The sequence below is a fragment of the Streptomyces sp. NBC_00376 genome (assembly GCF_036077095.1).
In the GTDB taxonomy this organism is placed as follows: Bacteria; Actinomycetota; Actinomycetes; order Streptomycetales; family Streptomycetaceae; genus Streptomyces.
The window spans coordinates 5,279,497-6,202,242 of sequence record NZ_CP107960.1 but is presented as its reverse complement, the minus strand read 5'-3'; the positions used below and the strand labels follow the sequence as shown (position 1 = coordinate 6,202,242).

The following is a 922,746-nucleotide window of genomic DNA, read 5'->3' as shown; positions in this document are numbered from 1 at the left end:
TGCCGAAGCTGCTCACCTACGACTCCGAGACGGACGAGGACGCGCTGCGCAGGCGGGCGGCCAGGGCGGCCAGGGAAACCGCAGCCGGCGAATCCAGCCCCTCCGCGCCCTCGGCCGCCTGAGGAACGCCGGGAACGGGCCCCGGGGACGGGGCCCCGGCGCCCCCGGTCATGCCTGCTGGTCGGGCGGGGTGGTGCCCCCGTCGTGCCACTTGGGATCGTTCTCCCACTCCAGGTTCCGCTCCCGCGCGGTGTCCATCGCGTGCTGCGCCTCCTCACGGGAGGTGTACGGCCCGAACCGGTCCTTGGCCGGGCACTCGGGGCCCTCCTCGACCTTGTGGTGTTCCAGGCAGTAGTACCACTCGCCCGGCTTGCCGACCGTGCGCTTCTTGAACAGGGCCATCATCGGCTCCTTCCCTCGGGGCCATGCTGCCCCAAGCGCGCTGGTTAGACTCGCTGACATGTCTGGCCAGTCGCTGCTCGTACCCGGGGAGATCACTCCCATCCGCTCCGTACCCGGAAACATCCGGCGCCCCGAATACGTGGGCAAGCCGGCCCCCACCCCGTACACCGGTCCGGAGATCCAGGACTCCGACACCATCGAGCGCATGCGCATCGCCGGCCGGATCGCCGCGCAGGCGATGGCGGAAGCCGCGAAGCACATCGCCCCGGGTGTCACGACGGACGAACTCGACCGGGTCGCCCATGAGTTCATGTGCGACCACGGCGCCTACCCGTCGACGCTCGGCTACCGCGGCTTCCCCAAGTCGCTCTGCGCCTCGCTCAACGAGGTGATCTGCCACGGCATCCCGGACTCCACGGTGCTGCGCGACGGCGACATCGTGAACCTCGACGTCACGGCGTACATCAACGGTGTGCACGGCGACAACAACGCCACGTACCTCTGCGGCGACGTGGACGAGGAGTCCCGGCTGCTCGTGGAGCGCACCGAGGAGTCGCTGAACCGGGCCATCAAGGCGGTCCGGCCGGGCCGGCAGGTCAATGTGATCGGGCGGGTCATCGAGTCCTACGCCAAGCGCTTCGGCTACGGCGTGGTGCGGGACTTCACCGGGCACGGGATCAGCTCCTCGTTCCACTCCGGCCTGATCATTCCGCACTACGACAGCCCGCACGCGACCACCGTGATGCAGCCCGGGATGACGTTCACCATCGAGCCGATGCTGACGCTGGGCAGCCACGACTACGACATGTGGGACGACGGCTGGACCGTGGTGACGAAGGACCGCAGGCGCACCGCGCAGTTCGAGCACACGCTGGTGGTGACGGAGACGGGCGCCGAGATCCTGACGCTCCCGTAACCGCCCGGACCGTTCCTCCGCGAAAGCGGCCGCCCTCCCGGGCGGCCGCTTTCGCGTATTCCGCACACGGAACGCGGCGTATCGTTTTTACCGACAGATTGTCGGGAAGCCGTTGACTTAGGTAAGCCTAAGTAGGAAGATCGGAGTTGTCGACAGCGCCACCGCACCACGCGGTCGCTGCCGATATTTCCGTTTCTTTCCGGACTTCCCGTCCCCTCTCGGTCCCAGGAGGCCCGCCTTGGACGCCACCGCCACCACGCCCTTCTCGACGCTCATCCGTACCGCGTCGCACGAGCAGCACACCGAGGCGGAGACCTCGACCTTCATGAGCGACCTGCTCGGCGGGCGCCTCGGAGTGGAGGCGTACACGCGGTACACGGAGCAGCTGTGGTTCGTGTACCGGGCCCTGGAGGAAGGCGCGCAGGCGCTGCACGGCGACCCGGTCGCCGGTCCCTTCATCCGGCCCGAACTCATGCGCACCGCCGAGCTGGAGCGCGATCTGGCCCATCTGCGGGGTGCGGACTGGCGCGAGGGCCTGGAGCCGCTGCCGGCCACGGCCGTGTACGCCGCCCGGGTCGCCGAGTGCGCCCGCGACTGGCCGGCCGGATACGTCGCGCACCACTACACCCGCTACCTCGGCGACCTCTCCGGCGGCCAGATCATCCGGGACAAGGCGGAGCGGACCTGGGGCTTCGCGCGCAAGGGCGACGGGGTCCGGTTCTACGTCTTCGAGGAGATATCCAACCCCGCCTCGTTCAAGCGGGACTACCGCGAGCTGCTGGACGCGGTGGACGCGGACGACCTGGAGAAGCAGCGCGTCGTCGACGAGTGCAAGCGCGCTTTCGCGCTGAACACGGCGGTCTTCCGGGAGCTTGGCAAGGTGTTCCCGCTCAGCGCGTAGTGGCGCCTCGGGCCCGGTTCAGCGCCGGGCCCGTACGGGGGCCAGTGCCACCCGGCCGCCGACCTCCACCGTGCCGTCGGGCGCGGGGGCGGTGAGGATCTGGGAGCCGCGGCCCTGCCTGATGTTGAGGGCGCGCCCCAGCTCCGCACTGAGCAGCAGCGCCGCCGCTCCGGTCGCCTCGTCCTCCACGATGTTGTCGTCGCGCCGGGGGAACGCCCGCGCCCTGACCTGGCCGGCCGCCTCGTCCTCCCAGGCCCATACGTACAGCCAGCCCTCCCCCGGCGGCGGCCCGTCCAGCGCCTCGACCTCGGCGACGGACCCGTACCGCTCCAGCGTGCGCGGGGGTGCCCACTCGGGGCGGGCGGTGATCCAGGTGAACTCGCCGTCCTGGCGGGCGAAGATCTCCCCGACCGGAAGCTCCAGGATCTCCAGGTCGAGCAGCCAGGCCGTGCCGACGAGCGGATGCCCGGCGAACGGGAGGCGGAGACCCGGGGTGTAGATGTCGACCTGTCCGCGCTCGGGGTCGTCGACGAACACCGTCTCGCTGAAGCCGAGCCGGCCGGCCAGCGCCTGCCGGGACGCCTCGTCCGGGTAGGTCCGGCCGTCGCGCACCACGCCGAGGGCGTTGCCGTGCCGCCCGTCGGGGCCGCAGAACACGCGCAGTACGTCGATGCCCTCGGGTACGTCGAAGTCGATGTCGCTCATGTGGGCATTCAAGCACCGCCCGGGTGGCGGCCGTTCGGCCGGTCCACCCGGGCGGTGCCGTCATGGGACCCGGACGGGTCAGACGGTACGGCGACGGCGGGCCGCGATCACGACTCCGGCGCCGGCCGCCACGACCACGCCCGAGGCGGCGAACAGGGCGCCCGCCGGGATGCCGGAGCCGGTGGCGGCGAGGGAGCCCGAACCGCCGACCGAGCCGCCGCCGACGCTGCCGCCGCCGCCCAAGGTCGCGGAGCCGCCCGTCGATCCGGAGCCGCCGGCCGATCCGGTGCCGCCCGCGGAGCCGGAACCGCCCGTGGTGCCCGGGAGTTCGGCGTCCTTGTCGAGGGCGACCGCGACGGTCAGCGCGTCGAGCTGCTCGCCGGCCTCGTACATGCCGCCGAATGCCTTGGTGCCGTCGGCGGTGAGGGTCGCCGGGACGGCGGAGAGGTTCACCACACCGTTCCTGACGGCGAGTTGCCCCTTCGGCAGCTTCAGGTCCGCGACGGCCAGACCGGTGTAGGTGGAGACCTCCTTGGTCTTGCGGTCCTTGCTGGAGACGTCCGCGATCAGGGTGCCCTTCGTGCCGTTGACCTGGATCTCCATGCCGGTCAGTGAGAGGTCGAGGGTGTACGCGCCGTCCTCCTCATGGCCCAGGAAGCGGACCTTGCCGTGGAATTCGGCGTTCAGGCTCTGCTTCGCGGCGTCGAAGTGTCCGCTCGCGTCGGAGAACCGGTAGCCGTCGCCGGACGCGGTGGCGCCTGCCGTCGTCTCGACCCTGCCGCCCGCGATCGGGCCCGTGACGTACGAGCGGAAGGACTTCTTGACGCCCCAGTCCAGGGTGCCGTCGACGATCTCGCCCGGGGTGGCGGCCGGCTTGTCGGTGGCCGTGACCGAGGGGGACGGGGACGCGGGCCCGGTGGGCTTCGTGCCCGGTCCGGTGGACGGGCTGCCGGTGGGCTCGGTGGAGGGCGTGCCGGTCGGTTCGGTGCCGGGCTCCTCGGTGGGGTCGGTGGACGGGGGCGTGACCGCCTTCACCGAGAGGGTGGCCGGGTCGAGCGCGTCGCCCTCCTTGTACTGGCCGTCGAACGCCTCGGAACCCGCCTTCGTCAGCGTCGCCGGGATGTCCTTGAAGACCATCGCGCCGCCCTCGCCCTTGCCCGGCTTCACCGCCGAGAGGTCGAGGGCCGCGAACTCCACGTCGTCGCTGGTCCCCTTCGGGGTCGTGACGTCGACGGTGATCGCCCCGCCGGTACCGGTCGTGGCGAGCTTCACGTCGGAGAGCGTGATGTCGAGGACTCCCCCGTGGGCGTAGAAGTTGACGCCGCCCCCGAAGGCGGTGTCGGTGCCGTGCGTGGCCGTGTCGTACGTGCCCTTGCCGCCGGAGAAGGTGAACACCCCGTTGTCGGGCGCCTGGACGACACCGTCCCGGACGGTGATCTTCCCGCCGGAGAACGACGAGGCGAGGTACTTGCGGAAGGACTCCTTGACGCCCCATTCCAGCGTGCCGTCCGTCAGCTCCAGCTTCGGTGCGGCGGCCGTGGCGCCGGTCGCGGCGCCGTCGGCGGCGAGCGCCGGAAGGGCGAACACCGTGGCGCCGAGGGCGGCCGCCGTGGCGACTGCGGCGGTGAGAGCTATGGGGCGGCGGTTGGTTGCTGCCATGGTCGTTGGTCTCCTCAGGAACACAGGAACAGGGGGTGGTGGGACGGGAAAGGTCAGTTGTCGGTCTGCCGGGCGGTACGACGGCGGGCCAGGTACAGCGCGCCCGCCGCGATGGCGAGGACGCCCGCGCCGCCGAGGACCGGGTACAGGACGGTGCCGTCGCCGGTGCCGGACGCCGCTGCCTCGGCGGGCTTCGCCTCGGCCCCGGCGGACGGCTCGGACGAGGGGGCGGGGTCGCTGCCGAGGTCGGGCAGGGCGGGCAGTTCGGCCCCTGAGTCGACGGCGACGGCCAGGGAGACCGGATCCATGGCGGTGCCCGCCCGGTAGAGCGAGCCGAACGCCTCGGCGCCGTCGGTGGTGAGGGTGGCGGGGGCTTCGGTGAGGACGGCGAGACCGTCCTTCACCGCGAAGTCCTTCGCGGTGAAGGTGACGAGCGGGACGGCCTCGTCCCGGCCGCCGTCGCGGTGGACGTCGGCCAGGAGCGTGCCCCTGCCCGCCTTCACCCGGACCTTGACGGCCGAGAGTTCCAGGTCGAGCCCGTCGGCCCCGGTGAAGTGGACGCTGCCCGCGAAGCCGGCGTCCAGGGTCTGCTTGTCCGTGTCGTACGTGCCCTTGCCGCGCGGGAAGCGGAAGAGCGCCCCGCCGTCCTGGGCACCCTCGGCGAGGGTCCACTTCCCCTTGCCGATGGAGCCGGTGACGTACTCGCGGAAGGTCCGGCGGACGCCCCAGTCGACGGCGGCGTCCTCGAAGCGCCCGGCGGCCGGGGCGGCCTTCTTCGCTTCCTTCTTCTCGGAGGACTTGTTCGCTTCGGGGGACTTGGTGGCAGCCGGCTTCCCGGCCGGGGCGGCAGTGTCCACGGAGAGGCTGACCGGGTCGAGCGGGGTGCCGGCGGTGTAGTAGCCGGCGAACGCCTTCGCCCCCCGGGCGGTCAGGGTCGCCGGGACGTTGCTCAGGGCGACGGGGGTGGAACCGCCCCTCATGTCGATCCCGGACAGGCCGAGCGTCGCGAGCGGCACCTGGGCGGCCGAGGTCACGCGCCCGCTCCCCCGGTCCTTGCTGACCACGTCGGCGTACAGGGTGCCGCTGCCGCCCGTGATGCGGACGGTGGGACGGCTGATGGTGAGGTCGAGTTCATGGCTGCCGTCGGCCTTCCGGTGGCCGAGGAAGTGGACCCCGCCCGCGAAGGCCGAGCCGAAGGCGCCGGTCGCCGGGTCGTAGGAACCGGTGGCGGAGTGGAAGCGGAACTGGCTGCCGCCGACCGTGGCGGCGCCGCCGGTCAGGCTCCAACTGCCGTTCGCGATCGGGCCGGTGACATAGCTCTGGAAGGAGGACTTGATGCCCCAGTCCAGCCTGCCGCCCTGCACCGTGCGGCCCGCCGCCTGCGCGGCGGTGGCCGGGAGCAGCGCTCCCAGCACGGCCGCGAGAAGCGCGACGGCGAGTGCGCGGGCAGGTCTGGACGGCAGCATGGGACCCCTCCGAGGTCTGGAAAGTCAGGTAAGGCTAACCTAAGCCATACGGGCTTCACGGCGGCCCCCGGCCCCCGCATCCCTCAGATACCAGGACCAACTGCCCCTCGCGGGCGACAGGAACGACAGGACGGTGCCCCAGTGCGCTTCTCGCAGGACTTCGCCCCACCGGGTCGGGCCGGCCGACGGCCGGGGCGCGGGCGGGCCGGGACCCGTGGACCGCTCGGCATCCTGGCCGCCACCCTCGCGCTGGCCCTCGCCCTGACGGGCTGCGGCGGCGGTACGGACGCGAAGGCTCCCGCCACCGCCACCAAGGCCACCGCCGACCGGATCGAACCCCTCACCACCGCGCCGGATCCGCAACTGCCCGTCATGGTCAAATCGGCGGACGGCGCCGAGGTCACCATCACCTCGACGGACCGGATCGTTCCGCTGACCGGCGGGCTGAGCGAGATCGTCTTCACGCTCGGCCTCGGCAAGCAGGTCGTGGCCCGCGACATCACCGCCACCTTCGAACAGGCCGCGGAACTCCCGGTGGTGACCCGGGCCCATGACGTCTCGGCGGAGAGCGTGCTGTCGCTGAAGCCGACCGTCGTGCTCGCCGAGACCACGACCGGCCCGGCGGAGGCCATCGCCCAGATCCGGGACGCCGGCATTCCGCTCGTCGTGGTCGCACCCGCCAAGCAGCTCTCCGACGTCGGCCGCCGGATCGACACCGTGGCCGCGGCCCTGGGTGTGCCGGATTCGGGCACCGAACTGAAGTCGCGCACCCAGTCGCGCATCGACGCCGTACAGAAGTCCGTGCCCGCCCCGGCGGACGGGAAGACGAAACCCCGGGTCGCCTTCCTCTATCTGCGCGGCTCGGCCTCCGTGTATCTGCTGGGCGGCCGGGATTCCGGGGCGAGTTCGCTGCTGGAAGCGGCGGGCGCCGTCGACGCGGGCAAGGCGTCCGGGCTGGAGAAGGACTTCACCGCCATCACCAGCGAGGCCCTGGCCAAGGCCGCCCCGGACGCCATCCTGGTGATGTCCAAGGGGCTCGAATCGGTGGGCGGCGTCGACGGGCTCGTGAAGATCCCGGGCGTCGCCGAGACCCCGGCCGGGATGGACCGGCGGATCGTCTCCATCGACGACGGCGTGCTGCTGAACTACGGCCCGCGCACGGACCGGGTGCTGAGCGAACTGATCGCGCAGCTCTACCCGCAGGACGGGGCGGACACGTGACCACCTCGTCCCCGGAACGACCCCGGGCCGACACCACCGCCACCGCCACCACCGCCACCGGGAAGCCCCGGCGCTCCCCGTCCTTCGCGCTGACCGCCGGGCTGCTCACCGCCCTCCTGCTGTGCTGTCTGCTCTCCGCCGGGCTCGGCGCGTACAGCATCCCGCTCGGCGACGTACTCGGCTCCGTCCAGCACCGGCTCGGCCTCGGCGGGGCGGCGCTGGACCGGGTCGGCGAGAGCGTGCTGTGGAACGTACGGCTGCCCAGGGTCGTCCTCGCCCTGCTGGTCGGGGCGTCGCTGGGCTGCGCGGGCGCCCTGATGCAAGGGGTGTTCGGCAATCCGCTCGCCGAGCCCGGGGTGATCGGGATCTCCTCCGGCGCCGCGGTCGGCGCGGTCGCCTCGATCGCGCTCGGGCTGAACTTCTTCGGCAACTGGACCGTCACCGTCTGCGCGTTCGCCGCCGGGCTCGCGACCGTGCTGCTGGTATACGCGCTGTCCCGGTCGGGCGGCCGGACCGAGGTGGTGACGCTGATCCTCACCGGGATCGCGGTGAACGCCTTCGCGGGCGCGCTGATCGGGCTGTTCATCTTCTTCGCCGACAACGCGCAGGTCTCCCAGATCACCTTCTGGCAGCTGGGCTCGCTGGCCCAGGCGACCTGGCCCAAGGTGCTCGCCGTGCTGCCGTGCGCGGTGCTCGGGCTGCTCGTCGCACCGTTCCACGCCCGGAAGCTGGACCTGCTCGCGCTCGGTGAGCGGCCCGCCCGCCATCTGGGCGTCGATGTGGAACGGCTCCGGATCGTGCTCGTGCTCGTCGTGGCGCTGCTGACCGCCGCCGCGGTGGCGGTCGCCGGGATCATCTCGTTCGTGGGGCTGCTGGTGCCGCATCTGCTGCGGATGGCGAACGGCCCCGGCCACCGCTTCCTGATCCCCGGCAGCGCGCTCGGCGGCGCCCTGGTCCTGGTGATGGGCGATCTCGCGGCCCGTACCGTCGCCGACCCCGCAGAGCTGCCGCTCGGCGTGCTGACCGCGCTCTTCGGCAGCCCGTTCTTCTTCTGGCTGCTGCGCAGGACCCGTCGCAAGCAAGGTGGTTGGGCATGAAGCCTCTGAAGAATCCCTTCCGGGTACGCGTACGGCGCCTGCTGCCCGCTCCCCTCTCCCCCGGCTCCCCCGTCGCCGTGGCGCGCGGGCTGCGGGTGCGGCTGGGGCAGCGGCCGGTGCTCGACTCCATCGACCTGACCGCCCGCGCGGGCGAGGTGCTGGCGCTCGTGGGGCCCAACGGGGCGGGCAAGTCGACCCTGTTGGCGGCGCTGGCCGCCGATCTGCCCGCCGAGCAGGGCGAGGTACGGATCGACGGGCGTCCGGTCACCGACTGGTCGCCCGCCGAACTGGCGCTGCGCCGCGCCGTGCTGCCCCAGTCCGCCGCGCTGTCGTTCCCGTTCCCGGTGGCGGAGGTCGTACGGATGGGGCGGGCGCCATGGGCCGGTACGGAGCGGGCCGACGAGGACGATCCCGCCGTCGCCTCGGCGATGGCGGCGACCGAGGTCACCGAGTTCGCCGAGCGCCCCTTCTCCGCCCTGTCCGGCGGCGAGCGGGCCCGGGTCGCGCTGGCCCGGGTGCTGGCGCAGCGCGCCCCGCTGCTGCTGCTCGACGAGCCGACGGCCGCGCTCGACCTGCGCCACCAGGAACTGGTGCTGCGGATCTGCCGGGAGCGGGCCGCCGCCGGGGACGCGGTCGTCGTGGTGCTGCACGATCTGGGGCTCGCGGCGGCGTACGCGGACCGGGCGGCCGTGCTGCACGACGGACGGATCGCGGTGGCGGGGCCGCCCGCCGGGGTGTTCACGGGCGAGCTGCTCGGCGAGGTCTACCGGCAGCCCGTCGAGGTGTTCCCGCATCCGCGGACCGGGGCGCCCCTCGTCGTACCGACAAGAGGTGCTTGACCATTACTTGACCTTTCCGTGGGACACCCATGGCCAGTCCGTGATCAACCCGTTCCCGGGCCTGCCGGATGAGAGCTGAATCACGGCACGGGTGGGTATCGCTCAGGTAAGCCTCGGTTAAGTTAGGTCCGCCTCACCTGACTTTGTCCCGTTCTTCTCCCGCTTCTCCTTCGTCCTCATGTGGAGCCCGTATGCGAGCCGTTCGTTTCTCCGTCGTCACCGCTGCCGCCACCGTGGCCGCTCTGACCGCCGTCACGGGCTGCGCACAGAAGAGCGACGGCAAGGGTGACGGCGCCGTCCAGGTCGTCGCGAAGGACGACTCCTGCGAGGTGTCGAAGAAGAAGCTCCCGGCCGGTCACATCGAACTGGCTGTGGAGAACAAGGGATCCAAGGTCACCGAGGTCTACGTCCTGTTCCCGGACGACCGCATCGTCGCCGAGCGCGAGAACATCGGCCCCGGCACCAAGGCCAACATCACGGCCGAGATCAAGGCCGGTTCGTACGAGATCGCCTGCAAGCCCGGCATGAAGGGCCACGGCATCCGGCAGAAGCTGGAGATCACCGGCGCCTCCGCGGCCAAGCGCAGCCCCGAGATGGACAAGGCCGTCGCGGAGTACCGCACCTACGTCCAGGCCCAGGCCGACGAGACGCTGCCGAAGGCCAAGAAGTTCACGGACGCCGTCGCCGCCGGTGACATCGAGGCCGCCAAGAAGGCCTACGCCGACTCCCGGCTCGGCTGGGAGCGCACCGAGCCGGTCGCCGAGTCCTTCGGCGACATCGACCCGAAGGTCGACATCCGCGAGGACGGCCTGGAGGACGGCCAGAAGTGGACCGGCTGGCACCGCCTGGAGAAGGCGCTGTGGCAGGACAAGAAGCTGGGCGCCGAGGAGAAGGCCCTCGCCCCCGTCCTCTACAAGGACCTGCTCGACTGGCAGAAGCGGGTCGGCACCGCGGACATCACCCCGACCTCGATGGCCAACGGCGCCAAGGAGCTCCTGGACGAGGTCGCCACCGGCAAGGTCACCGGTGAGGAGGAGCGCTACAGCCACACCGACCTGGTCGACTTCAAGGGCAATGTCGAGGGCGCCGAGAAGTCCTACGAGCTGCTGAAGCCGATCGCCTCGAAGAACGACGCCGCTCTGACCGCCACCCTGGACAAGCGGTTCGCGGAGCTCAACACGCTGCTGGACAAGTACCGCGAGGACAAGGGCTCCTACGAGTTCACCTCGTACGAGAAGGTCTCCAAGGCGGATCGCAAGGAACTGTCGGACGCGGTCAACGCGCTGGCCGAGCCGCTGTCCCGGCTCGCCGCCGCGGTGACGAAGTAACGAGCGGAGGGCTCCGGGTCATGTCCGATCAGACACAGGCCGCCGAAACCACGGCAGGGACCGCCGGCCCCGCCCCGTCCCGCCGGGCACTGCTCGGCTGGGGCGGCGCGGGTCTCGCGCTCGGCGCCGTCGCGGCCGGTGGCGCGGTCGCCGCGGTGCGTCCGGGCAGCGACGCGGTGCCCGCCGCGGACAGCGGTGCGGCGGTGCCGTTCCACGGTGCGCACCAGGCCGGTATCGCCACCGCCGTACAGGACCGGCTGCACTTCGCCGCGTTCGACGTGACGACGAAGGACCGCGCCGAACTGGTCGCGCTGCTCAAGGAGTGGACGCGGGCGGCGGAGCGGATGACGGCCGGTCACGCGGTCGGCGACGGGGCGTACGGCGGTCTCGCCGAGGCCCCGCCGGACGACACGGGCGAGGCGCTGGGGCTCAAGCCGTCCCGGCTCACCCTCACCATCGGCTTCGGGCCCTCGCTCTTCGCCAAGGGCCGGTTCGGCCTGGAGGACAAGCGGCCCGAGGCGCTCGTCGACCTGCCGAAGTTCCCCGGCGACAACCTCGACGCGGCGCGCAGCGGCGGCGACCTCTGCGTCCAGGCATGTGCGGACGACCCGCAGGTCGCCGTGCACGCCATCCGCAACCTCGCCAGGATCGGCATGGGCCGCACCGCGATCCGCTGGTCCCAGCTGGGCTTCGGCAAGACGTCGTCGACGACGCCGGACGCCCAGACCCCGCGGAACATGTTCGGCTTCAAGGACGGCACCCGGAACATCTCCGGCACCGACACCGCCGCCCTGGACAAGCACGTGTGGGTGGGCGGGAAAGACGACGCGGGCTGGATGACCGGGGGGTCGTACCTGGTGGCCCGGCGCATCCGGATGCACATCGAGACCTGGGACCGTACCTCGCTCCAGGAGCAGGAGGACGTCTTCGGCCGCGACAAGGGCGAAGGAGCTGCGGTCGGCAAGTCCAAGGAGCACGACGAGCCGTTCCTGAAGGCGATGCTGCCGACCGCGCACGTTCGCCTCGCCCACCCGGACAGCAACGACGGCGCGACGATCCTGCGCCGCGGCTATTCGTTCACCGACGGTACGGACGGCCTCGGCCGGCTCGACGCCGGGCTGTTCTTCATCGCCTACCAGCGCGATGTCCGCAAGGCATTCATTCCGTTGCAGCGGCGCCTCGCGGCGCACGACGCACTCAACGAGTACATCCAGCACGTGGGTTCGGCGCACTTCGCCGTCCCGCCGGGCGTCCGTGACAAGGACGACTGGTGGGGCCGGGCGCTGTTCTCGTAACGGGACTCGAAGCAGAAAAGGAGAACCGAGACGTGTTCAGCAACTTCCTGATCGGCCTGCGTGAGGGCCTTGAGGCCAGCCTGGTCGTCTGCATCCTCATCGCCTATCTGGTGAAGACCGGCAACAAGGACAAGCTGGTGCCGATCTGGACCGGCGTCGGGATCGCGATCGTCGTCAGCCTGGCGTTCGGCGCCGGGCTCGAATTCGGTTCGCAGGAGATGACGTTCAAGGCCCAGGAGGCGCTGGGCGGTTCGCTGTCGATCGTCTCCGTCGGCCTGGTCACCTGGATGGTCTTCTGGATGCGGCGCACCGCGCGGCACCTGAAGACGGAGTTGCACGGCAAGCTCGACGCGGCGCTGGCGATGGGCACCGGCGCACTGGTCGCCACGGCGCTCCTCGCGGTGGGCCGGGAGGGTCTGGAGACCTCGCTGTTCGTGTGGCGTGCGGTGCACGCGGCGGACGACGGCTGGCACCCGATGATCGGCGCGCTCCTCGGGATCGCGTCCGCCGTCGTGCTGGGCTGGCTGTTCTACCGCGGTGCGCTGAAGATCAACCTGTCGAAGTTCTTCACCTGGACCGGCGGCATGCTGGTGGTCGTCGCCGCGGGCGTGCTCGCGTACGGCGTCCACGACCTCCAGGAAGCGGAGTTCATCGGCGGGCTCCACAACCGGGCGTTCGACATCAGCACCACGATCCCGCCGGACAGCTGGTACGGCACGCTGCTGAAGGGCACGTTCAACTTCCAGCCCGACCCGACCGTTCTCCAGGTCACGGTGTGGGCGCTGTATTTGATCCCCACCCTCGCGCTGTTCCTCGCCCCGGTAGGGTTCGGACGGTCAGGAGGGGCCCTCTCGGGAGGGGCGACGGATCAGAAGGCGCGGAAAGCAACGGATGAGAAGCCTGAGGCCGATTCGGCTGGCGACGGGGCTCGCGACGGCGACGGTGCTGTCCATGACGGCGAGCGGTTGCGTGACGGTGCACGGCGAGCTGGCAGTGGTACCGGCGGCAACCAGGTCTGAGGCCGCTCAGGCCCTGAATGCCTTCACCTCCGCGTACAACGCGGCGGACAAGGCCTACGACCCGGCCCTGGACGCGGACCGGGTCACCGGTCCGCTCGGTGCGATCAACCAGGCCGGGCTGAAGGCGCGGCAGAAGAACCATCCGGACGGCAACCCGAACCATTCGCCGCTGGAGCTGACCGACGCCGACTACCTCATCCCGAAGAAGGCCGGCTGGCCTCGGTGGTTCCTCGCGGACACCGACTCCAACCGCGACCAGGACGGCGGGAAGCTGGACACCCGCTGGCTGGTCGTCTTCGTCAAGTCCGGGCCCGGCGCCGGGTGGAAGGCGTCCTACCTGTCGGTCGTCGCCCCTTCCCGGCTGCCCGCCCTCGCGAAGGACGACGACGGCCGGGCCAGGCCGGTGGCCGCGGACAGCAGCGGTCTGGCCGTGGCGCCGAAGGACCTGAGCACCCAGTACACCCAGTACCTGCAGAAGGGCGCCCCGGACGTCTTCGCCCCCGGCTCCGCCACCTCGGGCTGGCGGGAGGCGCGCCGGACCACCCGGCGGGCGGGCTTCTCGTACCAGTACATCGACCAGCCGCTGGACAGCGGTACGTACGGTCCGCTCGCCCTGGAGACGGACGACGGCGGGGCGCTGGTCTTCTTCAGCAGCAAGCACTTCGAGCGGCAGACCGCGGCGAAGGGGCTGCGCCCGCCGCTCAACGCCGACGTGGAGGCGCTGCTGACCGGTGAGGTGAAGTCCACCCTCACCAAGGAGCGGGTCTCCAGCCAGCTGGTGTACGTCCCGAAGAAGGGCTCGACGAAGGACGGCGGCAAGGTCGTCCTGCTGAACAGGCTGCCGGGCCTGACGGCGGCGAAGGGCTCGTGACGGAACCGGGGCCGCCCGCGGGCGGCCCCGGTTCTTCCGCGGGACGGTGTCCTGCGGACAATGCCTAACGGCTCATCGGCCAGGCCACCGAGTCATGGTCGAGATCGCTCTGGTCCGCCGCGTCCGCGTACTGCGCGCACGCGTCGGTGAGCGTCTCCAGCAGGGTCAGCGGATCGGGCAACGGGTTCTCCGGCCCGCGCACCCACCGCACGTCCAGTTCGCCGGGGAGCAGGGCCGGCGGCAGGAGCACGTAGCTGCCCCGGCAGTGCCACCGCAGCCCCGGATGTTCGTCCATGGTCTCGGGATGGCAGTCGAGCTCGCACGGCCACCATTCGTCCTCGTCCTCGGGCGTACCCCGGGTGGCGGTGAAGAAGAGCATCCGGTCGTCGCCGGAGCGGGCGACGGGGCCGACGTCGATGCCGGCGGCGAGAAGGCGTTCCAGTGCCTGGGTGCCCGCGGACAGCGGCACGTCGAGCACGTCGTGGATCATGCCGGTCGCGGTGATGAAGTTGGCCTGCGGCTGACTGCGGGCCCAGCGCTCGATCTGGGCCCGGTCGGTGGTGGACTGCGTCTGCCAGGCGAAGGAGATCGGGTGCCGGGCGGGGGTGGGACAGCCGATGCGTTCGCACGAACATCGGTATCCGACCGGATGGGCGGCGGGCGCGATCGGCATTCCGGCCTCGGCGACGGCCAGGAGCAGCGCCTCCCGGGCGGTGTCGTCGACCGCGCTCTGCTGCGGTTTGGGTCGGCGTCGCAGCCATTGGGAAAATTTGCTCTCTGAGCCGCGATAACGGCCGAAATCGGCGCCCATCTATCCCCTTACCTCTGCGTTGCCCCTGCCCATGGTCCCACCATCCTGCGCCCCGGGTGGCCGGACTCCCGAAGCGGGGTACGCGCGACAACGCCGTGAGCTGGGCACTATGCCACTTCTTGTCAGGAAATGACGGGTGCGTCTCGGGGCACCGGCCCGCACATCGGGCGTCGGTGCACCGGCCCGCGCACCGCATGGCCGGCGGCGGCACCGAACCACCCGATCGGATCACTGTGCGCGGGGCCCGGGAGAGCGGACCATGGGCTCACGCACACACCCGTGCGATGCCCCCCCGGCAGGCAACCCCTGCCTTTTCGTGAGGAGCCTCCGTTGCCTCGTGAAGCCACACCCCGCCGCTACCTGATGTGCGCGCCCACGCATTTCAGGGTGACGTACTCCATCAACCCCTGGATGGACCCCAGCAAGCCCGTGGATCTCCCCCTGGCCCAGACCCAGTGGGAGGACCTGCGCGACCGGTACCGCGCCCTCGGGCACACCGTGGAGCTGATCGCCCCCCGCCCCGAGCTGCCCGACATGGTGTTCGCCGCCAACGGCGCCGCCGTCATCGACGGCCGGGTGCTGGGCGCCCGCTTCGCGTACCGGGAGCGGTACGAGGAGGCCGGGGCCCACCGCGAGTGGTTCCGGGCCAACGGCTTCACCGAGATCCATGAGCCGGACCACGTCAACGAGGGCGAGGGCGACTTCGCGGTCACCGCGTCGTACGTGCTGGCCGGGCGGGGCTTCCGGTCCAGTCCGCTCTCGCACGGCGAGGCGCAGGAGTTCTTCGGGCGCCCGGTGATCGGGCTCGATCTGGTCGACCCGCGCTACTACCACCTGGACACGGCGCTGTCCGTGCTCGACGACGCGGGCGACGAGATCATGTACTACCCGGGGGCGTTCTCGCCGGGCAGCCGGTCGGTGCTGGCCCGGCTCTTCCCGGACGCGCTGATCGCCGAGGAGGCGGACGCGGCGGCGCTCGGGCTGAACGCGGTGAGCGACGGGTTCCATGTGCTGCTGCCGCAGGCCGCGACGGGGCTCTTCGATCCGCTGCGGGCGCGGGGCTTCGAACCGGTGCCGATGGACCTGGGCGAGCTGCTCAAGGGCGGCGGCAGCGTGAAGTGCTGCACGCAGGAGCTGCGGGGGTAGCCGCGCGGGCGGCCGTCAGCCGTCCTCCCCGGGGGGCGGCCACTCGTCGCCCCACGCGACGTCCCGGGCGGCCCGGTACAGCTCGCCGTGCCGCTTGGTGACCGTGGCACGCCGCAGGGCCTCGTCACGGGTGCACAGGTCCAGCAGCACCTGCCCCTTGCGGATCTGCGGCTTGCGGGTGACCCGCGCCGCCACGGGCTGTGTCCCGAAGCGGGTCGCCACCACGTAGCTGAACTTCTCGTCCTCGTAGGGCAGCGAGCCGCCCTTGACCTGGCGGTGCAGCGAGGAGCGGCTGACCCGGGCCGAGAAGTGGCACCAGTCCGTGCCCGGCTCGATCGGGCAGGCCGCGCTGTGCGGGCAGGGCGCGGCGACCGTCAGCCCGGCGGCGATCAGCCGGTCGCGGGCCTCGATGATCCGGGCGTAGCCGTCGGGGGTGCCCGGTTCGACGACCACGACCGCCTGCGCCGCCGCGGCGGCGGTGTCGACGAGGGCGGCGCGGACGTCCGCGGTCAGCTCGTTGAGTACGTAGGAGACGGTGATCAGGTCCGTGGGGGCGAGTTCGAGGCCCGCGCCGATCCGGGCCCGGCGCCACTCGGCGGCGCGCAGGGCGGGGATCCCGGAGAGCTCCGCCAGTTCACGGCCGAGGGCGAGTGCGGGCTCGGCCCAGTCCAGCACGGTGGTGCGCGGCTCCTCCCCCTCCCAGGCCCCGGCCACGGCCCAGCTCGCCGCTCCGGTGCCGCCGCCGACGTCGGTGTGCGTGACGGGCGCCCAGTCCGGGGCGGCCTCCCGGAGCGCGTCGAGGGCGGACCGTACCGCTTCGAAGGTGGCGGGCATCCGGTACGCGGCGTACGCGGCGACGTCGGAGCGGTCACGGAGCACCGGCGCGTCGGTCGGGGTGGTCCCGCGGTAGTTGGCGATGAGCCGTTCGACGGCCTGGGCGGCCTGCTTGGGCGGCAGTCCGTCGAGCAGTCCGGCGAGCGTCGCGCGCAGGACTTCCGCGGAGGGGAGGGTGGCGTTCACCGACGAATTGTAGGCAAAGCCGACGGACCAGTCTCCGCCCCGGTATACGCGCCGGTATCCGCGCCGAACTGCACGGAATCCGAACTGCCGCGATGCCCACGCAAGTTGCTACGCTGACCGCCGCGAGGTCGGGATTGCCCATCGAGGGGAACCATGAGACAGAAGATCGTGCGCCTGGTTCTGGTCGGCGGAGTGCTCGTGCTGGCCATGCTTCTTCTGCTCGCCACCTGCGGCAGCGGTGAGAAGGACACGGACGAGCCGGAGAAGCAGGCCAAGAAGAAGAGTCCGGCCGAGGTGACACAGCTCACCGTCCCCTCCGCGTACGCGCCCGAGCGCGGCTGGGAGCTCATCGGGACCTCGCCCGACTACGCGATCTCCCGGACCACGGGCCGCCTCGCCTACCTGGTACGGGAGTCGGAGACCAAGTACCAGCTGAGGACCATCGACTCCAAGACGGGGGAGACCGGCTGGCACGGCGAGAGCTGGCGGCCCCCGTCGCCGCACCAGTTCCCGAAGCTCCTGGCGGTGACCGTCGACGACCACGAGTACTTCGTGACCTGGGCGTACGGGAAGGTCGGCGAGAACGCGCTGACCCCGGCCGACACGATCGTCTCGCTGGATGTCTACGACGTGGAGGACGGCTCCCGGCGGCGCGTCGAGGTGCCGTGGAACTCGGTCCCGACGGTCTCCACCACCGGCCCCGGCATCCTCATCAGCGACGGCCGGACGAACAGCGCGGTGGTCGACCCGGTGACCGGCCGGGTGTCCAAGGTCGCGGCACCCGCGCTCAAGTACCCGAAGGACTGCAAGACCTGCAAGCAGCTCACCGAGGTGCGCGGGCTGACGCAGAAGGGCCTGCTGGTCAGCGGGTCGAAGGAATTCTGGGTGCAGGGCGGCTGGTTCAGCCGCAACGTCGCCCCCAAGGGCACGGACAAGTACAGCGGGATCCCGACGTCGGTGGTCCCGGGCCTGATCCTGGCGAAGTGGCAGCTGGACAAGAAGGCGAAGCGCGCCGCCACCCACGACATGTGGGTGGTGCACGACGTGGAGACGGGCAAGCCGCTGGCCTCGGTGGAGTGCAGCAAGCCCGCGATAAAGCCGGGCCAGTACCCGCAGCTGGTCGCCGCGCCCTCGGGTTCCTACCTGGTGGCCGGGCCGCTCGCGTTCGACCTGGCCACGAAGCGGGGGTTCTGCTTCGAGGGCGCGGACGGCACGAAGCCGCTGACCCTGGCCTCGGTGAACGACGAGGGCACCGCGTACGGCGCGGCGAGCGCGCGCAACGCGGCCGACGTCCTGGCCGGCGGCGGCGCCCCGGTCGCGGTCGCCGTCCGCAGCGGTTCGACGGGCGCCCTGCCCTCGAACGTGCGCGTCCCGGGCATGGAGACCGCGGACGGCGTCGGGCTGTTCCGCTGGACGGACGAGAAGGACCGCCCGCACCTGATCGGATACCCGAGGTCTTCGTAACGGCGTGGGGTGCCGGGGCGGAAACTCGTTCGCCCCGGCTCGAACCCCGCTGTTACAAGTGGGACATGGGAATCTGGACCGACGCCTTCATCGCGCCCCCGAAACCCGTTCTCCTGCGGCCGGAGGCGTTCGGCGGTCTCGCGGTCGAGCTGGCGCGTGAGCGTGTGGTCCGGACGCCGTGGGCGCTCCTCGCGGGGAAGCTCTGCGTCAACGCCGGTCTCAACTGGGGCAGCGTCAGCGGGCAGGCCCGCTGGGACCGGCCGCCCGTCGGCACATTGCTGCGGACCGAGGAGTACCCGGCGGCGGTGCCGGACGACGACCCGCCGCCCTGGGGCCCTTCGCACGAGGAGGCCAGGCTGCTCGCGTCCGGGGACGCGATCCTCGATGTGATGCCGGCGCTGCGGGCCGCCCCGTACGGCGCCGAGGACATCGCCGTCGTCTTCGACCGCATGGACTTCGGCAACCGGGCGGTCAGGGACCACCTCTGGTTCGAGGACCACCGCACGATGCTGGTCTGCTTCGCCCTGGCACGTCCGCAGCACCGGCCGCTGTCCGCCGATCACTGCGGGAATCCCGGTGGGCCCACGCATCCGGTGCGGACCTGTGTGGTCCACACCTTCAAGCACTCGATGGAGGAGGGCCCGGTACCGGCACTCGCCTCCGTCGCCTCGCGCTGCTTCGGGCCGGACATGATCAGCGGCGAGACCTGGGGCTGAACCACGCCACGGCCCCGCCGCCCGCGTCACGGCGTACGCATCACAGCGTCCGCGTCACGGCGTCCGCGTCACGGCGTCCGCGTCACGGCGTCCGCGTCACGCCGCCCGCGTCACGCCGCCCGCGTCACGCCGCCCGCGTCACGCCGCCCGCCGCCAGGGCCGGCACAGACCCAGGAAGCAGGCCATCGCGCCCACCGCGCACACCAACTGCACGACGGCCATCGGTACGGCCGTGTCCTCGCCCGCGATCCCGACGAGCGGCGAGGCGATGGCGCCGATCAGGAAGGACGAGGTGCCGAGCAGCGCGGAGGCGGAGCCGGCCGCGTGCTTCGTACGCATCAGCGCCTGCGCGTTCGTGTTCGGCATCGCCATCCCCATCGCCGACATCAGCACGAACAGCCCGGCGGCGACCGGGAACAGGCCCACCTCTCCGAAGACCCCGGTCGTCATCAGCAGCAGTGCGGCCGCGGCGAGCGTGATGACCGAGAGCCCGAAGGTGAGCGCCTTGTCCAGGCTGACCCGGCCGACCAGGATCTTGCCGTTGATCTGGCCCACGATGATCAGGCCGACCGAGTTGATGCCGAAGAGCAGGCTGAACGTCTACGGCGAGGCGCCGTAGATCTCCTGCATGACGAACGGCGATGCGCTCACGTACGAGAAGAGGGCGGCGAAGGCGAGGCTGCCCGCGATCATGTAGCCGGTGAAGACCCGGTCGGCGAGCAGTCCGCGCATGGTGCGCAGTGCGTCGCCGAGGCCGCCGGTGTGCCGGTCCTGCGGCGGCAGGGTCTCGCCCAGCCACTTCCAGACGACGAGGGTGAGCACCAGGCCGACGACGGTGAGGACGGCGAAGATTCCGCGCCAGTCGGTGAACCGCAGCACCTGGCCGCCGATCAGCGGGGCGACGATCGGCGCGACGCCGGAGATGAGCATCAGCGTGGAGAAGAACCTGGCCATCTCCACGCCGTCGTACATGTCGCGCACCACGGCACGGGCGATGACGATGCCCGCCGCACCGGCCAGGCCCTGGAGCAGGCGGAAGCCGATGAGGAGCCCGGTGGTGGGCGCGAAGACGCAGAGCGCGGTGGCGACGACGTAGATCATCATGCCGATGAGCAGCGGCCTGCGCCTCCCCCACCGGTCGCTCAGCGGGCCGACGACGACCTGTCCGAGCGCCAGGCCGGTCAGGCAGGCGGTGAGGGTGAGCTGGACGGTGGCGGCGGGCGCGTGCAGGGAGTCGGTGACCGCGGGCAGGGCGGGGAGGTACATGTCCATGGAGAGCGGCGGAACCGCGGTGAGGCCGCCGAGGACGAGGGTGACGAGAAGTCCGGTGCGCCTGGCCGCTTCGGCAGCGGCCGGCTTTCCGGGGGTCGTGCCGGTGGCTCCGGGCTCTGTGGCCCCGGTTCCGGCGGTCGATATGTGTGTGCGTTCCTGCTGGGCCCGGCTTGCGCCGCTCTCCGGCATTTCCATCTCCATGTCGTTGAATCCGCATCTATGCTCTCAGCTCAGCCGGACTGGTCGAGACCTCTTGGGGAGCAGGCATGACAGGCATGAGCGGCACTGTGCGGTGGGGTGTGCTGGCGACCGGCGGTATCGCCACGACGTTCGCCGAGGATCTCCGGTCGATGCCGGACACGGAAGTGGTGGCCGTCGCATCTCGGACGGACGCCTCGGCGCAGGCGTTCGCCGAGCGGTTCGGGATACCCCGGGCGTACGGCAGCTGGGCCGCGCTCGCCGCCGACGACGAGGTCGATGTGGTGTACGTCGCCACGCCGCACTCGGCACACCGGGAGGCGGCGGCGCTCTGTCTGGAGGCCGGGAAGCACGTGCTGTGCGAGAAGGCGTTCACGCTCAACGCCCGGGAGGCGGACGAGCTGGTGAAGCTCGCCCGGGACCGGGGGCTCTTCCTGATGGAGGCCATGTGGACGTACTGCAACCCGGTCATCCGGCGCATGACGGAGCTGGTGCGGGACGGCGCCATCGGTGAGATCCGCACCGTGCAGGCCGACTTCGGGCTCGCGGGCCCGTTCGGGCCCGAGCACCGGCTGCGCGACCGGGCGCTGGGCGGCGGCGCGCTGCTGGACCTCGGGGTCTATCCGGTGTCGTTCGCGCAGCTGCTGCTGGGCGAGCCGGACCGGGTGCAGGCCGACGCGGTGCTCTCCCCCGAGGGCGTCGATCTGCACACCGCGATGCTGCTGGGCTGGTCGGAGGCGGGCGCCTCGGCGCTGCTGAACTGCTCGCTCGTCGCGGACACCCCGCAGACCGCGGCGGTCACGGGCACGAAGGGCCGGATCGAGTTCCCGCGCGGCTTCTTCTACCCGGAGCGGTTCGTACTGCACCGGCCGGGACACGAGCCCGAGGAGTTCACCGCCGGAACCGGAGCCGGTGCCGGTGCCGCAGAGCTGCGCGGGATGCAGTTCGAGCAGGCCGAGGTGGTGCGGGCGCTGCGGGCGGGCGAGACGGAGTCGCCGCTGGTGCCGCTGGACGGGTCACTGGCCGTGATGCGGACGCTCGACGCGGTACGTGACCGCATCGGCGTCCGCTACGCGGCGGACGGCATCACGCAGGGGTGAGGCCCTGGTTGCCAACCTCGGTGACGAACGAGGCGGCCGTCGCGAGGGGCGCGCCGGGGGTGGTGACGGCGGACACCGTGCGGTAGTCGGCGCGTGCCTGCTCCCGGCCCAGTGTGACGACGGCGTACCCGCGGCGGCCGTTGAAGAACTTCATGTGCGGGTTGGCCTGCATCTGGTTGTTCCAGCTGCCGGGCTTGTCCGAGCCGTCCTTGCCGCTGGTGATGGAGGTGGCGACGATCTCCGTGCCGAGGGTGCGGGAGGCGGGGTCGTCGAAGTCCTTCTTCAGGTCGAAGCCGTAGCCGACGTGCACATCGCCGGTCAGCACCATCAGGTTGTCGACCCCGGCGGCCTCGGCGCCCTTCAGGATGCGGGCCCTGGAGGCGGGGTAGCCGTCCCACGCGTCCATGGACAACTTGAACGCGCCGGTGGGGACGTCGCGCCGCTGGGCGAAGGTGACCTGCTGCGGTACGACGTTCCAGGTGGCCCGCGAGGCGTGCCAGCCGTCGATCAGCCAGCGTTCCTGGGTGGCGCCGGTCATGGTGCGCGACGGGTCCTCGGACTCCGGTCCGGGCGTCTGCCAGCCGTCGCCGTACGCCTGGTCGCTGCGGTACTGGCGGGTGTCGAGGATGTCGAACTGGGCGAGCCGGCCGAACTGCAGGCGCCGGTAGAGCCTCATGTCGGGGCCGGTGGGGCGCTGCGGGGCGCGCAGCGGCTGGTTCTCCCAGTAGGCGCGGTACGCGGCGGCCCGGCGCAGCAGGAACTCCTCCGGCGGGACGTCGTTCTCGGGGGTCTCGCCCGCGTAGTTGTTCTCGGTCTCGTGGTCGTCCCAGGTGACGACGAAGGGGTGTGCGGCGTGGGCGGCGCGCAGATCGGGGTCGGACTTGTAGAGGCCGTACCGCAGCCGGTAGTCCTCCAGCGTGACCGTCTCCCGGTTGTAGTGGGCGGGGAGCCTGCGGTCGGTGTGGTTGCGGGCGCCGCCGGTCGCGTTGACGGCGTACTCGTAGAGGTAGTCGCCGAGGTGGAAGACGACGTCGACGTCCTCCTGGGCGAGGTGCTTGTACGCGGTGAAGTAGCCGTCGTGGTACGCCTGGCAGGAGACGGCGGCCAGGCTCAGCGAGCTGTTGCGGGCGCCGCGGGCGGGCGCGGTGCGGGTCCGGCCGACGGGGCTGGTCCACGTTCCGGTGCGGAAGCGGTAGTAGAAGACGCGGTCGGCTTCGAGGCCCTTGACCTCGACGTGGACGCTGTGGTCGAACTCCGGGTGGGCGGTGGCCGATCCGCGCCGCACGACGCGGGAGAACCGCTCGTCGCGGGCGAGTTCCCAGCGCACCTGCACCCGGGCCCGGGGCAGTCCGCTGCCGGGCTCGTAGGGGCGCGGCGCGAGTCTCGTCCACAGCAGGACCGAGTCGGGAAGCGGGTCGCCGGAGGCGACGCCGAGGGTGAACGGGTCGTCGCCGATCTTCTTCGCGTCCAGCTCGGCGGCGCTCGCGGTGCCCGCGGCGGGCAGGTTGACCGAGAAGGCGAGCGCGGCGGCCGCGCCGGTGACGGTGAGGAAACGGCGGCGCCCGACCTGCCTGGCCGCGTCGCGCATCTCCTGCTGGTGCGATGAGTGTGTCATCTGTCCCTCCCCTGGCTGGTGATGTACTGCGGCAGTTCACCGGCCCAGCGCATCGGGCGGCTGTCGTGTTCGCGTCGTCCGGGCGTCGGGGGGATGAGGAGTGCGGCAGCAATGGGTCCCCGGGGACAAAGCGCGCATCCCGTGCGCCTCCTCGGCCCCGTGCGGCCCCATGCGGCCTCGCGCACCCCCGGGGCGGCAGGGCGTACGCTGCGGCGTCATGAGCAACAAACTGTTGAATTTCGATCCGCAGTCCGGCCCGGAGTCCGGTCCGAAGACGGCGGTCGTGACGGGCGCGGGCTCCGGCATCGGCCGCGCGGTGGCGCTCGCCCTGACCGGCGCCGGCTGGTCGGTGGCGCTCGCGGGCCGGCGGCCCGGACCGCTCGCCGAGACGGCCGCGCTGGCCGGGGAGCACGCCCGGGTGATCACCGTCCCCGCCGACGTGTCCCGCCCCGAGGACGTGACCGCGCTCTTCTCCTCGGTACGGGAGTGCTTCGGCCGCCTCGACCTGCTCTTCAACAACGCGGGTACGTTCGGCCCGCGTTCCGTCCCCGTGGAGGACCTCTCGGTGGCGGACTGGCGAGCGGTGGTGGACGTGAACGTCACGGGCGCGTTCCTGTGCGCGCAGGCGGCGTACCGGCTGATGAAGGAACAGGACCCGCAGGGCGGCCGGATCATCAACAACGGCTCGATCTCCGCCCACGCGCCGCGCCCGCACTCGGTCGCCTACACCACGACCAAGCACGCCATGACGGGGCTGACGAAGTCGCTGTCGCTGGACGGGCGTCCGTACCGGATCGCCTGCGGGCAGATCGACATCGGCAACGCGGCCACGGACATGACCGAGCAGATGCGGACCGGCATCCTCCAGGCCAACGGCGAACTCGCGGTCGAGCCGGTGATGGCGGCGGCGGACGTGGCCCGGACGGTGCTCCACATGGCGGAGCTGCCTCTGGAGGCGAACATGCAGTTCGCGACGGTACTGGCGACGGCGATGCCGTACGTGGGGCGCGGCTGACGGGACGGCCCCGACGAGCGGCCCACCAAGGGCAGTTGCTGCCCGAATGACCGGAATCCGGGCGTAGTGAGCGCCCGCGCTCCGGGGTGCCGCGCGCCGCCCTTATGCTGACACTCCTTCACCGGAACTCCACGCAAGGAACACAGCATGCGCATACGCACCGCGGCACCCCTCGCCCTGGCGGCCGCCACCGCCCTGGCCGGCTCGCTGCTCGTCTCCGCCCCCGCCTCGGCCGCCTCGCACCAGGGCGGGCTGCACCTCGGCAAGATCCAGTACGACAGCCCCGGCAAGGACACCCGCAGCAACTCGTCCCTCAACGCCGAGTGGGTGGACATCCACAACAACGGCAAGTCGAAGCTCCAGCTCAAGGGCTACAAGCTCAAGGACAACACCGGCTACACGTACACCTTCGGCAGCTACACCATCGGCGCGGGCAAGACCGTCAAGGTCCACACCGGCCGGGGCAAGAACGCGTCGGGCAACGTGTACTGGAACCGCGGTTCGTACGTGTGGAACAACACCGGTGACAAGGCCCGGCTGATCAAGCCGAACGGCAGGCTCCAGGACTCCTGCTCCTGGACGAAGTCCGACAAGGGCACCAAGAACTGCCACTGAGCCGGGCGACCGCGGCCCGGGGCGCTCCCGCCCCCGCTCCGGCCGACCGGTGGGAATGCCCCGGGCCGCGACACGGTTGACCTGCGGCATGAGCCGTCATCCGGATACCCAGGTCCTGCGCTACACCGCGTTCTCCGCCGACCCCGAGGGCGGCAATCCCGCCGGGGTGGTCCTCGACGCGTCCGGACTCGACGACGCCGCCATGCTGGCCGTCGCTGCGGAGCTGGGGTACAGCGAGTCGGCGTTCCTGACCGGGCGGGGAGAGCCGGCCGACAACGAACCGAGCGAGGGCGAACCCGTCGGCACTGGGGCGCCGGGCGCCCGGGAGTACGCCATCCGCTACTTCAGCCCGAAGGCCGAGGTCCCGTTCTGCGGCCACGCCACCGTCGCGACGGCCCTCGCCCTGGCCGAGCGCGACGGCCCCGGCGACCTGGTGTTCGACACGCGCGCGGGCACGGTCCCGGTCACCGTCACCCGGGAGGGCGCCGAGCTCCGTGCCACGCTCACCAGCGTCGAACCGGACGTCATGGACATCGCCCCCGACGACCTGGCCGAGGCGCTCGCCGCGCTGGACTGGCCGGCCGCCGATCTCGACCCGTCCCTGCCGCCCCGGATCGCCTTCGCGGGCGCCCGTCACCTGGTGCTGGCCGCCGCGACCCGTGAACGTCTCGCCGACCTCTCGTACGACTTCGCGCGCCTCGAAGCGCTGATGCACCGGCTGGACCTGACGACCCTGCAACTGGTGTGGCGGGCCGCGCCGGACGTCTTCCACGTCCGCGACCCGTTCCCGGTCGGCGGCGTCGTCGAGGACCCCGCCACGGGCGCTGCGGCGGCCGCCTTCGGCGCCTATCTCCGTGACCGGGGCCTCGTTCCCGAAGCGGCGGTCCTCACTCTCCACCAGGGCGAGGACATGGGCCGCCCCGGCACACTCACGGTCGAACTGCGGGCGGACGACGCCCGGGTGCGGGTGAGCGGAACCGGAACCCGCATCGGGGGCTGACCGGTCCTGGCAGGCTGGGCACCATGGACCAGCAGAGCACCCATGCCCACGAGGACCACGACCGCGAGGACCGGGACCACGACACCTGGCGGACGATCGACGAGCTGCACGGCTGGCTCGACGCGGAGACCGGCATCCCGCCCGAGCAGGATCTGCTGCTGAGGATGCTGAAGCTGTCGGAGGAGGTGGGCGAGGTCGCCCAGGCCGTCATCGGGGCGGCCGGCCAGAACCCGCGCAAGGGCGCCAGCCATTCATGGCAGGACGTGGAGGCCGAGCTCTGCGACGTCATCGTGACGGCGATGGTGGCCCTGCGCACCCTCACCCCCGACGCGGCAGCCGTCTTCGACCGGCATGTGCGACGCGTCGCGGCACGCCCGCGCTCCCCGCTCGCCCCGTCCCCGCAGAGCCCCGGCACCGCATCCTGACCAAGGGTCACGGGGCATGGCGGGGCGGCAACAGGTGGCTGAACAACGGGCGACCAGCTCTTGGGGCTACGATCGCGGGCACCGGAGCGAGACCAGGAGTGCCGACCGTGCCCGAACCACGCATCGCCGTATCCGTCATCACCATGGGCGATCGCCCGCAGGAGGTCGAGGCCCTGCTGGCCTCGGTGGCCGGGCAGGACGTCCGTCCGCACCGGCTCGTCGTGGTGGGCAACGGATCGCCCCTCCCCGACTTCAGCGCCTTTCCCGGCCTGTCCGATCTGTCCGGCGGGGTGACGACGATCGAGCTGCCCGAGAACCTGGGCTGCCCCGGGGGCCGCAACGTCGCCCTGCAGAGGCTGGCGGAGTTCGGCGACGTGGATGTCGTCATCGAACTCGACGACGACGGGCTCCTGGTCGACAACGGGGTGTTCCGCAAGGTCCGGGAGCTGTTCGCCGCCGACCCGCGGCTCGGCATCGTCGGCTTCCGGATCGCCGACGAGCACGGCGAGACCCAGCGCCGCCACGTGCCCCGGCTGCGCGCCACCGACCCGATGCGGGGCGGACCGGTCACCGCGTTCCTGGGCGGCGGCCACGCCTTCTCCATGAAGATGCTCGCCCAGACCGGTCCCTGGCCCGCGGAGTTCTTCTTCACCCACGAGGAGACGGACCTGTCCTGGCGGGCGCTCGACGCGGGCTGGAAGATCCTCTACGAGCCCGACCTGCTGCTCCAGCACCCCAAGACCTCCCCGGCCAGGCACTCCGTCTACTACCGGATGACGGCCCGCAACCGGGTCTGGCTGGCCCGCCGGAACCTGCCCCTCCCCCTGGTCCCTGCCTACCTGGGCACCTGGACCCTCCTCACCGTGGCCCGCACCCGCTCGGCGACGGGTCTGCGCGCCTGGGCCGGCGGCTTCGCCGAGGGCGTCCGTACCCCGTGCGGGCGAAGGCAGCCGATGCGCTGGCGCACGGTGTGGCGGATGACGAAACTGGGCCGGCCGCCGGTCATCTGATCCGCCGCCCCGCGGCGGCTGGATCACGACGCCCGGATCCGCGTCCCGGCCCATGGTCCGGCTCAGCAGCTCGGCATCATGGGCCGCCGCTCCGGTCGTCGTCGTACGGGAGGATCTGCCGCAGCAGGCCCCTGGGGTGGCCGCGTCTGCGCCATTCCCTCGGGTATCCGACGGAGACCTCTTCGAAGCGCACCCCGTCGTACCAGGTCGTACGGGGTATGTGCAGATGGCCGTAGACCACCGCCGCCACGCCGAACCGCCGGTGCCAGTCGGCGGTGAGCCGGGTGCCGCACCACTGGGCGAACTCGGGGTACCGCAGGACGTCCATCGGTTCGCGCACCAGCGGCCAGTGGCCGGCGAGGACCAGCGGGATCTCGGGATCGTGTGCCGCCAGCCGCTTCTCCGTCTCCGCCACCCGCTCCCGGCACCAGGCGTCACGGCTCGGATACGGGTCCGGGTGCAGCAGGAACTCGTCGGTGCACACCACCCCCGTCCGGTACGCGTAGGCCAGGGACTCCTCCTTGGTCGCCGTGCCCGGCGCCCGGAAGCTGTAGTCGTACAGCACGAACACCGGCGCGACGGCCACCGGCCCGTCGGGCCCGGACCACAGCGGGTACGGATCCTCCGGGGTGACCACCCCGAGGCTCCGGCAGAACCCGACCAGGTGCTCGTACCGCTCCTGGCCCCGCAGCCGGACCGGATCGCTCTCGGGCGTCCACAACTCGTGGTTCCCCGGGGTCCAGATCACCCGCTCGAACCGGCCCGCGAGCAGCCGTAACGCCCACTCCACGTCCGCCATGCGCTCCGCCACGTCACCGGCGACGATGAGCCAGTCGTCGTCCGAACCGGGCCGCAGGGACTCGGCGAGGGGGCGATTGTCCGCCATACCCACGTGCAGGTCGCTCACCGCCAGCAGAGAACCGCGGCTTCCATCGGTGCGATCGGACATGCAGAACCCTCCCACGCAGTGACTGAACGAATAGTGCCCCACCGCGGACCGACCCGGCCGGTGGCGGCCGGAACCGGGCTGCCGGAACTGGCGACCGGAACGAGCCGAGGGATGATGGAGACGTCCGTGGACGCGGCGCGGGACCGTCGGCAGGGCAGGGCCGGGAGAGGGAGCTGAGTACGAGGTGGACGGCATGACCCTCCCTGGCGCCCCCGGGCACAACGGGCTCCCGTTCGCGGACGGCGCGGCCGGGGCCCTGCTCGACGGGGACGGACTGATCATCGGCTGGACACCCGCGGCGGAGGAGCTGTTCTCGCTCCCCGCCGACCAGGCCTGCGGCCGTTCCGCCATGGAGCTGCTCGCGGATCCGGACGGCTGGCCCGAACCGCCCGGTGAGTACCGGACGAGCTCCTGGTACGGCGAGACCACGGTGCGTACCGGCCGGGGCGAGGAGCTGGGCATCGCCTACCAGGTGCTCCCGCTGACGGGCGACGGCGCCGGGACGTCCGCGGGCGCGGCCCGGTTCTTCGTGCTGTGGGCGCCCGCCGGGACGGTCGCCCAGTGGCAGCAGGACCAGGCGTTCACCCGGGAGCTCTTCCTGCAGGACCGGCTGGGTCTCGCCGTGTTCGACGCGGAACTGCGGCTGGTCAGGACCAACACCCATCTGCTGCCGTACACCGGCCTCCTGCCGGATCTGCGCAACCATCGGCTGGGGGACTTCCTGGAGGCGCCGGGCGCGGCGGCGATCGAGCGGCGGCTGCGCGAGGTGCTGCGGACCGGCCGGCCGCTGATCCTGGCGGAGGAGACCGTACGGACCATCGAGGATCCCGGCGGCGGGGTGGTGATGGCCGTCTCGGCGTTCCGGCTCCAGGCGCCGGACGGGCAGGTCTTCGGCGTCACCGCGCTGTTCACGGACATCACCGAGCAGCGCCGCTCCGACGAGCGCCTGGCGATCCTGCACCGCGCCACCGCCGCCGTCGGCGGATCGCTGTCCGTCGCCGGCACCGGCGAGGAGCTGGCCGCCGTGCTGGTGCCCGGCCTGGCCGACCTCGCCGTGGTGGAGATCGCCCGAGCGGTGTTCACGGGCGAGGAGCCGGCTCCCGGCAAGGACGGGACGGTGCCGCTCCGGCTGACCGCGGCGGCCGGGGAAGGGGCCGAGGAGGTGGCGACCGGCACCGTGGCCCCGGCCGATGCCCGCTGTGCCCCGGCCGTCGGTGACTCCCCCGTGTCGATGACCGCCCCGCTGCGGGCCCGGGGCGGCTTCCTCGGCCGGGTGACCGTGCGGCGCGGCCCCGGCCGGCCCGTCTACGCGCCGGCCGACCTGGACCTCCTGTGCGAGATCGCCGCCCGCGCGGCCCTCGCCCTGGACAACGCCCGCCGCTACACCCGGGAACACCGGGCCGCCATCGGCCTGCAGCGCAGCCTGCTGCCGCCCGCGCACGCCGAGACCGTCGCCGTGACCACCTCCGGCTTCTACCTGCCGGCCGACACCGCCAGAGGCGTCGGCGGCGACTGGTTCGACGTGATCCCGCTGTCCTCCGCCCGGGTCGCCCTGGTCGCCGGGGATGTGATCGGCCACGGTCTTGGGGCCACCGCCACCATGGGGCGGCTCCGTACCGCCGTCCGCACCCTCGCCGATCTCGATCTGGAGCCGGACGAGCTGATGGTGCACCTCGACGACCTGGTGTCCCAGCTCCGCGACGAGCCCAGACAGCCGGACGGGCTGGACGAGCTGGACGAGCTGGACGGACCGGACGAGCCGGATGAATGGGAAGGGCTGGACGGGCTGGACGAAGCCGTCGGATCAGGCGGATCGGGTGGATCTGGATCAGGTGGATCGGGTGCGTCCGGCCGGTACGACGGACCCGATCGGCCCAGCCCGGTCACCCCACCGGACGAAAGCGGGTCGCACAGCGGTCTTCTCCGGGCCGACCCGGTCGGCGCCACCTGCCTGTACGCCGTCTACGACCCCGTGTCACGGCGCTGCGCGATGGTCTCCGCCGGACACCCCCCGCCCGCCGTCGTGGACCCGGACGGGACCGTCTCGTACGTGCCCCTCAGCCCCGGGCCGCCGCTGGGCGTCAACGGTCTGCCCTTCGAGGTGACCGAGGTGGAACTGGCGCCCGGCAGCCTGCTCGCGCTCTACACCGACGGGCTGATCGAGGGCCGCGACAGCGACCTCGACGAGGGCATGGCCGAGCTGAGCCGCCGGCTGGCCCGCCCCGGCGCCGCCACCGCACCGTTGCGCGAACTCGGCCAGGAGATCATCTCCGCCCGGCCCGCACACCAACTCGCCGACGACGTGACCCTGTTGCTCGCCCGCACCCATGCGGTGCCGCCCGGCAACACATCCGTCTGGCCCGTGGCCACCGACCCGGCCGCCGTCGCCCAGGTCCGGCAGGACGCGGCGCAGCAGCTGCGCGAGTGGGGGCTGGAGGAGCTCGTCTTCACCACCGAGCTGGTGCTGAGCGAGCTGGTCACCAACGCCATCCGGCACGCCGGTGGCCCGGTCGAGGTGCGGCTGATCCGTGCGGGGCAGCTGACCTGCGAGGTCTCCGACCCCAGCGCCACGCAGCCCCGCATGCGCCGGGCCCTGCTCACGGACGAGGGCGGCCGCGGCCTGTATCTGGTCGCGCAGCTCACCACGCGCTGGGGCAGCCGCTACACCCGGCGCGGCAAGACGATCTGGGCCGAGCAGCCGATCCCGGACGCCGTGGACGCCGTGGACACCCCGGACGCCGAAACCATCTGATCCGCCCGTCACCTCCGTACCGGCCGCACGCCCATACCGGCCGATCCGGCCGCACGCCCGAACCGGCCGCACGCCCGAACCGGCCGCACATCCGAACCGGCCGATCCGCTTCCCGCCGCGTCGGCCCGCTTCCGCCGTCTCCGTACCGGCTCTCTGAACTCCCGCACCCCTGCGCCCGGTTACCGGCATCCGACGCCCGGCCCACCCGTCAAACGGCTTCCGCCGGCGCGTACGACCCCGGCGCACACCGCCCCCGCCGGGCCGTCGGCGACCCGGACGACCCCTTGAGTACCCCAACGCCCCCATGCTAGAAAACGCTTACCACGCTGACATTCCCGCACTGGCTCACTCTCCCCCGGAGCTTCGATGACAACTGCCTGGTCCCGTCGCGCCCTGCTGGCCACGGGCGGCGGTGCGGCGCTCGCCCTCGGCCTGCCGACCGCCGCGTCCGCCACCGGCTCCGCAGCCCTCCCCGCTTCCGCCGCCTCCACCACCGCCGCCGACGAGTTCGCCGCCCTGCGTGCGAAGTGGCGCGATCTGTACCTGGGAACCGGCTTCAGCCCGACCGCCGAGCCCTTCAAGTCCAAGCTCGCCGACCTCGGCGCCCAGGCAAGCGGTTTCCATTCCACGATGGCCCCCGCGCGCGGCTCCCTCTGGCCGGACCTGGTCCATCTCGACCCCGAACCGGACACCGACACCGAGTCGTTCAACTTCTCCGCCAACATGAACACCGGCTACAACCGGCTGCGCACCATGGCGGAGGCGTACTCCCAGCCCGGCACCGGGGTCACCGGCGACACCGGTCTCAGGGATGCGGTCATCACCGGCCTCGACCACCTGTACGCCGACGTCTTCAACGAGTCGACCGCCCGTTACGGGAACTGGTGGAACTGGCAGATCGGCGCGCCCCAGGCCCTCATGGACACCTGCGTGCTGCTGTACGACGCCCTGTCGGACGTCCAGCGTGCCAACTACTGCAATGCCGTGGACAAGTTCCTGCCCGACTCCGCCGTCGGCTCGTACACCGGCACCAGCACCGGCGCCAACCGCGTCGACCTGTGCCGCGGCATGATCCTGCGCGGCATCGTCGGTGCCGACGCCGCCAAGGTCGCGCTCGCGGTCGACGCGCTCTCGCCGGTCTTCCCGTACGTCACGACCGGCGACGGCTTCTACCCGGACGGCTCGTTCGTCCAGCACACCTCCATCCCGTACATCGGTGGCTACGGCGCGGTCCTCAACGACGGTCTTGGCCGGCTGTTCGCCCTGCTGCGCGGTTCGACCTGGGAGATCACCGATCCGGGCAGCCGGCAGTTCCTCGACACCATCGACGCGGCCATCGCCCCGTTCATCTACGACGGCCTGATGATGGACAACGTCTCGGGCCGCGGCATCACCCGCGTCGGCGCCAGCGACCACACCCGTGCCCACGGCGTGATGGCCTCCATCGTGCTGCTCGGCATGGGCGCCGGCCCCGAGGAGAACGCCCGCTGGCGCGCCATGGTCAAGGGCTGGCTGCAGCGCGACTACTACGCCCCGGCGCTCAAGGCCGGCTCCCTGAGCCTGGTCAACACCGCCCGGCTGCAGACCCTGTTGGACGACACGACCGTCACCGCGTCGCCGGAGCCGGCCGCGCACCGGGTCTTCCACAACATGGACCGGGCCACCCACCGCCGCCGCGGCTGGGGCGCCGGTCTCTCGATGGCCTCCGATCGGATCGCCCACTACGAGTTCGGCAACGGGGAGAACAAGCGCGGCTGGCACACCGGCGCGGGCTGGCTGCAGTGGTGGGGCGACGGCGCGGGTCTCGAACAGTACTCGGACGCGTACTGGCCGACCGTCGACCCGTACCGGCTGCCCGGCATCACCGTCTCCCGGAAGAAGCTCGCCGACGGGCAGGGCGGCGCCTGGGCCAACCCGAAGCCGGGCACGAAGTGGGTCGGCGGCACCGGTGACGGCGAGTTCGGCACCTCCGGCCAGCACTTCCAGGGCCTGGCGAGCACGATGCACGCCCGCAAGTCGTGGTTCTGGCTCGACGACTGCGTGGTCTGCCTCGGCTCCGGCATCACCTCCGCCGACGGCGCGGCCGTCGAGACGGTCATCGACAACCGCTGCCTCGGCGCGAGCGGCACACAGCGGCTGCTGCTCGACGGCGTGGCCCAGCCCGCCACCCAGGGCTGGACCACCACCCGCACCACCACCTGGGCCCACCTCGACCGGCATGCCGGATACGTCTTCCCCGGCGGCACCGAACTGCACGCGCTGCGCGAGGAGCGCACCGGCTCCTGGAAGGACATCAACGACAGCGGCACGGCCACGCCCAACACCCGCCGGTACGTGACCCTTTGGAAGGATCACGGCACCGACCCGGCGGACAGCTCCTACGCGTACATCCTGATGCCGGGCGCGAGCAGCAAGCGCACCGCCGACCGCGCCGCGGACACCGGCTGGCTGCAGATCCTCGCCAATGACGCCGGACGCACCGGCATCCGCGTTCCCTCCCTCGGCTTCACCGGCGTCAACTTCTGGGCGGCGGGCACGGCGGGCAAGGTCACGGCGAGTGCGCCGGTCTGCGTGCAGATCCACGAGAAGCGCGACGGCACCGCCACGATCAGTGTCTCCGACCCGTCCCGCACCGTCACCGGCCTCACCCTCACCTGGAAGCGACCCGTCAAGTCCGTCCTGTCCAAGGCGGAGACGGTCACCGGCGTCCAGACCGGTTCGTCGGTGACCATGACCTTCGGCGACCTGAGCCGGAGCCGCGGCGCCACGCACACGGTGCGCGTCCGGGTGCGGTGACCACGGGCCGGATGCGGTGACCACGGGATGGCCCGGCGTGCCCTTCGGGTGCCGCCGGGCCATCCTGGGCTCCGGGGTTGCGGTTGCCGCAGCGGCAGCTTCTACCGTCCTGAACAGGGCCGGAGAGACCGGCCCGGTGAGGTGATCGTGAGGGGAGGCGGCGATGGTCTGGCCGATCGCGGAGGTCGCCCGGATGTCCGGTGTGACGGCTCGGACGCTGCGCCACTACGACGAGATCGGCCTGCTGCCGCCCGCGGGGACCGGTTCCAACGGCCACCGCTGCTACGGGGAGGGCGAGCTGCTCCGGCTGCAGCAGATCCTCGTGCTGCGGGCGCTGGGGCTGGGTCTGCCCGAGATCGGGCGGATCCTGGCCTCGCAGGTCGATGAGGTGGAGGCGCTGCGCGGTCACCACCGCCGGCTCCTCGCCGAGCGCGACCGGATCGACGCGCTGGCCGGCACCGTCTCCCGCACGATCGCCGAACTGGAGGAATCCAGAAAGGACGGTGGCCCCATGACGGCGATCAACCGACCGGAGAATCTCTTCGAGGGCGTTCGGCCCGCCCAGATCCAGGAGAGCCTGCGCGACTTCCCGGAGTTGGCCGGGGACATCGACCGGCACACCTCGGCGATGAGCGAGGAGCAGATCGAGGCCGGACACCGCGAGCGCACGGCACAGATGATCCGCCTGGCGGAGCTGCTGGCCGCCGGGGTGCCCGCCGACGCGGGTCAGGTGCAGGCCGAGATCGAGGCCCAGCACCGGGCCCTGACCGGACTACGAGCGGTCTCCGCCGAGGAGTACCGGGCGATCGGCCGCTCCTGTGTGGAGAACGAGCAGTGGCGCGCGGCGTACGAGGCGATCGCGCCGGGCCTGGCCGCGTACCAGCGGGACGCCATCGAGGCGTACGTGACGACCCGGTTGACGTAACGACCGTGCCGGCGTGACAACCCTGCCGGTCCGAGCCGGGGCAAGCGGCGAAGGTGCCGCCTGCCCCGGCTCACTCGGTTTCCGCCCGCCCCGCCTCACTCGGCGGCGTCGCCCGGCCCGAGCCGGAGGGCGGCGTCGAGCAGGGTCACCAGTTGCCCGACCCGTTCCTGTGCCTGCTGCCGGTCGTGCGCGCCGGTCATGAGCAGGTGGTGGACGGTCCCGACCAGGGCGAGGGCCGCGGCGGCGGTGTCGGCCCGTTCCGCGATCCGGCCGCCCCGCCGTTCCGCGTCCAGGTAGCCGGTGATCGCGTCCTGGACCGTGTCGAAGCCCGGCGCACCGCCCGCCAGGGCCTCGCGGATGTGCGATGAAGCCTCGGGGCGGGTGAGCGCCAGCCCGGCGACGGTGGGGCCGGCCGAGGACAGCAGCGCGAGAGCGGCGCCGTGAAGGTTCTCCGCGACGGTGCCCTGCCCCACCCGCCCCCGGAGCTCCTCGGCGTGCCGGGCCACCCGCGCGAACCGGTCCAGGACCAACTCCGCGACGAACTGGTCCAGTCCGCGGAAGTGGGCGTGCAGAAGGCCCTTGGCGCAGCCGGCCTCACCGGTGATCGCCCGGCTCGTCAGGGCGCCCGGCCCGTCCCGCTCCAGCACCCGCTCCGCAGCGGCGAACAGCCGCTCGCGGACGTCCGGAGTCGTCACACCACGCGGTGACACGGCGTCCCTCCCTCTCAGCCCGTTTACAGTATGGGCGATTGCCCATACCTTGTATGGGCGCTCGCCCATACTAGTTGCTCCGACGTCCGCGGGCGCCTGAATCCAGGGGGAGAGATCCGCATGCGCCACATCGCCAACAAGGACCAGGACCAGGCATGGAACGGTTACGAAGGGAGCTACTGGGCCGCCAACCAGGACCGTTGGGACGGGGTGAACGGAGGGTTCGACGAGCCCCTGCTCGCCGCCGCGGCCCTCACCGGACGGGACCGTGTCCTCGACATCGGCTGCGGTGCGGGGCGCACCACCCGGCTCGCCGCGCGACGGGCGAGCGGCGGGCAGGCGCTGGGCCTGGATCTGTCGGCCCCGATGCTGGCCCGTGCGCGGGAGTCCGCGCGGCGCGAGGGGATCGGCAATGTCGCGTTCGAGCAGGCGGACGTCCAGGTCCATCCGTTCGGGCCCGCGCTCTTCGACGTCGCGATCAGCCGCTTCGGGGTGATGTTCTTCGCCGATCCCGTCGCCGCCTTCGCCAACATCGGGCGGGCGCTGCGCCCCGGCGGCCGTATCGCCTTCGTCTGCACCGCGCGGGCCGACCGGAACGAGTGGCTCCAGGCCATCCGGGCGCTGGGCGACCTCCTGCCCGTCGGCGGGCTGGGCACCCCGGGCCCCGGCATGTTCTCGCTGGCGGACCCGGAGGCCGTGCATGACGCACTGTCCCGCGCCGGGTACGAGGCCATCGTCACGACGCCGGTCGAGGCGTACGGGACCTGGGGCCTGGACGCCGCCGACGCCGCGGCCTTCCTGCTGGGCTCCGGCCCCGGCCGGCACCTGATGGGCCGGGCCGGGGAGGACGACCGGGATCGGGCCCGGCAGCGGCTCGTCGACCTCCTGCGGCCCCACGAGCGGGAAGGCGCAATCCAGCTGCGCAGTGCCGCCCGGTTGGTCACCGCACGACGGCCCGGGTGACACGAGGGGCGGCGTCCGCCGCCGGGGCGGACACCCACCCCTGGCAGCGGGCGCCGCCCGGCCGCAGTCGTCGAGGAACACCCGCCCCCTTTCAGGCCGCGGCCTTTTCCGGCCGGTCGCCACTGCCCGCACCCTCGCCCGCGTCCCCGGCAGCAGGTGCGGTGCGCAGGGTCAGCAGGGCGGCGAGACCACCGACCACCGCGAGGGACGCGGCGCCGAGGAAGGCGGCGGAGAAGCCGTTGGTGAGCGCCACCGGGTTCCCCTGCTCACCGGCGCCGTGCGCGGCGGCCAGTGCCGTCATGGCGGCGAGACCCAGTGCGGAGCCGACCTGGTAGCTGGTGTTGACGATCCCCGAGGCCAGACCGCCCTCCTCCGGACGGGCACTGGAGAGCGCGGTGCCGAGCGACGGGATGAACGCCAGCGACATACCCACCGCCGAGAGCAGGGAGGCGGGCAGCACGTCGACGAGGAAGCTTCCGTCCGGGCGGGCGAGCGAGAGCCAGAACATGCCCGCCCCGAGCGCGAACAGCCCCAGGACGATGAGGGGCTTGGGCCCGAACCGGGAGATCAGCCGCGGCGCCAGGACGATCATCATGATCATGATGGCGACGGTCATCGGCAGCAGCGCGGAGCCGGAGGCGAAGGCGCCCAGCCCCAGGACCTGCTGGAGGTAGAGGTTGAGGAAGAACCACATGGGGATCCACGCGGCGGCCATGAGCAGCTGGGCGATGTTGGCACCGGCCAGGTTGGGCGCCCGCCAGATGCCCAGCCGCATCAGCGGTTCGCGCCGCTTGGCCTGGATCGCGACGAACGCGGCGATCAGCGCCGCACCGGCCAGGAGGACCAGCCAGGTCTCGGCCGAACCCCAACCGGTCTCGGGAGCACGGACGATGGCGTAGACGGCGGCGGCGAGACCCGCCGTGACGGTGACCGCGCCGGCCAGGTCGATCGAGCCGCGCCGTCCCGCTCCCGAAGGCATGACGGCGGGCGTGGCGATCAGGACGACGAGGGCGACGGGGATGTTGATGTAGAACACCCAGGGCCAGCTGGCGTACTGGGTGATGACCCCGCCGAGGAAGACTCCGGCGGTACCGCCGGCCGGGGCGGCGGCGCCGTACAGCGCGAAGGCCTTCCCCAGCTCCTGGGGCCGCGAGCCGAACAGGGTCATCAGCAGGGTGAGGGCGGACGGCGCGATCAGCGCGGCACCCACGCCCTGCAGGGCCCGCCCGGTCAGCTCGACCCAGACCTCACCCGCGAGGCCCGCGGTCAGGGACCCCGCGGCGAGGACGACCCATCCGGCGCTGAACAGGCGCCTGGCGCCGAGCAGGTCCGACAGCCGCCCGCCGAGCAGCAGCAGCCCGCCGAAGGCGACGACATAGGCGTTGAACACCCACGACAGGTTCTCCTGGGAAAAGCCCAGGTCGGCCTGCATCTCGGGCAGGGCCACGCCGATGATCGACGTATCCATGATGACGATGAACTGAGCCAGGGCGATCAGCGCGAGCGCGGACCATCTCCGCGAATCGGTTGACGCGTTTGGTGATGCCGACACGGCCATTGCAAGCACTCCTATACGGGAGGGGGGTATCTACGCATCGCGAATATACCCCCTAGGGGTATCCATGACCAGCGCCCGGCGGCACGAGACGGCCGACAGGCTCCACCCGGAGCCGGATGCCCCGCCGAACCTCCGTCCGATAGCTTGAGCAAGAGGGTTGACGGATCGTCAGATATCCCGTCAACCAGATGCACCGCATACCGAAAAGGGCAAAAATGACAAAGATGTATCGCGCTGTGGAGTTCGCGGAGTACGGGGATCCCGAGGTCTTACGCGTGGTGGACCGCGAGGTGCCTCGTCCTGGTCCCGGGCAGGTGCTGGTGGAGGTCCGCGCCGCCGGGGTGAATCCGCTGGACTGGCAGCTGCGCAGCGGGGCCGTCGCGGAGATGATGCCGGTGGAGTTCCCCTCGGTGCCCGGCGGCGATGTCGCCGGTGTCGTCGCGGAGGCCGGTGCGGACGTGACCGGCCTCGCCGTGGGCGACGAGGTCTTCGGCTCGATCGGCTCCGGCGGCTACGCCGAGTTCGCACTCGCGCCCGCGGCGCAGCTCGCACGGAAGCCCGAAGGCGTGCCCTGGGAGGTCGCGGCCGGGCTGCCGGTGGCCGTCAACACGGCGTACCAGGTGCTCACGGACCTCGGGCTGAGGTCCGGGGAGACCGTGGTCGTGGACGGGGCCGCCGGTGGCGTCGGGTCCGTGGCCGTGCAGCTCGCCAGGCATCTCGGCGCGACCGTGATCGGCACGGCGAGCGAGCGCAACCACGCGTACCTGCGCTCGCTCGGCGCCGAACCCGTGGCGTACGGCGAGGGGTTCGCCGAGCGGGTCCGCGCCGTCGCCGCGAAGGGCGTGGACGCGGCGTTCGACGCCGCCGGGAAGGGCTCGCTGCCGGCCCTCGTCGAACTCGCCGGCGGCCCGGACCGCGTGGTCACCATCGCCGATCACCGGGCGGCGGAGCACGGCGTGCGTTTCGCGTTCGCCGGCCCCGACGCGATCCGTGAGCGCCTTGAGCGGGCGGCCGCACTGGTCGTGAGCGGCGGACTCACCCTGTCCGTGGCGAGGACGTACCCCCTGTCCCGGGCCGCCGACGCCCACCGGGAGAGCGCGGGCGGCCATGTACGCGGCAAGCTGATCATCACGCCGAACTGACGGTAGGCGCCGCCCCACCGGCAGGCTGCGGCCATCACGCCTATCGTTGAAGGATGATTAAAACCGAGCATGAGACCGGTCCCCAAGGGGCGCTTGTCTGCCCGGTCTGCAAGCAGCCCGTGACCGCGGTTGTGAAGAGACGGCACAAGAGTCTCGGAATCTTCGTACCCGTGTGGCACCCCGGCCCCTGCCACAACCCCGAATGCCCCGAATACCTGGAGGCCCCGGCCCCGGAGCAAGCCGACCACCAGGACACCTGACACGGCCGAGTCCGGTGAGTCGCCCGCCTCCCGGCGTGCGGCTCATCGGGCACGCCGCGAATCCGGCAGTACGCGCTCACGGCGAGTGTCCCCAGTCCGACGGAAAAGGGCCCTTGGCCAGGAAATTCACTGACCAGGGACCCCTGTGGCAGACGAGTCGGGCTGTACGCCGGGTTCTGTCGCCCGGTCGCCTCGCGGCGGCCGGGGAGACGGCCATCCATCTAGGACCGGCATTGCTGCCGGCCTCGTGCGGTCTACCCGCGAACTCGGGCGGGCCGCCCTCGATCATTCGCGCAGGGCTGTCTTGCGACGGCCCCTCTTGACCTTGCTCCGGGTGGGGTTTACCTAGCCGCCTGAGTCACCTCAGGCGCTGGTGGTCTCTTACACCACCGTTTCACCCTTACCGAGGACCGAAGTCCCCGGCGGTCTGTTTTCTGTGGCACTGTCCCGCGGGTCACCCCGGGTGGCCGTTAGCCATCACCCTGCCCTGTGGAGCCCGGACGTTCCTCGGGGAGATCCGAGGATCCCCACGCGGCCGTCCGCCCGGCTCGTCTGCCGTGCCGACCATGCTACCCGTCATCGATGGACCCGCCGTCCGTGAGGTGGGAGCAGGTCCCTCGATCGTGGCGCAGGCGGGTCCGGAGTTGTCGGACACGGAGAGGTGCTCGGTGAGCGCTTGACCCTGCCGCAGCGTCACGGTTTCTACTGGAGCCATGCGCATCGGAGAGATAGCCGCGCTCGTCGGGGTCACCTCGCGGGCGGTCCGGCACTACCACCACATCGGGCTGCTTCCCGAGCCCGTACGCCGGGCCAACGGCTACCGCGTCTACAGCGTGCGGGACGCCGTGGTGCTGGCCCGGATCCGGCGGCTCACCGAGCTCGGGCTCGGGCTGGACGAGGTGCGGGACGTGCTCGCCGACGCGGAGGGGCACGAGCTCATGGAGGTACTGGCCGGGCTGGACGCGGATCTGGCCCGGCAGGAGGGCGAGATCCGGGAGCGGCGGCGTCGGCTGGCCCGGCTGCTGGACGGGCCGGTCTCCGCCGAGGAGCCCGTTTCACCGGCCCTCGCCGAGCTGCTGGGTACGGTCTCGACGACCGGCTCCCCCATGGCCGCCAAGGACCGCGAGCATCTCGTGCTGCTGGACACCACGGGCGTCGGCGGCGAGATCTACGCCGAGCTGGCGCCGCTGGCCGAGGACCCGGCCGTGCACGCGCTGTACGAGCGGCTGGACGCGCTGGCCGGGGCGGCCGTGGACGATACCCGGATTCCCCCGCTCGCCGCCGAGCTGGCGGCTGCCGTGCCGGACGGGGTGCTGGCGGCGATCCCCTCGGAGGGGCCGGTCGTGGCGGGGCTCGGCGAGGCGCTGCTCGACGACTTCGCGCCCGCGCAGGCCGAGGTGGTGCGCCGGGTGATGGCGGCCCTGGCGGCTCGCGTGACGGGGAGCACTGCGGGGAGGGATGCGGGATGAGCGTGCGCACACTCGTCGGGCACGAGATCCGTTCCCTGCGCAGTCTCGGGCTGTGGGTGCTGCGGCGGCGGCACGCCGTGCCCGAGGGGGCCGTCGCCGTCGCGTACACCGGGCCGCAGACGGCGATGATGTACGGCCTGCTCTTCGTCGCCGTGGTCGAGACGGTGATGCTGGCGCTGCTGGTCCCGTGGCCGGTCGTGCACGGTGTGCTGCTCGTACTCGATGTGTACGGGGTGGTGTTCGTCCTGGCGCTGCATGCGTCCTGCGTGACCCGGCCGCATGTGGTGGACGCCGACGGCGCACTGCGGATTCGCTACGGCGGACGGTTCGACCTGCGGATTCCCGCCGACGCGGTCGCCGGGGCGCGGGTCGAGCGGCGGTTTCCCGAGGGCGGGCCGGTGCTGCTGGGTGCGGACGGGGTGCTCGACCTGGTCGTGGGCGGTCAGACGACGGTGACCGTGGAGCTGGCCGGTCCGGTGGAGTTCGTGCGGCCGATGGGGAAGCGGGGGTTCGCGCGGGCGGTCCGGTTCCACGCGGATGATCCGGGGGCCGCCGTGGCCGCGCTCACGCAGGGGCGAAGAGCACCTTCGACGAACCAGGATCCGCCTGGGCCAGCCTGACCCGCAGCCGCTCCCCCAGCGGGAGCTTCGCGTCGCCGCTCTCGATCCGGGCGACGACGGCCGGTTCCTCGATGTGGACGGTGCCGGTGGTGGGTTCCTGTTCCGACACGTCGACCACGTACGCGTCGAAGACCTCGCCGATCCGGTCCTTGAGCAGCGCGGCCTCGACCAGGTCGACGCACTCGCGCTCGACGGTGTTGGCGCGCCTGGTTCCGTCCGCCATTTCCTTCGGCAGGCCCGGCAGCGCGGCACGGACCCACTCGGGCGGGTCCTGTTCCGCGACGGCGGCGAGGCACAGCTCGGCGGCGTAACGGTCGACGAGGCGGCGCAGCGGGGCGGTGCAGTGCGTGTAGAGGTCGGCGACGGCGGCGTGGACGGCGGGGGTGGGGAGTTCGCCGTGCTCGAAGACGGTGTAGCCGGCGCCGCGCAGGAGGGTGGTGCACTCCTGGAGGAACGCGGCGTGGCCGGCCTTCCGCGGGTCCAGGGAGCGGACGACCTGCGCGTACGGGACGTGGTGCGGCCAGTCGATGTGCAGCGCCTCGGCGGAGCGGCGGAGCCGGGCCACGGCGCCGTCCGGGGCGACCGGCAGGGTGCGCAGGATGCCGGTTCCGGTCTCGGCCATGAGGTGGGCGGCGGCCATGCCGGTCAGCAGGGAGATCTGGGCGTTCCAGCCGTCCGCGGGCAGCGGGGCGCGGTATTCGAGGCCGTAGCCGCCGTCGCGCTCGACGATCTCCTGCTCGGGCACGTTGAGGGAGATGCCGCCGCGGACGACCTCCTGCTCCTCGCGGAGCCGTCCGATGTCGCGGAGCAGGGCCACGGACTCCTCGGCGGTGCCGGTGTCGATCTGCCGCTGGACGCCCGTGTAGTCGAGCTTGGCGCGGCTGCGGACGAGGGCCCGGCGCACCGAGGTGGCGACGACCGCGCCCTCGGTGTCGAGGTCGATCCGCCAGAGCGCGGCGGGGCGGGTCCGTCCCGGCAGAAGGCTGGCGGCGCCCTCGGAGAGCAGTGCGGGGTGGAGCGGCACCCTGCCGTCGGGGAAGTAGAGGGTCGTCACCCGGCGGTGCGCCTCGGTGTCGAGTGCTCCGCCGGGGCGTACGAAGGCCGCGACGTCGGCGATGGCGTAGTGCACCCGGTAGCCGTGTCGGCGGCGTTCGAGGTGCACGGCCTGGTCGAGGTCGGTCGAGGTGGGCGGGTCGATGGTGAGGAACGGCAGGTCCGTCGCGTCCTCGTGGGCCGATACCGCTGGGTCCTTCGCCGCCTGTACCGCTTCGGCGAGGACCTCGGCCGGGAAGTCGTCGGGAAGGTCGAGCTCGGTGCGCAGTTTGCGCAGGGACGCCCCCAGCGGGGTGTCGGCCGGCCCGGTCATACGGAGATGGCGGCGGGGCATGGACCGAGCGTATGGCGGGGCGGGGCGAGCGGCATCCCGGGTGACGGACCGGCCGGTCCCGGGCTGCGGCCGGGACGGCTCCGCCGTCCCCGTACGCTGGCGCGGGGGGCTGGTCCCGTCGCCCCGACCGTGCGTACGAAGGAGAACCGCCGTGCTCGTGCTGTTGCCGCCCTCCGAAGGAAAGGCCGCCTCGGGGCGCGGTGCTCCGCTGAAGCCGGAGTCGCTGTCGCTGCCGGGTCTGGCCCAGGCGCGGGCGGCGGTGCTCGACGAGTTGGTCGAGCTGTGTACGGCGGACGAGGAGAAGGCCCGTGAGGTGCTCGGGCTGAGCGAAGGGCTGCGCGGCGAGATCGCGAAGAACGTGGAGCTCCGGACGGCCGGGACGCGTCCGGCCGGGGAGGTCTACACGGGCGTGCTGTACGACGCGCTGGACCTGGCCTCCCTGGACGCGGCGGCCAAGCGGCGGGCCGGGAAGTCGCTGCTGGTCTTCTCCGGACTGTGGGGCGCCGTGCGGGTGGGCGACCGGATTCCGACGTACCGCTGCTCGATGGGTGTGAAGCTGCCGGGCCTGGGCGCGCTCGGGGCGTACTGGCGCGACCCGATGGCGCAGGTGATGCCGGAGGCCGCCGGGGACGGGCTCGTCCTGGACCTGCGGTCCTCGGCCTACACCGCGGCCTGGAAGCCGAAGGGCGAGGTGGCGGAGCGCACGGCGAGCGTGCGGGTGCTGCACTCCCAGCTGGTGGACGGGGTCGAGAAGCGGTCGGTGGTCAGCCACTTCAACAAGGCGACGAAGGGACGGATGGTCCGCGATCTGCTGGTCTCCGGTGCGCGGCCGGAGGGGCCCGCGGAGCTGGTGGAGACGTTGCGCGGGCTCGGGTACGTGGTGGAGGCCGAGGCTCCGGCGCGGGCCGGGCGGGCATGGTCGCTCGATGTCGTGGTGACGGAGATTCACTGAGCCACCGACCGCCTGCGGGTGGGCCACCCGATCCCACGCATTGCACTATGCGCAACGCTCGTTGCGTACGATGCTGCTGTCGCGCAAGATGAGCGTATGACCTCCTCTGTGCTGGACCTTGCCCCCGTCGTGCCCGTAGTCGTCCTGGAGGACGCCGCCGACGCGGTGCCGCTCGCACGGGCCCTGGTCGCGGGCGGGCTCCCGGCCATCGAGGTGACGCTGCGCACCGCCGCGGCGCTGGACGCGATCAGGGCGATCGCGGCCGAGGTGCCGGACGCGGTGGTCGGGGCCGGCACGGTGATCTCCGTACGGAATGTCGCCGACACCGTCGCCGCGGGGGCCCGGTTCCTGGTCAGCCCCGGCTGGACGGACCGGCTGCTGGACGCGATGAAGGCCTCGGGGGTGCCGTTCCTGCCGGGTGTCTCCACGACGTCCGAGGTGGTCGCGCTGCTGGAGCGCGGGGTCACCGAGATGAAGTTCTTCCCGGCCGAGGCGGCCGGCGGCACGGCGTATCTGAAGGCGCTCTCCGCGCCGCTGCCGCAGGCCCGGTTCTGCCCGACCGGCGGCATCTCGCTCGCCTCCGCGCCGTCGTATCTGGCGCTGCCCAACGTCGGCTGCGTGGGCGGCAGTTGGATGGTTCCGGCGGATGCTGTCGCGGCGAAGGACTGGGCGCGGGTGGAGCGGCTGGCGGGCGAGGCGGCGGCGCTGCGCGGCTGATCTCCCCTCCCCGCCCCTTCCCGGAACCGGGGCTCCGCCCCGGACCCCGGTGGGTGTGGGCGAGGATGCGGGGCGCCACCGCGTGCCGAGCAGAAGCGGCAGCTTCGCGCCGTCGGGGAAGCCGTTCCGTTGCCCCGCCGAAGCGGAAGAAGTTCCGCCGTGCCGACGGAATGAGCGGCACTCAGTTGTCCCGGCAGGGTGGCGCCCCTCTGCCGCCCTGGCGGAATGGGCGACCCTCTGCTCTCCTGCCCGAGCGAGCGACGCACTGTCGCCCCGGCGGGGTGGGCGGCGCTCAGTTGTCCCGGCAGGGTGGCGGCCCTCTGCTGTCCTGCCCGAGTGAGCGACGCACGGCTGTCCGCCGGGGTGGGCGGCACTCAGCCGTCCGACGGAGTGGGCGACGCGCTGCTGTCCTGCCCGAGTGAGCGGCACTCAGCCGTCCCGGCAGACTGGGCGGCGCTCAGCCGTCCCGGCAGGGTGGCGACCCTCGGCTGCCCTGGCAGTGTGAGCGACACTCGGCTGCCCCGGCGGAGTGGGCGTCCCTCAGCCGTCCTGCCCGAGTGAGTGACGCGCTGCTGTCCCACCGGGAGGTCACCGCATCCGCGTGGGAACCGCCGCTCACCACCTCACCCCAAGTACAACGTGTCGTTCAGCACCCGAAATGTCACGTTCCCATCCACCCACTACCCCACCCACCGCCGAGCCCGGGACCGAGGCCGGGCGACGTTGACCCGCCCCCGCCCCGCCTCACCGCAAGTGCGATGTGTCGTTCAGCAGTCGGACCGACGCGTTGCCGTCCGCGTAGTACGCCACCGCCGAGACCGAGGCCGCCGAGAGTTCCATCCGGAACATGGCCTCCGGCGGGGCGCCCAGTGCCAGTCGGATCAGGGTCTTGATCGGGGTCACATGCGTGACCAGGAGGACCGTGCGGCCCGCGTAGCGGGTGGTGAGGCGGTCGCGGGTGGCTGACACACGGCGGGTGACCTCGGCGAAGCTCTCGCCGCCGCCGGTGGGGGCCACCTTCGCGGAACCCAGCCAGGCGTCCAGGTCGGGGCCGTAGCGCTCACGTACCTCGGCGAAGGTCAGGCCCTCCCACGCGCCGAAGTCCGTCTCGCGCAGGCCCTCCTCGATCCGGACCTCCAGACCGAGCCGGGCGGCCACCACGGCCGCCGTTTCGCGGCAGCGGCGCAGCGGGGAACTGACGATCTCCTCGACCGTGCCGCGGGCGGCCAGGGACCGGGCGATGCACTCGGCCTGGTGGCGGCCGGCCGCCGAGAGTTCGGGATCGCTGCCGCCGCTGCCCGAGAACCGCTTCTCAGGGGTGAGGGCGGTCTCACCGTGCCGGAGCAGTACGAAGGTGGCGGGCGTCCCCAGATCGGGTGCCGCGGCCCAGCCGACCTGAGGGGCCGACGTGGAGGCCGCGGCCGGCCGGGAGGCCAGGGCCGCGCGGGCCTTCGCCGCGCCCGCCGCCGCGTCACCGGGCGGGCCGGAGACCGGCGGCAGCGCGGAGGCCACCGAGGACCGGGGGGTGTCGAGGGCGGCCGTCGACGCCGACGGCTCCCACTGCTTGCCGCGCTTGCCCGCGTCCATCGCCTCGTTGGCGAGCCGGTCGGCGTGCTTGTTCTTCTCGCGCGGGATCCACTCGTACGTGACGGCGGAGGCCGGCAGGATCCTGGCGGCCTCCGCCGCGAGCGGCTTCATGTCGGGGTGCTTGATCTTCCAGCGGCCCGACATCTGTTCCACGACCAGTTTGGAGTCCATCCGGACCCGCACCTGGACCGCGCCGTCCGCCGAGGCGTCCGGCACCAGCGCCTTCGCCGCCTTCAGGCCCGCGATGAGGCCCTTGTACTCGGCGACGTTGTTCGTCGCGACACCGATGTACTCGGCGGCCTCGGCGAGGGTCTCCCCCGTCACCGGATCGATGACGGCCGCTCCGTAACCGGCGGGCCCGGGGTTGCCCCGGGATCCGCCGTCGGCCTCGATGACGAACTGGCGCGGCTGGGTCATTACAGGCCCGACTCCGCCGTACGGACCAGGATGCGGTGGCAGTTCTCGCAGCGCAGGACGGTGTCCGGGGAGGCCGCCTTCACGTCGTTGACCTCGGTGATGTTCAGTTCGAGGCGGCAGCCCTCGCAGCGGCGCTGGTAGAGGCGGGCGGCGCCGACCCCGCCCTGCTGGGCGCGGAGCTTGTCGTACAGCTTCATCAGGTCCGCGGGGACGGAACCGGCGACGACCTCGCGCTCCTTGGTGACGGTCGCGGCCTCCTCGTCGAGCTCCTTGGTCGCGGCGTCGCGGCGGGCGGTCGCGTCGTCGGCCTTGGCCTGGACGGCGGAGACCCGGTCGGACAGCTCGGTGACGCGCTCCTGGGCGGACTCGCGGCGCTCCATCACTTCGAGGACGACGTCCTCCAGGTCGCCCTGGCGCTTGGCCAGCGAGGTGATCTCGCGCTGGAGGCTCTCCAGGTCCTTCGGCGAAGTGACCGCGCCGGAGTCGAGACGCTGCTGGTCGCGGGCGGCGCGCTGGCGCACCTGGTCGACGTCCTGCTCGGCCTTGGTCTGCTCGCGGGCGGTGTCGCTCTCCTCGGTCTGCGAGGCGACCAGCAGGTCACGCAGTTGCGCGAGGTCGTTGGTGAGCGAATCGATCTCGGCGTGCTCGGGCAGCGACTTGCGCCGGTGCGCGAGCTGCGACAGGCGTACGTCGAGGGCCTGGACGTCGAGGAGTCGGATCTGGTCGGCGGGCGCGGCGTTCAGTTGGGGGCTCCAGAAGAGTGGTGGGTGGTGGTGGTCCAGGGGTCGGTGACCTGCTTCGAGACGTGGACCCGCAGGTCCCATCCGTGGCGGTCGGAAATCGCGTCGAGCTGTGCCGCGGCCTGTTCGCACCAGGGCCATTCGGTGGCCCAGTGGGCGGCGTCGATCAGACCGAGCGGGGAGCGCTGGACGGCTTCGGAGGCCGGGTGGTGGCGCAGGTCGGCGGTGAGGAAGGCGTCGACCCCCGCGGCGCGCACCGCTTCGAAGAGGCTGTCGCCGGAGCCGCCGCTCACCGCGATGGTGCGCACCATTGCCGCCGGGTCGCCGGCGAGCCGGATGCCCTGCGCGGTGGCGGGCAGCCGGGCGGCCGCGCGGGCGGCGAAGTCGGCCAGGGTCTCGGGGTGGTCGAGCACGCAGATCCGGCCGAGGCCGCGCCGCCCCTTGGGGTCGGACGGGTCCGGTACGAGGGGGCCTTCGACGCGCAGGTCGAGCGCACCGGCCAGGGCGTCGGAGACGCCCGGGTCGGCGGTGTCGGCGTTGGTGTGGGCGACGTGCAGCGCGATGTCGTGCTTGATGAGGGTGTGCACGACCCGGCCCTTGAAGGTGTCGGCGGCGACCGTCGTCGTACCCCGCAGATAGAGCGGGTGGTGGGTGACGATCAGCTGGGCGCCGAGCCGGATCGCCTCGTCGGCGATCGTGTGGACGGGGTCGACGGCGAAGAGCACGCGGTCGACGGGGGCGTCGGGGTCTCCGCAGACGGTGCCGACCGCGTCCCAGCTTTCGGCCCGCTCGGGCGGCCAGAGAGCGTCGAGCTCGGCGAGGACATCAGACAGACGGGGCACAGGCAAAGGCTACCTGCCCTCCGTGCCCCGTCGCCCATGGCTGTGGCGGTCCGTGCGGACCGCCACATACTGCTCGGTAACGGTTACTTCACGAGGTCGGCGCGGAGGTCGTCGAGGACCAGGTTCGCGGCCGTGACACCGAGGCCGAGGTACCAGGTCTCGTCGGAGACGTTCTTGGCCCGGCCCTCCTTGACGGCCTTGAGGTTCTTCCACAGCGGGTTGGCCTGGGTGGTGTCGCGCTTGGTGGCCTTCACGTCGCCGTAGACACCGGTGAAGATCCAGTCGGCGTCGGCCTCGTCGATCTTCTCCGGGCTGATCTCCGCGGCGAGGTCGTCGATCTGCTGGTTCTTGGGCCGCGGCAGACCGACGTCCTCGAGGATGGTGCCGATGAAGGACGCCTTGGCGTAGAGGCGGATGCGGTCCGGCAGGTAGCGGACCATGGAGATGGTCGGCTTGTCGGGGCCGATGTCCTCGCCGAGCTTCTCGGCCTTCGCCTCGTAGGCGCCGAGCTCGCTCTTGGCCTTGGCCGTCTTGTCCAGCGCGGCAGCGTTGAGGAGGTAGTTCTCCTTCCAGGTGAAGCCCGGGCGGATGGAGAACACGGTCGGCGCGATCTTGGAGAGCGCGTCGTACTTGTCGGCGGCGCGCAGCTGGCTGCCGAGGATCAGGTCGGGCTTCAGGCCGGCGATCGCCTCAAGGTTGAGGTTGTTGATCGTGCCGACGTTCTTCGGGTTGCCCGCGTCCTTCTTCAGGTACGAGGGGATGGCCGCGTCGCCCTCGGAGGGGGCGTAGCCGACCGGCTTCACACCCAGCGACACGACGTTGTCGAACTCTCCGACGTCCAGCACGACGACGCGCTTGGGGGCGGACTTGATCTCCGTCTTGCCCATGGCGTGGGTGAGGGTCCGGGGGAACTCGCCGGCCTTGGCGTCCGTCCCGTACTCCGCCGTCTTCTTCGCGGCGTCACCGAAGTCCTTGCCGCCCGTGGCGACAGCCGCCTTCTTGTCGCCGCCGTCCGACTTGGCCGAGCCGCCCGACTCCCCGTCGCCGCTCCCGCAGGCCGAGAGGGAAAGGGCGGCGGCCACCACCAGGCCGACTGCGGCGGTGCCGCGGCGACGAAGGGACATCACTTGCTCCAGTTGTGAGGGACAAACGGGTATTTCTTAGGGCTGCCTAACCTTACCCACCAGCCTCATGGGCAGCACAGCCACCCCCTCCCCCTCAGGTGAATCCGGGCATCACCACCCTTATGTGTGAAGAGGTGGGTCTCGTGTTGTTCGGCAGGAAGTGCGAAAACTAGCTTCGGTTGCCGGAGGTGATCAGCCCATGACTGCCTGTGCAATCGAGAACGGGACCGCGGAGGCGACCGGGGCCACCGGAGACGCCGAGGTCCCCGGGGAAACGGTCCTGGAGGACAGCGCGCCGGACGACCCGCCGGACGGGGCCGGCGGACCGGGCGGCGCGCCCCTCGAAGCGGCCCCCGCCGCGCTGCCCGTCGCGCCCGCGTTCACGATCTCCGCGGACGGTTCGTACGCGGCCCGGCTCGCGCTCGCGAAAGTGGCGGCGGATCCGCCCGACGCGGCCGACGGGGCGGGCGAGGCGTGGTTCGTGGAGCGCTGGACGCTCGACGGACCCGAGCCGTACGCCGTACCGCTCCCCCTCGACCAGCCGGAGGAGCCGGACTCCGAGGTACTGCCACTGGCCGACGGGCGGGTGCTGATCCGGCGCCGGGTCGCGGACCGGCACACGGTGTCGCTGCTCTATCCCACCGGCCCGGGGACCGGTGAACTCCCGCTCGGCACCGTCGAATCCGCGGAGCTGACCCTGCTGCCGCCCTCACCGGACGGCGTGAGCGCGTACGCGCTGTCGGCCGGTGCGCGCGCCACCTCCGTCTGGCTGGTGGCGGGCGGCGCCTTCGGCCCCGAGCTGGTCGCGGAGGTCCCGGGGCGCTGCTCCGGCGGCGTCTGGCTGGACCGGGCGGGCCGGATGCTGGCCCTGGACCGGGAGATGCCGGGCGGCGGCCCGGTCAAGGCGGTCGCCGTGGACCTGGAGCGGGGCGGCGAGGTGACGCCGCTGCTGCAGATCGCCCCGGAAAGCAATGACCGGCTGCTGCTCGCCGACCCGGACAGCGGGCTGCTGCTGATCCGCTCGGACGCGCCGGGGCACGACCGGCTGGGGTGGGGGGTGCTCGGCAGCTGTCTGCCGGTGCGCTTCCCGGAGTGCCTGCGCCCGGCCGATGTGGCGGTGACGCCGTTCGCCGTGCAGCCGGGCCAGATGCTGATGCCGGAGAGCTGCGCGGTGGCGCTGCGGATCGACGGCGCGGCGGGCAGCTGGGTCGGGGTGTGGCGCCCGGCCGGGCGCCGGCTGCACCAACTCGCCGCCCCCGAGGGATGGCAGGCCGGCCACGGGGTTTGGTCCCGGGACGGTGTGCTCGGACTTCCGTACGCCGACGGGGACGTGGCGTGCGGGGTGGCCCTGCTGGAGGCTCCGGCGGACGACGAACGCGGGGTGTGGCCGTCGTCGGCGGCCGGCGCGGAAAGCGGTATGCAACCGTCCGCCGACGTCGCGCCTCTACCCGTGTGCAAGCCGGTTCCACTGGGGCAGGCGGCTCTCACGGGGCGCCTGGTGCCTGGTTAAGATCTGGGGCCCGGGCTACGCAGCCGTGCCCGACGGTCGCCGACGGTGACCGTGCCGGGTGCGACCGGCGTGATCGGCCCTGGTGACACACATATCTGAGCGATCGCAACGGGGTGACTTCCCACATGTCTGAAGCCCTAACCGACCCGACCCAGACGCGTCCGGGCGACGCCGACCGGGCCGAAGCCGGCGGCTCCGGAAAACACCGAGGGGGTGAGTCGATGGACGACGCGTCCGCACAGCCGCACGGTCGCCATCGCCGCCCCGACGAGGGGGACAGCCGGGCGGCCTGACCGCGCGGAACATCGACGAGGAGAACGAGGGACGGGTGGGCCCCGCCAGCCAAACGGCTGCCGGGGCCCACCCGTTCCCCCGTTCGACGTCGTCAGCCCCGCTTCAGGCCGAGCACCTCCGCCGCGGCGAAGGTCTCGTTCGGCGGGCGGTCCTCGTAGTACGGCGAGATCAGCTCGTCCAGTTCGTCGAAGGAGAACGTCTCCTTCGAGGAGTCGAACTTCGCCGCCACCCTGGGGCGTTCGACGATCGCGACCATCCCGCCGTGCACCACTAGCAGCTGCCCGTTGACCTTGGCGGCGGCCGGGGAGGCCAGATAGCCGACCAGCGGCGCGACGTGCTCGGGGGCGAGCGCGTCGAGCCGGCCGTCCGTCGGCTCCTGGAAGCCCGCGAAGACGTCCTCGGTCATCCGGGTGCGGGCCCGCGGGCAGATGGCGTTGGCGGTGACTCCGTACCTGGCCAGGGCCAGGGCCGTGGAGGTGGTGAGACCGACGATGCCGCCCTTGGCCGCCGCGTAGTTCGGCTGGCCCGCCGAACCGGCCAGGAACGCCTCGGACGAGGTGTTGATGATCCGTCCGTGGACCGGGCCGCCGGACTCCTTGGAGCGGGTGCGCCAGTGCGCGGCGGCGAAGTGCGTGGTGTTGAAGTGGCCCTTGAGGTGGACCCTGATGACCGAGTCCCACTCGTCCTCGGTCATCGAGAAGATCATCCGGTCGCGCAGGATGCCCGCGTTGTTGACCAGGATGTCGAGCTTTCCGTAGGTGTCGACGGCCAGCTCCACCAGGGCGCGGGCCTGTTCGTGGTCGGAGACGTCGCCGAGGTGCGCGACGGCCCGGCCGCCCGCGGCCCGGATCTCCTCGGCGACCTCCTCGGCGGGCGTCGCGGACGCCTCGCCGGAGCCGTCGCGGCCCGGCTGCCCGTAGTCGTTGACGACCACGGACGCGCCCAGCCCCGCCAGTTCCAGCGCTTCGGCGCGTCCGAGGCCGCGGCCCGCGCCGGTGACGATCGCGGACATGCCGTCCAGGGGAAGTGACATCGGAATCTCTCCAGTCCTCTCGGGAGGGGGCGGGGCGGTGGTCAGAGCTCGACGCAGGTGCGCAGCGACTCGCCGGTCCGCATCTGGTCGAGTGCGTCGTTGATCCCGTCGAGCCGCACCCGGTGGGTGATCATCGATTCGAGGTCGATCCGGCCGGCCCGCCAGAGTGCGATGGCCCGTTCGTACGAGCGGAGCACGTCGCCGCCCCCGTACATGGAGGGCAGGATCCGCTTCTCGTCGAAGAACAGCTCGAACATGTTGACCTGGAAGTTGTCGTCCATCGCGCCCGCGCCGACGACGCACAGGGTGCCGCCGCGCCGGGTGTTCTCGTACGCCGTGCGTGCGGTGGCCGACTTGCCGACGACCTCGAAGACGTAGTCGAAGCCCTCGCCCGCGGTGATCCGCTGCTTGGCGTCGGCGAACTCGTCGGGCGACACCGCCTCGGTCGCGCCGAACCGCAGCGCCGCCTCGCGCCGCGAGGCGACCGGGTCCACGGCCACGATCTGGGCGGCGCCCTGCACCCTGGCGCCCTGGATGGTGGAGATCCCGACGCCGCCGCAGCCGATCACGGCGACCGACGAACCGGCCTCCACCTTCGCGGTGTTGATGGCGGCGCCGAGCCCGGTGGTCACCCCGCAGCCGATCAGCGCGGCGATCTCGAACGGCACGTCGTCCGGGATCGGCACCGCGCAGCCCGCGCCGACGACGACCTCCTCGGTGAAGGTGCCGGTGCCCGCGAAGCCGAACACGTCGCCGCCGGGGCGCTTGAAGTTGGGGGTGCCCGCGTTCATGAAGCCGGCCAGGCAGAGCTGGGTCTGGCCGCGCTTGCAGGACGGACAAGCCCCACAGGCGGGCAGCCAGCAGACCAGCACCCGGTCCCCGGCGCTGAGACCGGTGACACCGTCGCCGACGTCCATGACCTCGCCGGCGCCCTCGTGGCCCGGGATGAACGGGGCGGGCTGCGGCAGCACGCCGCTCATCGCGGAGACGTCGGAGTGGCACAGCCCGGTGGCCCGGATGCGGAGCCTGACCTTGCCGGGGCCGAAGCCCACCGCCTCGACGTCGTCGAGTACTTCGAGTTTCTCCTGGCCTATCTCGTGCAGTACGGCTGCGCGCATTGGTGCGGCTCCCCTCATGGGCGTGTGGAACTGGGCCTGCGGAACTGGGCCTGTGGAACTGGGCCTGCGGTCCTCGTGGAGTCGGTCCGGGACGGGTCAGGAGTGTTCGACGAAGGTGTCGCCGAGAACCATGGCGTTGTCCCGCTCCACGGCCCTCACCTCGACCCGCACCTGGTTCTCGGACGTCCACATCTCGATGCGGAGGGTCTCGCCGGGGAAGACGATCCCGGTGAAACGGGTGCGGTAGGAGCGGATACGGGTCACATCGCCGCCGAGGACCGTGTCGGTGACGGCCTTGAGCGTGATGCCGTAGGTGCACAGTCCGTGCAGGATCGGCCGGTCGAAGCCGGCGAGCGCGGCGAATTCGGGGTCGGCGTGCAGCGGGTTCCAGTCTCCGGAGAGGCGGTACAGCAGCGCCTGGTCCGGCCTGATGGGACGCTGCACGATGTGGTTCGGGGCGATCGCGGGGTAGGCGGCCCGTTCGGACGGGCCGCGTTCACCGCCGAAGCCGCCCTCGCCCCGTACGTAGATCTGGGCGTCGTTGGTCCACAGCGGGCCCTCCTCGTCGGCGGCCTCGGTGCGCAGCACCAGCACGGCCGCCTTGCCCTTGTCGTACACCGCGGCGACCTTCGAGGTCACTTCGGCGCTGCCCTTCACCGGGATCGGCCGGTGCACCCGCACGCTCTGCCCGCCGTGCAGGACGGCGGCTAGGTCGATGTCGATGCCGGGCGAGGAGAGTCCGCCGACGACGCCCATGCCGGCGCCCGCGACGGTGGCGAAGGAGGGCAGCACCTGGAGCCGGGACTCCAGCGTGTAGCGCAGCTCGGCGGGGTCGGTCGCGGCATCGGGGCGGTCGGGGCCGAAGCCCGCGCCGATCCCGAGGTGGTAGAGCTGGACGTCCTTGTGGCCCCAGCTGATCCGGGTGGAGCGGGGTTCGGCGGCGAGAGCCTTTTCGGCATCAATGGGCATGGGAGAGCTGCTCCTTGATGGTGGGAAGACCTCGGCGCGGCCGTCCGCACCGTCGGCCGCACCGAGGTCGCTCGGGACCGGCCGCCACGCCCGTTCTAGAACGCGTTCTAGCCGATGAACCCATGTATAACGCAGTGCCCAGCGGTTGGGAAGACCACTGCTGACGTAGCGTCAGATTCCTTGGCGGGGCTGCCTCTCGATCCATGTCCGGATCATGCCGGGCCCTGTCCCCCGGTCATGACATATGTCATGGCGAAGTCCGTACGGACACATCTGCCGGGGTCCGTGGCGGTCTCCGTAACGTCGTGTCCATGACGCAGACAACGGGGAACGGAGCCGCGGTGGACCTCACCGGGGTGGTCAAGACCTTCGGCCGGGCGGAGCGCCGCGTACGGGCCGTGGACGGGATCGATCTGTCCATCGGCCGCGGCGAGACCGTCGCCCTGCTCGGCCGCAACGGCGCGGGCAAGTCCAGCACCATCCGGCTGCTGCTCGGCCTCGACCAGCCGGACTCCGGCACCGTGCGGGTGCTGGGCCGGAGTGCCGAACACGCGGTGCGGGACGGTCTGGTCGGTGCCATGCTCCAGGACGGGCGGCCCATCCAGCGGGTCACCGTCCGCGAGCTGGTCGACTTCGTCGCCTCGACCTACCCGGAGCCGATGCCGGTCTCCGAGGCGCTCGCGCTGGCGGGGCTGAGCGAATACGCGAACCGGCGCATCGACAAGCTCTCCGGCGGCCAGACCCAGCGCGTCCGCTTCGCCGTCGCGCTGGCCGGCAATCCGGAACTGATCGTCCTGGACGAGCCGACCGCCGCCCTGGACGTGGAGGCGCGCCGCACGTTCTGGGACTCGATGCGGGCCTACGCCCGGCGCGGCAACACCGTCCTGTTCTCCACCCACTACCTGGAGGAGGCCGACGAGAACGCCGACCGGATCGTCGTGATCGACCGGGGCCGGATCGTCGCGGACGGCACCGGCGACACGCTCCGGGGCTCGGCCGGCCGCGGCCTCGTCTCCTTCGACCTGGCGGGCCGCCCGACCGGGGGCCTGGAGCTGCTGCCCGGCGTGGTCACCGTCGAGGTGTCCGGGGACCGGGCGCTGCTGCACACCGACGACTCGGACGACACCGTCCGGGAGCTGGCCCGCCTGGACGCGATCCGCGGCCTCCAGGTCTCCCGGGCCACGCTGGAGGACGCGTTCCTCTCCCTCACCGCACCAGCCGCCACGACCGCTTCCGAGAGGGAGAACGTCTGATGTACCGCTACATCGTGCTCGAAATCCGCCGGACCCTGCGTGACAGTTCCTTCCTGATCTTCGGGACCGGCATGCCGGTGATGATGTACCTGCTCTTCACCAACATCGGCGGCGGCACCGACGTCGACGGCTGGAGGACCGCCTCGATGGTCGGCATGGCCGCGTACGGGGCGCTGGGCTCCGCCATGTCGATCGGTACAGGGGTCGCCTCCGACAAGACCCTGGGCTGGCTGGAGCAGTTGCGGGTCACTCCGCTCTCGCCCTCGCAGGCGGTCGTGGGCCGCGCGATCAGCGGTTCGGTGACGGTCCTGCCGACGATCTTCACGGTGCTGCTGGCCGGCGGGCTGGTCAACGGGGTACGGCTGGACGCCTGGCAGTGGATCGCGCTGGCGGTGCTGCTGTGGATCGGCGCGCTGCCGTTCACCATGCTCGGCCTCGGCAACGGCTACCGGCTCACCCCGCAGGGCACCGGGGTGGTCAACGTGGCCTGCCTGATGGGCTTCGGGGTCGTCGGCGGGCTGTGGTTCCCGCTGGAGCTGCTGCCCGGATGGCTGCGTTCCATCGGCAGGTTCACCCCGGCCAACCGCTTCGCCGACCTGGGCTGGGCGACCACCGAGGGCCACGCGCCCGGCGTCGGCACGGTCGCGGTGCTCAGCGCCTGGCTCCTGCTGTTCGGCACGTACGCCGTGGTCTCGTACCGTCGGTCCGCAAGGACCGTGTGAGTGGACCGTGTGACAGGAGGGGACATGGCCAGGAACCGGGCGGATGCGTGTGCGGAGGGGCGGCCGGGCCCGTGGTGGCGCCGGCGCAGGAGGGGCGAGGAGCGGCGCCCCGGCCCGCCCGGCCCGTACGCCCTGCTGCCCTGGCTGCTGATGGGGATGGGCTCCTTCTCCAATCTCTTCCAGGGCGAGGCGGCCAACCCCTGGCTCGGCGGTCTCGGGCTGCTCGCCTTCAACTCCCTCTACATCTCGGTGGTGTTCCGCTCCTTCGACAGGAGGAAGCGCGAGAGCCCGGTGTCGTACTGGCTGCTCGCCGCGATGGCCGCCATCACCCTCGCGCTGGCGATCGGCTACGGCGGGAGCTGGCTGCTGTTCTTCCCGCTGCTCTCGCTGGCCTGCGGCTCCGTCCTGCGCAACCGGCAACTGGCGGTCTGCATGCTCACGCTCGCCGCGGTCGCCACCTTCGTGGCGGTGTGGCGCGGCAACGGCGGCTCGGACCCGTGGACGATCGGTTACGGCACCTTCATCTCGGGTGCGGTGACGGCCGCGCTCCTCACCCTCGCGGAGACGGTGATGGAACTGCGCGCCACCCGGCAGGAACTGGCCCGTACCGCCGTCGAGAAGGAGCGGCTGCGCTTCTCCCGCGATCTGCACGATCTGCTGGGTCACACGCTCTCCGTGATCGTGGTCAAGTCGGAGGCCGCCCGCCGGCTCGCGCCGCGCGACATGGACGCGGCGCTCACCCAGGTCGCCGACATCGAGTCCGTCGGCCGGCAGGCCCTCACCGAGATCCGGGAGGCCGTCACCGGCTACCGGGAGGGCAGCCTGGCCACCGAACTGGACCGGGCCCGCTCCGCGCTGACCGCCGCCGGGATCGAACCGGTGCTCCGCCGCTCGGGACCGCCGCTCGCCCCGCAGACGGAGGCGCTGCTGGGGTGGGTGGTACGGGAGGCCGTCACCAACGTCGTACGCCACTCCCGCGCGACCACCTGCTCGTTCGTGGTCGAGGGCACGGCCGAACGGGTCCGGCTGACGGTCACCGACGACGGCCGCGGCCCCGACCCGGACGCCCCGGCCACGCCCGGCATCGGCGGCACCGGACTGACCGGGCTCACCGAACGCCTCGCCGCGGCGGGCGGCAGCCTGCGCGCGAGCCCGGGGCCGGAGCGCGGCTTCGTGGTCACGGCACAGCTCCCGGTGGACGAGGCGGGCCCGGCGGACGCGGCCGGCACTCCCGATACCGCCACGAGCCATACGCTGGGACGGTGAACGAGATGCCGCAGGACCACCGTCCGGCCAAGTCCGTACGTGTGCTGCTCGCCGAGGACCAGGGAATGATGCGGGGCGCGCTCGCGCTGCTGCTCGGTCTGGAGCCCGACATCGAGGTCGTGGCGCAGGTGGCCGCCGGGGACGAGATCGTGGACGCCGCGCTGCTGTCCCGCCCCGATGTGGCGCTGCTCGACATCGAACTGCCGGGCCGCAGCGGGCTGGACGCCGCCGCCGATCTGCGCGAGGAGGTACCGGACTGCCGGGTGCTGATCCTCACCACGTTCGGCCGCCCCGGCTATCTGCGCCGGGCGATGGAGGCCGGGGCGGCGGGGTTCCTGGTCAAGGACGGTCCGGTCGAGGAGCTCGCCGCCGCGATCCGCCGGGTGCTGGGCGGGGAGACGGTGATCGACCCGGCGCTGGCCGCCGCCGCACTCAGTGCCGGCCCGAGCCCGCTGACCGCGCGGGAACGGGACGCGCTGAACGCCTCGGTGGACGGGGCGACGGTCGCCGACATCGCGGCAAGGCTGCATCTGTCCGAGTCGACGGTGCGGAACTACCTGTCCGCGGCGATCGGCAAGACGGGGACCCGCAACCGGATGGAGGCGGTGCGGGCGGCGCGACAGCAGGGGTGGCTGTAGGGCCTGCGGCCCCGCGTCTCAGCGCCGGGCCGACCGGGCGCGGGCGGGCCTCTCGCCTCAGCGCCTGGCAGACCGGGCGCGCGGCAGCCAGAGCACCATCAGCAGCAGCCCGCCCAGCAGCACCGTGCCGGCCGTCCGGAAGGCGAGCGCGTACCCGGCCGTGAGCTCCTCCGGTCCGGTGCCGCCCGCGGTGCGGGCCGCCGCGACGGTGGAGAGCACGGCGAGACCGAGCGCACCGCCCATCGTGCGGGAGGTGTTGACGAGCCCGGAGACCAGACCGGCCTCGCCGGGGGCCGCGCCGGTGATGGCCAGCGAGGCGAGCGGCGTGGACGCCAGGCCCGCACCGGCCATCATCAGGATCCCTGGCAGGCAGACCGAGGTGAGGTACGAACCGTCGGCGCCCATCGTGGACTGCCAGCCGAAACCGGCCGCGGCGACCGCCGTACCGATGAGCGCCAGGTTCTTCGTGCCGGTCACGGCCATCACCCTGGGCGCGCACTTCGAGCCGAGAACGATCGCCAATGACGTGGGCATCAGGGCGAGTCCGGCCTCCAGCGGGCTGTAGTCCAGCACGGCCTGGGCGTACACGGTCATGAAGTACCACATCGAGAAGGTCGCCGAACCGATCACGAACATCGCCGCGTTGGCCGATGTCACCGCCCGCGCCCCGAGCACCCGCAGCGGCATCAGCGGCTCCGCCGTCCGGGCCTCCACCGCCACGAAGACGCCCAGCAGGGCCACCCCGCCGAGCAGCGGTGCCAGGGTCGCCGTCGCGGCCCACCCCGACTCCTCGGTCTGCACGATGCCGTACGCGACGCAGGCGAGGCCCACCGTGACCAGTACCGCGCCCAGGAGGTCGATCCGCCGCCGGTCCCCGGCCCGGCCCTCCACGAGCCGGACGGCGGCGCCGGCCAGAACCAGCACCCCGATGGGTACGTTGACCAGCAGCACCCAGCGCCAGGAGAGCAGATCGGTCAGCACCCCGCCGATCAGCCCGCCGGCCGCGCCGCCGCCCGCACCGACGGCCATCCAGGTGCCGATCGCCTTCGTCCTGGCCGGGCCCTCGGGGACGGCGGTGGTGAGCAGGGTCAGGGTGGCGGGGGCGAGCACGGCGGCGCCGAGCCCCTGCGCGGCGCGGGCGGCGAGCAGCTGCCAGCCCTCCTGGGCGAGCCCGCCGGCCAGGGAGGCGGCGGTGAACAGGCCGAGCCCTATGAGGAACATCCGCTTGCGGCCGTATATGTCCGCGGCGCGTCCGCCGAGGAGCATGAATCCGGCGAACGCGATCGAGTAGGCGTTGAGCACCCACTGGAGTCCGGCGGAGCTCATCTGGAGGTCGGAACGCATGGACGGCAGGGCGACGTTGACGACGGACACGTCGAGCACGACGAGGAACTGGCCGATGCAGGCGGCGAGCACCGCCGCCCAGGTGCGGGTGCTGGTCCGCTCTCGCGGCGGCGCGGGCGTGGTGACGTCAACCATGTCCGTCATACTCGCACCCGCGCATCGCCCCGTACATCGGTATTCGGGCCTACCGCCGCAGCAGCGTCACCACCGCCGCTCCGCCGAGCCCGATGTTGTGGGCGAGGCCGACCCGGGCATCCTTCACCTGCCTGTTTCCCGCCTCGCCCCTGAGCTGCCAGGTCAGTTCGGCGGTCTGGGCGATGCCGGTGGCGCCGAGCGGGTGTCCCTTGGAGATCAGCCCGCCGGACGGGTTGACCACCCAGCGCCCGCCGTATGTGGTGGCGCCCGACTCGACGAGCTTCCCGGACTCGCCCTCGCCGCACAGCCCGAGCGCCTCGTAGGTGAGGAGTTCGTTGATGGAGAAGCAGTCGTGCAGTTCGATGACGTCCAGGTCGGCGGCCGAGAGCCCGGACGCCTCGTAGACCTGCCGGGCGGCGGCCTGCGACATCGGCCGGCCCACGGCGTCGATGCAGGTCCCCGAGGCGAAGGAGTCGGTGGTGTCGGTGGTCATGGCCTGGGCGACGATCTCGACCGCCCTGTCGCCCAGGCCGTGGGTCTCGACGAAGCGTTCCGACACGACCACGGCGGCGGCCGCGCCGTCCGAGGTGGGTGAGCACTGGAGCTTGGTCAGCGGGCGGTGGACGGTCTTCGCGGCGAGTATCTCCTCGACCGTGTACGGGTCCTGGAACTGGGCGTACGGGTTGTTCACCGAGTGCCGGTGGTTCTTGGCGCCGACCGCGGCGAGCTGCGCCTCGGTCGTCCCGTACCGCTCCATGTGCTCGCGGGCCGCGTTGCCGAATATCTGGGCGGTGGGCGGGCTCATCTCGAAGCCGTGGGCGGCGGCCATGATCCCGTAGTGCCGGGCGACGGGTGACGTCTTGAAGTCGGCGGCACCGCCGTCCGCGCCACCACCGCCGAGCGCGCCGCGCGTCATCTTCTCGAAGCCGAGCGCGAGGACGCAGTCGCTGCCGCCGCCCTCGACGAACTGCCGGGCCATCATCAGGGCGGTGGAGCCGGTGGCGCAGTTGTTGTTGACGTTGTAGACGGGGATCCCGGTCAGGCCGAGTCCGTACACCGCGCGCTGACCGGCGGTGGAGGGCTGGAAGCAGTAGCCGACGACGGCCTGCTGGATCTGCTCGTACGTGACCCCGGCGTCGTCGAGCGCCGCCGTCCCGGCCTCCTTCGCCATGTCCCAGTACTGCCAGTCGCGGGTCTCGGGCTTCTCGAACTTCGTCATTCCGACGCCGACGACGTACGCCTTCATGAGCTTCATGGGCTTCATGGGCTTCATGGAAAGTCCCTTCAATCGCGCGGGAGGCCGAGAATGCGCTCGGCGACGACATTGAGCTGAACCTGGGTGGTGCCGCCCGCGATGGTCAGGCAGCGGGACATCAGGAAGCCGTGCAGGGCCCGCTCCCCCGGCCCCTCGCCGGCCGCGCCCGCCGGGCCGAGCAGTTCGAGGGCGAGTTCGGCGACCTTCTGCTGGTGGGTGGTCTGGACGAGCTTGCGGACGGAGGCACCCGCGCCGGGTTCGAGCCCGGAGACCTGCCGCATCGTGGTGCGCAGCCCGATGCAGCCCAGTGCGTGTGCCTCGGCGGCGAGTGCTCCGATGCGGGCCCGGCAGGCGCCGTCGAGTTCGCCGGAGCGGGCGATCAGCGCCTCCAGGCCGGTGTCGAAGGTCATCTGGTCGGCCATGTGGACGCGTTCGTTGCCCAGGGTGTTGCGGGCGACCTTCCAGCCGCCGGTGGGCTCGCCCACGACGGCGTCGGCGGGCAGCAGGACGTCGTCGAAGTACACCTCGTTGAAGAGGGCGTCGCCGGTGATCTCCTTCAGCGGCCGGATCCCGATGCCCGGGGTGTTCTTCATGTCGACGAGGAAGTAGCCGATCCCCTGGTGCTTGGGGGCGTCCGGGTCGGTCCTGGCGAGCAGGATCCCGTGGTCGGCCCACTGGGCAGCGCTCGTCCACACCTTCTGGCCGTTGATCCGCCAGCCCTCGTCGGTCCGTTCCGCCTTCGTGCGCAGCGAGGCGAGGTCGGATCCCGCGTCGGGCTCCGAGAACAGCTGGCACCAAAGGAGTTCGCCGCGCAGGGTGGGCAGCAGGTAGCGCTCCTGCTGCTCGGCCGTCCCGTGGGCGAGGAGCGAGGGCACCACCCAGGTGGCGATCCCGAGGTCGCTCAGCTTCACCCCTTGTTCCTTCAACTCCTGCTGGATGGCGAGTTGTTGTACGGGGCCTGCGCCCAGGCCGTAGGGGGCGGGGAGGTACGGGGCGGCGTAGCCGGTCGGTGCGAGGGTGCGGCGGACCGCCTTCGGGTCGAGGCCGCGGGCGGCGGCGACGGCCTCGCGCGCGGCGGCCCGGTGGGCGGCGGCGTCGGCGGGCAGTTCGAGGGCGAGCGAGCGGCGCGCGCCGCCCTCGGCCAGCCGGACGGCCCGCAGCCGGTGGCTGTCGCCGGTCCCCAGCAACTGGCGGGCCACCAGGGCCCGGCGCAGATACAGATGGGCGTCGTGCTCCCAGGTGAAGCCGATGCCACCGAGGATCTGGATGCAGTCCTTGGCGCAGCCGTACGCGGCGTCGAGGGCGTCCGAGGCGGCGAGGGCGGCGACCATGGACCGTACGTCCGGGTCCGTCTCCTCGTCGGCGGCGCGGGCCGCGTCCCACGCCAGCGCACGGGCCCGCTCGACGCGTACGAGCATGTCGGCGCAGAGGTGCTTGACGCCCTGGAACTGTCCGATGGGGCGGCCGAACTGTTCGCGCACCTTGGCGTGTTCGGCGGCGGTGTGCAGTGCCCTGGCCGCGGTTCCGCAGGCTTCGGCGGCGAGGAGGACGGCGGCCAGGTCGCGGACGCGGGTGGTGCTGGTCCGTACGAGGCGGCCGGCCGGGACGAGTACGCCTTCGGCGTGGACCTCGGCGGTGGGCCGGGTCGGGTCGGCGCCCCGGTGCGGGCGCGCGGTCAGCCCGGCGGTGGCGGAGTCGACGGCGAACCAGAGGGTGCCGGTGGCCGATTCGGCGGGCAGGAGCAGCAGGTCGGCCTCGGCTCCGGAGAGGATGGGCGGCGCCGTGCCGTCGAGCAGATGGCCGTCCTCGCGCTCGACGGCGGTGAGGGTGCCGGGTCCGAGGGCGACGGCGCCGATGCGCGTACCGGACGCGAGGTCGCGCACGAGGCCGGGCGGGCCCGCCGTGTGCAGTACGGCGGAGGCCAGGGCGCTCGACAGGTACGGGCCGGGGAGCGCGGCCCGGCCGGCCTCTTCGAGGACCACGGCCAGATCGAGGAGCCGGCCGCCCCCGCCCCCGTGCTCCTCGGGCAGATGGATGGCGAGCAGGCCCTGTCCGGCGAGCCCGTCCCAGTACCCGGGGCGCACGCCGGAGGTACCGGGCGGGTCCGCGTCGAGGAGTGCGCGGATCTCCTTCGGAGGTACGGCGCGCGCCAGCCAGCCCCGTACGGACTGCGCCAACTCCCTGTGTTCTTCGGTGATTCCGATGCCCATGCGGATCCTCGCCGGTCGCAGCCACTGGAACGGCGCAAGAGTAGAACACGTTCCATTCTGACGGAAGGTCAGATGACGGAGGGATCTCCGCGCGCTCCGGCCGAGTGCGCCGTAGTGCCCCCGTTCGCACCGCGTTCACCGGAATACCGCCGACACCGGGAAGGTTTCACGCTGCACACACTTGGCGGTCGGGCGCTGCCCGCCCGCGCCGCCCGCATGCCTGCCCAGAACCTCGATCACGCCGCCCGGAGGCGCACGTATGCCACAGACGACGAACGGACAGCACACCGGGGAACTCCCCGATCCGAGGCCGCGCAGGGCGGGTGGCGGGGTCGTCCCCGTGCTCGCCTTCGCGGGCATCACCGTCGCGGTGATGCAGACCCTGCTCGTCCCCGTCATCAAGGACCTGCCCGCCCTTCTCCACACCGACCCGTCGAACGCCACCTGGGTGATGACCGCGACGCTGCTCGCGGGGGCCGTCTCCACCCCGATCATGGGGCGGCTCGGTGACCTCTACGGCAAGCGGAGGATGCTGCTCGCCAGCCTCGCCGTGATGGTGGCCGGCTCATTGATATGCGCCTCCACCGACGACCTCGTGATCATGATCGTGGGACGCGCGCTCCAGGGCTTCGCCATGGGCGCCATCCCGCTGGGCATCGGCATCATGCGCGACGAGCTGCCGCCCGAGCGGCTCGGCTCGGCGATGGCGCTGATGAGCTCCTCGATCGGGGTCGGCGGCGGCCTGGCGCTGCCCGCCGCCGCGCTGGTCGCCCAGCACTCCGACTGGCACACCCTGTTCCTCGGCGCGGCCGGTCTCGGTGTGCTGTCGATGGCGCTCACCGTCCTGGTCGTGCCGGAGCCCACGCTGCGCGCGCCCGGCCGGTTCGACCTCGTCGGCGCGCTGGGGCTGTCGCTCGGCCTGGTCTGCCTGTTGCTGCCCATCACCAAGGGCAGCGACTGGGGCTGGACCTCGGGCAGCACCCTCGGGCTGATCGGCGCCTCGCTGGCGATCCTCGTCCTGTGGGGCCTGTTCGAGCTGCGCAGCCCGGCCCCGCTGGTCGATCTGCGGACCACGGCCCGGCGCGAGGTGCTGCTCACCAACCTCGCCTCGATCATGGTCGGGGTCGCCTTCTACGCCGTCTCACTGGTCCTGCCGCAGCTGCTCCAGCTGCCGGCGTCGACGGGGTACGGCCTCGGGCAGTCGATGGTGGTCGCGGGGCTGTGCGTGGCGCCGCTCGGCCTGACGATGATGCTCGTCGCCCCGCTGTACGCCCGGCTGTCCGCCCGCCGGGGCCCCAAGGTCTCGCTGATGCTCGGCATGCTGGTCATCGCGATCGGTTACGGGGCCGGGCTCGGGCTGATGAGCGCCGCCTGGCAGACGGTGGTGATCGCGGTGATGCTCGGCGCCGGCATCGGGCTCGCCTACTCCTCGCTGCCCGCGCTGATCATCGGGGCCGTCGATCCGTCGGAGACGGGTGCCGCCAACGGCCTGAACACCCTGATGCGGTCGATCGGTACGTCGGTGTCGAGCGCCGTGATCGGCATGGTGCTGGCCAACACCTCGGTGCGCAGCGGCGGGGCGGTGCTGCCCTCGATGGAGGGGTTCCGCATCTCGTTCCTGATCGCGACGGGTGCGGTGGTGATCGGGCTGGTGCTGGCCTCGTTCCTGCCGTCGCGGCGCGAGGCGATGCGCCCGGCGCTGCTGGCGAGCAGCGCCGGGGACGCCCAGGACCCGGCCCCGGTACCGGGCACCTCCCGCCCTGTCGCCGGTTCGGGCGGCTTCCGCGGCCGGGTGCTGGACGGGGGCGGCGCCCCGGTGGTCCGCGCCAACGTCACGCTGATCGACCACCGGGGCCGGCAGGCCGGTCTCACCGTGACGGACGAGGACGGCCACTACGCGCTGGCCGCGCCGCACGGCGGCGACTTCGTGCTGGCCGGGTCCGCGACCGGGTACACGCCGAGCGCCCGCCCGGCCGCGTACCCGGGCGACGGCCTGCCCGTCGACGCCGATCTGGTGCTGGGTGTCAGCGCACCGGAGCGTCGAACCGCGGTGTCGTCGTGAGCAGATGAGAGACGTCCGACCCCGCCGGGAGCTCCTGCGGCTGCGCGCCGCGGGTGAACAGCCGGGCGGGGCGGGCGCCCTGCACCCGCGCCTGGCGCCCGTCGACCCGCAGCCACGATCCCTCGCGCAGGCCGAGCACCGGTACGTCGTTCTCCTCCAGGAATTCGGTGAGCCGCTCCTCGCGGGTCTCGCCCTTGTGGGTGCTGGCCGGGTCCGGGTCCAGGTAGTGCGGGTTGATCTGGAACGGGACGAGGCCGAGCGTCTCGAAGGACGGCGGCTGCACGATGGGCATGTCGTTGGTGGTGCGCAGGGTGGGCGCTGCCATGTTCGTCCCGGCGCTGGCCCCCATGTACGGCAGTCCGTTGCGTACCGCCTCGGTCACGGCGTCCCGCAGACCGGTCCGGTACAGGGCGCTCAGCAGCCGGAAGGAGTTGCCGCCGCCGATGAACACGGCGTCGGACGCGGCGAGTTCGGCGACCGGGTCGGCGTTCTCGTGGACCCCGCGGACGGTGATGCCGTGGGGTTCGAGGGCCTCGCGGACGCGTGCGGTGTAGGCGGTGTAGTCGGCGAGCGCGTAGGGGACGAAGGCCAGCCGGGCGCCTGCGGGCAGGAAGCCGGTGACGGTGTCGATGGCGTGTTCCAGATAACCGCGGCCGTGCTGGGTGGAGTTGGAGAGCAGCAGCAGATTCATGGGGTTCCTCTTGGTTCTCTTCCGGATCATCAGGCGGTACGGGGGCGACGGGTGCGGGGCTTCGGGCGCTGCGGAGGGTGGGTGAGCCGCCGCTCCAGCAGCTGGGCCGCGTGGCGCAGTGCGTCGAGCCGGTCGTCCGGCGCGTCCCGGAAGAGCTCCGAGGCGCCGCCGAGGCTGAGGCTGCCGTACGGTTCGCGCCCCAGGAAGACCGGTACGGCGACGGTCGCGATGCCGGTGTCGTACTCGCCGACCGTCCACGCGTACCCCTGGGCGCGGATCTTGAGGAACTCCTCCTCCAGCCGGTCCGGGTCGGTGACCGTCCGGTCGGTGAAGCGGGCCATCGGGCGGCCCCGGAAGAGCCGGTGGCGCTGCTCGTCGGGGAGGTACGCGTAGTACGACTTGCTGGTCGCCCCGGCGTGCGCCGGGTAGAGCTCGCCGACCAGCGGGTAGTACCGCAGCGGCCCGGCCTCCCCCTCCTCGGCGGCGACGCACCGCATGTGGAAGCTGTCCGGCAGGCAGAAGAGCACGGTGTCGCCGGTGACCCGGCGCAGCTCCTCCAGGACCGGCCCGGCCAGCAGCTCCAGCGATCCGGAGCGCTCCCAGAGCCTGCCCAGGCGCAGCACGGCGGGGCCGATGCGGTAGCGGCGGGTGACCGGGTCGGAGACCAGGAAGCCGCGCCCGGCGAGGGTGGCGAGCAGCCGCTGGGCCACCGAGGTGTCCCAGCCGAACTCCTCGGCGACCTCGGTGACCCCCCAGTCGGGCCGGGTCCGCTCGAAGGCGAGCAGCACCAGAAGCGCCCGGTCGACGGTTTGCAGGGCTCCGGCGGGGGTGCGCCGGTCCAGATCGAAGTCCGCCATCGTCATCTCACCATTCAGACCTGAATTGCAAATAACGGGAAACAGTTGCGTTCAACGCTATCCGATCCCGAATGTGGCCTCAGCACCCCGCCCCGCGCTTCCCCCGCCGGACAGGCCCCAGCGCCGGCCCGGGTGCCCGGATGAGCGAGAAAGGCCCCCCATGTTGAAGTACGTGCTGGACATCGTCGATCTTCTGGACGATCCCCAGGTCAATGGCAAGACGGTCGTCGAGTACCTCGACTCCGTGAGCGGGACCGAGGGCTCGTCCGCACAGGTCACCACGGTCGCCGGCGAGCAGGGCTCTACGGACTTCGTGATGGTCCGCATCCCGGGCTCGCACGGACGTACGTCCGGTGGCAGCGCCCGCACGCTGGGCGTGGTGGGCCGGCTCGGCGGCATCGGCGCCCGGCCCGAGGTGACCGGTCTGGTCTCCGACGCCGACGGCGCCGCCTCGGCGATCGCCACCGCCGCCAAGCTGCTCGACATGCGCCGCCGCGGCGATGTGCTGCCCGGCGACGTGATCGTCGCCACCCACATCTGCCCGGACGCGCCGACCGAGCCGCACGACCCGGTGCCGTTCATGGGCTCGCCCGTGGACATCGCCACCATGAACCGCCACGAGGTGACCGGCGAGATGGAGGCCGTGCTCTCCATCGACACCACCAAGGGCAACCGGATCATCAACCACAAGGGCCTCGCCCTGTCGCCCACCGTCAAGGAGGGCTGGGTGCTCCGGGTCAGCGAGCAGCTCGGCGAGCTGCTGGCCGTGGTGACCGGTGAGCCGTTGGTCACGTACCCCGTGACCACGCAGGACATCACCCCGTACGGTAATGGGGCACACCACATCAATTCGATCCTGCAGCCCTCCACCGCGACGGCCGCCCCGGTCGTCGGCCTGGCCATCACCTCGGCCGCCGCGGTGCCCGGCTGCGGTACGGGCGCGAGCCACGAGACGGACATCGCATCCGCCGCCCGCTACGCCGTGGAGGTCGCCAAGGCCTTCGGCGGCGGTCAACTGGACTTCCACGACGCGGTGGAGTTCGACAACCTCGTCAGCCGCTACGGGTCACTGACGCACCTGCAGACCTTCGGCCGTACACCCCAGGAGTCCTGATGGCAGCCACCCCGCAGGCCGAGGCCGTGGCCCCCGAGGCCAAGAACATCGGCAGCGACGACTACGCGCTCTCCCGTGTGCCGCGCGACAAGCGGTTCGGCTTCTGGTCGATGCTGCTCCAGTGGCTCGCCCAGTCCGGCTCGATCTCGCAGTTCACCCTCGGCGCCACCATCGGTGTCGGCATGACTTTCGGGGACGCCTTCCTCGCCTTCACGCTCGGCGCGGTGATCCTGGAGATCGTGATCTTCGCGATCGGCCTGGCCGGTATGCGCGAGGGCCTGGCGACCCCGATGCTGACCCGCTGGGTCGGCTTCGGCCGCAACGGCTCGGCGCTGGTCAGCTTCGTCATCGCGGTCAGCCTGGTCGGCTGGTTCGGCGTCCAGAACACGATCTTCGGCAACAGCGTCTCGGCGCTGGTCGGCGGCCCGTCCTGGATGTGGTGCGTGCTGGCGGGCATCGCCATCACCGCGCTGGTGATCTTCGGCTTCAAGTACATGGCCGTCTTCGCCAAGATCGTGACGCCGCTGTTCTTCGCGATGGTCGCCTGGTCGATCATCTCGACGCTGAAGGACCACTCGCTCAGCGAGCTGATCCACTCGCCGCCGCCCGGCCAGACGATCCCGCTCGCCGTCGCCGCCACCGCCATCGCGGGCGGCTACATGACCGGCGCGATCGTGTCCCCGGAGATGACCCGGTACAACCGCAAGGGCTCGCACGTCTTCCTGCAGAGCGCCTCGTCGATGATCCTCTCCGAGTACATCGTCGGCCTGACCGGCGTGCTCCTGGGGCACCTGGTCAAGAGCAACGAGGTCTCGCACATCGTGCTCTCCACCTCCGGCGCCTTCGGCGTCATCGTGGTCCTGATGTCCACCGCCAAGATCAACGACTGGAACCTGTACGGCTCCTCGCTCGGCGTCGTCAACTTCTTCCAGGTCGTCTTCGGCAAGCGGATCCACCGCGGCGCGGTCACGATCGTCCTCGGCATCGCGGGCACGGTCCTGTCCGCGGTCGGGATCATGACCCACTTCACCGAGTTCCTCTCCATCCTCGGCGTCGCGATCCCGCCGATCGGCGGCATCATCGTGGCCGAGTACTGGGTCGTGAAGAAGATGCGCAAGCCGCTGGACGAGACCCGCGAGTCCGAGACCCTGCCGAAGACCTCGCCGACCTGGGTCCCGATGTCCATCGTCATCTGGATCGCGGCGTTCTGCGTCGGCAAGTTCTACGACGGCGGCATCCCGGCCCTGAACTCCCTGGCCACCGCCTTCATCCTGTACAGCGCCCTCGGCCTGCTGGGCTGGGTGAAGCCGTACGGCACCTCCACCCTGGACGACGAGGACGACACCGCCGCCCCCGCCGCCCGCGCGACAACCCCCGTGGGAGCAGCATGACCACCGCCGGTTTTTCCGTCCCCTTCGTCCCGGCCTCCGACCAGGCCCAGGACGAGGCCGTCGAACTCTGCGCCGAACTGATCAGGTTCGACACCTCCAACCCCACCAGCAACGAGCGCGCGAGCGCCGACTGGGTGGTGGGCCGCCTCGCCGAGGTGGGCATCGAGTCCGAGCTGGTCGAGTCCGCCCCGGGCCGCGCCAGTGTCATCGCCCGGATCGCGGGCGCCGACCCCGAGCGTGGTGCCCTCCTGGTCCACGGCCACCTGGACGTCGTCCCGGCCGACGCCTCCGAGTGGCAGGTCCCGCCGTTCTCCGGCGAGATCCGCGACGGCTACCTGTGGGGCCGCGGCGCGATCGACATGAAGGACACGGTGGCCGTCATGCTGGCCACCGCCCGCCACTTCGCCCGCACCGGCACCAGGCCGTCGCGCGATCTGGTCCTCGCCTTCCTCGCCGACGAGGAGGCGGGCGGCAAGTTCGGCGCCCACTGGCTGGTCGAGCACCGCCCGGAGCTGTTCGCCGGGGTCACCGAGGCGATCGGCGAGGGCGGCGGCTTCTCCTTCGCCATCGACGACACCCGCCGCCTCTACCCGATCGAGAACGCCCAGCGCGGCATGGCCTGGATGGAGCTCACCGCCACCGGCCGGGCCGGCCACGGCTCCTCCCCCAACGACGAGAACGCGGTCACCGACCTCGCCGAGTCGCTCACCCGGATCGGCCGCGAGACCTTCCCGATCCGGCTGATCGAGCCGGTCCGCGCCCTGCTGGAGGAGGCGGCCCGCCTCTACGGCGTCGAGTTCGACGAGGACGACATCGAGGGCAGCCTCGCGAAGCTGGGCCCGGTCTCCGACTTCATGCAGGTGGTGCTCCGCAACTCCGCGAACCCCACCATGTTCAACGCCGGTTACCAGACCAACGTCATCCCCGGAAAGGCGACCGCCCGGGTGGACGGCCGCTTCCTCCCCGGCCACGAGCAGGAGCTGATCGACACCATCGACAAGCTGCTGCTCCCCTCGGTCACCCGGGAGTGGGTCAACCACGACATCGCGCTGGAGACGACGTTCGACGGCCCGCTGGTCGATGCCATGTGCGAGGCCGTGCGTGCCGAGGACCCGGACGGCCACCCCGTCCCGTACTGCAACCCGGGCGGCACCGACGCCAAGGCCTTCACCCACCTCGGCATCCGCTGCTTCGGCTTCAAGGGCCTCAAGCTCCCGCACGACCTGGACTACGGCCGCCTCTTCCACGGCGTGGACGAGCGCGTCCCGCTGGAGGGCCTGCGCTTCGGCGTCCGCGTCATGACCCGCCTCTGGCAGAGCTGCTGACCTCACGACCCGACCGAACCGCCCTGACCCGGGCTCACCCCTCGTACGCCCCCGCCGACACCATCGGCGGGGGCGTACGGCACGATGGGGCGCCGTCGAAACACGTACCCCTCGCCACCGTCCCCACCAGGAGGAACCCGTGCCCGCCGAGTCCGTCGTCGAGCCGTCGCCCGAGATTCTCGCCGCCTTCCAGGCCGCCAAGGGCTTCATGCCGGTGGGCGAGGGGCTCGCGCTGTACGCGGCCGCCACCGAGGCCGCCGCGCTGGGGCTGCCCGTCCTGGAGGTCGGTACGTACTGCGGGCGCTCCACGATCCTGCTCGCCGACGCGGCGCGGGCGGCCGGTGTGACGGCCCTCACCGTCGACCACCACCGGGGCAGCGAGGAGCAGCAGCCGGGCTGGGAGTACCACGACCCGACCGTGGTGGACCCGGAGGTCGGGCGGATGGACACGCTGCCGACCTTCCGCCGGACCCTGCACGCGGCAGGTCTGGAGGACCACGTCGTGGCGCTGGTCGGACGGTCCCCGCAGGTCGCGGCGGTCTGGGGCGGGAAGCTCGGGTTCGTCTTCATCGACGGCGGCCACACCGACGAGCACGCGAACGGCGACTACGAGGGCTGGGCGCCGCATGTCGCCGAGGGCGGGCTGCTGGTGATCCACGATGTGTTCCCGGATCCCGCGCACGGCGGCCAGGCCCCGTACCGCGTCTACCTGCGGGCGCTGGAGTCCGGCGCGTTCACCGAGGTGTCCGTGACGGATTCGCTGCGGGTGCTGCGGCGTACCGGAACCGGCATCTGAGGGCAGCCGCCGGGGTGCCCGGATAGCATCGCGTGGTGCCGTACGACGAGAGTGTTCCCCCCACCCGGCGCCGCCGGTCCCTGCTCGCCGCCACCGCGCTCGTCGCCGTGTGCCTGACCGCCGCGGGCTGCGGTGCGGGCGACGTCGGCGGGACACGGGCCGAGCCCCGGCAGGGCGGTGGCGGTACCTCGGCCCCGCCGCCGTCGAAGAGCGCTCCGGCGCCGGAGAAGGAGAAGACGTCCGCGTCCCCCACACCCTCCGCGAAGGCATCGAAGCCCACGGGCGGCGGGGCCACCGGGCCGCTGTCCGGGAAGACCGTCGTCATCGACCCCGGGCACAACCCCAACAACCATCTGCACACCGGCGAGATCAACCGCCAGGTGGACATCGGCACCACGCACAAGGAGTGCGACACCACCGGCACGTCCACCAACTCCGGTTACGCGGAGGCCCGGTTCACCCTCGACGTGTCGCACCGGCTGCGCACCCTCCTCCAGGAACAGGGCGCGAAGGTCGTGCTGACGTACGACAACGACCGCGCGTACGGGCCGTGTGTCGATGAGCGGGCCCGGATCGGCAACGAGGCGCGGGCCGATGCCGTGGTCTCGGTGCACGCGGACGGTTCCGCGGTCGGCAACCGAGGCTTCCATGTGATCCTTCCCGCGTCGGTGCGGGGCGGGAAGGCCGACACCTCGAAGATCGTCGAGCTCTCACGCGATCTCGGAACCAGGATCGCCGGTTTCTTCGTCCGCGATACCGGAAGTGCACCTTCCAATTACGTCGGCGGCAATAGCGGGTTGGACACCCGAAAGGATCTGGGCGGACTTAATTTGTCGACCGTGCCCAAAGTGTTCATCGAATGCGGCAATATGCGTGATCCGAAGGACGCTGCACTGCTGACCAGTTCAGGCTGGCGCCAGAAGGCGGCGCAGGGCATCGCCGATGGCATCAGCAGCTACCTCAACGGGTAGCAAGAGATAGTTCTGAGGCGATATTGGGGGGAAGTGCGTCCGAGGGCCGGGCAGGGGCACAACCCGGCCGGGCAGACGATAGATTCATCCGTACGATGGGGAGCCGCCCCCGAGCTTCACGTTGTGCCCGCCGTACCCGTACAGGCGGCAGCGACGACCGCCCCGACGAGACGACCGACTAAGGACCTTCACGTGAATATCCGCTCCCTCACTCGAGGCGACGGCGTGGTGATCGGAGCAGCGGTGGTGCTGTTCATCGCCTCTTTCCTCGACCTCTCCGGCTTCGACTGCCCCGCGGGCATCAACTGCTCCAACTACAACTCCCCGAACGCCTGGGACTCGCTCAGTGTGCTGATGAGCATCTTCCTGGCCGGGATCATCGGTGCGGCACTGGTCGTTGTCGGCCGTTCCATGCCGGCCCGCAAGGTCGTCGGTCTCGACCTCGGTCAATTCGGTGCCGCCTTCTGTGTCTTCGCGCTGTGGTCGGGCTTCTGGACGACCATCGACGCCCCCGACGCGGGCGCCGGAATGATCCTCGGCCTGCTGGCCACGATCGCGCTCGCGGGCGGCGCGATCGCCACCCCGCTGGTCCCCGCGCTCAAGGCCCCGCTGGTGAGCGCCCCCCGCCCGCAGGCCGTGCAGCCGCCGTACGGCGGCCAGCCGCAGCCCGGCCAGGGATACGGCTACCCGGGTGCCCAGCAGCCCTCGTACGGCGGCCAGCCGGGTCAGCAGCAGCCCTACGGTGCGCAGCCGCAGCCCGGCCGGCCGGAGCCGCAGCCCCAGGGGAACGCCCAGCAGGCTCCCGCGGCGGGTGCGCCGGCCGGTGACTTCACCCCGTTCTGGTTCGCGGTGCCGGTGGCCCGCCCGCTGTACGGGGAGGACGGTTCGCCGTCACCGATCGCCGAACTGGCGCCCGGTACCTGGTACCTCGCGGTGGAGCAGCGCGGTCCGGGCCTGATCGCCCAGACCCAGGACGGCCGTCGCGGCGTGCTCCAGGACACCACGGGCATCCAGCGAGGCTGAGCCCACCACACGCGGTACGACAGCGGCCCTCCGCCCCTTCCGGGCGGGGGGCCGCTGCCGTACCCTCCGTCCGTACCTCATTCTCTGACGCATCGTCAGAACTACTGGGAGGCGGCGGACATGCGGCTCGGACTGGCGCTCGGATACTGGGGCCGCGGCCCGAACCCCGCCCATCTGGAGCTGGCCGGGGAGGCCGAGGCGCTGGGGTACGCGTCGGTGTGGACGGCGGAGGCCTGGGGCTCGGACGCCTTCACCCCGCTGACCTGGATCGCCGCCCACACCTCCCGGATCCGGCTGGGCACCGGCATCGCGCAGATGGCGGCGCGCACCCCGACCGCGACCGCCATGCACGCCCTCACCCTCGACCATCTCTCCGGCGGCCGGATGATACTCGGCCTCGGGCTGTCCGGGCCGCAGGTGGTGGAGGGCTGGTACGGGCGGCCGTTCCCGAAGAGCCCGCTGACCGCGACCCGGGAGTACGTCGACGTCATCCGCCAGGTCCTGGCCCGCGAGGCCCCCGTCGAGCTGGACGGCCGGTTCCACTCCCACCCGTACAACGGTCCGGACGCCACCGGTCTGGGCAAGCCGCTGAAGCCGATCACCCATCCGCTGCGGCCGGGGCTGCCCGTGCTGCTCGGGGCGGAGGGGCCGAGGAACATCGCGCAGACGACAAGGATCGCCGACGGCTGGCTGCCGCTGTACTGGTCGCCGATGCGCACCGATGTGTACGAGGCCTCGCTCACGGACCTGCCCGAGGGGTTCATGATCGCGCCGATGGCGCGGGCCCGGGTCTGTGACGATGTCGCCGAGGGGCTGCTGCCGGTGAAGGCGATGCTCGGCTTCTACATCGGGGGGATGGGCCACGCGGCCCGTAACTTCCATGCCGATCTGATGGCGCGGATGGGGTTCGAGGAGGAGGCGCGGCGGATCCAGCAACTGTTCCTCGAAGGGCGCAAGCAGGAGGCGGTACTGGCGGTACCGGACGCCTTCGCGGACGAGATCTCGCTCGTCGGGCCACGTGAACGGATCGCGGAGCGGCTGGAGTTGTGGCGCAAGGGACCGGTCACCGATCTCCTGGTGACGGCACCGGACCCGCACACACTGCGGGTGCTCGCGGAGCTCAACTAGGGCCTGGGCGGGCCGGATCGGTCGGCCAGGTGGCGGCCGGGCGTCCGCTCCGTCGTGTCGCGGTGCGCTCCCAGGGCTGGGGGTCGGGGTAGGTCAGGAGTTGCAGAGTGCTGCCCCACGGGGTGCGCAGATACGCGAACCGGTTGTGCTCCCCCGCCTCGGGGCCCGGCAGCGGCTGCGGTCCGGCGAGCAGCGAGGCGCCCGCGGCCACGCAGTCCCGGACGGCCGCGTCCAGGTCGTCGGCGTACAGCGCCACGTGCTGCCAGCCGAAGTCGCAGGGCCGCGCCGGGGGTTCGCGACGGGGGCCCTCGAACTCGCAGAGCTCGATGCCCGGACCGCCGCCGGGGAGGGCCAGCATCCTGACCGCCAGTTGCTGGGTGCCCGCCGGTACGCCGAGCCGACGCTCGACGTCCGGGCCGCCGTTCGGGCCGTCCTGGCGGCGCAGGGTGTCGTAGAGCACCTCGGCGCCGAAGGCCCTGGTGAGGAAGAGGGTTGCGGTCTCCAGGTCGGGGACCGTCACCCCGATGTGGTCGATGCCTCGCACGCTTGTGGCCGTCATGGCTTCACCGCTCCTGTCCCGGGGCTGCGCCGATGGCCCCGTCCGCCCCGGAGCGGGCCCGCTCCGGGATCGTGCCCCCGCGTGACCAGGCCAGGAGTTCACCGGCCGGCCAGGTGGTGACGACGCGTTCCGCCGGGACCAGGCACTCCTCGGCCCGGGCGCAGCCGTGGATCTGCCAGTCCAGCTGTCCGGGCGCGTGGGCGTCGGTGTCGATGGCGAAGAGGGTGCCCGCAGCGACTGCGCGGCTCAGCAGCCTGCGGGGCGGGTCGAGCCGTTCCGGCCGGCTGTTGATCTCCACCGCGGTGCCGGCCTCCGCGCATGCGGCGAAGACCGCGTCCGCGTCGAACCGGGACTCCGGGCGTTTCCGGTCCGCGACCAGCCGCCCCGTGCAGTGCCCGAGGATGTCCGCCCGCGGGTGGCGGACGGCCGCGATCAGGCGCCTGGTCATCGCTGCCGGGTCCATCCGGAGCTTGGAGTGGGCGGAGACCACCACGACGTCCAGCCGCTCCAGCAGCTCGTCCTCCTGGTCGAGTGAGCCGTCGGGGAGGATGTCGCACTCGATGCCGGTGAGCAGCCGGAACGGCGCCCACCGCGCGTTGAGCTCGGCGACCGCGTCCAGCTGGCGGCGCAGCCGGTCCGGGGAGAGTCCGTTCGCCACGGTCAGCCGGGGCGAGTGGTCGGTGAGGGCCGCCCACTCGTGGCCCAGCTCCGCCGCGGTGCGGCCCATCTCCTCGATCGGGCTGCCGCCGTCCGACCAGTCGGAGTGCAGATGGCAGTCGCCGCGCTGGAGGGCGAGGAGCTCCTCGCCGCCCTCGGCGGGCCGGGCCGTGGCCTCCGCCTCCGCCTCCGCCTCCAGCCGTTCCAGATAGCCGGGTACGTCCCCGGCCACCGCCTCCCGGATCACCTGCGCGGTCTTCGGGCCGATGCCCTTGACCGCCTCCAGCGAACCGGCCGCCGCACACCGGCCCGCCTCGCCGTCCGGCATCGCGGCCACCGCGTCGGCGGCAGCGCGGAACGCCCGCACACGGTAGGTGTCGGCCCTGCCGCGTTCGAGCAGGAAGGCGATCCGTTTCAGGGCGCGGACGGGCTCCATCGGCACCTCCACGGGGCCGCCGGACACTTACGGGCTCTCCCATCCAGCTTCGCTCAGCCCGGCCCGGCCCGCACAGCGGCACCGGGTGACCGCTCAGCCGAACGCGGCGCGCTCCAGCCAGAAGTCCAGCAGCTCCGCGTCACCGAGCACCTCGACCCGGTCGCTGTCCGGCGCCAGGCGCCGGTTGAAGACCAGCATGACGTCGGTGAGCGGGCCGCGCAGCGCGACGGTGGCCTTCTCGTGGGCGCGGCGCCAGGCGAAGCCGTCCTCGCCGAACTCGATCAGCCATTCGGCGCCGGGCACGTCCGTGGCGTGCAGATGGATGGAGCGCCCGGCCCCGGTCAGCTCGGCGGCCTCCCTGTCGCCCGCGGCCCGCACGAAGGCGACGATCTCCAGCCACTCCTCGATCGTGTCGGCGGCCAGCTCCGGCGCCACCTCGTACCCGGTCCGCGCGGTGAGCGCCGCGTCGGCGTGGTGGACGATCGTCTCGTGCGCCATCCGGCGTGCCCAGAAGCCGGTGCTCCCCTCCCAGCCCCAGGACCACACCTTCTGTTCCGGGCCCGCGGCCCGCAGCTCCTCGACGGTTCCGGCCGCGCCCTCCGCCAGCCAGGCGTCGAGCGCGGCGGGGTCGTCGCTCCCGGGGGCGGAGTCCGGTACCCGCTCCGGCGGGACCACCTCGGTGGCCCGGGTGCGTACGATCTCGCCGACCCAGCGATGGGCCCGGCCGACGTGGAGAACGAGCTCGCGCAGGGTCCAGTCCGGGCAGGTCGGGACGGTGGCACCGAGGTCCGCGCCACGGATCGTGGCTCTCAACGCGTCGGTGCGGGCGATGATTTCGTCACAGTACTGGTCGTGCGTGAGTCGGCTCATGCCACGCACCCTAGTTCGGTCACGGGCCGAACCCCACCGATTACCCGCCGAGCTGCGAGGCGCTTGGCACCTTGTCCTTCACCTCGGCGCCCGCGCTGCTGCCGGCCGATTTGATGCTGTTGATCACGCCCTCGAAGGCGCCGATGTCACCCGCGCCCGCCTCGCCCTTGCGGAGCTTCTCGCCGAGCCCCTTGAGCGATTCGATGCCCGCCGTCAGCGGCGCGACCGCCTTGGACAGCAGCGGATCGCCCTTGGCGTTGGCCACCGCCGCCTTCAGCCGGTTGTAGGTGAAGCTGCCCGCGAGCCCGGCCTTGACCAGGGCGAGCGTCCGCCCGTCCGCGCCCTTCTTGAACTTGCCCGCCCGGTACGGCTTCACGATCCACTGGTACGTCGCACCGGCCGCGAGCCCTGCGTTGGCGACGAACCGCGCCTTGGCGAACTTCTGCGCCTGGGCCGACGACGTGCCGCTCGGGGACGCGGAACTGCTCGCGCTGTTGCTGTCGCCGCCACCGCACCCTGCTGCGCCCACGACCAGGGCGCAGCACAGCAGCGGCGGGACGACGAGACGGCGCAACGGTGCGGAACCGGTCACGGCGGAACTGGGCACAGCGGGCCTCCCTGGCCGGGCACATCAGGGCGATCTCTACGGTGAGTGACGAAATTAGCCACTCTCGGTAAGGTTCGCCCGGCCCTGGACGGCGTGCCACTCGGGCAACGCCGTCCGGGTCCCGATCCGTCCCCGGACAGGACCTAACGGCAGCAGTCCGGCTCCAGTCCGCGCGGCAGGTGTGCGCCGCCGAAGACCTCCGCGGTCGCCTCGTCCCCGCCGAGCGCGGCGACGGCGAGCAGCAGCGATCCGGCCGTCCAGGTGGTGAGCTCCTGGGGCCAGAAGTCCCGGTCGCCCTCGAAGACGTAACCGGTCCAGTACATGCCGCCCTCGGCGCGCAGGTGCTGGATGGACTGGAGGATCTCCAGCGCCCGGTCGGACTCGCCCATCACCCAGAGCGCCAGGGCGAGTTCACAGCTCTCGCCGCCGGTCACCCAGGGGTTGGGCAGCACGCAGCGCACCCCGAGGCCGGGGACGACGAAGCGGTCCCAGCTCTCCTCGATGCGCTCCTTGGCGGCCGCCCCGGTGAGCGCGCCGCCGAGGACCGGGTAGTACCAGTCCATCGAGTAGTGGCTCTTGTCCAGGAAGCGTTCCGGGTGGTTGCGGATCGCATGGCTCAGCGCTCCGGTCGCCAACTCCCAGTCGGGCTGCGGCTCCTCGCGCCGTTCGGCGATGGCGAGCGCGCAGCGCAGCGCCTGGTGGATGGAGGAGCAGCCGGTCAGCAGCGCGTCGTCGACGGGGGTTCCGTCGGCCTCGCGCTTCCAGCCGATCTGGCCGCCGGGCTGCTGGAGCCGCAGGACGAACTCGACGGCGGCGTAGACGGTCGGCCACATCCGGTCGACGAACGCGTCGTCACCGGTGGCGAGGTAGTGGTGCCAGACGCCGACGGCCACGTACGCGCAGAAGTTGGTCTCCAGCGAGCGGTCGGTCGGTCGGTCCGGGTCGCCGTCGTGGTACGCGGCGTACCAGGAGCCGTCCTCGTTCTGGTGCCGGGCCAGCCAGTCGTACGCGCGCTCCGCGGCGGCGTGTTCGCCCGCCACGTCGAGGGCCATGGCGGCCTCGGTGTGGTCCCACGGGTCGAGGTGGTGGCCGCGGAACCAGGGCAGGGCGCCGTCCTCGCGCTGCACGGCGAGGAGGGCCGCGACGGTCTCGGCGGCCTGCTCGGCGGTGAGGACCCCGGGCAGTACGAGGTGCTCGGTCTGCTCGGGAACGGTCACGCCTCGGCCTTGGTGAGGTCCTCGGCTGCGGCGGCCACGGGCAGGTGCGGCTTGGTCGCGTACGCCACGAAGCTCTTGCCGACGACCGGGTTGAGCAGCTGCTCGGCGACCCGGGTGGCCATGGGCTTCTTCATGATGTCCCAGACCAGCAGCTTGTGGTACGCGCGGACCGGCAGCGCTTTGTCGTTGTCCACGCCGAAGGCGCACTTGAGCCACCAGTACGGCGAGTGCAGGGCGTGGGCGTGGTGGGTGCCGTACGGCTTGAGGCCGGCTCCGCGGATCTTGCCGAGCAGTTCGTCGGCCTTGTAGATGCGGATGTGGCCGCCCTCGACCTCGTGGTAGGCGTCGGAGAGCGTCCAGCAGACCTTCTCGGGGCCGTAGCGCGGCACGGTGATCGCGATCCGGCCGCCGGGCCTGAGGACCCGGACCATCTCGGCGAGTACGCCCTTGTCGTCGGGGATGTGCTCCATGACCTCGGAGATGATCACGACGTCGAAGGACTCGTCGGGGAACGGCAGGTTGAGCGCGTCGCCCTCCATCGCGGTGGCGGTGGCGCCCTCGGGGGCCTCGCCGGCCTCCTTCATCGCGGCGAACCACTTCGCGACCTCGCGGATCTCCTCGCCGTTCTGGTCGAGGGCCACGACCTGGGCGCCGCGCCGGTAGCACTCGAAGGCGTGACGTCCGGCGCCGCAGCCCAGGTCGAGCACTCGGTCACCTGCGGCGAGCGGGAAGCGGGTGAAGTCCACGGTCAGCACGAATGCCTGCTTTCGCGGTCGGGGGGAGGGCGGGGGCGGGTACGACGGGAACGGTCGGCGGTGTCAACGACGGCGGCCGGGGCGCGTGGCTCCGTACCGGGCGGCGATCGCCTCGCGGTAGAGGGCGGCGGTTCCGATGGCGGCCTGCTTCCAGGTGAAGCGGGAGAGCACCCGCTCGCGGCCCGCGGCGCCGAGCCGGGTGCGCAGCTCCGGGTCGCCGAGCAGCCGGGCGAGCGCGTCGGCCAGCGCCCCGGCGTCGGCGGGCGGGACGGCCAGGCAGGTCTCGCCGTCCGGGCCCGCGACCTCGGGGATCGCGCCGCCGGTGGTGGCGACGAGCGGGGTGCCGGTGGCCATGGCCTCGGCGGCGGGCAGCGAGAAGCCTTCGTACAGCGAGGGGACGCAGGCGATCTGGGCGCCGCGCACCAGGTCGACGAGCTCGGCGTCGCTGATGCCCTTGACGAACTCGACGGCGTCCTGGAGTCCGTGCCGCTCGATGGCCTGGGCGACCGGTCCGTCCTCGGCCCGCTTGCCGACGACCACGAGGTGCGCCTTCGGGTTCCCGGTACGGAGCTTGGCGAGCGCCTCGACGAGGTGGACGAGGCCCTTGAGCGGGACGTCGGCGCTGGAGGTGGTGACGATCCGGCCGGGCACCTCGGCGACCGAGGGGTCCGGCGACCAGAGGTCGGTGTCCGCGCCGATGTGCACGACGTGGATGCGGCCTGGGCGCACCCCGAGGTGGTCGACGATCTCCTGCTGGGAGGAGCCGGAGACGGTGAGCACCGAGGGCAGCCGGCGGGCGACCCGCTTCTGCATGCGGGTGAAGCCGTACCAGCGGCGTACGGAGGCGCGTCGGCGGCGGGTGTCGGCGGCGTCCAGGTCGAGCTGCCGGTCGACGGTGATGGGGTGGTGGATCGTGGTGACGAGCGGGGCGCCGAGGTCCGCGAGCAGCCCGTAGCCGAGCGTCTGGTTGTCGTGGATGACGTCGAACTCGCCGCGGCGGGCGGCGAGATGGCGCCGGGCTCGCAGGCTGAAGGTGAGCGGTTCCGGGAAGCCGCCGGTCCACATGGTGGCGACCTCGGCGGCGTCGATCCAGTCGCGGTACTCGCCGCGCTTCGGGGTGCGGAACGGGTCGGGCTGGCGGTAGAGGTCCAGGCTCGGCAGTTCGGTGAGCGGGACGCCCTCGTCGAGCACCGGGTAGGGCTGGGCGCCTATCACCTCGACGCTGTGGCCGAGGCGGGCGAGCTCGCGGGCGAGGTGGCGTACGTAGACGCCCTGGCCGCCGCAGAAGGGGTTGCCCTTGTAGGTGAGGAGTGCGATGCGCAACGGGCGGTCGTCGGCGGTGCCGGACGTGTCGCTGCCCGTTCGGGGGCCCGACTCTATGGCCTCAGCGGTCACACTCGGCCCCCTTCTCCCTGCGTGTTCGCCGGAGCGTAACCGCTCACGCTAATCTAGAACAAGTTTCAGACTGGATCGTTCAATGAGCTACGAATCTACCGGCAGGTAGCGTCGGTGCAACGGCCGGATCAGGTGATTCGCGCCACCACCGGGCACGCTGGCATGCTGTGCGCCCCCGGGAGACCGAGCGCCTCCCTCCGGTCGCGGACAGAAGCCATGGATGGGGACACATGACAGCTGAGGCCAAGTCGGCATCGCCGCCCCTGACCGAACGCCAGGAGGCCCGCCGCCGCCGCATCCTGCACGCCAGCGCCCAGCTCGCCGGCCGGGGCGGTTTCGAGGCGGTGCAGATGCGCGAGGTCGCGGAGGAGGCCGGGGTCGCCCTGGGCACGCTGTACCGCTACTTCCCGTCCAAGATCCATCTGCTGGTCGCCACCATGCAGGACCAGCTCCAGCACATGCACACGACGCTGCACAAACGTCCCCCGGCCGGCACGGACCCGGCGCAGCGGGTCGCCGACACCCTGATGCGGGCCTTCCGCGCGCTCCAGCGCGAGCCGCATCTGGCGGACGCGATGGTGCGGGCGCTGACCTTCGCGGACCGCAGCGTCAGCCCGGAGGTGGACACCGTCTCGCGGATCACCACGGCGATCATCCTGGACGCGATGGGCCTGGAGCATCCGACGCCGGAGCAGCTGTCCGCGGTCCGCGTCATCGAGCACACCTGGCACTCGGCGCTGATCACCTGGCTCTCGGGGCGGGCGTCGATCGCCCAGGTGAAGATCGACATCGAGATGGTCTGCCGGCTGATCGACGTGACGAGGCCCACGGAAGCCCACTAGCACATCCAGACCCCGTTTCGCGGCGTTTTCATCACACTCCTCTCACCGTTCTGACCGAAAGGGCCACAAGCGGCTACTTACCATGGTCATGACCAGTACCGATGGAGAGGAAGACATGGCTGACCAGTCAGTAACCGCAGGCGGCGCAGCGGGCATGCAGGCCCCGGGCGGACCGGGATTCGGCGCCCAGCCGCCGGCCGGTTACGGGTACCCCGGCGGTGCTGCGCTGCCCAGCGGCAAGGCGACCGCCTCGATGGTTCTCGGCATCCTCGGCCTGGTACTCATCCCGATCATCCCGCCGATCATCGCGCTGTGCCTGGGCATCTCGGCCAAGCGGATGGCCGACCGGGGCGAGGGCGGCGGCCGCGGCCAGGCGGTCGCCGGCATCGTGATGGGCAGCGTCGGCATCGCGTTCGCAGTGCTCGGCATCATCGTCGCCACGGTCCAGGGCATCGGCGCGATGTAACGGGCCACCGCCCAGAAATCGCGCACCGCGTACCGGCCGCGCCGGGGAACCGTACGATCCGGTTCCCCGGCGCGGCTTCGGCGTTTCCGGGCCCATGTGCGGCCCCCACATGCGCATCGTGTCAGGTGGGGCGGTCTGCACCATGTCGACGGCTCCACGGTGTTCATACGGTTCGGCGACATCACATGAACACGCCGAGGAGCCGGTCACCATGCGTCGCAGAGCCAGAGGCACCGCCCGTCACCGCAGATCCCTCCACGCCGCCGTCGCGCTGACCTCCGCCGGTCTCGTGCTCGCCGGGTGCACCGCCGCCGGGAAGGCCGGTGAGAGCGACTCCGGCGGGGGCTCGAAGGACGGCACCGTCAAGGTGGGTCTTGTGTACTCCCGGACCGGGCTCCTCGCGGACTACGGGAAGCAGTACCGGGACGGGTTCATGGCGGGCCTGGACCATGCCACGAAGGGCACCGGCAAGGTGGCCGGGCACCGGGTCGAGGTCACCGAGCAGGACGACGCGGGCGACCCCGGCAAGGCGGTCTCCGCCGCCAAGAACCTGATAGGCAAGGGCTACAAGGTGCTGGCCGGCACCACCGATTCCGGCGTGGCGCTCCAGATGGCGCCGCTCGCCGCCCAGAACAAGGTGCTGTACATCAGCGGCCCGGCCGCCACCGACGCCGTGACCGGCATCAACGAGTACACCTTCCGCTCGGGCCGGCAGTCCTACCAGGACATCCTCACCGCCGGGACGATGCTCGGCGAGGCCAAGGGCAAGAAGGTCACGGTGCTGGCCCAGGACTCCACGTTCGGCCAGGCCAATGTCGCCGCCGTGAAGGCGGTCCTCGGCGCCAGGGGCGCGAAGGTCGGCTCCGTACTGGCTCCGCCCAGCGCCACCGACCTGACCCCGTTCGCCCGGCAGGTCAAAGCGGGCGGGCCCGATCTGGTCTTCGTCGCCTGGGCCGGCTCGACCGCGCCCGCGCTGTGGACCGCGCTGGACCAGCAGGGCGTGCTGGAGGCGGGCAAGGTCGTCACGGGCCTGGCCGGAACGGCCTCGTACCCGGTCTTCGGCGACGCCGGCTCCAAGGTGTCGTTCCTGGCGCACTACTTCCCCGGCGCGGGCGGCGGCAACGCCGTGGAGAAGTCCATGATCGACGCGGTCGGGAAGGCCGGCGGCACTCCGGACCTGTTCACCCCCGACGGCTTCACCGCCGCGCAGATGGTGGTGCGCGCGATCGAGGAGGGCGGCGCCACCGACACCGCCGCCATGGTGAAGGCCCTGGAGGGCTGGAGCTTCGACGGGGTGAAGGGCAAGGAGCAGGTCCGGGCCGAGGACCACGCCCTGGTGCAGCCGATGTTCGTCGCGAAGCTCAAGGGGAAGGGCGCCGCTGCCCGGCCGGAGCTGGTGAGCACCGCGCCGATGGACGAGGTGGCGCCGCCCGCCAAGCCCTCGGCGGGCTGACCGGTGGCCGTACCGGACACCACCGCACGGCACACGGCCGGGGCGCGGAGCACCGCCCCGGTGCTCCAGCTGACGGGGCTCGGCTGGGGCGTCGGCGGGGCGACGATCGTCGAGGACGTCACGCTCGGCGTCCACGAGGGCGAGTTCCTGGCCTTCATCGGCCCCAACGGGGCGGGCAAGACCTCCCTGTTCAACCTGATCAGTGGGCTGACCACGGCCACCTCCGGCACCATCGCGCTGGACGGCACGGACATGACGGCCGACCCCGCGCACGCACGGGCGCGGCGCGGCATCGGCCGCACCTTCCAGACGTCCAGCCTCTGGCCGGCGATGAGCGTGGCCGACCACGTCCGGCTGGCCGCCCAGGCGGCCCGGGGCGGCTCCTACCGGCTGTGGCGGCGGGCCTCCCGGTACGCCGCCGAGGTGGACGGCGTGCTGGAGCGCACCGGCCTGGGACACCGGGCACGGGCGACGGCGGCCGAGCTGTCGCACGGCGAGAAGCGGAAACTGGAGCTCGCGGTGCTGCTGGTGGGCGAGCCGCGCCTCATGCTGCTCGACGAGCCGATGGCCGGGGTCAGCGCGGAGGAGGTCCCCGCACTCACCGAACTCATCCGCACCCTGCACCGCGACGAGGGCCGCACCGTCCTGATGGTCGAGCACCACATGGACGTACTGCTGGGGCTGGCCGACCGGCTCGCCGTGATGCACCACGGAAAGCTGCTGGCGCTGGACACCCCCGAGGCAGTGACCGCCGACCCGACCGTCCAGCAGGCCTATCTCGGGGAGGGGCTGTGACCACCGGACCCCTGCTCGCCGTACGGGACCTGCGGGTCCTGATCGGCGGCCGGCACATCCTGCACGGCGTCGACCTGGACGTGGCCCGGCACGGCGTGACCGCGCTGCTCGGCCGCAACGGCGCCGGGAAGACCACGACCGTGCGCGGCGTCCTCGGTCTCGTCCCGCGCACCGGCAGCGTACGGCTGGACGGCGAGGAGACCGTGGCGATGCCCACCCACACCGTGGTGCGCCTCGGCATCGGTTACGCCCCCGAGGACCGGGGTGTCTTCGCCGGGCTGACCGTCGCGGAGAACCTGCGGCTGGCCGAGCGGCGCGGCGCCGAGGGGCCCGCGTACGGACTCGTCCATGAGCTGTTCCCCGAACTGAAGCGCCGGGAGCGGCAGTTGGCGGGGACGCTGTCCGGCGGGCAGCAGCAGATGGTGGCGATCGGCCGCACCCTGCTCAACGGCAACCGGCTGATCATCGCCGACGAACCCACCAAGGGCCTGGCGCCCAAGGTGGTCACCGAGGTCGCCCAGGTGCTGGAGCGGGCGGCCGAGGCGGTGCCGGTGCTGCTCGTGGAGCAGAACCTCGCCGTCGTGCGGCGCCTGGCCGAGCACTGCGCGGTGCTCGCCGACGGCCGGACGGCCCACCAGGGACCGGCCGCCGAGCTGCTGGGAGACGCGGAGACGGCACGGCGGCTGCTGGGTGTCGGACACGGCCCGGCCACCGAAGCACCTTCCGTGGAGGCGGATTCCTGATGTCCACCGTCGTTCTGCTCACCATGACCGGACTCGGTCTGGGAGCCCTCTACTTCCTGATCGCGTCGGGACTCTCGCTGATCTTCGGCCTGATGGACGTGCTCAACTTCGCGCACGGGGCGCTGCTGTCCATCGGCGCGTACGGCACCTGGTGGGCGGCCTCCGGCCATCTGCCCGGCGCCGGTCCCGGCGGGGCGGGCTTCGTCCTCGCGGTCCTGTTCGGTACGGCGGTGGGCACCGCGGCCGCCGTGCTGCTGGAACTCGCCGTCGTCCGCCCGCTCTACACCCGGCCGCGCGAGCAGGTGCTCGCCACGGTCGGGGTGGGGCTCGCCGTCCCGGCGTTGCTGTCGGGCATCTGGGGTTCGGACGCCCGTACCTTCCCGGGCCCGAAGGCGCTGTCCGGCACCTTCGGGCTGTTCGGTGCCCAGGTGCCGGTCAACCGGCTGGTCCTGGTCGCGGCGGCCCTCGTCGTGCTCGTGGCGCTGCGGCTCTTCCTGGGCCGCACCCGGCACGGTCTGGTCGTACGGGCCGGGGTCGAGGACCGGGCGATGGTCACCGCGCTCGGCATCGACGTGCGGAAGGCGTTCACGCTCGTCTTCGCGATCGGCGGCTGCGTGGCCGCGCTCGGCGGGGCGCTCGGCGGCCTGTACTTCGGCTCGGTCGACCCGCGCCAGGGCACCTCGCTGCTGATCTTCGCGTTCGTCGTGGTGGTCACCGGGGGCATGGGGTCGGTGAGCGGCGCCGCCGTGGCGTCCGTCGTCATCGGCCTGGTCCAGCAGTTCGCCAACTACTACACCGCAGCGGGCCTCGGCGACCTGGCCGTCGTCGTCCTGCTCGCCGCGCTGCTGCTCGTACGGCCGCGCGGACTGACCGGGAGGCTCGCGTGAGCACCGCCACCGAGACACACCACCGCACCGGCGAGGAACACCCGGCCGCGCGGGCGCCGGGGAACACCGCCCGGCTGCTGCGCCGCTGGTGGCCCGCCGCCGCACTGCTGGTCCTGGCCCTCGCCCCGTTCAGCGCACTGCCGCTGCCGGGACTCCTGGACGGACCGCTGGGCAGCCCGGGGAGTCTCCAACTCATCGCCACCTGCCTGCTGTTCGGCGCACTGGCGACCGGTTACGACCTGCTGCTCGGCCGCACCGGGCTGCTCTCCTTCGGGCACGCCCTGTACTTCGCGGCGGGCAGCTACGCCACGAACACGTTCCTGCTGGAGGCGGGCCTCCCGTTCGCCGTGTCTGCACTGCTCGGCGTCTGCTGCGGGATCGCGCTCGCGCTGGTCCTGGGGTCGGTGAGCCTGCGGGTCACCGGCATCGGCTTCTCCATGGTGACGCTGGCGTTCGCCCAGGCCGGGTCGATCCTGGTCTCCCGCAACCCGGGCGGTCTGACCGGCGGCGAGGAGGGCCGGGCCGCCCCCGCCGAGCTGCTGCCGTCCGGGCTGGTGGGCATCGAGAACACCGCGAACCTCTACTGGCTGGCCCTCGCCTACCTCGTCCTGACGCTCGCCGTCGTCCACCGGGCGGTCAACTCCCCCACCGGGCGCGTCTGGGAGGGCATCAAGGAGAACGAGCGCCGGGTGGAGGTGCTGGGGCTGAAGCCGTACGGGTTCAAGCTCACCGCCTTCGTCCTGGCGGGCGCGCTGGCGGCGCTCGGCGGTCTGGTGCACCTGCTGCTCACCGGCGGCTCGACCCCGCAGACCACCACCTCCGACTTCACCCTGTCGCTGCTGGTGATGGTGGTGCTGGGCGGGTCCGGCACCCGGTGGGGGCCGATGGCCGGCGGCATCCTCTACACCTGGGCCGATCACCGGCTCGGTGATCTGGCCGGCTCGGGCGCGGTCGCCGAACTGCCCGCGGTGCTGCGGGTGCCGCTCTCCCAGCCGCTGTTCCTGCTCGGTGTGCTGTTCGTGGCCGTGGTACACCTGCTGCCCGGCGGACTGGCCCGGCTGCCGTCCCGGCTGCGCGCGGCACGCCGTACGCCCGCCGGCGCCGAAACGTCCATGGACAGGAAGTCCCGGAAGGAGAACGGACGCCCGTGATCGCATACGAAGAGGTACGAGTCCCCGTGACCGGGGGCGAGTTGGCGGTGCTGCGGTGGCCGGCCCGGGAGCCCGGCGCCCCGGTCGTCGTCGCCCTGCACGGCATCACGGCCAACGCGCTGTCCTGGGGGCCGGTGGCGAGGCTGCTGGACGGCCGGGTCACGCTGGTCGCGCCGGATCTGCGCGGCCGGGCCGGGAGTTCGGCGCTGCCCGGTCCGTACGGGATCGCCGCGCACGCCGACGACGCGGCCGCCGTGGCCGCGGCGCTGGGCACGGGCCGGGTGGTGCTGGCGGGCCATTCGATGGGCGCGTTCGTGGCGGCGCTGGCCGCCGTACGGCACCCGGAGCGGTTCGGGCCGCTGCTGCTGGTCGACGGCGGCATCGGCTTCCCCGCCCCCACCCACCTGTCCCCGGACGAGCTGATGACCGCCGTGATCGGCCCGGCCATGGACCGGCTGTCGATGACCTTTCCGGACCGGGCCGCGTACCGCTCGTTCTGGCGGGCGCACCCCGCGTTCGCGGATGCCTGGTCGGACGAGGTGGACGCGTACATCCAGCGCGATCTGACCGGGGACGAGCCCGCCCTGCGCTCCACCTGCCGGATCGAGGCGGTGCGCACGGACGGCATCAACCTCTTCGACGAGGAGGTGCTGTCGGCGGTGCGGAAGCTGCCCGCCCCGGCGACGCTGCTGTGGGCGCAGCGCGGGCTGATGGACGAGGAGCAGGGGCTGTACGACGAGAACCGGCTGGCGGCGGCGGAGCTCGGGGGTACGCGGGTGACCCCGGTGGCGGTCCGGGACGTCAACCACTACACGGTGCTGACCGGGGACGCGGGCGGCAAGGAGGTCGCACGCCGGCTCCTGGACCTGTCGGGGGCCTGAGGGGCGGGGGCCGGGGCGCCACCGGTCGCGGCCGGAGCCTGAGGGGCGGGGTCGGGGCGCTACCGGTCCCGGCCGCCGCCCGCCAGCAGGTGGAGCCGCAGGGCGAGTTGCAGTTCCAGGGCGCGCCCCGGCTCGTTCCAGTCGCGTCCCAGCAGCACCTGCACCCGGTCCAGCCGCTGCACCACCGTGTTGACGTGCACGTGGAGTTCGTCCTTGGCCCGGACGAGGCTGCCCCCGGAGCCGAAGTAGGCGCCGAGGGTGCGCACCAGGTGGGTGCCGCGCTGTGCGTCGTACTCCAGCAGCGGGCCGAGCGTCGCGGAGACGAAGCCGTCGACGTCCTGCGCGTTGCCCAGCACCACGCCCAGGAAGCCGAGTTCCTCGACGCAGGCCCCTTCGCCCGTGCGCCCGAGGACCCGCATCGCGCGCAGACAGCGGGCGGCCTCCCCGTACGCGGCGGCCAGTTCCCGGGCGCCGCGTGCCGGGCCGGCGGCGGCGACGGTGACGGAGGTCTGGGCGAGCCGGCCGAGCTGGGCCGCCGCCGCGCGGGCCGCGTCGCCCGCGGCCGGTCCGGGGTCACCGGCCGCCACCAGCAGCACCACGGCCCCGGCGTGTTCCGCGCTCACCCCGTGGATGCCCCCGCCGAACAGATAGCGCATCGCGGCGGGGGCCAGCCGCTCCCGGGCCCCGCCCTCGGCCACCAGCAGCAGATGCGGGCGGTCGAGGTCGATGCCCAGGCGCCGGCCGCGTTCGGTGAGTCCGGCCGGGTCGCGGTCCGCGTCGGTCAGCAGGTCGGAGACCAGCTCGCCGCGTATCCGGTTCTCGGTCTCGGCGACGGTGCGCCGCAGCAGCAGGAGCAGTCCGGTGACCACCGAGGCCCGCTCGAACAGCCGCCGGTCGGAGTCGTCGAGCTGTCCGCGCCGGTGCAGGACCAGTCCGGCCAGGAGTTCCTGCCCGGCGAGGACGGCGCAGATCCACCGGCCGTCGCGGTGCACGGCGCGGGCGCCGGTACGGGACTCCTCGGCGGTCTCGGCCAGCCATCCGGCGTCCATGCCGTCGGCGGCGAAGTCCGCGCCGTCGGGCCGGACGGCCGCCAGGGGCCGCCCGCCGGGGTCGTGGATGGTCAGCGGGGAGTCCAGCAGCCCCGCGACCGCCGTCGCGACGTCCTTGACGTCCCGGCCGCGCAGCACCAGGTCGGTCAGCCGGTCGTGGGACTCCTCGGCCCGTCGCATGGCCGCCGAGTGCGCCCGTACCGCCGCGTTGGCCTCGGCCAGCTCGGCGTTCGCGCCCGCCAGTTCGTCCAGTGCGGACCGGGTGTCGGCGAGCGCGCGGGCGGTGTCGATGGCGATCGCGGCATGGGCGGCGAGCGAGCAGAGCAGGGCGACCTCGTCGGGGCTGAAGACGCGGGGCGACCGGTCGGCGGCGAAGAGGACGCCGATGACCTTTCCGGTCCCGCCGCGGCTGGAGCCGAGGAGGAGCGGCACGCCCAGGATGGCGACGAGCCCCTCGTCCAGTACCCCGGCGTTGATGTTGCGGGTGTGGTGGAAGCGGTCGTCGGTGCGGTAATCGGGGGTCGCGTACGGTCGCGCGGTCTGTGCCACCAGGCCGCCCAGCCCGTGGCCGAGCTCCAGCCGCAGCCGCTGGAAGACCACCGACACCGATCCGTCGGTGACCCGCATGTAGGTGTCGCCCGCCTCCTCGTCGGGGAGGGTGAGGTAGGCGGTGTCCGTGCCGAGCAGCATCCTGGCCCGGCGGACGATCGCCTTGAGCACGTCGTCTAGGTCGCGGGAGGCGGCCAGGTCGCCCGCCGTGTCGAAGAGCGCGGTGAGCTGGAGCTCGCGGCGGCGGTGCTGACGCAGGGCGCCCCTGATCCGCAGGGCGGTGGCGGTGGCCCGCTCCACCTCCGCCAGGTCGCCGGCGGGCACCCCGGCGGCCCGCGCCTGCGAGGAGACGGCGCCCAGCGCCTCGGCGGGGGCGTCGTCGGCCAGCAGGTCGAGCAGGCGTCGCAGATGGGGCGCGGCGGAGGCGGCGGAGGCGGAGGCGGACGGTTCAGACATGGGCGGCCAGGATTCGTAGGGGGCGGGGGGCGGTTGTCGGTCCGGGTGCCGACCCGGGGGTTCGGTCGGCGGTCCGGCCTCCGCCCCGGGAGGTCAGTTGGCGGTCCAGCCGCCGTCCATGGAGAGCGAGGTTCCGGTGATGTGCCCGGTGCGCGGCCCGCAGAGCCACAGCACGGCCTCGGCGACGTCAGCGGGTTCGATCAGCCGCTTGATGGCGCTGCGTTCCAGCATGACCCGGCCCACCACCTCCTCCTCGGAGATGCCGTGCGTACGGGCCTGGTCGGCGATCTGGTTCTCGACCAGCGGGGTGCGTACGTACCCGGGGCAGACGCAGTTGCTCGTCACCCCGTGCTCCGCCGCTTCGAGCGCGACCACCTTGCTGAGTCCCTCCAGTGCGTGCTTGGCCGTCACATAGGCCGACTTGTAGGGGCTGGCCCGCAGTCCGTGCACCGACGAGATGTTGACCACGCGCCCCCAGCCGCGTTCGTACATGCCCGGCAGGGTCCGGCGCAAGATGCGGAACGGGGTCTCCACCATGACGCGCTGGATCAGTGCGAAGCGGTCCGGCGGGAATTCGTGCACGGGCGCGACGTGCTGGAGCCCGGCGTTGTTGACCACGATGTCCGCGTCGGTGGGCAGGGTGTCCACCGCGTCGGGGACGGCGAGGTCGACCACCCACGCCGTCCCGCCGATCTCCGCCGCCAGGCTCTTCGCCGCCTCGGCGGCCTTGTCCACCACGTGCACATGGGCGCCGGACGCCGCCAGGGCCTGTGCGCAGGCCCGCCCGATACCGCTCGCGGCGCCGGTCACCAGCGCGGTGCGGCCGGCGAGCGGCGGGTTCGCGGAGGGCGGGGCGGTGAGCGGGGCGGGCCCGGGGGCCGGGCGCTGAGGAGTCTCCATGGCCGTCACCGTAAGGAGGCCGGGGCCCCCGTCACACGGGGCCGGTGCACACACCGTCGTACACCGGCATGGTGGCGGCGCACATGGGGCGGGTCCGGCGGCGGGCCGTCGGTGCGCCGGACGGGCCCCGGGCGCCGCGGCGGTGGCACGAGGGACGCAACGGCGGCGCCGCACACAGCCGGGAGCGGGGCGTTGTCCGCCGGGCCCATGGGCGCGGACTCCGCCGCCCCCTAGCGTCCGCACCGCGGTTCCCCACCCAGGAGCCGGACCACCCCCCACAGGGAGGCACCCGTGCGCCCATCGATCCTGCGACGCCTGCTCCGGCGCGTCGCCTCCACCGCCGCTCTCGCCCTCGTCGCGGCGACGCTGAGCACGGCCGCGGCCGTGCAGCCGGCCTCGGCCGCCGGCGGTCTGCAACAGGTCACCGGCTTCGGTTCGAATCCCGGGAACCTCCAGATGTACGAGTACGCCCCGGCCGGACTGCCCGCGAACGCGCCGCTGGTCGTCGCGCTGCACGGCTGCACCCAGACCGCGAACGACTACTACGCCTTCTCGGGCTGGCCGAAGTACGCCGACCTTTGGGGCTTCGCCGTGGTCTTCCCGCAGACCTCGGCCGCCAACAACGCGCTGTCCTGCTTCGGCTGGTTCGATCCGGCCGAGGACAGCAGGGGCCGGGGCGAGGCCGCCTCGATCGTGCAGATGGTGGAGTACGCCGCGCAGCAGTACGGCTCGGACGGCCGCCGGGTGTACGTCACCGGCCTCTCGGCGGGCGGCGGTATGACGGCCGACCTGCTGGCCGCGTACCCGGACGTGTTCGCGGGCGGCTCCGTGGCCTCGGGCCTGCCCGCCCAGTGCGCGACGAGCCAGGCGGGCGCGTCCGGCTGCCAGACCGGGCCGCAGAAGCTGACGCCCGCGCAGTGGGGCGACAAGGTGCGCGGCGCCCACCCCGGGTACACGGGGCCCTGGCCCCGGGTGGCGATCTGGCAGGGCACCGCCGACTACACCGTGTACCCCGCCAACGCCTCGGCCCTGCGCGACCAGTGGACGGACGTCTGGGGCATCGGCCAGACCCCGGCGGCCACCGACACCCTCCCCGGCAGCACCACGCGCAGCGTGTACGACGACGCCTCGGGCAATCCCGCGGTGGTGACGTACTCCGTGTCCGGCATGGGCCACGGTCTGGCCGTGAGCCCCGGCTCGGGCACCGAGCAGTGCGGGGCGACGGCCGCGTACTTCCTGAACGCCATCTGCTCGACGTATCACACCGGCGTCTTCTGGGGCCTGGACCAGGACGTCCCCGGCGGCGGTGAGCAGTTGCCCGCCCCGTCCGGCCTGCGGGTCACCGGCGTCACGGCGGACAGCGTCTCGCTGGCCTGGGACGCGGTGGCGGGCGCGGACTCGTACGCGGTGCACCGCGACGGCGCGAAGGTCGCCACCACCGCCTCCGCCTCGTACACGGACCCGGGTCTCACCGCCGGCACGGCGTACCGCTACACGGTGGCGGCGATCGACGGATCGGGCATCCCCGGCACCGCCTCGCCCCAGGTGACGGCTACCACGACCGGCGCCGCCCCGGCGCGGTGCTTCACGGCGACCAACTACGCACAGGTGGCGGCGGGCCGGGCACACACCACCGGCGGTCTCGTGTACGCCAACGGCTCGGACCAGAACATGGGCCTGTACAACGTCTTCGTCACCCACACCCTGCGGGAGTCGCCGCCCGGACACTTCGTGATCGCGGACACGGGGTGCGCCGCCTGAGAGGCACCCCGCGCGCCCGGTCCCGGACCGGCGCGGTCAGGTCTTGCGCAGGTCCGGGGCCGGGACGCCGATGAGCAGCCGCCGCAGGGCGTCCCACGCGGCGCGCATCGCACGGGTGAGGGCGGGCGGGTCGCTGCCGACGATCCGGACCCACGCCCCGCAGTCGTCGGGCAGGGTGCTCACGCCGAAGACCGGGCCGGCCGGTGCGAGCGCCTCGTGGAGGGCGTCGGCGACGCTCGCGGCGGAGGCGAGCGGGGTGACCGCGTACAGCGAGGCCATCAGGTCGTGGTCGCCGAAGACGGCGTGCCCGGTGACCCCGCCCGGCCCCTGCGGATCGAGGCGGACGGTGTCCACGGCCAGGAGCGTCCCGTCGGGGCGGCGGATCTCCAGATCGCTGAAGAGCATGCGGTAGGCGTGCCGTTCGCCCCGGGCGAGCCGCCCCGCCGCGATCGTCTCGCCCAGCAGCACGGTGGCGGTCGGGTCGACGGTCACCCGGGTGTGCTGGTAGAAGCGGGCGTCCCGGTAGGGGATGAGGGCGTCCGGCAGATACTCGACGTAACTCCCCTCCCCCGCAGTCAGGTTGACGATCTGGGTCGCGTGGTCGAACTCCATCCGGTGCACCTTGGTCGCGGCCTGGGTGGTCAGGTGGACCGAGGTGCCGGGGCCGCAGTCGATGTCGATCCGGTTGCGGTCGGCCTGGATGATGCCGCCGCCGGTCGACATCAGATAGGTCACCGGAAGGTCGGGCCGCAACGGGTCGATGTACAGCGGGCGCATGATCTGGAGCGGTGACTTCTGGTACCGGTCGACGAGTTCGGTCCGCCCGCCCACCCGCGCGTAGCCCAGTTCGAGCAGGCCGACCTTGCCGGGGCGCCCGGCGGCCAGGGTGTCCGGGGTGCCGGCGAGTCCGAGCATCGGGGCCGGTATCCGCCGGGGTTCGTAGTGCGCGGGATCCAGCCGCGCGGGCGCCTCGGTCACGCGGAGGCCGTCTCCTGCGCGGCTTCGTGGGCGGCTTCGTGCGACAGCAGGAAGTCGGCGATGGTGCCGAGTCCGTCCCCGGTGAGCGAATTGGTCAGCACCACCGGCCGGCCGTCCCGGACGCGGTGCGCGTCCGACTCCATGACGCCGAGATCGCACCGTACGTAGGGGGCGATGTCCACCTTGTTGATGACGAGCAGCTCGCACTCGGTGATGCCCGGTCCGCGCTTGCGCGGCATCTTGTCGCCCTCGGCGGTGTCCAGCACGAACAGGAACAGGTCGACCAGGGCCGGGCTGAAGGTGAGGGTCAGGTTGTCCCCGCCGCTCTCGAAGAGCAGGGTGTCCACCTCGGGGAAGCGCTCCATGAGCTCGTCGGCGGCGGCCTGGTTCATCGTCGGGTCGTCACGGACGGCGGTGTGCGGACAGGCCCCGGTCTCCACACCGACGATCCGGTCGGCGTCGAGGATCCCGGCCAGGGTGCGGCGCACATGCGCGGCGTCCTCGGTGGTGAAGATGTCGTTGGTGATGACGGCGGGGGTCCGGCCGCGCTCGATCAGCACCGGGACGAGCGCCTCGATCAGGGCCGTCTTCCCGGAACCGACCGGTCCGGCGATCCCGACGCGCAGCACGCCGTCCTTCGGCCGCCGCATGAGCTCGTCGTGGCCGTGGTCGTGGTTGTGCCTGGCCTGCATGGGGTCGTGCATGGTGTTCCTGTCCTGGTGGTGTGGGTGCGGGTGGAAGGGATGCGAAGGGTGCCTGCGGGACAGCCCTCAGCTGGCGAACAGCCGTGCTTCGGCGCGCTCGTGGCGACCGGCCATGACGTCCGCCACCGGGACGCAGCCCCCGATGTCGGCCGGTTCCCGCCCCAGAGCGGCTTCGACGGTCTTCTCGATCACCGGGGCGGCGCCGTGCAGGACGACCTGCGCCCGGCGGTGGTCGGTCAGCCGCAGCCGCAGGGCGGCCCCCACGAAACTGGCCGCGAAGGCGAACAGTTCGCAGGTGACCGCCTGGCGGACGGGCAGCCCGTTGCCCGCGTGGACGACGGCGGCGACGACCGGCTGGCAGCCGCGTACGGCACCGTCCCGGTAGAGGTCCCGATACCGCTCGACGGGCGCGGTGCCGTACACCTCGCCGGCCAGGTCCAGCAGCTGCCGTCCGGTGCGGACGGCGGCCTGCCGGGCCTCGCGGCCCAGTTTGGTGGCGTGCAGCCGCTGCTCCACGGCCACCACCTCCTCCCAGTCGTCGGCGGTGACCGCACGGTGGGCGAGCGCGAGGGCGGTGGCGTCGGCCGGGCCCACGCTGTGGCGCAGCAGGTCGTGCAGGAGCGCCGGCAGGCCGGACGGGGTGACCGCGCGGGCCTGCTGGAAGCCCTCCAGGCCGTGGGAGAGGGTGTAGTAGCCGCTGGGGAAGGCCGAGTCGGTGAGCTGGAGTCCGGTCAGCAGGGCCGGGATCGGGATCGGGTCGTTCACACCGGGATTTCCGTTCGGGCGGTCGTGAGGCGATGCGGTCGTCGGGCGATGCGGTCGTCAGACGATGTAGAAGAGGTGGTTGAGCGGCAGCCGCTCGGCCGGCTCGATGGTCGCGGGCTCGCCGTCCACGGTGACCTTGTACGTCTCCGGGTCCACCTCGATGCGCGGCAGCGCGTCGTTGCGCACCATGTGCTGCTTGCCGATGGTCCGGCAGCGCTGCACGGGCTCGATCCGCCGTTGCAGCCCCAGCTCCCCGGGGACCCCGGCGGCGATGGACGCCTGCGACATGAACGTCACCGAGGTGCGCTGCTTCGCCCGGCCGTGGGTGCCGAACATCGGCCGGTAGTAGACCGGTTGGGGCGTCGGCAGCGAGGCGTTCGGGTCGCCCATCAGGGCCCAGTTGACCATGCCGCCCTTGATGATGAGCCTGGGCTTGGCGGCGAAGGAGTGGATCGGCCAGAGCACGATGTCGGCGAGCTTGCCGGGCTCCAGGGAACCGATCACGTCCGCGGCGCCGACCGCCGTCGCGGGGTTGATCGTCAGCTTGGCCAGGTAGCGCAGGACCCGCGCGTTGTCGTTGCGGGAGCTGTCCTCGGCCAGCGGGCCGCGCATCTCCTTGCAGTGGTGCGCCGTCTGGAAGGCGCGCAGGAAGGACTCGCCGACCCGGCCCATGGCCTGGGAGTCGGAGGAGAAGATGCTGATGACGCCGAGGTCGTGCAGCACGGTCTCGGCCGCGATCGTCTCGGCCCGCACCCGGCTGTCGGCGAACGAGACGTCCTCGGGGATGTCACGGGACAGGTGGTGGCAGACCATCACCATGTCCAGCAGCTCGTCCACCGCGTTGACCGTGTAGGGCAGGGTCGGGTTGGTGGAGGCCGGCAGTACGTTGGCCTCGCCCGACACCCGGATGATGTCGGGGGCGTGACCGCCGCCCGCGCCCTCGGTGTGGAAGGTGTGGATGGTCCGGCCGTCGATCGCCGAGAGGGTGTCCTCGTAGAAACCGCCCTCGTTGAGGGTGTCGGTGTGGATGGCCATCTGTACGTCGTGCTCGTCGGCGACCCGCAGCGCGGTGTCGATCGCGGCGGGGGTGGCGCCCCAGTCCTCGTGCACCTTCAGCCCGGCCGCTCCCGCCTCGACCTGCTCCCGCAGCGCCTCGGGCAGGCTGCCGTTGCCCTTGCCGAGCAGTCCCACGTTGACCGGCAGGTCCTCCACGGCCTCCAGCATCCGGTGGATGTTCCAGGGTCCGGGGGTGCAGGTGGTGCCGTTGGTTCCGTCGGTGGGTCCGGTGCCGCCGCCGAAGAAGGTGGTGATGCCGTTGGACAGGCCCTCCTGGGCCTGCTGGGGTGCGATGAAGTGGATGTGCGTGTCGACGCCCCCGGCGGTGGCGATGAGGTGCTCGCCGGAGATCACCTCGGTGCCGGGGCCGATGACGAGCTTGGGGTCGACACCGTTCTGCAGATGCGGGTTCCCCGCCTTGCCGACGCCGACGATCAGGCCGCCGCGGACCCCGATGTCGCCCTTGACCACGCCGAGGACCGGGTCGAGGACCACGACGTTGGTGATGACGAGGTCCAGGGCGCCCTCGCGGTTCAGCGCGGAGGGGTCCTGGGCCATGCCGTCCCGGATGGCCTTGCCGCCCCCGTAGACGGCCTCTTCCCCGTAGGAACCGGCGTTGTGGTCGTACTCGACCTCGACGATCAGGTTGGTGTCGGCCAGGTGGAACCGGTCGCCCACGGTGGGACCGAACAGGTCCGTGTACTGCTTGCGCGGGATGATCGCCATCAGTTCCGCTCCTCTGCGTTGTTCTTCTCGGTTCCGGACCCGGGCTGCACGAAGCCGAGTTCCGCGGCGCGGCGGAGCGCGTCGCGCCGGGTGTCCGGGGCCGACAGGCCGCCGTTGACGAGTCCGGCGAAGCCGTTGAGCCGGCCGGTGCCGCCGAAGGCGCACAGCTCCACCTCGCGGGTGTCGCCGGGCTCGAAGCGCACGGCGGTCCCGGAGGGAATGTCCAGGCGCATGCCGTAGGCGGCCTCGCGGTCGAAGCGCAGGGCGCGGTTGATCTCGAAGAAGTGGTAGTGGGAACCGACCTGGACGGCCCGGTCACCGGTGTTGGCGACGGTGAGCCTGGTCCTGGCACGGTCGGCGTTGATCTCCACGGGTTCGTCCCCGTAGAGGTATTGGGCTCCGCCCGACATGTGTGTCTCCTCGGTCTTTCAGGCGCTGATCGGGTCGTGGCAGGTGACCAGCTTCGTCCCGTCGACGAAGGCCGTCTCGACCTGGAGGACGGTGAGCATCTCCCGTACGCCGGGCATCACGTCGTCGCCCGAGACGACCCTGCGGCCCAGCTCCATGCATTCGGCGACGGTGTGGCCGTCGCGCGCGGCCTCCAGGACGGCCTCGGTGATCAGGGCGGCGGCTTCGCTGTAGTTGAGCTTGGTCCCCCGGTCCCTGCGGCGGCGGGCCAGGTCCGCGACCACGTAGACGTGGAGTTTGTCGATTTCCCGCGGTGCGAGGTTCATGGCGTCACGTCAGCTTTCTCGAAGGAGTTTCCTCGAAGGCGTTTCTCGGAGGCGTTTCTCGGAGTTGCTTTCTTGAGTTGTTTCTCGAAGTTGTCTCCCGAAGGAGAACCCGGGCCGGTCCAGGGCCGGAGCGGCGGCCAGGAAGAGCCAGGTCGTCACGGTGAACGGCCAGGTGAAGGGGGTTGTGCCGGACGGCTGGGCGAAGGCTTCCCAGGCAGCACTGAAGGGGACCGAGGCCACGGCGGCGAGCGCGGCGTACCCGGTGGTCCACGGGGTGGGGGTCAGGAAGGTGGCGGCCAGTGCGATCGCGCAGAGCACCGCGTTGTAGCCGTACAGGCCCTCGGTGATCCTGTCCGCGGGCAGCCCGGCCGCGCAGGCGGTGAGCAGCGCGAGAACGCTGCCGCAGACCGCTGCGAGGGCCGCGGTCCGGGAGGCGACGAGGAGCCCGGCGAGCAGGATCAGGCCCGCGTACCAGTTGTCCAGGAAGAAGATCTGGCCGATGTTGTTGCAGAACGCGTGCCAGGCCTCGGCGGCCGTCAGCTCGGTGAACCCCGGAACCCGGGCGGCCACGCCCGCGGTGACCGGGGCGCCGGGCAGCGCGATCGTCAACGCTCCGGCGACCAGACAGTAAGGGGCCGTCAGGACCGGCAGCCCGAGCGGAGCGAGGAGCCGCCCCGCGGCAGCGGCCGGCACCGAGCAGACGGCCGCACCGAGCACGGCCAGCACCGCGGTCTGCCACGAGGCGCCGAGCCGTACGACGAGGGCGATGCCGGTAAGGCAACCGCAGTAGCCCTGAAGCCCTTTGCCCACTCCCTGCCGGTCGGCACCCAGCAGGACCGCCGCCCCGGCGGACGAGGCGGCGCCGAGCAGGCCGTACACCCCGATACGCCAGCCGCCGGTGAACAGCGCGAGGGTGAACAGCAGCCCGGACCAGGGGCTGGAGACGAGTGCCACCTGGGCAACGCCGCGCAGTTGCACCAGTCCGGCGCGGAGAGAAGGCCGGTCCGGTCCCGGCGCCGCCTGTTCCGCTGCGGGCATGTCATCTCCTTTGAGGACATGGCGAATTGACCCGTACCCCTCCGGCACCCCGGGGGATCGGGATCTTGATCAACAATCTGTTGAGACGGTACGCCCGGCAACAACCCGACAACGGTGCCGAGTTGGCGCATCTCAACGTGACGACACGAACACGGTCAGACATGTCCGCAGATGAGGGGCGCACCTGCGTGGCGCCCTGCGGAGTGTTTCGGCCCCGCGTCCGAGGGATCCTTGGTCAGAGGTTGAACGTTTCGTACCTGTTGCTTGACCGATCGTTTGACGGAACCGGGAAGTCGCAGCCACATGCCTTCCCGTACCGCGCACTCAGGCATTTCGACCGGGAACACTTACGCATTGCCGGCACCGGTCAATACCGGGGTCACCCGATGGACTGCGGTCCCGCGCCACTTCAACGATAAAGTCATCTCGGCAACATGACACGACCCCGCCACCGGTGTGCGCGCGCCGCATCGCCCGCACACCGACGACGGGGTCGGACCGCGGCCACCGAATCGGGACCGCAGAAATACTCACCCGGGGGGGCCGCCATGCTGTTCGTTTACATCTTTTCCGCCGCCATCGCCGTGGGCACCGTCTCCTATATCATCCACCTTTCCCTCCGCGACCGAATGATCGATGCACATGGCCGGGACATTCGGGCCCTGGTGGAGGACGTTCGCCGCGTCGCCGAATATGACGGCGGGTCCATCACCATCGAATACCGGCTCTCATGGCACGAGGACGGCGAGACCAAATACGTGGAAGGCCGGGAAACCATCCTTGCCCGCCGCTCGTCGCAGGTACAGAAAGGCTGCGAGGTCGATATCAAGTACCTGGATGACGACCACATCTCGTTCGTCTTCGACAAGTGACCCGCCGGACAGCCCTCGGTCCTCAGTTCTCACTCGTCAGCCCTCAGTCCTCCGGCGGAAAGACGACCTCCCCCGTCCCGATCAACGTGATCGTGATCGCCTCGACCGGGCATCCCTCGGCGGCCGTGAGGACCTTCTCGTCGGCGCCGGTCTCCGGGTCCGACGGGCGCGACTGCCGGGCGGAGTCCAGCGCGAACCGGCCCGGCGCGTGGTTCAGGCACATCCCGGAGCCGATGCAGATGCTCCGGTCGACCTCGACGGCCCAGCGGTCCCCCATCATGCCCCCTCGTATCCGGCCGGCAGGTGGATCATCTTGTGCTCGAAGTACTCGCCGTAGCCCTCGGGCCCGAACTCCCGCCCCAGGCCTGAGTTCTTGTACCCGCCGAACGGGCCGAGCATGTCGAGGCTGAAGGTGTTCACGCTGTACGTGCCCGTCCTGACCCGGCGGGCGATGTCGATGCCGCGTTCGGTGTCGGCGGTCCAGACGCTGCCGCTGAGGCCGTAGTCGGAGTCGTTGGCGATCCGTACGGCCTCGTCCTCGTCGCCGTACGGCAGCAGGCAGATGACGGGGCCGAAGATCTCCTCGCGGGCGATGCGCATGGAGTTTTCCACGTCTCCGAAGAGGGTCGGTTCGACGTACCAGCCCCGTTCCTGGGACGCCGGACGGCCGCCACCGGTAAGGATCTTGGCGCCTTCGTCCTGCCCGATCCTGATGTAGTCCAGCGAGCGCTGCTGCTGGCGCCGCGCGACCAGCGGGCCGAGTTCGGTGGCCGGGTCGAGCGGGTCGCCGACCTTCAGCGCACCCGCCGCGGCGGCGAACGCCTCCGCCGTCTCGTCGTAGCAGGAGCGCGGTACGAGAATGCGGGTCTGGGCCACGCACGCCTGGCCGTTGATCATCCAGGCGAAGGGGACGATGCCCGCGACGGCGGCGTCCAGATCGGCGTCGGGGAGGATCACGGCGGCGGACTTGCCGCCCAGCTCCAGGGTGACCCGGGTGAGATTGCGGGAGGCGACCTCCATCACCCGGCGCCCGGCGGCCACCGACCCGGTGAACGACACCTTGTCGATGCCGGGGTGCCCGACCAGGTACTCGCTGACCTCGCGGTCGGCCGGGAGGATGGAGAGCACGCCCTCCGGCAGTCCGGCATCGGCGGCGATCTCGGCCAGGATGTAGGCGTCCAGCGGCGATTCGGGCGAGACCTTGAGCACGGCGGAGCAGCCGGCCAGCAGCGCGGGCGCGAGCTTGGCGGCGGCGGTGAACTGCGGAACGTTCCACGGCACCACGGCCGCGACCACCCCGACCGGCTCCCGGCGCACCAGCAGCGGCCCGAGCGCCCCGGTCCGCCGCTCCTCGTACGCGAATTCGCGGGCGACGGTGATCGCCGAGTCCCACACCATCATCGCGGCGAGGGCCTGCACCATGACGCTCGACGTGTACGGCGTGCCGTTCTCCGAGCTGATGACCCGGGCGATCTCCTCGTAGCGGACGGCGAACGCGTCCTTGATCCTGGTCACCACCGCGATCCGCTCGTCCAGGCTCATCCGGGGCCAGGGCCCCTCGTCGAACGCCCGCCGCCCGGCGGCGACGGCCGCGTCCACGTCCGCCTCACACGCATGCGGCACCCGGCCGATGACCTGCTCGGTGTGGGGCGAGACGACCTCGATGGTGTCCCGGCCCAGCGGATCGACCAGCTCCCCGCCGATGAACAGTTTTCCGTGTTCGACAAGCTCGGTCATGACTGCTGCCTCCCGCGGCGCGGTGCGTTGCCCGAATCGGCGTCCGGTCCGGATCGGCATCCGACTCGGTATCCGACCGGGTGCCCGACCCAGGATCTGACTCTGTGTCAGAACTGATACCAGTTCCAGTTCCAGGTGTCCACGTCCGTGACAGCACCCCGAACGAGATGGTCGACCGGGGCTACTACTGGAACAAGTTCTCGTTACAGTGGGCCCGACGCACCCACACGCGGGCGCGACGGATCGCAGCAGCACGTCGCCGAGAGAGATGGGGACCTCCATGACGCAGGTGACCGACCACGGCGGGGGCGTGCACAGCATCAAGGTGCCCATCCCGGACAATCCGCTGGGCCACACCCTCGTGCACGTCCTGGACACCGATCGGGGACCGGTCCTGATCGACACCGGATGGGACGATCCCGAGGCCTGGGACACGCTCTGTGCCGGGCTCGCCGCCGTCGGCACAGAGATGGCCGACATCCACGGGGTGGTCATCACCCACCACCACCCCGACCACCACGGGCTCTCCGGGCAGGTGCGCGAGGCCTCCGGGGCCTGGATCGCCATGCATGCGGCGGACACCGCGATCGTGCGCCGTACCCGGGAGTCCGAACCCGGCAGGTGGCTGACTTATCTCGCGGCCAAGCTCACCGCGGTCGGAGCGCCCGAGGAGCATCTCGCGCCGTTGCGGGCCGCCGCGGCCGACGGGGGCCGGATGCGGACGCTGCCGGGGTTGCGGGCCGCGCTCCCGGACCGCGAGATCGTCCCCGGTGAGCTGCTCGATCTGGCGGGGCGCAGGCTGCGGGCGATCTGGACGCCGGGGCACACGCCGGGGCATGTGTGCCTGCACCTGGAGGAGGAGCACCCGGGCAATCTGCCGGGCCGGGGGCGGCTCTTCTCGGGGGATCACCTGCTGCCGGGGATCAGTCCGCACATCGGGCTGTACGAGGACCCGGACGATGCCACGGCCACCGACCCCCTCGGCGACTACCTCGACTCGCTGGAGCGGATCGGCCGGCTCGGGGCCGCCGAGGTGCTGCCCGCCCACCAATACGCCTTCACCGATGCGGCGGGGCGGGTACGGGAGCTCCTCGGGCATCACGAGGAGCGGCTGACCGGGCTGCTCGGGCTGCTGGCGGAGCCGCTGACACCGTGGGAGCTGGCCGAGCGGATGGAGTGGAACCGGCCCTGGGAGCAGATCCCGCACGGCTCCCGGAACATCGCCGTCTCGGAGGCGGAGGCGCATCTGCGGCGGCTGGTGAAGCTCGGGCGCGCGGAGGCGGTGCCGGGGGCCGATCCGGTGGCGTACATCGCGGTGTGAGGCGTGGCGGTCCGGTGGCGTGCGGCGCGGTGTGAGCGGTGGCGGTCCGGTGGCGTGCGGCACGGTGTGAGGCGTGGCGGTCCGGTGGGGTGCGGCGCGGTGTGACCGTCGCGTGCCTCGCGGTGCGAGCGCGACCTGCGGTGCGGAGCGGAACGGAGTGATGTACGTCTCGGTGTGATCAGGGGGCGCTCCTCCCGGCCCGGCCCCCGCCCGGACCCGCCCGGTACAGTGTGCGGGTCGTCATCATGCCCGTTCAGGGGGAAGCCGGTGCGAATCCGGCACTGACCACGCAGCCGTGAACCGTCTTCGCAGGCGGTGAGTCGGAATGCCCTGTCCGCGGTCGTGACCGGCTCGGACCACCGGATCCCCCGGTGGTCGGCACCGTCGAGGTATACGGAGCCGGAGCCTGGTGCCTGAGCGTGCCTGTGCCCGGTTCACCCCGCAGGAGAGGCCCCGCCCGCCATGACCGTACGTCGCAGCGCAGCAACGCTCGCCGCCACCGCCGCCGTGCTCTGCGCGGCCGCTGCGCCGGTCGCGGTGGCAGCGCCGTCCCCGTCGCCCTCGCCGTCCGTCGCGCTGCCTTCCGGGCTGTACGGCACGGCGGACCCCACCTACGACGGCGTGTGGCGGCAGTCGATGGCCTTCCTCGCCCAGCGGCTCGAAGGGGTCACCCCGGCCGCGAAGTCGGTGGACTGGCTGATCTCCCAGCAGTGCGCCGACGGTTCCTACGCCGCGTTCCGGCCCGATGCCGCCAAGCCGTGCGACGCGAAGACCGTGCGGGACACCAATGCCACCGCGGCCGCCACCCAGGCCCTGGTCGAGGTGGGCGGGCACCGCGAGACCGTGAACAACTCGGTGCGCTGGCTGAAGTCCGTGCAGAACGAGGACGGCGGCTGGGGCTACACCGCGGGCGCGCCCACTGACGCCAACTCCACCTCCCTGGTGATCGGCGCCCTCGCCCGCCAGGGGCAGCGGCTCGCGGACATCACGACGCCCGGCGGCAAGACCCCCTACGACCCGCTGCTCGCGCTCGCGATCCCGTGCGGCGGGAAGGACGGCGGTGCCTTCGCGTACCAGGCCGACAAGAAGGGCGGGCTCGCCGCCAACGCGGACGCCACCGCGGCCGCCGTGCTCGGCACGATGGGCAAGGCGATGGCGGTCGGGAACAACGCCGCAGGCAAGGCGCCCAGTTGCCGGCCCGGTCCCGGGCTCACGCCCGAGCAGGCCGCCCAGAACGGCGCCCACTACCTCACCGGTGCCCTCGCCGGCAGCGGCCACCTGAACCAGGCGCCGATGCCCGGTGCCACCGACACCACCCCGCAGCCCGACTTCGGCAACACCGCGGACGCGGTCGTCGCGCTCTCCGCGGCCGGCCACCAGGACAAGGCGGCCGGGGCCATCTCCTGGCTGAAGAAGAACTCCGCGGACTGGGCCGCCCGGAGCGGCCCCGCCGCCTACGCCCAGCTGATCCTTGCCGCCCACGCGACCGGCAACAACGCCCGGGACTTCGGCGGCGTCGACCTGGTCGCCCGGCTGAACGCGGCCGGCCCCGAGCCCGCCGCCGTGGTGACGCCCGACCCGTCCGCCGACACCGGGTACGAGCCCACGGAGAAGGACCAGGTCCACAGCGGCGACGACGTGATCGGGGGCGTGTGGTGGTACATCGGCATCGGCCTCGTCCTCGCCGCGATCGCGTTCTTCCTGATCAGCGGTCGCCGGAAGAACAGGCAGCCGTGAGGCGCGCGGGACGGACCACCGCGCTGCTGGTGGTCCTGGGCGCCGTCCTGGCCGTGCTCGGCGCGGGACCGGCCCAGGCGGCCGGCTACCGGTACTGGTCGTTCTGGGAGAGCTCCGGCTCCGACTGGACGTACGCCACCCAGGGCCCGTCCCTGGTGCGGCCGGACGACGGGGCGGTGCAGGGCTTCCGGTTCTCGGTCAGCGAGGACTCCCAGGACTCGGCGAAGCCTCGCCGCGCCCCCGACTTCGCGAAGATCTGCGCGGTCACCCCGGCGAAGGACGGCACCAAGCGAATAGCGCTCGTCATCGACCCGGGCACGGCCGCGGACGCCCCGGCCGGTGAGACTCCGCCCGCGCCGCGTACCGCGTGTGCGCGGGTCGCCCCGGACGCGAGCGCCGCGGAGGCGCTCGCCTCGGTGGCGAAGCCGCTGCGCTACAGCAGCGACGCGATGCTCTGCGCCATCACCGGCTACCCGGGCTCCGGCTGCGGCGAACAGGTCTCCGGCGACGGGCAGGGCACGCCTGCCGGATCGGCGTCCGCCTCGGCCACACCGGCCGGGTCCGCCGCGTCCTCCGGCTCCGGCGGCTCCTCCGGCCCGTCCGCCGGGGTGCTCGTCGGTGTCGGTGCCGTACTCCTGCTCGGCATCGCCGCGGTCGTGCAGTCCCGCCGCCGCCGCGGATGACCGCCCAGACCGGCTCCGCCGTCCTGGCGCGCCGGCGTCCGCTGCGCGCCCCCGAAGCGACCCGGAGCAACGCCCTGCCCGCCGGGGCGTGGTGGCTGTGGGCGCTCGGACTCGCCACCGCCGCGTCCCGGACCACCAATCCGCTGCTGCTCGGGCTGCTGATCGCGGTGGCCGGCTATGTGGTCGCCGCACGCCGCACGGACGCGCCGTGGGCCCGTTCGTACGGGGCGTTCATCCGGATCGGGCTGTTCGTGGTCGGTGTGCGGCTCGTCTTCTCCGTCTTCCTCGGTTCGCCGATCCCCGGTACGCACACGGTGTTCACGCTCCCCGAAGTGCCGCTGCCCGACTGGGCGAAGGGGGTCAGGATCGGCGGCCGGGTCACCACCGAGCAGCTGCTCTTCGCGCTGTACGACGGGGCGAAGCTGGCCACGCTGCTGATCTGTATCGGGGCGGCGAACTCGCTCGCCAACCCGGCCCGGCTGCTGAAATCGCTGCCCGGCGCGCTGTACGAGGCGGGGGTCGCCGTCGTCGTCGCGATGACGTTCGCGCCGAACATGGTCGCCGACGTGATGCGGCTGCGCACCGCACGGCGGCTGCGGGGCCGTCCGACCGGCGGCATCAAGGCGGTCCTCCAGATCGGACTGCCGGTCCTGGAGGGCGCGTTGGAGCGGTCGGTCGCGGTGGCCGCGTCGATGGACGCGCGCGGCTACGGGCGCACCGCCCAGGTCCCGCCCGCCGTCCGCCGCACCACGAACGTCCTCACGCTCGGCGGGCTGCTCGGGGTGTGCGCCGGTACGTACGGGCTGCTGGCCGCGCAGGGCGCGGTGTACGGGCTGCCGGTGCTGATCGCCGGGCTCGTCGCCGCCATGGCCGGGCTGCGGCTCGGCGGGGCCCGCTCGGTCCGTACCCGCTACCGGCCCGACCGGTGGGGTGCGCGGGCCTGGCTGGTCGCGGGTTCGGGAGTCGCGGTGGCGGTGGCGATGATCTGGGCGAGCGTTGTCGACGAGGCGGCGCTGCACCCCGGGGTCGTCCCGCTGGTCGCGCCGGTGCTTCCGCTGTGGCCCGCGGCGGCGGTGCTGATCGGGCTGCTGCCCGCGGTGGTGGCGCCGGTGCCGCCGACGGTGGGTGCGCCGGTGGGCGCGGCGAATTCCAAGGAGATCCAGTGATCCGGTTCGAGCAGGTCTCGGTGCGGTACGAAGGGACGGAGCGCCCCACCCTGTCCGGGGTCGACCTGACCGTGCCCGAGGGCGAGCTGGTGCTGCTCGTAGGCCCGTCCGGGGTCGGCAAGTCGACGCTGCTGGGTGCCGTTTCGGGTCTGGTGCCGCACTTCACCGGCGGCACGATGAGCGGCCGGGTCACGGTCGACGGGCGTGACACCCGTACCCACAAACCGCGTGAACTCGCCGACCTGGTCGGCACGGTGGGCCAGGACCCGCTCTCCCACTTCGTCACCGACACGGTCGAGGACGAGCTGGCGTACGGCATGGAGTCGCTGGGCCTGGCCCCCGACGTGATGCGGCGGCGGGTCGAGGAGACCCTGGACCTGCTGGGGCTCGCCGGGCTGCGCGACCGGCCGATCGCCACGCTCTCCGGCGGTCAGCAGCAGCGGGTCGCGATCGGTTCCGTCCTCACCCCGCACCCGAAGGTCCTGGTACTCGACGAGCCGACGTCCGCCCTGGACCCGGCGGCGGCCGAGGAGGTCCTCGCCGTGCTGCAACGGCTGGTGCACGACCTGGGTACGACGGTCCTGATGGCGGAGCACCGGCTGGAGCGGGTGGTGCAGTACGCGGACCGGGTCGTCCTGCTGCCGTCGCCGGGCGCCGCCCCGGTCGTGGGCGAGCCCGCGGACGTCATGGCCGTCTCCCCGGTCCGCCCGCCGGTCGTCGCGCTGGGCCGGCTGGCGGGGTGGGAGCCGCTGCCGCTCTCGGTCCGCGATGCCCGGCGCCGGGCGGCGGACCTGCGCGAACGGCTGGCGCCGGTGCGTCCGCCCGCTCCGGGGCCGGTGGCCGCTCCCGCCCCGGTGCCGCTGAGCCCCTCCCCCGTGCGGCGCGGTGTCCTGGCCCGGCTGCTGGGGCGCGGCGCGCGGACGGCCGATGTGCCCGAGCCGGTCGCCGACGTCACGGCCCGGGTCGAACGGCTCGGCGTACGGCGCGGGCGCGTCGAGGCGCTGCGCCGGGTGACGCTCACCGTCGCCCCCGGCGAGACCGTCGCCCTGATGGGCCGCAACGGCTCGGGCAAGTCCACCCTGCTGGCCGCCCTCGTCGGCATGGTCGAGCCCACCACCGGCACCGTCCTCGTCGGCGGCCGGGCCCCGCACCGCACCCAGCCGCGCGAGATGGTGCGCCGGGTCGGGCTCGTACCGCAGGAACCGCGCGATCTGCTGTACGCGGACACCGTCGCCGCCGAGTGCGCCGCGGCGGACAGCGACGCGGGCGCCGCCCCCGGCAGCTGCCGGGCCCTGGTCTCCGAGCTGCTGCCCGGCGTACCGGACGACACCCATCCCCGCGATCTCTCCGAGGGCCAGCGCCTCGCACTCGCCCTGGCCGTCGTGCTCACCGCGCGGCCCCCGCTGCTGCTCCTGGACGAGCCGACCCGTGGCCTGGACTACGCGGCGAAGGCCCGGCTGGTCGGGGTGCTCCGGGGCCTCGCGGCCGACGGCCACGCGATCGTGCTGGCCACGCACGATGTGGAGCTCGCGGCGGAGCTGGCGCACCGGGTGGTGATCCTCGCCGACGGGGAGGTCGTCGCGGACGGGGAGACCCGGCAGGTGGTGGTCTCGTCCCCGGCGTTCGCCCCGCAGACCGCGAAGATCCTCGCCCCGCAGGAGTGGCTGACCGTGGCCCAGGTGCGTGCCGCGCTGGGAGAGCCGTCATGAGCGGCCGCCAGGTGCGGCCGGTACGGCTCGGGCCGCGCGCGATCGCCGCGCTCGTCCTCATCAGCGCGATCGGGGTGGTCGCGTTCGGCTGGCCGCTGCTGGCCGACCCCGGTGCCGGTCTGGCGCACTCGCAGGACGCGCCGTGGCTGTTCGCCGCGCTGCTGCCGCTGCTGGTCGGGGTGGTCGTCGCGATGATCGCGGACTCCGGTCTGGACGCGAAGGCGGTGGCGATGCTGGGGGTGCTGGCCGCGGTCGGCGCGGCCCTGCGGCCGCTGGGGGCGGGCACGGCCGGGCTGGAGCCGATGTTCTTCCTGATGGTGCTGAGCGGCCGGGTGCTCGGGCCCGGCTTCGGCTTCGTGCTCGGCTCGGTGACGATGTTCGCCTCCGCGCTGCTCACCGGCGGGGTGGGGCCGTGGATGCCGTTCCAGATGCTGTCGATGGGCTGGTTCGCGATGGGCGCGGGCCTGCTGCCGGGCCCGGACCGGCTGCGCGGGCGGGGAGAGCTGCTGATGCTGGCGGGGTTCGGCTTCGTGGCGTCGTTCGCGTACGGCACGGTGATGAACCTGTACGGCTGGACGATCGTGCCCCCGGCCGGCTCGGGCATCTCGTTCCACGCGGGCGATCCGCTGGCGGACAACCTGGTCCGCTTCCTCGCGTACTGCGCGGCCACCTCGCTCGGCTGGGACCTGGGCCGGGCGGTGCTCACCGCGGTACTGACGCTGGCCGTCGGTCCGGCGCTGCTGAAGGCGCTGCGACGGGCCACCCGCCGCGCCAACTTCGAGGCCCAGGTCACATTTGACGCTCCCCGCGAGTGAGGGCTCCCACAGGCCCTTGGTCCTCCACTATGCGGGGTAGTGGTCGGCCGTGAATCGTGGGGCCCGCTCGGCGCCCCATCCGACCTGCCATGACGCCTTCGGGTCGGTCGGGGCGGACCGGGGCCCTTCGGTCCGGGTACGAGACGGGCTCGCATCCGGGGTCGTTGCCATGGCTGAACGCCGCCGCTAACACTGGATGAGTCGCCGAGCACCGCGGGGTCCGCCGAACCGGACCGCGGTCGACGAAGACCGGCCCACCAGCACGACCGCACGATCCGGACCGGCCCGCGACTCCCCCGTACCCGACGTCAGGACTCTCTGTGTCGTTCGCCCGCAACATCCTCGCCAAGCCCCGCACCGCCCGCCGCAAGTCCGCCGTCGCCGGCGCCGCCGTACTCCTCGGCGCCACCGGTCTGGGCCTCGGTGTCACGCCGGCCATGGCCGCTCCGGCCGCCGCGCCGACGTCCGTCGGAGCGAGCGCGCAGGCCACGGCGAGGGCGATGATCGGCGACGCCGCGCAGTTCCAGTGCTTCAGCAACATCGTCCAGCACGAGAGCGGCTGGAACCACACCGCGACCAACGCCTCCTCCGGCGCCTACGGTCTCGTGCAGGCCCTGCCCGGCTCGAAGATGGCCGCCGCCGGTGCCGACTGGAGGACCAACCCCTCCACCCAGATCAAGTGGGGCATGGACTACATGAACTCCCGCTACGGCAGCCCGTGCGGCGCCTGGTCGTTCTGGCAGGCCAACCACTGGTACTGAACCGACGGTTCGTAGGCAGGCAGACCCGAAGGCCCCGACCACCGGTCGGGGCCTTCGCCGTACCCGACCTCACCCGCCCGAGTCAACAGGGCGCTTGACATCACTTGGCCAACTTAATTACGCGTTAGTCCATTTAGGGGCTTTTGGGTCGCCCGTCCTTTCCCAGCGGCGACCGGCGCGTTGTCTCTTCCGTGGAACCACGAGAAATCTGGGAGCGGAACAGCGTCCTGGCGGAAGCTTTCTGCGCCAGCGACGAACGTATGCGCCGCGCACAGGCGGTGCTGGACGAGACACAGGCGGAGCGGAGCCGAACGCTGGCCGCTTTCGCCGTCACGGTCGGCGACGACGGTTCGATCGCTGACTTGATGGGCCTGAACGAACGCGAGGTGCGATTAGCACGACGCACCGTCGGCCGCAGTGACGCACGGTCCCTTGCCCAGGAGCTCCTGAGCCAGGCCTCGCCGACGAAGGGCGAACCGGCGGGGAAGCCGTCCGCCACACCCCGACGCGCCGTGCCGCACCCGGCCGACGAGACCCCCGCACCGCCGCCGGACGCACCGCGGCCCGCCCCGGCCCGGACACCGGCCGTGAGCGTGACCGCGGCCGCACCCCCCACTCCGGCCGCGCCTCCGACACCCGCACAGGCTCCGACGCCGATTCCGGCGCCGGCTCCGGCCCCGGCGACAACCGGGGTCCTGGCCCACATCCCGGCTCAGTCTCCGCCTGCCGAGGTGGAGCACACCGTCATCTGGTCGCCGAGCATGGACTCCGTGCTGCTGTGGAGCTGGGAATCCGGCCTCGATCTGCAGACGGTGGCCGCCGAACTCGGCCTGGAGGTACGAACACTGCTGATGCGCGTACAGGAACTCGCCAACGACGGGCTGATCACGCTCGCGCACCCGGTCGCGGACGTCAGCCGGTCCGGGCGGCACCGCCGCGAAGAGGGATACGCGGCGCTGTTCAGCCCCACCGCCACCTTCCCCACCCACGTGCCGTACTGAGGCACGCCCCGTCGCCCCGACGACGCGGACCCCGGCCGGAGCACCGGCCGGGGTCCCCCACACCCCTCGCTTCCCCCTGCTCTCCCCCGGCTCCTCCCGCCCCACGGGCCGGCTCGCTCAGCGCCGCGCGGCCACCGTGTCGAACCAGCGGACGATCTGCGGACCCGACTTCATGTACGTGGTGTTGTGGTCGGCCCCGCCCTGGTCGACCACCGGGGCGTCGACGCCCCGCGCGGCCAGATCTGCGGCGCAGTGGCGGGCGTTGGCGATCGGGACGTCGGTGTCGCCGGACGAGGAGTAGAGCCGCACCGGAACGTCCGGCTTCCAGGCGCAGTTGCCGTCCTGGGCGCGCGCCGCGGCCAGCAGTCCGCCGGTGGGGTGCTGGAGCCGGCGGTAGTAGTCGTCGGTGAGCAGTTCCTTCAGTGTCGCGGGCAGGGCCGGGATGATCTCCTCCTCGGTGTGGTTCGTGTCGAAGAGGTCGTCCACGATCGCGGCGTACGGCTTCCGGAACGCCTCGGAGGGGTCCTTGTAGAGCGGGTGCAGTCTGCTCTGCGCGGTGAGGTAGTACGACATGTAGAAGACGGCGCTGATGTCGTTGACCCGGCCGTCGAACAGGGCGGGTGTCTCCGCGTGCTCGATGTCGTAGGGGCCCGATACGGGGGCGAGCGCCCGGAGCCTGAAGTGCCGGTCGGCGCCGCCGTCGAGCGCCTTGCCCAGGGCCATCGCGACCTGGCCGCCCTGGGAGAAGCCGCTGGCGTACACATCGCCGGTGAGCGGCCGGTCCAGGCGCCGCGCGGCGGTGCGGGCGGCCCTCAGCATGTCGACGGAGGCGGTGACGGAGGACCTGGTGTCCATGTACGGGTGGCGTCCGGGCCCCTTGCCGAGGCCCAGATAGTCAGGCGCGGCGACGGCACGGCCCGCCGAGGCGTGGAGGTACGGGGCGTAGCGGCCGAAGTCCTCGCCGACGGAGGGTGCGTAGTCGCGGTGGGCCATGGTGCCGTGGGTGTCGGAGACCAGGTCGAGCCGGTGGGGGCCGCCCTTGGGCAGGGCGAGGAGGCCGGTCGCGGTGGTGGGCGCGCCCTGGGGGGTGACGGTGCGGTAGGTGAGGCGGTAGGCGCGCAGTCCGTGGCGGACGGTGCCGGTGTCCATGCCGCCCGAGGCGAGGAACCGGGCGACGTCCGCGCGGTCGAGGTCGGCCACGGGGGTGACGCTCAGCAGGGTTCCTCTGCCGTGCGCGGTGTACGGGTGCTGCGCCCCGGGCACCCCAGGTGTCCCGGTGGCCCCGGGCGTCCCTCCGGGCTGTTGCGCCACGGCCGGTGCGATGCCGAGGGCGGCCAGGACCATCACCGCGGCGGCCGCCGTCGTCCGGCGGGCGATGCGTCGCCGATTGCGTGAAGTCCGGTGCTCCGTACGGATGTTGTCGTTGTCCATGGCCGCGACGCTATGCGGCCGGGCGCCGCGCCGACATCGGCGTGGCCCCCCGGCCCGGGGTACACCTGACGACACCCCCGGGCCGGGGGTCACCCCTCCGCGTGCGCTTCCGGTCAGAGCCGCTGGATGATCGTCCCGGTCGCCAGCGCGCCACCCGCACACATCGCGATGAGCGCGAACTCCTTGTCGCGGCGCTCCAGTTCGTGCAGCGCCGTGGTGATCAGCCGGGCCCCGGTGGAACCCACCGGGTGGCCGAGCGCGATGGCTCCGCCGTTGACGTTGACCTTTTCGAGGTCCTGCTCGAAGACCTGCGCCCAGCTCAGCACCACGGACGCGAAGGCCTCGTTGATCTCGACGATGTCGATGTCCTTGAGCGACATCCCGGCCTTGCCGAGCACCGCGCGGGTCGCGTCGATCGGCCCGTCCAGGTGGAAGTGCGGGTCCGAGCCGACCAGGGCCTGGGCGACGATCCGGGCGCGCGGCTTGAGCTTGAGCGCGCGCGCCATCCGCTTGGAGGCCCACATGATCGCGCAGGCACCGTCGGATATCTGCGAGGAGTTGCCCGCGGTGTGGATGGCGGTGGGCATGACCGGCTTGAGCCGGCCGAGCCCCTCCATGGTGGTGTCGCGCAGCCCTTCGTCCCGGTCGACCAGGCGCCACATGCCCTGTCCGGCCGCCTGCTCCTCCTCGGTGGTCGGCACCTGGACGGCGTACGTCTCCCGTTTGAACCGCTCCTCGGCCCAGGCGACGGCGGCCCGTTCCTGCGAGATCAGCCCGAGCGAGTCGACGTTCTCCCGGGTCAGTCCGCGCTTGCGGGCGATGCGCTCGGCGGCCTCGAACTGGTTGGGCAGATCGACGTTCCACTCGTCGGGCCAGGGCTTGCCCGGTCCGTGCTTGGAACCGCTGCCCAGCGGCACCCGTGACATGGCCTCGACGCCGCAGCTGATGCCGACGTCGACGACTCCGGCCGCGATCATGTTGGCCACCATGTGGGAGGCCTGCTGCGAGGAACCGCACTGGCAGTCCACGGTGGTCGCGGCGGTCTCGTACGGAAGGCCCACGGCGAGCCAGGCGTTGCGGGCCGGGTTCATGGACTGTTCGCCGGCGTGGGTGACGGTGCCGCCGACGATCTGTTCGACGCAGTCGGCCTGAATGCCGGTGCGGCCGAGGAGTTCTCGGTAGGTCTCACCCAGCAGGTAGCCGGGGTGCAGATTGGCGAGCGCCCCTCCGCGCTTGCCGATGGGGGTGCGTACGGCTTCGACGATGACGGGTTCCGCGGCCATGACTCGTCCTCTCCTCGCACTTCCGCAGGGGCGTCCCGGCGCCCGCGGATGGAACTAGTACGCGTTCTAGTTCTGCAAGCAGTCTTATGAGGCTTACCCCCGGTACGCAAGAGTGCTGCACGCCCTTGCGCACCACTTCATACCGGCCTCACTCACCCTTCACGCAACAGAACGGACCGCCGCTCTTGCCAGTTGTAGAACTCGTTACTACCTTTCCGTCAACATCTGATGGGTCGTCAGGCAACGTCCGGGCGGCCCTCGGACCGACCTGGAGCTGCCGATGTCCTGCCCCCATCTGCCCGCAGGGTTCGACTTCACCGATCCCGATCTGCTCCAAGCCCGCATCCCGCACCCCGAGTTCACGCAGATGCGGCAGACCGCACCGGTCTGGTGGTGCGCCCAGCCGACCGGCATCTCGGGTTTCGACGACGAGGGCTACTGGGTCGTCACCCGGCATGCGGACGTCAAGTACGTCTCCACCCACCCCGAGCTGTTCTCCTCGAACACCAACACCGCGGTCATCCGCTTCAACGAGTCGATCAGCCGGGACCAGATCGAGGTCCAGAAGCTGATCATGCTGAACATGGACCCGCCCGAGCACACCCGGGTCCGCCAGATCGTCCAGCGAGGCTTCACCCCCCGGGCGGTGCGCTCCCTGGAGCAGGCGCTGCGCGACCGCGCCCGTTCGATCGTCGAGACCGCGCTCGCCTCCGCCGACGAGGACGGATCGTTCGACTTCGTCACCAACATCGCCGTCGAGCTGCCGCTCCAGGCGATCGCGGAACTCATCGGCGTACCGCAGGAGGACCGGTCCAAGATCTTCGACTGGTCCAACAAGATGGCCGCGTACGACGATCCCGAGTACGCGATCACCGAGGAGGTCGGCACCGAGGCGGCCATGGAGATCGTCTCGTACTCGATGAACCTGGCGGCCGCCCGCAAGGAGTGCCCGGCCAAGGACATCGTCTCCCAGCTGGTCGCCGCGGAGGGCGAGGGGAACCTCTCCTCCGACGAGTTCGGCTTCTTCGTGATCCTGCTCGCGGTGGCCGGCAACGAGACCACCCGCAACGCCATCAGCCACGGCATGCACGCCTTCCTCACCCACCCCGACCAGTGGGAGCTCTACAAGAGCGAGCGCCCGGAGACGACCGCCGAGGAGATCGTCCGCTGGGCCACGCCCGTGGTCTCCTTCCAGCGGACCGCCACCCAGGACACCGAACTGGGCGGGCAGCGGATCAAGAAGGGGGACCGGGTCGGGCTGTTCTACTCGTCGGCCAACAACGACCCCGAGGTCTTCGAGAACCCGGAGACCTTCGACATCAGCCGCGATCCCAACCCCCACCTCGGCTTCGGCGGCGGCGGGCCGCACTTCTGCCTCGGCAAGTCCCTCGCCGTGATGGAGATCAACCTGATCTTCAACGCGATCGCGGACGTACTGCCCGATCTGCGGCTGGTCGGCGATCCGCGGCGGCTGCGCTCGGCGTGGCTCAACGGGATCAAGCAGCTTCAGGTCAGCACCACCAGGAGCTGACCCGCTGCCGTCCGTGCGCCGGAGACGTACGCCGGAATCCTGCGCCGGAGACGCGCCTCCCGCCGAACCCCCGTGCGGGAGGCGCACAACGGCGCGAGGATCATGGCGGGCATGCACGCCCTGCTCTCCGCCTTCGCGCCCATCTGGATACTCACCGCGATCGGTTACGCGGTCGGCCGCAGCGGACTGCTCGGTGCGCAGGCGGAGGCGGTGCTCGGCCGGTTCGTCTTCCATGTGGCCATGCCCGCCGCGCTGTTCACCATGGTCTCCGGGGCCCGGCTGAACACCTTCGCCAACGCCTCGATGGTGGCCTTCGCGGCGGGCACCGCGCTGGTCTGCGGTCTCGGGTTCCTGGCGGCCGGGCGGCTCTTCGGACGGGGTACGGCGGACCGGGCGATCGGCAGCATGACGTCGGGCTACGTCAACTCCGCCAATCTCGGCATCCCGGTGGCGGTCCAGGTCCTCGGTGACGCGTCGTTCGTCGCCCAGATCATCCTGTTCCAGGTCCTGTTGGTCTCCCCGGTGATCCTCGCGCTGCTCGACTCGGGGACGGGGGCGGGGACAAAGCCGGGCTCCGGGAAGGCGGTCGTGTTCCGGCGGATGCTGACCATGCCGGTCCGCAACCCCATCATCATGGCCTCGTTGCTCGGGGTGGCCGTGTCCGCGCTCGGACTGCGGCTGCCGCACGCGCTCGCCCACTCCTGCGATCTGCTCGGCGCCGCCGCCGTGCCGACGGCCCTGATCACACTGGGTCTGTCCCTGAACGCCCGCCCGGCCGCCCCCGGTTCGGCGGAAGTCGCACAGAACACGGCGCGGCCGGAGCGCGCGGCGCGTGCCGAGGTCGCTGTGGCGGTGGCGCTCAAGACGCTGGTCCAGCCCCTGACGGCCCTGGCCGTCGGCGGCCCGCTGCTGCATCTGCCGGAACACCAACTGCTCGCCGTGGTGCTCTGCTCGGCGCTGCCGACCGCTCAGAACGCCTTCATCTACGCCCAGCAGTACGGTCTGGACACCCGGCCGGCCCGCAATGCCGTGGTGGCCTCGACGGTGGTCTCCATGGGCACGCTCTCCCTCGCCACCTGGGCCCTGGGAACGACCGCCCCCTGAGCCGTTCGAGTGGCGGACTCGGGCCGGCGGGCGGATGCTGGTCAGGCGGCGATCCACGCCGAAGGGGTGCCGGGACGATGTGTTCGTCCCGGCACCCCTTCGGCCCTCCGGGGCCTCGGCCCGTCGGCGCTGTCAGGGCTGCTTGCTGCCCAGCGCCTCGTCGGTCGCTCTCGGTTCCGGCACCGGCGCCGGCCGCTCCGGGCCGTCCCGCGGCTCGGCCGCCGCCGGTACGGCCACCGGCAGCAGCCTCCGCGGCCCGGCCAGCGCATGGGTGAGCGCGAAACCGAGCGTGACCACGGTCGCTCCGCCCACCGCGTCCAGCACCCAGTGATTGGCCGTGGCGACGATCGCGGAGACCGTGAACAGCGGGTGCAGCAGCCCCAGCGCCTTCATCCAAGCCCTCGGGGCCAGCGCGACGACGACCACACCGCACCAGAGCGACCAGCCGAAGTGCAGCGAGGGCATCGCCGCGTACTGATTGGTCATCGCGGTCAGGCTCCCGTAGTCCGGCTTCGCGAAGTCCTGGACGCCGTGGACCGTGTCGATGAAGCCGAGCCCCGGCATCAGGCGCGGCGGGGCCAGCGGGTAGAGCCAGAAGCCGGCCAGCGCGAGCAGTGTGGCGGAGCCGATGGTGCTGCGGGCCCAGCGGTATTCGGCGGGGCACCGTACGTAGAGCGCACCGAGGATCGCCAGCGGCGCGATGAAGTGGAACGTCGAGTAGTAGTAGTCGAAGAAGGCCCTCAGCCAGCCGACGTCCACGACCGCGCGGTTGACCCGGTGTTCGATGTCGATGTGCAGCCACTGCTCGACGGCGTGGATCTGGCGGCCGTGGTGTTCGGCGGTGGCGCGGCCGGCCGTCGCCGCGAGCCTGACCTGGGCGTACGCGGAGTACACGACTCTGATCAGGAGCAGTTCCAGCAGCAGGTTGGGCCGGTTCGGCACCCGCCGCCAGAACGGCAGCAGCGGAATCCGGCTCCGGCGGGCCGGGACCGGGGCGGCGCGGTCCGTGGGAACCGGGTGCTGCCAGCACTCCGAGGTGCGCGGCAGGAACGGCACGGCGCAGGCCGCGGCGAGCGCGGCGATCAGCAGCACGTTGTCACGCAAGGGGAAGAGCGCCTCGATGTTCGGCAGCAGCACCGTCCCCGGCAGCGTGATGACGAGGACCACGACGGCGGGCCAGACCAGCCGGTCGCGGGCCCGCCTCCCGACCCGGCCGACCACGGCGAGCAGTACCCAGAGCAGCTGGTACTGCCAGGCGGTCGGCGAGACGGCGACGGCGACGCAGCCGGTCACGGCGACGGCGAGGAGCAACTGCCCGTCGCCCGCGTACCGGGCGGCACGGCGCAGCCCGAGGAGGCAGACGGCGGCCGCCAGCGCCACGAAGAGCGCGACCTCCAACGGGCCCGTGAGCCCGAACCGGAGCAGGGCGCCGTGCAGGGACTGGTTGGCGAGGCTGTCCGCGCTGCCGCCGAGCCCGGAGCCCGCGACATGGTGCACCCAGTACGTCCACGAGTCGCCTGGCAGCGCGGCCCAGGCGAGCACCGTGCAGACGGCGAACACCACGCCGCCGGTCGACGCGGCCTGCCGGCGCCCGGTCAGCCGGAGGAGCACGGCGAAGAGCAGCACGGTCGGCTGAAGCGCGGCCGCCAGCCCGATCAGGACGCCCGGGGCACGTTCCCCGCGGACCGCGGAACAGCCCAGCAGCACCAGCAGGACGGGCAGGACGCTGGTCTGCCCCAGGTGCAGCGCGTTGCGGACCGGCAGCGAGAGCATCAGCAGGCTGATCGCGACGGGCGCGGCCAGCAGCGCGGTGCGGCGGGCCACCGGCCCCGGCAGCGCACGTGCGGCGACGATGCCCAGCGCGGCGACGAGCAGCAGCGAGCCGAAGGTCCAGACGACGCCCAGGTTCTGTTCCGCGCTGCGGATCAGCGGTTTCAGCACCAGCCCGGCGAACGGGGTGCCGGTGAACCGGTCGCTGTCGTACAGCGACCCCGGCACGCGCAGGACGCTCTTCCCGCTGAGCCAGGCCGTCAGATCGGTGAGCCGTTCAGCCGGTGGCTGCCCTATCACCACCGCCATCTGCCGTACGGCCAGCGCCGCCACGACCAGCCAGAGCAGGACACGGGCCGCCCCGGTCCTCGCTCCGGTCGCCGGATCTCCACGCACACTGTGCTCCGCATTCGCCACGCCGCGCCGGCCCTCCCGCCGTTCCGGTGCCCGCCCCTCGATTCGATCCGGGCACGCTGTGAAACCATCGCATTACGCTACGAGACAGTCACAATCGGCCTTGTCTACGCTTGACCGCCATGCCGGTTTTATCCGAATACGCTTTCGTACAGTCGAAATCGGAGCCGATATCGGAGCCGGAACCGGATCCACGGCCGGTACGTCCTCCCCCGTGTTGTCGATCAAGTTGTCGATCACGGGGGAGCCGGACGGAACATGCGGTGCGCAAGGGTTGAGCGGAGTGCGCGGGGCGTGCGGGGCGTGCGGGGTGGGGAGCGCGGGTGGCCGGCGCGGGCGCTGTCACTGCTGCTGATGCTGGTTTCGCTGCAGCTGGGGTCGCTGATCAGCCCGGCGTACGCCTGCGGCTGCGGGGCCATGGTCCCGAGCAAGGACGCCCAGGTCTCGGTCGACCGGGAGACGTCGGTGGTGGACTGGGACGGCCGGACCGAGCAGATCGTCATGCGGCTCACGGTGCGCGGGAACGCCCCCGAGGCCGCCTGGATCATGCCGGTGCCGCGCCGCGCGAGCGTGGAGCTCGGTGATCCCGGGCTATTCTCCGAGCTCTCCGTCCTCACCGCGCCGGAACTCGTGACCAGGCACTACTTCTGGCCCCGCTCCCACGACTGGCCGTTCGCCGGCTCCGGCAGCGTCGGGGACTCGGCCGCCGCTCCGTCGGCCGGGGCTCCGGCGGTCGAGGTGGTCGGCCGGGAGCGGCTCGGCCCCTTCGATGTGGCACGGCTGGCCGCGACCGACCCGGAGGCGCTGGAGAAGTGGCTGCGGGACAACGGCTTCGACCTGCCCGACCGGCTGGCGACCGCGCTGAAGCCCTACGTCGACCAGAAGTGGGAGTACGTCGCGATCCGCCTCGCGCCCCGGGACAGCGGCACTCCGCTCGTCGGCTCGCTCGACCCGCTGCGGCTGCGCTTCGCCAGCGACCGGCTGGTCTACCCGATGCGGCTGTCGAAGCTCGCCTCGACGCCCCAGCAGCTCGGCCTGTACGTCCTCGCCGAGCACCGGATGGAACCGCGCAGCTCCATCGGCGGCGATGCGCCGGAGGTGACGTACGCGGGCAGGATCGATCCCCGGTCGGTGGTGGACGACACGAGGGCGCTCCGGGAACTGACGGGCGAGAAGCCGGTGTTCCTCACCGCGATCGAGCAGTCGTTCCCGCAGCCGGAGCGGATCCACGGCGATCATCAGCTGCGCGCGGCCGCCGCCGACACCCCGTACCGGACGAAGGTGTACGAGAACCAGTTGCTGACCGTGGGCGGCATCCCCGTCTGGGTACTGTCGCTGCTCGCGGCCGTGGTGGCGATCACCGCGGTGCTGCTGGGGCTGCGGGCCCGGCGGCGACGTGCGGCGCCGGGTGCGGCGCCGGGCGTGGTGCCGCCTTCGGCGCCGGTGAGATGAGCACCGGGCGATTCGAATGCTTGCGTACGGGGTGAAGGGCGGTACCCGCCAAACCATTGGTCCACTTGATCGTGTTCAGGTCAGAATGACCGGCATGACCTGGACGCTGACCCCCGAACCGTTCGACTCCCCCGACTCCTCGCTCCTGCGCCGCGACTACTACGACGAGGTCGCCAGCCGGTACTGGGGGCGGCCCGCCACCGTCGAGGAGATCGACGAGGGGCTCACCGGCGACGGGGCCGACCTGCTCGTGCCGCCCACCGGTCAGTTCGTCGTCGGCCGGTTCGACGGAAGACCGGCCGCCTGCGCCGGACTGCTGGTGGTGGACGCGGACACCGCGGAGCTGACCCGGGTGTTCGTACGCCCCGAGCACCGCGGCACGGGCGGTGGCGGACTGCTCCTGACGGCAATCGAGAACGCGGCGCGCGCCTTCGGCGTACGCACGCTCCGGCTCGACACCCGCGACGACCTGGTCGAGGCGCGCGGGCTGTACGCCAAGCACGGCTACCGGGAGGTCCCGGCGTTCCACCGGCGGCAGTACGCGGAGCACTGGTTCGCGAAGGAGCTGAGCACGAGGCCGTAGGGCTCGTGGGGTTCAGGCCGCGTGGTCCCGCTTCGGTTCGGGGCTGTGCGGCCGTTCCCTGCTCGACCCGTTCGTCTCCGCGGTCAGCTCCTCGACGAGCCTGACCAGGTCGGTCGGCCGGTCCGGCCCCCACCAGTCGCCCAGCAGCTCGGCCATGGACTCCTCACGGGCCTCCGCGAGCTTCACCACGGCTTCCGAACCCGCCTCGGTGAGCACCAGTTGCACGCCCTCGCGGCGGGCCAGCCCGCGTTCCTCCAGCTGCCGGGCCGCGTCGCTGATCACCCGCAGCGGCACCGGGGTGATGTCGGCGAGCATGGCCGGTTCGACCGTGCCGTGCCGTTTGATCCGCAGCAACATCCAGCTCGCCGCGGGCAGCAGGTCGTAACCCGCCCGCTCGGTGATCTTCACGTAGATCTCCCGGCGCCCCGCACGCGTGGCGAGCACCGAGAGCGCGCGGGCGCATTCGTCGTACGAGGACCGCTCGACCGGGTTCGACGCCAGGGTCTCGCTGGCCTCCGGAGCGGTCACCGAGCCGCGCAGCTTGTCCTCCTTGAGGAACCAGGCGAAGACGAAGGCGATCAGCACGACGGGAGCCGCGTACAGGAACACGTCCGTGATCGACGTCGCGTACGCGTGGAGCACCGCCGGCCGCAGCGCGGGCGGCAGTTGCCCGATGGCGCGCGGGTCGGAGGCCAGCCCGCTCACACCGGCCCCGGGGGGCAGCGGTTGCCCGGCGAGCGCGACGGTCAGTTTGTCGATGAGCCGGTTGGTGAAGATCGTGCCGAACACGGCGACGCCGAACGAGGCGCCGATGGAACGGAAGAAGGTGGCGCCGGAGGTGGCGACGCCGAGGTCCTCGTACGTGACGGCGTTCTGCACGACCAGCACCAGGACCTGCATCACCAGGCCGAGCCCCGCGCCGAAGACGAAGAAGTAGCTGCTCATCACCCAGGTGCTGCTGGTCTCCGTGAGCCGGTGCAGCAGCATGAGTCCGATCGCGGTGAGGCCGGTGCCCGCGATCGGGAAGACCTTCCAGCGGCCGGTGCGGCTGACGATCTGCCCGGACGCGGTCGAGGTGATGAGCAGGCCCAGCACCATCGGGAGCATGTGCACACCGGACATCGTCGGTGAGATGCCGTGCACCACCTGGAGGAAGGTCGGCAGGTAGGTCATCGCGCCGAACATCGCGAAGCCGACGACGAAGCTGATGACGGCGACGAGGGTGAAGGTCCTGATCCGGAAGAGCTTCAGGGGGATGACGGGTTCGGCGGCCCGGCGCTCCACGTACACGAAGGCGATCAGCAGCAGGACGCTCAGGACGGCGAGGCCGATGATCTGCGCCGAGCCCCAGGCCCAGGTGGTGCCGCCGAGCGAGGCGACGAGGACCATGCAGGTGGCGACCGAGGCGATGAGGAAGGTGCCGAGGTAGTCGATGGTGTGCTTCGTGCCGCGGACCGGGATGTGCAGCGCGGCAGCGATCACCAGGAGCGCCACGACGCCGATCGGCAGGTTGATGTAGAAGACCCACCGCCAGGTCAGGTGCTCGGTGAACAGGCCGCCGAGGAGCGGCCCGAGGACACTGGTCGCACCGAAGACCGCACCGAACAGGCCCTGGTACTTGCCGCGTTCGCGCGGCGCGACGATATCGCCGACGATCGCCATCGAGAGCACCATGAGCCCGCCGCCGCCGAGGCCCTGCAGAGCCCGGAAGCCGATGAGCTGAGGCATGTTCTGGGCGATGCCGCAGAACGCCGAGCCGATGAGGAAGATGACGATGGCTGCCTGGAAGAGCTTCTTGCGGCCGTACTGGTCACCGAGCTTGCCCCAGAGCGGGGTCGCCGCGGTCGACGCCAGCAGATAGGCCGTGACCACCCAGGAGAGGTGTTCCAGACCGCCGAGGTCGCTGACGATGGTCGGCAGTGCGGTGGAGACGATGGTCTGGTCGAGTGCGGCCAGGAGCATGCCGAGGAGCAGCGCACCGATGGGCACGAGGACCGACCGCGTGGAGGGCTCCTCGCCGGGGGCCGGGGTCGGGGCCGGGGGGCTCAGGTGCTGGGCCATGGACATCTCCTCGGGTCCGCTACATCCCCATCCTGGCCTTTTCGTGCCGTTATGGCCTGCCGAGTCGGCGTTACGGGAGCGGGCGCCGCGCTTCGGTGCGCGGCGTCCGGTTCGGCGTTGGGCATTCCGGCGGCGCGCTGCATAATCGCAGGGCATTCAAGGGGAGGGACCCACAATGACCGGACATATATGCCCGGAGTGCGGTATGGACAGCAGACCCGGAGCCGGATTCGGCGACGGGTCCGGGGCCGGAGCCGGGTGCGTATGTGCGCGGCGGGCCGCCGAGCAGCAACGGGCCGCCGAGCGGTCGGCGGCCGAGAAGGCGGAGATGGCGGCCGCCGAGGACTTCGATCCGTTGCGGATACGCCCGTACGTGACGCTGGGGGTCGACAGGGCCCCGGCGGGCGGCGACGAGATCCCGCAGGAGCGCGGACCGCACCACCCCCCGCAGGACGCGGACGCGACGATGCCGCTCCTCCTCGGCCCGACCACGGCGGGCCCGCAGCCAGACGCCGCCGGTCACGACGGCCCCGGTCTTCCCGCCGGGGCGCCCGACGAGGAGCCCGGCGGCCCTCGGCGCCGCCGCCCCTTCGTGGCCGTCGCCGTGGGGACGGCCCTGGCCGCCGTGGTGAGCACGGCGGCCTTCGCGACCGGGCTGCTCGGCGGTGGCGACAACGGGGACACGGACCGGCGGCAGGCCCTGCCCGGCGCGGCGGTCGACGTGCCCGAGGCGAGCATCCCCGCGACGAAGCAGGCACCGGCCTCCGGACCGCCCTCGCCCTCCGCGTCGGCCTCCGCGTCACCGTCCGCACCGGCCTCGCCCTCACCTTCGGCCAGCACCTCGCCGTCCCCCTCCGCGTCCACCGCCTCCACACCGCCGGCCTCCGTCGCACCGTCGCGCCCCGCGAGCAGCCCGCCGCCGGCCGAACCGCCCGCACCCCTGGCCGGCCCCACGCTGCGCCGCGGCGACCAGGGGCCCGCGGTGGCCGAGCTGCAGCGCCGCCTGGAGGAGATCTGGCTGTACCACGGACGCGACGACGGCGACTACACGAACCAGGTCGAGCACGCGGTGAGCGTCTACCAGTCGTACAAGTCCATCGAGGGCGATCCGCCCGGGGTGTACGGCCCCAGCACCCGCCGCACGCTGGAGGCGGAGACAACCGGCCAGTGATCGGTCGACGACCAGCCGGTCGCGTTCCGACGCCTCCGCCCGCGTCCCGCCGCACCGACCACCCGAAACCGACGGAATTGGCTTTCTCGGACAGGTTTTTGTATCGTGATGGAACAAAGTAGCCTCCGCCCGCCACCCCCTGACCGGCGGGCGAGGCTGCTTGTTCTCTTTCCCGCGTCGTCGCTTCCCGGCGTCGTCGCTCCCCCGCGCCCTGGAGCCCGCCCATGCCGGCCACCGTCATCACCGCCCGCGCCCTCCTCCTGGACATGGACGGCACCCTGGTGAACTCCGATGCCGTCGTGGAGCGCTGCTGGCGGCGCTGGGCGCTGCGCGAGGGACTGGACCCGGAGGCCGCGCTCAAGGTCGTCCACGGACGGCAGGGGTACGCCACCATGGCGGTGCTCCTCCCGGACCGCCCGATGGAGCAGAACTACGCGGACAACCGGGCCATGCTCGCCGAGGAGACCGCCGACACCGAAGGCGTCGTACCGATCGGCGGCGCACCCGCCTTCATGGACGCGATCACCGCGCTGCCGCACGCCCTGGTCACCTCGGCGGACGAGGCGCTGGCCCGGACCCGGATGACCGCGTCGGGCCTGCGGATGCCCGCCGTCCGCGTCACCGCCGAGAGCGTGGGCGCCAGCAAGCCTGACCCCGAGGGCTTCCTCAAGGGCGCGGCCGAGCTGGGCTTCGACCCGGCGGACTGCGTCGTCTTCGAGGACTCGGAGGCGGGCATCGCGGCAGGCCGGGCGGCGGGCATGCGCATCGTGGGCGTCGGCCCGCGCGCCGGAGCGCTCTCCCCCGACGCGCACGTCGAGGACCTGACGCAGATCCGGATGGAAGCGGCCCCGGACGGCTCGATCCGACTGCACATCAGCGCACGCTGACGTCACTCCCGGTGCAGCCGCCCCCGCGCCACCAGTTCGAGCACCGTCGTGACGGCCACCGCCTGCACGGCCATCAGGGCGACCAGTACGAACAGCTGCACGGCCCCCGCCTGCACCGGTGAGGCGCCGCCCAGCAGCATGCCCACGAAGGCCCCGGGCAAGGTGACGAGCCCCACCGTCCGGGTCTGATCGAGCCCCGGCAGCAACGCGTCCGACGCCGCGGGCCGGGCGATCTCCAGCCGCGCGTCACGGTCGAGCAGCCCGAGCGCCATACCCGCCTCAACCTCCCCGCGCCGGGTCGTCAGCTCGTCCAGCGCCCGCCTTCCGCCGAGCACGGTCGCGGTCAGCGCACCGCCGATGAGGATGCCGGTCACCGGGATCAGCGCGATGCCCCGGACCGGCACGAGCCCGGTGAGCAGCAACAGGGCGACCACCGGAACGACCCCTGCCGCGATCGGCAACGCCGCCCACCACCAGGTGCGATTGCGGGTGATCCGGCGCCCCGCGGTCCGTACCGCCACGGCGTACATCAGCGCCACGAACCCGAGCAGCGGCGGCAGCGAACGGACCACCCAGCCGATGAGCAGGGAGACGGCGGCGAGTTGGACCGCGGCACGCAGCCCGGCCAGCAGGATCTCGCGCGACCGGCCGAGCGAGGCCAGAGCGGCGACCGTGGCCGCCGCCGCGAGCAGCAGGGCGAGTACGACCCCGAGCGTGATGTTGACCGGTAGCAGCACGTCGCAACCCTACGACCGGTCCGGCCCGACCAGCCGCGCGAATCAGCAGCCCACCCCACTGAATTGTCGCCGCGTCAGCCCGTACGCCCGCGCAGATGCGGACGTACGCCCCCATGCCCCAGCCCTGTTCGTCAGAACTCTTGATGTGACGTGACCATGTCGCCACTCTGTTACCTGGTGCCCACCCCACGGAAACCTGGCACGGCCACGATGGCCGGGCTTCACGGGTCACCCGTTCAAGGTCCCCCCACATCAAGGGAGTTCGCATGTCTGGTGTCTACGCGCGTCGCATCGCCGTCCTCGCCACATCCGCCGCCTTTGCCGCAACCACCGGCCTGCTCACCGCCCCCACCGCGCAGGCAGCCATGCCCACCCCGGTCTCCGCCTCCACCGCCCGCACCTACCTCGGCGAACTGACCGTCGCCGCGGAGGGCTCGTCGAGCGGCTACAGCCGCGACAAGTTCCCGCACTGGATCACCCAGTCGGGTGCCTGCAACACCCGCGAGGTCGTCCTGGAGCGCGACGGCACGAACGTGACGCAGAACTCCAGCTGCGCCGCCGTCAGCGGCACTTGGTACTCGGAGTACGACGGCGCCACCTGGACCGCCGCCTCCGATCTGGACATCGACCACATGGTTCCGCTCGCCGAGGCCTGGCGGTCGGGCGCCAGCAGCTGGACGACCGCCGAACGCCAGGCGTACGCCAATGACCTGACGCGTCCTCAGCTCATCGCGGTCACGGACAACGTCAACCAGGCCAAGGGAGACAAGGACCCGGCCGACTGGATGCCCTCACGCACCGCGTACAAGTGCACGTACGCACGCGCCTGGGTCCACGTGAAGCACTACTACGACCTGACCGTCGACTCGGCCGAGAAGAGCGCCCTGCAGTCCATCCTGAACAACTGCTGAGCGAAGGTACGGAGCCGTGCGCACCGCACGGCTCCGTACCCGCAGGCGCACCCCTTCCCCACCCCCGCCCCCGGCGCGTTTTCAGCCGAGTACGGACGGTCCCGGCCGGCGCCCGCGCAACCCGGGAGCCCGAGGAGCAGCGGTGGCCGGCGCACGGCACCGAGCCGGCCCGCCGACCGCCCGGGAACCCCTTTGCCGCCCCGGCCCGCAGAGCGCCGGGGCACGTCGCCGCCGCGGCCCCTGCCGCCACTGGTCCACAGAACGTCGCCGGAGTGTTCGGAGCCGTATCCCCTCCGAACACTCCGGCGACGTTCTGTTCGCCGTCAGGCGATACGCCCCATACCTGCGCAGCCGTGCCGCGCACCCCCGCCCAAGCGCCGGGCGGCGCCCCGAGACCCGCATCCGGCAGCTGACCTGCCCCGCCCGCGCGCACCTCGCCACCGGACGCCCCGAAGCCGGTTTCCGCTCCGGCCGGAGCCGGACAGGACGGCGGACCGGCGGGCCGCCCGCACGGCACGGCCGGGCGGAGACGTCACCGGCCCAGTGGTACACCACCGGCGGACCATGGCTCGGCAGCCGATCCACTCCTCTCACCCCGAATGGCCGGAAAGTTGCGCCGTCATTGGTTCAGGCCAAGACAGCAAGGAGAGGTTCGCAGTTGGAGGCGGTGCCGAACCGAAGCCCGACCGAGAACCATGGGGCGACTTTCAGCCAGCCGACAGAATGTTGAACTTGCAAGCATTGGTGAGGTTTCCCTAATCTGACGCACTCAATCGGTTCACGTCCCCACCAGACCGAAGGAGCCCTCCCCCCATGCACACACGCTTGAACCAGGCTCAGCCCTACGCACTCGGCCTCTTCCGGATCGTCATCGGCCTGTTCTTCACCTGCCACGGCGCCGCCTCGCTCTTCGGCGTCCTCGGCGGCGCCATGAACGGCGGCTCCATACCCGCCGGCACCTGGCCCGGCTGGTACGCGGCGGTCATCCAACTCGTCGGCGGCGCCCTCGTGACGGTCGGACTCGGCACCCGCATCGCCGCCCTGATCTGCTCCGGCTCCATGGCGTACGCATACTTCAAGGTCCACCAGCCCGAGGCGCTGTTCCCGCTGCAGAACGGCGGCGAGCCCTCGGCCGTCTTCTGCTGGGCGTTCCTGCTGCTGGTCTTCACCGGCCCCGGCGCACTGGCCCTGGACCGGCTGTTCGGCCGGGGCGGCACGGAGCACGACAGGGACCGCGCACCCGAGCAGGCACCGCCCGTAACGGTCTGATCCGCACCCTCCGGCGCCCGCCCGCGCACGCCGCCCACGGACCGCTCTCCCGCAGCCGGCGCGGCGCGGGCCGCGCCTCACGCACGTACGGCGGACCGCCCTCACCTACGTACAGCGGACCACACCTCACGTACATCCGGCAGGACACCCGGAACCGATGCTTCCCATTTCCGGATGTACGTGAGGTTCCCAACATCGCTCGTATTTTGTGGATCACCGGATGAACGCCAGGCGTACGCTCTACAGCTGACCCTGCCGCTCCTGCCGCTCCCCTGCGACGTCGCGGCGTTGTTCCGAATCGGGGAGTAGTAGGTGCTTGAGAGTGTGGGCGCGCTGACCGGCAGCCCATGGATCTACGCCGTGGTCGCCCTTTCGGTGCTCCTGGACGTCTTTCTGCCCCTGCTGCCCAGCGGGGTCCTGGTGATCACCGCCGCCACGGCCGCCGCCGCCGGTTCGACGACCGTCGCGGGCGCGGGCGCCTCGGAGCAGGTGACCGAGGTTCCCTCGCTCCTCGCCCTGATCCTCTGCGCGGCCACCGCCTCGGTGCTCGGAGACCTCGTCGCGTACCGGCTGGCCTGGCGCGGCGGGGAGCGACTGGACCGGGCCATAGCCCGCTCCCGCCGCCTCACCTCCGCGCAGGAGCGCCTCGGCGCCGCACTCGCCCGGGGCGGCGGCATCCTCGTGATCATCGCCCGCTTCGCCCCGGCCGGCCGCTCGGTGGTCTCCCTGGGCGCGGGCGCCGCACACCGCAAGGTCAAGGAATTCCTGCCCTGGTCGGCCCTGGCGGGCGTGGCATGGGCCGTCTACAGCGTGGGCCTCGGCTACTTCGGCGGCCAGTGGCTCGGTGCGACGTGGGTGGGCACGGCCGTCTCGGTCCTCGCCCTGTTCATGGCGGGCGCCCTGGCCGCGTATCTCATGCGCCGCCCGGCGGCGGAGGCGGCCGCCGCGGCATCGGCGACCGCCACGGCCACTACGGCGTCCTGACCGCGCCCCGGACCTCCAGCCCGTCCAGCAGTCTGACGGTCGCCTCGGTGATCTCGTCGACGGCCCGGTCGAACACCTCCTGGTTGTGCGCGGCCGGAGCTCGGAAGCCGGACACCTTGCGCACGAACTGCAGGGCGGCGGCCCGGATCTCCTCCTCGGTGGCCTCTTCGGGGATGGCTGGCGGGCGAAGGGTCTTGATGCTGCGGCACATGACTCAAGTGTGAACCGCACCACTGACAACCGCCCGTATCGCCCTCGCTCCCCCGCGCCCCCGGTCCCCGGCTCCCCTCACCGAACCCGTTCGACGGCGGGGAACTCGTACGTACCGTCGAGGATCCCGGCCCCCGGCGCACGGAGCCCGAGCACGGCCCGGAAGTCCCCGCCGGGCACGGACAGCCAGTTCACCGCCTCGACCGGATCGTCCGGCCGCTCCCTCTGGACCCGGACCGTCAGCGAACCGTCCTCCGCATACGCCAAGCCGCGCCCCGCCGGGTTCTCGCCGATCCGCTGACCGGCCGGGCCGTACCCGGCCATGTCGTACACGGCCAGGGACCAGCCCGCCCCGGCCGGCGGCCGGCCCTCGAAGCGCAGCACGTAGGAGCGGGCCCCGTTCAGCCGCTCGCCCCCGGCGTCACACAGGGTGTGGGCGTACACCGCCTCGTAACCGTGGACGCCCCACAGCGCGCTCCGTGCCGCCACCGCCCTGGTCCGGTAGGACGCCTCCCGGTCGGCGATCCGCCACTGGGGGGAGTCGATGGTCCCGACGCCGTAGTGGTCGAGGTTGTAGTCGAAGAGATGCGGCTCCATCACCCAGCCTCCGCGCTCCGCATCGGCCCGGCTCGCCTCCTCCACCCGTGCCCTGCCCCGCGCCAGCCCCTCGGTCAGTGCGCCCACAAGGGCGGCATCGGCATGGACGTAGGGCGAGGGCCCTTCCTCCAGCAGCCCCAGCCGCTGGAACCGGTCCTGATACGCCTGATCGGGCGCGGACGGCGGGAAGTCGGCCATCCACACCCTGAGCTGCTCGAAGAACCGCAGCGCCTCCGGTACGTCGGGGTCGGGCGCGGGCAGCCCCGTGCGATGGGTACCGGGTTCGACGTATGTGACGGTCAGCTGTTCCCGGAACGCGCGGACCCGCTCCGGGTCGTAGGGCCCGCCCGGGTCGTCCGGACCGTGGCCGCCGCCGGCATCGCAGGCGCTGCGGCCGATGACGGTGACGACGGAGGTGGGCGCGTCGATGACCCCGAGCACACCGTCGGGCACACGGCCCGCCCAGCCGGGGGGAACGACGAGCCAGTCACCGGCCCGGACGGCGGTGGCGCGGCGGCCGACGTACGCGAAGTTGTTGGTCCACGCGTCGACGAACTGCAGCACACGGTACGCGCCGTCCGGGCGCCCGCCGTCGGAGTCGGGGACGTGGAGCAGGACCGGCCCGCCGGAGAGGTCGAGATGAGCGACGGACCGGACCGTGTCGTCGCCGACGGACACGAAGGGTGTGTCGGCGGGCACCGGCCGGTCCGCGTGCGCGAAGTGGTTGAAGGGGGTGGGCGGCAGCGGACCGAAGCCCGTGTACATGGCGCCTTCGACCACCGACAGGTCCCGGACCAGCGGATACCCGTAGACGTACGACTCGGCGGCAAGAGCGACGAGTTCCACCGCTGCCTCCTCCCGGCCTCCGTACCCCTTCGGCACTCCCCTCAGATGACCGCCTTCGAACGGTCCGTGCACAGGGCCCAGATGACGAACACGTCGATGGCGATGGAGACGACCGCCCAGATCGGCTGGTACGGAAGCCAGACGAAGTTGATGATGATGCTGATGGCGGCCAGCACCACACCCGTGGCACGGGCCCATTCGGCGCCCTTGAGGATCCCCCAGCCGACGACGGCGAGCACGATGCCGAGGACGAGGTGGATCCATCCCCAGGAGGACACGTCGAACTTGAACGTGTAGTTCCTGAGGCGCGCGTAGACATCGTCGGTGGCGAGACCGGAGATGCCCTTGATCACTCCGAGGACACCGTCGACGAGCAACAGGACACCGGCGAAAATGACACCGCTGGCCGCCCAGGGATTGATGTCCGCTTGGCCTGCGGAACCGGCGGTGCCGGGCGTGGGCGCTGTGTGAGCCATCGGAACTCCTTGGGCCTGATCGGGACTGCGGGACAGAACCGACCCTGCGCGCCACCTCCCCGCACGGCCACCCGGACGCGCCCATCCGGGTGACCTTCCTTCCCGGACAGAAACACCTGCCCACGGCCGTCGACGACAAGCGAAGCCGCGTCACGACAAGCGAAACCGCTCACAACGAGGGAAGTCGCGTCACGACAAGCGAAACCGCTCACGACGAGGGAAGCCGCGTCACCTTCGAGACCTTGCACGTCATCTTGCCCGGAACCTTCCCCAGCCCCTGGGCCTTCTGCACCGACTTCTGCCCCGCCGCCAGATCGGTCGCCGTCGCCAGCCCCGAAGCCCTGCGCGTACCGTCCCCGTCCACGAACTCCACGGACACGATGTAGGACGCCTGGACGTCGCCGTGGTTCACGATCTCCACATCCGCATCCGGCCACTCGGTCAGCGAGTCCACCTGGCACCGGGTGATCCGCACATCGCCCTCACCATCCGTGCCCTCCAGGGCCGGCAGCTCCGTGGGCGCATCGGAGGCGTCATCCGGCGCGGGCGCACCGCTCGCAGCAGGAGACCCGCTCTTCGTGCCCTCCACCCCCGACGGCTTCGACCCGGCCGTCGACGACGTGCCGCCCCCGCTCGTCACGGCGACCAGCACACCGGCCGCCAGCAGAAGGACCACCCCGCCGATCACGGACAAGGTGACGACCAGTCCGGTACGGGACTTCTTGGGCGGCTGCGGATAGCCGTACGCCCCGGGCGCGGGCTGCGGCCATTGCGCGTACGGCGACGAGGGCGGCGGCTGCTGACCGGGCTGGGGCGGCGGACCGGACTGCGGCTGCTGACCGGGCTGCGGTTGCTGACCGGGCTGGGGCGGCGGATAGCCGTACGACATGTATCCCCCCTGGGACGGTGCTGACGTGACCAGGACACGTTACGGCGAGCCGGGGCTTGACTCTCCCGCAGGGGGAGGCCCGAGGGTTACGGACATGAACGGCGACGCGCTCCTCCCGATCGGGGATCTGGCCAGGCGGACCGGGCTGACGGTGAAGACCGTCCGCTTCTACTCCGACCGCGGGATCGTGTCCCCCGCCGCCCGCAGCCCCGCGGGCTACCGCCTCTACGCCCCCGGCGCCGTGGCACGCCTCCGCCTGGTCCGTACTCTGCGCGAGCTGGGGCTCGACCTTTCCACGACCCGCAAGGTCGCCGACCGCGAACTCTCCCTCTCCGAGGTCGCCGCGACGCACGCCCAGGCGCTGACGGTGCAGATCCGTACGCTGCGGATGCGGCGCGCGGTACTGACCGCGGCGGCCGGGCGCGGTTCCACACCCGAGGAGCTGGAAGCCATGCACGAACTGACCATGCTCTCCGAGGACGAACGCCGTCACCTGATCGACGACTTCCTCGCCACCGTGTTCGGCGGCCCGGACGCCGCACCGGCATTCGCCGGAATCATGCGCTCGATGACCCCGGAGCTGCCCGAGAACCCCGAAACCGAACAGGTCGAGGCCTGGATCGAGTTGGCCGAACTGGCCCGGACCCCCGACTTCGCCGCCCTCATGCGCCGCCTCGCCACCCACGTATCGGCCGACCTCACCCGCCCCGACCCCACCGCGACGATCCACACCCACGTCGCCCCGGCCCTGCGAGCGGGCATCGCCCCGGCATCACCCCGGGCCGCCCGGATCATCAAGGCGGTCAAGGACGAATACGCCGACACCGCCACGGGCCACGACCTGCTGACCTTCCTGAGAACGGCGAACGACCCCCGCCGCCGGCGCTACCTCCAACTGCTCGCCGTGATCAACTCCTGGCCACCCCCGAACGACCCGACCCCTGCCTTCACCTGGCTCATCGAGGCCCTCACCGACACAGCTGATGCGGCCGGGACGGGCTGAACCTAAACTGGCGGAGGCCAAGAAACCCCAGGTGAGGGAGGCAGGTCATGGCCAAGCGAGGAAACAAGCGTCGCGCCCGCAAGAAGAAGAACGCCAACCACGGCAAGCGCCCCAACGCCTGAACCGAACCCCCGTGGTGCCCTGAGAAGCGCTCACGCTCCCCGGGGCACCACGGACGCGCCGGTCACGGGTGAGCGGCTACCGGCAGGGCGGCCTCGGGAGGAGATGCCATCCGCCGGCTCCTGAAGCTCAGGCAAGACTCTCCAGGCCGAGTTTCGCCAGCCGTGACCGAATGGCGCTGGGCTTCCGGCCGAACTGCTTCCCGAGGGTGTCGAGATCGCGTTCACCCTGTTGGTAGAGCGCGAGAAGTCTGACGTCGTCCTGTTGCGCCCATGGCTGACCCATCTGCGGGTAGCGGGAGCGCAGTTCGTCCGGCGACGCCCGCCTCCTGCCGGGGTCCGCCTGTGGACAGATCGACTCGATCACGTCCAGCGGGAAATCCCCGACCAGCGTTCCTGTGAGCCAGAGCTCCAGTTGGTCCCCCTCGAACGTGATGCGGTCCGCCAGGACGGTGACCGCCCGCCGGAGGACGTCGCTGTCGTTCGGGTCCTGCTGGTAGTCGGTGAACGTCACACGGAACGCTGTCTGCGTGCTGGAATCCCCCATGTGGCCATCCTGGCCCGGTGGTCATGGATGCGGAAGATCATTTCTCGCCCGTCCTCGCGACTCCACGCGGTTCGGTCCCACGGAGTACGGCGGGGGCGGCACCGGCCGCGTCCAGAGCGAGATGCCAGGGAAACCCCTCCGGCCGACGCTCGCCCGGCTGGTTCGGCTCGAAATCCCCTTCCCCGTACAGCACCTTCACCCCGGCGTCCCGCAGCGCCTCCAAAGACCGCTGGAACTGCGGATGTTGCGCGTAGGCGGCGTTCACGCTCGGCATCGTCACCGTGGGAATCCGCTTCCCGATGGCTCCCGCGACCACGCCGACGACGAAGCTCGAAGTCAGTCCGCACGCCCAGTGGTTGATCGTGTTGAAGGTGGCGGGCGCGAGCAGGATCGCATCCGCCGGGGGGCATGCATCCGGTTCGCCCGGGGTGCGCCGCCCCCCTGTCGAACACAGCCGCCCACGACCTCGGCCCATGCACCGTGAACGCGTACGGGAGCGCCGCCCGCTGGTTTCCGCGCTGCTGCCCCACGTGCTGGAAGAACCACTCCTGATCACGCTGCCGAGCGAGGCCGCCCCGATCATCGGAGCACCGGGTCCCGACCGGCAAGGGCGACACACTGACAGTGGTCATCCACACACCGTGTGTTCGCGTGGTGTCAGGATGATGACGCGTCCGCGTACCCCGGGATCAGGAGGACCATGACCACCGACGAGAAGTTCCTTCCCCTGCACCGGCTGGTGTTCGCCGACCCCGGCCCGCCCCGGCACACAACACTGCCCGGCTCCAGCCCTGCCTGGCACTTCACCCGCTACGACGACGTCCGCCAGGTGCTGGCCGACGACCGGTTCATCCGGGCCCTGCTGCCCGCGACGGCCACGTCGCCCCTCACCGAATCCCCCGACGCCATGACCAAGCAGGACGGCGCCGGACACCTGCGACTGCGCCACACCGTCAAAGGGGTCCTCACCCCTCGCGGGGTCGGCCGGGTGACGCCCATGGTCGCCGAGGTCACCGACCGGCTCGTCGCCGGGCTTGCCGAACACGGCCCGCCCGCAGACCTCGTCGACCACTACACCCGCCCCCTGCCCATCGCGGTCATGAACAAGCTGCTGGGCGTCCACGACATCGACGACACCCGGCTGCTGCGCTGGACCGAGCTCGCCTTCCCCGACCCCTTCGTTCCCGAGGACGAAACCGCCGAGGCGGCAAGTGAGTTCACCGGATTCGCCACCCGTCTCATCGCCGACCGCCGAAGCACCCCGGGCCCGGACCTGATCAGCACCCTCGTACAGGCCGCCGACCGCGAAGGCGGCATCCCCGAATCCCAACTCGTCAACTTCGTCAGCACGCTTGTGGTGGCCGGCTACGACACCACCATGACCATGCTGGGCAACGCCCTCCTCTACCTCCTGGACGAACGCCCGGAGGACTGGGCCCGCCTGGGCTCCGACGAAGCGGCCGCCGGCGTACTGGCCGAGCGTCTGACCCACCTGATCCCGCTCAACGACCCCGCGAAACACTTCAACCCGCTACGGGCCACCGCGGACGTGGAGATCGGAGGGGTGACCGTCCGGGCCGGGGACCTCGTCACCCTCGACCGCGGCGCGGCCAACCGTGACCCCGCTGCCTTCCCCGGTGACCCCTTCGCCGACCTGTTCGCCCCGCTGGAACACCCCACCCTCGCCTTCGGCGGCGGACAGCACTACTGCCTGGGTGTCTCGCTGGCCCGTACGGAACTCCGCCTCGCCCTGCACCGACTGGCCGCCCGGCTCCCCGGCCTGCGGCTGACCGTGCCGGTCGACGTCGTCGAATGGCGCACGAGCTCGCTCACCCGAAGCCCCCGGCACCTGCCCGTGACCTGGTAGCCGCCCCCGGCCGGCGAACAAGTAATCGGTTGCCTGCGGGCGATGGCGGCGGATCCGATGACCGGCGTGATCACCCGGGCGCGCCCGCCGCGGCGAGACATGACGAACGCGAACCGCCGGCCCCGGCCGGCGCACGATCCGGGCGGACCGCGACCGCATCACGCCAAGGGAGACGCCGCCCGATGGACACGCCCTCGTCGCCGTCCGCAACGGAACACACGGACGGGCCGCCCGTCCGCCTGGGCGGCCTCGTCCCGCTGACACCGCCCGGCTGGGTCGGGGCGGGCCGACACCTGCTCGCAGGACTCGACCTGGCAGTCCGCGAGGTCAACGGCGCCGGCGGGATCGACGGCAGGCCGCTGGAGCTGGTGGTCCGGGACACCGCAGCCGATCCGGAGCGCGCCGCGGCGGCCGTGGACGAACTGGCCGGCCTGGACGTGGCCGCCGTGGTGGGCGAGTACCACAGCGTCGTCGCCCGCACCGCCGTCGCACGGGCCGACGCCCTCGGCGTCCCCTTCCTCTGCTCGTCCGCGGTGCTCGACGCGCTCACCGAGGGGCCGACGAAGTGGGTCGCGCGCCTGGCCCCGGCCCAGTCCCGCGGCCGGCGGATCTACGCGGACTTCCTCCTCGGCGCGGGCCGGCACCGGATCGCCGTGGCGACCCAGCCGAGCGTCTACCGAGCGTCCGGGACCCGCGTCCTGCGGGACCACCTCGCTCCCCGCGGCGGCACCGTCGTCGAGCGGTCGAACATGGCCACGACCTCGCCCCACGCATCGTGAACGCGCACGGGAGCGCCGCCCGCTGGTTTCCGCGCTGCTGCCCCACGTGCTGGAGGAAGACGGTTGCCCCTACGGCGTGATCCAGTCGGCCCAGCCGAACGTGAACTTGTGCGCGGCACGCACCGCGCTCCGTCCTCGGCTACCCGCCAGCAGCGCCACGCATAGAGCTACGACGAACAGTGCGGCGAAGGATCCCGCGATGATCAAGCCTGTTCTGGGTGCCCAGACCACTCCCGCGAAGACACTCGCGATGATCACGATCGCCAGGCCCATGTGGGCAATGGGCAACTCCACGCGGAACAGCTCTCCGAGCGAACCACGCGATGCCCGCACGTCTGCGTTGTACCGGTTCCTCGCGGCGTCGGGATCAGCATGCCGCCCCTCTGGCCATTGCTGCTCCACCGGTTCCCCCTCCCGGTCGTCCGTGCCGCTGAGCCCAGGCTCTGCCCCCGAAGCCTGACAGCCCCCGCCGAAGGCATGTTCGCCACGACTGCATGACTGCATCTACCCCGCAGAGAACCGCGGCCAGCGTTGGTGTCCGCTGTCGTTGATGTCAGCCTGCCCCTCGATGCCTGTGGTGGCTCGTATTGCTCGTTCGGGTGCGCATTTCGTGCAGGTTTAAGCCCAGCTGTCCAGGCTTGGCCTCACGATGTGTCTCCTCGTGAGGGTGGAAGAACATGCCGACGTACGTCACCTTGCTGAGCTGGACTGATCAAGGGGTCCGAAACTACAAGGACACCGCAAAACGCTCCGAGGCCTTCGGGTCAGCGGTACAGAAGCTCGGGGCGAAGCTCCTGAGCATCTACTGGACCGTCGGTCCGTACGACCTCGTGGCCATCGTCGAGGCGCCCGACGACGAAACTGCCACGGCAGCACTCCTGCAGCTCGGCGGGGTGGGCAACGTCCGTTCCACGACTCTGCGGGCCTTCGGCCCAGAGGAGATGGAGCGCATCATCGCCAAGGCGGCCGGCTGACGACCCACGTCGTCCAGGACGCGCAGCGCGAGGCCGTGAGTCGCCTGGACCGGATGCTGAAGCGGCAGCGTCCCAACCGCGAGTGACCGCACCCATTGATGTCAGAAGCAGACGTCGAAGGCCCCCAACCATGATCGGTTGGGGGCCTTCGCACTGGTGGGCGCGGACGGTTTCGAACCGCCGACATCTGCTTTGTAAGAACGGCTCTAATCTTTCCCTGACCTGCAACGATCTTCAGATTGAAGATCATTTAGGAGAGATTTAGGGGACGGGGTCTACTCCCACACCGTCGTCCACCCGAGCGAGCGCATCGCGCTCTCGCAGATCTCCTGAAGCCCGTCCAGTCTCTCACGCCGCATGTCCGGAGTCGGGTGCTGATACACCGCTTTGATGCCCGGCCGCCGGTGCCCGGCTTGCTCGAAGGCGAGCGCAGGCTTCACGCCGATCTGCTCTTGATATGTGTCGTGCGTGTGCCTGAGCGCCCGCATCGTCAGCCCTTTCATGATGGGCTCGACTGCGGGCTGCGCCGCCCGCCCGCGCACCTTCGTCACGGCCTTCCGTCCGTCCGCGCAGGGCCGCATCACCTGCCGGCCGAAGTTGCCACGCCGCCAATGGCCGCCTCCACGCGGCGTGAACAGGAACTCGCCCTTCCTGCTGGCTGCGTGAGCCGCGAGCAGCTCGGCGAGGAACGGCGGCAGGTCGATCTGCCGCTTTGACTCGCGCGTCTTCACTGGCTCCAGGTCCAGCACCATGCCCAACTTCTCCCCCGCCGGCCCGCGCTTGGCGTACTCGGCCACCTCCTCCGCGACCACGAGAGTGGGGCAGGTGTAGCCGGACTCGACACGTGCGCTCAGCGACGACGGGCGGAGAGCCAGGCTTTCACCCCAGCGGAGCCCCGTGAAGGCCACCGTGAGGATGTGCATGCCGTCGAGCGGCCCAGCACGCCGGGCCACCTGAAGCACCACCTCGGGCGGCGCCCAGAGCTTGGCATCCTCCCGTTCGGACTGCTCCACCTTCGCCGCGGCAGTCCGAGACCGGCGGCGGCCGAAGAGCGGGTTCGCCAGGATCATGCCCTTGTCGACCGCGCCCGTGAGGATCTGGGACATGAGCGTCAGGCAGTGCGTCGCCGTAATGTCGTCGCAGTCCAGGCCGTTGGCCCACTGCTCGGCGTCGAACCAGGTGACTTGCCGGATCGGCGTGGACTCCCACCGCGGCAGGATGTGCGCTTCCAGGCGGGCCCACCGCGTCGTCACTGTACGGCCGCGCGGCGACTTGGCCGCCATCCACTCCCGGGCCCACGTACCAAACAGGGTTTGCGCCAACGCCGGATCAGCCCAGCGGCCGGCACGGATGGCGGCCTCCTGCTGCCCGCCAAATTCCTCGGCCAACCGCTTGGTGGGGAACCCGGGCTCACTGCCCCATGCCCCGTCCGGCCGCCTGTATCGGACCCGCCAGGTGAACTGCTTGGTCTTGACGCCGTTCTTGACCTTGTAGACCTTCTCCGCGTACGCCATGGCCGCCTCAGCTTGCGAGCCGGAGCGGGCAGGGGCCGGCGGTAGCCAGGCGCTCGCCGCCGACCTCCGCGAGTGCGCCGTCGACAGCGGCCCAGCCCGCGGCAGTCAATTGACCGTCGCGGGCCAGCTCAGCGTCTGCGTACACCCGCGTGTGCACGGCCGTCCGATCTACCCAGGTGAGTACGCCGCCCGGAAGGCCGGCAGTGGCGAGGTGTACGTGGACGCACATTCTTTGCTCATCTCCCCGTTGGTGTGCCGTGCAGCTGGCGATCAGCCCCAGCCGAGATCCCCGGTCGGTAGATCCGTGGGTGTGGGCGTGGGTGACGGGGAGCTGCCGGGACCGATGACACCCCAGCCGAGATCGTCGGCGGTGGCGGCGGGGACCGGGGTAGAGCTGGGCTCGTTGGCGATGGCGGGGATGGTGGTTGTGGCCAGTGCTGCCGCGAGGACAGCAGATGCGGCCAGGACGCGGATTCTCATGGGGGGTGCCCTTCACTTGGCTGTGACTCGAACATATGCCCGAATAACATGCAGTGAGGGAATGGTTACACGTGATTGACAAGTGAACCAAGGGATGAGACGTGCCAGAATCGGCATATGCGTGAAGCGGCAACACGAACTCATGGGGGTTGTACGGATGTTGAGTAAATCTCTGAGTACCGCCGAGGTGTCCGCATACCAGGCGATAGCCGCCGGCGAGCGCCCTGAACCGTGTCTCGCCACCGAGCGCCTTGCCGCGCTGGGCCTGGTCGAGCACCGCCCGCACGACGGATCGTGGGTGGCGCACGACCCTCGCGCCATCACGCACAGCCTCATGGGCGCCGCACTTACAGAGCTCCGCGACCTCGTCACCCACATACACAGGATCCCCACCCTGGAATCGCTGGCGGCGGAGTACGACCCGCACCGGATGTACGGCGGCCCCGCCAGCGAATACCTGGCGACACGGGACGCGATGAACGGACGCATTGGCGACGTCTCGGCCACCGCGGCCACGTCCGTGCTCACCACCCAGCCCGGGGCGCCGGCCGACCGCGACCCGCGCATCGTCGCCCTCGGCGCGCAGCGCGTCGTGGACACGCTGGAGGCCGGGGCCGAGGTGCACAGCCTCTACACCAGCGCCGCAGTGAGCCACGGTCAGACTGCGGCCTACGTCCGTCAGATCGTCGATGCCGGGGCCCAGGTGCGGACGCTCAGCGGCACCTTTCCGCGCATGATGATCGTGGACGGGCGGCACCTCTTCGTGGAGAACCACATCATCGCCGGGGCCGACACTGACGCGGGCTGGCACGTCACTGACCGCGGGTGTGTCGCCTGGGCCGAGCACGTCTTTGCCGCGCTCTGGGATCGGGCCGCCCGCTGGAACGACGCGGGGTCGGGCGCGGGCACAGTGACGACCGGTCGGCAGCGACAGATCCTGGTCGAGCTGGAGACCGGGTACACCAAGCAGCAGGCGGCGAAGCGGCTTGGGCTCGGTGAGCGCACGGTGACTGCGGAGCTGTCCGCGCTGCGGTCGGTGCTGGGGATGCGGACGCTGTATCAGGTGATGGCGTGGTGGGCGACGTCCCGCGATCGTGATCTGCCGTAGCACCTGACCCCCTGTCTCCGATCCTGCCGGGGGCTCAGCGCGCCGTGCAAGATCAAAAAATGCAGCTGACTAGCTGCTGACATCAGCTTATGCAGGCCAAAGTGTTTGTCGAGTGCCGCACCATGATCATCCGCCCTGGCTCCTCGACGAGCGCCGACGCCTCGGCGACCGGATACGGGAGCGGCGGATGTGGTGCAATCTCACGCAAGAAGCACTGGCGGAGCGCGCTGGTATCTCCCGCGACACCGTCCAGCGCATCGAGCACGCCACCAACAACCCCCGGCTAAGCGACTTGCTGCGGGTCGCCCGCGCCCTGGAAACCAAGCTGGCAGACCTGCTTGGGGGATAACCCCGGCCGGCCGCCGAAGCGGCGCAGCCGGGGCTGGTCCGGGTTGGCTACAGCGCGGGCTGCCCGCTGCCAGGGCACATCTCGCGCGAGCCCTGCGGCTGGTGGGGAGTGGTCGGAGTGCCAGGCGGGGAGCCCACGATGGCGCCGCAGGAGGGGCATCCGCCCTCACACAGGCCAGGGTCGAATCGGTGTCCGGGGGTGTGACTGCACATATCAGTTCCTCCTCGATGGGGTGGTGCTGACAGAGGTGGTGCACTTGCCACTCCGACCCGGCCGGCCGGGCGCCCGCCCGCCCGGCCGGGTGGAGAGTCAGAAAGCGGACTGCAAGTCGAAAGGCTGCCCGCCCTTGCCCTGGCCAGCACGGGCCGTGTGCTGGAACAGGACGAAAATCCGGGACTCGCTGTGGAACACGAGACCTACCCCCGGATGGGCATTCGGCTCGGCCGCTCGCTCGCCGGATGTGTAGGTGTACACCTTCGCAATCTCGGCGTTACCCGCGTTCGTGAGCATGGCCGCCAGGTACTGTTCTGCCCGCGCAGCGGTGATCTTCCCGTCGGCGTACAGGTCTGGCACGGGCACCTCGGCCGGAGGCACGTCTATGACGGGCACCTCCGGGCGGTCGTACTTGTCGCTGGTGGACGCGGCGGTGATTGCTGCCCACAACTGCGATCCGGTGGAAAACGTGACATGGATCCCGAACGGCCTGCCTTCCTCCTGCCAGGGCTCGGCGGCCTTCACGTCCGGAGCTTTCAGCAAGGTCTCGACGGCGAATTCTTGGAAGCGCGCGGGTCGCATTTGTGATCATTCCTTCCGTGGCGGCCGAGCCAGTCTAGGCGGGATGCGGCGGTGGAAACGTGGAGCCCGCTCGGCCCCGGGCCGCCGACGGCTTCGGGGACGAGCGGGAGTGAGACCCGCCCGCGGCTGGTCGGCGCGATGAGCAGCCGCGAGCGGGAGATCAGGGGCGGGGGCTCGGATCCGGCTCGGCGGGCCACCGCGTGCCGGGGCGGTCCCACGACGGCCGGTGGTACGGGTCGTAGTGGTCGCCCTGGTGCCCAGGCTCCCGCGTGCACCGGGCACTCGTCTGCGGGTCCACGTCCCAGCAGTAGCACGGGATGATGTCCGACGACTCGTCCCTCACCGGCGCGTCTCCCGCCAGGCGCGGCCGAGCCGCACCGCCGTGACACAGGCGGCCCCAGCACGGCAGGCAGCGCAGGCCAGGGTGTGCCCGAGGAACGTGCGATATTCGGCGTCCGGTGCGGGCTGTTTCTTCGCCAGTGCGGTCATTGGTGGCCCTTCCAACAGGGGAGGCAGCAGCGGGGAAACCAGCGGGCCGACGTGCCATGGGCGTCCACCGGGCGCGGCCCGAAGTCGTGAACTGCGTCCATGGCCAGCGGCGCCGCGCAAAAGACGCAGTTCGCGCCGCGCTGCTGCGTGTCGGACAGTGTCACTGGATCGGGAAGATCAGGCATTGGTAACGCAGCAGCAGGTGGGGGCATGGTCGGCTCCATGTCAGTGGCTGGTGATGACATGGTGGGGGCACGGCAAGGCCCCGACTATCACGACATGGTGATAGCCGGGGCCAAAGGGTGACTGTAGGTCAGACTCCCAGCCAAGAGCCGTAGGACAGGAAGGAATCGGGCAGCTGACGCTTCGCTGCCTCCAGCCCTGCGTAGGTCTCCCGCACCGTCTGGTGATACCGGGCCTGCTGAGGCGCTGCCTTCCGCGCGCGCAACAGGTTCTTGAACGCGTCGTCCAAGGAACCGTCCCACATCTGTGCGCGAGCCAGCTCGGCGTAGTGATGACTCCGGCGGCTGGCCGGCCAGTCCTTCGGAAGGCTGACCTTCCGGCCGACTTGAGCGGCTTGACCGTACTCGTCCAGCTCGGCCAACACGGACACACGGTGTACGGCAACGTTCGTCGGGCCGAAGCTGAGCCAGTGCACTTCCGACGCGTCACCAGTTGCCGTAGCAATTCGGTCTGCTTCCGACAGGTGACCGGCTGCGGCGTCGCCGTTGTGTGCCCGACCGGCCATCACTGCGGCGCCGAGGTGGAGTTGCCCGGTGAGAACATCCCGCTCCCGGCCCGCGTCGGCCTGCTCCAGCGCAGCCAGCCCGACGCGGACGAGTCGGTCTCCAGTGCGGTACTGGCCAGCCCGCAGGTAGGTGAGGCCACGCATGTAGCGGCCCATCGCGCTGACCACCGCGTCGGATGCCCGCTGCGCCGCCCAGTCCATCCGGGCGAGAGCGATTGAGGCGAGGTCGCCATAGCCCAGCTTGCTGGTGACGTCGTAGGCAGTGCGGTACGTCGACGCCAGGGTTTGCCACGAGCCTCGGCCCCCGGACGCGTGCGCCGCGGTGGTGGCTTCCAGGATGAGGCCCGGCAGCTCCCCAGCCACCCGTTTGATCTCCCCAGCCCGGACCGCGACAAGGTGTTCCTCGGCATCGGCGACGATCAGGGCATGTGGGCGAGGGGCAATGTCCGGGTCGGCGCCGAGGTCGAAGACGTCCAGGGCCTCACGGATCGGGGCGATCAGCACGTCGAGTTCATCGGCGCGCAGCTCGGTGACGTACGGCTGACCGGTCACCGTGGCGACCTCGACCCGCATGGCGCGGGCCACATTTGCGATCAGGTGCGGTGACGCGGGGAGGATGCCCTGCTCGGTCTTCGTGAGCGTGGAGTACGGGACTTGGGACAGATCGGAGAGCGCCCTCTGGGTGAGGTGGCGTTCCAATCGGAGGCGCTTGATGCGTGCGCCGGTGTGGTCATGCGGAAGAGCGTGCATACTGAACTCCGTTCTGACTCGACACCAGAACGGTACCCGCCGTCGGCTCGGTGAGTACCTTCGAAGGCCCCATCGCCCCCGTGCTGATGGGGCCTTCGCGTATCCCGAACGCACGAAATGCCCCCTGCCCGGCCGTAGCCGGAACAGGGGGCGGTTCATGAGCGGCGCCGGTCGGCCGGCAGTCCAAAGACAGCCGGGCTCGGGCTGGAGCCAGGGTTGCTCGGTGCACTGTCGCGGCGGCACACCAGCGCATCCGGATCGGACGGTGGGGGTTGGAGCGAGTAGCCGGCGGGGCATGTCTGACCGTCCCGGCCGTCGCGCCCGGCCGCGCCGTCCTTCCCCGCAGCCCCGTCCGCTCCCGCAGGGCCAGGCGGGCCCGCAGGACCGGCTGGCCCGGGGATGGTGGAGTCGCTGCCATCCTGACCGGCCGCGCCAGACGGGCCCGGAGACGCTGATGGTCCGGCAGGTCCGGCTGGCCCCCGCTCGCCGCGCGCACCGACCGGCCCCGGCGGACCCGGGATCTGCACCGGCACCTCGGCACGTGACGGCAGGTCGTCGATCGCCTGCGCGGGGTCGGGGGCGGCCGGGGTATCGCCGCGGGCCTTGACCTGCGAGCGGAGCTTGCGGACATCGGTCGCGAGCGTCGACACTGCGCCGCCGCGCCGGTCCGCCTCGGCCGCCATCTGGTCGGCGCGCTCTTCGGCCTGCCCGATCTTCAGGAAGGCCACCGCGACGGCGCCGCCGAGGAAGAGCATCCCGGCCGTGATCCAGAGCAGGACCCGGCGACGGTAGAAGAGGCGCTCTGCCCGCGTCACGGCGCGCCTCCCAGCTGCGTCACGAGCAGGCGCAACCGCGCGCTCTCTGCCCGCTCCGCTGACAAATCAGCGCGCAGCGTCGCCAGTTCGGAACGCATCTCTTTCCGCTCCTCCTGCAACTGGTCCGTCAAGCTGTTGAAGCCGGTCAATGCTCCGCCCTCCCGGGCCGCTCGGTTGGCGCCCCGGTGGCCGTACATGGCCGCTGCCGCTACTACCGGTGAGGTCAGTAGTGCACCCAGCGCGGTGAGTAGAGCAGCGTCCACACAGTCCTCCCGAGGTACTCAGCGGGGCAGGTCAGCGACCCTGGGTGGGGTCGGCGACATCGCGGACGGTGTGCTTCGCCCGGTAGCCGGCCAGCCACGCGAGGGCGGCCGGGGCCAGGGCGAGGAGCGGGGCCTGCGCCCACGACGGCAGCGGACCGAGCAGCGAGCTGTCAGCCACGATCGCGTTCAGCACGGCGATCGCAATGCCAACAAGGAACGTTGCGGCGCTTGCGGCCTTCACCTTCGCTTCGACGGGTGCGGCCATGTCAGGACTCCTTCTTGAGAGCGGCAACGTCCGCGCGGAGGGTGCGGAGCTCATTGAGGATGTGGGCGAGGAAGTACCCGGCAGCGTGCTCCTCGCGGCCCGAGCTGGTGCCCTTCGCCGTGGTGCCAATCTCGCCGATACCCATCAGGTTCGCGTGCAGGGCGGTGACCTTGCTGTCCGTGTTCGACACGGGCGCCTCCTTCGGCGGGGCGGTGGGAGTGGTCTTGCCAGGCGTCCACGACGCGGGGTGCTTGAGGCGCTCGGCGACATCGGCGCGGAGCTGGGCCATGTCGAAACCGCGGGGGTCGACCTTGTCGGAACTCCACTCCAGGTGGCCGATCACGGACTTTGCCGACCACTTGTGCGCCCGGCACAGAGCGGCCTGTACACGCACGATCGCGTCGTACTGGGCCTTGGGCCAGGGGTCTTTGCCATCGCCGAGGTTCTCGCACTCCCACCCGTAGAACCGCGCGTTGCCGTCGACCCCGTTGCTGTTGCCCCGGGCCGGCGGAGTCGGGCGGGCGCCGTAGGACTCGGCGGCGACCTGCTCCAGCACCCTGGGGTCGCCGCCGCCGGCGTGGTTCGTGCGGCCCCAACCGACCATGTGCACCCGGCCGTCCTTCGCGATCATTCCGTGGCAGAGGGGGCCGGGCAGGTCGGCGTAGCCATCGCGGACTATCCGCACGGTGGCCGCGGTGCCCGACGAGACGGTGTGGTGCACGATGCTGCCGTTCAGCGGTCCCCACGCCCCGCGGGAGTTCCGGTTGTGGGTGCGCCAGTTGCCGACCTCGAGGACGCGCACACCCTCCGCGCGAAGAGCGGCGAGAACAGCGGCGGCGGACAGGGGTGTTGCCATAGGGGGCTCCAGACATGCGAAGAGCCCCGGCCAACGGCTCGGGGCTCGGAAGATCAGGGGGTCAGGTGGCGGTCTCGTAGGTGAACGAGGCACGGAGCTGATGAGTGGCCGCCCAGGTAAACGGGTTCGTTGCCCCGTTGTTGGACAGGAAACTCACGCTCGTGCTGGCAGGGAAGAAGCACGTCAACGTGGTCGCGGCCGGCGCCACAATGAGCTGCCCAGCAGCCCTGTTGGACCCGCCGAGCGCTTGGGCCATTCCAACACGCGATCCCACCGCGGACGCGGCAGTGAACGGCAGCGAGAAACTCCAGACACCGGCGCCGTAGGTGGTAGTGGAGCCCATCGTGAGCTCCAAATTCACCATGCAGGTGCGGCCCCACTTCATGTACCGGCCGGTCATGCTCCCGTTGCCGAGGGCTGGGTTCGTGGTGGCTGCCGTCCATGTCGGAGTCCAGCCTGTCCAGGTGTCGAACATCGAGTTGAACTGGTCGCGGATTTCCTGGTTCATGACGGCCCCGGTCACGACCTCACCGACGACCCAGGTACGGGGGGCGAACGTCATCGCTATACCTCCGGGGTGGGCTCGGTCGGCGGGTCGGTCGGCGGGTCGGGAACGACCGGCGGTGACGGATTGGCCGGGTCGGCGTCATGCCACCAGTTCCGCAGGTATGGCTTCGGCTGCGTCAGCAGCGCGGCCTCGACCGCGGCGACGTCGTCGGGGAAGATCAGCGCGCACCATCCCCAGCCGCACTCGGTACACCCGTAGCGGGGGTCGGTCGGGCTGACCACCTGTGCGGACCCGCACGAGCAGTCAGCGATCCACCGGTTCTGGTTGACGCGCGCGTAGTAGGTGTCCCCGGTGTCCGAGTCCGGCAGGAGCACGCGGCGCTGCATGCGGTACTCCATCCACCGGAAGACCCGTTCAGCGGCCGGTACGTCGTCCCAGAGGTCGACCGGTTCGGTCGGCGGAGGAAGGTAGAACGCCTCGGCGCGAACGACCTTGATGACGGCGGGCATGCGACTCCTAGTAGGCGAGGCGGGTCGTGGACCCGAGCACGGAATACACGGGATCGTCAAGGACCCACACCGACGTGGTGGCGGTCGACGACGTGTGAAATGAGATCTGGTGGTCGTTGTGGCGGATCGTTTCGGTGTAGCCCTCGACCGTGACCGTCATGGCCGCGGACGGGGCTTGTGAGGGCAGAGAGGTCACTGTGGCCACCGTGCCGACATCGGCCGTCATCAGCGTCCGGTACATGGCGGTGCCCATGGTGAACGCCTGCACGGCCACGTTCCGCAGCTCCGGTCTCGGCTCTGCGTACCGCTGCAGCAGCCAGTTCCCCAGATCGGTGGTGACGAGGTCGCTGGTGGCCAGCGTGTCGACGGTCCGGCCGATCGGTCCGCGGACGGCACGGGACCCGGCATGGACGACTCGTTGCGTGGCACCCCCCGGCCGCGTCACGAGCACCGTGTTCATGACCTTCTGCGTGTCGTACGCCAGGGTTACGTCGCCCGTCTCCAGGTCGGGGTATGACAGGCTGAATGCCGCGGTTGGGTTGTATTGGGTGCTGCGGGCCCGGAGAGTGATCGCGGGGTAATCCCGGTCCGCAGTCAGGACCCCGCCCTCAGTCGCCTCGACCTCCCGCAGGTGATCCAGCCCTGTGGAGCCGAGGGCCGCCTGATGCGCAATGCCCGTAGTGAAGTAGCCGCGGTCACCGTAGTTGATGCCCAGGTAGTTGGAGAGACGCAGAGCGCGCTCGTCCGCAGTCTCCCCGGCGAATCCCGTGGTCCCGCACGTGTAGTGACTGACCAGCAGACCACCATTCATGATCGGGTTGGTGTACAGGGCGACGTTGCTGACGGACCCTGCCCACAGGCTGCCGCCCAGATGGGTACCCCCCACTGTGACAAGGGACAGGTCGCCCACCTGCTGTATCGCGCTGAAGGAGCCGATGCTGACTCCGTCGATGTACACCTCTTGCACGGCGCTGTCGTAGATCACGTGGTGGAGGGTCCCGTTAGCAAGGGACACTGCCCCCACGGTCGTGACCACTGCCGAGGAGTCCGGCAGCTTAGTTTCCACCGTCAGGTACCCGGTCCCGGCTGCGAGGGACAGCAGTACGTAGGCGTCGCCTCCGGTGCTCGACAGAGCGAGGAAGGCGCGTCCCGCGGTGCTGGTGGAGATCCACGCCTCAGCCAGGAAGCTGGTCGATGATCCGCTGCGGAAGTCCGGGCCAGCTGCGCCCCGCAGGTACTTTCCGGTGGACGCCGTCGCCGGAGTGAACAGCGGAGCACCATCCAAGCCCAGCGGGGCCGCCCCACCAGCGAACGCCAGCGTCCCACCACCTGACCCGGCCTGAACAGTGTCCAGGGACAAGGGGCCGACCCGGCCGGACTCGTCGCCCGCCGAGACAGACTCGGCTGGCTCGTCCATAGGCCAGTACGCCTGAGGAGTCCAGACCAACGTCTCCTGCACGAGCATGGGCCGCATCTGCTGTTCCGCCCGGGACAGCACCGCGAACACATCTGTCGCGGTCACGGTGACCGTGGAATAGAGCCCCTCCCACTGCACGGGCCACTGGTTCACCAGCCCCCAGAACCGCGGGTGCAGCTGCGCGCCGGTCGACGAGAACGTACCGGCCGTACCACCGGCCTCGACCTGGACAGCATCGACGTACACCTTGTTCCCTGCGGCAGGGCTGGACGCCGGGACCACGCGCAGTGGCATCACCGAGGCGGTCGCCGTGAACGTCACCACCAACCGGGCATACGCCCCGGCCGTTGGCGAGGCGGCCGACAGGGTGCTGCCCATACTCAGCCGGACTGCGACATCTCCGGCCGCCACCCATACGTACACGCTGGCCGTGTACGTGGCACCAATGGTCAGCCCGTACACGGTCGTCGTGAAGTAGGCATCGGCGGCAGCGGTGTTCCAGGTCACGCGGACCGCTCGTGTCCCGGACTGGACCGGGGATCCGACCGGTGCGATCTCGGCCTGCGACCAGGTCCACGCATTCAGGCTGCCACCCTCGAAGCTCGGGTTCCGCACGTAGTTCGTGTCGGCGGTGGCGACGTTGATCCGGATGGGCACCGAGTCGATCACGTTCGGGTAGTACGGAGATCCTGAATTGCCCGGGGTGAACCGGCCATCGGTGTTGTCCAGACGCAGGGTGCAGGTGCCCGCCTGCGTCTGTGACAGCTCGCTCTCCGCCCCTCGGGTGATGGAGATGCCAGCACTCATTACATCGGTGTACTGAGTGATGTCTGTCCAGGTCCCTTCTGTGACGGATGCCTGGGCCAGCGACGTACCGAATGCGGCCTCTACGGTCACGCGCGTCATGCGATCCTCCCCAGCACTACGGGCTGCCCGGTAGTCCGGGCGTACTCGGCCATGACCTGCTGGATCTGCTTGGCGGTACCGATCGGGTCGGTAACCAGCCCGGTGAACGTGACGTTGACGGTGGTGACCCCGCCCGGGGATCCGCCGCCGACGACCGCGGGCCGGCCGATGACCGGCTGCGCGGACGCGACCCGGTCAGTGACCGCACCGAGGGCACGGTCGAGGACCGGCATCCGCTCAGTCAGCCCCACGGCCAGACCCTCGGTGGAATACCGGCCGAGCTCCGCCATCACGCGCGACGGGGACTTGATGCCGAGGGCCTTCTTGATGGCCTTCTGCATCCCCTTCGCGATCTTGACCATTTGGTCCTCGATCGCCTTCTGCTGACTGGTCAGCCCGGTGAGGAAGCCCTTCCCTGCCTGTTTGCCGCTGTCGTACATGACGTCGGCGCCGGTCTTGCCGAGCTTGTCCGTCGTGGAGTTGATCGAGTACTGGAGGCTGTTGATCTGCTTCAGGGTGGAGTTTGACGCCCCGGCCAGCGCTGAAGCATAGGCGTATCCCTGCTCCGGTCCCATGTTCAAGATCTGCTTCAGCATCGACTTCGCAAGGCCGCGCTTGCCCAGGATCTGGATGTAGTTGGTGAACTGCTTGATCTTCGCCAGCTTCTCCGCCAGCCCGGCCTGAATACTGCCAGCCGTGACTTGCCCCTCCTCGATCCCGAGGCCGGACAGGGACGCGTCCTCTCGGGCGGTGGCCGTCCACTCGGCGGCGTACTTCTTCGCCCCCGCGATCTTCTGCGCGAGCGCGTCCCGCTTCGTGGCCAGCTTCTGGAGCTTGGCCGTGTCCCGGTTGACCATCTGGACCAGCCGGGAATCCTTGCTGGTCTTGACGCCCTCCCACGCCTTCCAGATGTCCTTGACCAGATCCTTTGCCGTCGCGCTGATCTTGGCCTTGGTGCCGGTCAGGCCGATGATGATGCCCTTGCCGACATCGGCCATGAGCGCCTTCATCTTCCGAGACGGAGACGCGATCTCCAGCTCCGCGCGCACACCAGCCGTCACCGCAGCCGCCATGCGCCGAGCAGACGCCTCCACCCCGGCCGTAGACCCGACCATCCCGGCGGACAGGCCACGTCCAGCATCCTGACCAGCAGCAGCCAGAGGCGACGTCATGCCCATCGATGTGCCGTGGTCGTAGACGGTCTCCCCGCCCTTGAACTGGACCAGCTCGGGGCCCTGCTCGCCGACCCACGCCCACTCGCCCGGCGTCGGCCGGCCACCCGTCGCGTAGCCGCCGATGCTCTTCGCGAAGCTGGACGGGTTCTGGCTGGACCGGTAGTTGACCATGACGCTGACGGTCTTGTCCTGGACCGTGGCCAGCGCGGCCTTGGCCTGCCGGACCTTCTCCTGCAGGTCCGAGATCTGCGCCCGGATCGCCGCCTTGCGCGAGTCTGGCACCTTCGCCAGCTGGGACTTCGCGGACGACAGCTTGGCCTGCAGGTCCTCCAGATTCCCCTTCAGGCGTGCCGTCTTGTCTGGGGTGCGCAGGATCTGGTCGGCCAGCCGGCGGGCCTGCTCCCGGTTGAGGCCCATCGCGTCGGCCGACTCGATCAGCCGCGCACGGCCTCGGGCGTAGATTCCGTTGACCTTCTCCCACGACGCCCCGGACTGCCGGGCCTGCGCCGCCGCCTCATCGGTCTTCGCCGCGAGGTCGTTGAGCGCGGTAGCGGCGGTACGGGCCTTCTCGCTGGTGAGGTTGAGCTGCCCGCCCGACATGCTCAGGGCGCTCTCGTTGCCCTTGATCGCCTTGGTGGCGGCGTCCATCGCAGCCTCGAAGCCGATCATGCCGCCGAGACCCTGGCGGTGCGAATCATTCAGCGCGCTGATGCTCTGCCGCAGCCCGTCCGCGCTGGCCTTCTGCGCGTCCAGCTTCGCCTGAACCTGCTGTGCCTGAGCACCGAACAGGCCCATCGACGCGGCAGCCAGCTGCTGCTCGAACGCCTGGTCCGCCAGGGCCGACTTGTACCCGTCGAGCTTGTCGCGCAGCTCGGCCGCCGACATGCCGTTCTTCTTCATGCTTGCGGCCAGCTTGTCGAACGCAGCTGAAGCGAGCTGCGACTTGCCGCCCTGGACCAAACCGGCCAGGGCCTTGTCGACGGCTTCGAGGTCTTCCTTCGCTTCCTTGACCGGCGTCGAGTCCATGCCGATCAGCGACGTCAGGAACTGCTGAGTGGCATCGAGGTTCGACGGCCGAGACAGGACGCGCAGCGAGTCGGCCAGTCCACCGAGATCCTTACCGAAAGCCTTCGCCGCCTCACCGGTCACCTTGCCAGTCCGGGCGAGATTCCCTAGCGACGTCGTCAGCCGGTCGACGTCCGGCGGCGCGGACTTCCCGATCGACGACAACTTGATCAGGCCGAGGACCAGCAGCCCGATACCGGTCGACGCGACCGCGACCCGGGCCGACCGGGACATGCCCAGGAACGCAGCCCGCAGCGTACCCATCGCCCCAGACGCGCCGATCGCCGCAGTGCCAGCCGCCATGATCTGAGCACGAACCAGCACGAACGCACCAGCCGCCAACTGCACACCGCTGATCGCCAGCTTGATGGCCCGGATCGCCACAGCAGCCTGGAACATCGTGGTGATGAATCCGGGCGGCAGCGCAGCCACGACCTTGGCGAACGCGTTGGCGAGCTGGAGCACGCCGACACCCACGTCGGAAGCGGCAGTCAGGATGTTCAGGACCGCCGACGCGATGCTGCGGAACGTCTCGGCGACGAGAGGGCCCTGATCGCGGGCGTAGTCCATGAACTGGGCGAGGCCGCTGCCAACCTGCCCGTCGCCGAGGGTGCGGGTCAGGTGGATCAGCCCATCGTTGGCCCGCTTCAGCGACCCGGTGGCGAAGGCGCTGAACTTGTCCATGGCCGCGTCGAATCCGGGCATGGAGATGCCGCCGCCGAGTACGGTCATGAACCGGTCCAGCTCGACCGATGCGCCCTTCACCATCGGCGTCAGCTTCGGCAGCAGACCGCCCGCCACCGCCAGGCCCTTCGTGAACACCGGCATGGTGTCCTTCGCCAGGGCATCAGACCAGTCCGTGACCCCGTCCTTCAGCGTCGACAGTGCAGCCGACGCCTGACGTGTCGCGGCCGGCATCTTCGCGAGTTGCCGCTGATACGCAAGCTCGGCCTTGACCGCAGCATCCGACGCCTTCCCGCCCTCGGCCACGGCGTCCTCGTACTGTTTCTGCGCCTGCGACGCCTCACCCAGCGCCATCACCTGCGGGATGATCGCCGCCCCGAAAGCGGCCACCGCGACCGCAGCGGCGCCGGTCTGCGCGACCAGCGGGGCCAGCGCTGCAGCGGCAGGGATTGCCGCCGACGCCAGGCCCAACTTGGCCTCCAGCTTGGCCGCCGAGTTCCCCGCGTTGTCGAGCACGCGGGACAGCCGGTCGCGGCCCTCCAGCGTGAACGTCATCGTCGTGGACGCCATCACTCACCTCCGGCGGTGCGAGCCAGATCGGCCTGGTAGCGGGTGACCCACGCAATCGCGGAGGTGAGCTCTTCACGGGACAGCTGATCAATGTCCCGCGGGGTGAGGTGCAGGTGGTGGGCGAGCAGCCACCGGTACGTCAGGATGCTGCCGCGGATCCCTCCGACGGCAGGTCGGCCACCGGCACCAGGGCTTTTGGGCCCGTCTCGGCCACGGCCCAGTCGACGTCGGCCGGGTCATGGGCAAGGGTCCGCATGTACCCGAGCATCTCCTCGAACCCGGCCTCGTCGCCGTCCTTGTCGTCCTTGCGGAGCGTCTCGACGAGGTCGAGAACCTCCTCTCGCTCCAGCCGTGCCTTCAGCCGGCGCTTCCACGCCGGGACATCGAACGCACTGAACCTCAAGGTCGGCTGGCTCCGCTTGCGGAAGACCCACAGCACGGCCCGCATCGCGCCCGGTCGCTGGCTCTTGAGCGCGCGCTCGACGTCGTCCCACTCCAGATCGGTGACCGACTCGACGGCGGCGGACTCGACGGCGGACAGGTCGTCCGTCGAGACCTCCTCGACGGTGCCATCCTCATGGGTGTACGAAACGATCACTGCTGCTCCTAGTCGAGTCGGCGGCGCACGTCGTCCAGGACGCGCGCCATCTCGCGCTCCATGCGCGAACGGTGAGTTCTGACAGTTCGGTCCCACCACAGCGGGGGGGCGGTCTGCGTCACCCACCTGCTGCGGTTCCCGTACACGGGGTGCCGGATACGGCCCTCGTTGATGACCTGCGGCATCCGGCGCAGGTCCGGCGGCAGACGCCCCTTGTCGACCCACACCCGGGCGCCCGGGTTCCCGGACACCCGGACGCTGATCCGAATGGCGCTGGCGATCGTCGCTCGCAGAGGTCGCGTCGTCGGCGACGGGCCGCCACCCCGCCCGGACCGTCCGGGAGACGAGATCTGTAGCCCGCGGATCGCGGATTGCAGATCGTTACGCATCGGCTCAGCAGCCCGCCGGGTCCGCCGCTGCATGGATGCCCGGATGTTCTCGTGGCCGGCCGCCCGCAGCCGCCGCTGTAGTTCGAGGAGTTGGCCGGTGCCAGTGATCTGTACAGAGCCGACAGCCATCGGGCCACCCCCTGCTACAGCGTGATGTCCGTGGACATGTAGGTGATGGACAGCGGATTCGTCCCGTCGTACAGGCCCGTGAAGTTGAGCGTCGGCTTGATGACGTCGAAGCCCTCGACCACGGGCGGTGCGTCGTCGAACCGGATCGCGGGAAGGCTGAACGAGATGCTCTCGTTGTACGTGGGGGCGATCTCGGCGCCGGTGAACGCCCACACGAGGCTGGTGGCCGCATCGCTGGTGTGAAGGTCATCGAGGACCGTGTCGACGTAGTCCATCTCGATCGACCCGGTGACCTTGACCTGGTCGTTGCTGATCGGCTCGGCCTTCGTGCCGGACTGCCCGGCGTAGAAGCGCTCCACCGCCATGCCCCGCTCGAACTTGATGCTGACCTTCCGGATGCCGGACCGGTCCGCCTCGGCCCCGAACACGCCAGTCTTCAGGCCCATCTGCCCGAAGTGGAACGGGGCCATCGTCGGGTAGCTCGCGGTCGCCAGGACGGACGTCTCCTGGCAGTCCTTCGAATCGATCTCGAACGACGCGGTCAGCATCCCGCCGACCTCACACGAGAACTCCGCGCTGACGATCTTGCACCCAATGAAGTTCTTCCGCGTCACCGTGCCCGTGGTGAGCGGCACGCCCTTCTGGATCGTCAGGCTCTTGCCCGCCGTGTCCGCGAGGACATGCGCCTGAAGATACGCATCACTGGTGGCCTGCTTGACCGGGGTGACGCTCGTCCCCATCAGGGTCTGGAGCAGCACCCCCATGCCCTTGGTGGTGACCTCCATGTCCAGCGAGCCCGAGGCCTGCCGCTGCGTTACCACACGTCGGCTGGAGAGCGGCACCAGCCGCCCCGCCGCGATCCCTGCCGACTGCGCGGTGGTCTTCTTGAGCTGAAGCCCTTCCTTCGTGAACTCGATGAACTTCGTCGGCGCGGCGAACGTGCCGTAGGTCGTCTCGGCCGCGATGCCGATCTGGGCACCGAGCCCGGAACCGATCGCCATGTCAGCCCTCCTTCGAGGCGGCCTTCGCCGCGGTCGTCATCTTCTTCGGAGTAGGCAGATCGGCCTTCGGCTCCTCCACGCTCTCCCACGTCTGCGGCTGGCAGAGGTAGCCCTCGAAACGGGCATCGGGCACCTCAACCACCTCGTCGGGCTGGATCGTCTTGCTGCCGAGCTCCGGCACGGTGACCGGCTCGGCGCCGATGTAGCGCACTCGCGCCATGGCGTAACTCCTCAAGTGGGTGGGGTGATCAGATACGGGCGCGGCAGGTCACGGTGAACGACAGACCGGCCAGGGCCCCGCCGTCGCTCTGCTCCTGGACGAGACCGCCAGCAGTCAGGTGCGCCCACTGGACGGTCCCGGACAGGGTCGGCGCGGTGGGTGCGTCGCCGGTGGCACGCAGCGCAACCTCAACGGCTGCCAGGAGTTCGAAGACCGCCGTTCGGCGCAGGGCCATGTCCTTGTCGCCCGCCCGGGTCTCGGCGTAGCAGGCGATGTCGAAGCTCTCGTCGCGGGTGCGCGCCCCGGCCGACGCAAAGTCCTGAGCAATGTCGATGGCCTGATCGGCGCCGGGCGACCAGCCCACGTAGATGCGGTGCCGCTCGGTGAGGTTCACAGACGGCGGGCCGTCCACGATCCTCGCGTCAGCCAGAGCAGGCGCAGCCCGCAGGATCGCGAGCAGCGCGTCGACTGCGGCAGGTACTGCGGACGTAGCCATCACGCCACCCCCGGCGGGACCTTGTACGCCTCTAGAAGTTCAAGGACTCGGTTCGGGATTGCGTACCCGAAGCCAGGAATGGGCTCGGTTACCGCGTAGTCGTCGGCCCCGCCGCCGCCGCGGGCGGCCCCGTACTGGGTACGCCACAGGTGCTGGAGCAGCAGCCTGGCCGCGAGATTGATCGTGGGCGGCACGGTGCCGCGGCCAGCCGTGTACGTGACCGTCCACAGCGTCCCGGCGAACGTGCCCGCCCGGTGACGGACGATGCCGGTCGCCGGGTCCAGCACCACCGAGGACAGATCGAGTGCGCCGCCGGTGCCCACCGTCGGCGTGATCGAGACCAGGGCCACCGCCGGAATCCAGGTGAGGCACAGCGACGCCGCCTTGCCCTCGACGGTCTCAGTGAACTCTCGTGTCTCCACCGGGCCCACTAGGCGCTCAATTGGAGCCGTCAGCGCCTCGATGTACGCCTCCAACTCCGTGTCGTCGGTGGTGGTCTCGATGTCGAGCTGGGCTTTCGCTTCGGCCAGGGTCAGCAGAGCCACGCCCGCCCCCTACCTCGCGGACTTCGCCGCGCGGCGGCCGGACGGCTTGGCCGGGGTGGCAGTCTCCTCGTCGCCCGGGGCCGCCGCGTTCTCCTCGGCAGGCTCCCCATCGACCTCGGTCGCGATGCCGATCGTCAGCAGGCTCTCGGCCTCGGCCTCGGGCAAGTCGATGGTGCCGCCCGCCGGGGGCCAGTCCTGGCCGTTGCGGGTGCCAGACACAGCCACCCTCATACGGACACGCATGAATTCGTCCTCTCGCAGAAGCGGGTGGGGCCGGCCGATGACCGGCCCCACGGGGTCAGGCCGCGTTGCCGGCGAAGTACTTGATCGCGCCGGTGGTGTCGACCTGGTCACCGTCGCCGCGCAGGATCGCCCGGTACGTGATCAGGTCAGTGTTGAACGCGAAGTCGTCGGACCGCTCGAAGCGGATCGTCTCGACCTGCCGCACGAAGTACGTGCTGAAGTCGCCGAACAGGACCGACTTCGCACCCAGGGCGACCGCGGGCATGTTCGGGTCCGTGTACAGAGACTTCCCCAGCAGCGTGTCCGGGGCGCCGACCTGAATCGACGGCTGCCACAGGTACTGGCCCTGCTGGTCCTTCAGCTTCCGGACCTTTGCGACCGTGGCGTCTCGCATCAGCCAGCCGCACGATGTGCTGCTGCGGTACGGGGAGATCACGCTGTACGACAGGTCGATCAGCTCGTCCGCGGTGAAGGCGCCGGCCGCCGCGGTGGTCGCGCCTGTCACGCCGAGGGTGGCTGCGGTCAGGACGCCGTTCGGCTGGTTCGTGCCCGTGCCGGTCACCAGGTGAGCGCCGAAGCCGTTGCCGAGCGCGCGTCCGGCCTGCATGGACAGGTACCCGGCGAGGTCGACACCGGTGTCGTTGACCAGTTCGTGAGAGGTCTGGAGCAGGAACCCGTACTTGTACGCGTCAAGCGGGACCTGCCCGAACGTCGGCTCGTTGTTCGTGAGCGGGCCGGCCTCGGCCACGATGCCCGCCGACGCGCTGTGCGCGGTGGTCTTCGGGATCTGCATCTGCTCACCGGACGCGGTCCGCAGCACCGTCGGCCCAGTCTGGAGAACACCAGACGTCTCGATCATGTGCTGAACCAGCTGGTTGTAGAACGAGATGGGGACGGTGTTCCCGCCAGCCGCAGGGGTGAGCTTGGACAGGGCCCGCATGTCGCGCGGCGTGTCCGCGCCCGGCCGCACCTCGAACGCACGGGAGCCCGACTTGCCGGTCAGCCACGAACGCAGCTGCTCGGACGGATCGTCCGAGGTCCGGGCCTCCGGAGCCGCGGGCTTGTCGAGGAGCTTGGAGAACGCGGCGTTGGCGTCGGCGGCGCGCTGCTCGGCGTCGGCCATGTCCTTGGCCCGCGCGTCGATGGCGTCCAGGTCCCCGTTGAGGCGCTGGTAGGTCTGCTCCTCCTCGGCGGTCAGCTCACGCTTCTCGCCCTCCGCCGTATCGAGCAGGGCCTTGGCCTGCTCCCACACATTGGCGCGGCGCTCCTGGAGACGCTTGATGTACTCAGTCATGGGGTGCCCTCCCGGGGCATGACGACGACACCCTCAGCCGGTCGGCTGGGGTGCCTGAATGGGTGGGGTGGAGAGGTGGGTGTCGCCCTGCCTCAGAAGGTGCGGCGCCGATACAGCTCGGCACGCCGCTGCCGCAACGCCAGCGGCGGGTGGGTGTCGCCCTGCCCGCCAGTCGGCGCAAGATCAATCATGGTGCGCTGCGGCGCCACGAACGGCTTCAGGTCACCGGCCGCCGCCGCGGCCCGGACCTCTTCAAGTTCGGCGCCCGCGCGCTCTGCGAGGGACCGCAGCCCGGTGGACGTGTCCAGGTACGCGGGGTCGTTCACCGGCGCAACGTCGACCAGCTGCCCCGCAAGGAGCGTCCGCACGGGGAATCCGTCCTCGGTCATGGACCAGTCGTCGGCCAACGTGCGGAACGCGAACGACGACTCGGCGACGTCGCCGCGCTGCACCAGCTCGTACACGTCCGCGCGGGCGGCCGGCACATCGACGCTGTAGTCCAGGCCGGTGCCGTCCGTGATCAGCCGCAGCGTGCCCGAACGGCTGGTCCCGAGGAGCATGTTGTTGTCGTGGTTGTAGCGGGCCATCACCCGCGGCCACCCGTCGCCCTCGGACTTCGCGAAGAACCCCGGGTCGATTCGCTCGACAAACCCGCCCAGGTTCCTGGACAGGGTGTTGAACTTCGCGGCGTACCCGCCGATGGTCCTGGTCTCTCCGGCCGCCCGGACCTCGACGAGGCCACGGGTGAACCGGCGCTCTGCCTCGTTCACGGTTTCTCGCTTCCGTCGGGTGGCACGTTCACCAGCGGTGTGTAGTCAGTTCCCTGCCCGTTCGGCAGGGGCTCCAGGTCTTCGAGGTACCGCAGCTCGTCGGTGTTCCGCAGTCCGATCTGCCGGGCGATCCGGTACGTCTGGTACCGGGTCAAGGTGTCCGTGCGTAGCATCGCGTCCGCGTTGAACTGGACGTCCTCGGCTGGGGGCCGCAGCGTCGACAGTGCCTCTTCGAGACGGGCCAGCCACGGGCGTAGTGTCCACGTCAGCAGATCGATGCTGTTCTGCTCAACGGTGGCGTAGGTGAGACTGCCACCTGTCTCGCCGCCGATCTTCTCGGGCGGCACCCCGTAGATTGCGGCGATCTGGTTCGCGGTCGCCTTGATGGTCTCCAGGAACTGGCTTTCGTTCGCGGGCACCGAGATCGGCCGGTACTTCGTGCCGAGCCCCAGAGCAACGACGTCACGCCCGGCCGCAGCCTCCTTGAACCTGGCCTTCAGGATGCCCGCCGTCTCCTTCGAGATCTCCCGATCCGTCTCCAGCACAGCGGCCGGCGTGCTGCCGTTCGAGAACCAGTCGCGACCGAACTCCTCGGCGAGCAAGCCGGTGTCCGTCGTCGTCGCGAAGTACGCGACCGGCGACAATCCCAGGATCTGACCGGGGAGCGTGTACGCCGGGATGTGGAACATCTCGCCCGGTTCCAGGCGCCGCCCCTGGTAGTACCAGACAGGCACCGGCGCGAAGTTATCCGCGACGTGCACGTCGTCGGGGTGCAGCCACTCCACCTGAGTCGGCCACCCGTTCGCGTCGTGGGCCACGACGAGCCCGTACGCGTTGCCGCGCAGAGTCAACGACGTCATGCACCGGTGCAGCCAGTCGTACCGCACTCCCACCGCAGCAGGCTTCTTGAAGATCTGCGGGGTGGGGATCGGCCGCCGGGCCGCGCCCTCGCCCAGGTAGGACTTCAGCGGCATCGACGCCACCGCGTCCGACAGCAGCCTCGTCGCTGCGTACACCGGGGCCAGGCGGAGCGCACGCTCCTGACCAGCACCCGTCAGCAGATGCGCGTTGCCGCCAGACCCCCAGACGTCCTGAAACGAGATCGATCGCGCCGCCGTGCGACGGAAGGGCCACCACCAGCTCATCGGGAACCGCCCTTCACCACACGTTGTCGACAACTTCGCCGACCTCTTCGACCTCGGCACCAAGGCCCCATTTCGCGTTCGTCACAGCCACCAGCGGGCTGATGTCCACGCCTACGCCCCGCCGGGCCCATGCCCACGCATCGCCCAGGGGGCGCTTCTGTGCGCCCGCCAGAGCCGTCGTCAGGGGCGCCTGGTCCAGGTGTGACAGCGACTGATCGGCCACCGCGTCGAAGAACTGGCCGGCCGCCGCCGCGACCTCGCGCGCCTTCGGGCTCACAATCTCCACGTCGAGCTCATCGGCCAGCTCCTTGATGAGGGATCCGGCCGGGCCGCCCGCGTCGACCACCCACGCCCGCGGCTTCCACCGCGCGTGGAGCTCCTTCGCGCGGGCCACGACCCAGCCCATCCCGGGCCGGTGGTCGATAACCTCCACGTGTGTACCGCCGCGCCACGTCCCGGCCGCCGCGATCGCCGCGTGCGACCGCTCCGGCGTCGCGTCGACCGCGAAGGCAACCGCGCCCTCTGGCTGCGACTCGGCAGCCGCTAGGGCCCGCCAGGCGTCCTCTCCGATGACCTGCCACGTATCGGCCCCGTCCGTCGGGTAGTCCCCGACACCAAGCCGCTCGCGCTCGAAGATCCCGCCGCCACCCATGGACAGCCGCTCGTTCCGAACGTGCTCGCTGCTGATACGGATCCCCAGCGCCGGATTCGCGACCGCCCACGCACGGGGGTCGTCGGCGTCGGCGTGGTCCGTACACCCGATGGCGCATTCGGCCCTGTGCGGGTCGACAGACCACTCGAAGTACGCGAGCGACGGGTCAGGCTCCCCAGCCTCCACAGCGGCCACCGCACGGGCCCGCAGACGGCCGAGCTGCACCGACGGCGACCCGATCCCGGCCGAACCGAGGTACCAGATCTGCGGGTTCGGCACAGCGGACATGGTCGGCATCAGCGCGCCCATCGCGTCATCGCCGAGAATCATCGCCTCGTCCAAGACGTTGCAGTCCCCGGTAAAACCACGACCGGACCCACCGGAACGGGCGAGAAAGCGGAGCACCTGCCCAGTGACCAGTTCGACGGCTTCCTCGCCGGTCGTTCGCCGCACCCGCAGGACACGTTTCCGCAGGTCAGGGCATCCCATGATGAGTTGCTCAATCCGCTTGAACGCCACGATCGACGTCTTGAACTCGTGTGCCGAGTGCAAGATGAGCTTTTCGCCGAGGAGAAACAGCCCGGCCAACTCGCGGGCCTCGATCACGCCCCCCTTCCCGTTCTGCCGCGGCACGTTGACGGCGACCTCGAACGCCGACCACGAGCCGTCGGCCCGCTCCGACAGCCCCATGTCGAGAACGTGTTGCTGCCACGGGTCGAGCTTCAACCCGGCAAGCGCCGCCAGTTCGACGGCCTCTTGCCCGGAGGACGAGAGCCGAGTCGACGGCACGGTCGTGATGCGCGGCATCTGCGAGCCACGAAGCGGGGCATCAGGCGCCACGGCGCTGGGCCCGTCGAGCAGCGAGGTCATCGAGCGCATCCCCTTCCGCGGCAGGAGGCGCAAGGTTGCGCAGCTTCGTCAGGACTGCGGTCAGTTTGTCGGCGACGACCGCCTGTGATGTCGGAGCGTCATCGGCGCCGAGCGCATCGAGGGCCGCGGCGAGCTTGAGCGCTACTGCCGAAAGACCAGGAGACACCGAGGTCACACCCAGTTTGTCAAGCTCTTCACGAACTTCGTCGGCGATCACAAGCCACCCCCATCACCCTGCGTTACGTCACCGTGAGTAGCGATGATCTTGGGGTCAGCGTTGAGATTCGGGTCAAGATCGTCTTTGAAATCAGTCGCGCAAAAAACAGGGCGACAAGGGCGTTTGGGTCGCCCGGTCCTGACCTCAAAGAATGGCCCCGATCCGCCCGACCGATCTTGATCGGAGTCGTCGGCCGGACTCAATCGGTTGCCACCGAGCCTCGGTCACGGGCTGCTATTCACTGCCGGTGACGTCGGGTCACCACTGCCGGGATGCCTGCGGCATCGCGCTGCGTGACTGCCCTCGCCGGGCCCGGTACCACCGGGTTGCCACGGCCTTCATGCCTGGCTGCCGCATGGCCTCGATGCGCTGCATGACGATGGCCTCGCCTGGGTCCACGGTGATGATGCGGGCCTTGAGCCGCTTGTACTTGACCAGGGCTCTGGCACTGGGCTGGGTGTGGATGACGTAGACGTCGGTGGTGTCGAGGTGCTGGTACGCCTCGTTGAGTGCGGCGAACCGGGCTCGGTGCACGACCTTCATCAGCACGTCGCCGTGCGCGTGATGGTCGGCGCCGGGGCCGGCCATCGCGAGGGCCATGAGGTCGAGGTCGATGACGATGTCCCGGGCGGTGGCGTGGGCCCGGATGTACGAGGACTTCCCGGCGGCCGGCGGGCCGGTGATGACGTACAGCACGGCTCACCACCTTCGGGATGAGGGCTGCTTCGGCCGCGCCTCGGTGCGGTTGCCTCTCGCGGAGTTGCATCGCCGGTGTGCTGAGCGGGCGTTGGCTGGGTCGAGGAGGCTGCCGCCGCGGCTGAGCGGTACGAGGTGGTCCAGGGTGAAGCTGAGCGGGTGCCGGGCGTCCAGGCCGGGCGGGATGTCGTGCCCGCAGAGCCAGCAGGGTTGCCGCATGGCCTTCACAGCGGCGACGAGTCGGCGGTAGGGGCGCCCGTTGCGGGGGTTGCGGACCACGGGCGCCACCTCCTGCTACAGGTCGTCGCCGAGCACTTCGCGCCGGGCTGCAAGCGCCTTGCGGTTGAGGGCGTTGGTCATTCGGATCGCCACGAAGGTGAGCAGGAAGAAGGAGGCCGTGAAGAGGATCTGAGTGATGGTGCTGACGATGCTGACGTTACGAGTGGCCCCCGCGATAATCAGCGTGATCACGTTGCCGGAAAGCCAGGCGAACCAGATGCGGAACTTCTCGACTCGCACGGCGCTTTGAACTTCGCGGTAGCTCGGCATCGGCTGCTCCCCTGGACGCTGCGGTGAAGGGGATCGTGCCACGGGGGCGTTGACGGTGTGAAGGGAATGCGAAGACCCGCCACGGTGGGGTGGGTCTGGGTTTGTCCGGGCATGCCGGACGTGGGGCCAGCATGGATGATCTGGGGACTGATTGCAACTACACCCGTAGTTGGGGTCCGGTGGCGGGCGGGGCGTCAGCGGCTCGCAGCTCACCGACACGCACCAGGGTGCGGAGCCCGGCGCCCGCCGCCGGATTGGACACGGTACGCCCCGTGGTGGGGCGTGTGTAGTCCCTGGGTATGGCGAGGCCCCGCCCGGGGGGATGTTCGGGCGGGGCCTCGGGTCCGAGTAGCGCAGCAGCCATGAAGCGCGAATTGGGACGCTCTTCACGGTAGGTGCTGGGACCGACAACGGGGGCAGACGCCGCGCTGGCGCCGCATCTCGGCGGTGGGTAGACGGGCGGTAGATGGGCCGGTAGATGGGCGTAGATGCCGGTAGATGGGGCGGTAGATGTGCAGGTCAGGCGGCGGTAGACGGGGCGGTAGACGTCTCCGGGCTGGCCGCGTCGGGGAGGGGCGGGAGGTTGGCCTTGACGACCCCTCGCGTTGGCCCCTTTTTGCCTACCTTGAGCTTCAGCTCAATGGGGATGCCGACGGCCTCCAGGCGGGCCCGCAGATCGGAAACCTTCCATGCCTTCCCGTGGCCCTTCTCCTGGAGGTGCTGAAGCACCTCGGAGAGGTGCATGGCGGGGCGGTCGCCGAGGGCGTCGTAGAGGAGCCGCAGCACGGCATCCCGGGGCGCAGTCGGCGAGGGCTTGGCATCGCCCTCTTCCTCGTCCTCATCGGGAATGGCGCGGACGGCGGCCCAGCACCACAGCGGAACGACGGCCCAGAGGACTGCGGGCCAGCGGCGGACGAGGAGCCACGCCCCGTACGCCCCAGCACCGAGCAGGACCAGGCGCAGGATGCAGCCAAGGATCGCGGCGACGCCGTCGAGGTCGTCGCGGCGGCCGGCGCGCACCCAGGCGGCGGCGTGCTCGGCGAGGTTGCGGATGAGGAGGCGCTGTCCGGCGGTGAGGGTGCGGGCGGCACGGGTCCGCTTGGTGGTCTCAAGCTCGGGCTCCATCAGGCGTTCCCCTCCAGCGCGTTGCGGGCGGACAGCCCGAGGCCGTTGATCAGGTCGGGAAGTCCGTCGAGCATTCCGGCGACTCCGGCGGTGGCACAGAGGATCATTCCGGCGGCCACGAAGCCGAGCAGGCGGCCCTTGTCATCCTTCGAAGCCGCCTTGTAGGAGAAGAAGAGGATCACGAAGAGGAGGAAGACCACGGCCCCACCCTCCGGGGTGAGTTGCCCGAGGGACGCGGTGGCCAGCGGCGTGCCGGAGTCGGTGCCGGTCGTGCTGCTGATGACTTTGCCTCCTGCTCCCCCCGCGGCCTGTCGGGTGCATCCGGCGAGCCAGCCCGCGAGGCCGCCCGCGCAGATGGTGGTGAGGGCGCCGTTGAGGAACCCCTGGGCCATGGCGATGAAGTCCTTGATCGCCCGGCCTCCGACCCACCATTTCCGCAGGTAGACGACCATGATGGCGATGGCGATCAGGCATGCGGCAAGAGTGACGCCGGTCTGCGCGGTGTTCATCGGGTGACTCCCGTGACCCAGGTCACCGGGTCGTAGAGGTGGATGGCGCCGGTCAGCCCCACAACGGACACGGCGAAGACGAAGAGGCGGCGGATCGTGCCGCCGCAGTAGTAGAGGCGCAGTAGGGCCCAGACAAGCGGGGTGCAGGCGAGGGCGTACCCAATGCCCTGCCCCCCTGCGCCCCGGGCCTCAGATACTGCCGACGCCCACGTCGTGGCGACGCTGTACCCGACGCCGGGGATCGGAAGCAGGGCAAGTACGAGCGCACCGGCTGCCTGCCACGGTCGGCCGAACTGGCCGGCCCAGGCGGCAAATCGCTCCCACCGGGTCGGCTCGGGCTCCGGGGGCTGGAGGGTGACGTGGACCTCGAAGGGGCCCTGCGGGATGAAGATCTGCTGCACGGGCGGTGGGGGCGGTGGTGCGGCGGGCGACGGAGCCGGCGGCACAGGTGGCGCAGGCGGGGCCGGTGCGGCGCGCCATGGCGGGACCTCCCCGGGCTCCGGGCCTCGCGGCGGGAGCGGGGTGCCGGCCGGGATGATCCGGGTCGGGGTGATCGGGCGATCAGACATGGGTTCCTCAGTGGAGGAGGGCCAGCCCGAGGGCGGCGAAGGTGAGGATGAGTGCGACGGTCCCGGTGATGCGGGGGATGTCGTGCGCCACGACGGCGCAGAGGGCGAGCAGCGAGCACGCGGTGGCGAGCGGGAAGAGCCAGCCGAGGATGGTCATGGCGCGCTGCCTGGCTTGGTGGCGCATGTGGTGGCGTCGGGGTAGTAGACGGCGAATTCCTCGGCGTGCGCCATAAGGCGCGCGGCGGTGGCGCGCAGCTCCGCGTACCAGCGCCGCGCTGTCTCTTCGTCGACCGGGGTGTACGCGGGCCGCGCGTCGTCGATGGCCTGACCTGCGGCGCTGAGCTGGCTCATGGCGCTTTCGGTCTGCGCCACCCGGGCGGCGAACTTCTCGACGCGGGTCTGAGGCGGCGCTTCGGGGGTCGCAAGGTCGCGGCGCACGGTGTCTTTGGAAATGCCGAGCTGCGCCGCGATGGCTCGGTTCGATGCGCCATCCTGCGCCAGCTGGCGCACCTGAGCGCGCCGCTGCGCCACGGTGGGTGAGCCGGTCACTGGCTGACCCCCTGGGCGATGAGGCGGAGGAGCGCCGCGTACTCGCCGCGGGTCTGGTTGGGGCGGACGGGCGGAGCGGCGGCGAGGAGGTCCTGCTCGGCGTCGAACGCGGCCTCGGTGGGGGCGCTCACTGGGTACGGCCCTTGCCGGACTTGCGAACGCGGCGCAACGCTTCGTCCATGTCGGGGTCGCTGTCGCCGGGGTGGTGCAGCTGGACGCGCGCAGGGGTGCGCGTGGAATGATCGGCCATGGCCGATGCCTCCTGGTCTAGTCAGGATGGTGTTCGGTCGGGGGTCGGGCGACGCGCGCGCCTCAGGTGTTCCAGCACCTGAGAGCTGTTGCCCGACCCCGCTTCTATTCGGTTGTGGAGCCTTTCGGCCCGTTTTTCTTGATCGCCTTGTCGATGGCGTTCCAGCTCTTCCCCAGCTCCCGGGCGACGTCCGCCACGGTGCCGAGTTCGGCTACGCCGTCGAGCAGGGCAAGCGCTCTTCGTTTGGCGGATTCGGACACGAGAAGTTGGAGCTGTTCCAGCAGCTCGTCTTCCGCTCGGACCCGCTCCCGCCACGGGATCGCGTTCACGAACTCACCGTATCTAACCCGGGGTTAGATCGGCAAGGCTACGCGGCGAGTTGGCCGGAGTAGTACCGGCCGCAGGCTGAGCAGATGAGGTGCGGGAGTGCCCCGTCGCCGCCGTGGAGCCGGATTTCGCCGCCGCAGGAGCACGGGAGGTCGACTGCGGCGCTGAGCCGGGTGAGCTGGAGTGCTCGCTCAATGCGGCTCAGGGCATCTCGGCCGGTCGCCTCGATGAGCAGCCGGGCCCGGTCGGGAAGCGGCCGGAACGGGCCAGCCGCGCCGGTAACACGGCCGTAGAGCCAGAGCGCGGCGTACTGCGCCTGGGGCCGGCGGCCGGTCCACCGCCACCGCCGCGGGTCGCGGGCGCTCCGAAGCCGGGCCAACTCGTCGCCGGTCGGGGCGACCTGCACCACCTCGGCCACCACGTCGGCGCAGTCGAGCAGCTGGCCGTGGACGGCCTGCATGGTGTCGAGGATGTCGATGCGGCAGGGGGCGGGGGACTCCCCCGTGCCGGAGCCGTCGCGTGCGCCGCGCTGGGGGGTGTCGTCGAGACCGCGGTCGCGGATGTGGGTGGTCATGCGGCCGGCGGGGGGCCAGGTGTCGCCTTGCTGGGTGGTGAGGGCGTCGGCGAGTTCGGGCCAGGTGGTGATGATGGCGTGCAGGTCGTGCGCGGCGGTCACGGATGGCTCCTGTGGTGCGGCGGGTCAGGTGGTGGGCTGCTCGTCGAGGGCGGCACGGATACGGGCAACGGCGTCTCGGCGGCCCGCGAGGGCGATGGGGCCGATACCGCGGACCTCGGAGGCGAGGGCGTGCAGCTCGGCCCGCACGCGGGCGAGGGCGGCCTCGGCCTTCTCCAGCTCGGGCACGACGGCGGCGACGTGCTGCCGGTTGCCCGCGGCGACGTGTTCCAGCGTCGTGATGCGGGCTTCGGCAGCTCGGTACCGGTCGGCAAGGTGGTCGACGGCCCGCTCGGCTTTGGCGGCGCGGATCTCCAGGGCGAACACCTTGGTCTTGTGGCGGTCGTCGGAGCAGACGAGGGGCACTCCGGGGGCCAGGGCTGCAACTTCGGCGCGCAGGTTGTCGGCGAGGGTCATGCCTGCGCCTGCGGCCTGCTTCCAGTCCTCCAGCCGGTTGGCCATGGCGGCGATCCCGGCCGCGAGGGCGTCGTGTTCGGCGGGAAGTGCGACGCCGCGGCGTGCCCGGTCGGCGAGGTGCAGCAGCTGCTCGCGGTCGCTCATCGGCCCGGCTCCTCGGTGGTGGTGGCGGTCGGCTCGAAGGGGCGTCGCAGCGCCCACTGGTGGCGGCAGTGGGTGTTCGCGCAGCAAGCTCGTATGCGGCCCGTGCTGTTGCAGTTGTCAGCCATGAGGGTGGGCGGCCTCTGCTCGGGGTCGGCGGGGCGGAGAATGCCGGTGCCATCGATGACTGCGTAGCCCCATTCGAGGTAGCCGGTCACGTCTTCCACAACGGTGGCGGGGTAGCGGCACTTGGGGCAGAGGAGAATGCGTTCAGCCATGACGCCGCTCCGATGCGGGCTCGTCCACGGTCGTGGTGCCGAGGATCTGCCGGGCCACCGCGAGGGCGGCGCGGGTCTCCTCCAACTCGACGGCCAGCTGCTCGGCGCGGGCTTCGGCCTGCTGGCGGAACTGGTGGGGAGTGGGGCACTTCCGACGCTGCACAGTGACGGTGTACCCCTGGCCGGTTTCCCCGTCGGTCATTTCCATCTCGACGTAGTTCGAGGCGTCGTGGCCGTCAAGGCAGCCGCGCATTCCGGCGGCGAAGATGCGAACCATCTCGGTGGCCTCGGCGAGTTCGAGGGTGGCGACGCCGTCCTTGATGGTGAGGGATCGCATCATCGTGCCGTCGACGAGGATCTCAGCGGCGAGGTCACCGAGGGCATCGAGTGCCGCGTCGGCTGCCCAGTCGAGACGGGGCGGGGTCTGGTGCCAGACGTCGGCAGCGTCGCGCAGACCGCGCTCGATGGTGTCGCGGGCACGGGTACGGCGCTCCTCTCGCTGGGCTTCGGTGAGGTCGGTCATCACAGGCTCCAGAGGGTGGCTTGGTGGTGGACGAGCGGGAGTTCGGTCTGTCCGTCGACGTGGTGGTCGGGGTGTGGGGTGGGGATGCGGGGTGCTGGGCGCTCGCCTGCGGCCTTGGCGCAGATGGGTCCGATGCCTCGGGCTGCCCATCGCTCGGAGCGGAGGAGACGGCCGCAGACGCGGCACGACGGGGTCACGGCGCCTCGTCAAGGTCGGGGCGGATCTCGTAGCCGGAGCTGAGGAGGTACTCGCCGATCCGGTCGACGAGTCCCTCGGGCGTCTGCTGCTCGGCTGGGACGGTGGTGCGGTAGTCGTCGGTGGCGGCGGTCATCACGGCGACTGCGGCCGGCGGGATCGGAATCACGCGGCCCTCCGGCGGTCGGGGCCGGTCATGGCGACAACTGCGGTGTCCTCGGACAGTCGGGACACGATGCGGTCACCGAGTGCGGCGGTGAGGTCGCGGCCGTCGTCCGCCTTCGCGGGAAGGTTGCTGGTGTAGAGCGTCGGTTTGCACGTGTTGTAGCGCTCGTTGATGAGCCGGTAGGTGGTTTCCTCCGTCCACTCCGTTGCCTTCGCGCTGCCGAGGTCATCGAGGAGCAGCAGCGGGATCCGGCAGAGGCGGCGGAGTTCTTCCTCGACGCCTCGCGGGCTGCCGTTGACGCGGAGGAGCCCGTTCATGTCGGCGGCGGTGAGTGCACGGATTTCGTACGGATGGGTACTGCCGGCCGCAGCGATGCGTCGGAACGCCCCGTACGCCTGGTGGGTTTTGCCGGTGCCAGTCGTGCCGGTGAGAAGAAGTGAACCGGCTGTGTCGGGGGCGGCTGCGACGGCGTCGGCCCATTGCTGAACGGCGGGGTGGGTGGCGTCGGCACGCCGGTACCGCGGCGGAGTTGCAACCTCCCAGCGGCCCAGGTTCCATTCGGCGCGGCGGCGGCGATGGTATTCGGGGTGTCCTGGCTCATCCGGGGTGGGGGCGTCGTCGACTGGGCCGGGAGCCAGGTGCGGGTGGCGTTCGTGGAGGCCGGCGAGGATGCGGCCGAGGGTGGCGTTGGGGTTGCCAGTGAAGCCGGTGGTCGGTTCGCTCATGGTCAGAATCCGTTCTCGTACGCGCTCACGTCGACGGGGTTGGTGTAGGGCCGCCAGGTGTCGCCGGACACGGCGCGAAGCGGCGGGCGAGCGGTGCCCGGACGGGGCAGCGGGGGCAACTCGCTCCAGCCGCGCATGAAGTACTTCGCGGAGTCGACGTTGGTGCGGCCCGCTGCTCGGGCTGCGTAGTCGACGAGAGCGGGAATGCCGCTCTTCGTGATGAGGGCGAGCACGGGGAACCACTGGTCGCCCTTGAAGGGCCAGCGGACGTTGATCCCTGCTGCGGTGATGCCTTCGACGAGAGGCAGGGCGGCTTCGGGAATGCCGTAGCCGAGCCGGTCGTCGGCCGGCTCCTCCTGCTTGCTAGCTGAGGGGGTAGTAGAGGAGGGGTAAAGAGGGGTAGGGGTCCCGGATTCCGGGACACTGACGTCCCGGATTTCCTGACACTGAGCCGTTTCAGTGTCCGCATTTCCGGGACGCTGAGTGTCCTCGTCAGTGTCCGGAATTCCGGGATGCTGAGAGGCTTCAGTGTCAGGAGAATTGGGACGCTGAGACCGCGTGTCAGTGTCAGGGATTTTGGGACACTGAGGCACGGCGAACAACGGGATCTTGTACTTCGCGGTCCCGTTCTTCTGGCCGGCCGCCAGCTTCTCCAGTGCCCCCTTGGCGGCGAGCGACTTCAGCACGGCGTACAGCTGCGAGCGGCTGAGCTTCGCGCCGCGCAGTACCTCGGGGCGCTCGACGCTGTTCCACGTGGTCCGCGTGTCGTCGTTGGCGTCTTCGGCCAGGACGACAAGGAGGAGCTTCTCCCGGTGCGTCAGGGCCTCGGGTGCGCTGGCGAGCACCTCAACGATCAGGCGGATTCCCACGGTTGCTCTCTTCCGTACGGGTTGCTGTGGTGCGGGTGGTGGCCCGGGGCGCGGCGGCCCCGGGCCGGGGGTCACGCGGTGCGGCCGGTCATCTCGTTGAGCGACACCACGGCCATGTCGAACAGAGCCCGGATGCCGTCCGCCAGCGCTTCCGCCGCCTGCTCATCGGCCGGTTCGACCAGGGCACGGAACAGGGCATATGCGGTGTCCTGCTCGCCGTTGCCCCATGCGGTGCTGAACTGGGCGGCGAACCGGATGCCGGGCGGCAGGCTGTTGATGTCGCCGCGCTGCCCGGTGTGGGCGTCGAGGACGAGGAGCCCGAATGTGTCGCCTTTGGACAGGGCCTTGCGGGGGCCGAACGCGGACATTTCAGCGAGTGCCGCGCAGAGCCCGACCGTGGTGGTCGGCCCGCCCTTGACGAACGGCTCGAACAAGGGGGCGGCCTTTTCGGGGTGGCCGGTCATGCCGTGCGCGAGCGCCGCCATGATCGTCTCGGACGGGTCGTCCTGCGGAACCGTGGGGATCTCGTGCGTCATCAGCGCTTTCCATTCTGGGAGGCGGCGAGCTGCTGCTCGTAGGCGTCGGATGCGGCCTGGCACGCGTCATCGACGGGTTCGCCAGCCTGGAGGTGCCGGTAGTACGCCTTCGTTGTTCCGCACGCGGGCCCGGCCTCCTCGGCTGCCTTCTTCCGCATCCGGCGGGCGAGGTGCGCGCGTTCGACCGGGGTGAGTCCCCCGCGGACTCCGGCGCGGCGGTACTGGTCGGCGCTGCCTTCCTCCTCCATTGCCGTGACGAGGCATGCGCGCCGGACCGGGCAGGATTCGCAGATCTGTCGGGCCAGGCCCGGGGCCGCGTCGGTCTCGGTGCGGGGCGGCAGGAAGACATCGGCGTGCCCGCGGCAGGCGGCGTGGTCGGCCCATGCTTCCGGCCAAGGCAGGGTGTTGGGTGCGTAGTTCATGCTGCACCTCCGAAGATCCCTGCCATTTGTGCCCGCAGTTGGTCGCGCATGGCCTGGTCCTCGACGTGGTCGGGGGCGACGCAGCGGGGGCGGCCGCAACCGGGCCGGACAGGGCCGACCGGGGCCCGGTTGTGCCGCATGACGAACGCGATGCGGTAGGCGGACAGGTTGCGTCCCAGCCAGGAAACGGACGGCACCTCGGCGTTCGTGACCGTGCCGGTCCACTGGAGGTGGCCGCCGCGGACCTGCTCGGTCCGGTCCTGGAACAGTCCCTGCGGAGTGCTGGTGGTCGGCCGGCCAGGCCCGTACGCGGGTACGCCCAGGTCGCGCCGGGCTGCGGCAACGAATCGCTTCGATACGCCGAACTCACGGGTGATGGTGTTGTTGGAGCAGCCGCTCCGGAGCCGGTCGGCGATCGCGTTGGGGATCTTCATCACGCTGCCTCCTGCTGCTGCCGGTGGTCGGCGCGGACGCGGACGACGGTGCGGCCGGTGACGCCGAGCCGCGTGCCGATCTCAGCCGCGGTGAGGCCCTGCTCAGTGAGGGCGATGATCGTGCGGTCACGGGCGGCATTCAACGCGGCCTGGCGGTGGCGCTGGCGGGCGGACAGCCCGGCCCACGCCCCGTGCCGACGTCCTTCCGAGGCGTCCTCCACATCCTGTGCAAACTTGCCGCACTCGGTACGGACGGAGCAGCCGGAGCAGATACGGAGCGCTGTACGGGCGTGCTGGCCGGACCCTTCGGGGAACCACAGGTCAGGGTCGGTCTGGGCGCACGCGGCGCTGTCCATCCACTCGTACTTCACTGGTCCCCCTTGGTGGTGCCGCAGCGGGTGCACTGGTAGGCGGTGCCGTGCGGGGTGTGGCGGGTGGTGAGGTGGGCGCAGGTGGTGGTGTCGCAGACCAGCCACCGGGCGCCGTCGAGCACACCGGTCGGGCTGAACGTGGCCGGGGCCGGGGCCGACGCCGGGCGGCGGAAGAGGCGACGGAGGAACGTCACTGCGCCACCTCCTCGTCCACGAACTCGGCCTCGATCGCCTCGTCCTCGTCGTCGTCCCCGGCGGGCGTACCCGGGGCGATTGCCGTCGGGCCGTCCCCGACAGGAAGCGCGGGCCACGGCTGGTCCGAGGGCACTTCGGTCCGCCACTCCACCGCCGTCGGCACCCACGGCTCCAGGCGGCGAGCAACCGTCTTGAGAACCATCGACTCCTCCCACTTCACCCACGGGGACGAAGCACGGTCCGAGCCTCGGGACTCCTTCTTGACCTTGTCGATGTACGCCCGGTTGATCACGATGACTTTGGAGGTGGAGCCGTCGGCGAACACCCCGTAGGCGTAGGCGCCGATGATGGGGCCGCGGTCGCCGAAGTAGTCCGGCCGGTGTACGGGGCGGTCCATGTCGGGGCTGTACTCGAAGTGGTCGTTGGCGTAGACAACTTCTGCCTTCACTGCTTTCACCGCACCTGCGCGGTAGATGCGCTCGACGATGCCGCGGTAGCCCTCGATGCCCTGGACCTCGTTACCGAAAGGCACCAGGTAGAAGGACTCGGTGCCGGGTTCGTGGCCGAGGCGGGCGCATTCCAGCAGGGCGTTCATGAGAGAGCCGGGGTTGCGGGTGGCGGTCCGGCGGAGGTTCTCGTCCCGGCGGAGAGCGCCGGTGGCGAGGCGCATCCAGGTCTCGCCCTTGACGTGGGTGGGCAGGACGAGGGTGAGGTCGTCGCGGTGCTGGCGAACGAGAGCCTCGGGCCCGTTGTTGCGGACGGCGATGGCGTTGGCGATGGTCTCGGTCATGAGGTGCTCCGGTTCCAGGCGGGCTGAAGGGAGTAGGTACGGCCGGCGCGGACCGTGCGGGTTGCGACCGTGCGGCGTTCGCACACGGCCCGGCGGCCCGTCCCGATCTCGTCGAGGAGGAGGCCGGCCGCGGCCCGCTTCTCCTCCTCGGCCTGCGTGGCGGCGTCGAGGGCGGCGAAGTACCGATCGCGGCGGGCGGTCGACACCTCGATGTCGATGTCGTCCTGGCCGTCGGGCAGGGCCTTGATGGTCTGGAACGTGGCTGAGTGGCCGTCAATGTCGGGCCGCTCACCGGCCGCGAGGGTCCGCATGAACTCGGCCCCGGCGGTACGCATCGCGAGCGCGTCGGTCTCGTCGTACTCGACGACGTACTCGCGGAATTCGGACCCGGCGATCAGCACCGCAACGTGACAGGTGCGGGCGCCGAGGACGTCCATGTACCAGAGGCACTGAGCCCGGTAGTGGACGGGGATGTCGTCGGTGCCGGGCTTGCCCCACCCGTGGTCGTCGCGGGCGGTCTTCGCCTCCAGCACGGCCGGCGGGATCCACTCCTCGGGCTTGTTCATGGGGTGAAGGACCCGGTCCGGGTTGGCGATCTGCCACGGGCGCTCGACCGCGGCGTATGTGCCCGATTCGCACACGGCCCAGTCGGGGTGAAGGTCGGCGAACCGGTCGCAGATCGCGGGCTCGTGGACCTTCCCCCAGTACATTTCCTCGGACTCTTCGACAGGGGCGATGAGCCCCTGCTTCCGGTGCCAGAGGGAGAACCGGGACTCGTACGGGCTGATGCCCATGACGGCGGCGATCTCGGAGCCGCCGATGCCGGCCGCGCGGGCGGCGTGCCATTCGTCGGTGCCGGGCTCGAACCATCCGAGGACGGTGGGCCCGGCGGCCGGGGCCGAAGCCCCGGCCGGCGCGGTGGTGGTCATGCAGTGACTCCGGTGGTGTGGAGGAGGGCGGCGAGCAGCAGCCCGGCGAGGGGCAGGGCGAGGATGAGGAGGAAGGAGCACCCGGCGGCGGGGTCGTGGTCGTAGCTGGCTCGGTCCTGCACCTCGCGGCGGGACTGGCCGATGCCGTCCTGCTGAGCGCGGGACCAGGTTCCGGCGAACGTGCTCGGGCGGTCGCTCATGCCGCGCTCGCAGGGGTGGCCTTGAACTCGCGGCGGTAGCGCCACTGGAGCGCCCTCGCATTGGTGTTCTCGCGCCACTCGATCGGACCGTGGCACTTCCGGAACGGGTCGTGATACCACTCGCGGCGCATGGCCAACTTGCCGCAGCCAGGGCAAGCGATCTCCGGTCCGATCGGGGCACCGGTCAGGCTCCCGCGCTGCCACCGGTCGACTCGACGGATCTCGGACCCGCCGTCGATCGCCTGCTCACCGTCCAGGTCGGGGTACTCGCCACTGTCAGCCCAGTACTCCAGTGCGTCGTCCTCGGTCGCACCGGGCGCCTTGATGACGTAGACGCTGGTGACCTCGACGATGATCGGCCACTGCATCTCGCCCAGGTCCCACGCACCATGCTTGCGGGCGGCCCGCTCGATCAGGTCGGCGACGTCGGCGTCCGGCTCGGCCGGCACGGGGCGGGGGTACTTCTGCCCGAAGTACTCGTGGTGTCCCGCGTGACCCAGCTGGAGCTGGCAGTCACGGGAGGAGTACGTCTCGCCGTCGTTGTACAGCTGATCTTCGCACTTCATCGGGCGTCTCCGTGGGCGTGGTTGAGGCGGAACACCCGGCGGCCGGGGTCGGTGTCGTCGAGAATGAGGAGGCCCTGGCGGTGCAGGGTCGCGAGGTCGTCGCGGGCGGTCTTCCGCAGCGGGGCGTCGTACCCGCGGGCCCGGTACAGCTGCTGCACCATGCGCGTCGTCCACGGGGCGGTGCCGCGGTCGCGGATCGCGCGGCGGAGCAGGGTGAGACGGTCGGAGGCGCTCACAGGCCACCGCCCATCGGGTCGACGTGCGTCAGGTGGATCCCGCCGGCCTCGCCCTCGACGGACACGACCGCCGCACCGTGGCCAAGCGTCCACGCCGGGGTGCGGGTCACGGTGTCCAAGGGCTCGTCGTCACGGGTGCCGGGGTACGCGAGGACCGGGGTACCGACCGGGTACCGCTCGTTCCACTCGTCGGCCGTCATCGACGGCAGGTCGCGGCCGGTCTCGTACTCGTGGTGCAGCGGGGAGTCGTGCGGGTCCTCGGCCGGGGCACGGTGTACGGCTCGCGCGCTCCACTCGGCGTCGCGCAGAACGGCCGTGTCGCCGAGCAGGTTCTCGTCGCAGTCGACGGCGATCGTCTTTGTGGTGATCCGGGTGATCGTGCCGGTGCGCCAGACCTCGCCCATGCCGCCGAATCCGTTGTCGGCGGTGACGAACCGGACGCGATGGCCGACCGCCAACTCGGCGAAGGAGACGGGGCCGTGCTGATCCTCGGCCGGAGCGGCGGAAGGTGCCGGCCGGACCGCGCCGCGCGAGATCTTCGACGCCATCACGTCGATCGCGTCCGCCTGCAACGCGTGCTGTCTGCTGCCAGTGCTGCGGTACTCGCGGGACTTCTTCCCAAGCCAGGCGATGATCTGCGCGTCCCGGTCGGCGATGGCGGCGGCCTGCGCCGCTTCCAGCTCGGCGACCACGCACCACGGGCAACTCCGTGTGTCGTCTGCCGCTCGCAGCCATGTCGGGTGCTCTGGGTTGTCGCACGTCGCGGACATGCGGCCGTCGACGGAGCCCAGTTGCAGGGCCTCCAGCTCAGCGATCCGGGCCCGCAGCTGGCTCTCGACCAGGCAGGCGCCACGGACGATCCGCTGATAGTCCTCCTCAGCCAGCACGGCGGACCGCTCCAACCCAGTGACCTGGGCCCGCAGCCCGTCACGCTCGGCCGTCAGCAGCCGTACCACCGCGACCAGATCCGGCACGTCCGTACGGGCGCTGGCGACGAACGACGCGGTGGCCCGGTCCTGCTCCAGGTCGGCCGCACCAGCCACACCCCGGCACGTCTCGCCAATCCACTCGGCGCCCGCCTCGTACTCGGCGCCCTGGTAGATCTCCCACGAGTCCGTGCACCACGGACCCGGCGTCGCAGCCTCGGCACGGGCCAGGATCTCCGCCAGACGGGCGGGCGTCATCGGGGCGTTCATGCGGCCACCTCGTCGGCAACAGCCACGATCGCCTCGGCGGGCATCAGCGTCCACGCCGTCACCAGCACTCCACGGCACAGACCGCCGCGAGCCTCGGTGTACACCGACCCGTCGTCGCGGGTCTCGGCCGTGACGTCCATCCACCGCTCGTCCGCGAACTCCCGCACGGCGGCCGGGTCCTGGTGGAAGTAGAACCGAATCGCCGGCTTGGTCGGCCTGTGCTCCACCACCTCGATGACAAAGCTGGCCGGCATGACGGTCGACTCGCTGATAATCATCTCCGCCAGCGACAGCGCCGTCATGTACGAGATGCGCTGCTGCACGCCCATGTCCGGGGCGGTCGGGGCGGTAATCTGTGTGCTCACGGTGACCTCTTCTTTCTGATGTGTGTTGAGGTGTGCCGAGGGGTCGCCGGACCGGGCATGGTCTGTGCGGCCCCGCTGTACGTGATGGGTCAGGCGGCGGGGCCCTGAAACGGCTCGATCGCGCCGAGGACCGACGTGCGTCGGACGTCCTCGCGGGTGAGCGTGATTCGGCCACCGTCGCGGTGCGCGTAGATCTCGCGGGCGTACGCCAGTTCCTTGATCTTGCGAGCGGACCAGGGGAGCCAGCCCAGCTCTGCGATCTGCTCGGGGGTGTAGCGCTTGAGCTCGTCGTCGAGGTCGACGACGGGCGCCTCGATGGCCTCGGCGGTCACGGTGGGATCTCCTTCATCAGCGATGGCTTCGGTCGGCACCCCGAGGGCGCCGGCGAGCGCATCGGCCCGCTCCGCCGCGATGGCGCCGACCTCCGCTCTCTCCAGGCGCGAGAGGTAGCGGCGATCGAGTCCAGTGGCGTCCTGTAGCCCGCGAAGGCTCAAACCTTGAGCCTTGCGGAGGGCTTTGAATGCGGGTCCGTGCGGTCTCACAGCTCAAACAGTAGGCCCTTGGGCATACCCATGCAACCCTCCATGCCTACTTTTTGAGCCCGCACTAACACTGATGTAGGCACCAGGTAGCAAGTGGGGCGCACAGATGAACCAATTTGTGCGCCGGAGTGAGCGGCATATGCCTACCTATATGCAGGTCAAAGACTCAAAGCTGAGCTATCGGTGGGCCTACCGATGGGGCATGATGAGGACTCATGGACTGGGTACGCCTAGGCGAGGCATTCAAGGCCGCACGCGCCACACACGAGCCGCGACTGACGCAGGACGATGTGCAGCGCGCCCTCGACGTCTCGCGTGCCACCGTGCAGAACATCGAGCGCGGCAAGGCTTTCGGCAGGGTCACTCCGACACACCGGGCCTATGCCCGCCTCGTCGGCTGGACTGACGACAGCGTGGAGCAGGTGCTGGCCGGCGGCGAGCCGACCCGCACGGCTGACTCGGAATCAGCCACCTCCGAGCCAGGCGCCCCTGTCCCTGACGGTCTCCCCCTCCGCGTGGCCGAAGAGCTGGCGTCCGGCCCGCTGCTGGACACGATGGTGATCCGGCTGCCCGGTGGCGGGCAGGCCGTTGTCGTCGCCCGCGGCAAGGAGGGCGGGTCGCCCGAGGAGATCCAGGCCGCTCTGGAAGCGTGGCGGCGGGCGCAGCCGCAACTGCACGAGATTGAGGTGCGCGTTGACACTGACGAGCCGCCGGAGTCGGTCGCGTAGTTCGGACGCGAAGAAGCGGCCCGCCCCAATTAGGGGCGGGCCGCTTCGTTGTGCGGGGAATCCGCGGTCTGACCTGCGGGTTCCTGGTCGTTCCGTAGGAGAGATTTAGGGGACGGCACCCCGTACTGGGTGTGTTGGCATTACGTACTCAGCACGGGGTCAGAACGTAGGCATGAAGAAACCCCAGGTCAGGTGAGCCCTGACCTGGGGTTTCTTTTCTGGCTGGTGGGCGCGGACGGTTTCGAACCGCCGACATCTGCTTTGTAAGAGCAGCGCTCTACCCCTGAGCTACGCACCCGTGGATGAGGCAACAGCGTACATGGACTACGGCCCGTGGTCACAAACGATTCCCGGCAGCAGCGAACAGGAAGCCCCTCGACGTGCGAGGGCGGGGGTTATCCCCACCCCCGTACGGTGGCCGTCCGGATTCTGGTGGGGGCGGGGGCGTACGTACGGTGAGGGTCGCAGAATCGGAGCGTCCGCCGTACGACCTGGGGGAAAGATCATCGTGGCAGTCCGTACCCGCACTCTCATCGCGTCCGGTGGCGCCGTGCTCATGGCTCTTGTTCTTTCCGGTTGTGGCAGTACGGATGTCAGCGACGCGCCTGCCGAGCACAAGTCGTTCGCGTTGAGCGGGAAGACGCTGACCATCCGCTCCGGGCAGTCCTCGCTGGAGCTCGTGCCGGCCGATGTGCAGAAGGTCGAGGTGACCCGGCGGGTCGACGGTTGGGTGATGTTCGGGGACGGGCCCGAGCCCCGGTGGGAGATGCAGCACGGCACCCTCACGCTCGGGGTGAAGTGCGATGCGCTGATCAGTGACTGTGCTGTGGAGCATCAGGTGAAGGTGCCGCGCGGGGTGGCGGTGGTCGTGGAGGGGAACGACGGGAAGATCGTCGCCTCCGGGTTCCGTACGCCGCTCACGCTCACCGCCGACAACGGCAAGGTGACCGTCCGGGACTCCACCGGGCCGCTCAGGCTGGCCAGCGACAACGGTGCCATCGTCGCCGAGGGGATCTCGGCCGGGTCCGTGTCGGCGCGGTCGGACAACGGCAGCATCCGGCTGGGGTTCACCGCCGTGCCGGATCTCGTGGACACCGTGAGCGACAACGGGGCGATCACCATCGGCCTTCCGGGCGGCTCCGTGAAGTACGCGGTGGACGCCGCCGCCGACAACGGGCGCACCTCGGTGGACGTGCCGCGCGGCAAGGGCAGCGGTCATGTGGTGAAGGCCCGGAGCGACAACGGCGAAGTCACCGTCCGAAGCGTGAACTAACCGGCCCGTGTGTTCGTCCTTACCTGGTGGGAGAATGTACCGGGCAGGGCGAAACGGCACGGGAGAGGGATGTGACGGCGACACACGCGCAGCCGCGGGCGAGAGCGGGTGGGGTTTCCGCCGTCAGGGACGTCTTCGTGCTGATGCTGTTGCCGGTGCCGCTGCTCGCCGCCGCGTTGCCGGCCGCCTTCGCGGGTGGTGGTACGAGGCGCTGGTTCGGCGGGCGCGGGGAGAGTCAGCGCGCCGAGGCGCAGGCCGCGAAGGACGCCGCCGCCTCGGCCTTCTACGAGCTGGACACGGCCCAGCGCGATCTGCGGATCTCCATCGAGACGATCACCGCGGTGGACAGCTCGCCCGCCGCGCGCAAGGCCGTGGACGACTTCGCCGCTCTCGGGCGGCGGATCGACGAGGTCAGCCATACGTACATCACGGCAGTCGACGCGCACGACCTGGACCGGGACGATCTGGAGCACTCGGTCGCCTCCCGCGCGCGGGCCGAGCTGACCACGGCCAAGGACGAGCTGGTACGGGTCAAGGCCGAGCTGGACCGGTTCGCGCAGGGGCTCGGTCCGCTGCTGGGCAGTGCGGAGACGCAGCTCGCGCGGCTCGCGCCCGCCGTGGAGCGGGCCCGGCAGGCTCTGCTGGGTGCGAGCAACGCTCTCGACACGGTGCGCGCGTCCGGGCTGCGGGCGGATGATCTCGCCGCCCGGCTGGCGGCTCTCGCCCCCGAGCTGACCAAGCTCAACCAGGGCGCCGGCCGGCACGGCGTCGCGGAGACCCTGCAGCGTGCCGATCGGGTGCTGCGCGATGCGGAGGCGGTACGGGCCGAGGCGGCCAAGCTGCCCGAGCGGGCCGCCGAGATCGACCACCGGCTGGTGTCGTTGCGTACGCGCGCCCAGGCGTTGACGACCCGGGCGGGGTCGGTGGAGCCGGTGCTGAGCGAGTTGCGGCGGCGGTTCTCGGCGGCGTGCTGGCAGGACCTCCAGCCCGTTCCCGAGCAGGCGGCCGTCAATGTGCGGCAGGCCGAGGAGAAGCTGAAGGAGGCCGCCCAGGCGCGGGACGAGCAGCGGTGGGCCGATGCGACGTCCCGGCTGAGCACGGTCCGCGCCTTGCTGAACGCGACGGACGAGGCGGTGTCCGCGGCCGGTGACCGGCTGCACCAGCTGGACGGCGTGGCCAAGGATCCGCAGCAGGAGATCCAGCGGACCCGGTTCGCGGTCCGCGACGCGCAGCGCCTGGCCATGGACGGCCGGAGCACGCCCGATCCGCGCCATGCCCGACCGCTGGACGATGCCGTGGCCCGGCTGGACCGCGCCGTCGCCGGGCTCGACGGGCGTCACCCCGACTACTGGCACTTCCTGACCGAGACCGACGCGGTGCGGCGGACGGCCGCGCGGGTGGTCTCCGAGATCCGTGAGGAGCGCGGGGCGGGCGCCTGAGCGGTGCCGGCTGCGCATGCGGCCTGCGGGGTGCAGGCGGCCGAACCGTGCCGGCCGCGCGGTGCTGGTCGAGCGGTGCCGGCTGTGCGGTGCGGCCTGCGGGGTGCAGGCGGCCGAGCCGTGCCGGCCGCGCTCGCCATGGGGCTCTGGTGTGCGGTGGCAACGCCTTGGGCGGATCCTGGTAGTACGCCCGAAGGAGACGACCGACATGGCCACCCACGTGCTGCATACCACTGGGCGACGGGCCTCTCGCCGCCGCAAGGCCACCCGGCTGGACAAGCATCTGCCGGTCGATCACCGGCTCAGCCGCGTCTATCGGGTCGGAGCGGGGCTGATGGGGCTGGTGCTGCTCGCCTTCGGTGTCCTGGGGCTGATCGACAAGATCGGTTTCTTCAACACCGGCGGAGCCACCGTCGCGGGCCTCAACACCAACGGCGCGCTGAGCGTCCTGTCCATCTGCGTCGGCCTGCTCCTGTTCATCGGGATGGTGATCGGCGGCAACTTCGCCTCGACGCTCAACATGATTCTGGGCATCGCCTTCATCCTCAGCGGCTTCGTCAATCTCGCGCTGCTGGAGACCGACTACAACTTCCTCGCCTTCCACATGCAGAACGTGCTGTTCAGCTTTGTGGTCGGCCTGATGCTGATGGTCTTCGGGATGTACGGGCGGGTCAGCGGCGGTCTTCCGCACGACAACCCGTACTGGCGGGCACGCCACCCCGAGGAGGCCGCGCGGGAAATGCGGCTGAGCCGGAGGGCGACCACGCCGCCGATGCCGGTCGTCCGGCGTGACCCCTGAGTCTTGCCCCCTGAGCTGCCCCTGAGCCCGCGGTCGCGGTTAGCCTGGGGCCATGCCTCGTTACGAATTCCGCTGCCGCTCCTGCGGAGACACGTTCGAACTCAGCCGCCCGATGGCCCAGTCCTCCGACCCGGCCTCCTGCCCCGCCGGGCACGCCGACACCGTGAAGCTGCTCTCCACCGTGGCCGTCGGCGGGTCGTCCGCCAAGTCCGCTCCCGCCGCCCCGTCGGCCGGTGGCGGGGGCGGCGGTGGCGGGTGCTGCGGTGGGGGCTGCTGCGGCTGAGCGCGGCGGGATGCGCCGGGCGGGCTCCTAACGCCTGCGGGAGAGGGTCAGGCCGTCGGACACGGTCAGCAGCACGCTGTCCATCCGCTGATCGGCGGCCACGTGCTCGTTGAACTCCTTGATCGCCGCCGCCGCGCCGGTCGCGTCCGGGGCGGTCACCGCGCCGTGGAAGAGCACGTTGTCCGTGACGATCAGGCCGCCCTGCCGCATCCGGGGCACCAGCTCCTCCCAGTACGGGATGTAGTTGCCCTTGTCCGCGTCCAGGTAGGCGAGGTCGATGTGCGGCTCGGCCGGCATCGCCCGCAGGGTGTCGAGCGCGGGGGCGATACGGAGCTCGATCCGGTCCGCGACGCCCGCCTTCTCCCAGGCCTCCCGGCCGTAGGCGGTCCACTCCTCCGAGATGTCGCAGGCGATCAGCCGTCCGTCGGCGGGCAGGGCCTGCGCCATCGACAGCGCGGAGAACCCGGTGAACGTCCCGACCTCCACGATGTGCCGGGCCCCGGTCAGCCGGACGAGGAAGGCGAGCAGCGGTCCCTGTTCCTCGGCCGACTGCATGCCGGCGTGCTCGGGCAGGCGTGCGTACGTGGTCTCGACGAGCTCGCGCTGCACCGGGTCGAGCGGTGGGTTGTGCGCCAGCATGTACGCGTACAGCTCGTCCGTGATTTTGGTTTCGTTGCCCTTGGTCATCCTGCGCTCCTCGTCCGTCGATCGGCCGGCGGCCTCGCCGCCCGGCGTCAGGACGATCTTGCCTCGCCGGCGGCCCGGAGGAAGTGCCGGAGGATCTCCTCGCCCGCCGCCACCCCTCGCTCGGCCGTCACCTCGGCGTGCGGGGCGCTCCAGCCGGTGTCGGCCAGTTCGCCATGGGCCGGGCGCCAGGCGCGGTCGGCGGCGAGGAGCAGATCGGCGTCCAGGAGGCTGTCGCCGGCGGCGAGGGTGAGCGTGGCGCCGGTGCGCCGGGCCACCTCGTTCATGGCGGCGCTCTTGGTGAGCGGGCCCGGAACGGCGTAGATCTTGCGGCCCTGGAGGGAGACCGTCCAGCCGCGCGTCAGCGCCCACTCCCCCAGTTCCTTGACCCAGTCCTCGGGCAGTAGCGGGCGTTCCACCACGAGGTAGGCGAAGAGGTCCTCGGCGACCCGTTCCTTGAGCAGCCAGGCGGGGTCGGCTGCGGCCAGGAGGTGGGCGCGGACCTCGGCGAGGGGCGCGGATTCCTCGGCGAGCCTGCGGGCCACCTGCCGCTGCCAGTCGGGGTCGGACTCGCCGTCGACGAGCAGGTGTCCGCCGTTGGCGCAGATCGCGAACCGGGGTGCGGGACCGGGCAGATGGATGCGTCCGTACTGCTCGCGGGTGCGGGTGGTGGTCGGGACGAAGACCGTGGTGCGGGCCAGTTCGTCCAGCAGTGCCGCGGCCGTCTCCGTCAGGTAGGAGAGCGGCTTGTGGTCGTACACCTCCACGCAGAGCAGCTGGGGGGCCGCGGCGTCCGGCATGGCGAGCTGGAGCGCTGCCGTGGAGTAGATCAGGGTGCGGTCGAGGTCGCTGGCGACGAGCGTGACGGGGGCGCCGGCATCGGCCGTCGCCGGGGGCCGGGACGCGGGGGTGGTCACTTGGACTCCACCGCCTTGCCGTCAGCGCCGGTCGCGCCCCTGGTGTACTTCGGGTGGATCAGACCGACGCAGCTGTACGGGAGTCCGTCGACCTCCTCCACCGGTACGCCCCGCTGCTCGGCCAGCAGACGGATGTGGTCGAGGTCCGCGCCCGCCCCCCGGTCGGCGAGGATCTTCCACGGGACGCGGCGCAGCAGTACGCGGGTCGTCTCGCCGACGCCCGGCTTGACGAGGTTCACGTCGTGGATGCCGTACTCCTCGCTGATGCGCTCCACGGCGGCCCAGCCCTCCCAGGTGGGCGCGCGATCGGCCGCGAGCAGCTCCTTGGCCTCGGCGTCCACGGCGTCGACGACCTCGTCGAAGTGCGCGGCGACGGTGTCGAGGAAGTGGCCGGACACATCGGTGTCCGCGAGCTCCCGGTAGAACTTCGCACCGTGGAAGTCCTCGGGGCCGACCAGGTCGGCGCGCAGGACGGTCCGCGAGATCAGCCCGGAGACGGTGGAGTTGAGGCAGGCGGACGGGATGAGGAAGTCCTCGCGGGTGCCGTAGGTACGGACGCAGCCTCCCGGGTCGGCCAGTACCGCGATCTCCGGGTCGAACCCGTCGAACCCGTCGAGCGCCGCGGACAGTTCGCGGGTGATCGCGCCCTTGCCGGTCCAGCCGTCGACGAAGACGACGTCCGCCGGGTCGTGGTGGGCGGCCAGCCAGCGCAGGGCGTTGGCGTCGATGCCGCGGCCCCGCACGATGGAGACGGCGTAGTGCGGCAGGTCGATGCCGTGCCGGTGCCGGGCCCAGCGGCGCATCAGTACGCCGACGGGCGTGCCGGCCCTGGCGAGCGAGACCAGGACCGGGCGGGGGCCGCGCTCGGCGAGGACCGTCTCGGTGACGGTGCCGACGGCGCGGGCGACGCGGGCGGCCGACAGCTCCAGCGCCGCCTTGAACAGCTTCTGGTACTCGGCGGACGGCTGGTACTCGACGGGCAGCGACTCGGCGTAGTGGGCGCCGCCGCTCTGTATCGCCTCCTCGCGTTCCTCGGTGGGCGCCTCCAGCTCGGTGTCCGAGAGGTCCTGGAGCAGCCAGCCGACCTCGTCGGGCGCGTAGGAGGAGAAGGCGGGGCCGCGGAGGGGCTCGGGCAGCACGGGGGGTTCCTGCCGTTCGGGGGCGTGCGGGTGGGGGTGCGACGGGACGTACGAGGGGACGACCGCGAGCAGGACGTGGTCGGTGTGCGCGGCGAGCTGCGCCAGCAGGCCGTCGGGGGCGTGCAGTTCGGGGGTGTCGGCGGCGGAGTCGACGGCGAGCACCACGGCGTCGAATCCGGCGCCCGCGACGTTGTACGCGTACCGGTCGCCGGGCCCGTCGGCCGGGTTGTCGTGGGCCGGGAAGACCAGCCGGGTCCGTATCGCGTAGCCCGGGTCGTCCACGGCGAGGACGGGGGAACGCGTGGTGGTGGAGTAGCGCACCTCGGCGTCGGTGTGGTCCTCCAGGGCCGTGCCCAGCCGGAGGGGGGCGTACATCAGCTCCTCGAAGCCGAGGACCAGTACGCGGCGGGCGTCGCCCAGGGCTCCGGCTATGCGGGCGGCCATGGCGGGCAGGGCGGGTTCCAGGACGGCCCGGTGGGCGGGGGTGAAGCCGTGCCGTCCGCCGTCGGGCACACCGGCGGGCCACCGGAGATCCACCCGGGTGCAGGGCCTGGAGCCGGGGGCGGCGGGACCTGCGGAACCGGCCGCTCCGTGCGCCGTGGCACCCTCAGGCTCGGACTCGTGCGCGGCGACCAGTGCCTGGCCCTTCGCCAGCACGCCCTCCGGGAGGGTGACCGTGCCCGAGCCGCGCGCCACCAGGTCGACGCGGGCGCCGATCTCCGCGGCGAACCCGGCAAGCCGTCCCCGGTCGGCCGGCGACCTCATGTCCACCAGGGCGACGATGACGTAACGGCTCCGCGGATACCGCTCGTGCAGTGCGCGGATGGTGTTGAGCACGGTGTTGCCCGTGGAGAACTCGTCGTCCACCAGCACCAGCGGCGCGTCCGTCTCCGTGTCCACGCCCGCCGGGCCGCGGTCGCCGGCCAGTAGTGCCGGGTCCTCCGGGAGCAGCAGGTGCGAGGTGGCGTGCGAGTGGGACTCCTCGAAGCCGCCCGCCCTTGCCACGCCCTCGACGGGGCGGCGGGTCGAGTGGAGGTACGGTGCCACGCCCAGCCCGTCGGCGACCGCGTGGCCGAGGCCGGTGGCCGTCTCCGCGTAACCGAGCACGACGGCCCGGCGCGCCTCGGCGTCACCGAGGAGTTCGCGCACCCGTCGGCCGAGCTCGAATCCGGTGCCGTAGACCACGGAGGGCTTCTGCGGCACGTGCTTGCCGAGCACGTTCGACACGAGGAGGTGGGCCCGCTTGGGGTTGCGGCGCAGGGCGAGGCCCAGCAGGTCCTTCAGCTCTCCGTCGCCGTCGGGCCTCCCGTCGCCGACGAGCTCGACGCCCAGTCGCTCCGCCACCCAGCTGCCCGACCACACCACGTCCGCCGTCTCCTTCTCCTTGGTCGTCCTTGCCGTCCTTGCCGGCTCTTTCGCCGTCCTCGCCGGATGCCCGCTCACTCCGCGAGGCCCGCGGCCAGCAGTTCCACGAAGCCGACGTCCTGCCTGGCCACGCCGAAGACCTCGGCCCGCAGCAGGGTCCGCTCGGCCCAGGCCCGGTGCGGCTTCACCTCGTTCATCTTGTTCGTGTACGCGGAGCGCATCACGCCACCGCCGCCGCGCTCCGGCCGCAGGATGTCCTTCGCGTCGCTGTACTCCTCGTGGCTGACCACGGACAGCGCGTGCACGGGCGCGACGTGCGAGGGGTGGATGCAGGTCTTGCCGAGCAGACCGTTGGCCCGGTCGAGCTCGATCTCGCGCAGCAGGCCGTCCAGGTCGTGCTCGATCAGCGCCGTGCGCAGTTCCTCGGCCCGGCCCTCCAGGAAGGGGCTGCGGCGCAGCTGGGGCTTGAACATGCGCTCCTGGAGCCGGAAGTACTCCCACACCGGCCCGGTGATCGTGAAGCCGGTGCCGTCCGCCCGGCCCAGCACATTGACCACGTCGGCGATGACGGCGCCGACGATCTGGACGTCGTACGCCGTCATGTCGGGCGCCCTGCGCAGTCCGTACGCCGAGCAGAAGTCGGTGACGCCGAGCCGCAGCGCGAGCACCCGGTCGCGGTATTTGTCGACGGTGCGGGCAATTCCCTGGAGAGTTTCGCCCCGGGTCTCCAGATGCAGCAGCTCGGGCGATTCGAGAACGGGCATCGCGAACAGGCGCCGCCCGCATGCCTTTTCCGCGTTGGCAAGCGCCTCCATGAAAGGCACGCCACGCTCTTCATTGAACTTTGGAAGTACAAAACCAGACAACATGCGGACGGTGTCACCGAGGCGGTGCACCAGGTCACCTATCTGGCCCGGCTCGCGGACCCGGATGAAGAGCAGCGGCACCTCGACGCTGCTCGCATCGAGATCGGCGAACTGTCTGACCAGGTTCTCCTCGGCCCCGGCGACCTCGGAGTCGTCGATCGAATCCTCCAGGCACAGCACCATCGATACGACACCGCGCCCGGCCTGCTTGACGACGTCGTCAGCAAGCCTGGGACGGGTGGCAGGGCTGTACAGGGTCGCGCCCAGGGCGGCCGACAGCACGCGGGCCGACGAATCCGGACCGAACTCGCACGGCTCCTGGAAGAACAGACCCTTCCTCGCAGCGGGCGCAATATGCCCGAAATGACGCATGTAACTCCCCCGAACTGAACGACCGGCCGGAAAACGCGTGGCCGGTAATAGTACGTACGGACGGGTGTCAACAGTTCCCCACGTGCATGAATTCCGGGTAACTCGTCCATTTCCCGACGGTTCGGAGCGCCTCGGGCCATGTGCTTCCGGCACACCCCGGAGACATCGGGTACGGCCCCCACGTTGTCCGCGCGGGCAGCCAGCAGGCAGGATGACGGGCATGACGCACGCGATGGTGAAAGGTTCGAACGTCCCTCTGGACGCCATGGCCGTACGGGCCGTGCTGTGCTGGACCCCGGGCACCGGAGTTCCCGATGTGGACGCCTCGGCCCTGCTGCTCGGAGCCGGTGGCCGCGTGCGCTCGGACGAGGACTTCGTCTTCTACAACCAGCCCCGCCACCCCTCCGGCCTGGTACGACGGCTGCCGAAGCGCAGCCTCCCCGAGGGACTCACGGACACCATCGAGGCCGATCTGGGCGGGCTGGACGCCTCGGTCGAGCAGGTGGTCGTCGCCGCGTCCTCCGACGGCGCCGCATTCGCTCAGGTGAGCGATCTGCGCATCCTGCTGTACGACTCGGCGTCGGCCGGCGGGGAGCCGCTCGCGGTCTTCGACGTGCGGCCGGAGACCGGCGAGGAGACGGCGATCATCTGCGGCGAGCTCTACCGGCGCGGCGATGGCTGGAAATTCCGGGCCGTGGGGCAGGGCTATCCGACCGGTCTGGTCGGTCTGGCGACCGCCTTCGGCATCTCGGTCGACGAGACGGCGGCCGAACCGGCTCCGTCGCCCGGACCGTCGCACGCGGCGGCCCCCTCTCCCGCGCCGCTGACAGCGCCCGGGTTCCCGCCCGCGCCGCAGTTCCCTCCGGCGGTGCCCGACCCCGACGCACAGGCCACGGTCCAGCACCAGCAGCCCGCGTACGGCTATCCGCAGCCCGCGGCGGCCCAGCCCGCGTACGGGTACCCGCAGCCCGCCGCCGCCCGGCCGGCCCACGGCTATCCGCAGCCGGCCGCAGCCGCGGCACCCGCCCCGGACCCGAATTTCGTGCTGCCCCCGCAGGGACCGCAGTTCGTACGGTCCTGAGGCGGAAGCGAAACAGGGGAAGAGAAACAGGAGGAGAAGGAGAAAGGGGGAGGCGGAAGCCGGGGCCGGTCCGCTCAGGTCCGGGACTTGTAGCCGCGTCCCCACTGCATGCCGAAGCCGTACAGCCGGTCCAGCTCCGACTGGAATCCGTAGACGAACCTCACCTCGCGCCGCACGATCAGCTCGTCCTTTATGTTCTCCATCGTGAACACGGCGCAGGAGCGGGCTTCGGGGGCGTGCTCGTCGAGCTCGATCTCGATCCGCGGGCCGTTGCCCGGGTAGAGCGTCACCTTGGCGTGCGTACGGTCGAAGGCCGGCGTCTGGTCGTAGATGTAGACGAAGAACAGCAGCCGTTTGATCTGGTCGCGCTGGTCGAGATTGACGTAGACGGTCTCGCCCGACGGCGCCCCGAAGCGGTCGTCCCCGCTGAGCCGGATGTACGGCGGCCCGTTCAGATCGCCCATGAGGTTGCCCAGCGGCTGGACCACACCCTTGGTGCCGTCCTTCAGCTCGTACATGCAGCCCAGGTCCAGGTCGACGTTGACCATGCCCTGGGTGTGCGCCTGGACCACATCGGGCTGGAAGAGCTTCATCGGCCGCAGCAGTCGGCCGCTCTGCCGTGACCGGCCCATGATGTCCGACGTACGCATCTGCCAGGAGAGGTTGACCCGCAGATTGCCGGTCAGCGCCCCCTGTTTGGTGAGCGAGACCGTGGCGTGCCGCCGGGACAGCACGATGGAGCTGGTCGCCGCGCTCCCCGACTCGAACTGTGCCTCCCGCCGCGGCCACAGGCCGTCCCAGAACGCCATCCCCAACCCCCATGCATCTCGGTAGAAAAGTGCCCCGGTCCCACGGCCGTCCCGCGCCCAGGGCGGGACCACATCACTGCGGGGCGGCCGTGGGGCCGGGTCCGGATGTCTCCGGAGAACCGTTGCCTCACGGACCGCCCCGCTTGAGAGCGTTCCTCAATCCCTACCGGGTCACACCCCGGACGGGACTTCCGCCTTGGAACCCTCGCCGTCGCCGCCTTCGGCCTCCAGCGCCTTGTTGCGCCGGACCGAGGACCAGAAGGACCAGGCGATCAGCACGACGCCGGTCAGGCCGGTGATGAGCTCGTTGATCTGGTACTGGATGGTGACGAGCAGGAGCACGGCCAGCGCGCCGATGGCGTAGTGGGCGCCGTGCTCCAGGTAGACGTAGTCGTCGAGCGTGCCCTGACGGACCAGGTAGACCGTGAGCGAACGGACGTACATGGCGCCGATACCGAGGCCGAGGGCCATCAGCACGATCTCGTTGGTGACGGCGAAGGCGCCGATGACACCGTCGAACGAGAAGGACGCGTCGAGCACTTCCAGGTAGAGGAACATGAAGAACGCGGCCTTGCCGGCGAGCACGACGGAGGAGACCTTCTTGCCGCTCCGCTTGGCCTCTTCCTCGGCCTCGTGCTCGCGCTCTTCCTCCTCCTCCAGCTTGTTCTCGAAGAAGCCGGAGAGACCGCCGACGATGAGGTACGTGATCAGACCGGCGATACCGGCGAGCAGGACCGTCTCCGCCTTGTCCGCGTGACCGCCGCCGTGCTGGTGCGCGTTGGTCGCGACGGTCATGGAGGCGACCAGCAGCACGATCAGCGCGATGCAGACCGACAGCATGTCGACCTTGCCGAGCTTGGCGAGCGGACGCTCGATCCAGCGCAGCCACTGGATGTCACGGTCCTCGAAAATGAAGTCGAGGAAGATCATCAGCAGGAACATGCCACCGAACGCGGCGATCGCCGGGTGGGCGTCGGTGACGAGTTCCTGGTAGCGCTCGGGCTGGTTGAAGGAAAGGTCGATCGCCTCGATCGGACCCATCTTGGCGGTGATGGCCACGATCACGACGGGGAACACCAGCCGCATACCGAAGACCGCGATGAGCACACCGACCGTCAGGAAGATCTTCTGCCAGAAGGCATTCATCTTCTTCAGGATTCCGGCGTTGACCACCGCATTGTCGAAGGACAGCGAGATCTCCAGGACGGAAAGAATCGCGACGACCCCGAAGGCTTCCCACCCCCCGTAGATCCAAGCTGCGACAAGGCCGAGCGCGGTAACCGCGAACGACCAGCCGAAGGTTTTCAGAAGCACTGGCTACCCCATCGTGTTATGTAACGGGTCTCCCCTGAGATGTACGGGGCTCCCCCGCGCCGTGCGCGGCTTTACGAAACGTTGACCCCGAAGTCTAGAGCGATGCCGCGAAGTCCGGACGCGTACCCCTGTCCCACTGCGCGGAACTTCCACTCGCCGTTGTACCTGTAGAGCTCGCCGAAGATCATCGCGGTTTCCGTCGAGGCGTCCTCGCTGAGGTCGTAACGCGCGAGTTCCTGACCGTCCGCCTGATTCACCACGCGGATGAACGCATTGCTGACCTGGCCGAAGGTCTGGCCCCTGTTGTCGGCCTCATGGATCGAGACCGGAAAGACGATCTTGTCGCAGTGCGCCGGTACCTGGGTGAGATTCACGATGACCGATTCGTCGTCGCCCTCGCCCTCACCCGTGAGGTTGTCACCGGTGTGCTCCACGGAGCCGTCGGGGCTCGTGAGGTTGTTGTAGAACACGAACCATTCGTCGCCGAGCACCCGGCCCGACTGGCACAGCAGCGCGCTGGCGTCGAGGTCGAAGTCGGCGCCCGTGGTGGATCGTGCGTCCCAGCCGAGCCCGACCAGCACCTGGGTGAGGTTGGGTGCGGCCTTGGAGAGGGAGACATTGCCTCCCTTGGCGAGCGTGACGCCCATGGTGTGTGTCCTCCCCGAGTCGATGAACCGTCTGCCGGGCCCGTCGGGCCGTCCGGGCCCCCCGAGCCGTCTGTCGAGCGCGTCCGGCGCCGCACGAGGGTGCGGCGCCGGACGGGGTACTGCTTGGGCGTGACCCGGGCCGTGCCTGGGCGGCACGGCCCGGTCGCGCCTTCTCAGACGTTGACGCCGAAGTCCTGCGCGATGCCGCGCAGCCCCGAGGCGTACCCCTGACCGATGGCACGGAACTTCCACTCCGCCCCGTTGCGGTACAGCTCGCCGAAGACCATGGCGGTTTCCGTCGAGGCGTCCTCGCTCAGGTCGTAACGGGCCAGCTCGCTGTTGTCGGCCTGGTTGACCACGCGGATGTACGCGTTGCGCACCTGGCCGAAGCTCTGCTGCCGGGTCTCGGCCTCGTAGATCGAGACCGGGAAGACGATCTTGTCGACATCGGCCGGGACACCGGCCAGGTTCACCTTGATGACCTCGTCGTCGCCCTCGCCCTCACCGGTGAGGTTGTCACCGGTGTGCTCGACGGAACCGTCGGGGCTCTTGAGGTTGTTGAAGAAGACGAAATTCCCGTCGCTGCCGACCTTGCCCTCGGCGTTCGTCAGCAGGGCGCTGGCGTCGAGGTCGAAGTCACCACCGGTGGTGGTGCGAGCGTCCCAGCCGAGACCGACGACGACCGCCGTCAGGTTGGGCGCGGCCTTGGTCAGCGAGACGTTGCCGCCCTTGCTGAGGCTGACTCCCACGAGTCCTCCCATTGGTTTCCTTGGGGGCCGGCAGGCGCCGGCGCCTCCACTTGCGTTGGCATCCGATCAACGACTGGATCCTAGTGACCGGTTCCCGACGAAGCAGGGCTTTTCACCGGGTCGCATGCGGATCCGTCGATGCCGGATCAGAGCGTGCCGAGCGCCTTGACGTAGTCGTTGAGGTCGCGGGCGTCGGGCAGACCGTTGACGACGGTCCAGCGCACCACGCCCTCCTTGTCGATGATGAAGGTGCCGCGCACCGCGCAGCCCTTCTCCTCATCGAAGACGCCGTAGGCCCGCGAGGTCTCGCCGTGCGGCCAGAAGTCCGAGACCAGCGGGTATTCGAGGCCCTCCTGCTCGGCGAAGACGCGCAGGGTGTGGATGGAATCGTTGGACACGGCGAGCAGCTGCGTGTCGTCGTTCTCGAACTTCGGCAGCTCGTCGCGGAGCGCGCAGAGCTCACCCGTGCAGACGCCCGTGAAGGCGAACGGGTAGAACAGCAGCACCACGTTCTTCTCGCCGCGGAAGTCGGAGAGCTTCACGGTCCGGCCGTGGTTGTCCTTCAGCTCGAAATCCGGGGCCTTGGTGCCGACCTCGATCGCCATGAGAAGCGTCCCTTCGCTACGTACACCGGGCTGGGCTGTCCGGGTGCTCCCACCCTACGCAGAGCCCGCAGCGGGCCACGCAGCGCCCGCGCGGGGCACAAGCCGACCCCCGCCGCACGGGGCGACACCGGTCCCGGCCGCCCGGGGCCCGGGCCGCACGGCCCCGGTCGTACGAGATCCGCGCCGCACGGGCCCCGGTCGCACGAAGACCCCCGGCGGCTCGGTGCCGTCGGGGGCCTTCAGGGCGAATGCGGGGCGAGCGTGGTTCAGCGCTTGGCCTTGGCCGCCTTCGGCGTGACCAGGCGGCTGCCCGTCCAGTCCTTGCCGGCGCTGATGCTCTTGGTCTGGGAGAGACCGGCCGTCTGTGCGGCCTCGTTGATGTCGCTCGGTTCGACGTACCCATCACGGCCGGTCTTCGGCGTCATCAGCCAGACCGTACCGCCGTCCTCGATCAGACCAATGGCATCCACCAGCGCGTCCGTAAGGTCGCCGTCCTCGTCGCGGAACCACAGCAGGACGACGTCCGCGACGTCGTCGTAGTCCTCATCGACGAGATCCTGGCCGATTGTGGCTTCAATGCCCTCACGGAGCTCCAGCTCGACGTCGTCGTCGTAGCCGATCTCCTGGACCACCTGTCCGGGCTCGAACCCCAGGCGTGCTGCCGGGTTGGTCCGCTCCTCCGCGTGGTCCGCGGTCGCGCTCACGGGTTGCCTCCTGATCATGTTTCGGAAAATGCTTGAGCCACGCGCGTGCGCGGGGCGTTGGCCGTAGTCCACACGGGAGCGGCGGATCGCGCAAGTACCCGGCGTGCGAGACCGCCTAAACGGTGACGTTCCCTGCCACGTCGCCGCACTATCGGCAGATCCCCTCCGGGGGCCCGGCGCTACCGTCCACACCCTTTACGTCCTTCCACAGCTTATGCCGTTTCCATCCACCATTCGGAGTCGAACATCCTTTGGGAACGCTTGGACGGGTTGGGCGTATGGTTGCGGTTTAGCCTGACCCATCCCCGCGCTCCGGCCGCGCTGTCTCGCAACACAGCGGTTACCCCTCGGTAGAGATGACGTTTGCGCCCTCGCGGTACACGATGGTGTTGGCGTACTTGCATACATCCCGGGGGCATGTTCTCCCTCAATCAGGCCCCGTAGAGCACCACCGAACAGCGAAGGAACAGCGTGGCTTCCGGATCCGATCGCAACCCGATCATCATTGGCGGCCTGCCGAGCCAGGTCCCGGACTTCGATCCCGAAGAGACCCAGGAATGGCTCGACTCGCTCGATGCCGCGGTCGACGAGCGAGGCCGTGAGCGGGCCCGTTACCTGATGCTCCGACTCATCGAGCGTGCGCGCGAGAAGCGCGTCGCCGTGCCGGAGATGCGCAGCACGGACTATGTGAACACGATCGCCACGAAGGACGAGCCGTTCTTCCCCGGCGACGAGGAGATCGAGCGCAAGGTCCTCAACGCGACCCGCTGGAACGCGGCCGTGATGGTGTCGCGCGCCCAGCGTCCGGGGATCGGCGTCGGCGGCCACATCGCCACCTTCGCCTCCTCGGCCTCGCTGTACGACGTGGGCTTCAACCACTTCTTCCGGGGCAAGGACGACGGTCTGGGAGGCGACCAGATCTTCTTCCAGGGGCACGCGTCCCCGGGCATCTACGCCCGCGCCTACCTGCTCGACCGGCTGAGCGAGGCCCAGCTCGACGCCTTCCGCCAGGAGAAGTCGAAGGCGCCCAACGGCCTGTCCAGCTACCCGCACCCGCGGCTGATGCCGGACTTCTGGGAGTTCCCGACCGTCTCGATGGGCCTCGGCCCGCTCGGCGCGATCTACCAGGCCCGGATGAACCGCTACATGGAGGCGCGCGGCATCGCCGACACCTCCAAGTCCCATGTCTGGGCGTACCTGGGCGACGGCGAGATGGACGAGCCCGAGTCGCTCGGCCAGCTCTCCATCGCCGCCCGCGAGGGCCTGGACAACCTCACCTTCGTGGTCAACTGCAACCTGCAGCGGCTCGACGGCCCGGTGCGCGGCAACGGCAAGATCATCCAGGAGTTGGAGTCGCAGTTCCGGGGCGCCGGATGGAACGTCATCAAGCTGGTCTGGGACCGCTCCTGGGACCCGCTGCTCGCGCAGGACCGCACGGGCATCCTGGTCAACAAGCTGAACACCACGCCGGACGGCCAGTTCCAGACGTACGCCACCGAGTCGGGCGCGTACATCCGTGAGCACTTCTTCGGGGACGACCCGCGGCTGCGCGACATGGTCAAGGACATGACCGACGACCAGATCCTGCACCTGGGCCGCGGCGGTCACGACCACAAGAAGGTCTATGCGGCCTACGCGGCGGCCAAGGCCCACAAGGGCCAGCCGACGGTGATCCTGGCGCAGACGGTCAAGGGCTGGACCCTGGGGCCGAACTTCGAGGGACGCAACGCGACCCACCAGATGAAGAAGCTCACGGTCGAGGACCTCAAGCGGTTCCGTGACCGGCTGCACATCCCGATCACGGACAAGCAGCTGGAGGACGGCCTGCCGCCGTACTACCACCCGGGCCGTGACTCGGAGGAGATCCAGTACATGCACGACCGCCGCAAGGGTCTGGGCGGTTACGTCCCGACCCGGGTGGTGCGTGCGAAGCCGCTGGTCCTGCCCGAGGACAAGACGTACGCGACCGCGAAGAAGGGTTCGGGTCAGCAGTCGATCGCCACCACCATGGCGTTCGTCCGCATCCTGAAGGACCTCATGCGGGACAAGGAGATCGGCAAGCGTTTCGTGCTGATCGCGCCCGACGAGTACCGCACCTTCGGTATGGACGCCTTCTTCCCGAGCGCGAAGATCTACAACCCGCTGGGCCAGCAGTACGAGGCGGTGGACCGCGATCTGCTGCTCGCGTACAAGGAGTCGCCGACCGGTCAGATGCTGCACGACGGCATCTCGGAGGCCGGCTGCACGGCCTCACTGATCGCCGCCGGTTCGGCGTACGCCACGCACGGCGAGCCGCTGATCCCGGTGTACGTCTTCTACTCGATGTTCGGTTTCCAGCGCACCGGTGACCAGTTCTGGCAGATGGCCGACCAGCTCGCGCGCGGCTTCGTGCTGGGTGCGACCGCCGGCCGTACGACGCTGACCGGTGAGGGTCTCCAGCACGCGGACGGCCACTCGCAGCTGCTCGCCTCCACCAACCCGGGCTGTGTCGCGTACGACCCGGCGTTCGGGTACGAGATCGCGCACATCGTCAAGGACGGTCTGCGGCGGATGTACGGCGGGACCCCCGAGGAGAACGAGGACGTCTTCTACTACCTCACCGTCTACAACGAGCCGATCCAGCACCCGGCCGAGCCGGAGAACGTGGACGTCGAGGGCATCCTCAAGGGCGTCTACCGCTTCAAGGCCGCCGACCGGGGCGAGATCCCGGCCCAGATCCTGGCGTCCGGTGTGGCGGTGCCGTGGGCGGTCGAGGCGCAGCGGATCCTCGCCGACGAGTGGAACGTCCGGGCGGACGTCTGGTCGACGACCTCCTGGAACGAGCTGCGCCGCGAGGCAGTGGATGTGGAGCGGTACAACCTCCTGCACCCTGAGGAGGAGCAGCGCGTCCCGTACGTCACGCGGAAGCTCTCCGGTTCCGAGGGTCCGTTCGTGGCGGTCTCGGACTGGATGCGTTCGGTGCCGGACCAGATCGCGCGCTGGGTGCCCGGTGCGTACCAGTCGCTGGGTGCGGACGGCTTCGGCTTCGCCGACACCCGTGGCGCGGCCCGCCGGTTCTTCCACATCGACGCGCAGTCGATCGTCCTCGCGGTGCTCACCGAGCTCGCGAAGGAGAACCGGATCGACCGTTCGCTGCTGAAGCAGGCCATCGACCGGTACGAGCTGCTCGATGTGACCGCGGCCGACCCGGGCGCGGCCGGCGGCGACGCGTAGGCACGACCGGACAGATCCGAAGGGCGGCGGGGCCGGGTGGCCCCGCCGCCCTTCGGCGTTTCGCGGCCGGGTCCTCCACGCTCCGGCCCGCGGTCAGTTCTCCCAGATCTTGAAGGCCCTGACCTGGTACGGGGACCGGGGCACCCAGGTGCCGCCGCCCGGGTAGGTCTCGAACTCGCCGGTCTCGGCGCATTCCGCCGACTGGTACGTGGTGACGGGGCGGCCGGTGCGGTTGGCGAGCGCCTGGACCCTGCTGCCCTTCGGCAGCGGGACGCAGCTCTCGATGTCGGTCGTGGACAGCTCGTGGGTCCGGCGGGTGCCGGTGAACTCCGGCTCGTCCCAGAGGCAGAGCTGACCGGCGGCGCAGGACCCGAGCGCGACGGGCGCGGAGTGGGCGCCGGTCTGCGGGATCAGGGCGGTGGCGGCCAGGGAAGCGGCGGCCAGGGTGGTGGCAAGACGAACGGTCGTACGCATGGAAATCATCCCCCGTGGTGGTGCGAATCGGTCGTGCGGATCAGATGTCGGATCAGTGGTTGTGCATCAGTGGTGCGGACCTGATGCGCGGAACAGATGCACGGATCAGATCTGCGGATCGGTTGCATGCACCCTGACCTGCGCGGAAGCGCCCGGGGAAGGGGGTGCGGGGGCACACCACCCTGATAGGCGACAGCCCCGCCGGAAGGGTCCGGCGGGGCTGTCGTTCGCACTGTGTTGACGCGTGGGCGCGGACCCGCGGCGGCGTCGTGACGTCCGGTCAGATGTGACCGACGCCCGCGCCCGCCTCGGCGTTCGCACCGCGCTTGGTGAGCGTGGCGACCAGCGCGGCGACCACCGCGACGATGCCGGCGACCATGAACGCCGTGCTCATCCCTGACACGAAGGTGTCATGGGCGACGCCCGCGATCTTCCCTGCGATCTCCGGCGGAACCTTCCCGTCCACCGGCGGGATGCCGACCTCGACGGCCGAGGACGCCTTGTCCAGCTGCTCCGGGCTCAGCGGCGGGAGCTGGGCCGCCTTCCAGTTGTCGGCCAGCTTGGAGTCGACCTGGGAGGCCATGACGGCGCCGAGCACCGCCGTACCGAGGCTGCCGCCGACCTGCATGGCGGCCTGCTGGAGGCCGCCCGCGACGCCGGAGAGCTCCATCGGGGCGTTGCCGACGATGACCTCGGTGGCGCCGACCATCACCGGGGCGAGGCCGAGGCCGAGCAGACCGAACCAGATCGACATGGTCAGGGTGCCGGTGCCGATCTCCAGCTGGGACATGCCGAACATGGCGACCGCCGTGCACACCATGCCGCCGACCAGCGGGACCCGCGGGCCGAACTTGGTGATCATGGCGCCGGCGAGCGGCGAGGCGACGATCATCATGCCGGTCAGCGGCAGCAGGTGCAGGCCGCTGTCGACCGGGCTCAGACCGTGCACGTTCTGGAGGTAGAAGGTGACGAAGAACAGCCCGCCCATGAACGCGAAGGCCATCAGCACCATCAGGACCGCGCCCGCGGACAGCGGCACGGACTTGAACATGGCGAGCGGGATCAGCGGTTCCCTGACGTTCTTCTGGGAGAGCGCGAAGACCACGAACAGGGCCACGGCGGCGCCCAGGAAGCCGAGCGTCTTGTAGTCGCCCCAGCCCCACTCGGAGCCCTTGATGAGCGCCCAGATCAGGCAGAACATCGCCTGCGACAGCAGCACGATGCCGCCGATGTCGAAGGAGCGCGGCGCGTTCTGGGCGCGGTGGTCCTTGAGGATCACCAGGCCCAGCACCAGCGCGAGCACCCCGACCGGCACATTGATGAAGAAGACGGACTGCCAGTTGACGTGCTCGACGAGCACGCCGCCGAGGATCGGGCCACCGGCGGTCGAGGCGCCGATCACCATGCCCCAGATGCCGATCGCCATGTTCAGCTTCTCGGCCGGGAAGGTGGCGCGCAGCAGGCCCAGCGCGGCGGGCATCAGCAGGGCGCCGAAGAGGCCCTGGAGCACCCGGAACACGATCACCAGGGCGACGCTGTCGGAGAGGCCGATGGCCCCGGATGCCGCGGCGAAGCCCACGACACCGATGAGGAAGGTCTGGCGGTGACCGAACCGGTCACCGAGTTTGCCCGCGGTGATCAGGGAGACCGCGAGGGCGAGCATGTAGCCGTTGGTGATCCACTGGACGTCTGCGAGCGAGGCGTTCAGGTCCTGCTGGATGGCGGGGTTGGCGATCGCGACGATCGTGCCGTCGAGCGCGACCATCATCACGCCGATGGCCACGGAGAAGAGCGTCAGCCAAGGGTGGCCGCGCAGCCCCTTGGCGGGTGCGGGAGCGGCGGTTTCCTGCGGCTCCCGCGACGCCTTGTCGACGGTGGTCTGACTAGTCATGCCGGGGACATTAGTGTCAGTCTCTGACAGTTGACAAACCATTTCACAAGTCGGTAACTGTCACGTAGCTCACAGGTACGCTGAGCTGGACAAAGCAGGAGAAAGAAGGCCAGTTAAGTGACCGATGGGCAGCGGGCCACGCATCCGACCGGGCTGCGCGAACGGAAGAAGCGACGCACCCGGGACGCCCTGCTGCACGCCGCCCTCGACCTCTTCACCACGCAGGGCTACGACGAGACCACCGTCGACGAGATCGTCGAGGCCGTGGAGGTCTCCCAGCGCACCTTCTTCCGCTACTTCGCCAGCAAGGAGGAGGCCGCCTTCGCCATCCAGGAGATGGTGGAGTCGCGCTTCCTCGCGGAGCTGCGCCGGCGCCCCGCCACCGAGGCCCCGTTCGCGGCGCTGCGCAGCGCGGTCCTCTGCGCCTGGAACAGCATCGGCGAGACGATCGAGGAGATCGTCACGGTCGAACTCCACATGCGCACGTACCGGATGATCGAGTCGACACCCTCGCTGCTCGCCGCCCATCTGCGCCGGTGCACGGTGATGGAGAACCAGATCGCGCTGCTGATCGCGGAGCGCGAGGGGCTCGATGTGGACGAGGACCCGCGGCCGAGGGTCGCCGTGGCCGCGTTCTGCGGGGTGATGCGGGTGACCGGTCAGCTCTGGGGGCGTGGCCGGGACGCCGGCGTGGATTCGCTGCGCGCGCTGACCGAGGCGTACCTGGACCAGCTCGGACCGGCCCTGGCCGGCGGCTGGCGGGCGGACACCCGCCCGGCGTGACGGCGGGAACCCCCGCACGACGGTCTCGGCCCCATGTGCCGCACGCCTCACTCCCATGGCATGACCGACTTCACAACAGCCGCGCCCCGACGGCCAGATGTGATCTCCGGGAGGCGCTCCGCGCGCCTGAGCGTGCGGGTGACAACCACACAGCGTGAAAAGCGAGCCGTCGGATTCCCCGCAGCGGAGTGATGTGTGTCACCCTCTTCACGGCTGTGGTCGCGCGTCTCCTAATGTGGGCCGAAGTGACTTCCTTCGACTCCTCCCCCACGCTCACCGCATGGCGCGCGCTGCTCGCCGTCGCGGTCGTGTTCGTGATGCTGGCGACCACTGGCTGGACTGCCGTACGTCACCAACGCTCCGACGAGCCACGCACCGTCGCACTCGCCGCCTGGGCGCGGGGACAGGTGGCGGGTCATGCGCTGCCGGACGCCGACGCGCCGCCGTACCGGCTGGCCCATTTCTTCGCCGCGCTCACGGCCGCGCAGCGCACCGCGCTGGCCGACAAGTACCCCTTGGTCGTGGGAAATCTGAACGGCGCTCCGGTGACCCTGCGCTACCGCGCCAATCGGCTGGCCGTGGCGCAGGCGCGGAAGGTCGAGCGGCAGCGCATGCACGATGTGCGGCTCTCCCCCGACGGCCGCGCCGAGGCGGTGCGCCGGATGCAGCGCTTCGATTCGATGCTCGCCCGCGGCCGCCACTTCCTCGCCTTCGACCCGTCCGGCAAGGGCCGTGCCGCGGAGGTGTTCGGCAGTCTCGACCGGGCCGAACGGATCTCCGTGGTCGTCCCCGGCGTCGACACCAACCTGCTGACACTGGAGCGGACCGGGGCCAAGGTGAACGCCGCCCCGGTCGGCATGGCGAAGTCGCTGTACGCGGCGGAGCGCGCCGCCCGCCCCAGTACCCGTACCGCGGTCATCGCCTGGGCCGACTACACCACGCCCGCCGGTATCGGCATGGACGCGGCCCTGGGCAACCTCGCCGAGCGTGGGGCGGTGCGGCTGAACGCGCTGCTGGGCGCGCTGCCCGGCAACGCCCCGGTCTCGTTGTTCTGCCACAGCTACGGCTCGGTGCTGTGCGGGGTCGCCGCACATGAACTGCCCGCCAGGGTCGGCGACATCGCGGTGGCCGGCAGCCCCGGCATGCGGGTGGAGAACGCCGCGCAGCTGCGCACCGGAGCCAGGGTGTGGGCGATGCGCGACCGGGGCGACTGGATCGCGGACGTACCGAACCTGGAGCTCGGCGGCCTGGGCCACGGGGCAGACCCGGTCGAACCCGGCTTCGGCGCGCGGATCGTCTCGGCGGGCGACGCGGTCGGGCACAGCGGCTATTTCGAGCCGGGAACCGAGAGCCTCGGCAACTTCGCCGCCATCGGCGTGGGCGCCTACGACTCGGTGAGCTGCGCGGCCGCCGACAGCACCTGCCACGGAACCATCACCGGTAGCCGAGCCGTCTGACAACCGCAAGGCCTCGGTGCGCCATCGATCGCGGCCTGCGCCGAGGGGGGACGGGTGGGGCAAGTGCCGCATACGATGAGGCACATGGGTGATGTGCTGGCCGGAATTCATGCCACCTGGGAGTTCGACACCGACTCCGTGCTCATCCGCTTCGAACGGGGGATCCGCACGCCGAAGCTCTTCCAGAGCCTGCGTGAACGCCGCGTCCCGCACGCGGCGCTGTCGTCGGTGACGCTCACCCCGGGCAAGCGGGGCACGGTGGTCCTGCGTGCCGTGCCGAGACACGGTGCCGACCCGCTGGTCGAGGCCGCGGCCGGGCAGCTGAAGGACGGCTGCGATCCATACCGGCTGGTGCTGCCCGCCGAGCGCGAGACGCTGGCCGAGTACTACGCGGACGAACTGCGCGCCCGGCTCGGCCCCGACGCGGCGGAGCCCGCCGACCGGTTCCTGGTCGCGGCGCCCGAGGCGCCGATGCAGTTCAAGGCGTACGACGGCCGGGCCGGCTTCGACGGGCACCGGGTCTCCTTCCGCTGGTTCTGGACGGGTGCCTCCACGGCGAAGTGGAAGGCCGGCGACCAGACGTTCCCGGTGACGGAGCTGAGCGGTGTCGAGTGGCGCTCCCCGGAGGCGTTCGAGGGCTATCTGCGGCTGGTGCCCAGGGGGCTGGAGCACGCGGTCCCGGGACCGGGCGCGAGCCCCGACCGGAGCTGTGGTCCGGGCCTCGTCACGGATCCGGGTCCGGGCGCGGCACAAGGCCCGCAGCCGATGACGCCCCGCCCCACCAGCGCCGACCAGGATCCGGCCGCGGTGGTCTTCGGCCTCGGCTACGGCCCGGTGCACGAGTCGCTGCCGTTCGCCGCGGCCGTGCTGGAATCGGTGCGCAGGAACCATTCGGCTGCCGTCGCGCCCGCCTCCGTCCTCGCGGGCGCCGGGCGGCGCGACCCCGCGGACATCGCGGAGCGGATCCGGCACCTCGGGGAGCTGCACCGGTCCGGCCTGGTGACGGACGACGAGTTCAGCGCCAAGAAGGCCCAGCTGCTCGCCGAGCTGTGAGACCGGTGGCGGCCGCGGCGGCCGACGGGTAGTACCCCCGTACGAGGAGCCCGGCGGCGGACCGGAACCCTGGTATGACGCCACCGGGCCGGCCCGCTGCTTAGGCTGCTGCGGCCATGACGACCACCCCGCCCTACATTCCGCCCGAGGCGCCGCCGCGCCCGCCGCCCGCCGCCGACGGGCTGGTGAGCGCCGCCCGCCGCAATCTGCGCGAGATGGCCCACGGTCTCGCCCACCCGTCCCATCCCCCGGTCCCGCCGCTCGCGAACGCGTCCAAACGGTGGCGGAGGCTGCTGCCGTACATCGCCGTCCTCGTCCTCGCGGCGATCTTCGTTCCGGTCACGCTCAATGTGCTGACCAACGAATACAGCATGGCCGAAGGGCTGGCCGGCCTGCTGGCCGTCGCCCAGACGGCGCCGCTGCTGATGCTGGCGCACCGCCCGTTGCAGGCGTGGTGGATCATCTTCCCCGCCGACATCGTGGGGGCGCTGGTGCTGCTGCGGTACCCGGAACCACAGATGGCCGTCTGGCCGTGGCCGCCGCCGACACTGATCGCCTACCTCTTCGTGATGCTGGCGGTGGCCCTGCGCGAGACCCGCCGCACCGTGGTCTCCGTCTGGGCGCTGACCGCCGTGGCGAGCCTGGTCCTGCACCTGGGCGGCACGGACCGCAGCAACGGCACCGCGGGCCTGCTTCCGGCGTTCGGCGCCGTGTTCATGGTGATCGGTGCGGTGATACGGGAGCGGGGCGACGTACAGCGCCGGCTCGCCGAGCAGGAGACCATCAGCGAGGCCGAGCGGGCACAGCGCACGCTGCTGGAGGAGCGCGCCAGGATCGCCCGCGAGCTGCACGACGTGGTCGCGCACCACATGTCCGTGATCACGGTCCAGGCCGACTCCGCGCCCTACCGGATCAGCGGGCTGCCCGAGGAGGCGCACGAGGAGTTCGCCGCGATCGCGGCGAGCGCCCGGGAGTCGCTGACGGAGATGCGGCGGCTGCTGGCGGTGCTGCGCAGCGACGGCACCCAGGGCGAACGGGCACCGCAGCCGGGGCTCGACCGGGTGCAGCAGCTGGTGGAGGCGACGGTGCGGGCGGGGCTGCCGGCCGAGCTGTCGCTGTCCGCCGGGCTGCCCGACGTACCGCAGGCGGTGGACCTGTCGGCGTACCGGATCGTGCAGGAGGCCCTGGCCAATGTGATCCGCCACGCCCCCGGGGCGCGGACCCGGGTATCGATCACGTCCGACGGCGCGCATCTGACCGTCCTGGTGGTCAACGACCGTGCGGAGCAGCCCGATTCGCCGCTGGAGACGGCCGGGACCGGGCACGGCCTGGTCGGTATGCGCGAACGCGTACGGTTGACCGGCGGCACGCTGGACACCGGACCGCTGCCCGACGGCGGCTTCCGGGTGGCCGCGCGGCTGCCCCTGACTCCTGTTGCTCCCACGGTTCCGGAGGACTCTTGACCATTCGCGTGATCATCGTCGACGACCAGGCCATGGTGCGGGCGGGGTTCGCGGCACTGCTCGCGGCGCAGAGCGACATCGACGTGGTCGGTGAGGCGCCGGACGGACGCCGGGCCATCGACGTCAGCCGCAGCGTCCGCCCGGACGTGGTCCTGATGGATGTCCGGATGCCCGAGATGGACGGCCTGGCGGCGGCCCGCGAGCTGCTGGACCCGCCGGTGGGGGTGGTGCACCGGCCGAAGGTGCTGATGCTCACCACGTTCGACGTGGACGACTACGTGTACGAGGCGCTGCGCGCCGGGGCGTCCGGCTTCCTGCTGAAGGACGCGCCGCCCGCCGATCTGATCTCGGCGGTACGGGTGGTCGCGGCGGGCGAGGCGCTGCTCGCGCCGTCCGTGACGCGCCGCCTGATCGCGGACTTCGCCCGGCAGGGCCCGACCGGGGCCACCCGGAGCGGCCAGTCGCTGCGGCTGAACGGCCTGACTCCGCGCGAGACGGAGGTACTCGAACTGATCGCGCGGGGCCTGTCGAACCAGGAGATCGCGGGGAAGCTGGTGCTGGCCGAGCAGACGGTGAAGACCCACATAGGCCGGGTGCTGGCCAAGCTGGACCTGCGGGACCGGGCACAGGCGGTGATCTTCGCGTACGAGGCGGGGGTCGTGGTGCCGGGCGAGGGGTGAGAGTCCGGCCCCCTACGCCCTACCCCGGTATGACCCCGTACTTGACCCCCTGGTGTGACGCCCCCGGCCCCGTCCTCTCCCTAACTTCCTCCTCGTCGCGCCGAACGGCGCACGGAAACCGGATCGGCCGGATCAACCGGCTCGACCGGAGAGGGAGGACGACGGGATGCGCCGTTACGCGAGGACTCTGGTCGCGGTCGCGCTGGCCACGACCGTGGTGGCGGGAACGGCCGGCTGGGCGTCCGGGAACGCACAGCAGGCCCTCACCGGGCCGCCCCCGGGCACAGCGGCCTGGCGCACCGATCACGTACTGGGGCGGGAGCTGCCCGATCCCGGGCGGAACACGCCCGCCGAAGTGGCGCGCTTCTTCCGGGGGTTGACCGCCGCGCAGCAACAGGCCCTGGCCGTACGCCATCCGCTCGTCGTGGGCAACCTGGACGGCGCTCCGGTCGAGCTGCGCTACCGGGCCAACGCCCTTTCCCTGCAGGCGAGTCACGACCCCCGGTACGCACACCTCGGACAGGACCGGAGGCGGCAGATCCTCGCGTTCGACCCGCGCGGACGCGGTCAGGTCGCCGAGGTCTTCGGGGACCTGCGCACCGCACGCCATGTCGCGGTCGTGGTGCCGGGCTCGGACATCGACGCCGGGACCTTCGACCGTACGAACGATGTGTACGGCACTCCGGCGGGCATGGCGAAGGCCCTGTACGCCCGGACCGGGCCCGGCAGCGCCATCGTCGCCTGGGCCGGTTACACCACCCCCGTGGGCCTCGGCGTCGACGCGGCGACGGGGTCGCTCGCCGAGGCGGGGGCCGGCCGGCTGACCCGGTTCACGGACGGACTCGCGGCCGCCGGCGTGCCCGCGCCCGCCGTGTTCTGCCACAGCTACGGCTCCGTCGTGTGCGGGCTCGCCGCGTCCCGGCTGCGCGCCAGGGACCTGGTGGTCCTCGGCTCGCCCGGGATGCGCGCGGACGACGTCGCCGATCTGCGCACCGGGGCCCGGGTCTGGGCCGCGAAGGACGCCACGGACTGGATCGACGACGTGCCGAACGTCGAGGTGGCGGGGCTCGGCCACGGCCCCGACCCGGCCGCCCCGGAGTTCGGAGCGCGCCGGGTCCCGGCCGACGACGCCCGGGGCCACACCGGCTACTTCGCCCCGGGCACGGACTCGCTCCGCGCCTTCGCCGCGATCACCGAGGAGAAGGCGCGGTGAGCGGAGCGGGCGGCGGCTACTCGCGCGCGGTGGCCGTCGAGCTCATGTCCGGGTAGCGGTCCCCCGCCACCTGCCCGGCGATCGGCTCCAGCTGCGCCAGCTCCCCCTCGGTCAGCGTGAGCCGGGTGGCGGCCAGGTTCTCCAGCAGCCGGCTGCTCTTGCGGGTGCCCGGGATCGGCACCACGGTCAGCCCGTGCACCTGGGCCCGCTGCTGCACCCAGGCGAGCGCCACCTGCGCGGCCGAGGCCCCGTGTGCCGCCGCGATCTTGTGGACGGGTTCCAGCAGGGCGGCGTTCTTCTTCGCGTTGTCGCCGGTGAAGCGGGGCTGGTGCTTGCGGAAGTCGCCCTCCGACAGCTCCTTGGCCGCGTCCGTGAACGCCCCGGTCAGGAAGCCCCGCCCGAGCGGCGAGTACGGCACGAGGGTCACCCCGAGCTCGACGGCGGCCGGCACGGCGCTGAGCTCGACGTCCCGGCTGAAGAGCGACCACTCCGACTGGAGGGCGGCGATCGGGTGCACCGCGTGCGCCTCGCGCAGCTCGGCGCCGGTCACCTCGCTCAGCCCGAGCTGCTTGACCTTGCCCTGCTGGACCAGCTCGGCCATCGCGCCGACGGACTCGGCCAGCGGGACGGCCGGGTCGCGGCGGTGCATGTAGTAGAGGTCGATGACCTCGGTGTCCAGCCGTCGCAGGCTGTCCTCGACGGCCTTGCGGATGTACGCGGGGTCGTTGCGCACGGCCCGGTAGTGCGGGTCGTCGTCCCTGCGCTCTATGGCGAACTTCGTGGCGAGCGTGATCTCGTCCCGGTGCGCCCCGACGAACGGGGCGAGGAAGGTCTCGTTGGCGCCGCTGCCGTAGATGTCCGCGGTGTCGAAGAGGGTGACGCCCGCCGCCAGCGCCGTCTCCAGCGTCTCGCGGGCGGCGGCTTCGTCGGTGTCGCCGTAGAACTCGCTCATGCCCATGCAGCCGAGTCCCTGCACGCCGACCTGCGGGCCGCCGTTGCCGAGCTCCACGGTGGTGATCTTGTCGTCAGTCATCAGGCACTGGGCCTCTCCGGCGCCCGCCGGGCGCCCGCATAGAAGTCGATCTTGTAGTCGAGCACGGCGAGGGTGTCCTGGAGCTCCGCGATCCGCGTGATCACGTCGCGGCGGGTCGCCTCCAGCAGCTCCTGCCGTTCCTCGAAGGTGTGCTCGCCCTCGCGCAGCAGCTCCGCGTACCGCACCATGTCGGCGACCGGCATCCCGGTCAGCCGCAGCTTGCCGACGAACGCCAGCCAGTCCAGGTCGCGGTTGCTGAAGCGGCGCTGGCCGGTGTGGGACCGGTCGACGTGCGGCATCAGCCCGATCCGCTCGTACCAGCGCAGGGTGTGCGCGGTGAGTCCGGTGAAGGCGACGACCTCGCTGATGGTGTACCGGTCCTGCCCCTCGGGACGCGGGTGCGGCTGCGGGGCCGTGGCGCAGACGTCCACCTTCACTGAAGTGCTCTCCATCACCGTCATGTCCTCCACGCTAGAACCTTGGAGTGCACTCGAAGCAAGCGCAAACGGGGACGGAATCGGTGTGCGTCCCGTGTCGGGGCCACGCCAGGAGGGAGGGGTACCGGTATGAGCGAACCGTGCCGTCAGCCGCGAACGGCGGTGGTCAGTCCGCCGAACTGGAGGGTCGGGGTAGTTCTGCCGTGTTGGCCGACGCTACTGGAAGGCCGGAAGATTGCGCGCGACCCACGCACCGAAGGGTCTGGCCGGACGGCGGAGGACGTTCTCCACGTCGGGGCTGATCTCCCGCTCGGCCGGCAGTGGGACGCCGAGCACGTCCAGAGTGCCGCCGATGACCTCCTCGGGCATGAACTGCGCCATGCGGGCACGGGCCTCCGCGCGCGAGAGTTCCACAAAGGCCACCTCCTCACCCAGCGCCTCGGAGATGGCTGCGACCTGCCCACTCGGGCTGATGACCTCGGGGCCGGTCAGCTCGTACGTACGGCCCACGTGGCCGTCCTCGCGCAGCGCGACGGAGGCGACCTCGGCGATGTCCGCCGGGTCGATGACGGGCAGTGCCACATCCGCGAACGGGGCGAAGACGGTGCGCCGGGTACGAACCGACTCGGCCCAGGCGAAGGCGTTGGAGGCGAATCCACCCGGGCGCAGGATGGTGAAGTCCACGCCCGACGCGTGCACGACGGCCTCGAACTCGCGCAGGCGGGCGTGCGAAAGGGCCTCGGGGCGGGTGGAGTTGATCTGGGAGGACAGCAGAACGACCCGCTTGACCCCGGCGGCCCCAGCAGCGTCCAACAGGGCCTTCGGGCTCTCGCCGTGGCCGTTGAGCTCGCCGCCCAGCAGGATGAAGAACGCTTCGGCGCCGGCGAGGACCGGCCGCATGCTCGCGGCGTTCCCGATGTCGGCCCGGGCGGGCCGGACGCCGGCCGGGAGCCCGGCGGGCTGCGACTGCCGCGAGACGGCCACGACCTCCTCGCCCGCCTCGGCCAGCAGCGGCACCAGCGTCCGTCCGACATTGCCGGTCGCACCTGTCACAACGATCATCACGATCTCCTGAGTCAGCCGATAGCGAGTTAGTTAGTTGACTAACTAAGCAGGACCCTAGCACGGACCTCGGGCGCTGCCCATATAGTTAGTCGGGTGACTGACTCAGTGAAGCCCCGGGCGGCACGGGCCAACGACAAGCGCCGACGGCTCACCGCCGCGGCGGCCCAGGTCCTGCACGAGCAGGGTGTCGAGCGCACCACTCTCGCCGACATCGCCCGCGTGGCCGACGTCCCGGTCGGGAACGTCTACTACTACTTCAAGACCAAGGACGAGCTGGTCCACGCCGCCCTGTCCGAGCACAGTGCGCACCTGGACCAGCTCACCAGCCGGCTGGACCGGCTGCCCGACCCCCGTGACCGCCTGAAGGCCCTCATCGAAGCCTGGGTCGGCCAGCGCGACACCGCCGCCCGCTACGGCTGCCCCACCGGCACTCTGGCCGTCGAGGTCGACAAGCGCACGGACGGGACCCTGGACGCGGAAGCCGGCGCGGTCATCCGGCAGCTGCTCGACTGGGCCGGGCACCAGTTCCGCGCCCTGGGCCTGCCAGACCCGGACGACCTCGCCGTCACCCTCGTCTCCGGCTACCAGGGCATGTCGCTCCTTGCCAACGCGCTGCGCGACCCGGACATCATGACCCGCCAGGGTGCCCGCCTCCTCCATTGGCTCGACTCCCTGCAGGCTCCCGACCAGACCTCCTGACCCGGCGAGCGGCCATGGGCCGGGCTCAGGCGTCCACGCAGGCCGCACAGCCTGGATGAAAGGGAGTGGCCGAGGCAGGGACCGAGGCGTTCGACCTCGCCCGTTACGCTCGTACGCATGCAGAGCCTGGCGATGATCGACAACTGGCCCGTCCCCACCGCGGCGGCTGCCGTCGTACGAGCGGACGGCACCGTTCTCGGTACGCACGGCCCGACCTCGCACCGCTTCCCGCTCGCCTCCGTCACCAAGCCGATCGCGGCCTACGCGGCGCTCGTGGCGTACGAGGAGGGCGCGGTCGAGCTGGACGAGCCGGCCGGGCCGGAGGGGTCCACCGTGCGGCACCTGCTCGCGCACACCAGCGGGCTCGCCTTCGACGAGCACCGCACGACGGCCGCGCCCGGCACCCGCCGCCTCTACTCCAACGCGGGCTTCGAGGTGCTCGGCGACCACATCACCAAGGCCACCGACATCCCGTTCCCGGAGTACGTGCGCCAGGCCGTGCTGGAACCCCTCGGGATGACGGCGACCACGATCGACGGCTCGCCCGCCAAGGACGGTGTCTCGACCGTCGACGACCTCGTCCGGTTCGCGGCGGAGGTGCAGGCGCCCCGCCTGCTCGACCCGCGTACGGTGCTGGCCGCGCAAACCGTCGTACACCCCGGGCTGAAGGGCGTACTGCCGGGCTACGGCCACCAGAACCCCAACGACTGGGGCCTCGGATTCGAGATCCGGGATTCCAAGTCGCCGCACTGGACGGGCAGTTCGTCGTCCCCCGCGACCTTCGGCCACTTCGGGCAGTCCGGCACCTTCCTGTGGATCGACCCGGTCGCGGGCGCGGCGTGCGTCGCGCTCACCGACCGGCCCTTCGGCCCGTGGGCGGCCGAGGTGTGGCCGCCGTTCACGGACGCGGTGCTCGCGGAGCTCCGTTCCGGTCACTGAGAGCGATCACCCCGTCCGCCGCCCCGGCGACGGCCAGGCACTCGAACCACACCGTCTTGCCACGGCCGTCCCGGCGCGGCTCCACGCCCCACTTGTCGGTGACGGCGTCGACCAGCACCAACCCGCGCCCGCCCTCGTCGAGTTCGTCCCCCACGACCATCCTCGGCACGTCGGGGCAGGCATCCGCGACCTCGACGCGCACACCACCGGCCGCGAGCAGGAAGATGAACGTCTGACAGCGTCGGCCGGGCACGTGCCGCACGACGTTCGCGATCAGCTCGGTCAACGCCAACTCGGCCGCGTCGGCCACTTCGAGCAGGCCCCAACCTGCGAGGTACAGGCGCAGGATGCGGCGCAGATGCCGGGCCGAGTGCTCGCCCATCGCGAAGTCGGCATGATAGGTCGGCTCCGCCACATCCCCGGCCCGTGGATCAATTGCGTGATTCATGTCACCAGCGTGCAGCGGGCTGATTACGCTCGGCTACGTACGGAAACGAACGCCGCGAGGCGTTGAACGCCGGAGGTGCCCCGCCGTGGCCAACATCCAGACACTTGATCCCAACGCCTCCCCACTGGACTACTACGGCTGGGAGTTACGCCGCCAGCGCGAGGCCCACAGCCTCAAGCAGGGCCAGCTCGGCGACATCATCTTCTGCACCGGCTCGCTGATCGGCCAGATCGAGACGACGAAGAAGATCCCCACCCGCGACTTCTCCGAGCGGGTGGACGCGGCACTCGGCACGGACGGCGTGTTCTCGCGGCTGGTCGGCCTGGTCCTGCGCAGCCAGCTGCCGACGTGGTTCCAGCCGTACGCGGACATGGAGGCGAAGGCCGCGTATATCTCCACGTACCAGGCGCAGTTGGTGTACGGGCTGTTGCAGACGGAGGAGTACGCGCGGGCGGTGCTGGCCACCGGCATGCCGGACGACCTCGAAAACCGAGTGGCGGCCCGGATCGAGCGCCAGCGCATTCTGGAGCGGGAACGGCCCCCGCTCGCCTGGGCCGTGCTCGACGAGGCCGTACTGCACCGGCCGATCGGTGGCCACGAGGTCATGCGGAGGCAACTGCTCCGCTTGTTGGAGTTCACCGACCAGCGCTGGATGCGGATTCAGGTGCTGCCCTTCACAGCCGGTGAACACGCCAGCCTGGATGGTGCGTTCACCACGATGCGCTTCGACAACGACCCCGACATTGTCTACACGGAGGACATCGTTTCCGGTCATATGACGGCCAGCCCTGACACCGTCAGGGAAGCCGCGCTCCGTTACGCTCATTTGCAGGCCGCAGCCCTCTCCGTCGAGGACTCTGCGGCGCTGATCACCCGCGTGATGGAGGAGTGTTATGGAGACCAGCCACGACCTGAGGAACGCGCGGTGGCGTAAGTCGAGTTACAGCGGAAGCACCGGCGGCGAATGCGTCGAGTGCACCGTCACCGGTGGCGCGGCTTGGCGCAAGTCCAGTTACAGCGGCACCAACGGAGGCGATTGCGTCGAGGTGGTCGACGGCCTTCCCTGCGCCGTGCCTGTGCGCGACAGCAAGAACCCGGACGGCCCCGTCCTGATCGTCGGGGCCGACGCCTGGCGGGCGTTCGTGGGCGGGCTCGCCTGACGTCACCGCCAAGGCCCGTACGGCAAAGGGGGCCGGGACGACCTGGGGCGTCCCGGCCCCTTCGGCTTCGTCAGACGAGCGGCTCGATCACGGGGGTCCGGTGCTGGGTCCTCGCGGCCGCGTTTCCCGACCAGGCAGTCCGGTTCGGGTCGATGCCCACGCCGTTGGCGAGACCGAGACGAGCGACCACGGTGTTGTGCTCGATGCAGGCCAACTTCATCGGATCGATGAACTTGTCCTCCAACTCCTGCTGGTCGACGGGTCCCCCGGTGCTGTCCTGAAGCGCGATGAAGTCGTAGACATGCTCCAGTTGTTCGGACCGTGGCGTGATGGAACCGTCGTCGGCGTCGAAGTTGAGGTCCGGTCCGCTGCTGCCCGGGTCGTCGTTCCGGTACTGCGGGTCGGGGCCGACGGCGAAATTGGCCGGAACGTTCTTCAGTGCCTTGGCAACAGCGTTGAGCTGGGTGTTCGGCGTCGTGAACGCCGTCGGGGCGTACGGCGCCAGGGCCGTCACGACGTCGTCCAGCTGATCCTGGGTGAGGAGCGCCGCGAATCTTTCGAGCAGCGACTTGGGCACGATGTGGTGCAGGGTGTGCACGAGCGGGTTGTTCGGGGCGGCGGTCTTCGCCCCGGCCAGCGCGTTCTTCGTCGGGTTGTTCTTCCAGTCACCGGCACGCTGGACCGTCGTCGGGCCCGCGCCGGTGCCGGTGCCGGAGGCGGCGTCCTGCCGGAGCATCTGGACGACGGCGGCGTTGCCGAGGCTGCTCTGGAGGGCCAGCGGCAGGTGCTCGGGGAGTTCCTCCGTCTCCGGCCGCCTCACCGGCGTACGCGCGCGAGCGGAGCCATGCGTGCGGTCGAAGTCGCGTGCGCGCATCAGAAACCTTCCGGAGGGGTGCACGGTGTACCACTCCATGCCTACGTCGAAGGCCCCGCTGCGGGCCAGGTACACGGGGGCAGAATCGGTCGGCCCGCCGGACAGAGAGGCATGGCCGACCCGGCACCCGCTACTCTCCTCGGCCATGGCCGACATAGTCCGCGCTACCGCAGCCGACGTCACCGCCCTCGCCGCCGTGCTCGCCAGCGCCTACGCCGAGGATCCCGTCTGGAGCTGGCTCATGCCGACCGACCGTGACCGGCGGCTGCGGCTGCTGTTCACCGCGCATCTGGCGCAACAGGTCCCGGCCGGCCGGGTGTGGACCGATCCGGAACGCACCGTCGCGGCAGTGTGGGCGGAGCCCGGGAAGTGGCAGCTGCCGGTGACGTACCTGCTGCGCAACGCGGGGCCACTCGTACGCGCGACGAGGACCCAACTTCCGCGTACCGCCGGACGGTTGTTCACCATGGAGCACCGCCATCCGGCCGGTCCCGAGCACTGGTACGTCGAGTACATCGGCACCCACGCCGACGCGCGCGGCACGGGGCGCGGGGCTCGGGTGCTCGACGGGCTGCTGGAGCGGGCGGACGCGGACGGGCGGCCGGTCTTCCTGGAGTCCAGCAACCGCCGCAACCTCACCTTCTACCAGCGGCACGGCTTCACCGTGCACGAGGAGATGACGTTCCGGACCGGGCCACCGATGTGGTCGATGTGGCGCCGGGACACCGGCCTGTAGGCCAGGCCGTTCAAGCCGGCAGCTCCCACAGCAGCACCTCGGCCGCCCCGTCCGCCACCAGCTCCAGCCCTTCCTCGCCGGTGATCCGCACCGAGTCCCCCGGCTCCAGCTCCTCGTCGCCGAGCCGTACGCCCCCGGCCACCACATGGACGTACACCCGCGCCGCGTCCGGCACCGCCACCCGCTCCCCCGCGCCCGGCCGGCGCACGTGCAGCAGCGCACCGGCCGCCGGGAGGGCGTACGGGGCGGAGTCGGCGATGCCGGGGACGATCGTGTACGAAGGTTCGCCGCCCGGTTCCAGCGGGGCCAGCCACATCTGGATGAACGTCAGCGGGGCGTCGCCGTCGTTTCGTTCGACGTGGCGCACGCCGGACGCGGCGCTGAGGTGCTGGAGGTCGCCGGGCCGCACGACCGTGGCGTGGCCGGTGGAGTCGCGGTGGGTCAGCTCGCCCTCGACGACCCAGGTGACGATCTCCGTATGGCTGTGGGGGTGTTCCTCGAAACCCGCACCGCTCTCCAGCCGCTCCGAGTTGCACGCCAGGATCGCGCCGAAGCGCAGATTGTCCGGGTCGTAGAAGCCGCCGAAGGAGAAGGCGTGCCGGGACAGGATGCCGGCGTCCTGGTCCCCGCCCTGGAAGCGGTCCTCGGCGCGGTGTACGGAAATCACCCGCCCACGGTAGCCGGGCCGGCGCGGGGCCCGGTCCCCCGGCCGCTACCCGCCGGTACGACACCGCGGTCGCCCCGGCCCTCCGTGCACGTCGCCCGATAAGGCAATCTTGTCTCCGTGCCCCGACCCGATCCTGAGCAGCCCGCTGCGAACAACGCCCACCTGCATGCCGCGACCCTGAAACGGCTGGAGCAGTCCTCCGGCCGGCTCGCCGCGAACGCGATCGCCCGCATGGACGAGTCGCTGCCGTGGTACCGGGCGATGCCACCGGAGAACCGGTCCTGGATCGGGCTGGTGGCCCAGGCCGGTATCGCGGCGTTCACCGAGTGGTTCCGGCACCCGGACACCCCGCAGGCCATCTCCACCGATGTGTTCGGCACGGCTCCGCGCGAGCTGACCCGGGCGATCACCCTGCGGCAGACCGTCGAGATGGTGCGGACGACGATCGAGGTGATGGAGGCCGCGATCGAGGAGGTCGCCGCGCCCGGCGACGAGTCGGTGCTGCGCGAGGCGCTGCTCGTCTACGCCCGGGAGATCGCCTTCGCGACCGCCCAGGTGTACGCGCAGGCCGCCGAGGCGCGCGGCGCCTGGGACGCCCGGCTGGAATCGCTCGTCGTCAACGCGGTGCTGTCCGGCGAGGCCGACGAGGGCGCCGTGTCGCGCGCGGCGGCGCTCGGCTGGAACTCCCCCGAGCACGTCTGCGTGGTGCTCGGCACCGCCCCGGACGGCGACAGCGAACTGACGGTGGAGGCGATCAGGCGGGCCGCCCGGCACGCCAAGCTCCAGGTCCTGACCGGGGTGCTCGGCAACCGCCTGGTGGTCATCGCGGGCGGCAGCGACAGCCCGATCCATGTCGCGAAGGCGCTGATCGGACCGTATGCGGCCGGTCCCGTCGTCGCCGGTCCGGTGGTGCCGGACCTGCTGGCGGCCACCCGGTCCGCGCAGGCCGCGGCCGCCGGGCTCAAGGCGTGCGGCGCCTGGCAGGACGCGCCCAGGCCGGTTCTCGCCGACGATCTGCTGCCGGAACGCGCGATGGCGGGCGACCCCGCCGCACGGGACCAATTGGTGGAGGAGATCTACAGACCGCTGGAAGAAGCGGGCTCCGCACTGCTGGAGACGCTGAGTGTCTATCTGGAACAGGCGAGCAGCCTGGAAGGCGCGGCCAGAATGCTCTTCGTCCACCCGAACACCGTGCGCTACCGGCTCCGACGTGTGACAGACGTCACCGGATGGTCACCGTCCGATGTCCGCTCGGCATTCACTCTGCGGATCGCCCTGATTCTGGGGCGCTTGGCCGCGAGAGATCCTCAGTCCTAGACTTTTGTCGGACATCAACAATTCCCCATACGGTTCTTCGTCCCTGTCCCCACGGGTGTTCGGGACCGTTCACAAGAGAGAGTGTGAGGGTGCTCGTACTCGTCGCTCCCGGCCAAGGCGCTCAGACGCCCGGCTTCCTGACTCCCTGGCTCGACCTTCCCGGTGCCACCGACCGCATCGCGAAGTGGTCGGACGCCATCGGGCTCGACCTCGTCCACTACGGCACCAAGGCCGACGCGGACGACATCCGTGACACCTCGGTGGCGCAGCCGCTGCTGGTGGCCGCCGGTCTGCTCTCCGCCGCCGCGCTCAATGTGTCGCCGGACGTCGTCGCAGGTCACAGCGTTGGCGAGATCACCGCTGCGGCCTACGCCGGGGTCATCGACGACGAGTCCGCGCTGCGTCTCGTACGTACCCGCGGGCTCGCCATGGCCGAGGCCGCCGCGGTCACCGAGACCGGCATGGCGGCGCTGCTGGGCGGCGACCCCGACGTGTCGGTCGCGCACCTGGAGAAGCTCGGGCTGACCCCGGCGAACGTCAACGGCGCCGGCCAGATCGTCGCCGCGGGCACCGCCGCGCAGATCGCCGCGCTGACCGAGGACATGCCCGAGGGCGTGCGCCGCGTGGTGACCCTCAAGGTCGCCGGGGCCTTCCACACGCACCACATGGCCCCCGCCGTCGACCGGCTGCGCGAGGCCGCCGCGGAGCTGAAGCCCGCCGACCCGGCCGTGACATATGTCTCGAACGCCGACGGGAAGGCCGTCGCCACCGGCGACGAGGTCATCTCCCGGCTGGTCGGCCAGGTGGCCAACCCGGTCCGCTGGGATCTGTGCATGGAGACCTTCAAGGAGCTGGGCGTCACGGCTCTCATCGAGGCATGCCCCGGCGGAACCCTCACGGGCCTCGCCAAGCGCGCGCTGCCCGGTGTGAAGACGCTCGCGCTCAAGACCCCCGACGACCTCGACGCGGCACGCGAGCTCATCTCCGAGCACGCGGGCGTCTAAGGAGCCCGAGCATGTCGAAGATCAAGCCCAGCAAGGGCGCCCCGTACGCACGGATCATGGGGGTCGGCGGCTACCGCCCGACCCGCGTCGTGCCCAACGAGGTGATCCTCGAGACGATCGACTCGTCCGACGAGTGGATCCGTTCGCGCTCCGGCATCGCCACCCGCCACTGGGCCTCCGAGGAGGAGACCGTGGCCGCGATGTCCGTGGAGGCGTCCGGCAAGGCCATCGCCGACGCCGGGATCACGCCCGAGCAGATCGGCGCCGTGATCGTCTCCACCGTCTCGCACTTCAAGCAGACCCCGGCCATCGCGACCGAGATCGCCCACCTGGTCGGCGCGGGCAAGCCCGCCGCCTTCGACATCTCGGCCGGCTGCGCGGGCTTCGGCTACGGGCTGACCCTCGCCAAGGGCATGATCGTCGAGGGCTCCGCGGAGTACGTGCTGGTCATCGGCGTGGAGCGGCTCAGCGACCTCACCGACAAGGAGGACCGTGCGACGGCCTTCCTGTTCGGTGACGGCGCCGGTGCGGTCATTGTCGGCCCCTCCAAGGTGCCGGCCATCGGACCGACCGTCTGGGGCTCCGAGGGCGACAAGTCCGAGACCATCAAGCAGACCGTGGCGTGGGACGAGTTCCACGCCGATCGCCCGGAGAAGTTCCCGGCCATCACCCAGGAGGGCCAGGCGGTGTTCCGCTGGGCCGTCTTCGAGATGGCCAAGGTCGCCCAGCAGGCGCTGGACGCGGCCGGGATCGCCCCGGAAGACCTGGACGTCTTCATTCCGCACCAGGCCAACATGCGGATCATCGACTCGATGGTGAAGACCCTGAAGCTGCCGGAGAACGTCACCGTCGCCCGCGACGTGGAGACCACCGGCAACACCTCCGCCGCCTCGATTCCGCTCGCTATGGAGCGGCTCCTGGCGACCGGAAAGGCGAAGAGCGGCGACACCGCGCTCGTCATCGGCTTCGGGGCGGGTCTCGTCTACGCCGCGACGGTCGTTACCCTCCCCTAGGCACACCAGGCCTTTTCGGCCCGCAAGCCCCAACCTGCAGATAAACATCGAAGGAGCGCCAACATGGCCGCCACTCAGGAAGAGATCGTCAAGGGTCTCGCCGAGATCGTCAACGAGATCGCCGGTATCCCGGTCGAGGACGTCCAGCTGGACAAGTCCTTCACCGACGACCTGGACGTCGACTCGCTGTCCATGGTCGAGGTCGTCGTCGCCGCCGAGGAGCGCTTCGACGTCAAGATCCCCGACGAGGACGTCAAGAACCTCAAGACCGTCGGCGACGCTGCCGAGTACATCCTCAAGCACCAGGGCTGATCCGGCCCGGCTCTGTGTCGCCACCCGGCGGTGGCGCCGCTGATTCACGACCCTCTACACGTGGAGAAGATTTTCCAGTGAACTCGACCAATCGCACCGTGGTCGTCACCGGTATCGGCGCAACCACTCCGCTGGGTGGCGACTCGGCGTCGACCTGGGAAGGTCTGATGGCCGGTCGTTCCGGCGTCAAGCCTCTCGAGGGCGAACGTTTCGCCGAACTGCCCGTCCGGATCGCCGCCCTCGCGGCCGTCGACCCGGGCGACGTCCTGCCCCGCCCGCTCGCCCGCAAGCTGGACCGCTCGGCGCAGTTCGCGCTGATCGCGGCCCGTGAGGCCTGGGCGGACGCCGGTTTCACCGGCAAGGCCGGCGAGGACGAGAAGATCCAGCCCGAGCGGCTCGGCTCCGTCATCGCCTCCGGCATCGGTGGCGTGATCACCCTGCTCGACCAGTACGACGTGCTGAAGGAGAAGGGCGTACGCCGCGTCTCCCCGCACACCGTGCCCATGCTCATGCCCAACGGCCCGGCGGCCAACGTCGGTCTCGAGGTCAACGCCCAGGCCGGTGTCCACACCCCGGTCTCCGCCTGCGCCTCGGGCGCCGAGGCGATCGGGTACGCCGTCGAGATGATCCGCACCGGCCGTGCCGATGTGGTCCTCGCCGGTGGCACCGAGGCGGCGATCCACCCGCTGCCGATCGCCGCGTTCGCCAACATGATGGCGATGTCCAAGAACAACGACGAGCCCCAGAAGGCATCGCGTCCGTACGACACCGGCCGTGACGGCTTCGTGCTCGGCGAGGGCGCCGGGGTCGTCGTCCTGGAGTCCGCGGAGCACGCCGCAAAGCGTGGCGCCAAGGTCTACTGCGAGGTGCTGGGCCAGGGTCTGTCCGCGGACGCCCACCACATCGCGCAGCCCGAGCCGACCGGGCGCGGCATCGCCGCCGCGATGCAGAACCTGCTGGACCAGACGGACCTCAAGCCGTCCGAGGTCGTGCACCTCAACGCGCACGCCACGTCGACGCCGCAGGGCGACGTCGCGGAGCTGAAGGCGCTGCGCAAGGTCCTGGGCGACGACCTCGACCATGTCGCGATCTCCGCGACGAAGTCGATGACCGGTCACCTCCTCGGTGGCGCCGGCGGCATCGAGACCGTCGCGACGGTCCTGGCGCTGCACCACCGGATGGCTCCGCCGACGATCAACGTGGAGCACCTGGACGAGGCGGTGGAGGCGGACATCGTGCGCGACGAGCCGCGTCCGTTGCCGGAGGGTTCGATCGCCGCGATCAACAACTCGTTCGGGTTCGGCGGACACAACGTGGTCCTGGCGTTCCGCAGCGTCTGACCTGCGGTCCGCAGCCCCGGTACGACGATGCCGCCTTCCCCGTGGGGGAGGCGGCATCGTGCGTCGCGCGGGGCGCTCCCGGGGCTCCGCCCCGGACGCCGCTCCTCAATCGCCGGAGGGGCTGATTCTTGCTCCCGCTCGCGGGAAGGGCCACGGGCAGGAGGGCAAGCGCGCCGCAGGCGGCGTCACACCACCTGGTGGAGCCACCGCACCGGCGCGCCCTCGCCCGCGTGGCGGAAGGACTCCAGTTCGTCGTCCCAGGGCTTGCCGAGCAGTTTGGCGATCTCGGCCTCCAGCTCGCTCTCGCCCCGCGCGGACCGTGCCAGCGCGGCCCGCAGCCGGTCCTCGGGGACCAGGATGTCGCCGTGCATGCCGGTGACGGCGTGGAAGATGCCGAGGCCGGGCGTGGAGCTGTAGCGCTCGCCCTCAGACGTGGGGCTCGGCTCCGCCGTCACCTCGAAGCGCAGCAGGTCCCAGCCCCGCAGCGAGGAGGCGAGCTTGGACGCCGTGCCGGCGCGGGCCTGCCAGGAGAACTCGGAGCGCCAGGTGCCGGGCGCGGCAGGCTGTCTGATCCAGTCGAGCTGGACCCGCACACCGAGGACGCCGCCCACCGCCCATTCGACGTGGGGACAGAGCGCGCGCGGTGCGGAGTGAACGTACAGAACTCCACGTGTCGTCACCGGGACCTCCAGTGTGGGACGAAGTTCGCCTTCCCCAGCTGCATCGCGACCGTACCGTCTCTTCTCGGCCGGATCCCGAGGTTGTCATCAGTAAACAGCATCGGGGTGAAACTCCTGAAAAGGGACAGTATGTGACGTGATGTGATTTCCTGAAAGCCACCCGAGTGGAGCCGGGCGGGGGAAAACGCCGCTGGTTCGACGAGGAAAAGCTACCGCGCCGCGGGGGCCCAAGTGTGACGTACGGTCGGTCCCGGGCCCATCATTCGTTCAGCTTTCACTCGCTGGAGCGGCCGGGCCTTCCGACCGGTGCCACCAGGGGTTGCCGGGGGCACAACCGAGGGGACCAAGGGATGCAGGATCGTTCCGCCCGCCGCCGTTCGCGTACCTCGGCCGCCGTCCTGGCGGCGGTCTCGGTCCTCGGCACGGCCGTTCTGACGGGCTGTGACTCCGGCCGGCCGGGGACGACGAAGGGGGCGGCCGCGCAGCCTTCTCCCAGGCCGGGTCCGGTCTGGGACCGCGAGCCGCGTTCGGTGGCCGCGGTCGGCGACTCCATCACCCGCGGTTTCGACGCCTGTTCGGTGCTGGCGGACTGCCCGGAGGTCTCCTGGGCGACCGGCACCGACAGCGGGGTGCGCAGCCTCGCCGTGCGGCTGCTGGGTGCGTCGGAGGCCGCCTCGCGCAGCTGGAACCACGCCGAGACGGGGGCCCGGATCGCACAGCTGCCGGAGCAGATGGCGTCGGCCGCGAAGGAGAAGCCGGATCTGGTGACGGTGATGATCGGCGCCAACGACGCCTGCCGGGACTCGGCCCGGTACATGACCCCGGTGGCTGATTTCCGTACCTCGTTCGAGGCGTCGATGCGTCAACTGCGTGCCGGGGCGCCCAAGGCGCAGGTGTACGTGTCGAGCGTGCCGGATCTCAAGCGGCTCTGGGAGACGGGGCGCGGTAACCCGCTGGGCAAGCAGATCTGGAAGCTGGGGATCTGTCAGTCGATGCTTGGCGACGCGGACGACATGGGCGCGTCCGCGATGGCCCGGCGCGCTTCGGTGCAGGAGCGGGTCGTGGCGTACAACAAGGTGCTCCGCGAGGTCTGTGCGAAGGACCTGCGCTGCCGGTACGACGGCGGGGCGGTCTTCGACTACCCGTTCACCGGCAAGCAGCTCAGCCAGTGGGACTGGTTCCATCCTGGGCGCGACGGGCAGGCGCGGCTGGCGGAGATCGCCTACCGCAATGTCACCGCGGCCCGGCCCCCCGCGTAGGCTTCGTGATCATGGTCACTGGTCCGGGCACGGCGATGCGTACGGAAGAGTTCGGCACCCTCGCGGACGGCACCCGGGTGCACCGCTGGACGCTGGAGCGGGACGGCACGCGGGTACGGGTGCTGACGTACGGCGGCGTCGTGCAGTCGGTCGAGGTGCCGGACCGGGACGGGGCGCGGGCGGGGATCGCGCTCGGGCTGCCGGATCTCGCCGGGTACCAGGAGTTCACGGGCCCGTACTTCGGTGCGCTGGTCGGGCGGTACGCGAACCGGATCGGCGGGGCCCGCTTCGAGCTGGACGGGCACACGCACCGGCTGACGGCCAACGAGGGCCGCAACCAGGTGCACGGCGGGGCGGTGGGCTTCGACAAGCGCGTGTGGCGGGCGCGGGAGGTGGCGGGCGGTGTCGAGCTGTCGCTGGTCTCCGAGGACGGCGAGGAGGGCTTCCCGGGCCGTCTGTCGGTGTCGGCGGCCTACACCCTGGACGAGGGCGGGGCGCTGCGGATCACGTACCGGGCGACGACCGACGCCCCGACGGTGCTGAACCCGACGAACCACACGTACTGGAACCTGGCGGGCGCCGGCAGCGGCAGCGCGCTCGGGCAGACGCTGCGGATCGCGGCCGGGCGGATCACCCCGGCGGACGACGAATCGCTGCCCACGGGCGAGTTCCTGCCGGTGGACGGCTCTCGGTTCGACTTCCGTGAGCCGGTGCCGGTCGGCGCGGGCTACGACCACAACTTCGTGCTGGACGGGGCGGCGGGGACGGGTCCGGCGGCCGAGCTGTACGACGCGGCCTCGGGGCGCGTGCTGAGCGTGACCACGACGGAGCCGGGGCTCCAGCTGTACACGGCGGACCACTTCGACGGGCGGCCGTTCGGGCCGTGCGCCGGGATCGCGCTGGAGACCCAGCACTTCCCCGACTCCCCGAACCGGCCCGAGTTCCCGAGCACGGTGCTGCGGCCGGGCGAGGAGTTCGTCTCGACGACCGTGTACGGGTTCTCAGTGCGCTGACGGGGCGTGGCAGGGGGCGGGGACGCCGGCCCCCGGAATTCGCCGGCAGAGGGCGGGGCCGGCGCCCCGCTCCCCTGCCGGCCGGTCGCTATTCCTTGATGTCCAGGGTGGCCGTCCGGCGTACGTCGCCGAGCGAATGGGCCGCCTGCACCTCGTACGTGCCGGGTACGAGGACCCAGCCGTACGCCTCCTCGTCCCAGATCTCGTAGGCGCGCCGGTCCAGCGCGATCACCGCCTCGGCGCTCTCGCCGGGGGCCGCCTCGACCCGTGCGAAGCCGGCCAGCCGGCGGGCCGGGCGGTCGGCGGTGTCGTCCTGGGGCGCCAGGTAGATCTGGACCGTCTCGGCGCCGGGCCGGGTGCCGGTGTTGCGGACGCGGACGGTGGCACGGTCCGGTCCGGTCTCCAGGCTCTCGTACTCCCAGGTGGTGTAGCCGAGTCCGTGGCCGAAGGGGTAGGCGGGCGCGGTGCCGGCCTTCTCCCAGGCCCGGTAGCCGACGAAGACGCCTTCGTCGTAGTGGAGTTCGCCGTCGGTGGGGGCGGTGTTCGAGACCGGGACGTCGGCGAGCACGGCCGGCCAGGTGGTGGGGAGGCGCCCGCCCGGTTCGTCCGCGCCGAGCAGGACGTCGGCGAGCGCGTGGCCGGCCTCCTGGCCGGGGAACCAGCCGAGCAGCACCGCGGCGACCTCGTCGCGCCACGGAAGCTCCACCGGGGAGCCGGAGTTGACGATCACAACGGTGTGCGGGTTGGCGGCGGCGACGGCCCTGACCAGGTCGTCCTGGTGGCCGGGGAGCTTCAGGTCGGTGCGGTCGAAGCCCTCGGACTCGACGCGTTCGGTGGTGCCGACGACCACGATCGCGGTGTCGGCGGCGCGGGCCGCCTCGACGGCCTCCGCGATCAGCTCCTGCGGGTCGCGGCGCGGGCCGAGGTGGCAGAGCGAGAACGAGACGCCGAGGACCGGCTGGTCGTCGCCCAGGGTCTCGGGGACCTGCCGCAGCGAGACCTCGACGGGTTCGCCCGCGGTGAGGGTGATCCGGCCGCGCTCCAGCGGGTTGCCGAAGAACGCCTCGCCGGGGTCGGCGGACCCGGTGACCCGGTGGATCTCGTCGTACAGGGTCTCGCCCGCGACGGTGAGGGTGAGCGCGCCGGTGCCCCGGGTGCCGAAGACGTGCTCGCCGCTGTCGCGCGGGACGAAGGTGCCGGTGATCTCGACGGTGTGCAGCGTGGCGCGGGTGACGCCCTCGGGGAGGTCGTCGCCGATCCACTGGACGGTGCCGCCGCGCAGCGGTGCGGTGCCGATGACGGTGCCGGCCTCGTCGTAGCAGACGGCCCTGAACTCGAAGCCCTTCTCGGCGGGGGTGAGTTCGGTGTTCGGGTCGGCGCCGACGCGGTAGTCGACGACGCCCTCGGGGAGGGCGGCGATCAGGCCGTCGAGCGGGGAGACGATGTGGTGCGGGAAGACCTGGGCGGAGCCGCCGCCGAGGACCCGGGCGTCCCGGGCGAGGGCGCCGCTGACCGCGACCTTGCGGACGGCCGCCGGGTCGATCGGGAGGGCGGCGCGTTCGTTGCGTACGAGGACGAAGGAGCGGCGGGCGATCTCGCGGGCCAGCGCCTCGCCGTCGACGGCTTCGGGGCGGGCGGCCTCGGCGACGACGGGCGGGGCGCCGTCCAGGATGCCGACGCGGGCGGCCAGCCGCAGCACGTTGCGTACGGCGCCGTCGACGACGGACTCCTCGACCTCACCGGCCCGCACGGCGTCGGCGAGCGCCTTGCCGTACACCGTCTTCGGGCCGGGCATCGCGACGTCGAGGCCGCCGTCGGCGGCGGCGACGGTGGAGCGGGCGGCCAGCCAGTCGGAGACGATGTAGCCGTCGAAGCCCCATTCGCCGCGCAGCACCGCGTTCTGCAGGTAGCGGTGTTCGGTCATGGTGGAGCCGTTGACCCGGTTGTAGGCGGCCATGATGCCCCAGGGGTGGGCGTTCTTGACGATCCGCTCGAACGGGGCGAGGTAGATCTCGCGCAGGGTACGCGGGGCGAGGATGTTGTCGACGGTGAAGCGGTCCGTCTCGGCGTCGTTGGCGACGAAGTGCTTGACCGTCGTGCCGACCCCGCCGTCCTGCACCCCGAGGACATAGCCGGTGCCGATCTCGCCGGTGAGGTACGGGTCCTCGCTGTACGTCTCGAAGTGGCGCCCGCCGAGCGGGGACCGGTGGAGGTTCACGGTCGGGGCGAGGAGGACGTGCACCCCCTTGCGGTGGGCCTCCTGGGCCAGCAGCCGGCCGGCCCGGCGGGCCAGCGCCGGGTCCCAGGTCGCGGCCAGCGCGGTGGGCGAGGGCAGCGCGACGGACGGGTCGTCGGCGCTCCAGGCCACGCCCCGGACCCCGATCGGCCCGTCGGACATCACCAGGGAGCCCAGCCCGACGGCTGGGAGCGCGGGCAGCGACCACATGTCCTGGCCGGCCAGCAGCCGCGCCTTGTCGTCGAGCCCCAGCGCGGCGAGCGCCGCGTCGACCACGGCCTCGCGGGCCGCATCGGGGTTGGTGGGTGTGGACGCGTCTGCCACGGCCGTTCCTCCTCGTCGGATTCTGGACTGAATGCCTCCATACTGACCCCATCACAGGTAGAGCAGTAGGTTTCGTTATCTGTCTGTGACTTTCGGGATGACGTACGGTCCCCAGTGCGGGACCGATGAAGCGCCGAAAGGGGCCGGGGAGATGGTGCGGGCCAGAAGTACGGAGCGCCGGGCGGAGATCGTCCGGGCCACGCTCGAAGTGATCGCCGAGCGCGGCTATCGCGGCGCCTCGCTGAGCGCCGTCGCCGAGCGGGTCGGCCTCAGCCAGCAGGGGCTGCTGCACTACTTCCCGACCAAGGAGGCGCTGCTCGTCGCCGTGCTGGAGGAGCGCGACCAGTGGGACACCGGGGGCGGCACCAGGAGCGACGGCGTCTGGCGGATCGAGCTGCTGGCCTCACTGGTGGAGTACAACGCGATGCGGCCCGGCATCGTCCAGACGTTCTCGGCGCTGCTCGGCGAGAGCGTGACGGAGGGGCATCCCGCGCGGGAGTTCTTCACCCGCCGCTACACCCAGGTCCGGTCGAGCATGGCGGCGATACTGCGCGCGGAGTACGGCGACCGGCTGCCGGGCGGGCTGACCCCGGAGCGCGCGGCGCCGCTGCTCGTTGCGGTGCTGGACGGGCTCCAGTACCAGTGGCTGCTGGACCCGGATTCGGTGGACATGCCCGCGGCGTTCGGGGACTTCCTGGCACTGTTGCGGCCGGCCGGGTCCGGGGCGCCGGAGAACCCCCGGCCATGAGCCTGACCGGGGGCTCCGGGAACCCTCAACCATGAGCCGGACCAAGGGATTTGAAGAACCGACAATCATGACATGACCTGCGGCGACGCAGGGCGGAACTTGATCGATGAGCGCCCCCTGCGGGTGATTTCGGGACGGTCTACGCGCGTCCGGGCGCAGGGCACCCCCCGGTGCGCCCCAGGGTTGCCGCATGACTTCCAAGCCCGCCGGATCATCCTCCGGCCTGCCCTCCCGCCGCACCCTGATCACGAGCGCCACCGCCGGTGCCGCCGCCCTGGCCGTCACCGCCGCTTCCGGCACCGCGAGCGCCGCCGCGCCCGGCGCCGCCGAAACCGCCGCCGCGTCCGGCACCGCGCTCGCCCCCGCGGCCACCGGCTCGGACTGGGACGCCTGCCTGAACATCGCCCGCGCCATCCTCGTACGCGACGAACACGACCAGCCGCTGGTCCCCCTCTACCGCGACATCCTGCTCTCCAAGGGCCTGCCGCGCAGCCGCAAGACCCCGAAGAAGGTGCTGATCATCGGCGCCGGGCCGGCCGGGCTCACCGCCGCCCATCTGCTCCGCAGCGCCGGGCACACCGTCACCGTCATCGAGGCCAACGGCAACCGCGTCGGCGGCCGGATCAAGACCTTCCGCAAGGGCGGTCACGAGAACGCCAAGGCGCCGTTCGCGGACCCGAAGCAGTACGCCGAGGCCGGCGCGATGCGGATCCCCGACAGCCATCCGCTGGTCACCGGCCTCATGGACGGCTTCGGTCTGAAGCGCCGCCGGTTCTACCTGGTGGACGTCGACGCCGAGGGCCAGCCCGTCAACCACACCTGGATCCACGTCAACGGCGTCCGGATGCGCAAGGCCGACTACGCGGCGAAGCCCCAGGCGATCAACCGCTCGTTCGGGGTACCCGCCCAGTTCGAGAACAAGACCGCCGCGGCGATCGTGCGGGACGCCTTCAAGCCCGTGCGGGAGGAGTTCGAGGGCAAGGAGGGCCGGGAGCTCGTCGAGGGCTGGGCCCGGGTGATCCAGAAGTACGGGCACTGGTCGATGTTCCGCTTCCTGACCGAGGCGGCCAAGCTCGACGAGCGCACCATCGACCTCATCGGCACGGTCGAGAACCTCACGTCCCGGCTCCATCTCGCCTTCGTGCACAGCTTCATCGGGGCCTCCCTGATCAGCCCGGACACCGCGTTCTACGAGCTGCCGGACGGCACGGCCACCCTGGCCGACGCGATGTACAAGCGGGTCAAGGACCTGGTGCGGCTGGACCGCCGGGCCACCAGGATCAGTTACGGCCCCGACGGCGTCGAGGTGGAGACCGTCTCCGAGGGCCGCGACGGCAAGCCGCTGGTGCGCCAGAAGTTCACCGGCGACCGGGCGATCATCACCGTGCCGTTCTCCGGGCTGCGCCACATCCCCGTCGCGCCCCTGCTCTCGTACGGCAAGCGGCGTGCGATCACCGAGATCCACTACGACGCGGCGACCAAGGTGCTGCTCGAATTCAGCCGCCGCTGGTGGGAGTTCGAGGAGAAGGAGTGGAAGACCGAGCTGGAGAAGATCAAGCCCGGTCTGTACGACGCCTACCGGCTGGGGAAGGCACCGGCCGACGGTTCACTGCTGGGCGCCCACCCCTCCGTACCGCCCGGCCATCTCCCGCCCAACCAGCGGGTGCACTACGCCGCGTACCGGGCCACCGCCCGCAACCAGCCCGAGGCGGCGCACGTCATCGGCGGCGGATCGGTCACCGACAACCCCAACCGCTTCATGTTCCAGCCCTCCCACCCGGTCGAGGGCAGCGCGGGCGGGGTCGTCCTCGCCTCGTACAGCTGGGCCGACGACGCGCTGAAGTGGGACTCGCTGGACGACGACGAGCGCTATCCGCACGCCCTGGGCGGGGTCCAGGACGTGTACGGGCAGCGCGTCGAGGTGTTCTACACGGGCGTCGGCGCCACCCAGTCGTGGATGCGTGACCCGTACGCGTACGGCGAGGCGTCGGTGCTGCTGCCCGGCCAGCACACCGAACTCTTCGCCGATGTGCGGTCGGTCGAGGGGCCGCTGCACTTCGCCGGCTGCCACACCTCGATCAAGCCGGCCTGGATCGAGGGGGCGCTGGAGTCGGCGGTCAGGTCGGCGCTGGAGGTGCACACCGGCTGACCCGGGTCCGGGGGGCGTCGCTCAGCGGGCCAGGCCCAGGGTGACGCCCAGTCCGACGAGCACCGACCCGATGCCCCGGTTGAGAGCCTTCTGCCACTTCAGCATCGAGGTGCGCAGGCGCGAGTTCGAGAAGAACAGCGCGACCAGGGCGAACCAGCCGAAGTGGGCGGCGGACATGAACAGCCCGTAGCCGGCCTGCTGCCACACGCTGGTTCCGGGCCCGACGACCTGGGTGAAGGTCGACACGACGAAGAGCGTGGTCTTGGGGTTCAGCGCGTTGGTGAGGAAGCCGGTGCGCAGGGCCCCGAACCGCGTCAGCTGCGGCTTGGACTCCAGGTCGACGTCGAGATCGCCGCGGGCGAAGAAGGTGCGCAGCCCGATGTAGACGAGATAGGCGGCGCCGACCAGCTTGATCGCGGTGAACAGGGCGGTGGACGAGGCGATCAGCAGCCCGACGCCGAGCATCGTGTACGTGACGTGGACGAGTACGCCCGCGGCGACCCCGGCGGCGGCCATGAGCCCCGTCGTGCGGCCGTAGAGATAGCTGTTGCGGATGACCATCGCGAAGTCCGCGCCCGGACTGATGACGGCCAGGACGGTGATGACTGCGACGGCGATGAGCCCGGTCATGGGCGGATGATCTCCTCGGTCCTCAGTCCTTGTCGAGGCTGTACGGGGCGGGGGTGTCGTCCTCGCCCTCGTCCTCGTCCGTCGGCACCAGGTCGCGCGCCAGCAGAGTCGCTCCGGCGACGGCCCCCGGCATCAGGAACACGGCGACGAACGGGACCAGGAAGGCGAGCCCCAGCGGCACGCCGAAGCCGAGGGTCAGCAGCCGGCGGCCGCGCAGCAGGGCGAGCCGGTCCTTCAGCGCCATGCCGCGGCGCTGGAGCGCGACGGCGGTGAGTTCCTCGGCGAGGAAGTAGCCGGTGACGCAGAAGCCGATCACGGGGACGACGGTCTGGCCGATCACCGGGATGAACCCGAGGGCGAAGAGCAGCAGCGAGTAGAGCCCCACCCGCACCAGGATGCGGAGGCTGTCGCGGGCGGAGATCCACAGCTCCCGCCAGAGCGGCAGCCCGGACTCGGGGACCGCACCGCCCTCGGTGCGGTCGACCTGCTCGGAGAGCGATTCGTAGAAGGGCTGGCCGACCAGCAGGGTCACGGCGGTGAAGGTGATCACGGCGAGGAAGAGTCCGAGGCCGAAGACCAGCACGGTCAGGGTGTTGCGGAGCAGGCCGAGCCAGGGCGAGGACCAGTCGTCGGCGAACGGGGTGGCCCAGTCCACCAGATCGTCGGCGCCGTAGCCGAGGCCGACCAGGGCGCCCGCGTACAGGACGAGCGTCACGAGTCCGGGCAGCAGTCCGAAGCCGAACCAGCGTCCGTGCCGGCCGACCCAGCGCTGTCCCTTTATCAAGTAGCCGAAGCCCGCCCCTAGATCACGCATGGCGTCAGCGTACTGGTGGCGAAGGGGCGCCGTCGGACGGGTGGTTGTCGCGGACACGCCCGAGGGCCGCACTCCTCCGGGAGTGCGGCCCTCGGCTGTTGCGGGTGGGCGGGCGGTCAGGCGACCGACAGCTCGACCTTGATGTTCCCGCGAGTGGCGTTCGAGTACGGGCACACCTGGTGGGCCTTCTCGACGAGCGACTGCGCGGTGGCCTTGTCGACGTTCGGGATGGTGGCGCTGATCGCCACCTCCAGGCCGAAGCCGCCCTCGGCCGTCTTGCCGATGGAGACCTCGGCGGTCACCGTGGAGCCGGTGATGTCCGCCTTCTCCTGGCGGGCCACCACGCCCAGCGCGCCCTGGAAGCAGGCGCTGTAGCCGGCCGCGAAGAGCTGCTCGGGGTTGGTGCCCGCGCCGCTTCCGCCCATGGCCTTCGGCGGGTTGACGACGACGTCGAGGTTGCCGTCGTCCGACGAGACGCGGCCGTCACGGCCGTTCTCGGCGGTGGCGACGGCGGTGTAGGCAACGGTTATGTCCTGAATGGTCATGCTGGGTGTTCCTCCTGCTGTGCGCCGCGACTCGCGCCCACGATCGCGACGGCCTGTGGGTGAGCCTAACCGGTCCGCGGGAGCGGTTGTCAGGCGAGGGAGACGATCATCTTCCCGGTGTTCTCGCCGCGCAGCAGACCGAGGAAGGCGTCGAAGCCGTTCTCGATGCCCTCGACGAAGGTCTCGCGGTACTTCAGCTCGCCCGAGGCCAGCCAGCCGGCGACGTCCTGGACGAACTGCGGCTGGAGGTCGGCGTGGTCGGCGACGAGCATGCCCTGGATGCGCAGCCGCTTGCCGATGACGAGGGCGAGGTTGCGCGGGGCGGGGGTCGGCTCGGTCGCGTTGTACTGGGCGATCATTCCGCAGACGGTGACGCGGCCGTGCAGGTTGAGCGAGGAGATCGCCGCTTCGAGGTGCTCGCCGCCGACGTTGTCGAAGTAGACGTCGATGCCGTCGGGGGCGGCCTCGCGCAGCTGGTCGGCGACCGGGCCGTTCTTGTAGTTGAAGGCGGCGTCGAAGCCGTACTCCTCGACGAGGAGCTTGACCTTCTCGTCGGAGCCGGCCGAGCCGATGACCCGCGAGGCGCCCTTGATCCTCGCCATCTGGCCGACCTGGCTGCCGACCGCACCGGCCGCGCCGGAGACGAAGACGGCGTCGCCCTCCTTGAAGGAGGCGACGTCGAAGAGGCCCGCGTAGGCGGTGAGCCCGGTCATGCCGAGCACGCCGAGGTAGGCGGAGAGCGGGGCGAGCGAGGCGTCGACCTTCACGGCGTGCTTGGCCGGGACGTCGGCGTACTCGCGCCAGCCGAGACCGTGCAGGACGTGGTCGCCGACCGCGAAGCCGTCGGCGTTCGAGGCGATGACCTCGCCGACCGCTCCGCCGTCCATGGGGTGGTCGAGCTTGAAGGGCGGGGTGTACGACTTCACGTCGTTCATCCGGCCCCTCATGTACGGGTCGACCGAGAAGTGCAGATTGCGGACGAGGACACGGCCCTCGCCGGGAGCGGCGACCGGGACCTCACGCAGCGCGAAGTCCTCGGCCTTCGGCCAGCCGTGGGGGCGGGCGACGAGGTGCCATTCACGGCCGGACGTGGGAAGTGCTGCTGACATGGGCTCGGGTTCTCCTCAATGTCCTACGAGGTGGGGGAAACTCCGGCCGGGCGGTGGGGGCCGCACCAGGGGGAGCGAAATACTTCAGGTGGTGAAACAACCATGCTCCTGAATATTTCATGTTGTCAAGCAACCGGCTATCCTGGGTGTCATGGCCACCTCCCGCACAGACCCTCTGACTCTCGAAGTCGTCGAGCTCATCGGTACCGTCGTGGCGCGCTACTACGAGGAGTACGACGAGGCGGCGGCAGCCCACTCGCTCACCGGCGCCCAGGCCCGGGTTCTGGGGCTGCTCTCGCTGGAGCCGATGCCCATGCGCAGGATCGCCCAGAAGCTGAAGTGCGAGCCGTCGAACGTGACCGGCATCGTCGACCGGCTGGAGACCCGCGGCCTGGTGGAGCGCAGGCCCGATCCGGCCGACCGGCGGGTGAAGCTGGCCGCGCCCACGGAGCTGGGCGCCCGGACGGCGCGGCAGCTGCGCGATTCGCTCACCTTCGCCCGGGAGCCGCTGGCCGAGCTGTCGGACGAGGACCGGACGATGCTGCGGGACCTGCTGCGCCGGATGCTGGGCGAGCCGGGGCCGTCCGGCGGTCAGGGCGGCCAGGGTCCCGGTGTGGAACCGTCGAGGCCATGACCGCGCCCTTCGGCCCCCGTGAGTTCCAGCTCGTCCTGCTGCGCCGGATGGCCGACCACCAGCCCGGCCTCGTCGAGGACGCCCGGCACGAGCTGGGCGCCTCGACCGCCGAGATGCGGGAGGCCAACCGCCGCTGGCAGGCCATGGTGCGGGCGCCCGGCGGGCGGGGCGCGCTGCGCCGCTACCGTTCGGTGCTCGGCGAACCCGTGTCGTCCGTCCGCCGCACCGTCGGCGAGTGCGACGCGCTGCGCTGGCGGACGGTGCTGTGGCCGGACCTGTGGTTCGAGGTGATGGTCGCGCCGGGCGGCGCGGTGTGGAACGAGTGGCTGGTGCGGGCGCCGGGGGCGCCGGGCCCCGAGCTGCGCACGGTCGAGGACCTTCGCCCCTGGTCGGGCACGGTCGACGAGGTGGCGCGGGCCTTCGCGCCGGCCCGCCCGATGGAGGGCGGCGCACCGGCCCGGTGGGCGCTCGCGATCACCGATCCGGGCACGGGCGAGCCGTACGTCGCCGAGTTCACCTGGGGGCTCCTCCAGCGGCTGCTGCCGGGCTGATTCCCGCGTACCGCACTTCTTCCGCGCACCGCGCCCCTTCTGCCGGCCCGTCAGCCGGGGACGGTCCCCGAGGCCCCTCCTACGGCGCATCCCAACGCGCGCCACGCCTCCGAACGGCGCACGATTGCGGGACAGAACCGGCTGCCGCCGGTGCCACCTTCCGCGTTCCCGGGAGACCTGCCGTGACCGTCAGTCTTGAGCAGTTGCGCCGCTGCCACGTCGCCGTCGACCTCGGGGCCGCCCGGACCCGGGTGTACGTCAAGGGCCTCGGGCTCGTCGTCGACGAGCCGAGCGTCGCCGCGGTGAACACCCGTACCGGGTCGCTCATCGCCGTCGGCGCGCTCGCCGAACAGATGACGGGCCGCACCCCCGACTACATCCGGGTGACCCGGCCGGTCACCGGCGGGACCGTCATCGACATCGAGATGGCCCAGCGCATGCTCCGCCATCTGCTCGGCGAGAAGCTCCGCCGACAGCTGCGCCGCAAGCCCCGGCTGCGGGCCGCCGCCTGCACCCCGCACGACAGCGATCCGCTCGCCCAGCGGGCCGCCGTCGAGACGATGGTCGGGATCGGTGCCCGGCGGGTCGAGCTGGTCGACACCCTGATCGCGGCGGCCGTCGGCTGCGGACTGCCGGTCGAGCAGCCGACCGCCACCATGATCATGGTGTGCGGGGCGGCGACCACCCAGATCGCGGTGCTCTCGCTCGGTTCGATCGTGAGCGCCGTACGCATCCCGGTGGGCGGCGACGCCATCGATCACGCGGTGATCCAGCATCTGCGTCAGCACCACGAGCTGATGCTGCCGAGCCAGTCCGTGCGCCCCCTGCAGCTGGCGCTCAGCGGCAGCGGCCTGACCTCGAAGGGGCCCGCCACGACCGAGATCCACGGCCGTGACGTGGTGACCGGGCTGGCCCGCTCGGTGCACGTGGACACCGCCGCGGTACGGGAGGCCATCCACGCCCCGCTCACCGCGGTGCTGGACGGGCTGGGCACGATCCTGCGCGACTGCCCGCCCGATCTGGTGGCCGACCTCGTGGACTGCGGGATCATGATGGTCGGCGGGAGCGCGCTGCTGCCCGGTCTCGACCAGATGCTGCGGGACGCGACGGGAATGTCGGTCCACATCGCGGAGCGGCCGGACGTCTGCGCGGTGCTGGGGCTCGGTGCCATGCTGGACGGGAAGATCGAGCCGCTGGTCCTCGACCCGCTCGCCTGCTGAAAACACCCCGGGGGTGCGGCGCATGACCGACGAGACGACGGACGCGGGACCGTCCGGGGCGGCCCCGGCCGCGGCCCCCGCCCCGGAGAAACCGCCGCTGTCGATGCTTCTGGAAGCCGTGCTGAGCATCGGCTCCGATCTCGAACTGCGGGTCGTGCTCCAGCAGATCGTGGACACCGCCACGACGCTGACCGGGTCCCGGTACGGCGCGCTCGGCGTGCTCGACCCGGAGCGCGGCACCATCGGCGAGCTGTACACCACGGGGCTCGACGACACCGAGCGGCAGCGGATCGGCCGGTTCCCGGACGGGCACCTGGGGATGCTCGGCGCACCGACCGACGGGCCGGAGCCGCTGCGCCGCGACGGTCTGACCGCCGCCCCGCGGGCCGGCGGGATGCCGCCCGGCCATCCGACGACGCAGTCCTTCCTCGGGACGCCGATCCGGGTCCAGGACCAGGTCTTCGGCAACCTCTGCCTCACCGAGAAGCGCAGCGGCCGCTTCACCGACTCGGACGCGGCGGTGCTGAGGGCACTGGCCGCCCAGGCCGGCGGCGCGATCGCCAACGCCCGGCTGCACGCGGCGGCCCGGCAGCGGGAACGCTGGATCGAGGGGGCGGCCGCCGTCACCACCGCGCTGCTGACCGGCGGGAGCGCGGCCGACGCGCTGATGACCGTCGCCGAAGGGGCCAGGACGCTCGCCGACGCCTGCGCCGGGGTCATCCTCCAGCCCGACGAGGAGGGCGGGATGGAGATCGTCACCGCCTCCACGCTCGACGACCCGGCCGGGATCGTCGGTACGGCCATCGCGCCCGGCTCGGCTGTGCTGGTCCAACTGCTCGGCGGGGAACCGGTGTTCATCGAGGACTCGGCGACCGATCCGCGGATGACGACGCATGTGCGGTCGCGGTTCGGCCCCAGCATGATGCTGCCGCTGCAGAGCGGCGGGCGGCTGATCGGCACCCTCGCCCTGCCCCGGCGGCGCGGCGACCGCCCGTACACGGCCGTGGACCGGCTGCTGGCCACGCAGTTCGCCTCGCAGGCCGCGCTGGCGCTGGTCCTGGCGAACGCCCGGCACGACCGGGAGCAGCTCGCGGTGTACGAGGACCGGGACCGGATCGCCCGCGATCTGCACGACCTCGTGGTCCAGCGGCTGTTCGCGACCGAGATGATGCTGGAGTCGACCCGCCGCAGGGCCGCCGCCCCGGACACCGACGAGCTGCTCGGCAGGGCCGTCGACGAGCTGGACTCCACCATTCAGGAGGTACGGACGGCGATCTTCGCCCTCCAGCAGCCGCCCGCCGAGGCCCCCGCCACCTTCCGCGGCCGGGTGCTGCGGGAGACCGCGGGCGCCGCCGCCGTGCTCGGCTTCCCGCCGTCGGTGCACTTCACCGGGGCGGTCGACGCACTGGTCCGGGATCCCGTGGACCGGCAGCTGCTCGCCGCGCTGCGGAGCGCGCTCGCGACCGCGCACCGGCGGGCCGGGGTGTCGGCGATCGAGGTGGCGGTGGACGCGACGGCCGAGCTGGCGGACGGGCGGGCCGCGGTCCGGCTGACGGTCACCGACGACGGCCGCGACGAGGACGGCTCGGACTCGAAGGCCGTCACCTGGCAGGCGCCGCTCTGAGCGCGACCCGGGTGTTGGAGTGGGCGACCCCGGCCTCCCGCTTCAGCCTGCGCAGCAGCCCGTCCAGGGCGGCGGTGTCGGCGACGGTGGCCCGTACGAGATAGTCGTGGCCGCCGGTCACATGGACCACCTCGGTGATGCCGGGCAGGGCGAGCACCGCCCGCTCGAACACCTCGTTGGTCGTGTCCATCCGCAGCGTCACGTCGATGAATACCACCAGGCCGGTACGGGTGTCCGCGGCCGGGTCGATGATCACGGTGAAGCCGCGGATGACACCGTCGCGGCGCAGCCTGCGCACCCGGTCGGCCGCCGCGTTGGCGCTGAGCCCGACCCGTACGCCCAGATCGCGGTACGAGATCCGGGCATCCTCCTGGAGGATGCCGAGGATTTCTCTGTCCAGCCGGTCCATACTGTGATTGTCGCAGCTTTGTCCGGTTCGCGACTGTGCAAGTCGCGTCCGAAGGTACCCCGTCCCCGTACCCGGCCCCGGGCCGCGGGTGACCCGCATGGCGCATTCCGGCAGGCCCGGGGCGGGTGCCCGCCCTTGACTGAGGGCGTGGACACAGCCGTGAAGCAGTCCCCCGCAACGGTCGACGCGCCGTCCGCGGCCGCCTATCGCAATCTCGTGATGGCCACGATCGGCTTCGGGCTCACCTTCTGGGCCTGGAACCTGATCGCACCGCTGTCCGGGGACTACAAGGAACGGCTGCGGCTGACCTCGTTCGAGCAGTCGCTGCTGGTGGCGGTGCCGGTGCTGGTCGGTTCGCTGGGCCGGATCCCGGCGGGCGCGCTCACCGACAAGTACGGTGCGCGGCTGATGTTCCCGCTGGTCTCGGCGCTCACCATCGTGCCCGTGCTGCTGCTGATCCCGGCGCGGGACTCCTACGGCGCGATGCTCGTCGTGGGCTTTCTGCTGGGCCTGGGCGGCACCACGTTCGCGATCGGCATCCCGCTGGTCAACTCGTGGTTCCCGCCCGCCAAGCGGGGCCTGGCGCTCGGGATCTTCGGCATGGGGATGGGCGGTGTCGCGCTGTCCGGTTACTTCACCCCCAGGATCGCCGGGCACGGCGAGAACCTGCCGTACCTGGTGGTCGCGGCGGCACTCGTGGTGTACGTGGCGCTGGCCGCGGTGCTGGTCAGCGACAGGCCGGGCCGCCCGGTGCCGACCGACTCGCTCGGCCACCGGCTGGCCGACGCCGGACGGCTGCGGGTCACCTGGGAGCTGTCCGCGCTGTACGCGATCGGCTTCGGCGGAATCGTCGCGTTCGGCGTCTACCTCCCCACGTATCTGAAGACCTGGTACGACCTGTCACCCACCGACGCCGGCACGAAGGCCGCCGGGTTCGCCCTGGTCACGGTCGTCTTCCGGCCGATCGGCGGCTGGCTCTCGGACCGCGTCCACCCGGCCGTGGTCACGGCGGCGGTGCTCGGCCTGGCCGCCCTGATGGCGATCGTCCAGGCCTTCGACCCGCCGCTGGCCCCGGGCGGCACGATCGCGCTGCTCTGCATGGCGGCGGGCCTGGGCACCGCGAGCGGCAGCGTCTTCGCCCTGGTCTCGCAGGTGACACCGCAGGCGAAGGTGGGCAGCGTGACCGGGATCGTCGGCGCGATGGGCGGCCTGGGCGGCTTCGTCCCGCCGCTGGTGATGGGCGCGATCTACAGCGCGAAGGGCTCGTACTCGATCGGCTTCATGCTGCTGTCCGACCTGGCCCTGGCGGGGTGCGTGTACGCGTACGGCCGCATGCGGGGACTCCAGCGGGACTAGTTCCTGTCACCTGGAGCAGCCCATAAGGTGCGGTGGGTGACTCCTCTTCTCTCTGTGCCGGATGACGGTTCGACCCGGGAAGCCACCCGGTTCGGCGAACACACCATGACCTACGAGCGGTTGGCCGCTGCCTCCGCCGCGCTCGCCGCGCGCATCGCCGGTGCCGGGCGGGTCGCGGTCTGGGCCACCCCCACCCCCGAGGCAGTGGTCGCCGTCGTGGCCGCGCTGCACGCCGGGGTGCCGGCGGTTCCGCTCAACCCGAAGACGGGGACGCGCGAACTCGCCCACATCGTGGCCGACAGCGAACCGGCCATGGTGCTGGCCGGGGCGGGCGACACGCTCCCGCCGGTGCTGGAGGCGCTGGACCGCATCGACGTCGACACGGCCGCCGGGGGCGCCCTCGCTCCGCTCCCCGAGCCCTCCCCCGAGTCCCCCGCGCTGATCGTCTACACCTCCGGCACCACCGGCCCGCCCAAGGGCGCGATCCTGCCCCGGCGGGCGATCGCCGCCTCGCTCGACGCGCTGGAGGACGCCTGGCAGTGGACCGGCGACGACGTGCTCGTCCACGCCCTTCCGCTGTTCCATGTGCACGGCCTGATCCTGGGCGTGCTCGGGCCGCTGCGCCGGGGCGGATCGGTGCGCCACCTGGGCAGGTTCTCCACCGAGGGGGTGGCCCGGGAGCTGTCGTCCGGCGGCACCATGCTCTTCGGGGTGCCGACGATGTACCACCGGCTGGCCGAGGCCCTCGACGGCCCCGGCGCGGAGGGTCTGGCGAAGGCGCTGGCCGGCGCCCGGCTGCTGGTGTCCGGGTCGGCCGCGCTGCCGGTGCACGACCACGAGCGGATCGCGGCGGCCACCGGCCGCCGGGTCATCGAGCGGTACGGCATGACGGAGACCCTGATGAACACCGGCGTCCGGGCCGACGGCGAGCCGCGCCCCGGAACGGTCGGCGCACCCCTGCGCGGCGTGGAGCTCCGCCTGGTCGAGGAGGACGGCACCGTCCTGTCCGGGGACGGCGGCCCCGACACCATCGGCGAGATCCAGGTGCGCGGCCCGAACCTCTTCACCGGCTATCTGAACCGCCCCGACGCCACGGCCGCCGCACTCACCGAGGACGGCTGGTTCCGCACCGGGGACATGGCCACCCGGGACGCCGACGGCTACGTACGGATCGTCGGGCGCAAGGCCACCGACCTGATCAAGAGCGGCGGTTACAAGATCGGCGCCGGGGAGATCGAGAACGCGCTGCTGGACCACCCCGGTGTCCGCGAGGCCGCCGTCACCGGTGAACCGGACCCGGACCTGGGCGAGCGGATCGTCGCCTGGGTGGTGCCGGCCGACCCGGCCGCGCCGCCGTCCGAGCGGGAGCTCGCGGACCATGTGGCCGCCCAACTGTCCCCGCACAAGCGCCCGCGCACGGTCCGCTACCTGGACGCGCTGCCCCGCAACGACCTCGGCAAGATCATGAAGCGGTCGCTCCATGGCTGACCGGATGGGCGCGCGGGCCGCGATCGCGGCCCTCACCACGGAGTTCGAGGAGCTCACCTCCACCACCGGTGCTCCGGACAGCGCCGGGGACGGGCCGCTCTCCTGGGCCGGGTACGCGGACTCCCGGGCCCGCGCCACCGCCCGTACGGGCGAGGACGAGTCCGTCGTCCACGGCCTCGCCTCGCTCGGCGGCCGGCACTGCGTCCTGGTCTCGTTCGAGTTCGGGTTCCTGGGCGGTTCGCTGGGGCAGCGCACCGGGGACCGGCTGGTGGCCGCGTACGAGGCCGCCCGGAGGCGGGGGCTGCCGCTGGTCTCGCTGATCGCGACGGGCGGCAGCCGGATGCAGGAGGGCATGGTCGCCCTGACCCAGCTCCAGCGGGTGGCCCGTGCCTCGGCACGGCTGCGGGCGGCGGGCCCCGCCCAGCTCGCGGTCCTGCGCGACCCGACGACGGGCGGCGGCTGGGCCACGCTGGGGGCGGGCGCCGATGTGATCCTGGCGCTGCCGGGCGCCCAGGTCGGGTTCGCCGGTTCCCGGGTACGGCCGCCGGACGCGGACCCCCACGCGTACACCGCCGAGGGCCAGCTGGCCGCGGGCCAGATCGACGCGGTCGTCCCGCCGGACGAGCTCCCGCAGACGGTGGCCCGCTGGCTGCGGGCGCTGCACGCCCCGGACTCCCCCGCGCCGCCCGCCCCGGTGCCGGACGCCCTGTCCCCCACCGGCCTCCCGGTGACCGGCTGGGACGCGGTACGGCAGGCCCGCTCGGCCGCCAGGCCGCGCGCCGAGGCGTATCTGGACAGGTACTTCGACCACCGCCTCCCGCTCGTCGGCGACCGCTGCGGCGGTACTGACCCGGGGCTGCTCTGCGGCTTCGGGCGGCGCGAGGGCCGCTCGATCGCGTACGTGGCCCAGTGCGGCACCGCGACCCTCCCGGCCGGTTACCGCACGGCGGCACGGGCGATACGGCTGGCCGGCCGGATCGGCGTCCCGGTGCTCACCCTGATCGACACCCCCGGCGCCGCCAACGACGCGGCGGCGGAGCGGGCGGGCGCGGGCGCCGCCATCGCCGACGCCTTCGCGGCGATGGCGGAAGCCCCGGTCCCCGTCACCACGCTGGTGATCGGCGAGGGCGGTTCGGGCGGCGCGCTGGCGCTCGCGGCGCCGGGGAACACCCATGTCACCCGGGACAGCTACTTCTCGGTCATCGCCCCGGAACTGGCCGCGGCGATCCTGAAGCGCGCCCCGGACGAGGTGCGTGCCACGGCCGACCAGCTGCGGCTGCGCCCCCAGGACCTGGTGGAGCTGGGCTTCGCCCGCTCGGTGGTGGGGCCGCCCCGACAATGAGGCGGGGGCCGGTCAGGGCTGCGGGTTCTGCGCGTCGTACCGGAGGCGGGGGCCGGTCAGGGCTGCGGGTTCTGCGCGTCGTACCGGAGGCGGGGGCCGATCAGGGCTGCGGGTTCTGCGCGTCGTACCGGGCGAACCCGCGCCACCGCAGCCCCAGCAGGGTCACCGCGACGACGCAGGCGATCCCGCCCCCGGTCACCGCCATGCCGGGCGAGGCGAGGTCGGCGACCGATCCCGCCACGAAGTCGCCGAGCCTCGGTCCGCCCGCCACGACGACGATGAACACGCCCTGGAGCCGTCCTCGCATCTCGTCCGGCACGGCCGCCTGGAGCATGGTGTTGCGGAAGACCATCGAGGTGGTGTCCGCGCACCCGGCGAGCGCCAGGAAGATCAGCCCTAGCCAGAGCTGCCGGGTCAGGCCGAAGACCGCGATGGCGGTGCCCCAGCAGGCGACGGCGACCAGCACGGCGAGACCGTGGCGCCGGACGCGCCCCAGCCATCCGGAGAACACCCCGCCGAGCAACGCCCCGAGCGCCGGGGCGGCGACCAGCAGTCCGGTGGTCTTCGCGTCACCGCCGTACCAGAGGACGGCGACGACGGGGAAGAGCGCCCGGGGGTGGGCCAGCACCATGGCGCACAGATCGGTGAAGAAGGTCATCCGGAGATTGGGCCTGGTCCCGAGGAAGCGCAGCCCGTCCGCGACGGACGCCCGCTTGTCCCCCGCGCCCTCCTCCCGCTCCGGCAGCATGGCGGGCAGCCGCCACATCGCGTAGAGCGAGGCGGTGAAGGTGACGGCGTCGACGGTGTACGCGGCCCGGTAGCCCCACCAGCCGACGACGAGCCCGCCGAGCATCGGCCCGACCAGCATGCCGGTGGTGCTGGTCATGGAGGTGAGGGCGTTGGCGGCGGGCAGCTGCTCGGCCGGCAGCAGCCGGGCGATCATCGAGCTGCGGGCCGGTGAGTTGACCGCGAAGCAGGCCGCCTGGAGGCAGACGATCGCGTACAGCAGGCCCACCTGCTCCACGCCCGCGACGGCGATGACGACCAGGGCGACGGAGAGCACGAACGACCCGGCGGAGCTGGCCAGGCCGAGCTTTCGCCGGTCGATGGTGTCGGCGACGGCACCGCCGTACAGCCCGAAGACGACCAGCGGCAGGAACGAGCAGAACCCGATCAGCCCGACCGAGAAGGCGGACCCGGTGATGTCGTAGACCTGGAGCGACACGGCGAGCGCCGTCATCCCCTGCCCGATCCAGGAGACCGTGTTCCCGAGCCAGAGCCGCCGGTAGTCGGGGGAGGTCCGCAGCGGCGTCAGGTCGGCGAGTATGCGGGGGCGGGGAGCGGGTCCTTCGGTCGTATCGGTCACAGCGGATGGTAACCACCGGCAGTTCTCCGGCGGTCCGGTCGCCGTCGGGAACCGGCCGCCCCGGCAGTGCCGTAACGGCTCCGTGGCGCCGGCCGGCTATCTCCAGTGGATCCCTGACGGCCGGGCCGACTTGTAGACGGTTCCGTTGTGCGGCCGGGAGCGGCGCTCGAAGAGCGTGGCGTACAGGCCGCTCCGGCCGAGAAGTTGGGTGTGCGTGCCGGATTCCACCAGGCGCCCCTCGTCCAGTACGAGGATGCGGTCGGCGTCCGCGGCCAGGGCCAGGTCATGGGTGATCACGATGGTGGTGCGGCCGCGGGCCAGCCGCCGCAGGGGCTCCAGGATGCGTTCCGCGGCCAGCCGGTCGAGGCCGGTGGTGGGCTCGTCGAGGAGGAGCACGGGGGCGTCGCGCAGCATGGCGCGGGCGATGGCGATGCGCTGCAGCTGGCCGCCGGAGAGCCGGGAGGTGCCGGTGGATATGACGGTGTCATATCCCTCTGGCAGAACCTCGATGAACGCGTGGGCGTCGGCCGCCCGCGCGGCCCGCTCGACATCCTCGTGGCTCGCGTCGGGGCGTCCGCAGCCGATGTTCTCCTCGATGGTGTCGTGCAGGACAAGCGTGTCCTGCGGCAGCAGCGTGATGTTCTGGCGGAGGTAGGTCAGCGGCATCCGGTCCACGGAGACGCCGTCCAGCAGGACGCTGCCGGCGTCCGGGTCGTAGAACCTGAGCAGCAGCGCGGCCAGCGTCGACTTGCCCGCGCCGCTGGGGCCGGTGATGACCAGCAGTTCCCCCGGACTTGCGGTGAACGAGAGGTCCCTGAGCACCGTCTCGTCGCTGCCGGGGTAGTGGAAGAAGACCTGACGCGCCTCCACCTCGCCGAGCGCCCGGCTGCGCTCCGGCACCGGCACCGAGTCGCCCGGATCGGTGATGGAGGGCTCGGCGTCGAGGATCTCCAGCAGTCGTTCGGCGCCCGCGGTCGCGGCGGTGGCCGTCAGACCGAGCTGGCCCAGCGAACGGATCGGCGGGTAGAGGTAGCCGATGAAGGCGGCGAAGGCCAGCAGTTGTCCGAGGGTCATCCGGCCGGCCGAGATCTCCCACGCCCCCAGCCCGATGATGGTGAGGACGCACAGCGTTTCGAGGACTTCGATGAACTGCTCGTAGAACTCCGTGAGGCGGACGGCCTTCACCGCGGTCCTCAACCGGAGCCGCGCCTTGCTGCTGAGCCGTTCCTCCTCGGCCTGCTGCCTGTTGTACGCCTGGGTCATGACGACGTTGACCAGGGTCTCCTCGACCACGGCGGTGATGGCGCCGTCCGCCGCCCGGCCGCGCCGGGACACCGCGCGCAGGGGCTTGGCGAACCCGCGGGTGACGAGCAGCAGGATCGGAACCATGACGAAGGTGGCGAGGGCCAGGTCCCAGCGCAGCAACAGGGCGGCACCGGCGTAGAAGACGGTGCCGAACAGCGCCGACGACGCCCCGACGATGCCGGAGACCACGAGCGCCTCGATGGCCTCCACGTCGCCCGTCAGCCGCTCCACCAGGTCGCCGCGGCGATTGCGCTGGAAGAAGTGCGGCGGGAGCTTCTGGATATGGCCGAAGACGCGGGCCCGCAGCCGCAGCACGAAGCGTTCGGCGGTCCAGACCGCGAGCGAACTGCCCAGGTACCCCACCACGGCACCGGCGACCGCCACGGCGAGCCACTGGCCGGCGGGTTTCCAGAAGGCGCTGACCGTGCCGCTCTGCAGGGCTTTGTCGGTGAGTTCGGCGAACAGCAGCACGGTGATGGTCTCGGCGAGGGCGGCCAGGACCGCACACAGGAAGATGACGACGAGCCAGCGCCGATCGCCTCTGGTCAGAGGCCAGAAGCGCCGGAAGGACGCCACGATGCTGACGGGGTCGGTGCGGATCGGAACATCCGTCACCGGGTCCTCGGGCGGCTCCTCGTCGCGGGCGGAACGCTGGAGCGGGCTGTGAAAGCGCATGGACATCACATCACAGACGTGCTCGGGCCTATGGGCCGTAGCCGTGGAAACGGGTCCCCACATGACGAGGCGGACCCGCGCGCTGCGCGAGCCTGCCTCGAGTTGGTGTCAGGGATCGGGAGTGAAGAGTGTCAGTAACCCCAGCCTCCACCGCGGCCGTAGCCGCCGTAGCCGCCGAACCCACGTCCGCCGTAACCACGGCCGCCGTATCCGCCACGACCGCCGTATCCGCCACGACCGCCGTAACCGCCACGACCGCCGTAACCGCCACGGCCACCATATCCGCCACGGCCACCGTATCCGCCGCGACCGCCGTCCCTGTGGTCGAAGATGCTACGAACCTTCATCTTCGCCTCCTCTGGAGGAGTTCGCTTTGCCGCTCCTTGCTCCTGCAGCGGCACTTTCGACACTACGTCCGACCCCTGCGACCAACAAGTCGTAGAAGCCGTAATCAAGGATTAAAGGTGACGAAATCCCCTAATCCTTCGGAGCGTTGCCACAGGTGACTCTCCGGGCATGAAGCGCAGGCGGGGACGCACAGGCAGGGAACGAACGGCTCCCGGCGAGGGCCCCGAGACCTACGTACACGCAGGCCATGACACTGCTGCCGGAACATCGACAGCGGGGCGGGCAGGACTCGGCACCACCGGATCACCTCCGCATCGCAGTGGGCTTCAGAAGCCAGGGCGGCCCCCTATGCATCACACACGGTTACACTCCGTAACGAGAGGTGATATCTGTCGGTCCGGCGCCCGGTCCGGTCGAGACCCACTCGTAGATCCAGTGCGACGATTCCGAGGGACTTCGCCGACAGGGCCGAGCCGGACCCCGTGGACACGATCCCTGCCCGAACGGGGATGGACGATTCACCGGAAAGGCACCTTGTGCGGCACGCCGATGCCGGTGACAGCGATCCGGCCGAATCGCGAACGAACGGTTCAGCCGTCACCGAAGCTCCGTCGGAAAAAGCCGAGTTGCGGGGACAGTTGCGCCAACTGAGCCTCGACGGAGCTTCAGCGCGTTCCCGGGACGCCGAAGACCTCGTCGTCGGCGAATCGTTTGATCACGCGGGTATCGTGGCGCGCGATTCGGCTGTCTATCAGTACACGGGGTGTGGATCATGTCGTTCGAAGAGGAATGGGGCGCGCTGAAGGCCTCCGCCGCGATGAGGCTGAACACGGCCGGTGGAACCGGCGGTTCCGGGCCCGCGAAGGGGTCGGCCGACTACGTGGTCTCGGACGATGAGCTGGGGGACATAGGCCACGCGGCATTCGACCTGTTCAACGGCCTCGAGGCGACAGGTAAGCACGCGAAGGCGGCGAGTGAGACCGCCGGTACGAGCCTCAAGGGCGACGGGTTCGACACCGGTGCGGCGTTCACCGAAGTGATCGGGACCTGGGAGACGCAGGTGAAGACCCTCCTTCAGGCGTGCGCCCATATCTCCAACCACCTCGACTACACGAAGGCCTCGAAAAAGGCCGACGACGAGTGGGTCGAGGCGCAGTTGCGCATCGTCGGTCCCGTCGCCCCGGGAGCGGACGCGGCCGTTCCCGCCTCGCAGATCAGCAAGTACTTCCAGTAAGGAGCAGCCACCATGCCCACCTTCGAGCAGCTCCTCAATGCCAGGCTCGGCCCGCTCGACACCGCGGTGACCCAGTGGACCGAGATGATCGGCAAGCTGACCTCGCCCCTCCAGACCGACGCGTCGGCCATGAAGACCAAGGCCGACAAGTCCAGCTGGAAGGGTGAGAACGCCACCGTCACCAAGGAGTTCGTCACCAAGACCGCCAAGGAATTCGGTGACGCCATCACCGAGGCCGAGTCCGTACGTGACCTCCTCAAGGACGCCCACGCTCTTTTCAAGTCGGCCCAGGACGACCTCAAGCAGACGTACGAGAACCCCCCACCGGGTATCACCATCTACCCCGACGGCGTCCTCAGCCATCGAGTACATCCCGACCGCCGGTCCAAGGACAGCACCGAACCCATAGCCACCGAGGCACAGTTCGAGGCACTGCGCGGCAAGATCGACGGCATCCTGAAACGTGCGAACGAAGCCGATGAGCTCTGCGCCTGGGGTCTGCGGGCACTGATCCGAAACCACCCCAACGACTTCGGCAGCACCGACCTCGGTGGTGTCGCCGACGCCAAGAAGATGCGCGCCGAGGAGAAGCAGCAGGCGGAGAACGGCCGCGAGGCCGCCAAGCTCTACGCCCGTTGGGAACACCTCGACGACAAGGAGCGCGAGCGGCTCCTCACGCTCGCCGAGAACGGCAAGGACTCGCCCGCCTTCTCCGAGCAGCTGATGAAGAACCTCAGCTACCGGGGCCGCGACCAGCAGGACGCCGTGCTGCTGCTCGCCAACTCCCTGGAGACGGGCGGCATGGACGGCCAGCTCTCCAGCACCGACGCCCGCCTCTACAAGGCACTGTCCGGCTCCCTTGCCACCGCCACCGGACCCGAATCCTCGATCGGTACCCCGGGTGGTGTCACCTCGGCCTGGACCGACAAGCTCATCGCCACGGCCCGCGACGGCAACGGCCTCCCCGCACGCCACCCCGGGGCCATCGGGGGCGGCGCCGCGACCCTGAAGGACCTCACGGACCTGATGGCCGCCGACGCCGGCGACAAGGCGTACGACCCGAAGGACGAGAAGGCCTCCCCGTACGACAAGGACAAGGGCGACCCGGTCTACAGCGAGGCGTTCCTGACCGAGGTCGGCGACACCATTCGCGACTGGGAGACGAACAACGACGACGCCTACGACGGCGTCATGAAGAACTGGCAGGGCACACAGGAGGACCCGATGAAGGGCCTGCTGAACGCCATGAGCCGCAACCCGTCCGCCTCCACCCACTACTTCGACCCGAACACCACGGACAACCTCAAGTACTTCTTGGAGGACCGGGACTGGCCGGGCGGCGACGTCCAGGACAAGATGCCCGACGACCTGCAGCAGACCTCGGCCCGCACCGAGTTCGGCGCCGCTCTGGAGGCCGCGGCCACCGGCCGCGAGCCGGGCAGCCCCCTGCACGGCGCCGGCGCCCACCACGACGGCGCGGAGACCGCGATCTTCGAGCGGATCGTCAAGGAGTACAGCGGCGAGGACGCGCCGAAGAACCAGAGCTCCGTGCCCCTGCCCATGCGCACGAGCATGGGCAACATGATCGGGGACTACGCCTCGGACGTGCACCAGATCCTCGGCAAGAACATGGACGGTCCCACCGACTACAACAGCCTCGAGATCGAGCGGGGCGACCTCCTCCGCATCATGCGCGGCGTCGCCGAGGATCCCAAGGCGTTCGGTGTCATGCACCACTCGCAGAGCGTGGTGATCGCCGAGGGGATGAACGAATACCCGGCGGACTCGTTCCGCAAGGAGGACGAGGGGCTGCGCGCCTGGGTCAAGCAGTCCGCGTCGGTGCTCGGGCACCTCGACGGCGTGCGCGGCGACGTCATCTACGACCTCGGCCAGGCGGAGAAGGACACCAACGGCTGGAACAAGATGATGAACTACCACGTCATCGGCGCACCCCTGACGGCCATCCCCATCGTCGGAGACGTGGTCCAGCGCTCGGTCGACGTGGGCACGGCCGCGTACATGAACGATCTCAACGCCACGGTCGACGCGGACACCCGCAAGAACATGGTCGACCACTTCGAGAACGGCGAGAACCAGATGGACGCCATGATGCGCAAGATGGCGATGGAGAAGGGCCTCACGAAGGAGGAGTTGGACGCGACCCCGGGCGAGTACGAGGACCATCTCCAGACGACTGCCGAGAACTGGTACCAGTACGGCATCGAGGACGCCCAGAAGAAGATGGGGCAGCCGTAGTCGTGAACAAGAAGTACCTGGTCCTGCCGGCCGTGCTCGCCGTCGCGGCAGCGGTCGTCGCGACGCTCGAACTCCGGCCGACGGAGCTCAAGAAGCTGCGTGAGCAGAACTTGTGCCTGGGCATGCTGACGGAGCAGACCGCGGGCCTGCTCCAGGACGGCAAGGGAGGGGCCGTCCAGGTCGACGAGTTCATCCCGAAGAGCTCGGGATCCGAGACCGAGCCGGCGGACCCGGTCTTCTCCACCATCTGCTTCGTCAATCGGGAGAACGCTGAGGACAAGGGCAGCAAGCGGCTCCAGTACACCCTGGACGTGAGGTCCACCAATACGCTGAACGACCCCCCGAAGGACGCCAACCACATCGGTGACGGCCTCACGGGCTGGGTGGGCCAGCGGCAGAGCGAGGTGCAGCTGCCGGACGGGTGCGCAAAGAAGATGAGGCGGCCCGACGCGGGGTACATCAGCGTCACCCTCAAGGTCTCACCGGTCGCCATCGTCGGACGGGACTGGAACTACGCGTCACTGATGAAGGACCAGCGCACCGTGATCCTTGAGGCCGTGGAGAACCTGACCAAGCAGTACGACTGCGCCGCCTGACCGACGTCAACTCGCCCGCCGGGGCCCCGCTGATCGGGTTCGTGAACCCGATCAGCGGGGCCCCGGCGGGTACGAGGACCACCTCCGGGCGACCGCTGAGCAGTGGTACCGGAACGGCATGGGGCGCCGACAAGTGAACGGGACAGTAACCGATGGACAAGAAGTGGCTGCCGCTGACCGTCATGCTCGGCGCCGCCGGGGTGGCCGCCGTGACGGCGAGCTTCTGGCCTGACAACGAGGAGAAGCCGCCGCTGCCGAAGACCCTGTGCCACGGGGCGCTCAGCCGGGAGACGGCGGAACTGATCGACGACGGCAAGGGGGGCGAGGTCAGCGCGGAGGAGTGGGAAAGCCCGGGCAAGGGCGACCTCAAGGTGTTCAAGGGGTGCGGCATGATGCGCGCCAACCCCGACAGCGACTACCGCCGAGGCACCTTCAACCTGATCATCGCGGACGCCCGGTACGACTCCGGCCCCAGGAAGAACTCCGTCCCCCTCGGCCCCGGGTTCACCGGCTGGGCACTCCCCGAGGAGGCCGAGGCGGTGCTGCCCGCCGGCTGCGCCGCCCGCACGGGCTCGACCGCCCGGTACATCACGGTGACGCTCATCGCGCCCTCGCAGGCAGAGGAGAAGGGCCTCGTCGACCGAGACACGGCGCTCCGCAACAGCGCGACCGTGGTGCGGGAAGCCGCCACCAATCTCGTCAAGCGGTACGGCTGCGCCGCCTGACCGGCCGGCCCGCCCGCCACGCCTCGCGGCAGGGGGCTGGGCGCGCGAGGACTAGCGCTCGCTGCACCTCCGTGCGGCGTCCGCTGCACGCGAAGCACCCTCACAAAAGCACGTCTCCCCAGGTCAGAACGATTCTTCCCAAGGTTGTTCGGTGGGGCGGGTGGGACTCGAACCCACGGCCGACGGATTATGAGTCCGCTGCTCTAACCGGCTGAGCTACCGCCCCTTTTCGGCGTGGCGCGTACAAGTGTGCGCGCCGTCTGCCGCAGCATAGCCGGTCATACGATCTCTCGCTCCGGATGGTCGGCTTCGCATGACCATGAAGACCGCGCCGTCGGCCGTCCGGTTCCGGATGGAGCGAAGTGCACGCGAAAGAGTCGCATGCGCCCCACGCGCACCACGGTGACGACCGTCGCCGGGCACACGAAAAAGGACCCCTCGGGGTCCTCTTCCGTTCCGCTCCCCCGACTGGACTCGAACCAGTAACCCTCCGGTTAACAGCCGAATGCTCTGCCAATTGAGCTACAGGGGATCGCGCTCCCCCGACTGGACTCGAACCAGTAACCTGCCGGTTAACAGCCGGCTGCTCTGCCAATTGAGCTACAGGGGATTGCTGCGTGTGCACCGAACCCTACCTACCTGGCTGCTGCCGGGCGGCGCTCGTTCGCTGCGACACATACATTAGCGCAAGCAGGGGGGTGCTTTGCCAATCGGTATCCCCCGGGGTGATCTCAGGTGCCCGCGGGTAGGCGGGCAGCACACGTCGCACTGAAGCTTCGCAGTGAGCAAGGAAGGGTGGCAGCCATGCGGTACCGGCTCACGTTCATCGCCGGACTGGCCCTCGGATACGTGATCGGGACACGGGCCGGACGCGAGCGCTACGAGCAGATGAAGAAGTCCGCACGCCAGTTCGCCCAGAACCCGGCCGTGCGCAATACCGCCGAGTCCGCGGCGCAGAGCGGCCGTGATCTGGCCGGCAAGGCGTACCACGCGGTGAGTGAGAAGGTCGGCGAGAAGGTCCCGGCCTCGGTGACCGACCGGGTGCGCTCGCTGCGGGACCGCGGCCGCAACGGCGAGGACGACTGGGGCACCAGCAACACCTAGGGCCTGGGGGCCAGGGGTCCGCGCAACCGGTACTGAAAAGGTCCGGCGGTGCGGCAGAATCTTGGGCATGGGGATAGTCGCCGGCTTGGACAGCTCTTCCGCCTTCACACACATCGTCGTCTGCGATACGGACACGGGCGCAGTGCTGCGCCGGGGGTTCGCCGCACACCCCGTCGAGGCGAAGGCCACCGAGGTCGACCCGCAGGCATGGCTGCTCTCGCTCGGCGAGGCCGCCGGCGGCGGGCTGCTCGAAGGGGTGCAGGCCATCGGCGTCTCCGCCCAGCAGCACGGCCTGGTGCCCCTGGACCACCAGGGCAATCTCGTACGGCCGGCGCTGCTCGGCAACGACAAGCGGGCGCAGGCCGCCGCGGCCGATCTGGTCGACGGGCTCGGCGGGCGGCAGGCCTGGGCCGAGGCGGTCGGGGCGGTGCCGCAGGCCGCGCAGCCGGTGGCGAAGCTGCGCTGGATGGCGCGGACCGAGCCGGAGGCGGCCCAGCGGGTGGCCGCGGTGCTCCAGCCGCACGACTGGCTGGTCTGGCAGTTGCTGGGGCGTCCGGCCCGGCGGACCACCGACCGGGGTGCCGCGTCCGGCACCGGCTACTGGTCGGCGGACACCGGTTCCTACCGGCCCGACCTGGTGGAGCTCGCGCTCGGGCACCAGGCGGCGCTGCCCGAGGTGCTCGGTCCCGCCGACGCGGCCGGGACGACGCCCGAGGGGCTGCTGATCTCCGCGGGGACCGGCGAGACGATGGCGGCGGCGTTCGGGCTCGGGGTCGGGGTCGGCGACGCGGTGGTCTCGCTGGGTGCGTCGGGCTCGGTCATGGCGGTGCACCACGAGGCGCTGTCCGATCCGGCCGGGATGATCACTTCGTTCGCGGACGCGACCGGGAAGCACCTGCCGGTGGTGCACACCTCCAACGCGGTGCGGGCGCTGCGCGGGACCGCCGAGATGCTCGGCATGGAGGGGCTCGACGAGCTCTCCGCGCTGGCGCTGAAGTCCACGCCGGGCTCGTCCGGGCTGGTGCTGCTGCCGTACCTGGAGGGCGAGCGGACGCCTCGGCTGCCGCACGCCGCGGGGACGCTCTGCGGGCTGCGGCGCGAGTCGATGAAGCCGGAGCACCTGGCGCGGGCGGCGTTCGAGGGGATGCTGTGCTCGCTGGCCGACGCGCTCGACGTGCTGCGCGGCCGGGGCGTCGAGGTGCGGCGGGTGTTCCTGCTGGGCGCGGCGGCCGAACTGCCCGCCGTACAGGGGCTGGCGCCCGCGCTCTTCGGTACGCAGGTGGTCGTGCCGCAGCCCGCCGAGTACGCGGCGCTGGGCGCGGCCCGGCAGGCGGCCTGGGCACTGGGGGTCTCGCAGGGGACGGCCGATCCGCTCACTCCCCCGGCCTGGCAGGGCGCCGCGGCGCAGGTGCTGGAGCCGGGCGAGGAGCTGACGGTCGGGCAGGCGGTGCGCCAGCAGTACGTGGCGACGCGGGACCAGATCCACCCGGGGGCGTTCGACTCCGCGAGCTGAGTCCGTACGTCCGCGCGACGGGCCGAGTACTCCGAGCGAGGTGAACCCCTCCACTTGTGTACTCGGTCTGTTTTTTGACCTGGTCTTGAGTAAAACCGCTCGCAGTCACGGCCGTCGGTGCCGGAAAATGGGTCGACCCCTGCCTTCTGCCGACTCCGAGAGACACGCGTGCTCATAAAACTCCTGCGGGCCTATCTCGGTCCGTACAGAAAACCCATCCTGCTGCTGGTCCTCCTCCAACTGCTGCAGACCTGCGCCAGCCTCTACCTGCCCACGCTGAACGCCGACATCATCGACAACGGTGTCGTGCAGGGCGACACGGGCTACATCCTCGAATTCGGCGGCATCATGATCGCCGTCAGCATCGCCCAGGTGGTCTGCAACATGGGGGCCGTCTACTTCGGCGCCCGTACCGCGTCCGCGCTCGGCCGCGACATCCGAGCGTCGGTCTTCGACCGGGTGCAGTCGTTCTCGGCCCGTGAGGTGGGGCGCTTCGGGGCGCCCTCGCTGATCACCCGTACGACCAATGACGTCCAGCAGGTCCAGATGCTGGTGCTGATGACGTTCACACTGATGGTGTCGGCCCCGATCATGTGCGTCGGCGGCATCATCATGGCGCTCGGCCAGGACGTCCCGCTGTCCGCGGTGCTGCTCGCTGTGGTGCCGGTGCTCGGCATCGCGGTGAGCCTGATCGTGCGGCGGATGCGCCCGCTGTTCCGCACGATGCAGGAGCGGCTCGACACGGTGAACCGGGTGCTGCGCGAGCAGATCACCGGCAACCGCGTCATCCGCGCCTTCGTCCGGGACGGCTACGAGGAGGAGCGGTTCCGCGGCTCCAACACCGAGCTGACGGATGTGGCGCTGTCCACGGGCCGGCTGATGGCACTGATGTTCCCCACCGTGATGACGGTCGTGAACGTCTCGTCGATCGCGGTGATCTGGTTCGGTGCCCAGCGCATCGACAGCGGCGGCATGGAGATCGGCGCACTGACCGCGTTCCTCGCCTATCTGATGCAGATCGTCATGTCCGTGATGATGGCCACCTTCATGTTCATGATGGTGCCGCGCGCCGAGGTCTGTGCCGAGCGCATCCAGGAGGTCCTGGAGACCGAGTCCAGCGTGGTCCCGCCCGTGAAGCCGGTCCGCAAGCTCCTCGCCCGCGGTCATCTGGAGGTGCGCGGCGCGGACTTCCGCTACCCGGGCGCCGAGGAGCCGGTGCTGCGGTCGGTGGATCTGGTGGCCCGCCCCGGCGAGACCACCGCGATCATCGGGTCGACGGGCAGCGGGAAGTCGACTCTGCTCGGTCTCGTACCGCGGCTGTTCGACGTGACGGACGGCCAGGTGCTGGTCGACGGCACGGATGTGCGGACGCTGGAGCCGGCGCTGCTGGCGAGGACCGTGGGTCTCGTTCCGCAGAAGCCGTATCTGTTCTCCGGGACGGTCGCGACGAACCTGCGGTACGGAAACCCGGACGCGACCGACGAGGAGCTGTGGCACGCGCTGGAGGTCGCGCAGGCCAAGGAGTTCGTCACGGCGCTGGAGCACGGTCTGGACGCGCCGATCTCGCAGGGCGGCACCAATGTGTCGGGCGGGCAGCGGCAGCGTCTGGCCATCGCCAGGACGCTGGTGCAGCGCCCGGAGATCTATCTCTTCGACGACTCGTTCTCGGCGCTCGACTACGCCACCGACGCCGCGCTGCGCGGGGCCCTCACCCAGGAGACGGCCGAGGCGACCGTGGTGATCGTGGCGCAGCGGGTGTCCACCATCCGCGACGCTGACCGGATCCTGGTTCTGGACGAGGGCCGGGTGGTCGGCTCCGGCACCCATCACGAGCTGATGGACGGCAATGAAACGTACCGGGAGATCGTGCTCTCCCAGCTGACGGAAGCGGAGGCCGCGTAATGGCCGGGCCTGGCGGACGCATGATGGCGGGCGGGGCGCCGACCGACCGGTCCATGGACTTCAAGGGGTCCTCGAAGCGGCTTCTGAAGCGCTTCGCGACGGAGAAGACCTCGCTCTACGTGATGCTGGTGGCCTGTGCGCTGAGCGTGGGCCTGTCGGTGGTCGGGCCGAAGATCCTCGGCCGGGCGACCGACCTGGTCTTCGCCGGGGTCGTCGGCCGGAAGATGCCGGAGGGGGCGACCAAGGAGCAGGCCATCGAGGGCCTGCGCGCGAGCAACAGCGGCCTGGCCGACATGCTCTCCAGGGTGGACTTCGTCCCCGGTCACGGCATCGACTTCGGCGCGGTGGCCGACGTACTGCTGGTGGCGCTGGCGGTCTATGTCGGCGCCGGTCTGCTGATGCTGGTGGCGACCCGGCTGTCGATCAGCATCATCAACCGGATCGTGTTCCAGCTGCGCGAGGACATCCAGACGAAGCTGTCGCGGCTGCCGCTGTCGTACTTCGACCGGGCCAAGCGCGGCGAGGTGCTCAGCCGGGCGACGAACGACATCGACAACATCTCGCAGACGATGCAGCAGACGATGGGCCAGCTCATCAACTCCCTGCTCACCATCGTCGGCGTGCTGATCATGATGTTCTGGGTCTCGCCGCTGCTGGCGCTGGTCGCGCTGGTGACGGTGCCGCTCTCGGCGTTCGTGGCGACGAAGGTCGGCAAGCGCTCGCAGCCGCAGTTCGTGCAGCAGTGGAAGACGACGGGCAAGCTCAACGCCCACATCGAGGAGATGTACACCGGGCACACCCTGGTGAAGGTCTTCGGCCGGCAGGAGGAGTCCGCGCGGGACTTCGCCGAGCAGAACGAAGCGCTGTACGAGGCCGGTTTCAAGGCGCAGTTCAACAGCGGGATCATGCAGCCGCTGATGATGTTCGTCTCCAACCTGAACTATGTGCTGATCGCCGTCGTGGGCGGTCTGCGGGTCGCTTCGGGCGCGCTGTCGATCGGTGATGTGCAGGCGTTCATCCAGTACTCGCGGCAGTTCTCGATGCCGCTGACCCAGGTCGCCTCGATGGCGAACCTGGTGCAGTCGGGCGTCGCCTCGGCCGAGCGGATCTTCGAGCTGCTGGACGCCGAGGAGCAGGGCACCGACCCCGCGCCCGGCGAGCGGGAGCGCCCGAAGGAGCTGCGGGGCAGCGTCTCGCTGGAGAAGGTGTCGTTCCGTTACGACCCGGAGAAGCCGCTCATCGAGGATCTGTCGCTGAACGTCGAGCCGGGTCACACGGTCGCGATCGTCGGCCCGACCGGGGCCGGCAAGACCACGCTCGTCAATCTGCTGATGCGGTTCTACGAGGTGACGGGCGGCCGGATCACGCTGGACGGGGTCGACGTGACGAAGATGTCGCGCGACGAGCTGCGCCAGGGCATCGGCATGGTCCTCCAGGACACCTGGCTGTTCGGCGGTTCGATCGCGGACAACATCGCGTACGGCGCTTCGCGCGAGGTCACCCGGGAGGAGATCGAGGAGGCGGCGAGGGCGGCCCACGCCGACCGGTTCATCCGCACCCTGCCGGACGGTTACGACACGGTGATCGACGACGAGGGCTCCGGTGTCAGCGCGGGCGAGAAGCAGCTGATCACCATCGCGCGGGCGTTCCTGTCCGACCCGGTGATCCTGGTGCTCGACGAGGCGACGAGCTCCGTCGACACCCGTACCGAGGTGCTGATCCAGAAGGCGATGGCGCGGCTGGCCCACGGCCGCACGAGCTTCGTGATCGCGCACCGGCTCTCCACCATCCGGGACGCCGACATCATCCTGGTGATGGAGAACGGCTCGATCGTCGAACAGGGCACCCACGAGGAGCTGTTGGCCGCCGAGGGCGCCTACGCCCGGCTGTATTCGGCGCAGTTCGCGCAGGCGGTCGCCGAAGTCGACTAAGGGCGCTGCGCGTTCGTACGTAAGTGAGGGCCCGTACCGCTGTCCGGCGGTGCGGGCCCTCGCGGCGTCAGTCCAGGTAGCCGCGGAGCTGGTCGGCGAAGGCGTGGTCCCGCAGCTTGCTGAGGGTCTTGGACTCGATCTGGCGGATGCGTTCGCGGGTCACGCCGAAGATCCTGCCGATCTCCTCCAGGGTGCGGGGCCGTCCGTCGTCCAGCCCGTAGCGCAGCTGGACCACCTTGCGTTCGCGCTCGCCCAGGGTCGAGAGCACCACTTCCAGGTGCTCGCGCAGCAGCAGGAACGCGGCGGACTCGACCGGGGACGCGGCGTCGCCGTCCTCGATCAGGTCACCGAGGGCGACGTCCTCCTCCTCGCCGACCGGGGCGTGCAGCGAGACGGGTTCCTGGGCGAGCCGCAGGACTTCACCGACCCGCTCCGGGGTGAGGTCGAGCTGGTCGGCGACCTCCTCCGCGGTCGGTTCGTAGCCGCGCTCCTGGAGCATCCGGCGCTGGACGCGTACCACCCGGTTGATCAGCTCGACGACATGGACCGGGACCCGTATGGTGCGCGCCTGGTCGGCGAGGGCGCGGGACATGGCCTGGCGGATCCACCAGGTCGCGTACGTGGAGAACTTGTAGCCCCGGGCGTAGTCGAACTTCTCGACGGCCCTGATCAGCCCGAGATTGCCCTCCTGGACCAGGTCCAGCATGGTCAGCCCGCGGCCGACGTAGCGCTTGGCGACGGAGACGACGAGCCGGAGGTTGGCCTCGATGAGGCGGCGTTTGGCCATCCTCCCCATGACGACGAGGCGATCGAGGTCGACGGCCAGCCGGGTGTCCGGGTCGGGGGCGCTCGCGAGCCGTTCCTCGGCGAAGAGCCCGGCCTCGACACGGCGGGCGAGCTCCACCTCGTCGGCGGCGCTGAGCAGGGGGATCCGGCCGATCTCCCGCAGGTACTGGCGGAAGAGGTCGGAGGACGGACCGGCGGCCTCCGGGCGGCTCCTCGGCCCGGACTGCTCCGGCGCCCTGGGCGGCTCCTCCATGAGCACCTCGGGCGGGTCGGGCGGCTCGTTCGGTATCGGCGGCTCCACCGCGCCCTCCGGATGGTGCACGGCCCGGTTCTGCGCGGGGACGGCCGAGACGTGCTCGGTTTTGGTCAGGGTCCGGGTCTGCACGGGGGCGACCTCCAGGTGATCGCTGCCGGACCGCGGGGATGGAGGACCACCGTTCGATGGGCCGGCCGCGCTCCGATGTCTCAGGCACCGCACCCCAGTGTGGGGTAAGACACATCGCTGCCACGAGGGGCGTGCGGGGACTTTCTGAGTCCGGTCCGTGACCGGCCGGTTACGCGGGGGCGCTCCCGCTGCCGGGCCGGCGTGTCAGAGCGCGTCGGCTCCGTTGTTGCGCAGGGACTGGGCGTACTGCTGGAGGACCCAGACCTCGTTCTGCGCCGCCGCGAGGTGGTCCGGGGCGACATTGCTGCCGAGGCGGGCGAGGCTGCCCTGTACGTCGTTGATCCGGCGGTCGACGGCGCGCAGCCGGACCTGGACGAGCTGCATGCCCGCGTAGGTCTCGTCGATGGTCTTGCCGTGGAAGACCTCGACGGCGAGCTCGGTGACCAGATTGCGCACCGTGTCGTTGGGCGCCGCGTCCAGGACCTGGACCAGGTATTCGCGGGTCTCGGGGACGCCCAGCTCGGCGCCGCCGGCCTCAGCGATGCACTGCCGGACGGCGGCGTACGGCGGGGCGGTGAACTCGTCGGCCCCGTAGGCGTCGAAGGCCGGGGAGACCAGGGCGGGCTTCTGCAGGGCGAGCTTGAGCAGCTCGCGCTCGGTGCGGTGGGCGGGGCTGCGGAGGTTGAGCGCGGGGCCGGAGGGGGCGGCGGGGGGCGCCTGGACCTGCTGGTGCCGGGGGCCGCCGCGGGAGGGGGTCTGGCCGGGGCCCCGCTGGTCGCCCCGCTCGCGGGCCCAGCGGGCGAGCTGGCCGACGCGCTTGACGACGAACTGGGTGTCCAGGATGCCGAGCATGCCGGCCAGCTGGACGGCGACCTCGTGCTGCGAGGAGCTGTTCTTGATCCGGGCGACGACGGGTGCCGCCTCGTCGAGCGCGGCACCGCGGCCGGCCGGGGTCTCCAGGTCGTACCGGCCGACGATCTGGCGGAGCGCGAACTCGAAGAGCGGGGTGCGGGGTTCGACCAGGTCGCGGACCGCCTCGTCGCCCTTGACCAGGCGCAGGTCGCAGGGGTCCATGCCGTCCGGGGCGATCGCGATGTACGTCTCGGCGGCGAACTTCTGGTCGTCCTCGAAGGCGCGCAGGGCGGCCTTCTGCCCGGCCGCGTCACCATCGAAGGTGAAGATCACGCGGGCGCTGCCGTTGTCCATCAGGAGCCGGCGCAGGATCTTGATGTGGTCGCCGCCGAAGGCCGTGCCGCAGGTGGCGATGGCGGTGGTGATCCCGGCGAGATGGCAGGCCATGACGTCGGTGTAGCCCTCGACGACCACGGCCCGGCTGGCCTTCGCGATGTCCTTCTTCGCCAGGTCGATGCCGTAGAGCACCTGGGACTTCTTGTAGATCGCGGTCTCGGGGGTGTTGAGGTACTTCGGTCCGTTGTCGTCGTCGCGCAGCTTGCGGGCGCCGAAGCCGACGACGTCGCCGGAGGTGTCGCTGATCGGCCACATGAGCCGGCCGCGGAAGCGGTCGATGGGGCCGCGCCTGCCGTCCTGGGAGAGGCCGGAGGCGATCAGCTCCTTGTCGCTGAAGCCCTTGCCGCGCAGATAGCGGGTGAGGTGGTCCCAGCCGGCCGGGCTGTAGCCGACGCCGAAGTGGGCGGCGGCCGCCTGGTCGAAGCCGCGCTCTGCGAGGAACTTCCGGCCGATCTCGGCCTCGGGGCCGTCCAACTGCTCGACGTAGAACCGGGCGGCCACCTTGTGCGCCTCGACCAGCCTGATGCGCTCGCCGCGCTGGTGGGAGGGGTTGTAGCCGCCCTCCTCGTACCGCAGGGTGATGCCCGCCTTGGCGGCGAGCCGCTCGACGACCTCCGCGAACGTCAGATGGTCGATCTTCTGCACGAAGGCGATCGTGTCGCCGCCCTCCTGGCAGCCGAAGCAGTGGAAGAGACCCTTGCTCGGGCTGACCTGGAAGGAGGGGGACTTCTCGTCGTGGAACGGGCAGAGTCCCTTGAGGTTGCCACCGCCCGCGTTGCGCAGCTGGAGATACTCGGAAACGACGGCGTCGATCGGGACCGCGTCCCGTACCGCCTTCACATCGTCGTCATTGATCCTGCCTGCCACGGGTGAAGTCTACGGGTGGGCTACGACAGCCGTGGAGCGCGCCGATGTGATCCATGGAACCGGTGGGACCGCGCGGACCGGCCGGGTCGTCCCGCCCGGGAGCCCGGGGCGGGACGGCCGTGCCGGTCCGGGAGCGGCTCAGCCAAGGGATTCCAGCGGCACCGACGGGTCCGCCAGCGCGTCCGGGTCGACCTGCCGGCCTGACCGGATCAGCCCCTGCACGGTCTCGGTGACGTCCCACACGTTGACGTTCATCCCGGCCAGCACCCGGTGGTCCTTCAGCCAGAAGGCGATGAACTCCCGCTTCCCCGCGTCGCCCCGGATGACCACCTGGTCGTAGCTGCCCGGCGGCGCCCAGCCCGAGTACTCGAGGCCGAGGTCGTACTGGTCGGAGAAGAAGTACGGCACCCGGTCGTAGCTGACCTCCTGGCCGAGCATGGCGCGGGCCGCGGCCGGGCCGCTGTTCAGTGCGTTCGCCCAGTGCTCCACGCGCAGCCGGATGCCGAGCAGCGGGTGGTCCACGTTGGCGACGTCACCGGCCGCGAAGATGTGCGGGTCGCTGGTGCGCAGCGAGGCGTCGACGGCGATGCCGCCGCCGACCGCGCGGGGGGCCATGGCGAGCCCGGCGGTCTCGGCGAGGGCGGTGCGGGGCGCGGCGCCGATCGCGGCGAGCACGGCGTGGGCGGGGTGCTCCTCGCCGTCGTCGGTGCGGACGGCGAGCACCAGGCCGTCCTGGCCGATGATCTCGGTGAGGCGGAGGCCGAAGTGGAAGCGGACCCCGTGGTCGCTGTGCAGATCGGTGAAGATCTGGCCGAGCTCGGGGCCGACGACCTGGTGCAGCGGGGTCGGCTCCGGTTCGACGACGGTGACCTCGGCGCCGTACCCGCGGGCCGCCGCCGCGACCTCGAGGCCGATCCAGCCGGCCCCGGCGATCACCAGATGGCCGTTGTCGCGGCCGAGTGCGGTCAGCACGTTGCGCAGCCGGTCGGCGTGGGCGAGGCGGCGCAGATGGTGGACGCCGGTCAGGTCCGTGCCCGGGACGGGGAGGCGGCGCGGCTCGGCCCCGGTGGCGAGCAGCAGTTTGTCGTAGTGGACGACGGTGCCGTCGCCGAGCTGTACGGCGCGGGCCTCCCGGTCGAGCGAGGTGACGGGCTGCCCCAGGTGCAGCTCGATGTCGGCGCCCGCGTACCAGGCGGTCTCGTGGACGAAGACGCTGTCCCGCTCCTCCTTGCCGGCGAGATAGCCCTTGGAGAGCGGAGGCCGTTCGTACGGGTGGTCGCGTTCGTCGCCGAGCAGGATCACCCGGCCGCTGAAACCCTCCGCCCGGAGCGTCTCGGCCGCCTTCGCTCCCGCCAGTCCTCCGCCCACGATGACGAACGTGCGATGTGCGTCGACCACTTGGTGCCTCCTCGGTGCTTGCTTCGCGGCGCCGCCAACTGCGAGCGTCCCGCACGCAGCGTGATGGCGAAAGAGGGTGTACCCCGATCAGGTCACACCCGGTGTCTGCGCTCCGTGAGCGACACGTGCAGCGAGCGGGCCGAGGCGTCGGTCAGGGCGGCGATCTGGTCGACCAGGACCCGCTTGCGGGCCCTGTCGTCACGGGCGGCGTCGAACAGCGCCCGGAACTGCGGCTCCAGTCCCTCCGGGGCGCGGGCGGTCAGGGCGGCGGCCAGCTCGGCGATGACGATCCGCTGGTCGGCGCGGATCGCCTCCTGCTCGGCACGCTGCATGACGTAACGGTCGGCGACCGCCTTGAGCACCGCGCATTCGTTGCGGGCCTCGCGGGGGACGACCAGCTCGGCGGCGTACCGGCCGAGGCGGCCCGTGCCGTGAGCCTGCCGGGTGCTGCTCTCGGCGGCGAGGCAGAACCGGCCGATCAGCTGGCTCGTCGCGTCCTTCAGCCGGGCCTGGGCGACGGCGGATCCGTCGTAGCCGTGCGGCCACCAGTCCTGGGCGACGAGCCGGTCCAGTGCGTCGGCCAGCTCCTGGGGGTCGGTGTCCGCCGGGACGTAGCGGCCGATGGCGACCGCCCAGATCGCGTCCCGTTCCGGTTCGGAGTAGAGGCAGTCGGGGTCGATGTGCCCGGCGTGCAGCCCGTCCTCGAAGTCGTGCACGGAGTAGGCGACGTCGTCGGACCAGTCCATGACCTGGGCCTCGAAGCACTTGCGGTCCCTCGGCGCCCCCTTGCGGGCCCAGGCGAAGACCGGCAGGTCGTCCTCGTACACCCCGAATTTCGGCGAGCCGGGGTCGGTGGGGTGCTCGCCGCGCGGCCACGGGTACTTGGTGGCGGCGTCCAGGGCGGCCCGGGTGAGGTTGAGCCCGACGCTGACCAGCTCGCCGGTGCGGGTGTCGGGCACGAACCGCTTCGGTTCGAGTCTGGTCAGCAGCCGCAGCGACTGGGCGTTGCCCTCGAAGCCCCCGCAGTCCGACGCGAAGTCGTTGAGCGCCTGCTCGCCGTTGTGTCCGAACGGCGGGTGGCCCAGGTCGTGGGCGAGGCAGGCCGTCTCGACGAGGTCGGGGTCGCAGCCGAGCGCGGCCCCGAGCTCGCGGCCGACCTGGGCGCATTCGAGGGAGTGGGTGAGCCTGGTCCGGGGGCTGGCGTCCCAGGCGTGCCCGCGGGTGCCCGGGGTGACGACCTGGGTCTTTCCGGCGAGCCGCCGCAGCGCCGCGGAGTGCAGCACCCGGGCACGGTCGCGCTGGAACGCGGTGCGGCCCGGCCGTTTGTCCGGCTCGGTGTCCCAGCGCTCGGCGTCGGCCGCGCCGTAGGGGCCGGTGCCGTGGTCGTGCGTGCCGTGGTCCTGCGTGCCGTGCGTGCCGTCCATGGTCCGACAGTAAACGGCCGGACCGACAAGAAGGCTCAGGCAGGCGCCCGGAAATGTCCGTTCATCAGGTTTTCACTGCAGGCGCTGCGGATGCCGCGGATGCCGCGGACATGCTCTGGGGGCTGTCCGGTGGCCGGGACCGGGCCGGCTGGGCCGATGCGGTCCTTCGGGTTCCGTTCCGCGTGACCAGTCCGAGCTGGGTGCCGAGCTGCGCGGTGATGCGGGTCAGCAGTTGCGCCGTGCTGTCGAGGGGCAGGGACTCCTGGGCCGGTGCCGGCTGCGTCATGGCTCGATGGTGCGGGAGGCAGGTTGCCGCGCCGTTGCGAGCGGGTGACGGGTGACGTGCCGCCGGGTCAGCGGGCGGGTCCGAAGAGCCGCTCGATGACGTCCGCGACCCCGTCCTCCTCGTTGCTGAGCGTGTGCGTCTGTATCGCGGCCAGCACGCTCGGGTGGGCGTTGCCCATCGCGTAGCCGGTGCCGGCCCATTCGAGGACGGTCAGGTCGTTGGGCATGTCGCCGAAGGCGATGACCTCAGCGGCTTCGATGCCGCGCCCGGCGCACAGCACCGACAGTGTGCCGGCCTTGGTGACGCCGGACGCGCTGATCTCCAGCAGTCCGCGCCCACCGGAATGGGTGAGCTGCACCCCGTCGACCGCCCCCGCCTCGGCTGCGGCCAGCAGCGCGTCCGCGTCGAGCCGGTCGGACCAGGCGAGGAGCTTGGTGACGGGGACATCGGCCAGCCAGAGGTCCGCGAGCGCCGGTACGGGCAGCTCGGCGCCGACGTCCTCGGAGAGCCGCAGGCGGTAGGCCGGTTCGTACAGGATGTGGTTGCCGGTCTCCAGGGCGAAGCCGATCCCGGGCACGGCGGCGGCGAGCGCGGTGGCCACGCGGCGGGCGGTGGTGAGCGGCAGGGCGCGGGAGGAGACGACGGTGCGCGTCCCGATGTCGTAGACCATCGCCCCGTTGCTGCACACCGCCGTGCCCGCGAAGCCGGCGGCGTCGGCGAGCCGGTCGACGAACCTGGGCGGCCGGGCGGTGACGAGGACGATCTCCGCGCCGGCGCTCTCGGCGGTGCGCAGGGCGCGCAGGGTGCGGGGCGAGAGGGTGCCGTCGTTGCGCAGGAGGGTGCCGTCGAGATCGGAGGCGATCAGTCGTGGACGCAGCATTGGGCGATGGTATTGGCCGGACCGCCCGGCGGCCCGCGCGGTCCCGGACCGGTGAGGCCGGACCTGAGCGGCCGTGCGGCATTCGTCCCGCCCGTCGGAGAACTCTTTCGGCCTCCGGTTCGTCCGATCAAGTGGGACGACGGAGCACGGCACGGAAAGAGGGGGCTCCCATGCGGGTGAAGTGGCCGGGACGGCAGGTGCTCGGGCGGTTGCGGCCGCGATGGCCGCGCACGCGGCGCGGGCAGCGGCGGGCCGTGCAGGGGGTGATGCTCGCGTGTGTGGCCGGGCTGGCGCCCATGACCTGGATGTACTCCGTCGCCGACGCCCGGGTCAGGACGACCGCGGACGCGCCCGCGCAGCAGGTGGCCGTGGTGTTCGGGGCGGGGCTCTGGCAGGGCAGGCCGTCGCCGTATCTCGCCAACCGGCTGAAGGCCGCCGCCGAGCTGTACCGGGACGGGAAGGTGAAGGTCGTGCTCGTGACCGGTGACAACAGCCGGAAGGAGTATGACGAGCCGGATGCCATGCGTACCTATCTCACGGAGCACGGGGTGCCGGACGAGCGGATCGTGAGCGACTTCGCGGGGTTCGACACCTGGGACTCGTGCGTGCGGGCCAAGAAGATCTTCGGGGTCGACCGCGCGGTGCTGGTGAGCCAGGGGTTCCACATCCGCCGGGCGATCGCCCTGTGCCGGACCGCGGGGATCGACGCGTACGGGGTCGGCGTGGACGCCAAGCACGACGCGACCTGGTACTACGGCGGGACGCGGGAGGTGTTCGCGGCGGGGAAGGCGGCGCTGGACGCCGTCTTCAAGCCCGATCCGCACTTCCTGGGGCCCCAGGAGACGGGGATCGGGGAGGCGCTGGCGGCCGGGGAGCGGTAGGCCCCGCGGCCCGGGAGGGCCCGGGGCTGGGGTCGGTCCGGCCCCGGTCCGCCGGACCGGCCCTACAGCGAGGTGACCGGAGCGGTCTCGCCCGAGACCCAGGCGAGGTAGCGGGCGCTGCCCCGTACCACCGGGACCGCGATGATCTCCGGGGTCTCGTAGTCGTGCGCCGCCTCCAGATGGGCCTCCAGTTCCTCGTACCGCTCCGCTGTCGTCTTGAACAGCAGCTGCCACTCCTCGTTGGTCTCGATGGCGTTCTGCCAGCGGTAGACCGAGGTGACGGGCGCGGAGATCTGTACGCAGGCGGCGAGCCGCGCCTCCACCGCGCCCTGCGCCAGGGCATGGGCCTTCTCCTCGCTGTCCGTCGTGGTCAGTACGGTCAGCCATGCCGGCGTCGTCACTTTCGGCTCCTGCGGGGTCGGGTGGCGGGGTGTCCCGGTACCCGTCGATTGTCGGGGACGTCGCGGCACGGCGCAGCGCTCCCGGGTCAGGCGCCGTACGGGCGGACCGCCTTGGCGTCGCGCAGGGCGTGCCCCCACCAGACCAGCTGGTCGAGCAGCACCTTGGCCGCCGCGTCGCAGCCCGCCGGGTCCCGGTGTCTGCCCTCGTCGTCGAACAGGGCGCCCGCGTTGTGGAAGGACACGGTTTCGCGGATGCCGACGGTGTGCAGCTCCGCGAAGACCTGCCGCAGCTGCTCGACGGCGCGCAGCCCGCCGGAGACCCCGCCGTACGAGACGAAGGCGACGGGTTTGGCCTGCCACTCGTCGCGGTGCCAGTCGATGAGGTTCTTCAACGGGGCCGGGAACGAGTGGTTGTACTCGGGGGTGACGACGACGAAACCGTCGGCCGCCGCCAGCCTGGACGCGACGGCCGCGAGCCGGGCCTGCGCGTCGGCGTCGGGCCGGAAGGAGAGCGCGACCGGGAGGTCGAGTTCCGCGACGTCGATCAGATCGGTCTCGATGTCGGGGCGGAGGCCGGTGTGCGAGAGGAACCAGTCGGAGATGACGGGGGCGAACCGCCCCTCGCGGTTGCTGGCGAGGATGACCGCGACCTTCAGGGGCGCGGTGGACGAGGGCGAAGAGGATGCTGTGGTGAGGTCCATGCCGAAAGACTCGTATGTCAACCGAGGTTGAGGTCAAGCGCCTCGTGCCGGTCAGCCCCGCCGGGCGTCGCGGCTACGGTGGAGGCATGGTGACTCCCCCGCCCTCGCCCTTCCCGTACGCCGAGTTCGACGGCCGTCCGGCCACCGAGGCGGACCTGCGGATTCCGGCCTTCCTCGGCTACGGCCATTTCACGGCCATGCAGGTCAGGGACGGAAAGGTGCGCGGCCTCGATCTGCATCTGGCTCGGCTGGACGCCGCGAACCGGGAGTTGTTCGAGCGCCCGCTGGACGGGGAACGGGTCCGCGGGCTGGTCCGGCACGCGCTGGACGGTGCCGGGGTGCGGGACGCCTCGGTCCGGGTCCATGGCTATCCGCCGCCGGGGGCCGCGGAGACGACCGTCATGGTCACGGTGCGCGGGCCGGCCCGGAAGTCCGCCGAACCGCACGCCCTGATGTCCGTCCCGTACGTCCGTACCGTGCCGCACATCAAGCGGCCCGGCGAGTTCGGCCAGACGTACTACGCGCGGCTGGCCGCCCGCGCCGGGTTCGACGAGGCTCTGCTGACCGCGCCGGACGGCACGGTGACGGAGGGTGCGATCACCAACGTCGGCTTCTGGGACGGCACTTCGGTGGTCTGGCCCGACGCGCCGTGCCTGATCGGCATCACCATGGCGCTGCTGGAGCGTGAACTGCCGGGCGCGGGGATGGAGTCCGTACGGCGTCCGGTGACCCTGGACGGGCTGGGCGCGTTCCGGTCCGCGTTCCTCGCCAATTCGCAGGGCATCGCGCCGGTCGGGCGGATCGACGACATGGAATTCGTGGTGGACGAGGAGCTGATGCGGCGGATCGGGCAGGCGTACGACGGCGCGCGGTGGGACACCGTCTGACGCGCCCGGCCCCGGTGCGGTCGGCGACCGTACCGGGGCCTGGGCCCGGCTGTCTGCGGGCTACTTCTCCCAGCCGACCGTCTCCGGGAGCGGGCTGTAGAAGATGGTGGCGCCGACGTTGGCGAGGCCCTTCTTCACGCTGTACGTCGAGGGGCCGCTGAACAGCGGCAGGAAGGCGTACTGCCGGAGCGCCTTCTGCTCGACCTTGTTGGCCGCCGCGATCTGCTCGTCGAGGTCCGCTATGCCGGCGGTGGCGCGGATCTCCTTGTCCAGAGCAGGCGTACCGGAGCCGGTGATGTTGGAGTCACGGTCCGAGCAGTAGAAGTCGCACAGGTAGCGGGCGCCGAACGGGTCCATGGAGCGGTTCCCGGACAGGAAGAGGTCGAACCGGCGCTCGCTGAGGATCTTCGAGAAGTCCGCCTCGTCGGCCTTCCTGGTGACGACCTCGACGCCGATCGGCTTCAGCATCGCGGTGAAGGCACCGGCGATGGCCTTGTCCAGCGGGTCGTCGCCGAGGATCGTGTAGCCGACCTCCAGCTTCTTGCCGTCCTTGACCCGGATGCCGTCGCCGCCGGGCTTCCAGCCCGCCGCGTCGAGCGTCTTCTTCGCCTCGTCCGGCGAGTACTTCAGAACGGTCGAGACATTGTCCTGGTAACCCTTCTGGAAGCTGTACAGCACCGCCGAACCGGGCAGCGGCTCCTTGTAGTCGAGCCCCTGGAACTGGATCTTCGCGATCTGGGAGCGGTCGATGCCCTCCTGGATGGCCTTGCGGACGGCCGTGTCCGAGAGGTTGGCCGACTTCGTGTTGAAGTACAGCGAGTACTCGAAGGGGCTGCCGCCGCTGCGGATCTCCGTCCCCTTCAGCCCCTTGACCTGCTTGAGGCTCTCCGCGTCGACGGCCGAGGTGTAGTCGAGCTGGCCGTTCTTGAAGGCGTTGACCGCGGCGGTCGACTCCAGGTTGACGTAGACGCGCTTGTCGAGCTTGCCCTTCTTGCCCCACCACTTCGGGTTGCGGACGAAGGTGATCCCGCCGGAGTGGGTGTCCCACTCGCCGACGGTGTACGGGCCGGCGCCCCACTCCGGGTGGGCCTTCTTGACGTACGCCTTGTTGAAGTTGGCGACGGTGGCGGCCTTGGGGTGCAGGAAGGTGCTGAACAGGGTCGTCCAGGCGGCGTTGACGCCCTTGAACTCGATGACGGCCTGCTTGGCGTTCTCGCCCTTGTGGACCGAGGTGATCTGGTCGTAGCCGTCGGTGGAGGAGGTGTCGAAGGCCTTGTCGGAACCGTTGTTGGCCTTCCAGGTGGCCTCGATCGCGGTCCAGTCGATCGGGGTGCCGTCGTTGAAGGCGGCCTTGTCGTTGATGGTCAGCGTGACCGTCTGCTTGCCGCCCTCGACGGAGACCTTCACGTCGCTGTAGTAGTCCGGGTTGTACTGCACCTCGCCGGTGGGCGAGTACGTGATCGCGTCGGCGTTGTACCAGGCCCAGACCCGGGACGCGGTCAGGGTCGCGTTGACGTTGAAGGGGTTGCCCTGGTCGTCGAAGGTCCCGGCGGTGGTGTACGTGCCACCGTCCTTGATCCGGTCGTACGGCACGGGGTTGTAGTCGGCCGCGGCCGACGCGGCCTTGGGGGTGTCCTTGCCCGCCGTGTCGGCCCCGTCCTTCCCGGAGGAGGCGTCGCAGGCGGTGGCGGCGACCGAGACGGCGGCGACGAGGGCGATGGGCAGGGCCAGTCTTGCGCGCATGGCGGAAGGGCTCCTTCTGGTTCGGGGAGGGAGGGACGGACTGTGTTCAGGGGATGGGGCGGTGCCCCGGGGTGCCGTGACCCGGCTCAGACGGCGTGGCAGGCGTACTGGTGGCCGGGGCGTCCGGCCACCGCCGTCGGCTCGGGACGCTCGGTGCGACAGCGTCGGCGCACGTCCTCGTCGGCGAGGCGGTACAGGGGACAGCGGTCGACGAAGACGCAGCCCGCGGGCGGGCGGGTGGCGCTCGGCTGCTCGCCCTGGAGCACGACGCGTTCGCGGGCGCGTTCGCGCCGCGGGTCGGGCACCGGGATCGCCGAGAGCAGCGCCCGGGTGTAGGGGTGCTTGGGGTCGGAGAAGATCGTCTCGGTGTCCCCGGTCTCGACGATGTGCCCGAGGTACATCACCGCGATGCGGTCGGAGACGTACCGGACCACGGCCAGGTCGTGGGCGACCACCAGGTAGGCGAGGCCGAGTTCGCGCTTGAGCCGGGCCAGCAGGTTGATCACCCCGGCCTGCACCGATACGTCCAGGGCCGAGAGCGGCTCGTCGAGGGCCAGCAGTTTCGGCTCGGTCGCCAGGGCCCTGGCGATGCCGACGCGCTGACGCTGACCGCCGGAGAGCGCGGCCGGGAAACGGCCGCTCACCGAGGCGTCCAGGCCGACCAGCGTCAGCAGTTCGTGGATCCGGGAGCGGATCGACTCCCGGTCCCGTCCGATGGCCTGGAGGGGTTCGGCGAGCAGCTGGAAGACGGGCAGCCGGGGGTTCAGGGCCCCCAGCGGGTCCTGCATGACGATCTGTACGTCCCGCCGCAACTCCCGTACGCGGGCAGAGGAATCGACCGTTCCGACGTCGGTGCCGGCGATCTCGATCCGTCCGCCCTCGGGCTGCTTCAGCCGGAGGACCTCCAGCAGCGTCGTGGTCTTGCCGCTGCCCGATTCGCCCACCAGGCCCAGGGTCTCCCCGGCACGCAGCTCGAAGCTCACCCGGTTCACGGCGTGCAGGGTGCCGACCCGGCGCTTGAGGAGGGCGCCCTTGGTGACCGGGAAGGTCTTGACCAGGTCCTCGACCCGGAGCACCACCTCGCCGGTCGCGGTGGGCCCGGAGCCGCCCGGGAGGTCGTCCGGTGCGGTGTCCCCGGCGGGGTCCAGGGTGCCGTCGGCCATCTCGTCCGCGCGCAGGCAGGCCACGTGCCCGTGCCCGGTGATCTCGCGCAGCTCCGGCTCGTCGGCCCGGCAGGCGTCCTGGGCGACGGCACAGCGGCTCGCGAAGGGGCAGCCGCCGGTGAGGTCCACGAGGGCGGGCGGCTCCCCGCCGATCGGGACCAGGGGGCGGTGGACCCCGCTGTCCACGGTGGGCACGGCGGCGAGCAGCCGCGCGGTGTACGGCATGGTCGGGCGGCGGAACAGTTCGTCGACGCCCGCGCGCTCCACGAACCGGCCCGCGTACATGACGGCGATGTCGTCGGCATGGCCGGCCACGACCCCGAGGTCGTGGGTGATGAGGACGAGTCCGGCCCCGGTCTCCTTCTGCGCCAGCCGAAGGACGTCCAGGATCTGGGCCTGCACGGTGACGTCGAGGGCGGTGGTGGGCTCGTCCGCGACGAGGACGGACGGCTTGTTGGCGATGGCCATGGCGATGACGACGCGCTGGCGCATGCCGCCGGAGAACTCGTGCGGGAACGACTTGGCCCGGCCCCTCGGGTCGGGTATGCCGACGAGGTCGAGCAGTTCGACGGCCTGTTCCCAGGCCGCCCGCTTGGTGAGCTCCTGGTGGACGCGCAGGGCGTCGGAGAGCAGCCGGCCCACGGAGAAGATGGGCGTGAGCGCGGACAGCGGGTCCTGGAAGACCATGCCGATGGAGTTGCCCCGTACCGCGGAGAGTTCCTTGTCCCCGAGGCCGATCAGGTCCCGGCCGCCGAGCAGTACCTGCCCCCGCAGTTCGGCGGAGGGCGGCAGCAGGCCCATCACGGCCATCGCGGTGGCCGATTTGCCCGAGCCGGACTCGCCGACGATGCCGAGAGTCCGGCCCGGCAGGAGGTCGAAGCCGACGCCGCGCACCGCCTCGACGGGGCCGGCCTCGGAGGGGAAGGTGATCCGCAGGTCCCGTACCGAGAGCACGGGGGTGACGCCGGTGGGTGCCGGGGATCCGGCCAGGGTCGTGAGGGTCATCGTCGGCCTCCTGCCGCACCGGTCACGGACGTGGGGTCGAGGGCGTCGCGCAGCCCGTCGCCGACGAAGGTCATCGACATGGTGAGCAGGACGACCAGACCCGCGGGGAAGGCGAAGAGCCACGGGGCGCTCGTGACGGTGCTCGCACCGTCCGCGAGCATCGTGCCGAGGGAGACGTCCGGGGTCAGGACGCCGAACCCGAGGAAGGACAGGGCGGTTTCGCTGAGCACGGTCGCGACGACGCCGAGCGTCAGATTGACGATCAGCAGCGAGCCGAGGTTGGGGATGATGTGGCGCAGGATGATGCGCGGCGCGCTGATGCCCATGAACTCGGCCGCCGTCACGTAGTCCCGTTCCCGCAGCGAGGTCGAGACGGACCAGATGACCCGTGCGGTGGACATCCAGCCGAACACCGTGAGCACGACGATGAGGACCCGCCAGTCGCCGGCGAGGCGGTGGGAGACCAGGGCGAGGATGAGGAACGAGGGGACCACCAGCAGGAAGTGGATGACGGCGAGGGTCGCCTTCTCCACCCGGCCCCCGAAGTACGCGGCGCTGGAGCCGATGACCGCGGCGACGACGATGGTCAGCGCGGAGACGCTCACGGCGATCGCCAGGGAGCGCTGGAGTCCGTGCACGGCGGAGGCGTAGACGTCGTTGCCGCCCTGGTTGGTGCCGAACCAGTGGGTGGCGCTCGGTGGCTGGGTGAGGGCGGCGAAGTCGGCGTCGGAGTACGCGTAGGAGGTGAACAGCCCGCCGGACAGGCTGAACAGCACCAGCAGTACGAAGATCACCACCCCGACGACGGCGAGGCGGTTGCGCAGGAAGCGCCGCAGGTAGAGGCGGCCGAGGCCGAGGTGGGGCACGTCCACCTTCCGCGCGGGGGAATCCGCCGGCGTCGCACCGGACGCGGCGTCGGTCGTCATGTCCGTGGCCACGTCAGTTCACCCTCACTCGGGGATCGAGGAAGACGGTGGCGACATCCGCGAGGATCGCGCCGATCGCGGTCAGTGCGGCGGCGAAGGCCGCGGTCGCGACCGTGCCGTGCACGTCGTTCTTGGCGATGGTCTGGATGAAGTAGCGGCCCATGCCGTTCCAGCCGAAGATCGTCTCGGTGATGACGGCGCCGGTGAACATGGCCGGGATGCTGAACGCCACGGATGTCGCCGTCGGAATGAGCGCGGCGCGCAGGGCGTGCCTGCGGATCGCCCTGGACCGGGTGAGCCCGGTGGCCCGGGCGGTGCGTACGAAGTCCGCGTTGATCGTGTCCAGCAGCAGCGAACGCTGCGTCAGGTGATAGCCGACGTAGCCCATCAGCGTCAGGCTCAGGGTCGGCAGGATCAGATGGAGCAGGCGGTCACCGATCGTCGGGAACAGCCCCTCGACGCCCGGCGAGTTCTCCCCGGCGACGTAGAGGAAGTGCAGCCCGGCGTTCTGGTTCAGCCAGATGGCGACGAAGACCACGGCGAGCGCGGCCACGGACGTCGGGATGTTGAACACCGCGATGGACACGGCCTGCGAGATCCGGTCGGCCCAGCCGTACTGCCGGGAGGCGGTGTACACGGCCAGGGCGACGCCGAAGACCACGGACAGGACGGTCGCGATGATGACCAGCTCGCCGCTGATGAGCGCCCGGTAGCCGATCTCACCGTTGACGGGGACGCCGGTCGGTGACCGGCCCCAGTCGAAGTGGAGCACCACCGAGGTGAACCAGTCCCACCACCGGTGGACCAGCGGCTCCCGCGGGCTCAGGTTGTACGGCGCGAGCGCCCGGTCGATCTGCTCCTCGGTACGGACCGGGCGCAGCTCCTTGAAGTTCGACCGGGGGTCCAGGAACCAACTGGCCAGGAAGTACGTGGCGTTGGTCGCGACCACGATCATCAGCAGCCAGCCGGTCGCCTTGCGGATCACATGGCGCACCATGGCCGGCACCTCCTCACCGCACGGGGGAGACGCACCTCGAAGGTGCCGGGTCTGGGGGACGTGTGCATGTGCGGCGAGGGCTTTCTGAGTACGGAGCGTGAGCACGAATGTGCGAGTTCCAGCCTGGTCCGCACCTGTGGGCCACCGCCAGCCCTTGATCGTTCTCGCCACGAGGTCGAAATACTGCCGCAGTATTCGGCCATCGAATGTGACGGAGTGTGCGCGACCCGGCGCCGTCCGCTTCCGGCCTGCTTTCCCGCTGCGCGAATCCGCCCTCACCGGGCCCGGGGGGATGGGTCCGGCGAGGGCGGTGGCCGGGGGCGGCCTGGTGCACCGTCCCGTGGGGGGTGACAGACGTGTGCCCGACACCCGCGAGGTCATGCGTGTGACGTGCACCACTTCCCTCCGGGCTCCGGTCACCCGATCGGCACCGGGCGGCAGAGGGGCGGCCCCACCTGCGCCGATCACCGCTGTGACCTGCACGATCACCTCTTGGCAAGAGGGCCACGCCGGTCCGTTCGAGTGAAAGCTGACTCGGTGTCAGCAGGCATGGGTGGCTGGCGGCCCGTTAGCTCAGGGGCAGGACACACCTACTCGTGCCATCGCCGGAGGAACCCCCATGCGTCCTGTCCGCCTAGTGACCGGTACCGCCGCATCGGCGGTCACCATAGCCACGCTCGGCTTCCTCACCGTCGGCCCCTCCGCGTACGCGGAGGAGGCCGGCGCGCAGCGGATCAGCTCGGCCGATGCCGTGTCGCGGGCCACCGGGGACGAAGCCTCGGACGACGGGGCCTCGGGCGACGAGTCCGGGTCCGGGTCCGGGTCCGGGTCCGGTGCGGACACTCCGTTCAGCCTGGACAACCTCTCCAACCTCATCGCGCCCTCGCTGCTCGACTCCGCCGGCGGGTTCACCGCCCCGGGCAGGGACGAGGGCACGGGCCGGGACGAGGACACGGGCCGCGACAAGGGCACGGGCCAGGGCGAAGGCACGGACGGCGGCGGCGAAGGCACGAACCGGGGCGAAGGCACGGACGGCGGCGGCGAAGGCACCGACCGGGGCGACAGCTCCTCGTCCGGGCGCGAGAACTCGTCCTCGTCCGGGCGCGAGAACTCGTCCTCGTCCGGGCGCGACAGCTCCGGCGGACGCGAGAGCCCGTCCAAGGAGGGGGGCTCGGGCAAGCACGACGGCTCGTCCTCCGGGAACCGCCCCGAAGGCCCCGATGGCCCCACCGGCCACGTCAAAACCGGAGTCGGCGGCAGCGTCCGGCCCGACACCACCCAGATCGCGGCGGGCGCCGGCGTTCTCGCCGCGACCGCCGTCGGCGGAGCCTGGCTCCTGCGTCGCCGGGCGAGCGGCACGCAGGCAGCCGGCTGACGGAGACGGATTCACGTCTCCGTACCGCCTGGTTTCCGTCCCGGTGGCCGCGCGCCACCGGGACGGGACCGTCCCCGTTCCATCACCCGGAGGACAACCGTGACCCAGAAGGCCAAGGGCTGGCTGCTGGTCATCGCAGCGCTGGCCGGCGTCTGGCTGATCCGCAACGGCGCCGACGCCCAGCTGGTCCCGCCCCGGCCGACCGCCGCCCAGGCGTTCACCGGCGGCCCGGAGCCCCAGCCGGGATCGCCGGTCGCCGAACCCCTGAAGCCTTCCGCCCCCGTGCGCATCCGCATCCCGAGCATCCGGGTGGACGCCCCGGTGATGCGTCTCGGCCTGGGGGCGGACGGCAGTCTCGACGTGCCCCCGGCCGGCAACCGCAACATCGTCGGCTGGTACCGGGACGGCACTCCCCCGGGCTCCAAGGGCAGCGCGATCGTCGCCGGCCATGTGGACAACGCGCAGGGCCGGTCGGTCTTCTACGACCTGGGCGCCCTGCAAAAGGGCAGCACGGTCGAGGTGGTCCGCCAGGACGGTCGCACCGCCGTCTTCTCCCTGGACGCGATCGAGGTCTACGGGAACAAGGACTTCCCCGACAAGCGGGTGTACGGCGCCGCCTCCTTCGCCTCGCTGCGGCTGATCACCTGCGGCGGCGGTTTCTCGAAGGAGACGGGGTACGAGGGCAATGTGGTGGCGTACGCGCATCTGATCGCCGTGCGCTGAACCCGGCTGCCGGGCACGGTCCGTTCAGGCCGTCCACTGGTCGAAGCCCAACTTCACGACCAGCGAGAACACCACGACCAGCAGCACGCCGCGGACGAACTCGCTGCCCTTGCGCAGCGCCATCCGCGCCCCGATGAGCCCGCCCGCCAGGTTGAACACCGCCATCAGCGCGGCCAGTTGCCACAGCACGCTGCCCTGGTAGGCGAACATCGCCAGCGCGCCGCCGTTGGTGCAGACGTTGACGATCTTGGCGGTGGCGGACGCCGTCACCAGGTCGAGGTGGAGCACCGCGGTCAGCGCCAGCACCAGGAACGTGCCCGTGCCGGGGCCGAACAGCCCGTCGTAGAAGCCGATTCCGCCGCCGACCAGCACGATCGCGGTGACGGTGCGGGCCCGGGTGACCCGCTGCCGCGCACCGTCGTCCGTGTCCTTGCCGAACGAGGGCCGCAGCATCACGAACGCCGCGACGGCCAGCAGCACCACCATGATCACCGGCCGGAGCACCTCGCTGCTGATCCCGGCGGCGAAGAACGCGCCGGCCATCGATCCGGCCAGTGCCGCGAGCCCGATCCGCAGCGCGGTCCCGATCTTCACCGGCGCCTTGCGTACGTACGCCACGGCCGCCCCCGACGTACCGACGATCGCGACCGCCTTGTTGGTGCCGAGCACCTGGGCGGCCGGGACGTGCGGCAGGCCGAGCAGCAGCGCGGGCAGCAGAAGCAGTCCGCCGCCGCCGACCACCGCGTCGATCCAGCCCGCCGCGGCCGCCGCGAGACAGAGGATGATCAGAGTGGTGAGCGCTATGTCCGGCATGATCACGACCTTATGGACACGATCTGCGCGCCGTCCAACCTCCTCGGCCGGATCACGGAAAAGTTGAGCGACTCCTGAGGTTCGCGCGCCCCCGCGCCGCCGGTGCGCACCGGCCCTGGATCCGGACCGGCCCGACCGGTCCGGGCGGCACACCGCGGTCGTACGCTGGGCCCATGAGCCACGGCTGGAGCGCGAACGACATCCCGGACCAGAGCGGCCGTACGGCCGTGGTCACCGGAGCCAACAGCGGCATCGGTCTGCACACCGCGCGGGAGCTGGCCCGGCACGGAGCGCGAGTCCTGCTCGCCTGCCGTGACGAGGCGCGCGGCAAGGAGGCCGAGTCCCGTATCCGGAAGGCCGTGAGCGGCGCGGACGTGGCGTTCGTACCGCTCGATCTGGCCGATCTGGGCTCGATCCGTGAGTTCGCCGCGACCCGTGCGCCCGAGCGGATCGATCTGCTGATCAACAACGCGGGCGTGATGGCCCTCCCGTACGGGACGACGGCCGACGGCTTCGAAAGGCAGTTCGGCATCAACCACCTGGGGCACTTCGCCCTGACCGGGCTGCTGCTCCCCCGCCTCCTCGACACCCCCGGGGCACGTGTGGTGACCGTCTCCAGCGGGATGCACGCGCTGTCCGACATCGACATGGGGGATCTCAACAGCGAGCGCGACTACCGTCGCTGGATCGCCTACGGCCGCTCGAAGACCGCCAATCTGCTCTTCGTCCACGAGCTGGCGCGACGGCTCACGAAGGCGGGCTCCCGGCTGGTGGCCGCCGCCGCGCACCCGGGATACGCGTCGACCAACCTTCAGTCCGCCGCGGCCCGGATGGAGAACCGGCGGGCGATGGAGCGGTTCTTCGAGCTGGGCAACCGGATCGTCGCCCAGCCCGCTTCGGCCGGTGCGCTGCCCACGCTGTACGCGGCCACCGCGCCCGGCGTGCGCCCCGATTCGTTCACCGGGCCGGGGCTGCTGGGCTGGCGCGGTGCCCCGGCCCCGTCCTGGCGTGCGGGCTGGACCCGGGACGACGTCACGAGCGAGCGGCTCTGGATGGCGTCCGAGCAGCTCACCGGCGTGACGTATCCGGGCCTCGCCCCCTGAGACCGGGTCAGCTCTACTGGGCCTCCACCGCGGCCGGGTCCATCCACATGACCTCCCAGATGTGGTTGTTCGGGTCCTGGAAGGAACGGCCGTACATGTGGCCGAAGTCCACCGGCTCGTTGGCGGGCGAGCCGCCGGAGGCGAGGGCGGTGTCGACCAGCTCGTCCACCTTCTCCCGGCTCTCGGCGCTCAGGGCGAGGATCACCTCGGTGGACTTCGAGGCGTCGGCGATCTCCTTCTTGGTGAACTCCTTGAAGCGCGGCTCGGTGAGGAGCATCGCGAAGATGGTGTCGCTGATGACGAGACATGCGGTGTTCTCGTCGGTGAACTGCGGGTTGCACGAGAAGCCCAGCTTTCCGAAGAAGGCCTTGGTCGCTTCGAGGTCCTTGACCGGCAGGTTGACGAAGATCATCTGAGGCATGGCCGCTTCGCTCTCTCTGTTGTTCGAACGTGTACGACAGGTAGACGGCGGGGCGTCGCGGAACTCATCGCCGCCCGGACAAAAAAATTTTCGCCGCTCCGCCGCCCGTCCGCCTGCCGTCGCGTCCGCCCGGCTCAGGACAGCGCGAGCGGGGCGCCGCCCCTGAGCAGCGATCCGCCCAGCGGCGTCAGCGTGTGCAGGACCGAGCCGCCGTGCCGCAGGGTGTGTATGAGGCCCGCCTCGCGCAGCACACAGGCGTGCTGGCTCGCCGAGGCGAGGGACACCCCGGCCCGCAGCGCGAGCTCGCTCGTCGTACAGCCGTTCCCTATGGCGCTCAGGACCGTCGACCGGGTGCTGCCGAGGAGCCGGCCGAGCCAGGGGCCCGGTTCGGCGAAGACCGGGGCGCGGGAGTGGGTGACCGGGTAGACGAGGACCGGCGGGAGCCCCGGGTCGCGGTAGACGACCGGGGTGACGCGGCAGAAGAAGGACGGCTGGAGCAGCAGCCCCCGCCCGTCCAGATGGACGTCCCGGTCGACGGGGTAGTCCGCCTCCAGCACGGGGGCCCGCCAGCGGATCATCGGCGGGAGGGAGGCGAGCAGTTCGTCCGCGCCGCCGTCCAGGAGGGCGCGGCCTCGCACGGCACGGTCGGCCTCGACGCTGGCCCGGATGTGCGGCCAGTACGGCTCGATGGCGGCACGGTGGTAGCTGCGCAGCGCGTCGACGAGGCGGCCGAGCGGTTCGGCGCGGCCGTCCGGGGAGAGGCACGCGTCGCGGCGTTCGGCGCCGAGCAGAGCGAGTTCGGCCCGGACCCGGCCGGGCGGCGTCTCGCGCAACGCCTGCATTCCCGCGTCGATGCCGTACGGTTCGCCGTATTCCTGAGAAGGCGTCAGGAAATCCGGGAAATAGCCGCGCGGTGGAATCACGGCGGACAGCAGACGTACTTCACCATTCAACCGAGGCCGGGTTTCCGTACGCCATTTCCCGAACACCGCGGAACCTCGCCGGTCCCGCAGCCGGTGGAAACTCAGAGCGGTTTCCCACAGCGCGTCGGGCCGGGTGGCCATCCGCACCCTGGAAAGGTCCACTCCGGACATGTGGATACGCAGCACCGGTCCCCCACCTGTTGCACCTGCAATTACCCCCACCCCAGGGTAGGTGATCCGTAACAGCACGTCACCACGGGGTTTCGGCCAGAGGTGAAACGCCTCGCACCCGCACACCGTCAACCGAAAAGCTGTACGGCGTCGGGTGCGAATCCGGCGCCACCGGAAGGGTGAGTGAAGGCCGTGGGGGGTTTCGCTCACCCGGCGGCGGTGGACGACGGTGCGGCTCCGTGCCCGATGGGGTAACCCGGGTGCGGCCCATGGATGGGGATCCATGGGCCGCATCCCGGTCCGTACCCGGCCCGTTCCAGGTCCGTTCCGGGTCCGCTCTTTGCGTATTGAACGAACTTTGCGTAATGCGCGAAGGAACTCGAAGAAAAAGGCACAACGCCGCACAACGATTTTCCCCAGAACAAAACGGGACGGCGGCACCCCCGCACAGGGTGCCGCCGTCCTCGGGTGTTTCGGAGTTGCCGTCGAGCCGGTGAGGGTGGTGCCCGGACGACGGCGGCTCCGGGTCAAAGGGTCATGCGGTCAGGGGCTTCCGGTGTCGGCTCAGCGGCTGTCGCTGCCGGTCGAACCCGCCGCCGCACGGCCGGCTTCGAGCCGGGCCACGGGGATGCGGAACGGGGAGCAGGACACGTAGTCCAGACCCACCTCGTGGAAGAAGTGCACCGACTCCGGGTCTCCGCCGTGCTCGCCGCAGACGCCGAGCTTCAGGTCCGGGCGGGTGGCCCGGCCGGCCTCGACGGCGCTGCGGACCAGCGAGCCGACGCCGTCCTTGTCGATCGTCTCGAACGGCGACACCCCGAAGATGCCCTTCTCCAGGTACGCGGTGAAGAAGGAGGCCTCCACGTCGTCGCGGGAGAAGCCCCACACCGTCTGGGTCAGATCGTTCGTACCGAAGGAGAAGAACTGCGCGGCCTCGGCGATCTGGCCCGCGGTCAGCGCGGCGCGCGGCAGCTCGATCATCGTGCCGATGGTGAGCTTCAGCCGGGTGCCGGTGGCGGCCTCGACGTCGGCGATGACCTGGTCGGCCTCCTCGCGGACGATCTCCAGCTCCTGGACCGTGCCGACGAGCGGGATCATGATCTCGGCGCGCGGGTCGCCCTTCGCGTTCTTGCGCTCGGCCGCAGCCTCCGCGATCGCCCTTACCTGCATGGCGAACAGGCCGGGGATGACGAGCCCGAGGCGCACACCGCGCAGACCGAGCATCGGGTTCTGCTCGTGCAGCTTGTGCACGGCCTGGAGCAGGCGCAGATCGTTCTCGTTGGCGTCCTTGCGGGACTCGGCGAGCGCGACCCGTACCGAGAGCTCGGTGATGTCGGGCAGGAACTCGTGCAGCGGCGGGTCGAGCAGCCGCACGGTGACGGGCAGTCCGTCCATCGCCTCGAACAGCTCGATGAAGTCGGCCTTCTGGAGCGGGAGCAGCTCCTCCAGCGCGGTCTCGCGCTCGGCGTCGGTGTCCGCGAGGATCAGCTTCTCGACCATCTCGCGGCGCTCACCGAGGAACATGTGCTCGGTGCGGCACAGGCCGATGCCCTGGGCGCCGAAGCGGCGGGCCCGCAGCGCGTCCTCGGCGTTGTCGGCGTTGGCCCGCACCCGCAGCCGGCGCACCCGGTCCGCGTACGCCATGATCCGGTGCACGGCGGCGACCAGCTCGTCGGCGTCGTCGGCGCCGGCGTGCATCCGGCCCTCGAAGTACTCGACGACCGGGGACGGCACGACGGGGACCTCACCGAGGTACACCTTGCCGGTCGAGCCGTCGATGGAGACGACGTCGCCCTCCTCGATGACCCGGCCGCCCACCGTCATCCGGCGGCGCTTGGTGTCGACCTCCAGGTCCTCGGCGCCGCAGACACAGGTCTTGCCCATGCCGCGGGCGACGACGGCCGCGTGCGAGGTCTTGCCGCCGCGCGAGGTCAGGATGCCCTCGGCCGCGATCATGCCGTCGAGGTCGTCGGGGTTGGTCTCGCGGCGGATCAGGATGACCTTCTCGCCGGACCGGGACCACTTGACCGCGGTGTACGAGTCGAAGACGGCCTTGCCGACCGCAGCGCCCGGGGACGCCGCGATGCCACGGCCCAGCAGCTCGGTCTTCGCGTCGTCGTCGAATCGCGGGAACATCAGCTGCGCCAGCTGCGCGCCGTTGACCCGCTGGAGCGCCTCGGCCTCGTCGATGAGCCCCTGGTCGACGAGCTGGGTGGCGATGCGGAAGGCGGCACCGGCGGTGCGCTTGCCGACCCGGGTCTGGAGCATCCACAGCTGGCCGCGCTCGATGGTGAACTCGATGTCGCAGAGATCCTTGTAGTGGGTCTCCAGCGTCTTCATGATCTGCATCAGCTGGTCGTACGACTTCTTGTCGATCGACTCCAGCTCGGCGAGCGGCACCGTGTTGCGGATACCGGCGACGACGTCCTCGCCCTGCGCGTTCTGCAGGTAGTCGCCGTACACGCCCTGGTGGCCGCTGGCCGGGTCACGGGTGAACGCGACGCCCGTACCGGAGTCGGGGCCGAGGTTGCCGAAGACCATCGAACAGACGTTGACGGCCGTGCCCAGGTCGCCGGGGATGCGCTCCTGGCGGCGGTAGAGCTTGGCCCGGTCGGTGTTCCACGAGTCGAAGACGGCCTTTATGGCCAGGTCCATCTGCTCGCGCGGGTCCTGCGGGAAGTCGCGTCCGGCGTCCCGGGCGACGATCTTCTTGAACTGCTTGACCAGCTTCTTCAGGTCGGACGCGTCGAGGTCGACGTCGACGGTGACGCCCTTGGCCTCCTTCGCCGCCTCCAGCGCCTCCTCGAAGAGGTCGCCGTCGACACCGAGGACGGTCTTGCCGAACATCTGGATGAGGCGGCGGTAGGAGTCCCACGCGAACCGCTCGTCGCCGGCCTGGGCGGTGAGACCGGCCACGGACTCGTCGGAGAGGCCGATGTTGAGGACCGTGTCCATCATGCCGGGCATCGAGAACTTCGCGCCGGAGCGGACGGAGACCAGCAGCGGGTCGTCGGCCTGGCCGAGCTTCTTGCCCATCCGCGCTTCGAGGGCGTCGAGGTGCGCGCTGACCTCGGCACGGAGCGCGGTCGGCTCCTCGCCGCTTTCGAGGTAGACCTTGCACGCCTCGGTGGTGATGGTGAATCCCGGAGGGACGGGAAGCCCGAGGTTGGTCATCTCGGCGAGGTTCGCGCCCTTGCCGCCGAGGAGATCCTTCAGATCCTTGTTGCCCTCGGTGAAGTCATAAACGAACTTCTCGCCCTTGAGCTCCGGGGATTCCGGGGTGGCTACCTGGGGATCTTTGTTTTCCGACACGGGTCTCGACTCCTCGAGGACGCGGTGGCTGCCCTGACGGCGAGGAACATACCCAGATCGAAGGTGTCTGGGTACGTCCACTTGCGCGTCATGAGGCCTCAACCACCCGTCCGCCAGCAGATCGAAAGTGACACGACCTGTAGTCCGATCAGCAGCATTCGTTCACTTCTTGAATTCATAAACACTGAGAGCCACCAATATCCGCCATTCTGATGACACTGTGCAGCGGAAGCGTCGATCGATCAAAGTGGAGATCCTTGGCACCCAGTGCCATCATTTGAGAAATGCAGCCCCTGGAATTGCGCTCATCTGAGCGCGTCGACCCTCAGGGTGGCGAGAATCACTCCGCGATCGGCGCTCAGATGTCACCATCCGGACGCCCGATCGGCGACTGCGCGTTACGCCATGATCACCGAGGTGCACCCAGAGCGGGACGGAGTCACCACGCGACGCCCGTTTCCGACTCGTTCGAGCCACCTGCCGACCCAACCGTCGCCGAATCCGACCGAATGCAACGCTCAATTGCGCTCAGATGAGCGAGACAAAAGAAGAGGCACGCGGTGCCTATGGCGCCGCGTGCCCACAGAAGGCCGGAAGACCTCAGCCGCCCGAGGTGTCCAGCTCCGCGTCCGGGCTCACGCCCGCGCAGTCGTACGGGTCCTTCAGCCAGCCGTCCGGCAGCACCACGCGGTTGTTGCCCGACGTGCGCCCACGCGGCCCGTCCGCGCCGTCCGGCCACGGCTGGTCCAGGTCCAGCTCCTGCAACTGCCCGCCGAGCTCCACCAGCGACGAGGTGACCGCGAGCTTCTTGCGCATCTCCGAGCCGACCGCGAAGCCCTTGAGGTACCAGGCGACGTGCTTGCGGAAATCGATCACACCGCGCGTCTCGTCGCCGATCCACTCCCCCAGCAGCGTCGCGTGCCGCAGCATCACGTCGGCGACCTGCCGCAGCCCCGGCGCCTGCCGCGCCCCCGAGCCCTCGAACTCGCTCACCAGGTCGCCGAAGAGCCAGGGGCGGCCCAGACAGCCGCGCCCCACGACCACACCGTCGCAGCCGGTCTCGCGCATCATCCGGCGGGCGTCGTCCGCGCACCAGATGTCGCCGTTGCCGAGGACGGGAATCTCCGGGACGTGCTCCTTGAGGCGCGCGATGGCGTCCCAGTCGGCGGTGCCGCCATAGTGCTGGGCGGCCGTCCTGCCGTGCAGGGCGACGGCCGTGACGCCCTCCTCGACCGCTATCCGGCCCGCGTCCAGATAGGTCATGTGGTCGTCGTCGATGCCCTTGCGCATCTTGATCGTGACCGGCAGCTCACCCGCGTTGGAGACCGCCTGGTTGAGGATCGCGCGCAGCAGCGGCCGCTTGTACGGGAGCGCCGAGCCGCCGCCCTTGCGGGTCACCTTGGGGACCGGGCAGCCGAAGTTCAGGTCGATGTGGTCGGCGAGGTTCTCGTCGACGATCATCCGGACGGCCTTGCCGACGGTGACCGGGTCCACTCCGTACAGCTGGATCGAACGCGGGGTCTCGCTCGCGTCGAAGTGGATCAGCTGCATGGTCTTCTCGTTGCGCTCGACCAGCGCCCGCGTGGTGATCATCTCGCTGACGAACAGCCCCTTGCCGCCGGAGAACTCCCGGCACAGGGTGCGGAACGGGGCGTTGGTGATGCCGGCCATGGGGGCGAGCACCACCGGCGGCTGCACCGTGTGCGGGCCGATCCGGAGCAGGGGAAGAGAGGGGGCGAGCGTGGTCATTGCTCCATTGTCGCGTACCGGGCGGGTCTCCCCGGCAGCGGAGTTCGTTAGTTAACCGTACTATCCATGTATGCCCGAGCTCAGTCACCGCCGACGGCAGTTGGTACTGGCGATCTGCTGCATGAGTCTGCTGATCGTCAGTCTCGACAACACCGTGCTCAATGTCGCCCTGCCGTCCATGCAGAAGGAACTGCACGCCACCGTCGCAGGCATGCAGTGGACGATCGACGCCTACACCCTGGTCCTGGCCTCGCTGCTGATGCTCGCGGGCTCCACCGCCGACCGGATCGGGCGCCGGAAGGTCTTCAAGGCCGGGCTCGTCCTGTTCACCCTCGGTTCGCTGCTCTGCTCCGTGGCGCCGAACCTGGAGTCGCTGGTGGCGTTCCGGATGGTGCAGGCGGTGGGCGGCTCGATGCTCAACCCGGTCGCGATGTCGATCATCACCAACACCTTCACCGACCCGCGCGAGCGGGCCCGCGCCATCGGGGTGTGGGGCGGTGTCGTCGGCATCTCCATGGCCGCGGGACCGGTGGTCGGCGGCCTGCTGGTGGACTCGGTGGGCTGGCGGTCGATCTTCTGGATCAACCTGCCGGTGGGCCTGGCCGCGCTCCTGCTCACCTGGCGCTACGTCCCCGAGTCCCGCGCCCCGAAGCCGCGCCGCCCCGACCCGGTGGGGCAGCTGCTGGTGATCGGGCTGCTCGGTTCGCTGACGTACGCGATCATCGAGGCGCCCTCGCAGGGCTGGGACTCACCGCTGATCCTGCTGTTCGCCGCGCTCGCCGGATGTTCCCTGATCGGCCTGCTGCTCTACGAGCCCCGGCGTACCGATCCCCTCATCGAGCTGCGGTTCTTCCGCAGCGCCCCGTTCAGCGGCGCCACGGTCATAGCGGTCAGCGCCTTCGCCGCGCTGAGCGGGTTCCTCTTCCTCAACACCCTGTACCTGCAGAACGTGCGCGGGCTGAGCGCGCTGCACGCCGGTCTGTACATGCTGCCGATGGCGGCCCTCACCTTCGTCTGCGCGCCGCTGTCCGGGCGGCTCGTCGGCAGCCGCGGGCCCCGGCTCCCGCTGCTCGTGGCGGGCGTGGCCATGACGGCGTGCGGGCTGCTCTTCGCCGCGTTCGACGCGGAGACGGACAACGTCCTGCTGTTCACCGGCTATGTGCTCTTCGGCCTCGGCTTCGGCATGGTGAACGCGCCGATCACCAACACGGCCGTCTCCGGGATGCCGCGCTCGCAGGCCGGGGTGGCGGCCGCGGTGGCTTCGACCAGCCGGCAGATCGGCGGGACGCTCGGGGTCGCCGTGATCGGTGCGGTGCTGGCGGCAGGGGTGGCCGGCACCGGGTCGCCGCGCGGCGCCGCCTACGCCGAGGCATTCGTGGACGCGAGCAAGCCCGCCTGGTGGATCCTCGCCGGGTGCGGGCTGTCCGTCCTGCTGGTGGGGGCGCTGACGAGCGGGCACTGGGCGCGGGAGACGGCGCGCCGGACCGCCGAACGGCTGGAGCGGCCGGCGGACGCCCCGGCCGGAGGTCAGACGTCGGCGAGCTCCAGGGCCTGAAGCCGCTCCAGGCGCTCCCGGGTCTCCTCGTCGGCGGGGGCGTACGTCACCATGCGCGGCCCGCTCGACGGGCCGAGCCACAGGTCGGTGTGTTCGAGGCGGAGCAGTCCTACGTGGGCGTTGCGGAAGATCTTGGTCCGGCCGCCCGCGCCCACCACCTCGTGCCGGGCCCAGATCTCCCGGAACTCCGCGGACGACTCCTCCAGCCGCCCCAGGAGCGCCTTCCAGGCGGGCTCGGCCAGGTGCTCGGCCATCGCCCTGCGGAACTTGGCGGCCATCAGCCGGTTCACCTCGGGGAGGTCGACGACCGAGGAGCGCCACTGCGCGTTGGTGTAGGCGAGGATCATGCAGTTGCGGTCCTCGGGGGCGACCGCGTCCAGGTCGCAGAGCAGCCTGCCGTAGGTCCGGTTGTACGCGAGGATGTCGTAGCGGCTGTTCTGGACGCAGGCCGGGATGGGGTCCAGCTGCCGCAGCATCTGGCGCAGCGCCGGGGTCACGCTCGGGCAGTCCGCGCCCGGTGACGGGTCGACGGCGCCGGCGAGCGAGAAGAGGTGGCCGCGTTCGCTGCGGTCGAGCAGCAGGGCGCGGGCCAGCGCGTCGAGCACCTGGGGCGAGACCTGGATGTCGCGGGCCTGTTCCAGCCAGGTGTACCAGGTGACGCCCACGGCGGAGAGCTGGGCGACCTCCTCGCGGCGCAGGCCGGGGGTGCGCCTGCGGCGGCCCCGGGGCAGGCCGACCTGTTCGGGGGTGATCCGCTCGCGGCGGCTGCGCAGGAAGTTCGCGAGCTCGTGCCGCCGGACGTCAGGCTCGGAGGGCTCCCGCCGCCCCGGGGCCGACGGGACCCCGGGCGCCACGCGTACCTCGGGCAGTCCGCTCACCATCGTCGCCATGCCTCCAGCCTGCCGGGCCTCCCGGCGCTCTGCCAGGTGCTCCTTGTACCAGGATAAAGACACTCTGGTACCAGGCTGGGACTGCGGCGATCCTCGATGGCGTGAGTGAATCAACTGTCGCGAATGGATCAACCGTGCGGACTGCCGTGAGTCGATCGACTGCACGGACCGCCGTGAGCGAATCGTCCGTGCGGACGCAGGCGGCCGTCGGCGCCGACGCCGTGGTGCGGCACGACCACCCGGCTCCGGTGCTCGGCACGCTCGGGCTGTTCACCGTGCTGCTCGGGGCGGCGCTGCCGCTCATCGACTTCTTCATCGTCAACGTCGCGCTGCCCGCGATCGACCACGATCTGGACGCGGGCCCCGCCCTGCTCGAACTGGTCGTCGCAGGCTACGGCCTCGCCTACGCCGTGCTGCTCGTCCTCGGCGGCCGGCTCGGCGACATGGCCGGGCGGCGCCGGCTCTTCCTGCTGGGCATCGCCGCCTTCGGCGTCACCTCGCTCGGCTGCGGGCTCGCCCCGGACGCCTGGACGCTCGTGGGGGCGCGGGTGGCGCAGGGCGCGGCAGCCGCGCTGATGCTGCCGCAGGTGCTCGCCACGATCCAGGCGGCCACCTCGGGAGATCGACGGGCCCGCGCGATGGGCCTGTACGGGGCGACGGGCGGGCTCTCCATGGTCGCGGGCCAGATCCTCGGCGGTGTCCTCGTCGCCGCCGCGCCGCTGTCGTCGGTGTTCGGCGAGAGCGCGGGCTGGCGTTCGGTGTTCCTGGTGAACGTTCCGGTGGCGGCGGTGGGGCTGGTGCTGGCCGCCCGCGCCGTGCCGGAGACCCGCTCCCAGCGGCCCGCGCCGATCGACGTACCGGGCACGCTGCTGCTCGCCGCGTCGCTGGTGACGCTCCTCGCCCCGCTGACGGAGGGGCGCGCCGCGGGCTGGCCGGTGTGGACCTGGGTCTCGCTGGCCCTGTTCCCGTTCGCCGCGTACGCCTTCTACCGGGTCGAACGGCGGGCCGACCGTCGCGGGCTGACCCCGCTGGTGCCGCCGAGCCTGCTGCGGCTGGAGTCGCTGCGCCGCGGGCTGGCACTGGTGGTGCCGTTCTCGATCGGCTTCGGCGGCTTCATGTTCGTCATCGCGGTGGCCCTCCAGCAGGGGCTGGAACTGGGTCCGGCCGCGGCCGGACTGTCGATGGCGCCGATGGCGGTGGCGTTCTTCGTGGCGTCGCTGGCCGGTCCGCGGCTGATCCTGCGGTACGGCAGCCGGGTCGTGACGGCCGGCGGGCTGATCCAGGCGGTGGGGGTGCTGGTATTGGCGCTCACCGTGTGGCGCGAGTGGTCCGGTCTCGGGGCGCCGGGGCTGCTGCCGGGGGTCGCGATCGCGGGGTTCGGGCAGGGACTCCAGCTGCCCGTCCTGTTCCGGATCGTGCTCTCCGACGTACCGGCCGCGCGGGCCGGGGTGGGCGGCGGGGTGATGACGACGACTCAGCAGGCCGCGCTGGCCCTGGGGGTGGCCACGCTCGGCACGCTGTTCCTCGCCCTGGTCCCGGGCGCGGGCATGCGGGACGCGCTGGCCGTGACGCTGCTGGTGCAGCTGGCCGCGGTGGTCCTGACGACGCTGCTCAGTCTGCGGCTGCCGCGCAGGGTGGCGTGAGCGCGGGCGGCGCCGGGGCGCTGACAAGGGCGTGGGCCCGGATCACGGGGTGATCCGGGCCCACGGTCGTACCGGTGGTGAGGCGGCTTCAGCTCCCCGAGAGGGCATCAACTCCCCGAGGAAACATCAGCCCCCGAGGAGGCGTCAGCTCTGCGCCGGGGCGTCCTGCTCGGGCGCGTCCGCGGCGCCGTCCGCCGGGGCCGCCCCGGGGGCGGCGCCGGACTGCGCGCGCTCACGCATCTTGCGCAGCAGCTCCTGCTTCTGGTCGGCCGCCGCCTTGCGGTCGGTGGTGCGGGCAGCGCCCACGCCCTGCTGATCGGCGCGGGACAGCTTCTTGCGCTGTCCGCCCACACCGAGAAGGTTGTTACGGCTCTTGGCCATGGCGTTCTCCCGTTCGTATGGCGAAGTGAGGTCTGAAGCGACCTTGATCGGTCCGGTGGGCGGCGGGTGGTCGCACCCGCCGCGCGCTCACTCGTAGATCTGGAAGAACGAATACATACCGGAACCGTACCCCGGCCCGGTCGGCCGTCGCACCCGGTTTCCGCCCGGTCGGGCGCGCGCACGGCGAAGCCCCCGGTTCCGTACGGGCAACCGGGGGCTTCGTCAGTACGAGCGATACGTCAGCAGCCGAGCAGGCGGGCGCCGAGGTAGGCCTGGATCTGGTCCAGGGAGACGCGCTCCTGCTTCATGGTGTCGCGCTCGCGCACGGTCACCGCGTTGTCGTCAAGGGTGTCGAAGTCGACGGTGACGCAGAACGGCGTACCGATCTCGTCCTGGCGGCGGTAGCGGCGGCCGATGGCGCCCGCGTCGTCGAACTCGATGTTCCAGTTCTTCCGCAGGTCGGTCGCGAGGCCCTTGGCCTTCGGCGACAGCTGCGGGTTGCGGGACAGCGGCAGGACGGCGACCTTGACCGGCGCGAGGCGCGGGTCGAGACGCATCACGGTGCGCTTCTCCATGACGCCCTTGGCGTTGGGCGCCTCGTCCTCGATGTAGGCGTCGAGGAGGAAGGCGAGCATCGCCCGGCCGACACCGGCTGCCGGCTCGATGACGTACGGCGTCCAGCGCTCGCCGGCCTCCTGGTCGAAGAAGGACAGGTCGGTGCCCGAGGCCTTGGAGTGCGCCTTGAGGTCGTAGTCCGTGCGGTTGGCGACGCCCTCCAGCTCACCCCACTCGCTGCCGCCGAAGCGGAAGCGGTACTCGATGTCGGCGGTGCGCTTGGAGTAGTGGGAGAGCTTCTCCTTCGGGTGCTCGAACCAGCGCATGTTCTCCTCGCGCATGCCGAGCTCCGTGTACCAGTTCCAGCGCTGGTCCATCCAGTACTGCTGCCACTCCTCGTCCTCGCCCGGCTTGACGAAGAACTCCATCTCCATCTGCTCGAACTCGCGGGTGCGGAAGATGAAGTTGCCCGGAGTGATCTCGTTCCGGAAGGACTTGCCCATCTGGGCGATGCCGAACGGCGGCTTCTTGCGCGAGGTCTGCAGCACCTGGCCGAAGTTGGTGAAGATGCCCTGGGCGGTCTCGGGGCGCAGATAGGCGACCGAGCCGGAGTCCTGGGTCGGGCCGAGGTGGGTGGAGAGCAGACCCGAGAACTGCTTGGGCTCGGTGAAGGTGCCCTTGTTGCCGCAGTTGGGGCAGTTGAGCTCGGTCAGGCCGTTCGCGGGCGCGTGACCGTGCTTCTCCTCGTACGCCTCTTCCAGGTGGTCGGCGCGGAAGCGCTTGTGGCAGGAGGTGCACTCGGTCAGCGGGTCCGTGAACGTGGCGACGTGACCGGAGGCGGACCAGACCTCGGGGGCGAGGATGACCGACGAGTCGAGACCGACCACGTCCTCGCGCGAGGTGACCATGTAGCGCCACCACTGGCGCTTGAGGTTCTCCTTCATCTCGACGCCCAGCGGCCCGTAGTCCCAGGCGGCGCGCTGGCCGCCGTAGATCTCACTGCACGGGTAGACGAAGCCACGGCGCTTGCTCAGGCTGACGATGGAGTCGATCTTGTCGGCGGCCACGGTGCTCTCTTCATTACGACGAAATTGGACAGGGGCGGCGCGAAGCGCCTCAGTGGGGGGTGGTGGTCGGGAGACGGGCGGGCGAATGCTTCAGATTACCGGCGGGCACGGGCCCTGGATCAAATCGGTATCGGCGCGGTCGGCGGCAAAGTCATCTCATAGGTCTTGTTGACAATCGTTTCCAGTTTTGTTGAAAATGACTGTCATGAACGTCAGCCGCCGCCTCATACCCACCGCCGCCGTCGCCGGAGCAGTCGTCCTCGGCCTCACCGCCCTCACCGCCTGTTCCTCCTCGGACGCCGCGGACCACAAGAACGGCGACAAGCTGGATGTGGTGGCCTCGTTCTATCCGATGCAGTTCCTGGCCGAGCGGATAGGCGGGGAGCACGTCTCCGTCACCACGCTGACCAAGCCGGGCGTCGAGCCGCACGACCTGGAGCTCAGCCCGCGGCAGATCGGCGGGCTCACCGACGCCGACTGCATCCTGTACCTCAAGGGCATCCAGCCCGCCGTGGACGACGCCATCGAGCAGTCCGGCACGAAGGACGCCGTCGACGCCGCGAAGCTCACCACGCTGGAGGACCACGGCACCGAGGCGGGCGGCGAGGAGCACGGCCACGAGCACCACGGCGACGAAGCCGGCGCCGACCCCCACATCTGGCTGGACCCGGTGAAGTACGCCGAGGTCGCCAAGGGTGTCGGGAAGTCCCTGGAGAAGTCCGACCCCGATCACGCCGCGGACTACCGGAAGAACACGGCCGCGCTGGTCACCGAGCTCGACGGGCTGGACAAGGCGTACACGGACGGCCTGAAGACCACCGCCACCAAAACGTTCATCACCACCCACTCCGCCTTCGGGTACCTCGCCGAGCGCTACGGCCTCACCCAGGAGGGCATCGCCGGCGTCGACCCCGAGGCCGAGCCCAGCCCCGCCCGGATCAGCGAGATCCACACCATCGCGGAGAAGGACGGGGCCACCACCGTATTCTTCGAGACGCTCGCCAGCGACAGGACCGCGAAGACCCTCGCCAAGGACACCGGCCTGAAGACCGACGTCCTGGACCCGCTCGAAGGAATCACGGACAAGTCCAAGGGCGCCGACTACATCGAGGTCATGCGATCCAATCTCGCCGCCCTGCAGAAGGCGCTCGGCGCGAAGTGACCCCCGCGAACCCCGCAACACCCGTGACACCGGCGACACCCGCCACAGCAACACCGGAGGCGCACATGCCCGAGACCGGGAGCACCACGACCGACCCCGTGATAGCCCTGCGGGGCGCCACGGCCACGCTCGGCGCGCGCCCGGTGCTGCGCGGCATCGACCTGACCGTCCACCGCGGCGAGGTCGCCGCCCTGCTCGGCGCCAACGGCTCGGGCAAGTCGACCGCCGTCCGCTCCGTCATCGGGCAGGTCCCGCTCACCGGCGGCTCCGTCGAACTGTTCGGCACCCCGCTGCGCCGCTTCCGCTCCTGGGCGCGGATCGGCTACGTGCCCCAGCGCACCACGGCGGCCGGCGGCGTCCCCGCCACGATCCGCGAGGTCGTCACCTCCGGGCGGCTGTCCCGCACGAAGCTGGGCCTGCTCCGCAGGGCCGACCGGGCCGCCGTCGACCGGGCCATCGAGCTCGTCGGCCTCGCCGACCGCGCCGGGGACTCGGTGGACGCGCTCTCCGGCGGACAGCACCAGCGGGTGCTGATCGCCCGCGCGCTGGCCGCCGAACCCGAGCTGCTGATCATGGACGAGCCGATGGCCGGCGTCGACCTGGCCAGCCAGGAGATCCTCGCCACGACCCTGCGCGAGCAGGTCGCGGCCGGCACCACGGTGCTGCTCGTCCTGCACGAGCTGGGCCCGCTGGAGCCGCTGATCGACCGCGCGATCGTGCTGCGCGACGGCTGTGTGATGCACGACGGGCCGCCGCCGAAGGCGCTGGGCCAGCACGCCCTGCCCGGACACGACCACGTACACCCCCACGCGGCCTCCGAGCCCGTCCGGACGGGACTGCTGAGCTGACCATGGAATTCCTCACCCCTCCCTTCATGCAGCGGGCCCTGCTCGCCGCCGTGCTCGTCGGCGTCATCGCGCCCGCCGTCGGCATCTACCTCGTCCAGCGCCGCCAGGCCCTGATGGGCGACGGCATCGGCCACATCGCGATGACCGGTGTCGGCCTCGGCTTCCTGCTCTCCACCAGCCCGGTCTGGATGGCCACCGCGGTCGCCGTCGCCGGTGCCGTCGTGATGGAGCTCATCCGCTGGTACGGGCGCACCCGCGGCGACATCGCGCTGGCCATGCTGTTCTACGGCGGCATGGCGGGCGGTGTGCTGCTGATCAACCTCTCCGACACCGGCTCCAACGCCAACCTCACCTCGTACCTCTTCGGCTCCCTGTCCACGGTCTCCGCCGAGGACATCACCTCGATCTGCGTGCTGGCCGCCTTCGTGCTGCTGGTGACGCTGGGGCTGCGCCGCCAGTTGTTCGCGGTCAGCCAGGACGAGGAGTTCGCCCGGGTCACCGGGCTGCCGGTGCGGGCGCTGAACCTGCTGGTCGCCGTGACGGCGGCGGTGACCGTCACCGTCGCGATGCGGGTCGTCGGGCTGCTGCTGGTCAGCGCGCTGATGGTGGTGCCGGTCGCGGCCGCGCAGCAGATCTCCCGGTCCTTCAAGGTGACGTTCGTGCTGTCGGTCGTCATCGGTACGGCGGTGACCCTGGCCGGCACCGTCACCTCGTACTACCAGGACGTCCCGCCCGGCGCGACGATCGTGCTGCTGGCCATCGCGGTCTTCGTCGCCCTGACGCTGCTGGCGACCCCGCTGGCCAGAAGCCGCGCCCGCCGCAGCGAAGCGGCGTCCGGGGGATGCACCCTGGAGGTACCGGCCTCCCGTCCGGCCCCGGACGAACTCCGGGTTTGACCGCGGCGTCCGGACGGGCTGGCACAATGGCCCGACACAGGTACGGGCGACACGAGGAGGCTGCTGTGGCGACGGCGCCGATCAGTGGAACGAACGCGGCCCCGGTACGCGGCCGGTCGACCCGGCAGCGGGCGGCGGTGGCGGCGGCGCTCGACGAGGTGGACGAGTTCCGCAGCGCCCAGGAGCTGCACGACGTGCTCAAGCACCGCGGCGACTCGGTCGGGCTCACCACCGTCTACCGCACCCTCCAGTCCCTGGCCGACGCCGGCGAGGTCGACGTGCTGCGCACCACGGACGGCGAGTCCGTGTACCGGCGCTGTTCGACCGGGGACCACCATCACCACCTGGTGTGCCGGATGTGCGGCAAGGCCGTGGAGGTCGAGGGGCCCGCGGTGGAGCAGTGGGCGGAGACCATCGCCGCCCAGCACGGGTATGTGAACGTGGCCCACACGGTGGAGATCTTCGGCACCTGCGCGGAGTGCGCGGCCGCGAAGAAGTGAGGAAGCAGTGAGGGCCCGGGGGCGCCGCCCCCGGGCCCTCACCCGTCTCAGAACCGTCGTCTCAGAGCCTTCGTACGTTGCGGTCCAGCACGCTCCGCAGCCGGTCGAGGTCGTCCGGCCCGCGCACACCGCGCTTGGGGAGCATGGTGATCCCGGTGGCCTGCTTGTCGCCGCTGAACAGCACGAAGAGCTGTGGCGTCTCCCGGTAGCGGGGCACCATCTCCCAGTTGACGGTCGTGGTGCTGTGGTCCGTGACCATCTGAATGCCGGTCTCGCGCACCACCGTGCGGCAGGTGCCCTGGCGCGCGGCGAACCGGTACAGCTGCCGGGCCTGGAGCCAGGGCGTCAGGATCACGGTCAGTATCACGAAGACGAGCCCCACCCAGACGGGCGCCCCCGGGCCGTGCCGGCCGCTCGCGATCGTGATGCCCATCAGCACTGCCAGCGCCGGCATCAGGATCAGCAGCTTGCGCTGCATACGGCCGCTCCTACTGATCTTCGCGCGGGCGTTCAGCGCCTCCGCGAAATCGGCCGTGGTCGGCTGGTACTCCAGCTCGACCACGACCCCTTCCAGTTCCCACCCCTGAGTTGTCATGGGGCGGAATCGTAACGGCAAGGTCAGACGGCCGGCCCCGCGGTACCCGCCTCCACCGCGCCACCGAAGCGCCGGTCGCGCTGGGCGAACTCCAGGCAGGCCCGCCACAGGTCGCGGCGGTCGAAGTCCGGCCAGAGCACGTCCTGGAAGACCATCTCGGCGTAGGCGCTCTGCCAGATCAGATAGTTGGACGTGCGCTGCTCGCCGCTGGGGCGGACGAAGAGGTCGACGTCCGGCATGTCCGGGTAGTAGATGTACTTCGCGAAGGTCTTCTCGTTGACCTTGGACGGGTCCAGCTTCCCGGCCGCGACATCCTGCGCGATGCGCTGCGCGGCGTCGGCGATCTCGGCCCGGCCTCCGTAGTTGACGCAGAAGTACAGCGTCATCTTGTCGTTGTCCTTGGTCTGCTCCTGGGCGACCTGGAGCTCCTGGACCACGGACTTCCACAGCTTGGGCATGCGGCCGACCCAGCGGATGCGGATGCCCAGTTCGTCCATCTCGTCGCGGCGGCGGCGGATCACGTCCCGGTTGAAGTTCATCAGGAACTTCACCTCCTCCGGGGACCGCTTCCAGTTCTCGGTGGAGAACGCGTACAGCGAGAGGTTCTTGACGCCCATCTCGATGCAGCCCTTGAGGACGTCCATGACGACGCCCTCGCCGACCTTGTGGCCCTCGGTGCGCGGGAGGCCGCGCTCCTTGGCCCAGCGGCCGTTGCCGTCCATCACGACGGCCACGTGCTTGGGCACCAGCTCGCCGGGGATCTTCGGGGGCGTGGCACCGGAGGGGTGCGGCTCCGGGGTCTTGTAGTCGCGCCGGTTACGGCCGCCGAGCATCCCGCGTACTGCCATGAACTGTCTCGCTCCCTGTGCCTGATCTGCCTGTGTCACTTCTCTACGTACCGCAGTGAGCGCAGCCCGCGCTCCAGATGCCAGTGCAGATAGGCGGACACCAGCCCGCTCCCCTCCCTGACATGACGCGGCTCGCACGCGTCCGCCGTCTCCCAGTCGCCGCTGAGCAGTGCGCTCAGCAGCGTGACGGCCTCAGCCGAGGGTACGACGCTGCCGGGCACCCGGCAGTCGCCGCATATGACGCCCCCCGCCGCGACCGAGAAGAACCGGTTCGGTCCGGACATTCCGCACTTGGCGCAGTCCTCGAAGCTGGGCGCGTAGCCGTTGACGGCGAGCGAGCGCAGCAGGAAGGCGTCGAGGATGAGATGCGGCTCGTGCTCGCCGCGGGCGAGGGTGCGCAGCCCGCCGACGAGCAGCAGGTACTGCTGGACGGCCGGCTCGCCCTCGTGGTCGGTGAACCGCTCGGCGGTCTCCAGCATCGCGGTGCCCGCGGTGTAGCGGGCGTAGTCGGTGACGATGCCGCCGCCGTACGGAGCGATCGTCTCGCTCTGGGTGCAGAGCGGCAGCCCGCGGCCGACCAGTTCGCTGCCCCGGGCGAAGAACTGCACGTCGACGTGGGAGAAGGGTTCCAGCCGCGCCCCGAACTTGGACTTCGTGCGGCGCACCCCGCGCGCGACGGCGCGTACCCGGCCGTGGCCGCGGGTCAGGATCGTGATGATCCGGTCGGCCTCGCCCAGCTTCTGCGTGCGCAGCACCACGCCGTCGTCCCGGAACAAGCTCATGCGTCCATTGTCCGGTACGGGGACGGCCCGCGGGGCCCCCGGCCCGTCCGGGGCCGTCAGGAGGGCGTGCGCGCCGCCTCGGCGAGCAGTCGGGCGGTGTCCTGGGCGCAGAGCTGGAGCGCGCCGCCGACCGTGGTCAGCACCTCGCGCTCGGCCGGTCCGTACGGGCCGTCGGCGAGGGCGATCCGGGCGCCCTGGAGCAGAATCGATTCACGTCCGGCGGGGGCCAGGTGCGGGGCGAGGGGTTCCAGCGCCTCGTGCAGTTCGATGGCGAGGGCCGCTCCGCACGCCTCGGCCGCGGGGTCGAAGGCGGAGCCGTGGCCGGTGTCGGGGGCGAGGACCTCGACGACGGTGCGGAGCTGTTCCTCGGTGCAGTCCTCGAACCCGGCGCCGCGCACGATGGCGGCCGCGGTCTCCAGCACCGTGCGGGAGGTGGTGCCGCCGGCCGCGAGGACGCCGAGCGCGACGGTGTGGACGGCGTCCCGGAGCATGGCGGAGAGCCGGGTGGTGGTGGGGTGGTCGAGCGCGTCGGTGCCGAAGTGCTCGCGGCAGGCGGCGCATTCGACGACGGGGCCCACGGTGCCGCGCCGCAGCATCGGCACACCGAGCACCGCGAAGCGCCGACGGCCCGTGAGACGGCGGTAGTTGCGGTCGCCGCCGCAGCCGGGGCAGAAGAACTCCCCGTCGCCGACGGGGTCCCAGATGGTGCGGATGCCACAGATACGCAGCTTCATGGCGCGTTGTCCCAGGCCTGGCCGCACGTCGCACACCTCCGTAACTCCCCCGTAGCCCTAAAAGCACGGGAGGTGCCCCCTCCGGCAACATTGCCGTGTGGACGTGATGTTAACCACAGTCGTGATGTGACGTCAGTACCTCGCTCGTCACAACCGCCCGGAGATGGCCGAACCCCGCCCCCCGGAAGCGGGTGGACGGGGTTTTCGGCCGTGCGGACGCGCCCTCGCGGGCGCCAGATCAGCGGGTGGCGCGGTTGACCGCGGAGACGACCGCCTTCAGCGAGGCCCGGGTGGTGTTGGCGTCGATGCCGATGCCCCACAGGACCTTTCCGTCGATCGCGCACTCGATGTACGAGGCGGCCTGGGAACTGGCGCCCTCGCTCATGGTGTGCTCGGTGTAGTCCAGCAGTCGGGCGTCGATGCCGATGGCCTGCAGCGCTTCGAAGAACGCGGAGATCGGTCCGTTGCCGGTGCCTGTCAGCACGGTGTCCGTGCCGTCCACGGTCGCCTCGACGGTGATCGTGTCCTTGCCGTCGGAGCCGGTCGTGGACTGGCCGGTGCGGATCTGTACGCGGCCCCAGGCGTTCTCCGGGTTCGGCAGGTACTCGTCGCGGAACGTGGACCAGATCTGCGTCGGCGTGACCTCGCCGCCCTCGGCATCCGTCTTGGCCTGAATGATCCGGGAGAATTCGATCTGCATCCGGCGCGGCAGGTCCAGCTTGTGGTCGTTCTTCAGGACATAGGCGATTCCGCCCTTGCCGGACTGCGAGTTGACCCGGATGACGGCCTCGTAGCTGCGGCCGACGTCCTTCGGGTCGATCGGCAGGTACGGCACCGCCCACTCGATGTCGTCGACCGTCTTGCCCTGGGCGGCCGCGTCGGCCTCCATGGCGTCGAAGCCCTTCTTGATGGCGTCCTGGTGGGAGCCGGAGAAGGCGGTGTAGACCAGGTCGCCCGCGTAGGGGTGGCGCGGGTGGACCTCCATCTGGTTGCAGTACTCGCTGGTGCGGCGGATCTCGTCGATCTGCGAGAAGTCGATCTGCGGGTCGACGCCCTGCGAGAACAGGTTCATGCCCAGGGTCACCAGGTCGACGTTGCCGGTGCGCTCGCCCTGGCCGAACAGGCAGCCCTCGATCCGGTCCGCACCGGCCATGATGGCCAGTTCGGCGGCGGCGACGGCGGTGCCGCGGTCGTTGTGCGGGTGGACCGACAGGCAGACGAACTCGCGGCGCGACAGATTGCGCGACATCCACTCGAACCGGTCCGCGTGCGTGGACGGCGTCGAACGCTCCACGGTGGCGGGCAGGTTGAGGATGATCTCGCGGCCCTCCTCGGGCTGCCAGACGTCACAGACCGCCTCGCAGACCTCCAGGGCGAAGTCCAGCTCGGTGTCGGTGAAGATCTCGGGGCTGTACTGGTAGCCGAAGGTCGTCTCCGGGCCCAGCAGCTTCTCCGCGTACTCCATGACCAGCCGGGTGCCGTCCACGGCGATCTGCTTGATGTCGTCCTTGGAGCCGCGGAAGACGACCCGGCGGAAGGTGGGTGCCGTCGCGTTGTACAGGTGCACGGTGGCGCGGCGGGCGCCGACGATGGACTCGACGGTCCGCTCGATCAGGTCCTCGCGGGCCTGCGTCAGGACGGAGATCGTCACGTCCTCGGGGATCGCGCCCTCTTCGATGATGGAGCGGACGAACGCGAAGTCGGTCTCGCCGGAGGACGGGAAGCCGACCTCGATCTCCTTGTAGCCCATGCGTACGAGCAGATCGAACATCTCGCGCTTGCGGGCCGGCGACATCGGGTCGATCAGGGCCTGGTTGCCGTCGCGCAGGTCGGTGGAGAGCCAGCGGGGAGCGACCGTGATCCGGTTGTCCGGCCAGGTGCGGTCCGGGATGTCGACGGCCTCGTAGCTGCCGTACTTGTGGATCGGCATCCCGGACGGCTTCTGCAGCTGAGTCGCGTTGGTGATCGGCGTCGGACGGCCGACAGCGGTTTCAGCGGGGGACTGAGCGGGATTTGCGGCGGTCATGGCGTACGGCTCCTCGGGGTCCAACCAATGGGTCGGCCGACTGTGTCGCTGCAACACAAGACTCCGCGGGGAGGGGGTCGGCCTACGACTACAGGCCCTCGCCGCGGCAGCTAAGAAGAAGCAGCCCGAAACGCATGATGCGACGAGACTAACCGAGTGGCGCCTGATGCGTCGGTCCCGTATCAGTATGCGGGACCGGGCGCAGGAAACGCCCAACCGTGATCGATCACTCCATTTCGTCAATCCTGATCGCAACCAGTGACAACGTGATTACCTGCTGCCACAGTCGGCGGTATGCACCCTCAGTCACAGCACGGATTCCGCCCCGTCTTCTGCACGATCGTGCCGCCCCAGGTCCTGGACAGGCTGTCGCAGTCCGACAACCCCGATCTCGCCGGTCCCGCCCGCCGCACCCTGGAGGGCGACGCGGCCCGCCGCACCCGCCGCCAGATGGCCACGGTCGTCACCGTGCCCGTCGCCCCCGCGCCCGACGGGGAAGCGTCCGACAAGCCCGAGCGCGTCCTGTACGACTGCCGCCACCGCACCCAACTACCCGGCACCAAGGTCCGCTCCGAGGGCCAGGACCCGACGAAGGACGCGAGCGTCAACCGCGCGTACGCGGGACTCGGCGCCACCTTCGAGCTGCTGCTCAAGGCGTACGGCCGCAGTTCGATCGACGGCAACGGACTGCCGCTGATCGGTTCCGTGCACTACGACGAGAAGTACAACAACGCCTTCTTCGACGGCGAGCAGATGGTCTTCGGCGACGGGGACGGCGAGATCTTCCTGGACTTCACCGTCGCCATCGACGTGATCGGCCACGAGCTGACCCACGGCCTGACCCAGTACACCGCCAATCTGAGCTACTACGGCCAGTCCGGAGCGCTCAACGAATCCATGTCCGACGTCTTCGGCTCCCTGGTCAAGCAGTACTCGCTGGGCCAGAGCGCCGACCAGGCCGACTGGCTGATCGGCGCCGGGCTGCTGGCGCCCCGCGTCCAGGGCGTCGCGCTGCGCTCGATGAAGGCGCCGGGCACGGCGTACGACGACGACGTACTGGGCAAGGACCCGCAGCCCGCGAAGATGGAGGACTACATCCACACCAGCGAGGACAACGGCGGGGTGCACCTCAACTCGGGCATCCCGAACCGCGCGTTCTATCTGCTGGCGACGGCGCTCGGCGGCAATGCGTGGGAGCGGGCCGGGCAGCTCTGGTTCGATGTGCTCACAGGTGGTCAACTGGCCGTGGACGCGGACTTCGCGTCCTTCGCCCGTCTTACCGTCGCAGCGGCCCGCAGCCGCTTCGGCGAGGGCGACGAGGCCGAGGCCGTCCTGAAGGCATGGTCGGAAGTGGGCGTACCGACCGCGTAGGGCACGGACGTCCGGCGTTGGAGGGCATCGCATGCGGATTCAGGTCAGCAGGACCGGCGGCTTCGCCGGCATCGCACGCCACAGCGAGGTCGACACCGCCGGGCGGGACGACGCCCCGGAGTGGGAGGCGCTGGCCGAGTCGGCGCTGGCCGCGGGCCACGACACCCCGCCCAAGGGGGTGCCGGACGGCTTCCGGTACCGGATCACGGTCGGCGACCGTACGGTCCACTGCGCGGACCCGAGGCTGACCGACGCCCAGCGGGCACTGGTCTCACGCGTCCTGAAGGAGGGCGCGTGAGACCGGCTTCCACGTGAGGCCGGTCTCCCCGTGGGACCGGTCTCCGCGTGACCCGGGTCGCCGGTCTCCGCGTGACCCGGGTCGCCGGTTTCCCTGTCGTCCGGCTCAGAACCCCAGCTTGCGCAGCTGCTTGGGATCGCGCTGCCAGTCCTTCGCGACCTTCACATGGAGGTCCAGGAAGACCGGTGTGCCGAGCAGGGCCTCGATGTGTTTGCGGGACTTGGTGCCGACGTCCTTCAGCCGCTTGCCCTTCGGGCCGATGATGATGCCCTTCTGGCTCGGGCGCTCGATGTAGACGTTGGCATGGATGTCGAGCAGCGGCTTGTCCGCCGGGCGGCCCTCGCGCGGCAGCATCTCCTCGACCACGACCGCGATGGAGTGCGGCAGCTCGTCCCGTACGCCTTCGAGCGCGGCCTCGCGGATCAGCTCCGCGACCATGACCATCTCGGGCTCGTCGGTGAGGTCGCCCTCCGGGTAGAGCGGCGGGCTCTCGGGGAGCAGCGGGGCGATCAGGTCGCCCAGCAGATCGACCTGCGTGTCCTTGACCGCGGAGACCGGAATGATCTCCGCCCACTCGAAGCCGAGCTCCTCGCCGAGGCGGGAGACGGCCAGCAGCTGTTCGGCGAGCTGCTTGGAGTCGACCAGGTCGGTCTTGGTGATGATGGCGATCTTCGGGGTCTTCTTGATGCCCGCGAGTTCCTTGACGATGTACTTGTCGCCGGGGCCGAGCTTCTGGTCGGCGGGCAGGCAGAAGCCGATGACGTCGACCTCGGCCCAGGTGGTGCGCACGACGTCGTTGAGCCGCTCGCCCAGCAGCGTGCGCGGCTTGTGGAGGCCGGGGGTGTCGACCAGGATCAGCTGCGCGTCGTCGCGGTGCACGATGCCGCGCACGGTGTGCCGGGTGGTCTGCGGCCGATTGGAGGTGATCGCCACCTTCTGGCCGACCAGAGCGTTCGTGAGGGTGGACTTGCCCGCGTTGGGGCGGCCCACGAAGCAGGCGAAACCGGCCCGGTGGGGGGCTTTGCCCGCGGCCTGCTGCGCGGCGGCATCTGTGTCAGGTCGAACGCTCATGGCGCCCATTGTCCCCGATCCCGGCGGCCCCGCCGCACCAAGGGCCGCGGCGGGGCCTGTCGGATGTCGTCTCAGGCGGTGCGGGTACGGCCTCGGCGGGCCCGTATCCACATCCCCGTACCGCCGCCGACGATCACCAGCAGGATCCCGGCCACCAGCCAGGGCAGGGCGAAGTACGAGGCGGTGGCGGACTCCCGGGTCTCGCGGGCGCTCGCGGTCAGCCGGATCTCGCCCCATTCCAGCTGCGGCGCGCCGGCCCACTGCTCGGTCAGCCGGACCTCCTGGCGGGGCAGCAGCTCGGAGGGAATCTTCTTCAGGTCGCGGGCGAGCAGGGTGCGGCCGAAGAGTCCCTCCGCCTTGAGGGCGACCTTGGGGCTGAGGGTGACATTGCCCCGGTTGTGGAGCGTGTACGAGATGACGGCCCGGCTCCTCCCGGTGCCGGGGACCAGCGGCTGGGTGTGCTCGACCCGGATGTCGTCCACGGAGAGCGCGGGCATGGTCGGGCCGTTCACCCGCAGATAGATCCGGGCGCCGACCGCCTTCTGGATGCCGACGGCGACGGCACCGGCGTCGGCGGGGTCGACGCGCTCGTCGAGTGCGACGAGCGCGCCGGGGTGGTCGCCCGGTTCGGCGTTCTCGGGGACGGCGATGGTGACCGGGACGGTGACCGAGCCGTGCGGCTTCACGGTGACCCGGTCGCGGCCGGTCCTCGCCCAGGCGCCGATCGAGCGCTGCTTCTCGTCGCGGGTCCGTACGGCGAAGCCGCCGTCGCGGGCGGTGTTGTAGGCGTCGGCTGCGTACAGCCGGAAGGTCTGCGGCCGGTCCGTCTTGTTGGTGACGGTGACCTTGTCGTGGAGCGTGGCGCCCGGGTCGGCCGAGAGGTAGAAGTACGGGCGCTGACCGGCCCGTCCGGTGGCCGGGTAGACCGACCAGCTGCCGTTGTCCGCGGCGCCGGCGGCGGGCGCGCCGGTCAGCAGGAGGACGCCGGCCAGGAGCAGTACGTAGATGTTGCGCACGGTGCGGAACCCCCGGGTGGTGGTCGGGACGGCGGTCCGGGCGGGTGCGCGCCCGGTCCGCCGGTTGCTCAGGAGCACTCGGGCCTCTCGGTCACGTGAGGGTGAGGGTGAGTACGCCGGAGTACGCGCCGGGGGCGGTGTACGCCGGTACGTTCAGCGCGAGCCGGGCGTCGACGGTGAACTCGCCGCCGGTGACGGTCCCGTTCGGCGTGGACGCCAGCGTGGCGCCCGCGCTGCCGACCGACCCCTCGGAACCCGCCGCACAGGTGCTCGGGCTGCCGGGCTTCGTCGCGCAGACCGGAGTCCAGGAGAGTGCGGACGCGCCGATCGTCGCGCCACCGGGGCCCTGGAAGTCGGTGACCTTTCCGGTCAGGGACCAGCCCGCGGGGCCACCGCGGAAGTCCTCGACCGTCACCGTCTGCAGGGAGCCGCGGGAGGCGCCGCCCCGGCCGAAGTCGACCGCCGACATCTCGACGCTGTCCCCGGCCTGGACCATGGAGAGCGTGCCCGCCTCGATGGAGGTGTTGAGCTGCTGGCTGCCGTCCGGGGTCTCGCCGCCGCCGGTGACGGTGTAGGCCTGCGGGCCGGCACCCTTGGCCGGGTCCCAGGCGCCGCCCTCGTAGGCGACGATGCCGGTGGTCGCCGGGTCGCTGACGGTGAGCCGGCCGCTGAAGCCGCCGGAGCCGTCCGCCTTCACGGTGGCCGTGTCGGCGGTCTGGGCGTCACCGGCCCGGCCGGCGAGGGTGATGTCCGCACCCGGGGTGAACTTCGACCCGGTGACGGCGACCTCGTCGCCCGCCTTGCCGGACGCGGCCCCGAGCTGGATGGCACGCTCGTTGACCTGGCCGCCGTCGTCCGTCGCGATGATCGTCTCGGAGACGGGGGCTGGCGGGTCGATCACGGTGCAGGGCGTGTCCAGCTCCATGATGTAGCTGGTGTGGATGTTGTAGTCGCCGGGCGACAGGGTGATCGAGCCGGGCGCCGTGACCGTGAAGGTGCCGGTCATCGAGAACGACGGGAAGGTGCCCTTGCCGGGTACCGGGTCGTTCTTCTTCGGGCCCGCGACGGTGACGCTCGCGCTCTGCGCACCGCCGACGGTGACCTTGCCGGTCGGCGTCATGATATCGGCGGGCAGCGCCAGATCGACCGGGTTGCTCGCGGCGGCTTCGACCACGGTGTACGTGATCGTGACCGTGTCGCCCACCTTCGGGGCGGCGTTGTCGACGGTGATCGAGGCCTTCGTCGTACCGTCGATCGGCGGGATGCCCGCGATGGCCGGCGGGATGCAATGGGTGGGGAAGTCCACCGGCACCGAGGCAGTGACCATGGCCTGCGCGGGGGCCGCGATTCCCCCTCCCCCGGCCACGACGAGCGCGCCGACGCCGAGCGCGGCGGCCCAGCGGTGGCGGTGTCCGGGCCGTCTTCTGACGCCGGATCTTCGCATGCTGATTCTTCGGACGGTAGGACGCATGGAGCCCCCTCCTGCGGATGCGGCGCAGCGGCTCTCCGCGCCGACGGGGGCCCATTGACGGTTCCGGCCCCGAAGAAGTCAATGGGAGCGAAACACGTCGGCTGATGACCCATCAGATGCTGTCAAGATCCGCACCCGGCGGGCGAATGCCGGGTGCGGATCCCTCCACGGGGGGGCAGGGTGGCCGGGTCAGCCCGCCGTCACGCTGACCCGCAGGGTGCCGTCGGGCCCGGCGAGCAGGACGGGGGTGTCCGGGCCACCCAGGTCCCGCACCGCGGCGCGGTCCTCGTCCGAGGGGGTCTCGGCCTCGGAGACGACCGCGGCCGCCTCCAGGGAGGTGGCCCCGCTGGCCACGGCCATCGCCACGGCGGTCTGCAGCGCGCTGAGCTTCAGCGACTCCAGCCGTACGGTGCCCGCGACATACGTACGTCCGGTCTCGTCCCGTACGGCTGCGCCCTCCGGCACACCGTTGCGGGCGCGGGCACTGCGCGCCAGCGTGACGATCTTGCGGTCCTCGGCGCCGAGGTCGGTGCTCTCAGTCATGTGCCGAGCATACGAACCGGGCGCGCGGGCACTCGCACGGGACGGCCCCTACGGCCGGTCGAGCCGCAGCCGGTCCGCCTTCGGCAGCCCCGCCACCACCAGGTCGTAGGAGTCCTCGATGAGCTCGCGGAGCACCCGGTCCGGCACCCCGGACACCGTCACCGTGTTCCAGTGCCGCTTGTTCATGTGCCAGCCCGGCACCACCGCGTCGTACTTCTCCCGCAGCCGCACCGCCTCGTCCGGGTCGCACTTCAGGTTCACCGTCAGCGGCCGGGCGTCCAGCGCGCTGAGCGCGAACATCTTGCCGAGCACCTTGAAGACGGAGGTCCCGGGGCCGAACGGAAACTCCTCGGCACTTGCGTTGAACTCCAGGCAGAACGCCCTCAGCTGCTGCGGAGTCATCCCCCGTCCTCCCCCCGGGAAGCCACGGGCTCCACCAGCACCGTGATGATCTTGTTGCGGCGGCCCGCCGGGGACTCCGCGGTCAGCCGCAGCCGGCGGCCGTCGGGCAGGTCGACGACGGCCGAGGCCCCGGCGATCGGGACCCGCCCGAGCGCCTTGGCCAGCAGTCCGCCGACGGTCTCCACGTCCTCGTCGTCGTACTCGTCGAGGCCGAACAGCTCCCCGAGGTCGCCGATGTCGAGGCGCGCGGTCACCCGGAAGTTGTCGTTCCCCAGCTCCTGGACGGGCGGGAGTTCGCGGTCGTACTCGTCGGTGATCTCGCCGACGATCTCTTCGAGGATGTCCTCGATGGTGACGATGCCGGCCGTGCCGCCGTACTCGTCGATCACGACGGCGACGTGGTTGCGTTCCTGCTGCATCTCGCGCAGCAGGTCGCCGGCGTTCTTGGTGTCGGGCACGAAGGACGCCGGCCGCATCGCGGTGGAGACCACATCGGCCTCCGACTCGCGGTTGATGTGGGTCTTGCGGACCAGGTCCTTGAGATACACGATGCCGACGATGTCGTCCTCGTTCTCCCCGGTGACCGGGATCCGCGAGAAGCCGGAGCGCAGGGCCAGCGTCAGCGCCTGCCGGATCGTCTTGTAGCGCTCGATGCAGACCAGGTCCGTCCGCGGCACCATGACCTCGCGCACGAGCGTGTCACCGAGCTCGAAGACGGAGTGCACCATACGGCGCTCCTCGTCCTCGATCAGCGACTCCGCCTCGGCGAGGTCGACCATCGCGCGCAGTTCCGCCTCGCTGGCGAACGGGCCCTTGCGGAACCCCTTGCCCGGGGTCAGCGCGTTGCCGATGAGGATCAGCAACTGCGGGACCGGGCCCATGACCCTGGCCAGCGGCAGCAGGACGTACGCCGCGGCCGTGGCCGTGTTCAGCGGGTGCTGGCGGCCGATGGTGCGCGGCGACACCCCGATGGCGACATAGGAGACGAGGACCATCACGCCCATGGCGACGGCCAGCGCCTGCCAGGTCTCCGGAAGCTCCTTCAGGCAGGCGTACGTGACGAGCACCGCGGCCGACATCTCGCAGGCGACCCGCACCAGCAGGGCGACGTTGAGATAGCGGGTCGGGTCCGCCGCGACCTGCTCCAGCTTCCTGCTGCCGCGCCGCCCGGAGCGGACCGCCTCGGCGGCCCGGAAGCTGGAGACCCGGGCGATGCCCGCCTCCGCGCAGGCCGCCAGCCAGCCGACGACGACCAGCAGAACGGCCCCGAGAACGAGAGGAACGCTCACGAGACGGTGGGGGCGGGCGACGGGCCGGTCAGGCCGTGCTCGGCGCGCCAGCCGTCGACGATCGCGGCCTGGAGCCCGAACATCTCGGCCTTCTCGTCCGGCTCCTCGTGGTCGTACCCGAGGAGGTGCAGCACCCCGTGGACGGTGAGGAGCTGGAGCTCCTCGTCCATGGAGTGCCGGGTCTCCGCGTCCTCGCCCTGCTTCTTGGCGACCTCCGGGCAGAGCACGATGTCACCGAGGAGCCCCTGCGGGGGCTCCTCGTCGTCCTTGGCCGGCGGACGCAGCTCGTCCATCGGGAAGGACATGACATCGGTCGGACCAGGGAGGTCCATCCACTGGATGTGGAGCTGTTCCATGGCGTCGGTGTCCACCACGATCACCGAGAGCTCGGAGAGCGGGTGGATCCGCATCCGCGCGAGCGCGTAGCGGGCGATGTCGAGGATCGCCTGCTCGTCGACCTCGGTTCCGGACTCGTTGTTGACGTCGATCGACATGGTGCGCTGCGACTACTTCCGTTTGTGGCTGTCTCGGTTGTCGTACTTCTCGTACGCGTCGACGATACGGCCGACGAGCTTGTGCCGGACGACATCCTGGGAGGTGAGCCGGGAGAAGTGCACGTCCTCGACGCCGTCCAGGATCTCCTGGACCTGGCGCAGACCGCTCTTGGTCCCGTTCGGCAGGTCGACCTGGGTGACGTCACCGGTGATGACGATCTTCGAGTCGAAGCCGAGCCGCGTCAGGAACATCTTCATCTGCTCGGCGCTGGTGTTCTGCGCCTCGTCGAGGATGATGAAGGCGTCGTTGAGCGTGCGGCCGCGCATGTACGCCAGCGGCGCCACCTCGATCGTGCCCGCCGCCATCAGCCGCGGGATCGAGTCGGGGTCGAGCATGTCGTGCAGCGCGTCGTAGAGCGGGCGCAGGTACGGGTCGATCTTCTCGTAGAGCGTGCCGGGCAGGAAGCCGAGCCGCTCGCCCGCCTCGACGGCGGGACGGGTCAGGATGATCCGGTTGACCTGCTTGGACTGCAGGGCCTGGACGGCCTTCGCCATGGCGAGATAGGTCTTGCCGGTACCGGCGGGGCCGATGCCGAAGACGATCGTGTGCTTGTCGATCGCGTCGACGTAGCGCTTCTGGTTGAGCGTCTTGGGGCGGATCGTGCGACCGCGACTGGAGAGGATGTTCTGCGTGAGCACCTCGGCCGGGGTCTCCTCGCCGTCCCCCTCGCCGTTCTCAGTCGCCCTGAGCATGGCGATCGAGCGTTCCACTGCGTCCTCCGTCATCGGCTGACCGGTGCGGAGCACCAGCATCATCTCGTCGAACAGGCGCTGGATCAGAGCGACTTCCGTCGCGTCTCCGGCGGCGCTGACCTCGTTTCCCCGGACGTGGATGTCGGCCGCCGGGAAGGCCGTCTCGATCACGCGCAGCAAGGCGTCGCCTGAGCCCAGGACGGTCACCATCGGATGGCTGGCAGGGACGGTGAAGTGGGCTCGCGCCTGCCTCGGCGCAGTGGTCTGGGCTGTGGGTGTCTGAGTCATGGGCCGGCTCTGTGGCCTGCACATACCTCCCGTTGCAAGGTCCTCGCCGATCGACAACCTCTCGGATTACCAAGCCTACGACTCCGCACCGACAACACCGAGGACTTTTTCGCACAGGCTCGCGAACGGGTGCGCCCCTCGGTCAGGCGGGGTGGCGGAAGCCGATCGTCGGTACCGCCCGGCGCAGCGGCCAGGGCCGGGCGGCGGCGGGCAGCAGCTCGTCCAGGAAGGCGTACCGCTGGAGCGCGGCCGGGTCCTGGCCGGCGACGGTACGGATCTGCTGCCACCAGGCGGCGACCTCCGCCCAGCCCGGCGCCGACAGCGATCCGCCGAACTCCTGGACCGAGAGCGCTGCGGTCAGTCCGGCGAAGGCCAGCCGGTCGGCCAGCGGCCAGTCCGCCAGGGTTCCGGTGACGAAACCGGCGACGAAGACGTCGCCCGCGCCGGTCGGGTCGAGCGCCTCGACCTCGATCGCGGGCACCTCGGCGCTCGCTCCGGTCGCCGAGTCCACCGCGTAGGCGCCCTCCGCGCCCAGGGTGACCACGGCGAGCGGCACACGCTCGGCCAGGGCGTGGGCGGCGGCGCGCGGGCAGTCGGTGCGGGTGTAGCGCATCGCCTCCTCCGCGTTGGGCAGGAAGGCCTGGCAGTGCTCCAGGTCGGTGAGGGCGCCCAGGTCCCAGCGGCCGCTCTCGTCCCAGCCGACGTCGGCGAAGATCCGGGCGCCGTTGCGGGCCGCGGTGGCCACCCAGGGCTCGCTGCGGCCGGGGGCGAGCGAGGCGACGGCGGCCCGCGCGCGCGGCGGGCAGCACGGGAACGCCGGTTCCCCGGCGGGGACCGCGGGGCCGGGGGCCTCGTGGCCGTGCGAGACCATCGTCCGCTCGCCCTCGTACGCCATCGAGACGGTCACCGGCGAGTGCCAGCCGGGGACGGTGTGCGACATGGACAGATCGATGCCCTCGCCCTGTTCCAGGGCGTCCCAGCAGTACTCCCCGTAGTGGTCGTCGCCGAACGCGGCGGCCAGCGAGGTGTGCAGCCCCAGTCTCGCCAGGGCGGTCGCCATGTTGGCGACCCCGCCGGGGCTGGATCCCATGCCGCGCGCCCAGGACTCGGTGCCGCGCACCGGGGCGCTGTCGAGGCCGGTGAAGATGATGTCGAGGAAGACCGTGCCGGTGAGAAAGACGTCGCAGGCCGGGTCCTGCGGGGCGCGCAGCCCGTCCAGTGGGTCGATACCTGGGATGTCCGCTGGGATGTCTGTACTCACCTTGCACTCCCCGGTCGTGGCAGATCCGGCCAGTGTGCCCGATTCACCGCCGTAACCGGAGGGCGCGCGCCGCCGGTCGCGAAGGGCCCGCTCCGGCACCTCATATGTGGGCTCCGACCTGCATAAACATGCGCTGCTACCCGGACCTCCGGAAGGTAAACGCACAAGTGACCCAGATCACACTGGGGCAGCTTTCGGTCGACTGGCCGCAGTTGATACAAATTGGCCCGCGAGCCCCGTCGGTGACAGTTACCGAAGAGTGGCCCGAATTCCCCGCATTTCCTGCATCACCCTCCCCTGCCTTTCCGCATTGCCCTCCCCTGCCTTCTCTGCCGCCTCAGGCATGTCTTCAGGAACGCCCATGTCCTCGCGCCCTCGCGCCGCGTGGCCCCTGGTCGCCGTGTTCACCGCCGGTTACCTCGCCGCCTATCTGCTCCCCACCATCGTCGGGCGGCTCTCCGTCTATCTCGGCCTCAGTACGGCGCAGGCCGGGCTGGTCGGCAGTGCCCTGCTGCTGAGTTCGGCGACCGCCGGGTTCACGCTGGCGGGCCGGGTCGAGACGTACGGGCCGCGGCGGCCGGCCCGGATCGGGCTGGTGCTGGCCATGGTGGGGTACGGCTGCGCCGCCCTGGCCGGGTCGGTGCCGCTGGTGGTCATGGGCGCGATGATCGGCGGTCTCGGCTCCGGTACGGCGACCGCGGTGGCCGCCGCGGGCATCGCCGCCCAGCGCGATCCGCACCGGACCTCGTCGCTCGGACTGCTCAGCGTCTCCGCGACGGCGGGCGCCCTCTATCTGACGATCCCGCACCTCGGCGGCGGCCACCGGCTGCCGTTCGCCTCGATCGCCCTGGTCGCCCTGCTCGTCTGGCCCGCCACCGCACGGCTCGGCGGCGTCACGCCCACCGGTCCGGCCGCCCCGGTCGCGGGCCGGCTGCCGCACCGCCGTTCCGGTCTGGTGCTCGCGGGCGGCATGCTCGTCTGGTCGATGGCGCAGAACGCGCTGTGGGGTGTCAGCAGCCGGATCGGGGTGTCCCAGGTCGGGCTCTCCGAGGTCACCATCGGCGCGGTGTTCGCCGCCGCGCTCGGTGCGGGTCTGCTCGGGGTGATGGGCGCCGGGATGCTGGGCGCCCGGCTCGGCCGGGCGGTGCCGATCGGCATGGGCACCGTGATCATCGCGGCGAGCATCGTGCTCAGTTCCTCGGCCGGGAACCTCGGCCAGTTCGCGACCGGCGAGATCCTCTGGAACACGGTCTACCCGGTGGTCCTGTCGTACCTGATCGGCCTGGCCGCCTCCCTGGACGTACGCGGCCGCTGGGCGGTCCTCGCGGGCTCCGCCTCGTCCGTCGGGGTGGCCTGCGGGCCGGTCCTGGGCAGTGTCCTGTCCGAGCAGGCCGGGTACCCGGTCATGGGCCTGATCCTGGGCTCCGTCACGCTGCTGGTCGCGGCCCCGGTCACGGCCGTCGCCCTGCACACCGGCGGCCGTCCGCTGGTGCCGGGATCGGTGCGCCGCAGGGGCGGCGCCCCTGCCGCGCTGCTCGCCGTCACCACCGGAGCGGTGCCCGGCGCCGTGCCCAAGCTGGGCGCGCCCGAGCAGGCCGTCACGGAGATCAGCCTGCCGGTGCGCCGCAGGCGCCCGGTCCGGGCCGCGTTCCGTACGGCCGGCCCGGCGGGCGTGGCCGGTCAGTCGAACGCGTACGCCTCGACCTCGGACAGATAGCGCGCCCTGCGCTCCTCGTCGTGGTCGAGGAAGGCCGCCTCGAAGGAGTTGCGGGCCAGGGTGCGCAGCCGCTCCTGGTCCAGGTCGAGCGCCTCGTGGACGGCGTGGAAGGTGTCCCCGACGTATCCGCCGAAGTAGGCGGGGTCGTCGGAGTTCACCGTGCAGAGCAGTCCGGCGTCCATCATGGCCCGCAGCGGGTGCTCCTCCAGGGTGTCGATGGCGCGCAGCCGTACGTTGGACAGCGGGCAGAGGGTGAGCGGCACCCGGTCCGCGACCAGCCGCTCCACCAGCTCCGGGTCCTCCATGCAGCGCAGCCCGTGGTCGATGCGCTCGACCCCGAGGACGTCCAGCGCCTCCCGGATGTACTCGGGCGGGCCCTCCTCGCCGGCGTGGGCGACCTTGCGCAGTCCGAGTGCCGCGGCCGCCTCGTACACCTCGCGGAACTTGACGGGCGGGTGGCCGACCTCCGCCGAGTCCAGGCCGACCGCGCTGATCCGGTGCAGATACGGCTTCGCCGCCTCCAGGGTCTCCATCGCCGACTCGGCGGACTCGTCGCGCAGGAAGCACATGATCAGCCGGGTGGAGATGCCGTGCCTCTCCTCGCTGCGGTCCAGCGCCCGGCCGAGCCCCTCGACGACGGTGCCGATCGGGACGCCGCGGGCGGTGTGCGCCTGCGGGTCGAAGAAGATCTCCGCGTGCCGGACGCCCTGGGAGGCGGCGCGGGCGAGGTACGCGTCGGCGAGTTCCTCGAAGTCCCGCTCGGTCCGGAGCACCGCCATCAGCGCGTAGTACAGGTCGAGGAAGCTCTGCAGGTCGTCGAAGAGGTAGGCGGTGCGCAGCTCTTCGGTGTCCGCGTACGGCAGCTCCACGCCGTTGCGCGCGGCGAGCGCGAAGGCCAGCTCGGGTTCGAGGGTGCCTTCGATGTGGAGGTGGAGTTCGGCTTTGGGGAGGGGCACGGGTTTTCACGCTCACAGACGGTGGTGCTGGTGTGGTGCTGAATTGCTGCTGCTGTGTTCAGAGGTGCCGGCTGGGCACGGGAACGCGGTCGAGGTCCTGGGCGACGGTCAGTTCGCCCTCGAACCCCGCGGCGCGGGCCTGGGCCACAAAAGCTGCAGGGTCGTCGTACCGCTGCGAGAAGTGCGTCAGCACGAGGTGCCGCACGCCCGCGTCCCGGGCCACCCGGGCCGCCTGGCCGGCGGTCAGGTGACCGTGGTCGGTGGCGAGCCGTTCGTCCTCGTCGAGGAAGGTCGACTCGATGACCAGCAGGTCGCAGCCCTCGGCGAGCACCTGCACGCCGTCGCAGAGCCTCGTGTCCATGATGAACGCGAACCGCTGGCCGCGCCTGCGCTCGGAGACGTCGTCGAGCGTGACGCCGCCGATGGCGCCCTCGCGCTGGAGCCGGCCGACGTCCGGTCCCTTGATGCCGTGCTCGGCCAGTTTCGCGGGCAGCATGCGCCGCCCGTCGGGCTCGACGAGCCGGTAGCCGTACGACTCGACGGGGTGCGAGAGCAGGTGGGTGCTGAGCGTGTACGTGTCGGTGGTGGCGAGCACACCGTCGGCGGCGACCGGGGCCTCGGTCAGCTCGACGGACTCACGGTAGGCGGTGGCGTACCGCAGCCGCTCGAAGAAGTGCTGCCCGCTCGCCGGGTAGTGCGCGGTGACCGGGTGCGGGACCTGGTCGAGGTTGATCCGCTGGATCACCCCGGCCAGGCCCAGCGAGTGGTCGCCGTGGAAATGCGTGACACAGATCCGGTTGATGTCGTGCGCGGCGACACCGGCCCGCAGCATCTGGCGCTGGGTGCCCTCACCGGGGTCGAAGAGGATGCCCTCGCCGTCCCAGCGCAGCAGGTAGCCGTTGTGGTTGCGGCGTCTGGTCGGGACCTGGCTGGCGGTGCCGAGGACCACGAGTTCGCGTACGGACACGGTGTGCGACCGGCCTCTCTAGCCGGGGGGCCACTGCAGTCCGCGGCCGCCCAGGACGTGGGCGTGCGCGTGGAAGACGGTCTGGCCGGCGCCGGAGCCGGTGTTGAAGACGACCCGGTAACCGGTGTCCACGATCTTCTCGTCGGCGGCGACCTGCCCGGCCTCGCGCAGTATGTCGGCGGCGATGGCCGGCTCGGCGGCGGCGAGCGCGGCGGCGTCCGGGTGGTGGACGCGGGGGATGACGAGTACGTGGGTGGGGGCCTGCGGGTTGATGTCCCGGAAGGCGACGGTGGTCTCGGTCTCGCGGACGATGGTTGCCGGGATCTCACCCGAGACGATCTTGCAGAACAGGCAGTCGGGCTGCGGTTCTCCCGCCATGGGGTGGCTCCTCGCTAGGTGATGATCGTTCTACGGCATGGTATCGGCCCAGCAATCCAGCCCCTCCGGAACCTGGAACCCAGCCCCTCCGGCGATCGAGGAGCGGGGTTCCGGGGGCAGCGCCCCCGGTTGCGGGAAGGGGCGGGCAGGGGCGACGAGCCCCCGCAGGCGCACCCCGCCCCCGCCCCGCTCCCCCTACGCCTCCGGCAGCCCCGGCAGCCCCGGCGCCCGCTTCGCCGGCGTCTCGGCCAGCGACTCCAGCGCGATCCGGATCGCCTCGTCCAACTGCGGATCCCGCCCCGCCGCATAGTCCTGCGGTGTCACCACGACCTCGACATCGGGATCGACCCCGTGGTTCTCCACGCCCCAGCCGTAACCCTCGAACCAGAACGCGAACTTGGGCTGGGTGACCAGAGTCCCGTCCACCAGCCGGTACTTGCTGTCGATGCCGACCACGCCGCCCCAGGTCCGGGTGCCGACGACCGGGCCGATGCGCAGCGCCTTGATCGCGGCGTTCACGATGTCGCCGTCGGAGCCGGAGAATTCGTTGGCCACGGCGACCACGGGACCGCGCGGCGCGTCCAGCGGGTAGCTGAACGGCCGCCTGCCGCGCGGCAGGTCCCAGCCGATGACGCGGCGGGCGAGCTTCTCCACGATCAGCTGCGAGGTGTGGCCGCCGCGGTTCTCCCGTACGTCCACGACCAGCCCCTCGCGGGCCACCTCGACCCGCAGGTCCCGGTGGAGCTGCGCCCAGCCCGCGCCGACCATGTCGGGGACGTGGAGGTAGCCGAGGCGGCCGCCGGAGCGCTCGTGCACGTAGGCCCGCCGGTCGGCGACCCAGTCGTGGTAGCGCAGCGCCTCCTCGTCGGCGACCGGTACGACGACGACATGGCGGGCGTTGCCGCCGTCCACCGGCGAGACGGTCAGCTCGACCGGCTTGTCCGCCGAGCCGATGAGCAGCGGTCCGGGCCCGGTCACCGGGTCGACCGGGCGGCCGTCGACGGCGATGATCGCGTCCCCGGCGCGTACCGCCACGCCGGGCGCGGCGAGCGGGGAGCGGGCCTCCGGGTCGGAGGTCTCGGACGGCAGGACCCGGTCGATCCGCCAACTGCCTTCATCCGTACGGGAGATGTCCGCGCCGAGCAGCCCCTGCCGGGTCGATTCGTCACCCCATCCGCCGGACGGCCGCACATAGGCGTGCGAGGTGCCGAGCTCCCCCTGCACCTCCCAGAGCAGGTCCATCAGGTCGTCGTGGGTGGCGACCAGCTCCAGCACCGGGCGGTAGCGGTCCAGGACCCCGTCCCAGTCGAGACCGCCCATGTCGGGGCGCCAGTAGTTGTCCCGCATGATGCGCCCGGCCTCGTTGTACATCTGGCGCCATTCGGCGGCCGGTTCGAGGGTCCGCCGGATCCGGGAGAGGTCGACGGTGACGCCGCCGTCGCTGCCGCCGTCGTCGTCATCGGCGGCGACACGGCTGTCGGACGGCACGACGCGCAGCTTGCCCCGGGTCTGCATGGCCACCCGCTTGCCGTCCCCGCTGACCGCGAAGTCCCTGACTCCGGAGGCCAGTTCCTCGCAGCGCAGCTTCTCCAGGTCGTACCGCTCCAGGACCGTCTCGGGCCGCCGGGCGTCGGGGGTGGGTCCGCTGGTGCCGAGCACCCCGGTCACCGGGTGGCTCAGCCACAGCAGCCCGTCCTTCGCGGCGTGCAGCGTGGAGTAGCTGGCGGCCTCGACGGGCAGCGGCACGATCCGGTCGGCGAGCCCTTCGAGGTCGATCCGGGTGACGGGGAGCGCGGTCGGGTTGTCCTGGTCGCCCTCGCCGCCGCTCTTCTCGGTCGGGCGGCCGTGGCGCTGCGGCCCGAACGGGGAGGGCGTGGTGGCGGCGAGCGTCAGCAGGTGCGGGCGGCAGGCGCCGATGAACGCCAGGTCGAAGACATGGGCGTCGTAGACCGGGTCGAAGGAGCGCTCGGAGAGGAAGGCCAGGTGCTTGCCGTCGCCGGTGAACGCGGGGGAGAAGTCCCGGAAGCGCAGCGGGGTGGCCTCGGTGACCGAGAGATCGGCGAGGTGGGCGAGCTTGAGCTGGCTGAGCGGCTCGGGCCCGGGGTGGGACCAGGCGAGCCAGGAGGAGTCGGGCGAGAAGACGAGGCCGGAGGCGTCGCCGTGCTCGCTGCGGTCCACCTCGTGGACCTCGCCGCTCTCCCGCTCGACGATCAGGATCCGCCCGTCGTGCGCGGCGACGGCGAACCGGCTGCCGTCGGGGGCCGGGGCCAGTTCGAGGACCCGGCCGATACGGCCTGCGGCGAGGCGGCGCGGTACGGCGCCGGGGGCGGTTCCGGTGGCGGGTGCGCACTCCAGGGCGTCGTCGCCCTCGGCGTCGGTGACCCAGACGACGTGCTGGTCGCCGTCGGCCTGGAAGGCGCGGGGCAGTCTGGCGCGTACGCCCGGTTCGACGGCGAGCGCGCGGGCCGGGCCCTCGCTGTGGGTGACCCAGTGGACGGCGCCGCGCGTCCCGACGGCGCTGCCGCGGCCGGTGCGGTCCGGGGACGCGGAGTCGAGATGGCTGCCGGCGTGCACGGGGTGCGGCTGGAGGTCGGCGCGCTGACCGCCGAGCCGGATGTCGATGCGGCGGGGCCCGTCGCCCTCCAGGCCGTCCAGCAGCCAGAGTTCACCGGCCGAGGCGTAGACGACGCGGGTGCCGTCGGTGGACGCGTGGCGGGCGTAGAAGCCCTCGATGCCGGTGTGGCGGCGCAGATCGGAGCCGTCGGGGAGCGAGGAGTAGAGCGCGCCGACGCCTTCGTGGTCGGAGAGGAAGGCGACGCGCTCGCCCACCCACATCGGGCATTCGATGTTCCCGTCGAGGTCGGCGTGGAGCCGTACGAACTCCGCAGGGCCGTCCGCCGGGGACTCCTGCTCGATCCACAGCTTGCCCGCCGTGCCGCCCCGGTAGCGCTTCCAGGCGGCGGCCTCGCGCCCCATGGTGACCGAGAGCAGCAGTACCCGGCCGCCGGGCCCGTACGCGAGCGAGCCGACCGGCCCGTACGGCAGGGTCCGGGCGGGTCCGCCGTCGACCGGCACGGCCCTGGCCCAGGTGCGCCGGAACGAGGCCTGCCCCTGGGCGCTGACGACCAGCACCTCGCCCTCGGGCGTCCAGCCGTGCACGGCGGTCCGGGCGTCGCCCCAGTGGGTGAGCCGCTGGGAGGGGCCGCCGTCGGCCGGTGCGATGTGCACCTCGGGGGCCCCGTCCCTGGTGGACGTCCAGGCGATCCGGGTTCCGTCGGGCGATATCCGGGGGCCGGCGACCGGCCGGTTGTCGGCACAGACGCGCCAGGCTCGGCCGCCGTCCAGCGGCGCCAGCCAGACATCGTCCTCGGCGGTGAAGGCGATCGAATCGCCCTGGACATGGGGGTATCGGAGGTAGGCAGACTGCGTCACACCGGTCACCCTAGGTCGCGGTTCCGCTCCGCGTAAGCGGGTTGGCCGGAGTTCGACGGGCCGCCGCGGGGCGGGCCGGTTCACTTGCCCATGGGTGTCTCGGTCACCGTCACCGTGACGGTGACCACCGGCCGGAGGCCCTGGCCGCCGCCGGCCGGCGGCGGATTCACCGCGGCGGTCGACGGGACGGCGTCGCAGTTGCCGAGCACATCCGCCCGGAAAACGGCCTTCCCGCCGGTCTTCGCGGTCAGGTCCCCGCGCACGCAGCGCCCACCGAGCTCCTGGGTCACCTTGCCGGTGAGGGTGATGGGCTCGCCCTGCCCGGTCTTGCCGGTGCAGTCGACGTTCGCGATCCGGCGCGCGGACGCGGAGGGTTGTACGCCCCCGGCCAGGTACCCGTCGACACCGGCGGTGCAGTTCAGCCACTGCACGTCGACCCCGTTGCTTTCCAGTGCGCCGGTGCCGACCCGGTCGGTGGTCACGGCGATGGAAGCGGAGTTCAATCCGCCCTGGGGGTCACAGGCGGCAGCTCCCGCGACCGCCGCGACCACGAGTGCGGACGCGGCCAGAAAGCGCCGTTCTCTTACCTGACCCCATGCCCTTGATGTCCCCATACGGGCAGCTTCCCACCGTTCGCTCACGAAGCGGTAGACGGCTTGCCGCCAAAACCGTGAGCGGCTCCGGCGCACGCGACGGGGCGCGCGGCAGGCTCACGACGGGGCGTGCTGCGGCCTCACGACGGAGCTCGCGCCGGCCTCACGACCAGCGGCCGGTGCGCCCCAGCAGCAGAGCGGTCGCCGCCGTGCCCGCCGTGGAGGTGCGCAGCACGCTCGCGCCGAGCCGGCAGGTCCTGGCACCCGCCGCGGCGAACGCCGCCAGTTCCTGCGGCGACACCCCGCCCTCGGGACCCACGACGAGCACGATCTCGCCCTGTTCGGGGAGCGGGACGGTGGCCAGCGGTTCGCTGTCGTGCTCCCGGTCCTCGTGCAGGACGGCGGCGAAGTCCGCCGCGGCCAGCAGCGCGGCGACCTGCTTGGTCGTCATCGCGTCGGCCACCTCGGGGAAGCGCACCCGGCGGGACTGCTTGCCCGCCTCCCGGGCGGTGTTGCGCCATTTCGCGAGGGACTTGAGGCCGCGGTCGCCCTTCCACTGCGTGATGCAGCGCGACGCCTGCCAGGGCACGATCGCGTCGGCCCCGGTCTCCGTCATCGTCTCCACGGCGACCTCGCCCCGGTCACCCTTGGGCAGGGCCTGGACGACGGTGATGCGGGAAACGGGCGGGGGCTCCTCCCGGACCCCGGTCAGACCGGTGAGGACGAGCCGGTCCTTGCCCTCGGCGGCCAGGACGACGCCTTCCGCCCAGTGGCCGCGCCCGTCGGTGAGTACGACGTCCTCACCGGCGTGCAGCCGCTTGACCGACACGGCGTGCCGGCCCTCGGGCCCCTCCAGGACGAACTCGGGTCCGCCGGGGACCTGTTCGACGACGAAGACCGGTGCGGTCACTGCGTACTCCTTGTGCTCACTGCCGTCCGTGCGGCGTCCAGTTCTTCGGCGAGCAGCCTGACCAGCCGGCCGGCCGGCAGCTCGCGTGCCATCCGGTGTCCCTGCCCCGCCCACAGGGCCATGCCCTGCGCGTCCCCGGCCTTCGCCGCCGCCTTGCGCAGCCCGGCGGTCAGATAGTGGACCTGCGGGTAGGCGGCGGGGGCGTACGGGCCGTGCTCGCGCATGAACCGGTTGACCAGGCCGCGGGCCGGGCGGCCGGAGAACGCCCGGGTCAGGGCGGTCCGTACGAACAGCGGGTTGGTCAGGGCCTGCTTGTGCAGCAGGCCCGCCCCGGACTCGGGGCAGATGAGGAACGCCGTGCCGAGCTGCGCCGCCTCCGCGCCCGCGGCGAGCACCGCGGCGATCTGGGAGCCGCGCATCAGCCCGCCGGTGGCGACGATCGGTATCTGCACGGTCTCGCGGACCTGGGAGACCAGTGAGAGCAGCCCGATTCCGGCGCCGTCGGTCTGCGGGTCGTCGCGGTGGGTGGACTGGTGGCCGCCCGCCTCGACGCCCTGGACGCAGACCGCGTCGGCGCCCGCCCACTGGGCGGCCTGGGCCTCCTCGGGCGTGGTGACCGTCACGACGGTGTACGTGCCGACGCCGGCGAACGCGTCGAGGGTGTCGCGGGTCGGGCAGCCGAAGGTGAACGAGACGGCCGGGACCGGGTCCTCCAGGAGGATGGCGATCTTGGCGTCGTAGTTGTCGTCGCCGCCGGAGTCCGGATCACCGAGCGGGGTCTCGTACCAGGCGGCCTCGCCCGCGAGCTGGTGCCGGTACACCTCGACGGCGCTCGGGTCGGCGAGCGCCGGCTGCGGCATGAAGAGATTGACGCCGAAGGGCTGACCGGTCAGCCCGCGCAGCTGCTTGATCTCGTTGTACATGCCGTCCGCCGTCTTGTACCCGGCGGCGAGGAAACCGAGCCCGCCCGCCTCACAGACGGCGGCGGCGAGCTGCGGACAGGATGCGCCCCCCGCCATCGGGGCCTGCACGATCGGATACCGGCAGAGATCGGTCAACGCGGATGACATGACCGCATCGTGTCACGTCCCGCGCGGCGCGGGGCGCGCGGGACGGGGCCCGCTTTGTACTGAACGCCGGACAAGGTCCGTAAGCGAACACCGCACGGGTTCATACGCGAACGCCGGACAGGTTCGTACGCGGACACCGGCAGGCCCGCACGCGAACGCCGGACAGGCCCGCCGAGCGGGTCCGTCCGGCGTCCGGAAACGGTGTGCGGGACCGGTCAGCGGCCGTTGAAGGCGTCCTTCAGCCGGGAGAACAGCCCCTGCTGGCCGGGCTGGAACTGGCCGGTGGGCCGCTCCTCGCCGCGCATCTTCGCCAGGTCGCGCAGCAGCCGCTCCTGCTCCGGGTCCAGCTTCGTCGGGGTCATCACCTCGACGTGCACGATCAGGTCGCCGCGCCCGCCGCCCCGCAGATGCGTGATGCCGCGGCCGTGCAGCGGCACCGACTGGCCGGACTGGGTGCCCGGCCGGATGTCGACCTCCTCCAGGCCGTCGAGCGTCTCCAGCGGCACCTTGGTGCCGAGCGCGCCCGCCGTCATGGGGATGGTGACCGTGCAGTGCAGGTCGTCGCCGCGGCGCTGGAACACCGAGTGCGAGAGCTCGTGGATCTCCACGTACAGATCGCCGGCCGGGCCGCCGCCGGGGCCGACCTCGCCCTCGCCCGCGAGCTGGATGCGGGTGCCGTTGTCGACACCGGCGGGGATCTTCACGGTGAGCGTGCGCCGCGAGCGGATGCGGCCGTCACCGGCGCACTCCGGGCACGGGGTCGGCACGACCGTGCCGAAGCCCTGGCACTGCGGGCAGGGCCGCGAGGTCATGACCTGGCCGAGGAAGGACCGGGTGACCTGGGAGACCTCGCCGCGGCCGCGGCACATGTCACAGGTCTGGGCGGAGGTGCCTGGGGCGGCGCCCTCACCGCTGCACGTCGTACAGACGACGGCCGTGTCGACCTGGATGTCCTTGGTGGTGCCGAACGCCGCCTCGGCGAGATCGATCTCCAGACGGATCATCGCGTCCTGGCCGCGCCGGGTGCGCGAACGGGGCCCGCGCTGCGACGACGTACCGAAGAACGCGTCCATGATGTCGGAGAAGTTGCCGAAGCCGCCCTGTCCGAATCCGCCCGCGCCACCGCCGCCGGAGGCGGACAGCGGGTCGCCGCCGAGGTCGTAGACCTGCTTCTTCTGCGGGTCCGACAGCACCTCGTAGGCGGCGTTGATCTCCTTGAACCGCTCCTGGGTCTTCGGATCGGGGTTCACATCCGGGTGCAGCTCGCGGGCGAGCCTCCGGAATGCCTTCTTGATCTCGTCCTGAGATGCGTCGCGGCGCACGCCGAGTACGGCGTAGTAGTCCGTGGCCACTTACGACTCCGCCAGGATCTGTCCGACGTAACGTGCCACTGCGCGTACCGCTCCCATCGTTCCGGGGTAGTCCATGCGGGTCGGTCCGACCACGCCGAGTTTGGCGACTGCCTCGTCGCCCGAACCGTAGCCGACCGCGACGACGGACGTGGAGTTGAGCCCTTCGTGGGCGTTCTCGTGCCCGATACGTACGGTCATGCCCGAGTCCTTGGCCTCGCCGAGCAGCTTCAGCAGCACGACCTGCTCCTCCAGTGCCTCCAGCACCGGCCGGATCATCACCGGGAAGTCGTGCCCGAAGCGGGTGAGGTTGGAGGTGCCGCCGATCATCAGCCGCTCCTCCGTCTCCTCGACGAGGGTTTCGAGCAGGGTGGAGAGCACGGTGGACACGGTTCCCCGGTCCTCGCTCTCGAAGGATTCCGGCAGGTCCTGCACCAGCTGCGGGACGTCCGCGAAGCGGCGTCCGACGACCCGGCTGTTGAGCCGGGCCCGCAGATCGGCGAGAGAGGTCTCGCCGAACGGGGCGGGGCAGTCGATCATGCGCTGTTCGACCCGGCCGGTGTCCGTGATGAGCACGAGCATCAGCCGGGCGGGTGCCAGGGAGAGCAGTTCCACGTGCCGCACCGTCGAGCGGGTCAGCGAGGGGTACTGCACGATGGCGACCTGCCGGGTCAGCTGCGCGAGCAGCCGTACGGTGCGGCCCACGACGTCGTCGAGGTCGACCGCGCCGTCGAGGAAATTGTGAATGGCGCGACGTTCCGGCGTCGAGAGGGGCTTGACCCCCGCGAGCTTGTCGACGAAGAGCCGGTAGCCCTTGTCCGTCGGAATGCGTCCCGCGCTGGTGTGGGGCTGGGCGATGAAGCCCTCGTCCTCCAGCACCGCCATGTCGTTGCGGACGGTTGCCGGGGAGACTCCCAGCTTGTGCCGCTCGGTGAGCGCCTTGGAGCCGACGGGCTCCTCCGTGCCGACATAGTCCTGGACGATGGCGCGAAGCACTTCGAGTCTGCGTTCGCTGAGCATCGCGCACACCTCCAGCTGTGTTTCCTCGTTGGTTCTCGGGTCGTTCCTGTTTCTCTGCCCAGGAATCCGCCTGGCACTCTGTCAACGCGAGTGCCAGCAACCCCCCGGCCAGTGTACGGCGGCCGAGTGGGGACCTAGCAAGGGCGACCGACCACGCTACCTCGCGACCTCACAGGTGGTTTGCGGATAGCGTCACGGTATGGATGCCTCTTGGGAAGAGTTCGGCTGGGAGCGACTCGGTCGCGGAGTGGGGCGGAGGCGCCTTCCCGGGTGGGACGCGACGGTCGCACTGGTGTCGGGAACGGACGGAGTGCTCCTCTACGACACCGGATCGACGCTCCGCGAGGGCGCCGAGGTGCGGGCCCAGACGCAGGCCCTGCTCGGCCGGAGGGTGACGCATATCGCACTCAGCCATCCCCATTTCGACCATGTGCTGGGCACGGCCGCGTTCTCCGGCGCCCAGGTGTACGGGGCGGTCGGCATGGCCGAGCTGCTGAAGCACGGGAAGGACGAGCTGCACAGCTCGGCCGTGCGCCACGGGGTCGAGGAGCACGACGCGGTGGAGGCCGTCGACGCGCTGGTCGCGCCGCAGCACGAGGTGTGCGGCGAGTGGACGCTCGATCTGGGCGGCGGACGCAAGGTGCTGCTGGCCGACGTGGGCCCCGCGCACAGCAGCCACGACCTGGTGGCGGTCGTCCCCGGCTCCCCCGCGATCGTGCTCTGCGGCGACCTGGTCGAGGAGTCCGGCGAACCGCAGGCGGGCCGGGACGCCTTCCCCGCCCGGTGGCCGGCCTCCCTGGACCGGCTGCTGGCGCTGGGCGGCGAGGACGCGGTGTACGTGCCGGGGCACGGGGCGGTGGTGGACGCGGCGTTCGTACGCGACCAGCGCGAACAACTGGCCGTGCGCTTCGGCGTGTCGTGACCCCCGGGGCCAAGTCGTCCTATCGTCGTCCGATGCGCAGCTACCAGCCGGACCTGACCCCGCCGTGGAAGAGGTCCGCCCCCGTTCCCGAGGTGCCCGCCGAAGCCGATCTGGTCGTGGAGGAGGTCGCCACCGGATTCTGCGGCGCGGTGATCCGCTGCGAGAAGACGGCCCAGGGTCCGACGGTGACCCTGGAGGACCGCTTCGGCAAGCACCGGGTGTTCCCGATGGAGCCGCGCGGCTTCCTGCTGGAGGGCCGGGTCGTCACCCTCGTACGCCCCTCGGCCGCCGCTCCGGTGCGCCCCGCGCGGACGGCCTCGGGTTCGGTCGCGGTGCCCGGGGCGCGCGCCCGGGTCGCGCGGGCGGGCCGGATCTATGTGGAGGGCCGGCACGACGCGGAGCTGGTCGAGCGGGTCTGGGGCGACGACCTGCGGATCGAGGGCGTGGTCGTCGAGTACCTGGAGGGCATCGACGACCTTCCCGCCGTCGTGCGCGAGTTCTCCCCCGGCCCGGACGCCAGGCTGGGCGTCCTGGTCGACCACCTGGTCCCCGGCTCCAAGGAGTCCCGGATCGCCGACCAGGTCACGGACGGGAACGTACTGGTGGTCGGCCACCCCTACATCGACGTGTGGGAGGCGGTGAAGCCGTCCTCCGTGGGCATCACGGCCTGGCCCGTGGTCCCTCGCGGCCAGGACTGGAAGACGGGCGTGTGCCGCGCGCTCGGCTGGCCGGAGAACACCGGCGCGGCCTGGCAGCACATCCTGTCCAGGGTCCACTCGTACCGCGACCTGGAGCCGTCCCTGCTGGGCTCGGTGGAGCACCTGATCGACTTCGTGACGGCACCCGAGTAGCCGGGGAGGCGGGGGCCCAGGGGCGGAGCCCCCGCCCTCAGTCCACCAGGTCCCGCACCACCGCGTCCGCCAGCAGCCGGCCCCGCAGGGTCAGCACCGCCCGCCCCCGCTCGTACGGCCCCGGCTCCAGGAGCCCGTCCGCCAGCGCACGGCGGGAAGCGGCCAGACCGGCCGGGGCCAGGATGTCGAGCGGGCACCCGTCCTGGAGCCGGAGCTCCAGCAGGATCCGCTCGACCCGCCGGTCCTCCTCGGAGAGGATCTCGCGCCCGGCCCCCGGCGACCGCCCCTCGGCCAGCGCCTGCGCGTACGCGCCCGGGTGCTTCACGTTCCACCAGCGCACCCCGCCGACGTGGCTGTGCGCCCCGGGTCCGGCGCCCCACCAGTCGGCCCCGCGCCAGTACAGCTCGTTGTGCAGGCAGCGCCCCTCGGGCGTGCGGGCCCAGTTCGACACCTCGTACCAGGAGAAGCCCGCCGCGGCCATCGCCTCGTCCGCGATCAGGTACCGGTCGGCGTGGGCGTCGTCGTCGGTCATCGGGATCTCGCCGCGCCGGATCCGGCGGGCCAGCCGGGTGCCCTCCTCGACGATCAGCGCGTACGCCGACACATGGTCCGGCCCCGCCCCGATCGCCGCGTCCAGCGAGGCCCGCCAGTCGTCGTCGGACTCCCCCGGCGTGCCGTAGATCAGGTCGAGGTTGACGTGCTCGAAGCCCGCCTCCCGGGCCTCGGCGACACATGCCTCGGGCCGCCCCGGCGTATGCGTACGGTCCAGGATCTTCAGCACGTGCTGCCGGGCGCTCTGCATCCCGAAGGAGATCCGGTTGAAGCCGCCCTCACGCAGTTCGACGAGGTACGCCGGGGAGACGGACTCCGGATTGGCCTCGGTGGTGATCTCGGCGTCGTCCGCGAGCCCGAACTCCTCGCGGATCGCCCCCAGCATCCGGACCAGGTCCGCGGCGGCCAGCAGGGTCGGCGTACCGCCGCCGACGAAGACCGTGCGAACCGGGCGCGGATCGTCGCCGAGGACCTTGCGGGCCTGGCGGACCTCGCCGATCAGATGCTCGGCGTAGTTGTCCCTGGAGGCCAGCGCACCGCCGGAGCCGCGCAGCTCGGTGGCGGTGTAGGTGTTGAAGTCGCAGTAGCCGCAGCGGGTCGCGCAGTACGGCACGTGCAGGTAGAAGCCGAGCGGCCGGCCGGCCGCGCCTTCCAGGGCATGGCGGGGCAGCGCCCCGTCGTCGGGTACGGGTTCACCATCGGGCAGTACGGAAGGCATACCGCCCATTGTCGCTCGCCGCCGGGGAACCCCCGGCCACGCCCGTGATCACGGAGGCCGCCCGTCCCCGGCCACGCGTCCTCACCCCGCCTGGAGCACCAGCAGCGCCAGGTCGTCGTCGGGCGGCCGCTCGGCGAATTCATGCACCGCCCGCTTGATCCGGTCCGCTATCCCGTCCGCCGACAGCCCGGTGCAGCCGGCCAGCGCCTGGGACAGTCCGTCCCCGTCGTCGAACATCAGCGGCCCGCAGCGCCGCTCCGTCACCCCGTCCGTGACGCACAGCAGGCTGTCGCCGGGCGCCAGCTCGAAGCTCTGGCTCTCGTACGCGACGTCGTCGAAGATCCCGAGCAGCATCTGCGGCTCGGCGGCCGGGCGCACCTCGCCGTCGGGCCGCAGCAGCAGCGGCAGCGGGTGGCCGGCGCTGGCCAGGGTGCAGCGCACGCCGCCGCCGGGCAGCGGTACGAGCTCTCCGTACAGCAGGGACAGGAAGCGGGACTGCCCGGTGTCCGGGGTCTGCTGGCCGCCGGCGGCGGCCACCATGAGCGCGGCGGCCTCGGCGGCCTCCATCGCGTCGTCGAGGAGCAGCCGGTTGAGCCGGTCCAGGACCTCGCCGACGCCGAAGCCCTCGCGGGCCAGCAGCCGCAGCCAGGGGCGGGCGAGGCCGGTGACGACGGCGGCCTCGGGGCCGCTGCCCTGCACATCGCCCAGCACGAAGCACCAGCGGTCGCCGGGGCAGGGGAAGATGTCGTAGAAGTCACCGCCGACGACGCCGTCGTCGCTGGGTTCGTACACCAGTGAGCTGGTGACCCCCGGTATGTCGGCGACCTTGCCGGGCAGCAGGGCGCGCTGCAGGATGCGGCTGATGGTGGCCTGCCGGGTGTACTCGCGGGCGGCGCCGACGGCGAGGCCGACCCGGCGCACGAAGTCCTCGATGAGCGCGGTCACCTCGTCGGGGACGCGGGCGAGGCCCTCCCGGCCGAGGAGTACGGCGCCGAGTGTCCGGCCGCCCGAGGTGATCCGGTAGGCGAGGGCGGACGCGGCGGGCTCGTCGGCCTTCGCGCCCTCCTCCTCGCCGCCGGGCCACGGCATGGAGACGGGCCCGGTGCCGACCCGCTCGGGGAGCCGGATCGGGTCCTGTTCCAGCAGGGTGCGCAGCTCCCCGGTCTCGGCCTCGTCCCGGTGCCAGATGCTGGCGAGCCGGGGTACGGCGGAGGGGCCGCCGTTCTCGGGTTCCAGCCAGATCGCGCACCAGTCGGCGAGTCTGGGCACCAGTAACTGTCCGGAGAGCGCCGCCACGATGTCCTCGTCGAGCTGGCCGGCGAGCAGGTCGGAGGCTTCGGCGAGGAAGGAGAGCGCGCCGCGGCCGGCCCAGTCCGCGTCGTCGCGCAGCGCACGCCGGGCGGTGGGGGCGAGCAGCTCGGCGGCGCGCAGCCCCTGCTGGAACCCGGGCTCGGCCGCCGGTTCCGGGAAGGGGTTCCAGTCGTCCACGGGGAGCCTGGCCCAGACGGTCTTGAGGCCGGTGCGGTAGGTGATGCCCCAGCGCTCGGCGAGGGTGCCGACGAGCTGGAGCCCGCGACCGTACTCGGCGGGCTCGTCGGGGCCGACGAGGCTGGTGCCCTCCGCGGCGTCGGCGGCGCTCCCGGACTCCGGGCGGTCGCTGCGCACGGCGCGGGCCGGGTGGTGGTCCGAGACCTCCAGCACCAGGGCCGCGACCTCGTCCTCGGCGGCCTCCTCCAGCCGGGCGAGCACCTCCACATTGGTCCCGGCGTGCACGACCGCGTTGGTGACCAGTTCACTGACGACGACTTCCGCGTCCTCGGCCACGCGCTCGCTGAAACCCACGGCCGCGGGCAGCCCGAGCCCGGTCCACTCGCCGAGCGCGGCCCGGACGAACCTGCGGGCGGCGGAGGGTGCGAGGAGGTTCCCGGGCAGGGACGTATGGGCGACCGGCCGTGCGTCCGCACGGCCTGCGGGATCACCGGGACGCTGAACGATGTCCCGCTGCAAGGGAATGGGCCCCACGGTGCAGCTCCTGACCTGTTCTCGCTCTGTCTGTTCTCGTTGCTGTCTGTCTGTTCTCGTTGGGCGGCGCTGACGACACCGACAGAGTGACAGATGGACCATGCCCATAAGCAACGAGTTGCCGAAGTGAGCGGAGAAAAAGAGCGGGAGGAACACCGTGGGGCAGGCCCTATGCCTCGCGGGTCCCCGCGTACATGTCGTCGATGAGGCCCTTGTACTCGCGCTCGACGACCGGCCGCTTCAGCTTGAGGCTGGGCGTCAGCTCGCCGTGCTCGATGTCCAGGTCGCGGGGCAGCAGCCGGAACTTCTTGATGGTCTGCCAGCGCTGCAGGCCCTCGTTGAGCCGCTTCACGTAGCCCTCGATGAGCGCGACGGCCTGCGGGGAGGCGACCACTTCGGCGTACGGCTTGCCGCCCAGGCCGTTCTCGGCGGCCCAGCCGAGGATGGTCGGCTCGTCGAGTGCGATCAGGGCGGTGCAGAAGTTCCGGTCCGCGCCGTGCACCAGGATGTTGGAGACGAACGGGCAGACCGCCTTGAACTGTCCCTCGACCTCCGCCGGGGCGATGTACTTGCCGCCGGACGTCTTGATCAGGTCCTTCTTGCGGTCGGTGATCCGGAGGTAGCCGTCCACGGACAGCTCGCCGATGTCGCCGGTGTGGAACCAGCCGTCCGGCTCCAGTACCTCGGCGGTCTTCTCCGGCTGCCCGTGGTAGCCCTCCATCAGGCCGGGGCCGCGCAGCAGGATCTCGCCGTCGTCCGCGATCCGCACCTCGGTGCCGGGGAGCGGCTTGCCGACGGTGCCGGTGCGGTAGGCCTCGCCCGGGTTGACGAAGGAGGCGGCGCTGGACTCGGTGAGGCCGTAGCCCTCCAGGATGTGGATCCCGGCGCCGGAGAAGAAGAGGCCGATGTCGGTGGCGAGGGCGGCGGAGCCGGAGACACAGGCGCGCAGCCGGCCGCCGAACGCCTCACGGATCTTGGCGAAGACGAGGGTGTCGGCGACCTTGTGCTTGGCGCCGAGCCCGAACGGGACGGAGGCCGTGCCGGTGCGCCGGAAGTTGTCCTGCGAGACCGTCGCGTACTCGCGGGCGACCCCGGCCGCCCACTGGAAGATCTTGTACTTGGCCCCGCCGCCGGCCCGCGCCTTGGCGGCGACGCCGTTGTACACCTTCTCGAAGATGCGGGGCACCGCGGCCATGTACGTCGGCTGGACCACCGGCAGGTTCTCGATGATCTTGTCGACCCGGCCGTCGACGGCGGTCACGTGGCCTACCTCGATCTGGCCGGAGGTGAGGACCTTGCCGAAGACGTGCGCGAGCGGCAGCCAGAGGTACTGGACGTCGTCGGCGGTGATGAGGCCGGTGGCCACGGTGGCCTTGGCCATGTACGACCAGTTGTCGTGCGGCAGGCGCACGCCCTTGGGGCGGCCGGTGGTGCCCGAGGTGTAGATCAGGGTGGCCAGCTGGTCGGCCGTGATGGCGGCGACCCGCTCCTTGATCGCCTCGGGGTGCTGCGCCAGGTACTCGGCGCCGCGGGCCTCCAGCTCGGCGAGGGTGAGCACCCAGCCCTCGGGGTCGTCCTCGGCGGGGTCGGCGCCCTCGGGGTCGATGACGACGACATGGGCGAGGTCCGGCAGCTCGGCGCGGCGCTCGCGGGCCTTGGCCAGCTGGGCGGCGTCCTCGGCGATGAGCACCCGGCTGTCGGAGTCGGAGAGGATGAACGCCGACTCCTCGGCGTTGGTCGACGGGTAGATCGTGGTGGTGGCGGCACCCGCGCACATCACACCGAGGTCGACGAGGATCCATTCCACCCGCGTGCTGGCGGCGAGCGCGATCCGCTCCTCCGGCCGCACGCCCAGACCGATGAGCCCGGCCGCGATGGCGTAGACCCGCTCGGCGGCCTGCGCCCAGCTCAGCGACTTCCACTCATCGGGTCCGGCGCCGGTGGCCGCGGGGACGGGGTAGCGGTAGGCCTCCCCGTCCGGGGTGGCCGCCACGCGGTCGATGAAGAGGTTCGCCACGGAGGGCGGTCGGTTCTCGATCAAGGTCAGTGTGTCGCTCACGACGTCCTCCGGGCCTGCGGCAGTGCTTCACGACCGGCTGCTGGTTGCTGCTTGTTCCTGTTGTTCCTGCGGGTGTCTGTCTGCTTGGTCCTGCGGCGCTCGTCCTGCGGGGCCTGTTTCGCGCGGGGCTTGTTTAACTGGCGAGTAACTACGAAGTCGTGATCAGGGTAGAGCGCCCGCGTCCACCGCGTAAGAGGCAACGGGCCGCCGCTTCATAACAAACGGGCCCCCGCGTCGCGAGATGCTGCGACGCGGGGGCCCGTTCGGGCTACCACCGGGGGTGGGGGCGGGGTGCGGCTCGGGCGGGCTACTTCTTGCCCTTGCTCTCGCCGCCCGACTCGTCCGTGGACAGCACGGCGATGAAGGCCTCCTGCGGCACCTCCACGTTGCCGACCATCTTCATCCGCTTCTTGCCCTCCTTCTGCTTCTCCAGCAGCTTCCGCTTACGGGAGATGTCACCGCCGTAGCACTTGGCGAGGACGTCCTTGCGGATGGCGCGGACGGTCTCACGGGCGATGACCCGGGAGCCGATGGCGGCCTGGATCGGCACCTCGAAGTTCTGCCGCGGGATCAGCTCGCGCAGCTTGGCGACGAGCCGGACGCCGTACGCGTACGCCTTGTCCTTGTGCGTGACCGCGGAGAACGCGTCGACCTTGTCGCCGTGCAGCAGGATGTCGACCTTGACGAGCTGGGCGGTCTGCTCGCCCGTGGGCTCGTAGTCGAGCGAGGCGTAACCCCGGGTCTTCGACTTCAGCTGGTCGAAGAAGTCGAAGACGATCTCGGCGAGCGGCAGGGTGTAGCGGATCTCGACCCGGTCCTCGGAGAGGTAGTCCATGCCGAGCAGGGTGCCGCGCCGGTTCTGGCAGAGCTCCATGATCGCGCCGATGAACTCGCTGGGGGCCAGGACCGTGGCGCGCACGACGGGCTCGTGCACCTTGTCGATCTTGCCCTCGGGGAATTCACTCGGGTTGGTGACGGTGTGCTCGGTGCCGTCCTCCATGTCGACGCGGTAGACCACGTTGGGGGCGGTGGCGATGAGTTCGAGGCCGAACTCGCGCTCCAGCCGCTCCCGGATCACGTCGAGGTGGAGCAGCCCGAGGAAGCCGACGCGGAAGCCGAAGCCGAGGGCCGCGGAGGTCTCCGGCTCGTACACCAGGGCGGCGTCGTTGAGCTGGAGCTTGTCCAGCGCCTCGCGCAGGTCCGGGTAGTCCGATCCGTCCAGCGGGTACAGACCCGAGAACACCATCGGCTTGGGGTCCTTGTAGCCGCCCAGCGCCTCGGTCGCGCCCTTGTTCAGGGAGGTGATGGTGTCACCGACCTTGGACTGCCGGACGTCCTTCACACCGGTGATGATGTAGCCGACCTCGCCCACGCCGAGGCCGTCGGCCGGGGTCATCTCCGGGGAGGAGACCCCGATCTCCAGCAGCTCGTGGGTGGCGCCGGTGGACATCATCTTGATGCGCTCGCGCTTGTTGAGCTGGCCGTCGACCACACGGACGTACGTGACGACGCCGCGGTACGAGTCGTAGACCGAGTCGAAGATCATCGCGCGGGCCGGGGCGTCCGCCTGGCCGATCGGGGCCGGGACGTCCCTGACCACCCGGTCGAGCAGCGCGTCCACGCCGATGCCGGTCTTCGCGGAGACCTTGAGCACGTCCTCCGGCTGGCAGCCGATGAGGTTGGCCAGCTCCTCGGAGAACTTCTCGGGCTGCGCGGCCGGCAGGTCGATCTTGTTGAGTACCGGGACGATGGTGAGGTCGTTCTCCATCGCCAGGTAGAGGTTGGCCAGGGTCTGGGCCTCGATGCCCTGCGCGGCGTCGACCAGCAGGACCGTGCCCTCGCAGGCGGCGAGCGAGCGGGAGACCTCGTAGGTGAAGTCCACGTGGCCCGGGGTGTCGATCATGTTGAGGACATGGGTGCGGCCCTGGCCCTCGCCCGTGGTGGGCGCCCAGGGCAGCCGCACCGCCTGGGACTTGATGGTGATGCCGCGCTCGCGCTCGATGTCCATCCGGTCGAGGTACTGAGCACGCATCTGCCGCTGGTCGACCACACCGGTCAGCTGGAGCATCCGGTCGGCAAGGGTCGACTTGCCGTGGTCGATGTGCGCGATGATGCAGAAATTGCGGATCAGCGCCGGGTCGGTACGGCTCGGCTCGGGCACGTTGGTAGGAGTCGCGGGCACGCAGGGTCCTGATTCTTGAGACGCCGAACGCCGTGTCTCGGGTCGATGTCGGGTCGGTCGGATCGATACGTAGCCTCCATCGTCCCATGGTTGCGGGGCGGAGACCGGTTTAGGCCGGTCGGAGTGGGGCTGGTACCGTTGACAGCTGTGCCTCGCGACTCTCTCAGGCCGTGGGGCGCACATCGAATGATCCAACGAACCTGAAAAGGCTCTTTCGTGGCGAACATCAAGTCCCAGATCAAGCGGAACAAGACGAACGAGAAGGCGCGCCTGCGCAACAAGGCCGTCAAGTCCTCGCTCAAGACCGCTATCCGCAAGGCCCGTGAGGCTGCCGCCGCCGGTGACGTCGAGAAGGCCACCTCGGCCGCTCGCGACGCCTCCCGCGCGCTCGACAAGGCCGTCTCGAAGGGTGTCATCCACAAGAACGCCGCCGCCAACAAGAAGTCGGCGCTGGCCTCCAAGGTTGCCTCCCTCCAGGGCTGAGCATTCTGATGTGATCGCCGGGACGGATCCAGCGGGCCCTCTCTCCCGTTCCTGACCGGCACCCCGCGCCGCACACCGAACCTGCGTTCGCCACGCGGGTGCGGCGCACCAAGCGTGAACCGAAGGCCCCGGCCTCAGCTCTCCCCAGAGCGAGACCGGGGCCTTCGGCGTACGCGCTCAGTGCGGGGCGGGGGCCTTCGGGGCTGGGCCTTCGGCGTACGTGCTTGTGGTCGGACGGGGCCTTCGGCGTACGTACGTGCCCGTGGCCGGGCGGGGCCTTCGGCGTACGTGCCCGTGGCCGGGCGGGGCCGGTGTGGTCACCCGGCCCCGGGCTCACCGCCCCGACCGTGCCGCCCGCGCGATCGCGACCACGGCCTTCTCCAGGGCGTACTCCGGGTCGTCGCCGCCGCCCTTGACCCCCGCGTCGGCCTCCGCGACCGCCCGCAGGGCGAGGGCCACCCCGTCGGGTGTCCAGCCACGCATCTGCTGCCGCACCCGGTCGATCTTCCACGGCGGCATCCCCAGCTCACGGGCGAGGTCGGCGGGCCGCCCGCCGCGGGCCGAGGACAGCTTGCCGATCGCCCGTACGCCCTGCGCCAGCGCACTCGTGATCAGCACCGGCGCCACCCCGGTCGACAGCGACCAGCGCAGCGCCTCCAGCGCCTCCGCCGCCCGGCCCTCCACCGCACGGTCGGCGACCGTGAAGCTCGACGCCTCGGCACGGCCCGTGTAGTAACGGGCGACGACCGCCTCGTCGATGGTGCCCTCGACATCGGCGACGAGCTGCGAGACCGCACTCGCCAGCTCCCGCAGATCGCTGCCGATGGAGTCGACCAGCGCCTGGCACGCCTCGGGCGTCGCCGAGCGCCCCAGTGCCCGGAACTCCGACCGTACGAACGAGAGCCGCTCGGCCGGCTTGGTCGTCTTCGGGCAGGCGACCTCCCGCGCACCCGCCTTGCGCGCCGCGTCCAGCAGGCCCTTGCCCTTGGCGCCGCCCGCGTGCAGGAGCACAAGGGTGATCTCCTCGACCGGGTCGCCGAGATACGCCTTGACGTCCTTGACCGTGTCGGCGGAGAGATCCTGCGCATTGCGCACGATCACCACCTTGCGCTCGGCGAAGAGCGACGGGCTCGTCAGCTCGGCCAGGGTGCCGGGCTGGAGCTGGTCGGAGGTGAGGTCTCGGACATCCGTGTCGGGGTCGGAGGCCCGGGCCGCCGCCACCACCTGTTGCACGGCGCGGTCGAGGAGCAGGTCCTCCTGGCCCACGGCGAGCGTGAGGGGGGCGAGCGGGTCGTCGGTGGAATTCCTTCTGGTGGCCATCGTCGTCCAGCATCCCATGCACCACTGACAGCTCCCGGTCTCCCTCCCCCGCCCGCCTGGCCCGCACGCCCCTCCGCTCGCCCTGGCAGGAGAATTCTGCACATTGCCAGGATTCCTGCCGCGACAACGGATCAAGTGAATTCCGGAGGAGAACCCGAATTGAGTTCGTCAATGATTCCACGCCGCCGGCTCTGCAATACCGGACTGGAAGTTTCCGCCCTCGGGCTGGGATTCATGGGAATGAGCCAGACATATGGAATTCCGGACGACACGGAGTCCATGAGGACCATCCATCGGGCCCTCGACCTCGGCTGCGATTTCTTCGACACCGCGGAGTCCTACGGCCCGTTCGTCAACGAAGAACTCTTAGGCAGGGCGCTGCGCGGCCGCCGGGACGACGCGGTCGTCGCGACGAAGTTCGGCTGGGAGTACGAGGGCACCGCGCGGGGCGCGCTCAACAGCCGGCCCGAGCACATACGCGAGGCGGTCGACGGGAGCCTGAGCCGACTGGGTACGGACCGGATCGACCTGCTGTACCAGCACCGGGTGGACCTGGAGGTGCCGATCGAGGACGTGGCCGGGGCGGTCGGCGAACTCATCGCGGCCGGAAAGGTTCTCCACTTCGGCCTCTCGGAGGCGGGAGCGAGCACCGTCCGCCGGGCTCACGAGGTCTGTCCCGTATCGGTTCTCCAGACGGAGTACTCGCTCTGGGAACGCGATCTGGAGCAGGAGATCCTGCCGGTGATCCGAGATCTGGGTATCGGACTCGTTCCCTATTCACCGCTGGGTCGAGGATTCCTGACCGGCACGGCGGTCCGCGCGGAGGAATACCCGGAGAACGACTACCGAAGGCACGATCCGCGATTCCAGGGCGATAATTTCAGAATCAATTCCGCGGCCGCCGACGTGGTCCGGGACGTCGCCCGCGGGTGCGGTGCGACCCCGGCGCAGGTGTCGCTCGCCTGGCTGCTGCACCGGGGCGACGACATCGTGCCGATCCCCGGCACGAAGCGCAGGTCGACGCTGGAGGAGAACCTCGCGGCGGCGGAACTCACGCTCGGCCCGGACGAGCTGCGGCGCCTGGACACGGCGCTGCCGCCGTCGGTGGTCGCCGGCAGCCGGTACCCCGAGAGCGTCATGCACATGAACGGCCGCTGAGGCTGTCCGGCCAGAGGCTCCTCGCCGGGCCGTGCGGCACACCCGGTACGGGAGAATGGTCAGGTGAGCGATGTGAGACATGTACTGGTGCTGCCCGACCGCGATGCCGCGGAGGAGGTGGCCGGAGAGCTCGCCGACCGGTTCGGGGTCGCCGAGGAGCCCCAGCTCGTACGCGATGCGCTGGCCGGTGAGGACGACGCCGAGGACGCCCAGTGGCTGGTGGTCGTGGAGGACCCGTCGGGGCGGCTGGACTCCTCGGCGCTGGATGCCTTCGCCGCGGAGTACGAGGGGTGGCTAGAAGCGCCTCAGAACTCCTGACTGAATGATCTTCGAGACGTGGGCGTCGGTCCGTGAGTCCTGCACGATGACGGTGATCGTCTTGGGTTTCGGGAGGGCTCGTGGTTGAGGACGACGGGGTGGACTTGATCCACATGGTCGGCGCGGACAGTAGCGTCCGGCTGCGAGTACTGGGTCGACACATGCCGGGGGCGACTCCGTACAACGACTACCTCGACGCCGAGATCATCGTCACGAGTGGCTTCGCCAACGGGCGCCTTGAGGTGCGTCTGTCACCCGAGGATCTGGACGACTGGCACTCGGCCCTGGACGAGCTCGCAGCAGGCAGTGGCATCCGCTGGCTGCGCAATACTGAGATCCGAATTGAGATCGACCGCCAGTTTTCGGTGCCCGTGCCCATCGTCACGGTAAAGGACGAAGCCGAGTCGATCTCCTCGGTCCGAATCTGGTTGGACGTGGGCCACGGCTGGGTCGATGACCTGCGCAGGCAGTACGAGCGGGTGCGGAGGACCTGGCCGAACGAGGTGGTCACATCACCACGTGCACTGAACTACTGGCAGTGAAGCGAGCCGACCGACGCGGGCCGAAACCGAACTCCTGTGGCAGGTGCCCCCGGGCGATCCCGGTATGCAGAGATCATTCTTTGGGAGTTCTCAGCGGGGCGCCGGCGGCTCAGGTCTTGGGGACGATCTGGATGTCCATGTCTATGGAGATGCTGGAGCCGACGGCCGCGATGCCTCGGGCCAGCATGGTCTGCCAGGTGAGAGTGAAGTCCTCGCGGTGCAGTTCCGTGGTGGCCCGGCAGGCGGCGCGGGTCTCGCCCTCCAGGCCGTTGCCCAGGCCGAGGTACTGGGTGTCCAGGGTGACCGTGCGGCTGACACCGTGCAGCGTGAGCGCACCGGTGACGCCCCAGCGGGTGCCGCCGCGGTGGACGAAGCGGTCGCTGTAGAACTCCATCGTCGGGTAGCGCCCGACGTCGAGGAAGTCGCTGGAGCGCAGATGGTCGTCCCGCATCTGGACATTCGTGTCGATCGACGCGGCGTCGATGATCACGTGCATGGCCGAGTCCTCCATGCGGTCGGCTATCCGCACGGCACCCGCAAAGTTGTTGAACCGGCCGTGGATGCGCGCCAGACCGATGTGCCGGGCCGTGAAGCCGATCTGTGAATGCATCGGCTCGACCTCCCACTCCCCCGGTGCGGGAAGCTGCGGAGGCGCGGACAGTTGCAGGGTCACATCACCCAGACTCGCGTGACCGCCCTCGGCCACAGTGGCCGACGCATGGAAGGGGGTGAAGCCCTCGGCCGTGACGGCCAGCCGGTACTCACCGGCCGGGACGGTGGCGAGGACATTGCCGAACGGGTCGGTCTCACCGCCGAAGACCTTTCGGCCCGCGCCGTCCGTGACCACGAACTCTGCCTGCGGCACGACCGCGTTGACCGGGTCGAGCACCCGGCAACTGAGCAATCCGGCAGTGAGCGGCACTTCCAGCCCGGCCAGGGCATTGCCCTGCGCCACGCCCGTCGCTCGCCTGCTGTTCAGCCAACGACCGAACATGTTCCACCTTCCCCCGGGGACGATTCACCTTGGGGCCCGGCGGCTGGACGTCTCTGTCGGAGCAGCGGCCCACCGACGAGCATGCATTCGATCACCATTGTGCCGTTCGAGGCAAACAGAGCGGCTAGGCGGGTCTTGGAATGGCTTGGGCGTAGGTGTTACCGAAGGTCCGAATTCGCCTCGTGCCCGGCACTCCCGGCTCGTTCCGGTCATGACCGGCCCACCGCCCGCAGCCCCGGGCCGGCACCCGTCAGGGCGATCGCGCCATCGGTGTCCGTACGCAGCACCGCGGCGCCGCCCGCTCGGAGTGCCTCGACGGTTCGCGCGGCCGGGTGACCGTACGGGTTGTCCTTGCCCACGCTCACCAGGGCGAACCGCGGACGCGCACTGCGCAGCAGCGCGGGGTCCTGATGCGCTGAGCCGTGATGCGCGACCTTGAGCACGTCCACCCTCGGCAGTGCGGGATATCGGTGCAACACCCCTTGCTGGGCCTGTGGTTCGAGGTCTCCCAGAAGCAGCAGGGTCAACCCGCCGGTTCGGACGTACAGGGTGACACTGGCATCGTTCGGCTCCAGCGGTACGGGGCCGGCGCCCTGGCCCAACGCTGTTCCCCCGGCTCCCGTCGCATTCGCCGGCCAGAGGACCCGCCAGTCGAGCGCCCCGATCCGGCGGCGTTCCCCCGGCGCGGCCCGCACCAGGGGCACATGCGATTCGGCCGCCGTTCTCCGTACGAACGCGACCTGGTCCGGCGGTTCGTCCAGGCTCGTCGTCTCGATCGCACCCACCGCCCTTCCCCGCAACACCCCTGGCAGGCCCCGCACATGGTCGGCGTGAAAGTGTGTGAGGACCAGGAACGGCACCTCGGTGATGCCGAGGTCGCGAAGGCACCGGTCGACGAGCGAAGGGTCGGGGCCCGCGTCGACGACCACCCCCGCACCGTCCCCCGCCGCCAGCACCAGGGCGTCCCCCTGCCCCACGTCGCACATCGCGAACGTCCAGCCCGGCGGCGGCCATCCGGTCAGTACCCGGGTGAACGGCACCGGGCGCAACACCGCGAGGATCAACAGCAGCGCGGCGGCCGAACAGACCCAGGGGTGCCGCACGATTCGCCGGGCGAAGAGCACCACCAGAGCGGTCAACGCGGTGAGCAGCACCGCCCCCTTCCCGCCGTCGGGCCAGTCGATCTCCGCCCCGGGCAGGGCCGCCCCGGTGCGGGCCACCGTGGCGATCCAACCGGTCGGCCACCCCGCGATCCGGGCGAGCAACTCCGCCACCGGCATGGCCACCGGCGCCAGGGCCAGTGCGGCGAACCCCAGGACCGTGGCCGGTGCCACCGCCGGCTCGGCCAGCAGATTGCACGGAATCGCCACCAGGCTGACCCGGGAGGCGAGCAGCACGACCACCGGCGCGCACACCGCCTGCGCAGCGGCTGCCGCGGCCAGCGCCTCGGCGGGCCGGGCCGGAACTCCGCGCCGTTGCAGCGCATCGCTCCATCTCGGGGCGATCGTCAGCAGGGCGCCGGTGGCCAGCACGGAGAGGACGAAACCGTAACTGCGCGCCAGCCACGGGTCGTGGAGCACCAGCAGGAGAACAGCGGCTGCCAGCGCGGGAATCAGCGATCTGCGCCGCCCCGTTCCGATGGCGAGCAGGGTGATCAGCCCGCAGGCTGCCGCCCGCAGAACGCTCGGCTCGGGGCGGCAGACGATGACGAAGGCAAGCGTGAGCCCGCCGCCGAGCAGTGCCGTGAACCGCAGTGGGATCCCCAACCGGGGTGCCAGCCCGCGGCGTTCGGCCCGGAGCGCCGTGCCCGGTGGTCCGATGAGGAGGATGAGGAGGATCGCGAGGTTGGAGCCGGAGACCGCCATCAGGTGGGTGAGATCGGCGGCCTTGAACGCCTCGTGCAGTTCGGGGGTGATCCGTGACGTGTCGCCGACCACCAGGCCCGGGAGAAGGGCCTTCGCATCGGGATCGAGCCGTTCGGTGGCCTGCCGCAGTCCGCCGCGCAGCGCGCCTGCCGTGCGCTGGAGGGCGGAAGGGGGGCCGATGACGCGAGGCGGCCCCTTGCCCTCGGGCCGCAGCACGGCGGCACTGCGCTCCCCGTCGTGCAGCGGCGGCGAAAGCCGGCCGCCGACGCGCAGGTGGGTGGAGGGGAGCAGCTGCTGCCACCGCCCCGTCGATCCGCCGGGCGAGACGATCAGCAGCACCGGTGTACTCAGCCTGGTGACCGCGCCGTCGGGCCCGGTCAGCCGGGTGATCTCGGCGTCCACGAGGAGGGCGGCGGGCGTGCTGTGGTCGCCCCGCACCCGCGGCGTGGTCCGCCGGGCATCGGACGTCACCGTCACCTCCGCCTCGACCCTCGCGAACCGCTGGGCCAGCGTGTGGACCGGCCCCTGTCGTACGTCCGCGCTGTGCAACCCGGCCGATACGGCCCCGGCCGCCGCGCAGAGCAAGGCCGCGGCGGTGGCTGTGGCGGTCGCCGTGGCCGTGGCCCGCGGCCACCGCCGACCGCGTGACGCGGCCTCGCCCCTCGCCCCTTCCTCACCCGCCTCCGCGTCCTGGGAATCCCCTTCGCCCTCGCCCTCGCCTCCCTCTTCGTCCTCGGCCGTCCTGCGCAGCGCCCGGGTTGCCGAGGCTCCCGCCATGGCCAGGAGCACCATGGCCGTGCCCACGCAGAGCATCACGCCTGCCGTGGTCCACCGCCCCGGCGCACTCAGCGCCAGCGCCGCTCCGGCCCAGGCCGCCAAGGCAGGCGGGACCAGACGGAGATCGGCCGGGCCCTCCTGCCGCGGTTCGGAGAGGCCGAGCCGACGGCCCGAAGCCGCATGGACGTCCAGGTGGCTCATGGCCCCACCAGTGGTTGGAGGTCGGCGAACCGGCGGTCACCGATCCCGTTGACCTCACGCAGTTCATCGATGGACCGGAAACCGCCGTGCTGTGCGCGGTAGTCGACGATGTGCTGGGCGAGAACCGGGCCGACGCCGGGCAACGTGTCCAGTTGTTCGACGGTCGCGGTGTTGAGGCTGACCGGGCCGGCCGCAGCACTCCCGCCGCCGCCGCTGCTGCCCAGCGCGACTCCTCCCGCCCCACCCTCAGTTGAAGTACCGGACGGGGCGCCCACCACGATCTGCTCGCCGTCCATGAGCACCCGCGCGCGGTTGAGCCCGGTGAGGTCTGCTCCGGCCCGGACTCCGCCGGCCGCACGTAGCGCATCGGCCACCCTTGAGCCGGAGGGCAGTTGCCGGATCCCGGGCCTTCGTACCTTTCCGCTCACGTCGACGACGATGTGCCCGCCCGGACCTGTCGCAGGCGGCGGACCCGGTGAGGGCTCCGGCACTCCGACGCCCTCCGACGCCGGAGGCGATGTCCGGGCATGCGCGGCCTCGTCGACCAGATCGGGGGCACGCACGGATTGGGGGCGCGCGGACCAGAAATGCACTGCGGCAAAGACTCCGGCCGCAACCAGGACAACAGCCAACGCGGCAAGGGTCTTTGGCTCCAAGCCGCATCTGAGCTGAAGCCACACCGGAATCCGTTCCCGCAGCGCGGGAACCATTCTCTCCCGCCACCGCCCTGCCACCCCGGAGACCGGAACCGAGGGCGGGGTCGGGGCCGAGGCCGGAACCAAGGCCACGGTCGGGCCCGATACCGGCTCCGCGACCGGGGCCGGAGCCGATACCGAAGCCGGGGCGGTCCCCAGCACGGGCCGCGCGGCCCGCCCGTCGACCCCGCCCGTCATGAGCGCGTCCGCCCGACGGCGCGAAGCCGCCGCTACGGCGTTCGCACCCCCGCGCGACGCCCGTCGCCGACCGGGCCCGAAGCCCGGCCCCGAGCCTGGTCCGGTGCCGGCGCCACCGCCCGGTCCGGTGCCGGGACCACTGCGAACACGGACGTCCGAGGCCGGGGCCCGTCCGGGGCCGCTGCCGCTGGTTGCACGAGGTGATCGGGGAGTCATGCCTCACGACGGTAGGCACATCTGCCCGAACCCGCTGAGCAGCATCAATTCCGGTGGACAACCGACCAGTTGTGGATAACTCGGCCACCCCTCGGGGTGACGTACGAGTGACCGGCAGGGCCTCCCGCCCCGGGTCAGCGCGGCGAGACCACTGCCCCGAGCAGACCGGGCCCGGTGTGCGCACCGATCACCGCACCCACCTCGCTCACATGCAGATCGACCAGCCCCGGCACCCGCCCACGCAACCGCTCGGCGAGCCGCTCCGCCCGCTCGGGGGCCGCGAGGTGGTGCACGGCGATGTCCACTCGGCCGCTGCCCGCCCGTTCCGCGACGATCTCCTCCAGGCGTGCGATCGCCTTCGAGGCCGTCCGTACCTTCTCCAGCAGTTCGATACGGCCGCCGTCGAGCTGGAGCAACGGCTTCACGGCGAGTGCCGACCCCAGCAGGGCCTGTGCGGCACCGATGCGGCCACCACGGCGCAGATAGTCCAGCGTGTCGACGTAGAAGTACGCGGAGGTGCCCGCTGCCCGCTTCTCCGCGGCCGCGACCGCCTCGTCCAGGCTTCCGCCCGCCTCCGCCGTCTCCGCCGAGGCCAGGGCGCAGAATCCGAGGGCCATGGCCACCATCCCGGTGTCCACCACCCGTACCGGAACCGACGCCTCCTTCGCCGCGAGCAGGGCGGCGTCGTACGTTCCCGAGATCTCGGCCGAGAGGTGCAGCGAGACGATGCCGGTGGCCCCCGCCTCGGCCGCATCCCGGTACGCGGCGGCGAACACCTCGGGACTCGGCCGGGACGTGGTCACGGGACGACGCTTCTGGAGCGCCACGGCGAGGGAACGGGCCGAGATCTCGGTGCCGTCCTCCAGAGCCTGATCACCGAGGACGACGGTCAGCGGCACCGCGGTGATGCCGTGCCGCTCCATCGTCTCGGGCGGCAGGTAGGCCGTGGAATCGGTGACGATCGCGACATGGCGGGACATGAGCGGGAGGTTACCTGGCGAGTCCGTGTCCCGGCAGTCCGACCCCGGCCGAATGATCTCTCCTGACCGCTTCGGACCGCATCCGGTCACCGGCGGTCATCGAACGTGTCAGTTCGGCGTTTCGGGCCGGGCCGTCTTCTGCCATGGGTATGCGGTCTGCCGTCGCGGGTCGGGAGCCGTGATCGCCCGCGCCGCATCATCGGCCGGCCCGCTCCCCTGCTCCGGCCGCCGGTCCTGCTCCGGCCGCCGGTCCTGCTCCGGCCGCGGTTCGTGCCCCGGCCGCTGGTCCTGCCCAGGTCCCCGGCTCTGCCCGCTCGTGTCGCCCTGCGGCCGGCCGCCCTGCCCCTGGACCGGTTCGTCCGTCTCCGCGGTCCAGTGGCGAAGCGCCCCCGCCTCCACGTCGATCTGTGCGTTCAGCGCGTCCAGCGAGTCGTCCGAGAACTGCCGCGCCCGGTCACGCGCGGCCCATCGCAGCGAATCCGCGGAGTGCGTGATCCGCTCCGTACGCTGCTTCAGGCTCGGCAACAACGAGGCGACGGTCGCCCGGTCGGGCTCGCGTTCCAGTTTCTTCAGCTCGTCGTCCAGCTCACGGCCGTGCACGCTCAGCCGCTGGAACAGGCCCAGCGACTCCGAGAGCGAGGCGTCCTCGGCGACTCCGGCCCGCAATGCCTCCTGCGTGGCCCGCATGGATGTGCGCAGCGCCAGCCGGAGCTGCGCCAGCTCGCCGCCCACACCCGTCTGCCCGTAGCTCTTCGCCCGCAGCGTGGTCTCCTCGACGGTGCGGCGCGCCTGGCTGATCGTCCGGTCCACACCGCGCTTCGCCGCGCCCACGGCTTTGATGCCCGCGTACACGCCCAGGGCCACAAACGCGAAGAAGAGCAACCCCAGAATCAGGATCACAAATTCCATGAGCGCCCCTCGGATGTCGTTTCGGCTGCCGGTGCCGGCCCCTCCACCGTAAACGGAAAGGGCAGGCCGAGGGTTCCTTCGGAACCCCCAACCTGCCCGTAGGGGAATGCCCCCACACCGTCGCGCGGGGCGCGGTCAGCGCCTCACACGGAACGCCTCGTCATCACGCCGGGACGATGTTGACCAGCTTCGGCGCCCGCACGATCACCTTGCGGATGCCCGCGCCGTCCAGCGCCGCCACCACGGCCGGGTCGGCCAGGGCCAGCGCCTCCAGCTCCTCGTCCGTGATCGACGGGGAGATCTCCAGGCGCGCCTTGACCTTGCCCTTGACCTGCACGACGCAGGTCACGGTCTCGTCCACGACGTACGCCGGGTCGGCGACCGGGAAGTCCTGGTGCACGACCGAATCGGTGTGGCCCAGCCGGCGCCACAGCTCCTCGGCGATGTGCGGGGCCAGCGGCGCCACCAGCAGCACCAGCGACTCGGCGACGGACCGGGACAGCGATCCGCCCGCCTTGGTCAGGTGGTTGTTCAGCTCGGTGACCTTGGCGATCGCCGTGTTGAAGCGCATTCCGGCCATGTCCTGGCCGACCCCGTCGATCGCCTTGTGCAGCGCACGCAGCGTCTCCTCGCCCGGCTCCGTGTCCACGACGGTGACCTCACCGGTCTCCTCGTCGACGACATTGCGCCACAGCCGCTGCAGCAGCCGGTACTGGCCGACGACGGCGCGCGTGTCCCACGGCCGCGACACGTCCAGCGGGCCCATCGCCATCTCGTACAGGCGCAGCGTGTCCGCCCCGTACTCGGTGCAGATCTCGTCCGGCGTGACGGCGTTCTTCAGGGACTTGCCCATTTTGCCCAGGACGCGGCTGACCTTCTCGCCCTGGTAGTAGAACTGTCCGTCGCGCTCCTCGACCTCGGCCGCCGGGACCGCGATGCCGCGGCTGTCCCGGTAGACGAACGCCTGGATCATGCCCTGGTTGTACAGCTTGTGGAACGGCTCGACGGACGAGATGTGCCCCAGATCGTGCAGCACCTTGGACCAGAAACGGGCGTACAGCAGGTGCAGGACGGCGTGCTCGGCGCCGCCGACGTACAGGTCGACACCGCCGGTCGGCTGCCCCTCGCGCGGACCCATCCAGTACTGCTCGATCGCCGGGTCGACCAGCTTTGAGTCGTTGTTCGGGTCCAGATAGCGCAGCTCGTACCAGCAGGAGCCCGCCCAGTTGGGCATGGTGTTGGTCTCGCGGCGGTACTTCTTCGGACCGTTGCCGTCGCCCAGGTCCAGGGTGACGTTGACCCAGTCGGCGTTCCGGGACAGCGGGGTCTCGGGCTGGGTGTCGGCGTCGTCGGGGTCGAAGGTGCGCGGCGAGTAGTCGTCGACCTCCGGCAGTTCCAGGGGCAGCATCGACTCGGGCAGCGGGTGGGCGATGCCGTCCTCGTCGTAGACGATCGGGAAGGGCTCGCCCCAGTAGCGCTGGCGGCTGAACAGCCAGTCACGCAGCCGGAAATTGACGGTGCCCTCGCCGACGCCGTGTGCCGTCAGCCATTCGGTGATCTTCGCCTTGGCGTCGACGACACCCAGGCCGTCCAGCGAGATCTCGTCGTTGGCGGAGTTGACCAGCTTCGCGTCGTACGAGCCGAAGGCGTCCTCCCACGTCGAGGGGTCCGTGCCGCGGTCGTCCGACGGCTCGACGACACAGCGCATCGGCAGCTCGAAGGCGCGCGCGAAAGCGAAGTCGCGCGCGTCGTGCGCCGGTACGGCCATGATCGCGCCGGTGCCGTAGCCCATCAGGACGTAGTCGGCGATGAAGACGGGGACCTTCTCGCCGCTGACCGGGTTGGTGGCGTACGCGCCGGTGAAGACACCGGTCTTGTCCTTGGCCTCGGCCTGCCGTTCCACGTCGGACTTGGCGGCGGCCAGCTTGCGGTAGGCGGCGACCGCCTCGGCCGGGGACGCGTATCCGCCGGTCCACACCGCGTGGGTGCCCTCGGGCCAGGCCGCCGGAGTGATCTGTTCGACCAGCTCGTGCTCGGGCGCCAGCACCATGTAGGTGGCGCCGAACAGGGTGTCCTGGCGGGTGGTGAAGACGGTGATGCTGCCGTCGCCGTCGACCGGGAAGTCGACGCGGGCGCCTTCGGAGCGCCCGATCCAGTTGCGCTGCTGCAGCTTGATCGCCTCGGGCCAGTCCAGCCCGTCCAGGTCGTTCAGCAGCCGGTCGGCATAGGCGGTGATGCGCATGTTCCACTGGCGCAGCTTGGCCTTGAAGACGGGGAAGTTGCCGCGCTCGGAGCGGCCGTCGGCCGTCACCTCTTCGTTGGCCAGGACGGTGCCCAGGCCGGGCGACCAGTTGACGGGCGCGTCGGAGGCGTACGCCAGGCGGTACTCGCTCAGGATGTCCGCGCGCTCGGTGGCGCTCAGCGCGCTCCAGTCACGGCCGTCCGGGGTGGGGCGTGCGCCGCTCTCGAACTGTGCGACCAGCTCGTCGATCGGGCGGGCGCGGTCGGCCTCGGTGTCGTACCAGGAGTTGAAGATCTGCAGGAAGATCCACTGGGTCCACTTGTAGTACTCCGACTCGATCGTGGCGAACGAGCGGCGCTTGTCGTGGCCCAGGCCCAGCCGGCGCAGCTGGGCGGTCATGTTCTCGATGTTGGCCTCGGTGGAGACCCGCGGGTGCGTGCCGGTCTGCACCGCGTACTGCTCCGCGGGCAGGCCGAAGGCGTCGAAGCCCAGGGTGTGCAGCACGTTGTGCCCGGTCATCCGCTGGTGGCGGGCGAAGACATCGGTGGCGATGTAGCCCAGCGGGTGACCGACGTGCAGGCCCGCACCCGAGGGGTACGGGAACATGTCCATGATGAACTTCTTCGGCCTGGCGGCCAGCTCCGGATCGCCCGCCAGGTCACCGGTCGGGTTCGGCGCCTCGTACGTGCCCTCGGCGTCCCAGAAGTCCTGCCAGCGTGCCTCGATGTCGGCGGCCATCGCCGCCGTGTAGCGGTGCGGCGCAGCCGTCTCGGCTGCGGAAGTCGTCTCGCTCATGATCCTCAAAGCTCCATCGATCGTCATCTGCCGGCGCCCATGTCTACGGACACGCGTCTACGGAAACGAAAAATCCCCTCGCACAGGAGGGGACGCCGCGCCGATTCCGACCAGGCATTCTCACCGGTCGGGACTGATCAGCGCGGCTCGCTAAGCAGAAGGCGTACGGCACGCATGGCGTCAGGGTACCGCACGGGCCCGGAACGGGGCCGGGCGCGGCCGAAGCGTGGACAGGGCGGCGGGAGCGTACATGCGACGGAATCCCGGTTCCGGCATCGGTACACGCACACATGCGAGAAGCGGGTCGCCCTGTGTGGGTGACCCGCTTCTCGTACTTCCCTGTGGAGCTAAGGAGAATTGAACTCCTGACCTCCTGCATGCCATGCAGGCGCTCTACCAACTGAGCTATAGCCCCGTGCTGTTTTCCGCCCGGTTTCCCTGGCGACATCGAGAACATTACCGGGGACCCCGCCCGTCCACCAAATCGATTCCCGACCGCTCCGATTTGACCGGTTCTGCGCCACCTGGACCGAGGCCGGCGGCGGCGCCGAAGGGGGTCAGGCAGTGGCGAAGGAGTAGAAGCGCTTGAGCGTGCAGTGCTCCTCCAGCAGCCGACCGTAGATCGGCTCCCCCTCCAGCTCCCGATAGGTCTCGATCGGGTCGCCCTTTATGATCAGCGCCCGAGCGCACTCCTCGCACCAGTACTGGTACTCCGGATTGATCGGGTCCATGTCCCTGACGATGGGCGTACCGCTGCCGCACCAGTCGCATTTCCGCCTGTGTGCACCCATGGGTCAGCTCCGGCTTTGGCCGCGGGCGGTGCATACGAAGAAGGTCCCGCCGTTCTCCAGGGCTGCGGAGAGACCGGGAACTGCGCGGAAACCGGGACCTGCGGGAAGACCGGGAACAAGGAGCAGGTCCGGGACCTCGTGGCGGCTCGCAGGCATCGCGCTCCCTCCCGATCGGTCCGTCGCCCCCTCCGGCGCTCCGATTCTGCCATGACCCCGCAAGAGGGGCAGCCCACCGGAGTTCCGGCCGCTCACCGACGTCGCACGAGACCCGTCACCGCACCCGCCGCAGCGGCCGTCGAGAGCGCGAGGGCGCATACCCACAACGCATGCCCCGACCCCTGCGCCCCTTGCGTATCAAGGCGGTTGAGATAGAGCGTGCCGAACGCGGCGACCCCGGTCAGCTGTCCCAACTGGGTGACCGTCACCAGTACACCGCTCGCATCGGCCGCGTCCTTGGGACTTACGTCCGCCAGCGCCCTCGTGAGGGTGGGGCTGAAGCCCAGCGCCAGGCCGGCGCCCAGCGCCGCGAAGGCCGCGTACAGCGCGGGCCCGCCGTCGCCGCCACCACGCATCAGCAGCCCGACGGCCACGGAGGCGGCGGCCACGAGCACGAACCCGGCGGGCACCAGGGCCCGTTGGAGACCGGTGGGCCAACGCCGCCAGGTCAATCCGGTCACACCGAATACCAGCGCGGTCGGTGCGAACATCAGCCCCGCACGCAGCGGCGAGTAGCCCAGACCCCCCTGGACGTGCAGCGTCATGGCGAACAGGAAGCCCGCGTTGATCGCCATCACCAGGAGAATGCGCAGCGCCGCTCGGGCGATACCGGGAACACGCAGCACCCTGGGCGCGATCAGGGGCGCACCACCGCGCGCGGCCAGCCGTGACTCGTACCCGACGAAACCGGCGAAGAGCCCCACGGAGGCGGCCAGGCAGACCTGCGACCAGACCGGCCAGTCCAGCTCCTGCCCGAGCACCAGGGGGACGGCGAGCAGCGTGACGGCGGCGGCGAGCAGTACCAGCCCCGGCAGATCGAGGCCGCGAGCCCGTGCCTGGACCCTGCCGGGCGCGGTGCGCGGTTCCCGCGGCAGCACACGGATGCCGAGCACCAGCAGCACGAGCCCGATCGGCACGTTGACCAGGAAGACCGGCCGCCAGCCCGCGCCGAACAGATCGGCGCTGACCAGCACCCCGCCGACCACCTGTCCGGCGGCCGCCCCCGTGGCGAGCACCGCGCTGTAGGCACCGAGCGCCCGGATCCGGGCCTCGCCCGTGAAGTGGCGCTGGATGAGGCTGAGCACCTGCGGAATCATCACCGCGGCGGCCGCGCCCTGCACCAGCCGGAAGGCGATCAGCTGCCCGGTTCCCGCGGCGAGTCCGCAGGCGAGCGAGGCCGCGGTGAAGACGCCGAGCCCGGCCAGATGGGCCCGACCGTGTCCGATCAGGTCGCCGAGCCTGGCGCCGGTGATGAGCAGCACCGCGTACGTGATGGTGTAGCCGGCCACGATGAGCTGCAACCCGGCTCCGGAGGCGCCGAGTTCGCTGCGGATCGTCGGGGCGGCGACGTTGACGATGAAGATGTCGAGCAGTGCCATGAACTGGGCCGCGAGCACCAGGGCGAGCACTCGCCCGGAGCGGTTGTCAGTGGCGGGGTCTTTACTGGTTACGGAATGTGGAGTTGCCTCGGATGCCGTCGTCATGACATCGACCCTGGCCCCGGCCGAATACGGGTAACGAGAGCCCGCTGATGCTGGTACCGACAGCACCTGGCAACTCCCCTGCGGGTCACCGAACATGGGGGTGTGGCAGCGGTGACGACACATCAGGCGGCGGGCCTGTCGGGAGATCGGACAACGCCTCGGACAACGCCTCGGACGACACCTCGGACGACGCCTCAGTCGGCGCCTCCGGCAGGCCGGCACCGGCGGCGTCCGGAGCTCGCGGCGTTCCTGCGCAATCGCCGGGCGCGGGTGACACCCGCCGATGTGGGCATGGCACCCGGGCTGCGCCGCCGCACCCCGGGCCTGCGCCGCGAGGAGGTCGCGCAGCTCTCCGGCGTCGGCGTCACCTGGTACACCTGGCTGGAGCAGGGCCGTCCCATCAACGCGTCACCGCAGGTGCTGGACGCCGTGGCGCGCACGCTCCGGTTGGATGCATCGGAGCGCGAACACCTGTACCACCTGGCGGAGGTGGCCTGCGCACCCGGCAGGCAGTCCGACGTCATCGAGGTGGGGCCGGAGATCCAGGGCATCATCGACGCGCTCGATCCGCATCCCGCCGTGGTCTACAACGCGAGATACGACATCCTGGCCACCAACCCCGCCTATCGCGACCTGTTCGCCGTCCCCGCGATCACGGGAACGGGGCTACGCAACGTGCTGTGGACGTTGTTCACGGTGTCCGAGGATGCCTGTCCCGTCGTCCACCGGGCACAGGAGCTGCCGATCATGGTGGCCACCCTGCGGGGCGCGTACGGGCGCCATACGGGCGAGCCCGCCTGGGAGTCGTTCGTCGAACGACTCTCGGCCGCCAGCCCGTACTTCGCCGAGTTGTGGCGCAGCGGGGACGTCGCCCCGCCAGGGCCTCGGGTGAAGAGCTTCCGGCACTGGGCGGTGGCCGGGGACATACGGATGACCTCGGTGTCGCTGTCCATCAACGGCCTGCCGGAGTGCCGGATCGTGGCGTACACACCGGCGGACGAGGAGAGCAGGGAGCGGGTCGCCGCGTTGCGGCGGCGCCGGGAGAGCTGAAGGGCTGCTGGGCGGCTGGGCGGCTGGGCGGCATGCAAAGATCCCGCCCCCTGTTGGGGACGGGATCCTGATTGTGGAGCTAAGGAGAATTGAACTCCTGACCTCCTGCATGCCATGCAGGCGCTCTACCAACTGAGCTATAGCCCCGCTGTTCGCTGTGTTTCTCTGCGTTTCCGCGCTGCGAACAAGAAGAACTTTAGCCTGTGACCTGCCGGAAAGTGAAATCCGGCCGGTGCCGGGGTCGGGACGGCCTCAGGTGTCGTCGCCGAGCACCGGCTCGGGCAGCGTGCCGGCGTTGTGCTCCAGCAGGCGCCAGCCTCGCGCACCCTCGCCCAGCACCGACCAGCAGCAGTTGGAGAGCCCGCCGAGCCCTTCCCAGTGGTGCGCTTCCAGGCCCAGCAGCCGGCCGATGGTGGTGCGGATGGTGCCGCCGTGGCTGACCACGACGAGCGTCCCGTTCTCGGGCAGCTTGTCGGCATGTCCGAGCACCACCGGGGCGGCCCGGTCGGCGACCTCGGTCTCCAGTTCGCCGCCGCCGCGACGCACGGGCTCGCCCCGCTTCCAGGCGGCGTACTGCTCGCCGTACTGCCCGACGATCTCCTCGTGGGTGAGGCCCTGCCAGGCACCCGCGTAGGTCTCACGCAGTCCCGCGTCGTGTGCGACTTCGAGGCCGGTGATCGCGGCGAGCTCGGCGGCGGTGGCCGCCGCCCGCTGCAGATCGGAGGCGACGATCGCATCCGGCTTCAGCGAGGCCAGCAGCCGGGCGGCCCGCTGGGCCTGCCCGACCCCGGCGTCGGTGAGTGCGATGTCCGTGGAACCCTGGAACCTGCGCTCCAGGTTCCAGGCCGTCTGGCCGTGACGCCAGAGGACGATCCTGCGGCCCCTGCCGCTTCCGCCGCTTTTCAGCTCTGCTCACCTTCCGTGCTGCCGGTGAGCCGGGCGTGCTCCTCGGCCTTCCCGCGGGTCTTGACGGCGTCCTCGGGAAGCGCGATCTCGGGGCAGTCCTTCCAGAGGCGCTCCAGCGCGTAGAAGACCCGCTCCTCGCTGTGCTGGACGTGGATGACGATGTCGACGTAGTCGAGGAGGATCCAGCGCGCGTCGCGGTCGCCCTCGCGGCGCACCGGCTTGGCGCCGAGCTCCTTCTGGAGCCGCTCCTCGATCTCGTCGACGATCGACTTGACCTGGCGGTCGTTGGGGGCCGAGGCCAGGAGGAAGGCGTCCGTGATCGACAGCACGTCGCTGACGTCGTACGCGATGATGTCGTGCGCGAGCCGGTCGGCGGCCGCCTGAGCGGCGGCGTTGATGAGCTCGATGGAGCGGTCCGTGGCGGTCACAAGCAGGCTTTCGTCGGCGGTCAGAGAGACCTCTAGGGTCTCACGGACCGCCGACAGCCCACGCAGCGATTGTCCGAAGATCGAATCGACGTCGTCCGGGCGGCCGGACGCGGGTCATTTGATCTTGTAGTCCTGGCCGAGCAGTACGGACACGTCCGCGTTCGCGGCGGGCTTGCCCTGCTTCACCGCGCCCGTCGGCAGGCCCAGGGTCTTGGCGACCTGCGTCGCCTTCTCCTTGTCCGCCGCGGTCCTGTAGACGACCTCGGACAGTGCCACGGTCTCGGCCGTTCCGCCACCGACGAAGGTGTAGCCGCCATTGACCAGCTTGACCTGCGCGGACCCCGTGCCGTCCTGGTCCCCTGTGGCGTTCCTGAGGCCGACCCGCACCGGTGCGTCCGCGCCGGCGCCCGGGGCCTTGACCGAACCGCCCAGGATGTCCTTGACGACGCTCTCGGTGGCCGCGTCGGTCAGTGATCCGTCGGCCTGCACCGGCAGCACCGCCGTCTTGTAGTCGCCGACCTTGGCGTGCTGGGCGAGCTTCGCCAGGGAGGCTCCCAGGTCCTTCTCGGGAAGCGAGGGGTCGAGGATCTGCGCCAGCGTCTGCACGGTGACCGTGGCGGCCTTCGGGTCGTCCGACACCTTCCGCAGCACGCCGCGCATGACCTCCCCGAACCGCGTGAGCTGCTTCGTCTCGGCCTCGCCCGGCCCGCGGTAGGTGGCGTACGCGACGGCCATCCGGCCGCTCAGGGTCTGTGCCTCGCCCTTCTTCACCAGGGGGGAGGCGCCCTTCTTCTCGTCCGGCACATCGGTGTCGGTGTCGACCTCGATGTTGCCGACCAGATCGACAAGGGTCTCCAGGTACGGAGTGTCGAGCCGCCAGGTGCCGCTGATGTCGGTGCCGAGCAGGTTGCCGATGGATTCGCGGGTGCCGGTGGTGCCGTCGTCCTTGACGGACTTGCCGAGGGTGGTCGCCACGCCGTCCTCGTCGGCGACCGCGAGCGAGTTGGGGAGCAGGACCGTGGTGCCCTGCTTGGTCGTCACATTGTCGACGAGCAGCGCCGTGGAGGTGCCGCCCTTCTTGGTGTTGTGCAGATGGACCACGATGACGTCCCGCTTCTGCGGGCCCGTCGATGCCGTGCTGTCCTTGTCCGAGCCGGACAGGCCCGGGATCATTCCGGCGGACCAGAGGTAGCCGACACCGCCGACCACGACCAGGGCCACCACGACTATGAGCGCGACCATGCGGTTGCGGCCGCGACGCCGTGCCTCCTCGCGCCGCTCGCTGCGGCTCTCGGTGAACTTCAGCCAGTCGATGACGTCTTCGGAGTCCTCGTCGGGCTCCTCGATGAAGGAGAACTGCTCGGTGCGGTAGTCGCGGTCGCCACGGCGCTGCCCGGGGACGGCCGCGTCCGGCTCCGCGCCGGGCTCGGGTCCGGGTTCCGGCGGGGTCGGAGCGGCAGGCGCGGGCGGGGCGGGCTGCGGGGCCGCCTGCTGCGGGATGTTCCACTGCTGGGCCGTGTCGACCGCGGCGGGCTGCTGGCCCGCGTCGTAGCCGTAGCCGTCATAGGCGCCGTACGCCTGCTGCTGAGGCTCGTGGGGCTGTTGGGGCTGCTGCTGCGGCTGAGACGCATAGGGGTCGTACCCCTGCGGCTGCACATGCTGCTGGGGCTGCTGCGGCTGGGCGTACGGGTCGTATCCGTACCCCTGGCCGGCCTGTTGCGGCTGCTGCGGCTGCTGGTTCTGCTGCTGCGGCTGGGACGCATACGGGTCGTACGGCTGCTGCTGGACGTGCTGCGGCTGCTGGTACACCGGCTGCCCGTACTCGTCGTAGCCGATGATCTGCGGCTGCTGGTAGTACGGGTCGTACGCGTTCTGTCGGTCGTTCACCGGTGCCCCTCTGCGTCGCTCATTCGCCGCGGTACAGCTGGCGCTTGTCGATGTAGCGGACCACGCCGTCCGGCACCAAGTACCAGACCGGATCCCCCTGCGCGACCCTCTCACGGCAGTCCGTGGACGAGATAGCGAGCGCGGGAACCTCCACGAGGGAGACCCCGCCCTCCGGCAGTCCGGCGTCCGTGAGCACATGCCCCGGCCGCGTCACGCCGATGAAGTGGGAGAGCGAGAACAGTTCGTCCGCGTCCCGCCAGGTGAGGATCTGGGAGAGCGCGTCGGCACCGGTGATGAAGAAGAGGTCCGCGTCGCCGTGGATCGCGCGCAGGTCCCGCAGGGTATCGATGGTGTACGTGGGCCCGCTGCGGTCGATGTCGCTGCGGCTGACCGAGAACTGCGGGTTGGACGCTGTCGCGATGACCGTCATCAGATAACGGTCCTCGGCCGGGGAGACGTTCTTGTGGCTCTTCTGCCACGGCTGCCCGGTCGGAACGAAGATCACCTCGTCGAGGTGGAACTGGGCGGCCACTTCGCTGGCCGCCACCAGGTGTCCATGATGGATCGGGTCAAACGTCCCGCCCATTACGCCGAGTCGGCGCTTTCCGCGGCCGGTAGGCACTTCCTGCTCTCCCATGCGTGCAGAGCCTACTGGCACAGCTGTACGCCTTCGCCTCAGCGGTCGCGGTTGAAGCGAGTGGTGATCCACAGCAGGAGCAGCAGCGCGATGAACGCACCCCCGCCGGTCATGTACGGGCTGAGGCTTTCGTGGTTGCCACCGTGCTCGCCGCCCTCGGAGGCGAGAGTGACCAGCTGGTGTGCGGTGCTCGTGAGGCTCATCTTCGGCAGGACCTATCGATCGGGAGTCGGAAGGAAGACGTCGCGCACATCGTATGCGGGCGCTCCGGGCACGCTCACGCCGACTCAGTCGTTGTTGTCGTCGTTGCGGTATCCGCGGAGCAGGAACCAGCCGAGCAGCCCGGCTCCGACGAGCGAGACGAGCAGCACGATGCGAAGCGTGTTGCCGGGCCCCTGGGCCCCGGATGCGGCGGCGAGCAGAGCAACGGTGTGCGGCATGTCGGGCGTCTCCTCAGTTATCCACAGCCCCCCGCACACCGTAGCCCCAGCACCTACGCTGGGATTTGTCAGGGGGGCGAGTGACATCTCGTACGAACAGGGGGCCCATTCATGACCGAACACAGCAGCGAGAGCCACGAGAACGTGCCGAGCAGGCAGCGCAGGCGTTTCGCAGGGATCTCGTCCCGGGCCTACGAACACCCGGCGGACCGCTCGGCCCTGGTGGCCCTGCGCAAGCTGAGCGGTTTCGACACCGTGTTCAAGACGCTGAGCGGCCTGCTGCCCGAGCGCAGCCTGCGACTGCTCTTCCTCTCCGACTCCGTCCGGGTGAGCGACGCGCAGTTCGCCCATCTCAACGACATGCTTCGCGATGCCTGTTACATCCTGGACCTGGAGAAGGTCCCGCCGATGTACGTCAATCAGGACCCGCAGCCCAATGCCATGTGCATCGGTCTCGACGAGCCGATCATCGTGGTGACGACGGGGCTGGTGGAGCTGCTCGACGAGGAGGAGATGCGGGCCGTCATCGGCCACGAGGTGGGACACGCCCTCTCGGGCCACGCGGTCTACCGCACGATCCTTCTGTTCCTCACCAATATCGCGCTGAAGGTCGCCTGGATCCCGCTCGGCAACGTCGCGATCATGGCGATCGTGACGGCGCTGCGCGAGTGGTTCCGCAAGTCCGAGCTCTCGGCCGACCGGGCCGGGCTGCTCGTCGGCCAGGATCTGCAGGCGTCGATGCGCGGCCTGATGAAGATCGCGGGCGGCAACCACCTGCACGAGATGAACGTGGACGCCTTCCTCGCCCAGGCCGACGAGTACGAGAAGGGCGGCGATCTGCGGGACTCCGTACTCAAGATCCTCAACCTGCTCCCCCGCTCGCACCCGTTCACCACGGTGCGCGCCGCCGAGCTGAAGAAGTGGTCCGAGACCCGCGACTACCAGCGGATCATGGACGGTCACTACCCGCGGCGCGACGAGGACAAGGACACCTCGGTGACCGACTCCTTCCGGGAGTCCGCGGCCCACTACGCGGACACGGTGCGCACCAGCAAGGATCCGCTGATGAAGCTGGTCGGCGACATAGCGGGCGGCGCCGGGGACCTGGGCGGCAAGCTCCGCGACAAGTTCACCGGCCAGGGCGGCAGCTCGGCGGGCAAGGGCGGCGCTAAGGACGGCTCCGCGGACTCTGCGAGGCGGGATGAGCCGCAGAACCCTGATGGGCCGGGGACTGAGCCGGGGTCTGCGGGGAGCTGACCGCCAGGGTCCCGCAGAGTGCCGCCGTGGGCCGGCCCGTCGCGTACGGGTCGGTGCCCGCGGGGCCACGGAGGACGGCGCGCTGCCCGGCGAGCAGTGGGCTCAGCGCACCGGTGGTGTCCGCCGGGCACGACTGCGGTCCGGCCTGGACGTAGCTGGTGCGCAGCTCCAGCCGGTGCAGCCGCAGGTCCTCCCGGTCGAAGCGGAAGTGCAGCTCGCGCCGTACGGTGAAGAGCGAGGCGCCGCCAGCCGGTTGGGGCCCCGCGACGGCCGGGCGGAGCGTGTAGGTGAAGGTGTGGTCCGACACCACCTCCAGGGTGTCGGACCCCTCCTCGGTGTAGCTCAGAGTGCCCCGGACCCGGATGTCCGGACCGGCCAGGGCCACCTTCGCCGGGTCGAACCGCACCAGCCAGCCGGTCGCGGCATGCTGACCGTCGTCCCGCGGATGGTTCATGCTGCGCTCGAACTGGGCCGTCTGATCCGGGTCGAGCAGCATTCCCACCGGGCGCGCAGCGGCGCCGGTGAGCACGTCGGGGTCGAGCGAGGAGGCCACCAGGTAGTCCTTGACCGTGGTCAGGGCCGTCGCCACCTGGCTGTCCGTGAAATTGTCGGTCCGCCTGATCGCCGGCAGATTGATGCCGTCGGCACCTGATCCGAAGTGGGCGGCGGGGCTCCGGGCCAGGAGGGCTGCAGCGGTTCCGCCCGGTACGACGCCCTGCGGTGCCAGGGGTACGACGGTCGACCTCAGCGGCTCGGCCCGTCTGCCCACGGGCACCTCGTAGGGGTGGCGGAGGCCCATGTACACGGCCATTCCGAAGGCCAGGGCGATCAGGAGGATCAGGGCGATGGCGGCTCTGGGCCCGTTGCGCAGGCGCCTGGCCGGCAGACTGCGTACGGCGGGGGCGTGGTCCTCCATGCGCTCCTGGGCGGAGAATTCCCGCAGCCGGGCAGCGCGCACGAACGACTCGTCGAAGACGAGTGACCGGTACTCGTCCTCACCACCGCCCGTCGGACTCTCGGGCGGCCCTTCCGGTGGTTCTCCGCGACCTGCCATGACTTCTCCCGACTCCACGTCATCGACCGGGGCCGAAACGCTTCGCTCTGTCTCGGCCGAATGGCTTCGACAGGGCCTGCCCGTCATGAGTTCGTATGACGTCGCACGACTGCGCATGTACGGACGAGTGAGAAGCCCCCTCGGAGAGAGGGGTCACACCTTCAGGGTAGGTCGATTACGACCGCGATAAACGCCCAGCCGCGAGCGAACCACGGGAGAAACGGAGAAACGGCCGACACGCTTGCCGACCGCTGCCGACGCGGTGCCTGCACGTCGCCGACCGCGCCCCGGTCTGCGCGTGCCTCAGTCCGTGCGGGGGATCGCGGACACCGTGGGGCGCAGAAGGCCCGTGGGGGCCGAGGGGGTGGCGTCGGGGGCAGAGCCCGGTGCGCGGTCCACGCCGGTCGTGGCGGGCGGCGGGGCGGGGTCCTGACGGCTGCCCGAGGTGTTCCGGTAGACGGCGCTGAAGGCCAGCGCGACCATGCCGATGCCCATCAGCACGGCGAGCAGCCAGGCCACCGGCCGGTGCCAGCGCGCCGCACCCCGGTAGGGCCGCAGAGCGCCGCCGTGGCGCCCGTAGGGCCCGCCGCTGCCGTAGGCGTCGTCATCGGGGTCCAGCGGGTCGTCGTAGGCGCCTTCGCGGCTGTACGCGCCGGGGCCGTACCCCTCGTCGTAGAGCTCGTCGTCCAGGGGGCCGCCACCCGCCCGCGCGCGGGAGGCCTCGGCCTCGGCGCGCGCCTGGGCGGCCGCCAGCAGCCGCTCCACGGCGGTCGGCTCATGGATAGCGGCGGCCCGTACGAAGTCCTCGTCGAACACCACGGAGGCGAAGTCCTCGTCCGCGCCCCCGCGGTCGTCGTCGGGCTCCCAGCCGTCCGGGAACGGCCTGCCCCCCACGTCGTCCGGCACGGCTCCAGACTAGCCCCGCCGGGACGTTCTGGGCAGGGAGCCCGCAACATTCACCGGCCCCGTGACCGCCACACTGAAGGTCGCCGAAGGCCGATGAATGCCACCGCAGGGTCACCGCACGTGGCCGTCGCCCGTGACGATGTACTTCGTCGAGGTGAGTTCCGGCAGGCCCATCGGGCCCCTGGCGTGCAGCTTCTGCGTGGAGATGCCGATCTCCGCGCCGAAGCCGAACTGACCGCCGTCGGTGAAGCGGGTGGACGCGTTCACGGCCACCGTCGTGGAGTCCACCAGTTGGGTGAAGCGGCGGGCCGCGGCCTGGGAGGTGGTCACGATCGCCTCGGTGTGGCCGGAGGACCAGAGCCGGATGTGCGCGACGGCCGCGTCCAGCGAGTCCACGACGGCCGCGGCGATGTCGTAGGAGAGGTACTCGGTCTCCCAGTCCTCCGGCGTCGCCTCGACCACGGTGGCCTTGGACCCCTTGGCGTGTTCGAGCACCCGCTCGTCGCCATGGACGGTCACGCCCGCTTCGGCCAGTGCGTCCAGGGCGCGCGGCAGGAACTGCGCGGCGACGTCCTTGTGCACCAGCAGCGTCTCGGCGGCGTTGCAGACGCTCGGGCGCTGCGCCTTGGAGTTGATCAGGATGTCCACGGCCATGTCGAGATCGGTCTGCGCGTCCACGTAGACGTGGCAGTTGCCGGTGCCCGTCTCGATGACCGGCACGGTGGATTCCTCGACCACCGTGCGGATCAGCGAGGCGCCGCCGCGCGGGATGAGGACGTCGACCAGGCCGCGGGCCCGCATCAGCTCCCGTACCGAGTCACGGCTCTCGCCCGGGACCAACTGCACCGCGTCGGCCGGGAGGCCGGAGCCGCCGACCGCGTCGCGCAGCACCCGTACCAGCGCGACATTGGAGGAGTACGCGGAGGACGAGCCTCGCAGCAGGACGGCGTTGCCGGACTTCAGGCAGAGGGCCGCGGCGTCGACCGTCACGTTGGGCCGGGCCTCGTAGATGATCCCGACGACGCCGAGCGGCACCCGGACCTGTCGCAGGTCGATGCCGTTGGGCAGGGTCGAGCCGCGGACGACCTCGCCCACCGGGTCGGGCAGTGCCGCCACGTCCCGCACATCGGCGGCGATGGCGCGGATCCGCTCCGGGGTGAGGGTGAGCCGGTCGATGATCGACTCGCTGGTCCCGGCCTCCCGGGCGCGGGCGACGTCCTCGGCGTTGGCCGTGACGATCTCGCCCGTCCGCACCTCCAGCGCGTCCGCGATCGCCAGCAGTGCGTCGTCCTTGGCCGCGCGCGGCAGCGGCGCGATGTCCGCCGCGGCGGAGCGTGCCCGGTAGGCGGCCTGGGCGACCGGGGACATGTTGTCGTACGGCGAGAGCGTGGTCATGCCCGCAGGGTAGTGCGCACACTGCGGGCATCCGTCACTTATCCCGTGATGCGAGACAGCCACGGCCGGGACAACCGTTTTGGCAGCGGGCGCAGGGTCAGTACGGGTGCACTCCGACCGGAGCGGCCGGGGGCGGCCCGTACCCCTCCGCGACGCGCTGGTGGTACGTCTCGCGGTCGATGACCTCCAGGCCGACGATCTCCCAGGGAGGGAGCCTGGCCGTGGAGCGGTGTTCGCCCCACAGCCGCAGCGCGACGGCCGCCGCGTCGTGCAGATCGCGGGCCTCTTCCCAGTAGCGGATCTCCGCGTGGTCGGCGGCGTACCGGCTGGTCAGCAGGAAGGGATGGTCGTGCGCGAGCTGTTCGAGTCCGCGTCTGATCTCCGACAGAGGAGTGGCGGCTCCCGAGACGCTGAGCGTGATGTGCCACAGCCTCGGCGGGGTGCGTTCCTCCCTCACCACCGTCTGCTCGGACCCGGTGGTCCGGTCGTCCCCTCGCTCCTTGGTCCGGCTCCCGTCGAAGCCGGCACCTGCTCCGACGCTGGTCAGGGCCCGGCCACCCGTTCCTCGGGGCGGCGCCCCCGGGCGCGCTCGTCTCACCGGCGGCCTCCTGTGAATGCGTTTACTGTGCTGTACCCCGCTGTTTCCCCGTTACAAAGTTGACCAGCCCGCGGCCGGGGATGGGGCGGTTTTCGTGAAGGTCCCTGCCCCGAGGCTGGACTTTCAGTCGTTTCAGGACTGTGTCAGGAGTGCAGTACGACCAGATCGTCTCTGTGTACGACCTCGCGCTCGTAGGCCGGACCGAGCTCCCGTGCCAGCTCGCGGGTGGAGCGGCCGAGCAGCTGCGGGATCTCCTTGGCGTCGAAGTTGACGAGTCCGCGGGCCACCGGCCGGCCTGCGAGATCGCGCAGTTCCACCGGGTCACCGGCGGTGAAATCGCCCTCGACCGAGGCGATTCCGGCGGGCAGCAGCGAGCTATGGCGTTCGACGACCGCCTGCACGGCCCCGTCGTCGAGGGTCAGTGAGCCCTGCGGGGTGGAGGCGTGGGCGAGCCAGAGCAGCCGGTCCGCGGAGCGGCGTCCGGTGCGGTGGAAGTACGTGCCGGTGTCGCGGCCGGCCAGGGCGTCGGCGGCCCGGCTCGCCGAGGTGAGGACGACGGGGACGCCGGCGGCCGTGGCGATCCGGGCGGCCTCGACCTTGGTGACCATGCCGCCCGTGCCGACGCCCGCCTTCCCGGCGCTGCCGATGGTGACGCCCGCCAGGTCCTCGGGCCCGGTCACCTCGGCGACCCGTGAGGTGCCCGGGGTGCTGGGGTCGCCGTCGTACAGGCCGTCCACGTCCGAGAGCAGGACCAGCAGATCCGCGCGGACGAGATGGGCGACGAGCGCGGCCAGCCGGTCGTTGTCGCCGAACCGGATCTCGTCGGTGGCGACGGTGTCGTTCTCGTTGACGACCGGGAGCGCGCCCATGTCCAGGAGCTGGTCGAGGGTGCGGTAGGCGTTGCGGTAGTGGGCGCGGCGGCTGGTGTCGTTGCTGGTGAGCAGCACCTGGCCGACGCGTACGCCGTAGCGTGCGAAGGAGGCGGTGTAGCGGGCGACGAGCAGTCCCTGGCCGACGCTGGCGGCAGCCTGCTGCCGGGCCAGGTCCTTGGGGCGGCGCACCAGTCCGAGCGGGGCGAGCCCGGCCGCGATGGCGCCGCTGGAGACGAGCACGATCTCGCGCTCCCCGCCGCTGCGCACCTTCGCCAGCACGTCGACGAGCGCGTCCACACGGTCCGCGTCGAGGCCGCCGGCCGCGGTGGTGAGGGAAGAGGAACCGACCTTGACCACGATCCTGCGGGCCTCTGTGACGCCTTGCCTTGCCCCTGACACTTCCATCCCCAATGATTCGGCCTCGCCCAGCCCCCGCAATCTACGCGAGCGGCGGATCCGGCGCCCGCGCGTTCCGCCCTCTGGACCTCCGGGCCCTGGCCCCCTGGACCTCCGGGCCTCCGGCTGGGGCCGCCGCAGCCCGGCAGTTCCGCCGCACCGGCCGTTCATGCGCGCGACCGCGCGCGTATACCGAATGTCCCGGGACTCCTCGGACGGTATCCGCGCACTGTCGGCAGGATCACGCCGAGCCGGTATGCGCAACCATCTCGGCATCTCGACCATCTAACAGCCGATAGGGTGCACGGCGGGTGGCTTCCTATGCCCATTTTCAGCAGTGCAGGCCCCGCACCCGCCGCCGGCCAAAGGGACTTCCAACAGACATGGGACAGCAGTAATGCCAGTCAAAGTAAGTGTCGTCATTCCTGTATACAACCCGGGCAAGTACATCGACCCCTGCATCGACTCGCTGCTGCGACAGACCCTCCCCGCAGGGGATTTCGAAGTTCTCTTCGTCAACGACGGCTCGACGGACGACACTCGTGAGCGACTCGAAAAGCTGGCCGGGGAGCACCCGCATTTCCGTGTGATCACCATCCCGAACTCCGGCTGGCCCGGGAAGCCCCGCAACATCGGTGTGGACGAGGCGAAGGGTGAGTACGTCCAGTTCGTCGACCAGGACGACTACCTCGCCTCCGGCGCCCTGCAGCGGCTGTACGACATGGGCCACCGCAACGGTTCGGACATCGTCATCGGCAAGGTGGCGAGCAACTTCCGCGGCGTCCCGCACGGCGTGTTCAAGAAGAACCGCGAGAAGTGCACCCTGCACGACGCTCCCCTGTACGACAGCCTCACACCGCACAAGATGTTCCGTACGGAGTTCCTCCGCGAGAACGGCATCGCCTACCCCGAGGGCAAGCGCCGGCTCGAGGACCAGCTCTACATGATGCAGGCGTACTTCCCCGCCAAGGTCGTCTCGATTCTCGGCAGCTACACCTGCTACTACTACTCCCGCCGGGACGACGGCCAGAACGCCGGATCCGCGAAGATCATCCCGTCCGGCTACTACGGCAACCTCCGCGAGGTCCTCGACGTCGTCGTGGAGAACACGGAGCCCGGCGAGTTCCGGGACATGCTGCTGCGCCGCTTCTACCGCGTCGAGATGCTCGGCCGGCTCAGCGAGCCCGCCGTCCTCAAGTACGACCCCGCATACCTGGACGAGATGTGCGACGCCGTCCAGGACCTGACCACGGACTTCATGCACGACGGGGTGCACGACGGGCTCGGCCCGGTGCTCCGGCTGCGCTCCACGCTGCTGCGCAACAACGACCGCCAGGGCCTCGTCCGGATCTCCCGCTTCGCCGCGTCGGTCAAGGCGGCTGCTCGCCTGGAGAAGTTCGCCTGGCGGCCGGACGGCAGGATCGACCTCACCATCAGCGGCCGCCTCGTCCACGGCGAGGACCAGGCCCCGCTGACGCTGCTGCGCCGCGACGGGCGCTACTTCCTGCACCCCGACATCACCGAGGGCCTGCTGCCGGACGGCGAACTCCTGGACGTCACCGACGACATGGCCGGGTTCTCCGCCGAGCTGTCGCTGCGCAACCGTGAGACCGCCGTCGAGTGGTCCTGCCCCGCGAGCTTCACCGCCCGCGTGGAGGAGCTCGGCGACGACGTCTGCGAGGTCGTCCTGCACGGCAGCGGCCAGATCGGCTCGGAGGCGGTCAAGGGCCGCGGCCGGGTGTCGCGCGGCTTCTGGGACGTCTGGGTGCCGCTGCGCGGTCTCGGTCTGGTCCGCAAGGCCCGGCTCGGCGCCGACCGCGCCCCGGAGGTGGACGCCGACTGCCTGCCCGCCTCGCTGGGCTCGCCGGCCCGTGCCGTCATTCCGTACTTCACCGACCCGCACGGCAACATCACCCTCGACGTGGCCCGCCGCGCCAAGAGGCTGGCCGAGTACCTCGAAGGCCGTCCGGTCCGCCGCTCCCCCTCCAGCCCCACCGAACTGCGGCTGGACCTGTTCACCACGTCCGCCACCGTGGCCTCCGCGACCACGCTGGTCCTGAGTCCGGCGGACGGCGGCGACGGGCCGTCCCACCAGCTCCGCACGATGCTGCGGCCCACCGACGGCCGGGCCCACCTCACCGTGCCCGACCGCGCGCCGGACGTCGCGCCCGGCACCTGGAAGCTCGGGGTCCGGCTGGACGGCGACAAGCACCCCGCGTTCCACCTCTGCGACGTCACCGTCGGCAAGGGCGGCCGGATCACCGTCCCCCGGAGCCTGCCCGCGATCGAGGCCGAGATCATGCAGGGGATCGTCGGCAGGCGCCGGAAGGCGAAGCTGCGCCGCGCGCTGCGTACCGTCGGCGGTCCCATCGTGCGCAGGCTCCCGGCCAAGAGCCGCAAGCGGGCGCGACGTCTCGCCGCCCGGTTCACCGGCTGACCGAGCCCCGTACCTCCGTACGTTTCCCACCAGAACACACCGGCCGGGTCCATCGGCCATGAGCAACAGAACAAGGACGTGATCGCATGCGGCAGCTCTCCATCGCAGGGGCCTGGGTGCATGAGCCCAAGGTCTTCCCGGACAGCCGCGGCAGCTTCCACGAGTGGTTCAAGGCGTCGGAGCTCAGCGAGGCCGTCGGCCACACGCTGCGGCTGGCGCAGGCCAACTTCTCCGTCTCCAGCCGGGGGACGCTGCGCGGGGTGCACTTCGCCGACGTACCGCCGAGCCAGGCGAAGTACGTCAAGTGCGTGCGCGGCGCGGTGCTCGACGTCATCGTGGACATCCGGGTCGGCTCCCCCACGTACAAGCAGTGGGAGGCCGTCCGGCTCGACGACGTGGACCACCACTCCGTGTACCTCGCCGAAGGCCTCGGTCACGCCTTCATGGCGCTGACGGACGACGCCTCGGTCGCCTATCTGTGCTCCGAGGGCTACGCGCCCGGCCGCGAGCACGGCATCAACCCGCTCGACCCCGAGCTGGGCATCGAGTGGCCGCAGGGGATCACCCCGCTGCTGTCCGACAAGGACGCCGCGGCGCCCTCGCTGGCCGAGGCCGAGGAACAGGGCCTGCTGCCCTCGTACGAGGCGTGCCAGGAGTACTACGCGCAGCTGCGGGCCCGCGGCTGAGCCGTCCGGGCCGGTACGCCGAAGCCCCCGTGGTCCGTTCGGATCACGGGGGCTTCGCGTCGTCCGGATGCGGTCAGCCCGTCACCGACTCGATGCGCGAGCGCAGCGGCGCGAACGCCGAGCGCGGGCGGCGCAGGTTGCGGGCGCGGGCCAGGGCCGGCCAGAAGTCGGCGCGGAGCAGCGCCTCGGGACGGACCGCGTTCTTGCGGACGAGCACCTCTTCGGGCACGTCCTGCGGGTCGGGTACGACGAACTCCTCGATGATCTTGTCGTACTCGTTCTTCAGGACGTTGTTCTCCGGGTCGGCGCCGAACACGGCGACCACGCCGGTCGGTTCGGTGTCCACCTCGACGACCAGCAGATCGGGGCGGTAGCGGCGCAGCACCTGCACCACCTTGTACACATCGCCGGTCCAGTACTTGGTGTGCCGGTCGCGGGCCGCCTCGTCGACGTCGCGCGGCAGCATGTCGTCGAGCACGATCACGCTCGACCAGCGGGAGTGCTTCTCCACGTTCATGAAGTCGCGCAGGGCGTACTCGAAGAGGTGCATCCCGTCGATGAAGGAGAGCTCCAGCTTCGGGTCTCCCCCGAGGACGTTGAGCGCGTCGCGGCGGGCGAGGGCGCGGAACGGGTTCCGGCCGTTGCGCAGGTGCAGCAGCGGGTCCTTGCGGGCGAAGAAGTCGTCGCTCGTGGCTCTGACCAGGTGGACGTCACAGCTGATGTCCGTCACGACCCGGAAGGCGGGGTCGACGGCGACGGAAGGGACCCGCGAGAGGGCCAGGCTTCTGCCGTCGTTGACCCCGATCTCCAGATAGTTCCGAGGCCGGTAGACGCGGTGCAGATGGCGCAGGAAGTCGTGGCGGTTCACGTGGAGCTGCCCTTCGGAGGAAACCAACTGGTCCGGTTCCCGGCGAAGTTACCTCATGACCGCACTGTGATGTAAGCGTTCTCCCCGATGTAAACCTTGGTTATGGATTTCTTTGAAATTCGACGAGATTCGACCAGCTATACGATCAATTGATGATCATGGCCGTTGTGGTCATGGCCGTTCTGCCGCGACAAGTGCCGGAAATGCTTCTTCAAGTGCCGCCCGCCAGTCCCGGACCGGTTCGATCCCGGCCGCGGCCCAGCGGTCGTGGCCCAGCACGCTGAACGCGGGCCGGGGGGCCGGCCGCACGAAGGCCTCACTGGTCGTGGGGCGGACCCGCTCCGGGTCGGTGCCGAGCAGCCGGAAGATCTCCCGGGTGAAGCCGAACCAGGTCGTCTCGCCGCCGCTGGTGCCGTGGTAGACGCCTGCCGGGGCGGTGCCCGCGAGGGCGGCCTGCCCCAGCCGGACCAGCCGGTCGGCCAGATCGACGGTCCAGGTGGGCTGACCGTGCTGGTCGTCCACCACGTCGAGGGTGTCCTTGATGCCCTCCAGCTTGATCATCGTACGGACGAAGTTGCCGCCGCCCGCGCCGTAGAGCCAGGCGGTGCGGACCACGTAACCGGTCTCCGGCAGGGTGCTCAGCACGGCCTGCTCGCCGGCCAGCTTGGTACGGCCGTAGGCGCTGCGCGGTCCGGTCGGGTCGTCCTCGGCGTACGGCTTCTCGCCGTCACCGGCGAAGACGTAGTCCGTGGAGACCTGGAGGAGAACGGCGCCGTGTCCGCGGCAGGCCTCGGCGAGGACACCGGGGCCCGTGCCGTTGACCCGCAGCGCGGCGTCCTCCTGGGACTCCGCGTCGTCGACGGCGGTCCAGGCGGCGCAGTTCACCACGACGGCGGGGCGGTGCTTCCCGAAGGCCGCCCGTACCGACTCCGGGTCGGCGATGTCCAGTGCCGCCCGGTCCGCGGCGACGGCGGTGACGTCCTCACCGGCCAGCCGGGCCAGGACGTCCTGGCCCAGCATCCCGGCGGCTCCGGTGACCAGCCAGACGGCGCTCACAGGGCGGCCCGGTCCTTCAGCGGCTCCCACCAGGCGCGGTTGTCGCGGTACCACTGCACGGTCTCGGCGAGACCGGTGCGGAAGTCCTTGCGGGGCTCGTAGCCGAGCTCCTCGCGGATCTTGGTGCAGTCGACCGAGTAGCGGCGGTCGTGGCCCTTGCGGTCCTCGACGTAGGTGACGCTGGTGTCCCAGTCGGCGCCGCAGGCGTCCAGCAGCAGGCCGGTGAGCTCCTTGTTGGAGAGCTCGGTGCCGCCGCCGATGTTGTAGACCTCGCCGGCCCGGCCCTTGGTGCGGACCAGTTCGATGCCCTGGACGTGGTCGTCGATGTGCAGCCAGTCGCGGACGTTGGCGCCGTCGCCGTAGAGCGGGACCGTCTTGCCGTCCAGCAGGTTGGTGACGAAGAGCGGGATGACCTTCTCGGGGAAGTGGTGGTGCCCGTAGTTGTTGGAGCAGCGGGTCACCCGCACGTCGAGGCCGTGGGTGCGGTGGTACGAGAGCGCGATCAGGTCGCTGGACGCCTTGGCCGCGGAGTACGGCGAGTTGGGCGCGAGCGGGTGGGTCTCGGGCCAGGAGCCCTCGTCGATCGAGCCGTAGACCTCGTCGGTGGAGATGTGCACGAAGGTCTTGATGCCCGCCAGGTGCGCGGCGTGGATCAGGGTGTGGGTGCCCACCACGTTGGTACGGACGAACTCGGCGCCGCCGTCGATGGAACGGTCCACGTGGGACTCGGCGGCGAAGTGCACCACCTGGTCGTGCTCGGCCATCAGCTTGGCGACCAGCTCCGGGTCGCAGATGTCACCCTGCACGAACCGGAAACCGGGGTGGTCGCGCACCTCGTCGAGGTTGGCCGGGTTGCCCGCGTAGGTGAGCTTGTCGAGCACGGTGACGGCGATGTCGCCGGGGCCCTCGGGGCCGAGCACCGTACGGACGTAGTGCGAGCCGATGAAGCCGGCGCCGCCGGTCACCAGGATGTTGGTGGTCATGAAGAGATCTGCACCTTGCTGTGGTCGCCGAGCACGAGTCGGTGGGCGGACGGGGAACGGGGGGCGGGGGTCACTTCGACGTCACGGCCGATGAGCGACGCCTCGACGCGGCGGACACCGGCGATGGAGGCGCCCCGCAGGACGATGGAGTACTCGATCTCGCTGTCCTCGATGCGGACGTCCTCCGAGACCGAGGTGAACGGGCCCACGTACGCGCCGCTGATCACCGAACGCGCGCCGATGATCGCGGGCCCGACGATGCGGCTGCCGCTGACCTTGGCGCCCGGCTCGATCCGGACCCGGCCGATGATCTCGCTGTCCGCGTCGACGTCGGCACCCTCCTGGAACGGCTCGACGGCCTCCAGGACGGTCCGGTTGACCTCCAGCATGTCGGTGACGTTGCCGGTGTCCTTCCAGTAGCCGCGGATCGTGGTGGAGCGCACGTCGCGCTTCTGGTCGATCAGCCACTGGATGGCGTGCGTGATCTCCAGCTCGCCGCGCCAGGACGGCTCGATCGAGCGGACCGCCTCGTGGATGGCGGGGGTGAAGAGGTAGACGCCGACGAGCGCCAGATCGCTCTTGGGCTCCTTCGGCTTCTCCTCCAGCGCCGCCACCCGGCCGTCGGCGTCGAGCTCCGCGACGCCGAAGGAGGTCGGGTTGGGCACCTGCGTCAGCAGGATCTGCGCGTCGGGCCTGTCCGCGCGGAACCCTTCCACCAGACCGGTGATCCCGCCGACGATGAAGTTGTCGCCGAGGTACATGACGAAGTCGTCGTCGCCCAGGAAGTCGCGGGCGATCAGCACCGCGTGGGCGAGGCCGAGCGGTTCGTCCTGCGGGATGTAGGTGACCTCGATGCCGAGCGCGGAACCGTCACCGACCGCCTCGCGGATCTCGGGGGCGGTGTCGCCCACGATGATGCCGACCTCGGTGATTCCGGCTTCCGCGATGGCTTCCAGCCCGTAGAACAGCACGGGCTTGTTCGCCACCGGAACCAGCTGCTTGGCCGAGGTGTGTGTGATGGGACGCAGGCGGGTGCCGGCCCCTCCGGATAGTACGAGAGCCTTCACGTGACCAGTCCCCATGGTGTTCTGTCGGTCCTGTCGCGGGCGCGACGTCCGAACGATTTTACTGAGCTTTTCTGAGTGTTCTTCAGCGAAACGGTCCTGCGGGTTCGCTCGGAGTCCGCCCGGCGGACGAGCGGCTGTCACTCCACGGCCAGCCGCGCCTTCCATCGCAGCACGTCGCGGCGCATCCTGCGGACCACCCGCCGGGAAAGCGAGGCCCGGCGGGCGGCCACCTTCGGCCGGTCGATGCGCTTGCCGTCGTGCCAGTCCGGCACGGTGACCTCGTAATTCAAGTCGGCCAGCCCGGCCGAGCGGTCGCGGAAGTGCGGGTACGCGAGGTAGAGCGTCCGGCCGTCGCGCGAGCCGACCACGTCGGGGACCGTCTTCGCCCGTATGTACCGCACCATCTCGACGAGCAGGTCCATCCTGCCCCGTGCCACACAGGCGAGACGCAGCCGCTCGGACACCTTGATCAGCCGGGCCACGCCGTCGTCCCAGTACGCGTCCATGAGCGGAGCCGCGAGTTCCATCTTGTGCCGCCGGACTTCCTCGGAATCCTTCAGCACCACGGGGCCGAACTGCTGGAGCATCCCGACGGTGAAGGGCCGGACCATGAGAAAGTCCCTTTTCGGACCGGCGGGCTCGATCCGGTGAATGAGGGCCATCATGGCGCGCATCGAGTCGAAGCGCCATTCATAGGTGCCGCTCTTCGTGACGTGCTTCCCGTCGTCACGGCCCACCAGGTAATAGCAGACGTAATTGGAGATCACCGAGACCCCGGCGCCCCGCAGATATGCCTCCATCGTGAAGAGGGCGTCCTCACCGGTCTTGAGATTCTCGTCGAATCTCAAGGAGAGCCGTTCCAGGAGTTCACGCCGGAAGAGCTTCTGGGCGCTCAGGGTGTAAATGACCTTGGAGTTGTAGACGTCGACCCGTTCCTTGGTGGCCCGCCACATCGACTGCGGCGCTCCCCGGTTCACGCCGACCACCTTGCCGAGCACCACATCGGTGCCCGCCCGGTCGGCCATGGCGACCATCCGCTCCAGGGCCTCGTCACCGAAGTAGTCGTCGGCGTCCAGGAAGAACACATAGCGGCCGCGGGCCAGGCCGATACCCACATTGCGCGGCCCGCTGGGCCCGCCGGAGTTCTTCTGTCTGACCACTCTGGTCGGGACCTTCGACCGCGCGGCGAATTCCTCCAGGTACTCGCCCGTTCCATCGGTGGAACCGTCGTCGACCGCGACGATTTCGATGCGGTCGGCGCCGAGGGTCTGCGCCTCCACCGATTCGAGACAACGGATGAGGTAGGGCATCGCCTCATATGCGCCGACAACCACAGTCACGTCAGGAATTTGCGTCTCGTTCACACAAACAGAAGACAGTCGGCCCGGTCCATTGGTTGTCTCACGCCACACAACCAAAAAGTGACACTCATCACAAAAGCCCGGCACAACCCTTTGGGGGGTATGCCGGGCCTTGCTCGATCATGTAAAGCGAATGGTCGACTTCTCAGCCGCCCACGGGTTCGCCCAGGCTCTTCGCCACTCCGGTGTTCCGGGCGTCGGACTTGGCCGCGAGCTCCTTCACGGCCGTGTCGAACTGCACCATCGAGGTGGGCTCGTCCGGTCCGAGGAGGTACTGCTTCAGCTCGCGCCTGGCGTCCGCCCGCGCGTCCGTGGCCGGAGACGTCACCGCGGTGAGCAGTTCGTCCAGCTCGGCCGCCGAGTTGGACAGGATCACCGCGGCGCGCACGGCGGTGTTCTGCCGGCGGAACTCGTCCTCGCCCAGTTCGGCCGAGTCCGTGACCGCGTACGGCTTGCCGCTCGCGATGAAGTCGGACACCACGCTGGAGATGTCCGAGACCATGGCGTCCGACTCGTTGAAGCAGTCGTACAGCCGCATCTGGGCACCGGTGATGACCCGGTGCTCCCACCAGCCCTGCGCACGCCAGGACGCGGCGTTCCACTCGTCCTTGAGCTTCGCCGTCTCGGCCTCGCGCGCCGGGTCGGCCAGCGAGTCCCGGGACAGCTCGGCCTCGTCCCGGGCGGTGCGGCCACCGCCGGCCAGCTCGGCCAGCCGCGCCTCGATACGGACCAGCTCGGCCCGCGCCGCGGCCTGCTCGCCCTGGAGCGCGGCCGACTGCTCCGCCCAGCGGGGGTCGCCGACGCGCTCGGCGGCGGCCTGCTCGATCATCGCGGTGATGCGCAGGTGCACGGCCTTGGCCTTGGCGCTGCGGGTGCCGGTGAAGGGGTGCGGCTTGTACAGCAGCCGGACCGGCTCCTCGGCCTCCAGCAGCCGCCTGACGATGTTCTCGCCGGCCAGCAGCAGGGAGGTGTTGCCCGGGTTGTCGTCCCAGCCCTCCCAGGTGGGGGCGTACAGCACGGTCGGGATCGGGTTCTTCTGCGTACCGGACCAGGACTCGATGGTGGCCAGCTGCGGGCGGCCCACCTCCACGATGTCCTCGTCGCGCACCCCGACGTCGGCCAGCGCGTAACGGTCGCGGCCGGCCCGGCCCGCGGTCCACACCTCGTCGTACACCTTGCTGTACGGGTTGACGCTGGCGATCTTGTCGCTGTCGCCGTGGCCGATGAAGACGTGCTTCATCGTCGGCACCCGGAGCAGGTGGATGTTCTTGCCGACGTTGGCCGCGTAGAGCGCGACCCGCACCGACGAGAGGTCCAGGTTCATCAGGTGCACGCCACCGGGCACGCAGAGCACCGGCACCGAGGTCGTGGCGAGCTGCGGCACGATGTTGCGCTCACGGAGCAGGATCATCGGCCGGCCGCCGAGCTGCGCCATCGTCTCCAGCCACATGTTGACCTGGTAGGCGGAGTCCTTGGAACCGGAGAAGTACAGCATCACGGTCGGCTGGTACTCGGCGAGCCAGTCGCCCACCGCGTTGAGGACCTTGGTCTCCGGGGGTACGAGCCGGCTCGGCCGGACGTACGGCAGCAGCGCCGCCAGGTAGCAGACCGCGAGAACGAGCGTCAGGCCGAGGCCGATGTACGCGATGGCGTCCTTGCCGGTCTCGACCGCGACGAGCACACCCACCATCGAGAAGACGTCGAGGTGCAGCATCTTCTCCGCGGGCCGGCTCATCAGGCTCTGCGGCGGGGCATCCGCTATCCGCACCGACGCCAGGTCGATGTTGCGGGTGACCACCGGAAGCTTGCGGCGGAGCCGGATCAGGGTGACCATCGCGCTCTGCGGCGCCTGGAGTCCGTAGAACGCCAGGAGACAGGCGACCGTCACGTAGAAGAGCGTCTCCTCGCCGTATCCCATGCGGGAGAGCAGCAGGACGAGCAGCAGCTGCCGGACCAGGAAGCGGATCGAAAGCCCCGCCCGCACCGCGGCGAGCCGGTTGATCAGGTAGCTGCCGCAATGGTGCAGATACCGGTCCGCGAGATAGGTGGCCGCGGTGGCCGCGGCGAAGAACCAGAGATTGGGGATTATCGCCGCGAGCATTATGCACGGGAACCCCAGAGCCACCAGGAGCGCGGCGGCCAGCTCCGAACCGCTGCCCACCCGAGCCAAACGCATGGCTTTCGAAATCACGAAGTACCGCTCCCGAGGGTGCCGACTTGTTTACCTTACGAGGGGAATGTGAAGACAGAGCTTCACGAATTCGGACCCCTGCAGTTCGCACGCGGCGACTGCAGGGGTCCGAATAATCGATTGTCAAGCAGTATTACACATCGGCCTGTCGGTCCAGGACAGCGGCAAGGGCCTGCTCGAAACCGGACGCCTCGGAGGCACCCCGGGTCGGGTCCTGCTGGCGTACGTCGATGACGTGGCCGGTCATCTCCGAGAGCAGCACGTCGAGCGAGGTCCGGGCGACCGCCTCCGAGGAGAGCAGCGTGCCCGCGGGCTCGTCGCCGAACGCCTTGGTGCGCATCGGGGTGGCGGTGCGCTCGGGGTTCACGCAGTTCACCCGCACGCCGTCGGCCGCCCACTCGTCCGAGAGCGCCTGGGTGAGGTTCACCATGGCGGCCTTGGTCGACGAGTAGAGGCTGTACTCCGCGCGGCCCCGGGTGTAGCTGCTGGAGGTGTAGAGCAGCAGCTGGCCCCTGGTCTCGGCGAGGTACTTGTACGAGGCGCGGGCGATCTGCACGGGTGCCAGGTAGTTGACGTTCAGCGCTTCCTGGATGACCGCGCTGTCCGTCTCGGCGAGCTTGCCGATGCGGAGCACGCCTGCGGTGTTGATCACGTAGTCGACGCGGCCGGTGTCGGCGTACGCCTTGGAGAGCGCCTCGTCGATGTGCTCGGGGTTCTCCACGTGCGTACCGGTGGTGGAGCGGCCCAGGGCATAGACGGTGGCGCCGTAGGACTCGGCGAGCGTCGCGATGTCCGCGCCGATGCCGTACGAGCCGCCGAAGACGACGAGGGTCTTGCCGGTGAGCAGCTCGCGGTAGGCGGCGTCGTCGGCCGGCTGCGGAGCGGCCGTGGAGGCCAGCTGGAAGAGCTTGTCGGCGATGAAGACGTCGACCGGCTGGGTGACCTTCATGTTGTACTCGTCGCCCGCCACGACGTAGATCGGCACGTCGGGGAGGTACTTGAGCACGACCGAGCAGTCGTCGGTGGCCTGGAAGTTCGGGTCGCCGGCTGCGACCTCGTAGGCCCTGCGGATCGTGGAGAGCTTGAAGGCCTGCGGCGTCTGGCCACGGCGCAGCCGGGAGCGGTCGGGCACATCGGTGATGAACTCGCCGTCGCCGCCGTGGGTGCGGGTCACGATGATCGTGTCCGCGGACGGGATGGCGACGTCGACCGCCTGGTAGCGGTCCAGTGCGTCGACGCAGTCCTTGATGACGCGCTGCGAGAGCAGCGGGCGCACGGCGTCGTGGAAGAGGACGTTGCGGTCCTCGCCCTCGGCCAGGCCCTCGCCGAGCGCCGCGATGGCACGCTCGGTGGTCTCGTTGCGCGTGGAGCCGCCCTCGATCACCTTGGTGACCTTGGTGAGCCCCGCCTTGGCCACGATCTTCTCCACGTCGGGCACGTAGCCCGGAGCCATCAGCACGATGACGTCGTCGATGGAGTCGGCCTGCTGGAAGATCGACAGCGTGTGCTCGATGACAGCCTTGCCTGCGATCTTCAGCAGCTGCTTGGGAATGGACAGACCCACGCGCTGGCCGGTACCGCCGGCGAGCACGACTGCTGTGGTTCGGGCTTTGGCTATGTGCTGAGCAGACACAGACGACCTACCTTGCGAGGGCTGGGAGATACCGCGATGGTTGCACTCTCCGTTACCGTCTCGCAAGGTGGACGTCGGCCACCGCATGCCGTACCGAAACCTTTTGTTGCCTTGCGATCAGGGCGGATACCGGAATTAACGCTTCCTGGCCAGGTGACCGACGCCACACGAGTGAGCGGCATGATTCACCCTTGAGCGGGTCCGGTTCCCCCGGACGTATGACGCGGAGAACGTGCGCGGCCGCCGGACAGGCTTGCGGAACAGCCTGCCCGGCGGACCGGTGCGCGGTCTAGAAGGGGTTGAACTCGTCGAACTCGCGCTGGGCCTCGTCGCGATCCGACTCGCGCTCGCGGCGGCGCTGCGCCGCCGGGCGCGGTGCTTCGAGCCGGTGGTCCTCGCCACGACGGCCGAGCATCTCCGCACCGGCAGCCAGGGTCGGCTCCCAGTCGAAGACGACCGCGTTGTCCTCGGCGCCGATGGCGACGCCGTCGCCCGCACGGGCACCGGCCTTCACCAGTGCGTCCTCGACACCGAGGCGGTTGAGCCGGTCGGCCAGGTAGCCGACGGCCTCGTCGTTGTTGAAGTCGGTCTGGCGCACCCAGCGCTCCGGCTTCTCGCCGCGCACCCGGTAGATGCCGTCCTCCTCCAGGGTGACGGTGAAGCCCGCGTCGTCGACGGCCTTCGGGCGGATGACGATCCGGGTCGCCACCTCCACCGGCTTGGCCGCACGCGCCTCGGCGACGATGCCCGCGAGCGCGAAGGAGAGCTCCTTCAGACCGGTGTGGGCGATGGCGGACACCTCGAAGACGCGGTAGCCGCGCTCCTCCAGGTCCGGACGGATCATGTCGGCGAGGTCCTGGCCGTCCGGGATGTCGACCTTGTTGAGGACGACGATGCGGGGCCGGTCCTCCAGGCCGCCGTACTGCTTCAGCTCCTCCTCGATGATGTCGAGGTCGGAGACCGGGTCCCGATCGGACTCCAGCGTCGCGGTGTCCAGCACGTGCACCAGCACCGAGCAGCGCTCCACGTGCCGCAGGAACTCCAGGCCGAGGCCGCGGCCCTGGCTGGCGCCCGGGATCAGGCCGGGGACGTCGGCGACGGTGTAGACGGTGCTGCCCGCGGTGACCACGCCGAGGTTCGGGACCAGGGTCGTGAAGGGGTAGTCGGCGATCTTCGGCTTGGCCGCCGACAGCACGGAGATCAGCGAGGACTTGCCGGCGCTCGGGTAGCCGACCAGCGCGACGTCGGCGACGGTCTTGAGCTCCAGGACGATGTCCCGGGCCTCACCGGGCTCGCCGAGCAGCGCGAAGCCGGGGGCCTTGCGCCGGGCGGAGGCCAGCGCGGCGTTGCCGAGGCCGCCGCGGCCGCCCTGGCCGGCGACGAACGTGGTGCCCTGGCCGACCAGGTCGGCGAGCACATCGCCGTTGCCGTCGAGCACGACCGTGCCGTCGGGCACCGGCAGGACCAGGTCCTGGCCGTCCTTGCCGGAACGGTTGTCGCCCGCGCCGGGCTGGCCGTTGGTGGCCTTGCGGTGGGGGTGGTGGTGGTAGTCGAGGAGCGTGGTGATCGCCTGGTCGACGACCAGGGTCACATCGCCGCCGCGGCCGCCGTTGCCGCCGTCCGGACCGCCGAGCGGCTTGAACTTCTCACGGTGTACGGAGGCACAGCCGTGGCCCCCGTTACCCGCGGCGACATGCAGCTCGACGCGGTCCACGAAGGTGGTCATGGTTGAAACCTCCAGTTACATACATGCAGAAATGTCTCACTCGTGCTGTCCCCATGGCGGAGAAAGCCGTCTCTCATGGGAGAAACACGCGAAAGGCGGACCCGCTTCCCGTACGGGAAGTGAGGTCCGCCTCCGCAGAAACCGCTCGACGAGCGCCGAAAATCAGCCGGCGATCGGAACGATGTTCACGACCTTGCGGCCACGGTGCGTGCCGAACTCGACCGCACCGGCGGCGAGAGCGAACAGCGTGTCGTCGCCGCCACGGCCGACGCCCGTGCCCGGGTGGAAGTGGGTGCCGCGCTGGCGGACCAGGATCTCACCGGCGTTGACGGCCTGACCGCCGAAGCGCTTCACGCCGAGCCGCTGAGCATTGGAATCGCGCCCGTTCCGGGTGGACGATGCGCCCTTCTTGTGTGCCATGTCTCCTCAGTCCCTTACTTCGCAGCCGCGGGGATACCGGTGACCTTGATCGCCGTGTACTGCTGGCGGTGACCCTGGCGACGGCGGTAGCCGGTCTTGTTCTTGTAGCGAAGGATGTCGATCTTCGCGCCCTTGTGGTGGTCCACGACCTCGGCCTGGACCTTGATCCCGGCCAGCACCCACGGGTCGCTGGTCACGGCGTCGCCGTCGACCACGAGCAGGGTCGAGAGCTCGACCGTGTCGCCAACCTGGGCAGTGGAAATCTTGTCAACCTCAACGATGTCACCGACAGCAACCTTGTGCTGGCGGCCACCGCTGCGCACGATGGCGTACACGCGGATCTCTCTCTCGCTCGGAACGGAGCCCCTGATGCCAGCCGCCCGCGCAGGCCGGGGCCCGCGACGATCCGGAAGGATGAGCGGCCTCTCCTGACGAACGAATCCGCCGGGAGGAATGTGCTCAGGGGAAGGCGCGCATGGAAAAACACGCCGATGGACAAGGTTACGGGGCCGCCTCCTGACGGTCAAACCGGGCCTCCGGCCTGATCCGCGGCAGGCGACGGACCGGGCACGCGGTTCAGCTCCGGCACCCCCCGACACCCTCGCTCCGCTCCCCTGAGGCGATGCCCTCGGGCCCTCACCGGGGATTCATCCGGCGCCTCCGACAGAAGCAAGAAAAAACGAGCAGAAAATGCCGGAGCTGCCGCCTCTGAATTTGCGATGACCCCAATTCTGGCGGCCGCGAGATCGTCGGGTCCGGCACCAATGCGTCTTTCCGGACGGGGAAATTCGGCTCGTTCCGGCCCGGGCTTCAGCAGCAGGAGAAGGGGGGGCTACTGAGTCGGCGGCGGCCACGGGCTGTCCAGTGGAGCGAGACCGACCGGGCTGCTGATGCGTAGCGGCTGGTCCGGCCGAGTCCCGGTCCGATCCGCGATGGAGTGGCTCGCCCTCAAGAGCTTCCGCGCGGCTGTCGACGTCGATTGGCGGGCCCTTGCACGGGGCCCTTGCACGTCCGTGTGTACGCCGCGGTATCGAGCTGCCGGACAAAAGCCGCCGGACAAAAAGAAGAGGTGCTGCCCCCTCCGGGGGACAGCACCTCTCCTATCCGCTGGCTGTCGCCTACGCCTCGGCGTCGGCCGAGACGGCGGACTGCGGCGACTTCTCCGCGGCGACCGTCTTCTTGGCTGCTGCCTTCTTGGCCGTCGTCTTCTTCGCGGCGGTCTTCTTGGCAGCCGTCTTCTTGGTGGCCGCCTTCTTGGCAGTGGCCTTCTTGGCGGTCTTGCGGGCCGCCTTCTTGGCCGGGGCCACCGCTTCGGCGGTCTCGGCGTCAGGCGTCGGCTCGGCTTCGGGCTTCGGCTCGGCTTCCAGCTTCGGCTCGGCCGTGACGGTCACCACGACGACCTCCGCCCCGTCCGCACCGGCGGGCGAGCCCGCAGGGGCGGTGACCTTGCGGGTCACCCGGCGACGCGCACGCGGCGGGGCGGCCTCGGGGGCCACCTCCTCGGGTGCGGCCTCGGGCTGCGCGGCCTCGACGACCGGCTCGGCGGCCGGCGCCTCGGCGACCGGCTCGACCGGGGCGGGCGAGCCCGCCGGGGCGGTCGCCTTCCGGGTCGCCCGACGGCGCGTACGGCCCTGGGGCGCCTCGGCCGCGGGGGCCTCCTCGACCACCGGGGCCGGGGCCTCGGCGACCGGCTCCGGCTCCACGACCGGCTCGGGCTCCGCGACCACGACCGGCTCCGGCTCGACGACGGCCGGGGCAGCGGCGGCCGCGGCCTTCGGGGCGCCGGCCGTGGCCGTTGCCTTACGGGTCGCGCGGCGACGGCCACGGCCGCGCGTTGCGGCCGCCTCGGCCTCGGCCGGGCTGCTGTACAGCTCCTCGTCCGGCACGAACTCCGGCTCGGGCAGCGCCACGGGGGCGGCCACCTCGGCAGCCACCTCGGCCTCGGTCTCGACCTCTGTCACGGTTTCGGCCTCGGCCACGTGCTCGTGGTCGACGCCGCCCCGGCCGCGCTTCTTGGAACGCTTGCCGCCGCCACCGACCGTGGTCGGCTGCTCCATGTGCACGATGACACCGCGGCCGTTGCAGTGGACGCACGTCTCGGAGAAGGACTCCAGCAGCCCCTGGCCCACCCGCTTGCGGGTCATCTGGACCAGGCCCAGCGAGGTGACCTCGGCGACCTGGTGCTTCGTACGGTCGCGTCCCAGGCACTCCAGCAGGCGCCGCAGCACCAGGTCCCGGTTGGACTCCAGCACCATGTCGATGAAGTCGACGACGACGATGCCACCGAGGTCGCGCAGCCGCAGCTGGCGCACGATCTCCTCGGCCGCCTCCAGGTTGTTCTTGGTGACGGTCTCCTCGAGGTTGCCGCCCTGACCGGTGAACTTGCCGGTGTTGACGTCGACGACGACCATCGCCTCGGTCTTGTCGATCACCAGCGAGCCGCCGCTCGGCAGATAGACCTTGCGGTCCAGCGCCTTCATCAGCTGCTCGTCGATCCGGTACGTCGCGAAGATGTCGACCTCGGAGGTCCACCGCGACAGGCGGTCCGTCAGGTCGGGCGCGACCTGCGAGACGTATCCGTAAATGGTCTCCCACGCGTCGTCGCCGCTGACGATGACCTTGGAGAAGTCCTCGTTGAAGATGTCGCGGACGACCCGGACGGTCATGTCCGGCTCGCCGTAGAGCAGGGTCGGCGCGTTGGAGCTGCCGGTGCTCTTCGACTTCTTCTGGATGTCCTCCCACTGCTGCTGGAGCCGCTCGACATCGCGGCGCAGCTCGTCCTCGCTCGCGCCCTCCGCTGCGGTACGGACGATGACGCCCGCATCCTCGGGGACGATCTTCTTGAGGATGGTCTTCAGCCGGGCCCGCTCGGTGTCGGGCAGCTTGCGGCTGATGCCGGTCATCGAGCCCTCGGGCACGTAGACCAGGTAGCGGCCGGGCAGCGAGACCTGGCTGGTCAGGCGGGCGCCCTTGTGGCCGATCGGGTCCTTGGTCACCTGGACGAGGACGGACTGGCCGGACTTGAGCGCGGTCTCGATACGACGCGGCCCATGGGCCATGCCGAGCGCCTCGAAGTTGACCTCACCGGCGTACAGGACGGCGTTGCGGCCCTTGCCGATGTCGACGAAGGCGGCCTCCATGGACGGCAGTACGTTCTGCACCTTGCCCAGGTAGACGTTGCCGACGTAGCTGGTGGCCTGCTCCTTGTTGACGTAGTGCTCGACGAGCACGTTGTCCTCGAGGACGCCGATCTGGGTGCGCTCGCCGTTCTGGCGGACGACCATGACCCGCTCCACGGCCTCGCGGCGGGCCAGGAACTCGGCCTCGGTGATGATCGGGACGCGACGGCGGCCCTGCTCACGGCCTTCACGGCGGCGCTGCTTCTTGGCCTCCATACGGGTCGAGCCCTTGATGGACTGGACCTCGTCGAAGCCGGTGCCGGGCTCCCGCTCCTCCTTCTTGCGGGGCTCGCGGACCTTGACGACCGTGCGCTCCGGGTCGTCCGTACCGCTGTCGACGTCGGCGGAGACATCCCCGCTGCGGCGACGACGACGGCGCCGGCGACGGCTGCTGCTCGAACCGGCGGCGGAGGCCTCGTGGTCCTCGTCCTCCTCCTCGGGCTCCTGGGCGCGCTCCTGCTCGTCCTCGGCGTGGTCGGCGGCGGCCTCGTCGCCGTACTGCTCGGCGGCCTCGTCACCCTCGGCGGCCTCGCCGCGACGACGCCGACGGCCACCACGACGGCGACGGCGCGAGGGCCGGTCCCCGTACTCGTCCGTCTCCTCGGCCTCGTGCTCGGCCTCGACCTCGGCCTCGGTCTCCGGCTCCTCCTCGGCCGGCTCCTCCACGGGAGCCACGGCCTGCTCGGGCTCGGCGGCCTCACCGCGACGGCGGCGACGGCGGCGCGAACCGCCCTGCGGCGCGGCCTCGGCGGCCGGGGCCTCGACGGTGGCCGTCGGCTCCTCGACCGTCTCGGCCTCTTCCTCGGCCTCGACCTCTTCGTAGCGCGACGCCGCCGCAGCGGCGGCCGCGGTCTCCGGGGTCTGGAACATCGGCTCGGCAAAGACCGGCGCCTGGAACACGGCCACGGCGGGGCGCGCGGCGCGACGGCTCTTGCGTACGGGCTCCTCGGCCTTGGCCGTGAACTCCGGCCGGCCGGCGGGGGCGGTGGCCCGGCGGCGCTGACGGCCGCGCGGCGCGGCCTCCTCCGCCTCGGCGGGCTCAGCGGGCTCGGCAGCCTCGGGCACGCTCTCGCCGGTCTCCTCGGTCTTTTCGGCGGCCTTCGGCGCGCCTGCCGGGGAGGTCGCCTTGCGGACCGCACGGCGACGGCCGCGCGGGGCCTCGACGGCCTCGGCGACGGGCTCGGTGACCTCTTCCGTCTCGGCGGCCGCGGGCGCGGCGCTCTCCACGACCGGCTCGACGTGCTGCGGGGCACCGGCCGGGGCCGACGCCCTGCGCCGGGTGCGACCGCGCGGCGCGGGCTCGGGCTCGGCGATCTCGGCGGCCGGCTCGGGCTCGACGGCGGCCGGTGCCTCCTCGACGATCTCCACGGCTTCGGCGGCCTGCGGCGCACCCGCCGGAGCGGTCGCCTTACGGACCGCACGACGACGCGGACGCGCGGACGCAGCCTCCACGACCTCAGCGGCCTCTTCGACCTCGGCCTCGGCAACCGGCGCGGCGGCCTCGGCGGCCTTCGGCGCACCCGCCGGGGAAGTCGCCTTACGGACCGCACGACGACGCGGACGCGCAGGCGCAGCCTCCACGACCTCAGCGGCCTCTTCGACCTCGGCCTCGGCAACCGGCGCGGCGGCCTCGGTCACCTCGGTGGCCTGCGGCGCACCCGCCGGAGCGGTCGCCTTGCGGACCGCACGACGACGCGTGCGGGCGGGCGGCGCGGCTTCCTCCGTCGCGGCGCTCTCGGCGTCGGCGGGCTTTTCGGACACTGCGGCGTCAACGGCCGGTATGGCGGGCGCGGCCGAAGCCTGGGCTTCCGCCACCGGCGGACCGGCCGGGCGGGACGCTGCGCGGCGCCTGCGGCGCGGCGGCAGCTTGTCTCCGGGTGCGTTGTTCTCTTCGGCGTTCCCGGTCGTGCCGGGTTCGTTGGGCTGGGGCATGCGGGCGGTTCTCCCGTCAGGCTCCCGGGCGCCGCGCCTGGTTCCGGTCCGGCACGGTCCGCGTGATGTACGCGGCTCCGCCGTCCGGGGCGCGGGCGCCGCACGGGAGCTCAATGTCTGGCTCGCCGGTTCCGTACGCGTGGTGCGTACGGCCTGGCGAAAGTCTTATGGGTCATCGCGCGGCCCGAACCGGAAGACTCCCGAGTCGGAGGCTGCGCTGCAACGACCGCCTTACGCGGAACCTGCACCTTCCGGCGCCGTCGCGACGGCGGTCCCGGTGGCCGCTGATGGAGCGGCCGGGGCTGCCTCGCGGTCGGGCGCGAGCGGGTCGGTCACCGTGCCGGACTCCTCGTCGAAGAGCCCCTGCGCCAGCCTGGTCACCGCTGCGGGGACCGGCGGCGCCAGGTCGGCCACAACTCGGAGACCGGACAGGACGTCGTCAGGTCGCACGGCAGGTGTCACGTGCCGAACAACCAGCCGCAGTATCGCACAGGGCCTGTCCTCGGGCCTATCAGCCTGTGGATCAAGGGCCTGCAGGTCGACCACGGCGGCACGGGCGTCGAAGGTGCGCATGCCGTTCTTGGCACGGCGTTGGACCTCGACGGTCTCCGCCCCGTTGAACGCGGCCACGGCCTCGGCCGCGTCCGCCACGGCGACACCGTCGAGACGGAGCTCCCAGACGGAGGCGGTCAGCCGGTCGGCGAGACCCGAGGTACGGGCCTCCACGGCGTCCGTGATGTCGAGACCGTCCGGCAGCGAGTCGTTGAGCAGGTCCCGCAGGACGGCCGGATCGCGGGCCTCGGTGAGGGCGATCTCCAGGAACTCGGCCTCACTGCCCGTGCCGGTCGGGGCGGCGTTGGCGTACGACACCTTCGGGTGCGGGGTGAACCCTGCCGAGTAGGCCATGGGCACCTCGGAACGGCGCAGTGCCCGCTCGAAGGCGCGCTGGAAGTCACGGTGACTGGTGAACCGGAGGCGGCCGCGCTTGGTGTAGCGCAGTCGGATGCGCTGCACTGCCGGTGCGGGCGGCGGGCCTTCGGGCTGTCGCTTGCCCAGTGGTTCTTCTCCTCGGTGCGGGGCGGACGCGGTGGGGCGCCGCCCTCGAAATGCGGGTGGCCCGGGGTGTCCGGTCCGGCTCACCCCCGCTCGGCTTTTTTCTCTCCGGGCGAGGAGATCTCTGGTTCGGGCGCCGCGCTGGGCACAGTCGTTGTTTGTTGCGTAGCACCCAGCCTACGCGTAACACGCCTCCCCAGTTCCCGGGGCTCGGGCTCCCGGGCACCGCCGACCAGGGCCCGCCACGCATCGCGGCGTGCCTGGCGTACGGTCTCGCCCGCCGAGCGCAGCGCCGACCGGGCCACCCGTCCCGCCTCGGCGGCGGCCCGCCCGGCCGGGGCCCGGATCCGATCGCGCACGAAATGGCCCAACGGTGTGCAGACCGTGCGGTAGGCCCAGGCCACCGGCGCCCCGACCAGATGCCAGGCCAGCCAGGCGATGGCCCGGCCGAGAGCCCGCGAGATGTACCCCGCGACCTGCCAGGCGATACCGAACGCGGCCGCGATCTCCCGGCCCAGCGGGGAAAGGAGCCTCCGGTGCAGCCAGTGAAGCGGCACGACCAGCAGCGTCCTGACCAGCCACACCGCCGCCCTCCATAGCCCGGTCCCGATGGCCGCGATTCCGTGCGCCAGCTTGTCGAGCAGCCAGGCGGCGCCGTGGCCGAGCGGGGTGAGCACTTCCTCGTACAGCCACCGCAGCGGCCGTACGGCCAGGTGCTCGACCAGCCAGGCCGCACCGTGCCCGAGGGGGACCAGGACGTACCGCCACAGCCCGGTCACCGGCAGGACGACCAAGACGAGGAGCACCCGGCCGACGGCCCGGCGGATACCGCGTCCGGCGGGTGCGAGCAGCTCCCGGTACGTCCACCGCAGCCCGTGCCCGACCGAAGTGAGCACCGACTCGTACAGCCACACCACCGGCACCACCAGCCCGTACCGCACCCCCGGCACCAGCGCATACCGCCAGAGCGCGACCCACGGCCACACGAAGACCGCCGCGCCCAGCCACATCAGCGCATGTCCGAGCGGGACGAGCACCGGCTCGTACAGCCGGACCAGGGCGCGGCCCAGCGGGCGCAGCAGCGTCCGGTAGGCGGCGCGGGCCGCCACCACCAGGGCGTCCCAGGCCATCCGTACGGGCAGGACGACCACCAGCACCACGATCCGGACCGGGATCCGGATCAGCAGGGTCAGGCAGCCCTCGTCGGCTCGGTACTCCGCCGGGGCCCGGTGTCTGGCGCAGTCCATGCCGTGAACGACGCGAAGGCCCGGCCGGGGGTTTCCCGGGCCGGGCCTTCGTCACTCATCCGTCACCTGCGGGGACGCGCCCGCGGCGGCCGGCTACTTCACGACCGTGAGCGGCAGCAGCTTCTTGCCGGTCGGGCCGATCTGGATGCTGGTGTCCATCTGCGGGCAGACGCCGCAGTCGAAGCACGGGGTCCAGCGGCAGTCCTCGACCTCGGTCTCGTCGAGCGAGTCCTGCCAGTCCTCCCAGAGCCAGTCCTTGTCGAGGCCGGAGTCCAGGTGGTCCCAGGGCAGGACCTCCTCGTAGCTCCGCTCGCGGGTGGTGTACCAGTCGACGTCCACGCCGTACTCGGGCAGCGTCTTCTCGGCGGCGGTCATCCAGCGGTCGTAGCTGAAGTGCTCGCGCCAGCCGTCGAAGCGGCCGCCGGACTCGTAGACCGCGCGGATGACGGAGCCGACGCGGCGGTCGCCGCGCGAGAGCAGGCCCTCGACGATGCCGGGCTTGCCGTCGTGGTAGCGGAAGCCGATGGAGCGGCCGTACTTCTTGTCGCCGCGGATCTTGTCGCGGAGCTTGGTGAGCCGGGCGTCGGTCTCCTCGGCGCTCAGCTGCGGGGCCCACTGGAACGGGGTGTGCGGCTTGGGCACGAAGCCGCCGATGGAGACGGTGCAGCGGATGTCGTTCTGGCCGGAGACCTCGCGGCCCTTGGCGATCACGTTGACCGCCATGTCGCCGATCTGGAGGACGTCCTCGTCGGTCTCGGTGGGCAGGCCGCACATGAAGTACAGCTTCACCTGGCGCCAGCCGTTGCCGTACGCGGTGGCGACGGTACGGATGAGGTCCTCTTCGGAGACCATCTTGTTGATGACCTTGCGCATCCGCTCGGAGCCGCCCTCGGGGGCGAAGGTGAGGCCGGAGCGGCGGCCGTTGCGGGTCAGCTCGTTGGCGAGGTCCACGTTGAACGCGTCGACGCGGGTGGACGGCAGCGAGAGACCGATCTTGTCCTCGGTGTAGCGGTCGGCGAGGCCCTTGGCGATCTCACCGATCTCGGTGTGGTCGGCGGAGGAGAGCGAGAGCAGGCCGACCTCCTCGAAGCCGGTCGCCTTGAGACCCTTCTCGACCATCTCGCCGATGCCGGTGATGCTTCGCTCCCGCACGGGGCGCGTGATCATGCCGGCCTGGCAGAAACGGCAGCCGCGGGTGCAGCCGCGGAAGATCTCGACGGACATCCGCTCGTGGACGGTCTCGGCGAGCGGGACGAGGGGCTGCTTCGGGTACGGCCACTCGTCGAGGTCCATGACGGTGTGCTTGGAGACCCGCCACGGCACGCCCGACTTGTTCGGCACGACACGGCCGATCCGGCCGTCCGGGAGGTACTCGACGTCGTAGAAGCCCGGGACGTAGACGCCGCCGGTCCTCGCGAGGCGGAAGAGCACCTCCTCGCGGCCGCCGGGGCGGCCCTCGGCCTTCCAGGCGCGGATGATCTCGGTGATCTCCAGGACGGCCTGCTCGCCGTCGCCGATGACCGCGCAGTCGATGAACTCGGCGATCGGCTCGGGGTTGAACGCGGCGTGGCCGCCCGCGAGGACGATCGGGTCGTCGATGGTGCGGTTCCGGGCCTCCAGCGGGATGCCCGCGAGGTCCAGGGCGGTGAGCATGTTGGTGTAGCCGAGCTCGGTGGAGAAGCTCAGCCCGAAGACGTCGAACGCCTTGACCGGGCGGTGGCTGTCCACGGTGAACTGCGGGACCTTGTGCTCGCGCATCAGCTCTTCGAGGTCCGGCCACACGCTGTAGGTGCGCTCGGCGAGCACGCCCTGGCGCTCGTTGAGTACCTCGTAGAGGATCATGACGCCCTGATTGGGGAGCCCGACCTCGTACGCGTCCGGGTACATCAGGGCCCAGCGGACGTCGCATTCGTCCCACGGCTTGACGGTGGAGTTCAGCTCACCGCCGACGTACTGGATGGGCTTCTGCACATGCGGGAGCAGAGCTTCGAGCTGTGGGAAGACCGAATCGACAGACATCGCGAACTTTCGAGAGCCGGCAAGGGTGACCATCAAGCGTACCCCGATGCTCAGCCTTCCAGAGCCGTCCGCAACCGGGGCCGTGACGCCCGCCTCCACACCTCGGGCAGCTCCCGTTCCCGGGCGGCGGCGACCGCCTCCTCCCGCCCGTACAGCAGTCCCCAGGTGAAGGCCGGCTCCCCCGCCGCGTGCGCCTGGACGGCCAGGGTGCGCAGGGCCTCGCGGGCCACCACGCTGTCCTGGTGGTCGCCGAGGAGGCTCTGGACCGCCTTCATCCGTCCGGCGAACCGCCCGGCGGGTTTCCCGAGCGCGGGCCGGGCCGCCTCCGCCGCGTACCGGACGCGTTTGGCGGCCTTGCGGGCCTCGTGCACGGCCAGATCCCGGTCGTGGCCGGGCGGGAGCTCCAGGGCGCGGCCGGCCCGGTCCGCGAGGCGCCCGTACTCCTTCAGCACGGCGCGGGACAGCTCCCGCCCGGGGGCACGTGCGGCGGCGGGCAGCAGGGGCGGGGCGGCGAGCAGGGCGTCGAGGCTCTCCAGGAGGGCCAGGTACCGCTTCCCGTCGAGCACGGCGACGGTGCGGCGGCGGGAGCCGTTGCGGGTGGCCGCCGACCAGATCCGGAGCCGGCCGCGGACCGGGCCGAGGACCAGGGTGCGGGGCAGTTCCGCGAGACGGGCGCGCAGCCGGGCGTCGAGCACTTCCTGGTCGCGGTCGATGCCGAGCTCGGCGGCCAGCCATTTCAGCTCGGCGCCGACCGGGTCGGTGGCGTCGCGGTCGAGGATCCTCCGGTACGTCCGCAGCGCGCTGCGCAGCCTGCGGGTGGCGACCCGCATCTGATGCACGGAGTCGGGGAGGTCGCGGCGCACGGCGGGGTCCAGGGCGACGATCGCCTCGGTCTGGTGGCGTATGTACGCGAGGACGTGATCGCCCGCGGTGGGCTTCTGCCGGGTCTTGCCCGCGGGGCTCTTCCCCCGGCCCGCCGGGCTCTTCTGCTGCTTCGGCGCGGTCTCGGCAAGTGCCCTGGACAGCTTGGACGGGGACGCGGACGGGCGGATCCCGGCCTTGCGCAGCCGGCGCTCCACGGCGTCGAGGAAGGCGGGGTCGCCGTCGTCCGCGAGTTCCGCCTCGATCTCGGTCCAGGCGGTCCGGGCGGCCGCGGCTCCGCCGCCCGTCAGCCGTTCGGCCCGCACCCGGTCGACGCTGACCTCGGCGAGCAGGGCGCCCTCGGCGTCGAGCAGGTGGTGGACGTCGCGGGCGGAGACCAGCCGGACGACGGGGACGAGGCCGCGGTCGCGGACCCGGGAGCGCAGCAGCCCCGCGAAGGAGCGCGGCAGGGTGTCGGAGAGGGGTTCTCGCAGCTCGTCCCGGATGCCGGAGGCGACCGGGAACTTGAGGTGCCAGCCGGCGTCGCTCCCGCCGGTGCGGCGGCGCAGGGTGAGGGAGTCCGCCGCGAGCCGGAGGTCCTCGGTGTCGTAGTAGACGGCGTCCAGTTCGGTGACGCCCCGGTGGGCGACGGCGCAGACCCCGGCCACCCGGCTCAGGTCCGGGAGCCGGGTGTCCGCGGTGGCTTCGTACTTCCGCTCGATCTCGCGCTTCGAGTCCGCCATGACCCGAATCTAGACGCCTTGTGCGCGAATGGGCAGTGCTCCGGTAGCGGCTCAGGCGCTTATCGGCCGTTGCACCCTGATCGACTGGAGCAGCCCGACGGCCACCCAGACGGCGAACATCGAGGACCCTCCGTACGACACGAACGGCAGCGGGAGCCCGGCGACCGGCATGATGCCCAGCGTCATCCCGATGTTCTCGAAGGCCTGGAAGGCGAACCAGGCGATGATTCCGGCGGCGACGATCGTGCCGTACAGCTCGGTCGTCTCGCGGGCGATCCGGCAGGCGCGCCACAGGACGACGCCGAGCAGGACGAGGATCAGCCCGGCGCCGAGGAAGCCGAGCTCCTCGCCCGCGACGGTGAAGACGAAGTCGGTCTGCTGCTCGGGGACGAACTGGCCGGTGGTCTGGGTGCCGTGGAACAGGCCCGTCCCGGAGAGGCCGCCGGAGCCGATCGCGATGCGGGCCTGGTTGGTGTTGTAGCCGACGCCCGCCGGGTCGAGCGCGGGGTTGGCGAAGGCGGCGAAGCGGGCGATCTGGTACTCGTCGAGCAGGCCGAGCTGCCAGATCGCGATCGCGCCGGCCACACCCGCGCCGAGCAGCCCGGCGATCCAGCGGTTGGAGGCGCCGGAGGCGAGGAGCACACCGAGCACGATGACGACCATGACCATCACGGAGCCGAGGTCCGGCATTCCCATGACGACGGCCATCGGGACGGCCGCCAGGCCGAGGGCCTTGGCGACGGTCCGGTGGTCGGGATAGAGCTGGTCGCCCGCGTCGACGCGCTCGGCGAGCAGCATCGCCATGATCAGGATGATGGTGATCTTGGTGAACTCGGACGGCTGGAGCGAGAACCCGCCGCCGATGATGATCCAGGCGTGGGCGCCGTTGACGGTGGCGCCGAGCGGGGTGAGCACCGCGAGCACCAGGAGCACCGAGAGGCCGTAGAGGATCGGGACGGCGCCGCGCAGGGTGCGGTGGCCGAGCCAGATCGTGCCGACCATCAGGGCGAAGCCGATGCCGGTGTTGAGGGCGTGCCGGAAGAGGAAGTAGTACGGGTCGCCGTGGGTGAGCGAGTCACGTCCCCGGGTCGCCGAGTAGACCAGCAGCGAGCCGATGAAGGAGAGCGCGATCGCGGAGCCGAGCAGCGGCCAGTCGAGTTTGCGTACGACGGAGTCGCGGGCGGTGAGTTTGCCCCAGGCGGACCGCTCGGGGGCGTACCGCTGGACGGAGAAGCCGGCCATCAGTCACGCCTCCCCAGCGCCGCGGCGAGGGTCTGTTCCTCCGGGGTCTTCTGCGAGTCCGGGTTGTAGGGCTTGATCTCCGGGGCGTCGATCGAGCCGTCCTGCTGGATCTTCGGCAGGGACTTCTGCGGGGTGGGCAGCAGCGCCTTCTTCAGGTCCTGCTTGCCGGAGTCGTCGAGACCGTAGAGGGCGTCGTAGATGTTGCGCACGGCGGGCCCGGACGCACCGGAGCCCGTACCGCCCTGGGAGATCGTCATGACGATCGAGTAGTCCTTGGTGTACGTGGCGAACCAGGAGGTCGTCTGCTTGCCGTAGACCTCGGCGGTACCCGTCTTGGCGTGCATCGGGATCTTGTCCTGCGGCCAGCCGCCGAATCGCCAGGCGGCCGAACCACGGGTCGCGACTCCCGCGAGGGCACCGTCTATCTCGTTGCGGGTCTTGCGCGAGAACGGCAGCTTGCCGTGCGACTCGGGCTTGATCACCTCGACACTCTTGCCGTCGCCGCTGACGATCGCCTTGCCGACGGTGGGGTCGTACAGGGTGCCGCCGTTGGAGATCGCGGCGTAGATGGTGGCCATCTGGATCGGCGTGACGAGCGTGTCGCCCTGGCCGATCGAGTAGTTGACGGAGTCACCGGCGCGCATCTTGTCGCCTTCGAGGCAGTTCTCGTACGCGATCTGCTCGACGTACGTGCCGCCCTTCTTGCCCTGCTTGCACCAGGCGTCCTTGTTCGCCTTGTAGAAGTCCTGCTTCCACTTGCGGTCGGGGACCCGGCCGCTGACCTCGTTGGGGAGGTCGATGCCGGTCTCCTTGCCGAGGCCGAACTGGTGGGCGGTCTTGTAGAACCAGTCCTTGGTGTTCTTCTTGGGGGTCATCCCGCCGTCCTTCAGCCACTCCTTGTGCGCGATGCCGTAGTACACGGTGTCGCAGGAGACTTCGAGGGCCCGGCCGATGGTGATGTCGCCGTAGCCCTGGGACTCGAAGTTCTTGAAGGTCTGCCCGCCGACGTTGTACGAGCTGGGGCACGGGTAGTGGCCGTCGAAGGGGTAACCGGCGTTGACCGCGGCGGTCGAGGAGATGACCTTGAAGATCGAGCCGGGGGCGGCCTGGCCCTGGATCGCCCGGTTCAGCAGCGGGAAGTTGGACTTCTTGCCGGTGAGCTTGGCGTAGTCCTTGGCGGAGATACCGCCGACCCAGGAGTTGGGGTCGTAGTTCGGCAGCGAGGCCATCGCGACGACGCGGCCGGTCTTGGCCTCCATGACGACGACGGCGCCGGAGTCGGCCTTGTAGTTCTCGCCGGTGTTCTTGTCGAAGGACTTACGGGCCGTCTTCATGGCCTCGTTGAGCTCGTACTCGGCGACGGCCTGGACCCGGGCGTCGATGGAGGTGACGACGCTGGAGCCGGGTTCCGCCTTGTCGTCCTTCGCCTGGCCGATGACCCGGCCGAGGTTGTCGACCTCGTAGCGGGTGACCCCGGCCTTGCCTCGCAGCTCCTTGTCGTAGGTGCGCTCCAGGCCGGAGCGGCCGACCTGGTCGGAGCGGAGGTACGGCGAGTCGGTGTCCTGGGCCTTGGTGATCTCCTCGTCGGTGACCGGCGAGAGGTAGCCGAGGACCTGGGCGGTGTTGGCCTTGCCGGGCTCTCCGTAACGGCGTACGGCGGTGGGCTCGGCAGTGATGCCGGGGAAGTCCTCGGCGCGTTCGCGGATCGTGAGGGCCTGCTGGGTGGTGGCCTCGTCGGTGACCGGGATCGGCTGGTACGGCGAGCCGTTCCAGCAGGGCTGCGGCGTCTTGGAGTCGCAGAGCCGGACCTTGTCGAGGACTTCCTTGGGCTTCATGTCGAGGACGCCGGCGAGCCGGGTCAGGACGCTCTTGCCGTCGTCGTCCATCTTCATCAGCTCGGTGCGGCTCGCGGAGACGACGAGACGGGTCTCGTTGTCGGCCAGCGGCACACCGCGCGCATCGAGGATGGAGCCGCGGACGGCGGGCTGGACGACCTGCTGGACGTGGTTGTTCTTCGCCTCGTCGCTGTACTCCTGGCCGTTGCGGATCTGGAGGTACCAGAGGCGTCCGCCGAGGGTGAGCAGCAGGGAGAAGACGAGGACCTGGATGACGATGAGACGGATCTGGACCCGCTGGGTCCGGCCGGTCTCGGGGATGTTGGTCACGGGGTGCCCCCGGTGGTGGTCGGGCCGGAGGTACGCGCGGTGTCCCGCCTGCGGTGCGGTCTCACAGTCGCTTGACTCCCTTGATCCGTCCCGCGCGGGCCGCGCGGCTGCGGGCGGCCTTGACGCGCAGTCCGCCGCGCTGGCTGCCGATCCGCAGTCCGGTGCCGGAGGCGAGCCAGCCCGCGGCCACGTCGCCGCCGCCGGAGGAGTCCGAGAGCGGGGCGTTCACCGTGCGTCTGGCGATCGCCATGACCAGCGGTACGACGAAGGGGGCGAGGAGCAGGTCGTAGACGGCCGCCGTGAACATCAGGCTGCCGAGGCCGACATGACGGGCCGCCGTGTCCCCGACGAGCGCGCCGACCATCGCGTACAGCAGGGTCGAGCCGATCGCGGCGGCGACGACCCCGATCATCGGGACCATCGCCGACTTCAGCTGCCCGTTCTCCGGCTTCGCCAGCCCGGCGAGGTAGCCGATGACGCAGAGGACCAGTGCGTAGCGTCCGGCGGCATGGTCGGCGGGCGGTGCCAGGTCGGCGAGGAGTCCCGCGCCGAAGCCGATGAGGGCGCCGCTGACGTGCCCGTACACGAAGGCGAGAGCGAGGACGACCAGGAGCAGCAGGTCCGGCACGGCGCCGGGGAGCTGGAGCCGGGCGAGCACGGAGACCTGGACGACGAGAGCGACGACGACCAGGACGGTGGAGAGCAGAATCCGGTTCAGGCGCATGGGAATCAGCTCTACCTCTGCTCGTCTACCGCGTTATCAGCGTTCGGTGTGGCGCCCGGAGTGCCGTTCGGGTCCGGGCTGTTGCTGGGATCCGGGCTCTCGTGGATGTTGCCGACCACGTTCCCCTCGGTGTCGACGATGTCGCCGTTGGGCGAGATGGTGACGGTGACGGTGGGGGTGGGCTTCGGCTTGGCGGGCTTGGCCGGCTGCTTCGGCAGGACCATGTCACGGGGGTCCTCGCGCGGGGCCTGGACCACGACGCCGACGATGTCGAGCTTGGTGAAGCCGACGTACGGGCGGACGTAGACGGTACGGGTCAGGCCGCCGCCGGACGGGTCGACCCGGACGACCTCGCCGACCGGGACGCCGGGCACGAAGGGCTTGTCCCTGCTGGAGCCGAAGGTGACGAGCCGGTCGCCCTTCTTCACCTTGGCCTTGCCGTTGAGGAACTGGACGGACAGCGGCTGGGAGCCCTGGCCGGTGGCGAAGCCGAGTTCGTCGGTCTTCTCCATGCGGGTGCCGACGGTGAAGTCGGGGTCGTTGGCGAGGAGCACCGTGGCGGTGTCCGGGCCGACGGTGGTGACCCGGCCGACCAGCCCGTCGCCGTTGATGACCGTCATGTCGCGCTTGATTCCGTCGTCGGAACCCGCGTCGATGGTGACCGTCCAGGAGAAGCCCTGGGCCGCTCCTATGGCGATGACCTCGGCGCCCTTGATGCCGTACTGGCCGGCGGCCGAATTCTTCAGCAGCCGGTCCAGTTCACGGACCCGGCTGCGGTTGCGGTCGTCGCTGCCGAGCTTCGTCTTGAGCGCGGCGTTCTGCTGTTCCAGCTGGGCGATCCGGTTGTGCCGTTCGCCGGAGTCGCGTACCGCCCCTATGGCGTTGCCCACCGGGTCGACGGCGGCCGCGACGCCGTTCTCCACCGGCCCGAAGGCCGCTGCGGCGGCCCGCCGGGCGCCGTCCACCGGCGACTCCTCGCCCCCGCGGATGTCCACCGTGATCAATGCGAACGCGATGGCGATCAGCAGCACCAGGAGCAGCCGGCTCTCTCGTGTGTCCCTCACGTGCGGCGGCCGTGCCTTCCTCGTCGGAATGTTCGTGCCTGTATATCAACGATCGGCTGCACGGAACGGCAGTGTTCCGTACAGCGGACCGCTGTGTTGTCCACCCGCCGGGTGGTTCACCTGCGGGGCTGTCCACCTGCGGGTTGTTCACCCGCGGGGTGGTTCACCTACGGGGTTGTTCACCTGCGGGGCTGGGCGTCCAGGACCTGCTGGAGCGCCTCGAACTCCTCGACGCACTTGCCGGATCCGAGCGCCACCGAGTCCAGCGGGTCCTCCGCGATGTGGATCGGCATGCCGGTCTCGCGGCGCAGCCGCTCGTCCAGTCCGCGCAGCAGCGCGCCGCCGCCGGTGAGGACGATGCCGCGGTCCATGACGTCGCCGGAGAGCTCCGGCGGGCACTTGTCGAGCGTGGTCTTCACGGCGTCGACGATCGCGTTGACCGGCTCCTCGATGGCCTTGCGGACCTCGGCGGCCGAGATGACCACGGTCTTGGGCAGCCCGGAGACCAGGTCGCGGCCGCGGATCTCAGTGTGCTCGTCCTTGTCCATGTCGTACGCCGAACCGATCGTGATCTTGATCTGTTCGGCGGTGCGCTCGCCGAGGAGGAGCGAGTACTCCTTCTTGACGTGCTGGATGATCGCGTTGTCCAGTTCGTCACCGGCGACCCGGATCGACTGGGCAGTGACGATTCCGCCCAGCGAGATGACCGCGACCTCGGTGGTGCCGCCGCCGATGTCGACGACCATGTTGCCGGTGGCCTCGTGGACCGGCAGCCCGGAACCGATGGCCGCGGCCATGGGCTCCTCGATGATGTGCACCTGGCGCGCACCGGCCTGCGTCGACGCCTCGATGACGGCGCGTCGCTCGACCCCGGTGATGCCGGAGGGCACGCAGACGACGACCCGGGGGCGGGCCAGGTAGCGGCGCTTGTGGATCTTCAGGATGAAGTAGCGGAGCATCCGCTCGGTGATCTCGAAGTCGGCGATCACGCCGTCCTTCAGGGGCCGCACGGCAACGATGTTGCCCGGCGTGCGCCCGATCATCTTCTTGGCCTCGGAGCCGACCGCCAGGATGCCGCCGGTGTTGGTGTTGATGGCCACGACGGACGGCTCGTTCAGGACGATGCCGCGCCCCCTGACGTACACCAGCGTGTTGGCAGTCCCGAGGTCGATAGCCATGTCACGGCCGATGAACGACATTGATTTCCCCTTGTTCCCCATTGAGGATGCGTCGGGCCTTCCAAGAAAGCGATATATGGCTTGTTCTGGACGGCGAGCTGAGCGCTGCGGGCGTGGAAGATTCCATCGTAGTGCCGTATTGACGGACACCGCGCGAGGGTCCTTCGCCATTGTGGGCGGAACGGGTGGCCGTTCCACTCATGGTGACGTTACGTCGGAGGGATGCGTTCCCGCGATCCAGGACCCTATACCGAAGGGCGACCGAATTAATTCGGTCGCCCCAGGTCATGAGCGCTGTTCGGCTGATCGCGGATCAGACGAGTCCGGGGAAGAAGAGCTTCAGTTCCCGCTCCGCGGACTCCTCGGAGTCCGAGGCGTGGATGAGGTTCTCCCGGGTGATGGTGCCGAAGTCACCGCGGATGGATCCGGGCGCGGCGGCGATCGGGTCGGTGGGGCCGGCCAGCGTACGGACACCCTCGATGACCCGCTCGCCCTCGGCGACCAGCGCCACGATCGGGCCGGACTGCATGAACTCGACGAGCGGCTCGTAGAACGGGCGGCCGACGTGCTCGGCGTAGTGCTGCTCCAGCGTGGCGCGGTCGAGGGTGCGCAGCTCCAGTGCGGTGATCCGCCAGCCGGCCTTGCGCTCGATCCGCCCGACGATCTCGCCGACCAGTCCGCGCCGGACCGCGTCGGGCTTGAGGAGAACGAGGGTGCGCTGGGTCATGGTGTGCGGCTCCTTGCAGGCATGCGGGTGCGGTGAACCCGAGGCTACAGGGGTACGGAGACGGCCCGGCGGCCGGGTTTGGCCACCGGGCACCGCATCAGCCGCCGGCCGGGGCCTCGGCGGCATCCTGCGCCGCCGCCCAGCGGGCCTTCGCCTCGTCGATCTTGCGGCCGTAGTGCACCGAGGCCCACCACAGGCCCGCGAAGACCACGCCGAGGATGAACATCATCGGGACGACGAAGCCGCTCAGCACCAGGGCGATCTGCAGCACCCAGCCGAGCTGTATGCCACCGGGGCGGGTGATCATCCCGCAGAGCAGCACGGAGAGCAGCATGCCGATGCCGCAGACCGTCCAGACAGTGGCATTGGTCAGGTCGTCGGACTTCATCGCGACAAGTCCGGCGAAGCCGATCACGAAGAACTCGCCGATCAGCGTGGATGCACAGAGCGTACGCATGCGGTCAGCGCCTTCCCAGAAGCAGCCGGGCCTCGCCGACCGTGATCACGGAACCGGTCACCAGCACCCCGGCGCCCGCGTACTCGTCCTCTTCCTCGGCGAGGGTGATCGCCGCCTCCAGGGCATCGTCCAGGCGTGGCTCCACCTGGACGCGGTCCTCGCCGAAGACCTCGACCGCGACGGCGGCGAGTTCGTCGACGTCCATCGCGCGGCCGCTGGAGTTCTGCGTGATGACGACCTCGGCGAAGATCGGCTCGAAGGCTTCGAGGAGCCCCTTGACGTCCTTGTCGGAGCTGGTGCCGACGACACCGATCAGCCGGGAGAAGCCGAACGCCTCGGAGAGCCCGTCGGCGGTGGCGCGGGCGCCCGCCGGGTTGTGCGCAGCGTCCAGGACGACGGTGGGGCTGGAGCGGACGACTTCGAGGCGGCCCGGGGAGACCACCGAGGCGAACGCCCGGCGGACCGTTTCGTGGTCGAGCGAGCCGGGCTGCTCGGCGCCGATCCCGAAGAACGCCTCCACCGCGGCGAGCGCCACCGCCGCGTTGTGCGCCTGGTGGGCGCCGTAGAGCGGGAGGAAGATCTCCTCGTATTCGCCGCCCAGGCCGCGCAGCGTCAGCAGCTGCCCGCCGACGGCGATCTCGCGCGAGACGACGCCGAACTCCATGCCCTCGCGGGCCACCGTGGCATCGACCTCGACGGCCTTCTTCAGCATGACCTGCGCGGCGTCCACCGGCTGCTGGGCCAGGATGACCGTGGCGCCCTGCTTGATGATCCCGGACTTCTCGCCGGCGATCTCGGCGGGCGTGGTGCCCAGCCGGTCGGTGTGGTCCAGCGAGATGGGGGTGACGACGGCGACCGAGGAATCGATGACGTTGGTCGCGTCCCAGCTGCCGCCCATGCCGACCTCGACGACCGCTACGTCGACCGGCGCGTCGGCGAAGGCCGCGTACGCCATGCCCGTCAGCACCTCGAAGAAGGAGAGCCGGTACGGCTGCTGGGCGTCGACCATCTCCACGTACGGCTTGATGTCCTGGTACGCCTCGATGAACCGCTCGGGGTCGATCGGGGATCCGTCCAGGCTGATCCGCTCGGTGATCGACTGGACGTGCGGCGAGGTGTAGCGGCCGGTACGCAGGTCGAAGGCGCCGAGCAGCGCCTCGATCATGCGGGCCGTGCTCGTCTTGCCGTTGGTCCCGGTGATGTGGATCGAGGGGTACGCGCGCTGCGGCTCGCCGAGCACGTCCATCAGCGCGGCGATGCGCGTGACGGAGGGCTCCAGCTTGGTCTCGCCCCAGCGTCCGGCGAGCTCCTGCTCCACGGCGCGCAGCGCCTTGTCCACCTCGGGATCGGCGGGGCGGGCGGGGACCTCGTCGCCCTGCGGCGGTCCGGAGCGGGTGCGCAGCGTGCGGCTCCCGGCCTCGATCACCGCCAGGTCGGGGTCGCGCTGGGTCTCTTCGTCGACGATCTCCGCGAAGGTCTCGTCGGGATCGGAGTCGTCGTGCCGGTCGGAAGGGCGGGGCTCACTCACGGGGCCAGTCTACGGATGGGCACGGACATCGCGCGCAGCGCCCGGTGGCGGGGACGAATACCGGGGGCCGGATACCGGCGGAAAGAGCGAAGCCCCCGTCCCCCTGGTCGGTCAGAGGAACGGGGACTCCGTGCTCAGGGGATCAGCTCTGCGGCAGATTCGCCAGTTGACCGGAGATCCGTTCGATGTCGGTCTCGGCCTTGGCGAGCCGGCCGCGGATCTTGTCGACCACGTTGTCCGGGGCCTTGCCGAGGAACGCCTCGTTGGAGAGCTTGCCGACCGCCTGGGCCTTCTCCTTCTCGGCGGCGCCCAGGTCCTTCGTCAGACGCTTGCGCTCCGCCTCGACGTCGATGGTGCCGGAGAGGTCGAGCGCGACCGTGGCCCCCGCGACGGGCAGCGACGCGGTGGCGTGGAAGCCCTCCTCGGCGGGCTGGAGCCGCAGCAGCTGGCGGATGGCCGCCTCGTGCGGGGCGAGCGGCGTACCGGTCAGGGTGAGCTCGGCCGGGACCTTCTGGCCGGGCTGCAGACCCTGGTCGGAGCGGAACCGGCGGACCTCGGTGACGACCTGCTGGACGAGCGCGATCTCCTGCTCGGCCGCGTCGTCGCGGAAGCCGGAGTCCTTCGGCCAGTCGGCGATGACCAGGGTCTCCTTGCCGGTGAGCGTGGTCCACAGCGTCTCGGTGACGAACGGGACGATCGGGTGCAGCACGCGCAGCATCACGTCCAGGACCTCGCCGAGGACCCGGCCTGAGACCTTGGCGCCCTCGCCGCCCGCGAAGAAGGTCGTCTTCGACAGCTCGACGTACCAGTCGAAGACCTCGTCCCACGCGAAGTGGTAAAGGGCGTCGGAGAGCTTCGCGAACTGGAAGTCGTCGTAGAACGCGTCGACTTCGGCGACCGTCTTGTTCAGCCGCGACAGGATCCACCGGTCGGTCGCCGACAGCTGCTCGACGGGCGGCAGCTCGCCCTCCACGGTCGCGCCGTTCATCAGCGCGAAGCGGGTGGCGTTCCAGATCTTGTTGGCGAAGTTGCGGGAGGCCTTGACCCAGTCCTCTCCGATCGGCACGTCCGCGCCCGGGTTGGCCCCTGTGGCGAGCGTGAACCTCACGGCGTCCGAGCCGTACGCGTCCATCCAGTCGATCGGGTCCACCGCGTTCGGGTTGGACTTCGACATCTTCTTGCCGAACTCGTCCCGGACCAGACCGGTGAGCGCGACGGTCTTGAAGGGGACCTCACCGTCCATCGCGTACAGACCGAACATCATCATCCGGACGACCCAGAAGAAGATGATGTCGTGCCCGGTGAGCAGGACGTCGGTCGGGTAGAACTTCTCGAGGTCCGGGGTCTCCTCCGGCCAGCCGAGCGTCGAGAACGGCCAGAGACCGGACGAGAACCAGGTGTCGAGGACGTCCTCGTCCTGGACCCAGCCCTCGCCGGTGGGCGCCTCGTCGTCGGGGCCGACGCAGACCATTTCGCCGTTCGGCCCGTACCAGACGGGAATCCGGTGGCCCCACCACAACTGCCGTGAGATGCACCAGTCGTTGAGGTTGTCGACCCAGTCGAAGTACCGCTTCTCCATGTCCTTCGGGTGGAGCGCGACCCGGTCGTCGCGGACCGCGTCGCCCGCGGCCTTGGCGAGCGTCTCGACCTTGACCCACCACTGGAGGGAGAGGCGGGGCTCGACAGTCGTCTTGCAGCGCGAGCAGTGCCCGACGGAGTGGACGTACGGACGCTTCTCGGCGACGACGCGGCCCTGCTCGCGCATGGCGGCGACGATCGCGGAGCGCGCCTCGAAGCGGTCGAGTCCCTGGAAGGGGCCGTGAACGGTGATGACACCGCGCTCGTCCATGATCGTCATGAGCTCGAGGTCGTGGCGCTGGCCGATCGCGAAGTCGTTCGGGTCGTGAGCGGGCGTCACCTTGACGGCACCCGTGCCGAACTCGGGGTCGACGTGAGTGTCGGCGACGACCGGGATCGTCCGGTCGGTCAGCGGCAGCTTGATCCGCTTGCCGACGAGGTGTGCGTACCGCTCGTCGTCGGGGTGAACGGCGACGGCCGTGTCACCGAGCATGGTCTCGACCCGGGTGGTGGCCACGACGACGGTCTCGTCGCCCTCGCCGTACTTCAACGAGACGAGCTCGCCGTCGTCGTCCTGGTAGTCGACCTCGATGTCGGAGATCGCGGTCAGACAGCGCGGGCACCAGTTGATGATGCGCTCGGCGCGGTAGATCAGCTCGTCGTCGTAGAGCTTCTTGAAGATCGTCTGGACGGCCTTGGAGAGCCCCTCGTCCATGGTGAACCGCTCACGCGACCAGTCGAGCCCTGCACCGAGGCGCTTCAGCTGGCCCAGGATCCGGCCGCCGTACTCGTCCTTCCACTGCCAGACGCGCTCGGTGAACGCCTCGCGGCCGAGATCCTGCCGCGACTTGCCTTCCTCGGCGAGCTGCTGTTCGACCTTGTTCTGGGTGGCGATGCCCGCGTGGTCCATTCCCGGCAGCCACAGCGTCTCGAAGCCCTGCATGCGCTTGCGCCGCGTGAGGGCGTCCATGAGCGTGACCTGGAAGGCATGGCCCAGGTGGAGCGCACCGGTGACGTTCGGCGGCGGAATGACGATCGTGTACGGGGGCTTGTCGCTCTTCGCGTCGGCGGTGAAGTAACCCCGTTCTACCCAGCGCTCATACAGCTTCCCCTCTACCTCGGCCGGTGCGTACTGGGTCGGCAGTTCGGGGTTGCTGGCTGGCGTCTGCTGAGTGTTCTCGGTCACGGGGGACAGTTTAGGGCCGTCACAGTCGTGCACTGAAACCGGTTTGTTGAGTAACGGAGTGACTCCCGGTGCTCCATACGGGGAGCCCTTCCGTCAGGATGTTCGGAACGCATAAGCATGACGAACAGGGGACACCGCAGATGAGCTACAACCAGCCGGGCCCGTACGGCGGCCAGCCGCCCCAGGGCCAGCCGGGGCCGTACGGCGGTCAGCCGCCCCAGGGTCAGCCCGGCCCCTACGGCCAACAGCCGCAGGGCCAGCCCGGCCCGTACGGCCAGCAGCCGGGCCCGTACGGTGGCCAGCCCCCGCAGGGCCAGCCGGGGTACGGATACCCGCAGCAGGCCCCCCAGGGTGTCCCGCCCCAGCAGCAGCCCCAGCCGGGCTACGGCTACCCCCAGGCCCAGCAGCCCGGCCCGTACGGCCAGCAGCCCCCCACGCCCCCGTACGGCGGCCAGCAGGCGTACGGCACGATGCCGATGCCCCCGGCCCAGCCGAAGAAGAAGACCGGCCTGATCGTCGGTGGCGTCGTCGTGGCGCTGGCGGTCATCGGGGGCGGGGTGTACTTCCTGACGTCGGGGGGCGGCGCGAGCAACAGCGACGTCGCGGACTCCACCAAGGGGTACAAACTGACGCCCGCGGCGTCGGTGGACGACTACAAGAACGACTCGTCGGGGGGTGCGTCGTCGCCGATGACCGGCGAGAGCAAGACGAAGGCCGAAGGGATGGGGATCAAGAACCCCCAGCAGACGGTGGCTCAGTACAGCGCGGGCACCAAGGAGAACGAGCTCAGTATCAAGGGCCTCACGCTCCAGGGCATCTGGGGCGACGTCACCGACCCCGCGAAGGTCATCGACAATTCGTTCACGAACACCGAGAACGACATGCAGAAGAAGAACAAGGACTTGCAGTACTCCCTCGTCGGAAGCGCCCAGGCCAAGACCCCGTCCGGTTTCAAGGGGGCGCTGATGAAGTGCCAGGACATGAAGGTGACGAACAGCAAGGGTGACGGAACCGCGAAGAACGGGCCGAAGGAGTTCACCATTCCCACCTGTGTCTGGGCCGACTACAGCACGGTCGGTGTGGTGAGCGGGGTCGACGTGGCGCTCTCCATGGCCGGCAAGGGCATGTCCCAGGACGACCTGGCCGCCCTGACCGCCAAGCTCTACAACACGTCCCGCACCAAGGTCTGATCGGACCGCACATACGGAAAAGGGGCGCCCGGCCGGGCGCCCCTTTTCCGTATGCCTGCTGCTACGCGGACTTCTCGTGCCGCCCGCCGTCGCCCTTGCCGATCGTCCGCGGCTCGCGCGGGACCAGCGTCGGGTTCACGTTGTTGCGGACGACGTCGGCCGTGATGACGACGCGGGCGACGTCCTTGCGGGACGGCACCTCGTACATCACCGACTGGAGGACCTCCTCCATGATGGCCCGCAGGCCACGCGCTCCGGTGCCGCGCAGGATCGCCTGGTCGGCGATGGCCTCCAGGGCCGGGCGGTCGAAGTCCAGCTCGACGCCGTCGAGTTCGAAGAGGCGCTGGTACTGCTTCACCAGCGCGTTGCGCGGCTCGACGAGGATCTGCAGCAGCGCCTCGCGGTCCAGGTTGTGGACCGAGGTCAGGACGGGCAGCCGGCCGATGAACTCCGGGATCATTCCGAACTTCACCAGGTCCTCCGGCATGACCTCCTGGAACTGGTCGCTCGCCTCGATCTCCCGCTTCGAACGGATCGTCGCGCCGAAGCCGATGCCCTTGGCACCCGCCCGGGACTCGATGATCCGCTCCAGGCCGGAGAAGGCACCGCCCACGATGAACAGCACGTTCGTCGTGTCGATCTGGATGAACTCCTGGTGCGGGTGCTTCCGTCCGCCCTGCGGCGGTACGGAGGCGGTGGTGCCCTCCAGGATCTTCAGCAGGGCCTGCTGGACGCCCTCGCCGGAGACATCGCGGGTGATCGACGGGTTCTCGCTCTTGCGGGCGACCTTGTCGATCTCGTCGATGTAGATGATCCCGGTCTCGGCCTTCTTGACGTCGTAGTCCGCGGCCTGGATCAGCTTCAGCAGGATGTTCTCGACGTCCTCGCCGACATAGCCGGCCTCCGTCAGCGCCGTCGCGTCGGCGATGGCGAACGGGACGTTGAGCATGCGGGCCAGCGTCTGCGCGAGCAGCGTCTTGCCGGAGCCCGTGGGGCCCAGCAGCAGGATGTTGGACTTGGCCAGCTCGATGGCGTCGTCGCGGCCCTGCGCGCCGCCGTTCTCGCCCGCCTGGACCCGCTTGTAGTGGTTGTACACAGCGACCGAGAGGGCCTTCTTCGCGGGCTCCTGCCCGACGACGTACCCCTCGAGGAACTCGTAGATCTCGCGCGGCTTGGGGAGTTCCTCCCACCGCACCTCGGAGGTCTCCGCGAGCTCCTCCTCGATGATCTCGTTACAGAGATCGATGCACTCGTCGCAGATGTACACACCGGGTCCCGCGATGAGCTTCTTCACCTGCTTCTGGCTCTTTCCGCAGAACGAGCACTTGAGCAGATCGCCGCCATCACCGATGCGTGCCACGAGGTGCTTCCCCTTCGCCTGGGAGCAGCTTGGTTCAGCGGCTCCTGGTGCCTCTATCCGACGGTACCTTGCCTGGCCCCCCGTTCGGGCCCCCCTTGGCACGGTTCACACGGCGAAGACCGCGCGAACACGGTGTGCCAAGGGGTGAAGGCGGACGTCAGGCGGCCGTGGCCGCCTGCTTGCGGGTCGACACGATCTGGTCGACGAGACCGTAGGCGAGGGCGTCCTCGGCGGTCAGGATCTTGTCGCGCTCGATGTCGTCGCGGATCTTGTCGATCGGCGTGGTGGAGTGCTTGGCCAGCATCTCCTCCAGCTGGGTGCGCATCCGCAGGATCTCGTTGGCCGCGATCTCCAGGTCGGAGAGCTGCTCACGGCCGGTCTGCGAGGACGGCTGGTGGATCAGCACACGGGCGTTGGGCAGCGCCATCCGCTTGCCGGGCGTACCCGCGGCGAGCAGCACGGCCGCGGCGGAGGCCGCCTGGCCCATGCAGACCGTCTGGATGTCCGGCTTCACGAACTGCATCGTGTCGTAGATCGCGGTGAGCGCGGTGAACGAGCCGCCGGGGCTGTTGATGTAGATCGAGATGTCCCGGTCCGGGTCCATCGACTCCAGGCACAGCAGCTGCGCCATGACGTCGTTGGCGGAGGCGTCGTCGATCTGCACGCCGAGGAAGATCACGCGCTCCTCGAAGAGCTTCGCGTACGGGTCGTACTCACGCACGCCCTGCGAGGTGCGCTCCACGAAGCGCGGCACGATGTAGCGGTTGTCCACCTGCGGGCCGGTGTAGAGGCCGCTCGCGGAGGCGCCGGGGAAGTTGTTCATGTGGGTGTTCACCATCCTGGTGGCGTTCTGTGGCTGGGTGTCTCGGCGTACGAGAGGTGCGCGGGGCGGTGGGCCGGATCCGGTGACCGGATCAGGCGCCGGTGCCGCCGCCGCCCGGAACGCCCGATGCGGCTGTGATGATCTCGTCGATGAGGCCGTACTCCTTGGCCTCCTCCGCGGTGTACCAGCGGTCGCGGTCGCCGTCGCGGATGATCGTCTCGACGGTCTGGCCGGAGTGACGGGCGGTGATCTCCGCCATCCGCTGCTTGGTGCGCAGCAGGTACTGGGCCTGGATCTTGATGTCCGAGGCCGTGCCGCCGATGCCGGCCGAACCCTGGTGCATGAGGATGTCGGTGTTCGGGAGCGCGAAGCGCTTGCCCGCGGTGCCGCCGGTGAGCAGGAACTGGCCCATCGAGGCCGCCATGCCCATTCCGATGGTGACGACGTCGTTCGGGATGTACTGCATGGTGTCGTAGACCGCCATGCCGGCCGTCACCGAACCGCCGGGGCTGTTGATGTAGAGGTAGATGTCCTTCTCGGGCTCCGCGGCGAGAAGAAGCAGCTGCGCGGTGATCTTGTTGGCGATCTCATCGTCGACCTGCTGACCGAGGAAGATGATGCGCTCGCCGAGCAGCCGGCTGTAGACCTGGTCACCGAGGCCTCCACCGAGGGACGGCTCTCCGGCGGCGTAGGGCATCAGATTCGTCACGTATCCACCTGCTCGTCTCTGACGGCTCCGGCCGTCTCAGCGTCTTCGTACCGGGTGGGCGGGGACTCCCCTGCCCTTCCTATTCATGGACCCTAACGCGCAGGTAGGACAACGCCATCCCGCTTCCGCAACTGTTCGCTGGGAGCGCAAGCTCCGCAGTCCGCACAAGGGTTGTGGGGCACCGTACGCCATACGGCGACGGGCTCCGGACGCACATGCGTCCGGAGCCCGTCGTTCGGGTTCAGCGCGAGGCTCAGGCCTCGTTCTTCTCCTCGGCGGCCTCGGCGGCGGCGTCGGCCGCGGCCTCGGTGGTGCCCTCGGCGGCCTCGACGGCCTCGATGGCCTCCTCCACCACGTCCTCGTCGTCCTCCAGCTCGACGATCTCACCGTTGGTGTCGACGACCTTGGCGGCCTCGACGACCACGGCCAGCGCCTTGCCGCGGGCGACCTCGCCGACGAGCATCGGCACCTGGCCGCCCTCGACGACGGCCTGGGCGAACTGGTCGGGGCTCATGCCGGAGGAAGCAGCGCGCCGCATGAGGTGCTCGGTGAGCTCCTCCTGGTTGACGTTCAGCTTCTCCTTGTTGACGATCTCGTCCAGGATGAACTGGGTCTTGATGCCCTTGATCGCCTGCTCGGAGGTCTCGGCGTCGAACTCCTCGACCGTCTTGCCCTGGATCTCCAGGTACTTGTCGAGGGTCAGACCCATCTGACCGAGCTGGTGGTGCTCCAGGTTGTGCTTGCGGGTCTGGACCTCGTCCGCGAGCAGCTTCTCCGGGATCGGGACCTCGGCGAGCTTCAGCAGCTCGTCCAGGACACGCTCCTGGGCCTGGGTGGCCTGGTCGAACTGCTTGGTGTTCTCCAGGCGCTTGCGGCTGTCCGCCTTCAGCTCGTCGAGGGTGTCGAACTCGCTCGCCATCTGGGCGAACTCGTCGTCCAGCTCGGGGAGCTCACGGGCGGCGACGGCGGCGACCTTGACGGTGACCTCGGCCTCCTTGCCCTCGGCGGAGCCGCCCTTCAGCTCGGAGGTGAAGGTGGCCTCGCCACCCGCCTCCAGGCCGGTGACGGCGGCGTCGATGCCGTCGAGGAGCTCTCCGGAACCGATGGTGTACGAAACACCCTCGGCCACGCCGTCCTCCAGGACCTCGCCGTCGACCTTGGCCTGCAGGTCGATCGTCACGACGTCGCCCTCGGCGGCGGCGCGCTCGACCGGGTTGGTGGAGGCGAAGCGCTCGCGGAGCTGCTCCACGGCCTTCTCGACGTCCTCGTCGCTGACCTCGAGGGCGTCGACGGTGACCTCGATGCCGGAGTAGTCCGGGATCTCGATCTCGGGGCGTACGTCAACCTCGGCGGTGAAGGCCAGCAGCTCGCCGTCCTTCAGCTCGGTGATGTCGACCTCGGGCTGACCGAGGACGTTGAGCTCACCCTCGTTGACGGCCTCGGTGTAGAACTTCGGGAGGGCGTCGTTGACGGCCTCCTCCAGCACCGCACCGCGGCCGAAGCGCTGGTCGATGACCCGGGCAGGGATCTTGCCCTTGCGGAAGCCCTTCACCGTGACCTGCTGGTTGATCTTCTTGTACGCCGCGTCGAGGCTGTCCTTGAGCTCCTCGAAGGGCACCTCGACAGTGAGCCGAACCCGGGTCGGGTTCAGGGTCTCCACGGCGCTCTTCACGGTTCGGTCTCCTTGTGGCTGACTTCTTGGGGTTCTGCTCCACCGCACTGGAGGCGGCTTCGCGGACCGAGCCCGGTACATCAGACACACGGGCACGCATTTTGCATAGTAACGGCAAGGAGTCGGACTCCCACAATGCGATCTTGCCCGTGGTCTGCGATCTTGCGGGTGGTCCCTGGATCTTGCTCGTGTGGTCCTGAGGTCTTGCCGGTGGTCGGGGTGGCCGGATTCGAACCGACGACCTTCCGCTCCCAAAGCGGACGCGCTACCAAGCTGCGCCACACCCCGTCGGTGCGACACGTAGGGTACATGCAGTCAGGCAGTGCATCGGCCGCTTTTCGCGGGTGGCACCGGACGCGACACCAGGTGGCCGCAATCGGGTGTGCGGGCAGCCTCCGCGACCCGCTACGATGCTTCACGTGCCGCCGGTCCCCGGATCTGCGGTGCGGCTTTGCGGGCGTAGCTCAATGGTAGAGCCCTAGTCTTCCAAACTAGCTACGCGGGTTCGATTCCCGTCGCCCGCTCCATGCTTGGGCCCGGTCCGGCGAATTCCTCGCCGGACCGGGCCTTTTGCGTTCCGTATGAACTGCGCCGGTCCGCCGCCCGTGCCGGAGCGCGGGCGGCGGACCGGATTCAGAAGGAGATCTGGTTGATGGTCTCCGCTATCGAGTTCATGAACCTGGTGATCGACGGCGCCATGCCGGTCGATGCCAGGAAGAAGCCGAAGAGCGCCGCGACGATCGCCGGCCCGGGCTTGATCGAGCCGCCCCGGATCAGGACCACCAGGATGATCGCCAACATCAGCACCACAGACAGTGAAATGGCCACGACTGATCACACCCTTGGTCGGTCCGCCTTGCCGGCCCGGAGGTGTGCGGCCGAGCACTCCTCCGTCCCGTCCATCGTGCCACCAACTCCCCTGTGGTCGCTGCCGGGTGACGGATCGAAGTGGCGGGATCTCGCCATCCTTGCGCCCCCGCGTGCATCCGGGGCGCACGACCGCACGAGGGGTCGCACAGGGCTCCGCCCGTGCCCCGCAAGTCCGCGAGCGGCGTTCCGTAACTCTGTGCGCGAGCTGTGAATCACACATTCACAATGGATTGCGAATGTGACGGTTTCCATATCCACACACTTCATTCACATGCAATTCCCAGGCTTGAGTGCGATTAAATTCACGCCGCCCAACAGGCTGCCGATATGCACCATTTAAGGTGGATGAATCGGTGCATAGCGGGCGGTTGCCGGTGGTTTCACTTTCGATTGGACAGGAACACACGGCAGGACCGAGCGATATCCCCGAGCGGTTTTACGAATTGCAATCGGGGCGTCTAAGGTGCATGAGATGTTCCACGCTCCGAACGTATTTCAGAGGGCCCCGCTCCCATCGGCGACCCGGGAGCCGGAGCCCGGACACCGAGGGACGACCGTCACCGCTGCACCCGCCGCACCGGTGGCGAACAAGCCTCCGGCCTCCGCACCGGCGAAGCGGCGTGACGCCTACTTCGACAACGTCAAATATCTGGCCATCGTGCTCGTCGCGGTGGCGCACTCATGGGAACCGGTGATGGACGGCAGCCGGACCGCCCGGGCGCTGTACATGGTGGCGTACACCTTCCACATGCCGGCGTTCATCATCGTCTCCGGCTACTTCTCCCGCTCCTTCGACATGTCCGCCGCGAAGGTGAAGCGCCTGGTCACCGGCGTCGCCGTGCCCTACGTGGTGTTCGAGACGGCGTATTCGCTGTTCAAGCGGTACGCGGACGACGCGGCCGATCAGTCGATCAGCCTGATGGACCCCTGGTACCTGACGTGGTTCCTGATCGCGCTGTTCATCTGGCGGATCACCACGCCGCTCTGGCAGGCGCTGCGCCATCCGCTGCCGGTCGCGCTCGTCATCGCCGTGTTCGCCTCCTTCTCCCCGACGATCGGCGACGACCTCGATCTCCAGCGTGTTCTGCAGTTCCTGCCGTTCTTCGTGCTGGGGCTGCGGCTGAAGCCCGAGCACTTCGAGCTGGTGCGCCGGCGCGAGGTGCGGATGCTCGCGCTGCCGCTGTTCGCCGGGGCCCTGCTGTTCGCGTACTGGGCGGCGCCCCGGATGCAGCTGGGCTGGTTCTACCGCAGCAACAGCGCGCAGGAGATGGGCGCCCCGTGGTGGTCCGGTGCCGTGATGACGCTGGCGATGTTCGGCTGCGCGCTGCTGCTCACCATCGGGTTCCTGGCCTGGGTGCCGCGCCGCCGCATGTGGTTCACGGTGCTCGGCGCCGGAACGATCTGCGGCTATCTGCTGCACGGCTTCCTGATCAAGGGGGCCGGGTACGCCGGGGTGTTCGACGCCTACGAGTGGCTCTCGGACCCCGCCGGGCTGGTGCTCGTCTCGGTGGTCGCAGCCGCCGCCGTCACGCTGCTGTGCACGCCACCGGTGCGCCGGGTGCTGCGCCCGGTGACGGAGCCGGACATGGACTGGGCGTTCCGGCGGGCCTCGGACCGGCTCTGAGCCCGGCCGGTCTCCGGGCCGATCCGGTCTGGAGGCCGATCCGGTCTCCGGTCCGGGCCCGGCCGGGAAGTTGATCAGTCCTCCGCCGTGTTGGCTTGAACCGATTGTTCGGCGGGCGGTTCGCCCGGTGTGAGCCCCAGCAGCGCCCGTACCTGCGCATACTTCTCGGTCAGCCGGGTACGGGTCGCCGGTTCCAGCACGGCGAGGCGGGCCGGGTCCGCGTTGTGCGCCAGGTCGGACTCCTTGATCAGCAGGGCGCCCGGGGTGTCCAGGATGCGCCGGGTGTACGAACGAAGGTCCTCGCCGTCACGTTTGCTGACGGCGAGGACCATCTCCTTCACCTGCTGCGGCAGCGCGGCGTCGGCCAGCCACCGCTCCGACAGCGCGCCGTCCTCGACCGCGTCGTGCAGCCAGGCCGCGGCGATCTGTTCGTCGCTGCCGCCCCGGATCCGTACCCCCTCGGCGACGGCGGCGAGGTGTTCGGTGTACGGGCGTCCCGCCTTGTCCCGCTGTTCGGCGTGGGCCTCGCGGGCGATCGCCTCGACTTCGGCCAGGGTCAGCTGTGCGCGTGGGGTGGGCATGGCCCGACTCTACGGACGCTCGGTTGTCCCACGCAGGGCGGCCCGGGCCGGGACCGTCATGGCGGCCAGGCCGAGTCCGATGGTCGCCGCGAGGAAGGACCCGTACAACGTCGGCGGGATGTAAGGCGATTCGCCCGTGAGTCCCTTCACCATCGGGACCAGTGTGGCCAGTGCGATGCCTGTACCGATCGCGGCACCGGCGACCGTGACGAGCAGCGCCTCCCAGCGGATCATGCCCATGACCTGGCGCCGGGTGGAACCGACGAGGCGGAGCATGGTCAGTTCGCGGCGGCGGTCCAGGACGGTCATCACCAGGGTGTTGACCGCGGCGACGGCGGCGAATCCGCCGAGGACCGCGGCCATGGTGGTGTTGGCCCAGGCGTTGATCTCACGGCTCTGGTCCTGAGCGGCGGCGTAGCCGGTCCGGTCGGTGACGGTGCCGAGCGCGGCGAGCTTCTGTGCGGCGGCGGGTGTGGCCCGTACCAGCAGTTCGGAGACGTACGGCGAGGTGACATGGGTGCTGAGGTCTGCGGCGGGCAGTGTGACCAGACCGGTGCCCAGGCCGCGGCCGTAGACGGCGACGATCTTCGGAGTCGCCTTGGTGCCGTCCGGGAGACGCAGGGCCAGCAGGTCGCCCGTGCCGAGCTTCGTGGATCCGGCGAGGGTGGTGTCGATGGCGACGGTGCCAGGGCGCAGGCCGGTCAGCGATCCGGTCCGGACGTCGAGGTCCTGGACCTTGGCGAGGTCGTGGCCGGAGCCGGTGATCCCCTGGGCTGAAGTGCTCTGGAACTGCCCGTCCCCGGTGGGCACCAGAACGGAACTGCGGAGCAGCCCGACGGCGGTCTTGACGCCGGGTGTGGCGGCGGCCCGCTCGGTCGCGTCGGAGGCGAGTCCGGCCGGGGCAGAGACGATGTGGTCGGCGGTGACGGCGTCGCGCTGCTGGTGTGCGATCACCCGTTCCTCGCTGGTGTGCATGAACACGAGCGTGCAGGAGAAGGCCATGGCCAGCACAATCGGGGTGATCGCGGAGGCCAGGCGGCGCGAGTTCGTCCGGGAGTTGGCGGCGGCCAGCGAGCCCGACGCGCCGGTGGCGCGCAGCGGGAAACCGATGACGGCGGCGCAGATCCGCGCGATCAGCGGGCCGAGCAGGCCGACCGCGAGCATGAAGAACATGACAACGCCGAGTGCGGCGTTCGCCGCGTCCTCGCCGCTCGTGGACGCGGCGACCCCTGCGAAAGCCACGCCGCCGGCGAGGGCGGCGATACCGAGCGGGGTGCGGATCCAGCCGAACGGGGGACGTTCCACCGCGGACTGGGCGAGAGCCAGCCCCGGCTTGGTCTTCGACGGCCGGCGGGCGGCGAAGTATCCGGCGCCCAGCGCGGTGAGCATCGTGGCGGCCACGGTGACGGTCAGCGGCAGCCAGGACACCCGCAGCGCGACGGCTTCGGGGATGGCGCCCATGTTCTGGAGCTGCCCGAACCACCAGTGGGCCAGGGCGATGCCGGGCAGACAGCCGAGCGCTCCGGCGAGCGGGGCGACGAGCAGGGACTCGGTGGCGATGGTGCGGCGCAACTGGCGCGGGGTGGCGCCGATGGCGCGCAGCAGGGCGAACTCGCGGCTGCGCTGGCCGACGGAGAGGGCGACCGTACCGGCGGCGGTGAAAACGGCGACCATGGTGGCGACGCCGCCGAAGGAGCCGCCGAGGCCGACGAGGCCTTCCTTGGCGCCCGCGAGTTCCGCGTCCTCGGCGGCGCCCCGGCCGTCACCGGTGTGGACCTGGGCCCCGGCGGTGTGGCCGACGGCCTCGCGTACCTGGTCGGCGAGGGTGCCGGTGGGGGTGGAGCGGGCGGCGAGCACGGCGATGGCGTCGACCCTGCCGGGGTGGCCGGAGAGCTGTACGGCCTGCCGGTCGGCGAACCAGACGGTGGCCTCGGTGGCGGTGGTGCCCGCGACACGGAACTCCCGTACGCCCGCGGGGGTGTCGAGGATGATCTCCTCGCCGACCCGGGCATCGGTGCCGGTGGGGACGACGACTTCGCCGGTCCCGGGCGCCTCGCCGGTGAGCAGTCGCGCGCCGGTGAGGGCGGTGGAGCCCCAGCCGTGAGCGGTGAGGAGCGTGTCGTCCTGCCGTACGGAGTAGCTGACGTCCCCGATCGCGGCGGCCGCGCCGGGGGCCGAGGCGGCCTTGCCCACCAGGGATTCGGGGAGCCGCACGGTGTCCGGTACGGGGGTGGCGGCGTCGTACGCGCCCTCGCCGCTGCCGACCGTCATGTGGACCTGCTGGTCGGCGGCGACCACCACGGGTGCCTTCGCGTAGCGGTCCGCGGGTACCGAGGCGCGCAGGCCGGTCTCCAGCAGGATGCCGCAGGCGGAGACGATCGCCGCGGCCAGCAGGAGCGCGACGAAGGTTCCGACGAACGACGAGGGCTTGAAGCGAACGGCCGCGCGGGCGAGGCCGTTCGGGACGTGCGGGGTGAACATCAGGCTGCTGCTCCGGCGTGGGCGGGGACGGTCCGTGCGGTCAGTGCGGCCATCCGGGCGGCGATCCGGCCGGCGTCGGCGCGCGGCAGGCGGTCCACGATCTCGCCGTCGGCGAGGAAGAGCACCTGGTCGGCGTAGGAGGCGGCCGTCGGGTCGTGGGTGACCATGACGACGGTGGCGCCGAGGCCGTCCACCGCGTTGCGCAGCAGGGCGAGGATCTCGGCGGCGGTGGTGGTGTCGAGGGCTCCGGTCGGCTCGTCGGCGAAGATCACATCGGGCCGGGAGACCAGGGCGCGGGCGACGGCGACGCGCTGCTGCTGGCCGCCGGAGAGCTCGCTGGGGCGGCGGCGGCCCTTGTCACCGAGGCCGACCCGGTCGAGCATCTCGGTGGCTTCGCGGCGGCTGCGGGCGGAGCCGGTGCGCTGTCCGGCCAGGCGCATGGGCAGCACGACGTTCTGCTCGACCGTGAGGGACGGCAGCAGGTTGAAGGCCTGGAAGACGAAGCCGAGGCGGGTGCGGCGCAGTTCGGTGAGCCGGTTCTCGCTCATGCCGGTGATCTCGGTGCCGCCGAGGCGTACGGAGCCCTCGGTGGGGCGGTCGAGCCCGGCCGCGCACTGGAGGAAGGTCGACTTGCCGGAACCGGAGGGCCCCATGACCGCGGTGAAGGTGGCGCGTGGGAGGGCCAGGTCGATGCCCCGCAGCGCGTGGACGACGGAGCCGCCCCTGCCGTACTGCCTGCGGACACCGCGCAGTTCGACGGCGAGGTCCGCGGGGACGGGCCCCTGGTGGAAGTCCGCCGGGTACCGACTGTCCTGCGCGCGCTGCCGGGTGCGTCGCAGCCCCATGATGTCCGCCTTCCGTTGCTCGACGGCCGCTTCTTCGACCGTGATTCGAAGGTACGGATCAGGGGTGGGCCGGGAACATGGCGGCTGCTGGCGGATCGGGGGTGGGGAAAACCCCAGGTCCGCTCCGGGGGAAGACGGATCCGGGCAGGTCACGGCAGGGCCCCGGGGCCGGTGCCCGGAGAGGCACAGTTGCAAGGTCAATCATTCGGTAAACTAATTACTGACGATTCCTTGACGTTCTCTTGACCTGACGAAGGACTGGGCTCATCGGACACGCAGACACGCTCATCGCCATGGGCGGCGCCTTCCTGGCCGCCGCCGTTCTCGCCCGCGTAGGCAGCCGCATCGGACTGCCGACCATCCCCCTGTTCATCCTGGCCGGAATCCTGCTCGGCCCGCACACCCCCGGGATCGTGCTCGTCGCCGACCCGCACGAGCTGGAGATGCTCTCCGCGCTCGGTCTGGTGCTGCTGCTCTTCTACCTCGGTCTCGAATTCCACCTCGACGACCTCAAGACCGGCGGCCGCAAGATGCTCATCGCGGGCTCCGTCTATCTGGCGCTGAACGTCGGCGCCGGGCTCGCCTTCGGTTTCGTGCTGGGATGGGGCACCTCGGAGGCCCTCGTCCTGGCCGGGGTCATCGGGATCTCGTCGTCCGCCATCGTGACCAAGATCCTGGTCGACACGAAGCGCCTGGCCAGCCCGGAGACCAAGACGATCCTCGGCATCATCGTCGTCGACGACATCTTCCTCGCCCTCTATCTCGCCGCCCTGCAACCGATCCTGTCGCGCTCGGACAGCCTCGCCGCCGCGGTGCTCGACGGGGGCAAGGCGTTCGGCTTCCTGCTGCTGCTCGCGCTCACCGCCCGGTTCGGCACGAAGCTCATCAGCAAGCTGATCCACACCTCGGACGACGAACTGCTCGTCATCTCCTTTCTCGGCGCCGCCGTGTTCGTGGCGGGGGTCTCCGAGTGGTTCGGGGTCGCGGACGCGATCGGCGCCTTCATGGTGGGTCTGATGCTCGGCAGCACGACGTCGGGCGGGCGCATCCTCAAGCTGGTCCACCCGCTGCGCGACGCCTTCGGGGCGATCTTCTTCTTCGCCTTCGGACTCTCCATCAACCCCGGCGATCTACCGGGAGTGATGTGGCCGGTGCTTGCCGCCGTCGTGCTGACCGTGGCGATGAACATCCTCTCCGGCATGGTCTCCGCACGGGTCTACGGCTTCGGCCCGCAGGCCGCGGCGAACATCTCCACCACCCTGACGGCCCGCGGCGAATTCGCGCTGATCCTCGCCACGATGGCGGCCGGCGCCGGGTTGGACGAGCGGCTCCCGCCGTTCATCGCCGGGTACGTGCTCGTCCTCGCGGTCCTCTCCCCGCTGGCGGCCGGGCGCTCGCACTGGCTGGCCCGCATCCTGCCGGGCGGGCGGGACCGGGGTGGCAGCAGCGGTGACAGCGAGGCCGGGAAGCTCTCGGTCCCGGCCTGAGCCGGCCCCCCTCGGCGTTCCGGGTACGGGGAGACGGAGTTCGTCGCCCCCGTGCCCGGAGGCGCCGGTGCCTCGCGGTTCAGGACCTGCGCGCAAGGGGCCTGCGCGGTCAGGACCAGCCGTTCAGGACCTGCGCGACAGCAGCAGCAGCGCCCGGTCGTCGTTGACGTCCTTGGCGCACGCCTCGATCAGGTGCCAGGCCGCGCCCTCGAAGCCGGTGGCGACATAGCGGTCGGCCTCGCCGGTCAGCCGGTCGATGCCTTCCGCGATATCGCGGTCGGACGCCTCGACCAGGCCGTCCGTGAACAGCATCAGCACGTCGCCGGGGGCCAGCGAGCCCTTCACGGCGTCGAACTGCGCCCCGTCGTAGACCCCCAGCAGTGGCCCCTCGGCCGCCTTCTCCTCCCACTGGCCGCTGCCCGAGTGGAGCTGGAGGGCGGGCGGGTGCCCGGCCGACAGGAGTTCGTAGTCGCCCGATTCGAGGTCCAGGACCAGATGGATCGAGGTGGCGAACCCCTCGTCCCAGTCCTGGCGCAGCAGATAGCCGTTGGCCGCCGGCAGGAAGCCGTGCGGAGGCAGCGAGCCGAGCAGCCCGCCGAAGGCCCCGGACAGCAGGAGGGCGCGGGAGCCCGCGTCCATGCCCTTGCCGGAGACATCGGTGAGCACGGCCTCCAGGGTCCGTCCGCCGTTGGTCCGGGCGGCGACCACGAAGTCACCGGAGAAGGACTGCCCGCCCGCCGGGCGCAGCGCCATCTCCCGGTGCCAGCCCTGCGGCAGCCGGGGCAGCGCGCTCTGCACCCGGATGCGTTCGCGCAGGTCGAAGAGCATGGTGCCGCCGCGCCGCCACGGCACCCCGACCCTGGCCCGGAACTGGGCGAGGACCAGCCCGAAGAAGCCGCAGGCCGCGACCACCAGGACGATTCCGGGGGTCACCCGGGCCGGGCCGTCGCCGTACGGCCCCAGTGCGAGCGACTCCACGATCAGGGCCGTGGCGGCAGTGGCGTACAGGCCGAGCAGGCTGGCCGGGCGCAGCAGCAGGCCGCCCGCGACGATCGGCAGGACGAGTGCGGCCGGTGAGCACCACACGGCGTTGAACAGGGTGGCGCAGGTGATGGCCGGAATGGTGAGCAGCAGACCGGCCAGCGCGATCCAGTCCGAGCCGTCGCCGCGGAAGTAGTCGACCCCGGACTTGCGCAGCGCGATGCGTGCCCGGTGCGCCGATTTCCGCAATCGGGCCGGGTACGTGTCTGCTCCTGCGCGACGGGCCATTGCGGGGACCCTATCTACCCGGCCGCCCGAGGTGCAGGGGGACCCCGTGACAATGCGTTCGAAATCGGGTCGCCCCGCCGCCCTGCCCCCTGGTAGGCATGGCCCATGACTACTGAGCTTCGCGTACTGCGTCCGTCCGAATGGAACCAATGGTTCGGGTGTCTGGAGCTGGCGTTCGGCGGGGACCCGGAGACTCCCGAGGAGCGCGAGCTGTTCGAGCAACTGACCGAGCACGAGCGGTCGCTCGGCATCTGGGACGGCGACGACGTGGTCGGCACGGCGGGGGCGTTCAGCTTCCGGGTCGCGGTGCCGGGCGGGGCGCTGGTGCCCGCCGCCGCAATCACGATGGTGAGCGTCGCCGCCACGCACCGCCGTCGCGGGCTGCTGACCTCGATGATGCGCCGGCAGCTGGACGACATCCGCGCGCTGGGCGAGCCGATCGCCGTCCTGACGGCCTCGGAGCCGGTGATCTACGGCCGCTTCGGCTACGGCGCCGCCTCGCGGCAGATGTCGCTGACGATCGAGAAGGACCGGATCCGGCTGGACGTGCCGCCGGGCACGGACGAGGTGCGGTTGCGTCACGCGAAGCCGGACGAGGCGATGGCGGCGTGCGAGAGCGTGTACGAGCGGCTGGTCTCCGGCCGTCCCGGCGTCCCGGTCCACGGGCCCGGCTGGGAGCGCAAGCCCATGGTCGACCCGGTCTCCGGCCGGCAGGGCTCCTCGGCGCAGCAGTGCGTGCTGGCGGAGCGGGACGGGGAGATCGTCGGCAATGTGACGTACCACATGAAGCCGGAGTGGGAGCCGGCCGGCCCCAAGGGCACCGTCGTGGTCAACGACCTGGCCGCCCTGGACCCGGCGGCGTACGCGGCGCTGTGGCGGTTCGTCTTCGACATCGACCTGATGACGACGATCGTGGCCCGCAACCGGCCGGTCGACGACGCGGTGCTGCACCTGGTGTCGGACGTGCGGCGGTGCAACATCCGGGTCCGCGATTCGCTCCATGTGCGCATTGTGGAACTGGGGGCGGCGCTGGAGGCCCGGTCGTACCGGGGCCCGCTGGACGTGGTGTTCGAGGTGGAGGACGCGTTCTGCCCGTGGAACGCGGGGCGTTGGCGGCTCACGGCCGACGCGAAGGGCGCCGCGACGTGCCGGCGGACCGAGGACGCGGCCGATCTGGCGCTCTCGGCAAGGGAGTTGGGCTCGGCTTATCTGGGCGGCGAGTCGCTGAGCTCGCTGGGTCTGGCCGGGCGGGTACGGGAGCTGCGGGCGGGTGCGCTGGCGGAGGCGTCGTCGGCGTTCCTGTCGGACACGGCGCCGTGGCTGCCGCGGGGGTTCTAGGACAGACCCTGGGGGCCTTCTAGGCCTTCTGGCACCCCGGGCACCAGAAGAGATTGCGGGCGGCGAGATCGGCGGTGCGGATCTCGCCGCCGCAGATGTGGCAGAACTGGCGGGCCCGGCGGTAGACGTACACCTCGCCGCCGTGGTCGTCGACGCGTGGCGGGCGCCCCATCGCCTCCGGCATGTGCTCGGGGCGGACCGTGTCGATCCGGTTGTTCCGCACGCCCTCGCGCATCAGCGCCACCAGGTCCGCCCAGATCGCGTCCCACTCCGCGCGCGTGAGGTCCCTGCCGAGGCGATACGGGTCGATCCCGTGCCGGAACAGCACCTCCGCGCGGTAGACGTTGCCGACCCCCGCGATGACCTTCTGGTCCATCAGCAGGGCCGCGACGGTGATCCGGCTGCGGGAGATCCGCAGCCAGGCCCGCTCGCCGTCCTCGTCGGTGCGCAGCGGGTCGGGCCCGAGGCGGTCGTGTATCGCGCGCTTCTCCGGGTCGGTGATCAGCGCGCAGGTCGTCGGGCCGCGCAGATCCGCGTGGTGCTCGCCGTTCAGCAGCCGCAGCCGGACCGTGTCGGTGGGCGGCGGGGCCGGGACGGTACCGAATCCGAGCTTGCCGAACAGGCCCAGGTGGATGTGGACCCAGCCGGTGCCTTCGAAGCCGAGGAAGAGGTGCTTGCCGTGGGCGTCCACGTCGGTGAGGGGCCTGCCGTCGAGCAGCGCGGCACCGGCGGAGAACTTGCCCTGCGGGCTGCTCACCCGCACCGGACGCCCGGCGAACCTGTCCCGGTGGTCCGCGGCCAGGCGGTGGATCGTGTGTCCCTCGGGCACGGTGGCGGCTCTCCTCGGTGAGACTCGGTGGGACTCAGGGGACTCGGTGGGATGCGGGGCGGACATGGCTGTGCCGCCGGGCGCGCCGGCGGCACAGGGGTGGAGGCCGGTCAGCCCTGCTGCGGGTGGTGGGCCGGGATCGGGGGGAGCTCGCCGGTGCTCTCGTACGCCGTCAGCATCTCGATGCGGCGGGTGTGACGCTCCTCGTTGGAGTACGGGGTGGCGAGGAAGATCTCGACGAACTTGGTGGACTCCTCCACCGAGTGCATCCGGCCGCCGATGGCGATCACGTTGGCGTTGTTGTGCTCGCGGCCCAGGGCGGCGGTCTGCTCGCTCCAGGCCAGTGCGGCACGGACGCCCTTGACCTTGTTGGCGGCGATCTGCTCGCCGTTGCCGGAACCGCCGATCACGATGCCGAGGCTTTCCGGGTCCGCGGCCGTCCGCTCGGCGGCACGCAGGCAGAACGGCGGGTAGTCGTCCTGGGCGTCGTAGATGTGGGGGCCGCAGTCGACGGCCTCGTGGCCCTGGGACGTGAGCCACTCGACGAGGTGGTTCTTGAGTTCATAGCCGGCATGGTCCGAGCCGAGGTACACGCGCATGTTCCGAGTGTGGCACGTGCGAAGCAGGGTAGCCGCCATCGGGGTCGGAACGCTCCGGCCGTCACGTCCGGGGACCCGCGGCGCACACCCTGTGACCGTGATGCGCAAATCGCGTGTGAGCTGGGCCACCTGGGCAACGATCGGGCAAACGATCCGGAAGAAGGGGTTCCGCTTTTGCGGTTCTCCGGGCTTCAATGCATCACTCGCTGTCGCACCCCACTGCGGCGGCCGGGCACGCATCGCGTGATCCGAGAACGTAAGGATTCGATTCCATGACGTCGCAGACCACCACGGCCGGGCCGGTCGAGAGGCCCGGCGAGCCGGACTCTCCCCACAGCCCCTCCGCCTCCCCCTCCCCGGACGGTCTCCAGCCGGGACTCAAGAACCGCCATCTCTCGATGATCGCCATCGGGGGCGTGATCGGCGCGGGCCTCTTCGTGGGCTCCGGCGCCGGTATCGCCGCCGCCGGACCCGCCATCCTGCTGTCGTACGCCCTGGTCGGCCTGATGGTCGTCTTCGTGATGCGGATGCTCGGCGAGATGGCCGCGGCCCGCCCCAGCTCCGGCTCCTTCTCCGCCTACGCCGACCAGGCGCTGGGCCGCTGGGCCGGTTTCTCGATCGGCTGGCTGTACTGGTTCTTCTGGGTCGTGGTGCTCGCCGTCGAGGCCACGGCGGGTGCCAAGATCCTGGAGGGCTGGGTGCCGGGCGTCCCGCAGTGGGCGTGGGCGCTGATCGTGATGGTCGTGCTGACCGCGACCAACCTGGTCTCGGTCGGGTCGTACGGCGAGTTCGAGTTCTGGTTCGCCGGGATCAAGGTCGTGGCGATCGGCGCGTTCGTCGTCGTCGGACTGCTCGCCGTCTTCGGACTGCTGCCCGGCTCGGACAACCCCGGCGCGGGGCTGGCGCATCTCACCGACACCGGCGGGTTCTTCCCCAAGGGGCCGGGCGCCATCCTCACCGGTGTGCTGATGGTCGTCTTCTCCTTCATGGGCAGCGAGATCGTCACCCTGGCCGCCGGTGAGTCGGAGAACCCGCAGCGCGCCGTCCAGAAGGCCACCAACAGCGTGATCTGGCGGATCGCCGTCTTCTACCTGGGCTCGATCTTCATCGTGCTCACCCTGCTGCCGTGGAACGACGCGTCGATCGTGAAGGACGGCAGCTATGTCGCCGCCCTCAACTCCATCGGCATCCCGCACGCCGGACAGGTCATGAACGTCATCGTCCTGACCGCCGTGCTGTCGTGCCTGAACTCCGGCCTCTACACCGCCTCGCGGATGGCCTTCTCGCTCGGCGGCCGCGGGGACGCGCCGAAGGCGTTCGCCCGGACGAACAAGCGGGGCGTGCCGCAGGCCGCCATCCTGTCCTCGGTCGTCTTCGGCTTCGTCGCCGTGTTCTTCAACTACAAGTGGCCCGACACCGTCTTCCAGTTCCTGCTGAACTCCTCCGGTGCGGTCGCCCTCTTCGTCTGGCTGGTCATCTGCTTCACCCAACTGCGGATGCGCGGCATGATCCTGCGCGAGTCGCCCGAGAAGCTGGTCGTACGGATGTGGCTCTTCCCGTACCTGACCTGGGCGACCATCGCGATGATCTCGTTCGTCCTCGTCTACATGCTGACCGACGACAGCGGACGCGAGCAGGTGCTGCTCTCGCTGCTCGTCGCGGCCATCGTGGTGGCGATCTCGCTGGTCCGTGAGGTCCGGAACCGCAAGAACCGCACCGCTGTGGAAACCCCCAGCAATACCTGACGGCCGATGTCAGGTTTACCGGAAAGGCTCTCCCTCGCAACGCCACCGCGCGAGCGATCGGAGAGCCTTTCCATGACCACCACCGCCCCGTCCGGTTTCCAGACCGGTTTCGCGATCCGCCCCGACCTCGTCGTCGAGGCCGCCCACGCCGAGGACGTACGCGCCGCCGTGGCCGACGCCGCCGCGCGCGGCCTGCCGGTCCGCGTCCACGCCACCGGCCACGGGCTGCCCGGCGCCATCGAGGGCGGGGTCCTGATCAGCACCCGCCGGATGGACTCCGTGGGGATCGACCCGGTCCGCCGCACCGCGCGGATCGGCGCGGGCGTCACCTGGGGGCAGGTGATCGAGGCCGCCGCACCGCACGGCCTCGCCCCGCTGAACGGATCGTCCCCGTCGGTCGGCGCGGTCTCCTACACCCTCGGCGGCGGCCTCTCCGTCCTGGCCAGGGAGTTCGGATACGCGGCCGACCATGTGCACTCCCTCGACGTGGTGACGGCCGACGGGGTGCTGCGCCATGTCTCCCCGGACAGCGAGCCCGATCTCTTCTGGGCGCTGCGCGGCGGCGGCCACCGGCTCGGCGTGGTGACCGCCATGGAGATCGGCCTGGTCGGGGCCGAGCGGCTGTACGGCGGCTCGATCGCCTTCCACGCGGACGGGGCGGGCGTCGCGGCGGAAGAGGTGATCGGCGGCTATCTGGAGTGGACCCGGACCGTGCCCGACGCCCTGACGTCCTCGCTGGCGGCGGTCCGGTACCCCGACTCCCCGCAGCTGCCAAAACCGCTGCGCGGGCGGTACGTGGTCTCGGTACGGGTCGCGTACACCGGCAGCACGGCCGAGGGCGAGCGGCTGGTCGCGCCGCTGCGGGCGATCGGGCCCGCGGCGGCGGATTCGCTGCGGGAGATGCCGTACGCCGACAGCCACACCATTCACAGCGACCCGCCGTTCCCGCACGCGTACTACGGCGACAGCGTGGTGCTCGACGGGCTGGACGCCGACCGTGCCGGACGCGTGCTGGAGCTGACCGGGCCGAAGGCGCCGATGATGACCGTGGTCCAGCTCAACCACCTGGGCGGCGCGCTCGCCGCCCGGCCCGCCGTCGACAACGCGGTGCCCTACCGCGAGGCCGGGTTCCTGCTGCGGCTGCTCTCACCGCTCGACGGCACGGACGTGGCCTCGGTACGGGCCCTGTACGCGGAGGTGGCCGAGCTGCTCGCCCCCGACGCCCTGGGCCGCTCGCTCGGCTTCTCCTTCGGCGGCGGGGACCGGACCGAGGGCTTCCACGACGCCCGGACACAGCGGAGGCTCGCCGGTCTGGTGTCGCACCACGACCCGGCGAGCCTCTTCGGGGGAAGCTACGGAATCAGCCCCGGCGGCCGATGAGCTTCCAGGCCGCGGGCAGCGCGCCCATGGCCAGCGCGGCCTTCACCGCGTCACCGATCAGGAACGGCACCAGGCCGGCCGCGATCGCGGCGCTCGCCGACATTCCGGTGGCCAGCGCCAGGTACGGGACGCCGACCGCGTAGATGATCGCGGAGCCCAGCACCATCGTGCCCGCGGTGCGCAGCACGGAGCGGTCGCCGCCGCGGCGGGCGAGGCCGCCGACCACGGCGGCGGCGAGCAGCATGCCGAGGACGTAGCCGAAGGAGGGGAAGCCCATTCCGGAGGTGCCCTCGGAGAACCACGGCATGCCCGCCATGCCCACCAGCGCGTACACCGCGAGGGAGAGGAAGCCGCGGCGGGCGCCGAGGGCGGTGCCGACGAGGAGCGCGGCGAAGGTCTGGCCGGTGACCGGTACCGGGGAGCCGGGGACCGGTACGGCGATCTGGGCGGCGATGCCGGTGAGCGCGGCGCCACCGAGGACCAGGGCCGTGTCGACGGCGTAACGGTGCCTGGCGGCGGGCAGCAGGTCGGCGAGGACCGCTCCGGTGCGGGCAGGGGCGGCGGCAGCAGTGCTCATCGGGACTCCGCGGGGTGAGGGCAGGTGGGGACAGACTGAGCCCGACGTTAGCCCACGGGTTAACGCTCGATCACCATCAGTGGCCCACAAAGCGTCGACCGGGGCATTGGTGGGGTTCGCACAATGGGCGGTACGCAATCGCACGGCGGCGTGATGCTCGTCACTGAGGTGGGGGCGGAGTGCCCCCGATCCGGTCGGGCGTGGCCACCGGGAGGGACTGTAGGTTCCCGCCAATTCCATCCGGCTCCACCGGGGGTGGACCGGTGGCTTCCGTCCGGGATGGAGCGCCGACTTCCACCCGGGGCCGACCGGCGGCCGAGCGGGCGCCGACCCGGCCGCGACCCGGCCGAACTCCGCCCGTGTCCGGGTGTGCACCTTGTGTGAGCATCGTGCCCGTATAGCGGACAGTGGTTCCCCGTGGGCGGGGTGCGTGCCCAGACTGTGCGCGCACGCCCCCCACACACCGCTCGGACCCCCCTCGCCCCACCTATCTCGTCTCACCTATCGAACAGAGCTTGTCCATGTCTCGGAATTCCGTGTCTCCCCCCACCGATTCCCCGGCTGCCGTCTCCGACGCCGGGGCCGATTCGGCTCTCACCCACGGGCTCAAGCAGCGCCACCTGTCGATGATCGCCCTCGGCGGGGTCATCGGCGCCGGACTCTTCGTCGGCTCGGGCGCGGGCATCGCCGCCGCGGGACCGTCGATCATCGTCGCGTACGCCGTCTCCGGGCTGCTGGTCATGCTCGTGATGCGCATGCTCGGCGAGATGTCGGCCGCGAACCCGGCCTCCGGTTCCTTCTCCGTCCACGCGGAGCGGGCGATCGGGCCGTGGGCGGGGTTCACCGCCGGCTGGGCGTTCTGGGTACTGCTCTGTGTGGCCGTCGGCCTGGAGGGCATCGGCGCGGCGAAGATCGTCACCGGCTGGCTGCCCGGCACGCCGGAGTGGGCCTGGGTCGCGCTGTTCATGGTGGTCTTCCTGGGCACCAATCTGGCCTCGGTGACGAAGTTCGGCGAGTTCGAGTTCTGGTTCGCCGCCCTCAAGGTCGTCGCGATCTCGCTCTTCCTGGTCCTCGGCGTGCTGGCGATCCTGGGCGTGCTGCCCGGTACGGACGCCCCCGGCACCGCCAACCTCAGCGGTGAGGGCGGCTTCATGCCGAACGGCACCGAGGGCCTGGTGATCGGGCTGCTCGCCTCCGTCTTCGCGTACGGCGGTCTGGAGACCGTCACCATCGCCGCGGCCGAGTCCGAGAACCCGGTGCAGGGTGTCGCCAAGGCCGTGCGGACGGCGATGTGGCGGATCGCGCTCTTCTACGTCGGCTCGATGGCGGTCGTCGTGACGCTGGTCCCGTGGGACGACCCGAAGGTCGCGACGGTCGGCCCGTTCTACGCGGCCCTGGACCACCTCGGCATCAGCGGCGCGGCCGAGATCATGAACGTGGTCATCCTGGTCGCCCTGCTCTCCGCGATGAACGCCAACATCTACGGCGCCTCGCGCATGGCCTGCTCGCTGGTCGCCCGCGGCCAGGGTCCGAAGCGGCTCGGCAAGGTCTCCTCGGGGGTCCCGCGCGCCGCGGTCCTGGTCTCGTCCGTCTTCGGTTTCCTGTGCGTGCTGCTCAGCTACTGGCGTCCCGACGACGTCTTCCCGTGGCTGCTCAACATGATCGGCGCGGTGATCCTGGTCGTCTGGATCTTCATCGGCGTCTCCCAGCTGATCCTGCGCGTCCGGCTGGAGCGCACCGCCCCGGAGCTGCTCGTCGTACGGATGTGGTTCTTCCCCGTCCTGCCGGTGCTGGCGCTCCTGGCGATGGCCGGAATCTTCTTCCTGATGCTGCGCCAGCCGGACACCCGTGACCAGCTGCTGGCGACCGGCGTCCTGACCGTGGTGCTCATCGCCATCGGTCTCGTACGGCAGCGGCGGGCGGCGGCAGCGGCCGTCAAGGGCTGACCTCCGGTGCGCAGGGCAGGTTGAGGGAGAGCAGCGCACCGCCCGCCTCCCCGATCCGTACCTCGCTCACCGCCGCGTTCCGCAGCTGCGGGAAGACCCGGCGGTAGGAGCCCAGCGGAATCGACAGCAGTTCGCACAGCACCAGCCGCAGCAGGGTGTTGTGCGCGACGACGAGCACCCGCTGCCCCGGGTGCGCGTCCGCGATCCGGCGCAGCGCCGCCGCCCCCCGGGCCGCCGCGGCCCGGGGGTCCTCGGCCCCCGGAAAGGGGTGGGCCACCGGGTCGGCGCGGTACTCCCGGGCCCGATGCGGGTGCTCGGCCGCGAATTCCGCCAGGGTCCGCCCCTCCACCTCGCCGAAGTCGCATTCGCGCAGCTCGTGTTCGCGCCGGGGCGTGATGCCGAGCGCCTCGCACGCGGGGCGCGCGGTCTCGATCGCACGGCTGACCGTGGAGGTCCAGACCGCGTCGACCTCGCTCCGGGCCGCCCATTCGGCCAGCCTGCGGGCCTGGCGGCGGCCCTCGTCGGTGAGGGCGATGTCGCTGACCCCGGCGTAGCGGTTCTCCGCGTGCCAGACGGTCTGGCCGTGGCGGGCGAGCAGCAGGGTGGCCGGGCTCCTGGTCATGACGTCTCCGTTCTCATGGCTTCTCCGTCCGGGTGCGGGTGGTCGTGGACGGTCACGACTGCTCCGCCCGGGTGCGGGCGTGGGCGGCGACCGGGCCGGGGAGCCAGCCGCGTCGCTCCAGTTCGTCCACCAGCGTGAGGTACGGCTCGGTGTACCACGCGGTGCGCGCCGGGTCCGGGCGCAGCACGTGGCGCAGCCGCACCATCGCACCCGCTGTCCTGATCAGGCTGGTCCCGTCCCCCGCCCCGTACGCAGCGAGGATCGCCATACCGAGGGCGGGTTCGCTGTACTGCGGGATGTACACGGGCCGGCCCAGGATGTCGGCGCGCAGCCGGCTCCAGTAACCGCTGCGGGCCGCACCCCCGGTGAAGGTGAGCCGGCCGTACACCTGGGCGCCGAGCAGGTCGAGGTAGTCGAAGCAGAGCCGTTCGACCAGGCCCACGCCGGTGAGCAGGGCCAGCCAGTGCTCGGCGTCGGAGGCGGGCTCGCCGAGCAGGAAGCCGGTGGCCTCCGGCGCGACGAAGGGGAACCGCTCCCCCGTCGCCACCAGCGGATACGCCACCACCCGCGCCGGTTCGTGGTCGCGGGCCAGCGCGTCCAGCCGGGCCGGGTCCGCGTCGCGGAACGCGGCGGTCAGTGCCCCGCCGCCGACGCCCGAGGCGCCGCCGGGCAGCCAGTTCCCGTCCGGCGCGCGGTGGTTGTAGACCACCCCGGCCCGGTCCTGCACCGGCGACGAGGTGACCCCCTTCAGCACCAGCGTGGTGCCCAGCACCGAATTCCAGGAGCCGACGGTGAGCGAACCGGAGGCGATCTGCGCCGCGCACCCGTCCGTCATCCCGGCCACGATGGCGGTGCCCGCCGGAATCCCGGTCTCCTCGGCCGCCGCCCGCCCCACCTCGCCGATGCGCGTCCCCGGCCGCACCACGTCCGGGAACAGCCCGTCGGGCAGGCCCAGCTTCCCGAACCTCCGCCGCGGCCACTCGTCCCGCTCCAGGTCGTAGCCGGTCTTCAGGGCGTGGCTGGAATCGGTGGGCAGCGGCGTCCCGGCGAGCCGCGCCAGCACCAGATCTGCCTGGTGCATCACCCGTACGGCGCCGTCCGCCCCTCCCCCGTACTCCTCCAGCAGCCACATCGCCTTGGGCAGGGCCCAGCTCGGCGCGGTCCCCGCCCTGGCCGCCTCCGCCACGGCCCGCCCGTCGTCGTACATCACCCCCGGTGTCAGCGGCCGGCCCTCCCGGTCGCCGAGCAGCACGGTGCCGGAGGTGGCGCAGACGGCCAGCGCACGGGGGGCGGGGCAGTCGCGCAGCGCCTGACGGCTGGCCGCGCACAGGGCGGTCCACCAGTCGAGGGGCCGCTGCTCATGCCGTACGCCGTCGCGTCTGCCCGTGAGCGGGGCCGAGCCGCTGCCGAGGATCTCGCCGCTGTCTCCTGCCACCACCGCCCGGACGCTCTGCGTGCCGAGATCGATGCCCATCCACATATCGGTCCCCTCTGTGAAGTTCTCACTCTGCACCGAGAATTTCCGTTGCGCGAGGGATTGACGGCCAACTTGCGTTGTTCCAAGCTCTGTTAACCAGTCGATTCAACGTGTGAACGGGCCCCCCACCCATCTCCGGCCGGACCGTGGAGGTCACGGATGGACATGCACGCCCACGACCGGCGACGGTTCCTCGCCCTCGGCGCGGCCGCGGCCGCCACCCCGCTGCTGACCGCCTGCGGCGCGGGCTTCGGCGGCGACAGGGCCACGGGCGACGGCTCCGCGGCCGACGACGTCACCGGCCCCTTCGACTGGAAGCGGGCCAGGGGAAAGACGGTCAAGGCGCTGCTCAACAAGCACCCGTACACCGACGCGCTGATCGCCGATCTGAAGGCGTTCACCGAGAAGACCGGGATCAAGGTCGAGTACGACGTCTTCCCGGAGGACAACTACTTCGACAAGCTCACCGTCGACCTGTCCAGCGGACGCGCCTCCTACGACGTGTTCATGCTCGGCGCGTACATGGTGTGGCAGTACGGGCCGCCGGGCTGGCTGGAGGACCTCGGCCCCTGGATGCGCAATTCCTCGGCCACCGGGGCCGAGTGGGACCAGGAGGACTTCTTCCCCAACCTCCTCGCGGCCGACCAGTGGTCGCTGAAGGCGGGCGCGCCGCTCGGGCAGGGCGGGCAGTACGCGCTGCCGTGGGGCTGGGAGACCAATGTCGTCGCGTACAACACCGAGGTGTTCAAGAAGCTCGGCCTGAAGCCCGCCGAGACCTTCGACGAGCTGCGCGAGGTCGCCGGGGCCATCACCCGCCGGGCGCCCGGGGCGGGCTTCGACGGGATGTACGGGGTCGCGGTGCGCGGCTCGCGCAGCTGGGCGACGATCCACCCCGGTTTCATGACGATGTACGCCCGCAACGGCCTGAAGGACTTCACCGTCGACGGCGGGAAGGTGAAGCCCGCGATGAACTCCCCGGAGGCGGTCGCGTTCACCCGGGACTGGGCGGAGATGGTCAAGAAGGGCGGGCCGCCGTCCTGGACCTCGTACACCTGGTACCAGTGCTCCAGCGACCTCGGGGCGAAGAAGGCGGGGATGCTCTTCGACGCGGACACCGCCGCCTACTTCCAGGCGGTGAAGGGGGCCTCGCCCGCCTCCGGGAAGATCGCCTTCCACCCCGGCCCGAAGGGCCCCGGCGGCTCGCTCGCCACCAACATGTGGATCTGGTCGCTCGGCATGAACGCCCGCAGCCGCAACAAGTCCGCGGCCTGGCTGTTCCTCCAGTGGGCGACCGGCAAGGAGCATCTGCGCAAGGGCGCGATCGAGCACAACCACATCGACCCGGTGCGGAAGTCGGTCGGCCAGGACGCCACGTACAAGGACAAGATGCGTGCCATCCCGGGGTTCATCGAGACCTTCGAGGCGGTCGTCGACGAGACGAGGATCCAGTTCACCCCGCAGGAGCAGTTCTTCGACGCGACGACCAGCTGGGCCGCCGCGCTCCAGGAGATCTACGGCGGGAAGAACGCCTCGTCGGTGCTGAACGGCCTGGCCGGCGATCTGGCGTCGAAGGTCGGCTGACCGGTGCCGGGACGCACGGCCACCGCGCCGGAGGCCGGTCACGGGGCGGCCGCCGGCCCGGAGGGTGGCGGGAAGCCGGCGGTGCGGGCGGTGCCGGCGTGGCGCCGCTCGCTGCGGCCGTATCTGCTGATCGTGCCCGCACTGCTGCTGACCGGCGGCATCCTCTACCCGTTCGGACTCGGCCTCTACTACACGGTGTTCGACTTCGCGGCGAGCAAGCCGCAGCCCGACCTGGTGGGGATCGGGAACTACCGGCGGATCCTCACCCAGCCCGCGTTCTGGGACTCGGCACGGGTGACGGTGGCGTACGCGGTCGGCGCGGCGGCCGTCGAGACGGTGCTCGGGGTGGCCGTGGCGCTGCTGCTGCACCGGTCGAGCCTCGTCGGGCGGGTGCTGGAGAAGATCCTGATCCTGCCGCTGATGATCGCGCCGGTGATCGCCGCGATCATGTGGAAGCTGATGCTCCAGCCCTCGGTCGGCGTCATCAACCACCTGCTGGAACCGTTCGGGCTCGGCGGTGTGCAGTGGACGGACACCCCGACGGGCGCGCTGCTCTCGTCGATCGCGGTGGACGTGTGGGTCTACACCCCGTTCGTCGCGATCCTCGCGCTGGCCGGTCTGCGCTCGCTGCCCGCCTCCCCGTTCGAGGCGGCGGCGGTCGACGGGGCCGGCTGGTGGTTCACCTTCCGGCGCCTGACCCTGCCGATGCTCTGGCCGTACGTCCTGGTCGCCGTGATCTTCCGGTTCATGGACTCGCTGAAGGTCTTCGACATCATCTACGCGCTGACCGAGGGCGGTCCCGGGGACTCGACGATGGTGCTCCAGATCCGGGCCTATCTGGAGGCGATCCGCTTCCAGCGCTACTCGTTCGGGATCAGCTACATGATCGTGCTGTGGGCCGTGGTCTACCTGGTCACGATGGTGCTGGTGCGCTATCTGGGCCGGATCCAGAACCGGGCCGCGGAGGTGGAGCGGTGAGGGGCGGACTGCTCGGCCGTGTTCCGGCCGTGGGCGTGGAGGTGCAGCGATGAGGCGCAGACTGCTCTCCGTCGCCGCCGACCTGGCGCTGATCGCCTACTTCGTCTTCGCGCTGTTCCCCGTCGTCTGGATGGTGGTCCTGTCGCTGAAGCCGACGAACGAGCTGTTCAGCACGTACTTCTCGTTCACCCCGACCCTCGACTCGTACCGCACGGTGCTGGGCGCCGGGGACGACCAGGGAGTGCCGTTCCTCCGGTTCTTCGTGAACAGCCTCGTCGTGTCGCTGGGCGCGGTCGGGCTGTCGCTGGTGATCGGGCTGCCCGCCGCGTACGCCGCCGCGCGGTGGCGGTTCCGCGGCTCGGAGAACCTGATGTTCACCCTGCTCTCGTTCCGCTTCGCGCCCGAACTCACCGTGATCATCCCGCTGTTCGTGCTCTACCAGCAGCTCGGGCTCTTCGACACCTACGTCGGCATGGTGTGGGTGCTGCAACTGGTGACGCTCCCGCTGATCGTCTGGATCATGCGGTCGTACTTCTCCGATCTCTCACCCGAGCTGGAGCAGGCGGCGCTGCTGGACGGCTACACCCGCAAACAGGCGTTCTTCAAGGTGGCGCTGCCGCTGGTGAAGCCGGGGATCGCGGCCGTCTCGCTGCTGGCGTTCATCTTCGCGTGGAACAACTTCGTCTTCCCGCTGATCCTCACCTCGTCGAACGCGCAGACGGTGACGGTCGGCGCGCTGTCCTTCCTCGGCGGCGACCGGCCCAAGTACAACCTGACCGCCGCGGCGGCCCTGGTCTCGGTCGTCCCGCCGCTGCTGCTGGCGCTCACCATCCAGCGGTATCTGGTGCGCGGGCTGTCGTTCGGGGCGGTGAAGTCATGACCGGCCCGGCGGCCATCGCGCTGCGCGGGGTCAGCAAGCGCTACGGGAAGCACACCGCGCTCGACGGCCTGGACCTGGAGGTGGCCGAGGGCGAGTTCTTCTGTCTGCTCGGCCCGTCCGGCGCCGGGAAGACGACCACGCTCAAGACGATCGCGGGCCTGGAGCAGCCGCAGGCCGGGACGGTCGAGCTGGACGGGACGGACATGGCGGGCGTGGAGCCCTACGACCGGGGTGTGGCCATGTGTTTCGAGTCGTACGCGCTCTACCCGCACCGCACCGCGTACGACAACCTCGCCTCCCCGCTCCGCTCGCCGCGCCACCGCCTCCCCGCGCACGAGGCGCGCGAGCGGATCGGGGAGATCGCCGGACTCCTGGGCATCGGCGCCCTGCTGGACCGTCAGGTGGGGCGGCTCTCCAACGGCCAGCGGCAGCGGGTGGCGCTCGGCCGGGTGCTGGTGCGGCCGGCCAGGGCGTTCCTGCTGGACGAGCCCCTGTCGCACCTGGACGCGAAGCTGCGGCAGGCGATGCGCGCGGAGCTGCGGGCGATCGGTGCGGTGCGGCGCACCACCACGCTGTACGTCACGCACGACTCGGTGGAGGCGCTGGCGCTCGGCGACCGGATCGGGGTGATCAGGGACGGCCGGATGGTGCAGACCGGCACCCGCGAGGAGCTGTGGCACCGCCCGTACGACACCTTCGTCGCCCGGTCCTTCGGCCGGCCGCGGATCAATCTGCTGCCCGGGACGGTGACGCCCGAAGGGTACTTCCGGTCGCCGGACGGGGCGTACGAGCTGCCGCTGGCGGTGCCCGCGCCGCCCGGGACCGCCGTCCAACTGGGCCTACGGCCAAGGGACATCGGCCTGGCGGGTCCGTCGGGTCCGGCGGAGAGCGGCGGCGGGCCCCCGGTCCTGGAGCTGACCGGCGCCGTCCATGTCACCGAGCTGCTGGGCCGGGCCACCGAGGTCACCGTACGGATCGGCGGGCAGCGGCTGTCCCTCGTCGTCCCGCGCGCCGAGGCGGCCGGCCTGAGCCCCGACCAGCCGGTCCGGCTCTCCGTACCGCCTGAGAGTCTGCTGCTGTTCGAGGCCGACCGGCCGGCACGTCCAGGACGAAGGATCAGCACGTGAGCAACGTTCCGCAGCGGGGTCCCGCCCCGCGTCAGGCATCCATAGCCGAGTACGTCCTCGCGCAGGGCGAGGTGAGCGCCGCCGAACTGGCGGAGCGTTTCGACGTCAGCCTGATGACCATCCACCGCGATCTGGACGAGCTGGAACGGCAGGGCATCGTCCGCAAGTTCCGCGGCGGCGTCACCGCCCAGCCGTCCGGTGTCTTCGAGTCGAACGTCTCCTACCGGCTGAAGACGATGCGGGCCGAGAAGGCCGCCGTCGCCGAACGGGCCCTGAAGCTCATAGAGCCGGGCATGGCGGTGATGCTCGACGACTCGACGTCCACGCTGGAGATAGCGCGCCGGCTGCGCTCGATCACTCCGCTGACCGTCGTCACCAACTTCCTGGAGGCGATCAATCTGCTGTCGCAGGAGCGGGGCATCCATCTGATGGGCCTGGGCGGGGACTTCGACCCGCTGCACTCCTCGTTCCTCGGTGTCTCCTGCGTGGAGGCGGTGCAGTCGCTCCAGGTCGACATCTGCTTCACCTCCACCTCCGCCGTGTCCGGCGGCTTCGCCTACCACCAGGAGCAGCACATCATCTCCGTGAAGCGGGCGATGCTCGACTCGGCGAGCCGCAATGTGCTGCTGCTCGACCACTCGAAGCTGGGCCGGGTCGCCCTGCACCGGCTCGCCCCGCTCTCCCGTTTCGATCTGCTGCTGGTCGACGACGGGGCGTCCCCGCAGGCGCTGCGGGAGCTCGACGAGCACAAGGTGCCCTACGAGGTCTGCTCCACCGGCCGGGACTCCGGGGCGGGGGAAGGCGATGACGGATGAGGGCGAGGCGGCGGTGACGGATGACTGAACTGGCCCTGCGCGCACTGCGCAAGACCTACACCGGGCGGGGCCGGGTGGCCGTCGAGGCCGTCCGGTCCATCGACGTCGAGCTGCGCTCCGGCGAGCTGCTGGGGCTGCTCGGCCCGTCCGGCTGCGGCAAGTCCACGACCCTGCGGATGATCGCCGGCCTGGAGACGGTCACCGGCGGCGACATCCTGATCGGCGGCTCGTCGGTGGTCGCGCTCCCGGCCCGGCAGCGCAACATCGGGGTGGCGTTCGAGAACTACGCGCTCTACCCGCCGCTGACCGTCGCGGAGAACCTCGGTTTCGGGCTCGCCGCCCGGGGCGGGTGCGGGCGGGCCGAGATCCGCCGCCGGGTCGCCGAAATGGCCGAACGCATCGGGATCACCGAGCTTCTGGACACCCGTCCGGCCGGGCTCTCCAGCGGCCAGAAGCAGCGGGTCGCGCTGGCCCGCGCGCTGATCCGGGTCCCCGACGTCCTCCTCCTGGACGAGCCGCTCTCCCATCTCGACGCCGCTCAACGCGACACCACCCGGCGGGAGTTGAAGCGCATCCAGCGCGACAGCGGCCACACCGCGATCCTGGTCACGCACGACCAGGAGGAGGCGCTCTCGCTCGCCGACCGGATCGCGGTGATGCGGGACGGCGAGATCCAGCAGCTCGGCACCCCCGAGGAGATCTACGACGCCCCGGCGAACGCGTTCGTCGCCGACTTCGTCGGGGAACCGGCCGTCAATCTGCTGCCAGGCACGGCCGACGGATCGGGCGGGGTGCGCCTCTCGGACTCCGTACGCGTACCCGTACCGCACCGGATCGCGGCGGGACGCGCGGTGGTGCTCGGCATCCGCCCGGAGGATGTGCGCCTGGACGACACTGGTGCACGGGCCCGGGTCGCCGCCCACGAGCCCCTGCTGGAATCCGGCATCGCCACGCTCTCGCTCGACGGGGTGGCGGAGCCACTGGTCGTCGTGACCGGTCCGGGGGTACGGCTCGACCGGGACGACACCGTACGCATCACCGCCGATCCCCGGCACGTCCATGTCTTCGACGCCCAGACAGGAGACGCTCTGCGATGACCCTCCCCGAGACAGACCGCCCGGAGACAGTGCCCCCCGAGGCAGTCCGCCCCGCCACGAGGATTCTGCTCGCCGGTGACCACTTCGTCCGCAACTCGCTGCTCGCAGAGGCCCTGAACCACGCGCTCGGGGCGCTCGGCACGGAGCCGCAGCTCGTCGAGCTCACCCTGCCCTGGCCGCTGGAACCCTTCGGCAAGGTCGCCGAGGTCGACGAGGCGAGCGATGCCGAGGACGCGCTGATCGCCGCCCTGGACGGGGTGGAGGTGTGCGTCACCCAGATGGGCCCGTTCACCGAGCGGGTGCTGGCCGCCGCCCCCGATCTCCGGCTGATCGTGGTCTGCCGGGGCGGTCCGGTCAATGTGAACGCGGCCGCGGCGCGCGCCCGGGGCGTGCGGGTGTGCTTCGCGCCGGGGCGCAACGCGGCGGCGACCGCCGAGTTCACCGTCGGGCTGATCCTCTCCGCCCTGCGCCGTATCCCCGAGGCACACCGTTCCCTCGCCGCCGACGGCCGCTGGGACGCCTCCCACTACACGTACGAGAACTGCGGCCTGGAGCTTGAGGACACCCCGGTCGGCCTGATCGGCTACGGCGCGGTGGGCAGCCGGGTGGCGCGGGTGCTGTCCGCGTTCGGCGCCGAGGTCGAGGTGTACGACCCGTATGTGCGCGGCGACGTCCACGGCATGCGGGCCGGCTCGCTGGAGGCGCTGCTCGCCCGCTCGCGCGTGCTGACCCTGCACGCCCGGCTCACCCCGGAGTCCCGGCATCTCATCGGCGCCCGTGAGCTGGCGCTGCTGCCACGCGGCGCGGTGCTGGTGAACGCGGCCCGGGGCGGGCTGCTGGACACGGACGCGCTGTGCGACGCCCTGGACTCGGGGCAGTTGCGGGCGGCGGCGCTCGACACGTACGAGCAGGAGCCGCCCCCGCCCGGCTCGCGGCTCTTCCGTACCCCGCACCTTCTGATGACCCCGCATGTGGCGGGTGCCAGCCGGGCCGTCGCGCAGAAGGCGGCCCGGATCGCTGCGGCCGAGGTGGCGCGCTACGTACGGGGCGAACCGCTCGCCCACGCGCTGTGAGGGGAACGGTGACGATGACCGGAACGACGAGATATATCGGCATCGACGTCGGCACGTCCGTGGTGAAGGCCGCCGCCTTCGACCCGGGCGGCCGCACGCTGGCCGTCGAGTCCCGCCCGGTGGGGCTCGCGATCCACGACGGGTCCGTGGAGCAGGACATGGACGAGGTGTACGGCGCGGTCCGCGAGGTGCTGGCCGCGCTGGGCTCCGACAGGGTGGCGTTCGCCGGCCTCACCGGCCAGGGCGACGGTGTCTGGCTGGTCGACGCGGCGGGCCGGCCGGTCCGCAAGGCGATCTCCTGGATGGACGGCCGGGCCCATGAACTGGTCGACTCCTGGCTGGCGTCCGGGGTCTTCGAGACGGTCTACCGGCGCACCGGCAGCGCGATGTTCCCGGGCTGTCCGGGCCCGGTGCTGGCCTGGCTCGACCGGCACGAGCCGGCCGCGCTCGACGCCGCGACGACCGCCCTGTACTGCAAGGACATGGTGTTCCAGCGGTTGACGGGGGTCCGGGCCACGGACGTCTCCGACGCGTCGATGCCCTTCCTGGACCCGGTGACCCGTGCGTACGCCCCGGATGTCGTGGCCGCCCTCGGCCTCACCCACCGGGCCCCGCTCCTCGCCCCGGTCAGCGACCCGGTGGCCACCGCCGAACTCCCCTCCGGGTTACGGATCTCCAACGGCCCGTACGACCTGCCGGCCTGCGCCCTCGGCGCGGGCGTCACCCGTCCCGGCGACGGGCTGCTGATCGTCGGCACCTGTCTGGCCGCGCTGGTGGCCACGGAGCGGCTCGACCTGGACGGCGAACCGGCCGGGCTGCACATCTCCACCGACCGTCCGGGCCACTGGCTGCGCGCCATGCCCGCGATGGTCGGCACGGCGGCCCTGGACTGGGTCCTGACCACCACCGGCGTACGCCACACGGAGGTCGACGCGCTGCTCGCCGCCACCCCGCCCGGCGCGAACGGGGTCCGGGTCCTGCCCTACTTCGCCCCGTCCGGCGAACGCGCCCCGTTCGTCGAGCCCCGGCTGCGCGCCGAGTTCACCGGCGTGTCCCTGGAGACGACCCCCGCCGATCTGATCCGTGCCGTCTGCGAGGGCATCGGCTTCGCCGCCCGGCACTGTCTGGAGGCCGCGGGGCTCACCGGCACCCTCGCCCTGTGCGGCGGCGGCACCCGCTCCCCCGCGTGGATGCGGCTGTTCGCCGAGGTGCTGGGCCGGCCGGTCCGGATCGTGGAGGGCGAGGTCGGTGCGCGCGGCGCGGTGCTCGCGGCGGCGCGTCGGTTCGGCGCGGAGCTGGACACGGCCGCGTGGACGGCCCCGACGGCGGTCGTCGAGCCGGACCCGGCGCACGCGGCGTACTACGCGAAGGAGTACGAGGACCACCTGAACCGGCTCGCGGAGGCCCGTACGCGCGCCCGTGCCTGAGTAACGTCAGCGTGCCCGCGCCTGGCCGGCGTCGCCGTGCCCGTGCCTGGTCAGCGCAGGGCCCGGCCGAAGGTGGCGGTCGCGAGCACGGTGCCGTGCGCGTCGGTCAGGCGTACGCCGGTGACCGGCGCCGTGCCGGCCGGGTAGCGCCCGCCCCAGGAGCCCTAGCCGTCGGCGTCGAGCGTGAAGGATCCGGCCTTGACGGTGGTGCCGTCTGCCCGCTGGACCAGGCAGTGGACGGTCCCGGAGTGCCCGTCGGCGTCCACCGCCGTGTACTGCCAGGGCGAGGCCCCGGCGTAGAGGTATGCCTGCCCGAACGAGTGCTTCCCGTGGGCGAGTTGGGCGGTGAGCAGCTGCGGCTGCACCGGGGAGGCGATGGGCGCGACCGGGGCCGGGGGACCGGTGTACGCGCCGAGCACCCAGCCGCCGCCGAGCGCCAGGCCCGCTGGCGCCGCCGCGGCGGCGAGGGCGATCCACCGCCACCCCGGGTGCCGGACGGCCGGCCGCCGCGCCGGGGCGAGCCCGAGCCGCTCGATCACCCGGTCCTCGAACCCGGCCGGCGGTTCGCTGGCCGGGACGAGGTCCAGCAGCGCGTCCGAGGCGACGGCCAGCTCGTGGACGTGTTCGCGGCAGGCGGCGCAGTCCCCCAGGTGGCCCGTCGCCCGGGAGACACGTCCTAGGTCAAAGGGCTGATCACCTGCGCCCCTTCCTGCTGTTAGCCTGCTCCTGCATATAGGTTGCAATAACAACAGGACAGCAGCTGGAGGGTTCGACCACATGGCCACGTACACGCTCCCGGAACTCCCGTACGACTACGCGGCGCTCGAACCGGTCATCAATCCGCAGATCATCGAGCTCCACCACGACAAGCACCACGCCGCCTACGTGAAGGGCGCGAACGACACCCTGGAGCAGCTGGCGGAGGCGCGCGACAAGGAGGCCTGGGGCGCGATCAACGGGCTCCAGAAGAACCTCGCGTTCCACCTCTCCGGCCACATCCTGCACTCGATCTACTGGCACAACATGACCGGCGACGGCGGCGGCGAGCCGCTCGCGGCGGACGGTGTCGGTGACCTGGCGGACGCGATCACCGAGTCGTTCGGCTCGTTCGCCGGTTTCAAGGCCCAGCTGACGAAGGCCGCGGCCACCACGCAGGGCTCCGGCTGGGGCGTCCTGGCGTACGAGCCGGTCAGCGACAAGCTGATCGTCGAGCAGGTCTACGACCACCAGGGCAATGTCGGCCAGGGCTCCGTCCCGGTCCTGGTCTTCGACGCCTGGGAGCACGCCTTCTACCTCCAGTACAAGAACCAGAAGGTCGACTTCATCGAGGCGATGTGGGCCGTCGTCAACTGGCAGGACGTGGCGAAGCGTTACGCGGCCGCCAAGGAGCGCGCCGACGTACTGCTGCTCGCCCCCTGACCGGGAGGCACAAGTACGTCCTGCCTCGTGATCGTCTTCTCAACCTTCACCGGGCAGGCGGATGAAGGGAGGGCCCTCGCCTGGACGTGACAGGTGAGGGCCCTTCTGTCACGTCCGAGGACTCAGGGGGCACATGGGGTCTCGTCTCAACGTGACAGGTGGGGGCCCTACTGTCTCGTTCGAGGACTCAGGGGGTCGCGCCGCGCCCCAGCAGCGTGCTCAGCACCTGCCCGGCATGGGTCCAGAGCACCGCACCGCCGGCCTCCGGCACCAGGTGCCGGACCGCGCCCGGGATGCGCGAGGCCAGCCGGACCCCCTGGTCCGGCGAGTGACCGGTGTCCTTCTCCCCGTACCAGAGGTCGACGGGTACGGAAATGTCCGACAGCCCGATCCCCCAGCGCCCCATGGCGAGGACGGTGTCCCGGGCGTATCCGGCCGTCCCCTGCGCGAAGGCTTCGTCGAGTGCACGCCGGTATGCCGCGGCGAACGCGGGCTGCCGGTACACATCGAGGTCGCACTCCGGGCTGCCGGACATGACCATGTCCCACATCCCCTGCGGGGTGAACCCGGCGAAGACCTGCTCGGCGGCGGCCGGATCGGACACGGCCAGGCCGACGAGCCCCCGCAACTCCTCCGGAAGCGCGTCGGCGAAGCCCGGTTCCGCGACCTCGTCCGCACCGGAGACCACCGCGAGCGCCCGGACCGCCCCGGCGGCGGCGCACGCCAGCGCGAAGGGCGCCCCCTGCGAATTGCCGACCATCAGGGGCCGCCCCAGGCCGCGCAGACCGGCGAACGCCCGGATGTCGTCGACGAAGTCACCGAACGTACGCCCCGGTGCGGGCGAGGAGACTCCCAGACCGGGGCGGTCGACGGAGATCAGCCGTACCCCGAGCCCGTCCAGCACATCGGCACCGAAGCCGAGATGCCTGCTGGTGGCCGCCCCGGGCGAGAACAGCACCGGCACCCCGTCCCCCGGTCCCCACTCGGCCCACCCCAGCAGCCGCCCTCCCGGAAGCTGTTCGGTACCAATACGAACCGGGTCACTCACACGCAAACTCATGCGCCCGATCATGACCGGATCCGCTGCCCGTGTCGAAGAGGTTTCCCGCCGACAGCCGGACGCCGTCCAGGCCGGGCAGGCAGTCCGGAGCGCCGTGGTCGGCCGTCAGTCACTCATCGATCACGGCCAGGCCCTTCACCTCTTCGGCGCTCACGATGTCCGCACGGCGGGGCGGCTTCACCCGAGCCCCCGCTCGAACGTGACAGACGGGGGCCGTTCCGTCATGTTGCGCGGCAGGGGGCAGGTCAACCGGGCAACGGGCCGCCGAGGTCCGGCATGGGGACGACCTTGCCGGGGTCCGGGGCCTTCGCCCGCACCGGCTTCCCGTGGTCCGCCAGGTTCATCGTCGCCTTGACGCCCGCCTCCCCCATGGGCCAGTCGAGCCGGGTACGCACGAGCCGCCCCTTCCGGTCGATCCAGGCATCCGCGTACACGGTGATCCCACCGACCTGCTCCCGCACGGAGTCGATCTTGGCCCGCATATCCTTCGCCATCCGCAGCGTGACCGTCTCGTCGGCGAGCACACCCCGGTAGTGGACCGTGGGCGTGCCGTTCACCGTCTCCTCACCGACCCGCGAGATCCGGCGCATCTGCGCCACCTGGCGCAAGACGTGCTCGGGGTCGTTCATCGGCGCCCGCAGCGCATAGTGAGCCTCGGCCTTGTCCCGGCGAATCGATCCCCAGGAGCCTGCCATCTCGGCGAATCCGCCCACGTAGACGGTGCCACCGACGAAGATCTCGTCCATGCGGGGCGACGTCTTCCCAGGGACCGCCGGATTGCGGAGGGCGACCGCGAGGCGCCCTCCGGCACCCGCCCAGTCGAAGTCGCCCTTGATCGAGACGACGTATTCGGTGGCGCCGTCCCCTATCTCGATCCGCTCGTCGATCCGGGCGCTGCTCTTCTTCGTCTCGGCCACCGCGGCCCGTACCGCTGCCCCGTGGTCCGCCGCCGAGCTGGACGGTGAGTCCTTCGCGGCCCTGCCCGCCTCTCGCGCCGACCCCGATCCCGATCCCGATCCCCCGGAGCATCCAGCACACAGCAGCGACGCAGCGACAACGAGGGGGACGAGGGGGCGCTGCATGGTCTCTCCACAGGGTGATAGCCGGGTGCAGAGGCATCACCGACGCGTCGAACGCGCGATCGTATCAACGCGGTTCCGGAACCTACCCGGTGACCAGCGCCATCATCAGCCCGTCGTACCCCTTGCTCCCGACGGTCTGCAGCGCGGTCGCGGTCAACGTCGGCTCGGCCGCCACGAGTTCGGTGAACCGGCGCACGCCCTGCACCTTCGGGTCGTCGCTCTCGCCGTCCACCACCTCTCCGTCGCGTACGACGTTGTCGGCGACGATCAGGCTGCCGGGCCGGGTCAGCTTCAGGGACCAGGCCAGGTAGTCGGGGTTGCTCGGCTTGTCGGCGTCGATGAACACGACGTCGAACGGCCCGTACCCCTGCGCCGCGAGCTCCGGCAGCGTGTCGAGGGCGCGGCCGACCCGGATCTCGACGACGTCCGCGAGCCCGGCCCGCTCGATGTTGGCCCGCGCGACCTCCGCGTACGCCGGATCGGCCTCCAGCGTCACGACCTTGCCGCCCTCGGGCAGCGCGCGGGCCAGCCAGATGGTGCTGTACCCGCCCAGGGTGCCGATCTCCAGCACGGTGCGCGCCCCCTGGAGCCTGGCCAGCAGGTTCAGCAGCTTGCCCTGGTTGGCGGCGACCTGGATCGCCGGGAGCCCGGCCCCGTCACTGGCCTCCACGGCCGCGTCCAGGGCTTCGTCCGGGCCCACCAGCAGGCCGTTGAAGTAGTCGTCGACCTCGGTCCATTGCGCCAGCGTCACGGCGCACCCCTCTCCCGATTCGGTTAGTTCCCAAAAGAAACTTACATCATGGGAAGTGGATGCGATGATGAGCGCCATGAACCCAGTCCCCGCCGACCCCACCGTCCTGCACCCGATGCCCGGCCAGCCCCGCGTCGTACTGCTGAAGCCCCTGGTGAAGTCCGAGCTGATCGAGGTCGGGGACTTCTCGTACTACGACGACCCGGACGACGCGACCGGGTTCGAGACCCGCAACGTGCTGTACCACTACGGCCCGGAGAAGCTCGTCATCGGCAAGTTCTGCGCGCTCGGGACCGGTACGCGGTTCATCATGAACGGCGCCAACCACCGGATGGACGGCCCTTCCACCTTCCCGTTCCCCTCCATGGGCGGTTCCTGGACCGAACACTTCGATCTGCTGACCGGACTGCCGGGCCGGGGCGACACGGTCGTCGGCAACGACGTCTGGTTCGGCTACAACTCCATGGTGATGCCGGGCGTACGGATCGGGCACGGCGCGATCATCGGCGCCGGCTCCGTCGTGACCTCCGACGTACCCGACTACGGCATCGTCGGCGGCAACCCGGCCCGCCTCATCCGCACCCGCTACGACGAGGAGACCGTCGCCCGGCTCCTCGCCGTCGCCTGGTGGGACTGGCCCACCGACCACCTCACCCGACACATCCGCACCATCATGTCCGGCAGCGTCGACGACCTCGAAGCGGCCGCCCCGGAAGGGACACCATGACGATCACCGTCCACGAGCTGGCGTACTACCCCGTCAAGGGCTGCGCCGGGACCACGGTCGACTCCGCGCAGGTCTTCGGCACCGGCCTCGAACACGACCGCACGTTCATGGTGGTGGACGCCGCCGACGGCGCCTTCCGCAGCCAGCGCACGCACCCCGCGATGGCCGCGATCGGGGTGGAAGTCCTGGACAGCGGAGAGGCGTTGGCCCTGACCGCCGAGGGCGTCGAGCCGTTGCGCCTGGACATCGACAGGGACGGCGCGCGCCGTGACGTCAGCATGTTCGACCGGCCGCTCGGCGCGGCCGCCGACCAGGGCGACGAGGTCGCGGAGTGGTTCTCCGACGCGCTCGGCGCGAAGTCCCGCCTGGTACGGGTGGTTCCCGGCTTCGACCGGGACGGCTGGGGCGACACCCCCGGCAAGGTCAACTTCGCGGACGCGCACGCGGTGCTGGTCGCCTCGACGGCCTCCCTGGCCGACCTCAACGCCCGCATCATCGCCCGGGGCGACGCGAAGCCCGTCCCCATGAACCGTTTCCGCCCCAACATCGTCCTGACCGGCGACGACGAACCCCACTTCGAGGACCGGGTCCGCCGGATGACCATCGGCTCCGTCGAACTCGCCCACTCGGTGCGGGCGACACGGTGCGCCGTCCCGATGGTCGACCAGGCCACCGGCCACCGCGCGGGCCCGGAGCCGATCCGGACCCTGTCGACGTACCGGCGCGAGCCGGAGTACGGCAACAGGGTCAGCTTCGGCGCGAAGAACGCGGTGGTGTGCGAGGGCGTGCTGACCGTCGGGGACGTGGTCGAGGTCGTGGAGTGGCTCAACGCGTAGAGGCGATGGCTGGGGCTGTCCCGCCCTCAGGCTGCGGAGCATGGACATCGTGATCCCGCTCTTCGACCGGTTCGAACCGCTCGACGCGATCGGTCCGTACGAGATCCTCGCGTACGTGCCCGGCGCCACCGTCCGCTTCGTGGCCGCCGAACCCGGCCTGGTCCAGGACGTGTTGGGCTCGATGCCGATGCACGTCCCGACGAGCTACTCCGAGGTGGAGAGCCGCGACGTCCTGCTGGTCCCGGGCGGGGGCAGCTTCCGGACCATGGTGGGCGACCCGGCACTCCTCGACTGGGTGCGCCGGATCCACACCGGCTCGGTGGCCAAGGCCCCGGCCGAAGTCCTCGAACGGGCCCGCACCCTGGGCTGAGACACCTCTCTTGTTCCCTTGTGGGTTACAGCGGATTCAGCCTCCTCGTGGTGAGGCGGGCGGGCCACGGGCCCCAGCGGGCTGAGGGGCGAAGAAACCAAACGGCGATTTTTGGTTTGTTTCTGTGGTCAATCGGCATATCAGGCCGTTTGGGTGACCTCTTCGAGCAGCAAGATTCCCCTCGCAAGGTTCGAGGTAAGGGGACAGGAAAATGGCTGACTGGAAGAACGTCTCCGGTGGTCTCACTTCGATCTCGGTCGGGTCCAGGACTCATGTCTGGGGCGTGAACTCCCTGGGCCAGATGTACCGCTACACGGGCCACGACTCCAACCCGTGGGTGGGCATCCCCGGCAAGGCCGTCGACATCGGCGTCGCAGCCGACGGCACCGTATGGCACGTCAACTCAGCAGGCGGCATCTACCGCTACACCGGAGACCAGGGCTCCACCGACTGGGTCTCCGTCTCGGGCGGCCTGACCCGCATCTCCGTCGGATCCAGAACCCACGTCTGGGGCGTGAACTCCCTGGGCCAGATCTACCGCTACACCGGCCACGACTCCAACCCCTGGGTAGGCATCCCCGGCAACGCCGTCGACATCGGCGTCGCAGCCGACGGCACCGTATGGCACGTCAACTCAGCAGGCGGCATCTACCGCTACACCGGAGACCAGGGCTCCACCGACTGGGTCTCCGTCTCGGGCGGCCTGACCCGCATCTCCGTCGGATCCAGAACCCACGTCTGGGGCGTGAACTCCCTGGGCCAGATCTACCGCTACACCGGCCACGACTCCAATCCCTGGGTAGGCATCCCCGGCAACGCCGTCGACATCGGCGTCGCAGCCGACGGCACCGTATGGCACGTCAACTCAGCAGGCGGCATCTACCGCTACACCGGAGACCAGCCGAGCTGATCCCGGACCCCGATGAAGGTGGGCCCACGCGTGGTGCGCGTGGGCCCACTCTCCTTGGCGGCGGATGCCGTCGGGAAAACGTGTGTGCGTTCGGGATCTCCGCCGTGCAGGATGGCGTCGGAAAGCGAGGTCTCGTGGACGAGTTGAGGCGATTCCGTCAGGCGGCGGTCACCTGGGCGGCGGGTGGAGCGGGAGCGGACGCGGCAGCCGCGGAGGCGCGGGAACTGGCAGGTGGTGTGCGTACGGTCGTGCTCGTCGAGGGAAGCAGCGACCAGGTGGCGATCGAGGCCCTGGCCGCCCGCCACGGCCGCGACCTCGGCGCGGAGGGCGTCGCGGTGGTGCCGCTCGGCGGCGCGACGAGCATCGGCCGCTTCCTGAACGTGTGCGGCCCGCCGGGGCTCGGTCTCCCGCTGGCGGGGCTCTGCGACATCGGCGAGGAACGGCACTTCCGGCGCCACCTGGAACGGGTCGGGCTCGGCTCCGGCCTCACCCGTGCCGGACTGGAGACCCTCGGCTTCCAGGTGTGCGTCGCCGACCTGGAGGACGAACTGATCCGCGCCCTCGGCGCCGACGACGTACAGCAAGTGATCGAGGCCCAGGGCGAGATGCGCCCCTTCCTCACGTTCCAGGGCCAGCCGGCCCAGCGGGAACGCCCCGTGGAACACCAGCTGCGCCGGTTCATGGGCACGCACAGCGGCCGCAAGGCGCAGTACGCGCAGGCGCTGATCGCACACCTGGACCTCACGCACGTACCCCGGCCGCTGGAGCGCCTCCTCGCACACGTCTGATACCGCGACCGGAAACGATCAACGGGTTCGACACGGAGGACCGCGGGCGGATGTGTCGTCGACCGGTCCGCGCGCCTCGTGCGGGCGCTGCCCGTGGCCACGGTCACCGCGGTTCCGGGACGATGGACTTCGCGATGTGTGCCATGACGGACCAGATGATCGCCTTCCGGCAGTCGCTCAGGCCCTTGTCCTCGATGTACAGGGTGTTGTCCCCGCCGACCCGGTGGTTCTCCCGGCGGCCGTCCGCCTTGAGTTTGAGGCCCTCCACGCGGCGCCGCAGATGCGGAACGGTGATGCCGACCTGGTGGTCGTCCACGGTCAGGCGGGTGACCTCGTCCCAAGGGACCTCTTCGGCGGCGCCCTTGACGTACAGGTACGTACCGCCGAGTTCGAAGTGGCCGTACTGCACCTTGCCGCCCTCGGTGCCCAGTTCGCGCACGTCGTGCCGCACACGCGCCTCGACGACGCGGTCGATGATGCCTCCGAACATCGGCGTCAGGTTTCCCGGGGAGCGCAGGAAGGTGCGCAGGAGGCCCGCGCCGACGTCGGTCAGGAAGTAGTTGCCGGACAGTTCGCGGGCACCCTGGCCGGTCGCCGTCCACAGGCGCGCGACGATCTTGTCCGAGATCGGCCGGGAGGACCTGGTCGGCTCCTGTCCAGTGGTCACCTCGCCCCGTGGTGACCATGCCGCCGGCGCGGCCGAAGGTGCCGGGTCCTGGGCGGTGCCGCCGGTCTGCCGGCAGCCCACCCGTTGGCAGAGCCAAGAAAGTACCTGACAGAGCGCCATTAGCATGGCGGTCATGGCGATCATGTCAGCGACACGGGCGGGCGCGGCGGAGCGCATACTGCGCGGCATTCTCGACGCTGCGCGGGGTACGGACGGGGCGGGCCCGGAGGAAGAGGGCGCTGCGCTGCGGGCCGTGGAGCGGGGGCGGCCCGCTCGTACGGTGGCGGCGAAGGTCGCGGCGGCCGGTGGGGTCGACGATCAAGCGGCTTCAACGTTGCGGGAGTTGGCGGGGTGTCAGCTCGGTGCCGACATGGACCGGTGGCGCGGGCTGTACGACGCGCTTCCCGGGTACCGGGGCGAGCTGACCGCGCTGCTCGCCGAGCAGCCGGCGCCCCTGGGGTCCGGCGACACGCTCCGTGCGCCCGCGCCCCGCAGTGTCCACGCCACACTCGGGCTGCTCCTGGAGCACGCCGAGCCGTGCGACGCCGCCGCCGCGCTGGCCGCGCTGCCCGAGCGGTTGACGGCGGACCTGCTCGCCGGCGGGGCACCGCCCGCGCCTGCCCTCGTGGCCGCCGTGCTCGACCACGGCGACAGCCGTTCCCGTACCGCGCTGGCCGGGCATCCCCGGCTCGATGCCCGAGTGCTCGCCCGGCTGGCCGCGATCGGTGACGCCCGGGTCTCGGCCGCCGTCTACCGCAACCCGCGCACCACCGCGTCCCTGCGCCGCGCCATCGCGCACCGGACCGACACCGTCCCCCTCGACGACGCACTGCTCGCCGAACTGACGGCACCGCACGGCGATGTGCCGCTCTCCTGGCTGGCGCCGCTGCTCGGCTCCGGCGACCCTCAGCTCGTGGGCCTCGCACTGCGGGTCGGGTTCCGCCAGGTCGCGCAGCAGCACGCGCTGTTGCGGGTCTGGGAGCGGGGCGGCCCGGACGCCGTACGCGCACTGCTCGACGACCCTGCCGCCGCCTGGCTGAGCCGGGCCGTCGTGACCACGGTGACCGAGGCCCTGTCCGATACGGACGGCGATACAGGCGGCGACACGGGCGGCGACGCCCTGCGCCGGCTGCGCGCGGAGTGCGAACCGTACGAGGACCCGGCCCGGCTGCCCGCGCTGCTGGCCACCGCGCGGGGCACCAGCACCCTGCGCGATCTGCTGGCCGAGCCGTACGCGCACGATCTCGACGCCCTGGCCGCGGCCCATGCCGCGACCCCGTTCATGCCCAAGGCCTGCGAGGAGCTGGCCCGCCACGAGGCGGCGGACGACACCCAGCGCCTGGCGTTCCGGCTGAGCGTCCTCAACGAGCCGTGGCGGGCCGGCGGACGCCGTGCGGGCAACAGCACCCCGCCCGCGCAACGCCTGGCGGAGGAGGCGCTCGACGACAGCGCTCCCCGCTGGGCGGAGGGCATGGTGGTTGCGGGGCTCCTCTACCCCGTCGAGCTGGTCCGCACCGCGCGGCCCGCCGTCCACGCCGTGGCCGCGCTCGCCCGGCTCGCCGAACGGGACCTGCTGGGCGAGGCGTCCGCCGCCGAACTCCGCGCACTGGCCGCGGCCCACCTGGGCGAACGGCCGCACGCCTGGGCGGCGCTCGACACCCTGCTGCCCGAACACGGCGGGACCGTCGCGGAGTTGATCGCCGAGGCGGGCGCGGCCGCCGTCGAGGAGACCGAGGAGACCGTCGAACCCGGCCCGCCGGCCGCGGTGCCGCCGCCCCGGGCGCCCCTGAACCGGGTCGACCGGGTCCACGCCCTGCCCGCCCTCGACCTGCTGTACTCCCTCGCCCCCGCCGACGCACCGAAGCCCGCCTCCCCCGACGTCCTGCGCGCGCTGACCGTGTACGACTGGAGCGACGCGCCCGGCCTCGCCACCCCGGACTGGTTCGCCGACGCCTGCGCCGCCGAAGGCATCCCCGCGTCCGAGGACGGCTACGTGTACACCGCGCCCAGCCTCGCCGAGATACGAGCGAAGCTCCCGGAGTCGTACGGATCGAGCACGCACCTCACCGAACACGCCTACCGTCAGGGCGTGTTGCCTGCGGACGAACTGCTCACCATGCTGCCCGCGCACCGGCTGCTCCGGCTCCCCCACGACTGGCGGCGGCTGGCGTTCGCGGAGGCATGGCGCTCCGCGCTCGCCCGGCTGCTGCGCTCCGAGCTCGGCACCGACCCCGACGCATGGCTCCGCCTGGCCGCGACGGTGACGGCGTCCGAAGCCGCCGAGGAGGGGCTGACCTGGGCCCAGTTGCTGGGGCGCGCGCAGTCGCGGACCGGTGGAGCCGCACCGGCGGCGGGCGGCGGGCCACTCGTGCCGAAGCCCGGACCGGGCACACCCGACGAGGCGGTCGGCCTCCTGGAGCGCGGCAACCACTTGTGGGCGTGGCCGGTGGGCACCCTGCTCTGCCTGGCCGACGCCGAGGTCGTCGACGCCGTGCTGCCCCGGCTCGGCCCCGACGGGCCCTGGCTCCTGGCCGCGTACCTGCTGCGGTACGACCGCACGCCGCTCCGGGTCCTCGACCGGCTGCTGGCCGGACGCGACCGCGACGCACTGCGCGTCCTCGCCGCGCAGTCCCGCTGGATGAAGAGGAGCGGAGCGGTGGAGCGCCTCGTCGACCTCGACGACCCCGACGTGGACCTCGCCCTGCTGCGGCACTGGAACCCCCGGCCCACCGTCCACCGGATCGTGACCCGCTCACGGCCCGTCGCCGGAAGGACCTCGCTGGGCGGCCGGGTGCTGGCCGACTGGCTCGCCCGCGGCTCCGCCTATCCGGCCGGGGGCCTGGTGTGGCTCTGCTCCGCCGAACCCGACCTCGTCGAGGAACTGCTCGCCAGGGAAGGAACGAAGCTCGGCCTCGGCCATCAACTCCTGGGCTGTCTGCGGCTGTTCGAGCACGGTGGCGCCGACCGGCTGGCCCGCGTCGCGGGCGCGGACCTGCTGGGGCGGGCCGCCACCACCGTGTGCGCGAAGGCCCTGGCCGCCGCCGACCCCGCCACCGTGCTCCGCGCCCGGCTCGACCGCGAACTGGCGCCGGGGAAGCTCGTCACGAAGCTGCGGCGTGCCCCGCACGCCGCGCAGGCGCGCGAGATCCTCGGGTCGCTCCCGCCGGGCGAGGCCGTGGACTGGGCGGCTCTCGAAGCCGCCCACGCCGAGGAGCCGATCCCGTACTGGTCCGACGTGGTCCGCCTCGACGACGTACCCGAGGAGGTCCGGCTGCGGCACGCGGCGCTGTTGCACGAGCCGGGTCCCGACGGGCTGTCCGGGAGCGTGCGGCTGACCCGGGAGCGGGCCCGGCACGGGCTCGGCGGCCTGTTCCACTGCGCGCCGGCCACCCAGCTGGACGGCCTGCTCGCGGCGGGCCTGCTGACCGGCGCGGACCTGCTGCGGTCGGCGGCCCCGGCCGCGCGCATCCTCACCTACCTGAGCGGGACCGCCCGCCGCACCGACGCCCCGCCCGGGGCCGCCGCCGCCCGGACCGGCCTCGCGGAGCTCGTACGCTCCCGGCTCGGCACGGACGAGAGGGCCTGGGCCCGCGTCGCCGAGCGGCTGACCGGGCAGGACCCCGAGTGGGAGCCCATGTCGCCGGTGGCCGCGCTGCTCGGCGAGTGAAGCGAGTGATCCGCGACCGGCGAGGACCGGAGCCCTCGACGAACCGGGCGAGTACCGGGACGAGCACGGCGTCCCGCCGCACGCACGGGGCGGTGCGGGGCCGGGCGGCCGCCGGGACCCGCACCGCACGGTGCGCGGTCAGTCGAAGATCGGGCCCTGCGTACGGGTCCGCTTGATCTCGTAGAAACCGGGGATCGACGCCACCAGCAGCGTGCCGTCCCACAGCTTCGCCGCGTCCTCGCCCTTCGGGGCGGGGGTGACGACCGGGCCGAAGAAGGCGATCTGCTCGCCGTCCGCGCCCGGGACGGCGATGACCGGGGTGCCGACGTCCTGGCCGACCTTGTCGATGCCCTCCTTGTGGGAGGCGCGCAGCTCGGTGTCGTACACGTCCGAGTCCGCGAAGTCCGCCAGCTCGGCCGGCAGGCCGACGTCCTGGAGCGCGCCCTCGACCGCCTCGCGGGTGGGGCCCTCGCCCTGGTTGTGGAAGCGGGTGCCGAGCGCGGTGTACAGCGGGCCGACGATCTCGTCGCCGTGCTTCTGCTGGGCGGCGACGACTACGCGGACCGGGCCCCAGCCCTTCTCCAGCAGCTCGCGGTACTCCTCCGGCAGCTCGTCGATCCGGTCCTCGTTGAGGACGGACAGGCTCATCACGTGCCAGCGGACCTCGACGTCGCGGACCTTCTCCACCTCCAGCATCCAGCGGGAGGTCATCCAGGCCCAGGGGCAGAGCGGGTCGAACCAGAAGTCGACGGGGGTCTTTCCGGTCGTCGCCGTGCTGTTGTCAGACATGTCTCTCCTCATGAGGGCGTTCGCACCTGTGGCGCAGAACGTTCACGGACGCACCGCTCATTCCCACCTGCCGGGCCGAGTGACGGCATGGGAGGATCAAAGTATTCGAACGTGACACAAAGGAGTGCACCCGTGCCCGGTGAGAACCTGTCCCGCGACGAGGCCCGTGAGCGGGCCGAGCTGCTCAGCGTCGACGGCTACGAGGTCGATCTCGATCTGCGTTCCGCCGTCGGCGGGTCCGACGGGGACGGGGACGCCGCTTCCGGTCCGCGGACCTTCCGCTCGGTTACCACGATCCGGTTCCGCAACGCGCGGGCGGGGGCGTCGACCTTCGCGGATCTCGTGGCGCCCGCCGTGAACGCGGTGACGCTCAACGGGCGGCAGCTCGACCCCGCCACCGTCTTCGACGGCACCCGGGTGGCGCTGGACGAACTGCCTGAGGGCGAGAACGTCCTGGTGGTCGACGCGCAGTGCGCGTACAGCCGGACCGGCGAGGGCATGCACCGGTTCGTGGACCCGGAGGACGGCGAGGTCTACCTCTACACGCAGTACGAGCCGGCCGACTCGCGGCGGGTCTTCGCGAACTTCGAGCAGCCCGATCTGAAGGCCCCCTTCCGCTTCCAGGTGACGGCGCCCGAGGGATGGACTGTCTGGAGCAACGGGACACAGGAGTCGCGGGACGGCGGGGTCTGGCGGTTCGCCGAGACGAAGCCGATCTCCACGTACATCACGGCCGTCGTCGCCGGTCCGTACCACTACGTGACGGACTCCTACAGCCGCACCTTCGAGGACGGCACGACGCTGGAGATCCCGCTCGGCGCGATGTGCCGCAAGGGACTCGCCCGGCACTTCGACGCGGACGACATCTTCCTGATCACCAAGCAGGGCCTGGACTTCTTCCACGACAACTTCGACTACCCGTACCCGTTCGGGAAGTACGACCAGGCGTTCGTGCCGGAGTACAACCTCGGCGCGATGGAGAACCCGGGCTGTGTCACGTTCCGCGAGGAGTACATCTTCCGCGGCAAGGTGACACAGGCCGCGTACGAGGGCCGGGCCAACGTCATCCTGCACGAGATGGCGCACATGTGGTTCGGCGACCTCGTCACCATGCAGTGGTGGGACGACCTGTGGCTGAAGGAGTCGTTCGCCGACTTCATGGGCGCGTTCTCCATGGTGGAGTCGACCCGCTTCGAGAACGGCTGGATCACCTTCGCCAACAACCGCAAGTCCTGGGCGTACCGCGCCGACCAGCTGCCCTCCACGCACCCGATCACGGCCGACATCCGTGACCTGGAGGACGCCAAGCTGAACTTCGACGGCATCACGTACGCCAAGGGCGCCTCGGTGCTGAAGCAGCTGGTGGCGTACGTGGGGCGGGACGCGTTCCTGGAGGGCGCCCGGCGCTACTTCAAGAAGCACGCCTACGGCAACACGCAGCTGGGCGATCTGCTGTCCGTGCTGGCCGAGACGTCCGGGCGCGACATGACCACCTGGTCGCGCTCCTGGCTGCAGACCGCGGGCGTCAACTCGCTGACCCCGGTGGCCACGTACGACGCGGCGGGCCGGATCACGGAGCTGGCGGTCCTCCAGGAGGCGGCCGAGTCCCACCCGGAGCTGCGGCCGCACCGGGTCGCGGTCGGCCTGTACCGGCGCGCCGCCGACGGCGACCTGGTGCGGTACGCCCGCGCCGAGGTCGACGTGGCCGGGCCGCGCACGGTGGTCGGGGAGCTGGCGGGGGCCGAGCGGCCCGAGCTGATCCTGGTCAACGACGACGACCTCACGTACTGCAAGGTCCGCTTCGACGAGGTGTCCCTGGCCACGCTGCGGGCGCACCTCGGCGACATGACCGACCCCCTGGCACGGGCGCTGTGCTGGTCCGCGCTGTGGAGCATGACGCGGGACGGGCTGATGCCGGCCCGCGACTTCGTCTCCCTGGTGCTGGCCTTCGCCGGCCGGGAGTCCGACATCGGCGTGCTCCAGATGCTGCACGCCTGGACCCGGACCGCGCTCACGCAGTACGCGACGCACGGGTGGCGCGAGGAGGGCGGCCGGGCGCTGGCCGAGGGCGCGCTGCGGGAGCTGCGGGTCGCCGAGCCGGGCAGCGAGCACCAGTTGGCGTGGGCACGGTTCTTCGCGTCGGTCGCCGACTCGGAGGCGGACTTCCGGCTGCTGTCGGGGCTGCTGGACGGCTCGGCCCGGATCGACGGGCTCGACGTCGACCAGGAGCTGCGGTGGGCGCTGCTGTCCCCGCTCGCCTCGCACGGGGTGGCCGACGAGTCGGTCATCGATGCCGAACTGGCCCGCGACGACACGGCGTCCGGCAAGCGGCACCAGGTGCGGTGCCTGGCGTCGCGGCCCTCCGCCGCGGTCAAGGCGCAGGCGTGGGCGGGCGTGGTGGAGTCGGACGCGCTGTCCAACGCGCTGGTCGAGGCGACGATCGCGGGCTTCGCCCCGTCGTCGCAGCGGGAGCTGCTGGCGCCGTACACGGGCAAGTACTTCGACGCGATCGAGCGGGTCTGGGCCGAGCGGTCGATCCAGATCGGGGTGATCGTGGTCAAGGGCCTGTTCCCGGCGCTCCAGGACGACCCGTCGACGCTGGCCGCGACGGACGCCTGGCTGACCGCCCACGAGGACGCGGCGCCGGCGCTGCGCAGGCTGGTGCTGGAGGCACGGGACGACCTGGCGCGGGCGCTGCGGGCGCAGGCGTGCGACTAGGGCGCGGCGGAGGCCGAAGCCAGGGCCGCGATCTGACGGGCGCGGGGCGGGGCGGGGCCGGCGTGTCCGGCCCCGCCCCGCCCCTGCCCGTGCGGCCGCCGAAGGGACTCGCCGGGCCATTTCGGTCGTCGAACACGCGTACTTTAGGACGGCGTTGTCCTGAATTGTCGACGAGCGTGTAACAGGGGTTAGCGCCGCGACGGCTTGCGGGATACCCCGGAACATGACCCAGAACACTCCGCTCTCCCCCTGTCACCCCCGCACCCCCGGCGACGTCCGCCCATGCGTGCTGTCCGCAGCGCAGTTGAGGGCGCGGGGGGTGTCCGCGTCAGTGGCCGCCGCGCGTTGCGGGGACGGCGGGCCGTGGCAGCAGCCGCTGCCCGGCGTGTACGTACTGCACCCGGAGCCGCCCACCGGCGAGGAACGACTGGTCTCCGCACTGCTGTACGCCGGCCGGCCGCCGGCCTCCGGCCATCGGGACGTACCGGCGCAGCCGGGGCGGGAGACCGGTCCGGAGCCCGGGTACGGGGAGGCCATGGTCACCGGGCTCGCCGCACTCGCCCTGCACGGGTTCGCCGCCGCCCCGGCGCCCGGGTCGGCGGCCGCCATCGACGTACTGGTGCCGCGCACCCGGCGACTGCGCTCGGTCGGGTACGTGCGACTGGTGCGCTCCGCCGGAACGCCCCGCGCCGAGCAGGTGCGCGGCCTGCCCGTGGCTCCTGTGGAGCGGGCGCTCGCGGACGCGATCGCCGGGCTCCAGGACCCCTTGGCCGTACGCGGGCTGCTCATCGAGGCGGTTCGCGGCGGGCACTGCGAACCGGCCGTCGTGGTACGCGAGCTGAGCCGCGCCAAGCTGCTGGGCCGGCCCCAGGTGGTGGCGGCCGTCGACTCGTTCCTCGCCGAGGGGCGGGCGGTGGCGGAGGGCCGCCTCTACGACCTGGTGCGGACGTACGAACTGCCGGAACCGCTGTGGAACGTGGAGCTGCGCCTGCCCGGCGGCCCCCGGCTCGGCGGCGTGGACGCCTACTGGCCCGAGCAGGCGGTCGCCGTGGAGCTGGACACCAGGGCGCCGCGGCTCGGCGGGTCTGGCGACGGCCGGCACCTGGAGGAGCTCGGGGTCCAGTGGTCCGCGTACGCTGCCCGGCGCGAGCACCTGGAGAGGCTGGGCATCACCGTCGTCCACCTCACGCCGAAGAAGCTCCGCGACGCGAGCGAGCAGCAGGCGGTCGTGGTCCGTACGGCGCTGATGGCGGCGGCCGACCGCGAACCAGCCGCACAGGTGGTGGTCCTGCCCCGTTGAGAGCGGCGGGGCGGGCCACAGGAGCCACTTATCGACCGTTTCATCCCTGATGGCACATCAGTACCAGTGGCGGGATTCTGCCATGTCCACATCTCACGCCCGTCAACTCTCCACAAACCCCTGTCATTTACGAAAGGGTGAGCGGTCATCCGGTACCGAATTCCGGACTCTCTCTTTCATATCCAGGGATGCTGATGACCTCCGAATCCCCCAGTTCCATACCCGGGGCGAGACGCGCGGCCCGAGTCGCGGCCGCTGCCGGTCTGGTGGCCGCACTGGCCGCCACCGGTGTCGCCCCCGTCTTCGCCGCCGACGCGCCCGACACCGCTCCCGTCAAGTCGGCCGCCGAGGGCGTCACGGCGAACAAGCTCGGCACCAATGACGAGCAGCTTCTGGCCAAGGCGAAGGCCAAGGGCGAGAAGAACATCACGATGATGATCGCCACCGCTCCCGGCGCGACCGAGCAGGTCGCCAAGCAGCTGGACGCCGTCAAGGGCTCCGTGCTGGGACGCACGTACGACAAGCTCGGCTACGTACGGGTCACCGTGCCCACCGCGACCGCCGACGCGACCATCAGGGCGGCGTCCAAGCTGTCGTCCGTCCAGGGCATCGATCTCAAGCAGGAGATCAAGCTGGACGACCCGACGCCCGCGGCCGACCGTGCCGCCGGCGCCGGGGTGAAGGTCAAGTCCACCGGCTCGTACCCGGCGCCCGGCAAGAAGACCCCGGCGAAGAACCCGTACAACCCGTCCTTCGAGACGGGCGCGGTCGACTTCGTCCAGCAGCACCCGAAGGCCGACGGCCGCGGGGTGACCATCGGCATCCTCGACTCGGGTGTCGACCTCGGCCACCCGGCGTTGCAGAAGACCACCACCGGTGCCCGCAAGATCGTCGACTGGGTGACCGCGACCGACCCGGTCAGCGACGGCGACGGCACCTGGCTGCGGATGACGGACGCCGTGTCCGGCCCGACGTTCACGTACAAGGGCCTCACGTACAAGGCGCCCGCGGGCGACTACCGGATCAAGCTGTTCGCCGAGGCCGCCACCAAGGGCGGCGACATGGCGGGCGACCTGAACCGCGACGGCGACACCACCGATGTCTGGGCCGTGCTCTACGACCCGGTCACCGGCACCACCCGTGTCGACCTGAACAGCAACGCGGACTTCTCCGACGACGCCGTTCTCAAGCCGTACAAGGAGAAGCACCAGGTCTCCTACTTCGGCAAGGACGACCCGCGGACCGACGTCGCCGAGCGCATCCCGTTCGTCGTCGAGACCCGCAAGAACGTCGTCTACAACGCCGCCGGTGACACCTCCGACTTCGTCAACATCGGTGTCATCGAGAGCGAGCACGGCACCCACGTCGCGGGCATCACCGCCGCGAACGGCCTGTTCGGCGGCAAGATGAACGGTGCCGCGCCGGGCGCGAAGATCGTCTCCTCGCGTGCCTGCACCTGGTCGGGCGGCTGCACCAACATCGCGCTCACCGAGGGCATGACGGACCTCGTCGTGAACCGCGGTGTCGACGTCGTCAACATGTCGATCGGTGGCCTGCCGCCGCTCAACGACGGCAACAACGCCCGCGCCGCGCTCTACAAGCGGCTCATCGACATGTACGGCGTCCAGCTGGTCATCTCGGCCGGCAACGACGGTCCGGGCGTCAACACCATCGGTGACCCCGGCCTCGCCGACCACGTGATCTCCGTCGGTGCGTCGATCTCCAAGGAGACCTGGGCCGCCAACTACGGCTCCAACGTCACCAAGAAGTACGACATGCTGCCCTTCTCCTCGCGCGGTCCGCGTGAGGACGGCGGCTTCGCGCCGATCCTGACCGCCCCGGGTGCGGCCATCAACACCACCCAGACCTGGCTGCCCGGCGGCCCGGTCAAGGAGTCGGGCTACTCGCTCCCCGCGGGCTACTCCATGCTCCAGGGCACCTCGATGGCCTCGCCGCAGGCCGCGGGCGCGACCGCGCTGCTGCTGTCCGCCGCGAAGCAGAAGCACATCGAGCTGCCCCCGGCCGACCTGCGCACCGCGCTGACCAGCACCGCCACCCACATCAAGGACGTGCCCGCGCACGCCCAGGGCTCCGGTCTGATCAACATCGTCGACGCCTGGAAGCAGATCGAGAAGCAGGGCGCCCCGGCGCACGAGTACTCGGTGAAGGCGCCGGTCGACACCTCGATCGACTTCGCGCTGGAGACCCCCGGCTTCGGCACCGGCCTGTACGACCGCGAGGGCGGCCTGAAGGCCGGCCAGACCAAGTCGTACGACGTCACGATCACCCGCACCACGGGTCCGGACAAGGCCGTCAAGCACAAGCTGTCGTGGAAGAACAACGACGGCACCTTCAAGCTGACCGGTTCGAGCACCGTCTCGCTGCCGCTGGGCAAGCCGGTGACCGTCAAGGTCCAGGCGAAGCCGGGCAGCGCGGGCGTGCACAGCGCGATCCTGAAGGTCGACGACAGCAAGACCGTCGGTGTGGACCAGCAGATCCTCACCACGGTGGTCGTCTCCACGGAGCTCGTGAAGCCCGGCTACGCGTTCAAGGCGTCCGGCTCGGTGCAGCGCAACGGCACCACGTCGTACTTCCTGACCGTGCCGGAGGGCGCCAAGACCCTTGAGGTCGCGATGAGCGCGCTGCGCTCGGGCAGCCAGACCCGTTTCATCTCCATCCACCCGTACGGGGTGCAGATGGAGGACAGCTCCACGATCTTCTGCTACCCGAACTACGAGAACCCGGCCAACACCTGCCGTCCGGACGTGCGCTCGTACAAGGACCCGCAGCCGGGCGTCTGGGAGATCGAGGTCGAGGCACGGCGTACGTCGCCGCTGCTGGACAACCCGTACAAGCTGGATGTCTCGCTGCTCGGCGCCACCTTCGACCCGGCGGTGCAGACCATCGCCGAGGCGAAGATCGGCACGCCCGCCGCGGTGGACTGGAAGGTCACCAACAACGCGGGCGACCTGGAGGGCAAGCTCAAGGGCGGCTCGCTGGGCTCGGCCAAGGTCGACAAGCCGTCGATCAGGACGGGCGACCAGCAGGAGTACACGGTCACCATCGGTGAGGGCGTCGAGAAGCTGGACGTCGCCATCGGCGGCACGGCGGACGCCAACGCGGACCTGGACCTGTACGTCTACCTGGGCGACGAGGAGGTCGGCAAGTCGACCACCGCGGGCTCCGAGGAGGCCGTCAGCCTGGCGAAGCCGGCCGCCGGTACGTACACCGTCGTGATCGACGGCTACGACGTCCCGGCCGGCACCACCACGTACGACTACCGCGACGTGTACTACGCACCGTCGCTCGGCACGATCAAGGTCGACGAGTCGAAGGCCGTGAACCTGGCCAACGGCGCCTCGGCGCAGATCGGTGCCGAGGTCTCGGTCGCCGGAGCGGCCCCCGAGGGCCGGCAGTTCTTCGGCGAGGTCCACCTGGTGAACAGCCGCGGCACCGCCGCGGGCACCGGCAGCGTCGTGATCGAGAAGGTCACGCCGTAACGGCCACCGTGTGATCCGTACGACATGTACGGCAGTGGGGCGGGCACCCGAACGGGCTCCCGCCCCACTGCCATGTGCCCGGCCGGGCGGGGGCTGTCCGTACCCCGGACAATGGATTGGACAAGGAAGCCGTGGACATACGCATCATGGAGCGGCAACCGTGCCAGTTCGTACGTTCGAAGGAGTCCCTGTGAAGGTCGGAATCGTCGGCGCCACCGGTCAGGTCGGCACAGTCATGCGCGGGATCCTGGCCGAGCGGAAGTTCCCGGCCGACGAACTGCGGCTGTTCGCCTCCGCGCGCTCCGCGGGCTCGACGATCGAGTGGCAGGGCCGGGAGATCACCGTCGAGGACGCCTCGACGGCCGACTACACCGGGCTGGACATCGTGCTGTTCTCGGCCGGTGGCGCGACCTCGAAGGCGCTCGCCGAGAAGGTCGCCTTGCAGGGTGCCGTCGTGATCGACAACTCCTCCGCCTGGCGCAAGGACCCCGAGGTCCCGCTGGTCGTCTCCGAGGTCAACCCGCACGCGATCGCCGACCGGCCCAAGGGCATCATCGCCAATCCGAACTGCACCACGATGGCCGCCATGCCCGTGCTGCGCCCGCTGCACGACGAGGCCGGTCTCCGGACTCTGACCGTCGCCACCTACCAGGCGGTGTCCGGCTCCGGTCTGGCCGGTGTCGCCGAGCTGCACGGCCAGGCGTCCAAGGTCGTCGCCGAGGCCGACAAGCTCACCCATGACGGCGAGGCCGTCGAGTTCCCCGAGCCGAACGTCTACAAGCGCCCGATCGCCTTCAACGTGCTGCCGCTGGCCGGTTCGATCGTGGACGACGGCTCGTTCGAGACCGACGAGGAGCAGAAGCTCCGCAACGAGTCCCGCAAGATCCTGGAGATCCCGGAGCTGAAGGTGTCCGGCACCTGCGTCCGGGTCCCGGTCTTCTCCGGTCACTCGCTCCAGGTCAACGCCCGTTTCGCCCGCCCGATCAGCGTGGAGCGCGCGTACGAGCTGCTCAAGGACGCGCCGGGCGTCGAGATCTCCGAGATCCCCACCCCGCTCCAGGCGGCCGGCCAGGACGCCTCGTTCGTCGGCCGGATCCGGGTCGACGAGACCGTGGAGAACGGCCTCGCGCTCTTCGTCTCCAGCGACAACCTGCGCAAGGGCGCGGCGCTGAACGCGGTGCAGATCGCGGAGCTGGTCGCGGCGGAGCTGAACGGCTGACGCCGGACGGACACGTGCGGAAGGGCGGCCACCGGGTGCGGTGGCCGCCCTTTCGCATGCGTTCGTCCGGGTGTGCTCAGAGGGCGAGGTGGCGTCGCAGGGCGGCGTCGATCTCGGCCATGCGCCGGCGGGGAACGGTGCCCACCCGCCTCAGGACGCGGTCCGGGGTGACTGCCCGGACCTGCTCGCACTGGACCTTCGAATCCCTCGGCAGTCGGCACTCGCCGGCTCTGAGAAGGACCTGGAACGTGAGCACGCGGGTGGTGTTCGACGTCAGGGGCACCACGGTGACGACGCCTCTGCCATTGAGCTCGACCGACTGGTTGGCGGCGTTGTTGGACACGATCACGGCCGGCCTGACCTTGTTGGCCTCGCTGCCCCTGGCCGGCTCCAGGTCGACCAGGTGGATGTCTCCCCTACGCATCGGCGATTCCGTCCCCGACCGTACGGTCCCAGAGCTCGGCGTCCTCGCTCGCGTCCCACTCCTCGAACGCCTCCGTGTACTCCGCCTCCAGCCCGGCGGTGCGCAGCAGCTCGATCGCGGCGTGGATCACCGCGGACCGGGAGTCCGCCTCGGTCTTCGTGGCGTACTCGTCGAGGAAGGCGACATCCTCCTGCGGCAGGCTCACGCTGATCTTCATACCATTGATGCTACCGCAGTGGCATTCGCATAGCTACTCCGTTCCGGCGCACGACGTGGAAGGATGACCGGAAACGTCACACACCAAGGAGATGACCGCGTGCCTGGCACGAATCTGACCCGCGAAGAGGCACAGGAGCGGGCGCGCCTGCTGACCGTGGACGCGTACGAGATCGATCTCGACCTCTCCGGAGCGCAGGAGGGCGGCACCTACCGGTCCGTGACCACCGTGCGCTTCGACTCCGCCGAAGCCGGTGCGGAGACCTTCATCGACCTGGTCGCCCCGGCCGTGCACGAGGTCGAGCTGAACGGCAAGTCGCTGGACGTCGCGGCCGTGTTCCGCGACTCGCGCATCGCTCTGCCGCACCTGGTCGCGGGCTCCAACGAGCTGAAGGTCGTCGCCGACTGCGCGTACACCAACACGGGCGAGGGCCTGCACCGCTTCGTCGACCCGGTCGACCAGCAGGCGTACCTGTACACCCAGTTCGAGGTGCCGGACGCCCGCCGCGTCTTCGCGAGCTTCGAGCAGCCGGACCTGAAGGCGACGTTCCGGTTCACCGTGAAGGCGCCTCAGGGCTGGACGGTCATCTCGAACTCGCCGACGCCCGAGCCGAAGGACGACGTCTGGTCCTTCGAGCCGACGCCGCGCATCTCGTCGTACATCACGGCGCTGATCGCCGGCCCGTACCACTCGGTGCACAGCAGCTACGAGAGGGACGGCCAGTCCGTACCGCTCGGCATCTACTGCCGTCCGTCGCTGGCCGAGTTCCTCGACGCGGACGAGATCTTCGACGTCACGCGGCAGGGCTTCGACTGGTTCCAGGAGAAGTTCGACTACGACTACCCGTTCGCCAAGTACGACCAGCTGTTCGTCCCGGAGTTCAACGCCGGCGCGATGGAGAACGCGGGCGCGGTCACCATCCGCGACCAGTACGTGTTCCGGTCGAAGGTGACGGACGCGGCGTACGAGCGGCGTGCGGAGACCATCCTGCACGAGCTGGCGCACATGTGGTTCGGCGACCTCGTCACCATGGAGTGGTGGAACGACCTGTGGCTGAACGAGTCGTTCGCCACGTACACCTCGGTCGCCTGCCAGGCGTACGCCGAGGGCTCGAAGTGGCCGAACTCCTGGACCACGTTCGCCAACACCGAGAAGACCTGGGCCTACCGCCAGGACCAGCTGCCCTCCACGCACCCGATCATGGCGGACATCCGTGACCTGGACGACGTGCTGGTCAACTTCGACGGGATCACCTACGCCAAGGGCGCCTCGGTCCTGAAGCAGCTGGTGGCGTACGTCGGCATGGACGAGTTCTTCAAGGGCGTCCAGGCGTACTTCAAGGCGCACGCGTTCGGCAACACCCGGCTCCCCGACCTGCTGGGCGCCCTGGAGGAGACCTCCGGCCGCGACCTGAAGACCTGGTCGAAGGCATGGCTGGAGACGGCTGGCATCAACGTCCTGCGCCCCGAGCTCACCACGGACGAGAACGGCCACGTCACCTCGTTCACCGTGCTCCAGGAGGCCCCGGCCCTGCCCGCCGGTGCGAAGGGCGAGCCGACGCTGCGGCCGCACCGCATCGCCATCGGCTGCTACGACCTCGATGGCTCCGGCAAGCTGGTCCGTACGGACCGCATCGAGCTGGACGTCGACGGCGCGCGCACGACCGTGCCGTTCCCGGCCAATGCCGCCCGCCCCGCCGTGATCCTGCTCAACGACGACGACCTCTCGTACGCGAAGGTCCGGCTCGACGAGGAGTCGCTGCGCGTCGTCACCGAGCACCTCGGCGACTTCACCGAGTCGCTCCCCCGCGCCCTGTGCTGGGCCTCCGCCTGGGACATGACCCGCGACGGCGAGCTGGCGACCCGCGACTACCTGGCCCTGGTGCTCTCCGGCATCGGCAAGGAGTCGGACATCGGCGTCGTCCAGTCGCTGCACCGCCAGGTGAAGCTGGCGCTGGACCTGTACGCGGCGCCGGAGTGGCGCGAGGCCGGGCTGACGCAGTGGACCGAGGCCACCCTCGCGCACCTGCGCGCGGCGGAGCCGGGCAGCGACCACCAGCTGGCCTGGGCGCGCGCCTTCGCGGCGACGGCCCGCACCCCGCAGCAGACGGACCTGCTCCAGTCGCTGCTCGACGGCAGGGAGGTGATCGAGGGCCTGGCCGTCGACACCGAGCTGCGCTGGGCGTTCGTCGAGCGGCTCGCCGCGACCGGTCTCCTCGATGAGGACGAGATCGCCGGCGAGTACGAGCGGGACAAGACGGCGGCGGGCGAGCTCCACGCGGCGACCGCCCGCGCGGCACGGCCCACCGAGGAGGCGAAGGCGGAGGCGTGGGCCTCGGTCGTCGAGTCCGACAAGCTGCCGAACTCCCTCCAGGAGGCGGTCATCGCCGGCTTCGTCCAGACCGACCAGCGCGAACTGCTGGCCCCGTACACGGAGAAGTTCTTCGCCGCGGTCAAGGACGTCTGGGACTCACGCAGCCACGAGATGGCCCAGCAGGTCGCGGTCGGCCTCTACCCGGCCCTCCAGGTCTCGCAGGACACCCTGGACGCCACGGACGCCTGGCTCTCCTCGACTGAGCCGAGCGCGGCCCTGCGCCGGCTGATGTCGGAGTCCCGTTCGGGCGTCGAGCGCGCCCTGAAGGCCCGCGCCGCGGACGCGGCGGCGGCCACGGCGTAACGCGCCGGACGGCCGAGCAGTGAGGGGCGCCTCCCGCTACGGCGGGGGCGCCCCTTCTTCTCTTCCCGCTCTTCCCGCCGGCCGTCGGATCACAGCCGGAACGTGTTGCCGACCAGGTCGACCACGACCTCGATCTCCGCTCCCACAGTCGCTTCCGCCGCGCCGTAGGGGCGCGGGAAGCTCGCCTCGAAGGGCGGGAAGCCGGTCCCGCCGACCCGAACGCGGATCCAGATCAGCCGTGAACCGCCGTCCGCGGTCGTGTCCTCGGGCCCGACCCCGATCACTTCCGCCCGCGCCCCGACCCCGGCGGCTTCGAGCCGGAGCGTCGCCCGCCGCACGTCCCGGTGGTGGAGCACCGTGCCGAGTCCCACGTAGGCGACGAGTGCCGCGAACAGGCCTGCGGCGATCAGGAGCCCCAGGTCCACGCCCTCGGCGTCTCCCGACACCGCACGGGCTCCGGCGACCAGCGCCGCGCCCGCGCCACCGATGAGGAGGACCAGGCCCACGGCGCATCCGATCACGGCCAGGACGGGACCCGTCGGTTCTATCCGCTCGGGCCCGGTGCTGCTCTCCTTCGGCATCGCAGAACCGTAGCCCGTGGCCGGTCCGGGTGGACAGGTGCGGGCGGGAATCCGCCGGTATGGAAACCGCCCGTCGGACGGGCGCGGTCGCGCAGCCGTCCGACGGGCGGGAGCGGGGAGGTACCCGGGGCCGGGGTCGGGTCAGGGCCTGTCCGAGGCCCTGACCCGCCGGACAGGCCTTACGCGCCGGACTCCTCGTAGCGGCGGGCCAGTTCGGCCGTGCCGGACTCCGTCAGGCTGCCGTGCAGGCGCATGCGGGCGACGCCGCCGTCCGGGAAGGCGTCGAGGCGGACGTGGGTGACGATCGCCTGGGCGCGGAGCGGGAAGCGGTGCAGGGCGTCGGGCTGGAGCCGGGTGCGGGGGATGATCTCGAACCACTCGCCGGTCTCGCCGTTGCGGCCCTGGAGGGCGATCCAGCCGGCCGAGTTGCCCTTGAGGTAGGCCGTGTCGATCTCGACCGCGCGGACCGCGCCCTGGGCGGGGAGGCGGAAGCGGACCCAGTCGTTCGTGTCGCGGACCCGGCGGCGGCGGTTCTCCCAGCCGTCGTCCATCTTGCGGGAGGTGCCCGGCAGGATGATCTGGGTCGGCGAGGAGTAGAAGCGGTCGGAGGCGTCCTCGTAGCTGCCGCCGTTCAGGACCGAGATCAGGTCGAACGTGCCGAGCGTGGCGAGCCAGGACGGGTCGGGGAGGACCTCGCCGTGGACGCGGAGGCGGGCGATGCCGCCGTCGGGGTGCTGGCACAGGCGGATGTGGGTGTAGCGGCGGCCGCCGGTGATCTCGAAGCCGTTGGCTGCGTGGCCGAGCACGGGGGTGGTCGGGACGATCTCCTCCCACTTCACGTCGTCGGCGAGGAGGTCCTCGGGGCTGGGCGTGCCCTCGACCGCGGTGGCCTGGATCGATACGCGCTGTGGGTAGTTGCCGCGGAAGTGGGCCGTGTCGACGACGATGCCGCGGATGATCCCGGGGGCGCCGAGGCGGATCAGGGCCCAGTCGTGCTCGCCGGGGGCCGGGAAGGGGTTGTCGGCGTCCGCGCCGCGTCGGCGGCGGGTCTCCCAGCCGTCCATGATCTTGCCCTTGTGGCCGAAGTGCTCGGGGTCGAAGACCGCGCGCTCCCGGAGCAGCAGGTTCTCTCGCTGGGCGAAGAACTCGTCGTTGGCGGCGATCACGCCCGCGCCGAGACGGCGGTCGGCGAGGTCGACGAGTTCGGTGAAGGGGAGGTCGGTGGTCCGGTAGTCGGCGTACGGGTCACCACCGCCGTACGGGGCCGCGTCGTTGGCGTGGGGGTCCTCGTGGTGGTTCTCATTCTGATCGAAGGTCATGCGTCCACTGTCGCGGCGGACGACCCATTAGGTCCAGCGAAAGTTTTTGCACTGTTCATTCAGTTGAAGTGAACGAATCGGCTGTCGCGGTGAGCGCGACGAGGACCCTGGCCACCGCGGGGCCCCGCTCGGCGCCCTGCCGGACCGCCGCCACCACATGGCGGCGCGGCTGGTCGGCGTCGAGTGCGCGCATCACCACGCCGCCCCGGCTGCGGCGTTCCGCCGACGCCATGCGCGGGACCAGCGCCACTCCCATGCCCGCCTCGACCATGGCCAGGATCGCCGTCCAGCCGGAGGCGCTGTGCGCCTGCTCGGGCACGAATCCGGCGGCCTCGCAGGCGGCCGTCGTGATCTGCGACCAGGGCCCCGAGCCGCCGAAGATCCACGGCTCGCCGGAGAGGTCCGCCAGCCGGAGGGCGGGCGCGGCGGCGAGCGGGTGGTCCGCGGGCAACGCCACGTCCAGGGGGTCCGCGAGGAGCGGCAGCACCGCGAACCGGGGATCGCGGGCCGTCGGGGCGTGCGCGGCGAGGGACAGGGCGAGGTCTACGTCACCGGCGGCCAGGAGCTCGTACGCCTGCCCGGCCTCCGCCTCCCGCACCCGCACGTCGGGGCCCGGCCGTTCCTCGGCGCGCAGCCGTTGGACGGCCGGTACGACGAGGGCGGACACGGCGGTGGAGAACGCCGCGATCCGCACCTCGCCGGCCTCGCCGCGCAGATAGCCGGTCAGTTCGGCGTCGGCGCGCTCCAGTTGGGCGAAGACGGCTTCGGCGTGGCGCAGCACGAGGTGCGCGGCGTCGGTGAGCCGGACCCGTCGGCCCTGCGCCTCCAGGAGCGGCACGCCGAGTTGCCTGGACAGGGCGGAGAGCTGCTGCGAGACGCCGGAGGGGGTCATCAGCAGGGCCTGCGCGGTGGCGGTGACCGTGCCCCGGTCGCGCAGGGTGCGCAGGATGCGGAGCTTCTTGACGTCCCACTCGATCATGGCCGCAACCTACCGGGCGCCGCGGACCGGGTGCCCGGCTCCGGGCGGGGTGCCCGGCCGCGGGCAGGCGCGTGCGTCGCCCGGCACTCGCCGCGGACATGCGTGTGCGCCGCTCGGTACTCGTGGAGTACCTGCGGCGCACTCGGGACGGGCGTGGAGTGTCAGGCCTGCTTCTTGGACTTGTCCAGGACCATGACCAGGCCCGTGATGACCAGGAACAGAACGATGGGTGCCACGACGTAGAGGCCGATGGTCTCCATCGCGCTCAGGCCGGGCCCCGGGTCGTCACCGTCGTCGCGGGTGAGCGCGAGCGCGGGGGACGACATGAGCAGCATCATCAGCGTCGTTCCGGCCGCGACGGCGCCGGCGCGCATAGCGTTCTTCTTGTCCACGGTGCAAACGTAGCGAACGCCCGCGAGGGGCGCGCGCCCGGGGGTGCCGTACGGGGTCCGGGGCTGGGCTCCGGGCAGAGTCGGCGCGAGGTCCGGGCGGGGTCACCGGGTGGGATCCGGGCGGTCCGCGCACGGTTCGAAGACCTCCATCAGCCGGTGCAGGCGGGGCGCGGCGGCCAGTTCCTCCAGGGTGACCGGGTGGCCCTCCGCGTCGGCGACGGGCAGGCGCCAGTTGGGGTACTGGTCCCAGGTGCCGGGGAGGTTCTGCGGGCGGCGGTCACCGAGCGCGTCGGGCAGCCAGACGCCGGTCATCCGGGCGGGAGTGCGCAGCAGGAAGCGGTGCACGGCGCGTACGCAGCCCTCCTCGTCGCCCTCGCCCTCGGGGAGCAGGCCGAGTCTGGAGAGGTACCCGAGCCACTCGGCGGTGTCCGCCGCGTCCGCCGTCAGCTCCTGGTCCAGGGGGCGGGCGAGCAGGCCGAGGCGGTGGCGCAGCGTCACATGGTCGCCGGTCAGCCGGGCCGCGGTGGACGGCAGGTCGTGGGTGGTGACCGTCGCCAGGCAGTCCTCGCGCCACTGCTCGGGGGGCAGTGGGCGGCCGGTGTCAGCCCAGTCCCGTTCGAACCAGAGGACGGAGGTGCCGAGGACCCCGCGCCGGACCAGCGCCTCGCGGACCCCCGGTTCCACGGTGCCGAGGTCCTCCCCCATGACGACCGCGCCGGCCCGGTGCGCCTCCAGGACGAGGACGGCGAGCATCGCCTCGGCGTCGTGGGTGACATAGGTGCCCTCGGTGGGCGGGCGCCCCTCGGGCACCCACCAGAGCCGGAACAGGCCCATGACGTGGTCGATGCGCAGGGCGCCGGCATGGGCGAGGAGCCCGCGCAGCAGTCCGCGGTACGGGGCGTAGCCGGACGCGGCGAGGACGTCCGGGCGCCAGGGCGGCAGGCCCCAGTCCTGGCCCCGGGCGTTGAAGGCGTCGGGCGGCGCGCCGACGGACATGCCGTGCGCGAAGGCGTCCTGCTGGGCCCAGGCGTCGGCGCCGCCGGGGTGCACGCCGACGGCGAGGTCGTGGACCACGCCGACGGCCATGCCCGCGTCGAGGGCGGCGCGCTGGGCTTCGGCGAGCTGACCGTCGGTCAGCCAGGCGAGCCGGCAGTGGAAGTCGACCCGGTCCAGCAGTCCGGCGCGGGCGCGGGCGGTCTCCTCGGAGCGGGGGTCGCGCAGCCCGGCGGGCCAGGCGTGCCAGTCGGAGCCGTGCTCCTCGGCGAGCGCGCACCACAGGGCGTGGTCCTCCAGGGCCTGTCCCTGCCCGGCCAGGAAGTCGCAGTACTCGGCGCGGCGGCCGGGGGTGAGGGGCACCTTCCGTACGAGTTCGAGCGCCTGGCGCTTGAGCTCCCAGACGGCGTCACGGTCGATCAGGGCGCCCTTGTTCAGGACGGTGTCGCCGAGCGCCACGGCGTCCTGGCGCAGGTCGTCGAGGGCGGCCCGCTCCGTCACGTGCCCGTACTCGGGGACGGACTCGACGCGCAGATGCACGGGGTCGGGGAAGCGCCGCGACGAGGGGCGGTAGGGGGACGGGTCGGTGGGGCTGCCGGGCACGGCGGCGTGCAGCGGGTTGATCTGGACGAATCCGGCGCCGAGGGTCCGGCCGGACCAGGCGGCGAGGTCGGCGAGGTCCCCGAGGTCTCCCATGCCCCAGGAACGGGCGGAGAGCAGGGAGTAGAGCTGGACGAGGAAGCCGTGGGCGCGGGCGGGCGGGCGGGGCGCCCGGGGCGGGGCGACGACGAGCGTGCCGGCCGCGCTCCGGCCGCCGGGCGCCCGTACGGCCAGCCGGTGCACCCCGAGCGGCGGCTCGGTCCACCAGGCGGGGACCGCGGGCGCCCCCGTACCGGCATCCCCGCCCCTCTCATCCCCTTCGTCCCCCGGATCCGTGCGCCCGCCGGCGGCGCCCCGTTCCGAAACGGCCGGATCCGGTCGGTCGGCCTGGACGCGCATCCGCGGCGGCGGGGCCGCACCGGGGTCTTCGAGGGCGATGTCCAGCGTGGTGCCGGGCCGCAGGGCGGTCAGGGCCGCGGGCAGCGGCTCACCGGTCCACACCACCAGGGTCGGCGGGAGCAGCCGGGAGCGGGCCGCGGACTCGGCGGCGGCGAGCGACCGCCGTACCGCCTCGGGCGTTGCGGCGTCCACGCCGAGCGCGGCGAGCACGGCGACGACCGTGTCGTCGGGGACGGTCACCGTCACATCGGCGGACGGGGAGTAGGAGGTGGCGACGCCGTGCAGTGCGGCGAGCCGGGACAAGCCCATTCAGACTCCTGGGGACTCCATGCCCCACGCGCCGCCGGAGGTGGCCGGCTCGCTGGTCAGCGGGGCGTTTACGGCGAGCGGGGGTTCGCTGGTCAGAGGCGTGGCGTCGGCGAGCGGCGGCTCGCTGGTGAGGGGTATCGCATCGGTGAGCGGCGACTCGCTCGTCAGCGGGCCGGTGCGGGGCGCGGGCGCCGGGAGCGGGCCGGGCACGGGGGCCGCGTCGCCCGGCGGGGCGGTGGTGTCCGGCACCTGTCCGGAGAGGGCGGAGAGCAGAAGCTGTGCGGCGGCGGGCATGGCGGCCTCCTGGCCGTGGGGTGACAGGACACAGCAGACCTACCCGGCGGACTCGACCACAGACGTAGGCGTCATCACAACGAGTCCAACGTGCCCTGGGTCACATTCCGTTCCCCGCAGGCCGGTTCCCCGCAAGTTGTCCGCTCTTTTCGGCCATCCGGCGTCATCTTTGGCGTCCGCCGCCGCGCCCCGCCGCCGCTCACCCCGTCCGCGACATCAGGCATTTCCGGCACACCACCCACGCGCATTGACACCCTCGCGCGCGGGTGGTGGGCTCGGAGCCCACCAGCCGGAACGCCGGAGACCAGCGGCGGAACGGGAAGCGCCGGGGACCAGCGGCGGGAACGAGGGAGACGGGGATGCGGCTCAGGCGCGGAAAGCAGGCGGCGGCCATCGCGGTCGCGGTGCTCGGCGGACTGCTCTCCACGGGAACCCCGGCCGCCGTCGCGGCCCCTTCGGCACCCGGCTCCCCCGCCGTCACCACCCCCGACCGCGCGGACGACGGCGGGCTGCCCGCCGTATGGCCCCGGCCGCAGTCCATCGAGGCCGCCGGAACTTCCGTACCGCTCTCGGCCGAGGTCACCCTCGTCGCCGACGCGCACGCCGATCCGTACGCGGTCGACGCGCTCCGGCGCATCCTGCGGGACGCGGGCGTGCGGACCGTCCACGGGGCCATGCCCGGCCGCGGCCCGGTCATCAGGCTCGGCGGCGACGGCGCCCGCGACGCGCTGCGCACGCTGCACGCCTCCGAGCGCGGCGACCTGCCCTCCGGGGGCTACCGGATCGCGGTCGGCCGGGTCGCGGGCCGGGACACCGTCGCGGTGGACGGTGTCGGCGAGGACGGCCTCTTCCACGGCGTGCAGACCCTGCGTCAGCTGATCCGGGACGGAAGCGTCGCCGGGGTCACCGTCAGGGACTGGCCGGGCACCGCCGTGCGCGGGATGACCGAGGGCTTCTACGGGCAGCCGTGGACCCGCGAGGAGCGGCTGGCCCAGATCGGCTTCATGGGGCGCACGAAGCAGAACAGGTATCTGTACGCGGCGGGCGACGACCCGTACCGCCAGGCCCGTTGGCGCGACCCCTACCCGGCCGACCGGCGTGCCGACTTCCGGGCACTGGCCGAGCGGGCCCGCGCCGAGCACGTGACGCTCGGCTGGGCCGTCGCCCCCGGCCAGGCCATGTGCATGTCGTCGGCCGGCGACGTGAAGGCGCTGACGAAGAAGCTCGACGCGATGTGGGCGCTGGGCGTGCGGGTCTTCCAGCTCCAGTTCCAGGACGTCAGCTACAGCGAATGGCACTGCGACAGCGACGCCGACACCTTCGGCAGCGGCCCGCAGGCGGCGGCCAGGGCGCAGGCGCGGGTGGCCGGCGAGGTGGCGCGGCACCTCGCGGAGCGGTATCCGGGTTCGCAGCCGCTGTCGGTGATGCCGACGGAGTTCTACCAGGACGGGTCCACCGACTACCGCGAGGCGCTCGCCGCGGAGCTGGACGACCGGGTCCAGATCGCCTGGACCGGTGTCGGGGTCGTACCGAAGACCATCACCGGCGGGGAACTGGCCGGCGCCCGCGCCGCGTTCGGGCACCCGCTGGTCACGATGGACAACTACCCCGTCAACGACTACGCCCAGGACCGGATATTCCTCGGCCCGTACACCGGCCGGGACCCGGCGGTGGCCACCGGTTCCGCGGCACTGCTCGCCAACGCGATGGAGCAGCCGTCCGCGTCCCGCATTCCGCTGTTCACCGCCGCCGACTTCGCCTGGAACCCGAAGGGTTACCAACCGCAGGAGTCCTGGCAGGCGGCGATCGACGACCTTGCGGGCGGTGACGCGCGTACCAGGGAGGCACTGCGCGCGCTGGCCGGGAACAGCGCGGCATCGGTGCTGGGCGGTGACGAGTCCGCGTATCTGCGGCCGCTGCTGGCCGCGTTCTGGAAGACCCGTGCGGCGCACGACACCACGGCGCGGGACGACGCGGCGCGCGGGCTGCGGGAGGCGTTCACCGTGATGCGGGAGGCGCCGCAGCGGCTGAAGGGCCTGGCGGACGGGCGTCTGGACGGCGAAGTGCGGCCGTGGACGGAGCAGTTGTCCCGGTACGGCCGGGCGGGTGAGCTGGCGGTGGATCTGCTCCAGGCCCAGTCGCGCGGCGACGGCGCCGCCGCCTGGAAGGCCTCGCTGGCCCTGGAGCCGCTGCGCAAGGCCGCGAAGGCGGACGGCGCGACGGTCGGCAAGGGGGTGCTGGGCCCGTTCCTGGACCGGGTGCGCCGGGAGGCGGACGCCTGGACTGGCGCGGACCGCGACGCCGGTACGGTCACGAAGGCTCCGGGCAGCCACACGGTCCGGCTGGACCGGGCCCGCCCGGTGGAAGCCGTGACGGCGATGACCCTGCCCGACGGCGGCACGGTGGCCGGCGCGGCGCTGGAGGCCCATGTGCCCGGCGAGGGCTGGCGCCGCCTGGGCGCGTTGTCGGAGAGCGGCTGGACCCAGACGGCGGGCAACGGGCTGCGGGCCGACGCGATACGGATCAGCTGGCCCACGGGCGGCCCGGCGATGCCCCCGATCATCTCCCGCACGGTGGCGCCGATGGCCCCGGGAGCCGGCGCCCCGGGAAGCGCCCCGCTGCCGGCTCCCCGGGTGCACGCGCTCGTGCCCTGGTTCGGCGACGAGCCCGCGGCCCGGCTCGATCTGGCGCGCGGTGAGACGGACGCCGAGATCGGCGGCGGTCCGCAGCGGGTCGAGGCACGCCTGGCCGCCCGGCGCCCCGCCGAGGTGCGGGGCGCGCTCACCGCGCAGGCGCCCAAGGGCATCAAGGTGGCCATCCCGAAGCAGACGAGGGTGGCGCGCGGTTCCCGTACCGATGTCCCCGTCGAGATCACGGTCCCGGCGGGCACCCCGGCCGGGGAGTACGAGGTGCCCTTCAGCTTCGGCGACGAGCGCAGCACGCTCACCGTCCGGGCGTTCCCGCGCACCGCGGGCCCCGATCTGCTGCGTACCGCCACCGCGTCCTCGTCCGGCGACGAGACCCCGGACTTCCCGGCGTCGGCCGCCGCCGACGGCGATCCGGAGACCCGCTGGTCCTCCCCGGTCGAGGACAACGCCTGGTGGCAGGCGGAACTGCCCCGGACCGCCCGGATCGGCCGGGTGGTGCTGCACTGGCAGGACGCGTACGCCACCCGCTACCGGCTCCAGGTCTCCTCGGACGGCCGCAGCTGGCGCACGGCGGCGACCGTCCGGGACGGCAGGGGCGGGCGCGAGTCGGTCCGGATGGACGCGAAGGACGCCCGCTACCTCAGGGTCCAGGGCGATGCCCGGGGCAGCGAGTTCGGCTACTCGCTCTGGTCGGTGGAGGCTTACGCCGTCGCCGCAACGGAGTAGCGGCGGAGCGGCGATCCGGGCCTTCGACGTCCCAGGGACGACAAAGGCCCGGATCCCTAGGCAGAAATGCCGTCGATCCGGGCCATGGCGTCGTCCGCGCCGAACGGTTGCAAGTACGGCAACCAGCGCGGGTCACGGTGTCCCGTGCCGATGATCCGCCAGGCGAGGCCGGTCGGCGGGGCGGGTTGCTGGTGCAGCCGCCAGCCGAGCTCCGGCAGATGCCGGTCCGCCTTGACGTGGTTGCAGCGGCGGCAGGCCGCCACCACGTTGTCCCAGGCGTGCTGTCCGCCGCGGCTGCGCGGAATCACGTGGTCGACGCTGGTCGCGGCGGCGCCGCAGTACATGCAGCGCCCCCCGTCCCGGGCGAACAGCGCCCTGCGGGTCAGCGGTACGGGCCCCCGGTAGGGAACCCGTACGAACCGCTTCAGGCGGACGACGCTGGGGGCCGGGACGGCCCGGGTGGCACTGTGCATGAGGGCGCCGGTCTCCTCCAGGCAGATGGCCTTGTTTTCGAGGACGAGGACGAGCGCGCGGCGGAGCGGTACGACGCCGAGCGGCTCGTACGACGCGTTGAGAACCAGGACATGCGGCACGGTGGATGCCTCCTTGTACGCCGGCGGCGCGTGGCTCGCGCCGGGACGATCCGATCTCAGTCTCTACTCCTGCCTGGTCGGAGCGCCACCACGTGCGGGTAACGGGCCGGGAGGATTTTTCTCCCGGCCACCTGCCGCGGACGGGCCCGCCGGGTGTGCGATCGGCCACAGAAGGCCGCCGCAGGTACCGTCCCGCCGCCGCTCATCGCCCCCGGTATCCCCCGGTTGAGGCGTTTCTCGCCGCTCTGTCGGGGCAACGGAACATTCCCGATGCCCCGTTAGTGTGGTCGGACGGCCGTCGCCCATCTGGAGGTCCCACCGTGTCCCTGTCCGCCCTGTTGGCCGCAGCCCCGTCACCCGGGCCCGGCAGCTCGTTCGACGAAGCCGCCAAACAGGCCGGCGACGCCGCGGGCTGGGTGGAGGAGAATTGGTCCACCTGGCTGAACACCGGCCTGCGCATCATCCTCATCGCGGCGATCGCGATCGCGTTGCGGATCGCGATCCGGCGTGCTCTCACCAAACTCATAGAACGGATGAACCGCAGCGCCCAGGCGGTGGAGGGCACCGCGCTCGGCGGGCTGCTGGTCAACGCCGAACGCCGCCGTCAGCGCTCGGAGGCGATCGGTTCGGTACTCCGCTCGGTCGCTTCGTTCCTGATCCTCGGCACGGCCGCCCTGATGATCCTGGGCGCCTTCCAGATCAACCTGGCCCCGCTGCTGGCCTCCGCCGGTGTGGCCGGCGTGGCGCTCGGTTTCGGTGCGCGCAACCTGGTCACCGACTTCCTCTCCGGTGTCTTCATGATCCTGGAGGACCAGTACGGCGTGGGCGACACCGTCGACGCGGGCGTCGCCTCCGGCGAGGTCATAGAGGTCGGCCTGCGGGTCACGAAGCTGCGCGGCGACAACGGTGAGATCTGGTACGTCCGCAACGGCGAGGTGAAGCGGATCGGCAACCTCAGCCAGGGCTGGTCGACGGCCGGCGTCGACGTGACGGTGCGCCCCACCGAGGACCTCGACAAGGTCCGTACGGTGATCACCGAGGCCGCCACGGCCATGGCCAAGGAAGACCCCTGGAACGAGCGGCTGTGGGGCCCCGTGGAGATCCTGGGCCTGGACGCCGTGCTCCTGGACTCGATGACGGTCCGGCTGAGCGCGAAGACGATGCCGGGCAAGGCGCTGGGCGTGGAGCGCGAACTGCGCTGGCGGATCAAGCGGGCCTTCGACGAGGCGGGCATCCGCATCGTCGGCGGCGTCCCGGCCCAGGCGGACGAGCCCAGCAAGGCCGACCCGTCGGCCTCCATGGCCGCCCCGTCGGCCTACGCCTCGACCACCTCGCCCCAGTCGCTGGCCACGGCCCCGATCACCCCGCCGAACATCTCGAAGTAGCCGACCGGAAAGCAGTTGAGGGGCACCCACGCATCTTGTGGGTGCCCCTTCCGCTGCTCCGGACCCCGGGTCAGGTCGGCGCCTTGAACCCGTCGCCACGGCCGGCACCGCCCACGCCGACCGGAATCCCGGCTCCCGAAACCGATTCCGGGGCACAGACCGGGTAGGCGACGACGATGCCGTCCCCCTCCGTCCGGAAACCGGACTTCATCGGCACCGGACCGTTCGTCAACACACAGGACGAGAGCGAGCCGACTGCCGTCGACGGCAGCACCGCGGCAAGCACCAGCTTTCCGGTCAAGGCCCGCAGCGGTGGTCGCCGTCGGCGTAATCCGCCGCCTCCTCGCGCCTGTTCCGGCACGGGTCCCCCTCCCGAAGCCCGGCTGAAGCAGGTCGCCCCCTATTGCCGCTCGTACAGAATGCCCGCCACGGACCCGGAGCGCGCCCCCTCAAGTAACACTTTGGCCACCACAGCGATGCGGACCATTGACGCACCGGCAACCGCGCCATACGGTCCTCACCGAATAGGAAACTTTCCTAACAGAGGGCAGGTGCAGTGCTCATGGCCGGAACCACACCGGGTACCCCCCGCGTTCTGCGGGCCATGAACGACCGGGCCGCCCTCGATCTGCTGCTGGAGCACGGCCCCCTCTCGCGGACCAGGATCGGGAAGCTGACCGGGCTCTCCAAGCCGACCGCCTCGCAGTTGCTGGCGCGGCTGGAGGCGGCCGGGCTGGTCGTCGCGACCGGGACGGTGGCGGGGCGGCCGGGGCCCAACGCGCAGTTGTACGGGGTGAACGCGCGGGCCGCCCATGTCGCGGGGCTGGATGTGAACGCGCGCCGGATCGTCGCCGCCGTCGCCGATGTGACCGGGCAGACGGTCGGGGAGTTCGAGCTGCGTACCCCGGGGCGGCGGGCCGACAGTGTGGTGCGGCAGGTGGCGGAGGCGCTGGACGGGGCGGTGAAGGACGCCGGGCTCACCCGTTCCGATGTGCACCGGGTCGTCATCGGCACCCCGGGCGCCTTCGACCCCGGTACCGGGCGGCTGCGGTACGCCTCGCACCTGCCTGGCTGGCACTCCCCCACGCTGCTGGAGGAGCTGGCCGCCTTCCTGCCGATGCCGGTGGAGTACGAGAACGACGTGAACCTGGTCGCGGTGGCCGAGCAGCGGCTGGGCGCGGCGCGGGGGCACGACGACTTCGTCCTGCTGTGGAACGAGGAGGGGCTCGGTGCCGCCCTCGTCATCAACGGACGGCTGCACCGCGGTTTCACCGGGGGCGCCGGCGAGGTCGGTTTCCTGCCGGTGCCGGGCGCCCCGCTGGTCCGTCAGGTCACCAAGGTGAACGCGGGCGGCTTCCAGGAACTGGCCGGCGCCCAGGTGCTGTCCCAGCTGGGCCGGGAACTCGGCATCGACGACGAGCTGATCCGCGGCTCCGGCACCCACCACGAGGTCGCGGCCCGGCTGCTCACCCGCGCCGCCGAGGCCGCGGAGGCCGGCGAGGACGGCCCGTACGTCCAGCTCCTCGACCGGTTCGCCACCGGGCTCGCGACCGGACTCGCCTCCATGGTCGCCGTGCTCGACCCGGAGATCGTCGTACTGTCCGGCGAGGTCATCGCAGCCGGCGGGGAGCAGCTGCGCTGCCGGGTGGAGTCCGAGCTCACCCAGCTGGCGGCCTCCCGGCCCCGGCTGATCGCCGGGGACGTGACGCACCGCCCCGTACTGCGCGGCGCGTTGGAGAGCGCCCTCGCCACCACCCGCGACGAGGTCTTCGACACGTCCCGCTGACACCGATTCCTGTCGGCCCGTTCCCGTTCCCTTCCTCCGTATCCCCCCGCCCCATTCCTCCACCGGGAGACCGCCATGTCCGGAAACCGCCGGAAGACGGCCGCCGCGCTCGCCGCGACCGCCGCCATATCTCTGCTCGCCTCGGCCTGTACGGGGCAGAGCAACGGTGCCAGTGATGACCCGTCCAAGGAGACGACCATCAACTTCTGGCACGGCTGGAACTCCCCGAACGAGGTCGCGGGAATCCGGGCGACGGTCGACGCCTTCGAGAAGGCGCACCCCAACATCCATGTGAAGGTCATCGGCGACATGACCGACGACAAGATCAACCAGGCACTGCGGGCGGGCGGTTCGAACGCCCCGGACGTCGTCTCGTCGTTCACCACGAACAATGTCGGCAAGTTCTGCTCGTCGAAGGCGTTCGTCGATCTCGACCCCTTCCTGAAGAAGGACGGGATCGACCCGGACAAGACCTTCCCCAAGGCGATGAACGAGTACACCCAGTTCGACGGGGTGCGCTGCACCGTGCCGCTGCTCGGTGACGCGTACGGCCTCTACTACAACAAGGACGCCTTCGAGAAGGCCGGGATCACGAGGCCGCCGAGGACCTGGTCGGAGCTGGCCGAGGACGCCAAGAAGCTGACGAAGACCAAGGGCGACTCGTACGAGCGGCTCGGTTTCATGCCGAACTACCACGGCTACGAGACGACGACCGAGCACTACCTCGGCGCCTGGGACCCGAAGTACTTCGACGCGGACGGCAAGTCGAACATCGCCAAGGACCCGTCGTTCGCCGCCATGCTCACGACCCAGAAGAAGCTGGTCGACGACCTGGGCGGCTACGAGAAGCTGGAGAAGTACCGCACGTCGTTCGGTGACGAGTGGGGCGCCAAGCACCCGTTCCACACCGGCCAGGTCGCCATGCAGCTGGACGGCGAGTGGCGGCTCGGGATGGCCGAGGAGACCAAGCCGAAGTTCGAGATCGGCGTCGCCCCGATGCCCGTCGCCGACGACGAGGCCGACACCTACGGCAAGGGCTATCTGACCGGCACCATCGCCGGTATCGCCGCCACCTCGAAGAAGCAGAACGCGGCCTGGGAGCTGGTGAAGTTCATGACGACCGACACCGACGCCGTGGTGAATTTCGCCAATGCCATCCACAATGTGCCCTCCACCCTGGCGGCGCTGAAGTCGCCGAAGCTGAAGTACGACCCGCGGTTCAAGACCTTCCTCGACATCGCCGCGGACCCGAAGAGCACCACCACCCCGCCCTCGGTGAACGGCGGCGCGTACCTGACGTCCCTGCAGAACCTCGGATTCGACATCGAGAAGGGCAAGCAGAAGGACATCGAGGCGGGTCTGGAGAAGACCGCCAAGGAGATCGACGCAGCCATCGCGCAGGCGAAGTAGCGCCGCGATGACCACCTACACACTCCGTGCGAAGCGCCGCCGGTCGGCGCTTCGGACAGCGGCCTTCATGTCGCCGTGGCTGATCGGGTTCTGCGTCTTCTTCGCCTACCCGCTGATCTCCACCGTCTACTTCTCCTTCACCTCGTACGACGGTTTCACGGCCCCCGAGTTCAGCGGGCTGAAGAACTGGTCGTTCGTCTTCAACGACTACCCGCTGTTCTGGCCGGCGCTGCGCAACACGCTCTGGCTGGTCGTGGTCATGGTCACCTGCCGGGTGGTGTTCGGCCTCGGTGTCGGGCTGCTGATCACGAAGATCAAGACGGGTGCCGGGGTCTTCCGGACCCTGTTCTACCTGCCCTACCTGGCCCCGCCGGTCGCGGCGACCCTCGGCTTCGTCTTCCTGCTCAACCCGGGTACCGGGCCGGTCAATTCGATCCTCGGCGAGATCGGGCTGCCCACGCCCGGCTGGTTCACCGACGCCGCCTGGTCCAAGCCGGCCCTGACCGCGCTCGCGGTCTGGGGGGTGGGCGACCTGATGGTGATCTTCATGGCCGCGCTGCTCGACGTACCGAAGGAACAGTACGAGGCGGCGGAGCTGGACGGGGCGACCGCGTTCCAGCGGTTCCGCTTCGTCACCCTGCCGAACATCTCGCCGATCATCCTGTTCGCGGTGGTCACCGGGATCATCCAGACGATGCAGTACTACACCCAGCCGTTCGTGGCCGGGAAGGTCGCCTCGGGCGTGATGGGCGGCTCCGGGCAGCAGTTCGAACCGGGCTATCCCGACAAGTCGACACTGACGCTGCCGCAGGTCGTCTACAACCTCGGTTTCCAGCGCTTCGACTACGGCTCCGCCTGCGTGGTCGCGCTCGTTCTCTTCGTACTCGCCATGGCGTTCACCGCACTGCTGATGCGGCGCCGCAGCGGACTGATCCAGGCAGGTGAGTGACGTGGCGCAGACTCTCGACGCCGTGAAGACGGCCGGCCCCGCGACCGGCCCGGCCACCCCGGCCGAACGCGTCGCGCGGCGCAAGTCGCTGCTGAACTGGATCGCGGTGCACGCGCTCGGCGTCGCCGCCGCGCTCTTCTTCGTGCTGCCGTTCGTCTTCCTCCTGCTCACCTCGCTGATGAGCGACCAGCAGGCGCTGACCCGCGAGCTGTGGCCGCACCCCTTCGAGTGGAGCAACTACCGGCGGGTCTTCGAGACCGACGGCTTCCTGACCTGGTGGCGCAACACCCTGCTGTACGCGGGGCTCGGCACCGTCCTCACGGTCGTCTCGTCGCTGCCCGTGGCCTACGCGCTCGCCAAGTTCCGCTTCCGCGGCCGGCATCTGTCGCTGATGCTGGTCATCTCGATGATGATGCTGCCGCCGCAGGTCGTCGTCATCCCGATGTATCTGTTCTGGGCCAAGCAGCTGGACATGTCCGGCACGCTCTGGCCGCTGATCATCCCGATGGCGTTCGGCGACGCGTTCTCCATCTTCCTGCTGCGGCAGTTCCTGCTGACCATCCCGAACGAGTACCTCGACGCGGCGAAGGTCGACGGCTGCGGCGAGTTCCGCACCCTGATGCGCGTCGTGGTGCCGATGGCCAAGCCGGGCATCGCCGCCGTCGCCCTCTTCCAGTTCTTCTACGCCTGGAACGACTACTTCGGCCCGCAGATCTACGCGTCGGAGAACCCCGCTGCCTGGACGCTCAGTTACGGCCTGGACTCCTTCAAGAGCGCACACCACACCGACTGGAACCTGACCATGGCCGCGACCGTACTGGTCATGGCCCCCGTGATCCTCGTCTTCTTCTTCGCACAGAAGGCATTCGTCGAGGGCGTCACACTGACCGGAGTAAAGGGCTGACCTATGAAGCTCGCAGTAGTTGGTGGCGGGTCCACCTACACACCTGAACTGATCGACGGTTTCGCCCGGTTGCGGGACACGCTGCCCATCGAGGAGCTGGTGCTCGTCGACCCGGCGGCCGACCGCCTGGAGCTCGTCGGCGGCCTCGCCCGGCGGATCTTCGCCAAGCAGGGCCACCCGGGGAGGATCGTCACCACCTCCGACCTGGACGCGGGCGTCGCCGACGCCGACGCGGTCCTGCTCCAGCTGCGCGTCGGCGGCCAGGCCGCCCGCAACCAGGACGAGACCTGGCCGCTGGAGTGCGGCTGCGTCGGCCAGGAGACCACCGGCGCCGGCGGCCTCGCCAAGGCGATGCGCACCGTGCCGGTCGTCCTGGACATCGCCGAGCGGGTCCGCCGCACCAACCCGGACGCCTGGATCATCGACTTCACCAACCCGGTCGGCATCGTCACCCGGGCGCTGCTCCAGGCCGGCCACAAGGCCGTCGGCCTGTGCAACGTGGCGATCGGCTTCCAGCGCAAGTTCGCGCGGCTGCTCGACGTCACCCCCGGCGAGGTGCACCTCGACCATGTCGGGCTCAACCACCTGACCTGGGAGCTCGGGGTGCGCCTCGGCGGCCCGGACGGCGAGAACGTGCTGCCGAAGCTGCTCGCCGAGCACGGCGACGCGATCGCGGACGATCTGCGCATGCCCCGGGCGATCACCGACCGGCTCGGCGTCGTCCCCTCGTACTACCTGCGGTACTTCTACGCGCACGACGCGGTCGTGCGGGAGCTCGGCACCAAGCCGTCCCGGGCCGCCGAGGTCGCCGCGATGGAGAAGGAACTGCTCGCCATGTACGGCGACCCGGCGCTTGACGAGAAGCCCGCGCTGCTCGCCAAGCGGGGCGGCGCCTTCTACTCGGAGGCGGCCGTGGACCTGGCGTCCTCGCTGCTCGGCTCGGGCGGCTCGGCGGTGCAGGTGGTCAACACGTACAACCGGGGCACCCTGCCGTTCCTGCCGGACGACGCGGTGATCGAGGTGCAGGCCCGGGTCGACGGCACGGGCGCGACGCCGCTCGCCGTTCCCGAGCTGGACCCGCTGTACGCCGGTCTGATCGCCAATGTGACGGCGTACGAGGACCTCGCCCTGGAGGCCGCACTGCGCGGCGGCCGGGACCGGGTGTTCAAGGCGCTGCTCGCGCACCCGTTGATCGGGCAGTTCGAGTACGCCGAGGCGCTCACCGACAAGCTGATCGCGCACAACCGGGAGCACCTGGCGTGGGCGTGAACGCTTCGGTCCTCGCGATCGACGCGGGGAACAGCAAGACCGACGTGGCGCTGATCGGCGCGGACGGAACGGTGCTTTCGACGGTCCGGGGCGGCGGCTTCCAGCCGCCGGCGGTGGGTGTCGAGGCGGCCGTCGACGTCCTCGGCGCGGCCGTCGACCGGGCGCTGGAGCTGTCCGGCGAATCCGGCCGATCCGGCCGACCGTTCAGCCCCGTCGCGCACGTGTCCGCCTGTCTCGCCAACGCCGACCTTCCGGTGGAGGAGGAACAGCTGGCCGCGGCGCTGCGCGCGCGGGGCTGGGGCGCCACCGTCGAGGTGCGCAACGACACCTTCGCGATACTGCGCGCGGGGGTGGACGAGCCGCGCGGTGTGGCCGTGGTCTGCGGCGCGGGGATCAACTGCGTGGGCATGGTGCCGGACGGGCGGACCGCGCGGTTCCCCGCCATAGGCCGGATCTCCGGTGACTGGGGCGGCGGCGCGGGGCTGGCCGAGGAGGCCATGTGGTTCGCCGCGCGGGCCGAGGACGGGCGCGGTGAGCCGACCGAGCTGGTCCGTACGCTGCCGGGGCACTTCGGGCTCGGCTCGATGTACGCGCTGATCGAGGCGCTGCATCTGGGCCGGGTCGAGTTCGAGCGCCGGCACGAGCTGGCCCCGGTGCTCTTCGCGACCGCGGCGGCCGGGGACCCGGTGGCTGGGGCGCTGGTGGACCGGCTGGCCGAGGAGGTCGTCGCGATGGCCTCGGTCGCGCTGGGCCGGCTCGATCTGCTGGACGAGGAGGCGCCGGTGGTGCTGGGCGGCAGCGTACTGGCGGCCCGCCACCCACAGTTGGACGCGAGGATCTCCGAACTCCTCGCGGTGCGGGCCCCGAAGGCGGAGCTCCGGGTGGTGGCCCAGCCGCCGGTGCTGGGGGCCGCGCTGCTCGGCCTGGACCACACGGGCGCGGCGGCCACGGTGCACGAGAGGCTGCGCGCACAGTACGGCTGACATGTCGTTCGCGTTCCAAGGGGCGTTCCACGGTGCTTTCGCGCCGCGGGACGCCCCTTGCGCACGGGAACCGATCAGTTGTCCCGGACGTGTTCATGAGTGGGGAGATCGGCCCGCATCGGGTACTGGTCCGCCGATCGTCTTGATCGGCGGCGCAGGCCTTGATCGAATGCAGGTGACCGCAATCGGATGTGTGATCGCATCGCATCCGTGGGCCGATGCAGAATCCGGACGTTCCAGGTGTGGACGTCGGTCCCTGCGGCCATACTTCATGGCCGGGCACCAGCCCCCGATCGGCCGGGGGCGGGGCCACCGTCAGTGACCGAGGGGGAGGTCGAGTGACATACCCGCCGAGTGTGCGCACGGCGCCGGAACACGAGCAGGCGCAGCCGCCCGCGCCCGCGACCGTACCCGCTCCGCAGCAGCGCGGTGTGCTGTCCATGACCGCCGACCGGGTGCGGGCCGCGGCCACCACCGAGCCCGGCAGGCTCCAGATCATCGGGGCCGTGCTGGCCCTGCTCGTCGTCGCGTTCGGGGCCGTGACGGCGTTCGAGGTCGCCGACCGCGAGTCCGCCGCCGGTGACGTGGTGGGCCGCAGCCAGCCGCTGAGCGCCGACGCGGCGGCCGTCTACCGCTCGCTGGCCGATGCCGACACCGCGGCTGCGAGCGGCTTCCTGGCGGGGGCGCAGGAGCCGCGCGATGTCCACGACCAGTACGAGCGGGACATCAAGGAGGCGTCCCGGCTGCTGGTGAAGGCCGCCGCCAACACGGACGCGGCGACGAAGTCCGGGCAGGAGATCACCACGCTCAACGTGGAACTCCCCCGCTACACGGGCCTGATCGAGCGGGCCCGCGCCAACAACCGGCAGGGTCTGCCGCTGGGCGGCGCCTATCTCCGGTACGCCAACCAGAAGATGAGCAACGTGCTGCTGCCGGCCGCCGAGCGGCTGTACGCGGCGGAGACCGGCCGGCTCGGCGAGGACAACGACTCGGCGCGGACCCTGCCCTTCCTCTCGCTGGGGCTCGGTGTGGTGGCGCTGGCCGGGCTGGTCTGGGCGCAGCGGCGCAACTACCGCAGGACGAACCGGGTCTTCAACCACGGGCTGCTCGTGGCGACCGCCGCGTCCACCGTGATCCTGCTGTGGCTGGCCGTGGGGCACACGGTGGCCCGGTCCCAGCTGAATGCCGCGGATGTGAACGGGCAGCAGTCCCTCGATGTGCTCAACCACGCGCGGATCGACTCGCTGAAGGCCCGCGCCAATGAGAACCTCACGCTGGTCGCCCGTGGTGCGGTGCTCACCCCGGACGGCAAGAACGACAAGTACGAGACGGACTACAACACGGGCATGAAGGCACTCGGCGAGGAGCTGGGGAAGGCCGGGGGGCTCGCGGACGACGCCCGGGGAAGCGATCCGGTGAAGGCCGCCTCCGCCGCCGTCACCGAGTGGCAGGAACGTCACCGGGCCGCCCGCACCACCGACGACAACGGTGACTACGAGGGTGCCCTGAAGCAGATCGTCGGGCCCGAGAAGTCGACGGGTGAGTCGTTCCAGCAGGTGGACGACGCGCTGGCGAAGGCACTAGCCCATGAGCAGGACCAGTTCACCCGGGCCGCCGAGGACGGGCGCGGGGCGCTGTGGGGACTGTCGGCCGGGGCCGCCGTGCTGGCCGTGCTGGGCGCCGCCGCGGCGATCATCGGGATCAACCGCAGGCTCTCGGAGTACCGATGAGCGGGGGAGCGATGAAAGGAGGAGCGATGACCAGGAAGCGCATGGGCGCATGGTCGGCCCGGGTCAGGCTGCGCGGCTGGGGCGGAGTGACAGCCATGGCCGCGGCCTGCGCCGTGACGGCCTCGCTCACCCTGCTGCCGCTCTCCCACGGCGGCGCCGACGCCTTCATCGGGGACCTCGCGGGCCAGGGCACCTCACAGGCCGTCCAGGCCAAGGCCGACGACTGCACGGACCCGGAGGCGAGCCTCCCGCCCTCGTCCGCCGACGGTCCGAGCATCGAGAAGATCAAGAAGCGCGGGAAGCTGATCGCGGGGGTCGACCAGAACAGCTTCCGCTGGGGATACCGCAATCCGGAGAACCGTCAGATCGAAGGCTTCGACATCGATCTGGTGCGGGCCATCGCCGAGAACATCCTGAACGACCGCGACGCGGTGATCTTCCGGGCCATTCCCACCAACAAGCGGGCCGAGCTCCTGGCGAACGGCAAGGTCGATGTCGTCGTCCGCACGATGACGATCAACTGCAAGCAGGCCCGGAAGGTCTCGTTCTCCACCGCCTACTTCCAGGCCGGACAACAGGTCCTCGCACCGAAGGAATCGTCGATCACCGGGTACGACAAGTCCCTGGCCGGCAAGCGCGTCTGCACCGCCAACGGCTCCACCGCCTACGACGCGCTGAAGAAGCAGTCGTTCGGCGCGGTCTTCGAGGACCCGCACGACGGCACCGCCGCGGACGAGAACCAGCTCACCGTCCCCAACCAGCTGGACTGCCTGGTGCGGTTGCAGATGGGTGAGGTCGACGCGGTGGTCACGGACAACGCCCTGGCGGCCGGACAGGCGGCCCAGGACCCGGCGGTCGAGCTGAAGGGCGACAAGCCGTTCACCACCGAGTACTACGGTGTGGCGGCGAAGCTCGGGGCCGACGATCTGGTGGCCCGGGTCAACCAGGTGCTGGTCGACTACCGCAGTGGTGGTGCGAAGAGCGCCTGGATGCTGTCGTACCAGGATTGGTTGGAGGCCGGGCTGCCGGGGATAAAGGGACCGCCGGCCCCGAAGTACCGGAGCAACTGACGGTCGGTCCGTCCGGGTGTGCGCGACGGCGCGGACCCCGGCCGGTGAGGCAGTGGCACTGATCCTGCCGGGTACGTCCCGGCAGTAAGAGCGGAGAGGTGATCGATGGGCGCGGGCCCCTTCCCCGGCTATGCGGCCAGGCCCCCCGGCCCGGTCATGGACCGGGACGAGGCGGACCGCGCGCTGGCCCGGCTCGGCGCGGAGCACGAGGCGATCGAGACCTCGCTGCTCGCCCTGCAGGACCACGCGGGCCGCCGGCTCCTGGAGGGCGCCGAGCTGACCGGCGTCACCAGGGAACGCTGGGCCTCCACGGAGCAGTCGATCACGCTGCTGTGGGGGTATTTCGACGCCTACGCGGGGGCGCTCGACCGGGCCCGTTCGGTGCGGGCCCGCCGCCGCTATCCCAACCGGGACGACCTGCTGGCCCTCACCGAGCTGCTGCGCGGCCAGGGCGTCACCGTGGCGCACGCGGCGGCCCGCCCCGATCCCTCGGTCAACGGTCCGGCCAAGCTCTCCGAGCGGTTCACGCTGGAGGAGCTGGTCTCCCGGATGAACGAGCTGTACGCCCGCTCGCTGGACATGGTCGTCGCCTCCGACTCCGTGTGGTCCGCGCTGCCCGCCCGGATAGATCTGCTCGCCGCCGAGCTGCACCGCACCCGCTCGCTGGCGCACTCCGTGGGAGTACGGCCCGGTGAGCACCCGGCGGGCGACGACCTGGCGGCGATCACCCAGGAGCTGACCACGCTGCGGGCGCAGGTGATCTCCGATCCCCTCGCGTTCTGGCTGCCGGGGCCCGGCAGTTCGGCGCCCGGCGGCGGCCGCCCCGACACGACGCGCTACGACCGGGCGGCCCGCGCCCTGGACGACGTACGCCGTGAGATCGAGGCGGTGCTCGCGGTCCGGCAGGACGCCGAGCAGCGCCTGGTCCAGCTGCGCGACGTGCTCTCCCGCGCGGACCGCACCCTGACCGAGGCCCGGTCGGCGCGCGGTGAGGTGCTGGCGAAGATCGCGGCCTCCGAGGTGCCCGCGGTCAGCGGCCCGGCGACGGTGCTCCAGGAACGGCTGGCCGCCGCCTCGGAGTACCGCAGGCACGCCCAGTGGCACCGGCTGTCCCCGCTCCTGGAGACGCTGGAGCGGGAGGCGGAGGAGGAATTGCTGCGGGCCCGCGAGTCGTTGACCGCGGTCACCGCCCCGCTGGCGGTACGGGCGGAGCTGCGCGGCAGGCTCGACGCGTACAAGGCGAAGGTCGCCCGGCACGGGCTGGCCGAGGACCCGCTGCTGATCGAGCGGTACGACGCGGCGCGCCGGATGCTGTGGAGCGCGCCGTGCGATCTGCGGGTCGCCGGACAGGCGGTGCTGCGCTACCAGGAGGCGGCGGCCGAGCTGCTTTCCCAGCGCCGGGCACCGGGGCCGGAGGACCGGCGATGACCACGGATGTGTGCAAGGTGGCAGGGCCGTTGCGGCGGCGGGGCGATCAGGGGGACCGATCATGAGTACGCAGTGCCAGCGCCCCGCGTGCGAGGGCAGTTACGAGGACATGGGCGGCGGTGAGCTGTACTGCGACACCTGCGGGCTGGCTCCGGTCGTGTCGCCGAATGGCCTGGTGAGCTCGCCGCCCACCGGGATCGCGGTCGGCGGCGCGAACAGCCGTGGCAGCAGCAGTGGTTCGCGGTCCTCGTCCCGGGCGTCCTCGCGGTCGTCCCGTTCCTCGCGCTCGTCGACCTCACGGCGCTCGGTGTCGGGCCGGCTCTCGCGTTCGCTGTCCGGCAGCGTCACCTCCCCCTCGGTCTCGGTCCGTTCCTCCGGTTCGGCCTCGGGCGCGTCCACCCGGGGCAGGCTGGGCGTGGGCCTGGTCGAGGTGCCGGACGTGCCGCGTCCCGACCCGCGCTCGGCGGTGATGGAGAACCCCGAGGTACCGGAGCGGAAGCGTTTCTGTTCGCGTTCCGACTGCGGGGCCCCGGTCGGCCGGTCGCGCGGCGAACGGATCGGCCGCACGGAGGGGTTCTGCACCAAGTGCGGTCACCCCTACTCCTTCGTGCCCAAGCTCCACGCGGGCGACATCGTGCACGGCCAGTACGAGGTCGCCGGCTGTCTGGCTCACGGCGGGCTCGGCTGGGTCTACCTCGCGGTCGACCGTGCGGTCTCGGACCGCTGGGTGGTCCTCAAGGGCCTGCTCGACACCGGCGACCAGGACGCCATGGCGGCCGCGATCTCCGAGCGCCGCTTCCTCGCCGAGATCGAGCACTCCAACATCGTCCGGATCTACAACTTCGTCGAGCACCTCGACCAGCGCACCGGCTCGCTCGACGGCTACATCGTGATGGAGTACGTCGGCGGCAAGGCGCTCAAGGACATCGCCAACGAGCGCCGCACCCCCGCCGGGAAGCGCGATCCGCTGCCGGTCGAGCAGGCGTGCGCGTACGGCATCGAGGCGCTGGAGGCGCTCGGCCATCTGCACAGCCGCAACCTGCTGTACTGCGACTTCAAGGTCGACAACGCGATCCAGACCGAGGACCAGCTGAAGCTGATCGACATGGGCGCGGTGCGCAGGATGGACGACGACGAGTCGGCCATCTACGGCACGGTGGGCTACCAGGCGCCGGAGGTCGCGGAGATCGGCCCGTCGGTCGCCTCCGATCTGTACACGGTCGCGCGGACGCTCGCGGTGCTCACCTTCGACTTCCAGGGCTACACCAACGTCTTCGTGGACTCGCTCCCGGATCCGGACAACATCGAGGTGTTCCGGACCTACGAGTCGTTCTACCGGCTGCTGGTGCGGGCCACCGACCCGGATCCGGCGCGGCGGTTCGCCTCGGCCGCGGAGATGGCGGAGCAGCTGACGGGTGTGCTGCGCGAGGTGGTGTCGCTGCAGACGGGGCGGCCGCGCCCGGCGCTCTCGACGCTGTTCGGCACCGAAGTGCGGGTCACCGACACGCAGTTGTTCCCGGAGCCGATGGGCGATGTGTCGCGGCTGGGGATCCGGGCGACCACCCCGGCCCGGTCCGGCCGCCGCGGGCGGCGCGGCGGGGCGGGCAACGTGCCCCGGGTCGCGGCTCCGCCCGCGCCCGGCGCGCTGCCCGGGTACGCCCCGCCCGCGCCGGGGTACGCCGCGCCCGGGGCCGCTCCGCTGATCGCGCCGCCCACCCATGTACGGGCGGGCAACGCGCCGGGCGGGAACGGTGAGGCCGCCGCGTACGCGCAGCCGCAGGCCGCCATTCCGGCCCCCCGGGTCCCGGCCGCCGCTCCGGCGGCGCTCCTCCCCGCGCCGGACGGCCCTAGGCTCGCCGAGCTCGACGTACGGTCCACCTCGCTCGCGCTGCCGGTGCCCCGGGTCGACGCGAGCGACCCCAACGCGGGTTTCCTCGCCGGGCTGATGACCACCGCCCCGTCCGAGCTGATCTCCGCGCTGGGCGCGGTGCCGGTGGCCTCGCTGGAGACCCGGCTGCGCGAGCTGCGCGCCCGCCTGGAGCTGAACGACCTCGGTGCCGCGGGGCAGACCCTGACCGCGCTGGAGGGCCAGTACCCGGACGACTGGCGGGTGGTCTGGTACCGCGGCATCACCTCGCTGGTGACCGGCGACAACGAGAACGCGGCGCTGTCCTTCGACGCGGTGTACGACGCGTTCCCCGGCGAGCCGGCGCCCAAGCTGGCGCTGGGGATCTGCGCGGAGGTCCTGGGCCAGCTGGACAACGCCGCCGAGTACTACCGGCTGGTGTGGACGACCGACCCGAGCTTCGTCAGCGCCGCCTTCGGGCTGGCCCGGGTGCAGATCGCCGCCGGAAACCGGGCCGGGGCCGTCAGCGCCCTGGAGTCGGTGCCCGAGGCGTCGATCCACTACACGGCGGCACGGGTCGCCGCGGTGCGTGCCCGGCTGCGCGGAAGGTCCCCGGACGAGCCGCTGATCACCGATCTGATGGCCGCCTCGGCCCAGGTATCGGCACTGGCCGGTTTCGGTCTGGACGCGGTGCGCCGGGAGCAGCTTTCGACCGAGGTGCTGGGGACGGCGCTCGACTGGATACTCTCCGGTAGCCCCTCGGCGCAGCCTCCTTCGCCTGCCGGGCCGGGAAAGCTGCTCGGCAGTGAGCTGGACGAGCGGGGCCTGCGCTTCGGGCTCGAACGTTCGTACCGGATGCTCGCCAGGCTTGCGGAGCCCGGCGATGAGAGGATCGAACTGGTGGAGCGGGCCAACCGTTTCCGCCCCCGGACGTGGGTGTGAAAATGTCGCAGAAGCCCCAGGAGCAGAAGCCCCAGGAGACGGCCCTGTCGAAGTGCCCCGGCTGCGAGGAGCCGCTGGAGCCGGGGGACCTGTTCTGCGGTGCGTGCGGGTACGACCTGTCGGCCGTGCCCGCCGTCGCCCAGGACCACCCGACGGTCGCCATGACCGTGCCCGCGGAGGGTTCGGCGGGGGTCCGCTTCGACCGGCGGCGTGAACCGGACGGACCGGCCGGACCGGGCACATCCAATGTGTCGAGTGCGTCGAGCGGGCCGAGTGCGTCGAGCACGTCGAGCGGATCGGACGACTTCGAGCTGCCCGCGCCCGCACCGGCGGCCGCACCCGACCCCCGTACCCCCGCCGTGGATCCGGTGGCGGCCACGCCGCCGGCCGGTACCAAGCGCTGTGTGGCCTGCCGGGCGGGCAGTGTCGACACCGACGGCTACTGCGAGAACTGCGGTCACGCCCAGCCGCGCGAGCGTGACCACATGGAGCAGGAGCTCGGTTCGGTGGCCGCCGTCAGCGACCGGGGCCTGCGCCATCACCGCAACGAGGACTCGTTCGCGGTGTCGACCACCGCCCTGCCCGACGGTTCACCGGCCGTCGTCGCGATCGTCTGCGACGGCGTCTCGTCGGCCAGCCGCCCGGACGAGGCGTCGGCGGCCGCCGCGAGCGCGGCCAACGAGGCGCTCCTGGAGTCGCTGCCTCGCGGCACCCACCCGCAGCAGGCGATGCACGAGGCGATCCTCGCGGCCGGCGAGGCGGTCAACTCCCTGGCCCAGGAGCCCGGCCGGGCCACGGAGCACGACCAGCACCGCCACCAGAACGCCCCGGCGTGCACCCTGGTCGGCTCGATCATGGCGGGCGGTCTGCTGATCGTCGGCTGGGTCGGCGACAGCCGCGTCTACTGGGTGCCCGACGACCGCACCAACCCGCCCGCCCGGCTGACCGAGGACGACTCGTGGGCCGCGCAGATGGTGGCGGCGGGCCTGATGAACGAGGCGGAGGCGTACGCGGACGAGCGGGCCCACGCGATCACGGGGTGGCTCGGCGCCGACGCGTACGAGCTGGAACCGCACACCGCGTCCTTCAAACCGGACCGGTCCGGTCTGGTGGTCGTGTGCACGGACGGCCTGTGGAACTACGCGGAGTCGGCGGCCGAGATGGCCGCGGCGGTACCGGCCGACGCGCACCAACGGCCACTGCACGCCGCCCAGGTGCTGGTGGGTCACGCGCTCGACGGCGGGGGCCACGACAACGTAACAGTGGCTCTGCTGCCGTTCGCCGTGGAGCCGCAGGGGGCAGGATCGGCGTGCGGTACCCCGTGAGTCCCGTTCCGTAACGCTTGGTTCCAGTTCCGACAGTCCGCCCCGTCACCGCCGCCTTCGCCCGTTTTTCTTCGCTCTCAGCTGTCTTCATCCGACACCTGGAGTCCCAAGGAGCCGACCAGATGGCCAACTTCTCCAAGTCGAACGTGCCGCAGTTCTCCGTCGAGGTGTACCAGAACGAATATCTGCCGGAAGGCGGCCGCGAGGTCAACGCGATCGTCACCGTCACCTCGACCGGGGGCGGCACCACCGGCGGCGTCCCGCTGTCCGGTGCGGCCGCGTCGCCCGCGCACGTTCCCGGGCGGGGGCCGAACGCCGCCGTGGTGATCATGGTCGACTGCTCCGGCTCGATGGACTATCCGCCGACGAAGATGCGCAACGCCCGCGACGCGACCGCCGCGGCCATCGACACCCTGCGCGACGGCACCTCGTTCGCCGTCGTCGGCGGTACGCACGTCGCCAAGGAGGTCTACCCGGGCAACGGCAGGCTCGCCGTGGCCGACGCGCGGACCAAGGCCCAGGCCAAGGGGGCCCTGCGCGCGCTCAGCGCCGGTGGCGGTACGGCGATCGGCACCTGGCTGCGGCTGACCGACCGGCTGCTCGGCGCGGCCGATGTGGACATCCGGCACGGCATCCTGCTCACCGACGGCCGCAACGAGCACGAAGCCCCGGAGGACCTGCGGGCCGCGCTCGACTCCTGCGCGGGCCGTTTCACCTGTGACGCCCGCGGTGTCGGCACCGACTGGGAGGTGAAAGAGGTCACAGCGATCGCCTCCGCGCTGCTCGGCACGGCCGACATAGTCGCCGACCCCACGGGGCTGGCCGCGGACTTCACGCAGATGATGGAGAACGCGATGGGCAAGGAGGTCGCGGATGTCGCTCTGCGGCTCTGGACGCCCGTCGGGGTCGAGATCAAGTTTGTGAAACAGGTCGCACCGACGGTCGTCGATCTGACCGACCGGCGCACCGAGGCGGGTCCCCGCGCCGGGGACTACCCCACGGGCTCCTGGGGCGACGAGTCCCGCGACTACCACGTGTGCGTGACCGTGCCGCAGGCCGGAATCGGGCAGGAGATGCTGGCGTCCCGGGTCTCGCTGATCCTCCCCGACCCGTCGGGCGGGGCCCCGCAGACGCTTTCGCAGGGCCTGGTCAGGGCCGTGTGGACCGAGGACATGGTGGCCTCCACCTCGATCAATCCGCAGGTCGCGCACTACACCGGACAGGCCGAACTGGCCCAGGTCATCCAGCAGGGACTCGATGCCCGCAAGTCGGGCGACTTCGACGGCGCGACCGCGAAACTGGGCCGCGCGGTGCAGTTGGCATCGGCCTCCGGGAACGAGGACACTGCGAAACTGCTTTCGAAGGTGGTGGACGTCGTGGACGCGGCGACCGGTACTGTGCGACTGAAAGCGAAGGTCGCGGACGCCGACGAGATGACACTCGAAACACGCTCGACCAAGACCGTTCGCGTCAAGAAGTAGAAACGATCAATAAACAGCAAACAGTAGGCACAGAGCCACACAGTCGAGCCGCCCGGCCGGAATGATCCGCCGGGAGGCGAAGAGCAGAAAAATACGCCGGCCCCGGGGCCGGCCCAGGAGAGGGGGAAGCGCCGACATGCCGACCTGCCCGAACGGACACCAGTCGGGTTCCGACGACTGGTGCGAGGTCTGCGGCCATCGCATGGCCGGCGCGGGCGCGCCTGCGGGTGCGGTCCCCCCGCCGCCGCCTCCGCCGCCCGCCGCCGGTTACGGCTACCCGCCGAACCCGGGTTCCGATGCGACCCAGGCCGCCGAGCTCTGCCCGCAGTGCCGCACGCCGCGTGAGGCGATGGCGCCGTTCTGCGAGGAGTGCCGCTGGAACTTCCTCACGAACACCGCGACGTCGTACACGCCGCTGGCCCCGGCTCAGGGCGTGCCAGGCCCGCCGCCCGGCCTCAACCTGCCGCCCGGTTTCCAGGCGCAGCAGCCGCCGCCCCCGCCGCAGCAGCAGCGCGACCCGTTCGAGTACCAGGGTTCGCGGCCCTCGCAGATGAACCGCCCGGCCGAGCCGCTCTCCGCCGAGCGGGGCAACCAGCCCGGTCCCCCGGCCCCCGGCCCGGGCCCGCAGTCGCCCCCGGCCCCCGGACCCGGTCCGCAGTCGCCCCCGCCGCCGTTCCAGCAGCAGGGTCCGCCGCCTCCGCCGTCCTTCCAGCAGCAGTCGGCACCGCCCGCGCCGTTCCAGCAGCAGTCCGCGCCGCCGCCGTTCCAGCAGCAGTCGGCACCGCCGGCACCGTTCCAGCAGCAGTCCGCGCCGCCCGCGTTCCCGCAGCCCGGTCCGCCGGCTCCGCAGCCGCCCGCGCCGCAGCAGCAGGGGCCGCAGAGCAGCGGCAGCGGCGACGACGACTGGATGCTGTCGCCGCCGTCCCACGCCCAGGGCCCGCAGCAGTCGGCCCCGGCGCAGCAGCAGCCGCCGTTCCCGGGGCAGAACCAGAACCAGCCGCCCGCGAGCTGGACCGCGGTCATCGCCCCGGACCGGGAGTACTTCCTGGCGATGATGCAGCGCAGCGGCCCCGAGGCGACCGGGCTGAACCTGCCCGCGTACTCCCCGGAGCAGCAGCTTCCGCTGGCCGGCAACCAGATCACCATCGGCCGTCGCAGGCACAGCACCGGCGAGTCGCCCGACATCGATCTGTCCGTGCCGCCGGAGGACCCGGGCGTCTCGCACCAGCACGCGGTGCTGGTGCAGCAGCCCGACGGCGGCTGGGCCGTGGTCGACCAGAACTCCACCAACGGCACCACGCTCAACGGCGCCGAGGACCCGATCCAGCCCTATGTGCCCGTCCCGCTCCAGGACGGCGACAAGGTGCACGTCGGGGCGTGGACGACGATCACGATCCGCCGCGGCTGATCCCACGTCGCAGGCGTGGGGCGCGCCACACGCGTCGCAGAGATAACAGAGGTCACACGGTCGGCAGTGGCCAGGCGTACGGTCCCTCGGGGTCGTCCAGCCAGGCCCACTGCCGACCGCCCCTGACCGTGATGCCGAACCTCTCCCGCTCGGGGCGCTTCTCGCGCTGCCAGAGGGAGAGGGCCTCGCGCGGGTCGAGCGAGCCCTCGGTCAGCGCCAGCAGGAACTGGAAGAGGTCGTTGTCGCTGAAGCGCCTCGGCAGTGCGCGGGTGTGCGGGCGCCGGGCGGGCGGCACCGGGCTGCCGCGCAGCGGCACGAAGTAGGCGGCCGTGTGCAGGAACCGGCCCTCGGCGTACTTCCCGTGCGCCGCCTCCCGCACCCGCAGCATGATCAGCCCGGTGGCGAACGGAGCCAGTATCCGGGCGCCCGGCACGCACTGCTCCAGCCAGGACTGCGGTACGCACGGCAGGGTGCAGGTGGCGATGATCCGGTCGTACGGGCCCCGGCGGGGCCAGCCCCGGGTCCCGTCCCCGGTGATCACCGCCGGGTGGTACCCGGCCGCGTCCAGGTGCCGACGGGCCGACTCGGTGATCTCCGGGTCGAGGTCGACGGTGGTCACGGCGTCGTCGCCGAGCCGGTGGGCGAGCAGCGCCGCGTTGTAGCCGCTGCCCGCGCCGATCTCCAGGACCCGGTGCCCGTCCCGTACGTCCAGTTCTTCGAGCATCCGGGCCATCAGCGAGGGCTGGCTGCTCGACGAGATCAGTTCGCCGTCCTTGATGCGGGTGGCCAGTGCCCCGTCCTCGTACGCCCCGCGCAGCCATTGGGCCCGCCGGACCGGGTCGGGGTCCTCGCACCACAGGCGGTCGTAGCCGCCGGCCACGAAGTAGTACGGCACGAACAGATGCCGCGGCACCTCCTCGAAGGCGGCCCGCCAGCCGGGATCGACCAGCGCCCCGCCGGCCACGATGGAGCGGACCATCGCCCACCGCTCCTCGGCGGCGGCCGCGGCGAACCGGTCGGTGTGCGCGTCCATACCTCCACCTTCCTGCGCCGGGAGCCCGGTGGCCAGGAACCCGGGCCGGTCCCCGATGGCCGTTCGGCGAGTCGGACCAGGGCCTAGGTCCCCGGTCCTCGGCCGGTGCGTCTGCGACGATGGACGGGTGACAGAGAATCCGCACGACACGCTTCAGGAGCAGACCTTCTACGAGCAGGTCGGCGGCGAGGAGACCTTCCGGCGCCTGGTGCACCGCTTCTACCAGGGAGTCGCAGAGGACCCGCTGCTCCGGCCGATGTACCCGGAGGAGGATCTGGGCCCGGCCGAGGACCGGTTCGCGCTGTTCCTGATGCAGTACTGGGGCGGGCCCCGTACCTACGGCGAGCGGCGCGGACACCCCCGGCTGCGGATGCGGCACGTCCCGTTCCGGGTGGACCGGGCGGCGCACGACGCCTGGCTGGGCCATATGCGGGTGGCCCTGGACGAACTCGGGCTGGCGCCGGAGCACGAACGGCAGTTGTGGGACTACCTGACCTACGCGGCCGCCTCGATGGTGAACACCCAGGGCTGAGCCCCGTACCACCCCCTGCAACTTCCTTCTGCACCCCCCAAGAACGGAAGTCGGTCTTCCGACACCGATAAACGGTCACAATCGGATCAAGTACTCACGCAAGCGGTTTCCAAGCGCGCATGCCCTTGAAAGCATCCGTAGAACGCCGGGGGGCGTGTGTGGCGTTGAGGGCCCAGGGGGGCGCGAGTGACGGGGTTCGTCTTTCTCCGGGTACGGGCCCACCGGCTCCTGCTCTCCGCGGCGGTTCTCGCCGTTCTGCTGACCGCCTCGGTGCTGGCCGCGCTCACCGCCTTCTCCGGTTCCGTCGGTGACGCGGCGCTCCGCCACGCCCTCACCCACCGTTCGGCGGCCGACGCCTCCCTGGTGATGTCCGCGCAGGTGGCACCCGCACAGCGGGACGCGGCCGACGCGATCGCCAGGAAGGCCGCCCGCGAGGCCTTCGACGGCCTTCCGGTGACCGTCCGGACGCTGGAGACCTCGGGGGCGTACGCGCTGCCGCGCGAGCTGCGGGCCCCGTCGGCCCGGGGCGACGAGCCCGACCTCGCCCACTTCGCCTCGCTCGACCGCAGCCGGGTCAGGATCACCGCGGGCCGCGTCCCGGCGGCGGGCGGCGGGAAGTCCGGTGCGCCCGTCCAGGTCGCCCTGCCCCGCCCGGCCGCGAAGGCGCTGAAGCTGAAGCCCGGTTCGCGGTTCACCGTCACCGACCGGCTGACCGACAAGCCGCTGCCGGTCCTGGTCACGGGCGTGTACGAGGTGTCCGACCCGGCCGATCCGTACTGGCAGCTGGACGAGCTCGGCGGGCGCGGCATCCGCAAGGTCGCCTTCACCACCTACGGTCCGCTGCTCACCGACCCTGCCGCGGCGCGCACCGGACGGCTCAGTTCCGGGACGATGTCCTGGCTGGCGGCCGCCGATTTCCGCACCGTCACCACGGGGCGCATCGACGCACTGCACGGCACCGCCACCGCCGCTCCGAAGGCGCTGCTGGCCGCCCCCGAGTTCAAGAGCGGTGCCACCGCACGGACTTCGCTGCCCCGGGTGCTGGAGCAGATGGACCGGGCGCTGCTGGTCTCCCGCTCGACGCTGATGATCGTGGCCGTCCAGCTGGTGCTGCTCGCGGGGTACGCGCTGCTGCTGGTGGCCCGGCTGCTGAGCAGCGAGCGCGACGGCGAGACCCGGCTGCTGCGGGCCCGGGGCGGATCGCGCGGCCGCATCACGGCACTCGCCGCGATCGAGGCGCTGCTGCTCGCGCTGCCCGCCGCGCTGGTGGCCCCGCTGCTCGCCGGGCCGCTGACCCGGCTGCTCGCGGGGCGCGGCGCGCTGTCCCGGATCGGGCTGCGGATCGACGGCGGCGCCACCGCCACGGTGTGGCTGGTCGCCGTCGTCACCGCGCTCGCCTGCGCGCTGGCCGTCGTGGCGCCCGCGCTGGCGGCGGGTGCCGGGGAACGCCGGGCGGGCCGGACCGCGGCGCTGCCCGCGCCGCTGCGGGCGGGTGCCGACATCGGCCTGCTGGTGATCGCGGCGGTGGCGTACTGGCAGCTCGACCGGCGGGCCACGGGAGTCGGCGGCGGCGTGCTGAGCGGGGACCGGCAGGGGCGGCTCGGCGTCGATCCGCTGCTGGTCGCGGCTCCCGCCCTGCTGCTGCTCGCAGGCACCGTACTGACGCTGCGGCTGCTGCCGCCCGCGGCCCGGCTCGCGGAGCGCGGCGCGGCGGGCGGCCGGGGGCTGATCGCGGCCCTGTCCGGCTGGCAGTTCAGCCGGCGCCCGCTGCGCAACGCCGGGCCCGTGCTGCTGCTGGTCCTCGCGGTGGCGATGGGCATGCTGGCCGTCGGGCAGCGCGCCTCCTGGGACCGTTCGCAGAGCGACCAGGCGGACTTCAGGGCCGGTGCGTCGCTGCGCGTGATCACCGGTATCGAGGACGATCCGGTGAAGTCGGGCGCGTACACGCGGCTGCCGGGTGTCCGGGACGCGGCGCCCGCGTTCCGCACCACCACCGAACTCTCGGGCAACCGCACCGCCTCGGTCCTCGCCCTGGACACCGCGCACGCCACCGAGCGGATGCTGATCCGCGACGATCTCGGCGACCGGCCGCCGGAGCGGCTGTTCGACCCGCTCGACCCGCCGAGTACCGCACGGGCCGGCCTCATGCTGCCGAAGAACAGTGAGCGGCTCGGCTTCGACGTGCGGATCAAGGCGGCCGGGGCGCACGGGCGGCCGGGTGACGAGCCGGTCCTCGCCGTGCTGCTGGAGGACCGCTACGGCCTGCCCTACCGGGTGCCGGCCGGATCCGTACCCGTCGACGGCAGGACGCATCCGGTCGCCCTCGCGGTGTCGGCCGCGGGCGATCTGGCCGTGACCGGATTCGAGCTGACCGGCAACCGGCCGTCCGGCCGGAGCGAGACGTACCGCCTCGACGTCAGCGCCCTGCGGACCGTGACGGCCGACGGCACCGAGCGGCCGGTCCCGGTCCCCGCAGGCTTCCGCTGGGACGCCGAACTGACCGGCTCCGGCTCCGGCTCCGAGACGCAGGCCGGCGAACCGGTGGACGCGACGGCCTCCGCGAAGAGCCCGCTGGCCTTCACGTACGACACCGGCTCCGCCCCCAACGTGTGGGAATGGACGCCCGCCTTCTCGGTACGGGTCACCGTGCCCCGCCCGAAGGCGCCGGCGCCGAAGGCGATCGTCACCGACGCGTATCTGAAGGCCGCCGGGGCGAAGAAGGGACAGCGCGTCGATGTCACGCTGGCCGGCGAGACGGTCCGGGTGGAGATCGTGGACTCGGTGCGCCGGCTGCCGACCACCGGCGAGGGTTCGGACGGTGACGGGTCCGCGGACCGGAGCCGCGACGGCGGGGCCGTACTGCTCGATCTCGGGGCCGTCGGCCAGGTCTTCGCGCAGCGTCCCGGCGCCGTGCTCGACGCGAACGAGTGGTGGCTGAGCACCGCCCCCGGCCGGGCCGCGGACGCGGCCGCCACGTTGCGGGCGCAGCCGGACACCGATCCGTCCCAGGTCCTGGTGCGGGACGAGATCGCGCGGGAGCTGGTCGGCGATCCGCTGGGCGCCGGACCGCAGTCCGCGCTGCCCGCGGTGGCGGTGGTCGCCGCGGCCCTGGCGGCGGTCGGCTTCGCGGTGAGCGCCGTCGGCGCACAGCGGGAACGGGCCGGCGAGTTCGCCGTACTGCGGGCGCTGGGCACCCCGCGCCGCCGGCTGACCAGGATGATCGCCGCCGAGCAGGGCGTGCTGATCGCGATCGCGCTGCTCGTCGGGACCGTGCTCGGGGCGGTGCTGAACCGCGCCGTCGTACCGCTCGTCGTACTGACCGGGCAGGCCACCGCGCCGGTGCCCGGAGTGCTGGTGCAATTGCCGGCCGGGCAGATCGCGGCGCTGCTGGCGGGCGTCGCCGCGCTTCCGCTGGTGATCGTCGTGTCCCTCGCCCTGCGCGGTGCCGACCCCGCGGCCTCACTGCGTGTCCAGGGGGACAACTGACATGACTCCGCGTTCCGTTCGAGACGACAGTTCCATTCGAGACGGCAGCTCTGTACGAGACGGCGCCTCCACGCATGACCGCGGTTCCGTTCGAGACCGCAGCACCCCCGCCGGTGCGCCCTGGGTCCGCACCCGGCTGCGCACCGCTCCCGGCACGGCCTGGGCGCTGGGGCTGCTGGTGCTGCTGACGTCGTTCCTCGCGGCCGCCTTCCCGCGCGCCGTCGAGCGCTACGAGAACGACGGGCTGCGCCAGGACATCGCCGTCGCGGACCCCTCGCACAGCGTGCTGGAACTGAGCGCGCCGGAGCCCGAACTCCAGCTGCCGTCGGCCGAGCGCGAGGCGGCCGTCCGTGACACGGCGCTGGCCTCCGTCCACCGCAAGGCACGGTCCCTGCTGCCCGGCCAGGTGATGCCGGGCACCGCCGATTCCTCGTACGGCTTCCGCACCGGGAAGCCGATCGCCGCGCAGGACGGCTGGCTGGCGCGGCCGGACCTCGTCGACCCCCAGCTGACCTACTCCACGCTGTCCGCCCTCCCGGACCACGCCACCCTGCGCGCCGGGAAGTGGCCCGCCGTGCACGGCGAGGTCACCGAGGAGACGAGCGAGGTGGAGGCCGCGGTCACCGAGGAGACGGCCAAGGCCCTGAAGGCGAAGGCCGGTTCGGTCATCTCCGTACCGGCCCAGAGCGGGAAGCAGCTGACCGTACGGATCACCGGCATCGTCGCCCCGACCGCCCCCCGGTCCGCCTACTGGTCGGCCGTTCCGCTGCTCCGGACCCCGGCCCTGGTCCCCGAACCGAATCTGTACCCGCCGCGCAATTACTGGACCGCGGCCGTTCTGCTGCCCCCGGACGCCGCGCCCGCGCTGCTTGCCACGGCGGGCCAACCGGAGGCGTTCTGGCAGTTCGCACCGGACGCCTCCCGTCTCACCGCCCCCGACGTGGCGGGGCTGCGCTCGTCGATCGCCTCCCTGGAGGGCGGCCCCGGGCTGGTACGGCTGCGCGGGGTGGCCGGTGTCAACGCCACGTTTACGACCGACCTGGACGAGATCCTCACCGGGTACGGATCGCTGCGTGCGGCGATCGGCCCGGTCGTCACGGTCGCCGCCGTGGGCGCCGGGGCCGTCGCGGGCGTCGTGCTGCTGATGACCGTGGGGCTGATCGGCGGGCAGCGCCGCGCCGAACTGGCGCTGCTGCGGGCGCGCGGCGGATCGCTGCGCGGGATCGGCGGCCGGCTGTTCGCCGAGACGGCGGTGATCGCGGTGCCCGCGGCGGCGCTGGGTCTGCTGATCTCCGTGCCGCTCTTCGACCGGGCCCGGCTGTGGCCCTCCGTCGTCGGGCCGGCCGCCGTCGCCGCGCTGGTCTGCCTCGCCCTGCCGCTGGGCGCGGTGCTGCCGCACCGCAGGCCGCGACTGCCCGGGGCCCGCGACGACCTGATGGACGCCCGCCCGTCGCGGCGGCGCACGGTCGCCGAACTCACCGTGCTGGTGCTGGCCGTCGGCGCGGTCGCGGGCCTGCGCCGACGCGGTACGGGAGGCGACGGCGGCAGCGACCTGCTGGTCAGCGCCGCCCCCGTGCTGGTCGGGCTGATCGCCGCCCTGGTCCTGGTACGGCTCCTGCCGCTGCCGCTGCGGCTCGCCTCGCGCGCCGTGGCCCGGCGGCGCGGCTTGGTCGGCTTCCTGTCGCTGGCACGGGCCGGGCGGGGCTCGGCGGGCGGCACCCTGCCGCTGCTGGCGCTGCTGCTCGCGCTGACCACGGCGGCGTTCGGCGGCTCGGTGCTCGCGGGTGTCGCGGACGCCCGGGACCGGGCAGCGGTGCACACGGTCGGTGCCGACGCCCGGATCAGCGGCCAGCACGACTCCGTACCGCTGCCGGACCGCCTGATCCGGCAGGTGCGGAAGGCGGACGGGGTGCGGGAGGTAGCGGCGGTGCAGGTCGTGTACGGCGTGCCGCTGCCCGCCGACCCGGCCGGGAACAACCGGATGAAGAACGCCGCCGTGCTGGGCGTCGACCCGGCGGCGTACGCCCGGCTGGCCCGTACGACGGGCCTCGGCCCGTTCCCCGCCGACCGGCTGCGCGCCCCCGGGCGTACGGCTGCGAAGGGGACCGCCCCGTCGAAGGACACGGTGGTGCCCGTGATCGTGTCGCCGTCGGTCGCCACGGAGCTCGGCGACCAGCCGCGCGAACTGTCCACGGCGGCCGGGGACCTCACGGTGCGGGTGGCGGGCGTCGTCCCGCGCACCGCCGCCGTCCCCGACAGCGACTTCCTGATCGTCGACGCCGCGTCGCTCACCCGCCGGCAGACCAGCACCCTGCTGGTCACCGGCGGCTCCCCGGACGCGAAGGCGCTGCGGGCGGCGGCGCAGGAAGCGGGCAAGGGCTTCTCCGTACGGCTGCGCTCCGAGGAACGCGAGGCGTTCGTCGACACCCCCATGCAGCAGGGCGCCTGGGCCATCTACGCGGCGGCGATCGCGGCCGGTGCGGGCTACGCCCTGCTCGCCGTCCTGCTGTCGCTGCTGCGGACCGCGCCGGAGCGCACGGCCCTGCTGGCCCGGCTGCGGACCATGGGCCTCACCTCCCGGCAGGGCAGGCGGCTGCTCGGCCTCGAAGCGCTGCCTCAGGCGCTGCTCGCGGCCGTCGGCGGGGTGCTCGTCGGCTGGGCGGCGATCGCGCTGCTGGCACCGGGCGTCGACCTGGTGGGCCTCTCGCTCTCCGCCGGGCCCGGACCCACCGCACTCGACACCGCTCCGCTGCGGCCCGACCCGTGGTCGCTGACGCTCCCGGCGATCGGCGTGGTCGTCCTCACCGCCGCGGTGGCCGCCGTCCAGGCCCGGTGGGCCGGCCGTCGCGGACCGAACACCGAACTCAGGGCAGGAGATTCCCGATGACGTCGCCGTCGGCCGACACCACACTCGCCGAGCTCGAACAGCGCGCCAACGCGCGCCGCGACCGACCCTCGTACGGGCACGACGCGCTGATCGCCTGCGACCGGCTGGTCCGCATCTTCTCCGCGGACGGGGTGGAGGTGCAGGCCCTGCAGGGCCTGGATCTCCTGGTCACCGAGGGCGAGTTGATGGCCCTGGTCGGCGCGTCGGGCAGCGGTAAGTCGACCCTGATGAACATCCTGGCGGGGCTCGACGTGCCGACGGCCGGGTCGGCGAAGGTCGCGGGCTGCGATCTGCTGTCGATGGGGCCGAAGGAACGGCTCCGCTACCGGCGGGACGTCGTCGGGTTCGTCTGGCAGCAGACCGCCCGCAATCTGCTCCCGTACCTCACCGCCGTCCAGAACGTCACCCTGCCGATGCAGCTGCGCGGCCGGGGCCGGATGCGGGGTGCCGAACGGGCCGCCCGCGCCGAGTCGCTGCTCCGCATCCTGGAGGTCGAGGACTGCCGCGACCGGCGCCCGCAACAGCTCTCCGGCGGCCAGCAGCAGCGGGTGGCGATCGCGGTCGCGCTCGCCAACAACCCGTCGGTGCTGCTCGCCGACGAACCGACCGGTGAGCTCGACTCGGCCACCGGCGCGCAGGTCTTCGCGGCGTTCCGCCGCGCCAACGAGGAGCTCGGCACCACGATCGTGATCGTCACGCACGACCAGGCGGTGGCCGACGAGGTCCGCCGCACGGTCGCCATCCGGGACGGCCGTACGTCCTCCGAGGTGCTGCGCCGCACCGAGGTCGACGCCACCACGGGACTGGAGTCCCAGGTGGCCCGGGAGTACGCGATGCTCGACCGCGCGGGGCGGCTGCAACTGCCCGCCGACTACACGGAGGCGCTCGGGATGGAGCACCGGGTGATGCTGGAGCTGGAGCGCGACCACATCGGGGTCTGGCCGGACGACCAGCCGCGCCCGTGACGGGTGTTGGTGGTGCTGGCCCCAGGTCGCTTCGGCCGGGTGGCCCGATGTTCCCGCGCCGCGTACGCGCCTAGCGTCGTGCGGGAGTCATCCACCTGATCTTGAGGAGCACCATGCGCGTCGCCACGCCGGCCGCCGTCGGCCTGGGCCTGACCTGTCTGCTCGCGGGCGGTGTGCCCGCATCGGCCACCCCCGCCACCCCCACCGCACCCACCGCACCCACCCATCAGCGGCTCGTCTGGGGCCCCTGCTCACCGCAGCAGCGGGACCTGAACGAGGCGGGTGCGCAGTGCACGGAGGTGACCGTCCCGCTCGACTACTCCGACCCCGGCGGGCGGACGATCCGGATCGCCGTCTCCCGGATCAAGGCCACCGCGAAGCACGGGCAGCGGCGGGGCATCCTGCTGTCGAACCCGGGCGGTCCGGGCGGCGCCGGACTCGCCAGCACCCTGTATCTGCGCCCCGCGTTGAAGGACGCCGCCGACCGCTACGACCTGATCGGCTTCGATCCCCGCTTCCTCGGCGAGTCCACCCCCGTCGCCTGCGACCCGGCCGCCCCGGCGCCCGCGCCCGGCCCGGTCACGACCCGTCGCGAGGACTTCGAGCAGTCGGTACGGTCCTCCCGCGACACCGCACGCCGCTGCCAGGAGCACGGGGACAACGCCCGGCTCCTCCCCCACGCCACGTCCCGGAACGTCGCCCGCGACATGGACGTGATCCGCGCGGCGCTGGGTGAGCGCAGACTGTCGTACTACGGCGTCTCGTACGGCGCCGATCTGGGCGCCGTCTACACCCAGATGTTCCCGCGCCGCGCCGACCGCGTCGTCATCGACTCCTCGACCGACCCGTCGGCCACCCAGTACGAACTCTTCCAGCGGGCGGGCAGACCGCTCGAAGAGGCGCTGGACGCCTGGGCCGGCTGGACCGCCCGGCACGACGGCACCTACCGGCTCGGCGCCACGCCCGCCCGTGTGCGGTCGAGCGTCCAGCGGCTGCTCGACGGGGCCGAGCGTCGCCCGGTGACCGTCTCCGGCGTCCGGCTCGACGCGCCGCTGCTGCGGCTGGTGCTGCGGCAGCTCATCCAGCACGAGGAGTACGACCCGGTGCTCGCCGCCACGGTGCGGGACCTGGCCGACGCCGCGGCGGGCAGGCCGGTCGAGCCCGGCCCGGAGCTCGCCGCCATGCTGGAGCTGCTCGCCTCGCCCGAGCTGGCGGACAGCATGCTGGGCGGCACCTTCTTCATGTGCGGCGACAGCGGCTGGCCGGCCGGCGGCTGGCCACGGAACCCGGAGACGTACTGGCGGAACATGGAGGCCAGTCGCGCCACCCAGCCCGTCTTCGGCCCGCTCGTCAACAGCATGATCGCCCCGTGCGCGTTCTGGACGAGCACGTCCCGCGAGCCGGCCACGGTGATCGGCAACGACGTACCCGTCCTGATGCTCCAGGCCCGGCGCGACAACAACGTCCCGTACGAAGGGGCATTGGCCCTGCACCGCCGCCTGACCGGCTCCCGGCTGGTGACGGCGGACATCCGCTCGCACGGGGTGTACGGGCGCGGACTCGACGGCCTCACCTCCGTCCCCTGCGCCGACCGGGCCGTCAATGACTACCTGCGCGACGGCACGCTCCCCGCCGCCGACCTGACCTGCCCGCGCACCGGGGAGGACCGGTGATCAGCAGACGTACCGGCCTGGCGGCCACGGCGGCGGCCCTGCTCACCGCAGCGTCCGCCCCCACGGCGACGGCCGCACCCCGCAACCGTCCCGGGCTCGGCGACCACCTCCAGGAAGACGTGGACGCGATCGTGGCCACCGGCGCCACCGGCGTACTGGCCGAGGTCCAGAGCGCCCGCGGCCGCACCACGGCCCGCGCCGGCTCCGCCGCCCCGGCAGCCGGGCACCACCCCGTCCCCTGGGACGCCTACTACCGGATCGGCAGCGACACCAAGACCTTCACGGCCACGCTCGCCCTCCAACTGGTGGGCGAGGGACGGCTCGCGCTCACGGACACCGTCGAGCGGTGGCTGCCCGGCGCGGTCCGGGGCAACGGCAACGACGGCCGCAGGATCACGGTCGCCGACCTGCTGCGCCAGACCAGCGGCCTGAACGACTACCTGGCCGTCTCGCCCGACGCTGCCGACGCGTTCACCCCGGCCGGGTACCTCCGTTCCCGGTTTCGCACCACCACCCCCGAGGACCAGCTGAGGGCGGCCCTGAGCCGGCCGCCGCTGTGGGTGCCGGACGCCGGAGCGCCCGCCCCTGGGCGGCGCTGGGGCTACTCCAACACCAACTACGTGGTGGCGGGCCTGATCATCGAGCGGGTGACCGGCAACTCCTGGGCTCGGGAGATCCACGACCGGATCGTCGAACCCCTGGGCCTGCGCCACACCTTCACCCCGGGCACCTCCCCGTACCTGCCCCGGCCCACGGCCACCGCGCACACCTGGTTCCCCGGCCGCACCCGGCCGACCGACACGACGCTGGCCTCCGGCGGCGGGGCGGACGGCTCCGTCATCAGCACCACCCACGACCACGGGGTCTTCCTGCGCGCCCTGATGAGCGGCCGGCTGCTGCGCCCGGCCGAGCTGGCCGCGATGAAGGAGACGGTCGTGGCCGAGGACTGGATCGATGCGCCGGGAGTCCGTTACGGGCTGGGCATCGCCTGGCGCCCGGTGGCAGGGAGCGACGGCGGGATCTGGTTCCACGGCGGAACCCATCTGGGGATCGTCTCCGAGAGCGGGGTGACACCGGACGGCTCACGGGCCGCGACCAGCGCCACGTTCACCCTGCGGATGGGCGACCCGGCCCAGGACGCCCAGGACGCGGCCGCGCGGCGCCTGGTGGACAGGGCCCTGACCGGCTAGAACCGGTCGCTCAGCCCGTGCCCACCGACAGGTTGAGCGAGCCGAGCCCGCTACCCGGACCGCGCAGGGCGACGGAGCCGTACGGGGTACGGAGCCGGAGCCAGGACCCGGCCGTGAGCAGGGCGACGGGAAAGTCCGGCGCGGGGCGGAGGAATCCCAGCGACTGGGCGGCGTGGACGGCCCGCAGCGGAAGCCCGGTACCGGCGACCGTGCGCGACCAGATCTCGCGGCCGATCAGGTCCCGCTCCGCCCGGGTACGGCGCTCCTCGGGCAGCGCCTCGTCGCGGGAGCGGAACTCCGCCACCGCGGCGGTGACCGCCGCGCGCAGGGAGACCGGGTCGGGCAGGCCCGGCAGTTCGCGCCAGCCGCCGCGGGGCGGGAGGACCCCTGTCCACGGCGGCCCGGTGACGGGTGCCGGGACGGCGCCGGTGCCGGTGGACTCCCCGAGGGATTCGAGGAGTTCACCGGCGGACACCGTGACGTCGAAGCCGTCGTCCGGCCCGGACAGCCGCGCCGTCCGGATCGCCAGGACCTCGAACGACGGCGGCCTGCCGAACACGGCCAGCGCACCGCCGCCCGCCTGCATCCGCACCGCGGCGGCCCGGTCGTAGTGGAGCAGCCGACCGAGGAAGGCCGCGAGATCCGCGGCCTCCCTCGGGTCGGCGAACTCCAGCGACCGTACGGGCACCGTCATGCTGCGGCAGGCTCCTCGGCCAGGTACTGCTGGAGGAAGAGCTTCTCCTCGGCGGAGATCCGCCGGGGCCGCTCCTCGGCCAGGTCGTACGGCACGACGACGGTCGAGGCCCGGACGTACACCTGGTCCGGGTCCTTGATCTCGTACGAGATCGTCAGCGACGCGGCGCCGATCTTCGTGACCCACGACTCGACGGTCACCGGCTCGTGCCGGTGGACCAGCGGCCGTACGTAGTCGATCTCGTGCCGGGCCACGACGGAGCCGCCCGCGAAGGACGGCGAACCGTCCCCCGGCGCCAGCCGGAACATGAAGTCGATGCGCGCCTCCTCCAGGTAGCGGAGGAAGACCACGTTGTTCACATGGCCGAAGGCGTCCATGTCCGACCAGCGCAGCGGGCAGTTGTAGATGTGACGAGCCAAGACGATCAGCCTCGCGTGAGCTTCTTGTACGTGGCACGGTGCGGGCGGGCCGCGTCCGCACCGAGTCGCTCGACCTTGTTCTTCTCGTACGACTCGAAGTTGCCCTCGAACCAGTACCACTTGGAGTCGCCCTCGTACGCCAGGATGTGCGTGGCGACGCGGTCCAGGAACCAGCGGTCGTGGGAGATGACCACTGCGGCGCCCGGGAACTCCAGGAGCGCGTTCTCCAGCGAGGACAGGGTCTCGACGTCGAGGTCGTTGGTGGGCTCGTCGAGGAGCAGCAGGTTGCCGCCCTCCTTGAGCGTCAGCGCCAGGTTGAGGCGGTTGCGCTCACCACCGGAGAGGACCCCGGCCGGCTTCTGCTGGTCCGGGCCCTTGAAGCCGAACGCGGAGACGTACGCCCGCGAGGGCATCTCGACCTGGCCGACGTTGATGTAGTCCAGCTCGTCCGAGACGACGGCCCAGAGGGTCTTCTTCGGGTCGATGTTGGCGCGGGACTGGTCGACGTAGGAGATCTTGACCGTGTCACCGATCTTGACCGAGCCGCTGTCGGGGGTCTCCAGGCCCTGGATCATCTTGAACAGCGTGGTCTTGCCCGCGCCGTTCGGACCGATGACGCCGACGATGCCGTTGCGCGGCAGCGTGAACGACAGGTCGTCGATGAGGACCTTGTCGCCGAAGGCCTTCGAAAGGTTCTCGACCTCGACGACGATGGAACCGAGCCGCGGGCCCGGCGGGATCTGGATCTCCTCGAAGTCCAGCTTCCGCATCTTGTCCGCCTCGGCCGCCATCTCCTCGTAACGGGCGAGTCGGGCCTTGGACTTGGTCTGCCGGCCCTTGGCGTTGGAGCGGACCCACTCCAGCTCTTCCTTGAGCCGCTTGGCGCGCTTCTCGTCCTTGCGGCCCTCGACCTTGAGGCGGGCGGCCTTCTTGTCGAGGTACGTGGAGTAGTTGCCCTCGTAGGGGATGGCACGGCCGCGGTCGAGTTCGAGGATCCACTCGGCGACGTTGTTCAGGAAGTACCGGTCGTGCGTGACGGCGACGACGGCGCCGGAGTACTTCGAGAGGTGCTGCTCCAGCCAGTTGACCGACTCGGCGTCGAGGTGGTTGGTGGGCTCGTCGAGGAGCAGCAGGTCGGGGGCCTCGATCAGCAGCTTGCAGAGCGCGACGCGGCGCTTCTCGCCACCGGAGAGGTTGACGACCGGCCAGTCGCCGGGCGGGCAGCCCAGGGCGTCCATGGCCTGCTCCAGCTGGGCGTCCAGGTCCCACGCGTTGGCGTGGTCCAGGTCCTCCTGGAGCTTGCCCATCTCGTCCATGAGCGCGTCGGAGTAGTCGGTCGCCATAAGCTCGGCGACCTCGTTGAAGCGCTTGAGCTTGCCCATGACCTCGGCGGCGCCGTCCTGGACGTTCTCCAGGACGGTCTTGGTCTCGTCGAGGTGCGGCTCCTGCATGAGGATGCCGACGCTGAAACCGGGCGACAGGAACGCGTCACCGTTGGACGGCTGCTCCAGGCCCGCCATGATCTTCAGCACCGTGGACTTACCGGCGCCGTTGGGACCCACCACACCGATCTTCGCCCCGGGCAGGAAGCTCAGCGTGACGTCGTCAAGGATCACCTTGTCGCCGTGCGCCTTGCGCGTCTTGCGCATGGTGTAGATGTACTCAGCCAAGAGAAACCGTCCGGCAATCGATGTGTGGGCAGATACACCCCATCTTGCCTGACGTCCATCCCAGGATGGAAACCCGCCCGGCCCGCGAGACACCCCGTTCCGGCCCCCGGAGCGCGCGGGGAGCCGTCGCCGGACATGCGAGGGCCCCGGTACGCGTCGGCGTACCGGGGCCCTCATCAGCGAACGTGACAGTCCGCCCCGTGTTCGTCACTCCGCAACCAAGGGTGCGGAGTGACGGTGCGGAATCACTGTGCGGAGGTCTGCGTCTTCCGCTTGCGGAGGAGGAAGACCGCGCCGCCGCCGACGACGACGAGGGCGATCGCGACGCCCGCGATGACCGGGGTGGCGCTGGAGCCACCGGTCTCGGCGAGGTCACCCGAGCCGCCGGTGGTGGAGCTGCCGCCGGACGTGGCCGGAGCGGGCTTGTCGCCGCCGGTCTGGGTGTCGGTGCCACCGGCGGCGCTGCCGCTGGTCTTGCAGTCCAGGACACCCTTGAACGTCTTGGAGAAGCCGCCGGGGCCGGTGATCGTGAAGTCGTAGGCCTGGTCCTCGGCGACCGGGACGGTGACCGTCTCGGACTTGCCCGCCTCGATGGTGTGCTTCACACCGGCCAGCTCGAAGGTGAAGGCCTCGTCGCCCGTGTTGGAGGCGGTGACGTCCACGCCGCCCTTGGCGCAGTTCTTCTTCGCCGTGACGGCCGGGATGGCGCCCTTCTTGGCCCAGGTGCCGGTGGCGGTCGCGGAGACCGTGGACTCGCTGGAGCCGGCCAGGATCATGGTCTGGCTCTTGGTGACACCGGCGAACGCGCGGCCGACCGGCACCGAGGTGGTGGCCTGGACCGTCAGCGAGGCGGAGCCGTCGGCGGTGCCCTCGGGCACGTCGAAGTAGAGCTCGGCGCCGTTGGCCGCGGCGGTGACGGGCTTGCCGGCCTTGTCGGTGACCTTGACGCCGGTGGCGGCGTCGGCGGGCGGGGTCACGGAGACCTGGCCGGCGTTGGTGTGGACGGTGACCGGGCCGAGCCGCTCACCGGACTTGCCGGAGACCGCGGCCGGGTCCAGGGCGAGGGACGCCTTGGGCTCGGCCTGGTCGACGGCGTTCTTCTCCAGCCAGTCGGCCAGCTTCTCGGCCTGGCCGTCGGTCGCGTCGACCTTCACGTTGTCCGAGTAGCGCCAGATGGCGACCTGGGTGCCCGCCGCCGCGGTCTTCTCGGTGAGCGGACCGGTGCCGGCCTCCTTGGCGAGCGCCGCGAGGTCGTCGACCTGCGGGTAGGAGTGCTCCAGGATCCAGCGGATCTTGCCGGCGTTCTTGTTGCTGCCGAGCGAGGTCTGGTTCCAGGGGGTCTCCAGGTACTTCGCCTGGTCCTGGGTGGGGTTGTGGATGTCGATGCAGTACGTCTTGAGCTTGCCGCCGCCGTCGACGGTCATCTCGAAGACGCCGGCGGGCAGCTGCTGGTCCTTGCCGCCCGTGTGCAGCACGGCGCGGTCGAAGGTCTTCAACCCGTCCAGCACCGCGGCCGCGCCGCCCTGATGCTGCGGTGCCTCGTCGGCGACCGCGCCGCCCGCGCCGACGAGGGCGCCTGCCATGACCAGACCGGATGCCACCACCGATGCGGCCAGCCGGGCTATGCCGCGCCGCCTCGGAGAATTGGCCGTCGTCCCCGAGGACGACGAAGCGGTCGCTGAAGAAGCAGAAAACACAGAATTCCCCTCCGGGCGGGACCCTCCGCGCCTTATGCGCGTGTGGGGATTGCCCCGCCAGTCGACTCAAGTGCCCCGTGAGTACTGGGGAATCCTAAGGAGGAAGCGATGAACAGTCCCCCGTCATACCGTCGTACAACCATTCCGAATCGGAATCGTTATCGCCGGTATCACCCGCGTTCGCCTCCACGGCCCCTCCACGGCCCCTTCCCCGCCCGCCCCCGGCCCGTATTTCGCCCTGCTCCTGGACCGCTCCAGACCCGTCACGGCACCGACGCGAGCTCTTTCGCAGCCTTCTGACGGTCCGTCGACCGTCCGCGCCGGGAGCCGTCCGGTCCCCCGAACCCGTCGGGGCCGCCCGGCCCGGCGACGTCCTCCGGTTTCGCCGGCGTCCCCGCTCCCGACCCCGCCCCGTCCACACTCCCCACCCGTGCCGTCAGCGCGGGTTCAGCCCTCATCACCCGCCGGAACGCCGCCGTCCCCCGCGTCAGATCGTGGCCCACCGCGACCGCCTCGATGTCCACGAACGTCCTGCGCTGCCCCTCCCGTTCCTCCTCGCGCACCTTCAGCCGGCCGTGCACGACGAGTGGTTCCCCGACGGAAACGGAACCGGACAGATTCAAGGCCAGAGTCCGCCAGGCCCACACCGTGTAAAAGCTGGTGTGCCCGTCCGTCCAGAGCTGTTTCTCGCGGTCCCAGCGGCGCGGCGTCACCGCGAACCGGAATCGCGCCATTCCGCCGGTCGCGGTCTCCCGGAACTCCACGCCCGTAGCCGCGTTGCCCACCAATGTCACCAAGGTGTCGTTCATGACTCCGCCTCCCCTTCGGCCTTCGGAACAGCGATCGCGTCCACGCGGTCACTGATCCCAGGTTGAAGGGGAGGCGGAAATCCTGCTCGCGCCTGTGGACTACCCGCCGGTTGTGGAAATCTCCGTCACCGCCGCGTACCTCTCGCGCACCTCGCGGTACCGCACGAGCTCCGCGGCCACCGGGTCGAGCACCCGGGCCCGCCCGCAGGCCGCCGCCGCCTCGCGCAACTGCCGCTCGGCCTCCTGCCCGTACCGTCGCGCCGGCCCACGCGCCGCGGCCGCGCACGACCACTCCACGAGCGGCCCGCCGACGATCCCGGCCAGCATCACCAGGGCGGGCGTGAAGTAGCCCGGTTCGAGCACGCCGACGATCTGCCCGACCAGCCAGAGCCCGCCGAAGACCTGCAGCAACGTCATCGCAGCCTGTGCCAGAACCGCCGCCGGCCACCACTTCGGCCGCGGCGGCTTCCCGCCCACCCGGCCGCTGTGCGCCACTCCACAGGCCCCGGCCACGCCCGTGGCCACCACCGCCCCACCGCCCGGGGCGTGCTCCGCGCCGGACCTTTCCGCCAGCGCGTCGAGCGCCTCCGGCAACCCGTCCGCTCCGTTCACCGCCGCCTCGCGGACCGCCTGCGCCCAGGGGCCCGGCAGCCCGTCGGCGGCCTCGTCCGCCACCGTCCGTACCGCCTGCTCGACGCGCTGCCGGGAGGAGGGCCGCTCCTCCGGGGGCTCGGGCCGCACCGGGCGCTCCAGGCCTCCGGGCCGCCGGGTTGACTCGTACCAGCGCCAGAGCCGCAGCCATGGCGTGCCGCACGCCCGTCCGGCGTTCCTGCGCCACTCGCGCTCGGCCGCCTGGCCCGCCGCGGCCGCCCCGACGGCTTCCGCCAGCCGGTCGGTGAACTCCTCACGGCTCCGCTCGCCGAGGCCGGGCCGCCCCTCGGCCACGTACACCGGGCGGAGCCTGGCCGCGGCTGCGTCCACGTCCGCGGAGAGCCGGCGCGCCGCCGCGGTGCGTCCCTGGACGAACCGGCCGAGCACCTCGCGCAGTTCATCGACGCCCTCGCCGGTGAGCGCGGACAGGGACATGACGGTGGCGCCCGGTTCGCCGTGCTCGCCGAGCGCCATGCCGTCCTCGTCGAGCAGCCGGCGCAGATCGTCGAGGACCAGGTCGGCGGCGTCGCCGGGCAGCCGGTCGATCTGGTTGAGGACGACGAAGGTGATCTCGGCGTGTCCGGCGAGCGGCTGCAGGTAGCGCTCGTGCAGGGCCGCGTCCGCGTACTTCTCCGGGTCGACGACCCAGATCACCGCGTCGACCAGCGCCAGGACCCGTTCGACCTGTTCCCGGTGTTCGGTCGCCGCCGAGTCGTGGTCGGGCAGGTCGACGAGTACGAGGCCCTGGAGAGCCTCGTCGGTGTCCGCGCCGCCCGGCTGCGGCCTGCGCCTGAGCCGTCCCGGGATGGCGAGCCGGTCGAGCAGTCCGGCGGCCCCGTCGGTCCAGGAGCAGGCGATGGGGGCGGCGGTGGTCGGCCTGCGCAGCCCGGTCTCGGAGATCTGGGCGCCCGCGAGGGTGTTGAAGAGCATCGACTTGCCGCTGCCGGTGGCCCCGGCGATGGCGACGACGGTGTGCCGGGAGGAGAGCCGCTGCCGGGCCGCCGCCTCGTCGAGCACCCGTCCCGCTTCGGCGAGGGTGTCCCCGTCGAGCCGGGCCCGGGACAGTCCGACCAGTTCCCGCAGCGCGTCGAGCCGGGGCCGGAGCGGGCCGCCGGAGGGCACGTACGCCTCGACCTGGGGCGGTCGCACGTCGTCGTCCGGGGCGGGCTCGGGTTCGGGGTCCGTCGCCTTGGCCGCCGCCCGCCGGGCGATGAGCCCGTCGTTCCATTCCCGGCCCGGCTCCGGCACCCGGCCCGGCTCCGGCACGCGGCCGGCCTCCGGTACCGGGACCGGCCCGTCGGTCTCCCGGTCCTCGGGGGGAGCGGGGCTCCCGGCCGGTGCGGTCCCCTCGTCAGTGACGGCAGTCATCGCTGCCACCTCTCCTTCTGCAGTACGGACAGCGCGGCGATCAGTTCGGCCTGCGGCTCCGGGGCCACGTCGAGCGCGTCGAGCGGTGCGAGCCGCCGGTCGCGCTCGCCGTCCAGCACCCGGTCCAGGCATTCGGTGAGCAGCGCCCCGCCCTTGTCGCGCAGCCGCAGCGCGGTCTGGGCGCCGATCCGTTCGGCGAGCTGTTCCCCGGCGCCGCGGGTGCGGCGGCCGCCGAGCAGCGCGGCGGCCAGCAGCGCGGCCAAGGTCTCGGGGTCGGGGGCGGCATTGCGTTCCAGGCTGCGCACCTCTTCCTCGGCCAGCTCCTCCAGGACCCGCCACCACCGCCGTACGGCCATGGCGATCCGGCCCCGGATGTCCTCGGCGGGCCCCCATCCCCCGGCCTCCCGGCCGACGTCCTCGAAGCCGAACTCGCCGGCCGCGGGTTCGCGCTGCCAGGTCGTACGGATCTGCTCGTCGGCGGCGGCCACGGCGCACTGCAGGAGCGCGGCGAGGCTTTCGACCAGCGCTTCGAGGAGTTCCCCCGAGGTGCTGTACTGCGGGTAGCCGCGCCACCTGGTCCGGGCGTCCCCGGCGAGCACGCCGCCGCTGTGCAGCCTGCGCCGGACCCGGGCGCCCTCCGCCCGGTACGCGTCCTCGACCACGCCGGTCAGCCGCACGGCCGCCGCGTACTGCGCCGCGACGGCCCCGGCCAGCTCGGGCATCCGTACGTCCAGCGAGTCGATGACCCCGGCCGCCGTACGCCCGACCGCCTGCTGGCGGGCCGCCGGGTCCTGGGCGCGGTGGCTGAGCCAGGCGCGCAGCGGGGCGACGGCGGTCGTGGGCAGCAGCCCGCTGCCGCCACCGGCCGATTCGGGCAGCTCGGGGATGGTGAAGCGCGGCACCTCGCCGAGCCCCGCACGGGTGAGCAGCGCCCCGTACTGCTGCGACACCTCGGCGATCACCTGGTGCGGCACCCGGTCGAGGACGGTGACGAGCGAGGCGTCGTACTGCTTGGCGGTACGCAGCAGGTGCCAGGGCACCGCGTCCGCGTAGCGGGAGGCCGTCGTCACCATCACCCATACGTCCGCGGCGCAGATCAGCTCGGCGGCCAGCATCCGGTTCCGCACCACGAGCGAGTCGATGTCGGGCGCGTCCAGCAGCGCGAGCCCGCGCGGCAGCCCCGGCGAGGTCTCGACCCGCAACGAGGTCCCGTTCTCCTCCTCGCACCCGTCGAGCCCGTCGAGGTCGTCGCACCGGCCGGGCTCCCCGGACTCCTCCGGCGGCAGCCAGACGCGGGTCAGCTGCGGCAGTACGCGTGCCCCCGCGAACCAGTGGTGATCGTCCGGATGGCAGACGAGCACGGGTGTCCGGGTGGTCGGCCGCAGCACCCCGGCCTCGCTGACCGGCCGCCCCACCAGCGAATTGACCAGCGTCGACTTCCCCGCGCCGGTCGACCCGCCGATGACCGCGAGCAGCGGTGCTTCGGGATCCCTGAGCCGGGGAAGCAGATAGTCGTCGAGCTGGGCGAGCAGCTCGCTCCGGGTCTGCCGGGCGCGCGCGGCACCCGGCAGGGGGAGTGGAAGACGCACGGCGGCGACACGGTCGCGCAGGGCGGAGAGTGCGTCGATGAGCTGAGGCCGTACGTCCAAGGTCACCACATGCGAAGAATGCCCAATTTTGGAGCCATTTTGAAGCGTATAGCCATCTCTGCGCGCCGGTTCTCTCCCAGGAATGAAGTCGGGACAGAGGGGATGAGTGGGGCGCAGGCATAACGAGTGCACAACACCCGGGGCGCGAGGCGCCAAAAGCGGTGCAGGAATCCCACCCACCTGCGATTATCGGTTCGCTTCACCGAACCTCCACATCGTGCCACGCAGGTGAAGCAACCAGGACGAGGCGATCGGAGCCCTATCCTTGTCCCGGCAGGTCACCGACCGGCCCGGCCCCAGGGCTCCAGGCCGCCGAGGCCACCACCCGGCCCCCGTAGCTCAGTGGATAGAGCAGGTGCCTTCTAAGCACTTGGCCGCAGGTTCGAGTCCTGCCGGGGGCGCACGAATCAAGACCCTCCTCCGGGAGGGTCTTTTTGCCGTTCTCGGACCGGTTCGGGTCGGGGGCCGTCAGGCGCGCAGGAAGGTCAGGACCGCCAGGACTCTGCGGTGCGTCTCGTCGGCCGGCGGGAGGTCCAGCTTGGCGAGGATGTTGCCGATGTGTTTGCCCACCGCCGCCTCGGAGACGACCAGTTCGCGGGCGATCGCGCCGTTCGACCGGCCCTGGGCCACCAGGGCGAGCACCTCGCGCTCCCTGGCGGTGAGGCGTTCCAGCGGGTCGCGGCGGCGGCGCAGGAGCTGGCGTACGACTTCGGGGTCGACGACCGTGCCGCCGTCGGCGACCTCGCGCAGCGCGTCGATGAACTCCTCGATCTGGCCGACCCGGTCCTTGAGCAGATAGCCGACGCCCGAGCCGTCGCCGGAGTCCAGGAGGTCCGCGGCGTAGGCGCGTTGCACGTACTGGCTCAGGACCAGCACCGGGAGGGCGGGCTGCCGCTCGCGGAGCCGGACCGCCGCGTGCAGGCCCTCGTCCTGGAAGCCCGGCGGCATCCGGACGTCGGTGACGACGATGTCCGGGGCGTGTTCGGCCACGGCGGTGGCGAGGGCTTCCGCATCGCCGACCGCCGCGACCACCTCGTGGCCGAAGCGGCCGAGCAGGCCCGTCAGTCCCTCGCGCAGCAGCACGCTGTCCTCGGCCAGGACTACACGGAGTGATCGGTCCACTCGCAAGGAATCTCCACACGCAATCGGGTCGGTCCCCCGGCCGGGCTGGACAGCGCAAGTCTGCCATCGAGCACGGAGACCCGGTCGGCGAGGCCGGTCAGTCCGCTGCCGCCCCCGGACGTGCTCGCGCCGCCTCGTCCGTCGTCGTGGATCTCCAGGAAGAGGCGGCCCGCACGGTGGCCCCCGCTGACCTCGGCGCGGCTCGCGCCGCTGTGTCTGGCGACGTTGGCCAGGGCCTCGCAGACCACGAAGTAGGCGGCCGCCTCGACGGCTTCGGGGAGCCGGCCGGGCAGTTCGACGTTCAGTCCGACGGGGATCACGGAGCGTTCGGCGGCATCGGCGACCGCGGCCCGGAGGCCGTAGTCGGCCAACACCTGGGGGTGAATTCCGTGGATCAGTTCGCGCAGTTCCGCGAGGGCCCTGCCCGCCTCCTCGTGGGCCCGGGTGAGCTGGTCGGCGAGGGGGCCGGGCGGGGCGTCCAGGCGGGCCAGGCCCAGCATCATGGTGAGGGCGACGATGCGCTGCTGGGCGCCGTCGTGCAGATCGCGTTCGATGCGACGGCGTTCGGCCTCGAAGGCGTCGACCAGCCGGACCCGGGAGCGGGTCAGTTCCATGACCCGTGCGTCCCGCTCCGAGGGTCCGGGGGTGAGCAGGAGGCGGGTCAGCTCCGCCCTGGCCCCGGCCAGGGTGCCCAGGGCGTAGCCGCCGAGCAGCAGGAGTACGAGCCCGAGCGCCGCCGTCGCGAAGGCCCCGGGCCAGGTCGTGACCGTCCACAGCTTCACCACGCGGAGCTCCTCGCCGTCCCCGTAGACCTCCATCAGTACGGGGGTGCCCGCCATCGCGAGGGGTGCGGCCGTACAGAGGGCCACCGCGAGGGCGTCGAGCGGCCACAGGACCAGGGCGAACAGCGCCGCGTACCCGAGCTCCCACCAGGTCGCCCGTTCCCGGAACCGGCATGCCGCCCAGCTCCGCAGCCCCGGTTCGGCCGGGCGGCGGTGCGGGTCCGGGGCCGGGGCGGGGCCCATCAGGCCGAGCCTGCGCCGTTCCACGGCCGCCACCGGGATGCCGGTCAGGGTGAGGAGGGCGAGCAGCGGCAGGCCGATCAGTACGACGGAGAGCGCGCCGCCCACGACCGCGGCGGTCACGGTCACGACCAGGACGACCGCACCGGCCAGGGCGCCGCTGATCAGGTAACCCGCCGACCGCCAGGGCCAGGAGGACAGTGGGTAGCGGGGGGACGGCAGGGCCTGCCAGACGGTGCGGGGGCGTGTCCGGGGTCCGTCCGGCTCCGCATCCGCCGGGAGTACGGCGGGACTTGGCTGACGCTGCCTCGGGCTCATGGCCCCACCGTAGAAGCCGGTTCCGGGCGGGTACATCCGTGCTGCCCGACTCCCGGGGGTAGGGCAGGGCCTACCCCCCGGGGCGGGGACGCGGGGTCAGCGGTTGAAGGACGACCCCAGCGCCGCGTTCGTTCCCACGGTGCCGAGCACTCCGTGGCCGAAGGTGAACGAGCCCTTGGCCACCGGGCCGGACGCCGCGGTCGGGAAGATCCACAGGGAGCCGGCGTCCGTGTTCTCGCCGGGGGCGCCGACGGCCAGTTCGCTGCGGCCGTCGCGGTTGGCGTCGACCAGCTTGGCCGCGCCGCCGAACCGGTCGTTCGCCTCGGCCGCTCCGGGGACGTCCGCCGTGTCCTGGTTGAAGCCCACGGTGCCGGTCCCGGTCGGGCCGGACGCGGTGCCGGGGAGGACCAGGACCGAGCCCGCGTCCTTCGTCGTGCCGAGGTCCTCGTTGGGGACGCCGACGGCGATGTCGCCGTAGCCGTCGCCGTTCATGTCGCCGATCGACACCGAGGCGCCGAAGCCGTCGCCCCGCTCGGCGGCGCCCGGGACACCGGCGCTGTCCTGGTTGAAGACCTTGGCCCGGTCGCCCTGCGGGCCGTTCGCGCCGCCCGGTACGTAGGTGATCATGCCGCCCTTGGCGAGCGGGAGCTCCAGGTCGCTGTCGTAGCCGTCGACCGGGCGGCCCACGACCAGGTCGGCGTACTTGTCGCCGTCGATCCGGCCGGCCGTGATGGTCTCGCCGCCCTGGAGGCGGTAGCCGTTGGCCGCGTTCACGGTGGTGTAGTCCTCGGCGAGGCCGGTGGCTCCGCCGTCGCGGACGAGGATGCGGCGGGCGTCGTACTCGTCGCCGTCGTGGACGACGCCGGCCAGGTCGTCGTGGCCGTCGCCGTCGAAGTCGCCCGCGGTGATGTCCATGTAGCGCAGGTCGTCCATGTCGCGGATCTCCCTGGCGGGGGCCGCGGTGCTGCCGTCGCGCTTGAACGGGCCCGACAGGACATAGGTGTTGTGCATGCCGACCGTGACGATGTCCATGGCGCCGTCGCCGTCGAAGTCGCCTGCCGCGGTCCTGGCGCCGACCTCGTCGTACAGCTCGTCGCCGGTCAGGAGGGTCGCGCCGCCGGAGAGTCCCTGCGCGCCGCCCCAGATAACGGTGAGCGAACCGGCGGACCCGGCCGAGCCGATCTTCTCGTTGCCCGCGCCGACCACGAGGTCGCTGTATCCGTCCTTGTCGAGGTCGGCGGAGACCATCGAGCCACCGAACGCGTCACCGGCCTCGGCGGAGTCCGGTATGCCGGGCGAGTCCTGGGTGAAAACCTGCTTGTTGGAGGTCTGCGGCCCGTTCCCGGAGCCGTACACCACGGCCACGTAACCGGCCTTGGCCTTGCCGTCGACGGTGGCGCCGGGCGCGGTGAACGCCAGGTCCGGATAGCCGTCCCCGTTGAAGTCGTCGCGGCGCGGGACCGGTGCGGGCACCGCCCCGTTCGCGGACGCCGGCGCCGAGGTCGTGGCGCGGTCGGGCGTCGCTGCCTGGGCGGTGGGGAAGGTGATCACGGCGGTCGCCACGGTGATGGCGAGTACCACGGTGGTTCCTAGCGCGCGGGATGCCACGTGGACTCCTTCGTTCGGGTGCGGGAGGTTGGTGTGAGCCTGAGATCCGGCGTACGCGGATGGTCCGGTGCGGCGTACGGCACCGGTGCTTCGCAGAGTCAGACCTGCGGTGGCGCGCGGCGGTTGCGTTCGCGCGGCAACCGTCACAGCTCCTCCACCCGGGCCCCTGCCGGGCGGGTGCGGAACAGGGGCGCCACCGCACCATTGACGGTGCCCGCGATCCCCGTCTAGCTTCCGAGCTACCTCATTGAATCCTTTCACGGTGTGGGGGACACCGCGTCACATCGGTGCGTGCCTCCGCTGAGGAGCCCTCATGAACCAGCCCGCCAAGGGCCCGGCCCCGGCCCCCGCCGCCCCGGTCCTGGCACTGAAGGACGTGAGCAAGTCCTTCGGCGCCGTACGCGCCCTGCACGACGTGTCCCTGTCGCTGTGCCCCGGTGAGGTGCACGCGCTCGCCGGGGAGAACGGCGCGGGAAAGTCCACCCTCATCAAGACGCTCGCCGGGGCGCACCGCCCGGACGGCGGACAGGTGCTGCTCGACGGCCGGCCCGTCGCCTTCCACGGGCCCGCCGACGCCCGCGACGCCGGGATCGCCGTCATCTACCAGGAGCCGACCCTCTTCCCCGATCTGTCGATCGCCGAGAACATCTTCATGGGCCGTCAGCCCCGGCGCGGCCTCGGCCGGATCGACCGCCGCGCCATGCACGGGGCCACCGCGGCACTGATGCGCCGGCTCGGCATCGACCTGGCGCCCGGCCGGCCGGCCCGCGGCCTGTCCATCGCGGACCAGCAGATCGTCGAGATCGCCAAGGCGCTCTCCTCCGACGCCCGGGTCCTGATCATGGACGAGCCGACCGCCGCGCTCACCGGCAGCGAGACGGCCCGGCTCTTCGCCGTGGTGCGGACGCTGCGCGACGAGGGCGCGGCCGTGCTGTTCATCTCGCACCGGCTCGACGAGATCTTCGAGCTGTGCGGACGGGTCACGACGCTGCGCGACGGCCGCCTGATCTCCTGCGAGCCGCTGGCCGGGCTGACCCAGGACGACCTGGTGCGCCGGATGGTCGGCCGCGATCTGGACGAGCTCTATCCGAAGCAGGACGCGAAGGCCGGCGAGGTCGCCCTGTCGGTGAGCCGGCTGACCCGCGAAGGGGCCTTCCGCGATGTGTCGTTCGAGGTCCGACGCGGGGAGATCGTCGCGCTCGCCGGGCTCGTCGGCGCCGGCCGGACCGAGGTCGCCCAGGCGGTCTTCGGCGTCGACCGCGCGAACGCCGGGGAGGTACGGGTGAACGGCACTGTGCTGCGCCCCGGGTCGCCGACCGCCGCGATGGCCGCCGGGCTGGCACTCGTACCGGAGGACCGCCGTCAGCGCGGGCTCGTGATGGCGATGTCCGTCGAGCGCAACATCTCGCTCACCGGCCTCGGCGACGTCCGCAGGCGCGGGCTGGTCCGCCGGGCCCTGGAGCACGACCGGGCCGCCGACTGGGCGGTGCGCCTCCGGCTCAAGTACCACCGGCTCGCCGACGCCGTCGGCGAACTGTCCGGCGGCAACCAGCAGAAGGTCGTGCTCGCCAAGTGGCTCGCGACCGGGCCGTCCGTACTCATCGTCGACGAGCCGACCCGTGGCATCGATGTCGGCACCAAGGCCGAAGTCCACCGGCTGCTCTCCTCGTTGGCGTCGGACGGGCTCGCGGTGCTGATGGTCTCCTCCGATCTGCCCGAGGTGATCGGGATGGCCGACCGGGTGCTCGTCATGCGCGAGGGCCGGCTCGTCGCCGGACTCGCGCGCCGCGACGCCACCGAGGAGACGGTCATGGCCGCGGCGACCGGGCTGGGCGGGAGGGCGGTGGCATGACCACCACCGGTGGCGTGACCACCACCGCCGAAGGCCCGCCGGACACCGGCTCCGGGGCTCCGGCGCGCGGCGCCGCCCGGCTCGTGGACGCCGTGTTCCGGGCCCGGGAGATCTCCATAGCCGGGGCGCTCGTGCTGCTGGTCCTCGGCACGTATCTCGCCAACCCCCGGTTCCTGTCCGGCCAGGGCGTCAAGGACCTGCTGCTCAACGCCTCGATCCTGGTGCTGCTCGCGGTCGGCCAGTCGGCCGTCGTGATCACCCGCAACATCGATCTGTCGGTCGGTTCCGTGGTCGGGCTCTCCGCCTTCGCCTGCGGCCGGTTCGTCGCCGGGACGGACCGCGGGGTGCTCACCGTGCTGCTGCTCGGCGCCGCCGTCGGGGTGGTCTGCGGGCTCGTCTCCGGCGCCCTGGTCAGCTTCGGCGGGGTCCCGGCGCTCGTCGTGACGCTGGGCATGCTCTACATCATCCAGGGCGTCGACTACTGGTGGGCGCAGGGCGACCAGATCAACGCCGCCGAGGTGCCGGACCCGGTCCTGGGGCTCGGCAGCGGCAGCGTCAGCGTCGTCGGCCTGCCGTATCTGCCGCTGATCGCCCTGGTTCTGCTCGCCGCGACCGCGTACTTCCTGCGCAACCACCGCTCGGGCCGGGAGCTGTACGCGATCGGTTCGAGCCCGGAGGCCGCCCTGCTCGCCGGAATCCCGATCCGCCGCCGGATCCTCGGAGCGTACGTCTTCTCCGGGGCCGTCGCCGGTTTCGCCGGGGCCCTGTGGCTGGCGCGGTTCGGCACGGTCGTCGCGGACAACGCGCACGGCTGGGAACTGACCGTCGTCAGCGCCGTGGTCGTCGGGGGCGTCGCCGTCACCGGTGGTACGGGGACGGTCTGGGGCGCGGCGCTGGGTGCCCTGCTGCTCACCACCATCGGCAGCGTGCTGGTCGTGCTGAAGGTCGACTCCTTCTGGCAGGGCGCCATCACCGGTGCGCTGCTGCTGCTCGCCATCGGTGTCGACCGGGTCGTGAACCTGCGGATGACCGCCGCACCGAGGAAGAGGAGCGCCCGGCATGGGAACGTCGGCTGAGACGCGGCAGGCGGCGGACGCCGCGCGGACCGGGAGGGGCCGGGCCGCCCGCGTACGGAGTGCGGCGCTGCGCTGGGACACCGCGGTCGGGGTGCTGCTGGTGGCGGTCCTCGTCGCCGGCCTCGGCACCACGGACGGCTTCGGCTCCGGCGAGAACCTCGCCTTCGCGTTCAACGACATCGTCGAGGTCGCCGTCATCGCGCTGCCGATGACGCTGCTCGTCGTCGCGGGTCAGGTCGATCTGTCGGTCGCCTCGATGCTGGGCCTGGGCAGTGCGCTGACCGGTGCGCTGTGGAACGCCGGCTGGGCCTTCGAGACGATCGTGCCGGTGGTGCTGCTGGCGGGCGTGGCGGGCGGGCTGCTCAACGGCTGGCTGGTCACCCGGGTGGGGCTGCCGTCGCTGGCCGTCACCATCGGCACCCTGGCCCTCTACCGCGGTCTGGCCTCGGTGGTGCTGGGCAGCGACGCGGTGACCGACTTCCCGCGGACGTACGCCGACTGGACCGTCGACACCACCACGGTGCCCGGCACCTTCGTCACGTATCCGGTCCTGCTGTTCGCCGTCCTCGCGATGGTCACCGGGATCGTGCTGCACGCCACGGCGCTGGGCCGTTCGCTGTTCGCGATCGGGTCCCAGGAGGAGGCGGCGTACTTCGCTGGGATCCGGGTCAAGCGGATCAAGCTGCTGCTGTTCGTCGTGACGGGGCTGTTCGCCTCGTTCGCCGGTGTCCTGTTCACGTTGCGGTACGGCAGTGCCCGCGCCGACAACGGTCTCGGCTTCGAAATGCTCGTCATCGCCTCGGTGCTGCTCGGCGGCGTCGACTTCGACGGCGGGAAGGGCACCGTGTTCGGCGCGGTCGCCGGGGTGCTGCTGATCGGGGTGCTGAAGAACCTCCTGACGCTCAACGACATCGCCAACGAGGTGCAGGTGATCGTGACCGGCCTGCTGCTCGTGGCGTCCGTGCTCACTCCCCGGGTGATCGCCGCCGTCTTGGAACGACGGCACCGGCGTTCCACCGCCGACGGCCCGTCCTGAGCCCTCCCCCGCACCTCGCCGGAACCACTGAAACCGCCGAAACCGTCGAAAGGCAGATCGCCGCCATGATGCTCCGCAGCACCGCCGGGCGCCGCGCCGTCGCGACCGCCGCCACCGCCGTGTCCCTCGCCCTCGCCCTGGCCGCCTGTTCCGGCACCACGAAGGACAGCGTGGGCGAGGGCTCCGCGAAGTCCGGGCGCACGGCGAAGGCCGATCCGGACGCGCCGCTGAAGAAGGGCCTGAAGCTGGCCTTCCTGCCCAAGCAGATCAACAACCCGTACGAGAAGATCGTGGACGACGCGGGCATCGCGGCGGCCGGGGAGTTCGGCGGCACGGGCAAGGAGGTCGGCCCCTCCGACGCCGGCGCCTCCTCGCAGGTCAGCTACATCAACACACTGATCCAGCAACGCCAGGACGCGATCCTGGTGGCGGCCAACGACCCCAACGCGGTGTGCGGCCCGCTGAAGCAGGCCATGAAGAAGGGCATCAAGGTCGTCGCGTACGACTCCGACACCGCGAAGGACTGCCGCCAGCTCTTCATCAACCAGGCGAGCTCCGAGCAGATCGGCCGCGGCCTGGTCCAGCACCTCGGCGAGCAGATCGGCTACAAGGGAAGGATCGCGATCCTCTCGGCGACCCAGAACGCCACCAACCAGAACACCTGGATCGGCTTCATGCAGGACGAGTTGAAGCTGCCCAGGTACAAGGACATGAAGCTGGTGAAGGTGGCGTACGGGGACGACGCCGACCAGAAGTCGTTCCAGCAGACGCAGGGCCTGATGCAGGCGTACCCCGACCTGAAGGGCATCATCTCGCCCACCACCGTCGGCATCGCCGCCGCCGCCCGCTACCTGAGCGACTCCTCGTACAAGGGCAAGGTCGTGCTGAACGGGCTGGGCACGCCGAACCAGATGCGCAAGTACGTCAAGGACGGCACCGTCGAGCAGTTCTCGCTGTGGAACCCGGAGGAGCTGGGCTACCTCGGTTCGTACGCCGCCGCCGCGCTGGCGTCGGGGCGGATCACCGGCGCGCAGGGGGAGAAGTTCAAGGCGGGCCGGCTCGGCGAGTACACGGTCGGCAAGGACGGCGAGGTCATCCTCGGCAAGCCGACCGTGTTCGATCGCGGCAACATCGACAAGTTCGACTTCTGAGCGGCAGAACCGGCCCGGCTCTTCGTTCCGCGCGTTCCGCGCGGCCTAGAACTCCGCCCCGACCACGGCCAGCAGGGCGAACGCGGCGAGGGACAGCAGCGTCCTGACCCGGTGGAGCCGGTTCCAGCGGGACTCGAACGCGGCGCGGGCCGCGCTGTCGTCGCCGCCCTCGGACTCCGCGAGCGCCTTGTTGAGCGGGATGTTGCCGGCGATCGTGATCAGGTGCCCGGCGACCGCGCAGACCAGCGCCGCGACGGCGAGCACCCGGTCCGTGCCGCCGTCGCCGCCGATGGCCACGACGGCCGGGAACGCGATCACGCCGAGGAAGAGGACCAGGAAGGCCGGTCCCGGCACCTTTTCGTTGAAGCGGCGCATGGCGTCCGTGAACCGCTCGTCGGGCAGCGCGGCGATGCCCGGCATGACCGCGGTCAGGAAGGTCAGCATGAATCCGGCGTAGAGGCCCGTCGTGATCACGGCGAGCGCCAGGAACAGGGAGGACAGGGAGGAGGACATGAGGCACATCATGTCCTCGGCGGGCGGGCCGCCGCCCCCCGTTCGGTCCAGCCGGTCCAGCCGGTCCGGTCAGCCCAGTTCGCCCTCGGGTGTTTCGTCCGAACCGCCGCCTCCCGGGCCGTTCTTGAGCCGGTCGGCCTGTCCGATCATGGTCGCCAGTTTCTGTACCGAGTCGTCCTCGGTCTCGGCGGCCAGCCTCCTCCCGTGCGCGGACAGTTCACCGAGGCCGGGCGCGCCCGGCAGCTCCTCGCCGCGCAGCTCCTCGGCGAGGTAGGCGGCCAGCGCGGCCACTTGGAGGCGCAGGCTGTCACCGCTCCACAGCGGTCCGCCGATCGCGCCCGTCCCGACGGTGCCCTGCTGCTCGTGCGGTGCCCGGGTCTTCGGGTCCAGCCAGCGCACGGTCGCCGTGGCCACATGGCCCGAGGCGCCCGCCCTGAGCCGTACGGCGTAGAGCGCGGTCACCGTGTGGCCGGGGCCGACCTCGCCGCCGTCGACGCGGTCGTTGCGGAAGTCCTCGTCGGCGACCTTGCGGTCCTCGTACCCGATGAGTTTGAACTGCTTGACGGTCTTGGGGTCGAAGGCGACCTGGGCCTTGGCGTCGCGCGCCGTCAGTTCGAGGTGGGCGGGCAGCTGGTCGACGAAGACCTTGCGGGCCTGGTCCTTGTCGGCGATGTAAGTGGTGTGGCCGTCGCCCTTGTTGGTGAGCTGCTCCATGAACGCGTCGCCGTATTCGCTGCCGACGCCGACGCCGAAGAGGGTGATGCCGTGCTCGCGGCGGGCGGAGCCGATGCGTTCCAGGATGGCTTCGGCGTCCGTCTCGCCGGTGTTGGCGAGGGCGTCGGAGAGCAGCACGACCCGATTGTTGGCGCCCTCGACGCGGCCGTCGACCGCCTCGTCGTACCCGCGGCGGATGCCGGCTTCCACGTTGGTGGAGTCGGTGGGTTCCATGGAGTCGACCCGGTCGCGGATCCTGCCCCGGTGGTCCCGCAGCCGGGTCATCGGCAGCAGGGTCTCCGCCTCGTCGCTGAAGGTGACCAGGGAGACCGAGTCGTCGTCGCGGAGTTCGTCGGTGAGGATGTCCAGGGACTCCTTCACCAGGTCGAGTCGGCCCGCTTCGGCCATCGAGCCGGAGATGTCGACGACGAAGGTGAGCGCGGCGGGCGGGCGTTCGTCACGGTTGGGGGCGGCCCGGGTGGCCAGCCCGACCCGCACCAGCGACCAGTCCTCGTCCTTGTCCCCGGCGCGGGCCCCGTCGACGTTCACGGTGAAGCCGTTGCCGTCCGGGCGCCGGTAGCCCTGGCGGAAGCTGTTGACGAACTCCTCGGGCCGCACGGTGGACGGATCCGGCAGGCCGCTGTCGGCGAGGGTGCGGCGCGCGTAGCCGTACGAGGCGGTGTCGACGTCCAGGGCGAAGGTGGACAGGTAGTCGGGCGGTGCGGACTCCCGCAGCCCGTCCTGCTTCTTCGCCCCGTCGCTCTCGGCACCGGCCGAGGCGGCGGGTGCGGGGCCCGGGCGCCCGCCGCCCCGGCTGTCCGTGGCGGCCTTGTCCCCGCTCGACATCCCCGCCGAGCATCCGGTGAGCAGCACACCGCCCGCCAGCAGCACACCGAGTGCGCCGCGCCATTTCCGTACGTGCCGCCTTGTGTGTTCAGCCGTCCGGCGTTCCATCGCCTGCCCCCAACGTCGTCGTGTCAGCACTTGTGAATGTGACGTGCGAGACGGCGCCGGGGAGCAGACGAAGACGTTGCGGAAGCGTCTCGATGCGGCAACGGAGGCGGGGAAATCGGCGGAACATCAAGGTCAGGACACGATGTCCTTACGACTGAACCCCCGGAAGGCGAGAGCGAACAGGATCAGGGCATAGGTCACCGAGACCGCCGCCCCCTTGGCCATGCCGCCCCACTCCAGCTCCGGCTGGAGCGCGTCCGCCCAGGCGAACTGCCAGTGCGCGGGAAGGAATTCGCGCCAGGAGCCGAGTGCGGTGACGGCGTCCAGCACATTGCCGACGATGGTCAGCCCGACCGCTCCGCCGACCGCGCCGAGCGGGGCGTCGGTCTTGGTGGACAGCCAGAACGCCAGCCCTGCGGTGACCAGTTGGGACACGAAGACGAAGGCGACGACGAGTGCGAGCCGGGGCACGGTCTGCGAGGCGGCGAGCGCGCCCCCGGTGGGCAGTTCGAGCGGCCCCCAGCCGTACGCGACGGCTCCCGCGGCCAGTGCGACGAGCGGCAGCAGCACCATCGCGGCCAGGCTGAAGCCGAGCGCCACGACGAGCTTGCTCCACAGCAGCCTGGCCCGTGGCACCGGCGCCGCCAGCAGGTAGCGCAGCGAGGACCAGCTCGCCTCGGAGGCGACGGTGTCGCCGCAGAACAGCGCGACCGGGACGACGAGCAGGAACCCGGCCGAGACGAACAGGCAGGTCGCGGCGAAGTTCGCGGCGGACGCGGTCGCGGTGTCCATCAGGGTGATCCGGTCGCTGCCGCCGCCCCGCGAGTCCGGGGTGCCGCCGATCGCGAACGCGACGATCAGGATGAACGGCAGCGCGGCCAGCACCCCGCCCATGAGCAGGGTGCGGCGCCTGCGCAGCTGGCGCACCGCCTCGACGCGCAGCGGCAGGGTGTGCCGGGCCCGGTAGCCGGGGGCTTCGACGCCCCCGGTGAGATCGACTGCGGCACTCATGCGGAGCCTCCGGAGATCAGGGTGAGGAACGCGTCCTCCAGGCGGCGGTGCGGTCCGACACCGGTCAACGGCACGTCCAGCCTGACCAGTTCGGTGATCAGCCCGGACGCGGTGGCGCCGTCGAGCCGTACCAGCAGTCCGGGTCCGTCGTCGGTGCGGACCGCCGAGCCGATCCCGGCGAGCGCGGCGATCTTCTCGACCAGCGGTTCGGGGACCTCCTCGGCGGTGGTGACGAGCAGCATGTCGCCGGAGCCGGTGATCTCGGCGACCGGGCCCGCCTGGACGAGCCGGCCCCGGTCCATGACCACGAGGTGGGTGCAGGACTGTTCGACCTCGGAGAGCAGGTGGCTGGAGACGATGACGGTCCGGCCCCCGGCCGCGTAACGGATCATCACGTCACGCATCTCGCGGATCTGGGGCGGGTCGAGGCCGTTGGTCGGTTCGTCGAGGATCAGCAGGTCCGGCATGCCGAGCATGGCCTGGGCGATGGCGAGCCGCTGCCGCATGCCCTGCGAGTACGTGCGGACGGCGCGGGCCAGGGCGTCGCCGAGCCCGGCGATCTCCAGGGCCTCCTCCATGTGCGCGTCCTCGGCGGGGCGCCCGGTGGCCTGCCAGTACAGCTCCAGGTTGGCGCGTCCGGACAGGTGCGGCAGGAAGCCGGCGCCCTCGACGAACGAGCCGACGCGGGAGAGCACGGGTGCGCCCGGCCGGATGGCCTGGCCGAAGACCCGGATCTCGCCGTCGTCGGGGGTGATGAGCCCCATCAGCATGCGCAGCGTCGTGGTCTTGCCCGCGCCGTTGGGGCCGAGGAGGCCGAGCACCTGCCCCTTCTCGACCCGGAAGGACAGGTCCTTCACCGCATACCGATCGGCGGACTTGGCGTACTTCTTGGCCAGGCCGGTGATCTGGAGGGGTACGTCGGCCAGCGCCGGGTCGGGTGCGGGTGTCGCGGTGCGGCGGCGGGCGGTGAGCAGCAGCAGGGCGGCGATCACGACGGCGGCGGCCGGGAGTCCCCAGGTCCACCAGGGCAGGGTGGCCGGTGCGGTCTTCAGGGCGGGTGCGGTGGGGACGCTGAGCGGTCCGGCGGGGGTCACGGTGTACGTCGTCGGCTCGGCCGGTGAGGCGTAGCCGAGGTCGGTGGCGGAGAGGACGAGGCGGAGCCGGTGTCCGGCGTCGAATCGGTGGTCGATGGCGGGGAGGGTCAGCCGGACCGGCTTGCCCTGCTGGTCGGGGGTGATCCGGAAGGGGGCGACGAGCTGGGAGGGCAGCAGTTGCTGCTTGCCGTCCGGCGACACGTCGTACACCTTGCCGAACAGCACCGCGTCGCCGTGCCCGGCCTTGACGTCGACCTGAACGGCCGGCGAGCCGGTGACGCTCAGCTCCTCGTCCAGCGGGGCCGAGTCGAAGCGGGCGTACTGGCCGGGGAAGTCGATCGAGAGGCCGACGCCGAGGGAGGAGATCTGGGCGAGGCCGCCGCCGACGCCGGGAACGGCGGAGATGGCGGGCGGGCCCGCCCCGGCGGGGTTGCGGAACGTCTTGGTGCGGCCGGCGAGGGCGACGCTCTCCGTGCCATTGCTCAGCCCCGGGTACGTATCGCTGCTCGCCCCGCGCACCAGGGTGGCCCCGTCGGTGGAGTCGATGCCTCCGGTGCGGGTGACGCGGAAGGCGGGCCCGGTGTCGGCGCCCTTGTCGTCCTTCAGGTACCGGTCGAACCAGCTGCCGATGCGCCGGTGCACCCGGTCGGCCTCCAGGTCGCCGCCGTCGTGTCCGCCGGCGATCCAGTCGACGGCGACCGGTGCGCCGTTGCCGCTGATGGCCTTGGCCATGGCGTCGGCCTGGCCGAGCGGGAAGAGGGAGTCGGACTGGCCCTGCACGATGAGCGCGGGCACCTCGATGCGGTCGGCGACGGCGCTCGGTGAACGCTCGGTGAGCAGGGCGCGTGCGGCGGCGTCGGGCTTGCCGCTCACGGCGACCCGTTCGTACATCTCGCAGAGCTGCTTCTCGAACTTCTGGCAGCCGCCGCCGGTGGTGACGAAGATTCCGGCCCAGAGCTTCTTGAAGACCCCGTCGGGGAAGAGGGCGTCGGCGAGGTTCCAGTAGGTGATCTGCGGGGCGATGGCGTCGACCCGCTTGTCGTGCCCGGCGGCGAGGAGGGAGACGGCTCCGCCGTAGGAGGCGCCGGTGATGCCGACGCGGGGGTCGCCCTTCGCGTCGAGTTCCACCTCGGGCCGGTCCGCGAGCCAGTCGATCAGCCGGGACACGTCCGCGACCTCGCGGTCGGGGGCGTTGAGCCCGATGTTCCCGCCCGACTTCCCGAACCCGCGGGCGGACCAGGTCAGCACGGCGTACCCGGAGCGGGCCAACTGCTCGGCCTGCGCCCGCACATCGTCCTTGCTGCCGCCGAAGCCGTGCCCGATCAGCACGGCGGGCCGGCGCCCGGTGGAGCCGGCGGTGAAGTACGAGGTGTCGATGGACACCCCGTCGGCCTTCATCATCCGGTCCTGGCGGTGCACGGCGGGTCCGCTGTCGTCGGCCGCGGCGTTCCAGGTGCCCGCGCCGGCCAGCACGGCGAGCGCCGCCAGGCCCGCGACCCACCGCCCGCGTCTGCGGAGCGGCAGCCGCCGCCACCTGGACCTGCTCGCTTCGGAAGTCTCCATGGTGCGACCCTAAGCGGGCCGCCGCGGCGTGCGGCCAGCCACCAGGGGGAGGTATCCGGCCTCCTTGCGGCGTACGGCATTCCGCCGCCGTACTCCATGCGCGGTATACCGGGCCGTTCGTGGCGGCGCCGGACACCAGGTGGCTCACATGGTGTTGACGATGAGGCCGATGTGGGTGAAGTAGTTGAGCCCGCCGAAGAGCAGGAACGCCAGACCGGCCAGCCCCCAGACGACGCCGGTCACCGGGGCCAGCCGGCTCGACGGCCGGCGCAGCACGAACGGGAACAGCAGCGCGCCGATGCCCACCAGGACGTACAGCCCGGACATGAAGCTCGCCTCCAGGATCGGCCACCGCGCGAACTCCCCGGAGATGGGTTCCTCGGGCGGTGCGGCGAAGAGGGTGTACTTCCAGCCGGCGGCGGCGATGCCGAAGCAGGCGAGCCCGATCCCGAACACGAAGACGGAGATGGGCTTGGCGACGCGGGCCGACCGTTCGATGCGTTCCGCGCTGTTGAGTTCGGCTCCGCGTTTCCAGAGGTAGAAGGACGCGGCGAAGAGGAAGATTCCGAAGGCGAGGGCCGGTTCGCCGAAGATGATGTTGTCGAACGGGAAGCCCTGCCCGGCGAGCGGCCAGGTCAGGGTCATGTGGAGGCCCGTGGTGACCAGGGTGAAGCCGAGGGCCCCGAAGGCGAGGACCCACCCTTCGGGGGTGATGGCGCGTCCGGGAGTGAGGAGCTGGCGCCCCAGCGCCACCACGAGCAGCAGCCCCGCACCGGCGGCCACCGACATGATCGTGTTGTACGTCGGCATCCTGGCCCAGTCGATCTTCAGGCCGGACGCCGCCAGGGGGATGACGTGGTGGATCATCCCGGGAGCGTATCGATGAATATGCGACCGATGCGGCATTTGCCCCGCTCACCCGAGTCGCAGGCGCGTGACGCATCCTCACGCAGCCCCGCACCCCGCCCCCTCCCGGCGGCACGGAAACCCGGGCGGTCTTGTCATGGACACTCGGTCGCGATCTACTCGCATAGACCGATGCGCTCACCCCCCTCCACCCGCTCGCCGGATGCCGGTGGTGCTTCGGCCTTCCCGTAGTGCTCCACATTCCCGTAGTGCTCCAACTGCCGGCAGGAGAGATCCCCTTGAGTACATCGACACCGCTGCGCACGGCACTGATCGGTGCCGTCCTGGCCGCGACCGCCCTGGTCCCCCTCCAGGGCACCGCGCTGGCGGCACCGTCCGGAAAGGACGCGGCGGCCACCGCCGCCTCCTCGGTCTCCGGAATCGAGGACGCCACCGCGCTCGCGCTCGCCCGCTCCCTGGCCGACCCGGACTGGAGCAGAGAGGTCCGCAGAGCCGCCCTGGCCGCGGATTCGGTCGGCCTCGGCGCACTGGCCGACGACGCCACCGCCTCGGCCGGCCGGAAGCTCGCCGACCGGATCACCGCGGCCGACCGGGGCGTCGCCACCGCCAAGGGCCTGGGCAGCGGCGCGGGTTCACTGCTGCGGCTCGGCCTGGCGGACGCGTCGATGAAGGGCCGGCTCGCCTCGGGCGCGGCTCCTCTGGTGGCCGCCGCTCCGTCCGACGACGACGGCGCCCGGACCTTCACCGCGTACGACAGCCGGGGCACGGCCCATGAACTGCCCCTGGACAGCGCCCCCGACCGGCCGGTCTACCTCATCGACATCGATGGTGCGAAGGCCGTCGCCGAGGGGCTGAAGGTCATCGACAAGACCCTGGAGTCCAAGGGCCTCGGCCTGAGCGCACCGTCCGCCGGAACCAGCCTGTCCGCCGCGTCGGGCATCGACACCACCCGGATCGACTCGGTGCGGCTCGGCGACGTCAAGGAACCGTTCTTCAAGGGCGACGCCGAGATCTTCACCCTCGTAACGGGCTTCGGCAAGGACGGTAAACCGCGCGTCGACACCGTCGAGATGCCCTATCTGAACAAGGAGGACACGACCTACTACCCGGGCCAGGTCCTGGTCAACTGGTCCAACTACAAGTACGACATGGCCGACGCGGTCATGATGGAGGACGACGGGGACACCAACTACCAGGCCCTGGCCAAGGCCATCGCCGCGGTCCTGCTCACCATCACCGACCAGGGCGCGTACATCCCGCTGGTCGACGCGCTGCTCGACGCCATCCCCACCAACTGGTGGACCGACGACCCGGACTACGTCGAGTCCTGGTACACCCTGGCCAAGAACAGCAGCGGCCAGCGCAACGGCGCCGCGGGCAACGGCTGGATGACCGTCTCGCCGTACCACGTGCCGGAGCTCTGACCACTCGCGCCATGACGAGCCGGAGCATGCGCGAAGCGCGTGCCGCGCATGCTCCGGGGTCAGGCCGCCGCCCGCGCCGGAAGCGGGACGCCGCCCGGCGGGTACGGCGACTCGTGGGGCAGGAGCGCCGCCGCCTCGTCGAGCCTTCCGTCACGGACCAGTTGATGGATCTGCCGGGCGAGCGGGGTGACGTCGCGGATGGACACCGTCCACTCGTCGGCGTACCGCCGTGATGCCTCGCCGGACAGCCCGAGCTGGAGGGAGCGGTACGGCAGCCGGTTCAAGTGCAGGTCGCGCTCGGGGTCCCACTGGACGCGGGCCGGGGCGCGGCGCAGATTGCGCTGCCAGGTGACGCGGTCCGGGTGGACTCCCCTGACGTAGTGGGAGAGTTCTGCGTGCTCCAGGGCCCAGTCGAAGCCCTCACGGGTGATCTCGACGGCCAGCACGGTCTCCTGACCCTCCTTCAGCCCCCAGCCGCAGCGGTACATCATCCACAGGAAGCTCGGCTTGATCCATGTCATGCGGTCGCGCTTCCAGGCTTCGGGGAAGCGCCCGTCACGGACGGCGGGACCGCCGATGAGGGGCGAGTACGCCTGGTAGACGGTGACGGTGGTGTCCGTGTGCTGGGCGCGGATCTCGTACTGCGGCCTGGTCAAAGCGGTCATGGCCCCATCAGAACACCGCTCCGGCGGGCGCGGCGAACGGTTACGACCTACCGGAATCCAGGGCTCCGCAGATGGTGGACGGGTCTGCCACCGACGGGTACTGACATTCGTCATACGGAGCCCGGTACACGCGGCTCTGCCGGGCAACGGCCCCCGGCGGCCAGTCTGTACGTATCGAGAGCGGGGCCGGGAAGGCACCGCCGACACGCGGGAGAGGAACCCCTCATGACCAGCCCGTCCGCCACCGTCACCGCCCCGCTCGCAGATGCCCCGGCCGCCACCGCTCCGCACACGCCGCGCAATGCCCTGCTGGACAGCCTGATGCCGCTGCTGGTGGATGTGGCGGTGCCGCTCGCCTCGTACTACGCGCTGAAGGCGGCGGGTCTGAGCACCTTCGCCGCGCTGGCCTGGAGCAGTGTGCTGCCGGCCGTGCGTACCGGGTGGAGTGTGCTGCGCAGGCGCCGGCTCAACGGGCTGGCGGCGCTGATCGTGACGGTCAACGCGGTGAGCCTGCTGACCAGTCTGATGGTCGGGAACCCGCGCCTCATGGTCGCCAAGGACAGCGGGGTGAGCAGCATCATCGGGCTGATGATCCTGGTGACCGCGCTGAAGGGGCAGCCGATGATGACCGCGGGACTGCGGCCCGTGCTGGTGAAGGGCGACGCGGCCAAGGACGCCGCCTGGCAGCGGCTCGCGGCCGGCTCGGCGGCGTTCCGGCGGGCGGAGATCCGGTTCTCGGCGGTGTGGGGTGCGGCGCTGCTGGGCGAGTGCGTGGTGCGGGCCGTGGGTGCCTACACGCTGCCGGTGGAGACGATGGTGTGGCTCGGCACGGTGATCATGGTGGTGACGATGGTGTCCGCGTTCATGGTCTCGGGCCGGGTGGGCGCGGTCCCGATGCAGGGCATGATCGCCGAGGAGGCCGGTGCCGGGAAGCCTGCGGACACCGCCCGCTGACGGACCGGGCCAGGCGAAAAGGGCCGGTGGGGGAGCCGCGAACGGCTCCCCCACCGGCCCTTTTCGGGTCTCTTCGGGGCTCCGGCGATTACCTGGGAGGTAATTGAGCGGCCCCCCGCCCGCCCCTACCGTTCCCGTACGGGCCGGCCGGCGGCTGCTCGCCGCCCGCGCGACCGCACGACAACGGAAGGAAGACCCCATGATGTCGTCCCACGACGCGGGTACGGTCACGGCTCCGGACGCCGCCCGTTCCGACAGCCTGCTCCGGTTCGCCCTGCTGGCGGACGTGGTCCTCACCGGCGCCAACGGCATCGGCTATCTGGCGCTCGCCACGGTCCTGGACTCGTTCCTCGGCGTGGACCGCTCGGTGCTCTACCCGGTGGGGGTGTTCCTCACGGGGTACGCCCTGTGGCTGCTGACCGTCGCCCGCCGGGAGGACATCGGCCGTGGCGCGGTCGCCGCCGTCATCGCCCTGAACACTGCGTGGGCGGTGGCCGGCGTGGCGGCCGTGGCCGTGGACACGCTGACCGCCACGGGTGCGGGCAACATCTGGATCGTGTTCCAGGCCCTGACGGTGGGGGCGATGGCCGCGCTCCAGTACGCGGGGCTGCGGCGGCTGTAAGACATACGGCGACGGCCCGTACGGACGCGGGGTGCGTCCGTACGGGCCGTCGGGGCCGGTCCGTTGATCAGTGGTTGCGGGGGAAGCCCAGGTCCACACCGGCCGGGGCGTCGGCCGGGTCCGGCCAGCGGGTGGTGACGACCTTGCCGCGGGTGTAGAAGTGCACGCCGTCGTTGCCGTAGATGTGGTGGTCGCCGAAGAGGGAGTCCTTCCAGCCACCGAAGGAGTGGTAGCCCACCGGCACCGGGATCGGCACGTTGACGCCGACCATGCCGGCCTCGATCTCCAGCTGGAAGCGGCGGGCGGCGCCGCCGTCGCGGGTGAAGATCGCGGTGCCGTTGCCGAACGGCGAGGCGTTCATGAGGGCGACGCCCTCCTCGTACGTCTCGGTGCGCAGGACGCACAGGACCGGGCCGAAGATCTCGTCCTTGTACGCGTCCGAGTCGGTGGACACGTTGTCGAGGAGGGAGAGGCCGATCCAGTGGCCGTCCTCGAAGCCCTCGACGGTGAAGCCGGTGCCGTCCAGGACGACGTCGGCGCCCTGGGCGGCGGCGCCCGTGACGTAGGAGGCGACCTTGTCGCGGTGGGCGGCGGTGATCAGCGGGCCCATCTCGGACGTCGGGTCGTTGCCGGGGCCGATCTTGATCTTCTCGGCGCGCTCCTTGATCTTCGCGACGAGCTCGTCGGCGACGGAGCCGACCGCGACGACCGCGGAGATCGCCATGCAGCGCTCACCGGCGGAGCCGTACGCGGCGGAGACGGCGGCGTCGGCCGCAGCGTCGAGGTCCGCGTCCGGCAGCACCAGCATGTGGTTCTTCGCACCGCCGAGCGCCTGGACGCGCTTGCCGTTGGCGGAGGCGGTGGCGTGGATGTGGCGGGCGATCGGGGTGGAGCCCACGAAGGAGACCGCGGCGACGTCCGGGTGGTTCAGCAGCCCGTCGACGGCGACCTTGTCACCGTGCAGGACGTTCAGCACACCGTCCGGCAGACCGGCCTCGGAGGCCAGCTCGGCCAGCAGGTTGGCGGCCGAGGGGTCCTTCTCGCTGGGCTTGAGGACGAAGGTGTTGCCGCAGGCGATGGCCAGCGGGAACATCCACATCGGCACCATGGCCGGGAAGTTGAACGGGGTGATGCCCGCGACGACGCCGAGCGACTGGCGGATCGAGGAGACGTCGACCCGGTTGGAGACCTGGGTGGACAGCTCGCCCTTGAGCTGGGTGGTGATGCCGCAGGCCAGCTCGACGATCTCCAGACCGCGGGCGACCTCGCCCAGCGCGTCCGAGTGCACCTTGCCGTGCTCGGCGGTGATCAGCGCGGCGATGTCGTCGCGGTGGGCGTCGAGCAGCGCCCGGTAGCGGAACAGGACCGCGGTGCGGGCGGCCAGCGAGGACGTGCCCCAGGTGGCGTAGGCGTCCTTGGCGGCGGCGACCGCGGCGTCGACCTCTTCGAGGGAGGCGAGCGCGACCTGGGTGGTGACGGCGCCGGTGGCCGGGTCGGTGACCGGGCCGTAGTTGCCCGAAGCGCCCTCGACGGTCTTGCCACCGATCCAGTGGTTGACGGTCTTCATGACAGAACTCCTTCAGAGGTGGGGGCGTCGGTCGGCGACGTGACGTTCGTACACTTCCCGGGCTTTCACGGCCGGCGGCCGGGTGGCCGTCTCGGCTACGGGAACATCCCACCACGCCTGTGCCGGAGGGGGGCCCGACACAGTGTCTGCCGTTTCGGTCTCGACGTAGACACAAGTAGGACGGTCCGCGGCACGTGCCTCGGCGAGGGCTTCGCGCAGGTCACGCACCGTCTTGGCGCGCAGCACCCGCATGCCCAGCGAGCCGGCGTTGGCCGCTAGATCGACGGGGAGCGGAGGGCCGGTGAACGTGCCGTCCGCCGCCCGGAGCCGGTAGGCCGTGCCCAGGCGCTCGGCGCCGACCTGCTCGGACAGGCCGCCGATGGACGCGTAGCCGTGGTTCTGGAGGACGACCAGCTTCACCGGGAGTTCCTGCTGCACGGCGGTGACGATCTCGGTGGGATTCATCAGATACGTGCCGTCGCCGACCAGCGCCCAGACGGGACGGCCCGGAGCAGCGAGCTGCACCCCGATCGCGGCCGGGATCTCGTAGCCCATGCAGGAGTAGCCGTACTCCACGTGGTACTGCTGCGGGGAGCGGGCCCGCCAGAGCTTGTGCAGGTCGCCGGGGAGCGATCCGGCGGCGTTGATCAGGATGTCGTCCTCGGTGACGAGGGCGTCGAGGAGGCCGAGGACCTGGGCCTGGGTGGGCCGGGCGTGCGGGTCCGGGGCGGTGAACGCGGCGGTGACGCGCCGCTCCCACTTCTCCTTGGCGTCGGTGTACTCCGTCTCGTAGGCGGGGCCGACACGGTGGTTGCGGGCGGCGAGCGCGGTGGTGAGGGCTTCGAGGGCGGCGCGGGCGTCGGCGACGAGCGAGAGGGCGCCGAGCTTGTGGGCGTCGAAGCCGGTGATGTTGATGTTGAGGAAGCGGACCGCCGGGTCGGCGAAGAGCGTGCCGGAGGCGGTGGTGAAGTCGGAGTAGCGGGTGCCGATGCCGATGACCAGGTCGGCGGTGCGGGCCAGCTCGTCGGCGGTCGCGGTTCCGGTGTGACCGATGCCGCCGACGTCGGCGGGGTGGTCGTGGCGCAGCGAGCCCTTGCCGGCCTGGGTGGCGGCGACCGGGATGCGGGTGGCGGCGGCGAACGCGGCGAGGGTCTCCTCGGCGGCGCTGTGGTGGACCCCGCCGCCCGCCACGATCAGCGGCCTGCGGGCGGTGCGCACCGCCCGTACCGCCCGGTCGAGTTCGTACGGATCGGGGGCTGGGCGGCGTACGTACCAGACGCGCTCGGCGAAGAACTCCGCCGGCCAGTCGTACGCCTGCACCTGCACGTCCTGCGGCAGCGCGAGCGTCACGGCGCCGGTCTCCGCCGGGTCGGCGAGGGTGCGCATGGCCTGGAGGGCGGCCGGGACCAGGGCCTCGGGGCGGGTGATCCGGTCGAAGTAGCGGGAGACGGGGCGCAGGCAGTCGTTGACGGAGATGTCGCCCGCGGACGGGACTTCGAGCTGCTGGAGCACGGGGTCGGCGGGCCGGGTCGCGAAGGTGTCGCCGGGCAGCAGGAGGACGGGGAGGCGGTTGATTGTGGCGAGGGCGGCGCCGGTGACGAGGTTGGTGGCGCCGGGACCGATGGAGGTGGTGACGGCTTGCGCGGAGAGCCGGCCCGACTGGCGGGCGTAGCCGACGGCTGCGTGCACCATGGCCTGCTCGTTGCGGCCCTGGAGGTAGGGCATCGCGCGGCCCGACTCGACGAGCGCCTGGCCGATCCCGGCGACGTTGCCGTGGCCGAAGATGCCCCAGGTGGCGCTGATCAGGCGCTGTCGCCGGCCGTCGCGCTCGGTGTACTGGCGGGCCAGGAAGGCGACCAGGGCCTGGGCGGTGGTGAGGCGGCGGGTGGTACGGCTCATGGGCGCGGCTCCGTCCCGTAGAAGGGGAGTCTGGGGTCCACCTGCTGGGTGGGCCAGGTGTCGCGGATCCAGCCGTGGTCCGGGTGGTCGCTGATCAGCCACTCCCGCTGCTCCCCCGGGCCCGCCATCACGTTGAGGTAGTAGAGGGTGCGGCCGGGGGAGGCGATGGACGGGCCGTGCCAGCCGTCGGGGATCAGGACCGCGTCGCCGCTGCGGACCTCGGCGAGGACGTCCGTACCGCCGGGGCGGGAGGGCGAGACCCGGTGGTAGCCGAGGCCGCCGTGCTCCACCTCGAAGTAGTAGATCTCCTCCAGCACGGACTCGGCGCCGGGGCGGTGCTCGTCGTGCTTGTGGGGTGGGTAGGACGACCAGTTGCCGCCGGGGGTGAGCACCTCGACGGCGATCAGCCGGTCGCACTCGAAGGTGTCGGCGGCGGCGAAGTTGTTGACCTGTCGGGAGCAGTTCCCGGAGCCGCGCAGCTCGACGGGTACCTCCGGCGCGGGGCCGTAGCGAGCGGGGAGTCGTCGCTCGCACTTCGCTCCTGCCAGGGCGAAGCGGCCTCCAGCGCCGGAGGCGATCTGTGCACGGGCCTCACGCGGTACGTACGCGAAGTCGGATACCCCGCTGAACACGCTTTCCCGGCCCAGCAGTTCAAAGATCTCACCTGAGGCGTGCACCGTACAGCCACCGGTCAACGGCAGAACGATCCACTCGCTCTCCCCGGTGACGAGTGTGTGAACTCCGCCCGGTGCGAGTTCGAGGACCCGCAGGCTGGAGCGGTCCCAGCCGGCCCGCTCCGGGTCGATGTCGAGGGCGTAGGAGCCGCTCGCCGTGCTCCCGGCCTTCAGGTGGTGGCGCGATCCGTCGCCGGTCGTGGTCATGCCCTCGGCTTCCTCTCTCCCGGCCCCGTTTCTCTCGGCTCCAGCAGTGAGACGGCCGTGTCCACGGCCGCGGCCACCTCTCCGTCGGCCGGGTAGAGCAGCGAACGCCCCACCACCAGCCCCTGGACGGTGGGCAGTCGAAGCGCCGTGCGCCATTTCTCGAACGCCCCGTCCAGGTCGTCGCCCACCTCCCCGCCCAGCAGCACCGCGGGCAGCGTCGACGCCTCCATCACCCGGGCCATGTCGTCGGGGTTCTCGGTGACGGGGACCTTGAGCCAGGTGTACGCGGATGTCCCGGCGAGCCCGGAGGCGATGGCGATCGAGGTGGTGACCGCCTCCGCGCCGAGGTCGTTGCGGACGTGGCCGTCGGTGCGGCGGCAGAGGAACGGTTCGACGAAGACCGGCAGCCGGTGTGCGGCCATGGCGTCGATGGCGCGGGCGGTGGCGTGCATGGTGTCGAGCGAGCCGGGGTCGTCGTAGTCGATCCGGAGCAGCAGTTTGCCCGCGTCAAAGCGGAGCCGGGCGAGGTCCTCGGGGCGGTGGCCGGTGAACCGGTCGTCGAGTTCGAAGGCCGCGCCCGCGAGTCCGCCGCGGTTCATCGATCCGATGACGACCTTGTTCTCCAGCGCGCCGAGCAGCAGCAGGTCGTCGATGATGTCGGCGGTGGCGAGCACTCCGTCGACGCCGGGGCGGGAGAGGGCCAGGCGGAGCCGTTCCAGCAGCTCGAAGCGGTTGGCCATGGCCAGTGCGCGGTCGCCGACGGCGAGCGAGCCGCGGGCCGGATGGTCCGCGGCGATGATCATCAGCCGGCCGCCCCGGCCGACGAGGGGGCGTCTGCGGCGCCGGGCGGCGGCCTCGGCGACGGCCTCGGGGTGGCGCATGCGCAGCTGGACGAGTTCGGAGACGGAGGAGGCCGGGGGTGTCATGGGGTCGCTCCGGTGGGGCGGGAGGTGACGGCGCCTGCGGTCAGGGCCGCTTCGACTTCGTACGGGAACGGCATGGCGGACGAGCAGGCGAGCCGGGAGGCGACGATGGCCCCCGCGGCGTTGGCGTACCGCATGATGCGCCCGGTCTCCCAGCCCGCGAGGAGCCCGTGGCAGAGCGCCCCGCCGAAGGCGTCGCCGGCGCCGAGGCCGTTGACGACGTCGACGGGCAGCGGCGGCACTTCGGCCACCGCGCCGTCGCGGTGGACGGCGAGCACGCCCTCGGGTCCCTGTTTGACGACGGCGAGTTCGACGCCGGCGCGGATGAGCGCGCGGGCGGCCGCGCGCGGTTCGCGCTCGCCGGTCGCGATCTCGCACTCGTCGATGTTGCCGACGGCGACGGTGGCGAGGGCAAGCGCCTCGCGGTAGCGGGCGGCGGGGGTGGAGCCGGGCGCGGATTCCTCCGTGGTGTCCCAGAACATCGGGCGCCAGTCGAGGTCGAAGACGGTGATGCCGCGGCGGTCGCGGGCACGCAGCGCGGCGAGGGTCGCGGAGCGGCTCGGTTCGGCGCACAGCCCGGTGCCGGTCATCCAGAAGACCCGGGCGGACCGGATCGCTCCGAGGTCCAGCTCCGGGGTGCGGATCTCCAGGTCGGGGGCCTTGGGCTGCCGGTAGAAGTAGAGGGGGAAGTCGTCGGGCGGGAAGATCTCGCAGAAGGTGACCGGTGTCGGATACGCGTCGACGGCCGTCACCCACCGGTCGTCCACCCCGAACTCCCGCAACTGGTGGTGGAGATACTCCCCGAAGGCGTCCCGTCCGGTACGCGTCACCACCGCCGTCCGGCGGCCGAGCCGGGCCGCCGCGACGGCCACGTTGGACGGCGAACCGCCGAGGAACTTTCCGAAGGTTTCGACCCGGGCAAGTGGCAGACCGGTCTGGAGGGGGTAGAGATCCACACCGATGCGGCCCATGGTGATGACGTCGTACCGCTCAGGCATGACCATCCCTTCGACCGCCGTCCGGGGTGACTTCCCCAGGTCTAGCCCTCCCCCGGAACCGTGTCAATGGCTTTGTCCGGACATACGGACGAATGATTGACAGCCGCCGCCCCGGCCGGAACCCTGGACGGCATGACCTCCTCCGCAGTGGCCCCGACCCGTATCCGCATCGGCTCGGCACCCGACTCGTGGGGGGTGTGGTTCCCCGACGATCCGCTCCAGGTGCCCTGGCGGCGCTTCCTCGACGAGGTCTCCGAGGCGGGTTACGAGTGGATCGAGCTCGGCCCGTACGGCTACCTCCCGACCGACCCGGTCCGCCTCGCCGACGAGACCCGCCGCCGAGGGCTCTCGGTCTCGGCCGGGACCGTTTTCACCGGATTGCACCACGGACCGGGCGTCTGGGACCGGACCTGGGCGCATGTCGCCGACATCGCGGCACTCACCCGGGCGATGGGCGCCCGGCATCTGGTGGTCATCCCCTCGTTCTGGCGCGACGACAAGACCGGCGAGGTCCTGGAGGACCGCCGCCTCACCGCGCAGCAGTGGCGCGATCTCACCGCCCAGACGGAGCGGCTGGGCCGGGAGGTGCTGGACCGTTTCGGGCTGCGCGTCGTCGTCCATCCGCATGCCGACACCCATATCGACACCGAGGAGAACGTCGCCCGTTTTCTCGACGCCACCGCCCCGGACCTCGTCTCGCTCTGCCTCGACACCGGGCACTACGCCTACTGCGGCGGCGACAGCGTCAAGCTGATCGAGGCCTACGGCGACCGGATCGGCTATCTGCACCTCAAGCAGGTCGACCCGGAGATCCTGGCCCGGGTCGTGGCGGACGAGGTGCCGTTCGGCCCGGCCGTGGCGCGCGGCGTGATGTGCGAACCGCCGGGCGGGGTCCCGGCGCTGGAACCCGTGCTGGCCGCCGCCCGCGCGCTGGACGTCGACCTGTTCGCCATCGTCGAGCAGGACATGTACCCGTGCCCGCCCGACAAGCCGTTCCCCATCGCCCGCCGCACCCGGGAGTTCCTCCGCTCCTGCGGCGGGCCGGGCGCCGGGCGGGACACGCCGAACGGACCGGGGGCGTGACGTAGCGGCGCTGTGCGGTGTTGTCCTCGGTGAGAGGCGGGGGTGCGGCCCCGGTCGCGCCCCCGCCGCCGTACGCCACACCTCCGCACAAGGAGCAGCTCACCATGATCCGAAAGATGCTGCCGTCCCGCAGGACGGCCGCGGCCCCGGCACTGACCGCCGCCGCACTGACCACGGTCGCCCTGGTCGCCGCCCTCGCCTCGGCGCCGGGGGCCTCGGCCGACGAGGACAACCCGGCACCGCCGCCCGGCTCCAGCCCGGTCTGCGCCTTCTACGACGGCGACCGGCCGACCTCCTTCGGCGAACAGGGTGAAGAGGTCTCCCAGGTGCAGTGCCTGCTGGCCAACCGTCACTACCTGCGCTGGTCCGCGGTCGACGGGACGTTCGGAGCCGAGACGCTCATCGCCGTGCATCGCTTCCAGGCGGACCATCCGCCGCTCGTGCCGGACGGCCGGGTCACGCCGGCCACCTGGTCGGCGCTCTGGCACGCGGGGCCGAACCGTGTGACCCCGCTGCCCTTCCCGTAACCCGCCGCCCTTCCCCCGCGACCCGCGCCTCCTCCTGGCCCCGTACGGCGGCGAGCCGCCCCGTACGGGGCATCCCTCGCCCGAATGCCTCACGGCACCACACACCATAGGATTCGGACAAATTATGAGATTATGCGCGAGATGTAGAGGGAGTCCGCGTGAACCGGAACAGCGATCCCGACAGCCCGTCACCCGCCACCCCGTCCGCCCGGCAGTCACCGTCCGCCCCGCCGCACCCCCCTGGCCCGCCGGAGCCGCCGCAGCCACGGCCCGGGCTCTGGAAACGGTGCCTGTGGGGCGGCACAGCCCTCTGGCTGCTGACGGCGGTCGTCACGTACACCACCAGCAACACCAACCTGCTGCCGACCCTCATCCTGCTCGGCAGCTTCCTGGTCCCGGCCGTCTTCGTCCTGTGGGCGTACGAGCGGCACGGCCGCGACCTCGGCGTGGGTCTCATCCTCGGCTGCTTCCTGACGGGCGGAATCCTGGGCGTGCTCGGCGCCTCCGTCATGGAGTCCTATCTGCTGCACCCGTCCATCTGGATATTCCTGGGCGTCGGCCTGATCGAGGAGGCCGTGAAGCTCCTGGCGCTGATGTTCGTGCTCCGACGTCACCCCGGCGTCCACGGCATGCGGGCCGGTCTGGTGCTCGGCGCGACGGTCGGATTCGGGTTCGCCGCCTTCGAGAGCGCGGGCTACGCCTTCAACGCCGCCGTCACCATGAAGGGCATCGACCTGCACGCCCTGCTGGAGACCGAGGTGCTGCGCGGGGTGCTCGCACCCTTCGGCCACGGACTCTGGACCGCGATCGCCGGTGGCGTACTGCTCTCGTTCCGGAAGCCGAACGGGCGTTTCCGCTTCACCGCGCCCGTGATCGGCACCTATCTCGGCGTCGCCGTGCTGCACTCGCTCTGGGACTCGATGCACGGCATCGCGATCTGGCTGGTCGCCAGGGTCACCGACACGGGCCTGAGCCGTGCGCTCTTCTCGCAGGGCTACATCCCGACCCCCACCGACGAGCAGCAGCATCTGTTCACCCTCTTCTCGGTCGGCGGCATCGTCGTGATCACGCTCGTCGCGCTGGCCTGGCTGCGGTCGCTGGCCCGCAGCGCGCGGCATCCCCGAACCGGCGACCGGCGAGGCACTCGCATTCATACCCCCTAGGGGTATAGTGTGGACGTGTCGGGGCGCACCGGCCTCCCCCGGGGCCCCTGACGCCACAACCCTTTGTGCTCGTCGAAGAGGAGAACACCATGACCGCCGAGACCCAGCTCCCCCAGGCCACCGGCTCCTGCTGCTCGCCCAGCGGCTCCTGCCACGACGGCGCGGACGCCGGCGCGCAGGCGGGCGGCGTGACCACCGTCTACCAGGTGTCCGGCATGACCTGTGGACACTGCGAGGGCGCCATCTCCGAGGAGGTCTCCGGCATCGAGGGTGTCACCTCGGTGAAGGCCGTGGCCGCCACCGGTCAGGTGACCGTCGTCTCCGCGGCCCCGCTGTCGGACGACGCCGTGCGCGCCGCGGTCGACGAGGCGGGCTACGAGCTCGTCGGCCGGGCCTGAACACCGTCGGGGCACACCCGCCGCTCCGGACGCGCCCGCGTCCCCCTTTGCCGCCGGGCCGGACCTGCCAGCAGATACTGGTGGGGTACGGCCCGGTCGGCGTTTCAGGAGTTCGGACATGCACAGCGCAACAGAGGCCGCGGCCCGGATGGCGGAGGACTCGACCGCCGAGCTCACGATCGGCGGGATGACCTGCGCCTCCTGCGCGGCCCGTGTCGAGAAGAAGCTCAACCGGATGGACGGCGTCACCGCCACCGTCAATTACGCGACCGAGAAGGCCAAGGTCGCCTTCGGCCCCGGGACCGGCCTCGCGGATCTGATCGCCACGGTCGAGAAGACCGGTTACACCGCGCAGCCGGTACACCGTCCCGAACCGCCCGCGCCCCCGCCACCACCGGCGACGACGGGCACCCGCACCGGCACACCGGCCGACGTCGAAGCCGGCACCGGGGCCGGGACAGAGGCCGAGGCCGAGATCGAGACCGGTGCCGGTGCCGGTGAGCAGCAGGAAGCCGGCCCGGCTCTCGCCTCGCTGCGGCAGCGTCTGATCGTCTCGGCCGTCCTCGCCGCCCCGGTCGTCCTGCTGGCGATGGTCCCGGCCCTCCAGTTCGACAACTGGCAGTGGCTCTCGCTCACCCTCGCCGCCCCCGTCGTCGTCTGGGGCGCACTGCCCTTCCACCGCGCGACCTGGACCAACCTCCGGCACGGCGCGGCCACCATGGACACCCTGGTCTCGATCGGCACGCTCGCCGCCTTCGGCTGGTCCCTGTGGGCGCTCTTCCTCGGCGACGCGGGCATGACCGGGATGCGGCACGGCTTCGACTTCACCGTCTCGCGCGACGGTGCCTCCTCCACCATCTATCTGGAGGTCGCTGCCGGGGTCGTCACCTTCATCCTGCTGGGCCGCTATCTGGAGGCGAGGTCCAAGCGGAAGGCGGGCTCCGCCCTGCGGGCGCTGATGCACCTGGGCGCCAGGGACGTCTCCGTCCTCCGGGACGTTACGGAGGTACGCGTCCCCGTCGCCCGGCTCGCCGTCGGCGACCGCTTCGTGGTCCGCCCGGGCGAGAAGATCGCCACCGACGGCACCGTCGTCGAGGGTGCCTCGGCCGTGGACGCGTCGATGCTGACCGGCGAGTCCGTGCCCGTGGAGGTCGGCGTCGGCGACCCCGTCACCGGGGCCACCGTCAACACCTCCGGCCGGCTCGTCGTGGAGGCCACCCGGATCGGCGCCGACACCCAGCTCGCCAGGATGGCGAAGCTCGTCGAGGACGCCCAGAACGGCAAGGCCGAGGTGCAGCGCCTCGCGGACCGGATCTCCGCCGTCTTCGTACCCGTGGTGCTGCTGATCTCGCTCGTCACCCTGGCCGGGTGGCTGCTGGTCACGGACGACGTGACCGCCGCGTTCACCGCCGCCGTGGCCGTACTGATCATCGCCTGCCCCTGCGCCCTGGGCCTGGCCACCCCCACCGCCCTCATGGTCGGCACCGGACGCGGCGCCCAGCTCGGCATCCTGATCAAGGGCCCCGAGGTCCTGGAGACCACCCGCCGCGTCGACACGATCGTCCTCGACAAGACCGGCACCGTCACCACCGGCCGCATGACCCTCCTCGGCGTCCACACCGCCGACAACACCACCGAGACCGACGTACTGCGCCTCGCCGGCGCCCTGGAGCACGCCTCCGAACACCCCATCGCCCAGGCCGTCGCCGCCGGAGCCGCCGAACGCACCGGCACCGCCCTCCCCACCCCCGAGGACTTCACCAACATCGCCGGACTCGGCGTCCAGGGCATCGTCGAGGGCCACGCCGTCCTCGTCGGCCGCGAGCAGCTGCTCGCCGACGCGGGCATCGACGTGCCCGGCACCCTGTCCGGCGCCGTCGCGGACGCGGCGGCCGAGGGCCGTACGGCAGTCATGGTCGCCTGGGACGGGCGGGCGCGCGGCGTCCTCGCGGTGGCCGACAGGATCAAGGAGTCCAGCGCGCAGGCCGTCGCCGAACTCCGCGCACTCGGCCTCCACCCCGTTCTGCTGACCGGTGACAACCGTGCCGTGGCCGACGCCGTGGCCCGTGCCGTCGGGATCGACGAGGTCCACGCCGAGGTGCTGCCCGAGGAAAAGGTGCACGTCATCGAGCGGCTGCAGGCCCGGGGGCGCTCCGTCGCCATGGTCGGTGACGGGGTCAACGACGCGGCCGCCCTAGCCACCGCGGACCTCGGTCTGGCGATGGGGACCGGCACGGACGCCGCGATCGAGGCGGCCGATCTCACCCTGGTTCGTGGAGATCTCAAGGTGGCCGCCGACGCGATCCGGCTCTCCCGGCGCACCCTGACCACGATCAAGGGCAACCTCTTCTGGGCATTCGGCTATAACGCGGCCGCCCTGCCCCTTGCGGCATTTGGCCTGCTCAACCCTATGATTGCCGGAGCGGCGATGGCCTTCTCATCGGTCTTCGTCGTGACGAACAGCCTGCGGTTGCGCGCCTTCACGTAAAATCCACAAAGAGATCCAGATCACATGGATTTCAGGGTAACCATCCGGCGGGTTCGTGAGTCTAAGAGTGCGATGCCAAGGATGTCTTGGGGGACGTCCGCGGAGCGTCTTGGGGGACGCGCCGGGCAAGCGTTGGCCGGGGCACGTGCACCGGGGAGCTTTGAGCGGCCCTCCCGTGCGTACGTACCCCGGCAGACCGCACGAAGCAGGACAAGTGAAAAGCGCAGTTCGCAGCTAGTCGAGGAACGCAGGAGCTCCGGCTCCCACAGACGCCCGGCCGGATCCCGTGGGGGGAATCCGCTCCGGGACATGGGAAGCGCCTCGCTGTCGGCCCGTGGGGGGATCGATGGCGGGGCGCTTCTCTCTGCCGTCCCTCTGCCGCCGGGCGGTGGAGCAGCCCGCCGGACACGCAAATCGCCCCGGACACCGCGCTCTGTGCGAAGGCGCGGTACTCGGGGCGAAGTCGACCGGCCTCGGCGGCCGGGGTCGTGCGGGGGGTGCTAGGAGGTTCAGCGAGCCTCGACCGGGACGAAGTCGCGCAGGACCTCGCCGGTGTAGATCTGGCGCGGGCGGCCGATGCGGGAACCCGGCTCCTTGATCATCTCGTGCCACTGGGCGATCCAGCCGGGGAGGCGGCCGAGCGCGAAGAGCACGGTGAACATCTCGGTCGGGAAGCCCATGGCCCGGTAGATCAGACCCGTGTAGAAGTCCACGTTCGGGTAGAGGTTGCGCGAGACGAAGTACTCGTCGGAGAGCGCGTGCTCCTCCAGCTTCAGCGCGATGTCGAGCAGCTCGTCGGACTTGCCGAGCGCGGACAGCACGTCATGGGCGGCGGCCTTGATGATCTTGGCGCGCGGGTCGAAGGACTTGTACACCCGGTGGCCGAAGCCCATCAGGCGGACGCCGTCCTCCTTGTTCTTCACCTTGCGGATGAAGGAGTCGACATCGCCGCCGTTGGCCTGGATGCCTTCGAGCATCTCCAGCACCGACTGGTTGGCGCCACCGTGCAGCGGGCCCCACAGGGCCGAGATGCCGGCGGAGATCGAGGCGAACATGTTCGCCTGCGAGGAGCCGACCAGACGCACGGTGGAGGTCGAACAGTTCTGCTCGTGGTCCGCGTGCAGGATGAGCAGCTTGTCGAGCGCGGAGACGACGACCGGGTCCAGGTCGTACTCCTGGGCCGGGACCGAGAAGGTCATGCGCAGGAAGTTCTCGACGTACCCGAGGTCGTTGCGCGGGTAGACGAAGGGGTGGCCGATCGACTTCTTGTAGGCGTACGCCGCGATCGTCGGCAGCTTGGCGAGCAGCCGGATCGTCGAGAGGTGGCGCTGCTCCTCGTCGAACGGGTTGTGGCTGTCCTGGTAGAACGTGGACAGTGCGCTGACGACCGAGGACAGCATGGCCATCGGGTGGGCGTCGCGCGGGAAGCCGTCGAAGAAGCGCTTGACGTCTTCGTGCAGCAGCGTGTGCTGGGTGATCTCGTTCTTGAAGGTCGACAGCTCGTCGACCTTGGGAAGCTCGCCGTTGATGAGCGTGTACGCGACCTCCAGGAACGTCGAGCGCTCTGCGAGCTGCTCGATGGGGTAGCCGCGGTAGCGCAGAATGCCCTGCTCACCGTCGAGGTAGGTGATGGCGGATTTATAGGCTGCGGTGTTGCCGTATCCGCTGTCCAGTGTCACCAGACCGGTATTGGCCCGGAGCTTCCCGATGTCGAAGCCCTTGTCGCCGACGGTGCTGTTGATCACCGGGTAGGTGTACTCGCCGTCGCCGTACCGCAGTACTACAGAGTTGTCGCTCACGTCATCCCTCACCGACGTAGTGCCTCTTCTTCGAGGTTCCCTGACTGTCTCCACCCTCCCCCATTTGGCTCAGGAGAGTGCACTCGGGGTCGTCCATTGGACCTACTCGCGGCACTGAGTGCCGCGAACTTACTCATCCTGCCCCCTCGGTACCGGTTCCGGAAGGGCTGGGTGATGTTTCCCACCGATTTGATCGATCATTTTTTCCGCCGATCCTCCGCCCGAGCCGCCCGACAGCCGGTAATCCAGCGCCGTACAGCGTCTGCCTGCGGAAACCGTGCGGACCGCCTGGCCGATCGCCTGCCGCGAGCCGACCAGTACGACAAGCTTCTTGGCCCTGGTCACAGCCGTGTACAGCAGGTTCCGCTGGAGCATCATCCAGGCGCTCTTGGTCACGGGGATGACGACGGCCGGGTACTCGCTGCCCTGGGAGCGGTGGATCGTCATGGCGTACGCATGGGCCAGCTCGTCGAGCTCGTCGAAGTCGTAACCGATCTCCTCGTCCTCGTCGGTGAGCACCGTCAGCGTCTGTTCGTCCAGGTCAAGGGCGGTGACGACGCCGACCGTGCCGTTGAAGACGCCGTTCTCGCCCTTGTCGTAGTTGTTGCGGATCTGCGTGACCTTGTCGCCGACCCGGAAGACCCGGCCGCCGAACCGCTTCTCGGGGAGGTTCGGGCGGCCCGGGGTGATGGCCTGCTGGAGGAGTCCGTTGAGCGTGCCCGCCCCGGCCGGGCCCCGGTGCATCGGGGCGAGTACCTGCACGTCGCGCCTCGGGTCCAGGCCGAACTTGGCGGGAATGCGACGGGCCGCCACATCCACCGCGAGCACTCCGGCGTCCTCCGTCTCGTCCTCCACGAAGAGGAAGAAGTCCTTGAGGCCCTGAGTGAGGGGCGGAATGCCGGAGTTGATTCGGTGTGCGTTGGTGACGACGCCGGACTGCTGGGCCTGGCGGAAGATCGTGGTGAGCCGGACCGCGGGAACGGGACTGCCGTCGGCGAGCAGATCGCGCAGCACCTCCCCCGCGCCTACCGAGGGCAGCTGGTCGACGTCCCCGACGAGCAGCAGATGGGCACCGGGTGCCACCGCCTTCAGCAACTTGTTGGCCAGCAGCAGATCGAGCATCGACGCCTCGTCGACGACCACCAGATCGGCGTCCAGCGGACGGTCCCGGTCGTACGCGGCGTCGCCGCCCGGCTTCAGTTCGAGCAGCCGGTGGACGGTGGAGGCCTCGGCGCCGGTCAGCTCGGAGAGCCGCTTGGCCGCCCGCCCGGTCGGCGCGGCCAGCACCACCTTGGCCTTCTTGGCCCGTGCCAGCTCCACGATCGACCGGACGGTGAACGACTTCCCGCAGCCGGGCCCGCCGGTCAGCACCGCGACCTTCCGGCTGAGCGCGAGCCGGACCGCCGCCTCCTGCTCGGGCGCCAGCTTCGCCCCCGTACGCGTACCGAGCCAGGCCAGCGCCTTGTCCCAGTCCACGTCCGCGAAGGCCGGCATCCGCTCCTCGGGCGTCCGCAGCAGCCGCTGCACCTGGGCGGCGAGGGCGACCTCGGCACGGTGGAAGGGCACCAGGTAGATGGCGGTGACGAGTTCGCCGCCCTCGGGCGAGGGCACCTTCTCCCGTACGACGCCCTCCGGGTCCTCGGCCAGTTCGGCGAGGCACTCGATGACCAGCCCGGTGTCGACCTGGAGCAGCTTCACCCCGTCCGCGATCAGCCGCTCCTCGGGGAGGAAGCAGTGCCCCTGGTCGGTGGACTGCGACAGCGCGTACTGGAGGCCGGCCTTGACCCTCTCCGGGCTGTCGTGCGGGATGCCGACCGCCTGGGCGATCTTGTCGGCGGTGAGGAAGCCGATGCCCCAGACGTCGGCGGCCAGCCGGTAGGGCTGGTTCTTCACCACGGAGATCGAGGCGTCCTCGTACTTCTTGTAGATGCGGACGGCGATGGAGGTGGAGACGCCGACGCCCTGGAGGAAGACCATCACCTCCTTGATCGCCTTCTGCTCCTCCCACGCCGCGGCGATCATCTTCGTGCGCTTGGGTCCGAGGCCGGGGACCTCGACGAGCCGCTTCGGTTCCTTCTCGATGATGTCGAGGGTGTCGACGCCGAAGTGGGTGGTGATCCGGTCGGCCATCACCGGGCCGATGCCCTTGATCAGCCCGGAGCCGAGGTAGCGGCGGATGCCCTGGATGGTGGCGGGCAGGATCGTCGTGTAGTTCTCGACGGTGAACTGCTTGCCGTACTGCGAGTGCGAGCTCCAGCGGCCTTCCATGCGCAGCGATTCACCGGGCTGCGCACCGAGCAGCGAACCGACCACGGTGAGCAGGTCGTTGGCACCGCGACCGGTGTCGACGCGCGCGACTGTGTATCCGTTCTCCTCGTTGGCGTACGTGATGCGCTCCAGCACACCTTCGAGGACGGCCATGTTGGACATGCGTCCGACGGTATCGCCTGCCACTGACATCGTGTTCCGGGCCTCGGGGACGGCAGGCCTCGGGGACACCGGCCGACGCCCCTGCCCCGCCGGCCGGCGGCCGACGGGGCAGGGGTGTCGCGGTGGTTCAGCGCTTGGTGGTGCTGTTGAAGAGCGAGCGCGACCAGACGTAGCCGACCAGGGCGATACCTGCGCACCAGGCGAGGGAGATCCAGCCGCTGTTGCCGATCGCCGAGCCGGTGAGCAGGCCGCGCAGGGTCTCGGTCATCGGCGTGAACGGCTGGTACTCGGCGAACCAGCGCAGGCCGGGCGCCATCGAACCGGCCGGCACGAACGCCGAGCCGAGGAACGGCAGGAACTGGATGAGCAGCGGCTTGTTGCTCGCGGACTCGACCGTCTTGGAGATCAGGCCGAGCGCCGCCGACAGCCAGGCCACGGCGAACGCGATGGCCGCGATCAGCCCGGCCGCGGCCAGCCACTCCAGCGGGTTCGCGTCGGGGCGGAAGCCGAGCGCGACGGCCACGCCCACCACCAGGACCAGGCTCACCACCGTGGTGATGACGGAGCCGATGACATGGCCCGTCATGAACGACGAGCGCGTGATGTTCATGGTGCGGAAGCGGTTGATGATGCCTTCGGTCATGTCCTGGCAGACCGCGATCGAGGTCGACATGGCCCCGGCAGCCACGCCCATGATGATGACGCCGGGCGTCAGATACTCCAGATACGCGTCCCGGCCGCCGGAGCCCGGCAGTCCGGCGCCGATCGAGTCCCCGAAGGCGTACACGAAGAGCAGCAGCATCAGGATGGGCATCATGGCCGGGCCGAGCGAGACGGCCGGGTAGCGCAGCGCGTGCTTGATGTTGCGCCGCAGCATCGTCATCGAGTCGTGCACGGCGTACGTGAGGGTGCTCATCGCAGGGTCTCCTTGACGTGGAGCGGGGTGGCGTCGGTGCCGTCGCCGGTCAGGGCGAGGAACACGTCGTCGAGGTCGGGGGTGTGCACGGAGAAGTCGGCGGCCCGCACTCCGGCCGCGTCCAGCTGGTCGAACAGGGCGCGCAGTGCCTCCATGCCGGCGTCGCTCGCCACGCGCAGGGAGAGGTTCTCGTCGTCGCGTGCGGCGCCGGGGAAGGCGGCGGCCGCGCGATCGAACTCGTCGACGGCGTCGAACCGCAGCCGTACGTGGCTGCCGGGGATCTGCGCCTTGAGCTCGTCGGCGGTGCCCTCGGCGACGATCCGGCCGCCGTCGAGCACCGCGATCCGGTCCGCCAACTGGTCGGCCTCCTCCAGGTACTGCGTGGTGAGGAAGACGGTGACGCCGCTCTCGACCAGCGTGCGCACCGTGTCCCACATCGTGCGGCGGCTGCGCGGGTCGAGCCCGGTCGTCGGCTCGTCCAGGAAGATCACCTTCGGGTCGCCGACCAGCGTCATCGCGAGGTCGAGACGGCGCCGCATGCCGCCGGAGAAGGTCGCGGCACGGTTCTTGGCGACGTCCGCGATGCCGAACCGCTCCAGCAACTCCCCGGCCCGCCTGCGCCCTTCGCGCTTGCCGAGGCGCAGCAGGTCGGCCATGAGGAGCAGGTTCTCCTCGGCGGTGAGCAGGTCGTCGAGCGCGGCGAACTGTCCGGTGACGCCGATCGCGGCGCGCACCCCGTCCGGGGAGCCGACGACGTCGTGGCCCGCGACCTGGGCCTGTCCGCCGTCGGCGGCGATGAGCGTGGACAGGATCTGCACGGTCGTCGTCTTCCCGGCGCCGTTCGGGCCGAGCAGCGCAAACACGGATCCGGCCGGGATGTGCAGGTCGATGCCGTCGAGGACGGTCTTGTCGCCGTAGGACTTGCGCAGCCCGACGGTGGAGACGGCGGGGGCGTCGACGGACTGGCGTGTGGACGTGGGCATGACAGATGAAGGCATGGAGCCCTCCGGTAGGTGAGGGAAGTGAGTGAAGTGAGTGAAGTGGTACGGGAGTTGCTGACGCTCAGGCCTTGGCGCGGCGGATGTCGATGTTGCCCCAGCGGGTGCGGGCACGGACCTGCACGGTCCGCTCCGTCTCGGCCGGAGGCGCCGAGTCGGCGATCGTGTTGTGCACCTGCCCGCGCTCGGCGCTGACGTCGAGCCAGGCGGCGGTGCCCCGGCGGACGCCGATGTCGATGGCGCCGTAGGAGGTCTCCAACTGGACGGTGCCGGAGACCACTTCGGCTACGCGCAGGGCGCCGTGGGCGGTGGTGGCGGTGACCGAGGCCTCGGCGCACATGACTTCGATGTCGCCGTAGGCGCCGTTCGCCCGCAGGTCGCCGACGACGGCGCCGACGGTCGTGCTGCCGTGCGAGTTCTTCAGGACGGCGGGTCCGTCGACCGTGCCGACGCGCAGGCTGCCGGAACTGGTGGTGATCTCGGCCGCGCCCTCGACCCGGTCGACGGAGATCGAGCCGTGGGAGACGGTCAGGTGCACCGGCCCGGTCTCGTCGAGCCGGACGTCGCCGCCCGAGCTCTTCACCCGGACCTTGCCGAGCCGGCCCTCGGCGGCCACCTGGGTCCAGGCGCCGGTGATGTCGACGTCGGAGCCGACGGGCAGGTCGACCATCACGTCGACGGCGCCGGTGGGGCCGATGAAGCGGCGTTCCTTCGTCCTGACGGTCAGGACGCCGTTCGCGTACGAGACCTCGGTCTGCTCGGCGGCCCGCACGTCCTTGTCCCGCTTGGGGCTCGCGGGCCGTACCTCGACGGCGGTGTCGCCGCGCTCGCTCGCGGTGAGCCGGAGGGAGCCGGCGCCGACGTGCGCGGTGACCGTGATCGGTTCGGGAGTGTCGAAAGAAGGCATGGCTGTACCGTCCTCATGACTCGTCGGGGCGTCCCCGCAGGTGGGACGTGGTGTGGGTGGCGCAGGTCGGGTGCGGGTGCGGCTAGCGCACCCAGCCCGTGAAGCTCTGTCCTGTGGTGCTGGTCTTCTGGGGTGTACGGGGCTGCGCGCCGCCGTCGACCGCGGCCGACACGGCTCGCACCAGCCACGCGTTGACCGACAGGCCCTCGCGGCTCGCGGCCTCCTCGGCGCGCGCCTTGAGGTGGGCGGGCAGGCGCAGGTTGACGCGGGCGGTGCCACCCTCGTCGCCGTCGGCGGGTGCCGGGGCCGGGGCCGGGGCCTTGAGCGGCTCGGCGGGCCCGCCCCTGTCCCCGTACGTCTCCTCGCCCGTCGGCCGTGTCACCACGAAGTCGGGGTCGAGCCCACGCAGTCGTACGTCGACCGATCCGGGGGCGAGTTCACGGGTGATCTCGTCCATCGCGGCGGAGAGCACGTTGAGCATCGTCAGGCGGGTCGCCGACTCCAGCGGAGCGGTGAGCCGCTCGGCCAGCTCACGGGCTTCTTCGCCGCCGGCTTCGGCGGCCACCGCGAGTTCGCGGCGGAGGTTGTCGACATACGGCGTGAGGTCCATGACGCCATAGTGGCACCAGAGTGGCGCCATCCGCAACCCCGAAAGAGGGACAACTGCGGTGCACTCACGCCCTGATGGCCTTGACCTGCGAAAATATATCGACGCCACGTTGCATCAATGCGGTGCCACATGGATTCTCGGCTTCTCCGGCACCTCCGATGGCGCCATGTGGCGCCACGTGATGCCACGTGGCGCCATGTGATGCCGCATGACGTCACAGGGCCAGCCGACGGGCCGGGTCCCGGGCATGCGGCAGCCGCAGCGACGGCGATGGCGGCAGCGGTGGCAGCGGTGGCGGTGGCACCGTGCCCGACGGGCGGCCCCCGAATACGAAACGGGGCCCGGTCGTATGACCGGACCCCCCTCGCTTTCCCCCAACGCCGAGACTTCCTGATCCCCCCAGATCCCTCCCCGGAAGCACCCGACGTCAGATACGACCCGGCGAGCCACCAAACGGTTGCACGCCTTGACGATCTCTTTGCCTTGTTGGCAAAGAGCCTTGTCAGCAGGCGTGCTCGGCGTACCGGGAGGCGACCTCGGCGAGGACTTCGGCGCCGTCCCGGGCCCAGAGCGCCTCGTTGAAGATCTCCACCTCGACCGGGCCGTCGAAGCCGGCGGCCTCGACCAGCGAGCGGAACGCCCGGAAGTCCACGGCCCCGTCGCCGAGTTGGCCGCGGCCCACCAGAACTCCCGCCGGGAGCGGGGTGATCCAGTCGGCCAGCTGGAAGGAGTGGATCCGGCCGCCCGCACCGGCGCGGGCGATCTGCGCGGCCGCCTGGTCGTCCCACCAGATGTGGTACGTGTCGACGACCACGCCGACCTGGTCCGCCGGGAAGCGCTCCGCGATGTCCAGCGCCTGGGAGAGCGTGGAGACGACGCAGCGGTCCGAGGCGAACATCGGGTGCAGCGGCTCGATGGCGAGCCGTACGCCGCGTTCGGCCGCGTACGGGGCCAGTTCACCCAGGGCGTCCGCAACTCGTTCACGGGCGCCGTGCAGGTCCCTGCTGCCCTCGGGGAGGCCGCCGGAGACCAGGACCAGGGTGTCGGTGGACAGGGCCGCCGCCTCGTCGAGCGCGGCGCGGTTGTCGTCCAGGGCACGGGCCCGTTCCGCCGGGTCCAGGGCGGTGAAGAAGCCGCCGCGGCACAGGCTGGTGACGGACAGGCCGGAGTCGGCGAGGAGCCGGGCGGTGCGCTCGATGCCGTACGACTGCACGGGGGCCCGCCACAGGCCGACCTTGTCGATGCCCGCCTTGACGCAGCCCTCGGCCAGCTCGGGCAGCGACCACTGCTTGATGGTCTCCTGGTTGATGGAGAGACGGCCGTCGCTCATCGGGTTCCTCCGTTGCCGCCGTTGACCGTGAGCAGGGCCCGCATCCGGGATTCGGCCAGCTCCGGGTCGGGGAACAGGCCCAGCCGGTCCGCGAGTTCGTACGCCTTCGCCAGATGCGGCAGCGAGCGGGCGGACTGGAGACCGCCGACCATCGTGAAGTGGTCCTGGTGGCCGGCCAGCCAGGCCAGGAACACCACGCCCGTCTTGTAGAAGCGGGTGGGCGCCTGGAAGAGGTGCCGGGACAGCTCGACCGTGGGGTCGAGGAGATCGCGGAAGCCCTGGGTGTCGCCCGTGTCGAGGACCCGTACCGCGTGGGCGGCCAGCGGGCCCAGCGGGTCGAAGATGCCGAGCAGGGCGTGGCTGAAGCCCCGGTCGTCGCCCGCGATCAGCTCGGGGTAGTTGAAGTCGTCGCCGGTGTAGCAGCGCACCCCGCCGGGCAGGCGCCGGCGGACGTCGATCTCGCGCTCCGCGTCGAGCAGGGAGATCTTGATGCCGTCGACCTTGTCCGGGTGTTCCGCGATGACCTTCAGGAACGTGTCGGTGGCGGCGTCGAGGTCCGAGGAGCCCCAGTAACCGTCCAGCGCGGGGTCGAACATCGGGCCCAGCCAGTGCAGGACGACCGGCTCGGACGCCTGGCGCAGCAGGTGCGCGTACGTCTCCAGGTAGTCCTCGGGGCCGTTCGCAGCCGCGGCGAGGGCGCGGGAGGCCATCAGGATGGCCTGGGCTCCGCTCGCCTCGACGAGCGCGAGCTGCTCCTCGTACGCGGAGCGCACCTCGGCGAGGGTGGCGGGCCCGGCGGGCAGCTGGTCGGTGCCGACGCCGCAGGCAATGCGGCCGCCGACCGCCTTGGCCTCGGCGGCGGAGCGGCGGATCAGTTCGGCCGCGCCGGCCCAGTCCAGGCCCATGCCGCGCTGGGCGGTGTCCATCGCCTCGGCGACGCCCAGGCCGTGCGACCAGAGGTGGCGACGGAAGGCGAGGGTGGCGTCCCAGTCGACGGCGGCGGGCGAGTCGGGGCTGATGTCGGCGTAGGGGTCGGCGACGACATGGGCGGCGGAGAAGACCGTGCGCGAGGCGAGCTTGCCGGCGCCGGGGGCCAGGTCGAGCGGGGTGGTACGGGGTTCGTACGGGCCCTGCGGGAGGTGGATGGTCACTCAGATCAGCTCCGATGCGCCGTGCGTGGGGTGGCTCGTCACAGCGACAGCTCCGGTACGTCCAGACGGCGGCCCTCGGCGTGGGACTTCAGGCCCAGCTCGGCGAGCTGCACGCCGCGGGCGCCGGCCATCAGGTCCCAGGTGTACGGCTCGTCGAGGACGATGTGGCGCAGGAAGAGCTCCCACTGGGCCTTGAAGCCGTTGTCGAAGACCGCGTTGTCGGGGACTTCCTGCCACTGGTCGCGGAAGGACTCGGTGACCGGGAGGTCGGGGTTCCAGACCGGCTTGGGGGTGGCCGAGCGGTGCTGGACGCGGCAGTTCCGCAGGCCCGCGACGGCGGAGCCGTGCGTTCCGTCGACCTGGAACTCGACGAGCTCGTCGCGGTTGACGCGGACGGTCCAGGAGGAGTTGATCTGGGCGACCGCGCCGCTCTCCAGCTGGAAGATGCCGTACGCGGAGTCGTCGGCGGTGGCGGCGTAGGGCTTGCCCTGCTCGTCCCAGCGCTGCGGGATGTGCGTCTGGACGTGTGCCTGGACGGTGGAGACCCGGCCGAACAGCTCGTGGAGCACATACTCCCAGTGCGGGAACATGTCGACGACGATGCCGCCGCCGTCCTCCGCGCGGTAGTTCCAGGAGGGGCGCTGGGCCTCCTGCCAGTCGCCCTCGAAGACCCAGTAGCCGAACTCGCCGCGCACGGAGAGGATCTCGCCGAAGAAGCCGCCGTCGATGAGGCGTTTCAGCTTCAGCAGGCCCGGCAGGAAGATCTTGTCCTGGACGACGCCGTGCTTGATGCCGGCCTCGCGGGCCAGCCGGGCCAGCTCCAGGGCGCCCTCGACGTCCGTGGCCGTGGGCTTCTCGGTGTAGATGTGCTTGCCAGCGGCGATCGCCTTCTTGATCGCGTCCACCCGGGCCGAGGTGACCTGGGCGTCGAAGTAGATGTCGATGGTGTCGTCGGCGAGCACCGCGTCGAGGTCGGTCGACCACTCGGTCAGACCGTGCTGCGCGGCGAGCTCCTCCAGCGCGTGGGCGCGGCGGCCCACCAGCACGGGCTCGGGCCACAGCACGTCCCCGTCGCCGAGGTCGAGGCCGCCCTGCTCGCGGATCGCGAGGATCGAGCGCACCAGGTGCTGCCGGTAGCCCATGCGACCCGTGACGCCGTTCATGGCGATGCGCACTGTCCTGCGTGTCACGAAACTTCCTCCATACAGCCGTAGCAAGCGCTTTCTATCCAGGATGACGCTAGCCTGCCGACAGCGGCCCGGACAAGAGGGCCCGGCCCGAAACCCTCGGAGGAAAGCGGATGACAGTCACCCTGGCGGATGTGGCGGCCCGCGCCCGGGTGTCGCCGGCCACCGTCTCCCGCGTGCTGAACGGCAACTACCCGGTGGCCGCGTCCACCCGTGAACGGGTCCTGCGCGCGGTGGACGACCTGGACTACGTGCTCAACGGGCCGGCGAGTTCGCTCGCGGCGGCCACCTCCGACCTGGTCGGCATCCTGGTCAACGACATCGCGGACCCGTTCTTCGGGATCATGGCGGGCGCGGCGCAGACCGAGATCGGCGGGCCCGGGGACGGCTCCGGCCGGGCGGGCGGCGAGAAACTGGCCGTCGTCTGCAACACCGGCGGCTCCCCCGAGCGCGAGCTCACCTATCTCACCCTGCTCCAGCGCCAGCGCGCCGCGGCAGTCGTCCTGACCGGCGGCGCGGTGGAGGACCCGGCGCACCAGGCCGCGGTCTCCGCCAAGCTGGCCAAGCTCGCGGACGCGGGCACCCGGGTGGTGCTGTGCGGGCGCCCCCCGCTGCCGGACGGCGGGGCGGTCGTGGCCGCGCTCGCCTTCGACAACCGGGGCGGCGGCCGCCGCCTCACCGAACACCTGCTCTCGCTCGGCCACCGGCGGATCGGCTATGTCGCGGGCCCGCCGGAGCGGACGACAACCCGCCACCGGCTGGAGGGCCACCACGACGCGATGCGGGCGGCGGGGCTCGGCGGCGGCCATACGGACTCGCACGAGGAGGATCGCCTCACCGTCCACGGCCCCTACGACCGCCGCTCCGGCTACGAAGCCACCCTCGAACTCCTGCGCCGCGAACCGGAGGTGACGGCGATCGTCGCCGCCAACGACACGGTGGCGCTGGGCGCGTGCGCGGCGGTCCGGGACCAGGGACTGCGCATCCCCGAGGACATCTCGGTGGCGGGCTTCGACGACCTGCCGTTCTCGGTGGACGCGGTCCCGGCGCTGACGACCGTACGGCTGCCGCTCTTCGAGGCGGGCGCACGGGCGGGCCGCCTCGCGATGGGCAAGGAGACACCGCCGCCCGGGGGAATCGCGACGATCGCGGCGGAGCTGATGGTGCGGGGGTCGACGGCACCGCCCCGGGGGCGGTAGGGCCTCTCGTACGGTCATGGCCGCTTCGGACGCACGGGGGCAGCAGGGCCTCGCGTACGGCTGTGGCCGCTTCGGGCCCCGGCGCCGGCCTCCGAACGGAGCCGTGCCGGGGCCCGTTCCGGTTCCCGTTCGGGCCGTGGGCAGAAAGATGGGGGCGTTGCCCCCATGCCCGCCGGGGGGGATCGCCGGAAGTATGGGGCGTGGCGGACCGGTGGTGCCGGCGCCGGACCGAGGAGGTGCGATGGCGGAGATCCATGCGGGCGGCCGACGGCTGGGCGTCTCTTCCGCGTCATGTCCGGCTGCGGCAGCGGGTACTTCCGCCGATGCGGTCGGCCTGCTGGAGGCCGAACGGCCGGCGGCGGACGGGGCCTCCTGGGCCGATGGTTCGTGGTGGCGGCCGGCGCTGACCGGCGACGCGCTGCCCGAACGCGCCCCGGACTGGGCGGTGTTCGTCCGGGACGCGATTGCCGCCGCACCCGAGCGGGCGGTGATCGGCGACCGGGAGGAGCTGCCGGGGCTGCGTGGATTCGAGCGTGTTCTCGCCCCGTTCACCGCCTGCGCCGCGCGGCGGATGCGGGACGGTCTGCCGCGGCGGCTGAGCCGGTACGTCGATCTGGACGCCGTGCACGACGACTTCGAGCGCCACCTGTCCCGGCGGCTCGCGCGGCTCGCCGCCCGGACGCTGGTCCTGGAGCTGCACACGGCGCGGCGGGACGGGCGGCTGGCCGGGGACGGCCCCGAGGACCGGTTCACCGACTTCCTGCGGCTGACCGGCGCCCGGTCCGGACTGGCCGCGCTCTGCACCACGTACCCCGTACTGGCCCGGATCCTGGCGCGCACCGCGCTCGACACCGCCGCCGCGCTGGCCGAGATGCTGGTCCGGTTGGCCGCGGACCGGCCGGTGCTGCCGGGCGTCCACGAGTCCTGGGGTGAAGAGGCCGGGGGCGGGCGCCTGGTGGGCGTCGATCCCGGTGCCGGGGACGGCCACCGGGGCGGGCGGACCGTGATGCTGCTCCGGTTCGAGGACGGTGCCCGGCTGGTCTACAAGCCGCGTCCGCTCGCCGCGCACCAGCACTTCAACGAACTGGTCCAGTGGTTCAACGCGCTGCCCGGCACCCCCGGACTCCGTACGCTCGCCCTGCTGGACCGGGGGCCGTACGGCTGGGTGGAGTTCGTCGCGGAACGGCCCTGCCGCTCGGGCCGCCAGGTCGAGACCTTCTACCGGCGCCAGGGTGCCCTGCTGGCCCTGCTGCACGCGCTGGACGGCACCGACCTGCACCACGAGAACCTGATCGCGGACGGGGAGTACCCGGTACTCGTCGATGTGGAGACGCTGTTCCACCCGCCGCTGACCGCCGCGGGTTCGGACGATCCGGCGGCCCGCGCCCTGCACGACTCGGTGCACCGGGTGGGGCTGCTGCCGCAGCTGCTCGTCGGGGACGAGTCGGCGCTCGACATGTCCGGGATCGGCGGTGGGCAGGCGGCCGATTCCCCGGTGCGCAGCGTGGACTGGGCGGACGCGGGGACCGACCGGATGCGGCTGGTGCGCCGGACGGCCCGGTTCGGCGGTTCGGCGAACCGGCCCCGGCTGACCGGAACGCCCGCCGACCCGTCCGCCTTCACCCATGCGCTGTGTGCCGGATTCCGCGCCGGTTACACCGCGATCAAGGAGGCTCGCACCGAACTCCTGCGCACCGGTGGCCTGTTGGACCGGTTCGCACACGACGAGGTGCGGGTGGTGGTGCGGCCCACCTGGATCTACGCCTCGCTCCTGGACGAGTCCACACACCCGGACCTGATGAAGGACGCCGCCGAACGGCACGAGGTGCTCGCGCTGCTGGGCACCGACACTCTGGGATCCGCCGCGCTGCCCGGTCTGCTGGACGAGGAGATCGCCCAGCTGTGGTCGGGCGACGTGCCCCTGTTCACCGCCCTGCCCGAACGTACCGACCTGTGGAGCGGGACCGGCCGGCTGCTGCCCGGCACACTCGCCCGGACCGGGCTCTCCCTGGCCCGCGCGAAACTGGCGGCCATGGGCACGGTGGACCGCCAGGACCAGGAACGGATCATCCGTGCCGCGATGGTGACCACCTCGCGCGAGCCCGCCCACGAGCCCCGGCCCGGCCCGCGCCGGGTCCGTACGGCCGCGACCGCGCCGGATCCGGACCAGCTGCTCGCGGCGGCCCGGTCGGTCGGCGACGAGCTGGTGTCCCAGGCCTACTCCGGGCCCACTCGGCTGAACTGGATCGGCCTGGAGCTGCTCGACGAGCGCTACTGGCGGCTGGGCCCGATGGCCGCCGATCTGGCGGGCGGCTACACCGGTACGGCGTGCTTCCTCGCCCAGCTCGCCGCGCTCACCGGGGCGGACCGGTACGCCACGGCAGCCCGGGACGCGCTGGCGCCCCTCGCCGGGCTGCTGGATGTGCTGCACTCGCGCCCGGACGATCTGGGCCCGGTGGGCTCGGGCGCGTTCGCCGGGATCGGCGGGATCGCGTACGCGCTGGCGCAGGTCTCGGACGCGCTGGACGACCCGCGCCTCGGTGGACTGGTGCTGCCCGCACTGCGGTTGACCGGTGCGGCGGCCGTCGCCGAGAGCGATTACGGGGTGCGCGGGGGCACGGCCGGCGGGCTGGCCGGTCTGCTCGCCGGGTACCGGGTCACCGGGCGGGCCGATGTGTGGCGTGCGGCGGAGCGCTGCGCCGGGATGCTGCGCGAGGCGTCGCTGCCCGCCGCACCGGGATTCGCCGACGGGTCCGCCGGGATCGGCTGGGCGCTGCTGCGCTTCGCCGAGGCGGGTGGCGGCGAGCCGTACCGTGCCTCGGGGCTCGCCGCGCTGCGGGCCGCGACCGGTGCCGTGGACCACGACATCTCCTGGTGCCGGGGCAGGACGGGCGTGGCGCTGGCGGTGCTGGACAGCCCAGCGGCGCAGAGCGACCCACTGCTGTCCGCCTGGGCGCACGAGGCGGCGGCGGACATCGCACGGGCCGAACCGCCGCCGGACGACAGCCTGTGCCACGGCGAACTCGGCGTCCTCGAACTGCTGCGCCGCGGCGAACCCTCCGGTGCCCGCACCCGCTGGGTGGAGCGGGCCGGGGCGCTGCTCGCGGCGGCCGACCGGACGAAGCCGCGCTGCGGAACACCCGGTCAGGTGTCTCATCCGGGGCTGCTGACCGGGCTCGCGGGGATCGGGCACGGACTGCTGCGGGCCGGATTCCCCGACCGGGTGCCGTCGATGCTGCTGCTCGCCGGTCCCACCGTGTCGGCGGCGCCCGGCTGAGCGGTCACGGGACGGAACCGGATCGGATCCGGGGCCGGAGCGAGGGCCGGGTGATGGCGGGGCGAGGGCCGGACGAGAGCCGGGCGAGGGCCCGGAGCCTGCGTCCACGCGCCGCCCACACCTCAGCGACCGCCCCTGCCCCTCACGCCTCCAGTCCGCTCACACCCCACCGCCCGCCCTGCCCTCACGCCGCCGCGTCTCGCACGTAACACCCGTAACACCCGTACCCCAGCACGTACTTCCTCACCGCTCATGTACCACCGCGTCGTACACGTCTCGTCGCGCCGCTCACGCAACGACAACCTCCCACGAGAAGAGGCAGACCATGCAGACCGTGCAGACCCTCGAAGCTTCCGCCTTCCGCACCAACGAGTTCGACGACTTCGCCGACTTCGCCGACGAGCACCCCGTCGGCAGGATCGCCCTGGGTGCGGGCGGCAGACTGGGGTTGCGCAGCAGAATCCTCGGCGCCGCGGACGGCAGCACCGACTGCACCTCGGACCTGCCGTGGACCACGATGACCTGGGTTTGAGTCAATTCCTTTTGGGATCAAGCGATTTGCGGCACTGACCGGTGGGTAGTGGCTCAAGTAGTCTGCGTCCATGCGTGCCACTTCGTCAGTGATTGTCGGGCGTGTCGCTGAGACCGGCCTGCTGAGCAATGCCCTGGACGCCGCGTCGCGGCGTTCGGGACGTGCGGTCTTCTTCGTCGGTGACGCGGGCATCGGCAAATCCCGGCTGGCCGGTGAGTGCGCCTACCGGGCGTACGAGCGGGGCATGCCGGTGCTGCGCGGCAGGGCCACGTCGACCGGGCTCGTGGTGCCGTTCCGCCCGCTGATCGAGGCGCTGTCCTCGCGGTTCCGGGCGGCCGGGACACCCACCGACCCGGAGCTGGACCCGTACCGTCCGGCGCTGGCCAGGCTGGTGCCGGAGTGGCGCCGGGGCTCCTCCCCCGGCTATCCGGAGACGGTGGTCGAGCTGGCAGAGGCGCTGCTGCGGCTGCTGTCGGTGCTCGGCCAGGAACACGGCTGCGTGATCCTGCTGGAGGACCTGCACGACTCCGACACCGAGACGATCGCGGTGGTGGAGTACGTCATCGACAATGTGGCGGACCTGCCGGTGCTGCTGCTGGGGACGTTGCGTCCGGAGCCCGGTGTCGCACTCGACCTGGTGCGCTCGGCGGAACGGCGGCAGGTCGCCACGGTGCGCGAGCTGGCGCCGCTCGGGGACACGGACGTGCGGGAGATGACCGCCTCGTGCCTGGAGGCCGCCCCGGACGAGGTGCCGCAGGCCACCCACGAACGGCTGGCCGCCCGGGCAGGCGGCAATCCGTACCTGGTCGAGGTGCTGCTCGCCGATCTGCTCGACTCCGGCCAGCTGCGCCGGGCGGGCGGCCGGTGGGAGGAGCACGTCAACCCGGACGCGTCGGTGCCCACCGGGGTGGTGCGCAGTTGGTCGCGGCGGCTGGACCGGTTCGACGAGCCGGTGCGCGAGCTGCTGCTGTGCGCGGCCACGCTGGGCAGCCGGTTCTCGGTCACCGTGCTCCAGACAGTCACCGGGTTCGACGACCGTACGCTCTTCAGCCATCTGCGCTCCGCCGTGGAGGCGAACATCATCGCCCCCGACGGGGCGGACCCCGACCGCTACACCTTCCGGCACGCGCTGACCGCCGAGGCGCTGGTGGCCTCGCTGGCGCCGGCGGAGCGGGCCGCGACCGCCCGCCGAGCGGCGCTGTCCCTGGCTGCCGCCGAGCATCACCTCGGCGACGAACAGCGGCAGTTGATGGCAACGCTGCAACTGGCCGGGGGCGACCGGCACGGCGCGGCCCGTCAGTTCGCCGACGTCGGCCGCCGGATGCTGGCCGCGGGCGCGTCCGGTTCGGCCGTCATCCTGCTGGAACGGGCCCGCTCGCTCGCCCACGAGAGCGATCTGCGGAGCATCACGGAGTCGCTCGCCGTCTCCCATGCCGAGGCCGGTGAGCTGGACACGGCTCTGGCGCTGACCGCGGAGCTTCCCCCGGTGCCGCCGCGCTCCGACGCCGCCGAGCAGCGCGGCGAGACCCACATCCGGATCGCCTGGGCGGCCGTGATGGCGGAGCGCGTGGACGAGGCGGCCGGGCAGATCCGGACCGCGCGGAGCGTGCTCGGTGCGGCCGTCCGCCCCGAGCAGGAGGCGGCGCTCGACGTGGTGGACGGTCATCTGGCGCTGCTGCCCGGTCATGCGGGCCACGGGCGGCAGAGGTCCGCGCAGGACGCCGCGCGCCGGGCCGCCTCCGTCGCGGAGGAGCGGAAACTCCCCGTGGTCGCCTGCCAGGCCTGGCAGTTATTGGCGCTGCTCTCCCGGGAGCGCGGCTTCGACGAGGCCGACGCGTGCCTGGAGCGGATGCTCGCGGTCTCCGAACAGCACGCCCTGCCGGTGTGGCGGGTGGAGGCGCTGGTCCGGCTCGGCGCCAACACGTTCATGCGCACCGGTGACCCGGCCGGGCTGGAGACGGCCCGGACCGCCGCCCAGTCGCTGGGCGCGCTGGTGCCGACGCAGACCGTGGACGGGCTGCTCGCCATGAACGCGGTGATGCGGAGCGAGTGGGACGGGGCGCACGAGATCATCGAGCGGTCGGTGGCCGCCAGTGCGCGGGTCCGCAATCTGGGGGCGCACCGCTATCTGCTGCTGGCCTCGGCGACACTCGCCGCGCACCGGGGCCGAAGACGGGACCTGGACCGGGCCATGGTCCGGTTCCGCCGGGCGGGCGGCGAGGAGTCCTTGCTCGTCCCGCTGCAACTGGGGCTCTGCCGCGCCTTCGCGGCGCTGCTGGAGGAGGACCGCGAGGGTGCGCTGGCCGACCTGGACGCCTCGCTGGCCTGGGAGCTCGAACACCCCAGTTTCTTCTACCTGAGCGGACGTTACGGTCTGCGTCCGCTGCTGCGGATACTCGACGGCCGGGACGGCCGGGCGGAGCTCGACGCGATCCTGGAGAGCCCCGGCGCGGACCTGGCGTGGAACCAGCTGTTCCTGCGGCTGGCCGATGGCGTCCTGCACGGCCGCGCGGGCGACGCGGACCGGGCCGCCAGGTCGGTCGGGGCGGCCGTCACCGAGGCCGCCGCCTTTCCGCTCGCCCGCCACCTGGGGCTGCGGCTGGTCGCCGGCGCGGCGCTCGCCGAGCAGTGGGGCGAGCCGGTGAGCTGGCTGCGGGCGTCGGAGGAGTACTTCTACGGGGCGGGCATCCAGCCGGTGGCCGCCGCGTGCCGGGCGGCGCTGCGGCAGGCGGGGGCCAGCGTCGGACAGCACCGGGGCGGCTGGGACCGTATACCGGCCCAGCTGCGGACGAGCGGGGTGACGCCGCGCGAGTACGAGGTCTTCGTGCTGCTCGCGGAGCGGCCGGGCAATCAGCAGATCGCCCGGCGGCTCTCCATATCGCCACGCACGGTGGAGAAGCACATGGCGAGTCTGCTGAGCAAGACGGGGCGTGCGGACCGTGCGGCACTCTGCGAGTTCTCCGCCGAGTGCGCGGCCGAACGCGACTGACCGGGGGCCGGATACGGGGGCAGGGCCGGACACGGGGTTCGGGACCGGGTGCGGCGGTACGGGACCGGGTGCGGCGGATCTGGACCGGACACGGGGGCTCGGGGCCGGGTGCGGCGGATCGGGACCGGACACAGGAGCTCGGGACCGGACACGGCGGTCCGGGACCGCACACGGCGGATCGGGACCGGACACAGGACCTCGGGACCGGACACGGCAGTCCGGGACCGCACACGGCGGATCGGGACCGGACACAGGAGCTCGGGACCGGACACGGCGGTCCGGGACCGCACACGGGGGCTCGGGGGCGGCCCGCGGTGTCTCCCCCACGTACGGATGACGGGTACACGGGCCCAACATGGGGGCGCGGGCCGGGTTTGGTCGGGTGCCGGTACGGAACATGCGGGCCCGGCACCGATGTGGGGGCCGCAGCCGTCGGCGGACCATCCAGGGGTACGACCGGCAGCCCGCCACCGCCGTCCCCCCGGTTCTTCGGAGGCCCGTCCATGACCCGACCCCCCACCCGCGCCCCGTCCTCCGGTGCGCTGAGCCTCTCGGTCCTCGGCCCGCTCTCCGGGCACCTGGACGGGCGACCGCTGCTTCTCGGGCCGCGCAAGCAGCGGCTGGTCCTGGCCATGCTGCTCAGCAGGCCCAACACTCCGGTACCGGTGGACGTGCTCACCGACGCGGTGTGGCCGGACGCGCCGCCCCGCACGGCACGCAAGAACCTCCAGGTGTACATCAGTTCCACCCGGGCACTGCTCGGCGCTCGGTGTCCCGAGGGGCCGGACGGCGGTGGCGGGGAACGGCTGGTGCACTCCTGCGGCGGCTATCTGCTGCGGGTCGGCGAGGACGAGCTGGACGCCCTGCGGTTCCGGTCGCTGGCCGCGGCCGGCCGCCGGGCCGCCGACGACGGCGATCCGCGCGCCGCCGCCGGTCTGCTGCGCCGGGCGCTGGACCTGTGGCAGGGGCCGCCGCTGCACGATCTGCGCGACTCGCCGGAGGTGGCCTCGGCGGCGGAGCGGCTGGAGGCCCGGTGCCTGACCGTGCACGAGGACTGGGCCGAGACGGAGATCGCGCTGGGGCGGGCGCCCGCCGTGGTGGACGGGCTCCGGGACCTCGCCGAACGGCATCCGTCCCGCGAACGCATCCGGGCGGCCTGGATGGACGCCCTGCACCGGACCGGCCGCCGGGCCGAGGCGCTCGCCGTGTACGACGACTACCGCCAGTTGCTGGCACGGGAGTTGGGCCTGGAACCGGGGGCGGCCATCGCCGCCCGGCACCGTGCGATGCTGACCGGCCGGGACACCGCGGACCGGCCGGGCAGCGCGGCCCCGGCGCGCCGGGCACCCGCGCTGCGGGCGGTACTGCCCGCCGAGATACCCGATTTCACCGGCCGGGGCGAGCAACTGCGGGAACTGCTGGACGTCCTGGGCGGGGAGAACGGCCGGGTGGTGGCGGTCACCGGGGCCGCCGGGACCGGGAAGACGGCGCTCGCGGTGCGGGCGGCCCATCTGCTGGCCGACCGGTACCCGGACGGCCGGATCCACATCCGGGTCCGCGACGGCCAGGGGGCGGTGCGCCCCGCCGTGGAGGTCGTCGGCGAACTTGCCCGGCTGACCGGCGGTCCGCATCCGGCGGAGCCGATGACGGACGCGGAGCACTGGCGGCACTGGCTGGCCGCGCACCGCGCGCTGGTCGTGCTCGACGACGTGCCGGACGAGGCGTCGGTACGGGCCCTGCTGCCGGGAACCGGGGGCAGTTCGTTCGTCCTGACCGCGCGCGGTCAGCTGGCCGGGCTCGCGCCGGTGCACCGGATCGCGCTGCCCCCGCTGGCCCCGGCCGAGGCGCTGGCACTGCTGGGCCGACTGATCGGGCCGGGCCGGGTGGGTCTGGACCGGGCCGCCGCGCTGCGCATGGTCGACGCCTGCGGGCTGCTTCCGCTGGCGGTGCGGGTGAGCGGGATGCGGCTGGCGGTGCTGCGCCATCTGCCGCTGGCCGAGTACGCGGAACGGCTGGCCGATCCGGCCGGGGCGCTGGACGAGCTGGTGGCCGGGGACATCTCGGTGCGTGCCCGGCTGGCCTCCGGCTGGCAGGACCTGTCGCCCGGGAGCGGACAGGCGCTGACCCTGCTGGCCTCCGCGGTCCGCGAGGGACCGTTCACCCTGCCGGAGGCGATGACGGCACTCGGCTGCGGTGAACGGCAGGCGCTGCGAGCGGTGGAGTCACTGATCGACGCCGGGGTGGTGTCCTCCCCCAGCGGCGAGGTCACCGCACACTGCGTGCTGTACGAACTGCCGCGCCTGACGAGCCTGTACGCCCGCGAACGCAACGCCGTACCGGAGCCGGTCGCGGAACCGGCGGGGGCCCACCACACATAGGCCCGACGCCCCTCGGGCCGCCGCCCGGCCCGGTTCCGACCGGACCGGTTCCGACCGGACCGGGCGGTGGCCGCGTCTCACCCCAGCGTCAGCACGTCCAGCAGGTCGGGCCGTTCGTCCGGCGTCGCGAACACGGTGTGCAGGCCGAGCAGTACCCCCGCCGCGCCGGTCGCGAGATCGGCGGAGAACCGGCGCAGCCGGGAACCCGGCACCAGCAGCCGGTCCTGTTCGGCGACCAGGTGCCAGGAGAGGTTCCGTACCGAGTCCAGCACCTCGGGCCCCGGCCCGCCGCCGGCGAGCTGGTGGGCGGTGGCCACCAGTCCGCTGCGGCCCCTGAAGAGCCCCGGTTCGCGGATGAACTCCAGGACGCATCCCTGCCCGATGCCGGGCAGCAGGGCGGCGAGCGCCGGGTCCTCCCGGTGGGTCAGATAGCGCTGCGCGACCAGGGCCACGCCGCCGCTGCCCTGGTCCAGGTAGAGCAGATGGCGCTTCCCGTCCTTCACCTGCACGCTGCCGCCCGGCATGGTCACGCAGTGCCCGGCCTCCCGGGCGAGTGCCGCCCCGGCGGCGCGGAGCAGCCAGTCCTCGCCGGTGTGCGCGTGCAGTTCGAGGTGGAGCAGCGCGGCCCCGCAGAGCCCGCTCAGCAGACCCGCCGAATGCGGGGCGGAGGGGCCGCCGGCGGTGGGCTCGCCGCGGACCAGCGAGTCGAGTTCCCAGGCGGTCCGCAGGGCCCGGTCGAGGAGTTCCCGGTCGGGCTCGCCGGTTCCGTCCGTGGCGAACCGCAGAGCCGCCAGCGCCGTTCCCGCCGTACCGGTGCGCAGGTCGGCCGAGGTGGATGCGGGGGCCCGCAGGGCCCGGTCGAGCAGTTCGCGGCCCTCCTCGCGGCGGCCGAGCCGGGCCAGGACCAGTGCGACGCCGGGCAGCCCGTCGAAGAGCCCGCCGGGGGTGTCCGGGGCGCGGCGCGGTGCCGTGCGCGCCAGCCAGTCGACGTACTCGCCGGGGACCGGGGCGCCGACGCGGTGCAGGGCGTACAGCACCCCGGCGGCACCGTTCGCGGCGCAGATCCCGCCGGTGGTGAAGCCCGCCGGGTCGCCGGGGAAGAGCCGGTCGGTGCGGTCCGGGGTGGCCCCGGCGTGGATGCCCGCGACGATCCGTTCGCGGATGCCGGGCCAGTCCGGTTCCGGGCCGCGCAGCAGCGCGTCCACCGTGGATTCGCCGCTGTCCGCCGGCAGTCCGTGGGAGACCGCGGCGGGGCGGGGCGGGCCGCCGGCGGCGGCCGGGCCGTACCGGGCGCGGGCCCAGCGTTCGATGGTGAGGGCCTTGCCCCGGTCGTGGTCGGTCACCTCCATCAGCGGCATCAGGATGTGCAGCCAGATCGCCCAGAGCGCGTAGTCGTCCGCCTCGGCGCCCTCGGTGCCGTACGGGGCCTGGAGGCCGGGGGCGCCCGCCAGCGGGGTGTCCTGGTCGTCGAGGTCGGTGGCGTACTCGAAGTCGATCAGGACCACACGACCGTCGGGGCGCAGGATGATGTTGGCGGGGTGCACGTCCCCGAACCGCAGTCCGCGGGCGTGGATCCGGTCCAGGGCGTCGGCGAGCCGGGTCGTGACGGACCGGGCCCAGCGGGCGTAGGCGTCGAGTTCGGCGCGGGTGCGTTCGCCGCGCACCAGCGGGAAACGCTCGACGATCTCGTCGAACAGGGTGGTGCCCTCGATGTACTCCTCGATGAGGAAGTGGTGTTCCCAGACCGTGCGGACGCCGTACACCTCGGGCACGCAGTCGAGTCCGGCGAGCCGGGTCAGGGCCCGGTGCTCGCGGTGCAGCCGGGTGACGGCGTCGTCCCCGGCGGGGTCGAGTCCGCAGAGCGGCCGGGCCTCGCGCAGCACCACCCGCTGCTTGGTGGTGCGGTGCTCGGCCAGGTAGATGCCGCCCGCGTTGGAGAACTGGAGCGCCTCGGTGACCACGTACGGGAAGCTGTCGTCGTGGGCGGCGGCACGGGCGGCGAGGTGGGGGCGCAGCTCGGCGGGGACGGTCACCCACTCGGGCATCCGGAAGACCACGCCCCGGGTGTCGGGGACGAGTCGGCCGGACGGGTGGCGCATCGCGCGGACGCGTTCCCCGTCGGCGTCCCTGCACCAGAGTTCGACGAACGCTCCGTAGCGGACGTGCACGGGAGAGTTCCCGATCCGCAGGTCGCTGAGTATGTACGGTCCGCTGCGCCCGTCCAGGGCCTCGCCCAGGGCATCGAGCAGCTTCAGGAGTGCGGGTTCGTCCTCGGGGTAGAGGGTGAGGAACTTCCCCGCGCCGGACCGGTTCATGTACTTCGCCGACATCAGCCGCAGGGCCCGTTCGCTGCGCAGGAACTTGAACGCCACGCCCTGCTCCAGGCAGATCCGGGCGGTGTCGGCGAGGGTTCGCTCGGCCTCCTCCGGGACGGTGGAGACGTGGATCTTCCAGCCCTGTTCGGGGAGCCGGGCGGATTCGGGGTGCAGCGCGGTCCACAGGCCGCCGGTGCCGCGCCGCCAGCCGGCGGGCGGTTCGGCGCGGTCGAGCGGGTAGCGGGTGTTCTCGTCGGGCAGCCGGTCCGGGGTCTCGTAGTAGCGGCGGTCGGCGAGGCAGTACAGCTGGGTCTCCTGGATGCCGGGCACGGCATACCTCCTGTGGTTCGTGGTCAGGGGCGGGGGCTGCCGGCCCCGGTACGGTCCGCGGGGGTCTCGGCCGCGGCCGGTGCGGGCGGTACGTCCGGTCCGGGCCGTGCGTCCGCCACGTCCGCCGGCTCCGAGTCGGACGGGGCGTCCGGTGCGGCCGGTTCGGGTGGTGCCGAGCCCGGCCGGGCGGACGGGGCGAACGTGACGACGGCGGCGGACACCGCGAGGACCCCGGCGATCGCCCCGAACGTCGTCCGGCTGCCGAAGGCGGTGAGGAGCGCGCCCCCGGCCAGCGGCCCGAACGGCTGGACCAGCGAGGAGAGGAACCCGGCGGCGCTCTGCACCCTGCCCACCCGGTCGCCGGGGGTGACGGCCAGCAGGGTGGAGAGGAAGCCGATGCTGGCCACGGTGGACAGGCACATGCAGGCGGCGCAGAGCAGCCCGGCGAACAACGGCACCCGGACCCAGGCCATCGCGAGGGCGCTCGCCACGCAGAACCAGCAGGTGGCGGCGATCAGCGCCCAGGTATGACGTTCGGGACGCAGCCGGGGCGCGAGGAGCGCGCCGCTGAGTGCCCCGACCGAGATGAAGGTGACGACGGTGCCGCCGCCGAGCCCGGACCTTCCACCGCCCGAGAAGACGGTCAGCGCGGTGAACGTCAGGGCGCCGAAGGCGAAGTTCATGCCGAGTCCGAAGACGAGGAGCACGGTCCGCAGATAGGGCAACCGCCACAGGAACGAGAGCCCGGCGGTCAACTCGGCCTTGCTGAAAGCCGATCCGGCCCCGCTCTCGGACCTGGACCGGGTGCGTACCAGGGCCACGCAGACCGTGGACAGCAGGAGCCCGATGGCCTCGGCGAGAAACGGCAGCACCGGGTGCAGACCGAACAGGGCGCCCCCGACCATCGGCCCCACCAGCCGCGCGGTGGCGGTACGGGCCTGGAGGCGGGCGGTCGCGGTCCCCATGTCCTCGGGGGGCACGACGCTCCTCATCAGCCCGAACGCGGCGGGCCCGTAGAGGCTGCCGATGACGGCGCCCGCGCCCGCGACCAGCAGCACCAGGACCAGCGGGACGTGTCCGGTCCACACCGCCACGACGAGGGCGCCGACGACACAGAAACTGCCCAGGTCGCACAGGCGCATCAGCCTGCGGCGCTCCACCCGGTCGGCCATCACCCCGCCGGGAAGCATGGTGATCAGGACCGCGGTGACGGACACCGTGCCGATCGCACCGGCCTGCACGGCCGATCCGGTCTCGCGGAGCACGAGGAGCGGCAGGGCCAGTGCGGTCATCTGAGTGCCGAGAACGGCGAACAGACCGCTCATCCAGAGCAGTCGGAAGTCCCGGTTGTTGCGTAGCGAGGCGGCCATCGTCGGCTCCCGGTCGGTGGTTCGGGGACAGGGCTCGGCCAGTGGCCCGGCGAAGGCGACGGCCCGGCACCGGGGCCGGGGCCCGGTGAACGCGGGGGCCCGGCCCGGAAAAGCGAGGCGGGGCGGTCTCCGTGTCACGGAGCCGCCCCGTTCCGGCCGGCCGGGGCGCCACCGGGGAAGGTTCCTCCCCGGGGTGGCGCCGCGGCCCGGTCATCAGCCCTTACTGCTCCGACAGGACGAGGCTCACGGTGCTGACGCAGCTGCCGTCGATCTCACGCTCGTGGACACCCGCGGTCTCCTGCAGGTCCAGAACGGAGTGCGCCTCGACCTCGGGGGTCTCGTTGTCGTCGCCGGCGGGCTTGGTGTTCTCGGCCATGGTGGTCTCCGTCCACTCGTATGACTCAGCGGTCTCCGGTCGTTCCGGGGCGTGCCCCGGTTCTTCCGGTTGCGGCCGGCGAGTGCCTGCCGCTGACCAGAAAGTTAGGAGCCCCGGCCTGGCAAACGGCTCGACGCCGGTATGGCGGCGGTATCCCGGCAGTTCACCGGCGGTGGACGGGAGCGGGCGGGCGTCCGCCGGTGCCGGTGGCGGGCCGGCGGACACCGTCCGGCCTGCGGCCATACCGGCCCCGAACCGGATCCGGACCGGTGCCGAACCGTGCGGCGGGACGCTGTGTCCGCGCACGCGGCCGCGCGCCGCGCCCCTACGCCCGAAGGAGACGGCCGGATGGAGCTCGCCGAACTCATCGGACTGCGGCCGGTCCCGGCCGGTGGAGTGCTGGTCACCCTCACCCGCCGCTGTCCGCTGCGCTGCGCCCACTGCTCCACCGGTTCCGGGCCGGAGGTGCGGGAGGAACCGGAGGCGGACGCGCTGGAACGGTTCGTCTCCTCGTTCACCGCCGCCGACCGGCCCGAGGTGATGATGCTGACCGGCGGTGAACCCCTGCTCCGGCCCGGCCTGGTGACCTCGCTCGCCCGCTCCGCGCGGGCCGCCGGCACCCGGACCGCGCTGCTCAGCGGCATGTTCTTCGCCCGGTCCGGCGGGCTCCCGGACCCGGTGCGGCGGGCGGTGCGCACGCTCGACCACTTCTCCGCCAGCCTCGACCTGCCGCACGAGCGGGAGGTGCCCCGGGCCGCGGTGTTCCGCGCGGTGCGCGAGATCCGCGAACTGGGGGTGGCGGTCAGCTTCCATCTCACCGGCACCGGAGCGGACGACGGCTATCTCGCGGACGTCACCGCGGACATCGACCGGGCCTTCAACGGCACGGTGCCGTCCCTGGTCAACGAGGTGCGGCCGTTCGGCCGGGCCGCGTCCTGGGCCCGGCCGGCCCGGACCGTGCCGGACGGCGAGGGGGCGCTGCCGTGCGCGATGGCCGCCTGGCCGGTGGTCGCCTTCGACGGAACGGTCCTGGCCTGCTGCAACCAGGACGCGGTGGATCACCGCCCCGTACCGCCCCATCTGCGGCTCGGCCATGTCGCGCAGGACGACTGGCCGGCCGTACGGTCGCGGACGCTCGGTTCGCCGCTGCTGCGTCTGGTCCGCACGGTCGGCCCGGCCCATCTGCGGCAGCGCTGGTCGCCCGGCACACCGGCCGGTTCCTACTGCGGGGACTGCCGCCGGCTGGGCGGGCTGCCGGAGGTGGTCGCGGCTGCCGACGCGCTGGCCTCAGGCGCTGCCGGCGCGCTGCTCGATCTGACCGCCGCCCGCCGGCAGCACGAGCAGGGTCCGGTGTCGCTGGTACGACGCCACGGCTGTGCCGCGTACGCCGGTCTGGTGGCGGCCCCGGGCGGCGGGCGGAACCCGCGTCCGGCGACGGAAGGCGCCGGGTCGTGAACCCCACCGGGGCGCCGGGAGCGCGCTGCGGCGGGCGCGGGCTGCCGGCCTCCGAGCGGCTGCGGGTCAAACTCGCCTTCGCCGAACCGGCGTTGCGTGCCTCGTCGGCCGCGCTGTGGCGGTCCGATGGGCTGTTGCCCCGCTACCGGGCCTACCTGTGCGCGATGCACACGGTCATCCGGGCCTCCGTACCGCTGATGGAACGGGCCGCCGAACGGGCCGAGCAACTGGCCCGGTGCGGCGATCCGCTGGGGGCGCCACTGGCCGCCTACCTGGACGGGCACATCCGGGAGGAGGCGGAGCACGACAGCTGGCTGCTGGAGGACCTGTCGGCGGCGGGCAGCGGGCCCCGGGCCGCGCTGGACCCGGTCCCCTCCCCGCTCGTCGCCTCCCTGGCGGGGGCCCAGTACTACTGGATCGAGCACCACCACCCGGTGGCGCTGCTCGGCTACATCGCGGTGCTGGAGGGGCACGCCCCGGCGGCCGGCCTCGCACCGCGGCTGGCCCGCTCGACCGGGCTGCCCGCCCCGGCGTTCCGCACCGTGCACGAGCACGCGCGGCTCGACAACGGCCACGCCGGCGAACTGTACGCACTGCTCGACCGGTTGCCGCTGTCGCGGGGCCAGGAGACGGCCGTCGCCGTCAGCGCCCTGCACACCACGGACGCGCTCACCCAGTTGTTCGTCCGGCTCGGGCGCACCGGACCGGCACCGCCGGTGCGGGGAGCCGGGCGGTCCGTCCCGAGGGAAGGCCAGACATGACCGAACCACCGGACCGGCTCGCCGTGCTGTACGGCGCCGGCTTCGCCGTCGATCTGCTCACCGACGAACAGCGCCAGGTGCTCAACGACCTCGCGCCGGAGGAACTCACCGTGCTGCTCGACATCAAGAGCCGGCTCGACGCCGTGGGGCCCGAGGTGCAGGCGCACGGCGAGATCGCGGGCGGCGCCCTCTTCTGAGGCCGGCCGGCCCGGGGCCGTCCGGGTCCTGCCCCGTCAGGACCGTCACCGCGCGGCGGGCCGGTTCCCGTGACCCGGCCCGCCGCTCCGGCCGGACCAAGCAGAGAGGAACCCTGATGAACTGCACCTCGTGCCGGCACGAACTGCCCGCCGCCGCACGGTTCTGCCCGTCCTGCGGCACCCCGTGCCCGTCCCCGGTCGCCGCGGCGCCGGAGGACGAACGCAAGCTGGTCACCGCGGTCTTCTGCGATCTGGTGGGCTCCACGGCGCTGTCCGGGCTGCTGGACCCGGAGACCCTGCGCACCGTGACGCTGCGCTACTTCGCGGTGATGAGCGAGCGGATCGAGGCGCACGGCGGCACTCCGGAGAAGTTCATCGGCGATGCCGTGATGGCGGTGTTCGGGGTGCCGGTGATGCGTGAGGACGACGCGCGGCGAGCGCTCGCCGCGGCGCTCGGCATGCGCGAGGCGCTGGCGGAGCTGAACACCGATCTCGAAGCCACCCTGGGCATCCGGCTCGACATCCGGATCGGCGTCAACACCGGTCAGGTGGTGGCGAGTTCCGATGCCAGCACCCGGCAGGCGCTGATCTCGGGCGAGACGGTGAACGTGGCTGCCCGGCTGGAACAGAACGCGGCGGCCGGTGAGATCCTGATCGGCCCGCAGACCCTGGAGGCGGCCGGTCCGACCGTGGTCGTGCAGGAGACGGGCCCGCTGCGGCTCAAGGGCAAGACCGACAGCGTGCACGCGTACCGGCTGATCGCGCTCGGCGCCGACGACCCGGAGCTGCTGCGCCGTTTCGACGTGCCGTTCATCGGCCGCGCCGCGGAACTGGCTTCGCTGGACGAGGCGTTGGACCGTACGGTGCGCGGGGCGGGCCCGGGTCTTGTCCGCCTCGTCGGTGACGCGGGGATCGGCAAGACCCGGCTGGCGCGCGAGTGGCTGACCGGGCTCGGCGGGCCCGAGCGGCCGGTCGTCGGCACCGGGCGCTGTCGCAGCTACGGCGACCACGGCACCCTCGCGTCGCTGGCCGACGCGGTGCGGGAGGTGCTCGGCTCGCCCGTCGCCCGGGAGGCGCTGGACGGGGCGTCCGGGCGGTCCGGTGCGTCCGTGGCGGACGCCTGGGCGCTGCTGCGCGGCGGTCTGCTGCACGACGGCACGCCCAACGCCCCGTTCGAGGACATGTGCGCGGCGCTGGTCACCGTGCTGTCCCGGACGGCGGCGCGGCGGCCGGTCCTGCTGGTCCTCGACGACTGGCACTGGGCCGAACCGCTGCTGGTGCGGGCGGTGAACCGGCTGGCCGGGCCGCTCGGCCGGGCGGGCGGACTCATCGTGTGTCCGGGCCGCCCGGACGGCCCCCCGGCCGTCGCCGACCCGGCCGCGCGTCCGGCGCAGATCGTGCCGCTCACCGGGCTGCCGCGCGACGAGGCCGCCCTGCTGGCCCGCGAACTGACCGGGCCGGGCGCGGGAACCGCCCCGGACGGCACCGTCCCGGACGAAGCCGCTCCGGCCGCCCCCGGCGGGTACGACCGTGAGCTGTACGACCGGGCCGAGGGCAACCCGCTCTATCTGGAACAGCTCCTCGTCCCCGCGGGCCCGGCGCCGGAGGGTGCGCGGAACGTGCCGGGCGCGGCGCTGCCGCCGACCCTCCAGGCGCTGCTCGGTGCCCGGATCGGCGCGCTGGAGCGTGCCGAACGCACCACGCTGGACCTGGCGGCGGTCGTCGGCCGGGACTTCACCGCGCCCGAACTCGTCCGGCTGGCCCGGGCGGCACGCGGGACGGAGGGCGCGGCCCGTACCGCCCCGGCCGCCCACCCCGAGGTGTCCGCACCGGAGGACGACCGCGGCCGGGTCGCCCGCGCGCTGGCCCGGCTGTGCGGACGCCGGCTGGTGGAGGCCGCGCCCGGCGGCGAACCGGGAACGGGCCGGCACCGGTTCAGCAGCGGTCTGGTCCAGGAGGTGGCGTACGCCTCCCTGTCGAAGCGGGCCAAGGCCGAGCGGCACGCCTGGGCGTCCGAGCTGCCCAGTGTGACGGCGGCGGGCGAGGCGGCGGTCGGCGGGCACCTGGAGCGGGCGTACCGGTACCGCACCGAGCTCGGTCTGGCCGACGACCGGGCCGCCGCCCTGCGGGTCCGGGCCGCCGCGGCGCTCGCCTCGGCCGGTGCGCAGGCCCTGGCCCGTTCCGATCTGCACTGGGCCCAGGGCCTGTTGGAGCGGGCCGTGGACCTGCACCCGGCCGGTGATCCGGCCGCGGCCCCGGCGTTGCGGCGCCTGGGCGAGGTGCGTCTCGCGCTCGGCCGTTCCGAGGACGGGGAACGGCTGCTGCGGCAGGTGCTGGCCATCGGGACCGCGCCGGTGGAGGCCGCGCACGCCCGGCTCGCGCTGGCGGTGCTGGACCCGGCCTCGGCGAATGTGTCGGCCACCGCCCGGTCGGTGCTGCCGCTCTTCGAGTCGGCCGGGGACTCCGTCGGGCAGGCCCGGGCCCGGCTGCGGCTCGCGCAGCGGTTGCAGCTGGCCGGCCGCCACGAGGAGGCCGACCGCGATCTGACCCTGGCCCTGGACCACGCGGTGCGGGCGGAGGCCGAGCCGGAGCGGGCGGCCGCGCTCGGGGCCATCGGGATCTCGCTGTGGCGCGGCCCGGAGCCGGTACCGGTCGCGGTGAACCGCTGCCGTGACCTGCTCGCCGCGCACGGCTCCGGCCGCCCCGCCGTACGGACCACGCTGAACTGTCCGCTGGCCGTGCTCTACGCCCTGCACGGCCGGGCGGACCGGGCCGGGGAGTGCCTGGCCGAGGCGGAGCGGCTGGCCGACGAGCTGGGGTACGCGGAGGCGGAGGTCTTCCTGCCGGTGTTCCGGGCGACGGTCGAGGCGCTGCTCGGGCGCACCGGACCGGCCCTGGACCTGCTCGTCCGGGCGGACCGTGCGGCGGAGCGCGGCGGGGCCCGGTCCATGCGTCCGGCCATCGCGCTGGAGGCGGCGCGGCTGCTGCTCGACGACGACCGGCCGGACGATGCCGGTGCGTGGCTCGAAGGGGTCGGGGCACCGCGGTCGCTGCCGCACTCGGACCGGGTGGACCTGGCGGGACTGCGGGCCCGGCTGGCGGCCGGGGCCGGGGACGGGGCGTCGGCCCTGCGCCACGCGGACCGTGCCGTGCGGGACTCCCTGCTGACCGATTCCCCGCTGGTGCGGGCCACCGCGTCGCTGGACCGGGCGCGGACGCTGGCGCTGCTGGGCGATGCGGCGGGCGCGGCGGCGGCGGCGCGGGAGGCCCGGGAAGGGTTCACGGAGAAGGGACATCTGCCGGGCCGGCGGTGGGCCGCACGGCTCGCCGTCGGAGCGGCGGCGGCCACGACGGAGAAGAGCTGAGGGATGACGACCACGGACACGGCACCGGGGCCGGGACTGACCTGGAGTCTGCGGGGGCGCGGCCCGGACGACGTGGCGGTACTCGCGGACGCCGGCCCCGGGCACGACGCCGGGGGCGTACCGGGCACGGGGCGGGGCGTACGGGTCTGCGTGGTGGACTCGGGCGTCGAGCGCGATCATCCGGGCGTCGGCCCGGTAGAGGGGTCATGGGTGGTGGTCAAGGACCCGGAGACGGGCGGGACCGAGGTGCGGCCGACCGACACCGGGGACTCCTGCGGACACGGCACCGCCTGCGCGGGCATCATCCGGCGGACCGCTCCGGACTGCGAACTGCACAGCGTACGGGTGCTGGGCGAGCGGTTCTCCGGTACCGGGGACGTGCTGCTGGCCGGGCTGCGCTGGGCGGTGGAGCAGGGTTTCGACGTGGTGAACCTGTCCTTGTCCACCACTCGTGCCCGGTTCGCCGAGGAGTTGCACGCGCTGGCCGACCACGCCTACTTCAACCGGACGGTCGTCGTCGCCTCGGCGCACAACTCCCCGGTGGAGAGCTATCCGTGGCGGTTCGCCTCGGTGATCTCCGTGGGCAGCCACCAGGAGGAGGACCCGGGCCTGCATCTCTACAACCCCGACCCGCCGGTGGAGTTCTTCGCCCCCGGCCAGAACGTGACGGTGCCCTGGCTGGGCGGCACCTCGATCCGTACCACCGGGAACAGCTTCGCGACCCCGTACATCAGCGGACTGTGCGCGCGGCTGCTCTCGGCCCATCCGAGGATGACGGCCTTCCAGCTCAAGAACGCCCTCTATCTCTCCGCGGCCAACGTGCGGTTCGGTCCGCGGCTTTCCACCCCGGCAGGAGAGGTTTGTGATGACTCCGAGAACTGAATCAGCGTCCGCCGCGGGCAGGGTGCCGTCGGCCGATCCGCACCGGCGTGAGCTCCTCCAGTCCGTCGTCGACGTGGCCCGCGCGATCTTCGGCGCGGCGGCCAGTTCGGTCTTCCTGCTGGACGAGGAGGCGGACGAGCTGGTCTTCCAGGCGGTCTCGGGCCGGGGCGAGGAGTTCCTGGTGGGCCGTCGGTTCCCGGCCGGTCGCGGGATCGCGGGCTGGGTGGCGACGTCCGGCGAGCCGATGGTGGTGGACGACCTCAGCACGGACTCCTCGTTCGACCGTTCGCTCGCCGAGTCCACCGAGTTCGTGCCCAGCGCCCTGATGGCGGCCCCGCTGATCAGCGACGGCCGGGTGCTCGGTGTGCTGGAGGTGCTCGACCCGTCCCCCCGTGCCCGCACGGACATCCGGGAACTGGATCTGCTCGCCATGTTCGCCCGGCAGGCCGCCGCGGCGTTGCGGATGGCGGCGTACGCGCCGGCGGCGGCCGGTGCGCCGGAGCCGGGCGAGCGGCTGGGGCCCCGGCAGCGGGCGGACGCGCTGAGGCTGCTGGATAGTCTGGAACAGCTGCTCCGGGAGCCCTGCTGAGGCCGGGCCGGCAGGGCGGCCGGACGACGATGGAAGGACCACGCAAGTGAAGCTCGCTTTCTCGACCCTCGGAGTGCCGGGGATGCCGGTCGCCGATGTCGTCCGGCTCGCCGCCGGGCACGGCTATCAGGGTGTGGAGCTGCGCGCCCACCCCGAGGAGCCGGTGCACCCCGGCCTCTCGGCGGACGAACGGGCCGCCGTCGTCCAGGAGTTCAAGGAGGGCGGTGTGGAGATCCTGACCGTCGCCGGGTACGTCCGGGCCGCCGCCGAGGGCGACGACGCGCCGGTGCTGGACGAGCTGGCCGGGCTGGTGGACCTGGCGCACGACCTGGGTGCGCAGAACGTCCGGGTCTTCCCGGGCGGCGGTGGCCAGGACCCCGACACGGCCGACGCGACCGCCGCCCGGCGGCTGGCCGCCGCCGCCGAGCACGCCGCCGACCAGGGCGTACGCATCCTGCTGGAAACCCATGACTCGCACCGGGGCGGCGCCGATGTCGCCCGGGTCGTCGGGACGGTCGGGCACCGGCAGGTGGGCGCGCTGTGGGACATCATGCACACCTGGCTGGCGGGCGAGGAACCGGCCGCGAGCCATGCGGTGCTGGCCCCGCACCTGGGATACGTGCAGGTGAAGGACATCGCGTCGGCCGAGGACACCGAGCCGTTGGCGCTGGGGGCCGGGGTGCTGCCGCTGGGCGCCTGCCTGGACACGCTGGACCCGGACAGCTGGGTCTGCTGGGAGTACGAGAAGCGCTGGCACCCGGCCGCGGCGGAGCTCCCCGGGCTGCTGGACGCCGGGCGGGAGCACCTGCTGCGGCTGGGCGCGCCCAAGCAGTAGGCGGCGCGCGGGCCGGGGGGCGCGGCACGCGGCCGGGTCAGGCGGCCCGCGCCACCTCCGGCTCCGAGGACTCCGGGGCTTCCTGGGCCCCGGTGCGCGGGCGTCGCGCCCCCGCCAGCGACGTGAGGGCCACCCCGCCGACCAGCAGCGCCGCCGCGCACCACCGCAGCGGGCTCACCGACTCGCCCAGCAACAGCGCGGCCGAGGACATCCCGAAGACCGGGACGAGCAGGGTGAACGGGGCCACCGAGGAGGCAGGGTGGTGGCGCAGCAGGAAGCCCCAGGCGCCGAAACCGAAGACGGTGGTGATCCAGGCGACGTAGACGATGATCCCGGCGCCGCTCCAGTCAAGCGCGGCCAGCGCCTCCTTGTCGCGGTCCCAGCCCTCGAAGAGGAGGGAGAGGCCGAGCAGCGGGAGCACGGGCACGGTCGAGACCCAGACCATGAAGTTGAGCGAGTCGGGCGGGGCGGCCTTGCGGGTCAGTACGTTGGACACGCCCCAGCAGGCCGCCGCCGCGATCACCAGGACGAAGGCGAGCACGGGGCCGCCCGCCCCTTCGTCGACGGCGGCGACCCCGATGCCCGCGAGCGCCACCCCCATCCCCAACACCCGTACCTTTCCAGGGCGTTCACCGAGTGCGACGGCGGCGAAGAGGGCGGTGAAGACCGCCTGGACCTGGAGCACCAGAGAGGACAGACCGGCGGGCATCCCCCGGTCCATGCCGATGAAGAGCAGGCCGAACTTCGCCACCCCGAGGACGAGCCCGACGCCCACGATCCACTTCCAGGCGACCTTGGGCCGGCCGACGAAGAAGACCGCGGGCAGCGCGGCGACCAGGAAGCGCAGGGCCGAGAAGAGCAGCGGCGGGAAGTGCCCGAGACCGAGCTCGATGACGACGAAGTTGACACCCCAGACGGCTGCCACCAGGGCGGCCAGGGCGATGTGGAGGGGACGCATGCACCGAGGATCACCCGCAGCGACCATGTAGCACCAGCGCGGATTTCTTCATGGTGAAATTGAGCATCGCTAATGAATCACGTGACTGATCACGTGTCTGATCCACTCGTGGATCACCGAGGTCCGGGAGGTTGCGGTGCTCGATCTGGCCCGGCTGCGCGCCCTGCACGCCGTCTTCGTCCACGGCTCCGTCGCGGGCGCCGCCGCCGCGCTCGGCTACACCCCGTCGGCGGTCTCGCAGCAGATCACCAAGCTGGAGCGGGAGACCCGCACCACGCTGCTGGAACGGCGCGGTCGCGGTGTCGCGCTGACCGAGGAGGCGCTCCATCTGGCCGAGACGGCCCAGCAGTTGCTGGCGATCGTGGAGCGCGCCGAGACGACGCTGGAGGAGCGCAGGGGGCTGCCGACCGGGCGGCTGTCGATCGGCGCGTTCGCCTCCGCGGCGCGCGGCCTGCTGCCCGGAGTACTGGCCTGGCTGGACCGGGAGCACCCGGCGCTGGAGGTCCGGATGACCGAGGTCGATCCGCATCTCTCGGTCGACCTGGTGGCCAAGGGCGTGATCGATCTGGCGGTGGCGCACGACTGGGACATCGCCCCGCTGCCCGCCCCCGAGGGCGTGGCGCAGGCGGTGATCGGCGACGACCACTGCGATCTGCTGGTGCCCGCCGGGCATCGCCTCGCCGGGCGGGGCGCGGTGCGGCGCGAGGAGCTGGCGAAGGAGCGGTGGATCTGCCAGCCGCCGGGGACGGTCTGCCACGACTGGCTCGTACGGACGTTGCGGGCGGCGGGCTGCGAGCCGGACATCCGGCACCAGGCGGAGGAGAACCACACCCAGCTGGCCCTGCTCGCCGCCGGCCTCGGGGTCGCGATGATCCCGCGCCTGGGGCGCGGGCAGCTGCCGCCGGGGGTGGTGGCGGTGCCGCTCGATCCCGTGCCGGTGCGACGGCTGTACGCGCTGTGGCGTACGGAGGCGGCCCGGCGGCCCGCGATCACGGCGGCGGTCTCCGCGCTGCGGGCGCACGGCGCCGCGGTGGGGCTGGGACAGGGGCAGGACTGAGGCGAGGCAGGGGCCGGACCGAGGCGGGTCGGGACGGTCTCAGCCACGCCGGACGTGCTCAAAACGGTCCGGACTCTTGACCGGAAGTTATTTTCTGGATATCCGTGCTCCTTGGAAGTTTCTTTCACCACTCTCACCACCTCTCGTCCCCGAGTACGGCCGAAGGAGCTCACGTGCACCACCGCACCTCCAGACGCACCCTTCTCACCGCCACCGCCGCGACGGCCGTAGCCGCCGTCACGGGCGTGGGCATCGCCCCCGGCGCGCTCGCCGCCCAGCGGTCCGCGAGCAGCGGACAGCACTATTCAGCCGCCACCACCAAGCGCCTCAGGCGGATCATCTCCGGGATGTCCCTGGAGGAGAAGGTCGGGCAGCTCTTCGTGATGCGGGTGTACGGGCACTCCGCCACCGACCCCGACCAGGCCGACATCGACGCCAACATGGCCGAGATCGGGGTCCGCACCGCCGCCGAGATGATCGACCGGTACCACGTCGGCGGGATCATCTACTTCGCCTGGGCGCACAACACCCGCGACCCGCACCAGATCGCCGAACTCTCCAACGGCATCCAGCGCGCCGGTCTCGCCGGCCCCACCCCCCTGCCGCTCCTCGTCTCCACCGACCAGGAGCACGGCATCGTCTGCCGGGTCGGCGAGCCCGCCACCCTGATGCCGGGCGCGATGGCGCTGGGCGCGGGCGGTTCGCGCTCCGACGCCCGCCGGGCCGGGCAGATCGCGGGCGCCGAACTGGCCGCGATCGGCATCAACCAGAACTACGCCCCGGACGCCGACGTCAACGTCAACCCGGCCAACCCGGTGATCGGCGTGCGCTCCTTCGGCTCCGACCCGCAGTCCGTGGCCGCCATGGTCGCCGCGCAGGTGAAGGGGTACCAGAGCAGCGGGATCGCCTCGACGGCCAAGCACTTCCCGGGCCACGGCGACACCAGCACCGACAGCCACACCGGACTGCCCGTCATCACCCACACCCGGGAGCAGTGGGCGGAGCTGGACGAGCCGCCGTTCCGGGCCGCGATCGCCGCGGGCATCGACTCGATCATGACCGCGCACATCGTGGTCCCGGCCCTGGACCCGGCCGAGGACCCGGCGACGCTCTCCCACCCGATCCTCACCGGCATCCTGCGCGAGGAGCTGGGCTACGACGGTGTCGTGGTGACCGACTCCCTCGGCATGGAGGGGGTGCGGACGAAGTACGGCGACGACCGCGTGCCGGTCCTCGCCCTCAAGGCCGGCGTCGACCAGCTGCTCAACCCGCCGAGCCTGGACGTCTCCTGGAACGCCGTCCTGGAGGCCGTGAAGAGCGGTGAGATCAGCGAGGCCCGGATTGATGAATCGATCCTGCGCATCCTGCGGCTGAAGACGAAGCTCGGGCTGTTCGACAACCCGTTCGTCAGCCGCGCGGGGGTGGACCGCACCGTGGGCACCCGGGCGCACCTCGCCGCCGCCGACCGGATCGCCGAGCGCACCACCACGCTGCTGGCCAACGACGGCGCGGTGCTGCCGCTCTCCCGCCGCTCCCACAAGAGCCTGCTCGTGGTCGGCGCCGATCCCGCCTCCCCGTCCGGCACCACCGGACCGCCGACCACCACCCTGGCCACGGCGTTCGGCGAACTGGGTCACGCGGCGACCGCGCTGTCCACCGGCACCGCCCCCACGTCGGCGAAGATCGCCGAGGCGGTGGCCGCCGCACAGGGCAAGGACGCGGTGGTCGTGGCGACGTACAACGTCTCGGCGACCAGCTCGCAGCGCACCCTGGTGCGCGCGCTGGCGGCGACCGGCGTCCCGGTGATCACGGTGGCGATCCGCAATCCGTACGACATCGCCCAGCTGGCCGGGACCGGGTTCGCGGCGAACCTGGCCACGTACTCCTGGACCGATGTCGAACTGCGGGCCGCCGCCCGGGTGATCGCGGGCCGCGCCGAACCGCAGGGCACCCTGCCGGTCCCGGTGCAGCGCGCGGACGACCCGTCGAAGGTGCTGCACCCGGTCGGTTACGGGCTGACGTACTAGCCGGAAAGCACGGAACACGGAGGGGCTGTGCGGCACGCGCACAGCCCCTCCCCCTGCTCACGGAACCTGCTCGGAGAACCTGCTCGGAGAACCTGCTCACGGAACCGGATCGCAGGGCCCGCTCGCGGAGCCGTTACCGCCGCAGCCGGCGCTCGTTCCTCACGTCCTGCCGGTCGAGCCGCGTGTCGAACTTCGCGAGCGGCTTCGCCTTCGCCGGGTCGTCCTGCACGGCGGCCGGAGCGACGCCCGCCCAGCGCAGGATCGCCGCGGTGGCCTTCGCGTTGTCGTTAGCGGCGAGCCCGGCCACGTTGGCACCGTGGTTTCCGCCGGGCACGGTCATGACGTAGCTGTCGTGCGAGCCCGCGCCGGGCCGGAAGCGCTCCGCGCCCCACGGGTCGTTCTCCCCGTACACGTACAGCATCCGGTCGGCGTGGTTCTTCACCCACTTGTCGACGTCGCGCATCACCGACGGCTGGAACTTCATCGGGATGGAGCGCGGCACGTAGTTGCGCGGCGGCTGGTACCCGTACCGGCTCAGGTCGCCGAGCCACGGCTGCTTGATGTCGGGCGAACCGAGCTGGGTGCCCGCCTGGTAGTAGTACGGGGTGTACCGCTCCAGGCCCTGGTCCGTGTAGGCGGAGAAGCCGGAGATCGCGTCTATCGAGTCCCAGATCGCCTGGTCGGTGGCGGAGGCGGCGTCGGCCGGGATGGTGTCGCAGTCGGACAGCAGGCTGTACTGCCAGTACGCCCAGACGTAGTCCATGACGACGGCCTCGTACGCCTTGTCGAGCGAGCCGGTGGTGTCGAAGGTGTAGCTGTTCGTGGCGGCGTACTCCCGGTACTTCTTCTCCAGCGGCTCGCGGCGGACCAGGGCCTCGCGCTGGACGCCGTTCAGCCTGTCGCGGCACTCCTTGGTGCCGACGTTCTCGAAGAACCGGTCGTAGGCCGAATCCTCCTTGTTCACCACGTCGTTGGGTGCGACGTACGCGACGACGCCGTCCATGTCCCTGGGGTAGAAGCGCTCGAAGTAGGTGGCCGTCATGCCGCCCTTGGAGCCGCCGGTGGCCAGCCAGTTCTTGGTGTAGATCGCCTTCAGCGCGGTGAAGACGCGGTGCTGGTCGCTGGCGGCCTGCCAGATGTCGAGCTTGGACCAGTCGGCGGGCGCCGGGCGGGACGGGGTGAAGAAACGGTACTCCAGCGAGACCTGGTTGCCGTCGACGATCCGGGTCGGCTCGGAGCGGCTGGGATTGGTGGAGACGTTGTATCCGCCGGTGTAGAAGACCGTCGGGCGGGACGTGTCCTTGTGCAGCAGGGTGATGCGCTGCTGGAAGGTGCCCTTGGACGGGTGCCGGTGGTCGACCGGCTGGGTGTAGTTGAGGACGAAGTAGCGGTAGCCCTCGTACGGCTTCTCCTCGATGAGGCTCATCCCCGGAATGGCCAGGATGCGGTCCTTGATGTCCGTGCCGGTGCCGTTGTCGGCGGCGGTGCCGGTCCGGATCGCTGCCGGTTCCGCGGCGGTGGCCGCCCCGGCCGAGGCGCCCGTCGCGCCCACCGTGCCGATGAGCACCGCGAGCGACAGGAACCCTCTGAACGCCTTGCGCATACACCCTCCCAGGAATCACAACTTTCGCCGTGAACCTAGCGGGGCAACTCCCTTGCCGCCAGACCCGGTCGGCACACAAAACCGCGGGTCCGGGCCGGTGGGGGGAGAATTCGGCAGGGATTCAGCACAGAATCCGGCGGAGAGTTCAGCACAGGATCCAGCCCGTGGAGCCCGACTTCCCCGAGATGGTGGCCGAGGCCCTGACACACCGGTTCAGCGCATGGACCGTCACCGGACCGGCCTGCTTGGTGTACCGGCCCCGGTCGACGACGGGGCTGCCGCCGCGCGCCTGGAGCGTGACGGACATGGTGCGGCGCGGGCCCGACTTCTTGGCGACGGCTATCGCGCAGGCGTAGGAACGGTTCTTGTAGACGCGCAGCTCCCCGGTCTTGAACGCGACCGTCTTCGCGGGACGTCCGGCGCAAACCGACGCGGCGTCGGCACGGCCGACCGAGGGACCGCCGAGCACCAGGCCGAGCGCGGCCACCAACGGCAGGGCGATCGAGCACACCAGCATCCGACGGCCGGCCCGGGGACCGTTCCGGCCTCCCTCTCCACCACCGCCCTCGTCGGACAATGCGACCTTTCCGGACTTACGCGTCCCTCTGATCACCAGTAACCCCATCACCAGTCGAACATCTACGCCCCTGCGCGGCGCATACGCATACATGCGTACGACGCAGGAGGCCATCCGGAGGTTGCATACGGCTCGCTCCCGCCCCCCGGGCAACCGAATCGCCACAGCATGGCTCCAACAGGACAGAGCCATACGAAAGGCAGGTACTGCCCATGCTTCAGCTCCGCAACACCCCGGGTCTCCGCAGCCGGCGCCAGATCGGCCGGACGCTGCTCGCCTCCGCTCTCCTCACCGCTGTCGCCGCGGTCCCGGCAGCGGCGGCGGCCCCGCAGGCCCCGGCCGCCGCCGCATCGGTACGCAGTGACCTCGGATCCCCCGCCTACCAGCAGGTCGCCCATTTCTACGGTGCCTACATCGATGCCGTCGCCGCCTCCACCGAGGACGGCGGACGGCTCGCCACCGCCCTGCGAACCTTCTACCTGACCCCTCGGCTGCGCTCCGAGCTGAACACCTGGGAGCGGCGCAACCACGCGGACGGGGTGCTCCGGGCCCAGAACACCCCGCTCGCCTTCCGGGTCACCGCGGGCGACAGCGCCGCCGGCCACACCTGGTCGACGGTGCGGCTCACCTGGAGCGGCGGCAAGCACCCCACGTACTCGTACCTGACCGTCCGCTCGGACCTGCGGACCGGAAAGATCTCCGGCATCGGCGACTGACCCGGCGGACGGGCCCGGCTCTCACACCTGCGCGGGCTCGTCCTCCCCGATGAACGTGCGCCACAGCACGGCGTAGTGCCCGTCCCTGGCCAGGAGTTCGTCGTGCGTACCGTCCTCGACGACCCGGCCGTGGTCCATCACCACGACCCGGTCGGCGCGGGCGGCCGTGGTCAGCCGGTGGGCGACGACCAGGGTGGTGCGGCGGCCGGTGAGCCGGTCGGTCGCCTGGTTGACCAGGGCCTCGCTGGCCAGGTCGAGCGAGGCGGTCGCCTCGTCGAGCAGCAGGACGTCCGGGTCGACGAGTTCGGCACGGGCCAGCGCGATCAGCTGGCGCTGACCGGCCGAGAGGTTGCGGCCCCGCTCGGCGACCTCGTGCAGATAGCCGCCGTCCAGCGTCGCGATCATGTCGTGGGCGCCGACCGCCCGCGCCGCCGCCTCCACCTCGGCGTCGGTGGCCTCGGGCCGCCCGTAGGCGATGGCGTCGCGGACCGTGCCCGCGAAGAGGTACGCCTCCTGCGGTACGACGCCGAGCCGGTGCCGGTACGCGGTGAGGTCGAGGCGGCGCAGATCGGTGCCGTCAGCGGTGACCCGGCCGCCCGTGGGGTCGTAGAACCGGGCGACGAGCTTGACGAGGGTGGACTTGCCCGCGCCGGTCTCGCCGACGAACGCGACCGTCTGGCCGGCCGGTATCCGCAGGTCGACCCCGACGAGGGCCTCTTCGGCGCCGTCGCCGGAGCCGTACGCGAAGGACACGTCCTCGAAGGCGATCTCGCCGCGCAGCGACAGCACGTCCAGCGGTTCGTCCGCGGCGTCGGTTGAGGTCGGCTCGCGCAGCAGTTCCTGGATGCGGCCGAGCGAGACGGTGGCCTGCTGGTAGCCGTCGAAGACCTGGGAGAGCTGCTGGACCGGGGCGAAGAACAGATCGATGTAGAGCAGGTACGCGACCAGCGCACCGGTGGTGAGCGTGCCGTTGTCGACCCGGCCCGCGCCGACGATCAGGACGGCGGCCGCGGCCACCGAAGACAGCAGCTGCACGAACGGGAAGTAGACCGATATCAGCCACTGGCCCCGGACCCGGGCCTCGCGGTAGTGGTCGCTGCGCTCCGCGAACCGCCGGGTGCCGTCGTGCTCGCGGCGGAACGCCTGCACGATCCGCAGCCCGGAGACGGACTCCTGGAGGTCGGCGTTGACGACGCTGATGCGCTCACGGGCCAGCTCGTAAGCCTTGACGCTCTTGCGGCGGAAGAAGAACGTACCGACGACCAGCACCGGCAGCGTCGCGAAGACCACGAGGGCCAGCTGCACGTCGAGGACCAGCAGCGCGACCATGATGCCGAAGAAGGTGACGACGGAGACGAAGGCGGTGACCAGACCGGTCTGCAGGAACGTCGACAGCGCGTCCACGTCCGTCGTCATCCGGGTCATGATGCGGCCGGTCAGCTCGCGCTCGTAGTAGTCCAGGCCGAGCCGCTGCAGCTGCGCGAAGATCTTCAGCCGCAGTGAGTACAGCACCCGTTCGCCGGTGCGGCCCGTCATCCGGGTCTCGCCGATCTGGGCGGCCCACTGCACGAGGACGACCACCAGGGCCAGCGCGGACGCCGCCCAGACCGCGCCGAGCGCGAGCTGCGAGACGCCCTGGTCGATGCCGTGCCGGATCAGTACCGGCAGCAGCAGACCGGCGCCCGCGTCGACCGCGACCAGCACCAGGCTCACCAGCAGCGGCAGCCCGAAGCCGCGCAGCAGCCTGCGCAGCCCATAGGAGTCCTCGGCGCCGACGGCCCGTGCCTCGTCGATGTCGGGGGTGTCGGTGGCGGGCGGCAGCGCCTCGACCTGGGCGAGCAGTTCGGGGGTGGCGGGCATGCCGGCCGCGCCGGTGTCGCGCGGCTCCTCCTTGCGGACCCACAGGTGGGGGCTGATGCCGCGCTCGGCGTCGAACTCGGCGTCCAGCTCCTCCTGGAGCGCGCGCTCGTCCTCGGGGGTCGTGTCGGGTGCGGGGGCCAGCCGCTGGTGCCCGGGCGAGGTGCCGCCCAGCTCGTCGGGGTCGGTGAGCAGCCGCCGGTAGAGCGGGGAGCGGCGCTCCAGCTCCTCGTGCGTGCCGATGTCGGCGAGCCGGCCGTTCTCCAGGACGGCGATCCGGTCGGCGAGGCCGAGGGTGGAGCGGCGGTGGGCGATCAGCAGGGTGGTCCGCCCGGCCATGACCTGGCGCAGCGCCTCGTGGATCTCGTGCTCGACGCGGGCGTCGACGGCGGAGGTGGCGTCGTCGAGGAGGAGCAGCCGGGGGTCGGCGAGGATGGCGCGGGCGAGCGCGACGCGCTGGCGCTGGCCGCCGGAGAGGGTGAGCCCGTGCTCGCCGACCTTGGTGTCGTAGCCCTCGGGCAGCTCCGCGATGAACCGGTCGGCCTGGGCGGCGCGGGCCGCCTCCTCGATCTGCTCCTGGGTGGCGTCGGGGAATCCGTAGGCGATGTTGGCGCGGACGGTGTCGGAGAACAGGAAGCTGTCCTCCGGTACGAGGCCGATGGCGGCGCGCAGGGACCGCTGGGTCAGTTCGCGGACGTCGTGGCCGCCGACCAGGACGGCGCCGTGCGTCACGTCGTAGAAGCGGGGCAGCAGCAGCGAGACGGTGGACTTCCCGCTGCCGGACGCGCCGACGACGGCGACGGTCTCACCGGGCTCGATGGTCAGCGAGAACCCGTCGAGTACGGGGCGCTCGGCGTCGTAGCCGAACCGTACGTCGTCGAACTCGACGCTGGCGGGGGCGTCGGCCGGGAGGTCCTTGGTGCCGTCCTTCATGGTCGGCTCGGTGTCGATCAGTTCCAGTACGCGCTCGACGCCGGCCCTGGCCTGCTGTCCGACGGTGAGGACCATGGCGAGCATCCGGACCGGTCCGACGAGCTGGGCGAGATAGGTGGAGAACGCCACGAACGTACCGAGGGTGATCTCGCCCCGGGTGGCGAGCCAGCCGCCGAGGGCCAGCATCGCGACCTGGCCGAGCGCGGGGACGGCCTGGAGGGCGGGGGTGTAGCGGGAGTTCAGCCGGATCGTCCGCAGCCGCCCGGCGAAGAGCTTGCGCCCCACCTCGCGCAGCTTGCCGGTCTCCTGCTCCTCCTGCCCGAACCCCTTGACGACCCGGACCCCGGAGACGGCCCCGTCGACCACTCCGGCGACGGCGGCGGCCTGCCCCTGGGCGTACCAGGTGGCGGGGAAGAGCCGGGTGCGGGAGCGGCGGGCGATGAACCAGAGGGCGGGGGCCACGGCGATCGCGACCAGGGTGAGCAGCGGCGAGAGCCACGCCATGATCACCAGGGAGATGAGGAAGAGCAGCACGTTCCCGATGGTCATCGGGAGCATGAACAGGAGTCCCTGGATCAGCTGGAGGTCGCTGGTGGCGCGCCCGACGACCTGGCCGGTGGACAGCTCGTCCTGCCGCTTCCCGTCGAGGCGGGTGATCGTCCCGTACATCTCGGTACGCAGATCGTGCTGCACGTCGAGGGCGAGCCGGCCGCCGTAGTACCGGCGGATGTAGGTGGCTATGTACACGAGCCCGGCGGCGGCCATGAGGAGCCCGGTCCAGACGGCGAGGGACCGGGTGTGGCCGACCACGACGTCGTCGATGATCACCTTGGTGATCAGCGGGACGAGGGCCATCACCGCCATGCCCGCGAGCGACGAGCCGAGCGCCAGCAGCACATTGCGCCGGTAGCGCCATGCGTACCCGCACAACCGCCGGGCCCATCCCGGGGCCCGCGCCGCGCCCTGTACGTCCCCTGCGTCCGTCACCGGTGCCTCCCCGTTCGACCTGCTCTACCGGAAGGCACCAACGCCGTGGGCAGCGGATTTCATCCCGCTGTTACAAAGGCGGGCCGAAGACGGGGCCATCGGCGTAGGGCGGACGGCGACACGATGCGGGTGGCGTTCACCGCGCACGCGGGTTCCGGGGCGCCGGAGTCCGGCGCAGGGGCGGACGACGGGGCGGGCCCGGCGGCTGCCGATGCCCGCGCCGCCCACGGCTGAGCGGGGCCTCGGTGCGGGTCAGGGCCGCAGGGGCCGGCCCCGACCCGCCGATGCCGGTCCCTACGGCCGCGGCGTCGCGGTGAGCATCCGTACGGCCGGGGCCTCCGGCACCGCGGGCACCGCTTCCTGCGGGGCGGCGGGCGGGGCGATGGTCGAGGTCGTCTTCGCGGCGACGGCCGGGTTGAGGTCCTTGTGCACGGCGCGGGCGACGGCCTGGATGGTGTTGATGCCGTCGTTCATCGTCTTGTTGTCCTGGGTGAGCACGGTGATCGCGTAGTCGTGCCCCTTGCCGGTGAACGCGCCGATGCTGTGCACCCGCCAGCCGTGGGTGGCGCGCGGCAGCCAGCCGTTCTTGACCTGCACGGTCACCCCGGACGGCGCCCCGGCGGGCGTGCCCCAGCGCTGCGAGGAGACGACCTTGCGCATCAGGCCCAGCTCGTAGGCGCGCGCGTTGTCGCTCAGCACGGAGTTCTTGGCGGTCAGCAGGGTCAGCAGTCGCAGCTCGTCCTGGGCGGTGATCTGGGTCAGCCCCCAGTAGCCGCCGGAGCCGGGCACGGTGTGCGTCATCCCGGCGGCCTTGAGGAACGCCTTGACCTTGGTCACCCCGAGCTGCTTCCACAGGCTGGTGGTCGCGTTGTTGTCGGACTTGGTGATCATCGCGGTGGAGAGGTTGATCTCGCGCTGGGTGAGGTAGCGGTTGTGCTTCTTGTTGTCCCAGAGCAGCGTCGCCAGCACGGTCGCCTTCACGACGCTGGCGGAGTCGTACTTCGTCGTCGCGCGCAGGGTGCAGTTGGTCTTGGTCGTGCGGTCGTAGAGCGCCACGGCCGTCGTCGACTTCCGGTCCTTGAGCGCGGCGGTGATGTCCTTCGACAGCTTCGCGGCGAGCCCGGCCTTGCCGGACGTGCAGCTCACCGTCGGCGTCGCCGCCGCGGCGGGCGCCGCGCCGAGCGCCACGGGTGCGAGCACGCCCGCGGCGAGCGCGACGGAGAGCGCGGCCTTGGCACGACGGGATATGCGGGGCTGTTCTTTCATGTGGCTGGTCCCCCATGAGTGGATCGGTACGGTGCGCCCCCGGCGCACCCGTGAGTAACGACTCACGACGGGCCGGAAAGTTGCGCATTTTGGGCTGTGTGGTTCGTCGCCCGTCGCGCGGGTATCGGTCACCGGGTGCGACCCGGCACCTTGATCGAATCGAGGGAACCTTGACGAGCGCTCAGCCGGTCCGGCACGCCGAGGCATACCGCTGTGGCCGGCTCTTCGCGGCGGTAGCGGCCCTGCAGCGGCTCGCGCAGAACGAACACCATGCGCTGGGACAGCCGGGAGCCGCGGAGAAGGCCGCCGCACGCCCTGAACCCGTTCTGCGAGAGCCCCTGCGGGAGATCGTCCAGTACCTGGTGCAGGCCCGGATCCGCGGTCAGGGAGCGGCGGCGGACCCGGTGTTCCGGTCGCTGACCGATTTCCTGCCACCGGCGAAGGCCGTGCCCACCAGCCTCCATCCCGACGAGCGACCGGACTTCCACCGGGGCAGGGAGGAGCAGGCGGCACTCATCGCGAAGGAGCATCCGCCCCGCAGATGAACCCGCCCGCGCCCCGGCCGAAGCCGGGTACGCGGACGGGCAGCGAGCCGATGCCTACAGGTGCGTCGGCTCGAACATCCTCAGCAGGGCCGGGAGCACGACCACCGAGGGGCCGGGCGCCGCGAGGGACGCGGCCAGGTCGGCGGTGAGCGACTCCGGGGTGGTGCGGATCGCCGGGACGCCGAAGGACTCGGCGAGGGCGACGAAGTCGGGGCGGGTGAGCTCCGTCGCCGTGGCCTCGCCGAAGGCGCCCGTCATGTACTCGCGCAGGATGCCGTAACCGCCGTCGTCGACGATCAGCCAGGTGACCGGAAGGTCGTACTGGCGGGCCGTGGCCAGCTCCGCGATCGAGTACATCGCGCCGCCGTCCCCGGAGACCACGAGGACCGGCCGCGTACGGTCGGCCGCCGCCGCGCCGAGGGCGGCCGGGAAGCCGTAGCCGAGGCCGCCCGCGCCCTGGGCCGAGTGCATCGTGTTCGGGTGGCGGGCGTCGAAGGCGGACCAGGCCCAGTAGGCGAGGATCGTCATGTCCCAGAAGCTGGGCGACACGTCGGGCAGCGCCTCGCGGACCGAGGCGATCAGCCGCTGTTCCAGGGTGAGTTCCTGGGCGGCGATCCTCTCCCTTACCGCTTCGAGGACCGTACGGACCCGCTCCGGCGCCGTCGGGTCCTCGCGGCGGTCGACCGCTTCGAGGAGGTCGGACAGCGCCTCGCGGGCATCGGCGTGGATGCCGAGCGCGGGGTGGTTGGACTCCAGCTTCCCGGCGTCCGCCTCGATCTGGATCACCCGGCCGCGCGGGGCGAACGTGTGGTAGTTCGAGGAGAGTTCACCGAGTCCGGAGCCGACGACCAGGAGTACGTCGGCGGACTCCAGGAAGTCCGTGGTGTAGCGGTCCTCCAGCCAGGACTGGAGCGAGAGCGGGTGCTCCCACGGGAAGGCGCCCTTGCCGCCGAAGGTGGTCACGACGGGTGCGTCGAGCTTCTCCGCGAGCGCCAGCAGCTTGCCGGACGCGTCGGACCGCACGACTCCGCCGCCCGCGATGATCGCCGGACGCTCGGCCTTCGACAGCAGGTCGGCCGCCACGGCGGTCAGTTCGGGACGGGCGTACAGCTCGCGCGGGGTGGCATCCATCGCCGAGACGACCGGCACGATGGTCTCGGCCAGGAGCACGTCCTGCGGGATCTCGATCCAGACCGGACCGTGCGGCGCGGTCAGCGCGGACTCCCAGGCCGCGGCGATCGCCGACGGGATCTGGGAGGCGGTCCGGACGGTGTGGACGGACTTCACGACGTCGCGGAACGACGCCTTCTGGTCGCGCAGTTCGTGCAGGTAGCCGTGGCGTCCGCCGCCCAGCCCCGCCACCGGGATCTGGCTGGAGATGGCCAGCACGGGCGCGGAGGCCGCCGCCGCCTCCTGGAGCGCGGCGAGGGAAGTAAGAGCCCCCGGCCCGGTGGAGAGCAGCAGCGGCGCCACTTCCCCGGTGATCCGGCCGTACGCGTCGGCGGCGAAGCCCGCGTTGTTCTCGACGCGCAGCCCGATGTACGTCAGGGAGGAGCGGCGCAGCGCGTCGAACATGCCCAGCGCGTGCTGGCCGGGCAGGCCGAAGACGGTGGTCGCGCCGAGGCCCTGGAGGGTCTCGACGACGAGGTCGCCGCCGTTGCGCCCGGCCGGCGGGTTCAGGGCGGCCGCGGTCTGCTCGGGGGTGAGCCGCGGCCGCTCGTCGTGGTGGTCGTGGCTCACTTCGTACGGGCCTCTGCGATCTGGCGGGACATGATCGTGGTCAGCTCGTACGCCGTGTGGGAGGCGGCGACGGAGGTGATCTCGGCGTGGTCGTACGCGGGGGCGACCTCGACCAGGTCGGCGGAGACCAGGTTGCAGGAGGACAGCCCGCGGACGATCTCCAGGAGCTCGCGGGAGGTCAGGCCGCCGGCCTCGGGGGTGCCGGTGCCGGGGGCGTGCGCCGGGTCCAGCACGTCGATGTCGATGGAGATGTACAGCGGCCGGTCGCCGATGCGCTGGCGCAGCTGGTCGGCGACCTCGTCGACGCCGCGCCGCATGACGTCGGCGGAGGTGACGATGCCGAAGCCCATCTTCGCGTCGTCGTCCAGGTCCTGCTTGCCGTAGAGCGGGCCGCGGGTGCCGACGTGGGAGAGCGCGGAGGTGTCGAGGATGCCCTCCTCGACGGCGCGGCGGAACGGGGTGCCGTGGGTGTACTCGGCGCCGAAGTAGGTGTCCCAGGTGTCGAGGTGCGCGTCGAAGTGGAGCAGGGCGACCGGGCCGTGCTTCTTGGCGACGGAGCGCAGCAGCGGCAGCGCGATGGTGTGGTCGCCGCCGAGCGTCATCATGCGGGCGCCGGTGCCGAGGAGGTCGTCGGCGGCGGCCTCGATGGTCTCGACGGCCTCGTTGATGTTGAACGGGTTCGCGGCGATGTCACCGGCGTCGGCGACCTGCGCGAGCGCGAACGGCGAGGCGTCCTGCGCCGGGTTGTACGGGCGCAGCAGGCGCGAGGCCTCACGGATCGCGTTGCCGCCGAAGCGGGCGCCGGGCCGGTAGGAGACACCGGTGTCGAAGGGCACTCCGACGACGGCGACATCGGCGGTGCCGACCTCGTCGAGCCGGGGCAGCCGGGCGAAGGTCGCGGGTCCGGCGTACCGCGGGACGCGGGAGGAGTCGACGGGGCCGCGCGGCGTTTCGTTGCTGCTCATGTGAAGTGCCTTCCTTCGGGTTGCGTGCGTTGTTCAGTGTGCGGGGCGAGGCGGGAGGGGCGGGGGCCGCCCCTCCCGGGGGCGTGCGGGGACGGTTACGTCGCGGCCGGCTCGTGCACCGGCTCCTCCGTCGTCGCGCCCCGTCCCGCCAGCCGCTCGCGCCAGGCCGCGAGTACGGCCGCGTCGGTCGGCTTCGTCGCCAGGGAGACGATCACGTACGCCGCGAGCGAGGCCAGCAGGCCGTAGTAGACCGGTTCGTTGGCGAGGATTCCGTATCCCGCCATCAGGCCGATCACCGCGAGGCCGCCGACCGACACCGCGGCCAGCGCGCCCGCCGCGGTGCCACGGCGCCACAGCAGGCCGCCGAGGATCGGCACCAGCAGGCCGCCGACGAGCAGGTTGTACGCGACGGTCAGGGCCTCGACGACGTTGTTGAGCGCGATGGCGATCAGGATGACGGCGACGCCCATGATGAGGATGAAGACCCGGTTGCCCTTCACCTCGTCGTGTTCGCCCTCGACGGCCTCGCCGCCCCGGGACACCGCACCCCGCAGCCGGGACCAGATGTCGTTGTTGGCGACGGTGGCACAGGCGATCAGCGCGCCCGAGGACGTGGACATCACGGCGGCCAGCGCGGCGGCGAGCACCAGTCCGCGCACACCGATCGGCAGCTCGTCCTTGACGATGGTCGCGAACGCGGAGTCGGCGCTGGGCAGCGTCGGGTACATGACCTTCGCGGCGGTGCCGATGACGGCGCCGGCGATGGCGTAGATGAGGCAGTACGTACCGGCGACGGTGCCGCCGATGCGGGCGACCTTGTCGCTGCGGGCGGTGAACACCCGCTGCCAGATGTCCTGGCCGATCAGCATGCCGAAGGTGTAGATCAGCACGTACGTGAAGATCGTCTCGCCGCCGATGCCGAGCGGGTCGAAGTACTCGGTGGGCAACTTCGCCTTCATCTCGCTGAAGCCGCCCGCCTTGATCACCGCGATGGGCAGCAGGAGCAGCAGCACACCGATGGTCTTGACGACGAACTGCACCATGTCGGTGAGCGTGATCGACCACATCCCGCCGAGCGTGGAGTACGCGACGACGATGGCGCCGCCGAGGATGATCGCGACGGTCCGGTTCATGTCGAAGAGGACGTCGAAGATGGTGGCGTACGCGATGGTCGAGGTGACCGCGAGCATCAGCGTGTACGCCCACATCACGACGCCGGAGATGATCCCGGCCCGGCCGCCGTAGCGCAGGTCGAGCATCTCGGAGACGGTGTAGACCTTCAGCCGTGCGATGCGCGCGGAGAAGAAGACGGACAGGGCGAGCAGTCCGAGGCCGATGGTGAAGACCATCCAGGCGCCGGAGAGTCCGTACTGGTAACCGAGTCCGACGCCGCCGATGGTGGAGGCACCGCCGAGGACGATGGCGGCCATCGTGCCGGAGTACATCCCGGGGCCGAGCCTGCGGCCCGCCACCAGGAATTCGCTCTTGGACTTGGCGCGGCGCATGCCCCACCAGCCCATGGCGAGCATGCCGGCCAGATAAATGATGATCACCGCGTAGTCGACAGCCATGGGCTTCCTCCGTTTCAGTCATGTGCGCACGTCGTATGTGGTGAAGACGGTAGGTGGCCCACAAGCAACGCTGAAGTGTACGTTTCATCCATAATTGAAGTCACTGATGGATGGACCGTCCATGCCTGAAGCCTTGGCCGGGCTCACCCCGCCCACTCCCCCCTCTCCTTCCGCTCCTCCCACTCCCCCGATCCCTCTCACCGAGCTGCTCGCCCGCGAGGAGCTCGGGCTGCACCGGATCGCGGGTCCGGTCGAGGCGGATCTGCTGTGGGTGCACACCTCGGAGATGGCCGACCCGTACCCGTATCTGCTCGGCGGTGAGCTGCTGCTGAGCGCCGGGGTGCTGCTCAAGGACCCGGACGCCTATGTGGCCCGGCTGGTGGAGGCGGGGGCGGCGGCGCTCGGTTTCGGGGTGACGCCGGTGTTCGACACGGTGCCGCAGGCACTGATCGAGGCGTGCGACCGGCATGGCCTGCCGCTGGTGGAGGTGCCGCCCGAGACCCCGTTCACGGCGATCGCCCGGGCGGTGTGGCGGCTGATGGCCGAGGCCCGGCACCGTGAGCTGCGCCGGGTGACCCGGGCCCAGCAGGCCCTGGCCACTGCGGCGGCCCGGCCCGACCCGGTCCCCGCGGTGCTGCATCAACTGGCGGCCCAGCTGGAGGGCCGGGCGGTGCTGCTCTCCGCGGACGGCGAGGAACTGCACGCGGCAGGCCGCCGACCGGCCCCCGACATCGGGGCGGCGCTGGCCCGGCTCACCCGGGTGGTCTCCGCCGTGACGCGCCCCGCCCCGTCGTCCGCCACCGACATGTTGCGGGACGCGCATCTGTCCGCGTACGCGCTGGGCGGCGGCCAGGGCCTCGTCCTGGCCCTGGCGACGCAGCGGCGCGAGGCGGGCGACCACACGATCGCCGGGGTAGCGGTCGTCCTGCTCTCCCTGCTGGCCGCCCCGCACCAGGGCGCCGACGCGGCGGGCCGGTCGGCCGCCCTCGTACGGATGCTGCTGGGCGCGGACCCGCAGGACGTCGCCCCGCTGCTCGGTGGCGCCGAGCAGTGGACGGTGGTGCACGCGCGCCGCAGCGGCGACGGCCAGGTCGACCCGCTGACCGCCGGCGCACTGGGCGCCGCCCTCGGTTCGGCGCTGGTCGACGCGGGCCGGGGCGGCGACGCGGTACGGGTACTGATCCCCGGCGGCGACCGGATCACCCCGCAGCCCGGCTGGACGCTCGGCGCGTCCGCCCCCGCCGCCATCACCGCCCTCGACCTCGCCGACGGTCAGGCCTCCCGCGCCCTGGGCCGCGCCGTCGCCACCCGCACCCCGCTGGCCCACCACCACAACGGCGGCGGCTCCGGCCTGGCCGCCCTGATCCCGCCCGACCGCGCCGAGGCACACGCCCGCGTCCTCCTCGCCCCGCTCACCGAGCCGCTGACCGAGACCCTGCGCTGCTGGCTGAGCCTCCACGGCAGCTGGGACCGCACGGCCACGGCCCTGCGCATCCACCGCAACACGGTCCGCCAGCGCATCGCCCGCTGCGCGTCCCTGCTGGACGTGGACCTGGACGACATGGACGTACGGACGGAGCTGTGGTTCGCGCTGCGGGTGCGGTGAGCCGTCGGCACTCCTGACGTACCGACACCACGACGCCGGCCGCCGCTTCGGAGGCCGACCCTGCCACTGCCGCACCTGAGCCATACGGGAGCACAACATGCACAACAACGCCATGAACATCGAACTACTGGTCGTGCCCGACTGCCCGAACACCCGGACCGCCGCCGACCGTCTCCATCAGGAGCTCGACAGGCTGGGCCTGCACGATGTGACGTGCCGGACCCGCACCATCACCAGCCAGGCCGAGGCGGAGGCCGCGCACTTCACCGGCTCGCCCACGATCCTGATCGACGGACGCGACCCCTTCGCCGAGCCCGGCCGGGCCCCGGGACTGACCTGCCGCATGTACCGGACCCCGGAGGGCCTGGCCGGCATGCCCACGGCCGACCAGCTGCGCCAAGCCCTGGCCAACGCCCGTCCTGCCCTTCCTGACGCACCCTGGCACCCCGCCCCGACTCCGTGACCTCAGGTCTGCTCGATGGCGAAACGGTCGACTCCCCCGGTGAGACCGTCATGTGCGGCCGGGCCCGCTCGCCGATTTCGTCACCGCGGATCTTCCATGGGCTTCGCAGCCGCCTCCGGCCCAGGACGCGAGGGGCATCACCGGGCCGGACATGGTGGATTCAGGGTGGTTCAGGACTCCGAGGGGCACGGGCCGACGTCCGGGGCGCCGGGACCCTGGCCTGAGGTCCGGAGACGAAGGCCCCGGCTCTCGGCGACGCGGCACACATCGCGCAGCGCCTCGCTCATGCGGGCCACGACATAGCGGAGCTGCACCGACGTGACCTCCGAATCGCCGAGCATGTCGTCGACATGGTCGAGGAGTTCGGCGGCCATGCCGAGCTGCACGCTCTCGACGTTGTCGGCGACGCGGGAGACGTATCCGGTCCCGTCACCGATGACGTAACACGGATTGCCGTCCACGCCGGACCACGGAAGCAGACGTACCGAATCGGAGCCCGGGGTGTTCGGGGCGATCACGCGGTCACCTCGGCACCATGGATCGGGCGAGGCGTCATGCCGATGCCCGGCGTGGGGTGCACGCCTGCGGGAGGCGCGGCGCGATACGAGTCCATGGGCCGGTGGCACCCCTGGGCGGGCCACAGAAACCGCAGCAGCGACTCAAAAGCATCGGCGATACAGCGCAGCACGTCGTCAACTCCATTGAGCTAGATGGCCGTTCTCCGGACCGTGTGACGGCGGCGGCCGACGTCCGGGCGAGTCACCGCTGTGTAGCGATCCACTCACAGAGTGAGACGGTGCGGACTAGGCTCGCCAGGGGGTTCCAGGTGACAGGCCCTTTGGCGCACGGGAGTTGACCATGAGTAATACCTATGGCGATTGGTTGAAGGCGCAGCGGGAAGCGGCCGGACTGACGCAGCAGGAGCTGGCCGACGCGGCGATCATGACGCGGTCGCACATCTCACACATCGAGGCGGGGCGCCGCATCCCGTCGGAGGAGGACGCCCGGCGCCTGGACAAGGCTCTCAACACGGGAGATGTATTGAGCAGCTTCCTGCCGAACAAAAACGACGGCACCGTCGCCAACCATTTCGAACCCGTACGCCAGCTCGAACCGCAGGCCACGATGATCAGGGAGTTCGCCCTGAATTTCGTGCCCGGCATCCTTCAGACGGAGAGATACGCTCGCGCGGTGCTCGGCTCGGCGTTCCCGCCCACGAGCGCCGAAGAGCGTGACAAGAACGTCGTCACACGGCTTGAGCGAGCCAAGATCCTGAACGATCCGGTGACGCCCGTAGTCTGGGTGCTGCTGGACGAGGCGGTGCTACATCGCCCCGTAGGCGGCCCGGACGTCATGGCGGAGCAGCTCACGCACATCATCCGGCTGGCCGAGACCGAGCGGATCCGTGTGCACGTGCTGCCCTTCGCGCTGGGCTTTCACACGCTCATGGAGAGCATGCTCACCCTGATGTGGTTCGAGGACCAACCGCCCGTGGCCTACAGCGAGGGCTTATCCATGGGAAAGGTGCAGGATTCTCCGTCCGTGGTGAGGCAGTTGCAGAGCCGATACGATCTGGCCCTGAGCGACGCCCTGCCGCTGAAGGAGTCGCAAGGCCTGCTGAGGACGGCAGCGAAGGAGTACGGACACCATGACTGACCGCACCATCCTGGACGCATCCACGTTGAGCGGCTGGCACAAGTCGTCGTACAGCTCAAGCGCGAACGACAGCTGCGTCGAGGTGTTGGACGGTCACCCCTCCGGCGTCCCCGTCCGCGACTCCAAGGCCCCGCACGGCCCCGCCCTCGTCTTCCCGGCAGCCGGCTGGTCAGCCTTCGTCGCCGCGGTCAAGGACGACAACTTCCCCGCCTGAACGTCCCGTCCCCGGCCCACAACAAAGGCGTACCGGGGACGGGGCTGTTCGTGCCGTGCGAGTGTGCGGGGCTGCCGTGTTACGCCGTCGTCGGGGCGGGAGCCTCGCCGGTACGGTCGACCGCGGCTCGGGTGAGGACCGCGGAGGTGCCGACAACGGTTCCGGCCGGGCCGGCGTCGCCGGATTCGGTGAGGACCGTGCGCTCGCCGAGGAACGCGTACGTGGCCCGGTCGAAGATCCACTGCGTCTGCTGCCCGTGTGCCGTACGGGCGACGGCGACGCCCTCGCGTCCTGCGGCGTCGGTGGCCGCATCGATCACCGTGACTCCGGGGATCTTCGCGGCGGCCTGGTAGAGCGCGGCGCCGACCTGCGGGGGTGCCCAGGTCTCGGCCAACAGGTCGCCGATCGCGGTGAATGCCCGCTGGTCCGGGTCCTGGCCCTGCCCGTGGGTCTCGTCCCGGATCAGCTTCAGCAGGGCGTCCGGGTCGGTGGGCAGCGACGCGACGTACTCGTGCGTCGGGTCGCTGATCGACGCGGCCTTCTTGTGTGCGGTGCGGGGCCGGGGTGTCGCCCCTCGGCCGTCGAGGTCGTAGACCGGTGCGTCGCCGCCGAGCGAGGAGTCGGGCTCGCCCTCCTCACGCAGCAGGCCGGGGCGGCTGCCGTCGGCGGACAGCCACACCTGCCGCGTGTGCGCGGGAGGCATGGTCACCTCGCCGCCCCCGGCGCTCTGCCCGGCGAAGGCGACCTTGCTCTCGATGTACACGAACTGGTCGGCGCGGACCGTCGGTTGCTTCTGCCCGGCGGCGGCGAGTGCGATGCGGTCGAGGAGCTGTGCCGCTTCGGACGTGCCGGGGGTGCGGCCGCCCGGGACCGCGGCGGCGCCGTGCCCCGGCGCGTCCGCGAGGTTCACCACCACGACGCCGCCGACCGCCAGGGCGCAGGCGACAGCGGGCACCATGACCCGGACCAGACGTCGGCGCGGGCGCGAGGCCCGAGGGGTGAGGCCGCCACGCGGTTCCGTGACGGCGGCCTCGCGCAGCAACGCTTCCTTCAGCAGCAGTTCACGGTCGGGGTCCAGACCGGGGACCGACGGCGGGGGCAGCAGTGCGGTGAGGCCGGGACCTTCGGTCTCCTCGGACCGGTGGTGCGTACGGCGCCGCGAGGTGAAGTTCATCCGTGGTTCTCCTGGGTCAGCAACGGGGCCACGGGGGTGCGGCCCGGCAGTGGCTTGTCGGGGGTGGTGGTGGCGGTGGTCGCGGCGGGGGCTCTGTTTCCCGCCGCGGGTGGACGTTCGGTTCCGGCCCACGTGTCCCGCGGGCGTGTGGCGCGGGTTTCGGCCTCGGTGAGCTCGCGCAGTCGGGTACGGGCGCGGGACAGGCGCGACCGGACGGTGCCGACCGCCACGCCGAGCGCCTCGGCCGCTGCCGCGTAGTCCAGGCCGGCCCACACCACGAGGGTGAAGACCTCCCGGTCCCGGCGCCGCAGGCGCGCGAGTGCGGCGTGTGCGGCACGCAGCTGCTCGGTGTCCGCGAGGTGTGTGACGAGGTCGTCGGCGAAGTCCGGAATCGAGCCGCGTTCCGGGACGCGGGCGAGCGCGGTCTCGCGGCTTCGGCGTGTGCGTGCGTTGCGGCGCATGATGTTGGTGGCGATGCCCAGCAGCCACGGGCGCAGACCGTCCCCGTCGGGGTTCAGCCTCTCGCGGCTGCGCCACGCTTCCAGGAAGGTCGACGAGACGACGTCCTCGGCCTCCGCCCAGTTGCCCGTCACCCGCAAGGCATAGCGGTACACCGCTTGGGCGTGCTCGTCGTACAGCTCCCCCAGGGCGTCGCGGTCTCCGCGGCGGAAGCGATTCCTCATGAGTGATTCCACACTCTGCTCTGCCGCGCACGTTGCGCCGGTTCCGGTGACGTGCGCCACATGCATGCCCGCCCCGGGTCACGCCCCGCATCCCGTGTGACTCAGCTCACGGGAACGCCGACGCCCGGCAGCGCAGTACAAGTCATGAACAGTTCTTCCGTATCCCGCCGGAGCGCGCTCCGGACACTCGCTGTCGCCGTCGCCCTGGTCGGCAGCACGACGCCCGCGTGGAACACCGCCGCCTTTGCCGCGGAGCCGACGACGTACACCCTCACGATCAATCACCTCGACCGCACCGGCCACAAGACGGCGGACTACACCACCCACGTCACCGGAGTCTCCGGGCCGGGTGCCGACGAGGCCGTCCAGCCGTACGACGCCTCCGGTACGACCACCGTGCGTCTACCCAAGGGCCGGTACCTCCTGGACAGTGCCCTGACCACCGGCACGGCGGCAAACGGCACGGACTGGGTCGTCCAGCCGCGCCTCGACCTCGACCACGACACCACCATCACCGTCGACGCGCGGACCACCGCCCCTGTCGACGTGACCCCGCCCGACTCCTCCGCAGGTTTCCGGCACAGCGTGATGTTCGTCCAGGTCAAGCACGACGGCGCGGTCCGGACCGCCAACCTCGTCAACGGCACACCGAACCTGCGCGTCGCACACCTGGGCCCCGACAGCGAACCCGGATCGGTGGAGCAGTGGTTCGACTCCTACTGGACCACCGGGACCGCCGGCTACGCGCTCGGCCACACCTTCACCGGCAGCCGCGCCCTGACCGGGCTCGTCCGGCACCCTGCCGCGAAGGACCTGGCCACTGTGCAGATCCGCGGCGCGGCGCGGCCGGGCACCGAGGGGCGGGCGACTGTCGACCTGCAGCCCACTGCCGGACCGACCCTCGGCGTCACCCAGACCCTGCCGACCCCCGCGACCGCCACCTACTTCGTGACGCCCGAACGCGGCACCTGGGACATCACTTACTGGGCCCCCACCGCGCCCGGCGCGGCATCGAACCGCTACAGCGCCAACGGCATCGCCGTACGCGCCGGAAGTACGACCACCCACACCTTCGACAACGCCGTCTTCGGCCCCGATCTCACCGACCGCCCCGGCGTCGTGCGCGACGGCGACCGGCTCGCCGTCGATGTCCCGCTGCTCGCCGACGGCGACGGCCACGTGCCGTCGTCACCGTCGTACGACACGGCGTCGACCACCCTGCACCGCAACGGCGTGCGCGTCGGGACGAAGACCGGCACCCCGGGAAAGGCCGGGTTCACCCTGGAGCCGGGGCCCGCGGCGTACCGGCTCACCAGCACGGTGAAGCGTGGCGGCGCGCCCGGCGTCGCCACGCGGGTGACCACGTCGTGGACCTTCACCTCGGACACGACGGGAGGTCCGGTCCCGGTGCCGGTGAGCGCCGTGCGGTTCTCGCCCGAACTCAGCCCGACCGGCACCGCGCCGGCGAACGAGACGCTCCGTGTCCCGGTCACCGTGCTGGGCGCCGCCGCGAACGGACGCGTACGGTCGGTGGCGGTCTCCGTATCCGTGGACGGTGGCACTTCGTGGACCCGGGTCCCGGTCGAGCGGGGCGCCGTCGAGATCCACAGCCCGCGCGCGGGCACCGGCGTCTCTTTGCGCGCCGCGCTGACCGACACCGACGGGAACACCCTCACCCAGACCGTCATCGACGCCTACCGCACTCGGTGATCCGGTAAGGCCCGCCCCATGACCCCGTGGTCCGGGCAGGCGAACGGCGAATGTGCGCGCCGGTGTACACAGGGGTGCCCCGAGCCGTGACGCACGCTTCGGGCGCCCCTCCCTCCGCCCTGGCTTCTGCGGCAACAGCCGTGACACGGTGATGATCGCCGAGAGTACTCACTCCGTCACACATGGGAATGAAGAGGCTTCGCCATGAACCGCATCACCGCGCTCGCCGTCACCTCGATCGCCTTGACCCTGGGGCTCGGCTCCGGACCCGCCGCAGCCACAGCAGCCGAGAACGCCGCCGCCGGAACCGCCACCGTCCAGAACGCCGCCGTCGGGAGCGCCAGGGCTTCCTACAGCTGCAGCCCCGGCTACTTCTGCATCTACAGCGACTGGAACGGAGGCGGCACCCGCTGCCAGTGGTCGGACAAGAAGCGGGCGAATACCGCCGACGACTGCTCGTTCATCCAGCGGGGCCAGAACGTCCGCTCCGTGTGGAACGCGACCGGGCACCGCGTGCAGTACTACACCCAGACCAACTACAACTCCCGGGTCGGCTCCACCCCCGCCGGCAGCGGTGGCAACCTCCAGGGGAACTACCAGATCCGTTCCTTCAAGCCCCAGTAGCGGCGACGGTCACAGAAGTACGACGGCCCTCCCCGGCCACCTGCCGGGGAGGGCCTCCGCATGCCGCGTCCGGGCGACGATGTCCGCGGCCGGGCGTGCCGCGCATCACCCTGGACAGCTTCCATGACTGCCGGGTAACTTTTGAATGTATCTGAGCAAGCGCTTAGCCAGGCCGCCGGCCGGGCCGACGCCGACCGAAGCTGATCTAGGAGGCACCCCGTGCGCCGTACGGCATTCAACGAGGACCACGAGGCGTTCCGGGAGACCATACGCGCCTTCATCGAGGCCGAGGTCGTCCCCCACTACGACGAGTGGTTCCAGCAGGGCATCGTGCCGCGCGAGCTCTACACCAAGCTCGCCGACCTCGGCCTGTTCGGCATCAACGTGCCCGAGGAGTTCGGCGGCGCCGGCCTGGAGACCCACAAGTTCGAGGCCGTCCAGTACGAGGAGACCGCCCGCGCGGGCGTCAACTTCGGCGGATCCAACGTGCACGTCCTGCTCGCCCTGCCGTACATCAAGATGCTCGCCAACGACGAGCAGAAGAAGCGCTACCTGCCGAAGTTCGTCTCCGCCGAGGAGATGTGGGCCCTCGCGATGACCGAGCCGGGCACCGGTTCCGACCTCGCGGGCATGAAGACCACCGCCAAGCTCTCGGAAGACGGCACGCACTACGTGCTCAACGGTTCCAAGACCTTCATCACGGGCGGCGTCCACGCCGACCGCGTCATCGTCTGCGCCCGTACCTCGGCTCCGACCGCCGAGGACCGCCGCTTCGGCATCTCCCTGTTCGCCGTCGACACCAAGTCCGAGGGCTACTCCCTGGGCCGCAAGCTCGACAAGCTCGGCCTGCGGACGTCCGACACCGCCGAGCTGGCCTTCGCCGACGTGAAGGTGCCCGTCGAGGACCTGCTCGGCGAGGAGAACAAGGGCTTCTACTACCTCGGCCAGAACCTGCCGTCCGAGCGCTGGGGCATCGCCTACGGCGCGTACGCGCAGGCCAGGGCCGCAGTCCGGTTCGCGCAGGAGTACGTGCAGGAGCGCACCGTCTTCGGCAAGACCGTCGCGTCCTTCCAGAACACCAAGTTCGAGCTGGCCGCCTGCCAGGCCGAGGTGGACGCCGCCGAGGCCGTCGCCGACCGCGCCCTGGAGGCCCTCGACGCCGGTGAGCTGACCGCCGCCGAGGCCGCCTCCGCGAAGCTGTTCTGCACCGAGGTCGCACACCGCGTCATCGACCGCTGCCTCCAGCTGCACGGCGGCTACGGCTACATGAACGAGTACCCGATCGCCCGCCTGTACGCGGACAACCGGGTCAACCGCATCTACGGCGGCACCAACGAGGTCATGAAGTCGATCATCGCCAAGTCCATGGGCCTGTGAGAGCGGCTACGTTCCTTCCATGAGCGCAGCACTCGACTCCCTGCTCGATCTGCTCGACCTCGAGCAGATCGAGCGGGACATCTTCCGGGGTACGAGCCGTTCGGCGGTCGTCCCCCGGGTCTTCGGCGGCCAGGTCGCGGCCCAGGCCCTGGTCGCCGCGGGCCGCACCGTCCCCGCCGACCGGACCGCCCATTCCCTGCATTCCTACTTCCTCCGGATGGGCGACCCGGGCGCGCCGATCGTCTACAGCGTCGACCGCATCCGCGACGGCCGCTCCTTCACCACCCGCCGGGTCGTCGCCGTCCAGCACGGCCAGCCGATCTTCCACCTCTCGGCCTCGTTCCAGACGTACGAGGAGGGCCTGGAGCACCAGGCGGCCATGCCGTCCGCCCCGGACCCGGAGACGCTGCCCACGGCGGAGCAGATGCTGCCCCGGTACGCGGACCGCTTCAGCGGGCCGGGGGTCGTGGACCGGCTGATCGAGGCGCGGGCCGCGGTCGACCTGCGGTACGTGGACGAGCCGCCCTTCGGCACCGTCGGCGAACCGCGCGAGCCCCGCTCCCAGGTGTGGTTCCGCACCAACGGCAAGCTCGCGGACGACCCGCTGCTCCATGTCTGCATGGCCACGTACGTCTCCGACATGACGCTGCTCGACTCGGTGCTCCTCGCCCATGGGCGCGGGGGCTGGGCGGTCGGCGACGTGGTCGGCGCCAGCCTGGACCACGCGATGTGGTTCCACCGGCCGTTCCGGGCCGACGAATGGCTGCTGTACGACCAGGAGTCGCCGTCCGCGTCCGGCGGGCGCGGGCTCGGCCAGGCCCGGATCTACACCCAGGACGGCCGGCTGGCGATCACCGTCATCCAGGAGGGCGTGGTCCGCGTACCCCGCGACTGACGCACACCTGACGCCTGCAGGCCATGTCCTGTCAATTCGGACATACTCCCCACCATGAGCGACGAGACCACAAGTGGTACGAAGTCCGGCGGCGGGGAGTCCGCGTTCACGGTCGTCGTCGCGGCGGCCGCCAACCTCGGCATCGCCGTGGCGAAGGCGGTCGCCGGGGTGATCAGCGGATCGAGCGCGATGCTCTCCGAGGCGGCGCACTCGGTCGCCGACACGGTCACCGAACTGCTGCTGCTCACCGCGCTGAAACGCAGCGACAAGCCCGCGGACGAGGAACACCCGCTGGGCTACGGCCCCGAGCGCTACATCTGGGCGATGCTCGCCTCCGTGGCCACGTTCGTCGGCGGTGCGGTCTTCTCCGTCTACGACGGCGTCCACACCCTCGCGGCGGGCGAGGAGCTCGGCGATCCGCTCGTCTCGTACATCGTGCTCGCGGTGGCCTTCCTGCTGGAGGGCTACTCGCTGCGCACCGGGGTCCGGCAGGTCCGCGGCGAGGCCGCGCGGCTGGGGGCGCCCGTCGGGCACTACTTCCGCCACACCCCCGACACCGCGGTCAAGGCCGTGGTGATGGAGGACTCGGCGGCGCTGGTGGGTCTGCTGCTCGCCGCGGGCGGCCTGCTCGGCGGCCAGCTGACCGGCTCCGGGGTCTGGGACGGCATCGCGTCGATCCTGATCGGCCTGCTGCTGGTGTACGTCGCCTGGGTGCTGGGCCGGTCCAACGCCCAGTTGCTGATCGGGCGCCCGGTGTCGAAGCCGATGCGGGCCGGCATCCGCGAGGAACTGCTCTCCGTACCGCACATCATCGACGTGCTGGAACTCACCACGCTCATCCAGGGCCCGACCGAGATCCTGATCGCCGCGAAGATCGACTTCCGGGACGCCTCGACCGCCGACCAGATCGAGTGGGCGTGCGAGGAGGCCGAGGAGCAGCTGCGCGAGCGCTATCCGTCGATCCGGCGGGTGTACCTGGACCCGACCCCGGGCCTGAAACAGCGGGGGCGCGGGGCGGGCGGGGCGGGTACCGGGTCGGTCTGACCGGGCGGGGGACGGCCCCGGCCTGCGCGCCCCCTGCCCCCTCGTCAGCCCCTCGTCAGCCCCGCCGCGTCCAGCAGATACTCCGTCATCGGGTCGTAGAACCGCGGGTCCAGCACATGGTCGTCCAGCGGGACGGCCACCTGGAGCGTCCCCTCCGCCTCGCCGAGGAAGAGTGCCGGGTCGTTGCAGTCCGCGTACCCGATCGCGTCGAGACCGCGCTGCGCCGCGCACCCCGCCCAGCCGTGGTCGGCGACGACCAGGTCCGGCAGCGGGCGGCCCTCGCGCTCCAGGCCGTCCAGGATGGCGGCCATCGGGGCGGGCGAGTGGGTGTGCCAGAGGGTCGCGCCGCGCTCCTGCACGGCGACGTCCGCGAACTGGAACACCATGCCCTCGTCGGCGATCAGCCCCGAGGGAATCGTCACGATCTCGCATCCGGCGGCCCGCAGCGCCTCCGCGGTCTGCCGGTGCACATCGAGGAGCCCGCCCGGATGGCCGGTCGCGAACAGCACCCGCTCCGCCCCCGCCACCGCCTTCCGCAGCCGCGCCGCCATCCGCTCCAGGGCGTCGACCGTCAGCTCCGGGTCGATGGTGTCCTGCCCGAACCGGTGCTCCGGATCGTCGCTGACCCCGCAGCGCTCGGCCATCACCGCCAGTACGTCCTGCTCGTCGCACCACCGGTCACCGAGCTCCAGGCCGAGCCAGTAGTGGCGGTCGCCGTTGGCGAGCTTGCGGTAGTGGGAGAGGTTGTTGTCGCGCGGTGTGGCGACGTCTCCGGCGATACGCGTACGGACGAGATGTTCGACGAGAGCGGCACGGCTGGGTATCGGCATGAACCCATTGTGCCGTCAGGTGTGCGCAGTGTGCCGGGTGTCTTGCCCGACGGACGGATCGAACCCGGCCGCCGGTCAGGGCAGCCGGGTCGAGTGCGTGATCTTCTCCAGGTGGTAGTACTGGGCGACGCACTTCGCCGGCCACGCCCGTCGGCCGTGGTTGCCGAAGGGCTCCAGCATCCCGCTGACCGACACCGGCGTGTACGGGAGCACCCGGGCGCCGCGCGCCGCCCCTTCCCTCAGCGCGCGGTCCTGACGGTCCCACCGCTGGGCACGCACGTCCATCTGCCGTTCCAGCCGGAACAGCGGGACGGCGAGGCCGACGCAGCTCGCGGCGCACATGACGGCGGCGACGCCCGCCGTCGCCGTACGGATCCCCCACCGGCGGCCCCGCAGCCAGCGGCCCAGCAGGGCGCCGGCGCCGACCAGGAGCAGCACGTACAGCAGAAGGAAGTCGCCCCAGATACGCGACGCGGTCCCCACGCTCGCCCCGAAGACGGGGCGGGTGACGACGACGCAGAGGTAGCAGGAGACCAGGAAGGCGAGGAATCCGACGAGAACCAGGCGGAGGGGCCTGCGGCGCAGGGACCCGTCCGGCACATCCGTTCCTCGCTCGCTTTCGCGCACCAGCAGGCCCAGCAGCACGCCGACGGCGACCGCTCCCAGGTACTGCCAGGTCGTGAAGACCGTTCCCAGGACGTGTGCGAACGACCGCAGCGCCGCGGTCAGCGCCTCAGGGCCGAACATGGAGGTGCTGTCGGCGCCGAACCGTCCGCGCCGGAAGCGTGCGCCGGGCGACAGGTACAGGATGGCCGTCCCGACGGCGACCCCGGCGAACGCGACCACGCACCAGACACGCGTACGGGTCCGGCCGGCCCCGGGAAGCGCCCACCGGCTCATCAGCAGGGCGGCGGCGAGCACGACGACCGCGACGATCGCCGTCTCCTCCGACAGGGTGCCGATGAAGATCCCCGCCAGGTACGCGACGCCCAGCGCGAAGGCGCGTCCCCACCGCGTCCGTGCCCGGAGCAGCGGGATCACGGCGGCGCAGGCCAGCACCGGTGCGACGGTGTGCGACACGGAGGAGGCGGGCCAGTAGAACGCCTTGTACGGGTTGGGCGTCGCGAAGAAGAAGAGCGCCGCCGTCGTCGCGCCCACCAGCAGCGCCAGCCCACGTGGCGCGGTCAGCCCGGCCCTCTTGAGCACGGAGGCGACCAGCGCCCAGAGGATGCCCAGCATGAGCACTCCGCTGACCAGGGCGAACCATTGGTGGCCCGGGACGCCGAAGGCTCCGTACCCGATGACGAGCAACGCGTTGGCGATGCGTCCGTTGTCGTGGAGGAAGAACTTCCCGATCATCCCAGAGGCGCCCTCGTCCCGTACGACCGGGAGAAAGCACCAGTCGTCCCCTCCCGGGCGGACCAGCCTGCCGATCCAGAAAGCCGCGCCGAGCAGGGCGAGCGGCAGCAGGGCGAGGCCCGACGTCCCGATCGCCGTCCACCACCGCGCGGGGCCCAAGCCGGGTTCCGCCCTGGGGGATTTCCCGCCCTCCGCCTGTGTGCCGGCGGATTTCGACGTGTTCGTGGTCATGTGCACTGGTGCCCTTCGTGCGTTGCTCGCGTCCTGCGTGCCAGAAGGTTCAGGCGTGGGTTCACGGTGTGGTGTGTCCGGTACTGCTCCCGGCCGGGCGGCAGTCCTGCCGGGCGAGGGCGGCACCGGAGTCGATGGCCCAGCGGGCGAGCAGGAACGAAAAGGGGGTGGCGAGGATCCCTGCGGCCACGGCGGCGATGTTCTTGTCCATGCCCAGCCTGCTCACGCCGAGGTAGAGCAGAATTCCGGTGAGTACGAGATTGACGACGCTCGACAGGGGATACCGGACGAAGGCGTGCCAGGTCGGCTTCGTGCGGCAGGTGATGCAGGAGTTGAGCAGGAATGATCCCACGACGCTGACCGCATATCCGATGACATGTGCGGCCAGATAGGGAATCCATACATTCAGCGAGGCGTATACCGCCAGATATACCGCCGTATTGATGATTCCGATCAACCCGAATTCGATGAACTGGCGCAGGGTGCGCCTCCTCGGCGCCCCGAGCGCGGTCGCCCCGGTGCGTCGCGCCGGCGGTCTCCCGCCCTCGGGGTCGGACGGGCCCGGACGCACCTCTGCCGGAATATCGACCGGGCGGGCGTGCGGGGATTCGTTCGTCTCCCGCACCAGGTAGTGCGGGCGGCGTTTCGACTCGGAGTAGATCCGTCCCACGTATTCGCCGATGACGCCGAGCGTGGCGAGCTGGATTCCGCCGAGCGCCACGACAGCGGTCAGCAGGGTGGTGTAGCCGGGTACGACGACACCGTGGAGCACGACGCCGACGATGGTCCACACGGCGTATCCCAGTGCCGCCAGCGCGAGCGCGAGGCCGATGTGGATGGCCAGGCGCAGCGGATGACTGTTGAAGGAGATCAGCCCGTCGATCCCGTAGTTGAGCAGGCGTCTGCCGCCCCACTTCGAAGTTCCCGCCGCGCGCTGGACGTTCCGGTAGGTGAAACCGACGGTGTCGAAGCCGATCCAGGAGAAGATCCCCTTGGAGAACCGGTTGGTCTCGGGCAGCGCGAGCACGGCGTCCACGGCGGTGCGCGACAGCAGTCTGAAGTCGCCCTCGCCGTCGACGACCTCGACGTCCATGCACCGGCCGATGGCCCGGTAGTAGAGGGCGCTGAGAAAGGTGCGCAGGGCGCCTTCTCCCACTCGGTCGCGCCGCGCGACGACCTGGTCGTAGCCGCGCTGCCTCAGCTCCAGCATGCGGGGCAGCAGTTCGGGCGGGTGCTGGAGGTCGGCGTCCATGAGGACGACGGCGTCACCGCGGGACATGCGCAGTCCCGCGAGCATGGCGGCCTCCTTGCCGAAATTGCGGCTGAAGGAGGTGTAGCGGACCCGTCGGTCCGCAGTGGCGAGCGAACCGATCCGGAGCCTGGTCCGGTCGCTGCTGCCATCGTCGACATAACAGATCTCGAAGGTCCGCCGAGTCGGTTCGAGGGCGGAGATCAACGCACGGTGGAATACCTCGATGATCTCGTCCTCATTGAAACATGGGACAACGATCGAAACCTGACATGTTTTCATTCAAATTCCCCATCAGGCGCGAGTGAGACAGCTCAAACCATAAGCCTGCGGACCCCGCGGAACTGCGTCCGACGGCGCTCATCGAGGAAAATGAAAGGGAATATGAGGAGACACCTCACCCCTTTCGCATTAATTCATATGTTCAAGGCCGGGCGGAAAACGCGGACACACCCGCCGGACACCCGCCGACCCGCCCTACGCGCGGGCCGCCGCCTCGAACGCCCCGCGGGCCAGCCGGTGCAGCAGTGCCGCCGTGTCCGCGCGGTCCGGCTGGGCGCCGGGCCGGCCGAGGTGCGGGGTCGAGTTCAGCAGGCCGAAGACGGCGTGAACGGCGGCGCGGGCCTCGTGCTCGGGCAGGTCCGGATACATCTCGCGGACCACCTCCACCCACACCTCGACGTACTGCCGCTGGAGCTGGCGGACCCGCTTGCGGTCGGCGTCCCGGAGACGGTCCAGCTCGCGGTCGTGGAGGGTGATCAGGGGGCGGTCGTCGAGGGCGAAGTCGATGTGCCCCTCGATGAGCGCGTCGAGCAGGGCCCGCGGGGAGCCGTCCTCGCACGCCGCGTCCTCCGACACGCGCAGCTGCCCGCCCGCCAGCAGCCGCTCACTGATGCCGACCAGCAGCTCGGCGAGCATCGCGTCCTTGCCGGGGAAGTGGCGATAGAGCCCCGGACCGCTGATGCCGACGGCGGCACCTATCTCGTCGACACCGACGCCGTGGAAGCCGCGCTCGGCAAAGAGGCGGGCGGCCTCCTTGAGGATCTGCTCGCGGCGAGTGGGGGCGTCCGTCCTCGTGGTCATGGATTCGATTCTAGACAGTCCGGTTAGCGAACGTTAACTCCTGCCGGGCCGCGCCCACAGCGTCACCGCACGCAGCAGCCACTCCACCGGCCCGAGCCGGTACCGGCGCATCAGCCACCCGCTCAGGGCGAGCTGGCAGGCGTACAGCACCAGCGCCCCACCGACCGCCGCAGCGGCGCCCGTACGCCCGTACAGGCCGAGCCCGTACCCGGAGAAGACCAGGGCCATGACGAGCGACTGGGTCAGATAGTTGGTCAGCGCCATCCGCCCGGCGGGCGCGAGGACCCCGGCCGTCGCGGCACCGCCCCGCGTGGTGAACCAGAGCAGCAGCCCGGTGGCGTACGCGGCCGAGAGCGCCGGGGCCGCCACCATACCGACCGCCAGGCCCAGCAGCGTCCAGCGTTCCGGCAGCGGTCCCACGAGCGCCGCGGCGGAGAAGACCGCCCCGGGGACCCCGACCGCGAGACCCGTCAGGCAGATGCGGCGCAGCCGCGCCCGGTCGGCGAGCGCGGCCGCCCCGAGCCACTGCCGCCGTCCGGCCACGAACCCCACGAGGAAGGCGGCGACCACGAATCCGCCCATCAGCGGAACGGCCGCCAGGGTCTCGGGCAGTGCCCGGATGTTGGCGCCGACGACCTCGGTGAAGCCGCCCCGGTACGCGGCGGTCAGCTCGGCCTTCACGGTGGCGGACTCGCCCAGGTCGCCCGGGTCGAACAGGGCCGCGCCCAGCCCGATCAGCAGCAGGAACCCGCCCGCGACGCCGAACACCCACAGCGCCGCCCGCCGGACCTTGGCGGGTCCGGCGTTCCGGGCGGCCAGCAGGACCAGCCCGAGCAGGGCGTAGATCATGAGGATGTCGCCGGTGTACAGCAGCACCGCGTGCGCGATTCCGAGCACGAACAGTCCGGCCAGCCGCCGTGACATCCGGGGCGCGAAGCGCGCGCCGGCGCGCTCGGCCGAGTCCATCTGGAGGGTGAAGCTGTATCCGAAGAGGAACGAGAAGAGCAGGTAGAACTTCGACTGCGCGAGGAGAACGACCAGCCATTCCACCGCCCCGTCCGCCGCGTGCACGGCCGCGAGGCCGCCCCTGGCGGCGGGAGGTCCGGCGGTCGTCAGGAGATTCACGACCAGGATCCCGGCGAGCGCGAACCCGCGCAGGGCGTCCACTTCGAGGACGCGCGGCCCCCCGGTCACTCCAACGGCCGCTCCCTCCCCCGCGCCCGCGCCCCGAACCGTCTGCTTCCGTATCTGCGACTGCTGCGTCATCCGCCTTTTCCCCCACCCCGAAGGCCATCGTCGGTCCGCGACCGTCGCCGCCCCGAGTCAGGGAGCGGCGCGAGCCATTATTCCGCCCCGGCATTCCGCCCTGGACAAGGCTGTTAGCGCTCGTTAACCTGAAGTCGGACGTTAACGGTCACTAACTACTGCGGTACGGGCAAGGGGGCTCGACACGATGCAGCAGGCACCGGTGCTGGCGAGCGCGGCCGATCCCGCCTCCGAGGCCTGGAAGGCCAACGAGGCGGCGCATCACGCGCTCGCCGACGAGCTGCGTGAGCGGCTCGCCACGGCCAGGCTCGGCGGGGGTGAGAGGGCCCGCGCCCGGCATGTGGCGCGCGGCAAGCTGCTGCCCAGGGAGCGGGTGGACACCCTGCTCGACCCGGGTTCCCCGTTCCTGGAGCTGGCCCCGCTGGCGGCCGAGGGGCTGTACGGGGGCGCCGCCCCGGCGGCCGGGGTGATCGCCGGGATCGGCCGGGTCAGCGGCCGGGAGTGTGTGATCGTCGCCAATGACGCGACCGTCAAGGGCGGCACGTACTACCCGATGACGGTGAAGAAGCACCTGCGGGCCCAGGAAGTGGCGCTGGAGAACCGTCTCCCCTGCCTGTATCTCGTCGACTCGGGCGGCGCGTTCCTGCCGATGCAGGACGAGGTCTTCCCAGACCGGGAGCACTTCGGGCGGATCTTCTACAACCAGGCCCGGATGTCGGGGGCCGGCATTCCGCAGATCGCGGCGGTGCTGGGCTCGTGCACGGCGGGCGGGGCGTACGTCCCCGCGATGAGCGACGAGGCCGTGATCGTCCGCAACCAGGGCACGATCTTCCTGGGCGGCCCGCCGCTGGTGAAGGCCGCGACCGGCGAGGTCGTGACGGCCGAGGAGCTGGGCGGCGGCGAGGTGCACTCCCGCACGTCGGGGGTGACCGACCATCTCGCCGAGGACGACGCGCACGCGCTGCGGATCGTGCGGAACATCGTCGCCACCCTGCCGGACCGGGGCGCGCTGCCGTGGTCCGTGCAGCCCGTCGAGGAGCCGAAGGTCGATCCCGCGGGTCTGTACGGCGCCGTCCCGGTCGACTCCCGCACCCCGTACGACGTGCGCGAGGTGATCGCCCGGGTCGTCGACGGCTCGCGGTTCGCCGAGTTCAAGGCCGAGTACGGGACGACGCTGATCACCGGCTTCGCCCGGATCCACGGCCACCCGGTCGGGATCGTCGCCAACAACGGCATCCTGTTCTCCGAGTCCGCCCAGAAGGGCGCCCACTTCATCGAGCTGTGCGACCAGCGCGGCATCCCGCTGGTCTTCCTGCAGAACATCTCCGGGTTCATGGTCGGCCGGGACTACGAGGCCGGCGGCATCGCCAAGCACGGCGCCAAGATGGTCACGGCGGTCGCCTGCACCCGGGTCCCGAAGCTGACCGTGGTGGTCGGCGGTTCGTACGGGGCGGGCAACTACTCCATGTGCGGCCGGGCCTACTCCCCCCGCTTCCTGTGGATGTGGCCCAACGCGAAGATCTCCGTCATGGGCGGCGAGCAGGCCGCGTCCGTCCTCGCGACGGTCAAGCGCGACCAGTTGGGCGACGACTGGAGCGCGGCCGACGAGGAGGCCTTCAAGGCCCCGATCCGCGAGCAGTACGAGACCCAGGGCAACGCCTACTACGCCACGGCCAGGCTCTGGGACGACGGGGTGATCGACCCGCTGGAGACCCGGCAGGTGCTGGGGCTGGCCCTGACCGCGTGTGCCAACGCTCCGCTGGGTGAAACCGGCTTCGGCGTCTTCCGGATGTGAGGAACAGATGACGATGTTCGACACGGTTCTGGTCGCCAACCGCGGCGAGATCGCGGTACGTGTCATCCGCACGCTGCGCGAGCTGGGCGTCCGCTCGGTCGCCGTCTTCAGCGACGCGGACGCGGACGCCCGGCACGTCCGGGAGGCCGACACGGCGGTACGGATCGGGCCCGCCCCGGCCGCGATGAGCTATCTGAGCGTGCCCGCGCTGCTGGACGCGGCCCGTCGCACCGGCGCGCAGGCCGTCCACCCGGGATACGGATTCCTCGCCGAGAACGCGGGCTTCGCGCGGGCGTGCGCCGAGGCGGGGCTGGTCTTCATCGGCCCGCCCGCCTCCGCGATCACGCTGATGGGCGACAAGATCCGGGCCAAGGAGACGGTCGCGGCGGCCGGGGTCCCGGTGGTGCCCGGCTCGTCCGGGAGCGGGCTCACCGATGCCCAGCTGGTCGACGCGGCCGGCGGGATCGGGATGCCGGTGCTGCTGAAGCCCTCGGCGGGCGGCGGCGGCAAGGGCATGCGGCTGGTGCGCGACGAGGCGCTGCTCGGGGACGAGATCGCGGCCGCCCGGCGCGAGGCACGGTCCTCGTTCGGCGACGACACCCTGCTGGTGGAGCGGTGGATCGACCGCCCCCGGCACATCGAGATCCAGGTGCTGGCCGACGCCCACGGCAACGTGGTCCACCTCGGCGAGCGCGAGTGCTCGCTCCAGCGCCGCCACCAGAAGATCATCGAGGAGGCGCCCTCCGTCCTGCTCGACGAGGAGACCCGGGCGGCGATGGGTGAGGCGGCCGTCCAGGCAGCCCGCTCCTGCGGCTACGTCGGCGCGGGCACGGTGGAGTTCATCGTCCCGGGCAACGACCCCGCCTCGTACTACTTCATGGAGATGAACACCCGCCTCCAGGTCGAGCACCCGGTCACCGAGCTGATCACCGGCCTGGACCTGGTGGAGTGGCAGCTCAGGGTCGCGGCAGGCGAGCAACTCCCCTACCGGCAGCAGGACATCACACTCACCGGCCACGCCATCGAGGCCCGGATCTGCGCCGAGGACCCGGCCCGCGGCTTCCTGCCCTCCGGCGGCACGGTCCTCACGCTGCACGAGCCGCAGGGCAACGGCGTGCGGACGGACTCCGGGCTCGGCACGGGCGGCGAGGTCGGCAGCCTGTACGACCCGATGCTGTCGAAGGTCATCGCGTACGGCCCCGACCGCCCCACCGCCCTGCGCCGGCTGCGGGCGGCGCTCGCGGACACGGTGATCCTCGGCGTTCCGACCAACGCCGGATTCCTGCGCCGGCTGCTCGCCCATCCGGCGGTGGCGGCGGGCGATCTGGACACGGGTCTGGTGGAGCGCGAGGCGTCCGGCCTGGTCCCGGAGGGTGTCCCCGAAGAGGTGTACGCGGCAGCCGCACTCCTGCGCCACTCCGCCGCCTCCCCCGCCGACGCCCCCGCCGGCTGGGTGGACCCGTTCTCGGTGGCGAGCGGCTGGCGCCTCGGCGGCACCCCGGCCCGCACGGTGCTCGACTTCCGGCTGCCGGGCCACGACCCGGTGCAGGTCTCGCTGCGTTCCTGCCCGGCCGGTACGGAGCTGACGTTCGGCCACGTCGGGGAGGGCGCCGAGCCGCCGCAGCCCGTGACGGGGGCCTGCGGCCCGCTGGCCCCGCTGCCCGGCGGCAAGGAGACGGCCAGGCTGGTCGAGGTCTCCGGGCCCCGCCTCACCCTCGAACTCGCCGGTGTCACCCACGCGTTCAGCCACGCCTCCTCCCCGGACGGGGTGTGGCTCGGCCGGGACGGTGACAGCTGGCACGTACAGGATCACGACCCGGTGGAGGCGTCGCTGGCCGGCGCGGGCCGTTCCGGGGCGGACACCCTCGCCGCGCCCATGCCGGGCACCGTGACGGTCGTGAAGGTGGCGGTCGGTGACGAGGTCGTGGCCGGTCAGAGCCTGCTCGTGGTGGAGGCCATGAAGATGGAGCACGTCATCTCCGCCCCGCACGCCGGGACCGTGACCGAACTGGACGTCAGCGCCGGCACCACGGTCGCCATGGACCAGATCCTGGCCGTGGTGGCCCCCACAGAGGCCCTCGTCGCTCCCGGGGAGGAAGCATGACGACGCCACGCACCCTTCCCATGACCGTCCCGGCCCAGGACCTGCCCGCCCGGGTCCGCATCCACGAGGTCGGTGCCCGCGACGGGCTGCAGAACGAGAAGGCCGTCGTACCGACCGAGGTGAAGGCGGAGTTCATCCACCGGCTGGCCGCGTCGGGCCTGACCACCATCGAGGCGACCAGCTTCGTGCACCCCAAGTGGGTGCCCCAACTGGCCGACGCCGAGGACCTGTTCCCCCGCCTGGCCGACATCGACGGCGTCGCGCTGCCGGTCCTGGTCCCGAACGAACGCGGCCTGGACCGGGCACTGGCGCTCGGCGCCCGCCGGATCGCGGTGTTCGGCTCGGCGACCGAGACGTTCGCCGCCCGCAATCTCAACCGCACCGTCGACGAGTCGCTCGCCATGTTCGAGCCGGTCGTCGCCCGCGCCAAGGCCGACAAGGTGCACGTGCGCGGCTACCTGTCGATGTGCTTCGGCGACCCGTGGGAGGGGCCCGTCCCCGTCCACCAGGTCGTCCGGGTCGCCAAGGCGCTGATGGACCTCGGCTGCGACGAGCTCTCCCTCGGCGACACCATCGGCGTCGCCACGCCCGGCCACGTTCAGACCCTGCTCTCGGAGCTGAACGAGGAAGGGGTACGCACCGACACCGTCGGCGTGCACTTCCACGACACGTACGGCCAGGCGCTCTCCAACACCCTCGCCGCGCTCCAGCACGGGGTGACCACGGTGGACGCCTCCGCGGGCGGCCTCGGCGGCTGCCCGTACGCGAAGAGCGCGACCGGAAACCTCGCCACCGAGGACCTCGTGTGGATGCTCCAGGGCCTCGGTATCGAAACCGGGGTCGATCTCGACGCGCTCACCGCCACCAGCGTGTGGCTCGCCGACCGACTGGGCCGACCCAGCCCGTCCCGTACCGTCCGCGCGCTCTCGGTGCGATAGACACCCGTTCCCACAAGGAGTGACCCCTGCCATGTCCCTGGACCACCGGCTGACCGCCGAACACGAGGAACTGCGGCGCACCGTCGAGGAGTTCGCGCACGACGTGGTCGCGCCGAAGATCGGCGACTTCTACGAACGGCACGAGTTCCCGTACGAGATCGTGCGGGAGATGGGGCGGATGGGCCTGTTCGGGCTCCCGTTCCCCGAGGAGTACGGCGGCATGGGCGGCGACTACCTCGCCCTCGGGATCGCCCTGGAGGAGCTGGCCCGGGTCGACTCCTCCGTGGCGATCACCCTGGAGGCCGGGGTCTCGCTCGGCGCGATGCCGGTCTACCGCTTCGGCACCGAGGAGCAGAAGCAGCGGTGGCTGCCGAAGCTCTGCTCGGGCGAGGCGCTCGGCGCGTTCGGCCTGACCGAGCCGGACGGCGGCTCGGACGCGGGCGGCACCCGGACGACGGCGGTGCGCGACGAGGCCACCGGCGAGTGGGTGATCAACGGCTCCAAGTGCTTCATCACCAACTCCGGTACGGACATCACGGAGCTGGTCACGGTGACCGCGGTGACCGGCCGCAAGGAGAACGGCGCCCCGCTCATCTCCTCGATCATCGTGCCGTCCGGCACCCCCGGCTTCACGGTCGCGGCCCCGTACTCCAAGGTCGGCTGGAACGCCTCGGACACCCGTGAGCTGTCCTTCTCCGACGTCCGCGTCCCGCTGGAGAACCTGCTGGGCGAGGAGGGCCGCGGCTACGCCCAGTTCCTGCGCATCCTGGACGAGGGCCGGATCGCCATCTCCGCCCTGTCCACGGGCCTGGCCCAGGGCTGCGTCGACGAGTCGGTCAAGTACGCCGCCGAGCGCCACGCCTTCGGCCGCCCGATCGGCGCCAACCAGGCCATCCAGTTCAAGATCGCGGACATGGAGATGCGCGCCCACATGGCCCGCGTCGGCTGGCGCGACGCCGCCTCGCGCATGGTGGCGGGCGAACCCTTCAAGAAGGAGGCCGCGATCGCGAAGCTGTACTCCTCGACGGTGGCGGTGGACAACGCCCGCGAGGCGACCCAGATCCACGGCGGCTACGGCTTCATGAACGAGTACCCGGTGGCCAGGATGTGGCGCGACTCCAAGATCCTGGAGATCGGCGAGGGCACGAGCGAGGTCCAGCGCATGCTGATCGCCCGCGAACTGGGCCTGCCGTCCTGACGTACGGGTGACACGGCTCCGGGGCCGGTCGGGCGAGCAGACGGACGGTCGGCTCGCCCGGCCGGCCCCGGAGCCCCTCTCCGGGGCCGGCGGCCGAGTCCGGCCCGCCCGTCGCGCGGCGCGGTGCGTCAGTAGCTGTGACCGGGCCAGTGGGGGTCGTCCCAGCGGGCGTCGCCGGTGAGGCCCAGGAGCCTTATCCGGTGGAGGAGTTCGTCGGGTGCTCCATGGGCGACGAGCCGGGGGCGGGCGTGGTCGAGCAGCCAGGCCGTCAGTTCGGCACACTTCTCCTGACTGTTGTCCCGGGCATCCCAGGCATCCCAGGGGAGGTTGTCGCCGAGCAGCTCGTACTCCCAGTGGTCGGCGGCTGCGGTGAGGTGCTGGTCGGCCGTGGTTCCGGACTGTGACTCCCAGTGGGCGAGCCACGGACGGAGTTCGCCGGACGCCTCGGCGATCAGGGCGAGGAGGTCGTGGGCGGAGAGGACGGGGGCCGGGTCGGCGAGTGTGTCGGCCCACCAGGCGTCGAGGAACTCCCGTACCGCTGCGGCCTGTTCGGCGGGCCACTGCTGCCAGCGGCCACGGGCGAACGAGCGGCCGATGTCGTCCGAGTCGCGGTACGGGTCGGTGTGGCCCGTCACGAGGAACCGGGCGAACTGAGGGAGTATCCGGCGCAGCACGGAGGGGTGGTCGCTCCAGTCGGGTGCGCTCCAGGTGCGGCGCAGCAGGTCGGGGTCCAGCTCCCGGTCCGCCACCTTGAGCTGGGCGAGTTCCTCGGCGCTGCCCCAGTGGCACTCGCAGTTGTTCTCGTCGGGGTGGGCGGTCATTCCGCGGAAGGTGACCGCGAGGCCGTCCAGTGCGGCGTCGAGGCGGCGGCGGGTGGGGCGCGGCGCGGAGTGTGTCATGGGCGTTCGCCTTCAGGGCTCCGGAGGCTGACGCCGGCCGAAGATTGCCACCTTACCGGGAAGGGAAGGGGCGATGTGCTGACGGCCGCTCCCGACGTGACGAACCGGAGCGGCCCCGTCAACCAGTCGCAGTGCGAGGCTGGTTGACGGGGCCGGGGTGCCGACGCGTTGTCGTCGGCTCGCATCTCGTACGTTTCCGGACGCCCGGGCGTCCGGGGCAGGTCAGGCCTTGGCCGTGGCCTGTTCCACGGCGGCGTCGGCGCCGGTGCCGGACTCGGCGCGTCGCGCGGCCGGGATGGCGGCGGCGATCACCGCCGCCACCAGGGCGACGCCGCAGCCGACCATGAGACCGGTACGGAAGCCGTTCTCGGAGGTGAGGCTGTAGCCGCCCATGGTGACGGTCATCTGGGAGAGGACCACGCCGATCACCGCGGCGCCGATCGACGTACCGAGCGAGCGCATCAGCGTGTTGAAGCCGTTGGCGGCGGCGGTCTCGGACAGCGGGACCGATCCCATGATCAGCGCGGGCATCGCACCGTACGCCAGGCCGACACCGCTGCTGGTCACCATGCCCACCACCATCAGGCCCCACGCGGAGCCCATGAGCACCAGCGCCAGACCGTAGCCGACCGCGATGACCAGGATGCCGCACACCAGGGTGAACTTCGGGCCCCTGGCGTCGATGAGCTTTCCGCCGAGCGGGGAGACGATCATCATCATGATCCCGCCGGGCGCCAGCCACAGGCCCGCCGCGAGCATCGACTGGCCCAGGCCGTAGCCGGTGGCGGAGGGCAGCTGGAGCAGCTGCGGCGCGATCAGCATGCTGGCGTACATGCCGAAGCCGACGAAGACGGAGGCGAGGTTGGTCATCAGCACCCGCGGACGCGCGGTGGTGCGCAGGTCGACCAGCGGGTCGCGGGTACGCAGCTCCCACAGGCCCCAGGCGAGCAGCACGACGACGGCGGCGGCGAACAGGCCGAGCGTGGTGGCCGAGCCCCAGCCCCAGTCGGCGCCCTTGGAGACCGCGAGCAGCAGGCAGACCAGGCCCGCCCCGAGGCCGAGCGCACCGAGCACGTCGAACCGCTGGCCCTTGGCGCCGGCCGGCACATCGGGGATCAGGAACCAGATCAGCACCGCGACCATGGTGGCCAGGCCGGCCGAGCCCCAGAACAGCACCCGCCAGTTCGTGTACTGGGCGACCGCCGCGGCGATCGGCAGGCCGAGCGCGCCGCCGATGCCCATGGAGGCGCTGACCAGTGCGATGGAGGAGCTGAGCTTCTCCGCCGGGACCACGTCACGCAGCAGGGCGATGCCGAGCGGCAGTACGCCCATGCCCATGCCCTGCAGACCGCGGCCGACGATCATGGGGACGACGGACGAGGAGAGCGCGCACACCACCGAGCCGACGATCAGCGGCACTGAGCACACGAGAAGCATCCGGCGCTTGCCGACCATGTCGCCCAGACGTCCGGAGACGGGCACGCAGACGGCGGACACCAGCAGGGTGACGGTGATCACCCACGCCGCGTTCGAGGGGGTGGTGCTCAGGATCTGCGGCAGCTCCGCGATGAGCGGGGTGACCAGGGTCTGCATGATCGCCGCAGTGGTGCCGGCGATGGCCAGCGTGGCGACTACGCCGCCGCTGCGGGTTGATGGCTGGGGCGCGCCCATCCGGGACTCCTCGGGTATACATCGGAAGAAGACTATGCATCGTACACACTTAATGCATCGAGCACGTTATATGTATGTTGCATAGACCTGTGGGAGAATAACGGCCGACATCCGGAATCACGCCGGGACGCCCGGACGACAACAGGAGGCGGCAGGCGCATGACCAGGCCCACACACGAGGTCGAGTACGAGCAGATGCTCCTCAGCCGTCACGGCCTCCTGCAGAACAAGGGCGGCCGGCGCAAGGACGGCCTGATGGACCGCAGCGCCTACATCCTGCTCAGCCGCGTCCGCGTCCAGGGGCCGATGTCGATCGGTGAGCTCAGCGACGCCTTCGGGCTCGACGCCTCCACCCTCAACCGGCAGACCGCGGCGGCCATGCGCGCCGGACTCGTGGAACGCATCCCGGACCCCGAAGGCGGCATGGCCCGCAAGTTCCGGATCACCGACGAGGGCGCCCGCATGCTCGACGCGGAACGCGAGGGCCTCGTCGGCTCCCTGGAGCGGGTCATGGCCAACTGGTCGGACGAGGACATCTCCGGCTTCGCCGCCTACCTGAGGCGCTTCAACACCGACATCGAACGCCTGGCCGGCCGACCCTGGCCGCGCCCCTGACCGTTCGCGGCTCCTGGGCCGCTGCCGTGGAGTCCCGCCCGGCTCGCGACGCCCGGCCGTGGAGTCCCGCCCGTTCGCGCCCCCCGGGCCGTGGCCGACGCACGCGAGCGCGGCGTGCCGGCGGAAGGGCCCGCGGTGCGGCCGGCCGGGAAATCCGCTCGACAGTGCGCCGTCCCGCCCGGCAGAGTCCGTCCATGAAGCCGCAGCACTGGCCCCTGTACGGGCTCCGCCTCCGCACACCCCGCCTGGAACTACGCCTCCCCGACCTGGAGTTGCTGGACGACCTCGCGTCGGTCGCCGCCGGCGGGGTGCACGCGCCGGGCGAGATGCCGTTCGCGGTCCCCTGGACCGACGTACCGCCCGAGGAGCGCGGCAGGGCAGTGCTCCAGCACGTGCTGTCCACCGTCGCCGACTGGTCGGTACGGGACTGGGCGCTGAGTCTCGCCGTGCTGTACGAGGGCAGGGTGGTCGGGCGGCAGGACCTGACGGCCGAGGACTTCGCCGTGACCGGCCAGGTCAGCACCGGGTCGTGGCTGGGCCTGGCCCACCAGGGCCGGGGCATCGGCACCGAGATGCGGGCCGCCGCCCTGCATCTCGCCTTCGCCGGCCTCGGGGCCCGGACCGCGGTGTCGGCCGCGATGACCGACAACCCGCGCTCCCTGGGCGTCTCGCGCCGGCTCGGCTACCTGCCGGACGGCCTCACGGTCGCCGCCGTGCGGGGAGTGCCCGTCACCCTGCAGCGGCTGCGGATGGACCGGGCGCGCTGGGAGGAGTGCCGGAGCATCGAGGTCACCGTCGAGGGACTCGAAGGCTGCCGTGGGGAGTTCGGGGCATGACACTGCTGGTGCACACCTTCGTGTACGACGAGCCGGGGAAGCTGAGACTGCTCGACGACCCCGAGGACGGCAGCGACATGGCCGGGTTCGAGAGCAGCCGGACCAAGCTCTGGGGCTCGGAGCACGCGCGGGCGATCGGGGCCCGGTTCTTCCCCGAGCTGGCCGCCGACGACCTGTACGTACAGCCGGAGGACGTCGAGGACTTCCTCGCCGAGTGCGAGCTGATGCGCGGGCACACGGCGGAGCTCGGTGCACACAGCGGCTACGGGGAGGACTACGTGACGGCCCGGCTCGCCAACATCACCCGGGCCGCGCTGCGGGCCCGGTCGGTGGGCGGCGGGGTGCTGGTCTGGTGAGCGGCGACGACGGCCGCGGGCGAAGGGGGCGAAGGGGACGAGCGGAGCGCGAGCACCGATTCCGCCCGGCGACCGGAGGCGCGCGGTCGCCGGACGGGCCCGGTCAGCTCACTGAGCCGCCCAGGGGACCTGCGGCGCCCGGTAGTAGTTGATGCCCAGCGCCGAGAGCCTCGGCCCCTGCGCGCCCAGCCGCACCTTGTACGTGCCCCAGTCGTGCGTGGCCGCGGGCGACCAGCCGAGCTCCGCGACCCCGGGCAGCCGGGGGAACGCCATCTGCTCGATCTCGTCGCTGTTGCTCAGGGTCTCCGACCAGAGCGGCGCCTCGACACCGAGGACCGACTCCGCCGGGGCGCCGGCCAGGTACGTCGCCGGGTCCCAGTCGTACGAGCGCTGCACCGAGACGTAACCGGCCCAGGCCAGGCCCAGCTTGGTGTCCTTGTCGTACTTCATGTCGAGGTAGCTGCGGTCGGCCGGGGACAGCACCAGCTTCGTGCCGTTCGCGGCGGCGGCCGCGACCTGCTCGCGCTCGGCGGCGCCCGTCCTGTCGTAACCCCAGTACTGGGCGACCGCGCCCTTCACCGGCGTGCCCCCGGTCAGCTGGTGCCAGCCGATCACGGTCTTGCCGTACTTGCCGACGATGGCCTGCGCCTTGTCCATGAAGGCCACGTAGTCCTCATGGCTGGTGGAGTGCGCCTCGTCGCCGCCGATGTGGAGGTACTTGCCGGGGGTGAGCTCGGCGAGCTCGCGGACCACGTCGTCCACGAAGTCGTACGTGACGGCCTTCGGCACGCAGAGCGAGCTGAAGCCGACGTTGGTGCCGGTGTACAGCGGCGGCGCGACCCCGTTGCAGTTCAGCTCCGCGTACGAGGCGAGTGCCGCGTTGGTGTGGCCGGGCAGGTCGATCTCCGGGACGACCTCCAGATAGCGGGAGGCCGCGTACCGGACGATCTCCTTGTAGTCGTCCTTGGTGTAGTAGCCGCCGGGGCCGCCGCCGACCTCCGTCTGGCCGCCGTACGTGGCGAGCCGCGGCCAGGAGTCGATGGCGATCCGCCAGCCCTGGTCGTCGGAGAGATGCAGATGGAGCTTGTTCATCTTGTAGAGGGCGAGCTGGTCGATGTACCGCTTGACCTCGCCGACCGAGAAGAAGTGCCGGGAGACGTCGAGCATCGCGCTGCGGTAGGCGTAGCGCGGCGTGTCCGTGACCGTGCCGCCCGCGACGGTCCACGGCCCCTGCTGGGGGCTCTTCTTCTCCACGTCGGCCGGGAGCAGCTGCCGGAGCGTCTGGACGCCGTGGAAGAGCCCGGCGGGGCCGCGTGCGGTGATGGTGACGGAGCCCCGGCTGGACTTCAGGCGGTAGCCCTCGGCGCCCAGTTCACCGTTGCCGGGGTCGAGGCGCAGCCGGATGCCGTTGCCCGCGTCGCCGGTGACCGGCAGGGCGTATCCGGTGGACGGGCGCAGCACGCCCGCCAGGTAGTCGCCGACCTTCCGGGCCTCTCCGGAGCCGTCGACGCGGATCCTGGTGTCCGCCGTGATGGTGTACGGGGTGCCGCCGGGCTTCGCCTCGGCGGGGGCGGGCACGATCTGGTCGAGCGGACGGGGCGAGGCGGCGGCCGGGCCGCTGTCCGCCGCCGCTCCCTCCGCCGCCGCGCCGATACCGGAGATCCCGGCCGCCGTGACGAGCAGCAGCGAGCCGAGAAGGCGGGGAAGGGCGGTGCGCTGTGTCCTGTGCAGTCTCACAAGCCGGGTCCCTTTCGACGGGTTCACACCTGTGGAGCTCCTGAACATCCGAACCATCACCATGCGTATCGTGCGCCTCACGCGTGGTCAAGGTGTAGACCACTTCCCTGTCACGCGGGCTGACAGAATCTGCCGCATGGCGGAAATAATCCAGCGCGACGGAACCTGGACCTTCGACGGCGAATCGGTACGGATCACACCGGGCCGGGGCAAGGGCATCCACCCGCTCCGGGAGGGGCTGGGCGAATGCGTCGTCCCGCTGGCGGCGTTGGCGGGGATCTCCTTCGAGCCGGACCGCAAGGGCGGCCGGCTGCGACTGCGGCTGCGCGACGGCGCGTGCCCGGTCCTGCGGGCGGCGGACGGCCGGCTCAAGGACGCTGCGGACCCCTACCAGCTGGCCGTGGAGAAGGACCGGACCGGGGTGGCCGAGTACTTCGTCGACGAGGTGCGCAACGCCCTGCTGGTCGAGCAGGTGCCCAACGGGGCGGTGGACGAGTTCCTGCTGCCGGGGCCCGCGGTGCCGGTCGCCGGCGGCGGCGGGGACGGCACGGCCTCGTTCGACGGGGAGACCGTCCGCCTCACCTGGAACTGGAAGGCCAAGGAGGTCAAGACGTCGGGCGGCCCGGTCTCGTTCCCGGTGTCGGAGGTGACCGGCGTGCACTGGGTGCCCGCCATCGGCCTGGAGAACGGGCATCTGCGCTTCGTACGGGGCGAGGGGGCGGCACCGGCCCCGGCCGCCGAGTACGACCAGTACTCGCTGGACCTGTGGGGGCTGTCCAAGAAGGAGCACACGGCGGTGCTGGTCGCGGCGGCGGTGCTCGTACGGCTGCCCGGCACGGCGGCGAGGACGACGGGGCCGGCCGGGGCTCTCGAAGGCGCCACCACCGCGGCTCCGGAGATCGCGCCCCTGGCCGCACCCGCGGAACCCGCGCCGTCCGGCGACGATCACGACGCCCTGCTGCGCCGGCTGCGCGAGCTCGGCGATCTCCACCGCGCCGGGGTTCTCACCGACGACGAGTTCACCGCCGCCAAGCAGGCCGTGCTCAAGCGGCTCTGAGCGGGCACCCCCGACTCGTCCCGCTCGTCCCGCCCACTCCGAGGCCCCGCGAGACGGCAATCACACCCACCCCTGCCCGATATCGGGCAGAATTGTTGCGTAAGCGCCCCGCCCACCGCAATATCAACGAGTGCTCGAACGCCGCCCGTCGCATGACGACCTCATCGATCACCTGGTGCGCAGCACCGCGCTCCAGCGCGGTGAAGCCGCCCGGGTGATCCTCGACGTGCTGGCGTACTTCGACGAGACGACCGACGACTTCGTCCGCCGCCGCCACCGCGAACTGCAGTCCGGCGGCCTGGTCAACGCGGAGATCTTCGAACGGATCGCGGCCGAGCTGCCGCACCGCGCGGTCGCGCCGCCGGAGCTCTCGCTCCGCCAGCTGCGCCGCATCGTCTACGGCTGAGCAACGGGCACCACAAGTACGTCGATGGAGGGGCAGAGACTTTATGTGCGGAATCGTCGGATACATCGGGAAGCGTGACGTGGCTCCGCTGCTGCTGGAAGGGCTGCAGCGACTGGAATACCGGGGTTACGACTCCGCGGGCATCGTCATCACCGGCAAGGCGTCGGCCGGCAAGCCCGCCACCCTGCGGATGGTGAAGGCCAAGGGCCGGGTCCGCGAGCTGGAGGCCCGCGTCCCCAAGCGCTTCACCGGCACCACCGGTATCGCCCACACCCGCTGGGCCACCCACGGCGCCCCGAGCGACGAGAACGCGCACCCGCACCTGGACGCCGAGAACAAGGTCGCAGTCGTCCACAACGGCATCATCGACAACGCCTCCGAGCTCCGTGCGAAGCTCGTCGCCGACGGTGTCGTCTTCCTCTCCGAGACCGACACCGAGGTGCTGGTCCACCTGATCGCCCGCGCCCAGGCGCAGACCCTGGAGGAGAAGGTCCGCGAGGCGCTGCGCTCGGTCGAGGGCACGTACGGCATCGCCGTCATGCACGCCGACTTCAACGACCGCATCGTGGTCGCCCGCAACGGCTCCCCGGTCGTGCTCGGCATCGGCGAGAAGGAGATGTTCGTCGCCTCGGACGTCGCCGCTCTGGTCGCCCACACCCGCCAGGTCGTGACCCTGGACGACGGCGAGATGGCCACCCTCAAGGCCGACGACTTCCGTACGTACACCACGGAGGGCTCGTCCACGACGGCCACGCCGACCACCGTGGAGTGGGAGGCCGAGTCGTACGACATGGGCGGCCACGACACGTACATGCACAAGGAGATCTCCGAGCAGGCCGACGCCGTCGACCGGGTGCTGCGCGGCCGGATCGACGACCGCTTCGCCACCGTGCACCTGGGCGGCCTCAACCTGGACGCCCGCGAGGCGCGCGGGGTCCGCCGGATCAAGATTCTCGGCTGCGGCACCTCGTACCACGCGGGCCAGATCGGCGCGCAGCTGATCGAGGAGCTCGCCCGTATCCCCGCGGACGCCGAGCCGGCCTCCGAGTTCCGCTACCGCAACCCGGTCGTCGACCCGGACACGCTGTACGTCGCGGTCTCCCAGTCCGGTGAGACGTACGACGTGCTGGCCGCCGTCCAGGAGCTCAAGCGCAAGGGCGCCCGGGTGCTCGGCGTCGTCAACGTGGTGGGTTCCGCGATCGCCCGGGAGGCGGACGGCGGTACGTACGTCCACGCCGGCCCCGAGGTCTGCGTCGTCTCCACCAAGTGCTTCACCAACACGGTCGTCGCGTTCGCGCTGCTTGCCCTGCACCTGGGCCGGATCCGGGACCTGTCGGTCGCCGACGGCAAGCGGATCATCGAGGGGCTGCGCAGGCTGCCCGCCCAGATCAGCGAGATCCTGGCGAACGAGGACGAGATCAAGAAGATGGCGGCCGAGTACGCGGACGCCAAGTCGATGATGTTCATCGGCCGGGTGCGCGGTTACCCCGTCGCCCGGGAGGCCTCGCTGAAGCTCAAGGAGGTCTCGTACATCCACGCGGAGGCGTACCCGGCCTCCGAGCTGAAGCACGGGCCGCTGGCCCTGATCGAGCCCGCGATGCCGACGGTCGCGATCGTGCCGGACGACGACCTGCTGGAGAAGAACCGCGCCGCGATGGAGGAGATCAAGGCCCGCAGCGGCCGCATCCTCGCCGTCGCCCACCAGGTGCAGGAGAAGGCCGACCACACCATCGTCGTACCGAAGAACGAGAACGAGCTGGACCCGATCCTGATGGGCATCCCGCTCCAGCTCTTCGCGTACCACACGGCGCTGGCCATGGGCCGTGACATCGACAAGCCGCGCAACCTGGCGAAGTCCGTCACCGTCGAATAGGCCCGCGCAGGGGGCGGCCCCGGCGCGCGCAATGCTGTCCTGGTGCGCGCCGGGCGCCCTCGAATCCGCCATCGAGGGCATGAAATGCCGGTTTACGCAGGCGATTTGACGCCATGTCGAACGGGGACGTCACACCGGATCGCAGGGGTGACGGAGGGGTTGCCGGGGCGGTGACGGAGGGGTTGCGGGGGCGTCGGGCGCTCAGGGGATGACGACGACCGGGCGCTGCGCGCGCCGGGCGAGGCGGCCCGCCACCGAGCCGAAGATCCGGCCGACGATGCCGTGCGTGGAGCCGACGACGATGGCGTCGGCCGAGTACTCCCGGCCGACCTCCTCCAGCTCGTGGCAGATGTCCCCGCCGCGCTCCACGAGGACCCAGGGGACCTCGGAGAGGTAGTCCGCGCAGGCGAGCTCCAGGCCGAGCACCTCGGTGCGGTGGTCGGGCACGTCCACGAAGACGGGCGGCTCGCAGCCTGCCCAGACCGTGGTCGGCAGCCGGTTGGCGACATGGACGATGATCAGACCGGAGCCCGATCTTCGGGCCATTCCGATCGCATAGGCGAGGGCGCGCTCACTGGAGGTCGAGCCGTCGAAGCCGACCACGACCCCATGACGGAACGCGGGGTCGCATGAATGACGTGTTTCTTCGACCGTCTGCGGGTCCGACATGGGGTCGGCCACCTGCTTGCGGTCGGCGGGTTCGGGGATTTCGTGACCGGCCATCGGTGTCTCGGCGAAGAGAGTCCTCGTGAGGAGAGCGACTTGGGGAAGGTGCGTCAGCGAGCGGTGTTGCGGTGTCCGGGAATCATCTTCCCAACCCCTTACCCCCAAGGGTACGGCGCCACTCCTCCACTGCCCAGACCCGCGCAAAGCGCGCGCGACGTTTCACGGAGCATGCCCGAGGCGGACCCGGATGGCAATGCCGCTTGTGCTGTACACCGACGCCGCCGGGCCCGGACGACCGCCCCCGGTGACCGGACGGCACCGCAACCGTCACCTTTTCCGGACGCCGGAGGGCCCCGCTCCCCCGCGAGACCGTCGGACGGATCACCGTCCCGGGACCGACCCCGGGAGCCGGCAACCCGATCCCGTGCGTCACACCGTCCCCGTTCCGGACCGCCCGTCGCCCCCGTTCCAGACCGCCCGCCCCGTTCCCCGCACGCCGCCCGGCCGGCGACGGACACCGGCCCGTCCGGCGGAATCCGATCGCCGCCGTTTGCCACCGGCCCGTTCCGTACGATCGGCCGTCCGACCTGCCAAGGGGGCGCAAAGAAGCGGTTGATCACCCGGGTTGTGCGCCGGTTCAATGACTGAATCACACACGCACAACCATCTATTTTCAGCCAACTTCATACCCCCACCGACACCTTGTCGATTTGGCCGATCAACCCCCTTGTCACCAGGCAGGAAGAGACCGCGCGGTACGCTTCCACCCAACGGGGACGGGCCATGAACGCCAGGCGCACTTCCCTGAGCGTCCACCGGATGAAACGCTTCGTGATCGAATGCTTCCCGCCAAGTTGCCTTGTCGACATAACGGCGGTTGGTGAACTTGTCACGTCGGCACCATGGGACGCAGTAGATTCGATCTTGGGTATCGAAGTCTGGGGAACTCGTGCATGACCGAGGGGAACAGTGCAGGTGCGACAGGCCCGTAAGGACCAGGAAGACGCGAACACCGAGGGGGGCTTAGCGTCATGAGCCAGGACTCCGCCGCCGCAACGGAGGCTGTACGGAAGCTCAGTGGCCGTCGACGACGAGAAGTCGTCGCCGTGCTGCTGTTCAGCGGCGGCCCCATCTTCGAGAGTTCGATCCCGCTCTCCGTGTTCGGAATCGACCGCCAGGACGCGGGAGTTCCGCGCTACCGACTCCTCGTCTGCGGCGGGGAAGAAGGGCCGCTGCGGACCACCGGGGGACTCGAACTCACCGCGCCCTACGGGCTGGAGGCGATCAGCAGGGCCGGCACCGTCGTGGTGCCCGCCTGGCGTTCGATCACCTCGCCGCCGCCCGCCGAGGCGCTGGAGGCGCTGCGCCGCGCCCATGAGGAGGGCGCCCGCATCGTCGGGCTGTGCACGGGCGCGTTCGTGCTCGCCGCCGCGGGCCTGCTGGACGGCCGACCGGCGACCACACACTGGATGTACGCGCCGACGCTGGCCAAGCGCTATCCGTCGGTGCACGTCGATCCGCGCGAGCTCTTCGTCGACGACGGCGATGTGCTCACCTCCGCCGGCACGGCCGCCGGGATCGATCTCTGCCTGCACATAGTCCGCACGGACCACGGCACGGAGGCCGCCGGGGCACTGGCCCGCCGGCTCGTCGTGCCGCCGCGGCGCAGTGGCGGTCAGGAGCGCTACCTCGACAGGTCTTTACCGGAGGAGATCGGCTCCGACCCGCTCGCAGAGGTCGTGGCCTGGGCGCTGGAGCACCTCCACGAGCAGTTCGACGTGGAGACACTGGCCGCGCGCGCCTACATGAGCAGGCGGACCTTCGACCGCAGGTTCCGTTCGCTCACCGGCAGCGCACCGCTCCAGTGGCTGATCACCCAGCGGGTGCTGCAGGCGCAGCGACTGCTGGAGACGTCCGAGTACTCGGTCGACGAGGTGGCGGGCCGCTGCGGCTTCCGCTCGCCGGTCGCGTTGCGCGGACACTTCCGGCGTCAGCTGGGCTCCTCCCCCGCCGCGTACCGGGCCGCCTACCGGGCCCGCCGTCCGCAGGGCGGTGGCGCGGAGCCCGTGGCCGCGGTGACCGAGCCCGTGGTGCCCGCCCAGGGCAACGCGGCGATCCGGCGCGCCACGGCCGCGGCCGCACCGTCGGGTACGCATGCCGTCACGGCGCAACCGGCCGGCCCGGTCCAGTCGGAGCAGGGGAAACCCGGCCCCGACGCGTACACGACCGGACGACCGACCCTGCCGGGGCAACGGAGTGCCCCGTAGGGTGGGGCCATGAACGATCGCATGGTGTGGATCGACTGCGAGATGACCGGGCTCTCGTTGACGGAAGACGCACTCATCGAGGTGGCCGCACTGGTCACCGACTCGGAGCTGAACGTGCTCGGTGAAGGGGTGGACATCGTGATCCGCCCGCCGGACGCGGCCCTGGAGACCATGCCCGAGGTGGTGCGGCAGATGCACACCGCCTCGGGCCTCCTCGACGAGCTGGCCGGGGGCACCACCCTGGCCGACGCCGAGGCCCAGGTACTGAACTACGTCCGCGAGCACGTGAAGGAGCCCGGCAAGGCCCCGCTCTGCGGGAACTCGGTCTCCACCGACCGCGGATTCCTGGCGCGGGACATGTCGGCCCTGGAGGGCTACCTCCACTACCGGATCGTCGATGTCTCCTCCATCAAGGAGCTGGCGCGCCGCTGGTACCCGCGGGCGTACTTCAACAGTCCGGCCAAGAACGGCAACCACCGGGCACTCGCGGACATCCGTGACTCCATCACGGAGCTGCGCTACTACCGCGAGGCCGTCTTCGTGCCGCAGCCCGGCCCGGACTCGGAGCGTGCGAAGGCCATCGCGGCGCACGTCGCACCGCCCGCACCGTAGGACCTTGTGAAGCCGCTGGTCATAGCCCTTTCGGGGGTTGGGGCCGGCGGCTGAACAACTGGGGCGCGAGCACCCTCTCGGACCCTGTACACTTTTTCTCGGCCGGTCAGAAAAAGACCGGACATGGTGGGTATAGCTCAGATGGTAGAGCACCTGGTTGTGGTCCAGGATGTCGCGGGTTCGAGTCCCGTTACTCACCCTGAAGGGAAGGGCCCCGGTCTTCGGACCGGGGCCCTTCTCGTTTCTGAGTCCCCCTCAGCCGCCACCTCGATCACCACCCCGGCCGCCCTCGCGGGCGGCCGTGTGACGGCCGTCACGAGGAGTCGCGGACGACCAGTTCGGTGGGGAGCACGATCTGCGGGCGTTCCTGGGTCTCGCTCGCGATCTCCTTGAGCAGGACACGGGCCATCGTGCGGCCCATCTCCTCGATCGGCTGGCGCACGCTGGTGAGGGCCGGGTCCATGTGGCGGGCCACCGCCGAGTCGTCGAAGCCGACGAGGGCCACGTCGTCCGGGATGCGGCGGCCGGCCTCGCGCAGGACCTGGCGGGCGCCCGCGGCCATGACGTCGGAGGCGGCGAAGACCGCGTCGACGTCGGGTCGGCGGGCCAGCAGCTCGCGCATGGCCCGTGCGCCGCCCTCCTCGGAGAAGTCGGCGGGGGCGATCAGCCGCTCGTCCGGTTCGAGACCGGCCTCCCGGACCGCGGCGCGGTAGCCGTCGAGGCGGCGCTGCGCACCGTGGACGTCCCGGGGCCCGGTGATCGTGGCGATGGCGCGGCGCCCCCGGGTCACAAGATGGGCGACCGCTGCTCGGGCGCCCCCGAAGTTGTCGGAGTCGACCGCGGCGAGCGTTTCGGAGGCCGACCTGCGGCCGCCCATCACGGCCGGCATGCCGAGCTGCTCCAGCAGGTCCGGCAGCGGGTCGTCGGCGTGGACGGAGACCATCAGCACACCGTCGACGCGGTGCGCGGTCAGGTACTGGGCCAGCCGGCGGCGCTCGCGGTCGCTGCCGACGAGGGTGAGCAGCAGCTGCATGTCGGTGTCCGCGAGCGCCGCGCCGACACCGCGGACGATGTCGGAGAAGTACGGCTCGGCGAAGAAGCGGGTCTCCGATTCGGGCACCACCAGGGCGATGGCGTCCGTGCGGTTCGCGGCGAGCGCGCGGGCCGCGCGGTTGGGTACGTAGCCCAGCTCGGCGACGGCCGCCTCCACCGCCTCGCGGGTCTGCGCGCTGACCCGTGGTGAGCCGTTGATGACCCGCGAGGCCGTGCCGCGCCCCACCCCTGCCCGTGCCGCGACTTCTTCGAGCGTGGGCCGGCCACCGCTCCGTACTCGCGCTGCCGTCATGGCTGCCTCCCGTTCGCGGTCAATTTCTCACAGCCGGGTGGCCTGGCCAAGTCCTGGTATCGGCGCCTCCGGCAGCCCGTACGGGACGGGCCGCCGCTCCGCATCACCCTTCTGGGAGCGCTCCCATCCTACGCTGGCGGCGGATGACGTCGGCGTACCAGTGGGCGCTCGCCTTGGGGATGCGGCGCTGGGTGGCGTAGTCGACGTAGACGGCGCCGAAGCGCTTGGAGTACCCGTAGCCCCACTCGAAGTTGTCCATCAGGGACCAGAGGAAGTAGCCGCGTACGTCCGCCCCGGCGGCGATCGCCCGCCGTACGGCGTCCAGGTGTCCGCGCAGGTACTCGATCCGCTCGGGGTCCTCCACCCTGCCCTCGGGCGAGACGTAGTCGTCGAAGGCGGCGCCGTTCTCGGTGACCATCAGTGGCAGGCCGGGGTTGTCCCGGGCCACATCCAGGAGGAGCTCGTACAGCCCGTCGGGGTCGATCGCCCAGTTCATGGCGGTGCGCTCACGGCCCTCGGCCAGGTGGAAGGCGACGTGTTCGGAGCCGGGCCACGGGGAGTGGTCGCTGTTGCCGTGGCCGTCGTCGCGCGCGTCGCCGGCGCCGTCGGCGGGCGTGGAGACCAGCGTCGGCGTGTAGTAGTTGACTCCCAGGACGTCGACGGGGCGGGAGATGACCGCCGGGTCGCCGTCGTGGACCAGCTCCGACCAGTCGACCAGGCGCTCGGTGTCGGCGATCAGGTCCTCGGGGTACGCCCCGTGCAGCATCGGGCCGGTGAAGATCCGGTTGCCCACCGCGTCGATCCTGCGGGCGGCGTCCGCGTCGGCGGCGCTGCCGGTCAGCGGACGGACGTGGTGGAGGTTGAGGGTGACCGAGATCCGCGCGGTGGCGGGGAGGCGGTCGCGCAGGACCCCGGTCGCCCGGCCGTGGGCGAGGTTGAGGTGGTGGGCGGCGCGCAGCGCGGCGGCGGGCTCGGTGCGGCCGGGGGCGTGCACGCCGGAGCCGTAGCCGAGGAAGGCCGAGCACCACGGCTCGTTGAGGGTGGTCCAGGTGCTGACGCGGTCGCCGAGGGCCCCGGCCATGATGTCGGCGTAGTCGGCGAAGCGTTCGGCGGTCACGCGCTCGGGCCAGCCGCCCGCGTCCTCCAACTCCTGGGGCAGGTCCCAGTGGTAGAGGGTGGCGACGGGTGCGATGCCCGCTTCGAGGAGTTCGTCGACGAGCCTGCGGTAGAAGTCCAGGCCGCGTTCGACGGCGGGGCCGCGGCCGGTGGGCTGCACCCGGGGCCAGGAGACGGAGAAGCGGTAGGCCGTCAGGCCGAGCCGTTTCATCAGCGCCACGTCGTCGCGGTAGCGGTGGTAGTGGTCGGCGGCGATGTCTCCGGTGTCGCCGTTGCGAACCTTGCCCGGGGTGCGGCTGAAGGTGTCCCAGATGGAAGGGGTCCGGCCGTCCTCGGCCGCGGCGCCCTCGACCTGGTAGGCGGCGGTGGCCGCCCCCCAGACGAAGCCGGTCGGGAATTCCGCCGCTTCGGGTGCGGCCTTCGGGGCGGTGGCGGGTCGTACGGCAGTCATGCGGGAGCGCTCCCAAGGTGGATGGGCAGGGGGAAGGAAGGGGTGGGGAGGAAGGGGTGGTGCTGCATCGGCCCTTGGCGGCAGCGGGATCGGCCCTCGGCGGCGGTATCAGCCCTTGACGGCGCCGGACATGATCCCGCCGACGATCCGCTTGCCGAAGACCACGAAGACCACGAGCAGCGGCAGGGTGCTGATCAGCGCACCCGCCATCACGATGCTCTGGTCGGGGACGTAGGAGGCGCTCAGCTGGCCGAGGGCCACCTGGAGCGTGGGGTTCTCCTGGTTCAGGGCGAGGTACGGCCAGAAGAAGTCGTTCCACGCCTGTACGAAGGTGAGCATGCCGAGCACCATCATGGCCGGGCGGGCCACGGGGAGCACGATGCTCCACACGACACGGAGGTTGTTCGCTCCGTCGACCTTGCCCGCCTCGATGAGTTCGTAGGGCAGCGCCTCGCTGAGGTACTGCCGCATGAAGAACACTCCGAACGCGCTCACCAGCGTCGGGAAGATCACCGACTCCAGCTGACCGCCCCATCCGATGTCGGACATCATCATGAACAGTGGTACGACGCTGAGTTGGGGCGGGATCGTGAGCGTGGCGACGACCGCGGTCATCAGTGCGCCGCGGCCCCTGAAGCGCATCTTGGCGAAGGCGTAGCCGGCCAGGGTGCAGAAGAAGAGCGTCGCCGCGGTGATGCTCGCGGAGACGACGAGCGTGTTCCAGATGGCCTTGCCGAGGTGGGCCTGTTCCCAGGCCGCTTCGAGGTTGTTGAACAGGTTGCCGCCGGGGACGAACGGCGGGGTGGTGTCCAGTATCTCGTCCTGGGTACGGGACGCGGCGACGAGCGTCCAGTACAGCGGGAAGAGGGAGCCGATGCCGACGACGGCGAGGGCGAAGTAGGCGAAGGGGCCGGCGTGGTGCTGGCGGCCCGCGCCCTGCTTGAACCTGCCGCGCCGCGGAGGAGTGCCGGGGGCGGCGGCCTTGGACACGCGGCGGCTGTCCGGGGCGGTGACGGTGCTGGTCGTGGTCATGGATATCGCTCCCGGTCAGGCCGAGGTCTTGCGCACGGAGCGCCCGACGAGCCAGTTGATCGCGGCAATGAGCAGCAGCAGGGCGAGCATGGCCCAGGCGACCGCGGCGGCCGGACCGAGGTGTCCGAGCTTCCAGCCGTAGTTGTAGAGGTAGACGCTGAGCGTCTCGTACTGGTGCTCGTTGCCCCCCTGCGCTCCGATGGTGCCGCCCTCCAGGAGCAGCGGCTCGCCGAACAGCTGCATCGACCCGATGGTCGAGATGACGATCGTGAAGAGGATCGTGGGCCGCAGCGCCGGGATCGTCACGTTGCGGAACTGCTGCCAGCGCGAGGCGCCGTCGAGCGAGGCGGCCTCGTAGAGGTCGGACGGGACGGCCTGCATCGCGGCCAGGTAGATCAGGGCGTTGTAGCCGGTCCAGCGCCAGATCACGATGACCGAGATGGCGCTCTTGGACGACCAGTGGCCATTGGCCCAGTTGGTGTCGCCGAGACCGATGAAGTCCAGGGCCCAGTTCAGCAGGCCGCCGTCGGCGCGGAAGACGAGGGCGAAGACCAGGGCGGCGGAGGCCACGGAGGTGGCGTACGGGGTGAGGATCACCGTCCGCCAGAAGGTGCTGGCGCGCAGCTTGTAGTTCAGCAGGTGGGCCAGGCCCAGCGCCACCAGCAGCTGCGGGACGGTGGAGATCACACCGATGACGAAGGTGTTGCCGACGGCCGTCCAGAACTCCGGGTCCTGGAGGATCCTGCTGAAGTTCTCCCAGCCGACCCATTCCATCCGGTCGAGGCTGATCATCTCCACCCGGTGCAGGGCGATCCAGCCGGTGTAGAGGAGGGGGTAGAGCCCGAAGGCGCCGAAGACGAGGAAGAAGGGGGCGATGTAGGCGTAGGGGGACGCCTTGTCGTCGAATCGCCACAGCCGGCTGCGCCATGCCTGGCGGCCGGGGGACATGGGCTTCGGGACGCGACGGCCCGGCTTCGAGCCGGGTGCGCCCCGGGCGGGGATCGAGGTTGCCACAGGTGGGAGTCCTTCCCTGGGGTGTGCCGACACCGCAGGGGCAGGCCGGAGTTCTGGTCAGGTCCGGCGGTGGTGTCGGGGTCCGTGCGCGGGGCCGGCAAGGAAGAACGGCCCCGGTGCGGGTGGGCCGGGACGCGAAGGTGGGGTCCCGGCCGCCCGCATCGATGGGGAGCTCAGCCGATCACCTTGTCGATGGCCTCCGTGGCGGCCTTCCAGGCGTCGTCCGGCGCGGTGCCCCGCTGCTCCATGTTGTTGATCTGGGTGGAGATGCTGTCCTTGATGATGCCGTCCTTCGGGCCCAGCACGGCCGCGGGGATGACCTGGGCCTCCGCGGCGTAGATCTCACCGATGGGGGCGTTGTTGAAGTACGCGAGCTTGGCGCTCTTCACCTCGGGGAGCTCGTAGGCGCCCTTGTTGGACGGGAAGACACCGACGGCCTTGAACACGGCGGCCTGCTGCTCGGGGGCGGTCAGCCACTTGACTAGCTTCTGCGCCTCCTCGACGTTCTTTCCCTTGGCGGGCACGGCGAGGAAGGAGCCGCCCCAGTTGGCCGCGGTCTCGCCCGGGGTGCGGGCGATGTCCCACTTGCCCTTGAACTCGTCACCGGCGTACGTGGCGATCTGCGCGGCCATCCACGCGGGGCAGGCGACCGTGGCGACCGTGCCCTTGCGCAGTGCGGCCTTCCACGGGTCCTGGAACTGGGCCAGGCCGGCGGTCAGATCCTTCGCGGCGGCCTCGGCGGCGAGGTTCCAGCCCGCCTTGACGCCGGCGCTGTCCTTGTAGATCGCCTTGCCGTCCTTGGCGTAGTACTGCTCCTCGTTGGAGGAGACCACGCTGTTGTACATGGCGCTGGCGGAGTCCATGTAGAAGGTGCCCTTGGGGGCCTTCTTCCTGTACTCCTCGCCGAGCTTGAGGTAGTCGTCCCAGCCTCCGGCGACCTTGGCGGCGACCTCCTCGCGGTCGGCCGGGAGCCCGGCCTGCTCGAACAGGTCCCGGCGGTAGCAGAGCGACATCGGACCGATGTCGGTGCCCGCTCCGATGACCTTGCCGTCGTCGGTGGTGGCCTGCAGCGCCTTCCAGTTGACCCACTGGCCGGCGTCGATGACCCCGGCCAGGTCGGCGAAGGCGTCCGCCTTGGTGTCGACGAGTTCCTTCACCCGGCCGACCTCGATGCCCTGGATGTCGGCCAGCCCGCTGCCCGTGTTGAGCTGCTGAAGGAACTTCGGGTAGTAGACCTGCTCGTCGGCGGTGACGTTCTCCTTGACCGTGATGTTCGGGTGCAGTTCGTGGTACTTGGCGAAGAGTCCGGCCTCCTTGTAGCCGAACTGCCCGAAGTCGGCGACGGTCAGCGTGATGTTCCCGTTCGCGTCGGGGCCGGTGCTGCCCGACTGGTCCGAGTCGCTGCTGCAGCCGGTCAGCAACAGGGCCGAGGCCGTCAGGCCCGTGGTGGCCAGGACCGCGGCTCTGCGGCTCCGGCCGGTGACGGTGCGGGTGATGCGCATTCCACTGCTCCTTGTTCCGGGGTGGGACGTTCCGGGGTGACGTCCGGGGGAGGTGTTCCTGGGCGGGGTGTTCCTGGGCGGGGCGTACCGGATGTGTTCCGGATGTCTTCCGAGTGAGGGGGGAGGGCGCGCGGTGCCGGTCGGGCGGGAGGGCCGTCCGGCGTGGGAGCGCTCCCATGCGTCGATGTCGGAAGGTTCCTGCCTCGGAGGGGTGGGTGTCAAGAGTTGAAGACGCTTCCGTTGCCCGAGCGTGTCCGGCAAGTCACGGGACCGTGTCCTGCCGAGGGCTTGCCACAACCCGCATGCGCTGCCCGGAATTTCATGCCGCCCGGGGAATGCGCAGGTCGGCGGCGTGGAGGGCAGGACGCACCGCACTCCGGCCGCCCCGGACCCCGCATCCGCGCCCGCCGCCGGCAGCGGTTCCCGTCATCCGTGGTTCACACCGGCCCGCCCGCCGGAAGGTGAACGGGGCGCCACGCGGCGGGGCGGCCGCGGGCACGTCCGCCTTCTCCCTTTGGAGTCGGCCCTCCCTACGCCTCCCGCAGCCGGGCCAGCGTGGATTCGAGTTCCGTCTGCGCGGCCCGGCCCGCCGATTCCGCGTCCCCGGCCACCACGGCCCGCACCAGCGCGTCATGGACGGCGTCGCCGTGGTCCGGGTCCTCGCGGCGCAGGCCGAACAGCTCCACGAGGTCGATCAGCCCCTGCCGCAGCGCGGGCGCGAACTCGCCGAAGAGGTCGGTGAGTACGGGATTGTGCGCGGCGGCCACCACGGCCCGGTGCAGCGCGATGTCCGCGTCGACGAACCCCGCGTCTCCCCCGGCCCCGGCCGCCCGCCGTGCGGTGAGCGCCGCGTCGAGGGCGATCAGGTCCTCGTCCGTGCGGCGGCTCGCGGCCAGCCGGGCGGCCTGGACCTCGATCAGCATGCGCACCTCGTACACATCGGTGACCGCGGCCCGGCGCAGCCGCGCCGGCCAGTCCTCCGTCACCCGGTCGGCCACGACGAAGACTCCCGCGCCCTGCCGGGACCGGAGCAGCCCGAGCGTGGCCAGCGTGCGTACCGCCTCGCGGACCGTGGAGCGGCCCACGCCGAGTGTCCTGGCCAGGGTCGTCTCGCCGGGAATCCGCGTGCCGACCGGCCAGTGCCCCTCGGTGATCTGCTCGCGCAGATGGTTCGTGGCCTGTTCGACCAGGGGGCTGGGGCGGAGCGGACCGAGCGAGGACACGGGTTCACCTGTCAGGTTGTCTGAGGACTTGCTTTCTGGCTACTCTACCGGCCATGACGCTCAGCGGTCTCCTTCTTCTCGGCTGCCGCGGCGGGGCCTGAAGCGACCGGCACCCCGCCGCGGGATGCCGTGCTGCGCCGGTCGCGTCCGGCGATGCGAGAAGAGACCGTCCTCATGTCCGACCGTCAGTCACCGATGCACGGCTTCCCCACGATCTGCACCCCGCGCGGGCCCGTGCCCGCCGACGCCCCCCGCTGGAATCCGCAGCGGGCGAGCTCCATGCCCTCCCATCGCTACCGCTCGGCCTTCGACCGCGTCGAGGTCCCGCTGACCGGCCGCACCTGGCCGCAGGCCCGTATCGAACGCGCCCCGCTCTGGGTGCCGGTGGACCTGCGCGACGGCAACCAGGCGCTGGCCGAGCCCATGGACACGCCGCGCAAGCGCCGGATGTTCGATCTGCTCGTCGCGATGGGCTTCAAGGAGATCGAGATCGGCTATCCCTCCGCGAGCCGCACCGACTTCGACTTCGTCCGGCACCTGGCCGAGGGCGACGCGGTGCCGGACGACGTCACCGTGGTCGTCTTCACCCCGGCCAAACCGGAACTGATCGAGCGGACCTTCGAGTCCATCGTCGGGATGGCCCGCGCGGTCGTCCATCTGTACATCCCGACCGCACCCGTCTGGCGCGACGTGGTGCTCGGCCGCAGCAGGGCCGAGGTGCACTCCACGGTGCTGGAGTCCGCGCGGCGGATGGAGCGGCTGGCGCGGGCACGGCCCGGGGCGGACATCAGGTTCGAGTTCTCGCCCGAGGTGTTCATCCTCACCGAGCCGGATTTCATCCTGGAGATCTGCAACAGCCTCACCGCCCTGTGGGACGCCTCCCCGGACCGGCCGGTCATCCACAACCTGCCCGCCACGGTGGAGATCGCGACGCCGAACGTGTACGCGGACCAGATCGAGTACATGCACCGCCATCTGGACCGGCGCGACTCGGTGATCCTCTCCGTCCATCCGCACAACGACCGCGGCACCGGCACCGCCTGCGCCGAACTCGCCGTACTGGCGGGCGCGCAGCGGGTGGAGGGCTGCCTGTTCGGCAACGGGGAGCGCACCGGCAATGTCGACCTGGTCAACCTGGCCCTCAATCTGCACGCCCAGGGCGTCGACCCGATGGTCGACTTCTCAGACATCGACGAGATCCGCCGCACGGTCGAGTACTGCAACCGGCTGCCGGTGCCGCCTCGCCACCCCTACGGCGGCGATCTCGTGTACACGGCGTTCTCCGGCACCCATCAGGACGCCATCAGCAAGGGCTTCGCCCACCGCGCGAGCAGTGGCTCCGAGCTGTGGTCGGTGCCGTACCTGCCGATCGACCCGGCGGATGTGGGGCGTACGTACGAGGCGGTCATCCGGGTCAACAGCCAGTCCGGGAAGGGCGGCATCGCCCATCTGCTGCGGAGCAACTACGGGGTGGACCTGCCGGCCCGGCTGCGCGCCGACTTCTCCCGCACGGTGCAGGCCGCGACCGACGACAGCGGCCTGGAGGCCACCCCGAAGGATCTGTGGGAGCTGTTCGACGCGGCGTACCTGGCCCCCGGGCGCGACGGGAACGTCGCCCTGACCTCCTGGTCGACGGACCGGAACCCGGCCGGTGAGCACCGGTTCATCTGCTCGCTGCGGGTGGACGACCGGGAGGGCGACTACGAGGGCACGGGCAATGGCCCGGTGTCGGCGTTCACCCGTGCGCTGGCCGCCGCGGGCATCGAGGTGGACATCCTCGACTTCACGGAGCACGCGACGGGTGCGGGGCAGGGCAGCCCGGCGATGGCGTACGTGGAGTGCCGGGTGGGCGAAGAGGTGTGCTGGGGTGCGGGCCAGGACACCTCCGTCCTCACGGCCTCGATCCTGGCGGTGCTGTCGGCGGTGAACCGGGCCGCCTGACGGGCGGACAGGGGCGCGCGTCCCGGCCGGGGGTGGGGGGACGGGGGCCGGCCGGAACGCGCGGGCGGGGGTGGACGGTCTGCGTGCGTGGCGGAACGCGCGGGCGGGGTTGTGAGCTGCTGTCGGCCCGGTGAGCTGGAGCGAGTCGTGGTGAGCGGGAGTGAGTCCTGCCCGGCGGGTTCGCGGGGTGGGAACGGGGGCTCTTGGGTCGAATGGCCCATCTCATGCGGGCCGCTCCGGAGCGGGTGGCTCAAGCTTCACGCCGACGCCGCGCAGGGTGTGCAGATAGCGCGGCCGGGCGGCCGTCTCCCCCAGCTTCCGGCGCAGCCAGGAGAGATGGACGTCGATGGTCTGGTCGTCGCCGTAGGACTGCTGCCAGACCTGGGCCAGGAGTTCCTTGCGGGGCACGACGACCCCGGGCCGGCCCGCGAGGAAGGCGAGCAGGTCGAACTCACGGCGCGTCAGGTCGAGTGCGGTGCCGTCCAGTTCGGCCTGGCGGCGCAGCGGATCCATGGCGAGCCCGCCGACCCGGATGACGCTCGGCAGCGGTGCCTCGCCCCCGGCGGCGCGCGAGCGGCGCAGCACGGCGGCCATCCGTGCGGACAGGTGCTCCACCGAGAACGGCTTGGTGAGGTAGTCGTCCGCGCCGTCGTTGAGCAGCCGGACGATCTCGCTCTCGTCGTCCCGCGCGGTGGCGACGATCACCGGCACGTCGGTGATGCCCCGGAGCATCTTCAGCGCCTCGGCGCCGTCGAGGTCGGGCAGGCCGAGGTCGAGGACGACCATGTCGAAGCGGAAGTGGGCGACCTCGCGCAGGGCTTCGAGCGCGGTGCCCACGCTGCGCACCGTATGGGACGCCTCGGTCAGGTGCCGGATGAGGGCGGAACGTACGAACTGGTCGTCCTCGACCACGAGCACACTTGCCATGGGCGGCACCGTACGGCATCCGGGGCGCGGCGATACCGCCTGCGGGGGAACCGGGACAACGGGCGTCCCGATGGGGCAGGATGTGCGGGTTCAGCCGAAGGCCGAGGGCGGCGGCGCCGGGGACGGCTTGGCGTCCGCGTCGCTCACCGCGGCCGCGCCGCCGGTGAAGTCGGCCAGCGCCCGCCCGTGTTCGACGCGTCCGGGATGCGGATCGGTCGCCACCCGGCGGGTCAGCTCCGCGACCTTCAGCGGCAGGTCCGAGGCGAGCAGCACGGCGTTGCCGAAGCGGCGGCCGCGCCACACGGTCGGGTCGGCGGCCAGTGCCAGTTCCGGGAAGACCGTGGCCGCGGTGGCGATCTGGCCCCGCAGATGGGTCAGCGGCGGCCCGTCCGCGAGGTTGGCGACGTAGCTCCCGCCGGGCTTCAGGACCCGGCGGACCTCGGCGAGGAATTCGGTGCTGGTGAGGTGTGCGGGGGTGCGGGCCCCGCTGAAGACGTCGGCGATGACGAGATCCGCCCAGCCGTCCTGGATCTTCCCGAGCCCGGCGCGGGCGTCGGTGGCCCTGACCCGGATCCTGGCCTGCGGGTCCAGCGGCAGTTCCCGGCGGACCAGTTGGACGAGGGCGGCGTCCACCTCGATGACCTGCTGGGTGGACCGGGGCCGGGTCGCGGCGATGTAGCGGGCGAGCGTGAAGGCGCCGCCGCCCAGGTGCACCACGTGCAGGGGCTGTCCGGGGGGTGCGACGAGATCGGCGATGTGGCCGATCCTGCGCTGGTACTCGAAGGACAGGAACGTGGGGTCGTCGAGGTCCACATGGGACTGCGGGGCGCCGTCCAGCGTCAGCGTCCAGGCGTGCGGCCGCTCCCGGTCGGGCACCAGTTCGGCGAGGGAGCCGTCCACCGGTTCGGCGAGGGGCTCCGTCCTGCGCCCGGCTCGCCCGGTACCGCGTTCGGTCCTGCTCCCGGTCCTGCCGTCGTCCTTGCGGTCGGCCCGCTTACGGGCGCCCGCACCCCCGCCCGACGCTCCTCGACGTGCCACCGCTGCTCGTGCCTGCTCACTGCTCTTCGCTCCGGACCGGTACGGAACCGGCCGTGCCGGGGAAACCCGCCCACCTGCCCATTATGGGTGCGCGGCCGGTGGACCGGTGGTCAGCGCATGATCGCTGGACCAGGCGGACCGGGGGTCAGCTCCTGGGCACGCGGCCGGTGAGCCTGCGGTCAGCGGCAGCTGTCGGCCGCCTCGATCAGCCGGGCCGCCTGGTCGAGTGCGGCCCGCAGCACGGCCGGGTCGGTGACCGGGGCGTCGCCCTCGGGCGGCAGCAGCCAGCCGCTGCCGGTGACCGGCGGCTCGGCGGGGATGCGCAGCCCGCGGCCGGCGGTCTGCGTACAGGCGCTGCCCGGTACGTCCCACCCCTCGGCGGTCCCCGGCGGCACCAGGAAGCCGAGGGTGTCGCAGGTGCCGTCGTGCAGGACCGGGCCGATGTCCCGCTCGGCGTCCCGGCGCAGGATGTCCACGGCCTCCAGGCCCTGGCGGGCCGGGACGGTCACCAGGTCGCAGGGCTCGGCCCCGTGGCCCTCCGCGGACGCGGGTGCCGCGGCACCCGTCGCGGCCGGGGGCGTCGCAGTCGTCCGTGCGTCGGTCTCCGTGCCGGGATGCAACAAGGGACCTCTCCTCTCATCGCCGGGCGGAGTCGGTTTCCGTCTCCGCATGGACCAACGCGCCGACCGCGTCAAGGGCTACGGTGCCACGCCGCCGCAAAGGGTGGCAGTTCATGGCGGATCGTGGGCGAGATGCCCGGCTTTGCCCGTAAACGCTCTATGTGCGGCCCGTCACAGCGGGTACGTTCTTGCTCCGCCGGGGACACCGGAAGCAGGAACCCCGGCTGCGGAAGAGAGGTTCCGGTCCATGGTGTCGACAGGGGCAGTTCCCAACCTCGCCTTCCGGCGGCTGCGCGGACAGCGCTCCGCCGGGGAGTTCGCTGCCGCGGTACGCAGGTCCGCCCGTGAGATCGGCGAGCAGGTCGCGTGCGACGCCCGGTACATCGGACGCGTGGAGTCCGGGGAGATCCGCTGCCCGAACTACGCGTACGAACGGGTCTTCCTGCACATGTACCCCGGGAGGACCCTGGCGGACCTGGGCTTCTCGCCGCGCGAAACCGTGCGCGGCCGGGCGGCGCGGGCCACCGCCGAATCCCCACCGCCCCCTGCGCTCCACAGCGACACCGACGAGGAGAGCGACGTGCTGCGTCGCGTATTCATGACGAGCGGCACCACCACGATGGCGGCCGCGACCCTGGGCCTGGGCCCGGGCGGCACGTCCGCCGCTGCCGCCGTCCTGCCCGACCCGCGCCGGGTCGGCGAGAGAGAGGTCGGCGCCGTCGAGAAGGCGGTGCGGCAGATCCGGCTGCTCGACGACCGGCACGGCGGCGACGGCCTGTACCGCAGGGCGTCCCGGCCGCTGCGGGCGGCGTACGCGTTGCTCGACTCCGGGACGGCCACCAAGCGCTCCACCGCCGACCGGCTGCATGCCGGAGCGGGCGAACTGGCCATCTCGGTGGGCTGGCTGGCCCATGACTCGGGCCGGTACGAGGACGCCCGCTCGCACTACGCGGAGGCCCTCGCCACGGCGCGGGTGGCCGGTGACGCGGCGCTGGAGGCGCACGCGTTCTGCAACACGTCGTTCCTGGCCCGGGACACCGGTCGGCCCCGCGAGTCCGTGCGCGCGGCGGAGGCCGGGCAGCGGGCGGCGCAGGCGCTGGGCTCGCCCCGGCTGCTGGCGCTGCTCGCGCTGCGCGAGGCGGGGGGCCGGGCGGGGCTCGGGGACCGTACGGGCTGCGAGCGGGCGATCGGCCGGGCGCACACCGCGTTCGGGCGCGGACCCCGCGACGCCGATCCGGAGTGGATGACGTTCTTCCGGGAGGCGGAGCTGGAGATGCTCCAGGCGCAGTGCTGGTCGGCGCTGGGCGACTGGTCCCGGGCGGCCGGGCACGCGCTGCGGGCCACCCGGCTCCAGGACCCGCACTTCACCCGGAACCTGGCGCTGTACCGGGCCGAGCTGACCTGGGACCTCGCGCGGGCGGGCCGGGCCGCGGAGGCTGCGGCGGCGGGCCATCAGGTGCTGGACCTGCTGGACCGCGTCCGGTCGACCCGCATCCGGGCGATGCTGGCCCAGGCCGCGGGTGTGCTGGTGCCGCAGCGCGGCGTGGCGGAGGTACGGGAGTTCCTGGAGCGGTACGCGGAGGTGGCGGAGGCCGCCGCCCCATAGGCTTCAGCCGTCCAGGTGGCCGGTGTCGTTCCAGCGCTCGATCGCGGGTGCCCCGTACGCCCATCCCAGCACCGACAGCGACGTCGGGTCGAGCCGGATCCGCGCCGCGAACGACACGTCCTCGCCGAGCCACCGCGCTCCCAGCGCCCGCAGGATGTGGCCGTGGGCGAAGACCAGCACATCGCGGTCGGCCGAGCGGGCCCAGTCCACGATCTCGTCGGCGCGGGCGGACAGCTCGGCCAGGGTCTCCCCCTCCGGCACCCCGTCACGCCAGATGAACCAGTCCGGGCGGATCGCCTTGATCTCGGCCGGGGTCATCCCCTCGTACGCCCCGTAGTCCCACTCCATGAGCGCGTCCCACAACTCGGCCCGGTCCGCGAATCCCGCGATCTCGCAGGTCTCCCTGGCCCGTACCAGCGGGCTGGTGCGCACCTCCAGGCCCGGCAGGTCCGCCCACGGACCGCGCCGCAGCCGCTCGCCGAGGAGCTTGGCCCCCGCACGGCCGGTGTCGAGCAGCGGAATGTCCGTCCTGCCGGTGTGATTGCCCCTGACGGACCATTCCGTCTGGCCGTGGCGGGCGAGCAGGATACGCGGTGCCATGACGGCTCTCCCTGGACTGAGGTCTGAGGCCGGAGATCGGGACGCGGCGGATCATCCGGTTTTCCCATCATCTCGCACATGATCGCGAGGCAACCTCCGGGGCCCGGCCGACGTCCCACTCTGCGCGGACAAATGTTTGGACCGGCCGGCAACTGAGCCATGGCTCAATTACCGGCCGGTCCAACGCGCACGGGGCTCCGGAACGGACCCCCGGGGAACCCCGACCGACCCACGCCGTACGGTTGAACGCCCGCCGTCGGTCGCATGAACACATGATGGAGAGCTTCCGGATGCAGCATGCCAGCACCGCACCCGTGCCGCGCCCGAGGCTTCGCTGGTGGACCGAACTGCCACTGCTCGCCCTGGTGTACGGGCTCTACTCGGCGGGACGGCTGGTGGCGCGCGGTGACGTGTCCACCGCCATCGACCACGGCCTGAGCATCCTGCGCCTGGAGCAGACGCTCCACATCAACCTCGAACATCCGCTCAACCGGCTGTTCACCGCGCACCCCTCGATAGGCATACCCGCCGACTTCGCGTACGCGTCCCTGCACTACCTCGTCACCCCCGCCGTCCTGGTCTGGCTCTTCCGCCGCCGCCAGGAGGTGTACCGCCGGGCCCGCACCTGGCTGATGGCCTCCACGCTGTTCGGCCTGATCGGCTTCACGCTGCTGCCGACCTGCCCGCCCCGGCTGCTGGAGGCCCGGTACGGCTTCGTCGACACGATGGCGCAGTACAGCTCGTACGGCTGGTGGGGCGCGGAGGCCAGCGCCCCGCGCGGCATGGGCGGGATGACCAACCAGTACGCGGCGATGCCGAGCCTGCACGTCGGCTGGGCGCTCTGGTGCGGCATCCTGCTGTGGCGCCACAGCAAGAACCCGTACGTCCGGGCCGCGGGCGTCGCCTACCCCCTGATCACCACTTTCATAGTGATGGGCACGGCCAACCACTACCTCCTCGACGCGGTCGCGGGCGCCGCCGTGATGGGCGTCGGCGCCCTGCTGGCGCGGCCAGTGATGCGGCTCGCGGACCGGATCAAGGACCGGGTCCAGGCCCGCTTCCCGCGGGTCGCCCCGGTCGCGGAGTCCCCGATTGTCAGTGCCGGATGCAAGACTTCCGCGGGTGAGCGAATCCCTGGCCAGCGGACCACCTCCGCAGACTCCCCCGATGCCGCGGCATCGGCCGACGCAGACGCCTCGGCCGGTCGCGCACCCCGGACCGATCCCGGCGCCCGCGCAGGAGCGGGAGCGGCCGGCGACGACGCTCCGGCAGCGGCTCGCTGAGCTGCGGGGACCGACCGTCCCACCGCGTCCGCTGGACGCCCGCGCGCTGGCCGCCCTCGCCGCCAACCCCGGCTGCCGGCGCCGCGCCCTGCTGGACGGCGCCGGGGTGGACAAGGCCGCGCTGGCCTCGGCGCTCGGTTCGCCGGCCCCCTTCGGGCAGTCGCAGTTCGCCTTCGTCCGGGGCAACGCCTTCGAGGCCAGGGTCAAGGCCGACGGCGGTACGGAGCTGATGCGGCTGCTGCTCGAACGCCTCGGCGGCCCCGGCGCGGCGCCGGGCGAGGTCTCGGTGCCCGATCTGACGGCGGCGGGCCCCGAGGGCCGCGCCGCGCGTACGGCGCTCGCTCTGCGGGAGGCGACCGCGGCGGGCGGCTGGGCGCTGCTGGACCACCCGATGCTGGCCCTGGAGGTGGCGGGCTCCCCCGCCTATCTGGAGCCGGACGCGGTGGCGGTGCACCCCGACGGCACGTGGACGGTCGTCGAGATCAAGTCCTTCCCCATGATCGACGGCTCGGCCGACGCGGCGAAGGTCGGCGCTGCGGCCCGGCAGTCCGCCGTCTACGTGCTGGCGCTGGAGCGGATCGCGGCGCTGACCGAGGGCGCCGAGGTCGACCACCGGGTGCTGCTGGTCTGCCCGAAGGACTTCTCCAACCTGCCCACCGCCTCGGTCGTCGACGTGCGCAAGCAGCGCGCGGTCACCCGCCGCCAGCTCACCCGGCTGACCCGGATCGAGGACATCGCGGCGGCCCTGCCCGAGGGCACCACCTTCGACCCCGAGTGCCCCCGGCAGCAGCTCGACGCCGCGGTCGAAGCGGTCGGCGCGGCGTACGCCCCGGAGTGCCTGGCCGCCTGCGAGCTGGCCTTCCACTGCCGGGCGAAGGCGCGCGAGGCCGGTGCGGTGGAGGCGCTGGGGCGGAGTGTGCGCGGTGAGCTCGGCGGGCTGACCACGGTGGGCGAGGTGCTCGCGGCCGCCGCGGGCAAGGAGGGCGACCCGGCGGACCCGACGGTCGCGGCGCTGCGCCGCGCGGCGGCCCTGCGCGCCGAGGCGCTGACGGGCGGTCCGGCATGTCGCTGATCAGCACCCTGGCCCGGCTGGAGGCGGTGGAGAGCGCCCGGGCCCAGCCGATGGCGACGGTCCGGCACCGCCATCTCACCGACCGGCCGCTGGTCCTGGTCCCGCTGACCACGGCCGGCGAGGCGGGCGCCCCGCTGGGCGCGCTCGTCGGGACGGACCGTCAGGCGCCCCGGCTGCTGGCGGTCTCGCAGCCGCGCGACCGGGATCTGCGGTTCGCGTTCCTCGCCGAGCTGGCCGAGGCGGTGCTGCCGCACATCGAGGCGTACGAGGACGTCGTCGAGCCGGCCGAGCGCAACGAGACCGATCCGGAGACCGGGAAGAAGGTCAAGGTCGAGGTCGAGCTGTGCGCGGACGCGCCGCAGCTGGTCGTGCCGAGCCGGGCCGGCATCGAGTTCGTACGGCTGCTGGGCCGCTCGATGCGGTTCCGCCGCACCACCGAGGACGATCCCGACACCCCGTACCCCGCCCCGGCCCGGGTCCCGCTGCTGGGCCGCTGGCTGACGCACTACGGGGAGCGGGCCAGGGTGCCCGGCTCCTCGCTGCTGCTCGCCGCGACCGATCTGCTGAACCGGCACTGGGCGACCGGGCAGAGCAGCCTGGAGGATCAGCATCTGGGCGCGCTGCTGGCCTGGATCGACGCCCCGGCGGGCGAGTCGGGGGCCGCGGCGGCGCTCCGTGCGGAGCTGGAGCGGGACGGCGGCGGACAGCTGCTGTGCCCGCCGGCCGGTCCGGCCACGGACCCGGCGTTCGACAACCGGCTGCTGGCGCCCGCCATCGAGAAGTACGACCGGGCGCGCACCTCGCTCGCGGCCGCCGAGGACGGTCTGGCGGCCGATGCCCGGCTCGGCGAGCTGACCGCCGCCGAGCGGGAGATCAGGGCGCTGCTGGCCGGCGTGATGCGGCCGACGTGGGACGCGGTGTGGCGCGGGCTCGACCTGCTGCGGGAACTCCCCGAGGGGGCCAGGTCCGAGGACCGCTGGACCAGGGACCGCTGGTCGTTCACCGGTCACCGGGACCGGGTGCGCTCGGGCGAGCCGCCGCAGCCGCGCCGGGACGACGCGGTGACGGCGGCGCAGAAGCTGGCCTCGCGCGAGACGGCGCAGGCCCAGCTGGAGGCCCAGGAGGCGCTGGACGATCCGCTGGTGCTGGCCGGCCGGCGGCTGGCCGGTGAGGCGTTCGTCTCCGAGGTGGCGGAGGTGGAGATGGCGTACAGCGAGTCGAAGCGCCCCTCCCCGCGCCCGCTGGTGACGGTCCGTACGGACGAGTACCCGCATCTCGGCGAGCGCACCAAGGTGTACCGCTCGTTGGACGGCAAGCCGCAGACCGCCGAGTTCGTGGCGTACGCCGAGCCGGAGGACGGGGGCGCGCCCCCGCTGGTGCTGCGGATCCTCGACCGGATGGGCCGCGGCAAGGAGCCCGCCCCGGGTTCGGTGCCGGAGCCGGGTGACCGGATCGCCTGGACGCTCTTCGAGCACGATCAGCGCGGCGGCCCGAAGCTGCCGGACCCGGAGGAGACGCCCTGGACGCACGGCGGCCCGCCGGGTTCCGCTGCCGGGCATGCCGAGAGCCCCGATCCCGTGACCGCGGAGGACCTGTTGTGACGGCCGTATTCGACCCGGGCGCCCAGGCCGCGCGGGCGACCGACGCGATCCTCGCCGACACCCTGGGCGGTACGTCGCGCGGGATCGTGGTGGACTCCCCGCCGGGCGCGGGGAAGTCGACGCTCGTGGTGCGCGCCGCGCTCGAACTCGCGGCGGCCGGGCATCCGTTGATGGTGGTCGCGCAGACCAACGCCCAGGTCGACGACCTGGTGGTGCGGCTGGCCGAGAAGGACCCGGGGCTGCCGGTCGGCCGGTTGCACAGCAACGACACGGACCCGTACGACAAGGTGCTGGACGGCCTGGCCAACGTGCGGAAGTCGGCGAAGGCCTCCGATCTGGCCGGGCTCGACGTGGTCATCTCGACGGCCGCGAAGTGGGCGCATGTGAAGAACGTCGAGCCGTGGGGCCACGCGATCGTGGACGAGGCGTACCAGATGCGTTCGGACGCGCTGCTGGCCGTCGCGGGGCTCTTCGAGCGGGCGCTGTTCGTGGGCGACCCGGGCCAGTTGGACCCGTTCTCGATCGTCGGCGCGGACCAGTGGGCGGGGCTCTCGTACGACCCGTCCGCGAGCGCCGTCTCCACGCTGCTCGCGCACAATCCCCAACTGCCGCAGCACCGGCTGCCGGTGTCGTGGCGGCTGCCCGCGTCCGCCGCGCCGCTGGTCTCGAACGCGTTCTACCCGTACACCCCGTTCCGCAGCGGTACGGACCACGGCGACCGGCGGCTGTCGTTCGGCGTGGCCTCCGACGGCTCGGCCCCGGACCGGGTGCTGGACGAGGCGGCGGAGTCCGGCTGGGGCCTGCTGGAGCTCCCGGCCCGGCACGCCCCGCGCACCGACCCGGAGGCGGTACGCGCGGTGGCCCTGGTGGTCCGCCGGCTGCTGGACCGGGGCGGCGCGGCGACCAGCGAGCGCTCGCCGGACCCGGTGCCGGTGACGGCGGACCGGATCGCGGTCGGCACCGCCCACCGCGACCAGGCCGCGGCGGTACGGGCTGCGCTCGCCGAGCTGGGTGTGAGCGGCGTCGCGGTGGACACGGCCAACCGGCTCCAGGGCCGCGAGTTCGATGTGACGGTGGTCCTGCACCCGCTCTCCGGCCGCCCGGACGCCACCGCATTCCACCTGGAGACGGGTCGGCTCTGCGTGCTGGCCTCGCGCCACCGGCACGCCTGCATCGTGGTGTGCCGGGCGGGCGTCACCGAGCTGCTGGACGAGCACCCGTCCACGGAGCCGGTCCAGCTGGGCGTCACGGTGAAGTTCCCGGATGGCTGGGAGGCGAACCATTCGGTGCTGGCACACCTGAACGAACACCGGGTGGCCTGGCGCCCGTGACCGCCGGACGGAGTCCGGCACGCCGCCGGAGGCGGCCAACGGTCGCAGCCCCGGACGGCTGGGAGGCGAACCATTCGGTGCTGGCGCACCTGGCCGAACACCGGGTGGCCTGGCGCCCGTGACCGCCGCCCCGGCTCGTGACCCACGGGTTCACGAGCCGGGGCGCACGGCCGGATGCCGGGCCCTCTTGCGGGACGTTGGACAATGGAGGGTGGCCATCGGGCCGACCCGAGGAGGAAACACCACATGCCACAACCCGAGCGGAACGAGCGGCAGCGGCTGCGCCCCGCACCCCTGCTCTTCGAGCCGTCGGCGGCCGTCGCCGATCCCGAGCACTTCTTCGATCTGGAGTCGATGGACGATCCGAGGGAGCTGCTGTCCCGCGCCACCGAGCTGACCGTGGCGTTCCGGGCCGCGACCGACCGCGCGGTCGAGTTCCAGGCGATCGCCGCCGCCCAGCTCGCCGATCCGCGCCGGTTCGACCGGCTCACGACCGCGGACATCGCGCGGCGTGCGGAGTGGACCGAGGACTACGCCAAGAAGATGGTCGAGTTCGGCCGGAGCCTGCTGGGCGGTTCCACGCCCTGACGGCCCGGCCCCGAGGGCGCGGTCCTGACCCCGGGTAGAACCACTGGCATATGCCCGAGCGCAAGATACTCCTCCTCACCCCGGCCTGTCCCAATTTCCGGCAACTCTTGGAATCCACTCGATCACTCCCGGTAGACATGCCCGTATGACCGCATGGCTGCCCGACAACTCGTCCCTGCACCACGGCGACGCCTCCCACCACCGCGCCGACGCCTTCACCGTTCTGCGGAACCAGGCCGCGAACCAGACGGCACACGTCACGGCGGCCGGTGCCGCCTGGCTGGCCGGTGCCACCGCGTATCCCCGCTCCACTCTGGCCCAGTGGGAGGCCCATCCCTCCTCGCCCGGGGTGCTGCCGTGCGGGTCGGCCTTCGACGTGGTGAACGTGCCCACCCTCTTCGGGCGCCGGATGCTGGAGCACCTGTGGTCCGACGGCCCCGGCTCCGGGCCGGTGGCCACGCACCGCGGCCGGATGCTGTTGTTCGCCTCGCCCGGCACCGCCCAGCGGCTCCCCTCGCTGCTCGACTGGGAGGAGTGGGGCGGCGCGCCCCAGCCGCGGGCCGTCATGGGCCCGCGGGGGCACGACGACGAGGGCGAGGGCGGGGGCGATGGCAAGGTGCCGCCGCTGCTCTGCCACGGCACCGGGGACGCGGTGACCGTCCCGCCCCTGACCTGCACCTCCACCACGCCCGGCCCCCGCTGGCTGGTCGCCCCCGACACCCGCAGCCCCTGGTTGCCGGGCCCCGATGTGCTGCTCTGGGCCTGTGTCCGGGTGACCAGGTCGACACCCTCGCCGGTGGCCCCGCCGGCGGCCAGGAATTCGATTTTTCCTCCCGCCGATCCGGATGCTAATGTCTACGACGTCAGCAGGCGCCGCTAGCTCAGTTGGTTAGAGCAGCTGACTCTTAATCAGCGGGTCCGGGGTTCGAGTCCCTGGCGGCGCACAGACGGGAGAAGCCCCTCGCGGAAGCGGGGGGCTTCTTCGTGTTCGGGCTCGTGGGACGCCTCACGTGCCGGTGGTGATCCGGACCGTCCAGGCGCCCGACGGGGTGCGGTCGGCGACCTCGACCTTCGTGTGCGCGTCGGGGATGCTGTACGTCTCGCCGACCCGCAGCGGGGCGTCCGCGAGCGGCGCGTAGACCGAGCGGTCCCAGCAGGCGTCGCTGCGGGGGTGGGTGTCGATGACCTCGACCGGGCCGCCGCCGGACGGCGTTTCGTTGCGCACCCGGTAGAGCAGGATCCCCTCGGTGCAGGTCGTGCTGTCGTTGCCCGTGGCGCTGCGGGCCTCGATGACCACTGCGCTGCCCTCGCCGGTCCTGATCACCGCGAGCCGGGTGCCGAGGGAAGCGCCGGGTGCGGGCGCGGCGGCCATCGGTTCCAGGGTGATGTCCCGGCTGCTCTGGACGCAGATCACCTGCCGGCGGTCCAGCCAGCCCAGTTTCCACTTGTGCCAGCCGAAGAAGTCCGGCGCGAGTCCGAACTGGCTGCCCATCACGTCCCAGTCACCGACGTAGGTGTCCCAGTCGCCCTTGCCGTCGGCCGGCCGGTGGTAGAGGTCCGGCAGGTCGAAGACGTGCCCGGTCTCGTGGGCCAGCACATTGTGGTCCGGCGGGTGCTGTTCGAAGACGGTGACGACGCGGCGGATCTCCGTGCCGTCGGCGTGCAGCGGCTGGTCGAAGTTGACGACCTTGGTGGCGTCGGAGTCGACGCCCGGGGCGTCCGGGTCGGCGACCAGATAGACGATGTCGTACCGGGAGAAGTCGACCTTCGGATCGGCTGCGGCGATGGCGTCGCGCAGATAGGAGCTGCGTCGCTCGTTGTCCCAGTCCCGCCGTATGCCGTACTGGTCGGACGTCTTGGGCATCCGCGTCCACTGCCGCATCGGGTGCGGGCGCAGGGTGAACTTCCCGTACGAGGCGCGCTGGAAGAACTGGGTGGTGGCGGGGAAGTAGTCGGCGGTGAGCTCGGCGGGGGTGGCGGCGGGGCGGTGGTCCGGGAAGGAGAGGAAGATCATGACCGCGTCGAGGGAGTGGTCGGGCCGGGGGTAGGCGCCGTTCCAGTCGCTGACGCCGAGCGAGTGGTGCGCATCGGTCCGGGGCAGGGCGCAGGGCCCCGCCTCTCCGGTGGCGGCCACGGCGGGCCCGGCCACGAGAGAGGTGGCGGCGAGCGCCAGGAGGGAGGTCACAGCGGCGGCCACACCGCGCAGGCTCGGTCTCTCCACTCCCCCGGTCCTGCGCTGACGCGGCACATCCACCTCCGGGTGCGAGCTACGGTCACCCACTCACCCTGTGATGGTTCGAGGCTTTCGTCCTGTTGAGCTGGCCCGGTCGAGTCAGCGGCCGACCGGAGCCCTTACCCTCACGGAAAGTAACAATCGATCACCTAGGCATTACAGGGAAACGCAATCGCTCAGAAGTGATCCGTTACGGGCAAATCGGAACCGCGCGTGAATGGCCCATGCGGGGCGCTCTCGGGGCATGCAAGGGTCGGACGCTGGAACGGCCGACGTACCAGCCTCTATGCTTCACCAGGCTTTCCCGCGTGGTTTCCGCCTCCGACCCAGGCGCTCCGCGCGGCGGGCCAGTCCGGCCACACCTGTTCAGGACAGAACTGCACGGCGGGAGCGAACGGTGAGCGGAACCTCCGAAGGGCGCGGGCCCACGGCGGGCACACCCCGGTATTCCGCAGGACCGCCGACCACGGAACGTCACGCTCCGTGGCCTCCCGCCGGGGCCGGCGGATCCGAGCCGCACGGCTACCGGGCCGCGTTCCTGGCCGCCACGCTGCCGATGGCCGTCGTCGATCACGAGGGCCTGGTCGTCACCGCCAACGAGGCCCTCGGCGGCCTCCTCGGCCGCTCCGCCGCGACACTGGCCAACCAGTCCGCCGCCGATCTGCTCGATCTCGCGGCGGACGGCCGCACCTGGCACGCGTACCGCGAGGTGCTGCACGGGCGGCGCTCACGGTTCCGCTGCACCCGCCGGCTCAAGCATCCGGACGGGCGCGCGCTGTGGGCCGAGGTCACCGTCGTACCGATGCCCGAGCGGGAGGCCGGCGCGGGCGACGGCGCCGGGCCCGGCCGGGTGCTGCTCTCCGTCTCGGACATCAGCGACCGGCGCGAGCTGCAGAAACGACTGCGCCACCTCCAGATGCACGACCCGGTGACCCGGCTGCCCAACCGGACGCTCTTCTTCGAACGGCTCTCGGCCGTCCTGGAGACCCCGCCGTACGACGACGGCTCCCCCGGCCGCGCCCGGGTCGGGCTCTGCTACCTGGACCTGGACGGCTTCAAGGCAGTCAACGACACGATGGGCCACCGGATCGGCGACCGGCTGCTCGCCGCCGTCGCCGCGCGGCTCACCGACTGCGCCGCCCAGGACGGCCCGCACCGTGACGGCGCCCATCTCGTGGCGCGGCTGGGCGGCGACGAGTTCGCGATCCTGGTCGAGGACTCGGCCGGCACGCAGCAGCTCACCGATCTGGCCCGCTCGGTCCTCGCCGCGCTCCAGCAGCCCTTCGACCTGGCCGGGCACCGGCTCTCCGTCTCCGCCTCGATCGGGGTCGTGGAGCGGGCCGTGGCCGGCACCTCCGCCACCGGTCTGATGCAGGCCGCCGACACCACGCTGTACTGGGCGAAGGCGGACGGCAAGGCCCGCTGGACGGTCTTCGACCCTGAGCGCAACGCCCACCGGATGACCCGGCAGACGCTCTCGTCGACCCTGCGGCCCGCCGTGGAGCGGGGCGAGTTCACCATCGAGTACCAGCCGCTGGTCGGCATGGCCGACGGAGTCGTGCGCGGGGTGGAGGCCCTGGTCCGCTGGAACCATCCCCAGTTCGGCATGCTGTCGCCGAATCGGTTCGTCGCGATCGCCGAGGAGGACGGCTCGATCGTCCAACTCGGCCGGTGGGTTCTCCAGTCCGCCTGCCGCCAGGCCCGGCGCTGGCAGTTGGAGCACCCCACCGACCCGCCGCTGTTCATCAGCGTCAACGTCGCCGTACGCCAGGTCTGGGACTCCGACCTGGTCACCGATGTCGCGGAGATCCTCGCCGAGACCGGCCTCGATCCCTCGCTGCTCCAGCTGGAGCTGACCGAGTCCGCCGTGATGGGCTCGGCGGGCCAGCCGATCCAGGCGCTCCGGTCGCTCAGCGAGATGGGCGTGCGGATCGCCATCGACGACTTCGGTACCGGCTACTCCAACCTCGCCTATCTGAGCCGGCTGCCGGTCTCGGTGCTGAAGCTGGACGGCTCCTTCGTGCGCGGCTTCCGCTACGACGACGGCGCCCATCCGTCCCCGGCCGACGAGACGATCGTCGAGGCGATGGTGCAGCTGGCGCACCGGCTGGGCCTGACCGTCACCGCGGAGTGCGTGGAGACGGCCGGCCAGGCGGAACGGCTGCGCAGGATCGGCTGCGACACCGGGCAGGGCTGGCTGTACTCCCGCGCGGTGGCCCCGGAACGGATCGGTGAGCTGATCGGCACCCGGCCGATGCAGGGCTGATCAGGCGGGAACGCGGTCAGGCCGTGACCGTGGGCAGTCCGTACGCGTCCGCGATCAGCTCGTAGCTGCGCAGCCTCGCCTCGCCGCCATGGGCATTGGCGGTGATCATGAGTTCGTCGGCGCCGGTGCGCTTGGCCAGGTCGTCTAGGCCGGTACGGACCTCGTCAGGCGTGCCGTGGACGATGTTGGTGAGCCAGCTGTCGACGAACTCGCGCTCCATCGGGCTGAAGGCGTACGCCTCCGCCTCCTCGGGCGTCGGGACCAGGCCGGGGCGGCCGGTGCGCAGCCGGACCATGGACAGGGCGCCGGAGAGCACCTGACGGCGGGCCTCGCGTTCGTCGTCGGCGGCCAGGGCCGAGACGCCGATCAGGGCGTACGGGGCGTCGAGCACCGCGGACGGCCGGAACGACTCCCGGTACAGGTCGAGCGCCGGGATCGTGTTCTGGGCCGAGAAGTGGTGGGCGAAGGCGAAGGGCAGGCCGAGCACCCCGGCCAGCCGGGCGCTGAAGCCGGAGGAGCCGAGCAGCCAGACCGGCGGGCGGGCCGGCGACTGGACGCCGCCCTCGGCCGTGGCCTGGACGGGGCCGGGGACCGCGTGGATACGGGCGTAGGGGTGGCCGTCGGGGAAGTCGTCGTCCAGGAACCGGGTCAGCTCGGCGAGCTGCTGCGGGAAGTCTTCCCCAAGCTCTCGGCTGCGCTCGAGCAGGGGAGACCCCATCTCCCCCTCGTTCAGCCGGTCGGTGCGGCGCAGGGCGGCCGCCGTCGCACCGTCGGTGCCGGGGGCACGGCCGAGGCCGAGGTCGATGCGGCCGGGGGCCATGGCCTCCAGGGTGCCGAACTGTTCCGCGATGACGAGCGGTGCGTGGTTGGGCAGCATCACACCGCCGGAGCCGAGCCTGATGCGCTCGGTGTGCGCGGCGAGGTGGGCCAGGATCACGGCGGGCGAGGAGGAGGCGACGCCGGGCATGGAGTGGTGTTCGGCGACCCAGTAACGGTGGAACCCGCGGCGCTCGGCGAGCCGTGCGATGTCCACGCTCGTGCGCAGCGCCTGGGTGGCGGTGCGGCCCTGCCCCACGGTCACCAGGTCCAGAACGGAGAGCGGAACGGTGGCCGTTCCCTCCGCCTTGCCACGAATCTCGTCGCCTCGAATCTCGTCCACGCCCTGGCCTCTCCGGTGATGCGCCTACGTCCGGCTCGTACGTCTGGCTCGTACATGCGTCTCGTACATCCGGAAGCGAATAACGGGAGGTTGTCTCCGGTTATTCCCGCACGTCTCGGGGGGCTATTCCCGTACGTCTCCGGGCCCCGCCCGCCGCCCGCTGTGCGCTCGCTCCCGGCCCTCGCCCCAGGAAGCCACCGGGGCCGGGGGCGCCTCCCGGGCCGCGAAGATCCGGCCCAGCCTCGGGGACCACGCGCGGCGGCCGGCCAGGCGGAGCCCTTCGCGGACCGCGACCTGGTTCCCGGTGAGGACCGGCTTGCCGAGGAGCTCCTCCAGCTCCGCCTCGTGCCCGGCGGTGTGCAGCGCGGTGTCGGGCAGCAGTACCGCGTCGGCCTCCGGCCGGTCGGCGGCGACGGCGAGCTCCTTCACCCGGTCCAGGTCCCAGGCGGCGGCCTCGGCGGCCGATCCGAGCGGGGCGGCACGGGTGAAGGCCGCATCGATGCCCGCGGCGTGCAGGAAGTCGGCGAACAGGGCGGTGATGCCCTCGGGGTAGGTGGAGGCGACGGCGACCCGGCCGGCGCCCAGCTCGCGTACCGCGTGAGCGAAGCCGAACGAGGTGCTGGAGGCGGGCACACCGGCCGCCCGCGCCAGGGCGGCCGTCTGTTCATGGGCGCCCTCCCACCCGTACAGGAAGCTGCCGGCGCCGCTCGCCCAGACGACGGCCTCGACCCCGGCGCGTCGCAGCTCCTCCACCCCGGCGGCCAGGCGCTCGGGCGAGCCGGTCCGGATCAGCGCGTCGATCCGGTAGGCGTCGTCGTCGACGTCGGTGCGGTTCACCACCAGCCGGACGGCGTCGAGCAGGACCTCCATCCGCGGGAAGTCGTCCTCCGCGAAGTGACCCGGGTAGAGAAATCCGACGGTCGTCATGTCCGCCCTTCCTGTTCCTGTCCGACCGGCCTTCCTGCTCCCGCCCGACCTCCTGTTCCTGTCCAGCCTCACCGCTCGCGACCTTTCACCCCACTTCCTCCAAGTATTCCCCCATATGTCGTGACCTCGGCTCCGACCTGTTGACGGGGGCGGAGGCGGGTGCAAGCGTGGTCGCACCCGCCGCCCGGGCGGAACCGCACCTCCCCAGACGCAGCGGAGCGACCGTCTCTCATGCCCGAGCCCACCCTGCTCGTCCTGGACACCGACCCGTCGCCGCGTCTCGGCCGGCTGACCGGCCGGGCCCGGATCCGGTACACGGACGAGGCCGGACTCGCCGCCCGGCTCCCCGAGGCCGATGTGCTGCTGGTGTGGGACTTCACCTCCGACGCGGTACGGGCCGCCTGGCCCGGCGAGGGACCGCGTCCGGCCTGGGTGCACACCGCGAGCGCGGGCGTGGACCGGCTGCTCTGCCCGGAGCTGGCGGCCTCCGACACGGTGGTGACCAACGCCCGGGGCATCTTCGAGCGGCCCGTCGCCGAGTACGTGACCGGTCTGGTGCTGGCGTTCGCCAAGGACCTCCCCGGCACGCTGGAGCTCCAGCGGCGGCGGCACTGGCGCCACCGCGAGAGCACCCGGCTCGCGGACAGCCGCGCGGTGGTCGTCGGCGCGGGCCCGATCGGGCGGGAGATCACCAGGCTGCTGATCGCGCTGGGGGTCCAGGTGGCGCTCGTGGGGCGCACGGCGCGGCGCACCATCCACGGCACCGAGGACCTGGACCGGCTGACCGCCCTGGCCGACTGGGTGATCTGCGCGGCTCCACTGACCGAGTCGACCCGCGCCATGTTCGACGCCCGGTTCTTCGGACTGATGCAGCCGTCGGCCCGCTTCATCAACGTGGGGCGCGGACCGCTGGTCGTCGAGGACGATCTGGCCGAAGCGCTGCGCAGGCGCTGGATAGCGGGCGCGGCGCTCGACGTGTTCGAGCGGGAGCCCCTGGAGCCGGGGAGCCCGCTGTGGGACGTACCGGATCTGATCGTGTCGCCGCACATGAGCGGCGACACGGCGGGCTGGCGGGACCGGCTGGGTGAGCAGTTCGTGGCGATGTACGAACTCTGGACGGCCGGGCAGCCCCTGCCGAACGTGGTGGACAAGCAGCGCGGTTACGTCCCCGTGCGGGAGCCGGGCGAGTGAACCGGAACGGTGGGCCGCCACGGCCCGCCGGCCGGTCCGGCACCGGCCACCCGCGACACGGGAAGGTCACACTCCGGCCACTTTTCGGTTGCATGCCCTCACTTCCTGCATAGACGTCCGGGATCGGGCAGGCGCCACCCCTGTCCGGACTGTTCGATCCCTCCAGGAGATTGCGAACCATGGCTGACTTCCCGAACCTGTCCCGCCGGGGCTTTCTGAACCGATCGGCAGCCGTGGGCGGCCTGCTCGTCGTCCCCGGTCTGCTCTCCGCGTGCAGCAAGACCGACGCCGGTTCCGCGGACGGTGCGGAAGCGCTCGAAAAGCTCCGCAAGCAGGGCTTCGTCCGGGTCGCGTACGCCAACGAGGCCCCGTACGGCTATCTGGAGGGCAAGGAGCTCAAGGGCGAGGCGCCCACCCTGCACCGGGAGATCTTCAAGGCGCTCGGCGTCGACGAGCTCAAGCCCACGCTCTCCGAATGGGACGGGCTGATCCCCGGGCTCCAGGCGGGCAAGTACGACGTGGTCAGCGCCGGAATGGCGATCACGCCCGAGCGCTGCGCCAACGCCCTCTTCTCCGAGCCCGAGTTCATCTCGCCGACCGCGCTGATGGTGAAGAAGGGCAACCCGAAGAAGGTCACCGACCTGGTGTCCGCGAAGGCCGCCGGGATCACCGTCGGCGTGATGTCGGGCGCGGTGGAGGGCAAGTACGCCGAGGGCGCCGGCATCGCCGGGGACAAGGTCAAGACGCTGCAGAAGCCGCAGGACGGCGCCGACGCGGTCAAGGGCGGCCGGATCGACGCGTTCCTGCTCACCGGCATCTCGCTGCGCTGGCTGGCGAAGACCAACCCGGAGACCGAGGTCACCGAGCCCTTCGTGCCGGAGCTCGACGGCACCAAGCAGTACAGCCCCGGCGGCGCCGTCTTCCGCAAGGGCAACGAGGACCTGCGGGACGCGTTCAACCGCGAGCTGAAGAAGATCGTCTCGGACCGGTCGCGCTATGTGTCACTGCTCCGGGAGTACGGCTTCTCCGACACCGAACTCCCGCCGGCCACGCTGAAGACGGCCGACCTGTGCAAGGGCTGACGGGGACGGACCGCAGCGCATGAGTGATTTCTTCTCCGCCTTCTTCGACGAACTCCCGCAGGTGCGCTCGGGGTTGTGGGTGACCCTCGAAGCCACCGTCCTGGGCTCGCTGGCCGCGCTCCTGCTGTCGTTCGTCCTCGGTCTGATGTCGATCAGCCGGCTGCTGGTGCTGCGCGGCACCTCGCGCGTGGTCGTGGAGTTCTTCCGCGGCACCTCGCTCTACATCCAGCTGTTCTGGCTCTACTACGCGATGCCGACGCTGACGGGGTACCAGCTGGACCCGCTGCTCTGCGGCGTCGTCGCCTTCGGCCTCAACTACGGCGCGTACGGCGCCGAAGTGGTGCGCGGGGCGATCGGCTCCGTGCCGCGCGGCCAGTACGAGGCCGCCGTCGCGCTGAACATGTCGCCGCTGCACCGGATGCGGAAGGTGGTCCTTCCGCAGGCCTGGGTGCAGATGATCCCGTCCTTCACCAATCTGCTGATCCAGCTGCTGAAGTGCACCCCGCTGCTGTGGCTGATCTCCGCGGCCGACCTGATGACCGTGGTCCAGCAGCTGCGCGACCGTACCGGTGAGACGCTCACCGCGTACGTGACCCTGCTGGCCGTCTACTTCGTGCTGGCGTACGCGCTGACCCTGCTGATGAACCTGCTGGAGCGGGGCGCCAAGCGGCGGCTCGGGCTGCCCACCGGCGCGGGTTCGCTGCTGCGCAGCCGCAGTGCCGCCGAGGCCGTCGCCGCCACCCCGGGAGGTGCCCGGTGAACAACGGTTTCGACTGGAACGCGGCCGGGGACGCCCTGCCCCTGCTGCTCGAAGGCTTCCGGGTCACGCTGCTCGCGACGGTGCTCGGCACGCTCGTCGCCGCGGTCCTGGGGCTGGCCGTCGCGGTCGCCGGCCGGGCCCCGAGCAGGCTGGTGACGGTGCCGGTGCGGGCCGTGACGGAGTTCGTCCGGTCCACCCCGCTGCTCGTCCAACTGGTCGGCGCGGCGGCCCTGTTCACCTCGGTGGAGCCGTTGACGGTCGGCATCGTGGTGCTGGGCATCCACTACGCCGCGTACACCTCCGAGGTGTACCGCGCCGGGATCGACGGGGTGCCCAAGGGCCAGTGGGAGGCCTGCCGGGCGCTCTCGCTCGGCCCCCGGCGGACCTGGCAGGCCGTGATCCTGCCGCAGGCGGTGCGCAATGTGCTGCCCGCGCTCGGCAACTACGCGATCTCGATGTTCAAGGAGACCCCGTTCCTCGCCGTGATCACGGTGCAGGAAATGGTCTTCGAGGCCCGTAAGTACGGCGCCGACCACTTCGCCTACACCGAGGCGTTCACGCTCGCCGGCCTGGTCTTCCTGGTCGCGAGCTACCCCACCTCGCTGCTGATGAGAAAGCTGGAGAAGCGCCTTGGCCACTGAACACCTCCCCCTGCGCAAGACGACGGGTGCGGCCCCCGCGGCCCCCACGGCCCCTGCGGACGCCGCACCGGCCGCCGCACCGGAGACCGGCCATCCGCTGGTCCGCTTCGACGATGTCGTGAAGCGGTACGGCGACCATGTCGTCCTGGACCGGCTGAACTTCTCGGTGCGGCGCGGTGAGCACGTCACCCTGATCGGGCCCAGCGGCTCGGGCAAGACCACCATCCTGCGGCTGCTGATGACGCTGGAGAAGGTCAGCGGCGGCGTCATCTGGGTGGACGGCAGCCCGCTGTCCCACATCAGGACGCCCGGCGGACCGCTGAAGCCGGCGCCGGAGAAGCATCTGCGCGAGGCGCGGAAGAAGATCGGCATGGTCTTCCAGCAGTTCAACCTCTTCCCCAACATGAAGGTGCTGCAGAACATCACCGAGGCGCCGGTCAACGTGCTGGGCAAGGACCGCGAGGAGGCGGAGACCCGGGCCCGGGAGCTGCTCGACCTGGTCGGGCTCTCCGCGAAGATCGACGCCCACCCCTCCCAGCTCTCCGGGGGGCAGCAGCAGCGGGTCGCCATCGCCCGCGCCCTGGCCATGGAGCCGGAGATCCTGCTGCTGGACGAGGTGACGTCGGCGCTCGACCCGGAACTGGTGGCCGGGGTGCTGGAGCTGCTGGGCGACATCGCCAGGAACACCGACATCACCATGCTCTGCGTGACCCATGAGATGAATTTCGCCCGGGACGTCTCGGAGAAGGTACTGATGTTCGACTCCGGGCGGGTGATCGAATCCGGTCCGCCGGAAAAAATCTTCACCGACCCGGAGCACGAACGTACGCGCGAATTCCTCGACGCGGTGCTGTGACCTCACCCTTTGTCGCAAGCCAATGACTTTGGCATATGCCGGACGGATGCGCCCCAGCTCACCGGGGTGGGGCGCTCCGCCGAGTCGCCAACAGCCGCCCTGGAACAGGGTCTTGGCGGCTATCGTGAGATCAGAGCTTGCGGTAACAACCTGGTAGGGGGAAACCGTGGCATTGAAGCCCGAACCGACCGCACCGTTCCATTCGGTGCAGTACGCCCTTCGCGTTCTCGAAACGGTCTCCAAACACGGCAACGGTGTGACGGACACCCAGATCTCCCGCGAGACGGGACTGCCCACCGGCCACCTCACCTCCCTGCTGCTGACACTGCGCCGCGAGGGTTACGTGGAGCAGGTCACCGACGGCGCGTACGTCATCGGCGCCTCGCTCCTGCTCCTCGGTTCCGGCCCGGCCCGCAGACAGGCCCTGGAGTCCAGGCTCCAGCGGATGCTGGCGCAGCTGCGCGACTCGGTCGGCGCGGCGGTCTACATCAGCCGGTACGTCGACGGCGAGATCCGGGTCACGCAGTACGCCGACGGCCCGCTCACCCCCGCGGTCAACGAGTGGGTGGACTTCCGGTCGGCGGCGCACGCCTCGGCGGCCGGCAAATGCCTGCTGGCCCAGCTCGACCAGGACGGCCGCCGGGACCACATCTCGCGCCACAAGACGCCCCGGCTCACCTCGCGGACGATCACCAACGAGAAGGTGCTCTTCTCCAAGCTGGACAGCCAGCCGGCGACGGTCCCGGTGCTCGACCTCCAGGAGTACGCGGTCGGCACGGTGTGCGCGGCGGTGCCGCTGACGGCCGGGGCATCGGCGGGCTGCCTGGCACTGTCGCTGCCGATCGAGGACGCGCACCGCCTGCGCTCGGCGGCGGACACGCTGAACCGGCGGGCGGCTCCGGTGCTCCTGTCGATGGCGCTCTAGGCCCGTCCGACGGGGCTCCCGGCGGGGGTGGCATCAGCACCCCTCCGGAGCAGGTATTATTTTCGAGTCAGCAAGCGCCGCTAGCTCAGTTGGTTAGAGCAGCTGACTCTTAATCAGCGGGTCCGGGGTTCGAGTCCCTGGCGGCGCACAGACAACGCACTGGGCGGTTCACGTACACGTGAACCGCCCAGTGCGTTTTTTGCTGCCCATCGAGATGTACGAACGTTTTACACACTCGTACTAGACAAGCGTTTTAAACGCTCGTACATTTCCTGGCATGACGAACGCTACGAGCACCACCGCCGAGCGCGGCCACCTCGCCGGCCGCCGGGAATGGACCGCCTTCGTGGTCCTCCTGCTGCCCCTCCTCCTCGTCTCGATGGACATCTCCGTCCTCTTCTTCGCGATCCCGTCCATCGACCGGGACCTCGCCCCCAGCGCCACCCAGCAGCTCTGGATCTTCGATGTGTACGCCTTCGCCCTGGCCGGCCTGCTCATCACGATGGGCTCGCTCGGCGACCGGATCGGCCGTCGCAAGCTGCTGCTCCTGGGCGCGCTCGCGTTCAGTGCCGCGTCCGTCGCCGCCGCGTACGCCGACAGCCCCGAGATGCTGATCGCGGCCCGCGCCCTGCTCGGGGTCGGCGGGGCGACGCTGATGCCGTCGACCATGGGGCTGGTACGGAACATGTTCCGCGACGAGCGGCAGCGCGGCCGGGCCGTGGGGATCTGGTCGGGCGCCATGGCGGGCGGCATCGCGCTCGGCTCGGTGCTCAGCGGGGTCATGCTGGAGCACTTCTGGTGGGGCTCGGTCTTCCTGATCAATGTGCCGGCCATGGTGCTGCTGCTGGTTCTGGTGCCGGTGCTGGTCCCGGAGTTCAAGGACCCGAACCCCGGACGGTTCGACTTCCTGAGCGTGCCGCTGTCGATGGGGTCCGTGCTGCCGGTGGTCTACGGCGTCAAGGAGAGCGCCGCCCATGGGCTCGATGTGCGGAACGCGCTGATCACCGGCGCGGGGCTGGTCGTCGGTCTGTTCTTCGTCCGCCGCCAGCGCGGCCGCTCCGACGCGATGATCAGCCGGGAACTGTTCCGCCACCGCGGCTTCGCCGCCGGGATCGGGCTGAACGCGCTGGCCGCGTTCGCCATGATGGGCTCCTCGTTCTTCACCACGCAGTACCTCCAGTCGGTTCTCGGCATGAGCACGATGGAGGCCGCGCTGTGGAGCCTGGCACCGTCCCTGGCGGTGGGCGCCGCGGCCCCGACGGCCACGGCGATCGCCCAGCGCACCGACCGCGCCCGGGTCATCTGCGCCGGTTTCGTCATCGCCGCCGCCGGCTTCGCCGTCCTCGCCCTGACCGGTACGGACTCCCTGTGGCTGCTGCTCGGCGGCTGCGCCGTGATGAGCAGCGGCATCGTCACCGTGATGGCGCTCGTGTCGGACCTGGCGCTGTCCACGGCCCCGCCGGCGAAGGCCAGTTCGGCGGCCTCGCTGCTGGAGACCGGCCAGGAGTTCGGCGGTGCGATGGGAATGGCCCTGCTGGGCGCGGTGGCCACCGCGATCTACACCGCGGACATGCCGGACTCCGCCCCGGAGACCGCCCGCAAGACCCTCGCCGGTGCGGTGGCCACGGGTGACGGTTCGCTGATCTCGGTCGGCCGGGAGGCCTTCGTGCACAGCATGCAGTACGCCTCGGTCGCGGGAGCGGCGCTGCTGCTGGCGGGGGCGGTGCTGGCCGCGGTACTGCTGCGGCGGAGGGGGACCGCGGGGGAAGAAGCCGCGGAGGCCGCGGTGCACGAGGAGCCGGCCCTGGTGAACTAGGGCCTCTCGTGCGGGCCCACCCTCCTCGCCGCCGTGTCCTCGATCGCCGGACGGGCCCGCACCCCGGGCCCGTCCGGCGCATTCGGTCCGTCCGGCGGCCGGGAACAGACCTCGGCACGCCCGTGCGCCTCGTACTCACGCAGCAGAGCGCTCAACTGCCCGTCGCCGAACGGCTCGTACCCGGCGCCGGCCCCGTTCCACCACACGGGTCCCACGGACCAGAACCCCTCCCGGCGCAGCCGCACGCGGTGCACCTTGTTCGTCGCCGTCACCGGCATCGCCGGGACGATCCGTACGAAGCGGGGGGCCATCTTCGTACCCAGGTCCGGCTGCGCGGCGAGGAAAGCGGCGAAGGCGGACGGGTCGAAGGCCGCGCCCTCCCGCAGGGCGAGCGCCGCCATCACCTGGTCCCCGGCGACCGGGTCCGGCACCGCGTACACCGCCACGGCGGCCGCGTCCTCCCAGCGGGCCAGGATGTTCTCGATCATCGCGGCGGCCAGGTTCTCGCTGTCCACCCGCAGCCGGTCGTCGGTGCGGCCCGCGAAGTAGAGGAAGCCTTCGGCGTCCCGGAAGAAGAGGTCCCCGGTCCAGTACCAGCCGCCGCGCACCCGCTGGGCCTCCGCCTCCTCGTTGCGCCAGTAGCCCTCGAAGGGCGTGTGCCCCCGGTTGACCAGTTCACCGATCGCCTCGGCCCCGTTGGTCAGCCGGCCCGCGCCGTCGAAGACGGCGGCGGGCCGCTCCTCGCCGGTCTCCGGGTCCACGACCGCGAGATCGTCGCGGGCCGGTGCCTTCCCGATCGCCCGCTCCGGGGTGTCGGGGGTCCGCTGGACCGCCGCGCCGCCCTCGGAGGAGCCGTAGCCCTCGACCAGCCGCACCCCGAACCGCTCCCGGAACCGGGCCGCGTCCACCGCACCGGCCTCGGTGCCGAAGCCGAGCCGCAGCGGGTGCTCGCGGTCGTCCGGGCGCTCGGGGGTGGCCAGCAGGTACTGCACGGCGCGGCCGACATAGGTGAAGTACGTCGCCCCGTGCGCCCGTACGTCGTCGAGGAATCCGGAGGCCGAGAAGCGGCGGCGCAGCGCGACGGCGGCCCCGGCGGCCAGGGCGGGCGCCCAGTCGGCGATCACCGCGTTGCCGTGGAACATCGGCATGCAGATGTAGTGGACGTCCTCGCGCCGGATGCCGAAGTGGTCGACGAGCGACTGCCCGGCCGCCGCCAGCCGTCCCTGGGTGCAGATCGCCGCCTTGGGCGCGCCGGTCGATCCGGAGGTGAAGTAGAGCAGCATCCGGGTCGTGGGCCCGACGCCCGTGCGGGTCGTGTCGCCCGGTTCGGCTCCGGCGTACGGGGCCAGGAGTTCGGCGTACGCGTCGGTGTCGGTCACCAGCATCCGGACGCCCGGCAGGTCCAGGCCGTCGAGCAGCGGCAGGTGGGCGCGTTCGGTGACCAGGACCCGGCAGTCGGTGTGCAGGATGTCGCGGGCCAGTTCGGCGCCGCGCCGGGTCGGGTTGATCCCGGCCACGGCGGCCCCGGCCAGGGCCGCCGCGCTCAACCAGAGTGGGAATTCAGGGGTGTTGTCCAGCAGCACCCCGATGTGCGGTTCGCCGCCCGCCGACAGCAGATCCGCCAGGAGCGCGGCCCGCGCGGCAGCGCCGGCGGCGACCTGGTGATGGCTGAGAACGGTGTCCCGATGTCTCAGTCCGGGCCGGTGGTCGCCCCATTGGCGCTGTACGAGCTCCGCAACGGTGCCTGCGCTCCTCATGGCGCCGCACGATAATTGACTACACGTCAGAACTGAACATCGGAGCAGGCATAGAACGCGTTCGCCGTGTCAGCGATGTTCCAGACGCTCAGGATGATGTGCTTCCCGCTCTTCTGGGTGGGGATGGTGCCCTGCTGGGTCAGGGTCGCCGGGGGCTGCTTGCCGCCGTACGGCACCGTCATGAAGGGCTGCGATTCCAGGTCGGCCCTGGTGAGCGGCTTGGTGGGGTCCCAGCCGTCCTTGGTGATGTAGTAGCGGAAGTCCGTCGTGGCGTGGCGCGCGGTGAACTGCCAGCGGAAGCTGAAGCCCTGGCCGGCGGTGACCTGGGTGGCGGGCCAGCTGCCGCCGCGCGGGTCGTCCAGCTGCGCGAACTCGCCATGACCGCCGGAACAGATCTTGCCGTCGGCCGGACCCGCCGCCGGGAAGCCCTTCGGGCCCTCGACGCTCTGCGGCTCCCACTGGATGTTGCCGCAGCCTGTCACCGTGCCGTTGGCACAGAGCTTCTGGCGGCTGATGGGGTTGTCGGTGTAGCCATGGCTGCCGGCGCTGCCGGTCGCGAACATCGAGACGCCCGCGATGGCCAGGCCGACCACGGCCGCACTTGCCCTTTTACGCATTGCTGTCGCTCCTCAAGAACGTGGGGGAGGTTCCATGAGCTGTGCTGCGCGCGCGCTTTGCGGTCTAGACCAAGACTTAGATTATTGACGGGATATGAACATGTCCAGACCAATGAGAGTTGGATTCCGCTTGGCCGCGCGGCCTCCCCCGGGACCCTCAGGCGCCCTCCCCGCCGCTGCGTCCGGTGTAGAAGGCCACCGTCAAGTCCTTGACCAGGGACTTCCGTTCGTAGTCGTCCAGCTCCACGATGCCCCGCGCGGTGAGCCGGTTGACCGTGTCGTCGACCGCGTCGACCACCGAAGTCAAGACGCTGTCCCGGTGCTTGGCGTCGATGGCCGCGATCCGGCGGCGCTGCATCGCCGCGGCGACCTCCGGCGCGTACTCGATCCCGGTCGGCTGGGCCGAGTACACCTCGATGCCGACCGGCTCGCAGTCCGCCTTCAGCATCCGGGTCAGCGCGTCGCCGACCGCCTCGGCGTTGCGCAGGGTGTGCGCGTCCTCGTGGAAGGCGTCGGCGGGCAGCTGCGAGAGGACCCGGGCCATCGCCGCCTCGACCTGCTCGCGCAGATACGCCTCGTGGTCGGCGACCCCGAGCGCCGCCCGCACGGTGTCCTTGATCCGCCACACCACGAGGACGACGACGCGCAGCGCCGTGCCGTTGGCATCCACGGCGGGGAGCGGTTCGCTGCGCCAGTGCCGCAGGCGTACGTCGACCCGGCGGCGCAGCAGCAGGGGGCTGATCCACATCAGCCCGGTCCGCCGCACGCTCCCCCGGTACTCGCCGAACAGCGTCAGCACCCAGGCGTACCCCACCCGCCCGCGGCTCAGGCCGCCGAGCGCGAAGAGCACCACCGACGCCAGCGCGGCGAGCGCCGCCCAGGCGCCGAGGCCGATCCCGTCGTACGGGTGCGAGCCGATCCCGAGCCGGGCGAGCACGGCGGCGGGCAGCGCGCCGATCCACCAGAGCACTGCGCCGCCGGCGGCGGACCCGGCCAGTGCGACGAGCAGCGCGAGCCAGCCGGGGAGGGCGGGGCCCGGCCGCTCGGCGAGCCGTGGATCACCGACCGGTGCCGGCCTGGTCGGGGGCCGCACCTGGGGCCCCTCGGGCACCTGCGGGCGCCGCACCCCCGGCTGCGTCCGGTCGCCACCGGCTCCCCGTCGCAGCACACCGACGGGGAGCGCGGTCGCGTCGGCTCGCTCGGCGCCCTCGGCGTCCTCCCGGAAGAGCAGATGCACGGGGATGGACGCGGTCCGCTCGTTGGCGATGACCGCGTGGTGCCGCCCGGCCCCCCACAGCGGGTCGCCGGACTGTTCGGCCCCGTCGCCCCCGGCGACGGGGAGCGAGTCGAAGACGGCGTCGGGGGCCGTGCGGCGCCGGGGAGGCGCGTCGGCGCCCGCACCCGACCCACCCGGCACCGGCGCGGATACGGCGCCCGCCACCGGGAGCGACACCGACACCGAGGCCGATGTCGCGCCGAGCCCCGGATCCCGGTCCTCGCCCGGGACCAGATCCAGCACGAGGTCGACCACGGAGCCCGGCCCGGGATCCGGCCCCGTGTCCGGCCCCTCACCGACCCCCGGAACCGGAACCGTCGCCCCGGCGGGTTCGTCCGGGCCCGTCGCCCTCACCGCCCCCCGCTCCCTCTCCCGCCGCCCGCCGTTCTCCGGGGTTCCGGAGCTGTCCGACACCGTGGATCGCATACCCGCCTCCGTCATGTGCGTCGTGTCACCCGAAGAGTCGCCGCCAGGTCTCCGGACCGGGGTAGCCGTCGGCCGCTCCGCCCCGCCAGCCCTGAGCCCGTTGGAAGGCCTCGACGTTCCGCCGGTCCGCCTCGGTCCACCGGGGCCCCGGCCCCGAGGTGTAGTGCTTGCCGAAGCCCTTCTTCACCAACTGCTTGCCGAGCCTGTCGACATGGCTGTTGGACTGACCGGGCCGGAAATAGCCCCGCCCGGGGAACTTCGAACCCGGCTTCGAGTCGCCGTGGCCGACTCCCGTTCCGCTTCCGCTCCCGGGGATGTCATGGCCGGTTCCGTTCGCCAGGAGCCGCCAGGTGGCGGGGCCGGGGATGCCGTCCGCCTCCTTGCCCTTCCAGCCCTGGGCCTTCTGGAACGCCTGGGTCGCCCGCCGGTCGGCATCGCCCCAGCCGGGACCGGGGCCGACCTTGTAGAAGCGCTTGCCGCCCCGCTCCACGAGCATCCTGCCGAGCTCGGTGACGTACGTGTTGCTCGCACCGGGGCCGAACTTCGCGGCGCCCGGGAACGCCTTCACCGACGAACCGCTGCCGGCGCTCGGGCTGATGAGGCCCTTGTAGCGGTAGGCGACGTAGCTGCCGGAGTTGGTCCAGTACGCCATGGGCGTCGTCTTCTTGCGGGCGTGCGGCTTCGTCTGCTCGTAGGCCGTGTAATGGGTGTGCGTGTAGTCGGTCCAGCCGCCGAAGATCGTGACGTGGGAGCCCTTCGAGGGGTCGGCCGGATTGTGGAAGAGCAGGATGTCGCCGGGCTGGAGCTCCTCCCGCGCGATCTTCTTGCCGAACTCGGCGAGGCTGCCGGTCCACTCGTTGCCGGGCAGGTTCCAGGCCATCGAGACGTAGCCGGAGCAGTCCTGCCGGTAACCGTCCGCCCAGTACTTGGTCATGCTGTACGGAACCTGCGCGGACACCCACTTCTTCGCGCGGTTGATGATGTCGGCCCGGCTGCTCTTGCGCAGCTTGGGCGTGGTGGTCGTGGACGAGGGCGGGCCCGCGGCGCCACCGCCGCGCAGCGGGCCCGGTCCGCCCTGCGGGCTGTCCCCGTCCGCGTCGGCCGGGGCGGTTCCGGCCGTCTCCGCCGTCCGCTCGCCCGTCGCACCCGTCGCGCTCGTGGCGCTCGCCGCCTCGGTGACACCGCTGCTCAGCACCACTCCGGCCGCGGTGGCCAGCACCAGGGCGCGGCGGGCGCCGCGTGCGGCCGGATGACCTCCGTACCGCATGGGCAGTGCGCTGGCGGCGGTCCGCCGCTGCGCGGCGCACCCCGCACAGGTGCAGTCGATGGCGGGCACGTACTCCTCGAAAGCCGGCACAGTCATGCGATTCCCCTCCGCACTCGTCAAGATCTTTGGGCGCATCTGCACGGGCGCCAGTGTCTCAACTCTCCTGACATATCGCATTTTGACGGACAGAAGAGAAAAAACGACCATCCGACAGGCCGCGATGGACGGTAAATGGTCAGGAGCACCCCCCGGCTTCGGGTAGAGTTCTCCAGGTCAGCAGGCGCCGCTAGCTCAGTTGGTTAGAGCAGCTGACTCTTAATCAGCGGGTCCGGGGTTCGAGTCCCTGGCGGCGCACGCAGGGTCAAAGCCCCCTCACCACGCGTGAGGGGGCTTTGCTCGTTCGCGAACCCCTCACGCCGAAGCCTCCCGCACCGAAGCCTCGCGCCGGGCCTCCGCTCCGTGACGCCGCCCACAGCGCCACCGTTGACCACTACCCACACAGGCGCCGCACAGCCTTCGCGCAGATGTCACGGCGTCACCACCCGGTCACTCAGCGACGCGAAGTCCGTTTTCATACGCCCTCGCACACCCCCTCCACAAGGGGGCCACAAATCGTACGTATGACTGGCAACCCACCCGTTTCACCCTTGCGGTCGGGACCGGGGGCGGACAACCCGTCTATTGGTCATCGGCCCCAACCAGGCCGATGAGCCGTGCAGTTGGGGGCTGTAGAGGGAGAAGTTCCGGTTGTCCGCAACGCGGGGTGGGGGCCCCGCTCGGGGACTGGTGTCGAGGGGACATCAGAGACGGACCGGAAGGGCGGCGTTCCGTGTCCGAGCGGGCGGCCGCCCGCCGATCATGTCGTCCGCGGCGACCGACGGGGAATCGCCGCGGCCGAGACGACCGACCATTCACGCACCGACCATGCGTGCAGGGGGATGACCCATGACGTCGACGCCGACAGGCGCCCGGCAGAACAACGACCTCTCCCGGACCACCTGCCCCGGATACCGGCACAGCCGATACCCGGGAAACGACGCCGGCAGCCGGAGGAAACGCTGCCGCGTTACGGCTACGAGCACTGCAGCCGGCTCGCCGGGCCACTGACCGGGCCCGGCCCCGACCGGCCGTACCGGGTGCGGTACCGCTCACTGCTCTCGCAGGAACCGCACCGGATCCGCGCGGCGCTCCTGCTGGGTGCCGCGCCACTCGTCTCGATCGGCCTGTTCGTCTGGCTGATGCGGCCCGACCACTGGACGCGCCGCGACCCGAACCTCAGGAACGGCGCGCTGCTGGTCCTGGACATCGTGATGCTGGTCTTGATCGGCCTGATCGAGCTCTTCCGCACCCTGAACGTCCTGTCCGACGCGCACGCGACGCCGGGTCGCGCGCGACCCTGCTGCCGGTCGTCCCGGAGACCGGCACCAGGGTCGTCTTCCTCACCTCCTTCGTCCCGGGCAAGGAGCCCCTGGAGATGGTGACGAGGACCTTGAGGCCGCGGTCCGCATCCGGCACCGCGGGCTGCTGCACGTCTGGCTGCTCGACGGGGGCGACGACCCGGCGGTCAAGGAGGTCTGCGCCCGGCTCGGGGTGCACCACTTCTCCCGCCGGGGCGTCGCGCACTGGAACCAGGACCGGGGCCCGCACCGCGCCAGGACAAAGCACGGCAGCTACAACGCCTGGCTCGACGCGCACGGCGGCGACTACGAGTTCTTCGCCTCCGTCGACACCGACCACGTACCGCTGCCCAACTGTCTGGAGCGAATGCTCGGCCACTTCCACGACCCGGATCAGGGGCCGAGCGATCACCTCCGCGAAGCTGATCCGGCCCGGTGCGGTCACCCATGTCACGGACACCGACCAGCGGTCGGTGGCGCTGAGGCTGAAGCGGACTGCGGGCGGGATCACGGTCACGGTGCCGGGCAACCGGGCGCTGGTGCCGTCGGGTTGGCACATGCTGTTCGTGACGGACGCCAAGGGGACGCCGTCCGAGGGCAGATGGGTCGAGGTCCCGCAGGGCCGGGCGGTGCGGCTACTTCGCCGCCCGCGCCGGGCCCAGCGCGTACTCGGGCCACCATGCGCCCGCCTACCGGGCACCGCCCCCGGGACTCCGGCCGGTGGCGCCGCGAGCGGGAGACGGCCCGGGCCGGGGCCGAAGACGCGACCCGCGAGCAGCAGCACGGCCCCCGCCACTGCCACCGCACCCGTCCGCACCCGTCCGCACCCCCCGCCGGCCGTCGTGACTGCCGTACATCCACTTCCCCTCGGTGCGGGCGTCGGTGCGCTGCCGCATCCGTTCCTTCCTGACACAGGGCTTCTGTCCGCATCTCCCGAACCAGGGGTGAGCAGCTGTCGACGCTCCGTCAGGCTCTTTCCGTACCAAGAGGGTTCGGCTTCAGTCGCCGTCGCCCTTGGACTTCTCGCCGGTCAGGTAGGCCGAGACGACGACATTCGCGTCGTACGAGTGCGTCGCCCGGTCGAAGGTGCCGCCGCAGGTGATCAGGCGGAGCTCCGCCCGGCCGGCCTTGCGCGGGCCGTACGCCTTGTCGGCGTCGAAGCGCGCCCGGGTGAAGACCTGGACGTCGTCGACGGTGAATTCGGCGACGGTTCCGTCGGCGCGGGTGATCTCGACCTTGGCGCCGGGGCGGGCCGCGCTCAGCCCGTAGAAGACGGCCGGTCTCGTCTCGGTGTCGACATGGCCGACCATGAGGGCGGGGCCCTTCGCGCCGGGCTCGGCGCCGCCTTCGTACCAGGCGACGGACTGGGCCGCGGCGAACGAGGGCGGTTCGATCGCCCCGTCCTTGTCCAGGCCACGGGCGACCACGGGTGCCTCGACGCCGATCGACGGGATCTCGATCCGCTCCGGCGCCGCGCCCTCGATCGGGTCGTGCGGCGGGGGCATCGGTACGCCGAGGGGGCGCCCCACCGCGGCGATGTCGCCGGTGGTCGGGGCGGAGCCGGCGCCGGAGCCGTCGGTGATGCCGCGGCCCCAGAACCACAGGCCGAGCAGCAGGACGGCCCAGACCACTCCGGCGAGCAGCCTGCCGTGGCCCGCGGTGCTGTCCGGGGCGGACATGTCAGTCCGAGACCGGACGGCGGCGGCGCGCGCTGCGGAACGCGACGGCGACGGCCGCGACGGCGGCCAGGGCCAGACCGATCACCGCGTGGACGGTGCCGGGGCCCTGCTGCTCGTCCTCCCGGTCGGTGAACAGGGCGGTGCCGCCGCCGCCCGCGGCGACCGGGGCGAGCGGGGTGGCCCGCCCCCGGTCGATAACGGTGACCGTGCCGGCGGCCTCGGCGCCCTTACCGGCCTCGCCGCCCTTGTCGGCCTTGTCGTCCTTGCAGGTGATCCGGATGCCGTACTCGCCCGGGGAGGCGTCCGAACTGATCCGGGCCTCGGCGAAGAGGCCACCGTCCGCGGCGGGCGAGAAGTGCGCCTCGGAGACGAAGACATCGGACTCGCCAGTGGCCTCGCGGCCTTCGCAGCCCTCCAGCCGCAGATCCGTCTCACCGCCCGGCCCGACGGAGGCCGGGGTCGCCGTCAGGGAGGTGCGGCCTTTCTCCTGGGCGGACCCGGAGTCGGAGTCGGCCAGTGCGGCGGAGGCCGGCACCAGGGTCGCCGCGACCACCGCGGCGGCACAGAACGTGAGGGTTGTGGAACGCATCGTGAACCTCCTCAGTGCAGGTTCACGCCTCCGGAGGGATTCCGCATCCGCAGGAGCGCGGGGGGCGGGTCCGCGCGGACCGGCCGGAACCCTCCCCCGCCCCCTTGGTGGCCGTGCCCCGCCGGGCTCAGCCCGCGTCGACGAGATCGACCAGGTCGGCGATCGAGTCGACGACGGTGGACGGCCGGAAGGGGTACTTGTCGATGTCGGCGACCGTGGTGAGACCGGTGAGGACCAGGAAGGTCTGCATCCCCGCCTCCAGGCCGGCCAGCACATCGGTGTCCATCCGGTCGCCGATCATGGCGCTGGACTCGGAGTGGGCGCCGATCGCGTTGAGCCCGGTGCGCATCATCAGCGGGTTGGGCTTGCCCGCGAAGTACGGGGCCTTGCCGGTGGCCTTGGTGATGAGGGCGGCGACGGACCCGGTGGCGGGCAGCGGGCCCTCGGCGGACGGGCCGGTCTCGTCGGGGTTGGTGCAGATGAAGCGGGCGCCGCCGTTGATCAGCCGGATCGCCTTGGTGAGCGCCTCGAAGCTGTACGTGCGGGTCTCGCCGAGGACCACGTAGTCGGGTTCGTGGTCGGTGAGGACGTAGCCGATGTCGTGCAGGGCGGTGGTGAGGCCGGCCTCGCCGATGACGTACGCCGTGCCGCCGGGCCGCTGGTCGTCCAGGAACTGGGCGGTGGCCAGGGCGGAGGTCCAGATGTTCTCCACGGGCACGTCCAGGCCCATGCGGTTCAGCCGGGCGTGCAGGTCGCGGGCGGTGTAGATGGAGTTGTTGGTGAGGACCAGGAAGGGGAGTCCCGAGTCACGCAACCGCTTGATGAAGGCATCCGCTCCGGGGATCGGCGTCCCCTCGTGGATCAGGACTCCGTCCATGTCGGTGAGCCAGGACGAGATCGGCTTGCGCTCTGCCATGTGTGGGACTCCTGCCGTACGCCGTGTGCGGGGACGCCGGCGGCACCGCGTTGTGCAGCGCCGACGCCCCCGATTTTAGGCCGTTCGTTCGACGTGCCGGAACGGCCGGATCACGCGGGTGTGAGGGTCACTCCGTCGACCGCCCAGAACCAGTTGTTGCCGCCGGTGTACCGGAAACGGACCCGTGCGGTGGTGGCTCCGGCCGGGACCTGGAGGGTGAGCGATTCGGTCTTCGCGACGGTGTCGGAGGTGTACGTCTTCACGACGGCCGGGGTGCCCCCGTCGTAGGAGACGAGGACCTCGCCCTTCTGCGGGGCTTCCTGACGGTAGTGGGTGGTGTAGGCGAGGGTGGCGGTGCGGCCTCCGGTGACCGGCCAGGCCGGGCCGACCAGGGTGGAGTCGAAGGTGCCCGTGAAGCTCTTGTCGACCCATTCGTCGCCGTCGGCCACCGCGAAGACGTTCCGGGCCCGGACGTTGGTCTCGCGCCACTGGTCGCGCTCGGCGGAGGTCCAGAACTCGTCGGTGGTGAAGGTCCAGCCGCGCCATTCGGTGACTCCGCCGGCGCCCATCGCGCTGTTGTCGATCGACCAGCCGGGCGGCGGGGTGTGGGTGAAGCCGACGACCGCGGCGCCGATTCCCGTCTCGTCGACACGGGTTCCCAGCTGCGGGCGCAGCGCGTCGAAGGCGTCGGGGACGGGCTGCTGGAGCGGGCGGCCGTCCAGGCCCCAGGCCGGGTCGACGGCTATGCCGAGGTGGGCGAGGGCGGAGGCGGCGACGTCCGGCATCTTGATGTCGTACCGGGTGGAGCCCGGGGTGACGGAACCGCCGCTCGCGATGAGGAAGGTCTGCCGTTCGGCCGCGCTGGAGCCGCCGTGGCCGCCCGCGTCGGTGTGCCCGTGGTCGGCGGTGATCATGATGAGCCAGTCCTCGGAGGCGTGGGTGGCCCGGCCCCGTACGGCGGCGACCAGCTGCCCGACCTGGGCGTCCACGCCGTGGATGGCGTCCAGGTACTGCTTGCTCGCGGCGCCGTGGCTGTGTCCGGCGTGGTCGACGTTGTCGAGGTGGACGAAGACCGCGTCCCGGTTGCCGCCGGCCAGTTCGGCGACGGCTCTGCTGGTGGTACCGGTGTCGTACTCGGCTTCCGGGGTGGAGACCCGGGTGTCGACCTTCGCGGAGAAGATCGTGTCGGTGACCGGGTTCCAGGAGGCGACGGCGTACGTCGACAGGCCCGGCTTCGCGGTCTCGATGCGGGTGAGGAAGTCGGGGTACTGCGCGAAGGCGTGGCCGGTGAAGGCGTTGTCCTTGACGCGGTGCTTGTCGGGCCAGACGCCGGTGATGATCGTGGACCAGCCGGGGCCGGAGAGGGTGGGCGCCATCGGGTTGGCGTAGAGAGGACTGACCGAGGTGAGCCCGGAGGCCATCAGGGCGTCGAGATTCGGTGCGTCCGCGTCCTTGATCCGGTTCAGCAGGGCACCGTCCAGGCCGATGACCAGGACCTTGGGGGTACGGGCCGCGGCCCGTGCGGTGGTGGCCGCGGCGAGCGGTCCGGCGGCAGCGAGGGCGGCCGCGCTCATGAGGAGGGTGCGGCGGGACATGCCTGTGGTCACGGGGTCCTCCGTCGAGGCGTGGGGGCACACGTTCAACTCCCCGTCCTGAAAAGGGGAGTTGAACGCGGGACTAGACCCGTTATCTTTTCGCGATGATCCGTCGGAGGTCCATACCCGTGCCGTGAATCCTCCGGCAACGGTCAGCTGCCGGTGGCCGACTTCCAGGCCTCGACGTAGCTGTCCAGGTTGGTGCCGATGTCCGACCAGTCGGGCTCGAAGACCTCCACCCCGTCCATCAGCTTCGCCAGCTCGATGGCGTTGGCGTCGGTGCCCTTGACGTCCTTGCGGGCGGAGAAGCCGCCGCCGACCGCGCTGACGTCCTTCTGGGCCTGCTCGGAGAGCATGAAGTCGAGCAGCTTCTTGCCGTTGGCGCTGTGCGGGGCCTTGTTCACCAGCCCGGCGGCGTACGGCAGGGCGAAGGTGGTGGACTTGCCGCCCTGCTTCGCGGGGAACCAGATGCCGAGGTTCGGCATGTCCTTGGACTGCGCGAAGTTCATCTGGACGTCGCCGTTGGCGGCGAGCAGCTCGCCCTTGTCGACCTTGGGGGCCAGCTTGCCGGTGGAGGCGGACGGGCCGACGTTGTTGGCCTGGAGCTTCTTCAGGTACGCCATCGCCGGCTCCTTGCCGCCGAAGTCGTGCATGGCCTTGATGAGTACGGCGGTGCCGTCGCCGGCGACCCCGGGGGTGGAGTACTGGATCTTGTTCTTGAACTCTCCGTCGAGCAGCTCCTCCCAGGTGGTGGGCGCCGACTTCAGTTCCTTCTTGTTGTAGATGAAGCCGAAGTAGTTGTTGACGACCGAGGTCCACTTGGAGTCGGACGCCTTGTCTGCGCCGTCGACCTGGTCGGAGCCGGCCGGGGCGTACGCGGCGAGGAGGCCCTTGCTGTCGGCCTGCTGGATGAACGGCGGCAGGGTGACCAGGACGTCCGCCTGGGTGTTGGACTTCTCGCGGACGGCGCGCTGCACCATCTCGCCGGAGCCGCCCTCCACGTACTTGACCTTGATGCCGGTCTTCTTCTCGAAGTCCTTGAACACCTTGTCGTACCAGCCGTCGCCGTTCTCGCCCTTGAGGCCGTCGGCGCTGTAGACGGTGACGACCTTCTCGTCGGAGGCGGCCGAGGAGCCGCCGCAGGCGGAGAGGGTGGCGGCGAGGGCGAGGCAGCCGGTGACGGCGGCTATGGGCTTGAGGTGGTTCTTGCGCATGGCAGTCGTATCTCCTGGATGTCGGCCGGAAGCCGGCCGGAGGTCGGTACGGGGAGGTATTGGCGGATCAGCGGTACGAGGCCCTGGTGCGGATCCGGGAGACGCCGAGCAGCACGAGCAGCGTCGTTCCCATCAGGACCACGGCGACGGCCGCTCCGGTGAAGAGCGAGCCACGGTCGGTGGCCGCGAAGATCTGCACCGGGAGCGGTGTCCAGTCCGGCGGGTAGAGCATCATCGTGGCGCTCAACTCGCCCATGGACAGCGCGAAGCAGAGCCCCGCCGCCGCCGTGAGGGACGGCAGCAGGAGCGGCAGCTTGATGCGCCACAGGACGTAACCGGGGCGGGCGCCCAGACTGGCCGCCGCCTGCTCGTACATCGGGTCGAGACGCACTATTGCCGCCGAGACCGACGAATAGGCGAACGCCGTGACAAGAATGGTGTGCGCCAGGATCACGATCCAGCTCGTCCCGTTCAGCAGCATCGGCGGCTTGCTGAACGCGACGAGCACGGCGAGGCCGACGACCACCGACGGCACGGCGACCGGCAGCATGAACAGTGCGTCGAGGAACCTCCTGCCGCGCCTGCGGAGCGAGGCGGCGGCCAGCGCGGCCCAGGAGCCGATGGTCAGGGCGAGCAGGCTGGCGCTGACGGCCGTGATCAGGCTGGTGGTCAGCGCTTGTAGCGAGTCGCCGCCGGTCGCCGCCGCGTAGTGCTCGGTGGTCGGCCCGGAGGGGAAGGCGCCGGACCAGTTGGTGGTGAACGACGCGGCGAGGATGACCAGGAGCGGCACCGCGAACAGCGGGACGAAGAGCACGAAGAACACGGCCCAGGTGGCCCATTTCCCCGTACGGCTATGCACCAACACGGCGGCTCACCATCCGATACAGGCTGTAGAGGCCGACGGAGATCGCGATGTTGACGACGGCGACGACACAGGCCGCCGGGTAGTCGGACTCCAGGATCGCCTTGCTGTAGACGAGCATCGGCAGGGTCGTGACGCCCTTCGCGCCGGTGAACAGCACGATGCCGAACTCGTTGAGGCACATCACGAGGACGAGGCTGCCGCCGGCGGCGAGCGCGGGGAGCGCCTCGGGGAGGATCACCTGCCGCACGATCCGGGCCGGCTTCGCGCCCAGCGAGGACGCCACCTCCAGCTGCGCGCTGTCGAGCTGCGAGAACGCGGCGAGCAGCGGGCGCATCACGAAGGGCGTGAAGTAGGTGATCTCGGCGAGCAGCACGCCCCACGGCGTGGTGAGGAAGTCGAAGGGGCCACTGGACGCCCCGGTGAGGTCCGTCCAGACGCCGTTGGCCATGCCGACGTTGCCGTAGACGAACAGCAGGGCGAGCGTGATCAGGAACGACGGGAAGGAGAGGAAGACGTCGATGAACTTGGCGACCGCCCTGCCGCCGGGGAACGGCACGAACGCGATGATCATGGCCAGGACGAAGCCCAGCACCAGGCATCCGGCCGTGGAGCCGACCGCCAGCCAGACGGTGGTGGTCAGCGCCGAGCGGAACGATTCGGAGGCGAACACCTCGCCGTACGGGGCGATCGAGGTGCCGCCCTCGTCCGGGCTGACGGACTGCTGGACGACGAGGGCCAGCGGGTAGAGGAAGACGAGCGCGAGGACGGCGACGGGCGGCAACGCCCAGACGAAGCGGGGGACGCGGCGGGCCTCGCGGGCCGGGGCCTGCGGGCCGGACGGGTCCGGCTGCTTGCTCCCGCCGGTGCGCTGACGGGGGGCCGTCGTGCCGCCGATGACCGGTGCGACGGGCTGTGCGGTGCTAGCCATCGGCCCCTCCCCCGGCTCCCGGCGCCGCGCCCGCGGGCAGCAGCACCGCGTCGTCGGCCGCGAAGTGCAGCGTGACCCGGTCGCCGAGCGCCGGTGTCTCGCGCAGCTCCTTCAGGTCCGCCTTGACCCGGTGGCCGTCGACGTCGACGTACAGGCGGTGGGTGGAGCCGCGCCACTGGACCTCGGCGATGGTGCCGTCCAGCGCGTTGGGTCCGTCGCCGAGCCCGACCAGGTGGGGCCGGACGCACAGGGTGGCGGTGGCGCCCCGGGACACCTCGCCGGTCGGTACGTCGAGTGCGCGGCCGGCGAAGTCGACGGTGTCGGCGCCGTCGGCGACGATGACCGGCAGCAGGTTCGCGTTGCCGACGAACGAGGCGGTGAACTCGGTGCGCGGGCGGCGGTACAGGTCCTGCGGGGTGCCGCAGTCCTGGAGCCTCGCCTTGTCCATGACCGCGATCCGGTCGGCGAGGGTGAGCGCCTCGACCTGGTCATGGGTGACGTAGAGGATGGAGACGTCCGGCAACTCCCGGTGCAGCCTCGCCAGTTCGGCGAGCATTCCGGAGCGCAGCTGGGCGTCGAGGGCGGAGAGCGGTTCGTCGAGCAGCAGGACACCGGGCCGGATGGCGAGTGCGCGGGCGATGGCCACGCGCTGCTGCTGGCCGCCGGAGAGCTCGCGCGGGTAGCGCTTGGCGTAGGCGGCCATGCCGACCATTTCGAGGGCCTCGGCGACCCGTTCGGGAATCCCGTCCTTCGCGGCCTTGCGTGCCTTGAGCCCGAAGGCGACGTTGTCCTGGACCCGCATGTGCGGGAAGAGGGCGTACTGCTGGACGACCATGCCGATGCCCCGCTTGTGCGGCGGCAGCCCGGTGACGTCGCGGTCGCCGAGGTACACCCGGCCCGAGGCGGGCCGCACGAATCCGGCGACGGCGCGCAGGGCGGTGGTCTTGCCGGACCCGGAGGGGCCGAGCAGCGCCATGACCTCGCCGGGTTCGACGGTCAGATCGAGCCGGTCGAGGACGGTGTTCCCGCCGTACGCGACGCTGACCTGGTCGAACCTGATTCCGCTGCGGACGGACCGCTCTCCGCCGGTCATGCCTCGGCCCGCGCGATCAGGTCCGGGAGCTCGGCGACCGAGCCGAGCACATGCGTGGCGCCGTTGCGGGCCAGTTGGTCCTTGCCGTGGGCTCCGGTGAGCACCCCGGCGACGATCCCGGCCCCGGAGCGCACCCCGCTGAGCATGTCGTACGAGGTGTCGCCCACGACGACGACCTGCTGGACGCCGTCGACGGCGCCGGTGCGCAGGAAGGCGGCGAGGACCATGTCCGGGTAGGGGCGGCCACGCCCGCCCGCGTCGGCCGGGCAGAGGGTCAGGTCGACCAGGTCCTGCCAGCCGAGCGCGGCCAGGATCGCGTCCTGGGTGGTGCGGGCGAATCCGGTGGACAGGACCACGGTCCGACCCTCGTCCTTGAGCCGTTCGATGGCCTCGCGGGCGCCGGGGAGCGGGGCGATGCGGCCGCCGTCGACGAGTTCGCCGTACGCCTCCTCGAAGGCGGTGTTGGCCTGCTGGGCCCGGTCCTCGTCGCCGAAGAGGTGCCGGAAGACGGAGATCTTGGACTCGCCCATGGTGGCGCGCACGTAGTCGAGCTTCTCGGCGTGGTCGGCGGAGCCGGGCTCGACGCCGAGGCGTTCGGCGGCGGCGGAGAACGCCTGCTCGACGAGGCCGCCGTCGGCGACGGTGGTGCCGGCCATGTCGAGAACGATCAGGTTGAAAGGGGCCCCGGAGTTGGCGGGGTTCGCGGGGTTCGCGGGGTTCGCGGGGTTCTCGGGGTTCTCGGGGTTCTGCGTGGTCAACTTCTTCACCAGCCCAGTTCGTCGGCGGTCGTTTCGGCGATGGCGGGCGAGCAGGTCATGCCCCGGCCGCCCGGCCCGGTGACCAGCCAGACGCCGTCCCGCACCTGCTGGCGGTGGACGACCCGGCTGGTGTCGGTGCACTGGGCGTAGACCCCGGCCCAGCGGTGGCGGATCCTCGGCAGCGGGCGGCCGAGGAAGGACTCGACGACCCCGGTGAGGTGCTCGTACGGCTCCTCGACGGTGTCGAAGGAGAAGGGGTGCTCGTACTCGTGGGTGTCGCCGATGGTCAGTCCGCCGTCCCGGCGCTGCACCATCAGCAGCTGCATCCGGTGCGCCGCCGCGGTGGGCGCCTGCGCCTGCTCGGCGTTGAGGGTGTCCAGCGCCCCGCTCCGGTAGGCCGGGTAGTAGCGGAAGCTGTCCGCGTCGGCGACGGAGGTGGTGAGCGGCTCGCCCAGCGGGTCGGTCTGCATCATCTGGAGGCGGACGCGGCGGACCGGCAGATCGGGGCCGGCCAGCTCGCGGACGAGGCCGCCGAGCCAGGCGCCGGTGGCCAGGATCACCGCGTCGCCGGTGTGCACGTCGCCGTGGTCGTCGCGGACGGAGGCGGTGCCCACCACCTCGCGGACCTCGCGGCCGCCGAGGAAGGTGTACCGGCCGGACCTCGACAGCTCCCGCTTCAGCGCGAGTTGTGCGGTGCGCGGCTCGACCGCGGCATCCCGCTCGCACCACAGGGCGGCGGTGAAGTCCCCGCGCAGCGCGGGGTTGATCGCCCGGGCCTCGCCGGCCGTGAGCAGCTTGTAGCCGCGGGCCGCCGCGTCGGGCCGGGCGACGGCCGCCTCGGCGACGGCGGTCTCCAGCTCGGTGCGGAGCGGGGTGAGCGAGCCGCAGGCCCGGAAGCCGAGTTCCGGGACCTGTGCCCCGATGCCCTCCCAGAGCTCACGGGCGCGCAGCGCGGTCTCCAGCTCCTCGCCGCCGGCCCGGCCGCTGACCCATATCTGTCCGAAATTGCGGAGCGATGCCCCGCGCGCCTCGCTCTCGCGCTCGATCTGTACGACCTCGTGGCCGCGGTTCACTGCGTGCCAGGCGTGCATGGTTCCCACCACGCCGGCTCCTACGACGATGACTCTCACGACGGCTACGCTCCTCGGGGCGGGTGGCCCGCACGGATCCGTACGGCAACGGGACGGTGAACTGGGCCCCAAGCTTGGCCTAGACCCGTTACGTTCCCGTTATCGATGTGAGTCGATTCGCGGAGCTGTCGCGGTCGGTCGTGTGTGCGGAGGTTGTTCAGCGGCCGTCCTGCGGGCCCAGGTGCGCGGTGAAGGAGAAGCGGTCGCCGCGGTAGAGGGTCCTTACGCGCTCCAGCGGCTTCCCGGCGGTGTCGCGCGAGATCCGGTGGATCAGCAGCATGGGCAGTGCGGGCGGCGTACCGATGAGCAGCGCCTCGCGCGGTGTCGCGAGCACCGTCTCGATCCGCTCGTCGGCATCGCCGAAGGGGATGCCTAGCCGGTCGCGGAGGTAGGCGTAGAAGGACGAGTCGGGGTCGAACCCGGTGTCCAGATCCGGTACGCGGGCGACGGAGACGTACGTGCTCTCCAGCCCGACCCGGTCGTCGTCGGCGAGCAGCACCCGCTCCAGGTGCCAGACCGGCTCGCCGCGCTCCACCCCGATGTCGACGGCGAGCGCCTCGGGGCAGGGGAACCGATCGAGCCCGATGAGGTGACGGCCCGGCGTGCGGCCCTGGCGGCGTACGCCTTCGGTGTAACTCGCCAGCGAGAGCGGCTGCTCCAGCTTGGGGCCCGCGACGACGGTGCCGCGCCCCTGGCGGGCGAGTCGCCCTTCCAGCAGGAGTTCCCGCAGCGCCTGGCGCACCGTCTCGCGCGAGACCTCGTAGCGTTCGGCCAGATCGCGTTCGGTGGGCAGCATGCCGCCCTCGCCCAACTCCTCTATGAGGACGGAGACATGGGCCTTGACCGCGTAGTACTTGGGAATACGGCCGTGCTCCGGGATGCCGGAACGGATGGGTGCGCCAGGTGCCTGGTCGTGCGGGTAGTCCACGGCCCGATGGTGGCAGACGGACATGAACAACGGTGAACGTCCGGGCGTGGGAAGGGCGGTTCGGGGGGTGGCCCAGGGCTTGGGTTCGGGGCGTGGGGGCGCGGGCCCTGGGTTCAGGGGTTCGCGCGGCGCGATCGCCGGGCCCTGATCACCATCGCCCCGCCGCCGATCAGGAGCCCGGTGACGGTGATACCGGCCGCGGCGACGCTGCCCGAGCCGGTCGCGGCCAGCTCCGGGCGGCCGCTCTGTTCCGGGGTCCGGCCGGGTCCGACCGGCTGGGGCTCGCGCGGGGCGTCTCCGGTACCGCCGACCTCACCGGTCCCGGCCGTCTCGCTGGTCTCGGGCGCATCACCGGTCTCGGCTGTCTCACCGGTCTCGGTGGTCCCGGCCATCTCATCGGTATCGGCGGTATCAGCGGTATCGGAGGTCTCTTCGCCGTCGCTCTCGTCGACGACGACGGTGAAGGGGTAGTCCTCGGACTCGCCGACCCAGGCCCCGTCGTCCTTGCCCGCCTTGCCGGCCGTTCCGCTCGCCGCACGCTGGCGCTGGACGATGGCGGCGTTGGCGGTCATCCGGCCGGGGCTGGTGTCGGAGGTGAACGCCATCCGGACCTGGACGGTGACGGTGCGGCCCGCCGGGACGGTGAAGCCGTCGAAGGAGTCGCCGCCCTCGCCGCCGAAGACGCCGATGTGCTCGTCCTGGTCGGTGGTCTCCCAGGTGACGCGGTGCTCCGTGCCGGGGCGGCCCTGCTCCGAGAACTTCAGCTGGATCTGGTCGGCGGTCAGCCTGCGGTCCTCGTCGGTGAGGACGAGCACGGGGTGGATGGCCCGGCACGACTCGGTCGTGGTGTTGGTCAGGTCCAGGAACCAGGTTCCGTAGCCGCCGCCGGACGCGTACGTGTCCGGGCCCCCGTGGATGCGGGTGCTGATCGGGAAGTCCTTCGCGTCCGGGTCACCGCAGGCGGGCTGCTGGTCGGCGGTGGTGGAGTCGGGCGACGAGACCGGGGTGGCCGAGGAAGCGGCGGAGGCGGGTGCGACGGATGTGCCGCCGAGGACGACGCTCGCCGCGACCAGCCCGAGCGCGAATCCGTGCCGGGTCCGCCCGGGGGACGGCGGGGGTGAGGGCGAGGGAGGGCGCGCGTGGGCGGTGAACACCGGGATGGACGCGGCGGTGGCCAGGGGGATGGACGTGGGACTGGTGGCGGGGACGGACATGGAGCCGGCGGCGGGGATGGAGTCGGTGCCGCGGCCGGGCGTCGAACCCGGTACGCGGCCCGGTGTCGAGCCGGCCGGTGCGGCGGCCCTGGAAGGCGGTCCGGCCGGGGGCGGGGTGGGGGACATCTGGGGGGATCATCCTTCGCTGCTCGCGAAACGGTCGGCTCACCCCGTGCGCCGGAGTTCACCGGTTCTGGGCCGCGACGCTGCCACGCACGCGCGAGACGGCTTGCTCCGACATGCCGAGGGGCCGCCCGGTCGGCCCCCGGATTCCGCCCGGTCGGCCCAGCCTCCCCGCTCTCGTTCCGCCCCGCCCCGCGCCTCCGCGCCCGCTAAGGCCCCGCTCAGGCCCCGCTCACGCGCCGCCGGCCCGCCCGAAGAGCGGGGCCAGGATCAGCTGGGCGGCCCCTTCCGCGACCGGCCGGTCGCCCCCTCCGGCGGCGGTGACCGGCACCGGGGCGTCGATGCCGCCCAGCCCGGCGCGCTCGTCGATCACGGCCCGGACGCCCCGTACGTAGGCGTCGGGATCGGCGGCCACCGTACGGCCGCCGAGCACCACCCGGTCGATGTCGAGCAGCCCGATGAGGTTGGCGGCGCCGGTCCCCAACACCCGGGCGGCCTCCGCGGCATCCCCCCGGGCGACCGCGGCGAGACAGAGCGCCTCGATGCAGCCGCGTCCCCCGCAGCCGCAGACCGGCCCGTCCAGCTGGACGGTCTGGTGCCCGAACTCACCGGCCGCGGTCCGGGCCCCGCGATGCAGCGCCCCGCCGAGGACCAGCCCGGCGCCGAGCCCGGTCCCGAGGTGCAGGTACGCGAAGTCGCCGCCGTCGCCCGCCGCCCGCAGGGCGAGCCCGAGGGCGGCGGCGTTGGTGTCCTTGTCGACGACGACGGGCAGCCCGGTCCGTACCGCGAGCGCGTCCCGCAACGGATAGCCGTCCCACTGCGGGAACCCCGTGACGCGGTGCAGCACCCCGCCCCGATGGTCGAGCGGGCCCGGCACCGCGACGCCGACCCCGAGCACCTGCCGCTCCCCCGGCCCCTGGCCCCCGCCCCGTACCGCGGTCACCGCGTCCGCCGCCGCCGCGAGCACCTCGTCCGCCGGGGCGCCGAGGTCCAGCGGGGCGGTGCGGCTCGCGGCGACCGCGCCGGACAGGTCGACGAGCACCACCGTCAGCTCGTCGCGGTCCAGGTGCAGGCCGACCGCGTACCCGGCGTCCGGCACCAGCCGCAGCACGGTGCGCGGCTTGCCGCCGGTGGAGGCCCGTTGACCGGCCCCGGCCGCCAGGCCCTCGGCCCGCAGCCGGGCGGTGATCTTGCTGACGGCCTGTGGCGTGAGCCCCGTGCGCTCGGCGAGTTCTAGCCTGCTGATGCCGCGCTCGCCCGCCGCCCGCAGCAGATCCAGCACCAGCGCCGCGTTGTGGCTGCGCAGCGTCGGCAGGTTCGCGCCGCTGTTGCTCCTGTTCACGGCACCATTGTCGCTGTCGCTTGCACTATGGCAACAGCGTTGCTTAAGTGGCGGACATGACTGGCATGACTGGCACGACCGGCAACGCGACTCACGAGACGCCCGGACCGTCCGAGACCCCGCTGCGGGTAGGGCTCGTCGGCTACGGTCTGGCGGGTTCCGTCTTCCACGCCCCGCTGATCGCCGCGACCGACGGTCTCGTCCTCGACACGATCGTCACCTCGAACGAGGAACGGCGGGCGCAGGCGCGCGCCGAGTTCCCCGGGGTACGGTTCGCCGCGTCGCCGCAGGAGCTGTGGAAGCGGGCGGACGGCCCCGACCCGCTCGACCTGATCGTGATCGCCTCGCCGAACAAGACCCATGTCCCGATCGCGACCGCCGCGCTGGAGGCCGGTCTGCCGGTCGTCGTGGACAAGCCGGTCGCCGGTACGGCGGACGGGGCACGGGGGCTCGCGGCTCTGGCCGAGGAGCGCGGGCTGCTGCTCTCGGTCTTCCAGAACCGCCGCTGGGACAACGACTTCCGCACTCTCGCCCGCCTGCTCGCGGACGGTGCGCTGGGCGACGTACAGCGCTTCGAGTCCCGCTTCGAGCGGTGGCGCCCGCAGCCGAAGGGCGGCTGGCGCGAGTCGGGCGACCCGCAGGAGATCGGCGGGCTGCTGTACGACCTGGGCAGCCATGTCGTCGACCAGGCGCTCACCCTGTTCGGACCGGCGGCGCTGGTGTACGCGGAGTCCGACGTACGCCGTCCGGGCGCCGCCGCCGACGACGACACGTTCATCGCGATCACCCATGTGAACGGGGTGCGCTCGCATCTGTACGTCAGTGCCACGACGGCCCAGCTCGGCCCGCGCTTCCGGGTGCTCGGCCGGAGTGCCGGCTATGTGAAGTACGGCCTCGACCCGCAGGAGGCCGACCTGCGCGCGGGGCTGCGTCCCGCGTCGGACCGGCCGTGGGGTGAGGAGCCCGAGGAACTGTGGGGCCGGATCGGCTCGGGCGAGTCCCCGCTGACGGGCGGCGGCACCCCGGTCCGCACGCTGCCCGGCGACTATCCCGCGTACTACGCGGCGGTCACCGCGGCGCTGCGCCGGAAGGGTGAGAACCCGGTGACCGCCCTTCAGGCGGCGGCGGCCCTGGATGTCCTGGAGGCGGCCCGCCGCTCGGCGAGCGAGGGCGTCACCGTGAACCTCTCGTAACGGCAGCCGCGCAACGGAAGATGCGGCGGGACGTGGCGGGGGGGCGGGGCGGCGCGGCCACCGGCGGTCCAGCCCCGCGACCGCACCACACCCCACCGCGCACCGGGCCCCGCCCCGCCCCCGCGCACCCGTTACGCGTCCTTGAGCTCCTGCCGCTGCCGTCCCAGCCCGGTGATCTCCAGCTCCACGACGTCACCCGCCCGCAGATACGGCTTGGGCTCCGGCTGGCCGAGGGCGACCCCGGCCGGCGTCCCGGTGTTGATCACGTCGCCCGGGTAGAGCGTCATGAAGTGGCTCAGGTACCGGACCACCTCGCCCACCGGGAAGATCTGGTCGGCCGTGGTGCCGTCCTGCTTCAGCTCGCCGTTGACCCAGAGCTTCAGCGGCAGCGCCTGCGGGTCGGCGACCTCGTCCGCCGTCACCAGCCAGGGCCCCAGCGGGTTGAACGTCTCGCAGTTCTTGCCCTTGTCCCAGGTGCCTCCGCGCTCGATCTGGAACTCGCGCTCGGAGACGTCGTGCGAGGTCGCGTACCCGGCGACGTGCGCGAGCCCCTCCTCGGCGGATTCCAGGTAGCGGGCGGTGCGCCCGATGACGACGGCGAGCTCGACCTCCCAGTCGGTCTTCACGCTGCCGCGCGGCACCAGCACCGTGTCCTCGGGCCCGACGACGGTGTCCGGCGCCTTGAAGAACAGGATCGGCTCGGCGGGTATCGCCGCGCCCGTCTCGGTGGCGTGGTCGTGGTAGTTCAGCCCGATGCACACGATCTTGCCGATCCGGGCGAGCGGCGGCCCGACCCGCAGCCCCTCGGCGTCGAGCTCGGGCAGCTCGCCGGGCGCGGCCGCGGCGGCCCGTACCCGGGCGAGCGCCGACTCGTCGGCGAGCAGGGCACTGTCGATGTCGGTGACGATTCCCGACAGGTCGCGCAGGGTTCCGTCCCCGTCCAGCAGCGCCGGTCGTTCAGCGCCTGCCGTACCCACACGAAGCAGCTTCAACGGTCTATCTCCCCTTGTTCGAGATCGGGCCCGTCGGATGGGTGGCGGCCATCGCAGGCTTGTCCGATCGTCCAAGACGTCCGATCACTCCGCAAGACCCTGTTCACACACTGGACCGTCGCATCCGCGTCGCGATTACGCCGCGGTGGCCATGGCGGCCCCGGCGGCCGGCATGTCGCGGTACAGGACGGCCCGCTCGACCGCGGTCCAGGTGGTGCTGGTGACGACGTACAGCGCGGCGGCGAGCGGCACCACGGCCACGGTGAAGAGGGTGGCGAACGACATCAGGGGCATCAGCTTCGTCATCGCGCCCATGCCGGGCACCGGCTGCCCGTCGGGGCCGGCGGCCGGGGTGACCGGGTTGGCGGCCATCTGTCGCTTCGTCCGCCGGTAGTTGAACGTGGCCACGACGGCGACGATCGCGAACAGCCCGAGGTAGACCAGGCCCTGCGCGCCGAACAGCCCGCCGTGCGCGAGGGCGTCCTGCCAGCGCTCGCCGAGCGGTGCGTCGAAGAGCTGGTGGCCGAGGAGCTCGTTGGGGTCGCCGCCGATCTTCTGGCTGGAGAAGAGGTGGTAGAGCAGGAAGAAGGCGGGCATCTGCAACAGGCTGGGCAGGCAGCCGGAGAGCGGCGAGACCTTCTCCTCCTTGTGCAGTTCCATGAGCGCCTTCTGCATGCGCTCGGGGTTCTTGCCGTGCTTCTTGCGCAGCTCGGCGATCTGCGGCTGGAGTCTGGTGCGGGCCTTCTGTCCCCGCGCCGCGGCCCGTGACAGGGGGTGCACGGCGAGCCGTACGAGTGCGGTGAACAGCACGATGGCGGCGGCGGTGGAAGCGGTCTGGAAGAGCGGGTGCAGCACATCGGCGAGCGCGCCGACCAGGTCGGCGAATGCGGACATGAAGACGGACATGGGTGAGCCCTCCGGGGGTCTCGTCGTGCCGGGAGCAGGAACGGACTCGGCATGACGAACCGCGTGGGGCGCCCATGGCGCACCTACCGGGGAAGTGGCTGCTGCTGCGAGCCCCTACGCGGCCGTCGGAAGGGCACGGCCGGGGGCTCGGGGGCGTCGGCGCCCCTTGGCGTCCGGATCCCGCTGCGGCAGGAACGCGGTGCGTTTCTCCCGGTCGCGGATGGCGGTGCGAACCCGGGTGCGGGGCACCGGGGCGGCACAGCGGGCGCTGATGACCGAGGCGACGGCGAGCGCGGAGCCGGCGGCGGCGGTCGCGGCGAGCGCGACCGCGGCGGAGAGGCTGCCGCCCTCGGCGAGGAGGACCTCGGTGATGAGGAAGAGCAGCAGTCCGGCGGGGCGGAGCAGCCGGGCGAGGCCACTGCGCAGACGGCTGGTGTCGCCGTTCATCGGCCCCTCCCCTCTTCCGCTCGCGGCCGGTCGGCCGGTCTCGCGCGCCCGTGCCATTCGCACAGACGCGCGCCTGATGCTCTCCAGCCGTTATACACGATGGGTCCGGCGCACCGAACCGTCCGAGGTAGGTCGGTGGCCGGTGAGCAGTCGGTCAGTGGCCGGTCAGCGACTGGTGAGTGGTCGGCCGACGACCGGGTCAGCGACTGGTCCCCGCAGGAGCACCGTCGGGTTCCGCCACCTGTTCCGGGGCCCCGATCTCGTCCCGCGCGAGCACCTCCTCGTCCGGCCGGTCATCGCGTTCGCGCGGCCCCGCGTACGTCACCGCGAGCGCGACGGCGAGGTTGGCGCCGAGCGCGACGATGCCCGCGTTCACCCCCCACACCGGATCGTTCTCCGTGAACACGAACCCGCACACCACACCCACACCGACGACCAGCCCGCTCATCGCCCCGAGCAGGGTCAGCCGCCGCCACATCAGCCCCAGCAGCACCATGGGGAGCAGCTGCGCCATTCCCTCGTACGAAATGAGCGAGAGCCGCACCAGGGTGTTCGGCGCGGTGTACGTGAGCACCAGCGCGATCACGCCCGCCACCACCACGACGGTCTGCGCGGCACCCTTCTGCCGCCGCTCCCAGCGCGGTACGAGCGAGAGCACGCTGCGTCCCCACATCGTGCCGATGACCAGCATGAAGACGGCCATCGGCACGATCGAGGAGAGCGCCGCCGCCACCCCGATGACACCGACCGCCCAGGCCGGCAGCGAGTCCACGACCAGCTTGAAGAGCGCCAGGTTCGACTCGGCGCCGACGAGCCCCGGCACGACGAAGAGGGCCGCCATGCCGAGCAGCATCGGCACGAAGAGCAGCACGTTGTAGGCGGGCAGCAGCATCGCGTTGCGGCGCAGCACGTCGGCGTTCTTCGCGCCGAGGTAGCCCGCGACGGTCGTCGGGAAGATCACCACGGTGAGCGAGTTGAGGAACGAGGTGGTGATGAACCAGGCCTGTCCGAGCCCGCTGTCCCCGTGCCCGGGGAAGGTCAGCCACTCGCTCTTCTCGGTGACGATCCGGTCGAGGAAGGGCCCGTACCCGTCGAAGTAGTGCATCGGTACGTAGACGGCGAGGAAGCCGAGCGTGGCGATCACGAGGACGTCCTTGAGCACGGACACCCACGCGCTGCCGCGCAGCCCGCTGACCACGACGAAGCCGGTGGTGACGGCGAACGCTATGAAGTAGGCCTGGTTCAGGCTGATGGCACCGTAGGAGATGGTCGAGACGACCACGCCCATGCCGGTGATCTGGAGTTGGATGTACGGCAGCAGGAACACGGTCGCGAGGACGGCGACGAGCGCGCCGAGCCAGGGCCGGCCGAAGCGGTGCGCCACCATGTCGGTGATCCCGACGAGCCCGTGCTTGCGCGCGTACGCCCAGAGCATCGGCCCGACGACGTAGCCGATGGCGTACCCGCAGGACATGTACGCCACCACGTAGAGCACCGGCGCCCCGTAGTTGTAGCCCCAGCCCGCGGCGCCCAGGTAGCTGAAGCTGGTGTAGCCCTCGCCGGCCATCAGCACCCAGATGAAGACGGTCCCGAGGCTGCGCCCGCCCACGGACCACTCGGCGAGCCCGCCGCCCTCGCCGTTCCCCTTCCGCCGCCCGCGCGTCGCGAGCAGCCCGAGGGCGACGGTGGCGACCATGAAGACCGCGAAGACGGAGGTCGCGACGGTGGCGTTCACCGGCGGTCCCCCCGACGGGTCAGCCATACGGCGACGGGGGTCAGCAGGGTCGCCCCGAGCAGCCACACGAAGAGGAACGGCAGCCCGAGGATCACCGGGTGGACCCGGTTCACGAGCGGCAGCACTCCCAGGTAGAGCACGTAGGGGGCCAGCAACCACAACAACTGCGGACGTCGTCTGAGCACGTAAGGGAACCTTAGTGCGACGCCGCTACCGCGACCGGACATCCACGAGTTTTCCCCATACGACAAGCCGGTACCGGGAGGTGAATTCGGGCGTGCAGGTAGTGAGCGTCACATAGGAACCGGCCGCGGTGTACCCGGCGTACGGCTTCATGTTGCTGCGCGGGATCGCGGCGATGACACCGCCGTCGCGCGGGCTCGTCCGCGCGAGCGTCCGGTCGACGGTGTACGAGTACACGGCGTCCCGGGTCTCGATGTTGATCCGGTCCCCGCGCCGCAGCCGGTTGATGTACCTGAAGGGTTCGCCGTGCGTGTTGCGGTGCCCGGCGAGCGCGAAGTTCCCGGGCCGGCCGGGCTGCGCGGCGCGCGGGTAGTGCCCGACGTACCCCTTGTCGAGGACGCCGCTCTTGCTGATGCCCTGGGCGACGGGCGCGACGAGCCCGATCCGGGGGACGCGGATGACGGCGTACGCCTGGTCCCACCGGGGCGCGGAATGGGCGGCACGTCCTCCATCCGGTGCCCCACCGGACCCACCGGACCCACCGGGCCCGCCCGAATCCCCGGACCCGCCCCCGGGATCAACGCCGGGCACTGCCCCGGCTCCCCCGCGCTCCTCCCCCCACTCCCGCTGAAGGGCCCGCACCTGGTGCTCGGCCCCGGAGCGGGCCTGCCGATTGGTCCACCACAGCTGATGAACAACGAGCAACAACAGGACGACGCCGAGGGTCACCACCAGCTCGGCACCCGTCCAGAGCCCGCGCGCGGCGACCCTGCGCCCTCGCGAGTTGCGCTGCACCACCACCGGTATCCGCTCCCGCACGGCCGCACGATAGGCCCCCGGCCCGTAACTCACCAGGCCTGGAACAACTCTCCGCCCCGGAGCCGTACAGCAGTACGGTGTGGTCCATGCGCCCCGACACGCCTGCCGACCACACCACCGAAGCCGAGCGCCTGCTGCGCGCCGCGGCGCGGTACCCCGAGGACCGTGAGCCGCTGCTCCTCCAGGCCGCGGCCCATCTGGAACTCGCCGGCGACCGCGCCCGCGCCACCACCCTCTACGACGAACTCCTCGGCTCCCCCGACCTCGATCTCGACCACCCGCACCTGGTCAAGGCCCTCAACGCGGCCAACCTGTGGGAGTACGGCCACGAGGCGGAGGCCCGCGCGATCATCGAAGGCATCCGCGCCGCGGGCCCGCTCGACCCGGGCCCCTGGGAGATCGCGGCCGAGACCCTCGAAGCCCATGACGAACTCGAAGCGGCCCACGACTACTTCTCGACCGCGCTGACGCTGCTCCTGACGCCGGGCGAGGAGGTCCCGTACGCCGTCCAGACACTGGTTTTCGGCCGCCACCGGGTACGGAGGCTGATGGGCGTCGACCACGACTCCTGGGACGAGCTGGCCGACACCCTGCACACCGCCGCCGTCCCGCTGGACGAGCTCCACGACCCGAAGCGCCTGTGGTCGCTGGGCTCCTCGGACCCGGGCGAGCTCCGGGCCGAGATCACCCGCCTCCGCGCCGAGCTGGGCACGTACCGCACCGCGCTGTCCCGGCCGTTCCCGGTCGCGGTGCTGCACTGGCCGGCCGCCGAACTCACCGAACTCCTCGCCGCCTACCCGGACCTGCGCGAGGAGTACCCCTCCCACCCCGAGCACCTGGCCCGCCTGGAGTCCGCCCTCCGCGACCTCCACCAGGCCGGCACCCCGAACCTGGGCATCGTGACCGGCACGGTCCCCTCGTACGAGGCCTTCGCCGCCTCGGAGGCCGCGTCCCCGTCCGACCCGGGCCTCCTCCCCCAGTACGCCACCACCCTCGCCGCCCGCGGCCGCGCGATCCCCTGGCCCCCGGCCCGCAGCGCGGCCTGCTGGTGCGGCTCGGGGCGGGCCTACCGGGAGTGCCACGGGGCGGACTGAACGTCGGCGGTGCGGGGGCTCGTTCCGGTCAGGACGCGGCCCCCGCACCGCGTCAGAACCGCGTCACGGCCCGGGAGAAACCCGGCGCGGAGCCCTACGCAGGTCCCCTGCGCACCTCATCGAGCGCGCTGCGCAGTTCAACGGCTCGTTCGGCCAGCCAGTCGAGGTAGGGCTCCGGTGTCTCCTCCGCCGGGCTGCCGAACCAGAGGTCGGCGGAATGCTCCAGCGTGCGGGCGGCCCAATCGGGAGGGTCGGCCACGACCCTCTCCACGCAGTCGACGACATCGGAAGCCCACCAACCGGCGTTTCTGACCCGGATCTTGAAGACCTCCAGGGCTTCGTCGTCGGGCGTCGTGCGCCAGAGGTCGTCGCAGAGCTCCGCGAAAAAGAGCGCGGGATTCCGCTCACGCCACTCATGGTCCTGCTCGATCTCCCGAAGAATGCGCCAGCCCAGTTCATTATTTTCGGTCATCGGTCCCCTGCTCAGATCGTCGGCCAAGCGCTGTGGACGAACCACCCCTGAGGTGCCGACTTGTCGAGCAGGATGCGAACTTCGGTGCCGCCCGGAGATCCTCTGTCGGCGAGGGGCGGAGATATGGACGCATTGGCGTCCTGGGGATGGAGTTTTCGATTGGTTGAACCCCCCAGCCACGTGGGAAGCTGACTCGCGGTAGCCGCATGACTATCCATGCGCAGAAAACAGACTCCGGCGCCTACCACAGGGACAATGGTCTGGATTTTACCCTTTTTGAGAATTTCAACCCTGAACGCCGTCCAGTCCTGCATGACGTCCGAAACTGCGTTCTGTATGCAGGTGCTCGCATCGCCACTTCCGGCGAACGCCCCCGCCATCCCGCCGCACTTGGGAATGTTGGTGGCTGCGCGGTATGCGACCCAGTCCTCGCTGACGGTGGAACCGAGCACCGCAGGAGCCATGGCGCTCGGGTCCCGCGACTGGCCCAGAACATGCCGTCCCGCAATGTGGCCGCTCTGGTGACCTGCGGCGTCTTCTCCGGCGGCACCCCTGGTCCGCCGCGGATCCTTCTTGGCGAGATGGCCGACGAGATCCTTGTCTGCCGCGCCGCCTATGCGCCGAGCCAGCTCCGCTCTGGCCGCATCGCGGTTTGCGCGGCCTTCCGCACCCTTCTGCCCCTTGAGCCGAATACCCTTCTGCGCGTGTTCCCACAGCTCGACATCCGAGTACGCGCCGGGGTCGTAGACAGGCTCGGGCGGGAGGATGTGCGTATTGGTCTTGATGGCCTGCACGTGGACGTGAGTGCCGTCGGCGTTCGTGGATTCTTTGATCAGCCGGAGCGGAACTCCGTGGCTTCCCGATATGGGGGCGAGGCGGGCCGGAACGGATTCGAGAGGCGGCTTCGATGAAAGGAGACGGTCGGCGGCTGCTATGGCCTGCCGTTTCTTGCCGTCTTCCGACTTCCCGGAATCCCCCTCACCCACCTTTTTCTTATTATTCGACTTTCCGGGGAATTTGTTCTGGAGCTTGCGCCACAGCGCCTTCCCCCTCTTGGCGATGAAGTTGACGATTTTGTCGATGGCGCGGTTGACGGGCCTGGCGACGGCGTGGAAGACGGATTTGACCTTGTTGGCGAGGGATCCGATCCCGAGAAGCGAGGCAAGAAAGCCGATCAGCAACGGCACGCAGGCCGCGAGGGCGGCCTCGACCATCTTCGGGACGCCCGCGGCGCCGCCGTTGGCGATGGCGATGACCGCGTCCAGGACGGCGTTGACGAACTCCACGATCTGGGCGCCCTGGTTCACGATGAACGTGACGATGTCGATGATTCCCTTGACCGCGCGGACGAAGGCGGAGGCGGGGTTGAGGAGGGAGATGATCCAGGTGATCCCGGCGATGATGACGGTGGGGATCAGGTAGCTGGTGAGTTTTTCGAGGATGGTGGCCTTGAGGTCGCCGGCCTCGGACTCGATTTCCTTGACGGCGCCTGCGGGGCCTTCCGTCGCGAGTTTCTTTGCGACGGGGACGGAGGACTCGACGGCGGTCATGGCCTGGTCGGGGATGCCCTTGCGGGTGATGCGGGCGCGGATGTTGGCCCAGGTCAGGCCGAGGAGGGAGCCGATGAGCTGGATGATGCCCTTGAGGTCGAACTTCTGGGGGAGTTCCAGGCCGGCCTTGACCGCGGTGCCCAGCAGCCAGGAGACGACGCCGGTCTTGAGGTGCTCGGCGATGTTGGTGATGAAGAGGTTGAGGCCGGCGCCTACTGCCTTGACGAGGTTGCCGAGGAACCCGATGGGGTCCTTGATGATCTTCATGATGGCGGAGGCGGCCTTGGCGAGGATGCCGAGGAGGAGGTTCTTCAGTTCGTTGATCGTCTTGATGACGCCGACGATCGCGTCCTTCGCCTTGTCGACCAGGCCCTTGTTGGCCTCCTGGAGCTTCTTGATCTCCTCGTCGACCTTGTTCAGGGCAGCGGTGTATTTCTGGGCGAGGTCCTGGACGAGCTGCTCGGACTTCTCGTTGACCGTGGCTTCCAGGTCGTCGAACTTGCCCGCGAAGTCGGTGGCGGCTTCCTGGCCGAACTCGCTTAGGTCTGCGGGGAGTTTGTCCACCTCGGCCTTCAGCTCGGTGCGGCCCTTGGCTATGCGGGCCTTGGCCTTGCCCAGTTCGGTGCCGATGATGTCGGCGACGGACGAGATGACCGTCTGCATCTGGGAGACGTAGAGCTTGCGGGCTTCCTGGAAGAGGTCGTTGGCCTCCTTCGGCATGCCCATCAGCTTGTCCTTGGCCCACTTCGCGGGGCCGAACATGCCTGAGTAGCGCTTGTCCTTGTACTTCTTCATGCGGCGCTTGTGGTCGGCGGTGAACGCGTCGCGGGCCGCCTTCTCGCCCGAGGCGAACGCCTCGTCGACCTTCTTGTCGAGCCCGGACAGGGTGGCCTCGACGTCCTTCTTCGTTCCGTCGTAGACCTTCTGGAGCTTGGCGGTGACCTCGGCGCGCTTCTTCTCGTCCTTGGACTTCGTCTCGCCCTTGCCGCCGTCGACCTGTTTGCCCGCCGAGGTCCTGGTCGCGGTGAGGGCGTTCATGGCCTGGGCGCCGGAGGCCGCCGCTCCGGCCTTGGCGGTGCTCAGTTGCTGGGCCTCGGCGGCCTTGCCCTTGGCGGGGGCCTTCGCGGAGTCTGCTTCCGCGGTCTTCTTCGTGGACAGGGCCTGATCGAACTCGGGCTCGTTGCCCTTGGCCAGCTGGTCCTCGGTGACCTCGGCGTCCGCCATCGCCTGGTCGTTGGCGGCCGGGCCTTCGGAGAAGTCCGTGACCGAGGCCGGCTGATGGGCGGGGATGGCGTCTGCGGCGGAGGGGGCGCCGGGGTTGGCGGGTGCCTGGTCGGGGGTCATCGGGGTGACGGGTTTGTCCTTGGCCGCCGAGGTGTCCGGTGGGGCCTTGGTGGCCGTGTCGATGTCCTTGGCCGAGGAGTCCTTCCCGTCCTTGACCTTCCCGTCGACCTCGTCCTTGATCTGGTCGGCCTTGCCGGACTTGGAGAACTTGTCGGCCTGGTCGAGGTTCTTCGGGGCCTGGGCGTCGATGGCCTTGTTCACCGCGTCGATGAACGCCTGCTTGTTGAACTCGCCGGGCTTCGCGGCGTTCATCTTCTCGGCGTTGGCCGCCTTGCCCTGGGCCTCCTTGTCGTCGGGGGGTGCGACGGCCGCGTCCTGTGCTGACTTGGACTCGGCGGCGGCGGGGGCGTGTGCGGCCAGGTGGACCTTCTTGGCCGCCACGTCCGCCTTGACCTTGCGGAAGCCGGGGGCCTGGGCGGGGGACGGTTTCACCGGGGCCGTGTAGCGCTGGGCGACCAGGCGGGAGACGGCCCTGTTGCCCGCCGCGCGTTGCAGGCGTTGCACGCTGCGGGGGTCGGGGGCCGGGCGGTCGGCCGGCGGGCGGTGGGATGGGGGCGTTTGGGAACGTGACACTTCGGGCTTGAGTGTCACGTTCTCGCGATGGGGGGTACCTCTGCCGTCGGAAGCGGAGGCGGGGTCCTTCTCCGGAACCGCCTTCATCCGCCCTCCCGGCCCGTCGCTGCCGCGTACCCCACCGTTTCGGCCAACACACCAAGGAGAAACATACGAAGCCCGGAAGGCCCTGCGGAAGACCAACTCCGTTATCTGTAACCGGACTTGCCTCAACGGGCACCCTCGCTGCGCGAACGGGAAAACGGAAGCGCACACCCCCGAGGGCCACGCGGCCACCGCCCCTCCCGCGGCCTGCCGACAAAAGAGATCCACCCGACGGCCCGAAATCCATATGGTTGCCCCATGCCCGAACTCCAGCGCCTCCGCCCCGACCACGCACGATGTGCCCCAGGCGGGGCGATCAGAGGCCGGGCAGTGGCACCGCCACGGCACACCACCTCGGAAGAAGCGTCACGATTCCGTGCAGAGACAAGATCGCGGCTACCTTGTCCGAGTTGCTTCTGTTACGAATGAAGAGGTCAGGTGCGCTGCCAGTGGGCAACTAGGGACAGTTGCCGAGGAACTGGCTGCACGTTGAGGACGAGACGTTGGTGACCTTCAAGATGCGGGTGGACGATCCCCTGAGGCGGTTGGAGGGATCTAGGGCCACTCCGCACAGGATCACGGCTCGTGCTCTGCCCACACCGCAACCCGGCGGATTCTTGAGGGGTATTGCCTCTGCCGCAATCACGGATGCGATCCCTGTCGTCGGGGTGCCGAGCAGACAGCGATGCGTCGCCGCGCCGGGCTCCGCACAGCCGGAAGCACCACTGGGACCGAGGCATACGGCGTGGCCGCACGAATACAGCAACTACGGGGGGAGTCCCTGAGATGGTGTGGGACGAGTGGGATCAACTGAAGGCCGATGCGCGGGCCCGTCGGCAGGAGGGCATGAGTCTGGACAGCGCTCCCGCCGCAGGCGGTGGAGGCGGCAGCGGGGACGCGGCAGACCTGAAGACGAACCAGCCGGGCAAAAAAATCGCGGTCAAGGCCTTGCGAGAATCCATACGGCCGGGGACGGACAAAGCAGGCCGCCACGCCGATGAGTCCTCGTCCTCCGCGGTGCGAGAGTTCTCGGGCTGGGACACCGGTACCGGCCTCAAGGACGCGCACGCGGAATGGGAGTTGCAGGTCAGGGACCTCAAGGCGCGTTTGGCGAAGGACCAGGGGGATCTGGAGGGGGCCCACAAGGACCTCCAGTACGTCGACTACGACGTCAGGAGCGGGGTAGCGGGGATCGATGCCGGGCCCGCCCCCCGGCGCGAAGTCTAGGAACGGGGAACAAGCATGCTCGGCTATCAGGACGTGGTCACCATCAGGATCGATGCGCTGACCGCGGCGGCCAAGGACTGGGACGGCATGGCCGGCGGTTTCGAGGAACTCGAGACCCTTTACGCCGCAAAGGTGGAGTCGTTTCCCAAAGACGGCACGTGGGTGGGCGAAAGCGCCGACGCAGCAACAGGGCAGTTCTCGAATACGCGCAAGCAGTTCAAGAACGGGCAGACGGAGGCCCGCGCCATCGCGTCGCTCCTACGGGACGCGCATCAGCAGTTTTCCACACTGATCGGCCACGTCAAAAAGGTGGTGGAGGAGGCGAAGGCGGACGAAATGTCCGTCAACAGCAAGGGGGAGGCTGTCTATGACTTCAGCAAGCTCACTCCGATGCGGCACGACGACGACTACCCCAAGTACGTGTCGCAGGCCAAGGCTTCCGAGGCTGCCTGGACGAAGGCGATCAAAGAGGCCGTGCGGGCGGTCGACGACGCCGACCAAGGCGTCAAACTGGCCCTCCAGGAGGCGGCCGGCATCAAGAGTTGGGTCGAGCGCGCGCTCTACCCTCTGGGGGGCCACACGTTCAATGGCTCGGCGCTGGGCGACATCGAGGTGTACGAGGCTCGCGAGGCCAAGAACTACGCGGACAGGTTGCTCGACGGCGAGAAGCTGACAGCTGAAGAGCGGGCCGAAATGGACCGGTTCTTCCGGGACAACGCGCACGACAAGGTATTCAGCCAGACGCTCCTCGACTCTCTGGGCCCTGAGAAAACCCTTGAGTTGTCCAACCGGTTCAACGATCTCGCATACCACGACGACACCAAGAACAAGACGCAATACCTCGGCCTGGAGCAGGGGCTGGCCAACACGGTGTCCGGTGCGACCCGCGTTCCTGATTTCAAGGGACCGGACGGTAAGCAGCTCACGTACGGATCCAAGGCATACCAGGAAGCCTTCTCGGAATGGAAGAAGACTTCGGATGCGTCGTTCTACAACGAATGGCGCGACGGGCTGAAGACGGCGGGGATGGAGAAGTACGACCTGGACGCCGCGGCGAACAACACCAACACCGTCGCCAAGGGCCATGGGCAGCAAGTACGGGGCTACCAGAGTTTCATGACCTTGATGGAACAGGGTAGCGACCAGCCGTCCGCACAGTTCATGGCGGACGTCACGGACGACATGATCTCCGCGGAGAAGCACGACAAGGACGTCTGGGACCTGTACGGCAACTTCGATGACGCCGGCGGAAAGTCCTGGTTCGCGAACGACCCGGTGGACGCCGCCCTCGGCATCATGGGCCGCGACCCCGAAACGTCCACCGGCTATCTCGACCCCCACTCCGGCGACGGCAGTGACGACCGCCTCGACTACCTCCTCAAGGATCGAGACTGGAACGTCACCAACACCACTGTGTGGCGCGGCGAGATAGAGATGGACGCTTCTGATGTCACTGACGGCGACAACCGCACCGGGCTCGGTGCCGCAATCGAGGCAGGAGCCACCGGCCATCCCGCCGGCGACACATCCCAGCCGAGCGATGGCAAGCACAGCGCGGCCGAAGCACGCATCATGCAGTCGACCGTGAATCTCCTCGACCAGGACACGAAGGGCGACAGCATCGACGCCAACCTGCGCGACCCCATCGCCCGAGCCCTGGTGGATTACGCTCCGGACACCCACAACACCCTCACGCACGACCCCCGTTACAAGTATCCGGAAGGCGGCTCTGTCTTCGAGGATGCCAACGGCGGTCACCTCAACGTCTCCCAGGACTCCCTGACCCGGGTGCTGCGGGGCGTCTCCGACAACCCGCAAAACTTCGCCAATCTTTACGACGCCGAACGCGCGCAGGCCGCCGCGGCACTCGCCGGTGCCGACGCGACGTACAGCGACAACAAGGACTGGGAGAATCGGGTCGCCGATGTAGGCATGGGATCCGGCGTCTTCAACGCCATCGGAGCCGATGTCATCCTCGACGACCGCGACGCCCGCAAGGCATGGGCGGACGACGTGGCTCGGTACTCCTACCACGCAGCGGGTGCGCCCCTGACGATCATCCCCAATATCGGGGACGCCGCACAGCGCATGGTGGACGCCGCCACCTATGAATGGTCCAAGGATGTGAAGGCAGAGGCAGACCAGGTCGCCAATGTCAAGGTGGCCGCGGATATGGGCGCCAAGTCGCAAGGAGCCCTCGACCTGGTCCAGCAGTGGGAGAAGACGCGCGGCATGGACTACACGACGGACTCTCGCGCCATCTACCTGCAGGACCAAATGAACCTGCACTACGGCTCAGCCCGCAACCAAGCCCTTGCCGATCTGCATCGGGGACTGTCCTGATGAAGAAGTCCGTCATCGCTGCCGCAACGGCAGCTGCCGTTCTCGCGGCCGGAGGCAGCATCGTCTACGCCACCGGAACCTACGACGACTGGCGTGACACACGTGCGCTGGACGACGCGTGCCGAGGCATGGTCGATGCCTCCGAGGTGCAGAAGGTGCTGGGCGCGGACCGGGTGAGCGGCAAGAAGTCCGGCGGCGCGGGGTGCTTGGCCTACGACCCCGGTGGCACCAAGGTCCGTGTGGCGATATCCGTTCAGCGTGGCAGGGACGCAGAGTGGATCAAGACGAACTCAGACATGTTCCTCACCAAGCACCCCGCCGAGATGCTGGTTCCAGTGGGCAGGGGCTGGCCGGCACTGGTGTCCGCGGGAACCAGTGCGGGGCCGTACGCCACCGCCTTTCTGCCCTGCGGCAAGGGGGCGGACAATGATCTGGTACTCAACCTGACCGCCACCCGGGCCGAGTCCGCAGGCAGTACGCAGGATCGGCGGGACGGAATGGCCGTTCTGGTCACCCGAGCCCTCGATGCTGCGGCGAAGGAACAGGGGTGTGCGCAGCACGACTCCTCGAAGGTGCACAGCGCGCCGTCTGACGCGTTCAAGGACCTGACGAAGGCCGGAACTGCGACAGGCACCTGTCAGGGCATCAACTCGCCCTCGTACGAGTCTGCGGCAGACACCGCGGCGCCGATCGAGCAATGCCTCACAGCCAATGCCGCAGGCGTTTCCACATTCCGTCTGGCTGCCTACTACGGCCCCTACACGAACGCCCCCCGTCGCAATCCCTTCCGCAGCCCTGACGATTACGTCGGCACGTCAGGCAGCAACGAAGGCAAGTCCTGGACCACCGCGTCATGTCCCACCGGCACGGCCCTGTACACGCTGGAACCCGTCGACTCCCACGCCACAGCCGGCGCCGGGGAGCGTCGGGCGCTCCTCTCCTTCGCCGCACGGTCAGCCGAGCGGCACGGCTGCGGCACCCCCGCCCAAGCGATCAGCGAGTAGTCGGCCCGCGGCAGGGCGCAGGTGCTGTCGGTACCCGGAAGCGGGTGAGGTCAGCCCCTGCTCCACCGCAAACGGACGAGGAGTTGTGGAAACACTGCGGCGTCGCCCTTGGTCCGGCAGGCGCAGAACACGCGGCTGCCTGCGCGAAGTGGCGTGCCTGCACAGATGCACAGGGGCGACCAACGCACGCTGATGCGGCGGCGGCAGCAGCTTGCGCTGCCGCCGCCGCGGGGAGGATGAGCATGGTGACCATCGCCCCTCCCGGAGCCCCGCCAACAAAAGAAATCCACCCCCGGCCCGAAATCCATAGGGTTGCCCCATGCCCGAACTCCAGCGCCTCCGCCCCGACCACGCGCCCGCCCTGCTCGCCTTCGAGCAGGAGAACCGCACGTACTTCGCCGAATCCATCCCGGACCGGGGCGACGCCTACTTCACCGACTTCGACGCCCACCTCACCGCCCTGCTCACCGAACAAGCCGCCGGTATCTGCCACTTCCACCTGCTGGTCGCCCCGGACGGCGAGGTGCTGGGCCGCTTCAACCTGGTCGACGTCGCGGACGGCTCCGCCGACCTGGGCTTCCGCATGGCCGAGAAGGCCACCCGCCGAGGCCTGGCCACGGCCACCGTCCTCCACCTCTGCACCCTGGCGGCTGCGGAGTATGGCCTGACCACCCTCCACGCATCGGCCGCCCTCGACAACACGGCCTCCCGCACGGTCCTGACCCGCGCGGGCTTCGTCCCCACGGGAGAGAAGGTCCAGCTGAGCGAGCGGCTGGGACTCCGTTACGTACGCAGCACGGCACCCCGGGCCTGACACGGAGCAACGACCCCGCCGACCACCGGCAGCGCCTTTGTCAACTGGATTCCACTCTGTCCCACCTTTGCAATATCATCACATCTCAACTACCCATCTCAGGGCCGCACCTCCCCACGCAGGTTCTCAGCCCCGTGTGCGCTAGGAAGTGTTCATGCCGCCCTACCAGCCTTCGGCCGACTGGCAGTTCGAGATCCCGACCTCCGGCAGCAAGCGGCTTCCGCCCGCCGCCCGCTATGTCGAGTCGCTGACGCACCAGGGCTACGGCTTCGAGGCGGCCATCGCGGACCTCGTCGACAACTCCATCGACGCCGGCGCCCGCAACGTCGTCGTGAGCTTCCTCCGTGACGAGGACCGGCTCGTCAGCCTCCTCGTCATCGACGACGGATGCGGCATGGACGACGAGTCCCTGGACACGGCCATGACGGTCGGCGGCCGCGAGGGGTACTCCGACACGGCCCTCGGCCACTTCGGTGCAGGCCTCAAAGCCGCCTCGCTCTCCCACGCCGACTCCCTCACCGTCATCAGCCGGACCAAGCGCAGCCCGTCGACCGGCCGCCGCTGGCTGACCGCACGCGCCCAGGCCGACTTCACGTGCGACATCGTCGACCCGGGCTACTGCCAGGACCTGGTCGACCGTTACGACGGCCTGATCCAGTGGCACGGCACGATCGTCCGCTGGGACCGGGTCCGCGCCTTCGACACCGTCACCACCGGCCAGGCCGACCGTTTCCTCAACGACGCGATCGAGAAGCTGGAGACCCATCTCGGGCTCCATCTCCACCGCTTCCTCGCCCGCGACGGCTTCAACATCGACATCGTCGTCGAGGACGTACGGACCAAGGAGGAGCTGGACCACCGGGGCGTCGAGCCCATCGACCCCTTCGGCTACCGCGTGCCCGGCCGGGCCGGTTACCCCCGTACGTACACCGCGCCGGTCGAGGGCGTCGGCGAAGTGGCACTGACCGCTCACATCTGGCCGCCGAAGTCGCCCCTGGTCAGTTTCCGGGGCATCGGCCCGCTCGCCGAGCGCCAGGGCTTCTACATCTACCGCAACGACCGCCTCGTCCAGGCGGGCGGCTGGAACAGCACGCGCAGCGCGGAGGGGCACCTCGCCCTCGCCCGGATCGCCGTCGACCTGCCGAACGAGCCGAACGACGTCTTCAGCCTCACGGTGAAGAAGGACGGCGTGACCGTCACCCCGGCCTTCGCACGCGGACTGGAACAGGCCACGGACGAGGCCGGACACGCCTTCGGTACGTACCTCCAGGAGGCGGAGACCACGTACCGGGAGGCCGCCCGGCGCGCCACCGAGCCACAGCGCAAGGCCGTCCTCCCGGCCGGCAAGGGCATCGACCCCAAGCTCAGGCGCACGCTGCGCGACGAACTGCCGGAGCTCGACGGCGAGGACCCGATCACCTTCCGCTGGGACACCCTGCCGTCGGACGTGTTCTTCGAACTCGACCGTGAGGAACGGGAGGTGAAGCTGAACAAGGAGTACCGACAGGTCTTCAACGGCGGCCGCCGAGGCGGGCTGAACGACGCGCCGGTGGTGAAGAGCATGCTCTACCTCATGGTCAACGAGATCTTCCAGAAGGAACGGGTCAGGGCCGTCCACACCGACAACGTCGCGCTGTGGAACAGCGTCCTGGTGACGGCGGCACGCTGCGAGCTCGCACGCTGACCACCGCCCCGTCGCCCTCCGCCTCCGCCCGCCCTCCCGAGGAAGCCGTTCCCGCCATGACCGACCACCTGTCCAACCTGCACGGCGACGTCCTGGCCGCGATGCGGCGCGGTCCCAAGCACTTCACCAAGCTGGCCTTCGTCCTCTCCGAGGCCGACGAACCCGCCGACACGGAGCTGAGCCACTTCCGGGACCGGATCGCCGCCGCCGGTCCGGGCGACGAGCTCACCGCGCTCTGGCACCGCACCCTGACCTCCTGGGACCTGGCGGAGCAGGCCGACTGGTCCGCCGCCCCGCCCCGCACGGACGCCCGCCGCACGGACACGTACAACCGCCTCGGCTTCGGCGCCGATCTGCGCAAGGCACTCGACGGAGCGGTCCCGGTCTTCAAGGAGCCGGGCCCCACCGTCATCAGCAAGGAGTTCGCCTCCTGGTACTCCCGTGACTCCGCGGCCGCCCGCTCCTTCTACTGGAACTCCTACGAGCAGCTTCTGCGCCGCAAGGGCTGGTCGGACGCCGCGGTGGCCGGCCTGGACGAGGCCAGCCACGCCGTGGTGGAACGCCTCTCCGACCCCACCCGCACCGAGGCGTACGGCGCCCGGGGCCTGGTCGTGGGCTACGTCCAGTCCGGCAAGACCGCCAACTTCACCGGTGTCACGGCGAAGGCCATCGACGCGGGCTACCGCCTGGTCATCGTCCTCGGCGGCACCCTGAACCTCCTCCGGGACCAGACCCAGCGCCGCCTGGACATGGAGCTGATAGGCCGGGAGAACATCCTGCGCGGAGCCGACCCCTCGGACCCGAACGCCCTGGTCGGCATCGACTACCAGGACGACGAGGACTGGCCGGCGAAGTTCGTCAGCCACGGGCACCGCCCGTTCAACATCGAGCGCCTCACCACCCGGGACGACGACTACCGCAGCCTCCGGCAGGGCATCGGGGCCCTGGAGATCGAGAAGCGCGAGAAGCACCTGCCGCTGTACGTCCCCGACAACCTGCACCGCGCGGCCGCCCGCGTCATGGTCGTCAAGAAGAACAAGTCCGTACTGACGAACCTGGTGAAGGACCTCAGGAAGATCGGCCCGATCCTCCGCGAGATCCCGACCCTGATCATCGACGACGAGTCCGACCAGGCTTCCGTGAACACGTCCGACCCGAAGAAATGGGAGTCGGGCCAGACGAAGCGCACGGCGATCAACGGCCTGATCTCCGAGCTCCTGGGCCTGCTCCCGCGCGCACAGTACGTCGGCTACACCGCCACCCCGTTCGCGAACGTCTTCATCGACCCGAGCGACGGCGAGGACATCTTCCCGCGCGACTTCCTCATCTCCCTGCCGCGCCCCGTCGGTTACATGGGCGTGCAGGACTTCCACGACCTGGACGGCGAGGGGACGGCCGAGGAGACCCACGTACGCGGCATCCACGACGACACGGGCGACCGCCTCCAGGAGGCGATGGACGCCTTCGTCCTCACCGGCGCCCTGAAGCTCTACCGCGCCGACCGCGGAGTCCCCGAGGGCCCGTTCCGCCACCACACGATGCTGGTGCACGAGTCGGTGAAGATGGACGACCACGCGGACCTGGCGCTGCGCATCAACACCCAGTGGCACAAGGCGGGTTACACCTCCCACGAGGGCCACGCCCGCCTGGAGAAGCTGCTCGTCGACGACTTCGCCCACCACGCGGACGACGGCCTCCCGACCCCGTCCGCCTACGCGGACCTGCGCCCGTACGTCTCCCGCGCCCGCCAGCTCATCAACGCGGGCGGCAACCCGGTCCTGGTCGTCAACGGCGACACGGACCGCTACTTCTCCCAGATCGACCTGGACTTCGACCGGACCCCGAACGTCTGGAAGATCCTGGTCGGCGGCACGAAACTCTCCCGCGGCTTCACGGTCGAGGGCCTCACCGTCACCTACTACCGCCGCACCACCCGCCAGGCCGACACCCTGATGCAGATGGGCCGCTGGTTCGGCTTCCGCCCCGGCTACCGCGACCTGGTCCGCCTCTACATAGGCCGCGAGGAACCCCTGACCAAGACGCAGACGGTCGACCTGTACGAGGCCTTCGAGGCGATCTGCCGCGACGAGGAGACCTTCCGCTCCCAGCTCTCCCGCTACGCGGAGCTGGTCGACGGCAAACCTCAGGTGACCCCCGCCCAGATCCCGCCCCTGGTCTCCCAGCACCTGCCGTGGATCAGGCCGAGCGGCCGCAACAAGATGTTCAACGCGGAACTGGTCGAGATCCGGTCACCGGGCCAGTGGGTCGAACCGACCGCGTACCCGACGGACGCGGCGGACCTGCGGCACAACGCGGAGGTGTGGCGCCCGGCCCTGAACTCCCTGGGCTCCGCCCTCGTCACCCTCACGTGCTCGTCCCTCGAACACGGTCGCAGCGACAGCTACGAGGCCCTGCTCGGCACCGTCGGTCACGACACGCTGCTGAAGATCCTCTGCGACCTCCGTTGGTCCGCGCCCTCGCAGTTCTCGCCCCATCTGGAGTCCCTGATCACAGCCGGGGAGTCCGGCGCGGGCATCGACGACTGGTTGGTGATCGCCCCGCAGCAGACCTCGGCCCGCCGCACGGAAGCGACGATCCTCGGCTCCCGTCCGCTGTCCCTGGCACACCGCGCCCGTCGCCGCGGCGACCTCTTCGGTGCGATCAGCGAGCCGAAGCACCGAGGGGTCGCCCTCCGGGTGGCAGGCGCCATCGAGGACTCGGGAGACCCGCTCGTCGAGTCCCTCGTCCGTGAGCGCCGCGGCGTACTGGTCCTGTATCCCGTGGTCGAGAGCGAACCGCGACCGGCCGCCGACGGCTCGATCGACCCCCGGCACCTGGTGATGGCCTTCTCCCTGGTCGCCCCGAAGTCGTCGGCCGACAGCGGGACGACCCTGGTGCGCTTCCGCACCATCGATTCGGGCAGGAGGGATTTCGCGATCATCGACCGGACGACCGACGGGGCGTAGGAGACTTGGCAGTGATGAGTACCGCGAAGCCTTCCTCCCCCGAGGTCTCCGCCCGAATGAGCCGACAGGCGAGCCGCGACACCAAGCCGGAGGTCGCGGTCCGCAAGTTGCTGCACGCCTCCGGCTACCGCTACCGGGTCAACGAGCGGGTGCCGGGGATGTCCCGGCGGACCATCGACATCGCTTTCACCCGGGCGAAGGTGGCGGTGCTGATCGACGGGTGCTTCTGGCACGGGTGCCCTGTTCACGCCACGCAACCGAAGTCGAACGCCGAGTGGTGGCGCGCGAAGCTCGAACGGAACATGGCGCGGGACCGGGAGACGAGCGAGCATCTGGCCGGGGAGGGGTGGACGGTGTTGCGGTTCTGGGAGCACGAGGCCCCGGGCGGGGTGGCCGAGCAGGTGGCGAGGGCCGTCGACCGGGCAGGGATTGTCCGCCGTACGCGACGCAGGAGTGGGGACGAGTGAGCGGGCTTCGTTTTGTGGATGTGTGCGCTGGAGCGGGGGGACTGGCGCTGGGGCTGGAGCAGGCGGGCTTCGAGCCGGTGCTGTTGCTGGACAGGAAGCCGGTGGCCTGCGAGACGCTGCGGCTCAATCGACCGGCCTGGAAGATCCTGGAGATGGACCTTCTGGATTTCGTGCCGGACGAGTACCCGGAGACCTACGACGTCGATCTGCTCTCGGCCGGGCTGCCGCGGGTCAAGTCCAGCGCGACAGCGGCGAGGGCGGAGAGCGGTGAGGAACTGCGCCTTCTGGAAGCAGCCGTGCTCCTCGCGCATTCCGTCCAGCCGCGCGCCCTGATCATCGAGAACGTGCCGGGGCTGGTGGATGCCCCGGAGTTCGAGGACGTGCGGGAATTCATCCGCAAGGAACTCGAACATCTCGGGTACCGGTTCCTCTGGTTCGTACTGAACGCGGCTGACTTCGGCGTGCCGCAGGACCGTAAGCAGGGAGTGCTCGTCGCGTTGAAGCAGCAGTACTTCGACGCGTTCAGCCCGCCGGTTCCGACGGTCGACAGCCATGCTCCGGTGGGCCCCGCACTGCGCGACTCCATGGCCGCTCGCGGTTGGTCGGGGGCGGACGCGTGGGCGACGCAGGCCCTGAGTGTCGCTCCGACTCTCGTGGGCGGCTCGGAGAACCGGGGAGGGGCGGATCTGGGACCCACGGGAACGAAGAAGGCCTGGGAACGCATGAGGGTCAACGGCGGAGCGCTGGCCGACGAGGTCCCGGGCCCGGAGGCCGACCCCTCGGAAATGATCAAACTCACGGTTCCGCAGACCGCCCTGCTGCAGGCGTTCCCGTCGAAGTGGCAGTTCGCGGGAAAGAAGACCGCACGCTACCGGCAGATCGGCCACGCCTCTCCCCCGCCGGTCGGGACGGCACTCGGGCTGGCGATCGCCGCGGCCCTGAGCCCGTGATCGGGAGCGGGGCGGCCGCCCTGGAAACATCGGACGGAGTGATCTTGAACGCCGGCTACACTTGCACACCATGACCCACGCCCCTCGCCACTCGCTTCCGCCTGCGAAATTCGGGATCGTCGATCTCTTCGCCGGGCCCGGTGGCCTCGACATCGCCGCCGTGATCATGCGGGACGAGGGAGTGGAGAGCATCGGTGTCGAATGGGACCCTGCCACGCGTGCGACGCGGGCCGCCGCCGGTCTGCTGACCACCGAGGTGAAGGATGTCGCCGAGCTCGGCCCGTGCGACCCCTCGGTCGTTCACGCGACGGTGCTCACCGGTGGGCCGCCCTGCCAGTCGTTCTCCGTCGCGGGAAGCCGGAAGGGCCACAAGGAGCTGGACACCGTGCTGCGCCTGGCCACGCAGCTGGCCGACCACGAGGACGAGGCCGCGTTCGATGTCGCGTGGAGCGAGGTCAAGACCAAGACGGACGCCATGCCCGACAACCGCACGGGGTTCGTGCTCCAGCCACTGCGCTGGATCATGGAAGCAAAGCTCAAGCGTGGCAGGCCGTACGACGTGGTCGTCCTGGAACAGGTGCCCACCGTGATGCCGGTATGGAAGCACTACGTCAAGATTCTCAGGCGGGCCGGCTACGCGGCCGATGCCCACGTCCTGCACTCCGAGGACTTCGGCGTACCGCAGGCGCGCCGGCGTGCTGTGCTGATCGCTCAGTACGACCCGGAGAACGTTCATCGCAAGGTCCGGTTCCCGGAAGCGACGCACCAGCGGTACAAGAAGGGTGCCGAGCGACAGGCACCGGCACCCGACCACCAGGACGGCTCACTGTTCCCGGTCCCGCACGACGGCGGAACGGTCGCGCCATGGGTTTCCATGGGGGACGCTCTGCGCGCGACGCGCCCCGATGACTTCGTCATGGTCTCCAACTACGGCTCCGGCGGGGATCCCAAGAAGCGGGGGCGACGCACTTCCGACGACCCCGCACCGACGATCACAGGCAAGGTACGACGTAACCGTCTCTTCCTCCTGAAAGAAGGCGATTCGGGTGTGAAGGAGGACGGCGAGGAGCTGGAACGGCTGACGTTCGAAGAGGCCGGACTCCTCCAGTCGTTCCCGGCCGCGTACCCCTGGCGGTCCACCGATGTGGCCCAGCAGATCGGCAACGCGATCCCGCCCCGCCTCTCGCTCCACATCCTGAGCATGGCTCTGCTGCGCGAACCGCCTCGGGAGAAGTGGTACACGCTGCTGAAGGAGTGGAAGCCGGAGGGCCCGCGTCCGGCCGAGGACGTCTGAGGTCTTCGGCCGGGCCCGGTGTCAGGCCTCGTCGTCGGCCGCCTCCCTGCCGCGCACGGGGGCATCGGCGAAGAGCGTCGCGAAGTGGTCGACGAGCGTGGCGACGGAATCCTCCGGAACCCGTTCCTCGTCCGGTCCCTCCGGAAGCGCCCTGCGCGGGACGGCCGGCGCCCATTCCGCGGCGGCGATCCATTCCTGCGACGGTCGGCCGTCCCGATCGGTGTCCGGAGCCAGGACGTCGTACATGAGCGTGGCCGCGGAGGCGTTGACGGCCCGTGTGAGCGCGTTGATCTCCCGGCCGGTGCTCACGGTGCCGCAATCGATCAGGCGCACCAGCGCCTGTGCCGTCGGCCGATGGTCGATCGCATCGAGCCGCAGCGCCGTGTTGAGCATGTCCTGGTGGGTGCAGACGGTCACCACCGGCCCGTAGTCCGCCCCGTTCCTGAACAGCTCGGCCGCCCACCAGAGCCGGGCGAACGCCTGGGTGTAGGCCGCGCCGCGGAATCGCGTGGCCGCGACCTTCGGGACCTCGCCGTCCTTTCTGGGTTCCGGCATGTGACGCCAGACGATGTAGTCGGGGGCCACGCCCAGTGCCAGGTAGTTCCACAACCTGCGGTCGGCGGCCTCGCGGCGGCTGAGTCTCAGGGTCGCGTGGAGCCGAGGCGCGAGCCAGGCATCGGCCGCGGTCGGCCTGCCGTCCCTGAACTCGTGCAGCGCGTCGTCAACGAGGTCACGGACCGGCATCAGCGCCCCCCGGGCCTCCTCCCCGGGCAGCGGCTCAGTGATCTTGTTGAGCCCGATCGCCGGAACGTCCTCCTTGCCGGTGAGTAGCCCGTCGGTGAGGTACTGCGCGGCGTTGAGGTCCGCGAGCAGGGCCAGTCGGCCGGGCAGGTGGATCGGCTTGTCGGTCATGCGTCGGTCCCCCGGTGGAGTCGGTCCAGGCCACGGATCGTGGCGGTGAGGGCCTTGGGTACGTCGGCCCTGCGAGTCGCGGCGTAGTGGATCCGGGGCTGGAGATCGGTCCACCCCGATGTCCCGGTCCTCCGCCGGTGGACCTCGCGCAGCGCCTCCTCCAGCGGACGGCCGGGAACGACGTCGGGGAGCATCTCGCGGAGGACCTCGCCCCGCCAGTCGAGGGGGAAGAGCGGCGTCCCGTCGTCCTCGATTTCCAGATCGCCGATGGCGGTGTGGAACACGGCGGTCCACACGTCCGTGCACATCTGGGCGATCAGCAGATCGCGGACCAGGTTGTCGACCGGTGAGCCGTTGCCACCGACGAGGTCGGTGATGCCCTCGAAATCGGTGTTCACGTGTACGGCCGGCAGATCGCCCGAGGTGTCGACGATCCAGGGCACGTCCCTGAAGGGGCGCAGCCACTCCGGCCCCTCCCGGAAACCGACTTCGGCGACGTCGAGCTCCCGCTCGCGCAGGGGCGCATCGGCCTTCAGGTCGATGATCCAGTCCTTCTCGGAGGCGGCGATCACGCGTCCCGGCACTCCGTCCACCGTGGCGACCACGTGGACCGACATCGTGGCCCGGTCGAGATGGTCCACGCGCCACAGGTCGAGGCGACCGGTCCACTCACGGCCGCCTTCTGCCCGGGGCTCCAGGCAGACGGTGGTCCGGGCGTTGGTGGCTCCTTCGGCAAGGACGGCGACGACCGCGACGTCGGACCAGGGGCCATCCGGATCGGTGGCCCTGCCCGGGACGGTGGCCGAGAGCGTCAGGCGGACGCTCTCCCACTCGTCCCGCCCCGCCGCTCCGGGAGCGACCACCTGCTCGACGGCGGAGAACGCGCTGGTGTCGAGCGGTTCCCGGATCTCGCCCGGCCCCCTCAGCTCGACGGCATTGACCCGGAGCGAGACGACCCCGGGAAGTCGCCTGTACGGATAGACCCTCATGCCTGGCCCCCCTTGTCGGTACGGAGTTCCACGACGAGGCCGCTGTACGCGGCCCGTACCGGATGGGTGGACACGTCCGTGGTTCCCCGAAAGGTCGCGCTGCGCGCGCCGGGCGCGAAGTGGATCGCACCGTCGACCACTTCGCAGTTGTGCACGGCGACGAGCTCGGACCAGGCCAGAACCGGCCGGGGACCGGAGCGCACGTCCAGCTTGGCCACCGGCGCGGGGCGCCAGGAATCGCCGCCTGCGGAAATCCTCACCTCGGCCGTGACACACCACGCGCCCTCGCCGTCGATCCGGGCGTCGAGCTCCTCCAGTGTCGGCGGCCCCGCCGCTGTCGTGGGTCGTGCCGCTTTCCGCCCTCCCACCGACAGGCTCTTGCGCAGCCGCTCCGAGCCACCGTTGCGCTTCTTCTTGGGCAGCGCGACCAGGTCGCGCACGGCCTTGTTGGTCTGGTTGGTGAGTGCGGCGATCCGTCGGTAGGCGGACGGCGAGTACAGCATCCGCAGTTCTTCCGTCTGCCCCCACTTGTCGTGCTCGGGCGGCTCGGAGGCCCGGAGGAACGCCTCGGCCTCGTCCGCGAAGGGGGCGTCGTCGCCCGCCGCGTTGCCGGCGAGCAGCACGGCCTGGAAAGGGTTGGTGCCGACGGGCAGTCCGGGCACCCAACCCGCCTTGACCGTCATGCGGTTGCCCCGCATCGTCGTCACCCTGTTCGGCTTCCCGTCGTCGCGGTCGTCGGCCTCCGTGACCAGCAGGACCGCCTGGTGCTCACCGCCGCTTCCGTGTCCGGTGCGTCCGGGCACGACGAGCGGCACGGCCGCCATGGCCACCTGCCCGGATTCGGTCAGTCGCTCCACCGTCGTACCGTCCAGGAATGCCTGCAGCGCACGCGTCCGCGAGGGTTGGGTGACCCGCGGGTCGACCCTCGTCTCCGGAAAGATCTCCGCTCCGTTGCGGAGCGTCCGCACGGAGGCCTCCAGCAGAGGCCGCTGTGTTCCCCCGCCGGTCATGGCCGCCCAGAAGTTGCGTCCGAGGGCCTCCAGGAGCCGGTGGTGCATGCGATGAACGCTGTCGTCGTCCTCGACGTCGTCGTTGCGCTCGGTCCCCTCGACGAGGCTCGCCACGTCGTGAGCGCCCACAACCAGGAACGACGTGCCCGGCTCGGCGCTCTCGCGCGTGAGATGGAGGCGCTCGACACTCTCCTCGTCGGCCCACCACGAGCGGGTGACGTCGGCGTCCTTCGCGTCCGGGTCGGGCCGACCGAACCAGGCGGGGCCGGCCCAGGGTTGTCCGTCCACTTCCCGCCAGGGCAGATCCAGCCGACCGATGAGGCGTCGTTCGGTGCGTCCCTCGTGCGGTTCGGACAGGGTGGAGTTCATGAGCACGAGGCCGAGCCGGCTCGTCGCCCAGAGCGTCGCCTTGCCGAGTCCGTACGAACCACCGGCGCCGCTCGCCGACTTGTGGCTGTCGAGCTGGCGGCGGACGACCGCTGCGAACCGACCGGTCTCGTAGTCGTCGCCGGTCAGTCCGGAGGCGTTGTAGTCGTCGACGCGGAGGAGGACCAGCCGGTCGCGCTCGTACATGTCGCGCAGCCCGGCGGCGATCACCCGTCCGACCTTCTGGTCCTGGGCGGCCGCCGCCTCGTAGTGCGGGAGGAGATCGTCCCAGCGGATCTCGTCGCGGAATCGGGCCAGTGCCTCACCCGTCAGTTCGTGCAGCGTGTAGCGCACGCGGACCGGTTGGTTGAGGTCGAGACGCTCGTCGAGGCTGTTCTGCGTCGCCTCGCGCGCCAGCACCTCGACGTCGGCCTCGAAGGCGAAGGCCGCCGCGTTGCCGAAGTCGCGGCCCCCGTCGGCGTATCCAGGACGGTGGGACCAGGAGACCGGGAGGCCGGCCAAGGTGTCGGCGGTACGGGTGTGGATGGTTCCCAGGTCGGTGTCGAGAGCCTCCGCGATCTTCGCGATGGTCTCCTCGCGAGGCGTCGCGCGCCCGGTGATCCAGGCCGAGACCGCCGCTCGCGTCAGCCCGACACGCTGGGCCAGCTCGGCCTGACTCATGTGCGACTGCTTCAGCTGCCGTGCGAGCCAGGGACCGAAATCCATGCCGCTCTCCAACGTCACCACTCCTCGGCTGCCGCGCTGCTCATGGGCCAACCGTACACGCCCATTTGACGAGCCCGGCCGGATGACAATCCTGATTGACATCACGCCTGGAGCCCCAGAACGGTTCCCGCCACTCCATCAAAAAGATGTCGCATAGCACCCAGGATTCGAACCAAGTCCGAGAATGCACCGATTACCCAGAATTTCCCCGATGGCCCGAATTGCCCACCCCGTGAAGCTCGCAGACCTGCGGTGAAACGTTCTTGCGGCGTTCGCAAATGGTCGTGTACGGTCAAGGCGGGCAAAGCCTGGCCACCTGGAATCGGCATCGATTTCAAGAGGCCTTATTCGGCATGCCGGACACCGGAACCAGTTTTTTTGCCCGCCACGCAGCACAGAAAAAATATTCCCCCGACTCCTTGCGTAAGCGGCGGGAGTGGGATTCGATCCATCCGCATCACGAATTCACCATCACCACCCCGGAAACTTCATTCATTTCGCGGAATTCGCACTCGTCACCCCGTGTGCATTCAGCCATTCTGCACGTGCGCCATCTTCCGAAACCGCCCGAGCCGACAACGCGCAAATGTTCGCGAGAAGTAGGGGTACCACCATGCCCGAATCCCCCGAGTCCGGGGACGATTTCGACATCGTCGACCAGTACGACTCCACCGAGGACCCCTGGCTGCGGTCCGAGTTCCTGGATGCCATCGGCACGACCCGCCCCTACATCGATGCCCTCCGGCGCAGGCGGGACGCCGAGCGCGGGGCCGCGAAGTCCACCCCGCCGCAGGACGGGCCCACCGCCTCCGCGCGGTCCGGGGAAGCACGCCGCCGCATCCTCCGCACGCGTCGTCGCCCCCGGGTCGTCGTGACCCGCCCGCCGAACAGGGGCCAGGGACGCCGCCGGTACCCGCGTGCGCGCCCTCGGGTCGTTCTCGTCGTCATCCTCGAACTGGACTGACCCGACACATCGTCAGACTCCACGTCTATCGTTCACTTGTCGGTCGGCCGCACCCCGCAGCGGCCGGCCCCGGCTCTCCGCGCTCAGTTCACGGCAATGGAATGGGATCACTTTGAACCACCCCGATGCGACGGGCAGTTCGGGCACCTCGCCCGTCATCCGCAAGATCGTCGAACAGTCGACGCGCGTGCTGGAGACATACCGCGTGGACCCGGGGCTGATCCTGGAGCATGCCAACGGTGAGCGGCGGATCACTCAAGGCGGGTACGGGGACCGCCAGTTGTTCGAGTTGGTGCAGAATGCCGCCGACGAGATCGCCGAATCCCCCGGCGGGAGGGTTCATGTCGTCCTCACGAGGACCCATCTCTACTGCGCCAACGAGGGAACGGCCGTCACGCCCGAAGGCGCGGAGACCATTCTCCGGATGAGTGTGTCGAAAAAGCGTGGGGGGCAGATCGGGCGCTTCGGGGTCGGCGTGAAATCGATCCTGGCCGTGACGGACACCCCTCAGTTCTTCAGCACGTCCGGCTCGTTCGGATTCGACCGGGCATGGTCGTACGAGGAGATCCGGAAGGCGCGCGGGACCGCACCGGACGAGACGTTCGAGGCACCCGTGCTGCGCATGGCCCGTCCGCTGGACGCCGCGAAGGAGCGCATGGAGGATTCCGTCCTCGACGCCCTGCTCGGCTGGGCGACCACCGTCGTCCGGCTCCCCCTGCTGCCGGGGGCGGCGGAGCGGCTCGGTCACGACATGCACGCCTCCACGGACAGGGGCGAGGCCCGGCAGGAGTTCCCCGCACGGTTCCAGCTCTTCTCCCACCACGTCGGGACGGTGGTCCTGGAGGACACCCGCGCCATGCCGCCGGTCCGCCGTGAGATCACGGTCGACCACGAGGGCTCCCACCACACCATCAACGAGACGCGAACGGGCAAGCCGGAATCGCGCTCGACCTGGAAGGTCTTCACGCACGCCCACAGCCCCACCGAGAAGGCCCGCGCGAGCGCCGGCGAGATGCACGACCGCGGGACGATCGACATCTCCTGGGCCGTTCCGGACTACACGGGCGACACCGTGCTCGTCGCCCCCAAGGGCCGCGGCGAGTTCTGGTCGTTCTTCCCGACGAAGTACCCCATGACATTGAGCGGTGCCCTCAACGGCGCGTGGAAGACGAATGAGGATCGACAGAACCTCCTGGACTCCAGTCCGTTCAACCAGGAGATCATCCAGGTGGCGGCACGGCTGGTGGTCGAGTCGCTGCCGCAGCTGGCCCCGGCCGAGGACCCGGGCGCGTACCTTCCCCTGCTTCCCGGCCGGACCAGGGAATCGGAGACCCTGAACTGGGCCGACAGGTATCTGACCGAGCAGATCTGGAAGTTGGCGGCACAGCTTCCGTCCCTCCCGGATCAGGACGGCATCCTGCGGACCCCCCGGGATCTGAGGATCCACCCCGCTCCCCTGCGCAACAAGCTGCCGCTCAAGCTCGAATGGCTCCGCATGTGGAACGCCTGTCCGGGGCGGCCGTCGAACTGGATCCACCCCTCGGTGGAGGCCGCCGAGTTCCGTGCCGGCAAGGTCGGGCACATCCTCGAAGAGACCAAGCAGGGGCGTGCGACGGTACGGGAATGGCTGGAGGCGCTCGTGTCGTCCGGTACGGCCGAGGCCTCCGCCGTCGCGATCCGGATCCTCGCCGCGATGGTCCGGGAAGCATCTCCCTTCGCCGCCGAGGCCCGCTCGGCACGCATCGTGCTGACCGAGGAGAGCGGGTTCGTGCCCGCGGTCGTCGGCAAGGTCTTCCGCCGCACGGTTCAGGACGGCCTGCGGGACGGTACGACCTACGTCGACCGGAGACTGTCCGAGGACGAGTCCCTGATCAGCGATCTCACCGAGATCGGCATCCAGGAAGCGGACTCCCGAGGCCGCTTCATCGGCGTCCTGGAGCAGGGCTTCGGCGGCTACGGCCCGCAGGACTGGACCCGCTTCTGGGAACTGTTCCACAGCGCGGGTGGCAGCCAGGTCAGCGGAGAGATCCGCGCCCGCGTCCCCGATCCCCTGACGACGCTGTTCGTGCGCACCGTGGACGGTCGCTTCCACCGCATGGAGGACTGCCTGTTGCCGGGGCCGGTCGTTCCCGGCAACGGATCCCGGGACGGTTCGATCGCCGTGGACCTGGAGTTCCACTCCGACGACAGGATGGTCTTCCACGACTTCGGCCTGCGCCCGGTACCGACCTCCGGGCACCGCCCCTCGACGGAACAGTGGTTCGACGAGTACCGCACGGCCATTTTCGACAGCTACTGCAAGACGCTGAGCAGCAGCGCGGGCCGCCCCTCCATCCAGCGGCTCAAGCTGGACGGCTCCCCCGTCGGCGGGCCGCTGCACCTCCTGGAGCTGCTGTCCGACGAAGGAAGGGCCGCCTTCGTCAAGGCGTTGCCGGACGCGAGCGTCATCGACACCTGGACCATGCAGTTCGGCGCCCAGGTCTCCACTCGCAAGGCGATCTACTCGCCCCTGCGCTGGATGCTCGTACGCCATGGCAGGGTTCCCACCTCGCAGGGCGTCGTCCCGCTCTCCAGCGCTGTGGGTCCACAGCTCCACGCCTACGCCGATGTCCTTCCCGTGGCCGACATCAGTGCGGAGAAGGCACGCAAGCTGCATCTGCCGGTCCTGGTGGACGACGTCCCCAGGAACCAGTGGGACCGGCTTCTCGAACAGCTCGGAAGCAGCGACGACGACACCTTCGTCGGACGCACCTACGTGATGCTGACCCGCCTGGAGGTGGACTTCCCGGAGGGTGAGCTCACCCGTTGCAGGGTGGGGTCCGAGTGGTCCGGCCGCGAGGATCACGAGATCGCGGTGGCCGCCACCGACGCGGAGTACCGGGCGCTTCGCGCCGAACAGCTCCCGGCGCTGTTCGCGGGCAACGCGGAGGATGCCGCGCTGCTGGTCAAGACGTGGGGGATGCTCCGCTACGCCGATGTCATCAGCAAGGAAAACCGGCACGTGGGGATCGGTGAACCCACGTCCCTGCACGACGAGTTCCCGACGCTTCGCCGGCGCAAGGGCAATTCGATCAACAACTACAGACTGCTGCGCTGCTCGGAACTGGAGGAGTTGACCCGCACGCCTCAGGGAACCCGGGCCACTCCGCTCAGCAGCGCGCTCCAGGGCACCACCGTCCTCGTCCTCGAACCCGAGAGCCGGCTCGCCGCGCTGATGGCCGTCGACAAGGAGCTGCGTTGGGGTCTGGGGGAGTCCGGGTGCAAGGCCGTCCTCGATGCCCAGGAACGTGAGGAGGCGGACCAGCAGTTGCAGGCTTCCCTGCGCCGGGTCCGGGATGCGCAGAGCGTCGAGGAGAAGCTGGAGCTCCTCATCGGTGCGACCGCACTCCGCGAGGGACTGCCCCCGGGGCTGTTGGAGAGCGAACGTGCCGAGCTCGGCGGCGTCGAACCGTCCGCCCGTCGCATCGCCCGCATGGCGTACAACGCGCACGGCGACGGCGTCCTGCAGACGCATGCCAAAGACCTCCTGGCGGCGTTCCCCGGCCAGGCGCCGTCGAGTTTCACCGGTTCCTCGCCCGCGGTGAAGTTCGTCTCCGAGTTCGGGTTCCCCGACTCCTTCGCGGGTGCCAGGGCTCCTTCGCTCCCGCCGAGGGTCGAGGTCGCTGGCCCGACGGAGTTCCCTCGCCTGCACGACTACCAGGAGCGCCTCGCGACGAAGGTCTTCGCGATGCTCGACCGATTCACACCGCAGCGCGGGATGCTCTCGTTGCCCACCGGCGCCGGCAAGACCCGGGTCGCCGCGGAAGCCGTCATCCGCTGGATCAAGCAGGTCGGAGAGCTGGCCGGTCCCATCCTCTGGATCGCCCAGACCGAGGAACTGTGCGAGCAGGCGGTCCAGAGCTGGAGTTTCGTCTGGTCGAAGGTGGGCGCCGAGTCTCCCCTGACGATCAGCAGGCTCTGGACGACCAACGAGGCCGGGCCCGTCCGCGACCGCCCTCACCTCGTGGTCGCGACGGACGCGAAGCTGCGCAACTGCCTGGGCACGGAAGGGTATGCCTGGCTCAGGTCGGCCTGCCTCGTCATCGTGGACGAGGCGCACGTCGCCATCTCTCCCCAGTACACGGAGATCCTGGCCCACCTGGGTCTGACCGCCCGCGAGACGCAACGCCACCTCCTCGGACTCACCGCCACCCCCTTCCGCAACACCAACGACGAGGAGACCAGGCGTCTGGTCCAGCGCTTCGGTGCACAGCGGCTCGACGACGGGGTCTTCCCGTCGGGGGACGCGTACGCCGAGCTCCAAGATCTCGGCATGCTGGCCCGGGTCACCCACAAGGAACTATTGGGTGGCACCATCGTGCTGACCAGTGTGGAGAAGGAACAGGCCGATCAGATGAGCCTGCTTTCGAAAGCCGCCGAGAAACGTCTGGCCGAGGACCAGGACCGCAACAACCGGATCCTGGAACAGATCGGAAACATGCCGGCCGACTGGCCCGTGCTGGTCTTCGCCACGTCCGTGGACCACGCCAAGTTCCTCGCCGCCAAGCTCAAGGACCTGGACATCACCGCTGCTTCGGTGGACTCGACCACATCCCCCGGCGAACGCAGGAAGAGCATCGACGACTTCCGCCGGGGGCGGGTCCGGGTACTCACGAACTACGGCGTCCTGACCCAGGGGTTCGACGCCCCGGCCACCCGCGCGGTCGTCATCACGCGTCCCACCTACAGTCCGAACGTCTACCAGCAGATGATCGGTCGCGGTCTGCGCGGCCCCGGCAACGGAGGCAAGGAGACCTGCTTGATCCTCAATGTCCGGGACAACATCACCAACTACGACAAGGCGCTCGCTTTCACGCAGTTCGAGCACCTGTGGAGGGCGAAGTGAGCGACGCCTACCTCGGCAGCCCGCCCCTCACGGCAGAGCAGCAGGCGGTGGTCGACCAGCCGTGGGACGCCCGGCTGCTGGTCACCGCGGGCGCGGGTGCGGGCAAGACGCACACGCTCGTCCGTCGCCTCGATGCCCTCGTGGGCGACGAGGAGGCGGCGCTCGAAGCCGGCGAGATCCTGGTCCTCAGTTTCTCCCGGGCCGCGGTCCGGGAGTTGCGCGAGCGGATCGCACTCCACGCGCGCCGGGCCCGTCGGGTCAGGGTCCAGACCTTCGACTCCTGGGCGTACTCCGTGCTGCGGAGCGAGCAGCCGGACCGTGACTGGAGCGGGCTCCGGTTCGACGAGCGGATCAGGGAGACCACGGAAGCCATCCTCCGCGGGGCGGTCGAGGCCGGAGAGCAGGGCGCTCCCGCGCATGTGGTGATCGACGAGGTCCAGGACCTGGTGGGCGACCGCAGGGACATGGTGGAGACGCTGATCGATCGGTTCCAGGACAGCTGCGGCTTCACGGTGGTGGGCGACGGGGCGCAGGCGATCTTCGGGTTCCAGGTGTCCGACGAGGACGCCCGTGCCGCGGAGACGAACTACTTCTTCGACTGGTTGCGCGCGTCCTTCGTGGACGACCTGGTCGAGTTGCATCTCTCCACCAACTTCCGGGCCCGCACCGACGAAGCGCGTACCGCTCTGTCTCTCGGCGGTGCGCTGCAGGGACTGCCGTCCGAGTCGGCGGAATCGGACGCGGCTGGAGAGGAGTTCCACCGCAAGTTGGTCGATCTCCTGCGCTCGTGCCCGGATTTCGGCGCCCCGGAGGACCCTTTCACCATCAGCTCGCTGCGGGAGTATCCCGGTACGTGCGCGATCCTGTGCAGGGACAACCGGCAGGCGTTGGTGCTTTCGGACGCGCTGTTCTCCCTGGGGGCGGAACACTGGATGCAGCGGGCCCTCCAGGATCGTCCCGTTCCCGCGTGGGTCGCCTCCGTGCTGCGCGGGACGGGATCCACCACCCTGGCCGAGGAGCGTTTCCAGGCGCTTCTTTCCGAATGCCCGACACCGCCGGTCGGCGATCGCGCACGGATCTGGCGTTCTCTGCGCGGTGCGGCACGCGGGCCACGTGGGTTCCTCGATGTTCCGGCCGTGCGCCGACTGGTCGCCGAGGGACGTTTCCCCGACGATCTCGCCGCCGTCGAACCCGCCGATCTGGTGGTGTCGACGGTGCACCGGGCCAAGGGGCTCGAATTCGACCGCGTGATCGTGGTCGAGCCCGCGCCGATGGCCGAGCTGCGCAAGCAGCACAGCCACGTGGATCCGGCGGCCGAGGCCAGGGCGCTCTATGTCGCGATGACCCGCTCCCGGGACGACCTGTTCCGTATCGCCGCACCGGACACGGCGCTCATCCGCAAGGACCGCGCGACCGACCGCTGGTACCTCGGGGGCTGGAAGTCCTACATCCGCGACGGCATCGCGGCCACGGGGCGGGATGTGTGCCGCGAGCACCCGCCGGGCACGGACGGGTTCTCGGACGATGCCGGAGCGGTCCAGGACTATCTGACCTCGTCGGTCTCCCCCGGCGACGAGCTGGTTCTCCGGGCCCAGCACGAGCTGCCCGTCGCCGCCGACCAGAGCCCCCCGTACACGGTCCTCCACGAGGACCGGCCGATCGCGGTGGTGTCGGAGCAGTTCCGCAAGGACCTGTACGCGTCCTTGAAGATCAACAAGACATGGGACATCAACTGGCCTGTTTCGATCACCGGGTTCAGGGTGGACTGCTTGGAGAGCGTGGCCGGCAGCACGGCATCGGGCGCGCGCGCCGGACTCGGTGATCACGGAATCTGGATGGTGCCGCGCCTGTCGGGACTCGGGCGCTACAGGCGAGTCAGGAAGAACTCCCAGGAGGAACAAGGCCGATGAAGGACGACAACGTGCATTCCGCTCACTACGCGGTGCGCGAGGGGCTCGTCGCGCAGCTCCGGCAGGATCTGCTGGGTCCTGGGGCTCCCGACGAGATCCTGACGCAGGATCCCCCGATCACGACCTACCCGATCGGGGTGCTGTTCCCACGTCCCGCGGACGAAGAGGCCTCGGACGCGCTCCGCGACGACGCCTCCGAGGACGACGGCTCCGACGCCAGTCCCCTCGTCCGAGGCGGCAGGGACGTGGAGGAGGCCGTCCCCGACACCGGTGCACCGCTCGCCGGTGACAGGCGCCCCTCGTCCATGGGACTGACCTTCGCCGTCGATCCCGCCGTCTCTTCGAGCATCGTCGTGCACGCGGGGGCTGCGGCCTACGACCCGGTCGATCCGCAGGGACGTACGATCACGGCCAAGCGGGCCGAGGCGCGCAGCACTTCCGAGCAGAACGAGCACTGGCGGCGTCGCGTGCTGGATCTCCGCCCGGTCACGATCGATGTCACGGATCCGCGCACGCACCGACCCGATCCGCTCGACACGGACGGGGACGTGAACATCGAGGTCCTCGTACGTCCCGCGTCCGCGTCGACCGGGACCGTCACGGTCACCGTCACACTGATCAATTCCAAGAAGGTCGGCGAGCGGGAACTCCAGGACGCCTTCTGTCTCTACCAGCCGCGTCTCACCGTGACCACTCCTTCGGGTGCGACCGCGTTCGTGGAACGTCCCGCGGACCGACGGGCGAACGACCCGGAAGTAGCGGCGAGCAGGCTCCTCCATCGGCACGCGCCCACCTTCGCCATGGGGCACGGGTGCGCGGCCGACTGGGACTGGACGCCGCCCCCCGTGGGGGCGCCCAACACGAAACGGGCCGAGACGGCCTGCGTACGGACCGAATTCGTCCCGGCCCGCGAAGTGCTGCTGACCGACTCCAACCCCGACATCGACGACTCCGCGCTCACGATGCACGGTCTGGCGACGCTGCCGGAGACCGAGGTGCTCGCCGCGCTGAACGGCCTGATGTCCGGCTACGCCGAGTGGATCGACCGCAAGGAGGCGGAGGCGGACGCCTTCGCCGGCACGGCTCACGAGCCGCCGGCGCGTGAGCAGATCGAGCAGTGCCGCACGGCTCTCGGTCGGATGCGCCACGGCATCAGGGTCCTCGGCACCCAGCCGGACGCGATGAGGGCGTTCAGACTCGCCAACCGCGCGATGGCCCAGCAGCGCTCCCGCAGCGAGTGGGTGCGGAACGGGCGGGACGGCACCCCCGACGAGACCCTGGGCCGCTGGCGCCCCTTCCAGGTGTCCTTCATGCTGCTGTGCCTGGAGGGGATCGTCGACCCCGACCACGAGGACCGGGAGGTCGCCGACCTGCTCTGGTTCCCCACCGGTGGCGGGAAGACCGAGGCGTACCTGGGGTTGATCGCCTTCACCACGTTCCTGCGACGCATTCGGCTCGGCGAGCGCGGCGCCGGCGTCACGGTGCTCATGCGCTACACCTTGCGTCTGCTGACCCTTCAGCAGTTCGAGCGGGCCGCCGCGCTGATCTGCGCGATGGAACGCGTTCGCCTGGGCGACGAGCGGACCCTGGGGACCGAGCCCATCTCCATCGGCATGTGGGTCGGCCAGTCCGCCACCCCCAACAAGCTGTCGGTGGCCGAGGAGAGCCTGAACGAGCTCCGCAAGGGCAAGCAGCTCCAGGAGAAGAATCCGGTCCAGCTCCACGCCTGCCCCTGGTGCGGCACCCGTCTCGACGCCTTCCAGTACGAGGTCGACGAGGACGCCCGGCGGATGCACGTCCGCTGCCCCGACACCTGGTGCGACTTCCACGCGGGCCTGCCCGTCCACCTGGTCGACGAGGCCGTCTACGACGCCCGTCCGACACTGGTGATCGCCACCGTCGACAAGTTCGCCGCGATGCCGTGGCGCGAGCAGACGGCTGCCCTCTTCAACCGTGACCGCACCGACGGGACACCACCGCCCGAGCTGATCGTCCAGGACGAGTTGCACCTCATCTCGGGCCCCCTCGGCACCCTCACCGGCCTGTACGAGACCGCCGTGGACCTGCTCGCGGACAGCCCCAAGGTGATCGCGTCGACCGCGACGATCCGTCGGGCCTCACGGCAGGGCAAGGCACTCTTCGACCGCGAGGTCTCGCAGTTCCCGCCGGCCGGACTGGATGCCCGGGACTCCTGGTTCGCCGTGGAGACACCTCGGGAACGGAAGGCGAGTCGGCAGTACGTCGGTCTGCTCACGCCCAGCACAAGTCAGTCGTCGTTGCTCATCCGTACCTACGCGACGCTCCTCCATCAGGCGGCGCGCGCCGACACCACCGAAGAGGTGCGCGACGCCTACTGGACCCTTGTCGGGTACTTCAACAGCCTCCGGCTGCTCGCCGCGGCGGAGTTGCAGGTCCACGACGACGTCGATGCCTACCTGGCGTACCTGGCGGAGCGGGACGGCAGCGAGCAGCGGAAGATCCTGGAACAGACCGAGCTGACGAGCCGGGCCAACTCCAGCGAGGTGCCCACCCGTCTCAAGCAGATCGAGCAGCGGCTGCCGCACCCCGATGTCGTGGACGTCCTGCTGGCGACCAACATGATCTCCGTGGGGGTGGACGTCGACCGGCTCGGACTGATGGCCGTCATGGGTCAGCCCCAGACCACGGCGGAGTACATCCAGGCGACCAGCCGAGTGGGTCGACGCCACCCCGGCCTGGTGGCGGTCATGCTCAACTCCGCTCGTTCCCGTGACCGTTCGCACTACGAGAGCTTCCAGCACTTCCACTCCGCCCTGTACCGCGAGGTGGAATCGACGAGTGTGACGCCGTTCTCCTCCCGTTCCCGTGAGCGCGGGTTGCACGCGGTGGTGGTCGCGCTGGCCCGGATCCTGATCCCGGCGGCACGCCCGAATGACGGCGCCGGACGGATCGACGAGTTCCGGGACGACTTGGAGCACATCGTCAGGACAGCGCTGCTGGCCAGGGTGGGCGAGGTCGACAAGGACGAGTACCGGGCCACGGCCGATGCCTTCGACGAGTTCGTCGACTGGTGGGCGGACGAGGCGGCGGCCCACGGCGGACTCACCTACGAACCGAAACGCGGCAGGAGGACGCCGTCCCTGCTCCGCTCGTTCGACGACGAGAAGAACGAGGAAGCCTGGCCCACTCTGTGGAGCCTGCGGGATGTCGACGCCGAGTCCGCCCTTTTCATGGAGGCAACCCGATGACCCCTCCCCCTGCCCGTCGCCGTCGCGGCGGAGCGCCCGAGCGCAGCTACCCCCGGCGGGGCTCCGTGCGCCGCGCCCAGATGATCACGACGTACGGTGTCGGCTCGCTGGTCGCTGTCGACAACGAGTCGTTCATGGTGAGCGGAATCGACTCGTGGAACGTCAGCGAGGCACCGACCATCCACGAGCATCGGCTCGCCCGTGTCCTCGGGGTGAAGTCCTTCCGGCTCCCGCCCGCGTCCGACGACACCAGCAAGGACGGCGTCCGGGTCCGAAGGTTCCCCCTGTGGCACTCCTGCCCCAACTGCAACGCACTGCAGCATGTCCGCGGATTCAACTCCCCTCCGGGAAAGAACGAGTGCGGGGACTGTGACGAGGAACTGGTCCCTTCGCGCTTCGTCATGGCATGCGCCCAGGGCCACATCGACGACTTCCCGTACTGGAAGTGGGCCCATCGCAGTAATCGGCAGGAGGGCGACTCGGGATTCTGCGGCGGCGAGATGCGGTTGCGCACCAGCGGGAAGACCGCGTCCCTCCGTTCCATCCTGATCTCCTGCACCTGCGGAATTCCCGAGGTCTCGATGGAGGGGGCGTTGCGCCGCCAGGCACTGTCCGGGCTGAAGGTGTTCTGCAGCGGTCGGCGCCCGTGGCTGAAGGACGCCCCGACGGAGCACTGTTCGGAGACTCCTCGGGGGCTCCAGCGTGGTTCGTCCGTGGCCTGGCAGCCCATCGTGAAGACCGCGTTGTCGATTCCGCCGTGGAGCGACGGCCTGGCCGCCCGCCTCGAACCGTACTGGCAGGACCTCCGCGAACTGGGGTCGGACCCCGCCGCGATCAAGATCTATCTCAAGGCATTGACCATGAAGGAGACGTACGAGTTCTCCGTCGACAAGGTCCTCGCCCTCCTCGAAGCCGAGAATCACGAGGACGTGGCACCCGAGCAGGAGCAGGGCACGGACCACGCCTATGTGACGCTGCGGAAACAGGAGTACGAGCGGCTGAGCGAGGGCAAGCCCGAGAGCGAGTCGGACCACGAGGAACAGTTCATCTGTGAGCCTCCGCGCTCTTCCACGTCCCCCCTCGCCCCGTACGGCGTGACGGGCCCGATGCTGGTCAAGCGACTGCGCGAGGTCCGGGCCCTCAAGTCGTTCTCCCGGGTGGACACCCCCGACACACATGTCGACGTGCACGAAGCACCTCTGTCGCTGACCCCGATGGACTGGCTGCCCGCCATGGAGGTCCAGGGCGAGGGCGTATTCCTCCGACTCGACGAGGAGCGGCTCGACTCCTGGGCACGGAGCGCCGCGGTCGCCGCCCGGGTCGAGCGGATCAGGAACAACCACCTGCGCATGTTGCGCGAGCGCGCGCAGGACGCACAGCTGATCCCCGACTCGCCCGCGAGTCCCCGCATGGTGCTTCTGCACACCCTGTCCCACGCGCTGATCAACGAATGGAGCCTGGACGGTGGTTATCCGGCCGCGTCCCTGAGGGAGCGGCTGTACGCGGACGGCACCATGGCGGGCGTACTCATCTGTACGGCAACCAGCGACTCCGCCGGCAGTCTCGGCGGCCTGGTCGCCCAGGGGGAACCCGATCGCCTGGAGCCGTCGTTGCACTCGGCGCTGCGCAGATCCCAGTGGTGTTCGGCCGACCCTCTCTGCGTCGAATCCCATGCGAGCGGGGTCGGCGGCATCAACCTCGCCGCTTGCCACGCGTGCGTGCTGTTGCCCGAGACCAGTTGCGAACACAACAACGGCCTGCTCGACCGCGCGCTGCTGATAGGGACCCCGGAGGATCCGTCGATCGGTTTCTTCCACGAGGCACTGCAACTCTGACCCCGCGGTCATCCAGCCGCTCCGAGCTCGGCCTCGAAGTGCGACTGGGCGCGGTCAAGCGCCTCGTCGGGGTCGTGGCCGTGCGCGCGCAGCCAGTGGAGGAGGTCGGCGATCAGATCGATCGCCGCCTCCTCGTGGGCCGCGACGCCCACTCGTCCCGCCCCAGGATGCTCGCCCTCACGGCCACCCGCGTAGAGCGTCAGGCACGCCTCGCTCTTGGCAACCCTCGGATCGTCGATGTGGCCGGCGGGCGAGATCAGGGGCGTGGCCAGGTCGCACCAGACGAGCTTGGACTCCGTGCCGGGAATCACGCCCCACCGTTCCGACACGGCGGCCAGCATCGCCAGGCCACGCCCCGACTCGTCGTCCGGACCGGCGGACAGAAGTGTGGGAAGGGCGCAGGCTCCAGAATCGCGGAGCGCGACCCGTAGACGCGTGCCGTTCATCTCGACCACGAGCGTGCTCGGCGTCCCCGCGCCGACATGCCGAATTACATTCGCCACCAGCTCGCTCACACAGATCTCGGCGGCATCGGCCACGTCCGACAGACCCCACAATCGCAGGTGCAGCCGCACGACGCGTCTCAGCGCGGCAACCTCTTCGGGCTCCGCCAAGAAGGGCAGCTCCCAGCGCCTCCGCGTCATGCAGCCGTCGATTCCGTTCGCCACAAGCACACGCCTTTCACCGGAGCAGGAACCTGCACTTCACCGTTCGTGAAGCACGGCGACTCACAGTTATCTCAACTCAGACAATGCCAAGCGACAATCCCCTTATGCAACGTGCACGGCGAGATTCGCTCCTTCGGGTGATAGGCGAAGCCGACCACTTTCGATGGGATGGAACCTTCGTTATCTGAAGGGAAGTTGATGTGGCCGGTTCACCGACAGCTCGCCGACGCCGGCTGGCGATCGAACTCAAGAAGCTCCGCGACGAAAGCGGCCTGACCTGCAACCAGGTCGGCAAGGAACTCGACTGGAGCGGCTCCAAGGTCAACAGGCTGGAGACGGGCCAGGGGCGCGTGCAGCCCTCGGACGTGGATGCGCTCTGTCGCTTCTACGGCACGGCCGACGCACTGCGCGAGCTGCTGAAGTCCCTGGCCAAGGAATCGAAGACCAAGGGCTGGTGGCACGCCCACGGCGACGCGGTGCCGTCGTGGTTCTCGGTGTATGTGGGCCTGGAGCAGGCCGCCTCCGATCTCCGCAGTTACCAGGGGGAGTTCATCCCCGGCCTGCTCCAGACCGCGGAGTACGCAACCGAGCTGAGCCGCGCCTCGGCCGACCTGGCGGACGACGAGATCCAGCGCCTGGTCGACGTACGCATGCGTCGGCAGCAGCTTCTGACCACCGAAACCCCTCCGGATCTCTGGGCAGTGATCCACGAGAGCACCCTCAGACATGTCGTGGGAGATCGATCCGTCATGGCGGGGCAGCTCGGACGAATCCTGGAGATCGCGAGGCTCAGGAACGTGACCGTGCAGGTCCTGCCGTACGACGCCGGGGCCTACCCCGTCACCGGCCCGTTCACGGTCCTCGGGTTTCCGGAGCAGGAAGATCCGGACGTCGTGTACCGCGAAGGGCTGACCGACTCGGTCTACCTCGAAGGCGCTGCGGATGTCAGCCTGTACGTGAAGGCATTCGACCACCTCAGGGCACTGGCTCTCAGCCCCGAGCGTTCGAGCTCACTGATTCGCAGAACCCTGAAGGAGCACTCTCCGTGAACCAACCTGCCATCACCCCGAAGTGGCGGAAGAGCAGCTACAGCAACGGCACGGGCGGCGAGTGCGTCGAGGTCGCCGACCTGCAATCGACGGTCGGTGTGAGGGATTCCAAGCAGCCCCGCCGGCCTCACATATCCGTACGTCACAGCGCATGGACGCGGTTCGTCAATTCTCTGCGCACTCGGTAGGCCGGTGTCCGATCGAGCGTGACACCGGCCGTCAGCGAGCGACGGCGCTCCGACGCGCCTGGGCGATCGCCCGTTGCGCCTCGGCTCCGAAGAATGCGGATTCGCTCAGGGTCTGCCATACCCGCCGGCAGATGGCAATGGTGTTCGCGTCGTCCAGCCACAGCTCGGCGTGCCCGGTCCTCGGTGGCCACGGGGCGGTCGTCGAAACACCAGAAGCCGTCTCCCGGAGGGATCTTCACCATTACTGAGCCGTTGAGCCTTCGGCCGACTCACCGACGTTGATGTGGAGTGCATGAATCACACACCGGGCTCAGCGGGCACAAGAGCCTCCGTCGCATCTGCGCGTCGTTCGATTTAGTTGTACGAGGGTGAGCCGATGGCTCACCGCCCGACGAGCGGTTCATTGCTCGTCGTCGAGGCCCTGGACGTCGGCGGGCTGTGTTCCGTTGAAGGTCACGAGGATTCCGTGTGGGTCTGCCAGCCGGAACCGGCTCTCGGTGAAGCGGATCGCCCAGGTCTGGTCGGCCCACACCGTTGCCTCGGGAGCTCCCAGGGGCAGCTCCGGGAGGTCCAGCCAGCTCAGTTCTTCTGTTGTGAGTTCGAAGTGTCGTTCCCGGAGCCGGGTGCGGCAGTACTCCAGAGCCTGGTCGACGAAGGCGTCGAAACGGCTCACGACGTCGTGAGCGAGTTGGAGGGTGTCCTCGTCCGGCGGGGCGGCCGGCTCGATCAGCAGGCTTGTCGCGACTGGGGCCGTGCCCGCTGGATTCGGGAAGTAGCCGGTCCAGCAGGCCAGCGACGGAGGGCTCTCCACTCGGCTCAACGCGAGCCCTGCGATGTGCAGCACTGCGGGTAGCTCCGCGTTGGCACCGGGCTGTTCAGTGTCCGAGCCGTTCGGTGGTGCGCCATTGTCGGACATGTGCTCAGCATAGGCCGAGGCCGATCACAAACGTGCGAGCCGTCAGGCCTCGCCCGGCAGGGCCGTCGGTGTTGCGTTGATCCGTGCGAAGCGTTCTCGCCATGGGAGGTGGTCGGGCTCCGGTGAGGGGGCTTCGGAGTACATGGCGTTTGCTGCGGCCAGGCGGCACGGGGTGCATTCCGTCTCGTCCAGCAGGGGGCGGAAGGTGTGTTTCTTGCCCGGGGCCTGGCATTCGATCAGATCGCGGGGGCGGGCGGGTTCGTAGGACTGGATGGGTGTGCGGGGCTCGGGGAGTTTTTGGGCGAGGCGGTAGCGGAGGAAGCCGACGGCCGAGCGCACGCCTTCTGCCGGGCGTTCGGCGAGCAGGGCGTGGCGTAGGTCGGACTCGCTCAGGCCGCGCTCCAGCCACTTGACCGCCTCGACGGCCAGCTTCGCGGCCTCGCGTACGCCCAGGTGCAGTTCGCGGCGGGAGTGGCGCAGGGAGAGCAGGACGCGTTCGGCTCGGGCCAGTTGGGCGGCGTCGGCTGTGGAGGCCGGGCGCCTCGGTTCGGAGGGCTCGGAGGGCTCGGAGGGCTCGGAGGGCTCGGAGGGCTCGGAGGGCTCGGAGGGCTCGGAGGGCTCGGAGGGCTCGGAGGGCTCGGAGGGCTCGGGGGCTTCGGAGGGCTCGGGGGCTTCGGAGGGCTCGGGGGCTTCGGAGCCTTCCGAGAGCTCGGGGAGTTCGGGGAATTCGGAGCGCTTGGAGGGTGGGTGGGGAGTGGTTTTATCACTGTGGTCTTCTACCGGTTCATAGCCACCGGCCGTCCGGGGAGCCGGTGCACCGACCGTCGGAAAGTGCGTACTCGGTGACCGGGGTGCGGGTAGCGGGAGTGGTGGGGTGCCTTCGCGTAAGCGGCACGCCTGGTCGGTCGTCAGGGGGTTGTTCGCCACCAGTTGCTCGGTGATCCAACGGCCACCGTCGCTCTGGCTGCGCCACTCGTGCACGTAGCCGTTCTCGACCAGTTGTTGCTTCGCCTTCTGGTACGCGCGGCCCTTGATGCCCATCTTCTGGGCCAGTTCGCTCAAGGGCCTGAAGGTGGTGTTGTCGGGGAGGCCCTGCACGTACAGGAGCAGAAGCTTCGCGTCGCTGTTCAGACGCGGGTGGCGGATGACATCGTTCGATGCCTTCGTATAGCGCGCGGAGGGCGCGATAGCATGACGCAGCATTTCCGGTGGCCTCTCAGCTCCACTGGTGGTGTAGGCCCTCGGAAATGGTGTTGGCGCACCGCCGGGGGCCGCTCCATGTGCGTGCGAGCACACGGAGTGTGATTACTTCGTCACCGTACAGCACTTTCTTCATGTCCCGCCACGTGTACGGGACTTCGCTCCGACCCACGTCGTGGAGCTCCTCGCACGTACCGCTGCCCCCGCACTCGTCGCGGAGTGCGGGGGCAGCGGGGCGGCCGGGCAGCGGTGCGTATCAGTGCTGCTGCTGCGCCTTACGGCGGCGGATTGCCAGGAAGGCGCCTGCCGCGACGAGGGCGGCGGCGGCTGCGGACAGCAGGCCGACCGGTGCTCCCGTGCCGGTCTCGGCGAGGTTGCCTTCGTCGTGCGCGGACGGCGACGACGACGCGGCGGCCGGGGCGGCCGAAGCCGGCGGGGTGGAGCCGGTGCCCGCGGGGGTGGATGCGGTGGGCGCCTCGGTCGGCTGTGCCGGGCCGGACGGGGAAGAGGACGAGGAGGACGGGTTGGCGGGGGTCGACTCGGAGGCGGAGGGGGTCGGCTTGCCGCCGCCCGGCTTGCCGCCACCGGGCTTCTCGCCGCCGGGCTTCTCGCCGCCGGGCTTGCCCTCGCCGCAGTCGGTCCAGAAGACCTTGTGCTTGGCCCGGCCGTGTTCGCCGTCGAAGTTCCAGAACAGCTTGTAGTGGCCGTCGGGCAGGGACTGGTCCGGCGTACGGCCATGACCCTCGGCGTCGAGCGTCAGCGAACCGGACTTCACGGTTTCGCCCTTGACGTGGGCGGTCGGGGCCCACGCCTCGATGTGCCAGTCGACCTTCTGGGTGCTGTCGAACCCGAAGGCGTCGAGGTAGAAGGTGCACACGTGCGGCTCGTTCTTGCGGAGCTCTTCGCCGGTCTTGGCATCGTGAATCTTCACGGTGCCGTTGTCCCCGGGGGCAGTGGCATGGGCGGCAGGGGCGAGCAGTATCGCCGCTGCGACGGCAGCTGTGAGCGTGCCTGCGGAAGCAAGTGTGTGCATAGTTATCCAACGGTGAGAGATGGGCTTCCGTGGGGGGCTCCTCAGCCTCCTGCGACCTCAATGAGTCCGTCAAGGCACATCGATGCACCTATGTCGGCTAACGCATCATTCGCCCCACTGCTCTCACATAACGATTGAGGGCGAGGGGGGCGAGACGCCCGGTCGATTGCGCGATTTGACTTGGCACTATGTATCTAGAAAACTAGATACATAGTGAGAGGTGGAGCGATGGACCCGCTGACCGTGCACAAGGCGCTCGCCAATCCCGCGCGCCTGCAGTTCATGCAGTGGCTGAGGGAGCCGGAGAAGTACTTCGACGAGGACTCCTACCGGCAGCAGGGGCTCGGCTTCCACATCGGGGTGTGCGTCGGTGACATCCAGAAGCGGGCCGGGCTGGCGCAGTCGGTGGTCTCCGGGTACCTCCAGACCCTGAAGGACGCGGGGCTGCTCGTCTCGGAGCGCATCGGCAAGTGGACGTACTACCGGCGCAACGAGCCGGTGATCGCCGAGTTCGCCGCGTACGTGCGTGACGAGTTGTAGGTCACCCCGCCCCGCCGCGCGTGCAGCGAGAGGGCACGAAGAGTGCCCCCGGGTCTTCCCTCCCGGGTCTCTCGCCGTGTCCGGGCGGGCTGACATTCTGGGCGGGGCGGTGTTGTGTCGTGTCCGTGCCGATGTCTCTGCCTCTGCCTCCGTTCCTGCTTCCGCCCCTGACCCGTAACGCTGTCGACGAGTATCGCCGGAAGGAGCGAGCTTGCGATCCCGTGTCTCGGCCTCGGACCTTGAGAGCCGGAAGAGCCAGAAGAGCGAGAGCCGGAAGTCCGAGGCTGCGGCGTCGACGCATGTCGACGGCGCCGGAGTCCCCGAGCTCTCTCCGCTGCAGCGCACCGTCGGCAACTCGGTCGTCCTGCGCATGCTTCAGCAGGAGAAGGAGCAGGGGCAGGGGAGCGAGGCGTCCGTTCAGCGTTCCTCGGTCCACGATGTCCTGCGGAGGCCCGGAAGGCCCCTGGACGGGTCGGTGCGGCAGGAGATGGAGAGCCGGCTCGGCGCCGACTTCGGCGACGTACGTGTGCACACGGACAGCGCCGCCCGCGCATCCGCCGCGGAGGTGGGCGCCCACGCGTACACCTCGGGCAGCCACATCGTGCTCGGGGACGGCGGCGGCGACCGGCACACCCTGGCGCACGAGCTGACGCACGTGATTCAGCAGCGCCAGGGGCCGGTCTCGGGTACCGACAACGGGGCCGGGCTCCGGATCTCCGACCCCGGTGACCGCTTCGAACGCGAGGCCGAGGCGAACGCCTCCCGTGCGCTCACGGGGCCGGTGCCATCCGTCGAGCACGCTTCGGAACAGCCGACGGGCAGGGAGCGCGTCGGCGGTGACACCGAGTTGCAGCGTCGCATCGTGAAGATCAAGAAGGGCACCCCGGGCACAGCCGAAACGGCCCTGTTCGAGGGCTTCTTCGAGGCCGTCGACAGGGCGGTGGAGTGGGCATACAACTACGTGACCACCGCCCCGCAACTGGGCCCGCTCAGTGACTACGACGGCTACACGAAGCGTTGGGTCGAGGTCTGGCAGGACTTCCATGCCAACGGCCGGAGCGGCGGCATCTCCAAGGAGTTCGGTTACGCGATCGAATCCGTCGCCCAGGCCCGCCTGGAAGGCGCCGGACGGCCCACGCTCCCCGCGGGGACGTACTTCGCCACGCAGGTGACGTTCGGCTCCACCCGGCCGGACTACGTTCTGTACTCGCAGGGGAATCCCATCGGGGCCGTGGACATCACCGCCACCGCCAGCGAGGGCCACGTCCTGAACAAGACCAGCTGGGACGCCCTGTTCCCGCAGTTCGGCGAGTCCGTCTACCTGTCGCTCGACCCCACCGTCATCGCCGGGATGAAACTGGCCAACGCCAATGCCGCGCCCCTCACACAGCAGCAGGCCGACCAGCTGAAGCAGCAGGCCGCGGCGAACCGCGCCATGTGGGAGGGGAACTGGCAGCAGATGGGCGTCTCCTTCAAGGAGGACATGCAGCGCGCGGGAATCGTGAACGCCGCGGGCCGGGTGAAGGGCGGCGGCGATGCGGTCGTCCGCGAGGAGCAGCGTCGCAACGCCGTCTTCGCCTGGATGATGGAGAAGCTGGGCGTCGACGCCGCCACCGCGCAGAGCAACGCCACGGTCATGCTGCTCAAGTTCAACCCGAGTTGGCCCGACTCGTTCTCCTGCAACTACTCCACGGGAAGCGTGTCCCGCGGCGAGGCTTTCCTGACCTCGGTGTTCCCGAAGTGGCAACAGAGCCAAGGGAATTGACAGCGCACCGACCGACCGACCACCCATTGATCACGGCCTCCGCCTCGGCCCCTGTGTTGCGTCAGGCGTTCATCGACATATGACGCTCGGCCGAGGGGCGGGCCCGGCCGGGCATCCCTTCCCCACGACGCAAACCCATCCCCATGATGCGATGCATCTACTTTTCTAGATTTATGAAAGGTTCGGATCCTTCCGATGAGAAAGACCTCCCTCACCGTCCTCGTGCTCGCCCTCGGCGTGTTCGGGATCATCACCACCGAGATGGGCATGGTCGGCGTGCTCCCCCAGGTGTCGGCCGAACTCGGCGTCACACCGTCCACCGCCGGCTGGCTCGTCGGGGTGTTCGCCCTGGTCATCGCGGTGTCCGGGCCGTTCACCACGCTGCTCGCCTCCGGCATCGACCGCAAGAAGGTGCTCGCAGCCGCGATCGCGGTGTTCGCCGTCTCCAACGCCGTCTACGCGCTCACCACTCAGTACGAGGTGATGCTCGCCTTCCGCATCGTCCCCGCCCTGTTCCATCCCGTGTTCTTCGCGGTCGCACTCGCCACCGCCGCTCGGCTGGTACCGGCGAAGGACGCGACCCGGGCCACGACGACCGTGTTCGCCGGTGTCACCGTCGGCTTCGCGTTCGGTGTGCCGTTGACGTCGTACCTCGCCGAGCACCTGTCCCTGGCGTCGGCCTTCTGGTTCGGGGCGCTCGTCAACCTGATCGCCTTCCTGGGCATCCTGCGGTTCGTTCCGCCGATGCCGGTCGGGCGAGGACAACGCGTCTCCTACGGTGCCCAGCTGAGCGTCCTCAAGCGGCCCCGGATGTGGCTGACCATCGCGTCGGTCGTCCTCGTCTTCGCTGCGATGTTCTCGGTGTACGGCTACTTCGCCGAGTACCTGGGTCAGGTCACGCACATGGACGGTACGTGGGTCAGCGCCATGCTGATGGCGTTCGGCATCGTGATGATCCTCGGGAACTTCGCCTTCGGCAGCCTGCTGCGTCGCGGCCTCGTCCGCACCGTCGTCGCGTACCCGGTGCTGTGCCTGCTGGTCTATGTCCTTCTGTACGCCGCCGGGCCGCTGGTCGCCGCGATGGTTCCGGCGGTCCTGATCTGGGGTGCCGTGCATTCGGGCGGGCTCATCGTGAGCCAGAGCTGGCTCGGGCGGGACGCGAGCGATGCACCCGAGTTCGGCAACAGCCTCTTCATCTCGTTCTCCAACCTCGGCATCACCGTCGGGACCGCGGTCGGCGGCTGGGTGCTGGCCGAGCACGGTGCGCGGCAACTCCCCTGGGCGGGCGCCGGGTTCGCGATCGCCGCACTGGTCGTCATGGCCTTGCGGTTGAGGCTGGGGCGTGGGCGTGGCGGGGAGCGGCGGGTGGCCGAGGCCGACCCGTCGGAGCACGCGAGCGCCGGGGAGAGCCGGGCCTGAGCGGATCGGCTCTCGCCGAGGAGGGCCGGGCCTGAGCGGATCGGCCCGCTGTCAGCCGCATTGCCGGACATGCCGCGAGCATGACAAGCTCCCGTTCCGCCCTCTCCCCCCACACACACGGAGGCGACGATGCGTCGAAGCATCCGGGCCGGACTGGCCCTCCTCTTCGCGGGACTCGCGGTCATGGTTCCCGCGGCGTCGGCACATGCCGACGCCGTGGTGACGGTGAGCGTTCCCAGCGGACTTCCGCTCCAGATACGGTCCGCGCCCAGCCTGGGTGCCCAGGTGCTCGGCAGCCTCGCCAACGGCAGCAGAGTGACCATCCGTTGCTACGGCCGGGGCGACACCGTGGACGGCATCGGCGGTGCCACCAACATCTGGAACAAGCTCCCGAACGGTGGCTGGGTCAGCGACGGCTTCCTGGAGACCGGGTCGAACGCGCCGGTGGTGCCCGCCTGCTCCGGCGGAGCCCCGTTCAAGCTGCCGTACCGGGCCGGCAGCGCGTACACCGTGACCCAGACCCCGGGCGAGGGCTACTCGCACAACGACGACTACAACCGGCACGCGGTCGACTTCGCCACACCCACCGGCACCCCGATCGTCGCCTCGGCGGGCGGCACCGTCTACTTCGAGGGCTGGAACGGCGCGGGCGGCATCATGGCACTGGTCAACCACGGCAACAACCGGTGCACCCAGTACGCCCACCTGAGTTCGACGATCATCGACGTCGGCGACTCAGTGGCCCAGGGACAACAGATCGGCACCTCCGGCGCCACCGGCAACGTGACCGGGCCGCATCTGCACTGGAACGTCGTGTACTGCGACAGCCAGCTCAGCCGCGAGATCCCCAACACCCTGGAGACCGGCACCAGTTACCCCACCGGCTCCGCGCCGGTGAGCCGGAACGGCTGACCGCCCCACTCCTCGTCCCTCGGCCCTCTTACCTGCGCCCCGTCCCCCGTACCTCGCCCCCCGCTCCCACCGGGAGTCGGGGGACGAGGGCGCTTCCGGACCCTGCAGCGGGTGCCGCCAAACGAGTGCCTCCCACGCCATCTCCTGGGCGTAAAGCCAGGACTTTCGGGAGACTGACGGTCAGTGCGGTGGTGCCCCTTGAACAGCTCATATCGAGAGGCGATTTCCGGCCACAACACAACACCCCTTACCCTGCGATACATCGGTCACCAACGGTCGGCCGGGACAGAAGGGCGACACCATGACCTCCGAGACCAGCACACTGGTCACCATCGATGCCACAACTACCTTGCTGGAGGCGGAACTTCCGCGTCTGGAGCAGCACCAGCAGAGTCTGGAGAAGGAACTCGCGACCGTCACCGAACGCCTGGAGTCGGTGCGTACCGCGCTGACCGCACTGCGCGCCCTGGCGGGCACCCCCGCCACCGCCCCCGCGCCCACCGCGAGCGCCGACGCGCCCGAGGACGTCAAGGCCGCTGACGCCGCGACCGCCGACGCCGCAGAGGCCGCCGACGCCGGGGCTGTGAGCGTTCCCATTGCCCGGATTCCGCAGCAGGCGCAGGATTCCGTGGACTCCGTCGTCCAGGTGGAAGCCCCGCAGGAGCAGGCGGCGACCACCCCCGCGCGCCGCACCGCCCGCAAGGCACCCGCCGCGCCCAAGGGCCGCAAGCAGGCCACCGCCAAGCCGAGGGCTCAGCGCGGCCAGGCCAAGAAGGCCGCCGCCAAGCCCGTCGAGGAGGTCAAGGACGCCAAGGGCAGCAGGACCGCCGAGGACACGGAGTCCGCCGCACCCGCCAAGGCGACCAAGGCCACCAGGTCGGTCAAGGGCACCAAGTCCGCCGCACCGGCCAAGGAGGCGAAGGCGACCAAGGCCGCCAAGCCCGCGAAGGCCCGCGCGCCGAAGAAGGCCGCGCCCGCCGCGACCGCCGCACCGGCCGCCGACGACAGCGGCAGCCTCACCGAGCTGACCATGAAGGTGCTCGCCGAGTCCGGCGACACCCCCGTCCGCGCCCGTGACGTGACGAAGGCCCTGGGGCGTGAGCTCACCCCCAACGGCATCAACACCGTTCGCAGCACGCTGGACCGGCTCGTCGCCACCTCCCGGGCCCACCGCGCCGGCCGGGGCCTCTACCAGGCCCCCGCGAACTGACCCTTTTCCCAAGGGAGTTCGCTGGATGCCCGGTGCCGCCACCCCGGCGGCACCGGGCATCCCGACGTTGTGAATCGCCAGGCGGCGGGAACGCGGCGAAGGCATCGAGGCGGTTATTCGTTCGATGCGGCTGAACATCGATCTATAAGTTGCCCGCATGTCTTCATCACTGCGGCTCGAAAAGGTCACGGCGGACAACGTCGAGGCCGCCTGCCAACTGAAAGTACGGCCGGACCAGGACGGACTCGTGAAGCCGGTCGCCTGGTCGCTGGCTCAGGCCTACACCACCCCCGACATCGCCTGGCCCCGGTTGATCTTCGACGGCGAGCAGCTCGTCGGCTTCGTCATGGCCTTCTTCGACGTCCGGTTCTACCCGGACGATCCGAACGACACCAGGCTGCGCTCCGGACTCTGGCGGCTGAACATCGCCGCCGATCAACAGGGCCGTGGGTACGGCCGTTTCGCCGTGGATGCGGTGTGCGAGGAGATCCGGCGGCGCGGGCAGACTCGTGCGACCGTGACCTTTGTTCCCGGTGAACACGGCCCCGAGCAGTTCTACTTCAGGCTCGGGTTCCGGCTGACCGGGGAGAAGGCCGAGGACGAGGTCGTCGGTGAGCTGGAGCTCGGCGACGCGTAGTGCCCGCCACGCGGCAGTGCCCATCGCGACGGGCGTCGCCGTGATGCGTGGTGCTGTGGCTGGAAACGATCAGTGGGGGCGGTGGGTCGAGGCCCGTCACTTGGTGTGAGCTGCGATGATCCGCGCACACTCCATCGCCCCGCTCCGCGTCGTGTCCACCTCCAGGTCGTAGGTCACGCCCTGGTGGACCGCGTCCGCCTGTGAGGCCGCCATGCCGGGTACGCGGTCGCCCCGCGCGGCCTCACGGGCAGTGGCGACGGCGCTGTCGCACCGGACTCCGACCCACAGCACCCGGAGTCCACCGAGCGCCTTCTGCCACCGCTGCTGGGACGCCGGGCCGCCGAGGAACACCTCGTCCACGATGACCCCGGCGCCGGCCCTGGCCATCGCGGCGATCCCCTCGATCCAGGCCGCCTCCAGCGCACGGAACTCGGGGCCCACGACCACCTCGCCGTCCGGAGCGAAATCGATGCCCGTGTCCGACTCACTCATGGACGCGGGCATCGCATCGATCAGTGTGTCGACCCCGAAGGTCAGCCACGGGTCCGGCAACACCCTCTGAAGGCACCTTGCAATGCTGGACTTCCCCGAGCTGGAGCCACCGTTGAGCACGATCATCTCTGTCTTCACCGGGCCACACTATGACCTGCCGGCGAGACGGATACATGCCTCGCCGCCGAACGGACCGGCCCTCGGCGATCGGCATGGTGGTCAACACGGTGCGACCGGCTCATGACCCGCATGGCCGTCGGCAGAACCGATTCGGCATCTCACGTCCGGGTGACGGAACCCCTTTTCCGACCGTAGTCGCAGGTCAGCGGCCGCAGGCTTGGGCCGTCTTCGGCCGTTTCTGATCACCGCACAAGGAGTTCCCCCCATGCGTCTTCGCTCCACCGTTGCTGCCGCCTTCGGCGCTCTCGCGCTCATCGTCGCCGTGCCGGCCTCGGCCGGCGCGGCCACCGGAGACTTCTCGTACACGTACACCGGTCTCGACGGCTCGCCTCAGATCGGCTTCCTCCTCGACCCGCCGAGCCGGATGTGCATCACACTTCCCGAGGTCGCCGACCCCAGCTCGTCGAACCCCGCACACACTCCGTGGAACTTCACCGACTCCAGCGCGACGGTCTTCAGCGGTCCCGACTGTGAGGGCGACTACTTCACCCTCCGGCCCGACGGCGGACACGCCAGCAGCCGGCTGAAGCTCCGCTCGGTCGTCTTCAGCTGATCCCACCGCTCCACAAGCCGCACCACCCGACCCCCACCCCGGTACGAGCCGCCCCGCGCCCGTGCCGGGGTGGTGTCATACACAGGAGCGGGTTAGGGAATTAGGCCTGGGCTCCCGCGAGTTGAGCGAGCATGCCCACTCAATCTGTCATCCTCCTGCTGTCCGGAAGCCTGCGCAGCGGCTCGTCCAACGAGACCGTGCTGCGCACCGCGCAGGCCGTAGCGCCTTCGGGAGTACGGACCGTTCCTTACGACGGCCTCGCGGCGCTCCCGCACTTCAACCCCGACGACGACGTGGATCCGCTGCCGGCTCCGGTGGTGGAGCTGCGTGCGGCGATCGACGACGCGGACGCCGTTCTGGTCTGTACGCCGGAGTACGCGGGAACCCTGCCGGGGACGTTCAAGAACCTGCTGGACTGGACGGTCGGCGGCACCGAGATCTGCGACAAGCCGACGGCCTGGGTCAACGCCGCGGCACCCGGGCGCGGCCAGGGCGCGGAGGCCACGCTGCGTACGGTGCTGGGCTACACCGGCGCGGACATCGTGGAGCCGGCCTGCGTACGGATCTCCGTGGACCGCGACGTGGTCGGACCGGACGGGGTCATCACCGATCCGGGCGCCCGTGAGCAGCTGGAGCAGGTGCTCGGGCTGCTGACGGGGCGGGCCGCGGAGGTCGAGCGGGAGAGGGCGGGGCAGGAGTAGGCGAGGCGGGGGCGGACCCGATCGGGGTCCGCCTCTTCTCAGCTCGTCAGGCTCTTGCGCAGTGCCTCGGCGAAGCCCGTCGGGTCGCCCAGGAAACCGGCGTGGTCGCCGGGGAACTCGACCGGGCGGGTGCCGAGCAGTTCCGCCAGCACGATGGACGTCCGGTACGTGATCAGCCCCTGCGAGGCCGCGCCGACCCCGACGAGGACCCGGGTCGGTGCGGCCGTCAGTGCAGCGATGTCGGGTACGTAGCGGGCGGTGCCCCGCAGGTCGTGGCCGAAGAAACGGGCGCCGTTGGCGAGGTCCTGCGCCGTGGGCTCACCGAACGGCCCGGCGGGGGCGCTCTCGCCGCCCTCGGCACAACCCCCTCCCTCCCCGCCCTCGTCGGCGAATCCGGCGCCGGCCATGAACTTCATCCATGCCGCGCCCTGGCCCTCCTTGTGGAAGGTCTCGATGATGCCCTCGGTCATCGCACGTTGTTCGGCCGCGTCGGGAAGGACCTCCATGACGGGCGGCTCGTGCGCGACCAGCGTCCGTACCCGGTCGGGGTGCCGGGCGACGAGTGCCAGCCCGGTCACCGCGCCGCCACTGCTCCCGAACACATCGGCCGAATCGGCCCCGAGCGCGTCCAGGATCGCCGCAACGTCGTCCGCCCGCCGGTCGGGGACGGTGTCCTCGTCGGGGTCGTCGAGGGTGCTGCCCGAGATGCCCCTCGGGTCGTGCGTGACGACGGTGTGGTCGCCCGCGAGCGCGTCGGCCAGCGGTGCGAAGGCCTCGGCCTCCATGGGTGATCCCATGAGCAGCAGGAGCGGTCCCGCGCCGCGCACCTCGTAGTGCAGGTGCGCGCCGGGGACACGGAGGGTGTGGGTGGCGGTCATGCCGGTGGTCCTTCCTCGATCGGCGCCCCGCGGTCGCGGTGCCGTTGTGGTGACAGAGGTAGGACCCCGGCCGCTGCGGAAACTCATCGCCCGGCCGCCCGACCGCTTGTGGCGCAACGATGGGACAGCTGCTGACAGAATGGGGTGAATGGCAACACTCTCCGTACCTCCGCCCGACGCCCGGCCTCCTGAGCCCTGGCCGGACGGCGCGGCCCTCCACGCCGATCTCCTCGCGGCGAAGGCACGCGTCTACGACCCGAGCGGGCTCGTGTGCACGCGGCCGGTGCCCGAGGCGGAGAGCGCCGAGTACGGGGCGCACGAGTTCACCGTGGCCGGCTCCGCCGTCCGGTTCCGGGTGGCCCGGACCACCCCGGCGAAGGCCGGTCAGTTCGTGACGGTGTGGAAGCGGTCCGCCGGTGGCGGGCCGATCCGGCCCTACGACTCCGGGGACCCCGTCGACCTCTTCGTCATCAGCACCCGCGACACCGACGGCTTCGGACAGTTCGTGTTCCCACGAGCCGTGCTCCGCGAGCGGGACATCGTGTCGACGGACGGGGCCGGCGGGAAGCGCGCGTTCCGCGTCTACCCGCCGTGGGTGACGACGACCAGTCGCCAGGCCGGCCGTACGCAGGAGTGGCAGGCGGAGTACTTCCTGCCGGTCCCGGACGGCGGGGCCGCCGACCCGGACCGGTGCCGGGCGCTCTACCGGCCGTGACCGTGGCGGCCGGTCAGCGGTAGTCCTCCGGGTGGCCCTGCATCCAGGTGTTGACGCGGCCGCGGGTGCCGATCAGTTCGGAACGGTGCTTCTCCAGGTTGTCCGTGGAGGTGTCACCGTTCAACGTCTTGCGCAGGGCGGCGATCCAGGCGATCGGCTCCTTGAAGTGGCCGGGGCCCTGCGCGTCCGCCTTCATGGCCTTGTCCAGGCCGGCCAGTTCGTCGTGGACCCGGCCCAGGAAGTAGGCGCAGTTCGACGATCCCGGGGTGCAGTTGTCGTTCAGCGTGGCCTGGAGGCCCGCGAAGGCGTCGCGTACGGCCACCGGCCTGTTGCGCTCCGCATCGGCCGCCTCCGCCGCCTCCGCGTTCGCCTCCGCCTCGTCCTTGGCGTCCTTCGCCGCCGCGGCGTCGTCGGCGGCCTTGGACGCGGCTGCGGCGTTCGCGGACGGCGCCACATAGGGAAGGTCGCCGCCCGGCCCCTGCGAGGTCTCCGCGCCTGAGCAGCCCACCAGGAACGCTCCGAGAACCACCGCCGTGACCACGGCCGTTGCCGCGCCACGCGCATCGGTACGGATGGAACGCCCGGAACCGATCGAACGGATGGAGCGGATGGAGCGGATGGACATGAGGCCCCCCTCGTCAGATGGCCCAGACCATACCTTCCCGCCCGGTTCCACGGCCTGGTCACCACCGGGATCCGCGGATCAACGACCGTCGATCAAGGACTGCAGCGCGGGGGCGTACAGGTCCGCGATGTGTTCGGCGGTGGCGTCCGCGCCGGCGCCTTCGCGGTGGAGGCTGAGGGTGGCGCCGAGGCCGAGGAGGTGGCCGGCGATCAGTTCGGCGCGCAGGGCGCGTTCCCGGCCGGGCAGTCGGGCGGTCAGGGCGTCGGTGACCTGTTCGTGGAAGCGGTCGCGGAGCAGGGAGCGTTCGTCGCGATTGCCGAGCGAGAAGACGACGCGCAGCAGTGGGTCGGACTGCAGTTCGCGGCGGCGGTTCACCAGTGTCACGACCATGTGGCGGCCCAGGGCGGCGAGCGGCGCGTCGAAGAGTTCGGCGGCGGCGGGGCCGAAGTCGGCCACGGTGTTGAAGAGTTCTTCCTTGCGGCCGAAGTGCTTGACCACCAGGGAAGGGCTCACTCCGGCATCGGCCGCGATCCCCCTGATGGTGACCTCGGCGTACGGGCGCTGCGTGAACGCCCGGCGGGCGGCGCGCAGGATCGCGTCCCGGCCGCTGCCCGGGTCGCCGGCGGGCCGGGCGGAAGAAGGAGCCGAAGACGGGGTCGGGGCCGGTGCGGTGGCCTGGCCGCTGGTCATGCGCCCTCCTGGATCGGCGTCGTCCGCGCACCGCCCTTCCGGTCGGCGGGGACGTCACGGTGCTCTTCGACCGTACCCGTCGCGGGCGTCCGGCCGCCCGGCAGGCACAGGGTGACCAGCAGTGCCGCCAGCGCCGCGCCCCCCGCGATCAGGAAGACCAGCTGGTACGCGTGGAGCGTCGGGGCCGTTCTGCCGCCCACCCGGAACGTGATGTTGGCGAGGACCGCCGCCACCGTCGCGCTGCAGAACGCCTGCCCGATCGACCGCATCAGTGTGTTGAGGCCGTTGGCCGCACCGGTCTCGCTCACCGGGACGCCCCGCATGACCAGCGCGGGAAGTGCCGAGTACGCGATGGCCGTGCCCGAGGCGACGACCGTCGCACCGGCGATGATCAGCCAGAGGTTGTGGCTGGTGAAGTACCGCACCACGTAACCGGTGCCGATCACCCCGGCCGCCAGCGCCAGGCTGACCTTCGGGCCGTACTTCCCGGAGATCCGCGCCGAGACCGGTGAGAGCACCACCATCATCACACCGCCCGGCAGCAGGCAGAGGCCGCTGACGACGAGCGAGGCGCCCAGCCCGTACCCCGTCTCCTTCGGCTCCTGCACCATCTGCGCGGTGACCAGGGAGTTCGCGTAGAAGGCAAAGCCGATCAGCAGGGCCGCGACGTTGGTGAGCAGGACCGCCGGGCGGGCCGAGACCCGCAGGTCGACCATGGGCGACGCCACCCGGAGCTCGTACGCGCCCCAGATCAGCGCCACGACGACGGCCGCCACCAGCAGGCCGACCGTCCGGGCCGAGGTCCAGCCCCAGCCGGCGCCCTGGGTGACCGCGAGCAGCAGGCAGACCAGGGCCCCGGACAGCCCCAGCGCACCGAGGGCGTCGAAGCGGCCACGGGTGCGGACCGGGGATTCCGGTACGCACCACAGCACCAGCGCGATGTCGATGACGCCGATCGCACCCGAGACCCAGAACATCGTGTGCCAGTCGAAGTTCTCGACGACGAGGGCGGCGACCGGCAGCCCGATCGCCGCGCCGATGCCGAGCGTCGAGCTCATCAGCGCCACGGCGGACAGCACCCGCTCGGGCGGGAGTTCGTCCCGCAGGATGCTGATGCCCAGCGGCAGGACGGCGAGCGCCGCACCCTGCAGGGCGCGGCCGGTGATCAGTACCCCGATGTGGGAACTGACCGCGCACAGGACCGAGCCCACCACCAGCACCAGGAGCGAGACGACGAGCACCCGCCGCTTGCCGTACATGTCACCGACCCGGCCCAGGACCGGCGTGAAGACGGCGCCGGTGAGCAGGGTGACGGTGACCAGCCAGCTCGCGGCGGCCGGGGTCGCGCCGGTGAGGGCCGGGATGTGCGGGAGCAGCGGGACGACGATCGTCTGCATCACCGCGACCACGACACCGCAGAACGCCAGCACACCGACGGCGAAGCGGGGGTGCGGCGCCTCAGCGGTGGCGGTGGCCGGGGCGGGTATGTCCGCGGGCATGGCTCTCCGTACGGTGCTCGGCTGCGAGGGCGTCGTGCGGGGCGCGAAAGCGCGACGCGGAGGTGTACACACGTTCACCCCCAGGGTAAACGCTTGTGCACCCCCTCCGCGACCGGAAGTCCGGGCGCCGCGTCGGTCTCGGAGCTGCGTCGCGTTAGCCTCGGAGATCCGGGCCACGACCCTCCTGGGGCCCGGATCACACGGATGAGAAGGCGAAGGTGGCAGCGATGGCGAAGGTTCCGGCAGCGGCGGTGGCGGCGAGCGGGCTGGTCGGCGGGTACGCCGTCGCGCGGTGGACCAGGAAGCGGCCGCTGGGCGGGGTCGCCCTCGCCGCCGCGGGGACGGTCGCCGCGTACGAGTGGAACCGGCAGGCGGGACCGCGCGCGGCCGCCGGGCTGACCGCGGCGTACGTCGCCGCGTTCGCCGGTTCGCACCCGCTGGCCAAGAAGGTCGGCGCCTGGCCGGCCGTCTTCGCCGTGGCGGGCAGCATGGCCGCCGCGTCGTGGGCGGTCACCCGCCGGGCCGCCTGAAGCGCGCAGGAAGCCATGAGAGAGGGGCGGGGGCTCCTCGGAGCCCCCGCCCCTACTGCTGCCCGGACTCCGCTACGCGCCCAGCGCCCACGACACCGTGTAGATCAGCAGGCCCGCCAGCGCACCCACCACCGTGCCGTTGATCCGGATGAACTGGAGGTCGCGGCCGATGTGCGCCTCGATCTTCTTCGACGTCTGGTCCGCGTCCCAGCTCGCGACCGTGTCGCTGATCAGCGAGGTGATCTCCGCGCGGTAGGTCGTGACGACATAGACCGCCGCGTCCTCCAGCCAGCCGTCCAGCTTCGCCTGCAGCCGGCCGTCCGTCGCCAGCCGCGCCCCCAGCGACATCAGTGAGGCGCGCGCCCGCAGCCGCAGCTCGCTCTGCTCGTCCTCCGCCGCCGCGATGATCATCGTGCGCACCGACGCCCAGGCCGAGGCGATGACGTCCTGGACCTCACCGCGTCCCAGGATCTCCGACTTCAGCCGCTCCACCCGGGCCCGGGTGTCCGAGTCCGTCTGGAGGTCCGCCGCGAAGTCCGTCAGGAACGTGTCGATCGAGGCACGCGCCGGGTGCCCCGGCATGTCCCGCATCTCCGTGACGAACCGCAGCAGCTCCTTGTAGACCCGCTCCCCGACCCGCTTGTCGACGAACCGCGGCGTCCAGCCCGGGGCCCCGCCCTGCACCGCGTCCATCACCGAATCGCCGTGCAGCACCAGCCAGTCGTGGGCGCGCACGCAGATCAGGTCCACCACCCTGCGGTGGCCGCCGTCCGCGACGATCTTGTCCAGCATCTTGCCGAGCCCGGGACCGATCTCCGCCGCGTCGGCCCGCCGGGTGATCGCCTCCCCCACCACGGCCTGCACATCCGAATCCCGCAGCACCTTCAACGCCCCGCGCAACGCGGTCGACAGCTCGGCGGTGACCCGGTCCGCGTGCTCCGGCTCGGCCAGCCAGGCACCGACGCGACGGCCGACACCGAGCGCGTGGATACGGCCCCGCACGACATCGCCGGAGAGAAAATTCTCGCCGACGAAGGAACCCAGGGACGCCCCGAGCTGGTCCTTCTTGGTGGGGATAATGGCGGTGTGCGGGATCGGCAGGCCGAGCGGACGCTTGAACAGCGCCGTGACGGCGAACCAGTCGGCCAGCGCACCGACCATCCCCGCCTCGGCGGCCGCGGCGACGAAGCCCGGCCAGCCGCCCACACCCGCGTTCTTCGCCCAGGTGGCCAGTACGTACACGAGCGCGACCAGCAGAAGGAGGCCCGTGGCCGTGGTCTTCATCCGGCGCACACCGCGCCGCTTCTCCTCGTCGGCCGCGGTGTACGCGAACGAGGCCAGCGGGGCCGGACGGCCGCCCGGCCCCGGCCGCGCCGCATCCGCGGCCCGGCCCCCGGCACGCTCCTGCTGCCGCGCGGCCTCATCCCCGGCTCCGGTCCGGTCGATCCGTTCCATCCGCTCCACCCGTCCGCGTACGCATCGCCCCCGGTGTCCCGTACGCATTGTCCCTACCTGACCTACTCCCGGGCCGCACGTCGAGTTCCCGACGCCCTGCCCCATCATGGGATCAGTCCGATTGATCATGAGGAGACACACCGCCCATGCCAAGGCGCCAGGGGTACCCCCTGCTCATCGCCCTCGTGGCGGGCACCGCCGCGCTCGCCGCCGCCGTGGCGTTCGCCGGCTCCCTGCTGTTCTCCGGCACCGGCACCCGGGCGAAGCAGGGGGCCGTACCCGACCCGCGGTCCGTGGCCCGTACGCCCGCCGCACCCGCGCACTCCACCGGCCTCTGGGCCGCCACCTGGACCGCGGCGCCCGCCACCGGGGTGACCGACTCGTACAACAGCAGCGCTCTCAACCGCCGCACCGTCCGTAACGTCGTGCACACCAGCATCGGCGGCGACGCGGCCCGCATCACCCTCTCCAACGCCTTCGGCACCCGTCCTCTGGTCATGGACCGCGTCACCGTGAACACCCGCCCGGTGACCTTCGCCGGTGCCGCCACCGTGACCGTGGCGGCCGGCGGGCAGATCGTCAGCGACCCCGTCACCGTCCCGGTCCCCGCCGATTCCGACCTCGTCGTCACTCTGCGCACCCCCACCGCCCAGGGGCCCGTCACCGTCCACGAGCGCAGCCACCAGACCTCGTACGTGGACACCGCGTGGGGCACCCGGCGGACCGACGGCTGGCGCTACCTCACCGCCGTCGACGTGCACACCCGGACCGCCGCCGGAACGATCGCCGTGATCGGCGACTCCCTCACCGCGGGCACCGGCTCCTCCCTCGACACGAACAGCCGCTGGCCCGACGTGCTCGCCGACCGGCTCGGCGGCCGGTACGGGGTGGCCAACGCGGGGATCGCGGGCAACCGCATCCTGCGCGACGGACGCGGCGGACACGGCGTACGGGCGAGCGCCCGCTTCGACCGCGACGTACTGGACGTCGCCGGAGTGAAGACCGTCGTCATCGCACTCGGCATCAACGACGTGCAGCAGTCCCCGCAGGAGACCGACCCGCAGCGCATCGCGGACGGCCTGCGCTCCATGACCCTGCGCGCCCACGCACGCGGACTCCAGGTCGTCGGGGCGACGCTGATGCCGTACGAGGGGTACGCCACCTGGACCCCCAGGAGCAACGACGTACGGGAACGGGTCAACGCGCTGATCCGGGCGGGCGGGATCTTCGACTCCGTCATCGACTTCGACGCGGCGGCCCGTGACCCCTACCGCCCGACGCGGCTCCTGCCGGCCTACGACAGCGGCGACCACCTCCACCTGAACGACGCGGGGTACCGGCAGCTGGGCTCGATGGTGGACCTGACGACGCTGGTGCACGAGCAGCCCGCGTCCGACCAGCTCTGACGGGCAACGTCGACGAGCGGCACCCCGGGAGCACCCCGGGGCTCCGCCCCTCTCAGTCCGACGGACCCTTCTCCAGCCGACCGCGTCCGCTCCCGCGCTCCCCGTCCAGCTCCCGCTGCCGGTCCCGCAGCCGCTCCAGCTCCGCGTCCCTCAGCCGCTGCTTCTCCGCCTTGCTCCGCTTACGCTCCACACCGACGCCGCCCAGCAGCGCGAGCCCGGTGATCCGCACCCGCGGGGAGTCCGGCGACGGGACCCCGTCGTCCTTCGACCGCTCCCCGAATCCGCCCATGATGCCGATCCCCCGGACCTCGACATTCAGCTCCGGCGGAACCGTCACCTGCATGCCGCCCATGACCGCGAAACAGCGGATGACCACCTCGCGGTCCTCGAAGTTCGCCTCCCGCAGATCGATCTCACCGCCGCCCCACATCGCGAACGCGGTGAACTTCCGGCCCACCGTCCAGTTCCCCCGGCGACCGAACCCGCCCCAGATCGCGAACGCGCCGCTCGACGTGGCGGGCTTGCCGATCCGGTCCGCCCACCGCTTCTGCGATCCGGTGGTCCGCGCCGGAGCCGCCCCCACCGGGGCCACTGCGGCGCCCGGCGCGGGAAGATCCCGCACCAACGGCTCCAACTCCCCATGCGTACGGGCCTTGTAAGCCGCTTCGAGCCGCTGCTCGAACTCCGGCATCTCCAGCCGGCCCTCGGCAACCGCCTCGCGCAGGGTCTCGGCGACACGCTCACGCTCGGAATCGGAAGCACGCATTTCCGGAAGGTCACTTGTCATACCGCGAAGCCTATTGAACGTCCCCGCCCTCGTCCCAGCCCTACATGCCGGTGGCCGACTCATACATCTTCGCGATCACCGCCTCGATGTCCGGCTCCCGCACCGACAGGTCGACCAACGGGTAGTCCGCGGCGATCCGCGCGACCAGCGGAGCGGCCGACTCCGACGCCGGGAAGGCCAGCCACTGCCGCGGCCCCTCCACCTTCACCGTACGGACTGATGGCGCCGACTCCAGCCGGATCGGCGGCAGTTGACACTCCAGATCGACCACCAGCGTCCGCTCGCTCTCACCCACCTCGTGCAGACCGGCGAGGGCCCCGTCGTACATCAGACGGCCGTGGTCGATCACCATCACACGCTTGCAGAGCTGCTCGATGTCCGTCAGATCATGGGTCGTGAGCAGCACCGTCGTACCGCGTTCGGCGTTCAGATCCCGCAGGAAGCCACGGACCTTGGACTTGGAGACCACATCCAGACCGATCGTCGGCTCGTCCAGATACAACACCTCCGGATCGTGCAGCAGCGCCGCCGCGATGTCACCGCGCATCCGCTGCCCCAATGACAACTGCCGCACCGGAACGTCCAACAGCTCGCCCAGATCGAGGAGTTCGATACAGCGGTCCAGGTTCTCCCGGTACCGCGCGTCGGGAATCCGGTACATCCGGTGCATCAGCCGGTACGAGTCGCGCAGCGGCAGGTCCCACCACAACGTGGTGCGCTGGCCGAACACCACACCGATCCGGTGCGCCAGCCTCGTACGCTCCCGCGAGGGATCGATGCCCGCCACCCGCAGCCGGCCACCGCTCGGGGTGAGGATGCCCGTCAGCATCTTGATCGTGGTCGACTTCCCGGCGCCGTTCGGACCGATGTAACCGACCATCTCGCCGCGCGCGACGCGGAAACTGATCGAATCGACCGCCCGTACCTGCCGGCGTTCACTGCGCATGAATCCGGTCCTGCGACGCACGTCGAAGACCTTCTCCACCTGGTCGAGCTCGATGAAGCCGGAGGGGGTTTCCGCGTCCATGTCCGATGTCCTGTCCCGTTCGTAGTCGTGGTTCAACTTCCTGTACTGCGGTACGCGCGCAGCCCCGAGCGCCAGCCCAGACCGGCCGGCAGCCAGCACAGAACCGCCACCACCGGCGGCAGGAACGCCACCCAGACCGGCAGATCCAGCGGGTAGTCCCGGCCCAGCACGTACAGCGCGGGCAGCCAGTTCACGAAGGCCAGCGGCACCACGAACGTCACCCCGCGCACCAGGTCCTTCGCGAAGACCGAAGGCGGGTACTGGAGCAGTGTGTTCCCGCCGTACGTGAAGGCGTTCTGCACCTGCGAGGCGTCCTGCGCGACGAACTGGAACGCCGCCCCCGCCACGAACAGCGCCCCGAAGACCGCCGCCCCGCTCAGCAGCATCATCGGCATCATGGCCACCTTCAGCGGCGTCCACTCGATGTCCAGCGCCACCAGCGCATACCCCAGCACCAGCACACCCTGGATCACCCGCCCCAGCCTGCGCAGCGCGAACTGGTCCGCCGCCACCTGGGCGAGCACCGGGACCGGCCGCACCAGCAACGTGTCCAGCGTGCCGTCGCGCACCCGCGCGCCCAGCCGGTCCATCGAGCCCAGCAACAGATCGGCGAGACCGAACGCGGTGCCCGCCACCCCGTACAGCAGGGCGATCTCGGGCAGTGTGTAGCCGCCCAGCCGGTCCACGTGCGAGAACATCAAAAGGATCGAGACGAAGTCGAAGGCGGTCGCCGCGAAGTTCCCGAACGCCATCATGGCGAACGAGGCGCGGTACGCCATCGTCGAGCGCAGCCACATCATCGCGATCAGCCCGTACGCCCTGACCCCCTCGACGAACCGGGACCGCTCGGCGAACACCGCATCGGGCCAGTCCGCGGAACGGCCGCCGGGCCCGTCCGCCGCCCCGGCCACCTCCACCGCACCGGTCGTGTCAGCCACCCTGGACCACCACCCTCCGCGTCGCCACCGACTGCACCATCCGTCCCACCAGCAGCAGCGCCAGCGCCCAGCCGGCCTGGAAGGCGTACGCGCCCACCAGCTCCCAGCCCGGGTACTTGCCCAGGAACACATCGGCCGGCACCTGGAGCATCGACGACCACGGCAGCGCCCGCGCGACGTCCCCCAGCACACCGGGGAACAGCGTCAGCGGAAGCAGCATCCCGGAGAAGAACATCCCGGCCAGCCAGGACATCTGCGCCATCCCCGCCCCGTCCATCAGCCAGAACGTGGAGAGCGCCACCAGATAGCGGATCGCGAAACTGACCACGACGCCGAGCCCCACCGAGACCAGGAAGGCCACCCAGACCCCCGGCGAGGAAGGCAGCGCCAGATCGAAGGCGAGCGATCCCGCCAGCATCGGCACGATGCCCCGCCCCAGCAGATGGAACGCGGCCCGGCCCAGATCGCCCGCCAGCCACCACAGTTGGAGATCGACGGGCCGGTAGAGATCGACCGCGACGTCGCCGGTCCTGATCCGCTCGATCAGCTCGTTCTCGAAACCGCCGCCCATCATGGAACAGGTCATCAGCAGCGCCTGCCCCAGCCAGACATAGCTGAGCGCCTGGGACATGTCGTAACCACCGAGCTGCGGCCGCTCGTCCCACAATGCCACATAGGTGTACGCGAGGATGAACCCGAAAACGGTGTTGGTGAAGACTCCGGCCGCCGTGGCGGTCCGGTAGGTGGCGAAGCGCCGGAACTGTCCCGCTGCCACCACCGCGTAAAGCCGCACCGCACACACCCCCCATCGCCGGGTGCCCAACGGCTTTGGACACCAAAGCGCAAGACCCTAGTCCAGCGGGGACGGCCGCCGCGACCGCTTTTCGGGGGCCGATCCGGGTTCGATCCAGGGTCGATCCGGTGCTTATTCCCCAGAAAAGGGCACTATGAGGGAACTGACCGCGGCCGAGGAGTCTGCACGGACATGAGCGACGACCCACAGCAGCCGAGCGGGGAGAACGACCCCCGGGGCTGGGCTCCCAGGGACCCGGCCGCCCACAACGCCGAGACGCCCAGGCAACCCAAGCGGCCCAAGCAGCCCAAACGCCCCAGGCGCACCGGATGGCGCCGCGCCATCCCCACCTGGCGCATGGTCCTCGGCGCCGTCCTCTTCGTCGCCCTGCTCCTGATCGGCGGCTTCATCGCCGGCTACCAGCTCGTCGACATCCCGCCCGCCAACGCCAGCGCCACACTCCAGTCCAACGTCTACCTCTACAAGGACGGCAGCGTCATCGCCCGCTCCGGCGAGGTCAACCGGGAGAACATCCAGCTCGCCCAGGTCCCGCTCACCGTCCAGCGCGCCGTCCTCGCCGCCGAGGACCGGGACTTCTACTCCGAACGGGCCGTCGACCTCAAGGCCATGGCCCGCGCCGCCTTCAACACCCTCACCGGCAAGGGCAAGCAGGGCGGCTCGACGATCACCCAGCAGTACGTCAAGAACTACTACCTGGGCCAGGAACAGACCCTCGTCCGCAAGGTCAAGGAGTTCTTCATCGCGGTCAAGCTCAACCGCGAGGAGTCCAAGAACCAGATCTTCGAGGGCTACCTCAACACCAGCTACTTCGGCCGCAACGCCTACGGCATCCAGGCCGCCGCCCAGGCCTACTACTCCAAGGACATCGGCGAGATCACCACCGCCGAGGGCGCCTACCTAGCCTCCCTGCTCAACGCCCCCAGCGCGTACGACATCGTCGTCCACCCCCAGAACAAGGCCGCCGCCCTCGCCCGCTGGAACTACGTACTCGACGGCATGGTCAAGGAGAAATGGCTCGGCCCGGCCGAACGCGCCGCCATGAAATTCCCCGTACCCGGCAAGGTCAAGCCCTCCACCGGCCTCTCCGGACAGCGCGGCTACATCGTCCAGGCCGTCGACGACTACCTCACCGGCAACGACGTCATCGACGAGGACACCCTCGCCACCGGCGGCTACCGGATCACCACCACCCTGGAGAAGAAGAAACAGAACGCCCTCGTCAAAGCCGTCGACGACAACGTCATGTCCCAAACCAGCCCCGACCGCGAGGCCGACCGCAACGTCCGCGTCGGCGGCGCCTCCATCGACCCCGCCAACGGCCGCGTCGTCGCCATGTACGGCGGCGTCGACTACACCAAGCAGTATGTGAACAACGCGACCCGCCGCGACTACCAGGTCGGCTCCACCTTCAAACCCTTCGTCTTCACCTCCGCCGTCGCCAACCGCTCCACCACCCAGGACGGCCGGCGCATCACCCCCAACACCATCTACGACGGCACCAACAAACGCATGGTCCAGGGCCCCGACGGACCCACCGGCTACGCCCCCGCCAACGAGGACGACATCAGCTACGGGCCCATCACCGTCTCCGAGGCCACCGACAAGTCCGTCAACGCCGTCTACGCCCAGATGGCCGAGGACGTCGGCCCCGGCAAGGTCAAGCAGACCGCCATCGACCTCGGCCTTCCCGAGAACACCCCCGACCTCACCGCGTACCCGTCCAACGCCCTCGGCGTCGCCACCGCCAGCGTCCTCGACATGACCGAGGCGTACGCCACCCTCGCCAACCACGGCCGGCACGGCGCGTACGTCCTCGTCGACCGGATCACCAAGGACGGCGAGAACCTCGACCTCCCCGACGGCAAACACACCGAGCAGGCGGTCAGCCGCGAAGCCGCCGACACCACGACCTCGATCCTCCGGAGCGTCGTGGAGCGCGGCTCCGGCACCGCCGCCCAGGCCGCCGGACGCCCCGCCGCCGGCAAGACCGGCACCGCCGAGGAGGACAAGGCGGCCTGGTTCGCCGGCTACACCCCCGACCTCACCACCGTCATCGCCGTCATGGGCCAGGACCCCAAGACCGGCGTGCAGAAACCGCTGTACGGGGCACTCGGACTCGCCCGCATCAACGGCGGCGGCGCCCCCGCCCAGACCTGGGCCCAGTACACCGAGGCCGCCCTGCGGGGCACCACGGCCACGGACTTCGACCTCCGGCTCGAAAGCGGCGCCGAAGAATCCGCCCCGCCCACCGGCGAGGAAACCAACCCCGAAAGCACCGGAACCCCCTCCGAGAGCACCTCCAGCACCCCGCCCAGCACCCCAGGCACCACCCCGCCCACCAGCCCGTCGATCCCCGGCAGCAGCGAACCGGCCACCGGCGGCACCGAAACCGGCAGCCCGACCGGCGGCACGACGGGCAACGGCGGCGGCGACAACGGCGGCCCACGCGGCGGGTACGACGGCGGCGAGGGCCCAGGCGGGTACAACGGCGGGGAGGGTCCGGGCGGATACAACGGCGGCGAGGGTCCGGGCGGGTACAACGGTGCCAGGAGCGGCAACGAACCCCTCCCCGGCACCCGGGGCACACCGGCCCCGAGTCAGTGACCCGAGGTCGCCTTCAGCCCCACGACGGCGACCAGCAGCAGACAGACGAAGAAGATCCGGGCCGCGGTCACCGGCTCGTTCAGCACCACCATGCCCAGCACCGCCGCACCGGCCGCACCGATCCCGACCCACACGCCGTACGCCGTACCGATCGGCAGCGTCCTGGCCGCATGGGACAGCAACACCATGCTCGCCACGATCCCGAGACCCGTGAACACGCTCGGCCAGAGCCGGGTGAACCCCTCGGTGTACTTCATCCCGATCGACCAGGCCACTTCCAGCAGACCGGCGACAACAAGCAGAACCCAGGCCATGACAGCACCTCCGACAAGACAGAACACGCCAACAGAACGGGTGCGTCGTCTTTTCGAAACCCGGTACGGCGCGTCTCGTCGGGGGTCACCCCACCGTAGCAAAGAACATGCAAAAGGCCTGGTGACACCGGTCACCAGGCCAAGCAGACAGCTACGGACAGGGGGCTACAGATAAAGCCCGGTCGAATCCACCGACCCCTCGAACCGGTCCGCCGCCACCGCATGCAGATCCCGCTCGCGCATCAGCACGTACGCCACCCCGCGCACCTCGACCTCCGCACGGTCCTCGGGGTCGTACAGCACCCGGTCACCCGGCTCCACCGTCCGCACGTTCTGGCCCACCGCGACCACCACGGCCCAGGCCAGCCGACGGCCGACCGCCGCCGTCGCCGGAATCAGGATGCCGCCACCGGAACGCCGCTCGCCCTCGGGCGTATCGGACCGGACCAGCACACGGTCGTGCAGCATGCGGATGGGCAGCTTGTCGTCGGTGTTCTCGCTCACGCCCCGCAACCTACCTGCCCGCCGCGCCCACACGCCCCTCCGGGGTGCACGGACCGCGCGTCACCTCTTGCGACGCCGCTTCGACGCCACGACCAGACCCACGACACCCACCGCGAGCAGCGCCGCCGGAACCACCCGCTCCAGACGCGGGGCCCCGTCCTCGGACACGAACTGTGCCTTCACGTCCGACACCGCCCGGTTCACCGCGACGAACGCCCGCCCGGCCGTCCGGTCAACGGCCTCGGCGGCCTTCGCCTTCATGTCACCCATGATCGTATCCGGGTGCACCCGCACCCCGATCTCATCGAGCACCACCGCAAGCTGCTCACGCCTGCTGATGATGTCCGCCTCGATCTGCGCAGGGGTCCTGGCATCCGACACTGCGCCGCCTCCGTGGTCGTCGTCCGGTAAACCTTCATCGAAACCTTCATCGACAGTCTGTCAGCTCGACCGCCCGCGCACTCGGCGGCACCCCTATTACGCTCGGTCCCGTACACCCCACGTGCCACCCGAGGAGAACCATGAGCGAGCGACTCCAGCCCGGCGACACCGCCCCCGCCTTCACCCTGCCCGACGCCGACGGCAACGAGATCTCGCTCGCCGACCACAAGGGCCGCAAGGTCATCGTCTACTTCTACCCGGCCGCCCTCACCCCCGGCTGCACCAAGCAGGCCTGCGACTTCACCGACAACCTGGAGCTGCTCACCGGCGCCGGGTACGACGTCATCGGCGTCTCCCCCGACAAGCCCGAGAAGCTCGCCAAGTTCCGCGAGAAGGAGAACCTCGAGGTCACCCTGGTCGGCGACCCGTCCAAGGAGACCCTTGAGGCGTACGGCGCCTTCGGCGAGAAGAAGCTCTACGGCAAAACGGTGACGGGCGTCATCCGCTCCACGATCGTCGTGGACGAGGAGGGCAAGGTCGAACGCGCCCTCTACAACGTCAAGGCCACCGGCCATGTCGCCAAGATCATCAGGGACCTCGGCATCTGATTCGGGGTTCCGCCGGGCCCTGGACCCCGGAATGGCCTGTGCCCCTTCAGCCTCGACTGAAACGGCACAGGCCATTCCGCATCTTGTCGGATATCGGACGTGACCCTCCGATAAACGGATCGTTGCTCCGTACGAGGCTGCGAACGCGTGGCCGGATACGGAGGGGAGCATGGGGACAAGCCCGTACACACGAGAGCGGCTCGTCGAGGCGGCCCGAGGGGCACGGACACTGACGGAAGCCTTGGTGCGGTTGGGAGTGGATCCGAAGAGTTCGACGCGGCGGTACGTATCCGGGCGGATGAAAAGGCTGGGAGTGGACACATCCCACTTCGAGCGGGAGGTCAAGTGGACCCGGGACATCCTCCAGGCGGCGGTCTTGGCGTCGACGAACATGTGCGAGGTGTTGCGTCACCTCGGGCTGGACGTGGTCGGCGGCCACCACACCCACATCAGCCGCCGCATCAAGGCGTGCGGCATCGACACGTCGCACTTCAAAATGCCGTCCCGGAGAGGAATGCCTTGGCGCCCTCGGACGCCGGAGGGCCTGCTCGTTGAGCAACCACCGGCCCGAGCCCGACGCATTCCGAGCGACCGGATCAAGTGGGCCATGACGGCCTTGGGCATGCCGGAGCGATGCGCCCTGTGCGGTACAGAAAGCGTCTGGCGGGGACGCCCGCTCCCTCTGGAAGTCGATCACATCGACGGCAACTGGCGAGACAACCGCATCGAGAACCTCCGGCTCCTGTGTCCCAACTGTCATTCGACGACGGACAATTACCGAGGTCGCAGCAAGGGACGTGAGAGCTCATGAGCAACGGCGTGCGGTACACCCGCGTCCGACTGGCAGAGGCCGCCGCGCAGTGCGCCAGCCTCGACGAGGTCATCGCCTTCTTCGGCATCAAGCCCTGCGGCAAGCTCCGCAGGTACCTCACGAGGCGGTTCGCCCACTTCAGCATCGACATCTCGCATTTCCGACCCCATGACGGGCTTCCTCGGCCCACCGCCGAAGAGCTGCGTGCGGCAGTTGCCGAATCGATCTCGATCGCTGGGCTGCTTCGCAGACTTGGGCGCCCGGACAGCGGCAGGCAACGCACCCTATTGCGTCAGTGGCTCGCTGAAGAGAACGTCTCGACGGCACATTTCCTGGGGCAGGCTCATCAGCGCGGCAGGCCAGGCGTGGTCCCTCCCAGGCGCCACGAGGACATCCTGGTCAAGCATGGCGGCAAACGCCGGACAAGGACCACCCTGCTGCGTCGGGCGCTTCGCGAGATCGGCGTGCCGGAGGAGTGTGCAGAGTGCGGTACCGGCCCCAAATGGTTCGGGAAGCCGATGACGCTGGAGGTCGACCACATCAATGGGGACTGGAGTGACGACCAGCCCACGAATCTGAGGCTGCTCTGTCCCAATTGCCATGCTTCCACGGACACCTGGTGCCGAGGAGGCGGAGGTAGACGGGTGGCCGTCGACCGGTAGCATGGCGGCCATGCGGCCGTGGCGAAACTGGCAGCACGCGCGGGCCTTAGGAGCCCGTGGGAGAAATCCCGTGTGGGTTCGAATCCCACCGGCCGCACATCTCGACGGGCCGCCCGCGACCGGGCGGCCCGTCGGCGTATCTCACCCCACCAACTCCCGCACCACTGGCACCAACGCCCGGAACGCCTTGCCCCGGTGGCTGATCGCGTTCTTCTCCGCCGGGGTCAGTTCCGCGCAGGTGCGGGTTTCGCCCTCGGGCTGAAGGATCGGGTCGTAGCCGAAGCCGTTGGTGCCGGACGGGGTGTGGCGCAGGGTGCCCGGCAGGCGGCCCTCGACCACGCGTTCCGTGCCGTCGGGGAGGGCGAGGGCGGCCGCGCAGGCGAAGTGGGCGGCGCGGTGGGCCTCGTCGATGTCGGAGAGCTGGGCCAGGAGCAGGTCCAGGTTGGCCTTGTCGTCGCCGTGGGTGCCGGCCCAGCGGGCGGAGAAGATGCCGGGGGCGCCGCCGAGGACGTCCACGCAGAGGCCGGAGTCGTCGGCGATGGCCGGGTGGCCGGTGGCCTTGGCCAGGGCGTGGGCCTTGAGCAGGGCGTTCTCGGCGAAGGTGACGCCGGTCTCCTTGACGTCGGGGATGTGCGGGTACGCGTCCGCGCCGACGAGCTCATGGGTGAGGCCGGCGTCGGCGAGGATCGCGTGGAGTTCGGTGATCTTCCCGGCGTTGCGGGTGGCGAGGATGAGGCGGGTCATGTCACCCAGTATCGGGGGTGGTCAGGGGGTGCAGACCTTGCCGATCTCCGTGGCCGCGTCGGTGACCGGGGTGATGTCGGGGGTGGCGTCGCCCTTGTCGATGGAGTCGCGGACGTTGCCGACGCCCGCCTGGAGGTCGTCGACGGCCTTGCTGAGGTCGGCGTTGTCGGTCTTGTCGCCGAGGTTGCCGAGTTCCTTCTCGATCTCGTCGAGGGCCTCGGAGGCCTGGGTGGGGTCGCTGGTGGCGTTGGAGACGGCCTGCTGGAGGTTGTCGACGCTGGTGGCGATGGCGTCGGCGGTGCGGACGCAGTCCAGTGCCTTGTCGACGGCGCCGCAGCCGGACGCGGCGGTGAGGGCGAGGGCGGTCAGGGTCAGCGCGACGGTGATGCGGCGGTGGCGGGTGGCCTTGGCCATGGTGCGGTTCCTCCCCGGGTGCGGATACGCGGACGGGCGCACGGTTCGACCCGTGCGCCCGTGTTCGTAATGACGCGTTGTGGTGCGTTTTTGGTTGCTTCTTTACTCGCCCAGCGTGCGGGCGAGGGCCTCGTGCTGGATGACGGTGAGGTCCGCGCAGCCGGCCGTGGCGAGGTCGAGGAGTGCGCCGAGCTCCTTGCGGTCGAAGGGGGTGGCCTCGGCGGTGCCCTGGACCTCGACGAAGCGGCCGTCGCCGGTGCAGACGACGTTCATGTCGGTCTCGGCGCGGACGTCCTCCTCGTAGCAGAGGTCGAGGAGGGGGGTGCCGTCGACGATGCCGACGCTGACCGCGGAGACGGTGTCGGTCAGCGGCTTGCGGCCGTGCTTGACGATCTTCTTGTGCTGGGCCCAGGTGACGGCGTCGGCGAGGGCGACGTAGGCGCCGGTGATGGCGGCGGTGCGGGTGCCGCCGTCGGCCTGGAGGACGTCGCAGTCCAGGACGATGGTGTTCTCGCCGAGGGCCTTGTAGTCGATGACGGCGCGCAGGGAGCGGCCGATGAGGCGGCTGATCTCGTGGGTGCGGCCGCCGATCTTGCCGCGTACGGATTCGCGGTCGCCGCGGGTGTTGGTGGAGCGGGGCAGCATGGAGTATTCGGCGGTGACCCAGCCTTCGCCGCTGCCCTTGCGCCAGCGCGGGACGCCTTCGGTGACGGAGGCGGTGCAGAAGACCTTGGTGTCGCCGAAGGAGATGAGGACGGATCCTTCGGCGTGCTTGCTCCATCCGCGTTCGATGGTGACGGGGCGGAGCTGTTCGGGGGTGCGGCCGTCGATACGAGACATGGCGTCGACTTTATCGGGTGCGGCGGTGGCATCCGTTCGAGTGCGTCGCAGGGCCCGTTCGAGTGCGCCACAGGCCCCGTCCGGGTGGGCGGGGCCTGTACGGTGCCGGGCGGCCGGGTCGGCGGAGGGCCGGAAGCGGTCGGGCGGCGGGCTCAGCGGAGGGCTGGGCGGCCGGTCACATCATGTCTTCGATGTCGGCGGCGATGGGGTCGGCGTCGGTGCCGATGACGACCTGGATCGCGGTGCCCATCTTGACGACGCCGTGGGCTCCGGCGGCCTTGAGGGCGGCTTCGTCGACCTTGCTCGGGTCGTGGACCTCGGTGCGGAGGCGGGTGATGCAGCCTTCGATCTCGTCGATGTTCTCGATACCGCCGAGCCCGGCGACGATCTTCTCAGCCTTGCTGGCCATGGCCTTCTCCCTGGTTCTTCACATGCGTGCGACGGCCCACCCTGGGTCCGTTTCGTCACCGTAACGCACGTTTGGCCCAGCTTCGCGAGCGGGTGACTGGACCGTCCCCAATGATGACGATCATCGGTGCCTGTCTTCCAGGCGGGTTACGCACCGTACCTCAACTGGTCTACACCAGTCTGCAACGACCGCCGAACATGCCTTGTTCCGGGAGGATGCCGATGAGCTCGAGCAGCGCCGCTGTGCCACAGAAGACATGGTGGAACGGCTTCTTCCAGGGCCTCCAGAAGATGGGCCGCAGCCTCCAGCTGCCGATCGCGGTGCTCCCGGCGGCCGGCATTCTCAACCGGTTGGGCCAGCCGGACGTATTCGGCGACGAGGGTCTGGGCTGGACCAACATCGCCAAGGTGTTCGCGGCGGCGGGCGGTGCACTGCTCGACTCGGGGCTCGGCCTTCCGCTGATGTTCTGCGTCGGTGTCGCGATCGGCATGGCGAAGAAGTCCGACGGTTCGACCGCGCTCGCCGCGGTGGCCGGCTTCCTCGTCTACTACGCGGTGCTGCACGCCTTCCCGGTGGACTGCGCCCCTGGTTCGACGTTCACCTCGGGCGGCACCTGGTTCGGCACCTGTGTGACCGGCGACGCCAAGGTCACGGCGGCCGCGTACCAGAACCCCGGGGTGTTCGGCGGCATCGTGATGGGGCTGCTGTCCGCCTGGTTCTGGCAGCGGTACCACCGGGTCAAGCTGGTGGACTGGCTGGGCTTCTTCAACGGCCGGCGGCTCGTCCCGATCATCATGGCGTTCGTCGGTCTGCTCTTCGCGGGCCTGTGCGCCTGGCTGTGGCAGCCGATCGGCGACGGCCTGACCAGCTTCTCCAAGTGGCTGGTGGACCTGGACTGGGTGGGTTCCGGCATCTTCGGTCTCGCCAACCGGGCGTTGCTGGTCATCGGCCTCCACCAGTTCCTGAACACCTTCGTCTGGTTCCAGTTCGGCGACTTCACCAAGCCGGACGGCACGGTCGTGCACGGTGACATCAACCGGTTCCTGGCGGGCGACCCGACGGCCGGCCAGTTCACCTCGGGCTTCTTCCCGATCATGATGTTCGCCCTGCCCGCGGCGGCGCTGGCGATCTACCACTGCGCCAAGCCGCACCGCCGGAAGGCGGTCGGCGGCATGATGCTCTCGGTCGGCCTGACGTCGTTCGTGACGGGCATCACCGAGCCGATCGAGTACTCGTTCCTCTTCGTCGCACCGCTGCTGTACGGGATCCACGCGGTGCTCACCGGTGTCTCGATGGCGGTGACGTGGGCGCTAGGTGTGAAGGACGGCTTCAGCTTCTCGGCGGGTCTGATCGACTACGTCATCAACTGGAGCCTGGCGACGAAACCATGGCTGATCATTCCGATCGGGCTGGCGTTCGCCGCCGTGTATTACGTGATCTTCCGGATCGCGATCACCAAGTTCAACCTCCAGACACCGGGCCGCGAGCCCGACGAACTGGAGGCGGAGATCGAGAGGAACCTCACGAAGTAGCACGTCGGACGGGCTTTCGGCCCGATCGGAGCAGGCCCTCGGACCCATGCGGCCCGGGGGCCTTCGCCATGTCACCGAGCGTGGGTGATAGCTCATGCGAAGTAGTCGGACTTTGCAGGTTCCTTATCTCGCGCTCACCGTGCTACAACTGGTCTACACCACTGAGTGGTCCAGACCACGTGGCGTTCTGCCGCGTATTCCGAGTCGCCGCCTCCCCCCTCGACGACCTGGGCGGCGCCTTGTCCAATGGAGGAAGTTGATGTCCACGGCAGACACCGCGCCCGCGGTCACCAAGAAGAAGGGTGCCGGCGTGATGTCGGTCATGCAGCGCATCGGCCGCAGCCTCATGCTGCCGGTCGCGGTGCTGCCCGCAGCCGCGCTGCTGGTGCGTCTCGGCAACGACGACATGCTCGGCAGGGCCTCGTTCCCGGACTTCGTCACCAAGATCGCGAGCTTCATGGCCGCGGGCGGCAACGCGATCCTCGACAACATGGCGCTGCTGTTCGCCGTGGGCATCGCGATCGGCTTCGCCAAGAAGTCGGACGGTTCGACCGCACTCGCCGCCGTCACCGGCTACCTGGTCTTCCAGAAGGTGCTCGCCACCTTCACCGACAGCAACCTTCCCCAGGTCGCGACGGTGGTCGACGGCAAGGTGGTCATGACGCACGCCCCCGTGGACGCCAAGGTCCTCGGCGGTGTGGTGATGGGCATCGTCGTCGCACTGCTCTACCAGAAGTTCTACCGGACGAAGCTGCCCGCCTGGGCCGGCTTCTTCGGCGGCCGCCGCCTGGTCCCGATCCTCTCCGCCTTCGCGGGGCTGGTCATCGGCATCGTCTTCGGATACATCTGGCCGGTCCTGGGCACCGGGCTGCACAACTTCGGCGAGTGGCTGGTCGGTTCCGGCGCGGTCGGCGCGGGCATCTTCGGTGTTGCCAACCGTGCGCTGATCCCGGTCGGCATGCACCACCTGCTGAACTCGTTCCCGTGGTTCCAGGCCGGTGAGTTCCACGGCAAGAGCGGCGACATCAACCGCTTCCTGGCCGGTGACCCGACTGCCGGACAGTTCATGACCGGCTTCTTCCCGATCATGATGTTCGCCCTCCCGGCCGCGTGCCTCGCCATCGTGCACTGCGCCCGCCCGGAGCGCCGCAAGGTCGTCGGCGGCATGATGTTCTCGCTCGCGCTCACCGCGTTCGTGACCGGTGTCACCGAGCCGATCGAGTTCACCTTCATGTTCATCGCCCCGGTGCTGTACGCGATCCACGCGGTGCTCACCGGTGTCTCCATGGCCCTCACCTGGGGGCTCGGCATGAAGGACGGCTTCGGCTTCTCCGCGGGCGCCGTCGACTTCTTCCTGAACCTCGGCATCGCGAGCAAGCCGTGGATGCTGGTGCTGGTCGGCCTCTGCTTCGCCGTGGTCTACTACGCGGTCTTCCGCTTCGCGATCACCAAGTTCAACCTGCCGACTCCGGGTCGTGAGTCGGACGAGGAGCTCGCCGAGCTCCTGAAGGCCGAGGCGAAGTAACCCTCGCCCGCCGCACGACGAAGCCCTCACCTCCCGCCGTGGGAGGTGAGGGCTTCGTCGTGTCCACGGCGCCGCACACGGGGCGGGTCCTAGATCTCGTACACCGCCCCCGGCACCGCGACCTCCGCCGGTCCGTCGAAGACCACGCGGGCGTCGGAGAGGTTGCGGTCGGCGTCGGTCCACGGCGGGATGTGGGTCAGGACGAGGCGGCCCACGCCGGCGCGGGCCGCGATCTCGCCCGCCTCGCGGCCGTTGAGGTGGAGGTCCGGGATGTCCTCCTTGCCGTGGACGAACGATGCTTCGCACAGGAACAGGTCGACGCCCTCGGCGAGTTCGTCCAGGGCCTCGCAGGCCCCCGTGTCGCCGGAGTACGTCAGCGAGCTGCCGCCGTGCTCGATACGGATCCCGAAGGTGTCGACGGGGTGGCAGAGCTTCTCCGTGCGGACCGAGAAGGGGCCGATCTCGAACGATCCCGGCTTCAGCGTGTGGAAGTCGAAGACCTCGCTCATCGCGTGCTCGGACGGGGTGTCGGCGTGCGCGGTGGTCAGCCGCTGTTCGGTGCCTTCGGGTCCGTAGACCGGAAGGGGTGCGGGGCGCCCGCCGTCGTGCCGGTAGTAGCGGACGACGAAGTACGCGCACATGTCGATGCAGTGGTCGGAATGGAGATGACTGAGGAAAATGGCGTCGAGGTCGTAGAGACCGACATGGCGCTGCAGCTCGCCGAGGGCGCCGTTGCCCATGTCGAGGAGCAGCCTGAAGCCGTCGGCCTCTACGAGGTAGCTCGAACATGCTGATCCCGCGGACGGGAACGAGCCGGAGCAGCCGACGACGGTGAGCTTCATGGAGCGTGAACCTCCGAGACGTGGGAACGGGGAGGGTTCGTGCGGTCTGTTGAGCGGTTCGTCGAGCGTAAGGCGCGAAACAGTCGGTCGCTCCTCCACGGCCGTCCGTTGTGGGGGAACTCACCTGCTCTGTCACCGGTTCGATGGAAGCGGTGGTGACGCCGGTACGGTCGGGACATGGACATGTCCTGGTGGTGGATCGCGCTCGTTCTTGTCGTGCTGCTCGCGCTCGTCGCGGCGGTCGCCGATGGGCGGGGGCGGGGCGGGCACCGGCCCCGTGGAAGTTCCCGCAGGTCGGCGGGGGCGGGGACGCGGTCCGGTGGGCGTCCGGGTGGTCGGACGCGTCCGCCGGCGGGGCCCGGCCGTGGGCCTGGGCCGGAGCACCGGCCGCGGCCGGGTGAGATCTGGTGGGCCGAGGTGCCGTACGAGGACGGGCCGGGGGCGAAGGACCGGCCGTGTCTGGTGCTGTCGGTACGGGGTGACTCGGCGCTCGTCGCGAAGATCACCAGCAAGTACCACGAGGAGCGGCCCGGGGTGATCGCGCTGCCTGCGGGAACGGTGGGTGACGCGCGGGACAGGGCGAGCTTCCTGGAGACGGACGAGCTGCGGGAGGTGGCCGTGCGCGGGTTCCGGCGGCGGGTGGGTGTCGTGGACGCGGGGGTGTGGGAGCGGGTGCGGGGGCTGGCGTGAGGTGGGGTGCGCCCTGGTTCGGGCGCACCCCGACCGGGGCCGCCGGGGCCTATGCCCAGAGCTGGCCGTGGAGTGTCTCGATGGCCGCTTCCGTCGTCGGGGCCGTGTAGACACCGGTCGACAGGTACTTCCAGCCGCCGTCCGCGACGACGAAGACGATGTCGGCCGGCTCCCCCGCCTTGACGGCCTTGTTTCCCACGCCGATCGCCGCGTGGAGTGCGGCGCCGGTGGAGACGCCCGCGAAGATGCCCTCCTGCTGGAGGAGTTCGCGGGTGCGGGTGACCGCGTCCGCCGAGCCGACGGAGAAGCGGGTGGTGAGGACGGAGGCGTCATAGAGCTCGGGGACGAAGCCCTCGTCGAGGTTGCGGAGCCCGTAGACCAGGTCGTCGTAGCGCGGCTCGGCGGCGACGATCTTGACGTCCGGCTTGTGTTCGCGCAGGTAGCGGCCGACGCCCATGAGCGTCCCGGTGGTGCCGAGGCCGGCCACGAAGTGGGTGATGGACGGGAGGTCGGTGAGGATCTCCGGGCCGGTGGTCGCGTAGTGGGCGCCCGCGTTGTCCGGGTTTCCGTACTGGTAGAGCATGACCCAGTCGGGGTGTTCGGCGGCCAGTTCCTTGGCGACGCGGACCGCGGTGTTGGAGCCGCCCGCCGCCGGGGAGGAGATGATCTCGGCGCCCCACATGGCGAGCAGGTCGCGCCGTTCCTGGGAGGTGTTCTCGGGCATGACGCACACGATGCGGTAGCCCTTGAGCTTGGCCGCCATGGCGAGCGAGATGCCGGTGTTGCCGCTGGTGGGTTCCAGGATGGTGCAGCCGGGGGTCAACCGGCCGTCCTTCTCCGCCTGTTCGACCATGTGGAGCGCGGGGCGGTCCTTGATCGAGCCGGTGGGGTTGCGGTCCTCCAGCTTGGCCCAGATGCGGACGTCGTCCGAGGGTGACAGCCGCGGCAGGCGGACGAGCGGGGTGTTGCCCACCGCGGCGAGCGGGCTGTCGTACCTCATCAGTTCATGCCGCCGGCGACGGCCGGGAGGATGGTGACGTTGTCGCCGTCGCTGAGCTTGGTGGAGATGCCGTCGAGGAAGCGGACGTCCTCGTCGTTGAGGTAGACGTTCACGAAGCGGCGGAGCTGGTCGCCGTCGACGATGCGCTCGCGGATGCCGTTGTGGCGGCTCTCCAGGTCCGTGAAGAGGTCGGCGAGGGTCGCTCCGTTGCCCTCGACGGCCTTGGCGCCGTCGGTGTAGGTGCGGAGGATGGTCGGGATGCGGACCTCGATGGCCATGGCGTGGGCTCCTGTCGGAAGCGGAGAGGTGGCGTGGGGCGCGCGGCTCTGCCCCCGCGCGGGGGTTGGTGCGTACGTGAGGTGTTCTCGGGCCGCGGGCCCTGCTCAGGCCTTGCGGCCGGCGGGCAGGCGGCACGTACAGATCGCGCTGGAGAGCCTGCACAGGTCGACGTGGAGGCGCGCGACGAGCAGCATGCCCGGCGTCTTGTCGCTCACGTCATGGGGAACCATGCGCTCATCGTATCGATTCCCGGTCCGTAATCCCGAGTGTGATCTCACCTGATGGATGCTCGGTGTTCGACAGGTGGACGGGACCGTGGTGAGCGCGGTCCCGTCCGGTCACCGGCCGTGGTCGGGGCGGGGTCAGGCGGGTTCGTACGCCTCGACGACCTCGACGTCCTCCTCGGTGATCTCGCCGTCCACGATGCGGTACGAGCGGAACTGGAAGGGGCCCGCGTCGTCGGTGTCCGCGGTGGAGACGAGGACGTAGTGGGCGCCGGGTTCGTTGGCGTAGGTGACGTCGGTGCGGGAGGGGTAGGCCTCGGTCGCGGTGTGGGAGTGGTAGACGATCACCGGCTCCTCGTCGCGGTCGTCCATCTCGCGGTAGAGCTTGAGGAGGTCGGCCGAGTCGAACTCGTAGAAGGTGGGCGAGCGGGCGGCGTTGAGCATCGGGATGAACCGCTCGGGGCGGCCGGTCCCGGCCGGGCCCGCGACCACGCCGCACGCCTCGTCGGGGTGGTCGGCTCGGGAGTGCGCGACGATCTGGTCGTAGAGCGCCTGGGTGATGGTCAGCATTTCGCCAGGATAGGCATGTGGGCCCCGTCGTACCGAGGCGTGGTACGACGGGGCCCACATCGTGGACGTGGCCGCTGAAGCCGCAGGTCGGCGGCTCAGTTCTTCGCGAAGGCCTTGTTCTCGGGGTTGCGGGCCTTGAGGACCACGTACGAGATGGCGAGGAGCGCGGCCCAGAGCGGGGCGCAGTACAGCGAGATCCTGGTGTCCTTGTCGATGCCCATCATCACGATGACCATGGCGATGAAGGCAAGTGCGAAGAGGCTGGTGAACGGGGCGCCGGGGGCCCGGAAGGTGGACTGCGGGAGCACTCCGAGGTTGGCGAGGCGCCGGTAGCGGATCTGGCTGATCAGGATCATGATCCAGGCCCACATGCCGGAGATGGTGGCGAACGAGACGACGTAGGTGAAGGCGTCACCGGGCCACTGGTAGTTGATCCAGACGCCGACGAGCATCAGGGCGGCGGAGAAGGTGGTGCCGACGAGCGGGGTGCCGCTCCTGGTGAGCCGGGTGAAGAACTTCGGGCCCTGTCCGTTGAGGGCGAGGTCGCGCAGCATGCGGCCGGTGGAGTACATGCCGGAGTTGCAGGAGGAGAGTGCCGCGGTCAGCACGACGAAGTTGACGATTCCGGCACCGAGGCCGAGGCCCATCTTCTTGAAGGCGGCGACGAACGGTGAGACGTCGGGCTGGAACTCGGTCCACGGGACCACGGAGAGGATCATGATGAGTGCGCCGACGTAGAAGACGGCGATGCGCCACGGCACGGTGTTGATGGCCTTGGGCAGGACGGTCTTCGGGTCCTTGGACTCGCCCGCGGTGACGCCGACGAGTTCGACGGCGAGGAAGGCGAACATCACGATCTGCAGGGTCATCAGGGTGCCCGTGATGCCGTGCGGGAAGAATCCGCCGTCGGACCAGAGGTGGGTGACGGAGGCGGTGTCCCCGGCGTCGGAGAAGCCGAGGGTGAGGATTCCGGCGCAGATGAGGATCATGCCGACGATGGCGGTGACCTTGACCATCGAGAACCAGAATTCGAGTTCACCGAAGAGTTTCACGGAGATCAGGTTCACTCCGTACAGGATGACCGTGAAGATCAGTGCGGAGATCCATTGCGGAATTTCGAACCAGAACGTCATGTACTGGGCCGCTGCGGTGACTTCGGTGATTCCGGTGACGACCCAGAACAGCCAGTAGGTCCAGCCGGTGACGAATCCTGCGAAGGGGCCGATGAATTCGCGGGCGTACTCGGAGAAGGAGCCCGAGACCGGCCGGTACATGAGGAGTTCGCCCAGGGCCCGCATGATGAAGAAGATCACCAGGCCCGCGATGGCATAGGCCAGGACCAGACTGGGTCCGGCCTTGGATATCGCCTTTCCCGCACCGAGGAAGAGCCCGGTGCCGATGGCTCCGCCGATGGCGATCATCTGGATCTGACGGGCGCCGAGGGCCCGCTGGTATCCCTCGCCCACCGGGGCGGCATCCGCGACTTCCACGGCCCGCCGGCCGCCCTGCCCATTGTCGACCTGTGCCGATGTCATGTGCTGCGCCTTTCTCCACGCCGATCCGCGCCGTCGGGGCCGCGCATCGGGTCCTGATCCCCCCGGATATGGATGGAGTGCCGCCGGTGGTGGCCGGCTCGTGGCGTCCTCGGGAAACAGGTGTGGCGTCCCCCGAGTGGTCGTGAAGATTTATCACGGGCACCCGGGCGAGCCACCGGACGTTATGTGGTGCACACCACAGTAAAAAGCGGACAAGGGTTTCCTGCCGCAGCAAAAAGGCCATTCAGGTGACGGGATCGTTATTCGGATTTGAGCGTCCGTTGAGCGAACACTCGACGTCCGTCCGGAGCACGCCGCCCCACCACCGGCCACGGACGGCCCTTACGGCATCAGCGTCTCCACGAGCGTCTCCTGGAGCCCGCCGAGCCAGAGATAGGCCATGACCATCGGTTTGCGCGGATCGCTGTCCGGGAGCCGGTAGAGCGAGTCGGCCTCGCCCTCGTCCTGGTCGGAGACCTCCAGGCGGGTGCCGATGGTGAGCCGGAGGTCGTTGAGGGCGCCGAGCCAGTTGCGGCATTCGTTGCCGGTGAGTTCGAGCACGGCGCCGCCGTTCCCGGCGATCGTGAGCGCGTCCAGGGTGCGCACGACGGCGAGGGCGTCGGTGCGCTTGCGGGCGCGCAGGTCGTTCTCGGTGAAGCGGCGGAACTCGGCGGAGGCGGCGCGCAGTTCGCTGTCCTCGTCGCCGTACGCCTCGGGGAAGAGGCGGGCCAGGGCGGGATCGGTGGGCGGTTCGCTGGGCCCTTCCGCGAAGAGGGCGGCGAGCGGGTCCGCGCCCTCTTCGGGCTCGTCGCCGGGACCGATCAGTTCCAGCAGCTGGACGGCGAGGGAGCGCAGGATCGCGATCTCCACCTCGTCGAGCGCGACGGCCGCGCCGCCGCCGGGGGTGGCCTCGAAGTGGCCGGCCATGGGTTTTCTCCGATGGTGGGTCGGGCGGGGCAGGGAGGGATCGGGAGTGGCGGAGGGGGCCGGTCTAGTTGCGGTCCTGGGTGAGGGTGGCCCACAGTCCGTAGCCGTGCATGGCCTGGACGTCGCGCTCCATCTCCTCGCGGCTGCCGCTGGAGACGACCGCGCGCCCCTTCTGGTGGACGTCCAGCATCAGCTTGTGCGCCTTGTCCTTGGGGTAGCCGAAGTAGGCCTGGAAGACATAGGTCACGTAGCTCATGAGATTGACCGGGTCGTTGTGGACCAGCGTCACCCAGGGGACGTCCGGCTCGGGGACGACAACGCTCTCCTCGGCCGATTCGGGACGCTCGATCTCTGTGGGTGCGACGCTCACCCACCCCATGCTGCCACTCGGGAGGGTGCATCGCACAAACGACCCGAGATCTCGTCACTCTGACGAAATAGGGGTAGCATCCGGAACATGAACTCTGCGGACCTTGGGCGTCGGGTCGGTGTGCCGTCGACCGCGCTCTTCACCGACCAGTACGAGCTCACGATGGTGCAGGCCGCGCTGAAAGCCGGCACGGCCGATCGGCGCTCGGTCTTCGAGGCGTTCACGCGCCGGCTGCCCGAGGGGCGGCGCTACGGCGTCGTCGCGGGCATCGGACGGGTGCTGGACGCGGTGGAGAACTTCTCCTTCGACGACGAGATGCTCACCTTCCTGCGCGAACAGCACGTCGTGGACGCGCCGACGCTCGACTGGCTGGCCGATTACCGCTTCAGCGGCGACATCTGGGGCTACCCGGAGGGCGAGGTGTACTTCCCCGGCTCCCCGATCCTGCGGGTCGAGGGCTCCTTCGCCGAGTGTGTGCTGCTGGAGACGGTGATCCTGTCGATCCTCAACCACGACTCGGCGATCGCCGCCGCGGCGTCGCGGATGTCCGCCGCGGCCGGCGGGCGTGGCCTGATCGAGATGGGTGCACGACGCACCCATGAACTCTCGGCGGTGGCCTCGGCGCGCGCCGCGTACATCGGCGGCTTCAACACCACGTCCGACCTGGCCGCGGGCTTCCGCTACAACATCCCGACCGTCGGGACGAGCGCCCACGCCTTCACGCTGCTCCACGACACCGAGCGCGACGCGTTCCGGGCCCAGGTCGACTCGCTGGGCCGGGGCACGACGCTGCTGGTCGACACGTACGACGTCGCCGAGGCGGTCCGCACGGCGGTCGAGACCGCCGGAACCGAGCTGGGCGCGGTACGGATCGACTCCGGGGACCTGCTGCTGGTCGCGCACCGGGTGCGGCAGCAGCTGGACGAGCTGGGCGCCACGAAGACGAAGATCGTGGTGACCTCGGACCTGGACGAGTACGCCATCGCCTCGCTGGCCGCGGCGCCGGTCGACGCGTACGGGGTGGGCACGCAGCTGGTGACCGGCAGCGGGCAGCCCACCTGCTCGATGGTCTACAAGCTCGTCGCCCGTGCCGGGTCCGCCGACCCCGCGGAGCCGCTGCGCCCGGTGGCCAAGAAGTCGCTCGGCGCGAAGTCGTCGGTGGGCGGTCGCAAGTGGGCCGCGCGCCGGCTGGACGCGCACGGGATCGCCGAGGCCGAGGTGATCGGCACGGGCGCCGTACCGCCGGAGCTGGCCGACCGGCAGCTGCTGGTCGAGCTGGTCAGGGACGGCCAGGTGATCGCCCGCGAGCCGCTGGACGCGGCGCGCGAGCGGCACATAGCAGCACGGGCGGGGCTGCCGATGTCGGCGGTGCAGCTGTCGCGCGGAGAGCCGGTGATTCCCACCGAGTACATGTGACCGGGGAGAGCCGGTGAGTCTTGCCCCGTACGTATGACGGAAAGGCCGGTGAGCCCCGCCGAGTACGTATGACGGGGAGCCGTGCGGTGCGGTGACCGGCGCGCACCGGTCACCCCCGCGGCCACGGACGCCGCAAGGGCTCCGTTCCGTCCCCTCCCTATCCGGGGCCGGAGTCTCTAGGCTCGAATACGCCCCATAAGGCCAGAACCCGCCCCCACCCCCACGAACGCCGACCGTCCCCCACCGAAGGACACCCGTCATGCACCGCGCGTTGATCGTCGTCGATGTCCAGAACGACTTCTGCGAGGGCGGCAGCCTCGCCGTGACGGGCGGCGCCGAGGTCGCCGCCGCCGTCACCGACCTGATCGGCGAGGCCCAGGCCGGGTACGACCATGTGGTGGCCACCCGTGACCACCACATCGACCCGGGCAGCCACTTCTCCGACCGCCCGGACTTCGAGGACTCCTGGCCCCCGCACTGCGTGGCCGGCACGGAGGGCGTCGGCTTCCACCCCAATTTCGCACCGGCGGTCGCCTCGGGAGCGATCGACGCGGTGTTCGACAAGGGCGACTACGCGGCGGCGTACAGCGGCTTCGAGGGCCTCGACGAGAACGGCGTGGGGCTGGCCGACTGGCTGCGGGAGCACCGGATCACCGAGGTCGACGTGGTCGGCATCGCGACCGACCACTGTGTGCGGGCGACGGCGCTGGACGCGGTCCGGGCGGGCTTCACCACGCATGTGCTGCTCGACCTGACCGCCGGAGTCGCCGAGACGACCACGGAGCGGGCGCTGGAAGAGCTCCGCAGGGCGGGCGTGAAGCTGTCCGGCAAGCCGGTGGTGTAGGGCGCCGCCACGGAGACGCGCCGCGGCCCTCGGCCAGCGACCCTGGTCCGGCCCGCGCGCCGCTCAGGCCGGCCGGCGGACGGGTACGGCCGGGCGGAGCAGGGCCCGGATCGGATGCCAGAGCTCCTGTGCCTGCTCCGGCCTCGCGCGCCAGAGCACCCCGTCGGGATGGTGCAGCACGGCGGTGATCTCGTCGGGACTGGGCGGCTCCGCGTTGCCGCGGAGGTAGACCGCGCGCAGGCCGGCGTTGCGCAGCCGGGTCAGGGCGCGGGCCCGGTTGGGCGCGTGCACCAGGACCCGGACCGGGGTTCCCGAACCGGCTCCGTCGGCCGGACTGGGCAGGGTGATCGCCACCACCACGCTTCCGTTCGGCAACTTGCAGAATCCTCCGCCTGCCATGCTCCGCGCTCCCCCGTGAGACGTCGTGTCAATAAGTATCTGAACAAGACGCACCTAAACACGATCGGCCGCCGCCCGCTAGAGGGCGACGGCCGATCATGCTCTGACCTGCGGTTATGCGGAACTACTTGTTCGAAGGACCGACCTTGACGGTGATCGTCTGGCCGCTGCGCGGCTCCTTGACGATCGAGATCCGGGTGTTCGTGTCAGGGACCTGAACGCTTCCGGTCGGGTTCTCCTCGTACCAGTACGTGCCCTTGTGGTCGTCGAAGGCCGGGACGCCGCGCTGCGACTTCACCCGGACCGGTACGTCCGCGTTGTGCAGCGTGAAGGCGTCGGTCGCGTACCAGCTGAAGGGCGCGTCGAACGGCTGGATCTTGTTGCGGATGACCGTGCCGTCGGCCCACTTCAGGGGCTTGGCGTGCGCGTCGACCGGCAGGATCAGGCCCTTGCCGGGGTGCTGCGACACGTTGTTGTCCTTCTGGGACTTGTCCCAGAGCCAGACCATCAGACCGTTCTGGTACGGGTAGTGCTCGACCCAGTCCGGACGGGTCTTGGAGAAGCCGAAGTTGTACGGGCCGACCGCGAGAGTCTTGTCGTAGCTGACGTACTGACGGTTCTCCGCGATGTAGTACTGCGGGTAGTCCTTGGTGAACGACTCGCCGACGCGGGAGAAGCCCTTGGCGGTCCAGCCGTTGTCGTCGCCCTCGGCGTTGTCCGAGAAGAGCACGGCACCGTCGGCGGTCACCGAGATGGTGTCGGCCGCGAAGCCGATGCCGCCCGCGCCGCCGTCGGTGGCGTAACGGAAGCGGACGTCGATCTTCTTGCCCGCGTAGGCGTCCAGCGGGAAGGAGAGCTGCTGGTACTTGCCGGAGACGTCGGTCAGGGCCGGCTTGTCACTGGCGTCGCGCGGGATCGCCTTGCCGTCGGCCGTGCCGTCGATCGCGGTCCAGCTGGTGCCGCCGTTGTCCGACACCTCGGTGTAGAGGTAGTCGTAGTCCTTCTCGATGTCCCACCAGCCCGAAAGGTCCAGGGAGGCCTTGGACTTGCCGGTGAGGTCGACCGAGCGGGTCAGGGTGTTGTTCAGGTCGTCGCCCATGTCGCTCCACCACTGCTTGGAGCCCTCCGCCGGCTTGGTGACGTCGGTGGTGACGGGCTTCTCGGGCAGCGTGACGACGAGCGCCTGCTTGTTCTTGGTGTTGTACTCCGAGACACCGAGCTTGTGGGTGGACTTCGTCGCGGCCTTGGCCTCGGCGTAGTCGAGCCAGCCCAGCTGGAGCTTGTCCCAGGCGGTCATGTCGCCGGGCAGGTCACCGATCGAGTCCTTGCCGGTGCCGAGCCAGGAACCGGCCGACATCAGGGACCAGAAACCGACCGAGTTCTCGGCGGTGTTGGTGGTGTCGTAGAGGTCCGGCAGGCCCAGGTCGTGGCCGTACTCGTGGGCGAAGACACCCAGGCCGCCGTTCTCGGGCTGCGCGGTGTAGTCGCCGACCCAGATGCCGGTGTCACCGATCTGGGTGCCGCCCGCCTTGTTCTCGCCCGGGCCGGTCGCGCCGGCGTCCGTGCCGTAGGCGTACCAGCGGTGGGCCCAGATGGCGTTCTTGCCCTCGGCGCCGCCACCCGCGGACTCGTCCTCACCGGCGTGGACGATCTGGAAGTGGTCGATGTAGCCGTCGGGCTCGTTGAAGTTGCCGTCGCCGTCGTAGTCGTAACGGTCCCACTGGTCGTACTTGGCGAGGTCCGTCTTGATCTGCTCGGGCGTACGGCCCTGGGCCTTCTGATCGGCGGCCCAGGCGTTCACGCCGTCCCGGATCATGTCCCAGGCGTTGGCGCAGTTGGTCGAGCCGCAGTAGTTCGAGCCATAACGGGCCTCGTTGTACGGCACCTTGACCCAGTCGGAGACCTCGCCGTCGACCGAGTAGCGCCCGGAGGACGTCTTCTCGTAGTACGTCTTCAGCGAGTCCTTGCCGGCGCCCTCACCGAAGTAGAGGTCCTGGAAGTGCGCCTGGTTGTAATCGGCCTGCCAGGCGGTGCTGTTGTCCTTCTTGGGGTCCGGCTTGGCTATCTTGTTGTGCAGCGGGCCGGGCGTGCCCCCGTACTTCGGGACGGCCGGCTTCGGGCCGTCGCCGTCCGGGTCGAACATGGTGGTGTTGTCGACCTTGTCGCCGAACTCCACCAGGATCGTGAAGATCTTGTCGGTCTTCTCCCGGCCGAGCTCGACGTACTTCTTGTCGTCGAGCTTGACGACCTGGGAGCCGCCCCGCTTCGAGATCTTCTTGTCGCCCGATATGACCTGCTCGAGGGCGGCCTGACGCTGCGCGTCCTGCTGCTCGCTGAACGGGCCCTTCAGGTCGTGCTCATTGCCCTTGGCCGACCCCGGGTCACGGCGGTCGACGCTGGTGCTCTTGGCTCCCGGCGCCTTGTCATCTGCCTGGGCCGTGGCGAAAGCTGACGCCGTGGCGGCAGTGGCGGCCATGGCCACGACAACCGCAGCAGCGCGAAGCGCCCGTCTGTTTGTGGTCACTTGATGCAGTCCTCCCCGGCACCCGCGGCTGCGGCCTTGAGTGGTATGGAGGGGCCGCGCGCGAATACGCGTCACAAGTGACGACATTCGACCGGAGTTACGCGAGAAAAGACAGACCTTGACTTGAACAGGCCAAGTGCACTATGCAGGAGAACGCTTCCGTTATCCGGACGTTCAGCAAACGACCAACCGGCGCGTCATCGACCACGGTTGGAGCGGCATATGACTCCGTGCGCCCCCTGTGCACCGGCACCGTGGGTTAGGCCACGCTTACCGATGTCCCCGCTCGGGCATCCACCGTCGTAGAGTCGCTTGACAGTGCGACCGTGTTGAGAGACTGCCCATCCGATGCCCCGAGGACGGATACCGCCATGCCGCATCCCACTGCCGCACAGCTCTCCTACGGTTCGGTCACCGTCATCTTCTCGACCCTTGCGATGCTGCTGCTCTCCCGTACGGAGTCGGGCCTCGGCATCGCCGTCATCGGGACCGCGGCGCTCGCGCTCGGTCTGCTGGTGGCCGTGACCGTACCCCAGCCGTCACGCGCGAAAACCGCGAACCGGGCCGGTGCCCGCTCCGCGGTCCGCGTGAACCAGGACGCGGTCTCCGCAGCCGTCGAGGCCGAGGGCCTCGCCCGCGACGGCGCCCAGGGCATGGTCGCGCCCCGCGAGGCCGCACCGCGACCCGCGACCCCCGCGGACGAGCGCGTGGGCCGGCAGTCCGTACGCCGCTAGGACTCGTCCGGACCGGGTCGGTCGCGGCCGGCCCGGTCGGTTCGGCTCGATCGGCCCGGCTCAGTTGGTCTGGACGACCACCGTCTTCGCCGCCTTGTCCTGCAGGCCCTGCCGGTACGGCTTGTCCGTGAACATGAGCACGATGTTGATCAGCCACCACAGGCACGGGCAGCACAGCAGCGCGGGCAGCCAGAGCACCACGGCCCGCAGGAACGCGGCCCCGGTGTCCGGCACCCGGCCGTCGTTGAGCATCGCGACGCGCAGCTTCAGCAGCCGCTTGCCGATGGTCCGGCCGTCCTTGTGCGTGAAGTACGTGTCGTAGGCGACGTACACGACCAGACCGATCAGCGACCAGATCATCTGGTGCCCGCTGTACGTCTGGTTGAAGACGTCGCCGAAGTCGTTGCTGCTGCCGTTGTTGTTCGACACCTCGACCGCGCCGCCCCACGGCAGCGAGATCAGATAGAGCGGGATCGAGATGATCAGGAAGTCGATCAGCCGGGCCAGGATGCGCTTGCCCGGCTCCCCGAGCGGCGGCATGCCGGCCAGTGGATCCGGGCCGCCGTACGGCCCTCCGCCGCCGTAGGGGCCCGGATCGTACGGCGGCGGGGGCGGGGGCGGCGGCGGGGGCGGCGGAGCGCTGTCGTACGGCGAACCCGACGACGGTGGCGGCTCATGCGGCTTCTTGAGGAACGGGTCGTCCTCGGGCGGCTCACCGGACGTCGGCTGATCGTTGCTCATGGGGGCAGTGCACCCCGGCCCGGAGGGGCCCGCAACGGCTCAGAGCCTGTCGGGTGACCTTCGACCGCCCGATCAGAGGTCACCCGACAGGCTCCAGGTGCGTTCGGGGGAACGGCCGGGCCGACGGTCCCTCGCCCGATGGGCCGTCGGCCGAGCGGGTGCGGTCAGCCCGCCACGAAGGTGTGCGCCGCCTTGTCGTGCCAGCACTGGCGCCACGGGCGGTCGATCAGGCACCACAGCACGTTGAACACCCCGATCACGAGGATGCCCAGCACGCCGTAGACCAGCCACCTGCGCAGTGCGGCGCCGAAGGACGGAGCGCCGTGGGACTCGATGTCCCGCACTTCGAGTCCACAGAGCTTCTTGCCGAGCGTACGTCCCCACTTGGCCATCGGCAGCGCCTCCAGCAGGACACCGAGCACGAGGAACGCGCCGAGCACCACGCCGAACAGGCCGGCCGTGGTGGAGTCCACCAGCCAGACGGTGACCGTCTCACCGGACAGCTTCGCCGCATCGATCTTCTCGTCGATGTGGTCCAGCGCCTTCGAGACCAGCGGGAAGCCGATCGCACCGACGAGCCCCATCAGCACGACGCTGTCGATCAGCCGGGCGGCGAACCGCTTGCCGAGCCCGGCGGGCCTGGCCGCCGCCTGGGCCTGCGCGAGCTGCTGGAAGGGGTCGTCGACCGGGGGCTTCCAGGGCACGACGGGCTGATCCGGCTGAGAACCCTGAGCACCCTGCGCGCCGAACTGCGGGCGGGGCTGCTGGGGCTGGGGCTGGAGCGGTGGCTGCTGGAGCTGGGGCCGGGGCTGCTGAGACTGGAGCTGCCGGGGCTGGGGCTGGAGTTGGGGTTGGGACTGCTGGGCCGGCAGGGCCGCCTGAGCGGGCTGATTGGCCTGCTGCGCCCAGGGGGCGCCCGGCGCCTGGGCGGGGTTCTGCGCAGGGGCGGAGGGCTGTGCGCCCGTGCCGGGGGCGATCGCGCGGATCGCCATCGTCCCTTCCGATGCCGCCGGTTCGGTCGTCCGACGGGCCGGCGGACTGCCGCCCTGGCCCACGGCCCGGATCGTGACCGTCCCATCGGCGGGCGGGCGACCCGAGTCGCCCGCACCGGCATCCGTGCCGCCGCCGGGGCGGCCCTGTCGGCCGATCCGGATCGCGACGGTGTTCTCCGGCGCAGGCGCAGGCGCAGCGGGAGAAGGAGAAGAAGAGGCGGGCTGCCGCGGGTCCGGTGCGGGGGCGGGGGCACGGTCGGCGGGGGTACGGACCGCCGGGGCGCGATCGTCCGGCACCCGGCCGGCCGGGGCGCTGTCCGCAGACGTACGCGGATCGCCCTGCCCGCCCTGTCCGCCGGGTTGTCCGCCCTGCTCGCCGGTTTGCCCGGTGCCGCCGCCCCAGGAGACCCGCCGGTCGAGTTCCCCGCCGAAGCCGGCCTGCCGGGAGGCGTCGGCCTGCCAGGCGGTGGCCGGTTCGGAGCGGTTGCCCGCGTTCGGCTCGTCGTCCAGGAAGACCGGGCCGGTCTCGTCCACCGGCGCGGGGGCCGACGGCTGCGGCCGGGACTGCGGCTGCGGCTCGGGCGCCGGTGCGGAGGGCACTGCTCCGGAGGGGCTCGCAGGCGTCGACTCACCCTGCTCAGGGGCGGGGCGGCTCGTGCCTGGCACCCACGAAGCGCCGTTCCAGTACCGGACATATCCGGGAATGGACGGGTCGGGGTAGTACCCCTCGCGGGGGCTTTCGTCACCGGGTGCCGGGGTTGGGGCGCTCATCACCGTGGTCCCGTATCTCTTCGAGGCCTGAATACAACGGGTCCACATCTACCAGACGCCCGCGTACGCCTGGGCCACTCCAGGGGTTTGGGCCACTTTCCCGTCGCTCGGAAATTTTTCTCGGAAGTCGCGTAATAGATGGCGTGGAGGTCGCTCTCTCCTTGTGCGGACCGGTCAGGAGGCCGGTCCACAGGCACCGGAAGGACGCACTCATGCACACCACCGTGGAACGCGAGCTGGAACTCAAGCTGGTCCTGTCGCCCGAGCGCAGCATCCCCGTCCCCGCCCGTCTGACGTACCGCACTCAGGACCCGTACGCCGTGCACGTGGCCTTCCACATCGGCTCCGACTTCCCGGTGCACTGGACGTTCGCCCGCGATCTGCTGGTCGAGGGCGTGTTCCGGCCGTGCGGTCACGGGGACGTCCGGATCTGGCCGACCAAGGTCGACCAGCGCAACGTCATCTTCGTCGCGCTGACCTCGCCCGACGGGAACGCGCTCCTGGAGGTGCCGTCCGCCGCGGTGGCCGCCTGGGTGGAGCGGACGCTGCGAGTGGTCCCGCCCGGTACGGAGTCCGAGCGGCTCGGGATCGACGAGGGCCTCGCCGAGCTGCTCGCGCCGCTGCCGGCCGACGACCTGTGGCTGTGCGACCCGTGGCCGTCGGACGAGTCGCAGGACGGCGAGGCGTGAGCGGGCACGGCTCCGCCCGAACGTCGGAGCACCGGCCGCCGGAGCATCGACCGTCGCCGAAACACCGGCCCCCGTCGCAGCACCGGCCCCCTTCGCGCCCGCCGTCAGAACACCTTGCCGGGGTTGAGGAGCCCCAGCGGGTCGAACGCCTGCTTGATGCCCTGGTGCAGTTCGACGCTCACCTCGCCGAGCTCGCGCGCGAGCCACTCCTTCTTCAGGAGGCCGACGCCGTGTTCGCCGGTGATCGTGCCGCCCAGCTCCAGGCCGAGCGCCATGATCTCGTCGAACGATTCGCGGGCCCGCCGGGACTCGTCGGCGTCGGTGTGGTCGAAGCAGACGACGGGGTGGGTGTTGCCGTCGCCCGCGTGCACACAGACGCCGATGGTGAGGCCGTACTTGTCGGCGACGGCCGCGGTGCCCTCCAGCATGGCGGCGAGCTTCGAGCGGGGTACGCAGACGTCGTCGATCATCGTGGCCGACTTGACGGTCTCCAGCGCGGTGAGCGACATCCGCCGGGCCTGGAGCAGCATCTCGGACTCGGCGGCGTCCTCGGCGGGGACCACCTCGGTGGCGCCCGCGGCGGTGCACAGCTCGGCGACGGCGGCCAGATCGGCCGACGGGTCCGGGGTGTCGAAGGCGGCGAGCAGGAGCGCCTCGGTGGTGTCGGGGAGGCCCATGTTGGCCATCTTGTTGACGGCCCGGACCGTAGTACGGTCCATCAGTTCGAGGAGTGACGGAGTGTGACCTCGCTCCATGATCCGGCAGATCGCGTCGCAGGCGCTCGCCGCGCTCGGGAACTCCGCGGCCAGGACCAGCTGCTGCGGCGGCCGGGGCTTCAGCGCGAGCACGGCCTTGACGACGATGCCGAGGCTGCCCTCCGAGCCGACGAAGAGCCGGGTGAGGTCGTATCCGGCGACGCCCTTCGCGGTGCGGCGGCCGGTGGTGAGCAGCCGCCCGTCGGCGAGGACGACCTCCAGGCCGAGTACGTATTCGGCGGTGACCCCGTACTTCACGCAGCACAGGCCGCCGGACGCGGTGCCGATGTTGCCGCCGATGGTGCACATCTCCCAGCTGGAGGGGTCCGGCGGGTAGTACAGACCGTGTTCGTCGACCGCACGGGACAGCACCGCGTTGATGACGCCGGGCTCGACGACGGCGATCCGGTCGACGGGGCTGATCTCCAGGATCCGGTCCATCTTCACCAGGGACAGCACGATGCAGCCGTCGGAGGCGTTGGCCGCACCCGACAGCCCGGTGCGGGCCCCCTGCGGGACGACCGGGACGCGCAGGGCGGTGGCGGTGCGCATGACGTGCTGGACCTGCTCGACCGTGCGCGGGAGCACGACGACCGCGGGTGTGCCCGCCTCGCAGAAGCTCGCCATGTCGTGGGCGTACGAGGCGGTGACGTCGGGATCCGTGATCAGCGCCTCGGCGGGCAGACCGGCACGCAGTTGTTCGAGAAGACCGTCCATGATCCAAGAGTGGCACCCGGGCCCATTGGTGTGAACCCGTCTGCGACGGCCTTCGCAAGGCGCGGTGTGCTCTTATTACTGACGCAGAGTGATCGGCATGGATGTCATGCCGCAGCAGCCTCCGCAGGCCCCCGATCCGAGCAGCCGACCTCCCCTTGACGTCTCCGATTTCTCCGGCGCCTCCGCGCTCTCCGCGCTCGCCGATCCGGCGTCGCTGGCCGAGCCCCCGCCGCTCTCGCTGCGTGCGACGCTGCGCAGGGCGGCCCTGGGTGTGGTGGCGGGTGCGGTGCTGGTGACGGGTGCGGTGGTGGCCGTTCCGGAGGACGGGAAGAAGGCGTCGCAGCCGCCCGTACCCGGTTCGGTCTCGCGTGCACTGGCGGCGACGGCAGCCGGTTCGCCGGCCTCGCTCTCCGATCTGACGGCGCTGATCGGGGACCGGCAGCAGTGGGTGGGCACGCATCCGTCGGACGCGGGGTCCTGGGCGATGCTGGGGACGGCCTACGTGGAGTGGGGGCGGCGTTCCGCGGACGCGGCGTACTACGGACGGGCCGAGCAGGCGCTGAAGCGCTCGCTGGACATCCGGCCGGGTGAGAACGGGAACACGGCGGCCTGGGTGGGGCTCGCGGAGCTCGCCGGTGCCCGGCACGACTTCGTCACGGCGAAGAAGTGGGGCGAGACGGTGCGGGCACGGCAGCCGAAGCAGTGGGCCGTGTATCCGGCGCTGATCGACGCGTACAGCGGTCTCGGGGACCGCAAGGGCGTGAGCACGGCGGTGGAGCGGTTCACGGCGTTGCGCGCGGGGGTTCCGGCGCTCATGCGGACGGCACGGATGCACCTGGGCCGCGGCCGGCCCGAGGACGCGCTGGCCGACGCGCAGGCCGCGGCGGACCGGGCGGCCACGCCCGCGCAGAAGGCGGAGTGCCTGGCCCTGCTGGGCGAACTGGCCTGGGAGCGGGGCGAGCCGGCGGAGGCGGTCGCGCAGTACGGCGCGGCGCTGCGGACCGACCGCGCCCACCACCCGTCGCTCGCGGGCCGGGCCAGGGCACTGGTGGCGCTCGACCGCACGGACGAGGCCCGGCGCGACTACCGGGCGGCGCTGGCGCATCTCCCCCGGCCCGAATACATGCTGGAGCTGGGCGAGTTGTACGAGTCGCTGGGGCTGGACGAGGAGGCCGGTGACCAGTACGCGCGGCTGCGCGAGGCGCTCGCCCGGGACGAGGCCCAGGGCGTGGACGAGGCGCTGCTGCGCGGCCGTTTCGAGGCCGATCACGGGGACCCGGACGCGGCGGTCGAGCTGCTGGAAGCCGAGTGGGCGCGCTCGCACCGCAGCGCCGCGGTGGCGGACGCGCTGGGCTGGGCCCTGCATCGCTCCGGCCACCCGTCCGCCGCCCTGGAGTACGCGGCCCACGCGGTCGACACGGGTGGGCGGAACGCCTCGTACGCGTACCACCTGGGCGTGATCCAGAAGGCGTTGCGGGATTACGGTCCGGCGCGCCGGAATCTGGAGGAGGCGCTGCGCACCAACCCCCGGTTCTCACCCCTGGCCGGACCCGCCGCCCAGGAGGCCCTGGACGATCTGGCCCCTTCCTCGCCGGGCGGCCCGCAGCACCCGCAGCCCGCCCCGGCCCCGGCCCCGGTCGTTCCCCAGCAGAATCGGCCGCGTAACAACCCGGTTCCGGACCACAGCAGCAGCCCGCGGCCGGCCACTGAGGATCACTCTCGCCAGGACCATGACCTGGCAGGAAGGGCGAACGTGACACCTGGGGCGTGAGGTGTCACGTTCGCACGATGGGGTACCTCCCCGGCCGCCGGCATGCGAATGCGCCCTCGGGCGGGCCGACGCACCGGTCCGGCCGGCGGGCGGTTCCGCGCCCGCCGGGCGGGCGGTCAGAGGTTGCCGCGCTTCTCCTGCTCGCGCTCGATCGCCTCGAACAGGGCCTTGAAGTTGCCCTTGCCGAAGCCCATCGAGCCATGGCGTTCGATCATCTCGAAGAAGACGGTCGGGCGGTCCTGGACCGGCTTGGTGAAGATCTGGAGCAGGTAGCCGTCCTCGTCGCGGTCGACGAGGATCTTCAGCTCGCGCAGGGTCTCCACCGGCACGCGGGTCTCGCCCGCCCACTCGCCGAGGGTGTCGTAGTAGGAGTCGGGGGTGTCCAGGAACTGGACGCCCGCCGCCCGCATCGCCCGTACCGAGGCGACGATGTCGTTCGTGGCGAGCGCGATGTGCTGGACGCCGGCGCCGCCGTAGAACTCCAGGTACTCGTCGATCTGGGACTTCTTCTTGGCGATCGCCGGTTCGTTGATCGGGAACTTGACCTTGAGGGTGCCGTCGGCGACGACCTTCGACATGAGCGCGGAGTACTCGGTGGCGATGTCGTCGCCCACGAACTCCTTCATGTTGGTGAAGCCCATGACCTTGTTGTAGAAGCCGACCCACTCGTTCATCCGGCCGAGCTCCACGTTGCCTACGCAGTGGTCGACGGCCTGGAAGGTGCGCTTGGCGGGCGGCTCGACGATCGGCGCGGCGGCGACGTAGCCGGGCAGGTACGGGCCCTCGTAGCCGGTGCGCTCGACAAGGGTGTGGCGGGTCTTGCCGTACGTGGCGATCGCGGCGAGGACGACGGTGCCGTTCTCGTCCTTGACCTCGTGCGGCTCGGTGAGGCCGAGGGCGCCGTGCTCGACCGCGTACGCGTAGGCGGCGCGGGCGTCCGGGACCTCGATGGCCAGGTCGACTACACCGTCGCCGTGCTCGGCCACATGGGCGGCGAGGAAGCGGCCGTGGTCGGTGGCGGCTTTGATGACGGAGGTGAAGACGAAACGGGCCGATCCGTTGGTCAGTACGTAACTCGCCGTCTCGCGGCTGCCGTTCTCCGGTCCGGAGTAGGCGACCAGCTTCATGCCGAACGCCGTCGAGTAGTAGTGCGCGGCCTGCTTGGCGTTACCGACGGCGAAGACGACCGCGTCCATTCCCTTGACCGGGAAGGGGTCGGCCTGCCGGGCTGTTTCGGGGGTGGTGTGCAGAGTCTCAGTCATGTCCGAAGGCTCTCTCCGCTTCGCAAGGTGCGCAATAGTTTGCGAATCTGCTGGGCAATCTGTACAGCGGATGGGGATGATGGGCAGGCTATCTGTACATGATGACCATCACGTCGACCTTGCGGAGCTGACCATGGCGATCGATCATCTGGACGGGCGGCTGATCGTGCTGCTGGCCCGCGAGCCCCGCATCGGCGTACTGGAGGCGTCGCGCAGGCTCGGTGTGGCGCGCGGGACGGTGCAGGCGCGACTCGACCGGCTTCAGTCGAATGGCGTCATCCGCGGATTCGGTCCGGCGGTCGATCCGGCGGCGCTCGGCTACCCCGTCACCGCGTTCGCCACTCTGGAGATCAAGCAGGGCCAAGGAGCGGACGTACGGGCCCACTTGGCCGGCGTACCGGAGGTGCTGGAACTGCACACCACCACCGGTCACGGCGACATGCTCTGCCGTCTCGTCGCGCGTTCCAACGCCGATCTTCAGCGGGTGATCGACCGGGTTGTCGGTTTTGATGGCATTGTCCGGGCCTCCACGGCCATCGTCATGGAGAACCCGGTCCCGCTGCGGATCATCCCGCTCGTCGAGCAGGCCGCGAAGGACACCGACTGAGCCGAGGAGTGACGTGTGAGCTTCTGGGAGTACCTGGGCAACCGGCACCAACAGCTGCTCACCGACGCGTACCAGCACGTCAGTGCCGTGTTCCAGTGCATGGTCATCGCCACCGCGCTGGGCATCCTGATCGGGGTCGTCACCTACCGCAGTGGCTGGGCGGGGTCACTGGCCATCACCTCGACGGCGACGATCCTCACCATCCCCTCGCTCGCCGCGATCGGTCTGCTCATCCCGCTCGTCGGCCTCGGGGTCGCGCCCACCGTGATCACCCTGACGCTGTACGGGCTGCTGCCCGTCGTCCGCAACTCCATCGTGGGGCTGCGCGGCGTCGATCCGGCCCTGGTCGACGCGGCGAAGGGCATCGGGATGTCGCGGCTGGCCCGGCTGTGCCGGGTGGAACTGCCGCTCGCCTGGCCGCCGATCCTCACCGGCATCCGGGTCTCCACCCAGATGCTGATGGGCATCGCCGCCATCGCCGCGTACGCCTCGGGCCCCGGCCTGGGCAACGAGATCTTCCGCGGCATCGCCTCGCTGGGCAGCGCCAACGCGCTCAATCAGGTGCTCGCGGGCACGCTCGGCATCGTCATCCTCGCCCTGCTCTTCGACGCCGCGTACGTACTGCTCGGGCGGCTCACCATCCCGAGGGGGATCCGTGTCTGAGACCGCCACCGGGAGCTCCGCCGACGGCAGCGCGGGGCCGGAGAGGACCACGTCCGGGGCCACCATCCAGCTGGAGGACCTGACCAAGCGCTATCCGGGCAATCCGAACCCGGCGGTGGACAGCGTCTCGATGGAGATCAAGGCCGGCGAGACGGTGATCTTCGTCGGCCCGTCCGGCTGCGGGAAGTCCACCACCCTGAAGATGATCAACCGGCTGATCGAGCCGTCGTCCGGGCGGATCAAAATCAACGACGAGGACGTCACCGACATCGACCCGGTGAAGCTGCGCCGCAAGATCGGCTACGCGATCCAGTCGTCCGGGCTCTTCCCGCACATGACGGTCGCCGAGAACATCGCCCTCGTACCGAAGATGGTCGGCTGGTCGAAGTCGAAGGTGAAGGACCGGGTCGAGGAGATGCTCGATCTGGTGGGGCTGGATCCGCGGGAGTTCCACGGGCGCTATCCCCGCGCGCTCTCCGGCGGTCAGCAGCAACGGGTGGGCGTGGCACGGGCGTTGGCGGCCGATCCGCCGGTTCTGTTGATGGACGAGCCGTTCGGCGCGGTCGACCCGATCACCCGCGACCACCTCCAGGACGAGCTGATCCGGCTCCAGCACGAACTGCACAAGACGATCGTCTTCGTCACCCACGACTTCGACGAGGCGATCAAGCTGGGCGACCGGATCGCGGTGCTGCGGGAGCGTTCGCACATCGCGCAGTTCGACACCCCGGAGGCCATCCTCACCAATCCGACGGACGACTTCGTCTCGGGCTTCGTAGGGGCCGGTGCGGCGCTGAAGCGGCTCAACCTCACCCGCGTGCGGGATGTGGAGATGGCCGCGTTCCCGACGGTGACGGTCGACGACCCGCTCCAGTCGATCTTCAACAAGCTGCGCAGCGGCCCGCACAACGAGCTGTTGATGCTGGACCGCAGGAACCGCCCGTACAAGTGGCTGCGGCGCGGTGACCTGATGCGGGCCCGGGGTTCGCTGGCGCGGGCCGGGCAGCTGGTCCACGACACGGTGACGCGTGACGGGACGCTGCACGACGCGCTGGAGGCGGTGCTGACCGACAGCGGTGGGCGGGTCGCGGTGACCGGGCGGCGCGGCGAGTTCATCGGGGTCGTCGACATGCAGACCCTGATGAACTCCGTCCATGAGCTGCTGGAGGCCGACCGGCTCGCCGCCATCGAGCACCAGCACGACCTGGAGGAGTTGCGCAGCCACCAGACCGAGACGGAGCTGGAGGGCGGTCCGGGCGCATGACTCGCAATCCACCGCTGAACCACGAACCCCGCCGGCCGCGCCCCGAGCCGCCCGTGCCCTCCGCCGACAAGGACCGCCCGCCCGGCGAGCACGACGTCAAGGGCCATGCCTTCCGGGACGAGGAGGAGGAGCCGGCTCCGCCGCCGGCCGGTCCGCCGCGCCGGTTCACCTGGCGCAAGCTGGTGCTGATGCCACTCGCGCTGTTGGTCGTACTGGCCATCACGTACCTGTGGATCACCAATGTCCATCTCGACTCGATCGCGCGGAACTCGCTGACCGGCGGCAATGTGCAGCTGCGCTGGTGGCAGCATGTGCGGCTGACCGCGATCTCGACGTTCTGGGTGCTGATCATCGCCATTCCGCTGGGGATCGCGCTGACCCGTCGCCGGCTGCGCAAGGGCGCCCCGGTGGTCACGGCGGTCGCCAACATCGGGCAGGCGACACCGGCGATCGGTCTGCTGGCACTGCTGGTGATCTGGCTGGGCATCGGTCCTTCGACGGCGATCATCGGCATGGTGATCTACGCGGTGCTGCCGGTCTTCTCCAACACGGTGGCCGGCCTCAGGGCGATCGAGCCGAACCTGATCGAGGCCTCGCGCGGCATCGGCATGTCGGCGACGGGGACACTCACCAAGGTCGAACTGCCGCTCGCCGTCCCGCTGATCCTGGCGGGTGTGCGTACGGCGCTGGTGCTCAACGTGGGTACGGCGACGCTGGCCACCTTCGTCGGCGGCGGCGGCCTCGGGGACCTGATCACCTCGGGCATCCAGACCCAGCGGATGCCGGTGCTGGTGCTCGGTTCCGTGTTGACGGTGGTGCTGGCGCTGCTGGTCGACTGGCTGGCCTCACTGGTCGAGGTGGCGCTGACGCCGCGCGGACTGGAGGTGGGGTGATGGGTCCGCGGAAGGTGCGTGTGGGCCTGGCGGGGGCGGTGGCGCTGGCGCTGCTGCTCTCCGGGTGCGGACTGAAGAGCGGTTCGCCGATGGTGGACGCGGTGGAGCCGGGCTCGGTCGGCCAGGGGCAGCCGCTGAACGGTGCCTCGCTGACCGTCACCTCGAAGAACTTCAGCGAGAACATCATCCTGGGCCAGATGATCGGCCTGGTCTTCAAGGCCGCCGGAGCGGAGGTCCTGGACCGGACGAACCTGCCCGGCTCGATCAGTGCGCGCGAGGCGATCGTCAAGGGCGACGCGGACGCGATGTACGAGTACACGGGCACCGGCTGGATCACGTACCTCGGCCATGCGAAGCCGGTCCCCGACCCGGTGAAGCAGTGGGAGGCGGTCCGGGACGAGGACCGCCGCACCGGGGTGACCTGGCTGACGCCGTCCACGCTCAACAACACCTACGCGCTCGCCATCAGCCGGCAGAACAACGCGAAGTACCACCTGAAGACGCTCTCCGACGTCGCGGCGCTGGCGAAGACGGACCCGTCGGCGGTGACGATCTGCGTGGAGAACGAGTTCGCCTCGCGCGACGACGGGCTGCCGGGCATGGAGAAGGCGTACGGGATGTCGCTGCCGGCCGCCAACATCAAGAAGATGGACGCCGGGATCATCTACACCCAGGTCTCCAAGTCCGACTCCTGCCTGCTGGGCGAAGTGTTCACCACGGACGGCCGGATCAAGGCGATGAACCTCGAAGTGCTCGTCGACAACAAGCACTTCTTCCCCAACTACAACGCGGCCCCGGTGATCCACACCAAGACCTTCGAGAAGTACCCGCAGATCGCCGGGCTGCTCGACCCGGTCAGCAAGAAACTGACCACCGAGGTAGCCCAGGTGCTCAACGCCAAGGTGGACGTGGACGGGCAGGACCCGCACCAGGTGGCGAAGGAGTGGCTGATCCAGGAGGGGTTCATCAAGCAGGGCTGAGCCGGGGAGCCCACTCGCAAAGGCATGTTGCAAAGAAACCGATGCAAAGAACCTGTTGCAAAGAGAGCTTTGCAACTCTACGGTTTACCCATGCCCGCACCAGAGGACGGCGCCGAGACCCCCGCCGAAGCCGAGAACATCCACAAGGTCGATGCCCGCACCCTGCGCGGGCTGGCCCACCCCCTGCGGCTGCGCCTGCTGGCCGCCCTGCGGGAGTACGGCCCCGCCACCGCCTCCGGTCTCGCCGACCGGCTCGGCGAGTCCAGCGGCGCCACCAGCTACCACCTTCGGCAACTGGCGGCGTACGGCTTCGTCGAGGACGACCCGGAGCGCGGCAAGGGCCGCGAGCGCTGGTGGCGTGCCGCGCACCGGGGCACCGTCTTCGACAGCGGCCGGTTCCTGAGCCACCCGGACCCCGAGGTGCGCGGCGCGGTCGACGTCGTGCTCCACGAGATCGCCACCGCGCACTCCCAGGAGCTGAGCACCTGGATCGGCACCATGCGCGAATGGCCCGAGGAATGGCGCGACGGCTGGGACATCAGCGACTTCCAGGTGCGCCTCACCCCCGATCTCGCCGAGGAGCTGATCGGGAAGATCCACGAACTCATCGAGGGCTACCGGGGCCAGGTCCCGGAGGGCACCGAGGGATCGGCCAACGTCCGCAGCCATGTGCACCTCTTCCCGCGCCCCGCGGATTAGCCAGCCCCTGCTGACCGGAAGGACACCGTCATGCACTCCGACACCCATCTGCTGCTGCACGACCTGCGCTCCGCCGAACTGCGGCGCCGGGCCGTGCGGTCCGGCCCCGCACCGGCCTCGCCGGGCACCGGCCTGCGCACCCGGCTGGGCTGGGCCCTAGTCGACCTGGGGCTGCGCGTCCTGCCCCGCCACCCCGGCCGCCCCTCCTCCGTCGCAGCCGGTCCGGCATGACCGGTCGGGGGGACCGCAGCCGTATTCCGCTCGCCGCCGTACTGTCCGCCAACTCCATATCCAGGGCCGGCAGTTCACTCACCATGATCGGCGTTCCGTGGTTCGTGCTGGAAACCACGGGAAGCGCCGGCCGGGCCGGTGTCGTGGCCTTCTGCGCGACCCTGCCGATCGTCGTCTCCGCCCTGATCGGCGGACCCGTCATCGACCGGATCGGACGGCGCCGGGTCTCCGTCGTCTCCGACCTGGTGTGCGGCCTCTCCGTCGCCGCCATCCCGCTGCTGCACTTCGCGGACGCCCTGGACTTCTGGATGCTGTGCGCGCTGATGGCGGTCGGCGGGCTCATGCACACCCCGGGCGACACCGCGCGCTACGTCCTGGTGCCGGACCTCGCCGAGCACGCCGGCACCACCCTCGCCCGCGCCGCCAGCCTCTTCGACGCCGTCTCGCGCGGCGCCCGGATGGTCGGGGCGGCACTGGCCGGCCTGCTGATCGCGCTCGTCGGCGCGGAGACCGTACTGCTGCTGGACGCGGCGACCTTCCTGACGTCCGCGCTGCTGATCGCGGCAGGCGTACGGGGGGTGCGCGCGGCCGAGCCCCGCAAGGCCGAGGCGCCGGCATCGCTGCGGGCGTACCGCACCGAAATGCGGGAGGGCTTCGCCTACTTGCTGGGCACCCCACTGCTGCTGGCGGTCGTGGTGATGGTCCTGTTCATGAACGGCACCGACCAGGGCTGGTACGCCGTCCTGCTCCCGGTGCACGCCTCCGCCGAACTGGGCGGGGCCGGGGACATCGGGCTGCTCACCGCACTGTTCGGCGCGGGCGGGCTGGCCGGGGCGCTGCTGTACGGGGCGGTCGGGCACCGCTTCTCGCGGTGGGCCGTGTTCACGGTGTGCGTGCTGCTGTGCGGCGCGCCCAGGTACGTGGTCGCGGCGCTGACCGGAACGACGCTGCCGCTCGCCGTGACCATGGCGCTGAGCGGCCTCGCGAGCGGGGTGCTGAACCCGATCCTGACGACGGTGATCTACGGCACGGTCCCCGACGAGCTGCGCAGCCGGGTCTCCGGGGTCATCACGGCGGGCTGCGAGCTGGCCCTGCCGGTGGGCGGTCTCACGGCCGGCCTGCTGGTGGAGAGCACGGGAGCGAAGGGGGCGCTGCTGGCGATGGGCGGGGTCTACCTGCTGGCGACGCTGAGTCCGCTGGTGTTCCCGGTGTGGCGCACGATGGACGGCGCGGTGGCGGACGGCACGGGAGCGGAGACGGGCGGTGCCCCCGTACCGGCGCCTTCACCGGCCGGCGAGGTCAGCAGCTCGGGACCTTGTGCCCCTGCTCCAGTGCCCGGAGCGAGGACACCGCGCCCTTCAGAGTCGTGACCGGAATCAGCCGCAACCCTTTGGGCAGCTCGGCTCCCGCCTCCCGGCACTCCGCCTTCGGCACGAGGAAGACGGTCGCCCCGTCGCGGCGCGCGGCCTGAGTCTTCAGCGACACCCCGCCGACCGCCCCGACCTCGCCGTTCGCCTCGATCGTGCCGGTGCCCGCGATGTTGCGGCCACCGGTGAGATCGCCGCCGGCCCCGTCCCCTTCGAGCTTGTCGACGATGCCGAGAGCGAAGAACAGGCCGGCGCTGGGGCCGCCCACGTCGGCGAGATGCAGGGTCACGTCGACCGAGCCGGGCTTCTTCCCGAGGTAGTTCAGGGCGGCGTCGACCGCGGAGTCCTGCGACTTCCGCATGTCTTCGAGGTTGTGCTTCTCGATCTCCTTCTCGGAGCCACCGCTCGGGTAGACGGAGTCGCGGGGCAGCACCGCCCGGTCCGTACGGAACCAGCTGTCGATCACATCACCGATGCCGACCTCGGCGGTGGGGCCGGTCGCGACGATCGTCGTCATCCGCAGCTGGCCCTCGGTGGTCCGGGTCGGCGCACCCTTGATGCTGATCACCGGCGTGCCGTGATCGTCCCCGAGCACGTTCGCGGTCGAACCGGGCTGCGCCAGGGTGAACGGCAGCGGCGCGAAGGCGGCCACACCGAACAGGGCGAGGACGGGCAGGGCGCACAGGACGAGGGCACGGGGACGCGAGAGACGAGGGAGCACCCGCCCAATCTAACCGTCGGGCCCCGGACGCAGGGGCTCGGAGCCCCGTACGCGGCCGGAGGAACAGCCCCTGGGGGCGTTCCTACGGCGTCCGCCGGGTTCCCATCGACATGGCCAGGGCGACCACCCAGCCGATGAACGTCCAGCCGAGGAAGAGATTGATCACGAACACCGAGCCGGTGTTCACCCCGCGCCCCGCGGCGATGAAGAAGGGCAGGAAGTACACCGCGATACCCACGATGACGAGAAGCAGGAAAACGGAACCATCCATCAGAACCCCCCGGAACGGCCACGCGCTTCGGTCAAGGCGTGAGCCCCGAAAACATACGGCCCGACCGGACATCCGCGAAGACCTGAACCGGCCAGAAATCCGCCCCGGGCAACCACCCCGGCTCGGCCCCGCCGGGCCCGTCCGGCCCACCGGCCCTCCGGGCCCGGCGCCCCGCTCTTCGGAGCACGCCCGCCACGTCCTGCCGGAGCGCGCCCTACCGGAGCGCGTCCGCCACTTCCCGGGCCGCGTCCACCACGCGGGGCCCCACGCGCTCGGGCACGGAGTCCGCGAGCATCACCACGCCCACGCTGCCCTCGACCCCGGTCACCCCCACCAGCGCCGCCGCCGCCCCGCTCGCCCCGGCCTCCAGCTCGCCGTGGGTGAGGGTGAAGGCGGTCTCGCCGACCGGTTTCTGACGGGCGGCGAGGATCGCCCGGCCCGCGGCACCCCGGTCCAGCGGGTGGCGGAAGCCGGCCCGGTAGGCCACGTGGTAATCGGTCCAGGTCGGCTCGACGACCGCGACGGCCAGCGCGTCGCTGCCGTCGACCAGTGTGAGATGGGCGGTGGCCCCGATGTCCTCGGCGAGCGACCGCAGCGCGGGCAGCGCGGCCTCGCGCACGAGCGGATGCACCTGGCGGCCCAGGCGCAGCACGCCCAGACCCACTCTGGCCCGGCCGCCCAAGTCGCGGCGTACCAGGGCGTGTTGTTCCAGGGTGGCGAGCAGACGGTAGACCACGGTCCGGTTGACCCCGAGTTTGTTGGACAACTCGGTGACGGTCAGACCGTGGTCGGTGTCGGCAAGCAGTTTGAGGACCCTCAGTCCCCTGTCGAGCGTCTGGGAGGTTTCCGCTGTCACGACGCCCTCTCCTCTTTGATGAGCGGCAGCGGCTGATTCCCACGGAATGTGCGCCGCCGGTCCCAGCGGCGACGCACGGAGAGGCCGCCGGCCTGGCCAGGCACCGGCTGCGCCCCGCTGCGGTTCTGCCACGGGGCGTTCATTTTTTTGGGACAGTAGCGAGCGAGTCCGCTCAGCGGAAGACCTCGTCCAGAATCCGGGCGCCGTCGGAGCGGGAGTTGGCTTGAAGCAGCATAAGCGCCGGTCAGCGCGGCGTCGGCCGGGTTCTGGAGGTCTACGCGCGTCCAGGTCGGCCGACGCCTTCACGGCACTTCGCGCACCAGAAGTGAACTGCCGTTAACTCACGGTGAATGACTGCTGCACAATTTTTCCGTTCACGAGTACTTCGCAGGCCCGGATCGACTTCGTCGCCGGGTCACGGACGGTGAAGTCGAGGGCGAAAGTGCCGTCGAGTCCGATGACCCGGGTGACGTACGGGTCGGCGGTCTGCTTCCCGTCCGCGGTGCGGCCGGTCACCGAGACCGTGGCGACGGGGGCGAATCCCCGTCCGGTCACCTGGACCGCCGTGCCGACGGGCCCCTCGGGCGGCGAGAGCGCGAAGGACGGTCCGGCGGGCACGGTTCCGTCCTGGACGGTGAACGCCGCCGTCTCGGTGCGCGGGTTGACGAGGACCTCCCGTACCCGGATGGCGACGGTGTCGGCGGCGTTGACCTTGAAGGTCTGCGAGAACGCCCCGTCCAGCCCCACCACCTTGGTCTTCGCCGGGTCGGACGTCTGCGAGCCGTCGGCGCGCAGCCCGACGATGGACACGGTCGCGACCTTCGCGAAGCCCTGCCCGATGACGGTGACGGTGGTGCCCTTCGGACCGGCCGAGGGGGTGAGGACCACGAAGGACGGGGCGACGGTCAGCGGGGTGAGGGCCTGCGCTCCCCCGGCGGTGACCTGGATCGCGTACACGGCACGCGGGGTGGACCCGGCCACGGTGACCGTGCCGGCGAGGGTGCCGTCGGTGCCGATCCGGAGAGTGGAGCCGCTGATCCGGGCGCTGTCGCAGGAGCTGCCGTCGGCGTTGCAGAGCGCGGCGGTGGGCGTGGTACCGGACGGCCAGTCACCGCCGGAGAGGGCGATCGTTCCTCCCGGCTTGACCTTCGCCGCGCCCGCGGAGAGCGTCGCGGAGGCGTCGGTCACGGTGAACGGTGTGGTGAGCACAGTGGCCGGATCGTTGCCCTCGTCGACCTGGATGGCGGCGATGGCCGGGTCGGAGACGGTGAACTCGGCGCTGAACGTACCGTCGGGGGTGCTCTTCACATAGACGGCGGTGTCGTCGAGCGTCGCCCCGCTCGCGTCCAGGCCGACGGTGTTGATCCACCGGTCCTGGAAGTAGTTGCTGCCGGTGACGGAGATGACGCTGCCGACCGGTGCGCCGGAGCGGGAGAGCGCGATGGCCCGCGGCCCGGCGGGGACGAAGGCCTTGACCGTCAGGGGCGCGGTCGCCTCCTTCGTACCGTCGCCGACCTTCACCAGGTACGAGCCGTCGGGCACGGCGCCCGCGGCGGCGAGCACCGCGCTTCCGCTCAACTCCCCCGAGGCGCTGATCGCGAGGGTGCTGGAGGCGAACTTGCCGGTGTCGCAGCCGCCGCCGTCCGCCGAGCAGAGCGACGGTACGGGAGTGGCGCCCGCGGTCCAGAGGCTGCCGGACAGGGCGACGGCGGTGGACGGCCGGACGGCGGTGCCGGGCGCGGTCAGGGTGGCCGGGTGGCCCGCGGTGCCCTCGGCGGTCACCGTGCCGATGGAGCCGCCGCCGCTCACCACGTCGCACGGGGTCTCGTAGGTGGAGCCGAGCACCTTCGTACGCGTCAGATTGCGTATCGGGGTGAAGGTGATCGGGCCGCTCGCATTGGCGGGGATGAGGAAGTCCCCTTCGTACGGCGGGATTTCGATGGGCTTGCCGGACGGGATGTCGAGGTTGATCTGGGGGCCGGTGACGGTGACCGTGCCGGTGGCACCGCCGGACATCGCGAAGTCGATGCTGGGGGTGGTGGGTACGTCGTTCAGGCTGAGGCCGCTGGTGGCGGGTGACGGGCCGAGGGTGACCTTGGCGTGGACCTTGCCGCCCGGGTCGACGATCGACGGCGACAGGTCGACGCTCATCTGCTGCGGCCCGGTCGCCTCGCCCTGCCCCGCGGGCAGGGAACAGTGCACGGTCGGGGTGACGGTGCCGGCCTCGGCGACGGGCGCGAGCGCGACGGTGCCACCGGTCCAGACGAGCACGGCCCCGGCGGTGAGGGCCACGGCACGGCGTAACCCCGAACCCGGACCGTGGGCCCTTCTCGGCCGGTCTGTTCTTCTCGGTCTGACGGACACGGACATGCGTCTCCTCCATGGCTGAGGTGCTGGCTGAGGTATCGACTGCGGGAATTCCCCGGATTCGGAATGGAGGCGCCCGCCCGCTCCGATGCGATACGGAGCGGACGGGCGCCTCCGGAACTTCCCCTTACGGTTCCCGGAGAATTCAGAGAAGGGTGAGGGTGAGAGTGGCGCTGTAATCTCCCGGCTGGGTGAATCCGGGAACGGTGAGGACGAGATCGGCATCGGCGTCGAACCGGCCGCCGGTGAACGGACGGGAACCGTCCGGATCCATCCGGCAGAGGCTCGCCGCCTCGCTCCCGAGCACGGCGGGCGAACCGGCCACCGGCACCCCCACACTGCCGTTCTGCGCCTTGCACTTGGGCGTCCACCGGACGGCGTCGGCCGGGATGGTGCCGCCGCTGCTGCTGGTGAAGCCGGAGAGAGTTGCGGTCAACGACCAGCCGCTGTCGACACCGCGGCCGTCCTCCACCTCGACCCGGTTGAGCCGGGAGCGCTGCACACCGCTGCCGGTGCCCAGGACCGTCGTACCGAAGTCGACGGTGTCACCGTCCTGGACCATGGAGAGCGTCCCGGCCCTGACCGAGGTGCTCAGCCGCTGGTCGGCGCTACCGCCGCCCCCTCCCCCGCCGTCGGAGACGGTGAACGGCGCGGTCCGTACGGTCGCCGGATCGTTGCCCTCGTCGGCCTGGACCGCGACGACGGCGTCGGAGGTCACGGTGAACTCGACGGCGAACGTGCCGTCCGAGCCGCTCTTGACGTACACCGCGCTGTCGTCGAGCCCGGTGCCCGAGGCGTCGAGTCCGATGACGTTGATCCAGCGGTCCGGGTTGTAGTTCTTGCCGCTGACCGTGATCACGCTGCCGACCGGTCCGCTGCTTTGCGACAGCGAGATCTCGCGGTCACCGGCCGCGACGGCCTTGACGGTGAGGGGGGCCGTGGCCTCCTTCGTACCGTCGTTGACCTTCACCTCGTACGTACCGTCCGGCACCGCACCGGCCTCGGCGAGGGTGGCCGTACCGGTCAGCGTCCCGTCACCGCCGATGGCGAGCGTGTTGCTCCTGAACTTCAGCGGATCGCAGCCGCCACCGCCCACCGCACAGAGCGAGGGCACGGGCGCCCCGCCCGGCGTCCACCCCGAACCTCCCAGCGTCACCTCGGTGTTGGGGCGTACGGGATCGGCGGGGGCGGTCAGCGTGGCGGGCTCGGAGCCGGTGCCCTCCACCGTGACACTGCCGACGCTGCCGCCGCCGTCGACGACATCGCAGGGCGTCTCGAAGACCGAGCCGAGCACCTTGGTCTGCGTCAGCGTACGGATCGGGGCGAACGAGACGTCCCCGGAGGCGTTCGCCGGGACCAGGAAGTCACCTTCGTAGGGCGGGAGTTCGATGGGCGTCCCGGACGGGATGTCCATCGTGAACTCGGCCCCCCGCACCGTGACGGTGCCGGTGGCCCCGCCGGACATGGCGAGGTCGAGGCTGGGGATGGTCGGTACGTCCTCCAGCGGCAGCGCGCTGGTGGCGGGGGACGGCCCCAGCGTGACCTTGGCGTGCACCTTCCCGCCCGGGGCGACGACCGCGGGCGACAGCTCGACGGTCATCTGCTGCGGCCCCGTAGCCTCGCCCTGCCCCGCGGGCAGGGTGCAGTGCACGGTCGGGGTGACCGTACCGGCGGCCCGCGATCCGGCTGCCGGCGCGTCCTGCGGCACGGCCTGGGCGGTGGCCCCGGCGCAGCTCAGGGACAGTACGAAGCAGGCAGCGAGCAGACCGGTCACGCCGGGTCTTCGTCGTCGTATCACCAGACACCCCTCCATGGCCCATTGATTGCGCACATTGAGGAGGTCGGGTGCCAAGAAGTCAAGAGAGAATTGATTGATCCTTATCTGAAATGCCCGAAAAGCATTTCCATGGGAATTTCAAGTGCCTCTGTGGACATCTATTGACTTCTCTGAAGATCACAGTTTCACTGCTGCCGACATGCCGGGCCCGGCACGCAGATCCACTTCTCAGCTCTTCGGTGGATCTGCGGAATTCAGAACCGGAAGGAGTTCCCCCCGTCATGTCGTCGAATCGAAGACACATCCCGCTGGTACTGGCCGCGGCCTGCTCGGTGGCCGGCGCGCTCGCCCTGGCTCCGACGGCCCAGGCCGTGAGTCCGCTCACCGCGACGGCCACGTACAACTGCGGCGCCTGGGGCACCGGTCTCGCCACCCTGACCGCCGCCGACTCGGGCACGTCCAAGACCATCAAGATCACGTCCACCGCGATCACGATGCCGGCCGGCACCAGTGCCGACCCGAACAGCATCACGACGACGCTCAAGCTCACCAAGACCTCGGGCGGCGTCACCAGTCAGGTGCAGTTCTCCGGAAAGACCAACCCCGGCATGAGCGGCGGCAGCCCGATCACCCTGGGCCCGCTGAAGCTCACCTCCGGCACCCTGGCGGCCGGTGACCGCACGGACTCCGTGGTGCTGCCCCCGCCCCCGAGCTCCACCAACTGGTCACTGCAGATCGTGGCGTCGTCCCCGACGTCGGCCACGGTTCCGTGTGTGGCCACGTCGAACCAGTCGGCGCCGTTCGTCTGGTAGCGGGCCGTCCGTCCAGTAGCCGGGCTGTCCGTCCGGTAGTCGCGCCACCTCATCCGCACCCGCGTCCGCACCGTCATCCGCACGCACGACGCCGGCCCGGGGCGAGGACCGATGTCCCCGCCCCGGGCCGGCACCAGCACGCCCCCGTGGGCTCACGTCATACGAGTGGCCCACTCCTGGACCTTCTTGATCCGCTGCTGGATCTGCCCGGCCGTGGCCTCCGCGCTCGGCGGCCCGCCGCACACCCGCCGCAGCTCGGTGTGGATCACCCCGTGCGGCTTGCCACTCTGGTGCGTGTAGGCCGAAACCATCGTGTTGAGCTGCTTGCGCAGCCCGAGCAGCTGCTTGTGCGTGACCACCGGCCGCGCCTCGGCCGGCTTCTCCAGCAGGTCGGCCTCCACGGCCGGCTTCTGGCGGCTGTGCGCGATCTGCCGGGACTGCCGCTTCTGGAGCAGCAGCTGCACCTGGTCGGGCTCCAGCAGCCCCGGAATCCCCAGGTAGTCCTGCTCCTCCTCGCTGCCGGGGTGCGCCTGCATGCCGAACTCGGCACCGTCGTACAGCACCCGGTCGAAGACCGCGTCCGATTCGAGGGCCTCGAAGGGCAGCTGCTCCTCGGTCTCCTCGTCCTCCAGCTTCTCGGCGTCGGCGAGGAGCTTGTCCTCCTCCGCGAACGGGTTCTCCTCGTCGCTGCCCTTCTTGGGCTTGTCGAGGACGTGGTCCCGCTCGACCTCCATCTCGTTGGCGAAGTCGAGCAGCATCGGAATGGTCGGTACGAAGACCGAGGCGGTCTCGCCGCGCCTGCGCGAACGCACGAAACGGCCGACGGCCTGCGCGAAGAACAGCGGCGTGGAGATGGTGGTGGCGTACACGCCGACGGCCAGGCGCGGCACGTCGACACCCTCCGACACCATGCGCACCGCGACCATCCAGCGCGAGTCGTCCCCGCTGAACTGGTCGATCCTCTTCGAGGCGGCCTTCTCGTCGGAGAGGACCACGGTGGCCTTCTCACCGGTGACCCGCTTGAGGATCTTGGCGTACTCGCGCGCCGATTCCTGGTCGGTGGCGATGACCAGCCCGCCCGCGTCCGGAATGCCCTTGCGGACCTCGGTCAGCCGCTTGTCGGCGGCGCTCAGCACATTGGGGATCCACTCGCCGGTGGGCGACAGGGCGGTGCGCCAGGCCTGCCCGATGGCGTCCTTGGTCATCGGCTCACCGAGCCGGGCGGCGATCTCGTCACCGGCCTTGGTGCGCCAGCGCATGTTGCCGCTGTAGCTGAGGAAGATCACGGGCCGGACGACGCCGTCGGCGAGCGCGTTGCCATAGCCGTAGGTGTAGTCGGCCGAGGAGCGCCGGATGCCGTCGTTGCCCTCCTCGTACACGACGAAGGGGATCGGGTTGGTGTCCGACCGGAACGGCGTACCGGTGAGCGCGAGCCGCCGGGTGGCCGGGTCGAACGCCTCCTGGCACGCCTCGCCCCAGGACTTCGAATCACCGGCGTGGTGGATCTCGTCGAGGATGACGAGGGTCTTGCGCTGCTCGCAGCGGTTGCGGTGCAGCATCGGCCGCACGCCGACGCCCGCGTAGGTGACCGCGACGCCGTCGTACTCCTTGCTGAGCGGGCCCGCGCTGTAGTCGGGGTCGAGCTTGATCCCTATCCGGGCCGCTGCCTCGGCCCACTGCTTCTTCAGGTGCTCGGTCGGCGCGACGACGGTGACCTGCTGCACCACGTGGTGGTGCAGCAGCCATGACGCGAGGGTCAGCGCGAAGGTGGTCTTCCCCGCGCCGGGGGTGGCGACCGCGAGGAAGTCGCGCGGCTGCTCCTGGATGTACTTCTCCATGGCGCCCTGCTGCCAGGCTCGCAGCTTGCCGGCCGTGCCCCAGGGGGCGCGGCCGGGGAAGGCGGGTGAGAGGTGGTGGGAGGCGGTAGTAGTCACGGTCTCCGGTTCGGGTCTCTCGGGTACGTGGGGCGCTGCCGGTACGGGCCGCGAGGGGCTCGTACGCGATACGACAACCGGGCCACCTTACCGGGGGGCCGGGCGTGAACCGCCTCGAACTACGCCACCCCACACGGAATTGCGATGGCGGTCACACGTCGTCGACGACCAGCTCACGCAGCCCCTGAGAGATCGTTTTCACCTCGTCCATTTCCCCGGTGGCCACCGCGATGACCAGGCGTTCCGCGGCATCGATGTCCGGGCGCAGATCGACCCCGTTCATCGCCAGGAAGGTCACGCACGACAGCCAGGCCGTGCGTTTGTTGCCATCGAAGAACGGATGGTTGATCGCCAAGGACTGCAGAAGCGCGGCGGCCTTGTCGATCAGGTCCGGGTAGGCCTCCTCGCCGAACATGGCCGCGGAGGGGCGGTGTGCCGCCGATTCGAGGAGCCCGGCATCGCGTACGACGATCTGCATGTCCGCGCAGGCATGCTCGGCGATGACGAGGATGTCCTCGGAAGCCAGGTAGACACAGTTCACTTGAGCCGCTCCATGAGCTCGCTCCACTTGGCCGCCTGCTCCTTGGCCGTCTTGCGGACGATGGCCTGCTGAGCGGTCCTGGCCAGGTAGTCGTCCACGGCCTGCAGCAGTATGGCGTGCATGCTGGTCCCCTCCTGCTCCGCGCGCTGCTTGAGGGCCTCGGTCTGATCGTCACGAAGACGCAGGTTCATAGCCATACCAAAACGGTACCACCGAGAGGGGCCAGAGTGGTACCACACGGCGCCTAAGGCTTTGTCCGCACCCGCGCCGCCACCCACGCCCCCACCAGCGCCACCCCCGCCATCGGCAGGAAGACCGCCGCGAACGCCCCCGGATGGGACCCCGCGGCCCCCGCCCCCGCCGCGTCGTGCACGGCCCCCACGGCCCCGCCACCGAGCGCCGCAAAGGCAGCTCCGCCCGCGGCGAGCAGCAGTACGTTCGAGAGCCCGTCGGAGATCTGGAGGGCGGCCGAGTTCGCCCCCGCCTCCTCCGGCGCCGACAGCTTCAGCAGCAGCACGCTCGTCGACGCGATCACCACGCCCATGCCGAAGCACCCGAAGGCCCAGGCCACGGCCACGGTCCAGACCGGCACCGCCTCGATCAGCACGGACGGCGCGGCCGCTATCGAAGCGGCGACCAGCACCATGCCGCCCACCATCAGGCGCTCCCGGTACGGCTCCAGGCGCGGCCGGGACTGCACGTACGAACCGAGCGCCCAGGTCCCGCCGCCGGCCGCGAGCGAGAGCCCGGCCATCGTGGGGCTGAGGCCGCGCTGGGTCACCAGCATCAGGGGTACGAAGGACTCGGCGGCGATGAACGACCCGGCCGCCACCCCGCGCAGCAGCACCACCGAGGGCAGCCCGCGCGCGGCGCGGCCGGTCCCCGGGGGCAGCAGCCCCCGCACGGCGGGCACGAGCAGTGCGACGCCCACGGCGGCCGGGAGCAGCGCGAACCAGTTCAGCTCCTGCCCGGCGTACTGGAGCAGCGCCGCGCCCAGCGAGATCCCCAGCGCGAGCAGGATGCGCCGCCGGTCGTACGGCTCGACGGGCGCCGCCGGATCGGCCGGCCCCGACGCCCGCCGCCGGATCGCGGGCAGCGCGAGCGCCAGCGGGAACACCACGAGCACCGGGATGCCGATGAAGACCCAGCGCCACCCCAGGTGCTCGGTCACACTCCCGGCGGCGAGCGGCCCGACGACCGAGGGGATCACCCAGCTCGCGGCGAACGCGGCCAGGATCGACGGTTGCAGCCGCTTCGGGTAGGCGCGGCTGATCACCACGTACAACGCCACGATCACCAGCCCGCCGCCGAGCCCCTGCACGGCCCGCCCCGCGACGAAGATCCACATGCTCGCGGCGGTCCCGCAGAGCAGCAGCCCCGCCGCGAACGCGCTGATCCCGGCGGCGAGCGGCCCCAGCGGACCATGCCGGTCCGCCCACTGGCCGGAGAGCACCATGGCGAAGAGGCTGGTCGTGAAGTACGCGGAGAACGCGAACGCGTACAAGGGAATGCCGTGCAGCTCCCGCGCGGCGACCGGCATCGCGGTTCCCACGGCGGTCGCCTCGAAGGCGATCAGGAACACGACGGAGACGATGCCGACGCTGAGCGCCCGGTAGCTCCGCCCGAGCACCCCTCCGGTTTCGACGGGCGACCCGGCCCCGCCGGGCACCTCCGCGTCGTCGGCGGTGCCGGTCTCGACACCGGCGTCTCGTGGTTCCAGGGCACTCATGAGCCCAAGAGTAAGGGGCAAGATCTCATTTGAGCCCTGTCGCGAGACGGTCCTCCGGTCGTCCGTTGGTCGTAGGACCACGGCACCGAATGTGAACGCGCCATGGCAGTCGCATTGCACCCCGCCCCGCGCTCTTGAGCGGCCGGGACGCCCGGCCCTACGGTCGGATCACGACGAGGAACACACGGCCGTGTGCCCGAGTGGTTCAGGGGCTCGACTGCAACTCGAGTTACACCGGTTCGAATCCGGTCACGGCCTCCACGCAGTACGCCCGCCCAGCACGCGTCATACGCCACGCCGGGCGGGCCTCAGCATTTTCGGGAACACCCCTGGGCCCTGAGCGCGGACGGTGCGAAACCGTTGATGAATTCCTTCAGCGCTTTGCGGCGATCGGCGACGTCCTCGGGTACCGGCTTGAATTCGCCGAGTTCGACAAGGACGGCGTACTTCCGCGAGGAACCCCGATCTGCACCGGGTCCCCGCGTACGAAGGGCGACCACCCTACGCGCGGCGCGGGCAGTCGCCTTCTCTCGTACGGTCCGGAGATCAGGAGGCGATCGTCGTCTCTTCCTTGAGCGCTTCCTTCACCATCTCCCGCAGGTGCGCCTCGTCCTCCTTGCTGAGCGAGGTCTGCACGAGCTGACCACCGAACTTGGCGATCTCGGGGATGACCTTGTCGCGGGCGGACTTCCTGACGAGCACGAAGACAGCGGCGGCGCCGGGCCGGAGATTGGTGCTCAGCTCCTTCATGAAGTCGTCGTTGACGCCGGTGTCGACGACGGACCCTCCGGCGGCGCCGGCCGCTGCGCCCACCGCGGCACCGAGGAACGGCACGAGGAAGAGCAGCCCGATGACGCTCCCCCACAGCGCGCCGCCCGCGGCACCGGTACCCACGTGGTTGACGGCCTGATGCAGCTTGATCTTGCCGTCCTTCTCACGCCGTTCGACGACGACGACGTCCTCCAGCTCGACGAGGTGCTCGCGGTTCATGGACAGCAGCTTGTCCCGGACCTGGTCGGCGGTGGCGAGATCGTCGTAGGCGATGACGAACAGATTGCTCATGCGGCTGACTCCTCCTCGTGGTGCGTTACCGCACCAACCATAGAGGAAACGTTGTTAAATAAGACATTAAGTCCGAATGCATCGGCCCTCCAAGCGCTTCAGCGGTCCGTTCCGACCCACGTCTCTTCTCCCATACGGAACGCGAGCAACCCCGAGGCAATGCCCCCGTCGGGCTCTTTGGACTTCCCGTAGAGCAGCTGGATTTCAGGAGCGAAGTGCCAACTGGCGTGACAGGGCGGACAGTTCGCTTCCACTGCCCGAGAGGCTTTCTGCAGTGGGCGGCATGGCTGATCGCACAGACCACGGCGTCGACCCGCAGACCCGCCCCGACCTGCCGGCGTGGCTGACCGAACGCGCCCAGAGCTTCGGGCACTGGGCCGAGGCCACCAGAACCCCCGGGACATGGGACTTCTCCCCCCAGTCCCTGGACACGCTGGAAGACCTCATCCGCAGCCGGTACGACAGCGGCGCGGAGAGCCTCACAGCCCGACGCGACGCATTCCTTCAAGGGGCATGCTGGTACATCGGGGAAGTGGTGTGCCGGGCCCGGGGGGCGGTGTGGAAGTTCGAGCCGTTCGCCGTGAAGGGCGCCGAACTTCCGTCCCTGTTCGGGGAGGCGGATCCGTCAGGGGTCATTGACGACCCCTGCGTGGGGGTGCCCGGAGAGGACACGGAGGAGGCCATCCATCCGATGGGCGCCGTGCACGGACTGTTCTCCACCGAAGACGAGCTGGGCAACCTCATCGAGCAGCACCTCTCCGACGTGCTGGGCGACTTCGACGAGGACGACGAGGAGTAGCCGGGGTGCCGCCGCGATCGTGGCCGGTGGGGTCGATGCGCGCGTCGGCGGAGGCGAAGCGGATGGTCGAACCTCCTGCCGCCTCAGCCCTCCAACCCTCCCGCTACCCGAGCCCGCTCAAGACCCGCAAGGACCGCGTCGACCGTCTGCTCCACGGTCTGCCCGGTCGTGTCCAGCCAGAGCCCGATCCGCGGCGTCTCCTCGCGCAGCACCCGGTCCAGCGATTCGACCGTCCAGCCGGCCCCGTAACCGCTCTTGCCCCGCCCGGCCTCCCGCTCGGCAACGGCCCGCGGCTCGGGGGCGAGCACGACGACGTACAGCGGCCATGTCCGTACGAGACCGACGTACGCGGACAACTCCTCCCCCAGCACCACGTCCTGCACCACAGCACTCCAGCCCTCACCCGCGTACGCGTCGGCCGTCATCGCGGACAACCGGTACCGGAGCCGGAGTTGGGCGACAGCCTCCTCATACGCCCCCGGCACCATCTCGGCCCGCCCGGACACCACCATCCGCCGGAAGACATCTCCCCGCACATGCACGGCCCGCGGCAACCGCTCGGCGAGAGCCTGCGCCACGGTGGACTTCCCGGAGGCCATCACCCCGGTGATGAGCACGACGGCGGCCCCTGGCCCGTCGCTCTGCTCCGGCTCCCGCTCTCCGTCGCCGCCCGCAGCCACCATCACGTCATCGCCCGCCCTTCTCTCGCGTCTACTGCCGGAACGGCTCACTGTAGGAACAGAATTCAGAACGCTGCCGCGGCCTGAACTCCTGCGCCTTCGGCCCGCTGGGTGTCCGGGCGCCCCCTTCGGATAAGTCATCGCAGAGTTCACGGCGCAGTTGACCCCCGCGCTGACGGAGACATTGCCGATACTTCCGACGTCCAGTGAGACGGTGAATCCATAGCGGCCCTGGCCCGGATCCGCGGCATGTCCTTGTCGGAACCGACGCTGACGGCCTGGAAGCCCTGTTGTTCCCAGTACCGCTGAACGAGCCCCAGCAGGTGGCCGCGCCGCTGCTCGGAGACCACGGTGAGGACGTTCCTGCTGCGGGTGACGGTCGTGGTGCCGGCCGACTCGTTGAGACCGGTACTGCACGCCGCTTCCACGGGTGCTCCGTAGGCCCATTTCACAGGCGGACGGATGGCCGCCAAAGTACCGTCGAGCGTGGCTTCCGAGCGCTGCCCGGCCTGTTGCGTGTTCATCGCGGAGTTCTCAGGCCCCTTCCCGGCCCGGGTCGGCCCGCTCGCGGACCCACAAGCGGCAAGCACCGCCACCATGAGCACACACCCCAGCAGCCTCCCCCGCCCGATCACACGCGTGGCACACCATCCGTTGACCGCTCCGCCTCCGGCGGACGTTACGGGAAACCGTCGAGGCTCAGCCAATGCCTCGTCCCACGATCAGGATCGCGGCGTCAGCACCGGCTTCTCGGGGAGCCCGCCATTGTTCTCGCACTCCAACTCCTTTGCCAGGAAGAGGGATGCCGCATGCAGAATCGTCAGGTTGACCTTCCTGGGGTCCGACGCCTTCTGTCCACGGTCTTTCGGGCGGCCGAGCTGCCCGAGTATGCGCATCGGACGCACCTTCGACCCCTTGAACTGAGAGCTCACACACTCAAAGTAGAGGGCAGCGGATTCGGGAGTCGCCTCGGACTGCTTTCCCATCGTGTAGAGCCGCCCTCCCGCCGGAAGACGAAGGTCGCCCACGTCCTGCGGCGCGTACAGGGAGAAGGCAATTCCTGCCCGATCCGCCCTCCCACCGCCCTCCGGAGTCAGTTGACACAGGGCGCCCCCCCTGGCCCAGCTGTTGCCGGATTCGTACCCGGCCTTGAGCGCATCGACAACGCGGTCCAACTCTTTCGGGCTGGTCCAGGCGAACGAAGACGCGCCCATGACGGACTCGACCGTCTTCGCCAGCCGGCCTTTGAACACACCGTGGCACACCTCCTCCGTCCCGACGTACTCCGGCGCCTCCTCCCCCCCACACCCGGTCGCCGCCGCGCCGACAGCCATCACCAACCCGACAACGCACAGCGCCCGCCTCACACGCACCGCTCCCGCAGGTCTCACCTCCGCGCTCCGCCCTGCACCATTCGCCGTCTCAGTCTCCGGTCTCGGGATCGCTGCCCTGCTGGTCCTCACGTTGATTCCCCTTTGCGTACCCGCCCGTCATCGACTCCTTCAAGTCCTGGCGGAAATCGTCGTCGACAGCAGGCGCATGGCGCTTCAGGAAGCCTTCCATGGGCGCCTCGGCCATGGACTCGCCGGCCCGAAACACCCTGGTCTTCTCCTCGCGAGTGAGTTCCTCGACCTCTTTCTTGTGCTCATCCACTGACTTATCCGAGATGTCCCCAACAAACTGGCCAATGACATGCTCCACGGCGCCGCTGGCCGTATCGCTTCCCAGCGTGATGAGTGTTGCTGCTGTCCCTGCCGCCGCGATCGGTGGCAGAAAGGCGACCCCGGCAGCGACCCCCACGCCGGTTCCGAACTCCATCCAGCCCGACCTCGCCGCCACTGCCTTCTCGTAGTCCTCATGGGTTTTGAGGTTCGTCGCCTCGATCTGATCCGCGCGAGACTGGTCAAGCATGCCCTGCACCTCGGCACCCGTGCCGACCACTGCCCGCGCAGCACCGGTATTTTTGATCTCACCCTCCGGAGTCACCTGCCGTTCCAGCATGCTGGTGCTGTAGATCTGCTCGGCGTTGGAGACAGTCGCGTACGAGTCGGGGTGCTGACCCAAGGAACTCAGGAATTCGCGGGCGACTAGTCTGCCGTTGTCTTTGACGCCGTCACTGTTCTCAGTGGAGAAGTTGAGGTGGCCTTCCGGGTTCTTTCCTGGAACGAAGACGCTGTCGGGTTCGTTCTTTTCCAGCGACCAGTTGATGTCGTCGATGTAGCCGGCACCCATGATCCCCAGGCTGTCGGACATCGCTTCCTGCTTCTTGAGCAAGCCCGCGTCCGCGCCATATTTCTCCATGACGTCCCGCATGACAGTGGCATTGTCCGCATCCCGCACAACGCTGGCATCTGGACTGTCGTACGGGTACCCGAGAGTCGCCGCCTCCAGTGCGTGACCCAGCGCATCCGGCACATACCCGAGCGACTCCTTCATCTCCTTCGGGGTGTGCATGTCGACGTCCCCGAAGGGCTGCCACTTCTCGTTACCGAAGAAGTCGAGATAGTTCCCGATGGCCTTGCCATCCTTGTCCTTGCCAAGGTTCGCCGTCGCACTCTCGTCGACCGTGCCGTCCTCGTTGTAGGCCGTCGGATCGTCGGTGAAGAACTGCTTTGCCGCTTCCGGGCTGTGCCCCAACGCCTCCAGCATGGAGGCGACCGGGTCGTAACCGGCGCCGTTGAGACCGGACGGGTTGAAGGGGTTTTTGACGGGGATGGTCACCAGACTGTTCCCCCGGAACATGTCCGGGTTCTTCTGGTGCAGCTGCGCCACGTGCTCGGCTATCGGGTTGAGGAACTTCGCGTCGTAGTTTCCGTACCGCATGATGCCGCCGAGCAGCTGGTAGCCGAACGCACCACCGTATTCGTTCTTTTGCAGCGGGATGCGTTCCGTACCCATCTTGCGGAGCTCCGGGCCCCACTTCTTGGTGAAATCCGTGTCCTCGGAGGCGTTGGCCAGATTGAGCCCCAAGTTCTTCTGGAGTTCCTGGACGTCCTTGAGTCGCTGCTCATCGAGCTTGGGGTGGTCGTATGTGTCCTGGGAGAGCTGCCCGAAGAAGGCAAGCGCCCCCTCTGGCCCGAGCTTCCTGTAGAAGTTCGTCGAGAACTCTCTCGAATCGCTGTTGTCTTTCAACAGCTCGTTGAGCGCCTGGAGCTCCTTGTGCGTGAGGTCGCGGCCCTTGGCGGCAAGGCGGGCGGCCCGGGCGGCCTCCTCCTGGTCCATCTTCGTGTACTTGGGGGCGGTGAAGTCCTTGCGATCGGTGACATTGGCTTCGAGGGAGTTCTTGAAGGACACGTCGGTGTCGTTGCAGTTGTCGACGATGAGGTCGATCCTCTTCTGCCACGACTCGACGTTCTTCCTCTCCTGCTGGAGCATCGCGGAGTAGTCGGGATCATGCCTGGCCACCAGGGACTCCTGCACCGGGTGCCGCGCCGTGACCGTGCCCTTGCCATCCACCTTGATCCCTGCCGCGGGTCCTTCGTGGTCCCGGATGTTGATCAGGTCGTCCTTGGCCTTTTTGATGGCCGCGTGCCCCTCTTCGAGGATCGCCTTCACGCCCTTGGCCTCGGCTGCGGCGTCCGCGAACTCCTTGGCCGTCTTGGTGACGAACGCCTTGGTGACGCCCGCGTTGAGGCCCTCCCAGTCCGCCTTGTCCGACTTGACCTTCATACCCTTGGCCGCGTCATCGGCGAGCTTGTCCAGATCGCTCGCCATCTTGTCCCAGTCGTCGACCGCGGACTTCAGTTTCGCTACCGGGGCGTCGATCAAGTCGTCGTACTTCAGCATGTGCGCGCTCCCCCGACCCTTACTTCATGTATTCCGTGAGCTTGGAGATCGGCGCCAGATCCCCCTCGACCTTCGCTTCGTCCTTCGCATGCTGAGCCTTGGTGTAATCCAGGTGGTTCGAGATGTGCGCGAGGGAATCCAGCAGCGTCTTCAGGTGGGTCTTCCAGAAGTCGTGCACCTTGAGCACCGCCGAACCGCTCGCGAAGTTGCCGTTGGTCAGCGCGATCGCCGCGTCGAACGTAGCGGGACGGGCACGGTCCCCCTCCTTCGACAACCGGATCCGCAGGTCGTAGGCGTCGTTCCCGATGGCGCCGAGGGAGTCCCGGTTGACCACCAGGTCGGGGGCGCCACCCCCGCTACCGCCGCCCTCGGCCGGGACGCTGTTGATCTGCATGGCACTCCGCCGCGCGGCCGCCGCATCGCGAAGCTCCGCCCATTCCTCGTCAAACGTCACGAAATCCCCCAAAGCTCTTCCCGGTTGGCGGCCCTGCCCGAAGAACGTGGCGCCCCCGGCACATCATCGGATCCTTCCCCAATGGCACCAGACAAGCGGGACGATATTCATAAAGAACTCCCGAGTCGAAGCGCAATGCCCAGGGGCGCGGTGCGGATGCGTAGTTGCCCGAAAAGAGCCCCTCCGACTCCGAAATTGGCCTCCAGAAAGCGGGATCGGACCAGCGGTACGCACGTACCCATCCGGAACCGTTCGTCGGTGGATGGCCGTGCGGCCGGGGCGACGCGAAGGACGGCCCCGGCCTCCTGTCTCCGGCCTACCTGGTCAGTCCCGAGCCGTAGCGTACGCACCGCACATGTCGCCCGCTCGACGACTCCTGAAGGCAGCCGACGACTGGCGACACCGTGTACCTCCGGGTCGCGCCGGCGACCCGGAGTGCGACATCCGTACGGGGCTCAGGAGTTGGGGGCCGCCACCGCTGCCTGGGGCCTGATGGGGAGGCGGTTTATCGGGCGGCCGGTGGCGGCTCGTACGGCTGCGGCCACTGCTGCCGGGGACGTCACCACGGGGACCGCCGAGGCGGGCTTGGCGCCGAAGGGGGCCACCACGTCTCGTTCCTCGATGAGTTTGACGATGCGGATCTCGGGGGCGTCCAGCGCGGTCGGGAGGGTGTAGCCGGTGAGGTCGGGGTGGCGGATCAGGCCGCGGGCGCTGCGGAGGTTCTCGGTGAGGGCGGCGCCGATTCCCTGGGTGATGCCGGCCTCGATGCGGGTCGCGAGCTGGGACGGGTTGAGGACCCGGCCGACGTCCTGGGCGACCGCCATCTCCACGACCCGGACGGAGCCGAGCTCGATGTCGACGTCCACCACCGCGCGGATCGCGCAGAAGGCGAGGCCGACGAAGGCGTCGCCCTGGCCGGATTCGTCGAGGGGTTCGGTCGGGTGGGGGCGGCACTGGGCGGTGGCCCAGAGTTCCTTGCCGTCCATGGCCTCGGTGACCGTCGTGGACAGCACACCGTCGTACGAGGTGATCTTGCCGTCGGCGATCTGCAGCAGCTCCGTGGACATGCCGAACTTGTGGGCCAGGGGCTGGAGGAGCTGGGTGCGGACCATCTTGGCGGCGCGTTCCACCGCCCCGGCCGAGACCCAGGTGTGGCGGCCGTGCGTCGCCGGGCCGGCCGGGGGCTGGTCGGTGTCGACGGAGGCCACGTGGACCTCTTCGATGCCCAGGGTCTCCTGGACGACCTGGCGGGCGAGGGTCGAGAAGCCCTGACCCGTCTCGACCGCCGCGCAGATGACCGTGGCGATGCCGTCGTGGACCCTGACCGTGGCCGTGGAGACCTCGTCGGCGCCCTCCGCGCCGAGCATGTGGACCATGCCCAGCGCGTAGCCGACCCCCCGGCGCACCGCACCGGGTTCGCCCGCGCCCTCGGGGCCGCCGGGGAGCAGCCAGTCGTCCTCCGGGGCGTCCTTGGGGAGCGCGGGGAGGGGGAAGTCCTGTACGGAGGCGAGGAGTTCGGCGACGGGTGCGGGGCAGGTCACCGTCTGGCCGGTGGGCAGGATGTCGCCGGTGGACAGGGCGTTGCGCAGGCGCAGTTCGACCGGGTCGATGCCGAGCTTGGCGGCCAGCTTGTCCATCTGGCCCTCGTACGCGGCGCAGACCTGCATCGCGCCCTCGCCCCGGACGTGCCCCGACGGCGGGTTGTTCGTACGGACCGCCCAGCCCTCGATGAACGCGTGCGGGACGACGTACGGGCCGCAGGCGAACGCGACCGCGGCGGCCAGCGACTCGGACGAGGAGTCGGCGTAGGCACCCGCGTCGAGCAGGATCTGCGCCTCGACCTTCACCAGCCGGCCGTCGGCGTCCGCGTGGTGGCGGTAGCGCAGTAGCGTCGGGTGCCGGTGGGAGTGGCCGAGGAAGGACTCCTCGCGGGTGGCGGCCAGCTTCACCGGGCAGCCGGTGCGCAGTGCGAGCAGGCCGAGCGGGAGCTGGAAGCCGGGTTCCTCGCGGTCGCCGGTCGCGCCGGGGACGCCCGTGACGACGACCTTCACCCGCTCCGGTTCGAGGCCGAAGCAGGCGGCGGCGAGGTCGCGGTCGGTGTGCGGGTCGGTGGAGGCGGTGTAGATCTCCACGCCGCCGTCGGGGCGGGGCACGGCGAGCCCGGCCTCGGCGCCGATGGGAGCCGGGTCCTGGCGGCCGATGCGGTACAGGCCCTCGACGACGAACTCGCCGGTGGCGTCGGGGTCTCCGTAGCGCAGCGGGATGTGGCGGATCAGGTTGCCGTCGGGGTGCAGCGGTTCGGCGGCGAAGGCCTTCTCCGGGTCGGTGACCGGGTCGAGGACCTCGTACTGGACGGCGATGGCCGCGGCGGCGAGCCTGGCCGTGTCGGGGTGGTCGGCGGCGACCGCGGCGATCGGCTCGCCGTGGTGGCGGACCAGGTCGGAGGCGAAGACCGGACGGTCGACGACCCGGCGTCCGTACGCGCTCTCGCCCGGGATGTCCTCGTGCGTGATGACGGCCTGCACCCCCGTCATCTCGACGGCGGCCGAGGTGTCGATGGACAGGATGCGGGCGTGCGGGTGCGGGGAGCGCAGGACGGCCGCCCAGAGCAGGCCCTCGGCCCAGAGGTCGGCGGCGTACGGGAAGGTGCCCTCGGTCTTGGCGCGCGCGTCGGCGGGCGGCAGCGAGACGCCGAGGCCGAGTACGGGCGTCTCGGTGTCGGGGCCCTCGGCCGTCGGGACGGTGCCCGCCGGGGTGGTGATCCGTGTGCTGGTCGCGTTGGCAGCGGTGGCTGCGTCGTTGCTCACGCCATGCCTCCGTCCTGCGGGTGCGACTGGACGCTACCGGCGCCGGGGGCCGCCTGGTGCGGAATGCGGGCCTCGTCGGGCTCCGGGGACGTGGAGTCCGACGAGGCGGGGTCGGTGCCGGTGCCGGTGTCGGCCTCGCGGCCCGCGATGACCTCGTTGACGGCGTCGAGGACACCGCGGTAGCCGGAACAGCGGCAGAGGTTTCCGCAGAGCGCCTGGCGCGTCTCCAGCTCGCTGGGGGCGTGGTTGCCCTCCAGCAGGTCGTGGACGGTCATGGCCATGCCGGGGATGCAGAAGCCGCACTGGACGGCACCGCACTTGGCGAGGGCGCGCTGGACGTCGGACGGCTCGCCGTCCACGGCGAGGCCCTCGACCGTACGGACCTCGCTGCCGGCCGCGGTGGCCGCGGGGACCAGGCAGGAGGCGACCAGCCTGCCGTCCACCTGGACGTTGCACGCGCCGCACTCGCCCTGCGAGCAGCCGTCCTTGGCGCCCGCGAGGCCGAGGCGCTCGCGCAGCACGTAGAGGAGCGACTCGCCGATCCAGGCGTCGGCGACGGGGCGGTCGGCGCCGTTCACGTGCAGGACGTAGGAGGCGGCCGGGCGGTCGTCGGGAACGCCGAGCGGGGCGGGGTCGACCGGCTGGGAGTCGACCGGCTGGGGATCGAGGGGCCGGGGTTCCTCGGGGGGTGATTCGGGATCGGTCGCCCCGGCCTGTGCGGTCGCCGAAGCCGCTTCCTGCTCCGGGTCCTCGGGCGCGGCCTCCGCCGGCTGCTCGGAGGTGACGTTGTTTGCGTCGGGTTCGGAAGTGGTGTCAGGGACTGTGTCGGGGACAGCTTCCGGAGCGGTTACCGGAGCGGTTTCTGCGGCGGTTTCTGCGGCGGTTTCGAGGGGGGGTCCCGCGGGCTTCGCCGGCTCGGGGGCCGCATCGACGGGGTGCGGGGCGCCTCCGTCGGGTACGGGGGCGGCCTCCGTCTCCGCAGGGGCAACGGCCTCGGGGGCGCGCAGGACGTCTTCGTACGTCACGGACGACGCCTCGACCGACGGCTGCTGCTGCTCGAACCCGGCTTCCGGCGCGTGCTCCGGCTCTATGTCCGCCAGGAGTGCGGGCTCCGCCGCGAACTCGGCCTCGGGCTCCTCGTGGGCGGGCTCCGGGGCCGGCTCCTGCGTCGCCCACGGCGCGGGCGCACCGCCCGGCAGCGTGGCCGGCGGGGTCCGGTCCCCATACCACTGGGCGGCCAGGGCCGAGGCCGCGAACTCGCCGGATTCCTCCGGGAGATCACCGTCGGCGACCGGAATCGTCCACTGACCCGTGTGCCCGGTGTGGTCGGTGTGCCCCGTGTGCCCGGTGCTGTCGCCGTGCTGACCGGTGTGGTCGACGTGATCGGCGAGCCCCGCCTGTCCGGCCTGGCCCGTGTGGACGCCGAACTCCGTGGACTCGGTGAAGTTCCACTGGCCCGTGGCCGCCGGGCTCTGCTGGTACTGCTCCTGCGCATACGGATCGTGCGGGAGCTGCGGGGCGTGGGGAGCCTGTGGGGCGTGGGGAGCCTGCTGCGGGTACTCGTACTCGTAGTCGTACGGGCCCTGCTGCTGGTTCGGGTCCGGCCAGTGCACCGTCTCGGGGGCCTGCTGCTCCGCCCCCGTACCGCGCTCCTGCTGGCTCTGCGTCTGCACGACCCAGCTGCCCGTGGCCGACGGGTCGAGCCCGGCCGCGGGGGTCAGCGGAACGATCATCGGCGGTACGTAGCCGTGGCCGGGTGCGGCCAGCGGGATGTTCGCCAGGTCCTCCGGCGGCAGGTGGACGAAGGCGGTCGCCTCCGCGTCGTACTCGCCGCCCTGCGGCGTCGGCTGCCAGCCCCCGTGCTGCAGGTGCTCCTGCTGCCCGTGCTGATCGTTGCGGTCCTCGTTGCTCACGACAGTGCCCTCCCCAGCGCGCGTCGGGCCAGCGCGGCGACGGTCCGCCGCAGGTGCAGTACGGCGGGGGGCAGCGGTTGTGCCTCTCCCCCGTCGGCGGGTGGTTCCTGGTCCGGGATGCAGGCCGCGGCGACGTACTCGCCGAAGGCGGCCAGCGCGTCGGGGGCCAGGCCCCGTTCGCCGTCCCAGTCGATCAGCGAGGCGATCCAGCGTTCGGCCTCCAGCGGCCGCAGCGGCATCGGTGCGATGGCGCCGACCGCGCAGCGCACCCCGCGCCGGGCCGGGTCGAGGACGATCGCGACGGACGCGGTGGCGCGGCCGGGGCCGGTACGGCCGGTGGCCTTCAGGAAGACCTGGGGAGCGTGCAGCAGCGGCACCCGGACGAAGCCGATGAGTTCGGCGGGTTCGAGCATGTCGCGGCCGGCCAGCAGGTGCGAGACGGGGATCTCGCGCCGGGCGCCGCCCGGACCCGCGATGACCAGCTCGGCCTCCAGCGCGGCGAGCACCGGGAGGGCGTCGCCGGTCGGGGCCGCGGTGGCGATGTTGCCGCCGAGCGTTCCGGCGTTACGGATCTGGGGCGGGCCGGCGGCGCGCGCCGACGCGGCCAGTGCGGGGATCAGGGCCGCGAAGTCGGGCCGCCCCATGCGTGCGTGGGTGAGGCCGGCGCCGAGCAGGGCGTGGCCGTCCTGGTAGTGCCAGCCGCGCAGCTCACTGATCCGGCCGAGGCCGACCAGGCCGGAGGGGCGCAGCAGCCCCTTGTTGACGGCCGCCATCAGGTCCGTGCCGCCCGCCACGGGAACGGCGGCGGGCATGGCGCTGAGCGCCGCCACGGCCTCGTCGAGCGAGGCCGGCAGCGTCACGGACTGCGTCGCCTGCGGTGCGTGCGTGGTCAACCCAGCTGCCCCTTCCCGGTGTCCCGGCTGTCCGGCTGTTTCGCCGTACGGTACGTGCTCAAGGCCTGGACGTGGCAACTCTGGCACATCTTCGGATCGGACCGACGCGAGGGTCCGCGAAGGGCGTATCCATCCCCGATCAGGGGAATGTTCCCGTTTCACCCCGCTTCGGTGCAGAGTGTGAATTGCAGCTCTTCGGCATGGCTCATGACTGATTGTTCTGTTCTGGCGCTTCGTTGCCGCGTCCCGTTCCGACAGAGCGAGTTCCGGACAAAAAAACGCGGCCGGCCCGCCCTCTCGGAGCGGGCCGGCCGGCGACCGGGTTCGGCCGGGATCACACGTTCGGGGGCACCCCGTCGATGGGCCGGCCCAGCACGCCGGGGCGCTGCTGCCGGGGCAACGGGCCGCCCGGCGGCCGGTAGTCGACGCCGAGGGCGTCGAGCCGGGCGTAGTGCGTGGTCATTCGGCTTTCGAAGCCGGCGAAGTCCCGCTCGGCGGGGGCGGGCAGCGGCGACCAGGCGACCTCCGCGAACGCCGCGAGGCGCGGGAAGACCTGGTAGTCGACGCGGGACCGGTTCTGCATCACCTCGGTCCAGACATTGGCCTGGGTGCCCAGGATGTGACGGGCCGCCTCCTCGGAGAGGCCCGCCGGTACGGGCTCGAAGCGGTAGACGTCCTCCAGGGTGCGGACGAAGCCGATGGGCATCGGCTCGTCGGGGCCGCCGTCCTGACGGTGGTCCAGGTACACGTGCTGCTCGGGGCACATGACGACGTCGTGGCCGGCCTCGGCGGCGGCGATGCCTCCGCCGTAACCCCGCCAGGACGACACGGCGGCGCCCGCCGGGAGGCCGCCCTCCAGGATCTCGTCCCAGCCGATCAGCCGGCGCCCGCGCGCGGTGAGCCAGGTGTCGAAGTGCCGGATGATCCAGGACTGCAGCTCGTCCTCGTTGGCCAGGCCGAATTCCTCGATCCGGGCCTGGGCGACCGGCGAGTCCTTCCACTGCTCCTTGCGGCATTCGTCGCCGCCGATGTGGATGAACGGCGAGGTGGCGGCGGGGAAGAGGTCGAGGACCTCTTCGAGGACGCCTTCGAAGAAGCGCAGGGTGTTGTCGGTGGGGGCGAGTACGTTCGAGTTGATGCCCCAGGTGTCCCAGACGGAGAGGGCGGTGGTGTCGACGACGTCGGTGTTGCCCAGTTCGGGGTAGGCGGCGATGGCGGCCTGCGAGTGGCCGGGGATGTCGATCTCGGGGACGACCCGGATGTGCCGCTCGGCGGCGTAAGCGACGATCTCGCGAATGTCGTCCTGCGTGTAGTGACCGCCGTGCGGGGTCTCGTCCCACAGCTCGGACGCCCGGTGGCCGTGCTTCGTGCGGGAGCGCCAGGAGCCGACCTCGGTGAGCCGGGGGAAGCGCTTGATCTCGATGCGCCAGCCCTGGTCGTCGGTGAGGTGGAAGTGGAAGACGTTCAGCTTGTGTGCGGCGAGGAGGTCGAGGTAGCGCAGCACGTCGTCCTTGGGCAGGAAGTGCCGTGCGACGTCGAGCATCATTCCGCGCCAGGGGAAGCGGGGGCTGTCCTCGATGTCAGCGAAGGGGATGGCGCGCCGGGTGCCGGGGGCGGTGGGCGCGCGGCGGAAGGCCTCGGGGCCCAGGAGCTGACGGAGGGTCTGCGCGCCCCAGAAGACCCCGGCGGGGCTGCCGCCGGTGATCTCGACGCATGTGCCGGTCCCGGTGCTCAGCCGGTAGCCCTCCGGTTCCAGTGCCGGGTCGATGCCCAGCCGGACGGTGTTCGTGGCGTGCTCGCGGCCCTCGGCGGCCGGCCGCGGGGCGAGCGGCAGACCGAAGGCGGCGCCGAGCGTGGTGCGCAGCCAGCGTTCGGTGTTCTCCGTGCCGGGGGCCGCCGTGATGGTGGTGGACGGGTCGAACAGGAAGCCGCAGCGCCCTTCACCACCGGCGCCCACGGGTGCCGGGACGATGTGCGCGGGCGCCGGGACGATGTCTGCGGGCGCCGGTGCCGGGTTCGTGTCGTTGTCGGTTTCCATGGCGTCAGTCCTTTACCGCTCCGCCGAGTCCCGAGACCAGGCGGCGCTGTACGAGTACGAAGAAGACCAGTACGGGAACGGTCATCACCGTCGAGGCGGCCATGATCCCTCCCCAGTCGTTCTCATCGGGTTTGAAGAAGACCAGCAGCGCCATGGGGAGCGTCGACTGGGAGGTGTCGCTGATGATGAACGACTTCGCGAACAGGAAGTCGTTCCAGGTGGAGATGAACGAGAAGACGCTGGTCGCCACCAGGCCCGGGAAGACCAGCGGGAAGAGGATCTGCCACAGGAAGCGGGTGCGGCTCGCGCCGTCGATGTACGCGGCCTCCTCCAGAGCCTCCGGGACGGCCTTGACGAAGCCGCGCAGCATCCAGATCGCGAACGGCAGCGAGAAGGCGAGGTGCGGCAGGATCAGGGAGCCGAGCGTGTTCAGCTGGCCGAAGTCCCGCATCAGGAAGAACAGCGGGATGGTCAGCGCCTCGACCGGCACCATCTGCGCGACCAGGAACATGATCAGCAGCGTGGTCCGGAAGCGGAACCTGAACCGGGTCACGGCCGTCGCCGCCAGGAAGGCGATCAGCGCGGAGGCGATGACGACCGTGCCGGCGACGAGCAGGCTGTTGAGGAAGTACCGCCCGAAGTCGTTCTGTTCGAAGACCCGGCGGAACGAGTCCAGGGACGGCGACAGCGTCCACGGGCGGGGGTCGGTGGACTGGATCTCGCCGGCCGGTTTGAGCGCGGAAAGCACCATCCAGTAGAGCGGGAAGGCGACCGCGGCGGCTATCAGCAGGGTCGCGGCCTCGGCGGCCAGCCGGCCGGGCCGGCGGACGTGCAGCATGGTCCGTGCGCTCACAGTTCCTCCCCCTGGCGCCGCACCAGGCGCAGATAGACGAGCGTGACGGCCAGCAGGATCACCAGCATCACGACGCCGATCGCGGAGCCGAGGCTGTACTGCGAGGACGCGAACGCCTTCTGGTACGCGTACACGTTGAGCACCAGGTTCTGGCCGGCGATGCCGCCGCCGCCCGTCATGACGTAGATCTGGGTGAAGACCTTGAAGTCCCAGATGATCGACTGGATGGTGACGACGACGAGGATCGGCCGCAGCATCGGGGCCATGACCGACCGCCAGATCCGCCACTGCGAGGCACCGTCCAGCGCGGCCGCTTCCAGCACCTCGGTGGGGATCGCCCGGATGCCCGCGTACACGGTCACCATGACGAACGGGAACGAGCACCACAGGACTTCGAGGAGCACCAGCGCGAAGGCGCTGTAGCGCCCGTACGTCCAGGAGAAGTCGCCGAGCCCCAGGACCTTGTTGACCGGTCCGAAGTCGGGGTCGAAGAGGAACACCCAGACGGTGGACCCGGTGATCGCCGGGGTCGCCCAGGCGCCGAGCGCGGCCATCATCAGGGCGAGCCGCGGCAGGGCCCGGACGCGGGTCAGCAGGACGGCGAGCGCGCAGCCGACGAGCAGGGTGGCCAGTACGCAGGTGGCGGCGAAGACCACGGTCGCCAGCAGCACCTGCCAGAACTGGCCGTCGCCGAAGAGCGTCGCGTAGTTCCCGAAGCCCTGGAAGGTGGTCGGTTCACCACCGCTGACCTGGGCCTGGGTGTACTCCAGGAAGGAGATCAGGCCGAGTTGGTAGATCGGGTAGACGAGCAGCCCACCGAGCAGGACGAGCGCGGGCAGGAGATAGAGCCAGGGGGTCCGGCCGGGGCGGCGCGCGGACGGGGCCGGGCGGCGCCGCCGGAGCGGGCGGGCGGAGGTGCCGCCCGCTCCGGACGTGCCACCCGTTCCGGGCGTGCCGGGCGCTTTGTACGCCGTACTGTTCGCGGTCATGGTCAGCCCGCGTCGGCGAACGCCGCGTCCATCTTCTTCGCCGCGTCGTCCGCGGCCTTCGCGACGTCCTTCCGGCCGCTGACGATCTCCTGGAACATCGTCGGCAGGACCAGCGAGGAGTCGATCTGGCCCCAGCCCGGCGAGGCCGGGACGAACTTGGCGCCCGCGCCGAGCGTCTTGACGAACGGCTCGACGAACGGCTCCTTCTTCGCGGCCGCGTCCCGTACGTCGGTGTAGGTCGGCAGGAAGCCCATCGCGTCGAACATCTTGGTCTGCGTCTGCTTGCCGGTCAGGGTCTTCATCAGGTCCACGGCGAGCGTGCGGTGCGGGCTGCTCTTCAGCACGCCGATGTTGTTCCCGCCCGCGAAGGCGGGGGCGACGGAGCCCTCGGCGACGCCGGGCAGCGGCACCACCGCGTACTTGCCCTTCACCGAGCCCGCCTCGACGGCCGCGTGGCTGAAGTCGCCGCCGATCGCCATGGCGGCCTTGCCGGAGGCGAAGGCGGTGACGGTCGCGTTGCCGCCCATGGCCGCGCACTTGGCGGCCGGACAGTTGTCGTCGCCGAAGAGCGAGGTGTAGGCCTCGATGCCCTTGCGGGCCTTGTCGCTGTTGATGGCCGCCTTGTACGTTCCGCCGCTCTCGTCGGCGAGTTCGCCGCCGGCCGACCAGATGAAGGGCATCGCGCCGTAGGTGTACGCGCCGCCGACCGCGAGCCCGTACAGGTCCGGCTTCTTCTTGTGGATCTTCTTCGCGGTGGAGATCAGCTCGCCCTGGGTCTTGGGGGCGTCGATCCCCAGTTCCTCGAAGACGTCCGTGCGGTAGTACAGCGCCCGTACACCGACGAAGAGCGGGGCGCCGTAGATCTTGCCGTCCGCCGTCACGGACTGCTTGGCGGTCGGGTCGGTGTCCTTGGCCTCGTCCCAGGCGGCGAACTCGGCGCTCACATCGGCGAGTCCGCCGTCCTTGACGTATCCGGCGGTGTCGGTGTTGCCGTACTCGATGAGGTCCGGGGCGCTCTTCGGGTCGTTGAACGCCGCCTTGATGCGCTGGGCGCGGGTGTCGACCGGTATGTACTCGATCTCGACCTCCGCGTCCTTGTGGGCCTTCTCGAAGTCGGCGACCGCCGCGTCGACGACCTGCTCCTTGGGCTTGTTGCCGACTTCCTGGAAGAGCCAGACACGCAGTGTGCCGGTCTTCTCGTCCCCCTCGGCTCCGGTGTCGGAGGTCTGCGGCGCGCATGCGGTGGCGGTGAGACCCGCCAGCACAAGGGCTGCGGCCGGGGCGGCAATTCGGGCAGACAGCTTCATCCGGGAACCCCTACCGGTTGGCGTTGCAGCATACGCAACGAGCGTTTCGTACTGCACAACTGGCAGGAGAGTAGGTGCGCACGCAGACGCCGACAAGTGGTCTCTACCACTCTGTGACCCGGCGAAGCAGTCCGTGCAACGCGAAGGGCCTCTCGGGGCACGCGTCCGTACAACGCAAAGGGCCCCCGGGGCACGCGTCGTACGCGTGCCCCGGGGGCCCGAAGCGGAGGTCGCCGGACGGCTCCGGCCCGCTTCTCGCTACTTCTTGTCCTTGCCGCCCTTGCCCTTGTCCTTGTCGCCACCGGCGCCCATGGACTCGTAGATCTCCTTGCACATCGGACAGACCGGGTACTTCTTGGGGTCGCGCCCCGGCACCCAGACCTTCCCGCACAGTGCGACCACGGGGGTGCCCTCCAGGGCACTCGCCATGATCTTGTCCTTCTGGACGTAATGGGCGTAGCGCTCGTGGTCGCCGTCGCCGTTCGACACCTGCGGCGTCGGTTCCACGAGGGTTCCGGTACCTGCCCCGCGCTCGGGCTCAAGAGTGCTCATAACCGCCAAGGGTACCGACCGCCCGGAGCTTCAGTTCAGCGAAGGGTCGTCCGGATACGTGGCGATCATCGCCAGTTCGCTGCGCTGGCGGCGCAGGACCGCGCGCCAGAGGTGCTCCGGGCGCGGGAAGGAGACGTCCCCGGGTTCGGACTCGACCACGTACCAGGCGCCCTCGGTCAGTTCGGTCTCCAGCTGTCCGGGGCCCCAGCCCGCGTACCCGGCGAAGATCCGCAGCGAGCCGAGCGCCGCGGCCAGCAACTCCGGCGGCGCCTCCAGGTCCACCAGCCCGATCGCCCCGTACACCCGGCGCCAGCCGAGCGGGCCCTCGTCGCCGGGGATCACGGCCACGCCGAGCGCCGAGTCGAGCGAGACCGGGCCACCCTGGAAGACGACGTCCGGCTCGCCGGTCAGGCCGGCCCAGGGCGTGAGGATGTCACCGACGCCGACCGGGGTCGGGCGGTTCAGGACCACGCCGAGTGAGCCCTCCTCGTCGTGGTCGAGGAGGAGCACCACCGCACGGTCGAAATTCGGGTCCGCGAGCGCGGGTGTGGCCACGAGCAGTCGCCCTGTGAGCGAGGACACCTCCGTCATGGCAGAAATGATCCCGCATCTTCGCCCGCCGCGGGGACCAAGCGGGCCGCCCGGTCACCGGCCGGGCCGGAGCGCAGCTCAGGGCGCACGGATGCATGGGGAGCGCGCGATCCGGAGGGCCTTGCGGACGGTAACCCTCCGCAAGAGTCGGGGAGCAGAGCGTGTTGTGGCGGATTCATGACGTTCGTACACCCCCGGTTCTCTTACGGAATGGGGGTAGTCGGCCATTACTCTTTCGTTTGGCCCCCTGCCCGACCACTCCGGAACGCGAGATTCATGACCGGCACAGACGATGTCCTGCTTGTCCACGGCGGAACCCCGCTGGAGGGCGAGATCCGCGTCAGAGGCGCCAAGAACCTGGTGCCGAAGGCGATGGTCGCCGCGCTGCTCGGCAGCGGGCCCAGCCGGCTGCGCAACGTGCCCGACATCCGCGACGTGCGGGTGGTCCGGGGGCTGCTCCAGCTGCACGGGGTGACGGTCCGGCCCGGTGACGAGCCGGGTGAGCTGATCCTGGACCCGACCCATGTGGAGAGCGCCAACGTCGCCGACATCGACGCCCACGCGGGCTCCTCGCGCATCCCGATCCTGTTCTGCGGCCCGCTGCTGCACCGGCTCGGCCACGCGTTCATCCCGGGGCTCGGCGGCTGCGACATCGGCGGCCGGCCGATCGACTTCCACTTCGACGTGCTGCGGCAGTTCGGCGCGACCATCGAGAAGCGGGCGGACGGGCAGTACCTGGAGGCCCCGCAGCGGCTGCGCGGCACGAAGATCCGGCTGCCGTACCCGTCGGTGGGCTCCACCGAGCAGGTGCTGCTGACGGCGGTGCTCGCCGAGGGCGTCACCGAACTGTCCAACGCGGCCGTGGAGCCGGAGATCGAGGACCTCATCTGCGTACTGCAGAAGATGGGCGCGATCATCTCGATGGACACCGACCGGACGATCCGGATCACCGGTGTCGACCGGCTGGACGGTTATACCCACCGCGCCATCCCGGACCGCCTGGAGGCGGCCTCCTGGGCGTCCGCGGCGCTGGCCACCGAGGGCAACATCTACGTACGGGGCGCACAGCAGCGCTCGATGATGACGTTCCTCAACACCTTCCGCCGGGTCGGCGGCGCCTTCGAGATCGACGACGAGGGCATCCGCTTCTGGCACCCGGGCGGCGCGCTGAACGCCATCGCCCTGGAGACGGACGTGCACCCCGGTTTCCAGACCGACTGGCAGCAGCCGCTGGTGGTGGCCCTGACGCAGGCCACGGGCCTGTCCATCGTCCACGAGACGGTGTACGAGTCGCGGCTCGGCTTCACCTCCGCGCTCAACCAGATGGGCGCGCACATCCAGCTCTACCGCGAGTGCCTGGGCGGCTCCGACTGCCGCTTCGGCCAGCGCAACTTCCTGCACTCGGCGGTCGTGTCCGGGCCGACCCGGCTGCAGGGCGCGGACCTGGTCATCCCGGACCTGCGCGGCGGTTTCTCGTATCTGATCGCCGCGCTGGCGGCGCAGGGCACGTCGCGGGTGCACGGCATCGACCTGATCAACCGCGGCTACGAGAACTTCATGGACAAGCTGGAGAAGCTGGGCGCGAAGGTCGAGCTGCCGGGCGGGGCGCTGGTCTGAGACCGGGCGCCGGACGGCTGCTGACGGGGGTTCGGGGCACTGCCCCGGGCCCCCGTTCCCCGTCTTCGGGCCCCTGTTCCCCGTCGGCCGGGCCCCCGGGGCCTCGATACCGGGCCTCAGAGGCACAGAACGGGGCCTCTCGGGCCGGTACACCGAAGGGCGGTCACCCTGGTGGGGTGACCGCCCTTCGTCGCGCCTGTGGGGCTTACTTGCCCTTGGCGGCTTCCTTGAGCTTGGAGCCCGCGGAGACCTTCACGCTGTAGCCGGCCGGGATGTTGATCGGGTCGCCGGTCTGCGGGTTACGAGCGGTGCGAGCGGCACGGTGGGTGCGCTCGAAGGTCAGGAAGCCGGGGATGGTGACCTTCTCGTCGCCCTTGGCGACGATCTCACCGACGGTCTCGGCGAGGGCGGCCAGCACGGCGTCGGCGTCCTTGCGAGTCACCTCGGCGCGGTCGGCCAGGGCGGCCACCAGCTCACTGCGGTTCATGTTGTTACTCCCGTGTTCTTCTTGCCTGTGAGGCGTGAGATCGAAGCCGATGCTGCCAGGGCCCTCGGACAGTCCCCGGACCCGGGTCTGTCGTCAGACCCTCGCGCCCGATTACGCATCCTGCCCCCACCTGCGGCGGTAACGCCAATCCGGCACCCTCCGGAGTCACACGAAAAGCGCCACCGCCTCCTCGTGGTGACGTTCCGTCGACTCCCCGAAAGCGTTCCGCAGTGGATGCGGGGCTCAGGGCTGCCCCGTAATCCCTGACGGGCGGGACGCGCCGCCCGCCCACCCTAAAGGGGCGTTTGGGGCGTCGCGACCCGCGACGCGCCGTAGGCCGGGCCGACGTGGGCCGGACCGGCGTGGGGCGCCGCGGGCGCGCACGGCGACGGCAGGGGTCGCGCCGGGGCGTGCGGACGGATCCGGGTCAGCCGAGGTTGCCCGGGGCCACCCCGGCAGCGGCCTTCGCGGCCTCCCGGACGGCACCGGCGACCGCACCCGCGACCCGGTCGTTGAAGACCGACGGGATGATGTAGTTCGCGTTCAGCTCGTCCTCGGCGACCACGTCGGCGAGGGCACCCGCCGCGGCGAGCATCATCTCCGTGTTGACGGTGCGGGACTGGGCGTCCAGCAGACCGCGGAAGACACCCGGGAAGACCAGCACGTTGTTGATCTGGTTCGGGAAGTCGGAGCGGCCGGTGGCGACAACTGCCGCCGTCTGGCGAGCGATTGCGGGGTCCACCTCGGGGTCCGGGTTCGCGAGCGCGAACACGATCGCGCCCTCGGCCATGGCCGCGACGTCGTCGCCGTCCAGCACGTTCGGGGCGGAGACGCCGATGAAGACGTCGGCGCCCACGACGGCCTGCTTGAGGGTGCCGGTGACGGACTCCGGGTTGGTGTTGTCGGCGATCCAGCGCAGCGGCGAGTCGGCGTCGGCGGAGACGAGGTCCTCGCGGCCGGCGTGCACCACGCCGTGGATGTCGGCGACGACGGCGTGCTTGACGCCCGCGGCGATGAGGAGCTTCAGGATGGCCGTACCGGCCGCTCCGGCGCCGGACATGACGACCCGTACGTCCCCGATTCCCTTGCCCACCACGCGAAGTGCGTTGGTCAGCGCGGCCAGCACGACGATCGCGGTGCCGTGCTGGTCGTCGTGGAAGACCGGGATGTCCAGGGCCTCGCGCAGCCGTGCCTCGATCTCGAAGCAGCGGGGTGCGGAGATGTCCTCCAGGTTGATGCCCGCGAAGCCGGGGGCGATCGCCTTGACGATCTCGACGATGGCGTCGGTGTCCTGGGTGTCCAGGCAGATCGGCCAGGCGTCGATGTCGGCGAAGCGCTTGAAGAGGGCCGCCTTGCCCTCCATGACCGGCATGGCGGCCATCGGGCCGATGTTGCCGAGGCCGAGCACGGCGGAGCCGTCCGTCACGACCGCAACGGTGTTGCGCTTGATGGTGAGGCGGCGGGCGTCCTCGGGGTTCTCGGCGATCGCCATGCAGACCCGGGCCACGCCCGGGGTGTAGATCATCGAGAGGTCGTCACGGTTGCGGATGGGGTGCTTGGACGCCATCTCGATCTTGCCGCCGAGGTGCATCAGGAACGTACGGTCGGAGACCTTGCCGAGGACGACGCCCTCGATGCCACGCAGGCCCTCGACGATCTCGTCGGCGTGCGAGGTGGAGGTGGCCGCGATGGTGACGTCGATCCGGAGCTTCTCGTGACCGGAAGCGGTCACGTCGAGGCCGGTGACCGAACCGCCGGAGGACTCCACGGCCGTGGTGAGCTGGGAGACCGCTGTGCCGCTCGCGGGCACCTCCAGCCTGACCGTCATCGAGTACGAGACGCTGGGCGCCGTTGCCATGGCCGAGTCCTTCGCTTTCCCTAGCTTCTTTGCCGCGCGGCCGGGGCGCTCGCCTCGGACACGCTTCCCGATCGTCGCACCTACTAGCCGGTAGCCGGTAATGACTGCCACTCTTCGGAAAGTACTTTCCACCATACGAGATATGAGGGCTCCAACGGAAGCCCCGAATCTCCGGTGGAAGCCCCGGAAACAAGAACAGACCCGCGCCACCAAGAGGTGACGCGGGTCTGTCGTACGGGTCAAGCGGCACCGACCCGCCATGCTCGCCTCGCGGCAAGTGGTCGCTCGTAGCGACGAAGGTTGGGCCCGGGGGCTTGGATCGAGCCGGTGCCGACACCAGGCTAACAAAGACCCCGAAGAAGTGATTCCCCGTGGCACAGGTTGACCCGGAAAACAGGCGATCAGTCCCTCAGCAGGTCCGGGACGCCGTTCTCGTCGGGCAGGTCCCGCTCCCCCGAGACCACCGTGAGCTGCTGCGTCGCACGGGTCAGCGCCACGTACAGCACCCGCAGGCCCGCCGGGGACTCGTCCGCGATCTCCGCGGGCGAGACGACCACCGTGGCGTCGTACTCCAGGCCCTTCGCCTCCAGGCTGCCCAGCGCCACCACCCGCTCGCCGAGCTCGGCGAGCCAGGCGCGGGCCTGGGCCCGGCGGTTCATCGCGACGACCACACCCACCGTGCCGTCGACCTCGCCGAGCAGCCGCCGCGCCTCCTCGCGCACCGAGGCGGCCAGATCGCCGTCGCGCACCGTCTCGAAGCGCGGCTTCACTCCGGTGGAGCGGACCGCGGACGGGGACTCCATCCCGGGCATCGCGAGCGCCAGGACCTTCGAGGCCAGCTCGGCGATCTCCGCCGGGTTGCGGTAGTTGACCGTGAGGGTGAAGCGGCGGCGCGGCCGGTTGCCGAGCGCCTCGTCGCGCGCGCGGGCGGCCTCGTCCGGGTCGGACCAGGAGGACTGCGCCGGGTCCCCGACGATCGTCCAGGTGGCGTGCCTGCCCCGGCGGCCGACCATCCGCCACTGCATGGGCGTCAGGTCCTGCGCCTCGTCGACGATGACGTGCGCGTACTCGGTACGCTCCGCCGCCAGCCGCTCGGCGCGCTCGCGCTGCGTCTCCTCGCGCTGCGGCATCAGCTCCTCCAGACCGGAGAGCTGGTCCAGCGGGTCGAGTTCGCGCTTCTTCTTCGGCCGGTGCGGGGTGCCCAGCAGCGTCTGGAGCTCGTCGAGGATGGCCACGTCGTGCACCGACAGCGGCCCGTTCCCCGCGCTGTCGAGCCGCTTCAGGGAGCGCGCGAAACGGCGCACCTCGCCCTGGTTGAGCACCCGGCGGGCCCAGCGGCCGAGCCGCTTCTCGTCGGCCATCGCCGCGAGCACCCCGCGCGGGGTGAGTTCGGGCCACCAGGCGTTCAGGAAGTCGAGGAAGTCCGTCTCGGTGGAGACGTCCTCGTCGAAGGAGGAGCGCAGTTCGGCGGCGAGCTCGGGGTCGGTGTAGCGGCCCCGGCCCGAGGACTTGTTCCACAGGGCGTCCAGCAGCAGTCTGCGGGCGCGCGGGCGCAGCAGGTTGACCGGTGCGGTGCCGCCGAGGACGGACTGCCGGATGCGGTGGAGCTCGTCGGCGTTCAGCTCGACGCGGGCGCCGAACGCGACGACCCGCAGCCGGGTGGGGGTGGCGGGGGTCGCGTCCGCCTCGTCGTCGCCGAAGGACAGCTGGCCGTCCCGGTCCGCCGCCGCCTTGCGGGAGGTGCCGGGCTGTTCCAGCGCGCCCCGGGACGCCCTGCGCAGCACCTGGAGCATCCGGGAGGAGCCCTTGATCCGGGCGACGGCGGGTTCGTCGTAGGTGGTGGCGCCCTCGACGCCGGCCGCCTCGTCGGAGAGCGAGCCGACGGCACGGATCGCGACCTGCCCCTCCTCGCCCAGCGAGGGCAGCACTCCCTCGGTGTACGCGACCAGGAGCGGGGTCGGCGAGACGACGAGGATGCCGCCCGCGTAACGCCGCCGGTCCTGGTAGAGGAGGTACGCGGCGCGGTGCAGGGCGACGGCCGTCTTGCCGGTGCCGGGGCCGCCGGAGACCTCGGTGACCGAGGCGGCGGGGGCCCGGATGACCAGGTCCTGTTCGGCCTGGATGGAGGAGACGATGTCGCGCATGGTGTGGCTGCGGGCCTGGCCGAGCGCCGCCATCAGTGCGCCGTCGCCGATGACGGGCAGCTCGGCGCCGTCCAGGTACGCCGTCAGCTCGGGGCGCATCAGGTCGTCCTCGACCCCGAGGACCTTGCGCCCCTTGGAGCGGATGACCCGGCGGCGTACGACCCTGCCGGGTTCCTTCGGCGTCGACCGGTAGAACGGTGCGGCGGCCGGCGCGCGCCAGTCGATGACCAGCGGCGCGTAGTCGGAGTCGAGGACCCCGATCCGGCCGATGTGCAGCGTCTCCGCGATATCGGCCGACAGGTCGTCGCGTACCGCGTCCTCGGCCGGTTCGACGGAGGTGTACGCGCCGTCCGGACCGCGTACGCCGTCCTTGCCGAGCAGCAGGTCGATCCTCCCGAAGAGGAAGTCCTCGAACTCGCTGTTCAGCCGGTTCAGGTGGATTCCGGCCCGGAACACCTGGGCGTCGCGCTCGGCGAGCGCCCCCGGCGTACCGACCTGGCCGCGCTTGACGGCGTCGTCCATGAGAAATTCCGCCTCGTGGATCTTCTCCTCAAGGCGGTGGTACACACGGTCGAGATGTTCCTGCTCGACACCGATTTCCCGGTCCCGCAACGAATCGACAGCGGCATCCTGCGCGGCCACCGAGGCCCCCTTCTGACGTGCATTGGGCAGCCGTCAACCTTATGCGAAGGGGGACCCTCCGCGCACCTGCCGCGCGTCTCGAAATGGTCTGCCCGGGATCTCGGTCAGGCATCGACCTCGACCAGCCGCCTGCCGTCGAACGTACGCACCTCGAAATGGTCGATGTCGCCCCGGCCCATGGCGGCGCCGCCGGAGACCTGGAGCGGGTATCGCGCTCCCGGGTACGAGGAGTCCTCGATGCCGTATCCCCACTCCGGCACGGACCAGGAGGAGACGACCTCCTCCTCACCGGTCTTCGACACCGCGATCAGCCGGCATTTCTGCGGGCCCTTTACGTTCCCGAGCTCCAGCACGGTGCTGGTGCCCCAGGGTTTCCTCGCCATGCCGATCGTGGCGTCGACCCGGGTGACGGGGTCGGTGGCCCGCACCTTCTCCGGCATGCGGTCGACGGAGGCGTCCCCGGAGTCCACGGAGTCTCCGGTGGGGGTGGTTGGGCTGGTGGGGCCTGTGGGATACGGATCGGCCGCCCGTGTCGTCGGGCCGTCGTCGCCGCTCGCCAGGACCACGGCCACCGGGCCGCCGATGATCAGCGCCACCGCCGCCGCCACCAGCCACATGGAGCGGCGCCTGCGCCGGGCCCGCCCGGCGCTCACTTCGTCGAGCAGCCGCTCCAGCACGTGGGGGCCGGGCTGCCCCGGTACGTAGCGGGCGGCTGGGGCGCCCGGGGAGACGGAGACCCTCGCGAGCACGGGCCCCAGGGCGGCGAGCTCGTCGAGCCGGGCGGCGCACAGGTCGCAGTCGGCGAGGTGCGCCTCGAAGGCGGACGCCTCGGCGTCGTCGAGAACACCGAGGAGGTACGCGCCGGCGGCGTCGTGCCCGGCGGCGTCGGCCGCGTGACCAGCGCGGCCGGGGTGGCCGGGGTGGCCGCAGGGCCCTGCCGGACCGAGTCCGAAGGGCTCCCACTCGTGGTCGTCGTTCATGCCGTGATCCCCCTCTCCTCCAGCGCGAGCTTCATCGAGCGCAGCGCGTAGAAGACCCGCGACCGTACCGTCCCGCTCGGAACGCCCAGCACCTCGGCCGCCTCGCCGACCGTGCGGCCCTTGAAGTAGGTCTCGATCAGGGCTTCCCGGTGCGCGGCGGTCAGATCGTCGAGCGCCTCGGACAGTGTCATCAGCCACAGCGCCTTCTCCATCTCGTCCTCCGCCGGAACGGCCTCCAGCGGCGACGGATCGACCTCGGGCGGCCGGGCCTGCCGGCTGCGGTGGCCGTCGATGACGATGCGCCGGGCGACCGTCACCAGCCAGGGCCGGACCGATCCGGTGGCGCTGCCCAGCCGCCCGGCGTTCTTCCAGGCGCGGATGAGCGTCTCCTGCACCACGTCCTCGGCGCGCTGCCGGTCACCGGCGACCAGCCGGAGCACGTACGCGAACAGGGGCCCGGCATGCTCCCGGTAGAGCGCCCGCATCAGCTCCTCGTCCGGGGCGGCGGAAGGTGACGAGGCCGAAGGCGCGGGCGCGAAAGGCTGGGGTGGCGGCGGCTGTGCCTGCCCGCCACGGTGCCGAGCCCTGTGCGGACGATCATCGGCCACGGCCGCATCCTTGCGCACCCGAACCTCCCGGTCGAGACCCTGTGGAGCTCCTAGGTCATCGAATACGGGGGCGGGCCGCGATCCGTTCAAACCTGGCTCGGGTTTCCTTACGGGACCGCCGCGTCCGGCACCGCCACGGCCGCCACCCGACGCCGGTGCCGGGCCACCCGCTCACGGTTCCCGCAGACCTCGCCGGAGCACCAGCGGCGCCGCCGGCCGCGCGAGGTGTCCAGGTAGAGGCGGCGGCAGTTGTCCGCCTCGCAGCGGCGCAGTCCGGCGCGGGCCACGGGGTCGGTGAGGAGTTCGACGGCGTCACGGGCCACGGCGGCCAGCAGCGCCCCGCACTCGGGATCGGCGCTCAGTGTCCGTACCAGCTTGCCGCTCCTGCCGCGCACGGCCCGCAGGCCCGGTGGCGCCTCGGCGGCGAGCGCGTTGACCCGGTCCAGGGCGCTCCCGGCGCCACGGCCGCCCAACTCGGCGGTCAGCAGCCGTTCGACGCCGGTCCGCAGCTGCCGGAAACGCACCACCCAGCCCTCGTCCACGGCTTCGAGGCACGTGCCGTCCGGTACGAGTCCGGCGGCGAGCAGCCAGTCGGCCAACCGCTCGGCGCAGTCGAGCAGTTCGCATGCGCCGGTGGTTCCGACCCCGGTCGCCACCAGGTCGAGGCAGGGCCGACCGGAGTCGAACCGCCAGTCGCACGAGCTCTTGGCCGCCATGCGCATGTCACCGCCTCGGGGTCACCGGTGGGGTCTCCCCCAGAGTGCTCCTCGCGGGGCGAGCCCGGAACCCCTGCTGCCGCGCGGTGTCCGGGGACATGGGCCGTACGGTTGCCGGATGAACGACGATCACGCCACCACCGGCACCCTCTCGGCCGGCCCGCTCCTGCTCAGGCCCTGGCTGGCCGCTGACCTCCCGGCACTGATCGAGGCGTACCGCGATCCCGCGATGCGCGCCATGCTGCGTTCCCAGGTCACGAACGAGGCGGAGGCGGAGCAGTGGCTGCGGGTGCGGCAGGAGGGCCGGGAGTCCGGCAGTTACTTCAGCTTCGCGGTGGTGGACCGGGATCGCGGGGGCGAACTGGTCGGCAATGTGGCGCTCAAGTACCCCGCACCGGGCACCGGCAGCGCGGAGGTCGGCTACTGGACGGCGGCGCCCGCGCGCGGCCGGGGGGTCGCGCCACTGGCGCTCGGGGCGCTCGGCGACTGGGCGTTCGAGGCGTTCGCCGGGGACGAACTGACACGCCTGGACCTGATGCACCGCCTGGACAACGAGGCGTCCTGCCGGGTCGCGGAGAAGAGCGGGTACGGCTTCGTGGAGGTACTTCCGGCGCAGCCGCCCTGGCCGGTGGACGGGCACCGGCACACGCGGCTGCGTACGCCGCTTACCGGGCATGCACGGCCGCTTACCGGGGATGTGCAGCTGCCTGCCGGGGATGCGCGCCGTACCAGGGAAGTCCGCCCGTAGCCGTCCGTCCCCGGTCGGCCGACCCGTCGCTCAGCCCGTGGGCGGACCGTCGTGCAGGATCCGCTGGAACAGGCAGTGGTCGCGCCATTCGCCGTTGATGTGGAGGTAGCGCGGGGCCATCCCGAACTGCTCGAAGCCGCACTTGGCGAGCACCCGCTGCGAGGCGAAGTTGTCCAGCACCGTCCCCGCCTCCACCCGGTGCAGGTGCAGCTCGTCCCTGGCCAGCTCGCAGATCCGCTCCACGGCGGCCGTGGCGAGACCGCGGCCCGCGTACTCGACGTCGACCCAGTACCCGAGCGTCCCGCTGCGCAGCGGCCCGAGCACGATGCCGTTCAGGTTGAACGCGCCGATCGCGCGGTCCTCCTCGTCGGCGAGCACCCAGGGCATCACCCGCCCCGCGTCGCGGTCCACGAACATCGCGGCCAGCCGCTCCGACTGCCCCTGCTCGGTGTAGAAGAAGTCGGGCCGTACGGGCTCCCAGCGCTCCATGTACGCACGGCTGCGGGTCAGCGAGACGGCGAGGGAGGCGGCGTCGGCCGGGGCGGCGGGGCGAAGTCGCACCTCCGCGTCGAGCCGGTGGATGTCCTGAGTCATCCCGGCACGCTATCGGGGTGCGATCCCGCCTCGCACCCCCTCACCGCGCCGTGTGCGCCTGCTCCGCCAGGGCTATCAGCCGGTCGAAGGTGCGGATCAGCTCCGCGCGTCTGTCCTGCTTGTACTCCGGCTCGGGCTCCAGGCCGTCGATGGTCCGCTCCCACACGTCCATGAACGTCTTCTTCCAGCCCTCGGCCACCGCCGGCTCCGGCACGCTCGCGCCGACGTGGTTCTGCTCCGCCATCAGGCACAGCAGCTCGACGTTGCACGGCACGGCGACGCCGTCGTACTCGTCGGGCTCCAGGCCGACCGGGTCACCGGCCATCGCCTCCTCGATCTCCGAGACGAGCCGACCGGTGATGCCCGACAGATGGTCTGCCGCCGCGTCACTGTCGAAATTCCCGCTGCCCCAGGTACCCACGGGGCCCCCTTCCGCCGGTCTTTCCTGCCTGCCCCCGTTCTACCAAGCGGCACTGACAACGGAGCACTGGCGGCAGCGGCCTCGGGGGCAGCCTCAGCGGTGGTCCTCGCCGCCCTCCGCCGGGTCCAGTGCCAGCCGGTAGCCGCGTTTGACGACCGTCTGGACGATCCGGGGCGCACCCAGTGCCGTGCGCAGCCGTGCCATGGCCGTCTCCACCGCGTGCTCGTCGGTGCCGCCGCCGGGCAGCGCGCGCAGCAGATCGGCGCGGGACACCACCCAGCCCGGCCGGCGGGCCAGGGCGTGCAGCAGGGCCATCCCGGCGGGCTGCACCGGGCGCGGCTCCCCGTCGACGGTCACGGCATGGCCCCGGATCTCGACCCGGTGCCCGGCGACCGGCAACGCCGGGGCCCTGGCGGGGAGTTCCTGGCAGAGCAGCTGGACGAGCGGGGCGATCCGGAAGCGATCCGGCTGGACGGTGCCGATGCCCCGGGCCTGCAGGGGCTGGGCGGTGACCGGTCCGACGCAGGCCACGAGGACGTCTTCGCGCAGTGCGCTCAGGAGCTCCGGGAGCAGCCCGCGCTTCTCGGCCCGGCCGAGCAGGGAGGCGGCGGCCGGGGCGCTGGTGAAGGTGAGGGCGTCCAGGCCGCGGGCGAGAGTGGTGTCGAGCAGCCGGTCGAGCGGGGCGATGTCCTCGGGGTCCGTCCAGCGGTAGACGGGTACGGCGAGGACCTCGGCGCCCGCGGTGCGCAGCGACTCGATGAAGCCGGGAAGGGGTTCGCCGTGCAGCTGGAGGGCGATGCGGCGGCCCGCCACGCCCTCGGCGAGGAGCCGCTCCAGTACCTCGGCCATGGACTCGGAGGCGGGTGACCACGTCTCGGTCAGCCCGGCGGCCCGGACGGCGCCCTTGACCTTGGGGCCCCGGGCCAGCAGTTCGGCGCCGCCCAGGGCCGCCGACAGCCGTTCGCCCAGGCCCCAGCCCCCGGCGGCCTCGATCCAGCCGCGGAAGCCGACCGCGGTGGTGACGACGACCACGTCGGGGGCGGCGTCGACGATTGCGCGGGTGGCGGCGAGGAGTTCACCGTCGTCGGCGAGCGGCACGATCCGCAGGGCGGGTGCGTGCAGGACCGTGGCGCCCCGGCGTTCCAGCAGCGCGCCGAACTCCTCCGCGCGCCGTGCGGCGGTGACCCCGACGGTGAAGCCCGTGAGGGGGCCGTGCTGTTCGTCCTCGTGCATGTGGTCTTCCCGGCTCTCGTCCCGCTGCTGCCCGATGATGCCGAGGGGCGAGCCTGCCAATGATGCGTGACAGGGCTGGTTCACCCGTATTTCCCGCCGGTTACGTCACCCGGCACCGAACGGCCGTGCCCGTACCCGGCCCGCCGAAGGTATACCGCACGCAGCACGTACGAGCGGGCTCAACCGGACTCCAGCATCAGTGCCTCGTCGGGCCCGGGAAGCCAGGTGTCGGCGGGGCGCACCAGCCAGCCCTCCTCGGAGCCCAGCCGGGCCGCGGCCTCGCGCAGGGCGTCGAGGCCGGGGTGGCGCAGCCCCTTGCGCCACACCAGCAGGAGCGGCGAGAGCGGCACCGGCCGGACCAGCGGACGCACCACGGTGCCCGGCACCGGGGGGAAGTCGACGACGGCGAGCACCGGGTGCCGGGACTTGGCCATGACCCGCTGGAACTCGGCCACGCCTATGGCGAGCGGGGCGGGCGGCGCCAGTTCGATGCCCCGCTCGGCGAAAAGCAGCCGGGCGAAGTCCGTCCACTCCTTCGTGCGCGGATTCCCGGCGCCCGCGTAGACGGTCTCACCGGCCAGGTCGTCGAGCGCGACGGTCTCGCGCGCGGCGAGCGGATGGTCGTCGGGGAGCAGCACGGCCATCGGCTCGTACCGCACCGGCTGTGTGCCCAGCCGGGCTCGTACCGAGGGGTCGAGACCGGCGGCGCGGCCGAAGGAGACATCGAGCCGCCCGGCGAGGATCTCGTCCGCAGCCCAGGTCAGACCGCTCTCGAACCGGGCCATGAGCTCGCACTCCGGAGCCAGCTCGCGGGCGCGGGCGAGTACCCGGGCGGCCGCCATGCCGTCGGTGTTGAGGTCGACGAAGAGCGGCCGGGCCGCCGGGTCGGCGAAGGCGGCGGCGAGATCGGCGTGCGCGTCCAGCACCCGCCGCGCGTACGGGAGCAGCCGCTCGCCGTCGGCGGTGAGGGCGACCTGCCGGGTGGTCCGTACGAACAGTTCCGCGCCCAGTTCGCGCTCCAGCCGACGGATGTCGCGGCTCAGTGCCTGCTGGGCGATGTAGAGCCGGGCGGCGGCGCGGGTGAAGTGCAGCTCCTCGGCCACCACGACGAAGGCCCGGAGCAGCCGGGGGTCGGTGTGGGCATGGGCGGTACGTGTCCGGGTGCTCGTATCGTCGGCGGAGGAGGCCACACCAGAATTTACAACACAGATGCGTCAATCGGCGTGGAGAAGGTGTTGGACCCCGGGGACCGCACCCCCCGAGGCTTGCTCCATGCCGTACGAGAGAACCCCCGCCACCGACCCCCTGCTCACCGTCTCCGGTGACCTGCTGGTCATCGCCCAGCGCACCACCCCCGCCCGGCGGGCCTCCACCAACCCGTACCGCAGGCTGCTCGCCACCCCGGGCGCCCGCGCCTTCACCGTGGGCAATCTGATCGCCAGGCTGCCCATGGGGATGTTCAGCGTCAGCGCGGTCATCATGATCGCCGGGTCGCGCGGCTCGTACGCCCTGGCCGGGGCCGTCACCGCGACCGGCCTCGCCGCCACGGCGGTGGTCGCCCCCTGGACGGCCCGGCTCGTCGACCGGTACGGGCAGGCCAGGGTCGCGGTGCCCGCCACCGCGATCGCCGCGCTCGGCTCGCTCGCCCTGCTGCTCTGCGTCCACTACGACGCTCCGGCCTGGACCCTCTTCGCCTCCTACGCCGCGACCGCCACCACCCCCAACACCGGCGGGATGTCCCGGGCCCGCTGGGCCCATCTGCACCGGGGCGACCCGACCGCCCTGCACACCGCGAACTCCTTCGAACAGGCCGCCGACGAACTCTGCTTCATGCTCGGCCCGGCCCTCGCCGCACTGCTGTGCGCGGCGCTCTTCCCGGAGGCCGGAACGCTCGTCGGAGCGATCCTGCTGATGACCGGCGTCCTGATCTTCGCCGCCCAGCGCGCCACCGAACCACCGGTGGCGCCCCGCACCCACGCGGGCTCCCCGCTCCGCACCCGGGGCATGCCCGCGCTGCTCGCCGCCTTCCTCGCCACCGGCGCGGTCTTCGGCGCGATGGAGGTCGTCACGATCGCCCACGCCGGAGGCGCGATCCTGGCGCTCCAGGCGGCCGGCTCGTGCGTGGCGGGCCTGCTGTACGGCTCACTGCGCCCGGCCGCCGACATCCGGCGCCGACTGCTGGTCTGCCTGGCCGGAATGACGGCCCTGATGTCCCTGCCGCTGCTCGCCACCGCCTCGACCGGCTCGCTGCTCGCCCTCGCCGGCGCGCTGCTGCTGGCCGGCGCGGCGACGGCACCGACCATGGTCACCGGGATGACCCTGGTGCAACGCCTCACGCCGGAGAGCCAGTTGAACGAGGGCATGACGCTGGCGGTGACCGCACTGCTGGGCGGAATCGCCGCGGGTTCGGCGACCGGCGGCTGGATGGTCGAGCACACGGGCCGGGTGACGGGCTACGTCGTACCGGTCTGCGCGGCGGGCCTGGCACTGGCCGTCACGGCGGCCGGGGTCCGGGCACCCCGGGGCCGATGACCGGCACAAGAACGAGGACCCCGCTGCCGGTGGGCAACGGGGTCCTCGTTCACATGGGAATTGTGGAGATGGCGGGAATCGAACCCGCGTCCAACGGTGCAGAATCAGGGCTTCTCCGTGTGCAGTTCGCTGCGCTTTTCTCAGCCCCGGAAATCACGCGAACAAGTTTCCGACGGGCTCAGTCACTGTTTGATTTCCTTCTAGGCCCCGTGACCGGGTCTAGAAGTTTAGATCCCTTGATGATGCCAGGATCCGGGTCGGGATCACCCCCGGGCTGACACTTCGCAAGTCGCTACTTAGGCAGCGAGGGCGAAGGAATCGCGCTTGGTGTTGGCGATTATTGGTTGCGACATATGGTTTACGAGATCATTGCCGCTTCCTCGACACGCTTCCCCTGCTTCGACATCCGCTGTCGAAACCGATCATCCCCATGTTTTGTTTTCAATGCGTGCACCTGCTGTGAGGTGCAGTGCCATCGTACGTGACCAACGCGCGACGATGCCAGCCTATTCCTGCCACCGGCCGCCCGAGCCGGTGCTACGCGCTCCGCTGGCGCCTGCGCGCCGCCGCGATCGCGCGGTTGGTCTCCCTCGTGTCCTGCTTCTCGCGGAGGGTCTGGCGCTTGTCGAACTCCTTCTTGCCCTTGGCGAGCGCGATCTCGACCTTGACCCGGCCGTCCTTGAAGTACAGCGCGAGCGGCACGATCGTGTGGCCCGTCTCGCCCGACTTCGACTCCAGCTTGTCGATCTCGGCCCGGTGCATCAGCAGCTTGCGCTTCCGCTTGGCCGAGTGGTTGGTCCAGGTCCCCTGCACGTACTCGGGCACGTGGATGTTGTGCAGCCATGCCTCGCCGCGGTCGATCTGGACGAAGCCGTCCACCAGGGAGGCCCGGCCCAGCCGCAGTGACTTGACCTCGGTGCCCATGAGCACGAGGCCGCACTCGTAGGTGTCGAGGATGTGGTAGTCGTGCCGCGCCTTCTTGTTCTGCGCGATGAGCTTGCGCCCTGTGTCCTTTTCCTTAGCCATAGTGCGGCCATTTTCGCACTACGACCCACCCCCGAGGCCACTCAATACCGTCTCGGCCCGCTGCTCGGCCTTCGAGCCGACCGTGAGGTCCGGGGTGATGCCGTGTTCGTCGACGCTGCGCCCGGCCGGAGTGCGGTAGTGGCCCACGGTCAGCTCGGCCACCGAGCCGCCCGGGAGCTTGCTCGGCATCTGGACCGAGCCCTTGCCGAAGGTCCGTGAGCCGACGGTGACGGCACGGCCCCGGTCCTGGAGCGCGCCGGTGAGAAGTTCGGCGGCGCTCATCGTGCCTCCGTCGACCAGGACGACAAGGGGACGGTCGGTGTCGCCGCCCGGCTGTGCGTACAGGGCGCGCTGCTCGCCGTGCACGTCGTACGTGGCGACCAGGCCGCCGTCCAGGAAGGCGGAGGCGGCGGTGACGGCCTCGGTGACCAGGCCGCCGGAGTTTCCGCGCAGGTCCAGGAGCACCCCGGCGTCCGACGGCGCGTCCCGGACCGCGTCACGGACCTTGGCGCCCGAGCCCCTGGTGAACGAGTCCACCTCGATCATCACGGCCCCGGAGGACGAGGAAGCGGCGGCGGAAGGGGCGGAGGAGGCGGCGGAACGGGGCGGTCCGATGCGGCGCACGGTCACGGGGTCGGTGGTGAGCCTGGCCCGGCGCAGCGTCTCGGTCCGCTGGCGGGCGCCGCGCCCTATGCCCAGGACGACGGTGGAGCCTGCGGCGGCCTCCGTACGGTCTCCGCGCAGCAGGGCGACGACCTCGGCGACGGGGCGCTTGTCGACCCGGTGGCCGTCGATCGTACGGAGCAGGTCCCCGGGCTCGATGCCGGCCCGGTCGGCGGGGCCGCCGGGCTGCACCCGGGCCACCTCGACCTGCCCGCCGGCGGAGCGCTTCGCGGCGATCCCGACACCGGTGTACGAGCCGTCCAGGGCCTGCTCGAACTCCTCGTACTGCCGCTCGTCGTACACCGCGCCCCAGCGGTCGCCGCTGCGGCTGACGACCTCCTCGGCCGCCTCCTTGCCGGACTCGCCGTCGGCCACGGCCCGCGCGGCGGCGTCGGCCACCTCGTCCCGGTCGACGGTGGAGGCGACGGAACGGCTCGCCAGGGCCTCGGACTTCGCGCCGCCACGGGGCAGCGAGCCGGTGACCGCCCCGGTGGCCAGCACGCCCGCGAAGACCAATGTCAGAGCAGCCCCGCGGCGCACGCCGCGGGGCCCGAAACACTGCGTGGGGCCCGACATGCCGCCGAGTCTAGGACAACGCCCCCTCGGCGCACGGCCGGTTGGCCGCGCACCGAGGGGGCGCTTGTCACACCTTGAGGTACTTGCGGAGCGCGAAGAGCGCGGCAACGGCGGGCATCAGCAGGCCGATTGCCAGGACCAGGGGCAGCTTGGTGAAGACCGCGTCCCAGCCGATGAAGTCGATCAGATTCAGCTTGCTCTGGAGCGCCAGACCGCCGTCGATCAGGAAGTACCGGCCCGCCAGCAGCATCACGCAGGCCAGGACACCACCGATGAGACCGGCGAACGCGGCCTCCATGATGAACGGCATCTGGATGTAGAAGCCGGAGGCCCCCACCAGCCGCATGATGCCCGTCTCGCGCCGTCGGCTGAACGCGGACACCCGGACGGTGTTCACGATCAGCATCAACGCGATGACCAGCATCAGCGCCATGACGAAGAGGGCGGCCACGTTCATGCCGTTCATCAGCTGGAAGAGGTTGTCCAGGATGCTTCTCTGGTCCTGGACGGACTGCACCCCGTCACGGCCGGCGAAGGCGGTGGCGACGACCTTGTACTTCTTCGGGTCGTGGAGCTTGACCCGGTAGGACTCCTGCATCTGGTCCGGCGTGATGTTGCTCGCCATGGGCGAGTCGCCGAACTGGTCCTGGTAGTGCTTGTACGCCTGGTCGGCGGACTCGTACGTGACCGTGTCGACGACGTCCATCTTGTCGAGGTCGGTCTTGATCTGCTTCTTCTGCTCCGCGGTGACAGCGCCCTTGGCGCACTTGGGAGTCGAGGTCACATCGCTCTTGCTGCAGAGGAAGATCGAGACGTTGACCTTGTCGTACCAGTAGTCCTTCATCGTGCTGACCTGCTCGCGCATGAGCAGCGCGCCGCCGAACAGGGCGAGCGAGAGGGCGACGGAGACGACGACGGCGAAGGTCATCGTGAGGTTGCGACGGAGGCCGACGCCGATCTCCGACAGGACGAACTGGGCGCGCATGGCGTCCTTTCAGTGCTCGGTGCTCAGTGCTGGTAGCCGTAGACGCCGCGCGCCTGGTCGCGTACGAGACGGCCCTTCTCCAGCTCGATGACGCGCTTGCGCATCTGGTCGACGATGTTCTGGTCGTGGGTCGCCATGATCACGGTGGTGCCGGTCCGGTTGATCCGGTCCAGCAGCTTCATGATGCCGACGGAGGTCTGCGGGTCGAGGTTGCCGGTCGGCTCGTCCGCGATCAGCAGCATGGGGCGGTTCACGAACGCCCGCGCGATCGCCACGCGCTGCTGCTCACCACCGGAGAGCTCACCGGGCATCCGGTCCTCCTTGCCGCCGAGGCCGACCAGGTCGAGAACCTGGGGCACCGCCTTGCGGATCTCTCCGCGCGGCTTGCCGATGACCTCCTGCGCGAACGCCACGTTCTCCGCAACGGTCTTGTTGGGCAGGAGTCTGAAGTCCTGGAACACGGTGCCCAGCTGGCGGCGCATGTGCGGCACCTTCCAGTTGGACAGGCGCGCGAGGTCCTTGCCCAGGACGTGGACCATGCCCTGGCTGGCACGCTCCTCGCGGAGGATGAGTCGCATGAAGGTGGACTTGCCGGAGCCGGATGAGCCCACCAGGAAGACGAACTCGCCCTTCTCGATATCGAGAGACACATCCCGTAGAGCGGGACGGCTCTGCTTCGGGTAGGTCTTGGAGACGTTGTCGAATCGGATCACGGATGCACCACGGTCGGCCGGGAGTAGGTGTGCGTGACCATACGCGACCCGGACTGAGGCGTGCAGGCGCGAGTCCGAGGATGGGCGTTTTATGGCGGAACGGGACCGGTCGGAAGCGGGTCCGAAGCGGGTCCGAAGCACTACGGACCGGGTGATGTCCGGCGGGCCGCGCCGAAATCCGCGCGAGCTGGCACAGTGGTAGGGGGAACGGTTGCGTTTCCATGAGCGTTGTGCGGAGAGAAAGCGTATGCGGCTCCGCCGCGCGGGAGGAGGAAAGCGCATGACCTATGACCGACTGGTGTGCGCGAACTGCGCGGCACCCGTCAACGAGGGCCGTTGCCCCGTGTGCCGGGCAAGCCGCGCGCGGCTGCAGCAGGAACAGGAGCAGGGAATGTTCGCCGGGCTGAACCCGGCGATGCTGGTGGCCCTGCTTGTGGTGCTGCTGGGCGCGCTGGCGCTGCTGGCGCACCAGACCGCGTAGCCGCGCGCTCCACCGGACCGCCCTCAGGCGTCGGGACGTGTACGCGGAAGGGCCCGGGATGCCGATCGGCGTCCCGGGCCCCTCTGTGCCTATCTGTTACCGCAGGTGACCCTTAGGCGACCGAACGGCCACCCATCAGGCGCGGCATGACCCGGAAGCCGATGCCCCCGGCGATCATCGTCGCGGCGCCGACCAGCAGGAACGTGGTCTCGGCGGCACCGGTCTCGGCGAGCTCGTCCTTGCCCTTGCCCTGCTCGACCGGCTGGTTGCCGGCGGAGTCGGGGGTGGTGTTGTCCGCGCAGTTCGCGCCGTCGAGGTCGACGGTGCAGGCGTCGTCGCCGCCGGTGGCGGAGCCGGTGGTGCCGCCGTTGCCGGTGGTGCCGCCGTTGCCGGAGGTGCCGCCGTTGTCCGTGCCACCGTTGCCGTTGCCACCGTTGTTGCCGTTGCCGCCGGACTGGTGGCCACCGTTGCCGTTGCCGCCGTTGTCCTGGCCGCCGTTGCCGTTGCCGCCGTTGTTGCCGTTGCCACCGTTGTTGCCGTTGCCGCCGTTGTCCTGGCCACCGTTGCCGGTGCCGGCGTCGGTGCCCGCATCGGTACCGGCGTCGGTGCCCGCATCGGTACCGGCGTCGGTACCGGCATCCGTGCCCGCGTCCGTACCGGCGTCGGTACCGGCATCCGTGCCCGCGTCCGTACCGGCGTCGGTACCGGCATCCGTGCCCGCGTCGGTACCGGCGTCCGTGCCGGCGTCGGTGCCCGCGTCGGTCCCGGCGTCGGTCCCGGCGTCCGTGCCCGCGTCGACACCGCCCAGGTCGCCGCCGCCGTCGGACTCGCCCTCGGGAGCCTTGATGCCGGCGTCGATGCCCAGGCCGCCCTCGTCGGCCTCCGCCTTCGCGGAGATGCCGCCGAGGTCGACACCGATACCGGCCGCCGATGCCGCACCGGCGGCAGTGAGCGAGGCGCCGGCGGCGATGACCGCACCCGCGGCGATCCGCGCGACGCGCAGTCGCGTCTTCTTCGTCATGTGCTGCTACCCCCAGTAGCTGTTCTCGTCAGTGGAGCAGCCATATGCGGGCCCCGGCTCTGCGGGGTTCGCTCCGAGCAGCACCACTTGGAGCCGTGGTCATGCCGCCCGCCCCCGTTCACACCCGTCCCAGACATACGCATGCTGCCCTAGCACCCTGTCCACAGTTAAGGACTACGTCAAGGCCGTTCCGTGCAATATGCACTGCTTTATTCGCAGTTGGTCTTCATTCGGAGTCACGACTGTGACGCACTCGCCACAGCTCCCGCGCAACCCGAAGCACCAACTCCCCTTCCGGAACGGCCCCGTGCGGCCGACGAAAAACGGCGGTGCCGGAGACCCCGTGGGGTTTCCGGCACCGCCGTGAACGCTTGCTGTTCCTACTTCTCCCGCTGCTTGCGCCAGCGGATGCCCGCCTCCAGGAAGCCGTCGATCTCGCCGTTGAAGACCGCTTCCGGGTTGCCCATCTCGAACTCCGTACGCAGGTCCTTGACCATCTGGTACGGGTGCAGGACGTACGACCGCATCTGGTTGCCCCAGGAGTTGCCGCCGTCGCCCTTGAGGGCGTCCATCTTGGCCTGCTCCTCCTGGCGTCGGCGTTCGAGGAGCTTCGCCTGGAGGACGTTCATCGCGGATGCCTTGTTCTGGATCTGCGAGCGCTCGTTCTGGCAGGAGACGACGATGCCGGTCGGGAGGTGGGTCAGGCGGACCGCGGAGTCCGTGGTGTTGACGCCCTGGCCACCGGGGCCCGACGAGCGGTACACGTCCACACGCAGCTCGGACTCGTCGATCTCGATGTGGTCGGTCGTCTCGACCACCGGCAGCACCTCGACGCCCGCGAAGGACGTCTGGCGGCGGCCCTGGTTGTCGAAGGGCGAGATCCGGACGAGCCGGTGGGTGCCCTGCTCGACGGAGAGCGTGCCGTAGGCGTACGGCACCTGGACGGCGAAGGTGGTCGACTTGATGCCGGCCTCTTCCGCGTACGACGTCTCGTAGACCTCGGTCTTGTAGCCGTGCCGCTCGGCCCAGCGGATGTACATGCGCTGGAGCTTCTCGGCGAAGTCGGCCGCGTCCACGCCACCGGCCTCGGCCCGGATGTTGACCAGCGCCTCGCGGGAGTCGTACTCGCCGGAGAGGAGCGTACGGACCTCCATCTCGTCCAGCGCCTTGCGGACCGACTCCAGCTCGGACTCGGCCTCGGCCAGGGCGTCGGCGTCGCCCTCGTCCTGGGCGAGCTCGAAGAGGACTTCGAGATCGTCGATCCGGCCGCGGAGGGCCTCGGTCTTGCGGACCTCGGCCTGGAGGTGCGAAAGCTTGCTGGTGATCTTCTGCGCCGCCTCCGGGTCGTCCCAGAGGGAAGGCGCTGCCGCCTGCTCCTCGAGCGCGGCGATGTCCGCCCTCAGCGCATCCAGGTCCAGGACGGCCTCGATCGACCCCATGGTCGAGGAGAGGGACTTCAGCTCTTCGGAAATATCGACGACTGCCACGGGTCCAGCGTAACGGCTGTCGGCACGGACGTTCCTCGGGCCGCATGATCAGGACCCCGCGACCGTGTGCCGGGCGCCTCCCTGGACCGCTCCGGGGCCACCGGGAACGCCTCGCCCAGCCCTCGGGTCAGGGCGTGCCCGGCGCCGAGTTCCCCGTCTCCCGCGCGGGTGCGCCCGCGTCGTCGTCGCTCAGCGCCAGATAGCCGCCCACGCCCAGCGCCGCGAGCAGCACCAGGGCCGCGGCGCCCAGGGTGAGGCGGCGCTTGCGGACGGCCGCGGACTTGTTGCGGGCGGAGCCGGGGCGGGGCGTGCCCGGGGAGCGGGGGGCCCTGGCGGTGCCCCGGGGGCCGCCGGAGAGCTCGTCGGGGGCCGGGACGCGCATGCTCGTGTGGGTGTCGCGGTTGGAGTCGGCGGACGAGCCGGGGACCAGCGGGACCGCGCCGCGGCGGCGGGGTTCCTCGGGGGCGGGGGTGTACTGCTGCTCGTCGTAGGTCTGGGGTTCCGGCTCGGTGTCCGGCTCGTCCACGTCGAGCGGTGGGATGCCGGTCAGGTGCGGGAGCTGCTCGCGCAGCCGGGCCGCGAGCTCGGAGGCGCGCAGCCGGGAGGCGGGGGCCTTGGCCAGGCACTGGACCAGGAGCTGCCAGAGCTCGTCGGGGATGCCGGGGAGCGGTACGACCGTCTCCGTGACGTGCCGGCGCAGCACGGCGCCGGGGTGTCCGCCGCCGAAGGGCGTGAAGCCGGCGAGGAGTTCGTACAGGACGGTGGCGAGGGCGTAGATGTCGACGGCGGCGCGCGGCGGCAGCCCCTCGACTATCTCGGGGGCCAGGTAGTCCGGCGTACCGATGATCTTGGTGGCCTTGGTGCGCCGGGGGGTGTCGATCAGCTTGGCCACGCCGAAGTCGGTGAGCAGCGCGGGGTGCGAGCTGCCGGGGCCGAGCGGGCCCTCCATGTCGAGCAGGATGTTCTCCGGCTTGACGTCGCGGTGGACCACCCCGGCCGCGTGCGCGGCGGCGAGGCCGTCGGCGACGTCCGCGATGATCGCCACGGCGGCCTCGGGCGCGAGGCGGCGTTCGCGGTCCAGGCGGGTGCGCAGGTCGGTGCCGCGTACCAGGTCCATGACCAGTGCCAGGTCGTTGCCGTCCACCACGAGGTCGCGGACGGCGACGACGTGCGGATGGTCGAGCCCGAGCAGGGCGGTGCGCTCCTGGACGAAGCGGCCGACGAGTTCCTGGTCGGACGCGAGGTCCTCGCGGAGCAGCTTGATGGCCACCGGGCCCTCGGGCCCCTCGCCGAGCCAGACCGTGCCGGCGCTGCCGCGCCCCAGGATCTGGTGTGCGGTGTACCGGCTGCCGATATTCCGTGCCAAGACTGCTCCCTCAGCGGCTGGCGATGGACCGTCGCTCATGACCCCCGGTCGACAAAGTTACGCGTCGGCCGGGGGGTTGAGTGCCCGGGATGGTGCCAACCTTCACTTCCGCGGGCGATATGCGGTGGAAACTGGCCCGCGGAAGTCGATATAGCTACAGATTTGATGGTGTTGCGGCCCCTCGGAGGCCGGTGTCGCGGCCACGGCTCAGGGGCTGATGCCGCGACCGCGCTCAGGGGCTGCTGTCGCGACCGCGTTCAGGGGCCGGTGTTGCTGCCGCTGCTGCCGCCGTCGCCGCCGCCCAGTTTCGAGATCCAGTCCGTGACGGTGGAGACCGTGTCGGTGATCGCCTCCCAGTAGCTCTTGCCCTGGCCGATCCAGTCCTGCAGCGGGGTCAGCTCCCAGATCAGCCAGCCCGCGACGAACAGCAGCACCAGGGTGAAGAGACAGCCCTTGAGGCAGCCGAGGCCGGGGATCCGCATCGGGTTGGCGCTGCGCTGCCTCGGCTCGCGGGGCTGGCGCGGGGCCGGCGGCTGGGGCGCCGGCTGCTGCGGGGGCGCGTACTGCTGCCGCTGGGGCTGGGGCTGGGGTTGCGGCTGGTACTGCTGCTGCTGGTGCTGGGGGTACTGCTGCTGCGGCTGCTGGTACTGATGCTGCTGCGGCGGCGGCTGCTGCCTCCGCTGGGGCTGCTGGGGCTGCGGGCGCTGGGGGCGGCGGCGCAGCGGGTCCTGGCTCGGGTCGAGGTATTGGACCTGGGTCTGCTCGTTGCGGTCGCGGGCCGCCCGGAGCTGGGACTGCCAGGGGTGCGGCTCCTCGGGCTGCGGAGAACCGTCAGGGCGCGGCGGCACGGGCGGCAGGACCGAGGTCGGGTCGGCGTGCCCGCCCGCGCCCTGGCCGGGGGCGTTCTGCATGACGCTGGTGGCGGCGTTCGGGTCGTACGAGCCGGCGTTGCTCGGCAGCACCTGCGTCGGGTCCGCCGCGCCGGGGGTCTGCGGAACGGCCGCGGGCGCCGGGTCGGGGGCGAGCAGGGCGCCCACGCCGTCGGCCGCGGCGATCTGGGCGGAGCCGGCGTGCACGCCGATCCCGTCCGCGACGACGCGCAGGCCGCGGGCCAGGTTCTCGGCGCTGGGCCGCCGGTCGGGGTCCTTGCTCAGGCAGCGCTCTATGACCGTCCACAGCGGGGCCGGAACGGTGGAGGGGCGGCGGGGCTCCTCACTGAGGTGCCGGTGCAGCACTTCGAGGGCGGTGCCGCCGGCGAACGGCGGACGGCCGGTGACCAGCTCGTAGAGCAGGATGCCCGCGCCGTAGATGTCGACGGCGGAGGTCTGCGGGCGGCCCTCGGCGGACTCGGGCGCCACATAGGCGGGCGTGCCGACGAACTCATGAGTCCGGGTGAGCCCCGGGGAGTCGGCCAGGCGCGCGATGCCGAAGTCGGTGAGCATCGGGTGCATCTGGCCGTCGCGCTCGTCGAGCAGGACGTTGGCGGGCTTCAGGTCGCGGTGGACGACGCCGTCGGCGTGGCTGGCGGCGAGCGCGTCCGCGATCTGCGCGGTGAGCAGCGCGGCGGCGACCGGGGTGAGCGGGCCGTTCTCGCGGAGGTAGCGGTGCAGGTCGGGGCCGTCGATCAGGTCCATGACGAGGGCGAGGAGGTCACCCTCGACGACCAGGTCGCGGGTGCGCACGATGTTCTCGTGGGTGAGCCGCAGCAGCACGGAGCGCTCACGCAGGAACCGCATCACGACGTCGGCGTCGTTGGCGAGCTCCTCCTTCAGGACCTTGATCGCCACGGTCTCGCCGGGCTCGCCCGCGACGGCCGCCTCGGCGCCCGCGGCCTCCCGCTGGCGGGCACGCCAGACGGTGCCGGTGGCGCCGCGTCCCAGCGGCTCCTCCAGGAGGTACTTGCTGCCTACCGGCCGCACGTCATGCGCTCCCTGCAGATCGTGGTGCTTACGGTCTTCCCGGATCCGCCCGGGAGTTCGGGCCCAACTCTAGGGCCTGCCGTCAAACCGCCGCCGACGCCGGAGGGCGGCCGGGCGGCATGTCCCGGTGCGGGGTGGGCCGGCGGGGCCGGACCGCTCCGACCGGATCGTCCGCCCACCGCGTCGCCCACCGCGGCCGGTGCCGCCCCGAGGCGGCACCGACCGGTTGCGGAACAAGACGCTCACATCGGGCGGATGGTTGCCGCACACGCGTGCGACGCGCCGCCCCGGACGCTCTTCCGGAACGGTTCCGTCGCCTCCGGCAACGTTCCGAGCGGGCACTCAAGCAGGCACTTATGGGCGCACAGCCGACGTTTCAAGATCACTTAGTCGTGACCGCCGGGCGTGTTGTCAGTGGCAGGTGCGAGGATGCCTCCAGCACGGACTGTGGGGTCGGGAGCCCCGCAGCACGTGACGAACCTGTACCGGACGACGCGTCCGTGTCGGGTGGGGGGATTCACAGGCCGTCCCCCCTGCCCGGCACCCCGCGCAGAAGGGACCGCTGACGGCGATGCAGATCCGGCTGACCGTCCTCGCGCCGCGCAGCGGCCAGACCCCGGCGCGCGCGTGCGACGTGCTGGTCACCGCCCCGTCGGGGACGGCACTCGCCACCGTGGCGTCCAACCTGGCCGCGGCCGTCCTGGGGCCGGACGGCTCGCTCGGCAGCGGCGCGGTGGTGCTGTTCGCCGGGCGCGAGCGGCTCGACGCGCAGCGGTGCGCGCTGGGTGAGCCACCGCTGGTGGACGGGGCGGTGCTCTCGCTCCAGGTCCCGGGCGAGGACGAGGCGGTGGACGACGCCGTCCCGGCGCGGCTGCACGTGGTCGCGGGGCCGGACGCGGGCGGGGTCCATCTGCTGCACGGCGGGCAGATCCGGGTCGGCCGCTCCGCCGACGCGGACGTGCCGATCGACGACCCCGATGTGTCCCGGCTGCACTGCGCGGTGACGGTCTCCGCCGACGGCCTGGTCTCGGTGGCGGATCTCGGCTCCACCAACGGCACCCTGCTCGACGGCGCGGCGGTCCGCGACCGGCCGGTCCGGCTGAAGCCCGGTGCGCTGCTGCGGCTCGGCGAGTCCACGCTCCGGCTGACCTCCGGCGCGCCCGCTCCGGCGCTGGCCACGGCACCGGACGGCGAGGGTCATCTGCGGGTGTCCGGCACGCCGGCCGGTGCCGGCGGCCGTACCGAGGAGCACGGCTCCGGCCACGGGTACGCCCCGGCGGTCTCCCCCGGCTCCGTTCCCGTCCCCCACGAGGGGTCCGGTTCCGGTCACGCGTACGGGGACGGCGACGGGCGTACCGACGACGGCCGGCCGGCCCCGGGCGAGGATTCGCCCCGGCGGGGCGGGATCGGCGCCTGGGCCCGCAGACTCGCGGGCAACAAGGGCGAGCCCGTCCACGAGGCGGCGCCCGACGGGACGGGCGCGGCCGAGCCGCTGTTCCCGGCCGCCCCCGCGGCGCCGTCCGGGACCGCCGCGCAGAGCGTCTGGCCGGATCCGGCGGCCGTGCTGCTGACCGCGCTCGGCCCCGGCCCCCGGCTGTGGGAGCGCGGCACCGCCCACCCCGAGGCGCTCGTGGTGCGGCTGGGCACGACGGACCGGGCCGAGCTGCCCGCCGTGCCGGTGACGGTGGGGCTGCGGGAGGCCGGTTCGCTCGGCCTCGCCGGGCCGCGGACCCGGCTGGCCGGGCTCGCCCGTTCGACGGTGGCCCAGCTCGCAGCGCTGCACTCCCCCACCGATCTGGAGATCGTGCTGATCAGCACGGACCGCGCCCGGAGCGCCGAGGAGCGCAGGCGCGAGTGGGCCTGGCTCGGCTGGCTGCCCCATCTGCGGCCGATGCACGGCCAGGAATGCCGGCTGCTCCTCGCGTACGACCGCGAGCAGGCCACCGCCCGTACGACGGAGCTGGTGCGCCGGCTGGACGACGGGCCGCTCGGGCCCGGCTGGGCGAGCCAGGACCGCGCCACGATCGCCGAGGCCGCGCAGCGGTACACCGGTCCGTACACCGTGGTGGTCGTCGACGGCGACCCGGGCTCGGCGGCGCTGCGCGAGAACACCGCCCGGCTGGCCGCCGCCGGTGCCGCGGCGGGCATCCATCTGATCTGTCTGGCCGAGACCCCGGCCGCCACCCCCACCTCTCCGGTCGCGGCGACGTATGAGGCCGCCTGCCACGCCTCGATCGCGTTCCGCGAGTGCGGGGCGGTGGCGATGCTGAGCGGCGACGTGGCGACGGCCCTGCGGCTGCTGCGGACGGCGGACGGCCGGGCCGCGGGCCGGGGCACGGTCGCCGCGGTGGACGCGGTGTCGGCGCACTGGGCCGAGCGGTTCGGCCGGGCGCTGGCCCCGCTGCGTACGGAGGGTGCCGCCACGGCCGCCGGCCGGCCGGCGGCGGCCGCACTCCCGACGACCGCCCGGCTGCTCGACGAGCTGGGCCTGGCCCGCGCCACCCCGGCCTCCCTGATGGCCCGCTGGGCCTCCACCGCGGACGACCAGCCCGGTGCCACGGTGCGCGGTTCGGGCCGCTGGTCGGGCGGACCGGCGGGCGGCGCCGATACGGACACCCCCGGCTCGGGCCGTACGGAGTATCCGCGCTCCACCGCTCCCCGGGTCGGCGCCCAGCGGCTGGGCGGCGCGCCGGGCCCGGACGGCACGGGCGGATACGCGCCCGGCTCGGGCCGCACCCCGTACCCCGGCAGTGAGAACGCCACCCACATCGGCACCCCGGGCCACCCCTTCGCCCCCGACGACGCCCACGGCTCCGGCCGCACCCCGTACCCGGACTCGGGCCGCACCCCGTATCCCGGCGGTTCCGTGCCCCGGGTCGGCGGGCAGCGCTACGGCAGCACGCCCGGGGACACCCCGAGCTCGCGGACCGTTTCCGGATCGGGCCGCACCCCGTACCCCGGCGACGGTGACGTCCAGGGGGCCGAAAGTCTGCGTACGGCCGGGTCGGGGCGCGGCTCGAACCGGGTCAGCGGGCCGCGCGGCGCCGACACCCCCCGGATCGCCGCGCGAGGCGCCGGGAGCGCCGCCACGGCCGGGCACCCCGCCCCGGAGGGCGCCGACACGGGCGCCGACACGCCCGCAGCTGCCCCGGCCCCGGCCGAAGGCACCCCCTCCGCCGTCGGGCGGCCCGTGGTGGTGCTCGGGGCCGGGCCCCGGGGCGCGGTCAGCGTGGACCTGGCGGAGGAGGGCCCGCACCTCCTCATCGAGGGACCGGCCGGCAGCGGACGTACGGAGCTGCTGCGGGCCGTCGCCGCCTCGCTCGCCGCGGCCGCCCGGCCCGACCTCCTGGGCATCCTGCTGGTGGACGGCGCGGGCGGCGACCGGGGCGAGGGCCTCGGCCCCTGCACCGAGCTCCCGCACGCGTTCATGCACCTGGTGGCCTCCGATCCGGTGCGGATGCGCGAGTTCGCCCAGGCGCTGGGCGGCGAGCTGAAGCGCCGTGCCGAGCTGCTCGGCCCGTACGACTTCACCGAATGGCACCACCGCCACGAGGTGGCGCGGCGGATGGTCGGCCAGCGCCCGCCGGTCACCGCGGACCAGCGCGGTGACGTGGACGCCCCGATGAGCGGGACGCTCCGGCTGCGCCCCGCCGCCCCGGCCTCGGACCCCGGGCCCTCCCCGCTGCCCCGGCTCGTCGTCCTCGTCGACGACTTCGACGCGCTGGTCGCCCCGGCGCTCGGCAGCCCCGGCCGCCCCGCCGCGGGATCCGTGGTGCGGGCCCTGGAGGCCGTGGCACGGGAGGGCGGCCGGCTGGGCGTCCACCTGGTCGCGGCGTCCGCCCGCCCGGAGCGCACGGAGGACACGGACCTGGCCCACGGGGCCCGGCTGCGCATCGTGCTGGACGCCCCGGTGGTCCCGCCGTCGGCGGAGGACCCCGCGCCCGGACGGGGCAGGCTCGGGCATCCGGACGGGCGGGTGACGCCGTTCCAGGGCGGCCGGGTGACCGGGCGCATACCGCGTACCGCCACGCTGCGGCCCACCGTCGTACCGCTGGAGTGGGAGCGGATGGGCGATCCGCCGACCCGGCGCCCGGTCCGCGAACTGGGCAACGGACCGACGGACCTGGCGCTGCTGGCCAGTGCGCTGGAGTGGGCGGCCCGTTCGGTGAACGCCGAGCCCATAGCCCCGCTCGAACCCGTCCACAGCTGACCGGGAGCGGGTCCGGACATCCACTGACATCACGTCACGAGCCCATCACGATCAAGGAGTTGACACGAGAAGCGGTATTGCGGCACCCGAACGCCGGGCGTAGGACTGTGCGCACACAACGATGTGAGAGACGGGGAAGCAATGCGCACAACCCTTCGGATCAGCAGGGCCGCCGCGGTGTTCACCGCCATCGGCGCCCTGGCCCTCACCGGTTGCAGTGACGACGGCGGCGGGAAGAACGAGTCGGACAAGGGCTCGGGGAGCGGCAAGCAGAGTTCGTCCGTCACCCTGCCCAAGCTGGACGGCGAGAAGCTCTCGGTCGCGGCCGTCTGGACCGGCGCCGAGCAGGCCAACTTCGTCAAGGTCCTCAAGGAGTTCGAGAAGCGCACGGGCGCCAAGGTCACCTTCGTCCCGGCGCAGGACCCGATCGTCAACTTCCTCGGTACGAAGATCGCGGGAGGTCAGCCGCCGGACGTCGCGATGATCCCGCAGGTCGGCGCGATCCAGCAGGCCGCTCAGAAGAAGTGGGCGAAGCCGGTCGGTCCCGAGGCCAAGGCCCAGCTGACCAAGAACTACTCGCAGGTCTGGCAGGACCTCGGGGCGGTGGACGGCACCCAGTACGGCGTCTACTTCAAGGCCGCCAACAAGTCCCTGATCTGGTACAACGCCAAGGCGTTCGAGAACGCGGGCGCGGCCGAGCCGAAGACCTGGAAGGACTTCCTGAAGACGGCCGAGACGGTCTCCGCCTCGGGTGTCACCCCGGTCTCGGTGGGTGGCGCGGACGGCTGGACGCTCACCGACTGGTTCGAGAACATCTACCTCTCCCAGGCCGGTCCGGAGAAGTACGACCAGCTGGCCCAGCACAAGATCAAGTGGACGGACCCGTCCGTCAAGGCCGCGCTGACCACGCTCGCGGAGCTCTTCGGCAAGCCGTCGCTGATCGCGGGCGGCGCCGACGGCGCCCTGCAGACGGAGTTCCCGGCGTCGGTCACCCAGACGTTCACCGGTGGCGACCAGCCCAAGGCCGCGATGGTCTACGAGGGTGACTTCGTGAGCGTCAACATCGCGCAGACGAAGGCGAAGATCGGGACGGACGCCAAGGTGTTCCCGTTCCCGGCGGTCGGCGCCGAGTCCCCCGTCGTGACCGGCGGCGACGCCGCGGTGGCGCTGAAGGACGGCAAGGGCGCCCAGGCCCTGCTGACCTGGCTGGCGTCGACCGATGCCGCGCAGATCATGGCCGAGCAGGGCGGGTTCATCTCGCCGAACAAGGCCCTGGACGCCGCCGCTTACCCGAACGAGGTTCAGCGCACGATGGCGAAGGCGCTGGTCGCGGCCGGTGACTCCGTCCGGTTCGACATGTCCGACCAGGCGCCGCAGTCGTTCGGCGGGACGCCCGGCAAGGGTGAGTGGAAGACCCTCCAGGACTTCCTGAAGAACCCGAAGGACATCGCGGGGACTCAAGCGAAGCTGGAGTCCGACGCGGCCAAGGCGTACAAGAGCTGACGGGATGACGACAGCCGCAGCGGGGGGCGCCGACGCGGTGCCCCCCGCCGACAAGCAATCGTCCGACAACCAATCGTCCGGGAAGCAATCGTCCGGAAAGCCGTCGGTGCCCGCGCCCAGGAAGCCGTCCGATCCGTCGGCCGGCGGCGCGGGACGCAGCCGCAGGAGTGTGACCGGCACCCGCCGGTTCATCGCCGCACTCTTCCTGGCACCCGCGCTGGTGCTGCTGGGCGCGCTCGTGGTCTATCCGATCGCGTACTCCGTCTACCGGTCGTTCTTCGACCAGGCCGGTACGGGCTTCGCCGGACTCGACAACTACAAGGCGCTGTTCACGGACGACACCATCCTTACAGCGGTCAAGAACAACGCGATCTGGGTCGTGCTCGCGCCGACGGTCGCCACGGCCCTCGGGCTGATCTTCGCGGTGCTGACGGAGCGGATCCGCTGGGGCACGGCGTTCAAGCTGGTGGTCTTCATGCCGATGGCGATCTCCATGCTCGCCGCCGGCATCATCTTCCGGCTGGTGTACGACGCCGCCCCGGAGCGCGGGGTCGCCAACGCCGTATGGGTGGGTGTGCACGACACGTTCAACGAGTCGGCGGGCTACCCGAAGGCGCACCCGCTGCCCGTCCACCCGCTCAAGGCAGGGCCCGGCGGCTCGTTCGTCACCAAGGCGCCGGTGCGGGCCGGGCAGCCGGTGCAGCTGCCGCTGGTCGGTGTGATCCCGGCGAACATGCCGAAGGACGCGAAGCCGGCGAAGGCCGCGGCCGCGGGGAACGGGGAGATCACCGGTACCGCGTGGCTGGACTTCACCAAGGGCGGCGGTGGCAAGCCCAACGTCATCGACACCAAGGAGCTGGGGCTCAAGGGCATCGAGGTCGAGGCGGTCAAGGACGGCAAGGTCGTCGCGTCGGCCACGGCGGGCGCGGACGGCACGTTCACCCTGCCCGCCTCGGCGGACGGCGCCGGACTCCGGCTCCCCGCCTCGAACTTCAAGGAGCCGTACAACGGGGTCGAGTGGCTCGGCCCGACCCTCGTCACACCCGGGATCATCGGTTCCTACGTCTGGATGTGGGCCGGGTTCGCGATGGTGCTGATCGCGGCGGGGCTCGCGGGGCTGCCTCGTGAACTCCTCGAAGCGGCCCGTGTGGACGGCGCGAACGAGTGGCAGGTGTTCCGCCGGATCACGGTGCCGATGCTCGCGCCCGTGCTCGTGGTGGTGCTGGTCACGCTGATGATCAACGTGCTGAAGGTCTTCGACCTGGTCTTCATCATCGCGCCGGGTTCCTCGCAGGACGACGCGAACGTGCTGGCGCTCCAGCTCTACCGGTCCTCGTTCGGCACGGACGCGGACCTCGGGATCGGCAGCGCCATCGCCGTACTCCTGCTGCTGCTGGTACTCCCGGTGATGTACGTCAACATCCGCCGGATCCGGAAGGAGGGGCGCCGATGACGACAGCGTCGACCACGGCCACGAACACGAGCACGACGGCCGACGATGCTCCGCTGAAGGCCGAGCGGTCCCTCGGTGCACGGATCGCCGCCCGCGCGGGCGGCGGTGCGATGCGGATCTTCCTCGTCCTGGTGGCCCTTTTCTGGCTGATGCCGACGATCGGGCTGCTGCTGTCCTCGCTGCGCGGCTCGGACGACATCGCGGCGAGCGGCTGGTGGAAGGTCTTCACGGCCCCGTCCCAGCTCACCTTCGACAACTACGCCACGCTGCTGGACAATTCGACGATCACCCACTCCCTCCTCAGCACGGTCATGATCACCGTTCCGGCGACCGTGCTGGTCGTCGTGATCGGCTCACTGGCCGGATACGCCTTCGCCTGGATGGAGTTCCCCGGCCGCGACTGGTGGTTCCTGGTGGTCGTGGGGCTGCTGGTGGTCCCGGTGCAGGTCGCCCTGGTCCCGGTCTCCAAGCTCTTCGGCGCGGTCGGGATCTTCGAGACGACCTTCGGCGTGATCATCTTCCACACGGCCTTCGGGCTGCCCTTCGCGATCTTCCTGCTGCGGAACTTCTTCGCGGAGATCCCGAGGGAGCTGCTGGAGGCGGCCCGGCTCGACGGGGCGGGCGAGATCCGCCTCTTCACCCGGGTCGTGATGCCGCTGGGCGGTCCGGCGATCGCCTCGCTCGGGATCTTCCAGTTCCTCTGGGTGTGGAACGACATGCTGGTGGCGCTGATCTTCGCCGACTCGGACTCGCCGCCGATCACGGTGGCCCTCCAGCAGCAGGTCAGGCAGTTCGGCAACAACATCGACGTGCTGGCGCCGGGCGCCTTCGTGTCGATGGTGATCCCGCTGGCGGTCTTCTTCGCCTTCCAGCGCCAGTTCGTCTCCGGCGTGATGGCGGGCGCGGTGAAGTAGCGGCGGTGGAGCGGGGCGGCGCCGCCGCCGGACGGGCCCTGGGCCTGCCCGGCGGCGGCGCCGTCAGCGTTGCTGTCCCGCCATCACCGTGACGAGGCCGATGACCACGAGCAGCGAGCCGCCCCAGGTCCACATCGAGGTCCGTTCGTGCAGCACGGTCGCCCCGGCCAGCACGATCAGCAGGTACCCGAGGGCGTTGAACGGGTAGGCGATGGACAGCGGCACCTTGGCCAGGGTCGCCATCCAGGCGAGGGCGGACACCCCGAAGACGACCAGGCCCAGGACGACCCAGGGGCTGGTCGCGGCACGCAGGGCGACGGACCCGCCGCCGTGTCCCGCGGCCGCCGCCGCGCCCTTCATCCCGTGCTTGAGCATGATCTGGCCGCCCGCCGAGGAGAACACGGCGAACAACAGCAGCATCAGACTGGGGAGGGTCAAGACCTTGCTCCTGACTGCGGCGCCCGGGGACTGCGGCTCCGGGGCGGGGGCGGGACGGGGTACGGCGGCCTCAGACGCCGACCCGGTCGGCATGGGCGTACTGTCGGTTGAGGATGTCCTGTACATCGATGTGCTCTCCAGCGATGATCGTCTCGGCCGCGTGCGGGGTGAGCAGTGCGACATGCTGATAGCCGAACAGCGTCGGCCGGACCCGGGTGAGCAGCTTCGACGCCCCGCCCAGGACCGCGGGGAGCGGTCCGCCGCCGAGCAACGCCCAGAACGGGGCCCCGGTCGACGCGATGTTCAGGACGTCGTAGCCCGCGTCCCGGACCGTGCGGCGCAGGCTGGCCCGGGTGAAGAAGCGCAGATGCGTTTCGTCGAGGATGCCGCGCCGGTCGTATCCGAAGACGCCGAGCGCGACCCGCAGCCGTGAGTACCAGTGGCTGAAGTTCGGTACGGAGAGCAGCACACGGCCGCCGGGCCGCAGTACTTCGGCGACCTCGGCCAGCACCCGCTCGGGACGGGAGAGGTGCTCGATGACGTCGCCGGCGACCACGTAGTCGTAGTCGGCACCGATCTCGGCCGGCAGCCCCTCCTCCAGGTTGGCGAGGTGGAAGCGGGTGCACCTCTCGCGCACGCCGGGGACCTCGACGTAGTCCACCCCGGTCACCTCGTGGCCGAGGGCTTCTAGGCGCTGGGCGAACAGGCCGCCGGAGCAGCCGAGATCGAGGACCCGGCCGGGCGGGAGGCTGCGCATCTTCTCCAGGATGACGGCGTGCGAGGAGCCGTCGCCCTCCTTGAACGCGTACTCGACGGGTTTGGGGATCCAGCCGCAGGTGCCGAATCCCTTGACGGCGAGCCGGTATTCGAGGACGTCCTTGACGACGTCCTTCGCGTACTTCATGCCGTTGACGTAGCAGATCTCGTCGCCGTAGTACGTGGGGACGGGGATCTCCTTGATCCGCATCCCCTCGTTGAGCAGCTGGACGATGATCTGGGTGTCGAAGTCGAACGCGTCGGTGTTCCGGTGGATCGGCAACTTCTTGAGCGCCGCGACGCTGTAGGCGCGGTATCCGGAGTGGAATTCGGTGAGCTGCGATCCGAGGAGGGTGTTCTCCAGGCGGGTGAGAATGCGGTTGCCGAGCCATTTGTAGATCGGCATGCCGCCCTTGAGCGCGGATCCGGATTTCATCATCCGCGATCCGAAGACGGCGTCGCATTCGCCGCGTTCGATGGGTGCGACCATGTCCGGGAGGAATTCCGGGGCGTACTGTCCGTCGCCGTGCAGCAGCACGATGATGTCGAGTCCGTGCTCGGCGGCCAGCGCGTATCCGGCCTTCTGGTTTCCGCCGTATCCGAGGTTCTTGGTGTGCCGCATCACCACGGTCCGCGGCATTCCCTCCGTCTGCGACCAGCGGCAGCCCGCGGTGAAGGTCGCGTCATGGCTCGCATCGTCGAGAATGAGGATTTCGGCGACCTTGGACCGGAAGTCCTCCGGAATGCGGTCGAGGGTCCTCTCCAGCGTCGTCTCGGCGTTGTACGCGACCACCAGGATGCCGATCCTGGGGCTCGGGCTTTCCTTCACGGGACGTTCTCCAGTTGCGCTCGGTGCTCGGTGCTTGTTGCTCGGTGCTCGGTGTCTGACGCTTTCGGGGAGGGTCAGTTGACGGCACAGTCGGTGGGCTGCGAGGTGCAGGGCGCCGGGAGCGGGGCCCGCCCGGCGGGCGGCCGGGCGGACGGCTCCGGCCGGACGGCGAGGATCTTGCGGACTCCGCTGACGAGGCCCGCGGCGAGAACCACCCAGCCGAACTCGGCGAGGTGGAGGACCGTTTCGCTCCAGTGCACGGCGGAGCGCCCCCGGTACCCGAGGACCGCCGTCAGGCCGAGCAGGCAGCTGTACGCTGCGCCCTCCCAGAACCCGACGACGAACAGTCCGGCGGCGGCCCAGGTCAGGTACTGGAGCGCGGACGCGGTGGAGAGCAGCAGCAGCAGGCCCATCGTGACGGCGACGACGACCGGCAGCTGCGCGGGCCGCAGCCAGGCGAGCCAGACCCCGGCGGCCACGCAGACCAGCACGAAGAGGAAGTGGCCGTCGCCCTCGATGAAGGTGATGAAGGACTGTGGCAGGCCGAACAGGTCGGCGAACCGGACGAGCCCCCAGAGGCGGTAGCCGCCGCCCGCGTACTCCAGGACGTTCTCCTTGAGGTTCTGCGGAACGGTCAGCAGGACCGGCCCCCAGACGAGGGCGACCAGGGCCGCGAACCCGGCGGAGAAGCGGACGAACGCCGGCCGGCCCGCCCGCAGCGCGACCAGGAACAGCGCCGGGATCACCACCACGGGGATGAACTTGATGCTGATCGAGAGCGCGGCGGCCACCCCGGCGGTCAGCGGTGCCTTCCGGTCCACGAGGAGGTGGGCGGCGACCAGGGCGAAGGTGATGGCGACCGCGTCGGTGTTGCCGTGGTACCCGGAGGTGGCGATCAGTACGGGGCTGGCGGCCACGCCCACACCGCAGGCGACGGCGGCACCGAGTGAAGCGCGCCTGCGCACGATCTCGAACACGACGAGTGCGCAGAAGAAGTCGGCGATCGAGGCGGGCGACCTGATCAACGTGCCGAAGGGAATGCCGAGTTCGGACAGTTCATTCAGCCCGAGAAGCATCCAGCCGGCCAGTGGCGGATGGTTGTAGACGGGCAGTCCCGGCAGCGGCTGTTCGTAAATCCGAATGGGCCCGTACCGCACGATCGCTTTTGCGAAACCATGAAAGATTCGCACATCTGCCGGGCCCGGCATATTCGCCGCGATCAGCATTCGGGTGATAAGGCCCGCGGCTGCGGCAATGAGCACCACCGCCCTTGCGCGTGACACGTTCCAGGTTTCGCATCGCATTCGGATACCCATGAAAACAGAACGTAGCAACAAGAAGACGCTGAGCGACGCACCGAAGGCCACGCTTGGATGGACCATTACGCGAATATTTCGCGCATTCGCGCAAACATTCGCATCCCTGAATCACTCGAACGGTTCAGGGGGCATGTGGTGGTGCGAGGGATCTGCCCGGCCGGCAGCGGCACGGCCGGGCAGTACGGATCACAGCATTCGGCCGACCGCGGACCACGGGATCCGGTCGGCTGCGGATCACAGCATTCGGTCGACCACGCCCGCCGCCGCGTGCCCGTCGTCCAGGTCGCAGAAGTCCCGGCGGAACGCCTCGTACGCCTGCGCGTGTCCCGCGGTGGCCCGTTCCGGGTCGCGCAGCGCCTCGACCAGGCCGGTGGAACCGGGGATCAGCGGGCCGGGGGCGCGGGCCTCGAAGTCGAAGCAGAATCCGCGCAGGGTGTCGCGGTAGTGCGCCAGGTCGTGGGTGTGGAAGAGCATCGGGCGGCCGGTCCGGGCGAAGTCGAACATCAGCGAGGAGTAGTCGGTGACCAGGGCGTCGCTGATCAGCATCAGTTCGCCGACGTCCGGGTAGCGCGAGACGTCCCGGACGAAGCCGCTGCCGCTGTCGGGCAGGCGGCCGGTCACCAGGTAGTGGCGGCGCACCAGCAGCACGGTGTCGCCGCCGAGTTCGCGTTCGGCGGCAGCCAGGTCGAGCTTCAGGCCGAGGGCGTAACGGCCGTCGCCGAGCGGCTGGTCCTCCCGCAGGGTCGGCGCGTACAGCACGACCCGCTTGCCCTCGGGGAGGGCGAGCCGCTCGCGTACCGCCGCGGCGACCTTGATCCGGTCCGAGGCGTGGAACAGGTCGTTGCGGGGGGAGCCGCACTCCAGGATCTCGCCCCGGTAGCCGAAGGAGCGTCGCAGGACGGGGGTGGCGAAGCTGTTCGGCGAGACCAGGAAGCTCCACTGGCGGGCGCGGTGCTCGATGGTGGCGGTACGGGCGGCGTCGGACCGGCCGGTGCGCACCAGATCGAGGCCGGTGCGTTTGAGGGGGGTGCCGTGCCAGGTCTGGACGACGCGCTGGCCCTCGCGCCGCTCGAACCACCGGGGCAGCTGGGTGTTGGTGACGACGTACCGGCTGCGGGCCAGCGCCTCGTGCCAGGCGGCGGAGCCGTGCTCGACGGCGGTGGCACCGGCCGGGATACGGGCCTGCTGGTCGCGCACCACCCACAGGTGTTCCAGCTCGGCGCCGCGCCGGACCACTTCCTCGTGGACGGCGCGCGGCGAGTCGGAGTACTGCCGGCCGTCGAAGCTGCTGTACAGCACCGTGTCGCGCAGCGGTGCGGCGCGCCGGGCCCGGTAGCCCTCGCGCAGCAGCCGCTCGCCGCGCGGGCCGCGTTCCGCCGCCGTGAGCACCGGCGCGCTGTCGATCAGCAGCTGGTCGTGGCAGCGCCGCTCGACGGTGTACGTCCGGCCGCCGAGGGTGCGGGCGGCGGGCAGGGTGCGGTGGGCGGCGGCCGGGATGCGCAGCGCGGCGTCGTCCGCCTCGTCCAGGGCGCCCCGCTCGCGGAGGAAGAGGTACCAGTGCCCCTGGCCCAGCGGCAGTTTCCCGCCGGGGCCCTCGACGGCGTCCGGCCGCAGCACGGCCCTGAACCGGCGGGCGCCGGCGGCCCCGGAGAGGGTGAGGGCGAACCGGGCCTCCTCGCCGTGGCCGCTGTGCCTGGCCACCAGGTCGACGGGCCGTTCCGGGAGGTCGGGGAAGGTGCCCTCCAGGAGGAGCTGCCCGTCCTGCGTCCAGGTCGCCAGGTCGACGGCCGGCTGCACGGGGCGGTCGCTGATCAGCAGATCGCCGCGGGGGCCGGCGGTGAGGCCGAGTTCGCGCCGCTCCTCGCCGGTCCCGGCCAGCGGGTAGCGGCCCGGCGGCACCGGCCCCGGCACATCGACCGGGGTGCGGCGGCCGTCCGGTCCGACGAGGTGGAGGCTGTACGGCACCTGGGCCCGGCCCTCCCCCTCGACCGTGTCCGGCCGGGCGTCGGCGAAGGCGCCGAGCGGGATGTCCGCGGTGAACCGCCGCCAGCCGGACGCGGAGGGGGCGGCACCCTCGTGCACCGTCACCGGGCGGTCGAAGGCGGTGCCGGAGGGTCGGTGGGTGAGCACGAGGCGCAGCGGCCCGCTGCCGAGCCGGTCGCGGATCATGCCGTCGATGACCACGGTGGCGGTCCCGTCGCCGGTGTCGCCCGCGCGGTGCGTCTCGAAGCGGGCGTCGATCCGCTCGGCGTGCAGCACCAGCCTGCCGCCGTCGAAGGCGGGCACGATCCGGTGGTCGCCGTCGGGGCGGTGCACGGGCGGCGGGGCGGCCGCCTCGTCGGTGGAGAGCTCCGAGCGGCGCAGCATGCCGTGTCCGGCGATGCCGATCTCCGGCCGCCAGGTGAGGCGTTCGGGGCTGCCGCCCGGGTGGATGCGGAGCCTGGCCGGGTCGACGACGGTCGCGAAGCCGGACCGGTCGTAGTCGTGCAGGCTCTGCCGGGACCGGGCGGTGGCCTCCGGCTCGTCGGCCGTGCGCAGCCGCAGCGGCACCACGTGCCGGCGTCCGGCCCGCAGCCAGCCGGCCCGGAACTCGGCGGTGCGCGGTCCGGCGGGCAGGTTGCGGATGTACGCGTACCCCTTGAGGTGCAGCTTGCCGCCCTGCCAGTGGGCGTCGAGCAGCCGGGCGGTGAGCGGCAGGTCCCGCGCGCCCACGCGCAGCACCGAGCGCGGCACCGGCCGGGTGAGGACCGGGTAGGAGGCGCTGCGGCGGCGTACGCCCCGGACCGTGAAGGCGCCCGGTTCGGCCTTGTCGAGGGCGAGCAGGTCCAGCAGTTCGCCGGTCCGCCGTTCGCGCACGAGGTGCCACATCAGGCGCAGCCGCAGCGGCAGTGCGTCGAGGACGGCAGGGTCGACCTGGTCGGTGAACTCGTTGGCGTACGTGACGAAGGCGCGCCGGTACTCCTCGTCGCCGTCGGGCAGCGCCTCCATGAAGTACCAGAGGTCGTCGGCGAGCACATGCGCCTCGTAGCGCCGTTTGTCGGCGGCGTCGCGGTGTTCGTCGAGGAAGGCGGAGACGCCCAGCAGGTGCGAGACCCGGTCCTGGACGCCGCGGACGACGGCGCGGCGGGTGGCGATCGAGCCCGCCCGGTCGCGCCGGTGGCAGACGGGGTCCTTCAGCACGTCGACGGAGCGGGCCAGGAAGTGGGCGGGCAGGACGACCGGGATGTCCTCGTGGAGGGCGCCGACCGGGAAGGCGAAGGCGTGCTCGTCCCAGAAGGACCGGCGGAAGACCTTGTTGCAGGCGGTCCGGTCGGCGGCCAGGTCCCAGTCCCGCGAGATGTGGGTGCGCAGCCGGGTGGTCGCCATGGGCCGGCGGAGGTCGGGCGACTGCTGGAGCCGGCCGTCGGCCCGCAGCCGCAGCACGTTGCCGGACGCGATGTCCGAGCCGGTCTCGTCCAGGGCGCCGACGAGGAGTTCGTACGCGCGGGGCGGGAGCACGTCGCCGCCGTCGACGAAGGCGAGATGGCGGGCGCCCGGGTCGCAGTTGCGGACCCCGGTGTTACGGGCGTGCCCGAGCCCGCCGTTCTCCTGGCTCACCAGCCGGAACCTGCCGTCCTGTACGGCGAAGGCGGCGGCCAGGGCCGCGCTGTCGTCGGTGGAGCCGTCGTCGACCATCACCACCTCCAGGTCGGTCATGGTCTGCTCCGCGAGGGACTTCAGGCAGTCCGTCAGATGGAGCTCCACGTCGTGGACGGGTACGACGACACTGAGCCGTGGCGACATGTTGGGCACATCCGTTCATCGGGGGCCTGGTTGTCCGTGAGGCTCAACCCCGTGACGGGCCGGGGGTCACCGGTCCCGGTCTCTCCCGAACGGGTGACATCGGCCGTGCCCCGGTTGCCGTACGGTCCGGCTCCGCGTCGCCGTAGCCGTCGCTGTCACCGTCACGGTCGTCGTCGCCCAGGAACAGCCGGCGCACCACGCGTTCGGCCGCGTGCCCGTCGTCGTACGGGCAGAAGCGCTCCCGGAACGCCGCCCGCAGCCCGGCCGTCCGCGCCGAGCGCCACTCGCCGGTCCGGAACAGCTCCAGCAGTTCGTCCTCGGTGGTGGAGACGGCGCCCGGGGTGTCGCCGGGGCGCCCCGAGAGCAGGTCGAAGTAGGTGCCGCGCGAGGCCCGGTAGGCCTCCCGGTCCGGGACATGCGGTCCAGAAGGCGCGGCGGTGGAGGCGTGGGACGTCGGTGCGGAGGGCGTCGATGGAGAGGCCGTCGACACGGAGGGCGCCTGCGCGGAGTGCGTCGGCTTCGGAGCCGGCCGCCCCCGCCGACCCGGGGACCGGGACCGCGCGGCCGTCCCCCATCGGTGCCGGGACCGGGGCCGCACGGCCGCCCCCCACCGGCTCCGGGGCCGTGACCTCGCCCCACCAGTCGACGCGGTCGTGTCCGAGCAGGAGCACGTCCGGTTCGCCGGTGGACAGCCGGTCGGCGACCGCGTCCAGCGCGCCCGGTCGCAGCAGGTCGTCGCCGTCGAGGAAGAGCAGGTGGCGCCGTCGAGGAAGAGCAGGTGGCGCCCGCGCGCGGCGGCCGCCCCGGCGTTGCGGGCCGGGCCGGCGCCGAGGTGCCCGGGTCAGGGTGATCACCCTGACCCGGGGGTCGCGCCGGGCGAACTCGGCGGCGATCCGCGCGCCGCCGTCCCGGGATCCGTCGTCCACGACGAGGAGCTCCGGCTCGCCGGGAATCCGGTCGAGCACGGACTCGATGGCCGCCCTGAGGTACCCCTGCACGCGGTGGACGGGCACGACGACACCGAGAAGCATGGCAGCCGAGCGAAATGGCGCGATTACCGTGCGCAGAATCCCGTGTTCACCCGTTCGGGGCAGTGCCGGTGACCCGGCGCGTCCGCCCCGGTTGACCGGGCATGAAGCCGCGCCTCAGTGTCGTCGTCCCGGTCCACAACGTCGAGGACCACCTGGAGGACTGCCTGCGCTCGGTGGCCGGACAGACGGTCACCGACATCGAGGTGATCCTCGTGGACGACGGCTCGACGGACGCAAGTTCGGCCATCGCGGAGTCGTTCGCCGCCCACGACCGCCGCTTCCGCCTCGTGCGCCGGCCAGGCGGCGGGCCGGGCGCGGCCCGCAACACGGGCGTGCGCCACACCACGCCGGGCGTGCCGTACCTGGCGTTCGCCGACAGCGACGACGTCGTCGTCCACGACGCCTACGCGCGGATGCTGGCCTCGCTGGAGTCGACCGGCTCCGACCTCGCGACCGGCAATGTGTGGCGGCTGACCGTGCAGGGGCGGCAGCAGGCCGGGCAGTACCGTTGGCTGACCGGCAGCCGGGCCCGTACCCACATCGGCCGCGACCCCCGGCTGCTCGCCGACCGGGCCGCCTGGAACAAGGTGTTCCGGCGCTCCTTCTGGGACCGGCACTCCTTCGCCTTCCCGGAAGGCGGGCTCTGCGAGGACACCCGGGTGGTGATCCCGGCGCACCACCTGGCCGGCTCGGTGGACGTGCTGCACGAGCACGTCTACTACTGGCGGGCCCGGGAGGGTTCGGTCACCCGGCGGCGCACGGACGTGCAGGCCGTACGGGACCGGATCTCGGCGTGCGAGCAGGTCAGCGCGTTCCTGGCGGGCCGGGGCGGGGTGGCGAACGGCGCGGCGCGGCGCCGCTACGACCTGTCCTGCCTGCGCGACGACTTCGTGTACTTCCTGGAGGGGCTGCCCCTGGGCGGCCCCGAGTACCGGAAGGCGTTCATGGCGGGTGCCGGGGCGTTCCTGGACCGGATGGAGCGGATGGACGGGGCAGGCCGCGCGGACCGGGCCGTGGCCCACGAGTTGCCGGTGGCGCTGCGGATCAAGTGGCAGCTGGTGAAGGAGCGCCGGCTCCCGGAGCTGCTGGAGGTGCTGGCCTTCGAGCGGGCCAACGGTGCAGGAACGTTCGCGGTCGGCGGGGTGCCGGGGCTGCGGCAGGCCGGTTTCCCCGGCATCCCGGACACCGCCCGCCTCGCCCGTACCGACCTGCAGGCCGTGGCACGGCTGCTGGAGGCGCGGTGGGGCGACGACGGCAAGCTGCGGCTTCGCGGTTACGCGTACATCCGCAATCTGCCGGCCGCGACGCCGCGCCAGTCGCTGAAGGTGGGCATGGTGCGCGCGGCCCTCGGGCAGCAGCTGCGGAGGGTGCCGGTGCGGAACGTGCCCGCGCCCGAGGCGACCGTCGACTCCGGCCAGCAGCTGCACCGTTACGACCACTCCGGCTTCGAGATGACCCTCGACCCGCGCCGGCTGCGGCCCGGCGGCTGGCTGGTGGGGATGATGGTGGCCACCCAGGGCACGGTCCGCCGGGTGGCGGTGCGCGCCGTGGAGGCGGGGGCCGCCCAGCCGCACGTCCATGACCTGGGCGACGGACGCCGGGCGGTGCTCGACTTCCGGGGCGGGCGGCTCCGGCTGACCCTGGAGCGGCTGCCCGCCCGCTGCGAGTCCCGCCGCTTCGGCAAGGACCTGGAGCTGACCGGCCGGCTGTACGGGGGCGCCCGGCCCAAGGCCCTGGTGCTGACCTGCGACGGGGTGGCGGACCAGGAGTTCGGCCACCCCGTCGAGTGCCGGCCGGACGGCCGCTTCACGGTACGGATCCCGCTCGCCGACCTCGCCGGGATGGCGGCCGCGCCGCCGGTGCCGCACCGGGCGCCGCGCGAGGTCGAGCCGGAAACCGGCGGGCGGTGGCGGGCGCGGCTGGTGCTGGCCGACGGGGCGCGGGTGCCGCTCGCGGTGGCCCCGGAGTCGGCACCGCCGGTCGTGGCCGACGCGGTGGGCGAACTGGTGCTGGATCTGAGCGGGCAGCCGTTCGTGGACGGGGCGGTGTGGACGCCGGACGGGGCGCTGCGGGTGGAGGGGGTGACCGGCGCCGGTACGGATGTGCGGCCGGGCGAGGGCCCGGACCGCCTGGTGCTGCGGCACGGGGCGTTGCGCGAGACGGTGTCGGTGCCCGTCACCCATGACGAGCGGCGCGCGAGGGTGCCGGGGGGTGCGGAGAAGGCGTACGAAGGGGTGTACGGGGGGTGTCGGTTCACCGCGTTCCTCGCGCCCTCGGTGGCCGCCGGGCTGCACGAGGGCCGCTGGGAGGCGTATCTGGGCGGCCGGCCGGTCCGGGTGCTGACCTCGCTCGCCGCCCGGCTGCCGCTGCGCCGGAGCGGCCCGGTCGCCACGGGCCCCGTGCCCGGCCGGGAGTTCGCCCTGGACCGCCGCTCCGGCGACCGGCTGACCGTGCAGGCCGGGCCGGTGCTGGCGCCCGCCGAGCGCGGCGCGTACCGCGGGGCCGAGCTGCGGGGCAGCCACTATCCGGCCCGGCGCGCGATGCCGCTGCGGGACGCGGTGCTCTACACGGGCGGCGACTCGCCGCGCGCCGTGCACGCCGAACTCCTGCGCCGGGGCGTGGAGTCGGAGCACCTGTGGGTCACCGACGGGGTCCACGGGCACGTACCGCCCACCGCCGTCCCGGTGATCGAGCACAGCGCCGCCTGGTACGAGGCGCTGGCGCGGTCCCGCCGGATCGTCACGGCGGACCAGCTGCCCGAGTGGTTCGAGCGGCGGCCCGGCCAGACCGTCGTGCAGACCTGGCACGGCACCCCGCTCGGCCGCTTCGGCGCGGATCTGGCCGGCACCCCGTACGCCGACCACCAGGAGCTGGCCACGCTGCCGCGCCGGTCGGCCCAGTGGTCCGTCCTGGTCTCCCCGAGCCGCCACTCCACCGCGCTGCTGCGACGCGCGCTCGACTACCGGGGCGAGGTCCTTGAGGCCGGTTCCCCCGCCAACGACCTGCTCTTCTCGGCCGACCGTGCCAAGACCGCGGAGCGGGTACGGCGCAGGCTCGGCATCCCGGACGGCCGCCGGGTCGTGCTCTACGCGCCGACCTACCGCGACCGGCTGGCCCATCCGTTCGGCGCCGACGGCGCGCGGCTCCGCTACCGCTGGGACCGGGCGCTCCACCCGGCCGCGCTGGCGCGGTCCATCGGCGCGGCCCACACGGTGCTGGTGCGCCGCCACCCCCGGGTGACCGGGAGCGTGCCCGAGCGGGTGGGCGTGCGTGACGTGTCGGCGCACCCGGACACCGCGGAGCTGCTGCTGATCGCCGATGTGCTGGTCACCGACTACGCGGGCCTGATGTTCGACTTCGCGCACACCGGCCGCCCGATGCTCTTCCACACCTACGACCTGGCGCACTACCGCGACACGGTGCGCGGTTTCTGCCTGGACTTCGAGACCCGGGCGCCGGGCCCGCTGCTCGCCGGGGCGGACGAGATCGCCGCGCTCCTTCGCGACTCCGGCTCCCTGGCCGCGTCGGCGGCCCGGCACGCGGAGGCGTACGAGAGCTTCCGCCGGGACTTCTGCGACCTGGACGACGGCGGGGCGGCGGGGCGCGTCGCGGACCGGCTGCTGGCCGAGGGTTAGCCCGCCTTGAGGGCGGCGACCGCGGCGGCGGCCAGGTCGTCGAGATAGCCCTTGGGCAGCGGGCCCCGGACGACGGCGAGCCGCCAGTAGAGCGGGCCGACGATCAGGTCCAGCGCCCGGTCCGGGTCGCTGTCCGCGGGCAGCTCGCCGCGGGCCACGGCGTCCCGTACGACCACGGCGGCGATGCCCAGCTGCGGGTCCAGCAGGGCGGCCTTGATCGTGTCGGAGATCTCCGGGCTGCGGGCCGCCTCGACCAGCAGGTCCGGGATGACCTGCGAGGCGACGGGGTGGCGCAGGGCGTACGAGGCGAGTTCGAGCACGGCGCGGACGTCCCCGTACAGCGAGCCGGTGGCCGGGGCCGGCATGCCCTGGACCGCGACGGCCGAGACCAGGTCGAGTACCAGGGCCAGCTTGGACTTCCAGCGCCGGTAGACGGCGGTCTTGCCGACGCCCGCGCGCCGCGCGATCCCCTCCATCGACATCCGGGCGAAGCCCACCGCGGCCAGCTCCTCGAAGACGGCGCTGCGAATCGCATCGGTGATGTCCTCGCGCAGCACGGCGGCTCCGGCGGGGACGCGGCGGCGGGTTCCCGGGTCGCTGGTCATGGCCGAATCATAGTCCGTGACGACGAAACGGTTGCGTTGCGACGTGAATGCGCCCTACCCTCGGCGTTGCGACGATACGGTCCCGTTCCGTCGAACGTCGCTCCCCCCGCCCCCGTCGAAAGCGATCGTGGTGAGCCAGACAGCAACCCCGCCGGCCCCGGCCGACACCCCAGCCGGTGCGGCCCTCCCGGTGTACGCACCGGGCGAGCTCGCCGCGCTCGCCGCCCGGCACGGACTCACGATGAGCGGGGCCCGGCCCTCGCTGACGGCGTACGTCCGGCAGCTGTGGGGGCGGCGGCACTTCATCACGGCGTTCGCCACCGCCAAGCTGACCGCCCAGTACAGCCAGGCGAAGCTCGGCCAGATCTGGCAGATCATGACGCCGCTGCTGAACGCGACGGTCTACTACTTCATCTTCGGCGTCCTGATGAACACCAAGCGCAATGTCGAGGACTTCGTGCCCTTCCTCGTCACCGGCGTCTTCATCTGGACCTTCACCAGCAGCTCGATCACCGCGGGCACCCGGGCGATCAGCGGCAATCTGGGGCTCGTCCGGGCGCTGCACTTCCCGCGCGCCTCGCTGCCGATCGCGCTGGCCCTGCAACAGCTCCAGCAGCTGCTGTTCTCGCTGGGCGCACTGGTGCTGATCCTCGTCGGGTTCGGGCAGTTCCCCAGGCCGTCCTGGCTGCTGGCGGTCCCGGCTCTGTTCCTCCAGGCCGTGTTCAACACCGGCGTCTCCATGGTGGTGGCGCGGCTGGCCGCCCGGACGCCGGACATCGCCCAGCTGATGCCGTTCGTCCTGCGGACCTGGATGTACGCGTCCGGGGTCATGTGGAGCGTGGACACCATGCTCAAGGGCGACCGGATACCGCACTTCGTGATGGTGATGCTGGAGTGCAATCCGGCCGCCGTCTTCATCGATCTGATGCGGTTCGCGCTGATCGACAGCTTCGGCGCGTCCCACCTCCCGCCGCATGTGTGGGCGATCGCCGCGGGCTGGGCGCTCGTGTGCGGCGTGGGCGGATTCGTGTACTTCTGGCAGGCGGAGGAGCGGTACGGACGTGGCTGACCACATGACCGACATCGACGAGCGGGTGCCGACCGTCGTCGTGGACGACGTCCACATCACGTACAAGGTGAACGGCGCCCGTACCGGAAAGGGCAGCGCCACCTCGGCGCTCAGCCGGATCGTCTCGCGCCGGCAGGCCCCCGGGGTGCGCGAGGTGCACGCCGTGAAGGGGGTGAGCTTCGCCGCGTACAAGGGCGAGGCCATCGGCCTGATCGGCTCCAACGGCTCGGGGAAGTCGACCCTGCTCAAGGCCATCGCCGGTCTGCTGCCCGCGACGAAGGGCCGGGTGCACACCCAGGGCCAGCCTTCGCTGCTCGGGGTGAACGCCGCGCTGATGAGCGACCTGACCGGCGAGCGCAACGTGGTGCTCGGCGGCCTCGCGATGGGCATGACGCGTGCCCAGATCCGCGAGCGCTACCAGGGGATCGTCGACTTCTCCGGGATCAACGAGAAGGGCGACTTCATCACCCTGCCGATGCGTACGTACTCCTCCGGCATGGGCGCCCGGCTGCGCTTCTCCATCGCCGCCGCCAAGAGCCACGACGTCCTCCTGATCGACGAGGCGCTGTCCACCGGCGACGCCAGGTTCCAGCGGCGCAGCAAGGAACGGATCATCGAGCTCCGCAAGGAGGCCGGCACGGTCTTCCTGGTCAGCCACAGCAACAAGTCGATCACCGAGACCTGCGACCGGGCGATCTGGCTGGAGGCGGGGACGCTGCGGATGGACGGTCCGGCGGACGAGGTCGTGGCGGCGTACGAGAAGTTCACGTCCGGCAAGAAGTGAAGTCCAGCTCCGGCAGGAAGCAGGGCGTCGCGGCGGGGGCGATAAACTCCCCTGCCGCACAACGGGGTTGCGTCGCAGGGGTTGCGTCGTGGGGGTCGCGCCCCCGGATCCGCTCAGGGGGACACATGCAGGACGGCGTGCCGGGACCACTGCGGGCGGACGATCCGCGCGAGATCTCCGGCTATGTGCTGCGGGCCCGGGTGGGCGCGGGCGGGATGGGCACCGTCTACCTCTCGCACACCCGGGGCGGCCAGCCCGTCGCCCTGAAGGTGATCCGCCGGGAGTACGCGCAGAGCGCGGAGTTCCGGGTGCGGTTCGCCCGTGAGGTGGCCGCCGCCCGCCGGGTCTCGGGGTACCACCTGGTGGCCGTCGTCGACCACGACACCGAGGGGCCGCGGCCCTGGCTCGCCACCCACTACGTCCCCGGCCTGCCACTGGACGCCGTCATCGGCGGGCACGGTCCGCTGCCCGCGGACGCGGTGCTCCGGCTGACCGGCTGCCTGGCCGGTGCGCTGGACGCGGTCCACGGCGCCGGGGTCATCCACCGGGACATCAAGCCCGGCAACATGCTGCTCGCCGCGAGCGGCCCCTGGCTGCTCGACTTCGGGATCGCGCGGGCGGCCGACACCCGGACCCTCACCACGGCGGGGCGGCTGATCGGCAGCCCGAAGTACATGTCGCCGGAGCACGCGCTGGGCAGGCCGCTGACGCCCGCGTCCGACGTGTTCGCGCTCGGGCTGCTGGCCGCCGAGGCCGCCGCCGGGGAGCACCCGTACGGCCGGGGCCACGGCCTCGCGGTGGCCGCCCGCATCGCGGGCACCGACCGCGAACCCCCGCGGCTGGACCACCACCCGGAGCCGCTGCGCGGGCTGCTCGAACGCTGTCTCGCGGCCCGGCCCGAGGAGCGCCCCGCCGCCCGCGAGGTCGCGGAAATGTGCCGGCGGGCGCTCGGCGCGGACGACGACCGGGGTCTGCGGGTCTTCACCGGCTGGCTGCCGGACCCGGTGGCCGCGGCCGTGGCCCGGATCGAGGCGGCGACCCGGCCCCGCCCGTCCGCGTACACCCCCACCTATGTGCCGACCGTGCGCGATCCGATGGCCGCCGAATGGAATCGCCGGGTCCGTCGAACTCCGTTGCAGGATCGTTGATTGACGGCCCAAAACTTGTCGTAGTCTCGTCCGGCACACTTGCAGTGATGAGCGGGGGAGGCTCCCATCAGTACCGGCACCGGCGACGTGCTCACACCTCTCGGCCCCCAGGATCCGCGCGAGATCGCCGGGTACCGGCTGATCGCCCGGATCGGCGAGGGCGGGATGGGCACGGTCTATCTCTCGCACACCAGGGGCGGCCAGGCCGTCGCGCTGAAGCTGATCCGCCGCGAGTTCGGCGACGATCCGGAATTCCGTCGCCGGTTCGACCAGGAGGTGCAGGCCGCCCGGCGCGTGCAGGGCTACCACCTGGTGCCGGTCGTCGACCACGACACCTCCGGTCCGCTCCCCTGGCTGGCCTCGGCGTTCGTGCCCGGCCTTGCACTCCAGGCGGCCATCGAATCCTGCGGCCCGCTGCCGCTGCCCACGGTCTTCCAGCTCGTCGGCAGCACCGCACAGGCGCTGACCGCCATCCACGCGGCCGGAGTCGTCCACCGCGATCTGAAGCCCGGCAACATCCTGCTCGGCGCGACGGGCCCGTACGTCATCGACTTCGGGATCGCACGCGCCGCCGACGCGACGCAGCTCACCGGCAGCGGAGTGATCGGCACACCGCAGTTCATGTCACCGGAGCACGCGCTCGGCGAACAGGTCGGGCCTGCCACGGACGTCTTCTCGCTGGGGCTGATCGCGGCCGTCGCGGCGACCGGACGGCACCCCTACGGCGCGGGCGGGGCGCTCACCGTCGCCACCCAGATCGCCAACACCGCCAGCCGTCCGCCCCGGCTGGACGGCTACCCGGCCGAACTGCGCGCGCTGCTCGAACGCTGCCTGATCGCCGACCCGGCCGCCCGCATCACCCCCGCCGAGCTGGTGTCCCTGTGCGAGCGGGCCGCGGGCGGGCCGCCGCAGGAGTCCGGCAGCTGGCTCCCCGAACCGGTCGCCGCGGAGATCGCCCGCCGCGAACAGGCCGCGCAACCGCCCCCGCAGCCGGCCGACCCGGCGGCGCAGCCCACGTACCCGCCGGGCCCGCCGCCGTCCGGACCGTACGCCACCGGCACCGTGCCGCCCGCCGATCCCGTACCGCCGCACGGGCCGTACGACACCAACACGGTGCCGCCCGTCCACGCCACGGGCGCGAGCACCGGACCGCTCACGGCGCACCAGCCGCCCCCGCAGGCCCCGGCGACCGGCACCGCCAAGCCCCGCGGCAGGCGGCCGGCCCTGCTGATCGCCGCCGTGGCGGTCGCGTTCGCAGCAGGCATCGGCGGCACCCTCTGGGCGGTCGGCGACAAATCGGACGACGCGAACAACGGGAACGAGCAGAGCACCGACAGCAAGGGACCGGACCCGCAGCAGTCCCGGCAGGCCGGCACCGGCGGTGGGTCCGCCCCGCCGGATCCCGCCGGTTCGCCGTCCGGCACCAAGCCGAAGAGCCCCCCGGCCCCCTCGTACACCCTGGTCTTCCAGGACAAGCCGCTGACCCTGCGCACCCCGTCCGGCCTGGACTGGACGTACGTGGACCTGGACGCCCCGAAGGTGGACCCCACCGCGGAGATCGACTCGGAGGATCTCGAATTCAGCGCGGGGTACGACACCCTGCGGCTCGACCGAGCCCTGGGCAAGGCGAGCGGTGCCTCGCCCGAGGAATGCCGGACCGCGGCCGAGCAGAACCCGCTGCCCAGCTCGGTCCCCAGCGAGACGCTGGTCAAGGACAAGACCATCGCGGCGGGCGACCTGATGTGCAGCGTGACGTCCGAAGGCAATCTCGCCCAGTGGAAGATCGCCGAAGTCGTGGTCAACGACAACAAGGAGACCCCGACCTACGAGGGCTCGCTGACCCTCTGGAAGATCAACGGATAGCCGCTCGCCCCCACAGCCGCAGCAGCACCCGCTCCTCCGGCTCCCCGCCCGCCGGCAGCGCCGCCGCCCGTGCCCGGGTGGCGGCGGGCAGCCCGTGGGCGGTGATCAGCCGGTGGAGCACGGGCGAGGGGCCCGGCAGCACTCGGGGTCCGTGTACAGCTCCGCCACGGGGGTCGCGGTGCCGACGGGCGGTTCGGCGAGGGCCAGCGGTACGAGCCGTACGGTGAGCGCGGCCGGGTCGACCACCGTCACCGGCCGCCAGCCACTGAACCCGTCCGCGGCCGCGCACCACCGCCACCCGGCAGCCCGAGCCGAGCACGGCCTCCGCCCCGTCGACCTGCGCCCACAGGGTCTCCCTCGCGGTCAGCAGCGAGACGGCGACCTCCGGGGAGGGGCCGGAACGCCGCCCGTCCGCGTCCCTGCCGGAACTCCGCGACCGCCGAGGGCGTCAATACAGTTGCACCACAACGGTATTAACATGCCGTCAGCTTCCGATCAGGGACTTCAGAAGTACTTCGAGAAACACTTCTGGAGTACTTCAACGGGACTTCCGGGAAGGCGATCTCGATGGAGGACCACCTCACCACCGACTTCAGCGCGGCCTGCTTCCTGGTGGATCTGTCCAACGTCGTGCGCAACCGCACGCTGGGCGAACCCGGTGCGCGCTCGCTGCGCCGGCTGCGGCTCCTCGTGGACGCCGCGAAGAGGCTCGCCCGGGATCCGGACGTCAAGCTGTATCTGGTCGCCGACGCCGGCCTGCGGCTCGGCGCACGCCGGGAGTTCACCGATCCCACCGACATCCGGCTGCTCGGCCGCTGGGTGGACCGCGGCCTGGTCGAGGAACTGCCGGACGCCGACGACCGCCTGCTCGAACTGTGCGCGTACACCGGCATCCCCGTCATCACCGGCGACCGTTTCCGCGGCCACCGCGAGTCGCACCCCTGGATCCAGGGCAATACGGACGACTTCCTGGAGCCGGTCCCGGCCGGTGGCGGCAAGGTCGGGCTCGTCCCCGTCGACATGGGGGTGGCCAGCGCGCTGGACATCTCCAGGAAGATGGAGGAGGACGTGCTGAAGAAGATGGGGCTGCTGGGCCCGCACCGCACCCCCCGCTTCGACGTGATCAGCCGCAACTGGCGTTGCACGGACCGCCGTTGCACCCTCTACGACACCCACAAGGGCAGCGCCGCCCTGTTGCCGCGTGTACTCAGGGGCGTACCCCGCTGCCAGAGCCACGGCACCCCGCTGGTCGACGACGGCCCGCGCACGGCGACCGTCCAGCTGAAGCTCCTGGTGGAGGGCGACGTGAAGGCCCGGTTCACGCTGGAGGACGGCACGACGGTGAAGGTCGGCCGGGCCCCCGGCGAGGGCGGCATCTCCCTGCACGGCCTGGTCCCCGAGCACCGCACCGCCGGCCTCAGCCGCGCCCACGTCGAGCTGCGGGTGACCGGTGGCATCGTCCACGTACGGGACCACAGCACCTACGGCACCCGATGGCGTTCGACGGCCGGCAGATCGGGTCCGGGCCCGTGGAAGAAGCTCGGCACGACCGAGCGGCAGTACCACGGCGGGGACGAACTCCGGCTGGTCGAGGGCGTGATCCTGGCCCGCAGCGGCCGCCGCTTCCCGACCGAACTGGCCCAGGAATGGCAACGCCGCCGGCCACCCCCGCCGGACGCGGCAGCCGAAACCCGCATGTACTGACGCCCCGCGCCTCGACAACAGAAGGGAGGCGGCCACCGGACCCCCGGCGACCGCCTCCCCTCAACTACCAGCCCTCAACCGGCTACCCGTGCGTACGGAGCAGGGTGCGCATCGTCCGCATCGCCACCGACAGGTTCGCCAGGTCGAACGCGTCCGACCCCTGGATCTCCTCAAGGGTGGAGCGGGACCGCGTCAGGATCGCCGCGTTCTTCTCCTCCCACGCCTTGAACCGCTCCTCCGGCGTCGAGGTCCCGTTGCCGACCGCCAGCACGTCCGCGGTGAGCGCGGCGTGCGCGGCGTACAGGTCCTCGCGGATGGAGGCGCGGGCCATGGACTGCCAGCGGTCGGCCCGCGGCAGCTCGATGATCCGGTCCATCAGCTGGGTGATGCCGAGCCGGTCCGCGAGGTCGTAGTACACCTCGGCGACGGAGAGCGGGTCCTTGCCGGTGCGCTCCGCGATCGCCACGATGTCCAGCACCGGGAAGGCGGAGGAGAATCCGGCGACCCGCTGGGCCAGCTCGCCCGGGACGCCCGCCTCGGTGAGCTCGTCCAGGATCGACTGGTACCACTCCAGGTCGGTACCCATCAGCATCTTGGGCAGCTCTGCCCAGACCTTGTCGACGCCCTCCTTGAAGAAGTCGATCGTCGCGGCGATCTCCAGCGGCTGCGGCCGGTTGCCGAGCAGCCAGCGCGAACCGCGCTCGACGAGCCGGCGCGAGTGCAGCCGGATCCGGGTCTGCACATCGGCGGCGACCTCGTTGTCGAGCGCCTCGACGGCGTCCCACACCTGGCCGAGGCCGAAGATCTCACGGGCCGCGAACTGGGCCCGCACGATCTCCTCGATCGAGGCACCGGTCTCTTCCCGCAGCCGGTGCAGGAAGGTCGAACCACCGCTGTTCACGGTGTCGTTGACCAGGACCGTGGTGATGATCTCGCGCCGCAGCGCGTGCCCGTCGACCGCCTCGGGGAACTGCTTGCGCAGCTGCTCCGGGAAGTAGGCGTGCAGCAGCTTCTGCAGGTGCGGGTCGTCCGGCAGGCTGGTCCGGATCAGCTCCCGGGCCGCCGTGATCTTGGTGTACGCGAGCAGCACGGCCAGCTCGGGCTGGCTGAGCCCCTTGGAGGTGTTGAGCAGCTCACGGATCTGGCGGTCGGCGGGCAGGAACTCGAGACCGCGGTCGAGGTCGCCGTCGCGGCCGAGCCGGCGCATGAAGCGCTGGTGGGCGTGGAGCAGCGAGGGCGACTGGGCGGTGGCGTTGGCGAGCGCCACGTTCTGCGCGTAGTTGTTGCGCAGCACCAGACGGCCGATCTCGTCGGTCATCTCGGCGAGCAGCTTGTTGCGCTGCTTGACGGTCATGTCGCCGTCCCGGACCAGGCCGTTGAGCAGGATCTTGATGTTCACCTCGTGGTCGGAGGTGTCCACGCCGGCGCTGTTGTCGATCGCGTCGGTGTTGATCCGGCCGCCGCCGCGGGCGAACTCGATCCGGCCGAGCTGGGTGGCGCCGAGGTTGCCGCCCTCGCCGACGACCTTGGCCCGCAGGTCCTCGCCGTTGACGCGGATCGCGTCGTTGGCCTTGTCGCCGACGTCCGCGTTCGACTCGGCGGAGGACTTGATGTACGTACCGATGCCGCCGTTCCACACCAGGTCCACGGGGGCCTTGAGGATGGTCTGCATCAGCTCGGCGGGCGTCATCTTGGTGACGCCCGGCTCGATGCCGAGCGCCTCGCGGATGTGCGCGTTGACCGGGATGGACTTGGCGCTGCGCGGGTGGATGCCACCGCCCGCGGAGAGCAGGCCCTTGTTGTAGTCGGCCCAGGAGCTGCGCGGCAGCTCGAACAGCCGGCGGCGCTCGGCGTACGAGGTGGCGGCGTCCGGGGTCGGGTCGATGAAGATGTGCCGGTGGTCGAAGGCGGCGACGAGCCGGATGTGCTCGGAGAGCAGCATGCCGTTGCCGAAGACGTCACCGGACATGTCGCCGACGCCGACGACGGTGAAGTCCTCGGTCTGGGTGTCGTGGCCCAGCTCGCGGAAGTGCCGCTTGACGGACTCCCAGGCGCCGCGGGCGGTGATGCCCATGCCCTTGTGGTCGTAGCCGGCGGAGCCGCCGGAGGCGAAGGCGTCGCCGAGCCAGAAGCCGTACCCGACGGCGACCTCGTTGGCGATGTCGGAGAAGCTCGCGGTGCCCTTGTCGGCGGCGACGACCAGGTAGGTGTCGTCCTCGTCGTGCCGGACGACGTCGACGGGCGGCACGACCTCGCCGGCCACCATGTTGTCGGTGATGTCGAGCAGCGCCGAGATGAAGGTGCGGTACGAGGCGATGCCCTCGGCCATCCAGGCGTCACGGTCGACGGCCGGGTCCGGGAGCTGCTTGGCGACGAATCCGCCCTTGGCGCCGACCGGCACGATGACGGTGTTCTTCACCATCTGTGCCTTGACCAGGCCGAGGATCTCCGTACGGAAGTCCTCCCGCCGGTCCGACCAGCGCAGACCGCCTCGGGCGACCTTGCCGAAGCGCAGGTGCACACCTTCGACGCGCGGCGAGTAGACCCAGATCTCGAAGGCCGGCCGGGGGGCCGGCAGGTCCGGGATGGACTGCGGGTCGAACTTCATCGAGACGTAGCCGTGCGGCTTGCCGCTGTCGTCGCGCTGGAAGAAGTTGGTGCGCAGGGTGGCCTTGATGACGGTGAGGAAGGACCGCAGGATGCGGTCCTCGTCGAGCGAGGCGACCTGGTCCAGGGCCCCGTCGAGCTCTTCGAGGAGGCCGTCGATCAGCTCGGTGCCCGCGTGCTGCCGCTCCGGGGACATCCGGGCCTCGAAGAGCGAGACCAGCAGCCGGGTGGTGTGGACGTTGTTACGGAGAGTGCTCTCCATGTAGTCCTGGCTGAACGTCGACCCGGCCTGGCGCAGGTACTTCGCGTAGGCGCGCAGCACCATCGCCTGACGCCAGTTCAGACCGGCGCCCAGCACCAGTGAGTTGAAGCCGTCGTTCTCGGCCTCACCGGTCCACACGGCGGCGAAGGCGTCCTGGAAGCGGTCCCGGGCGTCGTCGGCGAGGTAGTTGCCGTTGCCACCCACCTGCGGCATCCGGAGCCCGAAGTCGTAGATCCAGGCGTGCGTACGGTCTGCGCAGCGCAGCTCGTACGGGCGCTCGTCGACGACCTCGACACCGAGCTGCTGAAGGGCCGGGAGCACGGCGGACAGGGAGACCTGCTCACCGGTCCGGTAGATCTTGAAGCGGCGTTCGCCGGGGGCGGCGCCGACCGGCTCGTACAGGCTGAGGGCGAAGTCCTTCTCGTCCTGCTTGAGCGCTTCGAGGTGGACCAGGTCGGCCACGGCGGAGCGCGGCGTGTGGTCGGCCTTGTAGCCCTCGGGGAAGGAGTGGCCGTACTGGCGCAGCAGCTCGGCGGCGCGTTCCTCGCCGCATTCGGCGCCCAGCGCCTCCTGGAAGCCGTCGGCCCAGGAGCGGGCGGCCTCGACGAGCCGGGCCTCGATGCGGTCGGCCTCGGCGTCGGTGAGGTCGGGCAGCTCGGTGCCGGGCGCGACGCGGACGACGAAGTGCAGCCGGGAGAGGATCGACTCGGTGTTCCAGGCGGTGAAGTCGACGCTGGTGCCGCCCAGTTCCTCCTTGAGGATGTCGATCAGGCGCAGCCGGACACCGGTGGTGTAGCGGTCGCGCGGCAGGTAGACGATCGCGGAGTAGTAGCGCCCGTACTCGTCCTGGCGCAGGTAGAGCCGCAGCCGGCGGCGCTCCTGGAGGTACAGCACGGAGGTGACGACGGAGCGCAGCTGGTCGACGGGCGTCTGGAAGAGCTCGTCGCGCGGGTACGTCTCCAGGATCTGGAGCAGGTCGCGGCCGTCGTGGCTGTTGGGCGAGAAGCCCGCGCCCTCCAGCACCTCGGCGACCTTGCGGCGGATGACGGGCACCCGGCGCACGGACTCGGTGTAGGCGGCGGAGGAGAAGAGTCCGAGGAAGCGGCGCTCACCGATGACGTTGCCGTCCGCGTCGAACTTCTTCACGCCGACGTAGTCGAGGTAGCTGGGGCGGTGGACGGTCGAGCGGCTGTTGGCCTTGGTGAGGACGAGGAGCTTGCGCTCGCGGGCCTTGGCCCGGGCGTCGGCGGGCAGCCGGTCGAAGGACGGGCTGACGGGGTGCGCCTCGTCGACGCTGTGGTGCGGGTCGGAGCGCAGGATGCCGAGCCCGGTGCCGGGGACGGCGGCCAGCGAGTCGGTGTCCTTCAGCTCGTACTCGCGGTAGCCGAGGAAGGTGAAGTGGTCGGCGGCGAGCCAGCGCAGCAGCTCCCTGGCCTCGTTGACCTCTTCGTCGCCGAGGTCGTCGAGCGGCTCGCCGGGCAGGTCGTCGGCGATGCGCAGCGCGGCGTCGCGCATCTTGTCCCAGTCCTCGACGGTCTCCCGTACGTCGGACAGCACGCGCAGCAGGTCGGCGGAGATCTGCTGGAGGTCGGCGCGGTCGGTCTCGCGGTCGATCTCGACGTGGATCCAGGACTCGACGAGCGCGTCGTGCGGCAGCTCGCTCTTCTTGTCGTCGGCGCCCTTGCGGCCCGCGGTGAGGCCGTTGCCCTCGGCGAGGACCTCGATGAGCTTGCCGGTGACGTCACGGCGTACGACGACCTGCGGGTGGATCACGACATGGATGCCGCGTCCCTGCCGGGACAGCTCATTGGTGACGGAGTCGACCAGGAACGGCATGTCGTCGGTGACGACCTCGACCACCGTGTGGCTGCACGTCCAGCCGTTCTCCTCGACGGTCGGGGTGTGCACCCGGACGTTCGCCGTGCCCTGCGGACGCGTCTCGGCCAGCCGGTAGTGGGAGGAGGCCGCACCGAAGACGTCCACGGGGTCGCGGCCCGCGATGTCCTCCGGGGCGGTGTGCAGGTAGTAGCGCTGGAGGTAGGAGAGGAGCACGTCCTGTCCGGGGCGCTCCTGCTCGGCCCCGGTGGCCGCAACACGCACCCGGGAGGTACCGCCCGGGCCACCGACACCACCGCCCGGGCTGCTGTCAGCTACCTGCGCCGCCCGTGCGAGCAGCTCGGCCTTGGCTTCGTCCAGCTTGGTCTGCATGTCCTCTGGCTCCTGTCGCGCGCCGTTGCGTGACGTAGGTGGAAAAGACGACGTACCGCCACGACACGGGGTTTCCGGTCTGAGTCGACGCTATGCCGCTATGAGAGATGCCCGGGGCCGAATCGTCCATTTTTGACGTTCGACCGGGGCTGGGGGAATCAGCGACGGCCCGGGTGCTGTGGCACTCCGGGCGCAGGCCGGGGGCTTCGCTGCCCCCGAGGCGTATCGCGCTGATCACGGGGTCCAGGCTATATCGGCTGCCCCCGTGACCGTCACGAGCCGTTTGTGTAAAAAGATGGCCCCGAACTTTGACACTCTGGACAGCGCGCGCGTCCGTATTGCCGCACTCTGGTAGGCGGAACAGGCCGACGAACCGTGGGAGTCCCGCCATGGCACCGAAGATCCTGATCGTCACCGGCGACGCCGCCGAGTCCCTGGAAGTCCTCTACCCCTACCAGCGGCTGCGCGAGGAGGGGTACGACGTCCACATCGCGGCCCCCACCCGCAAGACGCTCCGCTTCGTGGTCCACGACTTCGAGCCCGGCTTCGACACGTACACCGAGAAGCCCGGCTACACCTGGCCCGCCGACCTGGCGTTCTCCGAGGTCGACCCCGGGGACTACGTGGCGGTGGTCGTCCCGGGCGGCCGGGCGCCCGAGTATCTGCGCAACGACGCCGAGCTGCGCAAGATCCTCAAGGCGTTCTTCGACTCCGACCGGCCGGTGGCCCAGATCTGCCACGGCCCGCTGATGACCGCGGCGGTCGGTGCGCTGACCGGCCGGCACGTCACCGCGTATCCCGCGCTGGAGCTCGACATGCAGACGGCGGGCGCCACCTTCGAGGACCACGAGGTGGTGGTGGACGGCGTACTGGTCTCCTCCCGCGCCTGGCCGGACCATTCGGCGTGGATGCGCGAGTTCCTGAAGGTCCTCCGCACAAAGGCCCCGGTGACGACCTGACGCTCCCCCGCCGGGTTCCTACCCGGCAAGTCGCTCGGCGAGCTGCGCGGCCTCGGCCAGACTGTCCACCACCGGCACCCCGGCCGCCTCCAGGCTGGCCCTGCTGTGCGACCCGCCGGTGTAGAGCACCGCCTTCGCCCCGACGTGGGCCGCGGCCACGGCGTCGTCCACCGCGTCGCCGATGACCACCGTGTACTCGGCGGATATCCCGTCCAGCGCGGCGATGTGCCGCTCCATGTGGCGGGCCTTGCTGCCGCCGGAGGGCCCGGTGCGCCCGTCGACCCGCAAGAAGTGCCGCTCGATGCCGTACCCCCGCACCACGGGGACCAGCTGCTCGTGGCCGTACATGCTCAGGAGCGACTGGCTGCCCCCGCCCAGCTGCCACTGGGTGAGAAGCTCCTCGGCCCCTTCGGTGAGCCCGCAGGCGGCCCGCCGCTCGGTGTAGTGCTGGTGGAAGATCCCGTCCATCCGCTCCCACTCGGCCTCCGTGGGCTGCCTGCCCATCAGCCGTTCGTAGAAGCGGGGTATCGGGATGCAGTACATCTCGCGGTACTGCTCAAGGGTGATCGGCGCCAGGCCGACCTCACCGAACGCGGCGTTGGTCGCGCCGATGACCGCGTCGTTGTCGTCGAGCAGTGTGCCGTTCCAGTCCCAGACCAGATGAGTGCGGTGCTTCCCTTGCTTCCCCATGCATAGAAAGTACCCGCCCCCTAGGACACCCGTTCGCCCTCTGCCCCCATCCTCTTCCCTCAGGCGATCGGCCCCTCAGGGAATCAGATTCGGAATCTCCTGGATGCCGAACCAGAGCAGCTCGTGGTCCTCGGCGCCGTCCACGGTGAACTGCGCGTCGTCGTCCCCGAGGTCCGCCGCCCCCAGCGCCGCGGCCGCCGCCGTGACGTCCTTCTCCGCGTCGTCGGCGTCTACATGCACCGCGGCGGCCCTGGCGAGCGCCACGGGGGACGCGATCCGCACCTCGCCGAGCGAGGACGGGTCGAGGCTGTGGTCCGGGTCGGCGACCGCCGCACCGTCCGGCACCTCGACGGCGATGACGACACGCCTGCGCGCCGCGCCGGGGTTCTGCGCGATCATGCGCAGCGAGGCGGAGGCGGCCCGGTTGAGCGCCGCGTACTCCAGTTCCTCGATGTCGTCCGAGACGTACCACTCGCGCAGTGCGGGGGTCACCGCGTACGCGGTGAGCGGACCGGGACCGATTTCGCCCGCCCGGTGCGCCGCTGCGAGACCGGACAGGGTCAGGGGGACGTACACGCGCATGGCCGGGCCGCTTTCGTAGTCGGAAACGCCCTCAGGATACGTGTGACGTCCCCCTTTGGGGTCACGTGCACCGATGCCGCCCCGTCCACCCGGCAACCGCCCCTCACCCTCCTCGCGCCCGCCTCACGCCCCGCCCGGCACCGGCCTCATCACCCGGATAGGTGATTCCTCCCGGTCGCTCCCTTCGCCCCAGTGCCGCTTGCGGCGTCCTCGGCCGTCGCCGTAGAAGGTCCACAGCAGAAGTTACCGCCCGGTATTTCACCGGGCCTCTGAAGCACGGGGGCGATGATCGATGAGCACGAACAGGACCCGGCCCGCCGGACGACGCGACCAGCGCAGGCCCGAAGCCGTACCACCCCAGCGCACCCGGACTCCCCGGCGCGTACGCCCGCACCACTGGTTCGCCGATCGCCTCCTTGCGGTCCTCAGCGGCCAGCGCCCGGTGCACTGGATGCTCGGCCACACCATCGGCGAGGCATACGACCAGCTGACCGAACTGGCCCCACGCACCCCCCTCAGGGCCCGCGGCGCCCGCCCCGTCATCCGCATGTGCCACGGCGCCCAGCCGGCCCCGGGCGTGGTGGAGGCCTTCGCGAGCATCGCGGCGGGCGAACAGGTACGCGCGATGGCCTTCCGCCTGGAACAGGGCACCGACCTCCGCTGGCGCTGCGCGGCGGTGGAACTCGGCGACGAACACCTGCGGACAGCCCAGCCCCGCTAGCCCGGCCGAGGCCGGCAGACGCAGGAACCCAAGAAAGGGAGCGCCGAACAAGACGGGGCACAGGACCGCCCCAGCACGAACCACCAAACCCACCCACCCCGTCCCGCCCTCCCCCAGCCCCCGCGGGCTTTGGGAGGGCGGGCGGCCGACAGAGAGAGCCCACAAATCCCTACCCCACCCGCTCCTGCCCCTGCCCCCACCAAGCCCTCCTCCGGCCCCACGTGGCCCCTCCAGCCCCACCAAGCCCTCTCCGGCCCCACGTGGCCCCTCCAGCCCCACCTGGCCCCCTCCCGGCCCCACACCCGGCCCCTCGGCCCACCTGGCTCTCCTCGGGCCCCCTCCACCCGTCCGGGTCCTACGTGGCCCCTCCATCCGCCCCGGTCCTGCGTGGCCCCTCGCTGGCCACACCTCGGCGCCTGGGCCCACTCGGGCCCTGCCCGACCTTCCTCAGCCCCACCTCGGGCCTGCCCGGCCCTCCTCGGCCCCGTCCCGGCCCTCTTCCGCCCCGCGCGGTCCAGCCTGGCCCCACTCAACCCATCTCGACGGCCTGGGCCGACTCGGGCCTGCCTGGCCCACCTCGGTCCCACCAGGCCCCTCCCAGCACCACCTCGGCCCGGCCCTGCCTGGCCCCACTCAGCGCCGCCCCGGGTTCAACCTGTCCCTCCTCGGCCTTGCCCGGCCCTGCCTGGCCCCACTCAGCACCACCCCAGCCCCGCCCGACCCTCCTCAGCCCGGCCCGGGGCTGCCAGGTCCCACTCAGCCCATCTCGACGCCTGGCGTCGCTCAGCCCCGCCTGGCCCTACCAGGCCCCTCCCAGCACCACCTCGGCCCTACCTGGCCCTACCTGGCCCTGCCCGGCCCTGCCCGGCCTCGCTCAGCCCCTCCCGGCGCTGCCAGGCCCCGCTCAAGCCCCTCCCGGCGCCTGGGGTCGCCCCGTCCCTGTCCCAGGCCCCTCGCAGCCCCGTCCCGGCCCTACCCGGCCCTCCTCAGCCCGGCCCGGCGCTGCCAGGTCCCACTCAGCCCATCTCGACGCCAGGCCCACTCGGGCCTGCCCGGCCCCTCACACCTCGGCTCCGCCCGCCCCCTGCCTGGCCCCCATCCAGCCCATCCTCGACGCCTGGGCCGCCCCAGCCCCGTCCCAGACTCCTCTCAGCACCACCTCAGCCCCACCCGCCCGCCCTCAACCCACCCTCGGCGCTACCCGGCCCCTCAGCTCTGCCCCAGCCCCGCCCAGCCCCTCCTCAGCCCTACGTCCCCCTCCTCCTCGGCCCTCTTCCCCCCGCCCAGAGGCTCCAGCCCCACATGGCCCCTCGCAGCCCCTCGCCCCTTCTTCAGCCCCTCCGGCGATTGAGGAGCGGGGTCCGGGGCAGAGCCCCGGTTTCGGGAAGGGGCGGGGAGGGGATAGGCCCCGCCCCTTCCCACCACCCCACCCCGCCGCACACGCCCACAACCCGACCCGACACAACCCGCCCCACACCGAACACACCCCCGCCCCCACCTCACCCCCCACTACCCGCAAACCAAAAAACCGGAGCCGGACGCCCGATCCACGCGCGCCCGACCCCGGCTACATCTCAACTACGACCCGACCACCGCAACGACGTCCAAAGACGTCACCGGCGCCTGCCGCTACCGCTACTTCTTACGGCGCCGCCCGCCCCCACCATTCTTCTGGGCCTTGCGCCGCTCCGCCCGGGTCAGCCCATCGGACTCGGCCCCGACCCCAGCCGTACCCTCACCGTTGGAGAAGTCGCCCTCGACGACCCCGCCCTCCCCATCCACCGTGGGAGCGGAGAAGTGCAGCCGGTCCGGACGCTGCGGAGCGTCGAGCCCCTTGGCCCGGATCTCCGGACGCGCCGCCGGCACGGCGTCCTCCTTGACGAGCGAGGTCCGCTCGGCCTCGTCCTGCACCGGCACCTCCTCGACCTGCTGCTCGACCTGGACCTCCAGGTTGAACAGGTAGCCGACGGACTCCTCCTTGATGCCCTCCATCATGGCGTTGAACATGTCGAAGCCCTCGCGCTGGTACTCGACCAGCGGGTCCTTCTGCGCCATGGCACGGAGGCCGATGCCCTCCTGGAGGTAGTCCATCTCGTAGAGGTGCTCACGCCACTTGCGGTCCAGGACGGACAGCACCACACGCCGCTCCAGCTCACGCATGATGTCCGAGCCGAGCTGCTTCTCACGCGCGTCGTACTGCTCGTGGATGTCGTCCTTGATGGACTCGCCGATGAACTCGGCCGTGATCCCGGCCCGGTCGCCGGCCGCGTCCTCCAGCTCGTCGACGGTGACCTTCACCGGGTAGAGCTGCTTGAACGCGCCCCACAGCCGGTCCAGGTCCCACTCCTCCGCGAAGCCCTCGGCGGTCTCCTGGCGGATGTAGTCGTCGATCGTGTCGTCCATGAAGTGGCGGATCTGGTCCTGCAGATCCTCGCCCTCCAGGACCCGGCGCCGCTCGCCGTAGATGACCTCACGCTGCCGGTTGAGCACCTCGTCGTACTTCAGGACGTTCTTACGCGTCTCGAAGTTCTGCTGCTCGACCTGCGACTGGGCCGACGCGATCGCCCGCGTCACCATCTTGTTCTCGATCGGCACGTCGTCCGGGACGTTGGCCATCGACATGACGCGCTCGACCATCTGGGCCTTGAACAGCCGCATCAGGTCGTCACCGAGCGACAGGTAGAAGCGGGACTCGCCCGGGTCGCCCTGACGGCCGGAACGACCGCGCAGCTGGTTGTCGATACGCCGCGACTCGTGCCGCTCGGTTCCCAGGACGTACAGCCCGCCGAGCTCCTTGACCTCTTCGAACTCCGCCCTGACCGACTGCTCGGCCTTCTCCAGCGCGGCAGGCAGCGCTGCCGCCCACTCCTCGACGTGCTCGACGGGGTCGAGGCCGCGCTGGCGCAGCTCCGCCTCGGCGAGGTCGTCGGGGTTGCCACCGAGCTTGATGTCGGTACCTCGTCCGGCCATGTTCGTCGCGACCGTGACCGCGCCCTTGCGGCCGGCCTGGGCGACGATCGTCGCCTCGCGGTCGTGCTGCTTGGCGTTGAGGACCTCGTGCTGGACGCCGCGCTTTGAGAGCTGCTGAGAGAGGTACTCGGACTTCTCGACCGAGGTGGTGCCCACCAGGATCGGCTGGCCCTTCTCGTGCTTCTCGGCGATGTCGTCGACGACCGCGGCGAACTTCGCGACCTCGGTGCGGTAGATCAGGTCCGACTGGTCGGCACGGACCATCGGCCGGTTGGTCGGGATCGGCACCACGCCGAGCTTGTAGATCTGGTGGAACTCGGCGGCCTCGGTCATCGCCGTACCGGTCATGCCGGAGAGCTTGCTGTAGAGGCGGAAGAAGTTCTGCAGGGTGATTGTGGCGAGGGTCTGGTTCTCGTCCTTGATGTCCACCCCTTCCTTCGCCTCGATCGCCTGGTGCATGCCCTCGTTGTAGCGGCGGCCGGCGAGGATACGGCCGGTGTGCTCGTCGACGATCATGACTTCGCCGTCGATGACGACGTAGTCCTTGTCCTTCTTGAAGAGTTCCTTCGCCTTGATGGCGTTGTTGAGGTACCCGACGAGCGGCGTGTTCACCGACTCGTAGAGGTTCTCGATGCCGAGCCAGTCCTCGACCTTCGACACACCGGGCTCGTGGATGGCCACGGTCCGCTTCTTCTCGTCGACCTCGTAGTCGCCGGTCTCCTCGATGCCCTTGAGCGGGTTGCCCGCCTCGCCCTTGGTCAGCCGCGTGACCAGCTTGGCGAAGTCGCCGTACCACTTGGTGGCCTGGTCGGCCGGGCCGGAGATGATCAGCGGCGTACGGGCCTCGTCGACGAGGATCGAGTCGACCTCGTCGACCACGGCGAAGTTGTGGCCACGCTGGACGAGCTCGTCGGCGGACCACGCCATGTTGTCGCGGAGGTAGTCGAAGCCGAACTCGTTGTTCGTGCCGTACGTGATGTCGCAGGCGTACTGCTCACGGCGCTGGGCCGGCGTCATGTTGGCGATGATGCAGCCGACGGTCAGACCGAGGAACTTGTGGACACGGCCCATCAGTTCGGAGTCGCGCTCGGCGAGATAGTCGTTGACCGTGATCAGGTGCACGCCCTTGCCGGAGAGCGCGTTGAGGTACGCCGGCAGGGTGCCGACCAGGGTCTTGCCCTCGCCGGTCTTCATCTCGGCCACATAGCCGAGGTGGAGGGCTGCGCCGCCCATCATCTGAACGTCGTAGTGGCGCTGTCCGAGGACCCGCTTGGCGGCCTCACGGACGGTCGCGAATGCCTCGGGGAGCAGGTCGTCCAGGCTCTCGCCGTCCGCGTACCGTTCCTTGTACTCGTCGGTGAGCGCCCGCAGCTCGGCGTCGGAGAGGTTGACGAAGTCCTCTTCGATGGAGCTGACCTGGTCCGCGATGCGGTGCAGTTTGCGCAGGATCTTGCCTTCGCCTGCACGCATGAGCTTGTTGAAGACGGACACTGAGGCTGGTCTCCTTGCCGGTCGGGCCTGGCACTGGGTCGTGTTATGGACTCTGGCGCGGGCACGGCAGGTGGGCCCCACCGCAACGGCCATCGTAAGCGAGGACCCCGCCGCCCCGGGAGGGCTGCCGCCGCGTTGCCCCCGCTGTCCCCATCCGATTCAACGGCCGGGGAGCGCCGAAGGTGCCGGGAAGTCCGAAAAGTGTTCGCTTCCCGAGCACTCCCTCCCCAGAATCCCTGCATGGAGCCGATCACCCTCACCAGCGACCGCCTGCTGCTGCGCCCCTTCGCCGACAGCGACGCGGAAACCGTCCACGCCGCCTGTCAGGACCCGGAAATCCAGCGGTGGACGGTCGTGCCCTCCCCGTACAGCCGCGCCGACGCGGAATTCTTCGCGGGAAAGCTGTCTCCCGGCGGCTGGCACGACGACTCCGTGTACAACTTCGCGGTGGTCCTGCGCGAGACCGGGGCCCTGACCGGCGCCCTCGGCATCAACCGCCGCAACCTGCCGGGCACGTACGAGGTGGGGTTCTGGACCGCCGGGGAGCACCGGGGCTGCGGCTACACGACGGAGGCGGTGCTGTGCGCCGCCCGCTGGACCTTCACCGCACTGGGCGGCGACCGGCTGGAGTGGCGCGCCGAGGTGGGCAACGCCCCCTCGCGCGCCGTGGCGCTGAAGGCCGGATTCCTGATGGAGGGCGTCCAGCGGTCGGGCCTGCTCAACAAGGGCGTACGGCGCGACTCCTGGATCGGTGCGCTGCTCCCGTCCGACCTCGGCCTGCCGAGCACCGACACCTATCTGCCCGCTCCCTGACCCTTCGGGCCCGGGTTCCACAGGCACCCCGGCCGGCTGTCAGTGCCTGCCCCTAGGGTTCGGGGCATGACGCCTGTGCCGCCTCCCTCCGTTGAACTCTCCGCCGACCAGGCGCGCCGGATCGCCCTGCGCGCCCAGGGTTTCCTCGGCGCACCGGACCGCAGGGCCGGAGTTCCGGGCGTGCTGCGCCATCTCGGCGCCGTACAGCTGGACACGATCTCGGTGCTCGCGCGGTCGCACGAGCTGATTCCGTACGCACGCCTCGGCGCGGTCGGCCGGCGCACCGTCGAGGAGGCGTACTGGTCGGGCGGCCGCACCTTCGAGTACTGGTCGCATGCGGCCTGCATCCTGCCGGTCGAGGAGTGGCCGCACTTCGCCTTCCGCCGCCGCGCCTACCGCTCCCGCCCGCACTGGCACCACGACCTGCCGGACGGCGCGTACGAGACGGTGATCAAGCAGCTGCGCGCCGAGGGCCCGCTGACGGCCACGGAGCTGGGCGGCGCGAAGAACGGCGGGGAGTGGTGGGACTGGTCGGCGTCGAAGGTCGCCGTCGAGCGCGCCCTGATGTACGGAGAGGTGGTGTGCACCGAGCGGCGCAGCTGGAAGCGGGTGTACGACCTCGCCGAGCGGGCCCTGCCCGACGACGTGCTGCACGACGATCTGGAAGACGCGGAGTGCCTGCGACGCCTGGTCGCCCTCGCGGGGCAGTCCCTGGGTGTGGGCACCCGCGCGGACATCGCGGACTACCACCGGCTGAAGGCCGAGCAGTTCGACGCGGTGGTGGCCGACTCCGGGCTGGTGCCGGTGACGGTGCAGGGCTGGGCCAAGCCGGCCTGGGCGGACCCCGCGGCACTGGCCTCTGAGCCGCGCGGGCGGCACCGTACGACGCTGCTGTCGCCGTTCGACTCGCTGGTCTGGGAGCGGGCCCGCACCGAGCGGATCTTCGGCTTCACCCACCGGCTGGAGGCCTACGTCCCCAAGCCCAAGCGGGTCCATGGATACTTCGCGATGCCGCTGCTGGCGGGCGGAAAGCTGCAGGGCCGCGTCGACCCGGCGCGCGAGGGCAGCACGCTGGTCGCCCGCCAGGTGTCGTTGGCGGGCAAGAAGGCCGTGGCGCCGATGGCCGAGGCACTGGTGGAGGCGGCGTCCTGGGTCGGCTGTACGGATGTCCGGCTGGAGCGGGTCGAGGCACCGGAACTGCGCGGACCGCTCGCTCAGGAAATCGCCCGCGCCCTGGCCTGAGCGCACATTCCCGTGCCCCCGGCCGGCCCTTTGCCGGGTGACCCGCGCCTTCCCGGCCGGGTCACCTGATCTCCAGGATCTTCTCCCGCATGGCATAGACCACGGCTTCCATCCTGGAGTGCAGCTGCAGCTTCTCCAGAATGTTGCGGACGTGGTTCTTCACGGTGTTCTCGGAAATGAACAGTTCCTTCGCGATATCGCGATTGTTCATGCCCGTTGCAACGAGTTTGAGGACTTCGAGTTCCCGGTCGGTGAGCCGGGGCGCCGGCACCAGTCGGCGCTCGTCGGTCCGCTGGATCATCGATTTGAACTCGGTGAGCAGTTTGGACGCCATGGAAGGGCTGATCTGCGACTGCCCGTCGGCGACCGCGCGAATGGCCGTGGCCACCTCGTCCGTGGAGATCTCCTTGAGGAGATAGCCGGTGGCACCGGCCTTGATCGCGTCGTAGAGGTCGGCCTCCTCGTCGCTGATCGTCAGCATGATGATCTTCGCGCTGGGGGCCACCTCCTTGATCGCCGTGCAGGCCTCGATGCCGCCGCGCTTGGGCATCCGGACGTCCATCAGCACGATGTCGGGCAGCAGATCGGCAGCCTTGTCGACCGCCTCCGACCCGTCACCCGCCTCGCCGACGACCTGGATGTCCTCCTCCTGGGCGAGGACGATCTCCAGGCCTCTGCGGAAGAGCGCGTGATCGTCCACCACGAGGACCCTGATCGGCTCCCTGCGGAAACCGCTGTCCGCAGCGGTACCGGCACCGCCGATGTCGTCGGCATCATTCGCATCGCGCACGGGCCCGAAGGCGTCCGCCATCGTTCCTCCCCCTGAAGGCCATGGCCTGAAGTTCACACGGTCCGCCAACGGCAGTTCACAGAGCACCGATTGGCCTGGGACGCCATGATTCCATGCCTGGACGTCAGAGCGGTGATCCTTGGCCGCACGCGGGTGCCCCTGGGGGCGCACAGGCGCTCCAGGGGCACCGCGGGAGCGTGGCGTCAGCCGCCGAGCGCACCGCCTGCGCCGCCCGCCTCATCGGCGGCCAGCGGGTCGGTCCTCAGGTGGATGACACCGTAGTCATAAGCATGCCGCCGGTAGACGACACTGGGTTCCTTCGTCTCGGAGTCGACGAACAGATAGAAGTCGTGCCCGACCAGCTCCATCTCGTAGAGCGCCTGGTCGAGCGACATCGGTGCAGCGACGTGCGTCTTCTCGCGCATCACCAGCGGGCCCTCGCCCTGAACCTCCAGCGAGCCGAACCTCGTGGTCGGTACGGAATCGGCCGACTCATCGGCGATCAGATCGCCCTCGCCGTTGAACGACGCCGCCCCCGGCACGGTCTCGCCGACCTCGGCAGCGGGAATCCGGCCATTGCCGCGGCGGCTGTAGCGCTTGTCGTGCTGCTTGCGCAGCCGCGCCTCCAGCTTGCCGGTGGCCAGGTCCAGCGCTGCGTACGGGTCGCCTGCGGCCGCTTCCGCCCGGATGACCGGACCACGCGAGCGGAGCGTGATCTCCACCCGGTCGGAACGGTCGGCCTGACGGGGATTCGGCTCCTTGGACACCTCGACGTCGAGGCTGATCACCTTGCCGTCGAACTTCTGGATCTTGTCCAGCTTCAGCTTCTCGGCCACGTGCTTGCGGAACCGCTCGGGCACCTCGGTCTTGCGGCCCTTGACGACGATGTCCACGCAGAACTCCGTTCCCGGATCGCTCCGCTCAGCGGCGGAGCATCTCCCTTTTGCACCAGGCCCCGGTGACAACCGGAGCCGCGGACTCGGTGACTTCCACCTCCTCCTCCCCCATCGGCGAGGTCTCCACCCCACCGAATTCCCAGCTTCTGGACTACTGGTACTTCGCCTGCCCGAAACCTGGCGGTGCATTCATCGAGGTCCGGCATTCACCATTCCTCACAACCGAACATAGCCTGCCCGGCCGGATGTCGGCACCCGCTACTCGCACGTACCTCCGTTCGGGACGTTTTTCTCACTCACTACCTGCAACGATGCAAGTTCATTGACAGTTCCGGTTTATTTCGAAGGCCGACGGAGATACTGCGACAACGGCCGCCTGCCCACTGCCGGGGACGCCACCGGCGTGCCCGCACGCCGCCACCGCTCTGGCCGCCTCGGCGAGCGAGGCACCCGTCGTCAGAAGGTCGTCCACCAGCACAACCCGTCCGGCCGCAAGCAGCTGCTCGCCCCCGGCCACGACCTCCAGCGCCCCCGCCAGATTCGCCAGCCGCTGACCGGCGCCCAGCCCCGCCTGGTCGGCCACCGCACGCCGCTGCCGCAACACCGCGACCACCCGGGCCGGGGTGCCGCCGCGTCTCAGTTCACCCGCCGCGGCCAGCGCGATCCGGCGCGTCGGATCGTGGCCGCGTGCCGCCACCGCACGCCGTGCCGACGGCACCGGCACGAGCAGCAGCGGGCCGCCGGCACCCGCATGCCCCGTCCCGGCCCGCACGGCACCCGCCAGCGCCTTGCCGAGCGCTCCGGCCAGCCCCATCTCGCCCCGTTCCTTATGGGCGAGCAGCGCCGCACGTACCGCGTTCTCGTACGCGGCGGCCGCATACACCACCGGCAGGCCAGGCGGCCGAGGAACGGGCCTCACCCGGCGCGGTGCCCCGCCGTGGAGCTCCGCCCGGCATTCCTCGCACAGCTGCACACGCGTCCTGCCACAACCGCCACACGACACCGGCAGCACCAGGCCGGAGATCTCCCGCCACCACCCCCGCATGACTCCACTGTGCGCTTCCCGGAGCGACCGGGCCACCCCTGTGGAAAACGCGGACCGGGCCCTGCGGCTCACACGCCGGGCCCGGTCTGCTGCTCCCGTCCGCGGAACGGCTCTCAGCCCGGGTAGACCAGTGACGAGCCTTCCTTGACCACCGTCTGCCAGTTGTCACCGGGCGACAGCTTCACGATCCCGTCGCTGGACGTCGCCGCCATCAGCGGAAGCTGCTCGTCGTCCGCCGCCGCGACCGACAGCACCTGGTTCACCCCGGGCAGCACGCCCGATGCGGATGTCGAGCCGTCCGCCTGCACGTAACGCACCTGCTGAACGCCGCCCTGCTCCTTGCCGACCACCACGAGGCGGCTGCGGCCCGACCACGACATCGCGGTCACGTCCGTCAGCTGCGGCGCGGCCTGGCGCAGCTCCACCACCGACACCTGCTGCGCCGATTCCCGCCCACGCCGTTCGATCCGGCCGATCTTCAGCGTGTTGCGGCCGTCCTGATTCACCAGCAGGGCGATCCGCACTCCGTCCGCGGACACGCGCAGCGCCTCGATCCGCCCGCCGTCCAGGTCGGGCACGGCGACTTCCTCCGGCGCTCCGGTACCCCCGACCAGCCTCAGCAGTCTGGGCCTGTCGCGATCCCGGTCGGCCACCCACAGGTCGCCCCGGCCGTCCCAGCTCGGCGCCGACAGACGGTTCTTCACCTCGTGGGACCTGCTGGTCACCGAGGCCACGGGAAGTTCACCGTCCGAGACGATGGACGACACGTACAAGGACGCCCCGTCATGCGAGACCGCCGCCGCCGACTGCTCGTCCCTGGCCACACCGACCGCGCCCATCCGCACCGGTCCGTCACCGAACGGACCGGCCACCGCCTCCGGAGCCCCACTGCCCTTGTTGCTGCCGGGAATTCGCTGCACATGCCCCTTGTCATCGACGAAGTACTGGCTGTCCGGCCCACTCGACGAACCATCAGGAGCGAACTCCTCCGCCTGGTCCGCTCCGAGCAGACACAGCGCGGAGCCGTCGGAACGCTGGAGTTCGACCTGCTCGACCCGGGCGGACGTCAGGTCCCTCAGGGTGTAGAGGATCTGCGAGGCCATCATGCGGCAGGAGCGCTGCCCGACGCCGTCCGCGTTCTTGTCGAGCGGGACCTTCAGTACGTTGCGGTCGTCGGGCGCCAGCGAAGTGACCCCCTTCTTCAGCGCCGTACCGGGCGGGAACCGCGATGCGACCACGGGCTGCAGCCAACTGGTCGGCCCCGCGAGGAGGCTGCGGACGGACTGCGTCACGGTGTCCATCCCCGTGACGGGGTCCGTCCGGCTGCGGAGATAGACGGGGTCGGCGACCAGCGTCGGCTGCCCGTCGGACCGCCCCGCCGCGAAGTAGTACTTGTTGACGGAGCGGTAGAGACGCCTGAAGTCGGACTGCCCGAGCAGCAGACCGTCCGGCACGTGGTCGATCCGCCACTCCCTGCCGCCCGGCCCGTTCTCCCTCACCAGGTGCAGGGTCTCGTTGTAGTCGGTGGGCGCGAGCGGCTGATAGGCGTTCTGCTCGTCGACCGTCGCCACCTTCTCACCGGTCAGCGTGTAGGTGACCTCGGTGACGTTGCGGTCGCTGTCACGGAAGGGGCGGTCGTTGCGGTTCGGTGCCTTGGTGAGCACGGTGGTGACCGCGTTCGGCTTCCACGTCCCGGCCGCCTTCTTCGTCAGGTACCGGCGGGTCGTCCTGAACTGCGGGTCATCACTGGTCATGGACTCCAGGAAGCCGTCGACCACCTCGTTGGGCGTGGCGTTGTCACGTGGCGCGACGGCGTACACCTGCACCTGCGAGTCGCCCGGCTGCGAGGCGTCGACAGCCTTGACGTCCCCGGTGACGGGCATCGAGCCGCACGCGGACAGCAGCACCACACCGCACCCGAGCAGCGCGAACAGCCCCAGCACGCGTCCTTGGCCGTCCTTGCGACGGTCAGTCCCCACGATTCGTGTCCCCCCGCTCCGGGTCCTGCATCGCAGTGTCGAATTCGCCGCCCGACTGGTCCTCGGCGTGGCGCGCGACCACCCGTGCGCCGCTCCCCGGAAGGGCCGCCGGATGCACCGAGGCCGGCGCCGTCCGGGAAACCACCGGGGTGCGGGACGGCACGGGCAGCGCGGATCTGTCGTTGCTGCCGGGCTGGGTCGGCACCGCCGTCAGCCGGTGCTCGCTCCCGGTCTTCGGCACGGCCTCGGCCCGCTCACGGTTCTCCCGGTTACGACGGGAGTCCTCGGGTTCCAGTGGTATCGGCGATCCGCGCAGCGGCTCGTCCGCCGTACGCGGCAGAGTCAGCCGGAACTGCGAACCGCCGCCGGGCTCGCCCCACGCCTGGAGCCAGCCGCCGTGCAGCCGGGCGTCCTCCACCGCGATGGAGAGCCCGAGCCCGGTACCGCCGGTCGTCCGCGCGCGGGCCGGGTCCGCCCGCCAGAAACGGTTGAACACCCGCGTCGCCTCGCCCGGCTTCAACCCCACCCCGTAGTCCCGGACGGCCACGGCGACCGCACCTCCGGCCACCCCCATCCGCACCACGACATCGCGGCCCTCGCCGTGTTCGACGGCGTTGACCACCAGGTTGCGCAGGACGCGCTCGACCCGTCGTGCGTCGGCCTCCGCGATCACCGGCTGCTCGTCGCCGACCACCCGGACCCGGGTGCCCTTCCGCTCGGCCAGCGGCTCGGCCCCGCCTATCACCCGTCGTACGACCTGCCGCAGATCTATCGGCTCCGCCTCCAGCGCCGCGGCCCCCGCGTCGAAGCGGCTGATCTCCAGCAGATCGGAGAGCAGCGACTCGAACCGGTCGAGCTGGTCCCCGAGCAGCTCCGCGGAGCGCGCCGTCACAGGATCGAAGTCGCTGCGGGCCTCGTGGATGACGTCGGCGGCCATCCGTACGGTCGTCAGGGGGGTCCTCAGCTCGTGGGAGACGTCGGAGACGAAGCGCCGCTGCATCCGGGAGAGTTCCTCCAGCTGCTGGATCTTCAGCTGCAGGTTCTGCGCCATCTTGTTGAAGGCCTCACCGAGCCGGGCGATGTCGTCCTCGCCGGTGACCTTCATCCGCTCCTGGAGCCGGCCGGCGGAGAGCCGCTCCGCGATACCGGCCGCCATGCGCACGGGCGTGACGACCTGCCTCACCACGAACCAGGCGATGGCCCCGAGCAGCACGACCACGAAGAGTCCCGCGGTCGCCAGCGTGGTCTTGATCAGGGTCAGCGACTTCTCCTCCTGCGTCAGCGGGAAGAGGTAGTAGAGCTGATACGGATTGTGGTCGTTGTCGTAGAGCCGCTTGCCCACGACAAGTCCGGGCTGCGGTTGCTGCCCGTTCGCGTACTGGATCTCGGAGTACGTCTGGAACGCCCCGGACCCCTTGTTCACCGCATCCCGCAGGCGCTGCGGAATACTCACCGCCTCCACGCTGCCCGAGCCGCGTGGGGCACGGGTTCCCTCGTCGGCGCTGAGCGCCACCACGTTGAAGGCGTTCTTGCCGCCGCTGGCGAGCTGGTCGACGAGCTCGGTCCGCCAGGAGTTGTTGGCAGTGGCACCGTCCGCCGCGTCACCGCCCTGCCCACCGGGGGTGAGCGGGGCGTTCGCCTTCTCCTGGGCCGCGGCGAAACCGCCGGCCGCCTGCGTCTGGGCGGCCTTTCCCTTGGCCTCGAGCAGGCCGTTGCGCACCTGACCGATCACGACCAGCCCGAGGAGCAGCACCACACCGAGCGACATGAGCAGCGTGCCCGCGACGACGCGCAGCTGGAGATTGCGCCGCCAGAGCCGTACGGCGGGCAGCAGCGGACGCCGCACCCAACGCATCAGCAATCGCGGCACAGGACCACCGGGCGCCCGGTCGTGGAACAACCGGCCGCCCTGCAGAAGGCGCCCGATCCGGAACGCCCTGTGTCCTGGACCGGCAGCCCGCTCCGCACGGGCTCCCGGCTCCCCGGGCTGCGGAGCAGCGCTACTCGGGGGCATCTCAGCTCGGTCCGGCCTTGTAACCGACTCCTCGGACGGTCACCACGATCTCCGGCCGCTCCGGGTCCTTCTCGACCTTGGAACGCAGTCGCTGGACATGCACATTCACCAGCCGGGTGTCAGCGGCGTGGCGGTATCCCCACACCTGCTCCAGCAGCACCTCACGGGTGAAGACCTGCCACGGCTTACGGGCGAGCGCGACCAGCAGGTCGAACTCCAGCGGCGTGAGGGCGATCGACTGCCCCTCCCGCTTCACCGAGTGACCGGCCACATCGATGACCAGGTCCCCGATGGCCAGCTGCTCCGGCGCCGGTTCCTCGGACCTCCGCAGACGTGCCCTGATCCGGGCAACCAACTCCTTAGGTTTGAACGGCTTGACGATGTAGTCGTCGGCCCCGGACTCCAGGCCCACCACCACGTCAACCGTGTCGCTCTTGGCAGTGAGCATGACGATCGGCACACCCGACTCGGCCCTGATCAGCCTGCAGACCTCGATGCCGTCCCTACCGGGCAGCATGAGATCGAGCAGGACCAGGTCCGGCTTGGCCTCACGAAATGCGGCAAGTGCCTTGTCGCCGTCCGCTACGAACGACGGCTCGAACCCTTCACCACGCAGCACAATCCCGAGCATCTCGGCCAGTGCGGTGTCGTCGTCGACGACAAGGACGCGTCCCTTCATAATCGACATCATCCCATTAGCTAATCGTTACCTGCGATGATCTGGCACACAGCTCTGCCAGTCCGGCCCTCGTGACCGGGGAAACCGCACCCTCCTCCGTGACGATCGCCGTGATCAGCTCCGGTGGCGTGACATCGAACGCGGGGTTGTACGCCCGGGTTCCAGCCGGTGCCACGAGCACTCCGCCGGCGGACTCGCCCACCACCCCGGCCCGCGGCGATGTGAACTCCGTCACCTCGGCCCCCGGCCGCTGCTCGACGACGATCGACGCTCCGTCCGCGGTGTCCAGATCCACGGTCGTGGTCGGTGCGACCACGATGAACGGTACGTGGTGGTACTTCGCGAGCACTGCCAGCGGATAGCTCCCCACCTTGTTCGCAACCGACCCGTCCGCGGCGATACGGTCCGCCCCGATGAGCACGGCATCCACCTCGCCCGCGGCGAACAGCGAACCTGCGGCGTTGTCCGTGAGCAGGCTGTACGGCATTGCGTTGCGCGCCGCCTCGTAGGCAGTCAGCCGAGCACCCTGCAGCAGCGGACGCGTCTCGTCCACCCACAGCTGCCGCAGCCGCCTCTCCCGGTGCGCGGCGAGCGCCACGGCAAAGGCGGTGCCCTCACCACCGGAGACGAGCGCCCCCGTATTGCAGTGCGTAAGCAGGCGGTGCCCATCACCACCGGGCAGCAGCTCGTCCAGCAGGGCGAGGCCGTACCGCGCCATGCGCCCGCTGGCCTCGGCGTCCTCACGGTGCAGCGCCCTGGCCTCGGCCAGCGCCACCGCCGCGGCCCGCTCCGGACCCGCCCCCCTCCCGACGGCCTCCCGATATGCCCGGTCGGCCCGCCGCACCCCGTACCCGAGGTTCACCGCGGTGGGCCGCGCCCGCGCCAGCAGCTCCGCCGCCCCCGCCACGTCATTTCCACGGGCGGCGGCGAGAGCCACCCCGTAGGCCCCCGCGATGCCGAGCAGCGGGGCGCCGCGCACCGCCAGCGTCCGGATCGCCCGCACCAGCGCGGGCACATCGGTGCACACCAGCTCGGCTTCCTCCGCCGGCAGTCGCGTCTGGTCGAGAAGCACCAGAGCGGGGCCTTCCGGCGGCTCGGCCCAGCGAAGTACGGGAAGCGCGGGAGGCTCGATGCCCACCGGCGATTGCGCGTCCTGATCAGCCATCCGCCCAGTCTGCCCGGTGAGTCGCCCGCAAATGAAGGCCGGAAGGAGATAGAGCGCCCGGCCCGGACCCGGGCAACGCGTGGCACGATGGCTGCCAACCTGCCGCCCCGATAAGCGGGCAGGACCGTGAAGGAGCGAGAATGAACGACACTCCGGGCTGGGCCTCGCCCGGATCTGCCCCCTCCGAGGGTCAGGGGGCCGGTGTCCCCCGGCCCTCCGAGCCCGTCGACGGCAGCGGCCCGGCAGGGAACTGGTCTCCCACGCAGCCGCCCGCAGGACAGTGGTCCCCACCGAGCACTCCCGGCTCCGGTCCTGGCGCACCGCCTCCCCCCGCGGGCTGGGGCGGCGGACCTCAGGGCCCCGGCTGGGGACAACCGCCCTTTGCGGCCAAGCCCGGCGTCATCCCTCTCCGGCCTCTCGGCGTCGGCGAGATCCTTGACGGCGCGGTCTCCACGATGCGCGCCCACTGGCGCACGGTCCTCGGCATCACACTCGCCGTGTCCGTGATTGCCCAGATCGCGACCATCCTCGTGGAACGGTTCCTGCTGCCGGAGCCTCCGCGGATCGACCCGAACGCCACCGGCTCGGAAGCTCTGCGGCAGGCCACCGAATCGGCTCAGTCGGCTCTGTTCAGCAGTCTGCCCTCCCTGCTCATCACCATGATCGCCACGCTGATCACGACATCTGTGCTGACCGTGGTGATCAGCCGCTCCGTGCTGGGCCGCTCCGTGACGCCTTCCGAAGCCTGGGCCGAGGCCCGGCCCCGGCTTCCTCATCTGCTGGGGCTGACCCTGCTGCTGGCCCTGATCAGCTCCGCCATCCTGACGGTGGGCCTGCTGCCGGGCATGCTCCTCGGTTCCGCCGCAGGTGCCGGGCTCGCCCTCCTCGGGTTCATGGTCGCGTTCATCGTCGTCATCTGGCTGATGGTCCGCTTCTGCCTTGCCTCGCCGGCCCTGATGCTGGAGCGGCAGTCGATCATCACCTCCATGCGCCGTTCCGCGAAGCTGGTCAGGGGCGCCTGGTGGCGGACCTTCGGCATCCTGGCGCTGACCGGGCTGCTGACGCTCATCGTGGCCGTGATGATCACCATCCCGTTCGGCTTCATCGCGATGGCCGTGGACGGCGACGGAATCGGCTCCGCCCTCACGGACGGCTCCACGGACTTCGGCTGGCCCTTCCTGATCGTCTCCGGCATCGGCGAGGTGATCATCGCGACGATCACGTACCCGCTGTCCGCCGGCGTGATGGCGTTGCTCTACATCGACCAGCGCATCCGCCGCGAAGCACTCGACCTCGAGCTCGCCCGCGCGGCGGGCCTGCCCGGATACGACAACAGGAGCTGATGCCGTGTCGGGGGCGGGGGGCACCACAGCAGTACGGCTACTGATCCGTGCGAGCGGCGACATACCCGTGGACACTCCACGTGGGCCCGCTCGCGAGGCAGCGAAGCACGAACTGTCCAAACCGATGTACCACGAGAACGATCCCAACCTCCTCCAGCGGGGCCTGGACCGGCTCTGGGACTGGATCGGCGATCTCCTGGACACGGCCTCCGGCGCCGCACCGGGCGGCCCGGCAGGTCTTGTCGTGCTCGTACTGATCGTCGTAGGCCTGGTTGCCGCACTCTGGTGGCGACTGGGCACTCCACGCCGCACCGTACGGTCCGCGGACGCCCTCTTCGACGACAGCCCCCGCAGCGCGGCCGAACACCGGAAGGCCGCCGAGGCCCACGCCGCCGCCCAACGCTGGAACGAGGCGGTCCAGGAACGGATGCGCGCCATCGTCCGCTCCCTGGAGGAGCGCGCCCTGCTCGACCCCCGCCCCGGGCGCACCGCCGACGAGGCCGCCGCCGAAGCGGGTCGGCCACTGCCCGCACACGCGACACGACTCCACGCTGCCGCCAGGGAATTCGACGATGTCACGTATGGCGGCCGTACCGCCGAACAGCAGGCATACCTGGTCCTGAGAACCCTGGACCTCGACCTCGAAACCGCCAAGCCTCTCCTGACAACCACGGCCCAGGGGGCGGCCGAATGACCGGGGCCACCGCCGCCTCCACCTCGGCGGCCCTCACCCCTCACCAGGTCTGGGTCCGCATTCGCGGTCTCCTCCTCGCCCTCCTCGTGCTCGTCGCCGCCGGAATCGCTCTGGCAACCGTCCGCTCCGGTGACCAGCACGGCCTCCTCGACCCACGCTCCGCCGACCGCTACGGCAGCCGGGCCGTCGCCGAACTCCTCAAGGAACGCGGCGTCTCCGTTCACGTGGTCACCACGTTCGACGAAGCCGCCGCCGAGGTCGGCCCCGACACCACGCTGCTCGTCGCTTCCCCCAATCTGCTGGCACCGCGCCGGCAAAGCGAACTCCGTGCCGCGACCGACGCCTCGGCCGGCCGCACCGTCCTGATCGCCGCGGGCCCGTCTTCCGTACGCACACTGGTCCCCGGCATCAGGGCGGAGTCCGCCGGACCGGTGACCCCTCGCTCCCCCGAATGTTCCCTGCCCGCCGCCCGGAGTGCCGGCGACGTCGAAACGGGGGGCTTCCGCTACGCCTCGGACGGACTCGACACCATCGGCTGCTTCCCGAGCGGCGGTCTCCCCACTGTGCTCCTGGTCGAACGAGGAGCGGGTGACACCGTGCTCCTCGGCTCCCCCGACCTCCTCCACAACCACAGACTCGCCAACCAGGGCAACGCGTCCCTGGCCCTGCAACTTCTCGGTTCCCGTCCACATCTGGTCTGGTACCTCCCCTCGCTCGCTGATACATCCGCTGCCGCCGAGAACGGGGGTTCCGGAGGCGACGGCGCCCCCGACGACCGCAGCTTCGCCGACCTGATCCCCCAGGGCTGGCTGTGGGGCACCTTGCAACTCGCTCTTGCCGCCGTGCTCGCTGCCATCTGGCGCGCCCGTCGGCTGGGCCCCCTGGTGACCGAGCGCCTGCCCGTGGCCATCCGCGCCTCCGAATCCACCGAGGGCCGGGCCCGCCTCTACCGCAAGGCGAACGCCCGCGACCGGGCCGCCGAGTCACTGCGTTCCGCCACCCGGACCCGCATCGCCCCACTCATCGGCGTCCCCCCACGCGACGCCCACTCCCCCTCAACACTCGCACCCGCCGTTTCCGCCCGCCTGGGCAGCACGGACGACAGCCTCCAGACATTGCTCTTCGGACCCGCCCCGTCCGACGATGCCGCTCTCGTCCGGCTGGCAGACCAACTCGACACCCTCGAAAGAGAGGTACGCACGTCATGAGCGCCCCGCCCCCAGTGCCCGCCGAGACCACCGAGTCCCTCGGGAACGGCGACACAGCCCGCGCATCTCTGGAAGCGCTGCGCTCGGAGATCGCCAAGGCCGTAGTCGGCCAGGACCCGGCCGTAACCGGCCTCGTCGTCGCTCTGCTCTGCCGAGGCCACGTTCTCCTCGAAGGCGTCCCCGGAGTGGCCAAGACCCAAGCGCGTCCAGTTCACCCCCGATCTGATGCCCAGCGACGTCACCGGCTCACTGGTCTACGACGCCCGCACAGCCGAGTTCTCCTTCCAGCCCGGTCCCGTCTTCACCAATCTGCTGCTCGCCGACGAGATCAATCGCACCCCGCCCAAGACACAGTCCTCCCTCCTCGAAGCCATGGAAGAGCGCCAGGTCACCGTCGACGGAACTCCTCGGCAGCTGCCCGACCCCTTCCTCGTAGCCGCCACGCAGAACCCCGTCGAGTACGAAGGCACCTATCCGCTGCCCGAGGCCCAACTGGACCGGTTCCTCCTCAAGCTGACGGTGCCCCTGCCCTCACGGGAGGAGGAGATCAACGTCCTCACCCGTCATTCCGACGGTTTCAACCCTCGTGACCTCAAGTCGGCCGGCATACGCCCCGTCGCCGGCCCGGAAGATCTGGAAGCCGCCCGAAACGCGGTCGCCCGGACCAAGGTCTCTCCCGAGATCGCCGGCTATGTCGTCGATATCTGTCGTGCCACCCGTGAATCCCCCTCGTTGTCCCTCGGAGTCTCTCCCCGAGGTGCCACCGCCCTGTTGTCGACCGCTCGCGCCTGGGCCTGGCTCACCGGCCGCGACTACGTCATTCCGGACGACGTGAAGGCCCTGGCCCTCCCCACACTTCGCCACCGCGTCCAACTGCGGCCCGAGGCGGAGATGGAGGGTGTCACCCCCGACTCCGTCATCACGGCCGTCCTCGCCCACGTCCCCGTACCCCGATGAGGCGGTGACCGTGGCCCTCACCGGACGTACCGCCCTGCTGGCCGCCCTGGGGTCACTCCCTGTAGGCATCCTGGCCCCGAGCTGGACCGGAATGCTGGCAGTCAACGCACCGCTCTCTTTGGCAATTCTCTGCGACTATGCCCTGGCTGCACCAGTGCGAACGCTCCAGTTCACCCGATCCGGTGACACAAGCGTTCGACTCAACGAGACCGCCGAAGTGCAACTCACCGTAACCAACTCTTCCCGTCGCAAGCTGCGGGCACACCTTCGCGACGCCTGGCCTCCCAGCAGCTGGCCCACCGGCACGGAACAGACTTCCTCACGGCACGCACTGACGGTCCCGGCGGGCGAACGCCGTCGGCTGACCACCTTCCTGCGTCCGACCCGGCGCGGTGACCGCCGGGCCGAGCGCATCACCGTCCGCTCGTTCGGACCGCTGGGGCTTGCCTCCCGGCAGGGGAATCACCAGGTCCCCTGGACAGTACGCGTCCTGCCCCCGTTCACCAGCAGGAAGCATCTGCCGTCCCGTCTCGCCAGACTCCGCGAACTCGACGGCCGCACCAGTGTTCTCACCCGTGGCGAAGGCACGGAATTCGACAGCTTGCGTCCATACGTGCCCGGCGACGACACCCGCTCCATCGACTGGCGGGCCACCGCACGTCAGTCCGCCGTCGCCGTGCGTACGTGGCGTCCCGAGCGGGACCGTCACATCCTCGTCGTCCTGGACACCGGCCGTACCTCGGCGGGGCGTGTCGGTGACGTGCCCCGTCTCGACGCGTCTCTGGACGCGGCCCTGCTTCTCACGGCACTTGCCTCTCGTGCGGGCGACCGTGTCGACCTGCTTGCCTACGACCGCCGCGTTCGCGCACAGGTCCAAGGCCGGTCCGCGGGAGAGGTCCTGTCAGCAATGGTCAACGCCCTGGCGCCCATCGAGCCGGCACTTGTGGAAACGGATGCCCGAGGTCTCGTCTCTGCCGTGCTCGCCGGAGCTCCTCGTCGCTCCTTGATCGTGCTTCTCACCGGTCTGGACGCAGCCCCCGTGGAGGAAGGTCTTCTTCCCGTACTCAGTCGTCTCACCCAGCGCCATACCGTGCTGGTGGGTTCTGTGGCGGATCCGTATGTCGAGCAGATGGCGGGTTCGCGAGGCACAGTGGACGCGATCTACGAAGCTGCGGCAGGTGTACAGGCCCAGACAAAGCGACTCCGCACCGCAGAACAGCTCCAGCGTCATGGCGCGGTGGTTGTCGATGCCACTCCGGACAATCTTGCCCCGGCCCTCGCCGATGCCTACCTCGCCCTGAAGGGCGCGGGGCGGCTCTAACTCATCTCATTACTGCCAACAAAACGAGCCGTGCATCGGGGAAGGGCTTCCCGGCCGGCCGTAGAACGCAGAAAAGCCCCGTGTCCACAAGGACACGGGGCTTTCCCGTAAAAGGAGTTCGGCGGCGTCCTACTCTCCCACAGGGTCCCCCCTGCAGTACCATCGGCGCTGAAAGGCTTAGCTTCCGGGTTCGGAATGTAACCGGGCGTTTCCCTAACGCAATGACCACCGAAACACTATGAAATAAACAACACCGGAACAACACGGCCGTTCGTTATTTCAGAACTAACACAGTGGACGCGAGCAACTGAGGACAAGCCCTCGGCCTATTAGTACCAGTCAGCTCCACCCGTTACCGGGCTTCCACATCTGGCCTATCAACCCAGTCGTCTACTGGGAGCCTTAACCAATCAAGTTGGTGGGAATACTCATCTCGAAGCAGGCTTCCCGCTTAGATGCTTTCAGCGGTTATCCTTTCCGAACGTAGCCAACCAGCCATGCCCTTGGCAGAACAACTGGCACACCAGAGGTTCGTCCGTCCCGGTCCTCTCGTACTAGGGACAGCCCTTCTCAATATTCCTACGCGCACAGCGGATAGGGACCGAACTGTCTCACGACGTTCTAAACCCAGCTCGCGTACCGCTTTAATGGGCGAACAGCCCAACCCTTGGGACCGACTCCAGCCCCAGGATGCGACGAGCCGACATCGAGGTGCCAAACCATCCCGTCGATATGGACTCTTGGGGAAGATCAGCCTGTTATCCCCGGGGTACCTTTTATCCGTTGAGCGACAGCGCTTCCACAAGCCACTGCCGGATCACTAGTCCCGACTTTCGTCCCTGCTCGACCCGTCGGTCTCACAGTCAAGCTCCCTTGTGCACTTACACTCAACACCTGATTGCCAACCAGGCTGAGGGAACCTTTGGGCGCCTCCGTTACTCTTTAGGAGGCAACCGCCCCAGTTAAACTACCCATCAGACACTGTCCCTGATCCGGATCACGGACCCAGGTTAGACATCCAGCACGACCAGAGTGGTATTTCAACGGCGACTCCACAACCACTGGCGTGGCTGCTTCAAAGTCTCCCACCTATCCTACACAAGCCGAACCGAACACCAATATCAAACTGTAGTAAAGGTCCCGGGGTCTTTCCGTCCTGCTGCGCGAAACGAGCATCTTTACTCGTAGTGCAATTTCACCGGGCCTATGGTTGAGACAGTCGAGAAGTCGTTACGCCATTCGTGCAGGTCGGAACTTACCCGACAAGGAATTTCGCTACCTTAGGATGGTTATAGTTACCACCGCCGTTTACTGGCGCTTAAGTTCTCAGCTTCGCCGACCCGAAAGTCAGCTAACCGGTCCCCTTAACGTTCCAGCACCGGGCAGGCGTCAGTCCGTATACATCGCCTTACGGCTTCGCACGGACCTGTGTTTTTAGTAAACAGTCGCTTCTCGCTGGTCTCTGCGGCCACCCCCAGCTCGGAGAGCAAGTCTCCTCACCAGTGATGGCCCCCTTCTCCCGAAGTTACGGGGGCATTTTGCCGAGTTCCTTAACCATAGTTCACCCGAACGCCTCGGTATTCTCTACCTGACCACCTGAGTCGGTTTAGGGTACGGGCCGCCATGAAACTCGCTAGAGGCTTTTCTCGACAGCATAGGATCATCCACTTCACCACAATCGGCTCGGCATCAGGTCTCAGACTTATATGCACGACGGATTTACCTACCGTGCGTCCTACACCCTTACCCCGGGACAACCACCGCCCGGGCTGGACTACCTTCCTGCGTCACCCCATCGCTTACCTACTACCACCTTGGTTCATCGGCTCCACCACTACCCTCAACTCCGAAGAGATCGGGCCGGCTTCACGGACTTAGCATTAATGGGCTCAGTATTGGGCGTTTCAAAGCGGGTACCGGAATATCAACCGGTTGTCCATCGACTACGCCTGTCGGCCTCGCCTTAGGTCCCGACTTACCCTGGGCAGATCAGCTTGACCCAGGAACCCTTAGTCAATCGGCGCACACGTTTCTCACGTGTGTATCGCTACTCATGCCTGCATTCTCACTCGTGAACCGTCCACAACTCGCTTCCGCGGCTGCTTCACCCGGCACACGACGCTCCCCTACCCATCCACACAGGCGTTGGCCCTTCATGTGTGAATGACACGACTTCGGCGGTACGCTTGAGCCCCGCTACATTGTCGGCGCGGAATCACTTGACCAGTGAGCTATTACGCACTCTTTCAAGGGTGGCTGCTTCTAAGCCAACCTCCTGGTTGTCTCTGCGACTCCACATCCTTTCCCACTTAGCGTACGCTTAGGGGCCTTAGTCGATGCTCTGGGCTGTTTCCCTCTCGACCATGGAGCTTATCCCCCACAGTCTCACTGCCGTGCTCTCACTTACCGGCATTCGGAGTTTGGCTAAGGTCAGTAACCCGGTAGGGCCCATCGCCTATCCAGTGCTCTACCTCCGGCAAGAAACACACGACGCTGCACCTAAATGCATTTCGGGGAGAACCAGCTATCACGGAGTTTGATTGGCCTTTCACCCCTAACCACAGGTCATCCCCCAGGTTTTCAACCCTGGTGGGTTCGGTCCTCCACGAAGTCTTACCTCCGCTTCAACCTGCCCATGGCTAGATCACTCCGCTTCGGGTCTTGAGCGTGCTACTGAAACGCCCTATTCGGACTCGCTTTCGCTACGGCTTCCCCACACGGGTTAACCTCGCAACACACCGCAAACTCGCAGGCTCATTCTTCAAAAGGCACGCAGTCACGACATGCAAGCAAGCTTGCATGCGACGCTCCCACGGCTTGTAGGCACACGGTTTCAGGTACTATTTCACTCCGCTCCCGCGGTACTTTTCACCATTCCCTCACGGTACTATCCGCTATCGGTCACCAGGGAATATTTAGGCTTAGCGGGTGGTCCCGCCAGATTCACACGGGATTTCTCGGGCCCCGTGCTACTTGGGTGTCTCTCAAACGAGCCGTCAATGTTTCAGCTACGGGGGTCTTACCCTCTACGCCGGACCTTTCGCATGTCCTTCGCCTACATCAACGGTTTCTGACTCGTCCCACGGCCGGCAGACCGTGGAAGAGAGATCCCACAACCCCGCATGCGCAACCCCTGCCGGGTATCACACGCATACGGTTTGGCCTCATCCGGTTTCGCTCGCCACTACTCCCGGAATCACGGTTGTTTTCTCTTCCTGAGGGTACTGAGATGTTTCACTTCCCCTCGTTCCCTCCACACTGCCTATGTGTTCAGCAGCGGGTGACAGCCCATGACGACTGCCGGGTTTCCCCATTCGGACACCCCCGGATCAAAGCTCGGTTGACAGCTCCCCGGGGCCTATCGTGGCCTCCCACGTCCTTCATCGGTTCCTGGTGCCAAGGCATCCACCGTGCGCCCTTAAAAACTTGGCCACAGATGCTCGCGTCCACTGTGCAGTTCTCAAACAACGACCAGCCACCCATCACCCCGCTCCGAAGAACAGGTTCACTGGGGCCGGCAACTGAAGGCGACCATCACGGCCGTACCCTCAGATACCCAACAACGTGCCCGACCCGACCTGCCGTCCCCCACGTTCCACGCCGAAGCAGTACTAGTGAAAAACAACCTGTCGTGCCGAATAGTCAACGTTCCACCCATGAGCAACCACCGTCGAACATTTGCCGACGTAGTGGCCTCTGACCAGGCAAGCCCGGTAAGAAATGCTCCTTAGAAAGGAGGTGATCCAGCCGCACCTTCCGGTACGGCTACCTTGTTACGACTTCGTCCCAATCGCCAGTCCCACCTTCGACAGCTCCCTCCCACAAGGGGTTGGGCCACCGGCTTCGGGTGTTACCGACTTTCGTGACGTGACGGGCGGTGTGTACAAGGCCCGGGAACGTATTCACCGCAGCAATGCTGATCTGCGATTACTAGCAACTCCGACTTCATGGGGTCGAGTTGCAGACCCCAATCCGAACTGAGACCGGCTTTTTGAGATTCGCTCCGCCTCGCGGCATCGCAGCTCATTGTACCGGCCATTGTAGCACGTGTGCAGCCCAAGACATAAGGGGCATGATGACTTGACGTCGTCCCCACCTTCCTCCGAGTTGACCCCGGCAGTCTCCTGTGAGTCCCCATCACCCCGAAGGGCATGCTGGCAACACAGAACAAGGGTTGCGCTCGTTGCGGGACTTAACCCAACATCTCACGACACGAGCTGACGACAGCCATGCACCACCTGTACACCGACCACAAGGGGGGCACCATCTCTGATGCTTTCCGGTGTATGTCAAGCCTTGGTAAGGTTCTTCGCGTTGCGTCGAATTAAGCCACATGCTCCGCTGCTTGTGCGGGCCCCCGTCAATTCCTTTGAGTTTTAGCCTTGCGGCCGTACTCCCCAGGCGGGGAACTTAATGCGTTAGCTGCGGCACCGACGACGTGGAATGTCGCCAACACCTAGTTCCCAACGTTTACGGCGTGGACTACCAGGGTATCTAATCCTGTTCGCTCCCCACGCTTTCGCTCCTCAGCGTCAGTAATGGCCCAGAGATCCGCCTTCGCCACCGGTGTTCCTCCTGATATCTGCGCATTTCACCGCTACACCAGGAATTCCGATCTCCCCTACCACACTCTAGCCTGCCCGTATCGACTGCAGACCCGGGGTTAAGCCCCGGGCTTTCACAACCGACGCAACAAGCCGCCTACGAGCTCTTTACGCCCAATAATTCCGGACAACGCTTGCGCCCTACGTATTACCGCGGCTGCTGGCACGTAGTTAGCCGGCGCTTCTTCTGCAGGTACCGTCACTCTCGCTTCTTCCCTGCTGAAAGAGGTTTACAACCCGAAGGCCGTCATCCCTCACGCGGCGTCGCTGCATCAGGCTTTCGCCCATTGTGCAATATTCCCCACTGCTGCCTCCCGTAGGAGTCTGGGCCGTGTCTCAGTCCCAGTGTGGCCGGTCGCCCTCTCAGGCCGGCTACCCGTCGTCGCCTTGGTAGGCCATCACCCCACCAACAAGCTGATAGGCCGCGGGCTCATCCTTCACCGCCGGAGCTTTCAACCCCGTCCCATGCGGGACAGAGTGTTATCCGGTATTAGACCCCGTTTCCAGGGCTTGTCCCAGAGTGAAGGGCAGATTGCCCACGTGTTACTCACCCGTTCGCCACTAATCCACCCCGAAGGGCTTCATCGTTCGACTTGCATGTGTTAAGCACGCCGCCAGCGTTCGTCCTGAGCCAGGATCAAACTCTCCGTGAATGTTTTCCCGTGATCGGGACAACACAACACGAGAGCGGAACGACCGGACGGAATAAGACCGGTCGTTCACAGCGTCCTCGCTGTGTAAATTGCCCACCAGGTCAGTGACCTCGCGGGACTTTCAAAGGAACCTCCAACCTGCCGAAGCAGGCCGGGGTATCAACATATCTGGCGTTGACTTTTGGCACGCTGTTGAGTTCTCAAGGAACGGACGCTTCCTTTGTACTCACCCTCTCGGGCTTTCCTCCGGGCTTTTCCCTTCGGTCTTGCGTTTCCGACTCTATCAGACTCTTTCGTGTCCGATTCCCGGTCGAAGCGGGATCCTGCTTTTCGCTTTCCAGTTCTTCGCTTTCGCGTTTCCCTTTCCGGCGAGTCCAACCTTACCAGACTCTTTTTCGTTCCGTTTCCGGTTCGAATCTGAATTCCGGTGACCGTTGGAGTGGTCTTTGCCTTTCGGCTGATTCGACTTTATCAGAAACATTCGACCGAAAAATCGGCTTCGTGATTCAGAGGAAGGAATCAATGGCTCTGCGGAAATTCGATTTCCGGTGAGAGCGAGATAGATGCTAGCTGCTGGGCCCGGACATGTCCAGTCCGAGGCAACCGTTAAAATCTACCTCCCCGTGTCGGCCATGTCAATGGCTTTCTGGGGCGAGGAGGAGACTAGCAGGTCAGCGGGGTCGCGCGCACATCAGGCGGCCACCGGGAGTTCGGCGCTTCGTTCCGTGGGATCGACATCTCCGGCGTCTCCGGCTCGCGCGGCTCGGCCGCCCAGGATGTAGACGTAGGCAAGGAAGGCCAGCTCGGCCGCGATGCCGATGGTGATGCGCCCCCAGGTCGGGACGCCGGACGGGGTGACGAAGCCTTCGATGAGGCCGGAGACGAACAGGACCAGCGCGAGGCCGATGGCCATGCCGATCGCGGCACGGCCCTGTTGCGCGAGGGCTGAGCGCCGGCTGGTCGGGCCCGGGTCGATGACCGTCCAGCCGAGGCGCAGGCCCGTACCCGCGGCAACGAAGACTGCGGTGAGTTCGAGCAGGCCGTGCGGGAGGATCAGCCCCAGGAAGGTGTCGAGCCGGCCGGCTGAGGACATCAGGCCGATGCCGACCGCGAGGTTGAGCACGTTGGCGAACAGGATCCAGATCACCGGGATGCAGAGGAACGCTCCCAGGACGAGGCACATGGCTGCGGCCTGGGCATTGTTCGTCCACACCTGGGCGGCGAACGACGCGGCCGGGTGGCTGGAGTAGTACGTCTCGTACTCCCCGCCCGGGCCGGTCATGCGGCGGAGGTCCTCCGGGGCCGCGATGGCCGACTGGACTTCCGGATGCGTGCCGATCCACCAGCCGATGACTGCCGCCAGCAGCGTGGAGAGAACCGCGGTGGGTATCCACCAGTGCCTGGACCGGTAGACGGCGGCGGGAAAGCCGACGGTGAGAAAGCGGGTGGCGTCGCGCCAGGAGGCTCGGCGGGTGCCGGTGACCGTGGCTCGGGCACGGGCCACGAGTTGGGTGAGGCGTGCCGTGAGCATCGGGTCAGGGGTTCCGGACTGGAGGAGCGAGAGATGGGTGGCCGTGCGCTGGTAGAGCTCGACGAGTTCGTCGGCTTCCGTGCCGGTGAGCCGGCGCCCTCGCTGCAGGAGATGGTCCAGGCGGTCCCACTCGGTGCGGTGGGCGGTCACGAAGACATCGAGATCCATGGTCGGCTGCTGCTCCAGGCATGGGTGCGTACGGGTTCGTACTACGGCGGCGGCGCGCTGCCGGTCAGCTTGGCAGACTGAGGCCCCGAGGGGCAGGGATGATCGGCGAAGGGTGGGGTGGCGATGAGTGAGCTCGTGACCGGGGACGCGGTCGTGCTGGGGCTGCGGCCGGCGAAACTTCCGAGTCGGGCGCTGGCGTTGGCCATCGATCTTGCCGTGGTGGGGGCGGCGTTCGTCCTGGTGTCGATCGGGCTGGCCATCGCGACGGCGACGCTGGACGAAGCGGCACTCGCGGCTGTGTCCGTGGCGGCCTTCCTGCTGGTGCTGGTGGGCGGGCCCATCGCGGTGGAGACGCTCAGCCACGGGCGTTCGCTGGGGAAGCTGGCGTGCGGGCTGCGGGTGGTGCGGGACGACGGGGGGCCGATCCGGTTCCGGCATGCGCTGGTGCGTGGGGCCATGGGGGTCGTCGAGATCCTGATGACGTTCGGGGTCGTCGCGTGCATCGCCTCGCTGGTGTCGGCGCGGGGCCGGCGGCTCGGGGATGTGTTCGCGGGGACGCTCGTCGTGCGGGAACGGGTGCCCGCGGGGCGGGCGGCGGCCGTGCCGCCTCCGCCGCCGTGGTTGGTCGGGCGGTTCGCGGGACTGGATCTGTCGGCGGTGCCGGAGTCCCTTTGGTCGGCGGTGCGGCAGTACCTGACCCGTATGCATCAGCTCGATGCTCAGGTGGGGTGGTCGATGGCGGAGCGGCTGGCCGGGGAGTTGGCGGAGCGGACCGGGGTCCCGACGCCGGAGGGGGTGCCGGCCGGGGCGTATCTGGCGGCGGTGGTGAACGAGCGGCAGGCGCGGGATGCGCGGCGGGTGTTCGTTGCCGCTCAGGACGGGGCTGCTCGTGGTGGTCCGGAGGGGGAGGCCGGGCGGTCGGTGAGCGGGGCTCCGGTGGGGGCTGTGCCTTTCGTGGGGGCTGCCGAGGCGGGTACTCCTTTGCCGGCCCCGGGGGCGGAGGGTGGTCGGGTGCCGCCTGCTGCCACGGGGTTCGCGCCGCCTGCCTAGAGCGGTGAGGGCGGGGAGTCCAGGTCTTCGAGCTCGATGCCCGGGGCTGCGAGGACCACGTCGCCGGCGATGTGGACGGTGTGCTGCTCGCCGGTGTCCAGGGCGCTGACCTGGTATTCGTCCACGGTCAGGGGGCCGTTGTCAGTGGCGTGCGCCTCACTGTTCACCAGGGCCCAGGACTGATCGACGGTGCGGGGGGCGAGGACCGGGTCCGTGAAGGCGACGAGGCGGACGCGGGTCGCGGGGGAATCGGGGGTGAGGCGCAGCAGTCGTGCGGTCGCGATGAGGAATGCGGGGGATGTGCCGGTGAAGGCGTGGGCGCGAACATTGCCTTCGGTGGCATGAGTGCCGGTCGGATCGGTACGGACCCAGGTGACGCCTTCGAGGGCGGCGCCGCGGACCTGCCAGCTCGCGGCGTGGAGTTCGAGGCGGATGGGACGGCCCAGTTCGTCGAGGGTGAGGTCGACGGAGCCGAGGTGGTCACCGGAGGGGGTGGTGGTCCGGGAGAGGTAGCGCCAGCCGGAGGGACCGGGTGCGCATTGGAAGTGTTCTTCGCCGAGGGGGGTGTGATCGTGGGGATCGTGGAGCGAATATCGGCCGCGGGGCATGGGGTCCTTCGGGGTTCCTCGGGCTGAGCGGGCGGCGCGGTACGAACGCAGGCCCCCGACACGGGGGTGCGGGGGCCTGCGCTCGTAGCTGCTGCTGAAGCTGTTCCGTCTGTCAGTCTGTTCCGTCTGCCAGCGGCCGGTCGTCACTGACCGGTGGTGACGTGCGCGGTCGCTGACGGGCGGGATCGGTACGGATCAGTAGCGGTAGTGGTCGGGCTTGTACGGGCCGTCGACCTCGACACCGATGTACGCGGCCTGCTCGGGGCGGAGCGTCGTGAGCTTCACGCCGAGTGCGTCGAGGTGGAGACGGGCGACCTTCTCGTCCAGGTGCTTGGGCAGCACGTAGACGTCGGTCGGGTACTCCTCGGGCTTGGTGAACAGCTCGATCTGGGCCAGGGTCTGGTCCGCGAACGAGTTGGACATGACGAACGAGGGGTGACCGGTGGCGTTGCCCAGGTTCAGCAGGCGGCCCTCGGAGAGCACGATGAGGACCTTGCCGTCGGGGAACGTCCAGGTGTGGACCTGCGGCTTGACCTCGTCCTTGACGATGCCGTCGATCTGGGCCAGGCCGGCCATGTCGATCTCGTTGTCGAAGTGGCCGATGTTCCCGACGATGGCCTGGTGCTTCATCTTGGCCATGTCGGCGGCCATGATGATGTCCTTGTTGCCCGTCGTCGTGACGAAGATGTCGGCCTGGCCGACGACATCGTCGAGGGTGGCGACCTGGTAGCCGTCCATCGCCGCCTGCAGGGCGCAGATCGGGTCGATCTCCGTGACGATGACCCGGGCGCCCTGGCCGCGCAGGGACTCCGCGCAGCCCTTGCCCACGTCGCCGTAGCCGCAGACGACGGCGGTCTTGCCACCGATCAGGACGTCGGTGGCGCGGTTGATGCCGTCGATCAGCGAGTGGCGGCAGCCGTACTTGTTGTCGAACTTGGACTTGGTGACCGCGTCGTTGACGTTGATCGCCGGGAAGAGGAGGGTGCCGTCGCGGTGCATCTCGTACAGCCGGTGCACACCGGTCGTGGTCTCCTCGGTGACACCGCGGATCTCGGACGCCAGCTGGGTCCACTTCTGCGGGGACTCGCCGAGGGTGCGGTTCAGCAGGGTGAGGATGTGGGCGTACTCCTCGCTGTCCGCGGTCGACGGGTCCGGGGCCGCACCGGCCTTCTCGAACTCGACGCCCTTGTGGACGAGGAGGGTGGCGTCACCACCGTCGTCGAGGATCATGTTCGGGCCGCCGGTGGGGGTGTTCGGCCAGGTCAGGGCCTGCTCCGTGCACCACCAGTACTCCTCCAGCGTCTCACCCTTCCAGGCGAAGACCGGGACGCCCGCCGGGGCGTCCGGGGTGCCGTTCGGGCCGACGGCGATGGCCGCGGCGGCGTGGTCCTGGGTGGAGAAGATGTTGCAGGAGGCCCAGCGGACCTCGGCGCCGAGGGCGACCAGGGTCTCGATCAGCACGGCCGTCTGCACGGTCATGTGCAGCGAACCGGTGATGCGGGCGCCGGCCAGCGGCTGCGTGGCGGCGTACTCCTTGCGGATCGACATCAGGCCGGGCATCTCGTGCTCGGCGAGGGTGATCTCCTTGCGGCCGAACACCGCGAGGGAGAGGTCGGCGACCTTGAAGTCCTGTCGATTGGCGACCGTCGTCATAACGGGCTGCTCCTCGTAATGGGGTCGAGGTGGGGCACGGATGGCTCTGCGGCGGCGGGCACACGAATGCCCGGACGCTCGCAGCGCAGTCCGTCGGAGGCCCTCTCTCCCTCGGCCGGTCCGCGCGTATGGACCGATCGACCGCCATCAGCAGCGACGTCTGACACTGCCGTCGAATCTACACCGATCGGCCCAGTCGCTCCCAGTCCACCCCGAGCCGAAACGTGGCCGGGGAGCGGTCGGGATGCTGTTGGGATGCGGTCGGACGACATGCCGGGAGCGGGAGGGAGGCGAGTGGAGGGGATGGTCAGTGGCCGGATTCCGTCGGGGTGTCCGGGGTGTCGCCGGGGGCTCCGCCCGGGGCCTTGCCGGGGTTGATGCCCGCCGCGGCGGCGGCCTCGCTGTAGATGTCCGGTTCCAGGTAGATGACCCGGGCGATCGGGACCGCCTCACGGATCCGGCTCTCGGCGGCGTTGATGGCGTTGGCGACCTCGGTGGCCGTGTCGTCGTGCTGCACCGCGATCTTGGCGGCGACGAGCAGTTCCTCCGGGCCGAGGTGGAGCGTACGCATGTGGATGATGCCGGTGACCGTGTCGCCGTCGACGACCGCCGCCTTGATCTTCTCGACCTGGTCGGCGCCGGCCGCCTCGCCGAGCAGGAGGGACTTCGTCTCGGCGGCGAGCACGATCGCGATGACGATCAGCAGGACACCGATGCAGAGGGTGCCGATGCCGTCCCAGACGCCGTTGCCGGTCCCGAGGGCCAGGCCGACGCCCGCGAGGGCGAGTACCAGACCGATCAGCGCACCGAAGTCCTCCAGGAGCACGACGGGGAGTTCGGGGGCCTTCGCGCGGCGGATGAACTCCTTCCAGGAGAGCGATCCGCGGGTCTCGTTGGACTCCTTGATGGCCGTGCGGAAGGAGAAGCCCTCGGCGATGATCGCGAAGACCAGCACACCGACCGGCCAGTACCAGGCCTCGATCTCGTGCGGGTGCTTGATCTTCTCGTAGCCCTCGTACACCGCGAACATGCCACCGACCGAGAAGAGGACGATGGAGACGAGGAACGCGTAGATGTAGCGCTCGCGGCCGTAGCCGAAGGGGTGCTGGGGGGTGGCTTCGCGCTGGGCCTTCTTGCCGCCGAGCAGCAGCAGCCCCTGGTTGCCCGAGTCGGCGACCGAGTGGACGCTCTCCGCGAGCATCGACGACGAGCCACTGAACAGGAACGCCACGAATTTGGCCACTGCGATCGCGAGGTTGGCGCCGAGTGCCGCCACGATCGCCTTGGTTCCGCCTGACGCACTCATGGGTGCCTGGTGTCCCTTCTTCGGTGCTGCGGCCCTGGCGCCGCGGTACGGCCGGACATTGTTGCAGTCGCTGGTGCGGACGGTACGTCAGGCCACCACTGTGGCGCGGAACAGAGCGCCGGTACCGGACACTTCGACCTTTTCGCCGGAGGGTACGAACACGGAGGCACCGGGGGTGAGGTCGAATTCGCCGGCCTTCGGGGCTCCTCCGGTGCAGAGCAGGATCTGCGGAGTGTCCCTGGTCAGGTCGACGGGGGCGGCGCCGGGCGAGAGGTCGAAGCGGGAGAGCCGGAATTCGTCCACGGGCGTCTCGTACAGCTCCTCGCCGGACGGTGAGGCCTCGGGGCGCAGGACGCCGGGCTCGGTCGCCTCGAAGCGGACGATGCGCAGCAGTTCGGGTACGTCGATGTGCTTGGGCGTGAGTCCGCAGCGCAGCACGTTGTCCGAGTTGGCCATGATCTCGACGCCGAGGCCGTCCAGGTAGGCGTGCGGGACGCCCGCGCCGAGGAACAGGGCTTCACCGGGTTGGAGCTCCACGTAGTTCAGCAGCATCGCCGCGATGACGCCGGGGTCGCCGGGGAAGTGGTGGGCGATCCGGGCGTACGGGGCGTGGGCGCCGCCGAGGCGTTCGGCGGCGGCCGCGGCCAGGTGCACCGTTTCGGCCATCTCCGCGGGGTCGGCGCCGAGGATCGCGGTGAGGACCTCGCGCAGGGCGGCCTCTTCCGGGTGGGCGCCGAGCAGGTCGACGTACGGCTTGAGCGCGTCGACGCCGAGCGCCGCAATCGCCTCGGCCGCCTCGGTGGGCGGGCGGAAGCCGCACAGACCGGCGAAGGGGGTGAGCGCGCAGATCAGTTCGGGCTTGTGGTTGGCGTCCTTGTACGTGCGGTGGGGCGCGTCGATCGGGACGGACCGGCGCTCCTCGTCCTCGTAACCCCGCTCGGCCTGCGCGCGGTCGGGGTGGACCTGGAGGGAGAGGGGGGCGCCGGCGGCGAGCAGTTTGAGGAGGAAGGGGAGGCGGGGGCCGAACTTCTCGACGGTGGCCCGGCCCAGTTCGCGCTCGGGGTCGGCGGCGATGACGTCGGTGAGGGGTTGTTGGGAGCCTCCCTCGCCGGTGCCGGTGCCGGTGCCGGTGGCTGTGGCGGTGCCGGTGGCTGTGGCGGTGCCGGTTGTGCGGGTGAGGAGCGAGGGGGCGCCGGGGTGGGCTCCCATCCACATCTCGGCCTGGGGTTCGCCGGTGGGGGCGATGCCGAGCAGTTCGGGGATGGCGGTGGTGGAGCCCCAGGCGTAAGGGCGCACGGTGTTGGAGAGCCGGTCCATGGTCTTCGTCCTTGTGAGGTGCGTGGATCGGGGGTGCGGTGCTCTGGTCGGCTCTGGTGGGGCCGGGGTTCTGGTGAGGGTGCGGTGGAGGGCCTCGGGGTGCGGTGCGGTCTTGGTCAGGCGCCGGTTGCCGATGCCAGTGCCAGGTAGACGGCGGCGAAGTCGGTGACCGCGAGCAGTTCGGCGAGGGCTTCGAGTTCGGTGCCCTCCTCCGGTTCGAGTTCACTGATCGCAGTGTCGTGGCCGAGAGCCAGTTCGCGGGCGGCGGGGGCCGCGCTCAGGCCGCCGGTGGGACGGTCGCGGAGCAGTACGACGCGGGCGTGCAGCGGCTCCGGCTCGTCGACCCGGTCGCGGAAGAAGTCGTCGGGGTCGGCCCCGGCGGCGAATGTGCCCGCCAGCATCGCGCCGTGCACGGGCAGCGCCTCGGGCAGTTCGGCGGCGAGGGCCGGGCGGCCGGACAGCTCGGCCAGGACGGCGGCGAATCTGCGGCCGACGGGGGCGGCGGCTTCGCCCTCGGTCCAGATCAGGGGCAGGCTGTCGGCGAGTTCGGCCGCGAGGGTCTTGGCCGGGTTGCTGTACGTGGCGATGGCCGGACCGCAGAGTTCCGCGGTGCGGTCCAGGCGGTCGGCGACGCTCTGCAGTGCCTCGGCGGGCGCGGTGAGCAGGCCGACCCGGTCCAGCAGCGCGAGCAGCGGGGTGAACAGGGCCCAGAGGGTGCCGGGGCCTGCGGCCGAGGTCTCGGCGTCGTACTCGCCGTGCGGGGCGGAGGCCATCGGCACGACGAGCCCGTGCGCCCCGTCGATCGCCTCGCGCAGCGGTGACTGGTGGGGGGCGACGGCGACGATGCTGCAGCCTCGGCGGTACGCCTGTTCGGCGAGGAGGGCGAGGCCCGGCTCGGAGCCGTCGGCCGTGACGATCAGCAGCAGGTCCACGGAGCCGGCCCAGCCGGGCAGGGCCCAGCGCATCGCGCCCGCGGCGGGGGCGACCCCGGTGGGGTGGATGCGGGTGACGGGTGCGGAGGCGCCCGCCAGGGCGGTGATCAGGTCGGCGACGCCGGACGCGGCGGTGCCGGAGCCGGCGACCAGCACGGCGCGGGGGCGGCCCTCCGGGTTCAGTTCGGCGATGCCCGCCTCGGCGGCGTGGCGGGCGGCGGTACGGACCCGGGCCCCGGCCTCGGCGGCACCGCGGAGCAGGCCGCGGCGGTCGGCTCGGGCCAGGGCTTCCGGGGCATCGAGCAGCGACTCGTCGAGCATGGGGACGGTCCTCCGATCACGTGCTGATCACCGTGCGGGGTGCGGGGCGGTGGGCGTTCGTGCGCCCGTACGCCGTTACTCGGGGCGGCGGGCCTCGTCGACGAGCAGGACGGGGATGCCGTCCCGCACCGGGTAGGCCAGGGCGCAGTCCTTGCCGGTGCAGACCAGTTCGGGGGTGTCGGCCGCCGTCCGGTCGTCGAGCGGGGAGTGGCAGGCCGGGCAGGCCAAGATCTCCAGGAGGCCGGCTTCGAGCGGCATGGGGTGGGTCCCTTCGGGCTACGGATCAGGCGACGTCAGCCTACCGCCGGGGGGCGGGGCGGGCCCCGGGGGCCCGGGGGCGGGGGTGAGGTTGGGGGTGGGGTGTGGAGGTGAAGTGCGGGTGCGGGTGCGGGGGGCGCCTGCGGCGGGCCTGTTCCCCTCCCCGCCCCTTCCCGTAACCGGGGCGCTGCCCCGGACCCCGCTCCTCAAACGCCGGAGGGGCTGGAATATGCCGGCCGGGCGCAGTGGCGCCGGACGGACCGGGGCGAACTCGGGGGCTCCGCCCCCGGAACCCCTGCTCCTCAAGCGCCGGAAGGGCTGGAATGCGTGCCGGAGGGACTGGGATTGGGTGCTGGCAGGGCTGGGGCGGGCGCCCGAGCGGCCGGGAAGGGCTGGAATGCGTGCCGGAACGGCCGGAAGCCGTGTCGGACGGGCCGGGGTCGGGTGGGGTGGGTGCCCTAGACGGTTGGTGTGTCAGGGGAGTCCGGGGTTCGGATCAGGGTCAGGACCTCGTCCCGTACCGCTGCCATCGTCCGTTCGTCGCGGGCTTCCACGTTCAGGCGCAGCAAGGGTTCCGTGTTGGAGGCCCGGAGGTTGAACCACCAGTCGGGGGTCGTGACCGTCAGGCCGTCCAGGTCGTCGGTCGTGACGCCGGTGCGGGTCTCGAAGGATGCGCGTACCGCTGCTGTGCGGGCCTTCTGGTCGGCGACCGTGGAGTTGATCTCGCCCGAGCCGGCGTAGCGGTCGTAGCGGGCGACCAGTTCGGACAGGGGGCCCGGCTGACCGCCCAGCGCGGCCAGGACATGGAGCGCGGCGAGCATGCCCGTATCGGCGTTCCAGAAGTCGCGGAAGTAGTAGTGCGCGGAGTGCTCGCCGCCGAAGATCGCGCCGTGCTCGGCCATCTCCGCCTTGATGAAGGAGTGGCCCACTCGGGTACGGACCGGTGTGCCGCCGTTCTCGCGGACGACCTCGGGGACCGAGAGGGAGGTGATCAGGTTGTGGATGACGGTGCCCTTGCCGCCGTTGCGGGCGAGTTCCCGGGCCGCGACCAGTGCGGTGATCGCGGACGGCGAGACGCCCTCGCCGCGCTCATCGACCACGAAGCAGCGGTCCGCGTCGCCGTCGAAGGCGAGGCCCAGGTCGGCGCCCTCGGCCACGACCCGGGCCTGGAGGTCGACGAGGTTCTTCGGGTCGAGGGGGTTGGCCTCGTGGTTGGGGAACGTGCCGTCGAGTTCGAAGTACATCGGTACGAGGTCAACGGGAAGGTTCGCGAAGACGGTGGGGACGGTGTGGCCGCCCATGCCGTTGCCCGCGTCGACGACGACCTTCAGCGGCCGGACGGCTGTCAGATCGACCAGGGACAGCAGGTGGGCCGCGTAGTCGGCCAGCGTGTCGCGCTCGGTGACGGTGCCGGGGGCGGCGACCGGCTGCGGGGCGCCGGTCTCGGACCACTTCTCGATCAGGGCCCGGATCTCCAGGAGCCCGGTGTCCTGGCCCACGGGTGCGGCGCCCGCCCGGCAGAGCTTGATGCCGTTGTACTGCGCCGGGTTGTGCGACGCGGTGAACATCGCGCCGGGGAGGCCCAGGCTGCCCGAGGCGAAGTACAGCTGGTCGGTCGAGCAGAGGCCGATGAGTGTGACGTCCGCGCCGCGCGACGCGGCTCCGCGTGCGAAAGCCCCCGAGAGGCCGGGCGACGAGGGCCGCATGTCGTGGCCGATCACGATCGCGTCCGCGTCCGTCACCTCGACGAACGCCGCCCCGAACTGCTCGGCCAGCGCTTCGTCCCACTGATCGGGCACCACTCCGCGCACGTCGTACGCCTTCACGATCTGCGACAGATCAGCAGCCACGGGCCGGTCCTCCTGAGATTTCTGCGGACCGCCCAAACTACCCGGAGGGCTCGTGCCCGAGCTCAGGAGTCCGGTGAGCGCAGCACCCGCAGGTGGCCGCGGCGCGCGACCTGCATCGGATCGGCGGCGTGCGGACCGCCGCTGCGGCCGTCCGCCCCGCGGTCCTGCGGCCGTGCCGCTTCCCGTACGGCGTTGGCGAGCGCTTCGAGGTCGTCACCGCTGGGGCGGGTGGGCGCGGAGGGGTCGGAGAGCCGGACGACCTCCCAGCCGCGTGGGGCCGTCAGCCGCTCACTGTGCTCGGCGCAGAGGTCGTAGCAGTGGGGCTCGGCGTAGGTGGCGAGCGGGCCGAGGACCGCAGTCGAGTCGGCATAGACGTACGTCAGTGTCGCGACGGCAGGGCGGCCGCACGCGGTGCGCGAACAGCGACGTACAGGGCTCACGATGTTGGACGGTACCGCACTCTTGAGCGGGCTGCGACGACTCTCCCTCAGCTCACCCCACCGTGTCGCCCTGTGTCCACCGGCACGAACGCCTTCCGGACCCTCCTTCTGACCTGCGGGAGGAGGGGGAAGTACGGGTCGTACCGGCAACGATTCCGGTCACCACTCGGTACAAAAGCTGTCATACAGCAGGAGATCAACGGTCAGGTGCGGGTCCTGAAACGTGCCCCTGGTTGGCCGGATTGTTCAGGATTGGACATGCCGATGCCTTGGACGGTGCTTCGGAAGATGCCTCGTCGGCCGGCGACGATCCATCTGCCCCGCCGAGGGTTACGCTGCGTCAGTGATGGACAGTCCCGTACCTCCGCACCCGTCCGAGCCGCGCCCACGCCGTCGTGACCGACATGGCCGCGGCATGCGGGGGCCCGTCGCCCCGCCCCAGGTACCGCTCTCGGTCAGCCGGGCGGAGAACTTCCGCGATCTCGTGCAGGACTCGGTGGAACGGCTGGAGCGGCGCTGGCCGCAGCTGGCCGACGTCGACTTCATGGTGCTCGACGTGCCGGGGACGCAGGAGGAGACCGTGCCGCTGGGGCGGGCGGTCTCGGCGGAGAAGGGCCGGCCCGCGCAGATCGTGGTCTACCGGCGGCCCGTCGAGATCCGTACGAAGAACCGCGACGAGCGCGCCCTGTTGGTGCACGAGGTCGTGGTGGAGCAGGTCGCGGAGCTGCTCGGGCTCGCTCCGGAGTCCGTGGACCCGCGGTACGGGCAGGAGTAGCGGGAGCCCGGTGGGCGGGCGGGTGAGCGGGGCGGGTAGGCAGGGGCTGTGCGTTGTCCGGTCCCCCGCCCGTCACGGGGGTAGGCGCGTTGTCCGGTCCCCCGCCCGTCCCGCTCAGTCGTCGAGGACCGACAGGTCCTGCTCGGCCGTGGGCACCTCTACGGTTCCGTTGTCGTCCGGCAGTGTCTGCACGGTGAACATCTGGATGCCGTCCTGTGTGACGGTGAGCGTGCGCGCGGCGTGGACCGGACCGCCCGACTCCGTCTCGACCGTCAGGGCGTAGCCGCCCTTGAGCCCGGACGGTACGGGCGGGGAGACCGCCAGCGTCGTACCGCCCTTGACCGTGTACTTCTTGACGGTCTGGTCGCCGCCCCCGCTGCCTGCCGACGCGGTGACCTTCACGGTGGCGGTGGCCCCCGGCGCGGTGAGCGAGAGGACCGAACCCTTGTCCCGGTTGTCGGCCACGGTCGCCCGCGCGCCCACCGGGCCGGTCGCCGGGATGTAGCCGACCTCCTGCTTGTCGCCGGTGCCGCGGACCACGCGCAGTGCGGCGACCACCTGGGGGTTCTTCCCTCCCTTGGACGGGGTCAGCAGCAGGGAACCGGCCTCGCCCTTGGTGATGTCCTTCAGGTCGACGCCCGCGGTCATCCGGGACTTGACGTGGATGGCCTCGTTCCCGACCGGGGAGATCGCGCCGGTCTTGCCGATCAGTTTCACCGTCAGATCGGCGTCGTCGTCGCCCGTCGCGAAGGCCACGAGACGGACCGAGGTGGCGTCCGCGGGGATGCCGGGGAGCACCAGGGTGCCCGACGGGGCGGCGGAGGCGGCCAGCCAGTCGCTGCCGGTCTTCTCGTCCGCGGTCCTGACGACCGCGCCGACGCGCCCGGCACGGGTGGTGACGTGGACGGTGACGTCCTCGGTCGCCTTGCTGGTGAGCGTGGAGATCAGGACCGGGACGCTGGACCGGGCGGGCACCGTGATGCCCTCGCCGGTATCGGACTTGAGCGAGCCGTCGGGGCCGTACAGCTCGATGTCGGCGACGGCCGCGGTGTCGTCCGGGTTGGTCAGGTGGACGTAGTCCTCGCGGGACTTCGCGGTGCTCGCGGCCGGGAACCAGAAGTCCGTGTCGGGGCCGGTGCAGCTGACGCCGAGCAGGCCGCGGGAGCCGCCCGCCTCGACCATGGTGGTCTGCTGGGTGGTCCAGCCGGGGGCCAGCCGGCCGGTCGCGGTGCCGACCAGTGCGGGGGTGCCGGAGCCGGACTCCTCGGCGATGGCCGGTTTGCCGGGCTCCTTGAGCGAGATGACCGGCTTTCCGGGGTCCGCCTTCTTCTCGCTCTTCTTCTCGTCCTTCTTCTCGCCGTCGGCCGTGGTGGAGGTGGCCTTCTGCAGCTCGGCCTTGCCGGCCTCGCCGCCGCTGCCGCCGCCCGCCGGGGTGAACGAGGTGTAGGTCGTCTCCGCGAGGTCCGCGAGACCGGGGGACGGGCAGAGCAGGCTGGACCGTTCCACCGGCAGCCGTGCGGCGGTCTTCGCCTCTGCCTCGCCCCCGTCGCCGGGCGCGGTGAGCGCGGCGAATCCGGTGACTGCGGCGAGGGCGACGGTGCCCGCGATGAGGGACAGGCTGGTGGACTTCACTCGGACTCGCCTCTCGATGCGTTACCGGTCGGCCACGGGTTCTGGCCCGGGGCGGGGTTCTCGTCGGGGTTCTGCGGGTCGTACCCGCCCTGCGGGTGGCCCTGTGGGTCGTACTGGGCCTGTTGGCCGTACTGGGAGTGGGCCTGGGGGTCGTACGGGGCCTGGGCCTGGGGGTCGTACTGCTGCTGGGCGTAGCCGTACGGGTCGTAGGCGTTCTGCTGGTACGGGTCGGCGGCGAGGTGGTCCTGCTGCGTGCCGTACTGGCCTTCCTGGTACTGCTGGTAGCCGGCGTCCTGGTACTGCTGGGCGTCCCATTCGCCGTACTGCTGCTGCTCGCCGTACTGCTGCTGCGGCACGGCCGCGTACTGGCCGTCGCCGGCCTGCGGGGCGAAGGCGTCCTGGTCGTCGGCCCGGTGCGGTTGCTGCTCGGGGATCTGCTGGACCGGGGCCTGCTGGACCGGGGCCTGCTGGGCGGGGGCGTACTCCCCCGCCTGCTGCGACGGGATGTACTGCCCCGGCGCGTCCGGTGCCTCCCCGTCCGGGCCGGCCTCCGCTCCCGCCTCCGCTTCCGCCTGGGCGGCCGCGCGCAGCCTGCGGGCCCGTCGTCCCTCGCCGGCGACCGGCTCCGCGGGGACCGTCACGGTCTCCTCGGGCAGGTCGTCGTCGATCTCCCGGCGGCGGCCGGGCAGCGCGAGGACGAGCAGGACGACGGCCAGCGCCGACTGCGTCCAGATCCAGGCGGTGTGGGTGAACGGGGTGTCGTACGTGAGATCGAGCGTGCCGCCCTCGGCGGGGAGTTCGAAGCCCTGGGCCCAGCCGTCGACGGTCTTCGGGGTCAGCGCCCGGCCGTCGAGCGTGGCCTGCCAGCCGGGGTCGGCGGCGTCCGCGATCCGCAGCACGCGGCCGGAGCCGCCCGCCGGGATCTTGCTGTGCGCCTCGACGGGGAGGGAGCCGACGGGCAGCGGTTCCCCGTCGGTGCCGGACGGCATGATCATGACTCGGGCGACCTGACGGTCGACCCGCCACAGCGCGCTGCCGTCCAGCTGGCTCAGCCGGCTGAGCCCCGGGGTCGCGTCGAGGATCCGGCTCATCTGCTTCGGGGCGCCGTCGCGGACCAGTACGTAACGGATCGCGAAGCCGCTGAGCTGGCTGCCCTGGTCGGCTCCGGAGCCCGCGACCAGGTTGGCGACGACCTTGTCGAGGTGGCTGTTGCTGCCGCCAGCCTCGGTCAGTTCGGCGTCGCCGAGCCGCGCACCGGAGCCGCGTACCAGGCTGTACGAGACGCTGGCCGACGAGGTGCCGCCGAGGACCAGGGTGCGCGGCTGGTCGCGGGTGGTGCTCTCCTCCGCAACGAACGCGGGCACCTGCACCGGGTCGCGGCGCTCCAGCGGGCCCGACGCGCCGCCGATCATCCAGCTCACGGCGGCCAGTGCCGGGGCGAGCCCCGCGGCGAGGGCGATGAGTGCGGCGACCGGCTGCCGCCAGCCGAAGCTGAGCTCGGCGACGCGTACCCGGGCGCCGTCCGCGCCGACCAGTGCGGCGGCGATCAGCGCGATGCCGTAGACGAGGGTGGCGGGACCGGCCCAGCCCGAGCCGTTGGCCAGCGCGGCGAAGACCAGTGCCACGAGCGCGACCGCCCACGCGGTGCGTACCGCGAACTGCCGCTCCCCGCGCAGCAGCGCGGCCAGCGCGGCCAGCACGATGCCCAGCAGCAGCACTCCCCCCGCGGCCTTGGGGCCGCCGGGGCTGATGCCGAGCAGGTCGAATGCGGAGGCCGTGCCCGTACCGATGTCCAGGCCCGCCTCCTTCAGGAAGCCGGACGGGTTGGTGAGCAGCGAGAGCGACCAGGGCGCGAGGACGAGCAGCGGGGTACCGATCGCGGCGAGGAAGCGGAGCCCGTACGCGGTGATGTCGTCGCGGCGCAGTACGAGCACGCCGATGCCGAGGACCACGGCGAGCGGCCACACGATCGGCGTGAACGCCATCGCGAAGGTGAGGAGCAGGGTGTACGCCCAGGTGGCGCGCCAGCTGCCGCGGGCGTCACCGGCGGCGCGCATGCCGTGCGCGGAGACGGCGGCGCGGGCGATCAGCGGGAGCAGCACGGCCAGTACGGCGGTGCCGAGGCGGCCGGTCGCCAGGGCGCCGGTCGCGGCGGGCAGGAAGGCGTACGCGACGCTCGCCCAGGCCCGCAGCAGCCTCGATTCGAGCAGCGGCCGGGAGACGAAGTAGGCGGTGAGTCCGGCGAGCGGGACCGAGCAGACCAGCAGGAGCGTGAGCGCGAAGCCGGTCGAGCCGAGGAACAGCGCGGACAGGGCCGAGATCACGGCGAGGTACGGCGGCGCGGTCTGCGTGCCGCCGGTGACGACCGTGTGCCAGCCGTCCGCGTACTTGCTCCACAGGTCGGAGACGTCGGCAGGTGCGGGCAGCAGCGCGCCGCCGGCCAGCGCTCCGCCGCCGAGGAGGCCGCGGCAGGCGACCAGCGAGACGAGGAGCAGCACGGCGAAGAGCACCGGGCCGGGCTTGCGCCCGATCCGCTTGAGCCGCGCGAACTGCTCGATCTCCAGGAAGTCGGCGTCGTCGCCGCCGGGGCCGGACTCCACGGCGCCGTGCCGGGAGCCGCCCGAGTCGGCGTCGGAGCTGCCGAAGTTCCCGGCGACCTGGTCCACGGTGGCGCGGACGGTGGCGCCGGGCGGCGGGAAGAGGCCACGCAGTTCGGTCTGGTCCACGGCGCCCTTGCCGCGGCTGCGCCGGGCCGCGAGGACCCGGCCGGGCCGCAGCAGGGTGCCGAAGAACCCGGCGACCTCGTCGAGTGCCTGGCCGGGCACCTTGCCGACGAGATAGGCGAGGGTGCGCAGCAGGGTGCCGACGACGAGCCGGAGCATCACCCAGGGCAGCGCCTTGGCACGGGCGTTGACCAGCATCGTGTAGACGGCGCCGGCCTTGTCGACGCGGTGCGGTGAGGCGACGGAGCGCCCCGCGCAGTCGATGGGGCGGCGCTCGCGGGCGGATGCCTCGGCGTGCCGGAGGACGGCGTCGGGGGCGACGAGCACCCGGTGTCCCGCGACGTGCGCGCGCCAGCACAGGTCGACGTCGTCACGCATCAGGGGGAGCCTGCGGTCGAACCCGCCGAGCTCCTCCCAGATGTCACGGCGGATCAGCATGCCGGCGGTGGAGACGGAGAGCACGGTACGGACCTGGTCGTGCTGGCCCTGGTCCTGCTCGCGGCGGTCGAGTCCGGTCCAGCGGCGTCCGCTGTTGGCGATGGAGACACCGACCTCGAGCAGTTGCTTGCGGTCGTACCAGCCGCGGAGCTTGGGGCCGATGATCGCGGCGTGCGGGTCGGCGTCGACGACGCGCAGCAGTTCGGCGAGCGCGTCGGGCTCGGGGGCGCAGTCGTCGTGGAGCAGCCAGAGCCACTGCACCGGTTCGCCGTGCGGCAGTTCGGGCAGGTCGTAGGCGTCGTCGCGCCAGCTCCTGCTGACGGGGTCCCAGCTGCCGGGGCGCTTCAGGTACGGCAGGTCCTCGGGGGTGAGGACACCGGCCGTGCGGGTCGCCTCTTCGACGGCGGTGCCGAAGCTCGTACGGCGCGCGAGGTGCAGGACCCGTTCGGCGCCGAGCGCCTCGGTGACCAGCCGCGCGGAGTCGTCGGCGCTGCCGGTGTCGGCGGCGACGATGTTCTGTACGGGGCGTTCCTGCCCGAGCAGCCCGGCGAGCGCGTCGGGCAGCCAGCGTGCGCCGTCGTGGGAGACGAGCACGGCGGTGACGACGTGCCGGGGGAACTCTGGGGTGGCGGCGGCCGCGTACGGCGCCGCCGATTGGCTGTGCACGGACATCGAGGTACGGGCCCTCCGGCCGGGTCCGGGGGGCGTCACCCCGGGGGCTGCATCGGTGTACACGCGCGCCCTGTCGGGGCGTTGGCGCGTCTCGGACGGGGCCCCACACTAACGGGTACGGATAACCACGATGGCGCCGAGCGCTCGAACGGGGCCGTGGCCGGGCGGGGGTGGAGCCGCGGCGGGCACGGCGATGGCCCGTCGTCTGCGGGCCGGGAGCAGGCGACGGGCCATGGTCGTTCGTGGTCCGGATGTCCGGTTGTCGGGCGGCGGTCTCCGGGTTGTCGGGCGGCGGCCTCGGATCAGATGGCGGCCTTCTTCAGCCGGCGCCGTTCACGTTCGGAGAGGCCGCCCCAGATGCCGAAGCGCTCGTCATTGGAAAGGGCATATTCAAGGCATTCGGACCGGACCTCACAGGCGAGACAGACCTTCTTGGCCTCGCGGGTGGATCCGCCCTTCTCGGGGAAGAAGGACTCGGGATCGGTCTGGGCGCACAGTGCGCGCTCCTGCCAGCCGAGTTCCTCGTCCGCGTCCTCGACCAGCAGTTGCTGGAACAGCTCGGTCATGTGCGCCCCTCGTCTGTCTCTTGCGTCCCGTGATGCGGCCGTTACTGATTGCGGCCGAACGACACGAGTGAAATTACAAGTGTGTAGCTCCAGGCCAGTCAAGCGAAGATCTGCTATCGGCCCCGGTATTCACCCTGCGGAACCAAGCCTATGCGGAAAGTGTGCAAATCACCAAAAACCTGACATATGCCATGGAGCTCGCCCGCACCCCCGCTTCTCACTGAGTGAGACGACCGGAATCGCCCCGTTGTTGCGATTCGAGCACCGAAGCGACCAAGATCACATTCGGGTCACGGAGCCTCAATGACGTTTGGGGGCGCGGCTGGTGCGCCACATCTCCGGCGCGGTGGATGCATAAACCCTTCCCCGCTCCTGGCAACCGGATGAGGTGAAACATTGCCACCAAATCGGGCATCAGGTTGACAGTGGAGTGCGCAGCCGGTCTCCTTGACTTCATGCCAGCGACCGCCGCGATGTACGCCACCCACGTCCGTGGGTTCCGCACCGCTGTCCAGGCCCGCTGTTGCTGTTCCAGCTGTCACAGCTGTTGATGCCCCCAGGGCGCCGGCTCTGACCCAGCTCCTCTCGCAGAACCTCTGCGCAGCGCTGTCGGCAGGTTTCTTCTCTTCCCTGCTTCTTCGTCTCCGCGCGGCCGAGGCTCTCCGGTCTCCGTGACACCCCGCACATGCACCCCCCATGCCGAGGAACCACCTCATCCATGAACAGCAACAGCGACCTCCAGATCGCCGGCGACATCCTCGAAGTCCAGCACCTCCTCCAGCCCGCCCGCGAGCACCCCGCCACCGTGGCCGAGTTCGTCGGGCTCGCCCGCACCATCGCGGCCGACCGCGCGCAGTGGGCACCCCTCGTCCGGTACGACACCACCACCCGCTGGTACCACCGGCTGCGCACGGTTCCCCAAGCTCTCGGCTCCGCACGAGCAGGGGAGGCCCCACTCGGCTACGAGGTCTGGCTGCTCAGCTGGGTGCCCGGCCAGGGCAGCGGGCTCCACGACCACGGTCCGTCCTCCGGCGTACTGACCGTGCTGGAAGGACGGTTGACCGAGCGCACCGAGCGCGCCACCCGGGCGCTGGACTCCGGCGCGCAGCGGGTCTTCGCGCCCGGTTACGCGCACGAAGTGGTCAACGACTCCTTCGAACCGGCCGTCAGTCTGCACATCTACTACCCGGGACTGACCGAGATGCCGATGCACGCGGCGCAGTGCGCCCCGGCGGCCGTGGATGTCGTACCCGCCTGACAAACTGCTGTGCATGCGCATTGTGGTTCTGGCCGGCGGTATCGGTGGTGCTCGTTTTCTGCGTGGCCTCAAGCAGGCCGCGCCCGACGCGGACATCACGGTGATCGGCAACACCGGTGACGACATCCATCTGTTCGGGCTGAAGGTCTGCCCCGACCTCGACACCGTGATGTACACCCTCGGCGGTGGCATCAACGAGGAGCAGGGCTGGGGGCGTACGGACGAGAGCTTCCACGTCAAGGAGGAGCTCGCGGCGTACGGCGTGGGGCCTGAGTGGTTCGGCCTCGGCGACCGTGACTTCGCGACGCACATCGTCCGCACGCAGATGCTGGGCGCGGGCTATCCGCTGAGCGCCGTCACCGAGGCGCTCTGCGCGCGCTGGAAGCCGGGGGTCCGGCTGCTGCCGATGTCCGACGACCGGGTCGAGACGCATGTCGCGGTCGACATGGACGGCGAGCGCCGGGCGATCCACTTCCAGGAGTACTGGGTGAAGCTGCGTGCCTCGGTCGAGGCACAGGCGATCGTGCCGGTCGGCGCCGACCAGGCCAAGCCGGCTCCGGGGGTGCTGGAGGCCATCGCCGAGGCGGACGTGATCCTCTTCCCGCCGTCCAACCCCGTCGTGTCGGTGGGGACGATCCTCGCCGTGCCCGGGATCCGGGAGGCCATCGCCGAGGCCGGGGTGCCGGTCGTCGGCCTCTCCCCCATCGTCGGCGACGCGCCCGTGCGCGGCATGGCGGACAAGGTGCTCGCCGCGGTGGGCGTCGAGTCGACGGCGTCGGCCGTGGCCACGCACTACGGCTCCGGGCTGCTCGACGGCTGGCTCGTCGACACGGTGGACGCCGGGGCGGTCGGCGAGGTGGAGGCCGCGGGCATCCGCTGCCGTGCCGTGCCGCTGATGATGACCGATGTCGACGCGACGGCCGAGATGGCCCGGCAGGCCCTGGCGCTGGCCGAGGAGGTACAGGCGTGAGCGCCGACGGGGCGCCCTCGTACCGGGTCTGGGCGCTGCCCGGCATGCCCGAGGTGCGGGCCGGGGACGACCTGGCGAAGCTGATCGCCGCGACCGGGCCGGGTCTGGTCGACGGTGATGTCCTGCTGGTCACCTCGAAGATCGTCTCCAAGGCGGAGGGCCGGATCGTCGAGGCCGCCGACCGCGAGGCGGCGATCGACGCCGAGACGGTACGGGTGGTGGCGCGGCGCGGCACGCTGCGGATCGTGGAGAACCGGCAGGGTCTGGTCATGGCCGCGGCCGGGGTCGACGCCTCGAACACCCCCGCCGGGACGGTGCTGTTGCTGCCCGAGGACCCGGACGCCTCGGCGCGGGCGATCCGTGACGGGCTGCGGGACACGCTCGGCGTGGAGGTCGGGGTCGTCGTCACGGACACCTTCGGACGCCCGTGGCGCAACGGGCTGACCGATGTGGCGATCGGGGCGGCCGGGGTCCGGGTGCTGGACGATCTGCGCGGCGGCACGGACGCGTACGGCAATCCGCTGAGCGCCACCGTGGTCGCCACCGCCGACGAGCTGGCCTCGGCCGGTGACCTGGTCAAGGGCAAGGCGGACGGGCTGCCCGTCGCGGTGGTGCGGGGTCTCGGCCATGTGGTGGACGCGGCGGACGCCGGTGGTGCCCGCGCGATGGTGCGGGTCACGGCCGACGACATGTTCCGGCTCGGTACGTCGGAGGCGGTGCGGGAGGCGGTGACCCTGCGGCGTACGGTCCGCGAGTTCACCGACGATCCGGTGGACCCGGGGGCGGTGCGGCGGGCCGTGGCCGCGGCGGTGACGGCGCCCGCGCCGCATCACACGACGCCGTGGCGGTTCGTCCTGCTGGAGTCCGAGGAGTCGCGGACCCGGCTGCTCGACGCGATGCGGGACGCGTGGATCGCGGATCTGCGAAGCGACGGGAAGAGCGAGGAGTCCATCGCCAAGCGGGTGCGGCGGGGCGATGTGCTGCGCCGGGCGCCGTATCTGGTGGTGCCGTGCCTGGTGATGGACGGCTCCCACACGTACGGGGACGAGCGGCGGGACACGGCGGAGCGCGAGATGTTCGTGGTCGCCGCGGGGGCCGGCATCCAGAACTTCCTGGTGGCGCTGGCGGGCGAGCGGCTCGGCTCGGCGTGGGTGTCGTCGACGATGTTCTGCCGCTCCGTGGTGCGTGAGGTGCTGGAGCTGCCGGAGAGCTGGGATCCGCTGGGTGCGGTGGCGGTGGGTCGCGCGGCGGCCGACCCCGCGGCGCGGCCGGGGCGGGACGCGGAGAGGTTCATCGAGGTGCGCTGAGGCGGGGCGCGGGCGGGTTCGTCGAGGTGCGCCGGGACGGGGCTTCACGGACGCGGCCCGGCGGGTTCTACAGGCGGGCGATGTCGCCCCGGGTCATGCGCGGGGCGCGGCGGGCCGGGGTGTGGCCGGAGAGCAGGATGAGGCGGGTCGCCCGGTGGCGCTGCCCCTCGTACGGAGCGAGCAGGGCGAGCATCTCCTCGTCGTCGGCGTCCCGGTTGCCCGCCAGGGCGTGGCCGACGATGCCGGGGAGGTGGAGATCGCCGACGGTGACCGCGTCCGCCGCACCGTTCGAGCGCTGGAGCGTCTCGGCCGAGGTCCAGGGGCCGATCCCGGGGATCAGTTCCAGGCGGGCCATGGCCTCCGGGAGCTCCATGGCCGCCGCCTCCTCCAGGCGGCGGGCCACACGTACCGCGCGCAGGATCGTGCCCGAGCGTTGGGCGTCGACGCCCGCGCGGTGCCATTCCCAGGACGGGATCAGGGACCAGGTGCGGGCGTCGGGCATGACGTGCAGACCCAGCGCGGTGAACGCGGCGCGGTCCGTGGGGCCGGGTGCCGGGGTGCCGTACTTCCGGACCAGGAACCGCCAGGCGCGGTAGGCCTCGTCGGTGGTGACCTTCTGTTCCAGGATCGAGGGGATCAGGGACTCCATGACCAGGCCGGTGCGCAGCAGGCGCAGGCCGGGGCGGCGGTGCCGGGTCAGGGCGAGCAGCCGGTGGCGCGGGCGGAAGGCGTCCGGGTCGTCCGTCGCGCCGAGCAGCGTCGGGAGCCGGTCCAGCAGCCACGGTGCGCCGGGGCCCCAGGCCGCCGCCTCGATCCGGCCGCCCCGGGCGGTGAGGCGGAGGGTGCCGGGGCCGGCGGGTGTGCGGCTGGCCCGCCAGGCCGTGCCGTCCCCGGTCATCCGGTACGTGGGGTCGGCGGGGCCGCGGCGCAGTGGGCCGACGACCAGGCGCAGGTCGAAGGGGCCGGGCGGGGTCCACTCACGGGTCAGCGCGTCCGCCGCCGGGGTCGCCGCCCGGGCCGCCGCCTGGTGCGGGACGGCCGCGCGGGGAGAGCTGTGGGGAGCGAATCGTCCTGCCACGGTGAGGTCCTCGGTCGTCGGGGTGCCTGTCGAGGGTAAGCGCTGCGGCCGGTGTCCGGCTGCCCGTCGGGCCATGCGTCGCGAGGAGAAGCGCACCGTCTATTCGTCGGAGGAGAAGCGCACCGCCGCGTCCGGGAGGACCGCCCCGCACCAGATGCGGATGCCGTCGCGGAGTTCGTTGTCGGCGCCGACCCGGGCCCGGTCCCCGATCACCGCGTCCGTGAGCACCGTACGGCTGCCGATCCGGGCACCGGCTCCGACCAGCGAGTCCTTGATCACGGCCCCTGGTTCGACGACCGCGCCGGCCAGTATCGCGGAGCCGTCGACCCGGGCTCCCGCGCCGATCAGGGCGCCCTCCGCGACCACCGTGCCGCCGCTGATCTTGGCGTCGTCGGCGACGGAGGCCGTCGGCAGCACGAGCGCCTCGCCGCATCTGCCGGGGACGGCCGGGGACGGGGCGCGGCCCAGGACCAGATCGGCGGAGCCGCGTACGAAGGCCTGCGGGGTGCCGAGGTCCAGCCAGTACGTGGAGTCGACCATGCCCTGGAGGTGCGCTCCGGAGGCGAGCAGTCCGGGGAAGGTCTCGCGCTCGACGGAGACCGGCCGGCCGGCCGGGATGTTGTCGATGACCGAGCGGCGGAAGATGTACGCCCCCGCGTTGATCTGATCGGTGACGATCTCCTCGGGCGTCTCGGGCTTCTCCAGGAAAGCGGTGACCCTGCCGCTGCCGTCCGTCGGTACCAGGCCGAAGGCGCGCGGGTCGTCGACGCGGGTGAGGTGGAGGGAGACGTCCGCTCCGGATTCGGTGTGCGAGGCGACCAGGGCCCGGATGTCCAGGCCGGTGAGGATGTCACCGTTGAAGATGAGCACCGGGTCGTCCGGACCCGAGGTCAGCCGGGACGCGACGTTGCGTATCGCCCCGCCGGTGCCGAGCGGTTCGCGTTCGGTGACGTACTCGATGTGCAGGCCGAGCGACGAGCCGTCGCCGAAGTACGGTTCGAAGACCTCTGCCAGGTACGACGTCGCGAGCACGATGTGCTCGACCCCGGCGGCACGGGCGCGCGCCAGCTGGTGGGTGAGGAACGGAACGCCCGCTGCCGGAACCATGGGCTTGGGCGTGTGCACCGTGAGCGGGCGCAGCCGGGTTCCCTTCCCACCGACCAGGAGGATCGCTTCTTTTGCCTCTGTCACAGCACTGACTCTGCTTCCTGCTGGGGCCTGGCCTGGTTTCGGCTGGCCAGTGTATGCAGACCGGTTCGGCCGTCCCCGGTCAGCGGCCCGCAGCGGCCCGCAGCAGCTTCCCGTTCCGTTCAGCGGCCCTGAAGCTTGGCGGAGCTGGTCCGGGCCGAGCCGAGTTTCTTGTAGAGACGCGCTCCGGGGCAATCGGTTGCGAAGCCGTCCCGGTGGCCGGAGATGACGTTGAGTTTGACCTTCTTGCCCTTCTTGTACTTGTTCCCGCCGCCCGAGACGAGGGTGGCCTTGCCGCGCGGGTCGGCGCCGAACAGTCCGAGCTTCCAGGCGGTGAGCTTCGCGACGGCGTTCACCGCGGCGGCAGGCGGGTTGGACTTGGTGAAGGTGCCGAGCACCGCGATGCCCATGCTGTTGGTGTTGAAGCCGAGCGTGTGCGCTCCCAGGACAGCCCTGGTGACGCCGCCCGCCCGTCCTTCGTAGATGTTTCCGCACTTGTCGACGGCGAAGTTGTAGCCGATGTCGCGCCAGCCGGTGCTCTTGACGTGGTAGCGGTAGATGCCGCGCAGGACCGAGGGTGCCTGGGAGCACTTGTAGTTGTTGCCAGTGGCGCTGTGGTGGATGAAGGCGGCCTTGACCGTGCTCGTGTAGACGAACTTGCTCTCCCTGAGCTTCTCGTCGGCGCCCCAGCCCTTGCGGGTGACGATGCGCGGACGGGGGCCGATGTACGGCCGGGTGCCGGGCGCGAGGCCTGCCTGTGCCTCGCCCTGCGCCTCGGACTGAGCCTTGTTCAGGGCGGGAAGCACGCTCGGGGAGAGGGGTGCGGTGCGTTCGTCGACGGCGGCGTCGTCCTGGGCGCCCGCTGCGACGGCTGTGCCGGTGTCCGGCTCGGCCTGGGCGCCCGGCTCGGTCTCGTCGCCGGTCGCGGGGGATTGCTGCGGGTCCTCGCCGGGGTCGACGAGTTCGAGGCGCAGCCCGTCGGGCAGCGGTACCGCGGTGCCGGTCCGGTCCTGCGGGTCCGGGGCCTCGGGGCGCACCCGGACCGCTACGGCGTCCGAGTCGCCGACCCAGAGCGGGGCGGTGGAGCCTCGTACGGCCCCGGAATCGCGCTCGGCGGTGCCGGGGTCGGCGGAGTGCTCGGCGTTGTGCGTCTCCAGGTCCTGCCAGTCGGACCACTGGCCGGTGCCGGTCGCGCGGGTGCGGACCTGGACGGTGCCGTGGAGTTCGGTGTCGGCGTCGTCCCAGACGACGCCGACCATGGAGAAGGGGTGGACCTCGCGCTCGGGCAGCCCCTGTTCGGGCACGGCCGCGCGGGTGGGTTCGCCGGTGGACCGGTCGGACGGCGCTGGCAGGGTCCGCATCGGCAGGGACTGCGTCGAGCCCGGGACGTCGACGGGCTCGGCGGACTCGGCGGGGACGGTGCTGGTGTCGGGGGCGGCGCCCGCGGGCACGGCCAGCGGCAGAACGAGTACGGCCGCACAGGTGACACCGATCGAGGATGCAATGAAGGGACGCATACGGATAATCCTGGGCATACACCGGTAACTACGGCCACCTGGACGGATCCGTGCAATTGACGGTCCGTCTGCCGATCCGGTGCAGCAGCCGCTCCTCCGTCCCGCCGGGCCGGCCGCCGCCGCGTAATCTTGCGCGGATGAACGCCACCGACCGAACCCCTGCCGACCTGCTGCGTTCCGCGCTCGCCTCGGACCCGGCCCGCCCCTTGGTCACTTTCTACGACGACGCCACCGGAGAACGCGTCGAACTGTCGGTGGCCACCTTCGCCAATTGGGTGGCCAAGACCGCCAATCTCCTCCAGGGCGATCTCGCCGCGGAGCCCGGCGACCGGCTGGCACTGCTGCTGCCCGCGCACTGGCAGTCCGCGGTCTGGCTGCTCGCCTGTTCCTCGGTCGGCGTGATCGCCGATGTGCAGGGCGACCCGGCCGGCGCCGACCTCGTGGTCAGCGGCCCGGACACGCTGGAGGCCGCTCGGGCCTGCCGCGGCGAGCGGGTCGCCCTGGCGCTGCGCCCGCTGGGCGGCAGGTTCCCGCGGACGCCCGAGGGTTTCGCGGACTACGCGGTGGAGGTGCCGAGCCAGGGCGACCGGTTCGCGCCGTTCGCCCCCGTGGACCCGGACGCCCCCGCGCTGGCGGTGGACGGCGTCGAGCTGACGTCGGCGCAGTTGGTGGCGCGGGCCCGCGAGGACGCGGACGCGCTCGGTCTGACCGCCGGATCGCGGCTGCTCACGGGACGTTCGTACGACACCTGGGAGGGGCTGGCCGCGGGGCTGTTCGCGCCGCTGGCCGCCGGGGGCTCCGTGGTCCTGTGCCGCCACTTGGACCAGCTGGGCGAAGAGGGACTGGCGAAGCGCGTCGAGAGCGAACGGGTCACCAACAGCGCGGTATGACAAGCACCCTGAGGACCACTCGTCCGGCTCAAGCCGGGCCGAGTCCTCGAGGCTTCGCGTCAACTCCGGTACATGATCGGCGGTAACTGACCACCGGAGACACAACCAAGCGTGAGGTTCAGCCGTCTACTTCTGCGACCGGCGGCCCGACGCGCCGCCGAACGTGAAGGATGGACGCAGACGTGAGCGAAAGCGCCGGCCCGCCGGACGACTCCGACGACTCGGCGGCGGGCGGGACCGGGTCGCGATCCGAGGACGGATCCGGCGCCTCCGCGGCCGGTCACCGGCACCACTGGCTGCGCTGGACCGCGCTCGGCGCCTCGTTCGTCGTCCTGGTCGCGGCGGGCGTCGGCTGGTGGCTGTACAGGAAGCTCGACGGCAACATCAGGACCGACACCTCCGCGGCCGCCGAACTCAAGGTGTACGAGCGGGAGCGGCCCGCCTCCGTGGTGCGCGACGCGGAGAACATCCTGCTCATCGGCTCGGACAGCCGGGCCGGTGACAACCGCAAGTACGGCCGTGACGACGGCGGCAGCCAGCGGTCGGACACCACGATCCTGCTCCACCTCGCGGCGGACCGGAAGAGTGTCACCGCGATGTCCCTGCCGCGTGACCTGATGGTGTGGATCCCGGTCTGCCACCGGGCGGACGGCACGGCCACGAAGAAGCAATTCGCCCAGTTCAACTGGGCCTTCGAGTTCGGTGGCACCGCCTGCACGATCCGTACGGTCGAGAAGATGACCGGCGTCCGGATCGACCACCACATGGTCGTCGACTTCAACGGCTTCAAGGACATAGTGGACGCCGTGGACGGGGTCGAGGTCTGCCTGAAGAAGCCGGTCGACGACGCCGACGCCCATCTGAAGCTCCCGGCCGGGCGCCAGACGCTCAACGGCGAGCAGGCGCTGGGGTACGTACGGGCCCGGAAGTCGATCGGCAACGGCAGCGACACCGAACGGATGGACCGCCAGCAGCAGTTCCTGGGCGCGCTGGTGAACAAGGTGCAGAGCGACGGCGTCCTGCTCAACCCGACCCGCCTCTACCCGGTGCTGGACGCGGCCACCAAGGCGCTGACCACCGATGCCGGGCTGGACAGCCTCAAGGACCTGTACGAACTGGTACGCGGCATGCGCGACGTACCGACCGACAAGGTGCAGTTCCTGACGGTGCCCCGGCAGCCGTACGCCGCCAACCGGAACCGGGACGAACTCGTACAGCCCGACGCGAACCGGCTCTTCAAGCGACTCCGCGACGACGATCCGGTCGCCGTGGTCCCGGCGGACCGGCTCAAACATGACGACGAGAAGAACAACGGGAAAAACAATGCCGCGGCCGATACCCCGGATGCTTCCGGCCCCACTCCCACGCCGACCTATTCGGGCAACAACGCAGCGGCGGACCTGTGCAAGCAGTAAAGCAATTCCCAAACAGAAGCCGGTGATCGGCGTGTAATGAGCAGTATGACCAGTTGTAAGGACCGTGGAATTTGTCACGCACGTCGCTCGACGCCGAACTGGGCCGATAGTGTGACGCGATCCGGTGCTGCCGGCCTCCTGGCCGCGCACTTCTGGAGCGAAAGATCGAGCGCCTGATCGGGGGAGGCGCCTCGCGTGGCACCGACGGAGGACTCAAGCAACCGTGGATGCGCAAAGCCGTGGGCGGGCGGACGGAATCGACCCCGCAGACCAGTGGGTACTCAACCCGCAAACCGGCGATTACGAACTGCGACTGAATCATTCCGGAGGGGATTCGGGAGAGTCTTCCCGTACTTCCCGCCCACGTGTCCCCAATAACAGAGGGTCGTCGGCCCGTGACAGTGGCGGCGGACGTAGAAGCGCCTCCCGTGACGGCGGGGGCGAGCGCCGGAATCCGGCCGGCAACGGCCAGGGGACGGGTTCGAAGCCCGAGGTGCCGGGGCAGCGCAGCCGCCGTTCGGCCAACGGCACGCGCGGCCAGGAGAGTTCCGGTCCGGCGGGCCGCCGCAGCCGCAAGGCCCCCAAGGCCCGCCGCAAGAAGGCGCTGCTGTGGACGGGCGGCACGATGGCCTTCGTGCTGGTCGGCCTGTCGGTGGGCGGGTACGCGCTGTACCAGCACTTCAACGGCAACCTGAACACGGTCGACATCGGCGGGTCCGGCAACAAGAACGTCTTCGACAACGACGCCCCGATCAACATCCTGATCATCGGCACCGACAAGCGCACCGGCAAGGGCAACGAGGGCTACGGCGACAAGGGCAGCGTGGGCCACGCCGACACCAACATCCTCTTCCACGTCTCCGAGGACCGCACCAACGCGACGGCGCTGAGCATCCCGCGCGACCTGATCACCGACATCCCGGACTGCAAGACCAGGCAGCCGGACGGCTCGGACAAGGTCGTCCCGGGTACGCAGAACGTCCGCTTCAACCAGAGCCTCGGCCAGGAGGGCCGTAACGCCGGCTGCACCATGGACACGGTCAAGGAGATCACCGGCCTGAAGGTCGACCACTTCATGATGGTCGACTTCAACGCGGTGAAGGAGCTGTCCACGGCGGTCGGCGGGGTCGAGATCTGCCTGGCCAAGCCGGTCAAGGACCCGGACTCGCACCTGGACCTGCCGGCCGGTGAGCACCGCATCCAGGGCGAGGACGCCCTGGCGTTCGTACGGACCCGGCACAGTTTCGGCAACCATGGCGACCTGGACCGGATCAAGATCCAGCAGCAGTTCATCGCCTCGATGATCCGGCAGATGCAGTCGGACGACACTCTGACCAGCTTGCCCAAGCTGTACAAGCTGGCGGACGCGGCGACCAA

The 922,746-nt window shown here is 71.0% G+C and carries 799 protein-coding genes, 15 tRNA genes, 3 rRNA genes, 2 other RNA genes, 7 pseudogenes and 2 riboswitches (2 of these 828 cut by a window edge); of the genes and pseudogenes, 346 read left to right on the top strand and 480 right to left on the bottom strand.

Features of this window, described 5'->3' with window-relative positions:
* Positions 1–122, top strand: the final stretch of a protein-coding gene (locus OG842_RS28010) for an MFS transporter (RefSeq protein WP_266737002.1). 1,213 nt of this gene lie to the left of the window's left edge; 122 of the gene's 1,335 nt are visible here — the last part of the coding sequence; the start codon falls outside the window, past its left edge; its stop codon occupies positions 120–122.
* A gap of 46 nt (positions 123–168) precedes the next feature.
* Here the strand turns inward: OG842_RS28010 and OG842_RS28005 are convergent, their stop codons facing one another.
* Positions 169–402, bottom strand: coding sequence for a hypothetical protein (locus OG842_RS28005; protein WP_266737376.1), 234 nt, complete (start codon positions 400–402; stop codon positions 169–171).
* A 58-nt stretch (positions 403–460) separates the two neighbouring features.
* Between OG842_RS28005 and map the strand changes: the two genes are divergently transcribed.
* Positions 461–1,318, top strand: coding sequence for a type I methionyl aminopeptidase (gene map, locus OG842_RS28000; protein ID WP_266737004.1), 858 nt, complete (start codon positions 461–463; stop codon positions 1,316–1,318).
* Positions 1,319–1,556: 238 nt separating this feature from the next.
* Positions 1,557–2,219, top strand: coding sequence for a biliverdin-producing heme oxygenase (locus OG842_RS27995; RefSeq protein ID WP_266737005.1), 663 nt, complete (start codon positions 1,557–1,559; stop codon positions 2,217–2,219).
* 18 nt (positions 2,220–2,237) lie between these two features.
* On the opposite strand, the gene OG842_RS27990 is transcribed toward OG842_RS27995, so the two are convergent.
* From OG842_RS27990 to OG842_RS27980, 3 genes are all read right to left on the bottom strand, one after another.
* Positions 2,238–2,924, bottom strand: coding sequence for a PhzF family phenazine biosynthesis protein (locus OG842_RS27990; RefSeq protein WP_266737006.1), 687 nt, complete (start codon positions 2,922–2,924; stop codon positions 2,238–2,240).
* A gap of 78 nt (positions 2,925–3,002) precedes the next feature.
* Positions 3,003–4,583, bottom strand: coding sequence for an HtaA domain-containing protein (locus tag OG842_RS27985; protein ID WP_266737008.1), 1,581 nt, complete (start codon positions 4,581–4,583; stop codon positions 3,003–3,005).
* 53 nt (positions 4,584–4,636) lie between these two features.
* Positions 4,637–6,049 (bottom strand): HtaA domain-containing protein, encoded by a 1,413-nt coding sequence (locus tag OG842_RS27980; protein WP_266737009.1) that lies wholly within the window; start codon positions 6,047–6,049, stop codon positions 4,637–4,639.
* Between the two features lie 141 nt (positions 6,050–6,190).
* Between OG842_RS27980 and OG842_RS27975 the strand changes: the two genes are divergently transcribed.
* The 7 genes from OG842_RS27975 to OG842_RS27945 all read left to right on the top strand — a co-directional run bounded on the left by OG842_RS27975 (position 6,191) and on the right by OG842_RS27945 (position 13,719).
* Complete coding sequence (locus tag OG842_RS27975) at positions 6,191–7,270, top strand: heme/hemin ABC transporter substrate-binding protein (protein WP_266737011.1); 1,080 nt, start codon at positions 6,191–6,193, stop codon at positions 7,268–7,270.
* Positions 7,267–8,367 carry a FecCD family ABC transporter permease gene (locus OG842_RS27970; RefSeq protein WP_266737012.1) on the top strand — a complete coding sequence of 367 codons (1,101 nt, stop codon included), beginning with the start codon at positions 7,267–7,269 and terminating at the stop codon, positions 8,365–8,367. Before OG842_RS27975 ends, OG842_RS27970 begins: the two co-directional genes overlap by 4 nt.
* A complete protein-coding gene (locus tag OG842_RS27965) occupies positions 8,364–9,206 on the top strand; it encodes a heme ABC transporter ATP-binding protein (RefSeq protein ID WP_266737014.1) in 843 nt (280 codons plus the stop codon). The genes OG842_RS27970 and OG842_RS27965 overlap by 4 nt, the downstream gene beginning before the upstream one ends.
* Positions 9,207–9,397: 191 nt before the next feature.
* Positions 9,398–10,534 (top strand): iron uptake system protein EfeO, encoded by a 1,137-nt coding sequence (gene efeO / locus OG842_RS27960; RefSeq protein ID WP_266737016.1) that lies wholly within the window; start codon positions 9,398–9,400, stop codon positions 10,532–10,534.
* A gap of 20 nt (positions 10,535–10,554) precedes the next feature.
* On the top strand, positions 10,555–11,829 hold the full coding sequence (efeB, locus tag OG842_RS27955; protein ID WP_266737017.1) for an iron uptake transporter deferrochelatase/peroxidase subunit: 1,275 nt from the start codon (positions 10,555–10,557) through the stop codon (positions 11,827–11,829).
* A gap of 32 nt (positions 11,830–11,861) precedes the next feature.
* The gene (gene efeU / locus OG842_RS27950) at positions 11,862–12,848 is read left to right on the top strand and encodes an iron uptake transporter permease EfeU (RefSeq protein WP_266737019.1); all 987 of its coding nucleotides are present in this window, start codon (positions 11,862–11,864) and stop codon (positions 12,846–12,848) included.
* Positions 12,781–13,719, top strand: a complete 939-nt coding sequence (locus OG842_RS27945) for a hypothetical protein (protein ID WP_266737021.1) — start codon at positions 12,781–12,783, stop codon at positions 13,717–13,719. Before efeU ends, OG842_RS27945 begins: the two co-directional genes overlap by 68 nt.
* A 64-nt stretch (positions 13,720–13,783) precedes the next feature.
* Here the strand turns inward: OG842_RS27945 and OG842_RS27940 are convergent, their stop codons facing one another.
* Positions 13,784–14,530 carry a bifunctional DNA primase/polymerase gene (locus tag OG842_RS27940; protein ID WP_266737023.1) on the bottom strand — a complete coding sequence of 249 codons (747 nt, stop codon included), beginning with the start codon at positions 14,528–14,530 and terminating at the stop codon, positions 13,784–13,786.
* A gap of 330 nt (positions 14,531–14,860) precedes the next feature.
* Here OG842_RS27940 and ddaH point away from each other — a divergent pair, with 330 nt between their 5' ends.
* Entirely contained in the window at positions 14,861–15,676 is an 816-nt protein-coding gene (ddaH, locus tag OG842_RS27935; RefSeq protein WP_266737025.1) for a dimethylargininase, read from the top strand.
* 15 nt (positions 15,677–15,691) lie between these two features.
* Here the strand turns inward: ddaH and OG842_RS27930 are convergent, their stop codons facing one another.
* The gene (locus tag OG842_RS27930; protein WP_266737027.1) at positions 15,692–16,696 is read right to left on the bottom strand and encodes a small ribosomal subunit Rsm22 family protein; all 1,005 of its coding nucleotides are present in this window, start codon (positions 16,694–16,696) and stop codon (positions 15,692–15,694) included.
* A gap of 153 nt (positions 16,697–16,849) precedes the next feature.
* Here OG842_RS27930 and OG842_RS27925 point away from each other — a divergent pair, with 153 nt between their 5' ends.
* Both OG842_RS27925 and OG842_RS27920 read left to right on the top strand, forming a co-directional pair.
* Positions 16,850–18,160 carry a hypothetical protein gene (locus tag OG842_RS27925; RefSeq protein ID WP_266737029.1) on the top strand — a complete coding sequence of 437 codons (1,311 nt, stop codon included), beginning with the start codon at positions 16,850–16,852 and terminating at the stop codon, positions 18,158–18,160.
* A gap of 65 nt (positions 18,161–18,225) precedes the next feature.
* Entirely contained in the window at positions 18,226–18,876 is a 651-nt protein-coding gene (locus OG842_RS27920) for a hypothetical protein (RefSeq protein WP_266737031.1), read from the top strand.
* Positions 18,877–18,986: 110 nt separating this feature from the next.
* Here the strand turns inward: OG842_RS27920 and OG842_RS27915 are convergent.
* Positions 18,987–20,337, bottom strand: a pseudogene (locus tag OG842_RS27915) (multidrug effflux MFS transporter).
* A gap of 86 nt (positions 20,338–20,423) precedes the next feature.
* Here OG842_RS27915 and OG842_RS27910 point away from each other — a divergent pair.
* Positions 20,424–21,446, top strand: coding sequence for a Gfo/Idh/MocA family protein (locus OG842_RS27910; RefSeq protein ID WP_266737033.1), 1,023 nt, complete (start codon positions 20,424–20,426; stop codon positions 21,444–21,446).
* Here the strand turns inward: OG842_RS27910 and OG842_RS27905 are convergent.
* Entirely contained in the window at positions 21,433–23,061 is a 1,629-nt protein-coding gene (locus tag OG842_RS27905) for an alkaline phosphatase D family protein (RefSeq protein WP_266737035.1), read from the bottom strand. The genes OG842_RS27910 and OG842_RS27905 overlap by 14 nt on opposite strands.
* Before the next feature lie 217 nt (positions 23,062–23,278).
* Between OG842_RS27905 and OG842_RS27900 the strand changes: the two genes are divergently transcribed.
* The 5 genes from OG842_RS27900 (at position 23,279) to OG842_RS27880 (ending at position 27,126) form a co-directional block, all read left to right on the top strand.
* Entirely contained in the window at positions 23,279–24,076 is a 798-nt protein-coding gene (locus OG842_RS27900; RefSeq protein ID WP_266737037.1) for an SDR family oxidoreductase, read from the top strand.
* Positions 24,077–24,223: 147 nt separating this feature from the next.
* Positions 24,224–24,691, top strand: coding sequence for a lamin tail domain-containing protein (locus tag OG842_RS27895; protein WP_266737038.1), 468 nt, complete (start codon positions 24,224–24,226; stop codon positions 24,689–24,691).
* 88 nt (positions 24,692–24,779) lie between these two features.
* Positions 24,780–25,691, top strand: coding sequence for a PhzF family phenazine biosynthesis protein (locus tag OG842_RS27890; protein WP_266737039.1), 912 nt, complete (start codon positions 24,780–24,782; stop codon positions 25,689–25,691).
* Positions 25,692–25,714: 23 nt separating this feature from the next.
* Entirely contained in the window at positions 25,715–26,116 is a 402-nt protein-coding gene (locus OG842_RS27885; protein ID WP_266737041.1) for a MazG-like family protein, read from the top strand.
* Positions 26,117–26,223: 107 nt separating this feature from the next.
* Positions 26,224–27,126: a glycosyltransferase family 2 protein gene (locus OG842_RS27880; protein WP_266737043.1), complete on the top strand. Its 903-nt coding sequence runs from the start codon at positions 26,224–26,226 to the stop codon at positions 27,124–27,126.
* Between the two features lie 76 nt (positions 27,127–27,202).
* On the opposite strand, the gene OG842_RS27875 is transcribed toward OG842_RS27880, so the two are convergent.
* The gene (locus OG842_RS27875; RefSeq protein WP_266737045.1) at positions 27,203–28,075 is read right to left on the bottom strand and encodes a metallophosphoesterase family protein; all 873 of its coding nucleotides are present in this window, start codon (positions 28,073–28,075) and stop codon (positions 27,203–27,205) included.
* A 193-nt stretch (positions 28,076–28,268) separates the two neighbouring features.
* Here OG842_RS27875 and OG842_RS27870 point away from each other — a divergent pair, with 193 nt between their 5' ends.
* The 3 genes from OG842_RS27870 (at position 28,269) to OG842_RS27860 (ending at position 34,548) form a co-directional block, all read left to right on the top strand.
* A complete protein-coding gene (locus OG842_RS27870; protein ID WP_266737047.1) occupies positions 28,269–30,827 on the top strand; it encodes a SpoIIE family protein phosphatase in 2,559 nt (852 codons plus the stop codon).
* Between the two features lie 366 nt (positions 30,828–31,193).
* Positions 31,194–33,623 carry a polysaccharide lyase 8 family protein gene (locus OG842_RS27865; protein WP_266737048.1) on the top strand — a complete coding sequence of 810 codons (2,430 nt, stop codon included), beginning with the start codon at positions 31,194–31,196 and terminating at the stop codon, positions 33,621–33,623.
* 163 nt (positions 33,624–33,786) lie between these two features.
* The gene (locus OG842_RS27860) at positions 33,787–34,548 is read left to right on the top strand and encodes a MerR family transcriptional regulator (RefSeq protein WP_266737050.1); all 762 of its coding nucleotides are present in this window, start codon (positions 33,787–33,789) and stop codon (positions 34,546–34,548) included.
* Positions 34,549–34,643: 95 nt separating this feature from the next.
* On the opposite strand, the gene OG842_RS27855 is transcribed toward OG842_RS27860, so the two are convergent.
* The gene (locus OG842_RS27855; RefSeq protein WP_266737052.1) at positions 34,644–35,258 is read right to left on the bottom strand and encodes a TetR/AcrR family transcriptional regulator; all 615 of its coding nucleotides are present in this window, start codon (positions 35,256–35,258) and stop codon (positions 34,644–34,646) included.
* A 120-nt stretch (positions 35,259–35,378) separates the two neighbouring features.
* Between OG842_RS27855 and OG842_RS27850 the strand changes: the two genes are divergently transcribed.
* Positions 35,379–36,221 carry a class I SAM-dependent methyltransferase gene (locus tag OG842_RS27850; RefSeq protein WP_266737053.1) on the top strand — a complete coding sequence of 281 codons (843 nt, stop codon included), beginning with the start codon at positions 35,379–35,381 and terminating at the stop codon, positions 36,219–36,221.
* Between the two features lie 91 nt (positions 36,222–36,312).
* Here the strand turns inward: OG842_RS27850 and OG842_RS27845 are convergent, their stop codons facing one another.
* Entirely contained in the window at positions 36,313–37,779 is a 1,467-nt protein-coding gene (locus tag OG842_RS27845) for an MFS transporter (protein WP_266737054.1), read from the bottom strand.
* Positions 37,780–38,003: 224 nt separating this feature from the next.
* Here OG842_RS27845 and OG842_RS27840 point away from each other — a divergent pair, with 224 nt between their 5' ends.
* The gene (locus OG842_RS27840) at positions 38,004–38,921 is read left to right on the top strand and encodes an NADP-dependent oxidoreductase (RefSeq protein WP_266737056.1); all 918 of its coding nucleotides are present in this window, start codon (positions 38,004–38,006) and stop codon (positions 38,919–38,921) included.
* Positions 38,922–39,330: 409 nt separating this feature from the next.
* Here the strand turns inward: OG842_RS27840 and rnpB are convergent.
* Positions 39,331–39,732: RNase P RNA component class A (gene rnpB / locus OG842_RS27835), an RNA gene on the bottom strand.
* A 162-nt stretch (positions 39,733–39,894) separates the two neighbouring features.
* Here rnpB and OG842_RS27830 point away from each other — a divergent pair.
* Positions 39,895–40,650: a MerR family transcriptional regulator gene (locus OG842_RS27830; RefSeq protein WP_266737059.1), complete on the top strand. Its 756-nt coding sequence runs from the start codon at positions 39,895–39,897 to the stop codon at positions 40,648–40,650.
* Positions 40,647–41,270, top strand: a complete 624-nt coding sequence (locus tag OG842_RS27825; RefSeq protein WP_266737060.1) for a hypothetical protein — start codon at positions 40,647–40,649, stop codon at positions 41,268–41,270. Before OG842_RS27830 ends, OG842_RS27825 begins: the two co-directional genes overlap by 4 nt.
* On the opposite strand, the gene OG842_RS27820 is transcribed toward OG842_RS27825, so the two are convergent.
* Positions 41,215–42,657 (bottom strand): RNB domain-containing ribonuclease, encoded by a 1,443-nt coding sequence (locus tag OG842_RS27820; RefSeq protein WP_266737062.1) that lies wholly within the window; start codon positions 42,655–42,657, stop codon positions 41,215–41,217. The genes OG842_RS27825 and OG842_RS27820 overlap by 56 nt on opposite strands.
* 151 nt (positions 42,658–42,808) lie before the next feature.
* Between OG842_RS27820 and yaaA the strand changes: the two genes are divergently transcribed.
* Positions 42,809–43,609 carry a peroxide stress protein YaaA gene (yaaA, locus tag OG842_RS27815; RefSeq protein ID WP_266737063.1) on the top strand — a complete coding sequence of 267 codons (801 nt, stop codon included), beginning with the start codon at positions 42,809–42,811 and terminating at the stop codon, positions 43,607–43,609.
* A 96-nt stretch (positions 43,610–43,705) separates the two neighbouring features.
* Positions 43,706–44,326, top strand: a complete 621-nt coding sequence (eda, locus tag OG842_RS27810; RefSeq protein WP_266737065.1) for a bifunctional 4-hydroxy-2-oxoglutarate aldolase/2-dehydro-3-deoxy-phosphogluconate aldolase — start codon at positions 43,706–43,708, stop codon at positions 44,324–44,326.
* Positions 44,327–45,070: 744 nt separating this feature from the next.
* On the opposite strand, the gene OG842_RS27805 is transcribed toward eda, so the two are convergent.
* The 4 genes from OG842_RS27805 to OG842_RS27790 all read right to left on the bottom strand — a co-directional run bounded on the left by OG842_RS27805 (position 45,071) and on the right by OG842_RS27790 (position 49,036).
* Positions 45,071–46,330 (bottom strand): bifunctional RNase H/acid phosphatase, encoded by a 1,260-nt coding sequence (locus tag OG842_RS27805; RefSeq protein ID WP_266737067.1) that lies wholly within the window; start codon positions 46,328–46,330, stop codon positions 45,071–45,073.
* On the bottom strand, positions 46,330–47,073 hold the full coding sequence (locus OG842_RS27800; protein WP_266737377.1) for a zinc ribbon domain-containing protein: 744 nt from the start codon (positions 47,071–47,073) through the stop codon (positions 46,330–46,332). The genes OG842_RS27805 and OG842_RS27800 overlap by 1 nt, the downstream gene beginning before the upstream one ends.
* A complete protein-coding gene (locus OG842_RS27795; protein ID WP_266737069.1) occupies positions 47,070–47,912 on the bottom strand; it encodes a Nif3-like dinuclear metal center hexameric protein in 843 nt (280 codons plus the stop codon). Before OG842_RS27795 ends, OG842_RS27800 begins: the two co-directional genes overlap by 4 nt.
* An 83-nt stretch (positions 47,913–47,995) precedes the next feature.
* Entirely contained in the window at positions 47,996–49,036 is a 1,041-nt protein-coding gene (locus OG842_RS27790) for an ABC transporter substrate-binding protein (protein ID WP_266737071.1), read from the bottom strand.
* Positions 49,037–49,235: 199 nt separating this feature from the next.
* On the opposite strand from OG842_RS27790, the gene OG842_RS27785 reads away from it, so the two are divergent.
* Positions 49,236–50,546, top strand: coding sequence for a hypothetical protein (locus tag OG842_RS27785; RefSeq protein WP_266737072.1), 1,311 nt, complete (start codon positions 49,236–49,238; stop codon positions 50,544–50,546).
* 385 nt (positions 50,547–50,931) lie between these two features.
* Here the strand turns inward: OG842_RS27785 and OG842_RS27780 are convergent, their stop codons facing one another.
* The 3 genes from OG842_RS27780 to OG842_RS27770 form a co-directional block, all read right to left on the bottom strand.
* Positions 50,932–51,873, bottom strand: coding sequence for a 3-oxoacyl-ACP reductase (locus OG842_RS27780; protein ID WP_266737074.1), 942 nt, complete (start codon positions 51,871–51,873; stop codon positions 50,932–50,934).
* Between the two features lie 41 nt (positions 51,874–51,914).
* Positions 51,915–52,991: a Zn-dependent alcohol dehydrogenase gene (locus tag OG842_RS27775; RefSeq protein ID WP_266737076.1), complete on the bottom strand. Its 1,077-nt coding sequence runs from the start codon at positions 52,989–52,991 to the stop codon at positions 51,915–51,917.
* Between the two features lie 96 nt (positions 52,992–53,087).
* Positions 53,088–53,960, bottom strand: coding sequence for a MaoC/PaaZ C-terminal domain-containing protein (locus OG842_RS27770; protein ID WP_266737077.1), 873 nt, complete (start codon positions 53,958–53,960; stop codon positions 53,088–53,090).
* A gap of 311 nt (positions 53,961–54,271) precedes the next feature.
* Between OG842_RS27770 and OG842_RS27765 the strand changes: the two genes are divergently transcribed.
* Genes OG842_RS27765 through OG842_RS27750 form a run of 4 tightly spaced genes read left to right on the top strand, consistent with a single transcriptional unit; the run spans position 54,272 to position 57,839 of the window.
* Positions 54,272–55,213, top strand: a complete 942-nt coding sequence (locus OG842_RS27765; protein ID WP_266737079.1) for an ABC transporter ATP-binding protein — start codon at positions 54,272–54,274, stop codon at positions 55,211–55,213.
* Positions 55,213–55,935 carry an ABC transporter permease gene (locus OG842_RS27760; protein WP_266737081.1) on the top strand — a complete coding sequence of 241 codons (723 nt, stop codon included), beginning with the start codon at positions 55,213–55,215 and terminating at the stop codon, positions 55,933–55,935. The genes OG842_RS27765 and OG842_RS27760 overlap by 1 nt, the downstream gene beginning before the upstream one ends.
* A gap of 24 nt (positions 55,936–55,959) precedes the next feature.
* Entirely contained in the window at positions 55,960–57,201 is a 1,242-nt protein-coding gene (locus tag OG842_RS27755) for a sensor histidine kinase (RefSeq protein ID WP_266737083.1), read from the top strand.
* A 5-nt stretch (positions 57,202–57,206) separates the two neighbouring features.
* The gene (locus OG842_RS27750; RefSeq protein ID WP_266737378.1) at positions 57,207–57,839 is read left to right on the top strand and encodes a response regulator transcription factor; all 633 of its coding nucleotides are present in this window, start codon (positions 57,207–57,209) and stop codon (positions 57,837–57,839) included.
* A 57-nt stretch (positions 57,840–57,896) separates the two neighbouring features.
* Here OG842_RS27750 and OG842_RS27745 read toward each other — a convergent pair whose 3' ends face one another.
* The 3 genes from OG842_RS27745 to OG842_RS27735 are packed head-to-tail and all read right to left on the bottom strand — an operon-like array spanning position 57,897 to position 62,783.
* A complete protein-coding gene (locus tag OG842_RS27745) occupies positions 57,897–59,318 on the bottom strand; it encodes an MFS transporter (protein WP_401874337.1) in 1,422 nt (473 codons plus the stop codon).
* A 49-nt stretch (positions 59,319–59,367) separates the two neighbouring features.
* Entirely contained in the window at positions 59,368–60,564 is a 1,197-nt protein-coding gene (locus tag OG842_RS27740; RefSeq protein WP_266737380.1) for a lipid-transfer protein, read from the bottom strand.
* Positions 60,565–60,602: 38 nt separating this feature from the next.
* Positions 60,603–62,783, bottom strand: coding sequence for an acyl-CoA dehydrogenase (locus OG842_RS27735; RefSeq protein ID WP_266737087.1), 2,181 nt, complete (start codon positions 62,781–62,783; stop codon positions 60,603–60,605).
* A 259-nt stretch (positions 62,784–63,042) separates the two neighbouring features.
* Here OG842_RS27735 and OG842_RS27730 point away from each other — a divergent pair, with 259 nt between their 5' ends.
* Positions 63,043–64,845, top strand: coding sequence for an MFS transporter (locus OG842_RS27730; protein WP_328512572.1), 1,803 nt, complete (start codon positions 63,043–63,045; stop codon positions 64,843–64,845).
* Here the strand turns inward: OG842_RS27730 and pepE are convergent.
* On the bottom strand, positions 64,808–65,536 hold the full coding sequence (gene pepE / locus OG842_RS27725; RefSeq protein WP_266737089.1) for a dipeptidase PepE: 729 nt from the start codon (positions 65,534–65,536) through the stop codon (positions 64,808–64,810). The two genes, OG842_RS27730 and pepE, sit on opposite strands and share 38 nt — an antisense overlap.
* A gap of 29 nt (positions 65,537–65,565) precedes the next feature.
* Positions 65,566–66,393, bottom strand: a complete 828-nt coding sequence (locus OG842_RS27720) for an IclR family transcriptional regulator (RefSeq protein ID WP_266737091.1) — start codon at positions 66,391–66,393, stop codon at positions 65,566–65,568.
* A 160-nt stretch (positions 66,394–66,553) separates the two neighbouring features.
* Between OG842_RS27720 and OG842_RS27715 the strand changes: the two genes are divergently transcribed.
* The 7 genes from OG842_RS27715 (at position 66,554) to OG842_RS27685 (ending at position 74,141) form a co-directional block, all read left to right on the top strand.
* Entirely contained in the window at positions 66,554–67,507 is a 954-nt protein-coding gene (locus OG842_RS27715) for a DUF1177 domain-containing protein (RefSeq protein ID WP_266737092.1), read from the top strand.
* Positions 67,507–68,898, top strand: coding sequence for a cytosine permease (locus tag OG842_RS27710; RefSeq protein ID WP_266737093.1), 1,392 nt, complete (start codon positions 67,507–67,509; stop codon positions 68,896–68,898). Before OG842_RS27715 ends, OG842_RS27710 begins: the two co-directional genes overlap by 1 nt.
* The gene (locus tag OG842_RS27705) at positions 68,895–70,223 is read left to right on the top strand and encodes a M20/M25/M40 family metallo-hydrolase (RefSeq protein WP_328512571.1); all 1,329 of its coding nucleotides are present in this window, start codon (positions 68,895–68,897) and stop codon (positions 70,221–70,223) included. Before OG842_RS27710 ends, OG842_RS27705 begins: the two co-directional genes overlap by 4 nt.
* Positions 70,224–70,431: 208 nt before the next feature.
* Entirely contained in the window at positions 70,432–71,019 is a 588-nt protein-coding gene (locus OG842_RS27700; protein ID WP_328512687.1) for a class I SAM-dependent methyltransferase, read from the top strand.
* A 35-nt stretch (positions 71,020–71,054) separates the two neighbouring features.
* Entirely contained in the window at positions 71,055–71,990 is a 936-nt protein-coding gene (locus OG842_RS27695; protein ID WP_266737096.1) for an N-acetylmuramoyl-L-alanine amidase, read from the top strand.
* Between the two features lie 192 nt (positions 71,991–72,182).
* Positions 72,183–73,013, top strand: a complete 831-nt coding sequence (locus tag OG842_RS27690) for a hypothetical protein (RefSeq protein ID WP_266737098.1) — start codon at positions 72,183–72,185, stop codon at positions 73,011–73,013.
* Positions 73,014–73,133: 120 nt separating this feature from the next.
* Positions 73,134–74,141 (top strand): LLM class F420-dependent oxidoreductase, encoded by a 1,008-nt coding sequence (locus OG842_RS27685; protein ID WP_266737100.1) that lies wholly within the window; start codon positions 73,134–73,136, stop codon positions 74,139–74,141.
* Here the strand turns inward: OG842_RS27685 and OG842_RS27680 are convergent.
* The 7 genes from OG842_RS27680 to OG842_RS27650 all read right to left on the bottom strand — a co-directional run bounded on the left by OG842_RS27680 (position 74,134) and on the right by OG842_RS27650 (position 80,637).
* Positions 74,134–74,700: a VOC family protein gene (locus OG842_RS27680; RefSeq protein ID WP_266737102.1), complete on the bottom strand. Its 567-nt coding sequence runs from the start codon at positions 74,698–74,700 to the stop codon at positions 74,134–74,136. The two genes, OG842_RS27685 and OG842_RS27680, sit on opposite strands and share 8 nt — an antisense overlap.
* A 4-nt stretch (positions 74,701–74,704) precedes the next feature.
* The gene (locus OG842_RS27675) at positions 74,705–75,793 is read right to left on the bottom strand and encodes a PHP domain-containing protein (RefSeq protein ID WP_328512570.1); all 1,089 of its coding nucleotides are present in this window, start codon (positions 75,791–75,793) and stop codon (positions 74,705–74,707) included.
* Between the two features lie 93 nt (positions 75,794–75,886).
* Positions 75,887–76,663, bottom strand: a complete 777-nt coding sequence (locus tag OG842_RS27670; RefSeq protein ID WP_328512569.1) for a maleylpyruvate isomerase family mycothiol-dependent enzyme — start codon at positions 76,661–76,663, stop codon at positions 75,887–75,889.
* A gap of 40 nt (positions 76,664–76,703) precedes the next feature.
* On the bottom strand, positions 76,704–77,255 hold the full coding sequence (locus tag OG842_RS27665; RefSeq protein ID WP_266737383.1) for a hypothetical protein: 552 nt from the start codon (positions 77,253–77,255) through the stop codon (positions 76,704–76,706).
* A gap of 158 nt (positions 77,256–77,413) precedes the next feature.
* Complete coding sequence (locus OG842_RS27660; protein ID WP_328512568.1) at positions 77,414–78,487, bottom strand: prenyltransferase/squalene oxidase repeat-containing protein; 1,074 nt, start codon at positions 78,485–78,487, stop codon at positions 77,414–77,416.
* Positions 78,484–79,242, bottom strand: a complete 759-nt coding sequence (locus OG842_RS27655; RefSeq protein WP_266737108.1) for a class I SAM-dependent methyltransferase — start codon at positions 79,240–79,242, stop codon at positions 78,484–78,486. Before OG842_RS27655 ends, OG842_RS27660 begins: the two co-directional genes overlap by 4 nt.
* A 63-nt stretch (positions 79,243–79,305) precedes the next feature.
* Complete coding sequence (locus OG842_RS27650) at positions 79,306–80,637, bottom strand: glycosyltransferase family 4 protein (RefSeq protein WP_266737109.1); 1,332 nt, start codon at positions 80,635–80,637, stop codon at positions 79,306–79,308.
* 230 nt (positions 80,638–80,867) lie between these two features.
* On the opposite strand from OG842_RS27650, the gene OG842_RS27645 reads away from it, so the two are divergent.
* From OG842_RS27645 to OG842_RS27610, 8 genes are all read left to right on the top strand, one after another.
* Positions 80,868–81,479 (top strand): TetR family transcriptional regulator, encoded by a 612-nt coding sequence (locus OG842_RS27645; RefSeq protein ID WP_266737110.1) that lies wholly within the window; start codon positions 80,868–80,870, stop codon positions 81,477–81,479.
* A 115-nt stretch (positions 81,480–81,594) separates the two neighbouring features.
* Positions 81,595–81,945 carry a DUF4190 domain-containing protein gene (locus OG842_RS27640; protein WP_328512567.1) on the top strand — a complete coding sequence of 117 codons (351 nt, stop codon included), beginning with the start codon at positions 81,595–81,597 and terminating at the stop codon, positions 81,943–81,945.
* Between the two features lie 211 nt (positions 81,946–82,156).
* A complete protein-coding gene (locus tag OG842_RS27635; RefSeq protein ID WP_266737114.1) occupies positions 82,157–83,398 on the top strand; it encodes a substrate-binding domain-containing protein in 1,242 nt (413 codons plus the stop codon).
* 3 nt (positions 83,399–83,401) lie between these two features.
* Positions 83,402–84,193 (top strand): ABC transporter ATP-binding protein, encoded by a 792-nt coding sequence (locus tag OG842_RS27630; protein ID WP_328512566.1) that lies wholly within the window; start codon positions 83,402–83,404, stop codon positions 84,191–84,193.
* Positions 84,190–84,936, top strand: coding sequence for an ABC transporter ATP-binding protein (locus tag OG842_RS27625; protein WP_266737117.1), 747 nt, complete (start codon positions 84,190–84,192; stop codon positions 84,934–84,936). The genes OG842_RS27630 and OG842_RS27625 overlap by 4 nt, the downstream gene beginning before the upstream one ends.
* A complete protein-coding gene (locus tag OG842_RS27620) occupies positions 84,936–85,823 on the top strand; it encodes a branched-chain amino acid ABC transporter permease (RefSeq protein ID WP_072483430.1) in 888 nt (295 codons plus the stop codon). The genes OG842_RS27625 and OG842_RS27620 overlap by 1 nt, the downstream gene beginning before the upstream one ends.
* Positions 85,820–86,974: a branched-chain amino acid ABC transporter permease gene (locus OG842_RS27615; RefSeq protein WP_383765076.1), complete on the top strand. Its 1,155-nt coding sequence runs from the start codon at positions 85,820–85,822 to the stop codon at positions 86,972–86,974. Before OG842_RS27620 ends, OG842_RS27615 begins: the two co-directional genes overlap by 4 nt.
* On the top strand, positions 86,971–87,855 hold the full coding sequence (locus tag OG842_RS27610; RefSeq protein WP_328512565.1) for an alpha/beta hydrolase: 885 nt from the start codon (positions 86,971–86,973) through the stop codon (positions 87,853–87,855). Before OG842_RS27615 ends, OG842_RS27610 begins: the two co-directional genes overlap by 4 nt.
* Before the next feature lie 59 nt (positions 87,856–87,914).
* Here OG842_RS27610 and OG842_RS27605 read toward each other — a convergent pair whose 3' ends face one another.
* Both OG842_RS27605 and OG842_RS27600 read right to left on the bottom strand, forming a co-directional pair.
* Complete coding sequence (locus OG842_RS27605) at positions 87,915–89,909, bottom strand: helix-turn-helix domain-containing protein (protein ID WP_328512564.1); 1,995 nt, start codon at positions 89,907–89,909, stop codon at positions 87,915–87,917.
* Between the two features lie 93 nt (positions 89,910–90,002).
* The gene (locus tag OG842_RS27600; protein WP_266737122.1) at positions 90,003–90,809 is read right to left on the bottom strand and encodes a 3-hydroxybutyrate dehydrogenase; all 807 of its coding nucleotides are present in this window, start codon (positions 90,807–90,809) and stop codon (positions 90,003–90,005) included.
* A 291-nt stretch (positions 90,810–91,100) separates the two neighbouring features.
* Here OG842_RS27600 and OG842_RS27595 point away from each other — a divergent pair, with 291 nt between their 5' ends.
* Positions 91,101–92,570 (top strand): extracellular catalytic domain type 1 short-chain-length polyhydroxyalkanoate depolymerase, encoded by a 1,470-nt coding sequence (locus tag OG842_RS27595; RefSeq protein WP_328512563.1) that lies wholly within the window; start codon positions 91,101–91,103, stop codon positions 92,568–92,570.
* A 36-nt stretch (positions 92,571–92,606) separates the two neighbouring features.
* Here OG842_RS27595 and OG842_RS27590 read toward each other — a convergent pair whose 3' ends face one another.
* From OG842_RS27590 to OG842_RS27560, 7 genes are all read right to left on the bottom strand, one after another.
* Complete coding sequence (locus OG842_RS27590; protein WP_266737387.1) at positions 92,607–93,485, bottom strand: urease accessory protein UreD; 879 nt, start codon at positions 93,483–93,485, stop codon at positions 92,607–92,609.
* Between the two features lie 59 nt (positions 93,486–93,544).
* On the bottom strand, positions 93,545–94,198 hold the full coding sequence (ureG, locus tag OG842_RS27585; RefSeq protein ID WP_328512686.1) for an urease accessory protein UreG: 654 nt from the start codon (positions 94,196–94,198) through the stop codon (positions 93,545–93,547).
* A gap of 120 nt (positions 94,199–94,318) precedes the next feature.
* Positions 94,319–95,017 (bottom strand): urease accessory protein UreF, encoded by a 699-nt coding sequence (locus OG842_RS27580; RefSeq protein ID WP_328512562.1) that lies wholly within the window; start codon positions 95,015–95,017, stop codon positions 94,319–94,321.
* A 57-nt stretch (positions 95,018–95,074) separates the two neighbouring features.
* Entirely contained in the window at positions 95,075–96,799 is a 1,725-nt protein-coding gene (gene ureC, locus OG842_RS27575) for an urease subunit alpha (RefSeq protein ID WP_266737125.1), read from the bottom strand.
* Positions 96,799–97,209 (bottom strand): urease subunit beta, encoded by a 411-nt coding sequence (locus OG842_RS27570; RefSeq protein ID WP_266737127.1) that lies wholly within the window; start codon positions 97,207–97,209, stop codon positions 96,799–96,801. Before OG842_RS27570 ends, ureC begins: the two co-directional genes overlap by 1 nt.
* A gap of 18 nt (positions 97,210–97,227) precedes the next feature.
* On the bottom strand, positions 97,228–97,533 hold the full coding sequence (locus OG842_RS27565; protein ID WP_266419767.1) for an urease subunit gamma: 306 nt from the start codon (positions 97,531–97,533) through the stop codon (positions 97,228–97,230).
* Between the two features lie 9 nt (positions 97,534–97,542).
* The gene (locus OG842_RS27560; protein WP_266737129.1) at positions 97,543–98,571 is read right to left on the bottom strand and encodes an urea transporter; all 1,029 of its coding nucleotides are present in this window, start codon (positions 98,569–98,571) and stop codon (positions 97,543–97,545) included.
* A 548-nt stretch (positions 98,572–99,119) separates the two neighbouring features.
* On the opposite strand from OG842_RS27560, the gene OG842_RS27555 reads away from it, so the two are divergent.
* Complete coding sequence (locus OG842_RS27555) at positions 99,120–99,443, top strand: hypothetical protein (protein ID WP_328512561.1); 324 nt, start codon at positions 99,120–99,122, stop codon at positions 99,441–99,443.
* Between the two features lie 43 nt (positions 99,444–99,486).
* Here the strand turns inward: OG842_RS27555 and OG842_RS27550 are convergent, their stop codons facing one another.
* Together OG842_RS27550 and OG842_RS27545 are read right to left on the bottom strand one after the other, a co-directional pair.
* Positions 99,487–99,720 carry a ferredoxin gene (locus OG842_RS27550; RefSeq protein ID WP_328512685.1) on the bottom strand — a complete coding sequence of 78 codons (234 nt, stop codon included), beginning with the start codon at positions 99,718–99,720 and terminating at the stop codon, positions 99,487–99,489.
* Positions 99,720–101,180: an aldehyde dehydrogenase gene (locus OG842_RS27545; RefSeq protein ID WP_328512560.1), complete on the bottom strand. Its 1,461-nt coding sequence runs from the start codon at positions 101,178–101,180 to the stop codon at positions 99,720–99,722. Before OG842_RS27545 ends, OG842_RS27550 begins: the two co-directional genes overlap by 1 nt.
* A 280-nt stretch (positions 101,181–101,460) precedes the next feature.
* On the opposite strand from OG842_RS27545, the gene OG842_RS27540 reads away from it, so the two are divergent.
* The 8 genes from OG842_RS27540 to OG842_RS27505 all read left to right on the top strand — a co-directional run bounded on the left by OG842_RS27540 (position 101,461) and on the right by OG842_RS27505 (position 110,373).
* Positions 101,461–102,501, top strand: coding sequence for an MBL fold metallo-hydrolase (locus tag OG842_RS27540; protein ID WP_266737133.1), 1,041 nt, complete (start codon positions 101,461–101,463; stop codon positions 102,499–102,501).
* Positions 102,502–102,711: 210 nt separating this feature from the next.
* Positions 102,712–102,849: riboswitch (cobalamin riboswitch) on the top strand.
* A gap of 114 nt (positions 102,850–102,963) precedes the next feature.
* On the top strand, positions 102,964–104,238 hold the full coding sequence (locus OG842_RS27535; protein ID WP_328512559.1) for a prenyltransferase/squalene oxidase repeat-containing protein: 1,275 nt from the start codon (positions 102,964–102,966) through the stop codon (positions 104,236–104,238).
* Complete coding sequence (locus tag OG842_RS27530) at positions 104,235–104,921, top strand: SCO2322 family protein (protein ID WP_266737137.1); 687 nt, start codon at positions 104,235–104,237, stop codon at positions 104,919–104,921. Before OG842_RS27535 ends, OG842_RS27530 begins: the two co-directional genes overlap by 4 nt.
* Positions 104,918–106,087, top strand: coding sequence for an energy-coupling factor transporter transmembrane component T (locus OG842_RS27525; RefSeq protein WP_266737138.1), 1,170 nt, complete (start codon positions 104,918–104,920; stop codon positions 106,085–106,087). Before OG842_RS27530 ends, OG842_RS27525 begins: the two co-directional genes overlap by 4 nt.
* Positions 106,084–107,796, top strand: a complete 1,713-nt coding sequence (locus OG842_RS27520; protein ID WP_266737140.1) for an ABC transporter ATP-binding protein — start codon at positions 106,084–106,086, stop codon at positions 107,794–107,796. Before OG842_RS27525 ends, OG842_RS27520 begins: the two co-directional genes overlap by 4 nt.
* A complete protein-coding gene (locus OG842_RS27515) occupies positions 107,793–108,611 on the top strand; it encodes an ECF transporter S component (protein WP_266737141.1) in 819 nt (272 codons plus the stop codon). The genes OG842_RS27520 and OG842_RS27515 overlap by 4 nt, the downstream gene beginning before the upstream one ends.
* A 320-nt stretch (positions 108,612–108,931) precedes the next feature.
* Positions 108,932–109,372 (top strand): transglycosylase SLT domain-containing protein, encoded by a 441-nt coding sequence (locus tag OG842_RS27510; protein WP_266737143.1) that lies wholly within the window; start codon positions 108,932–108,934, stop codon positions 109,370–109,372.
* Between the two features lie 191 nt (positions 109,373–109,563).
* Positions 109,564–110,373, top strand: coding sequence for a hypothetical protein (locus tag OG842_RS27505; RefSeq protein WP_266737145.1), 810 nt, complete (start codon positions 109,564–109,566; stop codon positions 110,371–110,373).
* A 117-nt stretch (positions 110,374–110,490) separates the two neighbouring features.
* Here OG842_RS27505 and OG842_RS27500 read toward each other — a convergent pair whose 3' ends face one another.
* Both OG842_RS27500 and OG842_RS27495 read right to left on the bottom strand, forming a co-directional pair.
* Positions 110,491–111,804: an alpha/beta hydrolase gene (locus OG842_RS27500; RefSeq protein WP_266737147.1), complete on the bottom strand. Its 1,314-nt coding sequence runs from the start codon at positions 111,802–111,804 to the stop codon at positions 110,491–110,493.
* 113 nt (positions 111,805–111,917) lie between these two features.
* Positions 111,918–113,087 (bottom strand): steroid 3-ketoacyl-CoA thiolase, encoded by a 1,170-nt coding sequence (locus OG842_RS27495; protein WP_266737149.1) that lies wholly within the window; start codon positions 113,085–113,087, stop codon positions 111,918–111,920.
* A 280-nt stretch (positions 113,088–113,367) separates the two neighbouring features.
* Between OG842_RS27495 and OG842_RS27490 the strand changes: the two genes are divergently transcribed.
* Together OG842_RS27490 and OG842_RS27485 are read left to right on the top strand one after the other, a co-directional pair.
* On the top strand, positions 113,368–114,618 hold the full coding sequence (locus OG842_RS27490; RefSeq protein ID WP_266737151.1) for a cytochrome P450: 1,251 nt from the start codon (positions 113,368–113,370) through the stop codon (positions 114,616–114,618).
* Between the two features lie 72 nt (positions 114,619–114,690).
* Positions 114,691–115,722 carry an AEC family transporter gene (locus OG842_RS27485; protein WP_266737152.1) on the top strand — a complete coding sequence of 344 codons (1,032 nt, stop codon included), beginning with the start codon at positions 114,691–114,693 and terminating at the stop codon, positions 115,720–115,722.
* A 132-nt stretch (positions 115,723–115,854) separates the two neighbouring features.
* Here the strand turns inward: OG842_RS27485 and OG842_RS27480 are convergent, their stop codons facing one another.
* Positions 115,855–117,909: a bifunctional glycosyltransferase 87/phosphatase PAP2 family protein gene (locus OG842_RS27480; protein ID WP_266737154.1), complete on the bottom strand. Its 2,055-nt coding sequence runs from the start codon at positions 117,907–117,909 to the stop codon at positions 115,855–115,857.
* Between the two features lie 351 nt (positions 117,910–118,260).
* On the opposite strand from OG842_RS27480, the gene OG842_RS27475 reads away from it, so the two are divergent.
* Both OG842_RS27475 and OG842_RS27470 read left to right on the top strand, forming a co-directional pair.
* The gene (locus OG842_RS27475) at positions 118,261–119,358 is read left to right on the top strand and encodes a DUF2330 domain-containing protein (protein WP_266737155.1); all 1,098 of its coding nucleotides are present in this window, start codon (positions 118,261–118,263) and stop codon (positions 119,356–119,358) included.
* Between the two features lie 94 nt (positions 119,359–119,452).
* Positions 119,453–119,941 (top strand): GNAT family N-acetyltransferase, encoded by a 489-nt coding sequence (locus tag OG842_RS27470; protein WP_266737157.1) that lies wholly within the window; start codon positions 119,453–119,455, stop codon positions 119,939–119,941.
* Positions 119,942–119,953: 12 nt separating this feature from the next.
* Here OG842_RS27470 and OG842_RS27465 read toward each other — a convergent pair whose 3' ends face one another.
* Positions 119,954–122,002 (bottom strand): MFS transporter, encoded by a 2,049-nt coding sequence (locus OG842_RS27465; RefSeq protein ID WP_266737158.1) that lies wholly within the window; start codon positions 122,000–122,002, stop codon positions 119,954–119,956.
* 205 nt (positions 122,003–122,207) lie between these two features.
* On the opposite strand from OG842_RS27465, the gene OG842_RS27460 reads away from it, so the two are divergent.
* Both OG842_RS27460 and OG842_RS27455 read left to right on the top strand, forming a co-directional pair.
* Positions 122,208–123,173 (top strand): peptidoglycan-binding domain-containing protein, encoded by a 966-nt coding sequence (locus OG842_RS27460; RefSeq protein WP_266737159.1) that lies wholly within the window; start codon positions 122,208–122,210, stop codon positions 123,171–123,173.
* A gap of 224 nt (positions 123,174–123,397) precedes the next feature.
* Positions 123,398–124,060 (top strand): HAD-IA family hydrolase, encoded by a 663-nt coding sequence (locus OG842_RS27455; RefSeq protein WP_266737161.1) that lies wholly within the window; start codon positions 123,398–123,400, stop codon positions 124,058–124,060.
* 2 nt (positions 124,061–124,062) lie between these two features.
* Here the strand turns inward: OG842_RS27455 and OG842_RS27450 are convergent, their stop codons facing one another.
* Positions 124,063–124,797, bottom strand: coding sequence for an ABC transporter permease (locus OG842_RS27450; RefSeq protein WP_266737163.1), 735 nt, complete (start codon positions 124,795–124,797; stop codon positions 124,063–124,065).
* Between the two features lie 266 nt (positions 124,798–125,063).
* Here OG842_RS27450 and OG842_RS27445 point away from each other — a divergent pair, with 266 nt between their 5' ends.
* The 3 genes from OG842_RS27445 to OG842_RS27435 all read left to right on the top strand — a co-directional run bounded on the left by OG842_RS27445 (position 125,064) and on the right by OG842_RS27435 (position 127,961).
* On the top strand, positions 125,064–125,708 hold the full coding sequence (locus OG842_RS27445; RefSeq protein ID WP_266737164.1) for an HNH endonuclease family protein: 645 nt from the start codon (positions 125,064–125,066) through the stop codon (positions 125,706–125,708).
* A gap of 813 nt (positions 125,709–126,521) precedes the next feature.
* The gene (locus OG842_RS27440; RefSeq protein ID WP_266737165.1) at positions 126,522–126,977 is read left to right on the top strand and encodes a DoxX family protein; all 456 of its coding nucleotides are present in this window, start codon (positions 126,522–126,524) and stop codon (positions 126,975–126,977) included.
* Positions 126,978–127,289: 312 nt separating this feature from the next.
* Positions 127,290–127,961, top strand: a complete 672-nt coding sequence (locus OG842_RS27435; protein ID WP_266737166.1) for a DedA family protein — start codon at positions 127,290–127,292, stop codon at positions 127,959–127,961.
* Here OG842_RS27435 and OG842_RS27430 read toward each other — a convergent pair.
* From OG842_RS27430 to OG842_RS27415, 4 genes are all read right to left on the bottom strand, one after another.
* Positions 127,948–128,172, bottom strand: coding sequence for a DUF2277 domain-containing protein (locus OG842_RS27430; protein ID WP_124717878.1), 225 nt, complete (start codon positions 128,170–128,172; stop codon positions 127,948–127,950). The two genes, OG842_RS27435 and OG842_RS27430, sit on opposite strands and share 14 nt — an antisense overlap.
* A 77-nt stretch (positions 128,173–128,249) precedes the next feature.
* Entirely contained in the window at positions 128,250–129,614 is a 1,365-nt protein-coding gene (locus tag OG842_RS27425) for a DUF1254 domain-containing protein (protein WP_266737168.1), read from the bottom strand.
* 41 nt (positions 129,615–129,655) lie between these two features.
* Positions 129,656–130,090, bottom strand: coding sequence for a DUF7144 family membrane protein (locus tag OG842_RS27420; protein ID WP_266737170.1), 435 nt, complete (start codon positions 130,088–130,090; stop codon positions 129,656–129,658).
* 208 nt (positions 130,091–130,298) lie between these two features.
* Positions 130,299–130,979, bottom strand: coding sequence for a hypothetical protein (locus tag OG842_RS27415; RefSeq protein WP_266737171.1), 681 nt, complete (start codon positions 130,977–130,979; stop codon positions 130,299–130,301).
* A gap of 94 nt (positions 130,980–131,073) precedes the next feature.
* On the opposite strand from OG842_RS27415, the gene OG842_RS27410 reads away from it, so the two are divergent.
* Together OG842_RS27410 and OG842_RS45265 are read left to right on the top strand one after the other, a co-directional pair.
* A complete protein-coding gene (locus tag OG842_RS27410) occupies positions 131,074–131,982 on the top strand; it encodes a MerR family transcriptional regulator (protein WP_266737173.1) in 909 nt (302 codons plus the stop codon).
* A 47-nt stretch (positions 131,983–132,029) separates the two neighbouring features.
* Positions 132,030–132,104 carry a 50S ribosomal protein bL37 gene (locus OG842_RS45265; RefSeq protein ID WP_015034725.1) on the top strand — a complete coding sequence of 25 codons (75 nt, stop codon included), beginning with the start codon at positions 132,030–132,032 and terminating at the stop codon, positions 132,102–132,104.
* Between the two features lie 127 nt (positions 132,105–132,231).
* On the opposite strand, the gene OG842_RS27405 is transcribed toward OG842_RS45265, so the two are convergent.
* Both OG842_RS27405 and OG842_RS27400 read right to left on the bottom strand, forming a co-directional pair.
* The gene (locus OG842_RS27405) at positions 132,232–132,648 is read right to left on the bottom strand and encodes a hypothetical protein (protein WP_266737175.1); all 417 of its coding nucleotides are present in this window, start codon (positions 132,646–132,648) and stop codon (positions 132,232–132,234) included.
* A gap of 37 nt (positions 132,649–132,685) precedes the next feature.
* On the bottom strand, positions 132,686–133,231 hold the full coding sequence (locus OG842_RS27400) for a flavoprotein (protein WP_266737176.1): 546 nt from the start codon (positions 133,229–133,231) through the stop codon (positions 132,686–132,688).
* Positions 133,232–133,348: 117 nt separating this feature from the next.
* Between OG842_RS27400 and OG842_RS27395 the strand changes: the two genes are divergently transcribed.
* Positions 133,349–134,515: a cytochrome P450 gene (locus OG842_RS27395; protein WP_266737177.1), complete on the top strand. Its 1,167-nt coding sequence runs from the start codon at positions 133,349–133,351 to the stop codon at positions 134,513–134,515.
* Positions 134,516–134,697: 182 nt separating this feature from the next.
* Positions 134,698–135,276 (top strand): annotated as a pseudogene (locus OG842_RS27390) (ABC transporter substrate-binding protein); the annotation flags it as partial.
* Positions 135,277–135,363: 87 nt separating this feature from the next.
* On the opposite strand, the gene OG842_RS27385 reads toward OG842_RS27390, so the two are convergent.
* Positions 135,364–135,696 carry a hypothetical protein gene (locus OG842_RS27385; RefSeq protein ID WP_266737178.1) on the bottom strand — a complete coding sequence of 111 codons (333 nt, stop codon included), beginning with the start codon at positions 135,694–135,696 and terminating at the stop codon, positions 135,364–135,366.
* A gap of 275 nt (positions 135,697–135,971) precedes the next feature.
* Here OG842_RS27385 and OG842_RS27380 point away from each other — a divergent pair, with 275 nt between their 5' ends.
* A complete protein-coding gene (locus OG842_RS27380) occupies positions 135,972–136,268 on the top strand; it encodes a GYD domain-containing protein (RefSeq protein WP_266737179.1) in 297 nt (98 codons plus the stop codon).
* Between the two features lie 275 nt (positions 136,269–136,543).
* Here OG842_RS27380 and OG842_RS27375 read toward each other — a convergent pair whose 3' ends face one another.
* Positions 136,544–137,782 (bottom strand): hypothetical protein, encoded by a 1,239-nt coding sequence (locus OG842_RS27375; protein ID WP_266737180.1) that lies wholly within the window; start codon positions 137,780–137,782, stop codon positions 136,544–136,546.
* A gap of 270 nt (positions 137,783–138,052) precedes the next feature.
* Positions 138,053–138,262 carry a hypothetical protein gene (locus OG842_RS27370; protein ID WP_266737181.1) on the bottom strand — a complete coding sequence of 70 codons (210 nt, stop codon included), beginning with the start codon at positions 138,260–138,262 and terminating at the stop codon, positions 138,053–138,055.
* 157 nt (positions 138,263–138,419) lie between these two features.
* Between OG842_RS27370 and OG842_RS27365 the strand changes: the two genes are divergently transcribed.
* Both OG842_RS27365 and OG842_RS27360 read left to right on the top strand, forming a co-directional pair.
* Positions 138,420–139,370: a hypothetical protein gene (locus OG842_RS27365; protein ID WP_328512558.1), complete on the top strand. Its 951-nt coding sequence runs from the start codon at positions 138,420–138,422 to the stop codon at positions 139,368–139,370.
* A gap of 112 nt (positions 139,371–139,482) precedes the next feature.
* Positions 139,483–139,719: a helix-turn-helix domain-containing protein gene (locus tag OG842_RS27360; RefSeq protein WP_266737183.1), complete on the top strand. Its 237-nt coding sequence runs from the start codon at positions 139,483–139,485 to the stop codon at positions 139,717–139,719.
* A gap of 309 nt (positions 139,720–140,028) precedes the next feature.
* Here OG842_RS27360 and OG842_RS27355 read toward each other — a convergent pair whose 3' ends face one another.
* The 55 genes from OG842_RS27355 to OG842_RS27090 all read right to left on the bottom strand — a co-directional run bounded on the left by OG842_RS27355 (position 140,029) and on the right by OG842_RS27090 (position 175,446).
* Positions 140,029–140,514 carry a hypothetical protein gene (locus tag OG842_RS27355; RefSeq protein WP_266737184.1) on the bottom strand — a complete coding sequence of 162 codons (486 nt, stop codon included), beginning with the start codon at positions 140,512–140,514 and terminating at the stop codon, positions 140,029–140,031.
* A 339-nt stretch (positions 140,515–140,853) separates the two neighbouring features.
* Positions 140,854–141,003, bottom strand: a complete 150-nt coding sequence (locus OG842_RS27350; protein WP_266737185.1) for a hypothetical protein — start codon at positions 141,001–141,003, stop codon at positions 140,854–140,856.
* A gap of 313 nt (positions 141,004–141,316) precedes the next feature.
* A complete protein-coding gene (locus tag OG842_RS27345) occupies positions 141,317–142,501 on the bottom strand; it encodes a helix-turn-helix domain-containing protein (RefSeq protein WP_266737186.1) in 1,185 nt (394 codons plus the stop codon).
* A gap of 155 nt (positions 142,502–142,656) precedes the next feature.
* Positions 142,657–143,316 (bottom strand): collagen-like protein, encoded by a 660-nt coding sequence (locus OG842_RS27340; RefSeq protein ID WP_266737187.1) that lies wholly within the window; start codon positions 143,314–143,316, stop codon positions 142,657–142,659.
* Positions 143,313–143,465, bottom strand: coding sequence for a hypothetical protein (locus OG842_RS27335; protein ID WP_266737188.1), 153 nt, complete (start codon positions 143,463–143,465; stop codon positions 143,313–143,315). The genes OG842_RS27340 and OG842_RS27335 overlap by 4 nt, the downstream gene beginning before the upstream one ends.
* A gap of 145 nt (positions 143,466–143,610) precedes the next feature.
* Entirely contained in the window at positions 143,611–143,844 is a 234-nt protein-coding gene (locus OG842_RS27330; RefSeq protein WP_266737189.1) for a holin, read from the bottom strand.
* A gap of 1 nt (position 143,845) precedes the next feature.
* The gene (locus OG842_RS27325) at positions 143,846–144,700 is read right to left on the bottom strand and encodes an N-acetylmuramoyl-L-alanine amidase (RefSeq protein ID WP_266737190.1); all 855 of its coding nucleotides are present in this window, start codon (positions 144,698–144,700) and stop codon (positions 143,846–143,848) included.
* Positions 144,701–144,761: 61 nt separating this feature from the next.
* Entirely contained in the window at positions 144,762–145,262 is a 501-nt protein-coding gene (locus tag OG842_RS27320; protein ID WP_266737191.1) for a hypothetical protein, read from the bottom strand.
* A gap of 2 nt (positions 145,263–145,264) precedes the next feature.
* Complete coding sequence (locus OG842_RS27315) at positions 145,265–145,717, bottom strand: hypothetical protein (RefSeq protein WP_266737192.1); 453 nt, start codon at positions 145,715–145,717, stop codon at positions 145,265–145,267.
* 7 nt (positions 145,718–145,724) lie between these two features.
* The gene (locus tag OG842_RS27310; protein ID WP_266737193.1) at positions 145,725–148,040 is read right to left on the bottom strand and encodes a phage head spike fiber domain-containing protein; all 2,316 of its coding nucleotides are present in this window, start codon (positions 148,038–148,040) and stop codon (positions 145,725–145,727) included.
* Positions 148,037–151,534 carry a hypothetical protein gene (locus OG842_RS27305; protein ID WP_266737194.1) on the bottom strand — a complete coding sequence of 1,166 codons (3,498 nt, stop codon included), beginning with the start codon at positions 151,532–151,534 and terminating at the stop codon, positions 148,037–148,039. Before OG842_RS27305 ends, OG842_RS27310 begins: the two co-directional genes overlap by 4 nt.
* 139 nt (positions 151,535–151,673) lie before the next feature.
* Positions 151,674–152,132: a hypothetical protein gene (locus OG842_RS27300; RefSeq protein ID WP_266733349.1), complete on the bottom strand. Its 459-nt coding sequence runs from the start codon at positions 152,130–152,132 to the stop codon at positions 151,674–151,676.
* Positions 152,133–152,140: 8 nt separating this feature from the next.
* A complete protein-coding gene (locus OG842_RS27295; protein ID WP_266733347.1) occupies positions 152,141–152,383 on the bottom strand; it encodes a hypothetical protein in 243 nt (80 codons plus the stop codon).
* A 281-nt stretch (positions 152,384–152,664) separates the two neighbouring features.
* Entirely contained in the window at positions 152,665–153,651 is a 987-nt protein-coding gene (locus OG842_RS27290; RefSeq protein WP_328512557.1) for a phage tail tube protein, read from the bottom strand.
* Position 153,652: 1 nt separating this feature from the next.
* Positions 153,653–153,871, bottom strand: coding sequence for a hypothetical protein (locus OG842_RS27285; RefSeq protein WP_266733343.1), 219 nt, complete (start codon positions 153,869–153,871; stop codon positions 153,653–153,655).
* 28 nt (positions 153,872–153,899) lie between these two features.
* Positions 153,900–154,367, bottom strand: coding sequence for a hypothetical protein (locus OG842_RS27280; protein WP_266733341.1), 468 nt, complete (start codon positions 154,365–154,367; stop codon positions 153,900–153,902).
* Positions 154,367–154,912 carry a head-tail connector protein gene (locus OG842_RS27275; RefSeq protein WP_266733339.1) on the bottom strand — a complete coding sequence of 182 codons (546 nt, stop codon included), beginning with the start codon at positions 154,910–154,912 and terminating at the stop codon, positions 154,367–154,369. The genes OG842_RS27280 and OG842_RS27275 overlap by 1 nt, the downstream gene beginning before the upstream one ends.
* A 9-nt stretch (positions 154,913–154,921) precedes the next feature.
* Positions 154,922–155,131, bottom strand: a complete 210-nt coding sequence (locus OG842_RS27270) for a hypothetical protein (RefSeq protein WP_266733338.1) — start codon at positions 155,129–155,131, stop codon at positions 154,922–154,924.
* Between the two features lie 79 nt (positions 155,132–155,210).
* Positions 155,211–156,449: a phage major capsid protein gene (locus OG842_RS27265; RefSeq protein ID WP_266733336.1), complete on the bottom strand. Its 1,239-nt coding sequence runs from the start codon at positions 156,447–156,449 to the stop codon at positions 155,211–155,213.
* A gap of 92 nt (positions 156,450–156,541) precedes the next feature.
* Positions 156,542–157,219, bottom strand: a complete 678-nt coding sequence (locus OG842_RS27260) for an HK97 family phage prohead protease (RefSeq protein ID WP_266733334.1) — start codon at positions 157,217–157,219, stop codon at positions 156,542–156,544.
* Complete coding sequence (locus OG842_RS27255; protein ID WP_266733332.1) at positions 157,216–158,364, bottom strand: phage portal protein; 1,149 nt, start codon at positions 158,362–158,364, stop codon at positions 157,216–157,218. The genes OG842_RS27260 and OG842_RS27255 overlap by 4 nt, the downstream gene beginning before the upstream one ends.
* Positions 158,365–158,377: 13 nt before the next feature.
* On the bottom strand, positions 158,378–159,886 hold the full coding sequence (locus tag OG842_RS27250) for a terminase (protein WP_266733330.1): 1,509 nt from the start codon (positions 159,884–159,886) through the stop codon (positions 158,378–158,380).
* The gene (locus OG842_RS27245) at positions 159,846–160,103 is read right to left on the bottom strand and encodes a hypothetical protein (protein WP_266733329.1); all 258 of its coding nucleotides are present in this window, start codon (positions 160,101–160,103) and stop codon (positions 159,846–159,848) included. The genes OG842_RS27250 and OG842_RS27245 overlap by 41 nt, the downstream gene beginning before the upstream one ends.
* Before the next feature lie 258 nt (positions 160,104–160,361).
* The gene (locus OG842_RS27240) at positions 160,362–160,799 is read right to left on the bottom strand and encodes a hypothetical protein (protein ID WP_266733328.1); all 438 of its coding nucleotides are present in this window, start codon (positions 160,797–160,799) and stop codon (positions 160,362–160,364) included.
* A 3-nt stretch (positions 160,800–160,802) separates the two neighbouring features.
* Complete coding sequence (locus tag OG842_RS27235; protein WP_266733327.1) at positions 160,803–161,078, bottom strand: HNH endonuclease; 276 nt, start codon at positions 161,076–161,078, stop codon at positions 160,803–160,805.
* Positions 161,079–161,093: 15 nt separating this feature from the next.
* Complete coding sequence (locus OG842_RS27230; RefSeq protein WP_266733326.1) at positions 161,094–161,348, bottom strand: hypothetical protein; 255 nt, start codon at positions 161,346–161,348, stop codon at positions 161,094–161,096.
* A gap of 519 nt (positions 161,349–161,867) precedes the next feature.
* A complete protein-coding gene (locus OG842_RS27225; protein WP_266733325.1) occupies positions 161,868–162,473 on the bottom strand; it encodes a hypothetical protein in 606 nt (201 codons plus the stop codon).
* Positions 162,473–162,982, bottom strand: coding sequence for a hypothetical protein (locus OG842_RS27220; protein WP_266733323.1), 510 nt, complete (start codon positions 162,980–162,982; stop codon positions 162,473–162,475). Before OG842_RS27220 ends, OG842_RS27225 begins: the two co-directional genes overlap by 1 nt.
* Entirely contained in the window at positions 162,979–163,551 is a 573-nt protein-coding gene (locus OG842_RS27215) for a hypothetical protein (RefSeq protein ID WP_266733321.1), read from the bottom strand. The genes OG842_RS27220 and OG842_RS27215 overlap by 4 nt, the downstream gene beginning before the upstream one ends.
* Before the next feature lie 7 nt (positions 163,552–163,558).
* Positions 163,559–163,708, bottom strand: a complete 150-nt coding sequence (locus OG842_RS27210) for a hypothetical protein (RefSeq protein WP_266733320.1) — start codon at positions 163,706–163,708, stop codon at positions 163,559–163,561.
* Entirely contained in the window at positions 163,705–164,100 is a 396-nt protein-coding gene (locus OG842_RS27205; protein ID WP_266733318.1) for a helix-turn-helix domain-containing protein, read from the bottom strand. Before OG842_RS27205 ends, OG842_RS27210 begins: the two co-directional genes overlap by 4 nt.
* Entirely contained in the window at positions 164,097–164,231 is a 135-nt protein-coding gene (locus tag OG842_RS27200) for a hypothetical protein (protein WP_328512556.1), read from the bottom strand. Before OG842_RS27200 ends, OG842_RS27205 begins: the two co-directional genes overlap by 4 nt.
* A complete protein-coding gene (locus OG842_RS27195; RefSeq protein WP_266733315.1) occupies positions 164,228–164,350 on the bottom strand; it encodes a hypothetical protein in 123 nt (40 codons plus the stop codon). The genes OG842_RS27200 and OG842_RS27195 overlap by 4 nt, the downstream gene beginning before the upstream one ends.
* A 104-nt stretch (positions 164,351–164,454) precedes the next feature.
* Complete coding sequence (locus OG842_RS27190; RefSeq protein WP_266733313.1) at positions 164,455–164,679, bottom strand: hypothetical protein; 225 nt, start codon at positions 164,677–164,679, stop codon at positions 164,455–164,457.
* Between the two features lie 38 nt (positions 164,680–164,717).
* On the bottom strand, positions 164,718–165,353 hold the full coding sequence (locus OG842_RS27185; RefSeq protein ID WP_266733311.1) for a hypothetical protein: 636 nt from the start codon (positions 165,351–165,353) through the stop codon (positions 164,718–164,720).
* A 24-nt stretch (positions 165,354–165,377) separates the two neighbouring features.
* Positions 165,378–165,911: a hypothetical protein gene (locus tag OG842_RS27180; RefSeq protein WP_266733310.1), complete on the bottom strand. Its 534-nt coding sequence runs from the start codon at positions 165,909–165,911 to the stop codon at positions 165,378–165,380.
* Positions 165,908–166,186, bottom strand: coding sequence for a hypothetical protein (locus OG842_RS27175; RefSeq protein WP_266733309.1), 279 nt, complete (start codon positions 166,184–166,186; stop codon positions 165,908–165,910). The genes OG842_RS27180 and OG842_RS27175 overlap by 4 nt, the downstream gene beginning before the upstream one ends.
* Positions 166,179–166,709 (bottom strand): hypothetical protein, encoded by a 531-nt coding sequence (locus OG842_RS27170; RefSeq protein ID WP_266733307.1) that lies wholly within the window; start codon positions 166,707–166,709, stop codon positions 166,179–166,181. Before OG842_RS27170 ends, OG842_RS27175 begins: the two co-directional genes overlap by 8 nt.
* Positions 166,709–166,906 (bottom strand): DUF6011 domain-containing protein, encoded by a 198-nt coding sequence (locus OG842_RS45260; protein WP_353962597.1) that lies wholly within the window; start codon positions 166,904–166,906, stop codon positions 166,709–166,711. Before OG842_RS45260 ends, OG842_RS27170 begins: the two co-directional genes overlap by 1 nt.
* A complete protein-coding gene (locus OG842_RS27165) occupies positions 166,903–167,073 on the bottom strand; it encodes a hypothetical protein (RefSeq protein ID WP_266733305.1) in 171 nt (56 codons plus the stop codon). Before OG842_RS27165 ends, OG842_RS45260 begins: the two co-directional genes overlap by 4 nt.
* Positions 167,070–167,795 carry an ATP-binding protein gene (locus tag OG842_RS27160; protein WP_266733303.1) on the bottom strand — a complete coding sequence of 242 codons (726 nt, stop codon included), beginning with the start codon at positions 167,793–167,795 and terminating at the stop codon, positions 167,070–167,072. The genes OG842_RS27165 and OG842_RS27160 overlap by 4 nt, the downstream gene beginning before the upstream one ends.
* A 2-nt stretch (positions 167,796–167,797) precedes the next feature.
* Positions 167,798–168,664, bottom strand: coding sequence for a hypothetical protein (locus OG842_RS27155; protein ID WP_266733301.1), 867 nt, complete (start codon positions 168,662–168,664; stop codon positions 167,798–167,800).
* Positions 168,665–168,735: 71 nt separating this feature from the next.
* A complete protein-coding gene (locus OG842_RS27150; RefSeq protein ID WP_266733299.1) occupies positions 168,736–169,200 on the bottom strand; it encodes a hypothetical protein in 465 nt (154 codons plus the stop codon).
* Complete coding sequence (locus OG842_RS27145) at positions 169,200–169,622, bottom strand: WhiB family transcriptional regulator (RefSeq protein WP_266733297.1); 423 nt, start codon at positions 169,620–169,622, stop codon at positions 169,200–169,202. The genes OG842_RS27150 and OG842_RS27145 overlap by 1 nt, the downstream gene beginning before the upstream one ends.
* A complete protein-coding gene (locus OG842_RS27140; protein ID WP_266733296.1) occupies positions 169,619–170,056 on the bottom strand; it encodes a hypothetical protein in 438 nt (145 codons plus the stop codon). Before OG842_RS27140 ends, OG842_RS27145 begins: the two co-directional genes overlap by 4 nt.
* Positions 170,056–170,427 (bottom strand): WhiB family transcriptional regulator, encoded by a 372-nt coding sequence (locus OG842_RS27135; protein ID WP_266733294.1) that lies wholly within the window; start codon positions 170,425–170,427, stop codon positions 170,056–170,058. Before OG842_RS27135 ends, OG842_RS27140 begins: the two co-directional genes overlap by 1 nt.
* Complete coding sequence (locus OG842_RS27130) at positions 170,424–170,621, bottom strand: hypothetical protein (RefSeq protein ID WP_266733293.1); 198 nt, start codon at positions 170,619–170,621, stop codon at positions 170,424–170,426. Before OG842_RS27130 ends, OG842_RS27135 begins: the two co-directional genes overlap by 4 nt.
* Positions 170,618–171,412 carry a recombinase RecT gene (locus OG842_RS27125; RefSeq protein WP_266733291.1) on the bottom strand — a complete coding sequence of 265 codons (795 nt, stop codon included), beginning with the start codon at positions 171,410–171,412 and terminating at the stop codon, positions 170,618–170,620. Before OG842_RS27125 ends, OG842_RS27130 begins: the two co-directional genes overlap by 4 nt.
* A complete protein-coding gene (locus OG842_RS27120; RefSeq protein ID WP_266733290.1) occupies positions 171,409–172,341 on the bottom strand; it encodes a YqaJ viral recombinase family nuclease in 933 nt (310 codons plus the stop codon). The genes OG842_RS27125 and OG842_RS27120 overlap by 4 nt, the downstream gene beginning before the upstream one ends.
* Positions 172,338–172,541, bottom strand: a complete 204-nt coding sequence (locus OG842_RS27115) for a hypothetical protein (protein ID WP_266733289.1) — start codon at positions 172,539–172,541, stop codon at positions 172,338–172,340. The genes OG842_RS27120 and OG842_RS27115 overlap by 4 nt, the downstream gene beginning before the upstream one ends.
* The gene (locus OG842_RS27110; RefSeq protein ID WP_266733288.1) at positions 172,538–173,107 is read right to left on the bottom strand and encodes a hypothetical protein; all 570 of its coding nucleotides are present in this window, start codon (positions 173,105–173,107) and stop codon (positions 172,538–172,540) included. Before OG842_RS27110 ends, OG842_RS27115 begins: the two co-directional genes overlap by 4 nt.
* Positions 173,104–173,343: a hypothetical protein gene (locus tag OG842_RS27105; RefSeq protein ID WP_266733287.1), complete on the bottom strand. Its 240-nt coding sequence runs from the start codon at positions 173,341–173,343 to the stop codon at positions 173,104–173,106. Before OG842_RS27105 ends, OG842_RS27110 begins: the two co-directional genes overlap by 4 nt.
* Positions 173,340–174,539, bottom strand: coding sequence for a hypothetical protein (locus OG842_RS27100; RefSeq protein ID WP_266733286.1), 1,200 nt, complete (start codon positions 174,537–174,539; stop codon positions 173,340–173,342). Before OG842_RS27100 ends, OG842_RS27105 begins: the two co-directional genes overlap by 4 nt.
* Entirely contained in the window at positions 174,536–174,904 is a 369-nt protein-coding gene (locus tag OG842_RS27095; protein ID WP_266733285.1) for a hypothetical protein, read from the bottom strand. Before OG842_RS27095 ends, OG842_RS27100 begins: the two co-directional genes overlap by 4 nt.
* A gap of 89 nt (positions 174,905–174,993) precedes the next feature.
* The gene (locus OG842_RS27090; protein ID WP_266733284.1) at positions 174,994–175,446 is read right to left on the bottom strand and encodes a helix-turn-helix domain-containing protein; all 453 of its coding nucleotides are present in this window, start codon (positions 175,444–175,446) and stop codon (positions 174,994–174,996) included.
* Between the two features lie 215 nt (positions 175,447–175,661).
* Here OG842_RS27090 and OG842_RS27085 point away from each other — a divergent pair, with 215 nt between their 5' ends.
* Entirely contained in the window at positions 175,662–176,174 is a 513-nt protein-coding gene (locus tag OG842_RS27085; RefSeq protein ID WP_266733283.1) for a helix-turn-helix transcriptional regulator, read from the top strand.
* 223 nt (positions 176,175–176,397) lie between these two features.
* Here the strand turns inward: OG842_RS27085 and OG842_RS27080 are convergent.
* A tRNA-Val gene (locus tag OG842_RS27080) sits at positions 176,398–176,472 on the bottom strand.
* Between the two features lie 210 nt (positions 176,473–176,682).
* Here OG842_RS27080 and OG842_RS27075 point away from each other — a divergent pair.
* From OG842_RS27075 to OG842_RS27060, 4 genes are all read left to right on the top strand, one after another.
* A complete protein-coding gene (locus OG842_RS27075; protein ID WP_443064011.1) occupies positions 176,683–177,447 on the top strand; it encodes a DUF4097 family beta strand repeat-containing protein in 765 nt (254 codons plus the stop codon).
* 71 nt (positions 177,448–177,518) lie between these two features.
* Positions 177,519–178,886: a hypothetical protein gene (locus tag OG842_RS27070; protein ID WP_266733281.1), complete on the top strand. Its 1,368-nt coding sequence runs from the start codon at positions 177,519–177,521 to the stop codon at positions 178,884–178,886.
* 208 nt (positions 178,887–179,094) lie between these two features.
* Positions 179,095–179,685, top strand: a complete 591-nt coding sequence (locus tag OG842_RS27065) for a DUF4383 domain-containing protein (RefSeq protein ID WP_266733280.1) — start codon at positions 179,095–179,097, stop codon at positions 179,683–179,685.
* 52 nt (positions 179,686–179,737) lie between these two features.
* Positions 179,738–179,968 (top strand): FmdB family zinc ribbon protein, encoded by a 231-nt coding sequence (locus OG842_RS27060; protein WP_266733278.1) that lies wholly within the window; start codon positions 179,738–179,740, stop codon positions 179,966–179,968.
* Between the two features lie 27 nt (positions 179,969–179,995).
* Here the strand turns inward: OG842_RS27060 and OG842_RS27055 are convergent, their stop codons facing one another.
* From OG842_RS27055 to OG842_RS27040, 4 genes are all read right to left on the bottom strand, one after another.
* On the bottom strand, positions 179,996–180,655 hold the full coding sequence (locus OG842_RS27055) for an O-methyltransferase (RefSeq protein WP_266733277.1): 660 nt from the start codon (positions 180,653–180,655) through the stop codon (positions 179,996–179,998).
* 47 nt (positions 180,656–180,702) lie between these two features.
* Positions 180,703–181,569: an HAD family hydrolase gene (locus OG842_RS27050; RefSeq protein WP_266733276.1), complete on the bottom strand. Its 867-nt coding sequence runs from the start codon at positions 181,567–181,569 to the stop codon at positions 180,703–180,705.
* Positions 181,566–184,073, bottom strand: coding sequence for a phosphoribosyltransferase (locus tag OG842_RS27045; RefSeq protein ID WP_266733275.1), 2,508 nt, complete (start codon positions 184,071–184,073; stop codon positions 181,566–181,568). Before OG842_RS27045 ends, OG842_RS27050 begins: the two co-directional genes overlap by 4 nt.
* Before the next feature lie 74 nt (positions 184,074–184,147).
* A complete protein-coding gene (locus tag OG842_RS27040; protein ID WP_266733274.1) occupies positions 184,148–185,311 on the bottom strand; it encodes an HpcH/HpaI aldolase/citrate lyase family protein in 1,164 nt (387 codons plus the stop codon).
* 220 nt (positions 185,312–185,531) lie between these two features.
* Here OG842_RS27040 and OG842_RS27035 point away from each other — a divergent pair, with 220 nt between their 5' ends.
* Positions 185,532–186,392 carry a TerD family protein gene (locus OG842_RS27035; RefSeq protein WP_266733273.1) on the top strand — a complete coding sequence of 287 codons (861 nt, stop codon included), beginning with the start codon at positions 185,532–185,534 and terminating at the stop codon, positions 186,390–186,392.
* 74 nt (positions 186,393–186,466) lie between these two features.
* On the opposite strand, the gene OG842_RS27030 is transcribed toward OG842_RS27035, so the two are convergent.
* The 6 genes from OG842_RS27030 to OG842_RS27005 form a co-directional block, all read right to left on the bottom strand.
* A complete protein-coding gene (locus tag OG842_RS27030; RefSeq protein ID WP_266733271.1) occupies positions 186,467–187,201 on the bottom strand; it encodes a TerD family protein in 735 nt (244 codons plus the stop codon).
* Positions 187,202–187,372: 171 nt separating this feature from the next.
* The gene (locus tag OG842_RS27025; protein WP_266733270.1) at positions 187,373–188,515 is read right to left on the bottom strand and encodes a DUF475 domain-containing protein; all 1,143 of its coding nucleotides are present in this window, start codon (positions 188,513–188,515) and stop codon (positions 187,373–187,375) included.
* A gap of 71 nt (positions 188,516–188,586) precedes the next feature.
* Positions 188,587–189,162 (bottom strand): TerD family protein, encoded by a 576-nt coding sequence (locus tag OG842_RS27020; RefSeq protein WP_266733268.1) that lies wholly within the window; start codon positions 189,160–189,162, stop codon positions 188,587–188,589.
* A gap of 173 nt (positions 189,163–189,335) precedes the next feature.
* Positions 189,336–189,911, bottom strand: coding sequence for a TerD family protein (locus tag OG842_RS27015; RefSeq protein ID WP_037696943.1), 576 nt, complete (start codon positions 189,909–189,911; stop codon positions 189,336–189,338).
* Between the two features lie 146 nt (positions 189,912–190,057).
* The gene (locus OG842_RS27010; RefSeq protein WP_266733266.1) at positions 190,058–190,516 is read right to left on the bottom strand and encodes a peroxiredoxin; all 459 of its coding nucleotides are present in this window, start codon (positions 190,514–190,516) and stop codon (positions 190,058–190,060) included.
* A 266-nt stretch (positions 190,517–190,782) separates the two neighbouring features.
* Positions 190,783–191,220 carry a DUF3052 domain-containing protein gene (locus tag OG842_RS27005; protein ID WP_266733264.1) on the bottom strand — a complete coding sequence of 146 codons (438 nt, stop codon included), beginning with the start codon at positions 191,218–191,220 and terminating at the stop codon, positions 190,783–190,785.
* 471 nt (positions 191,221–191,691) lie between these two features.
* Between OG842_RS27005 and aceE the strand changes: the two genes are divergently transcribed.
* Entirely contained in the window at positions 191,692–194,433 is a 2,742-nt protein-coding gene (gene aceE, locus OG842_RS27000; RefSeq protein WP_266733262.1) for a pyruvate dehydrogenase (acetyl-transferring), homodimeric type, read from the top strand.
* Between the two features lie 93 nt (positions 194,434–194,526).
* Here aceE and OG842_RS26995 read toward each other — a convergent pair whose 3' ends face one another.
* Positions 194,527–194,907 carry a peptidase inhibitor family I36 protein gene (locus OG842_RS26995; RefSeq protein ID WP_266733261.1) on the bottom strand — a complete coding sequence of 127 codons (381 nt, stop codon included), beginning with the start codon at positions 194,905–194,907 and terminating at the stop codon, positions 194,527–194,529.
* 280 nt (positions 194,908–195,187) lie between these two features.
* Entirely contained in the window at positions 195,188–196,798 is a 1,611-nt protein-coding gene (locus OG842_RS26990) for an MFS transporter (protein ID WP_266733259.1), read from the bottom strand.
* A gap of 117 nt (positions 196,799–196,915) precedes the next feature.
* On the opposite strand from OG842_RS26990, the gene OG842_RS26985 reads away from it, so the two are divergent.
* The 6 genes from OG842_RS26985 to OG842_RS26960 all read left to right on the top strand — a co-directional run bounded on the left by OG842_RS26985 (position 196,916) and on the right by OG842_RS26960 (position 203,447).
* A complete protein-coding gene (locus OG842_RS26985; protein ID WP_266733257.1) occupies positions 196,916–197,581 on the top strand; it encodes a TetR family transcriptional regulator in 666 nt (221 codons plus the stop codon).
* 245 nt (positions 197,582–197,826) lie between these two features.
* A complete protein-coding gene (locus tag OG842_RS26980) occupies positions 197,827–199,038 on the top strand; it encodes an alpha/beta hydrolase (protein WP_266733255.1) in 1,212 nt (403 codons plus the stop codon).
* 84 nt (positions 199,039–199,122) lie between these two features.
* Entirely contained in the window at positions 199,123–200,091 is a 969-nt protein-coding gene (locus tag OG842_RS26975) for a DUF4429 domain-containing protein (protein WP_266733253.1), read from the top strand.
* A gap of 116 nt (positions 200,092–200,207) precedes the next feature.
* Entirely contained in the window at positions 200,208–201,554 is a 1,347-nt protein-coding gene (locus OG842_RS26970) for a sensor histidine kinase (protein ID WP_266733251.1), read from the top strand.
* Positions 201,551–202,234, top strand: a complete 684-nt coding sequence (locus tag OG842_RS26965; protein WP_266733249.1) for a response regulator — start codon at positions 201,551–201,553, stop codon at positions 202,232–202,234. The genes OG842_RS26970 and OG842_RS26965 overlap by 4 nt, the downstream gene beginning before the upstream one ends.
* A gap of 166 nt (positions 202,235–202,400) precedes the next feature.
* Complete coding sequence (locus OG842_RS26960) at positions 202,401–203,447, top strand: alpha/beta hydrolase (protein WP_266733248.1); 1,047 nt, start codon at positions 202,401–202,403, stop codon at positions 203,445–203,447.
* Between the two features lie 16 nt (positions 203,448–203,463).
* On the opposite strand, the gene OG842_RS26955 is transcribed toward OG842_RS26960, so the two are convergent.
* From OG842_RS26955 to OG842_RS26945, 3 genes are all read right to left on the bottom strand, one after another.
* Positions 203,464–204,480 (bottom strand): aldo/keto reductase, encoded by a 1,017-nt coding sequence (locus OG842_RS26955; RefSeq protein ID WP_266733247.1) that lies wholly within the window; start codon positions 204,478–204,480, stop codon positions 203,464–203,466.
* Positions 204,480–204,941, bottom strand: a complete 462-nt coding sequence (locus OG842_RS26950; protein WP_266733842.1) for a MerR family transcriptional regulator — start codon at positions 204,939–204,941, stop codon at positions 204,480–204,482. Before OG842_RS26950 ends, OG842_RS26955 begins: the two co-directional genes overlap by 1 nt.
* Before the next feature lie 192 nt (positions 204,942–205,133).
* Entirely contained in the window at positions 205,134–205,979 is an 846-nt protein-coding gene (locus OG842_RS26945; protein WP_266733246.1) for an SDR family oxidoreductase, read from the bottom strand.
* Positions 205,980–206,075: 96 nt separating this feature from the next.
* On the opposite strand from OG842_RS26945, the gene OG842_RS26940 reads away from it, so the two are divergent.
* Both OG842_RS26940 and OG842_RS26935 read left to right on the top strand, forming a co-directional pair.
* On the top strand, positions 206,076–206,681 hold the full coding sequence (locus tag OG842_RS26940) for a TetR/AcrR family transcriptional regulator (protein ID WP_266733245.1): 606 nt from the start codon (positions 206,076–206,078) through the stop codon (positions 206,679–206,681).
* 117 nt (positions 206,682–206,798) lie between these two features.
* A complete protein-coding gene (locus OG842_RS26935; RefSeq protein ID WP_266733243.1) occupies positions 206,799–207,620 on the top strand; it encodes a serine hydrolase domain-containing protein in 822 nt (273 codons plus the stop codon).
* Here OG842_RS26935 and OG842_RS26930 read toward each other — a convergent pair.
* The gene (locus OG842_RS26930; RefSeq protein ID WP_323185790.1) at positions 207,580–208,068 is read right to left on the bottom strand and encodes an ATP-binding protein; all 489 of its coding nucleotides are present in this window, start codon (positions 208,066–208,068) and stop codon (positions 207,580–207,582) included. The genes OG842_RS26935 and OG842_RS26930 overlap by 41 nt on opposite strands.
* Positions 208,069–208,153: 85 nt before the next feature.
* Here OG842_RS26930 and OG842_RS26925 point away from each other — a divergent pair, with 85 nt between their 5' ends.
* Together OG842_RS26925 and OG842_RS26920 are read left to right on the top strand one after the other, a co-directional pair.
* The gene (locus tag OG842_RS26925) at positions 208,154–209,002 is read left to right on the top strand and encodes a helix-turn-helix domain-containing protein (protein WP_266733242.1); all 849 of its coding nucleotides are present in this window, start codon (positions 208,154–208,156) and stop codon (positions 209,000–209,002) included.
* Positions 208,962–209,228: a DUF397 domain-containing protein gene (locus OG842_RS26920; protein ID WP_266733241.1), complete on the top strand. Its 267-nt coding sequence runs from the start codon at positions 208,962–208,964 to the stop codon at positions 209,226–209,228. The genes OG842_RS26925 and OG842_RS26920 overlap by 41 nt, the downstream gene beginning before the upstream one ends.
* A gap of 70 nt (positions 209,229–209,298) precedes the next feature.
* On the opposite strand, the gene OG842_RS26915 is transcribed toward OG842_RS26920, so the two are convergent.
* On the bottom strand, positions 209,299–210,249 hold the full coding sequence (locus tag OG842_RS26915) for a hypothetical protein (protein WP_266733240.1): 951 nt from the start codon (positions 210,247–210,249) through the stop codon (positions 209,299–209,301).
* Here OG842_RS26915 and OG842_RS26910 point away from each other — a divergent pair.
* The gene (locus tag OG842_RS26910) at positions 210,248–210,838 is read left to right on the top strand and encodes a GNAT family N-acetyltransferase (RefSeq protein WP_266733238.1); all 591 of its coding nucleotides are present in this window, start codon (positions 210,248–210,250) and stop codon (positions 210,836–210,838) included. The genes OG842_RS26915 and OG842_RS26910 overlap by 2 nt on opposite strands.
* Before the next feature lie 10 nt (positions 210,839–210,848).
* Here OG842_RS26910 and OG842_RS26905 read toward each other — a convergent pair whose 3' ends face one another.
* Positions 210,849–211,505, bottom strand: a complete 657-nt coding sequence (locus tag OG842_RS26905) for a pirin family protein (protein ID WP_266733237.1) — start codon at positions 211,503–211,505, stop codon at positions 210,849–210,851.
* Positions 211,506–211,622: 117 nt separating this feature from the next.
* Here OG842_RS26905 and OG842_RS26900 point away from each other — a divergent pair, with 117 nt between their 5' ends.
* The 5 genes from OG842_RS26900 to fabF all read left to right on the top strand — a co-directional run bounded on the left by OG842_RS26900 (position 211,623) and on the right by fabF (position 216,491).
* Positions 211,623–212,822, top strand: coding sequence for a PucR family transcriptional regulator (locus OG842_RS26900; RefSeq protein ID WP_266733236.1), 1,200 nt, complete (start codon positions 211,623–211,625; stop codon positions 212,820–212,822).
* Positions 212,823–212,911: 89 nt separating this feature from the next.
* Positions 212,912–213,826 (top strand): ACP S-malonyltransferase, encoded by a 915-nt coding sequence (locus OG842_RS26895; protein WP_266733235.1) that lies wholly within the window; start codon positions 212,912–212,914, stop codon positions 213,824–213,826.
* An 11-nt stretch (positions 213,827–213,837) separates the two neighbouring features.
* The gene (locus tag OG842_RS26890) at positions 213,838–214,839 is read left to right on the top strand and encodes a ketoacyl-ACP synthase III (protein ID WP_266733234.1); all 1,002 of its coding nucleotides are present in this window, start codon (positions 213,838–213,840) and stop codon (positions 214,837–214,839) included.
* Positions 214,840–214,902: 63 nt separating this feature from the next.
* Positions 214,903–215,151, top strand: a complete 249-nt coding sequence (locus OG842_RS26885; RefSeq protein WP_266733232.1) for an acyl carrier protein — start codon at positions 214,903–214,905, stop codon at positions 215,149–215,151.
* A gap of 77 nt (positions 215,152–215,228) precedes the next feature.
* Positions 215,229–216,491, top strand: a complete 1,263-nt coding sequence (fabF, locus tag OG842_RS26880) for a beta-ketoacyl-ACP synthase II (RefSeq protein ID WP_266733230.1) — start codon at positions 215,229–215,231, stop codon at positions 216,489–216,491.
* A gap of 185 nt (positions 216,492–216,676) precedes the next feature.
* Here the strand turns inward: fabF and OG842_RS26875 are convergent, their stop codons facing one another.
* Entirely contained in the window at positions 216,677–217,171 is a 495-nt protein-coding gene (locus OG842_RS26875) for a DUF3145 domain-containing protein (RefSeq protein ID WP_266733228.1), read from the bottom strand.
* Positions 217,172–217,521: 350 nt separating this feature from the next.
* Here OG842_RS26875 and OG842_RS26870 point away from each other — a divergent pair, with 350 nt between their 5' ends.
* Both OG842_RS26870 and OG842_RS26865 read left to right on the top strand, forming a co-directional pair.
* Entirely contained in the window at positions 217,522–218,430 is a 909-nt protein-coding gene (locus OG842_RS26870) for an SGNH/GDSL hydrolase family protein (RefSeq protein WP_266733226.1), read from the top strand.
* Positions 218,431–218,441: 11 nt separating this feature from the next.
* Positions 218,442–219,443: an aldose epimerase family protein gene (locus tag OG842_RS26865; RefSeq protein ID WP_266733225.1), complete on the top strand. Its 1,002-nt coding sequence runs from the start codon at positions 218,442–218,444 to the stop codon at positions 219,441–219,443.
* Positions 219,444–219,531: 88 nt separating this feature from the next.
* Here the strand turns inward: OG842_RS26865 and OG842_RS26860 are convergent, their stop codons facing one another.
* A complete protein-coding gene (locus OG842_RS26860; protein ID WP_266733224.1) occupies positions 219,532–222,003 on the bottom strand; it encodes a glycoside hydrolase family 3 protein in 2,472 nt (823 codons plus the stop codon).
* A 151-nt stretch (positions 222,004–222,154) separates the two neighbouring features.
* On the opposite strand from OG842_RS26860, the gene OG842_RS26855 reads away from it, so the two are divergent.
* Together OG842_RS26855 and OG842_RS26850 are read left to right on the top strand one after the other, a co-directional pair.
* A complete protein-coding gene (locus OG842_RS26855) occupies positions 222,155–222,751 on the top strand; it encodes a TetR/AcrR family transcriptional regulator (protein WP_266733223.1) in 597 nt (198 codons plus the stop codon).
* 190 nt (positions 222,752–222,941) lie between these two features.
* A complete protein-coding gene (locus OG842_RS26850; RefSeq protein WP_328512555.1) occupies positions 222,942–224,900 on the top strand; it encodes an FAD-dependent oxidoreductase in 1,959 nt (652 codons plus the stop codon).
* A 21-nt stretch (positions 224,901–224,921) separates the two neighbouring features.
* Here OG842_RS26850 and OG842_RS26845 read toward each other — a convergent pair whose 3' ends face one another.
* The 4 genes from OG842_RS26845 to OG842_RS26830 form a co-directional block, all read right to left on the bottom strand.
* Positions 224,922–225,530: a LysE family translocator gene (locus OG842_RS26845; protein ID WP_266733220.1), complete on the bottom strand. Its 609-nt coding sequence runs from the start codon at positions 225,528–225,530 to the stop codon at positions 224,922–224,924.
* A 22-nt stretch (positions 225,531–225,552) separates the two neighbouring features.
* On the bottom strand, positions 225,553–226,344 hold the full coding sequence (locus OG842_RS26840; RefSeq protein WP_266733219.1) for an EI24 domain-containing protein: 792 nt from the start codon (positions 226,342–226,344) through the stop codon (positions 225,553–225,555).
* A gap of 116 nt (positions 226,345–226,460) precedes the next feature.
* A complete protein-coding gene (locus tag OG842_RS26835) occupies positions 226,461–226,889 on the bottom strand; it encodes an organic hydroperoxide resistance protein (protein WP_266733217.1) in 429 nt (142 codons plus the stop codon).
* An 89-nt stretch (positions 226,890–226,978) separates the two neighbouring features.
* On the bottom strand, positions 226,979–227,998 hold the full coding sequence (locus tag OG842_RS26830; protein WP_266733215.1) for an NADP-dependent oxidoreductase: 1,020 nt from the start codon (positions 227,996–227,998) through the stop codon (positions 226,979–226,981).
* Between the two features lie 151 nt (positions 227,999–228,149).
* Between OG842_RS26830 and OG842_RS26825 the strand changes: the two genes are divergently transcribed.
* The 4 genes from OG842_RS26825 (at position 228,150) to OG842_RS26810 (ending at position 232,027) form a co-directional block, all read left to right on the top strand.
* Entirely contained in the window at positions 228,150–228,632 is a 483-nt protein-coding gene (locus OG842_RS26825; protein ID WP_266733213.1) for a MarR family winged helix-turn-helix transcriptional regulator, read from the top strand.
* A complete protein-coding gene (locus OG842_RS26820) occupies positions 228,629–229,183 on the top strand; it encodes a hypothetical protein (protein WP_266733212.1) in 555 nt (184 codons plus the stop codon). Before OG842_RS26825 ends, OG842_RS26820 begins: the two co-directional genes overlap by 4 nt.
* A 182-nt stretch (positions 229,184–229,365) precedes the next feature.
* Complete coding sequence (locus OG842_RS26815) at positions 229,366–230,403, top strand: rod shape-determining protein (protein WP_266733211.1); 1,038 nt, start codon at positions 229,366–229,368, stop codon at positions 230,401–230,403.
* A gap of 22 nt (positions 230,404–230,425) precedes the next feature.
* Positions 230,426–232,027, top strand: coding sequence for a GAF domain-containing protein (locus OG842_RS26810; RefSeq protein ID WP_443064010.1), 1,602 nt, complete (start codon positions 230,426–230,428; stop codon positions 232,025–232,027).
* Here OG842_RS26810 and OG842_RS26805 read toward each other — a convergent pair.
* Complete coding sequence (locus OG842_RS26805; protein WP_266733210.1) at positions 232,005–232,436, bottom strand: Lrp/AsnC family transcriptional regulator; 432 nt, start codon at positions 232,434–232,436, stop codon at positions 232,005–232,007. The two genes, OG842_RS26810 and OG842_RS26805, sit on opposite strands and share 23 nt — an antisense overlap.
* Positions 232,437–232,583: 147 nt before the next feature.
* Between OG842_RS26805 and OG842_RS26800 the strand changes: the two genes are divergently transcribed.
* The 3 genes from OG842_RS26800 to OG842_RS26790 are packed head-to-tail and all read left to right on the top strand — an operon-like array spanning position 232,584 to position 236,622.
* Positions 232,584–233,792, top strand: a complete 1,209-nt coding sequence (locus OG842_RS26800; protein ID WP_266733208.1) for a nitrate/nitrite transporter — start codon at positions 232,584–232,586, stop codon at positions 233,790–233,792.
* A 27-nt stretch (positions 233,793–233,819) separates the two neighbouring features.
* Positions 233,820–235,280, top strand: a complete 1,461-nt coding sequence (locus OG842_RS26795; RefSeq protein WP_443064009.1) for an acyl-CoA synthetase — start codon at positions 233,820–233,822, stop codon at positions 235,278–235,280.
* A complete protein-coding gene (locus OG842_RS26790; RefSeq protein WP_266733205.1) occupies positions 235,273–236,622 on the top strand; it encodes a carboxyl transferase domain-containing protein in 1,350 nt (449 codons plus the stop codon). Before OG842_RS26795 ends, OG842_RS26790 begins: the two co-directional genes overlap by 8 nt.
* 100 nt (positions 236,623–236,722) lie before the next feature.
* On the opposite strand, the gene OG842_RS26785 is transcribed toward OG842_RS26790, so the two are convergent.
* The 3 genes from OG842_RS26785 to OG842_RS26775 form a co-directional block, all read right to left on the bottom strand.
* On the bottom strand, positions 236,723–237,988 hold the full coding sequence (locus tag OG842_RS26785; protein WP_266733203.1) for an MFS transporter: 1,266 nt from the start codon (positions 237,986–237,988) through the stop codon (positions 236,723–236,725).
* A gap of 96 nt (positions 237,989–238,084) precedes the next feature.
* Positions 238,085–239,968 (bottom strand): ABC transporter ATP-binding protein, encoded by a 1,884-nt coding sequence (locus OG842_RS26780; RefSeq protein ID WP_266733202.1) that lies wholly within the window; start codon positions 239,966–239,968, stop codon positions 238,085–238,087.
* Between the two features lie 131 nt (positions 239,969–240,099).
* On the bottom strand, positions 240,100–240,315 hold the full coding sequence (locus OG842_RS26775; RefSeq protein WP_266733201.1) for a hypothetical protein: 216 nt from the start codon (positions 240,313–240,315) through the stop codon (positions 240,100–240,102).
* 773 nt (positions 240,316–241,088) lie between these two features.
* Here OG842_RS26775 and OG842_RS26770 point away from each other — a divergent pair.
* From OG842_RS26770 to OG842_RS26755, 4 genes are all read left to right on the top strand, one after another.
* The gene (locus tag OG842_RS26770; protein ID WP_266733200.1) at positions 241,089–241,550 is read left to right on the top strand and encodes a hypothetical protein; all 462 of its coding nucleotides are present in this window, start codon (positions 241,089–241,091) and stop codon (positions 241,548–241,550) included.
* Between the two features lie 12 nt (positions 241,551–241,562).
* Positions 241,563–243,806 carry a DUF6571 family protein gene (locus OG842_RS26765; protein WP_266733199.1) on the top strand — a complete coding sequence of 748 codons (2,244 nt, stop codon included), beginning with the start codon at positions 241,563–241,565 and terminating at the stop codon, positions 243,804–243,806.
* A 2-nt stretch (positions 243,807–243,808) separates the two neighbouring features.
* Complete coding sequence (locus OG842_RS26760; protein ID WP_266733197.1) at positions 243,809–244,402, top strand: hypothetical protein; 594 nt, start codon at positions 243,809–243,811, stop codon at positions 244,400–244,402.
* A 152-nt stretch (positions 244,403–244,554) separates the two neighbouring features.
* Positions 244,555–245,127 carry a hypothetical protein gene (locus OG842_RS26755; protein ID WP_266733195.1) on the top strand — a complete coding sequence of 191 codons (573 nt, stop codon included), beginning with the start codon at positions 244,555–244,557 and terminating at the stop codon, positions 245,125–245,127.
* A 152-nt stretch (positions 245,128–245,279) separates the two neighbouring features.
* On the opposite strand, the gene OG842_RS26750 is transcribed toward OG842_RS26755, so the two are convergent.
* The 3 genes from OG842_RS26750 to OG842_RS26740 all read right to left on the bottom strand — a co-directional run bounded on the left by OG842_RS26750 (position 245,280) and on the right by OG842_RS26740 (position 245,737).
* Positions 245,280–245,353, bottom strand: a tRNA-Ile gene (locus tag OG842_RS26750).
* 233 nt (positions 245,354–245,586) lie between these two features.
* Positions 245,587–245,659 (bottom strand) — tRNA-Asn (locus OG842_RS26745).
* A 5-nt stretch (positions 245,660–245,664) separates the two neighbouring features.
* Positions 245,665–245,737: transfer RNA gene (locus OG842_RS26740), tRNA-Asn, on the bottom strand.
* Between the two features lie 194 nt (positions 245,738–245,931).
* Here OG842_RS26740 and OG842_RS26735 point away from each other — a divergent pair.
* From OG842_RS26735 to OG842_RS26720, 4 genes are all read left to right on the top strand, one after another.
* A complete protein-coding gene (locus OG842_RS26735; RefSeq protein ID WP_266733193.1) occupies positions 245,932–246,231 on the top strand; it encodes a YtxH domain-containing protein in 300 nt (99 codons plus the stop codon).
* Between the two features lie 67 nt (positions 246,232–246,298).
* Positions 246,299–247,744: an FGGY family carbohydrate kinase gene (locus tag OG842_RS26730; protein ID WP_266733192.1), complete on the top strand. Its 1,446-nt coding sequence runs from the start codon at positions 246,299–246,301 to the stop codon at positions 247,742–247,744.
* A 168-nt stretch (positions 247,745–247,912) separates the two neighbouring features.
* Positions 247,913–249,646, top strand: coding sequence for an ABC transporter ATP-binding protein (locus OG842_RS26725; RefSeq protein ID WP_266733191.1), 1,734 nt, complete (start codon positions 247,913–247,915; stop codon positions 249,644–249,646).
* Positions 249,646–251,577, top strand: coding sequence for an ABC transporter ATP-binding protein (locus tag OG842_RS26720; protein WP_266733190.1), 1,932 nt, complete (start codon positions 249,646–249,648; stop codon positions 251,575–251,577). The genes OG842_RS26725 and OG842_RS26720 overlap by 1 nt, the downstream gene beginning before the upstream one ends.
* Positions 251,578–251,644: 67 nt before the next feature.
* Here the strand turns inward: OG842_RS26720 and OG842_RS26715 are convergent, their stop codons facing one another.
* The 6 genes from OG842_RS26715 to OG842_RS26690 form a co-directional block, all read right to left on the bottom strand.
* On the bottom strand, positions 251,645–252,748 hold the full coding sequence (locus tag OG842_RS26715) for an RNA polymerase sigma factor (protein WP_266733189.1): 1,104 nt from the start codon (positions 252,746–252,748) through the stop codon (positions 251,645–251,647).
* 204 nt (positions 252,749–252,952) lie between these two features.
* Positions 252,953–254,863, bottom strand: coding sequence for a DNA primase (gene dnaG / locus OG842_RS26710; RefSeq protein WP_266733188.1), 1,911 nt, complete (start codon positions 254,861–254,863; stop codon positions 252,953–252,955).
* A 138-nt stretch (positions 254,864–255,001) separates the two neighbouring features.
* Complete coding sequence (locus OG842_RS26705) at positions 255,002–256,261, bottom strand: NAD(P)/FAD-dependent oxidoreductase (RefSeq protein ID WP_266733187.1); 1,260 nt, start codon at positions 256,259–256,261, stop codon at positions 255,002–255,004.
* Positions 256,262–256,353: 92 nt separating this feature from the next.
* Positions 256,354–257,685, bottom strand: a complete 1,332-nt coding sequence (locus OG842_RS26700) for a deoxyguanosinetriphosphate triphosphohydrolase (protein ID WP_266733185.1) — start codon at positions 257,683–257,685, stop codon at positions 256,354–256,356.
* Positions 257,686–257,749: 64 nt separating this feature from the next.
* Positions 257,750–257,971, bottom strand: a complete 222-nt coding sequence (locus OG842_RS26695; RefSeq protein WP_266733184.1) for a hypothetical protein — start codon at positions 257,969–257,971, stop codon at positions 257,750–257,752.
* 67 nt (positions 257,972–258,038) lie between these two features.
* A complete protein-coding gene (locus OG842_RS26690; RefSeq protein ID WP_266733837.1) occupies positions 258,039–258,836 on the bottom strand; it encodes a Cof-type HAD-IIB family hydrolase in 798 nt (265 codons plus the stop codon).
* Between the two features lie 185 nt (positions 258,837–259,021).
* Between OG842_RS26690 and OG842_RS26685 the strand changes: the two genes are divergently transcribed.
* Positions 259,022–259,732: a SanA/YdcF family protein gene (locus OG842_RS26685; RefSeq protein ID WP_266733182.1), complete on the top strand. Its 711-nt coding sequence runs from the start codon at positions 259,022–259,024 to the stop codon at positions 259,730–259,732.
* Between the two features lie 62 nt (positions 259,733–259,794).
* Here the strand turns inward: OG842_RS26685 and cutA are convergent, their stop codons facing one another.
* Both cutA and OG842_RS26675 read right to left on the bottom strand, forming a co-directional pair.
* The gene (cutA, locus tag OG842_RS26680; protein ID WP_266733181.1) at positions 259,795–260,133 is read right to left on the bottom strand and encodes a divalent-cation tolerance protein CutA; all 339 of its coding nucleotides are present in this window, start codon (positions 260,131–260,133) and stop codon (positions 259,795–259,797) included.
* 86 nt (positions 260,134–260,219) lie between these two features.
* Positions 260,220–260,834: an NADPH-dependent FMN reductase gene (locus OG842_RS26675; RefSeq protein WP_266733180.1), complete on the bottom strand. Its 615-nt coding sequence runs from the start codon at positions 260,832–260,834 to the stop codon at positions 260,220–260,222.
* An 86-nt stretch (positions 260,835–260,920) separates the two neighbouring features.
* Here OG842_RS26675 and OG842_RS26670 point away from each other — a divergent pair, with 86 nt between their 5' ends.
* Positions 260,921–261,721, top strand: coding sequence for an aminotransferase class IV family protein (locus tag OG842_RS26670; protein ID WP_266733179.1), 801 nt, complete (start codon positions 260,921–260,923; stop codon positions 261,719–261,721).
* Between the two features lie 60 nt (positions 261,722–261,781).
* Here the strand turns inward: OG842_RS26670 and OG842_RS26665 are convergent, their stop codons facing one another.
* The 4 genes from OG842_RS26665 to OG842_RS26650 all read right to left on the bottom strand — a co-directional run bounded on the left by OG842_RS26665 (position 261,782) and on the right by OG842_RS26650 (position 267,555).
* The gene (locus OG842_RS26665) at positions 261,782–263,464 is read right to left on the bottom strand and encodes an ABC transporter family substrate-binding protein (RefSeq protein ID WP_266733178.1); all 1,683 of its coding nucleotides are present in this window, start codon (positions 263,462–263,464) and stop codon (positions 261,782–261,784) included.
* An 86-nt stretch (positions 263,465–263,550) separates the two neighbouring features.
* Entirely contained in the window at positions 263,551–265,632 is a 2,082-nt protein-coding gene (locus tag OG842_RS26660; protein WP_266733176.1) for a dipeptide ABC transporter ATP-binding protein, read from the bottom strand.
* On the bottom strand, positions 265,629–266,570 hold the full coding sequence (locus OG842_RS26655) for an ABC transporter permease (RefSeq protein WP_266733174.1): 942 nt from the start codon (positions 266,568–266,570) through the stop codon (positions 265,629–265,631). Before OG842_RS26655 ends, OG842_RS26660 begins: the two co-directional genes overlap by 4 nt.
* 1 nt (position 266,571) lies before the next feature.
* The gene (locus OG842_RS26650) at positions 266,572–267,555 is read right to left on the bottom strand and encodes an ABC transporter permease (protein ID WP_266733172.1); all 984 of its coding nucleotides are present in this window, start codon (positions 267,553–267,555) and stop codon (positions 266,572–266,574) included.
* Positions 267,556–268,174: 619 nt separating this feature from the next.
* Here OG842_RS26650 and OG842_RS26645 point away from each other — a divergent pair.
* A complete protein-coding gene (locus OG842_RS26645; RefSeq protein WP_266733170.1) occupies positions 268,175–268,930 on the top strand; it encodes a hypothetical protein in 756 nt (251 codons plus the stop codon).
* A gap of 99 nt (positions 268,931–269,029) precedes the next feature.
* Positions 269,030–269,653 carry a class F sortase gene (locus OG842_RS26640; RefSeq protein WP_266733169.1) on the top strand — a complete coding sequence of 208 codons (624 nt, stop codon included), beginning with the start codon at positions 269,030–269,032 and terminating at the stop codon, positions 269,651–269,653.
* A gap of 24 nt (positions 269,654–269,677) precedes the next feature.
* Here OG842_RS26640 and OG842_RS26635 read toward each other — a convergent pair whose 3' ends face one another.
* Complete coding sequence (locus tag OG842_RS26635; RefSeq protein ID WP_266733168.1) at positions 269,678–270,466, bottom strand: sulfite exporter TauE/SafE family protein; 789 nt, start codon at positions 270,464–270,466, stop codon at positions 269,678–269,680.
* Positions 270,467–270,639: 173 nt separating this feature from the next.
* Between OG842_RS26635 and OG842_RS26630 the strand changes: the two genes are divergently transcribed.
* Positions 270,640–271,569 carry an oxidoreductase gene (locus OG842_RS26630; protein WP_266733166.1) on the top strand — a complete coding sequence of 310 codons (930 nt, stop codon included), beginning with the start codon at positions 270,640–270,642 and terminating at the stop codon, positions 271,567–271,569.
* A gap of 13 nt (positions 271,570–271,582) precedes the next feature.
* On the opposite strand, the gene OG842_RS26625 is transcribed toward OG842_RS26630, so the two are convergent.
* From OG842_RS26625 to dusB, 4 genes are all read right to left on the bottom strand, one after another.
* Positions 271,583–271,990 carry a VOC family protein gene (locus OG842_RS26625; protein WP_266733164.1) on the bottom strand — a complete coding sequence of 136 codons (408 nt, stop codon included), beginning with the start codon at positions 271,988–271,990 and terminating at the stop codon, positions 271,583–271,585.
* 134 nt (positions 271,991–272,124) lie between these two features.
* Positions 272,125–273,099, bottom strand: a complete 975-nt coding sequence (locus tag OG842_RS26620) for an ArsR/SmtB family transcription factor (RefSeq protein WP_266733163.1) — start codon at positions 273,097–273,099, stop codon at positions 272,125–272,127.
* Between the two features lie 549 nt (positions 273,100–273,648).
* Complete coding sequence (ppdK, locus tag OG842_RS26615) at positions 273,649–276,396, bottom strand: pyruvate, phosphate dikinase (RefSeq protein ID WP_266733162.1); 2,748 nt, start codon at positions 276,394–276,396, stop codon at positions 273,649–273,651.
* A gap of 600 nt (positions 276,397–276,996) precedes the next feature.
* Entirely contained in the window at positions 276,997–278,145 is a 1,149-nt protein-coding gene (gene dusB, locus OG842_RS26610) for a tRNA dihydrouridine synthase DusB (RefSeq protein WP_266733160.1), read from the bottom strand.
* 70 nt (positions 278,146–278,215) lie between these two features.
* Between dusB and OG842_RS26605 the strand changes: the two genes are divergently transcribed.
* On the top strand, positions 278,216–279,700 hold the full coding sequence (locus OG842_RS26605; RefSeq protein WP_266733159.1) for an MFS transporter: 1,485 nt from the start codon (positions 278,216–278,218) through the stop codon (positions 279,698–279,700).
* On the opposite strand, the gene OG842_RS26600 is transcribed toward OG842_RS26605, so the two are convergent.
* Positions 279,673–280,581, bottom strand: a complete 909-nt coding sequence (locus tag OG842_RS26600) for an MmyB family transcriptional regulator (protein WP_443064072.1) — start codon at positions 280,579–280,581, stop codon at positions 279,673–279,675. The genes OG842_RS26605 and OG842_RS26600 overlap by 28 nt on opposite strands.
* 230 nt (positions 280,582–280,811) lie before the next feature.
* Between OG842_RS26600 and OG842_RS26595 the strand changes: the two genes are divergently transcribed.
* Positions 280,812–282,233 (top strand): MFS transporter, encoded by a 1,422-nt coding sequence (locus OG842_RS26595; RefSeq protein ID WP_266733835.1) that lies wholly within the window; start codon positions 280,812–280,814, stop codon positions 282,231–282,233.
* A 144-nt stretch (positions 282,234–282,377) separates the two neighbouring features.
* Here the strand turns inward: OG842_RS26595 and OG842_RS26590 are convergent, their stop codons facing one another.
* Both OG842_RS26590 and OG842_RS26585 read right to left on the bottom strand, forming a co-directional pair.
* Positions 282,378–282,614, bottom strand: a complete 237-nt coding sequence (locus OG842_RS26590) for a DUF6243 family protein (RefSeq protein ID WP_266733156.1) — start codon at positions 282,612–282,614, stop codon at positions 282,378–282,380.
* A 239-nt stretch (positions 282,615–282,853) separates the two neighbouring features.
* Positions 282,854–284,236 (bottom strand): glycine--tRNA ligase, encoded by a 1,383-nt coding sequence (locus OG842_RS26585; RefSeq protein ID WP_266733155.1) that lies wholly within the window; start codon positions 284,234–284,236, stop codon positions 282,854–282,856.
* 205 nt (positions 284,237–284,441) lie between these two features.
* Here OG842_RS26585 and OG842_RS26580 point away from each other — a divergent pair, with 205 nt between their 5' ends.
* The 4 genes from OG842_RS26580 to OG842_RS26565 all read left to right on the top strand — a co-directional run bounded on the left by OG842_RS26580 (position 284,442) and on the right by OG842_RS26565 (position 287,642).
* On the top strand, positions 284,442–285,398 hold the full coding sequence (locus OG842_RS26580; RefSeq protein WP_266733154.1) for a metal ABC transporter substrate-binding protein: 957 nt from the start codon (positions 284,442–284,444) through the stop codon (positions 285,396–285,398).
* 65 nt (positions 285,399–285,463) lie between these two features.
* Positions 285,464–286,246, top strand: a complete 783-nt coding sequence (locus OG842_RS26575) for a metal ABC transporter ATP-binding protein (RefSeq protein WP_266733152.1) — start codon at positions 285,464–285,466, stop codon at positions 286,244–286,246.
* Positions 286,247–286,248: 2 nt separating this feature from the next.
* Positions 286,249–287,142, top strand: a complete 894-nt coding sequence (locus OG842_RS26570; protein ID WP_266733150.1) for a metal ABC transporter permease — start codon at positions 286,249–286,251, stop codon at positions 287,140–287,142.
* A 65-nt stretch (positions 287,143–287,207) separates the two neighbouring features.
* Complete coding sequence (locus tag OG842_RS26565; RefSeq protein WP_266733149.1) at positions 287,208–287,642, top strand: Fur family transcriptional regulator; 435 nt, start codon at positions 287,208–287,210, stop codon at positions 287,640–287,642.
* A gap of 61 nt (positions 287,643–287,703) precedes the next feature.
* Here the strand turns inward: OG842_RS26565 and OG842_RS26560 are convergent, their stop codons facing one another.
* From OG842_RS26560 to leuA (OG842_RS26540), 5 genes are all read right to left on the bottom strand, one after another.
* Positions 287,704–288,237: a YcxB family protein gene (locus OG842_RS26560; protein ID WP_266733147.1), complete on the bottom strand. Its 534-nt coding sequence runs from the start codon at positions 288,235–288,237 to the stop codon at positions 287,704–287,706.
* 23 nt (positions 288,238–288,260) lie between these two features.
* A complete protein-coding gene (locus tag OG842_RS26555; protein ID WP_266733146.1) occupies positions 288,261–289,085 on the bottom strand; it encodes an isoprenyl transferase in 825 nt (274 codons plus the stop codon).
* A 35-nt stretch (positions 289,086–289,120) separates the two neighbouring features.
* Entirely contained in the window at positions 289,121–289,867 is a 747-nt protein-coding gene (gene recO, locus OG842_RS26550; RefSeq protein WP_266733144.1) for a DNA repair protein RecO, read from the bottom strand.
* Between the two features lie 56 nt (positions 289,868–289,923).
* Positions 289,924–290,601, bottom strand: coding sequence for a TerB family tellurite resistance protein (locus tag OG842_RS26545; protein WP_266733142.1), 678 nt, complete (start codon positions 290,599–290,601; stop codon positions 289,924–289,926).
* Positions 290,602–290,839: 238 nt separating this feature from the next.
* Positions 290,840–292,627 (bottom strand): 2-isopropylmalate synthase, encoded by a 1,788-nt coding sequence (gene leuA, locus OG842_RS26540; protein WP_266733140.1) that lies wholly within the window; start codon positions 292,625–292,627, stop codon positions 290,840–290,842.
* A gap of 294 nt (positions 292,628–292,921) precedes the next feature.
* On the opposite strand from leuA (OG842_RS26540), the gene OG842_RS26535 reads away from it, so the two are divergent.
* Positions 292,922–293,998, top strand: coding sequence for a M4 family metallopeptidase (locus OG842_RS26535; RefSeq protein WP_266733138.1), 1,077 nt, complete (start codon positions 292,922–292,924; stop codon positions 293,996–293,998).
* 31 nt (positions 293,999–294,029) lie between these two features.
* On the top strand, positions 294,030–294,296 hold the full coding sequence (locus OG842_RS26530) for a protealysin inhibitor emfourin (protein WP_266733137.1): 267 nt from the start codon (positions 294,030–294,032) through the stop codon (positions 294,294–294,296).
* Between the two features lie 105 nt (positions 294,297–294,401).
* Here OG842_RS26530 and era read toward each other — a convergent pair whose 3' ends face one another.
* The 9 genes from era to OG842_RS26485 form a co-directional block, all read right to left on the bottom strand.
* Positions 294,402–295,376: a GTPase Era gene (gene era, locus OG842_RS26525; RefSeq protein WP_266733136.1), complete on the bottom strand. Its 975-nt coding sequence runs from the start codon at positions 295,374–295,376 to the stop codon at positions 294,402–294,404.
* Between the two features lie 62 nt (positions 295,377–295,438).
* Positions 295,439–296,383 (bottom strand): WxL protein peptidoglycan domain-containing protein, encoded by a 945-nt coding sequence (locus OG842_RS26520; protein WP_266733834.1) that lies wholly within the window; start codon positions 296,381–296,383, stop codon positions 295,439–295,441.
* Between the two features lie 91 nt (positions 296,384–296,474).
* Positions 296,475–297,827, bottom strand: coding sequence for a beta-xylosidase (locus OG842_RS26515; RefSeq protein ID WP_266733135.1), 1,353 nt, complete (start codon positions 297,825–297,827; stop codon positions 296,475–296,477).
* Positions 297,828–298,043: 216 nt separating this feature from the next.
* The gene (locus OG842_RS26510) at positions 298,044–298,397 is read right to left on the bottom strand and encodes a cytidine deaminase (protein WP_072483567.1); all 354 of its coding nucleotides are present in this window, start codon (positions 298,395–298,397) and stop codon (positions 298,044–298,046) included.
* 48 nt (positions 298,398–298,445) lie between these two features.
* Complete coding sequence (locus tag OG842_RS26505) at positions 298,446–298,799, bottom strand: MmcQ/YjbR family DNA-binding protein (RefSeq protein WP_266733131.1); 354 nt, start codon at positions 298,797–298,799, stop codon at positions 298,446–298,448.
* Positions 298,796–300,088, bottom strand: a complete 1,293-nt coding sequence (locus OG842_RS26500; protein WP_266733129.1) for a hemolysin family protein — start codon at positions 300,086–300,088, stop codon at positions 298,796–298,798. Before OG842_RS26500 ends, OG842_RS26505 begins: the two co-directional genes overlap by 4 nt.
* Positions 300,085–300,582, bottom strand: a complete 498-nt coding sequence (gene ybeY / locus OG842_RS26495; protein WP_072483570.1) for an rRNA maturation RNase YbeY — start codon at positions 300,580–300,582, stop codon at positions 300,085–300,087. The genes OG842_RS26500 and ybeY overlap by 4 nt, the downstream gene beginning before the upstream one ends.
* Before the next feature lie 12 nt (positions 300,583–300,594).
* Positions 300,595–301,623, bottom strand: a complete 1,029-nt coding sequence (locus tag OG842_RS26490) for a PhoH family protein (RefSeq protein ID WP_266733128.1) — start codon at positions 301,621–301,623, stop codon at positions 300,595–300,597.
* Between the two features lie 142 nt (positions 301,624–301,765).
* Complete coding sequence (locus tag OG842_RS26485; protein WP_266733833.1) at positions 301,766–302,872, bottom strand: carbohydrate kinase family protein; 1,107 nt, start codon at positions 302,870–302,872, stop codon at positions 301,766–301,768.
* 373 nt (positions 302,873–303,245) lie between these two features.
* Here OG842_RS26485 and OG842_RS26480 point away from each other — a divergent pair, with 373 nt between their 5' ends.
* Entirely contained in the window at positions 303,246–304,601 is a 1,356-nt protein-coding gene (locus tag OG842_RS26480) for an MFS transporter (protein ID WP_266733127.1), read from the top strand.
* Here the strand turns inward: OG842_RS26480 and OG842_RS26475 are convergent.
* From OG842_RS26475 to hrcA, 9 genes are all read right to left on the bottom strand, one after another.
* On the bottom strand, positions 304,565–305,557 hold the full coding sequence (locus tag OG842_RS26475) for an adenosine deaminase (protein WP_266733126.1): 993 nt from the start codon (positions 305,555–305,557) through the stop codon (positions 304,565–304,567). The genes OG842_RS26480 and OG842_RS26475 overlap by 37 nt on opposite strands.
* A gap of 58 nt (positions 305,558–305,615) precedes the next feature.
* Positions 305,616–306,524, bottom strand: coding sequence for a ribonuclease Z (locus tag OG842_RS26470; RefSeq protein WP_266733125.1), 909 nt, complete (start codon positions 306,522–306,524; stop codon positions 305,616–305,618).
* An 18-nt stretch (positions 306,525–306,542) separates the two neighbouring features.
* Positions 306,543–306,902 (bottom strand): histidine triad nucleotide-binding protein, encoded by a 360-nt coding sequence (locus tag OG842_RS26465; protein ID WP_266733124.1) that lies wholly within the window; start codon positions 306,900–306,902, stop codon positions 306,543–306,545.
* Between the two features lie 195 nt (positions 306,903–307,097).
* A complete protein-coding gene (locus OG842_RS26460; RefSeq protein WP_266733123.1) occupies positions 307,098–310,334 on the bottom strand; it encodes a S41 family peptidase in 3,237 nt (1,078 codons plus the stop codon).
* An 80-nt stretch (positions 310,335–310,414) separates the two neighbouring features.
* Complete coding sequence (locus OG842_RS26455; protein WP_266733122.1) at positions 310,415–310,837, bottom strand: hypothetical protein; 423 nt, start codon at positions 310,835–310,837, stop codon at positions 310,415–310,417.
* Positions 310,838–311,090: 253 nt separating this feature from the next.
* A complete protein-coding gene (locus OG842_RS26450; RefSeq protein WP_266733120.1) occupies positions 311,091–311,837 on the bottom strand; it encodes a 16S rRNA (uracil(1498)-N(3))-methyltransferase in 747 nt (248 codons plus the stop codon).
* Entirely contained in the window at positions 311,834–312,907 is a 1,074-nt protein-coding gene (locus OG842_RS26445; protein ID WP_266733119.1) for a nitronate monooxygenase, read from the bottom strand. The genes OG842_RS26450 and OG842_RS26445 overlap by 4 nt, the downstream gene beginning before the upstream one ends.
* Positions 312,908–313,122: 215 nt before the next feature.
* Positions 313,123–314,259, bottom strand: a complete 1,137-nt coding sequence (gene dnaJ / locus OG842_RS26440) for a molecular chaperone DnaJ (protein WP_266733118.1) — start codon at positions 314,257–314,259, stop codon at positions 313,123–313,125.
* A complete protein-coding gene (gene hrcA, locus OG842_RS26435; protein WP_266733116.1) occupies positions 314,260–315,276 on the bottom strand; it encodes a heat-inducible transcriptional repressor HrcA in 1,017 nt (338 codons plus the stop codon). It abuts the gene before it with no gap.
* A 199-nt stretch (positions 315,277–315,475) separates the two neighbouring features.
* Between hrcA and OG842_RS26430 the strand changes: the two genes are divergently transcribed.
* Positions 315,476–316,198, top strand: coding sequence for an MBL fold metallo-hydrolase (locus tag OG842_RS26430; protein WP_266733115.1), 723 nt, complete (start codon positions 315,476–315,478; stop codon positions 316,196–316,198).
* A 32-nt stretch (positions 316,199–316,230) separates the two neighbouring features.
* Positions 316,231–317,049, top strand: a complete 819-nt coding sequence (locus OG842_RS26425) for a DUF3097 domain-containing protein (RefSeq protein WP_266733113.1) — start codon at positions 316,231–316,233, stop codon at positions 317,047–317,049.
* A 37-nt stretch (positions 317,050–317,086) separates the two neighbouring features.
* Here the strand turns inward: OG842_RS26425 and hemW are convergent, their stop codons facing one another.
* The 4 genes from hemW to lepA form a co-directional block, all read right to left on the bottom strand.
* A complete protein-coding gene (gene hemW, locus OG842_RS26420; protein ID WP_266733111.1) occupies positions 317,087–318,328 on the bottom strand; it encodes a radical SAM family heme chaperone HemW in 1,242 nt (413 codons plus the stop codon).
* Between the two features lie 72 nt (positions 318,329–318,400).
* A complete protein-coding gene (locus tag OG842_RS26415; protein ID WP_266733832.1) occupies positions 318,401–320,326 on the bottom strand; it encodes an ATP-binding SpoIIE family protein phosphatase in 1,926 nt (641 codons plus the stop codon).
* Between the two features lie 184 nt (positions 320,327–320,510).
* Positions 320,511–322,400 carry an AMP-dependent synthetase/ligase gene (locus OG842_RS26410; protein ID WP_266733110.1) on the bottom strand — a complete coding sequence of 630 codons (1,890 nt, stop codon included), beginning with the start codon at positions 322,398–322,400 and terminating at the stop codon, positions 320,511–320,513.
* 307 nt (positions 322,401–322,707) lie between these two features.
* The gene (gene lepA, locus OG842_RS26405) at positions 322,708–324,582 is read right to left on the bottom strand and encodes a translation elongation factor 4 (RefSeq protein WP_266733108.1); all 1,875 of its coding nucleotides are present in this window, start codon (positions 324,580–324,582) and stop codon (positions 322,708–322,710) included.
* 216 nt (positions 324,583–324,798) lie between these two features.
* Here lepA and rpsT point away from each other — a divergent pair, with 216 nt between their 5' ends.
* Positions 324,799–325,065, top strand: coding sequence for a 30S ribosomal protein S20 (gene rpsT, locus OG842_RS26400; RefSeq protein ID WP_072483588.1), 267 nt, complete (start codon positions 324,799–324,801; stop codon positions 325,063–325,065).
* A 333-nt stretch (positions 325,066–325,398) separates the two neighbouring features.
* Here rpsT and holA read toward each other — a convergent pair whose 3' ends face one another.
* A complete protein-coding gene (gene holA, locus OG842_RS26395; RefSeq protein ID WP_266733107.1) occupies positions 325,399–326,385 on the bottom strand; it encodes a DNA polymerase III subunit delta in 987 nt (328 codons plus the stop codon).
* Between the two features lie 171 nt (positions 326,386–326,556).
* On the opposite strand from holA, the gene OG842_RS26390 reads away from it, so the two are divergent.
* The 3 genes from OG842_RS26390 to OG842_RS26380 all read left to right on the top strand — a co-directional run bounded on the left by OG842_RS26390 (position 326,557) and on the right by OG842_RS26380 (position 328,403).
* Positions 326,557–327,543, top strand: coding sequence for an aldo/keto reductase (locus OG842_RS26390; protein ID WP_266733831.1), 987 nt, complete (start codon positions 326,557–326,559; stop codon positions 327,541–327,543).
* Positions 327,544–327,606: 63 nt separating this feature from the next.
* Positions 327,607–327,861 (top strand): hypothetical protein, encoded by a 255-nt coding sequence (locus OG842_RS26385; RefSeq protein WP_266733105.1) that lies wholly within the window; start codon positions 327,607–327,609, stop codon positions 327,859–327,861.
* A gap of 80 nt (positions 327,862–327,941) precedes the next feature.
* A complete protein-coding gene (locus OG842_RS26380) occupies positions 327,942–328,403 on the top strand; it encodes a DUF5959 family protein (protein ID WP_266733103.1) in 462 nt (153 codons plus the stop codon).
* 109 nt (positions 328,404–328,512) lie between these two features.
* Here the strand turns inward: OG842_RS26380 and OG842_RS26375 are convergent, their stop codons facing one another.
* From OG842_RS26375 to OG842_RS26335, 9 genes are all read right to left on the bottom strand, one after another.
* Positions 328,513–329,397, bottom strand: a complete 885-nt coding sequence (locus OG842_RS26375; protein WP_266733101.1) for a YceI family protein — start codon at positions 329,395–329,397, stop codon at positions 328,513–328,515.
* A gap of 209 nt (positions 329,398–329,606) precedes the next feature.
* Positions 329,607–332,240, bottom strand: a complete 2,634-nt coding sequence (locus tag OG842_RS26370; RefSeq protein ID WP_266733099.1) for a ComEC/Rec2 family competence protein — start codon at positions 332,238–332,240, stop codon at positions 329,607–329,609.
* Positions 332,237–332,668, bottom strand: coding sequence for a ComEA family DNA-binding protein (locus OG842_RS26365; protein WP_323185787.1), 432 nt, complete (start codon positions 332,666–332,668; stop codon positions 332,237–332,239). The genes OG842_RS26370 and OG842_RS26365 overlap by 4 nt, the downstream gene beginning before the upstream one ends.
* Before the next feature lie 815 nt (positions 332,669–333,483).
* Complete coding sequence (locus tag OG842_RS26360) at positions 333,484–334,329, bottom strand: DegV family protein (RefSeq protein ID WP_266733096.1); 846 nt, start codon at positions 334,327–334,329, stop codon at positions 333,484–333,486.
* Positions 334,330–334,437: 108 nt separating this feature from the next.
* Positions 334,438–335,238 (bottom strand): hypothetical protein, encoded by an 801-nt coding sequence (locus tag OG842_RS26355; RefSeq protein WP_266733095.1) that lies wholly within the window; start codon positions 335,236–335,238, stop codon positions 334,438–334,440.
* A gap of 163 nt (positions 335,239–335,401) precedes the next feature.
* The gene (leuS, locus tag OG842_RS26350) at positions 335,402–338,275 is read right to left on the bottom strand and encodes a leucine--tRNA ligase (protein ID WP_266733094.1); all 2,874 of its coding nucleotides are present in this window, start codon (positions 338,273–338,275) and stop codon (positions 335,402–335,404) included.
* A 342-nt stretch (positions 338,276–338,617) separates the two neighbouring features.
* Positions 338,618–338,690, bottom strand: a tRNA-Ala gene (locus tag OG842_RS26345).
* Positions 338,691–338,832: 142 nt separating this feature from the next.
* Positions 338,833–339,066 (bottom strand): hypothetical protein, encoded by a 234-nt coding sequence (locus tag OG842_RS26340; RefSeq protein ID WP_015608461.1) that lies wholly within the window; start codon positions 339,064–339,066, stop codon positions 338,833–338,835.
* 248 nt (positions 339,067–339,314) lie between these two features.
* Positions 339,315–340,766, bottom strand: a complete 1,452-nt coding sequence (locus OG842_RS26335; protein WP_266733093.1) for an MFS transporter — start codon at positions 340,764–340,766, stop codon at positions 339,315–339,317.
* Positions 340,767–340,901: 135 nt separating this feature from the next.
* Between OG842_RS26335 and OG842_RS26330 the strand changes: the two genes are divergently transcribed.
* On the top strand, positions 340,902–341,816 hold the full coding sequence (locus OG842_RS26330) for a helix-turn-helix transcriptional regulator (RefSeq protein ID WP_443064071.1): 915 nt from the start codon (positions 340,902–340,904) through the stop codon (positions 341,814–341,816).
* Positions 341,817–341,890: 74 nt separating this feature from the next.
* Here the strand turns inward: OG842_RS26330 and OG842_RS26325 are convergent.
* The 7 genes from OG842_RS26325 to OG842_RS26295 form a co-directional block, all read right to left on the bottom strand.
* A tRNA-Ala gene (locus OG842_RS26325) sits at positions 341,891–341,963 on the bottom strand.
* Positions 341,964–342,068: 105 nt separating this feature from the next.
* Positions 342,069–342,722, bottom strand: a complete 654-nt coding sequence (locus tag OG842_RS26320) for a histidine phosphatase family protein (RefSeq protein ID WP_266733827.1) — start codon at positions 342,720–342,722, stop codon at positions 342,069–342,071.
* Positions 342,719–343,150 (bottom strand): ribosome silencing factor, encoded by a 432-nt coding sequence (rsfS, locus tag OG842_RS26315; protein WP_124717755.1) that lies wholly within the window; start codon positions 343,148–343,150, stop codon positions 342,719–342,721. Before rsfS ends, OG842_RS26320 begins: the two co-directional genes overlap by 4 nt.
* Positions 343,151–343,264: 114 nt before the next feature.
* Entirely contained in the window at positions 343,265–345,037 is a 1,773-nt protein-coding gene (locus tag OG842_RS26310; protein ID WP_266733092.1) for an LCP family protein, read from the bottom strand.
* A gap of 19 nt (positions 345,038–345,056) precedes the next feature.
* Positions 345,057–345,674 (bottom strand): nicotinate-nucleotide adenylyltransferase, encoded by a 618-nt coding sequence (nadD, locus tag OG842_RS26305; RefSeq protein ID WP_266733091.1) that lies wholly within the window; start codon positions 345,672–345,674, stop codon positions 345,057–345,059.
* Positions 345,675–345,712: 38 nt separating this feature from the next.
* Positions 345,713–345,877 (bottom strand): hypothetical protein, encoded by a 165-nt coding sequence (locus tag OG842_RS26300; protein WP_266733090.1) that lies wholly within the window; start codon positions 345,875–345,877, stop codon positions 345,713–345,715.
* Positions 345,878–345,961: 84 nt separating this feature from the next.
* Entirely contained in the window at positions 345,962–346,114 is a 153-nt protein-coding gene (locus OG842_RS26295; RefSeq protein ID WP_266733089.1) for a hypothetical protein, read from the bottom strand.
* Between the two features lie 111 nt (positions 346,115–346,225).
* On the opposite strand from OG842_RS26295, the gene OG842_RS26290 reads away from it, so the two are divergent.
* Entirely contained in the window at positions 346,226–347,371 is a 1,146-nt protein-coding gene (locus tag OG842_RS26290; protein ID WP_266733087.1) for a M48 family metallopeptidase, read from the top strand.
* Here the strand turns inward: OG842_RS26290 and OG842_RS26285 are convergent.
* From OG842_RS26285 to proB, 5 genes are all read right to left on the bottom strand, one after another.
* A complete protein-coding gene (locus OG842_RS26285) occupies positions 347,283–348,425 on the bottom strand; it encodes an SCO2583 family membrane protein (RefSeq protein WP_266733086.1) in 1,143 nt (380 codons plus the stop codon). The two genes, OG842_RS26290 and OG842_RS26285, sit on opposite strands and share 89 nt — an antisense overlap.
* Positions 348,426–348,728: 303 nt before the next feature.
* A complete protein-coding gene (locus OG842_RS26280; RefSeq protein ID WP_266733085.1) occupies positions 348,729–349,331 on the bottom strand; it encodes an SCO2584 family spore wall biosynthesis protein in 603 nt (200 codons plus the stop codon).
* A gap of 111 nt (positions 349,332–349,442) precedes the next feature.
* On the bottom strand, positions 349,443–350,726 hold the full coding sequence (locus OG842_RS26275) for a glutamate-5-semialdehyde dehydrogenase (RefSeq protein ID WP_266733084.1): 1,284 nt from the start codon (positions 350,724–350,726) through the stop codon (positions 349,443–349,445).
* 97 nt (positions 350,727–350,823) lie between these two features.
* On the bottom strand, positions 350,824–351,324 hold the full coding sequence (locus OG842_RS26270; protein WP_266733083.1) for a hypothetical protein: 501 nt from the start codon (positions 351,322–351,324) through the stop codon (positions 350,824–350,826).
* 143 nt (positions 351,325–351,467) lie between these two features.
* On the bottom strand, positions 351,468–352,553 hold the full coding sequence (proB, locus tag OG842_RS26265) for a glutamate 5-kinase (RefSeq protein ID WP_266733825.1): 1,086 nt from the start codon (positions 352,551–352,553) through the stop codon (positions 351,468–351,470).
* 436 nt (positions 352,554–352,989) lie between these two features.
* Here proB and OG842_RS26260 point away from each other — a divergent pair, with 436 nt between their 5' ends.
* Positions 352,990–355,029: a glycosyltransferase family 2 protein gene (locus OG842_RS26260; RefSeq protein WP_266733082.1), complete on the top strand. Its 2,040-nt coding sequence runs from the start codon at positions 352,990–352,992 to the stop codon at positions 355,027–355,029.
* A gap of 86 nt (positions 355,030–355,115) precedes the next feature.
* Positions 355,116–355,715, top strand: a complete 600-nt coding sequence (rfbC, locus tag OG842_RS26255; protein WP_266733081.1) for a dTDP-4-dehydrorhamnose 3,5-epimerase — start codon at positions 355,116–355,118, stop codon at positions 355,713–355,715.
* Positions 355,716–355,788: 73 nt separating this feature from the next.
* Here the strand turns inward: rfbC and OG842_RS26250 are convergent, their stop codons facing one another.
* The 24 genes from OG842_RS26250 to OG842_RS26135 form a co-directional block, all read right to left on the bottom strand.
* Positions 355,789–356,583, bottom strand: coding sequence for a class I SAM-dependent methyltransferase (locus OG842_RS26250; protein ID WP_266733080.1), 795 nt, complete (start codon positions 356,581–356,583; stop codon positions 355,789–355,791).
* Positions 356,584–356,754: 171 nt separating this feature from the next.
* The gene (gene rfbD / locus OG842_RS26245) at positions 356,755–357,639 is read right to left on the bottom strand and encodes a dTDP-4-dehydrorhamnose reductase (protein WP_266733079.1); all 885 of its coding nucleotides are present in this window, start codon (positions 357,637–357,639) and stop codon (positions 356,755–356,757) included.
* Entirely contained in the window at positions 357,636–358,622 is a 987-nt protein-coding gene (rfbB, locus tag OG842_RS26240; protein ID WP_124717742.1) for a dTDP-glucose 4,6-dehydratase, read from the bottom strand. Before rfbB ends, rfbD begins: the two co-directional genes overlap by 4 nt.
* A complete protein-coding gene (locus OG842_RS26235; RefSeq protein WP_266733078.1) occupies positions 358,619–359,689 on the bottom strand; it encodes a glucose-1-phosphate thymidylyltransferase in 1,071 nt (356 codons plus the stop codon). Before OG842_RS26235 ends, rfbB begins: the two co-directional genes overlap by 4 nt.
* Before the next feature lie 137 nt (positions 359,690–359,826).
* Entirely contained in the window at positions 359,827–361,038 is a 1,212-nt protein-coding gene (locus OG842_RS26230; protein WP_266733823.1) for a glycosyltransferase family 2 protein, read from the bottom strand.
* A gap of 157 nt (positions 361,039–361,195) precedes the next feature.
* Positions 361,196–363,241, bottom strand: coding sequence for a hypothetical protein (locus OG842_RS26225; RefSeq protein WP_266733077.1), 2,046 nt, complete (start codon positions 363,239–363,241; stop codon positions 361,196–361,198).
* 133 nt (positions 363,242–363,374) lie between these two features.
* Complete coding sequence (locus tag OG842_RS26220; protein ID WP_266733076.1) at positions 363,375–364,874, bottom strand: bifunctional cytidylyltransferase/SDR family oxidoreductase; 1,500 nt, start codon at positions 364,872–364,874, stop codon at positions 363,375–363,377.
* Positions 364,875–365,163: 289 nt separating this feature from the next.
* A complete protein-coding gene (gene obgE / locus OG842_RS26215; protein ID WP_266733075.1) occupies positions 365,164–366,600 on the bottom strand; it encodes a GTPase ObgE in 1,437 nt (478 codons plus the stop codon).
* Positions 366,601–366,762: 162 nt separating this feature from the next.
* Complete coding sequence (rpmA, locus tag OG842_RS26210) at positions 366,763–367,020, bottom strand: 50S ribosomal protein L27 (protein WP_018103204.1); 258 nt, start codon at positions 367,018–367,020, stop codon at positions 366,763–366,765.
* 14 nt (positions 367,021–367,034) lie between these two features.
* Positions 367,035–367,355, bottom strand: a complete 321-nt coding sequence (gene rplU, locus OG842_RS26205; protein WP_030921216.1) for a 50S ribosomal protein L21 — start codon at positions 367,353–367,355, stop codon at positions 367,035–367,037.
* Positions 367,356–368,138: 783 nt separating this feature from the next.
* The gene (locus tag OG842_RS26200; protein WP_266733074.1) at positions 368,139–372,131 is read right to left on the bottom strand and encodes an Rne/Rng family ribonuclease; all 3,993 of its coding nucleotides are present in this window, start codon (positions 372,129–372,131) and stop codon (positions 368,139–368,141) included.
* 231 nt (positions 372,132–372,362) lie between these two features.
* Positions 372,363–373,145 carry a TIGR03936 family radical SAM-associated protein gene (locus OG842_RS26195; protein ID WP_266733073.1) on the bottom strand — a complete coding sequence of 261 codons (783 nt, stop codon included), beginning with the start codon at positions 373,143–373,145 and terminating at the stop codon, positions 372,363–372,365.
* A 122-nt stretch (positions 373,146–373,267) separates the two neighbouring features.
* On the bottom strand, positions 373,268–374,431 hold the full coding sequence (locus OG842_RS26190; protein WP_266733072.1) for a hypothetical protein: 1,164 nt from the start codon (positions 374,429–374,431) through the stop codon (positions 373,268–373,270).
* Positions 374,432–374,524: 93 nt separating this feature from the next.
* On the bottom strand, positions 374,525–376,450 hold the full coding sequence (locus OG842_RS26185; protein ID WP_266733071.1) for a TIGR03960 family B12-binding radical SAM protein: 1,926 nt from the start codon (positions 376,448–376,450) through the stop codon (positions 374,525–374,527).
* Positions 376,451–376,500: 50 nt separating this feature from the next.
* On the bottom strand, positions 376,501–378,054 hold the full coding sequence (locus tag OG842_RS26180) for a CYTH and CHAD domain-containing protein (RefSeq protein WP_266733070.1): 1,554 nt from the start codon (positions 378,052–378,054) through the stop codon (positions 376,501–376,503).
* A 51-nt stretch (positions 378,055–378,105) separates the two neighbouring features.
* Complete coding sequence (gene rodA, locus OG842_RS26175; RefSeq protein ID WP_266733069.1) at positions 378,106–379,296, bottom strand: rod shape-determining protein RodA; 1,191 nt, start codon at positions 379,294–379,296, stop codon at positions 378,106–378,108.
* Complete coding sequence (gene mrdA / locus OG842_RS26170) at positions 379,296–381,461, bottom strand: penicillin-binding protein 2 (protein ID WP_266733068.1); 2,166 nt, start codon at positions 381,459–381,461, stop codon at positions 379,296–379,298. Before mrdA ends, rodA begins: the two co-directional genes overlap by 1 nt.
* A 61-nt stretch (positions 381,462–381,522) precedes the next feature.
* Complete coding sequence (gene mreD, locus OG842_RS26165) at positions 381,523–382,185, bottom strand: rod shape-determining protein MreD (protein WP_266733067.1); 663 nt, start codon at positions 382,183–382,185, stop codon at positions 381,523–381,525.
* Between the two features lie 11 nt (positions 382,186–382,196).
* Positions 382,197–383,249, bottom strand: coding sequence for a rod shape-determining protein MreC (gene mreC / locus OG842_RS26160; RefSeq protein ID WP_266733066.1), 1,053 nt, complete (start codon positions 383,247–383,249; stop codon positions 382,197–382,199).
* A 179-nt stretch (positions 383,250–383,428) separates the two neighbouring features.
* Positions 383,429–384,448, bottom strand: coding sequence for a rod shape-determining protein (locus OG842_RS26155; protein WP_124717728.1), 1,020 nt, complete (start codon positions 384,446–384,448; stop codon positions 383,429–383,431).
* 292 nt (positions 384,449–384,740) lie between these two features.
* Positions 384,741–385,154: a nucleoside-diphosphate kinase gene (ndk, locus tag OG842_RS26150; RefSeq protein WP_266733065.1), complete on the bottom strand. Its 414-nt coding sequence runs from the start codon at positions 385,152–385,154 to the stop codon at positions 384,741–384,743.
* A gap of 97 nt (positions 385,155–385,251) precedes the next feature.
* Positions 385,252–385,611: a DUF4233 domain-containing protein gene (locus OG842_RS26145; RefSeq protein WP_266733064.1), complete on the bottom strand. Its 360-nt coding sequence runs from the start codon at positions 385,609–385,611 to the stop codon at positions 385,252–385,254.
* A gap of 4 nt (positions 385,612–385,615) precedes the next feature.
* Positions 385,616–387,139, bottom strand: a complete 1,524-nt coding sequence (folC, locus tag OG842_RS26140; RefSeq protein ID WP_266733063.1) for a bifunctional tetrahydrofolate synthase/dihydrofolate synthase — start codon at positions 387,137–387,139, stop codon at positions 385,616–385,618.
* Positions 387,140–387,281: 142 nt separating this feature from the next.
* The gene (locus OG842_RS26135) at positions 387,282–389,903 is read right to left on the bottom strand and encodes a valine--tRNA ligase (protein WP_266733062.1); all 2,622 of its coding nucleotides are present in this window, start codon (positions 389,901–389,903) and stop codon (positions 387,282–387,284) included.
* 140 nt (positions 389,904–390,043) lie between these two features.
* Between OG842_RS26135 and OG842_RS26130 the strand changes: the two genes are divergently transcribed.
* A complete protein-coding gene (locus OG842_RS26130; protein ID WP_266733061.1) occupies positions 390,044–391,093 on the top strand; it encodes a hypothetical protein in 1,050 nt (349 codons plus the stop codon).
* A 61-nt stretch (positions 391,094–391,154) separates the two neighbouring features.
* Here OG842_RS26130 and clpX read toward each other — a convergent pair whose 3' ends face one another.
* From clpX to OG842_RS26105, 5 genes are all read right to left on the bottom strand, one after another.
* Positions 391,155–392,453: an ATP-dependent Clp protease ATP-binding subunit ClpX gene (clpX, locus tag OG842_RS26125; RefSeq protein WP_072483632.1), complete on the bottom strand. Its 1,299-nt coding sequence runs from the start codon at positions 392,451–392,453 to the stop codon at positions 391,155–391,157.
* Positions 392,454–392,610: 157 nt separating this feature from the next.
* Positions 392,611–393,291, bottom strand: coding sequence for an ATP-dependent Clp protease proteolytic subunit (locus OG842_RS26120; RefSeq protein WP_323185784.1), 681 nt, complete (start codon positions 393,289–393,291; stop codon positions 392,611–392,613).
* A gap of 76 nt (positions 393,292–393,367) precedes the next feature.
* Entirely contained in the window at positions 393,368–393,973 is a 606-nt protein-coding gene (locus tag OG842_RS26115) for an ATP-dependent Clp protease proteolytic subunit (protein WP_187438547.1), read from the bottom strand.
* 265 nt (positions 393,974–394,238) lie between these two features.
* Entirely contained in the window at positions 394,239–395,657 is a 1,419-nt protein-coding gene (tig, locus tag OG842_RS26110) for a trigger factor (RefSeq protein WP_266733057.1), read from the bottom strand.
* 211 nt (positions 395,658–395,868) lie between these two features.
* Positions 395,869–395,945: transfer RNA gene (locus tag OG842_RS26105), tRNA-Pro, on the bottom strand.
* Positions 395,946–396,110: 165 nt separating this feature from the next.
* Here OG842_RS26105 and OG842_RS26100 point away from each other — a divergent pair.
* Positions 396,111–396,184, top strand: a tRNA-Gly gene (locus tag OG842_RS26100).
* A gap of 106 nt (positions 396,185–396,290) precedes the next feature.
* Here the strand turns inward: OG842_RS26100 and OG842_RS26095 are convergent.
* Positions 396,291–396,485: a hypothetical protein gene (locus OG842_RS26095; RefSeq protein WP_266733056.1), complete on the bottom strand. Its 195-nt coding sequence runs from the start codon at positions 396,483–396,485 to the stop codon at positions 396,291–396,293.
* A gap of 514 nt (positions 396,486–396,999) precedes the next feature.
* Here OG842_RS26095 and OG842_RS26090 point away from each other — a divergent pair.
* A complete protein-coding gene (locus tag OG842_RS26090) occupies positions 397,000–398,151 on the top strand; it encodes an acyltransferase family protein (RefSeq protein WP_266733055.1) in 1,152 nt (383 codons plus the stop codon).
* Between the two features lie 74 nt (positions 398,152–398,225).
* Here the strand turns inward: OG842_RS26090 and OG842_RS26085 are convergent, their stop codons facing one another.
* The 3 genes from OG842_RS26085 to OG842_RS26075 are packed head-to-tail and all read right to left on the bottom strand — an operon-like array spanning position 398,226 to position 402,058.
* Positions 398,226–398,732 (bottom strand): HD domain-containing protein, encoded by a 507-nt coding sequence (locus tag OG842_RS26085; protein WP_266733053.1) that lies wholly within the window; start codon positions 398,730–398,732, stop codon positions 398,226–398,228.
* Positions 398,733–398,741: 9 nt separating this feature from the next.
* Positions 398,742–401,213 (bottom strand): FtsX-like permease family protein, encoded by a 2,472-nt coding sequence (locus tag OG842_RS26080; protein WP_266733051.1) that lies wholly within the window; start codon positions 401,211–401,213, stop codon positions 398,742–398,744.
* On the bottom strand, positions 401,213–402,058 hold the full coding sequence (locus tag OG842_RS26075; RefSeq protein ID WP_266733049.1) for an ABC transporter ATP-binding protein: 846 nt from the start codon (positions 402,056–402,058) through the stop codon (positions 401,213–401,215). The genes OG842_RS26080 and OG842_RS26075 overlap by 1 nt, the downstream gene beginning before the upstream one ends.
* 293 nt (positions 402,059–402,351) lie before the next feature.
* Here OG842_RS26075 and OG842_RS26070 point away from each other — a divergent pair, with 293 nt between their 5' ends.
* Entirely contained in the window at positions 402,352–403,545 is a 1,194-nt protein-coding gene (locus OG842_RS26070; protein WP_266733047.1) for a cation:proton antiporter, read from the top strand.
* Between the two features lie 123 nt (positions 403,546–403,668).
* Here OG842_RS26070 and OG842_RS26065 read toward each other — a convergent pair whose 3' ends face one another.
* Positions 403,669–404,814: a PP2C family protein-serine/threonine phosphatase gene (locus tag OG842_RS26065; RefSeq protein WP_266733045.1), complete on the bottom strand. Its 1,146-nt coding sequence runs from the start codon at positions 404,812–404,814 to the stop codon at positions 403,669–403,671.
* Between the two features lie 105 nt (positions 404,815–404,919).
* On the opposite strand from OG842_RS26065, the gene OG842_RS26060 reads away from it, so the two are divergent.
* Positions 404,920–406,152 (top strand): GNAT family N-acetyltransferase, encoded by a 1,233-nt coding sequence (locus OG842_RS26060; RefSeq protein ID WP_266733043.1) that lies wholly within the window; start codon positions 404,920–404,922, stop codon positions 406,150–406,152.
* A 19-nt stretch (positions 406,153–406,171) separates the two neighbouring features.
* Here OG842_RS26060 and OG842_RS26055 read toward each other — a convergent pair whose 3' ends face one another.
* Together OG842_RS26055 and OG842_RS26050 are read right to left on the bottom strand one after the other, a co-directional pair.
* Positions 406,172–406,981: an Fpg/Nei family DNA glycosylase gene (locus tag OG842_RS26055; RefSeq protein ID WP_266733041.1), complete on the bottom strand. Its 810-nt coding sequence runs from the start codon at positions 406,979–406,981 to the stop codon at positions 406,172–406,174.
* Positions 406,982–407,091: 110 nt separating this feature from the next.
* A complete protein-coding gene (locus OG842_RS26050; protein ID WP_266733040.1) occupies positions 407,092–407,580 on the bottom strand; it encodes a ribose-5-phosphate isomerase in 489 nt (162 codons plus the stop codon).
* A 272-nt stretch (positions 407,581–407,852) separates the two neighbouring features.
* On the opposite strand from OG842_RS26050, the gene OG842_RS26045 reads away from it, so the two are divergent.
* The gene (locus OG842_RS26045) at positions 407,853–409,325 is read left to right on the top strand and encodes an amino acid permease (protein WP_266733038.1); all 1,473 of its coding nucleotides are present in this window, start codon (positions 407,853–407,855) and stop codon (positions 409,323–409,325) included.
* Positions 409,326–409,397: 72 nt separating this feature from the next.
* Entirely contained in the window at positions 409,398–410,705 is a 1,308-nt protein-coding gene (locus OG842_RS26040; protein ID WP_266733036.1) for an FAD-binding oxidoreductase, read from the top strand.
* On the opposite strand, the gene OG842_RS26035 is transcribed toward OG842_RS26040, so the two are convergent.
* Complete coding sequence (locus OG842_RS26035) at positions 410,686–411,282, bottom strand: biotin transporter BioY (RefSeq protein WP_266733034.1); 597 nt, start codon at positions 411,280–411,282, stop codon at positions 410,686–410,688. The two genes, OG842_RS26040 and OG842_RS26035, sit on opposite strands and share 20 nt — an antisense overlap.
* Positions 411,283–411,803: 521 nt before the next feature.
* Between OG842_RS26035 and OG842_RS26030 the strand changes: the two genes are divergently transcribed.
* Positions 411,804–413,228, top strand: a complete 1,425-nt coding sequence (locus OG842_RS26030) for an amino acid permease (RefSeq protein WP_266733032.1) — start codon at positions 411,804–411,806, stop codon at positions 413,226–413,228.
* Here the strand turns inward: OG842_RS26030 and OG842_RS26025 are convergent.
* Together OG842_RS26025 and OG842_RS26020 are read right to left on the bottom strand one after the other, a co-directional pair.
* A complete protein-coding gene (locus OG842_RS26025) occupies positions 413,218–413,850 on the bottom strand; it encodes a histidine phosphatase family protein (protein ID WP_266733030.1) in 633 nt (210 codons plus the stop codon). The genes OG842_RS26030 and OG842_RS26025 overlap by 11 nt on opposite strands.
* Before the next feature lie 52 nt (positions 413,851–413,902).
* Positions 413,903–415,324 carry an FGGY-family carbohydrate kinase gene (locus OG842_RS26020; protein ID WP_401874051.1) on the bottom strand — a complete coding sequence of 474 codons (1,422 nt, stop codon included), beginning with the start codon at positions 415,322–415,324 and terminating at the stop codon, positions 413,903–413,905.
* Between the two features lie 162 nt (positions 415,325–415,486).
* Here OG842_RS26020 and OG842_RS26015 point away from each other — a divergent pair, with 162 nt between their 5' ends.
* From OG842_RS26015 to OG842_RS25980, 8 genes are read left to right on the top strand one after another with little or no spacing between them, the layout of a single operon-like run.
* The gene (locus OG842_RS26015) at positions 415,487–416,908 is read left to right on the top strand and encodes an ABC transporter substrate-binding protein (RefSeq protein ID WP_266733026.1); all 1,422 of its coding nucleotides are present in this window, start codon (positions 415,487–415,489) and stop codon (positions 416,906–416,908) included.
* A gap of 3 nt (positions 416,909–416,911) precedes the next feature.
* Positions 416,912–417,886, top strand: coding sequence for a carbohydrate ABC transporter permease (locus tag OG842_RS26010; protein WP_266733025.1), 975 nt, complete (start codon positions 416,912–416,914; stop codon positions 417,884–417,886).
* Positions 417,887–417,935: 49 nt separating this feature from the next.
* Entirely contained in the window at positions 417,936–418,766 is an 831-nt protein-coding gene (locus OG842_RS26005) for a carbohydrate ABC transporter permease (RefSeq protein WP_266733023.1), read from the top strand.
* On the top strand, positions 418,763–419,893 hold the full coding sequence (locus OG842_RS26000; protein WP_266733021.1) for an ABC transporter ATP-binding protein: 1,131 nt from the start codon (positions 418,763–418,765) through the stop codon (positions 419,891–419,893). The genes OG842_RS26005 and OG842_RS26000 overlap by 4 nt, the downstream gene beginning before the upstream one ends.
* Complete coding sequence (locus OG842_RS25995) at positions 419,890–420,708, top strand: DeoR/GlpR family DNA-binding transcription regulator (protein ID WP_266733019.1); 819 nt, start codon at positions 419,890–419,892, stop codon at positions 420,706–420,708. The genes OG842_RS26000 and OG842_RS25995 overlap by 4 nt, the downstream gene beginning before the upstream one ends.
* 20 nt (positions 420,709–420,728) lie before the next feature.
* On the top strand, positions 420,729–421,805 hold the full coding sequence (locus OG842_RS25990) for an ABC transporter ATP-binding protein (protein ID WP_266733018.1): 1,077 nt from the start codon (positions 420,729–420,731) through the stop codon (positions 421,803–421,805).
* The gene (locus OG842_RS25985; RefSeq protein ID WP_266733016.1) at positions 421,802–422,878 is read left to right on the top strand and encodes an NAD(P)-dependent oxidoreductase; all 1,077 of its coding nucleotides are present in this window, start codon (positions 421,802–421,804) and stop codon (positions 422,876–422,878) included. Before OG842_RS25990 ends, OG842_RS25985 begins: the two co-directional genes overlap by 4 nt.
* Positions 422,879–422,892: 14 nt before the next feature.
* On the top strand, positions 422,893–424,305 hold the full coding sequence (locus OG842_RS25980) for an FGGY-family carbohydrate kinase (protein ID WP_266733014.1): 1,413 nt from the start codon (positions 422,893–422,895) through the stop codon (positions 424,303–424,305).
* A 164-nt stretch (positions 424,306–424,469) separates the two neighbouring features.
* On the opposite strand, the gene OG842_RS25975 is transcribed toward OG842_RS25980, so the two are convergent.
* Positions 424,470–425,048, bottom strand: coding sequence for an anti-sigma factor family protein (locus OG842_RS25975; protein ID WP_266733012.1), 579 nt, complete (start codon positions 425,046–425,048; stop codon positions 424,470–424,472).
* Between the two features lie 34 nt (positions 425,049–425,082).
* Here OG842_RS25975 and OG842_RS25970 point away from each other — a divergent pair, with 34 nt between their 5' ends.
* Positions 425,083–425,724, top strand: coding sequence for a superoxide dismutase (locus tag OG842_RS25970; RefSeq protein ID WP_266733010.1), 642 nt, complete (start codon positions 425,083–425,085; stop codon positions 425,722–425,724).
* A gap of 187 nt (positions 425,725–425,911) precedes the next feature.
* On the opposite strand, the gene OG842_RS25965 is transcribed toward OG842_RS25970, so the two are convergent.
* From OG842_RS25965 to OG842_RS25955, 3 genes are all read right to left on the bottom strand, one after another.
* Positions 425,912–426,784, bottom strand: coding sequence for an alpha/beta fold hydrolase (locus OG842_RS25965; protein ID WP_266733009.1), 873 nt, complete (start codon positions 426,782–426,784; stop codon positions 425,912–425,914).
* Positions 426,785–427,029: 245 nt separating this feature from the next.
* Positions 427,030–427,701, bottom strand: a complete 672-nt coding sequence (locus OG842_RS25960; RefSeq protein WP_266733008.1) for a hypothetical protein — start codon at positions 427,699–427,701, stop codon at positions 427,030–427,032.
* 247 nt (positions 427,702–427,948) lie between these two features.
* On the bottom strand, positions 427,949–428,617 hold the full coding sequence (locus OG842_RS25955; RefSeq protein ID WP_266733007.1) for an O-methyltransferase: 669 nt from the start codon (positions 428,615–428,617) through the stop codon (positions 427,949–427,951).
* A gap of 76 nt (positions 428,618–428,693) precedes the next feature.
* Here OG842_RS25955 and OG842_RS25950 point away from each other — a divergent pair, with 76 nt between their 5' ends.
* The 5 genes from OG842_RS25950 to OG842_RS25930 all read left to right on the top strand — a co-directional run bounded on the left by OG842_RS25950 (position 428,694) and on the right by OG842_RS25930 (position 432,248).
* Positions 428,694–429,344 carry a CatB-related O-acetyltransferase gene (locus OG842_RS25950; RefSeq protein ID WP_401874062.1) on the top strand — a complete coding sequence of 217 codons (651 nt, stop codon included), beginning with the start codon at positions 428,694–428,696 and terminating at the stop codon, positions 429,342–429,344.
* The gene (locus OG842_RS25945) at positions 429,341–430,180 is read left to right on the top strand and encodes an MOSC domain-containing protein (RefSeq protein WP_266733005.1); all 840 of its coding nucleotides are present in this window, start codon (positions 429,341–429,343) and stop codon (positions 430,178–430,180) included. Before OG842_RS25950 ends, OG842_RS25945 begins: the two co-directional genes overlap by 4 nt.
* A gap of 40 nt (positions 430,181–430,220) precedes the next feature.
* A complete protein-coding gene (locus OG842_RS25940) occupies positions 430,221–430,550 on the top strand; it encodes a DJ-1/PfpI family protein (RefSeq protein WP_266733003.1) in 330 nt (109 codons plus the stop codon).
* A gap of 211 nt (positions 430,551–430,761) precedes the next feature.
* Complete coding sequence (locus tag OG842_RS25935) at positions 430,762–431,460, top strand: tectonin domain-containing protein (protein WP_266733002.1); 699 nt, start codon at positions 430,762–430,764, stop codon at positions 431,458–431,460.
* Between the two features lie 134 nt (positions 431,461–431,594).
* On the top strand, positions 431,595–432,248 hold the full coding sequence (locus tag OG842_RS25930) for an ATP-dependent endonuclease (RefSeq protein WP_266733000.1): 654 nt from the start codon (positions 431,595–431,597) through the stop codon (positions 432,246–432,248).
* Positions 432,249–432,351: 103 nt separating this feature from the next.
* Here the strand turns inward: OG842_RS25930 and OG842_RS25925 are convergent, their stop codons facing one another.
* On the bottom strand, positions 432,352–432,915 hold the full coding sequence (locus OG842_RS25925; protein WP_266732998.1) for a hypothetical protein: 564 nt from the start codon (positions 432,913–432,915) through the stop codon (positions 432,352–432,354).
* Positions 432,916–433,048: 133 nt separating this feature from the next.
* Here OG842_RS25925 and OG842_RS25920 point away from each other — a divergent pair, with 133 nt between their 5' ends.
* On the top strand, positions 433,049–436,582 hold the full coding sequence (locus OG842_RS25920; protein WP_266732996.1) for a hypothetical protein: 3,534 nt from the start codon (positions 433,049–433,051) through the stop codon (positions 436,580–436,582).
* Between the two features lie 138 nt (positions 436,583–436,720).
* Here OG842_RS25920 and OG842_RS25915 read toward each other — a convergent pair whose 3' ends face one another.
* Complete coding sequence (locus OG842_RS25915) at positions 436,721–437,371, bottom strand: mycothiol-dependent nitroreductase Rv2466c family protein (RefSeq protein ID WP_266732994.1); 651 nt, start codon at positions 437,369–437,371, stop codon at positions 436,721–436,723.
* 132 nt (positions 437,372–437,503) lie between these two features.
* Between OG842_RS25915 and pepN (OG842_RS25910) the strand changes: the two genes are divergently transcribed.
* The 4 genes from pepN (OG842_RS25910) to OG842_RS25895 all read left to right on the top strand — a co-directional run bounded on the left by pepN (OG842_RS25910) (position 437,504) and on the right by OG842_RS25895 (position 446,108).
* Positions 437,504–440,089 (top strand): aminopeptidase N, encoded by a 2,586-nt coding sequence (gene pepN / locus OG842_RS25910; RefSeq protein ID WP_266732993.1) that lies wholly within the window; start codon positions 437,504–437,506, stop codon positions 440,087–440,089.
* A 223-nt stretch (positions 440,090–440,312) separates the two neighbouring features.
* Positions 440,313–441,389 (top strand): hypothetical protein, encoded by a 1,077-nt coding sequence (locus OG842_RS25905; protein WP_266732992.1) that lies wholly within the window; start codon positions 440,313–440,315, stop codon positions 441,387–441,389.
* 188 nt (positions 441,390–441,577) lie between these two features.
* Positions 441,578–444,889 (top strand): S8 family serine peptidase, encoded by a 3,312-nt coding sequence (locus OG842_RS25900; RefSeq protein WP_266732990.1) that lies wholly within the window; start codon positions 441,578–441,580, stop codon positions 444,887–444,889.
* 190 nt (positions 444,890–445,079) lie between these two features.
* Positions 445,080–446,108 (top strand): aspartate-semialdehyde dehydrogenase, encoded by a 1,029-nt coding sequence (locus tag OG842_RS25895; RefSeq protein ID WP_266732988.1) that lies wholly within the window; start codon positions 445,080–445,082, stop codon positions 446,106–446,108.
* Positions 446,109–446,184: 76 nt separating this feature from the next.
* Here the strand turns inward: OG842_RS25895 and OG842_RS25890 are convergent, their stop codons facing one another.
* Positions 446,185–446,532, bottom strand: coding sequence for a type II toxin-antitoxin system PemK/MazF family toxin (locus OG842_RS25890; protein ID WP_266732986.1), 348 nt, complete (start codon positions 446,530–446,532; stop codon positions 446,185–446,187).
* A complete protein-coding gene (locus OG842_RS25885; RefSeq protein ID WP_266732984.1) occupies positions 446,525–446,749 on the bottom strand; it encodes a ribbon-helix-helix domain-containing protein in 225 nt (74 codons plus the stop codon). Before OG842_RS25885 ends, OG842_RS25890 begins: the two co-directional genes overlap by 8 nt.
* Positions 446,750–446,848: 99 nt before the next feature.
* Here OG842_RS25885 and pepN (OG842_RS25880) point away from each other — a divergent pair, with 99 nt between their 5' ends.
* Positions 446,849–449,425, top strand: a complete 2,577-nt coding sequence (gene pepN / locus OG842_RS25880; protein WP_266732982.1) for an aminopeptidase N — start codon at positions 446,849–446,851, stop codon at positions 449,423–449,425.
* Positions 449,426–449,514: 89 nt separating this feature from the next.
* On the opposite strand, the gene OG842_RS25875 is transcribed toward pepN (OG842_RS25880), so the two are convergent.
* The 6 genes from OG842_RS25875 to OG842_RS25850 all read right to left on the bottom strand — a co-directional run bounded on the left by OG842_RS25875 (position 449,515) and on the right by OG842_RS25850 (position 455,291).
* Positions 449,515–450,006: a hypothetical protein gene (locus tag OG842_RS25875; protein WP_266732980.1), complete on the bottom strand. Its 492-nt coding sequence runs from the start codon at positions 450,004–450,006 to the stop codon at positions 449,515–449,517.
* Positions 450,007–450,185: 179 nt separating this feature from the next.
* The gene (gene alc, locus OG842_RS25870; protein ID WP_266732978.1) at positions 450,186–451,325 is read right to left on the bottom strand and encodes an allantoicase; all 1,140 of its coding nucleotides are present in this window, start codon (positions 451,323–451,325) and stop codon (positions 450,186–450,188) included.
* A 55-nt stretch (positions 451,326–451,380) separates the two neighbouring features.
* Positions 451,381–452,304, bottom strand: coding sequence for a LysR family transcriptional regulator (locus OG842_RS25865; RefSeq protein ID WP_266732977.1), 924 nt, complete (start codon positions 452,302–452,304; stop codon positions 451,381–451,383).
* Between the two features lie 161 nt (positions 452,305–452,465).
* Positions 452,466–452,696, bottom strand: a complete 231-nt coding sequence (locus OG842_RS25860; RefSeq protein WP_124717671.1) for a hypothetical protein — start codon at positions 452,694–452,696, stop codon at positions 452,466–452,468.
* Positions 452,697–452,798: 102 nt separating this feature from the next.
* Positions 452,799–454,997 (bottom strand): 4-alpha-glucanotransferase, encoded by a 2,199-nt coding sequence (gene malQ, locus OG842_RS25855; RefSeq protein WP_266732975.1) that lies wholly within the window; start codon positions 454,995–454,997, stop codon positions 452,799–452,801.
* Complete coding sequence (locus OG842_RS25850; protein WP_266732973.1) at positions 454,998–455,291, bottom strand: hypothetical protein; 294 nt, start codon at positions 455,289–455,291, stop codon at positions 454,998–455,000.
* 359 nt (positions 455,292–455,650) lie between these two features.
* Here OG842_RS25850 and OG842_RS25845 point away from each other — a divergent pair, with 359 nt between their 5' ends.
* Positions 455,651–458,665: a beta-N-acetylglucosaminidase domain-containing protein gene (locus OG842_RS25845; RefSeq protein ID WP_266732971.1), complete on the top strand. Its 3,015-nt coding sequence runs from the start codon at positions 455,651–455,653 to the stop codon at positions 458,663–458,665.
* A 56-nt stretch (positions 458,666–458,721) separates the two neighbouring features.
* On the opposite strand, the gene OG842_RS25840 is transcribed toward OG842_RS25845, so the two are convergent.
* Positions 458,722–459,258, bottom strand: a complete 537-nt coding sequence (locus OG842_RS25840; RefSeq protein ID WP_266732969.1) for an HNH endonuclease — start codon at positions 459,256–459,258, stop codon at positions 458,722–458,724.
* Positions 459,259–459,578: 320 nt separating this feature from the next.
* Between OG842_RS25840 and OG842_RS25835 the strand changes: the two genes are divergently transcribed.
* The gene (locus tag OG842_RS25835; RefSeq protein WP_266732968.1) at positions 459,579–460,643 is read left to right on the top strand and encodes a mechanosensitive ion channel family protein; all 1,065 of its coding nucleotides are present in this window, start codon (positions 459,579–459,581) and stop codon (positions 460,641–460,643) included.
* A gap of 70 nt (positions 460,644–460,713) precedes the next feature.
* On the opposite strand, the gene OG842_RS25830 is transcribed toward OG842_RS25835, so the two are convergent.
* The gene (locus OG842_RS25830) at positions 460,714–460,944 is read right to left on the bottom strand and encodes a hypothetical protein (RefSeq protein WP_266732966.1); all 231 of its coding nucleotides are present in this window, start codon (positions 460,942–460,944) and stop codon (positions 460,714–460,716) included.
* 261 nt (positions 460,945–461,205) lie between these two features.
* Here OG842_RS25830 and OG842_RS25825 point away from each other — a divergent pair, with 261 nt between their 5' ends.
* The 9 genes from OG842_RS25825 (at position 461,206) to OG842_RS25785 (ending at position 472,172) form a co-directional block, all read left to right on the top strand.
* The gene (locus OG842_RS25825; RefSeq protein WP_266732965.1) at positions 461,206–462,429 is read left to right on the top strand and encodes an ROK family transcriptional regulator; all 1,224 of its coding nucleotides are present in this window, start codon (positions 461,206–461,208) and stop codon (positions 462,427–462,429) included.
* A gap of 75 nt (positions 462,430–462,504) precedes the next feature.
* Complete coding sequence (locus OG842_RS25820) at positions 462,505–463,839, top strand: ABC transporter substrate-binding protein (protein ID WP_266732963.1); 1,335 nt, start codon at positions 462,505–462,507, stop codon at positions 463,837–463,839.
* A gap of 7 nt (positions 463,840–463,846) precedes the next feature.
* On the top strand, positions 463,847–464,788 hold the full coding sequence (locus OG842_RS25815) for a carbohydrate ABC transporter permease (protein ID WP_124717665.1): 942 nt from the start codon (positions 463,847–463,849) through the stop codon (positions 464,786–464,788).
* Position 464,789: 1 nt separating this feature from the next.
* Entirely contained in the window at positions 464,790–465,692 is a 903-nt protein-coding gene (locus tag OG842_RS25810; protein WP_266732961.1) for a carbohydrate ABC transporter permease, read from the top strand.
* Between the two features lie 3 nt (positions 465,693–465,695).
* Positions 465,696–466,961: a 6-phospho-beta-glucosidase gene (locus OG842_RS25805; protein WP_266732960.1), complete on the top strand. Its 1,266-nt coding sequence runs from the start codon at positions 465,696–465,698 to the stop codon at positions 466,959–466,961.
* On the top strand, positions 466,952–467,944 hold the full coding sequence (locus tag OG842_RS25800) for an N-acetylglucosamine kinase (RefSeq protein WP_266732958.1): 993 nt from the start codon (positions 466,952–466,954) through the stop codon (positions 467,942–467,944). Before OG842_RS25805 ends, OG842_RS25800 begins: the two co-directional genes overlap by 10 nt.
* 338 nt (positions 467,945–468,282) lie before the next feature.
* On the top strand, positions 468,283–469,674 hold the full coding sequence (locus OG842_RS25795; RefSeq protein WP_401874090.1) for a hypothetical protein: 1,392 nt from the start codon (positions 468,283–468,285) through the stop codon (positions 469,672–469,674).
* 26 nt (positions 469,675–469,700) lie between these two features.
* The gene (locus OG842_RS25790) at positions 469,701–470,744 is read left to right on the top strand and encodes a glutamate ABC transporter substrate-binding protein (RefSeq protein WP_266732957.1); all 1,044 of its coding nucleotides are present in this window, start codon (positions 469,701–469,703) and stop codon (positions 470,742–470,744) included.
* 105 nt (positions 470,745–470,849) lie between these two features.
* Positions 470,850–472,172, top strand: a complete 1,323-nt coding sequence (locus tag OG842_RS25785; RefSeq protein ID WP_266732955.1) for a hypothetical protein — start codon at positions 470,850–470,852, stop codon at positions 472,170–472,172.
* Positions 472,173–472,271: 99 nt separating this feature from the next.
* On the opposite strand, the gene OG842_RS45255 is transcribed toward OG842_RS25785, so the two are convergent.
* The gene (locus OG842_RS45255) at positions 472,272–472,571 is read right to left on the bottom strand and encodes a hypothetical protein (protein WP_443064008.1); all 300 of its coding nucleotides are present in this window, start codon (positions 472,569–472,571) and stop codon (positions 472,272–472,274) included.
* 40 nt (positions 472,572–472,611) lie between these two features.
* Here OG842_RS45255 and OG842_RS25780 point away from each other — a divergent pair, with 40 nt between their 5' ends.
* From OG842_RS25780 to OG842_RS25765, 4 genes are all read left to right on the top strand, one after another.
* Positions 472,612–474,960, top strand: coding sequence for a tetratricopeptide repeat protein (locus OG842_RS25780; RefSeq protein WP_443064007.1), 2,349 nt, complete (start codon positions 472,612–472,614; stop codon positions 474,958–474,960).
* 2 nt (positions 474,961–474,962) lie between these two features.
* A complete protein-coding gene (locus OG842_RS25775; RefSeq protein WP_266732952.1) occupies positions 474,963–476,285 on the top strand; it encodes a protein phosphatase 2C domain-containing protein in 1,323 nt (440 codons plus the stop codon).
* A 122-nt stretch (positions 476,286–476,407) separates the two neighbouring features.
* The gene (locus OG842_RS25770) at positions 476,408–477,766 is read left to right on the top strand and encodes a vWA domain-containing protein (protein WP_266732951.1); all 1,359 of its coding nucleotides are present in this window, start codon (positions 476,408–476,410) and stop codon (positions 477,764–477,766) included.
* A 136-nt stretch (positions 477,767–477,902) separates the two neighbouring features.
* Positions 477,903–479,174, top strand: a complete 1,272-nt coding sequence (locus tag OG842_RS25765; protein WP_266732950.1) for an FHA domain-containing protein — start codon at positions 477,903–477,905, stop codon at positions 479,172–479,174.
* 52 nt (positions 479,175–479,226) lie between these two features.
* Here the strand turns inward: OG842_RS25765 and OG842_RS25760 are convergent, their stop codons facing one another.
* Complete coding sequence (locus tag OG842_RS25760; protein WP_266732948.1) at positions 479,227–480,207, bottom strand: methyltransferase domain-containing protein; 981 nt, start codon at positions 480,205–480,207, stop codon at positions 479,227–479,229.
* A gap of 127 nt (positions 480,208–480,334) precedes the next feature.
* Between OG842_RS25760 and OG842_RS25755 the strand changes: the two genes are divergently transcribed.
* The 6 genes from OG842_RS25755 (at position 480,335) to OG842_RS25730 (ending at position 490,940) form a co-directional block, all read left to right on the top strand.
* Positions 480,335–480,739 carry a globin gene (locus OG842_RS25755; protein WP_266732946.1) on the top strand — a complete coding sequence of 135 codons (405 nt, stop codon included), beginning with the start codon at positions 480,335–480,337 and terminating at the stop codon, positions 480,737–480,739.
* 186 nt (positions 480,740–480,925) lie between these two features.
* A complete protein-coding gene (locus OG842_RS25750; RefSeq protein ID WP_266732944.1) occupies positions 480,926–484,225 on the top strand; it encodes an ABC transporter permease in 3,300 nt (1,099 codons plus the stop codon).
* 1 nt (position 484,226) lies between these two features.
* Positions 484,227–487,112, top strand: coding sequence for an FtsX-like permease family protein (locus OG842_RS25745; protein WP_328512554.1), 2,886 nt, complete (start codon positions 484,227–484,229; stop codon positions 487,110–487,112).
* Positions 487,109–488,077 carry an ABC transporter ATP-binding protein gene (locus OG842_RS25740; protein ID WP_328512553.1) on the top strand — a complete coding sequence of 323 codons (969 nt, stop codon included), beginning with the start codon at positions 487,109–487,111 and terminating at the stop codon, positions 488,075–488,077. Before OG842_RS25745 ends, OG842_RS25740 begins: the two co-directional genes overlap by 4 nt.
* 113 nt (positions 488,078–488,190) lie before the next feature.
* Positions 488,191–489,750, top strand: coding sequence for an alpha/beta hydrolase (locus tag OG842_RS25735; RefSeq protein ID WP_328512552.1), 1,560 nt, complete (start codon positions 488,191–488,193; stop codon positions 489,748–489,750).
* Positions 489,747–490,940: a serine hydrolase domain-containing protein gene (locus OG842_RS25730; protein ID WP_328512551.1), complete on the top strand. Its 1,194-nt coding sequence runs from the start codon at positions 489,747–489,749 to the stop codon at positions 490,938–490,940. The genes OG842_RS25735 and OG842_RS25730 overlap by 4 nt, the downstream gene beginning before the upstream one ends.
* Before the next feature lie 10 nt (positions 490,941–490,950).
* Here the strand turns inward: OG842_RS25730 and OG842_RS25725 are convergent, their stop codons facing one another.
* The 7 genes from OG842_RS25725 to OG842_RS25695 form a co-directional block, all read right to left on the bottom strand.
* Positions 490,951–491,634: a hypothetical protein gene (locus tag OG842_RS25725; RefSeq protein WP_266732937.1), complete on the bottom strand. Its 684-nt coding sequence runs from the start codon at positions 491,632–491,634 to the stop codon at positions 490,951–490,953.
* Positions 491,631–492,053: an acyl-CoA thioesterase gene (locus OG842_RS25720; RefSeq protein WP_266732936.1), complete on the bottom strand. Its 423-nt coding sequence runs from the start codon at positions 492,051–492,053 to the stop codon at positions 491,631–491,633. The genes OG842_RS25725 and OG842_RS25720 overlap by 4 nt, the downstream gene beginning before the upstream one ends.
* Before the next feature lie 5 nt (positions 492,054–492,058).
* A complete protein-coding gene (gene ettA / locus OG842_RS25715) occupies positions 492,059–493,723 on the bottom strand; it encodes an energy-dependent translational throttle protein EttA (protein WP_266732935.1) in 1,665 nt (554 codons plus the stop codon).
* A gap of 245 nt (positions 493,724–493,968) precedes the next feature.
* Entirely contained in the window at positions 493,969–495,420 is a 1,452-nt protein-coding gene (locus tag OG842_RS25710) for an LAETG motif-containing sortase-dependent surface protein (protein ID WP_266732933.1), read from the bottom strand.
* A gap of 263 nt (positions 495,421–495,683) precedes the next feature.
* On the bottom strand, positions 495,684–496,229 hold the full coding sequence (locus tag OG842_RS25705) for a single-stranded DNA-binding protein (RefSeq protein ID WP_328512550.1): 546 nt from the start codon (positions 496,227–496,229) through the stop codon (positions 495,684–495,686).
* A 99-nt stretch (positions 496,230–496,328) separates the two neighbouring features.
* Positions 496,329–498,248, bottom strand: coding sequence for a YfjP family GTPase (locus tag OG842_RS25700; protein ID WP_266732929.1), 1,920 nt, complete (start codon positions 498,246–498,248; stop codon positions 496,329–496,331).
* Positions 498,245–499,897, bottom strand: coding sequence for a dynamin family protein (locus OG842_RS25695; protein ID WP_266732928.1), 1,653 nt, complete (start codon positions 499,895–499,897; stop codon positions 498,245–498,247). The genes OG842_RS25700 and OG842_RS25695 overlap by 4 nt, the downstream gene beginning before the upstream one ends.
* Positions 499,898–500,225: 328 nt before the next feature.
* Here OG842_RS25695 and OG842_RS25690 point away from each other — a divergent pair.
* A tRNA-Arg gene (locus OG842_RS25690) sits at positions 500,226–500,298 on the top strand.
* 67 nt (positions 500,299–500,365) lie between these two features.
* Here OG842_RS25690 and OG842_RS25685 read toward each other — a convergent pair.
* The 3 genes from OG842_RS25685 to OG842_RS25675 form a co-directional block, all read right to left on the bottom strand.
* Complete coding sequence (locus OG842_RS25685; protein WP_266732927.1) at positions 500,366–501,025, bottom strand: response regulator transcription factor; 660 nt, start codon at positions 501,023–501,025, stop codon at positions 500,366–500,368.
* Positions 500,998–502,359: a sensor histidine kinase gene (locus OG842_RS25680; RefSeq protein WP_401874109.1), complete on the bottom strand. Its 1,362-nt coding sequence runs from the start codon at positions 502,357–502,359 to the stop codon at positions 500,998–501,000. Before OG842_RS25680 ends, OG842_RS25685 begins: the two co-directional genes overlap by 28 nt.
* Positions 502,360–502,455: 96 nt before the next feature.
* On the bottom strand, positions 502,456–503,967 hold the full coding sequence (locus tag OG842_RS25675) for an FG-GAP and VCBS repeat-containing protein (RefSeq protein WP_266732925.1): 1,512 nt from the start codon (positions 503,965–503,967) through the stop codon (positions 502,456–502,458).
* A 313-nt stretch (positions 503,968–504,280) separates the two neighbouring features.
* Here OG842_RS25675 and OG842_RS25670 point away from each other — a divergent pair, with 313 nt between their 5' ends.
* The 4 genes from OG842_RS25670 (at position 504,281) to rhaS (ending at position 509,082) form a co-directional block, all read left to right on the top strand.
* Positions 504,281–505,819, top strand: a complete 1,539-nt coding sequence (locus OG842_RS25670) for a sugar ABC transporter ATP-binding protein (RefSeq protein ID WP_266732923.1) — start codon at positions 504,281–504,283, stop codon at positions 505,817–505,819.
* Positions 505,816–506,895, top strand: a complete 1,080-nt coding sequence (locus OG842_RS25665) for an ABC transporter permease (protein WP_266732921.1) — start codon at positions 505,816–505,818, stop codon at positions 506,893–506,895. The genes OG842_RS25670 and OG842_RS25665 overlap by 4 nt, the downstream gene beginning before the upstream one ends.
* Positions 506,879–507,931, top strand: a complete 1,053-nt coding sequence (locus OG842_RS25660) for an ABC transporter permease (RefSeq protein WP_266732919.1) — start codon at positions 506,879–506,881, stop codon at positions 507,929–507,931. The genes OG842_RS25665 and OG842_RS25660 overlap by 17 nt, the downstream gene beginning before the upstream one ends.
* Positions 507,932–507,996: 65 nt before the next feature.
* Entirely contained in the window at positions 507,997–509,082 is a 1,086-nt protein-coding gene (rhaS, locus tag OG842_RS25655; protein WP_266732918.1) for a rhamnose ABC transporter substrate-binding protein, read from the top strand.
* A gap of 45 nt (positions 509,083–509,127) precedes the next feature.
* On the opposite strand, the gene OG842_RS25650 is transcribed toward rhaS, so the two are convergent.
* From OG842_RS25650 to OG842_RS25630, 5 genes are all read right to left on the bottom strand, one after another.
* Positions 509,128–509,595 (bottom strand): anthrone oxygenase family protein, encoded by a 468-nt coding sequence (locus OG842_RS25650; protein WP_266732916.1) that lies wholly within the window; start codon positions 509,593–509,595, stop codon positions 509,128–509,130.
* A 69-nt stretch (positions 509,596–509,664) separates the two neighbouring features.
* Positions 509,665–511,263: a vWA domain-containing protein gene (locus tag OG842_RS25645; RefSeq protein ID WP_266732914.1), complete on the bottom strand. Its 1,599-nt coding sequence runs from the start codon at positions 511,261–511,263 to the stop codon at positions 509,665–509,667.
* A gap of 132 nt (positions 511,264–511,395) precedes the next feature.
* Positions 511,396–512,274 (bottom strand): ABC transporter permease, encoded by an 879-nt coding sequence (locus OG842_RS25640; RefSeq protein ID WP_266732912.1) that lies wholly within the window; start codon positions 512,272–512,274, stop codon positions 511,396–511,398.
* Positions 512,271–514,841, bottom strand: coding sequence for an alpha/beta fold hydrolase (locus OG842_RS25635; protein ID WP_328512684.1), 2,571 nt, complete (start codon positions 514,839–514,841; stop codon positions 512,271–512,273). Before OG842_RS25635 ends, OG842_RS25640 begins: the two co-directional genes overlap by 4 nt.
* 234 nt (positions 514,842–515,075) lie before the next feature.
* Positions 515,076–515,798, bottom strand: coding sequence for a DUF981 domain-containing protein (locus OG842_RS25630; RefSeq protein WP_266732910.1), 723 nt, complete (start codon positions 515,796–515,798; stop codon positions 515,076–515,078).
* Positions 515,799–516,076: 278 nt separating this feature from the next.
* On the opposite strand from OG842_RS25630, the gene OG842_RS25625 reads away from it, so the two are divergent.
* Positions 516,077–517,222 (top strand): DUF3103 family protein, encoded by a 1,146-nt coding sequence (locus OG842_RS25625; RefSeq protein ID WP_266732908.1) that lies wholly within the window; start codon positions 516,077–516,079, stop codon positions 517,220–517,222.
* A gap of 59 nt (positions 517,223–517,281) precedes the next feature.
* Here OG842_RS25625 and OG842_RS25620 read toward each other — a convergent pair whose 3' ends face one another.
* Positions 517,282–517,887 carry a DUF4291 domain-containing protein gene (locus OG842_RS25620; protein WP_266732906.1) on the bottom strand — a complete coding sequence of 202 codons (606 nt, stop codon included), beginning with the start codon at positions 517,885–517,887 and terminating at the stop codon, positions 517,282–517,284.
* Between the two features lie 225 nt (positions 517,888–518,112).
* On the opposite strand from OG842_RS25620, the gene OG842_RS25615 reads away from it, so the two are divergent.
* Entirely contained in the window at positions 518,113–518,841 is a 729-nt protein-coding gene (locus OG842_RS25615; RefSeq protein WP_266732904.1) for a VC0807 family protein, read from the top strand.
* A 199-nt stretch (positions 518,842–519,040) separates the two neighbouring features.
* Positions 519,041–519,463, top strand: a complete 423-nt coding sequence (locus tag OG842_RS25610; RefSeq protein ID WP_266732902.1) for a hypothetical protein — start codon at positions 519,041–519,043, stop codon at positions 519,461–519,463.
* A 67-nt stretch (positions 519,464–519,530) separates the two neighbouring features.
* Here OG842_RS25610 and OG842_RS25605 read toward each other — a convergent pair whose 3' ends face one another.
* Genes OG842_RS25605 through iolC form a run of 5 tightly spaced genes read right to left on the bottom strand, consistent with a single transcriptional unit; the run spans position 519,531 to position 525,731 of the window.
* Positions 519,531–521,030: a CoA-acylating methylmalonate-semialdehyde dehydrogenase gene (locus OG842_RS25605; RefSeq protein ID WP_266732901.1), complete on the bottom strand. Its 1,500-nt coding sequence runs from the start codon at positions 521,028–521,030 to the stop codon at positions 519,531–519,533.
* Positions 521,031–521,042: 12 nt separating this feature from the next.
* Complete coding sequence (iolD, locus tag OG842_RS25600; RefSeq protein ID WP_266732899.1) at positions 521,043–522,929, bottom strand: 3D-(3,5/4)-trihydroxycyclohexane-1,2-dione acylhydrolase (decyclizing); 1,887 nt, start codon at positions 522,927–522,929, stop codon at positions 521,043–521,045.
* Entirely contained in the window at positions 522,926–523,810 is an 885-nt protein-coding gene (gene iolB / locus OG842_RS25595; RefSeq protein WP_266732898.1) for a 5-deoxy-glucuronate isomerase, read from the bottom strand. Before iolB ends, iolD begins: the two co-directional genes overlap by 4 nt.
* Positions 523,807–524,736 carry a Cgl0159 family (beta/alpha)8-fold protein gene (locus tag OG842_RS25590; protein WP_266732897.1) on the bottom strand — a complete coding sequence of 310 codons (930 nt, stop codon included), beginning with the start codon at positions 524,734–524,736 and terminating at the stop codon, positions 523,807–523,809. The genes iolB and OG842_RS25590 overlap by 4 nt, the downstream gene beginning before the upstream one ends.
* Positions 524,733–525,731, bottom strand: coding sequence for a 5-dehydro-2-deoxygluconokinase (gene iolC / locus OG842_RS25585; protein WP_266732895.1), 999 nt, complete (start codon positions 525,729–525,731; stop codon positions 524,733–524,735). The genes OG842_RS25590 and iolC overlap by 4 nt, the downstream gene beginning before the upstream one ends.
* 132 nt (positions 525,732–525,863) lie before the next feature.
* Between iolC and OG842_RS25580 the strand changes: the two genes are divergently transcribed.
* The 5 genes from OG842_RS25580 (at position 525,864) to OG842_RS25560 (ending at position 531,390) form a co-directional block, all read left to right on the top strand.
* Positions 525,864–526,814 (top strand): sugar phosphate isomerase/epimerase family protein, encoded by a 951-nt coding sequence (locus OG842_RS25580; RefSeq protein WP_266732893.1) that lies wholly within the window; start codon positions 525,864–525,866, stop codon positions 526,812–526,814.
* A gap of 104 nt (positions 526,815–526,918) precedes the next feature.
* On the top strand, positions 526,919–527,341 hold the full coding sequence (locus tag OG842_RS25575; RefSeq protein WP_266732891.1) for a peptidoglycan-binding domain-containing protein: 423 nt from the start codon (positions 526,919–526,921) through the stop codon (positions 527,339–527,341).
* 158 nt (positions 527,342–527,499) lie between these two features.
* The gene (locus tag OG842_RS25570) at positions 527,500–528,504 is read left to right on the top strand and encodes a PrsW family intramembrane metalloprotease (protein WP_443064006.1); all 1,005 of its coding nucleotides are present in this window, start codon (positions 527,500–527,502) and stop codon (positions 528,502–528,504) included.
* Positions 528,505–528,593: 89 nt separating this feature from the next.
* On the top strand, positions 528,594–528,902 hold the full coding sequence (locus OG842_RS25565) for a heavy-metal-associated domain-containing protein (protein ID WP_266732890.1): 309 nt from the start codon (positions 528,594–528,596) through the stop codon (positions 528,900–528,902).
* A 118-nt stretch (positions 528,903–529,020) separates the two neighbouring features.
* Positions 529,021–531,390, top strand: coding sequence for a heavy metal translocating P-type ATPase (locus OG842_RS25560; protein WP_266732888.1), 2,370 nt, complete (start codon positions 529,021–529,023; stop codon positions 531,388–531,390).
* A gap of 509 nt (positions 531,391–531,899) precedes the next feature.
* Here OG842_RS25560 and OG842_RS25555 read toward each other — a convergent pair.
* From OG842_RS25555 to OG842_RS25515, 9 genes are all read right to left on the bottom strand, one after another.
* Positions 531,900–533,189, bottom strand: coding sequence for a citrate synthase (locus OG842_RS25555; RefSeq protein ID WP_266732887.1), 1,290 nt, complete (start codon positions 533,187–533,189; stop codon positions 531,900–531,902).
* Between the two features lie 129 nt (positions 533,190–533,318).
* Positions 533,319–535,619, bottom strand: a complete 2,301-nt coding sequence (recD2, locus tag OG842_RS25550) for an SF1B family DNA helicase RecD2 (protein ID WP_266732885.1) — start codon at positions 535,617–535,619, stop codon at positions 533,319–533,321.
* 127 nt (positions 535,620–535,746) lie between these two features.
* A complete protein-coding gene (locus tag OG842_RS25545) occupies positions 535,747–536,535 on the bottom strand; it encodes an ABC transporter permease (RefSeq protein WP_266732883.1) in 789 nt (262 codons plus the stop codon).
* Complete coding sequence (locus OG842_RS25540) at positions 536,532–537,518, bottom strand: ATP-binding cassette domain-containing protein (protein WP_266732881.1); 987 nt, start codon at positions 537,516–537,518, stop codon at positions 536,532–536,534. Before OG842_RS25540 ends, OG842_RS25545 begins: the two co-directional genes overlap by 4 nt.
* 79 nt (positions 537,519–537,597) lie before the next feature.
* Positions 537,598–538,440, bottom strand: a complete 843-nt coding sequence (locus OG842_RS25535; RefSeq protein ID WP_266732880.1) for a DUF4097 family beta strand repeat-containing protein — start codon at positions 538,438–538,440, stop codon at positions 537,598–537,600.
* Between the two features lie 82 nt (positions 538,441–538,522).
* Positions 538,523–539,050, bottom strand: coding sequence for a toxin-antitoxin system HicB family antitoxin (locus OG842_RS25530; RefSeq protein ID WP_266732878.1), 528 nt, complete (start codon positions 539,048–539,050; stop codon positions 538,523–538,525).
* A gap of 502 nt (positions 539,051–539,552) precedes the next feature.
* The gene (locus tag OG842_RS25525) at positions 539,553–540,380 is read right to left on the bottom strand and encodes a sugar phosphate isomerase/epimerase family protein (protein ID WP_328512549.1); all 828 of its coding nucleotides are present in this window, start codon (positions 540,378–540,380) and stop codon (positions 539,553–539,555) included.
* Positions 540,377–541,531: a dihydrodipicolinate synthase family protein gene (locus OG842_RS25520; protein WP_266732875.1), complete on the bottom strand. Its 1,155-nt coding sequence runs from the start codon at positions 541,529–541,531 to the stop codon at positions 540,377–540,379. The genes OG842_RS25525 and OG842_RS25520 overlap by 4 nt, the downstream gene beginning before the upstream one ends.
* 38 nt (positions 541,532–541,569) lie before the next feature.
* On the bottom strand, positions 541,570–542,721 hold the full coding sequence (locus OG842_RS25515; protein WP_266732873.1) for a Gfo/Idh/MocA family protein: 1,152 nt from the start codon (positions 542,719–542,721) through the stop codon (positions 541,570–541,572).
* Between the two features lie 110 nt (positions 542,722–542,831).
* Between OG842_RS25515 and OG842_RS25510 the strand changes: the two genes are divergently transcribed.
* From OG842_RS25510 to OG842_RS25490, 5 genes are all read left to right on the top strand, one after another.
* Positions 542,832–543,917, top strand: a complete 1,086-nt coding sequence (locus tag OG842_RS25510; protein WP_266732871.1) for a LacI family DNA-binding transcriptional regulator — start codon at positions 542,832–542,834, stop codon at positions 543,915–543,917.
* A 241-nt stretch (positions 543,918–544,158) separates the two neighbouring features.
* Complete coding sequence (locus OG842_RS25505; protein WP_328512548.1) at positions 544,159–547,194, top strand: type 2 lanthipeptide synthetase LanM family protein; 3,036 nt, start codon at positions 544,159–544,161, stop codon at positions 547,192–547,194.
* A 325-nt stretch (positions 547,195–547,519) separates the two neighbouring features.
* Entirely contained in the window at positions 547,520–547,726 is a 207-nt protein-coding gene (locus OG842_RS25500) for a hypothetical protein (RefSeq protein ID WP_266732868.1), read from the top strand.
* 70 nt (positions 547,727–547,796) lie between these two features.
* A complete protein-coding gene (locus OG842_RS25495; RefSeq protein ID WP_328512547.1) occupies positions 547,797–550,715 on the top strand; it encodes an ATP-binding protein in 2,919 nt (972 codons plus the stop codon).
* A gap of 503 nt (positions 550,716–551,218) precedes the next feature.
* A complete protein-coding gene (locus OG842_RS25490; protein WP_266732865.1) occupies positions 551,219–553,093 on the top strand; it encodes an AfsR/SARP family transcriptional regulator in 1,875 nt (624 codons plus the stop codon).
* Positions 553,094–553,170: 77 nt separating this feature from the next.
* Here the strand turns inward: OG842_RS25490 and lanKC are convergent, their stop codons facing one another.
* From lanKC to OG842_RS25475, 3 genes are all read right to left on the bottom strand, one after another.
* Positions 553,171–555,738 carry a class III lanthionine synthetase LanKC gene (gene lanKC / locus OG842_RS25485; protein WP_328512546.1) on the bottom strand — a complete coding sequence of 856 codons (2,568 nt, stop codon included), beginning with the start codon at positions 555,736–555,738 and terminating at the stop codon, positions 553,171–553,173.
* A 23-nt stretch (positions 555,739–555,761) separates the two neighbouring features.
* Positions 555,762–557,108, bottom strand: coding sequence for an MFS transporter (locus OG842_RS25480; protein WP_328512545.1), 1,347 nt, complete (start codon positions 557,106–557,108; stop codon positions 555,762–555,764).
* A gap of 220 nt (positions 557,109–557,328) precedes the next feature.
* Complete coding sequence (locus tag OG842_RS25475; RefSeq protein WP_266732861.1) at positions 557,329–557,484, bottom strand: hypothetical protein; 156 nt, start codon at positions 557,482–557,484, stop codon at positions 557,329–557,331.
* A gap of 348 nt (positions 557,485–557,832) precedes the next feature.
* On the opposite strand from OG842_RS25475, the gene OG842_RS25470 reads away from it, so the two are divergent.
* From OG842_RS25470 to OG842_RS25440, 7 genes are all read left to right on the top strand, one after another.
* Positions 557,833–558,939: a radical SAM protein gene (locus OG842_RS25470; RefSeq protein ID WP_266732860.1), complete on the top strand. Its 1,107-nt coding sequence runs from the start codon at positions 557,833–557,835 to the stop codon at positions 558,937–558,939.
* The gene (locus OG842_RS25465) at positions 558,936–559,700 is read left to right on the top strand and encodes an iron-containing redox enzyme family protein (protein ID WP_443064005.1); all 765 of its coding nucleotides are present in this window, start codon (positions 558,936–558,938) and stop codon (positions 559,698–559,700) included. Before OG842_RS25470 ends, OG842_RS25465 begins: the two co-directional genes overlap by 4 nt.
* Positions 559,697–559,897 (top strand): aroma-sacti cluster domain-containing protein, encoded by a 201-nt coding sequence (locus OG842_RS25460; protein WP_148836333.1) that lies wholly within the window; start codon positions 559,697–559,699, stop codon positions 559,895–559,897. Before OG842_RS25465 ends, OG842_RS25460 begins: the two co-directional genes overlap by 4 nt.
* Before the next feature lie 116 nt (positions 559,898–560,013).
* A complete protein-coding gene (locus OG842_RS25455) occupies positions 560,014–563,262 on the top strand; it encodes an adenylate/guanylate cyclase domain-containing protein (protein WP_328512544.1) in 3,249 nt (1,082 codons plus the stop codon).
* 3 nt (positions 563,263–563,265) lie between these two features.
* On the top strand, positions 563,266–564,144 hold the full coding sequence (locus tag OG842_RS25450; RefSeq protein ID WP_266732857.1) for a S8 family peptidase: 879 nt from the start codon (positions 563,266–563,268) through the stop codon (positions 564,142–564,144).
* On the top strand, positions 564,128–564,733 hold the full coding sequence (locus tag OG842_RS25445; protein ID WP_266732856.1) for a GAF domain-containing protein: 606 nt from the start codon (positions 564,128–564,130) through the stop codon (positions 564,731–564,733). Before OG842_RS25450 ends, OG842_RS25445 begins: the two co-directional genes overlap by 17 nt.
* Before the next feature lie 46 nt (positions 564,734–564,779).
* A complete protein-coding gene (locus OG842_RS25440; protein ID WP_266732855.1) occupies positions 564,780–565,568 on the top strand; it encodes a sugar phosphate isomerase/epimerase family protein in 789 nt (262 codons plus the stop codon).
* A 37-nt stretch (positions 565,569–565,605) separates the two neighbouring features.
* On the opposite strand, the gene OG842_RS25435 is transcribed toward OG842_RS25440, so the two are convergent.
* On the bottom strand, positions 565,606–566,526 hold the full coding sequence (locus OG842_RS25435; RefSeq protein WP_266732853.1) for an EamA family transporter: 921 nt from the start codon (positions 566,524–566,526) through the stop codon (positions 565,606–565,608).
* 136 nt (positions 566,527–566,662) lie between these two features.
* Here OG842_RS25435 and OG842_RS25430 point away from each other — a divergent pair, with 136 nt between their 5' ends.
* Complete coding sequence (locus tag OG842_RS25430; protein WP_328512543.1) at positions 566,663–567,583, top strand: LysR family transcriptional regulator; 921 nt, start codon at positions 566,663–566,665, stop codon at positions 567,581–567,583.
* A 173-nt stretch (positions 567,584–567,756) separates the two neighbouring features.
* On the top strand, positions 567,757–569,610 hold the full coding sequence (locus OG842_RS25425) for a glycoside hydrolase family 3 protein (protein ID WP_328512542.1): 1,854 nt from the start codon (positions 567,757–567,759) through the stop codon (positions 569,608–569,610).
* 133 nt (positions 569,611–569,743) lie between these two features.
* Here OG842_RS25425 and OG842_RS25420 read toward each other — a convergent pair whose 3' ends face one another.
* Both OG842_RS25420 and OG842_RS25415 read right to left on the bottom strand, forming a co-directional pair.
* Positions 569,744–571,213 (bottom strand): S28 family serine protease, encoded by a 1,470-nt coding sequence (locus OG842_RS25420; RefSeq protein WP_266732849.1) that lies wholly within the window; start codon positions 571,211–571,213, stop codon positions 569,744–569,746.
* 145 nt (positions 571,214–571,358) lie between these two features.
* Positions 571,359–571,730: a hypothetical protein gene (locus OG842_RS25415; protein WP_266733809.1), complete on the bottom strand. Its 372-nt coding sequence runs from the start codon at positions 571,728–571,730 to the stop codon at positions 571,359–571,361.
* Positions 571,731–572,002: 272 nt separating this feature from the next.
* Here OG842_RS25415 and OG842_RS25410 point away from each other — a divergent pair, with 272 nt between their 5' ends.
* Positions 572,003–572,506 carry a hypothetical protein gene (locus OG842_RS25410; protein ID WP_266732847.1) on the top strand — a complete coding sequence of 168 codons (504 nt, stop codon included), beginning with the start codon at positions 572,003–572,005 and terminating at the stop codon, positions 572,504–572,506.
* A 21-nt stretch (positions 572,507–572,527) separates the two neighbouring features.
* Here OG842_RS25410 and OG842_RS25405 read toward each other — a convergent pair whose 3' ends face one another.
* Positions 572,528–576,283, bottom strand: coding sequence for an ABC transporter ATP-binding protein (locus OG842_RS25405; protein WP_328512541.1), 3,756 nt, complete (start codon positions 576,281–576,283; stop codon positions 572,528–572,530).
* A 294-nt stretch (positions 576,284–576,577) separates the two neighbouring features.
* Positions 576,578–577,549: a serine hydrolase gene (locus tag OG842_RS25400; protein ID WP_266732844.1), complete on the bottom strand. Its 972-nt coding sequence runs from the start codon at positions 577,547–577,549 to the stop codon at positions 576,578–576,580.
* 170 nt (positions 577,550–577,719) lie between these two features.
* Between OG842_RS25400 and OG842_RS25395 the strand changes: the two genes are divergently transcribed.
* Entirely contained in the window at positions 577,720–578,094 is a 375-nt protein-coding gene (locus OG842_RS25395) for a hypothetical protein (RefSeq protein ID WP_266732842.1), read from the top strand.
* Between the two features lie 54 nt (positions 578,095–578,148).
* Here OG842_RS25395 and OG842_RS25390 read toward each other — a convergent pair whose 3' ends face one another.
* The 3 genes from OG842_RS25390 to OG842_RS25380 form a co-directional block, all read right to left on the bottom strand.
* A complete protein-coding gene (locus tag OG842_RS25390; protein ID WP_328512540.1) occupies positions 578,149–579,834 on the bottom strand; it encodes a thiamine pyrophosphate-binding protein in 1,686 nt (561 codons plus the stop codon).
* Positions 579,831–580,799 carry an agmatinase gene (gene speB, locus OG842_RS25385; protein ID WP_124717598.1) on the bottom strand — a complete coding sequence of 323 codons (969 nt, stop codon included), beginning with the start codon at positions 580,797–580,799 and terminating at the stop codon, positions 579,831–579,833. Before speB ends, OG842_RS25390 begins: the two co-directional genes overlap by 4 nt.
* Positions 580,800–580,894: 95 nt before the next feature.
* Positions 580,895–582,370 carry a sodium:solute symporter gene (locus OG842_RS25380; RefSeq protein WP_266732839.1) on the bottom strand — a complete coding sequence of 492 codons (1,476 nt, stop codon included), beginning with the start codon at positions 582,368–582,370 and terminating at the stop codon, positions 580,895–580,897.
* A 121-nt stretch (positions 582,371–582,491) separates the two neighbouring features.
* On the opposite strand from OG842_RS25380, the gene OG842_RS25375 reads away from it, so the two are divergent.
* Both OG842_RS25375 and OG842_RS25370 read left to right on the top strand, forming a co-directional pair.
* Complete coding sequence (locus OG842_RS25375; RefSeq protein WP_328512539.1) at positions 582,492–583,976, top strand: PucR family transcriptional regulator; 1,485 nt, start codon at positions 582,492–582,494, stop codon at positions 583,974–583,976.
* Positions 583,977–584,073: 97 nt separating this feature from the next.
* A complete protein-coding gene (locus OG842_RS25370) occupies positions 584,074–584,439 on the top strand; it encodes a hypothetical protein (RefSeq protein ID WP_328512538.1) in 366 nt (121 codons plus the stop codon).
* A gap of 170 nt (positions 584,440–584,609) precedes the next feature.
* Here OG842_RS25370 and OG842_RS25365 read toward each other — a convergent pair whose 3' ends face one another.
* The gene (locus OG842_RS25365) at positions 584,610–584,957 is read right to left on the bottom strand and encodes a hypothetical protein (RefSeq protein WP_328512537.1); all 348 of its coding nucleotides are present in this window, start codon (positions 584,955–584,957) and stop codon (positions 584,610–584,612) included.
* Between the two features lie 340 nt (positions 584,958–585,297).
* Between OG842_RS25365 and OG842_RS25360 the strand changes: the two genes are divergently transcribed.
* Both OG842_RS25360 and OG842_RS25355 read left to right on the top strand, forming a co-directional pair.
* Entirely contained in the window at positions 585,298–586,095 is a 798-nt protein-coding gene (locus OG842_RS25360; protein ID WP_266732832.1) for a helix-turn-helix domain-containing protein, read from the top strand.
* On the top strand, positions 586,088–586,309 hold the full coding sequence (locus OG842_RS25355; protein WP_266732831.1) for a DUF397 domain-containing protein: 222 nt from the start codon (positions 586,088–586,090) through the stop codon (positions 586,307–586,309). Before OG842_RS25360 ends, OG842_RS25355 begins: the two co-directional genes overlap by 8 nt.
* A 79-nt stretch (positions 586,310–586,388) precedes the next feature.
* On the opposite strand, the gene OG842_RS25350 is transcribed toward OG842_RS25355, so the two are convergent.
* Together OG842_RS25350 and OG842_RS25345 are read right to left on the bottom strand one after the other, a co-directional pair.
* Positions 586,389–587,483, bottom strand: coding sequence for a CU044_5270 family protein (locus tag OG842_RS25350; RefSeq protein WP_328512536.1), 1,095 nt, complete (start codon positions 587,481–587,483; stop codon positions 586,389–586,391).
* Entirely contained in the window at positions 587,480–588,166 is a 687-nt protein-coding gene (locus OG842_RS25345) for an RNA polymerase sigma factor (RefSeq protein ID WP_266732829.1), read from the bottom strand. Before OG842_RS25345 ends, OG842_RS25350 begins: the two co-directional genes overlap by 4 nt.
* A 144-nt stretch (positions 588,167–588,310) precedes the next feature.
* Between OG842_RS25345 and OG842_RS25340 the strand changes: the two genes are divergently transcribed.
* The 5 genes from OG842_RS25340 (at position 588,311) to OG842_RS25320 (ending at position 593,816) form a co-directional block, all read left to right on the top strand.
* Positions 588,311–589,876 (top strand): serine protease, encoded by a 1,566-nt coding sequence (locus OG842_RS25340; protein ID WP_266732828.1) that lies wholly within the window; start codon positions 588,311–588,313, stop codon positions 589,874–589,876.
* A 204-nt stretch (positions 589,877–590,080) separates the two neighbouring features.
* Positions 590,081–590,500, top strand: a complete 420-nt coding sequence (locus OG842_RS25335) for a peptidase inhibitor family I36 protein (protein WP_328512535.1) — start codon at positions 590,081–590,083, stop codon at positions 590,498–590,500.
* A 219-nt stretch (positions 590,501–590,719) separates the two neighbouring features.
* Positions 590,720–591,877, top strand: a complete 1,158-nt coding sequence (locus tag OG842_RS25330) for an acyl-CoA dehydrogenase family protein (RefSeq protein WP_328512534.1) — start codon at positions 590,720–590,722, stop codon at positions 591,875–591,877.
* Positions 591,878–591,896: 19 nt separating this feature from the next.
* Positions 591,897–592,772 (top strand): acyl-CoA thioesterase, encoded by an 876-nt coding sequence (locus OG842_RS25325; RefSeq protein ID WP_328512533.1) that lies wholly within the window; start codon positions 591,897–591,899, stop codon positions 592,770–592,772.
* Positions 592,773–592,826: 54 nt separating this feature from the next.
* Positions 592,827–593,816: a cation diffusion facilitator family transporter gene (locus OG842_RS25320; RefSeq protein ID WP_328512532.1), complete on the top strand. Its 990-nt coding sequence runs from the start codon at positions 592,827–592,829 to the stop codon at positions 593,814–593,816.
* Positions 593,817–593,860: 44 nt separating this feature from the next.
* Here OG842_RS25320 and OG842_RS25315 read toward each other — a convergent pair whose 3' ends face one another.
* From OG842_RS25315 to OG842_RS25295, 5 genes are all read right to left on the bottom strand, one after another.
* Entirely contained in the window at positions 593,861–594,646 is a 786-nt protein-coding gene (locus OG842_RS25315; RefSeq protein WP_328512531.1) for a phosphatase, read from the bottom strand.
* Between the two features lie 75 nt (positions 594,647–594,721).
* Complete coding sequence (locus OG842_RS25310) at positions 594,722–596,236, bottom strand: DUF6056 family protein (RefSeq protein WP_266732818.1); 1,515 nt, start codon at positions 596,234–596,236, stop codon at positions 594,722–594,724.
* Positions 596,237–596,297: 61 nt separating this feature from the next.
* Positions 596,298–597,767, bottom strand: a complete 1,470-nt coding sequence (locus tag OG842_RS25305) for a glycosyltransferase (protein WP_266732817.1) — start codon at positions 597,765–597,767, stop codon at positions 596,298–596,300.
* 195 nt (positions 597,768–597,962) lie between these two features.
* Positions 597,963–598,568 (bottom strand): SACE_7040 family transcriptional regulator, encoded by a 606-nt coding sequence (locus OG842_RS25300; RefSeq protein ID WP_266732816.1) that lies wholly within the window; start codon positions 598,566–598,568, stop codon positions 597,963–597,965.
* A gap of 33 nt (positions 598,569–598,601) precedes the next feature.
* The gene (locus tag OG842_RS25295; protein WP_266732814.1) at positions 598,602–599,762 is read right to left on the bottom strand and encodes a DUF418 domain-containing protein; all 1,161 of its coding nucleotides are present in this window, start codon (positions 599,760–599,762) and stop codon (positions 598,602–598,604) included.
* A gap of 259 nt (positions 599,763–600,021) precedes the next feature.
* Here OG842_RS25295 and OG842_RS25290 point away from each other — a divergent pair, with 259 nt between their 5' ends.
* The 4 genes from OG842_RS25290 to OG842_RS25275 are packed head-to-tail and all read left to right on the top strand — an operon-like array spanning position 600,022 to position 605,869.
* Positions 600,022–601,629: a carboxyl transferase domain-containing protein gene (locus OG842_RS25290; protein WP_266732813.1), complete on the top strand. Its 1,608-nt coding sequence runs from the start codon at positions 600,022–600,024 to the stop codon at positions 601,627–601,629.
* 7 nt (positions 601,630–601,636) lie between these two features.
* Positions 601,637–603,733 carry an acetyl-CoA carboxylase biotin carboxylase subunit gene (locus tag OG842_RS25285; protein ID WP_266732812.1) on the top strand — a complete coding sequence of 699 codons (2,097 nt, stop codon included), beginning with the start codon at positions 601,637–601,639 and terminating at the stop codon, positions 603,731–603,733.
* Entirely contained in the window at positions 603,730–604,671 is a 942-nt protein-coding gene (locus OG842_RS25280) for a hydroxymethylglutaryl-CoA lyase (RefSeq protein WP_266732810.1), read from the top strand. The genes OG842_RS25285 and OG842_RS25280 overlap by 4 nt, the downstream gene beginning before the upstream one ends.
* Before the next feature lie 31 nt (positions 604,672–604,702).
* The gene (locus tag OG842_RS25275; RefSeq protein ID WP_266732808.1) at positions 604,703–605,869 is read left to right on the top strand and encodes an acyl-CoA dehydrogenase family protein; all 1,167 of its coding nucleotides are present in this window, start codon (positions 604,703–604,705) and stop codon (positions 605,867–605,869) included.
* A 128-nt stretch (positions 605,870–605,997) separates the two neighbouring features.
* Here OG842_RS25275 and OG842_RS25270 read toward each other — a convergent pair whose 3' ends face one another.
* On the bottom strand, positions 605,998–606,768 hold the full coding sequence (locus OG842_RS25270) for a hypothetical protein (protein WP_266732807.1): 771 nt from the start codon (positions 606,766–606,768) through the stop codon (positions 605,998–606,000).
* 222 nt (positions 606,769–606,990) lie between these two features.
* A complete protein-coding gene (locus OG842_RS25265; protein WP_328512530.1) occupies positions 606,991–608,439 on the bottom strand; it encodes an MFS transporter in 1,449 nt (482 codons plus the stop codon).
* A 159-nt stretch (positions 608,440–608,598) separates the two neighbouring features.
* Here OG842_RS25265 and OG842_RS25260 point away from each other — a divergent pair, with 159 nt between their 5' ends.
* The 3 genes from OG842_RS25260 (at position 608,599) to OG842_RS25250 (ending at position 610,246) form a co-directional block, all read left to right on the top strand.
* Entirely contained in the window at positions 608,599–609,054 is a 456-nt protein-coding gene (locus tag OG842_RS25260; RefSeq protein ID WP_328512529.1) for a MarR family winged helix-turn-helix transcriptional regulator, read from the top strand.
* A gap of 194 nt (positions 609,055–609,248) precedes the next feature.
* A complete protein-coding gene (locus OG842_RS25255; protein WP_266732802.1) occupies positions 609,249–609,890 on the top strand; it encodes a GNAT family N-acetyltransferase in 642 nt (213 codons plus the stop codon).
* The gene (locus OG842_RS25250) at positions 609,887–610,246 is read left to right on the top strand and encodes a hypothetical protein (protein ID WP_266732801.1); all 360 of its coding nucleotides are present in this window, start codon (positions 609,887–609,889) and stop codon (positions 610,244–610,246) included. The genes OG842_RS25255 and OG842_RS25250 overlap by 4 nt, the downstream gene beginning before the upstream one ends.
* 108 nt (positions 610,247–610,354) lie before the next feature.
* Here the strand turns inward: OG842_RS25250 and OG842_RS25245 are convergent, their stop codons facing one another.
* Positions 610,355–611,983 carry a beta-N-acetylhexosaminidase gene (locus OG842_RS25245; RefSeq protein WP_266732799.1) on the bottom strand — a complete coding sequence of 543 codons (1,629 nt, stop codon included), beginning with the start codon at positions 611,981–611,983 and terminating at the stop codon, positions 610,355–610,357.
* Positions 611,984–612,119: 136 nt separating this feature from the next.
* On the opposite strand from OG842_RS25245, the gene OG842_RS25240 reads away from it, so the two are divergent.
* From OG842_RS25240 to glmS, 3 genes are all read left to right on the top strand, one after another.
* Positions 612,120–613,040, top strand: a complete 921-nt coding sequence (locus OG842_RS25240) for a DUF4429 domain-containing protein (protein WP_328512528.1) — start codon at positions 612,120–612,122, stop codon at positions 613,038–613,040.
* A 130-nt stretch (positions 613,041–613,170) separates the two neighbouring features.
* Positions 613,171–613,446: a hypothetical protein gene (locus OG842_RS25235; RefSeq protein ID WP_072489218.1), complete on the top strand. Its 276-nt coding sequence runs from the start codon at positions 613,171–613,173 to the stop codon at positions 613,444–613,446.
* A gap of 43 nt (positions 613,447–613,489) precedes the next feature.
* Complete coding sequence (glmS, locus tag OG842_RS25230; protein WP_328512527.1) at positions 613,490–615,319, top strand: glutamine--fructose-6-phosphate transaminase (isomerizing); 1,830 nt, start codon at positions 613,490–613,492, stop codon at positions 615,317–615,319.
* Between the two features lie 201 nt (positions 615,320–615,520).
* Here glmS and OG842_RS25225 read toward each other — a convergent pair whose 3' ends face one another.
* A complete protein-coding gene (locus tag OG842_RS25225) occupies positions 615,521–616,042 on the bottom strand; it encodes a universal stress protein (RefSeq protein WP_189547056.1) in 522 nt (173 codons plus the stop codon).
* 974 nt (positions 616,043–617,016) lie between these two features.
* Here OG842_RS25225 and OG842_RS25220 point away from each other — a divergent pair.
* From OG842_RS25220 to OG842_RS25210, 3 genes are all read left to right on the top strand, one after another.
* Positions 617,017–618,252 carry a helix-turn-helix domain-containing protein gene (locus OG842_RS25220; RefSeq protein WP_266732795.1) on the top strand — a complete coding sequence of 412 codons (1,236 nt, stop codon included), beginning with the start codon at positions 617,017–617,019 and terminating at the stop codon, positions 618,250–618,252.
* Between the two features lie 9 nt (positions 618,253–618,261).
* Positions 618,262–618,864, top strand: coding sequence for an oligoribonuclease (orn, locus tag OG842_RS25215; protein ID WP_266732793.1), 603 nt, complete (start codon positions 618,262–618,264; stop codon positions 618,862–618,864).
* A gap of 126 nt (positions 618,865–618,990) precedes the next feature.
* Positions 618,991–619,063: transfer RNA gene (locus tag OG842_RS25210), tRNA-His, on the top strand.
* Positions 619,064–619,177: 114 nt separating this feature from the next.
* Here the strand turns inward: OG842_RS25210 and OG842_RS25205 are convergent.
* The 6 genes from OG842_RS25205 to OG842_RS25180 form a co-directional block, all read right to left on the bottom strand.
* Positions 619,178–620,209 (bottom strand): LacI family DNA-binding transcriptional regulator, encoded by a 1,032-nt coding sequence (locus OG842_RS25205; protein WP_266732791.1) that lies wholly within the window; start codon positions 620,207–620,209, stop codon positions 619,178–619,180.
* Positions 620,210–620,312: 103 nt separating this feature from the next.
* Positions 620,313–621,776 (bottom strand): GH1 family beta-glucosidase, encoded by a 1,464-nt coding sequence (locus OG842_RS25200; RefSeq protein ID WP_266732790.1) that lies wholly within the window; start codon positions 621,774–621,776, stop codon positions 620,313–620,315.
* 108 nt (positions 621,777–621,884) lie between these two features.
* On the bottom strand, positions 621,885–622,808 hold the full coding sequence (locus OG842_RS25195; protein WP_328512526.1) for a carbohydrate ABC transporter permease: 924 nt from the start codon (positions 622,806–622,808) through the stop codon (positions 621,885–621,887).
* A 15-nt stretch (positions 622,809–622,823) separates the two neighbouring features.
* Positions 622,824–623,822: a carbohydrate ABC transporter permease gene (locus OG842_RS25190; protein ID WP_401874168.1), complete on the bottom strand. Its 999-nt coding sequence runs from the start codon at positions 623,820–623,822 to the stop codon at positions 622,824–622,826.
* 173 nt (positions 623,823–623,995) lie between these two features.
* On the bottom strand, positions 623,996–625,324 hold the full coding sequence (locus tag OG842_RS25185) for an ABC transporter substrate-binding protein (RefSeq protein ID WP_328512525.1): 1,329 nt from the start codon (positions 625,322–625,324) through the stop codon (positions 623,996–623,998).
* 530 nt (positions 625,325–625,854) lie between these two features.
* Positions 625,855–626,547, bottom strand: a complete 693-nt coding sequence (locus OG842_RS25180; protein ID WP_328512524.1) for a FadR/GntR family transcriptional regulator — start codon at positions 626,545–626,547, stop codon at positions 625,855–625,857.
* A 174-nt stretch (positions 626,548–626,721) separates the two neighbouring features.
* Between OG842_RS25180 and leuA (OG842_RS25175) the strand changes: the two genes are divergently transcribed.
* A complete protein-coding gene (gene leuA / locus OG842_RS25175) occupies positions 626,722–628,488 on the top strand; it encodes a 2-isopropylmalate synthase (protein WP_266732782.1) in 1,767 nt (588 codons plus the stop codon).
* A 222-nt stretch (positions 628,489–628,710) separates the two neighbouring features.
* On the opposite strand, the gene OG842_RS25170 is transcribed toward leuA (OG842_RS25175), so the two are convergent.
* The 3 genes from OG842_RS25170 to OG842_RS25160 all read right to left on the bottom strand — a co-directional run bounded on the left by OG842_RS25170 (position 628,711) and on the right by OG842_RS25160 (position 631,076).
* Positions 628,711–629,415 (bottom strand): response regulator transcription factor, encoded by a 705-nt coding sequence (locus tag OG842_RS25170; protein WP_328512523.1) that lies wholly within the window; start codon positions 629,413–629,415, stop codon positions 628,711–628,713.
* A gap of 90 nt (positions 629,416–629,505) precedes the next feature.
* On the bottom strand, positions 629,506–630,453 hold the full coding sequence (locus OG842_RS25165) for a spermidine synthase (protein WP_266732779.1): 948 nt from the start codon (positions 630,451–630,453) through the stop codon (positions 629,506–629,508).
* 179 nt (positions 630,454–630,632) lie between these two features.
* Positions 630,633–631,076 carry a hypothetical protein gene (locus OG842_RS25160; protein ID WP_266732777.1) on the bottom strand — a complete coding sequence of 148 codons (444 nt, stop codon included), beginning with the start codon at positions 631,074–631,076 and terminating at the stop codon, positions 630,633–630,635.
* Between the two features lie 244 nt (positions 631,077–631,320).
* Here OG842_RS25160 and OG842_RS25155 point away from each other — a divergent pair, with 244 nt between their 5' ends.
* The gene (locus tag OG842_RS25155; RefSeq protein ID WP_266732776.1) at positions 631,321–632,679 is read left to right on the top strand and encodes a tetratricopeptide repeat protein; all 1,359 of its coding nucleotides are present in this window, start codon (positions 631,321–631,323) and stop codon (positions 632,677–632,679) included.
* A gap of 3 nt (positions 632,680–632,682) precedes the next feature.
* Here OG842_RS25155 and OG842_RS25150 read toward each other — a convergent pair whose 3' ends face one another.
* Positions 632,683–633,279, bottom strand: a complete 597-nt coding sequence (locus OG842_RS25150; protein ID WP_266732775.1) for a histidine phosphatase family protein — start codon at positions 633,277–633,279, stop codon at positions 632,683–632,685.
* 290 nt (positions 633,280–633,569) lie between these two features.
* Between OG842_RS25150 and OG842_RS25145 the strand changes: the two genes are divergently transcribed.
* The 7 genes from OG842_RS25145 to OG842_RS25115 all read left to right on the top strand — a co-directional run bounded on the left by OG842_RS25145 (position 633,570) and on the right by OG842_RS25115 (position 640,098).
* Positions 633,570–634,562 (top strand): phosphatase PAP2 family protein, encoded by a 993-nt coding sequence (locus OG842_RS25145; RefSeq protein WP_266732774.1) that lies wholly within the window; start codon positions 633,570–633,572, stop codon positions 634,560–634,562.
* Entirely contained in the window at positions 634,447–635,634 is a 1,188-nt protein-coding gene (locus OG842_RS25140) for a hypothetical protein (protein WP_328512522.1), read from the top strand. Before OG842_RS25145 ends, OG842_RS25140 begins: the two co-directional genes overlap by 116 nt.
* On the top strand, positions 635,625–637,235 hold the full coding sequence (locus OG842_RS25135) for a hypothetical protein (RefSeq protein ID WP_328512521.1): 1,611 nt from the start codon (positions 635,625–635,627) through the stop codon (positions 637,233–637,235). The genes OG842_RS25140 and OG842_RS25135 overlap by 10 nt, the downstream gene beginning before the upstream one ends.
* Positions 637,232–638,566 carry an AAA domain-containing protein gene (locus OG842_RS25130; RefSeq protein WP_328512520.1) on the top strand — a complete coding sequence of 445 codons (1,335 nt, stop codon included), beginning with the start codon at positions 637,232–637,234 and terminating at the stop codon, positions 638,564–638,566. The genes OG842_RS25135 and OG842_RS25130 overlap by 4 nt, the downstream gene beginning before the upstream one ends.
* Positions 638,567–638,812: 246 nt before the next feature.
* Positions 638,813–639,154, top strand: a complete 342-nt coding sequence (locus OG842_RS25125; RefSeq protein ID WP_266732767.1) for a hypothetical protein — start codon at positions 638,813–638,815, stop codon at positions 639,152–639,154.
* A 145-nt stretch (positions 639,155–639,299) separates the two neighbouring features.
* Entirely contained in the window at positions 639,300–640,034 is a 735-nt protein-coding gene (locus OG842_RS25120; RefSeq protein ID WP_266732766.1) for a bifunctional DNA primase/polymerase, read from the top strand.
* A tRNA-Lys gene (locus OG842_RS25115) sits at positions 640,025–640,098 on the top strand. The genes OG842_RS25120 and OG842_RS25115 overlap by 10 nt, the downstream gene beginning before the upstream one ends.
* Positions 640,099–640,160: 62 nt before the next feature.
* On the opposite strand, the gene OG842_RS25110 is transcribed toward OG842_RS25115, so the two are convergent.
* Positions 640,161–641,375 carry a M6 family metalloprotease domain-containing protein gene (locus OG842_RS25110; protein WP_266732765.1) on the bottom strand — a complete coding sequence of 405 codons (1,215 nt, stop codon included), beginning with the start codon at positions 641,373–641,375 and terminating at the stop codon, positions 640,161–640,163.
* 409 nt (positions 641,376–641,784) lie between these two features.
* On the opposite strand from OG842_RS25110, the gene OG842_RS25105 reads away from it, so the two are divergent.
* Positions 641,785–643,653 carry a putative bifunctional diguanylate cyclase/phosphodiesterase gene (locus tag OG842_RS25105; RefSeq protein ID WP_328512519.1) on the top strand — a complete coding sequence of 623 codons (1,869 nt, stop codon included), beginning with the start codon at positions 641,785–641,787 and terminating at the stop codon, positions 643,651–643,653.
* A gap of 16 nt (positions 643,654–643,669) precedes the next feature.
* Here the strand turns inward: OG842_RS25105 and OG842_RS25100 are convergent, their stop codons facing one another.
* Positions 643,670–644,812, bottom strand: coding sequence for an LLM class flavin-dependent oxidoreductase (locus tag OG842_RS25100; protein ID WP_266732763.1), 1,143 nt, complete (start codon positions 644,810–644,812; stop codon positions 643,670–643,672).
* A 123-nt stretch (positions 644,813–644,935) separates the two neighbouring features.
* Positions 644,936–645,739 carry a maleate cis-trans isomerase family protein gene (locus OG842_RS25095; protein WP_328512518.1) on the bottom strand — a complete coding sequence of 268 codons (804 nt, stop codon included), beginning with the start codon at positions 645,737–645,739 and terminating at the stop codon, positions 644,936–644,938.
* Between the two features lie 231 nt (positions 645,740–645,970).
* Here OG842_RS25095 and OG842_RS25090 point away from each other — a divergent pair, with 231 nt between their 5' ends.
* The 8 genes from OG842_RS25090 to OG842_RS25055 all read left to right on the top strand — a co-directional run bounded on the left by OG842_RS25090 (position 645,971) and on the right by OG842_RS25055 (position 653,010).
* Entirely contained in the window at positions 645,971–646,930 is a 960-nt protein-coding gene (locus OG842_RS25090; RefSeq protein WP_328512517.1) for a D-2-hydroxyacid dehydrogenase, read from the top strand.
* Between the two features lie 179 nt (positions 646,931–647,109).
* Positions 647,110–648,012, top strand: a complete 903-nt coding sequence (ehuB, locus tag OG842_RS25085) for an ectoine/hydroxyectoine ABC transporter substrate-binding protein EhuB (protein ID WP_328512516.1) — start codon at positions 647,110–647,112, stop codon at positions 648,010–648,012.
* A 19-nt stretch (positions 648,013–648,031) separates the two neighbouring features.
* Positions 648,032–648,772 carry an ectoine/hydroxyectoine ABC transporter permease subunit EhuC gene (gene ehuC, locus OG842_RS25080; protein ID WP_266732757.1) on the top strand — a complete coding sequence of 247 codons (741 nt, stop codon included), beginning with the start codon at positions 648,032–648,034 and terminating at the stop codon, positions 648,770–648,772.
* The gene (gene ehuD, locus OG842_RS25075) at positions 648,769–649,413 is read left to right on the top strand and encodes an ectoine/hydroxyectoine ABC transporter permease subunit EhuD (RefSeq protein ID WP_266732755.1); all 645 of its coding nucleotides are present in this window, start codon (positions 648,769–648,771) and stop codon (positions 649,411–649,413) included. Before ehuC ends, ehuD begins: the two co-directional genes overlap by 4 nt.
* Positions 649,403–650,269 carry an ectoine/hydroxyectoine ABC transporter ATP-binding protein EhuA gene (ehuA, locus tag OG842_RS25070; protein WP_266732753.1) on the top strand — a complete coding sequence of 289 codons (867 nt, stop codon included), beginning with the start codon at positions 649,403–649,405 and terminating at the stop codon, positions 650,267–650,269. The genes ehuD and ehuA overlap by 11 nt, the downstream gene beginning before the upstream one ends.
* Before the next feature lie 166 nt (positions 650,270–650,435).
* Complete coding sequence (locus OG842_RS25065) at positions 650,436–651,194, top strand: IclR family transcriptional regulator (RefSeq protein ID WP_266732751.1); 759 nt, start codon at positions 650,436–650,438, stop codon at positions 651,192–651,194.
* A 74-nt stretch (positions 651,195–651,268) separates the two neighbouring features.
* Positions 651,269–651,342: transfer RNA gene (locus OG842_RS25060), tRNA-Lys, on the top strand.
* A 129-nt stretch (positions 651,343–651,471) separates the two neighbouring features.
* A complete protein-coding gene (locus tag OG842_RS25055) occupies positions 651,472–653,010 on the top strand; it encodes an MFS transporter (protein ID WP_328512515.1) in 1,539 nt (512 codons plus the stop codon).
* Here the strand turns inward: OG842_RS25055 and OG842_RS25050 are convergent.
* The 4 genes from OG842_RS25050 to OG842_RS25035 all read right to left on the bottom strand — a co-directional run bounded on the left by OG842_RS25050 (position 653,007) and on the right by OG842_RS25035 (position 658,449).
* Positions 653,007–654,767 carry an AMP-binding protein gene (locus OG842_RS25050; protein ID WP_328512514.1) on the bottom strand — a complete coding sequence of 587 codons (1,761 nt, stop codon included), beginning with the start codon at positions 654,765–654,767 and terminating at the stop codon, positions 653,007–653,009. The genes OG842_RS25055 and OG842_RS25050 overlap by 4 nt on opposite strands.
* Positions 654,768–654,793: 26 nt before the next feature.
* Complete coding sequence (locus OG842_RS25045; protein ID WP_266732745.1) at positions 654,794–655,384, bottom strand: lytic polysaccharide monooxygenase auxiliary activity family 9 protein; 591 nt, start codon at positions 655,382–655,384, stop codon at positions 654,794–654,796.
* Positions 655,385–655,541: 157 nt separating this feature from the next.
* A complete protein-coding gene (locus tag OG842_RS25040; RefSeq protein ID WP_328512513.1) occupies positions 655,542–657,086 on the bottom strand; it encodes an SPFH domain-containing protein in 1,545 nt (514 codons plus the stop codon).
* A 25-nt stretch (positions 657,087–657,111) separates the two neighbouring features.
* Entirely contained in the window at positions 657,112–658,449 is a 1,338-nt protein-coding gene (locus OG842_RS25035) for a peptidoglycan-binding protein (protein WP_266732741.1), read from the bottom strand.
* Between the two features lie 184 nt (positions 658,450–658,633).
* Between OG842_RS25035 and OG842_RS25030 the strand changes: the two genes are divergently transcribed.
* The 3 genes and pseudogenes from OG842_RS25030 to OG842_RS25020 all read left to right on the top strand — a co-directional run.
* A tRNA-Lys gene (locus tag OG842_RS25030) sits at positions 658,634–658,707 on the top strand.
* 591 nt (positions 658,708–659,298) lie between these two features.
* Positions 659,299–660,150, top strand: a pseudogene (locus OG842_RS25025) (glycosyl transferase); the annotation flags it as partial.
* A gap of 7 nt (positions 660,151–660,157) precedes the next feature.
* Positions 660,158–660,367 (top strand): annotated as a pseudogene (locus OG842_RS25020) (galactose oxidase early set domain-containing protein); the annotation flags it as partial.
* Between the two features lie 381 nt (positions 660,368–660,748).
* Here OG842_RS25020 and OG842_RS25015 read toward each other — a convergent pair.
* The 13 genes from OG842_RS25015 to OG842_RS24955 all read right to left on the bottom strand — a co-directional run bounded on the left by OG842_RS25015 (position 660,749) and on the right by OG842_RS24955 (position 674,124).
* Positions 660,749–661,429, bottom strand: coding sequence for a class F sortase (locus tag OG842_RS25015; protein WP_328512512.1), 681 nt, complete (start codon positions 661,427–661,429; stop codon positions 660,749–660,751).
* A 1-nt stretch (position 661,430) separates the two neighbouring features.
* A complete protein-coding gene (locus OG842_RS25010; RefSeq protein ID WP_266732737.1) occupies positions 661,431–662,018 on the bottom strand; it encodes a hypothetical protein in 588 nt (195 codons plus the stop codon).
* A gap of 127 nt (positions 662,019–662,145) precedes the next feature.
* The gene (locus OG842_RS25005; RefSeq protein ID WP_124723355.1) at positions 662,146–662,934 is read right to left on the bottom strand and encodes an HAD-IIA family hydrolase; all 789 of its coding nucleotides are present in this window, start codon (positions 662,932–662,934) and stop codon (positions 662,146–662,148) included.
* 110 nt (positions 662,935–663,044) lie between these two features.
* A complete protein-coding gene (locus tag OG842_RS25000) occupies positions 663,045–664,508 on the bottom strand; it encodes an alkaline phosphatase family protein (RefSeq protein ID WP_401874352.1) in 1,464 nt (487 codons plus the stop codon).
* A 173-nt stretch (positions 664,509–664,681) separates the two neighbouring features.
* Positions 664,682–665,743: a 2-aminoethylphosphonate ABC transporter substrate-binding protein gene (locus OG842_RS24995; RefSeq protein WP_328512511.1), complete on the bottom strand. Its 1,062-nt coding sequence runs from the start codon at positions 665,741–665,743 to the stop codon at positions 664,682–664,684.
* 67 nt (positions 665,744–665,810) lie between these two features.
* The gene (locus tag OG842_RS24990; RefSeq protein WP_266732734.1) at positions 665,811–666,608 is read right to left on the bottom strand and encodes an ABC transporter permease; all 798 of its coding nucleotides are present in this window, start codon (positions 666,606–666,608) and stop codon (positions 665,811–665,813) included.
* Positions 666,595–667,536 carry a 2-aminoethylphosphonate ABC transporter permease subunit gene (locus OG842_RS24985; RefSeq protein WP_328512510.1) on the bottom strand — a complete coding sequence of 314 codons (942 nt, stop codon included), beginning with the start codon at positions 667,534–667,536 and terminating at the stop codon, positions 666,595–666,597. The genes OG842_RS24990 and OG842_RS24985 overlap by 14 nt, the downstream gene beginning before the upstream one ends.
* On the bottom strand, positions 667,529–668,629 hold the full coding sequence (locus OG842_RS24980) for an ABC transporter ATP-binding protein (protein ID WP_328512509.1): 1,101 nt from the start codon (positions 668,627–668,629) through the stop codon (positions 667,529–667,531). Before OG842_RS24980 ends, OG842_RS24985 begins: the two co-directional genes overlap by 8 nt.
* The gene (locus tag OG842_RS24975; protein WP_328512681.1) at positions 668,626–669,300 is read right to left on the bottom strand and encodes a phosphonatase-like hydrolase; all 675 of its coding nucleotides are present in this window, start codon (positions 669,298–669,300) and stop codon (positions 668,626–668,628) included. Before OG842_RS24975 ends, OG842_RS24980 begins: the two co-directional genes overlap by 4 nt.
* Positions 669,301–669,392: 92 nt before the next feature.
* Positions 669,393–670,517, bottom strand: a complete 1,125-nt coding sequence (locus tag OG842_RS24970) for a TIGR03364 family FAD-dependent oxidoreductase (protein WP_266732728.1) — start codon at positions 670,515–670,517, stop codon at positions 669,393–669,395.
* Positions 670,518–670,674: 157 nt separating this feature from the next.
* Positions 670,675–671,445: a GntR family transcriptional regulator gene (locus OG842_RS24965; protein WP_266732726.1), complete on the bottom strand. Its 771-nt coding sequence runs from the start codon at positions 671,443–671,445 to the stop codon at positions 670,675–670,677.
* Between the two features lie 113 nt (positions 671,446–671,558).
* Entirely contained in the window at positions 671,559–672,785 is a 1,227-nt protein-coding gene (locus tag OG842_RS24960; protein WP_328512508.1) for a hypothetical protein, read from the bottom strand.
* 229 nt (positions 672,786–673,014) lie between these two features.
* Positions 673,015–674,124, bottom strand: coding sequence for an ROK family transcriptional regulator (locus OG842_RS24955; RefSeq protein WP_328512507.1), 1,110 nt, complete (start codon positions 674,122–674,124; stop codon positions 673,015–673,017).
* A 65-nt stretch (positions 674,125–674,189) separates the two neighbouring features.
* Between OG842_RS24955 and OG842_RS24950 the strand changes: the two genes are divergently transcribed.
* A complete protein-coding gene (locus OG842_RS24950; RefSeq protein ID WP_266733800.1) occupies positions 674,190–675,317 on the top strand; it encodes a Gfo/Idh/MocA family oxidoreductase in 1,128 nt (375 codons plus the stop codon).
* Between the two features lie 131 nt (positions 675,318–675,448).
* Here the strand turns inward: OG842_RS24950 and OG842_RS24945 are convergent, their stop codons facing one another.
* The 6 genes from OG842_RS24945 to OG842_RS24920 all read right to left on the bottom strand — a co-directional run bounded on the left by OG842_RS24945 (position 675,449) and on the right by OG842_RS24920 (position 680,399).
* On the bottom strand, positions 675,449–676,309 hold the full coding sequence (locus OG842_RS24945; protein ID WP_266732721.1) for a fumarylacetoacetate hydrolase family protein: 861 nt from the start codon (positions 676,307–676,309) through the stop codon (positions 675,449–675,451).
* 135 nt (positions 676,310–676,444) lie between these two features.
* Positions 676,445–677,215, bottom strand: coding sequence for a YidC/Oxa1 family membrane protein insertase (locus tag OG842_RS24940; RefSeq protein ID WP_266732719.1), 771 nt, complete (start codon positions 677,213–677,215; stop codon positions 676,445–676,447).
* 114 nt (positions 677,216–677,329) lie between these two features.
* Entirely contained in the window at positions 677,330–677,662 is a 333-nt protein-coding gene (locus OG842_RS24935; RefSeq protein WP_072489248.1) for a DUF6412 domain-containing protein, read from the bottom strand.
* 199 nt (positions 677,663–677,861) lie between these two features.
* Positions 677,862–679,397, bottom strand: coding sequence for a sodium:solute symporter family protein (locus OG842_RS24930; RefSeq protein WP_328512506.1), 1,536 nt, complete (start codon positions 679,395–679,397; stop codon positions 677,862–677,864).
* Positions 679,394–679,552 carry a DUF3311 domain-containing protein gene (locus tag OG842_RS24925; protein WP_323185814.1) on the bottom strand — a complete coding sequence of 53 codons (159 nt, stop codon included), beginning with the start codon at positions 679,550–679,552 and terminating at the stop codon, positions 679,394–679,396. The genes OG842_RS24930 and OG842_RS24925 overlap by 4 nt, the downstream gene beginning before the upstream one ends.
* A 55-nt stretch (positions 679,553–679,607) precedes the next feature.
* Positions 679,608–680,399, bottom strand: a complete 792-nt coding sequence (locus OG842_RS24920; protein ID WP_328512505.1) for a class E sortase — start codon at positions 680,397–680,399, stop codon at positions 679,608–679,610.
* A gap of 86 nt (positions 680,400–680,485) precedes the next feature.
* Here OG842_RS24920 and OG842_RS24915 point away from each other — a divergent pair, with 86 nt between their 5' ends.
* Positions 680,486–681,493 carry an SEC-C domain-containing protein gene (locus OG842_RS24915; protein WP_328512504.1) on the top strand — a complete coding sequence of 336 codons (1,008 nt, stop codon included), beginning with the start codon at positions 680,486–680,488 and terminating at the stop codon, positions 681,491–681,493.
* 94 nt (positions 681,494–681,587) lie between these two features.
* Here OG842_RS24915 and OG842_RS24910 read toward each other — a convergent pair whose 3' ends face one another.
* Both OG842_RS24910 and OG842_RS24905 read right to left on the bottom strand, forming a co-directional pair.
* On the bottom strand, positions 681,588–681,992 hold the full coding sequence (locus tag OG842_RS24910; protein WP_328512503.1) for a hypothetical protein: 405 nt from the start codon (positions 681,990–681,992) through the stop codon (positions 681,588–681,590).
* The gene (locus OG842_RS24905) at positions 681,977–685,363 is read right to left on the bottom strand and encodes a phage tail protein (RefSeq protein ID WP_328512502.1); all 3,387 of its coding nucleotides are present in this window, start codon (positions 685,361–685,363) and stop codon (positions 681,977–681,979) included. Before OG842_RS24905 ends, OG842_RS24910 begins: the two co-directional genes overlap by 16 nt.
* 999 nt (positions 685,364–686,362) lie before the next feature.
* On the opposite strand from OG842_RS24905, the gene OG842_RS24900 reads away from it, so the two are divergent.
* From OG842_RS24900 to OG842_RS24860, 9 genes are all read left to right on the top strand, one after another.
* On the top strand, positions 686,363–686,743 hold the full coding sequence (locus OG842_RS24900) for a hypothetical protein (protein ID WP_266732704.1): 381 nt from the start codon (positions 686,363–686,365) through the stop codon (positions 686,741–686,743).
* A gap of 15 nt (positions 686,744–686,758) precedes the next feature.
* A complete protein-coding gene (locus OG842_RS24895) occupies positions 686,759–689,086 on the top strand; it encodes a hypothetical protein (RefSeq protein ID WP_266732702.1) in 2,328 nt (775 codons plus the stop codon).
* Positions 689,086–690,090: a hypothetical protein gene (locus tag OG842_RS24890; protein ID WP_266732700.1), complete on the top strand. Its 1,005-nt coding sequence runs from the start codon at positions 689,086–689,088 to the stop codon at positions 690,088–690,090. Before OG842_RS24895 ends, OG842_RS24890 begins: the two co-directional genes overlap by 1 nt.
* Before the next feature lie 319 nt (positions 690,091–690,409).
* On the top strand, positions 690,410–690,904 hold the full coding sequence (locus OG842_RS24885) for a GNAT family N-acetyltransferase (protein ID WP_328512501.1): 495 nt from the start codon (positions 690,410–690,412) through the stop codon (positions 690,902–690,904).
* A 154-nt stretch (positions 690,905–691,058) separates the two neighbouring features.
* Positions 691,059–692,588, top strand: coding sequence for an ATP-binding protein (locus OG842_RS24880; RefSeq protein ID WP_266732697.1), 1,530 nt, complete (start codon positions 691,059–691,061; stop codon positions 692,586–692,588).
* A 56-nt stretch (positions 692,589–692,644) separates the two neighbouring features.
* Positions 692,645–695,554: a Z1 domain-containing protein gene (locus tag OG842_RS24875; RefSeq protein WP_328512680.1), complete on the top strand. Its 2,910-nt coding sequence runs from the start codon at positions 692,645–692,647 to the stop codon at positions 695,552–695,554.
* A 14-nt stretch (positions 695,555–695,568) separates the two neighbouring features.
* On the top strand, positions 695,569–696,021 hold the full coding sequence (locus tag OG842_RS24870) for a very short patch repair endonuclease (protein ID WP_328512500.1): 453 nt from the start codon (positions 695,569–695,571) through the stop codon (positions 696,019–696,021).
* Entirely contained in the window at positions 696,018–696,971 is a 954-nt protein-coding gene (locus OG842_RS24865; protein ID WP_328512499.1) for a DNA cytosine methyltransferase, read from the top strand. Before OG842_RS24870 ends, OG842_RS24865 begins: the two co-directional genes overlap by 4 nt.
* 70 nt (positions 696,972–697,041) lie before the next feature.
* Positions 697,042–698,265, top strand: a complete 1,224-nt coding sequence (locus tag OG842_RS24860) for a DNA cytosine methyltransferase (RefSeq protein ID WP_328512498.1) — start codon at positions 697,042–697,044, stop codon at positions 698,263–698,265.
* 21 nt (positions 698,266–698,286) lie between these two features.
* Here OG842_RS24860 and OG842_RS24855 read toward each other — a convergent pair whose 3' ends face one another.
* From OG842_RS24855 to OG842_RS24845, 3 genes are read right to left on the bottom strand one after another with little or no spacing between them, the layout of a single operon-like run.
* Positions 698,287–699,177 carry a DUF6339 family protein gene (locus OG842_RS24855; RefSeq protein ID WP_328512497.1) on the bottom strand — a complete coding sequence of 297 codons (891 nt, stop codon included), beginning with the start codon at positions 699,175–699,177 and terminating at the stop codon, positions 698,287–698,289.
* Positions 699,174–700,166 carry a hypothetical protein gene (locus OG842_RS24850; RefSeq protein WP_328512496.1) on the bottom strand — a complete coding sequence of 331 codons (993 nt, stop codon included), beginning with the start codon at positions 700,164–700,166 and terminating at the stop codon, positions 699,174–699,176. The genes OG842_RS24855 and OG842_RS24850 overlap by 4 nt, the downstream gene beginning before the upstream one ends.
* Entirely contained in the window at positions 700,163–702,268 is a 2,106-nt protein-coding gene (locus tag OG842_RS24845) for a helix-turn-helix domain-containing protein (RefSeq protein WP_328512495.1), read from the bottom strand. Before OG842_RS24845 ends, OG842_RS24850 begins: the two co-directional genes overlap by 4 nt.
* A 613-nt stretch (positions 702,269–702,881) precedes the next feature.
* Between OG842_RS24845 and OG842_RS24840 the strand changes: the two genes are divergently transcribed.
* The 5 genes from OG842_RS24840 (at position 702,882) to OG842_RS24820 (ending at position 715,089) form a co-directional block, all read left to right on the top strand.
* Positions 702,882–703,232, top strand: a complete 351-nt coding sequence (locus tag OG842_RS24840; RefSeq protein ID WP_328512494.1) for a hypothetical protein — start codon at positions 702,882–702,884, stop codon at positions 703,230–703,232.
* Positions 703,233–703,344: 112 nt separating this feature from the next.
* Complete coding sequence (locus tag OG842_RS24835) at positions 703,345–708,117, top strand: DEAD/DEAH box helicase (RefSeq protein WP_328512493.1); 4,773 nt, start codon at positions 703,345–703,347, stop codon at positions 708,115–708,117.
* Positions 708,114–710,027 (top strand): UvrD-helicase domain-containing protein, encoded by a 1,914-nt coding sequence (locus OG842_RS24830; protein ID WP_328512492.1) that lies wholly within the window; start codon positions 708,114–708,116, stop codon positions 710,025–710,027. Before OG842_RS24835 ends, OG842_RS24830 begins: the two co-directional genes overlap by 4 nt.
* The gene (locus tag OG842_RS24825; protein ID WP_328512491.1) at positions 710,024–713,254 is read left to right on the top strand and encodes a helicase-related protein; all 3,231 of its coding nucleotides are present in this window, start codon (positions 710,024–710,026) and stop codon (positions 713,252–713,254) included. Before OG842_RS24830 ends, OG842_RS24825 begins: the two co-directional genes overlap by 4 nt.
* Positions 713,251–715,089 carry a DUF1998 domain-containing protein gene (locus tag OG842_RS24820; RefSeq protein ID WP_328512490.1) on the top strand — a complete coding sequence of 613 codons (1,839 nt, stop codon included), beginning with the start codon at positions 713,251–713,253 and terminating at the stop codon, positions 715,087–715,089. The genes OG842_RS24825 and OG842_RS24820 overlap by 4 nt, the downstream gene beginning before the upstream one ends.
* A gap of 8 nt (positions 715,090–715,097) precedes the next feature.
* Here OG842_RS24820 and OG842_RS24815 read toward each other — a convergent pair whose 3' ends face one another.
* Positions 715,098–715,733, bottom strand: a complete 636-nt coding sequence (locus tag OG842_RS24815; protein WP_328512489.1) for an ATP-binding protein — start codon at positions 715,731–715,733, stop codon at positions 715,098–715,100.
* Between the two features lie 224 nt (positions 715,734–715,957).
* Here OG842_RS24815 and OG842_RS24810 point away from each other — a divergent pair, with 224 nt between their 5' ends.
* Positions 715,958–716,806, top strand: coding sequence for a helix-turn-helix domain-containing protein (locus OG842_RS24810; protein ID WP_328512488.1), 849 nt, complete (start codon positions 715,958–715,960; stop codon positions 716,804–716,806).
* Positions 716,803–716,994, top strand: coding sequence for a DUF397 domain-containing protein (locus OG842_RS24805; protein ID WP_328512487.1), 192 nt, complete (start codon positions 716,803–716,805; stop codon positions 716,992–716,994). The genes OG842_RS24810 and OG842_RS24805 overlap by 4 nt, the downstream gene beginning before the upstream one ends.
* A gap of 400 nt (positions 716,995–717,394) precedes the next feature.
* On the opposite strand, the gene OG842_RS24800 is transcribed toward OG842_RS24805, so the two are convergent.
* From OG842_RS24800 to OG842_RS24790, 3 genes are all read right to left on the bottom strand, one after another.
* On the bottom strand, positions 717,395–717,910 hold the full coding sequence (locus tag OG842_RS24800; protein WP_328512486.1) for a hypothetical protein: 516 nt from the start codon (positions 717,908–717,910) through the stop codon (positions 717,395–717,397).
* Between the two features lie 42 nt (positions 717,911–717,952).
* A complete protein-coding gene (locus OG842_RS24795; protein WP_328512485.1) occupies positions 717,953–719,113 on the bottom strand; it encodes a hypothetical protein in 1,161 nt (386 codons plus the stop codon).
* Positions 719,114–719,366: 253 nt separating this feature from the next.
* A complete protein-coding gene (locus tag OG842_RS24790) occupies positions 719,367–720,143 on the bottom strand; it encodes an LPXTG cell wall anchor domain-containing protein (RefSeq protein ID WP_328512484.1) in 777 nt (258 codons plus the stop codon).
* A gap of 228 nt (positions 720,144–720,371) precedes the next feature.
* Between OG842_RS24790 and OG842_RS24785 the strand changes: the two genes are divergently transcribed.
* From OG842_RS24785 to OG842_RS24760, 6 genes are all read left to right on the top strand, one after another.
* Entirely contained in the window at positions 720,372–720,683 is a 312-nt protein-coding gene (locus OG842_RS24785; RefSeq protein ID WP_266732678.1) for an ArsR/SmtB family transcription factor, read from the top strand.
* Between the two features lie 211 nt (positions 720,684–720,894).
* Positions 720,895–722,448: an eCIS core domain-containing protein gene (locus OG842_RS24780; RefSeq protein ID WP_443064004.1), complete on the top strand. Its 1,554-nt coding sequence runs from the start codon at positions 720,895–720,897 to the stop codon at positions 722,446–722,448.
* 195 nt (positions 722,449–722,643) lie between these two features.
* Complete coding sequence (locus OG842_RS24775) at positions 722,644–723,867, top strand: MFS transporter (protein WP_328512483.1); 1,224 nt, start codon at positions 722,644–722,646, stop codon at positions 723,865–723,867.
* A 129-nt stretch (positions 723,868–723,996) separates the two neighbouring features.
* Positions 723,997–724,779, top strand: a complete 783-nt coding sequence (locus OG842_RS24770) for a peptidoglycan DD-metalloendopeptidase family protein (RefSeq protein WP_266732675.1) — start codon at positions 723,997–723,999, stop codon at positions 724,777–724,779.
* Positions 724,780–725,080: 301 nt separating this feature from the next.
* Positions 725,081–725,989 (top strand): hypothetical protein, encoded by a 909-nt coding sequence (locus OG842_RS24765; RefSeq protein WP_328512482.1) that lies wholly within the window; start codon positions 725,081–725,083, stop codon positions 725,987–725,989.
* 157 nt (positions 725,990–726,146) lie between these two features.
* Positions 726,147–726,626 carry a GNAT family N-acetyltransferase gene (locus OG842_RS24760; protein WP_266732673.1) on the top strand — a complete coding sequence of 160 codons (480 nt, stop codon included), beginning with the start codon at positions 726,147–726,149 and terminating at the stop codon, positions 726,624–726,626.
* Positions 726,627–726,722: 96 nt separating this feature from the next.
* Here OG842_RS24760 and cpt read toward each other — a convergent pair whose 3' ends face one another.
* Positions 726,723–727,256, bottom strand: coding sequence for a chloramphenicol phosphotransferase CPT (cpt, locus tag OG842_RS24755; RefSeq protein WP_266732672.1), 534 nt, complete (start codon positions 727,254–727,256; stop codon positions 726,723–726,725).
* A gap of 247 nt (positions 727,257–727,503) precedes the next feature.
* Here cpt and OG842_RS24750 point away from each other — a divergent pair, with 247 nt between their 5' ends.
* Positions 727,504–727,851 (top strand): hypothetical protein, encoded by a 348-nt coding sequence (locus tag OG842_RS24750; protein WP_266732671.1) that lies wholly within the window; start codon positions 727,504–727,506, stop codon positions 727,849–727,851.
* Positions 727,852–727,982: 131 nt separating this feature from the next.
* Positions 727,983–728,552 (top strand): NADPH-dependent FMN reductase, encoded by a 570-nt coding sequence (locus tag OG842_RS24745; RefSeq protein ID WP_328512481.1) that lies wholly within the window; start codon positions 727,983–727,985, stop codon positions 728,550–728,552.
* Positions 728,553–728,590: 38 nt separating this feature from the next.
* Here the strand turns inward: OG842_RS24745 and OG842_RS24740 are convergent, their stop codons facing one another.
* On the bottom strand, positions 728,591–729,430 hold the full coding sequence (locus OG842_RS24740) for an alpha/beta fold hydrolase (RefSeq protein WP_328512480.1): 840 nt from the start codon (positions 729,428–729,430) through the stop codon (positions 728,591–728,593).
* Between the two features lie 148 nt (positions 729,431–729,578).
* Here OG842_RS24740 and OG842_RS24735 point away from each other — a divergent pair, with 148 nt between their 5' ends.
* Positions 729,579–730,145, top strand: coding sequence for a MepB family protein (locus OG842_RS24735; RefSeq protein ID WP_328512479.1), 567 nt, complete (start codon positions 729,579–729,581; stop codon positions 730,143–730,145).
* A gap of 13 nt (positions 730,146–730,158) precedes the next feature.
* Here the strand turns inward: OG842_RS24735 and OG842_RS24730 are convergent, their stop codons facing one another.
* From OG842_RS24730 to OG842_RS24720, 3 genes are all read right to left on the bottom strand, one after another.
* A complete protein-coding gene (locus OG842_RS24730) occupies positions 730,159–730,770 on the bottom strand; it encodes a hypothetical protein (RefSeq protein WP_328512478.1) in 612 nt (203 codons plus the stop codon).
* 78 nt (positions 730,771–730,848) lie between these two features.
* Positions 730,849–731,460 carry a TetR/AcrR family transcriptional regulator gene (locus OG842_RS24725; RefSeq protein ID WP_266732662.1) on the bottom strand — a complete coding sequence of 204 codons (612 nt, stop codon included), beginning with the start codon at positions 731,458–731,460 and terminating at the stop codon, positions 730,849–730,851.
* A complete protein-coding gene (locus tag OG842_RS24720) occupies positions 731,457–732,959 on the bottom strand; it encodes an MFS transporter (RefSeq protein ID WP_266732660.1) in 1,503 nt (500 codons plus the stop codon). The genes OG842_RS24725 and OG842_RS24720 overlap by 4 nt, the downstream gene beginning before the upstream one ends.
* A 227-nt stretch (positions 732,960–733,186) precedes the next feature.
* Between OG842_RS24720 and OG842_RS24715 the strand changes: the two genes are divergently transcribed.
* Complete coding sequence (locus OG842_RS24715) at positions 733,187–733,489, top strand: hypothetical protein (protein ID WP_266732658.1); 303 nt, start codon at positions 733,187–733,189, stop codon at positions 733,487–733,489.
* Between the two features lie 72 nt (positions 733,490–733,561).
* Here OG842_RS24715 and OG842_RS24710 read toward each other — a convergent pair whose 3' ends face one another.
* Positions 733,562–734,992 carry a DUF445 domain-containing protein gene (locus OG842_RS24710; RefSeq protein ID WP_266732656.1) on the bottom strand — a complete coding sequence of 477 codons (1,431 nt, stop codon included), beginning with the start codon at positions 734,990–734,992 and terminating at the stop codon, positions 733,562–733,564.
* Positions 734,993–735,090: 98 nt separating this feature from the next.
* On the opposite strand from OG842_RS24710, the gene OG842_RS24705 reads away from it, so the two are divergent.
* Complete coding sequence (locus tag OG842_RS24705; RefSeq protein WP_328512477.1) at positions 735,091–736,350, top strand: SGNH/GDSL hydrolase family protein; 1,260 nt, start codon at positions 735,091–735,093, stop codon at positions 736,348–736,350.
* A gap of 52 nt (positions 736,351–736,402) precedes the next feature.
* Here OG842_RS24705 and OG842_RS24700 read toward each other — a convergent pair whose 3' ends face one another.
* The 4 genes from OG842_RS24700 to OG842_RS24685 all read right to left on the bottom strand — a co-directional run bounded on the left by OG842_RS24700 (position 736,403) and on the right by OG842_RS24685 (position 739,895).
* A complete protein-coding gene (locus OG842_RS24700) occupies positions 736,403–737,116 on the bottom strand; it encodes a DUF1707 SHOCT-like domain-containing protein (protein WP_266732653.1) in 714 nt (237 codons plus the stop codon).
* Between the two features lie 61 nt (positions 737,117–737,177).
* Positions 737,178–738,164 (bottom strand): ABC transporter ATP-binding protein, encoded by a 987-nt coding sequence (locus OG842_RS24695; RefSeq protein ID WP_266732651.1) that lies wholly within the window; start codon positions 738,162–738,164, stop codon positions 737,178–737,180.
* A 32-nt stretch (positions 738,165–738,196) separates the two neighbouring features.
* On the bottom strand, positions 738,197–739,102 hold the full coding sequence (locus OG842_RS24690) for an ABC transporter permease (protein WP_443064003.1): 906 nt from the start codon (positions 739,100–739,102) through the stop codon (positions 738,197–738,199).
* Positions 739,095–739,895 (bottom strand): ABC transporter permease, encoded by an 801-nt coding sequence (locus tag OG842_RS24685; RefSeq protein WP_266732647.1) that lies wholly within the window; start codon positions 739,893–739,895, stop codon positions 739,095–739,097. Before OG842_RS24685 ends, OG842_RS24690 begins: the two co-directional genes overlap by 8 nt.
* Positions 739,896–740,087: 192 nt before the next feature.
* On the opposite strand from OG842_RS24685, the gene OG842_RS24680 reads away from it, so the two are divergent.
* Positions 740,088–742,520 (top strand): transglycosylase domain-containing protein, encoded by a 2,433-nt coding sequence (locus OG842_RS24680; RefSeq protein WP_328512476.1) that lies wholly within the window; start codon positions 740,088–740,090, stop codon positions 742,518–742,520.
* Here OG842_RS24680 and OG842_RS24675 read toward each other — a convergent pair.
* From OG842_RS24675 to OG842_RS24665, 3 genes are all read right to left on the bottom strand, one after another.
* Positions 742,514–742,834, bottom strand: coding sequence for a DMT family transporter (locus tag OG842_RS24675; protein ID WP_124723313.1), 321 nt, complete (start codon positions 742,832–742,834; stop codon positions 742,514–742,516). The two genes, OG842_RS24680 and OG842_RS24675, sit on opposite strands and share 7 nt — an antisense overlap.
* Positions 742,835–742,873: 39 nt before the next feature.
* Positions 742,874–742,939: riboswitch (guanidine-III (ykkC-III) riboswitch) on the bottom strand.
* A gap of 60 nt (positions 742,940–742,999) precedes the next feature.
* Complete coding sequence (locus OG842_RS24670; protein ID WP_030923137.1) at positions 743,000–743,338, bottom strand: GroES family chaperonin; 339 nt, start codon at positions 743,336–743,338, stop codon at positions 743,000–743,002.
* Between the two features lie 60 nt (positions 743,339–743,398).
* Positions 743,399–743,719: a DUF3618 domain-containing protein gene (locus tag OG842_RS24665; RefSeq protein WP_266732644.1), complete on the bottom strand. Its 321-nt coding sequence runs from the start codon at positions 743,717–743,719 to the stop codon at positions 743,399–743,401.
* Positions 743,720–743,859: 140 nt separating this feature from the next.
* Here OG842_RS24665 and bcp point away from each other — a divergent pair, with 140 nt between their 5' ends.
* From bcp to OG842_RS24645, 4 genes are all read left to right on the top strand, one after another.
* Positions 743,860–744,327, top strand: a complete 468-nt coding sequence (bcp, locus tag OG842_RS24660; protein ID WP_266732642.1) for a thioredoxin-dependent thiol peroxidase — start codon at positions 743,860–743,862, stop codon at positions 744,325–744,327.
* Between the two features lie 169 nt (positions 744,328–744,496).
* On the top strand, positions 744,497–745,138 hold the full coding sequence (locus OG842_RS24655; protein WP_266732641.1) for an HNH endonuclease: 642 nt from the start codon (positions 744,497–744,499) through the stop codon (positions 745,136–745,138).
* Positions 745,135–745,800: an HNH endonuclease signature motif containing protein gene (locus OG842_RS24650; protein WP_328512475.1), complete on the top strand. Its 666-nt coding sequence runs from the start codon at positions 745,135–745,137 to the stop codon at positions 745,798–745,800. The genes OG842_RS24655 and OG842_RS24650 overlap by 4 nt, the downstream gene beginning before the upstream one ends.
* Before the next feature lie 12 nt (positions 745,801–745,812).
* Positions 745,813–745,897: transfer RNA gene (locus OG842_RS24645), tRNA-Leu, on the top strand.
* Positions 745,898–745,941: 44 nt separating this feature from the next.
* On the opposite strand, the gene rdgB is transcribed toward OG842_RS24645, so the two are convergent.
* The 4 genes from rdgB to OG842_RS24625 all read right to left on the bottom strand — a co-directional run bounded on the left by rdgB (position 745,942) and on the right by OG842_RS24625 (position 748,207).
* Positions 745,942–746,544, bottom strand: a complete 603-nt coding sequence (gene rdgB / locus OG842_RS24640) for an RdgB/HAM1 family non-canonical purine NTP pyrophosphatase (RefSeq protein ID WP_328512474.1) — start codon at positions 746,542–746,544, stop codon at positions 745,942–745,944.
* A 21-nt stretch (positions 746,545–746,565) separates the two neighbouring features.
* Positions 746,566–746,958, bottom strand: coding sequence for a hypothetical protein (locus OG842_RS24635; protein ID WP_266732638.1), 393 nt, complete (start codon positions 746,956–746,958; stop codon positions 746,566–746,568).
* Between the two features lie 102 nt (positions 746,959–747,060).
* The gene (gene rph, locus OG842_RS24630; protein ID WP_266732637.1) at positions 747,061–747,798 is read right to left on the bottom strand and encodes a ribonuclease PH; all 738 of its coding nucleotides are present in this window, start codon (positions 747,796–747,798) and stop codon (positions 747,061–747,063) included.
* Between the two features lie 175 nt (positions 747,799–747,973).
* Positions 747,974–748,207 carry a glucose PTS transporter subunit EIIB gene (locus OG842_RS24625; RefSeq protein WP_014156020.1) on the bottom strand — a complete coding sequence of 78 codons (234 nt, stop codon included), beginning with the start codon at positions 748,205–748,207 and terminating at the stop codon, positions 747,974–747,976.
* Positions 748,208–748,428: 221 nt separating this feature from the next.
* On the opposite strand from OG842_RS24625, the gene OG842_RS24620 reads away from it, so the two are divergent.
* Together OG842_RS24620 and OG842_RS24615 are read left to right on the top strand one after the other, a co-directional pair.
* Entirely contained in the window at positions 748,429–749,739 is a 1,311-nt protein-coding gene (locus tag OG842_RS24620) for a PTS transporter subunit EIIC (RefSeq protein ID WP_266732636.1), read from the top strand.
* 259 nt (positions 749,740–749,998) lie between these two features.
* Positions 749,999–751,264 (top strand): PTS transporter subunit EIIC, encoded by a 1,266-nt coding sequence (locus OG842_RS24615; protein ID WP_328512473.1) that lies wholly within the window; start codon positions 749,999–750,001, stop codon positions 751,262–751,264.
* A gap of 89 nt (positions 751,265–751,353) precedes the next feature.
* Here the strand turns inward: OG842_RS24615 and OG842_RS24610 are convergent, their stop codons facing one another.
* Complete coding sequence (locus OG842_RS24610) at positions 751,354–752,106, bottom strand: MBL fold metallo-hydrolase (protein ID WP_266732633.1); 753 nt, start codon at positions 752,104–752,106, stop codon at positions 751,354–751,356.
* A gap of 177 nt (positions 752,107–752,283) precedes the next feature.
* Between OG842_RS24610 and OG842_RS24605 the strand changes: the two genes are divergently transcribed.
* On the top strand, positions 752,284–752,796 hold the full coding sequence (locus tag OG842_RS24605) for a type II toxin-antitoxin system PemK/MazF family toxin (protein WP_266732631.1): 513 nt from the start codon (positions 752,284–752,286) through the stop codon (positions 752,794–752,796).
* A 49-nt stretch (positions 752,797–752,845) separates the two neighbouring features.
* Here the strand turns inward: OG842_RS24605 and OG842_RS24600 are convergent, their stop codons facing one another.
* From OG842_RS24600 to clpS, 7 genes are all read right to left on the bottom strand, one after another.
* On the bottom strand, positions 752,846–753,796 hold the full coding sequence (locus tag OG842_RS24600; protein ID WP_266732629.1) for a PLP-dependent cysteine synthase family protein: 951 nt from the start codon (positions 753,794–753,796) through the stop codon (positions 752,846–752,848).
* Positions 753,796–754,074: a MoaD/ThiS family protein gene (locus OG842_RS24595; RefSeq protein ID WP_266732627.1), complete on the bottom strand. Its 279-nt coding sequence runs from the start codon at positions 754,072–754,074 to the stop codon at positions 753,796–753,798. Before OG842_RS24595 ends, OG842_RS24600 begins: the two co-directional genes overlap by 1 nt.
* A 105-nt stretch (positions 754,075–754,179) precedes the next feature.
* Entirely contained in the window at positions 754,180–754,305 is a 126-nt protein-coding gene (locus OG842_RS24590) for a putative leader peptide (RefSeq protein ID WP_256088703.1), read from the bottom strand.
* 132 nt (positions 754,306–754,437) lie between these two features.
* Positions 754,438–754,869 (bottom strand): M67 family metallopeptidase, encoded by a 432-nt coding sequence (locus OG842_RS24585; RefSeq protein WP_266732626.1) that lies wholly within the window; start codon positions 754,867–754,869, stop codon positions 754,438–754,440.
* 95 nt (positions 754,870–754,964) lie between these two features.
* A complete protein-coding gene (locus tag OG842_RS24580) occupies positions 754,965–756,404 on the bottom strand; it encodes an amino acid permease (protein ID WP_266732624.1) in 1,440 nt (479 codons plus the stop codon).
* Positions 756,405–756,746: 342 nt separating this feature from the next.
* On the bottom strand, positions 756,747–757,331 hold the full coding sequence (locus OG842_RS24575) for a DUF2017 domain-containing protein (RefSeq protein WP_328512472.1): 585 nt from the start codon (positions 757,329–757,331) through the stop codon (positions 756,747–756,749).
* 64 nt (positions 757,332–757,395) lie between these two features.
* Positions 757,396–757,710, bottom strand: coding sequence for an ATP-dependent Clp protease adapter ClpS (gene clpS / locus OG842_RS24570; RefSeq protein ID WP_266732620.1), 315 nt, complete (start codon positions 757,708–757,710; stop codon positions 757,396–757,398).
* A gap of 78 nt (positions 757,711–757,788) precedes the next feature.
* Between clpS and OG842_RS24565 the strand changes: the two genes are divergently transcribed.
* Together OG842_RS24565 and OG842_RS24560 are read left to right on the top strand one after the other, a co-directional pair.
* Positions 757,789–759,117 (top strand): nicotinate phosphoribosyltransferase, encoded by a 1,329-nt coding sequence (locus OG842_RS24565; protein ID WP_266732619.1) that lies wholly within the window; start codon positions 757,789–757,791, stop codon positions 759,115–759,117.
* Positions 759,118–759,376: 259 nt separating this feature from the next.
* Complete coding sequence (locus tag OG842_RS24560) at positions 759,377–759,961, top strand: nicotinamidase (RefSeq protein ID WP_266732618.1); 585 nt, start codon at positions 759,377–759,379, stop codon at positions 759,959–759,961.
* A 63-nt stretch (positions 759,962–760,024) separates the two neighbouring features.
* On the opposite strand, the gene OG842_RS24555 is transcribed toward OG842_RS24560, so the two are convergent.
* Complete coding sequence (locus OG842_RS24555; protein WP_266732616.1) at positions 760,025–760,360, bottom strand: hypothetical protein; 336 nt, start codon at positions 760,358–760,360, stop codon at positions 760,025–760,027.
* A gap of 124 nt (positions 760,361–760,484) precedes the next feature.
* On the bottom strand, positions 760,485–762,884 hold the full coding sequence (locus OG842_RS24550; RefSeq protein WP_266732615.1) for an immune inhibitor A domain-containing protein: 2,400 nt from the start codon (positions 762,882–762,884) through the stop codon (positions 760,485–760,487).
* 371 nt (positions 762,885–763,255) lie between these two features.
* Between OG842_RS24550 and OG842_RS24545 the strand changes: the two genes are divergently transcribed.
* Positions 763,256–763,618, top strand: coding sequence for a hypothetical protein (locus tag OG842_RS24545; protein ID WP_266732613.1), 363 nt, complete (start codon positions 763,256–763,258; stop codon positions 763,616–763,618).
* Between the two features lie 60 nt (positions 763,619–763,678).
* Here the strand turns inward: OG842_RS24545 and OG842_RS24540 are convergent, their stop codons facing one another.
* Both OG842_RS24540 and OG842_RS24535 read right to left on the bottom strand, forming a co-directional pair.
* Complete coding sequence (locus OG842_RS24540; protein WP_266732612.1) at positions 763,679–764,359, bottom strand: RDD family protein; 681 nt, start codon at positions 764,357–764,359, stop codon at positions 763,679–763,681.
* Between the two features lie 164 nt (positions 764,360–764,523).
* Positions 764,524–766,122: an RDD family protein gene (locus tag OG842_RS24535; protein ID WP_266732610.1), complete on the bottom strand. Its 1,599-nt coding sequence runs from the start codon at positions 766,120–766,122 to the stop codon at positions 764,524–764,526.
* Between the two features lie 212 nt (positions 766,123–766,334).
* Here OG842_RS24535 and OG842_RS24530 point away from each other — a divergent pair, with 212 nt between their 5' ends.
* Positions 766,335–766,811, top strand: a complete 477-nt coding sequence (locus tag OG842_RS24530) for an SsgA family sporulation/cell division regulator (RefSeq protein WP_266732608.1) — start codon at positions 766,335–766,337, stop codon at positions 766,809–766,811.
* 104 nt (positions 766,812–766,915) lie between these two features.
* On the opposite strand, the gene OG842_RS24525 is transcribed toward OG842_RS24530, so the two are convergent.
* Entirely contained in the window at positions 766,916–768,283 is a 1,368-nt protein-coding gene (locus OG842_RS24525; protein ID WP_266732606.1) for an FAD-binding oxidoreductase, read from the bottom strand.
* 97 nt (positions 768,284–768,380) lie between these two features.
* Here OG842_RS24525 and OG842_RS24520 point away from each other — a divergent pair, with 97 nt between their 5' ends.
* Positions 768,381–770,054 (top strand): tetratricopeptide repeat protein, encoded by a 1,674-nt coding sequence (locus tag OG842_RS24520; protein ID WP_328512471.1) that lies wholly within the window; start codon positions 768,381–768,383, stop codon positions 770,052–770,054.
* Between the two features lie 116 nt (positions 770,055–770,170).
* On the opposite strand, the gene hppD is transcribed toward OG842_RS24520, so the two are convergent.
* On the bottom strand, positions 770,171–771,316 hold the full coding sequence (gene hppD, locus OG842_RS24515) for a 4-hydroxyphenylpyruvate dioxygenase (protein ID WP_266732603.1): 1,146 nt from the start codon (positions 771,314–771,316) through the stop codon (positions 770,171–770,173).
* Positions 771,317–771,449: 133 nt separating this feature from the next.
* On the opposite strand from hppD, the gene OG842_RS24510 reads away from it, so the two are divergent.
* The 8 genes from OG842_RS24510 to OG842_RS24475 all read left to right on the top strand — a co-directional run bounded on the left by OG842_RS24510 (position 771,450) and on the right by OG842_RS24475 (position 778,023).
* The gene (locus OG842_RS24510; RefSeq protein WP_266732602.1) at positions 771,450–771,923 is read left to right on the top strand and encodes an Lrp/AsnC family transcriptional regulator; all 474 of its coding nucleotides are present in this window, start codon (positions 771,450–771,452) and stop codon (positions 771,921–771,923) included.
* Positions 771,924–771,938: 15 nt separating this feature from the next.
* On the top strand, positions 771,939–772,586 hold the full coding sequence (locus OG842_RS24505) for an ABC transporter permease (RefSeq protein ID WP_266732600.1): 648 nt from the start codon (positions 771,939–771,941) through the stop codon (positions 772,584–772,586).
* Entirely contained in the window at positions 772,579–773,850 is a 1,272-nt protein-coding gene (locus OG842_RS24500) for an ABC transporter ATP-binding protein (protein ID WP_266732599.1), read from the top strand. Before OG842_RS24505 ends, OG842_RS24500 begins: the two co-directional genes overlap by 8 nt.
* Positions 773,847–774,743 (top strand): ABC transporter permease, encoded by an 897-nt coding sequence (locus OG842_RS24495; RefSeq protein WP_266732597.1) that lies wholly within the window; start codon positions 773,847–773,849, stop codon positions 774,741–774,743. The genes OG842_RS24500 and OG842_RS24495 overlap by 4 nt, the downstream gene beginning before the upstream one ends.
* The gene (locus OG842_RS24490; protein WP_328512470.1) at positions 774,743–775,723 is read left to right on the top strand and encodes a glycine betaine ABC transporter substrate-binding protein; all 981 of its coding nucleotides are present in this window, start codon (positions 774,743–774,745) and stop codon (positions 775,721–775,723) included. The genes OG842_RS24495 and OG842_RS24490 overlap by 1 nt, the downstream gene beginning before the upstream one ends.
* A 90-nt stretch (positions 775,724–775,813) precedes the next feature.
* Positions 775,814–776,422: a winged helix-turn-helix domain-containing protein gene (locus OG842_RS24485; protein ID WP_266732594.1), complete on the top strand. Its 609-nt coding sequence runs from the start codon at positions 775,814–775,816 to the stop codon at positions 776,420–776,422.
* Between the two features lie 30 nt (positions 776,423–776,452).
* Positions 776,453–776,653 carry a hypothetical protein gene (locus OG842_RS24480; RefSeq protein ID WP_266732593.1) on the top strand — a complete coding sequence of 67 codons (201 nt, stop codon included), beginning with the start codon at positions 776,453–776,455 and terminating at the stop codon, positions 776,651–776,653.
* On the top strand, positions 776,650–778,023 hold the full coding sequence (locus OG842_RS24475) for an MFS transporter (RefSeq protein WP_266732592.1): 1,374 nt from the start codon (positions 776,650–776,652) through the stop codon (positions 778,021–778,023). The genes OG842_RS24480 and OG842_RS24475 overlap by 4 nt, the downstream gene beginning before the upstream one ends.
* Here OG842_RS24475 and OG842_RS24470 read toward each other — a convergent pair.
* The 5 genes from OG842_RS24470 to OG842_RS24450 form a co-directional block, all read right to left on the bottom strand.
* Positions 777,953–778,741: a S16 family serine protease gene (locus OG842_RS24470; protein ID WP_266732591.1), complete on the bottom strand. Its 789-nt coding sequence runs from the start codon at positions 778,739–778,741 to the stop codon at positions 777,953–777,955. The genes OG842_RS24475 and OG842_RS24470 overlap by 71 nt on opposite strands.
* Before the next feature lie 82 nt (positions 778,742–778,823).
* Positions 778,824–779,012, bottom strand: coding sequence for a superinfection immunity protein (locus tag OG842_RS24465; protein WP_266732590.1), 189 nt, complete (start codon positions 779,010–779,012; stop codon positions 778,824–778,826).
* 214 nt (positions 779,013–779,226) lie between these two features.
* Positions 779,227–779,868, bottom strand: coding sequence for an IclR family transcriptional regulator (locus tag OG842_RS24460; RefSeq protein ID WP_124723277.1), 642 nt, complete (start codon positions 779,866–779,868; stop codon positions 779,227–779,229).
* Between the two features lie 336 nt (positions 779,869–780,204).
* Positions 780,205–782,160 (bottom strand): hypothetical protein, encoded by a 1,956-nt coding sequence (locus OG842_RS24455; protein ID WP_266732589.1) that lies wholly within the window; start codon positions 782,158–782,160, stop codon positions 780,205–780,207.
* A 220-nt stretch (positions 782,161–782,380) separates the two neighbouring features.
* A complete protein-coding gene (locus tag OG842_RS24450) occupies positions 782,381–784,009 on the bottom strand; it encodes a hypothetical protein (RefSeq protein WP_266732587.1) in 1,629 nt (542 codons plus the stop codon).
* A 284-nt stretch (positions 784,010–784,293) separates the two neighbouring features.
* Between OG842_RS24450 and OG842_RS24445 the strand changes: the two genes are divergently transcribed.
* Positions 784,294–784,824 carry a hypothetical protein gene (locus OG842_RS24445; RefSeq protein WP_266732586.1) on the top strand — a complete coding sequence of 177 codons (531 nt, stop codon included), beginning with the start codon at positions 784,294–784,296 and terminating at the stop codon, positions 784,822–784,824.
* Positions 784,825–784,976: 152 nt separating this feature from the next.
* Here the strand turns inward: OG842_RS24445 and OG842_RS24440 are convergent, their stop codons facing one another.
* The 4 genes from OG842_RS24440 to OG842_RS24425 all read right to left on the bottom strand — a co-directional run bounded on the left by OG842_RS24440 (position 784,977) and on the right by OG842_RS24425 (position 789,028).
* On the bottom strand, positions 784,977–786,758 hold the full coding sequence (locus OG842_RS24440) for a DEAD/DEAH box helicase (protein ID WP_266732585.1): 1,782 nt from the start codon (positions 786,756–786,758) through the stop codon (positions 784,977–784,979).
* A gap of 151 nt (positions 786,759–786,909) precedes the next feature.
* Positions 786,910–787,299: a type II toxin-antitoxin system death-on-curing family toxin gene (locus OG842_RS24435; protein WP_266732583.1), complete on the bottom strand. Its 390-nt coding sequence runs from the start codon at positions 787,297–787,299 to the stop codon at positions 786,910–786,912.
* Positions 787,296–787,496, bottom strand: a complete 201-nt coding sequence (locus OG842_RS24430; protein WP_026290595.1) for a ribbon-helix-helix protein, CopG family — start codon at positions 787,494–787,496, stop codon at positions 787,296–787,298. The genes OG842_RS24435 and OG842_RS24430 overlap by 4 nt, the downstream gene beginning before the upstream one ends.
* A gap of 47 nt (positions 787,497–787,543) precedes the next feature.
* Positions 787,544–789,028 carry an MFS transporter gene (locus OG842_RS24425; protein WP_266732581.1) on the bottom strand — a complete coding sequence of 495 codons (1,485 nt, stop codon included), beginning with the start codon at positions 789,026–789,028 and terminating at the stop codon, positions 787,544–787,546.
* A 186-nt stretch (positions 789,029–789,214) separates the two neighbouring features.
* On the opposite strand from OG842_RS24425, the gene OG842_RS24420 reads away from it, so the two are divergent.
* A tRNA-Cys gene (locus tag OG842_RS24420) sits at positions 789,215–789,289 on the top strand.
* A gap of 285 nt (positions 789,290–789,574) precedes the next feature.
* Here OG842_RS24420 and OG842_RS24415 read toward each other — a convergent pair.
* On the bottom strand, positions 789,575–790,090 hold the full coding sequence (locus tag OG842_RS24415) for a DUF1269 domain-containing protein (protein WP_266732580.1): 516 nt from the start codon (positions 790,088–790,090) through the stop codon (positions 789,575–789,577).
* Between the two features lie 283 nt (positions 790,091–790,373).
* On the opposite strand from OG842_RS24415, the gene OG842_RS24410 reads away from it, so the two are divergent.
* Entirely contained in the window at positions 790,374–790,889 is a 516-nt protein-coding gene (locus tag OG842_RS24410; protein ID WP_266732578.1) for a hypothetical protein, read from the top strand.
* A gap of 83 nt (positions 790,890–790,972) precedes the next feature.
* On the opposite strand, the gene OG842_RS24405 is transcribed toward OG842_RS24410, so the two are convergent.
* From OG842_RS24405 to OG842_RS24340, 14 genes are all read right to left on the bottom strand, one after another.
* The gene (locus OG842_RS24405) at positions 790,973–791,572 is read right to left on the bottom strand and encodes an AAA family ATPase (RefSeq protein ID WP_266732576.1); all 600 of its coding nucleotides are present in this window, start codon (positions 791,570–791,572) and stop codon (positions 790,973–790,975) included.
* A 146-nt stretch (positions 791,573–791,718) separates the two neighbouring features.
* Positions 791,719–792,093 (bottom strand): hypothetical protein, encoded by a 375-nt coding sequence (locus OG842_RS24400; RefSeq protein WP_328512469.1) that lies wholly within the window; start codon positions 792,091–792,093, stop codon positions 791,719–791,721.
* 198 nt (positions 792,094–792,291) lie between these two features.
* Positions 792,292–792,936, bottom strand: coding sequence for a hypothetical protein (locus tag OG842_RS24395; RefSeq protein WP_266732573.1), 645 nt, complete (start codon positions 792,934–792,936; stop codon positions 792,292–792,294).
* A gap of 55 nt (positions 792,937–792,991) precedes the next feature.
* Entirely contained in the window at positions 792,992–795,355 is a 2,364-nt protein-coding gene (locus OG842_RS24390; RefSeq protein ID WP_328512468.1) for a hypothetical protein, read from the bottom strand.
* Between the two features lie 19 nt (positions 795,356–795,374).
* Positions 795,375–795,809, bottom strand: a complete 435-nt coding sequence (locus OG842_RS24385) for a hypothetical protein (RefSeq protein ID WP_266733795.1) — start codon at positions 795,807–795,809, stop codon at positions 795,375–795,377.
* A 455-nt stretch (positions 795,810–796,264) separates the two neighbouring features.
* Entirely contained in the window at positions 796,265–798,616 is a 2,352-nt protein-coding gene (locus tag OG842_RS24380; RefSeq protein WP_266732569.1) for a xanthine dehydrogenase family protein molybdopterin-binding subunit, read from the bottom strand.
* Entirely contained in the window at positions 798,613–800,529 is a 1,917-nt protein-coding gene (locus tag OG842_RS24375; protein ID WP_328512467.1) for a 2Fe-2S iron-sulfur cluster-binding protein, read from the bottom strand. The genes OG842_RS24380 and OG842_RS24375 overlap by 4 nt, the downstream gene beginning before the upstream one ends.
* Positions 800,526–801,422: an FAD binding domain-containing protein gene (locus tag OG842_RS24370; RefSeq protein ID WP_266732565.1), complete on the bottom strand. Its 897-nt coding sequence runs from the start codon at positions 801,420–801,422 to the stop codon at positions 800,526–800,528. The genes OG842_RS24375 and OG842_RS24370 overlap by 4 nt, the downstream gene beginning before the upstream one ends.
* 334 nt (positions 801,423–801,756) lie before the next feature.
* Positions 801,757–803,460 (bottom strand): beta-N-acetylhexosaminidase, encoded by a 1,704-nt coding sequence (locus tag OG842_RS24365; RefSeq protein ID WP_266732563.1) that lies wholly within the window; start codon positions 803,458–803,460, stop codon positions 801,757–801,759.
* A 4-nt stretch (positions 803,461–803,464) separates the two neighbouring features.
* The gene (locus OG842_RS24360; RefSeq protein ID WP_401874360.1) at positions 803,465–804,298 is read right to left on the bottom strand and encodes a carbohydrate ABC transporter permease; all 834 of its coding nucleotides are present in this window, start codon (positions 804,296–804,298) and stop codon (positions 803,465–803,467) included.
* A gap of 11 nt (positions 804,299–804,309) precedes the next feature.
* Positions 804,310–805,302 carry a carbohydrate ABC transporter permease gene (locus OG842_RS24355; protein WP_328512466.1) on the bottom strand — a complete coding sequence of 331 codons (993 nt, stop codon included), beginning with the start codon at positions 805,300–805,302 and terminating at the stop codon, positions 804,310–804,312.
* A 2-nt stretch (positions 805,303–805,304) separates the two neighbouring features.
* A complete protein-coding gene (locus OG842_RS24350; protein ID WP_328512465.1) occupies positions 805,305–806,609 on the bottom strand; it encodes an extracellular solute-binding protein in 1,305 nt (434 codons plus the stop codon).
* Positions 806,610–806,867: 258 nt separating this feature from the next.
* Complete coding sequence (locus OG842_RS24345; RefSeq protein WP_072484142.1) at positions 806,868–807,161, bottom strand: DUF3039 domain-containing protein; 294 nt, start codon at positions 807,159–807,161, stop codon at positions 806,868–806,870.
* A 30-nt stretch (positions 807,162–807,191) separates the two neighbouring features.
* Positions 807,192–807,752 (bottom strand): YqgE/AlgH family protein, encoded by a 561-nt coding sequence (locus tag OG842_RS24340; protein WP_266732557.1) that lies wholly within the window; start codon positions 807,750–807,752, stop codon positions 807,192–807,194.
* 276 nt (positions 807,753–808,028) lie between these two features.
* Here OG842_RS24340 and murA point away from each other — a divergent pair, with 276 nt between their 5' ends.
* Positions 808,029–809,369 carry a UDP-N-acetylglucosamine 1-carboxyvinyltransferase gene (gene murA, locus OG842_RS24335; RefSeq protein ID WP_124723249.1) on the top strand — a complete coding sequence of 447 codons (1,341 nt, stop codon included), beginning with the start codon at positions 808,029–808,031 and terminating at the stop codon, positions 809,367–809,369.
* Between the two features lie 205 nt (positions 809,370–809,574).
* Here murA and OG842_RS24330 read toward each other — a convergent pair whose 3' ends face one another.
* The 6 genes from OG842_RS24330 to OG842_RS24305 form a co-directional block, all read right to left on the bottom strand.
* A complete protein-coding gene (locus tag OG842_RS24330; protein ID WP_003968811.1) occupies positions 809,575–809,856 on the bottom strand; it encodes an HU family DNA-binding protein in 282 nt (93 codons plus the stop codon).
* Between the two features lie 427 nt (positions 809,857–810,283).
* A complete protein-coding gene (locus OG842_RS24325) occupies positions 810,284–811,714 on the bottom strand; it encodes an NAD-dependent malic enzyme (protein WP_266732556.1) in 1,431 nt (476 codons plus the stop codon).
* A gap of 401 nt (positions 811,715–812,115) precedes the next feature.
* The gene (locus OG842_RS24320) at positions 812,116–814,500 is read right to left on the bottom strand and encodes a HelD family protein (RefSeq protein ID WP_328512464.1); all 2,385 of its coding nucleotides are present in this window, start codon (positions 814,498–814,500) and stop codon (positions 812,116–812,118) included.
* Between the two features lie 104 nt (positions 814,501–814,604).
* Entirely contained in the window at positions 814,605–815,480 is an 876-nt protein-coding gene (locus OG842_RS24315; RefSeq protein ID WP_328512463.1) for an anti-sigma factor family protein, read from the bottom strand.
* The gene (locus OG842_RS24310; protein WP_266732551.1) at positions 815,477–816,106 is read right to left on the bottom strand and encodes a sigma-70 family RNA polymerase sigma factor; all 630 of its coding nucleotides are present in this window, start codon (positions 816,104–816,106) and stop codon (positions 815,477–815,479) included. The genes OG842_RS24315 and OG842_RS24310 overlap by 4 nt, the downstream gene beginning before the upstream one ends.
* Before the next feature lie 89 nt (positions 816,107–816,195).
* Positions 816,196–816,804, bottom strand: coding sequence for a CGNR zinc finger domain-containing protein (locus OG842_RS24305; protein ID WP_266732549.1), 609 nt, complete (start codon positions 816,802–816,804; stop codon positions 816,196–816,198).
* 118 nt (positions 816,805–816,922) lie between these two features.
* On the opposite strand from OG842_RS24305, the gene OG842_RS24300 reads away from it, so the two are divergent.
* Positions 816,923–817,552, top strand: a complete 630-nt coding sequence (locus tag OG842_RS24300) for a GNAT family N-acetyltransferase (protein WP_266732547.1) — start codon at positions 816,923–816,925, stop codon at positions 817,550–817,552.
* A 30-nt stretch (positions 817,553–817,582) separates the two neighbouring features.
* Here OG842_RS24300 and OG842_RS24295 read toward each other — a convergent pair whose 3' ends face one another.
* The 4 genes from OG842_RS24295 to OG842_RS24280 all read right to left on the bottom strand — a co-directional run bounded on the left by OG842_RS24295 (position 817,583) and on the right by OG842_RS24280 (position 820,990).
* Positions 817,583–818,146: a GNAT family N-acetyltransferase gene (locus OG842_RS24295; RefSeq protein WP_266732545.1), complete on the bottom strand. Its 564-nt coding sequence runs from the start codon at positions 818,144–818,146 to the stop codon at positions 817,583–817,585.
* Positions 818,147–818,186: 40 nt separating this feature from the next.
* Positions 818,187–818,567, bottom strand: coding sequence for a DUF4259 domain-containing protein (locus OG842_RS24290; RefSeq protein WP_266732544.1), 381 nt, complete (start codon positions 818,565–818,567; stop codon positions 818,187–818,189).
* 93 nt (positions 818,568–818,660) lie between these two features.
* Entirely contained in the window at positions 818,661–819,800 is a 1,140-nt protein-coding gene (locus OG842_RS24285) for a uroporphyrinogen-III synthase (protein ID WP_266733793.1), read from the bottom strand.
* A gap of 179 nt (positions 819,801–819,979) precedes the next feature.
* The gene (locus OG842_RS24280; protein WP_323185777.1) at positions 819,980–820,990 is read right to left on the bottom strand and encodes a LysR family transcriptional regulator; all 1,011 of its coding nucleotides are present in this window, start codon (positions 820,988–820,990) and stop codon (positions 819,980–819,982) included.
* Between the two features lie 82 nt (positions 820,991–821,072).
* Here OG842_RS24280 and OG842_RS24275 point away from each other — a divergent pair, with 82 nt between their 5' ends.
* Positions 821,073–822,332: an MFS transporter gene (locus OG842_RS24275; protein ID WP_266732543.1), complete on the top strand. Its 1,260-nt coding sequence runs from the start codon at positions 821,073–821,075 to the stop codon at positions 822,330–822,332.
* 60 nt (positions 822,333–822,392) lie between these two features.
* On the opposite strand, the gene ssrA is transcribed toward OG842_RS24275, so the two are convergent.
* From ssrA to ftsE, 5 genes are all read right to left on the bottom strand, one after another.
* Positions 822,393–822,762: a transfer-messenger RNA gene (ssrA, locus tag OG842_RS24270) on the bottom strand.
* A gap of 107 nt (positions 822,763–822,869) precedes the next feature.
* Entirely contained in the window at positions 822,870–823,358 is a 489-nt protein-coding gene (gene smpB, locus OG842_RS24265) for an SsrA-binding protein SmpB (protein ID WP_266732541.1), read from the bottom strand.
* Positions 823,359–823,376: 18 nt separating this feature from the next.
* Entirely contained in the window at positions 823,377–824,597 is a 1,221-nt protein-coding gene (locus OG842_RS24260) for a S41 family peptidase (protein WP_266732540.1), read from the bottom strand.
* Between the two features lie 67 nt (positions 824,598–824,664).
* On the bottom strand, positions 824,665–825,582 hold the full coding sequence (gene ftsX / locus OG842_RS24255; protein ID WP_328512462.1) for a permease-like cell division protein FtsX: 918 nt from the start codon (positions 825,580–825,582) through the stop codon (positions 824,665–824,667).
* Between the two features lie 23 nt (positions 825,583–825,605).
* The gene (gene ftsE / locus OG842_RS24250) at positions 825,606–826,295 is read right to left on the bottom strand and encodes a cell division ATP-binding protein FtsE (protein WP_030922922.1); all 690 of its coding nucleotides are present in this window, start codon (positions 826,293–826,295) and stop codon (positions 825,606–825,608) included.
* A 280-nt stretch (positions 826,296–826,575) separates the two neighbouring features.
* Here ftsE and OG842_RS24245 point away from each other — a divergent pair, with 280 nt between their 5' ends.
* Positions 826,576–826,776 carry a hypothetical protein gene (locus tag OG842_RS24245; RefSeq protein ID WP_266732537.1) on the top strand — a complete coding sequence of 67 codons (201 nt, stop codon included), beginning with the start codon at positions 826,576–826,578 and terminating at the stop codon, positions 826,774–826,776.
* Between the two features lie 112 nt (positions 826,777–826,888).
* Here the strand turns inward: OG842_RS24245 and OG842_RS24240 are convergent, their stop codons facing one another.
* From OG842_RS24240 to OG842_RS24225, 4 genes are all read right to left on the bottom strand, one after another.
* Positions 826,889–827,797, bottom strand: coding sequence for a hypothetical protein (locus OG842_RS24240; protein WP_266732535.1), 909 nt, complete (start codon positions 827,795–827,797; stop codon positions 826,889–826,891).
* Positions 827,798–828,177: 380 nt separating this feature from the next.
* Entirely contained in the window at positions 828,178–829,284 is a 1,107-nt protein-coding gene (gene prfB / locus OG842_RS24235; protein ID WP_266732534.1) for a peptide chain release factor 2, read from the bottom strand.
* Positions 829,285–829,411: 127 nt separating this feature from the next.
* Positions 829,412–830,650 carry a serine/threonine-protein kinase gene (locus OG842_RS24230; protein WP_266732533.1) on the bottom strand — a complete coding sequence of 413 codons (1,239 nt, stop codon included), beginning with the start codon at positions 830,648–830,650 and terminating at the stop codon, positions 829,412–829,414.
* Between the two features lie 257 nt (positions 830,651–830,907).
* On the bottom strand, positions 830,908–832,569 hold the full coding sequence (locus OG842_RS24225) for a serine/threonine-protein kinase (RefSeq protein ID WP_266732532.1): 1,662 nt from the start codon (positions 832,567–832,569) through the stop codon (positions 830,908–830,910).
* Positions 832,570–833,140: 571 nt separating this feature from the next.
* On the opposite strand from OG842_RS24225, the gene OG842_RS24220 reads away from it, so the two are divergent.
* The 4 genes from OG842_RS24220 (at position 833,141) to OG842_RS24205 (ending at position 840,649) form a co-directional block, all read left to right on the top strand.
* Positions 833,141–836,779, top strand: a complete 3,639-nt coding sequence (locus OG842_RS24220; protein ID WP_266732531.1) for an FHA domain-containing protein — start codon at positions 833,141–833,143, stop codon at positions 836,777–836,779.
* A gap of 141 nt (positions 836,780–836,920) precedes the next feature.
* Complete coding sequence (locus OG842_RS24215; protein WP_266732530.1) at positions 836,921–838,282, top strand: ABC transporter substrate-binding protein; 1,362 nt, start codon at positions 836,921–836,923, stop codon at positions 838,280–838,282.
* Between the two features lie 4 nt (positions 838,283–838,286).
* Positions 838,287–839,735 carry a carbohydrate ABC transporter permease gene (locus OG842_RS24210; protein ID WP_266732529.1) on the top strand — a complete coding sequence of 483 codons (1,449 nt, stop codon included), beginning with the start codon at positions 838,287–838,289 and terminating at the stop codon, positions 839,733–839,735.
* Complete coding sequence (locus OG842_RS24205; RefSeq protein WP_266732527.1) at positions 839,732–840,649, top strand: carbohydrate ABC transporter permease; 918 nt, start codon at positions 839,732–839,734, stop codon at positions 840,647–840,649. Before OG842_RS24210 ends, OG842_RS24205 begins: the two co-directional genes overlap by 4 nt.
* Before the next feature lie 63 nt (positions 840,650–840,712).
* On the opposite strand, the gene OG842_RS24200 is transcribed toward OG842_RS24205, so the two are convergent.
* From OG842_RS24200 to OG842_RS24175, 6 genes and pseudogenes are all read right to left on the bottom strand, one after another.
* Positions 840,713–841,087 carry a hypothetical protein gene (locus OG842_RS24200; RefSeq protein ID WP_266732526.1) on the bottom strand — a complete coding sequence of 125 codons (375 nt, stop codon included), beginning with the start codon at positions 841,085–841,087 and terminating at the stop codon, positions 840,713–840,715.
* A 70-nt stretch (positions 841,088–841,157) separates the two neighbouring features.
* Complete coding sequence (locus tag OG842_RS24195) at positions 841,158–842,672, bottom strand: bifunctional glycosyltransferase/class I SAM-dependent methyltransferase (RefSeq protein ID WP_266732524.1); 1,515 nt, start codon at positions 842,670–842,672, stop codon at positions 841,158–841,160.
* 74 nt (positions 842,673–842,746) lie between these two features.
* A complete protein-coding gene (locus OG842_RS24190; RefSeq protein WP_266732522.1) occupies positions 842,747–843,829 on the bottom strand; it encodes a hypothetical protein in 1,083 nt (360 codons plus the stop codon).
* Between the two features lie 396 nt (positions 843,830–844,225).
* Entirely contained in the window at positions 844,226–847,783 is a 3,558-nt protein-coding gene (locus tag OG842_RS24185; protein WP_443064002.1) for a bifunctional glycosyltransferase/CDP-glycerol:glycerophosphate glycerophosphotransferase, read from the bottom strand.
* A 34-nt stretch (positions 847,784–847,817) separates the two neighbouring features.
* Positions 847,818–848,192 (bottom strand): annotated as a pseudogene (locus OG842_RS24180) (CDP-glycerol glycerophosphotransferase family protein); the annotation flags it as partial.
* Between the two features lie 286 nt (positions 848,193–848,478).
* Positions 848,479–848,805: pseudogene (locus OG842_RS24175) on the bottom strand (glycosyltransferase family 2 protein); the annotation flags it as partial.
* A 101-nt stretch (positions 848,806–848,906) separates the two neighbouring features.
* On the opposite strand from OG842_RS24175, the gene OG842_RS24170 reads away from it, so the two are divergent.
* Positions 848,907–852,440 (top strand): bifunctional glycosyltransferase/CDP-glycerol:glycerophosphate glycerophosphotransferase, encoded by a 3,534-nt coding sequence (locus OG842_RS24170; protein WP_328512461.1) that lies wholly within the window; start codon positions 848,907–848,909, stop codon positions 852,438–852,440.
* Here OG842_RS24170 and OG842_RS24165 read toward each other — a convergent pair.
* Positions 852,437–853,045 carry a TetR/AcrR family transcriptional regulator gene (locus OG842_RS24165; RefSeq protein ID WP_266732516.1) on the bottom strand — a complete coding sequence of 203 codons (609 nt, stop codon included), beginning with the start codon at positions 853,043–853,045 and terminating at the stop codon, positions 852,437–852,439. The two genes, OG842_RS24170 and OG842_RS24165, sit on opposite strands and share 4 nt — an antisense overlap.
* A gap of 127 nt (positions 853,046–853,172) precedes the next feature.
* Between OG842_RS24165 and OG842_RS24160 the strand changes: the two genes are divergently transcribed.
* The 4 genes from OG842_RS24160 to OG842_RS24145 all read left to right on the top strand — a co-directional run bounded on the left by OG842_RS24160 (position 853,173) and on the right by OG842_RS24145 (position 857,909).
* Positions 853,173–854,114, top strand: coding sequence for an ABC transporter permease (locus tag OG842_RS24160; protein ID WP_328512460.1), 942 nt, complete (start codon positions 853,173–853,175; stop codon positions 854,112–854,114).
* 4 nt (positions 854,115–854,118) lie between these two features.
* Positions 854,119–854,898, top strand: a complete 780-nt coding sequence (locus tag OG842_RS24155) for an ABC transporter ATP-binding protein (RefSeq protein ID WP_266733791.1) — start codon at positions 854,119–854,121, stop codon at positions 854,896–854,898.
* A 125-nt stretch (positions 854,899–855,023) separates the two neighbouring features.
* Complete coding sequence (locus OG842_RS24150) at positions 855,024–856,046, top strand: serine/threonine-protein kinase (RefSeq protein WP_328512459.1); 1,023 nt, start codon at positions 855,024–855,026, stop codon at positions 856,044–856,046.
* Positions 856,047–856,133: 87 nt separating this feature from the next.
* Positions 856,134–857,909, top strand: a complete 1,776-nt coding sequence (locus OG842_RS24145) for a serine/threonine-protein kinase (RefSeq protein WP_266732510.1) — start codon at positions 856,134–856,136, stop codon at positions 857,907–857,909.
* Here OG842_RS24145 and OG842_RS24140 read toward each other — a convergent pair.
* Both OG842_RS24140 and OG842_RS24135 read right to left on the bottom strand, forming a co-directional pair.
* On the bottom strand, positions 857,899–858,051 hold the full coding sequence (locus OG842_RS24140; protein WP_266732508.1) for a hypothetical protein: 153 nt from the start codon (positions 858,049–858,051) through the stop codon (positions 857,899–857,901). The two genes, OG842_RS24145 and OG842_RS24140, sit on opposite strands and share 11 nt — an antisense overlap.
* Positions 858,015–858,161 carry a hypothetical protein gene (locus OG842_RS24135; RefSeq protein WP_266732506.1) on the bottom strand — a complete coding sequence of 49 codons (147 nt, stop codon included), beginning with the start codon at positions 858,159–858,161 and terminating at the stop codon, positions 858,015–858,017. Before OG842_RS24135 ends, OG842_RS24140 begins: the two co-directional genes overlap by 37 nt.
* 315 nt (positions 858,162–858,476) lie before the next feature.
* Between OG842_RS24135 and OG842_RS24130 the strand changes: the two genes are divergently transcribed.
* Positions 858,477–859,613, top strand: a complete 1,137-nt coding sequence (locus tag OG842_RS24130) for an FHA domain-containing protein (RefSeq protein ID WP_266732504.1) — start codon at positions 858,477–858,479, stop codon at positions 859,611–859,613.
* 82 nt (positions 859,614–859,695) lie between these two features.
* On the opposite strand, the gene OG842_RS24125 is transcribed toward OG842_RS24130, so the two are convergent.
* On the bottom strand, positions 859,696–864,690 hold the full coding sequence (locus OG842_RS24125) for an NAD-glutamate dehydrogenase (protein ID WP_266732503.1): 4,995 nt from the start codon (positions 864,688–864,690) through the stop codon (positions 859,696–859,698).
* 389 nt (positions 864,691–865,079) lie between these two features.
* Here OG842_RS24125 and OG842_RS24120 point away from each other — a divergent pair, with 389 nt between their 5' ends.
* On the top strand, positions 865,080–865,649 hold the full coding sequence (locus tag OG842_RS24120) for a DJ-1/PfpI family protein (RefSeq protein WP_266732501.1): 570 nt from the start codon (positions 865,080–865,082) through the stop codon (positions 865,647–865,649).
* Positions 865,650–865,667: 18 nt separating this feature from the next.
* Here OG842_RS24120 and OG842_RS24115 read toward each other — a convergent pair whose 3' ends face one another.
* On the bottom strand, positions 865,668–866,339 hold the full coding sequence (locus OG842_RS24115) for an HAD family hydrolase (protein WP_266732500.1): 672 nt from the start codon (positions 866,337–866,339) through the stop codon (positions 865,668–865,670).
* Positions 866,340–866,414: 75 nt separating this feature from the next.
* Positions 866,415–866,921 carry a DUF6912 family protein gene (locus OG842_RS24110; protein ID WP_266732498.1) on the bottom strand — a complete coding sequence of 169 codons (507 nt, stop codon included), beginning with the start codon at positions 866,919–866,921 and terminating at the stop codon, positions 866,415–866,417.
* A 292-nt stretch (positions 866,922–867,213) separates the two neighbouring features.
* Here OG842_RS24110 and OG842_RS24105 point away from each other — a divergent pair, with 292 nt between their 5' ends.
* A complete protein-coding gene (locus OG842_RS24105) occupies positions 867,214–867,642 on the top strand; it encodes an Rv3235 family protein (protein ID WP_266732497.1) in 429 nt (142 codons plus the stop codon).
* 1,635 nt (positions 867,643–869,277) lie between these two features.
* On the opposite strand, the gene secA is transcribed toward OG842_RS24105, so the two are convergent.
* On the bottom strand, positions 869,278–872,103 hold the full coding sequence (gene secA / locus OG842_RS24100; RefSeq protein WP_266732495.1) for a preprotein translocase subunit SecA: 2,826 nt from the start codon (positions 872,101–872,103) through the stop codon (positions 869,278–869,280).
* A 240-nt stretch (positions 872,104–872,343) separates the two neighbouring features.
* Between secA and OG842_RS24095 the strand changes: the two genes are divergently transcribed.
* Both OG842_RS24095 and OG842_RS24090 read left to right on the top strand, forming a co-directional pair.
* Positions 872,344–872,916, top strand: coding sequence for a GNAT family N-acetyltransferase (locus tag OG842_RS24095; protein ID WP_266732493.1), 573 nt, complete (start codon positions 872,344–872,346; stop codon positions 872,914–872,916).
* A 66-nt stretch (positions 872,917–872,982) separates the two neighbouring features.
* The gene (locus OG842_RS24090) at positions 872,983–874,158 is read left to right on the top strand and encodes a winged helix-turn-helix domain-containing protein (RefSeq protein ID WP_266732491.1); all 1,176 of its coding nucleotides are present in this window, start codon (positions 872,983–872,985) and stop codon (positions 874,156–874,158) included.
* Positions 874,159–874,219: 61 nt separating this feature from the next.
* Here OG842_RS24090 and OG842_RS24085 read toward each other — a convergent pair whose 3' ends face one another.
* The 7 genes from OG842_RS24085 to mtnA form a co-directional block, all read right to left on the bottom strand.
* On the bottom strand, positions 874,220–874,969 hold the full coding sequence (locus tag OG842_RS24085; RefSeq protein WP_266732489.1) for a response regulator: 750 nt from the start codon (positions 874,967–874,969) through the stop codon (positions 874,220–874,222).
* A 182-nt stretch (positions 874,970–875,151) separates the two neighbouring features.
* Entirely contained in the window at positions 875,152–875,841 is a 690-nt protein-coding gene (hpf, locus tag OG842_RS24080; RefSeq protein ID WP_266732488.1) for a ribosome hibernation-promoting factor, HPF/YfiA family, read from the bottom strand.
* A gap of 322 nt (positions 875,842–876,163) precedes the next feature.
* A complete protein-coding gene (locus tag OG842_RS24075; RefSeq protein ID WP_266732486.1) occupies positions 876,164–876,889 on the bottom strand; it encodes a ComF family protein in 726 nt (241 codons plus the stop codon).
* A 113-nt stretch (positions 876,890–877,002) separates the two neighbouring features.
* Positions 877,003–878,868 (bottom strand): LpqB family beta-propeller domain-containing protein, encoded by a 1,866-nt coding sequence (locus tag OG842_RS24070; RefSeq protein ID WP_266732484.1) that lies wholly within the window; start codon positions 878,866–878,868, stop codon positions 877,003–877,005.
* A complete protein-coding gene (gene mtrB, locus OG842_RS24065; protein ID WP_266732481.1) occupies positions 878,858–880,882 on the bottom strand; it encodes an MtrAB system histidine kinase MtrB in 2,025 nt (674 codons plus the stop codon). Before mtrB ends, OG842_RS24070 begins: the two co-directional genes overlap by 11 nt.
* Position 880,883: 1 nt before the next feature.
* Positions 880,884–881,573, bottom strand: coding sequence for a two-component system response regulator MtrA (gene mtrA, locus OG842_RS24060; RefSeq protein ID WP_187438793.1), 690 nt, complete (start codon positions 881,571–881,573; stop codon positions 880,884–880,886).
* 4 nt (positions 881,574–881,577) lie between these two features.
* A complete protein-coding gene (mtnA, locus tag OG842_RS24055) occupies positions 881,578–882,726 on the bottom strand; it encodes an S-methyl-5-thioribose-1-phosphate isomerase (RefSeq protein ID WP_266732479.1) in 1,149 nt (382 codons plus the stop codon).
* A 140-nt stretch (positions 882,727–882,866) separates the two neighbouring features.
* Between mtnA and OG842_RS24050 the strand changes: the two genes are divergently transcribed.
* The 5 genes and pseudogenes from OG842_RS24050 (at position 882,867) to OG842_RS24030 (ending at position 888,249) form a co-directional block, all read left to right on the top strand.
* Positions 882,867–884,069: a hypothetical protein gene (locus OG842_RS24050; RefSeq protein ID WP_266732477.1), complete on the top strand. Its 1,203-nt coding sequence runs from the start codon at positions 882,867–882,869 to the stop codon at positions 884,067–884,069.
* Positions 884,070–884,073: 4 nt separating this feature from the next.
* Positions 884,074–884,763 carry a DUF4129 domain-containing protein gene (locus OG842_RS24045; protein ID WP_266732476.1) on the top strand — a complete coding sequence of 230 codons (690 nt, stop codon included), beginning with the start codon at positions 884,074–884,076 and terminating at the stop codon, positions 884,761–884,763.
* Positions 884,760–885,971 carry a DUF4350 domain-containing protein gene (locus OG842_RS24040; protein ID WP_266732475.1) on the top strand — a complete coding sequence of 404 codons (1,212 nt, stop codon included), beginning with the start codon at positions 884,760–884,762 and terminating at the stop codon, positions 885,969–885,971. Before OG842_RS24045 ends, OG842_RS24040 begins: the two co-directional genes overlap by 4 nt.
* Positions 885,968–886,928, top strand: a pseudogene (locus OG842_RS24035) (AAA family ATPase). The gene OG842_RS24040 and the pseudogene OG842_RS24035 overlap by 4 nt, the downstream one beginning before the upstream one ends.
* Before the next feature lie 10 nt (positions 886,929–886,938).
* Positions 886,939–888,249: a DUF58 domain-containing protein gene (locus OG842_RS24030; RefSeq protein ID WP_266732473.1), complete on the top strand. Its 1,311-nt coding sequence runs from the start codon at positions 886,939–886,941 to the stop codon at positions 888,247–888,249.
* A gap of 116 nt (positions 888,250–888,365) precedes the next feature.
* On the opposite strand, the gene rrf is transcribed toward OG842_RS24030, so the two are convergent.
* The 4 genes from rrf to OG842_RS24010 form a co-directional block, all read right to left on the bottom strand.
* Positions 888,366–888,482, bottom strand: a 5S ribosomal RNA gene (rrf, locus tag OG842_RS24025).
* Positions 888,483–888,558: 76 nt separating this feature from the next.
* Positions 888,559–891,681 (bottom strand): 23S ribosomal RNA (locus OG842_RS24020).
* A gap of 299 nt (positions 891,682–891,980) precedes the next feature.
* Positions 891,981–893,506, bottom strand: a 16S ribosomal RNA gene (locus OG842_RS24015).
* The 16S, 23S and 5S rRNA genes sit together here, the layout of an rRNA operon.
* 691 nt (positions 893,507–894,197) lie before the next feature.
* Positions 894,198–895,205 (bottom strand): stage II sporulation protein M, encoded by a 1,008-nt coding sequence (locus OG842_RS24010; protein ID WP_266732472.1) that lies wholly within the window; start codon positions 895,203–895,205, stop codon positions 894,198–894,200.
* A 123-nt stretch (positions 895,206–895,328) separates the two neighbouring features.
* Between OG842_RS24010 and OG842_RS24005 the strand changes: the two genes are divergently transcribed.
* Positions 895,329–896,255: an RDD family protein gene (locus OG842_RS24005; protein WP_266732470.1), complete on the top strand. Its 927-nt coding sequence runs from the start codon at positions 895,329–895,331 to the stop codon at positions 896,253–896,255.
* On the opposite strand, the gene OG842_RS24000 is transcribed toward OG842_RS24005, so the two are convergent.
* The 8 genes from OG842_RS24000 to OG842_RS23965 all read right to left on the bottom strand — a co-directional run bounded on the left by OG842_RS24000 (position 896,252) and on the right by OG842_RS23965 (position 904,940).
* Positions 896,252–896,863, bottom strand: coding sequence for a hypothetical protein (locus tag OG842_RS24000; protein WP_266732469.1), 612 nt, complete (start codon positions 896,861–896,863; stop codon positions 896,252–896,254). The genes OG842_RS24005 and OG842_RS24000 overlap by 4 nt on opposite strands.
* Positions 896,864–897,058: 195 nt before the next feature.
* Positions 897,059–898,516 carry an adenosylhomocysteinase gene (gene ahcY / locus OG842_RS23995; protein WP_266732467.1) on the bottom strand — a complete coding sequence of 486 codons (1,458 nt, stop codon included), beginning with the start codon at positions 898,514–898,516 and terminating at the stop codon, positions 897,059–897,061.
* A gap of 307 nt (positions 898,517–898,823) precedes the next feature.
* Positions 898,824–899,822 carry a cation diffusion facilitator family transporter gene (locus OG842_RS23990; protein WP_266732466.1) on the bottom strand — a complete coding sequence of 333 codons (999 nt, stop codon included), beginning with the start codon at positions 899,820–899,822 and terminating at the stop codon, positions 898,824–898,826.
* An 87-nt stretch (positions 899,823–899,909) separates the two neighbouring features.
* The gene (gene manA, locus OG842_RS23985; protein ID WP_266732464.1) at positions 899,910–901,139 is read right to left on the bottom strand and encodes a mannose-6-phosphate isomerase, class I; all 1,230 of its coding nucleotides are present in this window, start codon (positions 901,137–901,139) and stop codon (positions 899,910–899,912) included.
* Positions 901,140–901,255: 116 nt separating this feature from the next.
* Positions 901,256–902,392, bottom strand: a complete 1,137-nt coding sequence (locus OG842_RS23980; RefSeq protein WP_266732462.1) for an SIS domain-containing protein — start codon at positions 902,390–902,392, stop codon at positions 901,256–901,258.
* Positions 902,393–902,467: 75 nt separating this feature from the next.
* Complete coding sequence (locus OG842_RS23975; RefSeq protein ID WP_266732460.1) at positions 902,468–902,650, bottom strand: Trm112 family protein; 183 nt, start codon at positions 902,648–902,650, stop codon at positions 902,468–902,470.
* A 458-nt stretch (positions 902,651–903,108) separates the two neighbouring features.
* Positions 903,109–904,500 carry a phosphomannomutase/phosphoglucomutase gene (locus tag OG842_RS23970; RefSeq protein ID WP_266732458.1) on the bottom strand — a complete coding sequence of 464 codons (1,392 nt, stop codon included), beginning with the start codon at positions 904,498–904,500 and terminating at the stop codon, positions 903,109–903,111.
* Between the two features lie 62 nt (positions 904,501–904,562).
* The gene (locus tag OG842_RS23965; RefSeq protein ID WP_266732456.1) at positions 904,563–904,940 is read right to left on the bottom strand and encodes a DUF3499 domain-containing protein; all 378 of its coding nucleotides are present in this window, start codon (positions 904,938–904,940) and stop codon (positions 904,563–904,565) included.
* A 346-nt stretch (positions 904,941–905,286) separates the two neighbouring features.
* Between OG842_RS23965 and OG842_RS23960 the strand changes: the two genes are divergently transcribed.
* A complete protein-coding gene (locus OG842_RS23960; RefSeq protein ID WP_266733789.1) occupies positions 905,287–905,715 on the top strand; it encodes a metallopeptidase family protein in 429 nt (142 codons plus the stop codon).
* Between the two features lie 114 nt (positions 905,716–905,829).
* Here OG842_RS23960 and OG842_RS23955 read toward each other — a convergent pair whose 3' ends face one another.
* The 3 genes from OG842_RS23955 to OG842_RS23945 form a co-directional block, all read right to left on the bottom strand.
* The gene (locus tag OG842_RS23955) at positions 905,830–907,347 is read right to left on the bottom strand and encodes a DUF5719 family protein (protein WP_266732454.1); all 1,518 of its coding nucleotides are present in this window, start codon (positions 907,345–907,347) and stop codon (positions 905,830–905,832) included.
* The gene (locus tag OG842_RS23950) at positions 907,344–911,180 is read right to left on the bottom strand and encodes a glycosyltransferase (RefSeq protein WP_266732452.1); all 3,837 of its coding nucleotides are present in this window, start codon (positions 911,178–911,180) and stop codon (positions 907,344–907,346) included. The genes OG842_RS23955 and OG842_RS23950 overlap by 4 nt, the downstream gene beginning before the upstream one ends.
* Before the next feature lie 302 nt (positions 911,181–911,482).
* Positions 911,483–911,746, bottom strand: a complete 264-nt coding sequence (locus tag OG842_RS23945; RefSeq protein ID WP_003968728.1) for a WhiB family transcriptional regulator — start codon at positions 911,744–911,746, stop codon at positions 911,483–911,485.
* Positions 911,747–912,464: 718 nt separating this feature from the next.
* Here OG842_RS23945 and OG842_RS23940 point away from each other — a divergent pair.
* From OG842_RS23940 to OG842_RS23930, 3 genes are read left to right on the top strand one after another with little or no spacing between them, the layout of a single operon-like run.
* Positions 912,465–913,004: a cysteine dioxygenase gene (locus OG842_RS23940; RefSeq protein WP_266732450.1), complete on the top strand. Its 540-nt coding sequence runs from the start codon at positions 912,465–912,467 to the stop codon at positions 913,002–913,004.
* Positions 913,005–913,017: 13 nt separating this feature from the next.
* Positions 913,018–913,974 carry a 2-phospho-L-lactate transferase gene (gene cofD / locus OG842_RS23935; protein WP_266732449.1) on the top strand — a complete coding sequence of 319 codons (957 nt, stop codon included), beginning with the start codon at positions 913,018–913,020 and terminating at the stop codon, positions 913,972–913,974.
* Positions 913,971–915,281 carry a coenzyme F420-0:L-glutamate ligase gene (locus tag OG842_RS23930; protein WP_328512458.1) on the top strand — a complete coding sequence of 437 codons (1,311 nt, stop codon included), beginning with the start codon at positions 913,971–913,973 and terminating at the stop codon, positions 915,279–915,281. The genes cofD and OG842_RS23930 overlap by 4 nt, the downstream gene beginning before the upstream one ends.
* Before the next feature lie 67 nt (positions 915,282–915,348).
* On the opposite strand, the gene OG842_RS23925 is transcribed toward OG842_RS23930, so the two are convergent.
* From OG842_RS23925 to OG842_RS23915, 3 genes are all read right to left on the bottom strand, one after another.
* Positions 915,349–916,359, bottom strand: coding sequence for a DNA-3-methyladenine glycosylase family protein (locus OG842_RS23925; protein WP_328512457.1), 1,011 nt, complete (start codon positions 916,357–916,359; stop codon positions 915,349–915,351).
* A gap of 99 nt (positions 916,360–916,458) precedes the next feature.
* Positions 916,459–917,550 carry an NDP-sugar synthase gene (locus OG842_RS23920; protein WP_328512456.1) on the bottom strand — a complete coding sequence of 364 codons (1,092 nt, stop codon included), beginning with the start codon at positions 917,548–917,550 and terminating at the stop codon, positions 916,459–916,461.
* A gap of 119 nt (positions 917,551–917,669) precedes the next feature.
* Complete coding sequence (locus OG842_RS23915) at positions 917,670–919,064, bottom strand: N-acetylmuramoyl-L-alanine amidase (protein WP_328512455.1); 1,395 nt, start codon at positions 919,062–919,064, stop codon at positions 917,670–917,672.
* Positions 919,065–919,201: 137 nt separating this feature from the next.
* Here OG842_RS23915 and OG842_RS23910 point away from each other — a divergent pair, with 137 nt between their 5' ends.
* The 3 genes from OG842_RS23910 to OG842_RS23900 form a co-directional block, all read left to right on the top strand.
* Positions 919,202–919,954 (top strand): TIGR03089 family protein, encoded by a 753-nt coding sequence (locus OG842_RS23910; RefSeq protein ID WP_266732441.1) that lies wholly within the window; start codon positions 919,202–919,204, stop codon positions 919,952–919,954.
* 170 nt (positions 919,955–920,124) lie between these two features.
* Positions 920,125–921,369 carry an LCP family glycopolymer transferase gene (locus tag OG842_RS23905; RefSeq protein WP_443064001.1) on the top strand — a complete coding sequence of 415 codons (1,245 nt, stop codon included), beginning with the start codon at positions 920,125–920,127 and terminating at the stop codon, positions 921,367–921,369.
* A gap of 223 nt (positions 921,370–921,592) precedes the next feature.
* Positions 921,593–922,746: the 5' portion of an LCP family protein gene (locus OG842_RS23900; RefSeq protein WP_266732437.1), read on the top strand. 649 nt of this gene lie beyond the right edge of the window; only the first 1,154 of its 1,803 coding nucleotides appear in the window; it begins with the start codon at positions 921,593–921,595; its stop codon lies beyond the right edge, outside the window.

Bases quoted from the DNA above. Each gene is read 5' to 3' on its own strand.
- OG842_RS28005 (WP_266737376.1), bottom strand. From the start codon at position 402: ATGGCCCTGTTCAAGAAGCGCACGGTCGGCAAGCCGGGCGAGTGGTAC.
- map (WP_266737004.1), top strand. From the start codon at position 461: ATGTCTGGCCAGTCGCTGCTCGTACCCGGGGAGATCACTCCCATCCGC.
- OG842_RS27990 (WP_266737006.1), bottom strand. From the start codon at position 2,924: ATGAGCGACATCGACTTCGACGTACCCGAGGGCATCGACGTACTGCGC.
- OG842_RS27985 (WP_266737008.1), bottom strand. From the start codon at position 4,583: ATGGCAGCAACCAACCGCCGCCCCATAGCTCTCACCGCCGCAGTCGCC.
- OG842_RS27980 (WP_266737009.1), bottom strand. From the start codon at position 6,049: ATGCTGCCGTCCAGACCTGCCCGCGCACTCGCCGTCGCGCTTCTCGCG.
- OG842_RS27965 (WP_266737014.1), top strand. From the start codon at position 8,364: ATGAAGCCTCTGAAGAATCCCTTCCGGGTACGCGTACGGCGCCTGCTG.
- efeO (WP_266737016.1), top strand. From the start codon at position 9,398: ATGCGAGCCGTTCGTTTCTCCGTCGTCACCGCTGCCGCCACCGTGGCC.
- efeB (WP_266737017.1), top strand. From the start codon at position 10,555: ATGTCCGATCAGACACAGGCCGCCGAAACCACGGCAGGGACCGCCGGC.
- OG842_RS27945 (WP_266737021.1), top strand. From the start codon at position 12,781: ATGACGGCGAGCGGTTGCGTGACGGTGCACGGCGAGCTGGCAGTGGTA.
- OG842_RS27940 (WP_266737023.1), bottom strand. From the start codon at position 14,530: ATGGGCGCCGATTTCGGCCGTTATCGCGGCTCAGAGAGCAAATTTTCC.
- OG842_RS27925 (WP_266737029.1), top strand. From the start codon at position 16,850: ATGAGACAGAAGATCGTGCGCCTGGTTCTGGTCGGCGGAGTGCTCGTG.
- OG842_RS27920 (WP_266737031.1), top strand. From the start codon at position 18,226: ATGGGAATCTGGACCGACGCCTTCATCGCGCCCCCGAAACCCGTTCTC.
- OG842_RS27910 (WP_266737033.1), top strand. From the start codon at position 20,424: ATGAGCGGCACTGTGCGGTGGGGTGTGCTGGCGACCGGCGGTATCGCC.
- OG842_RS27905 (WP_266737035.1), bottom strand. From the start codon at position 23,061: ATGACACACTCATCGCACCAGCAGGAGATGCGCGACGCGGCCAGGCAG.
- OG842_RS27900 (WP_266737037.1), top strand. From the start codon at position 23,279: ATGAGCAACAAACTGTTGAATTTCGATCCGCAGTCCGGCCCGGAGTCC.
- OG842_RS27895 (WP_266737038.1), top strand. From the start codon at position 24,224: ATGCGCATACGCACCGCGGCACCCCTCGCCCTGGCGGCCGCCACCGCC.
- OG842_RS27890 (WP_266737039.1), top strand. From the start codon at position 24,780: ATGAGCCGTCATCCGGATACCCAGGTCCTGCGCTACACCGCGTTCTCC.
- OG842_RS27885 (WP_266737041.1), top strand. From the start codon at position 25,715: ATGGACCAGCAGAGCACCCATGCCCACGAGGACCACGACCGCGAGGAC.
- OG842_RS27875 (WP_266737045.1), bottom strand. From the start codon at position 28,075: ATGTCCGATCGCACCGATGGAAGCCGCGGTTCTCTGCTGGCGGTGAGC.
- OG842_RS27870 (WP_266737047.1), top strand. From the start codon at position 28,269: ATGACCCTCCCTGGCGCCCCCGGGCACAACGGGCTCCCGTTCGCGGAC.
- OG842_RS27865 (WP_266737048.1), top strand. From the start codon at position 31,194: ATGACAACTGCCTGGTCCCGTCGCGCCCTGCTGGCCACGGGCGGCGGT.
- OG842_RS27860 (WP_266737050.1), top strand. From the start codon at position 33,787: ATGGTCTGGCCGATCGCGGAGGTCGCCCGGATGTCCGGTGTGACGGCT.
- OG842_RS27850 (WP_266737053.1), top strand. From the start codon at position 35,379: ATGCGCCACATCGCCAACAAGGACCAGGACCAGGCATGGAACGGTTAC.
- OG842_RS27845 (WP_266737054.1), bottom strand. From the start codon at position 37,779: ATGGCCGTGTCGGCATCACCAAACGCGTCAACCGATTCGCGGAGATGG.
- OG842_RS27840 (WP_266737056.1), top strand. From the start codon at position 38,004: ATGTATCGCGCTGTGGAGTTCGCGGAGTACGGGGATCCCGAGGTCTTA.
- OG842_RS27830 (WP_266737059.1), top strand. From the start codon at position 39,895: ATGCGCATCGGAGAGATAGCCGCGCTCGTCGGGGTCACCTCGCGGGCG.
- OG842_RS27825 (WP_266737060.1), top strand. From the start codon at position 40,647: ATGAGCGTGCGCACACTCGTCGGGCACGAGATCCGTTCCCTGCGCAGT.
- OG842_RS27820 (WP_266737062.1), bottom strand. From the start codon at position 42,657: ATGCCCCGCCGCCATCTCCGTATGACCGGGCCGGCCGACACCCCGCTG.
- eda (WP_266737065.1), top strand. From the start codon at position 43,706: ATGACCTCCTCTGTGCTGGACCTTGCCCCCGTCGTGCCCGTAGTCGTC.
- OG842_RS27805 (WP_266737067.1), bottom strand. From the start codon at position 46,330: ATGACCCAGCCGCGCCAGTTCGTCATCGAGGCCGACGGCGGATCCCGG.
- OG842_RS27790 (WP_266737071.1), bottom strand. From the start codon at position 49,036: ATGTCCCTTCGTCGCCGCGGCACCGCCGCAGTCGGCCTGGTGGTGGCC.
- OG842_RS27785 (WP_266737072.1), top strand. From the start codon at position 49,236: ATGACTGCCTGTGCAATCGAGAACGGGACCGCGGAGGCGACCGGGGCC.
- OG842_RS27780 (WP_266737074.1), bottom strand. From the start codon at position 51,873: ATGTCACTTCCCCTGGACGGCATGTCCGCGATCGTCACCGGCGCGGGC.
- OG842_RS27775 (WP_266737076.1), bottom strand. From the start codon at position 52,991: ATGCGCGCAGCCGTACTGCACGAGATAGGCCAGGAGAAACTCGAAGTA.
- OG842_RS27770 (WP_266737077.1), bottom strand. From the start codon at position 53,960: ATGCCCATTGATGCCGAAAAGGCTCTCGCCGCCGAACCCCGCTCCACC.
- OG842_RS27765 (WP_266737079.1), top strand. From the start codon at position 54,272: ATGACGCAGACAACGGGGAACGGAGCCGCGGTGGACCTCACCGGGGTG.
- OG842_RS27760 (WP_266737081.1), top strand. From the start codon at position 55,213: ATGTACCGCTACATCGTGCTCGAAATCCGCCGGACCCTGCGTGACAGT.
- OG842_RS27755 (WP_266737083.1), top strand. From the start codon at position 55,960: ATGGCCAGGAACCGGGCGGATGCGTGTGCGGAGGGGCGGCCGGGCCCG.
- OG842_RS27750 (WP_266737378.1), top strand. From the start codon at position 57,207: ATGCCGCAGGACCACCGTCCGGCCAAGTCCGTACGTGTGCTGCTCGCC.
- OG842_RS27745 (WP_401874337.1), bottom strand. From the start codon at position 59,318: ATGGTTGACGTCACCACGCCCGCGCCGCCGCGAGAGCGGACCAGCACC.
- OG842_RS27740 (WP_266737380.1), bottom strand. From the start codon at position 60,564: ATGAAGGCGTACGTCGTCGGCGTCGGAATGACGAAGTTCGAGAAGCCC.
- OG842_RS27735 (WP_266737087.1), bottom strand. From the start codon at position 62,783: ATGGGCATCGGAATCACCGAAGAACACAGGGAGTTGGCGCAGTCCGTA.
- OG842_RS27730 (WP_328512572.1), top strand. From the start codon at position 63,043: ATGCCACAGACGACGAACGGACAGCACACCGGGGAACTCCCCGATCCG.
- pepE (WP_266737089.1), bottom strand. From the start codon at position 65,536: ATGAATCTGCTGCTGCTCTCCAACTCCACCCAGCACGGCCGCGGTTAT.
- OG842_RS27720 (WP_266737091.1), bottom strand. From the start codon at position 66,393: ATGGCGGACTTCGATCTGGACCGGCGCACCCCCGCCGGAGCCCTGCAA.
- OG842_RS27715 (WP_266737092.1), top strand. From the start codon at position 66,554: ATGTTGAAGTACGTGCTGGACATCGTCGATCTTCTGGACGATCCCCAG.
- OG842_RS27710 (WP_266737093.1), top strand. From the start codon at position 67,507: ATGGCAGCCACCCCGCAGGCCGAGGCCGTGGCCCCCGAGGCCAAGAAC.
- OG842_RS27705 (WP_328512571.1), top strand. From the start codon at position 68,895: ATGACCACCGCCGGTTTTTCCGTCCCCTTCGTCCCGGCCTCCGACCAG.
- OG842_RS27700 (WP_328512687.1), top strand. From the start codon at position 70,432: ATGCCGGTGGGCGAGGGGCTCGCGCTGTACGCGGCCGCCACCGAGGCC.
- OG842_RS27685 (WP_266737100.1), top strand. From the start codon at position 73,134: ATGCGGCTCGGACTGGCGCTCGGATACTGGGGCCGCGGCCCGAACCCC.
- OG842_RS27680 (WP_266737102.1), bottom strand. From the start codon at position 74,700: ATGACGGCCACAAGCGTGCGAGGCATCGACCACATCGGGGTGACGGTC.
- OG842_RS27675 (WP_328512570.1), bottom strand. From the start codon at position 75,793: ATGGAGCCCGTCCGCGCCCTGAAACGGATCGCCTTCCTGCTCGAACGC.
- OG842_RS27670 (WP_328512569.1), bottom strand. From the start codon at position 76,663: ATGAGCCGACTCACGCACGACCAGTACTGTGACGAAATCATCGCCCGC.
- OG842_RS27645 (WP_266737110.1), top strand. From the start codon at position 80,868: ATGACAGCTGAGGCCAAGTCGGCATCGCCGCCCCTGACCGAACGCCAG.
- OG842_RS27640 (WP_328512567.1), top strand. From the start codon at position 81,595: ATGGCTGACCAGTCAGTAACCGCAGGCGGCGCAGCGGGCATGCAGGCC.
- OG842_RS27635 (WP_266737114.1), top strand. From the start codon at position 82,157: ATGCGTCGCAGAGCCAGAGGCACCGCCCGTCACCGCAGATCCCTCCAC.
- OG842_RS27620 (WP_072483430.1), top strand. From the start codon at position 84,936: ATGTCCACCGTCGTTCTGCTCACCATGACCGGACTCGGTCTGGGAGCC.
- OG842_RS27605 (WP_328512564.1), bottom strand. From the start codon at position 89,909: ATGTCTGAACCGTCCGCCTCCGCCTCCGCCGCCTCCGCCGCGCCCCAT.
- OG842_RS27600 (WP_266737122.1), bottom strand. From the start codon at position 90,809: ATGGAGACTCCTCAGCGCCCGGCCCCCGGGCCCGCCCCGCTCACCGCC.
- OG842_RS27590 (WP_266737387.1), bottom strand. From the start codon at position 93,485: ATGCTCGGACTCGCCGGCACCCCGGACACCCTGGCCGCCGGGCGCCCC.
- ureG (WP_328512686.1), bottom strand. From the start codon at position 94,198: ATGCGGCGGCCGAAGGACGGCGTGCTGCGCGTCGGGATCGCCGGACCG.
- ureC (WP_266737125.1), bottom strand. From the start codon at position 96,799: ATGGCGATCATCCCGCGCAAGCAGTACACGGACCTGTTCGGTCCCACC.
- OG842_RS27570 (WP_266737127.1), bottom strand. From the start codon at position 97,209: ATGTCGGGCGGAGCCCAATACCTCTACGGGGACGAACCCGTGGAGATC.
- OG842_RS27565 (WP_266419767.1), bottom strand. From the start codon at position 97,533: ATGAACCTCGCACCGCGGGAAATCGACAAACTCCACGTCTACGTGGTC.
- OG842_RS27560 (WP_266737129.1), bottom strand. From the start codon at position 98,571: ATGCCCGCAGCGGAACAGGCGGCGCCGGGACCGGACCGGCCTTCTCTC.
- OG842_RS27555 (WP_328512561.1), top strand. From the start codon at position 99,120: ATGCTGTTCGTTTACATCTTTTCCGCCGCCATCGCCGTGGGCACCGTC.
- OG842_RS27550 (WP_328512685.1), bottom strand. From the start codon at position 99,720: ATGGGGGACCGCTGGGCCGTCGAGGTCGACCGGAGCATCTGCATCGGC.
- OG842_RS27545 (WP_328512560.1), bottom strand. From the start codon at position 101,180: ATGACCGAGCTTGTCGAACACGGAAAACTGTTCATCGGCGGGGAGCTG.
- OG842_RS27540 (WP_266737133.1), top strand. From the start codon at position 101,461: ATGACGCAGGTGACCGACCACGGCGGGGGCGTGCACAGCATCAAGGTG.
- OG842_RS27535 (WP_328512559.1), top strand. From the start codon at position 102,964: ATGACCGTACGTCGCAGCGCAGCAACGCTCGCCGCCACCGCCGCCGTG.
- OG842_RS27525 (WP_266737138.1), top strand. From the start codon at position 104,918: ATGACCGCCCAGACCGGCTCCGCCGTCCTGGCGCGCCGGCGTCCGCTG.
- OG842_RS27515 (WP_266737141.1), top strand. From the start codon at position 107,793: ATGAGCGGCCGCCAGGTGCGGCCGGTACGGCTCGGGCCGCGCGCGATC.
- OG842_RS27500 (WP_266737147.1), bottom strand. From the start codon at position 111,804: ATGGACAACGACAACATCCGTACGGAGCACCGGACTTCACGCAATCGG.
- OG842_RS27495 (WP_266737149.1), bottom strand. From the start codon at position 113,087: ATGGCCGCGGAACCCGTCATCGTCGAAGCCGTACGCACCCCCATCGGC.
- OG842_RS27490 (WP_266737151.1), top strand. From the start codon at position 113,368: ATGTCCTGCCCCCATCTGCCCGCAGGGTTCGACTTCACCGATCCCGAT.
- OG842_RS27475 (WP_266737155.1), top strand. From the start codon at position 118,261: ATGCTGGTTTCGCTGCAGCTGGGGTCGCTGATCAGCCCGGCGTACGCC.
- OG842_RS27470 (WP_266737157.1), top strand. From the start codon at position 119,453: ATGACCTGGACGCTGACCCCCGAACCGTTCGACTCCCCCGACTCCTCG.
- OG842_RS27465 (WP_266737158.1), bottom strand. From the start codon at position 122,002: ATGGCCCAGCACCTGAGCCCCCCGGCCCCGACCCCGGCCCCCGGCGAG.
- OG842_RS27460 (WP_266737159.1), top strand. From the start codon at position 122,208: ATGGACAGCAGACCCGGAGCCGGATTCGGCGACGGGTCCGGGGCCGGA.
- OG842_RS27455 (WP_266737161.1), top strand. From the start codon at position 123,398: ATGCCGGCCACCGTCATCACCGCCCGCGCCCTCCTCCTGGACATGGAC.
- OG842_RS27445 (WP_266737164.1), top strand. From the start codon at position 125,064: ATGTCTGGTGTCTACGCGCGTCGCATCGCCGTCCTCGCCACATCCGCC.
- OG842_RS27440 (WP_266737165.1), top strand. From the start codon at position 126,522: ATGCACACACGCTTGAACCAGGCTCAGCCCTACGCACTCGGCCTCTTC.
- OG842_RS27430 (WP_124717878.1), bottom strand. From the start codon at position 128,172: ATGTGCCGCAGCATCAAGACCCTTCGCCCGCCAGCCATCCCCGAAGAG.
- OG842_RS27420 (WP_266737170.1), bottom strand. From the start codon at position 130,090: ATGGCTCACACAGCGCCCACGCCCGGCACCGCCGGTTCCGCAGGCCAA.
- OG842_RS27415 (WP_266737171.1), bottom strand. From the start codon at position 130,979: ATGTCGTACGGCTATCCGCCGCCCCAGCCCGGTCAGCAACCGCAGCCC.
- OG842_RS27410 (WP_266737173.1), top strand. From the start codon at position 131,074: ATGAACGGCGACGCGCTCCTCCCGATCGGGGATCTGGCCAGGCGGACC.
- OG842_RS27405 (WP_266737175.1), bottom strand. From the start codon at position 132,648: ATGGGGGATTCCAGCACGCAGACAGCGTTCCGTGTGACGTTCACCGAC.
- OG842_RS27400 (WP_266737176.1), bottom strand. From the start codon at position 133,231: ATGATCGGGGCGGCCTCGCTCGGCAGCGTGATCAGGAGTGGTTCTTCC.
- OG842_RS27395 (WP_266737177.1), top strand. From the start codon at position 133,349: ATGACCACCGACGAGAAGTTCCTTCCCCTGCACCGGCTGGTGTTCGCC.
- OG842_RS27380 (WP_266737179.1), top strand. From the start codon at position 135,972: ATGCCGACGTACGTCACCTTGCTGAGCTGGACTGATCAAGGGGTCCGA.
- OG842_RS27375 (WP_266737180.1), bottom strand. From the start codon at position 137,782: ATGGCGTACGCGGAGAAGGTCTACAAGGTCAAGAACGGCGTCAAGACC.
- OG842_RS27370 (WP_266737181.1), bottom strand. From the start codon at position 138,262: ATGAGAATCCGCGTCCTGGCCGCATCTGCTGTCCTCGCGGCAGCACTG.
- OG842_RS27365 (WP_328512558.1), top strand. From the start codon at position 138,420: ATGTTGAGTAAATCTCTGAGTACCGCCGAGGTGTCCGCATACCAGGCG.
- OG842_RS27355 (WP_266737184.1), bottom strand. From the start codon at position 140,514: ATGCGACCCGCGCGCTTCCAAGAATTCGCCGTCGAGACCTTGCTGAAA.
- OG842_RS27350 (WP_266737185.1), bottom strand. From the start codon at position 141,003: ATGACCGCACTGGCGAAGAAACAGCCCGCACCGGACGCCGAATATCGC.
- OG842_RS27345 (WP_266737186.1), bottom strand. From the start codon at position 142,501: ATGCACGCTCTTCCGCATGACCACACCGGCGCACGCATCAAGCGCCTC.
- OG842_RS27330 (WP_266737189.1), bottom strand. From the start codon at position 143,844: ATGGCCGCACCCGTCGAAGCGAAGGTGAAGGCCGCAAGCGCCGCAACG.
- OG842_RS27325 (WP_266737190.1), bottom strand. From the start codon at position 144,700: ATGGCAACACCCCTGTCCGCCGCCGCTGTTCTCGCCGCTCTTCGCGCG.
- OG842_RS27320 (WP_266737191.1), bottom strand. From the start codon at position 145,262: ATGACGTTCGCCCCCCGTACCTGGGTCGTCGGTGAGGTCGTGACCGGG.
- OG842_RS27315 (WP_266737192.1), bottom strand. From the start codon at position 145,717: ATGCCCGCCGTCATCAAGGTCGTTCGCGCCGAGGCGTTCTACCTTCCT.
- OG842_RS27310 (WP_266737193.1), bottom strand. From the start codon at position 148,040: ATGACGCGCGTGACCGTAGAGGCCGCATTCGGTACGTCGCTGGCCCAG.
- OG842_RS27305 (WP_266737194.1), bottom strand. From the start codon at position 151,534: ATGGCGTCCACGACGATGACGTTCACGCTGGAGGGCCGCGACCGGCTG.
- OG842_RS27290 (WP_328512557.1), bottom strand. From the start codon at position 153,651: ATGGCGATCGGTTCCGGGCTCGGTGCCCAGATCGGCATCGCGGCCGAG.
- OG842_RS27285 (WP_266733343.1), bottom strand. From the start codon at position 153,871: ATGGCGCGAGTGCGCTACATCGGCGCCGAGCCGGTCACCGTGCCGGAG.
- OG842_RS27280 (WP_266733341.1), bottom strand. From the start codon at position 154,367: ATGGCTACGTCCGCAGTACCTGCCGCAGTCGACGCGCTGCTCGCGATC.
- OG842_RS27265 (WP_266733336.1), bottom strand. From the start codon at position 156,449: ATGACTGAGTACATCAAGCGTCTCCAGGAGCGCCGCGCCAATGTGTGG.
- OG842_RS27255 (WP_266733332.1), bottom strand. From the start codon at position 158,364: ATGAGCTGGTGGTGGCCCTTCCGTCGCACGGCGGCGCGATCGATCTCG.
- OG842_RS27250 (WP_266733330.1), bottom strand. From the start codon at position 159,886: ATGACCTCGCTGCTCGACGGGCCCAGCGCCGTGGCGCCTGATGCCCCG.
- OG842_RS27230 (WP_266733326.1), bottom strand. From the start codon at position 161,348: ATGCCGAGCTACCGCGAAGTTCAAAGCGCCGTGCGAGTCGAGAAGTTC.
- OG842_RS27225 (WP_266733325.1), bottom strand. From the start codon at position 162,473: ATGGAGCCCGAGCTTGAGACCACCAAGCGGACCCGTGCCGCCCGCACC.
- OG842_RS27220 (WP_266733323.1), bottom strand. From the start codon at position 162,982: ATGAACACCGCGCAGACCGGCGTCACTCTTGCCGCATGCCTGATCGCC.
- OG842_RS27215 (WP_266733321.1), bottom strand. From the start codon at position 163,551: ATGTCTGATCGCCCGATCACCCCGACCCGGATCATCCCGGCCGGCACC.
- OG842_RS27210 (WP_266733320.1), bottom strand. From the start codon at position 163,708: ATGACCATCCTCGGCTGGCTCTTCCCGCTCGCCACCGCGTGCTCGCTG.
- OG842_RS27195 (WP_266733315.1), bottom strand. From the start codon at position 164,350: ATGGCCGATCATTCCACGCGCACCCCTGCGCGCGTCCAGCTGCACCAC.
- OG842_RS27180 (WP_266733310.1), bottom strand. From the start codon at position 165,911: ATGAGCGACCGCGAGCAGCTGCTGCACCTCGCCGACCGGGCACGCCGC.
- OG842_RS27175 (WP_266733309.1), bottom strand. From the start codon at position 166,186: ATGGCTGAACGCATTCTCCTCTGCCCCAAGTGCCGCTACCCCGCCACC.
- OG842_RS27170 (WP_266733307.1), bottom strand. From the start codon at position 166,709: ATGACCGACCTCACCGAAGCCCAGCGAGAGGAGCGCCGTACCCGTGCC.
- OG842_RS27160 (WP_266733303.1), bottom strand. From the start codon at position 167,795: ATGAGCGAACCGACCACCGGCTTCACTGGCAACCCCAACGCCACCCTC.
- OG842_RS27150 (WP_266733299.1), bottom strand. From the start codon at position 169,200: ATGACGCACGAGATCCCCACGGTTCCGCAGGACGACCCGTCCGAGACG.
- OG842_RS27145 (WP_266733297.1), bottom strand. From the start codon at position 169,622: ATGAACTACGCACCCAACACCCTGCCTTGGCCGGAAGCATGGGCCGAC.
- OG842_RS27140 (WP_266733296.1), bottom strand. From the start codon at position 170,056: ATGAAGATCCCCAACGCGATCGCCGACCGGCTCCGGAGCGGCTGCTCC.
- OG842_RS27125 (WP_266733291.1), bottom strand. From the start codon at position 171,412: ATGACCGAGACCATCGCCAACGCCATCGCCGTCCGCAACAACGGGCCC.
- OG842_RS27120 (WP_266733290.1), bottom strand. From the start codon at position 172,341: ATGACCACCACCGCGCCGGCCGGGGCTTCGGCCCCGGCCGCCGGGCCC.
- OG842_RS27115 (WP_266733289.1), bottom strand. From the start codon at position 172,541: ATGAGCGACCGCCCGAGCACGTTCGCCGGAACCTGGTCCCGCGCTCAG.
- OG842_RS27110 (WP_266733288.1), bottom strand. From the start codon at position 173,107: ATGAAGTGCGAAGATCAGCTGTACAACGACGGCGAGACGTACTCCTCC.
- OG842_RS27100 (WP_266733286.1), bottom strand. From the start codon at position 174,539: ATGAACGCCCCGATGACGCCCGCCCGTCTGGCGGAGATCCTGGCCCGT.
- OG842_RS27085 (WP_266733283.1), top strand. From the start codon at position 175,662: ATGGACTGGGTACGCCTAGGCGAGGCATTCAAGGCCGCACGCGCCACA.
- OG842_RS27065 (WP_266733280.1), top strand. From the start codon at position 179,095: ATGGCCACCCACGTGCTGCATACCACTGGGCGACGGGCCTCTCGCCGC.
- OG842_RS27060 (WP_266733278.1), top strand. From the start codon at position 179,738: ATGCCTCGTTACGAATTCCGCTGCCGCTCCTGCGGAGACACGTTCGAA.
- OG842_RS27055 (WP_266733277.1), bottom strand. From the start codon at position 180,655: ATGACCAAGGGCAACGAAACCAAAATCACGGACGAGCTGTACGCGTAC.
- OG842_RS27040 (WP_266733274.1), bottom strand. From the start codon at position 185,311: ATGCGTCATTTCGGGCATATTGCGCCCGCTGCGAGGAAGGGTCTGTTC.
- OG842_RS27035 (WP_266733273.1), top strand. From the start codon at position 185,532: ATGACGCACGCGATGGTGAAAGGTTCGAACGTCCCTCTGGACGCCATG.
- OG842_RS27030 (WP_266733271.1), bottom strand. From the start codon at position 187,201: ATGGCGTTCTGGGACGGCCTGTGGCCGCGGCGGGAGGCACAGTTCGAG.
- OG842_RS27020 (WP_266733268.1), bottom strand. From the start codon at position 189,162: ATGGGCGTCACGCTCGCCAAGGGAGGCAATGTCTCCCTCTCCAAGGCC.
- OG842_RS27010 (WP_266733266.1), bottom strand. From the start codon at position 190,516: ATGGCGATCGAGGTCGGCACCAAGGCCCCGGATTTCGAGCTGAAGGAC.
- OG842_RS26995 (WP_266733261.1), bottom strand. From the start codon at position 194,907: ATGCGTACGACCGTTCGTCTTGCCACCACCCTGGCCGCCGCTTCCCTG.
- OG842_RS26990 (WP_266733259.1), bottom strand. From the start codon at position 196,798: ATGACTAGTCAGACCACCGTCGACAAGGCGTCGCGGGAGCCGCAGGAA.
- OG842_RS26975 (WP_266733253.1), top strand. From the start codon at position 199,123: ATGGGTGATGTGCTGGCCGGAATTCATGCCACCTGGGAGTTCGACACC.
- OG842_RS26970 (WP_266733251.1), top strand. From the start codon at position 200,208: ATGACGACCACCCCGCCCTACATTCCGCCCGAGGCGCCGCCGCGCCCG.
- OG842_RS26960 (WP_266733248.1), top strand. From the start codon at position 202,401: ATGCGCCGTTACGCGAGGACTCTGGTCGCGGTCGCGCTGGCCACGACC.
- OG842_RS26955 (WP_266733247.1), bottom strand. From the start codon at position 204,480: ATGACTGACGACAAGATCACCACCGTGGAGCTCGGCAACGGCGGCCCG.
- OG842_RS26950 (WP_266733842.1), bottom strand. From the start codon at position 204,941: ATGACGGTGATGGAGAGCACTTCAGTGAAGGTGGACGTCTGCGCCACG.
- OG842_RS26945 (WP_266733246.1), bottom strand. From the start codon at position 205,979: ATGATCGTTGTGACAGGTGCGACCGGCAATGTCGGACGGACGCTGGTG.
- OG842_RS26935 (WP_266733243.1), top strand. From the start codon at position 206,799: ATGCAGAGCCTGGCGATGATCGACAACTGGCCCGTCCCCACCGCGGCG.
- OG842_RS26930 (WP_323185790.1), bottom strand. From the start codon at position 208,068: ATGAATCACGCAATTGATCCACGGGCCGGGGATGTGGCGGAGCCGACC.
- OG842_RS26920 (WP_266733241.1), top strand. From the start codon at position 208,962: ATGGAGACCAGCCACGACCTGAGGAACGCGCGGTGGCGTAAGTCGAGT.
- OG842_RS26910 (WP_266733238.1), top strand. From the start codon at position 210,248: ATGGCCGACATAGTCCGCGCTACCGCAGCCGACGTCACCGCCCTCGCC.
- OG842_RS26915 (WP_266733240.1), bottom strand. From the start codon at position 210,249: ATGGCCGAGGAGAGTAGCGGGTGCCGGGTCGGCCATGCCTCTCTGTCC.
- OG842_RS26890 (WP_266733234.1), top strand. From the start codon at position 213,838: ATGTCGAAGATCAAGCCCAGCAAGGGCGCCCCGTACGCACGGATCATG.
- OG842_RS26885 (WP_266733232.1), top strand. From the start codon at position 214,903: ATGGCCGCCACTCAGGAAGAGATCGTCAAGGGTCTCGCCGAGATCGTC.
- OG842_RS26870 (WP_266733226.1), top strand. From the start codon at position 217,522: ATGCAGGATCGTTCCGCCCGCCGCCGTTCGCGTACCTCGGCCGCCGTC.
- OG842_RS26865 (WP_266733225.1), top strand. From the start codon at position 218,442: ATGGTCACTGGTCCGGGCACGGCGATGCGTACGGAAGAGTTCGGCACC.
- OG842_RS26855 (WP_266733223.1), top strand. From the start codon at position 222,155: ATGGTGCGGGCCAGAAGTACGGAGCGCCGGGCGGAGATCGTCCGGGCC.
- OG842_RS26850 (WP_328512555.1), top strand. From the start codon at position 222,942: ATGACTTCCAAGCCCGCCGGATCATCCTCCGGCCTGCCCTCCCGCCGC.
- OG842_RS26845 (WP_266733220.1), bottom strand. From the start codon at position 225,530: ATGACCGGGCTCATCGCCGTCGCAGTCATCACCGTCCTGGCCGTCATC.
- OG842_RS26840 (WP_266733219.1), bottom strand. From the start codon at position 226,344: ATGCGTGATCTAGGGGCGGGCTTCGGCTACTTGATAAAGGGACAGCGC.
- OG842_RS26835 (WP_266733217.1), bottom strand. From the start codon at position 226,889: ATGACCATTCAGGACATAACCGTTGCCTACACCGCCGTCGCCACCGCC.
- OG842_RS26830 (WP_266733215.1), bottom strand. From the start codon at position 227,998: ATGTCAGCAGCACTTCCCACGTCCGGCCGTGAATGGCACCTCGTCGCC.
- OG842_RS26825 (WP_266733213.1), top strand. From the start codon at position 228,150: ATGGCCACCTCCCGCACAGACCCTCTGACTCTCGAAGTCGTCGAGCTC.
- OG842_RS26820 (WP_266733212.1), top strand. From the start codon at position 228,629: ATGACCGCGCCCTTCGGCCCCCGTGAGTTCCAGCTCGTCCTGCTGCGC.
- OG842_RS26810 (WP_443064010.1), top strand. From the start codon at position 230,426: ATGACCGACGAGACGACGGACGCGGGACCGTCCGGGGCGGCCCCGGCC.
- OG842_RS26805 (WP_266733210.1), bottom strand. From the start codon at position 232,436: ATGGACCGGCTGGACAGAGAAATCCTCGGCATCCTCCAGGAGGATGCC.
- OG842_RS26790 (WP_266733205.1), top strand. From the start codon at position 235,273: ATGGCTGACCGGATGGGCGCGCGGGCCGCGATCGCGGCCCTCACCACG.
- OG842_RS26780 (WP_266733202.1), bottom strand. From the start codon at position 239,968: ATGCGCTTTCACAGCCCGCTCCAGCGTTCCGCCCGCGACGAGGAGCCG.
- OG842_RS26775 (WP_266733201.1), bottom strand. From the start codon at position 240,315: ATGAAGGTTCGTAGCATCTTCGACCACAGGGACGGCGGTCGCGGCGGA.
- OG842_RS26770 (WP_266733200.1), top strand. From the start codon at position 241,089: ATGTCGTTCGAAGAGGAATGGGGCGCGCTGAAGGCCTCCGCCGCGATG.
- OG842_RS26765 (WP_266733199.1), top strand. From the start codon at position 241,563: ATGCCCACCTTCGAGCAGCTCCTCAATGCCAGGCTCGGCCCGCTCGAC.
- OG842_RS26755 (WP_266733195.1), top strand. From the start codon at position 244,555: ATGGACAAGAAGTGGCTGCCGCTGACCGTCATGCTCGGCGCCGCCGGG.
- OG842_RS26735 (WP_266733193.1), top strand. From the start codon at position 245,932: ATGCGGTACCGGCTCACGTTCATCGCCGGACTGGCCCTCGGATACGTG.
- OG842_RS26730 (WP_266733192.1), top strand. From the start codon at position 246,299: ATGGGGATAGTCGCCGGCTTGGACAGCTCTTCCGCCTTCACACACATC.
- OG842_RS26720 (WP_266733190.1), top strand. From the start codon at position 249,646: ATGGCCGGGCCTGGCGGACGCATGATGGCGGGCGGGGCGCCGACCGAC.
- OG842_RS26700 (WP_266733185.1), bottom strand. From the start codon at position 257,685: ATGGACGGCACGCACGGCACGCAGGACCACGGCACGCACGACCACGGC.
- OG842_RS26695 (WP_266733184.1), bottom strand. From the start codon at position 257,971: ATGACGCAGCCGGCACCGGCCCAGGAGTCCCTGCCCCTCGACAGCACG.
- OG842_RS26685 (WP_266733182.1), top strand. From the start codon at position 259,022: ATGCGGGTGAAGTGGCCGGGACGGCAGGTGCTCGGGCGGTTGCGGCCG.
- OG842_RS26675 (WP_266733180.1), bottom strand. From the start codon at position 260,834: ATGGACCTCACCACAGCATCCTCTTCGCCCTCGTCCACCGCGCCCCTG.
- OG842_RS26670 (WP_266733179.1), top strand. From the start codon at position 260,921: ATGGTGACTCCCCCGCCCTCGCCCTTCCCGTACGCCGAGTTCGACGGC.
- OG842_RS26665 (WP_266733178.1), bottom strand. From the start codon at position 263,464: ATGCGCGCAAGACTGGCCCTGCCCATCGCCCTCGTCGCCGCCGTCTCG.
- OG842_RS26660 (WP_266733176.1), bottom strand. From the start codon at position 265,632: ATGACCCTCACGACCCTGGCCGGATCCCCGGCACCCACCGGCGTCACC.
- OG842_RS26650 (WP_266733172.1), bottom strand. From the start codon at position 267,555: ATGGTGCGCCATGTGATCCGCAAGGCGACCGGCTGGCTGCTGATGATC.
- OG842_RS26645 (WP_266733170.1), top strand. From the start codon at position 268,175: ATGCGTCCTGTCCGCCTAGTGACCGGTACCGCCGCATCGGCGGTCACC.
- OG842_RS26635 (WP_266733168.1), bottom strand. From the start codon at position 270,466: ATGCCGGACATAGCGCTCACCACTCTGATCATCCTCTGTCTCGCGGCG.
- OG842_RS26630 (WP_266733166.1), top strand. From the start codon at position 270,640: ATGAGCCACGGCTGGAGCGCGAACGACATCCCGGACCAGAGCGGCCGT.
- OG842_RS26625 (WP_266733164.1), bottom strand. From the start codon at position 271,990: ATGCCTCAGATGATCTTCGTCAACCTGCCGGTCAAGGACCTCGAAGCG.
- dusB (WP_266733160.1), bottom strand. From the start codon at position 278,145: ATGACCACGCTCGCCCCCTCTCTTCCCCTGCTCCGGATCGGCCCGCAC.
- OG842_RS26605 (WP_266733159.1), top strand. From the start codon at position 278,216: ATGCCCGAGCTCAGTCACCGCCGACGGCAGTTGGTACTGGCGATCTGC.
- OG842_RS26600 (WP_443064072.1), bottom strand. From the start codon at position 280,581: ATGGTGAGCGGACTGCCCGAGGTACGCGTGGCGCCCGGGGTCCCGTCG.
- OG842_RS26590 (WP_266733156.1), bottom strand. From the start codon at position 282,614: ATGGCCAAGAGCCGTAACAACCTTCTCGGTGTGGGCGGACAGCGCAAG.
- OG842_RS26580 (WP_266733154.1), top strand. From the start codon at position 284,442: ATGAACGTCAGCCGCCGCCTCATACCCACCGCCGCCGTCGCCGGAGCA.
- OG842_RS26575 (WP_266733152.1), top strand. From the start codon at position 285,464: ATGCCCGAGACCGGGAGCACCACGACCGACCCCGTGATAGCCCTGCGG.
- OG842_RS26570 (WP_266733150.1), top strand. From the start codon at position 286,249: ATGGAATTCCTCACCCCTCCCTTCATGCAGCGGGCCCTGCTCGCCGCC.
- OG842_RS26560 (WP_266733147.1), bottom strand. From the start codon at position 288,237: ATGACAACTCAGGGGTGGGAACTGGAAGGGGTCGTGGTCGAGCTGGAG.
- OG842_RS26555 (WP_266733146.1), bottom strand. From the start codon at position 289,085: ATGGCAGTACGCGGGATGCTCGGCGGCCGTAACCGGCGCGACTACAAG.
- recO (WP_266733144.1), bottom strand. From the start codon at position 289,867: ATGAGCTTGTTCCGGGACGACGGCGTGGTGCTGCGCACGCAGAAGCTG.
- OG842_RS26545 (WP_266733142.1), bottom strand. From the start codon at position 290,601: ATGAAGCTGCGTATCTGTGGCATCCGCACCATCTGGGACCCCGTCGGC.
- leuA (WP_266733140.1), bottom strand. From the start codon at position 292,627: ATGACCGCCGCAAATCCCGCTCAGTCCCCCGCTGAAACCGCTGTCGGC.
- OG842_RS26535 (WP_266733138.1), top strand. From the start codon at position 292,922: ATGCACCCTCAGTCACAGCACGGATTCCGCCCCGTCTTCTGCACGATC.
- OG842_RS26530 (WP_266733137.1), top strand. From the start codon at position 294,030: ATGCGGATTCAGGTCAGCAGGACCGGCGGCTTCGCCGGCATCGCACGC.
- era (WP_266733136.1), bottom strand. From the start codon at position 295,376: ATGGGCGCCATGAGCGTTCGACCTGACACAGATGCCGCCGCGCAGCAG.
- OG842_RS26515 (WP_266733135.1), bottom strand. From the start codon at position 297,827: ATGCGAAGATCCGGCGTCAGAAGACGGCCCGGACACCGCCACCGCTGG.
- OG842_RS26510 (WP_072483567.1), bottom strand. From the start codon at position 298,397: ATGACTGAGAGCACCGACCTCGGCGCCGAGGACCGCAAGATCGTCACG.
- OG842_RS26505 (WP_266733131.1), bottom strand. From the start codon at position 298,799: ATGACTCCGCAGCAGCTGAGGGCGTTCTGCCTGGAGTTCAACGCAAGT.
- ybeY (WP_072483570.1), bottom strand. From the start codon at position 300,582: ATGTCGATCGACGTCAACAACGAGTCCGGAACCGAGGTCGACGAGCAG.
- OG842_RS26490 (WP_266733128.1), bottom strand. From the start codon at position 301,623: ATGACTCAGACACCCACAGCCCAGACCACTGCGCCGAGGCAGGCGCGA.
- OG842_RS26480 (WP_266733127.1), top strand. From the start codon at position 303,246: ATGTCCTCGCGCCCTCGCGCCGCGTGGCCCCTGGTCGCCGTGTTCACC.
- OG842_RS26465 (WP_266733124.1), bottom strand. From the start codon at position 306,902: ATGGCGGGAGAACCGCAGCCCGACTGCCTGTTCTGCAAGATCGTCTCG.
- OG842_RS26445 (WP_266733119.1), bottom strand. From the start codon at position 312,907: ATGTCATCCGCGTTGACCGATCTCTGCCGGTATCCGATCGTGCAGGCC.
- hrcA (WP_266733116.1), bottom strand. From the start codon at position 315,276: ATGCTCAGCGAACGCAGACTCGAAGTGCTTCGCGCCATCGTCCAGGAC.
- OG842_RS26430 (WP_266733115.1), top strand. From the start codon at position 315,476: ATGGATGCCTCTTGGGAAGAGTTCGGCTGGGAGCGACTCGGTCGCGGA.
- OG842_RS26425 (WP_266733113.1), top strand. From the start codon at position 316,231: ATGCGCAGCTACCAGCCGGACCTGACCCCGCCGTGGAAGAGGTCCGCC.
- hemW (WP_266733111.1), bottom strand. From the start codon at position 318,328: ATGGGCGGTATGCCTTCCGTACTGCCCGATGGTGAACCCGTACCCGAC.
- holA (WP_266733107.1), bottom strand. From the start codon at position 326,385: ATGGCCACCAGAAGGAATTCCACCGACGACCCGCTCGCCCCCCTCACG.
- OG842_RS26390 (WP_266733831.1), top strand. From the start codon at position 326,557: ATGATTCCACGCCGCCGGCTCTGCAATACCGGACTGGAAGTTTCCGCC.
- OG842_RS26375 (WP_266733101.1), bottom strand. From the start codon at position 329,397: ATGTTCGGTCGTTGGCTGAACAGCAGGCGAGCGACGGGCGTGGCGCAG.
- OG842_RS26370 (WP_266733099.1), bottom strand. From the start codon at position 332,240: ATGAGCCACCTGGACGTCCATGCGGCTTCGGGCCGTCGGCTCGGCCTC.
- OG842_RS26360 (WP_266733096.1), bottom strand. From the start codon at position 334,329: ATGTCCCGCCATGTCGCGATCGTCACCGATTCCACGGCCTACCTGCCG.
- OG842_RS26355 (WP_266733095.1), bottom strand. From the start codon at position 335,238: ATGGAATTTGTGATCCTGATTCTGGGGTTGCTCTTCTTCGCGTTTGTG.
- leuS (WP_266733094.1), bottom strand. From the start codon at position 338,275: ATGAGCGAGACGACTTCCGCAGCCGAGACGGCTGCGCCGCACCGCTAC.
- OG842_RS26340 (WP_015608461.1), bottom strand. From the start codon at position 339,066: ATGGGTGCACACAGGCGGAAATGCGACTGGTGCGGCAGCGGTACGCCC.
- OG842_RS26335 (WP_266733093.1), bottom strand. From the start codon at position 340,766: ATGACGACGGCATCCGAGGCAACTCCACATTCCGTAACCAGTAAAGAC.
- nadD (WP_266733091.1), bottom strand. From the start codon at position 345,674: ATGGGAGAGCAGGAAGTGCCTACCGGCCGCGGAAAGCGCCGACTCGGC.
- OG842_RS26300 (WP_266733090.1), bottom strand. From the start codon at position 345,877: ATGAGCCTCACGAGCACCGCACACCAGCTGGTCACTCTCGCCTCCGAG.
- OG842_RS26295 (WP_266733089.1), bottom strand. From the start codon at position 346,114: ATGCCGCACACCGTTGCTCTGCTCGCCGCCGCATCCGGGGCCCAGGGG.
- OG842_RS26290 (WP_266733087.1), top strand. From the start codon at position 346,226: ATGACCGAACACAGCAGCGAGAGCCACGAGAACGTGCCGAGCAGGCAG.
- OG842_RS26285 (WP_266733086.1), bottom strand. From the start codon at position 348,425: ATGGCAGGTCGCGGAGAACCACCGGAAGGGCCGCCCGAGAGTCCGACG.
- OG842_RS26275 (WP_266733084.1), bottom strand. From the start codon at position 350,726: ATGACCACGCTCTCGCCGTACGACAACATGTCCCCGGTCGCCCAGGCC.
- OG842_RS26260 (WP_266733082.1), top strand. From the start codon at position 352,990: ATGCCAGTCAAAGTAAGTGTCGTCATTCCTGTATACAACCCGGGCAAG.
- rfbC (WP_266733081.1), top strand. From the start codon at position 355,116: ATGCGGCAGCTCTCCATCGCAGGGGCCTGGGTGCATGAGCCCAAGGTC.
- rfbB (WP_124717742.1), bottom strand. From the start codon at position 358,622: ATGACCACCAACATCCTGGTGACCGGCGGCGCCGGCTTCATCGGCTCG.
- obgE (WP_266733075.1), bottom strand. From the start codon at position 366,600: ATGACCACCTTCGTGGACCGCGTCGAGCTGCATGTCGCCGCGGGTAAC.
- rpmA (WP_018103204.1), bottom strand. From the start codon at position 367,020: ATGGCACACAAGAAGGGCGCATCGTCCACCCGGAACGGGCGCGATTCC.
- OG842_RS26200 (WP_266733074.1), bottom strand. From the start codon at position 372,131: ATGCCCCAGCCCAACGAACCCGGCACGACCGGGAACGCCGAAGAGAAC.
- OG842_RS26190 (WP_266733072.1), bottom strand. From the start codon at position 374,431: ATGGACTGCGCCAGACACCGGGCCCCGGCGGAGTACCGAGCCGACGAG.
- OG842_RS26185 (WP_266733071.1), bottom strand. From the start codon at position 376,450: ATGTCTGTCGATTCGGTCTTCCCACAGCTCGAAGCTCTGCTCCCGCAT.
- OG842_RS26180 (WP_266733070.1), bottom strand. From the start codon at position 378,054: ATGGCGGACTCGAAGCGCGAGATCGAGCGGAAGTACGAAGCCACCGCG.
- rodA (WP_266733069.1), bottom strand. From the start codon at position 379,296: ATGGCCGGCTTCTCCGTCCAGCGGTACGCCCCCGAGCGGTCCGCCTGG.
- mreD (WP_266733067.1), bottom strand. From the start codon at position 382,185: ATGCGCCTGAACCGGATTCTGCTCTCCACCGTCCTGGTCGTCGTCGCT.
- OG842_RS26155 (WP_124717728.1), bottom strand. From the start codon at position 384,448: ATGTCGTTCATCGGCCGTGACATGGCTATCGACCTCGGGACTGCCAAC.
- ndk (WP_266733065.1), bottom strand. From the start codon at position 385,154: ATGACCCAGCGCACCCTCGTTCTCCTCAAGCCCGACGCGGTCCGGCGC.
- OG842_RS26145 (WP_266733064.1), bottom strand. From the start codon at position 385,611: ATGCGTACGCTCTGTGCATCCACGCTGATCGGCGAGTTCTTCGTGATC.
- OG842_RS26130 (WP_266733061.1), top strand. From the start codon at position 390,044: ATGAGCTACAACCAGCCGGGCCCGTACGGCGGCCAGCCGCCCCAGGGC.
- OG842_RS26120 (WP_323185784.1), bottom strand. From the start codon at position 393,291: ATGGTGAACACCCACATGAACAACTTCCCCGGCGCCTCCGCGAGCGGC.
- OG842_RS26115 (WP_187438547.1), bottom strand. From the start codon at position 393,973: ATGCCCTACGCCGCCGGAGAGCCGTCCCTCGGTGGAGGCCTCGGTGAC.
- OG842_RS26090 (WP_266733055.1), top strand. From the start codon at position 397,000: ATGTTCCACGCTCCGAACGTATTTCAGAGGGCCCCGCTCCCATCGGCG.
- OG842_RS26085 (WP_266733053.1), bottom strand. From the start codon at position 398,732: ATGCCCACCCCACGCGCACAGCTGACCCTGGCCGAAGTCGAGGCGATC.
- OG842_RS26080 (WP_266733051.1), bottom strand. From the start codon at position 401,213: ATGTTCACCCCGCACGTCCCGAACGGCCTCGCCCGCGCGGCCGTTCGC.
- OG842_RS26075 (WP_266733049.1), bottom strand. From the start codon at position 402,058: ATGGGGCTGCGACGCACCCGGCAGCGCGCGCAGGACAGTCGGTACCCG.
- OG842_RS26070 (WP_266733047.1), top strand. From the start codon at position 402,352: ATGGGCGGCGCCTTCCTGGCCGCCGCCGTTCTCGCCCGCGTAGGCAGC.
- OG842_RS26065 (WP_266733045.1), bottom strand. From the start codon at position 404,814: ATGGCCCGTCGCGCAGGAGCAGACACGTACCCGGCCCGATTGCGGAAA.
- OG842_RS26060 (WP_266733043.1), top strand. From the start codon at position 404,920: ATGACTACTGAGCTTCGCGTACTGCGTCCGTCCGAATGGAACCAATGG.
- OG842_RS26050 (WP_266733040.1), bottom strand. From the start codon at position 407,580: ATGCGCGTGTACCTCGGCTCGGACCATGCCGGCTATGAACTCAAGAAC.
- OG842_RS26045 (WP_266733038.1), top strand. From the start codon at position 407,853: ATGACGTCGCAGACCACCACGGCCGGGCCGGTCGAGAGGCCCGGCGAG.
- OG842_RS26040 (WP_266733036.1), top strand. From the start codon at position 409,398: ATGACCACCACCGCCCCGTCCGGTTTCCAGACCGGTTTCGCGATCCGC.
- OG842_RS26035 (WP_266733034.1), bottom strand. From the start codon at position 411,282: ATGAGCACTGCTGCCGCCGCCCCTGCCCGCACCGGAGCGGTCCTCGCC.
- OG842_RS26030 (WP_266733032.1), top strand. From the start codon at position 411,804: ATGTCTCGGAATTCCGTGTCTCCCCCCACCGATTCCCCGGCTGCCGTC.
- OG842_RS26025 (WP_266733030.1), bottom strand. From the start codon at position 413,850: ATGACCAGGAGCCCGGCCACCCTGCTGCTCGCCCGCCACGGCCAGACC.
- OG842_RS26020 (WP_401874051.1), bottom strand. From the start codon at position 415,324: ATGGGCATCGATCTCGGCACGCAGAGCGTCCGGGCGGTGGTGGCAGGA.
- OG842_RS26015 (WP_266733026.1), top strand. From the start codon at position 415,487: ATGGACATGCACGCCCACGACCGGCGACGGTTCCTCGCCCTCGGCGCG.
- OG842_RS26005 (WP_266733023.1), top strand. From the start codon at position 417,936: ATGAGGCGCAGACTGCTCTCCGTCGCCGCCGACCTGGCGCTGATCGCC.
- OG842_RS26000 (WP_266733021.1), top strand. From the start codon at position 418,763: ATGACCGGCCCGGCGGCCATCGCGCTGCGCGGGGTCAGCAAGCGCTAC.
- OG842_RS25990 (WP_266733018.1), top strand. From the start codon at position 420,729: ATGACTGAACTGGCCCTGCGCGCACTGCGCAAGACCTACACCGGGCGG.
- OG842_RS25985 (WP_266733016.1), top strand. From the start codon at position 421,802: ATGACCCTCCCCGAGACAGACCGCCCGGAGACAGTGCCCCCCGAGGCA.
- OG842_RS25980 (WP_266733014.1), top strand. From the start codon at position 422,893: ATGACCGGAACGACGAGATATATCGGCATCGACGTCGGCACGTCCGTG.
- OG842_RS25970 (WP_266733010.1), top strand. From the start codon at position 425,083: ATGGCCACGTACACGCTCCCGGAACTCCCGTACGACTACGCGGCGCTC.
- OG842_RS25965 (WP_266733009.1), bottom strand. From the start codon at position 426,784: ATGAGTTTGCGTGTGAGTGACCCGGTTCGTATTGGTACCGAACAGCTT.
- OG842_RS25950 (WP_401874062.1), top strand. From the start codon at position 428,694: ATGAACCCAGTCCCCGCCGACCCCACCGTCCTGCACCCGATGCCCGGC.
- OG842_RS25945 (WP_266733005.1), top strand. From the start codon at position 429,341: ATGACGATCACCGTCCACGAGCTGGCGTACTACCCCGTCAAGGGCTGC.
- OG842_RS25940 (WP_266733003.1), top strand. From the start codon at position 430,221: ATGGACATCGTGATCCCGCTCTTCGACCGGTTCGAACCGCTCGACGCG.
- OG842_RS25935 (WP_266733002.1), top strand. From the start codon at position 430,762: ATGGCTGACTGGAAGAACGTCTCCGGTGGTCTCACTTCGATCTCGGTC.
- OG842_RS25920 (WP_266732996.1), top strand. From the start codon at position 433,049: ATGGCGATCATGTCAGCGACACGGGCGGGCGCGGCGGAGCGCATACTG.
- OG842_RS25915 (WP_266732994.1), bottom strand. From the start codon at position 437,371: ATGTCTGACAACAGCACGGCGACGACCGGAAAGACCCCCGTCGACTTC.
- OG842_RS25905 (WP_266732992.1), top strand. From the start codon at position 440,313: ATGACCCAGAACACTCCGCTCTCCCCCTGTCACCCCCGCACCCCCGGC.
- OG842_RS25900 (WP_266732990.1), top strand. From the start codon at position 441,578: ATGCTGATGACCTCCGAATCCCCCAGTTCCATACCCGGGGCGAGACGC.
- OG842_RS25890 (WP_266732986.1), bottom strand. From the start codon at position 446,532: ATGCGTAGGGGAGACATCCACCTGGTCGACCTGGAGCCGGCCAGGGGC.
- OG842_RS25885 (WP_266732984.1), bottom strand. From the start codon at position 446,749: ATGAAGATCAGCGTGAGCCTGCCGCAGGAGGATGTCGCCTTCCTCGAC.
- OG842_RS25875 (WP_266732980.1), bottom strand. From the start codon at position 450,006: ATGCCGAAGGAGAGCAGCACCGGGCCCGAGCGGATAGAACCGACGGGT.
- alc (WP_266732978.1), bottom strand. From the start codon at position 451,325: ATGACCTTCGATCAGAATGAGAACCACCACGAGGACCCCCACGCCAAC.
- OG842_RS25865 (WP_266732977.1), bottom strand. From the start codon at position 452,304: ATGATCGAGTGGGACGTCAAGAAGCTCCGCATCCTGCGCACCCTGCGC.
- malQ (WP_266732975.1), bottom strand. From the start codon at position 454,997: ATGGGCTTGTCCCGGCTCGCCGCACTGCACGGCGTCGCCACCTCCTAC.
- OG842_RS25850 (WP_266732973.1), bottom strand. From the start codon at position 455,291: ATGCCCGCCGCCGCACAGCTTCTGCTCTCCGCCCTCTCCGGACAGGTG.
- OG842_RS25845 (WP_266732971.1), top strand. From the start codon at position 455,651: ATGCGGCTCAGGCGCGGAAAGCAGGCGGCGGCCATCGCGGTCGCGGTG.
- OG842_RS25825 (WP_266732965.1), top strand. From the start codon at position 461,206: ATGGCCGGAACCACACCGGGTACCCCCCGCGTTCTGCGGGCCATGAAC.
- OG842_RS25820 (WP_266732963.1), top strand. From the start codon at position 462,505: ATGTCCGGAAACCGCCGGAAGACGGCCGCCGCGCTCGCCGCGACCGCC.
- OG842_RS25815 (WP_124717665.1), top strand. From the start codon at position 463,847: ATGACCACCTACACACTCCGTGCGAAGCGCCGCCGGTCGGCGCTTCGG.
- OG842_RS25805 (WP_266732960.1), top strand. From the start codon at position 465,696: ATGAAGCTCGCAGTAGTTGGTGGCGGGTCCACCTACACACCTGAACTG.
- OG842_RS25790 (WP_266732957.1), top strand. From the start codon at position 469,701: ATGACCAGGAAGCGCATGGGCGCATGGTCGGCCCGGGTCAGGCTGCGC.
- OG842_RS25785 (WP_266732955.1), top strand. From the start codon at position 470,850: ATGGGCGCGGGCCCCTTCCCCGGCTATGCGGCCAGGCCCCCCGGCCCG.
- OG842_RS25775 (WP_266732952.1), top strand. From the start codon at position 474,963: ATGTCGCAGAAGCCCCAGGAGCAGAAGCCCCAGGAGACGGCCCTGTCG.
- OG842_RS25770 (WP_266732951.1), top strand. From the start codon at position 476,408: ATGGCCAACTTCTCCAAGTCGAACGTGCCGCAGTTCTCCGTCGAGGTG.
- OG842_RS25765 (WP_266732950.1), top strand. From the start codon at position 477,903: ATGCCGACCTGCCCGAACGGACACCAGTCGGGTTCCGACGACTGGTGC.
- OG842_RS25760 (WP_266732948.1), bottom strand. From the start codon at position 480,207: ATGGACGCGCACACCGACCGGTTCGCCGCGGCCGCCGCCGAGGAGCGG.
- OG842_RS25745 (WP_328512554.1), top strand. From the start codon at position 484,227: ATGACTCCGCGTTCCGTTCGAGACGACAGTTCCATTCGAGACGGCAGC.
- OG842_RS25740 (WP_328512553.1), top strand. From the start codon at position 487,109: ATGACGTCGCCGTCGGCCGACACCACACTCGCCGAGCTCGAACAGCGC.
- OG842_RS25735 (WP_328512552.1), top strand. From the start codon at position 488,191: ATGCGCGTCGCCACGCCGGCCGCCGTCGGCCTGGGCCTGACCTGTCTG.
- OG842_RS25725 (WP_266732937.1), bottom strand. From the start codon at position 491,634: ATGACGGTGCCCGTACGGTCGCTGGAGTTCGCCGACCCGAGGGAGGCC.
- OG842_RS25705 (WP_328512550.1), bottom strand. From the start codon at position 496,229: ATGAACGACACCTTGGTGACATTGGTGGGCAACGCGGCTACGGGCGTG.
- OG842_RS25700 (WP_266732929.1), bottom strand. From the start codon at position 498,248: ATGACTGCCGTCACTGACGAGGGGACCGCACCGGCCGGGAGCCCCGCT.
- OG842_RS25680 (WP_401874109.1), bottom strand. From the start codon at position 502,359: ATGAGCCCGAGGCAGCGTCAGCCAAGTCCCGCCGTACTCCCGGCGGAT.
- OG842_RS25670 (WP_266732923.1), top strand. From the start codon at position 504,281: ATGAACCAGCCCGCCAAGGGCCCGGCCCCGGCCCCCGCCGCCCCGGTC.
- OG842_RS25665 (WP_266732921.1), top strand. From the start codon at position 505,816: ATGACCACCACCGGTGGCGTGACCACCACCGCCGAAGGCCCGCCGGAC.
- OG842_RS25660 (WP_266732919.1), top strand. From the start codon at position 506,879: ATGGGAACGTCGGCTGAGACGCGGCAGGCGGCGGACGCCGCGCGGACC.
- rhaS (WP_266732918.1), top strand. From the start codon at position 507,997: ATGATGCTCCGCAGCACCGCCGGGCGCCGCGCCGTCGCGACCGCCGCC.
- OG842_RS25650 (WP_266732916.1), bottom strand. From the start codon at position 509,595: ATGTCCTCCTCCCTGTCCTCCCTGTTCCTGGCGCTCGCCGTGATCACG.
- OG842_RS25645 (WP_266732914.1), bottom strand. From the start codon at position 511,263: ATGGAACGCCGGACGGCTGAACACACAAGGCGGCACGTACGGAAATGG.
- OG842_RS25640 (WP_266732912.1), bottom strand. From the start codon at position 512,274: ATGAGTGCCGCAGTCGATCTCACCGGGGGCGTCGAAGCCCCCGGCTAC.
- OG842_RS25630 (WP_266732910.1), bottom strand. From the start codon at position 515,798: ATGATCCACCACGTCATCCCCCTGGCGGCGTCCGGCCTGAAGATCGAC.
- OG842_RS25620 (WP_266732906.1), bottom strand. From the start codon at position 517,887: ATGACCGCTTTGACCAGGCCGCAGTACGAGATCCGCGCCCAGCACACG.
- OG842_RS25615 (WP_266732904.1), top strand. From the start codon at position 518,113: ATGACCAGCCCGTCCGCCACCGTCACCGCCCCGCTCGCAGATGCCCCG.
- OG842_RS25610 (WP_266732902.1), top strand. From the start codon at position 519,041: ATGATGTCGTCCCACGACGCGGGTACGGTCACGGCTCCGGACGCCGCC.
- OG842_RS25605 (WP_266732901.1), bottom strand. From the start codon at position 521,030: ATGAAGACCGTCAACCACTGGATCGGTGGCAAGACCGTCGAGGGCGCT.
- iolD (WP_266732899.1), bottom strand. From the start codon at position 522,929: ATGAGCCGTACCACCCGCCGCCTCACCACCGCCCAGGCCCTGGTCGCC.
- iolB (WP_266732898.1), bottom strand. From the start codon at position 523,810: ATGACCACGACCGGCGACGGATCGCGCCACCACCTGAAGGCCGGGAGC.
- OG842_RS25590 (WP_266732897.1), bottom strand. From the start codon at position 524,736: ATGACACCCCCGGCCTCCTCCGTCTCCGAACTCGTCCAGCTGCGCATG.
- iolC (WP_266732895.1), bottom strand. From the start codon at position 525,731: ATGCCTGAGCGGTACGACGTCATCACCATGGGCCGCATCGGTGTGGAT.
- OG842_RS25580 (WP_266732893.1), top strand. From the start codon at position 525,864: ATGACCTCCTCCGCAGTGGCCCCGACCCGTATCCGCATCGGCTCGGCA.
- OG842_RS25575 (WP_266732891.1), top strand. From the start codon at position 526,919: ATGATCCGAAAGATGCTGCCGTCCCGCAGGACGGCCGCGGCCCCGGCA.
- OG842_RS25565 (WP_266732890.1), top strand. From the start codon at position 528,594: ATGACCGCCGAGACCCAGCTCCCCCAGGCCACCGGCTCCTGCTGCTCG.
- OG842_RS25560 (WP_266732888.1), top strand. From the start codon at position 529,021: ATGCACAGCGCAACAGAGGCCGCGGCCCGGATGGCGGAGGACTCGACC.
- recD2 (WP_266732885.1), bottom strand. From the start codon at position 535,619: ATGTCCAACATGGCCGTCCTCGAAGGTGTGCTGGAGCGCATCACGTAC.
- OG842_RS25545 (WP_266732883.1), bottom strand. From the start codon at position 536,535: ATGAGCACCCTCACGTACGCCGTGCACGACTCGATGACGATGCTGCGG.
- OG842_RS25540 (WP_266732881.1), bottom strand. From the start codon at position 537,518: ATGCCCACGTCCACACGCCAGTCCGTCGACGCCCCCGCCGTCTCCACC.
- OG842_RS25535 (WP_266732880.1), bottom strand. From the start codon at position 538,440: ATGCCTTCTTTCGACACTCCCGAACCGATCACGGTCACCGCGCACGTC.
- OG842_RS25530 (WP_266732878.1), bottom strand. From the start codon at position 539,050: ATGGACCTCACGCCGTATGTCGACAACCTCCGCCGCGAACTCGCGGTG.
- OG842_RS25525 (WP_328512549.1), bottom strand. From the start codon at position 540,380: ATGAGCGACGGCCGTCTCTCCATCAACCAGGAGACCATCAAGCAGTGG.
- OG842_RS25510 (WP_266732871.1), top strand. From the start codon at position 542,832: ATGACAGTCACCCTGGCGGATGTGGCGGCCCGCGCCCGGGTGTCGCCG.
- OG842_RS25505 (WP_328512548.1), top strand. From the start codon at position 544,159: ATGGCGGAGATCCATGCGGGCGGCCGACGGCTGGGCGTCTCTTCCGCG.
- OG842_RS25500 (WP_266732868.1), top strand. From the start codon at position 547,520: ATGCAGACCGTGCAGACCCTCGAAGCTTCCGCCTTCCGCACCAACGAG.
- OG842_RS25495 (WP_328512547.1), top strand. From the start codon at position 547,797: ATGCGTGCCACTTCGTCAGTGATTGTCGGGCGTGTCGCTGAGACCGGC.
- OG842_RS25490 (WP_266732865.1), top strand. From the start codon at position 551,219: ATGACCCGACCCCCCACCCGCGCCCCGTCCTCCGGTGCGCTGAGCCTC.
- OG842_RS25480 (WP_328512545.1), bottom strand. From the start codon at position 557,108: ATGGCCGCCTCGCTACGCAACAACCGGGACTTCCGACTGCTCTGGATG.
- OG842_RS25475 (WP_266732861.1), bottom strand. From the start codon at position 557,484: ATGGCCGAGAACACCAAGCCCGCCGGCGACGACAACGAGACCCCCGAG.
- OG842_RS25470 (WP_266732860.1), top strand. From the start codon at position 557,833: ATGGAGCTCGCCGAACTCATCGGACTGCGGCCGGTCCCGGCCGGTGGA.
- OG842_RS25460 (WP_148836333.1), top strand. From the start codon at position 559,697: ATGACCGAACCACCGGACCGGCTCGCCGTGCTGTACGGCGCCGGCTTC.
- OG842_RS25455 (WP_328512544.1), top strand. From the start codon at position 560,014: ATGAACTGCACCTCGTGCCGGCACGAACTGCCCGCCGCCGCACGGTTC.
- OG842_RS25450 (WP_266732857.1), top strand. From the start codon at position 563,266: ATGACGACCACGGACACGGCACCGGGGCCGGGACTGACCTGGAGTCTG.
- OG842_RS25445 (WP_266732856.1), top strand. From the start codon at position 564,128: ATGACTCCGAGAACTGAATCAGCGTCCGCCGCGGGCAGGGTGCCGTCG.
- OG842_RS25435 (WP_266732853.1), bottom strand. From the start codon at position 566,526: ATGCGTCCCCTCCACATCGCCCTGGCCGCCCTGGTGGCAGCCGTCTGG.
- OG842_RS25420 (WP_266732849.1), bottom strand. From the start codon at position 571,213: ATGCGCAAGGCGTTCAGAGGGTTCCTGTCGCTCGCGGTGCTCATCGGC.
- OG842_RS25415 (WP_266733809.1), bottom strand. From the start codon at position 571,730: ATGCTGGTGTGCTCGATCGCCCTGCCGTTGGTGGCCGCGCTCGGCCTG.
- OG842_RS25410 (WP_266732847.1), top strand. From the start codon at position 572,003: ATGCTTCAGCTCCGCAACACCCCGGGTCTCCGCAGCCGGCGCCAGATC.
- OG842_RS25400 (WP_266732844.1), bottom strand. From the start codon at position 577,549: ATGAAAGAACAGCCCCGCATATCCCGTCGTGCCAAGGCCGCGCTCTCC.
- speB (WP_124717598.1), bottom strand. From the start codon at position 580,799: ATGAGCAGCAACGAAACGCCGCGCGGCCCCGTCGACTCCTCCCGCGTC.
- OG842_RS25380 (WP_266732839.1), bottom strand. From the start codon at position 582,370: ATGGCTGTCGACTACGCGGTGATCATCATTTATCTGGCCGGCATGCTC.
- OG842_RS25375 (WP_328512539.1), top strand. From the start codon at position 582,492: ATGCCTGAAGCCTTGGCCGGGCTCACCCCGCCCACTCCCCCCTCTCCT.
- OG842_RS25370 (WP_328512538.1), top strand. From the start codon at position 584,074: ATGCACAACAACGCCATGAACATCGAACTACTGGTCGTGCCCGACTGC.
- OG842_RS25360 (WP_266732832.1), top strand. From the start codon at position 585,298: ATGAGTAATACCTATGGCGATTGGTTGAAGGCGCAGCGGGAAGCGGCC.
- OG842_RS25355 (WP_266732831.1), top strand. From the start codon at position 586,088: ATGACTGACCGCACCATCCTGGACGCATCCACGTTGAGCGGCTGGCAC.
- OG842_RS25350 (WP_328512536.1), bottom strand. From the start codon at position 587,483: ATGAACTTCACCTCGCGGCGCCGTACGCACCACCGGTCCGAGGAGACC.
- OG842_RS25345 (WP_266732829.1), bottom strand. From the start codon at position 588,166: ATGAGGAATCGCTTCCGCCGCGGAGACCGCGACGCCCTGGGGGAGCTG.
- OG842_RS25340 (WP_266732828.1), top strand. From the start codon at position 588,311: ATGAACAGTTCTTCCGTATCCCGCCGGAGCGCGCTCCGGACACTCGCT.
- OG842_RS25335 (WP_328512535.1), top strand. From the start codon at position 590,081: ATGAACCGCATCACCGCGCTCGCCGTCACCTCGATCGCCTTGACCCTG.
- OG842_RS25325 (WP_328512533.1), top strand. From the start codon at position 591,897: ATGAGCGCAGCACTCGACTCCCTGCTCGATCTGCTCGACCTCGAGCAG.
- OG842_RS25320 (WP_328512532.1), top strand. From the start codon at position 592,827: ATGAGCGACGAGACCACAAGTGGTACGAAGTCCGGCGGCGGGGAGTCC.
- OG842_RS25315 (WP_328512531.1), bottom strand. From the start codon at position 594,646: ATGCCGATACCCAGCCGTGCCGCTCTCGTCGAACATCTCGTCCGTACG.
- OG842_RS25310 (WP_266732818.1), bottom strand. From the start codon at position 596,236: ATGACCACGAACACGTCGAAATCCGCCGGCACACAGGCGGAGGGCGGG.
- OG842_RS25305 (WP_266732817.1), bottom strand. From the start codon at position 597,767: ATGAAAACATGTCAGGTTTCGATCGTTGTCCCATGTTTCAATGAGGAC.
- OG842_RS25300 (WP_266732816.1), bottom strand. From the start codon at position 598,568: ATGACCACGAGGACGGACGCCCCCACTCGCCGCGAGCAGATCCTCAAG.
- OG842_RS25290 (WP_266732813.1), top strand. From the start codon at position 600,022: ATGCAGCAGGCACCGGTGCTGGCGAGCGCGGCCGATCCCGCCTCCGAG.
- OG842_RS25285 (WP_266732812.1), top strand. From the start codon at position 601,637: ATGACGATGTTCGACACGGTTCTGGTCGCCAACCGCGGCGAGATCGCG.
- OG842_RS25280 (WP_266732810.1), top strand. From the start codon at position 603,730: ATGACGACGCCACGCACCCTTCCCATGACCGTCCCGGCCCAGGACCTG.
- OG842_RS25275 (WP_266732808.1), top strand. From the start codon at position 604,703: ATGTCCCTGGACCACCGGCTGACCGCCGAACACGAGGAACTGCGGCGC.
- OG842_RS25270 (WP_266732807.1), bottom strand. From the start codon at position 606,768: ATGACACACTCCGCGCCGCGCCCCACCCGCCGCCGCCTCGACGCCGCA.
- OG842_RS25265 (WP_328512530.1), bottom strand. From the start codon at position 608,439: ATGGGCGCGCCCCAGCCATCAACCCGCAGCGGCGGCGTAGTCGCCACG.
- OG842_RS25260 (WP_328512529.1), top strand. From the start codon at position 608,599: ATGACCAGGCCCACACACGAGGTCGAGTACGAGCAGATGCTCCTCAGC.
- OG842_RS25255 (WP_266732802.1), top strand. From the start codon at position 609,249: ATGAAGCCGCAGCACTGGCCCCTGTACGGGCTCCGCCTCCGCACACCC.
- OG842_RS25250 (WP_266732801.1), top strand. From the start codon at position 609,887: ATGACACTGCTGGTGCACACCTTCGTGTACGACGAGCCGGGGAAGCTG.
- OG842_RS25240 (WP_328512528.1), top strand. From the start codon at position 612,120: ATGGCGGAAATAATCCAGCGCGACGGAACCTGGACCTTCGACGGCGAA.
- glmS (WP_328512527.1), top strand. From the start codon at position 613,490: ATGTGCGGAATCGTCGGATACATCGGGAAGCGTGACGTGGCTCCGCTG.
- OG842_RS25225 (WP_189547056.1), bottom strand. From the start codon at position 616,042: ATGGCCGGTCACGAAATCCCCGAACCCGCCGACCGCAAGCAGGTGGCC.
- OG842_RS25220 (WP_266732795.1), top strand. From the start codon at position 617,017: ATGAGCCAGGACTCCGCCGCCGCAACGGAGGCTGTACGGAAGCTCAGT.
- orn (WP_266732793.1), top strand. From the start codon at position 618,262: ATGAACGATCGCATGGTGTGGATCGACTGCGAGATGACCGGGCTCTCG.
- OG842_RS25205 (WP_266732791.1), bottom strand. From the start codon at position 620,209: ATGACGGCAGCGCGAGTACGGAGCGGTGGCCGGCCCACGCTCGAAGAA.
- OG842_RS25200 (WP_266732790.1), bottom strand. From the start codon at position 621,776: ATGACTGCCGTACGACCCGCCACCGCCCCGAAGGCCGCACCCGAAGCG.
- OG842_RS25195 (WP_328512526.1), bottom strand. From the start codon at position 622,808: ATGACCACGACCAGCACCGTCACCGCCCCGGACAGCCGCCGCGTGTCC.
- OG842_RS25185 (WP_328512525.1), bottom strand. From the start codon at position 625,324: ATGCGCATCACCCGCACCGTCACCGGCCGGAGCCGCAGAGCCGCGGTC.
- leuA (WP_266732782.1), top strand. From the start codon at position 626,722: ATGTCCGACCGTCAGTCACCGATGCACGGCTTCCCCACGATCTGCACC.
- OG842_RS25170 (WP_328512523.1), bottom strand. From the start codon at position 629,415: ATGGCAAGTGTGCTCGTGGTCGAGGACGACCAGTTCGTACGTTCCGCC.
- OG842_RS25155 (WP_266732776.1), top strand. From the start codon at position 631,321: ATGGTGTCGACAGGGGCAGTTCCCAACCTCGCCTTCCGGCGGCTGCGC.
- OG842_RS25150 (WP_266732775.1), bottom strand. From the start codon at position 633,279: ATGGCACCGCGTATCCTGCTCGCCCGCCACGGCCAGACGGAATGGTCC.
- OG842_RS25145 (WP_266732774.1), top strand. From the start codon at position 633,570: ATGCAGCATGCCAGCACCGCACCCGTGCCGCGCCCGAGGCTTCGCTGG.
- OG842_RS25140 (WP_328512522.1), top strand. From the start codon at position 634,447: ATGCCGCGGCATCGGCCGACGCAGACGCCTCGGCCGGTCGCGCACCCC.
- OG842_RS25135 (WP_328512521.1), top strand. From the start codon at position 635,625: ATGTCGCTGATCAGCACCCTGGCCCGGCTGGAGGCGGTGGAGAGCGCC.
- OG842_RS25125 (WP_266732767.1), top strand. From the start codon at position 638,813: ATGCCACAACCCGAGCGGAACGAGCGGCAGCGGCTGCGCCCCGCACCC.
- OG842_RS25120 (WP_266732766.1), top strand. From the start codon at position 639,300: ATGACCGCATGGCTGCCCGACAACTCGTCCCTGCACCACGGCGACGCC.
- OG842_RS25095 (WP_328512518.1), bottom strand. From the start codon at position 645,739: ATGACGACCGTCGGATTTCTCTACCCGGGTCACTTCGCGGAGGACGAC.
- OG842_RS25090 (WP_328512517.1), top strand. From the start codon at position 645,971: ATGCCCGAGCCCACCCTGCTCGTCCTGGACACCGACCCGTCGCCGCGT.
- ehuB (WP_328512516.1), top strand. From the start codon at position 647,110: ATGGCTGACTTCCCGAACCTGTCCCGCCGGGGCTTTCTGAACCGATCG.
- ehuC (WP_266732757.1), top strand. From the start codon at position 648,032: ATGAGTGATTTCTTCTCCGCCTTCTTCGACGAACTCCCGCAGGTGCGC.
- OG842_RS25055 (WP_328512515.1), top strand. From the start codon at position 651,472: ATGACGAACGCTACGAGCACCACCGCCGAGCGCGGCCACCTCGCCGGC.
- OG842_RS25050 (WP_328512514.1), bottom strand. From the start codon at position 654,767: ATGAGGAGCGCAGGCACCGTTGCGGAGCTCGTACAGCGCCAATGGGGC.
- OG842_RS25045 (WP_266732745.1), bottom strand. From the start codon at position 655,384: ATGCGTAAAAGGGCAAGTGCGGCCGTGGTCGGCCTGGCCATCGCGGGC.
- OG842_RS25040 (WP_328512513.1), bottom strand. From the start codon at position 657,086: ATGCGATCCACGGTGTCGGACAGCTCCGGAACCCCGGAGAACGGCGGG.
- OG842_RS25035 (WP_266732741.1), bottom strand. From the start codon at position 658,449: ATGACTGTGCCGGCTTTCGAGGAGTACGTGCCCGCCATCGACTGCACC.
- OG842_RS25015 (WP_328512512.1), bottom strand. From the start codon at position 661,429: ATGTCCGCCCCGGACAGCACCGCGGGCCACGGCAGGCTGCTCGCCGGA.
- OG842_RS25010 (WP_266732737.1), bottom strand. From the start codon at position 662,018: ATGCGTTCCACAACCCTCACGTTCTGTGCCGCCGCGGTGGTCGCGGCG.
- OG842_RS25005 (WP_124723355.1), bottom strand. From the start codon at position 662,934: ATGGCAGAGCGCAAGCCGATCTCGTCCTGGCTCACCGACATGGACGGA.
- OG842_RS25000 (WP_401874352.1), bottom strand. From the start codon at position 664,508: ATGAGCGCGGCCGCCCTCGCTGCCGCCGGACCGCTCGCCGCGGCCACC.
- OG842_RS24995 (WP_328512511.1), bottom strand. From the start codon at position 665,743: ATGCGCAAGAACCACCTCAAGCCCATAGCCGCCGTCACCGGCTGCCTC.
- OG842_RS24985 (WP_328512510.1), bottom strand. From the start codon at position 667,536: ATGGCTAGCACCGCACAGCCCGTCGCACCGGTCATCGGCGGCACGACG.
- OG842_RS24980 (WP_328512509.1), bottom strand. From the start codon at position 668,629: ATGACCGGCGGAGAGCGGTCCGTCCGCAGCGGAATCAGGTTCGACCAG.
- OG842_RS24960 (WP_328512508.1), bottom strand. From the start codon at position 672,785: ATGTCCCCCACCCCGCCCCCGGCCGGACCGCCTTCCAGGGCCGCCGCA.
- OG842_RS24950 (WP_266733800.1), top strand. From the start codon at position 674,190: ATGACTGGCACGACCGGCAACGCGACTCACGAGACGCCCGGACCGTCC.
- OG842_RS24940 (WP_266732719.1), bottom strand. From the start codon at position 677,215: ATGTCCGTCTTCATGTCCGCATTCGCCGACCTGGTCGGCGCGCTCGCC.
- OG842_RS24935 (WP_072489248.1), bottom strand. From the start codon at position 677,662: ATGAACGGCGACACCAGCCGTCTGCGCAGTGGCCTCGCCCGGCTGCTC.
- OG842_RS24915 (WP_328512504.1), top strand. From the start codon at position 680,486: ATGCGCCCCGACACGCCTGCCGACCACACCACCGAAGCCGAGCGCCTG.
- OG842_RS24900 (WP_266732704.1), top strand. From the start codon at position 686,363: ATGAGTCTGGACAGCGCTCCCGCCGCAGGCGGTGGAGGCGGCAGCGGG.
- OG842_RS24895 (WP_266732702.1), top strand. From the start codon at position 686,759: ATGCTCGGCTATCAGGACGTGGTCACCATCAGGATCGATGCGCTGACC.
- OG842_RS24890 (WP_266732700.1), top strand. From the start codon at position 689,086: ATGAAGAAGTCCGTCATCGCTGCCGCAACGGCAGCTGCCGTTCTCGCG.
- OG842_RS24885 (WP_328512501.1), top strand. From the start codon at position 690,410: ATGCCCGAACTCCAGCGCCTCCGCCCCGACCACGCGCCCGCCCTGCTC.
- OG842_RS24880 (WP_266732697.1), top strand. From the start codon at position 691,059: ATGCCGCCCTACCAGCCTTCGGCCGACTGGCAGTTCGAGATCCCGACC.
- OG842_RS24875 (WP_328512680.1), top strand. From the start codon at position 692,645: ATGACCGACCACCTGTCCAACCTGCACGGCGACGTCCTGGCCGCGATG.
- OG842_RS24870 (WP_328512500.1), top strand. From the start codon at position 695,569: ATGAGTACCGCGAAGCCTTCCTCCCCCGAGGTCTCCGCCCGAATGAGC.
- OG842_RS24860 (WP_328512498.1), top strand. From the start codon at position 697,042: ATGACCCACGCCCCTCGCCACTCGCTTCCGCCTGCGAAATTCGGGATC.
- OG842_RS24855 (WP_328512497.1), bottom strand. From the start codon at position 699,177: ATGACCGACAAGCCGATCCACCTGCCCGGCCGACTGGCCCTGCTCGCG.
- OG842_RS24850 (WP_328512496.1), bottom strand. From the start codon at position 700,166: ATGAGGGTCTATCCGTACAGGCGACTTCCCGGGGTCGTCTCGCTCCGG.
- OG842_RS24845 (WP_328512495.1), bottom strand. From the start codon at position 702,268: ATGGATTTCGGTCCCTGGCTCGCACGGCAGCTGAAGCAGTCGCACATG.
- OG842_RS24840 (WP_328512494.1), top strand. From the start codon at position 702,882: ATGCCCGAATCCCCCGAGTCCGGGGACGATTTCGACATCGTCGACCAG.
- OG842_RS24825 (WP_328512491.1), top strand. From the start codon at position 710,024: ATGAAGGACGACAACGTGCATTCCGCTCACTACGCGGTGCGCGAGGGG.
- OG842_RS24820 (WP_328512490.1), top strand. From the start codon at position 713,251: ATGACCCCTCCCCCTGCCCGTCGCCGTCGCGGCGGAGCGCCCGAGCGC.
- OG842_RS24815 (WP_328512489.1), bottom strand. From the start codon at position 715,733: ATGACGCGGAGGCGCTGGGAGCTGCCCTTCTTGGCGGAGCCCGAAGAG.
- OG842_RS24800 (WP_328512486.1), bottom strand. From the start codon at position 717,910: ATGTCCGACAATGGCGCACCACCGAACGGCTCGGACACTGAACAGCCC.
- OG842_RS24795 (WP_328512485.1), bottom strand. From the start codon at position 719,113: ATGCTGCGTCATGCTATCGCGCCCTCCGCGCGCTATACGAAGGCATCG.
- OG842_RS24790 (WP_328512484.1), bottom strand. From the start codon at position 720,143: ATGCACACACTTGCTTCCGCAGGCACGCTCACAGCTGCCGTCGCAGCG.
- OG842_RS24785 (WP_266732678.1), top strand. From the start codon at position 720,372: ATGGACCCGCTGACCGTGCACAAGGCGCTCGCCAATCCCGCGCGCCTG.
- OG842_RS24775 (WP_328512483.1), top strand. From the start codon at position 722,644: ATGAGAAAGACCTCCCTCACCGTCCTCGTGCTCGCCCTCGGCGTGTTC.
- OG842_RS24770 (WP_266732675.1), top strand. From the start codon at position 723,997: ATGCGTCGAAGCATCCGGGCCGGACTGGCCCTCCTCTTCGCGGGACTC.
- OG842_RS24765 (WP_328512482.1), top strand. From the start codon at position 725,081: ATGACCTCCGAGACCAGCACACTGGTCACCATCGATGCCACAACTACC.
- OG842_RS24760 (WP_266732673.1), top strand. From the start codon at position 726,147: ATGTCTTCATCACTGCGGCTCGAAAAGGTCACGGCGGACAACGTCGAG.
- OG842_RS24750 (WP_266732671.1), top strand. From the start codon at position 727,504: ATGCGTCTTCGCTCCACCGTTGCTGCCGCCTTCGGCGCTCTCGCGCTC.
- OG842_RS24745 (WP_328512481.1), top strand. From the start codon at position 727,983: ATGCCCACTCAATCTGTCATCCTCCTGCTGTCCGGAAGCCTGCGCAGC.
- OG842_RS24740 (WP_328512480.1), bottom strand. From the start codon at position 729,430: ATGACCGCCACCCACACCCTCCGTGTCCCCGGCGCGCACCTGCACTAC.
- OG842_RS24735 (WP_328512479.1), top strand. From the start codon at position 729,579: ATGGCAACACTCTCCGTACCTCCGCCCGACGCCCGGCCTCCTGAGCCC.
- OG842_RS24730 (WP_328512478.1), bottom strand. From the start codon at position 730,770: ATGTCCATCCGCTCCATCCGCTCCATCCGTTCGATCGGTTCCGGGCGT.
- OG842_RS24725 (WP_266732662.1), bottom strand. From the start codon at position 731,460: ATGACCAGCGGCCAGGCCACCGCACCGGCCCCGACCCCGTCTTCGGCT.
- OG842_RS24720 (WP_266732660.1), bottom strand. From the start codon at position 732,959: ATGCCCGCGGACATACCCGCCCCGGCCACCGCCACCGCTGAGGCGCCG.
- OG842_RS24715 (WP_266732658.1), top strand. From the start codon at position 733,187: ATGGCGAAGGTTCCGGCAGCGGCGGTGGCGGCGAGCGGGCTGGTCGGC.
- OG842_RS24710 (WP_266732656.1), bottom strand. From the start codon at position 734,992: ATGCGTACGGGACACCGGGGGCGATGCGTACGCGGACGGGTGGAGCGG.
- OG842_RS24705 (WP_328512477.1), top strand. From the start codon at position 735,091: ATGCCAAGGCGCCAGGGGTACCCCCTGCTCATCGCCCTCGTGGCGGGC.
- OG842_RS24700 (WP_266732653.1), bottom strand. From the start codon at position 737,116: ATGCGTGCTTCCGATTCCGAGCGTGAGCGTGTCGCCGAGACCCTGCGC.
- OG842_RS24695 (WP_266732651.1), bottom strand. From the start codon at position 738,164: ATGGACGCGGAAACCCCCTCCGGCTTCATCGAGCTCGACCAGGTGGAG.
- OG842_RS24680 (WP_328512476.1), top strand. From the start codon at position 740,088: ATGAGCGACGACCCACAGCAGCCGAGCGGGGAGAACGACCCCCGGGGC.
- OG842_RS24675 (WP_124723313.1), bottom strand. From the start codon at position 742,834: ATGGCCTGGGTTCTGCTTGTTGTCGCCGGTCTGCTGGAAGTGGCCTGG.
- bcp (WP_266732642.1), top strand. From the start codon at position 743,860: ATGAGCGAGCGACTCCAGCCCGGCGACACCGCCCCCGCCTTCACCCTG.
- OG842_RS24655 (WP_266732641.1), top strand. From the start codon at position 744,497: ATGGGGACAAGCCCGTACACACGAGAGCGGCTCGTCGAGGCGGCCCGA.
- OG842_RS24650 (WP_328512475.1), top strand. From the start codon at position 745,135: ATGAGCAACGGCGTGCGGTACACCCGCGTCCGACTGGCAGAGGCCGCC.
- rdgB (WP_328512474.1), bottom strand. From the start codon at position 746,544: ATGACCCGCCTCATCCTCGCCACCCGCAACGCCGGGAAGATCACCGAA.
- OG842_RS24635 (WP_266732638.1), bottom strand. From the start codon at position 746,958: ATGGCCAAGGCCACCCGCCACCGCCGCATCACCGTCGCGCTGACCCTG.
- rph (WP_266732637.1), bottom strand. From the start codon at position 747,798: ATGTCTCGTATCGACGGCCGCACCCCCGAACAGCTCCGCCCCGTCACC.
- OG842_RS24625 (WP_014156020.1), bottom strand. From the start codon at position 748,207: ATGGCCAGCAAGGCTGAGAAGATCGTCGCCGGGCTCGGCGGTATCGAG.
- OG842_RS24620 (WP_266732636.1), top strand. From the start codon at position 748,429: ATGAGCTCGAGCAGCGCCGCTGTGCCACAGAAGACATGGTGGAACGGC.
- OG842_RS24615 (WP_328512473.1), top strand. From the start codon at position 749,999: ATGTCCACGGCAGACACCGCGCCCGCGGTCACCAAGAAGAAGGGTGCC.
- OG842_RS24610 (WP_266732633.1), bottom strand. From the start codon at position 752,106: ATGAAGCTCACCGTCGTCGGCTGCTCCGGCTCGTTCCCGTCCGCGGGA.
- OG842_RS24605 (WP_266732631.1), top strand. From the start codon at position 752,284: ATGGACATGTCCTGGTGGTGGATCGCGCTCGTTCTTGTCGTGCTGCTC.
- OG842_RS24600 (WP_266732629.1), bottom strand. From the start codon at position 753,796: ATGAGGTACGACAGCCCGCTCGCCGCGGTGGGCAACACCCCGCTCGTC.
- OG842_RS24595 (WP_266732627.1), bottom strand. From the start codon at position 754,074: ATGGCCATCGAGGTCCGCATCCCGACCATCCTCCGCACCTACACCGAC.
- OG842_RS24590 (WP_256088703.1), bottom strand. From the start codon at position 754,305: ATGGTTCCCCATGACGTGAGCGACAAGACGCCGGGCATGCTGCTCGTC.
- OG842_RS24585 (WP_266732626.1), bottom strand. From the start codon at position 754,869: ATGCTGACCATCACCCAGGCGCTCTACGACCAGATCGTCGCGCACTCC.
- OG842_RS24580 (WP_266732624.1), bottom strand. From the start codon at position 756,404: ATGACATCGGCACAGGTCGACAATGGGCAGGGCGGCCGGCGGGCCGTG.
- OG842_RS24575 (WP_328512472.1), bottom strand. From the start codon at position 757,331: ATGGCCGGCCACTTCGAGGCCACCCCCGGCGGCGGCGCGGCCGTCGCG.
- clpS (WP_266732620.1), bottom strand. From the start codon at position 757,710: ATGGGGTGGGTGAGCGTCGCACCCACAGAGATCGAGCGTCCCGAATCG.
- OG842_RS24565 (WP_266732619.1), top strand. From the start codon at position 757,789: ATGAACTCTGCGGACCTTGGGCGTCGGGTCGGTGTGCCGTCGACCGCG.
- OG842_RS24560 (WP_266732618.1), top strand. From the start codon at position 759,377: ATGCACCGCGCGTTGATCGTCGTCGATGTCCAGAACGACTTCTGCGAG.
- OG842_RS24555 (WP_266732616.1), bottom strand. From the start codon at position 760,360: ATGGCAGGCGGAGGATTCTGCAAGTTGCCGAACGGAAGCGTGGTGGTG.
- OG842_RS24545 (WP_266732613.1), top strand. From the start codon at position 763,256: ATGCCGCATCCCACTGCCGCACAGCTCTCCTACGGTTCGGTCACCGTC.
- OG842_RS24540 (WP_266732612.1), bottom strand. From the start codon at position 764,359: ATGAGCAACGATCAGCCGACGTCCGGTGAGCCGCCCGAGGACGACCCG.
- OG842_RS24535 (WP_266732610.1), bottom strand. From the start codon at position 766,122: ATGAGCGCCCCAACCCCGGCACCCGGTGACGAAAGCCCCCGCGAGGGG.
- OG842_RS24530 (WP_266732608.1), top strand. From the start codon at position 766,335: ATGCACACCACCGTGGAACGCGAGCTGGAACTCAAGCTGGTCCTGTCG.
- OG842_RS24525 (WP_266732606.1), bottom strand. From the start codon at position 768,283: ATGGACGGTCTTCTCGAACAACTGCGTGCCGGTCTGCCCGCCGAGGCG.
- OG842_RS24520 (WP_328512471.1), top strand. From the start codon at position 768,381: ATGGATGTCATGCCGCAGCAGCCTCCGCAGGCCCCCGATCCGAGCAGC.
- hppD (WP_266732603.1), bottom strand. From the start codon at position 771,316: ATGACTGAGACTCTGCACACCACCCCCGAAACAGCCCGGCAGGCCGAC.
- OG842_RS24510 (WP_266732602.1), top strand. From the start codon at position 771,450: ATGGCGATCGATCATCTGGACGGGCGGCTGATCGTGCTGCTGGCCCGC.
- OG842_RS24495 (WP_266732597.1), top strand. From the start codon at position 773,847: ATGACTCGCAATCCACCGCTGAACCACGAACCCCGCCGGCCGCGCCCC.
- OG842_RS24490 (WP_328512470.1), top strand. From the start codon at position 774,743: ATGGGTCCGCGGAAGGTGCGTGTGGGCCTGGCGGGGGCGGTGGCGCTG.
- OG842_RS24485 (WP_266732594.1), top strand. From the start codon at position 775,814: ATGCCCGCACCAGAGGACGGCGCCGAGACCCCCGCCGAAGCCGAGAAC.
- OG842_RS24480 (WP_266732593.1), top strand. From the start codon at position 776,453: ATGCACTCCGACACCCATCTGCTGCTGCACGACCTGCGCTCCGCCGAA.
- OG842_RS24475 (WP_266732592.1), top strand. From the start codon at position 776,650: ATGACCGGTCGGGGGGACCGCAGCCGTATTCCGCTCGCCGCCGTACTG.
- OG842_RS24465 (WP_266732590.1), bottom strand. From the start codon at position 779,012: ATGGATGGTTCCGTTTTCCTGCTTCTCGTCATCGTGGGTATCGCGGTG.
- OG842_RS24445 (WP_266732586.1), top strand. From the start codon at position 784,294: ATGTCGTCGAATCGAAGACACATCCCGCTGGTACTGGCCGCGGCCTGC.
- OG842_RS24430 (WP_026290595.1), bottom strand. From the start codon at position 787,496: ATGGCTATGAACCTGCGTCTTCGTGACGATCAGACCGAGGCCCTCAAG.
- OG842_RS24425 (WP_266732581.1), bottom strand. From the start codon at position 789,028: ATGAGTGCCCTGGAACCACGAGACGCCGGTGTCGAGACCGGCACCGCC.
- OG842_RS24415 (WP_266732580.1), bottom strand. From the start codon at position 790,090: ATGAGCAATCTGTTCGTCATCGCCTACGACGATCTCGCCACCGCCGAC.
- OG842_RS24410 (WP_266732578.1), top strand. From the start codon at position 790,374: ATGGCTGATCGCACAGACCACGGCGTCGACCCGCAGACCCGCCCCGAC.
- OG842_RS24405 (WP_266732576.1), bottom strand. From the start codon at position 791,572: ATGGTGGCTGCGGGCGGCGACGGAGAGCGGGAGCCGGAGCAGAGCGAC.
- OG842_RS24400 (WP_328512469.1), bottom strand. From the start codon at position 792,093: ATGAACACGCAACAGGCCGGGCAGCGCTCGGAAGCCACGCTCGACGGT.
- OG842_RS24390 (WP_328512468.1), bottom strand. From the start codon at position 795,355: ATGCTGAAGTACGACGACTTGATCGACGCCCCGGTAGCGAAACTGAAG.
- OG842_RS24365 (WP_266732563.1), bottom strand. From the start codon at position 803,460: ATGGAAACCGACAACGACACGAACCCGGCACCGGCGCCCGCAGACATC.
- OG842_RS24360 (WP_401874360.1), bottom strand. From the start codon at position 804,298: ATGCTGCACGTCCGCCGGCCCGGCCGGCTGGCCGCCGAGGCCGCGACC.
- OG842_RS24355 (WP_328512466.1), bottom strand. From the start codon at position 805,302: ATGACCGCGAACAGTACGGCGTACAAAGCGCCCGGCACGCCCGGAACG.
- OG842_RS24350 (WP_328512465.1), bottom strand. From the start codon at position 806,609: ATGAAGCTGTCTGCCCGAATTGCCGCCCCGGCCGCAGCCCTTGTGCTG.
- OG842_RS24345 (WP_072484142.1), bottom strand. From the start codon at position 807,161: ATGAGCACTCTTGAGCCCGAGCGCGGGGCAGGTACCGGAACCCTCGTG.
- OG842_RS24340 (WP_266732557.1), bottom strand. From the start codon at position 807,752: ATGACGGAGGTGTCCTCGCTCACAGGGCGACTGCTCGTGGCCACACCC.
- murA (WP_124723249.1), top strand. From the start codon at position 808,029: ATGACCGGCACAGACGATGTCCTGCTTGTCCACGGCGGAACCCCGCTG.
- OG842_RS24330 (WP_003968811.1), bottom strand. From the start codon at position 809,856: ATGAACCGCAGTGAGCTGGTGGCCGCCCTGGCCGACCGCGCCGAGGTG.
- OG842_RS24325 (WP_266732556.1), bottom strand. From the start codon at position 811,714: ATGGCAACGGCGCCCAGCGTCTCGTACTCGATGACGGTCAGGCTGGAG.
- OG842_RS24315 (WP_328512463.1), bottom strand. From the start codon at position 815,480: ATGAACGACGACCACGAGTGGGAGCCCTTCGGACTCGGTCCGGCAGGG.
- OG842_RS24305 (WP_266732549.1), bottom strand. From the start codon at position 816,804: ATGGCGGCCAAGAGCTCGTGCGACTGGCGGTTCGACTCCGGTCGGCCC.
- OG842_RS24300 (WP_266732547.1), top strand. From the start codon at position 816,923: ATGAACGACGATCACGCCACCACCGGCACCCTCTCGGCCGGCCCGCTC.
- OG842_RS24295 (WP_266732545.1), bottom strand. From the start codon at position 818,146: ATGACTCAGGACATCCACCGGCTCGACGCGGAGGTGCGACTTCGCCCC.
- OG842_RS24285 (WP_266733793.1), bottom strand. From the start codon at position 819,800: ATGCACGAGGACGAACAGCACGGCCCCCTCACGGGCTTCACCGTCGGG.
- OG842_RS24275 (WP_266732543.1), top strand. From the start codon at position 821,073: ATGCCGTACGAGAGAACCCCCGCCACCGACCCCCTGCTCACCGTCTCC.
- smpB (WP_266732541.1), bottom strand. From the start codon at position 823,358: ATGGCTAAGGAAAAGGACACAGGGCGCAAGCTCATCGCGCAGAACAAG.
- OG842_RS24260 (WP_266732540.1), bottom strand. From the start codon at position 824,597: ATGTCGGGCCCCACGCAGTGTTTCGGGCCCCGCGGCGTGCGCCGCGGG.
- ftsX (WP_328512462.1), bottom strand. From the start codon at position 825,582: ATGCGCGCCCAGTTCGTCCTGTCGGAGATCGGCGTCGGCCTCCGTCGC.
- OG842_RS24245 (WP_266732537.1), top strand. From the start codon at position 826,576: ATGACCTATGACCGACTGGTGTGCGCGAACTGCGCGGCACCCGTCAAC.
- OG842_RS24240 (WP_266732535.1), bottom strand. From the start codon at position 827,797: ATGACGAAGAAGACGCGACTGCGCGTCGCGCGGATCGCCGCGGGTGCG.
- OG842_RS24220 (WP_266732531.1), top strand. From the start codon at position 833,141: ATGCAGATCCGGCTGACCGTCCTCGCGCCGCGCAGCGGCCAGACCCCG.
- OG842_RS24215 (WP_266732530.1), top strand. From the start codon at position 836,921: ATGCGCACAACCCTTCGGATCAGCAGGGCCGCCGCGGTGTTCACCGCC.
- OG842_RS24210 (WP_266732529.1), top strand. From the start codon at position 838,287: ATGACGACAGCCGCAGCGGGGGGCGCCGACGCGGTGCCCCCCGCCGAC.
- OG842_RS24205 (WP_266732527.1), top strand. From the start codon at position 839,732: ATGACGACAGCGTCGACCACGGCCACGAACACGAGCACGACGGCCGAC.
- OG842_RS24170 (WP_328512461.1), top strand. From the start codon at position 848,907: ATGAAGCCGCGCCTCAGTGTCGTCGTCCCGGTCCACAACGTCGAGGAC.
- OG842_RS24165 (WP_266732516.1), bottom strand. From the start codon at position 853,045: ATGACCAGCGACCCGGGAACCCGCCGCCGCGTCCCCGCCGGAGCCGCC.
- OG842_RS24155 (WP_266733791.1), top strand. From the start codon at position 854,119: ATGACCGACATCGACGAGCGGGTGCCGACCGTCGTCGTGGACGACGTC.
- OG842_RS24150 (WP_328512459.1), top strand. From the start codon at position 855,024: ATGCAGGACGGCGTGCCGGGACCACTGCGGGCGGACGATCCGCGCGAG.
- OG842_RS24130 (WP_266732504.1), top strand. From the start codon at position 858,477: ATGGAGGACCACCTCACCACCGACTTCAGCGCGGCCTGCTTCCTGGTG.
- OG842_RS24125 (WP_266732503.1), bottom strand. From the start codon at position 864,690: ATGCAGACCAAGCTGGACGAAGCCAAGGCCGAGCTGCTCGCACGGGCG.
- OG842_RS24120 (WP_266732501.1), top strand. From the start codon at position 865,080: ATGGCACCGAAGATCCTGATCGTCACCGGCGACGCCGCCGAGTCCCTG.
- OG842_RS24115 (WP_266732500.1), bottom strand. From the start codon at position 866,339: ATGGGGAAGCAAGGGAAGCACCGCACTCATCTGGTCTGGGACTGGAAC.
- OG842_RS24110 (WP_266732498.1), bottom strand. From the start codon at position 866,921: ATGCGCGTGTACGTCCCCCTGACCCTGTCCGGTCTCGCAGCGGCGCAC.
- OG842_RS24105 (WP_266732497.1), top strand. From the start codon at position 867,214: ATGAGCACGAACAGGACCCGGCCCGCCGGACGACGCGACCAGCGCAGG.
- OG842_RS24095 (WP_266732493.1), top strand. From the start codon at position 872,344: ATGGAGCCGATCACCCTCACCAGCGACCGCCTGCTGCTGCGCCCCTTC.
- OG842_RS24090 (WP_266732491.1), top strand. From the start codon at position 872,983: ATGACGCCTGTGCCGCCTCCCTCCGTTGAACTCTCCGCCGACCAGGCG.
- OG842_RS24085 (WP_266732489.1), bottom strand. From the start codon at position 874,969: ATGGCGGACGCCTTCGGGCCCGTGCGCGATGCGAATGATGCCGACGAC.
- OG842_RS24075 (WP_266732486.1), bottom strand. From the start codon at position 876,889: ATGCGGGGGTGGTGGCGGGAGATCTCCGGCCTGGTGCTGCCGGTGTCG.
- mtrB (WP_266732481.1), bottom strand. From the start codon at position 880,882: ATGCCCCCGAGTAGCGCTGCTCCGCAGCCCGGGGAGCCGGGAGCCCGT.
- mtrA (WP_187438793.1), bottom strand. From the start codon at position 881,573: ATGATGTCGATTATGAAGGGACGCGTCCTTGTCGTCGACGACGACACC.
- mtnA (WP_266732479.1), bottom strand. From the start codon at position 882,726: ATGGCTGATCAGGACGCGCAATCGCCGGTGGGCATCGAGCCTCCCGCG.
- OG842_RS24050 (WP_266732477.1), top strand. From the start codon at position 882,867: ATGAACGACACTCCGGGCTGGGCCTCGCCCGGATCTGCCCCCTCCGAG.
- OG842_RS24040 (WP_266732475.1), top strand. From the start codon at position 884,760: ATGACCGGGGCCACCGCCGCCTCCACCTCGGCGGCCCTCACCCCTCAC.
- OG842_RS24010 (WP_266732472.1), bottom strand. From the start codon at position 895,205: ATGGATCTCGATGTCTTCGTGACCGCCCACCGCACCGAGTGGGACCGC.
- OG842_RS24005 (WP_266732470.1), top strand. From the start codon at position 895,329: ATGAGTGAGCTCGTGACCGGGGACGCGGTCGTGCTGGGGCTGCGGCCG.
- OG842_RS24000 (WP_266732469.1), bottom strand. From the start codon at position 896,863: ATGCCCCGCGGCCGATATTCGCTCCACGATCCCCACGATCACACCCCC.
- ahcY (WP_266732467.1), bottom strand. From the start codon at position 898,516: ATGACGACGGTCGCCAATCGACAGGACTTCAAGGTCGCCGACCTCTCC.
- OG842_RS23990 (WP_266732466.1), bottom strand. From the start codon at position 899,822: ATGAGTGCGTCAGGCGGAACCAAGGCGATCGTGGCGGCACTCGGCGCC.
- manA (WP_266732464.1), bottom strand. From the start codon at position 901,139: ATGGACCGGCTCTCCAACACCGTGCGCCCTTACGCCTGGGGCTCCACC.
- OG842_RS23980 (WP_266732462.1), bottom strand. From the start codon at position 902,392: ATGCTCGACGAGTCGCTGCTCGATGCCCCGGAAGCCCTGGCCCGAGCC.
- OG842_RS23975 (WP_266732460.1), bottom strand. From the start codon at position 902,650: ATGCCGCTCGAAGCCGGCCTCCTGGAGATCTTGGCCTGCCCGGCCTGC.
- OG842_RS23960 (WP_266733789.1), top strand. From the start codon at position 905,287: ATGGACAGTCCCGTACCTCCGCACCCGTCCGAGCCGCGCCCACGCCGT.
- OG842_RS23950 (WP_266732452.1), bottom strand. From the start codon at position 911,180: ATGTCCGTGCACAGCCAATCGGCGGCGCCGTACGCGGCCGCCGCCACC.
- OG842_RS23945 (WP_003968728.1), bottom strand. From the start codon at position 911,746: ATGACCGAGCTGTTCCAGCAACTGCTGGTCGAGGACGCGGACGAGGAA.
- OG842_RS23940 (WP_266732450.1), top strand. From the start codon at position 912,465: ATGAACAGCAACAGCGACCTCCAGATCGCCGGCGACATCCTCGAAGTC.
- cofD (WP_266732449.1), top strand. From the start codon at position 913,018: ATGCGCATTGTGGTTCTGGCCGGCGGTATCGGTGGTGCTCGTTTTCTG.
- OG842_RS23915 (WP_328512455.1), bottom strand. From the start codon at position 919,064: ATGCGTCCCTTCATTGCATCCTCGATCGGTGTCACCTGTGCGGCCGTA.
- OG842_RS23910 (WP_266732441.1), top strand. From the start codon at position 919,202: ATGAACGCCACCGACCGAACCCCTGCCGACCTGCTGCGTTCCGCGCTC.
- OG842_RS23905 (WP_443064001.1), top strand. From the start codon at position 920,125: ATGGACGCAGACGTGAGCGAAAGCGCCGGCCCGCCGGACGACTCCGAC.